Raw genomic sequence first — 914,423 nt, forward strand, 5'->3', positions numbered from 1 at the left:
CGGAGATGACATCGGTGGTGGCAGCCACCTTGGCCAGGTAGGCAGGGTTGCGGTAGCTCATCGCGGTGCACATCTGCCCGAGCTTGATCCGCGACGTGACGGCGGCGAAAGCGGCCATCAGCGACCATGCCTCGTGGGTGGCCTCCCCGGTGGGTACCGGGACCGTGTGGAAATGGTCGTACACCCACAGCGAGTCCCAGACTCCACCGTCGTCGGCGTACGCGGCGAGTTCACGCATGACCCGCCACTGCTCGGCGGGATCGATGCCGACGAGATCGAGGCGCCAGCCTTGCGGGATGAACAATCCGAAGCGCATGGGACCGACTTTAGGGCCACCCCAGTCGACGACACCGGTGAGATCCACCGTCGGCGAACATCCTGTCGGTGTCGGAGCTCAGCACTAGCGTTGCGGTATGCCTCTCTCCCCAACCGAACGCCAGGAGTTCCTGGCCGAACCGCACGTTGCGGCCTTGTCGGTGCAATCCGGTCAGCAGCGTGGTCCGCTCACAGTTCCGATCTGGTATCAGTACAGTCCCGGCGGCGACCTGTGGTTCATCACCGGCGCCGGTTCACGCAAGCACCGGCTGATCGAATCGGCAGGCTACCTGTCGTTGATGGTCGATCGCGTCGAACCCACGGTTCGATACGTCGCCGTCGACGGGCCGGTCCTGCGCATCGAACCGGGCACCGATGAGCAATTGGTGGAGATGACGCGACGCTACCTCGCGCCGGACAAGGTCGAGGCCTACCTCGAGTTCGCCCGACGCGAGCACGGTGAGAGCGTCGCGGTGTTCGCCGACCCCCGACACTGGATCTCGGCCGATTTGGGATCGGTGTGAGGTCTCAGCCGGGATAGAGCGCCGCGACGGCCGGCAGGCTCACCTTCAGTGCAGGGTTGCGCGGCAATTCCTCGACGGCCACGAATGCGACCGGCACGTTGTACACCGGAAGCTCTTTGCGCACCAACTCGGCCAGCTCCTCGTCCGACGGTGGTGCGGTCCCCGGCGCGACCTCGACTGCGGCGAACGGCACCTGCCCCAGCCGTGGGTCGGGCACTGCGACCACACATGCGTCGCGGACGTCGGGGTGGGCGATCAGCACCCGCCGCACCGCCTCGGGCAACACCTTGAATCCACCCCGGTTGATCGCCCCGTCCGCGCGCCCGTGCAGGTAGACGAATCCGTCGTCGTCCACGCTGGCGATATCGGTGGTCCGGATCCAGTCCGGGCTGATCGGCGCGACCTTGGCTTCTAACAACCCCTGGTGCCCGGCCGCCACCTCGGCACCGCTATCCGGGTCGACGATGCGTAGCTCGGTGTCGGGCAGCGCCCGGCCGACGCTGTCGCGTTTGGCCTCGCCGAACCGCTCGATCATCTCAGGAGTCCACGCACACAGCGAACCCGCGAATTCCGTTGCACCGTAAGCGAGTCGGATCGGGATACCGAAGCGTTGCTCGAACTCGTCGCGGGTCTCGGGATCCAACGGGCCCGACGCGCTGATCAGGAACTCCAACGAGGCCAGGTCGTCGGTGGCGACGTCGGCGTCGAGCAACATCCTGATCACCGCGGGTTGCACACCCGAACGTCGGATTCCGTAGCGCTTGATGGCACGTACAAACTCCTCAACGGTGAACCGTTCGAGCATGACGATGCGTCGGCCGTTGTGAACTCCGGCGATCAACTGACAGACACCGATGCCGCCGAACTGCCAGTAGGCGAACTCCGGCGGCGCGTCCGGGGTGGCCCGCTCTCCGCTGGTCACGCTGAACACCGTGCGTTCCAGCACCGCGGCCTTGATCGCCTGACGCTTGGGCGGTCCGGTCGTGCCGCTGGTCAGAATCTGCAGCGCGACACCGGGTTCTGCTTGTGCGTGCGTGCGCGCCGAGTCGCGCTGTTCGAGTCCGGTGACGGCCGTGACGATCGGCGCCGACGGCGCGATCGCGATCCCGGCGCTGCCGGAGCGCTGGGCAGCCCCGACGACCTCGTCGCACCAGTCCTGGCGATCGGCGATGATCGCCGACAACGCCAGCCTTTCGATGTCGGCGGCGATGGCGTGCGGCGATTGGAAGGAGTAGATCATCGACATCGGGCGCCCGGCGGCCAGCAGTCCGACGATGGCTGCCGCATGCTGAAGGCGGTTACAGACGACGAGCCCGACCGGTGTGCCGGCGGCCACCCCGGCGGCCTGCAGCGACGACTCAATTGCCGCACCGTAGGCGCTCACCTCGTTTCCGGAGTACCAGCGACCGTCGAACTCGATGCACGGACCGTCGCCGTAACCGGCCAGGCCCGCGGCGAACTGTGTGGTGAAGGTCTCAGACACGCGGCCAGTGTGCCCGATGGGCGCGGTCGGGAACCGCTAACTGGTGAAGCAGGCGCGATAGTCGCTCGGTGTGGTCCGCAGCTGTCGGACGAAGTGGTACCGGTAGGTCACCGGCGACTCGAACCCGACCCGGGTGGCGATCTGCTCAACCGACAGCGACGACGATTCCAGTAGCACCAGACTGGCCTGGACCCGTTGTTCGGTCAGCCATTTGATCGGCGTGGTCCCGGTGGCCTTGCCGAACTGCCGCAGGAAACTGCGTCGCGACAGCATCGACTGCGCGGCCCATTCGTCGAGTGTGATGGGCTCATGCAGGTTCTTTAGCGCCCACGCCATGCCCGCAGCGATCCGGCCGTCGGCAGCCGGTTCGGGTACCGGGTTCTCGATGTACTGTGCCTGGCCGCCGGCGCGATGCGGAGCGATCACGAGCCGTCGGGCGACATCGTTGGCAACCCCGACCCCGTGATCACAGCGCACGATGTGCAGGCACAGGTCCAGTCCCGCAGCGCACCCTGCGCTGGTCAACACGCGACCGCTGTCGACGTAGAGCGGTGCCGGGTCGACGTGCACGCGCGGATAGCGCTGCGCCAACAGGTCGGTGTAGATCCAGTGCGTCGTCGCGTCCCGGCCGTCCAGCACCCCGGCCGCGGCCAGCGCGAACGCGCCCGAGCAGATGGACACCAACCGCGCCCCCCGGGCGTCGGCGGCTCTGATCGCCTCGATCAGTGCCGGCGTAGGTGTTGTCGTCGCGTCGCGGACGCTCGGGATCACCACGGTGTCGGCGCCCGACAGATCATCGAGGCCGTAGGAGGTGCGGACGACCGCGCCGCCCACCAGCCGGATCTCATCGTCCTCGGCGCACAGTTTGACCGAGTACCAGGGCTGTACCAGTCCGGCCGAGAACATCGGCGACAACTCCGTCATCCCGAAGATCTCGGCCGCCATGCCGGACTCGAAGCCCGACATCCCGTCGTAGGCCAGAATCGCCACGGTGTGCATGTCACTATCTTATCGATCATCGGCACTAGGGCCACTGTTGGCGGACGCCGACCATCGGCAGTGTGTAAGACATGCTGTACAAGAAGCCCGAATCACGGACCCGGCGTCACACGAAATGGCTCCTCGACAACACTTTCCGCGTCATCGCGGAGTTCGTCGCGGGCATCGACGCCGGCCACGCCATCGCCCACGGCGTACCCCCGTCCGCACGGTCGCGTGCCCGCTCACGCCCGTGCGACGATGCCTCGTTCTGCCGAGCAGACGCAAAGTCCCCCAAAATCCGTGGAAATTGGGGGACTTAGCGTCTGCTCGCGTCAGGACAGCAGGGGCTAGCTCAGCGATGCCGGCGGGTTGAACCGCTCGCCGTAGCGTTCGGCCAGTTGCTTGGCCCGTGCGACGAATGCCTGCTTGCCGACCCCCAGCTCACCCTGGTAACCGACGATGAACTGCGCGGATCCACCGGTGTAGGGCGGGAATCCGATGCCCATGATCGAGCCGATGTTCGCATCCGCAGTAGAGGTGAGCACCCCTTCGTCCAGACACTTCTGGGTCTCCAGCGCCTCGGCGAACAGCATCCGGTCGATCATGTCCTGCAGCGGGATCTCGGTGTTGCCCCCACCGAACGTCTCGGCGAGGCCCTCCCACAGACCGACGCGCTTGCCGTCGGCGTAGGAGTAGAAGCCGGCGCCCTTCAAGCGGCTGGGCCGACCGATCTCGATCATCTTGTTGACGACGACCTCGGCCGGGTGCGGCTCATAGGTACCACCTGCAGCCTCGGTCGCCTTGCGTGTCTCGCCGGCGATCTTCTGCATCAGCTCCAGGTTGAGCTCGTCGGAGAGCTGCAGCGGCGCCGCCGGGTAGCCGGCCTGAGAACCAGCCTGCTCGATGCTGGCCGCAGGTACGCCCTCACCCAGCATCGCCAGCGCCTCGTTGACGAAGGTGCCGATGACCCGGCTGGTGAAGAAGCCGCGGCTGTCGTTGACCACGATCGGGGTCTTGCCGATGGCCAGTGTGTAGTCGAACACCCGAGCCAGCGCCTCGTCAGAGGTCTTCTCTCCCTTGATGATCTCCACCAGCGGCATCTTGTCGACCGGCGAGAAGAAGTGGATTCCGATGAAGTCCTCCTGGCGCTTCACCCCGGTCGCCAGACCGGTGATCGGCAGCGTGGAGGTGTTGGAGCCCAGCAGCGCGTTCGGCTCGACGATGTCCTCGATCTCCTGGAACACCTTGTGCTTGAGCTCCTGGTTCTCGAAGACGGCCTCGACGACGAAATCGACACCTTTGAGATCGGCGGCATCGGCGGTCGGGGTGATGCGATCGAGGAGCGCACGGGACTTCTCCTCGGTGGTGCGCCCCCGCTCGAGCGCCTTGGCCTCCAACCTCTCGGAGTAACCCTTGCCCTTCTGCGCGGCTTCGAGCGAAACATCCTTGAGCACAACGTCGTAGCCGGCCTTGGCCGACACGTAGGCGATGCCCGCGCCCATCATGCCCGCGCCCAACACACCGATCTTCTTGATCTCCTGCTTGGCGATACCGTCGGGCCGCGACGCGCCACCGTTGATGGCCTGCAGATCCAGGAAGAACGCCTGGATCATGTTCTTGGCGGTCTGGCCGGTCACCAGCGTGGTGAAGTAGCGGCTCTCGATCCGGGTGGCGGTGTCGAAGTCGACCTGCGCGCCCTCCACGGCGGCATCCAGGATGGCCCGCGGCGCCGGCATCGGCGCGCCCTTGAGCTGCTTCTTCAGCAACGCCGGAAACGACGGCAGGATCGAAGCCAGGCCGGGGCTCGACGGGGTGCCGCCGGGCATCTTGTAGCCCTTCTGATCCCACGGCTGGGTGTGCGCCTCCGGATTCGCCTTGATCCAGGCCTTGGCCGCGGGGATCAGTTCCTCGACGCTACCGACCAATTCATCGACCAGACCGATGTCCTTGGCTTTGCCCGGCTTGAACCTGGTGCCCTGGCTCAGCACCTCCATGAAGGCCTTCTGGATGCCGAACATCCGCACGGTACGGGCCACACCCCCACCGCCGGGCAAAAGACCCAGCGTCACCTCAGGCAGGCCGATCACCACACCCTTGATGTCGGCGGCGATGCGGTGGTGACAGGCCAGCGCGATCTCCAGACCGCCACCGAGCGCAGCGCCGTTGATGGCGGCGACCACGGGCACACCCAGCGTCTCGAGCTTGCGCAGGTCGGCCTTGATGAACTCGACCTCGGCGAACGACTCGGCGGCATTGTCGGGCCCGACGTTCATCATGCCCTTGAGATCACCGCCGGCGAAGAAGGTCTTCTTCGCGCTGGCAATCACCACGCCGGTGATCGAATCCTTCTCCTGCACGAGCTTCTCGACGGCGTTGTGCATCGACTCCTTGTAGTGCTCGTTCATCACGTTGGCCGAACCGGTCGGGTCGTCCAACGTCAGGGTGACGATGCCGTCGGCATCCTTGTCCCACTGAATGGTGTTCTCTGCCATGCTGTTCAGGCCTCTCTAGACGCGCTCGATGATGGTGGCCACGCCCATGCCGCCGCCCACGCACAGCGTGATCAGGGCACGCCGGGCGCCGCGGCGCTCGAGCTCGTCGACCATGGTTCCGGTGATCATGGCGCCGGTGGCGCCCAGCGGGTGGCCCATCGCGATGGCGCCACCGTTGACGTTGAGCTTCTCGTCGGGGATGTTGAGGTCCTTCTGGAACTTCAGCACCACCGAGGCGAACGCTTCGTTGAGTTCGAACAGGTCGATGTCGTCGACCGTCAGACCGGCGCGGTCGAGCACCTTCTTCGTCGCCGGGGTGGGACCGGTGAGCATGATGACCGGGTCGGCTCCACTGGTCGCGGTGGCCACGATGCGCGCCCGCGGGGTCAACCCCTGCGACTTGCCCGCCACCTCGCTACCGATCAGCACCAACGCGGCGCCGTCGACGATGCCCGAGCTGTTGCCGCCGGTGTGGACGTGGTTGATCTTCTCGACGAAGTGGTACTTCTGCAGCGCGACGTCGTCGAATCCGCCCATCGCGCCGACACCCTCGAACGCGGACTTCAGCTTGCCCAGGCTCTCCACGGTGGTGCCGGGTCGGATGTGCTCGTCATGGTCGAGGACGACCAGACCGTTCTGGTCCTTGACCGGGACCACGGACTTGGCGAAGTAGCCGCCCGACCAGGCCGCGGCGGCACGCTCCTGCGAGCGCGCCGCATAGGCGTCGACGTCCTCGCGGGAGAAGCCTTCGATGGTGGCGATCAGGTCGGCGCCGATGCCCTGCGGGACGAAGCCGATGCGGTAGTTGGTCTCCGGGTCGGCCGCCCACGCCCCACCGTCGGAGCCCATCGGCACCCGGCTCATCGATTCCACACCGCCGGCGAGCACCAGGTCGTCCCAACCCGAGCGGACCTTCTGCGCGGCCATGTTCACGGCCTCCAGACCGGACGCGCAGAACCGGTTGAGCTGGACGCCCCCGGTGGTCTCGGGCAGATTGGCGACCAGGCCAGCGGTGCGGGCGATGTCGCCGCCCTGGTCGCCGACGGGCGAGACGACACCGAGGATCAGGTCGCTGATCAGGTTCTCGTCCAGGTCAGGGAAGCGGGTACGCATCTCGTCGATCAGGCCGACAACGAGGTTGACCGGCTTGATCTCGTTCAGGGCGCCGCCGCGCTGTTTGCCGCGCGGCGTGCGGATGGCCTCATAAATGAAGGCTTCTTCGGACATGTGTTCTCCAGGTCCTGTTCAGGGGTCCGCGGTGCACGCCCGCGGCGAGGCTGCTCCTCTAGGTCGCGATGCTAGCAGCCTCGCCCAACCCGTTGGTTGGGCCTCCTGGAGAGATGATGTCCTGCGGTGGCGTCAGTCGGGCGAGCCCTCGCTGCTGTCGAAGAACGACCACTCACCGTCGTGCTCGACCTCCATGCGCCAGCCCAGCTCGTCGTAATCGGACTTCTGGTCGACGAACCATGCGTGCGCGTCATCGGCGCTTTCGATGTCCTTGGTCTCGACGACTTCACCCTTGGGATTGAGCACGCGGTAGGTAGCCATGCAGACCCTGTTCCCAGCGACGGGCACATACACACCTACGCCGACTGCGCGATCACGATTTCGTCAAGCGTCGGGTAATCGATGTATCCAGCAGGTCCCGGCGCGTAGAACGTCGCCTCATCCGGCTCGTTGAGCGGTGCCCCCACCTTCAGACGCGTCACCAGGTCCGGGTTGGCCAAGAATCCGCGCCCGATCGCCGCCGCACTGATGACGCCCCAACTGGCAAGGTTCTCCAGCAGCGCGAAGTCGGTGCCCACGGTGCGCGGGGTGTTGAGGATCAACGGGCCCTCCCACACGGTCCGCACGGCGGCGAACGCAGGCTTCGACGACTCGATCACCACATGCAGGTAGCCGACGTTCAACGGCTTGATCCGGCACAGCAGCGCCTCGTAGGCGCTGGTGTCGTCGACCTCGTGCATGTCGCCGGCACCGTTACCGGGCGAGATCCGCAGTCCGACGCGCTCGGGGCCGATCTCGTCGGCGACGGCTTCGACGACCTCGGCAGCGAATCGGGCCCTGTTCTGAGGCGAGCCGCCGTATTCGTCACTGCGCTGGTTCACCACGTCGGACAGGAACTCATGTAACAGATACCCGTTGGCCGAATGGATTTCGACGCCGTCCATCCCGGCATCAACCGCCCGCCGGGCAGCACTTCGGAACTGGTCGACGATCTCGCCGATCTCGCCGACAGTCAGCGCCCGAGGCACCGGCAGCGGCTTCTTGCCGGTCGGCGTATGGGTGTGCAGGTTCGCGGCGACCGGCGAGGGGGCCACGGTTTCGAACCCGCTGATGTCGGGGTGGGCCATCCGACCGACATGCCACAACTGCACGAACATCTTTCCACCGGCCTGATGCACTGCCGAGGCGATCTCGGCCCACTTGTCTTGCTGACGGTCGGTATAGAGACCAGGAGTGTTCAGGTAGGCACCGTTGGCTTGTTCACAGACCGCAGTGGCCTCGGAGATGATCAGCCCGGCCGATGCGCGCTGCGCGTAGTACTGCGCGGCAAGCGAGGACGGCGTGCCATCGGCGTCGGCCCGCGACCTGGTCAGCGGGGCCATGAAAAGGCGGTTGGCCAATTGCAGCCCACCCACTGTGACCGGTTTCAACAGGGCCGAGTCCGCGCCGAGAGTCAACGTCATGCCGCACACAGCGCAGTCGGCGGGCGATTCATTCCCGCTCAGGCGAGTTCGCGCACTGCGGGTGTGGCCGCCAGGTCGGCCAGCAGCGGCCCCGACACCAGACCCCACGAGGTGGCGGCCGACACGCAGGAGGCGCGGTTGGCGGCGCGCAGTTTGCCGATCACGTTCTCCATGTGGTGCCCGGCGGTGCGGGCGCTGATGAACAACTGCGCCGCGATCTGATTGTTGGTCAGTCCGAGCGAAGCCAACGTGAGCACGTCGAGCTCCCGGGGTGTGACACCGAACGGCAACTCGGCCCGGGCAATCAGCAACAAGCCGCGCAGACTGTCGCCGGCGTAACGCGGCGCGGTGGCCAGATGACGCACGTGCAACCACGTCGATCCGTCATGCCAGCGCGTCGCCTCCGGACGGAAGTGCCCTCCGATCAGCTGGTGCGCCAGCGCCATGTCCGACACCAGCCGAGCGTCGACGGGACGGTCGAAATGCGCGCCCGGCCGCAGCAGATGTGCGCGACCGATCTGATCGACCGCCCAGGCCTGCGCCTCCGGCGCCAGCAGGTCGGCAACCTGGCGCGGCCGCACCGAGAAGTCCAGGTAATCCGCCATTTGTCTGCGCAGCGAGTTGATTTCGCGGACGTCGTCATCGGTGGGATACCGAGCGTCGTCGCAATTGACGTGGATGGTGCCGGCGTAACGGCCCTCGACGGTGACCAGTCGCGCCGACAGCCCTTCGTCGAAGCCGGCCGGTCTGAACACCTCGGTCACCGAGAAACCGCTGCGATAGTCGGGAAAGTCGCGCCAGCGCAGTGCACCGAGATCGCGCCGACGCATCGAATCGAACAGCGGATCGTTGTCGACGAACCAGGTGTTGAGATGGTCGATGACGGCGTCCGGATAACCGTGGTTTGCCAACGTGACGTGGGTGCGCGCGATCGGATCCCAGAGGCTGATCGCCGACGCCGACGACCGCGCCCGCGCGCGCAACGCATCGAGCATGTCGTGTGCTCGCGTGTCGAATCCGCCGGCGCCTTCGAGCACCGCGGCATACTGGCCGGTCATCCCGGCCATCATCGGCAGGTGGTGTTTCACAGATGTTTCGTCGGTGAGGCGGGCACGAAAACTGGTGCAGCGAATGGGAGATTCGCCCCATAGCGGGCGCGGCCTTGTGCTTCCTACGCTGGCCGCACCAGAAGACGACCGCACGAAACAGAGGCGTAGCACCATGATCGGGTCATCACGAGTTTCCAGGCGCCGGCTCCGGCGTTCCACCGTCGCCCTCGCCGCGGCAGCTCTGTTGGTTGCCGGCTGCGGCAGCAGGGCCGGCGACGAAGGCACCGCGACAGCCAGAGAGGGCTGCGCTGACACCTCCGGCGACACCGTCAAGGTGGGTGCCATCAACTCGCTGTCGGGCGGCCTGGCGGTCAGCGAGACCGTCATCCACGATGCGATCGTGATGGCGGTCGAGCAGATCAACACCACCGGCGGTGTGCTGGGCAAGCAACTGCAACTGCTCAGCGAGGACGGCGCCTCCGAGCCGACGGTGTTCGCGGAGAAGGCCCAGAAGCTCGTTCAATCAGACTGTGTTGCGGCGGTTTTCGGCGGCTACACCTCGGCCAGCCGCAAGGCGATGCTCCCGGTGTTCGAGGACGCCAACGCGCTGCTGTACTACGGCCAGCAGTACGAAGGGCTGGAGGATTCCTCCAACATCTTCTACACCGGCGCGACCACCAATCAGCAGATCATTCCCGCGCTGGACTATCTCAAGGAGCAGGGCGTCACGTCGTTGTACCTGGTGGGCAGCGACTATGTGTTCCCCCGTACGTCCAATGCGATCGTGAAGGCCTACGCCGAGGCCAACGGCATCGAGATCAAGGGAGAGGACTACACCCCGCTGGGTAGCACCGACTTCTCCACCATCGTCAACAAGATCCGCGCCGCCGACGCCGATGCGGTGTTCAACGTCGTGGTCGGCGACTCCTTGGTCGCCTTTTTCCGTGAGTACCGCAGCGCGGGCCTGACCGCGCAGACCATGCCGGTGATGTCGATGTGTGTCGGCGAGGAAGAGGTGCGCAGCATCGGCGCCGCCACGGTGGCCGGGCAGCTGTCGTCGTGGAACTACTACCAGACCCTCGACACTGCACGGAACCAGGAGTTCGTCGCCGACTTCAAGGAACGCTTCGGCGCCGATCGCGTGACCTCGGACCCGATGGAATCGGCGTACGCCGCGGTGCTGTTGTGGAAAGCGACGGTGGAGAAGGCGAATTCGTTCGCTGTCGCCGACATCCAGCAGGCCGCCGGGGGTGTGTCAGTCGACGCGCCGGAAGGCACGGTGACGATCGACGGTGACAACCACCACGTCACCAAGACCGCGCGGATCGGCCGGGTCGGCGACGACGGGCTGATCTATCAGGTGTGGGAGTCGCCGCAGCCCATCGAGCCCGACCCCTACCTGCGCAGCTACCCCTGGGCCGAGAGCATCACGGGCTGACGCCATGCACCTGACCCCCAAGGATGAGGACCGCCTGCTGCTGTTCCTGGCCGCCGAGCTGGCTCGTAAGCATCGCGCCGCCGGACTGTCGTTGAGCTACGCCGAAGCGCGCGCGCTGATCGCCGATGAGGTGGTCGAAGCCGCACGCGCCGGTGCGAGTGTCGCCTCGGCCGCCGCGCACGGCGCGTCGATCCTGACCGAGGACGACGTCCTGCCGGGCGTGTCGACGCTGTTGGGATCGGTTCAGGTGGAGGCGTTCTTCGACGACGGCCAGAAGCTGGTCACCGTGCACGAGGCCATCGGTCCGGGAACCACCACCGCAGCACCGACGGTGACTCCTGGCGAAATCCTGCCCTTAGATGGCGATCTGGAGCTCAACGCAGGGCGCCCGATCAGCGTGCTCACGGTCGAGAACACCGGCGACCGGCCGATCCAGGTGGGCTCGCATTTCCATTTCTTCGAGGTCAATCGGGCGTTGCGGTTCGACCGGGCGGCTGGCTTCGGCATGCGGCTGGACATCCCGTCAGGTACCGCAGTTCGCTTCGAACCCGGTGAAACACAGGAGGTTACGCTGACGACATATGGCGGCGACCGTACCGTGGTCGGGCAGAACGACGTCACCAACGGGGCGACGACGGCTCCGGCGTCCACCGAACTGCTGGGGCGCCTGCACACCTTGGGCTTCCTCGACTCGACGTGGGAGGCCTGAGATGGCACACCACATCTCCCGCCGGCACTATGCCGAGTTGTACGGCCCCACCACCGGTGACCGCATCCGGCTGGCCGACACCGAGTTGCTGGCCCGGGTCGAGCACGACGCAACCGTCTACGGTGACGAGTCGGTGTTCGGCGGCGGCAAGACCATGCGTGAGGGCATGGCTGTGCACGGTGACGTCACCAACACTGACGGGGCCCTGGACTTCGTCATCACCAACGTACTGATCGTCGACGCGGTATTGGGAATCCGTAAGGCCGACATCGGGATTCGCAACGGCCGCATCGCCGGCATCGGAAAATCCGGCAACCCACGCACCATGGACGGTGTCGACCCGCAACTGGTGATCGGCGCGGGCACCGACATCCGCGCCGGCGAGGGAATGATCGCCACTGCCGGGGCGATCGACGTGCACGTCCACTTCGACAGTGCCGGACTGGTCGAGGAGGCCATCTCCAGCGGCGTCACGACGATGATCGGCGGCGGGCTGGGACCGGTGACCGTCGGCATCACCTCGTCCGGGGCCACCAACCTGGCACGCATGCTGCGTGCAGCCGAGGCGTTCCCGATGAACTTCGGGTTCATCGCCAACGGCAGCGCCTCGAGCACCGCCCCGCTGATCGAACAGGGTCTGGCCGGGGCGATCGGCTTCAAGATCCACGAAGACTGGGGGGCCACTCCGGCCGCGATCCGGTCATCGCTGGACGCCGGCGACGAACTGGATCTGCAGGTGCAGATCCACACCGACACCCTCAACGAATCCGGCTTCTTCGAGGACACCATGGCCGCGATCGGCGGCCGACCCATCCACACCTATCACGCCGAAGGTGCCGGCGGTGGGCACGCACCCGACATCATGCGCGTCGTCGGTGAGCCCTACTGCCTGCCGTCGTCGACCAACCCGACGAATCCCTACACCCTCAACACTTTCGACGAGCACCTCGACATGGTGATGGTGTGCCACCACCTCAACCCGCGCATCCCGGAGGATGTGGCTTTCGCCGAGTCGCGGATACGCCGCGAGACGATCGCCGCCGAGGACGTGCTGCACGACCTCGGCGCCATCTCGGCGATGGGTTCTGACTCCCAGGGCATGGGTCGCATCGGAGAAACCATCGCACGGACCTGGCAGCTGGCGTCACACATGCGCGCCACCCGGGGACCGCTGCCCGCCGACGCCGGCACCGGCGCCGACAACGCGCGCATTCTGCGCTACGTGGCAAAGCTGACCATCAACCCGGCGAAATTGTTCGGGATCGACCACGAGATCGGCTCGCTGGAGCCCGGCAAGCTCGCCGACATCGTGCTGTGGGAACCGAAGTTCTTCGGGATCCGCCCCGAGGTGGTGTTCAAGGGCGGGTTCCCGGCGTGGTCGGTGATGGGTGAGGCCAACGCGTCACTGATGACATGCGAACCGCTGCGCTACCGTCCGCAGTGGGCGGCCTACGGCAGAACCCCCGCCGACGTGTCGGTCAACTTCGTGGCCCGCGACGCCGTGGAGTCCGGGCTGGCCGCCCGACTCGAACTGGACACACCGCTGGTGGCCTGCCGGGGTGCTCGTGCGCTGACCAAAGCCGACCTGTTGCACAACGACTACCTGCCCGACATCCACATCGAACCCGACACCTACCGCGTCACCGTCGACGGTCAGCCCTGTCTCAGCACTCCGATGAGTCAGGTGCCGCTGGGACGCCGCTACACACTGAAATGACAAGGAGCAACCCATGGCCGAGGTAGTCCGGATCGGCATCGGCGGACCGGTCGGTTCGGGCAAGACGCGGCTGGTGGAAATGCTGATCCCCCAGCTGACCGAAGCCGGGCTCAGCGTCGCGGTGATCACCAACGACCTCGTCACCGACGAAGACGCGCAGCGGGTGCGCCGCAGCGGCGTCATCGACCCCGACCGGGTGCTGGCGGTCGAGACCGGCGCCTGCCCGCACACCGCGATCCGAGAAGACCCGTCGGCGAATCTTGCTGCTGCCGAACGACTCTGCCGCCGCTTCCCGGAGCTTGATGTGATCCTGATCGAATCCGGCGGCGACAATCTGGCTGCCACATTCACCTCGGATCTGGTCGACTACTGGATCTTCGTCATCGACACCGCCGCCGGCGACGACATCCCGCGCAAGAACGGCCTGGGCATGTTACAGGCGGATCTGCTGGTGGTCAACAAGATCGACCTGGCACCGCTGGTCGGAGCCGACTTGTCCGGAATGCGCCGGGACTGCGCGGTGGCACGCCCCGTCAAACCGACGGTGTTCACCGACCTGCGGGTGGGAACGGGGCTCACCGACCTGACCGAGCGGCTGCTCGACGGCGCGATGCTGACCGCAGCCCGCTGATGCTCACCGCACCGTCGGTCCAGCCGGGCGAGCTTGCCGTGGAAGTCGTGGTGGACGCCCGCGGCAACACCCGCGCGACCACACTGCGGCAACGCTATCCGCAGCGCGTCACGATGCCGCTGCGCTGCGACGCGCAGTACCCCGGAGCGGCCGTGCTGTGCATCCAGAGCCCCAGCGGCGGATCCTTTTCCGACGACACGCTTCGCACCGACGTGCACTGTCGGCCCGGATCACACTTACACCTGACCACGCAGTCCGCCACGCAGGTGTTCGCCGGTGACGGCCCCGGTGCGCGCCAGACGCTGACCCTGAGGGTCGACGCCGGGGCAGTACTGGAGTACTACCCGGGAACTGTCATTCCGCACGCGGATTCGACGTTCGTGCAGCGGGTCGACGTCGAGGTGCAACCGGGCGGTGTCTACCTGGGTTGGGAGGCGCTGGCCGCGGGGCGCATCGCACACGGTGAGCGGTTCGCGTTCACCCGCTACGACGCCGCCCTCGTCGTGCGCACCGACGGACGCGCTGTGGCGCGGGACCGGCAGGTGATCCGTCCCGGGCACTCGCCCGAGCGGCTGATCGGCGGGAACTATCTGGCCACCTTCGTCGCGGTCGCACCGGGGCGCTGCACCGAGTCGCTGCTCGAGAAGATCCGGGCCATCATCGCCGGCCTTGCCGGATGTATCGCCGGAGCAGGACGGCTGCCTGCCGGAGCCGGCGTGTTCGTCCGGCTCACCGCTGCGCACGCACCGCAGCTCCACGACATGCGCCACCAGCTGTTCTCCCAGGCCCGCACGGCACTGGTGGCGGTCCCGAGCACATCCGCACAGGAGAGACGATGAGAGCCGAAGCCATCCTCGGTGACCACGACGAGCCACGTTTTCACCGACGACGTCGCCGCCATGTCGACATCGGTTGGGGCGACGCCGCCAAGCACCGCCAGGTCGTGACCACCGACACCGGGCAGCGGGTCGACATCAGCCTGCCGCGCGGCAGCTTCCTGCGCCACGGTGCGGTGATCGCCGACGACGGTGTGCACATCGTCGTGGTGCGGCGCCCGGCGGAACCGGCCGTCACGGTCCGGTTCGACGACAACGACGGCGTCGGCGGCGCGCGGCGGATGCTCTTGCTGGGATACCTGCTGGGCAACCAGCACGCGCCGATCGATGTCGGCGCCGAGCGGCTGGCCGCGCCGCTGTTCACCAGCACCCATGCCGCCGAGGAGGTGTTGGCCGACCTCGGTGTCGTCGGCACCGTGACCTCGGTACCGATGGCGACCGAGGGCTGGTCCCGAACGTCGGCGGATTCTCATGCCGGCCATCAGCACTGATCCCGCCGTCGCGCTGGCGCTGTGGATACAGTTGCAGGACAGCGCGTTTCCCGCAGGTCGCATGGTCCACAGCCACGGCCTGGAGGAATGGCTGAGCCAACATCCCGACGCCGAACCCGACGAGGTCGCCGCCGTGACGCTGGACTACCTGAGCGCCGGCGTCGCGCCGCTGGATGCCACGATCACCGCGGCTGCGTGGGTCGTCGCGCCGGATCATCACTGGTTGCGTGAGCTCGACGAGCTGGCCGCCAGCTACAAGCTGTTCGACAACGCCCGCACCGCCTCGGAGTCCTCGGGCCGCCAGCTCGCCGCCGCCGCCGGCACCATCGGGTTGGCCGCCGAATCGGCTTACCTGCAAGCCGTGCGCGCCGGCATCACCGAGGGGCACAGCGCCGTCGTCGACGGGGCGCTGCAGGCCGCGTTGGGTATCCCGCAGCACACGGCGGTACTGGGATCCCTGCGGTCCATGCTGGCGTCGCTGCTCAGCGCCGCGGTGCGGTTGGGACGACTGGGGCCGTTGCAGAGCCAACGCCTGCAGGCCGGCGCTGCCGCGGACCTCGTCGACATGGCCGAACAGGCCTGCCGCCGCGATCTCGACGACCTGTGGAGCACCGCTCCGGCCCTGGAGATCAGCGGCATGCGGCACGAGACCCGCACGGGGCGGCTGTTCGCCACCTGACCCGCGGCGCCCCCGGCACTAGGCTTCGGCGTCGTGACGGTTCAACGGTTGCGGCCCTACACAGTGACCATCTTCGCCGAGATGTCCGCCCTGGCTGCCGAGCTCGGCGCAGTCAACCTGGGCCAGGGCTTTCCCGACGAGGACGGTCCGCCCGCCATGCTCGAGGCCGCCCAGCAGGCGATCGCCGACGGGGTCAACCAGTACCCGCCGGGGCCGGGCATACCGGCGCTGCGAGAGGCGATCGCCGGGCAACGCAAGCGTCGCTACGGCACCGAGTACGACCCGGACAGCGAGATCCTGGTGACCGTCGGTGCCACCGAGGCCATCGCGGCGTCGGTCTTCGGCCTCGTGGAACCGGGTTCGGAGATCCTGCTCGTCGAACCCTTCTACGACTCCTACTCCCCTGTCATCGCGATGGCCGGGTGCCACCGCCGCACCGTTCCGCTGACCCCCGCGGGCCGGGGATTCGCGATCGACGTCGACGCGCTGCGACGGGCCGTCACACCGAACACCAAAGCACTGATCCTCAATTCGCCGCACAACCCGACCGGTTCGGTGGCCGGCGACGACGAACTGCGCGCCATCGCCGAACTGGCGGTCTCGGCGGATCTGCTGGTGATCACCGACGAGGTCTACGAGCATCTGGTCTTCGACGGCCGCGCCCACCTGCCGCTGGCCAACTATCCGGGGATGGCACAGCGCACCATCACCATCTCCAGTGCGGCCAAGATGTTCAACGTCACCGGTTGGAAGATCGGATGGGCCTGCGGGCCACAGCATCTCATCGCCGGAGTGCGGGCGGCCAAGCAGTACCTGAGCTATGTCAGCGGCTCGGCGTTTCAGCCTGCGGTGGCATCGGCGCTGCAGACCGAGGACTCCTGGGTGAGCGTGCTGCGCGACCGTCTGCAGGCTCGGCGCGACATGCTCGGCGCCGCCCTGCGTGACATCGGCTTCGGTGTCCACGACAGCTTCGGGACGTACTTCCTGTGCGCCGACCCGCGCCCCCTGGGCTTCGAGGACAGCGCACAGTTCTGCGCGCAGCTTCCCGAACGCGTAGGTGTGGCCGCCATCCCGATGACCGCGTTCTGCGACCCCGGGGCCGCCCATGCCGGACAGTGGAAACACCTGGTGCGCTTCGGATTCTGCAAACGTCAGGAAACCCTCGACGAGGGCATCCGGCGGTTGCAGGCGCTGCGTTAGTGCGCCGTGCGGTTCAGGACGCGCCGACGCAGATCTTCCAGCGCCACGTCGAGGACCATGCGGCGAGCCCGCTTGACCAGAAATGCCGGTACCGGTGCGGCGAGGTCGAGGATCAGGTCGAAGCGAACCCGGGTGCGGTCTACGCCGACGGGCGTCAGGTTGTATTCGCCGTGCTGCCCGCGCTGCTGGAAGGTGCTCTCCGCGTCCCACACCATCCAGTCGTCGCCCCAGTGGTATTCGTGGATCTCTTTGTCGGTGACACCCATGATCTTGACCGTCGTCTTGACGTGATGGGGCCGGCCGTCGGGGTGCCGGTCGAGCACCTCGGCGTCCTTGTGCAGCGAAGACCAGAAAGCCATCGCCTCGACGTCGGCCAGCGCCTCCAAGATGGCCTCCGGCGGGGCCTCGATCACCGTCTCACTGGATGCGCGGACCGCCATACGGCAAATGGTAGTCGCGGGTTCGGCCTCGCGCAGAGGTTTGCCCAGCTAACCGAATGATCACCCGTTGACGATCTTGTGCACCTGTGTGCGCAGACCGTCGGTGGCCGTCTCCATGCCGCCCTTGAGGGCGCGCTTGAGCACGAAACCGGGCAGCGGCACCGACGGGTCGATCTCCATGTCGAACCTCACCCGGGTCTTGGCGCCGTCGGGCGTGAGGGTGTAACCGGCGTCCTGCGCCTTGAGCTGGCCTGCCGACACCAGCGTCCACGTCACCCTGTCCTGGCCCCAGGTGTATTCGAGCACCTGCTCGTCGGTCAGTCCCGCCGCCTTGACCTTCATCTTGACCTTCTTGGGCCGTCCGTCCTCGAACCGTTCGAGCACCTCGGCGTGCTGATACTGCGGGGACCACGACGGCGTGTTCTCGACATCGGCGATGACGTCGAGGATCTGCTCGGGCGTCGCGTCGATCACGACCTCGCGGGAGTCTCGGGTTGCCATGGCCGAACCCTAGACCAGAGCGGTGTCGATGGGGTTGAAAGCGTGCACGCGGGGTAACACCGGTGGGTGAGCAAAGACAAGCCGCGGACCGCCGAGACCGACGTGTCCCCGCCCGATGCGGACGATGACGTGGTCAGCGATCCGTCCAAGGGTGCCCAGGAGGGCGCCGACTGGTCCGACGAGGGTGGCGCCACTCCCGGTGGGCCCGCCCCCACCAGCTGAGCGCTAGGTCTGCCCGGCCAGCACCGCGGTGGCCGCGTTGTAGCCGGGGATGAAGGTGATACCGGGCCCGCCGTGGCAGCCTGCGCTGGCCAGCAGCAGTCCGTCGACCGGAATCGGTTGATCGAGATAGCCTTTCGGCCCCGGCCGATTGGGCCCCATCTGCTCGGGATGGATCAGCCCGTGACAATAGTCGCCGCCCGGAGCACCAAACATCGTGCCCATGTGCCTGGGGGTGAAGGTGGTGTGGCGCAGGATCAGGCCTTCGAAGTTGGGCGCCAGTCGGTTGATCTTCTCGATGACCCTTCGCCCCATCTCGGTCTTCATGTCGCCGTAGCCGGCCCGGTTCTCGGTCAGCGGGAACCACAGCGCAAACGCCGAGGCGGCATGCTTGCCCGGTGGTGCCAGGCCGGAGTCGTTGGCCGAGGGTATCTGCAGAGCGATGGCCGGATCGGCCGGCACGATGCCCTGCTGGGATTGCTCCCACTGCTGCTGCAATTCCTCTGGTGTGCTGAAAAGGCCGATGGCCGACTGATATTGGGGATCGTTGAGGATCTGGTAGGGCTCGGCGAACGATGGGGGTCCGTCCAGCGCGAAGTGCATCTGCAGATAGCTGCCGCGGTGGTCGATGTGGGCGAAGCGTTGCCGGATCTCGGGCGGAATGGCGGCCGGGTCGACGAGCCGGTTGACGGTGAGGTCCGGTGCGACCGCCGAGATGACCACCGGCGCGCTGACGCTGGTGCCATCGTCGAGGCGTACTCCGCTGACCCGTCCGTGCTCGACGGTGATCTCGGCCACCGTGCTGCGCAGCCGCAACTCACCCCCGGCCTCGGCGAACATCCGCAACAGGTGCTCGGTGACCGCGCCCATGCCACCGCGGAACTTCTTGATCAGGGTGGCGTTCTCGTCGGGCACTGCGAGCCCAAACGCCAGCGCCGTGGCGCTGCCGGGGGTCTGCGGCCCGCGGAAGGTGGTGTTGACGGCGAGAAACGCCAGCATGCCGCGCAGCGCACCATGCTTCTCCCGGTCGGGCAGGTAGCGGTCCAGGACGTCGCTGACCGAGCCGAACAGCATGTCGGTGATCGCCTGACGCTCGGAAGCGTCTGTGGCGCAGGCATACATCTCGTCGAGGCTCTTGGGCGGCCGGGCCGCGTCGAACCGTCCGAGCGCGCGGGTGGGGGCCTGACACCAGGCCATGAGTCCGGCCATCCCGGCGACTGCCTCGGCTCCGTGCACCTCGTTGAGGTGGGTCAGCAGTTTGACCGGGTCGGTGTAGTACACGACGGGGTCATCCCCGACCCCGCGCAACTGCACCGACATGACGTCCAGATCCACCGTCGGCAGGTCGGCGAGCCCGAGCGCGTCGCTGACCGCGGCAGCGGTGGGCACCTGCACCGATCCGGCGATCTCGAAGCGGAAACCGTCGAACAGCTCCACGGTAGAGGCCATGCCACCGGCGTAGCGCTTGGCCTCCAGGCACACCACCCGCATTCCGGCCCGTTGCAGCAGCAGCGCCGCGGTCAATCCGTTGTGACCGGCGCCCACCACGATCGCGTCGAAGCTCGTCTCGGACTCCGCCATGCACCGAGGCTGGCAGCCCTCCCTAGTTTTGTCAATATTGACAAAACTAGGGAGTCAATCGGCGATGCCGTTGCGCAACAGATCCAGCGCCTCGCGGCACAACCGGCTCAGTTCGGCCAATGACTGATCCTGACCGAGCATCCAGCTCTCCATCGCGCCGAAGACCGCAGCGGCGATGCACCGCGCCGTCACGGTCAGCCGCATCCGCTCCGTCGTCCCGGGAACCGGCGGGTCGTGGTGGCTGTCGGCAAGGCGCTCCTCGATGGCCGCCGCGAAATCGGCCTCCACCTGGCGGATGTGGCGCACGATGCGATCGGGATCGAGTTCCTGCGCGCGCAGCGCGGCGATCTTGGTGACCGCCCAGTCGTCGTACGGCGAGGCCATGATGGCCGACTGCACCGATTCGATGATCGATTCCTGGGCCGAGCGGTCGGCCAGCGCAGACCGAAACCACTGCAGTCCGGCGTCGTAGTCGGCGAACAGCAGGTCGTGCTTGGACGCGAAATGACGGTAGAAGGTGCGCAGGGAGACACCCGCGTCGGCGGCGATCTGCTCGGCTGAGGTCTCCTCCACACCCTGGGCCAGGAACCGCACCACCGCCGCCTGTCGCAGCGCCTCCCGGGTGCGCTCACTGCGCGCGGTGTGGGCGGGTCGGACCATCAACTCGACCTGTGCTGACCGAGCAACGCGATCGAGGCCTCGACCGCCTCGTCGGTGACGTCGCCGAGTCGCCCGCCTTCCTCGACGGTGCAAGCGGTCAGCTCGCGCAACCCGCCGAGCAACATGATGATGCGCTGCCGCGAGATGGGACTGACTCCGGCAGAACGGAATTCGTCAGTATCGGTGATGGCGTCGACCATCGCGATGAAGGCCTGCATCGCGTCACGCTGGAGGTCGCGTGCCACCGCACCGAGTGCAGGCACATCCCGGATCCAGCTGAGCATCAGCGCCGAGCGCGCCTCACCGGCGGCGATCCACGCCTCGACCGCCTGCCGGACCTGCTTCTGCCAGGGCGCGCTGGCGTCGACCGCTTCGGAGATCTGGCGGACCTGGTCGGCGTTGGCGTCCGCGAGCAACGCGATGAAACAGGCCTCGCGGCTCTCGAACTGCTCATAGAAGGTCCGGCGCGAGGTGCGGGCCCGCCGCACGATGTCGGCGACGGTGGTCTTGGCGTAGCCGTCCTCGGCGATGGACGCCTCCAGCGCGTCGAGCAACCGCTGGCGGAAGCCGGTGCGGTCATCGGCGGTGTCGGTGGCATCAGCGCGTGTCATGTCCACGACATGATCCCACGGTCAACGGCAATAGCTGCGGGTGGCGACGTCGAGCGCCTGCCGGTACAGCGGGTCGAACCCGCGGGCGTCGGCGACGACGGCCTTGGCCTGATCCAACTCGGCAGGACACACCGGCGACTGCAGCACGGCACGTTGTTCGGCGATCTCGCTGACCATCTGCCGGTTCACCTCGTCCAGGACGGCCCGGGCAGCCGCCAGATCCTCGGCTGCCGCGGGCGCGGACGCGGGGTCCAACGTCCACTGCGAGAGCCGGGCGTACTGGATACCGACCGATGCGTCGATCTGGTCCCGGAAAACCGCCGTGACGACGGCCGGATCGGCACCGAGCAGGCTCGCCTCGGCGCTGACCGCGTCGATCACCTGCTGCTCGCGCTGCGGGTCCTTGACCGGCTGGCCGCTGTGGAACTTGGCCAGCGCCACCGGTTCGGCCACCTCGAGCCGACGGGCGGTGGCGTCGATGAGATCTTCGAGCGTGCTGGGCGGCTGTGCGGCGGCCGCCGGCGCGACCAACATGGCCAGTGCCGCGGCCGTGGCCGCCGCTCCGGCGGCCAGACGCGATCGACGAGTGAACATGGTGGCCAGGGCCGGGATCGAACCGGCGACCTTCCGCTTTTCAGGCGGACGCTCGTACCAACTGAGCTACCTGGCCGGACGGCACCGATCACTGTGCAACAAGTGCCTCGCCGTGATGGCGACCCTGACGGGACTCGAACCCGCGACCTCCGCCGTGACAGGGCGGCGCGCTAACCAACTGCGCCACAGGGCCTTACTTTTACTACTTTCGTGCAACTCCCACTTTCGTGGTCGCCACGCGTACCCCCTACGGGATTCGAACCCGCGCTACCGCCTTGAAAGGGCGGCGTCCTAGGCCGCTAGACGAAGGGGGCCAGCCGAATCTCTCCGGGGTACTCGCAACGCTCATGTCGTTGGGAGCTTCGATAGCTTAGGGTACCGACACCCAAATCCTCAAACGAGCAGCCCACCGCTATCCTTTCTGATGCCAAGCCCCTATAGCTCAGTTGGTAGAGCTACGGACTTTTAATCCGCAGGTCCTAGGTTCGAGTCCTAGTGGGGGCACTCAGCGGAAGTAGCGCTCGTTGCCGGTCGGGTAGCCGCCGCCGGTGGTGGTGATGTGGACGTGGTCGTAATGGCCGTAGCCGCCGGCTCTGGCACCGTTGGGCGTGTAGTACACACCCCGCCAGATGGCATCCTGGATCCCGAAGCGCTGCGCGTTCTGCAGCACGTAGGCCACGATCGCGTTACCCAGCGCGATGCCGTGCGCCGAGCTCGGGTTCGGGATCATCACGTCCAGCGCGAGGCCGTCAGGATGCCAGCGCAACGCATCCTGACGGACGCCGCCGATATGGCTGATCTCCGGGAACATCGCGCTGACGCTGCGCGCGGTCAGGATGGTGCGGACCTGCAGGCCGCGCTCCGGGGCCACCCCGGCCGGCAGGGTCGGGCTGACCACCCGCCAGCGCGACGCCGACACCAGTTCGACTGCCGAGGCTTCGTCGCTCGGCGCTTCGGCGGTGAGGTGGTCCGTCGGCGCGCCGGGCGCGGCGACGATCTCGACGCAGCAGGGCTGCTCCGGCGCCTCGACCGACTCGGCCGGCTGTTGCGCGACGGGTGCGGGCTCGACTGCAGCAACACGCGTGCCCTCGTCGCCGTGGGCGATCAGCAGCACCGCTGCTGGGGCGAGCACAGCGCCGAGGTACACCGACGGACTGCGCCGTGTCTGGGACTTCGAGTGCCGACCCACACAAGCAAGATACGGAAAAGATCGGCAATGTACAGCATCAAGTGCCGAACTTGAAGACGGCACGCTGATCGTTACCGGACCGGGATGCTCCCTTCAGCGAATCTTGACGTGCGGCATCGCCGCAGGTCAGTCGCTATGCCACGACCAGCACCACGGCGAACACCAGGACCGCCAGAACGGCGAAGGCAGCCAGTACTCCGCTGGTTCCACGGGACTGCGCGACCGGCGCGTTCAGACTTGCCTGCATCGCCGCCGCGGTGCTGAATCGCCACCGCGGATCGGGCGACATGGCCTGCTCGATCGTCGCGGCCAGTGCAGCGTCGATATCGGGCCGCAGCGCCCTCAGCGGCGTCACCCGCCCGGTATAAATCGCGTCGGCCAACGCGGCCAGGTTGTCCTGGGGATAGGCTCGGCGGCCGGTCAGCGCCTCGTAGGCCACGACTCCGAGCGCGTACAGGTCATCACTGGGCGTAGCCGGCCGCCCCGCGATGCGGTCGGCGGGCAGGTAGGCCATGGTGCCGAACACCCGGTTGGTCAGGGTCTGCGGTGACTCGGCACTCTTCGCGACGCCGAAATCGGTGATCTTGACCCCGCCGGACGGGGTGAACAACAGGTTGGCCGGCTTGACGTCACGGTGCAGCACGCCGCGGCCGTGCGCGGCGCCCAGCGCGGACAACACGTCGGTGACGATGGCGCGGACGTGCCCGCAGGGCAGCGGCCCGTGCTTGGCCAGCACGTCGGCCAGGCTCTGACCGGGCAGCCGCTCCAGCACGATGTAGTCGCGGCCGTGGTCGACGCCGTGGTCGTGGACGGCCACCACGTGCGGATGGTTGAGCAGCGCCGCGGCCCGGGCCTCGGTCATGAAGCGACGACGGGTGTCCGGTTGAGCGCTGACCGCCGGGTGCAACATCTTGACCGCGACAGGCCGACCCAGCCGGATGTCCCAGGCATCACGCACCTCCGCCATGCCGCCGCGGCCGAGAACACCGCGAAGTTCATAGCGGCCGCCCAGAAGCTCTGGCGCCTGCATGCTCTTGAAGCTAGCCAATACGCCGCGAACGCAAACCTGACGCGCCGGTAGCCAGATCAGACGTTGGGGCAGTAGAACTGCGGCTGTCCGCGGTATTCGACCGGTGGCAGGTTGCGCGCCGGGGTCTGCACCAGCGGCGCGTCGGCCGGAATTCGCCCAACTGCGCGATCGGTCGCCGAGCGTTTCCGCGGGTGCATCAACCAGCGCTTGGGCAGCACGGTCGTCGCCAGATGCAGGACATTGCCGATACGTCGGTGGACCCATTCCTGGCGTCGCGACCAGGTGAAGCCCATCAGCTCGCGCACCGGCTGGTCGTAGAGCCCGACGGTCATGAACACCAGGAACCGTTGCATGACCATCAGATTCAGCCGCCAGGCCCAGTCGGGCACCCACTGCAGCGACGGGTGTTTGGGCATGGTCGTCAGGTCCAGCACTTCCCTTGCCGCCCATGTGTTTTCGAGAACGTTGTGACACATGTGGTCCCAGTACTGCTCGAATTCCTCCCAACTCTGCGGCACCGGACGCATGCTCATGCCGTACATGCGGTACCAGGTCAGGTGTTCATCGAACAACTGTCGGCGTTGCTCGTCGGTCAGCCCGCCGTGGAAACGCTCGGCCGCCAGCAGCGTGGACTTGAAGAAGGTCGCGTGCGCCCAGTAGAAGACGTCGGGGTTCAGCGCGCTGTAGCGGCGCCCCTGATCGTCGACGCCCTTGATCCCGATGTGGTAGTCCCGCACTTCGGCACCGGTCTGCGGGGCGCGATCGCCGTCGAAAACCACGCCTCCGATCGGGTAGATCGACCGCAGCAGGCGCGGCATCCGCTCCAGGAAGAAGATCGAGTGCTGTTCGACCGCGGCCCCCAACTGCGGGTGCATGTTCTGCATCGAACCGGCCCACGGACCCTGGAACAGCCCCGTCCACTGGCCGAAGTACTTCCATGTCAGCGAGTCCGGCCCGAGCGGCGCCGGCAGGTCGTCATATCCGCCCGCGCTCACCGGGCAGCCGGCGGCCATCGCGGCCTCGCCGGTGCCCGCGTCGCTGTTGGCCGGGCACGTCGCGGACGTATCTTGAGTCACTGGCGCTCTTCCTGTCGACGCGTCACAGAATCTGACTACACACGTTGTCAGTTCGAGCTTAGGAGGGCTGTGCGCTCAGGTCAACGACGAGGCAGATGGTCCGGCGTTCCGTTGTCGGACCGCCAGGCGCTGCGCCGTGACGAGCTGATCGCCGCCGGCATCGCCGCGCTGGGCAGTCCGGACGGGCCCGGCCTGACTGTCCGGGCGGTGTGCCGCGCCGCCGGGCTGACCGAACGCTACTTCTACGAGAGCTTCACCGACAGAGACGATTACGTTGCCGCCGTCTACGACGAAGTGTGCAGCGCCGCGATGGCGACGCTGATGCAGTCGCAAAGCCCCCGCGACGCGGTCGAGCGGTTCGTCTCGCTGATGGTCGACGACCCGGCCCGCGGCCGGGTACTGCTGCTGGCCCCGGAAGCCGAACCGGTGCTGGCCCGCTCGGGTGCCCGCTGGATGCCCAGCTTCATCGAACTGTTGCAGCACAAACTGACACGAATCACCGATCCGACCGTTCAGGCCATGATTGCCACCGGCTTGATCGGGGCACTCACCGCACTGTTCACCGCCTATCTCGACGGGCGCCTGACGGCCACTCGCGAGCAGTTCATCGACCACTGTGTTGAGCTACTGCTCAGCAGAGCAACAACTGGATAACACCGTCACGTCGCGTGTGACCTGCGGCGCGGTGGCTTGAATGTCACCGAAATACACAGATATATTGAGTGCAACCAACAGGTACACATAACTGGGAGGTGTCGTGTCGAAAGACCTGACCGACCTGCAGCTGTTGACCGAGCTCGAGCCCGTCGTCGAGCCGCTGGTCAACCGCCACATGCAGATGAAGAAGGACTGGAACCCGCACGACTACATCCCGTGGTCCGACGGTAAGAACTACTACGCCCTCGGCGGCCAGGACTGGGACATCGAGCAGTCGAAGCTCTCCGAGGTCGCCCGCGTCGCGATGCTGACAAACCTGCTCACCGAGGACAACCTGCCGTCCTATCACCGCGAGATCGCGATGAACTTCAGCATGGACGGCCCGTGGGGCTTCTGGGTCAACCGCTGGACCGCCGAGGAGAACCGCCACGGCATCGCGCTGCGCGACTACCTCGTCGTCACCCGCAACGTCGACCCCGTCGAACTCGAGATGCTGCGCATCGAGCAGATGACGCGTGGCTTCTCCCCCGGCCAGAACCAGCAGGGCGGCATCGAACTGTTCGCCGAGAGCCTCTTCGACTCGGTGATCTATGTGACGTTCCAGGAGCTTGCGACCCGCGTCTCACACCGCAACACCGGCAAGGCGTGTGAGGACCCGATCGCCGACCAACTGCTGCAGCGCGTGTCGGCCGACGAGAACCTGCACATGATCTTCTACCGGGACGTGTCCGAAGCCGGTTTCGAGATCGCGCCGAATCAGGCGATGAAGTCCCTGCACAAGGTGCTGCGCAACTTCAAGATGCCCGGTTACACCATCCCGGATTTCCGTCGTCGTGCGGTGACGATCGCCTCGGGCGGTGTGTACGACCCGAAGATCCACCTCGACGACATCGTCTTGCCGGTGCTGAAGAAGTGGCGCATCTTCGAACGCGAGGACTTCAACGGCGAGAGCGCACGCATGCGCGACGACCTCGGTCTCCTCATCGAGGAGCTGCAGGAAGCCGTCGACAAGTTCGAGGTCGCCAAACAGCGCCGCGAGCAACGTCTCCGTCAGATGGCCGAGAAGAAGGCGGCCAAGGCCCAGCTGGTGGGATCATCAGCCTCGTAACAGATACCCCTCGTTCGGCCCGGTCCCTGCGGATCGGGCCGTTCGACCTTCGCAGCCCCGTCGTGCTGGCTCCCATGGCTGGGGTGACCAATGTCGCATTCCGCACGCTGTGCCGGGAGCTTGAGCTCAGCCGAGCGGGCACCGTCAGCGGGCTGTATGTGTGCGAGATGGTGACCGCTCGCGCTCTGGTGGAGCGACACCCAGTCACCATGCACATGACGACGTTCGCGCCCGACGAGACCCCGCGCTCGCTGCAGCTCTACAGCGTGGACCCGGCCAACACCTACGCCGCGGCGAAGATGATCGTCGACGAGGATCTCGCCGACCACATCGATATGAATTTCGGCTGCCCGGTCCCGAAAGTCACCCGGCGCGGCGGTGGAGCGGCGCTGCCCTACAAACGTCGGCTGTTCGGTCAGATCGTGGCCGCCGCGGTACGTGCCACCGAAGGCACCCGCATCCCGGTCACCGTCAAGTTCCGCATCGGTATCGACGATGAGCACCACACCTACCTCGACGCCGGTCGCATCGCCGAGCAGGAGGGTGCCGCCGCGGTGGCTCTGCACGCCCGCACCGCCGCGCAGCGCTACTCCGGGGTGGCCGACTGGGACCAGATCGCAGCCCTCAAGGCGCACGTCGGTGGTATTCCGGTACTCGGAAACGGTGATATCTTCGACGCCCGAGACGCGCTGGCCATGATGGCCGCGACCGGGTGTGACGGCGTCGTGATCGGCCGTGGCTGCCTGGGGCGGCCCTGGCTGTTCGCCGAGCTGTCGGCCGCCTTTTCCGGGGCGGTGCCGGCGACCCCGCCGACCTTGGGCGAGGTCGCGGCGATCATCCGAAGGCACGGTGAGCTGCTGGCCGCCCACTTCGGAGAGGACAAGGGAATGCGGGACATCCGCAAGCATGTGGCCTGGTACCTGCACGGTTTTCCGGCCGGAGCCGACCTGCGCCGGTCGATGGCACTGGTCAAGACGATTTCCGAGCTGGATGACCTGCTCGAGCAACTCGATCCGGACGTGCCTTTTCCGGCTGCGGCCCACGGTCCGCGCGGACGTCAGGGTTCGGCGGCCTCGGTGACGCTGCCCGAAGGGTGGCTGGACGACCCCGACGACTGCACGGTCCCGGCCGGCGCTGACGTGATGCATTCCGGGGGCTAGCCTGCGCTGAGACCGTTTCGAGAGATTTCTGACACTTAACTCGGCTAGCTGTCTCTCAGGATGTCTCAGTACGATAAGGGGCCACATTGTTCGGCTCCAACGGCGGAGCCTGATCAGCGCTGAACGACAGCAGACGGGCATCGGAAATTTCGGTGCCGTCGCGCCAGGACGCAGACGTCGTCAGCGGAGCCCCACGAGCTGGAGGGCCGGTAGGAAGATGAGCGACGGCGACAAGCAGGACGCCGCTGCCGATCCTGGCCGCTCCATGCCCGGTGACGAGCCCAGGGGCGATAGTGACCGGCTTACCCGAAGCGCTCGGCCGATGCCAGGAGCCGCGCCGTGGGAGCGCCGAATCTCACCTCGATCCCCCGACCCGGCCGATGACCCGGGCGCGAACCCGACACCAGTCACCGTCGCCGACCTGATCGCCAAGATCCACGGTGGCCCGCCTCCGACTCCTCCGCGGCGTCACCGCGCCGACCCCGAGCCTGCGCCGCCTCCCGAGCACCAGCCCGACTTCGAGCTCGACGCCGAACCGTATCCGGCCGACGACCTCGACACCGCCGTCCTCCCGGTGCTCAACGTGGAGTCCGAGCTCCCCCAGCTCGCCGGTCCGCTGCGGGAACCCGACGTTGCGCCGCGACCCACTGCTGCTCGCCCGGGCGGAAAGCACCGCGGGACCCTGCTGGCCGGACGGACCGTCGCCGCGTTGGTCGCCGTGCTCGCCCTGGTCCTGACCGGAGGGGCCTGGCAGTGGCAGTCGGCGAAGAACAACCTGCTCAACAAGGTCTCCGCGCTCGACCCCGATTCGCGCGACATCGTCGATCCCAATGCGCAGTTCGGTGATGAGAACTTCCTGATCGTCGGCGTCGACAGCCGCATCGGCGAGAACCTGGAGATGGGCGCCGGCACCACCGACGATGTCGCCGGTGCCCGGTCGGACACCGTGATGCTGGTCAACATCCCGGCCAACCGCGAACGTGTGGTGGCGGTGTCGTTTCCGCGCGACCTCGAGATCAGCCCGATGCTCTGCGAGCCGTGGGACCCCGAGACCCGCGAGTACGGCCCGATCACCGACCCGGACTCGCCCATGTACGGCAAAGACGAGGTCTACACCGAGTACAAGCTGAACTCGGCGTTCGCCGTCGGCGGCCCCAAGTGTCTGGTCAAGGTCATCCAGAAGCTGTCCGGTCTGCACGTCAACCGGTTCATGGCCGTCGACTTCGCCGGCTTCTCCTCGATGGTCGACGCGCTGGGCGGTGTCGAGGTGTGCAGCACCGTGCCGATCGAGGACTACGAGCTGGGCACCGTGCTTCCGCGGGCCGGCCGGCAGGTGGTCGACGGTCACACCGCGCTGAACTATGTGCGGGCCCGCTCGGTCACCACCGAGGTCAACGGCGACTACGGACGGATCAAACGTCAGCAGCTGTTCCTGGCCTCGCTGCTGCGCTCGTTGATCAGCAAGGAGACGTTCTTCTCGCTGTCGAAGCTCAACAATGTCGTCAACATGTTCATCAACGACAGCTACGTCGACAACCTCACCACGAAGGACCTGGTCGACCTGGGCCAATCGGTGCAGGGCGTGACCGCGGGACGCATCACCTTCGTCACCGTCCCGACGGTCGGCTACGCCGACGAATGGGGTAACGAGATCCCGCGCACCGACGACATGCGGGCGCTGTTCGACGCGATCATCAACGACGACCCGCTGCCCGAGGAGCGCAACCCCGACAACACCCCCGTCCCGGGTACCCCGGAGGCACTGGCCAACGGTGCCGGGGCCGCCGACCCGTCGACGTCGACCCCGGAGATCATCAAAACGGTGACCACCAGCCCGTCTGCGGTGACGGTGCAGGTCTCCAATTCCACAGCGCAGAGCGGACTGGCCGCGACAGCCGCCGGCGCGCTGGAGGCCTACGGGTTCGACGTGACGACCCCTGACGACTACCCCGGACCGCTGGAGCAGACGACCGTTTTCTTCTCACCAGGCAACGAGGAGGCCGCCGCGACGCTGGCCGCCTCGTTCCCCAATGCGACGGTCGAACGGATCGGTGGCATGGCCGACGTCGTCCAGGTCGTGCTCGGCAGCGACTTCTCCTCGGTGGCGGCGCCGGTGCCCAGCGGGTCCTCGGTAGAGGTGCCGGTAATCCGCGGATCGCGCAGCGCCGGGGCTGCGACGCTGCCCGAAGACCTCACGGTCACCAACGCCGCGGACACCAGCTGCGACTGAAAACGCCATTTGTCCAGGTGGGATTCACCGGTCGTTCACCGTGCGCTCGTGACTTGGGGTTGGCAAGGGTCGTAGGCTTGACACATGCGTACCGCGTACCACGAGCAGTTAGACGCCCTGACCAGCCTGTTGGGCGAGATGTGCGGGCTGGCGGGTGTCGCCATGGAGCGTGCCACCCAGGCGCTGCTACAGGCTGATCTGGCGCTGGCCGAACAGGTCATCACCGACCATGATCAGATCGCCGCGATGAGCTCCCGCGCCGAGGAGAACGCCTTCGTGCTGCTGGCGCTGCAGGCGCCGGTGGCCGGAGATCTGCGGGCGATTGTCAGCTCCATCCAGATCGTCGCCGATGTCGACCGGATGGGCGCACTGGCGCTGCACGTGGCCAAGATCGCCCGCCGCCGTCACCCTCAGCACGCCCTGCCCGAGGAGGTCAACGGTTACTTCGCCGAAATGGGCCGGCTGGCAGTGGAATTGGGACACAGCGCCCAGGAGGTGCTGATCACCCGTGACCCCGAGAAGGCCGCGCGAATCGGCGAAGAAGACGACGCGATGGACGACCTGCACCGCCACCTGTTCTCGGTGCTGATGGATCGGGAATGGAAGCACGGTGTGGCCGCCGCGGTGGACATCACGCTGTTGGGCCGGTTCTACGAGCGGTTCGCCGACCACGCCGTCGAGGTCGCCCGTCGAGTGATTTTCCAGGTCACCGGCAAGAATCCGGACGAGGAGCAGCTGCCCGCGGCACGCTGAGCAGACGCAAAAGCCCCCTATTTCAGGGGGCTTTTGCGTCTGCTCGCGGGGAGAACCTCAGCCGAAGCGGCCGGAGATGTAGTCCTCGGTGGCCTTCTGGGTGGGGTTGGAGAAGATCTTCTCGGTGTCGTCGATCTCGACCAGCTTGCCGGGCCTGCCGGTGGCCTCCAAGTTGAAGAAAGCGGTCTGATCGCTGACCCGAGCGGCCTGCTGCATGTTGTGGGTGACGATCACGATGGTGAAGTCCTGCTTGAGCTCGGAGATCAGGTCCTCGATCGCCAGGGTCGAAATCGGGTCCAGCGCCGAGCACGGCTCGTCCATCAGCAGCACGTCGGGCTGCACGGCAATGGCACGCGCAATGCACAGCCGCTGCTGCTGTCCGCCCGACAGGCCGCCGCCCGGTTTGTCGAGCCGGTCCTTGACCTCGGTCCACAGGTTGGCGCCCTTCAGCGATCGCTCGGCCACCTCATCGAGGGTCTTCTTGTTGCGCACGCCCTGCAGTTTCAGGCCGGCGACCACGTTGTCGCGAATCGACATGGTGGGAAATGGGTTCGGCCGCTGGAACACCATACCGATGGTCTTGCGTACGCCCACCGGATCGACGCCGGGACCGTAGATGTCGTCGCCGTCGAGCAGAACCGATCCGGTCACGTAGGCACCCGGGATGACCTCGTGCATACGGTTGAGCGTGCGCAGCACGGTGGACTTGCCGCAACCCGACGGGCCGATGAACGCCGTGACGCTGCGCGGCGGCACCGCCAGCGAGACGTCGGCGACCGCGTGGAACGCGCCGTAGTAGATGTTGACGTCTTTGAGGTCGAGACGCTTGGCCATGGTTTTCTCCTAAACCTACTCAGACCTTTTTAGGGGCAAAGAATTTGGCGATGAAACGCGCGCCGATGTTGAGCAGCGCGATGAGGATGATGAGGGTCAACGCAGCACCCCAGAGTCGGTCGGTGGGAACCGGATTGGCGCCGGCGCCGGCCGAGGTCTGGTCGAACATCATGCCGGGCAGCGAGCCCATGAAACCGCTGGCCATGTCGAAGTTCATCGCCTGCGAGTAACCCACGAGGATCAGCAGCGGTGCGGTCTCACCCATCACGCGGGCCAGCGCCAGCAGGATGCCGGTGACGATGCCCGACAGCGCGGTGGGGATGACGATCGCCGAGATGGTCTTCCACTTGGGCACCCCGAGCGCGTAGCTGGCCTCGCGGAGATCCATCGGTACGATGCGCAGCATCTCCTCGGTCGACCGGACGATGACCGGGATCATCAACAACACCAGAGCCAACGAGACCGCCAGACCCGACCGCTGGAAACCCAGGGTGGCCACCCACAGCGCGTAGATGAACAGCGCCGCCACGATCGACGGCACACCGGTCAGGATGTCCACCATGAACGTGGTGACCTTGCCCAACCGGGTACCACCGCCGTATTCGACCAGAAAGATGCCGACGAACACACCGATCGGGATGGAAATCAACGCGCAGACCAGAGCCTGGAGCAACGTGCCGACGATCGCATGGTAGGCACCACCGCCGGCGGCGAAGGCCGTCATCCCGGCTTGGGAGTTGAACCACCACGTGCTCGACGTGACTGCCCCGAAACCCCTGACGAGCACGGTCAGCAGCACCCACACCAACGGGACGATGGCGATCAGCACCGACAGACTGACCAGGACGGTGGCGAGGTTGTTGGTGAACTTGCGGCGGGCGCTGACGCCCTGGAACGTCGGCGGCTTGACCGGCTGGTCCAGCGTTGCGGTCATGATGCGGACCTGTCCTTTCCGGAGACCGCGGCGCGCGCCAGCGAGTTCACAACGAAGGTGAGGATGAACAGCACCAGACCGGCGGCGATGTAGGCGCCCGCTTTGTACTGGTCGTTGAATTCCGATGCCGCCGAGGCGATCAGGCTGGCGAAGGTGTATCCGCCGTCGAACAGCGACCAGCTGAACGCGGCCTGCGTGCCGCGCAGGATGATGAGCAGCGCAATGGTTTCGCCGAGGGCGCGGCCCAAGCCGAGCATCGCCCCACTGATGTAGCCGGACATGCCGAACGGCAACACGGTGGTGCGCACCACTTCCCACCGGGTGGCGCCCAGCGCCAACGCGGCCTCGATCTGGCCGCGCGGCGTCTGGACGAACACCTCACGAGTGACCGCGGTGATGATCGGCAGGATCATCACCGCCAGCACGATGCCGGCGGTGAAAATGGTGCCGCCGCCGGCCACCGACGCGCTGCCGGTGGAGAACAGGAAGAACCAGCTCAGATTCTCGTTGAGCCACAACGCGAACGGACGCAGCACCGGGGCCAGCACGTACAGACCCCAGACGCCGTAGATGATCGACGGCACCGCGGCCAACAGATCGACCATATAGGCGAGCGGACCAGATACTCGCCGCGGCGCGTACTGGGTGAGGTAGATCGCGATGCCCAACGCGATCGGCATCGCCAGCAGAAGCGCGAAGACCGACACGAACACCGTCACCTGCAGCAGGTCGAGGATGCCGAACGACATCGCCGAGGTGTCGGTGGTGATCCAGGTTCCGCCGTAGAGGAAGAAGTTCTCCTCGTTGCGCGCGAGCGCCGGAATTGCGCGCCACACGAGGAAAAATCCGATCGCCGCGATGAGCGCGACGATCAGGATTCCCGAACCTTCCGACAGCCAGCGGAAGATTCGGTCACCGGCGCGGACCTTGGTCCCCCGTCCGGGGTCGGTGGAGATGGGTTCCGGTTCGGGGAAGGGCGCGGCCATCGCCTCGCCGGATCCACGGTCCGTGGGATTAGGAACTGTCACGTCCAGCCTGTCGGTCATCGGATTCGCATCCCATCCTCACCGGGTCCGCGTCGTCTCGCCACAAAATCAGGCAGACGGGCCGATGGCCTCGATGGAGCTCAGCAGCCGCTCCTTGAACCGGTCCGGCAGCGGCACGTAGCCGGCGTCGGAAAGTCCGCCCTGACCGTCATTGGCCGCCGCGGTCAAGAACGACCGCACCGCCGCGGCCGTGTCGGCGTCATAGCCGTCGGAGCAGACGATCTCGTAGGTGGCCAGCACCAGCGGATAGGCGCCTTCTTCAGTGGTGCCGTAGAGCGAGTTCAGATCGAGGGTCAGGTCCTCACCTTCCCCGGCGAACTGGGCGGCGTCGATGGCCTTGCCGGCGGATTCATCGGTCAGCTCCACCGCACCGCTGCCGTTGTCGATCTGGGCGTAGGGCAATCCAGCCTGATCGGCGAAGCCCTTCTCCACGTATCCGATGGAACCGGGGGTGGCCTGCACCGCCTGCGCGACACCGGCCGACTTCTGGGCGCCTTCGCCGGCGCCACCCTGGAACTCGCTACCGGCACCGCGGGTCCACGCCTCGGGCGCGGCTGCCTGCAGATAGAGTTGGAAGTTGTCCGTGGTGCCCGACGAATCCGAGCGGAAGATCGGCGTGACCGGGGTGTCGGGCAGTTCCTTGCCCTCGTTCAGCGCGGCGATGGCCGGATCGTTCCAGGTGGTGATCTGGCCCTGGAAGATGCGGGCGATGGTGTCGGCGCTGAGCACCAGATCCTCGACGCCCTCGACGTTGTAGGCCATCGCGACGGGGCCGAAAACCAGCGGCAAGTTCCACGCCGGGTTGCCGTCGCAGCGCTGAGCGGCCTGCTGGGCCTGCTCGTCCTTGATCGGCGAGTCGGATCCGGCGAAGTCGACGTTGCCGGCAACGAACTGCTCACGTCCGGCGCCCGAACCGGTCGGGTTGTAGGACAGGTTCTTGCCCTGGCACTTCTGGCTCCACACCTGGTTGAACACCGCGATCGCGTTCTGCTGGGCGGTCGAGCCCTCAGCTGTCACCGAGCTCTTGCCGGCGCACTCCTCTGCGCTGGCCGCGCCGTCTCCGGTGGCGCCGTTGGTCGCCGACGGAGCGTTGTTGTCGCTCCCGCATCCGGCGAGGGTCAACGCGGCGATCGCCGCAGCCGACACCGTCGTACCGAACGTCTTGCCGATGCTGTTGAGCTTCACTGATCCCACTTTCATAGACGTGCCCAGACGGGTGCAATCTCTCGGGCAACGTATGCGGTTGCGGTGGATCGTTCGGAGACGGCGGGTGAACGCGAGGTGAACGGTTCGGCGTTCTCACCTGCTCGCGGCGTCCCGGGAGGCGTAGGCCACGTCGGCGTTGGCGATGTCGAAACCGAGCCGTCGATACGTCTTCACCGCCGCGGCGTTGTCGGCTTCCACATAAAGCATCACCTCGGCACCGTCGGAGCTCAGCCGCTCGGCCAAGTGGTGCAGGCCGATCAGGGTCAGAGCAGCACCGAGGCCCCGGCCCTGAGCGGCGGGGTCGACGCCGACGACATACACCTCGCCCAGGTCATCGGAATGTCTTTTTGTCCAATGGAATCCAAGGAGATCCCCCGACGCGTCGTCAACCGCCAGGAACAGTCCGGCAGGCTCGAACCACGACTCGGATCTGCGTTCGGCGAGGTCCTCGTCGGTCCAGCCGCCTTGCTCGGGGTGCCAGGCGAACGCAGCATTGTTCACCCGCAACAGCTCGGCATCGTCGGGCGCGCCGGCGTAGGTGCGCACTGTCACGCCGGCAGCGGTCGTGGTCGCAGGCAGGTCGGCGAGCGCGCGACGCATCTGGAGCAACTCTCGTACGACGACGAGGTCGAGGGCGGCCGCTGTCGCACGGGCCGGTTCGAGGTCACCATGCGCCCACACCCGGGTCGTCGGACCACCGGCATCCAGTGCCGCGCGGATCATCGCGGCGCCGGTCCCCCTGCGACGTGATTGCGGATGCACGACAAGCTCAGCCATCGGCGGCGCGCCGTCGGAAGCCGGCGCCAGGTTGAGGTAACCGTGCACGGTGCCCTCCCCGGCCGCGATCAGGTGCCGCGTGCGACCGTGGTTCAACTCACGCAGCACCTGCTCCCCCACCGGGGCGACCCCGTCGGCGGCCGTCGCCGCGGTGATGACGTCGCGGATCTGTGCACGGGTGGCGTCGGAGAGGTCCTGATGCCAGTCGACCGTCACGGACTCCCCAGCGTTTCGGAGACCGTTTCGTTGCTCAGTTCGTCGACCTCGTCGTCATAGGGGTCGTCGTCGAGCCCGTCGGGCACCGACGCACCGGAGGACCCCGCACGTCCGCGGGCGGGACGCACCGCCTTGTATCCGACGTTGCGGACGGTACCGATCAACGATTCGTACTCGGGGCCGAGCTTGGCGCGCAACCGCCGCACGTGCACGTCGACGGTGCGGGTGCCACCGAAGAAGTCGTATCCCCAGACCTCCTGCAGAAGCTGGGCGCGGGTGAACACCCGCCCGGCGTGCTGCGCGAGGTACTTCAGCAGTTCGAACTCTTTGTAGGTCAGGTCCAGCGGTCGTCCCCGCAGCCGGGCGGTGTAGGTGCCTTCGTCGATCACCAGCTCGCCGAGACTGATCTTGCCGACGTTCTCCTGGTTGGCCATACCGCCACGGCGCCCGACCAGCAGCCGGAGCCGGGCGTCGATCTCAGCTGGACCGGTGCTCGGCAGCAGGATCTCGTCCAGACCCCACTCCACGTTGACCGCTACCAGCCCACCCTCGTTGACGACGGCGACCACGGGAACCGAGGTGCCGGTGGTACCGAGCAGTCGACACAACCCGCGCGCAGCGGCCAGGTCGGTACGCGCGTCGACGATGGCCACGTCGGCCGCACCGGCTTCCAGCAGCGACGACACTTCCGTCGGCGCGGTGCGCACCGTATGGGCCAGCAGCGCCAACGACGGCAGGACGGACTCAGGGTGCGGGTCGACCGTCAGTAGCAGTAGATCCAACTCCGCCCTCCAACAGCTGTGGAGATCATTCACCGGGATCCCGCCGGCACATCCTTGTCGCGCGGTGACATCCCAGATTCATGCCTGACATACGGCCGTTACTGACCGTTGGTGTCCTAACGATAGCGTGCAACCCCCCGATAGGCCGCGCCGAACGGTAAGCGGCACCGCGTAGGCGACAATGTCGGGGTGCGCAAGCTCGTCGTCGGGATCCTGTCCACCGTGCTGGCCTTGGCGCTGGGCGTTGTCGGCACCGACTTCGGGGCCGCGATCTACGCCGAATATCGCCTGGCCAGAAGCGTGCGTGCGGCCGCGGACCTGAATTGGGATCCGTCGGTGGCGATCCTGGGCTTCCCGTTCCTCGCGCAGGCTGCGCGCCATCACTACGACGAGGTGGAGATCAAGGCCAGTGGTGTTGATCACGCCGTCGTCGGCCGAGCGTCACTGGAGACAACCCTGCATTCGGTGGCGTTGCCCGGGTCGTGGCTGGTGCGGCCCGACACCGAGCTGTCCGTCGAGAAGGTGGAAAGTCGCATCATCATCGACTCCACCCATCTGGGCCGGTTCATGGACATCACCGACCTGCTGGTGGAGGCGCCCACCGTGGAGACCAACGACTCCACCGGCGGCACCACCGAGTCCGGCATCTCCGGCAGCCAGGGCGTGGTGTTCACCGGCACCCCGCGCAAAGCCGGGTTCGACGAGCGGGTCAGCATTGCCGTCGACCTGTCGGTGACCGGCCCGGACGACGCCACCCTGGTGTTGACCGCGACGGGGGTCTTGACCGGGCCGGGTACCGCGGATCAGGAGGTCCCCGAGGAGGAGTTGCCCGCGGTACTCGAAGCGTTCTCCACCTCGTTGCCCGGCCAGCGTCTGCCCTTCGGCGTCGCGCCGACCAGTCAGGGCGCTCGGGGCTCGGACATCATCATCGAAGGCATTGCCGAGGACATGCGGCTGCGACTCGACCGGTTCCGGCTGTCATGAGCTCGACCTGGATCGTCGTCATCACGATGCTGATCGCCGCGTTCGGTGCGGCCCTCGTCGTCGGGCGGCTGCTGGCGCTGCGCACCAGTCTGGCCCGGGGCGCCGCCGAATGGCCCGATGTGGACACCAGCGACCTGGGTCTGTCGAGGACCGGGCCTACCATCCTGCATTTCAGCGCGCCGTGGTGCGGGCCGTGCGCCGGTGTACGTCGCGTCGTGGAGCAGGTGTGCGCCGAATTGCCCGCCGTGGCCCATGTCGAGATCGACATGGACGCCAATCCCGAGCCGGCGCGCAGGCTTTCGGTGCTGTCGCTGCCGACGACGTTCATCTTTGACGCCGACGGCCGACAGCGCTACCGCAGCTCCGGTGTGCCCACCGCCGCTGACCTGCGCTCGGCTTCGCAGGCACTGTTGGCTTGATCACCCTGTCATTGGGTAAGGTATGGGCCGTGTCAGCCCGCCTCGAGCTTGTGCTCACCAAGCGCCGCGCAGTCGATCTGTGCCGCGTTGCGGGTTGTTGCTGTTGTTGTTGCTGCTGAGTAGCTGCGCCATTCGCGGTGCGCCGCACTCTTGAGCGGCCGTTTTCGGCCAGCCAGCCCGCCGATGCACATCAACAGGAGTTCGTTTATGCCGGAGATCACCACCACCGGGAGCAGGACCGCGCCCGTTACGTCCGGCCTGCCCGTCTCTCGCACCTAACCGCCCCCAACAGAACCGGAAGGACCCATTTATGGCACGCTCCGACGTCCTGGTCTCAGTCGACTGGGCCGAGAGCAATCTCGACGCACCGAACACCGTCTTCGTCGAGGTCGACGAAGACACCAGCGCCTACGACACCGGCCACATCCCCGGCGCCGTCAAGCTCGACTGGAAGACCGATCTGCAGGATCAGGTGCGGCGCGACTTCGTCGACGCCGAGCAGTTCTCGAAGCTGCTCAGCGAGCGCGGCATCGCCAACGACGACACCGTGGTGCTCTACGGCGGTAACAACAACTGGTTCGCGGCCTACGCCTATTGGTACTTCAAGCTGTACGGCCACGCCGACGTCAAGTTGCTCGACGGCGGCCGCAAGAAGTGGGAGCTCGACGCTCGCCCGCTGTCGACCGACAAGGTCGAGCGCCCGACCACCAGCTACACCGCCAAGGCTCCCGACACCAGCATCCGCGCGTTCCGCGACGAGGTGATCGACGCGATCGGCCAGAAGAACCTCGTCGACGTGCGCTCCCCTGACGAGTTCTCCGGCAAGATCCTCGCTCCCGCGCACCTGCCGCAGGAGCAGAGCCAGCGCCCGGGGCATATCCCGGGCGCCATCAACGTTCCGTGGAGCAAGGCCGCCAACGAAGACGGCACCTTCAAGTCCGACGAGGACCTGGCCAAGCTGTACGCCGAGGCCGGCCTGGACGGTGAGAAGGAGACGATTGCCTACTGCCGGATCGGTGAGCGTTCGTCGCACACCTGGTTCGTGCTGCAGGAGATCCTCGGACACAAGAATGTCAAGAACTACGACGGCAGTTGGACCGAATACGGCTCCCTGGTGGGGGCCCCGATCGAGTTGGGAAGTTGATATGTGCTCTGCACCGAAGCAAGGACTGACGTTGCCCGCCGGCGTCGACCTGGAGAAGGAAACGGTGATCACCGGTCGAGTCGTGGACGGCTCAGGTCAAGCGGTCGGCGGCGCGTTCGTCCGGCTGCTGGACAGCTCCGACGAGTTCACCGCCGAGGTTGTCGCGTCGGCCACCGGTGACTTCCGGTTCTTCGCCGCTCCGGGCACCTGGACGCTGCGGGCCCTGTCGCCGGCAGGCAACGGCGATGCCAGCGTGGCACCGTCGGGTGCCGGCATCCACGAGGTCGACGTCAAGGTCGCCTAGCACTGCCAGGGTTCACCGGGTGTTGCGCTGATCTTGCTGTGAAAGTGCTGCGAGTTCGGCGTTGGTCGACGACGATATGGTGACGCCCGCGCCGCTCGGCGCGGGGTCACTGACCCGGCACACCGCCGCGGCTAGCTCGAGGACCCGACATGAAGATCACGTTTGCCTGCGCTGCAGCCACGCTGCTCGCCGGATCCGCTCTGTTCAGTGCCCCCACGGCGCTCGCGGACCCGGAGGGTGATTTCCTGTCCGTGATCGCCGACTACGGCATCACCTGGCCGTCGGACAAGACTGCCCAGGTCATCGAAACCGGGTATGCGGTCTGCCAGGACTGGGTCAACGGCGCCACGTTCGAGCAGGAAGTCCTCGAACTGGCCGGCGCGACGGGCTGGCCGAACGCCGATGCGGGCTATTTCATCGGTGCCGCCACCGGCGCGTTCTGCCCCGAGTTCGAGTACAAGGTCGGCTGAACGACGGCCCACTGCGGCAGTTAGACTTTCCGCCGTGGTGCTGTTCTTCGAGATCCTGCTCGTCGCGGCCGTCGTGGTGATCACCTGGTTCGCGCTCTACGCGTTGTATCGCCTGGTCACCGACGAGTCGTGAGTTCCGGCGACGAGGCGGTGGCCGCCGCGGCCCAGCGAGCCAGGGAGACCTCAGCGCGCAACATTCCGGCGTTCACCGACCTCCCGCTGCCGGTCGACACCGCGAACCTGCGCCAGGGAGCCGACCTCAACAACGCACTACTGGCACTGTTGCCCCTGGTCGGTGTGTGGCGCGGTGAGGGTGAGGGTCGCGGCACCCATGGCGACTACCGGTTTGGACAGCAGATCGTGGTGTCCCACGACGGTGGGGACTACCTGAACTGGGAGGCCCGGTCCTGGTTGCTGACCGAGGACGGCGACTATGACCGTCCGGGTCTGCGCGAGACCGGATACTGGCGATTCGTCACCGACCCGGCCGATCCCGGCGAGTCCCAGGCCATCGAGCTGCTGCTGGCCCACTCTGCCGGCTACATCGAGTTGTTCTACGGTCGGCCGCTGAACCAGTCGTCGTGGGAGTTGGTCACCGACGCACTGGCACGCAGCAAATCCGGGATGCTCGTCGGCGGCGCCAAGCGGCTCTACGGAATCATCGAGGGCGGCGACCTGGCCTACGTCGAGGAACGCGTCGACGCCGACGGCGGCCTGGTTCCGCACCTGTCGGCCCGGCTGTCCCGGTTCGTCGGCTGATGCACCCGCTTCGGATTGTCGCGGTGATCGCCGCCGCGGGTGCTGTGCTCGTCGGCTGCGGTTCGCCCGCCGAGTCTCCGGCCCCGTCGAGCCCTAGCCCGACCCAGCCGACCGAGAGTCACGGGTCCTACGCGTCGTGTCTGGATCGCCATGGAGTACCCGCGCCCCCGGGGCCGGTGTCCGGACCCCCGCCCGGGATCGATGCCGCCACCTGGGAGTCCGCGATGGCTGAGTGTTCGGAGCTGGCTCCGGGCCCGGCCGGCTGATCCCAGAGACGGGACAGCCCCCGAGCCGTGATCCTCGGTCGGACACAACCGAGGGGCTCGGGGGCCGGGTGACTGCGGGGAATTCGCCAGCGCGCGCAGGTGTGCGTCAAGCGCTCCCCGGCGCTGCTAGCTCGCAGCCACCTCACATGTCCATAAGTCACTCAATTTGTCGGACCACCTCCTTCCCTGTGTACAGGCGAAGGTACCCGCGCATGGTCAGCGCGACAAGGGATTTACTCTGTCAGCGATCGCTGAGTACGGCGGCGTCGATCAGCGCGGCGATGTCGGCGGCGTCCGCCGCGGCCGGCAGCGCGACCCCGTCGAGGGTGTGCACCCGGGCCGCCAACGTGATGCTCGACACCAGCCAAACCCCTTGCGCAGCAAGCAGATCAGCCCGCGTGAGGGCCTGATAGTCGCAGTCGTAGCCGGCGTTGCGCGCCACCTCGAACAGGGCCTGCTGGGTGGTGCCGCGCAGAATCGGATACCAGGGCGGCGGGGTCAGCAGGCACCGTCGGCCCTCGTCGGAGACCGTGGCGATGACCACCGTCGATCGCGGCCCCTCCAGGATCAATCCGTCGGTGCTGACGAAGATCACGTCCCCGGCGCCGTGCGCCTCGGCATGCCGCAGCGCGGCCATGTTCACCGCATAGGACAACGTCTTGGCGCCCGCCAGCAGCCACGGCAGGTCGTCGATGCCGTGCGCGGCCAGACCGCGCGACAAGGTCAGCGCCGCCAGGCCGCAGCGTCGGACCTCGGCGACACGCGCCGGAACCGGCCCGATGGTGGCGTAGGCGGTAGCGCCGGAGTCGTTTTCCCGGCCCCGGCTGTACACCAGCCGCAGCACACCGTCCTCATTCCCGGCCCCGACCCAGGCGTCCACCGCGACTGCCACTGCGCGGCGCCACCGGGCCGGGTCCGGCGCCGGCAGGTCCACCAGGCGCGCCGAATGCGACAACCGGCCCAGGTGGGCGTCGAGCAGACAGGGTCCGCCGTCGCGGACGAGCATGGTCTCGAAGATTCCGTCACCGCGCACCGCGGCGAGATCGTCGGCATAGAGCAGCGGGACGCTGGGATCGTGCAACGTCCCGTCCAGTGTGACCACGACTGCGGGTCGGTCGCTCATGGGGCATGAGCGTAGCCGCAGCAATATCGGCTCGAACCGTAGAGTTGAGCCATGTCCGCTGTTCCCGCCCCTGATCCAGGTCCCGATGCCGGTGCCGTCTGGCACTATGGCGATCCGCTCGGTGAGCAGCGCAGCGCCGCGCAGGCAGCCGTCGTCGTCGATCGGTCGCATCGCGGTGTGCTCAGGCTGACCGGAGCCGAACGCAAGACCTGGTTGCACAGCATCTCCACCCAGCACGTCAGCGAGCTCGCCGACGGCGCTGTCACCCAGAACCTCAGCCTCGACGGGCAGGGCCGGGTGGAGGATCACTGGTTGCAGGCCGAAGTCGACGATCAGACCGTGGTGGACACCGAGCCGTGGCGGGCCGAGCCGCTGCTGGCTTACCTGCGCCGGATGGTCTTCTGGTCCGATGTGGCAATCGAGCCGGCCGAGTACGGCGTGCTGTCGCTGCTGGGTCCTGCGGTCACCGAACCCGCCGCACTCGGGGTGCTCGGACTGACCGCACCACCCGTCGACGGCACCGCGGTGGCGCTGGATGGCGGCGGATTCGCGCGCCGGTTGACCTCCAGTGGGGCCGACCTCGACCTCGTCGTTCCCCGCACCGACCGTGCCCGCTGGTGGGAGCGCCTGGTTGCCGCCGGTGTGCGACCGGCCGGTGTCTGGGCTTTCGAAGCCCACCGGGTGGCCGCGGTCGTGCCCCGCTTGGGTCTCGATACCGACGAGCGCACCATTCCGCACGAGGTGGGCTGGATCGGACCGGCGGTGCACCTGGACAAGGGCTGCTATCGCGGCCAGGAGACCGTTGCCCGAGTGCACAACCTCGGCAAACCGCCCCGGATGCTGGTGCTGCTGCATCTCGACGGCAGCACCGACCGTCCTTCGCCCGGAGATCCGCTACTGGCCGCAGGCCGCTCCGTCGGCCGGTTGGGCACCGTGGTCGACCACGTCGACGACGGTGCGATCGCGCTGGCGCTGGTCAAGCGTGGATTACCGGCGGATACGGAGCTGACCACCGGCGGCCAGGTGGCCACCGCGGCAGCCATCGATGCCGATTCCGTTCCGGCCACCGAGTCGGTTGGGGCCGGCCGGCTGGCGGTGGAGCGGTTGCGTAGCGGAACTAAGTGAGTACGCCCACAAAACGCCGCCAGGGTTCAGGGCCTGCCAGCGCCACGGCCTTCGGCACGGTAAGGTGTCAGCAGGACAATAAACACATTCAGATCGGAGCCGCCTAGTCATTGGGCCGCTCCGTTATTGCGCGAGGGGGTTCCCCCATGGGCCGCGGCCGGGCAAAGGCAAAGCAGACCAAGGTTGCACGTGAGCTCAAGTACAGCTCACCCCAAACCGACTTCGAGCGGCTTCAGCGCGAGCTGTCGGGCTCGACCAGCGATGACCGCTTCGGTGGCGGCTTCAACGGCACGTTGGAGGGCACCGTGGACGGTGACAGCGCGTCAGATGACGCCTGGGTCGAAGAGGACGACTGGCGCCGATAGGCTCGGCTCTTCTCGGCCCCCGCGCCACACCCGCTAGAACCTGGGGTGTTGCCCCACCAGAACGGCACGGACAGTGTCCTTCCCGCTGTCCTTGCCACCCTTTTCGATGGTTCCCAGGGTCCAGCAGCTCAGGTGGCGAGCGGTCAGCACGGCCAACGCGCGATCAGTGTCCTCCGGCGCGACGACGGCCACCATGCCGACGCCCATGTTGAACGTCCGCTCCATCTCGGCCCGCTCGATGCGGCCGCGCTGCGCGATCATGCCGAACACCGGTGCCGGCGTCCAGGTGCCGCGGTCGAGGTGGGCCACCAGACCGTGCGGGATGACCCGCTCCAGGTTGCCCGCCAGGCCGCCGCCGGTGACGTGGCAGAACGTGCGGACCTGAGTTTCTGCGGCCAGCGCCAGACAGTCTTTGGCGTAGATGCGGGTGGGTTCGAGCAGTTCCTCACCCAGCGTGCGCCCGAATTCCTCGACGTGACCCGCCAAATTCATGTGGTCGATCTCCAGCAGCACGTGGCGGGCCAGTGAATACCCGTTGGAGTGCAGGCCGGTCGAGGCCATCGCGATGATCACGTCGCCCGGTTTGACCCGGTCGGGGCCCAGCACATCGTCGGCCTCGACCACGCCGATACCGGTGGCCGAGATGTCGTAGTGGTCCGGCGCCATCAAACCCGGGTGCTCGGCCGTCTCACCGCCCAACAGCGCGCATCCGGCCTGCACACAGCCGTCGGCGATGCCCGACACCAACTCGGCGACCCGCTCGGGAACGGTACGGCCGACGGCGATGTAGTCCTGCAGGAACAGCGGTTCGGCACCGCAGACCACCAGGTCGTCGACCACCATCGCGACCAGGTCGATGCCAACCGTGTCGTGCTTGTCCATCGCCTGGGCCACCGCCAGCTTGGTGCCGACCCCGTCGGTCGAGGACGCCAGCAGCGGCTCACGGTAGTCCCCGCGCAGGGCGAACAACCCGGCAAAACCGCCCAGGCCACCCCGCACCTCGGGCCGGGTGGCCTTCTGAGCCAGCGGTTTGAACAGTTCGACGGCGCGGTCACCGGCCTCGATGTCCACTCCCGCCGACGCGTAGGAAATGCCGTGCTGTTCGGCGCGATCGGTCATCGGCCCCAAGGTTACCGCCCGCGCGCCGGTGTCGAACTGCCGGATTAGGGCAATCCTGGTCGGCATCGGCTCCGAACACGGGGCAGTGATCGGAGGAAGACATGTCGGCTGAGCAGACCACGTGCCTGGTGACCGGTGCCACCGGCTACATCGGCGGCCACCTCGTTCCCAAACTGCTCGAGAAAGGTTTCGCCGTGCGCGCAATGGCGCGCACGCCGGCCAAGCTCGACGATGCACCGTGGCGTTCCGACGTCGAGGTGGTGCGGGGCGATCTCACTGATGCGGACTCCCTGGCTGCGGCGTTCGACGGGGTCGACGTCGTCTACTACCTGGTGCATTCGATGGGCACCTCGCGTGACTTCGTCGCCGAGGAGGCTCGTTCGGCGCGCAACGTGGTGGCGGCTGCGCAGCAGGCCGGGATCAAGCGCGTGGTCTATCTCGGCGGTTTGCACCCCGAAGGCGCGGATCTGTCCCGCCATCTGGCCTCGCGCGTGGAGGTCGGTGAGATCCTGATGGGTTCTCCGGTGGAGACGGTGGTGCTGCAGGCCGGAATCGTCATCGGCTCGGGTTCGGCGTCCTTCGAGATGGTCCGGCATCTGACCGACCGGCTGCCGTTGATGACGACCCCCAAGTGGGTGCACAACAAGATTCAGCCGATCTCCGTCGACGACGTGCTGCATTACCTCGCCGAGTCTGCGACAGCCCCGGTGCCGCGCTCGCGCACCTGGGATGTCGGCGGCCCCGATGTGATGGAGTACGGCGAGGCGATGCAGACCTACGCCGAGATCGCCGGGCTGTCCCGCCGTGTGATGGTGGTGCTGCCGTTCCTGACACCGACGATCGCCAGTCTCTGGGTCGGGCTGGTGACCCCCATCCCGGCCGGGCTGGCCCGACCGCTGGTGGAATCGCTGGAATGCGACGCGATCGCCCACGAACACGACATCGACGAGGTGATCGCGCCCCCGCCCGGCGGCCTGACGGGGTACCGCGAGGCTGTCGAGCAGGCGTTGCAGGAAGGGGGCACCGCGGCCTCGGGCGGACGTCGCCGCTGGCTACGGTTCAGCCCGGCTCACAGCTAGCGTCAGTTCAGGGCCTGCACGACGCCGGAGGCGTCAAGGTCGCCTGAGCGCCGAGGCGTTGTCGTTGTCGTTGACGGTCTGCAGCGGGATTCCGGTGCGCGCGGCGGTGGCCAGCATGTGCTCGACGACGTTCTTGCCCAGCGCGGTCTCCCCGGGCAGTTCGATCGGGTAGTTGCCGTCGAAGCAGGCCGAACACAGCCGTGAGGCGGGTTGCTCGGTGGCTGCGATCATGCCCTGCTGGGAGATGTAGCCCAGCGTGTCCGCACCGATGGCGTGCCGGACGGCCTCGAGCATCTCGACAGGGTCGGCGTCGGCGTTGGCGGCGTTGGCGATCAATTCCGCCGGGGTCGCGAAGTCGATGCCGTAGAAGCAGGGCCATTTCACCGGCGGCGAGGCGATGCGCACGTGGACTTCGACCGCCCCGGCCTCGCGCAGCATCCGCACCAGCGCGCGCTGGGTGTTGCCGCGCACGATCGAGTCGTCGACGACGATCAGCCGTTTGCCGCGAATGACTTCTTTGAGCGGATTGAGCTTGAGCCGGATGCCGAGCTGGCGGATGGTCTGCGACGGCTGGATGAAGGTGCGCCCCACATAGGCGTTCTTCATCAGTCCCTGACCGAACGGGATCCCGGACTCCTGCGCGTAGCCCACCGCGGCGGGCGTGCCGGATTCGGGGACGCCGATCACCAGGTCGGCCTCGACGGGCTTCTCGCGGGCCAACCGGCGGCCGATGTCGACGCGGGTGGCGTGCACGGAGCGGCCGACGATCGTGCTGTCCGGGCGGGCCAGGTAGACGTATTCGAACACACAGCCTTTCGGCGACGGCGGCGCGAAGCGGCTCGAGCGCACACCGTCGGCGTCGATCGCCAACAGCTCACCCGGTTCAATGTCGCGGACGAACGACGCGCCAACGATGTCGAGCGCGGCGGTCTCCGAGGCCACCACCCAGCCGCGGTCCAGCCGGCCCAGCGACAACGGCCGCACGCCGTAGGGGTCGCGCGCGGCGTAGAGGGTGTTCTCGTCCATGAAGGTCAGGCAGAACGCACCCCGCACGGTGGGCAGCAGTTCCAGGGCTGCCTGCTCCAGCGATGAGTCCGCGGCGCCATGGGCCAGCAGGGCACCCAGGATGTCGGAGTCGGTGGTGGCCGCCGCGGCCCCGCGCGGGCCCACCAGGCCTTCCTCGCGGGCGCGGGCGGCCAGTTCGGTGGTGTTGACCAGGTTTCCGTTGTGGCCCAGCGCCACTCCGGTACCTGCGGCGGTGTTGCGGAACACCGGCTGAGCGTTTTCCCAGGTGGTCGAACCGGTGGTGGAGTAGCGGCAGTGTCCGATGGCCACGTGGCCCGGCATCGCGGCCAGCGTCTGCTCGTCGAACACCTGACTGACCAGGCCGAGGTCTTTGAAGACCAGCACCTGCGAACCGTCGGCGACCGCGATGCCCGCAGCCTCCTGGCCTCTGTGCTGCAGCGCATACAGGCCGTAGTACGTGAGCTTGGCCACTTCCTCACTGGGCGCCCAGACGCCGAATACGCCGCACTCTTCTTTGGGCTCGTGGTCCACGTCGGCGGACTGGTCGTCGGTCACAATCAGGCTGCTCCCTGGGGGCTGTGGGTGACGTGAACCAGTCTACGGTCAGAAACGACCGAAATGAGAATCGAACACGGATTGAGGAGTTCTCGTGCAACCGGTCACGGCACCGACCTGGAACCTGGCCACCCGAATCGGCTTTCGGTTCGCCGTCGTCTATTTCGGATTGTTCTGCCTGATCTATGCACAGATCACGTTCGTCTTCACCGGCTTGTTGTGGAATCTGCTGCCGGATTCCGGCGTGCTGTGGCAGATGATTGCGCTGGAGCCGCTGACGCGCCGGGTGGGACGCACGGTGTTCGGCATCGATGCCGCGCTCAACCCGATGTCGGGCAGCGGCGACCAGGCGGCGATCTGGGTCCTGATGTTCTGCTTGTTCGTCATCGCCGTGGTCGCGACGATCGGGTGGTCGGTGCTCGATCGCCGCCGCACCGCGTATCCGCGGCTGGCGGCGTGGTTCACCGTATTCCTGCGCCTGTGTCTGGGCGGACAGATGCTGTTCTACGGTTTCGCCAAACTCATCCCCACGCAGATGCCCAGTCCGCCGTTGGCGGCACTGCTCGAGCCGTTCGGCAACCTGAGTCCGGCGGGGGTGCTATGGCTGCAGGTCGGCACGTCGCTGCCGTACCAGATCGCGTTGGGATCGGTCGAGGTACTGGCCGGGTTGCTGTTGTTCGTCCCGGCGACAGCCACCGCGGGAGCGCTGGTCAGCGTGGTCGCCACGGCCCAGATCTTTCTGCTCAACATGACCTTCGACGTGCCGGTGAAAATCCTGTCGTCCCACCTTCTGTTGATCAGCCTGCTGTTGGTGGCTCCGCATGCGCGTCGGCTGGGCGCTGCGGTGCTCGGTCGCGCCACCGGCGAGGAGCGGCGCAGACCACTGTTGTCGTCGCCGCGGGCCGACCGCGTCGCCGCGGTCGTGCAGGTCGCACTGGGGCTGTGGGTGGCCGCGGGGTGTCTGTTGCTCAGCGTGCAGCTCTGGCAGCAGAGCGGGGGCGGGCGGCCCAAACCCGAGCTGTACGGGATCTGGTCGACGACGGAGTTCATCTCCGATGAAAAGCGTTGGCAACGACTGGTGTTCGACACTCCCGGGATCCTCACCTATCAGCTGACCGACGGGGAGCTGGTCGATGTGCCGGCATCGCACATCGATGACACGCTGGTGCTGTCCGACCAGTCCGGGGAACCGATGGCCAGATTCACCATCGTCCGTGACGGCGCGGATCGGCTGCGGTTGACCGGCGAACTCGAAGGCCGCCCCGCCACGATCGTGCTGCAACGCGTCCCGTTGGACGAGTTCACGCTGCACAGCCGGGGGTTCCGCTGGGTGCAAGAAGAGCCGTTCTTCGGCTGACCTCACTCCGAGAGCGAAACCACCGGTAGTGCGGACGCGATCTCCGCCGCTCGTGAACCCGACAGCCGTAGCATCCCGGCGGCTGAGGCGTAGTCGACCGTCAGCAACCCGGTCGCCAGTAACAGCCAGGTGCGTGGATCGGTCTCCACGACGTTGGGGGGATTGCCACGGGTGTGTCTGGGCCCTTCGATGCACTGCACGGCCACAAACGGCGGAATCCGCACCTCCACTGCGGCGCCCGGTGCCACCGCGGCCACGGTCCGGGCGGTGCAGCGCACCGCCTCGGCCAGGTGTGCGCGGTCCGGCGCCGTGAGGGTGTCGTCACGCAGCCAGTCGGCAAGTCGGGCTACGGCGGCGCGGGTCTGTGCCGGGTCGACGCTACGGCGGGCCATGATTGAGGTTCTCAGAGTGTCGGATCGGCGGCGCAACCCACCCCACCGCGAGGCCTTGACCTCAACTGCCATTGAGGTTCTACGTTGGGTCGCATGACGTTCACCAGCTACGAAATCGATTTCATGAGCCACACCGAACTCGGCCGGTTGGCCACCATCCAGCCGGACGGCACCCCGCAGAACAGCCCGGTGGGTTTCACCTTCAACGCCGCGCTGGGCACCATCGACATCTACGGCTATCAGATGGCCAAGAGCCGCAAGTACCGCAACATTGCGGGTAATCCCAAGGTGGCGTTCGTCATTGACGACATCACCGCACGTGATCCCTGGCGGGTGCGGTGCCTGGAAATCCGTGGAACCGCCGAACAGGTGACGCTCGGCGATGCGCCGCGCGAACCGAACGGGGATCCGCTCGACACCGCGATCATCCGCATCACACCGCGGCGGGTGATCAGTTTCGGTATCGACGACCAGCGGACCGAGCCGCACCAGTTGACCGCTCACGTGCGGAACTTCGACACTCCGGAGCCGGTTGCGGCCGGGTCGCCGCGACGCCGCTGAACGGCCAGCGCCGCTACGGCGCCGGCCTCGTTGACGGCCAGATGCGCCAGCATCGGCGCCGCCACACTGCCGGAAACGGCGTGCAGCCACGAGAACATCCATCCCGCCGCAGCGGTCACCGCGACGGTGCCCGGCACTGATTCGCCGGTGGCGCGGGCGTCGGGCACATGGCTGAGGCCGAACACCAGCGCCGCCAGGATCCGCCCGGCCCGCGGGCCGAACGCCTTGGTGGCCGCGCTGCCCAGCACCGCTCGGTAGGCGACCTCCTCTGACCACACGGTGCCCAACGGAATGCGCAGCAACAGCCATCGGCTCGGCGCTGCCGGCAGGTCGCGTTGGGCCATGCCGCTGCGGACGACGGGATTGGCGGTGGCTGCAGCGATTGCGAGCACCACCGGCACCGACACGGCACCACCCCAGCGCAGGCCGGCCCACAGCTGTGGCGGCCGCAGCCCGAGCTCGGCGGGGGTTGCAGAGGCCAGCGCGGCACCCATCACCGCGTGCGGCAACGGGTGCCAGCGCGCGGGCAGCCTCGGCGACAGCGCGCTCCAGGACAGCAGTGCGCCCGACAATCCCAGAGCCCGCACCACTGTCTTGGTGTCTTTGGTCATGTCACCGCGTCAGGGAGCCGTTCACGCAGCGCATCTCGAATGCGCTCGGTGTCGGCCGCGGTCCAGCCCGGTGGCGGCGCGACGCCGACCCAGCCATCGAGGATGTAGTCGCCGTAGTTGTGGCCGTGCCCGGCCGGCGCCGCTGACGCGTTCGGGATGTCGGCGGCCACCTGCCAGTAGGTGATGATGGGGTACCACCGCATCGAGGCGGTCCGGTCGCGGCCAGGCGGTTCGGCGAGCCAGTCGGGGCGGCTGAACAACAGATCCGGCGACCACCACACGATCGGGTCCGAGGCGTGCTGCAGGAACAGCACCCGCGTCCCGTCCCAGGGTGGTGCAGTGTCGTGGGCAATCTCCTCCGCGCTGTTGCCCTGGGAGAAGCGCACGGTACGCCCGTTGTCGTAGCTGGGCTGGACTTCTGGTGTGCGGGGGTCGCGGCGCTCGATGATTCCGCGCCACAGCGGGCTGGCGTTGGGTGGGCCGACCCAGAGCACCGAGGAGAATCCCATCCGGGAGATGTCGGGCAGCCACTCGAACGCACCCTGACCGGCCATCGAGCCGAGACTTTCCCCATAGAGCAGTAAACGCGGGCGGCGGTCGGGGGGCAGTTGAGACCAGCGCTGTTGCACGGCGTCGATCATCATCCGGCCTGAACGCATCGAGTTGTCCTGATCACCCAGGAACGAAATCCAGCTCGGCAGAAAGGAATACTGCGAGCCGACGATCGCGGTGTCGCCGTTGTACATCAATTCCACCGCTGCCGCTGCGACCGGATTGATCCAGCCGGTGCCGGTGGTGGGCGCGATGACGAGCACTTGGCGTTCGAATGCCCTGGTCCGCTCGAGCTCACTGAGCAGCACCGCCATCCGGGCTTCTTCGGTGTCGGCGGTTTCCAAACCGACGTAGACGCGGATGGGCTCACGGGCGGGACGGCCGTTGATCTGTTGGAGTTCCTCGGCGCTCGGTCCGCCGGTGACGAAGCTGCGGCCCTGATACCCCAGCGAGTCCCAGTCGGCGAAAGACTGTGGACTTCCTGACCTTTCGGGGTCATCGGGTTGGACGATACCCTCGGCGGTGGCCGCGTTCTGCGGCTGGAAGATGCGGTTGGCCGCGGCGAAGAATCCGCGCACCAAGACGCCGTTGACCAGGCTGATGACCAGGATCACCACAACGGCGGTTCCGACGAACAGGGCCAGTTCGTCGGATAGTCGCCAACGCCGGATCAGGACGCGTGCCATGGTCCTGATGACGTCGATCAGCACCCGCGTCACCGCCACACATACCGCGGCCACCGCAGCGGCCAGCGCAAGGGTTCGCAGATAACTGGCGGTGGTCGGACCTGGCACCGCCATCAGTTCGGAGACCTGGCGTTGCCAACCCGCCGCGGGGACCACCATCAGTAGGCACGCACCGATCGAGCCGACAACGACGACGGTCTTGAGCAGGTAGCCGATTCGTTTCGTTGGCGGCCACCAGCTGCGTTGGTTGAGCACGAACCGGCCGATCATCCGGCCGAGGAAAACCCCGATGCCGTAGCCGATCGCGGCGGTCAGTCCGCCGATGAAGCCACCGAGCAGCCAGTCACGGGGAAGCAGGGAGGGTGTGAGCGACAAGCAGAAGAACAGCGCTCCGAAGACCACGCCTGTGAAGTCCAGACGCAGCATCCGCCACACCCATAGGGTCACCCGAACAACCCGGGCAGCACGCCCTCCGACGTGCGCCGCAACTCCTCGACGGTGATCGTGAACAGCCCCTGTACCTCGATGGCAGCCTGGCTGGGTTCCGGGCCCGGGTCGACGACCCCGATCCTGGTGGCGGGCAGGCCGCGAGCGTCACACATCGCGGTGAACCGGCTCTCCTCGGTGCGCGGCACCGCGACCAGCACCCGTCCGGCCGATTCGCTGAACAAGAAGACGAACGGACCGCCGCCTTCTTGAAAAGCTTCGGGAATCACGATGCGGCAACCGGTTTCGCCGGCCAGCGCCGCCTCGATGACGGCCTGGATGAGTCCGCCCTCGGAGAGGTCATGCGCCGCCGAGATCAGGCCGTCGCGCGAGGCCGCGGTGAGCACCTCGGCCAGCAGCTGTTCGCGGGCCAGATCGACCTGGGGAGGCACCCCACCGAGGTGTCCGGCGGTGACCTGCGCCCATATGGAACCGTCGAACTCATCGCGGGTGTCACCAAGCAGGATCAGCGATTCACCGGGTTCGGTGCCCAGTGCCGTCGGGATGCGTCGCTTCACATCGTCGATGACGCCGAGCACCCCGACCACCGGGGTGGGCAGAATTGCGGTGGCACCGGTCTGGTTGTAGAAGCTGACGTTGCCTCCGGTGACCGGGATCCCCAGGGCCGCAGCGCCATCGGCCAGCCCGCGGACGGCCTGGGAAAACTGCCACATCACGCCCGGATCCTCTGGTGAGCCGAAGTTCAGGCAGTTGGTCACCGCGACCGGGGTGGCGCCGGTGACCGCCACGTTGCGGTAGGCCTCGGCCAGGGCGAGCTGCGCACCGCTGTACGGGTCCAGCGCCGTATAGCGGCCCGACGCATCGGTGGAGATCGCGATTCCGCGGCCGGTCTGTTCGTCGACGCGAAGCACGCCACCATCGGCATGCTCGGCCAACACGGTGTTACCGCGCACGTAGCGGTCGTACTGCTCGGTGATGAACGCCCGGCTGCACAGATGTGGGCTGCTCAAGAGCTGCAGCACCGTGGCACGCAGGTCCTCGGCAGTCGACGGACGCGCCAGCCGGGCCGAGGTGTCGGCGTTGAGCGCATCCTGGGAATCGGGCCGTTGCACCGGCCGTTCGTAGACTGGACCCTCGTGGGCCACGGTGCGCGGCGGCACATCGACCACGGTTTCGCCGTGCCAGGTGATCTCCAACCGGCCGGTGTCGGTGACCTCACCGATGACAGTGGCCAGCACATCCCACTTACGGCAGACCGCCAGGAACGCGTCGACGTTGTCGGGCGTCACGACCGCGCACATCCGCTCCTGTGATTCGCTCGACAGGATCTCGGCCGGGGTCATATTGGCCGCGCGCAGCGGCACGGTATCCAGTTCGACCCGCATACCGCCGTCTCCTGCTGAAGCCAATTCCGATGTGGCACAAGATAATCCCGCACCGCCGAGGTCCTGAATGCCGACCACGAGATCGCTGGCGTAGAGCTCCAGGCAGCACTCGATGAGCACCTTCTCGGTGAACGGATCGCCGACCTGAACCGAGGGCAACTTCTTTCGGCCCGCCGAACCGGACTCGTCGCCGCCGAATGTCTCCGACGCCAGTACCGACACCCCACCGATGCCGTCGAGACCGGTGCGGGCACCGAACAGGATGATCTTGTTGCCGACACCCGACGCGAAGGCCAGGTGCAGGTCTTCTTTACGCAGAACTCCTACACACAGCGCGTTGACCAACGGATTTCCGGCATACGATGCGTCGAAGATGGTCTCTCCGCCGATGTTGGGCAGGCCCAGCGAGTTTCCGTAGCCGCCGATGCCGCGCACCACACCGTCGAGGACGCGCCGGGTATCGGGCGCGTCGGCGGGGCCGAACCGCAGTTGGTCCATCACCGCGACCGGCCGGGCACCCATGGCCATGATGTCGCGCACGATGCCGCCCACACCGGTGGCCGCGCCCTGATACGGCTCGATGTAGGACGGGTGGTTGTGGGATTCCACCTTGAACGTGGCGGCCCAGCCGTCGCCGATGTCGACGACACCCGCGTTCTCGCCGATACCGGCCAGCATCGCCTCACGCATCTTCTCGGTGGTGGTCTCACCGAAGTAGCGCAGGTGAACCTTCGAGGACTTGTAGGAGCAGTGTTCGCTCCACATCACCGAGTACATCGCCAGCTCGGCGTCGGTAGGCCGACGTCCGAGGATCTCGCGGATCCGTTCGTATTCGTCGTCCTTGAGGCCGAGCTCGCGGTAGGGCTGGGGCTGGTCGGGGGTAGCGGTCGCCCGCTCGATGGTGTCTACCTGTTGGCTCAACCCAGACGTCACGGCGCTAGTTTAGCCAGCTTGGCCGTGCGACTCAGGCCACACAGAACGCGTTGCCCTCCGGATCGGCCATCACCACCCATTCGAACTCGGGTCCGAAGTTGTTCCGGCCGGTCTCCCTCGCTCCGAGACCGACCAGTCGAGCGACCTCGGCTTCCCGGTCCTCGGCGTGGAAATCCAGGTGCACCTTGTTCTTGCCCGGTGTCGGATCAGGCACCCGCTGGAAGCCCAGTTGGGGTACACCGTCGCGCACCACCATGACGAATTCTCCAGGGGCGACGGCGTTTACCGACCCGCCGGCGGCTTGGGCCCACCAGGCGGCCAGTCCGTCGGGATCGACGCAGTCGAAGGTGATCATCTCGATGCCCAATGACATGAAGACGAGCCTAGGTCAGACCGGTGACAAGAAGGCCGCAAGTGCTGCCGAATAGTCGGCGACATCGGCCGCACCCATCACCTCGCGGGCGGAATGCATGGCCAGCTGTGCAGCGCCCACGTCGACGGTGGGGATCCCGGTGTTGGCCGCGGTCATCGGCCCGATGGTGGACCCGCAGGGCAGGTCGGCACGATGCTCATAGCGTTGCAGGTTCACCCCGGCCTGCTCGCAGGCCAGCGCGAAGGCCGCTGCGGTGCGTCCGTCGGTGGCGTAGCGCAGGTTGGGCTGCACTTTGAGCACCGGCCCGCCGTTGACCTCGATGAGATGGCCGGGCTCGTGGCGTTCCGGGTAGTTCGGGTGGGTGGCATGGGCCATATCCCCGGAGGCCACCATCGAGGCGGCCAGCCGACGCAGGAAGTCCTCGCGCCCACCCCCGGCAGCCAGCGTGATGCGTTCGAGCACCGTGCGCAGCAGGTCGGACTGCGCGCCGTGGTCGGACTGCGATCCGACCTCTTCGTGGTCGAACAGCACCAGCACCGGCACCACATCGGCCTTCGAGCCGGTGGCCAGGAAGGCCTCCAAGCCCGCGTAGCAGGTGGCCTGGTTGTCCAGCCGCGGCGCGCTGACCAGCTCGTGGTCGACTCCGGCAAGTCTCGACGGGTTGATGTCGTGGGTCATCAGGTCGAACCCGAGCACCGCATCGACATCGACATCGGCCTGAGCGGCGACGTAGCTCAGGAAGGACCGACCGCTGCTGCCGACGCCCCAGACCGCGTTGAGGTGGCGCTGCGGGTTGAGCTCGACAGCCTTGCGGTCCTCGGCGAGGTGGATGGCCAGCTGGGGCACCCGCAGAATCGGGTCGTCGACGCGCACCAAGACGTGCTCGATCGCGGCGCCGCGTCGCACCGACAACCGTCCGCTGATGCCCAGGTCGCGGTCCAGCCAGGAGTTCAGCCACACGCCCCCGTAGGGCTGCAACGCCACCACCTGCCAACCCGACACATACCGGTCCGGGTGCTGCTTGACCCGCAAGTTGGGGCTGTCAGTGTGGGCACCGACGATCCGGAACGGTGCTGCGGCGTCGTGACCGCCACGCCAGGCAATCAGCGAACCGGCCCGCACGACGAAAAAATCACCCGAACCCGGCCACGGATCGCTTTCCGAAAGCTCGGAGAAACCCACGCCACGTAGCCGCTCGGCGGCGGTGGCGACGGCGTGGAACGGCGACGGCGATGCGTCGATGAACTCACAGAGTTGCTGCGCGGTGGCTGACATGGGTGGTCAGGACACCAAAACCGCGTCCAGCGCCGAGTAGAAGATTCCCAGGCCGTCGTCGGAAGGGCCGGTCAGCGCTTCGGTGGCGTGCTCGGGATGCGGCATCAGGCCCACGACGCGTCCGTTGGCCGAGCTGATGCCGGCGATGTCGCGCATCGAGCCGTTGAGGTTCTCCCGGTAACGGAACACCACGCGGCCTTCGCCCTCGAGTTCGTCGAGCACCCGCGCCTCGGCGACGTAGCGGCCCTCACCGGATTTCAGCGGCACCAGCAGGTCGGCGCCCTGCTCATAGCGCGTCGTCCACGCCGTCGTCGTCGCGGTCACCTGCAGCCAGGTGTCTCGGCAGATGAAGTGCAGGCCGGCGTTGCGGGTCAGCGCGCCGGGCAGCAGCCCGGCCTCGCAGAGCACCTGGAACCCGTTGCAGATCCCGAGCACGGGCATGCCGCGCTCGGCGCCGGCAATGACCTCGCCCATCACCTGCGCGAACTTGGCGATCGCGCCGGCACGCAGGTAGTCGCCGTAGGAGAAGCCGCCGGGAACGATCACCGCGTCGACGCCTTTGAGGTCGACGTCGGCGTGCCACAGGCTGACCGCCTCGCCGCCGGCCAGCCGGACCGCGCGGGCGGCGTCGATGTCGTCCAGCGTCCCCGGAAATGTGATGACACCCACTCGCGGGCTCATCCGTCGCCCCCTTCGCGGGTGATGGTCCAGTCCTCGATCACGGTGTTCGCCAGCAGCGACTCGGCGATCTCCGCCAGCTGGTCGTCGCCGAGGTCACCGTCGACTTCGAGTTCAAAACGCTTGCCCTGCCGGACATCTGAGATGCCTTCGAAACCCAGCCGCTTGAGCGCACCGACGATTGCCTGCCCCTGCGGATCGAGAATCTCGGCTTTGGGCATGACGTGTACCACCACTGTTGCCACGGCGACACTCTACCTGCGCGACAATGCGAAGATGCAGCTCACTCACTTCGGCCATTCCTGCCTGCTGGCGAGCTTCGCCGCCGAATCCGGTGCCGACACCACGATGCTGTTCGATCCCGGCACCTTCAGCCACGGCTTCGAGGGCATCACCGGGTTGACCGCCATCCTGATCACCCATCAGCATCCCGATCATGCCGATCCGCAGCGGCTGCCCGCGCTGCTGGAGGCCAATCCACAGGCCGCGTTGTACGCCGACCCACAAACCGCGGCGCAGCTCGGTGGCGCGTGGCAGGCGGTCCATGTCGGCGACGAACTGTCCATCGGTCATCTGAAGGTGCGCGGGGCGGGCGGTCGGCACGCCGTGATCCACCCTGAACTGCCGGTGATCGACAACATCTCCTACCTCGTCGGTGACGAGGATCATCCGGCCAAGTTGATGCATCCCGGGGATGCGCTGTTCGTGCCCGGTGAGCCGGTCGACGTGCTGGCCACTCCGGCGGCGGCGCCGTGGATGAAGGTGTCCGAGGCCGTGGACTATCTGCGGGCGGTGGGCCCGGCCCATGCGGTGCCGATCCACCAGGGCATCATCGCCGAGGCCGCGAGGCCGATCTTCTACGGCCGGCTCACCGAGATGACCGACACCGACTTCCGGGTGCTGGAGCCCGAGGCTGCGACCGGTTTCTGAGCCCTCGTCGAACCGGTCAGCCCACGTCGCGGGCCGCTGCTCGACCTGCGGCCCGTCCGGAGAACACGCAGCCACCCAGGAACGTGCCCTCCAGCGAGCGGTAGCCGTGCAGCCCTCCCCCGCCGAACCCGGCGGCCTCCCCGGCGGCGTACAGACCGGGCAATGCCGAACCATCGGCCCGTAACGCACGGGAGTCGAGGTCGGTCTCCAATCCACCCAACGACTTTCGGGTCAGGATGTGCAACTTGACCGCGATCAACGGGCCGGCTTTGGGATCGGTCAGCCGGTGCGGGGCGACCACCCGGCTGATCCGATCGGGCAGATAGTGGCGGGCGGCGCGGACAGCGGTGATCTGACTGTCCTTGGTGAACCTGTTGACCACCTCGCGATCACGGGCAGTCACCTCGGCCTCGACGACGTCATAGGCCACCGGCTCGGTGCCGGGGACGGCGTTCATCGCGCTCACCAGGTCGGCCAGGTTGTCGGCGGTGACGAAGTCCACGCCCTTGTCGACGAAGGCGTGCACGGGCGCGGGGCCGTTGCGGGCACGATCGAGCACCCCGCGCAGACTTCGGCCGGTCAGGTCGGGGTTCTGCTCCTGCCCGGACAGGCCGAACTCCTTGGCGATGATGCGGGCGTTGAGGACGAACCAGGTGTAGTCGTGCCCGGTCTGGGCGATGTACTCCAGTGTGCCCAGGGTGTCGAAGCCCGGATACAGCGGCGCAGGCAGCCGTTTGCCGGTGGCGTCGAGCCACAGCGACGACGGCCCGGGCAGGATGCGGATACCGTGGTGCGGCCAGATGGGGTCGTAGTTGGTGATGCCTTCGGTGTAGTGCCACATCCGGTCGCTGTTGATGACGTGGGCGCCGGCAGCCTCGGCGATGCCCATCATCCGGCCGTCGACGTGCGCGGGGACGCCGCTGAGCAGCTGTTCGGGAACTCGTCCCATCCGCGCCGGCCAGTTTTTCCGGACCAGATCGTGGTTGCCGCCGATGCCGCCGCTGGCAACGATCACCGACTGCGCCCGAAGCTCGAAGTCACCGACCACCTCCCGCGAGGACGCGACGCCGCGCGCCACAGTGCTGGGCTGCAGCACGGCGCCGCGTACCCCGACGACGCCGCCGTTCTCGATGACCAGCTCGTCGACGCGATGCCGGTGGGCGAACCGGACGCCTGCGCGGCCGTTCAGTCTGCGCGCGAAGATGTCGACCAGCGCCGGGCCGGTCCCCCAGGTGATGTGGAAGCGCGGCACCGAGTTGCCGTGCCCCCGGGCGTCGTAGCCGCCGCGCTCGGCCCAACCCACCAGGGCGAACGTCTGCAAGCCGCGGTCACGCAACCAGCGCCGCTTCTCCCCCGCCGCGAAATCCACATAGGCGTGGGCCCACTGGCGGGGCCAATGATCTTCGGTGCGATCGAAACCGGCGGTGCCCAGCCAGTCCTGCAAGGCCAGCTCGTGACTGTCACGGATGCCGAGCCGGCGCTGTTCGGGGCTGTCGACGAAGAACAGGCCACCGAACGACCAGTAGGCCTGACCGCCGATATTGGCGGCATTCTCCTGGTCGACGATCAGGACGCTGCGGCCCCGGTCGGCTAGCTCGCACGCCGCAACCAGCCCCGCCAAACCAGCACCGACCACGATGACATCAGCATCCGCCATTCCGACAATCTAGCGATTGTCGCTGCCTACGCGGCGTCAGTCAGCGCAGGTCGGGGCTGCCACTGGTAGACGGTCGGCACACAGTAGTGCATCAGCGCCAGGTCGACCGCGTCGATCATGGCCAGGCGGGGACCCGGGCGCCGCAGGTGCCGCGCAGCCACCGCAACCCGCACGACACCGTGGCGCCGCGCGGTGCGCTCGGCGGAGAGCACCACCGTTCGACACCACCATGGCTCTGCCAGAAATCCCTCGCCGATGCCGAGCACCCGGGCCCGGACGGCCTCACCGCGGACCAGGTCGACGATCTCGTGCAGACCGGCCGCCAACCGGAAACCATTGCGGCGCAGCGCGGTAAAGGTACCTTCGGAGGTCGTCCACTTCGGTGCGGCGAACAGCCTGGTACGCAGTCCGAGGTGGTCGAGGATGCGGTCGGCGGCGGTCAGCCGCAAACCGGCCTCGTGGGCAGGCGATTTCCCGGCGTCGTCGAACCCGTGCAGCACGATCGCATCGCCGTGGCTTCGACGGTTGGTCAACCACTCGACCGTGCGCGAGTCGCTGTCGAGCCGGTAGCCGTTCTTGAGGCGGGGTGCAACCAGCAGCGACGCCGGAACGCCACGGTCAGCCAGCAGGTTGCGGAACTCGGTGACGTCGTCGAGGGTGCGGTCGTTGATGCCGGAGATCGAGACGATCAGTTGTCCTGCCACACTGGCAGTGTCACAGCTGCAGATGTCGGCGAGGTGACTGACACGACGCGCGCAGGTGTACGGCGGCTAGCGCGGCAGCACGGACTCGATGGCCGAGATGACCTCGGGGGCGTCCGGTTCGGTGCGCGGACGGAACCGCTTGACCACGCTGCCGTCAGGGGCGATGAGGAATTTCTCGAAGTTCCACTGCACATCGCCGGCCTGGCCGTCGTCGTCGGGGACCTCGGCGAGCTGGGCGTAGAGCGGATGCCGCTGCGCGCCATTGACGTCGGTCTTGGCCAGCAGCGGGAACGTCACCCCGTAGGTGGTCGAACAGAAGGTCTGGATCTCCTCGGCGGTGCCGGGCTCCTGCCCCATGAACTGATTGCACGGCACTCCGATCACGGTCAGACCGCGGCCGCCGTAGTCCTTGGCGAGCTGCTCGAGGGCGCTGTACTGCGGCGTGAGTCCGCACTTGGAGGCCACGTTGACCACCAGCGCGGCACCGTCGGCCAGCTCGGCCAGCGTGGTCGCCCTGCCGTCGAGGGTGGTCAGCGGGATGTCGTTCAGCGCAGTGTCGGTCATGGCAACGCACGCTACCCGGCGCCTGGTTCGGTGAACAGCATTCGGGCCACTCGCTGCGCGGTGGCCACCGGATCAGCGTCGGTACCGATGACGCCGTTGAGATAGAGCATGGCGAACCCGTGGACCAGCGACCAGGCCGCCAGTCCGGCAGCCTGGGGATCGGTTGCGGCTCGTGGGTCGTCCAATGTCGCGACGCCGGCGGCCAGCTCGTGGCCCGCGGCAGCGCGGGCCGCCAGCAATTCGGGGTCCTCGGTGTCGACCAGGGAGCGGTCGAACATCACCGCATAGTGCCCTGGGTTCTCGGTGGCGAAGCGGGTGTATGCCAGTGCGGCGTCGATGAACTCGGGTCGCGCACCGGCCAGCGCCGAAGCCAGCATCCGCCAGCCCTGCGCGGCCAGTGCGGTGAACAGCCCGCGACGATCGGTGAAATGGTGTGCCGGGGCGGCATGCGAAACCCCTGCCGCGCGCGCCAATTCGCGTAGCGAGACACCGTCGGCACCCCGCTCGGCGACCAACGTTGCTGCGCGGGCGAGGATCACCGCCCTGAGGTCGCCGTGGTGGTAGGTGCTCCTGGCCATCGACTCAGCTTTCGCTGCGGCCGACCTTGGCGACGTCGAGCAGCCACGCGTACTGGAACGCGGTCTCCTTCCAACGCTCGTAGCGACCGCTGATTCCGCCGTGGCCGGCGTTCATCTCGGTCTTGAGCAGCACCTTGGCGCCGTCGGTGTCCGGGTTACGCTGGGCGTGACGCAGTGCGGCAACCCATTTGGCCGGCTCAACGTAGTACACCCGGGTGTCGTTGAGCGAGGTCATCGCCAGAATTGCGGGATAGTCGCTTCCGTCGACGTTCTCGTAGGGCGAGTAGGACTTCATGTAACGGTAGACCTCGGGGTCTTCCAGCGGGTTGCCCCATTCGTCCCATTCGGTGACGGTCAGCGGTAGCGACGGATCCAGGATGGTGGTCAGAGGGTCAACGAAGGGCACCGCGGCCAGCACCCCCGCGAAGAGCTCCGGGGCCATGTTGGTCACCGCTCCCACGAGCAGCCCGCCGGCGCTGCCACCGTAGGCCGCCAACGTGTCGGGCTGCGTGACACCGGCGTCGACGAGATGGCGTCCGACGGCGATGAAGTCGGTGAACGTGTTGCGCTTCTCCAACAACTTTCCGTGCTCGTACCAGGGCCGGCCGAGTTCGCCGCCGCCGCGCACGTGCGCGACGGCGAAAACCATGCCGCGGTCGAGCAGCGACAGCCGGGCAATCGAGAAGCGCGGATCCTCGCACGATTCGTAGGCGCCGTAGCCGTAGAGCAGTGTCGGGGCCGGGAACTGGAGGTCGGCGCGGTGCACGATCGAAACCGGTACCCGGGCACCATCTTCGGCCAGAGCCCAGTCGCGGCGCTCGACGTAGTCCTGCGGTCGATAGTCGCCGAGGACCGGTTGCTCGCGCAGCAGGGTGCGCTCGCCGGTGGCCAGATCCATGTCGTAGATGCGCACCGGTGTGACGAACGATGTCGCACCGATACGCAGCTTCGGCGCGCTCCAGTTCGGGTTGGCCGACAGACCGACCGACATCAGTTCAGAGTCGAAGGTGATGTCGGTCATCGTGCCGTAGCCGGCGCCGTCGATCGGCCACAGTGCGATGCGGGGCAGCGCCTCACTACGGAAGCTGACCACAAGGTGGCCGTCGAACGCATCCACCGCGTCCAAGCGAACGTCGTCGCGGTGTTCGATCAGGGTCCGCGCTGCGGTGGGGTCGTCGACCGGCGCATCGACCAGGGTGAAGTTCTCGGCACCGTCGTTGTGCAGGATGAGGAACCGGTCCTGCCCGCCCACCACAGCGTGATCCACCGAGTACTCGACGGATTCGCGCCGCTCCCAGATGGTTTGGAACTGTGCCTGCGGGTCGTCGGCAGGGCCATAGCGCAACTCCGAGGTCACCGCGCTGCCGGCGGCGATGATGATGTACTTGTTGCTGCGGGTGCGGCCGACGCCGATCCAGAACCGTTCGTCGGGTTCGTGGTAGACGCGTTCGTCGGGCTGCTCGGAGCCCAGCCGGTGCCGCCACACGGTGTCGGGACGCCACGCATCGTCGACGGTGACGTAGTAGACGGTTGCGTTGTCGGCCGCCCACGTCACGCCGGCGCCGACGCCGGCGATCTCGTCGGGATACCGCTGCCCGGTGCGCAGATCCTTGAAACGCAAGGTGTAGCGCTCGTCGCCTTTGACGTCGACCGAATAGGCCAGGATGTTGCCGTCGATGCTGACACCGGCCGCGCCGAGGGAGAAGAAGTCGTGCCCTTCTGCCTCGACATTTTCGTCGAGAAGTATTTGCTCGCCGGGGATCTCGGTGTCCTCGTCGAACTGTGGTGGTGTCCAGTCGTCGAAGTCGCGGACCGGGCAACGGCATTGCACGCCATACTGTTTACCCTGGAAGCTGCGGCCGTAGTACCACCAGTCGCCGCGACGGGTGGCCACCGAAAGGTCGGTTTCCTTGGTGCGGGCCTTGATCTCGTCGAAGATCTGCTGCCGCAGTGGGGCCAGCTCAGCGGTGACGTGCTCGGTGTAGGCGTTCTCGGCCTCGAGGTAGTCGACGACGTCCTGATTGGCCTTGTCGCGCAACCACTCGTAATGGTCGACAAAGACGTCCCCGTGGTGTTCGCGACGGTGAGCGACGCGTTTTGCGACGGGGGCTTTCATGCCGGATCTCCTATCCAGTCGTCGAATCTCTGACCTGAAATTCGTTCGTAGGCTTCGATGTAGCGGGCTCTGGTGGCATCGACGATGTCGGCCGGCAGCGCAGGCGGGGGTTGATCGCCGGCACGGTCCCACCCGGAATCCGGACCCGTCAACCAGTTGCGGACGAACTGCTTGTCGAAGCTGTTCTGCACGGCACCTTCGCAGTAGTCCTCGGCGCGCCAGTACCGCGACGAGTCGGGAGTGAACACTTCGTCGGCCAGTGTGAGTTCACCGTTGGCGCCGACGCCGAATTCGAACTTGGTGTCGGCGACGATGATGCCCTTGGTGAGCGCATGCTGGGCGCCTGCCGAGTAGATGCGCAGGGTGTGATCGCGCAGCTCTTCAGCGCGCTGACGGCCGATCAGGCCGACGACGTCGTCGAAGGTGATGTTGACGTCGTGGTCACCCAGGTCGGCCTTGGTGGCCGGGGTGAACAGCGGTTCGGCGAACCTGCTGGCTTCGACCAGACCGGCGGGCAGTTCGATGCCGCAGAGTCGGCCGGTCTGCTGATAATCGAGCAGGCCGGAACCGGTCAGGTAGCCGCGGGCCACCGCCTCCACCGGAAGCATCTCCAGCTGTTCGACCACCAACGCCCGGCCCAGCACGGTGACCGGGATGCGCTCGTCGTCGGGCGGGCCGGCCAGGTGGTTGGGTACACCGAGCAGGTCGAAGAAGAACACGCTCATCGCGGTGAGGATGCGACCCTTGTCCGGGATCTCGGATCCGAGGATGTGGTCGTAGGCCGAGATCCGGTCAGTCGCGACGAACAACAGGTGCCCGTCGTCGATGCGGTAGAGCTCTCGAACCTTGCCGCTGGCCAGATGTTGGTAGTCGGACAGATCGGGACGCATTCGGCCAGCCTATCGGGCAGTCTGTGCTGGGATCGAAGCCATGACGTCGAGGTACATTCCCTACGCCGGAACACCCGGCCGGCTTTTCGCTCAGGTGACCGCCGACATCCTCATCGCCATCTGGGTAGCGGTTTGGGTTTCGGTCGGGGTGGCCGTCCATGCGGCGGTGGCGATCATCTCCGACGTGGGTCGACAGCTGAACGACGGCGCCACCGGGGTCTCGGAGAATCTGGACTCGGCCGGGAACCGCGCCGACAGCGTGCCGCTGATCGGCGACTCGATCGCCGGTCCCCTGCGCGCGGCCAGCGAGGCTGCCCTGGACATCGCCGGCGCCGGGCACAGCCTGGACAGCACTGCGAGCTGGCTGGCCTGGGTGCTGGCGCTGGCGGTGGCCGCGCCGCCCATCATGCTGGTGGGGATGCCGTGGGTGGTGTTGCGGCTGCGGTTCGCGCGGCGCAAGTGGACTGCGGTGACGCTGGCGTCGACGCAGGCCGGCGAGCAGCTGCTGGCGCTGCGTGCGCTGGCCAACCGGCCGCTGCCGAAGCTGGCAGCGATCAGCCCCGACCCGGTGGGAGCATGGCGCGAACAGGATCAGCGGGCCATCCGGGGCCTCGCCGCTCTCGAACTCCGCTCGGCCGGTATCCGGGCGGCCAACCTACGGACCGCACCTCGGTAGGACGGTCACCGTCCGACCACGTTGTCGATCTGTTCGCGGAGGATGTCGAGGTGGCCGGCGTGGCGCGCGGTCTCTTCGATCATGTGGGTCAGCGCCCACCGCATCGACGGCGGTGTACCTCGCGACGCCGGGCGGGCACACGGCGCGGTCAGGTCGTCGCATGCCGCGATCACCGTGTTGGCGCGCTCGACGGCGTCCCGGTAGGCGGCGATCACCGAGTCCACGGTCTGGTCGGGGGCGGCGTGGAATGTGGCGGGCCAGTCCGCGTCCTCGCCGAGGAACAGGAACCGTTCCACGTGGGCGAGGTGATTCACCAGTCCGAGGCAGTTCGTCCCGGACGGCACCCCCGGTGTGCGGACGGCCGGTTCGGGCGCGCTGTCGAGCTTGTTCACCACGCATCGGCGCAGGTAGTCGAGAAAGCCGACCAGGACGTGTTTTTCGGATCCATCGGTGCGCGGCGGCGCGGTATCGGCCATCGTCGTCTCCTGGCCCGGCCTACTTCAGCAACCGTTTGAGCGACGTGCCGAACGGGTGGCGGGCCGTGACCGACCCGAACCGCACCCGTCCGGTGACGACGACGTGCAGCCGCGCCGAGACCGGGCTGGTCGCCACCTTCACCGACGTCGACGACGCCACGCCGGCGATACCGTTGAGGTCGGCTGTCGCGCCGTCGGGAAGGATCAGCTCGGTGGAGCTGAAATAGTCGTCGATGTCGATGCGCACGAGCGAGGCTTGCAAGACCGCAGCCGTGAAATCCAATGTGGTGGAGCACATCCGGGTGACCAGTTGCAGTCGGGCCGGCACCGTCCACTGCCCTTTGCGGGTGATTCCCGACATCCAGCTGTTCAGCACTTCCGGTGCAGCCGGGGCCGGTTCGCGTCGGACGTGCGGCAGGTCGGCGATCACGGTGTCGAGTTCACCGCGGGTCCGCGCGGCCAGCACGACGTCTACCCGCTCGGTGTACTCGTCGAGGCTCAGCATTCCCTGCCCGACAGCGAGCTCGAGAATTCGCGTCACCGCGGCGCGGTCGGCGTCGGACGCGCGCATGTCGTTCACCTTGTCACCTCCACCATCAGATGCCGGATACCGGTGTGACGGTTGCTGCGCGTCCACTCGACCGGCTCGGCCAACGTCACCGAAGAATATCGGCCTAGCAGCTCCTCGAAGATCACCCGAAGTTCCAGCCGGGCCAGGTTGGCCCCCAGGCAGTAGTGCACGCCTTGACCGAATCCCAGGTGCGGGTTGGGTTTCCGGGTGATGTCGAAGCGATCCGCATCGGCGAAGACCGTCTCGTCGCGATTGGCCGAGCCCTCCCAGACCAGTACTTTCTGGCCCGGCTCCAGGGCATGCCCGCCCAGGGTCACCGGTTGGGTCACCGTCCGGCGCTTGGACGGCGACGGTGATGTCCACCGCACCATCTCCTCGATCGCGGCCGGCAGCAGGGCCGGGTCCGCCCGCAGCGCCCGGTAGGCGTCGGGCCTTTCGACCAGGGCCAGCAGTCCGCCCGCGATCGCGTTGCGAGTGGTCTCCGCGCCGGCGCTGAACAGCAGATTGAAGAACAGATAGCCTTCGAGGTCGGTGAGGGCGGGGTCGTCGGAGTTCACGACCACCGAGAGCATGTCGTCGGTGGGATCGGCACGCTTGGCGGCGATCAGTTCCTGACCGTAGGTGAACATCCGCGATCCGGCCTCCTCGACGGACAGGCGGGTGATCGCGGCTTTGCGGGAACCGCCGAAGTCGAAGCTGGGCTCGATGGCCTCGAAAAGCCAATGCCGTTCCGACTCGGGCACTCCCAGCAGGATGCAGATCATCTGCATCGGCACCTCGGCAGCGATCTCGGTGACGAAATCGAAAGGTTCGGCAGGGCCCACGTCGTCGAGCAGGCGCCGGGCCCGGTCGCGCAGGTCGTCTTCGACGCGGCGGATCATCCGCGGCGTGAGCCCAGAGCTGACCAGCCGGCGTACCTCGCCGTGGCGCGGGTCGTCCATCATGTTCAGCAGCTGCCCGGCGATGGGGAGGTCTTGCAGCAATGTGCCGCCGAACGGGCGTTCACCGCCGGTCACCGAGGAATACGTGTGCGGATCACGCAGCACCGCCAGGGTTTCGGCGTGCGTGGCGACCGACCAGAACCCTTCGCCGTCCGGGGTGTTCTCGGTGGGTTCGTGCCAGTACACCGGTGCCTGCTGCCGATGCAGTGCGAACAGGTCGTGTGGGAAGCCGTCGGCGAAATTGTCCAGATCGGTGAAATCGATCGTGGCCAGCTCCAGGCTCGACGTCACAGGATCGCACCGGAGGTGTACGTCGCGGCCTCGGGGTAACGAACGAGCAGGTCGTCGACTGCGGCGACCACCCGGTCGACCTGATCACCTGCCGCGCCGGAGAACACCTGCTTGTCGGCCAGTGCGGCGTCCAGTGCCGTTCGGTCGAGCGGAAGCCGCGGGTCGTGGGCCAACCGGTCCAGCAGGTCAGGCTCGGCGCCGTGTTCGCGCATGTTCAACGCCACCGCGACAGCGTGTTCCTTGATGACCTCGTGGGCAGTCTCCCGACCGACCCCGGCCCGCACGGCCGCGATCAGGATGCGGGTGGTCGCCAGGAAGGGCAGGTAGCGGTCGAGTTCACGCTGGATCACCGCAGGGTAGGCGCCGAACTCGTCGAGGACGGTCAGGAACGTCTCGGTCTGTCCGTCGAGGGCGAAGAAGGCGTCGGGCAGGGCGACACGACGCACCACCGAACAGAACACGTCCCCCTCGTTCCACTGCGCGCCGGCCAATTCGGCGGCCATCGTCGCGTATCCGCGCAGCACCACCTGCAGGCCGTTGACGCGCTCGCAGCTGCGGGTGTTCATCTTGTGCGGCATGGCCGAGGAACCCACCTGACCGGGGGCAAAGCCCTCGGTGACCAGCTCGTGGCCGGCCATCAGCCGGATGGTGTGCGCCAACGACGACGGACCGGCGCCCAGTTGCACCAGCGCGGAGACCACGTCGTGGTCCAGTGAGCGGGGGTACACCTGACCGACACTGGTGAACATTTCGCTGAAGCCCAGAAACGCCGCGACCCGCCTCTCCAGCTCGGCCAGCCGTTCGGTGTCGCCGTCGAACAGATCGAGCATGTCTTGGGCAGTGCCCATCGGGCCTTTGATGCCGCGCAGCGGATAGCGGTCGATCAACTCGATGACCCTTGTGAGCGCCACCAGCAGTTCCTCTGCCGCCGAGGCGAATCTCTTGCCCAGGGTGGTGGCCTGCGCGGCGACGTTGTGGCTGCGGCCGGCCATCACCAGGTCGCGGTAGAGCACGGCGCGTTCGGCCAGCCGCGCGACGACGGCGATGCCGTGGTCACGAACCAGTTCCAGCGACCGCCGGATCTGCAACTGTTCGACGTTCTCGGTCAGGTCGCGGCTGGTCATGCCCTTGTGCACGTGCTCGTGACCGGCCAGCGCGTTGAACTCCTCGATGCGGGCCTTCACGTCGTGGCGCAGCACCCGCTCACGGGACGCGATGGATTCCAGGTCCACGGTCTGCAGCACCCGCTCGTAGTCGGCAAGCACGCCCTCGGGCACCGCAACACCGAGTTCGGCCTGGGCTGTCAGCACCGCCAGCCACAGCCGCCGTTCGGCGACGATCTTCGCTTCCGGCGACCAGATCGCCACCATCTCCTCGCTGGCGTACCGGTTGGCCAGCACGTTGGGAATGCTCACGAACACACAGCCTACGAGTCTGGTCGTGCACAGTAGACACCGTGCACTTCATCGGTGTGGACCTCGCATGGGGTCAGCGCAAGCCCACGGGCCTGGCAGTGGTGGACGACGGCGGACGGTTGGTGCTGGCCACGGTCGCGACCGATGACGCCAGCATCTGCGCTGCGCTGCGTCCCTACGTCGACAACGATTGCGTGGTCGGCTTCGATGCACCGCTGATCGTGCGCAACGCGACGGGCCAACGACCGGCAGAACGGGCGATCAACGCAGACTTCGCCCGCTTTCAGGCGGGGACGCACCCGTCGAACACGGGCAAGCCGGAGTTCGCTGACGGCACCAGGGCGGCACAGCTGGCCGAGGCGCTCGATCTCGACATCGATGCCCGTTCCGGCTCGTCGCGACGCGCCCTTGAGGTGTACCCGCATGCGGCGACGGTGGCGTTGTTCCGGCTCGGACGCACGTTGAAGTACAAGAGCAAGCCAGGGCGCGGACTGGCTCAGATGCGGACCGAGCTGCAGCGGCTGATGGAGCTGATCGAGAGCCTCGCCGGCGCCGATCCGGCGTTGCGATCGGGCAACTGTCAGGATTGGGCTCGGCTTCGTGAAGCCGCCGAAAGCGCTTCGCGAAAAAGCGATCTGCGACGGGTCGAGGATCCCGTGGATGCGGTGGTGTGTGCCTATGTGGCGATGTTCGCGGCTCGCCGCCCCGACGATGTGACCTACTATGGCGACGCCGAAACCGGCTACATCGTGACGCCCACGCTGCCGGCGGATCTGGTGCCGGCTCCACCGGAGCCGACGCCTGGTGCGGTCCATGAGGCGACTGCGACGTACGCGGAACGACGCCCCCAGCTTGTGCAGGCCACCGGGCGCTACCTGACGGCGGTGACCGCCCTGCTCGACGATGCGGGAATCGACTACCTGAGCGTGACCGCGCGGACGAAGTCGGTGGCTTCGTTCGCCGCCAAAGCCGACCGGCACATCGACGGCAGACGTCTGTACACCGACCCGCTGTCGGAGATCACCGATCAGATCGGATTGCGGGTGATCACCTATCTGCGCGACGACGTCGCGGCGGTGACCGACGTTTTGGCCGAGGAAATGCAGCTGCTCGATGACCGTGACATGGGTGTGGAGACCGCAGCCGAGGGCAGGTGGGGCTATGCCAGCCGCCACTTGGTCGTGGCGACCGGCGGCGAGCCGTGGCCGGCGTCGGTTCAGGTGCGCACGATCTTGCAGCACGCATGGGCCGAGTTCGAACACGATGTCCGCTACAAGGGATCTGTGCCAGAAGAGGACGCGCCTGATTTGAACCGGCGGTTCACCTTGGCCGCCGGCCTGCTCGAGCTCGCCGACCGGGAGTTCTCAGCCATCCGGGAACGGCTGCGTTCCACCGGGCCGGCCCCGCGGGCGCCGCAAGGTTCGGGGGATCTCGGGATTCCAACACCGGTGCTGGCAACCTACCTGGCGAACCGATTTCCCAACTCCGGGTGGTCGCGCACCGATCACTACGCGTGGATGGCCGGCTTACTGCTCGATCTCGGAATCGATTCGACCGACACCGTCGACGCGACACTCGGCAGTATCGACACCGAGGCCGTGAATGCCGCAATGGACTACCGGTTTCCCCCCGGTGCGGTTCGCCGCCTCGACGACGCGCTGCTGGCGGTGTTCGGAGCGCGCTACATCAGCCTGAACGGCAATGCCCATCGAGTGTTGTTGTTGGAGAATCGACTTGCTCGGCTCACCGGTGGTGCCGCCGAGCGCTAGAACGGCGGTGTCCCGATCGCGTTGGGAGGATGTTCGCGGTGGGGGTCTACGCCGGTGTTGGTTTTGCGCAGCGCGGTGATGTACCGGGCGTGGGCCTGGGCGCGGGTGTATCGGCGCCGGGGCATCATGGTCCCGCGTCGTGGGGTGGGGGTGGGCGTGGGTGGTGGGCCGTTGACCCACAGGGTGGCCGTGGGTCGGCACAGCGCGGGAAAGAGCAGGGAGCTGCCTGGTTTGGTGGTGTAGGTGTGGCCGGTCGGGCTGGTCCATTCGATGGTGCCGTCGGGGTGTTGTCGTTCCGACCAGCCGTCGGGGCCAACCCAGAACGTTTTCAGTAAATGATGAAAACGGCACAGACACTTCAGGTTTGATGCGTGGGTGGGCCCGAGCGGATAGGGCACGGTGTGGTCGATGTCGGCGTGGGTGGCGGGGACTTCGCAGTTCGGGAAGCGGCAGGTCAAGTCGCGGCAGCAGACGAATTCGGCCAGGGCCGGCGAGGGCAGATAGCGGGATTCGGCGGGGCGCTGGCCGGGATGGACGATCTCGCGGATGCGGGCGTTGGCCAGCATCGGAGCCACCAGCGCGGGGGGTAGCACCCCGCGGCCGAACAGAAACGCCGACCCGGGCGCAGACGCGGCGGGTGCGGGGGCGGGGGCGGGGGCGGGAGCCTCAGGCGCGGAAGCAAGCTCGGCGGTCTCGGTTGGTGTGGGGGTCCCCGCGTCGGGGGGGTCGGCTGTTGCGGGCTGTGTTGAGCAGGTGGCGTCGGTGATCAGGTAGACGGTGGTGTTGGGTGTGGGTGGGCGGGCCGTGGCGGCGTCGCAGTCGGGCAGGCTGCAGGTGCAGGCCAGGGTGTCCAGGCCGTAGCTGATGGCGGCCAGCGCGTCGTAGCGGCGTTGGTCGCTGGTGCGCGGATCGGCCGGGCAGACGGTGGCCGCGATGGTGGTGATGCGGTCATACAGGGCGGCGGCATCATGGGCGTGCATGCGGGCCTGCAGGCTGACCAGCCCGGCCGGGTCGGTGGGATAGCCGAAGTCCAGGCTGCGCCCCGCAGTGTCGGTGGCGGTGCGTTGAGCGGCCGGGTCGCAGGCGATCACCGTGGCATCGATGGCCTGTTCGATCTTGGTGCGCGACAGCGCGCTCCAAAATCCCACCTGGCGGGCCAGTGCATCATCGACGGCGGCCAAAGCCTGCGGGTCGGTGATCAACTCGGTGCGGGTCAAGATGGTGCGCACCAGCATGTCGCTGATCAGGCCCTGGGCGAACAGCGCGGCCACCCTGGGCAGCCGGTCGCGCAGGGCCACCGCACGCTGGGTCTGGGTCAGCGCCAGCCACTGGTTGACCCCCAGCGCGGCACCCAGTTCGGCGGCCACCGCGGCATCGGGGTCGACCCACCAGTTGCTGCGGTCCTCGGCGCAGGGCAGCTGGGTACGCCGGTCGAACAGCTCGGCCATCACCGCCAACTTGCGGGACGCGGCGATGTTCTCCGCCCGCGCACAGGCCCGCGCGGCATCGATGAGCCCAGCCGCGCTCAGCGACCCCAACTCCGCGCCACCCGGCAACCCACCTTCGCACATGTGTTCGACACTAGTGAGGTCCACCGACAATTCTCTACGTCGGTATTCAGCTCGACCGACCCGGTCGGGTGGGTTGTGTGTCGAGATCCGGCCACTCGTCGATCAATTTCTGCCAACCGAAATGAAACTGTTGACCTGGCGGTTTTTAGGGGCAGATCACCACGATCGGCCAACCTGATCAACCAAGGTGATCGACCAGATGTCGAAACCGCGTGATTCGCTCCACGGCTTGAGACCCGAAACCGAGGGATGAGAGCAATGAAGAACTTCACCATCACCGCCACCGCCGTCGCTGCCACCGGACTGGCCGCCGTCGCGCTCGGCCTGGCCGCCCCGGCCGCCGCCGCCCCGTCCGGTGCCGGCGACGCCCGCAGCACCATCAGCTCACTGGAAGCCGAAGGCAACCGGGTCATCGTCAGCCGCCAGGGCAACACCCCACTGGCCCAGGCCGAGGTCGTCTCCGTCCGCCCCGGCCCGCAGTTCACCCAATGGGTCTGGGACGCCCAGCGCGACGACCGCATCCAGGTCCCCGCCGGGCGCACCTACTTCGTCACCGTCAAATAAGCACCAGCATCAAAGGGGGCGCCTCGAAAGAGGCGCCCCCTTTGTCGCGTGCGTTGCCGCGCTTGCCTAGTCGGGACCCGACGCCAGGTGTGCCGGGTCGGTGATGTGGCGTTCGTGAATCCCCAACTGCCGGTTGATCGCCTGGGTGATGAAGAACAGCACGATGCCGAGGAGGACGAGCGCCCCGGCCACCAGGTACTGCTGCGCGGGTCGGCCTGACAGCGGAGTCACCAAGTACAGCGAAGCGAGGAAGCCGATGACCGGCAACGCCGTCGGCGTCTTGAAATGACCGCCCGCGTTGCGCACGTCGCGACGCAACACCAGCACCGCGACATTGACCACCGCGAATACCGCGAGCAGCAGCAAGCTGGTGGTGCCGCCCAGGACAGCGATGGCATTGCTGCTGGCAGCTGTACTGACGTAGATGATCAAACCGAACGCGATCAATGTGGTGAAGACGATGGCCACCCACGGTGAGCGCCGGGTGGCATGCACGGTACCCAGCACCGGCGGCAGCACATGCTGGCGGGCCATCCCGTAGATGAGGCGGCTGGCCATCAGCATGTTGATCAGCGCGGTGTTCGACACCGCGAACATCGTGATGAACGGCAGGATCGTATCCACCGGAAGGCCTGGTGCGCCGGCCCTGACCACCTCGACGAGCGGGGTGTCGCTGGCCTCAAGCACCCCGACCGGCACCAGCGCCACCGCGACGATCGAGATCAGCACATACACCACACCGGCAATCCCCAAGCCGGACAACAAGATTTTCGGGAAGATCCGGATCGGGTCCTTGGTCTCCTCGGCCATGTTCACCGAGTCCTCGAAGCCGACCATCGCGAAGAACGCCAGCGAGGTCGCCGCCGTCACCGCCAGGAATGCGTTCTTGTCGTCGGCGGTCTCGAATGCGACGATCCGGGAGAAGTCGACATCGGTGCCACGGGTGAATGCCCAGAATCCGACCATCACGACGATCACCAGGCCGGTGATCTCGACGATCGTCAGCACGACGTTGAGCTTGACGCTTTCGCCGACACCCCGGAAGTTGATCGCCGCCAGCGCGGCCATGAATCCCAGAGCCAGCAGCGCGACGCCGATCGTCGAGGTCTCGATACCGGCGCCCTCGTAGAAGTTGGCCGCAAATGCTCTGGATGCCGTTGCCGCTGAGGTGATTCCAGAACACATAACGATGAAGGCGACAAGGAACGTGATGAAGTGGATACCGAAAGCCTTGTGGGCATAGAGCGCCGCACCCGCGGCCTGCGGGTACTTGGTGACCAGCTCCAGATAGCTGAACGCGGTGATGGTGGCGATGGCGAATGCGATCAGGAACGGCAGCCATGCCGCCCCGCCGACCTCACCGGCCACGTCACCGACGAGCGCGTAGACACCGGTGCCGAGAATATCCCCGATGACGAACAACAGCAGCAGACCCGGGCCCATCACCCGTTTCAGTTGAGGTTGCTCCTGCCGGCCGCGCACACCGGTCACCGAATCCCCCATCACGCCTCCCCAAAACGTTCTGCCTGCGCTAATTGAACGGTGCAAGCACGTCGATGACGTCGATCAGGGTGGCTCGGGCCGTCTCACGCGGTCCGTCGCCGTCGCCCACCATCGCCGCCACGACGGCACCGTCGACGGCACAGACTAATGCGGTGACCATGTCTGCGCGCACCGAACGTCCCGATCGCTGCACGACCTCGACCACGGCGTCGGTGCGCTGCTTGAGAATTCTGCGCTGGATGTTGCGCAGGCTCGGCTGGCGGGCACATGCGATGTAGCGCTCGTAGCGGGAGATCAACATCTCGGTAGCACGCTCCGGGCTGTCCCCGACCAGCAGATCGACCAGGATGTCGGCCGTCGACTCGGCCCCGCGTCGGCGCCGCGACAAGGCGGCCACCCGATCTCTGAGCTCATCGGACTCGCGCAGTCCGATGAGCTCGACGGCATTGGCGATCAGGTCGTCCAGCGAAGAAAAATAGTAGGTCGTCGAGGCCAGCGGCAGCCCCGCCCGGCGTGCCACCGCACGGTGGCGAACAGCATCGAAACCGCCCTCACACAGCAGATCAGCGGCAGCGCTGACCAGCGCATACCGTCGACGCTCCCCCTTGGGAGTGACCGCTGCCGTCACATTGAGCATGGTGCCAGCCGGGAGGTGTCGGCATCGGGCTTTCGGCAATTCCTCCGCCACGGGCTCCCAGGGTCCTTCTGGGGCCGGCTGGCATGATGATCGCCATGCCGATGCTGCGTCGCCGCGAATTGTTTTCGCTCGGACTCCGCGTCGGGGTGGGCGCAGTAGCCATGACCGCGGTGAGCGCCCCGCCGGCGTTCGCGACACCAGCGCCGACATCGTCGTCGGGGACCTTCTCCTCGGCAGCCCGTGGCGGGGTGAACACCCGGTGGATCGTCGCGCGGCCGCCCGGTCAGGACAGACCGTTGCGACCGGTGATCCTGCTGCACGGGAAGGACTCTGACGCGTCGACGGTGATGTCGATGGGTGTCGAGCAGTTTCTGGCCGACGCGGTCGCCGCAGGGCTGCCGCCGGTGGCGCTGGCCGCGGTCGACGGCGGCAACGGATACTGGCACGGCCGCGCCTCCGGTGACGACCCCGCCACGATGGTGCTCGACGAGTTCCTGCCATTGCTGGCCGATCAGGGTCTGGACACCTCGCGGGTGGCGTTCATGGGCTGGTCGATGGGCGGCTATGGCGCCATGCTGTTGGGCGCCCGACTGGGTGCGGCGCGCACCGCGGCCATCTGCGCCGTCAGTCCGGCGCTGTGGACGTCGCCGGGATCAGCCGCCCCCGGCGCCTTCGACGGAGCCCAGGACTACGCCGCGAACAGCGTGTGGGGGCTCGGCGAACTGGACCGCATACCGCTGCGCATCGATTGCGGTGAGGGTGACCCGTTTGCTCCTGCCACCAGGCAGTTCATCGCATCGCTGGCAACAGCGCCGGCCGGCGGGTTCTCCCCCGGTGGCCACAACGCTGCGTACTGGTCGGGACAGCTGACGGCCGAACTCGCCTGGATCGCTCCGCTGTTGACCGCATAGCGCAACGGCTCACAGAAAGACTCGTCCTTCGGCCGCGGCCAGCCCGATGTCACTGCGAAAGTGCGCTCCGGGCAAGCGGATTGCGCTGATCGTGGCGTAGGCGTCAGCACGGGCAGCAGCCAGGTCGGCGCCGGTGCCCACCACCGAGAGCACCCTGCCACCGGAGGACACCACCGCGCCGTCGGCTCGCCGGGCAGTTCCGGCGTGCAATACGCCCTCGTGGTCGGCGCCGCTGATGACGTCTCCGACCCGGGGTCGCCCGGGGTAGTTCTCGGCGGCGAGCACCACCGCGACAGCCGAGCCGTCCCGCCATTGCAGCGGCGGCACATCGTCCAACCGACCCGTCGCCGCGGCCAGCATCAGCTGTCCCAGCGGCGAGTCCAGCAGCGCCAGCACGGCTTGGGTTTCGGGGTCGCCGAAGCGGCAGTTGAACTCGACGACAGCCGGGCCGTCCGCGGTGATGGCCAAACCTGCATACAGCAGGCCGCGGAACGGGCAATCGCGTCGAACCAGTTCAGCCGCAACGGGTTTGACGACCTCGTCAACGATCCGACGGGTCATCTCGTCAGGCAGCCATGGCAACGGCGTGTAGGCACCCATGCCACCGGTGTTGGGACCGGTGTCACCGTCACCGACCCGCTTGAAATCCTGCGCGGGCAACAGGGGCACCACGGTGTGCCCGTCGACGACACAGAACAGCGACACCTCGGGGCCGTCGAGGAATGATTCGAGCAGTACCGGATGCCCCGCCTCGAGCAGCCCGGCGGCGTGTGAGCGGGCGGCGGCGCGGTCGGCGCTGACCACGACGCCCTTGCCGGCCGCCAGTCCGTCGTCCTTGACCACCCAGGCGCGTTGGCCGGCGGCGGGTCCGAACCGGTCCAGCGCGGCGTCGAGGTGTCCCGGGTTGTCCACGATCTCGCTGGTGGCGGTGCGGACACCGGCACTGGTCATAACATCTTTGGCGAATGCCTTGGACCCCTCGATGCGAGCTGCGTCGCGGGTGGGACCGAAGCACGCGATGCCGGCGTCACGCACCGCGTCGGCCACCCCCAACACCAGCGGCACCTCCGGACCGACAACCACCAGGTCGGCGCCGACCCGCCGGGCCAGGGCCGTCACCTCCTCCCCGGAGGTGACGTCGACGTCGTACTGGTCGGCCACAGCCGCGGTCCCGGCGTTGCCGGGCGCCACCGACAGGCCGTCGACCTGCGGGTCGCGCCGCAACGCCAGCAGCAGCGCATGTTCACGGGCTCCGGATCCGATTACCAGGACGTGCACAGATGAACACCCTAATCGCTACCCCGACCGCGGCCTTGACCATACACCCAGCGCTAACAGTGTATGGTCAAGGTCAGTGTTATACGTCACACCGCGGAGGAACCCATGACGACGACCCAGGGCTGCCCATTTCTCCCCCAGGGCTATGACTTCACCGATCCCGACGTGCTGCTCCAGGGCATTCCTGTTGCCGAATTCGCCCAGCTGCGCAAGACCGCACCGGTCTGGTGGAACGCGCAGGGCGAATCGATCTTCGACGACGGCGGCTACTGGGTGATCTCCCGGCACGCCGACATCAAGGCCATCTCGCGCAACAACGCGCTGTGGTCGACCAACGCCAAAGGGGCGGTGATGCGCCTGCCCGACGGAGTCACCGCCGAACAACTGGATCTGACCAAGGCCCTCCTGATCAACCACGACGCTCCGGAGCACACCCGGTTGCGCAAGATCGTGTCGCGGTTGTTCACCCCGCGCGCCATCGCCGGTATGGAGAACAAGCTCGCCGGCGCCGCCCGCGACATCGTCGCCGCGGCGGCCGAAAAGGACTCCGGGAACTTCGTCGACGACGTCGCGACGATGCTGCCGCTGCAAGCCATCGCCGACCTGATCGGGGTGCCCGAAGCGGACAGGGCGAAGTTGTTCCACTGGACGAACTGCATCATGAACACCGACGACCCGGATTTCGACTCCGATCCGACGATGGCCAACGCCGAGCTGATGGGCTACGCCTATTCGATGGCCGAGGAGCGGCGCCGCTGCCCCGCCGAGGACATCGTCACCCGCCTGATCGAGGCAGATGTCGACGGGGACTCACTCGGCGAGGTCGAGTTCGCCTTTTTCGTGATCCTGCTTGCGGTGGCGGGCAACGAAACCACCCGCAACGCCATGACGCACGGCATGAACGCATTCTTCGAAAATCCGGAGCAGTGGGAGCTTTTCAAGCGCGAACGCCCGGATACCGCAGTCGACGAGATCATCCGGTGGGCCACCCCGGTGCACTGCTTCCAGCGCACCGCGCTCGACGATGTCGAGATCGGCGGAGTGACGATCCGCCAGGGCCAGCGCGCCGGCCTGTTCTACAGCTCGGCGAACTTCGACGAAGACGTGTTCGACCGTCCGTTCGAGTTCGACATTGCGCGTGACCCGAACCCGCACCTGGCATTCGGCGGCAACGGCGCGCACTTCTGTATCGGCGCCAACCTCGCGCGCATGGAGATCAAGCTGATGTTCAACGAGATCGCCGACCAGATTCCCGATATCAGCAAGCTCGCCGAACCGCAGCGGTTGCGGTCGGGTTGGATCAACGGGGTGAAAGACCTGCAGGTCGCCTACCACTAGAGTGCCTTCGTGCGCACTCATGGTTGGTCAGGGGCCAAGCCGGCCTCCGACGAGGAAGCCATGGCGCGCATACTCGCCGCGGCGGGGAAAGCCATCGAGGATCACGGCGCCGACTTCAGCATCTCCGATGTGGCACGCACCGTGGGTGTCACCCGCCAGACCGTCTACCGCTATTTCCCCAGTACCGAGGCTCTTCTGGTCGCGGCCGCCGTGCATGCGGTGGACGGGTTCCTGGACCGGCTGGCTGCCCACCTGCGCGGCATCCATGACCCGGTCGACGCGGTCGCCGAAGCCGTCGCGACCGCGCTGGAATGGCTGCCGCGGGAGAAGTACATGGGTCTGCTCGTGGTTCCGGGCCGTACCCGCCACGTCGAATCGGTCACGTCCGATGTGGCACTTCGGTTCGGCCGCACGATGGTCGAGCGCCTCGATGTCGACTGGGCCGCGGCCGGCGTGCATGACGAACAACTCGACGAGCTGGCCGAGCACCTGTTGCGCATCATCCAGTCCTTCGTCCTCGACCCGGGCCGGCCACCCCGCAGCGGTGACCAGCTACGCAACTACCTGCGTCGCTGGGTAGGCGCTGCGCTGCGCCCCTCCGACGTCACAGGACGGTGAGCGGCAGCGATGTCCGGTTCTGGAACTCCCACGATGCCCCGCCGCTGACCTTCGTCACCGAGACTTCCGGCAATTCCTCGGCGGGCGTGTCTGTTTCGACCACCCGCACCGTCCAGTCCGTCTCGGTGCCCGACACTTCGGCACGCAGACGCGGGTTCACCGCCGCCACGATTGCCTGCAGTGGCAGGTCGGCAACCGGGGAGATGAGCGAGACCCAGGCGCCGTCCTCGTGTGCCGGGGAGCGCCGGACATGGACGTAGCCGGGGTCGATGCTGGCGTGCACATAGGCTGCCGGGTTCAGCAGCGGGTGCAACTCGAGCACACGCAACGCTGACGCCGGCCCGTCCGACAGGCCGAGGGCCTTGTGGATCCGTTCGGCCGCCACCCCGGCGATGCCGATCAGTTGCTTGGTGCGGATCAAGTCAGCCAGCCCGACGTCGTCTTTGGCCCGTGCCCGCACCGCCAGGTTGAACGACAACACCAGCAGATGCATCTGCAGGCAGACCTCGTCGGCGATCCGCACCAGGGCTGAATGCGAGAATGCACCGAAATCGACGTCCGACAGCAAGGGACCCGAATAGTCGGCCATGCCTTCGTCATTCGGGTCGATCGGTTCCAGCTCGGTGTGATATGCGCGGCTGGCTCCCACCACGTCCAGTTGCGGGATGAAGTCCACCTCAGGGTAGGAGTCGTCGATGACGACTGTCCATCGGCAGTGCGGATGACGGTCTGCGGGTGTGCGGGGCGGCCGGTGCACGGGTCGGACCTGGCACCGTCGATTGGTCGCCAGCGCGGTCGCATCGAAGGTCGGATCCTCGATGTCGTGACACATGCCGCGGACGTAGTCCTCGCCCATCGGTTCGACGTCGAGCAGCGCGCCGCAGTGATCCAGATGAAACTCGCCGTGCCAGCGATCATGCACGGTGTAGCGGAAGTCCATGAACTGCGGCGGTGCACCGATATCGAGCTGCAGACCCTTGAAGATGGTGACGACGTCCACACCTTCGTAGTTCAGCGCCTTCTGCATCCGTTTGGTGTAGAGCGGGCTGGAGCCGGCCCACTCCTCGATCGCGATCTGCAACATCTCCTCACGTCCGAAATGGGAGATGCACCAGGCCATTCCGGAGCGGTCGATGAGCTGACCGATCAGCAACAACTCGGGGACGAGGGTGGCGAGCTGTTCGCGGGGCAGTGCCGCGTACCTACTCATCATGGACAGCGCCCCCGGAGTGCATCCGCACTGCGGCGTTGACGTTGGCGCGCTTGTCCTCCCCGCCGCCCTTCTCTGCCGCCTTCTTACGCTGCTTGGCCACCTTGGAGACGGCTCCGTCGAGCTTGGACCCCAACGGGAACCCCAGATAGTGGGTGAGGAAGACGGCCATCTCCTTGAGCTCTTCGACGGTGAGCTCACCGTTGGCCAGCGCGGCGTTGACCTGGATCTCGGCCAGGTCCGAATTGCCCACCGCCGTCACGGCGGTCAGCGTCAGCATGCGCTTGTCGCGCATGGACAGTCCGGGCCGCGTCCAAATCGTCCCGAACAGATGCTCGACGGTCAGGTCGAAGTACGGGTCGCCCTGGATATCGGGCATTTCCCATCCGTAAACCTCGTTCATCTTCTCCAGGCCCTTGCGGCGCACGTCATCCATCGCGACTACTCCTTGCTGCTCGAAGAGGTGTGGGGCACACCGAGACCGGCTGCCAGATCACGCAGTGCTATCTCGGCCAGTGGCAGTTCGACGCCGGTGGCCGCACCCAGGCCGAGGGCAAGCTTCAGGTCCTTCTCGGCCAGGCCGCGGGTGTGGACGAACATGTCGTGCAGGAAGTGCTCAGGCGCCAGTGGCTCGGTGTCGTCGCGGTACATGATCGCGCCCGGGCCACCACTCTGCGCGTCACTGTGCCGCACGACCTTGCCCAGATCCTGCAGATCGATCCCGGTCGCCTCCGCCAGTTTCTGAGCCTCACACGCCGCGGCGAAGCCGATGTAGGTCAGCATGTTGCGCGCCAGCTTCATCCGGGTGCCCGCGCCGGGTCCGCCGGCGCGCACCACCAGTGAGGCCCATTGTGCGAATACCGGTTCCACCGTTGCGAAGGCCTCGTCGTCGGCCCCGACCATCACCGCCAGCTGACCGCTCTTACCGGCGCCGGCCCCACCGCTGACCGGGGCGTCGATGATATGGATTCCTCTCGGCCGCAACGCCTCGGCCAACTCCGCGGCCGTGTTCGGCTCGATGGTCGAATGGATGGCGATGACGGTGCCGGGCTTCGCGTCGTCGGCGAGCTCTGCGACGACATCGCGCACCTGCTGGTCGGTGAGCACGGTGATGCTGATGACATCGGCTTGCGCAACGTCGGCGACCGAGCCCGCGACCGTGACGCCACGTTCAGCGAACGAGTGGGTGGTCTCCGGACGCACGTCGAAGACGATGAGTCCACCTGGCCAGTCGACCAGCCTCCTGGCCATCGGCTTTCCCTGGTTTCCCAGGCCGATGTAGCCGAGCTTGATTGCCTCACTCATCTGATGATCTGTCCGCCGTCGACATTGAAGATCTGACCGGTGATCCACTTGGCCTGATCGGAGAGCAGGAACAGCAGCATGCCGACCAGATCCTCGGGTTCGCCCATCCGCGAGAGCGGAATTCCCTTGACGATGTCGGCCACCATCTCCTGCGGAGTCGTGGTGCGGTTGGCCTCGGTGTCGATGGGCCCCGGAGCGATCGCGTTGACCCGGATGTTCTGCCCGCCCAGCTCGGTGGCCAACTGCTGGGTCAGGCCGTTGATCCCGACCTTGGCCAAACCGTAGAAGTTGGAGTACAGCCATGCAGCGGTCGAAGACTGGTTGACGATCGCGCCGCCGCCCCGCTTGGCCATCTTCCGGTACACGGCCCGGGTGCACACCAACGCGCCGTCGAGGTTCACGCTCATGAACTTCTTGTAGTAGTCCCAGTCGACGGTGATCAGGAAGTCCAGCTTCATCCCGCCGAAGATCGCCGCATTGTTGACCAGGTAGTCGATGCCACCGAACTCCGAGAGAGTCTGCGCGGCCATCTCTTTGGCGGAGTCGGGATCACTGACATCCACCCGGACTGCCAGCGCGTTGCCGCCCTCGCCCTTGATTCCGTCGGCGACCTTCTGCGCGCCGTCGGTGTTGATGTCGGCGACGACGACGGCTGCACCCTCGCGCGCCAGCGCCTCGGCGTATGCCTGGCCGATCCCTCCGCCGGCGCCGGTGACGATGGCCACCTTGTCCTTGAACTGATCTCCATAAAGCCCCATGACTATCCTCTCTCACCGCTCAGTGTTGAGTTTTCGCACGCTTTTCGTGTGCGGGCGTGACACGACCCAACGTTGGGCGGGGTGCTCACTGTGCTGCCGTCGCGATGGCCTTGATCTCGAGGTACTCCTCGAAACCGGCCAGCCCCATCTCGCGGCCGATGCCGGACTGCTTGTATCCCCCGAACGGCATGTCCGCCGAGTACCAGACGCCGCCGTTGACGTTGACGGTGCCGACCCGCAACCGGGCTGCCACCGCGTTCGCGCGATCGAGGTCGGGCGAGAACACGGTTCCTGACAAGCCGTAGGGCGAGTCGTTGGCGATGCGCACGGCGTCGTCGTCCCCATCATGGGCGATCACGGTCAGCACCGGTCCGAAGATTTCTTCGCGCGAGACCTTGGCCGAATTGTCAAGTCCGGCAATCACCGTCGGCTCGATGAAGAACCCGGTGTCTCGGCCGGCAGGCCGTCCACCACCGCAGGCGAAGCGGCCGCCCTCGGCGAGCGCGGAGTCGAGGTAGCCCTGCACGCGGTCACGCTGGCGCGCCGAGATCAGCGGCCCGCAGATTGTGCCCGCGTCGGTGGGGTCACCAGGCTTGAGCCCGGCCATTGTGGTGGCGGCGGCGTCGACGGCTTCGTCGTAGCGATCCCGCGGCACCACCAACCGGGTGGTGATCGCGCAACCCTGTCCGGCGTGCATCGACACCGTGAAGCCGGCCATCGAACACGCCCCCGCCAGGTCAGCGTCATCGAGTACCAGGAACGCCGACTTGCCGCCCAGTTCCAGGAAGACCTTCTTCAGCGTGGCGGATGCGTCGGACATCACCGCGCGGCCGGTGGCCGTCGAACCGGTGAACGAGACCATGTCCACCCGAGGGTCTTTCGACAACAGCGCACCCACGCTGTGGTCACTGGAGGTCACGATGTTGAGCACCCCGGCCGGAATGTCGGTGTGCTCAGCAGCCAGCTCACCGAGTACCGCAGCCACCCACGGGGTGTCGGGAGCAGGCTTGAGCACCAACGTGTTTCCAGCTGCCAGCGCCGGCCCGATCTTGGCAAGGTTGATCTGGTGCGGGAAGTTCCACGGGGTGATGGCCCCGACGACGCCGACGGCTTCCCGCGCTATCCGGCGCTGGGTCTTGATACCCATCGGCGAGGCGACACCGAGGTCGGTCGTCCACGGGTAGGACTCTGCGGTGTCGGCGCAGAAGGTCAGATCCTCGACAGGGCCTTCGAGTTGAGCGGCTGAGGTGAGCATCCGCGGCGCACCGACCTCGGCCATGGTCAGTTCCCGCAACTCTTCGACGTGGTCACGCATCGCCTGTTGCAGTTGACGGATGCAGCGCACCCGCAACGCAGTATCAGTCGACCAGTCGGTCTCGTCGAAGGCGCGGCGCGCTGCCTCGATCGCCGAGCCCATATCCGCCGTATCGGCGTCAGCGGCGACGCCGAGGGTCTCCTCGGTGGCGGGGTTGATGGTGGGGAAGGCGCCCGCACTGCCGGCGACGAGCTTGCCGTCGATGTACAGCTTGCTCTCGCGATCGGCCAGGATTGCCATCCGACCTCCTGTTCTGGTTCTGGACAGCTGTCTGACTGGATTCCCTGGAACCATAGCCCGCGAGGCCTGACGCAGGCAAGGACGCTCGGAGTAGAAAGCCCGAATCAGCCATTCTGAAGAGCAATTTCATGGATGAACTTGCCGACGCCCGCCCGCGTCGGATACGTTGGACATGTGTCCAGTGAAGCTGTCGCGGCGATCACAGATCCGACGCGCCAGGCACCCCGCAACCGCAGGCAGGAAGAGACCTTCCGCAAGGTCCTGGCCGCGGGGCTGGAGATGCTGCGGGAGTCCTCGTATGCCGACCTGACCGTGCGCGCCGTGGCTGCACGCGCGAAGGTCGCCCCGGCGACGGCCTACACCTACTTCTCGTCGAAGAACCACTTGATCGCCGAGATCTATCTGGATCTGATGCAGAAGGTCGAGTACTACACCGACGTCAACGACAGCACCGTCAACCGCGTCGAGATGACGCTGCGCAGCATGGCCCTGATGGTGGCCGATGAGCCCGAAGTGGCGGCCGCATGCACGACCGCGCTGTTGTCGGGCAGCGACACCGCCGTGCGGTCGGTGCGGGATCGCATCGGCGGGGAGATCCACCGTCGCATCCGCGCTGCCGTCGGCCCCGACGCCGATCCCCGCACCTTGGCGGCGCTGGAGATGACGTTCTTCGGTGCATTGGTCAACGCCGGCAGCGGCGCCTTCACCTACCACCAGATCGCCGACCGCCTCAGCTACGTGGTCGGCCTCATCGTAGGAGACGACAGATAGTGACCCACCTTGTCGGAGACAAGAAATGACCCTCAGCGAAGTGACCTTGGATCCCTACGACTACGACTTCCACGAGGATCCATACCCGTATTACCAACGGCTGCGCGAGCACGCGCCGTTGTACCGCAACGAAGAGCTGGGCTTCTGGGCGCTGTCCCGCCACGCCGATGTGCTGCAGGGTTTCCGCAACAGCACCACGCTGTCCAACAAGTTCGGCGTGTCGCTCGACCCGGCATCCCGCGGTCCGCACGCGTCGAAAACCATGTCGTTCCTCGCCATGGACGACCCTGACCATCTGCGGCTGCGCACCCTGGTGTCGAAGGGTTTCACCCCGCGCCGCATCCGCGAACTGGAACCACGAGTCACCGAGATCGCGATCCAACATCTCGACACCATGCTCGAGAGCGCCGGTGACGGGACAGTGGACTACGTCGACGAATTCGCCGGCAAGCTGCCGATGGACGTCATCTCCGAACTGATGGGCGTGCCTGAGGCCGACCGGGTGCAGGTACGAGCGTGGGCGGATGCGGTGATGCACCGGGAGGAAGGCGTCACCGACGTTCCCGCCGCCGCGATCGAGGCATCGATCAATCTGTTCGTCTATTACCAGGAGATGGTCGCCGAGCGCCGCAAGAAGCTCACCGATGACCTGACGTCGGCTCTGCTGGAGGCCGAGATCGACGGCGATCGGCTCACCGACGAAGAGATCATCGGCTTCATGTTCCTGATGGTGATCGCCGGAAACGAGACCACCACCAAACTCCTTGCCAATGCCGCTTTTTGGGGTCATCGCAACCCTGATCAGCTCACCGGGGTCTACGCTGATCTCGACCGGGTGTCACTGTGGGTCGAGGAGACACTGCGCTACGACACCTCCAGCCAGATTCTGGCGCGCACGGTCTCGGGCGAGCTGTCCCTCTACGACACCAGGATCCCCGAAGGCGATGTGGTGCTGCTGCTTCCGGGATCGGCACACCGTGACGAGCGCGCCTTCACCGATCCCGACCGCTACCTGATCGGCCGCGAGATCGGTTCCAAGCTCATGAGTTTCGGCAGCGGCGCACACTTCTGCCTGGGCGCGCACCTGGCGCGCATGGAGGCACGGGTGGCGCTGACCGAGTTGTTCAAGCGAATCCGCGGATACGAGGTGGACGAGGCCAACGCCGTCCGTGTCCATTCCAGCAATGTCCGTGGGTTCGCTCACCTTCCGATCACTGTGGAGTTTCGCTGATGCCTCGTTTTGATCCGCTGCCCGAGCGGCGACCCGCGCTGGTCGCCGGCGCCTCATCCGGTATCGGTGAGGCCACCGCGATCGAGTTGGCCGGGCGCGGCTTCCCGGTCGCGCTCGGCGCGCGAAGGGTGGAGAAGTGTCAGGAGACCGTGGACAAGATCCGCGCAGACGGCGGTGAGGCGATCGCGGTGCACCTCGACGTCACCGACCCGGACTCGGTGAAAGCCTGCGTCGAACAAACCACCTCGCAGCTCGGCGACATCGAGGTCCTGGTGGCCGGCGCCGGCGACACGTACTTCGGCAAGCTCGCCGAGATCAGCACCGAACAGTTCGAGTCCCAGATCCAGATCCACCTGGTGGGCGCCAACCGGGTGGCCACCGCGGTGCTGCCCGGCATGCTGGAGCGCCGCCGAGGTGACCTCATCTTCGTGGGATCCGACGTGGCGCTGCGCCAACGACCGCACATGGGCGCCTACGGGGCCGCCAAGGCGGGCCTGGTCGCGATGGTCACCAATTATCAGATGGAGCTCGAAGGCACCGGGGTGCGCGCCTCGATCGTCCATCCCGGACCGACCAAGACCTCGATGGGCTGGAGCCTGCCCGCCGAGCTCATCGGTCCGGCTCTGGAGGACTGGGCCAAATGGGGCCAGGCCCGCCACGACTACTTCCTGCGCGCCGCGGATCTGGCCCGTGCCATCACCTTCGTCGCCGAAACCCCGCGTGGCGGTTTCATCGCCACCATGGAGCTCCAGCCCGAGGCTCCGCTGGCAGAGGTCAAGGACCGTCAGAAACTGAAAGTCGATGAGGAGGCGCTCAAGTCATGACGGCCACCAAGCAAGTACAGCGGGTTTCCGGCGGCGAAGAGGAACACGGTCACCTCGAGGAGTTCCGCACCGATCCGATCGGCCTGATGCAGCGGATCCGCGAGGAATGCGGGGATGTCGGCTGGTTCCAACTGGCCGGAAAACAGGTGGTGCTGCTCTCCGGCGCGGAAGCCAACGAGTTCTTCTTCCGGTCCTCCGACAGCGAGCTCAACCAGGCCGAGGCCTACCCGTTCATGACCCCGATCTTCGGTGAAGGTGTGGTGTTCGACGCCGACCCCGAGCGCCGCGCAGAGATGCTGCACAACACCGCGCTGCGCGGTGAGCAGATGAAGGGCCATGCCGCCACCATCGAGGCCGAGGTCCGCAAGATGATCGCCGACTGGGGCGACGAAGGTGAGATCGACCTGCTGGAGTTCTTCGCCGAGCTGACGATCTACACCTCGACGGCCTGCCTGATCGGACTGAAGTTCCGCAACCAGCTGGACTCCCGTTTCGCCAACTACTATCACCTCCTCGAGCGCGGCACCGACCCGCTCTGCTACGTCGACCCGTACCTGCCGATCGAGAGCTTCCGCATCCGCGATGAAGCCCGGGCCAGCCTGGTCGAGTTGGTGCAGGAGGTCATGCACGGCCGAATCGCCCACCCGCCCAAGGACAAGAGCGACCGCGACCTGCTCGACGTGCTGGTGTCGATCAAGGACGAGGACGGCAACCCGCGGTTCTCCGCCAACGAAGTCACCGGCATGTTCATCTCGCTGATGTTCGCCGGTCACCACACCAGTTCGGGCACCTCGTCGTGGACGTTGATCGAGCTGCTCCGCCATCCTGATTTCTACGCCAAGGTTCAGCAGGAGCTCGACGACCTCTACGCCGACGGTCAGGAGGTGAGTTTCCATGCGCTGCGCCAGATCAAGAATCTGGACAACGCACTGAAGGAGACACTGCGCCTGCATCCGCCGCTGATCATCCTGATGCGGGTGGCGCAGGACGAGTTCGAGGTCGCCGGACATCCGATCCACAAGGGTCAGATGGTGGCCGCGTCCCCGGCCATCTCCAACCGGATCCCCGACGACTTCCCGAACCCCGACGCGTTCGACCCGGACCGCTACGAGAAGCCGCGCCAAGAAGATCTGATCAACCGCTGGACCTGGATTCCGTTCGGGGCCGGCAAGCATCGCTGCGTGGGTGCCGCATTCGCACAGATGCAGATCAAGGCGATCTTCTCGGTGTTGTTGCGCGAGTACGAGTTCGAGATGGCCCAGCCGCCGGAAAGTTACCGCAACGACCATTCCAAGATGGTCGTGCAGCTGGCCCGCCCGGCGAAGGTCCGCTATCGCAGGCGAGCCAAGGACTGACGGAGCTTCTCGAGATGGGCTGCTACCGCGTAGAACTCGACGACGACCTGTGCCAGGGGCACGCCATGTGCGAACTGGAGGCCCCCGAGGTGTTCCGGGTGCCCAAGCGCGGCGTGGTCGAAATCCTCGATCCCGAGCCACCTGACGAGCTACGCGAAGCCGTCGAGTTGGCCGTCGACATGTGCCCGACCCGGGCGCTGTCCATCACAGAAAAGGAATGATATGACTTCACCCTCCAAGCGCGAGGCACTCGAGGACTGGGTCCAGCGCTGGCTCCAGGCCAACCAGGACGCCGAGGCGGCCGGCGACTGGAAACCGTTGGCGGAGTTCTACACCGAGGATGCGACCTACGGCTGGAACATCGGCCCCAAGGAAGACGTCATGTGCGTCAACAAGAGCGAAATCCGCGACGTCGCTCTCGGTCTGGAGATGGAGGGCCTGGAGAATTGGGTCTACGAATACCAGAAGGTGCTGATCGACGAGAAGCAGAACGAGATCGTCGGCTTCTGGAAGCAGATCGCCAACAAGAGTGACGGCACCCGCGACGAGATCTACGGCATCGGCGGCAGCTGGTTCCGCCTCAACGATCAGCTCCTCATCGAGTGGCAGCGTGACTTCTTCGACTTCGGGCACGTGCAGAAGGCGTTCATGAAGCTGATCGAGTCCGGCGACCTCACCCCCACCATGCAGAAGCGCATCGAGCGCTCCCTGGCAGGTGAGAAGCTGCCCGGCTACTACCCGCTGGGTGAGGCGCCCGTCCCGATCTGGTGAGCACACCACCAAGCAGTTGCTTGGGGGCCCTGTGATGTGGCTAACTAGAGCCTCTAGTCTGGTCACTAGAGGCTCTAGTCGAAAGCAGGAGATATGAAGACCAAAGGCGCTCTGATCTGGGAATTCAATCAGCCGTGGACCATCCAGGAGATCGAGATCGGCGACCCCGTCAAAGACGAGGTCAAGATCCAGATGGAAGCCGCCGGGATGTGCCATTCGGACCACCATCTGGTCACCGGTGACATCCCGATGGCCGGCTTCCCGGTGCTCGGCGGCCACGAGGGTGCCGGCATCGTGACCGAGGTGGGCCCCGGCGTGGAAGGCCTCGAGCCCGGCGACCACGTGGTGCTGTCGTTCATCCCGTCGTGCGGTTCCTGCCCGTCCTGTCAGGCCGGTATGCGCAACCTGTGTGACCTCGGCGCCATGCTGCTGCAGGGCACCGCGGTCTCGGACAACACCCACCGCATCCACGCCACCGACGGCACCCCGGTCATCCCGATGACGCTGCTGGGCACCTTCAGCCCGTACATGGTCGTGCACAAGAGCTCGGTGGTGAAGATCGATCCGTCGATTCCGTTCGAGGTGGCCTGCCTCGTCGGCTGCGGCGTGACCACCGGTTACGGCTCGGCGGTTCGCAGCGCTGATGTCCGTCCCGGCGACGATGTCGTCATCGCCGGCATCGGTGGGGTCGGGATGGGCGCGCTACAGGGCGCCTTGAACGCAGGTGCTCGCAACATTTTCGCCATCGACCCGGTGGAGTGGAAGCGCGACCAGGCCATGAAGTTCGGCGCCACCCACGCCTACCCCGACATCGCCAGCGCGATGATGGGCGTCGGCGAGGTCACCCAGGGCCGGATGGCGGCCAAGACCATCATCACCACCGGTGAGCTCAACGGCGAAGAGATCGACAACTACCTCAACATCACCGCCAAGGGCGGTACCTGCGTGGTCACCGCGGTGGCCAACATGGCCAGCTCGGACGTGACGCTGAATCTGTCGATGCTGACTCTGCTGCAGAAGAACCTGCAGGGCACCATCTTCGGCGGCGGCAATCCGCACTACGACATCCCCCAGCTGCTGTCGATGTACAAAGCCGGCCGCCTCAATCTCGACGACATGGTGACCCGCCAGTACAAGCTGGAGCAGATCAACGACGGCTACCGGGACATGCTCGAGGGCAAGAACATCCGCGGCGTCATCCGCTACACCGACGCCGACCGGTAACCGGTCGTGACCGACACAGAGCAGCTCAGCCCGGTGGTCGCGGCGTCACGCAACTCGTGGCGCTGCGTCCAGTCCGGCGATCGCGCGGGCTGGCTGGCGCTGATGAGCGATGACATCGTCATCGAAGACCCGATCGGGGAAGCCGTCACCAACCCTGACGGCACCGGGGTGCGCGGCAAGGAGGCTGTCGGGGCCTTCTTCGACGCCAACATCGGGCCCAACCAACTGCGCATCACATGCCAGGAGACGTTCCCGTCGAGCAGTCCGACAGAGATCGCCTACATCCTGGTTCTGGAAACCACCTTCCCGAACGGTTTCGTGGCCACCGTGCGCGGGGTCTTCACCTACCGCGTCGACGATGCCGGACTGATCACCAACCTGCGCGGTTACTGGAACATGGATGCGATGACGTTCTCCCAACCGGACAGTGCCGAGTAGCGACCTGCTATCCGGCCGTGGCGCGGTGGTCGTCGGCGGCACTCGCGGCATCGGCTTGGCGGTCGCACAGTTGCTGGCCGCCCGAGGGGCCGGGGTGGTGGTCAACGGCCGCGATGCGGACACGGCACGTCTGGCGGCCGAAGGGATTCCGGGCGCTCTCAGCTATCCGGGCTCGCCGGCCGACCCCGTTGTCGCCGATGCGCTGATCGACACTTGCGTCGACGAGTTCGGGTCGATCGACGTACTGGTCAACTGCGCCGGCACCGCCGAGCCGCCCGGATCGTCGATCCTCAACGTCACCACCGAGCACTTTCACAACCTGATCGACGCCCACCTGGGTACCGTGTTCCAGACCTGCCGAGCGGCGGCCCCGCGGATGGTCGAGCAGGGCCGCGGCGCGATCGTCAACACGAGTTCGTTCGCCTTCCTCGGCGACTACGGCGGCACCGGCTACCCGGCCGGTAAAGGCGCAGTCAACAGCCTGACGTTGGCGATCGCGGCCGAGCTCAAGGAACACCACGTGCGGGCCAACGTGGTGTGCCCGGGCGCCAAGACCCGGCTCTCGACGGGAAGCGACTACGAGGCACACATCGCCGAGCTCAACCGGCGCGGCCTACTCGACGACATCAGCTATCAGGGCGCACTCGAGGCAGCGCCGCCGGAGTATGCGGCACCCACCTACGCCTATCTGGCCAGCGACCTTGCCGCCAACATCACCGGCCGGATCTTCATCGCAGCAGGCGGATTCGTCGGCCGTTTCGACCGGCAGACTCCCGCGCTGGTGGCCTATCGCGGGCATGACGACGAACCCCCCTGGACCGTCGAGGAGATCGCCAGCCAGGTCGGGTGAGCGCAGCTACTTGAGCATGCTGCCGGCGTCGACGGTGACCGGGAGACCGGTGATGTACCGGGCTTCGTCGGAGGCCAGGAACAGCACGGCGTTGCTGATGTCGACGGGCTCGACCCAGCCGACGGGCAGCACGTGCATGAACTGCGCGGCCACGGCCAGATCGTCGGGGCCCGGGTTCTCCAGGTCCGGCCGGAACAGCTTCATCGTGCCCTCGTTCATGAACAACGGGGTACTGACGTTGGTCGGGCAGACCGCATTGACCCGGATGGAGTGCTGGCCCAGTTCGACGGCGAAGGTACGCATCAGACCGATCACCCCGTGCTTGGCGGCGATGTAGTGACCGGTGTGCGGGTACGGCTTGAGGCCGCCGACCGAGCTGGTCAGGATGATCGATCCGCCGCGCCCACCGGACAGCAGATGGGGCACAGCAGCTTTGACCGACTTCCAGACACCCGAGAGATTGACGGCGATCATGTCGTCCCAGTCTTCTTCACTGGTGTGATCCAGGGTCTGACCGCCGTTGCCGATGCCGGCGTTGGCCACCACGATGTCGAGCCGGCCCAGTTGCTCGACCCCGGAGTCCACGACCGCCTTGACCGCGGCGTAGTCACGCACGTCGACCTCGGCAGTGACGACCCGGCGGCCCAAACCCTTGACCAGGTCGACAGTCTCGGCCAGATCGTCCGGGGTGGCGGGGGGAATCTGGGTGTTGCTGCTGATCGGCCCGCAGACGTCGATCGCGATGATGTCCGCGCCTTCTTCGGCCAGGCGCACCGCGTGGCTGCGCCCCTGCCCGCGTGCCGCGCCCGTGATGAATGCAACCTTACCTTCGACCCGACCGGCCATGTCCCACCCCAATCCCAGCCCACAGATCGACTTTTTGTCGATCGATCAGGAGCGTCGCACCGATCACCCGAGCTGTCAACCACCCGCGCTCGGGGTAAGCGACCTGAGCTGCCGGTCGACGTAGGCGCGCATCTCGTCGTGGCCGAGGGTGACCCCGACGGCACTCTCGTTACACAGACTGCGCGCGATCTGAGCAATCAGCATCGAGATCACCACCGGTGGATGCCCTTCCAGGTCAACACCATTGGCGCGCAACGCGACGGTGACCGCGGCGGTCTCGATATCCCGCACCCGTTCGGCGTAGGCGCGCAGCTCGACCCGGATCGCCTTGCGATGGTTGGCCAACGCCATGAACTCGGTGTTGAGACCGGTCCGACCCTCCTCGCTGTTGATCAGCCACAGCGCGCGTAGCGGATCGTCATTGGTCAGCGCGGTTCGCATGTGCTCCAGCGAGCTCTCCGCGCCGGTGCGCAGCACCTCGACGAACAGGTCGTCCATAGTCGGGAAGTAGTAGTAGACCAGCGCCTGTTTGACACCCGCTTCGGCGGCCACCCGGCGGGAGGTGGCCGCGGCATAACCCTCGTCGCGCATCACTTTTGCCGTCGCCTCGATCAACCGCTGCCTCGCATTGACCTCACCGCCGCCGCGCGCATTCGATGCAGCCGGCATCAGCGCCACCTCACGCGAGACGTCCTTGACCATGCGTCAGACACCGTGGTAAGCATGGCGCATCCTAGCAGTCTGATCGATCGATCAGGAAAAGCGAAAGGGGCGACTGTCCCGATGACCGACCTCGCATCGGCGGACTTCTTCTCCGACTACGCGCTGAGCCAGGATCCGTACGCCTACTGGGACTACTTGCGCGAGCAGAATCCGGTGTACCGCGAGCCGCACTACGGAGTCGTTGCTGTCACCGGGTATCAGGAGGTCCTGGCCGCATTCAAGGACCACGAGTCGTTCTCGGCGGTCAATGCGATCGGCGGGCCGTTCCCGCCGCTGCCGTTCACACCCGAGGGCGACGACATCACCGAGCAGATCGAGGCGCACCGCCATCTGTTCCCGATCCACGAACACATGGTGGTGATGGACCCGCCGGCCCACGAGCGGGCGCGGTCGCTGCTGAACAAGTTGTTGACCCCGCGGCGGCTCAAGGAGAACGAGGACTTCATGTGGCAGCTGGTCGACAGCCAGATCGACCGCGTCATCGCAAACGGCCACTGCGAGTTCCTCTCCGAGTACGCCAGACCCTTTGCCACCTCGGCGATCATCGACCTGCTCGGGGTACCCGAGCAGGATCGGCCGGAGTTCCTGGCCGCGTTGGGCGCCGAGCAACCTGACGGTGCACGCGTCGGCGCCCTCGACGGCGCGCCGGTGGGGTCTGACCCGTTGCAGTACCTCGACGAAAAGTTCGCCGGTTACCTGGCCGAGCGCCGGCGTGAACCGCGCGGCGACGTGCTGTCGGGGATGGCTGCCGCGGTTTACCCCGACGGCTCGACGCCCGAGCTCATCGAGGTCGTCAAGCCCGCGACGTTCCTGTTCGCCGCCGGCCAGGAAACCGTCACCAAACTGCTCAGCGCCGCCGTCATGACGCTGGCCGAACACCCTGAGCAGCAACAGGTTCTGCGCACCCACCCGGAGCGCATTCCGACGTTCATCGAAGAGTCGCTGCGCATGCACTCCCCCACCAAGGTGGACTTCCGGCTGGTCCGCAAGAGCACCACGCTGGGCGGGGTGTACCTGCAGGCCGGCACGATCGTGATGTTGTGCCTCGGTGCGGCCAACCGGGATCCGCGCAAGTTCGACAACCCGCACGAGTTCCACCCGGACCGCACGAACGTCCGGGAGCACATCGCGTTCGGTCGCGGCATCCACACCTGTGCAGGGGCGCCGCTGGCTCGGGTCGAGGGGCAGATCACCGTGCGCCGGTGGCTGGACCGCACCAAGGAGATCCACCTCGACGAATCAGCCCACGGCCCGGCCGGGGCACATCACTTCGCCTATGACCCGACGTTCCTGCTGCGGGGACTCACCGAGCTGCGGATCGAGTTCACCGCTGGCTGAGCCGGCTATTCAGGTGTGCGCCAGCGGCTCACGTAGGTTTCCCGATCCGCGCCGACGGCACGGCGGCGCGGGATCATCGCCTCTTCCCGTTTGACGACCGAGCGCATCGTCAAGGCGGTCAGCACCACCATGAGGACGGCGGGCACAGCAGACAGCGGCGAGTTCAAGAGCAGCTGACTCAGTTCGTTGGTATCCATGTCAGGACTTCGTAGCGACGGCCCGGTTGGATGGCGCCGGTTGGCGTGCTGGAATGCTCGATGGTATGGCGACTGTCTTCACCAAGATCATCAACCGCGAACTGCCCGGACGATTCGTCTACGAGGACGACGACATCGTCGCGTTTCTGACGATCCAGCCGATGACCCAGGGCCACACCCTGGTGGTGCCTCGCGCCGAAATCGACAACTGGCAGGACATCGAGCCCTCGGTCTTCGCCCGGGTCATGGAGGTGTCCCAGCTGATCGGCAAGGCCGTCTGCAAAGCCTTCGACACCGAACGGTCGGGCGTCATCATCGCCGGCCTGGAGGTGCCGCACCTGCACGTGCACGTCTTCCCGGCCCGCAACCTGTCGGACTTCGGGTTCGCCAACGTCGACCCGAACCCCTCGGCGGAGTCGCTGGACGACGCGCAGGCCCGGATCAAGTCCGCGCTAGCCGAACTGACCTGAGCCGACCGGGACCGACGTCGGCGAGGGGGAATCCTTGATGCGCGGCAGCGTCACCCGGAAGCTGCAGCCCTCACCCGGCGCAGTGGTCACGCTGACCTGGCCGCCGTGGGCCCACACCAGCGAGTCGACGATCGACAGTCCCAGCCCGGTGCCGCCGCTGGCCCGAGCCCGCGACGAGTCCGCACGGTAGAACCGCTCGAAAACCCGTTGCGCGTCGTCGGCGCTCATCCCGGGCCCCTCGTCGCAGACCTCGAGAATCGCGACGTCGTCCTCGGTGCCCACCCGCACCGTGACGGCTGCGGTCGCGGGTGTGTGCTGCAATGCGTTGGCCACCAGGTTGGACAGCACCTGCCGCAGCCGCGCTTCGTCGCCGAGCACCTCAGGAGTTCCGGGACCGTCGACCACGTCCATCCGGATCACCCTGGTCGGCGCGATGGACTGCGCATCGTGCACCGCGTCGGTGGCCAACGCCAGCAGGTCGACACGGTGCCGCTCGAGCGGACGCGCAGCGTCCAACCGGGCCAGCAGCAGCAGATCCTCCACCAGCAAACCCATTCGGCGCGACTCGCTTTCGATGCGACTCATCAGCATCTCGACGTCGCGCGCAGCACCCTGGCGGTACAACTCGGCGAACCCGCGGATGGTGGTCAACGGTGTGCGCAATTCGTGACTGGCATCGGTGATGAATCGCCGCATCCGGTCCTCAGAGGTCCGCGATTGCTGGGCCGAGGCTTCCGAGGACGCCAGCGCGCGCTGTATCTGGGCCAGCATGCCGTTGAGGGCCAACGACAAGCGCCCGACCTCGGTGCGGGGGTCACGTTCGGGAACGCGGCGGTCGAACTGTCCCGACGCGATCGCCGCGGCAGTCTGCTCGACCTCGGCCAGCGGTCGCAGACTGCGGTGCACCACCACGTAGCCGACGACACCGAGCACCAGCAGAACCGCTGCCCCGATCCCCATCTGGGTGTAGACCAGCGAGCGCATCGTCGAGTCCACGTCGGCCAGGTCCATCGCCACGGTGGTCAGTTCGCCGCCGGGGCCGCGCACCGTCATCGCGCGCCAGTGCAGATCGGGGCGGTTCACCGATCCCACGGTGACCGGCTGACTGCCGACGTCGTCACCGGGAAGGTCGGGTTCGGCGGCCCGGTCGTTGATCGCGATCCAGACCTGTCCGTCGTGGTCGACGGCGCGCACGTAGAAGTCCGACGGCGGCCGCGCCGGGTTCGGGTCTTCCAGCGGCGCGCGCGCCGCCTGCCGCGGCACCTGCGCCCAGCCCTGAGACGCGTCGAGCAGCGTGGCGTCGACCCGGTTCATCAGGCTGTGCTGCATGATCGTGGTCACCGCGACGCCGGAGGCCAGTAGTCCGCAGGCGACCAGCAGCAAAGTGGCGGCCACCAGAGCCACCCGCAGCGGCACACCCCGCCCCGGGCTCACCTCGGTTCGCGCAGCACGTAGCCGACGCCACGCAGCGTGTGCAGCAGCCGCTTGTCCCCGGTGTCGATCTTTCGCCGCAGGTAGGACACGTAGGACTCGACGACGTTGACGTCACCGCCGAAGTCATACCGCCACACATGGTCGAGGATCTTCGGCTTGGACAACACGGTGCCGGCGTTGACGATGAAGTAGCGCAGCAGCGTGAACTCTGTCGGCGACAAAGACACCGGTTCGCCGGCCTTCCACACCTCGTGGGTGTCTTCGTCGAGTTCGATGTCGGCGAAGGTCAGCCGCGAGGTGCGCGGATCAGGACTGCGCAGGCCCGAACGGCGCAGAATGACCCGCAGCCGGGCCACCACTTCTTCCAGGCTGAACGGTTTGGTCACGTAATCGTCGCCGCCCAGCGTCAGCCCGGCGATCTTGTCCTGCAGCGAATCGCGTGCGGTCAGGAACAACGCCGGCGCGTCGATGCCGTCGGCGCGCAGCCGACGCAGCAGTCCGAATCCGTCCATGCCGGGCATCATCACGTCGAGGATGATCGCGTCGGGTCGTGCCTCGCGCGCCTTGTCCAACGCCTCGGGACCGCTGCTTGCGGTGTACACCTCGAAGCCCTGGAACTTCAGGCTCACCGACAGCAGCTCGACAATGTTGGCCTCGTCGTCGACGACAAGGACGCGGGCCTCGGGCACGTTGTCCGGAATCGGCATCGCCATGGGGATCAGTGTCCTCCGGCCAGGTGGGTGAATGCTGGACATCAGCTGTGCAATTCCTGTGAGCCGGTCGCGGGAGTATCCATAGACTTGGTTCCATGAACCTCGCCAAGTCGCTCACCGACCTCGCGTTCGCGCCGGTGCGCGTCGGGTTGGCCGTCGCCGATGCCGGCATCGGCATGGCCACCAGCGCCCTGGACGTCGCGCACCGGACGGTGGGTGAGAACGGCGGTGCGCAACGGCCGACCTCGCTCGCGCAGATGCTCGGCATGCAGGAGGCAGTCGAGCGGGCCAACCGGCTGGCTCGCCTGATGGACGAGGACCAGCCGCTGGGACGCGCGCTGGCGCCGGACGGCCCGTTGGATCGGCTGCTCCGACCCGGCGGCGTGGTGGATCGGGTCACCGCTCCGGGCGGTGTGCTCGATCGGCTCACCGAGGAGGACGGCGGTTTGATGCGCGCCATCGAGCCCGGCGGTCTGGTCGATCAGCTACTCGAAGAGGAAGGCCTGGTTGACCGGCTGCTGGCCGAAGACGGGCTCGCCGACCGCCTCTTCGCCGAGGGTGGACTGATCGAGAAGCTCACCGCGCGCAACGGCCCGCTCGAGCAGCTCGCCGACGTCGCCGACACGTTGAACCGGCTGGCGCCGGGCTTGGAGGCGCTGGAGCCGACGATCGAGGCGCTGCGCGAGGCGGTGATCGTGCTCAGCCAGGTGGTCAACCCGCTGAGTAACATCGCCGACCGGATTCCGCTGCCGGGCCGCCGGCTGCGCTCCCGCTCCAGCGCCAGGCCGGTGACGTCGCAGCGGATTGTCGACAGCGGCGAGTGATTCAGTAGGACAAACCGTCGGCGTACCTCTGCCGCCGATAGTGGCGCCCGCGGCCTCGGTTCCTGGCCTTGTATGTCGGCAATTGACTGTCACAGTTGGAGCAGACCAATCGCAGATTCTGCCGAGAATTGTTGGTCGCGTCTCCATCGACGTGGTCGAGGATGAACGCCAGCTTGCTTCCGTTCCACTGGTCTCCGATGCCGCAGATCGCACAGCTCCCCCGCTGCTCCCTGTAGAGATAGTCGCGGACGAAGTGTCCGGCATGAGACATGCGGCCACATATCCCGGTGGCAAGCCACTGCTCCAACAGCAGCCGCCTTTGGTGCACCTGTTGGCATGCGTTGGTGCAGTACACCTTCGAACGCCGCTTCTCCATGACGATCCCGCACCCGCGACAGGTCCTACCCATAGGCGAAAGTTAACGGAAGACACCGACATTGATTACAATCAGAGCCGACACACAACATCCTGCTATCCGGCCACATGGAGAGTGCCGCCTCGATACACTATGTAATAGCCGCGCCGGGCGTTAGCAACCGTCTCCGGTGTACGGCAGGGGGGTTTGGGGTTTCTACGTTGGTCTCTCAGGCGCATCGGCTTCTGCATCAACAACAGCCAGGCTCGGTGGCTACGCCACGTATCTGGGTCCTGCACGGGCCGCCCGTTCTCGACCTCTATTTTCACAACCTCTATCACGGCAGCGTCACACTGCGTCGTACCATCGAACTATGGGGACTTGAGGATTGGGGCGGTGATCCGGCACCAATCACCGTGACGTTGACTAGCAGCAGTGATCTGGACTTCAGCGGCAACGCGGACCCCACCCACGCCCGTCAACGCTTCGAGGCGATGGGCACGCAACGAGCGGCGCCCCCAGGCCTGCAGCCACGAACGCGTCGAGCGCGAGACAGCGGCGCGGCCTCCGACGAGGCCGAATCCGCGGCGGCCAGCGCGGCGGAAGGCGCACGATCATCGATTGGCAGCGGCCAGGGCCTCATCAATAGGATGCAGCAGGTCAGCGCCGCGCTGAGGTCGCAGAACGGTGACCGGATCGTCGTAATTGTCGACGACCTTTCTTACCAACTGCAGCGGCTGCAAATTCAGAACCAAGCCGACGCCGTGCTGCAGGCTCAGCAGATCCTCCGAGTCGAGTGGGTGACGGGGATCAGTCCACGCAATGCGCTCCTTTTCTTTACCGAGTTTCGGAGAAGCAATCTAGAGTCGCACCTTTCGCCCGACATCGACGGCGTGCGCTGGGGCGACCCACTCAAGGGTCCGAGTGAACACGAAGTCCGAGAGGCGCTACTTCGGCTGGCGCGAAGGAAAAGGTTCGAGGTCAGCACGCCCGCGGCGGTCGCGCGATCGCTTTCAGGACTGGGATCGCTTCGGACAGCGCTCGGCCACGTGTCGCGCATTGTCGACAAAGGCGACGATGTAAACCTCGCGACTGTGTTGGATTTGCCGGAGATCGACCAGACAGCCGTCGAACACGTATTGGCCGAGCTGGAGGTTTTGATCGGACTGGACAACGTCAAAGCCAAGGCGCGCGAACTTCGCCGCCGCGCCGAGGAACGGCACAGAAGGCTCGCCGCCGGCGAACTACCCGAGGAGACGCTGCACATGGTCTTCACCGGCGCCCCCGGCACGGGGAAGACGTCGGTGGCGAAGATCTTCGCCAAACTGTATCACGCCTTGGGATTGTTGCGTAGCGATCGGGTGAAAGTTGTTGCGCCGCACGATTTGAAGTCCTCCGTCGTGGGCAAGACCCGCGAGAATATGCAGCGGGCCGTGGAGGACGCGCTCGGCGGAGTGCTCTTCATCGACGAGGTCCACCAGTTCTCCATTCCTGGCGTGGGCGAGCAAGACGATACGAAATCGCGTGAGGCCGCGGAGGCGTTGGTGCCGTTGGTGTGGAACCATCGCACCGACCTGGTGGTCATCCTGGCCGGATACGCCCAAGAGATCAGCGGCTTCTTCAAACTAGATCCGGGATTGCCGCGGCGTTTCCCTGATGCCGGTAGGTTGACGTTCGCTGATTACACACCGGATCAATTGTGGGAAATCTTTCACCGCAGATTAACAGGTGCTCGCTGGCGCATCGACCCAGCGGCCGAGGCGCCGTTGCGTTCGCTTCTGGACCGACGAGCCAGACGTGCTGGATTCGGCAACGCCGGCGGGGTCGCCAATCTGGTGGACGAAGTGTTAGCGCAACATGCCGCCAATGAGGACCGGTCACGGCTGCTGACGCCAGCCGATGTACCGGATGCCATTGTTAGCCATCCCCTCGAACTGCAACGCGCTCAGCGAGCATTGGACAGTCTCGTCGGAATCGCTCCGATTCGTCAGATGATTGACGAGATTGTGGCAGGACTGGCCTACGACATCGCTGAGGGCCGTCCGCCCGAGCCGTCAGGAATGAACTTGTTATTCGTGGGTCCACCAGGAACTGGGAAGACAACGGTTGCAAAGCTAATGAGCGGATTGCTGTACGGACATGGCGCCATCCGAAGTGACCAATGTCTACCGGTGACCGGAACAGAACTGCAGGGCCAATTCAAGGGCCAGTCGGCTGCAAAGGTCGTGGACCTCATGGAGAAATGCCGCAATGGGGTGTTGATCGTCGACGAGGCTTACAGCATGCATTCCGGAGGCCATGACTCGTACGGATCAGAAGTCATCAACACGTTGGTGGGCGAGTTGACAAAGCCGGAGAACGCCGAAACCGTTGTGATCCTTGCAGGCTACGAATCTCACATCGACGAGCTCGTGGGAAGGAACCCAGGGCTCGCGTCGCGCTTCGAAAAAAAGGTGAGGTTCGCAAATTACTCCCCGGATGACTGTGCCGAGATCGCACGGCGCGAGATGCAGCGCTTGAAGTACACGACCGGAGACGGGTTCCTCGAACGCCTTTCGGCCCTCGCGCAACAGGCAATGCTTGAGCAAGGTGAGCTATTCGGCAACGCACGATGGGTACGCAGCACGGTTAAAGCTGCCATTGACAAGATGAAGGTCCGAGTCATGACGTCGAACCAGCCACCGGAGGACCCCAAGAGAACAACAGTCGAGCTCGTCGACCTCGAGAACGTCGACCTCGGCCGGATCGATGCCGTTCTCGCGCCTGTCCAGAGCCAATTTGGTGCAGACCAGCGTGAGGAAAACGTAGTCGTTGCAAACGCAGTGGTTAGGTCTTGATCGGTGGGGAATGTCGCGACATGAAGGAGCACACGTGAGTGGACCCAAGCGCGCCGACGTGCAAGCGGAGCTCGGAGCCGCGTTGGGCGCCGCCCAGCGCGCCTCGTCGTTGGTAGCCGATGCCGAGTATGCCGCGCTGCGTGCCCTGCAGGCCGACTTGGACCGGGCCAGCCAACGGGGTTACTCCACGTTTTCGGCGAAGTCGGAACTGGCCAGTTGTCGAGACGACGTGGCGTCTACGCAGGAAGCGAAAGCAGCGCTAGCCGATGTCGATTCGCTGAGTAAGCGCGCCAACTTGGCCGTCAAGACCGTCGGTAGTCAGATCGAGGAAGCCGACCGCGCGCACCGGAGAGCGGCTGCGGAGTACCGCGGGGCCAACGACGAGTACAACAGGGCGTCGCAGGCGTTGGATCGCTCAGTCGGCGACCACTACAAGCAGGCCGAGATGAGCCTGGCGAAGGAAGCGACTCGACGCTTCAATGTGGCCGCCGACCTCGGAAAGGTTGCCGCACGTGCCCGTTCGCAGGCGCGCACATCGCTGACCGAGGCGCTGGCGATGGTGCGGCAGGCCCAGGCAGCGGCTGACGACGTGCATAAGCGAGTGACGGCCGCAGCGAGCGAGTCGGCCGAGCGCACCCGCGCCGAGGAGGAAGCGCGACGCATCGCCGAGGAGGCCCGGCGCCGGGCGACGATCGCGGTCAGTAGCTCCCACGCGGCAGTCGCCGCGATACCCGTCGCGGACTGCGGCAAGTTCGCACCCTCCCGTCTCGCTGTGCTGACTCGTCGGCTCGAAACCGCCGAAAGCGCCCTAGCCAAAGGACAATGGGCACCCGCCCAGCGAGAAGCCGACATGGTGACCGCGGAGGCGACGTCGCTGGCGGCACAGGTTGGGGCCGCCCGGTCTGACTTCGACCGCCGGCTGACGGCCGCGCAGACCGCCGTCGACGAACTTACCGCCACCCTAGGCGCGGTCGACCCAAAATTGATCAAGGAATGGTCCGACGACCGGGATGCCGTCGAGGCTGCTCGAGAAGCACTGACAAGAGCGAATGGTCACATCACAGCCGAACGATTCGAGGAGGCGGTTTCCGACGCGTCGGCCAGTGCGAGCAATCTGCGCACTGCCACGACAACGGCCGCCGAATCACAGGCCGCTAACGAACGGCGCATTTCGATCGGCGAGGCGATCATGGATGTTCTTGAAGACATGAACTTCAAAGTTTACTTCGCTGACGGCACGAAGGACACGCCGCTGCAGATCACCGGTCAGGTGCCGGACGAGGGCGGACGCGGTGATTTCAAGATGGCGATTCCGCTCACCGGCGACGTGGACTTCGAGGTTACCGCGCCTGAAGGTGATGGTTCCTGCTCCGGCGCGGTGAAGGAACTCCGCGAACGCCTTGCCGAGCGCGGGGTGGGATTCACTGTGACCGATTGGGGTTATGGGCACGAACCCGGCAATCGGCGGCAGGTGGTTGACACGGAAGTTGAAGCCGAAACAGAAGTGGAAATCCAGACTGGCTAGAACGGTGTACGGCTCGACGGGATACAGCGCGCGGGGGGAGCCCTGCAGTGCAGGTGAATCCCGACTCGATCGCGCCGGCGATCCAAGTGGCTCCCGCTCGTTCATAGCATCGTCGACGCAGCTATCAAGTGGATTGCGACTTAAGAATATCGCTGAGTTTCCCGAGTCCTTGCAGGCAGATATACGTGGCTTCAATCTTGCAGGCTTGAAATATCACCCGAATCCGCCTAGTGGAGAGGCCGAATAGGTTGACGCACATTGGAATCGACATCGGCACCTCGAACACCGTAGTGGCCATAGCGACACAGAATGGCGAACCCGAAGTGCGCGGCATCAAAGGCCACGCACTCGTACCTTCTGTCATCGCCGTAGCCGAGCATGGCGGAAATGTGGTTGCTGGTCGCGACGCGGTCGACGAATGGGCTAATCCGGACCGCAACTCGCAGGAAATCTTCCGCCGCTGGAAGCTGTTGATGGGTGACGAGAAAGTCTTCTGCACCATGCGTTTCGGTGGCCCGTCCAGCATGCCGGTCGACATCACGCCGGAGTACCTTACCACACGACTTGTCGAGTATGTTCTCAGCGAAGTTACAAGCGGCCTGGGCGGCGAGAATGTCGATTCGGTTTTGATTACTGTGCCGCACGGATGGCGGCGGGACACTCTCTACAAATGTCAGCGGACACGTGAAGCCGCTGGGATGGCGCAGGTCCGTGGCAAGCCGATCGAGATCCAGGATAGGACGATCAGTGAGCCGGTAGCGGCAGCGGTGTACTGGCTCTGGGAAGCGCAGCGCTCCAACGGATCACCGTCCGCATCGAGCTTCGTCGGGCAGAACATTCTGGTATGTGATGTCGGCGGCGGAACGTTCGACCTGAGTCTAGTGCGCGTTGGTGCCACAGGCGCTGCCCATGTCGTCGTGGACGCGATCAACAACGACTTTGCCGGGGACTACGTGACTGCGTTGATTATGGCGCGGGCTGCCATTCAGTTCAACGAGAAGTTCAACACTTCGTTGCCCACCGACGCCGATGAGATTCTCCGTCAGCTCAGTGACATGCCCACGGCGGGATTGCGGTCTTGGTTCGTCGAGCTACAGCAGGTGCAGCAGATTCTTTCGGATCGCATCGCCTACGCCGCGCGCAGTGGTCGGGAAGCCCGCCAGAAGAAGACTGTGGTGCTGTCGGATTCCGAAGACTCCGCCAATCAGCTGACGTTCTCGATGACACCGACAGATTTCGTCGAGACGCTTGAACCGTTTTACGCCCGCGGACGCGAGCTCGTCCGATCCTTTCTTCGGAGTCACAGCAGTTCACCGCCCTACGCCGTCGTGTTCGCCGGTGGTGGTAGCCGGATCGCCGGTATCGCCGAACACATCGTCGGCCCGGCGCTGAGAGCCATATATGCCGTCAACGTCGACGACATTCTTAATCGCATACAGATCAATGACCACAAGATCGACCAGGCGATCGCGCTCGGCGCAGCATTAGTCGCAAGCGGCACGGTCCGAGTCGAAGAGCGGGTGTTGTGCGACATCGGCTTGGAGGTATCGCTTGGTGCCGATGCGGCCAAACGACTAAAAGGGGAGCCAGGCGAACTTGTGCTGATGACCCCGATTCTGGCTCAGGGCAACCAACTCCCGGCCACGTTCGACTCGGAAGACTATAGGTTCTTCGTCGGTGTGCCGGCCGGGGAGACGGTCGATCTTAAGATCGTGATTGATGACAATCTCGCCGATCCGTACATCCTCAGCTGGGAGGAGGCGATTCCGCCATCTGCCGTTGGCCACCACCAATGCAGCGTGGTTGTTCGCGCTGATGCCGACGGCATGCTCCATGTCAAGCTGAGATATGTCGATGGTTACGAGACGAATGTGCAGGGCAAGCTTGCCCGGCAGCGGACAGGTCGATCGAAGAAGATCGTAATCAGCGGCGACGAGCCGACGGCAGGTATCACGGCCTACAGATTGCGAATCACTCCGGAACAGTTCGCGGAGGCATTGAGACAGCAACGTACGGGTGGACGAGACTGATGCAAGAGCTCATCGAGGCGCTCGTCAGAAATTCTCCCACTGTGCGCTGGGAGACGTGGCTAACTGTGTTGAATCGGGCGCTCGCCGACGAGCGGAGCTGGATGCAAGCGTTCGAGTCGCTGAGCCTCGAAGATCAGTTCGGATTGTTGAAGGCGCTGCAGACCGGCGGCGGCATCTACGGTGATGCTCTCCGGATCATCACCGCCCGCCACTCGGAACTGATTTGCGATGAAGAAGTACGCGACTTCCTCTTGGCTGATGCGTCAGACGCAACCGGGCGGTTAACGAACCAACTTGCGCAGCATCGCGACGAACTCCTTGTATTAATTGGCAAGTCGGAGGCCCGCTTCATGGCTGACTATGATCTCGCCACAGATGTAGCGCACCTTGAACGAAAGCTGCAGGAGCTCCGCAGATCTGAGATCGGCGAAACAGCCCAAGAGATAGAGGAATTGGACCGGGATATCCACCGTCTTGAGACCTTCAAACGGACCCTACAAAGTTATGACATCGAAGCACGGCAAGCCTATAGGAACCAACTCAAGGCCGAGACAACGAAACTGGCAAGGCAGCGAAAAGTACTAGAAGACAAGATCGCGGCCGAGATCGGCAAACGTGACTTGTTGCATCGCGAAAAGGCGGCGTCTGAAGACGCGCTCGTAAAGCGGACTCGGGAGGTCGCGGAACTGAGTGCAGAAGTTGCTGAAACCGCTAAGAGGATAGAAGCCGCAACCGTGGCATTAGCTGACGCGCGAGAGTATCTCGCCGGTGCGCGTTCCAAACAGACCTTGCGATACGACGTCGGACTCGAGGTAGTGCTCGGTGGCGAGCTGGCAAAGGAGCTGAACGCGAGCCCAGGCGAGACAGTGCTGATGATGCCGATCCTTGCATGCGGAAGTGAACTGCCGGCAAGGTTCAAATCGCAAGACTACGACTTCTATCTTAATGTGGCTGCAGGGGACTCAGCACGCCTCAAGGTCGTTATCGATGACGATCGGGGCGATCCTTCCATTCAAGTGTGGGAGAGCGCGATCCCTAAGTCCTCCGACGGCCCTCACGAATGCGGCGTCATCGTCGACGCGGACGCCGACGGAGGTCTTGCCGTCGGCTTACGCTACGTCGGTGGTCATGAGGTCACCATGCATGGCCCGCTTCGGCGGGACGTTCCCCGGCGGTCGAAAACCAAGGCTTCCGAAAAGGGGTCTTATCAAAGAAGATTCACCCCTCAGCAATTCAAAGATGCGGTAGTAAAGCTGCGTGCGGGAGGTGCGAGCTAGATGCGAGAAGTCGTTGTGGCACTTGTCAAGAACCCGGAGACGGCGAAGTGGGAGACGTGGTTGACTGTGCTCACTGAAGCACTCGCTGACGAAGAGGCGTGGATGCAGGCAATCGAGTCGCTAGGTGTGGAGGACCAGTTTCGCTTGCTCGACGCGCTGAATACAGACGCAAGTATCTACAGTGACGCCCTCCGGATCCTCACCGCAAGACACGCGGAGCGGATCAGCGACGAACAGGTTCGCGACTACCTGTTAACCGATGCTTGTGAAGCGACACTGCGGTTCAGCAACAGGCTTGAAAAGCATCGAGACGAACTGGTTCAACTGGTTTCGCGGGCTGAGGCCCGGCGGGAGCCGGACTTCGATCTGGCGACCGAGGTCGCGCAACTCGAAGGCCGACTGCAGGAGTTGCGCAAATCCGAGATCGGTGAGAAGTTCGATTCGATGCAGCGACTCGACGTCGAGATTCATCGACTCGAGGTCTTCAAACGAAGCCTCGAAAGCTACGACGCCGAGGCTCGCCGCGCCCACCGAGTACAGCTCGATACCGAGGCTCGCGAATTAGGAGCTCGAAAAAATGAGTTGGAAGACAAGATCGCCGATGCAATCGGTCGGCGCGACATGGCACAGCGCGAATACGCCGCTTGCGAGGAAGAGTTCACCCACATCACGCACGAAGTCGATGACTTCAACACGCGGATCGCTGACGTGCGCGAGCGCCACCGGACGGCCGAATTACAACTCACGGATGTCAGGGTTCATTATTCGACACTGTCTCAGCAGGTTACGGCACTCGAACAGCAGATTCAGGACGAACATCAGCAAGTCAATTCGGAAAGGAGCCGGCTCGAGGAATTGCGTTCCAGCTCAAGCGCTCAGCAGAACCAACGCCTTCTAGCCAAGATCCAGGAAGTCTACGATCTATTGCCCTCCGACGAGGCTGAAAGCGTGTTCCCGGCGTGAGCTCCGATGTCAAGCTGCGGGTGCGGCACACTGCCCGTGACGTCGTCGACACACTCGGCCCGGGTCGGCGCTCCGTTGTGTGGGTGCAGGGCTGCGGTCTGGCATGCCCGGGCTGCATGGTCCCAGAGATGTGGAACCGGGACATCGGCGGTCAGTTGGTCGATCCACACGATCTCGGAATGCAACTGCTCGCGGACAATCCGGATGCCCATCTGACGGTGAGCGGCGGAGAACCTACAGAGCAGCCCGATGCCGTCGCGGCGCTGCTCCGATCGGCACACAGCATGGACCGCACGACTTGGGTCTACACTGGCCGCACTTTAGAAGAAATCCTTGCCGACGACGATGAACCGGTGCTGGCCATGCTAGCCAACGTCGACGTGCTGGTGGACGGGCGCTACGAATCGTCGCGTCCTACCTCGAAGCCTTACCGCGGATCGTCTAATCAACGCATTTTGAACCTGACCGGCGCCATTCCGACCCAATCGATCGACAGCGGAGTCGGCAAGGTGTCGTTAACGCTGGACAACCACGGCGGTCTCATGGTGGTGGGCGTCCCGCCGCCAGGTTTCCTTCCGCAACTCGAAGAAGGGCTCCGCAACCGTGGAATTACGGTTCGCCCAGATGCAGCATGGCTCTGAGCTGGATCGAGCAACGTGCTGAGTCCCGCCAATGGGGATTCTAGTGGTTGGGAGCGATGACTGTGGGCTGCATGCAGTCCGAAGAGCGCGGTGTTCTAGCCGGATAACCCGATAAGATCGTGCACATCTGGCGGGCAAGTTGCCGGTATTGTTTGCTTGCGATAATCAAGCAAGTTCAACTGGCGAGTCCCCGATACTGAGTCCACCCGGTCGTAGAGTCGGGTTGGTCTGAATCCGTTCTCAGACGCAGTTCTCGCAGCTCAGCCGACTCGCTGCCGCTCTTGCCGATGATGAGCACTCAACGATGACGCTCGATTACCGGAGGGATGGTTCCGGCAGGCGTATCGTCATGGGAAACCGGCACAACTCGATGGAGCACAATGCGAAGCGCTGTGGACACAATTACCTCGGTTCGTCCCGACATCGAACCGACGACGGACTCTGCAGTGCCGCTGCTATTTCGGCACCGCGAAACTATATTGGCCGACCCAACGATGGCATCAACGACGACGTGCCAGACCACTCGCGCTAGCGACTGGACGCCGGACGACTAGAGCGAGACCACGCTGGTGCCGCTGGTCTTAGTAGTCAGCAACACCAAAGACGGCCACGTCGAACGGGTAACAGATCTGCTGCTCGCGGCGGGTCATCAGTTCGCGCGCTTCGACACCGATCGCGTGGGAAGCGGATGCAGCGTTTCGTTCACAGATGACGGTATCGATGCGCGTGCGCGCCTGATCGTCGATGACCACTGCATCGAGGCGTCTGAGCTTCAATCCGTCTGGTGGCGTCGACCCGAGGCCATCAAGCTTCACGACGACTTCGAGACCGATGTGGCTAGATTCGTCGAGCACGAGTGGACAGCTGCTGTTCATGGCGTGCTACGTACGATCGAGGGACGCTGGGTCAGCCACCCCGAATCTATAAAGCTCGCCAATCACAAGCTTTTGCAGCTCAAGGCAGCACACGCTGTCGGCTTTGCGACGCCGGCGACATGCGTGTCGGCGGACCCTGCCGTGGTGCGGGCATTCTGCGAAAGCCACGACTACCAGGTGGTAGCCAAACTCGTCAACGCGGGTCCCCCTCGAGTTGACCCGCCTGCCCACCAATACATGGTGTACACGACGCCGGTCACACGCGAGGATCTCTTGAGCGACACCGCGCTGGCGGCGGCCCCCGCGATTTATCAGGCGTACGTCGAAAAGGATCACGAGCTTCGGGTCACTGTCGTTGGCGACGAGGTATACGCGTGTGCCATCGAATCGCAATCAACGGCCGGCACCGCCATAGACTGGCGGCATTACGACCTGGAACACACTCCTCATCGCGCCGTTGAACTAGACCCCTCGGTGCGGCGGGCATGCCTCGAACTGACCCGGCACTTTAACCTCAAGTTCAGTGCGATAGACCTCGTCGTGAGTCCTACGAACGACGTCGTCTTCCTCGAAATCAACCCGAACGGTCAGTGGGGCTGGATTGAGGACATGACGGACCTGCCCATCGCGCGAGCCCTCGCCGACCTCCTGACCCTCGACTGATCCCATGAAAACCGACGCTCCGACGGCTCTGGCGAAGGCGGGCATCTCCAGCACCCGTATCGCCAGTATCCGAGCCGTTCCCGGTCGCCATCGCAACGACGTATGGCGAATTCGTCTTCGCGCGCCGACGTCGCACGTTGTGCTCAAATTGCAGAGTCCGCTGACAGGGTTCCAGTCGGTGGCCCACGAGGCCAAAATCCTAGATTTGCTGGGTCGACATACCGGTGTGCCTGCGCTGGTCGCGGCTGGAACCGTAGGTCTATCCGGGCCTCCCTTCCTGATCACCGAGGCGTTGGGCGGGACACCGCTGGCGCGCTGGCTGAGTCGCAACCAGCATGCGGCGGAGGGGCAACTCCGAAGCTACGCCGTTTGGTTGCATGAGTTTTCGCGTCGAACCGAGCCCAGACGGATGCTCCAAAAAATGGCGGCCGAGTTCACAGGGCCCTGGGCCATCTCATACAGCCCGGGTGCCGCGCCGCCCGTCGAACTCGACGACGGAGGCGTTAGGCCCGACGCTTCGTGTGCCACCCCGTCGAACGTCCACCGGGCCACCCTCGTGCATGGCTCGTTCGACCCCAACAACATACTCGTTGCCGACGATGGGTCCGCAAGTCTGGATGGCGTGGTCGATTACGAGGCCACCCGGCTCGGGTCGCCGCTAATCGACATCGCGGGGCTGGCGCTGCACTTGTTGATGTGGGGCCGATCGGACTTGGCGCATACTTGGTTGAATGTTACTGCGGTAACATGGAACTGGCGGTCTCTTGCCCACGACGCCATCCCGTATCTATGTGCGCAGCATGAACGGCGGCGCAACGCCGCCCGTGGCGACTCTGACGTGGCCGTCGCAACACAATCGCTCATCGACGACTTCGTGATTCGTGTCCGGCGCGACCACGCGACCCGATGACGTGCTGATGGACGCCGCGTAGGTCACCCATTGTTCGTCGTTGGAACTCGCAAGCTGCCGGCGTCAGAGGAGTGATACGGCGCACGCGATGCTCAGATCGTCGCTCGTTGCAGGTCTCACCACTTCACGAAGACTCCGGGCGAGACTGCGTTGAAAGCGCTCAGCCTTCACTTCGGTTGCCCACCCAAGTATCTCGCCGCATGCAGGGGCCGCGGAGTTCGTTCGCTTGTCGTAGAGCACGGCTTGCGGCCCGTCGCTCATTAGCAAGACGCCTTCGCCGATCGCCAACCGACATTGTTTAAATACCGCGTGATCCCTCCAGTCCGAGGCAGTGACTGAGTAGGTGAGATTCGCGTATTCGCCACGGTTGGGCGGGCTAATCACCGATGTCGTGGTTCGGCCGCCTGCCACGATGACGCCGTCGCCGATATGGACGGTCGACACATCGACACCCCCATCCGAAGACCGTGCCAGGCGCGCGATGAGCAGCGTGGTGGCGAACATGTTCGGCTCGACTCCCCGACGCTCGGCCACCTGACATATTTGTTCGCGCACTAATGATGCGAGTTCCGCGAGGTCCGTCACGTCGGCACGCCCCAGCGCCGTATCGACTGCAAGGCGAGCGCCTTCGCCGCCGAATTTAGCCGCGCCGACCCCGTCGGCCAGCGCGAGCAGTGAACTTCTTTTGCGGACGTTGCGATGCCCGGCCCAGTCCTGACAACCGACTCCCTTGACTAGGTGGCTCCGGCCGGCTGCGACGGCATGCCCGCTCCTGAATCGAAACCGCTTCACCAGGGCTCGTCCGGGCCTGCGGGATCGGCCCACGACTGAGTGGACGGCATCTGCGGAGCCTCACCTGGCGTCGTTTGCGAAACCTGGTGGATGCTCCGGCTCAGCCACTCGAAGAAGTCGCGAAATGCGAACTGCCGCAAGCGTAGTGGCGGCCGTTCCGAGGTCGCGAAGGTTCGCAGGGTCGAGAAGTCTGCTCCGTCTCCAATGCCCACGCAGAAGGTAGTCAATCGTCGCGCGTCGAGGAGTTGGGACGTTCGGTGAGCAGCGGCGACGTGAGCATCATCGTTCGGATAACCATCGGTCATCAAGACCAGCCACGGTTGGTAGTAGTCGATGCCGGCCTCTCTGTACTCTGCTTTGCGCTGTTCCAGCATATCCAGCGCGAGGTTCACGGCGTTGCCGATGCTCGTTCCCTGCTCCATCAGTTCGAGAGTCGGGGCCTCGGCATCGATTATCGACGAGAAGTCGACCACTGTTTCGGCCCTCGCGTCGAACCGCACGATGCCGACTTCGGCGCTGTACGCGGCGATCTCATCGTGCTGAACGGCGTCAAAGAACTCCCGTACGCCCTCGTTGAGTTCCTCGATGGGGCTAGGATTCAGCTGTTGAACAGTCGCCCCCCACTCGCGACGGCCCGACATGGACGGACTGCAGTCGAGAACCAGACAGACAGCCAACCGCGCGGTCGGATTGATGAACAACTGCTGCTTGCGCAGCACCTGATCAGTGGCCATCATTGCCTTTCGTCACCAGCGTTGGCTTTTCGACTGTTCCGACATGCCTTGCAGCGCTTGGGTGCAACGTAGCCCTTTCTGTCGTGGAAAGCCTGTTCCCGGTACGAGTAGACGGTGAGGTCGCCACAGTCGATGCATTCGAATGGCGTGCCCGCGGTATCGGCGCAGCTATCGCACAGCGTCCGACCGGCGAACGTGAAGCGTTCGACTTCGCTCGACAACGCCCGAAACTCGTTGCCGCATATGCCGCACTGCAAATTCCTTCGGGCCCGGCACTTCGCGCAACGCTTGGGCGGGCGGAGGTCCTTTCGGTTGTACGACGCCTGATCGGCGAAGCTGAACAGAAATGTCTCCCCGCAATCGCATGTGATCATGCTCCCTTGCGCGCGGGCGTGCGTGGGGCAGAGCGCCCGTTGATCTTCACCGAATATCCACAAGTCGGGTGTCGATTCGTCGGCACTGAAGAAGCTGCCGCAGTGGGTGCAGGACACTTGGACGAGGCGGCCGGTCGTGGGTTGCAGGCCGTACCGGTCGGCCACCTCTTCTGATATGCCCTTAAAGTGCATTGGGAAGATCTCGTCGGTGACGTGTCCGCGCTCGAGCATGCCGGCGTATTTCTTCAGCACAGCCGCCCATTCCGCCGCGGTCAGTCGCTGCTTGTCGGCGAAGACACGATGAAACGCCTCTTTCACCTTATAGGGCAGGTTGCTCCACATGGTGCGCCACGGGCCGGCGGGCTGATTGGTCCCGCCCCGGTGCCCGAACGGGTAGGGAAACTGGCCCGCCTTGATGTTCGCGGCCGGATCTCCACCACCCTGCTGGCTATACGGCGGTTTGCCAGGCATCAAGATCATGAAAATCATGCTGGCGAGTGCGAATGCGTCGTGAGACTCGGTCCGCAAGACCCCCGCCAACTGCTTCCCCTGCAATTCGGGCGGCGTGAATGTGACCATGCCGACCGGACAGGTATATCCCTCGATCTGGAAGCTGTCGGTGTCCACGATGGTCAAGCGCGCATCGTCGGTAACCAAGATGTTCTGTGGATTCAGATCGCCGACGATCACGCCAAGGGCATGAAGGTATCGCACAGCCTCCGCTAACTGGATCGCGAGAGACACAAGGTCCTTGCGGGTCCACTCGCCGTGGCGATCTGTGAGCAGCTTCGGAAGAAACACCTCTGTCGCCAGCTTTCGGCCTTCGGCATGCGGAAGAAAGACCCCCTGGACCTCGTTGTCCGCTCCAGTCGCTAAACTGACAGGCCACGTCACGGCGGGCAACGACGACGTAGCGGCGAGCATTCGCTCGATTTTCTCTATGCGGTGAACGGTGCGCGCGTTCGGGTGGAAGACTTTTGCGACGATGCCCGCGAAGTCGGTCTGGAAAATGACTCCTTCCCCGCCGCGAGCTATTTCGTCGATCAGGGTGACCATGCCGAACTTCGACTGCAGCTGTCTGCCTATTCCCGCGACGCTCGCGTCGCCGATCATCTCGTCGGGGTGGGTGACCGGTGAGCTGACCGACCGAAACGTCCGTTTCTTAGGCACCGCCTTCGCGGGGACGTCAGTCGCGCTCTTCAGATGACTGAGCCCTCCGGAATCGTTGGCGCAGAGCACGAATATGCGATGCCGGCTCTGCACCGACCGCGACGTCCCGATCGCGCGTGCGTCGCGCGCGAGCGCACGGTCCTGGGTTAACAAGATCATATTGTGTCGCACCCAGAATTCCTGGATCTTCGACAGGATAACGGCGTCGGCGTGCCTAGCGTCTCGGTGCGACCCTCGGCGTACTGCATAGTTGGCTTGACGCAGATCGTAGAGCAGCTTGAGACCCATTTCCGCGGCGTCGCGCTTCATCTCGTTGTTTTTGTCGTTGTAGTTCTTCTCCAGCTCGCGTACCACGCTGTCTGGCACGATGAGGCGCTCTACGGAATACAGCAACCGGCCGTCGGTGCCGTACAGCGCGTCACGAGCGCGCGGATGCATCAGGAAGCTGGTATCCACGAACACGAGTGCATTGCTGACGACGTCGGTCCAGTCTTTTCGCGCCGTCGACGGTACCGCAGTCATTTCCACCCCCCTACCAGCGTTCGCCCCACGCTAGCGGTTGGGTTCGTAGTTTTGCTAGTTTCCCGGACTAAGAATCCAAATATCCTTCGAGGGCGCGGCATCGTAGCATTGACTGCGGACGGCCGGACCCGCCGCAGTGACATGACCGCGGTGCGGGTCCAATCACGCGACCGCGACGTCAGCCAGCCCGTGATGCCCGCGTCGAGCGCCAAGTTGCTCTGTGCCGTCATGTTTTTGAATATCGAAATTTCGGATTAAGACGCGCGGCTTTCGCGACTGCTGACGCGACGCAAGGCGAGTAGTACACCTGCTTTGGGCGCAAGGGCCTGCGGAACCGGCTGAGCGCCACTTTCAGGTATCTCGTTCGCCGTATTGGTAACGGCCTGGCCTAATACTTTGCTTGTTGAGACCGTTCATGTCGACCCCAAAAATTTGCAAGGTCGGACCCCGTCGTTTGCGTCGACCGGTGCCATGCAAGTCTGACGACAGAGATCTGTTAAATAGTTGCTTTCGCCGTCGGCGGCGGGCCGGCGGGAGTCAGCGCGGCCGAGACCTTCCGCAGTAGGCATCGCCACATCGCCGTGCGCATTCTGTCCGACGATCCGGCGCTGCCCTATGCCAAACCGCCGTTGAGCAAGCAGTACCTGTGCGGACAGCCCACTGACCTGGACCTGCACAGTGCCGGGTGGTTCGCTCGCAACGACATCGACCTCACCCTCGGGGTGCGGGTGGAACACATCGACGTCGCGGCTGCGCAGGTGATCACCACCGGCGGCGTGCGCTACCCGTACTGGCATCTGGTGCTGGCATCGGGCTCGACCGCGGTGCCGCTGGCCGCACCGGGTGGCCGGTCCGCGCTGCCCCTGCGGTCCTTGGCCGATGCGGTGGCGCTGAAGATGGCCGCCCGGCATGCCCACGCGGCGGTCGTCGTCGGCGCCGGGCTGATCGGCTGCGAGGCCGCCTCAGGTCTGGCCGCCCTCGGCGTGGACACCACCGTGGTTGCCCCGGAGGTGGTGCCGCTGTACCGCCGATTCGGCATCGACGTCGGCGAACGGGTCGCCAAGATGCTCTCCGATGTCGGCGTGCGTTTTGTCGGGTCGGCCCGGGTGGCCGGCGTCACTGACTGCGCGGTGACGCTGGAGGGCGGAGAGGTATTCGCCGGCGACCTCGTCGTCGCCGCCACCGGGGCCCGGCCCGACACCCGGCTGGCCGCCGAGGCCGGACTGGCCATCCGCGACGGCCGCGTCGTCGTCGACGAACACATGCGCACGTCGGCCCCCAACGTCTACGCCGCCGGTGACATCACGCTGGCCCACAACGTGACCGCCGGGCGACGGGTCATCGCCGAACACTGGCGTGACGCCGCGCTGCAGGGCCGCATTGCCGGCCTGACGGCGGCGGGTTATCCGTCGAGTTGGGACACGATGCCCGGATTCTCCTGCAGTGTAGGGAAATTCACGCTGACCTACCGAGGTTGGGGAGGCCGCCACGATACCTGTCTGGTGACCGAACGGGGCAACGGTTTCACCGCGACCTACTCCGCACAGGGCAGGCTGCTCGGAACACTGGAGGCTACAGCCAATCTCGCTTCTTGAACGCGGTGAACAGCACGATCACGATCACGACGATCAGCGAGGTGCTGACCGCGAACCCGCCGACGGTGTTGATACCCGGATAGCTGATGTTCTGTCCGTAGAAGCCGGTGATGGCCGTCGGCACCGCGATGATCGCGGCCCAGCCGGTGAGCTTCTTCATCACGATGTTCAGCCGGGCGTCCTGCAGGCTCAAGTTGGTCTCGAACACCGTGGTGACCATGTCGCGCAACGACTCCGTCCACTCCGAGACCCGTAAGACATGGTCGTAGAGATCGGCGTACGCGGGGTCCAGCTCCAGCGCAGAGGCGGCATCCATCCTTCGGTGCTGGATCACGGTGATCACCTCCCGCATCGGCAACACCGCCCGGCGCAGCCGCACCAGGTCCTTGCGAAGCTGAAAGGTCTTGCGTTGCAACCCTTGACGCGGCAGGCTCTCGGCGAACAGGTCGTCCTCGAGGCTTTCGATGGCGTCGTCGAGCGCTTGCACCGCGTCGAAGTGCTGATCCACCACGACGTCGAGCAGGCCGTGCACGAGCGCGCCGATCCCGTATTCCTGTCCACCCAGCGCGTCGAATCGCCGCGACACCTCGTCGATGTCGAAGCCCGAACCCAACTGGACCGTGATCAGTCCGCGCGGTAGCACGAACACCGAGATGCGGTGCATGTCCAGCACAGTCTCGGCCGCGTCGGCCACCGGCGGCCGACCCCTGACGGTGACCCCATATACCGTGAAGAAGGTGTGGGTCCGATACACCACGGCCTTGGTGCGTTCGGAGTCGGCCAGTGTGTCCTCGACCGCCCATTCGTTGAGGCCGATCTCATGGGCGAGATTGGTGAGCGTCTCGTGGTCGGGGGCGTCGATGTCACACCAGACCAGCGTGTTCTCCGCGGCCAGATAATCCGACAGCGCGAAGAAGTCGAAGTCGTCGCAGGGCCTGCCGTCGACCCAGGTCCGGCCGCGAATGTGGGTCACGGCGCGGTGGTGGCACCCAGCGCGAATTCCTCTGCCAATCCGTCGATTCCGGCGCGGATCGCCTCCAACGCGCTGTGCCGGGCCTTGAGCTTGGTCGCCAGGTGTGCGCCGGCCTGCAGTGTGGTCGCGGCTTCCTGGGCCACCTGCTGGGCCCGGGCCAGTACCTCGTCGGTGTCGACGATCTCGTCGAGCCACCCGGCGTTGATCGCGGCGTCGCCGACGAAGGTCGCGGCCAGTCCGGCCGCCCGCTCGAACGCCGGCGGGGTGAGCCGCATCCGCATGATCTCCAACGCCGAATTCGGGATGACCATGCCGATCGCAACCTCGATGGCCTGGCAGCGTGTTTTCGGACCCCCTACCCGATGGTCGGCGGACAACAGCAGAAACGAGCCCATCGCGATCGCCGGACCGGTTGCGGCGATCACCACCGGCACCGGAAACGTCAGCGTTCGCACCGCCAACTCGAAACCTCCGGCCAGCATCCCGAGCGCGGCTTGGGCATCGCCGGACTGGAAGACCGACAGATCGAAACCACCGCTGAAGACCCGCGAGTTCCCGGCCAGTACCACAGCTTTGGCTTTCTCGGCCGCCGCCCGGTCCAATGCCTCGTTGACCGCGGTCTGCATCGTCGGGCCGAGCACGTTGACCTTGCCGTCGTCGAGCGTGATGGTGGCCACCGAGTCGGCGAGTTCGTAGGCGACGTTGCTGCTCATGCTTCTCCTCACCACGCAGGGTCGCAACGAACCTAACAGGCCGCCGGCCGACCGCCCGCTCAACCCGTCGTGGCCAGCACCGCCGGCGAGGACTGCCCGACAGCGCACAGCCGCTCACCGCGCGCCGCCCAGTCCAGGTCGGCCCAATGCACGCGGCCCGGGAGTCGGCGCCAGTACCCGGGATGGGCCCGCAGATAGCTGTGCACGCTGGCGTGCACGGTGGCGTCAGCGGGCACCTTGGGCGAGGGCACCGGATGTGCGGCTCCGGCCAGCGCGTCGAGCACACTGGGGGCCGGTGCCCGGTGCCGGGCCGACGCCGCAAGCAGCACACCGGCTTTCATCGCCCCATCGAGCACCCAGTCCAGCGTGATCGCCGACAGCGGCGCACCTGCCCCGGCCGCGCCGGTGACGTCGCGATGGCCACCGCGGAACCACACCTCCTCGACGCCGGCGCCGGTGGCTACGGCCGGGACGAGCCGCTGACGACGCCGCCCGTAGCCACCGTCGATGGCCACCGCGTGTCGGGCTGCCACGACGTTGACGAGCACCTCCGAGTCGTCGGCACGCGGCACGCGGCACACCGCGCACCGCGACGGTGTTATGGAGCCGCGTGAGAGAATCGAACTCTCGACATTCGCCTTACAAGGGCGACGCTCTACCGACTGAGCTAACGCGGCCGGGACGGCCTATCAAGCCAGTCAATTCTACGACGCTCGTTTCGAGCGCGGCGGCAGGGCACGAGTAGCGTCGGTGCACATGGCTGACGCTGGACTGTGGGTGGCATGGGGAGTTCCGACGCCGGGGCGCGAACGCAAGGCACTCGCCCTACTCATCGAGACCGAGGACTACCTGTCCGGGCTGACCGACCAGGGCCGCATCGAGCGATTCGATCGGGTGGTGCTCAAGCCGCAAAGTATCGAGATCGGCGGGTTCATTCTCATCCAGGGGTCGAAGCAACAGATCGACGATCTTCGCCGAGATGAGTCTTTCGGGCTGTGGCTCAGTCGTGTGCAGTTGGTCGCCGACCAGGTAGGCATCGTCGACGCCTGGCTCGGCGACGGCGTTGCCGAGGCTGTCAGCTTGTACGAGAAGGCGCTGCAGACGCTCGAGTAAGCGCCCGCGGGCGTTTGCTGGCGGCCGCTCACCGTCGACTGAGTGCCAGTAAAGGCCATGATCACGGTAACGAAACGAATTTTGTGACGATTTAACCTTTTGCTCAGACTTGCGCGCCGGTGCGATTGAATGGTCACCGAGTCGGGAAACGCGTCGAGGCTTGAATCAAAGGGGTTTCATGGGTGCCGCAGCCTACGTCGGCCGAGTCGGCGGGCTGGCCGTCGCTTTGGGTGTCGGATCAGCAGTCTTTGCCGGGCATGGCATTGCCGCCGCCGATAGCGGCGATTCGTCGAGCTCGCGTTCGTCGTCGTCAGCAACCACCGGTAGCGGTGGGACCGACACCAGCCGACCCGATCGCACGCGACGCAACGAGCAGACCACCGAGCGCCGTGAGTCTGGGCGTACAGCCACGACCAGCGCCGACGTCGAGCTGCCCATCGATGCGGAATCCGACCGGGAACTGGTCGAGCAACCCGACGAAGCCGAGGCTTCCGACGAACTCGTCGCCGACGAGCCTGACGCCCGTCCGGAGCGCCGGCGGGCAACCGAGACCGTGCCGACAACCGAATCGACGGTGACCCAGCCGGAGCGGAGCACTCGCGCCGACCCCGATGTGGCGCCGCAACAGACCGACACCACATCCACCGGTGCCGCCGACGACCCCGCTGTCGCACCCAAGGAGCCGACCAAGGTCGCGGTGTTCGTCTCGGCGACCACGCTGGCCGAGGCGAGCACCGCGCGCGTCACCTCCGAGACGGCCGAGGTGGAGCTGCCCGCCGCCGACGAGCAGACCGCCACCCGCCGACCCACCCTGGCCACCGCCGTGGTCAACGTCGTGCACAGCATGCTGGACTGGGCGCGGCAGCGGGCCGTCGCAGACCCCGCAAGCTCCCCGCAACCGCCGTTCCTGTGGGCGTTGATGTCCTTTGCCCGCCGTGAACTGGAGAACCTGTTCGCGACCCGCGGCACCGTCACCGCCGGCGCTGCCGACCGGGCAGCCAGGACCGCCGCCAGCCTCGCGTTGACCGAAAACTCCACCGTCGGCGACGCCCCCGCGGCCGCCAGGGTGCAGCACTCCCCGTGGCTGAATCCTCAGGTGAGCCAGTCGACGAACTTCGTCAGCTGGGTCACCGGCAGAAACACCTACACCGAACGCCGATTGGCCAACACCGTGGCGCGCTTCGGGGTGTACGGCACCGACGTCGGCGTCATGTGGGACAACGGCATGGTCGACGATCCCAATACTCCGTGGAACGAAAGCCAGGTGCTGATCGCCGTCGGCGACACCTTCAGCGGCCCGAACATGCAGGGTGGCTGGCGCTACAACACCTTGTTCCGCAGCTCCGACCGGGACCTGTCCAACGGTATGGAAATTCCTGACGGAGAGTGGTTCAACGGCAACATGTTCGGCGGGGCGCCACTGTCGAGTCCGACCTTCGCGCGCCCGATCATCAACCGTCCGTCGTGGCTGCCCGGTTCGGTGACGTTGATCCCGACCGCCGGAATCTCGGTGCCTACGCCCGACACCCAGTTCGGTGTCACGCAGTACGTCAGCTTCATGTCGGTGTCGAGGTGGGGATCGGCAGGCCGCTGGACCACCAACTACTCGGGCATCGCCTACTCGACCGACAACGGCGAGAACTTCACGATCGCGCGCGAGAGCATCCGCTACAACTCGATTTTCAGTGGCCACCGCAACTTTCAGCAGTCCGCCTTCGTCCAGGGCGACGACGGCTATGTCTACATGTACGGCACTCCCAACGGCCGGCAGGGCGCGGCCTACCTGGCGCGTGTCGCACCCGAGAACATTCTCAACGCAGCCAGATACGAGTACTACCGCGCGGGGTCGTCGAGCTGGTTGGGTACCACTGCGGCCCGCTGGGTCTCGGGTAGCCCGTCATCGGCGTCGGCGATCATCGGTAAGACCGGTGGCGCGTGCGGCGCCACCAAGCCGGGCTACAGCGTCAGCGAGATGTCGGTCCAGTACAACGAGTATCTGGGCAAATACGTCGTGCTCTACGGCGACCAGTTCAACAACATCGTGATGCGCACGGCCGACGTCCCTGAAGGCCAGTGGTCCGAGGCGACCGTCCTGATGACCCAGCAGCCCGGCGGCATCTATGCACCGATGCTGCACCCGTGGTCACCGTCGACGGCAGGCACCGGATCGGACCTGTACTGGAACCTGTCGCTGTGGTCTGAGTACAACATCATGCTGATGCGCACCGATCTCGCCAAGTTGTAGCCACCGGGCACCGGCATACACTCGCGCTCGTGCGCGACGTCCTCGACGAACTTCTGGCGATCTGGCGGTCCGGTGCGACCGCCGGACTGTCGACGGTGGTGCGCACCATGTCCTCCGCACCCCGCGAACCCGGCGCCGCCATGCTCGTCGCCCCCGACGGCAGCGTCGCCGGGTCGGTCTCGGGCGGCTGCGTGGAAGGGGCCGTGTACCAGACCGCCACCGACGTCGTCGCCAGCGGAACGCCGGAGCTGCAGCGCTACGGTGTCAGCGACGATGATGCGTTCTCGGTCGGGCTGACCTGCGGCGGCACCATCGATGTTTTCACAGAGCCATTGTCGCGCAAGACTTTCCCACAGTTGCAGGCGGTCGCCGACGACATCGCTGCCCATCGCGCCGTCGCGGTGGCCACCGTCATCGCCCACCCGGATCCGAAACGTCTCGGGCGACGGCTGATCGTCCGGCCGGACGGGGTCGACGGCTCGGTGGGTTCCGCACGCGCCGACGACGCGGTAGCCGACGACGCTCAAGGCCTGCTGGCCGCCGGCCGCTGCGCGGTGCTGACGTACGGACCCGAGGGCCAGCGTCAAGACGCCGGCATGGAGGTCTTCGTGGCCAGTCACGCTCCGCGACCGCGGATGCTGGTGTTCGGCGCCATCGACTTCGCGGCGGCGCTCGCCCAGCAGGGCGCATTCCTGGGCTACCGCGTCACGGTGTGCGATGCCCGGCCGGTCTTCGCGACCTCGGCGCGCTTCCCGGCCGCCGAAGACGTCGTGGTGGATTGGCCGCACCGGTACCTTGCCGCGCAGGCCGAAAAGGGTGCCATCGATGCCCGCACGGCGATCTGCGTGCTGACCCACGACCCCAAGTTCGACGTGCCGGTGCTGCAGGTCGCGCTCCGGTTGCCGCAGGTGGGCTACATCGGCGTGATGGGGTCCCGACGCACCCATGAGGACCGACTGTGCCGCCTCAAGGAGGCCGGCGTCACCGATGCCGAGCTGGCTCGGCTGGCCAGTCCGATCGGTCTGGACCTGGGAGCGCGCACCCCCGAGGAGACCGCGGTGTCCATCGCCGCCGAGATCATCGCGCAGCGCTGGGGCGGCCACGGGCGGCCGCTGCGCGAAACCTTGGGTCGCATCCACCACGAAGCATGAAACCGCGTGAGACACAAGTGGTGGAAATGTCGCTCTCGGATGCGATAACGTCACTCTTCAAGTCCTGAGGAGAGTGATCGAAGTGACCGACACCGCCGTCGAGTCCGTCACCGCGCGCTATGCCGGCAGACGCGTACCACGCGTCGAGGACAGCCGTCTTCTCACTGGTCACGGCACCTTCGTCGACGACATCAACCGCCCTGGCATGCTGCACGCCTGCTTTGTGCGCAGCCCGTTCGCCCGGGCGAGGATCCTGAACATCGACGCGTCGGCCGCGCTGGCCCATCCCGGCGTGCACGCGGTGCTGACAGCTGCCGACCTCAACCCCGAGGTGCAGGAGGCCTGGCACGCCGTCGCCGGCAAGGACGTGCCGGACACCCCGCGCCCGCCGCTGGCCGAGGGCGAGGTCCGGTTCGTCGGCGACCCGATCGCCCTGGTGATCGCCGAGAACCGCTACGTGGCCGAGGACGCCATCGAGCTGATCGACGTGGACTACCAACCGCTGCCGGCGGTCGCCGACTTCACCCGGGCAGTCGAGTTGGCCGAAAACGGCGCGGTGGTCCACGACGCCTATCCCGACAACCGGGCCGGCGGCATGGGCGGCGCGCCGCCCGACGAAGACACTTTCGCCAACGCGGCCCACGTCGCCAAGGCGCACGTGTATCAGCAGATCCACGCCCCGGTGCCGATCGAGACCCGCGGCCTGGTGGTCGAATGGCAGGCCGCCCCTGGCGAATTGACGGTCTGGGCGTCCACCCAGACCCCGCATGAGCTGCGGGCCTTCGCTGCCCGACTGCTGGGCATCCCGGCTCAGCGGGTACGCGTGATCGTGCGCGACACCGGCGGCGGCTTCGGCCAGAAGGTCGTACCGATGCGCGAGGACATGTGCATCCTGCTGGCTGCCCGCAAGGTGTCGGCGCCGCTGAAGTGGATCGAGGACCGCCGGGAGAACCTGATGTCGGCCGGGCAGGCCCGCCATGTCGACGGTGACGTGCGGATGGCCTTCGACGCCGAGGGCAACATCTTGGCTGCCGACATCGACTTCATCCAGGACGTCGGGGCCTACCCGACGCCCTACCCGGTGCTGACCACCGCGGCCATCGGCATGTTCTTCCCCGGCCCGTACCGGGTTCCCAAGTCCAGCTTCAACTACCAGACGATCTTCTCCAATACCGCCGGCCTGGCGGCCTACCGCGGACCGTGGCAGTACGAAACGCTCACCCGGGAGATACTTCTGGACATTGCCGCGCGCGAGATGGGCATCGACCCGTTGGAGCTGCGGCAGCGCAACATCCTGCGCGGCGACGAGATGCCCTATTTCAATCCCAACGGCATGCCCTATGACCATGTCGCTCCGGCCGACACCCTGGACCAGGCGGTCAAGATTCTCGACCACGAGGGCTTCCGCCGGGAACAAGCCGATGCCCTGGCCGAAGGCCGTTATCTGGGACTCGGATACTCCGCCTACATCGAGCCCACCGGTGCGGCCACCGGGCACCTGGCCACCGAGGGTGCGACGATCCGGATGGAGTCCACCGGCAAGATCAACGTCTACGTCAACGGCGGGTCCAGCGGGAACAGCATCGAAACCACTGTCGTGCAACTGACCGCCGACGCGCTCGGCGCCGACATCGATGACGTGTCGACCATCCAGGGCGACACCGCCGTCACCCCATACGGGGCAGGAACCCAAGGCAGCCGCAGCGGGCCCATGACCGCGGGCGCAGTCAACGAAGCCGCGGCGATCCTGCGCGCTCAGATTTTGTCCATTGCCGCGAACCTGCTCGGCGTCCCCGCCGACGACATCGAGCTCGGCGGCTCGCGTGCCTGCGTACGCGCCGAGCCCGACAAGAACGTCACCTTCGCCGACATCGCCTACCGCTCGCACTACGACCCTGCGCAGCTGGCCGGCACCTCGCCCACCCTGGAAGCCACCGCGCGGTTCAACTCCCAGGCGATGATCCACTGGGCCAACGCCACTCACGCCTGCACATGCGAGGTCGACATCAAGACCGGCCGCGTCACGCTGACCCGGTACATCGTCAGCGAGGATGTCGGCCCGATGATCAACCCGAACGTGGTGGAAGGCCAGATCGCCGGTGGCACGGTGCAGGGCATCGGTGGCGCGTTGCTCGAAGAGATGAGTTATGACGACGACGGCAACCCGTTGTCGTCGACCTTCGTCGACTACCTGCTGCCCACCGCGACCGAGGTCCCGGTGATCGAGTACGGCCACGTGGAGATCCCCGGACCCGGCGTCGGCGGTTACAAGGGCTGTGGCGAAGGTGGCGCGATCGGCTCCACACCGGCGGTGATCAACGCCGTCAACGATGCGCTGGCCCCACTGGGCGTCACCATCACCCGACTGCCGGCCACCCCCGCCGCGATCGTCGAGGCCATCCAGAAGAGCCAGCAACAAGGGACTAGGTAGAGGACGAACAGTGGAGCTAGTCAACGAGTTTCGAGTTCCGGTATCGGCCGCCACGGCCTGGGAGGTGCTGACCGACGTGCAGCGGGTGGCCCCGTGTATCCCGGGTGCACAGCTGCTGTCCGTCGACGGTGACGACTTCACCGGCGCGGTGAAGGTCAAGGTCGGTCCGATCACGGTGTCCTATCAAGGTGAAGCGTCGTTCACCGAGAAGGACGAAGCCGCCCAACGGGTGGTGATCCGGGCCAGCGGCAAGGAGACCCGCGGCAGCGGAAACGCCTCGGCACTGGTGACCGCACAACTCAAGGACGAAGGCTCCGAATCGAACCCGGCCACCGCCGTGCTGATCACCACCGATCTCACGATCTCGGGCAAGGCCGCACAGTTCGGCCGCGGCGTATTGGCCGACGTGGCAGGCAATCTGATTGCGCAGTTCGCCGCGCGGCTCGAAGCCGATGTGCTGGGCGGTGCCGCGACACCGACTTCGGCGCCGTCGGCCGAGGCGCAGACGGCCGCTGCTGCGGCAGCGGACAACTCGGTCGATCTCGTGAAGGTCGTTGCGCTGCCGATCGCCAAGCGCTACGCGCCGGTGGCGGCCGGGGTGGCGGTGGGCGTTGCCGTCGGTTTCCTGATCGGCCGACGTCGTCGCCCCCAGCCGCAGCCCGCCCTCGACGACCTGGTGGCCGCGCTGTCGCGGCTGATGTCGTGAAACCCGCCGCGTTCGCCTATCACCGCCCGGACACATTGACCGAGGCCGCCGCCATTCTGGGCAACCTCGGTGACGATGCGAAAGTCCTGGCCGGGGGCCAGAGCCTGGTGCCGATGCTCAACATGCGGCTCACCCACTTCGAGAACCTCGTCGACATCTCCCGCGTCGGCGAGCTGTGCGGTATCGACCTCCTCGACGGCGCAGTCCGCGTCGGAGCAACCACGTCGCACGCGCTGGTCGGCCTCGACGACGAGGTCGCCGAATCGGTGCCGCTACTGACGCTGGCCACCCCACACATCGGCCACTTCCAGATCCGCACCCGCGGCACGCTGGGCGGCGCCATCGCCCACGCCGACCCGGCCGCCGAATACGCCGCCGTCGCACTGGCGCTCGATGCCGAGATTGAGGCGACCTCGACCCGCGGCACCCGGATGATGCCCGCGGCCGACTTCTTCACCGGGCTCTGGGAGAACTCGCTGACCGCCGACGAGATCCTGAGCGCCGTGCGCTTCCCGGTGTGGCAGGGCCGGTGCGGATTCGCTGTCGAGGAATTCGCCCGCCGCCACGGTGACTTCGCGATCGCCGGCGCAGTCACGGCGATCGAACTCGATCAGTCCGACCGGGTCCTCCGGTGCGGTATCGGCCTGTTGGGGCTGGGCTCGACCCCGCTGCGGGGCACAGCCGCCGAAGCTGCTGTGCTGGGTCGCGCAGTCGGTGATCTCGACGACGAAGCCCTCGACGAGATCGGCCGATTGATGATGGATGCCATCGACGACATTCCCGCCGACCTGCAGGGCTCGGCGACCTACCGGGCCCGGGTGGGCTCGACCATGGTGGCGCGGGCGCTGGGTAAGGCGCTGGCGTCGGTGAGCCCCCAGATGCAAGGAACGTGAGATGCACGAGACCCCTGTCGAGCTGACGGTGAACGGCCACCCGGTCCGCCACGTCGTGGAGCCGCGGCTCACGCTGGCCGACTACCTGCGGGAGAAGTGCGGACTGACCGGAACACATCTGGGCTGCGAGCACGGTGCGTGCGGGGCGTGCACCGTACTGCTCGACGGCCAAGCCGTGCGCTCGTGTTTGGTTTTCGCCGTACAGGTCGACGGCCAGGAAGTCACCACGGTCGAAGGCGTCGGCGGCGAGGACGGCGCGCTCTCACCGGTGCAGGCCGCCCTGCGCGAATGCCACGGTCTGCAATGCGGTTTCTGCACACCGGGTTTCGTCACCAGCATCACCGCGCTGCTGCGCGAGAACCCGTCCCCCACCGACGAGGAGATCCGCGAGGGCCTCTCGGGCAACTTCTGCCGGTGCACCGGCTACCAAGGCATCGTCAACGCGGTGAAACGCGCGGCCGAAGCGACCTAGCGGCGGGTCAGTCGGCGACGACGCCGCGCAGGCCGTCGGCGCCGAACACCGGCTCCAGCATCGACGAGAAGTCCGGGCCGCGGCGCAGCGTCATGCCACCGTCGACATTGATCACCTGACCGGTGATGTAGCTCGACGCATCACTGAGCAGGAACACCGCAGCCTCGGCCACATCCTCGACCTCACCGGGACGGGGCAACGGGGTGGCCTCGGCGTAGTCGCCGCTGACCTCCGGGGACATGAAGATCGCCGCGACCAGGTCGGTGCGGATCAGGCCGGGACGCAGGCAGTTGACCCGCACCCAGGACGGACCGAGTTCGTCGGCGGCCAATTTCATCAGGTGATCGACCGCAGCCTTGGACACACCGTAGGCACCGAACCAGCGGTGCGTGTTGGAGGCCGCGATCGACGAGATCCCGACGAACGAGCCGCCACCGCCGCGGACCATCTCCCGGGCCGAGTGCTTGAGCACGTAGAACGTGCCATTGACGTTGAGGTCGAGCAGATTGCGCCAGGCTGCGGAGTCCAGCTGCGGGATCGGGCCGATGGTGTCGCTGCCACCGGCGCAGTTCACCACGCCGTGCAGCCGGCCGGTCCACGATGTCGCGGCCGCCACCGCCCGGATCACGTCGTCCTCGTTGGTGATGTCGCCGGCCTCGTAGCGCACCGTGCCACCGGTCGCACCCGCGGCGGCGGTGATTTCGTCGGCGGCGGCGGCCAGCTTGTCAGCCGTGCGTCCCATCAGCATCGCGTTGCCGCCGGCGGCCACCACTGCCGCGGCCACCCCCTTACCGATACCACTGCCACCACCGGTGACCAGGATCGTCCTGTCCGCCAACGAAATCTGCACGCACTACTCCTTCGACGAGCTAACTAGAACCGGTTCTAGTTATACGTCACGGCTGGTCGTGGCGGGCCAGCTTCGGCGCCCCCAGTGTGCGCCAGTCCGGAACATTGGGCGGCATGCCGATCGGGAAGCGGTTTTCGTTGTAGGCGGCCCAGTGCGCGTGGCCCAGCTCGTGGATGTGGAATGCGTGGCGCAGCGCCTCGGTGAAACCCATCGCGTCGCTGGCCGCGTTGACCGAGTCCTTGACCAGCAGCGCGGCCATGGTGGGCCGGTCGGCAATCCGGCGAGCGAACTCGAGCGTCTTATCCTCGAGGTCGTCGCGCGGGAAGATCTTGGACACCATGCCGAGCCGGTGCGCCTCGTCGGCGTCGATCGCATCGCCGGTCAGCAGCAGTTCCTTGGCCTTACGCGGGCCGAACTCCCACGGGTGCGCGTAGAACTCCACGCCGGGCATACCCATCCGCACCGCGACCACGTCACTGAACCGGGCGTCGTCGGAGGCGACGATCAGATCGCACGCCCAGATCAACATCAGCGCTGCCGAGATCGCGTTGCCCTGCACCGACGCGATGGTGATCTTGCGAAGATCGCGCCACCGGGAGGTGTTCTCGAAGAAGTAGTGCCACTCCTGCAGGTAGGTCTTCTCGGCGATGGCCGGACGGGTGGCACCGTTGGACCGGAAGGTCGGATGCTGGTCGGGCCCGGGCGCACGCTCGGCCAGCGCGGCCTCCGAACCCAGGTCGTGCCCGGCCGAGAAGTTCTTGCCGCGCGCGGCGAGGATCACCACGCGGACCTCGTCGTCGGCCTCGGCGCGGGCGAAGGCGTTGTCGAGCTGAACCAGCAACGTCCGCGACTGGGCATTCTGCGCATCGGGCCGGTTCAGCCAGATGCGCGCGATTCGCCCGTCGTCGAGGGATTCGTATTCGACCTGCTCTGGTGCTGTCACATCGGCCACATTACGGCCCTCGATGTCACGGGGACACAGCGTCCGACCAGTCACCTGCAGTGACTACAGTTGTGTCATGCCTGCGAAATCTGATCCCGCCGACCTCGGCGACGTCGAACCGATCGCCGACAGCACCGAGCGTCAGGCCCGGCGCGTGGTCGCCGCCTACGCCAACGACGCCGACGAGTGCCGAGTCTTTCTGTCGATGCTCGGCATCGGACCGGCGAAGCTCGACGCCTAATGACGTCCGAGAGCGGTCCCGAGGTCCGCTCCGGAGCCGACTTCGTCGTGGTGGCCAACCGGCTGCCGATCGACATGGTCCGCCAGCCCGACGGCACCGTTGAGTGGAAACGCAGTCCGGGTGGGCTGGTCACTGCCCTGGAGCCGTTGTTGCGCCGCCGCCGGGGCGCCTGGATCGGCTGGGCCGGCGTACCGCACGATGCCGACGATCCACACGCCGAGCAGCCCATCGCGCAGGACGACATGTACCTGGTCCCGGTGCGGTTGTCCGCCGACGACGTCGCCCAGTACTACGAGGGGTTCTCCAACGCCACGCTGTGGCCGCTCTATCACGACGTCATCGTCAAACCGACCTACCACCGGAAATGGTGGGACCGCTACGTCGAGGTCAACCGCCGCTTCGCCCAGGCCACCGCCGACACCGCCGCCGAGGGGGCCACGGTGTGGGTGCAGGACTACCAGCTGCAGCTGGTGCCGAAGATGTTGCGGATGCTGCGACCCGACCTGACCATCGGGTTCTTCCTGCACATCCCGTTCCCTCCGGTCGAGTTGTTCATGCAGATGCCGTGGCGCCGCGAGATCATCGAAGGCCTGTTGGGCGCCGACCTGGTCGGCTTCCACCTGCCCGGTGGCGCACAGAACTTCCTGATCCTGGCCCGTCGGTTGCTCGGCGCCAACACCTCACGCGCCTCGGTCGGCGTGCGGTCGCGCTTCGGCGAGGTGGCGCACGGTTTCCGCTCGGTCAAGGTCGGCGCCTTCCCGATCTCGATCGATTCCAACGACCTCGACCAGCAGGCTCGTAGCCGAGCCATCCGGCAGCGGGCCAAGGAACTGCGCGCCGAGTTGGGCAACCCTCGCAAGATTCTGCTCGGGGTGGACCGGCTGGACTACACCAAGGGCATCGACGTGCGGCTGCGGGCGTTCTCCGAGCTGCTCGAAGAGGGCCGGATCAACCGCGACGACACTGTCCTGGTGCAGCTGGCCACCCCCAGCCGCGAGCGTGTGGAGAGCTACATCGCCATGCGCGAAGACATCGAGCGCCAGGTCGGCCACATCAACGGCGAGTACGGCGAGGTCGGTCACCCGGTTGTGCATTACCTGCATCGCCCGATCCCGCGCGAGGATCTGGTGGCATTCTTCGTCGCCGCCGACGTGATGCTGGTGACACCGCTGCGCGACGGGATGAACCTCGTCGCCAAGGAGTACGTCGCCTGCCGCAGCGACCTCGGGGGCGCTCTGGTGCTCAGTGAATTCACCGGTGCGGCCGCCGAGCTACGCCAGGCTTATCTGGCCAACCCGCACGATCTCGACGGGGTCAGGAACGCGATCGAGGCTGCGCTGAACCAGTCACCGGAAGAAGGCCGACGGCGGATGCGAGCGCTGCGCCGTCAGGTGTTGGCCCACGATGTCGACCTCTGGGCGCGGGCCTTCCTGGAGGCGCTGGCCACCCCGCACTGACTCAGATCGGCGTGATGTAGTCGATCAGCCATTTGCCGTCGATCTTCTGGTAGTCGACCCGCAGCCGGCTGCCGTCATAGACCGGGTTGCCGGCTTTTTCGGTGACGGTGCGATTCATGTACACCATCACCGATGCGGTCGTGCGCTGTGCATCGAGCACCCCGGCCCCGACGACATTGGCCTGGCTGACGAGTTGGCGTTCGCGCGCCTGCGGGATGATGTCGTTGTTGGTGCGATCGGCGAACTCCCGGCGGTACTCCGGGGTCAGGAACTGGTACACCTCGGTGAAGTTGGCCTCCACCGTCTGGTAGTCGAACCCGAATACACGCGGGATCTGTTCCCGTGCAAGCGGAGTGACCTCTTCGCGGGCGGACTGTTCGCCGCCACGCTGCACCGCGCCCCAGTACAGCGCGCCGCCCACCGCGGCCAGCACCACCACCACCGTCGCCAACACCACCGTGAGCGAGCCGACCATCCTGGCCGTCCAGGTGCTCATCAGTTGCCCCCGTCGGGATAGGTGACGTCGTAGCCGGTCATGTGGCCGTTGTCATCCTCATGCACGGTGATACGCAGCCGGTAGGGCTGCGACGGCGCATCGGTGCCGTCGAGGTCGGTCACCGTCACCCGGACCGACACCAGCACCTGGGCGTTACCGGAGATGTCGTCGATGCTCTCCAGCGCTGCGCCGTTGATGACCGCCTCGGAGTTGGCCATGGTGCTGCGGAAGATCGCCTTGAGGTTGTCGACGTTGTTGTCCTGGCTGAGCATGTCCCGCAGCGGACCGCTGGTGCTGTCGACGAACCGGTTCACGCTCTCTTCGATGGTGTCCTGGTGGTAGCTGAACATGTTCACGACGACCTGCGAAGCGGTATCGACATAACGTTGTTCGCGCTGCGCGACGGCGTCGTCGGCACGCTGTTGGGCCAGAAGCGCGAACACCGCCCACGACAGCGCGGCCACCAGGACCACCGTAGCGGCCAACGACACGACCAGCACACCCCGGCGGTTCGGCGACCGGCGCGGAGGTGGCCCGGCAGGGGTGATCGGACGGACCGGGACGGACGCGACCGGGATACTGACCGCGGCAGCGCTGCCCTCGGCAGGTCCCGCTGCGCGGGATGCCTTCCGGCGTTGCCGCGGGGCAGGTTTGGTTGTTACGGCCCCGTTCTGTTCATCAGTCACTACGCCTGCTCCGGAGACAACATCAAATCCACCCAGTTCTCGGCCGGCGCCTGCTTGGCCAGGCCCGGCGCGAAGACGCCGGCACCGCCCTGCGGATCGATGAAGACGCCGGTGTTCTGATCATAGGTGGCCACCGAGGTACCGCTGGCCAGCGCCGCTTCGGCCGGCAGCGGACCGGGTGCGGGCGCTGGGGCCGGCGGTGCCGGGGCCGGGGCAGGTGCCGGCGGGGTGCGGCCGTAGGGCGGCACCACGTGGTCGGGCGGCGAGAAGTACGGCCACGGCGGCGGGATGCCCGGCTCGGCCGGCGGCACCGGCAGCGGGAACGGAGCGTGCGGCGCAGGCCCGGGGCCGGGTGGCACACCCGGCGGCAGCTGCACCACCGGTGGGCCCGGATCCGGATCCACCTGCGGCGGGATCATCGGGAACTTGTTCGGCGGCAGGATGTTGCGGCCGTCCTCGATCGGGGTTCCCACCGGCACCGGCGGGCCGCGCCACGGATTGTTGCCGATGGGCACGTACCCCTCGGGATCGCGGCACAGCTGGATCGTCGGCGCGCGCTTACCCGGATACTCCATGCAGGGGTAGTTGCGGGCACCGCGGACCACGCTGGGATCGTTGTGCGGCACCTTGCAGTACATGTCGGTGGGCAGTTCCCGCACCGTGGTGTCGGCCGGGGAGCGGATCTGCGTCGGCGGGATGAAACCCACCGAGCATGGCGGCGGGTCCCCGAGGTCGATCTTGAAGTCCAGCTTGCCACCCTCGTCGGCCGGCACCCCGCCGGCGACGGTGAGCAGCGCGGAGAACAACGCCGGGAAGATCACCAGCGCCTGCTCGATCGACTTGTGGTAGATCACGCCGATCCGTCCGGCATTGGCCAGATTGGCCGCCAGCATCGGGAAGGACGGCCGGATGCCGGTGAAGGTCTGGTTGGCCACCTCGACGGCGCCGGGCGCAGTCTGCAGCGTGGTGCGCAACTGCGGATCGGCGTTGGCGACCTCGGTGGTCACCCGCGCCAGCCCGTCGGCGAGCGACCGGATGTCATCCCCGCTGCGGATCTGCGCCGCCAGCAGCGGTCCGGCCTGGTCGATGAGCTGCTCGACCGGCTGATAATTGGCGTTGGCCTCGTCGACCAGCAGCCGCGCGGACTCGATCATCCTGGCCAGTTCGGGACCCGAGCCGTTGAACGCATCGAAAGTTTCGCGCAGTAGGTCCTGCAGCCGGGTGTTGCTGATGTTGGTGACCAGTAGGTCGGCCTGGTCGAGCAACCCGGCGATGTCCTGACCGATCGCGGTGCGGTCCATGCCGATGTCGGCACCATCGGCCAGCATCTCCGGTGACGCGTCCTCCGGCGGGACGAGGTCGATGTACTGCTCACCGATGGCCGACATGCTCTTGACGGTCGCGGTCACGTTGGCCGGCACCGGAGTGGCGCTGTTCAGCCGCATCCGCGCGACCACGCTGTCGTCAGACAACCGAACGGACTCCACCCGCCCGATGGTCACGCCCCGATAAGTGACGTTGGCGTTCTCATAGATCCCACCGCCGGCGGCGAAGTTCGCCGACACGTTGTAGACACCGATGCCCAGCGCGGCCGGCACCTGCAGGTAGAACAGCGCGGTCGCACCGACGGTGATGATGGTGACCAGCGCGAAGATGCTCAGCTGGATGCGCGTCAGACGATCGATCATCGCGGCGGCTCCCCTCCGGCGCTACCCGGCGGGATCTTGAACGGATCGGCGGCCTGTCCGGACAGGTTGGCCATCGACCCGATCAGGAAGTCGGGCGGGTTGATGATCTCGTCCATCCGCTTCATGTTCGGATCGAGCCCCAGCGACGTGGTGAACACCGACTCACCGAGGCGGCGCAGCGTCAGATCGAAGGTCACGAACACGTTGAGGTAGTCACCGCGCACCGCGCGCTTGATGTTCTTGCTGACGAACGGGAACGTGGGCAACAGCTGCAGATCACTGACAAATGCCGACCGGTTCTCGCTGAGCGCCTTGATGACCGGATACAGGCTGACCAGATCCGCGGTGAAATCGTCCTTGGTCTGCGAGAGGATCCGCGAGGCGACGTTGGCGAAGCTGCGCAGCGCGGTGAACGTCTCGACGATGGTGGCGCGGTTGTTGTTGAGCACCTCGAGTGCCTCGGGAAGGGTGTCGAGGGTGCGGCCCAGGCTGTCCTGGCTGCGGGCCAGGATTCCGGCGAAGCGGTTCAATCCCTCGGCGGCGGCGATGATGTCGTCGGTCTGCTCCTGCAGCGACGCTGTCAGCTCGGCCAGCCGCGGGATCAGGTCGGTGAAGCGGTCCCGACGGCCCGCGACCGCCGCGTAAGCCTCGTCGGTGATGTCCTGCAACGCACCGAGATTGCCTTTGTTGACCACCACGCCCAACGCGGCCAGCACCTCTTCGGTGGTGGGATAGCGACCGGCCCGATCGACCGGGATGCGCGACCCGTCACCGAGCCGGCCCACCGGGCGCTCGTCGACGGGAGGAGCCAATTCCACATGCTGGGAACCAAGCAACGACGTCTGGGCCACCCGCACCTCGGAGTTTTCCGGCAGGTTGACGTTTCCTTGGAGGGACAACTGGACCGCCGCATAGAAGGTCCCGTCCGCGCGCTGGACCGCGTCGATGCCCGACACACTGCCGACCGTGACGTCATCGACCATCACCGGCGAGTTCTGCGGCAGCGTCGCGACATCGGGCAACTCGACGGTGATCGAATACGAACCCGCGCCGTGTCCGGCGGTACCGGGCATGTTCAGCGAGTTGAGCCCGCCGAACTGGCAACCAGCCAGCAGTGCAGCACCGCTACCGATCGCGACGGTGCGCACCGACATCCGCGTCAGGGTTCTCATCGCGGCCCCTCCGCTGCCGGCACGGGTCCCGGTGCGGCACCGGGCTGGCCGTGTTCGGAGCTCCCCGCGGTCGCACCCTCGTCGGTCTTGGGCAAGAAGAACGAGCTCAGATCGGCATCGACCGGCACCTGGGGTGGTGTCACCCCAGGTGCGTTCTGCCACTGCAGATACGGCACCGGGGTCTTGGCCTTGGCTTCGGTTTCCGGAGTGTCGTAGATGATCTGCCCCTTGTAAGCGGTGATGCTGTTGATCGGGTGGAACATCACCGGCGGGTAGTTCATCGTGATCCGCTTGAGCACCGGCCCCATCCGCTGCCGGCAGATCTCGGCGCGCTTGTAGTTGTCGGTCGTCGCCGCCGCATCGAAGGTGCCGCCGCAGATGAACTGCACCGGATTGGCGAAGTTGGGCAGCGACAGCACACCACCGACGGTGCCCTGCGCCGGGTTGTAGATGTTGTAGAAGTTGGCCAGGCCGTTGGGTGTCACGTGCAGGATCTGCTCGATGTCGTCACTGTGCTCAGTGAGCAGGTTGGTGAAGTCGGTGAGCCTGTTGACTTGCCCGATCAACGCCTCGTTGTGTTCCCCGAGGAACCCGCGAACGTCGCTGAGCGCCTGGTTGAGGGTTCCCAGTGTGCGGTCGAGTCCGACCGTGCTGTCGGCGAGCACCTGCGACACCGAGGCGACATGGTTGGAGAACTGCACAATCTGTTCGTTGCTGTTGGACAGCGCATCGACGAGAACCTGCAGGTTTCGGATGGTGCCGAAGATATCGGTGCGCGAGTCACCCAGCCGGCCTGCGGTCTGAGAGAGTTCGCGCAACGCTTGGCGGAACGAGTCCCCGTTGCCGTCGAACGTGTCGGCGGCTTGGTTGACGAACGCCGCGACGGGTCCCTGTACCTCGCCCGCCTGCGGTCCCAACTCCCGGGACAGCTCGGTCAGCTGCTCTTTGACCTCGTCCCATTCCACCGGCACCGCAGTCCGGTCCAGCCCGATGGTGGCACCGTCGGCCAGCGCCTCACCGCCGGTATAGGCCGGGGTGAGCTGGATGAACCTCGCCGACACCAGGTTCGGCGCGACGATGAGCGCTTGGGCGTCGCTGGGCAGTTGCACGCCGTGGTCGAGGGTCATCGTGATCTGGACATCGGAGGCGCGCGGATCAATGGAGTCGATCCTGCCGACCGGGACACCGACGATGCGGACTTCGTCCCCGGGATACAGACCGACCGCTGTGGTGAAGTGCGCGACGATCGTGTGGCCACTACGTGTCGGCCAGACCAGGAACACCCCGACAGCCAGGGCAGCCACCAGCAGCGCCGCCAGTGCGGCGCGGACCCCGCGGCTGCGCGCGTTGATCTTCTCGGTGATGCTCATGGCGACTTCGGCCTGATGATGAGCCGCTCGGAGATATAGCCGCGCAGCATGTCGGAAAGGCTGTCGGGCAGCTTGCCCGGCTGGAAGTAGAAGTCCAGCAGTACCTCCGCGATCGGTGCGGGTGGCAGACCGTAGAGGTTGATCTGGAAGCCGGGCGCCGAACCGACGACCTCGCCGAGCGCGGTGGCGTAGGGCGGTAGGCGGCGCAACGCCTCGCCGATGTGCTCGCGGCGCTCCAGCAGGTTGTCCATGACCGCGTTGAGCCGTTCCAGGACCGGGCCGAACTCGCGACGATTGTCGGCGACGAAACCGGAAAGCTGTTCGGAGACATCGTCGATACCCGCGATCAGGTTCGACAGCGCCTGGCGCCGCTCATCGAGCGCGGCGAACAGCAGGTTGCCGTCGGTGATCAGCTGGTTGACCTGCCCCGAGCGCGCCGCCAACGTATCCGACACCCGCTTGGCGTGACCGAGCAATTGGGCCAGCGCCTCATCGCGTCGATTGAGCGTGCGCGACAGGTCGGCGATGCCGTCCAGCGCACCGCGCAGCTGCGGGGTGGCATCACGCAGCGAATCGGTCAACGTCTGCAAGGCCTGCTCGAGCTGCGGTTTGTCCAGCGCGGCAGTGTTGCCGCCGAGATCCTGCAACGCGGTGTTGAGTGTGTACGGAGTGGTGGTGCGGCCCAACGGAATCACCGTCGAGGTACCGCTGCCCTTCGGCGTCACCGCCAGCGACTTCTCCCCCAGCACGGTGTCGGTCTTGATCGACACCAGCGACTGATCTCCGACAGCGATGCCACGCTTGACCGTGAAAGTGACCTTGGCCGCGTCACCGGCCAGCGCCACGTCCCTGACACTACCCACCGTGATACCGGAGACATTGACGTCGTTGCCGGGGGTGATACCACCGGCGTCGGCGAAGTAGGCCTCGTAGGCCTTGCCCTGCGGGAAGAACGGCAGGCTGGTGTAACCGAACGCCACGATCACCAGGCACGACACCAGCGCTATGCCGAAGATGCCGGTGCGCAACGGGTTTGAGTTCTCGGTACTAGCCATCCTCTGAGCACCTCCCCTTCGACGGATCCGGCGGCCCACCGAACGGGATCAAGATGTCGCTTCCGGCGGGACCGTTGATTTTCATTCGTGTCGAGCAATAGAAGATGTTGAAGAACGACCCGTAGGCCCCCAGCGCGTTGAGCCGCAGGTAATTCTCGGCCAACGGCTCGATCACCTCGTTGACCTCGGCCTTGCGGTCGTCGAGTTCGGTGGCCAGCGGCCGCAACTGCTCGAGCACACCCTGCAGCGGGCGACGCGAGTTCACCAGCATCTCGGTCAGATCGTTCTCGGCGGTGGCCAGCGGCCCGATGGCGCCGGCGATCGGGTCGCGGCCCTCACTGAGGCCGGTGATCAGCTGCTGCAGGCGGTCGACGCTCGCGTCGAATTCGGCACCCTTTTCGTCGACGGTGGCCAGCACGACATTGAGGTTCTCGATCACCTCGCCGATCAGTTGGTCACGTGCTGCCAGGTTCTGGCTGAACGCACTGGTGCTGGCCAGCATGCTCGACAGTGCCCCACCTTGGCCTTGCAACAGCTCGATGATCGCCCCGGACAGTTCGTTGACCTTCGACCCGTCCAGACCTTTGACCACTGGACGTAGTCCGCCGAGCAGCGCGTCGAGGTCCAGCGCCGGGGCGGTGTTCTCTCGGGGGATTAGCGCGCCCGGCGCCAGCTTACGCAGCTCGCCTGGGCCCGAAGTGATCTCGAGGTAGCGATCGCCGACCAGGTTCTCGTAGCGGATGACCGCGCGGGTCGATGTGTAGAGCTGGTAGCGCTTGTCGATGTCGAAGCTGACGTCGACGGTGTTGTCCGGGTTGAGGCTGACGTTCCTGACCGATCCGACCGGAACCCCCGCAATACGCACATCTTGGCCGGACTTCAGCCGCGACGCCTCGGTGAAGTTGGCCCGGAAAGAGTTGCTGGCGGTGAACCGGAACTCGCCGAAGACGACGATCAGCATGGCAGCGACGAGCAGCATCACCACGGTGAAGATCGAAACACTGATCACATTGCGCCGGTGTGTCATCAGTGCCCCCGCTTCTTCGCGCAAGCGCTCATCAGTGCCCCCGCTTCTTCGCGCAAGCGCTCATCAGAAATCGTCCCGTTCCGCGAACGCCCCGTTGAACAGGAACTGCAGCGTCGACGGTGCATCGAACTGCAACTCGGTGTTGGGCTGGTAAGGGACATAGGCATTGTCGGTCACCAGGAACGGCGCCCGATACCACGAGCCGCCGTATTGTTTGGACGGCATATTCGGCAGCCCCCGGCAGTTCGGACCACCGGTGGCGTTGACGATCGGCAGGCTCTCCGGATACGTGTAGGCCGGCGAACCGGGTAGGAAGTTCGACGACACGAACAAGCCCGGGCGGGTGCCGCCGATGATCGGACCGAAGCGGTCGATGGCCAGGTCGATCGCCTGCAGCAGGCATGGATACTGCGGCGAGTAGTCCCCCACCACCTTCAACGGGACACGCAACCGCTGGATGGCCGCGATGTAATCATCGGCGCCCGGCTCCAGGGTGGCGGTACCGTTGTCGGCCAGGCCGGTGGCCGCCAACAGTGTGGTGGTCAGGTTCTCCTGCTCCTCGACCACCGTCGTGCTGATCGCCGGCGCGTTGTCGAGGATGCGTGCGAGATCGGGACCGGCGTCGCCGTAGATGTTTGCGACGACCGCGGTTTGACGGATATCGTCGCGCAACGCCGGCAGCTTCGGATTGAACTGCGCCAGATAGTAGTTCAGGCCCGCGATCAGTTCGCCGAGGTCCTCTCCGTTGCCGCGCAGGCCCTCTCCGAGCGCCGAGATCGTCGCATTGAGATTGATCGGGTCGATCTTCTCGAGCAGATCGGTCAGGTTCTGGAACAGCGTGTTGACTTCGAGTTGCACGTGCCGCGCCGCGATCTCGGCACCGGGCCGCAGAGCGCGGCCGGTGCTTTCCTCCGGCGGCATGAACTCCACCGACTTGGCGCCGAAGATCGTGGTACCACCGATGCGCACGGGGGCGTTGTCCGGGATGTAGCGCATGTCGGAGCGGTTGATCGCCAGGGTGAGTTTGGCGTCGCGGCCGGCGTACTGGATCGATTCGACTTTGCCGACCGGGATACCGCGATACTTGACCTTCGCGTCGCGTTCCATCACCAGACCGGCTCGTGGCGAGAGCACCGTGACCTTGTCGGTGGGCGTGAACGCCGCGGTGTAGGACAGGTAGGTGAACACGGCCGCGGCGAGCACCACAGCAGCCAGGATCGCCGCAGCGATCCTCACGTGGCTGCGCTTGGCGTCACCGTCGGACATGGTCTTTTCCTAGCCTTCTTCCTTAGCCGGAGAGGTTGAAGTTTCCTGATGCGCCGTAGACGGCCAGCGAGATGAACAGCACGATGGTCACGACCACGATCAGCGAGGTGCGCACGGCCTGGCCGACGGCGATGCCCACCCCGACCGGGCCGCCGGAGGCGTTGTAGCCGTAGTAGGTGTGCACCAGCATCACCGCCACGGCCATCACGATGGCCTGCAGGAACGACCACAACAGGTCACTGGGTATCAGGAAGGTGTTGAAGTAGTGGTCGTACAGCCCAGCTGACTGGCCGTTGATATAGACGGTGGTGAAACGCGCGGCGAAGAACGCGGCCAACACCGACAGCGCGTACAACGGCACGATCGCGATCAAGCCGGCCACGATCCGGGTCGACACCAGGTACGACACCGCGTGCACGGCCATCGCTTCCACGGCGTCGATCTCCTCGGCGACCCGCATCGCCCCCAACTGCGCGGTGGCACCGGCGCCGATGGTCGCCGCCAACGCGATTCCCGCGATCACCGGCGCGACGATGCGCACGTTGAGAAACGCCGAGAGGAAGCCGGTGAGCGCCTCGATGCCGATGTTGCCCAGCGATGAGTAGCCCTGCACCGCGATCACGCCGCCGGAAGCCAGGGTCATGAACGCCGCCACCCCGACCGTGCCGCCGATCATGATCAGCGCGCCGGTGCCCATCGACATCTCGGCGATCAGCCGGACGGTCTCCTTGCGGTAGCGCGTCGCGGCGTTGGGGATGTAGCGGAAGGTCTGGCCGTAGAACAGCGCCTGCTCACCGATCGAGTCGACGACGCGGGGCACCCCCCGCAACATCCGGCGAAACCGCAGCGTGGCGTCGTAGCTCATGAGTCGAGCACCCGCACACCCACCGCGGTCATCAACACGTTGATGACGAACAGACAGATGAACGCATAGACCACGGTCTCGTTGACCGCGTTGCCCACCCCTTTCGGACCGCCCTTGACCGTCAGGCCGCGGTAGCAGCCCACCAGACCGGCCACCACCCCGAACAGCAGCGCCTTGATCTCGGCCAGAATCAGCTCCGGCAGCCCGGTCAGCACCGTCAACCCGTTGATGAACGCTCCCGGGTTGACCCCTTGCAGGAACACCGAGAACACGTAGCCGCCCGCAGACCGATCAGACACACCAAGCCGTTGAGCAGCAACGCCACAAACGTCGAGGCCAACACCCGCGGCACCACCAGACGCTGGATCGGATCGATACCCAGCACCCGCATCGCGTCGATCTCCTCGCGGATGGTGCGGGCGCCCAGGTCCGCGCAGATCGCGGTCGCTCCGGCACCGGCGACGACCAACACCGTCACCACCGGCCCCAACTGGGTGATCGTGCCGAAAGCCGTACCGGCCCCGGACAAGTCCGCCGCACCGATTTCGCGCAACAGGATGTTGAGCGTGAATGCGACCAGCACCGTGAACGGGATCGCCACCAACAGCGTCGGGACCAGGGAGACACGCGCGATCATCCAGGTCTGGTCCAGAAATTCCCGGAACTGGAACGGACGACGGAACATCTTGACGAAAGTGTCCAGCGACATTTCGACGAACCCGCCCACGGCCCGCGCCGGCGCCGCAAGCTGATCGATCAAGTCGACTCCGTTCCTGGGGACGGGGCATCGGGGGCCACGCTGTGGCGAACAACTTCACATTGCTCGCCGGTAGCGCCTCCGTACCCTGGTCACATGCGCTGCTCTTCGTGAGCCGGATCATACTAACTAGAACGTGTTCGCGGTGTCAAAGCTAACTAATGTGACAGTCTTGAATGTATTTACGCACGTCAAAGTCATTGTGACACAGGTCATTCTAGAACGTGTTCTAGCGAGTGTCGGCAGCCCCGCCCCGTGGTAGTCAGTCTGGGTCGCCCAGTCCCATAGCCGCGGAGAAAGTCTGTTCCGGGTCTCGGTCAGCAAAGTACTTTGCCAACGTGTCCGACAGCGCCGCCGGCTCCCAGATGTCGTCGCCGGCGCTGAATTGGCGCTCAGCAGTCGGCGCCGCCAACAGGGTCACCGTCGGACCGTAGACGATGAACAGCTGTCCGTTGACCGCTTCGCTGGCCGGCGCGGCCAGGAATCGGACCAGATTGACGACATGCTCGGGCGAGAGCGGGTCGACAGCGCCCTCGGGCAGGTCGGGCGCGTCGCCGAAGACGCCGGCGGTCATCGCCGTCCGGGCCCGCGGGGCGATGGCGTTGGCGCGCACCCCGAAACGGTGCAGGGCCCGCGCCGCCGAGAGGGTCAGCGCGGTGATGCCTGCCTTGGCAGCACCGTAGTTGGGCTGCCCGACCGGGCCGGACAACCCGGCCTCCGAGGAGGTGTTGATGATCCGGCCGTAAACGGTGCCGTCACCTTGTTTGGCCTGGGTCCGCCAGTAGGTCGCGGCGTTGCGGGTCAACAGGAAGTGGCCGCGCAGGTGCACGTTGATGACGGCGTCCCACTCCTCGTCGGACATGTTGAACAGGATCCGGTCCCGCGTGATGCCGGCATTGTTGACCACGATGCCCAGGCCACCGAGCCTGTCGGCGGTCTCGACCAACTCATCGGCGGTGCTGCGCGCACTGATGTCACCGGGGACCGCAACGCCCTTGGCCCCTGCCGCGGCGATCTCGTCGAGGACGTCGGAGGAGTCCAGAGCGGGGGCGATGTCGTTGACCACCACGGTGGCCCCGGCGCGGGCCAGGCCCACGGCCTCGGCGCGACCCAGACCGGCGGCGGCTCCGGTGACGACCGCGACGCGGCCGGACAGATCAAGCTGGCTCAATTTATGAATACCTCTAGTCGTGTCGGATCAGGGCAGCTCGGGGGCACTCGTTGACCGACTGTTCGGCCAGCGCCTCCTGGTCGGCGGGCACCGGGTCGGCCTTGACGACGGCATAGTCCTCGTCGTCGAGGTCGAACAGGTCGGGGGCGATTCCGACGCATACCGCGTTGCCCTCGCAACGGTCGCGATCGACTTCCACTCGCATGAGAACCTCCTGTCGGTCCGGGGCACCACCCTGGACCCCAAGACTAGAACGTGTTACAACCGGGGAACCGATGAGGTACACCTTGGCACCTCGGACGGAACCTACGGACCCAGGCTGGCAGACAAGTGAGGACGGCGCGATGCGAATCGGCTACACCCCTGAACAGGAGGAGCTTCGCCGCGAGCTGCGCGCGTATTTCGCCAAGCTCATGACCGCCGAGCGCGCCGAGGCACTGGCGAGCAACGACGGCGAGGTCGGCCGCGGCAACGTCTACCGCGAGACCGTCGCGCAGATGGGCAAGGACGGCTGGCTGACGCTGAGCTGGCCCAAGGAGTTCGGCGGGCAGGCACGCCCGCCGATGGACGGGCTGATCTTCAACGACGAGGCTGCGATCGCCAACGTGCCGGTGCCGTTCCTGACGATCAACAGCGTCGCGCCGACGATCATGCACTTCGGCTCCGAGGATCAGAAGAAGTTCTTCCTGCCCAAGATCGCAGCCGGTGATCTGCACTTCTCGATCGGCTACTCCGAACCGGGTGCGGGCACCGACCTGGCCGCGCTGCGGACCACCGCCGTCCGTGACGGCGACGAGTACGTCATCAACGGTCAGAAGATGTGGACGAGCCTGATCGCCTACGCCGACTATGTGTGGCTGGCGGTGCGCACCAATCCGGAAGCCAAGAAGCACCGGGGCATCTCGATGCTGATCGTGCCGACGACGGCCGACGGTTTCTCGTGGACTCCGGTGCACACGATGTCGGGTGTGGACACCAGCGCCACCTACTACCAGGACGTCCGGGTACCGGTGTCCAGCTTGGTCGGTGAAGAGAACGCGGGCTGGAAACTGGTGACCAACCAGCTCAACCACGAACGCGTCGCACTGGTGTCGGCCCAGCCGATCTTCGTCGCACTCGACGGGGTCCGCGAATGGGCGCAGAACACCAAGGATGCACACGGCAAACGGTTGATCGACTCCCAGTGGGTTCAGCTGAACCTGGCCCGGGTGCACGCCAAGGCCGAGGTGCTCAAGCTGATCAACTGGGAGCTGGCTTCCACCGAGGCCGCACCCTCACCTGCCGACGCCTCGGCGGCCAAGGTGTTCGGCACCGAGTTGGCCACCGAGGCCTACCGGCTGCTGATGGAGGTCCTGGGAACGGCGGCCACGCTGCGCCCCGACTCCAGGGGCGCGTTGCTGCGCGGCCGGGTCGAGCGGATGCACCGATCGTGCCTGATCCTGACGTTCGGGGGTGGCACCAACGAGATCCAACGCGACATCATCGGCATGGTCGCCCTCGGCCTACCCCGCGTGAACCGCTGAAAGACGAGGATTTCCATGGATTTCTCCACGACCGAGGCCGCCGACGATCTCGGCGGACTGGTGCGCACCATCACCGAATCGGTGTGCACACCGCAACATCAGCGTGATCTCGACGGGCTCGATCAACGGGTCGACCACGCGCTGTGGTCGAAGCTGATCGATGCCGACATCCTCTCCGCGGCGGCACCCGAGTCGTTGGACGGCGGTGGCTTCGGGCTGCTCGAGCAGGTCGCAGTGCTGGTGGCGCTGGGCCGCCAGATGGCCGCGGTGCCGTATCTGGAGTCCGCGGTCGTCAGCGCGGGCGCGCTGGCCGAGTTCGGTGCGTCCGGGCCGCCCCGGCAGTGGGCGACGGCGGCGGTCAAGGGTGAGAAGATCCTCACCGTGGCACTCGACGCCGACATGGGTGACGGTCCGGTCCGCGCCGGCGGCGGACCCGACGGCGCATTCCGGTTGACCGGGACCCGCACCCAGGTGCCTTATGGCCCGGTGGCCGACGCGTTTCTGGTTCCAGCCGAAACCGATTCCGGTGTACGCGTTTTCGTGGTGGCAGCAGACGACCCCGGGGTCGGCATGGAAGCTCTCACAGTGACCGGACGCAGCAGCATCGGACATCTGACGCTGTCCGGCGTCGAGGTCGGCGCTGATCGCGTGCTGGCCGACGAGTCCGCACTGAGCTGGATCCGCGCTCGCCTCTCACTGGGCCGCAGCGCCTTTCAACTCGGAGTGGTGGAACGAGCGCTGGAGCTCACTGCCGAGTACGCGCGCGAGCGCGAGCAGTTCGATCGGCCGATCGGTAGTTTCCAAGCGGTGTCGTCGCGGTTGGCGGACGGGTACATCGACGTCAAGGCACTGCGGATGACGTTGACCCAGGCGGCCTGGCGGTTGTCGCAGGGATTGCCCGCCGACATCGACATCGACACCGCGGCGTTCTGGGCCGCCGAAGCCGGTCACCGCGTGGCGCACACCGCGGTGCACGTCCACGGTGGTGTCGGTATCGACATCGACCATCCGGTGCACCGGTACTTCCTGGCCGCCAAGCAGACCGAGTTCGCCCTCGGCGGAGCCACCGGTGCGCTGCTGCGCATCGGCACCGAGCTGGCCGATACACCGGCCTGACCGGCCAGTGCCAGCACCCACGGTCGCTTCGCTACTGGCGCCGCTGGCCGACGTCGACGACCGCGGCGTGAGCTTCGTCGACGACGACACCCTCACCTGGTCCTGTTGGCGGGAGCACATCGGGGACGGCGCGGCACTTGCGGCGGTGCTGCGGTCGCGGCTGCGGCCGGATCGACCACCCCACGTCGGTGTGCTGCTCGGAAACACGCCGTTCTTCGGCACGGTGCTGGTCGCTGCGGCGCTGTCGGGCATCGTGCCGGTCGGTCTGAACCCGACCCGCCGCGGGGATGCGCTGCGACGCGATGTCAGCCATGCCGACTGTCAGCTGGTGCTCGCCGACCGCGCCGATATCCTGGCCGGTGCCGACGTCATCGACGTCGGCACCAAGGATTTCCGGGCCGAGATCGACGCCGCGCAAGGGGCACCCGTCGAGTTCCGCACCGCCGACCCCGACGATCTGTTCATGCTGATCTTCACCTCGGGCACCAGCGGTGACCCGAAAGCGGTGCGCTGCACCCACGAGAAGGTGGCGATTCCAGGGATGATGCTCGCCGAGCGGTTCGAGCTCGGGCCGGCCGACACCTGTTATCTGTCGATGCCGCTGTTCCACTCCAACGCGATAATGGCCGGCTGGGCTCCCGCGGTGGCTGCCGGCGCGTCCATCGCCCTGCGTCGCAAATTCTCGGCGTCGCAATTTTTTCCGGATGTGCGGCATTTCGGCGCGACCTACGCCAACTACGTCGGCAAGCCCTTGTCGTACATCCTGGCCACCCCGGAGTGCGCCGACGACGCCGACAACCCGCTGCGGGTCGCCTACGGCAACGAGGGAGCGCCACGGGATCTGGCTCGGTTCGCCCGACGATTCGGCGTTCGGGTTGTCGACGGGTTCGGCTCCAGCGAGGGCGGCGTGTCGATCGCCCGCACCCCCGACACTCCCGAGGGCGCGCTGGGCCCGCTGAACAACGGGGTCACCATTCTCGACGTCGACACCGGGACCGAGTGTCCGCCCGGGGTGGTCGGTGAACTGGTCAACGTCTCTGGCCCGGGCCAGTTCCGGGGCTACTACCGTGACCCCGAGGCCGAGGCCGAACGGATGCGCGACGGCATCTACCACAGCGGCGATCTGGCCTACCGAGACGAGGACGGCTTTGCCTACTTCGCCGGTCGACTCGGTGATTGGATGCGGGTAGACGGTGAGAACCTCGGCACCGCACCGATCGAGCGGATACTGCTGCGCCATCCCGACGTCACCGAGGTCGCGGTCTACCCGATTCCCGATCCCGCGGTCGGCGACCAGGTGATGGCAGCGTTGGTGCTGCGCGACGGGGCCGCTTTCGACGCCGTGGATTTCACCGAATTCCTTTCTGTACAAGACGATCTCGGCCCCAAACAGTGGCCGTCCTTCGTCCGTGTGGCCGACGCGTTACCGCGCACCGAGACGTTCAAGGTGATCAAGCGGCAGCTCTCCGCGGAGGCGACGCGATGTAGTGATCCAGTCCACCAGATCCGGCGGCCATGAATCCGCGCCGCCAGGACATTGCCGCAATGCTGCTCGACCGGGTCGGCGACGCTCACCCCGGGCTGCGCACCCGCGAGCGGAGTTGGACCTGGGACGAGGTCGTCGGCGAGTCCGCTGCACGCGCGGCACTGGCCACTGCGTTGCGCGACGAGAACTCCCCCGGCGCACCGTTTCACATCGGCGTGCTGCTGCCCAACGTGGCGGACTTCGTCTTCTGGCTGGGCGGCGCGGCGCTGTCCGGTGCCACCATCGTGGGACTCAATCCCACCCGCGGCCCGGCGGATCTGGCCGCCGACATCGAGCACGCCGACTGTGCACTGATCGTCACCGACGCCGCCGGCGAGGCGCGGTTGGCAGGATTGGACCACGGCGTGCCACCGTCGCAGATCCTGTGCGTCGAAGAACCGGACTACCGAGCAGAACTCCAACGTCACCGCGGGACCCCCTCTCGGGCCGACGGTGTCGGCTCTGCCACCCTGCTGTTGCTGCTGTTCACCTCCGGCACGACAGGGACATCGAAAGCAGTCAAGTGCAGCCAGGGCCGGCTGGCCGGGATCGCCTATGCGGCCGGCGACAAATACGGCCACCACCGCGGCGATGTCGACTACTGCTGTATGCCGTTGTTCCACGGCAACGCGATCATGGCGCTGTGGGCGCCGGCACTGGCCGTCGGCGCGACGGTATGCCTGACACCGGCCTTCTCGGCGTCCCAATTCCTGCCCGATGTCCGGGCCTTCGGCGCGACGTTCTTCACCTACGTGGGCAAGGCGCTGGCCTACCTGCTGGCCACCCCGGAGCACCCGGACGACGCGAACAACACCCTGACTCGGGGCTTCGGCACCGAGGCCTCACCGGACGACCAGCAGGAATTCCGACGCCGGTTCGGCGCCGAGTTGTTCGAAGGTTACGGTTCCAGCGAGGGCGGCGCGGTGGCCGTGCCTGACCCCGCGGCCCCGCCGACAGCGTTGGGCCGGCCCGCGCACCCAGAGGTGGCGATCGTCGACCCCGTGACGCTGCGACGCTGCCCTCCGGCGATGCTCGGCGCGGCCGGACAGGTGCTCAACGCCGACGAGGCTGTCGGCGAGATCGTCGATCAGCGGGGTGCGGCCAACTTCGAGGGCTATTACAAGAACGAGATCGCCGACGCCGAACGCGTCCGCAACGGCTGGTACTGGTCGGGCGATCTGGGCTACGTCGATGCCGAGGGCTTCCTGTATTTCGCCGGCCGACGCGGTGATTGGATACGAGTCGACGGTGAGAACCTCTCCGCGCTGACGATCGAACGCGTGTTGCGCCGCCATCGGGCGGTCCTCGCCACCGCCGTCTACGGCGTGCCCGACCCACGATCGGGAGATCAGGTGATGGCCGCCGTGGAGGTGGACGACCCGCAGAGCTTCGACGTCGAGCAGTTCGCGGACTTCATGGCCGATCAGGAAGATCTGGGGCGTATGGGTTTCCCGCGGCTGCTGCGAGTGTCGACTCGTTTGCCGACGACGGCATCGAACAAGATCCTCAAGCGCGATCTGCAGGCCCAGCGTTGGCACACCGACGAGCCGGTGTTCCGCTGGGCCGGCCGGGGCCGTCCGCGATACTCGCTGCTGAGCGACCGGGACCGCGCGGCCCTGGATGCCGAATTCGCCACGTACGGAAGGCAACACCATGCCCGACTGGGATGAGACCACCGAGGTGCTGGTCGCCGGCTCCGGCGCCGGCGGTGTCACCGGGGCCTACACGGCAGCACGGGAAGGCCTTGACGTCGTGCTCGTCGAGGCCACCGACAAGTTCGGGGGCACCACGGCCTATTCCGGCGGGGGCGGGATGTGGTTCCCGTGCAATCCGGTTCTGCTGCGTGCCGGGGCAGATGACACCCTCGACGACGCGCTGGAGTACTACCGGGCCGTGGTCGGTGACCGTACGCCCCGCGCATTGCAGGAAACCTATGTGCGCGGTGGCGCGCCACTTGTCGAGTACCTGGAGTCCGACGAACAGATCAAGTTCACGCTGCTGCCGTGGCCCGACTACTTCGGCAAGGCGCCCAAGGCTCGCGCCGACGGAATGCGGCACATCGCGGCCAAGCCGATCAAGGTGGCTGCGGCACCGCACCTCCGTGACCTGGTTCGTGGCCCACTGGACACCGATCGGCTCGGCAGCCCGACCCCGCAGGACTACTTCGTCGGGGGCCGCGCGCTGATCGCCCGGTTCCTGATTGCCCTGCAGCGGTACCCGCACGCGCGCACCGAACTCAGCACGGCGCTCACCGAGTTGGTGGTCGATGATGGCAAGGTCGTCGGCGCGGTCGTCGAGACCGCCGGTCGGCGCCGATCGATCCGGGCCACCCGCGGCGTGTTACTGGCTGCCGGCGGCTTCGAGCACAACGACCAGATGCGGGAACGCTACGGGGTGCCCGGAACGTCGCGAGACACCATGGGCCCGTGCGGGAATCGCGGGTTGGCCCACCTGGCGGCGATGGCGGTGGGCGGCGACGTCGATCTGATGGACCAGGCGTGGTGGTCGCCGGGTCTGATGCATCCCGACGGCACGGCCGCGTTCGCGTTGTGGTTCACCGGCGGCCTGTTCGTCGACGACGGCGGCCGGCGGTTCGTCAACGAGTCGGCGTCCTATGACCGACTCGGGCGCGGCGTGCTGGACGCGATGACGCGCGGAGACGTCACCCTGCCGTACTGGATGGTCTACGACGACAGCGATGGCGGGGTCCCGCCGGTGCAGGCCACCAACGTCTCGATGGTGGAACCGCAGGCCTACCGGTCCGCCGGGCTGTGGCGTTCTGCCGACACCCTGGCGGAGCTGGCCGCCGCGATCGGCGTACCGCCGCACAATCTGACCGACACCGTCGCGCGGTTCAACGACTTCGCCCGCCGTGGCGTCGACGAAGACTTCGGACGCGGTGACGAACCGTACGACCGGGCGTTCTCCGGCGGAGCGTCCCCGCTGCGTCCGATCGAGCGGCCCCCGTTCCACGCGGCTGCATTCGGCGTCTCGGACCTGGGTACCAAAGGTGGTCTACGCACCGATTCGGCTGCCCGTGTGCTCGATGCGCGCGACACTGTGATTACCGGACTGTACGCGGCCGGAAACACCATGGCAGCGCCCAGCGGAACCACCTACCCCGGCGGCGGCAATCCGATCGGAACCAGCATGGTGTTCAGCCACCTGGCCGTGCTGGACATGAAGAAAGGCTCGCGATGACCCAGAACGACCTCCGTGAGATCGACCCCGGGCCGGCCATGACGCGGTTCGCCCGCGGCTGGCATTGCCTGGGCCTGGCGGAGTCCTTCCGCGACGGCCAACCGCACAGCATCTCGGCGTTCGGTACCAAACTCGTGGTGTTTGCCGACTCCAGCGGCGCCATCAAGGTGCTCGACGGGTACTGCCGGCACATGGGCGGCGATCTGTCACGCGGCACCGTCAAAGGAGACTCGGTCGCGTGCCCGTTCCACGATTGGCGATGGGGTGGCGACGGCCGGTGCACGTTGGTCCCCTACGCCAAACGCACGCCGCGGATGGCCCGCACCAGAGCCTGGCTCACCACCGAGGTCAACGGTCAGCTGCTGGTGTGGCACGACCCCGAAGGCAACGCGCCGGCGCCCGAGTTGACCCCGCCGACGATCGAGGGCTACGAGGAGGGCCGGTGGTCACCGTGGCAGTGGAGCTCGATCCTGATCGAGGGCGCTCATTGTCGCGAGATCGTGGACAACAACGTCGACATGGCGCACTTCTTCTACATCCATCACGCCTATCCCACGTACTTCAAGAACGTCATCGAAGGGCACATGGCCAGCCAGTTCATGGAGTCCAAGCCACGGCCGGATTCCATCGCCAACCCGGAGAAGCTCTGGGACGGAACATATCTGCGGTCTGAGGCGACGTACTTCGGTCCCGCGTACATGATCAACTGGCTACACAACGACCTCGCGCCGGACTTCACCGTCGAGGTGGCGCTGATCAACTGCCACTACCCGGTGACGCATGACTCGTTCATGTTGCAGTGGGGGGTGGCCGTGCAGCAGATGCCCAGTCTGCCCGCCGACAAGGCCGCCAAGTTGGCCGGCGCGATGAGCCGGTCGTTCGGAGAGGGATTCCTCGAAGACGTCGAGATCTGGAAGAACAAGTCCCCGATCGAGAACCCGCTGCTGACCGAGGAGGACGGTCCGGTCTATCAGCACCGCCGTTGGTATCAGCAGTTCTACGTCGACGCTGCCGAAGTCACCGCCGACATGACGGATCGCTACGAACAGGAAGTCGACACCACCCACGCCTACGATCTGTGGCAGCAGGAGGTCGAGCAGAACCTGGCCGCGCGTCGGTAGCGCCCGGGGTCAGCTTTCGCGGATGCCGTCGAGGCGCTTGGTGGCCTCTTCGAAACCGCTGACCAACTCGGCGATGATGTCGGCGACCGGGCGGATCTCGTTCATCCGGCCGACGATCTGGCCGACGGGCATGGCGACCGCGGTCGGGTCTTTCGACTCGCTCATCCGCTGATGCGCTTCACTGACCAGAATGTTCTGCAGCGGCATCGGCAGTGGTTCGGGCGCCCCTTCGGCATCCCAGGCGTCAGTCCACCGACTCTTGAGCAGGCGGGCGGGTTTACCGGTGTAGATCCGTCGGCGCACGGTGTCGGCCGACGTGGCATTCAGCATCGCCTCTTGAATCACCGAACGGCCCGACTCCAGGCGCACACCCAGGTCATATTCGGCCGAGGTCAGGAACGCCGAACCCATCCAGACACCTTGGGCGCCCAGGGCCAGCGCGGCGGCGACCTGGCGACCGGTGCCGATCCCACCGGCGGCCAGCACCGGTGCTTTGCCGTCGAGCGCATCGACGATCTCCGGCCACAGCACCATGGAACCGATCTCCCCGGTGTGGCCACCGGCTTCGTGACCTTGTGCGACGACGATGTCGACGCCGTTCTCGACATGGCGCAGCGCATGTTTGGGTGAACCCGCCAGGGCTGCGACGGGCACACCGGCGGCATGGACCTGGTCGATGACATCTTTGGGCGGGGAGCCCAGCGCGTTGGCGATGAGCTTGATCGGGTGCTTGAGAGCCACCTCGACGTGGCTGCGCGCCACCGAATGCAGCCATCCCAGAACACCTTCGGAGCGGGCTTCGTCCTCGGGCAACGGCGGGACACCGAGATCGGCGAGGGTCTTGTCGACGAACTCGCGGTGCTCGGCCGGAATCAGCTTGTTGATGTCCACCGAGGTTCCTTCGGTGGGCACCTTGGCCGGCATCACGATGTCGACACCGTAGGGCTTGCCGTCGGTGTTGGTATCCATCCACTGCAGGACGTTTTCCAGGTCGTCTGCGTCGTTGAATCGCACGCATCCCAGAACCCCGAGCCCGCCGGCCCTGCTCACCGCAGCGGCGACCTTCTCCGACGGGGTGAAGACGAAGATCGGATAGTCGATGCCGAAGCGTTCGCAGAGTTCGGTTTTCATGCTATTTCTCCCGTCGCTTCGCTCGCCCCGGCACTATTTCTCCCGTCGCTTCGCTCGCCCCGGCACTATTTCTCCCGTCGCTTCGCTCGCCCCGGCACTATTTCTCCCGTCGCTTCGCTCGCCCCGGCACTATTTCTCCCGTCACTTCGCCCCAGCATGGTTGGCGTGCGCGTCGTCGGCGGGCCGCTCCTCGGTGGTGTCCTTGGCCCACCGGTAGTCCGGCTTGCCGGCCGGTGTGCGATGGATCTCGTCGACCCACCAGACCTTGCGCGGCACCTTGTAGCCGGCGATCTCCTGGCGGACGAACGTGTCGAGGTCCGCCAGCGTCGGATTGGTGCCGGGCCGGCGGTGCACGACGGCGGCCACACACTGACCGTAGCGATCGTCGGGCACACCGACCACCAGCGCGTCGAACACGTCGGGGTGACCCTTCAGGGCAGCCTCGACCTCTTCGGGATAGATCTTCTCGCCGCCGCTGTTGATCGACTGCGAACCGCGTCCCAGCATCGTCACGGTGCCGTCGGCCTCCACCTCGGCGTAATCGCCCGGGATGGCGTAGCGCACGCCGTTGTAGGTGCGGAAGGTCTCGGCCGTCTTCTTCTCGTCCTTGTAGTAACCGACCGGGATGTGGCCGCGCTTGGCGATGATGCCGCGCACCCCCGAGCCGGGCTTGACCTCGTTGCCGTCCTCGTCGAGCACCACGGTGTTCTTGTCGATGGTCACCCGCGGACCGCCGGTGTGCGACTCCCCCTTGGCCACGATGCTGGTGCCGCCGAAACCGGTCTCCGAGGATCCGATGGAGTCGGTGATGACGCGGTTGGGCAGCAGCTCGAGGAACTTCTCCTTCAGGCTTGTCGAGAACAGCGCCGCCGTGCTGGCCAGCAGGAACAGGCTCGACAGGTCGTACTCGTTACCCTTGTCCTGATGTGCGAGCAGCGCATCGAGCAGTGGGCGCGCCATCGCATCGCCGGTGAAGAACAGCAGGTTGACCTTGTGCTCGGCGATGGTGCGCCAGACCTCGTCGGGGTCGAACTCGGGCACCAGCACCGTGGTCTGCCCCGAGAACAATGCCATCCAGGTGGCCGACTGGGTGGCGCCGTGAATCATCGGCGGAATCGGGTAGCGCACCATCGGACCGCTCTCTGCGGCCTGCTTGGCCAGGCCGTACTCGTCGGCGATGGGCTCACCGGTCGCGAAGTCGGTGCCGCCGAACAAGACTCGGTAGATGTCTTCGTGGCGCCACATCACACCCTTGGGAAACCCGGTGGTGCCGCCGGTGTAGAGCAGGTAGATGTCGTCCTCGCTGCGCGGACCGAAATCACGCTCCGGTGAACCCTGCTCCAGCGCGGAGTAGAACTCGACGCCGCCGTAACGTGCGAAGTCGTCGTCACTGCCGTCCTCCACGACCAGGATGGTCCTGACGTTCGGCGTCTCGGGCAGCACGTTGGCCACCCGGTCGGCGTAGCGGCGCTCGTGCACCAGGGCCACCATGTCGGAGTTGTCGAACAGGTACTTCAGCTCGCCCTCGACATAGCGGAAGTTGACGTTGACCAGGATGGCGCCGGCCTTGATGATGCCCAGCATCGCGATGACGATCTCGATGCGGTTGCGGCAATACAGCCCGACCTTGTCGTCCTTTTTCACCCCCTGGTCGAGCAGGTAGTGCGCCAGCCGGTTGGCCTTCTCCTCCAACTCGGCGTAGGTCAAGGTCTCGTCACCCGAGATGAGGGCGACACGGTCAGGCACGGCGTCGATGGCGTGCTCGGCGAGGTCGGCGATATTCAGAGCCACGACTCTAAACTAGAACGTGTTACATTTTCAGACAAGTCTGTGGCAACGACGCTGGAAGGCGGATCAGTCCGTGAGCGACGAACAAAAATCGGAAAAGGGTCCCGACGCACTCGTCGAGCAGCGGGGACACACTCTGATCGTCACGATGAACCGGCCGGACAAACGAAACGCGCTCTCGACCGAGATGATGCAGATCATGGTCGAGGCATGGGATCGGGTCGACTCCGATCCCGAGATCCGCAGCTGCATCCTGACCGGCGCGGGCGGCGCGTTCTGCGCAGGTATGGACCTCAAGAAGGCCGACAGTCAAGCGCCTGGCGACTCGTTCAAGGGCGGGTTCGATCCGACCAGGATCCCGGCGCTGCTCAAGGGCCGGCGGCTGACCAAGCCGCTGATTGCCGCGGTCGAGGGGGCCGCGATCGCCGGGGGCACCGAGATTCTGCAGGGCACCGATATCCGCGTGGCCGGTGAGAGCGCGAAGTTCGGCGTGTCGGAGGCCAAGTGGAGCCTATACCCGATGGGTGGTTCGGCGGTCCGGCTGGTCCGCCAGATCCCCTACACCGTCGCCTGCGACATTCTGCTCACCGGCCGCCACATCAGCGCCGCCGAGGCCAAGGAGTTCGGTCTGATCGGGCACGTGGTCCCCGACGGGCAGGCCCTGACCAAGGCGCTCGAGATCGCCGAGGTCATCAACGGCAACGGCCCACTCGCGGTGCAGGCGATCCTGAAGACCATCCGTGAGACCGAGGGCATGCACGAGGAAGAGGCTTTCAAGCCTGACACCGCCAACGGCATTCCGGTGTTCCTCTCCGAGGACTCCAAGGAAGGCCCGAAAGCGTTCTTGGAGAAGCGCAAGCCGGTCTGGAAACTGAAGTAGACCAATCCGGCCCTGCCGAGTGGGCCGGCGGCGCATGCCGACGATCTGACCCGAAATCGGGGCCTTTCCTGTGCGCAACAGCTCCGAAACACACCGTGACTAGCGTCCGGACATCCGGTCGCCCACGAGCCCATCCTCTCGAGGTCCGAGCACCGGATCGCGAAAGGAGCAAGCGTGTCCGAGAGCAATCCGGGGGCGGGCACCCCAGAGCCTGTTGTCGTCGCGTCGTCACCGTCGGCCGTCTTCGTCGACACCCGTGCCGACGAGGACTATGTGATCACCTCGATCGACGGGTCACTGCACAACGACGAACTCGCCCCGGTGGCGCCGTCGAAACGCCGCTGGGGATCGTTCGAGATCTTCAACGTGTGGACCAACGACGTCCAGAGCCTGGCCGGGTACACGCTGGCCGCCAGCCTGTTCGTCACTGCCGGCATCAACGGCTGGTTCGTGCTGGCCGCGATCGTGCTGGCCGGCGCTCTGGTGATGTTCTTCGTCAACCTGTCCGGACGCCCCAGCGTGACCTACGGCGTGCCCTACCCGGTGATCGCGCGGGCATCGATGGGTGTTCGCGGCGCCATGTTCCCGGCCACGGTTCGCGGCATCGTCGGGATCTTCTGGTACGGCGCCCAGACCTACTTCGCTTCCACCGCGGTGGCACTGGCCATCAACGCGATCATCGGCGCGACGCCGACGGGCACCGTGCTGGGCATGACCTGGGTGGACTGGGTGTCCTACTCATTGGTGGCCGGGTTCCAGATCTTCCTGTTCGTGCGCGGGCTGGACGGGATCGTGCGGTTCCTCAACTTCGCCGGCCCAGCCGTTTACGTCGTGATGGTGTTGCTGTTGATCGCGATCTGGTGGCAAGCCGGCTCTGGACTGCTGAACGCAGTGGGCGACCTGTTCGCCGGGGAGAAGCAGGGCACCGCCGCCATCGCGGCGTTCTTCGGAGTCGTGGGCACGATGATCGCCTACTTCGCGGCGGTGATCATCAATTTCGGTGACTTCGCCCGGTTCACCCGCAGCGACAAAGAGATGAAGCGTGGCAACCTGCTGGGGCTGCCGGTGAGCCTGACGTTCTTCACCTTCCTTTCGCTGTTCATCACCGCCGGTGCCTACATCGTGTTCCAGGACGGTCAGGGTGACCCGATGACCAACCCCGCCGACATCGTCGGCCAGGTCGGCAACGTCTGGCTGTCCATCATCGCGGCGGTCACGTTCTTCATGGCCACCGTCGGCATCAACCTAGTGGCCAACTTCATCCCGCCGGTGTACGACATCGTCAACCTCAAGCCAAACCGGATCAACTTTCGTCTCGCTGGCTTCATCACCGCTGCAATCGGTTTCGTGATCGGCGCGCTGTGGGTGTCGGTGATCGGCAACGCCGGGCTGCCGATGTTCGTCGACACTCTGGGCGCACTGCTGGCGCCGCTGTACGGCATCATGATCGCCGACTACTTCATGCTGCGCCGGCAACGTCTGGACCTGCAGGCGCTCTACTCCGCTGATCCGGGCGGGATGTACTACTTCACCAAGGGCTGGAATGTTCGCGCCCTGTGGGCGTTCGGCATTGCGGCGACGTTCGCGGTCGCCGCGGTATGGGTGCCCGCGCTGCATGCACTGTCCGGGTTCGCCTGGGTGTTCGGCGCCGCACTCGGGGCAGCGCTGCACCTGCTGGTCATGCGCGGTCAGCCCTTGTCCAACACGACGCCTGAGGATCAGTTCGCCGGGTGAACCTCACGCCAGTGCCGGGCGATCTCGATACGGCGCGCCACCCACACCCGGTCGTGGGACTGCACGTGGTCGAGGAATCGCTGCAACGCAGCTGCGCGTGCCGGGCGCCCAACCAGCCGGCAGTGCAGGCCCACCGACAGCATCTTCGGTTGACCCGCAACACCTTCGGCGTAGAGCACATCGAACGCATCACGCAGGTGAGCGAAGAACTCGTCGCCGTTGGCGAACCCGGCCGCCGAGGCGAACCGCATGTCGTTGGTGTCCAACGAGTACGGCACCACGAGGTGGTCGGTGTCGTGCACCCGCACCCAGTAGGGCAGGTCGTCGGCGTACGAGTCGGAGTCGTAGACGAAGCCGCCGTGTTCGACGACCAGTGAACGTGTGTGCGGTGAGTCGCGGCCGGTGTACCAGCCCAGTGGGCGGTCGCCGGTGAGTTCGGTCAGGATGGCCACCGCTTCGGCCATGTGGGCACGTTCGGTGTCCTCGCCGATCAGTTGGTAGGACTTCCATCGCAGGCCATGGCACGCGATCTCGTGGCCGAGTTCACCGAACGCCGCGACGGCCTCCGGGTTGCGCTGCATGGCGCGGGCCACGGCGAACACCGTCAGCGGCAATGCTCGGTCCTCGAAGATCCGCAACAATCGCCACAACCCGGCTCGTGAGCCGTACTCGTAGAGCGATTCCATGCTCATATGGCGGTTGCCGAACGGTTCGGCCGGAGTGATCTCGGAAAGAAAGACCTCAGACGCCGGGTCGCCGTCGAGAACGCAGTTCTCTGCCCCCTCTTCGTAATTGAGGACGAACTGGACGGCGATTGCGGCACCTCCGGGCCACCGGGGATCAGGTGGATGCGCACCGTAGCCGACCATGTCGCGCGGGTAGGCGCTCACAGCAGATCGCCGAACATCCGCAGCCGGGCCAGCCCGCCGTCGGGATAGATGTCCAGCCGCGCCTCGGTCACCGCGGCGTCGACGTCGATCAGGAAACGGTGCCGCGTGTCGGGCAACAAGGCGGTGCGGGGCAGCAGTTCCACCCACTGCCCATCCACATCGAGTCCCTTCAGCGATGCCGCAGCAGGGCTGTTTCCGATGAAATACGAGGTGTCGACCTCGACCAGGCGCACGCGGCCGGAGCCGGCGAGTCGGATGTGCACCCAATCGTTGGCGCCGTCACGCCGGCGTGCGGTCTCCCAGCCGTCGCCCATCACCTTGGCAACGCCGGGAAAGATGAGCGACTGCGGGGAGCTGTAGAAGCGGTTCGAGCAGTCCAGCACCATTCCACCGTTTTCCAGGGCGGCCAGGTCGACCGGACCGATGCCGAGTAAACGACGGTCTGGCATGCCCTCGCCGTGTACACGCAGACGCGCCACTCCGCCATCGGGATAGATGCGCAGGCGTACATGAGTCCACCGCTGCTCCGACATTACGTCGAACGCGTTCCTGGTATCGCCATAGATTTTGCTGCGATCGACCAGACTGACCCAGCCCGGCGCGGCCGCGAGCTGTTCGGCTGTCGGATAGCCGTCGACCTCCAGCGCCTCCAGCGATGCCTCGGGCGGAAAGTTGCCCTTGAACCACGCCGTGTCGATGACCACACCGCGGATCCGTCCAGGCACTCCGAGTCGCACGATCGCCTCGTCGAAGCCGGGTTCGCGACGGCGCCGGGTTTCCCAACCGTCATAGATCTGGCCGCGATGGCCGAACGTCGCCGGTTGATACCTTGCGGGCCCGGGATTGATCAGATTCTCCTTCTCGGCGAAGGAGTCGTCGTTGGCCCATATCACCGCGCCCCCGGCCGTGCGCAGGGCCAGATCGGGCAGCCAGGTGAAATCCGGCGCGGAACTCGTCATGTAATCGTGCGCTCCTTCAGGTTTCGCAGGGCAGCGAGGTCGACGCTGGGAGCGCGCCCGGTCACGTCATCGATGGTGAATGCACCGACACCCAGGCCACGCAGCACGATGCGCGCCAGCGCCTCCGCGGTGGCCGGTTCGTCGGCGAGCGCCCCGCTGCGCCGGTCGAGATAGGCCTGCAGCCGCGGCACGGCCGCGACTGCAGCGGTGCGGAAGAACATGAACGTGGCCGACCAGCGGCTGACCAGGTGCCCGGGGTGCATATCCCAGCCCTGGTAGTAACCCCGTTCCAGGGAGCGGGTGACCAGCCTATGGTGGCGACGCAGGGCCGATTGGATCTGCTCGGCGTCGCCGACCGGCAGAACCTGGGTGGAGCCGTCGACCACCCGCACCCCGGTCTGGGCTGCAGCCGCCAGCATGACCGCCCTGGCGTGGTCGGCGACCGGATGGTCCAGCGCCTGCTGCTGGGGCGCTATCCCACATGCTGCGCTGTAATCGTAGGTGCCGTAGTGCAATCCGAGGCAACGTCCGGCGCTGCGGTGGATCGCTCGGGCGACGGTGGCGGTGCCGTCTGCGGCGAGAATCGCCTGCGGACTCTCGATCTGCAACTCGAAGCGCAGGCTGCCCTCGGCCAGCCCGTGCACCTGCTCGAGCTCCTCACACAGCCACACCGCGACGGTGGCCTGTTCGGCGGCGCGGATCTTCGGCACCGTGAACACGAAACCTGATGGGAGGACCCCGGCCGCGTCGAGCACCAACTCGAGGGTCCTGATGGCGCGTCGTCGTTCGGCGGGTGTCAGGCCTTTGATGCGGATCCCGCAGTAATCGGTACCCAGGGCGGCGAGCGTGCGACCCGCCCGGCGCGCGTCGCGATCTTCGATGTCGTCGGCTCGCTGTCGATACCCGTCCTCGAAGTCCAGCCGCAGATCCTGGATCGGCACGGACGCCAACCTCGCACGCACCCGGTCGAGGACGTCCTGGTCGCCGAGGTCGCCGAGTCGATCACGATGGCTGTCCAGCAATTCCACGGCGTGCGCACCCCACTGCGCCGGGGTCTCCTCGGTGGCCTGGGCGGCGCTGACGTACACGGTGTGCACGGGCTGAGCGGTAGCGTCGTCGCCGGGGTATCTGGCGTCCAGACCGGCGTCGACCTCGGCGAGTAGTTCGTCGATGCGGGTCAGCAGCGACGGCGCTATCTCCCTGCCGGTGTCTGCCATCCGCCCATCGTCACAGATGCCCGGCCCCACGTCGCATCGGAGCGCGGCACACCCGGCGCGAAGTCAGCTCACCTTCGCGGTCGGGGTGAACACCACCGGCATCGACTCCAACCCGCTGACGAAGTTCGCCGGCCGCAGCGGCAGCATGGACTCGTCGGCCAACCGCAGATCGGGCAGGCGCGCCAGCACCTTGGTCAGCATGATCTTCAGCTCCAGCCGGGCCAACTGGTTACCCAGGCAGAAGTGGGTGCCGAACCCGAAAGCGAGATGACTGTTCGGATTTCGGTGAATGTCGAACTTCTCCGGATTTTCGAACGCTGTTTCGTCGAAGTTCGCCGACTCGAACATCAGCATGATCTTCTCGCCGGATGTCATCGCGGTGCCGTGAAACTCGGTATCAGCGGTCAGAGTTCGACACATGTTCTTCACCGGCGATGTCCAGCGCAGCATCTCCTCGATCGCGCCAGGCAGCAGTTCGTCGGGATTCGCCCCGGCCCTTTGGTCTTCGCGCGAGCGCTCATCCACCAGCTGCTGCCACTGATCCTGGTGACGCAGCAGCTGTTCGGTCCCGCCCGACAGCGTGTGCCGGGTGGTCTCGTCGCCGCCGATGAGAATCAGCAGCGTCTCGAAGACGATCTCGTCATCGGACATCTTCTGACCCTCGACCTCGGAGTTGCACAACACCGAGAAAAGGTCGTCACGCGGGTTGGCCCGGCGGTCGGCGATGACCTCCATCGTGAACGCGGTGTAGGCGGCGAACGTGTCCATCAGCATCTGGATGGTGGCCTCGTCGACGTGTGAGCTGAGCCCGCAGACCAGGTTGTCCGACCACTCCAGCAGCTTCTGCCGCTCCTCGGGCAGCACGCCGAGCATGTCGCCGATCACCGCCATCGGCAGCGGGGCGGCGATGTCGCGGACGAAGTCGCATTCGCCGCGTTCACACACCGCGTCGATCAACGTGTCGCACAGCGACTCGATCGATGGCAGTCGGTCCATCACCCGCTTGCGGGTGAAACCGGCGTTGACGAGCTTGCGCCGCAACAGATGTGCAGGATCGTCCATGTCGATCATGTACGGCATCCCGGGCTGGTCAGGCCGAATCCCCCCGGTCGAAGAGAAGAGCTCGGGGTTACGTTCGGCGTCGAGCACGGCCTGATAGGTGGTGGCCGCGGCCAGCCCGTTGCGGTCGCGGAACACCGGCTGATTGGCCCGCATCCACCGGTAGGCTGCGCGCGCTGTCGCGCCGTCGGCGTAAAAGCGACCGTCGGCGAGGTCGACATCCAGGCCGGCTTGCTGGGCGGTGGTGCTCGTCATCGCTCTCCTACGATTCGGGCGTCGCTGAAGGTCATGTCGACGTTGGCTGCCGAGCTCGAGACCAAGGCACGTTTGGGCAAGCCTAGAGAAGCCAGCTCGGCTGCGTAGGGATGTTCGCCGAGCCGGAGGTTGACCCCGCCCGGCCGATAGCGCACCCCGGACAGCACCATCTCTCCGGGTGTCTCGCGCACGACGCCGTCGAGGCACGAGTAGGTCGAGTGCACCTGGGGGCGCGATGTCAGCGCCGCCGGTGTGGGCAGCCCGGGCGCGAAATCCATGGCGAGGACGAACGTCCCGTCGATCGTGAGATCGAAACCGAAAGAGCGGCCGTCACGAACGACAAAATCAGCCATCACCTTCGGGTAGCCCCAGATGGTCCGGCCCGCCTCGAGTGTGAAGGACTGGTCCACCGGCAGGTGATGGACGAATGCGCCCGCCGTCTGCAGCGCCTTCATCCCGCTGGCCTGCGGTTGGTCGGGCGGATTGACCATCACGTTGGTGCCGTACTCGTAGTACTGACCGAGGTCGGTGTCCTCGTAGCGCATCAGCATCAGCACGACCATGGCGCGCCGGTTGCCGCGACCGAACCGGCACACCCGCAGTCCGCTGTAGTCGATCATCCGTTGGGCGGCATCGGCCTCGACGGTGAACATCGCGGTGTGCTGTTGGGCGGTGCGCACCCGGACCGGCATCGTCAAGACGGTGCCGGCGATGGTGTGCTGGGACGGCGTTACATCGGTCACAGTCCCAAATCTAGAACGCGTTCTAGACAGACTGCAAGAAAGTGTCTACGCCGGTGCCGCGACCAGCCCGGCGAGGTCGCGGATCTGCTCGGGCGAACGTGCGCCGACCACCATCATGGTGACCCCGGCGGCCTCCCACGCCGTGATCTGTTCTTGCACATAGGTCAGATCGCCGACGATTGCCGAGTCGTCGACCAGCTCATCGGGGATGATCTTGGCCGCCTCGTCTTTGCGGTCGCTGCGGAAGAGCCGGGTGACGTCGTCAACAACCTCCGCATAACCCATCCGGCGGTAGACGTCGGCGTGGAAGTTGGTGTCCTCGGCGCCCATGCCGCCCATGTAGAGCGCCAGGTGCGGCTTCATCAGCTCCATGATCTCGGCGCGATCGTCGGTGACCACCACCTGGGCGGTCGCGCAGATCTCGAAGGTCTCGCGGGTGTGCCGCGCGCCGGGGCGGGCGAAACCCTCGTCGAGCCACTCGTTGTACATCGTCGCGATGCGCGGCGAGTAGAAGATCGGCAGCCAGCCGTCGCAGATCTCGGCGGCCAACGCGACGTTCTTGGGCCCCTCTGCGCCCAGCATCACCGGGATGTCGGCGCGCAACGGATGGGTGATCGGTTTGAGGTTCTTGCCCAGGCCGGTGGTTCCTTCCCCGGTCAGCGGCAGCGGGTAGTGCGGGCCGTCGCTACGCACCGGGGCCTCACGGGCCCAGACCTGGCGCAGGATGTCGACGTACTCGCGCGTACGGGCCAGCGGCTTGCCGAACTTGGCGCCGTACCAGCCCTCCACGACCTGCGGTCCCGACACCCCGAGGCCGAGGATATGGCGTCCGCCGGAGAGGTGGTCGAGCGTCAGCGACGCCATCGCGCACGCTGTGGGAGTGCGCGCGGACAGTTGCACCACCGAGGTGCCCAGCCGCATCCGGGTGGTTTCGCGGCCCCACCACGCCAGCGGGGTGAAAGCGTCCGATCCCCACGCCTCGGCGGTGAACACCGTGTCGAAGCCGGCCTCCTCGGCCGAGGCCACCAATTCGGCATGGTTCGTCGGAGGCTGCGCGCCCCAGTAACCCAGCTGCAAGCCCAGCTTCACAGCACCCGTCCTTCCGGGCCGCCAGGCCCGCTCCTTGAAACCATTCTTAGAACCTGTTCTACTCGATGCCGTGACCACCAGCCAAAGCAGCCCGGTGCAGATCGATCCCCATGAACCGCCTCTTTCCGCGCCGCTGAAGCTCGCCTTCGACTACACCCGTTCGGTCGGACCCCTGCTGTCTGCGTTCTTCACCGCACTGCGGGAAAGGCGCATCGTCGGGGTCCGCGGATCAGACGGCCGAGTGTTGGTACCGCCGGCCGAGTACGACCCCGTGTCCTGGGAGCAGTTGAGCGAGATCGTACCGGTGGCCAGTGTCGGCACCGTGCAGTCCTGGACGTGGCAGGCCGAGCCTCTCGAAGGCCAACCGTTGGACCGCCCGTTCGCATGGGCGTTGATCAAGCTCGACGGCGCCGACACCGCGCTGCTGCACGCCGTGGCGGCCGACGGCCCCGATGCGCTGAGCACCGGTGTGCGCGTGCACGCGCACTGGGTCGACGAGCCTGTCGGCGCGATCACCGACATCGCGTACTTCGTGCCGGGCGAGGAACCCGAAGACGTGCCGCCTGCACCCGAAGGTCTGGACCCGGTGACCATGCTGGTGGCGCCGAGCTGGATCGAGATCCAGCACACCGCATCGCAGCCCGAAAGCGCGTTCCTGCGCGCCCTGGAACAGGGCAAGCTGCTCGGCGCCCGGTCGGGTTCGGACGGCAAGGTGTATTTCCCACCCAAAGAGGCCAATCCGGCCACCGGTCAGCCGCTCGACCAGTTCGTCGAGTTGCCCGACAAGGGCACCGTGACGACGTTCGCGATCATCAACATTCCGTTCGCAGGGCAGCGCATCAAGCCGCCCTATGTCGCCGCGTATGTGCTGCTCGACGGCGCCGACATCCCGGTGCTGCACCTGGTCTCCGAGATCGACGCCGACAAGGTGCGGATGGGGATGCGTGTGCAGGCGGTGTGGAAGCCCGAAGATCAGTGGGGCCTGGGCATCGACAACATCGAGTACTTCCGGCCGACGGGTGAACCCGACGCCGACTACGACAGCTACAAGCATCACCTGTAGAGACAGGGAAAATCCATGGCTTCGGACACTTCAGTTGCAGTAGTCGGTTTCGCGCACGCACCTCATGTGCGCCGCACCGACGGCACCACCAACGGCGTCGAGATGTTGATGCCGTGCTTCAAGTCCATATACGACGACCTCGGAATCACCAAGGGCGACATCGGTTTCTGGTGCTCCGGGTCTTCGGATTACCTTGCCGGACGCGCCTTCTCGTTCATCTCGGCCATCGACTCGATCGGCGCGGTGCCGCCGATCAACGAGTCGCACGTGGAGATGGACGCGGCGTGGGCGCTCTACGAGGCCTACATCAAGATCCTGACCGGTGAAGTCGAGACCGCGTTGGTGTACGGCTTCGGCAAGTCCTCGGCGGGCACACTGCGCCGGGTACTGGCCTTGCAGACCGACCCGTACACCGTTGCCCCGCTGTGGCCCGACTCGGTGAGCATGGCCGGGTTGCAGGCGCGCTTCGGCCTGGACTCCGGCAAGTGGACTGCTGAGCAGATGGCTCAGGTCGCCCTCGACGCGCAGGCCGCGACCCCACGGGTCGACCGGCTGCAGCCCGGCACCAGCATCGGCGAGCTTCTCGAGCAGCCCTACTTCGCAGAACCGTTGCGTCGCCACGACATCGCCCCGATCACCGACGGCGCCTCGGCGATCGTGCTGGCCGCCGGGGACCGCGCCCGCGAGCTGCGCGAACGCCCGGCCTGGATCACCGGCTTCGAGCACCGTATCGAGACCCCGGTGCTCGGTGCCCGCGATCTGACCAGCTCGCCGTCGACGGCGGCCTCCGCGCAGGCCGCCACCGGCGGCGACACCGCGTCGATCGAGATCGCGGAGTTGTACGCACCGTTCAGCCACCAGCACCTGATCCTCAAAGAGGCCATCGGCCTGTCCGACAGCACGAAGATCAATCCGTCCGGTGGCGCGCTCGCGGCCAACCCGATGTTCTCGGCAGGTCTGGAACGCATCGGGTTCGCGGCCCGCCACATCTTCGAGGGCAACGCCTCGCGCGTGCTGGCCCATGCGACGAGCGGTCCTGCGCTGCAACAGAACCTGGTAGCCGTGTTGGAAGGGAAGTCCTGACATGGGCAAGAAACTCGCTGCAGTGCTGGGCACCGGGCAGACGAAGTACGTCGCCAAGCGCACCGACGTCTCGATGAACGGGCTGGTCCGCGAGGCGATCGACCGGGCGCTCGACGACGCCGGGGTGACGCTGGCCGACGTCGACGCCGTCGTGGTGGGCAAGGCGCCCGACTTCTTCGAAGGCGTGATGATGCCGGAGCTGTTCATGGCCGATGCCGTCGGCGCGACGGGCAAGCCGCTGATCCGGGTGCACACCGCCGGGTCGGTGGGCGGATCGACGGCTGTCGTGGCGGCCAGCCTGGTGCAGTCCGGCAAGTACCGCCGGGTGCTGACGATGGCCTGGGAGAAGCAGTCCGAGTCGAACGCCATGTGGGCGTTGAGCATTCCGGTCCCGTTCACCAAGCCGGTCGGGGCGGGCGCAGGCGGTTACTTCGCGCCGCATGTGCGCGCCTACATCCGGCGCTCCGGTGCGCCCACCCATATCGGAGCGATGGTCGCGGTCAAGGACCGCCTCAACGCGGTTAAGAACCCGTTGGCACATCTGCATCAGCCCGACATCACGCTGGAGAAGGTGATGTCCTCACCGATGCTGTGGGACCCGATCCGTTACGACGAAACCTGCCCGTCCTCCGACGGCGCCGCCGCCATGGTGATCGGCGACGAGGCCAGTGCTGACGCGCGGGTCGCCGAGGGTCATCCGGTGGCATGGGTCCACGCGACGGCACTGCGCACCGAGCCGCTGGCCTATGCCGGCCGTGACCAAGTCAACCCGCAGGCCAGCCGCGACGCTGCGGCTGCGCTGTGGAAGGCTGCCGGCATCGAGAGCCCTATCGACGAGATCGATGTCGCCGAGGTGTACGTGCCGTTCTCCTGGTATGAGCCGATGTGGTTGGAGAGCCTGGGATTTGCGCCCGAGGGCGAGGGCTGGAAGCTCACCGAGGCCGGCGAGACCGCGATCGGTGGACGCATCCCGTTCAACCCGTCGGGTGGGGTGCTGTCGTCCAATCCGATCGGCGCATCGGGCATGATCCGCTTTGCCGAATCGGCCATCCAGGTGATGGGCAAAGGCGGTGACCATCAGGTGCAGGGCGCGCGCAAAGCGCTGGGCCACGCCTATGGCGGTGGGGCGCAGTACTACTCGATGTGGGTGGTTGGCGCCGACAAGCCCGCCTAGGGTAGGCAGCCGCGCCACACGGTGTGCACCAGCCGACTGACGGCGTCGTCGTCGAGTGCGGGCATCCCCAGCATCATCCGGTAGTACGGCGGGGAGACCAGCGCGTCGACGACAACCTCGACGTCGACGTCGGACGCCAGTTCGCCGCGGTCCACGGCCTCGCCCACGATCGCGGCGACTGCGGCGCGTCGGGGCGTGATCCATTGCTGGAGCACCGCGCGCTCGATGACCGGATCGGACGGAGAGGCTGCGATCACGTTGCGCAGCAGGGGCCCGACCTCAGGATCGGCCAACAGCGCGTTGAGCGCGGCGACGTGGTGGGTGACCGCCTCGACCGAGGTGCTGCCCGAGGGCCGGGTGATCGACTCCCGTACCGCCTCGAGTAGTCCTTCCAACACGATCGCCGACGCCGACGGCCACCACTTGTAGATCGTGGTGCGGCTCACCTCGGCGCGTTTGGCGATCGCTTCGACCGTCGCGGCCGCGGGTCCGCCGGCCAGCGCGAGTTGCGCTGCCGCCGTCAGCACCGCGGTACGGACCGCCTCGCTGCGGGGACGGCCGCGGCGGGACGCGGAGTCGGCCTGGACCACCGGTTCAGCTTATGGTGACCTGGCGCCTCGATCCCAGCGCGGCCACACCCATGCAGACCGCTGCGGCCACCGCGCCGAAGACGAACATCGCGGGATAGCTCACCGACTGCTCCACCACCGACAGCGCCGCGGGCACGGCGAACCCGAGGTAACTCAGGCTGTAGAACACCGCGGTCATGCCGGCGAGATCGTCCGGACCGGCGATGCGTTGAATCTCCTGCAGCCCGGCCAGCAGCGCCAGTCCGTAGCCGGCACCCAGCGCGGCGGCCGCACCCAGCGCGGCCCACACCGTCAACGCCGAGGCGGCCAGCGCCGCCGCCGCCATGCCGACGACCAGCAATGCCAGGGCGACGACCACTCCACCGGGTCCGCCGGCACCGAGCCGACGTCCCAGTTGCTGCACGGTGAAACCGACGCCGAGCGCGACCACGCACATCAGCGCGGAGAACGCGATCGGCGCGTCGGGTACATGCGTAGACATCAACGCAGGCAGCACGGCGTAAGCGGTCGCTCCCGCGCCGAACACCCACGGCGCAACCGGAACGACGACGAACAGGAAACGACGGTGCGACGCACCGGGGACCGCCAGGTCGTTCCACCACCGGTGCGCCGAAGCGACGGGTGCACGGGTTTCGGGAGCTGTGCGCAGCAGCGTCGCGGCGCCCACCGCCATCACCACGTTGACGGCGTAGGGCAGCACCGCTGGGGCCGGGCCCCACTGCGCGAGGACGCCGGCCACCCCGGCGCCGAGACCGAAACCGGCGGTCAAACTCATCGCCGCACGGCGCGCACCCGCGTCGGAAGCGTCCCACGGTGTGCTGGACAGCTCTTTGAGCCAGCTTCCGCCGACCGCCATCGCCAGCCCCAGCGCGAGCCCGCTGAACACCCGGCCGACGCCGAGCAGCAGCGCGGACTGCGCACCGAGCGCCAGGATCGTCGAGCCCACCGCAGCCAGCACCGGCGCCGGCAGCAGCAGTGGACGGCGACCGTAGCGGTCCGACAACGGGCCCCCGATCAACAGCGCAGGCACGATCCCGAGCACATAGGCGAACAGCAGCAGGTCAACGGTCAGGCCGGAGTATCCGCCCTGGGTCCGGTACATGACTAGCAGCGGGGTGAACTCGTTACCACCCCACGCGATGGCGAACATCGCCGCCGCGACGGGGAGCCACCGTCGTGCGTCGCGCGACCGCAGCGCGGTCCGCGGCGCGGACTCGACGAGCGTTGAAATACTGGACACTCTGTCCACTATATAGGTGGGCGGCAAGTGGGTATCCCTCCGATGAGTGGCACGCACAACATTTCTCCGCAGGTGAACGGCCATCGATTGCGCGAGAGGGAGCCAAAACTGTAACGTGTTCTAGTTAGAAGCCAAGAATTGGGAGGCCCGAGGTGAGCACCGAAACTGCGGGGATTCGAGAGATCGACACCGGCACGCTGCCCGACCGCTTTGCCCGCGGCTGGCACTGCCTCGGACCGGTGAAGAATTTCACCGACGGCCAACCGCACGGTGTCGAGATCTTCGGCACCATGCTGGTGGTCTTCGCCGACTCCAACGGCGAACTCAACGTCCTCGACGGCTACTGCCGGCACATGGGCGGCAACCTGGCCCAAGGCACCATAAAGGGCGACGAAGTGGCCTGCCCGTTCCACGACTGGCGCTGGGGTGGCGACGGCAAGTGCAAGCTGGTCCCGTATGCCAAGCGCACCCCGCGGCTGGCACGCACCCGCGCCTGGCACACCGATGTGCGTGGCGGCCTGCTGTTCGTCTGGCATGACCACGAAGGCAACCCGCCGCAGCCGGAGGTCCGCATCCCCGAGATCCCGGAGCACGCCAGCGGCGAGTGGACCGACTGGAAGTGGAACTCGATGCTCATCGAGGGCTCCAACTGCCGCGAGATCATCGACAACGTCACCGACATGGCGCACTTCTTCTACATCCACTACGGCCTGCCGACGTACTTCAAGAACGTCTTCGAGGGTCACATCGCCAGTCAGTACCTCCACAACGTCGGTCGCGCCGATATCAACGACATGGGCACCGCCTATGGTGAAGCGCACCTGGACTCCGAGGCCAGCTACTTCGGCCCGTCGTTCATGATCAATTGGTTGCACAACACCTACGGCGACTTCAAAGCCGAGTCGATTCTGATCAACTGCCACTACCCGGTGACTCAGGATTCGTTCGTGCTGCAGTGGGGCGTCATCGTCGAGAAGCCCCAGGGGCTGGATGAAAACACTTCGCAGAAGCTGGCCGATGCGTTCACCGACGGGGTCAGCAAAGGCTTTCTGCAGGATGTCGAGATCTGGAAGCACAAGACGCGCATCGACAATCCGCTGCTGGTCGAAGAGGACGGCGCCGTCTACCAGATGCGCCGTTGGTACCAGCAGTTCTACGTCGATGCCGCCGACGTCACCCCGGAGATGACCGATCGCTTCGAGATGGAGGTCGATACCACCGCGGCTGTGCAGAAGTGGAACGTCGAGGTCGAGGAGAACCTCAAGGCACAGCAGGCCGAGAAGCAGTCAACCTGAGGATCGCGTAGATGGACCCCCGCCCCGACGTCGACCAGTTGGCCAAGTCGATGCTGCTGTTACACGGCGGCCATGACGACGATCACCACCATCACGGCGGTGACGACGGCGCGGGAAGCGGAACGTGGAGTAAGGCACCGGATTTCGCGTCCAATCCGGACCGGGCGGCCGCGGTACGAGAGGCTTCGCTGCGGGACCGGGAGCGCTACCTGACTTCAGGCCTGGTCACCATCGACTGCCGGTATTGCCATGTGGCGGTTCAGGTCAAGAAGCTCGGCCCGGCGCATACGTCGGTGCAGTGGACCAGCGACGCCACGGCCCGTTGCGCACACTTCTCCGAGATCCGCGAGGCCGGCGGCGACCCGGCCCGGGAGCGGGCCTGCCCGCGGATGACCGACAGCATCAAGCACGCCGTCGCCGAGGGCTGCCTGGAGGAGCATTCAAGCGCCCCGCCACCCGGTGACGGCTGAGCCCAGCTACAGACCCTTGAACCGTTCCGTGACCTGCTCCTCGGTCAGCCCGTAGTCGGCCAACGAGTAGGTGTGTTTCGGTGCTCGGGGCCCCTTCTTGCTCTCCTCGTGCGTATTCGACACCGCCTCCCGCGCCGCGGCGGTGAACTCGATGCCGAAAGCTCGATAGATCTCGTCGACGGCACCGACCGGGTCCTTGATCAGCGTGAAATAGTCGAGGTCGTAGAACTGTGCCGGATCATGTTTGGCGCGTTCGGCATTGAACAACTCCAGTCCACGTGACCAGGTTTCCATCGAGTCGGCGCCGATGACCTCACCGGTGAACGTGTTCGACCAACCCTCGGTGGTGTGCGCAGCCAGTGAGCACATCGATGCCATGATGGTCTCCGCCGGCCGGTGGCACTGCACGACCAGCGCATCTGGGTAGGTGGCGAACAACGCATCGAGCGCGAACAGGTGACTGGGATTCTTGAGGACCCATCGCTTTTCGGGGTCGTTGAGGCCGATCAACTGCAGGTTGCGCCGGTGCCGCTGGTAGGACTTCGTCCAGTCCTGGCGTGCCAGCCACCTCGAGTAGGTGGGGACGTGGGCCAGCGTCTCGTAGGACACCGAATGCAGGGACTGCCGCAGCAATTGCCAGCATTCCTCGACCTCGTCAGCGGTCATGAAGTGCAGTCCCGTGTAATCGGGGTTTTCCTCGTGCGCCTTGGCGAACTGCGCGTCGAGCTGCGCGAAGACCGGGTTCTGCGACCAGGTTTCGCGTGGTGGTCGGGGCTGCGGGAATTCGGCCAGCCACAGTTCCAATCCCTGATGTCGCGGGTCGGCCGCCAGCAGGCGGTGCACAGCCGTGGTACCGGTGCGCGGCAACCCGGTGACGAAGATCGGCCGCTCGATCGGCACATCGGCGTGCTCGGGGTACTGCTTGAAAGCGGCCTCCGACACCAGCCGGGCGACCAAAGCGTTCCTGACGAAGAACCGATGCATCTTGCTTCCGAGCTCGGTCAGATTCTCGTCGCGCTGGAACGATTCGAGGAGGACAGCCAGCGCCTCGCGGTAGTTGTCGTCATCGGAACCGAAGTCATCGAGACCGCATGCTTTGGTGGCCGAGGCGTGCAGGTCCTCGACGGTACCGACATTCGTGCGCGTCACGCCTTGTACTCCCCGCAGTTGACGTCCAGCGCCTGACCGGTGATGCCGCTGGACAGGTCGCTGGCCAGGAACAGGATCGCCGAGGCGACCTCGTCCTCGGTCGGCAGCCGCTTGAGATCACTGTTCACCGCGGCTGCGGAGTAGATCTCCTCGACCGTCGTCCCGTACTTGCCGGCCTGGTGCTCGAAGTAGCCTTGCAAGGTACCGCCCCAGATATAGCCCGGTAGAACGGAATTCACTCGTATTCCCGCTCCACCCAGCTCACTGGCCAGGGACTGTGACATCGCCAGCAGCGCCGACTTCGCCATCTTGTACGCGCCCTGCTTCGGGTCCGAGTGCCGCACCACCATCGAGTTCACGTTGACCACGGAGCCCTTGGCCTCGGTCAGGGCCGGCGTCAGTCCCTGGATCAGCCTCAGCGCACCCAGCACGGTGAGCTCGAACGTCTCCCGGATGTGCTCGAAACTGGTCTTGGCCAACGGCTTCATCGAGGGCACCTTGAAGGCGTTGTTGATCAGCACGTCCACCTTGCCGTACGCCGCGAGGCTCTTCTCGACAAGGTTGCTCACCTGCGCTTCGTCGGTGATGTCGGTGCCCACCGCCACCGCACGCCGGCCGATGCGATCGATCTCGGCGGCCACGCCGTCGAGCCGCTCGACGGTACGCGCGGCGAGCACCAGATCGGCACCCTCGAGCGCGCAGCGCCGTGCCAGCGTCGTCCCGAGTGCCGGCCCCACCCCGCTGATCAGAACGACCTTGTTCTCCAGCATGCCCATGTCAACCCACCATCCTGTAGCCGATCTGCAGCTGGCGCAGCGCAATCCGGGCGCGCCAGTCCTCATCGGAGATCTCGTTGTCCTGGTAGTACGGCAGTGCGCCGGCGACCTCGTCGACGCCCATCACAGCGACCTCAGGCCCGTCGGCCTCAGTCATCTGACGTGACACGCGTTGCCAGCGGAACTGCAGGTAGCCCTTGCGATGCCCCAGCGTCTCAACCCAATTGGTGACGCCGGGGTTGGTGTCGGAGACCACCATCCGGATCTTGCCGTCCGGATCAGCCTGGGCCTGGGTGCCGTTCAACGATGTCTGGTGGTTGATGTAGTCCAGCGAGATGTACCAGAGACTGCCCAGCTGGAAGCCCATGTAGGGGGCGTCGGAGACCGGCACGGTGATCACCATGGCTTGATCGGGTGCGAGATCGAAGTGTCCGACCGAGGAGTACTGGGTGGCCAGACCGCCCGGCGTCAGCCTCGGTGCGACCATCGTGTTGACCGGCAGCGTGTCGTAGAACCACTGGGGAAACTGCAGCCAGGTCTTGACCCGCTGCACCAGTTGCTTTCCTGCGACGGCGTAACGCTTTTCGATCAGTTCCCGCGTCAGCGGGGGCGGCGCCGTGCCGGCAGTGTCGGTGCGCGCGATGGCAAACGTGCCGCGCTGCGCGGACCAATCGTTGTACACCTCGCGGATCACCAGTTGCGCGGGCACCTCCGGTGCGAACCGCCACTCGAAGGTTCCGTCGGCGGCGATGTCGAGCTTGCGGTCGTCGAATGCGGTCTCGCTGTCGGGGACCACCTCGTCGGTGTACTCGCCGCCGAGCAACTGGAAACTGACATCGGTGGTGGTGCCGCGCCGTCCGGTGACGACGTACTGATTACCGGGCAATACCCGGGTGCCGAAGTACAGCGTGTCGGGGTTGTCCAAACCCATCTTGGTGAACGGACCGGTCCCGCTGTGCAGGAAAGGATGATCGCGGTCGTAGTCGAACGCGACGTGCGTGCAGGCCGCGATACAGCCGGCCAGATACTGCAGCCCTTCGAGCAGGTCCGCCTCGGATTCGATGAACGGGGCGGCGGCGACCAGCTTCTCGGATTCGGCAATGGCGTCGGCCAGCGGCTGGGAGAACACAGTGAAGAAACTAGAACCTGTTCTATCAGGAGTCAATATATCGACCGCAACGTTCCAAATATGGACCGGAAGGATAGGGTGAGTCCATGTCATCGCCGTTGACGCCCGGACGCGCGTCACCCCCGACCGACCGGGTGATCCGCATCCTGGATTTCCTCGCCGGTCGTCCCCGGGAACACTTCGGGGTGTCCGAATTGGCCCGGCGGGTGGAGCTGAGCAAGCCCACCTGCCTGGGGATCGTGACCGCGTTGGCCGAGGCGGGCTACCTGGTACGCGACCCCGGCGACAAGACGTATCGGCTGGGGCCGTCACTGATCACGCTCGGCCACCGGGCTCAGGAGTCGATGCGCGTCAGCCCTGCCGCCCACGACCAGTTGCGGCTGCTGTCCTCGCGTTTCGGCGCGACGGCGGCGCTGTCGGCCGTCATCGATGACCGCATCACGCTGCTGGATCTGGCCGCCCCGCCCGGAGCGCGGCCCGGGGTGGAGGTGGGCCAGAGTTATCCGTTCGCGCCACCGGTCGGGTTGATGTTCGTCCTCTGGGACGACGAGGCCGAGCAGGAATGGCTGCGCAAGCCGCCCACCATTCCGCTGCGCACCGACACCGAACGACTCAAGCGGGTGGTCGCATGCTGCCGCGCCGATGGCTACCTGGTGGAGCGGCAGACTCCGGGGGGCCGGCGGCTGTATTCCCTGATGGCGGGGATGCCCACCGAGCTGCCCGACGAGTTGCGGGCCCTGCTGGGTGAATTGGTCTCCGATATCGGCGAACGGGTGTATCTGCGCGACGAGAACACCGGACGCAGAAGACACGACATCAGCGTCATCTCCGCGCCGGTATTCGACCACTACCGCCGGCAGGTCATGGTTGCTTCCATGCAGGTCGGGAAACCGTTGACCGACAACGAGATCACCGAGCGCGCACGCGCGGTGGTCGCGACCGCCGACGCCGTCACGCGTCAATTGGGTGGCACCGCACCCGAGCGGTGACGATCAGTCCGAGGCGGATCCGCTGCGACCGGCCCCACCGTCGCCACCGGCTCCGCCGGAACCGCCGCTGGTCCCGGACGGCCCGCTGCCGGAGCTCCCGGCGCTACCCGCGCTACCCGGGGAGATCCCGCCGCCGGAGTTGTACGCCGAGCCACCGTTGCCGCCCTTACCACCGGCGCCGCCGGTGCCGCCGGTGCCGTCGAGACCGCTGCCTCCGGTGGCGCCATCGCGGCCGAAGATGCCACCCTTGCCGCCCTCGGCTCCAGCGCCTCCGATACCGGCGTCGCCGCCGGCTCCGCCGTCGCCGCCCCGTCCACCGGTGCCGCCGTCGGCATTGCCGGGATAGGTGACCAGGGTCGGGCTGAATTTCAGGTTCTGGATCCCGCCCGCCCCACCGAGACCGCCATTGCCGCCATTGCCGCCGGTCGCCCCGTCGCCGCCGTCGCCGCCGTCGCCGCCGCCTCCCCCTGCGCCGCCGTTGCCTACCAGCAGACCGCCGCGACCTCCGGTGCCTCCCGCGCCGCCGCTGGTGCCGCTGGAGCCGGCTGTGCCCGCTCCACCATTGCCACCGTTTCCGCCGTGTCCGCCGGCCGCAACGCCGGTCGGTTCGGTATTCGACGAGAAGATGACGGCTGTCGCGTTGTTCCCGTTGCCGCCATTGCCGCCATTGCCGCCGCCGGGACCGCCGTTACCGCCGTTACCGCCGTTACCGGCCGTCGCGTCATAGCGCGCAGATCCGCCACCGCCCCAGCCGCCGTTGCCGCCGGGCGCGCCCGGGACGTCGGTGTCCCCGCCGTTGCCGCCGTTACCGCTGACGGCGATCGACGTGCTGTTGTTCGGTCCCGTCGACTGGGCGCCCTGGCCGCGGCCACCGTGTCCACCGCCGGTGGCCCCTTCGCCGCCGGGCGCGCCATTGCCGGCGTTGGCGCCGATGACGGTTCCACTTGCCGACAGTGAGGGAGCGCCGGTGAAGTCCGGAGTGCCGGTGGCAGCCCGCGTACCGTCCCAGGCCGGGTTGACACCGTCGGCGCCGTCGAAGCCTGCTCCACCGCTACCGCCGTTGCCGCCATTGCCGATCAACGTGTACTTGCCGACACTGCCGCCGTTGCCGCCGTTGCCGCCGTTGTGGATCGCGTCACCGGCAGCGCCGTTGCCGGCGTTACCCCCGCTGCCGATCAGGGCGAAGATGCCCGCGTTGCCGCCGTTACCCCCGGCGCCGTCGCGGAAGCCGAGGACACCGTCGGCGCCGTGACCGCCGTTGCCGCCGAACCATCCGCCGTTGCCGCCGTTGCCCCCGTTGACCCCGTTGCCGCCCTTGCCGAACAGCAGCCCGCCGTTCTGGCCGTCCGGGTTGTCCTCGGTGCCGTCCTTGCCGTTGCAGATCCATCCGCAGGAGTTGCTCAGTGCGGCGGCCAACCCGTCGGCGGTGAGCGCTGTGTAGTTCGTCGGACCGCCGCCGCTGCTGCTGCGCCGCTCGCCCTCGAGCCACCAGGGTGGCGCCCCGGAAGGGCTCAACGGGGCGAGAACCGAGTCGAACGACACCAGGTTCACGGCCACAGATTCCGGCGCTGATGCACCGTTGGGAGAATCGAGCAACGTACCTAGCCCAGTTAATGCGAGTCCGCCGGCTCCGAGAAAACTACTCACGCGGAGCACTGCTTTAGGCTTTGAGCTGGCAATTCTATGCTTAGGCACGAGATCAACCCCTGGTTGCGATGTCGTCTTGCCACCCGCCGGTGGAACTTTGGTTAATATTGACATAACCGTCGAGCCATTCAAATGTCAAGCAGCCTGCACGAGCGCTAGCTCGATGCCGCCAACACAAAGGGCAGTACCTCGGGGGCCCCGCCCGCGCGCAGCATTCGCGCAGCCATCGTCAGCGTCCAGCCCGTGTCGGTGTAGTCGTCGACGAGGAGTACCGGCCCGTCACAGTCGATTGTCGGCGGCTCCCACGCCTGGTTCAGCCCAGCAACCCGGTAGGCAGAGTTCGCGGCCGTGACGGGTCGGTGGTCGATCGCATAGGCCAGCACACCCAGGTTCGCCAGACGGCCGATCTGTGCCAGTCGCTCTACCGTCGACGAGATCAGCTTCGGGTGGGTGTGGGAGTCCAGTCCCATCACCGCGGCCGGACGATACTGCCAGTCCCAGGCTTTGAGCACGATGACGGCCGCGTCCACGACCTCGTCGGGGACGTCTTGGTCGGGTTCGGCCAGCAGACGCCGCAGACGTGCACCCCAACCCAGATCGGTGAGCCGTCCCACCGCCCGGCCAGAGCTCGCGCCGTCGGTGATCCGGCCGGACAGCTCAAGGCCCAGAGAACCCAGACCCGAGGGCCACTGTTTGCGGGTCGCGACCTCTACGCCCGGACGGCGGAGTCGTTGGCTGGTCACGGTCAACGTTGCGTCGTCGACCGTCGAGGAATAGCGGTTCCCCGTGCAGTTGTCGCAGCGTCCACACTGCTCGCCTGCTGTCAGGTCGGGGTCGTCGAGTTGCCGGCGCAGGAACACCATCCGGCACCCTTCGGTGTTCTGGTAGTCGAGCATCGCCTGCTGTTCACGTCGGCGGGCCGCGTCGAGCGCGCGGTACCGGGGTTCGTCGTAGTCCCACGCCTGCCCGGTGGCCAGCCAGCCGCCTTTGACCCGGCGCACCGCGCCGTCGACGTCGAGCACCTTGAGCACCATCTCCAGCCGGGAACGGTTCAGGTCCACTTGGGCCTCCAGCGCCGGGGTGGACTGCGGCCGCTCGGTGTCGAGGGCGCGTATAACGTTGCGCACCAACACTTCCGGCGGGAACGCGACCGAGGCGAAGTAGCGCCAGACATCCTGGTCCTCGGTCCCCGGCAGCAGGATCACTTCGGCACTGTCTGTCGCTCGCCCGGCGCGCCCGACCTGCTGGTAGTAGGCAATGGGCGACGACGGCGCACCCAGATGCACCACGAAGCCGAGATCGGGCTTGTCGAAACCCATTCCGAGCGCCGACGTGGCGACCAGCGCCTTGACCCGATTGCCGAGTAGATCGGTTTCCAGCTGTTCACGTTCGGCGGTGTCGGTGGCCCCGGTGTACGCCGCGACGGTGTGCCCCTGCTCGCGGAGCAGCCCGGCCACATCGTGGGCCTGGGCCACGGTCAGCGTGTAGACGATGCCACTGCCGGGTAGCGAATCCAGCTGCGCAGCAAGCCAAGAAGCCCGCCGGGCGGGCGTACCGACCTTCACCACCGACAACCGCAACGATTCGCGGTCCAGCCCGCCACGAAGCACCAACGTGTCTGCACCCCCGACCTCGAGCTGGGTGGCGATATCGCTGACCACCCGGTCGTTGGCGGTCGCGGTGGTGGCCAGCACCGGTACACCCGCACCGAGTTCGGAAATCAACGTGCGAATCCGCCGGTAGTCGGGGCGGAAATCGTGTCCCCAGTCCGACACACAGTGGGCTTCGTCGACGACCACCAGTCCGGCGTTCGCGGCCAGGGCCGGCAGGACGTTGTCCCGAAAATCGGGGTTGTTGAGGCGCTCCGGGCTGACCAGCAGCACGTCGAGATCCCCGGCGGCGACCCGGCGGTGAATGGAGTCCCACTCGGTGACGTTGCCGGAGTTGATCGTGGCCGCGTGCACGCCGGCCCGCTGCGCGGCAGCGACCTGGTTGCGCATCAGCGCCAGCAGCGGCGACACGATGACCGTCGGACCCAGGCCGGCGGCGCGCAGCAGCTTCGCGGCGATGAAGTACACCGCCGACTTGCCCCAACCGGTGCGCTGTACGACCAACGCCCGTCGACGCGCGACGACCAGCGCTTCTATCGCTGTCCACTGGTCGTCACGCAGTCGGGCATCGGGGCCGGCCAGTCCCTCGAGCAGCGCCTGCGCCTCGGTTCTGGTTGCCATCAGCCCATCGTGCCCGGCGGGTCCGACGCGACACCGACAGGGCGTGCAACTTACCGGTATATATGGCCCGCGATCTGCGCATATGGTTATCTCCGTGGAAGGACGCGGAAGCGACACCGTGTTAGGAGAGCCGCTCTTCGGCATCCTCGGACCGCTGACGTTGAGCAACGAGGCAGGCCGACCGGTCGACATCGGTGGGCGTAAACAGCGAGAGCTACTCGCGGCGCTGCTACTCGACGCCAACCGCGTGATCTCTCACGCCAGGCTTGTCGATGCACTCTGGGCGGGCGGTCCCCCGGCCAGTGTCGAGGTCACGTTGCGTGCGCACGTCTCACGTCTGAGGTCTCGGTTGGCAGAAGCTGGAGCAGAGAATGCGCTCGTGTCCCGCCCCGGTGGCTACGGCCTGTTTCTGAAGCCTGAGCAGATCGACGCGCGACGTTTCGAAAAGTTGCTTTCCGACGGCCAGCAAGCGCTTCGACACAACGATCCCGATGGCGCCGCCGACCTGCTCGCCTCCGCACTGCGGTCGTGGCGCGGAGAGGTACTCCAAGACCTTCACCATCCCGACTTTGCGGCAGCTGAGGCCGCGCGGTTGAGCGAGCTCCGACTGGTCGCGATCGAACTTCGGATCCAAGCCGACCTCATGCTCGGTGGCCACGCCGCGGTCATTCCCGAACTCGAACGCCTCATCGTGGATCATCCTTTTCGGGAGACCCTGCACCGGCAGCTGATGCTCGCGCTATACCAGTCCGGCAGACAGGTGCAGGCGCTCGCCGTAGGCACCGAGATTCGCCGTCGTCTCGCCGATGAACTCGGCGTCGACCCCGGTCCTGAGTTGCGCGACCTCGAGAGCGCGATCCTCCACCATGATCCGTCGCTGCGTCCCGGCGCATCGACAACGCGGGACGCCACGGTCAGCTTGCCGCCGGTCACCCCGACCAAGTACCGTCCGCCGGCCGCACCGCGAACGCCGGTGGCCCGGGACCGCTTGATCGACGCGCTGCGCGCTGGCGGTCACCGGCGGCTCTTCCTCATCCACGGGCCGGCCGGATTCGGCAAGACAACGCTGGCCGCGCAATGGCGCGAAACACTTCTCGCCCAAGGGGAGACCGTCGCGTGGTTCACCATCGACGGCGACGACGACAACGTCGTCTGGTTTCTCGCGCACCTGATCGACGCGGTCGGCGGCGTCCGCGCGTTGAGCGAGGAGTTACGCGGCGCCGTGAATGATCACGACGCCGATGCCCAGCGGAGAGTGCTTGCGTCTCTGATCAACGAGCTGGAGCATTCCGGGTCGCCGTTCTGGCTCGTCATCGACGACTGGCACCGGGTGACCGACGCGGCGACCATTGCGGCACTGACCTACTTGCTCCACCACGGCGGTGAACATCTACGCGTCGTTGTGACAAGCCGTAGTCGTGCACATCTTCCCCTGGGCCGGATGCGGGTCAGCGATCAGTTGGTGGAAATCGATACCGCAGCTTTACGTTTCGACCAGTCCGAAGCGCGGCGCTTCCTGCTGCATGCGCGCGGACTGTCACTCAACGACGCGGATGTGGCCACCCTGGGGGCAACCACCGAGGGGTGGATCGCGGCGTTGCAGCTGGTTTCGCTGTCGCTGCGCGAGAACTCCGATCCGGCGACACTGATCCAGAGCTTGTCGGGTCATCACAGCGGGCTCGGCGAATACCTCGCCGAAAACGTTCTGGACTCCCTCGAATCGAGCATGCTCGACTTTCTCATGGCCACCTCGCTGCCCGAGCGCGTCACCGGCGACCTGGCCTGCGCGCTGGCAGGGGTGACCAACGGGCAGGCAATGCTCGAAGAGGTGGAGAACCGCGACCTGTTCCTGCGTCGACTCGATGACGAGCGGGGCTGGTTCCAGTACCACCAACTGTTCGCCGACTTTCTGCAGCGCCGACTCGAATGCGGCGATCCCGACCGCATCACGCAGTTACACGCGAAAGCTTCGCGCTGGTTCGCCGACCACCACATGCTCCACGAGGCGATCAGCCACGCGGTGTCCGCGGGTGACGAGGACCGCGCGATCGAACTGATCGAACATCAGAGCATAGAGTTCGAGCAGCGGGCGCAACTGCCGATGCTGCAGACTCTGGTTGCCGGCCTTCCGCCACGTATCGTCACCCCGAGTCCGAGGCTGCAGCTCTTCCTGGCCCGCGCCAACAGCCTGCTGCAGCAGCCCGCCGCGGCCCGCGCGGCACTCGACGCGTTCGACGCCGCCTTGCAGGCCCTGACATTGCCGGAGTCCGAATCACGCGCCATGCGTATCGAGGCAGATGTCTTCCGCGCGCTCGTCGAAGTCTGGGCCGACCACGGTGCCGGCGTCGAGGAGCTGCTTGACCCGTGTCTGTCCGATCCGGATTCTGTGTCGCCTTTCGTGGTTGCCACAGCGGCGAACATCGCCTCATTCGTCGCGACATGTCGGTTCGACTTCACCGCGGCACGCAGATGGCAGGACTGGGCCGATGTGTACCACCGTCGGTCCGGCACATCATTCGTCCTGATCTACGGGCACTGTCTGGCTGCGATGGCATCGAACCAAGAACTCGACGCGGTCGAGACGCAACGCCGACTCCGCGAAGCGGTCCGCCTCGCAAAGACATCCGGCGCCCCGACGTCGCATGCTGCGCGCGTGGCCTATGCGCTGTCCGCCGAGTTCCTCTACGAGCGCGATCAGGTGGACGAAGCCGAGCGGCTTCTCGAAGAGAGCGGCGGCTTCGGCACGCCCGGCGGACCGCCGGTCGAATTCATGATCGCCCGCTGTGTCACCGGCGCACGAATCAAGATGCTGCGCGGACAGCATGACGCCGCCGCTGAAATCCTAGACGGTGCAGCCAATGTCGCGGCCACCGCGGACTTGCCTCGATTGAGTGCTGCGGTGGCGACCGAGCGCATCCGGCTGGGCTTGCCGACGCCGCGGCACCCGATTCGGCAGGCCACCGACCGCGGGATCTTGCACGATGTCACCGCACAATTGCGCGACGAGTGTGCCACCCTCGCACTGCTGGACGACGATCCCGACCTCGCCTGCCGGCGCGCCGAGGGCTGGGTGAACCGGCTGGCAGCTCACCATCGTCCGCGGGCCCTGTTGAACGCCAACCGACTTTTCGCCGCCGCGCTGGCCGCCGCGGGTCGAGCCGATGAGGCCAGTCACGTCCTCGCCTGCGTCGCCGCACAATGCGCCGAAAGGGACATGGTCCGCTTCTTGCTCGACGGCGGACCGCACCTGGTGGCCCTGTTGCCCGGCCTGCGCAACCATCCCGGGGTTCGGCAGGACTTCCTGGAACAGGTGCTCAGCGCCGCGACCTGACCGCGACAACAGCGCTGCAACAGATCTGCAACACCCCATGGCCACTGTTGTGGAGTCATCTCACACGGCGTTCGCGGGGGAATCAGCCGACGAGCCAATCGACTGAAGGAGCACACAGATGAACACCACTTCTTTACGCAAACGCATGTCGGCTGCCGTAGTCGGCACGACAGCCGCGGCTCTGGCCGTCGGCGCACTCGTCCAGCCTGCGGTCTCACATGCGGAAAGGGTGTGGGACATCCAGGCGTGGGACACCTGCATGAAAGGCGTCCGCGAGAGAGAGGAGAAGGGCCAGATCAGTGTCCAACAAGCGCTGGAAGAAAAACGCTTTTGCTGCGACATGTCAGGTGGTGTGTGGTCTGCCGACGCCAACGGGTCGTTCTGCGCGGCCCCACCCGCGACGGCCCAGTCGGCACCACAGGCACCGTGGGATGCCGGACGGGCCCCCAGGCCACAGTCGGCGGGCGGCGGACAAACTCCGGCACCGAACGCGCCGCCACCCGCCTCAGGCGGCCCGGGGACTGTCACCGCGATTCCCAACCCGTCGGGCTGGGGATGGGGTTTCGGGTTCACCCCCTAGCCGAAGCGCGGCCTTGAGCTGACCAGACGATGACCGCCGGACCCCAGGCGAGCAGGGCCTGCGCCTTGTCGCGCGTGGTCGTCCGGCCATCGTGCTGGTGCAACCCGCTGGGCTAGTGGACGACGAGCCAGATCGCCGCGAAATGGCAACCCGCCGCAGCACTGGTGAATGCGTGGAAGAACTCGTGGTGGCCGAAAGTCGTGGGCCACGGATTGGGCCATCGCGCGCCGTACAGAATCGCGCCGACGTTGTACAAGGCGGCACCGACGAGCAGCAGCGCGACCACCGTGGTTCCGGCGCCATCGAGCAGGGTCTCGGCGTACCACAGTGCTACGTAGCCCAGCAGGATGTAGAGCGACACTCCTACCCACCGAGGAGCCGAAGGCCAACAGAGCTTCAGCACGGCACCCGCTGCGGCGCCGGTCCACACGATCGTCAGCAGATCCGCACCGATTTCCGGCTCCATCGCCAACACGGCCAACGGCGTGTAACAGGCCGCGATGAACATGAAGATCATCGAGTGGTCCAGGCGCATCATCCACTTCTGTGCCAGCGCTGAGGTCCACTGCACGCGATGGTAGGTCGCGCTGACGGTGAACATCGCGACGACGGCCGATGCATACACCAAGGCGGCCCAACCAGCGTCGGGAGACCTTGTCTGCCACGCGCTGGGGACTAGGACCACCGAAGCGACCACGGCCGCGACAGCGGTGCATACATGAATCCAGCCCCGCGCACGGGGGGTGATCCCGTACGTCACCTGGGACTCGATCAGGGCCGTCTCCGAGATTGTGAGCGGGCCGCAGCATGTATACGGCAGCCGTGCCTCCTGCGACGGCGCAGCGCGAGCCTACCGCTGAAGTCACCGGAATCCAGCTTGCCGTGCCCGCGGGGTAAGCGAGCACGGCAAGTGGGTACTACGGACGGTCCCGTCAGCTGGGCGTAGCAGCAGCCTCAGGCTGTCCCGGTGTCGGCTCGATCACCTGGGGAACCTCGACAGGAACCTCAGCGGGCACCTCGGCCATGTCCGTGCTGCTCCAGACGGCCTGGGCCACCGGAGTCGGCGTCAGCTGCAGGTCACATTGCGCCTTCAGCGCGCTGACCGGCTGGTGGATGCTCGACAGCTCCTGCGCAACCTCAGGATTCTGCTCGAAGAACTCCTGATAGGCGGTCTGGGCCTGGTCCTGCGACTGCGCAGAGATGGCGGACAGCGCCTCGTTGGCGTCCGGGTTCGCCGTCAGATACGCGCCCTCCGAAGCAGCAGCTGAGCCCACTGTCCCGGCCACGCTCGCTGCGGAGCAGTCCGGTGCGGGGGCCGGCTGAGCGTTAGCTACCGGGGTGACGATCGCTGCTGTGCCGAAAGCCAGCAGTCCACCGGCGAACATGCCGAAGAGACCGCGACGAACACTCGTGGCGGACCTGTTCATGAAAACCACTCCTTTGCTTTGCGATCAGTCGGTCGCATCGTGTCTTTTGCCCGAAAAGCCGCAGGTCAAACCCGCGCTCACGCACAACGGACCGATGACCGCGGCGTTGCCGCAGGTCAGACCAGCTAGAAGGAGTTGTGGGATTCTTAAGTCGCAGCTGTTTCTTGTTCGCGTTTGATCTCCAGTGCGATGTCGATGAGCTGGTCTTCCTGACCGCCGATCAGCTTGCGTTGGCCGGCGCGGTGCAGCAGCTGGTGGGCGGGCACACCGTAGCGCTCGGATTGGCGGATCGCGTGCTTGAGGAAGCTGGAGTACACCCCGGAGTAACCCATGATCAGCGCATTGCGGTCGAGCAGACATTCGGCCGGCATCGCCGGGGCGACGACCTCTTCGGCGGCGTCGGCGATGTCGAAGAAGTCGATACCGGTCTTGACGCCGATCTTGTCGAACACCCCGATCAGCGCCTCGACCGGGGCGTTGCCCGCCCCGGCCCCGAACCGCCGGCACGACCCGTCGATCTGCTTGGCCCCGGCACGCACCGCCTCGATCGAGTTCGCCACCCCCAGGCCGAGGTTCTCGTGGCCATGGAAACCCACCTGAGCGTCCTCGCCGAGTTCGGCGACCAGCGCCGCGACCCGGTCACGCACCCCTTCGAGCACCAGCGCACCGGCCGAATCGACGACGTAGACGCACTGACAACCGGCATCAGCCATGATCCGAGCCTGCGCGGCAAGCTTCTCCGGGGAGATCGTATGGCTCATCATCAAAAAGCCCACCGTCTCCAAACCCAGCTCGCGGGCCAGCCCGAAGTGCTGAATCGACACATCAGCCTCGGTGCAGTGGGTCGCGATCCGGCAGATCGAGCCGCCGTTGTTCTGCGCTTCCTTGATGTCCTCCTTGGTGCCGACACCCGGCAACATCAAAAAGGCGATCTTCGATTCCTTGGCCGTCTCGGCGGCCAGCTTGATCAGCTCCTGCTCCGGGGTCTTGGAGAAGCCGTAGTTGAAGCTCGACCCGCCCAGACCGTCACCGTGGGTGACCTCGATGACCGGCACACCAGCCGCATCCAGCGCGGCGACGATCGCGCCGACCTCCTCGGTGGTGAACTGATGACGTTTGTGGTGCGACCCATCGCGCAGCGACGTATCAGTCATCCGGACGTCCCAGATCGGGTTGAAGTAGATGCCGTCGGTACTCATGCTTGCGCTCCAGTCGTGGACAGACTCTCTTTGGCGATCTCTTCGCCCACCTTGGCCGCGGCGGCGGTCATGATGTCCAGGTTTCCAGCGTAGGGCGGTAGATAATCGCCCGCACCCTCCACTTCCACGAACACGGTGACCACGTGGTTTCCGCCGTTGACGACCGAGGGCTCGTCGAACTGTGGTTCGTTGAGCAACCGGTACCCGGGCACGTAGGTCTGCACCTCGGCAACCACATCCTTGACCGACTGAGTGATCGCCGCGTGGTCGGCATCTTCGGGGATCGCGCAGAAGATCGTGTCGCGCATGATCATCGGCGGCTCGGCCGGGTTGAGGATGATGATCGCCTTGCCGCGCTTGGCTCCGCCGATCACCTCGACACCGGCACTGGTGGTCTTGGTGAACTCGTCGATGTTGGCCCGGGTGCCCGGCCCGGCCGAGGCCGACGACACCGACGCCACGATCTCGGCATAGGGCACGTCCACCACGCGAGATACTGCGTGCACCATCGGGATGGTTGCCTGTCCGCCGCAGGTCACCATGTTGACGTTCGGCGCATCGAGGTGCTCGCGCAGGTTGGCTGGCGGGATCACCCCGGGCCCGATGGCCGCCGGGGTCAGGTCGATGGCCCGGATGCCCGCCTCGGCGTAGCGCGGCGCGGCATCGCGGTGCACATAGGCGCTGGTGGCTTCGAACACCATGTCGGGCTTCTCCGACTGCGCCAGCAACCAGTCGACACCTTCATGCGAGGTCTCCAGGCCGAGCTTGCGCGCGCGCGCCAAACCTTCGCTGTCCGGGTCGATGCCGATCATCCAGCGCGGCTCCAGCCACTGCGAGCGCAGCAGCTTGTAGAGCAGATCGGTACTGATGTTGCCGGACCCCACGATCGCGACGGAGGCTTTCTTGGCCGTAGACATTGCTGGTCCTTCGCTTATTCGAAACTGAGCCGTACTGAACCTAAACCGCTGAAGTCGGCGACGAAATGGCTACCGGGAGGTGCATCTATCGCACGGGTGCACGAGCCCGGTAAGACGATGTCGCCGGCCTTCAGACGCACCCCGAAACTGTCGACCTTGCGGGCCAGCCACGCCACCGCGGTGACCGGGTTGCCCAGCACGGCGTCGCTGCGCCCCTCGGCCACCACGTCGCCGTTGTTCGTCAGCACCGCGTCGATGCCTTTGATGTCGATGTCCTTGGGCGACACCCGCGCCTCACCGAGCACCCAACCGGCCGAGGACGCGTTGTCGGCGATCGTGTCGCAGAGTTTGATCTGCCAGTTCGTGATCCGAGTGTCGATGAGCTCGATCGCCGGACAAAAGGCGGCAGTCGCGGCCAGCACGTCGTCCTCGGTGCACCCGGCTCCGGGCAGGTCATCGGCCAGGATGAAGCCCACCTCGACCTCGACCCGCGGGTACAGGTACTTCTCCGAGCGCACCGGCGCGTCTTCGAACACCTGCATATCGTCGAGCAGATGGCCGTAATCGGGCTCGTCGACGTTCATCATCTTCTGCATGGCCTCCGACGAGAGACCGACCTTGTGACCGACCACGCGCGCGCCCTCGGCGACTTTCTGGCGGATGTTGATCAGCTGAATCTCATAGGCGTCGACCACATCGATGTCGGGGTGCGCGTCGGTCAGCGGAGAGATCGGTTGCCGGCTGCGCTCGGCCTGGGCCAAGTCGGCGGCAAGTCGCTCACGGACCTCGGAACTGAGCATCTTCGGTGAAGTCCCCTCGTTTCGTCGACCGGCACAGTTGTGGGTCGGCCGGGCAATTCTATAACGTGTTCTACATGACCGAGCAGGAGTATGACGTCGTCGTGGTGGGCAGCGGCGCCGCGGGTATGGTCGCCGCCCTTACTGCCGCCCACCAGGGTCTCTCGACGATAGTCGTTGAGAAGGCCCCGCACTACGGTGGTTCCACTGCGCGGTCAGGTGGCGGCGTCTGGATTCCGAACAACGAGGTACTCAAGCGCGACGGTGTGAACGACACCCGCGAGGCCGCCCGAACCTACCTGCACGCCATCATCGGCGACGTGGTGCCGGCCGAGAAGATCGACACCTATCTCGACCGCGGACCCGAGATGTTGTCGTTCGTGTTGAAGAACTCTCCGCTGAAGCTGTGCTGGGTACCCAACTACGCCGACTACTACCCCGAGACTCCGGGCGGCAAGGCCACCGGCCGCTCGGTGGAACCCAAACCGTTCGATGCGAGCAAGCTCGGGCCCGATCTCGGCGGCCTGGAGCCGCCGTACGGCAAGGTCCCGATGAACATGGTCGTGATGCAGCAGGACTACGTCCGTCTCAACCAGCTCAAACGTCATCCGCGCGGACTGCTGCGCAGCCTCAAGGTGGGGGCACGCACGGTATGGGCCAACGCCACGCGCAAGAACCTGGTCGGGATGGGTCGGGCGTTGATCGCACCACTGCGTATCGCGCTGCGAGACGCCGGTGTCCCGGTTCGGCTCAACACCGCGCTGACCGACCTCTACGTCGAGGACGGTGTGGTGCGCGGAATCTACGTCCGTGACACAACCACCGGGGAAAGCGCTGAGCCGCAACTGATCCGGGCGCGTCGCGGTGTGATCCTGGGCAGTGGAGGCTTTGAACACAACGAGCAGATGCGGGTGAAGTACCAACGCGCCCCGATCACCACGGAGTGGACCGTCGGCGCGGTTGCCAACACCGGGGACGGAATCCTTGCCGCCGAAAAGCTCGGTGCCGCACTTGATGTCATGGAGGACGCCTGGTGGGGACCGACGGTCCCGCTGATCGGTGCACCGTGGTTCGCATTGTCGGAACGCAATTCACCCGGGTCGATCATCGTCAACATGAACGGCAAGCGGTTCATGAACGAGTCGATGCCCTACGTCGAAGCGTGCCATCACATGTATGGCGGACAGTACGGGCAGGGCCCCGGGCCCGGCGAGAACATTCCGGCATGGCTGGTGTTCGACCAGCAATACCGCGACCGCTACATCTTCGCGGGACTTCAGCCAGGACAACGCATTCCGAAGAAGTGGCTGGAGTCCGGCGTCATTGTGACCGCTCCGACACTGGAGGAGCTGGCAACCAAGACCGGCCTGCCCGCCGATGCCTTCACGGCCACGGTGGCGCGGTTCAACGGATTCGCGCGGGCCGGTGTCGACGAGGATTTCAAGCGCGGGCAGAGCGCCTATGACCGCTACTACGGCGATCCGACCAACAAGCCCAACCCCAACCTGGGCGAGATCACCCACGGGCCGTACTACGCCGCCAAGCTGGTGCCGGGAGACCTGGGCACCAAGGGTGGCATCGTCACCGACGTGAACGGACGCGCCCTGCGCGACGACGGCTCGGTGATCGAGGGACTCTATGCTGCAGGCAACGTCAGCGCCCCGGTGATGGGTCACACCTATCCGGGTCCGGGTGGCACCATCGGCCCGGCGATGACGTTCGGTTATCTGGCGGCACTCCACCTTGCAGGAAAGGCCTGACCCTTGCCCATCAATCTCGATGAAGCCATCGGCGCGGAGCTTCCCGCCGTCGAATTCTCATGGACCAGTAGTGACATTCAGTTGTACCATCTGGCCCTCGGGGCGGGCAGTGATCCGGTGGACCAGAGCGAGCTGCGGTACCTGACCGACAACACCCCTCAGGTGCTGCCGACATTCGGCAATGTGGCCCAGAGTTTTCACTTGACCGAGCCGCCGGCGGTGAAGTTCCCGGGCATCGACATCGAGTTGAGCAAAGTGCTGCACGCCAGCGAAGCGGTGACCGTTCCCGGACCGATCCCGCCGTCGGGCACTGGAGTCGCGGTCACAAGGTTCACCGAGATTTGGGACAAGGGCAAGGCCGCGGTGATCTGGTCGGAGACCACCGTCAAGGATCCGGCCGGTCAGTTGTTGTGGACGCAGAAGCGCTCGATCTTCGCCCGCGGCGAGGGTGGCTTCGGCGGCGACCGTGGTCCGTCGGGCTCCTCGGCCGCCCCGGACAGATCCCCCGACCTCGAGCTCACGGTCCCGACCTCGCCACAGCAGGCGCTGTTGTATCGGATGTGCGGGGACCGTAACCCGTTGCATTCGGATCCGGATTTCGCTGCGGCAGCCGGATTCCCGCGCCCCATTCTGCATGGCTTGTGCACCTACGGCATGACGTGCAAAGCATTGGTGGACAACCTTCTCGACGGTGATGTCAGCAGCCTGAAGTCCTACGGTGCGCGGATGGCCGGTGTGGTGTTCCCCGGCGAGACGCTGAGTGTGAACGTCTGGAAGCACGACGGGGCCTATCTGGCCACGGTGACCGCACCCGAGCGCGACAACGCCGTCGCACTGGCCGGGGTGGAGTTCGTGCCGGCCTGACCTCGGCCGTGAGTCAGCCGCAGAGCTCGTCGACCCGGGCCGCAGTGGTCTGCGCGTTGTTCATCCGCTCGCTCTGAGCCGGATCCTCACTACGTGCGCCCGCCAGCTGGCCCATCCCGATCTCGGTGAGGTCCTCGGCAAACGAATGCACGGCGTCGGCGAGCTCGCCGGAGTCCGCCTCGGTGACCTGCCAGAGCAGGTACTGCCCGCCACCCAGCGTGGCCAGTCGTGCGTTGGCCGCCACCGACTGAGCGGCGACAGGGTCGGGTCCCAGATCGGCGTTGGTTTGCAAGGACACTGCGTTGCGCACGGTCTCGAAGGCCGCGCACAGTTGCGCCGCGTCCACCGTGCCCGCGCCGCGCGATGCGTCCTCGGGCGAACGCAGCAGACCCCACGCAGCGAGCACCGCGGCGATCACAGCGACAACCAGGGCGGCCGGGGCGACCCAGCTGCCAGCAGTGCGATTCGAGTATGTGGTGTCCGGCATGCCGCGATCATAGCCCGACCGATACCACGGCCCGGCGCGCGACTACGTCAAAGTTGCTCGTCAGCAACGATATTGGCCGGTCCACCAGCAACGACGACCGGGTACGAACGCCGATTCGACATCCGTACCCGGTCGTGCGGTCGTTCTACTGCGCGTTAGTCGTCGCCGCCGCCGCTGGACCCGGACGCGGATCCGTCGCTGCCATCGCTGCCGCTACCGGCGCCACCGCGCCCGGCCGATCCTCCGAGACCGCCCTCGGCGTCGCTGGCGTCGTTGGCGCTGGCGTTGCCGCCGTCGCCGCCGTTACCGCCGCGGTTGAACAGGCTGCCCCGGCCGCCGTCGCCGCCCCAGCCGCCGCCGGCCTTCTCGCCGCCCTCGGCGTCGCCACCGCGGCCACCGTTGCCGCCCCTGCCGGTGAAGGTGGCGTCGCCGCCGAAGCCGCCGTCACCACCGTAGGCGGTGTCGTTCTCGCTGACCGCGTCGCCACCGTTGCCGCCGTCACCGGCGTTGCCGTTGCGCGAGGTGCCGCCGTCGCCACCGAAGCCGCCCTCGGCGTAGGCGTCGGTACCGCCGCTGGCGGTCCCGCCGTCACCACCGCGGCCACCGGCGCCGTTGAAGCCTGCCGAACCGCCGTGGCCGCCGTCGCCGCCCAGAGCCTCCTGGCCTTCGGCGTTCGCCGAGGAGTTACCACCGTTGCCGCCCTGGCCACCGTTACCGTAGAAGCCCTGCGAGGAGCCGCCGTTACCACCACGACCGAACGAGATGTTTTCGTTGAAGTAGCCGTAGGCGCTGCCGTTGACCGACGAGGCGTCACCGCCGTCGCCGCCGTTTCCGCCGTTACCGATGTAGCCGCCCTGACCCCCGCGCCCGCCGTTGCCCGCATAGGCGTTGTTGCCCAGGGTCTCGTCTGCTTCGGTGTCGGGATCGTTCTCGAAGTCCTGCGTGTTGAAGTCGTTGCCGCCCTTGCCCCCGTTGCCTCCGTTGCCGAACCAGCCACCGTTTCCACCGTTGCCGCCATTCGTGGCGGCGGTGCGAGCGCCGGTCTCAGGGTCGTAGACGGCGTCGAGACCGTTACCGCCGTTGCCGCCGTTGCCGAAGAACTGGCCGGCGTTGCCACCGTTGCCACCGTTGGCCCCGTTACCACCGTTGCCGCCGAGGATGCCGCCGTTGCCGCCGTTGCATGCGGCGCCCGTGCAGTCCGCTGCCGCGTCGAGGCCGTTACCGATCAGCCAACCGCCCGGGCCGAACATCGGACGCAGGGCCGGGGTGGCCGCTGCGGCCATCTGGACGTCACCGCCCGATGAGGAGGTCGACTTGCGCTCACCGCCGTATGCGTCTTCCCACCACTCCAGGGACACCAACTGGACTTCGTAGCTGCGTTGCTGCGGAGCGTCGTCCACTCCGACCAGCGCGAGCGTGCCGAGACCAGCCATGGCCGCGCCGGTGACGCCCGCGGTCAGATAGGTCTTCACTGCCAGACCCCGTTGACCTTTGCGGACTTTGGAATGCTTGGGCATGGTTGGTGCTTCCCCTGTCTTGTCGGAAAAAGAGCGTGGTGCCGGGCCTGTGATCCCCCGACGGTACTCCACTACGCAGACTCGTCAGCAGAGAATCTATGAGTTTGCTGGCAGGCCTGTCAAGGCTTCCCCGCCGCGGCCGGGAACAGGAATGCCGACCCGCCGAAGCGCGACGTAGCCGGACGAAACCATCGCTCTGCGGGCATAAGTGCCGGTCAGGACGGCGATCTGAGCACAGAATCGGCAGTGTTTGCCATCGCCGGCCCGGACGCCGCACAAACGGTCTCGGTGGGGCATTTCTGCAGGTGCGCGAACCGCAGCCATCGTCGCGGGGTGCCCGACCTGCTAATTTGCTCTGGGGGACAGCCTCGCTGCTCGACACAACGAATCCAGGAGGAAAACTGTGAAGATCAAGCCCACCTGGGTTGCCGCCACCGTCGCTGCTGCTGCACTGGCCGTCGGCGGCGCCCCGCCGGCCGTCGCCGATGCCGACGTCACGTATCTCGGACAGCCCGGTGAACTCGTCAACGGCACCGTCGTACAACACTGGACGGTGACCGACCTCAAGCCCAGCTCCGACACCATTGCCTACGACCCCGTCGGCACACTGTGGGAGGCAACGGCGACCGACGAGGCTGTGTCGGGGTCGGTAACCCCGATCGTCTCGAACCTGAACGCTCGCGCCACCAACGGTCAGACCTACCGCGTGCTGTTCGGTGTCCCCACCGAACAGGGTGTCAACCCGTCGACCATCGCGCAGGGCGAGAAGACCACCGGCAAGATCTACTTCGATGTCACCGGCGAGCAGCCGGACAGCGTCGTATACAACGACGGCGGCACGGATCTGTTGGTGTGGGTCCCCGCGCCCCCGGCGCCGGCCACCGGCCCCACCCCGGCCTACAGCGGCACCGCACCGTCGGGAACCGCGCCGAATGTGGCTGATGCCGAGCCGGCCGTGGAGGCAACGGAGGCCCCGGCAGCCGAAGAGCAGACACCGGAAGCAGAGCCGACCGGGAGCTCAGGTACTCCCCTGCCCGAGGGCAGCTCGGGCACCCCGCTGCCCGAAGGCAGCTCAGGTACGCCCCTGCCGGAAGGCAGCTCGGTCACCACGCTGGTTCCGGCACCGCCTGCCTGACGCTCTTCAGGAGTGCGACGTCCACCAGGTGTAGAGCTGGACCATATTGGGGCCTTGCGGACCTGAATGGATCTCGCTGATCAAGTCGTTCGCGGTGGTCGTCCACGCAACCGTCGGCCTGTTCTGCTGAAACCCGCAAACCAGCATGCCTGCCTGCTGATCAGGGGTCGCGTTACGCCGCCACGGCCCCGGCGATTGGATGTTGCCCGGACAGTTCACCACCGAGGATGTGTTGACCACCTGGTCGAACAACTCCTCCAGCGCGCCGTCGCGCGCCAAGGTGTAGGTGGCCGTCAGCGGACCGCCGGGATCGGTGTTCTGGGTGCAACTGACTTGCGCCAGCGCACCTTCCGGCGGCACCACCGGCCCGCAGGAATCTTCGGCGTAGCCGCGCGGCACCAGACTCAGAACGCGGGCTTCGGCGTCGGACTGGGGCACGGTCACCCCCGCGGCGTCAGATTCGGCTTGGGGCGTCTCGGATTCGGCTCCTTCCGAAGACGGCCACAACGACCAGACCAGCAGTCCGAGCGCCACGACGACGACAGTCACGGCGGCCACCCGTACCAACGGTCGACGGTCACGCCGCGCGGGCCGTGGATTGACCGACAACGGTGCGTCGTAACGCGGCCCGGTGCCATCATCACTGGCCGGTGGCTCGGAGGAGCTCATCTGGCCAAGCGTAGTGGGAACGACCAGGGCCCCGTACGAGCCACACCCGGCCTCAGCCCAGGATCAACCCCGAAGTCGGCACGCCGGTACCGGCCGTGACCAGCACGTGCTCGACGTCGGGGACCTGGTTGACCGAGGTCCCGCGCAGCTGGCGCACGCCCTCGGCGATGCCGTTCATGCCATGGATGTAGGCCTCGCCGAGCTGACCGCCGTGGGTGTTGATCGGCAGTCGTCCACCGAGCTCGATGGCACCACCGGCGATGAAATCCTTGGCTTCACCTTTGCCGCAGAAGCCCAGTTCCTCGAGCTGAATCAAGGTGTAGGGGGTGAAGTGGTCATAGAGGATCGCCGTCTGGATGTCGTCGGGCGACAAGCCGCTCTGCGCCCAGAGTTGACGGCCCACCAGCCCTATCTCGGGCAGCCCGAGTTCCTCGCGGTAGTAGGAGTACATGGTGAACTGGTCCGCGCCGGCTGCCTGCGCAGCGGCCTCGATGACCGCCGGCCGGTGCTTGAGGTCTTTGGCCCGCTCGGGTGTGGTCACCACAATGGCGACACCACCGTCGGTTTCCTGGCAGCAGTCCAGCAGCCGCAGCGGTTCGGCGATCCATCGCGAATTCTGATGGTCTTCGATGGTGATGGGCTTGCCGTAGAAGTGCGCCTTGGGATTGTTGGCGGCGTGTTTGCGGTCGGCGACCGAGACCGCGCCGAAATCAGCGCTGGTTGCGCCGTATTCATGCATGTAGCGCTGGGCGATCATCGCCACCGACGCCGCCGGGGTACTCAGCCCGTGCGGGTAGGACCAGCTGTATTCGACGCCGCGGGAGTCCGCGTTGACCGTCAGACCGGTCATCACCTGGCCGAACCGGTGTTCAGAGCGTTCGTTGAACGCCCGGTAGGCCACCACCACCTCGGCCACACCGGTTGCCACGGCGAGCGCCGCCTGCTGCACGGTGGCCGCCGCGGCCCCTCCGCCGTATCCGATCTGGCTGAAGAATGTCAGCTCGCCGATGCCGGTAGAACGTGCGACCGCGGTTTCCAGATTTGAGTCCATGGTGAACGTCACCAAGCCGTCGACGTCGCCAGGTTCGAGTCCGGCGTCGTCGAGCGCATCGAGCACTGCCTCGGCGGCCAGCCGCAGCTCGCTGCGGCCCGAGTTCTTCGAGAAGTCGGTCGCGCCGATACCGGCGATCGCCGCCTTACCGGACAGCCCGGTCATGCCTGCGCTCCCAACGTCATTGTCGCCGTGGCGATCACATGGTTCCCGAGACTGTTGGCTCCCACCACCTTCACGGTGGCCACCCCGTCGTCGACCGCGGTGACCTCCCCGGTGAAGGTGATGGTGTCGTAGGCGTACCACGGCACGCCCAGCCGCAACCCGATCGACCTGATCCGGGCGGTCGGCCCCGCCCAGTCGGTCAGGTAACGCTGCACCAGACCGGTGTCGGTGAGGATGTTGACGAAGATGTCCTTGGAGCCTTTGGCCTGCGCCTTGTCCCGGTCGTGATGGACATCTTGGTAGTCGCGTGTCGCGATGGCCGTAGAGACGATGAACGTCGGGTCGCCGTGGATTTTCAGCTCGGGCAGCACGGCGCCGACCTCCAGGACGGGGGCGCTCATCGGACCGCCTCCCACGCATAGAGGGTCCACGCCGGGCTGATGTCGCTGTCGGGGAAGTCGATGTACGTTGCGCGCACCGCCATTCCGATCCGCACATCGCTCGGGTCGACGCCGCGCAGCTCACCGAGCATCCGCACCCCTTCCTCCAGTTCCACCAGGGCGATCACGAACGGCAGACTACGGCCGGGCACCTTCGGTGCGTGGTGTACGACGTAGCTGTACACCGTGCCCGCCCCGGAGGCCACCACGTAGTCGATCGGCGCATCCTTGCCCTGCCAGACCGCGGGCACCGGAGGGTGCTGCAACGAGCCGTCGGGACGCCGCTGGATCCGCAACTCGTGACTGTTGACACCGTCCCAGAAGAACTGGGTGTCTTTGGACGACGCGGGCCGCATGAGCTTGTCCGGGTCGAGATCCTCGGGCACCGCGGGCCTGTCGTCGGCGCGCGGTCTGAACTTCATGATGCGCCAGTTCATCTCGGCGACGGTCTCGTCACCGTCGGCGCCGTTGGGCACCGTCCACGTGATCAGCTGGTTGATGAAGAAACCCTCACCGAGTGCAGTCTGCTTGGGCCCGACCACGTCGTTGATCTCAGCGTGGACCGTGAGCACCTCCCCGGGCTGCAGATACCGGTGGTAGGTCTGCTCACAGTTGGTCGCGACCACGCCGACGTAACCCGCGTCGTCGAACAGCGCCATCATCTTCGACAGCGGGTCATCGTCCGCGCGACCTTGGCCGAGCCCGCCCATGGTCCACACCTGGATCATCGCCGGCGGCGCCACCACTCCGGGATGCCCGGCGGCCTTCGCAGCCGCCTGGTCCACATAGATCGGGTTCTTGTCACCGATGGCATCGACCCAGTGGTGAATCATCGGCTGGTTCACCGGATCCCGCGCAGTGCGGGGCTCACTGCGGCCGGCGGACTTGATCCGGTCGATACCCGGCTGCAGGTCCGTCACCGGGGAACCCTCGGCACCTTCAGACCCGACGCCGCGATCATCTCCCGCATCACCTCATTGACCCCGCCGCCGAATGTGATGACGAGATTGCGTTTGGTCACCTTGTCCAGCCAGTCGAGCAGGCGAGCGGTGTGCGGATCCGCCGGGTTGCCGTAACGACCCACCAGTTCCTCGGCCAGTCGGCCCACCTCTTGAATGCGTTCGGTCGAGAAGACCTTGGTGGCAGCAGCATCGGCGACCGCGATGGTCTCTCCGGACGCCGCCACCTGCCAGTTGAGCAGTTCGTTGATCCGCCAGATCGCCTTGATCTGCCCGAGCAGGCGCCGAGCGGGCTCTTCTTTGAGCGGGACCACACCGTCGGAGCCGGCGGTAGCGGCCCATTCGTACACCTCGTCGAAGATCCCGGCGATCTTGCCGGCGGGGCCGAGCCCGACGCGCTCGTGGTTGAGCTGCGTCGTGATCAGCTTCCAACCCCCGTTCTCCTCACCGACGAGCATGTCGGCGGGCACCCGCACGTCGTTGTAGTAGGACGCGTTGGTGTGATGGGCGCCGTCGGACAGGATGATCGGCGTCCAGGAGTAGCCGGGGTCCTTGGTGTCGACGATCAGGATCGAGATGCCCTTGTGCTTGGCAGCCTCCGGGTCGGTGCGGCAGGCCAGCCAGATGTAGTCGGCGTCATGGGCGCCGGTGGTCCACATCTTCTGCCCGTTGACGATGTACTCATCGCCCTGGCGAATCGCCGTCGTACGCAACGATGCCAGGTCGGTACCCGCCTCGGGCTCGGAATAGCCGATCGCGAAGTGGACGTCCCCGGAGAGGATGCCGGGCAGGAACTTCTTCTTCTGCTCCTCGGTGCCGTGCACCTGCAACGTGGGTCCGACTGTCTGCAGCGTCACCATCGGCAGCGGTACGTCGGCGCGGTTGGCTTCGTTGACGAAGATCTGCTGTTCGATCGGGCCGAAACCCAGCCCGCCGAACTCCTTCGGCCAGCCCACCCCGAGCTTGCCGTCGCTGCCCATCCGCTTGATCACCGCGCGGTAGGCCTCGTTGTGCCGATCGCTCTCCATCGCCGCCGCCTCTTCAGGCGTGATCAGCGTGGAGAAGTATTCTCGCAGCTCGGATTGCAGCTTGCGTTGTTCGGGCGTCAGTTCGATGTACATCTAAACTCCCACCAGATCCAGACGGTACGACGGACCGCCGAGCTGGCGGGTCAGATCCTTGATCGACGAGTAGTAGCGGTCCATGGGATAGGTGATGTCCATTCCCATGCCGCCGTGCAGGTGATGGCACAGTCGCATCGCCGGCGGCGCCTGGGAGGTCAGCCAGTACCCCAGGATCGCGAGATCGTCAGCGGCGTCGAGCCCCTCGGCAAGTCGCCATACCACCGAGTTCGCCGCCAGATCGATGGTCCGCGAGGCGATGTAGACCTCCGAGAGCTGCGCGGCAACGGTCTGGAACGTCGACAGCGGACGACCGAACTGCTCCCGGGTGGCGACGTAGTCGGCGGTCAGCCGCAGCGCACCGGCGACCAGACCGGCGGCGAATGCTCCGACCGCGGCCAGCGCCAGCTGGTTCACCCGGCTGGGCTGCGCATCGGTGAGCACGTCACCGTCCTCGACGGCGACATCGGCGAAGGTCACGACCGCTTCCTCGCCACCGTTGGCCGAGGGGGTGTTCGCGACGGTCACACCCTGCGCGCCACCGGGCACCATGACGACGCCGCTGTCGGTCGTGACGAGCAGCCAATCCGCCTGTGCGGCATAGCCGACGGCAATCTTGGTTCCGTTGAGTCTGCCCGCGGCGAAGGTCACACCGGGCTGCTCGGGCAGCGCGGCACCGGGCTCACTGAGCGCCAGCGTCAGCACCGAACCCTTGGCCACCCCGGCCAGGTAACGATCCTGCTGCGCATCGGAGGCCAGGTCCAGCACCACCGCTGTCGCAGCGAGAGTGACCAGCGCCGGACTGACCGTGCCGTGGCGGCCGATCTCGGTCAGCGCGGTCGCGATCTCGGCGAGGCCCACGCCGTCACCGCCGAGCCGCTCTGGCACCGCAAGCGCTGGGACGCCACCGGAAACCAGTGCCGCCCAGGTGTTGTCTCGCTCGAGCACGGACGTCACCACGTCGGCGACGGCCTGCTGCCCCTCGTCTGGACTAAAATCCACCCGACTCCTCCTTGAGCCTTCGTTGCGATCAGAGCGTCACTGCGAGACGGGACAACCCTTACCGGTGTAATCCACTTGCCAGTGCTTGATCCCGTTGAGCCAGCCCGACTTCAGCCGCTCGGGCTCGCCGATCGGCTTGAGATCGGGCAGGTGGTCGGCGACGGCGTTGAAGATCAGGTTGATGGTCATCTTCGCCAGGTTCGCGCCGATGCAGTAATGCGCACCGGTCCCGCCGAAACCGACGTGCGGGTTGGGATTGCGCATGACGTCGAATTGGTGCGGGTTCTCGAAGACCTCTTCGTCGAAGTTGGCCGAGCGGTAGGACATCACCACCCGCTCCCCCTTCTTGATCTTCACTCCACTGAGCTCGGTGTCCTCCAGCGCGGTGCGCTGGAACGCCGACACCGGAGTGGCCCACCGGACGATCTCGTCAGCGGCGGTGTCCGGTCGCTCCTTCTTGTAGAGCTCCCACTGATCGGGGTTCTGGGAGAAGGCGATCATGCCGTGGGTGATCGAGTTGCGGGTGGTCTCGTTGCCGGCCACCGCGAGCATGATCACGAAGAAGCCGAACTCGTCGTCGGAGAGCTTCTCGCCGTCGATGTCGGCCTCGATCAGCTTGGTCACGATGTCCTCGGTGGGGTTCTTGGCCCGTTCCTCGGCCATCTGCATCGCGTACTGAATCAGCTCGAACGATGACATCGCGGGATCGACATCGGCGTACTCCGGATCCTCTCCGGCGGTCATCTCGTTGGACCACCGGAAGATCTTGTCGCGATCGTCCTGCGGCACACCGAGCAGCTCGGCGATCGCCTGCAGCGGCAGTTCGCACGAAACCTGTTCGACGAAGTCCCCGCTGCCCTCGGCCTTGGCGGTCTCGGCGATCTTCTGTGCGCGGGAGCGCAATTCGTCTTCGAGCCGTCCGACCGCGCGCGGGGTGAACCCCCGCGAGATGATCTTGCGCAGACGGGTGTGCTGGGGCGCGTCCATGTTCAACAGGACGGCTTTCTGCAGGTCGATGGCGTCGCGGGTCATGTCTTGCGGCCAGACCGGGATCGCGCCGTCGGGCGAGCTGCCGAAGATGTCGTTGCGCTTGGACACCTCCTTGACGTCGGCATGCTTGGTGACGAGCCAGTACCCCTTGTCACCGAAGCCACCCGTGCCTCCGGGCACATCGACCCAGTGGATAGGCTCGGACTTACGCAGTTCGGCAAGTTCTTCGACGGGAAGACGCTCGAGGTTCAGAGTCGCGTCGAGGAAGTCAAAGTCGGGGCTGATCGGACATGAGTTCGGGCCGGGCATAGAAAAGCACTCCTCAATTGCAACGTGTTCTAGTGCCAGTAAAACATGCCTCCACCGCAGATGAAAGGCACGACGGCATCACTGCTTGTCAGACTAATGAAACGTGTTCTAGCCTGACGCAATGGGTAACCCTGTCATCGTCGAAGCCACCCGCAGCCCCATCGGCAAGCGCAACGGATGGTTGTCCGGTCTGCACGCCACCGAGTTGCTCGGCGCGGTGCAGAAGGCGCTCGTGGACAAGGCCGGCATCGAAGCAGATCTCATCGAGCAGGTCATCGGCGGCTGCGTCACGCAGTACGGCGAGCAGTCCAACAACATCACCCGGGTCAGCTGGCTGACCGCGGGCCTGCCCGAGCAGGTCGGCGCCACCACGATCGACTGCCAGTGCGGCAGCGCCCAGCAGGCCAACCACCTGGTCGCCGGCCTGATCGCCACCGGGGCCATCGACGTCGGCATCGCCTGCGGGATCGAGGCGATGAGCCGCGTCGGCCTCGGTGCCAACGCCGGACCGGACCGCGGACTGATCCGCGCCGCGTCGTGGGACATCGACATGCCCAACCAGTTCGAAGCCGCCGAGCGCATCGCCAAGCGGCGCGGCATCACCCGCGAGGACGTCGACCGGTTCGGCTTCGAGTCGCAGCGCAAGGCCAAGCAGGCGTGGGCCGAGGGGCGCTTCGACCGCGAGATCTCCCCGATCACCGCCCCGGTCCTCGACGAGAACAAGCAGCCCACCTCGGACCTCGCGCCCGTGACCCGCGACCAGGGCCTGCGGGACACCACGATGGAATCGCTGGCCGGACTCAAGCCGGTGATGGACGGCGGGATCCACACCGCCGGCACGTCGTCGCAGATCTCCGACGGCGCCGCGGCGGTGCTGTGGATGGACGAGGACAAGGCACGAGCGCTCGGTCTCAAGCCCCGAGCCCGCATCGTAAGCCAGGCCAACGTCGGCGCCGAGCCGTACTACCACCTCGACGGCCCGGTCCAGTCGACGCAGAAGGTGCTGGACAAGGCCGGAATGAAGCTCGGTGACATCGACCTGGTCGAGATCAACGAGGCCTTCGCCTCCGTCGTGCTGTCATGGGCTCGGGTGCACGAGGCCGATATGGACAAGGTCAACGTCAACGGCGGCGCCATCGCGCTGGGGCACCCGGTGGGCAGCACCGGCGCCCGCCTCATCACCACGGCGTTGCACGAGCTCGAGCGCACCGACAGGTCCACCGCACTGATCACCATGTGCGCCGGCGGCGCGCTGTCGACCGGAACGATCATCGAGCGCATCTGATGATCTCGGACGCGGACCGCATCGCCGCGGCCCAGGCGTACATCTCTGCGCTGGCCTCACACCAGGCCGACGCGGTGCCCTTCGCCCCCGGTTGCACCCGCACCGAGCTCGGTATCAAGACCGGGTTCTCCGGAAATCATCTGCGCCGCAGCCTCAACCGCGGACTCCAGTACCGGGTGATCGAATCGGTCTCGACCCCGGAGTTCACCGTCGACGGTGACACCGTGCGGGCCCGGTTCGAGCTGTCCACCAAACCCTCACTGGCAGGTCGGCGGGTGGGAGCGCGGGTCGACGAAACGTTTCTCATCCCGGCCGAAGAGCCGGCCGGGCGGGCCCAGATCCACCGCATCACCGCCTCCATCCGACCGTTTTTGACCAGATAGGTGCACGCCATGGCCGAACCCCCGCGTCCGCTGAGCCCCAAACAGGTCGAGAGTCTCAATTCCAAGCCGGTCGGCATCGGCATCAAATGGATGTCGCGAATCAACACCTGGGTCTACAAGGCCACCGGTGGACGGATCGGGTACAACTGGCGTCTGGGATCCAACGCGTTCTCCGCACCGCCTCCGGTCGGAATCCTGACCACGATCGGCCGCAAATCCGGTCAAGCCCGGGAGAGCCCGCTGCTGTTTCTGCGCGAGGGTGATCGCATCATCCTGGTCGCCTCGCAGGGCGGACGTGCCACCAATCCGATGTGGTACCTGAACATCAAGGCCAATCCGACGGTGACATTCCAGATCAAGAGCGAGAAGTTGGCGCTGTCCGCCCGCGAGGCCACCGACGCCGAGCGCGACGAGTACTGGCCGAAGCTCGACGCGATGTACCCGGACTTCGCCAACTACCGCTCCTACACCGAGCGCAAGATCCCGATCCTGATCTGCGACCCCGCCTGATCAGGCGCCGTAGACCGGCACGGGGGTGCGGGCCTTGGCCAGCAGATCCGAGACCACCGGTCCCAGTTCGGCGGGATCCCATTTGGCGGCCTTGTCGATCTGAGGCCCGTGCGCCCAGCCTTCTGCGACTCGGATCTTGCCGCCCTCGACCTCGAACACCTGGCCGGTCACCTCGCGCGACTCGACACTGCCCAGCCACACCACCAACGGGGAGACGTTTTCCGGCGCCATCGCGTCGAAATCCTGGCCCTGCGTGGCCATCATGTCGGCGAACACGGTCTCGGTCATACGAGTGCGTGCCGAGGGGGCGATGGCATTGACGGTGACGCCGTAGCGCCCCATCTCTGCCGCCGCGACCAGGGTCAGCGCAGCGATTCCAGCCTTGGCGGCGCTGTAGTTGGCCTGGCCGACGCTACCTTGCAGTCCCGCACCGGAACTGGTGTTGATGATGCGGGCGTCGACGGTCTCACCTGCCTTGGACTTCGCGCGCCAATAGGCGGCGGCATGCTTCATGGTGGCGAAGTGGCCCTTCAGATGCACCGCCGTGACGGCGTCGAACTCTTCTTCGCTGGTGTTGGCGAACATCCGGTCACGCACGATGCCGGCGTTGTTGACCAGGACATCGAGCCCACCGAAGTTGTCAACGGCGGTCTGGATCAGCCCCTCGGCCTGCGCCCAGTCCGAGACGTTGGCCCCGCTGGTGACGGCTTCACCTCCGGCGGAGACGATCTCGTCGACGACGCTCTGCGCGGCGCTGCCACCGCCGGCCGGTGAGCCGTCCAGACCCACTCCGATGTCGTTGACCACCACCCGTGCGCCTTCGGCGGCAAAGGCCAACGCGTGGGCGCGCCCGATTCCGCCGCCGGCACCTGTCACGATCACCACTCGGCCGTCAAGCAATCCCATGGGGTTGTCTCCTCAATCTATTTGATGTCCGCTGTGGTCGTCGAAAGGTAGTGCGGCGGCTCGCCGCCGCCGTGCACCTCCAGTGAGGCGCCGCTGATGTAGGTTGCCGCATCGGATGCGAGAAATGCTGCGGCCCAGCCGATGTCGGCGGGTTTGGCCAACCGGCCCAGCGGGACGTTGCGCGAGATCGCGGCGATCGAGTCGGCGTCACCGTAGAACAGCTCGGATTGTTCTGTCTCGACCATGCCGACCACCACGGAGTTGACCCGCACTTTCGGGGCCCATTCCACCGCCAGCGTGGTCGTCATGCTTTCCATCCCGGCTTTGGCCGCTCCATAGGCTGCGGTGCCCGGAGTCGGACGCCGTCCGCTCACGCTGGTGATGTTGATGATCGAGCCACCGGTATCCTGACCCTGCATAACGGCATTTGCGTGCTGCGAAACCGACAGCGCGCCCAGCAGATTCAACGCCACGATCTTCGTGCTGAACTTCGCCGAGGCCTCGGCGGCCGGCACGTACGGCGAGCCACCGGCGTTGTTCACCACCACGTCGAGACGACCGTGGTCGGCTGCGACGCCGTCGACCAGAGCCTTGACCGCGTCGTCGTCACGGATGTCGCAGGCACGGAACTCGTAGGGCAGGCCCTCGACCGGCCGGCGTGCGCAGGTCACGACCGTGGCGCCCTGATCGCTGAAGACCTTGCTGATGCCGGCGCCGACGCCGCGAACCCCACCGGTGACGAGGACGACACGGCCGGTCAGACCCAGTTTGATCGCGCTATCGAGGGCGTCAGTCACTGTGCTAGCGTACCAAGCAAGTGCTTGCTTAGGTAGCCACCCCCTCAGGAGTCCGCATGACCATCAGCACCAAGACCGTCGAGCCCGGCATCGTCTCGGTCACCGTCGACTATCCGCCCGTCAACGCCATTCCCTCGCGCGGCTGGTTCGAACTCGCCGACGCGATCACCGCCGCGGGCCGCGACATGGCCACCCACGTCGTCGTGTTGCGCGCCGAGGGTCGCGGATTCAACGCCGGCGTGGACATCAAGGAGATGCAGAACACCGAAGGCTTCACCGCGCTCATCGACGCCAATCGTGGCTGTTACGAGGCATTCCGGGCGGTCTACGAGTGCGCGGTCCCGGTGGTCGCGGCCGTCAACGGGTTCTGCGTCGGTGGTGGGATCGGGTTGGCGGGCAACTCCGATGTCATCGTCGCCTCCGACGATGCGAAGTTCGGCCTGCCCGAAGTCGAGCGGGGCGCGCTCGGCGCAGCCACCCATCTATCGCGGCTGGTGCCGCAGCATCTGATGCGCCGGCTGTTCTTCACCGCCGCCACCGTCGATGCGGCCACGCTGCATCACTTCGGGTCGGTGCACGAGGTGGTACCGCGGGCCGATCTCGACGAGGCAGCGCTACGGGTGGCCCGCGACATCGCCACCAAGGACACCCGGGTGATCCGCGCGGCCAAGGAGGCACTGAACTTCATCGACATCCAGCCCGTCACGGCGAGATACCGGATGGAACAGGGTTTCACCTTTGAGCTGAACCTGGCCGGTGTCTCCGACGAACACCGCGATGCCTTCGCAGGCACCAACAAGGGAACCAAATGAGCAATAAGACAACCACGCTCGACGAAGCCGTGGCCGGCATCCGCAGCGGGATGACGATCGGCATCGGTGGATGGGGTTCGCGGCGCAAGCCGATGGCCTTCGTGCGGGCGCTGCTGCGCACCGACGTCACCGATCTGACGGTGGTCACCTACGGCGGTCCCGACCTGGGCCTGCTGTGCTCGGCAGGCAAGGTCAAGCGGGTGTATTACGGCTTCGTGTCGCTGGATTCGCCGCCGTTCTATGATCCCTGGTTCGCCAAGGCCCGCACCTCGGGCAGCATCGAGGCCCGCGAGATGGACGAAGGCATGCTGCGATGCGGTCTGCAGGCCGCCGCCCAGCGGTTGCCTTTCCTGCCGATTCGCGCCGGACTTGGTAGTGACGTCCGCACGTTCTGGGGAGACGAGCTCAAGACCGTCACATCCCCGTATCCGACCGGGGACGGCTACGAGGAGCTCGTCGCGATGCCCGCGCTCAACCTGGACGCCGCGTTCGTGCACCTCAACCTCGGTGACAAGCAAGGCAACGCGGCCTACACCGGCATCGACCCGTACTTCGACGACCTCTATCTGATGGCTGCGCGACAACGCCACCTGTCGGTGGAGAAAGTGGTGTCGACCGAGGAATTGGTCAAAGCCGTTCCGCCGCAAGCACTGCTGGTCAACCGCATGATGGTCGACACGGTGGTCGAAGCGCCCAACGGGGCCCACTTCACCACCAACGAACCGGATTACCGGCGCGACGAGAAGTTCCAGCGCCACTACGCCGAGGCCGCCGGCTCAGAGGAGACCTGGGCGGAGTTCGTCGGGACGTATTTGTCCGGTGGCGAGGCCGAATACCAGGCCGCAGTGGCCCGATTCAAGGAGCAGCAGTCATGACGTCCCCCACCCGCGCAGAGGTGTGCGCCGTCGCGTGCGCCGAACTGTTCCGTGACGCCGGTGAGATCATGGTCAGCCCGATGACGACGATCGTGTCGGTCGGCGCGCGGCTGGCCCGGTTGACGTTCTCCCCCGACGTTCTGCTGACCGACGGCGAGGCGCGGCTGATTGCCGATACCCCGGCCATCGGGGCGCCGGCAGCCATCGAGGGCTGGATGCCTTTCGGCCGGGTGTTCGAGACGCTGAGCTGGGGCCGGCGGCATGTGGTGATGGGCGCCAACCAGATCGACCGGTACGGCAACCAGAACCTCTCGGCTTTCGGCCCACTGCAGCAGCCCACCCGGCAGATGTTCGGGGTGCGGGGCGCTCCGGGCAACACCATCAACCACATCACCAGTTACTGGGTGGGCAACCACTCCAAGCGGGTGTTCGGAGACGCCGTCGACGTCGTCTCCGGAATCGGCTGGGACAAGGTCGATCCGAAGAACCCGGCGTTTCGATTCGTCAACGTCTACCGCGTGGTGACCAACCTCGGAGTCTTCGACTTCAACGGCCCCGACCACCAGATGCGGGCCGTCTCGCTGCATCCCGGGGTGGAAGCCGCCCAGGTCACCGAGAACACCTCGTTTGAGGTGCATGGGCTCGGCGAGGCCGAAACCACCCGGCTGCCCTCCGACGAAGAGCTCACGCTGCTGCGCGAGCAGATCGATCCGAAGGCGCTGCGCGACAAAGAAGTCAAGGTTTAGCGATGGCCGTCCTGAAGACCGCCCTGACCGAGCTCGTCGGCATCGAACACCCGGTCGTGCAGACCGGTATGGGGTGGGTGGCCGGTGCACGTCTGGTCTCGGCCACCTCCAATGCCGGCGGACTGGGCATCCTCGCCTCGGCGACGATGACGCTCGACGAGCTGAAGGCCGCTGTCGCCAAGGTCAAAGCCACCACCGACAAGCCGTTCGGCATCAACATCCGCGCCGACGCCGGCGACGCGAACGATCGCGTCGACCTCCTGATCCGCGAAGGAGTCAAAGTCGCCTCCTTCGCCCTGGCCCCCAAGCCCGATCTGATCGCCAAGCTCAAAGAAGCCGGGGTGGTCGTGATCCCATCGGTCGGACTGGCCAAACACGCCAAGAAGGTCGCAGGCTGGGGCGCCGATGCGGTGATCGTCCAGGGCGGCGAAGGCGGTGGTCATACCGGGCCGATCGCCACCACACTGCTGCTGCCCTCGGTACTGGACGCGGTGGCCGACACCGGCATGCCGGTGATCGCGGCGGGGGGTTTCTTCGACGGCCGCGGGCTGGCAGCGGCGTTGTCCTACGGGGCTGCCGGGGTCGCCATGGGCACCCGGTTCCTGCTGACGGCTGATTCCACCGTCCCCGATGCAGTCAAGCGGCGGTACCTGCAGGCCGCGCTGGACGGCACGGTGGTGTCGACCCGGGTCGACGGCATGCCGCACCGGGTGCTTCGCACCGGGCTGGTGGAGAAGCTGGAGAGCGGTTCTCCGGTGAAGGGCTTCGCGGCCGCAGTGGTCAATGCCCAGAAATTCAAGAAGATGTCCGGGATGACCTGGAGATCGATGGTCACCGACGGACTGGCGATGCGCCACGGCAAGGACCTGACGTGGTCGCAAGTGCTGATGGCGGCCAACACCCCGATGCTGCTCAAGGCCGGCCTGGTCGAGGGCAATACCGAGGCCGGCGTGCTGGCGTCGGGCCAGGTGGCCGGCATCATCGAGGATCTCCCGTCGTGCGCGGAGCTGGTGCCCGCCATAGTCGCCGAGGCCGTCGAACATCTGCAGAGGGCATCGCAGGCCATCAGTGAGTGAAGACTCTAGCTTCTTCTTCCTGGTTGACAGTTTCGCCAGCTGGCTGGTCGCCATGGCCGGTCTGACGCTTGCGCTGAACTGATCGCGCCGATTCGCCTCGGCCGGTGCACCGGCTTCCTACACTCGGCTCGATGAAGACCAACGCGGCGATTCTGTGGGAGTACGGGGGCGACTGGACGGTCGAGGAGATCGATCTTGATCCGCCCGCCGACGGCGAGGTGCTGGTGTCCTGGGAGGCCACCGGCCTGTGCCATTCCGATGAACACATCCGCACCGGCGACCTGCCGGCGCCGCTACCGCTGATCGGTGGCCACGAAGGCGCCGGCGTGATCCGCGAGGTGGGCCCGGGCGTCGTCGGCCTGGCGCCCGGCGACCACGTCGTGGCGTCGTTCCTTCCGGCCTGCGGCCGGTGCCGGTTCTGCTCGACCGGGCACCAGAACCTGTGCGACCTGGGCGCGCTGATCATGGCCGGCACCCAGGTCGACGGCACCTACCGGCGCCGGGCGCGCGGCCAGAACGTCGGCGCGATGGCATTCGTCGGGACGTTCTCGCAGTACGGCACCGTGCCCGAAGCATCCATCGTCAAGATCGACGACGACATCCCGTTGTCCCGGGCCTGCCTGCTGGGGTGTGGCGTCACGACAGGATGGGGGTCGGCGGTCAACACCGCCGACGTGTCTCCCGGTGACACCGTCGTCGTCATCGGACTGGGCGGGATCGGAAGCGGGGCGATCCAGGGGGCCCGGCTGGCCGGCGCGGAGAAGATCGTTGTCGTCGAACCAGTGGAAGCCAAGCGCGAGTTGGCCTTCCGATTCGGCGCCACCCACTTCGCCACATCGATGGAAGAAGCCACTGCACTGGTGGCCGACCTCACCCGCGGAGTGATGGCCGATTCGGCGATCCTGACGGTCGGTCTGCTCGAGGGCTCGATGCTCGAGGAAGCGGCCAACATCATCCGTAAGGGTGGCGCCGTCGTGATGACCGCGCTGTCGACGATGGCAGACAACCAGCCGACGCTGGGCATGATGATGTTCACGTTGTTCCAGAAGCGGCTGCTCGGCAGTCTCTACGGTGAGGCCAATCCGCGCGCCGATATCCCGCGCCTGCTGTCGCTCTACCGCGAGGGCAGGCTGCTGCTCGACGAGACCGTCACCCACGAATACAAGCTTGCCGAGGTCAACGAGGGCTACGAAGACATGCGAAATGGTCGCAACATTCGCGGAGTGGTCCTGCACGACCACTGAGTCACGGCCGGAACAAGATTCCGTCGTCGGAGGCAGCCTTCATCAGCTGCGGAATCGTCAAGGTGCCGTACCCGGTGTGGATGGGTCCCCGCGCGGTGCCCACGAACGGCGTGATGCCGGGGTCCGGGACGACGTCGAGGTGGTAGGCCTGCACGCTCGGCAGATGGTACTGCAGGAAATTCAACGCGAAATCGATCAGGAAGATCACGTTGCCGATCAGACCGCTGCCCCACAGAGCCGAGGCGTTGTACAGCGGTGTCATCGCGCCGGGGTCACCGATCATCACGATTGGACCGAAGTGCGGCTTACGGCCCCCGCCCGGTTGATAGCCCGGGATGAACGGCTGCAGGCCGGGCAAATCGGTCGACAGAAACGGCGCAGGGCTGCCGTAGGTTCCGACATTGACGAACATCGAGTCGACACCGTTGCCGGGGACCCGAGTGCTCATACCGGGCGCCTCGAATCCGATACCGGCCAAACCAGTCTGCTGCGCGACGTACTGCGCCTTCCAACCTCCCAGCGAGTGGCCGGTGACGAAGATGTCGTCGAAGGTGTAGCCCTGAAGTGCCGCGGCCGCCTGCACACGCCCGGCAAACCCCACGGCGGTATGGAAGGCCATCGGCGTGGTACGCGTGAAGATCACCTGCAGGTCGGCGAGCACCTGACCGATCGCGATGAGTGAGTTGAACAGCAGATGCGACCCGCCGGCGGTGCCCTGGAAAGCGATGATCAGCTGCCGCTCGGGAGTCACCCAGGTCTTGGCAACCATACCGGTGAACATATTGACCGCCGACAACTGAAATCCGTTGACGGTGAACGGAACCAAGTCTCCCGGGGTGGAACCGAGCACATAAGCGGCCGAGGATGCGTTGAGGAACTGGGCCACCGTCGGAGTGAGCCTGGTCGTCGGACCGGTGTAGGTCAACGTAGGCGCCGCCGGCTGCGGCGGTGGCACCCGGTGCAGTCCCAGCAAACGTTCGAACTCACGGAAGGCGGCGAAGAGAAGGTCGTTGATCGGTTGCAGGACGTTCGGTCTCGGCGGCCTGTTGGCCGACGAGGTCAAGTCGAAGAACTGAAACACCGCATTGGCCAGCCGGGCGGGCAGGGAGATCAGCTGGGCCAGCGGCGAAAGCGGTTGCGGTGCAGCGGCTTGTGATAACCCGACCGCCGCGGAGGTCGCCGCTTCGGGGGGTGCGTCCTCATCGGCGGCGGGGGTAGGCGACGTCGAAGCCTGGATCGTGGGCAGCCAGACTCGCGCGGTGCTCCCCTCGGTCGTCCGCGCCGGTCTATCCGATGGATCCGGTCGCACCGAGGAGCGCCTGACCGGACGGTGATCGAGCGTCGAGGACTCCGCCTCGGCGACAACATCATCGACGACCGCCGATGCGGGCGCATCGGCTCTCCGGGGCGCGTCGATTTCGTCTGGGTCCGGCAGGTCGGCTTCCGGCTCGACAACATCTGGCGGCGGCCCGGTGTCCTCGACGAGCGTGGGATCCGGCTGCAGCGAGGGTATCGATGTAGCCGACTCGGTGCGGCGCGCCCTTCGTTCGTCCGAACGGCCTCGATCCGCCGTCTGACTGGACTCCGTAGCGGTCCTCGGCGCGGTCGTCGAACCCGCATTTGCGGGGTCTGCCCGCGCCAGACCGCTGACCGGGGCCACCACGAGACCCACGCAGATCGCCGTTGCGGCGATACTGACGCCGACCGGCATGACCTTCCGACATTTCTTGGCCCGCACGGCATCTCCTATCTGGCGACTCGAGATGCCAGACAAGAATAACCACGGTGGTAGCCAACGCCCGGATTATTGCTTTACGGGCGTGTCAGTTTTCAATCAACCAACCAGGGCCGCCGTGCTGAAGGCTTGCGAAGTCCGCGCTGCTAGGTACTCGGGCCGTGGCTGCTCCGCTCGATACGGTGCAGTCAAACGGTTCTCGACTGAGTTGAACACCAGGAAGATGTTCGACCGCGGATAGGGCGTGATGTTCGAACCAGATCCGTGCATGATGTTGCAGTCGAACCACAGCGCCGTTCCTGCGGGTCCGGTCACCTGATCGATGCCGAACCGGTGTGCAGCGTCAGTCAGTGTGGCGCGGTCGGGCACCCCGATCTCCTGCTTGACCAATGACGACGTGTGGTTGTCCCGCGGCGTGGCACCGACGCAGGGGTAGAACACCTGGTGCGAACCGGGCATCACCATCAGCGAACCGTTGAACGAAAAGTTCTCGGTCAGCGCGATCGAGCAGGACACTGCACGCATCTCCGGCATACCGTCCTCGGCATGCCAGGTCTCGAAGTCGGAGTGCCAGTAGAAGCCGCTGCCGGTGAAGCCCGGCATCAGGTTGATGCGGGCCTGATGAAGGTAGACGTCGCTGCCCAGGAGTTGGCGCGCGATCGGCAACACCGTGTCGAGTGTGACGACCTCGGAGATCACCTCACTGAACAGGTGTGGCTCGAACACCGATCGGACACTGCCGCCGGGTTCGCGCACGATCCGAGGGTCATCGGAGTCCGCGCGAGCAGCGATCCGGTCGAGTTCGCACTGCAAGGTCGGCAACCACGTCGACTCGACGGCTTCAGGACACACCAGGTAACCGCACGTATCCATGGTGAGCAACTGGTTGTCGTTGAGTGGCCCGCTGCCCGGCGTGCCCCACACCGTCGGTTCTCTGCGGCTGATGGGCTCAATCCGGTGGTCGAGCCGGGTCGGATACGGGTCGGTGAACTCGCTGGAGGTCAATTGACTTGCACCGCCGCGGGGTAAGCGCCGTTCTCGTCGTGCACCTCCTGGCCGGTGACCGGAGGATTGAACACGCACAACATCCGCATCGTGGTGTCACAGGCGACACGGTGCCGCTCGTGGCCGTTGAGCAGATACATCGTGCCGGCACGCAGCGGGTAATCCTGGCCGGTCTCGAGGTCGGTCAAGGTACCGGTGCCCTCCACGACCCAGACGGCTTCCACATGATGCTGATAGTGAAACTCGCTCACCGAGTTCGCGTCGATCGTGGTCTCGTGGAAAGAGAATCCGACACCGTCGTCAGCGAGGATGATCCTCTTGGATCTCCAGTTCTTGGCGGCCACATCACGATCGGTGCCGGTGATCTCGTCCGTGGTGCGGACAATCACGTCTGCACCTCCTTTCGCTTACGTTGTTTGGCGCTGTCAGCTGACGGTAGCCGCAATCGCCTCGGCGAGGATATCGATACCGGAATCGAGCTCCTCTTCCGACGTGGTCAGCGGGGGCAGCAGCTTGATGACCTCGTCGGATGGGCCGCTGGTTTCCATCAGTACGCCGCGTTCGAACGCGGCCGAGCAGGCGGCTGCCGCCAGTGGCGCATCCTCGAACTTCAGGCCCTGGGCCATACCCCTGCCGCGTGAGCTGACACCGGGATACTGCGCGGCGATGCGATCGAGCCGTTCCCGGATCTGGCGGCCCTTGGCCAGCGTGTCCTCGACGAACGTCGCTGTTTCCCAGAATGTTTCGAGAGCAGCTGCGGCGGTGACGAATGCCGGGTTGTGGCCCCGGAAGGTCCCGTTGTGTTCGCCGGGTGCCCAGACGTCGAGCTCACGCCGGAACAGCGTCAGCGCCATAGGAAGTCCGTACCCGCTGATCGACTTCGACAGGGTGACGATGTCGGGAACGATGCCGGCCTCTTCGAAGCTGAAGAACGGACCCGTTCGCCCGCATCCCATCTGGACGTCATCGACGATCAACAGGATTTCGCGCCGCTGACAGAGTTCAGCCAAGCCACGTAACCACTCCACCCGTGCGACGTTCAGACCGCCTTCGCCCTGCACGGTTTCGACGATGACGGCCGCCGGTCGATTCAGACCGCTGCCGGAGTCGTCGAGCACCCGCTCGAACCAGTGGAAGTCCTCGGTGACGCCACCGAAGTAGTTGTCGTAGGGCATCGGTGTCGCGTGGACCAGCGGGATGCCCGCGCCGGCGCGCTTCATCGAATTGCCGGTGACCGACAGTGCGCCCAGCGTCATCCCGTGAAATGCGTTGGTGAAGCTGATGATCGATTCCCGACCGGTGACCTTGCGGGCAAGTTTGAGCGCTGCCTCCACCGAGTTGGCGCCGGTCGGTCCCGGGAACTGCACCTTGTAGTCCAAGTTGCGGGGCCGAAGGATCAGCCGCTCGAACGTTTCGAGGAAGTGTGTTTTCGCCTCGGTGGCCATGTCGAGCGAGTGCACGATCATGTCGTTGGACAGGTAATCGATCAGTGGCTTCTTCAGAATCGGGTTGTTGTGCCCGTAGTTCAGCGCGCCGGCCCCGGCAAAGAAGTCGAGGTAGCGGCGGCCCGACGCGTCGGTGATCCAGGACCCCCGGGCCGATGCCATGGTGGTCGGCCACCCTCGGCAATAACTGCGGACCTCGGACTCAACAGAGCTGTACACCTCCGGGAGGTCGGGTTCGTCGGGTCGCAGAATCGTTGCAGGCGTTGACATGTGTCCTTTCAGGTGGTGTCAGTCGGCTTTCGAGGTGGTGATCGGGCCGATACGCAGAAGAGGCTCGTCCGGATGTGCCAGGTCGGCATCCAGCTGCGCGGCAGTGAAGTGGGGTTCCTCGATCAGGGGAACTCCATGGCGGCGCGCGAACGCCCCGAAGAACGCCCGCGACGCGGTGTTGTCGGGGGCGACGGTGGCTTCCACCGTGACGGGATGACCGTGCCGATCATGGCGTACCCAGTCGACCAGGGCGTCGAGCATGACGCTGGCCAATCCGGTTCCCTGCGCGGATTGTGCGACGGCGACCTGCCAGACGAACAGAACCTCAGGCCGGGCCGGCGGGTGGTAGCCGGTGATCAAGCCACACAACTCACCATCGCGGTCGGCCACGATCGACGTGCCGGCAAAGTCAGTGGCCATCAACAAATAGGTATATGTCGAGTTGACGTCGAGCACCTCGGTGTCGACGACCAGACCACGCATCGCGATCGCATCGCTGGGTTTGGGCCTACGCAGAAAGCGCTGCCACGAATTGGCGCGCTGGACAGGGCTTTTGGTGGCTACTGTCCACGTTCGCGGCATCAGATCGGCGACCCGCGCATCACCATCGTCCACTTCAAGATCACCACCGAACAGAATTCCCGTGCATCATCAGTTACGTCATCGGTAGGGCGACCGTATTCGGGCAAACCCAGACAGCGCAAGGCGCTGCAGCGTCCGAGGCGCGGCTGAGCACAGCCCCCAAACCGCGCTCAACTGCGCACTCGGCAGGACAGGGGCACTCACAGCAACTTTTCAGGTTGTTACCGTTCCGTTACCAAATAGTCTCTTTGCTGTGACTCACATCACGCTTGACACGGCGCCGGATGAGCCCGTCACAACGGCAACACCGCCGCAACGTGTACGACACGGGATGACACACGTACTGACCGATCCTGAGCGCATGTCGGCACCTACGAAGAGTCAGCGCAAACGCGTGCACCCCGTTGACGAGGTCCTTCCGCTGCCCAAACTGGCCACCTACGGCTTCCAGCACGTCGTCGCGTTCTATGCCGGTGCGGTGCTGGTGCCGATTCTGATTGCCAATGCTCTCGGTCTGACCGGTGAAGAACTGGTCCTGCTGATCACCGCAGACCTTTTCACCTGCGGCATCGCTTCGATCATCCAGGCTGTCGGCTTCAAGAACGTCGGTGTCCGTCTTCCGCTGTTGCAGGGCGTGACATTCGCCGGAGTCGCTCCGATCATCGCGATCGGTCTGGCCCACGGTGGCGGGTCGGCGAGCCTGCTGTATGTCTATGGCGCGGTGATAGTCGCCGGCGTCTTCACCTTCCTGATCGCACCGGTGTTCGTCCGGCTTCTCAAGTTCTTTCCTCCGGTGGTCACCGGAACACTGATCACCATCATCGGGCTGTGCCTCATCCCGATCGGCGCATTGGACGCGGTGACCAATCCCGCGACACATGAACCCGAGCCGACGAATCTGCGATGGGTGCTCTACGCACTGGGCACCATCGCGGTGATCGTCGCGATCCAGCGGTTCTTCCGCGGCTTCATGTCAACCGTTGCGGTGCTGCTGGGCCTGGTGCTCGGATGCGCGGTCGCCTACGCGCTGGGTGACATGGATTTCGACCAGGTCGGTCAGGCGTCGATGTTCGGTTTCACCCCGCCATTCGTCTTCGGCATGCCCAAGTTCGACCTCTTGGCGATCATCGCGATGATTATCGTGATGATGATCATCGCGGTCGAGTCCACCGGCAGCACCATCGCCACCGGTGAGATCGTCGGGAAACGGGTCCGCCCCTCCGATATCGGGAATGTGCTGCGGGCCGATGGAGTCGCCACCGTGATCGGTGGCATCTTCAATTCGTTCCCCTACACCGCCTTCTCCGAGAACGTCGGCCTGGTTCGCCTCACCGGGGTGAAGAGCCGGTGGGTGGTCGCCGCAGCCGGAGTCATCATGATCCTGCTCGGCTTCCTGCCCAAAGTGGCCGCTGTGGTCGCGTCCATTCCGAGTCCGGTACTCGGAGGCGCGGCACTGACCTTGTTCGCGACGGTGGCCGTAGTCGGTATTCAGACGCTGGGCAAGGTCGACTTCACCGACCACCGCAACGTCATCATCGTGACGACCAGTCTGGCGCTCGCGCTGCTGGTCACCGGTTACCCGCAGATTCCGACGACGCTGCCCGCCGGTCTGGACATCCTGTTCGGTAGCGGAATCAGTACCGGAGCGATCACCGCGATAGGCCTGAACCTGCTGTTCTTCCATGTCGGCCGCAGCGGTCCCCGTGTTGCCGGCGGCGGGTCGATCACCCTCGATGAGGTCAACGCGATGACGCAGGAAAGGTTCACCGAGGTGTTCGGGCACGTCGTGCAAGGCGTCACCTGGGCTGCCGACCGCGCATTCGAACAGCGTCCGTTCGCTGATACCGCGGCACTGCGGGCGGCGTTCCAGGACGCGCTGCTGACCGGCACCTCAGAACAACAGAACCAACTGCTGGCCGCCTTCCCTGATCTGGGGTCAGAGGACGAGACCGGTCAGGCGTTGGCGGTCGACCATGTCGCGTTGAGCAACCTCGACCAGCAGGACCATCAGGACGTGGTCAACCTGGCGGCTGCCTATCGCGAGCACTTCGGCTTCCCGCTGATCATCTGCGCGCGCGAGACCGAGCGCTTCGACCGGGTGCTACGCAACGGCTGGGCCCGAATGGACAACCCCCCGGCCACCGAGCGGGCATACGCCCTCATCGAAGCCGCGAAGATCGCCAACTACCGGTTCAGTGACCTGGTCGCCGATGCCAATCCCATTGCGGCCGCGCGCTTCAGCAGGCTCAACGAACTTTCGTGAAAGCCATCGGTCTCGTAGGATTCAACGCTCTCTCCGATCGCCAGCGGATGCACCTGTTGTACGAGGTGTGCTCATCGCCGATCTGGGCTCGGCGGGTTCTCGTCGGGGCTCCGTTCCGGGATGCCGAAGCCCTCTACGACCGTGCCGACCGGGTGCTCGCCGAATTGCCCGACGCCGAAATCGACGCCGCCCTCGATGGTCACCCCCGCATCGGCGCCCGGGTCGACAATCCTTCGTCGGCCCGCGAGCAGGCCCGGGTCGCTGATGCCGACGAGTCGATCAAGTCGCAATTGGCGGCCCGTAACCTGGAGTACGAGAACATGTTCGGCTACGTCTATCTGGTTTGTGCGAGCGGCAGGACGGCTGATGAGCTGCTGGCCATACTCACCGACCGGCTGGACAACGATCCCGAGACCGAACGTCGGGTCATGCGAAACGAGTTGGCCAAGATCAACCGGCTCCGGCTCGAACGTCTGCTCACCGATGAGACAGTTGCATCATGAGCCTTTCCACGCACGTTCTCGACGCGACCACCGGCCGGCCGGCATCGGGGGTGATGGTCCGGTTGACCGTAGACGGCAACGACCTGGCCGCCGGCACCACCGACGCCGACGGCCGTGTCGGCACACTGGGCGGCGAGCTGACAGCCGGCATCTATCGGCTGCACTTCGATACCGGTGGTTACTTCACGCGCCAGGGCGTCCGCGGGTTCTATCCCGAGGTGACGATCACCTTCGAGGTCACCGACGCGTCAGTTCACCACCACGTCCCGCTTCTGCTGTCGCCCTATGCGTATTCCACTTACAGAGGGAGCTGAGCACGGTGCGGGTAGCGATCATCGGCGCGGGAATGGGTGGGCTGAGTGCCGCGATCGCGCTGCGGCAAATCGGCGTGGACACCGCCGTGTACGAACGGGTCACCGAGAACAAGCCGGTGGGTGCCGCAATCTCGGTGTGGTCGAACGGCGTCAAGTGCCTGAACTACCTCGGCTTGAAGGAACAGACCGCACGTCTGGGCGGAATGGTCGACACCATGAGCTACCGCGAGGCCCGCAGCGGGCAGACGATGTGCCGGTTCTCCCTGCAGCCGTTGATCGACCAGGTGGGTCAGCGTCCGTACCCGATCGCGCGGGCCGAGCTACAGCTGATGCTGATGCAGGCCTACGGAGTCGACGACATCACCTTCGGCAAGAAGATGGTGGATGTGTCCTGCGGTGCCGACACGGCCACCGCCACCTTCGCCGACGGCACCTCAGTGACCGCCGACCTGATCATCGGCGCCGACGGGGCAAGTTCGATCACCCGCGAGTACGTCCTGGGCACCTCGGTGACGCGGCGGTACGCCGGCTACGCCAACTTCAACGGCCTGGTACCGGTCAACGACGCGATCGGTCCGGCCACCGAGTGGACGACTTACGTCGGTGACGGCAAACGGGTTTCGGTGATGCCGGTATCCGACGACCGGTTCTACTTCTTCTTCGACGTGGTCGAGCCCGAGGGCACACCCTTCCAGAAGGGCAGTGCCCGCGACGTGTTGCGCAAGCACTTCACCGGCTGGGCAGCCGGTGTCCAGACACTGATCGACACGTTGGACCCGCACACCACGAACCGGGTGGAAATTCTCGACCTCGACCCGTTCCACACCTGGGTGCGGGGACGCGTTGCCCTGCTGGGGGATGCCGCACACAACACCACCCCCGACATCGGGCAAGGGGGATGCTCAGCCATGGAAGATGCCATCGCCCTACAGTGGGCGATCCGAGACCATCCCGGCGAACCGCAGGCCGCCCTGGCTGCCTACCAGGCCGCTCGCACCCAGCGGGCTGCCGACCTGGTGCTGCGCGCCCGCAAGCGCTGCGACGTCACCCACGCCAAGGACCCACGGGTCACCGCCCAATGGTACGAGGAACTACGAAAAGAAGACGGCACCAACGTCATCCGAGGAATCGTCAGCAACATCATGGGCGGTCCGCTCACTCCTGCGACATTTGACTGACCAGTCGTCGGCCGCGGACGTAGGTCTGGTCCACGGCAGCTTCCCGCATTCCCATCAACAGGGTGAACAACATCCGCTCACCGTCCTGCGGATCGATATCGGCCAGCAGTTCGGACAGCAGCGGCTGACGCTGGGGTGTGATGACCACGAAATCGGCTTCCTTTCCGATGTCGAGGTTGCCCACGCGGTCTTCGATGTCCAGGGCACGCGCGCCCGCCAGAGTGGCGGTGAACAGCAGTTCGGCAGGCGGTATGGACAGCGCTTGGGACTCCGGCTCGCTGATGTGGACCTTGAAGCAGTCGTTGAGCACCCGAGGGATGAGCCACTCGTCACCTGCGGCCACGTCGGTGCCCAAGGCCACATTCACCCCACTGGAGGTGGTCCGTCGCCACGGCATGGTGCCCGAGCCGAGGAACAGTTGCGACGTCGGACAGTGCGCGATCGAGGTGCCGGTTTCGGCCATCCGGGACAGTTCGCGATCACTACAGTGCACGGCATGTGCGAGCACGCTGCGTCGCCCCAATAGGGACGCGCCCCCGCCGGAGCAACGCCCGTCGTAGGTGTCCAGATAGCTCTGCACATTGAATGCGGCCTGCACTGCGTGGATTTCGCTCACACTCTCCGACAGGTGGGTGTGGAAGTAGACACCGTCAGCCCGGGCGGATTGATAGAGCTCACCGATGGCGTGCAACGAATGTTCGGTCACCGACAATGCAAAACGCGGGACCACGGCGACCTGGATGAGACCGTGCTGCGCGCCATGCCATCGTTCGATCTCGCTGCGGGTCAACTCAATTGCCATGTCATCATCGGTCAGCAGCGGCTGGGCAGCTGCAGGTCCGACAGTCTGGATACCGCGCCCGGAGATCGTCCGCAGCCCGGCCTGGAGTGACGATTCGTACAAGGCATCCTGCGCCTGTGGAAACGCCGAACCGAACACCAGTGCCGTGGTCGTTCCCACCGCGATGCGCCGGTCACAGAAGTCGTTGGCCGCGGCACGCGCGACCTCGGGGTCAGAAAGCCGCGACTCGGCAGGAAAGATGCAGCGTTGCAGCCAGTCCAACAACTGGCCGCCACCAAAGGAATCCAGGCAGTAGGTTTGCGGAAAGTGGATGTGGGTGTCGACGAATCCGGGCAGCAGAAAGCCCGGACGGCAGTCGAGCAGGTCGGCGCCGGCCACTTCGGCCGGAAGCGCCGCGTAGGTACCACTGAACACGATGGTCCCGGACTCGTCGACGGCCAGTGCCCCGTCGGGGACGTTCACCAGGTGATGACGAGCACCGTCGAGCGCCGGTGCACCACCGATATGAATCAGGTGACCGCGGTACACGCGCATCTGTCGATTGTCACAGCGTTGTCCTTCCCGTGCATCCCATAGCTCGGCCTGCACAAGGCATCTGCGCCGATTAAGTTCGTCAGATGGATCTCAACACCGTCGAGGCGGTGCGCATCCCTACGTGCCGCGATGAGGTATGGCCGCTGAGGCCTGGTGACGCCATCCTGGCCGGTGGGACCTGGCTGTTCTCCGAGCCGCAGCCGGCTGTGTCCCAGCTCATCGACATCACCGCGCTGGGCTGGCCATCGATCACCCTGACCGATGAGGGCCTGGAATTGGCGGCCACGTGCACAATCGACGAAATCGCGGCACTCTCGACGAGATTACCGGCCAGCCGCCCAGACTGGTCGGCCGCAGCGTTGTTCGGCCAGTGCTGTGACGCGCTCCTGGCTTCATTCAAGGTCAGGGGCTCGGCAACCGTGGGGGGCAACATCTGTCTGGCTTTTCCCGCCGGAGCGATGATTTCGCTGTGTTCGGCACTTGACGCCACCGTCACCGTGTGGCGGGGCGATGGTTCGGAGTACCGGCTGCCGATCACCGACTTCGTCACCGGCCAGGCCACCACCCTGCTCGGCCCCGGTGACCTGCTACGTGCCGTGCACCTGCCCGCCGCGGCCTTACGGTCTCGAACGGCCTTGCGCAAGCTCGCACCGTCGAGGCTCGGCCGCTCCTCGGCAGTCCTGATCGGACGTCGCAATGACCATGAGTTCGTCGTTTGCGTGACTGCAGCGACGGTGCGGCCCTTCATGTTCCGATTCCCGGAGCTGCCATCGGCGCAGGAAGTGGAAGTTCGAATTTCCGAACTGCCGATGCAGGCGTGGACTTCCGATGCCCATGGCGATCCGGATTGGCGCCGGGCAGTGACGCTGGTACTGGCCGAGCAGGTCAGGCAAGAGCTCAGTTGAAGTACTCTGTCAACGGGACCCCGCGTCAGGACGATCCCCGGCCGGGCCAATGCCTGCGCACATTCCTGCGCGATCACGGGCACTTCGAGGTCAAGAAGGGTTGCGACGCGGGCGATTGCGGCGCTTGCACCGTGCTCGTCGACGGCAACGCAGTGCATTCATGCATTTTTCCGGCGTTCAGGGTGCAGGGCCGCTCCGTGACCACGGTCTGCGGCCTCGGCACACCTGAGGACCTGCACCCTGTGCAGCGCCGCTTCGTCGACGCAGCAGGATTCCAGTGTGGGTTCTGCACCTCGGGAATGGTCACCACGGTCGCAACCCTGACCGACGGAAAAGACGAGGATCTACCCGCACGGCTCAAGGGGAACCTGTGCCGGTGTACCGGCTACCGCGCCATCACCGATGCCATCGATGGCACCGTCAACACCGAAAAGACCAGCGGCAACGACGTGGGGCGCTCCGTCGGCGCCCCGGCCGGGACTCGTATCGTCACCGGTACCGAGCAGTACACCATGGACGATGCACCACCAGGCTTGCTGCACATGGCCGTCCTCGGGAGCCCAGTCCCGCACGCCAGAATCGTGTCCATCGACACCTCGCGCGCCGAGCTGATCCCCGGTGTCCGACTGGTACTGACCCATCGCGACAGCCCTCCGGTCCGGTTCTCCACCGCCCGCCACGAGTCACGCGACGACGACCCGGACGACACGGTGATACTGGACACCACTGTGCGTTTCGTCGGGCAACGAGTTGCCGCAGTCGTCGCCGAAACCCTGGCAGCGGCCGAGAATGCCTGCCGGCAGATCATCGTCGAGTTCGAAGAACTGCCGGCCGTCTTCGACCCGGAGACCGCTCGCGCACCCGGAACGCCGCTGCTGCACGCGGACAAGGATGCGCAGTCGCGCATCGCCGACCCGTCCCGCAATCTGGTCGCCGAACTGCACGGCGAGGTCGGCGATGTCGCCGCCACACTCGAGCGCACCGGAGCCATGGGTGGAGCCGTGGTCCGGGGGCGCTGGCAGACCCATCGGGTGGCCCATGTGCATCTCGAAACCCACGGCGCCACCGGGTGGCGGGACGATACGGGTCGCCTGGTCATTCGGACGAGTTCGCAGGTACCGTTCCTGGTCCGAAAGGAACTGTGCCATATCTTCGGTCTCGGTACCGACGAAGTCCGGGTGTTCACCAAGCGCGTCGGTGGAGGCTTCGGGGGTAAACAGGAAATGCTCACCGAGGACCTGGTCGCGCTGGCCGTGCTTCGATTGGGAGCTCCGGTGCGGTACGAATTCAGTCGCAGCGACGAGTTCACCACGGCACCGTGCCGGCACCCGTTCCGCATCGATGTCGCAGCGGCCGCGGACGCAGACGGTGTTCTCACCGCACTGGCCGTCGACGTTCTTGTCGACGCGGGGGCCTACGGCAACCACAGTCCGGGGGTGATGTTCCACGGTTGCGGAGAGTCGATCGCGCTGTACCGCATCCCGAACAAACGGGTGGACGCCCAGGCGGTGTACACCAACAACCTGCCCTCCGGCGCCTTCCGCGGATATGGCCTCGGCCAGATCGCGTTTGCGGTGGAGTCGGCGATCGACGAGCTGGCCACCAGGCTCGGCATCAACCCGTTCGAGTTCCGGCGCCGCAATGTCGTGGTCCCCGGCGATCCGTTCGTCGACTCCCATGTGCTCGACGACGATCTGACATTCGGCAGTTACGGCCTGGACCAGTGTCTGGACCTCGCCGAATCGGCGTTGCAACAGGGCAACGGGGTGAGCGCACCGCGGGGATGGCGGGTCGGCGAGGGGATGGCGGCGGCGATGATCGCGACGATCCCACCGCGTGGGCACTTCACCGATGCGGCCGTCTCGGTCGACGCAGACGGTGTTTACACCCTCGACGTCGGGACTGCCGAGTTCGGAAACGGCACCACCACCGTGCACGTGCAACTGGCCGCTCACGAACTGGGCACCGGCAGCGACCGCGTCGTCGTTCGCCAATCCGACACGGCGACATCTGGTTACGACACCGGCGCGTTCGGATCGGCGGGTACGGTTGTGGCCGGACGAGCGACCCAGCTGGCCAGCCGGCAGTTACGACAGGCGCTACTTGCTGCGGCGGCCGAGCTGACCGGGACGCCGGTGTCGAAATGCTCCTTGAACCGCAACGGAGTCCAGTGCGGCCAGCAATTGGTCGACTTCGGATCGCTGCCAACTCCGATGACAGCACGCGCGATGGGCGACGGCACACCGCGGTCGGTGGCGTTCAACGTGCACGCATTCCGGGTCGCGGTGAATCCCCGGACTGGAGAAGTACGCATCCTGCAGTCGGTGCATGCCGCTGACGCCGGTGTCGTGCTGAACCCCCAACAATGCCGCGGCCAGGTGGAAGGCGGTGTCGCCCAGGCGATCGGATCGGCCCTCTACGAGGAGATCCAGATCGACACGGGCGGTCTCGTTACCACCCGGACGCTACGGGACTATCACATCCCCCAACTTGCCGACGTCCCGGTCACCGAGATCTACTTCGCCGAGACCTACGATGAGCTCGGCCCCCTGGGCGCCAAGTCGATGAGCGAATCTCCGTACAATCCGGTGGCTCCGGCACTGGCCAATGCCATCGCACGGGCCTGTGGCGCGCGCTTGGATCAGCTACCCATGACTCCGGCCCGAGTCTGGCGCGCGATCACCCGAGCCGCTCGATGATGGTGACGTTGGCGGTTCCGCCGCCTTCACACATCGTCTGCAGGCCGTAGCGCCCGCCAGTGCGCTCGAGCGTGTTGAGCATCGTGGCGAACAGTTTCGCGCCGGTGGCTCCGAGCGGGTGCCCGAGTGCGATCGCGCCGCCGCTGGGATTGACCTTTTCCGGGTCGGCCTTGGTCTCCTTGAGCCAGGCCTGAACCACCGGAGCGAAAGCCTCGTTGATCTCGACGGTGTCGATGTCATCGATCGACAGACCGGCCTTGTCCAACGCGTAGCGAGTGGCCGGGATGGGGCCGGTGAGCATGAACACCGGATCGGCACCGCGGGCGCTGATGTGATGAATCCGGGCGCGCGGCTTGAGATTATGAGTCTTCACGGCCTGCTCGGACGCCAGCAGCACGGCACTCGCGCCGTCCGAGATCTGGCTCGCCATTGCCGCGGTCAGGCGACCACCGTCGACCAGGGTCTTCAAACCGGCCATCTTCTCCAGCGAGGTGTCCCGCGGGCCCTCGTCGATGCAGAAGCCGTCCACCGCAATGATCTCGTTCTCGAAATGTCCGGCGCGGATTGCCGCCTGTGCTCGCTGATGGCTGGTCAGCGCGAACTGCTCCATGTCCTCGCGCGAGATGTCCCACTTTTCGGCGATCAGCTCTGCGCCGCGGAACTGCGAGATCTCCTGGTCGCCGTAGCGATGCAGCCAGCTCTTGGATTCGTTTGTCGGTGAGGTGAACCCGAACTGTTCGGCGACGGTCATCGCCGAACTGATCGGGATCTGGCTCATGTTCTGCATGCCGCCCGCCACGATCAGGTCGGCGGTGCCGGACAGGATCGCCTGGGCGCCGAACGAGATGGCCTGCTGGCTGGACCCGCACTGCCGGTCCACGGTGACGCCGGGCACCTCTTCGGGGTAACCGGCGGCCAGCCAGGACAACCGCGCGATATTGCCGGCCTGCGGGCCGATCGCGTCGACACAGCCGGCGATGACGTCGTCCACCGCGCCCGGATCGACGTCGTTGCGGGCGAACAGGCCACGCCATCCATGCGCTCCGAGATCCACCGGGTGCACACCGGCCAGCGATCCGTTGCGCTTGCCGATCGCGGTACGTACAGCGTCGATGACATACGCCTCAGCCATGGGTGTTCTCCTTGCTTGTTGGTCCGGCGGTTATCCCGCCGAGGACGATCGAGAGGTATTGCTGGCCCACCTGCTGGGCGGTCAGCGGCCCACCCGGCTGATACCAGCGGACCGAGACCCATGTGGTGTCACGGATGAATCGGTACACCAGGTCGACGTCGACATCGGGTCGAAAATAGCCCTCGGTGATGCCCTGGGTCAGTACGTCGACCCACATCTTGCGCTGCTCCTTGTTGCGCTCCTCGACGTAGCCGAAGCGTTCCTGAGAAGACAGCCGCTTGGCCTCGTCCTGGTAGATCACCACCTCGGAGTGGCGGGTCTCGATCGCCTCGAAAGAGGCCATGAAGAGACCCTTGAGACGCTCCAGCGGGTTGGATTCGGTGTCGATGATCTGCTGGTAGCGCTCGAACAGCCAGTCCAGGAAGTTGCGCAGGACCTCGTCGACCATCGCCTCTTTCGACGAGAAGTGGTGGTAGAGGCTGCCCGACAGGATGCCGGCCGAGTCGGCGATGTCGCGCACGGTGGTGGCCCGCAACCCGCGCTCGGCGAACATCGTCGCGGCGAGTGCGAGTAGTTCGTCGCGGCGGGTGATGGCCGGGGTGGCGGCCGCCTGGGCCGGGCGCTGCCCACTCATGGGTGTTGGCTCGACACCGAGATCACTTCTCCGGTCAGATAACTGGAATAGTCACTGGCCAGGAACGCGATGGTGGCCGCAACCTCCCAGGGTTCGGCTGCCCGACCGAATGCTTCCCCTTCGGCCAGCCGGTCGAGAAGCTCAGAGCTGCTCGTCTTCTCCAGGAACTTGTGTCGCGCGATGCTGGGCGAGACCGCGTTGATCCGCACCCCGAAGTCGACGGCCTCGATCGCGCTGCACCGGGTCAGCGCCATCACGCCGGCTTTGGCTGCGGCGTAATGCGATTGGGAATGCTGCGCGCGCCAGCCCAGCACGCTGGCATTGTTGACGATCACCCCACCGTGGGGGGCATCACGGAAGTACCGCAACGCGGCGCGGGTCGCTCTCATCACCGACGTCAGCGTCACGTTGAGCACACGATCCCACTCGTCATCGGTCATGTCGACGACCGGAGTCTGCCCACCCAGACCGGCGTTGTTGACCAGAACGTCGATGCGTCCGGCCTTTTGGACGGTCTGGGTGATCAACGCATCGACCGCCTCGGTGGATGTGACATCACAGACCACCGAGTCGACCTTGCCGAGACCGAGCGCGCTGAGTTCGTCGCGGGTCTGCGTGAGCCGGCGCTCGTGGTAGTCGGAGATGACGATGTCGGCACCCTCGAGCAGCGCACGGCGGGCCGTCGTGGACCCGATGCCGGTGCCGGCGGCGGCGGTCACCAGCACAACCTTGCCCTTGAGAAGGCCGTGGCCCTCGATCTCGGCGGGCGCGACGGAAAGATCGGTCATCAGGGTCGGGCCTCCCGGGGCAAGCCGAGCACGCGCTCGGCGATGATGTTGCGCTGAATCTCGTTGGAGCCACCGTAGATGGTGTCCGAGCGGGAGAACAGGTACAACCGCTGCCACTCGTCGAACTCGCCGTCGGGCAAGCTCAGCCCGGCCATCCCTTCGACATCCATCGCGATCTCCCCTAGTTCACGATGCCAGTTGGCCCACAACAACTTCGACACGTTATCCATCCCCGGCTGCTCCACATCCATGGTGGCCAGCGCATACGATCGCATCGTCTTGAGCCCGGCCCACGAGCGCGTCAATCGCTCGCGGATCAGCGGGTCTGCGGCGGCGCCGGTGCGCTTGGCCAGTTCCACCAGGTTGGAATGCTCACGCGCATAACGAATCTGCTGACCGAGGGTGGAGACTCCGCGCTCGAAGGTCAGCGTTCCCATGGCGACTTTCCATCCGTCACCGGGTGCACCGACCACCAGGTCGGCGTCGGTGCGGGCGTCGGTGAAGAAGACCTCGTTGAACTCCGAATCGCCGGTCAGCTGGATGATCGGGCGGATCTCGACGCCAGGCTGGTCCAGCGGGACCAGCAGGTAGGACAGCCCGGCATGGCGTTTGGAGCCCTTCTCGGTGCGCGCCACCACGAAGCACCACTGGGCCCAGTGCGCCAGCGACGTCCACACCTTCTGCCCATTGATGATCCACTGCTCACCGTCGAGGACTGCGGTGGTCGACACGTTGGCCAGGTCACTGCCGGCTCCCGGCTCGGAGTAGCCCTGCGACCACAGTTCGGTGACGTCGAGGATCTTGGGCAGGAAGCGCTGCTGCTGCTCGGCAGTGCCGTACGCGATCAGCGTCGGGCCGAGCAGTTCCTCGCCGAGATGGTTGACCTTGTCGGGGGCGTTGGCCTTGGCGTACTCCTCGTAGAACGCGACGCGGTGCGCAACCGACAAACCACGGCCGCCGTGTTCCTCCGGCCATCCCAGACAGGTCAGCCCGGCGGCGGCCAGATGACGATTCCACGCCAGCCGCTCTTCGAACGCCTCGTGCTCGCGTCCGGGGCCACCGAGGCCCTTCAACGCGGCATAGTCACCGACCAGATTCTCGGCGAGCCAGTCGCGGACCTCAGCCCTGAACTCCTGGACCTCTATCACCCCTGTAGGGTAGCCTACCAAGCACTTGCTTGGGTAGCCGATCCCTAGAGGAGCATCGATGACGATCGCCGCGCGGACCACCCCCGCGGTTCTGGACCGCATCGCGCGCGAGTTCCCCGACCACGCGGCCGTTGTGACCTCTGCGCGGACCCTGACCTATGCCGAATTGCACACCGAGGTGCGTCGCGCCGCCGCAGCATTGATCGATCTGGGCATCGCGGCGGGTGACCGGGTCGCGATCTGGTCGCCGAATACCTGGCACTGGGTGGTCGCGAGCCTGGCCATCCACCACGCCGGCGGGGTCCTCGTACCGCTCAACACCCGCTACACGCCGAGCGAGGCCGACGACATCCTGGCCCGCACCGCGGCTCCGCTGCTGTTCGCCTCCGGCGAGTTCCTCGGGTCGGACAAAGCCGCCGCGGTCGACCGCGCCGCGCTGCCCGCGCTGCGCCACGTCATCCGGATACCGGTGGACCGCGACGACGGCACCTGGGACGAGTTCGTCAGTCGGGGCGCCGACCTCTCGGCGGTCGACGAACGCGCCTCGGCGGTCACCGACGACGACGTCTCCGACATCCTGTTCACCTCCGGCACCACCGGTCGCAGCAAGGGGGTGCGCTGCGCGCATCGGCAGTCACTGGACGCCTCGGCGGCCTGGGCGGCATGCGGTCGGGTCTCGGCCACCGACCGCTACCTGTGCATCAACCCGTTCTTTCACAACTTCGGCTACAAGGCCGGAATTCTGGCCTGCCTGCAGACCGGCGCCACCCTGTTCCCGGAGCTGACCTTCGACCCGGAGAAGACGATGCGCGCTGTGCAAGACCACGGCATCACCGTGCTCCCGGGCCCGCCGACGATCTACCAGACCCTGCTCGACCACCCCAAGCGCAGTGAATACGACCTGAGCTCATTGCGTTTCGCCGTGACCGGCGCCGCCACGATCCCGGTCGTGCTGATCGAACGGATGCAGGACGAACTCGACATCGACGTCGTGCTGACGGCCTACGGACTCACCGAGGCAGCAGGTTTCGGGACGATGTGCCGCGCCGACGACGATGCGGTCACCGTCGCAACCACCTCGGGACGCCCGATCGCCGACTTCGAACTGAGAATCGGAGACCAGGGCGAGGTGTTGCTGCGCGGGCCGAACGTGATGCTCGGCTACCTCGACGACCCCGAGGCCACCGCGGCCGCGATCGACGAGCAAGGCTGGCTGCACACCGGAGACGTGGGGGAACTCGACGACGCGGGCAACCTGAAGATCACCGACCGGCTCAAGGACATGTACATCTGCGGCGGATTCAACGTTTATCCCGCCGAGATCGAACAGGTCCTCGCCCGCCTGGACGGGGTTGCCGAAGCCGCTGTGATCGGGGTTGCCGACCCACGGCTCGGCGAAGTCGGCAAGGCATTCGTCGTCGCGCTGCCCGGCGCCCAACTCGACGAGAAGACCGTGATCGATTACACGCGCCAACATCTCGCGAACTTCAAGATCCCGCGCAGCGTCGAATTCCTCGATGCACTCCCGCGCAATCCCGGCGGCAAGGTGGTCAAGCCCGTGCTGCGTCAACACAGTGAGAGGGCTTGATCGTGGACCTGACCTTCGACGATGCCACCTGCGAGTTCCAGGCCGAGGTGCGCGACTTTTTCGCCGCCAACAAGGACGCGTTCCCGACGAAGTCCTACGACACCGCTGAGGGCTTCGAACAGCACCGCCAGTGGGACAAGGTGCTCTTCGATGCCGGGCTGTCGGTGATCACCTGGCCGCAGCGCTACGGCGGACGCGACGCCTCGCTCCTGCAGTGGATCGTCTACGAGGAGGAATACTTCCGCGCCGGCGCGCCGGGCCGGGCCAGCGCCAACGGCACCTCGATGCTGGCGCCAACGCTGTTCGCGCATGGAACCGAGGAGCAGCTTGACCGAATCCTTCCCAAAATGGCCAGCGGTGAGGAGATTTGGGCGCAGGCATGGTCGGAACCGGAGTCCGGCAGCGACCTGGCCTCGCTGCGGTCGACGGCGACCAAGACCGACGGCGGCTGGCTGCTCAACGGGCAGAAGATCTGGAGTTCGCGAGCGGTGTTCGGCGAGCGGGCGTTCGGCCTGTTCCGCTCAGACCCGCAAGCGCAGCGCCATAAGGGCCTGACCTACTTCATGTTCGACCTCAAGGCCGACGGGGTCACCGTGCGGCCCATTGCCCAGCTCGGCGGCGACACCGGATTCGGAGAGATCTTCCTCGACGACGTGTTCGTCCCCGATCACGACGTCATCGGCAGCGCACACGACGGCTGGCGGGCGGCGATGAGCACGTCGAGCAATGAGCGCGGCATGTCGCTGCGCAGCCCGGCGCGATTCCTCGCCCCCGCTGAACGCCTTGTCGCCCAGTGGAAGGACAACCCTGACCCGGCATTCGTCGATAGGGTCGCCGATGGCTGGATCAAGGCTCAGGCCTACCGGCTGCACACGTTCGGCACCGTGACCCGCGTGGCGGGTGGGGGTGAGCTCGGCGCCGAGTCGTCGATCACCAAAGTGTTCTGGTCCGACCTTGATGTCGCACTGCACCAAACAGCGCTGGATCTGCGCGGCGCCGACGGCGAACTCGTCGATTCGGTCACCGAGGGCCTGCTGTTCGCACTCGGCGGGCCGATCTACGCCGGGACCAACGAGATCCAGCGCAACATCATCGCCGAGCGGCTGCTGGGCCTGCCCCGAAAGTAGACGACAGTGAACTTTGAGATCGACGAACAGCAACGCGATTTCGCGTCGAGCATCGATGCCGCGCTGGGCGCGGCCGACGTACCCGCCGCGGTGCGGGCCTGGGGCGAGGGCGACTCAACGCTCGGGCGCAAGGTGTGGGCACAGCTGGCCGACCTGGGCGTGACGGCCTTGATGGTGCCCGAGAAGTTCGACGGCATCGATGCCCACCCGGTGGACCTGGTGGTGGCGTTGGAGCGGCTCGGCCGCTGGAACGTGCCGGGGCCGGTCGCCGAATCGATCGCGGTGGCACCGGTGCTGCTCGCTGATGACCAGCGCAGCGCCGCGCTGGCCGCCGGGGACCTGATCGCGACGGTCGCCGCACCGCCGCTGGTGTCCCGCGCCGTCGGCGCAGACACCGCGGGCCTGATCCTGCTCGCCGAGGACGGCTCGGTCAGCGATGCATCGGCGGGCACCGAACACGAGTCCGTCGACCCGAGCCGGAAGCTCTTCGACGTCACCGCTGCAGGCGCGGCCCGCACCGCCGACGTCGGACGCGCGTTCGAGTTCGGCGCGCTGGCGACGTCGGCGCTGCTGGTCGGGGCGGCCCAGGCGATGCTGGACGCCGCGGTGTCCTATGCCAAGCAGCGCAGCCAGTTCGGCACGGTGATCGGCACCTACCAGGCCATCAAGCACAAACTCGCCGACGTGCTGATCGCCGTCGAGTTGGCCCGGCCCTTGGTCTACGGGGCGGCGCTGTCGCTGGCCGACGGTTCGCCGGTGACGGCCCGCGACGTCAGCGCGGCCAAAGTGGCTGCAGCCGACGCCGCTCTGCTGGCCGCGCGGTCGTCGCTGCAGACCCATGGGGCGATCGGATTCACCCAGGAACACGATCTGTCGCTGTTGCTGTTGCGGGTCCAGGCGCTGCGTCCCGCGTGGGGCGACCCGACCTGGCACCGTCGCCGAGTGTTGGAGGCACTGTAGTGAGTGAAGAACGGGACCTGTTGCGCGACACCGTCGCCGCGCTGGTCGAGAAGCACGCACCAGCAGAGGCGGTTCGTACGGCCGCGGCGTCGGAGCGGGGTTACGACGAATCGCTGTGGAAGATGCTCTGCGAACAGGTGGGCGCCGCCGCTTTGGTCGTTCCCGAGGAACTCGGCGGTGCGGGCGGCGAGTTGGCCGATGCAGCTGTCGTCCTCGAAGAACTCGGAAAGGGGCTGGTCCCCACGCCGCTGCTGGGCACAACCCTCGCCGAGCTGGCACTGCTGTCGGTCGACGAGCCCGACACCGAAGCCCTCGAAAGCTTGGCCGAGGGCACCGCGATCGGCACCGTCGTCTTCGACCCCGGCTACGTCCTCAACGGCAACGTGGCCGATGTGGTGATCGGCACCGACGGCCAGACGCTGACGCGGTGGACCACATTCACCGCGACGCCGGCAGTGGCGATGGACATGACCCGTCCGCTGGCCGCCGTCGAGGCCATCCAGACCGCGCCGCTGGGCGCCGACCCCGGCCTGGCCGGCACCGCGGCAATCCTGTTGGCAGCCGAACAGATCGGCGCCGCCACGCGCTGCCTGGACCTCACCGTCCAGTACACCAAGGACCGGGTGCAGTTCGGCCGGCCGATCGGCAGCTTCCAGGCTCTCAAGCATCGGATGGCCGACCTGTATGTCGCCGTGCAGTCGGCCAGGGCCGTCGTCGACGAGGCTGTCGCCCAGCCGTCCCCCACCTCGGCGGCACTGGCGCGACTGGCTGCCAGCGAGGCGTTGTCCGCGGTCGCGGCCGAGGCGGTGCAGATGCACGGTGGCATCGCCATCACCTGGGAGAGTGACATCCAGCTGTACTTCAAACGCGCACACGGCAGCGCACAGTTGTTCGGTCCGCCGAGTGCGCAGGTTCGGCACCTCGAAGCCGAGGTGTTCTAGCCTCAGACCGTGGCCGTTTCGTTGCGCTCCGGAATTCCGCCCTTCTACGTGATGGACGTGTGGCTGGCAGCAGCCGAACGTCAGCGTAGCCACGGGGATCTGGTGAACCTGTCGGCCGGGCAGCCCAGCGCCGGCGCCCCGTCGGCGGTGCGCGATGCCGCGGTGGCCGCGCTGAGCCGTAACCAGCTCGGTTACAGCGTCGCCCTGGGCATCCCGGAACTTCGCAGCGCCATTGCGCAATCGTATTCGGCGCGCCACGGTCTGACCGTCGACCCCGATGACGTAGTGGTGACGACGGGCTCGTCGGGCGGTTTTCTGCTGAGCTTCCTGGCGTGCTTCGATGCGGGCGACCGGGTTGCGATCGCCAGTCCGGGTTATCCCTGCTACCGCAACATCCTCTCGGCACTGGGCTGCCAGGTGGTCGAGATGCCGTGCGGTCCCGAGACCCGGTTCCAGCCGACGCTGCAGATGTTGACCGCGCTCGACCCGCCGGTCGCGGGGGTGATCGTGGCCAGCCCCGCCAATCCGACCGGAACTGTCATCCCACCCGACGAACTCGCGGCGATCGCGGCATGGTGCAGCGCCGAGGGGGTGCGCCTGATCAGCGATGAGGTGTACCACGGCCTGGTGTATCCAGGAGCCCCGGCAACCAGCTGCGCATGGGAGACATCGCGGGAAGCCGTTGTGGTGAACAGCTTTTCGAAGTACTTTGCGATGACGGGGTGGCGGCTGGGGTGGCTGCTGGTGCCCGACGAGCTCAAGCGGGCCGTCGACCGTCTGACCGGAAACTTCACCATCTGCCCGCCGGTGTTACCGCAGGTGGCCGCGGTGTCGGCTTTCACCGCCGAGTCGGTCGCCGAAGCCGAGTCGCTGCTCGGGCACTATGCGGCGAACCGGACGATGCTGCTCGAGGGATTGCGGGCGGTCGGGATCGAGCGGCTGGCCCCACCCGACGGTGCGTTCTACGTCTACGCCGATGTCTCGCATCTGACCACCGATTCGCTGTCATTCTGCTCGACCCTGCTCGACGAGACCGGCGTGGCGATCGCGCCGGGGGTCGACTTCGACACCGTCCGCGGGGGCGCGTTCGTGCGCTTGTCGTTCGCCGGGCCGACGTGCGACATCGAGGAGGCGCTGCAGCGGATGGGTGCGTGGATCGGCGCGCGGCCGTCAACCCAGACCGGTCGATGACCGCCGGCGACGTGAGATCGCGTCCACGCTGGCGGCCAACAGCAACACGCCGCCGGTCACCAGGAAGTTGATGTAGGACGATTGGTTCAGCAGGCCCAGACCATTGGCGATGGTCGCGACGACCACCCCGCCGATCACGGCGTCCAAGGCGCGTCCCTTACCTCCGAACAGGCTGGTACCACCGATGACGGCGGCGCCCACCGCGTACAGCAGCGTGTTGCCTGCGCCCGATGACGCCGAGACCTTGCCCGCGTACGACGCCGCGATGATTCCGCTCAGCGCCGCAAGCGACGAACAGACGACGAACACCGAGACCCGGATACGGTCCACCGATATGCCGGCACGGCGTGCCGCTTCGGCGTTGCCGCCCACCGCGTAGATGTGCCTGCCGTAGGTCGTGCGCCGCAGCACCACAGTCATCGCGATCAGCAACACCAGAACCAACGGCAGCACATACGGGATCCCGCGAATCTGCGCGCCGACGTTGACGCTGCGATTGACACTCAGCACGTAGGTGAGACCGAGTACCACCGCAGCCACGGCGCCGACCCGCGCCGCGACGACCCCGACCGGCGGGTGTGACAGTTGCAGGGCCATCTTGCGGCGATGCTGGTGAAACTGCACCGCGGCGAACCCGACCACGACCACGATTGCGATCGCCCAGCCTAGGCCGACCGGCAGATTGTTGATGGTCAACCCACGCACCACCGGGTCATCGACCCGCACCGAGCCGCCTTCACCGATGAGTTTGAGGGTCACACCCTGCAGTCCGAGGAAGAAGGCCAGCGTCACGACGAACGACGGTATGCCGAGTTTGGCGCGCAGCAGACCGATGGCCAGTCCGATGGCTGCGCCGCAAGAGATTCCGACCAGCAAGGCCGCCCACCAGGGCCAGCTCAGGTTGACGACGATCAACGCCATCGCACACGCCGACACACCGCCGGCCACCCCGGCGGACAGGTCGATGTCGCCGAGCAGCAGCACGAACACCAAGCCCATTGCGAGCACGCAGATCGCCCCGGCCTGGGTGATGAGGTTGGCCAGGTTCAGCGCGGACAGGAATCGGTCGTTGGCCAGACCGAACACCACGAACAACACCACCAGACCCAGCACGGCGGGCAGCGAGCCCATGTCGCCGCCGCGGACCCGCTGTAGGTACCCGCGGACGGCGTCACCGAAGGTCTCGACGCTGCGCGCATCGGCGGAGAAGTCGGCGTCGGCCAGCGTGACATCCGAACGAGTTCTGACAGTGGTCATCTCGGTGTCCTTTTTCGGCATCTCGGGGAAACACGGTCCTACATCGACTCAGCGGCCTGTGCCGGAGCCAGACCGAGGCTGCCCGAGCGGCCCGCGGTGATGAGCTCCACGACCTGGGCGTGCGTGACATCGGCAGCTTTGACGTCGGCGGCTACCCGGCCCAGGTACAGCGCGCAGATCCGGTCAGCAACCTCGAAGACGTCGGCCATGTTGTGGGAGATCAACACCACGCCCAGCCCCTGATGGGCCAGTCGGCGCACCAGCTCGATCACCTGCCGGGTCTGCGCCACACCGAGCGCGGCGGTGGGCTCGTCGAGCAAGACGACCTTGGAATTCCACAACACCGACTTCGCGATGGCCACGGTCTGGCGTTGCCCACCGGACAGACTGGATACCGGCTGTCGCACCGACTTCACCGTGCGCACCGACAGCGAGGTCAGGGCCTGCCGGGCCATGGTTTCCATCCGGGCCTCGTCGAGCATCCCCCGACTCTTCAACTCACGTCCCAGGAACATGTTCTCGACGATGTCGAGGTTGTCGCACAACGCCAGATCCTGATAGACGACCTCGACCCCGAGCGCGGAGACGTCGTTGGGGCTGCGGACACTGACCGGTTTGCCCTCGAAGAGGTACGTTCCGCTGTCGATGGGATGGATTCCGGCGATCGCCTTGACCAGTGTCGACTTGCCGGCACCGTTGTCGCCGACGAGTGCGGTGACCTGACCGGGATAGACGCAGAAATCCACATCGTGGAGCACGTGGACGACACCGAAACTCTTGTTCACACCCTGTAATTCCAAAATGGGAGCAACGGTGTCCATTGCTTGCATCACAGGTCCGCCGCGGCGCACATCGGCGCGAACTGGCCGGCGCACACCTCGTCCTTGGACTGGCCACCGTCGTCGAAGACGACGTCGATGTTGTCCTTGGTGATCGACTTCGGTGTCAGCAGCACCGAGGGGACATCGCGCCCACCGGTGTCGTCCCGCGAGGTGCTGGTGGTCTCGGGCTGCTCCCCCGCCGCCAGGGCGATCGCGACCTCGGCGAGCGCATTGGCCTCTTCGGTGGCCGACTTGTAGACCGTCATGCACTGCGTACCGGCCAGAATGTTCTGCAGCCCTTCCACTGTCGCGTCCTGCCCGGTCACCGGGACCTGACCGGCACGCCGGTTCTTCTCCAGGATGGAGACGACGGAACCGGCGAGACCGTCGTTGGCCGCGTATACACCGTCGACGCGACCGTCAGCTGCGGTGTAGAGCTGCTCGAAGATCGTCACGGCCTTGTCGTTGTCCCAGTCCGGCACCGCCTGCTCTCCGACGATCGTGATCGACGGTGTGGCATCCACAACCGAATGTGCACCGGCGCTGAACAGCGTTGCGTTGTTGTCGGTCGGAGAACCGTTGAGGAACACCACGTTTGCCGGCTGACCACCGAGGCAGTCCACCAAGCCCTGACCCTGCAGTTCGCCGACGGTGTTGTTGTCGAACGACACGTACACATCGGCCGATCCGCCCAGCGTGAGTCGGTCGTAGTCGATGGTCTTGACGCCTTGGGTCGCCGCCTTCTGCTGGATCGAGGCACCGCTGTCGGAGTCGAGGTTGACGATGGCCAGCACGGTCACCCCGTCAGCGATCATCCCGTCGGCGATGGTGGCCATCGTGTCGGCAGATCCTTCGGCGTTCTGGATCGTGTATGCGACGCCGGCATTCTCGAACGCCGCCGCGAGTGCGGGACGGTCCCTGGTCTCCCACCGGACCGACGACTTGGTGTCCGGCAGGATGACACCGATCTTGCCGCCACCTTGGGCGTCGGTGGAGTCGGAATTGGATCCACACGCCGTCACGGTGAGGCCGACACCGATGACTGCGGTGACGAGCAGAGTGCTGGTTCGCTTCACGATGATCCCTTTCGATGTCCTCATCGCGCACCCATCAGGTGCTCGATGGCCAACTGGTGCAGCGCCACAAAGCCGCAGCCCTTTCCACCGAAGTACGACGCGGTGTCGAACTCCTCGAAAGCCGCGGTGTCGGTGAGCAGGTCCGCGTAGGTTTCTCCCGAACCCAGCGTGGGCCGGCTCAGCTCGGAGACCTTGGCCACTGCCCTGGCCTCCTGCACCGCAGGGTCGGACCGAAACGCCGCGACCCGCTGCCGCAACAGCAGATACATCCGCATGTTCGCCGCCGCCGACGCCCACACCCCGTCGATGTCCTCGGTCCGGCTGGGCTTGTAGTCGAAATGGCGCGGCCCGTCATAGGCCGGGGTTGCGTCTGGACCGCCGTGCTCGAGCAGGTCGACCAGCGCGAAGGCATTGACCAGGTCCCCATGGCCGAACACCAGGTCCTGGTCGAATTTGATGCCGCGCTGACCGTTGAGGTCGATGTGGAACAGCTTGCCGCTGTCGAGCGCCTGGGCGATACCGTGCATGAAGTTCAGGCCGGCCATCTGTTCGTGGCCCGTCTCTGGATTGACCCCGACCATCTCGGGATGCTCGAGGGTTTCGATGAACGCCAGGGCGTGGCCGACGGTGGGCAACAGGATGTCTCCACGCGGCTCGTTGGGCTTTGGCTCGATGGCGAACCTGATCCCGCTACCTTGGTCGATCACGTACCGGCACAACATGTTCAATGCTTCGCGATACCGCTCCAGGGCGGCGCGGACATCTTTGGCGGAGTCGTATTCGCTACCCTCGCGGCCGCCCCAGATCACGAACGTCTCAGCACCGAGTTCGGCGGCCAGATCGATGTTGTGCAGCACCTTGCGCAGCGCGTATCGACGCACCTGACGGTCATTGCTGGTGAAGCCGCCGTCCTTGAAGACCGGCTGGGTGAACAGATTGGTGGTCACCATCGGAACCACCAGTCCCGACGTGTTCAATGCCGCGACCAACCGGTCGATCGCCCGCCGCCGCTCGGAACTCGAGCTGCCGAACGCGAACAGGTCGTCATCGTGGAGCGTCAGACCGTAAGCGCCGAGATCGGCCAGTCGGTGCACGGCCTCCACCACGTCGAGCACAGGGCGGGTGGCCACACCGAACGGATCGGCGCCGGGCCAGCCGACGGTCCAGAGACCGAACGAGAATCTGTCCTCGCGTTTCGGGATCAACGCATCAGACGCAGGGGCGGTGGATGCCAACACAGTCATCGGGATACTCCAGTGGGGCATTGAGATATGGTTTTGTTCTCTGACCGAACATAAAATGTGGCCCACGACACTGTCAAGGGCTGCGTAGTGGAGGGCGGTATCGCGGTGAAGGCGACGCAGAGCGGTCGCGGCGTGCGCGTCGGGACCAGCGCCGACGACGTCCGACGGCGCAACCTGTCCGGTGTTCTCACCCTCGTGCACCGGCACCGGGCCATCAGCCGAGCAGAGTTGACCCGACGCACCGGCCTGTCACGCTCGACCACCAAAGATCTTGTCGAGGAACTGGCAGCGCGCGGTCTGGTCGAGGAATCGCCAGCACCGTCGGTATCCCAGGTCGGACGCCCCAGTCCGATCGTGCGGCCCGGTGACCGGGTATTGGCGGTGGCAGTCATACCCGAGGTCGACGCCGTCACCGTCGGGCTGGTCTCGATGGGTGGCGAGGTCCGAGACGTCGTGCGGTGCTGCACCGACCGGATTCCGACGCCGGCCGACACGGTGTCCATCGCGCGCGACGCCATCCGCGGGATCCAGCAGAGACTGCGTGACGACCAGCAGGTGACCGCGGTCGGGGTGGCAGTACCCGGGCTCGTACACGGGGTGGAGTCGGCGGTTCAATTGGCGCCCAACCTCGACTGGCATGATGTCGAGATCGGCCAGATGCTCAGCACCGCAGTCGATTTACCGGTTCACGCTGCCAACGACGCCAATGTCGGAGCTATCGCCGAGCACCGGTTCGGTAACCATCACGCCGCCGAGCACCTGATCTACGTCAACGGTGGCCCCAGCGGTATCGGAGCTGGATTCGTGGTTGCGGGAGGCCTGCTCGAGGGGATCGCGGGATACGCCGGCGAGCTCGGGCACACTTTTGTCGGTGGCAGCGAACGGTGTCACTGCGGCGGTGTCGGATGTCTGGAGACCGAGGTCACCCAAGCGCCGCTGGCCAACCTGCTGGCCGAGCTGGACCGTGGGGCCGGCGAGGACGGGCCCATCCTGCACAGCAGCGTCGAGCACGACGTGCTGAACCGGCAGGCACGAGCACTGGCCATCGCCCTCGGCAACGCCATCAACATGTTGAACCCCGGCCTGATCGTCCTCGGTGGTTTTCTGCGGGTGTTCCCCGCTTTCGGCGCATCGGCGCTGCGCGCGGAATTGACTCGCCGCAGCATGGCGGCGCCCCGTGCTCTGGTGCGGGTCGAACCCGCCACCCTGGGTTCGGCCACACTGGTCATCGGCGCCGCCGAGCTGGCCTTCGCACCCGTACTGGCAGATCCCGGAAGGAACTGAGATGACCCTGGTAGCCGGAGTGGATTCGTCGACGCAGTCATGCAAAGTGGTGATCTGCGATTCCGACAGCGGCGCGGTGGTGCGTCACGCATCGTCGCCGCACCCCGGTGGCACCGAGATCGACCCTGAGCGCTGGTGGGATGCGTTGCAGAACACCATCTCCGCCGCAGGCGGGCTGGCCGACGTCTCGGCCATGGCGGTCGGCGGACAGCAACACGGCATGATCTGCCTGGACGCTGCCGGCCAGGTGGTGCGAGAGGCACTGCTGTGGAACGACACTCGATCGGCACAGGCCGCATCGCAGCTTGTCGTCGACCTGGGCGGTCCCGGCGCCTGGGCACAGCGCATCGGCGTCGTCCCGGTGGCCGCGATCACCGCCGCGAAGTTGAGATGGCTGGCAGACCATGAGCCTCAGCACGCCGATGCGACTGCGGCAGTGTGCCTTCCGCATGACTGGCTGACGTGGCGCCTGATGGGCTCGGCCGCCATCGCCGACCTGTGTACCGATCGAAGTGACGCCAGCGGAACCGGCTACTTCTCCGCCGAAACCGGCGACTATCAGCGCGACCTTCTCGCGCTGGCATTCCGTGGTCGAGAACCCGCCGTGCCGACGGTGCTCGGCCCCAACGCAAGCCCCGGGACCACGCCACAGGGCATCGTGCTGGGCCCCGGTGCGGGTGACAACGCCGCTGCCGCTTTGGGACTGCGAGCCGGCTCCGGGGACTGTGTGGTGTCGCTGGGGACCTCGGGCGTGGTCAGTGCCGTGGGACAGGCGGCTCCGCACGATGCGGAGGGGATCGTCGCCGGCTTCGCCGATGCGACAGGGCGCCAGCTCCCACTGGTATGCACCCTCAACGGCGCACCTGTGCTCGCGACCTTCGCGGACATGCTGGGAGTGGACTTCGACGAGTTCGACCAGCTCGCACTGTCAGCCCCCGCGGGTTCCGGAGGCCTCGTGGTAGTCCCGTACTTCGACGGCGAGCGGTCACCGAACCTCCCGCAGGCGACGGGTGCGCTACACGGGGTGACGACCCGAAACCTGAACGCCGCCAACATTGCCCGTGCCGCGGTGGAAGGACTGCTCAGCTCGATGGTCTATTGCATGGACAAGATCCGGGCCCAGGGAGTCGACACCGAACGTGTCATCCTGGTCGGCGGCGCAGCCCGGTCGGAAGCGGTGCGCAGGATCGCCCCTGCCATATTCGGCACCGCGGTGCATGTTCCGCAGCCGGCGGAGTACGTCGCCCTGGGCGCCGCACGGCAGGCCGCCTGGGTGCTGTCCGGGCGGGCCACACCGCCAGAATGGTCCGCCGGAGAACCGGGCTGCTACCAGGCCGACGCGACACCTCAGGTGCTCGACCGGTACCGCGAGGCACAGGACCTGACCCTGCGATAGGGCGCTTCTTGTCGGACCGTCCGGGTACTGTCGGGGACGTGTTCGAAAGTGTGTTCGACCTGTCTGACGCGGCTGGTGAGGCGGAGCTGCGGGCAGTCGTCGAACGCTGCGAGAGGTTGAAGGCCCAGGCCGCTGCGGTCCAGGCGCGGGCCACGGCGTTGTGGGCGGCCAAACGCGCTGCTGCTGAAGAGGCTGCCGGGATCGCCAAAACCAGGCGCGGTAAGGGGCTGGCCAGCGAGGTCGCGTTGGCGCGCCAGGACGCCCCGGTGCAGGGCAACCGACATCTGGGCTTCGCCCGAGCGCTGGTGCACGAGATGCCGTGCACGCTGGCGGCCATGGCGGCCGGGGTGCTCTCGGAGTGGCGGGCGACGCTGATCGTGCGTGAATCGGCGTGCTTGAGCGCAGAACACCGCCACGAACTCGACCGGCAGCTGTGTGGCGATCCTGCGCGGCTGACCGGATGGGGTAACAACCGCATCGAAGCCGAGGCCAAGGCCATCGCAGCCCGTCTCGACGCCGCTGCGGTGGTCGAGCGCATCGACAAGGCTGCCGCAGGTTGTGCGGTCAGTTGCCGGCCCGCGGCCAACAACATGGTCTACGTCACGGTGCGGCTCCCGTTGACCCAGGGTGTCGGCCTCTACGCCGCATGCACACAGGCCGCCGACACCACCTTCGACGAACGGCCGCGCGGCCAGGTGATGGCCGAGACGGTCTACGAGCGGGTGACCGGACGTGCCGCCTCCGCCCCGGTTGCGGTGGCGCTGAACCTGGTGATGGCCGACACCACGCTGGCCGGTGACGACGACGAACTGGGCTGGCTGCACGGGTACGGACCCGTCCCCGCCGGGTTCTGCCGCGCCCTCGTCGGTGACGTCGTCCTGGATGCCGAGACCCGGGCCACGCTACGCCGGCTCTACCGCCATCCCGACAGCGGGCAACTGGTAGCGATGGAATCGAAAGCCAGGATCTTTCCGAAAGGGCTCGCCGCGCTGCTGGACCGTCGCGACCGCACCTGCCGAACCCCCTACTGCAACGCCCCGATCCGCCACCACGACCACGCCACACCCCACCACGCCGGCGGGCCCACCACAGCGCTCAACGGCCTCGGCGAATGCGAGGCCTGCAACTACACCAAAGAAGCCGCCGGCTGGCAAGTCAGCACCACCGAGACCAACGGGCACCACACCGCGCAATTCCGCACCCCGACCGGCGCGGTCTACCGGTCAACCGCCCCACCGCTACCCGGGCCGCCACCACGACGGCGCAGCATCATCGAAGACGGAATCACCATCGACCTCATCACCTTCGACGCCGCGTGACGTACCAATCGAGCAGGGCGGGGTCATCGACGGCGCTGCGCTCAACCACCTTGGCCGCGTCGCGGCCCTGGAAGAGTTTCTTGATGGGCACCTCGAGCTTCTTGCCGGTGCGCGTGTGCGGAATGCCTGGGGCGACGATGATCTCGTCGGGGACGTGCCGCGGCGAGACCTCGGTGCGGATCGTGTCATTGATCCGGTTGCGGATGTCGTCGGTGAGGTCCATCCCGTCGGCGAGAACCACGAACAGCGGCATCCAGTAGCCGCCGTCGGGCTGCTCGGCACCGATCACCAGCGCCTCGGCGACCTCGGGCAGTCGTTCCACGGCCTGGTAGATGTCGGCGCTGCCCATCCGGATGCCGTGCCGGTTCAGCGTCGAATCGGAGCGTCCGTGCACCACCACGCTGCCGCGGTCGGTGATGGTGATCCAGTCGCCGTGCCGCCAGACGCCGGGATAGTGATCGAAATACGCCTCGTGATAACGGCTTCCATCCGGATCATTCCAGAAGGCAACCGGCATCGACGGCAGGGGTTTGGTGACCACGAGTTCGCCGACCTCACCGGTAACTGGATTCCCGGACTCGTCCCAGGCCTCCAGCGCCACACCGAGATAGGGCACCGACAGTTCACCCGGCCACACCGGCACCGTGCGTACTCCCCCGATGAACGCCGACACCACATCGGTGCCTCCGCTGATCGACGCGACCTGCACACCGACATGGTCGCGCAACCACAACGACGAGGTCGGTGGCAACGAGGATCCGGTGATACCGACGCTGCGCAGCGCCGACAGGTCATGGGTCCGGCGCGGCTCGGCACCAGCCTTCATGCAACCGAGCACGTAGCCCGGGCTGGTACCCAACACCGTTGCCCGCACCCGAGCGGCGATGTCCCACAGGGCATCCGGTTGCGGCACGTTGGGGCTGCCGTCGTAGCACACGATCGTCGACCCCACCAGCAGCCCTGCAACCTGGAAGTTCCACATCATCCAACTGGGGCTGGTGTACCAGAAGAACGTGTCGGTGGGGCCGATGTCCGACTGTAATGCCACGGCTTTGAGATGCTCCAGCACCACCCCGCCGTGACCGTGGATGATGCCCTTGGGCAAACCGGTGGTGCCCGAAGAGAACAAGATCCACAGCGGGTGATCGAACGGTACCGGTACCGGCTCGAGCGGCTCGTCGCTCGATTCAGCCAGATCGGACAGCCCGAAGCTGACCTCGACGGATGACAGCCCGGCCCGCAACGCCTCGACATCGCCCCGCTTGTCGCGGTACTTGCCCCCGAAGCGGTATCCGTCGGCGGCGACGAGCACCTTGGGCTTCAGCTGCCCCAGCCGGTCCAGTGCCGCTTTGGCCGAATAGTCCTGGCCGCAGGCGCTCCACACCGCACCGATGCTGGCCGTCGCCAGAAACGCGATGACGGCCTCGGCGATGTTGGGCAGATAGCCCACCACCCGGTCGCCGGGCCGCACATCGTGGGCACGCAACTTCTCGGCGAACGCTGCGGTGCGGCCCAACAACTCTGGCCAGGAGATCTGCCGATCGGGACCGTCCTCACTGACCGCGACGATGGCCGGGCGGTCAGTCTGGGCGCTGCGCAGGACCTGGTCGACATAGTTCAGCGTGGTTCCCGGAAACCACTGCGCCCCTGGCATTTCGGTACCGGCCAGCACCGTCTGCCCGCGCCGACCCAGGTCGAAGTAGTCCCACAGCGCCGCCCAGAAACCGGTCGGGTCATCGACCGACCATCGCCACAGGGCGCCGTAGCTGTCGAAGGTCGCATCGATTCGCCGCTCCACGAAGCGGGTGAAATCGGTGACGCGGGCAGCTGCGACATCGTCGTCGGTGGGAGTCCACTGCGCGGCGGTCACTTGGCGCTCCACCCGCCGTCCATCGTGTACGACGCTCCGGTCACCATGCCCGCTGCCGGCGATGCCAGCCAACCCACCAACGCACCCACCTCCTCCGGCTCGACGAGCCGTTTCACCGCACTGTCCTTGAGCAGGATTTCGGTCAGCACCTGCTCTTCGGGAATGCTATGCGTTCGCGCCTGATCGGAGATCTGCTTGGTGACCAGCGGCGTGCGGACGTAGCCCGGGTTGACGCAGTTGCTGGTGACGCCGTGTGACCCGGCCTCGAGAGCTGTCACCTTCGACAACCCCTCCAGCGCATGCTTGGCGGTGACGTAGGCGGACTTGAACGGCGATGCCCGCAACCCGTGCACCGACGAGATGTTGATGACCCGGCCGAACCTGTTGCGATACATGTGCGGCAGTGCGGCTCGGATCAACAGGAACGGCGCCTCGACCATCAACGTCAGCATCGAACGGAACTTCTCCGGCGGGAAATCGATGATCGCCTCGACGCGCTGCACCCCGGCGTTGTTGACCAGGATGTCGGTCTCCAGCCGCAGCTCTTCCAGTGCCCCCACGTCGCGTAGGTCCAGTGTCCATGCGGTTCCGCCGATCTCGTCGGCGACCTGCTGGGCACCTGGCCCGTCGACGTCGGCCACGGTGACGGTGGCACCGCGGCCGGCGAGCTCACGCGCGCACGCCGCACCGATACCTCCCGCGCCGCCGGTGACCAGCGCCGTGCTGCCGGTCAGATCGCTCACGCCGCCCCTGCCTTGGCCAGTTGCTCCCGGTCAGCCGCGTCGAGGGCGTGCAGGTCGATGCCGTTGGTTTCCCGGGTGAACCATGCCGCGACGAGCGTGATCACCGAAGCCCCGGACAGATAGAGCGCGATCGGCACCCAGGTGCCGTACCGGTCGAGCAGCCAGGTGGCGATGGCCGGGGCCAGTGAGCCGGCCACGATCGAGGTCACCTGATAGCCGAGCGAGACACCGGAGTACCGCATCCGGGTCGGGAACATCTCGGCCATGATCGCCGGCTGCGGGGCATACATCAGCGCGTGGATGATCAGGCCGAGAATGACCGCACCCATGATCATCAGATAACTGCCGGTGTTCATCATCGGGAACGCGACGAAGCCCCAGGCGGCCGCCAGCACCGCGCCGACCATGTACACCGGTCGCCGGCCGAACCGGTCGGCCAGCCGCCCGACCTGCGGGACCACCAGGAAATGCACCGCGTGCGCAGCCAACAGATACCACAGGATGTCTCCGGTGTCGGCGCCGACGTGGGTCTTGAGATAGACGATGGAGAACGTGACGACCAGGTAGTACATGATGTTCTCCGCGAAGCGCAGACCCATCGCGGTGAAAACACCGCGCGGGTAGCGCTTGAGCACTTCGACCACGCCGTAGGAGACCGACTTGACCCGCTCGACCTCTTCCTGTGCGGCGACGAAGATCGGTGCGTCGGTGACTTTGGTGCGGATGTAGTACCCGATGACGACCACCACTGCCGACAGCCAGAACGCGATGCGCCAGCCCCAGGACAGAAACGCGTCCTCGGGCAGCAGGCCGGTCAGCACCAGCAGCACCACGGTCGCGAGCATGTTGCCGATCGGCACCGCCGCCTGCGGCCAGCTGGCCCAGAACGCCCGGCTCTTGTTCGGGCTGTGCTCGGCGACCAGCAGGACCGCGCCACCCCATTCCCCTCCGACGGCAAATCCCTGCAGGAATCGCAATGCCACCAGCAGAATCGGCGCCCAGACTCCGATCTGCGCATAGGTCGGCAGACATCCCATCAGGAAGGTCACCGCGCCGACGAGCAGGATGGCGAATTGCAGAAGCTTCTTGCGGCCGTACTTGTCACCGAAGTGGCCGAACACGATGCCGCCCAGCGGGCGGGCGACGAAGCCCACGGCGTAGGTCAGAAGCGCGGCGATCAGCCCGGCTGCCTCGCTGGTGCCCTCCGCGAAGAACACCTTGTTGAACACCAAGGTGGCCGCGGTCGCGTAGAGGAAGAACTCATACCACTCGACGACGGTGCCCGCCATCGAGGCGACCACGACCCGCTTCAACCCGGTAGGTACCGACCCCGCGGCCTGCTGTGTGCTGCTCATCCCAGACCCCTCCCTTGTGATGGCGACCACAGACTGGAGTGAGTATTCATGCAGTTGGCGTGGCGCAGCAATAACCAAATATGCACCATAGGTCTGCAAAAATGCAGAAATGCCGACGACTGTGCGCCGTCCCAATCCCGACGACCTACTGGTGCTGCTGGCGGTGGGGCGCACCGGTCGCTACACGACGGCGGCCGATGAACTGGGCCTGAACCACACCACGGTCAGCCGTCGGATCGCCGCCCTGGAACGCGCCATGGGTGGACGGGTACTGGCACGCGTCGGCGCCGGCTGGGAACTCACCGACCTGGGCAGGGAAGCACTGACCGCCGCCGAAGCGGTCGAGAGCGCGGTGCGCTCGCTGGCCACCGACGCCGGCGGGCAGCGAGCTCTGGAGGGCGTTGTCCGCATCTCGGCCACCGACGGGTTCTCGGCCTACATCGCTGCACCGGCCGCGGCGACGGTGCAGCGCGAGCACCCCAAAGTCGCAGTGGAAATCGTGGCCGCCACCCGGCGTGCCACCCAGCAGCGCTCGGGGATGGACGTCGAAGTGGTGGTCGGTGAACCGAAGGTGCATCGGGCCAAGGCGTTACGGCTCGGCGACTACTGTCTGGGGCTGTACGGTTCGCGCGACTACCTGGCCGAACACGGCCAACCGGACAGTGTGACCGACCTGCATCGTTTTCCGCTGGTGTACTTCATCGACTCGATGCTGCAGGTCGACGATCTTGACCTGGCGGCCAGCTTCGCTCCATCGATGCGGGAATCGGTCACGTCGACCAACGTGTTCGTCCACGTCGAGGCCACGCGCGCCTCGGCCGGGCTCGGCTTGCTGCCATGCTTCATGGCCGACCGGCACGTCGACCTCGTGCGCGTGTTGGGCGAACAGGTGTCCATCCGGCTGGCCTACTGGCTGGTGACCCGGCCGGAGACGCTGCGCCGCCCCGAGGTAGCCGCCGTCGTCGACGCGATCCAAGCTCGCGTGCACGCGCAGAGCGACGCGCTGCTGGGCGTGGCTGATCAACTGTCCACAGGACTTATCCACAGTGTGGATGAATGACAACGATGTGATTCGGTGTCAGAGCCAGGTGTCCTCGCTGGCAACGGTGAGGAAAGCTTCCAGGTCGTTGCGCCAATCGGCCGGGGTGTTCTTGTCCGGCGCGATGCCGGTGTACTGACCCTGATAGAACAGCAGCGGCCGGGGCTTGCTCTCGGGCACCTCCGACAGCGAGTGCACCGCACCGAACACCACGAAATGGTCCCCACCGTCGTGGACCGAGGCCACCGTGCAGTCGAGGTGCGCCAAGTTGCCGTCGATGACCGGTGAACCCAGGTCCGACAGCGTCCAGCCGATGCCGGCGAACTTGTCTGGATCGCGGGACCCGAATCGCGCCGAGACGTGCTGCTGGTTCTCGTGCAGGATGTTGACGCAGAATCGGCCGCTGGCCTCGATCGCCAGCCAGGATCGGGACACCTTGGTCGGACAGAACAGCACCAGCGGCGGATCCAGTGACAGCGCCGCAAAGGACTGGCAGGCAAAGCCCACCGGGGCGTCCTCGTGGACGGTGGTGATCACCGTGATGCCGGTGCAGAACTGGCCCAACACATTGCGGAATGTGCGCGGATCGATCGGCGAGTTGCCCACGAGCGCTAGCTCTTGAAGCCCACGCTGAAGTCGTGACCCCACAGCGAGACCGCAGTGCTCTCACGCGCCACCCAGTCGCCGTCGTCGACCTCCAGCCCCTCGCACCCGAACTCGACGTCGAAGCCGCCGGGGGTTTTCATATAGAACGACAACATTTTGTCGTTGACGTGCCGACCCAGTGTCGCGGCCATCTTGACGTTGCGGCGCAGCGCCCGGTCCAGGCACAGGCCCACATCGTCGGAGTTCTCCACCTCGACCATCAGGTGCACGATCCCGGAGGGGGTCTCGCCCGGCATGAACGCCAGGCTGTGGTGGCGCGGATTGACGCCCAGGAAGCGCAGCCAGGCCGGGGCGCCGTCGGCCGGACGGCCGACCAGCTGCGGCGGCAGCCGCATCGAATCACGCAAACTGAAGCCCAGTACGTCGCGGTAGAAGTGCAACGTCTCGGCGTCGTCCCGGGTGGTCAACACCACGTGACCGAGACCTTGTTCTTCGGTGACGAACCTGTGCCCGTACGGGCTGACCACCCGGCGGTGTTCGAGGGCGACACCATGAAACACCTCCAGGGTGTTGCCTGACGGATCGTCGAAGACGATCATCTCGTCGACACGACGTTCGGCCAGCTCGGCGCCGGTGGCCTCCTTGTAGGGCGTGCCGTGCATCTCCAGGCTGTTGCGGATCTGCTGCAGCGCAGCGGCGTTGGCGGTTTCCCAGCCGGAGCTGACCAACCGGTCGTGCTCGCCGGGCACGATCACCAAGCGCGCCGGGAACTCGTCCATCCGCAGGTACAGCGCACCGTCGGTGTCGCCTTTGCCCTCCACCATGCCGAGCACCTTGAGCCCGTACTCACGCCATGCGGCGACGTCGGTGGCCTCGATGCGCAGATAGCCCAGCGATCGGATGCTCATGACTATGCCTCCAGAAGGAAGTCTGTGGTCAGCTTGTTGAATTCGTCGAACTTCTCCAGCTGCGCCCAGTGCCCGCACTGCCCGAAGACGTGCAGTTGCACCCGCGCGATCTGCTTGAGCGCCACCAGCGCACCGTCGATGGGGTTCACCCGGTCCTCGCGGCCCCAGATCAGCAGTACCCGCTGACGCAGCTTGTACGCATCGCGCCACATCATCCCGAGCTCGAAGTCGGCCCCGGCGAATGACCTGCCCATGGCCTTGGTGGCGGCCAGCGACTCCGGTGTGCTGGCGATCTGGAAACGCTCCTCGACCAGTTCCGGGGTGATCAGGCTCTGGTCGTAGACCATGATGCGCAGGAACTTCTCGATGTTCTCGCGCGTGGGCTCGGCGGCGAACTTGCCGAGCAGCTTGACGCCTTCGGTGGGGTCGGGGGCGAACAGGTTGACACTCAGCCCGCCCGGCCCCATCAACACCAGCCGGCCGGCCCGCTTCGGGTTGTCCAACGCGAAGCGCACCGCGGTACCACCGCCGAGCGAATTGCCCACCAGCGCAGCGCGTTCGATTCCGAGGTGGTCGAACAGGTTCAGCAGCGCGGTGGCGCTGTAACGGTTGTACTGCTCGTGCTCGGTGTGCTTGTCGGAGTGCCCATAACCGGGTTGGTCGACGGCCAGCACGTGAAAGTGCCGGGCCAGTACCGCGATGTTGCGGCTGAAGTTCGACCAGCTCGAGGCCCCCGGACCACCGCCGTGAAGCAGCACCACGGTCTGCGAGTTACCGACGCCCGCCTCGTGATAGTGCAGCCGCATGTCCTCACGGACCTGGGCGAACTTCGAGGTCGACTCGAACGTGATCTCGACCTGCTGTTCGGTCTCCTGGATGTAGGAGGTCATACCATCGTGTCCTGCGGCGGCAGCCCGAACGCGTCGTTGCCGAAGATCAGGTACGCCCGCTCCGGCTCGTTGGCCGCGTGGACGCGGCCGGCGTGCGCATCACGCCAGAACCGCTGGACGGGCTGGTCCAACCCGAGCGCCGTCGCACCGGATGCCTCGAACAGCAGATCGATCGACGCGATGGCGCGCGCGGTGGCACGGACCTGGTCGCGGCGCGCCGCGGCGCGCAACGAGAACGGAATCTCCTTGCCGTCCTGCAGCAGCTGGTACTCGGCGCCGACGTTGCCGATCAACTGCCGCCAGCCGGCGTCGATGTCGCTGGCGGCCTCGGCGATCCGGATCTTGGCGAACGGGTCATCCTTGGACTTCTCGCCGGCGAACGCCGCCCGCACCCGCTTGCCCTGATGCTCGACGTGGGCGTCATAGGCGCCGTAGGCCATCCCCATGATGGGCGCGCTGATGGTTGTGGGATGCATCGTGCCCCAGGGCATCTTGTAGACCGGCGCGGTGTTGGTCTGGTAGCCACCCGCAGTGCCGTCGTTCATCGCGCGGTACGACAGGAATCGGTGACGCGGGACGAACACGTCGTTGACCACGACCGTATTGCTTCCGGTGGCCTTGAGGCCGACGACGTTCCAGACGTCATCGATGGTGTAGTCGGTCCGCGGGATCAGGAAGCTGCCGAAGTCCACCGGCTTGCCGTCCTTGATCACCGGGCCGCCCAGGAAAGCCCAGGTGGCGTGGTCGCAGCCGGACGACCATTGCCAGGCACCACTGACCAGGTATCCGCCGTCGACCACGTGGCCTGCGCCCATCGGCGCGTAGGACGAGGACACCCGCACTGTGGGATCGCTGCCCCAGACGTCGTCTTGGGCCTGCTGATCGAACAGGGCCAAATGCCAGTTGTGCACGCCGATGATCGACGACACCCAGCCGGTGGAACCGCAGGCGCTGGCGATACGGCGCACGGCCTCGTAGAAGAGCGTCGGATCGCACTGCAGGCCGCCCCACTGCTCGGGTTGGAGCAGTTTGAAGAACCCGACCTCATCGAGTTCGGCTACCGTCTCGTCGGGCAGTCGACGCAGTTCTTCGGCGGCGGGCGAGCGCTCGGCGATGCGCGGCAGCAGGTCGTCGATACCGGCGAGAACCGATTGCGCGTCGCGCTGTTGAATGGACGTCACTGGTGTGCCTCCCGAGGCGTGCGAAGTAACCTGCAATGAGATTAGAACACGTTACGATTTGTGTCGAGTAGCGGCCGCCTGCAGCAGCTGGACCTGCGGACATGCATTTCTGTAACCTGTTCTAGTTATGATGTACCGCAGCGCGAAGAGAGGGCTCATCTTGTGACGGACGTAGCCGCCGACGAGCCATTGGGCAGTCACGTTCTGGAGTTGGAGATCTCCCGGGTCGTCGACGAGACACCCGACGCCCGCTCGCTGGTGTTCACATCGCCGGACAGCGCCCCGGTGGCACCGGAGAAGCTGCGCTACTCACCCGGTCAGTTCCTGACGCTGCGCATCCCCAGCGACCGGACCGGGTCGGTGGCGCGCTGTTACTCGCTGTGCAGTTCGCCGTTCACCGACGATCCGCTGACCGTCACCGTCAAACGCACCGCCGACGGGTATGCGTCGAACTGGTTGTGCGACAACGCTCATGCCGGAATGCGGATGCATGTCCTCGCCCCCTCCGGCACGTTCGTGCCCAAGAGCCTCGACACCGATTTCCTGCTGCTGGCGGCGGGCAGTGGCATCACGCCGATGATGGCGATCCTGAAGTCGGCGCTGTCGCAGGGCTCCGGCAAGGTGATGCTGATCTACGCCAACCGTGACCAGGATTCGGTGATCTTCGCCGCGACGCTGCGCGAGCTGGCGTCTAACTACCCCGATCGGTTGAGCATCGTGCACTGGCTCGAGTCGGTGCAGGGGCTGCCCACGATGTCCGGCCTGAGCGAGCTGGTCGCGTCCTACAGCGCACGAGAGGCGTTCATCTGCGGGCCCGGTCCATTCATGGCTGCCGCCGAGGAGGCGCTGAAGAATTCCGGGGCGGCACCCGAGCGCATCCATATCGAGGTATTCAAGTCGCTGGAGTCCGACCCGTTTGCTCGCGTGGCGCTCGAACCGGATGACAGCGACGAAGGCCCGGCCACCGCTTCGGTGACGCTGGACGGGCAGACCCACGAGGTGACCTGGCCGCGGCGGGCCAAGCTGCTCGACGTCTTGCTCGACAAGGGACTCGACGCACCCTTCTCCTGCCGCGAAGGGCATTGCGGCGCGTGCGCGGTGCTGAAGAAGGCCGGCGATGTCGAGATGGAGATCAATGATGTGCTCGAACAGCAGGACCTCGACGAAGGCCTGATCCTGGCCTGCCAGGCGCTGCCACGCTCCGATTCGGTCGAAGTCACCTACGACGAGTAACGAAGGACTAGCTTCTTGACGATGAACCGGCTCGCAGCGGCAGGCGCCACAGCGCTGATGGCGATGGCGCTCAGCAATCCCGCGACGGCGGTCGCGGCCTCGAACTCGGCGGTCACATCGATACCCGTGGACGGCTCCACGCAGATCGAGATGCACGTCAACGCCAATTGCGTGCCGGCCGAGAACAAGTGTTACTTCGACACCACGGCCAACCTGCTCACCCCGACCGGTCCCACCGGATTCCCGCAGGACACCTGGGCACGGCAGACGATCACGCTGCGCAGCAACGAGCGCGACGTGTGGCAGGAAGCCTGGTACAGCGCTCCGGCCGGGGTTCCGCGAGAACTCAAGGGCGCCAACCATAACAACGTGCTGTCCAAGATGTTCAAAGCGCTCAACAATGTCGAGATCTCGGTGACGTACTTCGGCGGTGGACCCATCGAGCGGTTCCGCGTGGACGGCGACTCGATGCCAACCGAGTGGCGCACCGGGCTGCCCGCGACCGGAGCAGACTTCCTGGCCTGCTCGCAGATCCAGGTGGTCTACGGCGGGGTGAACCTGACCACCCCGACGGCCTGCGCGCAGACGCGCTTCTAGCGCGGTAGGCCCAGCAACCGCTCGCCGGCCATCGTCAACAGGATCTGTTCGGTGCCACCGGCAATCGTCAGGCAGCGGGTGTTGAGGAAATCGTGCACCTGCCGGTCGACCACAGCACCGGCGCCGTCGGCGAGCTCCATCCGGAACTCGGCCAGCCCCTGGCGGTAACGCACCCCGATCAGCTTGCGGGCACTGGCCTGCGCGCCGGGATCCTGACCTTCCAGAGCCAGTTGCGCGATGCGCTGGTCCAACAGTGAACCGACCTGAGCCGTCACGATCAGCAGGCCGAGCTGATCCTGTTGTGCCGCGTCGATTCCGCGCTCGGCGACGACGCGCAGCAACTCTTCCATCGGATTGCCCAGCGCAGTGCCGTTGGCCATCGCGACCCGCTCGTTGGCCAGTGTGGTGCGCGCCAGCCGCCACCCATCGTTGACCTGCCCGACGACCATCTCGTCGGGCACGAACACCTCGTCGAAGAACACCTCGTTGAACAACTCGTCGCCGGTGATCTCACGCAGCGGCCGGATCACGATGCCCGGTGAGCGCATGTCGACCAGGAAGTAGGTGATGCCCGTGTGTTTCGCAGCGTCCGGGTCCGTTCTGGCCAAGCACACACCCCAGTGCGCCTGTTGGGCTGCCGACGTCCAGACCTTCTGGCCGGTGAGCTTCCAGCCGGCTTCGGCGCGAACAGCCTTGGTACGCAACGCGGCCAGGTCCGAACCCGCGCCGGGTTCGCTGAACAATTGACACCATGTCAGTTCGCCGCGCAGGGTTGCCGGCACGAACCTCTCGATCTGCTCGGGGCTGCCGTGCTCGAGGATCGTGGGCACCGCCCACCACCCGATCACCAGGTCTGGGCGGGTGATGTCGGCCGCAGCCAACTCCTGGTCGATCAGCAGCTGCTCGGCAGGTCCGGCGGCCCGGCCGTACGGACGCGGCCAGTGCGGCGCCAGCAGACCTGTCTCGGCCAACACGATCTGGCGATCCTCGTCGGACGCAGCCACCACCTCGGCGACCGCCGCGGTGATCTCCGGGCGAAGGTCGGCCACCGATTCCAGATCGATGCGCAATTCCCGGCGCACGCCCTGCTGCGTCAGCTCCACCACGCGGCGCAGCCACCGCGACCGTCCGCCGAGAAACTGGGCGATCCCATAGGCCCGCCGCAGGTACAGGTGCGCGTCATGCTCCCAGGTGATGCCGATGCCGCCGAGCACCTGGATGCAGTCTTTGGCGTTGGCCTTGGCGGCTTCGATACCCACCGACGCGGCCAGAGCCGCGGCGATCGACAGCTGACCGGCGTCCTCGGAGCCGGCGGCCTCGGCCGCGTCGGCCGCGGCCACCGAGGCCTGCTCGGCGCGCAGCAGCATCTCCGCACACATGTGCTTGACGGCCTGAAAGCTGCCGATCGGCTTGCCGAACTGTTCGCGCACCTTGGCGTAGTCGGTCGCGGTCTGCAGCAACCACCGGGCCAGCCCGGCCGCCTCGGCCGCCATCAGCGTCGCCGCCAGATCGACGATGCGCTGTGCGGGCACGTCGAGCTGCACTGCCACGGCGCCGTCGAAAGTCACCCGGGCCAGCGGCCGGGAGAAGTCTGTCGCGGTCAGCGGCTCGACGGTCACGCCGTCGGCGCGGGCATCCACCAGCAACCACCGCTCGCCGGCCGGAACCAGCAGCACAGCCGCCGCGTCGGCGCCGAGCACGTACGGCGCGGTTCCCGACACGCGGCCGTCGGCGCAATCCAGCGCGGCCGTCAGCGTCATCCCGGCCGTGCGCTCCCCCGCAACCAGTGCCGCCAGCAACTCCGGGTCGGCCGAACCGAGTACCAAGGTGGCCAATGCCGTGGTGGCCACCGGCCCGGGCACCAGCGCCGCGGCCGCCTCGTCGACCATCGCGCACAGGTCCCCGATCGAGCCGTCCGCCCCGCCGAGCTCCTCGGGCAACGCGACACCGAAGAGCCCTAGTTCGGCCAGCCCCCGATAGGGACCCCGCCAGGCGTCGGAGTCGCCCTGTTCGACCTCACGAGCGGCCTCGATTCCACCGGAACCGGCTGCCCAGGTGCGGACCAGTTCTCGGGCCGCGGCCTGCTCGTCGGTGATGCTCGCCGCAGAAGATACCGACACCGTGACTCCTAGCGTTTGGGGGAGAAGGCAGTGCTTCTCACTAGAACGTGTTCTAATAGTGCCAGCGCTCGACCGTCAAGTCGACCGCCATCACAGCAGCGCACGCGCAGGAGACGCCCATCACGTCGAGTGGGAAATCCGAGGCGGGCATGCGTATCGTTTTCGGACGGGAACGCATCACGTGAGGAGCCGCAGGTCGCATGTCGGGGACGTCTGAGTCAGCGAAGGTCTCGCCACCGCGCGCAGTCGGCGGTTCCGAGTCCGACTCGCGGCCCCGTCAGGTGATGAACGTGGCGGTGCTGACCGAATCCGAGCTGGGCTCAGAAGCTCAGCGTGAGCGCCGCAAGCGCATCCTGGACGCGACGCTGGCGATCGCGTCGAAGGGTGGCTACGAGGCCGTTCAGATGCGGGCGGTGGCAGAACGAGCCGACGTCGCCGTCGGCACGCTGTACCGCTACTTCCCGTCCAAAGTCCACCTGCTGGTTTCGGCGCTGGGCCGCGAGTTCGAACGTATCGACGCCAAGACCGACCGGTCCGCGTTCCCGGCCGGCGCCACCGCCTATCAACGACTCAACATCATGGTCGGCAAGCTCAACCGCGCGATGCAACGCAACCCGCTGCTGACCGAGGCGATGACGCGGGCGTTCGTGTTCGCCGACGCCTCGGCCGCCGGCGAAGTCGACCATGTCGGCAAGCTGATGGATTCGATGTTCGCCCGCGCGATGAGCGACGGCGATCCGACCGAGGACCAGTACCACATCGCGCGCGTCATCTCCGATGTCTGGCTGAGCAACCTGCTGGCCTGGCTGACCCGGCGGGCGTCGGCCACCGATGTGGCCAAGCGCCTCGACCTGGCCGTCCGACTGCTCATCGGAGACGGCGAGCACCCTAAGATCTGACAGGTGAGCGTCCTGCCGGCTGAGCTGACCACCGTCCTGGATGCCGCGGCCCGGGCTCCGCGCCTGCTGGTGGTCTCCGACTTCGACGGCACCCTGGCACCGATCGTCAACAACCCTTCGGATGCGCGGTTGTTGCCCGCCGCGGCGCACGCACTGACCGGCCTGGCCGAACTCGCCGACACCGCAACCGCATTGATCTCCGGGCGCGCCCTGGCCGACCTGCGTGTGCTCTCGGGATTGCCGGCCACGGTGCACCTGGTCGGCAGCCATGGTGCCGAGTTCAACTCCGGTTTCACCCACCAGATCGACACCGAACTGCTGGACACGATCATCGACACCCTGCGGGCCATCGCGTCGGACAAGCCCGGCGTGACCGTGGAGACCAAGCCGGCCAGCGTGGCCCTGCACGTGCGCAACGCCAGCGACGCCGACGGCCGGGCCGCCCTGGAAGCGGCGTGGGCGGCCGCGGAGCACTGGGACGCGCACGCCACCACCGGCAAGGCGGTGCTGGAATTCGCAGTGATCAGTACCGACAAGGGTGAAGCACTCGACATCCTGCGCGCCGAGCACCAGGCCTCCACGGTGGTGTTCTTCGGCGACGACGTGACCGACGAGAAGGCGTTCCGGCGGATGCGCGGCGACGATGTCGGGGTGAAGGTGGGCCATGGCGACAGCCTGGCCCGGTACCGCGTCGAGGCCCCCGACAACGTCGCCGCAGCGTTGGTCCGGCTGCTCGACGCCCGACGCGCTTTTGCCTGATTGCCAACGAATGTTGCGGCCGTACCGAAAACAGCTGACGCTGAGTGCATGACGCAATCACCGGGCAGTGATCTGGGCACTGAGTGGGACGAACGCTACAGCGCGTGGGCGGCCGACATACCCGATGTTCGGCCCAGTGCCGTACTGATCGACGTTGCTGGCCGGCTGGGCCCGGGCCGCGCACTCGATATCGGTTGCGGCATCGGCGCCGAGGCGGTCTGGCTGGCCGAGAACGGTTGGGAAGTTGTCGGACTGGATGTTTCGCAAGTGGCACTGGATCGGGCCGAGGCACGGGCACGAGATGCCGGCGTCGAGGTGAGCTGGGTGTGTGCCCCGTTGGAAGATCTCGAGCTTCCCGACATCGGTTTCGACCTGGTCAGCGCGCACTATCCCGCGCTGTTGCATGCGCCGGATGATCGCGCCGCACAGGCGCTGCTGGCAGCCGTGTCACCGGGCGGCACATTGCTGGTCGTGCACCACGCCGACGTCGACGTGGAGAAGGCCAAGTCCTACGGGTTCGACCCGGCCGACTACCTCAGCCACGAGGACGTTGTCGCGATGTTGGGAGCCGACTGGGACGTCGAGGTAGCACGCCGACGTCTGCGCGACGTTCCGGCCGGCATCGAGGGGCAGCACACCCACGACGACGTGATCGTGGCCCGGCGCCGCTGATAGGACGGGCCTCAGCCCGGCGGACCCGACGTCCTCCCCCGCACCATCTCGGTGGCCAAGGTCTGGACCTCTGGGATGCCAGACCGCGCATGCAGCAGTTCCCCTGCGCGCCTACCTTTTTCGATGCTGGGCTGTACGACGGTGGTCAAGCCGCGCCGCAGCGCCTCACGCACGCCGTCGAAGCCGGTCACCGTCATCTGGCCAGGCACGTAGATGCCGCGCGCCCGGAGATGGTCCATCGCCGAGAGCGCCAGCACATCGGCAGTGCACATCAGCGCCGTCAGGTGCGGGTTGGCCCGCAGCGCGACGTCGGCGGCTGCACCGCCCGAGGCGGCGCCGTGGTCGTAGCTCTCCACGATCGTCAGCGTCGCGGGATCCAGACCGGCGGCGGCCAGCGCATCGACCACCCCGCCGATGCGCTCACTCTGGACATGGAACTGAGGCAGCCGCAGTCGCGCCGGGTCGGCCACCACCGGTCCAGCTGCGCCGGGGGGCCGATCACGGTGCAATCGCATGGTCAGCAGCGCGATCTCGCGGTGGCCGAGATCGAGCACATGCTCGGCCAACACGCGCATCGCGGCGCGGTCGTCGATGCCGACCCGCGAGACACCCGCAACGTCCTTGGGTTGGTCGACCACGACGACCGGCAACTGGCGCTGGAGCACCGCAGGCAGGTACGGATCGTCATCGGAGGCCGAGTACACCACGAAACCGTCCACCCCGGCGGCCAGCACCGCCGCCGAACCTTCGCTGACGCTGCGGTTCGGGCCGACCGCCACCAGCAGTAGTCCCTGTCCTACGGCTTCACAGGACTCGGCGAGTCCGGCGACGAAGTCCAAGGCCGCCGGATCGCTGAACGAGTAGTTCAGCGGTTCGGTGATCACCAGCCCCACCGCACCGGCCTTGCGCGTGCGCAGCGACCGCGCCACCGGGTCCGGACCGGGATAGCCGAGTCGCTTGGCCGTCGACAGCACGCGTTCACGAAGCTCGGCCGACAACTGGTCAGGACGGTTGTAGGCGTTCGAGACGGTGGTCCGCGAAATCTTGAGTTCGGCAGCCAGCGAAGCCAGGGTCGCCCGCCGGCGGGGCATCGGACTCCTCGGCATGCTCGCCGACGTTAGTCCAACTCGTTGGCCGGTGCCCGGCGGTCTCAGGTGACCAGCACCCGATCCGCCGACGATCGTCCACGTTCGGCCATCCACACCACGGCCCAGACACCGCAGGCGATGGTGACGATGACGAAGCTCGGCGGCGCGTTGAACATCGCCGAGAGCATCAAGCCGACCCACACCGCCACCAGGTTGATGGCCGTCGAGATCGCGATGGCCAGCGCCGGACGCGCAGTCAGCATGATCGCCGCCGCCGCAGGCGTCACCACCAGCGCGAAAAGCAGCAGGGTACCGACGGCTTGGACGGCCATCGTGACCGTGAGACCGAGCAGGATCATGAACACGATCGACAGTGCCCGCACCGGGACTCCGCGGGCGTCGGCGACCTGTGCGTTGACCGAGGTGAACAGCAGCGGCCGGTAGATCACCGCGATGCTGACCGCCAACACGATCAGTAGCGCGGCGAAGGACATGATCTGTTCGTCGGTGATGGCGAGCAGGTTGCCGAACAGGATGTTGGTCATCGTGTTCGAACCGCGGGTGGCCAGCGAGGCGAACAACAGACCCAGCGCGGTCGCCATCGCCAGGACGGTGCCGGTGGCCACTTCCCGGTCACCGGCGCGGCGGCCCAGTGCGCCGATGACCAGCGCACCGCCGACGCAGAACACGCCCAGCCCGAGCGCCACCGGCAGGCCGAGCAGGACAGCCCCGGTGGCGCCGGGCAGGCCGATGTGTGCCAGCGCGTGCGCGGCGAACGACGTATTACGCACCACGACGAAGTAGCCGATCAGTCCGGCCGCCAGCGCGACGATGGAGCCGCCGAGCAGCGCGTTACCCATGAAGTTCGATGTCAGGATCTGCCACCAGTTGTCCTGGTAGCCCAGCGCCACCAGCGTGGTCGTCACGAGGGCCGCCGGACGTACAGGTCACCCTGCGGGGTGTGAACGACATCGACCTGGGTTCCGTACAGGTGGCTGAGCAGCGTGGGGTCGACCACGCCCTCGACGGAGTCGTAGTGCGCGTGCCCGTCGAGCAGATAGATCGCCCCGGTCAAGATGGTCAGCAGCGGGTTCAGATCGTGGGCCACGAGCAGGACGGTGACGTCATAGTCGCGGTTGACGCGCTGCACCAGGGCGACGAGTTCCTGCTGACTCTTCAGGTCCAGCGATGCCAGCGGTTCGTCGAGGATGACCAACCGGGGATGGCTGACCAACGCCCCGGCCAGCGCGACTCGCTGACGCTGGCCGCCCGACAGCTGGGATAGTCGCTTGTCGGCGAACGGCGTTGCCCCGACGGCCGCGAGAGCTTCGTCGACGCGTCGGCCCTCGGATGCGGAGGTGACGCCGAAGCCCCATCGGTGGCCGCTGAGCCCGAGCATGACCGCATCCCGTGCGCGAATCGCCTCCCCGGCGGTGGATGCGTAGTGCTGTGGTACGTAACCGATCTGGTCGTTGGCCGAACCGGGCGGTTGGCCGAAGACCTGCACATGCCCGGTGGCACAGGGGATCAGACCGAGGACGACCTGGAGCAGGGTGGTCTTTCCGGATCCGTTGGTTCCGATGACGGCGACCACTCCGCCGGCGGGAACGTCGAACGTCGCCTCCGACCAGATGGTGTGGCCGCCGCGTACGACGCTGACGTCACGGAACGCCAGTGCTGGCTCAGCCCCCGACACCCAACGCCTCGGCAAGTGCATTGAGTTGGTTGACCTGCCAGACCTGGAACGACTCGTCGCCGGGGGGCACAGTTTCGGTGACCTCGACCACCGGCACTCCGGCAGCTTCGGCGGCGCTGCGGATCTGCTGCGGCAGCGAACCTTCGGTCTGGGTGTTGTAGATCAGCACATCGACGCCCCGATCGCCGAGCAATCGCAGGAAGGCGTCGAGATCGGCCGGTGACGGATCGGTCTCGTTGTCCGACGCGGTTTGGTAGCCCGGCGGAGTCCGGTTCTGCAGTCCGACCGCGGCTGCCATGTCGTCGAATACGCTCTCGGTGGCGGCGTAGGTTTTGCCGGAAGCGCTGGTCTTGATCGATTCGATGGCCGCGTCGTAGTCGGACAGTGACTGCCCGAACTCCGAGCGTCGCTCGGCGAAGTAGTCCGCGGCTTCGGGAGACAGCTTTTCCATCTCGGTGGTGACGGCATCGGCGACGGCGGTCACCGCGCTGGGGTTGTACCAGATGTGGGGGTTGGGTTCGCCGGCGTGGTCATGGTCATGGTCATGGTCATGGTCATGGTCATGGGCGGGGTCCTCGCCTCCGCTGACCTGCAATGCATTGACCACCGGAGCGTCGGGCGCCGAGGTGGCGGCCAGCTTGACCGCCCACTCGTCGTAGTGGCCTCCGTTGAGAACGACCAGCTCTGCGGCGTCGAACAGTGCCGCGTCCCTGGGTGCCGGTTCGAAGTCGTGCGGATCGATGGCCGAGCTCGCCACGATGGTGGTGACCTGCGCGCACTGCCCGCCGAGCTGGGTGACGATGTCGCCCCACTGATCCACGCTGACCACGACCTTGACCGGCGCAGCCGGACAGTCCTCGCCGCCGTTTCCGGCGCCCGGGGTGGGCGCGGCCGCGTCGTTGTTGCTCGCGCACGAGGCCAGCGCGATCGGAACGGTCAGGAGCAGACCGGCGGCGAGCGGACGGAGACGCGCGGGAGTGGACATCACCCGGTAACGATAACCGTTTGCAGTACTCCGGGACACCCGACGGGCAAACCCTTATTGAAAATGATTATCATTAACGCATGACAACTTCAGCTCCACTGCTTCCCGTCACCGTTTTGTCCGGGTTCCTCGGTGCCGGCAAGACCACCCTGCTCAATCACATCCTTGCCAATCGGGAGGGCCGCCGGGTCGCCGTGATCGTCAACGACATGAGCGAGGTGAACATCGACGCCGCGCTCGTCGCCGGACAAGGTCACCTCGACCGCACCCAGGAGAAGCTCGTCGAACTGACCAACGGGTGCATCTGCTGCACGCTGCGAGAGGATCTGATCGAAGCAGTGGGCGCACTTGCCCGCCAGCAGCGGTTCGACCAGCTCGTCATCGAATCGACCGGAATCTCCGAACCCATGCCGGTGGCCGCCACGTTCAGCTGGGAGTTCGAGGACGGCTCCAGCCTCGGCCAACTCGCACGACTGGACACCCTGGTCACCGTGGTCGACGCGTCGACATTCCTGACCGAGATCGCCCGTGGGGAGGCTCTGGCCGACCGCCAGATGGGCGCCGGCGACGATGACGCACGCAGTATCGCCGACCTGCTCGTCGACCAGGTCGAGTTCGCCGACGTAATCCTGCTCAACAAGACCGACCTGGTTGCCGAATCCACCCTGCACACCGTGGAAACCCTGGTGCGCCGGCTCAACCCGAGGGCCAAGTTGATCCGCACCGACCACGGCATCGTCGAGATCGGCGAAGTGCTCGACACCGGACTCTTCGACCCGATCGCCGCAGCCGAGGCGCCCGGGTGGGACGAGGAGATCGCCGATGGCCACACTCCCGAGACCGAGGAGTACGGCATCAGCTCCATGACCTTCCGGTCAGACCGGCCGTTCCATCCGCAGCGGCTGGCCGAAGCCCTCGGCAACACCACACGGGTGCTGCGCAGCAAGGGGTTCTGCTGGATCGCGAGCCGACCGTCCATCGCCGCAATATGGTCGCAGGCAGGCCCGAACCTGACGATCGAGCCGGCCCAGTACTGGTCGAGCACCGAGATCCCGCCGGGGCAGGAGATCGTCCTGATCGGCGTGAAGCTCGATCGCGAACGGGTGCAGCAGTTGTTCAGCGCCGCGCTGCTCACCGACACCGAGATGGCCGAGGGCGAACAGGCCTGGATGGCCTACCCCGATCCGCTTCCGGCGTGGGGCATCACCCACAGTCACGCGCACTGAGGAGGTGCGCAGCCACCGAGCCGTCCGACCACCCCGCGACGAATTCGTCGCGGGACACCCAGCACACCGATGTGGCCGGTGCGTCACGACGCAGCACACAGCGGGCCGGATGCGGTCGGCCCGGGGTTGCCAACCGTGGTTGCCACACTGCCACGGTGCCGTCACCTGAAGCCGCCGCCAGCAGCTTTCCGTCCGGTGACCAGCAGACCACGGTCACGATCTGGTCGGCAGCGGCCAGAATCCTGGGTGTGCTCCCCCGCGGCCCGGTGCCGCCGAAATCCCAGACGGTGACGTTACTTCCGCCACCCGAAGCGAGGAAACGCGAGTCGGGCGAGAACGCCAGCGTCGAGATCTTGGTGGGGTAGCCCGACATCGCGAGCTCGCTGCCGCTCTTGCCCACCCGCCACACGTGCAGGGTGGCGTCCTGATTTCCGCTGGCCGCCCAGCGCCGGTCGGGGCTGATCGACAGTGCCAGCAATGACCCGGTGAACGGTAGGACATCGTGCCCGGCGTCTGCGGAGATGTGATGCACATGGATTCCGCCGTAGGCCGAAGACGCCACGCGGCGCTTGATCCAGGCCACACCGGTGACCGTGCTGTCGCGCTCGCGCCGAAAGTACTCGGCGCCGTCCCGGTCGGCCACGACGGTCGCGCGCCCCACCCCGGCCGCAAGTCGAGCGCCGTCGAAGCTCCATGCCAGCGATGAGCACCAGCCGCCCTCGACCGACCCGACCGGCACGCCGTCGGCGTCAAAGAGGGTGCATCCATCCATCGAGCCGACAGCGATGCGATCCCCGGCCGGTGACCACGCCACGGTCAGAGCGCCGGCCGATGCCTGCACCCGGTGCAGCACCGTGCCGTCGGTATCGAGCAACGACAACGACCCTTCCGCGCCGACTGCCGCGATGCGGCCGCCGGGGCCTGCGGCAACGCCGACGACGGCGTCGTCGACGTCCGTGCGCCATCGGCTGGATCCAGCGACCACAGCGGTCATGCAGACACCAAGGTGTCCCGAAACGCCGACTCGAGTTCTTCCCGGTCGAGATTGCGTCCGATGAACACCAAACGGTTGCTCCGAGATTCGCCGTCGGCCCACGGTCGCCCCTCCGCGCCGTCGAAGAGCATGTGGACACCCTGGAACACGTACTGCCGCGACTGTCCTGCCAAGGCCAAGATGCCCTTGCTGCGGAAGATGTCGACGCCCTTGGTCGACAGCAGCTCACCGAGCCAGCTGTTGAGCTTCTCCACGTCGACCTCACCATCGATCTGGAATCCGACCGAACCCACGGTCTGATCGTGCTGGTGGTCGTCCTGCTCGAGGAAGGCCGGATCCTCGGCGAGCACCCGTTGGAGGTCGAAGGCGCCGATGTCGAGGATGTAGCCGAGATCGACCTTGGCGTTCTGCGTCCGCACCACTTGCGCACCGTGGTTGATGCTGCGGAGTCGTTGCTCGACGGCGCCCACCTGCTCGTCGTCGACAAGGTCGATCTTGTTCAGAATCATTCGGTCGGCGAAGGCCACCTGCTCGACCGCCTCGTTCTCCACTCCTTCAGGCTTGACCTCGTCGAGGTGATGGAGCACATGGGCGGCGTCGATGACGGTGACAATCGCGTCCAGCCGGAGTTGCTCCCGGATCTCGTCGTCGACGAAGAAGGTCTGCGCGACCGGGGCCGGGTCGGCCAGACCTGTCGTCTCGATCAATATCTGATCGAACTTGTCGCGTCGACGCATCAACGCCCCGAGGATGCGGATCAGGTCACCGCGCACGGTGCAGCAGATGCACCCATTGTTCATCTCGAAGATTTCCTCTTCGGCATCCAGCACCAGCGCGTCGTCGATGCCGACTTCACCGAATTCGTTCTCTATCACCGCGATTCGACGACCATGGTTCTCGGTCAGGATGCGGTTCACCAGTGTCGTCTTGCCGGATCCGAGGAATCCGGTGATCACGGTGACCGGTACCCGTGAATCAGTCGTGGTCGTCATGTTCGCGTCCTTTCGGGTGTGCAGCGAGTACCTCACGCAACTGCGCTACTGTCACATCGGTGCTGGCGCAGGCGAATTTCCAGCTGCGCCGGGGGTTGCCGAGCACAGCGATCACCGTCTCCACGGGTGGACAATCGGGCTCGACGCACGCCAGCTGCTGGACGATCACCGTCACGTCGTCGTCGAGACCGAGTTCCTCACGGACCACGCCCTTGAGCAGACCCACGTGGGGGCTTGCGCCGGGCGGCGACGGCGCGACACCGCCGACGTTGACGAATGCGTTCATGAAAGCCCGAGCTTCAGGGATGCGCCGCCGTCGACGAACAATTGCTGGCCCGTCACGTAGCGCGCGTCGTCGGATGCCAGATACACCACGGCGTGGGAGATGTCAGAGGCCTCGATATACGGGATCGGCATGGCCTGCACGACCGGAAAGATCTCCTCGGCATCTGCGCGGGTCGGTTCGGCGAGATCGGGACGGAACATGCGATACATCTCCGCGTTGTGCAGCATGTCGGTGTCGACACTGGTCGGGTGTATCGCGTTGATCCGAATACTGGCCGGCCCCAACGTCAAGGCCAGCGAACGGGTGTAGTCGCGGAGCATCTTCTTCGCCAGCCCATAGCCGTCGCCGCCTGGGCCGGGCAATCCGCCCTGGCCCCCGACACCGCCGGCTTGGGGCACCAAACCGGCAACCGAACCGGTGATGACGACCGACCCGCCTGCGGCGAGGTGGGGTATCGCGACGTGGACGGTGTTGACGACGCCGACGAAGTTGACGTCGAAGGCGTCGACGAAGCCCTGGGCCGGGACCGCGTTGCCCAGTGGACAGATGCCCGCGTTGGCCACCACGACGTGCAGCCCGCCCAATTCGGCGACCCCGGAATCGAGCAACTGCTTCAACGCTGTCCGATCACGCACGTCGGCCAGGCCGGTGACCACGCGCCGGCCGGCCTTCTCCACCAGTCGTGCGGTCTCGTCGAGGTCGGCTTGGCGCGCAAGTGGGTACGAGTTGGTCGCGATATCCTCGTCGATGTCGACGAGGATGAGGTCGGCACCCTCGTCGGCCAGGTGGACCGCATGGCTACGACCCTGGCCCCGGCCAGCTCCGGTGATCAAGGCAACCTTGCCCGCCAAACGACCCATCACATTCCTCCTCTACCGCGCACGGCTTGTTGAAAACGATTTCTATTAACTGTACCGTGGAATATGCGTGACGAGAACCTTTGCCCACGAACAGGATGCGCACGCCGATGAGCGACCGACCCACCGCAGAACACGAATTCACCCGGCGGCCTTTCACCGTGGCAGTCTGCGGAGGCTGCGACCGCGACCCCGCACTGATGTCGCAGCTGCGCGCTGTCGTCAAACGCTGCACACACGGAGTCCTGGTGGAAACGCATTGCCTTCTCGGCAAGTTCGCGTGCACGACCCTGGCACCGATGCGCGGAGCGATACTGCTCCTGCAACCGTGCAATTTCGAACGGGTACCCATCGCATCGGTGCAATGGATCGGGCCGGTCCGCACTGACCTTGACGCACAACTCGCCTGTGCGTGGATTGCCGCCGGCGTATGGGACGGTCAACTCCTGCCCAGACATCTGCGGGCTGAGCTCAACGTGGCCGCCCTGGCCCGCAACAACTGACCACACCACCAAACGCCTCGCGTCCGCCGGGTTGTGTCAATTCCCGACGGACGCGAGGACGATCACGCTCAGTGGTATCAGTGGTGGTGGTGACCCACGGCCCCGCTGAGCTCGTTCGGGGTCTGCTCCAGCGTCGCCGACGTGGTGATCGTGCCGGCTTGCAGGTCGACCAGATGGATCTGCCTGGTGGCCGGATCCGTCACGTACACCGCATCCTCGCGGGTGAAGACAGTCGGGCGGGGATCCTGCCAGTCGTCGGGCTCGGTCCACGCTTCGGTGACGTCGATGGTCTTGACGGTGTCCCCGGTTACCGGGTCGAACACGTAGAGCTTGCCGTCGGTACCCATGATCAGAGCCTGCGCCTGCGGCCCACGGGCCAGCGAGCGGAAGGAGTAGCTCACCGATGCCGGCAGGTTGACGATCCTGAGCTGATCGGTGGTGGTGTCGATCAAGCTGAACTGCTCGGGCCGCTCCAGCTCGGCATCCTCGTCGACTTTCATGTCGCCCAGCGCAACCGGAGAATCGTCGTGGCCCTTGATGTTTCCGATGCGCCCGTACGGAGTCGGGCTGGCAACCTTGGTGAACTGTCCGCCGGCGTAGATCAGTGCGCCATTTTCGCAGCCGAGAACCACTGCTTCATCGGCCACCACGGTCTCGCCGTGCAAACCGGGGCAATCCTCATTGCGGGCGATCTCTGTATCACCCTGCAACGCAACGGCTCCGGTGCGGCCCTCGGGATCGCCGAGGCTGTGCACCAGCGTGCCGTCCGACAGAATCACCGCGACGCCGTGGTGCGGCTGGGGGGTCTTGAAGTTCTCGGTCTCGGGCATTCCGTTGGCCAGATCGTGCGGATCGAAGGCCGTGATCTCGCCCGTGCCGTCGGCGAACAGCACGGTGCGCTCCCCGTGCGCGACCACGTGCCCTGCATCAGAGGCGGGGAACGTGTCATCGGTCAACTGCCCGTTGGCGGCATCGAGGATGCGGAAACCCTCAGTCGTGGTGACCAGTACATGCGACTCGTCACCGGCGGGGTTGACCCGCAGGAAGCCGTCGAGTGGGATGTCCTGCCGAACTTCCAGCGTCTCGCCGTCGAGGATGTACAGACCGCCGTCGTAGGTCGCTACCAGCGGCTCGCTCACACTGACGGTCTGCGCCGGTGTGTCGGTCGCCGGGCTGGTGTCGGTATCGGTCTGGCCGGCGGTGTCGTTGCCACCCCCGCACGCCACCAGGAGTGCGGCGGTGCACGACAGCGCCCCGGCGCGGTAAAGCCACCGAGTATTGCTCATGTTTGCTCCCTTCTGAAGCTGTTCGGATATGGTCGGCGCCTATCGCAGACCGTCGACTATGGCGTCGGTATTCGCGCGCATCATGTCCAGATACGTCGCGCCCGGCGTGCCTGGCGGGCTGAGTGATTCGCTGTACAGCGAGACGATGCGTACGTCGAGGCCGGCGTCCTGGGCGAGGACTCGCGCTAATCGCTCGGGCTGTGAGGAATCGACGAAGATGGCCGGTACTCGGGCGGACTCGATGGCACCGACCAATGACTGCAGGTCCGACGGGCTCGGCGCGGCCAACGTCGTACCGCTCGGCACGACCGCGCCGATCACGGTGAAGTCGAACCGCTGCGCAAGGTATCCCAGGACATGGTGGTTGGTCACCAGCTTGCGGCTCTGGGTCGGTATGGCGTCGAAACGTGTGGTCATGAAGGTATCGAGCTCGATGAGCTGCTCGCGGTACTCGTCGGCCCGAGAGGCCACGGCCTGGCCGTCGATGCCCTCGACATCACGCAGGACTGCCTGTTCGATGACGTCGACGGCAGTGATCATCCGCTGCGGGTCGGTCCAGAAGTGCGGGTCCAGAGTCCCCGCGCCACCGCCCTCGGCATAGCTGATGGGATCGACGTTCTCGCCCACCGCCAGGGCCGGAACACCCTGTTCTGCAGCGCTTTCCACGTTTCTGATGACGTTCTCTTCGAGCCCGAGACCGTTGTAGACGATCAGGTCCGCCGTCGTCATCGCCGCCGCGTCCTGGGCGGACACCCCGAATGAGTGTGGATCGGTGTTCGGTTGCATCAGGACCCGTACCGGCGCCGCGTCACCGACGACGTTACGAACCACGTCGCCCAGAATGTTGGTGGTGACGATGATCTCTCCGCTCGCAGCGGTGCTGCCGGTGCACGCCGTGATCAGGCTGGAGATCAGCGCGACGATCCAGACCAGCGGCCATCGACTCACCGCCCGGTCTCCACCATCAGGCCCGGACTGACTTCGGTGCTCAAGGTGCGGGCAAGGCGCAGGTCGTCGCCGTAGTCCACCTCGTACACCTCGCGCGCGCCAGCATTGTTGATGTACGCCCGGTCGGAGTCGATATCGATCACCGGTTGCGGGCCGGCGGTGGGAATCGCCTCGGCGAACAGCGCTACCCGGGTGGTCTCGGTGCGGGTGTTGACGTCATGGGAACTCAGTGTGCCGTCGCGGTGCAATACCAGGACGGTTCCGTCTCCGGCGGTGTTGGTGGCCACCGCGTCGGGGACCGGAATGACCGTCCACGCCCGTTGCCGGCTGTCCAGTACCCAGACCGTACCGTCGGACAATCCGGCGAACACGTCCGCGCGGTCGCGGTGGTCCAGTTGCTGCGGGCGCTGTGGCGGCGCGTCGGCAGGGAACGGCATCGCGGTGACTGTCAGGTCACCACTGCCGCCCGTCACCCGCACCGCGCCGGTGGCGCAACCGAAGACGACGGCGCGGCGAGTCGGCTGCGACCAGGAGGGGTCGGGGCATTCACCGGCGATGTCGGTGGCACCGGCGTCGTCGACAACCTGCATCCGTCCGGTCTGCGACACGGTGACCAGCCGGCTGCCGTAGGGCACCACGGCGGCGACGTCGTCGCCGACGCTGAGGTTGGCCGGAGCCTCGACCGAGCGCTGGCCCAGCTTCTCCCGGTCGAGCAGTTCCACGCCGTCGCCGGTGTGGACAGCCACCGTGGAATTACTGGCACCCACCGAGGTCACCGGTGCGTCGAGGGTGCCGACTTCACCGATGTCGCTGGCGAAGTAGTGATAGTGATCGCCGTGATCGAAGGTCCAGGCGCCGGCGTCGACGATGGTGGTGTTCTGACCCGTGCGCAGGTAAGCGAACCGACCGTCACCGGCGATCGATTCGACGGGCCCGAACGAACCCACACTGGTCTCGGCTTCGTCCACCGCGTCATAGACCGCGGTGTCCCCGGTTTCCGGATCGACCAGCACCAGCCTCGTCAGCGCGCCGTCGACCTCGCGCGCACCTTCCACCACCACCTCGTCGCCATCCGTGCCCGCCGGCTCCTGCGCCTCGGGCGAGGTGTCGCCGCCGGCGCACCCGGCCAGCAGGCACAGCGACGCCGCCGCTACCGAAGCGCGTTTCCAGTTCCTCGAGACGACCATGGTGATCAACGTCCGCTTTCTGCCCAGCACTTTGATGAGAGTTGAACCGAAGAACAGCAGCACAGCCACGCCGGCGATGGTGGCCCCGCCGGCGGTGCCGGCGTGCCAGGAGATCAGCAGTCCCAGGTAAACCGCCGCCGAACCGATGGCCGCGGCCAGCAGCATCACCCTGGGAATCGAGCGCGCCCATGCCAGTGCGGTCGCCGGCGGCGCGACCAGCAACCCCAGCACCAGCAGGGTGCCGACCACGTGAAACGACGCCACCATCGCCACCGCCATCAGCACGGTCAGCGCCGGGATGGCCAGGTGCGGCCGCAGTCCGAGCGTGGCGGCCTTGCGCGGGTCGAAGGTGACGGCGACGAACGCACGGTGGCCGATGATGATGGCCACCAACGTCAACACCAACGCGCCGGCGAGCACCGCCAGGTCCACAGTCCGCACCGCGAAGACGTCACCGAAGAGGAACGCAGTCAGGTCGACCGCGAAACTCTGTGAGCGCGAGACGATGATGACGCCCAGGGCAAGCATGCCCACCAGAAGCAGGCCGATACCGGTGTCCGAGGACAGTTTGGAGGAGCGCCCGATGGCCGCCACGCCGACAGCCATGGCCAGTGCTGCGACAATGCCGCCGATCATCAGGCTGATACCCATCAGTGCGGCCACTGCAACGCCGGGCAGCATGCCGTGTGTCATGGCTTCGCCGAGAAAAACACTGCCGCGCAACACAATCCAGCAACCAACCAGGGCGCACAGACACGCGGCGATCACACCGGCGACCAGAGCTCTGGTGACCACGTCCGCCTCGAACGGCGCAGTCCACCAAGCCAACGTCATGTCGTACACTTCTATCAGTAATGAAAACTGTTTTCAACAAGGTGACACCGGTCACCACGCCCCTTGAACTGCGGGGTGTGGATTACGGCTATCCGCAGACGCCGGTCTTCAACGACCTCACCGTGGCCCTGCAGCCGCGGCGATTCAGCGCGCTGGTTGGATCGAACGGATCCGGCAAATCGACGCTGCTCGGCCTGCTCGCGGGGGTGCTACGGCCCGAGCGCGGGGTGGTCGAGGTGGGCACCCGCAACATCGCGTTCGCGGTGCAGCGCAGCAAGGTCACCGACGACTTCCCGATCACAGCCGCCGAAGCGGTGATGATGGGACGCTGGCGCCACCTCGGGCTGCTGAAGCGTCCCACCCGCGCCGACCGCGCCGTGGTCGATCACTGGCTGCACGAACTGGGGCTGGACGATCTGAAGCGCCGCACCTTGGGCGAGCTGTCCGGGGGCCAACGCCAGCGTGTGCTGCTGGCACAGGCTTTCGCGCAACAGGCGCCACTGCTGCTGCTCGACGAGCCCACCACCGGCCTCGATGCGGCCTCGGCGGCGCTGGTGACAGCCACGCTGCACCACCTGGCCGACGGCGGCACCACCGTCATCGCCGCGACCCATGACGCCCAGATGATCGAGACCGCCGACTACTGCCTCAACCTCGACGAGACCGCGCCTCGAGGTCCCGCCGGCCCACAGCTAGTCAATGACGTTGAGCGGAAGGTCGATCACGCTTGACTGGCTTCGCACCGTGAGCACATAGCGACCGCTGATCGGCGCGGGGAAACTCAGCGGCAGGCAGAAGAACCCGATCTCGCCACCCAAACTGGATTCCGGGACGTCGATCTTGACAGCCCGGGACGCTCCGGACGGGTCGGTGATCGTCAGGTCCACCGAGGGCGCTTTGTCGAAGGGCTGCGGCTTGGTCAGCACGACCAGGGTGACCGGGACCATCCGGTCCGGACCGATCTGATACCTGTCGACCACGCCGCCGGCGACGTTGAGCTTGTTGTCGACCACCGAGGCAGATTCAGCAAGCAGCGCTCCTGTGACTATCACGTGGCCAACCTACATGGCGCCGAGTCGCTAGCGAGATACATTGCGGGTAAGCAATATTCGCACCCATGCATACCCGCGGCGGCACGTCTGGACAATCGATAGTGATCTCCGTCACACATTCGCTCAGGCTATACAACACCTTGCCGCGGGCACATCCACGCCTGGCCCGATCCGACTCCCCGCGCCGCCGCGGGCACTGGCTGCGCCTATGCCAGTTCCGGCATGCTTCGCCGTCGACCACACCGTCGCACTGCAACCACAGACACAACCGAGCCGTCCCGAATTATTTGCTATTTCAGCAAGTTTCGTATCGATTGATACCCCGAGCGTACCTGCGGATGTTGGTATCCGGTGCTACCTTCCCAGCCCTGGGGCAGCCCAGATGTCTACTCAACTTCTCAATGTGGGGATTACGCAATGTCCAATCATCGCAACGATGTGTTCGCCGGACCGACACCCAGACCCGCTTCTCGGAGATGGCCTGTCATGCCGTTCATGATGGGCGGTGTGGCCATGGCAGGAGCCGCTGCCATATTGCTCACCCAGCCTGGCCAGGACCTCACCGCGACATCGGCCACCACGATCGCATACGCCCTGACAACTGACGAGAAACCACTGCCGGACAAGGCGACTGCCCTGCTGGGTACCGGGTGGCAATCACCGCTGCTCTTCCCCGAGTTCGAGGACTCGGGCCGAAAGTCTTCAGACAAAAAGCTTTTCCACACCGCAGCGTTCAACACCTCGGCAGCAGCAACCCCACCCACGCTGGCGGACTGGGTGCTGAATCTGGACAAGAACTACACCCTCGGAATGATCGGCAAGGGTGGCTGGCTGATCGGCAACGGTGTGGACGGCACCGATGCCTACATCACCGGCGATGGCATCGTCGTGGCGGCCAGTGCCGGCGGCAACGGTGGTCTGTTCGGCGGCAACGGCGGCAAAGGCGGAAAGGGACTGGACGCCGGCTACTACGTCAAAGACGCGCAGACCGGCACGTGGCGATTGCTCGACCACAGTCATGACCATGACCACGACCACGACCACGACCACGACCACGACCACGACCACGAGGGCACGTTCTTTGCTGCCACCAACGGCGCCAACGGCGGCTCTGCCCTGCTGGGTATCGGCAGGGGCGGCGACGGTGGTGCCGGCGGCATCGGAGTGAACCGCGACGACAATCCCTACGAGCACGTCGTCGGCGGCTCGGGCGGCAAGGGTGGTCACGGCGGATTCCTGTCCGGTGGCGGCGGCAACGGCGGCGTCGGCGGCTGGGCGTTCAGCGAGAGCGGCTTCGCCACTGGCGGCAACGGAGGCGCCGGCGGCCACGCCGGCCTGTCGGGTAACGGCGGCCAGGGCGGACACGGCGGTAGCGCTGCATCCGGCGGAAGCGTCGTCGTCGTCGACGGCCAGGAAAGAGTCGTCCAGTCGGTCGGCGGTCAGGGCGGAGACGGTGGACGAGCCCTGATCGGCAACGGAGCCGACGGCGGCCACGGTGGCACCGCCGACATCGTGCACAGCCATAGCCACGACCACGATCACAGCAGCGCGGCCGAGCACAACCACGACCATGAGCACAGTCACAGCTCGGTCGGTGAGGCGATCAGCGGTGCCGGCGGCAACGGCGGTAGCTCCGTGATCGGCAAGGGCGGTAACGGTGGAACCGGCGGGGGCGCCTACGAAGGTGAGCCCGACGATTCAGGTGTCCCCGGCGCGGTCGGCGTCAGCTCTTCCAGCGGCGGCAAGGGCGGCAACGGCGGCCAGACCGTCATCGGCACCGGGGGCAGCGGTGGCGACGGCAGCGGCGCGCATACCTACCACGGAGATGCGACCGGTGGCGACGGCGGCAACGGTGGCCGCCCGGGCGGCAACGGTGGTGCCGGCGGTGACGCAACCGCCCCGCAGGGCGAGGCAACCGGCGGTAAGGGCGGCACCGCAGGACGAGGTGGCGTCGACGGCACCGACGGTGCCGGTGACGGCCACGATCACGATCACGATCATGACCATGACCACGATCACAGCAGTGCCAGTGCCTTTGCCACTGCGAAGGCCGACACCAGCGCCAGCACCAGCGCCGCCAGGAGCAGCAGCGACAGCAAGAGCGACCGGCGCGTAAGCTCCTCGCGGCAACGCTGAGCACGTCATCGAAGAGCGCGGGCGTCGGCGGTTCGCACGTCGACGCCCGCGCTTCGATGTCCCATCACTTTGAGATAGTCCGGAACGATTGCGGAGAGGTTCAGCCATGCCAGAACAGGACAGCCCACCCGCCGACGCGGCAGGCACGAGCCCAGACGGCTCCACCAGGTCAGCTAATCGGCCGATAATCCCGCTCCTCGCAATGGTTCTCGCGATCACCGCGGTGGCGCTGTCGGTATGGGCAGTCATCCGGTCGGGCTCCCCGTCAGATCCGGCAGCCACCGGTCACACCGCGACCCAGTTCGACGAAGCCGAACGCAGTGCTGCCACCCAGCGCGTGTGCGAGGCCTTCGAGACCGTACGCAGAGGTGTGTCGTTGAATACCAATGCCACCGCGCCGGGCGGGGCCCAGGATGTCGCCGGAGGTCTGGCGGTGGCGGCCAACGCCCGGCTCGCCCTTTTCGGCGGCGGCGAGTATCTGCTGGCACGAATCGGGCCGGCAACGCCGGACGACCTCGCCCAAGCATCACGCAATTTCGCCGAAACGCTGCTCGACATCGGCGCAACCTCGATCTCGGGTGTTCCGACCACCCATCCCGAACAAGCCGAGAGGCTCCGCATCGCCGAGGAACAAAGCGCTGCGGTCGCCGAGCAGTGCGAGGGCTAAGACTCGATGAGCTCGTAGCGGATCATCCGAGAACTGTTGGCCACCACCGCGACCGAGGAGGCGTTGTGCAAAACCGCGGCCAGCACGGGGGACAACGCGCCACCGGCACCGATCAACAAACCGACAGCGTTGACTGCGATCGACATCGCGTAGTTCTGCCGAATCACCTCGACGGCACGGGTACCTAGATCCCGGACATCGAGAAGTCGGCGCAGATCGTCACTGGCCAAAGCAACATCGGCGGTTTCGACGGCGACGTCGGTGCCGCCCAGCCCCATGGCGATGCCGATGTCGGCTTCAGCCAGCGCGGGCGCGTCGTTGACGCCGTCCCCGACCATCGCCACGGTATGCCCCTTGTCACGCAACCGACGCACCACATCGAGTTTGTCCTCGGGGAGCACCTCGGCTTGCCATTCGGTGATACCGAGTTGCTCGGCGACCGCCGCAGCGGCTTCGGGATGGTCGCCGGTGAGCATCACGATGCGCCGAACACCACTGGCCCGCAACTGTTCAAGCACCTCGGTGGCTTCTGACCGGACCTCGTCACGAAGACTGATCAGACCCACGAGCTTGCCATCCACCGCGAGCAACAGCGGTGTCTCGGACTGCCGGCGAAGGGAATCCACCCATTCGGTGGCTTTCTTGGTCACCCGCACCTTCTCCTGGCGCAGCAGTGACGGACTACCGAGCAGCAAGGTACGCCCATCGGCCCAGGTCCGCATCCCCAGCCCGACCAGCACCTCACACTCCTCGTGCGGCGGGATCTCGATATGACGTTCCTTCGTCGACCGGATCACCGCTTCGGCCAGCGGGTGCCGGGAGTGGATCTCCGAGCTGGCAGCGTAGGCCAGCACCTGTTCGGGCTCCCAGTCCTTATGGAAAGCAACAAGATTCGTCACCACCGGACGGCCCTGCGTGAGAGTCCCGGTCTTGTCGAACACAATGGCGTCGACGCGGCCGGCCTCTTCCAGGTGCGACCCGCCCTTGATCAGGATACCGCGACGGGCCCCGTTGCCGATCGCAGCGCTGATCGCCGTCGGTGTCGAAAGTCCGACCGCGCACGGGCAGGCCACCAGAAGCATCGTCATGGCCCGACGCACATCCCTGGTCAGGACGAGGGTGGCGGCCGACAGCAGGAACGATGCCGGCACGAACCGGCGGGAAAAGCTCTCTCCGACAGTCTGAATCGGTGCCCGATGCAGCTGGGCTTCCTCCACCCGGGCAATGATCCGGCCGATGGTCGTCTCGTTGCCGACCGCCTCGGCCCGCACCACCAGCCGCCCGCGTACCACGACCGAACCGGCGAACACCCGCGCCGCAGCGGAGACCGCAACCGGCAGATTCTCACCGGTGATCGCGGACTGATCCACGATCGCCTCACCGTCGACGACGGTCCCGTCAACCGGAAGCGCGACCTGGTCGTGAATCACGACCTCGTCGCCCACCCGAAGCTCGGCTGTGGCGATCTCGACCTCGGTGCCGTCGGCCAGGCGTACCCAGGCGGTGTCCTGGTTGCCCTGCAACAGATTCGCAATGGCCCGGCGGGTCCGGCGCAACGTGAGGTCCTGCAGGTACTCGCCGATGTTGAGCAACCACAGCACCGTCAGCGCCACGACGTTCTCGCGCAGTACCAGGCTGGCGATGGTGGCCGCACTGACCAGGACATCGGTTCCGGCTGAACGGTTTCCGCGCAGGGTGCGCAACGCACCGCGCAAGAACGGGTAGCCGGTGAAGATCGTCACGCCGGTGGCGGCCAGCCGGCTGGTCGGCCCGAGCAGCGGCGGGCGCGCGAACACGTAGCGGCGAATGCCGAGTAGCACCAAAGCGGTTCCGCCCACAGCCATCCGGAGCACATCGGCATTGGTGATGTCCGCCGAGCGCGGCGACCGCACCGCCACCAGTTCCCGAGCCACCACCGCGGCAGCTTCGATCGCCTCGAAAACCGCAGCACGCTCACAGCGCTTCGGCGAGTACCACACCACGATGGACGCGGTGCGCGGATAGGCATGCACCGCCCGCACACCGGGCACTTTCTCTATCGCATCTTCGATGGCGACCGCCCGCGGCGAATCGTTGCGGAACCACGGCGCCAGCAGGCGCATCCGCCCCGCAGCGTCGGAGACGACGGTCAGGGCCACCACGGGCTCAGTGGTCGTGCGCGTGTGCGGCATCGGCCACGGCCGGCGGCGGCGCTTCCTCGCCGATCCGCTCCCGCGCCTCGGCCACCACATCGGCGACCTTCAGCCGTGCCGATTCCGCGCCCTCTTCAGCCTTTCGCACACCGCGCAACGCCCAGGTCGTCGCGGTCACCGACGCCTCGCGGACCGGGGCCTTGGCGACCACCTTGCGAACACCTTGGTACGCCGCGACACCCACAGCGCCGGTGACGACCGTCGAGGCGGCTTTGGCCAGAAACGCGTGCAGAACCATGAAACCACCATAGCCCCGTCGTGCTTGCCGGGCAGGCGTTGCCCCAACTGGCACAATTGCGGCCGTGGCCGTCGAGACGCACGCGAAGACGCGCCGTCCGGATTCGATGCACATCCTCGTCGTCGGGATTGTCGGGCTGGCGCTGTTGGGCGGGACCCTCCGGACGTTTGTGGCCGGCACACCGGATATCGCGACGGCAGCCACCGTGTTCTGTGGAATCTTCGTGCAGGCGCTGCCGTTCCTGGCGCTCGGCGTGGTCATCAGCGGTGCGATAGCGGCCTATGTGACTCCGGATCGGTTGGCTCGCTGGCTCCCTCGCCGACCGGGTGCCGCGATCGTGGCCGCCGGCGTCAGCGGGGTGGCGCTGCCGGGCTGCGAATGCGGTTCGGTGCCGATCGCCCGTCGGCTGTTCGGTCAAGGCGCCGTCGGTGCTGCGGCCCTGACATTCATGCTCGCCGCACCGGCCATCAACCCGATCGTGCTGGTCTCCACCGCTGTCGCGTTTCCCGGTGAGCCCGCCATGGTGGCGGCGCGCTGCGCAGCCTCACTGCTGACTGCGATCACCATGGGCGTGTTGTGGGCCCGCTTCGGTCAGCCGCGCTGGATCACCCGGCATGTGCCGCGCGCACAAGCGCACGGTGACTCGAAGTTCACCGTTTTCACCGAAGCTGCCCGGCATGATTTTCTGCAGGCCTCTTCATTCCTGGTGGTCGGCGCGCTGGCCGCCGCAGCGCTGCACGTGCTGGTGCCGGCGTGGGTCTATGACCATCTGGCCGGTCAGCTGCTGCTGGGCATCGTGGTGATGGCGGTCCTGGCGGTGGTGCTCGCGTTGTGCTCGGAAGCCGACGCTTTCGTCGCTGCCAGCCTGTCGATGCTTCCGCTGCTGCCCCGCCTGGTGTTCCTGGTCGTCGGGCCGGCTGTCGACATCAAGCTTTTCGCGATGCAGGCGGGAATGTTCGGCCGGGCCTTCGCCGTTCGCTTCGCCCCGGTGACTTTCCTGGTGGCCACCCTGATGGCCACCGGCGTCGGGCTGTTGGTGCTGGGTAACCGATGAAACGGGAAACCGAGAATGCGCTGCTGCTGCTGGTAGGCGTCTGTACGGCGATCATCACCGCCACCGGTGCCTACACCCGCTATGTCAAACCGTCGCTGCTGCCCTGGCTGGTCGCCTCGGCGGTGTTGCTGATCGGTCTGGCACTCGTCTCCATCGTGCGCGACATCAGAAGCGGACCGCAGGAGCACGGTGACCACGCACATCATTCCGGCGTGCTCTGGCTGCTCATCGTGCCCGTCGCATTGTTGGGGTTCGTGGTTCCACCCGCCATCGGCCCCCTGACCGCGCGACCTGCGGTCGTCGAGGTTTCCACTGATGTGCTGCGCCGGCCGTTTCCGCCGCTTCCCGACGAGCGGGCCCCTGAACTCGCGCTGCCCGAGGTGCTCATCCGCGTCGCCCAGGACTCGGCCGGAACCCTCGATGACAAGCTGGTCAGCGTCATCGGCTTCACGATCCACGACGAGGGCCGCGTCGACCTCGGCCGGGTGGTGATCCTGTGCTGCGCCGCCGACGCCCAACTGGCCCGGATGGTGCTCGACGGCCCGGCGGCCCATGCTGCCGCACGCTTGCCGGACGGGACCTGGGTGCGCGTCGAGGGCACCGTTCCGACCGGACAGGCCGATTCTTCGCGCCGGACGGTCCCCCGGATGCAGGTCACCTCGGTGACCGAGATCGAACCGCCCGACCTTCCCTACAGCTACTGAGCACCCCTGGTCGGCGCATCGACACGCTCGGGGTGACGCGGTACGGTGGTCGCCGTCCTTAATGAAAACGATTGTCGATAGGCTGTGGATATGCGGACTCCGGTGCTTCTCGTCGCCGGCCAGGAACTCACCGACGCGCTGTGCGAGGTGCTGGTGGGCACTGCGGGCACCGTCGTGGTCACCCACCGTTTCACCGGCCACGTGGTCATCCGCGGTGTCACGATCCGTCGCGGCGAGCAGGTGGACATCTCGGAGTGGCCGCTGGAGCTGAGCAACTGCTGCGTCGGCTGCACCAGTCGAGACGACCTGCTGGTCCTGCTACGCCGGCTGCATCGCCGCGACGACGTCGACCGCATCGTCGTCCATCTCGACAAGTGGCTGGAGCCCGAACCGGTCTGCTGGGCGATCAACAACGTCGACGTTCACGTCGGACCGGGCTACCTCGACGGCCCGGCCGCCCAGGATGTGCGCATCGAAGCCGTGGTGAGCACGGTGAACACCGAGCAATGGCTGGCCCAGGCCGTCGGCGACGACGTCCTCGACGACGACCGCACCGAAGCCCAGGTCGTCGTCGCCCAAGCCGAGTTCGCCGACCTGCTGGTCTTGACCGACACCGACTCCAAGACCCTCGCGGTGCTGAACCGGTTGGCCCCACGAGCACGATTCATGATCGACGTCGACAACGTCGAGACCGCCCTGACCGAACTCGCACCGGACGCCCGGCGAGGCAACGATCACAGTCCGCACGAGCACCTGCTGGCCGGCCGGCCGCCGCTGGACGCCCACGGCGACGTGGCGATCGTGGAGTTCAACGCATCCCGGCCTTTCCACCCGCTGCGTCTGCACCTGGCGATCGACGATCTGCTCGACGGCGTGGTGCGCGTGCGCGGCCGCGCCTGGCTGGCCAGCCAGCCTGACACCGTGATCTGGATCGAATCCGCCGGCGGTGGTCTGCGGGTGGCACACGCCGGCCAGTGGCTGGCCACCATGGACCCCGACGCGTGGGCAGAGGACCCGGAGCGGGTGGCGCTGGCAAGCATGCGGTGGGACGAACAGTTCGGTGACCGCCACATCGCCATGACCGTGCTGGTCTGCGGTGCAGACCCGGACACCATTTTCCGGTCCCTGAGCCGGGCCCTGCTCACCGACGAAGAGCTGTCCCGGCCGCTGGAGTGGCCGGGCTACGAAGACCCGTTCCAGGAGTGGCACGAGGATCCGTGCGAGGACCTCGACAAGGTCGACGAATCACGGCCCGACGGAAGCGAGTTCGGGTTCTCCTGATCTCGCCGCGCCACCATCCGGGCCCGTTCGCCCGGCGTGGTGGCACCCCAGATCCCGTGCGGCTCACGCGTTTCCAACGCATGCATCAGACACTGGCGGCGCACGGTGCAGTTCAGGCAGATCTGTTTCGCGCGTTCCTCCCAGGCGGCCCGACCGGCGCCGCGGTGCTGTTCGGACACGAAGAACAGATCGGTGGGCAGATCCAGGCACCGCGCATGCCGGCGCCATCGCCACGTCTGCGCGTGCGCGAACCGACCCGCACCGTTCACTCGGCGTTGCCCGGACGCGATCCGTAGCGGCGGCGGAACTTCTCAACCTGACCCGCAGCGTCGACGATCCGCCGACTACCGGTCCAGAAGGGGTGCGAATCCGAGGTCACCTCGACGACCACCAGCGGGTATTGCACGACGCCGGCGGGGGTCTGCCAATCGATGGTCCGGTCGCTGGTCATCGTCGAACGGGTCAGAAAAGTGGCCCCGGTGGTGGCGTCCTGAAAAACGACGGGGTGGTAGTCAGGGTGAATGCCCGGTTTCATGTCGCCTCCAGAAATAGTTATTGAAAATCATTTCCATTAGTACCCGATCGGGGAACCTGGTGGCAAGGTCCTCGCATTAGGCTGGCGGGGGTGGACACCCCGACCGTCGACCTCAACGCCGACCTTGGCGAGGGATTCGGTGTGTGGCAGATCGGCGACGACGACGCCATGCTCGACATCGTCACCAGCGCCAATGTGGCATGCGGATTCCACGCCGGAGACGCGGCGACGCTGGCCCGGACCTGCCGGTCCGCCAGCGAGCGCGGGGTACGCATCGGGGCCCAGGTCGGCTACCGCGATCTCGCCGGATTCGGCCGTCGGTTCATCGACATCGAACCCGATGAACTGATTGCCGACGTGATCTACCAGATCGGTGCCCTGCAGGCACTGGCGCGCGCCGCCGGTTCGACGGTGACCTACGTCAAACCACATGGCGCCCTGTACAACGCGATCGTCGACCACCAGGAACAGGCCGAGGCCGTCGCCACCGCCGTGCACGCGACCGATCCGGGTCTGGCAGTGCTGGGCCTGGCCGGTTCGGCCTTCCTGGGCTGCGCACAGCGGCTGGGCTTGCGCACCTTCTCCGAAGCCTTCGCCGACCGCGCCTACCGGCCCGACGGCCGGCTGGTGTCACGACGTGAGCCCGGCGCGGTACTCACCGACGCCGAGCAGATCAGTCACCGGGTGGCGTCGATGGTCCGAGACGGCACCGTCACCGCCATCGACGGATCCACCATCGACATTCACGTCGAATCGGTGTGCGTACACGGCGATTCACCCGGTGCGGTGCGGATCGCCGAGGCGGTGCGGCGCCGGCTGATCCACGACGGGGTCGTGGTGGCGCCGTTCGGTTGAGCGTCGGGCAAGATGTGCGTCGATGTCTTCTTCCTTGCGTGACGTGCTGGCCACCCTCACGCTGCAGCGCGCCGGCGACAGTCTGTTCGTCGGCGAGCAGTTGCCCGCCCCGTTCAACCACATTCTCGGTGGCCACATCTCGGCGCAGGCATTGCTGGCCGCCGGCCTGACAGCCCCCGATCGCCGGGCCCACAGCATGCACACTTACTTCCTGCGGCCAGGTGACGCCCGCCGCCCGGTCGATTTCGACGTCGTCGTGCTGCAGGAAGGACGGACGTTTTCCGCACGCCGGGTGACCGCACGCCAGGACGGCGAGGTGCTGCTGGAGGCGATGGCGTCGTTCAAGCACGAGACCGCCGACGAAACGCTCTATCAGCCGCAGATGCCCAAGGTCAGCGCACCGGAGTCGCTGCCCACCAGCGCGTCGCATTCGGCCGAGGACGTCGAGGAAGGCCGCGGTCGGTGGGCCAGCCTGCGCTGGTTCGAACGGCGCATCGTCTGCACCGACGCCGGACCGCCGGCGAACTCGCAGATCTGGTGGCGTCCCGACGGTGACATCCCCAACGACCCTGCCCTCCACACCTCGCTGGTGGCCTACCTCTCGGCGGTGACGCTGACCGAGCCCGCGTTCGCGGCGCGCGGCGCGCTGGGCGCCTCGGCACAGCGCGACCATTCGGTGTGGTTTCACCGCCCGGCGCAGCTGTCGGACTGGATGCTCTACGACCAGAGCTCGCCGAGCAGCGTGGACCGGGTCGCACTGGCCAGCGGACGGATGTACAACCGCAACGGCGAGCTGGTGTGCACCGTGGGCCAGGAGATGTACTTTCCGTGATTCTGCGCCGGCCCGATCTGGGCGCCTATGCAGAACGCTTCGACGTGCCCGCCGCGACCGCCGAATCCCCGGTGACGGTGTCGTGGGCGGGAGTCACGACACTGCTCATCGACGACGGCCACTCCGCGGTACTGACCGATGGATTCTTCTCCCGGCCAAGCCTTTTGACCGTGGCCACGCGTCGGCTGCGGTCGTCCCCGGAGCGGATCCGAACGGCGCTGCGGCAACTCGGGATCGATCGGCTCGACGCGGTCACGCCGGTGCACACCCACTTCGACCATGCGCTGGACAGCGCGGCGGTAGCCGAACGCACCGGAGCCCGGTTGTTCGGCGGCGACTCGGCAGCCAACATCGGCCGCGGCCGTGGCTTGGCCGACGTCGTGGTGGTGACGCCAGGTCACCCCGAGACGGCAGGCAACTACGATCTGACGTTCATCGAGGGTGCGCACTGTCCGCCCGACCGATTTCCCGGACCCATCACCACCCCGGTGCGGCCCCCCGCACGGGTCTGGGCCTACCGCTGCGGTGAGGCCTGGTCGACGCTGGTACACCACCGACGGACCGGCCGGCGGCTGCTGATCGTCGGCAGCGCCGGATTCGTCCCCGGTGCGTTGGCCGGGCAGCGCGCCGAGGTGGTGTACCTCGGGGTCGGTCAACTCGGGCTGCAACCGCCCGACTACCTGACCGCCTACTGGGATCAGACCGTGCGCATGGTCGGCGCCCGCCGGGTGGTGCTGATCCACTGGGACGACTTCTTTCGACCGCTACACAAGCCGTTGCGGGCTTTGCCGCGGGGCGTCGACGACCTCGATGCGTCGATGCGGGTGCTGATCGGCCTGGCCGAGCAGGATGACGTCGCACTGCACCTGCCGACACTGTGGCAGCGCAGCGATCCATGGCGCTGATCGTCGCGATCGCCGCTCTGGTCGCGGTGCTCGCCTTCGCGCTGGTTCGCCCGCGCGGATGGCCCGAGGCCGTGGTTGCCGTCCCGGCCGCGGGTGCGGTCATCGCCGTCGGAGCGGTGTCCTGGGACGACGCCGTGGCCCAGGTCAGCAGTCTGGCACCGGTCGTCGGATTCCTGGCTGCCATCCTGGTGCTGGCCCGACTCTGTGACGACGAGGGACTGTTCGGTGCCGCGGGAGCTTTCATGGCCCGGGCCACCTCCGGAAGCCAACCCCGCCTCCTGGCCTCGGTGTTCGCGGTGGCCGCCGTGGTGACCGCGGTACTGAGCCTGGATGCCACCGTGGTGCTGCTGACGCCAGTGGTGCTGGCCACGGCCCGGATGCTGCGGGTGCCACCGCGCGCACATGCCTACGCCACCGCGCATCTGGCCAACAGCGCATCGCTGCTGCTGCCGGTGTCGAATCTGACCAACCTGCTGGCTTTCACCGCCGCGGGCCTGTCGTTCCTGCAGTTCGCCGCGGCGATGACGCTGCCATGGCTGATCGCCATCGCTGTTGAATTCGTACTGCTGCGTTGGCTTTTCGCCGCCGACCTGACTGTCGCCCCGCACCGGGTGTCACCTGTCGACCCGGTCCGGATACCCCGCTTCGCCGTCGTGGTGCTCGCGCTGACCCTGGTCGGGTTCGTCGTGACGTCGGCGGCCGGTCTGTCGCCGGGATGGGCGGCACTGGCCGGTGCGCTGGTGCTCGGCGTCCACAGCCTGAGCACCCACCGCAGCACCGTGCCCCGAATCGTGGCCGCGCTGGATCTGCCGTTCCTGGCATTTGTGCTGTGCCTGGGCGTGGTGGTCGACGCCGCGATGCGCAACGGTTTGGAACCGGCGATGCAACAGGTGATCCCGGACGGGGACGGCCTGCTGACCTTGCTGGCGATCGCCGCAGTCGCAGCGGTGCTGTCCAACGTCGTCAACAACCTGCCCGCGGTGTTGGTGATGTTGCCACTGGTCGGCACAGCCGGACCGGTCGCCGTGCTCGCAGTGCTGATCGGCGTCAACGTCGGCGCCAACCTGACCTATCTCGGGTCCCTGGCGAACCTGTTGTGGCGCAGGGTGGTTCGCCGCGAGATCGGCGCCACGCACGGCATCGGTTTCGTCGAGTTCAGCCGGGTCGGGCTGTGTACCACGCCGGTGGTGCTGGTCGCCGCGGTGGCCGGTCTGTGGGCGGGCAGCCGGCTACTCGGGCTCTAGGAGCGGCGCTGACGGGCGATCTCGGCGAGCACCACCCCCGCGGCAACCGAAGCGTTGAGCGACTCGGTGGGCCCGGCCATCGGGATCGACACGACCGCGTCGCAGTTCTGCCGAACCAGCCGTGACAGCCCCTTGCCCTCGGATCCCACCACGACGACCATCGGTCCGGTGCCGTCGAGGTCGTCGAGGACGGTGTCACCGTCGGCGTCGAGCCCGACAAGCTGCAAACCGGCATCGGCGCACTGTTTGAGTGTCCGGTTGAGATTGGTCGCCCGCGCCACCGGAACCCGGGCAGCCGCACCGGCACTGGTGCGCCACGCCACCGCAGTGACCGAAGCCGAGCGACGCTGCGGGATCAGCACGCCGTGTCCACCGAACGCCGCAACCGACCGCACGATCGCGCCGAGATTACGCGGATCGGAGATGTTGTCCAGCGCCACCATCAGCGCCGGACTGGCATCGCGCCGAGCTTCGGCGAGCAGATCATCAGGATGGGCGTAGTCGTACGGCGGGACTTGCAACGCGATGCCCTGATGCATGCCGTTGGCCGCGATGCGGTCCAGATCGTGGCGCGGCACCTCCAGGATCGAAATCCCCTTGTCGGCCGCCAGCTGCACCGACTCGGTCAGCCGTTCGTCGGCGTCGGTGCCCAGTGCGACGTAGAGCGCGGTGGCCGGAATACCGGCCCGCAGACATTCGATGACGGGGTTGCGGCCGAGCACGATCTCGGTCTCGTCGGACTTCTTGGGGCGTCCCTGCTGCTGGCGGGCCGCCTTGGCGGCACGTTTGGCGGCCGGATGTTGCGGGCGCATGTGTGCCGGCGGCGTCGCACCGCGACCCTCCAGCCCGCGCCGCCGCACCCCGCCCGAACCCACGGTGGGCCCCTTCTTGGTGCCCTCTTTGCGCACCGCGCCGCGGCGCTTCGAATTACCGGCCATTACTTGTCCGATCCGTCGAGCAGGGCCCACTGCGGACCGTCTGCTGTGTCGGTGACCTCGATGCCGGCATGCTTGAGGCGATCCCGGATGGCGTCTGCTTCCGCCCAGTCGCGGCGGGCCCGGGCGTCTTCGCGGCGTTTGACCTCAGCGTGGACCAGGACGTCGACAGCCGCCAAAGCAGCCGATGTCTCGTCGCGCGACTCCCACCGCTCGTCGAGCGGATCCGCGCCCAGGATTCCCATCATCGACCGGATCGACATCGCGTGGGTCAGCGCGGTGTCGTGGTCGCCCGCGTCGAGGGCACGATTGCCTTCAGCGCGTGCGGCGTGCACCTCGGCCAGCGCGATCGGCACCGACAGGTCATCGTCGAGGGCCGCACCGAACGTCGGCGTCCACTGTCCCGGCACCACCGCGCCCACCCGAGTGCGGACCCGGTGCAGGAAATCCTCGATGCCGGAGTACGCGCGGGCCGCGTCCTGCAACGCGGTCTCGGAGAATTCCAGCATCGACCGGTAGTGCGCGCTGCCCAGGTAGTACCGCAATTCGGCGGCGCGGACCCGCTGCAACACCGCCGGGATGGCCAGCACATTGCCCAGCGACTTGCTCATCTTCTCCCCACCCATGGTGACCCAGCCGTTGTGCAGCCAGAACCGGGCGAAACCGTCCCCTGCGCCGCAGGCCTGGGCGATCTCGTTCTCGTGGTGAGGAAACACCAGGTCCATGCCCCCGGCATGGATGTCGAACTCGGCGCCCAGGTAGGCCTCGCACATCGCCACGCATTCGGTGTGCCAGCCGGGCCGGCCGCGCCCCCACGGTGTCGGCCAGGACGGCTCGCCCGGTTTGGCGGCCTTCCACAGCGTGAAGTCACGCTCGTCGCGCTTGCCCTTGGCGACACCCTCGCCTTGATGCACATCGTCGATCCGGTGGCCCGAGAGCTTGCCGTAGTCCGGCAGGCTCAGGACGTCGAAGTAGACGTCACCCGCCCCGGCACCGGTGCCTGGGTAGGCGTGGCCACGTTCGATCAGGCGCTCGATCAGTTCCACCATCTGGGTAATGTGGCCGGTGGCCCGGGGTTCCGCCGACGGCGGCAACACGCCCAGCGCGTCGTAGGCCGCTGAGAAAGCCCGTTCGTAGGTGGCCGCCCACTCCCACCACGGCCGGCCCGCATCGGCGGCCTTGGTCAGGATCTTGTCGTCGATGTCGGTCACGTTGCGGATGAACGCGACATCGAGGCCCTTGGCGGACAGCCACCGGCGCAACACGTCGAATGCGACGCCGCTGCGCACGTGCCCGATGTGTGGGAGGCCCTGCACGGTCGCGCCGCACAGATAGATCGATGCGTGCCCGGGACGTAGCGGGACGAAGTCACGCAAGGCACCCGCCATGGTGTCGTATAGCCGCATTCCTGTGGCGGGGCCGTCGGTCACGACGTGCCAGCTTACCGACACTATTGGTCGGCGATGACCAGTGCCGTGGCCACGGCGGCCAGGCCCTCGCCTCGGCCGGTCAGGCCGAGTCCGTCGGTGGTGGTCGCCGACACCGACACCGGCGCGTCGACCAGTGCGGAGAGCACCCGCTCGGCCTCGACGCGACGCGGGCCAACCTTGGGTCGATTGCCGATCACCTGGACAGCGGCGTTACCGACCCGGAATCGGTGGTCGGTGAGCAGACTGTGGACGTGGCGCAGCATGTCCGCGCCGCTGACACCGCGCCACCGGGGTTGATCGGTACCGAAGACGCCGCCGATGTCGCCCAACCCGGCAGCCGAAAGCAGGGCGTCGCACAGGGCGTGCGCGGCGACGTCTCCGTCCGAGTGGCCGGCACAGCCGTCGGCCCCGTCGAAAAGCAGACAGAGCAACCAGCACGGCCGGCCGGCTTCGATCGGGTGGACATCGGTGCCCAGCCCGATTCTGGGTAGCACGGTCAGGATGCGGCGGCCAGGACCTCGTCGAGGATGGTCGACGCCTTCGCGTCGTCGGTGTTCTCCGCCAGCGCGAGCTCACCGACCAGGATCTGGCGGGCCTTGGCGAGCATCCGCTTCTCCCCGGCAGACAGGCCGCGCTCCTGATCCCGTCGCCACAGGTCGCGGACGACCTCGGCAACCTTGTTCACATCACCGGAGGCCAGCTTCTCGAGATTGGCCTTGTACCGGCGCGACCAGTTGGTCGGCTCCTCGGTGTGGGGTGCCCGCAGCACCTGGAAAACCTTGTCGAGACCCTCCTGCCCGACCACGTCACGCACGCCGACATACTCCGCATTGTCGGCAGGTACCCGAACGGTGAGATCGCCCTGTGCAACCTTCAAGACGAGGTATTCCTTCTGCTCGCCTTTAATGGTCCGGGTTTCGATCGCCTCGATCAACGCAGCACCGTGGTGTGGATAGACGACGGTGTCTCCGACCTTGAAAATCATCAGTTTCGAGCCCCTTTCACCCCTTGATGTTAACACGCGCCGCCGTCGGGTGCGGATCAACGATGCAGGTCAGGGGCCCAGTCAGGCGATACTAGGGGTTGACACACCGCAGAATCCGTGCAAGGCGGAGCCGGCTTCGGCCCTGCGCTACCGCCGGGAATCGACACCTACTACTGTGCATAGTCGAACCACAGCAACCGGCACGCGAGTCGCCTTGTCCGCCGAGCAGGAGGCCTTTCGACAGTGATCCCCAAGAAACGGCGCACCCGTCTGGCCGGCCGGTCCGCCGCCGTGCTGGCTGCCGGTGGTGTGGTGCTCTCGGCCGCGCTCAGCGGCTGCGGGGCCGGGCAGATCTCGCAGACGGCCACCCAAGAAGCCGCGATCAACGGCGTCAACGGCGATCTCGGCGAGATCGCGCTGCGCAACGTGCACATCTTCGCCACCCAGACCACCGCGCAGATCCAGCCGGGCCGCGACGTCGAGCTGGTCTTGGTGGTCACCAACCAGTCGTCCGACACCGCAGACAGGCTGGTGTCGGTGACATCCGACATCGGTGAGGTCGACGTGTCCGGCGACGGCGAGGTACCCGCCGGTGGCGTGCTGGTCATCGGCACCCCGGACGGACAGCCCACGCCGCTGTCGGCCGTCGAGCCGGCCGAGACCGCACAGGCGAGCATCGCGTTGGAGCGGCCCATCACCAACGGCCTGACCTACGAGTTCACCTTCTCGTTCGAGCGGGCCGGCGACGCGGTGCTCAACGTGCCCATCTCGGCCGGCGAAGCACCCCGCCGGGACTTCGAGGCCGGCACCGGCCCGCCCGGCGGGCACTGACCGAGGCCTGCGCCGCGCCTGACCGGATCTGTCGGCACCGCCGGTTACGGTCAGCGGGTGGCCAGGGCTGTTTCGAAAGTTCGTTCGCAATACCGGTGCTCCGAGTGCCACCACGTCACGCCGAAATGGGTGGGCCGGTGCCCGGAATGCGGAACTTGGGGCACCGTCGACGAAGTCGCGCTGAGCGCGGTCGGCGGTTCGGCCACCCGGCGCGTGGTGGCCCCCACCTCCCCCGCCGTGCCGATCAGCTCGATCGACCCGGGGCACACGCGACACGTCCACACCGGAATCAGCGAACTCGACCGGGTGCTCGGGGGCGGCGTGGTACCCGGCTCGGTGACGCTCCTGGCCGGTGATCCGGGGGTCGGGAAATCGACGCTGCTGCTCGAGGTCGCGCATCGCTGGGCGCTGTCGGGCCGGCGCGCGCTGTACCTGTCCGGTGAGGAGTCCGCCGGACAGATCCGGCTACGCGCCGAGCGCACCGGTTGTACCCATGACGAGGTGTACCTGGCCGCCGAAGCCGATCTGCAGACCGCGCTCGGACACATCGAGGCGGTCCGACCCTCGCTGGTCATCGTGGACTCGGTGCAGACCCTGTCGACAACCGAAGCCGACGGCGTCACCGGAGGTGTCACGCAGGTGCGCGCGGTGACCACAGCACTGACCATGACCGCCAAGACCGCACCGCCGCCGGGTATCGCGATGCTGCTGGTGGGTCACGTCACCAAGGACGGTGCGATCGCCGGGCCGCGTTCCCTGGAACACCTCGTCGATGTGGTGCTGCACTTCGAAGGCGACCGGGCTTCGGCGTTGAGGTTGGTCCGGGGCGTCAAGAACCGTTTCGGCGCCGCCGATGAGGTCGGGTGTTTCCTGTTGCACGACAACGGAATCGAAGGCGTATCCGATCCGTCCGGCCTGTTCCTCGACCAGCGCCCCAAACCGGTGTCGGGCACCGCGGTCACCGTGACCCTCGACGGCAAGCGCCCGATGATCGGCGAGGTGCAGGCACTGATCGGAGCCCCAGCCAGCGGCACCCCGCGCCGAGCCGTCAGCGGGATCGACTCGGCGCGGGCCGCGATGATCACCGCCGTTTTGGAGAAGCGGGCCCGGCTTCCCGTCGGGACCAACGACATCTACTTGTCCACGGTGGGTGGGATGCGGCTGACCGACTCCTCGTCGGACCTGGCCGTGGCGCTGGCGATCGCCTCGGCCTACATCGACCTGGCGCTGCCGGCCACCGCGGTCGCGATCGGGGAGGTCGGTCTGGCGGGTGACCTACGCCGGGTCACCGGCATGGACCGACGGCTCGCCGAGGCCGCACGGCTGGGGTTCACCACCGCGATCGTGCCCGCCGGAGTGGTCAAACCGCCGGCCGGACTGCGCACCGTCGCGGCCGACGACATCACCTCGGCATTGCAGGCGCTGCGCCGGATCGGCCAGAATGACGCGAGCTGAGGCGAGCCGGGACCGGCCGGCGCGAACCGATCGTGGAGACAAGATGGCCGTGAAGTCGTCGACAAGCCGCACCGCACGCACGGTGGTGCCGATGACCCGGCCCACACTGCGGGAAACGATCGCCCGGCTGGCCCCCGGAACCGAACTCCGTGACGGCCTGGAACGCATTCTGCGCGGCCGCACGGGTGCGTTGATCCTCATCGGCTACGACGACAGCGTCGAGGCGATCTGCGACGGCGGATTCGAGCTCGACGTGCGCTACGCACCGACCAGGTTGCGTGAGCTGTCCAAGATGGACGGCGCGGTCGTGCTCAGCAGCGACGGCAGCAGGATTCTGCGGGCCAACGTTCAGCTGGTGCCCGACCCGTCGATACCCACCGAAGAATCCGGCACTCGGCACCGCTCTGCCGAGCGCACCGCCATCCAGACCGGCTACCCGGTGATCTCGGTCAGCCACTCGATGAGCATCGTGACCGTCTACGTCGCCGGGGAACGCCACGTGGTGCCGGACTCAGCCACCATCCTGTCGCGCGCCAACCAGACCATCGCCACCCTGGAGCGCTACAAGACCCGCCTCGACGAGGTGAGCCGGCAGCTCTCGACCGCAGAGATCGAGGACTTCGTGACGCTGCGCGACGTCATGACGGTCGTCCAGCGCCTGGAGATGGTGCGCCGCATCAGCCTGGAGATCGACGCCCATGTCGTGGAGCTCGGCACCGACGGTCGTCAGCTCAAGCTGCAACTCGACGAGCTCGTCGGGGACAACGACACCGAGCGCGAACTGATCGTGCGCGACTATCACGCCAACCCCGATCCGCCGACGGCCGCGCAGGTTGTCGCCACCCTGGAGGAACTCGACACGCTCTCGGACAACGAGCTGCTCGACTTCACGGCGCTGGCGAGAGTGTTCGGCTACCCGTCGACGGCAGAAGCCCAGGACTCGGCGATGAGCTCGCGCGGCTACCGGGCGATGGCAGGCATCCCACGACTGCAGTTCGCACACGTCGACCTGCTGGTGCGCAACTTCGGATCACTGCAAGGCCTGCTGGCCGCCAGCGCCAGCGATCTGCAATCCGTGGAGGGCATCGGCTCGATGTGGGCCCGCCACATCCGCGAGGGTCTGTCGCAGCTGGCCGAATCGACGATCGCCGACCGGCTCGCCTGACTCAGCCGACCGGACCCGGAACCGGCATGTGCGGCGCCCCGTCGGCCGGCGGCGGCGCCTGGGCATCAGCCAACATGAAGGGCACCGTGGCCGACCGGAGATTGCCGAGCTGGACGACGAGGTTGTAGGTGCCGGCGCCGATCGGCTGGCGCGGCAGCGGGCAGTTCGGAGCCGAACTCATGCCCGTCCAGGTCACCTCGGTGGTGACCTGCTCGCCGGGCTGGAACGTCTTGATCAGCGTCTCGTTGGACGGCGCGCAGTCCAGGTTGCTCCACAGCCGCTGGTTGTCCAGCGAGTAGACGTAGGCCGCCAACACCGCGGCACCGACGTCGCGCTGGCAGGCGACCAGGCCGATGTTGGTGACCACCATGGTGAACTTCGGCTGGTCCCCCACCACGTACTGAGGTTCGTTGGTGATGCCCTTGACCGCCAGCGTGGAGTCGGGGCAGTCGTCGCCCTCTCGCAGGATCGGCGCCGGCACCACCGCGGCGGTCGGGGTCGGCGTGGGCGGTGGGGCCTGCTGGGCGGGCGGCTGGATCGGCGACTTGACCTCGGGGTCCTCGCCGGGCAGCGGCGGCGGAGCGACCTCGCCGTTGGGCGCGGGCGCTTCATTGGCGGTGGGCTGCTCGTTGCTGGTGCTGTTGGAGACGACGACCGCGATGACCGCCGCGATGATCCCGATGACGAGCACCGCGACACCGAGCGCCAGCGCCCGGCGTCGCCAGTAGATCTGGGTGGGCAGCGGGCCCTGCGGTTCTAGATCCAGCACGTCACCACGGTAAAGCCAGGTCATGCCGCATTGTCCGAGGCGGACCGGCGTGTCGCCGCCCGAGCTGTCAGTCCTCGCCGATGTCGCCGATGTGGTCGCGCAGTTGCACCTGCCCGTCGGAGAGATGGTAGGTCAGCCCGACGATCGCGACGTCGCCGGCCAAGACGGCCTGGTTGATCACCGTCGACCGGCTCAACAGCTGCTTGCCGGTCTCTGTGACGTGCCTGGCCTCGAACTCGTCGACCCGGGTCAGCCCGTCGCGACGACCCATCAGGATCGACGGGGTGACGCGTTCCACGACGTCACGGATGTACCCGTCGGGCACCGAACCTTGGTCGAGCGCCGAGATGGTCGCCCCGACCGCGCCGCAGCTGTCGTGGCCGAGAACCACGATCAGTGGCACCCCGAGCACCGCCACTCCGTACTCGATCGATCCGAGCACCGCGCTGTCGATGACGTGCCCGGCGGTGCGCACCACGAACATGTCACCGAGCCCTTGATCGAAGATGATCTCTGCGGCGACGCGGCTGTCGGAGCACCCGAACACGATGGCCGTCGGCTTCTGCGCCGCGGCCAGACTGGCGCGGTGCTCGATGCTCTGGCTGGGATGCTCGGCCTTGCCCGCCACGAAGCGCTCGTTACCCTCTCTGAGTGCTTTCCAGGCGGTCAGTGGGCTGGTGTTGGGCATATTCGTCATTGTGCACGAATGCGCCCCGATGATCGATCCCGAGGAGCTGATCACCTGGTATGACCGCGCGCAGCGCGACCTGCCCTGGCGGCGACCCGAGGTTTCGGCGTGGCAGATCCTGGTCAGCGAGTTCATGCTGCAGCAGACGCCGGTCGCCCGCGTCGAGCCGATCTGGCTGGACTGGGTGGCCCGGTGGCCGACCCCGTCTGCGACCGCCGCCGCCGGGCCCGCCGATGTGCTGCGGGCGTGGGGCAAGCTCGGCTATCCGCGCCGGGCCAAACGGCTCCACGAGTGCGCCACGGTGATCGCCACCGAGCACGGTGACGTGGTGCCCGACGACGTCGACACCCTGCTGTCACTGCCCGGGATCGGGACCTACACCGCCCGCGCCGTGGCGTGCTTCGCCTACCGCCAGCGGGTTCCGGTGGTCGACACCAACGTCCGCAGGGTGGTGGCGCGGGTCGTGCACGGGCGCCACGACGCCGGCCCGGCATCGGTGCGCGACCTCGCCGACGTCGAGGCACTGCTGCCGAAAGACGAATCCGCCCCGGTCTTTTCGATTGCGCTGATGGAGCTGGGCGCCACTGTGTGCACGGCCCGTGGTCCCCGATGCGGCGTCTGCCCGCTGCGCCATTGCGCCTGGCGCGCAGCGGGTTTCCCGGCCGGCACCGGCGCGGCCAAACGCGTCCAGCGTTACGCCGGCACCGATCGTCAGGCCCGCGGCCGGCTGCTGGATGTGTTGCGGGCCAGTACGACTCCGGTCACCCGCGAGCAACTGGACCTGGCCTGGACCGTCGACGCCGCCCAGCGTGACCGCGCGCTGGGCTCGCTGCTCACCGACGGATTGATCGAGCAGACCCCGGCCGGGTTGTTCGCGCTGTGCGGCGAGGGTGAACGCTAAGCCGATTCGGCGCACTCGGCTTCGGCGCTGACCGCCGCGAATCGTCGGCGGTAGTCCGACGGCGTCACCCCGATGACGCGACGGAAGTGATGGCGCAACAGCGTCGCGGTGCCGAATCCGCTCTGTTCGGCAATGCGGTCGATGTCGAGCCTGGTTGCCTCCAGCAGACGCCGGGCGAACAGCACCCGTTGATCGGTGACCCACTGCATCGGGGTGCGGCCGGTTTCCTCGACGAACCGGCGGGCGAAGGTTCGGCTGGACATGTGCGCGCGCCGCGCCAGCGTGTTCACCGTGTGCGGCTTGTCCAGATTGGCCAGGATCCAATCGAGTTGCGGTGCAAAATGATCCGAACGGCGCATCGGGATCGGCTGCTCGATGTACTGCCGCTGCCCGCCGTCTCGATGCGGGGGCACCACCATCCGGCGCGCGATCTTGTTGGTGACCTCACTGCCCATCTCCCGGCGCACCAGGTGCAGACAGGCGTCGATGCCGGCCGCGGTCCCGGCACTGGTGATCAGGTTCCCGTCGTCGACGTAGAGCACGTTGCGGTCGACCTTGGCCGTCGGGTAGCGCCGGGCCAATTCGTCGGCGTGCATCCAGTGGGTGGTGCAGGGCCGCCCGTCGAGCAGGCCCGCAGCGCCTGCCACGAACGCACCCGAACACACCGTCAAGATGGTCGAGCCCGTCGCAGCGGCCTGCCGCACGGCGTCGAGCGCGGCGGGCAGATAATCGTTTGAGCCGATCGCCGGGATAGCGACCAGGTCCGCACCGATCAGGTCATCGAGGCCGTGATCGGGGATGAGGGTGGCGCCCACCGAGGTCCGAAGCTGTCCGCCCGGTTCTGGCCCGCACACTTTGAATTCGAAGTTCGGCACGCCATCGGCGGAACGATCGATGCCGAACACCTCACAGATCACACCGAACTCGAAGACCGCGACGCCGTCGAGCACCAGCGCCGAGACGCTCCTTATCGCCATGGCGGTATCTTAACGGCACGTGCCGGTGCTGCCACTTGATTTCCTTACGCGTGACGGGTCCAACGTCGTGAGGAACGCCTGCACGGCATGCCGATATTTCCCTGGGGCATCGTCGTGGATCAGATGACCGGCGTCGGGAACGCGGACGTAGGTGGCCCGCTGCCCGGCCTGCTCGGCCATCGTCTGCATCTGCCCCGCCGGCGCCACCGAGTTGCCCGCCTCCAGCAGCAGCACCGGCGCCGGCACCGCCTGCCACTGCGCCCAGTAGTCGCGCACCCCCCACTGCGCTGCGATCTCGATCCACTTATGCGGATCACCGTGCAGGCGCCACCCGGTCGTCGTGCGGTCGAAGGCTTCCAGAAAGTAGCGTCCCGCAACCGGGCCGAACTCCTGATAGACCTGTTCGGCCGCGGTGAACTCGACCGGCAGCGCATGCAGCCACGGCTCCCAGGGCCCGGTGGTGCGGCCCCGGAAATCCGGTGCCATATCCTCGACGACGACGGCGTCCACCAGTTCTGGGTACGCCGCGGCCAGACACCACGAATGCAAGGCCCCCATCGAGTGGCCGATCATGGTGGCCGGTTCACCGAGATCGGCCACCGCGTTGCGCAGATCCTCGACGAACCGTTCCGTATTGACCGGGTGCTCGTCGCGTACCTCCCGTCCGCGGTGCCACGGCGCATCGTAGGTGTACACCCGCCCCAGCTCGGTCAGCCACGGCAACTGGCGCGACCAGGTGGAGCCGCGTCCCATCAGACCGTGCACCAGCACCAGCGGGCGGCCGGTGCCACCCCGGGCGGTCAACAGCTGCATAGGCTCATCATGGGCGATGGCCACGTCCGCGACACCCGGTAGCCTGAGAACCATGGCTGTTGTCAAGATCAACGCAATCGAGGTCCCGCCCAACGCCGGGCCCGAGTTGGAGAAGCGGTTTGCCCACCGCGCTCACGCGGTCGACAACCAACCCGGCTTCCTGGGCTTCCAGCTGCTGCGCCCGGTCAAGGGCGAGGACCGCTATTTCGTGGTGACACAGTGGGAGTCCGACGAGGCCTTCCAGGCCTGGGCGAACGGGCCCGCGGTCGAGGCACACGCCGGCGAGCGCAAGAACCCCGTGGCCACCGGCGCATCGCTGCTGGAGTTCGAGGTCGTGCTCGACGTTGCCGGGACCGACAACACGGGCTAGGGCGGGGACGCGACATCGCGCGGCCACGAAATTGGCCGCGCTGGCACTCGTCGCGGTCCTCGCCGGTGGGTGCACCGCCACCAGGACGGCGCCGGCCGACGGCGCCTACGGCGTGCCCATCGCGATCAACACCCCGCAGGGTCTGCGCGCCAAGCAGACCATGGACATGCTCAACAGCGACTGGCCGATCGGTGAGGTCGGTATCCGCACTCTGGCCGCCCCGGAGGTCGTCGAACATGTGGGCGTCACGCTGGACCGGATGTGGTGGGACCGCCCCTTCACCGTCACCGACGTCGACATCGGCGCAGGCAACGCCACCCTGCGGATCACCACGTCCTACGGGGTCGAGCAGAGCATCGACCTGCGCACCGACGACTCCAGCCTGGTCGACCGGTTCGCGGTCAGTCTGGTCAAGCCGGTCATCGAGCAGTTCTCCGACGTCGACGCCCAGCTGACCGACTCCGGCGCCCGATACTCCTACCAGGTCGCCAGGGTCGTCGACGGCCGGTGCGAGAAGGTGGCCGGCACCAACACAGACCTGTCGCTGCCGCTGGCCTCCATCTTCAAGCTCTACGTGCTGCTGGCGGTCGCCGAAGCGGTCAAAACCGGCGACGCACACTGGAACGACTCGCTGACGATCACCGCGAAAGCCAAGGCCGTCGGGTCCTCCGGGTTCGACCACCTGCCCCCTGGCGCCACCCTCACTGTCCGGCAGGCCGCCCAGCAGATGATCTCGGCCAGCGACAACATGGCCACCGATCTGCTCATCGGCCACCTTGGCCCCGGCGCTGTGGAGCGCGCGCTGGTGCTCGCCGGCCACCACGACCCGGCCAGCATGACGCCGTTCCCGACCATGCACCAGCTGTTCTCGGTCGGCTGGGGTAAGCCCGACGTGCGCGAACAGTGGAAACAGGCCTCGCCGCAAAAGCGCGCCCAGCTGCTTCAGCAGACCACCACCCGGCCCTACGAGCCGGACCCGGAACGCACCCACATGCCGGCCTCTGACATCGGCGCGGAGTGGTACGGCAGCGCCTCGGACATCTGCCGCCTGCACGCGGCGCTGCAGAAGGCAGCGGTGGGCGAGGCCGCTCCGGTCGTCGACGTCCTCTCGGCGGTCCCCGGCATCGACCTGGACCGCACCATCTGGCCCTACATCGGCGCCAAGGCCGGCAATCTGCCCGGCGATCTGACCTTCAGCTGGTATGCCGTCGACCGGACCGGGCAGCCGTGGGTGGTCAGCATGCAGTCCAATTGGCCGCAGTACCGCAGCCAGACCGCCGCGGCATGGCTGCTGTCGATGGCTGAGCAGATGTTCGCTCTCGTTCAACCCTGACCGTCCCGGGAGAGTACGCTCCACCTGCTGCGGTGTACGGGAACCCGGTGTGAGACCGGGGCGGCCCTCGCCACTGTGAACGGGGAGCCGGTGTCCTCCATGCCACTGCCCGCGCTCGACGCGCGGGTGGGAAGGCGGATACCGGCGCACCGGGCCCCTGAAGGGTGAGCCGGTGGATCCGTGAGCCAGGAGACCGGCCGTGGCACCGACACACGATGCCCACGAGGTGCTGGGCAGAAAGGCACGGCTATATACATGCACATCGCAGAGGGTTTCCTGCCCCCGGCGCACGCGTTGGCCTGGACCATCGCGGCGGCGCCGTTCGTCGTCCACGGGGCCAGACAGGTCGTCGTCACCGTCAAGCGCCACCCGTCGTCGGGTCCGCTGCTGGCAGCGGTCGGCGCGTTCTCCTTCGTCATGTCGGCGATCAAGTTGCCGTCGGTGACGGGCTCGAGTTCGCACCCGACCGGGACCGGGCTCGGCACGGCGATATTCAGACCACCGGTGATGGCCTTCCTCGGCACGGTGGTGCTGCTGTTCCAGGCACTACTGCTGGCGCACGGCGGAATCACCACCCTGGGCGCCAACGCGTTCTCGATGGCGATCGCGGGTCCGTGGGCCGGCTTCGCCGTGTTCTTCGCGCTGCGCAGAGCCGGGGTCGGTGTGCTGCCGGCGGTGTTCGCCCTGGCGTTCGTGGCCGACCTGGTCACCTACGTCGTCACCAGCATCCAACTGGCGCTGGCGTTCCCGGCCGCCGAAGGCGGCATCGCCGAAAGCCTGGTCGAATTCATGGGGGTGTTCGCGATCACCCAGGTTCCGCTGGCGATCGTCGAAGGCCTCATCACCGTGGGGGTCGTGCGTGTGCTCATGCAGGTCGCGTCGTCGGAGCTGCTGAGCCTGGGATTTCTCAAGGGCCAGGAGGTGCCCACCGGCGCCGGCGACGAACACAACGGCTCCGAGCGAGAGGTCATCGACCGATGAGTGAACGTCGTAAAAGCTCTGCGGCCCTGCTGGTTTCGGTACTGCTCGGCCTCGCCGCGGTGATTGCCGTGGGCTCCCTGCTCCTGGGTTACGCGCGCGATTCGGACGCCGAATTCGGCGGCGCTGACGGCCAGGCTGAAGAGGTGATCACCGAACTGCACGAAGATTACGAGCCGTGGTTCTCCCCGCTGGTCGGCGAACTGCCTGGCGAGGTCGAGTCCGGTCTGTTCGCGCTGCAGGCCGGAATCGGTGGCATCGTGCTCGGCGGTGCGATCGGGTGGTACGCCGGTCGCAACCGCGGCCGCAGCGAGGCGAGCGAAAAGGACCGCGGCAGCGACTGAGTCGCACCGGTGAACCCCCTCGACCTCAGCGCGGCACGCAATCGGTGGTCAGGTCACCCGGCGGCGGAGAAGCTCGGGCTCTATGGCGGGCTGCTGCTGTGCGCGATGCTATTGCCACCCCGGACCGGCGCACCGCTGGTGCTGCTGGCCGTCGTGGTGGCCACACTGGCCCTGGCCCGGGTCCCGGCACGCATCTTCTGGCTGGCGTTACTGGGTCCGGTCGTGTTCATCGCGCTGGGGTCGATTCCGATCGCCGTGAGCCTGCGCGGAGGACCGCATCTGGAGCCCGGCGGGGTGGACCTGGCGATCGACACGTCGCTGCGGGCCATCGCCGCGTCCTCGGCGACGATCGGTCTGGCGATGACGACGCTGATGGCAGACCTGCTCGAGCTGGCCCGCAGGGCCGGTGTGCCGGCTTCCCTGTGCCACGTCGCCGATTTGACCTACCGACTGGTGGGCATCTTGTTCCGGTCGGCCTGGACAGCACGGGAGGCGGTCGGACTGCGCCTTGGTCTGCGGGGGCCGCGGGACGCGATCGCGGTGCTCGGCACCCAGTCCGCGCTGATCTTCGTGCGCGGGACCGAACGCGCGCGGGCCATGTCGGAGGCGATGGCGCTGCGTGCCGAACCCGGCAGGACCGCGGTGCTCACCGCAGACCGACCGCTACGTCCGGCCAGGCTGGCCGCCACCGCAGCGACGCTGGCCATGATCGCCACGGTTTCTCTGCTGACCTGGAGGATGTGCAAGGGTGCGTGACGAGACCGTGGTCCTGGGACTGCGCAACGTCGGTTTCGGCTACCCGCGGGGACCGCGGGTACTCGACGGCGTGGACCTGTCGCTACGGGCGGGTGAGCGAATCACGTTGCTGGGGGCCAACGGCTCCGGCAAGACGACGTTGCTACGGATCCTGGTGGGCTTGACGAAGCCGACCACCGGCGCGGTGTATCTGGACGGCGCGGCGCTGACCGGTTCACGGGCCGATCGCACCCGCCTGCGCACCCGGGTACAGATGGTGCTGCAGGAACCCGACGACCAGATCGTGGGCGCGACCGTGCGGGCCGACGTCTCGTTCGGCCCGGCCAATCTCGGCCTGACCCGGACCCAGGTTCAGGCTCGGGTCAATGCGGCGATGGCCGCGCTGGACATCACCGACCTCGCCGAGCGCACACCCAACCACCTGTCGTTCGGTCAGCGTAAGCGGGTCGCAATCGCCGGTGCGGTGGCAATGCACCCGCGGGTGCTGCTGCTCGACGAGGCGACCGCGGGCCTGGATCCGCGGGCGGTCCAGGACCTCCTGGCCACCCTGACCGCACTGTCGGAGAGCGGTACCACGGTCGTGCTGGCCACCCACGACGTCGACACCGCGTGGACCTGGTCGCAGGAAACCCTGGTGCTGCGCGACCGATCGGTGCAGCGCGGACCCACTCACGACCTGCTGGTCGACGATGAGTTGCTCACCGGTGCGCGCCTCACCCTCGCCTGGGGGGCGGCGGTGTCACGCAAACTGCACCGGACGGTGCTGCGACCCGACGAGATCTGACGCGCGGTTTACTCCGGCGCGCCGGCCTGCGCCAGATCCGGCTCGGCGACCACCGCCGGCTTGCGGGTACCGACGAACGTGAACTTCGCGTCCTCGCCGGCGCCTTCGCCGTCCCAGCCCTCGACGTCGACGGTGACCAGCTGGCCCGGGCCGAGCTCCTCGAACAGGATCTTCTCCGAGAGCTGATCCTCGATCTCACGCTGGATGGTGCGACGCAACGGCCGCGCACCCAGCACCGGATCGAACCCGCGCTTGGCCAGCAACGCCTTGGCCGCCTCGGTCAACTCGATGGCCATGTCCTTGGCCCTGAGCTGATTGGCGACCCGGCCGATCATCAGGTCGACCATCTTGATGATCTCGTCCTGTGTCAGCTGGTGGAACACGATGATGTCGTCGATACGGTTGAGGAACTCCGGACGGAAGTGCTTCTTGAGCTCGTCGTTGACCTTCTGCTTCATCCGCTCGTAGTTGTTCTCGCCGCCACCCTGGGAGAAGCCCAGCCCGACAGCCTTGCTGATGTCGGACGTGCCCAGGTTGGACGTGAAGATCAGCACGGTGTTCTTGAAGTCGACCGTGCGGCCCTGACCGTCGGTCAGGCGACCGTCCTCGAGCACCTGCAACAGGCTGTTGTAGATCTCCTGATGCGCCTTCTCGATCTCGTCGAACAGCACCACAGAGAACGGCTTGCGGCGCACCTTCTCGGTGAGCTGGCCACCCTCTTCGTAGCCGACGTAGCCCGGAGGGGCGCCGAAGAGCCGCGACGCGGTGAAGCGGTCGTGGAACTCGCCCATGTCGATCTGGATGAGCGCGTCGTCCTCGCCGAACAGGAAGTTGGCCAGCGCCTTGGACAGCTCGGTCTTACCGACGCCGGACGGGCCGGCGAAGATGAACGAGCCCGACGGGCGCTTGGGGTCCTTCAGGCCGGCGCGGGTACGGCGGATGGCCTTCGAGACGGCCTTGACGGCGTCCTCCTGGCCGATGATCCGCTTGTGCAGCTCGTCCTCCATACGGAGCAGACGGGTGGTCTCCTCCTCGGTCAGCTTGAACACCGGGATGCCGGTCCAGTTGCCGAGCACCTCGGCGATCTGCTCGTCGTCGACCTCGGCGACCACATCGAGATCACCTGAGCGCCACTGCTTCTCGCGCTCGGCCCGCTGCGCGACCAGTTGCTTTTCCTTGTCGCGCAGGCTGGCGGCCTTCTCGAAGTCCTGCGCATCGATCGCGGACTCCTTCTCGCGGCGGGCGTCGGCGATCTTCTCGTCGAACTCGCGCAGGTCCGGCGGAGCCGTCATCCGGCGAATCCGCATCCGGGCACCGGCCTCGTCGATCAGGTCGATCGCCTTGTCCGGCAGGAACCGGTCGTTGATGTAACGGTCGGCCAGCGTGGCCGCGGCCACCATCGCGGAATCGGTGATCGAGACGCGGTGGTGCGCCTCGTAGCGGTCGCGCAGACCCTTGAGGATTTCGATGGTGTGCTCGACGGTCGGTTCACCCACCTGGACCGGCTGGAAGCGGCGCTCCAGCGCGGCGTCCTTCTCGATGTACTTGCGGTACTCGTCGAGCGTGGTGGCGCCGATCGTCTGAAGTTCTCCACGAGCCAACTTGGGCTTGAGGATCGACGCGGCGTCGATCGCGCCCTCGGCGGCACCTGCGCCGACGAGCGTGTGCAGCTCGTCGATGAACAGGATGATGTCACCGCGGGTGTTGATCTCCTTGAGCACCTTCTTCAGGCGCTCCTCGAAGTCACCGCGGTAGCGGCTGCCGGCGACCAGCGAACCCAGGTCCAGGGTGTAAAGCTGCTTGTCCTTGAGCGTCTCGGGCACCTCACCGGCGACGATGGCCTGTGCCAGGCCTTCGACGACGGCGGTCTTGCCGACACCGGGCTCGCCGATCAGCACCGGGTTGTTCTTGGTGCGGCGGGACAACACCTGCATGACCCGCTCGATTTCCTTCTCACGGCCGATGACCGGGTCGAGCTTGCCCTCCATCGCCGCAGCGGTCAGGTTGCGGCCGAACTGGTCGAGCACCAATGACGTCGACGGGTTGCCCGCCTCGCCGCCGCGCCCGCCGGTACCGGCCTCGGCGGTCTCCTTGCCCTGGTAGCCGCTCAGCAGCTGGATAACCTGCTGGCGCACCCGGGTGAGCTCGGCGCCGAGCTTGACCAGCACCTGGGCGGCCACGCCCTCACCCTCGCGGATCAGGCCGAGCAGGATGTGCTCGGTGCCGATGTAGTTGTGGCCGAGCTGCAGTGCCTCGCGCAGGCTCAACTCCAGCACCTTCTTGGCGCGCGGAGTGAACGGAATGTGACCGGACGGAGCCTGCTGACCCTGGCCGATGATCTCCTCGACCTGGCTGCGCACACCCTCCAGCGAGATGCCCAGCGATTCGAGCGACTTGGCGGCGACGCCCTCACCCTCGTGAATGAGGCCCAGCAGGATGTGCTCGGTGCCGATGTAGTTGTGATTGAGCATCCGGGCCTCTTCTTGGGCCAGGACGACGACCCGACGCGCACGGTCGGTAAATCTTTCGAACATCCGTGGTTACCTGCTCTCCATCGCATATGTCGGTGCGCTACCTCTGGAGGCCCTTTGCACACCTGCCGTCCACTCTAGTGGGCAGCAGCACCGGGCGTCCCGCCTGCCGGTCCGTTATTCGCGTGACACAGTCATGACAATCGGGCCATTACCCGGCACTGTCAGGACCAACGCCGGAGGCAAGAAATTCGTTTCCTTATCCGAGGGTAGGAAATTCGCCGGTAGCGAACGGATGGATGGCGCTCAGGTGGCCGCGTGGAAAGCGTCAATGACGTCGGCGGGGATGCGCCCGCGAGTCGAGACGTTGTGGCCGTTGCGGCGCGCCCAATCCCTGATGGCTGCGCTCTGCTCACGGTCGATCGCGGCCCGCCCGCGGCCGGTTCCGACCGAACGCCCGCGCCGACGTCCACCCACCCGGCGGCCGGCCTCGACCCATTGCTTCAAATCATTACGCAGCTTGGCGGCATTTTTCGAGGAGAGATCGATCTCATAACTGACGCCGTCGAGGCCAAATTCCACAGTCTCGTCGGCGGCACCTTCACCGTCGAAATCGTCGACCAGAGTGACGGTGACTTTCTTCGCCATTATCCGACTGCCCTTCTACGCTATCGATCCCACGCCCCGCGACCAATGTGCCATAAAGAGCGTGCCCATTCAACAACGGGTGAATCGTGGCGGTTCAGTTACCGTATCGGCGAACAATAGGGAACAAAACCGTGTCCCTAATCGACAGTCCCGTCAACGCCATCAACAAGCGGTCGATACCCATTCCGGTACCAGTTGTCGGCGGCATACCGTACTCAAGTGCGGCCAGGAAATCCTCGTCCAACGCCATTGCTTCGTCGTCACCGGCGGCCGCGGCACGGGCCTGCGCCTCGAAGCGCTCCCGCTGGATCACCGGGTCGATCAGCTCCGAATATCCCGTGGCCAGCTCGATGTGACGGATGTAGAGGTCCCACTTCTCGGTGACCCCGTCGATGCTGCGGTGCGAACGTGTCAGCGGGGTCGTCTCGACCGGAAAATCGCGCACGAAGGTCGGCGCCCACAGTTTGTCGCCGACCGCGAACTCCCAGAGTTCTTCGACCAATTTGCCGTGCCCATAACCGCGATCACGAGGAATCTCGACACCGAGCCGGTCGGCGATCTGCCAAAGCCGCTCGGCAGGGGTCTGCGGTGTGATCTCTTCACCGAGGGCATCCGAGAGCGAGGGATACATTTGAATGCTGTCCCATTCGCCGCCGAGATCGTAGACCGATCCGTCGGGCAATGACACCTGACGCGTGCCGATGGCTTCATCGGCGACTTCCTGAATAAGTTCGCGGGTGACGACCGCGGAATCATCATAGGTGCCGTAGGCCTGGTAAGTCTCCAACATCGCAAATTCCGGAGAATGCGTGGAATCGGCACCTTCGTTTCGAAAGACCCGATTCAACTCGAATACCCGGTCCAGCCCACCGACCACGCAGCGCTTGAGAAACAGTTCCGGCGCGATACGCAGATAGAGATCGGAGTCCAGCGCGTTGGAATGCGTCACGAACGGCCGGGCGGCGGCTCCGCCGGCCAACGTCTGCAGGATCGGCGTCTCGACTTCGAGGAAGCCACGGCGTTCCAGTGCCGAGCGCACGGCGCGCACGACGGCGATGCGCTGCCGGGCCACGGTGCGGGCTTCCGGACGCACGATCAGGTCGACGTAGCGCTGGCGGACCCGTGACTCCTCGCTCATCTCCTTGTGTGCGACCGGCAGCGGCCGCAACGACTTGGAAGCCATCTGCCAAGAATCGGCGAGCACGGACAGCTCTCCGCGCCGGGAGCTGATCACCTCGCCGGCGACGAAGACGATGTCGCCGAGGTCGACGTCGGCCTTCCACGCGTCCAGCGACTCCTGACCCACCTGATCCAGGCTGATCATCGCCTGCAGCTGGGTTCCGTCCCCCTCCTGCAGCGTCGCGAAGCACAACTTGCCGGAGTTGCGGGCGAAGATCACCCGGCCGGTGACCCCGACCTTGAGTCCGGTCTTGGTGTCGGCCGCCAGCTCCGGGTAGGCCGAGCGCAACTCGGCCAGCGTGTGGGTGCGCGCCACCTCGACCGGATACGGGTCGCGTCCCTCCTCGAGCAGTCGCTCACGTTTGGCCTGCCGGATGCGGAACTGCTCCGGGATGTCCTCGCGCGGGTCTTGGTCAGAATCAGCGGACGTCACGACGTGCCAGCTTAAATGAACAGGTGACCGGGCCCGGCAATGCGCTGATCGACCTTGCGTCGGTGCGTGCGCTGGCTCGACAACCCCTGCCGGTCGGGGTCAAGGGTGTGCCGCCGCGCTGGTGGGGTCGAACACCGGCCGAGCTGACCGCCGACGCGCCGAACCTGTTCGACGCCGGCGTGTTCGGCCCGGTGTGCGTGCTGCGGGCCGACGCGATCCGGCACAACCTGGACGCGATGGCCGCGTGGTGCCGCGAGCGCGGGGTCGAGCTGGCACCCCACGGCAAGACGCACATGTCGCCGCAACTGGCCGCGCGCCAACTCGCCGCGGGTGCCTGCGCGATCACGGTGGCGACCATCGGCCAGGCCGCCACCTTCCGCGCGTTCGGCGCGAGGAGCCTGATCCTGGCCAACCAGCTGGTCGACGAGGCCGGGCTGCGCTGGCTGGGCCATGAGTTGGATGCCGACCCGACCCTGGAGGTGCTCTGCTGGGTCGATTCGGTGCGCGGGGTGCAGATCATGACCTCGGCGCTGGCCGGCACGCGGCGAGCGGTCGACGTCTGCGTGGAGGTCGGACTGCCCGGAGGGCGCACCGGATGCCGCACGGATGCCCAGGTCGACGAGGTGGCTCGGGCGGCCACAACATCACCACGGCTGCGTCTGGTCGGGGTCGCGGGCTACGAGGCCGCGCTCGGCCACCGGCGCGACACCGAGGCGATGGCGGGGGTGCGCAGCCACCTCGGGCAGCTCCGGGCGGCGGTGATCCGTCTGTCGGCGCTGTTCGACGCCGACAGGGTCCTGGTCAGCGCCGGCGGCAGCACCTACTTCGACGCGGTCGCCGAGACGCTCACCGACTGGCCAGGCCACCACGCAGTGCGCACCGTGCTGCGCAGCGGCTGCTATCTGACCCACGACCACGGCTTGTACGGGCGCACCTCACCACTGGCCGGCGCACTGCATCCTGCACTGGAGGTACACGCCCAGGTGGTGTCACGCCCGCAGCCGGGATCGGCGATCGCGACGATGGGCCGGCGTGACGTGGCGTTCGACCAGGACCTGCCGGTGCCGCTGGATCTGCCCGACGGCGCGGTGGTCGCACTCAACGACCAGCATGCCTACCTGCGGCTCGGGGCAGCCGAGCCGCAGGTAGGCGATTGGCTGCGATTCGGCATCTCCCATCCCTGCACGGTGTTCGACAAGTGGCAGGTGATCCCGGAAGTCGACGCCGAGGACCGGGTGGTCGATCTGATCCGGACGTACTTCTGACTCAGCGCGCTGACTTGGCCTTGCCCCGCTGACTGTCACGGTTGCGCTCGAAGACCAGCCGCAGTCCGTCCAGAGTCAGGTGGCGGTCGTAGTGTTCGACGGTGCGCAGGTCTGGCAACACCAGCGGAGCGCTGTGGCCGGTGGCCACCACGGCGACGTCGTCACCGTCGAAACCGTCGACGTCCGAGCGTACCCGGCTGACCAATCCGTCGACCAGACTGGCGAATCCGAACACCGCGCCGGCCTGCATGCACTCGACGGTGTTCTTACCCACCACCGAGCGCGGGCGGGTCAGTTCGACCCGCCGCAACGCCGCCGAGCGGGCCGCCGCTGCGTCCGAGGACACCTGAACACCCGGAGCGATTGCGCCGCCGAGGAATTCACCCTTGGCCGAGACCACATCGACACAGATCGATGAACCGAAATCGACGACGATCGCCGCGGATCCGTACTTCTGATATGCCGCAAGACAGTTGACGATGCGGTCAGCGCCGACCTCCTTCGGATTGTCGACCAGCAGCGGAATCCCGGTGCGCACACCCGGTTCGATCAACACCCGCGGCACGTTGGGCCAGTACTGCTCGAGCATCACCCGCACCTCGTGCAGCACCGATGGGACCGTCGACAATCCGGCCGCACCGGTGAGACGTTCGGCGTCGTCACCGATCAGACCGTCGATGGTCAGCGCCAACTCGTCGGCGGTCACCTCCGGTTCGGTGCGGATACGCCAGTGATGCACGACGCTGGCGTGGGCGCCGAACCCGGAGATCAATCCGACGACGGTGTGGGTGTTGCGGACGTCGATGGCCAGGAGCACGTCATCACCTCGGCGACAGCAGCCCGGAGGCGTCGGACGGGACGGCGGCGGGGTCGTCACCCAGGTCGATCTGCCGGTTGGCGGAGTCGACGAACACCACCCGCGGCCGGTAGCTGCGGGCCTGCTCGTCGGCCATCGTCGCATAGGCGATCAGGATGACCAGATCGCCAGGGTGCACGAGATGAGCTGCTGCACCGTTGATCCCGATCACGCCGCTGCCCCGTTCGCCGGTGATCACATAGGTCACCAACCGCGCGCCGTTGTCGATGTCGACGATCGTCACCTGCTCACCCTCGATCAGGTCGGCCGCGTCCATCAGGTCGGCGTCCACCGTGACCGATCCGACGTAGTGCAGATCGGCCTGCGTCACCGTGGCGCGGTGGATCTTGGATTTCAGCATGGTACGAAACATCAATTCCTCCAGGGCAATTCGTGACTCTGATCAGCAGGGCTGCCAGGGTGTCCATCGATGCCGGCGCCGATGTCGACGGCGATGTTGTCCAGCAAGCGGGTGCGTCCCAGCCGCGCCGCGATCAGCATCCGCGCCGCGCCGCGCGCCGGGGCCGGCCCCAGCGCCGGGTCGCGCACCTGCAGGTAGTCCAGTTCCAGAGCGGGTACCTCGTCGAGCACCGCCTGCGCGGCGTCCAGCGCCGCGGCCACTCCACCGCTGGCGGCGTACATCCCGGCCAGCAGCGCGGCTGACAACGCGCCGGCCTGCTCGCGCTGCACCGGTTCGAGGTAGCGATTGCGTGAGGACATCGCCAAGCCGTCGGGCTCGCGCACGATCGGCACCCCGACGACCTCGACGTTCAGGTCGAGGTCGGCGACCATCTGCCGGATCAACGTCAGCTGCTGGTAGTCCTTTTCGCCGAAATAGGCCCGGTCGGGCCGGATCACGTTGAACAGCTTGAGAACCACTGTCAGGACACCGGCGAAGTGTGTCGGCCGGGATGCTCCTTCGAGCTCAGATCCCAACGGGCCGGGAACCACGCTGGTGCGCTTGCCGCCGGGATACATGTCGTCCTCGGTCGGGGTGAACACGATCTGCACACCTTCGTCACGCAGCGCAGCCAGATCGTCGTCGAGGGTGCGCGGGTAGGCGTCGAGATCCTCACCCGCGGCAAACTGCAACGGGTTGACGAAGATCGAGACCACCACGACCGCCCCCGGGACCCGCTTGGCCGCCCGGATCAGGCTCAGGTGCCCGTCGTGCAGTGCTCCCATGGTGGGCACCAGCACGACCCGCCGGCCGCTGGTACGCAGTGCCCGCGTCACCGCCGACACCTCCGGGGGCCGGGAGTACACGTTGAGCTGTGCGGCGACGAACTTCGGGGTGGGTCCGGCGACCATCACTGTCCTGCCTCTGCGAGCGCGTCGAATACTGCCTGCGGCGCCCGGGCCCGCTGAGCGGTGCGTCGGGCATTGGTCCGATAGGCTTGCGCCACATCGGGATCCGCTTCGGTCAGAGCTTCCAGGTGGCGGGTCACCGCGGCGGCATCGCCGCGGGCCACCGGCCCGGTCAGCGCAGCCTGGCCGCGCTGCAAGGCATTTTCCAGCGACGCCCGCGCCAGCGGGCCGATGATGCGCTCGGCCAGACCGCCGGGATTGTCATCGACGGACTGCTGGCCCAACAGCTCCTGACCCCACAACGCCGTTCGCAACGCCTCTGCGGCATCGAGCACCACGGTGATCAGATGGTTGGCCGAGTGCGCGAGCGCGGCGTGGTAGAGCGTGCGGGCGTCCTCGCGGACCCGGAACGGTTCGCCGCCGATCTCCAGGACCAGCGACTGCGCGATCGCATAGCCGATCTCGTCGGCGGCGGTGATCCCGAAACAGGTGCCCCGCAACCGGTCGACGTCCTCATCGGTGCCGGCGAAAGTCATCGCCGGATGAATCGCCAGCGGCAAGGCACCCTGGGCGGTCAACGGGGCCAACACCGCGATGCCGTTGGCACCCGAGGTGTGGGCCACGATGGTGTTGGGCCGCACCGCGCCGGTCGCGGCCAGCCCACCCACGACGGTGGCCAGCTCCGCATCGGGAACGGCCAGCAACAGCAGTTCGGCGCGGGCCGGAACCTGGTCGACGGGCAGCACCGCGGTGTCGGGAAGCCAACGCTGCGCGCGGCGGCGCGACGCGGTGGACACCGCGCTGCAGGCGGCGACGACGTGCTCGGCGCGCTCCCACGCCGCTCCCAGGGCGCTGCCGACCCGGCCCGCGGAGATCACACCGATCGTCAGGCGGGCCGGACGCAAACCGTCGTGCGGAATGTTCCCGGCGGCGGGGGGCTGCACCATCGCAGACGACCTCGCAGATTCTCATTCGGTTCGTTCCGGTCCCGACAGCGCGGGTACCGGACGGTCGGTGAGAGCCTAGCTCACTCTTCGCGCCGCCTCCGGCGCCCGCCCGGGCCCGGCGACGCCTGCAGCCGGGCCAGCAGCTCGGCCACCGACTGCCCTCCGGTGTGGGCGCCACTGCGCTCGTCGTCGGCAGACGGGGGCGGTTCTGATTGCGGGGCTGCCGGCGGGGGTGCGTAGTGCCGGCCGGCCGGCTCGGCGTTGTCGTCACGGCGCCGGCGCCCGACGTACTCGGTCTGCTGCGGTTGCTGGGCCGGTCGGCCGGGTCCCGGCGCGGGTGGCCGAGGGGCAGCAGCCGGCGGTGGGGCTGCCGGCGGCGCGGGGGCGGTGGGTGGCAACCACGGCATCCGCGGCTCGGTGGGTGGCTGCGACGGAGCCGAGGCGGGCGGCGCCCACTGCGACGGGGCGGGCGCGGGCTCGTCGCGGTAGCGGCGCCGTGGGGCGTCTTCGGTACCCCGGCGGTGGGCGCCCACGGGTTCGGTGGTTGTCGGCGCCGGTTCGTCCTCGGCCGGATGCGGCACCGCAGGCACATCGATGATCGGGCTCTCGACGGTGTCCGGGACGTGCAAGTCGCCTCCACGGCCGCGGTCGTCGCCGAACGTGGCGCCGGCGGTGTCGACGCGGCTGCTGCTGACCCGGCCGGCAGTGTCGGTGCCCGGCCTCCACTCGCCCAGTGCGGGCTGACTGCGGTCCTCGATCGCGGGGCGGTGCGAGAGGTCGGCGTCGAACAGGTACTCCAGGTTGGCCCGCAGCGCTGCCAGTTCAGCGCGCAGGGCCGCCACCTCGTCGGCAGACTGTTCGCGCAGTTCGGCGGCGAGTTCGCGGCGCAGATGCGACTCCACCGTCAGCTCGTATTCGCGGCGGGCTGAGATCTCCCGTTCCAGCTGCAGGTCGTAGACCAGCTTCAGGTCACGAACCTTGGCCTGGTCGCTGTCGGACTGGCGGCGGTAAATCACCGAGACGAACGCGGCGACCACCGCGGCCCACAACGCGAGGATGACGGCGAGCTTGAGCAGTTCCACCCGGGAGGTGAACACCAGTGCCGAGCTGGCCGCGATGGCCAGCACCAGCAACACCGTCATCAGGATCCAACCCGGCCTTCGACCGCTGCGCCGAAGCCGGGCGCCGCGGGTCGGATCGATCATGGGCCGACTGTACCTGCGACTGGTCGTCTGGCGTGTCGACCGCGGCGGCGATTCGACCGACGCATGTCAGCCCGAGGCCGCATCGGCATCGGGCGACGCGTCGTCGGGAGACTTGCAGCAATGCTGAAGCCACAGCGCCGCGATGACCAGCGTCAGCGCGCACAACCCGGCCACCACGACGCCCGGGAAATCCGCTGCGGCCACCCGCAGACCGCTGCGGCGCGGGAGCAGGTAGACCGCCACCCCGAACCACCAACCCAGGACCACACTGCCCATCCACGCGCACGCTTTGGCGATCACCACCGAACGCGCCACCGCCAGCGGATGCAGCCGGTTGACCCCGAGGCCGATCTCGCCGTCACGAATCCGGGCACGCACGTAGAAGCCCCACCCGGCAACGGCCACCGCGACGCCGAGCAGCGACACCCCGGTCCACACCGTGATCGGTGGGAACCAGCGGTAGATGATCCGCACCAGCAGGTAGCCGAGCACTGCGGTGGCAGCCACCGCAGCGGCGAGGTCGCGCACCCGCGTGGCGCCCATCAGCCGGTCACCAGCTTCAGGCCGGTTTCGCGCACCCCATCGCGTTCGGCCGGGTCCAGGTCATTCAGCAGCGCGGCCACCCCGACCTGACAACCGGCGCGGGTCAGAACCGCGCCTGGCTCCACGGTCAGCCACGGCACCAGCACGAAGGCACGCTGGTGGGCGTATGGGTGCGGCACGGTCAGTACGTCATCGTCGACGATCACCTCGGTGCCGTTGGCTCGCACCTGCACCAGGTCCACGTCGAGCGTGCGCGGACCCCAGTGCTGGGTACGCACCCGCTGCGCCGCGTCCTCGATCTGGTGCGCGCGCCGCAGCCAGCCGTGCGCGTCGCGCGTCGGGTCCTCGGCCAGCACGACAGCGTTGAGGAACGGCCCCTGCTCCACGCCGCCCCAGGCGGCGGTCTCGTACACCGGCGACACCGCGGTCACGGTGGCACCGAGGGCGTCGAGCACCGACTGCAGATGGGTCAAGCGGTCCCCGAGGTTCGACCCGATCGAGAGCACTGTGCAGGTCACCCCGGCTGCACCCCTGCCCCACCGCGGCGCGACCGGCGCGCCACCACGGCGACATCGGCGAACTCCAACGGGATCGGCGCGGCGGGTTTGTGGACCACCACCTCGGTGGCGTGCACCCGCCCGTCGGACATCACGCCGTCGGCGATCTCGGCGGCCACCGTCTCGATGAGCTGGCGAGGCGCTCCGGCCACCACGTCGGCGGCCCGCTGGGCCAGCGCCCCGTAGTCCAGCGTGTCGGCCAGCTCGTCGCTGGCGGCGGCGGGCCGCAGGTCCATCCACACCGTGATGTCGACGACGAAGTCCTGGCCGTCGCGGCGCTCGTGGTCATAGACCCCGTGAAAGCCGCGTACCCGAAGCCCGCGCAACTCGATCCGGTCAGTCATGCGAGCCCGCCTGCTGCCAGGCCGACACCACCGCCAGCGCGTCGACCGAGGCCGGCACGTCGTGTACCCGCACCCCCCAGGCGCCGTGCCATCCGGCCAACGCCGAGATCACCGCGGTGGCGGTCTCACGGCCGTCCGGCGGGCGGGGTGTGCCGTCCCGATCGGCCAGCAGCGTGCCGAGAAAGCGTTTGCGCGATGCCCCGACCAGAACCGGGATGCCGGTCGCGACGAACTCCGGCAGCGCCGACAGCAGCGCCCAATTGTGTTGCGCGGTCTTGGCGAAACCCAGGCCCGGATCGATGATCAGCTTGGCCGGGTCCACACCGGCCTGTACGGCCGCGTCCACCCCGGCCATCAGTTCAGCCCGCACCTCGGCGACCACGTCGCCATAGGCAGGCACGGCGTGCGGTTGATCCTGGCCCACCGATCGCCAGTGCATCAGCACCCAGGGCACATCGGCCTCGGCGACCACCCGCACCATGTCCGGGTCGGCTCTGCCACCGGATACGTCGTTGACGATGGAGGCGCCGTTCTGCACGGCCGCGGCGGCGACCTTCGCGTGCATGGTGTCGATGCTGATGGTGATCGATTGCTGGGCAAGCTCTTTGACCACCGGCAGTACTCGTGAGGTCTCGACGTCGGGGTCCACCCGCACCGCCCCCGGGCGGGTGGATTCGCCGCCCACGTCGACGATGGCCGCACCCTGGGCGGCCAAGGTCATGCCGTGTTCGATCGCGCGGTCGCGATCGAGAAACAGGCCGCCGTCGGAGAACGAATCATCGGTGACGTTGACCACGCCCATCACCTGCACGGCTGGATTCACTTGCGAAGGATCAGGTCCAGAGCTTCGGCGCGGGATGCCTTGTCCGTCTTGAACTGTCCGCGCACCGCCGAGGTGGTGGTGACCGCGCCGGGCTTGCGGATACCGCGCATCGCCATGCACAGGTGTTCGGCCTCGACGACCACGATGACCCCACGCGGGTTGAGCCGGCGCATCAGCGCGTCGGCCACCTGTGCGGTCAGTCGCTCCTGCACCTGGGGACGTTTGGCGTACAGGTCAACCACCCGGGCCAGCTTCGAGAGCCCGGTCACCCGGCCATCCTGGCCGGGGATGTAGCCGACATGGGCCACGCCGTGGAACGACACCAGGTGGTGCTCGCAGGTCGAGTACATCGGGATGTCTTTGACCAGCACCAGCTCATCGTGCTGTTCGTCGAACATCGTCTTGAGGACATCGTCGGGGTTGGTGTAGAGACCTGCGAAGATCTCGCGGTACGCGCGGGCCACCCGGGCGGGGGTGTCGATCAAACCCTCCCGGTCGGGATCCTCGCCGACCGCGATCAGCAGTTCCCGCACGGCAGCCTCAGCGCGGGCCTGGTCGAACACCGGCGTGGTGATCGTGGCCGAGTTGTTGCGCGACCGCGTCATCGAAGTCTCCATTCAATTGTCGGCCGGCTCAGTCCCGGCGAGGCGCGTCGTTACGTCCGTTGTCCCGACCGTTGTCTCGACCGTTTTCTTGGCCCTGCTCCTGCTGACCGGGATGCGGATGCGGCTGGTAGGGCGGATAGTACGGTGCCGGCGCACCCTGCCACCCCGACGGCGGATACCAGTACCCCGGCGGCTGCTGATGCTGCGGCTGGTGTTGTGGCTGTTGCTGCTGAGGATGCGGCTGGGGCTGCTGATTCTGCGGTGGCGGCGGCCACCCCGGTGCATGCCAGCCGGCCGGAGCGCCGTAATCGGGCTGGGTCGGGCCGGCCGGGGCGCCATTGGTGCCGGCATGGGTGCCGTTCGTTCCGCTCGTCTCGCCGGCGGCTTGTGATGCCTGTGCAATCGCGGTCTTGAACGCCGGCTCGGGCACCGGTTTGGGCCAGGGTTCGCCACGCTCGATGGCCAGCTCGCCCGGTGTCTTGATGGGCGGCTTGTCCGACGGGATCCGGCCACCGAAGTCGTCGAACATGGTCAACCGTGGCCGCTTCTTGACCTCGGAGAAGATCGCCTCGAGCTCGTTGCGGTGCAGCGTCTCCTTTTCCAGGAGCTGACCGGCCAGCGTGTCGAGCACGTCGCGGTACTCGGTCAGGATCTCCCACGCCTCGGTGTGGGCGGCCTCGATCAGCTTGCGGATCTCGTCGTCGATGTCGCGGGCGACTTCGTGGCTGTAATCGGCCTGGGTGCCCATCGTGCGACCCAGGAACGGGTCACCGTGTTCGGTGCCGTAACGCACCGCGCCGAGCTTGGAGCTCATGCCGTATTCGGTGACCATCGCGCGGGCGATCTTGGTGGCTTGCTCGATATCGGACACCGCGCCGGTGGTGGGCTCGCGGAACACCAGTTCCTCGGCGGCACGTCCACCCATCGCGAAGACCAGTCGGGCGATCATCTCCGAGCGGGTCATCAGGCCCTTGTCGTCCTCGGGGACGGCCACCGCGTGCCCGCCGGTACGGCCGCGGGCCAAAATCGTCACCTTGTAGATCGGCTCGATGTCGGGCATCGCCCAGGCGGCCAGGGTGTGGCCGCCCTCGTGATAGGCGGTGATCTTCTTTTCCTGCTCGCTGATGATGCGGCTCTTTCGGCGTGGCCCGCCGACCACCCGGTCGACGGCTTCCTCGAGCGCAGCGTTGGTGATGACGGTGCCGTTCTCGCGAGCGGTCAGCAGCGCGGCCTCGTTGATGACGTTGGACAGGTCGGCGCCCGACATGCCCACCGTGCGCTTGGCCAGGCCGTCGAGGTCGGCGTCCGGCGCGATCGGCTTGCCCTGCGAATGCACCCGCAGCACCGCGCGCCGACCAGCCAGATCGGGGCTGGAGACCGGGATCTGGCGGTCGAAGCGGCCCGGGCGCAACAGCGCCGGGTCGAGGATGTCGGGCCGGTTGGTCGCCGCGATGAGGATGACGCCCTGGCGGTCGCCGAAGCCGTCCATCTCCACCAACAACTGATTGAGGGTCTGCTCGCGTTCGTCATGGCCGCCGCCCATGCCGGCACCACGTTGGCGGCCGACCGCGTCGATCTCGTCGACGAAGATGATGCACGGGCTGTTCTGCTTGGCCTGCTCGAACATGTCGCGCACCCGGGAAGCGCCGACACCGACGAACATCTCGACGAAGTCCGAACCGGAAATCGTGAAGAACGGCACCCCGGCCTCACCGGCCACCGCACGGGCCAACAGCGTCTTGCCGGTGCCGGGCGGACCGTAGAGCAGCACGCCGCGCGGGATCTTGGCGCCCAGCGCCTGATACCGGGTCGGGTTCTGCAGAAAGTCCTTGATCTCGTAGAGCTCCTCGACCGCCTCGTCGACACCCGCAACGTCGGCGAAGGTGGTCTTGGGCATGTCCTTGGAGAGCTGCTTGGCCTTGGACTTGCCGAACCCGAAGCCCATCCGGCCGCCGGACTGCATCCGGGTGAACATCACGAACAGCGCGACGAGCAGCAGCAGTGGGAGCATGTAGATCAGCAGGGTGCCGAGCATGCTGCTCTGGTTGACCACCGTGTTGATCTTGGCGTCCTTGGCCTGCAGCTCCTCGAACAGCGTCACCCCGTACCCGGTCGGGTATTTGGTGATGATCTGGGTGCTGTCGTCGGTGTCCTCGGTGCCGTTCTTGAGGTCCAGCCGCAGCTGTTGTTCCCGGTCGTCGATCTGGGCGCTGTCGACGTTGTCTCCGGTGATCTGGGCCACCGCGACCGACGTGTCGACCGGGTGGTACCCGCGGGTGTCGTCGCTGAAGTAGAAGAAAGACCAACCGAGCAACAACACCACGGCGATCACCGTGAGCGTGCGGATCACATTTTTGCGATTCATGAGTGAGTGCGGTTCATCCGATGTGTACAGCCGGCGAGTGGACCCCGCCAACAAATCCTTCCAATCTGCGCAGCTGGAATAGTCAAGGCTACCGCTAGACCAACGTTGCGGAGTTCCCGACGGTTCAGCCGAGCTGGTTGAGTGGGGTCGTGCGGTCCACGATGGTGCAGACCAACGGTGTCAGGTTGCGGGTGACCGAGGCCGGCCAGCGCGGAGCCCCGGTGGTGGTGCTCTGCCACGGGTTCCCCGAACTGGCGTTCACCTGGCGCCATCAGATCGACGCGCTGGCGGCCGCGGGCTACCACGTCCTGGCCCCTGACCAGCGCGGTTACGGTGGATCAGATAAGCCCGAGGCCATCACGGCCTACTCGGTAGACGAGCTGACCGCCGATATCGTCGGGCTGCTCGACTCGGAGGTCGGCGCTGGCGCCGAGACGGCGGTGCTGGTGGGCCACGACTTCGGGGCGGTGGTGGCCTGGGCGGCGCCGCTGCTGGCGCCGCACCGCTTCCGCGCGGTGGCGGGTCTGAGCCTGCCGCCGGTGCCGCGACCGAGGATTCCGACCACCCAGGCGTTCCGACGCATCTTCGGCGACGATTTCTTCTACATCCTGTACTTCCAGCAGCCGGGGCCCGCCGACGCCGAGCTCAACCACGACCCGGCCACCACATTTCGCCGACTGTTCGCCATGGCCGACGGCGCCCCCGCGACCACGGTCCCGGCCCGCGACGGCGACGGTCTGCTCGGCCGCATCCCCGAGCCGGGCCGGCTGCCCGACTGGCTGTCCGAGCGCGACTTCGGCGTCTATGTCGACGAGTTCACCCGAGGTGGATTCACCGCGCCGCTGAACTGGTACCGCTGCTTCGACCGCAACTGGGAGGTGACCGCCGACCCGCCCGCCAAGACCATCGAGGTCCCCGCGCTGTTCATCGGCGGCACGGCCGACGTCACGTTGTCCTACACACCGCGCGACCGGGTGCGTGAGGTCGTCACCGGCGACTACCGGGAGGTGATGATCGACGGCGCCGGGCATTGGCTCCCCGAGGAACGCCCGCAGGACGTGACACGCCTGCTCATCGAGTTCCTCTCGCAGGTGCCGGCGCGGTGACTAGTGTGCTGGCATGCCGATCGCAGCGCCCGCGAACAAAGCCTGGCTCATCGCCGCCGCCGGACTACTGGCCGCCGCCCTGACCGCCTGCGACGCGCAGTCCGGGCCGACACTGCAGCCCGGTCCGGATGCCCGGCAGGTGACGGTGGTCGGGGCCGGGCAGGTTCAGGGCACACCGGACACCCTGACCGTCAGCGCGTCGACGGAGTCACTGGCCCAGGACGCCACGGCGGCGATGAACCAGACCAACGAGATCGCCCAGCAGGTCATCGACGCGCTCGTCGAACTGGGCGTCGACCGCCAGGACCTGTCCACCACCGAGGCCAGCCTGCAGCCGCAGTTCGGTCCGGAAGACAACACCATCACCGCGTACCGCGCCACCAACTCGATCAACATCACCATCCGCGACCTCGAACAGGCGTCCGACGCCATCGGGCTGGTGGTCAGCACCGGCGGCAACGCCGCCCGGGTCAACTCGATCAGCTACTCCATCGAGGACGATTCGCAGCTGGTCCGCGATGCCCGAACCCGCGCCTTCGAGGACGCCCAGGACCGCGCCGACCAGTACGCGCAGCTCTCCGGCCTGAACCTGGGCAACGTGATCTCGATCTCCGAGTCCGCCGGCCCGACCCCGCCGATACCGATGCCCGGCTCGCCGCGCGCGCTGGAGGCCGCCGTGCCGCTGGAACCCGGTCAGCAGACCGTCGGCTTCTCGGTGACCGTCGTCTGGGAGCTCACCTGATCAGCTGACCGGCTCCAGCAGCACCGGGATGCCGTTGAGCACCGCGGTGCCCGACAGCGGGTCCAGTACCGAACCGTCGTTGAGCTGATTGGCGTTGACGCCCGGCTCGGCCGCGGCCACCCGCTGGCCGGTCCCGTCGCGGTCATGTCCCCAGCCGTGCGGCAGCGACGTCACACCGCGGCGCAGCCCGTCGTCGAGTTCCACGGGCACCACCAGCTCTCCGCCCGGGCCCTTCACCCGGACGGTGTCGCTGATGCCCAGTTCGGCGGCGTCGTCGGGGTGGATGCGCAGCGTGCACCGGTTGGTGCCGCCGGCCAGCGCGGGCAGGTTGTGCATCCAGCTGTTGTTCGAGCGCAGGTGCCGCCGCCCGATCAGCACGAACCCATCGGTGCGCCGGTCCAGCGCCTCGCGCAACCGTGCCGCGTCGGCGATCAGCGGATCGGGCGCGAGTTCGATTCGGCCGGAGGGGGTTCGCAGCACCTCGGTCACGCGCGGCTGTAGCGGGCCCAGGTCGATGCCGTGCGGTGCGGCTTTGAGCATGGCCAACGTCAACCCGTCCGGCCGGGCGCCGAACGCGTCACCGTAGGCACCGAGCCGCAGCATCATGTCGAGGCGACGCTCGTACCCGGGCCCCGGTTCCAGCATCGCGGTCAGCTCGTCGACCGACCGACCGGCCACCGGTGAGTGCGGGTCGGCGGTCTCCTTGGCCAGTGTCGACGCGATGACCTGATCATCGACCAGCGCCGGATCACCGTCGGCGCCGACCCCGGAGAGGATCAGCGCGATACGCGACAACAGCTCGGCCTCGTCGGGCCGACCGGACGGCGGCAGCACCGGCGGCGAGTAGCGGGCGTTGTTGCGCACCGCCAGGCCGTTGAGCGCCAGATCGAAATGGGCGGCGCGCGACGGCGGAGGCGGGGGCAGGATGACGTCGGCGTGCCGGGTCGTCTCGTTGAGGTAGGGGTCGACGCTGAGCATGAAGTCCAGGCCGGCCAGCGCCCGGTCGAGGCGCTCGCCGTCGGGCGCGGACAGCACCGGATTGCCCGCGATGGTGACGACCGCCCTGATCTGTCCCTCGCCGGGGGTTTCGATCTCCTCGGCCAGCGCCGCGGCCGGAAACTCCGACAGCGCTTCGGGATAACCCGAGACGCGGCTGTGCCAGCGCCCGGTCACGAAACCGCGCCCGGGTTTGGGTGGCCGGGGCGCCGGCGCGACCGGCGACAGCGGGAACATCACCCCGCCGGGCCGGTCGAGGTTTCCGGTCAGGACGTTCACCACGTCGACCAGCCAACTGCCCAGAGTGCCGAATTCGACCGTGGACGTCCCGATCCGGCCATACACCGCAGCCGACGGCGCCGCGGCGATCTCGCGGGCCAACGACCGGATCTCGGCAGCGGGCACGCCGCAGTAATCGGCCACCCCCGCGGGGGCGAAGTCGGCAGCCAGCATTCGCACCCGCTCGACACCGTTGACCTGCTCGGCGACCGCGCCGAGCTGCACGAGGTCCTCGTCGAACAGCGTGTGCACCACCCCCAGCAACAGCGCAGCGTCGGTGCCCGGACGCGGGGCCAGGTGCCGGTCGGCGATCTCGGCGGTCCGGGTGCGGGCCGGGTCGATGACAACCAGCCGGCCACCCCGCTTGCGCAGCGCGCGCAGCTTGCCGGGAAAGTCGGGCGCGGTGGTCACGCTGCCGTTGGAGACCAGCGGATTGGCGCCGATCACCACCAGGTAGTCGGTGCGGTCCAGGTCGGGGACGGTGAACGCGACCGGATTGCCGAACATCAGACCCAGCGCCACGTGCTTGGGCATCTGATCCAGCGTGCTGGCCGAGAACAGCTGCCGGGTGCCCAGCGCCTTGACCACCAGCGGGGCGTAGAGTCCGCCGGCGACGGTGTGGGCGTTCGGATTGCCCAGGTAGACCCCGACCGAGGTGCCGCCGTGCTCGGCGACGACAGCGCCCAGGCCGGTGGCGACCGCGGCGAATGCTTCGTCCCAACCCACCTCGGTGAGCACGCCGCCACGCCGCACCAGCGGGGCTCTCAACCGGTCGGGATCGTTGTCGAGCTCGGGAAAGCTCGCCCCCTTCGGACAGATGAAGCCGGCGCTGAACACGTCGTCGCGGTCACCGCGGGCGGCGGTGACCCGGCCGTCCTGGACCGTCAACGACAGCCCACACGTCGCTTCACACAGCGGACAGATCCTCAGCGCAGTAGCGACCATGACCGCATTCTGCGCCCGTCAGCCGTGTTCGTACACCTTGGGCTCGAGGGTGCCGATGAACGGCAGGTCGCGGTAGCGCTCGGCGTAATCGAGGCCGTAACCGACGACGAACTCGTTGGGGATGTCGAAGCCGACATAGGTGATGTCGACGTCGGCGCGCACCGCTTCGGGCTTGCGCAGCAGAGTGCATACGCGCAGCGAGCGCGGATTGCGGGTCGCCAGATTGCGCAGCAGCCACGACAGCGTCAGGCCGGAGTCGACGATGTCCTCGACGATCAACACGTCGCGGTCACTGATGTCGCGGTCGAGGTCTTTGAGGATGCGTACCACCCCCGACGACGACGTCGACGACCCGTAGGAGCTGACCGCCATGAACTCCAGTTGCGTCGGCAGCGGGATGGCGCGCGCCAGATCGGTGACGAACATGACCGCGCCCTTGAGGACGGTGATCAGCAGCAGGTCCTGACCGCCGTCATCGTTGACCGCGGCGCGGTATTCGTCGGCGATCTGCACGGCGAGTTCGGCGGTTTTCGTGCGAATCTGCTCTTCGGACAGCAAAACCGACTTGATGTCCCCGGGATACATTTCCGCAGCAGGCGCAGGCACGTCCACAGCGTAGCCGGGGCGGGTCGGGGCCTCAGACAGGCTCGGTGTGCAGCCCTAGCGTCGCGCCCTGCCGGCCGGCGAACAGTCGTTGCCGAGGGCCACCGCCGGGCACAGCCACCGCGCCCTGGCCACGCCATCCGGTGATCAGCTCCTCGACGGCCCGGATGTGCTTGTCGGTCAATCCGCTGGCGCCGTAGGACAACAGCCATCCGCGCAGCACCCGGCGCCGTACCGCTCCGGGCAGCGCGGCCAGCGCCGCCACGTCCGGGTGCCGGCCGAGGTCGGCCAGGGCGGTCCCCGCGATCGCGTCGAGTGCATCGTTGTCCTCGCGCAGCGCGGTGGCGGTGCGGGCCAGTGCCTCCGCGACCCCGCCGGCCAGCACGTCCTCGAGCAGCGGCAGCACCTCGGTGCGCAATCGCACCCGGGTGTAGCGCGGATCGCTGTTGTGCGGGTCGTCCCACGGGGTCAACCCGGCCTCGGTGCATGCGGTGCGCGTCAGCGCGCGGCGTACCCCCAGCAACGGCCGACACCACGGCGGATCCAGCGGGCGCATCCCGGCGATCGAGCGGGCACCCGAACCGCGACCCAGTCCGAGCAGCACCGTCTCGGCCTGGTCGTCGAGGGTGTGCGCCAGCAGCACGGGCCGGCCCGCGCGAGCCCGATCGAGTGCGTCGTAGCGCGCGGTCCGGGCAGCCGCTTCGGGACCGCCCCGTTCGCCGACCTGCACTGTGATGATCTGTGCCGCAACGCATCCAGCTTCGACGGCTTGGCTGTGCGCGGTCGCGGCGACGGTCGCTGAACCCGGCTGCAGGCCGTGGTCGACGATCAGTGCGGTGGTGGGCCGCACACCAGCCGCGGCCACCGTCAGTGCCAGTGAGTCCGCGCCGCCGGACAGCGCGACGCACCACGGACCCGGGTCGAGTCGACGATCGCGCGCGAACCGCGCGACCGCATCGCGCACCTGCGCTACAGCACCCGGTCGATCCATCGCTGCGGCTCGTCGATCTCGGCGGGGCGCGGCAAAGTCTGGGCATCGGTCCACACGGCGTTGAACCGCGTCATCCCGACCTTGCCGACGACCTCGTCGACGAAGGCCTTGCCACGGGTGTATTGGCTCATCTTCGCGTCGATGCCCAGCAGCGCCCGCACCACCCGTTGCAGCGGGGACTGTTTGCGCTGGCGACGCTGGTCGAAGCGGGCCCGGATGGTGGACACCGTAGGCACCACCGCCGGCCCCACCGCGTCCATCACGTGTTCGGCGTGGCCCTCCAGCAGTGTGCCCAGCACCAGCAGCGAATCGAGCGCCGCGCGCTGCGGTTCGGACTGCACGGCCCGCAGCAGACCCAGCACTCCCTTCGAATCCGGCTCTGCCGCAGCTGAATTACTGCTTCGACTGCGCACGTACTCGCCGAGCCGCGACACCACCTGGGTCAGGTCGTCGCTGGCGTCCTCGGTCAGCACCGCCAGCGCATCGGACATGTGATCGGCCAACCAGGGGTTGGCGCGGAACTGCACCCGGTGGGTGACTTCGTGCAGGCACACCCACATCCGGAAATCCGCAGGCCGCACCCGCAGCTGCCGCTCCACTGCGATCACGTTGGGATACACCAGCAACAACGCTCCCCCGCCGGACGCGAACGGATCGTACTGGCCCAGAATCCCCGACGACACGAAAGCCAGCACCGCTGCGGTCTGCGCGCCGGCGATCCGGCCACTGATCATCCGCGGCTTGACCTCGGCGTCCTCACCGCCCCCGGTCATCACTTTCATCGAACGGGTGGCCGCGCGAATCCACTCTGGCCGGTTGAGGATTCGCGCCTCGGGGATCTCACCACCTTCGATGAGTCCGGTGACTTCGCGCACTGGGATCTCGGCCGCCCGGGCGGACTCGGTGAGCTGTTCGATCGACTGCCGACGGGTGTAGTCGGTGGCCGGCGGCTCCGGACGGGCCAGCTTCCCGCCCAGCGTGGCGGCCAGCTCCCAGTCGACGGCACGTCCGACAGCCAAAGATGCTCGGGCTGAGCCGCTCACGTGCGGCACCCGCAGGACCGCAGCGTCGCGGCGAAGGCATCCAGCGCGGTTCGCCCGGTGGGTCCGGCATCGTTGGACAGCAGCGCGAAGGTCAGTACCCGCCCGTCGGAGTCGGTGACGATGCCCGCCAACGAGTTGGTTCCGGTCAGTGACCCGGTCTTGGCGCGCAGGTATCCGACCGCGGCGCGCCCCTGATCGGTGTCGTGGTAGCGGTAGGACAGCGTGCCGCTGCCGCCGGCGATCGGCAGCAGATCGACCAGCGGCCGAAGCTCGGGCACCTCGGTGCCCGCAGCGGCCTGGTTCACCTCGTCGAGTGTCGCGGCGGTCAGCCGGTCATCTACCGAGAGCCCGCTGGAGTCGAACAATCTGGCCCCGGTGGTGTCGATGCCGGCCTTGTCCAGCGTGGCCAGCACCGCCTCGGCGGCACCGTCGAAGCTCTGCGGCCTGCCCGACGCGTCGGCGACCTCGCGTCCGATCGACTCGGCCATCACGTTGTCGGAGAAGTTCATCATTTCCCGTAACCGCTGCATCAGCGGTGGCGACTGCACCGAGGCGATCTCGCGGCCCTGCGCCACCGTGGGCAGCACCCGCACGGTCTGCGGATCCACCTGCAACGCCGTGGCCAGCGCCCGGCCGGCATCCAGCGCCGGGGTCTTGGACCGGCGGGACTCGACGCTGACCGGCTGGGTGCGGCCGCCGTCGAGCATCACCGACTCGATCGGCGCGATGTCGCCGCCGTCGATGTCCAGGGCGTCCCAACCGACCGCCATCGACGGGCCCCGGTAGGCGCTGATGTCGACCTGCACGGTCTGGACGGTGACGCCGCTGCGCCGCACCTGATCGGCCAGATCGACGATGCGCGCCGCGTCGCGGTACCAGGTGTCCTCGCCGCGGGGCGCCGCCGACAATGTCGGGTCGCCACCACCGACCAGCACGATGACGCCCGGCGACGGAGTGATCACACGCGTGGTCAACCGGTCCTCGCGATGCAAGGCCAGCAGCGCCGCCGCGGCGGTGAGCGTCTTGTTCGTCGAGGCCGGCTGCATCGGGATCTGCGCCCCCTGCTCCCAGAGCACCTCGCCGCTCATCGCGTCGGCGATACGGCCGGTGAACATTCCGAGGTTCGGGTCGGCCAGCACCGGGGCCAGCGCAGCCGCCAGACCGCGCCGGGTCGGCATGGCCGACGTGTCGGTCACCGGGACGACTCCGGGCTGCGCAGACGCCGGGGCCGGCGCGGGTGGCACCGCGATCTGCTCGCCGGACTGGCGGGCGGCCAGCACAGAGGCAGCGGTGACCACGGTGACCAGCAGCACAACTGCCAGGCCGAGAATCACGAAGGTGGAACGTCGCCACCGAGTGGGCCGCATGTAGTGCAGGGTATCGCTCGACTAGGGTTGACCCGCGTGGTCGGCAGGCGACCCGACGTCCAGTGGAACGCTCAATATCGAATCAAGGAGTCGCGGCGGTGCAGTTCGACGTCCTCATCGAGATCCCGAAGGGATCGCGCAACAAGTACGAGGTGGACCACGACACCGGCAAGGTGAAGCTGGACCGCTACCTGTTCACGTCGTTCGGCTATCCCACCGACTACGGCTACATCGAAGACACCCTCGGCGAAGACGGTGACCCGCTGGATGCGCTGGTGCTGCTGCCCGAGCCGGTGTTCCCGGGCTGCATCGTCGAGGCGCGCCCGGTCGGCATGTTCCGGATGACCGATGAGGCCGGTGGCGACGACAAGGTGCTCTGCGTGCTGGCCGACCCGCGTTGGGACCACATCACCGACATCGGCGACGTCTCCGAGTTCGAGCTGGATGCGATCAAGCACTTCTTCGTGCATTACAAGGACCTCGAGCCGGGCAAGTTCGTCAAAGCCGCCGACTGGGTGGGCCGTGCCGAGGCCGAGGCCGAGGTCAACCGGTCGATCGAGCGGTACAAGACGTCCGGCGGCCACTAGCGATTCCACTGAATTTGCACACACGTAACACGACGTAACGTCGGTGCCGTATGGCGGTCCGATCATGACGGAATGTTGCTGCATCAGGGGATCGGCCTCGACGCGTTCAACGCCGTGCCGTTGCGCCGGGCCGTGCACTGCGTCTTCGAGTGCTGCTACAGCGTGCCGCTGGCCGCCGACCTGGCGCGCCAGCGTCCCTTCGACGACCACGAACAGTTGTTCCGCTGCGCTGATGCGCTGCTGTTCGGGCTGAGCGAGGAATCGATCGACTCGATCCTGCAGGCCTATCCCGACATCGGGCGGCGGCCCGGCAGCGAGAAGTCGGCGGCCGAACAATGCGCCATCATCGACGAGCGTCCCGAAGTGATGGCCGAGCTGACCGCCGCGTCGAAGGAATACCTGGCGCACTTCGGTTTCGGGTTTGTCATGTTCGTCAACGGGTTCTGCGCCGACGAGGTGCTGGCCGCCGCCCGCGACCGGATGCACAACGACCACGACACCGAACGCAAGGTGGTGCGCAACGAGCTCGCGCGCATCAACCGCACCCGGCTGGAGCGGATGCTGGGCCCAGAGGGCGGCTACGACAACTGGTGAGCTCAGCTGGCGTGCGCGGGCCGGTGCTCGTGCAGCCGACCGAGCACCTCACGCCCCAGTGCCGTCACGTCCTGAGTCGGTGACCCGGCGATCAGCGTAACACCGTCGGCCACCCCGGCCGACGCGATGTCCGAGATCAACCCGAGTAGGCCGGCGACCGTGCCGGCGTAGTGCACGGTGTTCGCGCCGACCGGTCCGAGCGCCCGGCGCGCCGTCCGGAAGTCAGCGGCGATGGCCACGACGATGTCGAGGATCGCCGCCGCCCCGTCCGAGCGGGCGTGGATGCGCTGGCGCATCCGCTGCGCCTGCTGCAAATCAGGGGCGCTGACCCGGGCGATCGGCTGCTTCCGATCGCCGTCGGTCAGCTCGCGTGATCCGGTGTCATCCGCCACGAAAAGCCGCACCCGGCGACGCTAACCGGGTGCCGCAGGCGCCGACCAGCGTTGCGATCAGCGCGAGCGAATCACCGCAGGGGTCCGGCGTCCTGCGCGGGCTCGGGTTCGGGTTCGGGCTTACCGCCGTTGCGAACATCGTGCACCCGGGTCTTGTACAAGCTGGCCACAGTGGTGATCAGCAGCGTGACGACGATGACACCGAGGCTGGCCAGGGTCGGGATCTCCGGGACCGGCACGTGCCGGCCGCCGTTGATGAACGGCAGCTCGTTCTCATGCAGCGCGTGCAGCAACAGCTTGATGCCGATGAAGCCGAGGATGAACGCCAGCCCCTGCGACAGGTACACCAAACGCTTGAGCAGGTCACCGAGCAGGAAGTACAGCTGGCGCAGCCCCATCAGCGCGAACACGTTGGCGGTGAACACCAGATAGGGCTCGCGGGTCAGGCCGTAGATCGCCGGAATGGAGTCCAGCGCGAACAGCAGATCGGTGGTGCCCAGCGCGATGATGACCAGGAACATCGGCGTCATCAACCTGGCCCCGCGGTGATCGCGCACCCAGAGTTTGAGACCGTCCCAGGTGTCGGTGAAGTTCAACCGCTTCTGCGCGAACCGCACCACCGCGTTGTCGGCGTCGTCGTCGTGGTCGGTGTCGCGGACCAGCTTGATCGCCGTGTACACCAGAAACGCGCCGAACAGGTAGAACACCCACGAGAACTGCTCGATGGCCACAGCACCCAGGGCGATGAAGATCCCACGGAACACCAGCGCCAGGATGATGCCGACCAGCAACGCCTGCTGCTGGTAGATCCGGGGCACCTTGAAGCTGGCCATGATGATCAAGAAGATGAACAGGTTGTCCACCGACAGGCTGTACTCGGTGAGCCAGCCTGCGTAGAACTCCACGCCGTACTGGCTGCCGTGGAAGAACCAGATCCACAAGCCGAATGCGACGGCCAAACCGACATAGATGCTCAGCGCTGTTCCGGTTTCCCGGCGCGACGGTTCGTGCGGACGCCGTCCGATCACGATGACATCGAAAAGCAGGATCGCCATCGTCACCGTGAGCGTGATCGCCCACTCCAGCCCACTGACGTTCATGAAACCTCCGGTCGTGTATTACGCCAGAGGTCTGTTCCGCCACCCGCACAGCAGGCAACCCGCGGCACCGGTCGACCGACGACGGACAACGTGATGACGACACCGCAGCGAAGGATTACTCCCCTCCAAGTTGGCCATTGTGCCAGCACCACCACCGACACGCGCAAATCGACGCCGCCCGGCCGCAGGACCCTGCGCCAGAGGCCTAGGGTTTGTACCCGTGACAACAGCGGATTCCAGGCCGCAGATCCCGAGCCAATTCGTCCAATCTGCGCACGCACCCCCACCGCGCACGCTGATCGACATCCTCTACGAGACCGCGCGCCGCCACCCCGAGGCGCCCGCGCTCGACGACGGCGAAGTACAGCTGACCTACGCCGAGCTGATCGGCGACATCGAAGACAGCGTGTCGTGGCTGGCTGCGCGCGGCATCGGCCGCGGCGACCGGATCGGGATCCGGATGCCCTCGGGCAGCTATGCGCTCTACGTCGCGATCCTGGCCACCCTGGCGGCCGGTGCGGCCTACGTGCCGGTCGACGCCGACGACCCGGCCGAGCGCGCCGAGTTGGTGTTCACCGAGGCCGACGTCGTCGCAGTGATCACCGAGCGCGGCCTGGTCCGGGGTCCCGGTGCGTCGCGGGGTTGGCGGGCGGCGGCACCGCTGAGCCGCGACGACGCATGGGTCATCTTCACCTCAGGCTCCACCGGAACGCCCAAGGGCGTGGCGGTCACCCACCGCAGCGCCGCGGCGTTCGTCGACGCCGAGGCCACGTTGTTCTGCCGGGACAACCCACTGGGCCCCGGTGACCGGGTGCTGGCCGGGCTGTCGGTGGGCTTCGACGCCTCGTGCGAGGAAATGTGGTTGGCCTGGCGCCATGGTGCCTGCCTGGTGCCCGCGCCGCGCTCACTGGTGCGCAGCGGGATGGACCTGGGCCCGTGGTTGGTCTCCCGCGACATCACCGTCGTCTCGACGGTGCCCACGCTGGCAGCGCTGTGGCCACCGGAGGCGCTGGAATCGGTGCGGCTGTTGATCTTCGGCGGCGAGGCCTGCCCCCCGGAGCTGGCCGAACGGCTGGCGGCCGGACCCGAAGGCGCCGGTCGCGAGGTCTGGAACACCTACGGACCCACCGAGGCCGCCGTGGTGTCGTGCGCAGCCCGGCTGACGGGTTCCGGCGCGGTCAGCATCGGGTTGCCGCTGCCCGGCTGGGATCTGGCGGTCGTCGACAACGCCGGAAATCCGGTCGGGCTCGGCCAGACCGGGGAACTGGTCATCGGTGGCGTCGGGTTGGCGCGCTACCTCGACGCCGACAAGGACGCCGAGAAGTTCGCCGCGATGCCGTCGCTGAGCCGACAAGGATCCTGGAGCCGCGCCTACCGCAGCGGTGACCTGGTGCGGCTGGAGGCCGACGGTCTGTACTTCATGGGCCGCGCCGACGACCAGGTCAAGGTCGGCGGGCGCCGGATCGAGCTCGGTGAGGTCGACACCGCACTGCTCAACCTGCCCGGGGTGGCCGGCGGGGCAGCCGCCGTCCGGCGCACCCGCAGCGGGACCCCGGTGCTGGTCGGTTACGTGGTCGCTGCCGACCCCGCGGGGTTCGATCTGGCCGGGGCGCGGGCCCAGCTCGCCGAGCGGTTGCCTGCTGCGCTGGTCCCGCGCCTGGCGCTGGTCGACGAGCTGCCGACCCGCACGTCGGGAAAGGTGGACCGCGACGCGCTGCCGTGGCCCGTCGGCGACGACCGGGACACCGACGGCGCGGCACTGCACGGAACCACCGGGTGGCTGGCCGAGCTGTGGCGGGAAGTGCTCGGCGCGCCGGTCGACGGGCCGCAGGCCGACTTCTTCGCCCTGGGCGGTGGCTCACTGTCGGCGGCCCAGTTGATCGCCGCGCTGCGCGCCCGCTACCCGCAGGTGACCGTCGCCGATCTCTACGACCATCCCCGGCTGGGGTCGCTGGCCGGCTATCTCGACGAGATGGCCCCGGCCCCGGAGGTGACGACACGTTCGGTGGCGCCGGTGCCACGCTGGTCGCAGGTGGTGCAGGTGATCTCGACGGTGCCGTTGGCGATGCTGGCCGGTGCACAGTGGCTGGTCTGGCTGGCGTTGGCCAACAACGTCGCCGCGCAGCTGTCGCTGGTGCCGTGGGCGCGGCCGGTCAGCTGGTGGTGGGTGCTGGCCGGGTTTCTCACGTTCGTCACTCCGCTGGGCCGCATGAGCATCGCCGCCGCGGGCGCGCGGGTGCTCGTCGGCAGCCTCGCCCCAGGCACCTACCGCCGTGGCGGTCCCGAGCACCTACGGGTGTGGTTGGCCGAACGGCTGGCCGCGGCCAGCGGCGCGGAGAACATGGCAGGCGCGCCCTGGCTGGTGTATTACGCACGGGCGCTGGGCAACTCGATCGGCAAGGGCGTGGATCTGCATTCCGCGCCACCGGTCACCGGGATGCTGACACTCGGACACCGGTGTGCGATCGAGCCCGAGGTCGACCTCACCGGCTACTGGATCGATGGTGACCTGTTCCACGTCGGTCCGATCACCGTCGGCAACGACGCCACCGTCGGTGCGCGCACCACCCTGTTGCCCGGCGCCATGGTGGGCAAGAACGCCGACGTCGCGCCGGGCTCGGCGGTGGTCGGCAAGGTCAAGAACGCGCAGTACTGGAAGGGTTCGCCCGCGGTGAAGTCGGGCAAGGCCAAGCACCCGTGGCCGGACCGGCGTCCCGGGCGCGCACCGCAGTGGGCGGTGGTGTTCGGTGTGACCTCGCTGCTGCTGGCATCGCTTCCGCTGGTGGCGCTGGGCTGCGGACTGGCGGTGATCGGCTGGGCGGTGCGCGCAACACCGTCGGTGACCGCCGCGGTGAACCCGGCGCTGCTGTGGCTGGTGCCGGCGACGTTGACCTCGCTGCTGGTCTACGCCGCGCTGACGGTGATCGGGGTGCGGGTGCTGGCGATCGGGCTGACCGAGGGCTACCACCCGGTGCGCAGCCGCCCCGGCTGGCAGCTGTGGGCCACCGAGCGGCTGATGGACGCGGCGCGCAACTACCTGTTCCCGATCTATGCCAGCCTGCTGACGCCGGCGTGGTTGCGTCTGCTCGGCGCCACGGTGGGCCGCGGCACCGAGATCTCGACGGTGCTGCTGATCCCGAAGTTCACCGTGGTCGAAGACGGCGCCTTTCTGGCCGACGACACGATGGTGGCGTCCTACGAGCTCGGCGGCGGGTGGATCCACGTCGCACGGGCCACCGTGGGCAAGCGGGCCTTCCTGGGCAACTCGGGCATCACCCAGCCTGGGCGGCGGGTCCCCGACGACGGGCTGGTGGCCGTGTTGTCGGCCACCCCGACCAAGGCCAAGACCGGGTCGTCGTGGCTGGGCAGCCCGCCGGTGCGGTTGCGCCGCAGACCCACCGCTGCCGATGCGCTGCGCACCTTCCACCCCTCGGCCCGGCTGAAGGTGCTGCGTGCCGCGGTGGAGAGCTGCCGGGTGACTGCGGTGGTGGTGACATTCGCGCTCGGCGTCGCCGTCTTCGCCGCATTGCAGGCAGTCATCGTCTCTCAGCACTGGTGGTGGGCAGCGCTGGCGGCCGGCCCGATCCTGCTGGCTGTCGGCGCGGTGGCCGGCGCGGTCGCGGTGCTCGCGAAATGGCTTGTGGTGGGCCCGATCCGGGTCAGCGAACACCCGTTGTGGTCGTCATTTGTCTGGCGCAACGAAGTGGCGGACACGTTTGTCGAGACCGTCGCGGCCCCGTGGTTCGCCCGCGCCGCGGCCGGCACCCCGGTGATGAACGTGTGGCTGCGCGCGCTCGGAGCGTCGATCGGGCGTGGCGTGTGGTGTGAGACGTATTGGCTGCCCGAAGCCGATCTGGTCACGCTGGGCGATGGATCGACCGTCAACCGGGGATGTGTGGTGCAGACACACCTCTTCCACGACAGGATCATGCGGATGGACACCGTCACCGTTGAGGCCGGGGCCACCCTCGGGCCGCACTGCATCGCGTTGCCGGCCGCGCGCATCGGCGCCGCCGCCACCGTCGGCCCGGCATCGCTGGTGATGCGCGGTGACGAAGTGCCGGCCTCCACCCGCTGGCAGGGCAATCCGATTGCGCCGTGGACTGCACGCCGTAAGAAGAACTCTGCCGAGGCTGGGACGAAACCGAAGAAGTCCGCGGCGGCGTGACGACCCGAAGACGACCAACCAAGAAGGGATCGGCACCGGTCATCGACCCCTACCTGCCCGGCACCGGCAACTTCGGGTATCGGGTGTCCCGTTACGAACTCGACCTCGACTACAAGGTGGCCAGTAACCGGCTGGCCGGCACTGTGACCGTGACAGCCGTGACCCTGGCTGAGCTCAAGGCGTTCACATTGGATCTGTCCGGCGCACTGACGGTGTCGAAAGTGTCGGTCAACGGCAGCCGACCGGCCCAGTTCCGCACCGCCGAGGACAAGTTGCACATCACCCTGGCCGAGCAGCTGCCCGCCGGCTCGGCGATGACGGTCACCGTGCGCTACGGCGGCAATCCCCGCCCGGTCCGGACCATCTGGGGCGCCGTGGGTTTCGAGGAGCTGACCGAGGGCGCGCTGGTGGCCGGGCAACCCAACGGGGCGTCCTCGTGGTTTCCGTGCGACGACCATCCGGCCGCCAAGGCCAGCTTCGGCATCCGGATCGCCGCCGAGAGTGCGTATTACGTGCTGGCCAACGGCAGGCTGACCGGGCGCCGTACCCGTGCCGGCACGACGACGTGGAACTACGAACAGGCCGAGCCGACGTCGACGTATCTGGTCACGCTGCAGGTCGGCATGTACAGCCGGGCGCGGATGAGCAAGAACGGCGTCGAGATCGCGGCCGTGTTGCCCGACCGGTTGCGCCGCGACTTCGACCACGACTTCGCCCGTCAGCCCCAGATGATGAAACTGTTCGTCGAACTGTTCGGCCCCTACCCGCTCTCGACCGGGTACACGGTGGTGATCACCGATGACGTGCTCGAGATCCCCCTGGAGGCACAGGGGATTTCGATTTTCGGCGCCAACCACTGCACCGGTACCCGCCGGTCCGAGCGGCTGATCGCGCACGAACTGGCCCACCAATGGTTCGGCAATTCGGTGACCGCGCAGCGGTGGCGCCACATCTGGCTGCATGAGGGCTTCGCCTGCTACGCGGAGTGGTTGTGGTCGCAGCACAGCGGTGGACGCAGCGCAGACGCCCTGGCCCGTCACTACCACCAGAAGTTGGCCAACTCGGCCCAGGATCTGATACTGGCCGACCCCGGGCCGAAGGACATGTTCGACGACCGCGTCTACAAGCGCGGGGCGCTGACCCTGCATGTGCTGCGCAGGCAGATCGGTGACACTGATTTCTTTGCCCTGCTTCGCGATTGGACCACACGATACCGGCACAGCACCGCGGTCACCGACGACTTCACCGGACTGGCCGCGCAGTACTCGGACCACTCGCTGCGGCCGCTGTGGCATGCCTGGCTGCACTCCCCCGATCTCCCACCATTGGACCTGGCGTGACCGATGCCACGGCCGGCCCGTCCGGTCCGGTCACCCGGGGCAGTATGGTGCGCGTCGGTACGGCCACCGCGATATCCGCATTGTGCGGGTACGCGGTGCTCTATCTGGCAGCACGCGACCTCGATCCGGCCGGCTTCTCGGTGTTCGGGGTCTTCTGGGGGGCGTTCGGGTTGGCCAGCGGCGCGGCGTTCGGTCTGCTGCAGGAGACCACCCGCGAAGTCCGGGCGGCGCCCTACGCACCGCCGGGTGCCGACCGCACCCGGCCGATCGGCGTCGCGGCCGGGGTGGGCATCGCCGCGGCGGCGGTGCTCGCGGTGACCTCACCGTGGTGGGCGAGCCACGTGTTCGTCGAGCAGCGCTCACTCTCGGTGGCGCTGCTGTGCTGCGGACTGGCCGGATTCTGCCTGCACACAACACTTCTGGGATTGCTGGCCGGAATCGGCCGATGGTCGCACTACGGCGCACTGATGGTCGCCGACGCCGCGTTGCGGGTCGCGGTGGCCGCCGCGGGATTCGTCGTCGGCTGGGGACTCGGTGGATATCTGTGGGCCACCGTGGCCGGCGCGATGGCATGGCTGGCGATGCTGGTGGTGTCACCGACCGCGCGGGTGGCCGCCGCGCTGCGGACCCCCGGCGGGACCCGGACCTTCCTGCGCGGCACCGGGCATTCGATCGCCGCGGCGGGCGCGTCGGCAGTGCTGGTGATGGGCTTCCCGGTGCTGTTGCAGGCCACCTCCGACGAGCTGGGGGCCGCAGGCGGAGTGGTGATCCTGGCGGTGACGTTGACGCGTGCGCCGCTGCTGGTTCCGCTGACGGCCATGCAGGGCAACCTGATTGCCCATTTCGTCGATCAGCGCGCGCACCGACTCCGGGCGTTGATCACCCCGGCCGCGTTGGTCGGCACGCTCGGGGCAGCCGGGGTGGTACTGGCCGGGCTGTTCGGTCCGTGGCTGCTGCGCGAGGCGTTCGGTGCGCAGTACGTCGCCGAGGGCACCCTGCTGGCGTGGCTGACCGGCGCGGCGGTGGCCATCGCGCTGCTGACGCTGACCGGGGCGGCGACGGTGGCCGCGGCGCTGCACCGCGCCTACGCCGCGGGCTGGGTGATCGCGACGGTGGCCTCGACACTGTTGCTGCTGTTACCGCTGGACCTGCAGGTACGCACTGTCGTCGCCCTGTTGTGCGGTCCACTGCTGGGCATCGTCGTGCACCTGGCCGCACTCGTTACGGTGGCATACCGTCCCCACCATCCCCCGCAGACGACGAAGGAGACACCGTGACCTGGTTGGTGACCGGCGGCGCCGGGTACATCGGCGCGCACGTGGTGCGGGCACTACGCGACGCCGGCGTGGCCACCGTGGTGATCGACGACCTGTCCACCGGTCGGGCGCAGTTCGTCCCCGACGGTGTGCCGTTCGTCGAGGCGAACCTGCTCGACGCCGAATCCGTGCGCGCGACGCTGAGCACCTACGGCGTGCGCGGGGTCATCCATATCGCGGGTTACAAATACGCCGGCGAATCGGTACGCCGGCCGCTGCACACCTACGAACAGAACGTGTCGGCGATGGTCACCCTGCTCACCCAAGCCACCGCCGCGGGCATCGACAAGGTGGTGTTCTCGTCCAGTGCGGCGACCTACGGCACACCGCAGACCGAGGTCGTCGACGAGCACACCGCGACCCGGCCCGAGTCGCCCTACGGTGAGACCAAGCTGATCGGCGAATGGCTGCTGCGCGACATCGCGGTGGCCACCGGGCTGCGCCACACCAGCCTGCGCTACTTCAACGTGGTCGGGTCCGGGTGTGACGACGTCTTCGACATCAGCCCGTTCAACCTCTTCCCCCGAGTGTTCGACATGCTGCTGGCCGGTCAGCGGCCACGGATCAACGGTGCGGACTACCCGACGCCGGACGGCACCTGCGTGCGCGACTATGTTCACGTCTCCGACATCGCTGCCGCCCACGTCGCGGCGGCTCGCCGCCTCGATGCCGGCGACCCCGTCGAGCCGGTCTACAACCTCGGCAGCGGGTCGGGGACATCGGTCCGCGAGATCATGACCACGATGCGCGCCGTCACCGGCATCGACTTCGAGCCCGAGGTGGCGGCCCGGCGGCCCGGCGACCCGGCCCGCATCGTCGCCAACGGCGATCTCGCCGCGCGCGACCTGAACTGGCGGATGCGGCATACGCTGCGCGACATGGTCGGTTCGGCATGGTCGGCGCGCCAGGCCGCCGGGCCGTCATTTCCGACCGCGGGGACGGGCCGCTGACCGGCACACGCAACTGGGTCGCCTGGACCGCCGTCGCGCTGATCGCGCTGCACCTGGCGGTCCGGGCGGTGCTCGCGTTCGGCGGTTACTTCTACTGGGACGACCTGATCCTGGTCGGACGCGCCGGAACCCAGGGGTTGCTGACCCCGGGCTACCTGTTCGACGACCACGACGGACACGTGATGCCCGGGGCATTCCTGCTGGCCGGGATCATCACCGTGCTGGCACCGCTGAACTGGGCAGGTCCGGCCGCCAGCCTGGTGGTGCTGGCCCTGCTGGCGTCGCTGGCGCTGCTGCGGGCCCTGTGGGTCATCCTCGGTTGGCGCCCGGTGATGTTGGCGCCGTTGATATTTGCGCTGTTCACCCCGTTGGCGGTACCGGGTTATGCGTGGTGGGCCGCGGCGCTGAACTCGCTGCCGATGCTCGCCGCGCTGGCCTGGGTGTGCGCCGATGCGATCCTGCTGGTGCGGACCGGCCGCCGACGCTACGCGGTGACCGGGGCGTTGGCCTATTTCGGCGGTCTGCTGTTCTTCGAGAAGTCCGGCATCATCCCGTTCGCTGCGTTCGTCGTAGCCGCGCTCTATTTCCACGTCACCGCCACCGCATCGGTGCGCCAGGTCTGGTGGCGGGGGCTTCGGCTGTGGACGGCCACCGCCGCGTTGACCGTCGGGTGGATCGGTGTGTATCTGGTGGTCGTCGACCAGCAGCGGTGGAGCTTCGATCTGACGATGACGTGGGATCTGCTGGCCCGCTCAATAACCCACGGCCTCATCCCCGGCCTGGCCGGCGGGCCCTGGGACTGGCAGCGCTGGGCACCGGCCTCGCCGTGGGGCACGCCCGGGGTGCCGGTGATGGTTCTGGGTTGGCTCGTGCTGGCTGTCGTGGTGGCGGTCTCGATGCTGCGCAAAGAACGCATCGGTGTGGTGTGGCTGGCCGCGGCCGGCTACGCGGTGGCCTGCCAGGTGCCGATCTATCTGATGCGTTCGTCGCGGTTCACCGCACTGGAGCTGGCGCAGACCCTGCGCTACCTGCCCGATCTGGTCGTCATGCTGGCGCTGCTGGGCGCGGTCGCGTTGTGTGCGCCCAACCGCGCCGGCTCGCGGTGGCTGGATCGATCGAGGCTTCGTTCGGCCGTGATCGTCGGTGCGACAACGGTCTTCGTGGCCAGCAGTCTGTACTCGACGGCCACCTTCCTCACCAGTTGGCGCGACAACCCGACCAAGACCTACCTGCGCAACGCCGAAGCAGGTCTGGCCGCGGCGCACCGGTCCTCGGATGCGCCGATGCTCGACCAGGAGGTGGATCCGCTGATCCTGCAGCGAATGGCCTGGCCGGAGAACCTCGCCTCGCACATGTTCGCGCTGCTCGACGACCGTCCTGAATTCACCTCGGCAACAACAGATCTGCGCATGCTGAACACCCAGGGCAACATCGTCGAGGCGTTGGTCACCTGGGTGCGGGCCATCCGACCCGGACCTGACCCCCAGTGCGGTTACCTGGTGCAGCCCGACTTTCCGGTCGAGATGCCACTGGACGGGCCGCTGCTGCCGGCGGACTGGACCGTGGAGCTCAACTACCTGGCCAACAGCGACGGCTCAATGCTGATCGCGCTGTCGGAGGGCGACGAGGTGCGGGTGCCGGTGCGGCCCGGGCTCAACCGGGTGTTCGTGCGGATTCCCGGGGCCGGTGACGCGATCACCGTGCGCGCCACCACCGCGGCACTGTCGGTGTGCATCGCCGCCGGGCCGGTTGGCTACCTCGCCCCGACGTGAGCCACGATGAACCCATGGCCAGTGCGCGCCACCTCGCCCACCGCGAACGCATCGAGTTCGCCGACCTGCTGGCAGGTTTGACGACTCAACAGTGGTCGGCGCCGAGCTTGTGCGCGGGCTGGACGGTACGCGACGTGGCGGCCCACACGATCGGTTATCTGGACCAAGGTGTCGGTGCGCTGCTGCGGCGCATGATCGTCGCCCGCGGCGACGTCGACCGCGTCAACGGCGCGCTGCACCCGACGGTCGCGACGCTACCGGAGTCCGACCTCGTCGACCGGATGCGCCGCGGCGCTCGGCCGGCCGGGGCCGGGGCGCTCTACGGCAGCCGGGTGGCACTGATCGAATGCCTGATCCACCAGCAGGACATCCGGCGTCCGCTCGGACTACTGCGGCCGATATCGGGCGACGCGCTGCGGGTCGCGTTGACCTATGCCCGGGTCAGCCCGGTGATCGGCGGCGCCCGCCGCACCCGCGGTGTGCGCTTGGTGGCCACCGACCTGGACTGGTCGGCCGGCCGCGGGCCCGACGTGGCGGGTCCGGGCGAGGCGCTGCTGCTGACGATGACGGGGCGGATTGCCGCGGTGCGCGACGAACTGACCGGCGAGGGCGTCGCCGCTGTGCGCTGAGGGCGCAGAAATGGTGTGGGGTCCCCCCGGCGCACGTTCGGCGCAACGACGAAATTTGGAGCCGCCTGGGGGAATCGAACCCCCGACCTATTCATTACGAGTGAATCGCTCTGCCGACTGAGCTAAGGCGGCGGTGCCCGGCGGACCAGGCGGGACGAGTCTACGGCAGGGCCTGCCGAGCGCCCAAGTTGAACCCCGGTCGGTGCGCTGCTGCCCGCCGAATCTCAGCCGCGCAGTGCCTGTCCGACGGTACCGACCATCGCGTCGACCGCGAACTTCGGCTTGACGTTGACCGCCAGCGCCTCCCGGCAGTCCAGCACCGCCTCGATACACCGCAACAGGGCCTCCGCCGAGGCATGGGCGGCCATCGCCGCGACCCGGTCGGCCATGTCCGGATGGTTCGGCGTGACATCGGTGGCACCTGTCGCCACCAGCAGCGCGTCCCGGAAATACGTGGCGAGATCGATCAACGCCCGGTCCAGCGCATCCCGGGAGGCCCTGGTCTGCCGGGACTTCTGCCGCTTCTCCAGATCCTTGAGCGCGCCGGCGGCACCACGCATCGTGCCCGCCGTGCCCTTACCGGTGCCCCCGGCGCCCAGCGCCGTGCGCAGCTCCTCGGATTCGCTCTCGTTGCGATCCTCGGTCAGCGCCTTGGCCTCGGCCTCGGCCGTGGCCACCAACTCCTCGGCGGCGCCATACGCCCGTGCCGGGGTGGCGGCGTCGCGGGCCAGGCTCAAGGCGCGTCGACGCCGTTCCCGGGCCTGCTCGTCGGTGGCCAGCCGGCGCGCCCGCCCGACATGGCCACCGCTGACCGACGCCGCCCAGGCAGCGTCGGCCTCGGGAATCCCGTCGGAGTCGATGAGCACCTGTGCGATGGCCTGCACCGGCGGCGTGGTCAGCGCGACATGGCGGCACCGTGACCGCAGGGTGATCGCGATGTCCTCCGGGTCGACCGATGGCGCGCACAGCAGGAACACCGTCGACGGCGGCGGCTCCTCGACCACCTTCAGCAGCGCGTTGGCCGCCCCCTCGGTGAGCCGGTCGGCGTCCTCGATCACCACGATCTGCCATCGCCCGGTACCCGGGCGGCGTGACGCGATCTGCACGATGGCACGCATCGCGTCCACGCCGATCGACAGGCCCTCGGGCACGATGCGACGCACATCGGCGTGGGTCCCGGCCATCGTCGTCGAGCACGCCCGGCACTGTCCGCAACCCGGAACACCGTCGGAGGTGCACTGCAGCGCCGCGGCGAAGCACAGCGCGGCCACCGAACGACCCGAGCCCGGCGGACCGGTGATCAACCAGGCGTGGGTCATGACGCCCGCCTCACCGGCAGCCGCGACGTGAGCCGTATCACCGCGCGCGGCCCGCGCAGCGGCGACAAGCTCGGCCTCAACTGCGTGTTGGCCGACCAGACGCGCGAAAACCCCGGACATTGGCGATAACAGTAATGCTGCGAACCGACACGTCCGTCCCAGAGGCCACGTCCGCGTCAGCTCGGCCCGTTACGGTGAACGAGTGGCCACCGACACGACCGAGATGGGACGAATCAGTGCATTCGTCCGCTGGGTCGCACGCACCCCGTGGCCGGTATTCACGCTGGGCATGCTGCAAGCCGACATCATCGGCGCGCTGCTGGTGCTCGGCTTCCTACGCTTCGGGCTACCCGACGAGGACCGCATCCAGCTGCAGGACCTGCCCGCCTTCAACCTGGCGATCTTCCTGGGCTACCTGTTCATCTCCTTCACGGTGGCCTCCTATCTGACCCTGCGCATGCTGATCCCGGTGATGCGCTGGCAGCGCCGCGAGATGCTGCTGGGCGACCGCGACCCCGGTGACACCGAAGTGGCCCGCATGCGGGCGCTGCGGATGCCCTTCTACCGGTCGCTGATCAGCGCCACCAACTGGCTGCTGGGGTCGGTGGTGTTCATCGTCGCCAGTTGGCCGGTGGCCAGCAAATCGGCGCCGGTGGTGGCCGTCGCGACCGGCCTGGGCGCCACCGCCACCGCCATCATCGGTTACCTGCAGTCCGAACGGGTGCTGCGGCCGGTCGCTGTCGCCGCACTGCGCGGCGGCGTACCGGAGGGGTTTCAAGCCCCCGGCGTCATCCTGCGCCAGGTTCTGACCTGGGTTCTGGCCACCGGTGTTCCGCTGCTGGCGATCCTGCTGGCCCTGATCGCCAGCAAGTTCGAAGTGCTCACCGCCCCTGCGGACCGGTTGATCACCACGATCCTGCTGCTGGCGATCGTCGGGCTGGTGATCGGGCTGACCAGCACCGTGCTGGTGGCCATGTCGATCGCCGATCCGCTGCGCCAGCTGCGCTGGGCCCTCGGCGAGGTGCAGCGCGGCAATTACAACGCCCACATGCAGATCTACGATGCCAGTGAGCTGGGCCTACTGCAGGCCGGCTTCAACGACATGGTCCGGGACCTGGCCGAACGACAACGGCTGCGTGACCTGTTCGGCCGCTACGTCGGCGAAGACGTCGCGCGGCGCGCACTGGAACGCGGCACCGAGCTCGGCGGCCAGGAACGCGAAGTCGCGGTGCTGTTCGTCGACCTGGTGGGCTCGACCCGGCTGGCGGCCACCATCCCGGCCGCCGAGGTGGTCAATCTGCTCAACGACTTCTTCCGCGTGGTCGTCGACACCGTCAACCGGCACGGCGGCTTCGTCAACAAGTTCCAGGGCGATGCCGCGCTGGCCATCTTCGGCGCCCCGATCGAGCATCCCGACGCGGCCGGAGCCGCGCTGGCCGCATCGCGCGAACTGCACGACGAGCTGATCAAGGTGCTCGGCGAGACCGAGTTCGGCATCGGGGTCTCGGCGGGCCGGGCGATCGCCGGTCACATCGGCGCCCAGGCCCGCTTCGAGTACACCGTGATCGGCGACCCGGTCAACGAGGCCGCCCGGCTGACCGAGCTGGCCAAGCTGGAGGCAGGCCACGTACTGGCCTCGGCGGTGGCGGTCAGCGATGCGCTGGACGCCGAGGCGCTGTGCTGGGATGTCGGTGAAATCGTCGAGTTGCGGGGCCGCACGGCGCCGACGCAGCTGGCCCGGCCGGTGAAGCTGGCCTCACCCGACGAGGCATTCTCCGAACGGGCCCGACTCGACGGTCAGGTCCACGGCGACGTCAGCCACTCGACCTGACCGACCTTTTGTCAGGTCTTCTTGGCAGCCTTCTTCGCGGGAGCCTTCTTCGCCGCCGTTTTCTTCTTCGCCGGCGCCTTCTTGGCCCGCTTCACCGGACCCCGAGCCCGGCGATCGGCCAACAGCTCCGAGGCGCGCTCGTCGGTGATCGACATGACGTCGTCGCCCTTGCGCAGGCTGGCGTTGGTCTCGCCGTCAGTGACATAGGGCCCGAACCGACCGTCCTTGATCACCATCGGCTTCTCCGAGACCGGGTCGACGCCGAGCTCGCGCAGCGGTGGGGTCGCCGCACCCTGGCGGCCCCGGCGCTTGGGCTCAGCGTAGATCTTGAGCGCCTCGTCGAGGGTGACGGAGAAGATCTGGTCTTCGGTGGCCAGTGAACGCGAGTCGGTGCCGCGCTTCAGGTACGGGCCGTAGCGACCGTTCTGCGCGGTGATCTCTTCGTTGGTATTCGGGTCGGTGCCCACCACTCGCGGCAACGACAACAGCCTCAGCGCGTCCTCCAGCGTCACCGTCTCCAAATCCATGCTCCGGAACAGCGACCCGGTGCGCGGTTTGGGACCGGTCGGCTTCTTGCCCTTCTTCGCGGTCGTCCCGGCATCCCCGTCGTCGGGCGGCGGCGGCAGCACCTCGGTCACGTAGGGCCCGTACCGGCCGTCCTTGGCCACGATCTCGTGACCGGTGTGCGGGTCGACACCCAGCGAACGACCCTCTTGCGGTGTCGCGAAGAGCTTTTCGGCCAGTTCCAGCGTCAGCTCGTCGGGAGTCAGCTCGTCTTTGAGGTTGGCGCGCTGCGGCTTGAGCTCACCCGGGTTGTCCGGGTCGGCGATCATGCGCTCGAGATAGGCACCGTTGCGGCCCACCCGGACGTTGATCGGGATTCCCTCAGAGTCGTCGAAGAGCTTGATGGAGTTGACTTCTCGCGCGTCGATCTCCTCAAGGTTGCCACCGACCAGCTTCTTGAGTCCGCCGGCGCGCGCAATCGAACCGTCCACTCCGTGCTCGCCGCCGAAGTAGAAGTTGGACAGCCAGTTGGTCCTTCGCTCGTTACCCGCGGCGATCTCGTCGAGTTCGTCTTCCATCGCGGCGGTGAAGTCGTAGTCCACCAGCCTGGCGAAATGCTGCTCGAGCAGACCGATCACGGCGAAGGCCACCCACGACGGGACCAGCGCGCTGCCCTTCTTGTGGACGTAGCCGCGGTCCTGAATGGTCTTGATGATCGAGCTGTAGGTCGACGGCCGGCCGATGCCGAGGTCCTCCAACGCCTTGATCAGCGAGGCCTCGGTGTAGCGCGCCGGTGGCGAGGTGGTGTGCCCGTCGGCGGTCAGCGCCTTGGCGTCGACGCGCTGCCCCTGGGTCAGGTTCGGCAGCCGGCTCTCGGCGTCGTCGGCCTCACCGCCGGCGAGGTCGTCGATGCTCTCCACGTAGGCCTTGAGGAAGCCGGGGAAGGTGATGGTGCGGCCGCTGGCATTGAACACCACCTGTTCACCGGCCTGGGCGGCTCCGGCGATGCGCAGGCTCAGCGTGGTGCCACGGGCATCGGCCATCTGCGAAGCCACCGTGCGCTGCCAGATCAGCTCGTAGAGCCGGAACTCGTCGTTGTCGAGCTGGCTGTGCAGCTGGCCCGGGGTCTGGAAGACATCGCCGGAGGGACGGATCGCCTCGTGGGCCTCCTGGGCGTTCTTGACCTTGCGGGTGTACTGGCGCGCCGTGGGGTGCAGGTATTCCTCGCCGTAGAGCTGGCGGGCCTGGTTGCGGGCGGCGTCTATGGCCGACTGCGACAGCGTCGTCGAGTCGGTACGCATATAGGTGATGTAGCCGTTCTCGTAGAGCCGCTGCGCGATGCTCATCGTGCGCTCCGAGGAGAAGCGCAGCTTGCGCCCGGCCTCCTGCTGCAGCGTCGAGGTCATGAACGGTGCGTACGGCCGACGTGTGTAGGGCTTGTGCTCGACCGAGGTGACCTGCAGCTGCGCCCCGCGCAGCCCGGCAGCGAGCGCGTCGGCGGCGGCTTCGTCGAGGACGAGCACCTCATCGGGCTTCTTGACCGCACCGAGTGAATCGAAGTCACGTCCGGTGGCGACGCGGCGCCCGTCGACGGTGTTGAGTTTGGCGAAGAACGTGGGCGGCGTGGCCTGCGCGTCGGAGACGCTGGCGTCCAGCTCGGCGGTGACGTCGTAGTAGCCGGCGCTGCGGAACGCCATGCGTTCGCGTTCGCGCTGCACGATGATGCGGGTGGCCACCGACTGCACACGGCCGGCCGAAAGTTTGGGCGCGACCTTCTTCCACAACACCGGCGACACTTCGTAGCCGTAGAGGCGGTCGAGGATGCGTCGGGTCTCCTGCGCGTCGACCAGGGCGCTGTCGAGGTCCCGGGGGTCCTCCGCGGCGGCGCGGATGGCCGGTTCGGTGATCTCGTGGAACACCATCCGTTTGACCGGTACGCGCGGCTTGAGCGTCTCGAGCAGGTGCCAGGCGATGGCCTCACCTTCGCGGTCGCCGTCGGTGGCCAGATAGAGCTCGTCGACGTTCTTGAGCTTGTCCTTCAGCTCGGCGACCGTGCTCTTCTTTTCCGGGCTGATGATGTAGAGCGGCTCGAAATCGGCGTCGACGTTGACCCCGAGGCGCGCCCACGGCTCGGATTTGTACTTGGCCGGCACGTCGGCAGCTGCCCGCGGAAGGTCGCGGATGTGTCCGCGCGACGATTCGACGATGTAGTTGGAGCCCAGGTAACTGGCGATTTTGCGCGCTTTGGTGGGCGACTCGACAATGACGAGTCGCCGGACAGTTCCGTTTCCGCCGCTGCCGCGGTCGCCGTCAGCCAATTTGGTCTTGCTCCACTTTCTACTGTTGCCCGAGGGCTGGACATCTGAATCCATGCACCCACGCCGGCAACTGACAATTTGGCACCCCGGGCCTGGCGACGCAAACCGGCCTCCCCCGCCGCACCCGGCTCGACGCGGCTATATCCGGGGCCATTGGGCCACCGCCTCCGCGCTCTCCGGCGGCTCTCCCACGTTCTCTACCAGGCGAGACAGCCGGCGCCGGCCACTGATTCGCAGGGCCGGGCGGGAGCCTCTGGTGCCGATGAGCGTCGGCGCGATTCCCACCCGCATCATCGCCGAGGCCAGTGCCGAGTGGGTGTCCGGCGCGTGCGGGTCCAACCCCAGCAGATAGCGATCATCCTCGGTTCTGCCGGCCGCCAGCGTCCAAGCCCGCAGTTCCCGGGGGCCGGGCAACCATTGTGGAGGCACCGTCTTGACCGCTCCCCGGGTCCACGCGGTGGCGATGGCGACCAGCCGGACGTCGACCGCGGTGCGCACCAGCGGGCTGCCCTCCTCGGTGCGGCCGATCTCGGGCGCCAGGCCCGCATCGGCGATCATCTCGGCCAGCCCCTCGGCGCGCCAGAGCTGCTCGACCACCACCGACAACCGCGCGCCCTGCTCACCAGCGCCGCTCACCAGCACCACCTGTCCCGGCGCGGCCAGAACGCCCGTCAGGTCGGCGATCGCCGGGGGCACCGACTCCGCCGAGAAGAAGGACAGCTGGCTCACACCCCAGACACTAGGCCAGCACGCCGGTACAGAGCGGGCACCCGGCCGGTCTGAGCGTGCCCGGCCGAAAGCAACGCCCCCGCGTCGTCCGTGGTGGACAGCGCGGGGGCGTCGTGAGGTCTTAGGTGGTCTCAGACGGCGCGGACGCCGGTGGCCTGGGGACCCTTGGGGCTCTGGCCGACCTCGAACTCGACCTTCTGGTTCTCTTCAAGGGTGCGGAAGCCGGAACCCTGAATCTCCGTGTAGTGGACAAAAACGTCAGCGGAGCCGTCCTCGGGGGCGATAAAGCCGAAGCCCTTCTCCGCGTTGAACCACTTCACAGTTCCCTGTGGCATCTTTCGTACATTCCTTCTCTATATTCACCGGGCGGTCCGCCGTCTTTCGGTAGACCGGGCCCGTTCCGACCGCCATACCTTCGTGGAGTGCTCGGAACTCGACCCGACCTACAACCCTCGCAGGAACCGCGATCGCAACGTCGTTCCTGCGAGTGCTGATACACGAACACAGAAGCTGCGACCGCCGTAAGTCAATCATGTTCGGGGCCGCTGCGACAGTCTGACGAGCGGTTCTGCCGATCCTGTAGTGAACAATTCACATAGGACAGTTCCTACGTGGCATGCGGGAGGGCGAATGTGGCAAATCCGATAGCCGACTTCGGCCGGGAACTACTGGCGTGCGCGGTCGAGGGGGCCTCGCCGGCCGGTGCCACCGCGCACCCGCCGCTGCGCCACGTCGCCGAACTGCCGCCGCGCCGGGCGCAGCTGCGCTCGTGGCCGTGCTGGGCCCACTCAGATGTGGTGCGTGCCTTTCTTGATCGGGGCGTGGCTGCACCGTGGTCCCATCAGCTGTCCGCCGCGCAGTTCGCTCGCGACGGCCGCCACGTCGTGGTGAGCACCGGCACCGCATCGGGCAAATCACTGGCCTACCAGCTACCGATACTGACGGCAATGGTTGAGGATCCGCGGGCCCGCGCGTTGTATCTGTCACCGACCAAAGCGTTGGGGCACGACCAGTTGCGGGCGGTGACGGAGTTGACCACGGCGATCCCGGGGCTCGTCGACGTCGCACCGGCGGCCTACGACGGCGACAGCCCGACCGAAATCCGCCGCTTCGCCCGGGAGCGTTCGCGGTGGATCTTCTCCAACCCGGACATGATCCACCTGTCCCTGCTGCGCAACCACCCGAAATGGGCCGTGTTCCTGCGCCACCTGCGCTATCTGGTGGTCGATGAATGGCACTACTACCGCGGTGTTTTCGGATCGAATGTCGCCATGGTGCTGCGTCGGCTGCTGCGACTGTGCGCCCGGTACTCACCCACCGGTCAGATGCCGACGGTGATCTTCGCCAGCGCGAGCACCGCCGAACCCGGGCGCACCGCGTCCGAACTCATCGGCCAGACCGTCGTGGAAGTGGCCGAGGACGGTTCACCACAAGGGGCACGAACCGTCGCGCTGTGGGAGCCGGCGCTGATCGAGGAGCTGGTGGGCGAGAACGGTGCGCCGGTACGGCGTTCGGCCGGCGCCGAGGCGGCCCGCGTGATGGCCGATCTGATGACCGAGGGAGCCCGCACCCTGGCCTTCGTGCGGTCCCGCCGGGGCGCCGAGCTGGTCGCCCTGAGCGCACGAGCCAGATTGGCCGACACCGCACCGCATCTGGTCGAGCAGGTGGCGTCCTACCGCGCCGGCTACCTGGCCGAGGACCGTCGCGAACTCGAAGCCGCGCTCGGTGACGGACGACTGCGCGGAGTGGCCACCACCAATGCCCTCGAACTGGGTGTGGACATAGCCGGTCTGGATGCCGTTGTACTGGCTGGGTTCCCGGGGACGGTGGCATCGTTCTGGCAGCAGGCGGGTCGTGCCGGCAGACGCGGCCAGGGCGCGCTGGTGGTGTTGATCGCCCGTGACGACCCGCTCGACACCTATCTGGTGCACCATCCCGCCGCGCTGTTGGACAAGCCGATAGAACGGGTGGTGATCGACCCGACCAATCCGTATGTGCTTGGTCCACAACTTCTTTGCGCTGCCACCGAATTGCCGATCACCGACGCCGAGGTGCGGTTGTGGGACGCCCAATCGGTGGCGGAGACGCTGGTTGACGATGGGCTGCTGCGGCGTCGGCCCACCGGTTACTTCCCTTCCCCGGGAGTCGATCCGCATCCGGCGGTGGACATTCGCGGCGGTTCGGGCGGCCAGATCGCGATCCTGGAGTTCGGCACCGGCCGGATGCTGGGCAGCGCCGGAGCCGGGCAGGCGCCGGCCTGCGTCCACCCCGGTGCGGTGTACCTGCACCAGGGCGAAAGCTACCTGGTCGATTCTCTGGATCTCGACGACGGCGTCGCGTTCGTGCACGCCGAGGATCCCGGTTACACCACGTTCGCGCGCGAGGTGACCGACATCAAGGTCACCGGGGAAGGCCGGCGCAGCCGTCACGGCGAGGTCACCGTCGGACTGGTGCCGGTGTCGGTGAACAACACCGTCACCGGATATCTGCGCCGCCGGATGGACGGCGAGGTCATCGATTTCATCGAGCTGGACATGCCCACCCGCACCCTCGACACCATGGCGGTGATGTGCACCATCACACCGGAAGCGCTGCAGCGCAACGGGATCGACCTGCTGCGCTTTCCGGGTTCTCTCCATGCCGCCGAGCACGCCGCGATCGGCCTGCTGCCATTGGTGGCCAGCTGCGATCGCGGCGACATCGGCGGGGTGTCCACCGCTGTGGGGCCGGTCGACGGACTGCCCTCGATCTTCGTCTACGACGGGCACCCGGGCGGGGCGGGGTTCGCTGCCCGTGGTTTCGACACCATCACCGAGTGGTGGCGGGCCACCGCCTCGGCAATCGAAGCCTGCGAGTGCCCGTCGGGCTGCCCGTCCTGTGTGCAGTCCCCGAAGTGCGGCAATGCCAATGATCCGCTGGACAAGGCCGGGGCGATCGTGGTGCTACGAACGGTGGTGCGGGCGGTATCGGGACACCCGGATAGGATCTCCCCATGAACCACGACTGGTTGCTCGTGGAGACACTCGGGGCTGAGCCGGTGGTGGTCGCAGAGGGCGTCCATACCAGAAATCTGGTCCCGATCGGCACGGCGCTGCGCCGCAACCCGCACCTGATGGCCATCCAGACCGCCATCGGCGAGACCGTACGCGCCGGCACCGGGCTGTCCAGCATCACCCCGAAGAACGACTGCGTGATCCGCACCGATGTCGTGCAGATGTCCGACGGCGTCATCCACGGCGTGCAGATCTGGTTGGGTGCGATCGACCGGGAGCCGCCCCCACGTCCGCTGGTCGGGCCGCTGATCTGGAATCTCACCGAGGGCACCGCCACCGACACCATCGAATCGCTGCGCGTCGGAGGCTGGGATCCGGCGCGACAGAACCTGCACGGGCGCGCGTTCGCCGACGATCTGCCCCGGCGCGACCTCAATCCCTACGAGGCCAAGGTGCTGGGGATGGTGATCAAACCCGAACCGGGCGTGGTGATCTGCAGTACCTGGGACGTCGAGGACTATTTGGGTCAGCCGATCACGGTGGGGTTCGTGTCCCGCTCGCTGGCCGAAAAGCTCGACAACGGGACCGAACAGGTGATCTGTCGTGCGATGAACTGGCGCAGCATCAACGAGGGCAACACCATCCAGCAGAATCTGCTCGCGCAGCGCATCCTCGACGGGCTGGCCGAACCCGGTGTGCACCGGGCGCTGGTCGATCCCACGCACTGGACGTTGCTGAAGTGGCTCGACGACCCGGCCCCGTTCTTCGACTGGCGCGCCGGCATGGGCAGCGACCGCGTCATCCATCCGCAGGACAAGGACGCGATAGCCGCGATGGCCGACCAATTCACGTCCGGGCCGGCTTCGGGCGTGCTGCGGCTGGTGGATCGCCAGGGCGGCTGGACCCCGGTGCACGTCACGGTGCACCGGGTCGAGCTCGAGGACGGCGTCGACGCGGCACTGGCGTTGCTGCGCACCCCGACGACCGAAGAACTCGCAGAGCTGACCGAACGCGACAAGCGCCCGGCGCGAGCGACGTCGGGCTGGAAGATCGGCCCGCGCCGGGGGCGTTAGACGTCAGTCACCACGGCCACGGCCTTTATTGCCCTTGCCGGTGTCCCCCTTGTTGGGTTTGCCCGGCTTGCCAGCCGTCGGTGGCGCTGCCGGCGCGGACTCCACCGGCGCGACGACGGGTGTCGTCGGCGGCGGTGCGGGTGCCAGGGAGGGCGAGGGGACGGTAGTACTGGTGCTGACCGGCCGGACAGGTTCGGGAGACGAAGAGAACGGTTGCAACGCCAACGCCACCCCGGCGACCAGGAACGCCGCGGCGATCCCGGCCAACACCAGATAGGGGCGCGCCCCCTGGCGCCCCGGGCCGCCCGCCGCCACCGACCCGTGGGCCGTCGGCAGCACCGGGGCGGGCATGACTCGCGTAGGCGGCCGCGGGCCCATCGGCACCTGACCGGCCAGCGCGGCACGCATCTGGTCGGCGCCGGCGAAGCGCTGCTCCGGCGACCGCGCCATCGCGCAATCGATGACACCGGCGAGAACCGGATCGATGTCGAAGGAACTCAGCGGCGGTGGGGGCGCTACAAGGATGGCGTGTACCACCGCCCCAGGGTTGTCCTGCGGAAACGCGCGACGTCCGAGCAGGGCCTCATATCCGATGACGCCTACCGCGTACAGATCGTCGGCGACCGAAGCCGCGGCGCCGGCAATTCGCTCCGGGCTCATGTAACACATCGTTCCGATGATCTGGCCGGTAGCCGTGGCTGCACAGTCGGCGGTCTTGGCAATGCCGAAATCGGCGACCTTGAGCCGGTCGCCGCTCGCGGACACCAGAATGTTGCCCGGCTTGACGTCACGATGCAGCACACCGGCGCGGTGCGCGACACTCAGCGCCGCGAGCACTTCGTCGAGCATCGATCGCACCTGCCCCGGGCTCATCGGGCCCTGGGCCATCACATCGCTCAACGTGGTGCCCGGAAGGCGTTCCATCACGATGAACGGACTGCCGTCGTGCTCGCCGAAGTCGTGAACTGCGACGATGTTCGGGTGCTCCAGGGCCGCGGCGGCACGGGCCTCCTGCTCGAATCGCCGGCGGATGTCGGGGGCCTCGCCCAGACCGGGATGCAGCATCTTGACCGCCACCGGTCGGTGCAACAGCGTGTCGAAGGCGTCGCGGACCTCGGCCATGCCGCCGCGGCCCAGTACTGCGCCCAGTTCGTAGCGGCCGGCGAGAACATCGGGGACGTCGTGGCCGGTCATGGTTATCTGCGTAGCCTCCCTGACCGGGCGATAAACCCGTTCGCTGCTCACAGCGGACCGGCTCTGGCGACTGCTCGTGCGGGTCCGACCGACCACGGCAGATGCACCGGAACAGACACCTGCACCGTGACGTCGAGGCCCTCGATCCGGCAAACCGACAAGTCGGCGCCCACCGCCTCGGTGACCGTCTGCGCCGTTGCGCACGCCGCGTCGGGGCCCGCTGTCAGGCGCACCGCGGCGCTGAACGCAGCCAGATCCGCGGCGGCCTGGGCTCGGTGCCGAGCGATCGCCGCCGAACCGAGGTGCGCACCCGCTGCGGCCACCGCCAGCACAGCGACGATCATCGCCACGGCGATGATGCTGGCCGAACCCCGGTCGTCAGCCGGTCGGCTCGATGACCGAGACGCTGCGCGCCCCGATCCGGATGCCGGGCAGCACCGACGCCGACGCTGTGGTGGTGGCTTCCACGAAACCGCCACGCCGCTGCACCGCGATGATCGCCCCGGTCGGCGCGAGCTGCCGGGCCGCCGCGGTGGCGGCGGCATCGTCACCGCGTGCGGCCAGCCTGGCTGCCTCCCGGGCGGCGTCGATACAGCGCAGTTGCATCGACAGTGCGGACAGCCCCGCCAGACACACGGCCAACACGGCCACCAGCGCCAGCACCGAAAACGCGGCCTCCACGGCAACTGCACCGGCGTCGCCGCTCAGACGTTGGTGTTCAACGCCCGACCGATGATGTTGGTCAACGCACCGACGATCGAGTCGCCGGTGATCACCGTGTACAGAATGGCACCGAACGCCGCGGCGGCAATCGTGCCGATGGCGTAGTCATACCGCTACGATTACAACAATGAAACAGCAGGTCACCGCGACGCGAGCTCTGATCGTAGTCAGGTTGTCCCGCGTCACCGAGGCCACCACTTCGCCGGAGCGGCAACTACAAGAGTGCCGCGACCTCTGCGCCCAGCGCGGCTACGAGGTCGTCGGCGTGGCCGAGGACTTGGACGTGAGCGCCGGCAAGACAACCCCCTTCGAGCGTGCAGCTCTGAAGGGATGGATCGGACTCGATGGCCGCGACGACCCCGGTCGATCGCACGAGTACGACGTGATCGTGGTCTGGCGCGTCGATCGGATCGTGCGGCGGTTGTTCGACCTGGCCGACCTCATCCGGTGGTGTCAGCGGTGGGACGTGGCGCTGGTGAGTGCCACCGAGCAGTTCATCGACCTGACCCATTCGTTCGGCGACATGATCGCCTTGCTCGTCGCCAAGGTCGCAGAGATGGAACTGGCCGCGATCAGCGAGCGCAACCGCTCGGCTGCTCGAAGCAATCTCCAGGCCGGGAAGTATCGCGGCGGTGTCCCGCCGTGGGGTTACCTCCCCGACAAGATCGACGGCGAATGGCGGCTGGTCCCCGACAAGGTCCAGTCCGACGAGATCGCCGGCGTGGTCAAGCGAGTCCTGGCCGGAGACCCGTTGCGGGCCATCGCCCACGACATGACAGAGCGCGGTGTGTTGACCCCCCGCGACCGGCTGGCCCAGGTGAAGGGCAGAGAGGTCAAGGGCTACGCCTGGCACTCCGGCCCGCTCAAGCGTGCCCTGACGAACCAGGCTCTACTCGGGTATGTGATGTCAGGAGACGAGCCGATCCGCAACGATGACGGATCGCCGGTGGTTCGCTCTGCACCGATCCTCAGCCGCGAGGTGTTCGACCGCCTCGGCGTCGAGCTGGCAAGCCGGGAGAACCGCAAGGAACCGACGAAGCGAAGCACGGCGCTGCTGTTGCAGGTGATCTACTGCGGTGTCTGCGGTCGACCTGCCTACAGGCTGAAAGGCGGCAAAGGACGTACGCCTCGGTACCGGTGCGCGTCGGCGCAGTACAAAGTCAACTGCGGCAACCGGTCGATTCCGCTGTCCGAAGCCGACGACATCGTCGAGCAACTGGTCCTCGGGATGCTCGGGGAGTCGGAACGGCTGGAACGAGTCTGGGACTCGGGATCTGATCACACAGCGGAGCTGGACGAGATCAACTCGACGTTGGTGGACCTCACCGGCTTGATCGGCACCGCGGCCTATGGCGCCGGCACCCCGCAGCGTGCGGCGCTTGATCGGCGTATCGAAGGGCTGGCCGCGAGGCAGGCCGAGTTGTCGGCTGAGGAAGTCAAACCGTCAGGGTGGGCGTGGCAGCCCACCGGGGAGAAGTTCGGCGACTGGTGGGCTCGTCAGGACGTGGTGTCGAAGAACGTCTGGCTACGGTCGATGAACGTGCATCTCGGGTTCACCTATTCACTGGACGGTGGCAGACGGAGCGCCGACCTAGATCTCGGTGACCTGCAGACGCTGACTCAGCAGTTGAAGCCGACCGGTGCGGTCGCACGGTGGCAAGAGATTTTCGCGGCGATGACCGATAGCGGCGTTCAAGGTATCGAGCTCGGGTCAGGTGAGCCCAAGATCGTCCGCGAGTAGCTGCAGTTCCCACCGGACAAAGTCGATCGCAGCGACGACCGCTGGGTCGTCGGGGTCCAGCCCTTCGGCGCGGAGCGCGTCTCGCTCGATGTCATCCATATCGGGTTAGACGCGGAGCGGCCACGTCCGGTTCCGCTTACGTGTCCCCTCGTTGGCCTCGGAAGAGCTCCACGACGCACGCGAACACCATCACGGCGTGCTCCCAGTCGGCCAGCAGTCCCGTGCCCGATGCCAAGGCGACGGCGATTGCGAGGACGATTCGGGGATCGAGCTGGCTCGGGGGTGCGGGCTTCTGAGGCTCACGTGTCGGATCTATGCTCACCGTTGGTTCCTTCGAGTTGTGCTGACGAGACGGGACTGCTGTTGCTGCCTCGCACCGTTCCAGCGGTGCGGGGCAGTTCTATCTGTAAGCGATGCTGCTGACAGCGGTGTAATTCACCCCTGCCCGGCTCACGTTAGACGTTGCTGCACTTAACGCAACCTGCCCCTGTGGATGAACCTGTGAGTTGGTGTTTGCAACTTGTGAATGGCACGCCCAAGACCTGGGGATAACCTGTTGGTTGACAAATTCAGGAAGAAGTATCTAGCCAGTTCCAGCGCCTTTTGCTGCCCCAAATCGAGATTCAGCCGGTGTGTCGCAACGTATCCAGCGCCCGGGCGTGTCGCTGCCTCGGCTAATGGAGGTGAACGCCAGTCGTCGGCGCCGAGTTGGGACTTTGCCACAACCGGCTCAGGTCAATTTGCCCCGAACCTCGACTGAGATTGGCTTGACCTTCTTGGCAAGCTCGCTGACTTCGGCCAGCAGCTCTGCCGCTTTCTCGGTCGGTCGGCCTTCGCGCTTTCCTCGTGTCGTCGGCGTGAGCCACCCGTCTGCACGCGCTTGCTTGATGTGGTGACGAACCGTCTCAGCCGGGACGGGTTCGCCGTCGCCACCTAGCGCCGCGCCTAACGTCTCGGCGACGTTGACGTTCTGGCCGATGAGTTCGGAGTAGGCCAGGGCCAGCAGCGCCAGGTATTCCTCGGTGACCCTGCCGTGTCCCTCACGGTAGGCGGTTGCCATCCGGTCAAGCGTGTCGGTGTCTGCCGCCACTTCGGGGAACTGTGCGTTCACCCGCTGACGATTCCGATTCACCATCTCCTCACGTCGGAAATGGTCGAGCAACGACCGTGTGGCGTCACGGACCACCTGCAGGTCCATCTCCCCGCCGTCTGCGGCTCGGATGTTAACGCCTACCAGGCGATTCCCGTCGTCGTGAACCAACTGGACTCGGTAGGGCTTGACGATGTCGGTGGTCCTCTCCATGCCCTTGACTCTACACCAGATCACCATGTCCATCGGTTCATCTTGACATACATAGGGACATAGTGAGATAGTGATTCCGTCAGTGGATGGCGACCACAACAGAAGACGTAGGACCACCGGCCCCCTTCGGAGAGGGATGTCGCAGCCGCCCCGAGGGGGTGCGGTGTGGGGGTTCGAACAACTACATAGCGGAGACCGTGAGAGATACGGGCCGGGTGAGCGTTGGTTCTCAGATACGCCATGACCCCCGGTAGGGAGGGTGCGGCTACCGCCGCGTCCGACCAGGAACGGCGAGAGCCAGGTAACGGCACGGTCAGTCGAATTGTGGTTCGTCATCGACGGCACAAAGGGCCGGCAGGCCAACCCGGAGGCAGCCGTTACTAGCTGCCAGCAACCCATCACCAGGAGAAGAAGTTGACCATTCAGACAGTGAGCAGCAAGTGATCCCAGCAGCCGAGGCCGCTCCCGGCCTGTTCCCGATCGAGATCGTCCGACCGCATTGGTTGATCGCCCACGGCGACAGCGACCGTGTCGAAGTCCTGCGGAGTCCGCTCGTCCGCGAGACGGACCCGTCCTACGAGCCGGTGCGCCGGTTCATCGCGGACCACGGCCTGGTTCTGGCCGCGCAGCAGAGCTTCCCCGATGAGAGCTTCATGTTCGGGTCGGTCGAGGTATCGGTGTTCGTCCCGCCGGCTGCGCGGGACGGTGTGCTCGCCGGCGCGGCGTTGTCGTTGCCGTGGCACGGTGCGGCGTTGGCAGGTGCGGAGTGAGCATCACGATCGTCCAGTTGGCGACCCCGGGCGCCCGCGCCATAGCCAACGCAGACGTCGGCCAGTTGCTCCGCACCCCCGACGTCCCCGAGGACCACGGTTTCGCCCGGGTGGCACGTCTGTTCTTCAAGCTGGCAGGCCTTCACCTGTGTCGGTACAACCGGGCTGGCATGAAGCGTGCCTGGCCCAGCGACTGGGACGACTCAACCGTGCGGTTGCTCGACAGCGGCCGGGAGCTGATGGCCGAGAACGAGTTTGAGGTTTTCGCTCCGCTGGGGGTGTCGGTTGGGGAGATGGGCGAGACGCCGTCGTGGGACGACGAGCTCGGCGACCTTTACGTCGAGATCCCCGGCGTCTGCTCGATCCGAGACGACGACCAGTTGACCGAGTTCCTGCTGAGGTGGAAGGACGGGGGTGTCGGGTGAGTCGTCCCGATGTCCAGTCGTTCCGGTCGGACCACGGCAAGACGCTGTACCGCGTCTCGACGCCGACCAACAGCAAGCGTCTCATTTTCGACGCCGACGAGCTTCGGGCTCTCGGCTGCCAGATTGCAATCGTGCTCGGAGGCACCCGCGTTGACCGACCGACCTAAGTTCGACAAGTTCCGTTGGAACGATCACCCCACCCGCGTCGCGCTGACCGGCACAGCGGGAGCACTTGCCACGGTGATGTACAACCGCGCCAGTGCCGACGGGACCAAGGTGTACGGCTCTCGCAAGTCGCTGGCCGAACAACTGGGCGTCGACGTCAGGACCGTGAGCCGAGCGCGTAAGCGACTGGTCTCGCTGGGGTTGATCGAGCTCGTCTCCAGTGGATCGAGTTACGGCAAGCAGTCCAACGAGTACCGGCTAACGATGCCCCCGGAGCCTCATAGGACATCGGCACCTGAGGGGACATCCTCAGGGGACATTTCGGAGCTGAGGGGACATTTATGTCCCACCTCAGGGGACACCAGTGTCCCCCCAATAGACCCGGGTAATAGACCCGGGTCTCTAACTACTAGAGGGGACATCCCAGATGCCCCCCCAGCAGTTGCCCCAACCAGATCAGGCTCTGGTGAGTCCGAGCCAGTCCTGTGGCCTGTCTCGTCCTCAACCAGCAATTGCGTCGAGGACTCCCCAACGGAGTCCGAGACTGGCGTCTCGTCCTCCTGGCGGGACATCTCCGATGTCCCCGCTACGGCGACCGATGACGACGGTTACGAGGCATGGGTGCAGTCGCTCGTGGACAAGCACTTCGGTACGTCCGAGCCTGGCGACGGAGACGACCGAAGCCAGGGTTGGTCGCTTCTCCACAACACCAAGTGCAGGGACGCCGGCCCGTTCCCCACGGAGCCGGTCGACTGCCCAGCGTGCAACCGATCGAGAGCTGGGCGATGAGCACCACAGTCGAGCCCGAGAACTACGCGGCAATACGTGCCGCCGGAATCGCGGAGACACTCCGCACGAGACCGAGCGGCTACACCGAGCGAGACGCGGCCAACATCGACCGGTGGCGACAGGCGAACCCCAACGCGTTGCGTACGTGGACGACCACGTACGGCTGTGTCGTGGCCTTCGGCGGGATGCTGGTCTACTACGGCAGGTGCAAGCACTGCGGTGATCTCGTGACGACCCGCCGGAAGATGGCCTACCGCCCGAACAACGGACGGTGGCCGTACACCTGCCAGGGCTGTCGCAGCCGGCGCGAGAAGAAGCACAACGCCGACGCCAAGCACCGCATGAGGGCGCTCCGTAGACGCACCGAGTTCCCGGCAGATGGTGACCCCTACGCCGAGAAGCGGCAGCAATTCGCATCAGCCGCCCGGGAACGCTACCTGGTTGAGTGCAAGCGGCTGGGCATCAAGCCCAAGCACGCGTGAAATGCATCACCACAGGTAATTTTTTCTGTTCCTCGTTTTATCTATAACGGTGTAAGGGGTTCGCCTCCTCCTGGGCTGACTTCCTTTCGAGGGGTTGCTTCTCTGGCGAGATCCCCACGGCCTTCGGGTCGTGGGGTTTCTCTGTCTCTGGACCCCGCGTGAGCCTCAGCGATTCCGCTGGGGCTCTTTTCATTTCCCACCCATCCATAAGCAATGGAAGGAGGTTGCTTCATGGCCTCAAACATGTGCCGCAACGGTCGGCACCCCATCCGAGGACCACAGGACCGGATCGCCTCTTCGGGAGGATGCCGGCGCTGCAACCTTGAAGCTGGCGCACGATACCGCCAGCGCAACCGCGAAGCGCGGGATCTCGTCCGCGCTCTACAACTGGCAGTGGCCTGATGAGCGATTCCGTCGAAGTTGGACGGATCTCGGTCAAGGTCACCCCCGACACCAAGGACTTTCGTAGGAAGCTGCTGGGCGATCTGAGGAAGATCGAGCAGTCGATCAAGTGTGTGATCGACGTTGAGCCCAACATAAAGGGCTTCCGGCAGAAGGTGGACGCCGCGACCAAGGGCCTCAAGGCGCAGGTCGACTTGGAGACCAACGCGGCCCACCTCCGACAGCGCGTGCAGACAGCGACCAAAGGCCTCAAGGCCGAGGTCGACATCGGCGTCAAGAGAGGGACGCTCGATCGGCTCGCCACGTCGCTAGCCAACATGCAAGGCCCGTCGTTCGGGTCAGGCATCAACCCGGCGGGGTACGCGGTGATCGCCGCCGGCATTGCCGCTATCACCCCGCTACTCTCTGGCGCGCTGGGAGTCATCACCACAGCGCTGCTGACGCTCCCCGGAATCATCACCGCCGTAGGTGTCCCGATCGCAGCGTTGACGCTGGGAATCGACGGATTCAAGGCGGCTGCCGAGAGACTCAAAGACCCGTTTGAAGCCCTCCGAGGGCTGATGTCGGAGCGCGTCGAAGATCAGTTCACTCCTGTGTTCGACAAGCTGGGAGAGGTCTTCCCGATGCTCAGGTCGTCTCTGCCGTCTGTGACGCAGGGCCTGGCCGACATGGCGCAGTCACTCGTGGACACGATCACCTCACCGGAGAACCTGTCGAAGGTCGAAGCCACGATCAACGACATCGCCCAGGCGCTGAAAGACGCGACCCCGGGAGTCAACGGGTTCACATCGGGATTCCTTGACCTCATCAAGGGATTCACCGGCAACCTGCCCGGTCTTACGGACTGGCTCAACACGACCGGCCAGTCGTTCAAGGACTGGGCGGCAGACTTCACCCGCAGGGACTGGTTTACCGGAAAATCGCAGTTCGACCAGGCACTAGGTGGTCTCGGCGACACGCTGAAGATGCTCGGTGACGGGCTGGTCGACATCGGCGGCAAGGCATTGGACTTCTTCTCCGACCCCGAGAAGATCAAGTCGTTCAAGGCCGAACTCGACGGCCTGATCGCGACGCTCTCGACACTGGTCGACCTGTCGAACAGTCTCGCCGGTGTCATGTCCAAGATCCCGGGGTTCTCGGACGGTGAGGCCAACAGCCCGATGGACTTCGCGCCGATCCAAATTCAGTTGATCAAGGAACAGCTGAGCAAGGTCGACTGGTCGGGAGTGTGGGCCGGTCTCACGCACGCCGCCGCAACCGCGTTCGCGGACGTAGCCGCATCGGCTGGTGTCATGATCGCCGGTGTCCGGGAGAAAGCGGGCGAGATTCTCTCGGTTGTGCAACAGGCATGGGCCGGAATCCCCGGTATCGCAGCCAGCGTCTGGGCACAGGTCGTCACCTCGGTATCGACTTCCATCAGCCAGGCAGTGCAGTCGGTCGTCACCGGAGGGAGCCAGATCCTCGCGGAGGTCGGCTCGTGGCCCGGGAAGATCACCGGAGCTCTCGGCAACCTCGGCGGTCTACTCGTCGGCGCCGGCAAGGCGCTGATGGACGGCCTGCTGAACGGCATCAAAGCAGGCGCACAGGCTGTCTACGACTTTGTCAGCGGCATCGCCGGGAAGATCGCGGCCTTGAAAGGTCCGCTGCCGTACGACCGCAAGGTGTTGATCCCCAACGGTGAGGCACTCATGCAAGGTCTGAGAACCGGCCTGGCGACCGGCTTCGAGTCGGTACTCGACATGGCCCGGTCGATGGCCGAGCGGATCTCGAAAGCCATGCAAGAGGGCACCGACCTGACCACCATGCTCGGTGGGAAGAAGCTCCCCGACTTGGCGAAGATGCTCGACACCATCGACGAGCAGAACAAAGAGCTCAAAGTCGAATTGAACTCCACCGAGGACAAGTCGCTGCGGGACACCTTGCGAGGCAACCGCGAGCAGCTCCAGTCGATGCGAGATCTTCTGTCGCTGCAGAAAGAGAAGATCGACAACGAGAGCAAGTACGGCGAAGTCGTCAGCGACAACAAGTCGATGTACGAGGAGCTCGGACGAGCGGTCTTCGAGGGACCGATCAACGCGATCGAGTCCGTAGCCGGCGCAACCGGCGGTCAGTTCCTGCAGGACTTGGGAATCGGCGGTCAGGGTGCGATCTCGCAGGCGCTCCAGCAGGGCCTGCAGTTCGGCAAGCAGTTCGTCTTCAACGTCGCGTCGATGGATGAAGCCCTGACGGCCCAGAACACCCTCACGGCGAAGGAATCGCTGCAGTACTACCGGCGCTGAGCGGGCAACGGACTGTGTCCGTGCCCTTCGGCGCTCAGATGGACAGGGAGCCCCGGAGATCACCTCTCCGGGGTTGCCCCCCGTCATACACCGCAATACCCGCCGGCGGCCCGGTCAGGCCGCTGTTTTCATGCCCTGGGCACCGTGCCCGGGGCGAGCAACCCCCTGAAAAGGAGAACGCCCCAGATGAACACCTACACCCAACCCCACCACATCGCTGACGATGTCAGCCGCTGGACCAGCCTCGGCGTCGAGCTGCCCGCCGAGCTTGAGGAGGCCATCGAGGTCTACGAGACACTGAAATACACCGAAGTGGGCCACCGCCCGGTGTTCGAACTAACCGAGGTCACCACAGCCAACGCCGAGAAGCTCATCCGCGCCTACGCCGACGAGCTCGTGCTGTCTGCCTCGAATGGCGGGCTATCTCCGCTGGAGAAGGCGAAGAACGCAGCCGTGGATTCCGCAGCACGCCGGGTCAACACCGTGGCGGGCCAGGCGGTCCGGTCGATCATCGACCAGTTGACCTCGAGATTCGAGAACCACGTCGAGGCGTACGCCGAAGCGGTGCTGGCGCTGCCGCGTGAGATCACCTCCGAGTCACTGGTGGCAGCCGGTCCTGACGCCGTCGCCTTGTACGGAACCGCACAGCAGGAAGCCGCTCACCTCAACCAGATTCGGAACTGGGTCGCCGGCCTCAACCAACTGCCAGGCGGCGGTAGCCGTGCTCACGAGAACGTGATCACCATCCTTCGGCCCGCTGACAGCCGCGAGCTGATCGAGCTCGACAAAGCCAACGTCCGCGTTGACGCGACGCTGGCCGCGCTCAACCCGGTGTGGGTCGCCGCCGTACGGCTCGGTGTGCAGTTCGCGATCAACACCCCGCGTGAAGCAGCCGAGCTTCGCAAGCGGCTGGAGAAGGACATGCGAGACCAGCTCCGGCAGAAGCATCAGAACGTGGCCTACCTGCCCACCGCCTGACCAACACCGCACCATCGGGAACAGCCCTCAGCTTGACGCTGGGGGCTGTTCTTCTTCTACCGCAGAGGATCTCATGCACACACGTGCTGAGGACCGGGAACGAGAGTTCCTGGCCTACATCGACTCAACCGCCGGGTACAACGCCGCGATCGTCGAGCGCGGCGGTATCCCGTGGCACGACGGCGACATCGAACGCCGTCGAGCACTCGCTAGGCAGCTTGGGATAGCTGCCGACGCTTCGGGACTCGACTTCCGTCGAGCCCTGTTCATGCGCCGCTACCAACGACCAGAGCCACCCAAGGATCTGGCGCCGATCAAGTCCATCAAGTCCTACCAACGAAAGCAGACCGATGAAGCGACAGCCCAGCGCGCCGAAGGTGTTCATGCAACATGTACGAGCCCGACAGAGCAGGCAGCCTGAGCCCGAGCCGATCGAAGGAAGCTTCGAGCAGGCCATCGCCAGGAAGCTGCAGAGTCGTGGAATCATTGCTGTCCCTGGCCTTCCCAGTGAGCCGGAACCGCAGTGGTACGACCTGGCTATCGAGATGAACCGTCGTCAGGCTGAGTCCGAGGCGCAGCGTCAGGCCGAACGCGAAGCCGCAGAGGCAGACCAGAACCGACCTCCCAGCCTTCCGGCGCAGATCGTCTCAGCGATCGCCGGCAAGACCGGGAACCAGATTCCGCTCAACGGCGCAGCCGTCCTGAAGGCAGCACTTGCCGGCGGTCAGGGCACCGTCAACGGCGCTGCCAGGTAGGTAGTGGCAGCTACTGACCTCGGGCCGCTCGCACCTGAAAGGTGATCTCGCCTGACGGCGACATTGTGCCCCCGACGTCAGCGAACCTGTAGCAGCTTTCCATCAGGCCTACCAATTCGACGTAGCGGACTGGCTTCTCAGCGCCGATGGTCAGCTCATCTTCCCGGGGGTTGATTCCGAATGGATCTCCGGGGCCGAACGGCAGCCTCCCTGCACGCAGATTGTCGGCCATTAGCCGATCATCGGCGTGTTGCATTGCATCGCGTATGGCGTTAAGGCGGTTGGAGGCATCTTGGTCAGGCAAGTCAGCAGCACTACCTATTCCCTTGCCGAAAAGGCGTTTCGCTGCGGTAATCGCGCGGTGAGTCGCATCGACACAGGTATCCAGATGGTCGGTTCCGCACCCAGCGAGGTGAGCTTTCCGAACCCAGACCGAATCGCCTTCCTCGCTCTCATCGATCGAGTCCGCTTCGGCATACGCATTACGAGCGGCGTTGTACTCGCGGATCGCTTTCTCGGTCAGGCGAACCATGTGGACATACGTCCATCTGATGCCGTGAGTTTTCAGCTCGTCGGGAATCGCGTTTAGTGCCACAAGTATTGTCCGCTGCAGCATCACCGATGGAAGGTGGTCAACGGGAGGCAGTACGGGCGGCGGCAACCGCGTCGCCTGAGAGGTGTCTGTCACACCCTCTAGGCTATTAGCCTCGGCGAGTCCCGGCTGTGTTTCGGCTGCACGGCAGACCTTGGCCGGGGTGCGCCAGGGTGGTCGGGGGCGTTGAGCACCGTCAGTGGGACAACCCGGTATGGCCGCGACGTACATCCGCACCCCCAGGGGGTGACCCCTACCCCCGGGCGTTTGACCGGTTGGTTATGCGGATGAGCCACCGTATGCGAATCGCATAACCGATTTTCCGACCACGGCCAGCCAGGAGGCCGCAGCGACTGGCGCAGCCAACTACTCGCCGCCGCAGCGGTATTCACCCGGCGCGGTCGACCAACGACCCACCGGGACCGGCCGGAATAACCCCTCTGAAAGGCGCTCAAACCGCCTCGAAACACCCTCGAAAGGAAGACAAGCATCGATGAACAAGCCGAAGATGCCACGGGGCGAGTTCGGTCCCGAAGGCAAGAAGCTCTGGACCGAGTTGACCGAGGTGTTCAACTTCACCGACGAGCCGGCCAAGCTCCGCGTCCTCTACGACGCGTGCAAGCTGGCCGACACGATCAAGCGCATGGACGACGAAGCGGCGAGCGCGCCGCTAGTGGTCGAAGGATCGACCGGACAGCCGGTGATCCACCCGTGCATTTCGCAGGCGAACTCAGCGCGGTCACTGATGGCCACGCTGCTGGGCAAGCTCGGACTACCCGACGCCGACCACTCGGTCGCGGAGAAGAAGGCACGACGCACACGGTCGGCACTCATCGCAGCCCAGGTCAGGTGGGGCTTGGGGACCGGGTCGTGACCACCCGTTGGAACGACACCAGGAACCTAACCCTCGCGGAGTCGCTGGCGCAGCGACTGCCAGACCACCTGCTCGATCTCGGGGAGTACGCCGGCGACGGCATCGCCGGATTGAGCCGCTACCGCAGCGACCTGGCCGCGTGGGTCGCGCAGGAGACCGGTCTCACCGCAGCCGAGTACTCCCGGACCACCGAGGGACTCCGCGCTCGCAAGGACGACCCTGCTGAGCAGCTCGTCTCGGAGATCATGAACATCATCGGCGCGGACGACTTCGCGCGCTGGTACCGAGTGCGGCTGACCAGGGCAAGCAGGTGCTTGCACAACGAGGCCGTCACCTGTGCCTGCTCAGACGGGGGCTAATCCCGATCACAGCCGTGATACGACCAATTTGGCCAATGAAACCACTTCGGCCTGACTAGGCTCGGGCCGCAGGAGGGGCGTTACCGTGACACGGACGTCGTCGTGTTCGATACAGACGGTTCGGTAGCTGTCCATGTCCTCGGTGGAGGGACCGACCCACCACGCGGGTATACCAAGACCGTCGAACGGAATGAGCGTTGCGTCCATCGGAAAAGCAGCCTCGCCATTCCTGCACCTAGGGTCGACGATTGAGCCCTCAACCACGAAATTTCTGGCCGCGACACTAACTGTCAATAAACCCCCACTTGGTTCATTCCAGCTGCATTGCGCCACAAAATTGCTGCCCGCGCGTTCGGGTTGATCGCCCGTCGGTTCTTCTACGGTAGCCCCTGTGCTTTGCCGTATCTCGGCAGTTGTCAGCAACACGCAGGGGTTAGGCAGCTCCTGCGACGAGCGTTGCGACGTGGATGTTTGGGTAGCGGCGGTCTGGTCCGGAATCGAGGACGCTTCTGACTGCGATTGAGAACCGCTTCCGCAGCCGGCAGCTACGCAGGCCAAAGCGAACATTACAAAGACGCCACCCCTGAAAAACCGCCCTTCCATAGCGAGGAACCTTACTGCGGCGTTCTGGTAACAACGATCGGAAGTGAGGATTCCATCTTTCGATCGCAGAGTTACAACCACCGGGTGTAACTCTCGACAGTCGAGTACTCGACTGTCGACATCCCGTCGTCGTCGACCGCCAGCACGATGACGCGCGCCTGCAGTTCCCGCAACTGTTCCCTCATCCCCGACCTGCCCTTTCATTTCGACTCACAACACTCCTGTTTGCAGGACGTCACCGGCCAGGCCGATGACCACGGGCACGATGCCCAGGCAGAGGAAGGCCGGCAGGTAGCAGAGCCCCAGCGGGCCGGCGATCAATACCGAGGCACGTTCAGCCTTGGCCGCGGCGGTGTCGGCGGCCGCACCGCGCAGCTGCGTGGCGAGGTCCTCGACGCCGTGCGCCAGCGCGGCGCCCGAGGCCGCCGATCGACGTGCCATCCGCAGGAACGCTTCGATGTGGGCGGGCTGGGAGCCGGCCGGGGTGTCCCACGCGTGCGCGGGGTCCGCGCCGAGCGCCAGCAGGTCGGCGGCTCGGCGCAACAGTGCCGCCATCGGCTCCGGCGCAGTGGCGGCCACCGCCGCCGCGGCGGTCGACACCGCCATGCCCGAACGCAGGCAGGCCGCCAGGACGTCCAGTGTCGATGCCGCGCCGAGCGGGTCCTCGGCGCGGACACCCGCCTGCCGGGCACCGCGCCGGGGAAGACCGGCCTCCAGGCGGACGCCGCTGCCCGGTGACCTCAGCAGCAGCGACGCCGCCAGCAGCAGGGCGGCCCAGCTCATCGGAGGACCCCCGAGGTGATGCGGTCCGACCACAACAAACCTGTGCAGATCAGGATCACCCCGACGAGCAGCAGCCATCCCCCGGCAGGGCGGCCCACCAGAAACGCCAACGGCTCGGCGCCGATCGCGTGCCCGAGGAGTACGCCGAGGATCGGCAGACCGGCCAGGATCACCGCGGTCGCGCGGGCGCCGGCCATTGCGGCCTGCACCCGACCGCGGAACCTCTCGCGCTCGGTGATGTCGCGTTGGGCGGCCTGAACCAGCGTGGCGATCGCCAACCCGTGGATCTGGGCCAACTCCCAGCACACCGCCAGCCGCTCCCAATGGCCCGGCGCGCTCGACCGCGCCCCCGCACTGCGCAGGCCGGCGGCCACGTCGGCGCCCAACAGCGCGCGGGCAGCCACCATGCCCAGCGCGTCGGCGATGCGGCCGGGGGATTCCCGCGCCGCCACGCGCAGCGCTGCGACCGGGTGCGCGCCCACCCGCAACTCCCCGACCAGGATGTCCAGCGCGCCCTGCAGTACGTCGGCATCTGCCGCGCGGTTCTGCGCCCGCCGCCGCTGGCGCCGGCGGGCCAGGACGGTCGCGGTCAGCGCCGCCGCGGCGGCCACCACGGTCCACGGCAACCACACGCACAGCGCAAGACCTCCCAGCGCCGCGAGTGCTCGGTGCGGCACCGGCAGCCGTGTCCTGACGGCCGGCTGCAGTGTGGCGACCCGGTGGCCCACCGATGCCGGTGCTATCAGCAGGGCCATCGCCAACGCCAGCGCCGAGACGATCACCGGTGCCCCCGGGCACGCAGCAACGAGTCCAGATCGTCGGCACCGGTATCGAACCCGGTCTCGGCCCGCCAGCCAGGCAGCACCGCGATCTGTCCGTCGTTGCCACGCCTGACAACTCCGATCTCGCTGAGCCGGCGGCGCCCCGACCGGTCCCGCGCGACATGCAGGACAACCTGGACTACTTATCTGTAACTAAGACCAAGAACTGAGCTGCCCAACTGTTCAGGACGAGCGCTACATGTGTACGCAGTGGAAGGACGAGTCGGATCGGGCTGCACATGTGTAGGACGTGGGTGGGTTTGTCATGCCCTTGACCCCGCACTCATCAGTCCAGTCGTTGGGTCTCATGCCGACCTCGCATGGCGGTATCACCGCCGGAATTGCCCATGGGTCGGCCAATCACGCCACGTTGACGGCGAGATAATAATTTGCCGTGGGCGGCGACTCCTGTGCTGGAAACGCAGATGGCAGTCGTATAGCCTCAGCGAGGCGCAGGAGTTGCCGATAGCTGGGAAGCGTCTCGATGTAGCCCGCGCTCAGCCCCGGGAGATACTGGTGCCGCTGCGGCAAGGCTGAACGGGGGATTGGGGTGCGTGGGGATCTTCGGAGCTTTCGGGTGTTTGGTCGGCTTGTTGGTGAATGGTGGCGAGAACCGGTCGACTACTCCGCGTACGTGCAGTATTTCGCCAAGCGGTCTATGGCCGGCGCTATTCGGGTGATGATCGGCGCCGGCATCGGCCTGATTTCGATCATCACCGTGGCCGCGTTGTTGCCTGCGGCCGAGCCCGCGTTGACGACACCGAAAGTTGTCGTCATCGTTTTCGCAGTCGTGAACTCCTTCTGGGCGGTGATGTGGTGTGTTCGCCCGTGGCCGACGCGTCGGCAGTCACGAGCGTTCATCGTCACCTCAGATGTCGGTATCGCTGCTGTGGCTCTGACCGGATCGAGTTGGCTCATGGGCCTTTTCGCCCTGAACTGCTTTGCGTTGATATCGGTCTATCTGATGTTCTTCGACGGGCCTAAAGCGCTGACGCTGCACACCATCTTCATCCTCGCGACAACGGTGGCGTTTATCGCGCTGGCAAGCGCGGACCACGCCCTCGGCGGAGCTGTCGCCGGCAGGATCCTCGGGGCCGTGGTCCCGGTGATTGCGACACCGCTGGGGATACAGTTCGGTATCCGCACGCTACGCAATGACGCCAACGAGTCCGCAATCGATCCGTTGACTGGTTTGTTGAATCGTCGCGGCCTTCACTTGCACTTCGGTGATCTGCTTGCCTCCGGTGCAGCGGCGAGCGGGGACGCGGTGGTGGTGATTGTTGTCGACCTTGACCGGTTCAAGGAGGTCAACGACACCTACGGCCACACTGTCGGTGACCGTGTGTTGGTGCGATGCGCCCGGTTGATCACGGCGGCCGCCGGAGGGCGGGCCTTGATCGCTCGCGTGGGCGGCGAGGAGTTCGCCGTCGTCGATATCGCCGTTCCTGGCTGTGGCGCACAGAACGCTGAGGCGATCAGGCGTGCGATCGCGGCGGGAGGCTCGCCGGACGTCACTGCCAGCGTGGGGGTCACTAGCGCCGAGCACACCCAGTTCATCGTTGCCAACGAGCGCCCGCAGCTGGTGCTCGACACGCTTATTGCGCGCGCTGACCACGCGATGTTCCACGCGAAACGCAACGGGGGCAACGCAACCCATCAGGTTGAGTGAATCTCTTTGTCCGTGGGCTACTTAGGTTCAATTCGCGTGATTGAATCGCCACCACCACGGGTGATGCGGTGGGCGGTGGGTGTGGTGTTGAACCAGCGTTTGCAGGATCGGGTGAGCACGCTTTGTTCGGAGTAGCCGAGTTGGTTGCATATTTGGTGCAGGCTCAGCTCGGTATCGAGCAGGAGCCGGTGGGCGGTGTCGCGGCGGGATTGGTCGACGAGTCGAGCGAAGGTGGTGCCTTCGGCGGCCAGTCGGCGTTGCAGCGTTTTGGGGTGCAGTCCGAATTGGCGGGCGGCCACCTCGGCGGTGAGGTTCCCGGTAGGGAGCAGTTGGCGGATGACGCTGCACACGGTGCCCGAAAGGCCGCGGGCGGGGTTGTCAAGGGTGGTGGATAGGTAGTTCAGGGCGAGTTGGTGGGCGAGCGGGTCGTGGCTTAGTGGTTGTTGCAGGTCGGCCGCGCGCATCGTGAATCCTGTGGTCGGTTCGTTGAACTGGGGTGGGCAGCCGAAGTAGCGGCGGTAATCGGATCTGGTGCCCAGCGGTGGATGGGGTAGGTGCACTGCCACGGGCCGGTAGGTGGTGCCCAGGAATAGGTGCAGGACTCGCAGGGTGACACCGAGGGCCAGTTCGACTGCCTGGGCGTGTGGGGGTGTCGGGTTGAGTGTGAAGTCGAATTCGAACCGGCTCAGTTCGGGATCGGGATGGGCGCTGATACGGGTGTGGATCCCGGGACTGTAGGCGCTCATGTAGGTGTCGAGGATCGTGAAGGCGTCAGCGACGGTGGCAGCGGTGCGGGCGGCGACGCCAACCGGGCCGAGGATGTCGATGTTCTGTCGTATTGCGAGTTGGCGGCCGAAGTCGGCCATGTTGAGGATGGTGGCGGCGTCTTCGACCGCGGCGATGGCGTTGCGCAGCGGGATGAATCGATCGCGATGTCCGAGGTCGTCGGGGTCGAGGTTGGCCAGTGCCAGCACGGCATCAGGGTCGCCACCATAGGCGGTGACCAGCGAGGTGAAGCCGGTCAGCGACGACCCCCGGATCAAATGCATGTCCACTACAGTCAATAAGTTGTCCATAAATGTCAAGACAAGGAGGGTGGTGGGCAGCAAAGATGGTCGCGGCCCGGTTCGGCACCAATGGTGCCATGGGCGGCCGGTCCGTGGTGATCGACGCGCCAGCGGTGTGTGACGTTCGGAGGCAAGGGGATGTGGTTGAGGATTCACGGTTCGCGGCGGCGTTGGTCGAATATCGTTGCGGTGGTGGCGTTGTCGGCAGCGATAGCGGCGTGCACTGGTGGCGAGGGATCGTCTGAGTCGGCCGAGGATACGGGTGAGGTGAGTGTGCAGCAGATTCGTGAGATCGCTAAGCAGGCCTACATTTATGGGTATCCGATGGTCGACAACTACCGGGTGCAGTACGCGTATTTCGTCGACGAGCACAGCCCACAGTTTGTGGGGCCGTGGAATCGTCTGCATTCCGATGCCCGGGTGTACACCCCGGCCGATACCACCATTCAGACCCCCAACTCCGACACCCCGTATTCCACGCTCGGTGCGGACCTGCGGGCTGAGCCGCTGGTGCTGACTCTGCCGCCAATCGAGAAGGACCGCTATTACTCGATCCAGTTCATCGACGCCTACACCTACAACTTCGCCTATGTGGGCAGCCGCACCACAGGCAACGGGGGCGGCACTTTCTTGCTGGCCGGTCCCGGCTGGAGCGGTGAAAAGCCCGCGGGCATCGATGAGGTGATCCGGTCGGATTCCGAATTCGCGTTCGCGTTGTATCGCACCCAGTTGTTCGGGCCCGATGACATCGACAATGTGAAGATGGTCCAGGCCGGCTACACGATGGAACCGTTGTCGGCATTTCTGGGCCAACAGGCTCCGCAGGCGGCACCGACGGTTGAGTTCCCGGTCCCGCTGAGCGCCGAGCAGCAACGCACGTCCTCGAAGTTCTTCGAGACGCTGGATTTCATCCTGCGTTATGTGCCGGTGCTGGATTCCGAGAAGGAACTGCGCACCAAGTTCGCGTCCATCGGGATCGGCGCAGACAGTGATCTGACCATCGATAGCCTTAGCCCGGAGAAACGCGACGCGTTCGAGGGCGCGATCACCGACGCGTGGAAGGAATTCGACGGGTTGCAGGCCAAGATCGACGCCGGCAAGGTCAGCTCCAATGACCTGTTCGGCACGCGTCAGATGCTCGGCGACAACTATCTGTACCGGATGGCCGGCGCGGTCAACGGAATCTACGGCAACACCGCGGCCGAATCGATCTACCCGATGTTCCCCAACGACGCCGACGGGCAGCCACTCGATGGCGCCAACACCTACATCTACCGGTTCGCACCGGGCCAGTTGCCACCGGTGCGCGCGTTCTGGTCGCTGACGATGTATCGGATGCCCGAGAGCTTGCTGGTGGCCAACCCGATCAATCGCTACCTGATCAACTCGCCGATGCTGGCCAGTCTCAAGCAGGACCCGGACGGGGGTTACACCATCTACGTGCAGCACGAGTCGCCCGGTGCGGACAGGGAGTCCAATTGGCTACCCGCGCCGGAGGGCTCGTTTCGCCTCGTCGAACGCCTCTACTGGCCCGAGCAGGCCGCGCTCGACGGCACCTGGCATGCACCCAAACCCCAGAAGACCTGACGACGACCAGGCAGTATGTGGCGTCAATGTAAGGCGAACCAACACAGGGACCGACATCGATGTCGACTCCTCATGCTTTTGCTTTTCGCGGTGATTGATTGGAGGTCACACGACCATGCCCGGGATTGCTGAGCTGGCAATGGGTGCCGCGCCGATCGCCGGCGGTGTGTTGCTGGGTGCGGTGGCCGGAAACGTGAAAGGCCCCGACATCCGTGCGGGAATCCTCGCCGATTTCGATCTGCTGGACCGAATTCCCGCTGAGCAGGCCGACCGGCGCGCGGCGATGTCGCAGATGATCGGCCAGCGCATCGACACGCTGGTCGAGGCCGGTGAACGCAGCCGTCAACTGCGCAACGCCGCGGCGTCCTATCAGGGCAACTGGCGCGACATTGTCGTGTTCGTCTGCGCGGTGCTGTTCACCATCGTGTGGTGGCACGTCAACCATCACCGCAGCAACTGGCTACCGGTGATTGTCATGTTGATCGTGCTGTCGGTGATCACCGGGATCTATGCCGTACGAGGTGTCGGCCGCGTCCTGACTCAACTGTCGCGCCGCACCGGCAGTACGTCACGGCACCTGGCACCGTAGCGAACTCAGCAAACGGCCTGACCTTATGGACGGCAGAATGGATTACCCCGCCAAGCAGACACCGTGGACAGGTGCGCGCGACGGTACTGGTGACAGCCACCACCCGAAACAAAACAACGAAGGAGTCGCGGAGTATGAGCGAACAAGACGTGGTGAACAGAACGCATCTACCGATTCCGAGTAAGACCCGTACCGGGTTGATCACCTACGACGCGAAGGACCCGGACTGCGCGTTTCCGCCGATCGAGCCGCTGCGGCCACCGGCGGGCGCACCGAATGTGCTGTTGATCCTGCTCGACGATGTGGGTTTCGGCGCGTCGAGCGCGTTCGGCGGGCCATGTCAGACACCGGTCGCCGAACGGCTGGCCGCCGGCGGGCTGAAATACAATCGCTTCCACACCACCGCACTATGCTCGCCGACCCGCCAGGCGCTGCTGACCGGACGCAATCACCATTCCGCCGGTATGGGCGGGATTACTGAGATCGCCACCGGCGCACCGGGGTACAGTTCGGTACTGCCGAATACTATGTCGCCGATCGCGCGGACGCTGAAGCTCAACGGATACAACACCGCCCAGTTCGGCAAGTGCCACGAGGTGCCGGTGTGGCAGACCAGCCCGGTCGGGCCGTTCGACGCGTGGCCGTCGGCAGGCGGAGGTTTCGAGTACTTCTACGGGTTCATCGGCGGCGAGGCGAACCAGTGGTACCCCAGCCTGTATGAAGGCACCACACCGGTGGAGGTCGACCGCACCCCCGAAGAGGGCTACCACTTCATGGAAGACATGACCGACAAGGCGATCGCCTGGATCGGCCAGCAGAAGGCGCTGGCCCCCGACACACCCTTCTTCACCTATTTCGCACCCGGGGCCACCCATGCCCCGCACCACGTGCCCCAAGAGTGGGCCGACAAGTACAAGGGCCGCTTCGATGACGGCTGGGACAAGCTGCGTGAGCAGACTTTCGACCGGCAAAAGGAACTCGGCGTGATTCCGCCGGACTGCGAGCTCACCGCACGGCATCCCGAGATCCCCGCGTGGGAGGACATGCCCGAGGACCTCAAACCGGTCCTGCGCCGCCAGATGGAGGTCTACGCAGGATTTTTGGAGTACACCGACCACCACGTGGGCCGGTTGGTCGACAGCCTCGAGCGCCTCGGCGTGCTGGACGACACCCTGGTGTTCTACATCGTCGGCGACAACGGCGCCTCCGCGGAGGGCACGCTCAACGGCACCTACAACGAGATGCTGAATTTCAACGGCATGGCCGCGATCGAGACCCCGGAGTTCCTCACCAGCAAGATCAACGATCTCGGGGGCCCGGACTCCTACAACCACTACGCAGTCGGCTGGGCACACGCGATGGACACCCCCTATCAATGGACCAAGCAGGTGGCCTCACACTGGGGCGGGACCCGCAACGGCACCATCGTGCACTGGCCCAAGGGCATCACCGCGAAGGCCGAAGTCCGTAGCCAGTTCCATCACGTCATCGATGTCGCGCCGACGATCCTGGAGGCCGCTGGCATACCGGAGCCGGTGTTCGTCAACGGCATCCAGCAACACCCCATCGAGGGCACCAGCATGCTGTACTCGTTCAACGACGGGCAAGCACCCGACCGGCACGAAACTCAGTACTTCGAGATGTTCGGAAACCGCGGCATCTACCACAAGGGCTGGACCGCGGTCACCAAGCACAAGACGCCCTGGCTGCTGATGGGCGAACAGACGGTCGCCTTCGACGATGACGTGTGGGAACTATATGACACCAGCCAGGATTGGAGTCAGGCCAAGAATCTGGCCGAGGAGTTGCCCGAGAAGCTTCACGAACTGCAGCGGTTGTGGTTGATCGAAGCCACCCGCTACAACGTGCTGCCCCTCGACGACGACACCGCGCGGCGGCTGAATTCCGACCTGGCCGGGCGCCCCCAACTCATCACGGGCAACACCCAAGTGCTATTTGCGGGCATGGGCCGGTTGTCGGAGAACTGCGTCCTCAACGTCAAGAACAAATCGCACTCGGTGACCGCCGAGATTGTGGTGCCCGACGTCGGCGCCGAAGGGGTGATCGTGGCTCAGGGCGCCAGCATCGGCGGCTGGAGCCTGTACGCCGCGGGCGGCAAGCTCAAGTACTGCTACAACCTCGGCGGGATCACCCACTTCTACGCCGAATCCACCGAGGCGCTGCCCGCGGGTGAGCATCAGGTGCGCATGGAGTTCGCTTACGCCGGTGGCGGTCTGGGCAAGGGAGGCGACGTCACGCTCTACATCGACGGCGAGAAAGCCGGCGAAGGGCGCGTCGAGGCCACCCTGGCCAACGTGTTCTCCGCCGACGACGGCTGCGACGTCGGGGTGGACACCGGCTCCCCCGTCTCACCCGACTACCCACCGGGCCGCAACGCCTTCAATGGTCGTGTCAAAGGCGTGCAGCTGGCCATCGCCGACGCCGCAGAGGCCGACAATCATCTCGTCTCACCAGCAGATGCGATCCGGATCGCGCTGGCCCGCCAATGACCCCGACCCGAACCGACGAAAGGAAATCACCGATGAGGCTGACACTGAACCGACTCAGGGGCGCCGGAGCGCTCGCGCTTACCGCCGGTGCGCTTCTCGGTGGTGCGGTGGCAGCTGCGGACCCGGCGTCGGATCCGGCCCGCCCACCCCATTGTTCTGCCGCCGATATGGCCGGCATCGCGTCCGGGGTCGCGGCGGCCACCTCGGCCTACCTGTTCACCCACCCCGAGCTGAACGAATTCTTCACCGACCTGCACGGCCAGCCCCACGAGGAGGTGCCCGAATCCACCAGGGCCTACTTCGACGCCCATCCGCAGGAGCACGCAGAGCTGCAGGGTATCCGCCAGCCGCTCGTCGATTTCCGCAACCGCTGCGGATACGGCACCCCGAACGCGTTCGAAGGGCAACAATCGTGAACAGATCCCGTCGGTCGATCCGGGCCCGCGCCATGACGGTGGCGCTCGCGTTCTTGACGTTGCCCGGCGTCATCGTGTTGGCCGCGCCGGCCGGTACTGCCCTTGCCGACGTCTGCGCCAGCGCCGGGCGCCGGATCTCAGTGGGGGGATGTGTCAACATCGCCGACGCGGTCGCACCCTACGTCCCGCCACCGGCCTACTACGCCCCGCTGCCCGAAGACCCGCCACCACCGCCGCCGCCACCGCCTGGCTCGAATGTCAGCGGCTGCATCGGCTACAACGGACGATGGGTCTCCGCCGGGGGCTGCAACTGACCTCGAAGATGGCCACGGCAAATCCCACTCCCACGGACCAGCATGGGAAACCGGACCGCGAGGCCGTAGTCCCCACGACAGCATCGGCCCGGCTCAGGTCGAATCCCCCGGGGTCGTGCAAGCCGTAGGCAAAGGGCGATACAGGTTTGAGTGAGGCGACCTTTCCTGGTGACCGCGCTCGCTGAAATTCCCCACTGACGCTCATCGAAATTCCCCACCCGTGTGGCTCCGCCGAGAAGGGCGGGCCTCCCTCGATGCTGCTGGTGTCTGACGCCAGTAGCTCGGTCGAAGGAGGCCCGCTTTCTCATGCTCACATGGGAGGACGACATGGAAGTACACGCCCTACGAAAACGTGGTTGGTCGATCTCTGCGATCGCCCGCCACACCGGTTTCGACCGCAAAACGGTTCGCAAGTATTTGGCCGGTGACGCTGAGCCCGGGGTGCGGGCGCGGCCGGGCCCGGATCCGTTTGACCCGTTCGTCGACTACGTGTCGGCGCGATTGGTCGAGGACCCGCATCTGTGGGCCCGCACCCTCTACGACGAACTCGAGGTCCTGGGCTTCGGGCTGTCGTATCAGAGCCTGACTCGCAACATCCGCACCCGTGGTTTGCGCCCGGACTGCCAGGCCTGCCGCACCGCCACTGACCGGCCCAACGCGATCATCCCGCATGCGCCTGGTGAGGAAACTCAGTGGGACTGGCTGGAATTGCCCGATCCACCGGCATCATGGGGTTGGGGCAAGAAAGCCTTCCTGTTGGTCGGGTCGCTCGCGCATTCCGGGAAGTGGCGGGCGGTGCTGTCACCGTCGATGGATCAACCGCACCTGGTCGCCGCCATCGACCGCATCGTGCGTGGCCTGGGCGGGCTGACCCGGGTCTGGCGGTTCGACCGGATGGCCACGGTCTGCGATCCGGGCTCGGGGCGGGTCACCGCCAGCTTCGCCGGGGTCGCCAAGCACTACGGGGTCTCGGTGGCGATCTGTCCGCCGCGGCGCGGGAATCGCAAAGGTGTCGTGGAGAAGGTCAATCACACTGCTGCGCAACGCTGGTGGCGCACTCTCGCCGACGACATGACCGTCGAGGCGGCCCAGGTCAGTGTGGACCGCTTCGCCCGGTTGCGTGGTGACACCCGGATCCGGGCCACCGCTGACGGGCGGTCCTCGGTGGCCGTGGTAGCCAAGACCGAGCCGCTGAGCCCGGTGCCGGCGGTGCCGTATCCGGTGATCGTGTCCGAGACCCGGATTGCCTCGCGGCAGGCGTTGGTGTCCTTCCGCGGCAACCGGTACTCGGTGCCACCAGAGCTGGCCTCCGCCCAGGTGCGGGTCAGTCATCCGATTGGTGGTGAGCACCTCGACGTCGCGACCACGGGCGGAATCGTGGTGGCGCGGCACCGCATCGCCACTGACGGGTTGGGGGTGATGGTCCGCGACAGCGGCCACATCATCGCTCTCGATACCGCCGCGATGGCCACCGCAGCGACTGGGCGACCACATCGCCGCAAGGAACGCATCCCACCCGGACCGGACGCCAAAACAGCTGCCGCGCAACTCCTTCAACTCCGCCAAGCAGATTCCGGTGTTGCCGAATCCGACGCGCCACCAAATGATTTCACTGTCATCGACTTGTCCGTCTACGAGCGGGCCGCCCAGAAAAGGACCCTGCAATGACCCCTACCGCACGCACCCCGAAAACCACCACCGGCACCACCGACAAGCAGACACCGACCGGGACGGCGAGCCGCTATCAGCAGCTGCGTTCCCATCTCGCCGAGCTCAAACTCACCGCCGCCGCCGAGGCGCTGCCGTCGGTATTGGATCAGGCCACCGCCGAGGGCCTGTCACTCACGGTGGCCCTGGAACGGCTGCTGGCCGTCGAGGTCGATGCCTCCACCGCCCGCCGTCTGGCGGGGCGCCTGCGGTTCGCGTGCCTGCCCACCCCTGCCACACTGGCTGATTTCGATGTCGATGCCGCCGCCGGTATCGACCGCGCCCTGATCGACGAGCTGGGCGCCTGCCGTTACCTCGAATCAGCGACCAACGTTCTGCTGATCGGTCCGCCAGGGACAGGAAAGACGCACCTCTCAGTCGGATTGGCAAGGGCCGCAGCCCATGCCGGGTATCGCACCTACTTCACCACCGCCGCCGATCTGGCCGCACGATGTCACCGCGCCGCGATCGAAGGACGCTGGGCCACCACCATGCGGTTCTACGCCGGACCGACGCTGCTGGTGATTGATGAACTGGGCTATCTGCCACTGCCCGCTGAGGCTGCTTCGGCGTTGTTTCAGGTTGTGTCCCAACGCTATCTGAAGACCAGCATCGTGATCACCACCAACCGCGGCGTCGGCGCCTGGGGCGACATCCTGGGAGACACCACCGTGGCCGCCGCCATGCTCGACCGACTCCTGCACCGGTCGGTGGTCATCAACCTCGACGGCGAGTCCTACCGGTTACGCGACCACCACGCCGCCGCCGACACCCTCCGCCGAGCCACCACCGGCACCCGCGAACCACTACACAGACCGGTGCTCACAGGTGAGGAATTTCAACGAGCACACCTGAGGATTTTCGGCGAGCGCGATCACCTGGCGCGGAACCCGGCCAAAGACGTATCGAGCGATGTGGGTGGTGTCGCGCCGCACGAGGGGGGTTCGCCCGGCGCGACACCGGCCAGATGGCATGTCCCGTCCCTGAGGCTAGTCCGGCCGTCCAGGACGCCGCGTTGATGAGGCGCTAACGACTAACCGGATCGGCGGTACCGGTCTTGCGCTGCGTGCGGCCCAGGGCCGGTTCGCTCGCCGGCGGCGGGCGCCTGTTGTTGCGACGCAGGCGCGATGACCTCGGTGAGAAGCTGACGCAGACGTGGTTCGGCACCCTGTCCGTGGTAGCAGTCCAGCCAGCTGGCGGTGGTGGCCACCAGGTCGTGGTTGAGAGGAATGGCGTTGCGTGCGATGGCGGTGATCAGGGCCTCGATCGCGGCGAACGTCTCGCCGATACCCAGTGTGATGTAGATGCGGTCGGCGTCGACTCTGCTGAGGTACGGGCGCGCGTTGGCGGCCAATTCCCAGGCCAAGGCGGCATCATCGGGTGCCTGACGCACCGGCGTTTTGCGCGGCGTGGACACCCGGCCTCCCTTTCGCCGACGGTCTGGTCTATCCCGTACCTACGGTAGCGGGTGGGCAGGCCGGGCGCGCGGTACTCGACCCGGGTACCGCGCCGACCAGGGACACCGCATGGGGCAACGCCGATCTGTTTGCCTACCATTCACTTTCCGTACGATTCACTGGCCGCCAGCGTGACCGAGGTGCGCCGGCCGGCGCACGGGTGATCGCACCTGCATTGGCAATCAAGCGCGACACACGTGCACCGGCTCCCGCGCCCGCATCACCCCATGCGTCACTATCGTCACTGTGGTCACAGTGAAGGAACACGCTCTCCGACCCACACGGACCGACGGCAGCCGTGCCAGTCATCGGGACTCGGGGCGGCAGGCTCGCACCGAGATCCAGGTTCAAGCATCGCGCGACACGCATGATATCCGCAGTTCAGGACCACTTATACATGTATAATTTGAGGATGCTAAGCAATGAAACATTGCCGACCCGACACACGGCGCGCCTCCGAAAGGGTGTAGGAAAAACCGTGCAGTATTTCCGCCATGGTGGTTCCGGTGGAGCTGGCGAGACAGCTCGTGGCCCTGCACCGTCTCGCGTTGGCGAGACTGCTCGGCGAGATCGGCGTGGCATTCGACGCGTCGCTGGCGCGGTGGTTCCGCGTATTCCCCGACCCGATGCAGATTCAGGGCGGGACGTTGTGTCAGGACGTACGCAGCCACGTGCTGGCGATGAACGGCATCGACGCGCAGAGCACGAAGGCCCCGACGCCGCGACTGGCGCCAGAGGGTGCCTCCTGCGGACCGGGGTCGACGTTGCGGATGTCGACGGGCCCGAGTTCGTCGGTGCGCATCGGCGATGCGGGGATGGCGTGGGCGCGGGTGCGTCACATCAGCCCGCAACGGGCCGCCGATATCGGTGCGCTGCTCCCGCAGTCGATGCCGCAGTCCAAGCCGGGCAAGCAGATGGCGCTCGACGCCGGCGAGCCCGAGGATCAGCGGGTGTTCGGCCCGGCGGGGATCGGCGACGATTACGAGCTGGTTGTGTACTGGTGGGAGACCCCGGGCCGGTTGTCGGTGGGTGGTGGCATTTTGGCGGTGGTGGCCGATCTGGACACCAACGAGGAGCGGATTCTGGGGTTCGAGCCGTTACCGCTGGCGATTCGGCCGAAGACCGTTGCCGAGCAGCAGAGCGCGGCCGAGGGCGACGACGAGGATGTGCGCGAGGACTTCGAGGAATTCTTGCCCAGAACTGCTCCCGAGACCGGGGAAGCCGAGGCGTAGACGATGAGCTGGTACCGGCCGGGCGCGTGTGGGGACGAGGTGGTCGGTGATGGCGTCGGTAGAGGTGTTCGGCACACGGGTCCGCCAGGCCCGGGTGCTGCGGCGACTGTCAGGCACCGCGGTGATGGATCATCTGGGTTGGCGCTCTCCGCGCCAGACGCGGTTGGAGCAGTCCGAGACCGCGGTCCTCGACGGCGCCGATTTCGATCGGCTGGCGGCGTTGTTGCGTTTCCCGCCAACATTTTTCACGACCGCACCGGCGTCGCGGGTGACGGCGCGGGATCTGTTGTTCCGGGCGCCCAAGTCCACCACGGTCACCGAGAAGGAGTACTTGGCGGTGTTCGCCAACGTCGTCGGTGATCTGCTCGGGCAGCTCAATGCGGTGGCCAAGCTGCCCCCGGTGCTGCTGGAGCCGTTACCGGCGGGCACCGATGTGGTGACTGCGGCCGCGCAGGCGCGGCGCTGGCTGGGGGTGGCGCCAGGGGTGCCGATCAAGTCGCTGACCTACGAGCTGGAAGCTGCCGGGGTGCCGGTGGTGATGCGGATGAAGCACTCACGCTCCACCGGAGTGGTGGACTGGGACACCGATGAGGACGGGCCGGCCGGGTTGTTGACCGAGAAGCATCTGGGTTGCTCGGCGCGGACCGGGGAGTATCGGGAACGGCCGCTGGTGTTGTTGCGGGCGTTGGATTCTTGGGAGCGCACCCGCTGGACAGTCGCCCACGAGATCGGGCACTTGTTGTTGCACCGCTACGGCGATGTCAGCGATGACCAGGAGCGCGAAGCCTCCCGGTTCGCCTCAGAACTGTTGGCGCCAGCCGAAGTGCTCGCCAAAGAGGTGCCGCCGGTTCCCACGCTCAGCGATCTGGTCGATGCGAAGGTGAAGTGGCGTATTTCCCTGGGGGCGTTGATCATTCACCTTCGCGAGTCGAAGCTGATCGATGAGGTCCGCGCCGATACGTTGCAGCGCCAGCTCTACACGCGGATCAACTCCGAGACCGGGCACACCTGGGGCAAGACCGAACCGGGCTGGAATGCCCGCACACCGGAGCGGCCCCGGCTGCTGCGCCGGTGGATGGAGGAATGCTACGGCTCGGTCAGCGTGGAGGCCTTGGCCGCCCACGACCTGATCTACCCCACAGACTTGTTGGCCGACATCCTGGCCGGCCAGCGCGACGCTCCCGCCAAGGTTGCCGCGGCCCCGAACACCGCTTCGACGGTGCTCGATGAGGAGGCGGTCCTGGACCGCGGGGACACGGTGGTGCAGCTACGCCGGCCTCGCCGGCAGGCCTAACAGGGAATTGCGGGGGCGGATCGGGGATGGCACGGACACAACGGATCGCGCTGACCGGCGCCCCGGACACCTACACCGTGCTGGGCCCCGATCACCTGCCGATCGAGGCAGCCGAGGAGTACCTGCAGTTCCTGCGCGATGACGGGTCCTCACCGAACACCGTGAAGGCGTATGCGGCCGGCCTGGCGGCGTGGTGGACGGTGCTGGAGCACACCGGCACCGACTGGCAGGACATCAGTACGAGCCTGTTCGGGCAGTTTCTGGCCTACCTGCGCACCGGGGACCTGCCGGGCACCGCCCGGATCGGCGCACCGGAGGTTTGGCTGGGCACTGCGAGCACCCAGCTGCGGGCCGCGGCGGTGCTGGCGTTCTACCGCTACCACGCAGACGCGAACGGGTTGGCCGGCCCGTATCAGCGACTGTTCACCAGCCGCGGCAAGCGATCACGGTCACGGTATATCCCGATGCTGGCCGGCGTGGGCCGCCCACCACGGTCCAAGGACCGGCCCATCTACACGGTGCGCGGCGGCAACAAGTCCGCCACTCCGGTGCTGCTGCCCACCCAAGTTGCTGCGATCCTTGATGGCTGTGCCACCCAGACCGGACAGGACTGGTCGGGGCCGCCCTCAGGGCTGCGGGACCGGCTGTTGTTCGCGGTGCTCGCCGAGACCGGGATGCGACTGGGTGAAGCGCTGTCGCTGCGGCACCACGATTTTCATATCGGCGCCGGCGGGACACCGTTCATCGACGTGGCCGCCCGACAAGACCATCCGCGCGGGGCCCGCGGCAAGACGCTACTGGCCCGGCGCATCTACATCGGTGACGATCTGGAGGCACTGTATTCGACCTACGTGTGGCACCTGGTCGACCAGGGCGCCGATCTGGACGTGCCCGACCTGGACACTCACTTCGTGTTCGTCAATCTCACCCACGGGCAGCGTTTCCGGCCCATGCGTGCCGAAACCGTCTACGCCAAAATCGATTCGGTGACCAAACGTGCCGGCGGGGTGCTGCCCGATCGGTGGTCACCGCACTGGCTGCGCCACACCCACGCCACCGCGCTGCTGCTCTCCGGGGCCCCGCCGCATGTGGTGATGCGCCGCCTGGGCCACGCCGATATCCAGACCACGCTCTCGACCTACGGATGGGTCACCGAGGACGCCGAGATGCGCACCCTGGCCCAATGGCGCAGCTACGTCGCTGGCTGGAAAGGGCTGCACCATGACCACACCGACTGACCCGCCCGCACCCACGCCGGTCCTCGCCCCCGCACTGGGGTCATGGGCGACTCAATGGGCACAGGTCCCCGAGGCGTGGCGTCGGCCGGTCTATGCGATCTACAGCGCTCCGTTTGATCAGGTGTTTCTGCGCAACCAGTTCTACCTGCAAGCACACCGCGCCGGAGCCGCCCACGATTTCACCCCCGACGCCCCTACTCGGTTCGGCGACGAGATCGCCTGGTGGGTCTGGGTGTGCTGGGACCAGCAGCTTCGCAAGATCGAACCCTCCCTGCTGGCCTGGCTGACCCGCACCCTGCCGGCCGCGATCGCCGAACACCGCACCTGCACCGGAAGGGCACCGGCCAGCATCGCCGACCTGGACCCCAATGCCGTGCTCCGCCAGGCGGTCCTGACCTTTCAGCGCCGCAACATGCGGCTCCCGTCGGCGGGATCGCGGCGCAACATCCGCCATGTCATCGAGCATCTGCACCTGTGGGTATCGGTGCGCTGCACCGATACCCCGTGGTGGGAGCACGATATCTGGGATCTGCGCACCGACCCGCGGATCCCGCGCCGCGACCACGAACCCCGCCACGACACCGCCGTGCGGCTGCGCGATATCGAGCCGGCGTGGCTGCGCGAAGGGCTGCGGTTCTGGCTGCGCAGCGCGTTGACCTACGACCTGCTGGTGTGGTCCTCGGCCGCCGACCGGGCCCGCAACCTGGGCTCGCAGCTGGGCCGGTTCGCCCACGACTACGGCCATCACGATGATCCGCTGATCAGCACCGATCCCGATCAGCTGCGCACCGTGTTCCTCGACTATCTCGGGTATCTGCGTTCCCCGGCCGCGGCCAGCCAGTCTGAGCGCCTCACACCGGATACCGTGGCCACCCTGCAAGCCCAAACCCAGGCGTTCTACACCTTCATGCACGACAACGCCGCCGATGCGGCGACCGCGACGGCCAACCCCCGCTGGCGCGATATTACGCTGACCCACACCGCGCTGTGGTCACCGCTGCACGCGCCCAAACAGCGGCGCCGCGAACGCGAGCTCACCTGGTATGCCACCGCCGACCTGCAGCGCATGCTCACCTATCTCGACGTCCTGGCAGCCCCCGCCGGGCGCAAGGTGGTGCTGACCAAAGCCGACGGCACGATCACCGTCGCCGCCGGCCTCGGTGACCCCCAGGCCGCACGGATCTGGCTGCTGCAGGCCCTGACCGGGCGCCGGGCGTCGGAAATCCTGATGCTCGACCATGATCCGCTGCAGGCCATCCCGGGCCTGGAACGCCCCACCGACGGCGACCCGGACACGTTCGTGGCCCGGCTGCGCTACCAGCAGACCAAAGTCGATGACGTCATTCCCACCATCCTCGTTGAGCAGGCCATCGTTGACATCATCACCGAGCAGCAGAGCTGGCTGAAGGCGACATATCCCGACCTGGCGCCCCGATACCTGTTCCTCGGCGTGAAGAATCAGCACCGCGGTCAGCAGCCCCGCTCCTACAACACCTACCGCACAGCGCTGGCCAAGCTCGACGACTGCCACGATCTCACCGACAGCGCCGGCCGACGACTGCGCTTCACCCAGACCCATCGGTTGCGCCACACCCGGGCCACCGAGCTGCTCAACGATGGCGTTCCGTTCCACGTGGTGCAGCGCTATCTCGGTCATAAAAGCCCTGAGATGACGGCCCGTTACGCGGCCACCTTGGCGGCCACCGCCGAGGCAGAGTTCCTCAAGCACAAGAAGATCGGCGCCCACGGCACCGATATCTCGATCAGCCCCAGCGACATCTATGAGATGACGCAGCTCGGTGCCCGCACCGACCGGATCCTGCCCAACGGGGTCTGTCTGCTCCCGCCGCTCAAACAGTGCGACAAGGGCAATGCTTGTCTGGGCTGCGGTCATTTCGCCACCGATGCCACCCACCTCGATGAGCTGCGTCAGCAGCACGCCGCGACCGAGGCGCTGCTGGCCGCCCGCCGTGACCAGTATCGCCGGCGCAGCGGACGTGAACTCGGTGAGGACAACATCTGGGTGATCGAACGCCGCCGTGAACTGCGATCACTGGAAGCGATCATCGAACGCCTGTCGGCCACCGGAGCCGAAGAGGCGGTATCCGGTGCCGGCACCGGGGCGGGGAAGCGACTGCCGCTGCTGCAAATCCAAACCCGCGGCGCCCACCAGTCAGCCCTCGACAAAGCCCAGCAACCCCGCACCACGGATCAATGACCGCTGCCCGCTCCACCGCCGGACTCAGAAAAGCCAGCACCAAAAGCCGCAACGACGCCCGCCGCAAAATCAAGAAGGCGCTACGCGAAATGCAGCGCGCCGGAATGAATATCAACCCCCACGCAGTCGCCCGCCACGCAGGGGTCGCCCGCAAAACGATCTACAACCACACCGACCTCTTCGACCAAATCCGCGCTGCCTCCGCTACACCACGGCCCCAGATCGCCGACCCTGAACCGACAGCATCAAACTCCCGTTCGCCAGTCGATGCTGCGTTGCGCCAACAACTACGCACCCAGAAACGCCAGTACGACGACTATATCGCCGCCCTCAAATCAGAAATCAGAGACCTTCAACAACAGCTCGCCGCAGCCCACGGCGAGATCCACCGTCTACGCGGCAACGGCAACAGCGGCTGATGAGCCATACCAATCGAATCGCATGGGGTACCCCCAAAAACGGGCTCGCTCGTCAGTTACACCGTTACAGATAACACTGTGTTTCTCGTAGATCCCGCGCATTCAAACGCACCTCGGTAACTGTCTTACACACAGCTATTACTGTTACAGATAAGATCGCGGCGGCGAGCTGGCTGTGCAACGCGGCCCGGTTCAGTCCGCCGAGCGCGGCCAACGCCTCGAAACGGGCCGGCACCTCGGCCGGACTGTTGGCGTGCACGGTGCCGGCACCGCCGTCGTGGCCGGTGTTCAGTGCCGACAGCAGGTCAACGACCTCTGCGCCGCGCACCTCGCCGACGACGATCCGGTCCGGGCGCATCCGCAGCGCCTGGCGGACCAGATCGCGCACCGTCACTTCACCGACGCCTTCGACGTTGGCGGCGCGGGCCACCAGGTTCACCAGATGCGGGTGTCGCGGGGCCAGCTCGGCGGCGTCTTCCACGCACACGATGCGCTCGTCAGCGGGCACCGCGCCGAGCAAGGCCGCCAGCAGAGTCGTCTTCCCGGCGCCCGTCCCGCCGGAGACCACGAATGCCAACCGCGCGGCGATGATGTCTCGCAGCAGGGACAGGGCCTCCGCGGCGATTGCCCCGGACCGGGCGAGTTCGTCGAGATCCTGGGTGGCCGGACGCAACACCCGCAGGGACACACACGTTCCGGCGGCCGCGATCGGAGGCAGCACCGCGTGCAGACGGACCGTCAGCGCTGCCCCGGAAGGCCCGCGCAGCGTCCTGAGGTGCCCATCGACCCAGGGCTGAGCTTCGTCGAGCCGCCGCCCCGCGGTCAGCGCCAGCCGCTGCGCCAGGCGACGCACGGCGGCCTCGTCGGTGAACCGCACCGCGGTGCGCCGCAACCCCGTCCCGTCGTCGACCCAGACCTCATCCGGTGCGGTCACCAGCACGTCGGTGGTCTCCGGTGCCCCCAGCAGCGGTTCCAGGATGCCGGCACCGATCAGTTCGGTCTGCAGTTCACGCAGGCTGCTGAGCACCTCGGCGTCACCGAGGACACCACCTGATTCAGCCCGTATCGCGGCGGCCACGACGCTGGGGCGTAGCGCGGCGCCCTCTGCCGCGAGGCGCTCGCGCACCCGGTCTATCAGCGGCGACGTCATGCGGCCGCCTCGACCGGGCTTTCCAGATGGGGGTTGGCGCGCAACACATCGAGCACGGCGCGAGCCGCGGCGGCCATCGGACTTCGGCGCCGCAACCGCAACCCGCCGTGTTCCAGCGCCGGATCGAGGCCCGGCTCGGGACGCATCGCGGCCAGCACGGGCAGGCCCACGATGCGGCCCACCTCGGCGGGGCGCAGGCCGCCCGGGGCCGGCCCGCGAATCACCAGGCCGGTATTCGGGTTGGCCGCAGCCACCCACCGGGCCGTCGCGGCGGCCGACGCGCTCGAACGCACGTCGGCCACGGTGAGCAGCACCACGAGGTCGGCCAGCGCCAACGCGACGTCGCTGACTGCGTTGGCTTGCCGCGCGACATCGCAGACCACCGGCACGCCGGCGCGGCTGCCGGCGTCGATGACCGATTCGAGTGCAGCGGCGGTGATGTTGGCCGTGATGACGTTGCCGGCTCGGTCGGCGCCGAACATCCGGCTGACGGCGAGCACGCTGACCTCGTGGCGGCGTGGCAGCGCATCGCGCAGCGCCGGATAGCTCAGCCGTCCGCCGGTCAGGGACAGATCCGTCCAGCGCAGGCCGGGTTCGGTCTCGCTGCCCAACAACAGGTCCAGCCCACTGCCCAGCGGATCGGCTTCCACCAGAAGGGATTCGGCGGCGACGCGGGCCAGCGCGGTTGCGAAGATCGACGCCCCCGCACCGCCGCGGCCCGCCAGCACCGCAACCACCGGACCGCGCGTCGCGGCGTCGCGTACCGAATCGGCCGCCTCGGCCAGCACCGCCATCAGGTCGCCGTCCTGGGCGGGCAGCTGGAGCACCTGCTGCGCCCCGACCGCCACTGCCGCCTGCCAGTGCGTCGGACCGGGCGCCACCGCACTGACCAGCAGAACCCGGGATCGGCGAGCCAGCCGGCGCGGCGCGCACCGAGCGGCTGCGGCATCGTCGAGCAGGACCGCGGCAGCGCTGGTCCACGCGCGGCGGGTGGGCGGGTCGTCGGCGCGGATCATGGTCAGCCCGGCGGCAGCCACCACGCGTTCGATGTCGGCGCATAACACGTGGTCGTCGCACAGCGTCAAAATCGCCGCAGCTGACGCGGCGTGGGGGGCGCTGGCGGTCATGAGGCCAGCCTCGAAGCTGCGCCGCGCGGACGCCACCAACCGCCGGCCGAACCGGGGAAATCTGGGGATGAAGTTCGGTGTGGGGAGCAACCGGCGGCCCGATTGCCGAAAATACCGTTCCGCAATCTCATTGGCGCGGTTGATCTATCCGCTTTGCGAAACAACCCCCAGAAAAGGGACGACCCCCGCCAGGGGGGGGAGGAGGCGGAGGTCGTCGTGTATCAGCCCCGGGGGGTCGGGCTGATGCACACCCGGCATAAGCCGAGTGATGCCCACTATACACACGCGGGAACGGGCCGGCGCAAGAGTGAAATACCCAAACGTGATGTAAATCTGGGAAAGATTACAGACGCGGACACGTGTCGTGAACTGCCAATTTGTACAGCTGGCGAGTATTTGTCACATCGGTCGGCTCTATGCTGGCCGATGTGACCGCATCCGAGCCGACGACCAGCGACTCCCGGGTTGACGGCGCCACCGGGCCCGACCGCCATGTGCGTACCGCAGCGTTCTTCGATCTCGACAAAACCGTGATCGCCAAATCCAGCACATTAGCTTTCAGCAAACCCTTCTTCCATCAGGGTCTGATCAATCGCCGGACCGTGCTGAAGTCCGCCTACGCCCAATTCCTGTTCCTCATGTCGGGGGCCGACCACGAGCAGATGGATCGCATGCGCTCCTACATCACCACGATGTGTGCCGGGTGGGACGTCGAACAGGTCAAGTCGATCGTCGGAGAAACCCTGCACGACATCGTCAACCCATTGGTGTTCGCCGAAGCCGCCGAACTCATCGCCGACCACAAACTGTGCGGCCGTGACGTCGTGATCGTGTCGGCCTCCGGGGAGGAGATCGTGGCGCCGATCGCACGGGCGCTCGGGGCCACCCACGCGATGGCCACCCGGATGGTGGTCGAGGACGGCCGCTACACCGGCGACATCGCGTTCTACTGCTTCGGCGAGGGCAAGGTGGCCGCGGTTCGTGCGCTTGCCGCCCGCGAGGGTTACGCGCTCGAACACTGCTATGCCTACTCCGATTCGGTCACCGACATCCCGATGCTCGAGACCGTCGGCCATCCGACGGTGGTCAACCCGGACCGGGCGCTGCGCAAGGAGGCCACTTCTCGGGGATGGGACATCCTGACCTTCTCGCGGCCGGTGTCACTGCGCGACCGCTTCACAGCACCGTCGGGGGCCGCGGTCGCGACCACGGCCGCCGTCGGATTCAGCGCGCTGGCAGCCGGGGCGCTGACGTACACGCTGCTGCGCCGATTCGCGTTCTGAACTGTACCAAAGCGAGATAGCTGACCGGTTCCGGTAACAATCCGGGCGCGGCGCCACAATGGGGCCTTGATGTGATCGCGGTCACGTAGTACAAAGGAGATACGGAAGCCGGGCAAGGCCAAGGTCGAGCCGGAAGAGAAGGCTCTACCTCCCGACCCCGGACTCCCAGCACGGGTCCCGGAACCCACGCGGAGCACATACCGCGGAATAGGTAAAAGCGTTGCGGGCCTGCGTACTTGCGAAAAGCGATCGACGGCGACGGCCTTTTGGGTGGGGCTACAGTCGAAGCGCATCGCATCGCGCCGAGGCCAACCCGCGCAACCCCACACGCACGCTTGGTAACCGGAGGCCAGTGCTTGGCGGGCGGCGCCCGAAGTCGTTTCGAAGTACTTCGGACGCCGCCCGTTTCTGTTTGCTGACTACACCCCTGACTACACCATCTCCTCGGCGATCGACAGCGCTTCCCGCGCGCCGGCGTGCAACCCCTCGCTACTGAGCACCAGCCACGCGGTCAGGCCCTGCGGGGTACCGGAGGCGAATCCGCGCGCCGCGGCCTGATAGTCACCTGAACGGCGCATCCAGTGCACCTCGGGCACGCCCAGCCCGTGCGGATCCAACCCGCTGGCGACCGTGATGAGCCGAGACACCGCCCGCGCCACCACGCCGTCGGCGCTGCCGAACGGCGCCAGCGTGAGCAGCTCACCGTGCGCGACACCGGCCAGCACCGCCGCGGGCACCCGCGTCGCACCCGTCACCAAGGCGGCCAGCATCTCCAGCCGGGGACCCACGTCGGGATCTGACCGGGGACGGCCCAGTGCGTCGGCGTCGACCAGGTCGGCCGCGGCCAGCGCGTGCAGTCGCGCGAGAGTCTGCAGCGGCGCCCGCCGCCACACCCCCACCAACGACCCCTCCCCGCCCTCGAGTGCCTCGGCGACCCGCAACGCACCGGCCAGCACCGGCTCGGTGCCCTCGGCGGGGAACTGCAAGGCTCCGCCGTCGAGCACCGAGGAAGCCCGCGCCGCGCGCAGTGCGGCCTCGGCAGCGGTCTTGGGCCAGCCGCGCAGATTGGTGCGGTGCCGGTGCGCGCGGCCCAATGCTTCACCGGCCTCGGCGGCGGCTTCTGCGACCCCACTCAGCTCCGTCAACGGCGCCAACGGATCTCGACCGGAGGTGCTGCTCGTCACGGTCGCACACGCTAGCCGACCGCTGGACCGACCAGTCATCGCGTTCGTCGCGGATCACCCACCGCCTGCAGCGCGAGTTGTGAGTTGGCGGTTTCTGTGGGCCTCGTAGTGACTACCCTCACAACCATGACCGAGACGCACGTCGACGCTCCGTCGTCCTACCCACCGGCACCCGAGTTCGCCGCGAACGCCAACGCCACCGAAGCGCTCTACCAGCAGGCCGACGCCGACCGGCTCGGGTTCTGGGCCGAGCAGGCGCAACGCCTGGCCTGGGACACCCCGTTCGACGAGGTCCTGGACTGGTCGGACGCACCGTTCGCGAAATGGTTCGTCGGCGGCCGGCTCAACGTTGCCTACAACTGTGTCGATCGCCACGTTGAGGCCGGCAATGGTGACCGCATCGCCATCCACTGGGTCGGCGAACCGGTCGACGATGCTCGCGACATCACCTATGCCGAACTCCAAGACGAGGTGTGCCGGGCCGCCAACGCGCTGACCGAGCTGGGCCTGCAGGCCGGCGACCGGGTGGCGATCTACATGCCGATGGTGCCCGAAGCCATCGTCGCGATGCTGGCGTGTGCGCGGTTGGGCGCCATGCACAGCGTGGTGTTCGCCGGTTTTTCCGCTTCGGCGCTCAAGGCCCGGATCGACGATGCCCAGGCCAAGCTGGTCATCACCACCGACGGTCAGTACCGGCGCGGGTCGGCGGTGTCGTTGAAGAACGCCGTCGACGACGCGATCGGCGACCTCGGTCAGGACAGCCCGGTCCAGCACGTTCTGGTGGTGCGCCGCACCGGCATCGACACGCCGTGGACCGACGGCCGCGATCTGTGGTGGCACGAGACCGTCGGGCGGGCCTCCACCGAGCACACGCCGGAGGCGTTCGACTCCGAACAGCCGCTGTTCCTGCTCTACACCTCCGGGACCACCGGTAAGCCCAAGGGCATCGTGCACACCTCAGGTGGCTACCTGACCCAGGCCGCCTACACCCATCACTACGTCTTCGACGTCAAACCGGACAAGGATGTGTACTGGTGCACCGCCGACATCGGCTGGGTGACCGGGCACAGCTACATCGTCTATGGACCGCTGGCCAACGGCGTCACCCAGGTCGTCTACGAGGGCACGCCGGCCTCGCCGACCGAGCACCGGCACTTCGAAGTCATCGAAAAGTACGGCGTCACCATCTATTACACGGCACCGACGCTGGTGCGGACATTCATGCGCTGGGGCCGCCAGATCCCGGCCGAGCACGACCTGTCGTCGCTGCGGCTGCTCGGATCGGTCGGTGAGCCGATCAACCCGGAGGCCTGGCGCTGGTACCGGATGGCGTTCGGCAAGGACGAGACGCCGATCGTGGACACCTGGTGGCAGACCGAGACCGGCGCGATCATGATCTCTCCGCTGCCGGGCGTGACGACGTGCAAGCCGGGCTCGGCGATGCGCGCCCTTCCCGGGATCTCGGCCAAGGTGGTCGACGACGACGGCAACGAACTCGAACGTTCCCCCGACCACGGCGAGCATGCCACCGGCTACCTGGTGCTCGACCAGCCGTGGCCGGCGATGCTGCGCGGCATCTGGGGTGATCCCGAGCGATTCAAGGAGACCTACTGGTCGCGGTTCGGCGAACAGGGTTGGTACTTCGCCGGTGACGGTGCGCGCATCGGCAGCGACGGTGAGATCTGGGTGCTCGGCCGCATCGACGACGTGATGAACGTCTCCGGGCACCGCATCTCGACCGCCGAGGTCGAGTCGGCGCTGGTCGGCCACTCCGGGGTGGCCGAAGCCGCGGTGGTCGGCGCGACCGACGAGCACACCGGCCAGGCCATCTGCGCGTTCGTCATCCTCAAGACCAGCGCACACGGCGGTGAGGCGAACATGGTCGACGAGTTGCGGGCCGAAGTGGCCCGGGAGATCTCGCCGATCGCCAAGCCGCGCGAGATCCACGTCGTACCGGAGCTGCCGAAGACCCGCAGCGGCAAGATCATGCGCCGGCTACTGCGTGATGTCGCCGAGGGCCGCGAGTTGGGCGACACCTCGACGTTGGTGGATCCCAGCGTGTTCGAGGCGATCCGGGCCAGCAAGTAGCGCCTCAGCGAACCGGCACGAAGCCGCTGCCCGGCCTGCCCTTTGCGGTGATGTCACCGAGCTGGGTGTTGAACGACATGGTCACCGCGGGGGTGTGCAACGGGATGAACTTGACGACGCACGTCGGCAACGACTCGGAGAACGCGCCGTGGAGCATGCCGACCAGCCGGTTGTTGACGGTGACGGGGCCGCCCGAGTCACCCGGCCCGCCGCACACCTGGTTGAGGATGGTGCCCGGTTCCGTGCCCGGTCCCCAGGTGACGCCACACGAATACCCGGTGGTGCGACCGAGTTTGCAGGCCACATCGCCGAATCGGGGGTCCGGCGCCAGCCCGTCGATCCGGAAGCCGTTGATCTCGCTGACCGGGTTGACCTTGGCTCGGTCGAACTCGATGACCGCGTAGTCGAGGATGTCGTTGCCGGCCACCATCCGCCCGACCGGGCCGGCGTTCTCGGCGCCTTCGGCAGCCACCACCGCGCCCGGGCCTCCACAATGGGCCGAGGTGAATCCGACCAGGCTGCCTCGGTTGTCGGTGCCGATGGCGGTCAGCGTGCAGAACGTCTCACCGTCGATGACCAGTCCGGAACCTCCGCCCAGCGTGACCGTCGGTGCTGCGGCGGCCGGGACCGTGCCCAGCGTGCACGCCGCCAACACCGCCGCGGCCGTGAGCAGCGCGCGAACAGCCAGACAGCGGCCGTGGATTGTCACCAATAACCCCAATCGATGTGCCCGACCCGCCATCTGTAGAGAACGTCGGCAGTCTAACGTCACGGCGGCGTCGTTTAGCGTTACGCCACGTGGCAACATAAGCCGCAACCGAAGGACCAGGCGGGAAGGATGATTGCGTGAGCGATCGCAAGAACGGCGTGCCGAACACCGTGACGTCGATACCGCTGGTGGACCCGCACGCACCCAAGCCCGACCCGTCGATCGGCGATCTGGTCAAGGACGCCACCGCCCAGGTGTCGACGCTGGTGCGCGCCGAGGTCGAGCTGGCCAAGGCGGAGATCACCCGGGATGTGAAGAAGGGCTTGACCGGCAGCGTCTTCTTCATCGCCGCGTTGGTCGTGTTGTTCTACTCGACGTTCTTCCTGTTCTTCTTCCTCGCCGAACTCCTCGACCAGTGGCTGTGGCGGTGGGCGGCGTTCCTGATCGTGTTCGGCATCATGGTGGTCGTCACCTGCCTGCTCGCGCTGTTCGGTTATCTGAAGGTGCGCCGCATCCGGGGCCCCCAGAAGACCATCGAGTCGGTCAAGGAATTGCCCGAGGCGCTGACCCCGGGCGCGGACAAGAGGGCCGTCGCGACGACCGACGGTAAGCAGGCGACGGCCGACCCGTCCGGCTGGTAATGGGCCGACCCGATCCGTCGGTCGTACGTATCGACGGGCCGTGGCGACATCTCGATGTGCACGCCAACGGCATTCGGTTCCACGTCGTCGAAGCCGAGGGTTCCTCCGGGGCGCTGGACGGTTCGCGACCGTTGACCGACCGGCCGCTGGTCATCCTGCTGCACGGCTTCGCCTCGTTCTGGTGGTCGTGGCGCCATCAGCTGCGCGGGTTGTCCGGCGCCCGGGTGGTCGCGGTGGACCTGCGCGGGTACGGCAGCAGCGACAAACCACCCCGCGGCTACGACGGGTGGACGCTGGCCGGCGACACCGCGGGACTGGTGCGGGCGCTGGGGCACAACTCGGCCACGCTGGTGGGCCACGCCGACGGTGGTCTGGTGTGTTGGGCCACCGCGGTGTTGCATCCGCGCGCGGTGCATGCGATCGCGGTGGTCAGCTCACCGCATCCGGCGGCATTGCGGGCCTCGGCGTTGCGGCGCCGCGACCAGGGCGGCGCCCTGCTGCCGTGGATGCTGCGTTACCAGGTGCCGCGCTGGCCCGAGCATGTGCTCACCCGCGCCGACGCCACCGAGGTGGAGCGGCTGGTGCGTAGTCGCGCCGGTGCCGCGTGGCAGCAGACCGAGGATTTCTCGCACACCATGGGCCAGCTGCGGCGCGCGATCCAGATCCCGTCGGCGGCGCATTCGGCGCTGGAGTATCAGCGCTGGGCGGTGCGCAGCCAGCTGCGCGGCGAGGGCCGGCGGTTCATGCGCTCGATGAAGCGCCCGATCTCGGTTCCGGTCCTGCATCTGCGTGGCGAGTCCGACCCCTATGTGCTGGCCGACCCGGTGGACCGCACCCGCGATTACGCCCCACACGGCAGATACGTCTCGATCGGCGGCGCCGGGCACTTCGCCCACGAGGAAGCACCGGGTGCGGTCAACGCGCAGCTGTCACGTTTCCTGCGGCAGATCTACTGATCAGCCCGCGTTGATGCAGGTACCTGTCGGTACCGGGTCGACGTTGCCCACCCTGGCCATCTGCCGGGACACCTCCTCGGCGGTCAGCACGAAGCCGGTGTCCTTGTCCTCGACGGCGGCGCCGAAGACCACCCCGAGCACCTTGCCGCCGCGGTTGATCATCGGCCCCCCGGAGTTGCCCTGCGCGACTTCGCCGCGAATGGTGTACACCTCGCGGGTCACCGTCTTGGTGCGGTAGATGTCGGGGCCGTTGAGCTCGATGGTCTCGCGCACCCGGGCCGGCGTCGCCACGAAGTCTCCGCCGCCCGGGTAGCCCATCACGATGCCGTCGGTTCCCGACGGCGCTTCGTCGTCGGCGAACTGCAGCGGGGCCGAGGGCAGGTCAGGCACGTTGAGGATCGAGATGTCGGCATCCGGGTCGTAGGACACCACCGTCGCGTCGTAGGTCTGACCGTCGACTTCCACGGTCACGGTGTCCGAGCCGGCGACCACATGTGCGTTGGACATCACCCGGTTGGGCGATACCACGAAACCGGTGCCCTCCAGCATCTTCTGGCAACTGTTGGCCACCCCTTGGACCTTCACCACACTGGACCGGGTCATGCCGACCACCGCGGACTCCTTCAGCGACTGGTCGGGTTCGTCGACCGCGACCACCGGGGTCGGCCCGAACGGCTTGAGAACGTCGTGCAGGCCCGCGGTGGCCCACAGCGACGACAGCCGGTCGGGAACCGAGCGCAACCAGTCGGGGGCGACCTGGTCGACCTCGGCGATGACCCGGGAGTCGCGCACCGCCGCGGCGAGGTTGGGTTGCGGCGAGGACATCAGCGCGGTGCCCAGCAGCCATGCGGCGGTCAATACCAACACCAGTTGCACCGCTACGCCGACCACCGAATCGGCCACCCGCAGCGCGGGGTTGCGGATCGCGCCGCGCACCGCCCGCCCGAGCACCACGCCGGCGATCTCGCCGATCACCACCAGGGTCAGGATCAGGAAGAGGGTGACGAACAGCTTGGTGCGCGGACCGTCGATGTGGTCGACGACGTGTGGGGCCAGCAGCACACCGGCCACCGCGCCGAGCGCGACCCCGATCAAGGCCAGCAGGGAACCCGGCGCCCCTGATCGCCAGCCGGACACGGCGGCAATGAGCGCTACGGCGAGGATGGCTATGTCCAGCCACTGTGACGCGGTCATCGTTGCGCTTCACCGTAGCTGCCGTCGGTGTCCAAGAGCCTCATTGCCTCGTCGAGTTCGTAGACGTTGTCGGTGTCCCACTCGGTGGCCCAGCCGGCGACATCGAGCATCGCCGAGATGACCTGGCCGGTGAATCCCCACACCACCATCTGGTTGAGCAAGAATGCCGGGCCCGCGGAGCGTCGAGTGTTTTCCTTGCGATACACCATGATTCGGTTCTCCGGGTTGACGAAAGCCCGCACCGGGACCCGGGACACCAGCGCCGTCTCGGACTCGTCGACGACGGCGACGGGCCCCGGATCGGGCGAGTAGGCCAACACCGGGACGACGTGGAAACCCGAGGGTGGGATGAACATCTTCTCCAGTGTGGCCAGCGGTTGCAGCCGGGTGGCGTCCAGTCCGGTCTCCTCGGTCGCCTCCCGCAGCGCGGTGTGGACGGGGCTGCGGTCCTCGGGGTCGGCGGCTCCGCCGGGAAATGCGGCCTGTCCGGCGTGATGGCGCAGCGTCGAGGCCCGGACGGTCACCAACAGGTCGGCATCGACGGGCAAGTGGCCGGCCGGGCCGTCGGCCGGTCCGGAAAACAGGACCAGCACGGCGGCGTCGCGGCGGACGCCGGTGACCGCCGCGGTGGCGTTGGCGGCGGTCAGCGCCGCCAGCACCTCGGCCGGCACCCGGCGCCGGTAGGCGTTGCGCACCGCGTGCGGACGGTCGACCAGCGGCGCAAGCCACCCCGGAGTCGCGTCCGCGATCAGTTCGCCGGCATCGTTTTCTGGCCGGTCTTCCCAGCTCACGTCCCAGCTCCCGGGGCCATCCTCAAGCCACTCCGATCGTCGGCTGAACCGCTTCGGCGATTTCGTCAGCGGTCGCAAATGACCGAGGCAGAATTTCGGCCACGCTACCGTCTGCGCGCAGCACAACCGTCGCGGGCATGACGTTGGGCACACGCAGAGCCGCTGCGATCGTGCGCCGGCCGTCCTGCAGGGTCGGCAAGTGCACCCCGAGTTCGGCCAGCCGCAGCAGCGCGGCCTGCTCGTTTTCGTCCTGGTGCACGGTCAGCACGGTGATCGCGGACCCGACACGCCGCTGGAACTCGGCCATCGCGGGCAGCTCGTCGGCGCACGGGCCACACCAGTAGGCCCACAGGTTCAGCACGGCCGGGCGGCCCGACAGCGCGGCGGCGACGTCGACCCGGGAGCCGTCCCCGGCGCACTCGAGGAACACACCGCGCAACGCTTCCGGTCCGGGCCCGCCCTCGGGTGCCGGACACGGTGCCAGGTCGGCGCGGGCCCGCGGTCCGGCCAGTGCCTCGGGGGTGTCGGCGTCGCGCCGGTCGCGCGCGGAAACCGAGTCCGAGGACGCGGTGCCGCCGTCGCGGTCATTGCCGAGTTCGCCCCACAGCGCCGCGGCCAGCGCCACGACGACAACCAGCGCGATCACACTCCATCGAACAGACGTACTCATGACCGCCCGTCAGAGCCCGGCCAGTGCCAGCAGATGCTCGGTCTCGGGTCCCTTCACCAGTGGCGCGGCCACCAGCGGATCGGTCGGTCCGGCGCCGAATGACGGGCAGTCCTTGGCCAGCACACACACCCCGCAGGCCGGCTTACGGGCGTGACACACCCGGCGGCCGTGAAAAATCACCCGGTGGCTGAGCAGCGTCCACTCGGAACGCTCGATGAGCTCACCGACAGCGTGCTCGACCTTGACCGGGTCCTCCTCGGCGGTCCAGCGCCACCGTCGGACCAACCGGCCGAAATGGGTGTCGACGGTGATACCGGGGATGTCGAACGCGTTGCCGAGGATGACGTTGGCCGTCTTGCGGCCCACCCCGGGCAGGGTGACGAGCTCGTCGAGGGTCCTGGGGACCTCGCCGTCGAACCGTTCGACGAGTTCCTGTCCCAGCCCGATCAGTGAGTTGGCCTTGTTGCGGAAGAACCCGGTGGGCCGGATGAGTTCTTCGAGCTCGGTGCGGTCGGCCTGCGCATAGTCGAGCGCAGTGCGGTATTTGGCGAACAGCGCGGGCGTGGTCAGGTTGACCCGCTTGTCGGTGCTCTGCGCCGACAGGATGGTGGCCACCGTCAGTTCCAGCGGGTCAGTGAAGTCCAGTTCGCAGTACACGTGCGGAAACGCCTGCGCGAGCGTCCGATTCATCCGGCGGGCACGCCGGACCAGACCCAGTGGGGTCTCCCGGTCCCATTTCCTGCTCGACGCCCGCACGCTCACCAGGCCAGGGTACGCAGTCGCCCCGACTCGCCGAGCCGAGGATCACTCCTTAACGAGGGCTTTTCGTGATCCTGCTGAGACCTTGAGCGTGTTTACTTCTGCGGTGTGTCGTGGTTGCTCGTCGCGCTGATTCCCGGGTTGCTGATGCTGGCGACCTTCGGTCTCGAGCGCCTTGAGGCCGGCCTGCGTCGGGACACGTTCTCAGCGGCCGATGTTGCCGAGTTCCTGGACAACGCCGAGGCCGGTGACGTCGACGCGCTGGCCAGGGACGGGATCGACGGCGCATTGCACAACGTGGCGCAGCGCCGCGGCGAGGTGGACTCGGCCACCGGCGGACTCTCCACCGTGACACCGGCATCTGGTTTGCCCACGCGGCAGTACTTCCATCATCGCGGCAATACTGAATTTCAGCAGACCCGGCACGCCAATCCTGTGTAGCGTGGGCTGGTCACCGGGCGCCGTACCTCTAGACTGATCCCGCGATCGCTTCCAGAGGCCGGCTCGCGCATGTCTATTCATCGAACACCTATAAGAGGGGCAACGTGGACGAGATCCTGGCCAGGGCCGGAATCTTCCAAGGGGTCGAACCCAGCGCCGTTTCCGCGCTGACCAAGCAGCTGCAACCCGTCGACTTTCCGCGTGGACACACCGTGTTCGCCGAGGGTGAGCCCGGGGACCGGCTGTACATCATCATTTCGGGCAAGGTGAAGATCGGCCGCCGCTCCCCCGACGGTCGGGAGAACCTGCTGACCATCATGGGTCCGTCCGACATGTTCGGCGAGCTGTCGATCTTCGACCCGGGGCCGCGGACGTCGAGCGCCACCACCATCACCGAGGTGCGCGCTGTGTCGATGGACCGCGACGCGCTGCGCGCCTGGATCGCCGACCGCCCCGAGATCGCCGAGCAGCTGTTGCGTGTGTTGGCTCGCCGCCTGCGCCGCACCAACAACAACCTCGCCGACCTGATCTTCACCGACGTGCCCGGCCGGGTGGCCAAGCAGCTGTTGCAGCTGGCTCAACGCTTCGGCACGCAGGAGGGTGGCGCGCTGCGGGTCACCCATGACCTGACCCAGGAGGAGATCGCCCAGCTGGTCGGCGCCTCCCGAGAGACGGTCAACAAGGCGTTGGCCGATTTCGCCCACCGCGGATGGATCCGCTTGGAGGGTAAGAGTGTGCTGATCAGCGACAGCGAACGCCTGGCGCGCCGAGCGCGTTAGCTCTGCCGCAGGTAGTTCAGCTGGGCCTGCACGCTCCATTCGGCGGCGTCCCACAGTTTCTCGTCGACGTCGGTGTAGACGTGTTCGACCACCGCGCGGGCGTCGGCGTCATCGCCGAGCGTGGCCAGGGCCGCGCGCACTTGATTCAGCCGCTCGTCGCGGTGGTTCAGGTAGCTCTGGCTGACCGCGACGACGTCGTCGAGTTCGGGTCCGTGGCCCGGCAAGACCCGCCGGTGCCCCAGGCCGGCAAGCCGGTGCAGCGATTCCAGGTAGTCCCCGAGGTCGCCGTCCTCGGAATCGATGACGGCGGTGCCCCGGCCCAGGATGGTGTCGGCGGTCAGCACGGCATCGTCGAGCAGGAACGACACCGAGTCCGCGGTGTGGCCGGGAGTGGCCAGCACGGTGATCTGCAGACCCGCCGCATCGATCACCTCGCCGTCGGTCAGCGGGCCGCCGAGGCCACGCTGGAATCCGCTGCCCACCGACCGCACGACGGCGCCGGTGAGTTCCACGATGCGGTCGATGCCGCCGGTGTGGTCGCCGTGCCGGTGGCTGATGAGCACCAGTGGTATCGGGCCGAGCTCGGCGAGCCGCTCGATGTGTTCGTCCTTGTCGTCGGGTCCCGGGTCGACGACCACCATCTCGTCGCTGTGGGGTCCGCGCAGCACCCAGGTGTTGGTGCCGTCGAGGGTCATCAGGCCCGGGTTCTCGCACAGCAGCACCGAGGCGGTCTCGGTCACCGGCCTCAGCAGGCCGTAGGCGGGATGATCCAGACCGCTCACGGCACTGCTAGCCGCCGACCTCGACGATGATCTCCACTTCCACCGGGGCGTCGAGCGGCAACTCCGACACTCCGACCGCGGAGCGGGCGTGTGCCCCGGCGTCCCCGAAGACCTCACCGAACAGTTCCGATGCGCCGTTGACGACGCCGGGCTGGCCGTTGAAGCCGGGCGCCGAGGAGACGAAGCCGACCACCTTGACCACCCGCACCACGCTGTCGAGACCGACCAGCGCATCCACCGCTGCCAGCGCGTTCAGCGCGCACTGGCGGGCCAGGCCCTTGGCCTGCTCGGTGGAGACCTCGGCACCGACCTTGCCGGTGACGGGCAGCTTTCCCGCCACCAGCGGCAGCTGACCTGCGGTGTAGACGAGGTTGCCGGTCTGGACCGCCGGAACGTAGGCGGCCAGCGGTGCCACCACCTCAGGCAGCGCGATGCCGAGTTCGCCCAACCGGGCCGACCAGCGGCTCACTTCGGCCGTTTGAGGTATGCGACGTGCTGCTCGCCGGTCGGTCCGGGCAGCACCGAGACGAGTTCCCAGCCGTCCTCCCCCCACTGATCGAGGATCTGCTTGGTCGCATGCGTCAGCAACGGGACGGTGGCGTATTCCCAGCGGGCCTGATCGGTCATGGCACCGAGCCTATCGGTCGCCACCACCGGCTTGGCTAGCATGCACTGGTGGCAACCACACCGAACGGGACAACGACCGGTCCCAGGGCGGCCGGCTGGCCGTCTCGCCTGACCAAAGCCCGCCTGCACATCGTTTCCGGCAAAGGCGGCACAGGCAAGACGACGATTGCTGCAGCCCTGGCGTTGGCCCTGGCCGCCAACGGCCGCAAGGTGTTGTTGGTCGAAGTTGAAGGGCGCCAAGGCATTGCGCAACTTTTCGACGTTCCTCCGCTGCCGTACGAAGAGGTCAAGATTGCCACGGCCGAAGGCGGCGGTCAGGTCAATGCGCTGGCCATCGACACCGAGGCCGCATTCCTGGAATACCTCGACATGTTCTACAACCTCGGTCTGGCCGGCCGGGCGATGCGGCGCATCGGTGCGGTGGAGTTCGCCACGACGATCGCGCCGGGTCTTCGCGATGTGCTGTTGACCGGCAAGATCAAGGAAATAGTCACCCGCAACGACAAGGACCGCACCAAGCACGCCGTGTACGACGCCGTGGTGGTCGACGCGCCCCCGACCGGGCGGATCGCCCGGTTTCTCGACGTCACCAAGGCGGTGTCGGAGATCGCCAAGGGCGGGCCGGTGCATTCACAGGCCGAGGGCGTGGTCAAGATTCTGCATTCCGACGCGACCGCGGTGCATCTGGTGACGCTGCTGGAGGCGTTGCCGATCCAGGAGACGGTCGAAGCCATCGAGGAATTGCGTCAGATGAACCTGCCGATCGGCAGCGTCATCGTCAATCGCAACATTCCCGCGCATCTGCCCCCGGACGCGCTGACCCAGGCCGCCGATGGTCACGTCGACGCCGACGCCCTCCGGGGAGAGCTCGAAAAAGCTGGAATCATGTTGTCGGACAATGATTTTGCTGGTCTGCTGACCGAGACCATTCAGCATGCGACCCGGATCGCGGCACGCACCGACAGCGCCGAACAGCTGGACGAGATCGACGTGCCGAGGCTGGAGTTGCCGACCCTGTCCGACGGCGTGGACCTGGGCAGTCTCTACGAACTGGCCGAAGAGCTCGCCCGCCAGGGCGTGCGGTGAGCGGAGGACATCGATGAGCACCACCCCACCGGCCCTCGACATGGCCTCGATTCTGCAAGACCGATCCAACCGCGTCGTGGTGTGTTGCGGGGCGGGCGGTGTCGGTAAAACCACCACGGCCGCTGCGATGGCACTGCGGGCCGCCGAGTACGGCCGCACCGTGGTGGTGCTGACCATCGACCCGGCAAAGCGGCTGGCACAGGCACTGGGCATCAAAACCCTCGGCAACACTCCGCAGCGGGTGCCCTTGGCGCCCGAGGTTCCCGGCGAACTGCACGCGATGATGCTGGACATGCGCCGCACATTCGACGAGATGGTGGTGCAGTACTCCGGCGCCGACCGCGCCGACGCCATCCTGGAGAACACCTTCTATCAGACTGTGGCGACCTCGCTGGCGGGCACGCAGGAATACATGGCCATGGAGAAGCTGGGACAACTACTGGCTGAGGACCGGTGGGATCTGGTCGTCGTCGACACCCCGCCGTCGCGCAACGCGCTGGACTTCCTGGACGCCCCGAAACGACTGGGCAGCTTCATGGACAGTCGGCTCTGGCGACTTCTGCTCGCCCCGGGCCGGGGCTTCGGCCGGCTGGTCACCGGTGCGGTGGGCCTGGCGATGAAGGGGATGTCGACCATCCTCGGCTCACAGATGCTTTCGGATGCGGCGTCGTTCGTGCAGTCGCTGGATGCGACGTTCGGCGGGTTCCGGGAGAAGGCCGATCGCACCTACGACTTGCTCAAGCGTCGTGGCACGCAGTTCGTGGTGGTGTCGGCGGCCGAGCCGGATGCGTTGCGGGAGGCGTCGTTCTTCGTCGACCGGCTCTCCAGCGAGCACATGCCGCTGGCCGGGTTGATCCTCAACCGCACCCACCCGACTCTGTGCGATCTCGGCGCGCAGAAGGCCGCCGATGCGGCCGAGGCGTTGACGCAGACGAATCCGGATTCGGTGGCCGCGGCGGCGCTGCGCATTCACGCGGAACGGGCGTCGACGGCCAAACGGGAGGTTCGGTTGTTGTCACGGTTCACCGGCGCCAACCCGCACGTGGCGATCGTCGGAGTCCCGTCGTTGCCCTTCGACGTCTCGGATCTGGAGGCGCTGCGCGCGATCGCCGATCAGATCACCGGGGAGGCCGCGCAGGCCGGCTGAGGTTCGCTGAGGTTCGCTGGACTTAGCCAGCGCTGCGGTGCTTGCGCTGCGCGGCAAAGAAGTCAGCCCACGACACCACGTCTGGGTGTTGCTTGAGCAGGGCGCGCCGCTGGCGTTCGGTCATTCCGCCCCAGACACCGAACTCCACGCGGTTGTCCAACGCGTCGGCGCCGCACTCGGCGATCACCGGGCAGTGCCGGCAGATGACGGCGGCCTTGCGCTGGGCGGCGCCGCGAACGAAGAGCTCATCGGGATCGGTCTGCCGGCACCGCGCCTGGGACACCCACGCGATACGGGCTTCAGCTTCGGCACCATGGAGAGTGGATTGAGCCGACGGATTCACGGTGGCCTTGCGCACGGCGGGCTTTGTCACTGACACCTGCGATCCCCTTCGTTCTGGCCGCGCCCCGACAACGCAGACGAATTAGCACGGACGTCGATCACGGGGTGCGATCTACGCCACACTGCGAGTACTGGGTGTGACCTGTATCGCACTGTGCGCTCAATTTAGGTGGTCAGGCGCGGTTTGCGCAATACGTTCGTGACCAGTTTTTTGGGACGACCGTGCCGTCGTGCCGGTACAGTGTGCGATTCACATATTTGGCACGCGGTGCCGCAACGCGTTGTCGCTGCTCGCGCGGTGGCGGACTTGGCAGCGTCGCTACTCTGTACCCATGCCGGAGCAGTCCGAGACGCGGCCGACACCGCCACCGCCGAAGATGGTGACGGTCATCAAGTTGGCCTGGTGCTGCCTGCTGGCCAGCGTCATCGCGGCCGCGTTGATGTTCCCCGTCGTCGGTGGCGTGGGGCTGATGTCCAACCGGGCTTCCGACGTGGTGGCCAATGGCTCGGCCCAACTGGTCGAGGGCGAGGTGCCACAGGTGTCGACCATGGTCGACGCGAGAGGCAACGTCATCGCCTGGCTGTATTCGCAGCGTCGGTTCGAGATCCCCAGTGAACAGATCGCCAACACGATGAAGCTGGCGATCGTCTCCATCGAAGACAAGAGGTTTGCCGAACACAACGGCGTCGACTGGCAGGGCACACTGACCGGCCTGTCCGGATATCTCTCGGGAAACCTCGACACCCGCGGCGGCTCGACCATCGAGCAGCAGTACGTCAAGAACTATCAGCTGTTGGTGATCGCGCAGACCGATGCCGAGAAGCGGGCAGCGATCGAGACCACCCCGGCGCGCAAGCTGCGGGAGATCCGGATGGCGCTGACGCTGGACAAGACGTTCACCAAGCCGGAGATCCTGACGCGCTACCTGAACCTGGTGTCGTTCGGTAACGGTGCGTTCGGCGTGCAGGACGCCGCACAGACCTACTTCGGCATCGACGCTTCGGAGCTGAACTGGCAGCAGGCGGCCCTACTGGCCGGGATGGTCCAGTCGACGAGCACCCTGAACCCGTACACCAATCCCGACGGTGCGTTGGCCCGCCGCAACGTGGTGCTCGACACCATGATCGACAACCTGCCCGAATACGCCGGCGAGCTTCGCGAGGCCAAACTGCAGCCACTCGGGGTGCTGCCGCAGCCCAAGGAGCTGCCTCGGGGCTGCATCGCCGCCGGTGACCGCGCGTTCTTCTGTGACTACGCGCTGGACTACCTGGCACGCGCCGGCCTGAGCAAGGACCAGGTGGCCAAGGGCGGCTACCTGATCAAGACGACGCTGGATCCCGACGTGCAGTCCTCGGTGAAGTCGGCGATCGACAATCTCGCCAGCCCGAGTCTGCGCGGGGTGGCCAGTGTGATGAGCGTGGTCCGGCCGGGCAAGGAGTCCCATCCGGTGCTCGCGATGGCCAGCAATCGAACCTACGGGCTGAACCTGGACGCCGGGGAGACCATGCAGCCCCAGCCGTTCTCGCTGGTCGGCAATGGGGCGGGTTCAGTGTTCAAGATCTTCACCACCGCGGCTGCGATGGAGATGGGTATGGGCATCAATGCCCAGCTCGACGCCCCGGGCCGCTTCGAAGCCAAGGGCCTGGGCAGCGGCGGGGCGCGGGGGTGCCCGCCGGCGACCTGGTGTGTGCAGAACGCGGGTAATTTCCGCGGTTCGATGAATGTCACCGATGCGTTGGCGACCTCCCCCAACACCGCGTTCGCGAAGCTGATCGCCCAGGTGGGAGTGCAGCGCAGCGTCGACATGGCGGTGCGGCTGGGGCTGCGGTCCTATGCGCTGCCCGGCACGGCACGCGATTACGACCCGGAGAGCAACGAGAGTCTCGCCGATTTCATCAAGCGGCAGAATCTCGGCTCGTTCACGCTGGGGCCGATCGAGGTCAATGCGCTGGAACTGTCCAATGTCGGCGCAACGCTGGCATCGGGAGGTACCTGGTGCCCGCCCACCCCGATCGAGGCCGTCTTCGACCGCCACGGTGAAGAGGTGTCGGTGACCACCGAAACCTGCGAACAGGCGGTTCCCGAGGGTCTGGCCAACACGTTGACCAACGCGATGAGCAAGGACGACAGTGGCGCCGGCACCGCAGCCGGCGCGGCGGGCTCGGTCGGCTGGAACCTGCCCTCGGCGGGCAAAACCGGTACTACCGAATCCAACCGGTCGGCGGCGTTTCTCGGATACACCAACCAGCTCGCCGCGGCCAGCTACATCTATGACGACTCCACCGCACCCAGTGAGCTGTGCTCATACCCGCTGCGCCAGTGCGGGTCGGGCAACCTGTACGGCGGCAACGAGCCGGCGCGTACCTGGTTCAGCGCGATGCAGCCGATCGCGACCAATTTCGGTGAGGTCGTGTTGCCGCCCACCGATTCCCGTTACGTCGAGGGCGGGCCGGGGTCGCGGGTGCCCAGTGTCGCGGGCTTGCGCGAGGACACCGCCCGTCAGCGGCTGCGCGATGCCGGATTCCAGGTCGCCGACCAGTCCTCGCCGGTGAACAGCACGTCGTCGCGGGGCACCGTCGTCGGGACGTCGCCGAGCGGGCAGACCATTCCGGGGTCGATCATCACGATCCAGGTGTCCAACGGCATCGCCCCCCCGCCGCCGCCACCACCGCCACCGCCGGCCGGGATCCCCGGGTTGCCGCCCCCGCCGGTCGGCCAGCAGGTGATCGAGATCCCGGGCCTGCCACCGATCACCGTGCCGGTGCTGGGACCGCCGCCGCCTCCACCGCCACCGCCGGGCTGATCAGCGGGGAGATCGGTGGGTGAGCGCCGCTGGCAGTAAGCTGGGCCAATGCCTGCTCTCAAGACCACCGCGGCCGCAACACTGGGCACGCTCGTCGCGGGAATCGGTTACGCCTCGTTGATCGAGCGCAACGCCTTCGTCGTCCGTCAGGCAACGATGCCGGTCCTGTCTCCGGGCTCGTCGCCGCTGAAGGTGTTGCATCTCAGCGATATCCACATGCGCCCGCAGCAGCGCCGCAAGCAGGCCTGGTTGCGCGACCTGGCCCAGTGGGAGCCGGATCTGGTGGTCAACACCGGGGACAACCTGGCCCATCCCAAGGCGGTCCCGGCCGTGGTGCAGGCCCTCGGGGACCTGTTGGCTGTGCCCGGAGTATTCATCTTCGGCAGCAACGACTACTTCGCACCGCGGCTGAAGAACCCGGCCAACTACCTGATCAAACCCAGCCACCGCATCCACGGTGAGCCGCTGCCCTGGCAGGACCTGCGCGCGGCGTTCACCGAGCGCGGCTGGTTGGACCTGACCCACACCAAACGCGAGTTCGAGGTCAACGGCCTGCACATCGCTGCGGCCGGAGTCGACGACCCGCACCTGACGCGGGACCGCTACGCGACCATCGCCGGTCCGGCCAACCCGACCGCGAACCTGACGCTGGGACTGACCCACTCGCCGGAGCCCCGGGTGCTGGATCGGTTCGCCGCCGACGGCTACCAGCTGGTGATGGCCGGCCACACGCACGGCGGGCAGCTGTGCGTGCCGTTCTACGGCGCCATCGTCACCAACTGCGACCTGGACCGGTCGCGCGCCAAGGGCCCGTCACGGTGGGGGGCGCGCACCCAACTGCACGTGTCGGCGGGGATCGGGACATCGCCGTTCGCGCCGTTGCGGTTCTGCTGCCGCCCGGAGGCCACGCTGCTGACGTTGGTGGCCGCCCCGACGGGCGGTTCGGACGCCGGGTCGACGGCCAGTCAGTCGCACCCGACCGTATCGGCGCGGTGAACCCGGCGGGGTGTAGGCGACCGTCACGCGAATGGGTCGACAATGCGGTGCGGATGATCGAGGCCGACGCCCGCCGCAGCGCTGACACCCACCTGCTGCGCTATCCGCTGCCCGTCTGGGCCGCCGACCACGATGTAGCGTTGTACCTCAAAGACGAGACCACCCACATCACCGGCAGCCTCAAGCACCGGCTGGCGCGGTCTCTGTTTCTCTACGGGTTGTGCAACGGCTGGATCGGCGAGGACACCACCGTGATCGAGGCGTCGTCGGGATCGACGGCGGTCTCGGAAGCCTACTTCGCGGCCATGCTCGGCCTGCCGTTCATTGCGGTGGTGCCCGAGTCGACCAGCGCGGCGAAGGTCGCGTTGATCCAATCCCAAGGGGGCCGTTGCCATTTCGTCAGCGAGTCCGGTCAGGTCTACGACGAGGCGCAACGGCTGGCCGATGAGACGGGCGGGCACTACCTCGACCAGTTCACCAACGCCGAGCGCGCCACCGACTGGCGAGGCAACAACAACATCGCCGAGTCGATCTACGAGCAGATGGCCCTTGAGGCGCATCCGATCCCGGAGTGGATCGTGGTGGGTGCGGGCACCGGCGGCACCAGCGCGACCATCGGCCGATACATCCGGTACCGACGGCATGCGACGAAGTTGTGCGTGGTGGACCCGGAGAACTCGGCGTTCTTCCCGGCCTATTCCAGCGGGGATCCCGATGTGGTCACCGATTCCTCGTCGCGCATCGAAGGCATCGGGCGGCCGCGGGTCGAGCCGTCATTTCTGCCCGGCGTGGTGGATGTGATGGTTTCGGTGCCCGATGCGGCGTCGGTGGCCGCGGCGCATCACATCAGCCGGGTCCTGGGGCGCCGGGTCGGGCCGTCGACCGGCACGAACATCTGGGGCGCGTTTGCTCTGTTGGCGCAGATGGTGGCGGCGGGGTGTCGAGGGTCGGTGGTGACACTGCTGGCCGACGGCGGGGACCGTTACGACGAGACCTATTTCCGCGACCAATGGCTGATCAGCCACGGCATGGACCTCTGCGAGCCGGCCGCGGTGCTCGCCGAGTTCGAACGATCCGGACGCTGGCCGCGATCCGAACTGCGCATCAGTGGGCCGTCTGAAGTCAAGAACAGCCACAGCGCGGCCAACACGAAGAACCCCACGTAGATCGACGCCCCGAGCCCGGTCATATCGTGCCTCGTTTCCTTCGAGATCTGTTGCTCAGTGTGCACAACGCCACCGACACCGGAAATCCATCCCGCGGCGTGTTGCGCAGCAATGGGCGTTTGGCTTCGACGGCGTCGGGTGCGATAGGCTGTCGTGGCTTCACCCGGGGTGTGGCGCAGCTTGGTAGCGTGCTTCGTTCGGGACGAAGAGGTCGTGGGTTCGAATCCCGCCACCCCGACTCGTGTGACTGCACTGGAAGGCCCTGACCGGGAGACCGGCTCAGGGCCTTTCCACTTCTGGGGCCGCGTCGACGTAGCCTCGACGCCCATGGCGATCTCCGCGGACATCCGGGTCGGTATCGCCGGCGCCGCGGTCGTCGGGGTCGCCTTCGGGATGGCCCGCTACGCCTACGGTCTGACGCTGCCCGGCATCCGGGGCGAGCTGGGGCTGTCCGAACTCGTGCTCGGGCTGATCGCCAGCGCCACCTTCGTCGGCTACCTCGCCGGGCTGCTGCTCGCCGGTCCACTCGCCGCGCGCCGCGGGTCACGGGCGCCGACGACGGTGGGCGGGGCCTGCGGTGCACTCGGGGCGGTGCTCGTGACGGTCGCGCAGTCCCCCTGGCTGCTGGCCGTCGGCGCCGTCCTGGCCGGCGGGGCCGGTGGTTGGGTGTGGGCGCCGTACTCCGACATCGTGACCCGGACCGTGGCCACCCGGCAGCAGCCCAGGGCGCTGGCGGTGATCACCACCGGGACCAGCGTCGGGCTCATCGCCCTCGGCGGCCTGGGGGTCCTGGCGGTGATCGGCTCGTGGCGCCTGGTCTGGGCGGCGATCGCGCTGGCCGCCGTGCTCGCCGCCGTCGTCAACCTCGCGCTGGTGCCCCGCACCACGCCGACCGCACCCCGGACCGGCACGCGCAGGACCGAACCTTTGTCCGGGACGCTGCTCGTCCCGGCCGGTTACTCCGTGGTGTACTTCGCGGCCATCGTCATCTATTTCACCTATGCGGCAGACATTCTCGACCGCGGCGACCTCCCGGCATGGGTGGTGCCCGCGCTCTACGCCGTCGTCGGCATCACCGGTCTGGTGGCGGTGGCCACGGGCGCGGCGGCCCAACGCCTGGGCAGCCGCCGGGTCGCCGCACTGTGCCTGCTGCTGGTGGCTGCGGCGCTGGCGCTGCTCGGACTGGCCGGCAATTCGCTGGCCGCGACAGCGGTCTCGGCGTGCATTTTCGGTGTGGGCTACATGACCGGTTCGGCGGTGCTGGCGGTCTGGACCGCCGAACTGGTCCCCGACCAGGCCGGCGCCGCCTTCACAGCCTGTCTGGTCGTCGGGGCGCTGAGTTCGGTGGCGGCACCGGCCCTCGCCGGGGCGGTGATCCCGGGCCTGGGACTGGGCACGGTTTTGGCGGCCACCGGGGCGGTGTCGCTGTTCATCGGCGTCGTGTTGGTGGCATACCGGCGGTAATGTCGGCCCGGTCCGCCCTGCGCCGGACTTCCGGTCCCCGACTTCGATAGGTGCACATGTCAACGCGATCCCGGATCTCCGGTCGGGCGACTTTTCCGTTGTCCTGGAACAGGATCCGGGGCGATCACCGGTGACCAGGACACAGCGGCCGGCGGGGATCGCCGCCGATCACCGAATACGGCGCGCCCGATTCCAGTGGGCGGCGGTGCTGATCGTCGCGCTGCTGTTCGGCACCGCGGTCTACCTGGTGGCGGTGCACACCACGACGGGCCAACGACTGGAGGACGCGGCCCTGCGCGGCGCTGATCAGGTCAACCCCGAGCTGCGTCGAGTCGCGCTGGAGGCGTTCCACACCATCTCGCTGACCTCGCAACTGGCTGCGACGGTTGTGGTCGCGTCGATCGGCCTGCTCCGTCGCCAGGTGTGGCTGGCGGTTGCCGGAGCGGGCGTCATCCTCGGCGGACAGGCGCTCACCCAGGTGTTGAAGGTTTACGCGTTGTCCCGTCCCGACCTGACCGCCGCGGACGGCACCGTCGCGGAGAACACGCTGCCCAGCGGACACACCACCGCGGCGATGTGCCTGTTGTTCGCGACCTTGATCGTGATGCCGTACCGCTTTCGCGGCGTCGCGATGTTCGTCACGCTCACGTGGGCGGTCGGCATCGGCGCCTACACCGTCATCATCGGCGCGCACCGGCTTTCCGACACGCTGGCCGCCAACGCGGTGGCACTGTTCGTCGCGTCGGCAGCAGCGCTGCTGCTGGCCCAGACCGGCCGGATCCGCGCCGTGGTTTCACCGGATCCGCGCCGCTACACGCTACGGACGGTCTTCGTCGTGCTGGTGGCCACGATCGGGGCAGCCAGCCTGGCGCTGGGTGCGCGGCAGATGCTGTTGGCCGCGTCGGCCTACGTCAACGACGATCCGACCACCTGGAGGCTCTTCCTCAGCTCGCAGTGGCTGGCCGCCACCGGATCGATCGTCGCCGCCCTGCTGTTCTGGTGGACCTGGCACCGACTGGAGACCAAACGGCGCGGCGACCCGGTGGCCGCCCGCTGACGTCGAGACCCCACGGTCAGGCGGTCGGCTCCTCGGATCCCTTGTCGACATCCGGGGTCTTCTCGTCGATGTCCCCATCGCTCTCGACCCGGTTCTGCGCCGAGGCCGACGATGTGTGGGTGCCGTCCTCGTCGTCGTAAATGCCTTTGCCTCGTGTCATCGCGAACCTCTCATTTCGCGGCGCTGCGCAGCTTGTCCAACAATGGCGCGGCTGCCTTGCTCAGGAATTCGTCTTGGCTGTCCCCACCGACCTGCACCATGGCGATGTCGGTGAAGCCGGCCTCCCAGTACGCCCGCACGGCGTCGACGATCGCGTCGAGATCGGGCCCGCACGGAATGGACTCGGCGGTGTCTTCGGGACGCACGAACTGGGTGGCGCCGTCGAAACCGGCGGTTGTCGGCAGGTCGGAGTTCACCGCCCAGCCCCCGGCGTGCCAGCGGAACTGCTCGTGGGCCCGCTCGACGGCCACCTCGCGGTCGGGGTCCCAGCAGATCGGGATCTGGCCGATCACCCGCACATCGCCCGGCAGGCCGGTGGCTCGGCGGGTGTCGTGCCATTTGTCGACGACGTCGCTGTCGGGCTCGACGGCGATCAGGTGGTCGGCCAGCGGCGCGAAGTGCTCGACAGAGCGGTCCCCCGACACCGCCGCCGCGATCGGCACCGGCACGTCGGGGACATCCCAGATCCTCGCCGAGTCGACCTCGTAGTGCTCGCCTTTCCAGTCGACCAGCTCACCGGTGTGCAGCTCCCGGATGATCTGGATGGCCTCGCGCAGCATCTCGTGGCGCCGGGTGACGGTCGGCCAACCCGCGCCGACGACGTGTTCGTTGAGGTTCTCGCCGCTGCCCAGGCCCAGCGTGAACCGTCCGTCGGCCAGAATCTGCACCGTGGCCGACTTCTGCGCGACGATCGCCGGGTGGTAGCGAATGGTGGGGCAGGTCACATAGGTCATCAATTCGACCCGCGCGGTGGCGTGCGCGACCGCGCCGAGCACCGACCACGCATACGGCGCGTGGCCTTGGGCGGCCAGCCAGGGAAAGTAGTGGTCGCTGCACACTTCGAAGTCGAAACCGACGTCCTCCGCCGAAACGGCGTAACGGACAAGGTCTTTGGGTCCGCTCTGCTCAGTCATCAGGGTGTAGCCGAAACGCGTCATGGGCACGGGGTACCCGAGCTTCCCCAGGCAAAACTGTACGCGTCCTCACCTGCCCGGATAACGTCGGAAGTCGCAGGTTGCCACACCATGATCACCTGAGCCAGGAGGCCCGGTGCAGCTCGTCGGACGCGAAGTCCACCGACGTGCGCTCGATGACGTGCTCAGCACCGTGCGCTCCGGCCGCAGCCGGGCGCTGGTGCTCACCGGCGAGGCCGGGATCGGCAAGACCGCGCTCCTCGAATACGCACAGGAACAGGCGTCAGCCTTGCGGGTCTGCAAGATCACCGGCGTCGAGTCGGAGATGGAGTTCACCTTCGCGGCGTTGCCCACGCTGTGCACCGCTCTGCGGGCAGAGATCGATGACATTCCGCCCCCGCAACGTGACGCCCTGCTCGCTGCGATCGGTGAGCGTGCAGGGCCGCGCCCGGACGCGATGCTGGTGGGCCTCGCTGTATTGAGCCTGGTGTCCGAAGCGGCCCGCGCACGGCCGGTGATGCTCTTCGTCGATGATCTGCATTGGCTCGACACCGCGTCTCGGCGGATCCTCTCCTTCGCGGCCCGACGCCTCGACGCGGAGCCGGTCGGTGCCGTTTTCGCGACGCGGGTCATCGACGATGATCTCGACGGCATAGCACGATTGGTGGTCGGCCCACTGCACGACGACGAGTCCGCCGTGCTGCTGGCCCGCAGCCTCACCGGGCCCTTGGACAGCGCAATACGGCATCGGATCATCGCCGAGGCACATGGCAATCCGCTTGCTCTACTGCAACTTCCGCGCTCCCTGAGGCCATCGGAGCTGGCCGGCGGGTTTGGCGCCCCCGACGCCCCAGCTGTCCACAGTCTGGATGGTGTGCTGCGGCGTCAGCTCCTCGACCTACCGCTTTCCGCCCGTCGATTGCTCGCGCTCGCCGCCGCGGACCCGGCCGGGGACGCGTCGTTGACGTGGCGGGCAGCCGAAGTGCTGGGCATCGACGGCAGCGCCGCCCTTCCCGCCCTCGAAACAGGCCTCATCGAGATCGGCCACCGAATCGTGTTCCGTCATCCGTTGATCCGGTCCTCGGCGTACCGGTGTGTCCCGTTGTCGGACCGACAGCGGATCCACGGCGCGTTGGCAGCCGTGATGGATGAGGGCGTCGACTCGGACCGGCGTGCATGGCATCTCGGCCATGCCACGGTCGAACCCGACGATGCGGTCGCCGAGCAGCTCGAACGCAGCGGCGAGCGGGTACGGGGGCGCGGCGGGGTAACAGCAGCCGCAGCATTCCTGGAGCGCGCGACGATCCTTACCGCCGATCCGTCGCGGCGCTGCGACAGGGCGCTGGCCGCTGCCGAGGCGAAGGCAGAGGTCGGTGTGCTCGATGCCGCCCGCGACCTGTTGTCGGTGGTCGATGTCAGCGCTTGCACCGAGATGCAGCGTGCCCGCGCCGATTTGGTCCGCGCCCAGCTCAGTTTCATCGGACGACACGGCAACGATGCCGCTCCACTTCTGCTCGCGGCCGCGCGGCGGCTGGAGAGCATCGACGCGACGCTGGCCCGCGAAACCTATCTGGACGCGATGTCGGCCGCGCTGTTCGCCGGCCGCCTGGCAGGCGAGGCCAATTTGCTCGACGTGTGTTCGGCTGCCCGCCTCGCACCGCGCGGGCCCGACATGACCGGACCGGAGCACGACCTGCTGGACGGACTGGCCGAGCAATACCTCGGGATGCACGCCGGAAGCGCGAAGTTGCGCCGCGCCATCGAGGCTTACGGGACGGGCATGCCCGTCGACCGGGAACTGCGGTGGATGCTGCTGGCATGCCTGGCATCATCGCGGCTGTGGGACCTCGAGCAGCACGCCCGGCTGTCGGTGCGCTACCTGGAGCAGGTCCGTGCGACCGGCGCGCTGAGCCACCTTCCGTTGGCCTACAGCTGCCGCTTCGTGCCGCTGTTGTTCACGGGCGAATTCGACAAGGCAGCGCAGATCACCGAGGAGATGCGCGCCGTCATCGATGCCAGTGGCCAGCACCTCAGCCCCTACAGCTCGATCGTGTTGGAAGCCTGGCGGGGACGACGCGACGAGCTGACGGCCCTGTGCGACGCTGCGCGCTCCGACGCCGAAGGCCGCGGTGAGGGCCATGGACTGAGCGTCATCGCGTGGGCGACCGCCACCCTCGCGAACGCGAGGGGTGACTATCGCACCGCGTATGCGTGCGCCGAAGACGCCGCGTCCTGTCGGGGCGATGGCGCCGCATCGTGGTGGGCGCTGCCCGAACTCGTCGAGGCCGCATCGCGTCTCGGAGACCTCCACGCAGCACGGCGGGCCGCCGAACAACTGGCCGAGACCACCACCCCCAGCAAGACCGACTGGGGACTGGGCATCGAGGCGCGGTCGCGCGCACTGGTGAGTGAAGGACCCACCGCAGAGCAGAACTACCAGGAGGCGGTAGCGCGTCTCGGCGCTGGAGGTCTGCGTCCGGATTTGGCGCGGGCACACCTCGTGTACGGGGAATGGCTGCGCCGGCGGCGTCGGCGGGTCGACGCGCGGCGTCACCTGCGCTCGGCCCTCGGCCTTTTCGAGCAGATTGGCATGTCGGCGTTTGCCGACCGTACTCGTATCGAGCTTGCTGCCACGGGAGAGACGGTCCGGCCGCGGATCGCGGCACCGACAGACGTGACGTTGACGGCACGGGAGGCGCAGATCGCCCGCTTGGCACGGAAGGGGTTGTCCAACCCAGATATCGGAGCCCGGCTGTTCATCAGCTCTCGCACGGTCCAATACCACCTCGGCAAGGTCTTCACCAAACTCGGCATCAAATCCAGAAGCCAACTCGAGTGGGCCCTCACCAGAATCGACACACGCTGATACTGCACTGGCCAGTGGCCGATGCGAACCCTGCTGCCGGCAGCACACCATGACATCGACGACGACGGACTCGATGGGAGTGCAGATGAAGATGCGAGCCGCCCGGATGTACGGGTACAAACAGCCGTTGCGCCTCGAGGAGGTCGATGTGCCCAGCCCCGCCCCCCATGAGGTGCTGGTACGCGTCGGCGGGGCAGGAATGTGTCGCACCGACTTTCAGCTTGTCGACGGCTACTTCGACAATGGGCTGGCGATGGACTTTCCCATCACCCCGGGGCACGAAGTCGCCGGTTGGGTCGACGGGATGGGTTCAGCGGTGCCGAAATCCGCGGGATTGTCCGAGGGCGATCAGGTCGTGGTGTTCGGTAGCTGGGGAGATGGCGCGTGCCGACAGTGCCACGAGGGCAACGAACAGTTGTGCGCCCACGGGGTGTGGGCGGGCTTCGGCCGTCACGGCGGATACTCTGAGTACCTGCCCGTGGACTACCGGTACCTGATCAAGATGCCCGGCACCGGGGACCTTTCACCAGCGAATCTGGCGCCGTTGACCGACGCCGGTCTCACGCCATACCGCGGTCTGAAAAAGCTGCGCGAGGCCGGTCACCTGGGGCCGGGACGCACCGTGGCGGTGTCGGGTGTCGGCGGCCTCGGCAGCTACGCCGTGCAGTACGCCAAGCTGCTCGGCGGCGGTGCCCAGGTGGTTGCTCTGGCGCGTACCGACGACAAGCTCAAGATAGCCACCGACAACGGCGCCGACCACGGCATCAACGTGCGCGGCAAGGACGCCGACGGGGTCCGCACGGAGCTCGAGTCGCTGACCGGACGACCCGAACTCGACGCCGTGATCGAGTGCGCCGGCTCCGAGGAGTCGCTGCGACTGGTGTTCTCGCTGCTGGCAGCCGAGGGTGCGGTGGCCTCGGTCGGTCTGATCGGCAATCGGATCGACGTTCCGCTGTTCCCGTTGGTGGCCCGCGAATACACCTATTTCGGGTCATTCTGGGGCAATTACAACGACCTGACCGAGGTGCTCGCACTGGCCCGGGCGGGCCAGATCAGTCATTCGGTCACCCGAGTACGTTTCGACGACGTCAACGAGACGCTCGACGCGGTCGCCCGCGGTGAGGTGCTGGGGCGCGCTGTGATCGTCTACGACTGAGCAGGAGTGCGCGATGACCGACAGCGACAAGTCGCGCAACGCGAGCACGGTGCGCGCCGCGTTCGACGCCTGGGCCGCCGGCTCCGGCAGTCCCTATGACCTGCTGGCCGATGACGTTACCTGGGAGATCATGGGCAACTGTGCGGCGTCGCGGGTCTATCACGGCAAGGAGGACTTCCTGAGCTCGGTGATCCGGCCCTTCAATGCGCGCATGTCCCGGCCGCTGGTGCCGTCGATCCGCCGCATCCATGCCGACGGCGACACGGTGATCGTGTTGTTCGACGCCGAGGGTGTCGCGCGCGACGAGGTCGTCTACCGCAACACCTACGCCTGGTTCCTGACACTGGAGGGGGACCGGGTCGTCGCCGCGTCGGCCTTCTTCGACGCACTGTCGTTCGACGATCTCTGGGGCCGCCTGCCGGGTTGACGGGCGACGGGCCACGTTGTCATTTGTCACAGTGCTCGCCAAGATGGGAATCATGACCAACGACGCCGGCGGATACGGCCCCCACCCCGGCGTCCCCCCGGGCTACCCACCCCCGGGCTACCCCCCGCCGGGGTATCCCCCTCCGGGTTACGGTGCGCCGGGGTATCCGCCTCCGGGTTACGGCGTGCCGGGGTACCCACCGCCGGGCTACGGCGCGCCCGGATATCCGCCACCTGGGTACCCCCCACCGGGATACCCTCCTGCGGGCTATCCACCTCCGGGCTATGGTCGGCCGGGATACCCACCCGGCCAGTACGGGCCGGGGCCGGCCCTCAAACCCGGCATCGTGCCGCTGCGGCCGTTGATGCTGGGCGACATCTTCAACGGTGCGATCGCCTCGATGCGTGCCAATCCCAAAGCCACGCTTGGTCTCACGACGATCGTGGTGGTCGCCACCCAGTTGTTGGCGCTGGTGTTGTCGCTGTGGCCGCTGGCATTCGCCGGGTCCCTGGGCGGCGAGCTGGAGTCCAACGACATGCTGCTGCTGGCCGGCGGCTCGGGTCTGGCATCGATGGCCTCCAGCATCGCAGCGGCCGTCGCCACTGGGCTGTCGACCATCCTGCTCAGCGGCCTGCTCACGGTGGTGATCGGCCGTTCGGTGTTCGGGGCCGGAATCACCATCGGCCAAGCGTGGCAACGGTTGCGTCCCAGGGTGTGGGCGCTGATCGGGTTCAGCGTGCTGACCATGCTCGCGGTGATCCTGCTGTTCGGGGTGGTCGCGGTGATCATCGCCGGGATCGCCGTCAGCGCCGGCGGGTGGATGGGCTTTCTCGTCGGCGCACCGCTGGTGCTGGTGACCGTGGCATTCGTGGCCTACATCGCGACCATGATCACCTTCGCACCGGCTGCCATCGTGCTCGAACGCCGCGACGTCATCTCGTCGATCAAGCGGTCCTTCGCTCTGATCAAAGGTGACTTCTGGCGGGTCTTCGGTATCCGCCTGCTGGCCATGCTGGTCGCCCAGATCGTCGCCGGCGCGGTGGCCATCCCGTTCACCTTCGGCGGGGAGATCCTCATCGGCACCGCCTCGGCGACTACCACGGCGATGATCGCCCTGGTACTGATCGCGGTCGGCGGGGCGATCGGTCAGATCATCACCGGGCCGTTCAACGCCGGTGTGGTCGTGCTGCAGTACACCGATCGACGTATCCGTGCCGAGGCGTTCGACCTGGTCTTGCAAACCGGGGCTGCAGCTGGTCAGGGGGCCGATCCGGATGCATCGGCTGACTCGACCGACGATCTGTGGTTGACCGGCCAGCGCTGACGTGGCACCGGTAGATATCGACCGCGATGCGGCCCACGACGCCGCGCAGCAGGAACTCGGCAAACTGATCTATCCGAGACCGTCGCTGACCGAGCGATTCTTGAGCTGGATCGACGATCTGCTGTACCGGTTGGCCGCCGGCGCAGCCGAGATCCCCGGCGGCTGGCTCACCGTCGCGGTGCTCGCGCTGCTCACCGGGGTGGCGATCGCGGTGGCGGTGCGCATCGCGCGCCGGGCCATGCGCACCGAACGACGCTCGGCCGACACCCTGTTCGGCGACACCGAACTCAGCGCCGCCGAGCACCGCGAGATCGCCGAACGCCATGCTGCAGAAGGTAACTGGGCCGCAGCCATCCGGCACCGGGTGCGTGCGGTGGCGCGCCGGCTGGAGGAGAACGACATCCTGGGCCCGGTGCCCGGCCGCACCGCCACCGAACTGGCCGCCGCGGCCGGTGCCCTGCTTGCCGATCTGGCCGACCGGTTGAGCTCCGCGGCAACGGCTTTCAACGACGTCACCTATGGGGAACGTCCCGGCTCGCAGGAGCAGTACGCGATGATCTGCGCGCTGGACGACGATCTGGCCGGACGAACCTCCACCGCCGTCGGGTCGACGCCCGAGGCGCCGCAGGCCTGGGCGCAGGTGCGATGACCGTGACGTCGTCGACGGCCGTCGGGCCGACCGTGGGCCAGCGGGTGCGCAACGGACGCTGGATCGCGCTGGCATTGGTGGCTGTCGTCGGTGTCGCGGCGCTGACCACCTATTTGACCGCGGCGCGTCCCGGCGGTCGCCTCGATGCCAACTCCACGGGCGCCGAAGGCACCCACGCGTTGATGGCGCTGCTGCGTGATCAGGGTGTCGAGGTGGTGGTGGCCGACACCGTCGCCGACGTCGAACGGCAAGCCCGACCCGACACCTTGATCGTGGCTGCGCAGACCTTTCACCTCTACGACGACGACCAATTACGTCGGCTTGCCGAGGTGCCCGGTGACCGCCTGGTGATCGAACCCATCGGCAAGACGCGCGAACAGCTGGCACCGCTGCTGAACCGGGCTGAATCCGTGCAGTTCGGTGGCCTGTCGCCGGGCTGCGACCTGCGTGCGGCGACCCGGGCCGGCACCGTACGGTTCGGCGCCGCCGACACCTATGAGGCCGTCGACGACACCGAGGTGACGCGCTGCTACGACGGGGTTCTGGCGCGCTACCGATCCGACGGGCGCACCGTCACGGTGGTCGGCAGTGCTGATTTCCTGATGAACTCCGCGCTGCTCGACGAGGGCAATGCCGCGTTGGCGCTCAACCTCACCGGCACCCAGCCTCGAATGATCTGGTACGCACCGCAGCGCAACGAAGGATTCTCCTCCGGCGGTGGGGCCTCGGTGTCCGATCTCATCCCGCCACAGGTGGGCTGGCTGGTCTGGCAGCTGGTGGTCGCGGTCGCGCTGCTGGCGCTGTGGCGTGGCCGCCGACTGGGCCCACTGGTCGCCGAACAGTTGCCCGTCGTGGTGCGCGCATCGGAGACGGTGGAGGGCCGGGGCCGGCTCTACCGGTCTCGCCGGGCCCGTGACCGCGCCGCCGAGGCGCTGCGCACCGCGACGCTGCAGCGCATGCTGCCCCGCCTCGGTCTGGATCCCGGCGCGGCGCCGAGCACGGTCTCCCACGCCGTCGCCGGCCGCTGTGTCGGCGACCCGGCCACCATCACCCATACCCTCTATGGACCGGCGCCGGCCAGCGACACCGATCTGGTGAACTTGGCCCGCGCACTCGACGACATCGAAAGGCAGGTCGCACAGTCGTGACACAGCCCTCCACCCACGAGTCCGCCCGCAACGCGCTGATGGCGCTGCGCACCGAGATCGGCAAGGTGGTCGTCGGACAGGACGCCGTGGTCAGCGGACTGGTCATCGCGCTACTGTGCCGCGGGCATGTGCTGCTCGAGGGCGTTCCCGGGGTGGCCAAGACGCTGCTGGTGCGCACCCTGGCCGCGGCGCTGCGACTGGAGTTCAAACGCGTCCAGTTCACCCCGGACCTGATGCCCGGGGACGTCACCGGGTCGCTGGTCTACGACGCGCGCACCGCCGAGTTCGAATTCCGTGCCGGACCGGTGTTCACCAACCTGATGCTCGCCGACGAGATCAACCGAACTCCGCCGAAGACGCAGGCCGCGCTGCTGGAAGCGATGGAGGAGCGGCAGGTCAGCGTGGACGGTGATCCGCGCCGGCTGCCGGATCCGTTCATCGTGGCGGCCACGCAGAACCCGATCGAGTACGAGGGCACCTACCAGTTGCCCGAAGCTCAGCTCGACCGGTTCCTGCTCAAACTCAATGTGCCACTGCCACCGCGGGACCAGGAGATCGCGATACTGGACCGGCACGCCCGCGGATTCGATCCGCGCGACCTCTCCGCGGTGCAGCCGGTGGCCGGCCCGGCAGAGCTGGCCGCCGGCCGCGAAGCGGTCCGGCAGGTGTTGGTGGCCAACGAGGTACTCGGTTACATCGTCGATATCGTCGGCGCGACAAGGCATTCTCCGTCACTACAGCTGGGCGTTTCGCCGCGTGGGTCGACCGCGTTGCTGGCCACCGCGCGGTCGTGGGCGTGGCTTTCCGGGCGCAACTACGTCACCCCGGACGATGTCAAGGCGATGGCCAGACCCACCCTGCGTCATCGCATCGGGCTGCGCCCAGAGGCCGAGCTGGAGGGTGCCAGCGCCGACAGTGTTCTGGAAGGCATCCTCGCAGCGGTGCCGGTGCCGAGATAGGTTGTCCCGCTTTGATCCTCACGGGACGTGTCGGGTTGATCGCACTGCTGTGCGCGGTGCCGGTGGTGGCTTCGCCCAATGCGGGATTGACGTTCGCGATCCTGATGGCAGCACTGGCCGTCGCGGTGTCCGTCGACGTCGCCCTGGCCGCCGGTCCGCGGGCGCTGACGCTGGCCCGTAGCGGCAACACCTCCGCGCGCCTCGGGCAACCCGTGGCCTCTACCCTGACGGTGAACAACGGAAATCGTGCCCGGTTTCGGGGGTTCATCCGGGATGCCTGGGCTCCGAGTGCTCGCGCGCAGCCGCGCCGACATGAGGTGAATCTCGCTGCAGGACAACGTATCACCCTGCAGACACAGCTGAATCCGGTGCGACGCGGGGATCAGGTCTCGGCGTTGGTCACCGCGCGTTCGATCGGTCCGCTGGGCCTGGCGGGCCGCCAGGCCTCCCACCGGGTGCCCTGGCAGATCCGGATCATGCCGCCGTTTTTGTCCCGCAAGCACCTGCCGTCGCGGCTGGCGCGGTTGCGTGAACTGGAAGGCCTGACCCCGGTGCTGATCCGCGGTCAGGGCACCGAATTCGACTCGCTGCGTGAGTATGTCGTCGGCGACGATGTCCGATCCATCGACTGGCGCGCCACCGCGCGTCGGGCCGATGTGGTGGTGCGCACCTGGCGTCCCGAGCGAGACCGCCGCGTGGTGATCGTGCTCGACACCGGACGGACGTCGGCCGGCCGCGTGGGTGTGGATCCGACGCAGCCGGCGACCGAGGACCGGGGTGGGTGGCCTCGGTTGGACTGGTCGATGGACGCCGCGCTGCTGTTGGCGGCGCTGGCGGCACGCGCCGGCGACCATGTCGACTTCCTGGCCCACGACCGGGTCACCCGGGCCGGAGTGTTCAACGCCGGGCGCACCGAACTGCTGGCACGTCTGGTGGACGCGATGGCGCCGCTGGAGCCCGCCCTGGTCGAGTCGGATCCTCGGGCGATGGTGACGGCGATCCAGCGGCGGGTGCGCCGACGCGCACTGGTGGTGCTGCTGACCGACCTCAACTCCTCGGCGATCGACGAAGGCCTGATGACGGTCCTGCCGGCGTTGACGGCCAAGCACCGGGTGTTGCTCGCGGCAGTGGCCGACCCGCGAGTCGACACGCTGGCTGCCGGCCGCTCCGATGCGGTCGCCGTGTATGACGCCGCGGCCGCCGAGCGGGCCCGTAATGACCGTCGCGATGTCGCCGCGCGGCTTCGCGGTCACGGGGTCGAGGTGGTCGACGCCGCCCCGGACGACCTCGCGCCGGCGCTGGCCGACCACTATCTGGCGATGAAGGCCGCCGGCCGGCTGTAGCGTCTCTCAGGCCGTCGGGAGCAGGTCGGGAGCGTTGTCGATATCGCCGGTCTCCCCGGCCCGTACCGCCCTGCGGCCGAAGTGGACGACATAGCCGATGAACGCGACCTCGGCTGCCACCCCGATCGCGATGCGGGCGAAGGTCGGCAGCCCCGACGGTGTCACGAACGCCTCGACCACGCCCGCGATCAGCAGCACCGCCACCAGTCCGACAGCCACCGAGATCACCGCGCGGCCCTGCTCTGCCAGCACCTGCGTGCGCGGCCGGTCCCCCGGCGACACCACCGACCAGCCCAGCCGCATCCCCACCCCGGCGGCCAGGAACACCGCGGTCAACTCGATCAACCCGTGCGGGGTGAGCAGACCCAGGAACACATCGCCCTTGTCGGCGGAGAACATCAGACCGCCGATCACACCCAGATTCGCCGAGTTCTGGAACAACACGTAGGGAATCGGGATTCCGAGCAAAATCGAAAAGCCGATACATTGGGCCGCCACCCACGCGTTGTTCACCCACACCTGTAGCGCGAAGGACCCTGCCGGGTGCTCGCTGTAGTAGTCGGCGAAGTCGTGGTTGACCAGCTGCTCGATCTCGGCGGGGGTCCCGACCGCGGCCTGCACCTCGGGATGAGTGGCCACCCACACCCCGATCACCACCGCCACGGCGAAGAACGCGATGCCCGAGCCCAGCCACCACCGCCACGACCGGTAGGCCACCACCGGGAACGACACCGTCCAGAACCGCACGAACTCCTGCCACAACGGGGCGTGCGCGCCGCTGACCACCGATCTGGCCCGCGCGACGAGCCCGGAGAGCTTGCCGACGAGGACAGCGTCCGACGACGCCGACCGCACCATCGACAGGTGCGTGGACACCCGCTGGTACAGGTCGACGAGCTCGTCCACCTCGGCGCCACTGAGACTGCGGCGCTTTTTGACCAGCTGCTCCAGCCGGTCCCACGCCGGGCGGTTCGCCTGAACGAACGCGTCGACATCCACGAGGACCGATTTTAGTAGCGTGGCAGCTATGGTCGGTCAGCAGCAGCCCGTGGTGACCGGTGACGCGGTGGTCCTCGACATCCAGATGGCCCAGTTGCCGGTGCGCGCGCTGTCCATCCTCATCGACGTCACCGTGGTGTTTGTCGTCTATCTGGCCGGGGTCATGTTGTGGGCGCTGACGCTCTCGGAGTTCGACTCCGCGTTCTCGGCTGCGGTGCTGATCATCTTCACGGTGCTGGCGCTGGTCGGCTACCCGCTGATCTTCGAAACCGCCACCCGCGGCCGCACGCTCGGCAAGATCGTGATGGGCCTGCGGGTGGTCTCCGACGACGGCAGCCCCGAGCGGTTCCGCCAGGCGCTGTTTCGCGCGCTGGCCGGCGTCATCGAGATCTGGATGCTGACCGGCGGGCCCGCCGTCATCTGCAGCCTGCTCTCGCCGAAAGGTAAGCGGATCGGAGACATCTTCGCCGGAACCGTGGTGATCAGTGAACGAGCACCCAAGATGGCGCCACCGCCGCTGATGCCCGCACCGCTGGCCGGCTGGGCCTCGGCGCTGGAGTTGTCCGGGTTACGCCCGGAGCAGGCCGAGTTGGCGCGCCAATTCTTGGCACGCGCTGGGCAATTGCAACCGCAGATGCGCGACCAGATGGCTTACCACATCGCCACCGATGTGGTGGCGCAGATCTCACCGCCGCCGCCACCCGGCGCTCCCCCGGCCATGGTGCTGGCTGCCGTACTGGCCGAACGCCATCGCCGTGAACTGATGCGGCTGAACACGGCAGCCCCCGGTCCGCCGCAGCAGCCGCCGCAGCAGCCGGTGGCCTGGCCCACCCAGGGGCCACCAGCGGCTCCCCGTGGGGGCGGCTTCACACCGCCCTCCTGAGCGATCAGTCGGCGATCCAGTTGCCATGGAAGCCGTACGGAACTCGTTGCGGCAGATGGATTGTCGCCACCGGGTCGGCGGCGAGGTCGGACGCGTCGAGGATGACGAGATCGCTGCCGTCACGCTGCGCGTCGTAGACGTAGCCCAGATACCACCCACTGGACTCGTCAGCCGGGCCGTCGGCGGACGGCACGAACACCGCCTCCCCCGGGTTGCCCGGACCCGACGCCGGAAAGCGGTGTTCGACCGCGTCACCGGTCACCAGGTCGTGCCGCACCCAGCTGCGATCGCCGACCGACACCGCGTATCGCGCGGGTCGGGTTGCCAGCCGGTCGTCGATTCGGGGGAACTCGACGGCCCGGTCGTCGAGCTGGCGTTCGGTCACCGTCGCGGTCGCCAGGTCCACCGTCCAGGTCCAGAGCACCCCCTCGGCGTCGAAACCACCGTTTTCACGCCACAATTCGGGATAGCGAACGGCCTGCAGGACCAGCGACCGGCCGGTCGCCGATTCGGTCTCGTAGGCGTTGGCGACATGGAACACGTAGCACGGGTCGATGTCGATCCATCGCACCTGGCCGAACGGGTCGTCACGGCGCAGCAGCCCGAGCCGGGCGCCGTAGTCGTCGTCCCAGCGGTAGGGCATGTCCCCGTTGCCGCGCATCGCGATGTCGAGATCAAAGACGATGGGCAGGTCCAGGAACACCGCATAGTTCGGCGTCAGCGCGAAGTCGTGCATCATCGTCAGCGCCGGCACGTCGAGACCGCGGTTGATCACCAGCGTGCCGTCAGCGTCGACGCGGTGATAGCTGACGTGCGGGGCGAAGATGTTGCCGTAACCGAAGAAGTGCATCTCGCCGGTCGTCGGGCAGATCTTCGGGTGCGCGGTCATCGAGTCGACGAGTTGGCCGTCGAAGTCATAGGCACCGACGGTCTCCAGGTCGGTGGTGATCTCGTAGGGCAGTGACGACTCGACCAGCGCCAGCGTCTTGCCGGCGTGATTGACGACGTGGGTGTTGGCCACGCTGGCCCGCAGGTTGCGGGTGCCGTCGGCGTTGTAGAGCGGGAAGTCGGAGATGAAGCTGTCGGTGCGAACCCAGCGGTTGCGGTACCACGCGGCGCGGCCGTTCTCGATGCGCACGCCGTGGATCATGCCGTCACCGGTGAACCAGTGCCCGGTGGCGGTACGGGGGTTGGGGCCGTTACGCAGATACCAGCCGGTCAGCTCGGGCGGGATGGCGCCGTCGACGGGTAGGCCGAACTCGGTGAGTTCGTCGGCGACCGGTGCGTAGTTGCCGACGGCGAAGATCGATCCGCCCGGGTCGGCGCTGCTGGTGGTGGTTTCTGTCATGTTCGATCTCCCGCACCGAGTGGCTGTGTCGCCCAGCCTACTGATGTCTCAACACGTTGCATCGCGATAGTTTCCGATATATCGTCAATGCATCGGAAGTGACATGCTTCCCTCAACCGAAGAGGTAGAACCACCATGAAACCCCCTTTCACACCCCCATCAACTCCGTTCGGCAACCCCGGCTTCGGCTCCCCGGCGATGAACCCCAGCGTCGGCCGCGAAAGCCGACGCCAGGCCCGCCGCGAGTTCCGCGACCACCTCCGCGAACACCGCGGCGAAGCGGGATTTGGTTTCGGCCCCGGCGGTTTCGGCCCCGGCCGGCCGCCTTTCGGACCGGGCTTCGGATTCGGACCGGGCGGATTCGGACCGGGCGGCCGACGTGGCGGCGGCCGTGGCGCTGGACGTGGCCGGCGTGGTGACGTCCGCGCAGCGATCTTGAAACTGCTCACCGACCGGCCGATGCACGGCTACGAGATGATTCAAGAGATCCACGAGCGCAGCCAGCAGCTGTGGAAGCCCAGCCCCGGCTCGATCTACCCGACCCTGCAATTGCTGGTCGACGAAGGGTTGCTCACGGCGACCGAGACCGAGGGCTCCAAGAAGCTCTTCGAGCTGACCGAAGACGGTCGCGCCGCGGCCGAAAAGATCCAGACGGCCCCGTGGGACGCGATCACCGAAGACGCCGATCCCGCCGCGATGGGCCTGCGTACCGCCGCGGGTCAGCTGATGGGCGCGATCGCGCAGTCTGCGCACACCGCCACACCCGAGCAGCAGCAGCGCATCGTCGATGTGGTCAACAACGCCCGCCGCGAGATCTACCACATCCTCGGCGAAGACTGATCTCCCCCCGGCGATTTCGGCGCGCTGAGCGACGCTGAGGGTGCGCCAGCGCGCCGAAATCGCTTAGCTGTGAGGCATGGACACCTATCACCTCGGCTCTTACACCGTCGGTCGCGTCGGCTTCGGCGCCATGCAACTGCCCGGGCCCGGCGTCTTCGGGCCGCCCCGCGACCACGACCAGGCTCTGGCGGTGCTGCGTCGCGCGCTCGAGCTGGGCATCAATCACATCGACACCGCCCAGATCTATGGTCCCGACGTCGCCAACCAGCTGATCCGCGAGGCCCTGCACCCCTATCCGGCCGACCTCGCGCTGGTCAGCAAGGTGGGTGGCAAGCGTGACGACGAGGGCAACTGGCTGCCCGCCCAGGAGCCCGACGACCTGCGGGCACAGCTGGAGGAGAACCTGCGCACCCTAGACACCGACCGGCTGGCCGCGGTGAACCTGCGGATTTTCGATAGCGATGTCAACCAAGAGCTCTTCGAGCGCCAGCTCTCGGCGATGATCGCCGCGCATGACGAAGGACTGATCGCCGGAATCGGGCTGAGCAACGTCAATGCCGAGCATCTGCGAATCGCGTTGCAACGCACCGCGATCGTGTGCGTGCAGAACGCCTACAATCTGCTCGACCGAACCTCGCAGCCGGTGTTGGACCTGTGCACGGAGCACGACATCGCGTTCGTGCCGTTCTTCCCGCTGGGTTCAGGCTTCCTGCCCGACAACCCGGTGCTCAACCATCCGGCGGTGAGCCGGGCAGCGCAGAAACTGGGCCGGACGCCGGCCCAGATCGTGCTGGCGTGGACGTTGTCGGTGGCGCCCAACGTGCTGCTGATCCCGGGCACGTCCTCGCTGGCCCACCTCGAGGAGAACACCGCGGTGCGCGACATCGTGCTCGACGAGCAGACCAAACAGGTACTCGACCAGAGCAACGATTAACGCTTGGGGGACCGCGACCAATAAAATCGTCGCATAATGACGAACTCCTCCGGGGCGGCGACGGTCGCGCCGCGCTCTGACAAGGTCTCGATCGAGGCGCGCCGCCGCCGCACGTTTGCCGTCATCAGCCACCCCGACGCCGGCAAGTCCACCCTGACCGAGGCGCTGGTGCTGCACGCCAAAGCGATCACCGAAGCCGGCGCCATCCACGGCAAGGCGGGCCGACGCGCCACCGTGTCGGACTGGATGGAGATGGAAAAGGCCCGCGGTATCTCGATCACCTCCACGGCGCTGCAGTTCCCGTACACCACCAACGCCGGTGACACCTGCATCATCAACCTGCTCGACACCCCCGGCCACGCGGACTTCTCCGAGGACACCTACCGGGTGCTGACCGCGGTGGACTCCGCGGTCATGCTCATCGACGCCGCCAAGGGCCTGGAACCGCAGACGCTCAAGCTGTTTCAAGTGTGCCGGCACCGCCGCATCCCGATCATCACGGTGGTCAACAAATGGGACCGGCCGGGCCGGCACGCTCTGGAGTTGATGGATGAGATCTCCGAGCGCATCGGCCTGCGGCCCACCCCGCTGACGTGGCCGGTCGGCATCGCCGGCGACTTCAAGGGAGTGCTGGACCGACGCACCGGGAAGTTCATCCGGTTCACCCGTACCGCGGGCGGGGCCACCGCCGCCCCCGAGGAGCACATCGACGCGGCCGATGCTCACGCCGCCGCGGGCGCAGACTGGGACACCGCGGTCGAGGAATCTGAGCTGCTCAGCGCCGACGGGGCCGACTTCGACGCCGAGACATTCCTGGACTGCTCATCGACGCCGGTGCTGTTCACCTCTGCGGCACTGAATTTCGGCGTCAACCAGCTGCTCGACGTGCTCGCCCAGCTGGCACCGTCACCGAGCGGGCAGCTCGACGTCGACGGCAACCGGCGCGAGGCCGCGTCCCCGTTCAGCGCGTTCGTGTTCAAGGTGCAGGCCGGCATGGATTCGGCGCACCGTGACCGCATCGCCTACGCGCGGGTGTGTTCGGGCACCTTCGAACGGGGGGATGTGCTCACCCACGCCACCACCGGCAAGCCCTTCGTCACCAAGTACGCGCAGTCGGTGTTCGGTCAGCAGCGCTCGACGCTGGACACGGCCTGGCCGGGTGATGTCATCGGCCTGGCCAACGCGGCTGCGCTGCGACCGGGAGACACCCTCTACGCCGAGGTTGCGGTGCAGTATCCGCCCATCCCGAGCTTCTCACCCGAGCACTTCTCGGTGGCCCGCGGCTCGGATCCCAGCAAGCACAAACAGTTCCGCAAGGGTATCGAGCAACTCGACCAGGAGGGTGTGGTGCAGGTGCTGCGCTCGGACCGGCGCGGCGACCAGGCCCCTGTGCTCGCGGCGGTGGGCCCGATGCAGTTCGAGGTGGCCAGCCACCGGATGGCCGGTGAGTTCAGTGCGCCGATCACGCTGGAACCGTTGCCCTACACGGTGGCCCGGTTATGTGGCCCCGACGATGTCGAGCTGCTGGCCCGACTGCCGTCGGTGGAGGTGTTCACCCGCACCGACGGTGCGCTGCTGGCGGTGTTCGCGACCAAGTGGCGGCTGGAGACCGTGCAGCGGGACAACCCCGACCTGATGTTGCGTGAACTGGTCGCCGCGGGTCAGTAGCGCTGCGACCACACGTCAGTCGACGTCGACCCAGTCCAGGGTGCGCTCGACGGCCTTACGCCAGCCGGCATAGCCGGCTTCGCGCTGGTCCGCCGACCACTGCGGCGTCCAGCGTTTACCCTCCTGCCAGTTCGCGCGCAGATCCTCGGGTCCGTCCCAGAACCCGACGCCCAGCCCGGCGGCGTAGGCCGCGCCCAGCGCAGTCGTCTCGGCGACAACGGGTTTGACCACCTCGACGCCGAGCACATCGGCCTGGATCTGCATGCACAGGTCGTTGGCGGTGATACCGCCGTCGACCTTGAGCACTTCTAGAGTGACGCCGGAGTCGACGGCCATCGCGTCGACCACATCGCGGCTCTGGTAGCAGATGGATTCCAGCGTGGCGCGTGCCAGATGGGCGTTGGTGTTGTAGCGCGACAACCCGACGATGGCACCGCGCGCGTCGGATCGCCAGTACGGCGCGAACAGCCCGGAGAACGCCGGCACGAAGTAGACCCCGCCGTTGTCGGTGACCTGCCGGGCCAGCGCCTCGCTCTGCGACGCACCGCTGATGATGCCGAGCTGGTCGCGCAACCACTGCACCGCCGATCCGGTCACCGCAATCGAACCCTCGAGGGCGTAAACCGGTTTCGCGTCTCCGAACTGGTAGCACAACGTGGTCAACAGTCCGTTGCCGGAGCGCACGATCTCCTCACCGGTGTTGATGAGCAGGAAGTTGCCGGTGCCGTAGGTGTTCTTGGCCTCGCCGGCCTCCAGACAGACCTGACCGACCATCGCAGCCTGCTGATCGCCGAGGATCCCGGTGATCGGGATCTGGCCGTCGGCGGGTCCGGTCTCCACGGTCACGCCGTGCGGTTCTGTCGTCGACGACGGCCGGATCTGGGGCAGCATCGCGCGCGGGATACCGAAGAACCCGAGCAGTTCGTCGTCCCAGTCCAGCGTCTCGAGGTTCATCAGCATGGTGCGGCTGGCATTGGTGACGTCGGTGACGTGCACGCCGCCGCGATGCCCGCCGGTCAGGTTCCACAGCACCCAGGTGTCGGTGGTGCCGAACAGCGCGTCGCCCTTCTCCGCGTCGGCGCGCAGCCCGTCGACGTTGTCGAGCAGCCACTGCAGCTTGCCGCCGGAGAAATAGGTGGCCGGCGGCAGTCCGGCCTTGCGCCGGATCACGTCGCCGCGACCATCGCGATCCAGTGCCGAGGCGATGCGGTCGGTGCGGGTGTCCTGCCAGACGATCGCATTGTGATAGGGCCGGCCGGTGCGCCGGTTCCACACCAGCGACGTCTCCCGTTGGTTGGTGATCCCCAGCGCCGCGAGGTCGACGGTGGACAGGTTGGTGTTGTTCAGCGCCGAGGCGAGCACCGCTCCGGTGCGTTCCCAGATCTCGACCGGGTTGTGCTCGACCCACCCGGCCTTGGGCAGGATTTGCTCGTGTTCGAGCTGGTGACGACCTACTTCGGCGCCCGCGTGATCGAAGATCATGCACCGGGTGCTGGTGGTGCCCTGGTCGATTGCTGCGACGAAGTCGGCCATTCGTCCATGATGGACTACATGGCGGATCAGATTTCAGCGATGCCGCGCGGCGGCCCCGACGCGTCGTGTCTGGACCGTCTGCTGTGGACCGGCCGGCAGGAGTATCTCGACCGCGAGTGCGCCGGAGACGCCGAGCTCGAGCGCAAGAAGCGCAGCGTGATCCGGGCATTGGATTGGACCGGTGAGGTCTTCGGAAATCACGGCCGGTTCGCCAAGACCGCGCTCGACGTGGTCGCTGACGTCGCCGACCCGAAGATCCTCGAGCTGGGTGCCGGTCATGGCGCGTTGTCGCGGATACTGCTGGACTGGCATCCCACGGCGCGGCTGACGGTCACCGACGTCGACGCCGCCTCGGTGGCGGCCATGGCCGCCGGAGACCTCGGATCGCATGGCCGCACGCAGGTTCGTCAGATGGATGCCACCGCGATCGACGCGGCTGACGGGTCGTTCGACTTGGCGGTGTTCGCCCTGTCGTTTCACCACCTGCCCCCTGATGCGGCGGCGCGGGTGATCGCCGAAGGTACCCGCGCCGCGCATACCCTGCTCGTCATCGACCTACCGCGTCCGCCGGCGCCACTGCACGTGCTGCGGTTGGCCACGATGCTGCCGTGGGCGCCGCTGGTGCCCTTCGTGCACGACGGGGTGATCAGCTCGCTGCGGGCCTACAGCCCGTCCGCGCTGCGGGCGCTGGCGCGCCACGCCGGTCCCGACATCGAGGTCGAGCTGCGCGGTGGATGTCTGGGACCGCAGATCATGGTGGCGCGCCGGATAGGCTCATGACGTGGGCCAGGAGCTGAAACACGCCGAGTTCAGCCGTGAACACCGGCGTGAGTACCGGCGCAAGGTGCAGCTGTGCCTCGACGTGTTCGAGACGATGCTGGCCCAGTCCAGCTTCGACTTCGAGAAGCCGCTGACGGGCATGGAGATCGAGTGCAACCTCGTCGACTCCCAGTACCAACCGGCGATGAGCAACTCCGAGGTGCTGGCCTCGATCGCCGACCCGGCCTACCAGACCGAGTTGGGCGCCTACAACATCGAGTTCAACGTGCCGCCACGGCGGCTGCCGGGGCGGGCCGCGCTCGAGCTCGAAGACGACGTGCGCGCCAGCCTCAACGCCGCCGAGGCCAAGGCCAACGTCAGCGATGCCCACATCGTGATGGTCGGCATCCTTCCCACGCTCATGCCCCAGCATCTGACCGGCGATTGGATGAGCGAGTCGACGCGTTATCAGGCGCTCAACGACTCGATCTTCACAGCGCGGGGCGAGGACATCATGATCGACATCTCCGGCCCGGAGCGGCTCAGCCTGCAGGCTGCCACCATTGCCCCGGAATCCGCTTGCACCAGCATGCAATTGCACCTCCAGGTGTCGCCTGCCGACTTCGCCAACAACTGGAACGCCGCTCAGGTGCTGGCCGGCCCGCAGCTGGCGCTGGGCGCCAACTCGCCATTCTTCCTCGGCCATCACCTGTGGGCCGAGACCCGCATCGAGTTGTTCGCCCAAGCCACCGACACCCGGCCCGAGGAACTCAAGGCCCAAGGCGTGCGACCGCGGGTGTGGTTCGGCGAGCGTTGGATCACCTCGATCTTCGATCTGTTCGAGGAGAACGTGCGCTATTTCCCGTCCCTGTTGCCGGAGCTCTCCGACGAGGACCCGGTCGCCGAGCTGGCAGCCGGGCGCACACCTCGGCTGGCCGAGCTGCGCTTGCACAATGGAACCATCTACCGGTGGAACCGCCCGGTCTACGACATCGTCGATGGCCGCCCGCACCTGCGGGTGGAGAACAGGGTGCTGCCCGCCGGCCCCAGCGTGATCGACATGATGGCCAACTCGGCGTTCTACTACGGGATGCTGCGCACCCTGTCCGAGGAGGACCGCCCGGTGTGGACCCAGATGAGTTTCGCTGCGGCAGAACACAACTTCGTCCAGGCCGCACAGTTCGGCATGAACTGCCGGATGTACTGGCCCGGGCTGGGCGAGGTGACACCCGACGAGTTGATCCTGCGCAAGCTGTTGCCGCTGGCCGACGAGGGGCTACGGCGCTGGGAGGTGGCCGCCGAAGTCCGCGACCGCTATCTCGGGGTGATCGAGGGCCGCGCCAAGACCGGCCGCAACGGCGCGACCTGGCAGGCCCACACCGTCGACGCGCTGCAGGGCCGGGGTATGAGCCGGCCGGATGCGTTGGCCGAGATGCTACGGCTGTATTGCGTGCACATGCACGGCAACGAACCGGTGCACACCTGGGACATCCCGGATTGACCTGCCGTCGGTACGGTTGTGCTCATGACCGAAGTGATGGACTGGGACAGCGCCTACCGCGGGGAAGGGGACTTCGAGGGTGAGCCCCCCTGGAACATCGGCGAACCCCAACCCGAGCTGGCGGCGTTGTGGCGGGCCGGACGATTCCGCAGCGAGGTCCTCGACGCCGGGTGCGGGCACGCCGAGCTGTCGTTGGCGCTGGCCGCCGACGGATACACGGTGACCGGGGTCGACGTCAGCCCCACCGCGGTCGCCGCGGCCACCACCGCGGCCGCCGAGCGCGGCCTGTCGGACCGGGCGAGGTTCGTCGCGGCCGATATCACCGCGCTGGACGGGTTCGACAACCAGTTCGCGACCGTGGTCGACAGCACCCTGTTCCACTCACTGCCCGTCGAGTCCCGCGACGCCTATCTGCGGTCGATCCACCGGGCCGCCGCGCCGGGCGCCGGCTATTTCGTGCTCGTCTTCGCCAAGGGCGCGTTCCCCGAGCAGATGCAACCCGGACCCAACGAGGTTTCCGAAATCGAACTGCGCGAAGCTGTTTCCAGGTACTGGGTGATCGACGACATCCGGCCCGCCCTGATCCACTCGAATGTGCCGCGCACGGCGGGTCCGCCGCCGCCGCTGGACCTTCTCGACGAGAGTGGACGGCTGCGGATGCAGGCCTTCCTGCTCTCGGCGCACAAGCAGTCTTAGGCCGTGACCGGCAGCGTCGCGGCGCCGCGGACCGACCGATGCACCGCCGGCGCCTCGCAACGACTGCGCGCGGTGAGTCTGATCCGATCGGCGCGAAACAGGTCATAGGCGTACTCGAACGGACGATCTGCGCCGTCGCGGGTCACCCGGGTGATGGCCAGCAGCGGCTTACGCTCGGCGATCTGGAGCCATTCGGCCTCCCGCGGACTGGCGTTGACCACCTCGATCGTCTCTGTGGTGTCGGCTGGTGTCAGTCCGTAGCGCACCCGCAGCAGCTCGTACAGGGAACCGCCGAGCGGCTGTTCGAGCAGGTCGGCCACATCGTCCGCGACGAAGCACGCGCTATCCAACGACAGCGGCACCCCGTCGGCGTAGCGCAGCCGACGAACGGTGATGACGTCGCAGCCCTGGGCGATCTCGAGAGCCTGGGCCTCGATCTGGGTGGCCGGACGGCGGCTCGTACCCAATACGGTGCTGGCACTGGTGTGACCGCTGTCGTGCAGTCGTGCAGGCAATCCGGTCAGTTCGGCCGCGTGGCGCTCCACGACATCGGCACGCACGAAGGTCCCCCCGCTGCGGCCGGGCCGGCGTTCCAGCACCCCGGCCTGGCTCAGCGGCAGCAACGCACTGCGCAGCGTGGAACGTGAGACCGCGAGCGCCGCGGCCATCTCGCGTTCGGTGCCCAACCGTGAACCCGGCTGCAGCGCCCCCTGGGCGAGCAGGGACAGGATCCGTCGGCGCACCTCTTCGGCCACCGGCCCGCCCGTCGAACCCGACATGATCAGCCGGCCACCGCGTCCAACGACTCCGGCAGCACCTGGCCGCCGTCGACGGCAATGGCCTGGCCGGTGATGTAGCCGGCCTCGCGGCTGGCCAGAAACGCGGCCAGATAGCCGATGTCCTCGGGTTCGCCCAATGCACCGACCGGAATGCTGCGGGCCATCCCGGCGATGTAGTCCTCACCCATGGCGACCATGCCCTCGCTCATGATGTTGCCGGGCAGGATCGCGTTGACCGTGATCTTGTGCGGCGCCAGTTCGATGGCAGCGGTGCGCATGAAGCCCAGTTGTGCTGCCTTGGTGGCGCCGTAGTGTGACCATCCCGGGTATCCGGTGATCGGCCCGGTGATCGACGAGGTCAGGATCACCCGACCACGGCCCGAGGCGATCAGCGCGCTCAGGCAGGCCTGCACGGCAAAGAACGTGCCGTTGACGTTGACGGCGAAGATCTCGGCGAGCTGCTCGGGCGTCATGGTGGCCAACGGGGCTTCGGGAAAGATGCCGGCGTTGGCGCACACCACATCGAGGCCGCCGAAGGCGTCCACCACCGCCGTGACCATGTCGTCGCACGCCGAGCGGTCGCACACGTCGGTCGCCACCCCGATGACCTTGCCCGGGCCCAGCCCGTCGAGCGCGGCGACACAGTCGTCGAGGTCGGTGACCGAGCGGGCCGCCACGGCCACGTTCGCGCCGGCGAGGGCGAAGACCTTGGCGATACCGCGTCCGATCCCTTTGCTGCCCCCGGTGACAAGCACAGCACGGTCCTGCACATCGAACATGTTTCTCCTATCGGGTCGGGGCGAGCACAGCGTCCTGTAACCACGTCGGGTCGCTGAGGTAGCGCCGGGCCAGCGCTGCGGTACCTCGGGCATAGCCGGCTCCGACGGCGATCGCGGCGTCGGCGTCGGCATGCGAGGCGATCCAGGCGGTCAGCTGGATGCGTCGCAGCATCACGAAGGTCGGGATGAGCAGCAGGTGGTCGACGGGAAGCGGACGCACCCGGCAGTATCCGCGCAACCACTCGGTGATGATCCCGGCGACGGCCGGGGTGTCCTCGATCCAGGACAGCACCGAGCTCAGATCGGCCAGGTGCCAGGACCACCCGCAATCGTCGAAGTCGATCACGGTGATCTGGCCGCTGCCGCCGGCCGGGTCGATCATCAGGTTGGCCAGGCGCAGATCGGCGTGGACCAGCCCGAAGCGGTCCGGCGCGGTGCCGAAATCAGTGATACGGCAGGTGATTTCGGTGACCGCCTGCCCAATCGCGGTTCGATCGGCGGACGTGAGCCCCGGCGCTGACCGCCAATCACCCCATCGGGCGCGCGGGCCGAGAATCGCTTCGAGGTCCCACCGGAACCGGGTGAAGCCCGAAGGCGGCTTCCACCGCCGACTGTGTTCGTGCATGTGGGCGGTGAGTTCTCCCAACTGGGCGAAACCGACTGCCTGCGGCGCTTCTTCGGCGGTACACCCCGGGATGTAGGTCACCGCGTCGACGTACAGTTCGCGCCCACCGACGCGCGCGGTGACCACGCCGCTGCCATCGGCTGCTGACACCAGTTCCGGGGTACAGACCACCGTCTGGCTTCGCAGCGCCGCCATCCAGTCCAGCTCGGAACGGATACCGGCCAGGTCGTGATAGCCCGGCCGGTGCACCCGCAACACGATGGGGTCGGCGTCACCGTCCACATCGCCGGCGAGATAGGTCGCATTCTCTGACAGGCTGAGCAGGCGAAGCGGGGTGTCTGGGTCGAGCCGGTAGTGGTGCAGCGCGGCCCGGGCAAACAACTGGTGATCAACGGGTAGCCCGGCCATATGAGGAGTGTGGACCAAATGACGTCGGCCGGCAGACCAAAACCGTGGCGTTTACCGGACCGTAGCGAGGTCAGCGGATCTGAAACACTGCTGTAACGAAGAATGCTGCGAGGCAGCGCATATCAGGTTGCCCGGGCACCTTGGGACTAGTAGAAATGGCCCTCACCGCGCTACGTTCGGTGTTCGCGGCTCGGCTTCGGCCAGACCAAATGTCGATGGCCTTGCCCGCAACGGAAGGGACGGGTTCGCAGTGGGGTTCTCCAACATCATGGATTCCAACAGCTATACCGCAGAGGTGAACACCGACACCGGGCTCGGTCGCCAGATCCAGGCCCGCAGCCGCCTGCTGGGCCCGGCCTACCGACTGTTCTACCAACGGCCGGTGCACCTGGTGCGCGGTCGGGGTAGCCACCTGTTCGACGCTGAGGGCCTGCGTTACCTCGATGCCTACAACAACGTCGCCAGCGTCGGGCATTGCCATCCGCGCGTGGTGGCAGCGATGACGAGGCAGGCCGAGACTCTCAATACGCACACCCGGTACCTGCACGAGGAAATCCTGCAGTACTCCGAACGCCTGCTCGGATTGCTGCATCTCGACCAGGTGATGTATGCCTGCACCGGGTCCGAGGCCAATGACTTGGCTCTGCGGATCGCGCAGAGTTACACCGAAGCCCGCGGTGTGATCGTCACCCGTGAGGCCTATCACGGCAATACCGCAGCGGTGACCGAGATTTCTCCGTCGATCGGTGGCGCGTCGGTAATGGGTGGCCACGTGCGCACCGTCGGCGCGCCCGACAGCTACCGCCTCGGCGCCGACGCACCGGCCCGGTTCCTGGCAGATGTCCAGGCGGCGATCGCCGACCTGCAGGCGTCGGGTCACGGCGTGTGCTGCCTGATCGTTGACACCATCTTCTCCTCGGACGGCATCTATCCCGAACCGTCGGTGCTGGCGCCCGCGGTGGCCGCGGTGCGGGCGGCCGGCGGGGTGTTCATCGCCGACGAGGTGCAGCCCGGTTTCGGCCGCACCGGGGAGGCGATGTGGGGGTTCGTCCGACATCGCATCGCGCCCGACCTGGTGACGCTGGGCAAGCCGATGGCCAACGGGCTGCCGGTGGCCGCGGTGGCGGCGCGACGCGAGGTTCTCGACATTTTTGCCCGGGAAGTGCCGTACTTCAACACCTTTGCCGGCAACCCGGTGTCGATGGCCACTGCTTCGGCAGTACTCGACGTCATCGAGGACGAGCAGCTGATGCGCAACGCATCGCAGGTCGGGCGGGCACTGCATGAGGGTCTCGTACAGTGTTGCGCCGAGCACCCGCGCATCGCCGATGTCCGCGGGGCCGGTTTGTATCTCGCCGTCGAGGTCGTCGACGATGCCGGTACCGGCAGGCCGGATCGGGCCGCGGCCCGTGACCTGATCAACGCGATGCGTGACCGCCGGGTGCTGATCTCGGTGTGCGGCTCCGAGGGCCACGTGCTCAAAATCCGTCCACCGCTGGTGTTCTCGACCGACGACGTGGACTGGTTCTGCACGGAATTTGCCGACGCATTGCGCATGCTCGTCTGACCACCGACGGCATGACGGATCGTCATCCCGGGTCCGCCGCTAGGAGCCGAGTGCGGCCACGATGTCGTCCGCCGACTCGAAGGCTTGGGGACGAATCCTCGGTGTCATTTCCGATTGCGCGGTCAAACAGCCAACCAGTGTGCGAGCTATCGGAGGCGGCAGCGCGAGCGACTCGATCAGCGCCAGTTGAGGCGGGATCTCGAGCGCAAGCACCGGGCTACGATAGGTGAACACTTGTTGTCCGCAGATCATCTCCCACAGGATGAGTCCGAGGGCTTGGACATCCGATCCGATACACCGACGCCGGTCATCGGCGGCCAGCTCATGCGAACTCCTGGCCAAACCGAAGTCGACAACAGTGATCTGCTGGCCCGAGAAGACATGGTCGGGTGAGAGATCACGATGGACATAGCCGAAGGCGTGCAATCGTTGAAGCCATCTCGCCAGCCCGCACATGAGCTCGCCAAGTACCTCTATCTCCAGGCGACCGTCGCGTGCACACTGATCAAAACGCGGCGCGTGCAACCGGTCACAGGCGTGGAAAGCCGCGCCCGGGACTCTGGAGCACGCACGCAACACCGGAAATCCCGGCCTGCCGCTCATCGTTGTCAACAGGTCGATTTCACGCAGGAAGTTCCTGCACACGCCAGGGGTGTCGGTATGTAGAACCTTGATGAACAGTTCGGCTTCCGTTCCGATCTGAGTGCCGAGAAAGCACTCGGTCAACGGGCGCCTGCCCACAGACCGGACTTTGACCAAACCGGCCTGCCTGAATGCACAGCCGAGTGTCTCATCTGAAGTCTTCATCCCTGGAAAAGCGCCTCCGACAACGTCTTCCACAAGGTCTCCCCCGCCTCGGTCAAGGCACGCGTCTCTGCGAGGTACCTGTCGTGCACGCGGATACGCTCGAGGCTTTCGTCGAGAGTCCGTCCGTTGAGCCGATAATATTTCGGCTCAGCACGTACGAGGTTGCGGTGGTAGATCGCGGCGTTGGCGAACGCATGGAACGCGTAGAGAATCATGTCGATGGGGCGCCCCTGCTTCTTGATCGGGGAGAAGTACTGCTTCGTGTCGGTGCCGTCGTGGAGCGGGGCCAACCGCCGCAGTGCGAGGTAGTGATGATGGCTGGCCTCATGGATGAGGGACTCCGCCAGTTCCACGGCCGGATTGGGAAACGACAGGAAGGTCAGTCCGGGGAACTCCTCGACTGACGCGCTCATGAGGACTCCATCGGATCCGTCGAGCGCGACGATGTGTCGCATCCCGCTGGCGATCCAAGGCACGAAGTTCGGTGCGTGCCGAGTCAGAAACGAGGTGGCGCCGTCGAGAGCGGGAGCCACTCGTGTCGTTGCGTCGGGCAGGGCCTGCCGCTTTCCGGGCAGCGGGAAGCCACTTCCGTCGCTGGGCAACCACACCGGGACGGGATGCCCGCACATCTGCACGGTCCCCACGCTGGAAATGGCGTCGCTGCGCCAGAGCCCGCTGGCCGCATCCCGGTCCGCTACGACGGTCGCGATCAGCCCTCCCCGCAGATATAGGTGTATCTCGGCGCGATCGTGGTCTCGCCGAAACGTCGCGCGATCGGCTTCCGGGAGTCGCAGCGTGCCCCAGAACGCCGCTTGCCGTGGATCCAACCCGATATCCGCCTCGACAAGCACGCCTTCGGCGCCCAGGCGCAACAACATTGGTCCAAGGACATTCAATGTTGATTCGCCGTGCATCGAGGTGGCCAGGAGCCGTTCCACGCGCGCAAGGTCAGGATGCCAGGCCGCGGACCAGGGCAGAGGCTGGCTCTTGATGATCTCGACCTGCGCACAGATGTCCGCCGGCGCACTGCTACAGCAATCGAACGCGAGCTCGAACAGCGCGCTCGCATACAGCCCTATCAGGGTCTGTGGGAGGTCGGGATCGGCACCGAGTTCCGGCGATGCGAAATAGCGTGCGGTGTCGACGGTGACCAGAGGGGGGCATTGTGCGGACCCGACCGGTGTCGTCATCGAGCTATGTACCCCCGGCTTCGACCGCAGGTGAACGCGCGGAGTCCGCGCGCACGACTGCACGCATGTGTCCGAAGAGCTTCACAATGTCGGCGCACCACACGGATGGATTGTCGAAACCATGTTCGCGGCTGTAGCGGTGCGGCATATAACCACCGCCGCATGTCAGCAATTCCGGGCAGGTACCACATTTTCGCGGAGGGGGAATTGCTCCTTCGAACAGCGCACGGGCCAGCGGACTGGAGTGACGTAGGTCGTCGAAACCGTGCGTCGCGATGTTCAGCCCGGTGTGATTGAGTGTCGCCTCGCACACCCGCAGGGCGTCGTTGGCCTGGATGCTGCCGTCGGACTCCACGATGGCGTAGTGCATCGGCCCACCACCGAAGGCGTCCGTGCCCCCGCTGTCCCCGAGGATCAGTCGGAACATGTCGGCGAACAAGCGCACCGAGACACTCGGATCGTTCTCGGCCAACCAGGCCGTCAGCGCCGGCAGCAGGTAATCGGCGACCGGCGTAGGTCCGTAAGTACCGAATTGCGTTCGCCAGTCGTCATGGGTCACGTCAGGCAGCAGGAAGTCAAAGTCGGTAACGCCGAGAGAGCGCAAGTAATGGTATGTCTCAGCGCCGTTTTCACCAGGACGGACGACCGAGAGCACTGCGACGTGAACACCCGCGTCCATCAGGTGGCGGATGCCGGCCTCTGTCCTTGTTGCGGAGCCGCGTCCCATGTGATCGACCCGCGCAACGTCATTGATGTCAGGTGGACCGTCCAGGCTGACACTGACCGAGATGCGTAGCTCTTTGAGTAGCTTCGCCCACTCGCGGTCGATCAAGGTGGCGTTGGTCTGCACATTCAACGAACCCAGGGCCGGGCCTGCCTCAGATCGCAGACGCTCGACCAACGACCGCAACCGCTCAGGGCCCATCAGAAGCGGCTCACCACCGTGCAGGCAGACACCCATCCGATGATGTGGTCGCACCGCGCCGTACTCGTTGATCCGCGTGATCAACAAGCCGATCAGTTCGTCGGACAGTAGCCCTGGTCGCTCGCGATAGCCGTTGTCTTTGGCGTGGTAGACGTAGCAGTAGCTGCAGTCGAGGTTGCAGGCACTGACCACCTTGAGCACGATCTGAGCGATGGTGACCGCATCGTCGGGCCCGGCATTGTGCCGCTGCGCGGAGGCGACAGTCGTCACTCAGGATCGGCCATCTTGACATGGTGTGCTTTCCAATAGTGCATCTTGTAGTACTGCATTTTCCAGTAGGACATATTTGATAACTCCTCAAGACTGGCATTGTCAGCCGCGGCGTAGAGCGCTTTCTTGGCAGCGATATCGGCCCTCAGCTTTGCCAGAATCATGGAGCGGTACTGCTCGGGTTTCAGCGTGACGGATTCAGCTTCCGCATTCGGCGCACCCTTGCTCTTGTCGTTCTTTTCAGCCATTTGTTGCCCTTTTCAACTATTGGTAGCGAGGCGAATTCGATCGGATGGCCAATTTGTACTCCCCGCGAACCCCCACCATCGATAAATTCACGAAAATTCTGTGTTTCAGATGCGCAGTTCGCCGACGCATTGCGCGCGTTCGTCTGAAAATCAGACGGTCAGCGCGTGACCGTGGCCAGGGCGGCGGCCAGGGTGTCCAGGTCGTCGTCGGTGACGTCGACATGGGGTGAGACTCGCAGTGCCGGTCGTGTCATTTCCCGCGGCGCACGTTCGGTCCCCAGGTAGGTCGTCACAATCGCATGCTCGGTGATCAACCGTGCGCGGACCGTCGCCGGATCGACGTGATCGGGCGGATAGAGCGTGGTGATGGCGCTGGGCTCGTCGACGCTCTCGCGCACCGACCAACCCGCGAGCCCGCCGAGGGCGGTCCTGGTCAGGGCCCCGACCTCGCGCAGCCGCTGCTGGACGTCGGCGGCACCGAAGGAGAGCAGTTCGCCCAGCGCCACGCACAGGCCGAGATGCAGGCCGACACTGGTTTCACAGTGCCGTAGCCGCTGCTGTTCATTCTCGGGCAGCAGGGCGGGACGGGTGATCAGCAGACCCACACCGCGTGGCCCTGCGGTCCATTTGCGCGAGGAGGTGAACAGCGCGTCGGCGCCGATCGCTGTGCAGTCCAGCTGGCCGAATCCCTGTGCCGCGTCGACGATCAACGGGATGCCGCGTTCGCGGCACACTTCGGCGATCTCGCGGACCGGTTGCACAGTGCCGACATGACTGCCCAACACGGTGAAATGCACCAGCGCGGGCGGGTCGTGGGCCAGCGTGGCGGCGGCGGCATCGACGTCGAGCCGGCCCGATCCATCCACCGGCAGAAAGCCGATGGCGAAACCGTGCCGCTGCATGAGCGCCAGGTTCGGGCCGAACTCGCCGGGTAGACAGGCCAGCGTGCGCGGACCCGACCAGCTGCCCAGCATGATGTCGAGCGCATGACCGGATCCGGTGGTGAAGAACACTTCACCGTCGGCCATCGTGGTCAGTGCGCGCACCGCGGACCGGCCGGCCTCCAATGCGGGCGCGGCGGCCTCGGCGGCGACGTAACCGCCGACCTCGGCCTCGTGGCGGGCGTGTCGGGATGCCGCCTCGATCGCTGTCAGGCTCTGCCGCGAGCAGGCGGCACTGTCGAGGTGGACTCCGGCCACCGGCGGGCGAGCAGCCCGCCACCGCTGTGCGAGATTCACTTCACCGACAGCGACAGCGCGAAGTCACCGGCATCGTCGGTCCACCAATGGGTCCGGCGTAGCCCGGCCGCAGCCAGTTCGGTGTCCACCCCGGACTTGCGGAACTTGCAGGACACCTCGGTCAGCATCGGTTCACCGGCACTGAACTGCACCTCCAGGTCGAGGTCGGAGATCTGCACCCGTTGCGCCCGAGTGGATTTCAGCCACATCTCGATGCGCTCCTCGGCGCTGTTCCACAGCGCGACATGATCGAAGGCATCGAGGTCGAAGTTCGCGCGCAGTTGCCGGTTGATCACCGCGAGCACGTTGCGGTTGAACGTCGCGGTCACCCCGGCGCTGTCGTCGTACGCGCGCACCAATCGCTCGGTGTCCTTGACCAGGTCGGTGCCCAGCAGGAATGCGTCGCCAGGCCGCATCAGGGCCGCCACCGCACCCAGGAACTCGGCGCGTGGTCCCGCGGTCAGGTTGCCGATCGTCGAGCCGAGAAACGCGATCAGGCGCCGACCCTGCGCCGGGATCTTGTTCAGATGCTGCTCGAAATCGCCACAGACGGCCGCAACTTCGACACCCGGGTACTCCTGCCCGATCGCTGCGGCGGCGGACTGCAACACGCTCGCGTCGACGTCGAAGGGCACGAATCGGCGTAACAGGTCCCGGCTGCGCAGCGCGTCGAGCAGCATGCGTGTCTTCTCCGAGGTGCCGCTACCGAGCTCGACCAGTGTGTCGGCGGCACACGCAGCCGCAATGTCACCGGCGTGGGTGCGCAGGATCTGGGCTTCGGCGCGCGTCGGATAGTACTCCGGCAACCGGGTGATCTGGTCGAACAGATCGCTACCGGCGGCGTCGTAAAACCATTTGGGCGGCAACGACTTCGGTGACGCCGTGAGACCCTCGCGCACGTCGCGGCGCAGCGCCGTGTCGGCGGCGTCCGCGGCCAGGTAGTTCTCCAGCGACAGGGTCATGAGAGTCCTTTCAGTGGTCATCTCAGCGGGGTGATCGTGACGCGTGTCCCGACCACGTCGACCAGATGGCGGTCGGGCACCTCCTGCCACGCCGGGTCGTCGTCGTAGGGTTCGCTGGCCAGCACCACACCGTCGGCGCGACGCAGCACCGACAAGGTGTCTCCCCAGGTGGTGGCCACCAGTCGGGATCCGTCGCCGGCCAGGATGTTCAGCCGGGCGTTCGGGTCGTCGGCGGCGACGGCGGCGACGGTGTCACCCAGCGCGTCGATGCCCCGGTCGAAGATCAGTGCGGCCAACAGCGCGCTGTCGTTGGTCGATTCGGCGTGTCGGGACAGCGGCAGCACCGACCGGTCCACCAGGCCGTTGTGCGACAGCAGCCAGCGGCCGTCGCTGAACGGTGCCGAAGCGCTGGGCTCGATGGCCATTCCCACGCTGGCCGACCGCACCGCGGCGACCACACATCTGCTGACCAAGGCCGGCGCCACCGACGCGAAGGAGGCGTCGGTCCACAGCGGCGATGCGCTGCGCCAGCGCCGTGCCACCTGGTCGTCGAAAAACCCGACACCCCAACCGTCGGCGTTCATCAGGCCATGCTTCTGCCGGCGTGGCGCGTAGGACTGAACCAGCAGCCCCGACGGCGGGTCGAGCAGCAACGCCGCCACCGACAGCGGCTGCCCCAGCCAACCCAGGTGCCTACACATGCTCGTCCCAGGCCAGCCGCACCCCGGTGAAGATCTGTCGGCGGATCGGGTGGTCCCAGTTGCGGAAGCTGGGCCGCAGGATATCCGCCGAGACCGCCCACGAGCCACCGCGCAACACCCGGTAGTCGCCGCTGCTCTGGCCATGGAAGAACGGTTGCGAGTAGCGCTGGTAGATCATCGGGCTGAACCCGGGCCACGGATGCAGCCGCGAGGTGGTCCACTCCCACACGTCGCCCAGCATTTGTTCGGCACCGTAGGCCGATGCCCCGTCCGGGTAGGCACCCACCGGCGCCGGGCGCAGCGCCTGCCCACCGAGGTTGGCCAGCTTGGCCGTGGGTTCTGTTGCACCCCAGGGGTATCGGCGGCGCGATTGGGTGGTCGGGTCCCACGCGCAGGCCTTCTCCCATTCGTACTCGGTGGGTAGCCGGGCGCCGGCCCACGCCGCATAGGCCTCGGCTTCGAAGTATGTGACGTGCTGGACCGGCTCGTCGGCGGGGATGTCCTCGACATGACCGAAACGGGTGCGGGTGCCGCTCTCGGCGTTCCAGAACAACGGGGCGGTCAATGCTGCGCGCTGCCGGTAGGCCCAGCCGTCGTCAGACCACCAACGACGCTGGTGGTAACCCCCGTCGTCGACGAACTGCCGCCACTGGCCGTTGGTGACCGGCACCCGGCCGATGCGAAACGCCGGGATGTCGACGACGTGCGCAGGACGTTCGTTGTCCAGCGCAAACGGTTCGGCGGTGGCGTCCACACCGAGCACGAACGGCCCCGCCGGCACCAGCACCGACGTACCCGCCACTCCCGGGCGACCCGCGGGCAGCGCAGACCCACTTTCGAGCAGTGGTTGACCGGCACGCAAGTTCAGCGCAGCCAGCATGGTCTCGTCGTGCTGGTTCTCGTGGCTGACCACCAGTCCGAAGGCGAACAGGTCGGGATGGTCGTCGGACAGCCTGTCCAGGACGTCGAGAGCCTTGCCGCGGACGGTGCGGCAGTAGCTACGAGCTTCGGTCGGCGGCAGCAGCGGCAGGTCGACTCGGGCGGCCCGCGAATGCACGAACGCGTCGTAGAGCGAATCGACCTGCGGGCTCAGGATGCCGGGACGTCCGGGATCACCTCCGCGCAGCAACCAGAACTCCTCCTGCTGCCCGATGTGGGCCAGATCCCACACCAGCGGGCTCATCAGCGGGTCGTACTGGCGGCACACTTCGTCGTCGTCGAAGTTGACCAAGCTCAGCGTGCGGGCTCGGGCCCGGCCGAGTTGGTCGGCGAGCGTCTCGCGTGTTGTCACAGTTCCCCTCGTGCCAGTGCGGTGACCGCAGGTGCGACCCCGTGCGCCACCACCCGGTCGGCGAAATCGTCGGCCGGACAGCGACCCTGCTCAAGCGAACGTAGGAGAGTCGTCATCGATTCCTCGAGGGAACCCGGCACCCGTTCGGCCACGGCCCGTGCGCAGCGCAGCGCGGCGCGCTGCAGGCGGCGGTCCTGCAGGCCGAGTTGGGCGGCGCGGTCCCACGCGGTGGCCACCGGTTCGGTGGCCTCGGCGGCGATGTCGGCGGCCACCGGATCATCGAGCAGCACGGTCAGCATGGATACCAGCGCGGGCCATACCGCATCGGGAACGCTGTCGAGATATCGCACCTCGAGGAAGCCGCGGGGCCGCACCGGTGGGAACAGCGTGGTCAGGTGATAGTCGAGATCGCCCATCGTGGGCCTGCGGTCCCCGAGCAGCACCCGCCCGTCGGCCCAATCGGCGAACGGCACCCACTGGGTCACCGGTGTCGGGTCCGGGTTGTGCACCAACATGACCGGTGCGCGCAACGCGTAGCGGGCCCAGTCACTGGCGGGGTCGTCCCCGCTGGCGCCGAGGATCGGCCCGCAGCGCGCCGAATCCAGCCGGCTCCACACCAGCTGGCGGGCGGACTGCCACCCCGTGAAGCCCCCGGCCAGCATGGGTGAATTCGCCGCGATAGCGATCATCATCGGCCCCAGCGCGTGGGCCAGCCGCACCCGATCAGCCCAGCCGGACCGCGGCCCGGCCTCGAGGTTGACCTGCACCGAGGCTGTCGAGGTCATCATCGCCGCTCCGGCGGCACCGGTGTCGCTGGCCTGGAAAAACGTTTCCATGGCCGCATAGCGCGCGCCCGGATTGACCCGATGCACGGGCCGTAGCGGGTCGGCGCCGAGCAGCACCAGCCCGAGCCCGGCCTGCGCGAACTCCGCACGAAGCAGCGCGTGGTCCGAACGCATGGCCGCCACCGCGGTGCTCACGTCGGGGAGCGGCGGACCCGACAGCTCCACCGCACCGCCCGGTTCGACGGTGACCAGACTGCCGCCGGGCAGCCGTGGCAGGGCGGCGAGGGTGGCGGTCACTTCGGCCCATCCGGGCCGGCGGTGCGGATCGGTCAGGTCGAAGCAGTGGGCCTCGATCTCCAAACCCACCGGCCCGACCGGGCCGTCGGTCAGACAGGTCTCGACAATGCGGTGTGCGCCATCCTCGGCACTGGTCAACGTGTCCATGCGCTGACCGACGCCGTCAGATGTCACGGTGCTTGCCATCAGCCACCCCCTCCGGGTGTGCAGCGATCGCCTCTGTCGTACCCATCTTGGGCAAGCGCACCGACAAATTCTGGTGACTTAATGGTGCGTTCACCGCTGAGATCCTGTCGAGCAGTAACCCCAACCTAGCGAGGCGGGCTGTGGCGTACCCGCGCGCGACGCAGCGTGAGAACACCCGTCACCGTGGTGGCAACCATCGTGAGCGCGAATGCGGCGCTGCTGGCCAGCACGATGGCAGGTCCGCTGGCGATCTCGATGTGGAAGGACACGAAGAGTCCGACCGCTGCGGCGAGCACGCCCAGGCCGGTTGACACGGCGATCAGCAGACCCAGGGATCGCCCGACGAGGCGGGCAGTCGACGCGGGAATCACGATGACCGCGGCGATCAGCAGCACGCCGACGACGCGGATCGAAACGACCACGACTGCTGCCAGCGCGATCGTGAACGCGAACTCGACGGTCGCGGCCCGAACCCCATGGGCCGCGGCGGCGACGGAGTCGACGATGGTGAACGCCATGACCTTGAAGTAGACGAACCCCCCAACGGCCACCACGGCCGCGACGACGCCGACGAGGACGATATCGGCGTCGGTGACGCCCAGGATGTTGCCGAACAGCAGGTCGGTCAGGTTGACCGCGCGGTCCCGGTTCGCCGAGACCAGCGCGACACCGGCGGCGAACATGGTTGTGGACACGATGCCGATCGCGGCGTCGGGACGAACACCGTGTTGGCGCCCGATGATGTTGATCAGCAGGCCGGCGACGATCGTTGCCGCAGCCGCCCCGAGGTAGGGGTCGATACCGGCAAGAACAGCGGGAGCGACGCCACCGAGGACACTCTGGGACAACCCCTGGCCGATATAGCTCATCCGTCGAAGCACGACGAAGACGCCCAATGCTCCACACAGAGCGCCGACGAGGATCCCGGCGATCAGCGCATTGAGGAAGAACCCGTAGTCGAACGGTTCGGTGAGGAGGTGCATGCAGAATCCAGGGGCGATCGGTGGGGCACGGTCGGTTGGTCGGTCACCAGGACACGGTCACCGTCTCGGACGATGCGGACCCGTGCCCCGTAGGTCTGTTCGATGGTGTCCTCGGTGAGGACCTCGGTCGGTGCGCCGTCGGCGATCACCGAACGGTTGATGCACACCACCCGCGGTAGCCCCGCAGCCACCCAGTTCAGGTCGTGGGTGGTCAACACCACGGTGGTCCCCCGGTCGCGCAGATCGCCCAGGAGATCCAGGATGTCCTGCAAGGTCTGCAGGTCGACACCGCTGGTGGGTTCGTCGAGCAGCACCAGGCCGGGGTCACCGATCATCGCTCGACCCAGCAGCAACCGTTGCTGCTGTCCACCGGAAAGCTCCCCGATCGGTGTTCGTCGGCAGCCCGAGAGTCCCAGGCGTTCGAGCAGAGCGCGCGCTTTGGCTCGTTCAGCTTTCGAATACCAGGGCACGCGGCTGCTGGTCGCGGCGAGACCGAGAAGCACAGCATCTTCGGCGCGGACGGGGAGATCGGGCTCGATGCTGGTCAATTGCGGGACGAAGCCGACGTCGCGCGTGGGGCGTCCGCGACGAATTGCTCTCCGGTTGAGCAGCACAGTTCCCGAATACAGATCGGCGGTTCCGATCAGGGCCCGCAGCAAGGTCGACTTGCCCGAGCCGCTCGGTCCGACCAGGCCGACCATTTCTCCTGCGTGTACGTCGAGGTCAATGGATTCGACGGCGGCGACACCGCGGTAGCCGGCGGTGACACCGCGCAGACAGATGACAGGACTATTCACGGGCCGGGTCGACCGCATCGAGGGCCGACGCGTCACCGCCGAGGCCCTCCACGATCAACCGCACGTTGGCGGCCATCATCCCGAGGTAGGTGTGCTCGGCGTCGCCCGCCGCACCCGGAAGCTGGTCGTCGGAAAGGTTCCCGACGTAGTCAACGCCGGATTCCCGGGAAACCTGTTCGAGCACGGCGGTGGGAAACACCTCACTGCCGAAGAATGCCGGCACCCCGGCAGCCTGAACCTGCCTGACCATCGTGCGCATTTCTGCCGCAGACGGCTCGGCGAAGTCCACCGCCTGGAGGGCTCCCTGGACATCGAAGCCGTACTCGCGCCCGAAGTATGACCAGGAGTCGTGGTACACCACCAGCGTGCGGTTTTCGGCGGGCACGGTTGCCAGTGCCGTTTGGGCGGCTGCGGTGAACTCCGCGATCTCGGCGTTGAGCGCGTCACGGTTCGCCGCGTAGGTGTCCTCCCCGCCGGGATCGGCAGCGCTGAGCGCGGCGGTGATCTCGTCGACCATCGCCGGCACGTAGGCCATGTTGGTCCAGGTATGGGGATTTCGGTCATGCCCGTGGACCACCCCGTCACCATGGCTGTGCATGTCGGAGAAGATCGCCTCGTCGTCGGGGACCACCAGCGCATTCACGTCGACCAGGAGTGCGTCCTCGGCAATGTTCTGCCTGGCCAGCCGCGTCAGTTTCGGATTCAGGTCGGCGTCGGGGAGGAACACCACAGCGGCCGCTGCCAGCATCCGGACATCGCCGGGCGTCGGCTCATAGGTATGCCCGTCCATGCCGGCCGGCACGATGCTGCTGACCTCGGCTCGGTCGCCGGCCACCGCTGACACCAGGCTCTGGATCGGCGGGATCGAGGTCGCCACCTTCAGTTCACCGACTGCGTCGTGACGGTCGGTGCCACCGGAATCGGAGCACCCGGCTGCAGCAAATACTGCGACCGCCGCCATCAGAGCGGCGAGCACAGAGGTCCTGGGGCGGTGAAGGCGGCAGCGCATGACGAGTACTTAACCCGTAACGGCAACCATTTTCAATTAGGAGCGTAGGCGGTATGTGGATTCGCTATTGCCCCAACAGGTTCTGCATCGCACCGGCCAGCACGTTCACCGCAGGACCACCGTTGCCCGACTGGCAGACCTTCGCCTGCAGCAGCACGTTCTCCCGCAACCGAGTGGTGACGAAGCAGCGTCGGTCGGTGCCGGCCTCCTGCTTGACCCAGTCGACGTCGGTGGCCGAGACCGGGCCGGCGGCGAACGTCCACACCTCGGTGGTGAAGTTGTCCAGGTGCATCGCAGTGGTTTGTCCGGCGCAACCGGCCGTGCGGTCGACGACACGGCGCAACGCGCGCTCGGAGGCCTGCGCGGTCGCGAACACCCCAACCGCCTGTTTGACCAGATGCGTCGAGTCGGTCGGTGACTGCTGGGTGACCGCGCCGTTGAACGCGGCGAGGTCGGGGTCGTTGTACACCTCGGGCAGGCCGATGTCGGCCCAGTTGTTGCAGACCGGGTTGTCGACCCAGTACGCCTGGAACGGTCGCGAGAACGTCGACTCGAATCCCATCCGGGCACCGACGATGTTGCCGACCGAACCTTTCGGCAGGACCGCGTAGTTGACCACGCCGGGGTCAGACGGGCGCGCTGCGACCGGGGCCGCCGACAGCAACGCCGCAGCGACCCCGACCGCAGCGCCGACTGCGACTACGCCACGCATCTCAGACCTTCGCGCGCAGCGTGACGTCGATGTTGCCGCGGGTGGCTTTCGAGTACGGGCAGACGCCGTGGGCCTTGTTCATCAGGTCCTCGGCAGCGCCCTGGTCGAGTCCGGGTAGATACCCGATCAACTCGACGGTCAGTCCGAACCCACCGTCATCGTCTTTGCCGATACCCACCTTGGCGGTGATTCCGCTGGCCTCGTCGAGGGTCACCTTCTCGTTCTTGGCGACCAGTCGCAGCGCACCCAGGAAGCAGGCTGAGTAACCGGCGGAGAACAGCAGTTCGGGGTTGACCCCGTCACCGCTGCCACCCATTTCTTTCGGTGGGCGGGTGTCGAGGTCGAGCTTGCCATCAGCGGATTTCACGTGGCCGTCACGGCCGCCTCCGCTCGCGGTGGATTCTGCGGTGTAGACGACGTCGATACTCATCTCTGCGATCATGCCAGCTGAGCCTGATCGGCAGGCCCGCCGAACGGATCCTCGTAACGGCACCAGTCCTGCGGGCGCGCCATCTCGGTATCGGTCAGCAGCGCCCCGTTCAGGGCCGCGAGGATCTCGTCGGGGTCGGCCCCACATACCAGCACGGTCAGCGAGGTGTGCCGGTCACCGTGCCGGTGTTCCCAGATCAGATCGGCCATGGCGCGTCGTTCCGGGTCGACGTAGGCAACCTCTTGGGATGACATGGCGGCCAACCACTTTCCCTCCGGGGTGAGGCGCAGGCCGCCACCGGCCGACTCCAGCCACATCACCTGCTCCGGACGGGTGGCCAGCCACACCCTGCCCCTGCTGCGCACCACACCGTCGAGCAGTGCGTCGACGGCTGCGTACAACCGCGCGGGGTGGAAGGGCCGACGAGCCGCGAACTCGACGAGGCGCACCGGTCCGGCCTCGGCAAGCGGGGGCTGGCCCGCCAGCAGGGATCCGTGCAGGTCATCGCTGCGACCGCGGCGCGCGTCGATGTCCAGGTTGGCCAGCGCAAGATTCAGCCGTTGTGCGCCGACGGTGATCCGGGCCCTGGGGGCCAGCCGACGGGCGACGGCGAGGGTGTCGGGGTCCGGCTCGGTGAGCACGACGACGTCGGCGAATTCGACCTGGGACACCACCACCTGCGCGACAGTTCGTCCGTCGTCGAGTTCATCGTCACCGACGGCCTGCGTGAGCCAGGTCGCGGTGTCGACGGTGGCAACGACCGCCGACACCGTCACGTCGCGGGCCGCAGGCGACCGGGTGAGGACGAAGCAGACCGGTTCCGGTTCCATCCACGGGTCCAGGCGCACCGCAATGCGGGCGACGTCGGGAGTGCGGTGCAGTCGTCGCAGGTGCGAGACGAGTCCGTCGCGCACCGTGCACGAAAGGCAGCAGTTGGTGAGCTCCAGCACTTCCTCCGCGGCGGTGGGCAGTCCGTTCTGCATCAATGTGGTCTTGCGGTGCACCACGTGTCCGTCGAACCGGTGTTCCACCACCGCCGTGCCGTCGCTGGACAACAGAGCACCGGTGACGTCATCGGCGTCGCACTGTCCGGCCACCACCACGACCGGGGTGCGCCTCTGCATGGAACCTCCTCAGAGATGGGAATGATTTTCAATTGACCGTGGGTTCACGCTACAGTTCGACTACCGGCTTGTCGAAAACCGTTTTCATTAAGAAAGGAGCTGCTGTGTCCGCTGTTTGCCAGGTCACCGGTCGCGCGCCCGGCTTCGGCAACTCGGTGTCGCACTCGCACCGCCGCACCCGCCGTCGCTGGAACCCCAACATCCAGACCAAGACGTACTTTCTGCCCTCGGAGGGGCGGCGCATCCGGCTGCGGGTCAGCGCCAAAGGCATCAAGATCATCGATCGTGACGGCATCGAGTCGGTGGTGGCGCGGCTGCGCCGGGAAGGTCAGAAAATCTGATGGCACGCAACGAGATCCGTCCGAAGGTCAAGCTGCGCTCCACTGCCGGAACCGGCTACACCTACATCACCCGCAAGAACCGCCGCAACGACCCGGACCGCTTGACGCTGCGCAAGTACGACCCGGTGGTGCGCAAACACGTCGACTTCCGAGAGGAGCGCTGATGGCCAAGAAGTCCAAGATCGTCCAGAACGAACGACGACGCGAGATTGTCGCCCGCTATGCCGAACGCAGAAACGAGTTGAAGGCGATCATCAAGTCGCCGGCCACCACACCCCAGGACAGGCTCGCCGCCCAATCGGAGCTGAATCGTCAACCCCGCGACGCCAGCCCGGTTCGGCTGCGCAACCGCGACTCGGTCGACGGCCGGCCACGTGGACATCTTCGCAAATTCGGGCTGTCTCGGGTCCGGGTGCGCGAGCTCGCACATCAGGGCCAACTGCCCGGAGTCCGGAAGTCGAGCTGGTGAGCCCGCAGGTGAAGAGCACATCGAGCAAGGCCAAGCGGCGCGAGGCCGCGCCGCCGAAGAAGCGCCGCAACCTGTTGAAGACCCTGGGCATCGAGTATGTCGACTACAAGGACACCTCGACGTTGCGCCAGTTCATCTCCGAGCGCGGAAAGATCCGGTCCCGGTCGGTGACCGGCCTGACGGTGCAGCAGCAACGCCAGGTCACCACAGCCATCAAGAATGCCCGTGAGATGGCGCTGCTGCCGTACCCGGGTCAAGGTCAGGGCTGAGATGGTGCGCCGAGTGCACGCTTATTGACGGAAAATCGCAGTTTTCCGTCATCTTTCGTACACTCGGCGCAACCCAGGCCGCACCCTAACCGCCGTTGCGCACGCCTTCTTCGACCTTCTTGCCCAGGTCGGGGTCGACGTTGCGCCAGTATTCGAATACCCGCGACAGCACAGGTTCCTTCACACCGTCCAGCACGTGGCCGATGATGTTGTGCGCCAGTCGTTCCCGCGCTTCGTCATCGAGCACCTCACGGACCATGGTGCCCGCCTGGCCCCAATCGTCGTCGGCGCGCAGGGCGTAGGCGGTTCTGACCATGTCGCCGTCGGAGGCCCAATGCACCTCGGAGGCGCGACGGGGATCGGCTTCCGGTCCGCCCATCGAGTTCGGCGCATAGACCGGGTCGGGCGCGTTGCGGATCCGCATGGCGCCGTCCTTGCTGTAGGCACGGACCTCGGTCTGCGGTTCGTTGACCGGTATCTGCTTGTAGTTGACCCCTAGCCGGGCCCGGTGGGCGTCGGCGTAGGAGAATCCGCGAGCCAGCAGCATCTTGTCGGGACTCAGGCCGGTGCCCGGCACGATGTTGTTGGGTTCGAACGCCGCCTGCTCCATCTGTGCGTGGTAGTCGACGACATTGCGATTCAGCGTCATCTTGCCGACCTCGTGCAGCGGGTAGTCGCCGTGCGGCCACACCTTGGTCAGGTCGAACGGGTTGAAGCGGTAGGTCTTCGCGTCCTCGAACGGCATGATCTGCACGTGCAGCGTCCAGCTCGGGAAGTTACCGTCCTCGATCGAGTTGTACAGGTCCCGCTGGTGGTAGTCGGCGTCCTCACCGGCGAGCCGGTCGGCATCCTCCTGGGTGAGGAAGTCGATGCCCTGGTCGGTCTTGAAGTGGTACTTCACCCAGAACAGTTCGTCGTTGGCATTGAGCCAGCTGTAGGTGTGGCTGGAGTAGCCGTTCATGTGCCGCCACGTCTTGGGGATGCCGCGGTCGCCCATCAGCCAGGTGACCTGGTGTGCGGATTCGGGTGAGAGCGTCCAGAAATCCCACTGCATATGGTGGTCGCGCAGGTTGTTGGCGGCCATCCGCTTCTGGCTGCGGATGAAGTTCTGGAACTTCATCGGATCACGGACGAAGAACACCGGGGTGTTGTTGCCGACCATGTCGAAGTTGCCTTCGGCGGTATAGAACTTCAGCGCGAAGCCGCGGGGATCGCGCCAGGTGTCCGGGCTGCCGCGTTCCCCGGCCACCGTCGAAAACCTGGCCACCATCTCGGTTTTCACCCCGGGCTGGAGAAACCCCGCCTTGGTGTAGGCGCTGACGTCGTGGGTGACCTCGAAGACTCCGAAGGCTCCCCCGCCTTTGGCGTGTGGTTGCCGCTCCGGGATGCGTTCCCGGTTGAAGTTGGCCATCTGCTCGATCAGGTAGTGGTCCTGCAGCAGGATGGGCCCGTCGGATCCGACCGTCAGTGAATGCTCGAAGCTGGGGATCGGGGCGCCGGCGTCGGTCGTCGCGAACTTGTCTGTCATCTCATCTCCTAGCGGCAGGGCGGCTTGGGCTGGGCAGTTGTCCTCACCTGCCCGGGTACCCGAATGCCGGCCGATCCACCCAGCCGACCGCGACTCTGTCAGGGCCGCGGTTGCGCGGTGGTCGGGGGTGTCGTCGCCGCAGCGCCTGGCTGACCTGGTGCTCCGATCATCGGTCCGCCGGGGCCGAACCCTCCGCGCGGGCCCATCGGGCCCATCGGCCCCATCGGGGGGCCCGGATGCACCACCAGTCCGGGGCCGGGGTGGTGGCGTGGGCCGCTGCCGACGTTCTTGCCGACGAAGACGCCGGCGCCGAAGATCACGGCGACGACGAACACGATGCCGGCCACGATCCCGACCCAGGCGGCGACCTTGTTGAGCCGATTGGGTGGCTGTTGGACGTAGACCGTTGGCGGCTCGACGGGCGGTGGTGTGCCGATCGGTGCGGTGGCGGGTTCGGGCTGCTGTGGAGGTGTCGTCTCACTCATGATCGAGAGTGTTCGCCGCCATCCACAGCCACGGCTAGGTCCTCGCTGTGAATCCGCTATGAGCGCTTACCAGGGTTTGAACGGGTTGACCGCGAACGGGATGACCCGGTACGGGGTGCCGCCGCGTGGGGTGGTGTTCCACTGGCTGACGAACACCCGCACGTCGTCGAGCGTCGATCGCGGCGAGATGTAGCCGCCGTAGGGCTGGGCCAGCCGGTTGTCATAGGGGGGCGGCAGGATCTCCACCTGCTCCGGCCAGGGTGCGGCAACGACCACGGTGGTCACCGGCGCGGCACCCAGCTGCGTCGGGTGGTTGGCCACCCGGATCTCCATGTTGCCGGTGGAGGCGTTGAAGTATGACAGCACGGTCGCACCGTCGATCTGGCGGACGCTGAGCTCACCGACGCGGTCGGGCCACAGCGGCGCCGGGTCCTTGCCCCAGTCACCGCCGTCCCACCCCTGCCATGCCGAACGGTCGGTGAAGTTCTGCGGCGTGGCGCGATACAGCGACACCGGCGCACTGCGGTCGAAGTTGTTGGCGACGATGTACACCCACCCACGGGGCGAGTCGGGGGTGGGAATCGGGTCGTAGTAACCACTGATTTGCGACTGTGCACCGCCGGCATGGCCGGCTTCCCGTACCGATCCCGGCACCGTTTCCCACTGCCCTTGTCCAGCTTCGGCTTTCACCAGTCGTGAGGTCTGCGGCCGCAGCGTCTTGGTGGTGGTGACCATCAGCCAGTTCTGGCGATTGATCTCGATCACTCCGGCCGGCAGCTGCGAGACGCCCGGTGGCGCCGGGTCGGCCAGCAGCGGTTCATACACCCCGGTCACGCCGTCGTAGCGCACGTCACCCTCCTCGAGCGACGCACCCACCACCCGCAACGCGATCGGCGAATACCAGCCGCCGTAGCCCACTCCCTGCCCGGCGAAGCTGTCGCCGCACACCTGCAGGATTCCGCTGGGGAACTCCATGAACTCGCAGAGGTCGGTGGCGCCGATACCGTAGTCGGCGGTGGCAGTCCCGGTTCCGGCCACCGGCGCCAGCCGCATGACCTGGCCGGGCAGCAGGGGGCCCACCACCGCGTCCTGCGGTGTGGCCCACGCGGCCGGCGACACCACACACCACGCAGCCAACGCCGCGACAATCGCGCGTGGAGTACGACGTCGGCGCACGGCGGGGAACTTACAACCGGGTGGCCAGCAACTCGGCGATCTGGATGGTGTTGAGCGCCGCGCCTTTTCGCAGGTTGTCGCCCGAGACGAACAGCGCCAGCCCGCGGCCGCCGGGTACGCCGGGATCCTGCCGGATCCGGCCGACCAGCGATTCGTCGACGCCCGCGGCGGCCAGCGGCGTAGGAACGTCGACCAGCCTCACACCGGGGGCCGAATCCAGCAGCTTCGTGGCCTGCTGCACCGACAATGGTTGAGAGAACTCGACATTGAGTGAGAGGGAGTGCCCGGTGTAGACCGGCACCCGCACGCAGGTGCCGGACACCGCGAGGTCCGGGATGCCGAGGATCTTACGGCTCTCGTTGCGCAGCTTCTGGTCCTCGTCGGTCTCGCCGGAACCGTCGTCGACCAGCGAACCGGCCAGCGGGACCACGTTGAACGCGATCGGTGCGACGTACTTGTCCGGCGCCGGGAAATCCACCGCGCCGCCGTCGTGCACCAGGTCGCGGCTGCCTGTCACGACCGCACTGGCCTGGCCGAACAGCTCCTCCACCCCGGCCAGCCCGCTGCCCGAAACCGCCTGGTAGGTCGAGGCGATCATGCGGACCAGCCCCGCCTCCTCGTGCAGCGGCTTGAGCACCGGCATCGCGGCCATGGTGGTGCAGTTCGGGTTGGCGATGATGCCTTTGGGCAGGGACCGGACCCGATCGGCGACGTCGCGGTCGAAGTTGACTTCTGACACCACCAACGGCACGTCGGGGTCCTTGCGCCACGCCGAGGAGTTGTCGATCACCACCGCACCGGCGGCCGCGAAGCGCGGTGCCTGCACCCGCGACATCGTCGCCCCGGCCGAGAACAGGGCGATGTCCAGGCCGGACGGGTCGGCAGTCTCGGAGTCCTCGACCTCGATCTCACGACCACCGTATTCGAGCTTCTTGCCCGCCGATCGCGCCGAGGCGAAGAACCGCACTTCATCGGCAGGAAATTCGCGCTGGGCCAACAGAGTCCGCATCACCTGGCCGACTTGGCCGGTCGCGCCGACCACACCGATCGAGAGTCCCATTTATTTGTCCCGTCGCTTCGCTCGCCCTGGCATCTCAGCGCCCCGTCCCGGCGTAGACCACCGCTTCCTCGTCGCCGCCGAGACCGAATGCCTCGTGCAGCGCCGCCACGGCGCGATCGAGCTCGGTGTCCTTGATCAGAACCGAGATCCGGATCTCGGAGGTTGAGATCAGGTCGATGTTGATGCCCGCGTTGGCCAGGGCCTCACAGAACGTCGCGGTGACGCCGGGGTGGGAGCGCATGCCCGCACCGATCAGCGACACCTTACCGATCAGGTCGTCGTAGAGCACCTTGGTGAAGCCGATCTCCTCCTGCAGCGAAACCAGCTTCTCCACCGCCCCGGGACCGCTCTCCCGCGAGCAGGTGAAGGTGATGTCGGTCTTACCATCCTCGACCTTGGAGATGTTCTGCAGCACCATGTCGATGTTGACGTCGGCGTCGGCCACGGCACGGAACACCCGCGCCGCATAGCCGGGGACGTCGGGCAGGCCGACCACGGTCACTTTGGCCTCGCCACGGTCGTGCGCAACTCCGGTGAGGATGGCGTCTTCCATCGGGATGTCCTCCATCGATCCTTTGACGAGTGTGCCTGGCCGGTCGGAGTACGACGACCTGACGTGGATGGGCAGGTCGAACCTGCGGGCGTACTCGACGCAGCGCAGCATCAGCACCTTGGCGCCGGCGGCAGCCATCTCCAGCATCTCCTCGAACGAGACGTTGTCCAGGCGGCGGGCGTTGGGCACGATGCGCGGGTCGGCGGTGAAGATGCCGTCGACGTCGGTGTAGATCTCGCACACGTCGGCATCCAGTGCCGCGGCCACCGCGACCGCGGTGGTGTCGGAGCCGCCGCGGCCCAGCGTGGTGACATCCTTGGTGTCCTGGCTGACGCCTTGGAATCCGGCTACCAACACGATCAGGCCCTCGTCGAGTGCTTGGCGCAGCCGGCCCGGGGTGACGTCGATGATCTTGGCGTTACCGTGGATGCCGGTGGTGATGACCCCGGCCTGCGAGCCGGTGAACGACCGCGCCTGGGCTCCCAGTGATTCGATCGCCATGGCGACCAGTGCGTTGGAGATCCGCTCCCCGGCGGTCAGCAGCATGTCCAGTTCCCGCGCCGGTGGAGCGGGACTGACCTGTTTGGCCAGATCGAGCAGCTCGTCGGTGCTGTCGCCCATCGCCGAGACCACGACGACAACGTCGTTACCGGCCTTCTTGGTCTCCACGATGCGCTCGGCCACCCGGCGGATGCGCTCGGCGTCGGACACCGAGGATCCGCCGTACTTCTGTACGACGAGCGCCACTGCACAACCTTTCACTACCGTTTCGCGACCTGGGAATCCCATAAAGGATAAAGGCAGCGCGCACCTGGTTTTGCCGGCCGGTAGCGTGCGGTGGGTGTCCGCAGCTCCGCGCGGTCGGCTGGCCGACACCTCGGTGCCGATCCATCCTCCCATCGCCCAACGCTGGAGTCCGCGCGCGTTCGACCCCGTCGCGCAGGTGCCCCGAGACGATCTGATTGCGCTGCTGGAGGCCGCACGATGGGCTCCGACGTGGGGCCGTCGGCAACCCATTCGCTTCGTTGTCGGCGTCCGTGCAGACCCGACGTTCGCCACCGTGGCCGGGCTGCTCAAACGGGGCAACAGCTACGCCAAGGCCGCCGGCGCGTTGATCATGCTGTGCGCCGACGCCGGCGAGGACGACAAGACGCGGCGCTACGCCGCAGTCGACGCGGGTGCCGCTATGGCCAACATCACCATCGAGGCTGTCTCGCGCGGGCTGATCACCCACCCGATGGCCGGCTTCGACGCGGCCGCGGCGGCCGAGGCTTTCCGACTCCCGGACCGCCTGGACCCGTTGATGGTGATCGCCGTCGGCCACCTCGGCGACTACTCCGAGGTGGCATCCGAGATCGCCGAGCGCGATCATCAGCCTCGATACCGGCTGCCGTTGGACGACCTGGTGGTCAGACTGCCGCAGTCAGCAGGCCCTTAGGCCGACAACCCGAGGAACGTGAACGGTTCGGCCGGCTCGAACTGCGCGCTGGTCTCACCGGTGAACACCGCCTTCTGCCCCTCGCCGAGGACCAGACGCTTGGTCGGCGCGGTGTCACCGAAGTCGAGGTTCTTCAGGTCCACCCAGAAGGTGCTCGGCGACAACGCCGATTCGAAGAAGTACCGCAGCGACGTGTGGTCGATCGCGGTACGCCAGCGTGTCGAAGAGATATTGGGCTCGTCGGGTGTGGTGATCCCGTAGGGCACCGAGGCATTGCGCACGACGCCGAGTGTCACCGCGACAGCCTCCAGCGGATCGGCGGTCTTGGGCACCGCGTTGACGTAGAACGAGGCGCGCACGAACCGGTCGGCGGCGCGGTTGGTTCCTGGCAGCATCACCGTGCCGCCGATCTGGTCCCAGTACTCGGTGATCGCGAGCTGCTTGTCGAAGGTCGGAGAGTTGGTCATCACCTGGTACTGGCGCCCATGGTGGATGACCTGGACACCGTCGATGTACTCGATGATGGCGCTGTCACCACCGGCATCCGACAGGGCCAAGTGGACCGTCGCCAGCCGATTCTGACCGGGGACTTCAGCGCTGATCACGTGCAGCGGAGTGGCCGTCAGCGCGGCGACGGCCTGCGCCACCGTGGCGAAGTTGTCCAGCATGTACTGCGCCCACAGCGCCACCGACAACGCCGGGCTGCTCCCGTCACCGGCACTGTCGGGGTAGCGGGACTCGGCCAGCCACAGCAGGCAAGCGCCCAGTCCTGCCTCGTTGAGCCCGTCGGTGGTGGAGATGTCGTAACCGGTCGCCACGACGCTGCCGTATTTCGACACCCACGTCGCCGAGCCGGGGCCGGCGTCGCCGTGCCGGGTGGTGCCGCGGGGCAACACCCAAAGGTTCGTTCCGATCTCGACCACCCAGTCCATGGATCGTCCGGTCACAATCCGTTCGCCGGTACCCAGATAGACCACACGCGTACACACCCGACCAACCGTAGTCGTGCGCTCCTTCGCAGCTCGTTACCCCGCCGAAACGTAGCGCGTCGCTTGGCGTAACAGCCGCGGCGGTAACTGTCCGGTGAACGGGGCCTTCGCCGCGCAGGATGTTTCCCTGCCTGATACTTTGATTCCTAACAAGAGACAGGTGATTTCAGATGACCACACAACTCGCCGAGCTGGCCCACAGCGCCGGGACCAAGTTCATCCTCGCGCTCTTCGTCGACCTCCGTGGAAAGCCCTGCGCCAAGCTGGTTCCGGTGGAAGCCGTCGACCTACTGGCAACCGAAGGTGTCGGCTTCGCCGGGTACGCCGTCGGCGCCATGGGCCAGGAGCCCAAAGACCCCGACCTGATGGCGCTGCCCGACACGGAGTCCTTCACCCCCATTCCCTTCATCAAAGAGGGGCTGGCGATCGTGCACTGCGACCCGCACGTCGACGGAGCGCCCTGGCCGTTCGCACCCCGGGTCATCCTCAAGTCCCTGATTCAGCGCTGCTCGGACGCCGGTTTCGAACCGTGGGTCGGGGCCGAAGTCGAATACTTCCTGTTGCGCCGCGACGACGACGGCACCGTCTCGGTGGCCGACCGCGCCGACACCGCCGCCCAACCCTGCTACGACGCCCGCGGTGTGACCCGGATGTATGACCACCTCACCGCCGTGTCGAGCGCGATGAACCAGCTGGGCTGGTCGAACTACGCCAACGACCACGAGGACGGCAATGGCCAGTTCGAGCAGAACTTCAAGTTCGCCGACGCATTGACCACTGCAGACCGGGTCATCACCCTGCGCTACCTGCTGTCGATGATCGCCGCCGAGCGCGGGATGATCGCCACCTTCATGCCGAAACCGTTCGGCGACAAGACCGGTAACGGGTTGCACTTCCATCTGTCCCTGACCAGCGGCGGCACCCCGGTGTTCCCGGCCGCAGACGACCAAAGGGGTCTGGGACTCTCCGACACCGCCTACGGCTTCATCGGCGGAATCCTCGAGCATGCCTGTGCGCTGCAGGCCGTCGTCGCGCCGACGGTGAACTCCTACAAGCGAACCGGTGCCGCCACGACGTCATCGGGAGCGTCCTGGGCGCCGCGGCTACCCACCTACGGTGGCAACGACCGCACCCACTACATCCGGGTACCCGACTCCGAGCGCATCGAGATGCGGGGCGGCGACGGTTCGGCCAACCCCTACCTCGCGATCGCAGCCGCCCTCGGCGCCGGCATCGACGGCATCAAGCGCAGCACCAACCCCGGGGCCGTCGGCCAAGGGGTCAGCACCCGACCGCTGCCGCCCACCCTGCTGCACGCGGTCGAGGACTTCGAGACCGACCCGGTGGTGACCGGCGTGCTCGACAGTGTCGGCGCCGGCGTCGCCGCGTACTTCGCCAACGCCAAGCGAGAAGAGTTCTTCGCCTATCACAGCTCGGTGAGCCCGTGGGAGCTCGACAGCTATCTCACGGCGTTCTGAGCCACATCGATCGGACACAGAAGGGATGACGCCATGTGCGGGATCGTGGGGTTGCATCTGCGGACACCCGAGCTCTACCCCCGACTCGGGGAGCTGTTGACCGGCATGCTCTGCGAAATGGGCGACCGGGGCAGCGATTCGGCCGGCGTCGCGGTCTACGGAGACCCGTCGTGGTCACCCCCGGGCCGCGGGTGTGTCTCGGTCGCCGACCTGGGCACCGGCCGCCGCGATGACGCCGATCAGGTCGCCGCGGCGGTCGCCGCAGCGTTGGGTGCTGACGTCTCCGGCGTCGCGGTCGACCGCAGCTATGTGCTCTCGGCCGACGTCGACTCCGAAATACTTCTCAATGCGCTGCACTCGGCCTTTCCGGATGCCCTGGTGGCCGGGTTCGGCGCAGACATCGCGGTGTTGAAAGGAGTCGGGCACCCGCGGACGCTCACCGCAGGATGGCGCCTGACCGGTGCCCAGGGCTGGCAAGGAGTCGGGCACACCAGGATGGCCACCGAATCCGCGGTGACCCCCGCGGGATGCCACCCGTACGCGGTGGGCCCCGGCCAGTGCATGGTGCACAACGGCTCGTTCGCCAACCACGCCACCATCCGGCGCGAACTGCGCGCCGTGGGCGTCGCGTTCGACAGCGACAACGACACCGAAGTGGGCGCGCGCTTCATCGCCGGCCTGCTGTCGCAGGGACTCGACGTCGAGACCGCGTTGAAACAACTGTGCGCAACCTTCGACGGCTTCTACACGCTGCTGGTGTCCAACCGGGACTCGTTCGCGGTGGTACGCGACGCGATCGCGTGCAAGCCGGCAGTCATCGCCGAGACCGACGACTGGGTGGCGATGGGCAGCGAATACCGGGCACTGGCCGGACTTCCCGATGTCGAGCGGGCCCGAATCTGGGAACCCGAACCCGAGGTGGTGTACGCATGGAGCAGATGAGCAGCACAGCCTCTGCGGTGACCAGGTTCGACCTACGGACCACCCCGCTGCGCGAGGTCAACGCCGCCCTGCACGCTCGGGGCCTGACCGGCGATTTCCTGATCGCACATCCGGCAGGTGCGCACAATGTCGCAGTCGGTCTCGATGCACCGGTCACCGTGACCATCGACGGTCACGTCGGCTACTACGCCGCGGGCATGAATCAGCACGCCGACATCGTCATCGACGGCAATGCCGGGACCGGCGTCGCGGAGAACATGATGAGCGGTTCGGTCTGGGTCAGAGGCGACGCCTCACAGTCGGCCGGGGCCACCGCGCACGGTGGTCTGCTGGTTATCGAGGGCAATGCGGCTGCGCGCTGCGGGATCTCGATGAAAGGGGTCGACATCGTCGTCGGAGGCAACGTCGGGCACATGAGTGCGTTCATGGCCCAAGCGGGACGTCTGGTCATCCGCGGTGATGCCGGGGAGGCGTTGGGGGACTCCATCTACGAGGCACGCATCTACGTGCGCGGCGACGTCGCGTCGCTGGGTGCCGACTGTGTCGCCAAGCCAATGCGCCCAGAACATCACGAGGAGCTTGAAAAGCTTCTCAAAACAGCAGGATTCGAGGCCGACGACACCCATGCCTACACCCGGTACGGATCGGCACGCGGGCTCTACCACTTCCACGTCGACAATGCGAGTGCCTACTGATGACCACTTCTGATCAGCGCGCGCAGCTCGGGCTGCGCGAATCGGCCACCTTCGACCGGGCCACCATCGCGGCCATCCAGCGCGCCGCCGACACCGGCATCTACGACATCCGCGGGTGGGGCGCCAAAAGGCCACTTCCGCACTTCGACGACCTGTTGTTCCTGGGTGCGTCAATGTCGCGCTATCCCCTGGAGGGTTATCGCGAACGCTGCGCCACCGATGTGGTGCTCGGTGGACGGTTCGCCAAACACCCTCTGCACCTGGAAATCCCGGTGACCATCGCGGGGATGAGCTTCGGCGCGCTGTCCGGCCCGGCCAAGGAGGCACTGGGCCGCGGGGCCAGTGAGGTCGGCACCTCCACGACCACCGGTGACGGCGGGATGACACCCGAGGAACGCGGACAGAGCAAGTACCTGGTCTATCAGTACCTGCCGTCCCGCTACGGGATGAACCCTGACGACCTGCGCAAGGCCGACGCGATCGAAGTGGTACTGGGCCAGGGCGCCAAGCCCGGCGGCGGCGGGATGCTGCTGGGCCAGAAGATCTCCGAACGCGTCGCGGGGATGCGCACCCTGCCCGAGGGTATCGACCAGCGCAGTGCGTGCCGGCACCCGGACTGGACCGGTCCCGACGATCTCACCATCAAGATCAACGAGCTGCGCGAGATCACCGACTGGGAGAAGCCGGTCTACGTCAAGGTCGGTGCGACCCGCACCTACTACGACGTCAAGCTGGCTGTGCACGCCGGGGCCGACGTGGTGGTGGTCGACGGCATGCAGGGCGGTACGGCTGCCACCCAGGAGGTGTTCATCGAGCACGTGGGCATCCCGACACTGGCGGCGATCCCGCAAGCGGTCCAGGCGCTGCAGGAACTCGGCGTGCACCGAGACGGTACAGCCGGACGCAAGGGTGTCCAGCTGGTCGTCTCCGGCGGCATTCGCAACGGTGCCGACGTCGCCAAAGCCCTGGCGCTGGGCGCCGACGCGGTAGCGATCGGCACCGCGGCGCTGATCGCTCTGGGCGACAACCATCCGCGGTACGCGGCAGAGTACGAGACGCTGGGCAGTGCTGCCGGATTCTTCGACGACTTCCAGGACGGCCGCGACCCGGCAGGCATCAGCACTCAGGACCCTGAGCTGGCCGCTCGCTTCGACCCCGTCGCGGGTGGGCGCCGGCTGGCCAACTATCTGCGGGTGCTGACGATGGAGGCCCAGACCATCGCGCGGGCCTGCGGGAAATCACACGTCTGCCACCTCGAACCCGACGACCTGGTCGCGGTGAGCATCGAGGCCGCGGCGATGGCCCGGGTTCCGCTGGCCGGTACCGATTGGATTCCCGGTCGTCACGGAGGAGCCTGGTGAGCGAGACCGCGGAGGTCGTCATCGTCGGCGGCGGTCTGGAAGGCGCCGCGGCGGCCTGGGCACTGAGCAGGCGCGGCGTGACCGATGTGGTCGTGGCCGAACGCAATACCGTGGCCTCCGGCATGACCGGCAAGTCCAGCGGGATCATCCGGTGCCACTACGGGGTCAGCTCGTTGGCCGCAATGGCCGCCGACGGACTCGAAGTTTTCGAAGCGGCCGCCGACATCTTCGGCCACGACATCGGGTTCCGCCAGACCGGTTACGTCGTCGGCGTCGGCGACCAGAACGTCGAGTCGATGCGCAAAAGCCTTGCCGCGCAACGCGCCGTCGGGGTGGACACCGAGGAGATCGACAAGGCAGAGGTCGCGAGATTGTGGCCGTTCGCCGACCTGACACCGTTCGCTGCCTTCGGTTGGGAGGCCCGCGGCGGCTACGGCGACGCCTACCAGACCGCGCAGGCATTCTCCATGTCGGCGCGCGCGGCCGGGGTCCGGGTGCGCCAGGGCACCCCGGTCACCGACCTGCTCGTCGACGGCGATCGAGTCACCGGGATCCGGACCGCCCACGGCACCGAGATCTCAGCCGGCACCGTCGTGGTCGCCACCGGCGTGTGGACCCGGCCGCTGCTGGCGCGCTACGGCATCGACATCCCGATCCGGGTGATCCGCGAGCAGATCGTGATGATCACCCCCGGCATCACGAGTGCAGCGGTGAGCCGGCTGCCCGTGTTCTCCGATCTGGTCTCCCTGCAGTACGTGCGCCCGGAGGTCGGCGGTGACATCCTGTTCGGCAACAGCGATCTGCCGAGCTACGCAGACATCGATCCGGCAGACCCCGACAACTACCTCAACCGGGCCACCGACGACTTCGTCGAGCTCACCGTCGACAAGGTCGGCACCCGCTTTCCGGGCTTCACCGACGCCGCGATCTCGGGCAGCTACGCCGGCTGCTACGACGTCACCCCTGATTGGAACCCGGTCATCTCCACCACCCCGCTGGACGGGCTGGTGGTCGCGGTGGGTTTCAGCGGCCACGGCTTCAAGATTGCTCCTGCGGTCGGGCGCCTGGTGGCCGACCTCGTCGTCGACGGCCACAGCAGTGACCCACGAATCCCCGCATCGGACTTCCGGTTGACCCGATTCGCCGAGAACGACCCCCTCAAGACGCCGTACCCCTACGTCGGTGCCGGGCAGATGCGCTAGACAGAGATCGTGGACCTCCCAGAAGTTCCGGACGACCTCGGCCCGCTGCTGCGCAATACCTCGGGCACCGCCCGGGACCGCGATCCCGCCGCACCGGTGGAGGAGCTGGAGATCGAGGCCGCCATCGGCCGCAATGTCCGGTTGCTGCGGTTGCAGCAGGGGCTGACCGTGGCCGAGACCGCGGCCCGGGTCGGCATCTCGAAGGCCATGATGAGCAAGATCGAGAACGCCCAGACCTCCTGCAGCCTGTCCACCCTCGCGTTGCTGGCCAAGGGCTTCGACGTGCCGGTGACCAGCTTGTTCCGCGGCGCCGATGTAGAACGGCCGGCAGCGTTCGTCAAGGCCGGCACCGGCGCGCGCATCGTGCGCGAAGGCACCCGGGAGGGCCACGAGTACCAGCTGCTGGGCTCGCTGCGCGGTGAGCACAAGCGACTGGAATGTCTCGAGGTCACGCTGTCGGAGAAGAGCCAGACCTACCCGTTGTTCCAGCATCCGGGCACCGAGTTCATCTACATGCTGGAGGGCGTCATGGACTACAGCCACAGCCGCTCGGTGTACCGGTTGCACCCCGGGGACTCCCTGCAACTCGACGGCGAGGGCGCCCACGGGCCCGTCGACCTCGTCGAAGTCCCGATCCGGTTCCTGTCGGTGATCGCATTCCCCGACTCTGCGGTGTGACGAACTCGCGTTTTGACCTGCGCACACCGGCGAGTACAGTCGACACCGTGCAGCGGGTGCTCCTTCTCGGACGCCGCGACGGGGTCTGATCCAGACCGGCCTCCCGTCGCGGGTGTTCGCGATGCGCCGGTCTGAAGTCCTTCCCGATCCCGGAGCACCGACATGACTGAGAACTTCAATCCCGACGCGTACAGCTCGGTACGCACCATCACCACCCCGGCCGGTCCGCCGAATTCCGGCCAGCCCTCCTGGAACACCCAGCGTGGCTCGTCCATGCCGGTGAACCGCTACCGCAGTTTCGACGAGGAGGTCGAGCCCATCCGGCTGCCCGACCGGACCTGGCCCGACAAGGTCATCGACACCGCCCCGATGTGGGCTGCCGTCGACCTGCGCGACGGCAACCAGGCGCTGATCGATCCGATGAGCCCGGCCCGCAAACGCCGCATGTTCGACCTGCTGGTCCGGATGGGCTACAAGGAGATCGAGGTCGGTTTTCCGTCGGCCAGCCAGACCGACTACGACTTCGTCCGCGAGATCATCGAGCAGGGCGCGATTCCCGACGATGTCACCATCCAGGTGCTGACCCAGTGTCGTCCGGAGTTGATCGAACGCACCTTCCAGGCCTGTCAGGGCGCGCCGCGCGCGATCGTGCACTTCTACAACTCGACGTCGATCCTGCAGCGCCGCGTGGTCTTCCGCGCCGACCGGGATGCCGTGAAGCAGATCGCCACCGACGGCGCGCGGATGTGCGTGGAGGAGGCCAAGAAGTATCCGGAAACGTTGTGGCGCTTCGAATATTCGCCGGAGTCCTACACCGGCACCGAACTGGAGTACGCGGTCGAGGTATGCAACGCCGTCGCCGAGGTGATCGCGCCGACGCCGGAGTGGCCGCTGATCGTCAACCTGCCGGCGACCGTGGAGATGGCCACACCCAACGTGTACGCCGACTCCATCGAGTGGATGCACCGGCACCTGAGTCCGCGGGACTCGATCATCTTGAGCCTGCACCCGCACAACGACCGCGGTACCGCCGTCGCCGCAGCCGAATTGGGTTACGCCGCGGGCGCCGACCGGATCGAGGGCTGCCTGTTCGGCAATGGTGAGCGCACCGGCAACGTGTGCTTGGTGACGCTGGGACTGAACCTGTTCTCCCGCGGTGTGGATCCGCAGATCGACTTCTCCAACATCGACGAGATCCGCCGCACCGTCGAGTACTGCAACCAGCTGGCGGTACCCGAACGTCACCCCTACGGCGGGGATCTGGTCTACACCGCGTTCTCCGGAAGTCATCAGGACGCCATCAACAAGGGCCTGGACAGCATGAAGGTTGCCGCAGATGAGGTGGGCGCCGCCGTCGACGAAATTCTCTGGCAGGTCCCGTATCTGCCGATCGATCCGAAAGACGTCGGCCGTACCTACGAAGCCGTGATCCGGGTCAACTCGCAGTCCGGTAAGGGCGGCGTGGCCTACATCATGAAGGCCGACCACGGGTTGGCCCTGCCGCGCCGGCTGCAGATCGAGTTCTCCCAGGTGATTCAGCAGATCACCGACGGCGAGGGCGGCGAAGTATCTCCCAAGGAGATGTGGGACGCGTTCTACGACGAATATCTGGCCCCGGTCAGGCCGTTGGAGCGGATCCGGCAGCGCGTCGACGCCGCCGAAGTCGACGGCGGGACCGATACCATCACCGCGGTGGTGAAGGTGGACGGCGTCGAACGAGAAATCATCGGTGCCGGGAACGGTCCGCTCGCCGCGTTCGTCGACGCGCTGGGCGCCATCGGCTACGACATCAACGTTCTGGACTACTCCGAGCATGCGATGTCGGCCGGCGAGGAAGCACAGGCCGCGGCCTACGTGGAAGCGTCGATCGGCGGCACCACCGTGTGGGGTGTGGGCATCGCAACGTCGATCACGACGGCTTCGCTGCGCGCGGTGGTGTCGGCGGTCAATCGGGCCGCACGCGCCTGACGAGGCATTAGGCGCCGGCTGATCCGCGCAATACCGGTGCTACTGCGGCGACACGGCGCAGTAACTCTCCCCTGTTTGCCTTAGCGGGCAACACGTCGAAGGGGAGCACAGCAATGACCGGTAGCGGCAAGTTTCATCTGGCGTGGTTCCTCAACTTCGTCGCCGACGAATGGAACGGACCATGGGGCGACGGTGGCCGGGACTTCACCGGCGAGTTCTACGTCGAGATGGCTCGGGATCTGGAAAGGGCCAAGTTCGACTACGTGCTGATCGAGGACAAGCTCATGGTGTCCACGGCCTACGGCGGCAGCATGGAACACGACCTCAAACACGGCGTCAACCCCAAACACGATCCGGTTCCGCTGGCGGTGCTGATGGCCAACGCCACCAACCGCCTCGGTGTGGTGCCGACGATGTCCACGAGTTTCTATCCGCCGTTCCTGCTGGCGCGGCTGTGCAGCACCGTTGATCACATTGCCCGCGGCCGGTTCGGTTGGAACGTCGTCACCTCAGGTGAGGACCGGGCAGCACAGAACTTTGGTCTCGACAAACTCTATGAGCATGACGAGCGCTACGCGCGGGCTACCGAATACATGGAAGTGGTCACCAAACTCTGGGAATCGTGGGACCGGGACGCGATCGTGCGTGATCACGTCACTGGTACCTACGCCGACCACAACCGGGTCCGGACCATCGACTTCGAAGGCAAGTACTACAAATCTCGCGGCCCGCTCAACACCGCCCCGTCCCCTCAGTACCGGCCGACCATTGCTCAGGCGGGCGCCTCCCCTCCCGGGCGGGAGCTGGCCGCCCAGCACGCCGACACCATCGTGGCCCCCGCCGACGGGCCCGAGAAGATGAAGGCCTACCGCGAGGACATTCACGAGCGGATGAAGGCCAATGGCCGGGATCCGGCCCACTGCAAGGTGTTCTACCTGGTTTCGCCGATCGTGGCCGACACCACCGAAGAAGCGTTCGCCAAACGGGACCGGTGGTTCAATGATCCGCTCTACATCGAGTACATGCTGGCCGAGATCTCCTCGATCACCGAGATCGACTTTGCACAGTTCGACCTCGACGAGCCGCTGCCCGAAGTGTGGACCAACGGCGAGCGAGGCTCACTGGAGAGCTTCGTGGGGCGGGGGAAGGATAAGACCTTGCGCGAACTGGTGACCGGCAGCGGAATGACCAGCCACGTCCAGTTCACCGGCACGCCTGCCGAGGTGGCCCAGGAGATGTCCGACGTGATGGACGAGGTTGGTGGTGACGGTTACCTGATCACCAGCCCGGTGATGCGGTTGAACCGCCGCTACGTCACCGAGATCACCGACGGGCTGGTACCGGCGCTGCAGCGACTCGGTCGAACACGCACCGAGTACACCACCGCGATGCTGCGCGATCATCTGCGTGAGTTCTGAGGTGTCACTGATCGGTCTGCGCCCCGACGGGTCTGTCCCGGACACACCCCACGGCGCGGTCGAAGATGCCGTCGCAGCGTTGCGAAGCGGTCACATGGCCATCGTCATCGACGGCGAACCGACCGACCACTGCGGCACTCTGGTACTCGCCGGGTCGCATGCGACAGCGCAGCGGGTCAACTTCATGATCCGGCACACCGGCGGCATCGTGTCGGTACCGATGTCAGGGCGCGACCTCGACCGGCTGAACCTGCCCCCGATGGTCGCGTCCCACGGGGACGTCCGGGCCGACGCACATGCGGTGTCTGTCGATGCCAGAGACGGTGTCACCAGCGGGATCTCCCCAGCCGATCGGGCGCGAACGATCTCGTTGCTGACAGACCCTGCTACCGGTCCGGGCGACCTGACCCGACCCGGGCATGTCTTTCCACTGCGCGCCGCCGAGGGTGGTGTGCTGCGCCGTGCCGGACATACCGAGGCGGCGGTGGACATGGTCGGACTTGCCGGCCTACCGCCGGTGGCCGTGACCGGCGCGGTACTTGCCGACGACGGCGCACCGGCCTGGCCCGAACCACTGCGGGTCTTCGCGGCTCGACACGGGATACCCGTGGTGACCGTGTCCGCGCTGATCGCCTATCGGCGGCGTACCGAGAAGCTAATCGAGTTCAAGGCGGCGGGCCGCCTGCCCACCGGGCACGGTGTGTTCCATGCGCACGGCTTCCGCTCGCTGCTCGACAGTCGTGAGCACGTCGCCCTGGTGCTGGGTGACGTCGCGGGCCCGCAGACGGTGCCACCGCTCGTCCGTGTGCACTCAGAGTGCCTGATCGGCAACGTGTTCAAATCGATGCGGTGCAGCTGCGATGTTGAGCTGCAGGGCGCCATGCGGATGCTCGCCGCCGAGGGCAGGGGAATCGTGGTGTATCTGCGCGGCCACGAGGGTCACGGCGCGGCCTACCTCCAGCGAATCTGTGGCGGCTCGGCGCGTTGTCATGACGGTGACGGTGACGAGCGGGACTATGGCATCGCCGCCCAGATCGTGGCCGACCTGGGAGTGCGGCGGATGAGACTGCTGACCAACAACCCCGTCAAGTTGATGGGGTTGCAGGCCTATGGCATCGATATCAGCGAATTCGTGTGTCTGCCCGAAGCAGCAGTGCACCAGAGCGGACATCTTCGGACCGTGGTCCGGTGACCAGCCAGGCGCTCTCAACCTATCGCTGGTTTCTGCCGGTGATGGCCACCGGAGGTCTCACCATGAGCCTCACTGCACCACTGGAGGTGCTCTACGCTCACGACTTCAGCTCCAGCAGTGCCTATCTGGGGCTGTTCATGCTCGGCGCTGCACTGGGCGTCATCGCCGTTGACGTCCTCGGCACCAGATTCATCCCCGGATTGGATGCCAGGTCGGCACTGGTGGTGAGCCTCGTTGTGTTCGGATTGTCCTGTATCGGAATGGGTCTCGCGCAGGACGGTGTGGTCCTGATGGTTTCGCGCATCATGCAAGGCATCGGCGGCGGGGGTGTACTGGGCGCCGGATTGCAGGCGGCGGTGCGGGTGGTGCCGCCGAGTGTCGATGTGGCGCGCTCACTGGGCAGGTTCAACGTGGCGTTCATCATCGGCGGCGCGCTCGGCGCCCCGGGGGGCCTGCTGGTCGCCGCACTCGTGGACAGCGGCTTCGGCTACCGGCTCGCCCTCATCGGCACGGGGGTATTCTCGATCGCGGTCGCAGCCGCAGTCGCAGCTGCGCTACCCCGGCTGGATGCGCCACCCGGCGTCGCCGCACCCCGCATCGGCCTGCCGCGCTTCGCGAGAACACCTGCCCGAACCACTTCGCTGGTGCTGGCGATGAGCGGTGAATTCCTCCGGGGAGGCGTTCTTTTCACGGCACTACCGCTTGCCGGCGCTGTTCGCGGATATCCCGTGGCCATGATCACCGCGGCGATCGCACTGATGTCGGCCACCGAGATCGTCGCACTGTGGCTCGCCTACCGGTTGATCCGGCGTACCGGGACGATCAGGATGCTGCTGGTCTCGCTGAGCCTGGGTGCACTGTGTGCCACCGGACTGGCGCTCACCTCGGCTACCAGCGCCTACCTGATGATGGCTGCGGTCTTCGGCATCTCGCTGGCCGGAGCAACCGCCAGCCTGCCTGTGCTGATCGTGGCCCAGGTCGGCGATTCCTCGGCGGGTGTGGCGAAGTTTCGGATCTCGGCGGGGATGGGTCTGCTGGTCGGCTCCGTCGGATGTGCCGTGCTCGCCTCCCACATCGGGGTGCCTGCGCTGTTCGCCGGGATCGCGGTCACACTTCTGGGCTGCGCCCGGTTGGCTCACACCGTGGGTCGGCGGATGCCGGCTGTGTAACCCGGAGGAATCAACATCGCCGGTCGCCGTTAACAATCGGCTGTTCCAATGTCTCAGGGGTTCATGCAGGGAAGGGCGTGAGAGGCGTGTCACCAGCCGAAGATTCGATGTCGGTCACCTCTCGGTCGCGCGTGCCCAGTACCGAGAAGGTCCGTCCCGAGGTTCTCTATCAGCGGCAGCGGCGGAGCCCCGACCGACTGAACAATTCACCACGGCGCACCTACGATCTGCTCCGCTCGTGCCTGGTGACCTCCGGGCCCGGTCTTCCACTGGTGGAGCGTGAGTTGACCGATGCGCTGTCTGCCAGCCGTAACACCGTCAGGGCGGTCCTGCAGCAACTGGCGCGTGAGGGCCTGGTGACCCGGGAGCCCAAGAACGGTACCCGCGCCACCAGACCGGTGATCCTACCCGTCGACCGACTTGTCCCGGTCGAAGCAGAGATTCTCGAATGCCGGCCGCTGGGCTGTCCGCCATTGGTTCGAGACCGACTTCACCTGCCGGTCGGTTGGACCGTGCTCATGATCGAGAGCCTGATGCTGGAAGCGGGCACACCGCTGGGCATCTCGGTGAACTACATCGCCCTGGGCGAAGAGCAGTCGTTGGAAGCCGGCAGCTACGAACCCGACGTCATCCACATACTCGAGCGGCAACTGGGGCTGCGCATCGGCGACAGCAGCACGACCATCGGTGCCGTGGCCGCCGACGACCAGACCGCAGAGCTTGTCGGTGTCGAGCTCGGTGCACCCCTGCTGTGGGTGGAAGACGTCATATCCGACGATTCGGGTCAGCCCCGGGCGCTGTCTCAGTTGCGCCTGCGAGGGGATCGAGTCGCCTTCCTTTCCACTGCCCGTCGCGCTGGCTGAGCGCTGTCAGGCCCAGTGCCGCCAAGCCTGCCAGGGCCGAAACCGTCAGAGCCGCTTGGGCTCCGAGCAGAGTCGCGGTGAGGCCGAGAAGCACCATACCGATCGGCAGGGCAAGACCGATGGTGGTGGTGAGCAGACCCAGCGCGACGGCTCGTTCGTGGGAGTCCACGGCAGCCACCGGAAGAGTGGCTTGCGTCGATCCGAACAGTCCCTGCCCAACTCCGGCGAGGACCAGCGCGAGCAACGCGACCGACACCAGTGGTGCACACGCGAGCAGCAACAGTCCCGACAGGCACAACGCCACCCCCAGCGTGTACGCCGGCAACGGCCGCCGTAGCGGACGCACGACGAGCGCCGCGGCGACGCCGAGCGCCACCGACCCGGCGGTCGAGCCGACCACCCCGGCCAGCAGCGGTCCGCTGTCAAGACGCCGGGCGATCACCGGGACCAACGGGATGAAGGCGAAGTAGCACACGTTGCAGATGACCGTCACGAGAAGAATGACCTGCAGTGCCCCTCTGTTGCGAAGAACGCGCCAATGTCTTTGTCCCGCAGTTTGTGTCGGCACGCTCAACACCACCGGTGACGCCGTTGACAACCTGCGCGTCGAGATCCAGAGCAGCGGGATGGAACAGCCGAGCAGCAGTGCCAAGACACCGAATGCTGCGCCGATCCCGAATCCGGCAATGCACAGACCGCCCACCAACGGGCCGAGCATCATGGCACAGGCCGTTGCGGTGACCTCGGCGTTGAGAACTCGTGTGGCGTGACGCGGCCCGGCCATGCAGAACAGCAGTTCCCGTTGGGCGGTCATGTTGACCATCCCGCCGAAACCATAGGCCAGCATGAAGGGATAGACCATCCAGGTGTGCACATGGTCTGAAGCCACGAGACACGTCATCACGACCGTTGCTGCCAAGAGCGCATTCTCAGTGCCAGAGACCAGTCTGCGGGCGTCTGCGGCGGTGCGCAGGCGCGCGGCGGCATACGTGCCGAGCAGCATCGGGGCGAACAATGCGACACCGACGAGCTGGTTGGCGATCGGCGGCTCACCCATCTCGGTGACCAGGTAGGTTCCGGTGAACAGGCCCATCCATCGGGTCAGGTGCCAGAAGAACGAACTGACCAGCAGGCAAGGCAGTGCCGTTGTCAGAGTGCGACTCTCGGATCAGCGACGGCCTGCAGCGCGTCGACGACGATGTTGACCAGCACGTACAGCGCACCGATGACGAGAGTGACGCCGGCGATCGCATTGAAGTCCGCCTTGTCGATCGCCCGTGCGATGTAGAGGCCGATACCGGGGCGAGCGAAGATCAGCTCGACCAGAATGCAGTTGCCGATCACCACGGCCAGCTGCAACCCCATCAGTGCGAATACCGGGCCCAGCGAGTTGCGCACAGTGTGCACGAACAGAATTCGTCTCTCAGACAGACCTTTCGCGCGGACCGTGCGGATGTAATCGGTGCGCATCGTCGTCTCCAGACTGCTGCGCAGTACCCGCCCGACTGCCACCGCCGGCGTCAGCGCCAGGCAGAACGCGGGCAGGAGGAGGTGAGCAAGCCCGTCGACAAAGACCTCGGGTCGCCCGGCGATGAGGCTGTCGGCGAGCAGGAACTGCGTCGGGCCGCTGGGTGCGTCGTGGTAGGACGTCTTCCCGGTGACCGGGAGTATTCCGAGGTGGCGATAGAACAGCAGCATGCCCAGCAGACAAGCCAGGAACACCGGGACCGACGCACCCGAGATCATCACCACACGCAGCACTCCCGAACCACGCCAGCGCTGCGCCGTCGCCACGCCGAGAAGACCGCCGATGGCCACGGCGAACAGCATCGCCACCGCAAGCAGCTCAAGAGTTCCGGGCAGGAACGTTGCGATGTCAGACAACACCGGGGTCCGGGTCAGGCTCGATTGACCGAGGTCACCTTGGACCGACCTGACCAGGTAACGCCAGAATTGCACAGGTAGCGGCTGGTCGTAGCCCAGTTGCGCACGGGCGGCGGCGTATACCTCCGGCGAGGCCTTCGCTCCCACTACGGCTGCGACCGGATCCACCGGTGCGACCTGCTGCAGGCTGAATACCGCGATGACGAGTACCAGCAGGACGGGGATCGCACCGAGCAGGCGCCGGGACAGGATGGCCAACATCAGCGGTCCCGGATACGGTCGCGCAAGGCGTCACCGGCGAAGTTGGCGATGATCGCGAGGAAAGCGACTGCGGCGGCCGGCATCACCGGAATCCACCAAGCGCTGAAGATGTAGGTGACACCCTGGGCGCTCATCGCCCCGAGTTCCGGGGCGGGCTGGGGCGCACCTAGACCCAGGAACGACAGGGTGGCCAGCATCAGCACCAGTGCCGCGATGTCCAGGCTGGCCGTCACGATCGTCACCGGCACCGCGCCCGGCAGCAGGTGTCGTCGCAACTGCCGCCAACCGCTGACTCCGCCGATGCGGGCTGCCTCCATGTGCGGTGATACCCGCAATCGGCGGACCTCGGCCCGCACGATGCGGGCATAGAGCGGCCACCAGACCAGCGCAACGCCGATCAACGTGTGAGTGTACGAACGACCCAGGGCGGCAACGATGGCCAGTGCCAGAATCGGCCCAGGCAGGGCGAGAAAGGCATCGGTCATGCGCATGAGCACCGCGTCGAGCCAGCCTCCCCGAGCACCGGCGATCAGCCCGATGAGGCCTCCGACCAGAACCGCCGACGCCACCACCGCCAGGGCGCCGAACCAACTCATCTGCATACCGCACAGCACTCGGCTCAGAACGTCTCGACCGACGGTGTCGGTGCCGAGCAAGTTGGTGGCATTGGGTGCGGTCATCGGTTTGCCCACAGCCAGCAGCGGGTCGAAGGGCGCGATCTGGCGGGCGAAGATCGTCACCACGAAGAGCAGCGCAAGCGCCCCGAATGCGGCGTATCCGGTCCCGGGCATACCCAAGAAATACTGGCGGGTCGCCAGCCCCACCCGTCCTGAGGCTCGGACCAACCCGGCTGGCAGCGGAAAGCTCGGGTACTTCGCTGATCCGGCGTTCTCGGTGACCGCCATCGACATCTCCTCGTCTCGACTGTGGATGGAATACGCCGGGCCCGGGCGACTCTGGCCGGGCGTGCGCTCAGAACTCCCGCAACGTGTCGCGCAACGTGGTGCCGGTGTACTCGGTGCGGGTCAGGCCCAGCCGTTGCAGTTCGGGCACCAGGCCGTCGGTGATCGACGAGATGTAACTGCGGTTGAGGTCCCAGCCCGACTTCATGATGAGGAAGCCGTCGCCTCCGATCTCCTCCATCGCCTCGCCCATTCTGCGAGCGACCTGCTCAGGCGTCCCGATCAGTTCGATGCCGGTGCGTCCCCATTCAATGGCCAACTGCCGCAGTGTTTTCGGACCAGGACTGCCATCACCGCGCATGAAGTGCTCCAGCGATCCGCGTTCACCGTTGGTGGTCAGTCCCTCGGGCAGCGGTTCGTCCCAGTCGAACTTCTTGAAGTCGATCTCGGTATTCGACGAGATCCCAGCCAACGACTTCTCGATGTAGCTGTCCGACGAGACCAGCCGTTCGTAGTCGGCGCGGGCCTCGGCCTCGGTCGGCGCGACGATGGGTGATACGCAGAACATCAGCTTGATGTCATCGGGATTCCTGCCGGCGGCCTCGGCCCTGGCCCGGATGTCGTCGCGGTAAGATCTCATTCCCTCCACCCCGGTACCCACCGCCACGATTGCGTCGGCGGCCCGCGAGGCGAAGGCCCTGCCCCTCGGCGACGCACCCGCTTGCAGGATGGTCGGCTTGTGCTGGGGGGACGGCACAGTGTTCAGCGGGCCGCGCGATTTGAAATACTTGCCGACGAAGTCGATGGTGCGCACCTTTTTGAAGTCAGCGTAGGTATGTGTTTCCCGGTCCATGACCACCGCATCGGCGTCCCACGAATCCCACAACTCGCAGACCAGGTCGTAGTACTCGTCAGCGACGTTGTAACGCTCGTCGTGCTCGGGCAGTCCGTCCAACCCGAAGTTCTGCGCGGCCCGATCTTCTGCTGAGGATACGATGTTCCAGCCGAACCTCCCGCCGGCAATCGAATCCACGGTTGAGGCGAGTCGAGCGAGCAGATAGGGCGGATAGAACGACGTCGACATCGTGGCCACCACACCGAGGTGGGACGTCATTGCCGCGATCAACACTGCCAGCGGAACCGGGTCATGTTTGGGCGCAAAGACCGAGTTCTTCAGCGAACCTTCCATCGTTCCGCCGTAGGCATCGGCCACCATCACGGTGTCTTCGATCATGATGAAGTCGAAACACGCTCGCTCCATACTGCGTGCCATATCTACGTAGAAGCGCCCGTTGGGCCACTGAGCCACATCCGGGGACGCCCAAGGCGTGTCCCATTCCGGCGGAATGAAGTTCATGAACCAGCCCAGGTGGAACTTCTTTGTCATCGTCATCTCCTGATTCATCGGATCTCCGCGGAACTGTGGAACCGCGGGGTGTTTGGTTTTCCGTGCGTGAACGGTCAACCCGCGAGTTGGCGCCCGGCCTGCGTTTCGGTGAGCAGGCAGGACACCAGGTGCCTACCGGCGTCTGCAGTGGCAAGCAATGTCGGTGCTTGCGTTACACAACGGTCCACACGCTGCGGGCACCGTGGGTGAAAGGCGCATCCGCTCGGCACCGCAAGCGGGCTGGCGGGCTCACCAGGCAACCGCACCGGCGCCTTGCCCGGACTGGGTATAGCAGCCAGAAGCGCCTTTGTGTAGGGATGTTTCGGGTTGTCGATGATCTCCTGGGTGGGCGCCAGCTCGACGATCTGGCCGAGATACATGACCGCGATCCGGTCCGCAATGAACCGTGCTGCGGCGAGGTCATGGGTGACGAACATGACTGCCATACCAAGCTCACGCCGCAGCTCCTGTAGCAGGTTCAGTACTGATCCGGCCAGCGACGCGTCGAGCGCCGAGGTCGGCTCGTCGCACAGCAGAAGTCGAGGGGGGTCGATGACAGCCCGGGCGAAGGCGACTCGCTGGCGTTGACCGCCCGACAGGCTCGACGCTTTGACATTCGCGACGTCGGGCGGCAGTCCGACCTGACGCAGAGCGGCGTCGACACGTTCCCGCCGACGGCTTCGGTTGGTGGATCGCAGAAGTCTCTCGCCGACGATCTCTCCCACTGTCATCCACGGGGTCAGGGACGCCCCGGCGTCTTGGAAGATCATCTGCGGCCGGACGCCGTCGCACTGCACTGTGCCGCCGTCGGGTTTGATGAGCCCGGCCACGACCCGCAACAATGTTGATTTCCCGGACCCGGATTCCCCCACCACGGCAATGGATTCGCCGAGCGAGACGTCGAGAATGACATGCCGCAACGCATGCAGATCGTCATGGCGAAAGGGGCCCCGCCGCACGCTGAACCGCTTCTCCACACCGTTGATCTGCACCGCAAGCCTGGATTGGTCGAGCTCGATCATCGGCGGAAACGGCCGGAAGTCCCGACGGCTCTGGGTCTGGGTGGTCGCGCCCGCCACGATGCAGGCTGCGACCCCCGAATGGGTGGCAGCCGGTACGGGTTGGGGAACCAGCTCCGCGCAGGCGGCGGTGGCAGCACAGCAGCGTGGGGCGAACGCACAGCCCGCTTGATCTTCTCTTGGGTCCGGCGGCTGACCGGGCAGTGCGCTGATCGGTTGTCCCACGGGGATATCCAGGTCCAGACGTGAATCCAGCAGTCCGAGGGTGTACGGATGCGACGGTGCAGCCAGCACCTCGTCCATCGCGCCGAGTTCGGCCAGCCTGCCGCTGTACATCACCGCCACCCGGTCAGCGATCTGCGAGGCCACCCCGATGTCGTGGGTGACCACGATGAACGACGTGCCCAGTTCCAGGCACAGATCCCGCAGCAGTGCAAGCACCTGAGCTTGCACCGTGACATCGAGAGCCGTCGTGGGTTCGTCGGCGATCACCAGGTCCGGACGGCCGGCCACCGCCATGGCAATCATCACCCGTTGCCGCAGCCCCCCGGAAAGTTCATGAGGGTAGGCCTTCATCCGTCGGACCGGATCAGGCACGCCGACGAGTTCAAGCAGTCGCTGGGCCTCGCCGGCGTCCTCGGTCACCTCGACAATCTGCCTTCCCACCCGCATCGTCGGGTCCAGCGAGGTCATCGGATCCTGGAACACCGCTCCCAGGTGGGTCTTGCGCACCCGGCACCGTTCCTGTGGACTTGCGGTGACCATGTCGATGCCGCAAACCTCGGCTCGACCGGAGATCGACGGAGCCGGTTGTCCGGCGAGTAGACCGAGCAGACTCAAACCCAGCACGCTCTTACCAGAGCCGGATTCCCCGACCAGCGCGAGCACCTCACCGGGTGCGACGTCGAGGCTCACGCCCCGCAGCGCATGCAACGGCACGCCGCGACGCCGGAACGTCACCGACAGCTCGCGCACGCTGGCACGCGGCGCGGTTTCCCGGACCGCTGTCGGCCGCGTCGTCGGCCCGGACGCTCTCGGCACTGGGGGGTTGTCGATGCTCATGGCGGGCTGGTCTTTCGTTCGCTGCCGGAAGTGGATTGACCCGACCTTGGGTAGCGACAGCAAAACCGTTGTGCGTGACAGGTTCACGACGTACCGATGTCGATCGGATTGCGCCGCTGAAGTTTCGGCAGCCCCAGCTGTGGCGCAATGCAGGATTTACCCGGTGGCCGGACCTGAGAAATCAACGTCTTCTTGACTGCATGGAAGAACACGTTGACCGGGTGAACGGAGAAGGGCTGCGCATGACCGTCGTAGTAGTGGGAAATCCCAAGCCGAACTCGCGGACACGAGCCGCAGCGGAGCTGGTCGCCGAACGACTCAGCGGCGCTACACCTGAACATGTCATCGATGTCGTCGACCTCGGCTCCGGTCTGCTGGGATGGGGTGACCCGAAGGTGGCCCAAGCCAAAGAGATCGTGAAGTCGGCGCAGTGCCTGCTGGTGGCATCGCCGACGTTCAAGGCGACCTACACCGGGCTGCTCAAGCTCTTCCTCGATCAGTTCGGACAGGGTGAGCTCGGTGGGCTCACGACATTCCCGCTGATGCTCGGCGGTTCGCCGACCCACGCATTGGCACCGGAGCTGACGCTGCGGCCGGTGCTGGTCGAGATCGGGGCCAGTTGCCCGGCGCCGAGTCTGTATCTGCTCGACTCCGATTACGCGACGTCACCGGAGCTGGACACCTGGCTCGCCATCGCGCGTCGGTTCGTGCCGCAGGTGTCGGTATGATCGCCGCAGTCGAGGGACAGTTCGACCAGACCCTGTTACGTCAGGCGCTCGGGTGTTTTCCCAGCGGGGTGACCGCGTTCTGCGGCCTGATCGACAACATCGCCGAGGGGATGGCGGCGAGTTCCTTCACGTCTGTGTCGCTGGCCCCTCCGCTGGTGTCGGTGTGCGTCGCGAACACCTCGACGACGTGGCCCAAGCTGGCGCGACTCGAGCGGCTCGGACTCAGCGTGCTGGCCAGCGACCACGGGACCGTCGCGCGGTCGCTGGCAGCCAAAACCGCAGACCGTTTTGCCGGTGTCGATTGGGAGGCCACCGACAGCGGTGCCGTTTTCGTGCACGGGTCCACGCTGTGGCTGGAGTGCGCACCGTTCAAACGTATCGAGGCCGGTGACCACGAGATCGTGGTGCTGCAGGTCATGGCGCTGGCGATGTACCCGGATATTGCTCCGATGATCTTCCACCGCAGCGGATTTCACGCGCTCTCTGCCACCGGATGATCTGGCGGTTCCGGGAGGCGGCCCCCTGCCGAACCGCCTCCCGGACCGTCAGGCTCGTTTGAGTGCCGGCGGCCAGAAGATCTGCGGAAAGAATGAATTGCTCTCGATGCCGGTCAGGTAGGTGTGTGCCACCATCGAATTGGGCGGCAGGCACAACGGGATGAAGACCGCCTCGTCGAGGACGATCTCGCTGCACCGCCGATATACCTCGTTCATCTGCTCCGTGGTGGGCTGTTGGACTGCCTGGTCCATCAGCATGTCCAGCTCGGGGTTCGAATACTGGTAGAAGTTCAGCGGCTTGGCCCCGGTGCGCATCAGGATGCGGAAGGTGGTGTCGAGGTGCAGGGTGTCCCCGCCCAGGAAAGTCACCATCATGTCGGGTCGTTTCTCCGGCGGCTGATTGGCCAGGTCGAACTGCTCAGCCACCGGCAGCGTCCGTACGGTCACATCGAGTCCGAGTGCAGCCAGTTGGCTCTGTACCAGTTCGGCCATCTGCTGTCGCGGTGCTCCGCCGTCGGCTGCCCAGGCCAGGTCGACCTTCTTCGAGGCCAGTGTCGCCACCTTCGCCTCCAGCGCTGCGGTGTCGACCTCGGCCGGGAACGGCGCCATCTCCGGGGGCAGTGACTTGGCCGGCCACATCGTCTCCTGCACCGTCGCCAAACCACCCCACGCGGTCTCGACGATGCTTCTGCGATCCAGAGCGGAGAGCAACGCCCGGCGCAGCTCCACGTCGGCGAAGATGCCTGACATCGGATTGAGCCATATCGCCTCACCCACCCCACCGACGGCGTTCACCACCGAGAACTGCGGATTGTTCTGATATGCCAGCACATCAGGGATGGCCAGACCCTTGGTCACGATATCGAACGCGCCGGAGTCGAGCTGCATCTTCTGCGTCGTGATGTCGGGGGTGATCTCGATTCGGACACTCTCGAACGCCGGCTTTCCGCCCCAGTATTCGTCGAACGCAGCCAGCGTGTAGTGGCTGCCCGGAACGAACTCGGTGAAGGTGTAAGGCCCGCATCCTGCATCGTGGGTCTTGAGCCAATCCTGGGCGAGATCATCCCCTTTGGCGTTGGAGGCCACCGCCGTCGGGCTCACCGCGAACGGTTGCCATGGACAGGCCAGATAATGCAGAAACGCGTTGTTGGGTTCAGAGAGCGTGACGACGAAGGTCGTGGGATCGGGCGCCGCGGTGCCGGCCACTCCTTCGACCATGTATGCCGGCCCTTGGTTGACGGCCGCGCGACGCGTGAAGCTCTCGACCCAGGACTGCGCGTCAGCGATAGTCCCGTCGTGGAACTTCACGCCCGGATGCAGGACGAAGGTGTAGACGAGCTGATCCGGCGAGACCGTCCACGACTTCGCCAGCGCGGGGATGATCTCGGCCGAGGCGGGTTCGTAGCGGACCAGACCTTCGTAAGCCAGATGCATCACCTGGGCACCCTCGCCCTCGTACATGATGTCGGGATCGGGGACCTGCATGTCGGCCAGGAACGGCATCCTCAGGGTGAGGGTGCCACCGTTGGATGCGGAGCCGCCCGCCCCGCATGATGCGAGAAGCGATGCCAGCCCGATTCCGCCGATGGTCAGGCCGCCGGCCTTGAGGAAGCTACGGCGATCGAGGCCGGCGGGGGGCTTGGGCGATCTCGCGGACGGATGGGCAGGTTCGAACACGGCGCCTCCTACTGGACTCGGCTTGCTGGGCAGAACACGGCATTCGCTGGCGTGGTTCTTTGCGCGCAGTCAATCTCGGTCTCGTGACGCATCCGCGTCACGGGAGTGCCTCGCGTATTACGCCGGTGTCGGCGGTCACCGGGCCGCGCACGCCTGACGAGGCATCGCCGCCGAATTCCGGGGTCTTTGGACTCTGCTCCGGCTCCGGCAGCACGGCTTGACTGAGGCTCACGCACACCGTGTCACCTGGGTCAAGGAGCCGTCATGTGGGATTCATTCTGGGACTACTTCTGGTCGATGCTCGTGATCTTCGCGTTCATCGCCTATCTGCTCATCCTGTTCACCATCCTGGCCGACCTGTTCTGGCGCGACCACAAGACCTCGGGATGGATCAAGGCGGTGTGGGTGATCTTTCTCGTGGCGCTGCCGTATCTGACTGCGCTGGTCTACCTGATCGTCCGCGGCCGAGGCATGGCGGAGCGGGCCCGTGAACAGGCGCTGCAGGCCAAACGGGAGACCGACGATTACATCCGGCAGGCAGCCGGGCGCAGTCCAGCCCAGGACATCGCCGACGCCAAAGCGCTGCTGGATGCCGGAACGATTTCCCAGACCGAGTTCGACCGTCTGAAAGCCCGCGCGCTCGGTACGTCAGAACAGGGTGAACTGATCACCGGCCGGTGAGGCCTCGGTGAACTCTTCGATGGCCGAGCCGCCGATGACCGCGTCCAGCGCGGCGAGGAACGCCGCGCTGCCCAGCAGCGGGACCCCGAATTCGCCGGCCTGATAGGCCTTTCCCTGTTCGGGCGCCGCGGTGTCGCACACCACCAGCGACGTGTGGGCATCGACGGTGTCGGTGTAAGCCAGACCGGCCGCCAGGAGTCGTTCGACGAGCTCCTCGTGGGTGCAGTCGACTTCGGCGGCCAACGCCACCCGCATGCCCTGCACCAGTGGTCGTCCGGCGACGTGGCGGCCCGGGTTGGCGTAGGGGCACGGCATGCGCGCGGCGAGCGCCTTGAGCGGGCGCATTTCCTCATGGGTGACGCGCCCGTTGGGCCAACGCCGCCGCGTCACCGGGTGCACGGGCAGCCACTTGCGACGCTCCGCTGCGCGCACCAGCACCGGCTTGAGGATCTGCGCCAGCACCATCGCGTCGTCGAGCGCGTCGTGCGGCCGGATCTGGGTGACGCCCCAGTGTGCGGCCAGGGTCTCCAGACGGAGATTCTCCAGCCCCAGATCGCATCGCCGGGCCAGCTCGACAGTGCACATGACCGAATCGACGGGCAGCTCGGCGTGTACCAGTTCGGCCTCGGCGGCCAGGAACGCATAGTCGAAACCGGCGTTGTGGGCGACCAGGGTTCGTCCGCGCAGCACCTCGGCGAGGTCGCCGACGATGTCACCGAAGGCCGGTTGGCCGGCCAGCATCTCGGCGGTGAGGCCGTGCACATGGGTGGGACCGGGATCGACACCCGGGTTCAGCAAGCTGTAGAAGCTGTTCTCGACGTTGCCGTCGTCGCTGAGGGCCAGCGCGGCGATGCTGACCACCCGTGCCTGACCAGGACGGAAACCGGTGGTCTCGACGTCGACGACGGCCCAGCCCGACCCGGGCTGATCAGCTGGCCTGCCCCAGCGGGTCGCGACGGTCGGGCTCATTCTCCGAGGATGGCACGCACCGCCGACAAGCCGTGCTCCATCTCACCGCGTGTCGGCCGCTCTTCTACACTCCCGGCATGGTCACTGCGCGCGGACGGGTGGCGCTCGCGGCAGGCGCCGCGGCGCGATGGGCGTCACGGGTGACCGGTCGGGGCGCGGGAGCGATGATCGGCGGTCTGGTCGCCATGACACTGGACCGCTCGATTCTGGGCCAGCTGGGCCGCGACCGCCGCGCGGTGGTCGTGACCGGCACCAACGGCAAGTCCACCACCACCCGGATGACCGCGGCCGCGCTGGGCACGCTCGGACAGGTGGCCACCAATGCCGAGGGCGCCAACATGGACGCGGGCCTGGTCGCGGCGTTGGCGTTGGCGCCGCGGGCGCCGCTGGCCGCGCTCGAGGTCGACGAGATGCACGTACCGCACGTGTTGGACGCGGTCGACACCGCGGTGATCGTCCTGCTGAATCTGTCGCGCGACCAACTCGACCGCGTGGGTGAGATCAACCACATCGAGCGCACGCTGCGCGCCGGACTGGCCCGCCACCCCGCCGCCGTCGTGGTGGCCAACTGTGACGACGTGCTGATGACCTCGGCCGCCTATGACAGCCCCAACGCAGTGTGGGTGGCCGCCGGGGGCAGCTGGGCCAGCGATTCGGTGAGCTGTCCACGCACCGGCGAGGTGATCGTCCGACAGGACCGGCACTGGTACTCCACCGGCTGCGATTTCAAGCGCCCTGACCCGGACTGGTGGTTCGACGACTCGCACCTGCACGGCCCCGACGGTCTGGTGCTGCCGATGACGTTGACGCTGCCCGGCACGGTCAACCGGGGCAACGCCGCGCAGGCGGTGGCCGCGGCGGTGGCCCTTGGCGCGGACCCCGCCGCAGCGGTGGCTGCGGTCTCGGCCGTGGACGAGGTGGCCGGGAGATATCGGACTGTGCAGGTCGGCGCGCACACCGTGCGGATGCTGCTGGCCAAGAACCCGGCCGGCTGGCAGGAGGCGTTGTCGATGCTGGATCGCGACGCCGCCGGTGTGGTGATCTCGGTCAACGGCCAGGTGCCCGACGGCGAGGACCTGTCGTGGTTGTGGGACGTGCGATTCGAACACTTCGAGAACGTCCCGGTGGTCGCTTCCGGGGAGCGCGGCACCGATCTGGCGGTGCGACTGGGGTACGCGGGGGTCGAGCACACATTGGTACACGACACGATGGCCGCTATCGCGTCGTGTCCACCCGGTCATGTCGAGGTATTGGCCAACTACACCGCGTTCCTGCAGTTGAACAGGCGGTTGTCGCAGTGAGCGAGTCCACGGTGCGGATCGGGTTGGTGTTGCCCGACGTGATGGGCACCTACGGTGACGGCGGCAATTCGTTGGTGCTGCGCCAACGGTTGCGGCTGCGCGGCATTGCCGCCGAGATCGTCGAGATCACGCTCGACGACCCGGTGCCGGCCGAACTGGACCTCTACACCCTGGGCGGGGCCGAGGACTACGCGCAACGTTTGGCCACCAGGCACCTGAGCCGTTATCCCGGTCTGCAGCAGGCCATTTCACGTGGCGCGCCGGTATTGGCGATCTGTGCGGCGATCCAGGTCCTCGGACACTGGTATGAGACCTCGGCCGGCGAGCGGGTCGACGGCGTCGGCGTGCTGGACGTGACGACCTCACCGCAGCCCGAGCGCACCATCGGCGAGGTCGCCGCCACACCTTTGGTCGACGGGTTGACCGAGCCGCTCACCGGATTCGAGAACCACCGCGGCGGAACGGTTCTGGGCACCGATGCCCGACCGTTGGCAGCGGTGACCAAGGGCGCGGGCAACCGGGCCGGTGACGGTTACGACGGTGCCGTGCAGGGTTCTGTCGTCGCAACGTACCTGCATGGCTGTTGTCTGGCCCGCAACCCCGAGCTGGCCGACCACCTGCTGGCCAAGGTGGTGGGTCGGTTGGCACCGCTGGACCTGCCGGAGGTCCGGCAGCTGCGCCGGGAACGGCTGGCCGCGCCCCGGCGGGTGTGAACCTATCGGGCCGCAACGATGCCGTGCTGGTAGGCGTACACGATCGCTGCGGCCCGGTCACGTAACCGCAACTTGAGGAAGATGCGGCCGATGTGGCTCTTGACCGTGACGCCCGAAATCACCAGCTCGGCGGCGATCTCGGAATTGGAACGGCCTTTGGCCATCAGCCGCAACACGTCGAGCTCGCGAGGTGTCAGGTCGTCTACCGACTCGACGTCCGGTTCCTCGGCTGCGGTCCGGTAGGTACTGAGCACCCGACCGGTGATCGAAGGGTCCAGATAGCCGTCTCCACGGGCCACCGCGTGCACCGCACGGATGAGTTCCTCGGCCGGCGAGTCCTTCAGCACGAATCCAGCTGCCCCGGCCCGTAGTACGCCCGAGAGCAGCTCGTCATCACTGAACGTCGTCAGCGCCAGAACCGGCGGTCCGCCACCGGCCGTGAGCTCGCGCGTCGCCTCGATCCCGTTGACCCGCTTCATGCGCAGATCCATCACCACGACGTCAGGCCGGTGCTCGGCGACCGCAGCGGGCACTTCGTCGCCGTCGGAACACTCAGCGACGACGACGATGCCGTCTTTGCGGCGCAGGATGCGGCGCAGGCCAGAGCGCACCAGTTCCTGGTCGTCGACGAGCAGCGCGGTGACGACGTCGCCGGTCATCAGCTAACACCACCGGAAAGGGCACGCGGGGTCCTCGTCGATCGGGACGACCGCCCGCACCGTCCATTCGTCGTCGTTCGGGCCGGCCTGGATTCGTCCGCCGAGGAGCTCGACCCGCTGCCTCATCCCGAGCATCCCGCGGCCGGCGGTGCCGCACCGGCCGACGACGGGAACCGGCAACCGGTTGGCGACGGTGAGCACGGCGGCCGAGGCGTCCAGTTCCAGCGACATGCGCGCACAGGTGTCGGGCGCGTGCTTGGCGATGTTGGCCAGCGACTCTTGGGCGATGCGGTACAGCGCCAACCCGGCGGCCGCCGAGATCCTGTCCAGTTGGCCACGCGCATCATAGGTGACCGCCAGACCGGCACGGACGAAGTCGTCCACGAGTGTCGCGATGTCGGCGACGCCGGGCTCGGGAGTGACCTTGTTGACACCGTCATCGAGCAACCCGACCGTGCGACGGATGTCAGCCATGGCTTGACGACCCAGCTGTTCGGCCTGCTCGAGCGCCTCGACCGCCTCGTCGATCTCACCGTCCTCGCGCAGGGCGCGGCGGGCCCCGGTTACGTGCAGCAGCGTCACGCTCAGCGAGTGGGCGATGACATCGTGCACCTCACGAGCGATGCGGCGGCGCTCGTCGCTTGCCGCGAGCTCGGAGAGTTTCTGCTGCGCTCTGCGCTGCTCGATCAGCAGCTGCTGTTGAACCCTCATCAGATAGCCGACCAGCCAACCGATTCCGATGAAGGACAGGTAGAGCATCGGCGTGTGCACCCGGTCCAACGCCGCCGCACCGAGCAGTACGGCTGCCGCTGCGGCCGCCGCGAGCAGGCCTCCGCGCAGCGTCGCCACCGACCCGACCACACCGGTCACCAGGCTGAGCACGACCGGCGCGAAATCTCCTTCGATCGGTGTGGAGGTGGCGAACAACAGCAGGGTGACAGCGCCTGTCCACGCCACACCCAATGCGACCGCTTCGAAGGCCACCACGTCGAAGGTCACGAAGATCAACCACGGCAGGCTGGCCAGAACCAGTGCGATAGCACCGATCCACCACTCGCTGAAAGGGCGCTGGACGGCGGCGATCACCAGCATGATGGTCAAGGTGACGTCGACGCTGACGATGGTCGGCCAGGAGAAACCGCCGGGCAGACTGGCCTCCTTGGCAGCCGCATACCCCCGCAGTCGACGCTTCACCGCAGCCAGCATCAGGCCAGTTTATCGGCGTGATCGGGTCGGTGGCATCAGTCCGTGGTAGGCACCGGTTCTCCTACCACGGTAGGAGCACAAGATCGGACCTGGGAACGACGACACCGTAGGGCCGGATTCGTAACGTCGATGCCATGACATGGTCTCAATTGCACGAGCGGATGGCGTTCATGGCCGACATGGTCGAACGCGCGACGACGGACCCCGAGGAGGCTTTGGCGATGGCCAGTGCCTCCGACGACGTCCGCAGGCTCTTCGGCGACGAGGAGGGATTGCTGCTGGCGCTGCGGCACCGGTGGGTCACCATGCTGGCGGCAAAACTCGACCAGGCGTCCTACGACGACGTGCCCGCCGAGCGGGCCCGTGCCGAGCTCGCCGCGGCCAACCCGGGACTGCGGGCTCTGCTGGACACCGCGGCACGTCGGTCGGTGCGGGTTCGCGCCCTCGATCGGGGTGAGCAGCGGATGGTCGACTACTTCACCGGTCCACGCGCCGGTGGTCTGACGGTCGCATGAGGTCCCGCCCGGCCATCTGGTTGCGCTGGGCCACCGTGCACGGCGTGCCGCGGGCATTCCTGACGGTCCGCGCGCGCCGCGGTGAGCCGCTGGGGCAGCTGATGCTCGGGCACGGTGACCGGTTGGCCCTGCTCGAGGAGATCCGCGATGCAGGACCGCTGCTGCGCACACCCGTGGTGTGGGCCACCGCCGATCACGCCGTATGTCGGACGGTGCTTCGGGACAACGATTTCGGGGTGGCCGACCCGTCGGAGACCGGACTTCCCGACCGTCTGCTCGGACTCGTCCGGCGGGTGGACCCGGGGCTGCCCAACCCGGTGGAGCCGCCGTCGATGTTGATGGTCGACCCGCCACAGCACACCGAGTACCGACGCCTGGTGGCGCGCAGCTTCAGCCCAAGGTCCATCGCAGAACTCGACACCCGGATCGGCGATCTGACCTCGGGCCTGCTCGATGAACTGGAGCGCCGCGACCGTGTGGACCTGATCGCCGACTACGCCGCGCAACTGCCCGCCGCGGTCATCTCGGAGATGCTCGGGGTGCCCGACCAGGCCAGGCCGCGGATCCTGGGCTGGGGCCGGCGGGTGGCCGCGCTGCTCGACATCGGGATCGCGTGGCGGCAATTCCGCCCCGCGATCGACGAGCTCACCGATGTGGAGAACTACCTCGGTGCACACTTTCGTCGCCTGCACGCCCACGGCGCGGACGGCACACCGTTCAGTAAGCTCGCCCTCGACGGCAGCCTGGCCGGTCGTGAATTGATCGCCAATGCAGCGTTACTCGTCGGAGCCGGGGTGGAGACGACGGTGAATCTGATCGGCAACGGCATCGTTGCGCTGCTCGACCACCCAGAGCAACTGGCCCTGCTGCGCGAGGACCCTTCGTTGTGGCCCGCAGCGGTGGAGGAGATCCTGCGCTACGACAGCCCGGTGCAGATGACAGCCCGAACTGCACTATGCGACAAGGTGATCGCCGGGCGCAAAGTGTCCCGGGGTGAAGTCATCGTGATGCTGCTGGGCGGCGCCAATCACGACCCGCAGGTCTTCGAACATCCCCACCGGTTCGACATCTCCCGACCGAACGCGCGCGAACATCTGGCATTCGCGACCGGTATCCACGTCTGCCTGGGCGCGGCGCTGGCTCGCATCGAGGGCGCGACGGCGTTGCGGGAGTTGTTCACCCGTTTTCCGGACCTGACGATGCAGGGTCCTGCGCAGCGGCGCGGCCTGGTGACTCTGCACGGGTACCGGCGGTTACCGGTAGGACTGAGGTCACGCACACAGCCCGTCTCAGGCTAGGCCGTCACAGAAACACTTGTACATTTGTTTGATTGTTGTGGCAGGATGTGTTCAGTACCCCGACCCAGAGGAGGTGTGACACATGAGTCCTGGGTCTAGAAGCTCGGGTCGCAGTCGCACGACGGGTTTTTCGGATCTGAGGCCGAACCCGGTCCGCTGACGCGGCCCGAATCAACACCTGCGACAGCGGTTGCGCCACCACGTGGTTGACCGGGTGATCACGGTGGCCCACCACCACGACGACGGGCCCGCCGTGCCCAGTGCAACAGCCGAGCAGGTGTTTTCACAGTTCACCCATGTCACTGCGTTGCATCGAGGGCGCCTGCCCGCTTCGTTGCCTGCCCATGGGCCGAATCTGCTCCTCGGAAAGGACTTTCGCCATGGAGACTCTGTCCATCGTCGACTTTGTACTGCGGCTCGGAGTCGGGCTGGGATGCGGCGCGCTGATCGGACTGGAACGGCAATGGCGTGCCCGGATGGCCGGTCTGCGCACCAATGCCCTGGTCGCGACCGGGGCGACACTCTTCGTGCTCTATTCGGTGGCCGTCGGCGACGACACCAGCCCTACCCGCGTCGCCTCATACGTGGTCTCGGGAATCGGATTCCTGGGTGCCGGGGTGATTCTGCGTGACGGACTCAACGTCCGCGGCCTCAACACCGCCGCCACCCTGTGGTGCTCGGCTGCCGTCGGCGTGCTGGCAGCCCAGGGGCTGTTGTTGTTCGCATTGACCGCCACCGTGGCCATCGTTGCGGCCCACCTTCTGGGCCGTCCCCTCGGTCGGCTCATCGATCACGACACATCCCCTGAGCCCGACGAAGACCTGCGACCGCACCAGCTCAACCTCACCTGCTGCCCGGAGATCGAACAACAGGTGCGGGCGCACATCGTCGCTCACACCGGCGGTCACGACGTGATCTTGCGCGGCATCCGTGCGGGTCGCTCGGGTGACGACATCGACGTGACGGCGTCGTTGCTCGTCGATGGTGACGCTCCCACGCGGCTGGAGCACCTCGTGGCGCAACTGTCTCAGCAACCTGGCGTGCACACGGTGCACTGGCACACCAGTGCCGACACCAACACCACCGAGGATGCGGTGTACCGCACCGATGCTCCCTCGAACTGACCACCCCGAGCACCAGGAAGCGACTGTCTGAGATGACCTTGCCGCTGTTAGGACCGATGAGCATGTCGGGGTTCCAACGTGGGTGGTTCTTCCTGTTCCTGGTGGTGATCGCCGGATTGGTGGCGCTCTACCTCGTCGCCGCACGCCATCGGCACCGGCGGATGCTGCGGTTCGCCAACATGGAGTTGCTGGACAGGTGAGGAGAATGTGCCCTCCAACCCCGATGCGTCGAGGGGGCGTTCACCGCGGCCCGTACCGCCAACGAGCAAGGCGTCCCGATCTCGGCGATCTCGTTCGGCACTGCCCACGGTTTCCTGGACCACAAGGATCTGCAGGTGGCGGTGCCCGTCGCGACAGCACCCTGGCCAGGGTGACCGAGCTGTCCGGGGGCAGGCTGGACCATGCCGCCGACGCCGATGAGCTCAAAGACGTCTATGCCAATCTGCAGGACCAGTTCGGTTACGAGACCATCCGCGGCGAGCCGCGAATCGGGCCCCCGCGGCGAGCCGCGAATCGGGCCCCCGCGGCGAGCCGCGAATCGGGTCCCCGCCTCACACCATCGCACGACGGCCGGCCAGCGCCCGCCCCAGCGTCAACTCGTCGGCGAACTCCAGATCACCGCCCATCGGCAGGCCGGAGGCGATCCGCGTGACGGTCAGCCCGGGAATGTCACGCAGCATCCGCACCAGGTAGGTCGCGGTGGCCTCCCCCTCGGTGTTGGGGTCGGTCGCGATGATCACCTCGGAGATGTCGACACCGTCGACGCGCTCACCGATGCGGTTGAGCAGCTCGCGGATGCGCAACTGGTCGGGACCGATCCCCGACAGCGGATCCAGCGCCCCGCCGAGCACGTGATAGCGGCCGCGGAACTCGCGGGTGCGCTCGACGGCCTGGACGTCCTTGGGTTCCTCGACGACGCACACCAGCGAGGCGTCGCGGCGGGAGTCGCTGCAGATCCGGCAGCGTTCTGCGTCGCTGACATTGCCGCACACCGCGCAGAAGGTGACCCCGTCGCGGACCCGATTGAGCACCGCGGTCAGCCGGTCGATGTCGGGCGGCTCGACCGAGAGCAAGTGGAACGCGATGCGCTGGGCGCTCTTAGGCCCGACTCCGGGCAGCTTGCCGAGTTCGTCGATCAGGTCCTGGACGGGTCCTTCGAACAACCGTCACATCCCCGGCAGGCCCAGGCCACCCATACCGCCGGCCAACGGACCGAGCCGGTCGTGGGCCAGGATGGTGACCTGTTTGGCGGCGTCGGCGATCGCGCCGACGATGAGGTCCTGCAACGTCTCGATATCTGCGGGGTCGACGACCTTGGGGTCGATCGACACGCCGACCACCTCGCCACTGCCACGCATGGTGATCTGGACGAGACCGCCGCCGGCCTGCCCGTGCACCCGGGCGTTGGCGAGCGCCTCCTGCGCCTCCATCAACTGCTGTTGCACCTGCTGGGCCTGAGCGAGCAGTGCGGACATATCTGGTTGGCCACCGGGCTGCATGACTGATCCTCTTTGCGTGTTCGGTATACAGATCGATCTAATATCGGTCTCGACTTGGTTGCGCTCGTCCACAAGCGGCACTTCGGACTTCCAGGGTAGTCCGCAGCGGCGCTACCGTGGCGCCGTGCCCGTGCCAGCCATCCTGCGTGTCGGAGCCGCTGCGGTGGCCACGATCGTCGCCGCAGCCACGCTTTCCGCTCCCGCCCACGCTGCCCCGTCCAATGTCGCCGGCAAGATCGTGTTCCTCGATCCCGGTCACAACGGTTCCAACGACGCGTCGATCAGTCGCCAGGTGCCCACCGGCCGCGGCGGCACCAAGGACTGCCAGACCAGCGGCACCTCGACCGCCGACGGCTACCCGGAGCACACCTTCAATTGGGACACCACGCTGCGCATCCGCGCGGCCCTGCACGCGCTCGGTGTGCGTACCGCGATGTCTCGCGGCGACGACACCGGCTTGGGTCCCTGCGTCGACGAGCGGGCCGCGATGGCCAACGCGCTCTCGCCCAACGCCGTGGTGTCGATCCACGCCGACGGTGGACCGCCCACCGGACGCGGTTTCCACGTGCTGTACTCGGCGCCGCCGCTCAATGCCGCGCAGGCCGGGCCCTCGGTGCAGTTCGCCCGGGTGATGCGCGACCAGCTGGCCGCCTCCGGGATCCCGCCGGCCACCTACATCGGGTCCTCCGGACTGAACCCGCGCTCCGACATCGCCGGACTGAATCTGGCCCAGTACCCGTCGATACTCGTCGAGCTGGGCAACATGAAGAATCCGGCCGACTCCGCGCTGATGAAGACGCCGGAGGGCCGACAGAAGTACGCCGACGCCGTGGTGCGCGGCATCGTGGCGTTCCTGTCGACCCAGACGAGCGCCCGCGCCGCCTAGCCCTGGGTGCCCTCGACGGCCACGGTGCCCTCGATCTCGCGTTTGAGGTTGCCCAGGACCTGCGCCTGGATCTTGCGCAGCCCGATCGGGGCGAACGTCCTCTCGAAGAATCCCCCGATGCCGCCGGCACCCTTCCAGGACGTCTTGACGGTCACCGAAGAGCCCGGACCTGCCGGAGCGACGGTCCAGTTGGTCACCATCGAGGAGTTGGCATCCTTCTCGATGACGGTGCGGCCGGCCACATCGACGGTGGCCTTGACCTCGCGTGAGCGCGACTTGGTGGCCTGCAGCTTCCACTGGGCCACGGTGCCGGCGCCCTGGCCGCCTTCGAGTACCTGATATCCGCTGTAGTGCTCGGAGAGGATCTTGGGGCGCATCGCCTCGTAGTCGGCGACCGCGGCCAGCACGGCCACCGGATCGGCATCGATCAGAACCGAACTCGTCGCGCTGACCTGTCCCATCAGTGCACCCTCCTCGTCAGTAGCGTTAGCATCCGTTGCCGCTGCGGACTAGCGTATATGTGTGTCTGTTGCCTCGACCGACGCACGGGCTGCGCATGCAGACGGTGTGCAGCGACTGTTGGCCAGCTACCGGGCCATCCCCGCCGATGCCACCGTCCGTCTCGCCAAGCCCACGTCGAATCTGTTCCGCGCCCGCGCGAAAACCGGTGCGCCGGGTCTTGACGTCTCGGGCCTGACCGGCGTCATCGCCGTCGACCCGGACGCGCGCACCGCAGAGGTCGCGGGCATGTGCACCTATGAGGACCTGGTCGCCGCGACACTGCCGTACGGACTTTCACCGCTGGTGGTTCCGCAGCTCAAGACCATCACCTTGGGTGGCGCGGTCACCGGCCTGGGCATCGAGTCGACTTCGTTTCGCAATGGTCTGCCCCATGAGTCCGTGCTGGAGATGGACATCCTCACCGGCACCGGAGACGTCATCCGCGCCGCGCCCGACGAGAACTCCGACCTGTTTCGCACTTTCCCGAATTCCTATGGAACTCTGGGATATTCAGTGCGGTTGACGATCGAGCTGGAGCCGGTCAAGCCATTTGTCGCACTGCGCCACATACGCTTTCACTCGCTGGCGGATCTGGTCGAGGCGATGGACCGCATCGTCGAGACAGGCGGCCTGCACGGCGAACCCGTCGACTACCTCGACGGTGTGGTGTTCAGCGCCGACGAGAGCTATCTGTGTGTCGGCACGCAGACCACCACCGCAGGCCCGGTGAGCGACTACACCGGCCGGCACATCTACTACCGCTCCCTACAGCATGCCGACGGTGAGAAGCACGACCGGCTCACTGTGCATGACTACCTGTGGCGGTGGGACACCGACTGGTTCTGGTGTTCGCGGGCATTCGGCGCCCAGAATCCGCGCATCCGCCGCTGGTGGCCGCGGCGCTACCGGCGCAGCAGCGTGTACTGGAAGCTGATCTCCTACGACCAGCGTTTCGGCATCGCCGACCGGATCGAGAACCGCAGCCTCCGCTCCCCTGGCCGTCCACTGCGCGAGCGTGTGGTCCAGGACATCGAGGTGCCGATCGAACGGACTGTCGAGTTCGTCGACTGGTTTCTGCGTACGGTGCCGATCGAACCGATCTGGTTGTGCCCGTTGCGGCTTCGTGAGTCCTCGGACAGCTGGCCGCTGTACCCCATCCGGCCCGACCACACCTACGTCAACGTGGGTTTCTGGTCATCGGTACCGGTGGGGCCTGAGGACGGGTACACCAATAAGCTCATCGAGCGTAAAGTCAGTGATCTTGACGGGCACAAGTCGCTGTACTCCGACTCGTTCTACTCCCGAGAGGATTTCGACGAACTCTACGGCGGCGAGGTGTACACCACGGTGAAGAAGGTATACGACCCGGACTCTCGGCTCCTCGATCTGTACGCGAAGGCGGTGCGATGTCAATGACCACGGCTGACCACACTCACGGCAAGCTCTCGCTGTCGGAGATTCTCGAGATCCTCGTCGGTGGCCGGTTGCCGTTGCGGTTCAACGCCTACGACGGCAGCAGCACCGGCCCGCAGGACGCCCCCCTGGGACTGGAGCTGTTGACCCCGCGCGGCACCACCTATCTGGCAACCGCGCCCAACGACCTGGGGTTGGCGCGCGCGTACATCGCCGGCGACCTGGAGATGCGCGGAGTGCATCCGGGTGATCCCTATCCTCTGCTCACGGCGCTGACCGATCGGCTGGTCTTCAAGCGGCCACCGGCGCGGGTGTTGGCCAATATCGTCCGTTCGATCGGTATCGAACACCTCAAGCCGATCGCCCCACCCCCGCAGGAAGCCTTGCCCCGGTGGCGTCGCGTCGCCGAAGGGCTGCGGCACAGCAAGACTCGCGACGCCGAGGTGATCCACCACCACTACGACGTGTCGAACACCTTCTACGAATGGGTTCTCGGGCCGTCGATGACCTACACCTGCGCGTGCTACCCACATCCGGACGCGACATTGGAACAAGCGCAGGACAACAAGTACCGCTTGGTTTTCGAGAAGCTCAATCTCAAGCCCGGGGACCGACTGCTCGACGTGGGATGTGGCTGGGGAGGCATGGTGCGCTATGCGGCGCGCCACGGCGTGAAGACACTCGGCGTGACGTTGTCGAAGAACCAGGCTGAATGGGCGCAGAAGGCGATCGCCGAAGACGGACTCGGCGAGTTGGCCGAGGTGCGTCACAGTGATTACCGCGACGTCCGGGAAACGCAGTTCGACGCGGTGTCCTCGATCGGGCTGACCGAACACATCGGCGTAGCCAACTATCCCGGCTATTTCGATTTTCTGAAGTCGCGGTTGCGTGACGGCGGACTGTTGTTGAACCACTGCATCACCCGCAACAACAACCGGCATACCGCCTCCGCCGGCGGCTTCATCGACCGTTATGTGTTTCCCGACGGCGAGCTCACCGGTTCGGGAAGGATCATCACCGAGGTGCAGGACGTCGGTCTGGAGGTCGTGCACGAGGAGAATCTGCGCCACCACTACGCGTTGACGTTGCGTGACTGGTGCCGCAATCTCGTCGAGCGCTGGGACGATGCGGTCGCCGAGGTCGGATTGGCCACCGCGAAGGTGTGGGGGCTCTACATGGCAGCCTCACGAGTCGGCTTCGAGCAGAATGCCATTCAGCTGCACCAGGTACTGGCGGTGAAGGTCGACGATCGCGGAGGTGACGGCGGCCTGCCGTTGCGGCCCTGGTGGACCGCCTGAGCCTGAGCGGCGGGCTTCAGCCGTCGATGCGGCGCGCCCCCAATTCGTTCTGCAACAGCTCCAGCGCGGCCTCCTCGGGATCCCGACGCGGAGCGGCGTCGACGTGGCTGGCCTCAGCCAGCATGCTTTCGACGTCCTCCTCAGGTGGGGGCGGCGGCTCGGCCGGCGCGCGTTGGGGCTCGCGCGCCGGCGCCGGGGCGGGCGGCTCGGCCGCGCCGACCTCGCAGCGGATGGTCCAGTTCACCCCGAGCGCGTCCTTGAGCGCCTCCCGGATCACGTCGGAGTTGCGCTGTTCGGTCAGCCTTTTGGCCAGCGGCGCGGATTCGTGGCTCAGGATGAGGGTGTTGTCCTCGACGGCGCGCACGATCGCCCCGGCCAGCATCACTTCGGTGGTCCGGCTCCGTTCGCGCACCTTCTCCCGAACCGTGGTCCACATACTGCGTACCGCTGCGGCGTTGGGCTGACCGGCTGCGACGGCGGCAGCCGGAGTCGCGGGCGGGGCCTCCACCGCCGGGGCCGCCGGCGGACGGACCGGTGGCGGGGAAGCGGGTTCGGGGGTTGCGGGTGTGGGTGCCGCCCGGGGCGGTTCGGGAGCGCGTGGCGACGTGGCGCGTGCCGGTGGCGGTGCAGCCTGGGCCGCGGATGGTACCGGCGATGGAGGCGGCGAGTCGGGCGGAGGTGGCGAGTCGGGTGCCGGTGCGGGGGCCTCGCTCTTGCGGACGAACTGCTTGCGGGGCGCCGACGCCACGGCGTCCTGCCCAGCAGGGATGGACATGTCCAGCCGGGTCTCGATGCGCTCCACCCGCTGCAGCAGCGCGGCCTCGGTGTCACTGGCCGACGGCAGCAACAGCCGCGCGCAGGCGACCTCGAGCAGCAGTCTCGGCGCGGTGGCACCCCGCATCTCGCCGAGCCCCTCGTGCATGACCTCGGCGTAGCGGGTCAAGGTGGCGGTCCCGATCCGGGCGGCCTGCTCACGCATCCGCTCCAGTTCGTCCTCGGGCCCGTCGACCACCCCGCGGGCCACCGCATCGGGCACGGCCTGCAGCACGATCAGGTCTCGGAAGCGCTCGAGCAGGTCGGTGGCGAAGCGGCGCGGGTCGTGTCCGGCGTCCACGACACCTTCCACCGCGCCGAACAGCGCGGCCGCGTCACCGGCGGCCAACGCGTCGATGGCGTCGTCGATCAACGCGACGTCGGTGGCACCGAGCAGCGCCAGCGCGCGCTGATAGGCGACGTGGTTCCCGTCGGCACCGGCGAGCAACTGGTCCAGCACGCTGAGGGTGTCACGCGGGGAGCCACCCCCGGCGCGGATGACCAGCGGGTACACCGCGTCGTCGACCGCCACGTCCTCGGCGGCGACGATCTTCTCGATCAGCGTGCGCATCGTGCGTGGCGCCAGCAGCCGGAACGGGTAGTGGTGGGTCCGCGAACGGATGGTCGGCAGCACCTTCTCCGGCTCGGTGGTCGCGAACACGAAGATCAGGTGCCCGGGGGGCTCCTCGACGATCTTGAGCAGTGCATTGAAGCCCGCGGTCGTGACCATGTGGGCTTCGTCGACGATGAAGATGCGGTAGCGCGACTGGGCCGGCGCGTAGAACGCCCGATCACGAAGCTCACGGGTGTCGTCCACGCCGCCGTGGCTGGCGGCGTCGAGTTCGACGACGTCGACGTTGCCCGGCCCGTTGGGGGCCAGCGCGACGCACGAGTCACACACCCCGCACGGGGTTGCCGTCGGGCCCTGCACGCAGTTCAGCGACCGCGCGAGGATGCGCGCCGAGGACGTCTTGCCACACCCCCGCGGGCCCGAGAACAGGTAGGCGTGGTTGATACGGCCGGAGTTGAGCGCGGTGGACAGCGGCTCGGTGACGTGTTCCTGGCCGACGACTTCTGCGAAGGTCGCCGGTCGGTACTTGCGGTAGAGCGCCACGCAAGCAGGCTACCGAGGGGGGCCGACTACTTCTCCGCCGGCTGCGCCAGCAGGTGCTCGGTCGCCGACAGCAGCGCGCATGTCGACAGGCCGTCGATGGCCACGCGCAGGTCATCGGCGCCGGGGAAGGTCGGCGCGATGCGGATGTTCTTGTCTTCCGGGTCTTTTCGATACGGGAACGACGCGCCCGCCTCGGTCACGGCGATGCCGGCATCCTTGGCCAGCGCCACCGTCCGCCGGGCGGTGCCCGGCAGCACGTCGAGACTGATGAAGTAACCGCCCTTGGGCTCGGTCCAGGACGCGATCTTCGACTCGCCCAGCCGGTCCTCGAGGATCTGCAGTGCCAGCGCGAACTTCGGCGCCAGCAGTTCCTGGTGCCGGCGCATGTGCACCCGCACCCCGTCGGCGTCGCCGAAGAACCTCAGGTGCCGCAGCTGGTTGACCTTGTCGGGACCGATCGACTTCTTCCCGGCGTGCTGTAGATACCAGGCGATGTTGCCCAGCGACCCGCCCAGGAAGCTCACGCCGGCACCCGCGTAGGTGATCTTCGAGGTGGAGGCAAAAACCAGTGGCCGGTTGGCGTGGTTGGCCGCCGCAGCCAGCCCGAGCACGTCGACGGGTCGGGGAAAGTCGTGGGTCAACGTGTGCACCGCATAGGCGTTGTCCCACATCAACCGGAAATCGACTGCCGCGGTTTGCATGTGGACCAGGCGGCGGACAACTTCCCAGGAGTAGACGGTCCCGGTGGGGTTGGAGTACGTCGGCACACACCACATCCCCTTGACGGTGGGGTCGGCGGCGACGAGCTCTTCGATCATGTCGACGTCGGGGCCGTCTTCGAGCATCGGCACGGTGATCATCTCGATACCGAGGCTCTCGGTGATGGCAAAGTGCCGGTCGTAGCCCGGGGCCGGGCACAAGAACTTCACCCCGGCGCCGTCGACGATGTCGCGAATCCAGGGCCGGGGCGAGTCCACGCCGCCGTGCAACAGCGAGTAGACGACCACATCGTGCATGAACTCGAGGCTCGCGTTGTTGCCTGCGATCAGGTTCTGGACGGGAATGCCGAGCAGCTCGCCGAAGATGGCGCGCAGTTCCGGCAGCCCGTGCAGGCCGCCGTAGTTGCGGGTGTCGGTGCCCTCACCGTCTCTGAACTCCCCCTGGCCGGGCAGCGCCAACAGGGCGTTGGACAGATCGAGTTGGTCGGGCGCCGGCTTTCCCCGGGTCAGATCCAGCCGCAGTCCCTGTGCCTGCAGGTCCGCGTAATTGCGCTGTTGGAGCTCGTGCTGCGCGAGCAGTTCGTCACGGCCCAGTGACTGAAAAGACACCGCTCGCCTTTCACCGTCGTGCGTGGATCTCTCAACAGATGAGGGGACCCCGCGCACCCGCCAGAGCCCGTTGACCCTTGCTGCCTTCCGGCCCTGGGGGAGTTCACAGGATGGACGCCGCGCGGGGTCCACGGCGAGTCTAATACCGTCGGCATCCGAGCTGCGCCGGGTAGGCCGGTGAGGAATTTATGGGTGCCCGGGTGGGTCGGTTACCATGGCCGACGGAGGATTCGCCTAGTGGCCTATGGCGCTCGCCTGGAACGCGGGTTGGGTTAACAGCCCTCGCGGGTTCAAATCCCGCATCCTCCGCACCTCAGCCCGGGGCCGCGACCGCTCTCGACACACGGTCGCGCCCCGGGCCCCACGATCGAGGAGGGGTATGGGCCGCACCGCCGCGGTGACATGGCACGCGTCGTTTTCCCTGGCCGCCGGTGTCCTCTACTTCTTCTTCGTCTTGCCGCGCACCTTCGAACTGCTCGGCGAGACCTCGCACACGCTGGGCACGGCGTTGCGCATCGTCACCGCCGCGCTGATCGGGCTGGCCGCGATACCGGTGCTGTTGACCCTGCTGCGTACCCGCCGTCCCGAGTTCGGCACGCCCGCGCTGGCGCTGAACCTGCGCACCACCTCGATCGCACTACACGTGCTGGCCGGGGTGCTGATCCTCGGCACCGCCATCAGTGAGATCTGGCTTTCTGTGGACTCCGCAGGCCAGTGGTTGTTCGGGATCTACGGCGCTGCCGCAGCGATCGCCCTGCTCGGCATGGGGTCGTTCTACCTGGCTTTTGTCGCCGAGCTACCGCCGCCGCCGCCTAAACCGGTGAAGGTTTCCCAGCGCACGTCGCGGCGCCGCGGGCCGGCTGAGGATGACGAGGCAGCTGAGGCCGAAGCGACAGCTGAGACCGACGAGGTGAGCACCGGCGAAGCCACCGAGGCCACCGAAGCCACTGAAGCCGCCGAAACCGGGACCGAGACCGCCCTCGAAGCGACCGAAGATGAGGCCCCCGACACCCTCGGGGCAGCCGCAGCAGACAGCTCCGCAGCAACCGATGATGCCCCTCAGCCGGGACCCACCGCGGCATCCGAGGCACCGGACGAGGACGGCGAAAAGCCTGCTCAGGATGCCGGAGGGAAACTGCAGAACCGCCGTCCCGCCGGCAAGAGCGGGCTTGGCGGCCGCCGCCGCCGGACCCGCGGCGGCATCGCGGTCGAGGACTGAGCGAACCAGGCCGCGTCGACAGAAGTCGACGTCATCGCCAATATTGATGAGTATGAGCCCGTATCGCTCGCCCAGACTCCTGGTGATCGCGTTTGCCGCGATCGTCGCTCTCGTTGCGCCGCTGGCACCCGCGGCCGCCGTTCCCGGTGATCCGATCGCCGCGGCGCTGCAGGTGGAGCCCGCCGTGGTGCGCATCGACACCGAGGTGGACTACCAGGGGGTGTACGGATTGGGCACCGCCTTCGTCATCGACCCCAACGGCCTGGCGATGACGAACTTCCACGTGGTGCAGGGCGCCGATCGAGTGACCGCGACCGTCAACGGCCGGCCGTACCCGGCGCAGCTGGTCGGCTACGACCGCAGACGCGACGTCGCCGTGATCCAGTTGATCGGTGCCACCGGCCTGCCGGTCGCCCCGCTGGGCGATGCGAACGCTCTGGTGCCCGGCGAGCCCGTGGTGGCGCTCGGCAACGCGCGCGGTACCACCGGCCCACTCACCCAGGAGATCGGCACCGTGTCAGGATTCGGCCGCACGGTCAAGGCCGAGGACACCCTCACCGGTTCGGCCGACGAGCTGACCGGTCTCATCGAGTTCGCCGCACCGGTACGCGCCGGTGACTCCGGCGGGCCGCTGGTCAACGGAAACGGCCAGGTGGTGGGTATCACCACGGCCGCGTCGGTGAACTTCCGGATGGGCCCGGGTGGCAAGGGCTTCGCGATCCCGATCAACGACGCCGTCGCGATCGCCAACCAGATCCGGGCCGGCATTCCGTCGGACACGGTGCACATCGGCCCGCCGGTACTGCTGGGAGTCGGCGTGCGCACGGCTGCGCGCGATGCACCCGGCGTGGTGATCCAAGAGGTGCTGCGGGGCGGGCCGGCCGAGCAGGCCGGTCTGATGGACGGCGACCTGCTGGTCGTGGTCGACGGCGTGACGCTCGATTCGGCGACCACGCTGACCACGGTGCTCGACCGGCACTACGCCGGCGACGTGGTGGACCTGACCTGGATCGATCGCGCCGGGCAGACGCGGACGGGCAAGGCCGTCCTCACGCCGGGCCCGTGATTCGGCCAAATCGCTGAGCCGATCCCACCGGAATCCCTATGCTGAGCGAGTGCCCAACAATGCGTCGTACCGGGTCGTCCAGTGGACGACCGGAAATGTCGGAAAGAGCTCTGTCGCGGCGATAGCGAAGAATCCGAACCTTGAGATGGTCGGTTGTTACGCCTGGTCAGCGGACAAGGTCGGTCGCGACGTCGGTGAGCTGGCCGGCATCGAACCACTCGGTGTCGCCGCCACCGATGACGTGGCCGCGCTGCTCGCGCTCAAGCCCGACGTCGTCGTCTACAACCCGATGTGGATCGACGTCGACGAGCTGGTGCGAATCCTGGAGGCCGGCGTCAACGTCGTCGCCTCGGCGTCGTTCATCACCGGAGGCAACCTCGGCGACGGCCGCGACAAACTCGCCGACGCGTGTCGGCGCGGCGGAGCGACGCTGTTCGGTTCCGGCGTCAGCCCCGGCTTCGCCGAGCTGCTGGCCATCGTCGCCGGAACCGCGTGTGACCGCATCGACAAGGTGACCATCGCCGAGTCGGCAGACACCACGCTCTATGACTCCCCCGACACCGAGCGCCCGGTGGGCTTCGGCACGGCGATCGACGACCCGGAGCTGCCGCCGATGGCCGCCCGCGGGACCGCGGTGTTCGCCGAAGCCGTGCAACTGGTCGCCGACGCGCTGGGCATCGAACTCGACGAGATCACCTGTGTGTCCGAGTACGCCCAGACCACCGAGGATCTGCAGATGGCGTCGTGGACCATCCCCGCCGGTCACGTCGCCGGGGTCTATGCCAGCTGGCAGGGCATCCATCAGGGCAAGACCGTGATCGACATCAACGTCCGGTGGAAGAAGGGCCAAACCCTGGAGCCGGACTGGCAGCTCGACGGCGACGGGTGGAAGATCACCATCGACGGCCGGCCCACGGTGAACATGGCGGTCGGTTTCCTGCCGCCGCAGGACATGATCGAGAACGCCAAGACCCTCGAGGACTTCTTCGTGCTCGGCCACATCATGACCGCGATGCCGCCTATCCACGCCATCCCCGCGGTGGTCGCCGCGCCCCCGGGTATCGCCACCTACAACGATCTGCCGCTGCCCCAGCCACGCGGGGTGGTACCCGCCGGGCGCTGAGTGTCCGGTTCAGTCGATGCTGCGTAGCCGCTGCGCGATCACGTCGATCACCCGAGGGGCCTGCTTCTCCAGGTAGAAGTGCCCTCCGGTGAACGTGTGCACCTCGACCGGACCGGTGGTGTGGGCGTCCCAGGCGCGAGCGTCGGCCTCGCTGGTCTTCGGGTCGTCGGTCGCGGTCATCACCACCAGCGGAGTGCTGACGCCGGCCTCGGGGCCGCGCCGGTAGTCGGCCAGTGCGCGGAAGTCGTTGCGGAACGGTGGCAGGAAGGTTTCCAGCAGATCCTGGTCACCCAGCACGCGGGGGTCGGTGCCACCCAGATCACGCATCACCTCGATGAGGTCGGCGTCGGTGCGCGACGAACCGTCGTCGGCGTAACGGTGCGGCGCGCGTGATCCGGAGACGAACACCACCGAGGGAGATCGTCCTGTCTGTTCCAGTCGGCGGGTCACCTCGAACGCCAGCACCGCACCCATGCTGTGACCGAAGAACGCCACCGGAGCGTCGGCCAGATCACCCAGCACGTCGAATACCCGGTCGGCCAGTTCCTCAATGGTCTCGATGAACGGCTCGCTGTGCCGGTCCTGCCGGCCCGGGTACTGCACCGCGAACACGTCGAACTCCGGGCTCAGCGCCCGCGACAGCGGGAAGTAGTAGCTGGCCGAGCCGCCCGCGTGCGGGAAGCACAGCAGCCGCATGTGAGCATTCGGCGCGGGGGTGAAGTTACGGATCCAGCGGTTGCGCTCGGACGGTGTCGTCATAGCGAAATGTCTACCCGATCACCCGCAGCACGTTGACCTGCAGGACCGCTCCGGGCGGACCCTCGACGACGACGTCCTTGAGGATCTGGGCCTGCTGGCCCTCGACGGTGAATTCGCCGGGCTGGGGCTCGATGCCGCCGACCACCTCGTACTCGACCGTGAACGGGGTCTCCGGAAAAGCATGCAGGCCTACGTATTTCGGATCGATGGTGTAGACGTATCGACAGAGCCCACCCGGGTCGCATTCCTGCGCGGTGACGACGACACCGATGAGGAACTCTTCGGTCGTCGGCACCGACGGTGGTGGCGGCGGTGGCGGAGTGCGCTGCGCCGCAGATTGGTCGGGGTCGGGCCGGGAGAAGATCATCACCGAAGCGATACCGACACCGCTGGCCAGCAACCCGATGATCGCCACGGCGGCCAGCAGTTTGCGAAGGGTGTTCCACCTCTGTGCGGTCGGCATGCACTGCAGGGTATCGTCGTCGCGCTAGTCGGCTATGCGGTTACCCTCGGAGTCCCAGTGCGCAGCGACCTTCTTGCTCGGTTGCACGCGCGGTGGTTCGCCCGGCATCTTCGGATAGCTCGGTGGATACGGCAGGTCCCCGAGGCCCCGTTCCTCATCGGCCGCGATCATCTCCTGCAGCGGTTCGATCGACTGGGCCTTGTCGTCGATACCGGCCCACGGGTCGGGCCGACCGGCGACGAAGTCGGGCACCGTACGGATCGTGTAGTCGTCCGGGTCGGCCTCTCGCAGTTCACCCCAGGTCAGCGGTGTCGACACCGTCGCGATCGGGGTCTTGCGCACCGAATACGCCGAGGCGAACGTCCGGTCTCGGGCGTTCTGGTTGTAGTCGATGAACAGCCGCGCGCCCCGCTCTTCCTTCCACCAGGAGGTGGTCACCGCCTCAGGCGCGCGCCGTTCGACCTCGCGAGCCAGCGCGATACCGGCGCGGCGCACGGCCACGAAGTCCCAGTCGGTGGCGATGCGAAGGAACACATGTACCCCGCGCCCGCCGGAGGTCTTCGGATAGCCGACCAGCCCCAACTCGTCGAGCAGTGGCTTGAGCACGTCGGCGGCCACACTGCGCGCCTCGACGAACCCGGTGCCGGGTTGCGGGTCCAGGTCGATGCGCAGTTCGTCGGGATGCTCGGTGTCCGGGCAACGGACCTGCCAGGGATGCAGCGTCACCGAGCCCATCTGCGCCGCCCACGCGATGGCCGAGGCGTGGGTGATCTTCAGCGCGTCGGCGGTACGGCCGGACGGAAATGTCACGGTGCACGACTGCAGGTAGTCGGGCCGCTTCTGCGGTAACCGTTTCTGGTAGATCTCCTCGCCGTCGATGCCGTCGGGAAAGCGCTGTAGGTGCACGGGACGGTCGCGCAGCAGTTCGACCATGGGACCGGCGACGGCGAGGTAGTACTCGAAGAGTTTGCCTTTGGTGCCGTGTTTGCCCAGCTTCGGGAAGTACGGTTTGTCCGGGCTGGTCAGCCGGACCTTTATCCCGTCGACGTCGACTTCGGTTGCGGCTGAGTCTTTTCCGGCCATCAGGATCCTTCCAGCACGTCGTGGAGATCGAAGTTCACCGGCACGTCGAGTTGGTCGAACGTGCAGCTGCCCGGGTCGCGGTCGGGCCGCCAGCGCAGGAACTTCACCGCGTGCCGGAACCTGTCGCCCTCCATCTGGTCGTAGGCCACCTCGCACACCCGCTCGGGCCGCACCGGGATCCAGCGCTTGTCGGCCGCGGAGTTCCATCGGCTGGGCTCCCCGTCGCGCAGGTCGTCGCCGACCCGCAGGGGTTCCAGGTCGCCCAGCAGTGCCAGCCGGGCCTTCGCGGTGAACGCGGCGGCACCGCCGACCATCTGCAACTCGCCGTCGTCGCGGTACAGCCCGAGCAGGATCGATCCGATCCCTTGGCCGCTCTTGTGGATCCGGTAGCCGATCGCCACGCAGTCCGCGTCGCGGTGGTGTTTGACCTTGACCATCTCTCGCTTACCGGGCAGGTAGGGCCCGTCGAGACGTTTGGCGATCACACCGTCCAGACCGGCACCCTCGAACTGCTCCAACCACCGCGCACCCAGATCGGGATCCTCGGTGGTACGGGTGACATGACACCACTGCTTCTCCTCGACGGCGTCGACCAACGCCTGCCGGCGGGTCCGGAACGGCTCCTTGAGCAACGACCTGTCTCCGACCGCGAGCGCGTCGAAGCCGATGAAATGCGCGGGGGTCTGCGCGGCCAGCAGCTTGATCCGGCTCGCCGCCGGGTGGATGCGCTGGCTCAACGATTCCCAGTCCAACCGGGTTCGACCGGCAATGGGCCGGGGAACCACGATCTCCCCGTCCAGCACACAGCGCGGCGCGAGTTCCGCACGCACCGCTTCGACGACCTCCGGGAAGTAACGGCCCAGATCCTTGCCGCTGCGAGACAGCAGCACCACGCTGTCGCGACCCGGGCCGCCGTCACGGAACACCAAGGCGCGTCTAGTTGACTGAACTTCGGCGAGCCTTCCGATGGAGTGGCTGCGGCGGGCGGAGGATCCGGCTATGGGCGAGGTGGGTCGGGTGGAGTCGGCGCCGAGCGGGTTGCCGTGGCGGGTGATCTTCCCCGATGCCGAGCATCCCGGGGCGACGTCATACCTTCGCGAACTGGCGGCGTCTGATTGCAGTCCACTCACAGTTCGAAGTTACGCGTTCGACCTTCTGCGGTGGTTCCGTTTCCTGCATGACCGCCTGATCAGTTGGGAGCGAGCCGAGCGCGTAGATGTCCGCGCGTTCGTCGAGCACTTGCGGGCGGCGCCCAATCCGCAACGTCTTCGCCGACGACCGGATGGGCCGCCACCGGGGTCGGTGAACGCAGTGACCGGCAAGGCGGAGTTGTCCGGCAAGTACGCCCCCCGCACCATCAACCATCAGCTGTCAGTCTTATTCGGGTTTTATGACCACGCCTGTGCCGTCGATCTGGGTCCGCTGGTGAATCCCGTTCCTGCACAACGTGCTAGGCAAGGTGGCCGACCGCATGCGCACCACAACCCGATGGAAGACTTCGCTATCTTTCGGCGCGCCAACTACCGGCAGAAGACCCCACGGCCGGTGTGGCGGGCGATCCCCGATGACGCCGCCGCAGCGCTGTTCAACGCGTTGCGCAGCCACCGCGATCGAGCGTTAGTGAGTTTCTATCTGTCCTCGGGTGTGCGGGCATCGGAGCTGCTCGGTTTGCGTCACGGTGATCTGGATGCCGGCCGCTACACAATCACGGTCACCAGCAAGGGCAGCCGCATGCGGGAGACCGTTCCGGCCTCAGTGGACTCATTCGTATGGCTGGCGCTGTATTTGGCTGGACGCCCGCCGATCGAGCCGGGTGGTCCGGTGTGGTGGACCCGACGCTCTCAGCCGGCACCGCTGAACTACCACGCAATGCGCGCGGTGCTGCGCCGCGCCAACGCCAGCTTGGGCGCGAACTGGTCGTTGCACGACTTCCGCCACACCGCCGCCGCGCGGATGCTGGCCGACCCCGCGTTCACGCTGGTCGACGTGCAAACCGTCCTGCGGCATGCCAGCGTGACGACCACTCAGATCTACACCCAGCCTCGCCTGGAAGATTTGATCGGCAAGGTCCTTGAGCATCACGCCCGACCGAAGATCGAAGCATGGACGATCGAACCTGCCTACGACCCCGCAGCGGTCCGAGAACTGTTGGGGCTGCCGAATTGAGCGCTGAGGACATCCGATCACCGCAACGCCGGCAGGCCGCCGCGACGCGGCGGGCGATGAGCCCACAGGTCCAGCTGCTGTCACGGCCTGATTCACCGCATCTGCAAGCGATCCCAGCAGACAGCCGGTTCGGCCCCGCCGGCCTGGCCCGGCCCCTGTGGGGCTACGACGCCAACCACGCGCCCCCATCACCGCCAGAGGGCGCCCGCGGTGTGACGATGCAGCATCTCACCATCACTGAGTTGTGCGACGTCGTAACCGAGCGCCACCGGACGCTGCCACCCCAGCAGCTTCAGCCGATGGTTCGGGGAACGCAGGCCCTGCTGGGTGTCCTGGCTCAATATTCAGGGCAGACGTGGGAGGAGCGGTGGCTGGCCAGCGGTTACGACGCCGCTCCGCGCACCTGGATCGAGCATGATGCGTTGCCGCACTACGACCATTGGTCACCCACGCTCAAGGCCCTCAATGCGCTACTGCGCGTACGCGCACTGCGGCCGTCCTACAGTTGGCTGTTGGATTCCAAGCAGCGGGTAGCCCTCGGCAGGTTCCTCGACAGCAATGGCGGGCCGGACTTGGAACGGTTGCGTACGCTGCCCGCCTACCGGGACGCGGTGCCCAAATACCAGGACGACGCCGAAAAGGCATTGGCGCGGGTGATGATCCGCACCGGGAAGAACATCGGACAACTGTGCGGCGACGATCTGCTGTTCTACGCCGACGTGGTGCGCACCTCGGGGCGACAGCGCCGCGAACACCTCATCTGGGAGCTGTTGGTCGCCCTGGGCCCCTTGGCCGAGGAGGCGCCTACGCTGCGGGCGACGTGGTCGGCGCGAGGCAACACACGCCAACACAGCGCTGCGACGCTAGTCGATCGATACGGCATCCCCGCCTCAGGAGTGCGCGACCTCCTCGTGGGCTACCTCGAGGAGCTACAGCCCAACATGGACTACAGCTCGCTGGAGGGACTTGCCTACCGCCTGGCCCGATTGTTCTGGTGGGAGATCCTGCAGATCAATCCGGACCAAAAGGACCTGGCGATCTCGGCCGAGGTGGTGACGGCGTGGCGGGAACGGTTGGCGATGACCCTCGACGGCCGCCCGCGACGCGAAGTGCACTCGATCCTGTTCGCCATCCGCGGCATGTACCGCGACCTGGCCGAGTGGTCGCACGACGACCCCGTCCGCTGGGGTGTCTGGGTCGCGCCGTGCCCAGTACCGCGGGCGCTCAGTCGCGCGGCGGCCAAGCAGAAACGCCGCCAGAAGGCCTCCATGCAGGATCGCACCCGCATGCTTACCCCGCTGCTGCCGGCACTCCTGGCTGCGGCTACAGCGCATAAGGACCGCACCGCAACGCTTCTGCAGCGTGCCTTGACCTGCACGCACGACCAGGAATTCGTCATCGACGGCTTCACCTTCCTTCGGCACTGCCCACCCTTGCGGCGCGACGGCGACGCCCGCGCCCGGATTTGGGCGCACCTGGCACCCGGACAGCAGCGGCCGGGATGGATCCGAGGCAGTGCCGAGCGCATCGACGTAACCGCGCTCGAAGAGGAGGGCTTCTGGGGTTGGGCGCTCGTGGAGACACTGCGTCACACCGGCATTCGCATCGAGGAACTTCTTGAACTGACCCAATTATCGCTGCGGCACTACACCGCCTCCACAACGGCCACGCTGGTGCCCTTGCTCCACATCGTGCCGTCCAAGACCGATTGCGAGCGGCTGATCCCGATGACTCCGGAACTGGTCGGAGTGCTGTTGGAGGTTTTGCGCCGCGCCAAGGCCGGCAAGGATCACGTGCCGCTGTCGATCGCCTACGACACCAACGACAAGGTCCACAGCGAACCGTTCCCGCACCTGTTCGCACGCCCTCTGGGTACCCGTCACGAAGTGCTGGGACGGCACTACGTGCGCCAGATTCTGGTCCACCTCGCCACGATCGCCGGGCTCACCGATGCCGGTCGACCGGTGCACTTCACCCCGCACGACTTCCGCCGACTGTTCGCCACCGATGCCGTCAACAACGGTCTGCCGCTGCACATCGCCGCAGCGCTACTCGGACATCTCAACCTCGACACCACCCGCGGCTACACCGCCGTGTTCCCCGAGCAGATCGTCACCGCCCATCAGGCGTTCATCGAACGTCGCCGCCAACTGCGCCCATTCGAGGAGGCGACAGTCGCCGACGACGACGAATGGGCCGATTTCGAAGAGCACTTCCTACTGCGCCGCGTTGCCCTCGGCGAGTGCCACCGCCCCTACGGCACACCCTGCGTCCACGAACACGCGTGTACCCGATGCCGGTTCCTGCGCGTCGACCCCGCCCAGTTGGGCCGCATCAACGAGATGACCGAGAACGCCGAGCAGCGCCTCGTCGAAGCAAAGGACCGAGCATGGCTCGGCGAGGTCGCCGCCCTCGAAGAAAGCATCAAGCATCTGCGCGTCCGCCAATCCGAGGCCCAGCAACGACTTTCACACGGCGGCAACCCGTTCGCCGAGCAGAGACCACAATGAGACGATGAAGCTTCCCGTCATGCCGCCGGTCTCGCCGATGCTGGCCAAGTCGGTGCCGACAATCCCCTCTGGTGCCTCCTATGAACCGAAGTGGGACGGCTTCCGATCGATCTGCTTCCGCGACGGCGACGAAGTCGAACTGGGTAGCCGCAACGAGCGGCCCCTGACACGGTACTTCCCAGAACTGGTCGCCGCCGTCACCGCCGAACTGCCCGAGCGTTGCGTGATCGACGGCGAGATCATCATCGCCACCAACCACGAGCTGGATTTCGAAGCACTGCAACAACGCATCCACCCCGCCGATTCGCGAGTACGGATGCTCGCCAAGCAGACCCCTGCGTCCTTCGTAGCGTTCGATCTACTCGCCTTGGGTGACGATGACTACACCGGGAAACCGTTCACCGAGCGGCGCGCCGCACTCGTCACGGCGTTGGCCGACTCCGGGCCCTCGGTTCACGTCACTCCTGCGACGACGGATCTCACGATGGCGCATCGGTGGTTCGAGGAGTTCGAGGGGGCGGGTCTCGATGGCGTCGTGGCCAAGCCCTTGACGGTCACCTATCAACCCGACAAGCGGGTCATGTTCAAGATCAAGCACCAGCGGACCGCCGACTGCGTCATCGCCGGTTACCGGGTGCACAAGGCCAGCCAGGACGCGATCGGCTCCCTGCTGCTCGGGCTCTACACCGACGACGGCACCCTCGCCTCCGTCGGCGTGATCGGCGCGTTCCCGATGACCAAGCGGCGACAGCTGTTCACCGAAATGCAGCCGCTGATAACCGCATTCGATGACCATCCGTGGAACTGGGCCGCCCACGAAGCCGGTGAACGCACCCCCCGCAAGAACGAAAGCTCCCGCTGGAACGCCGGCAAGGATCTCTCGTTCGTCCCGCTGCGACCCGAGAGGGTCGTCGAGGTCCGCTACGACCACACGGAAGGCGACCGGTTCCGCCACACTGCGCAATTCAACCGCTGGCGGCCCGACCGCGACCCACGCTCGTGCACCTACGCCCAACTCGAACAGCCAGTTGTCTTCCGGCTCGACGACATCATCCCCGGCCTCGGCTCAAGGGCCTAAGACGCCGTCGCGCCGTCGGCATGGGACTCTGCAGCGACTTTGTTTTGACATCGGACGAGTGAGCCCAGCGACCCCTGGCGATTGATAGGCGTTTGCGGTTATCATCGTTGAATGGCGATGACAGCAGGAGGGGCTACTTCCCCATCGGCCGCGGATCTGGCGTCGGCGGCAGCGCTGTTTCGCGGCCTATCGGATCCCACCCGGTTGGCGATCCTGCAGCGCCTCACCGAAGGGGAGGCCCGGGTGGTGGATCTGACCAGGGTGTTGGGCACTGCGCAGTCGACTGTGTCGGCGCATCTGGCCTGCCTACGCGAGTGCGGCCTGGTCACCGGGCGCCCGGAAGGCCGGCAGATGTTCTACTCCCTGACTCGCCCCGAGCTGATGGATCTGCTCGCGTCGGCGGAATCGCTGCTGGCCGCGACCGGCAACCAGGTGGTGCTGTGCCCTGTCTACGGAGGCGATGCGACGAAGAAGCGACGGTGACCAAGAAATGAGTGACACCTGCGGTTGCGGCGGAGACGAGGCCGACGTCAGCGGGCAGTCCGAGGAGCAGGCCGAATCCCTGTGGCAGGTTCGGGAACTGCAGTTCGCGGCCGTCGCGGGCGTGTTCCTGCTGGCCGGGTTGATCGCCGGCGGGGCAGGTGCGCCGCCGACGGTCGTGCTCACGTTGGAAGCGGTCGCCTTGGTTGTCGGCGCCTATACCTTTGTGCCGTCCACGCTCAAGCGTCTGGCCAGAGGCAGAATCGGGGTGGGCACGTTGATGACCATCGCCGCTGTGGGCGCGGTGCTCCTCGGCGAAGTCGGCGAAGCCGCGATGCTGGCGTTCCTGTTCTCGATCAGCGAGGGTTTGGAAGAGTATTCGCTGGCCCGCACCCGTCGCGGACTGCGCGCCCTGCTGTCGCTGGTGCCTGATCAGGCTACTGTTCTGCGAGACGACACCGAGATGGTCGTGTCCTCAAGTGAATTGCGTGTCGGCGACCGAATGCTGGTCAAGCCCGGCGAGCGGATCGCCACCGACGGCATCATCCGCGACGGTCGCACCGCGCTGGATGTCTCGGCCATCACTGGTGAGTCGGTGCCCGTGGAAGCCGAACCGGGCCACGAGGTGTTCGCTGGCTCGATCAACGGCACCGGCGTGCTGCAGGTCGAGGTCACCACCACCTCCGAGGACAATTCGCTGGCCCGCATCGTGAAGATCGTGGAGGTCGAACAGTCTCGCAAGGGCGCCTCCCAGCGATTGGCCGACCGCATCGCCAAGCCGCTGGTGCCCGGGGTGATGATCGCCGCGGCCCTGATTGCAGTGATCGGCAGCCTGCTCGGCGACCCTGCGGTGTGGATCGAACGTGCCCTGGTGGTACTGGTCGCGGCCTCGCCGTGCGCGTTGGCGATCTCGGTGCCCGTGACCGTGGTCGCCGCGATCGGTGCGGCCAGCAAGCTCGGTGCGCTGGTCAAGGGTGGGGCCGCGCTGGAGGCCCTCGGTGCGGTGCGCGGCGTCGCCCTCGACAAGACCGGCACCCTGACCGCCAACCGGCCCGCTGTCATCGAGGTGGCCACCACCCACGGCGCCACTCGCGAGCAGGTGCTCGATCTGGCCGCAGCGCTGGAAGCGCGCAGTGAACACCCGCTGGCCGCGGCGATCCTGGCCGCCGTCGACGAGGTCACCCCAGCTACTGACGTGCAGGCGGTGACCGGCGCTGGGCTCACCGGCCGCCGCGACGGCAACACGATCCGCCTGGGCCGCCCCGGGTGGCTCGATGCGGGCGCGTTGGCTGACGACGTGGTACGGATGCAGCGGGCCGGCGCCACCGCCGTGCTCGTCGAAGACGACGGCCAAACAGTCGGCGCGATCGCCGTGCGCGACGAACTGCGTCCCGAGGCGGCCGAGGTCGTCGCCCAGCTGCGCCGCGACGGCTATCACATCGCGATGCTCACCGGCGACAATCACACCACCGCCGCCGCGCTCGCCAAAGACGTCGGTATCGACGACGTACACGCCGAGCTACGCCCCGAGGACAAGGCGCGCCTCATCGAAGAACTGCGTGTTCAGCGCAACACAGCCATGGTCGGCGACGGGATCAACGATGCCCCCGCACTGGCCACCGCCGACCTCGGTATCGCGATGGGGGCGATGGGCACCGACGTAGCCATCGAGACCGCCGATGTGGCGTTGATGGGCGAAGACCTCCGCCACCTGCCGCAGGCATTCAGCCACGCCCGTCGCGCCCGGCGGATCATGCTGCAGAACGTCGGCCTTTCACTTGCGTTGATCACCGTGTTGATACCGCTGGCGCTGCTCGGTGTGCTCGGTCTGGCCGCCGTCGTGCTGGTACACGAGCTTGCCGAGGTCGTCGTCATCGCCAACGGGGTGCGCGCCGGCCGCGCCAAGCCCCTGTCCCTTGCGCCGACCGACCGAGCCGCGACAGCCCACGCAGCAGCGGCGGCGTCCTCATGATCCCGGGAGTTGTCCGATGATCTCCGGGTACCTGCGCCTGTCGCCGGGAAGCGATCCGGCTGTGGCTGCGGCGCCACCCGACACCCGACGGCTCATCAAGCGCATACCCGCGGGCCGCGAGATCGCCGTGACCCATGGACGGACAAGCCTTCGTGGGGCCAGCCCCGGAACCGGGCTTGATATACCTATGGGGGTATTGCAGAATGGGTACCGAACCGGGAAGCAGGGGAAGATGATCGTCGGGCACTACCGCTTCATGGAGACAGGCACTTCGCTGGTTTCCGCGCGCGATTGTGGGCATGTTGAGGCACATCTGCCCTACCGTCGGGAACCCCTTCATTACATCGTGTTCTCTGGTGAGACATTTCCCGGCCAGTCAAGTGAAAGGGGTTTGCAGCCATGATGTACGGCACAGACGGCTGCATGTGGGGCGGTTGGGGATGGGGCGGCTGGATCCTCATGGGCGCGGTGATGGTGCTCTTGTCGGCCGTCCTGATCACCGCGGTCGTGCTGGCCGTCCGGTATCTCGCCGGTAGCGATACCCAGCGCAACCGCGCGGATTCAGTGGCCTCGCCACGGCCCGAAGGTGTTCTGGCCCAACGGTTTGCGCGCGGCGACATCGACGAGGATGAGTTTCGGCGGCGACTGACGCTGCTGCGCGAACACCAGGAATCGCGATGACTCAAGTGTCCCGGGCTCACCGTCGGCCGATAGCGCGGTGCCAGTCCACCGAGGACCTCAAAATTGGATGCGACGAAGGAGATTGGAAGCATGACCGATACACCTGAATCAACGAGCGAACGAATCGCCGTGGCCGGAGAGCGCAGAGGGGTGAACCACGCCTTGGCGTGGAGTGGCATCGCCGCCGCCGCGGTGTTCATCGTTGCGGTGGTGTTCTTTTCCGGGTTCTTCATCGGCAGAGCCACCGACGGTTTCGGCGGTAATCGGGGGCACTGTCAAGGAACGCCCGGCATGATGGGACCCGGCATGATGGGCCCGGGCATGATGGGCCCGCAGGGCTCGTGGTCACCGGGGAACATGGGACCATCAGGCCCCTGGAGTCCCGGCCAGTCACAGCCGCCGGCAACCACGCCGACCACACCGCGTCCGTAGCGCGCGTAAACCCATTCACGCTGCAGCAGGCGCAGTTCAGACTATCTCGCGAGTCGCCCACCGTCGGGCACGATGCCGCCAACGCCCAGAACGGGAGCAACTCGCACCACGCGTTCGCCGACAACAAATTCCCACGGCACATGTCGAGCACGAGAAGGGATCATCGGAGATGAACGGAATGAGCAGGCGAGCGGCGTTGAGAATGCTCGCCACCGGTGGGGCCCTCTTCGGCCTGGGGTACGTCTTGCGCAACATTATCGACATACCGGTCAGCCGTGCCCAACCCGGGATGGGTGGCGCGACCGGAATGGATATGCGCGCCTACATGAACATGTTCATGCGGCATACCGAGCTTCGACGCAGGGTCGAAGAGATTCCCGGAGGGGTGCGCACCACCACCGAATCTGACTCCGCCGACCTCGTCGCCGAACTGCAAGCCCACGTCTCATCGATGTATACCCACCTCGATCAAGGCAGTGAAGTCACCTGCATGAGTTCAAGCCTGCCCACCCTGTTCCGCCGCGCCGCCGATTATCAACGTCAGATCACGCTCACACCCAGCGGTGTGGTCGTCGTCGAGACCTCCGCCGACCCCGAAGTGACCAACGCCATTCGCGAACACGCCCGCGAAGTCACCGGATTCGTCGTCGAAGGAATGCCGGCGATGATGAGCGGAATGATGGACGGCGGGATGATGGCACCTGGCAGGGGTCACGGAATGATGGGTCCCGGCATGGGTCACGGAATGATGGGACCAAGCCGCTGAACCGAAGCCGACACCCACCAGACGGACCCCGCCCACAGGCGCTGGTAGTCGCCGCAGCACGGCGCTGCACGGTGACTCACGGCACGACAGGCATGTCCACGCCGGCCTGTGTAGCGATCGTGCGAGACAACCTACCTGCGGCTCCCCTTAACCTTGACAAGTCCAGTGAAGGAAGCCGTCCCATTTCGGTTCGTAGGACCACACCCCTGGCTCGTCGGGCACCTTAGCCTGGGCCTTGGCCAGCATCGGCTCCAGCGGCGGAGACAGCGGTAACGCCATGTCGTTCATAGTCACCTAGACCCGGGTACCCCGACAATCTCATCGCCCTCATCGCCCCCGCTGGTCGTCGGCACCAGGCCCGTTCACCTTCGCCGTGTAGAACCGGATTCCACGGGTAATGATCAACGAACATCGAACGGGAGGGATACGCGATGAACATCGTTTCGGCGGCCACCCGAGCAGTGACCAAGACAGCGAATGTGACTACTGCGGCTGCCGGAGCGATCGGTGGCGCGGTCGTCAGCGGAACCGTCGGCGCCGTCCAAGGTGCTGCGACGGGAGTTCGCAAAGGCCTCGACAACGGCAGTAGATCCTCTGCCGCGGCCGCGCTGACCATCGGTGCCATCGGCGCCGCAGGGTTGGTGGAATGGCCGGTCCTGGTCACTGTCGGCGGGACCGCGCTCGTGCTGCATCAGCTCTCGCAGCGCGGCAGCGCGTCCGGCGGTTCCAGCACCACCGGCGGGGCGCAGTCCTCAGCGCCTGCCAAGACGACGTCTGCCAAGACCGCTCCGCGCCGGGCCACCAAGGCCTCGGCCCGTGGGTCGTCACGGCCGGCCAAGAAGGCGACCGCGACGCGGCGCGCAACCAAGAAGTGAGTGTCCTCGTAAGGTTCGTAGGAAGCGCCGCGACGGCCGTCACCTGGCCGGCGCGTCACCTGATCGAAGCCGCCGGGCAGCAGGACAACATCGCGGCCGTCGTGACCGCGGTCAAAGAGCTCACCGGCGGCAACCCCAGCCGTCGGTGCTGGCGCAACGACAACCGTTGCTGGGTCGAAGTGCGGGGCCTCACCGGTGACCGCGGTAAGGCCCTCGGCCGCGCGGTGCTCGCGGCGGTCCGCGCCGAACCCGGCGTGCAGACCATCGGGCTCAATCACACCTTGGCACGGGTGATCGTCAGCGTCGAGGACAACGGTCCGTCGTTGGCCCGGCTGTGCCAATTGGTGGCCGAGGTCGAACGTGACACAGCCCCCGACGTCGACGCCGGCCCGACCGACCTCCCCGGCGACGGCATCGTCCTGGCCGGACGAGCACTCGCCGCCACCGCCAGCAGTGTCGGGCTGTGCGCCGCCCTCGCGGGCCGCACGCTGATGTGGCCGGCATTGCCCTCGGGATTGGCGGCCACCGTGGCGCTGGTCGACTACCAGCCGAGGCTGCGCGCGGTGGTGGAACGCCGCCTCGGGCACAACGCCGCCGACACCGCGCTGGCACTGGCTGCCACGGCGGTCTACACCGCGACCACGGCGCCGTCGTCGCTGGCCGTGGACGCGGTCCGGCACCTGCACCTACTCGGTGAGGCCCTGGCCGGGTCCCGCGCCTGGCAGCGTCAGGAACCGATCATCGCGCCGCATGCCGAGGATCCCGACACCGGAGCCTCCCCTGCGCGCCCCTGCCCGGTGCCGCCCGGTCCGATCGAGCGTCACGCCGACCGCAGCGGTGTGGCACAGGGTCTGGCTGCGGCCACGGTGGGTCTGTTCAGTCGCAACATCAACGAGGCCGCCACCGCCACCATCGTGACGACCCCGAAAGCGGCCCGAAACGCGCGCGAGGGATTCGCCGCCGCCTTGGGCCGCGGGCTGGCCGACAAGCACGACATCGTCGCTCTCGATCCCCAGGCGATCCGCAGACTCGACCGGGTCGATGCCGTCGTCGTCGACCCCCGGGCTCTGCTGACCGGCGAGTTGCGGATCGGACGACTGCGCGGCATCTCCGATCGCGACCGGGCCGCGGCCTGGCAGTGGGCCCGCGAGCACCTCGAACGCGGTGAACTCGGCATCGGGTGGCATCGCCCGCCGCTGCGCAACAACGGCAGCTCCAACGGCGCGCCCCGGGCCGAGGTGCTCGTTCGGCGGGTGCATCATCCGATGGCAGCCAGTGTGCTCGGTGAGGTGCGTCGCGCCGGAGTCGATCTGGTCTCGGTGCACAGTGACGAACTCGACGACCTGCGCCCGTCTTTCGACGAGCTGTACCCGCTGGCCGGCTCCGTCGACACGGCGGTGCTGGACACGGTGGTCGACCTGCAGCAGGACGGCCACACCGTGGCGGTCATCTCTTCGGCTGCGCCGCAAGCACTTTCGGTGGCGGACGTCTCCATCGGGCTGATCTCCGACGACGGCCGGCCCCCGTGGCGGGCTGACCTGCTCGCCGCCGACCTGGCCGCGGTGTGGCGGATCCTGCACGCCCTGCCCGCCGCACGCCGAGCCAGCCGGCGCGGCGTCGAACTCGCGACCAGCGCCTCGATGCTGGGCGCCCTGCTGATGATCCCCGGCGTGCGGGGCCGCGGACCCGGACCGGTGACCGCCGGCGCGGCCGCCGGCCTCACCACCGGCCTGCTGCTGGCGCGTGGAGCTCTCAACGACAAAACTCCCACCCCCGCCCCGGTCTCCGAGTGGCACGCGATGTCACCCGAAGAGGTGCGGGTTGCCCTGCCGCAGCCTGAACGCGAAACCCCCGCAGAGAAGTCACTGATTGCCTCGGCTGCGAGCGCATCGGTCAGCGTGATTCCCCGGGTCACCGGGCCGCCACTTCGGCTGGCCCGGGATCTGGCGGGCGCGCTTCGCGAAGAGCTCTCGGACCCGCTGACCCCGATCCTGGCGGTCGGCTCCGCGGCCAGCGCGCTGCTGGGATCCCCCGTCGACGCGATCCTGGTCGGTTCGGTGTTGGCCGGAAACTCGCTGCTTGCCGCCTCACAGCAGGTCAGGGCGGAGCGGCTGCTGGGAAGACTGCTGGCCGTGCAGGTCCCACCGGCCCGGCTGGTCACCGGCGAGGGCTACCAAACCATCGATGCCGCACAGCTGCAGCCCGGTGACCTGATCGAGGTGCGACCGGGCGAGGTGGTACCGGCCGACGCGCGGGTTGTCGAGGCCGACGACGCCGAACTCGATGAGTCCTCGTTGACCGGCGAGTCGCTGCCGGTGCCCAAGCGCGCGACGGCCACCCCGGGCGCCGAACTGGCCGAACGCAGCTGCATGCTGCACGCCACCACGACGGTGGTCGCCGGAACCGCGGTGGGAATCGTCACCGCGGTCGGTGACAGCACCCAGGCAAGCCGGGCGGCCCACGTTCAGTCCGCGGAGAAGTCCGACGTGGGTCTGCAGACCCAACTGCGGGCACTGACCGACAGTGCATTGCCGCTCAGCCTGGCCGGCGGAGCACTGGTCAGCGGGCTCGGCCTGCTGCGCATGGTGCCGCTGCACCGCGCGGTTGCCAGCGGCGTTGCCGTCGCGGTGGCCGCGGTGCCCGAAGGCATGCCGCTGGTGGCCACGCTGGCACAGCAGACCGCCGCGCGGCGACTCACCCGAGCCGGCGTGCTGGTGCGCACTCCGCGTTCGGTGGAGGCATTGGGCCGCGTCGACGTCGTCTGCTTCGACAAGACCGGAACCCTGAGCGAGAACCGGCTGCGCGTCGCGCAGGTCCATCCCGGTGACGGCCTCACCCGCGAGCAGGTGCTCACCTGCGCAGCACAGGCCACGCCGCCGAAGAACGGCCGCCGCCACGAACACGCGACCGACGCCACGGTGGTCGAAGCGGCCGGGAAGGTGCCGGCGCCGAGCGCGAACACCAGCTGGCTGGCATTCCGGTCGGGCCGGCCGTTCTCGGCCTCGCTGGACGGCACCACGCTGTGCATCAAAGGTGCACCCGAAGTCGTGCTGGCTGCTTGCACCGATCTCGACTCTGCCACCAGGTCCGCGGTGAACAGGATGGCCAAGTCCGGTCTGCGGGTCATCGCGGTGGCCCGCCGCACGGTGACCAAGCAACAGGCGAAGACCGCTCATCGTGACGATGACGCGCTGACCGAATTATGCAGCGAGGGTTTGCATTTCGCCGGGCTGCTGGGACTGTCGGACACACCGCGCGCGACGTCGGCCTCGCTGCTGGCCACCCTGCAGGCGCAGAAGGTGGGCATCCGGCTGATCACCGGCGATCATCCGGTCACCGCGGCGGCAATCGCCGCCGAACTCGGGATCGCGACGTCCTCCGATCAGGTCATCAGCGGCACGGACTGGGAGTCGCTGTCGCGGCGCGACCAGGAAAATGCCGTGCGGGACCGGTTGGTGTTCGCCCGTATGACCCCGGAGCACAAGGTGCAGGTGGTGCAGACGCTGGAGCGCATCGGTCTGGTGTGCGCCATGGTCGGTGACGGCGCCAACGATGCGGCGGCGATCCGCGCCGCGACCGTCGGAATCGGCGTCGCCTCACGCGGTAGCGATCCGGCACGCACCGCAGCCGATGTGATGTTGCTCGACGGACGCATCGGATCGCTGCTGGATGCCCTCGACGAGGGACGCCAGCTCTGGCGGCGCGTGCAGGCCGCGGTGTCGGTGTTGTTGGGCGGCAACGCCGGTGAGGTGGCGTTCTCGATCATCGGGTCGGCGCTGACCGGACAGTCCCCGCTCAATGCGCGCCAACTGTTGCTGGTGAACATGATGACCGATGCGCTGCCGGCCGCGGCGCTGGCGGTCAGCCCCACCCGGCGCAACGGCGACGAGATGGGGCACGGCCCCAACCACGCCGCGATCTGGCGCACGGTGGCGATCCGCGGCACGACCACCGCCGCGGCTGCCACCGGGGCGTGGGTAATGGCCGGGTTCTCGCTGGCGCCGCGCCGGGCTTCGACCGTGGCACTGGTGGCGCTGGTGACCACTCAGCTGGGCCAGACCATCATCGATTCACACAGTCCACTGGTGGTGGGCACCGCGATCGGGTCGCTGGCCACGCTGGCCACGCTGATCAGCACTCCGGGTGTGAGCCAGCTGCTGGGCTGCACGCCGTTGGGCCCGATCGGCTGGGCACAGGGGCTCGGGACCGCCGCGGTGGCGACCACCGCCGCGGGTTGTGCACCCTGGTTACTGGGCCGAGTTCAGTCGTCGATCTCGACGACGCCGAGCCGCCAGAGCACCGCGTACAGCTCACGTAACGGTATGGCGATGACGCCGGAAACCACGGTCAACGGGTCGGATGATGGTGTTACACCGGTCGAAGCAGCCACGCTCCCGACGGTCCGCACCGCGAGCGTCGACGTGCCGAATACGCCATGACGGGAAGGTAACGAATGGCCGAATCCTCCACAACAGCATCGCCGAAGAGCGAGGCCACCCACCGCGACGCCGTTCAGCGGGTACGTGAGGCTCAGACGTTCACCGTCGATCTGCCGGTCGTCGGCCGGGTCCGGATCCCCCGGCCCGAGCAACTCGCCTTCTACGGAGCGCTGGGCGCGCTGGCCGCGATCGAGATCATCGAGTGGCCAGTGGCCCTGGCGCTGGCGGCGGGGCATGCGCTGCTGCAGAACGAGCACAGTCGAGTCGCGCAGGAGATCGGCGAAGCGCTCGAGGACGTCTGAGGTCGAGCACCTAGAGTCCCAGTCATGCCGCATCCCTCCGACGACGTCTGGGAAGTGTTGTCCACTGCGCGTTCGGTCCGGCGGTTCACCGATGAACCCGTCGACACCGAAACGCTTGACCGCTGCCTGCAGGCCGCCACCTGGGCGCCCAACGGCGCCAATGCCCAGCTGTGGCGATTCATCGTGCTCGATGGTCCCGAGCAACGCGCAGCGGTCGCCGAGGCCGCCCGGATCGCCTTGCAGTCCATCGAGTCCATCTACGGCATGACCCGTCCGGATCCCGACGACGACAGCCGGGCCGCGCGCAACAACCGAGCCACCTACGAGTTGCATGACCGCGCCGGGGAATACACCTCGGTGTTGTTCGCCGCGTTCAAGAACGAATTCTCCTCGGAATTCCTGCAGGGCGGCTCGATCTATCCGGCGATGCAGAACTTCTACCTCGCCGCACGCGCCCAGGGCCTCGGGGCGTGCCTCACCAGCTGGGCGTCCTACGGCGGTGAACATGCGCTACGAGCTGCCGTCGGCATCCCCGACGAGTGGTTCCTGGCCGGGCATGTGGTGGTGGGCTGGCCGCGCGGACGGCACGGGCCGTTGCGCCGTCGCCCGCTGTCGGACGTGGTGTTCCGTAACCACTGGGATCCCGAACGCGCCGACATCACCTTTGGTCGCGGCGCCCGGCCGCGCGGCGGGGCCTGAACTCACCGATGGACCTGCCCGTGCTGCCGCCGGTCTCCCCGATGCTGGCCAAGCCGGTGGCCGAGGTGCCGGGCGACCCTGCCGACTACCTTTACGAACCGAAGTGGGACGGCTTCCGCTCGATCCTGTTCCGAGACGGCGACGAGGTCGAGTTGGGCAGCCGCAACGAGCGCCCGATGACTCGATATTTTCCGGAGCTGGCCGACGCCGCCCGCGCTGAGTTGCCCCCGCGGTGTGTGATCGACGGGGAGATCGTGATCGCCACCGACGACCGACTGGACTTCGAGGCGCTGCAGCTGCGGCTGCACCCGGCGGCGTCTCGGGTGCGCATGCTTGCGCAGCAGACGCCTGCGGTGTGTCGCGTTCGACCTGTTGGCCCTCGGCGACACCGATTACACCGGTGCCCCGTTCGCCGAGCGCCGCGCGGTCCTGGTCGACGCGCTCGTCGGTGCGGGCACGTCCGTCCACCTGACCCCGGTGACGCCCGACCCTGCGGTGGCTGCGCGGTGGTTCACCGATTTCGAGGGCGCCGGGCTGGACGGCGTGATCGCCAAGCGGCGTGATCTGACCTACCAGCCGGACAAGCGGGTGATGTTCAAGCTCAAGCATCAGCGCACCGCCGACTGCGTCGTCGCGGGCTACCGCCCGCACAAGTCCGGCGCCGACGCCGTGGGATCACTGCTGCTCGGGCTGTACGACGACGGCGGCACCCTGGCATCGGTCGGTGTGATCGGCGCGTTCCCGATGGCGCGGCGACGTGAGCTGGTGACCGAACTCGCGCCGCTGGTAACGACATTCGAGCAGCACCCGTGGAACTGGGCCGCCCAGGCCGCCGCCGACCCCGACGCGGCCCGCCGCTACGGCGGCGGGTCGCGGTGGAACGCGGGCAAGGACCTGTCGTTCGTGCCGTTGCGCCCCGAACGGGTGGTCGAGGTCCGCTATGACCACATGGAAGGACGGCGGTTTCGCCACACTGCGCAGTTCAACCGTTGGCGCCCGGACCGCGACCCGCGGTCGTGCACCTACGAGCAGCTCGAGCGCCCGGTCACCTACCGGCTCGGTGACATCGTCGCCGGTCTCGGCCGGCCCTGATCGCGATCCCGCGTCACCGCGGAGGATCGGGGTCGCCGCGCAACAACTCGTCGGGATGATGCACGTGGTTGATCCGGGGCGGTGACGTGCCGTCGCTCCACGCGAGTCGACCATTGCGGGCGGTCGCCGACATCCGTCCTCGGGTCAGCAACGTGTGGTCGGGCCCGCACGCGAAGAACAGGGCATCGGCGTCGGTGCGGCCGCCCGCGGCCCAGTCTGGGCTGTGGTGGACCTCGCTGTGGTATCCGGGTGCGGTGCAGTTCGGTCGGGTGCACCCGCCATCGCGCGAGTAGCAGATCATCCGCTGATCCGTTGTGGCGATCCGGGTTTGCCTGCCGAGGTACAGCGGACGGTCGGTGTGACCGTCGAAGACGGCGAGGTAGTGAATGGCATCGGTGGCCATCCTGATCAGGTCGCGCATCGGTAGCGCGGTATCACCGCCGGTGCGTGCCGGCGACGGCATCGAGACGTTCGGATTGCTGACTGCGTGGGCGGCCTGATTCAATTCGGCGAGCGTGGTCCGCACGATCACCGTCACCGGATGTCCACGGTGCGAACCCATTCCACCGGAGGCGATACCGAGCTTCAGTCCGAGCTTGATTCCGTCGTGGCAGCGCTGCGCGGCGCTGCGGTCATCCGGTAGGTCCTCGACCGTGCCGTCGGGGCAGTGACGTCCGGGCCGTACGGCCGCGGCGCAGGCCTCGATGTAGGACCTGGTTTCCGGATCGATCACGCCGCTGATGCGTGACAATCCGTTGCTGTTCTGCGGTCCCAGTTTCACGCCCCGCTGCTGGGCACGTTCGGTCTCGTCGAAGTGTCCGTCCGGGTTGAAGAGATCGTCGATACGCCGACCGACCACGGTGACGATGTCAGCGTCGCTTCGCTGCGCCTCACGCACCAGACTGGCTTCCACCTCCGCGCGGTCAGCAGGCGATGTGCACATCGGCAGATTCTTGAGGGTCTTCGTGATCGCCGCGACATGGTCGTCACCGATGCGCCCGGACGCCACCGCCGCGGCCACCGCCTGCCACAGCGGCGACAGGGGCGGGCCGCTGAGTTGCCGGCGGGCACAGATGTTGGCTGCCCACTTCATTCGCCGTTTGACCTCACGTGGTGGAATCCGAAGCCGCATGCTGAGCCGCATCGGCACCTCGGGCACCATTCCGGATTCGTCTGGCGGATCGGCGATCTCGCCGAACACCCGGTACATCAACCCGCGGTTGAGCCGCTCCTGGGTCTCGAGTCGCTCGGCCATCACGACCCGATAGCCGTTGCCCACGCCATCGGAGGACAACTGCTGCATCTCCCGGTACGCGGCGTCGACCTGGTCCAGCAATGTGCTGAACCGTTCCCGCGCCGTTTCGGTAAGCATGACTTCAATTTATCGAACAATTGTTCGACTCTGATACGTAGATGTGCCCGCTGGGGATGAATCCGGGTTTGGGGATAACTCGCCTCTTGACCTGAATCAAAGTTGAGGTTGCACCCTGGGTGCATGAGAAAATTATTCGATGACCTGTGGGAGACCAAGGTCGACTCCCCGTTCCCCGGCCTGACCACGCACGCCTACTTCTGGACGCCACACCGCGTGCTGTTCTACTCCCCTGCCAGCGACGCCGAGTTCGATGACTTGGAGAACGCGGGCGGGGTGGCCCACCAGTACCTCTCCCACCGCGACGAGGCCGGCCCCATACTGGCCGCGATCAAAACCCGGTTCGGCGCACTACTGCACGCTCCGGCAGGCGATCTCGCCGAGATCACCGAGCACGCCGACGTCGACGTCACGGTGGCAGACCGCGACACCGACCAACTCGGCATCGAGACCGTCCCCACCCCGGGACACTCCCCGGGCGCGGTGTGCTACCTGGTACCCGGGGCGGAAGGACGCTACCTGTTCACCGGCGACACCTTGTTCCGCGGGGCCGACGGTCGCTGGCACGCCGGCTACATCGACGCATTTCACCAGCCCGCCGACGCCGATGCGATCGCCGACAGCCTCGACGTAATGGCCGAGCTGAACCCCGATGTCGTGGTGTCCAGCGCATTCTCCGGCGACTCTGCCGTGCACCGTATCGAGCATGATCGCTGGCGCGACCACCTCACCGAGGCCAAGCAGAGCCTTCCTACTCGTAGCGCATCCAGTCGCGGTCGGTGAGATAACGCTGCGCCAATGCGACTGTTCCCTCGGCAAATCCGCGCCCGAACGTCACTGCGGCGTCGGAATCCGCGTGCGAGGAGACCCATGCTGTCAGCATCAGCCGCCGCCACATCACCAGTGTCGGGATCATCGCCAGATGCGCGCTCGGTACCGAACGCACCTCGCGGTAACCGCGCAACCAGTCGGCGATCATCCGGCCCGCATCGGGTGTGTCCTCGATGAAGGACACCACCGCGCTGAGATCGGCGAGATACCAGGACCATCCGCTGTCGTCGAAGTCGATGACGGTCAGCCCCGACGCGCCGACCATCAGGTTCGCCATCCGTAGGTCTGCGTGGATCAGGCCGAACCGGTCCGGTGTCTGCCCGAACTCCGTCAGTGTCTGCGCCACGCGTGCCGCGGCCTTCTCGACGGTGACAGTGCCGTCGGCGCCGAGCCCGGCTGCGCTGCGCCAGTCACCCCACCGGGCGGCCGGACCCAGCGTCGCGTCCAGATCCCAGCGGAACCTGGTGAAGGAGTCCGGCGCTGCCCACCGGGCGGTGTGATCATGCATCTGCGCGGTGAGCCGGCCCAGTTCGTCGTATCCCACCGCGTCCGGACGCTCCTCGGCGGTGCACCCGTCGACGAACGTCATGGCATCGACGTACAGGGTGCGCTCGTCGACGACGGCAGCCACCACCTCGCGACCGTCGGCGGCCGGGATCAGCGCGGGCGTCACGACGTCGGTGTCCTGCCGCAGCGCCGTCATCCAGGCCAACTCCGAGCGGATCGCCGCCAGGCTGTGGTAACCGGGACGATGTACCCGCAGCACCAACGGGTCGCCGTCATCGACCAGGTAGGTCGCGTTCTCCGACAGGCTGAGCAGCCGCAACGGCGCATCTGGGGCGCGGCCGTACGCAGGCAGCGCGGCACATGCATAGCTGCGGTGATCGGAGGGCATCCCGGACATCCCCATCAGTCTGACGCACCGATAATCTGGCGGGCGTGACGAGCCCCGCCGGCGCGGGCCGGTTCGCGCCGAGCCCATCGGCCGATCTGCACATCGGCAACCTGCGTACCGCGATGCTGGCGTGGCTGTTCGCACGCTCGACCGGACGCCGGTTCGTGATGCGCGTCGAGGATCTCGACGATCGCACCGACACCGACATCGCCGACCGGCAATTGGCCGATCTGGCCGCGATCGGCATCACCTGGGAAGGTCCCGTCGAACGGCAGAGCGAGCAACGGCAACGCTACGACGCGGTGGTCCAGACGCTTGTCGATCAACACCGTGTCTTCGAATGTTATTGCAGCAGAAAGGATATTGCCTCCGCGCCACGCGCTCCGCATGCTCCCGAAGGGGCCTACCCCGGCACCTGCCGGGATCTCAGCCCTGCTCAGCGCGTGAGACGACGACAAGGATCGGCGCGACCACCCGCGCTGCGGCTCCGCACCGATGTCGCCTCCTACACCGTCCACGATGTACTGCATGGTGATTACACCGGTCTCGTCGATGATTTCGTGGTGCGCCGCGGTGACGGTGTGCCCGCCTACAACCTCGCTGTCGTGGTCGACGACGCTGCGGCCGGCATCGACCAGGTGGTCCGCGGGGACGACCTGCTCTCGTCGTCACCACGCCAGGCGTATCTGGCGCATCTGCTCGGCCACCGGCAGCCGGTGTACGCCCATGTGCCACTGGTGCTCAACACCGACGGGGCGCGGCTGGCCAAGCGCGACGGCGCGGTCACGCTCGCCGAGATCGGTGTGGACTCAGCACTGTCGCAGATCGCCGGCTCGCTGGGCTATACGGCCCGCACCCTGACCGGCATGCTCGACGAGTTCGACCCGCAGCGCCTGCCATGCTCGCCGTGGATCTACCTACCGTGAGAAAGTGTCTCCCATGGCACGCCATGAGGCTGACGTCATCGTCGTCGGCGCCGGTATTTCCGGACTGATCGCGGCCCGCACCGTGGCCCGGGCCGGTCTGTCCCCGCTGATTTTGGAGGCCGACAGTCGCGTTGGTGGACGCATCCTCACCGAGGAGGTGCTACCGGGGCTGCCGGTGGAACTGGGGGCGCAGTGGATCGGCGACACCCATCAGCGCATGTTCGCGCTGGCCGCTGAATTGGGGGTGGACACCTACCCGCAGTACGACGACGGGGAGACCTCCTATGAGTTGGCCGGCTCAGGGGTGTTGCGGCAGGGCGAGTTTCACACCCGATTCGCCGCAGAGCTGGCCGACCTGCAGCGGGTGCTGCGGCGGCTGGATCAGCTGGCCGCCGAGGTTCGGCCCGACATGCCGTGGACGGCGCCACGGGCCGCCGAATGGGACGCCATCACCGCGGGCGCCTGGTATGACGCGCAAGGGTTGTCGCCGGTGGCCAGGGAACTGCTGGAGATCTGCACGGTTGGCATTCTGGCTGTCCCGACCGTGGAAGTGTCGTTCCTGCATCTGCTGTTCACGATCCAGACCTGTGGCGTCACCGCCGAACTGTTCGCCGAATCCGAAGGTGGAGCGCAGACCACCCGGTTCGTCGGTGGCACGGCCGAGATCCCGAACCGGTTGGCTGCGCAGCTGTCCGAACACATCGTCTTCGACGCACCGGTGTTGCAGATCGAGCATGACGCCGACTCGGTCACGGTGACCTGCCGCGGCGGTCTGGTGGCGCGCGGGCGCCGGGTGATCGTGGCGATCTCACCGACCTTGGCCGGGCGCATCATGTACGACCCGGCGTTGCCGGGCGATCGCGACCAACTCACCCAGCGGATGCCCAATGCGTCGGCCATGAAGGCGTTCTTCGTCTACGACGAACCCTTCTGGCGCGCAGACGGTCTCAACGGTCAGCTGATCTCCGACATCGGTCCGGCGCGGATGTCCAACGACACCTGCCTACCCGGCGACGACCACGGCGTGATCCTGCTGTTCCTCGAGGGCGAACAGGCCCGCACCTACGGGCGACTGCCGCGCGAGGATCGGCGCGCGGCACTGACAGCCGAGCTGGTGCGCCACTACGGTCGGAGCGCCGATCGTCCCGAGTTCTACGTCGACGGCGAGTGGGCGCAACGCCAGTGGACGCGCGGCTGTTACAACGCCAATCTCGGGCCGCTGGTGTGGACCAGCTACGGGCATGCACTGGCCGCGCCGATCGGACCGATCCACTGGGCATCCACCGACACGGCCACCCGGTGGAGCGCCTACATGGAAGGGGCGGTCCAAGCCGGTGAGCGGGCCGCCCTGGCCGTCGTCGAAGAGCTGGTCACATAGCCTGTCTCACAACGAGACCAGTAGCTCGGACATCCCGCGTAGCGTCACGTTCGGCTTGTAACCGGGTTCTTCGGCCAGCGTCGCATGCGGGAACCGCGTGGTCAGTGCGGTCAGCGCGACGGTGGCCTCCAGCCGTGCCAGCGGAGCGCCGAGACAGAAATGCGGCCCCTTGCCGAAGCCCAGGTGGCGAATCGCCGATCGGTCCGGGTCGAACTGATCGGGACGATCGTTGACTGCCGGATCACGGTGCGCCGCAGCCAGCAACAACAACATGTTGTCGCCTTGGGGCACGTCGCAACCGTTGATGGTGATGTCCTCAGCGGCAACCCGACCGATGAGCTGCACCGGCGGGTCGTAGCGCAGCGTCTCCTCGATCACTGCCCCGGCGCGGGTCCCGTCGGCGGCGAGTGCCTGCCACTGCGCCGGGTCCCGGAGCAGCGCCAGGGTCGCGTTGGCGATCAGGTTGACCGTCGTCTCATGGCCGGCGACCAGCAGCAGTGTGCAGGTCGCCACGATCTCGTCCTCGGTCAGTTGATCGCCCGATTCTTCGACTCCGACCAGAGCGGACATCAGGTCCTCGCCGGGGTGGCGGCGACGCTCACCGACCAGAGCACGCAGGTAGTCGCGTAGCCACAGCCCGGCGGCCACGCGCTCCTCATAACCCTGCCCGGCCGAACCGGTGACGGTGATGAACGGGTCCAGCGACTGGGCGAGAAGCCCAGAGGCGGCACTGAACTGCGGCTCGTCCTCCAGCGGTACCCCCAGCAGCCGGCAGATCACCGCAACCGGCAGCGGATAGGCCAGGCCCGAGAGCACGTCGAACGACTCCCCGGCGTGCGCGAGCAGATCGTCGACCAAGGTGGCGATCTCCGGTTCCAGGTTCTTGACGACCTTCGGCACGAAGGCCTTGCTCACCAGGCCACGCAGTCGGGTGTGGTCGGGCGGGTCGAGGAACAGAAACCCAGGGGTGCCGACCGGCCGGGCTTCCCCACCTTCGGCGATCATCCGCTGGGTCACGGTCGACTTGAGCCGGTCGCTGGCCGAGGCGGGGTGGCGCAGCACCTGGTCACAGTCGGCGTAGGAGGTGAAGACCGCCAAGTTGAGATCGGGCAGCAGCAGCGGCCCGTGCTCGCGGATCTTCCGGTAGATCGGATACGGGTCGGCCCGGTGTGCCGGGTCGAGCAGCGTTACCAGCAGCGACTGGGGATCCGCGGCGGTCGTCATGCCCCTGATTCTGCACGCGTCGGCGGCGACGCAGGTCAGGCGCTACGTTGCGGCGTAATACCGCCCGAGCACGTGCTCGCGCAGATCCTCGAATCGGCCTTCGGATATGGCGGCCCGGATCTGGTCGACCAGCCGGATGACGAACCGCTCGTTGTGGATCGTGCACAACGTCTTGGAGAGGATCTCCTTGGCCTTGAACAGGTGGTGCAGGTAGGCGCGGGTGTAGTGCGCGCAGGTGTAGCAGTCGCATTCGGCGTCGATCGGAGTGAAGTCACGGCGATACCGCGATCCGGTGATGTTGAAGCGGCCACCCGTCGAATACACCGCGGCGTTGCGCGCCACCCGCGACGGCGAGACGCAGTCGAAGGTATCGGCACCGGCCTCCACGGCGGCGAACAGGTCGTCGGGTTCGCTGATGCCCAGCAGGTGACGCGGCTTGTCCTCGGGCAGCTCGCTGGTGACCCACCCGACGATCGTCGCCAGATTCTGCTTCTCCAGCGCGCCCCCGATGCCGAAGCCGTCGAAATCGAGCTCGGCCAGGCCGCGGGCGGCGTGCCGACGCAGGTCCTCGTACTGGGCGCCCTGCACGACCCCGAACAGCGCCTGGGGTGCCTTGTCGTTGCGCAGCTCGGACAACCGGCGGTGCTCGGCGACGCAGCGCACCGCCCACCGGTGCGTGCGCTCGACCGAACGCTCCTGGTAGGCGCGGGTGTTGACCAGGGTGGTCAGTTCGTCGAACGCGAAGATGATGTCAGCGCCGAGCTGGTGCTGGATACCGATCGACACCTCCGGGGTGAACCGGTGCGTGGAGCCGTTGAGGTGGGAACGAAATGTCACCCCGTCGTCGTCGACGTGGGCGAGGCGCTGCTTGCCCTCGGCGATGACGTCGTCGGCCTGAACCCGGGCGGTGTCCATCGCGAGCACCTTCTTGAAGCCCACACCCAGCGACATCACCTGGAATCCGCCGCTGTCGGTGAAGGTGGGTCCGGGCCAGTTCATGAACGCGCCGAGCCCGCCGGCCTCGTCGACGATGTCCGGACCCGGCTGCAGATAGAGGTGGTAGGCGTTGGCCAGGACGGCTTGGGCGCCGAGGTGTTTCATGGTCTCCGGCAGTACCGCCTTCACGGTGGCCTGGGTGCCGACGGCGATGAATGCCGGGGTGTGGATGTCTCCGTGCGGGGTGTGGATCACCCCGGTGCGGCCCGGGCGTCCGGGTAGCTGCGCGTGCACCCGAAAGAATGGATCACTGATATCCGGCGCGGCCACGTCGTAGATTCTGCACTGTGATCACCCGAGGGGTCCTGGCCGTGCCGGCTGCCGTGGCTGTGCTGGCCGTTGCCGGCTGCTCATCCCCGCCCCCGCCGTACCAGCCACCGGCCGGGGCGCTGGTGCCTGGCACCGCGCAGGTCACCGTCAACGGCCGCGATGCCGGCACCACCGACTCGGTGCGGTGCACCCCGGCCGGGAGGCTGACGACCATGTCCACCGGCGACCAGACCTCCGGTGTGTCGGTGCTGATCGAGAGCCGCGACGAACTCATTGTTCGCGAGGTTGGTATCCGTGACCTGGGCGGATTCACCGGCAGCTTCAACGACGGGCTCGGCGGTGAGGCGTCGGTGTCGTTGACCGACCGCACCTACGACATCTCCGGTACGGCCGACGGGTTCGAGACCGACAATCCCAGCTTTCGGTCCTCGGGAACGTTCGAAATCAAGATCGCGTGCTGAGCAAGGCTTGATCACGAATCCGACCGATTCTCCACGTCCGCGGTGAAACAGCGCACCATACTGCTCTGGATGACCCGTCGCCCCCGGCGGGCCACACAACCAAAAGGAGAATTGTGGTGAAGCGTTCCGTGTTCGTCGCCATCAGCGGCGCAGCGCTCATCGTCGCCGGCCTGTCGGGCTGTTCCTCCAACGGCGAGAAGTCAGAAACAACCGGGGAGACCTCGGCGGTCGCATCGGCCGAAGGTAAGAGCACCGTGACCATCGACGGTGAGGACCAGGAGGTCGCCGGCACGGTCACCTGCGCGACCATGGGCGGCAACATCAACATCGCGATGGGTGATCCCGCCGGTGGCCTGGGGGCCGTGCTCACCGAAGGTGACCCGCCCAGCGTCGTCTCCGTCGCGCTCGGCAACGTCAACGGCATGAACCTCGGCTACGCGGCCAACGCCGGACAGGGCGAGGCCACCGTCGAGAAAGACGGCGACACCTACAAGATCACCGGTACCGCCACCGGTATGGACATGGCCAATCCGATGCAGCCGGTGAACAAGCCGTTCGAGATCGAGGTGACCTGCCCCTGACGGGACCGATCAGGTAGGGATCAGGTGCGGGATCACGAAGGAATGTAGCCCGCGGCCGACTCCCGCAACTGCCAGATCTGCGCAGGGCACAGTTCATTGACTGCCTGATTGATCAGGTAGCCGCCCTGGTAGTAGTCGGTGGTGCGGAAGTCGGCCTTCACCTGATCGACCAGCTCGGCGTAGGGCATCTGGGCGGCCACCCGGTCACAGATGCTGCGCCCGTAGCCGAGCGCGGCCTCGGCGTTGGGAAAGTTGTAGCCGGGCCGGACGTGCACGTTGACCAGATAGGCCACCTCGTCGGCGACAGCCGGGGGTGCGGCGACCAGCGCGGCCGAGGACAGCAGACCCACCGAGAAGATTCCCACCAGCGACTTCATGAGTTGTGACCCTACGCCGTGGGGCGCCACCTAGGGTGTGACTCATGAAGTTCATCGCTGCGTCGGCGCTGGTGGCAGGGTTGGTGGCGGCACCGCTGGTGGTGCTCGGTGCAGGAGCGGCGTCGGCGTCCCCGATGACCGGGCCAAGGACGTGTGACGGCATGGACTGTGTGCCCTACCTCAAGCGCGGGGTCGAGGTGGGTGAGCGCTGCAACCAGTCGATGCGCTTCAACTTCGGTGTGGACGCTGCGGGTAACACGCTGGCATGCAGTTCCAACAGCAGCTGGATCTCGTGGTCGCCGCTGGTCGGGGTGCGCACGCTGCGGTCGGCGTGCACCCAGCCCGGCACCGCGGCGCAGACCCCTGACGGTTATGCCCTCGCCTGCACCGACGGCGTGTGGACCGCCGACAACTCCGCGACGTTCTACCGCTGAACTCGGTGAGCAACCGCATCCAGGCACTGCTCGGGGTGCGCTACCCGGTGGTGCAGGCGCCGATGACCTACATCGCCCGCGCCGAGCTGGCTGCGGCGGTATCCGAGGGCGGTGGCCTGGGGATGATCGAGACGTTGACTCCGCAGGGACGCGAGGACCTGCGGCGGGTACGGGAACTGACGGACCGGCCGGTGGCGGCCAACCTGATGATCCAGGGCTGGAAGCGGGATCCGTCGATCGTCGACGTGCTGGCGGCCGCCGACGTGGCGCACGTGTTCACCTCCGCAGGGGACCCGGCACTGTTCACCGCGCGTCTGCACGACGCCGGGATGACCGTCGTACACGTGGTGGGTTCGTTGAAGGCGGCGTTGAAGGCCGCCGACGCCGGCGTCGACGCGCTGGTGGTCGAGGGGGTGGAGGGCGGCGGTTTCAAGTCGGCGCTGGGGGCGTCGACGATGGTGCTGTTGCCGCTGGTCGCCGAGCGAGTGCAGCTGCCGATCATCTGTGCTGGTGGAGTGTGCGATGCCCGCTCGTGCGCGGCGGCGGTGGTGCTGGGCGCCGAGGGTGTGCAGATGGGCACGCGCATGTTGGCCAGTGTCGAAGCGGCGGTGCACGCGAACTTCAAGGACGCAATCCTCGCGGCCGACGACGCGGGAACCGTCATGCTCAGCGTTCCGGGAAACCCGACGATGCGGGTGCTGCGCACCGGACTGGCCGCGGCCCTCGGCGATCAGGGTGCGCAGGCCAAGTTGCTGGGCCGTATCACCGATCTGTACTTCGAAGGTGACCTCAATGCCAGCGTCGCCAACACCGGTCAGGTGTCGGCGCGAATCACCGGGCTGGAACCGGTGGCCGATATCGTGCGGCGCACCTGGATCGACGCCCAGACCGCACTGGACGCGGCGCGTGCCCGAATCGGCTGACCGGGCAGAGGTGCCCGGTCAGGCCCGGATGACGACGGGGCCGAGCACCTCGTAGCGGCGCGCCTGCTCGGCGTCGAGCTCCGCGCCGGTGACGATGGCCTCGAAATCCGCGACGCGGGCGAACCGACAGAAGCTGCTCTCGCCGAACTTCGAGTGGGCCGCCACCAGGATGGGCCGGCGAGCGACCCGCACCGCGGCGCCTTTGACCGCGGCAACCGCGGGGTCCGGCGTCGTCAGGCCATGCTCCAGCGAAATCCCGTTGGTACCAAGGTAAGCCACATCGATCACCAGACTGCTGAGCATGTCGACAGCCCAATGGTCGACCGTCGCCAGGGTCCTGCCCCGCATCCTGCCGCCGAGCAGCAGCACGGTCACGGTGCGGCTGTGGGCCAGCGCCTCGGCCGCCAACAACGACGACGTCACCACCGTCAGCTCCTGCTCGGCGAGCCGTTCGGCGATCAGCCGAGGAGTGAAACCCTCGTCCAGATAGACGGTTTCGGCGCCGTGCAACAGTTCGGTGGCAGCTGCGGCGATGCGGTGTTTTTGAGCCAGGTCCACCTGGCTGCGGTACTCCACACCGGATTCGAAGGCCGCCGTCTCCATCGGCACCGCACCCCCGTGCACCCGCTTGAGCAGGCGGCGGCCCGCCAGAACCTTCAGGTCGCGACGGATCGTCTCGCTCGCCACATCCAGCTCGGTGGCGAGCGAGGCGACGTCCACTCGTCCGCGGGTGCGGGCGAATTCGACGATCCGGCTCTGGCGGGTCTCGGAATCCACGAGGTCACGCTACTGGGCGAGGGCGTTCAGGAGCCCATCAGGATCGCTTTGACCTCCTCAGCTGAGGCCGCCTCCCGCAACCGGGCAACATCGTCGGACTTGAGGAACACCTGCGCGATCCTGGTCAACAGCGCCATGTGGTCCTTACCCGCTCCGGCAATCCCGACGACGAACTCTGCGGGCTTGCCGTTCCAGTCGACGGGTTCGGAATAGCGCACTAACGACAGTCCGGTCCGCCGGATGGTGTCCTTGGCTTCGTTGGTGCCGTGCGGAATGGCCAGCCCATTGCCCATGAACGTCGACACCGAGGATTCCCGCTCGTGCATCGCATCGATGTAGGCCCGTTCCACTGCGCCCGCGGCAACCAGCAGTTCACCGGCCTCATTGATGGCGTCGGCGGCGCTGCGCGCCGATCCGTTCAGTACGATCGATGACAGCGGCAGCACGTCGTCCGGCGACGCGGACTCAGCGGCATCGGTGGAATCCTCTGCGGCCGGGGCAGTGTCGCCGCCCTCGGTGTTGGTCACCTTGAGCTGTTCGACGATCTCGTCGTAGCGCGGGCTGCCCATGAAGTCCTCGACCGAGACATGGACGGCCGAGGCGGTGCGTTGCCGGGCCCGCGCGGTAAGGTCGCGGTGCGAGACGACCAGGTCGTAGCTGTCGGTCAGATTCGAGATCGCGGAGTTGGTGACCTTGACGTCACCGAAGCCGGCCTGCTGAATCTTCTTGCGCAGCACCGAGGCTCCCATCGCCGACGATCCCATGCCGGCGTCGCAGGCGAAGACGATGCTCTTGATCGGACCGGCTGAGGTCGCGACCAGCGTGCCGGCCACACTGGACTTCTTGCCCTTCATCGATTCCATCTCCGCGGTGGCAGCGGCCAGGTCCTGCTCGTCGGCGGCGCGGTCGGTCTTGAGCAGCAGCGCGGCTACGGCGAAGGACACCGCCGCCGCACCGAACACCGACAGGGTGACACCCAGGTAGCTGTCGCTGGCGGTCTGGGCGTAGACGGCGATGATGGAGCCCGGCGCGGCGGGGGCCCGCAGTCCCGAGCCGAACAGCACATTGATGAACACACCGGTCATGCCGCCGAGGATGGTGGCGATGATCAGCTTGGGCTTCATCAACACATACGGGAAGTAGATCTCGTGGATCCCGCCGAAGAACTGGATCACCGCTGCGCCGGGGGCCGACGCCCGAGCCACGCCCTTGCCGAAGACCATGAACGCCAACAGAAGTCCCAGTCCCGGACCGGGATTGGCCTCCAGCAGGAACAGGATCGACTTGCCGTACTCCAGCGCCTGGGTGGTACCCAGCGGAGTGAGCACACCGTGGTTGATCGCGTTGTTCAGGAACAGCACCTTGGCCGGTTCGATCAGGATCGACGTGAGCGGCAGCATGTTGTTCTCGACGAGGAAGTCCACCGCGTTTCCTGCCGCACGCGTGAACGCCGACACCACGGGACCGATGCCGAAGAATCCGAAGATGGCCAGAATCATCCCGAGGATGCCGGCGGAGAAGTTGTCGACCAGCATCTCGAAGCCTGGACGGATCTTGCCCTCCCAGAGCGCGTCGAGCTTCTTCATCAGCCAGCCGCCGAGTGGGCCCATGATCATGGCGCCCAGGAACATCGGGACGTCGGCACCGGTGACGACGCCGATCGTGGCGATCGCGCCGACCACCGCGCCGCGGTTGCCATGGATCATCCGCCCGCCGGTGTAGCCGATCAGGATGGGCAGCAGGTAGGTGATCATCGGGCCGACGATGCCGGCGCCGTCGTAGGCGCCCCAGCCGCCGATCCGGGCGACCCAACCGTCGGGATCCCTCAGTTCGGCGAAGATGCCCTGCAACCAGCCCTGCTCGATGAACAGCGCGGTGATCAGGCCCCAGGCGATGAATGCCGCAATGTTGGGCATCACCATGTTCGACAGCGCGGTACCGAGCTTCTGCACCTGCACCCGGACCCCGGTCCGCGGGGGTGCGTCCTCGACTGTTGCGTGCGACATACAAGTCCTCCGATTCATATGGCGGCCGGGTGACGCCGGTCACATGACCTAAGTAGACCGCATAAACGGGCATTTTTGCAAGCATTCGGTCATAATCGGTCAGACAATAGGGTGGTTTTATGCCCGTATGGCCGATAGAGTGCGGTAAAGCACACCGGATTGATCGACCCCGTCGAGAGGACGCTCCCCATGAAAGCGCTGCGCTTCTACGCCCCAGAAGATGTCCGGCTCGAGGACGTCGACGAGCCCACCTGCGCCCCCGACGAGGTGAAGCTGCGGGTGCGCAACTGTTCGACCTGCGGCACCGACGTCAAGATCTTCTACAACGGCCACCAGAACCTGACACCACCGCGGACCATCGGCCACGAGATCGCCGGTGAGATCGTCGAGGTCGGCGCGGACGTCAACGCGAAGTACGACAGCAACTGGCAGGTCGGAGACCGGGTCCAGGTGATCGCCGCCGTCCCGTGCGGCGAGTGCCACGAATGCCGAAAGGGCTGGATGGCGGTGTGCCAGAACCAGACCTCGATGGGCTACCAGTACGACGGCGGGTTCGCCGAGTACATGATCGTGCCGCGCCAGGTCCTCAAGGTCGACGGGATGAACCGGATCCCGGACAACGTGGGCTTCGACGAGGCGTCGGCTGCCGAGCCGTTCGCCTGCGCCATCAACGCCCAGGAACTCCTCGGCATCGAAGACGGCGACACTGTGGTGGTGTTCGGAGCCGGCCCGATCGGCTGTATGCACATCCGGATCGCGCGCGGCGTGCACAACTGCGGCCCCGTCTACCTCGTCGACGTCAACGCCGCCCGCCTGCAGATGTCGGCCGACGCGGTGGCACCGGAGGAGATCATCAACGGCTCCGAGGTCGATGTCGTCGAGCGGGTCATGGAGTTGACCGGCGGGCGCGGCGCCGACGTGGTCATCACCGCCACCGCCGCCAACGTGGCCCAGGAGCAGGCCATCGCGATGGCCGCCCGCAACGGCCGCATCTCGTTCTTCGGCGGGCTGCCCAAGAACAACCCGACGATCACCTGCGATTCCAACGTGGTGCACTACCGGCAGCTGCACATCCACGGCGCCAACGGCTCCGCCCCGGAGCACAACAAGCGTGCGCTGCAGTACATCTCGACCGGACAGGTACCGGTCAAGGACCTCATCACGCGTCGCATCCCGCTCGACGACGTCCTGGAGGCGTTCCAGATCGTCAAGAACGGCGAGGCGATCAAGGTGACAGTGGAGCCGGCACCGGCCGAGGTCGCTGCCGGGGTCTAGGTGCGGCGGCGGGGAGCCGCCCGTTCTGCCGCTGCCAGCAGCTCGTCTCGGAACAGCGGATGGGCGATCGCCGCGAGTGCATGCCCGCGCTGGGAGACCGTCTTGCCCTCCAGTTCGGCGGCGCCGTACTCGGTCACGATGACGTCGACGTGATGGCGTGGTGTGGTGATGATCGCGCCGGCCTCGAACTGTGCCACGATGCGCGACTGCAGCCGCCCGTCCTTCTCGTAGGTCGAGGGCAGACAGATCAACGAGCGGTCGGTCAGGTCCAGCCCGGCGCCGGCGACGAAATCCTCGGCACCTCCGATGCCACTGAACTGGTTTCCGCCGATCACATCGGCGACCACCTGCCCGTGGATGTCGACCGCCAGTGCACCGTTGATCGAGATCATGGTGTGATTGGCGCCGATGACCTCCGGCGAGTTCACGATCTCCACCGGCAGGAAAGCGACGTCGTCATTGTTGTCCAGCCACCCGTAGAGGTCGGTGGAGCCGAACGCGAACGTCGTCACGCTCACCCCGTCGAAGCGGCCTTTGGCTGCGTTGGTGATCTTGCCGGCGCGGTGTAGCCGCATACATCCGTCGGTGAACATCTCGCTGTGCAATCCATAGCCGTCACCGGGCCCTTCGGCCAGCAACGTCGCGATTTGGCTTGGGATGGAACCGATCCCGGTCTGCAGCGTGGCACCCGACGGGATGAAGGAGACGGCATGGCGGGCGATCGCGGCGTCGGTGTCGGTCGGCGGCATCACAGGAAGCGACAACGGGGCGTCGGTGGAGCGCACCAGCACGTCGATCTCCTCGACGTGCAGGGCATGTCGATGCTCACCGTGGCCGAAGGTCCGCGGGTAGGCCTCGGAGATCTCGACGACGAGCAGCCGGTCCGGGTCGGCGCCGGCCCGGCGCAGCTCGGTGACCGTTCCGCCGGCGTGCAGCGACAGCGAACACCAACCGTCGCTGTCGGGTGGGGTCGCGACCGTGGCCATCACCCGCGGTGATTGCCGTTCCAGCAGCGGGCCGAAGCGACGGAAGTCCGCGGGGGTGAAGTCGATGTCGGCGCCGCTGTCGCGCAGCGCCCGTTCCAGGGGTCCGTAGAAGCCGGATCGATAGCGCACACCGGGGCGGCCGAACAACTCGGTGCCCACGCCCAGCAGTGCGCCGTACACCCACAGATCGGTCCAGTCGGTGCGCTCACCGAGAGCGCGCAGGAACGCCGGCGGCTGACCCGGGCCCAGGGGTATCCCGAGGCTGTCGGCCGGCCCCAGCCGGGCGGCGGCGTCTTCGGCGGTCAGTTCCTCCGGCATGTCGACACCCTGCCATGTGTTTCGAACCCGGGGAGCGAAGGTACCCAACGTTCATGGCTCGAGCCCGGGCCGGAACGCACAACGAAAGGTGACGCATGGGTGCCGACGACAAGGCCAGCAACAAGATCGACGACCTCGGAGGCAAGGCCAAAGAGGGCCTCGGCAAGGTGACCGGCGACGACGACACCAAGAACGAGGGCAAGCTCGACCAGGCCAAGTCCAGCATCAAGGACGCCGGCGAAAAGGTCAAAGACGCGTTCAAGAACTAGTAGCGCGCAAGCAGTCAGCCCTGGCACCCGCGTGGGTGACAGGGCTGGATGCTGTTGGCGGTGGCGGAGGGATTTGAACCCTCGGACGGGGGTTACCCGTCACACGCTTTCGAGGCGTGCTCCTTAGGCCGCTCGGACACGCCACCGTGTGGCAGCCTACCGACCTACCCGCCGCGATCCCAAACCACCGGGCCCCTCAGCGTGAGCCGCGCGACCGCCGAGCGTGCGATGGGGGCGGAGAAGTGGCCGAAATTCCGCCCGGGATGCACGTTCGGTGGCGAAGGGTGTGCTGGATAAAACTCCTCAGCGCTGACGGGCGAAGAACTCCTCCAGCGGTCGCGCGCACTCGTCGGCGAGCACGCCGCCGCGCACCTGCGGCCGGTGCGTCAGCCGGCGATCACGCACCACATCCCACAGCGAACCCACCGCGCCGGTCTTGGGCTCCCAAGCGCCGAACACCAGTCGAGCGACCCGGGCCATCACCAGCGCACCGGCGCACATCGTGCATGGTTCCACCGTCACCGCCAGCGTCGCGCCCTCCAGCCGCCAGCCGTCACCCACCACGGTGGCCGCTGCCCGCAGCGCCAGGATCTCGGCGTGGGCCGTCGGGTCTCCCAAGGATTCCCGGGCGTTGGCGGCCCGGGCCAGCTCGGTCCCGTCGGCCGCGACGACCACCGCACCGATCGGCACGTCGCGCGGCCCGGCCTGCGTGGCAGCCTGCAACGCCGCCCGGATCAGGTCCTCGTCGGTCACCTGCGTGGGCTCAACGACCTATCCGGTCCAGGACGGCCGACAGCTCGTCGGCGAACCCCATCTCCCGGGCGATCCGGCCGACCTGCTCATCGGCGTACAGGTCGGTCTCGGACAGGATGATCGACAGCACCGGCTCGGGAAGCCCGATATCGGCGAGCACCCCGAGATCGCCCTCTTCGAACGGATCCGCGTCGTCGAGGTCGTCGTCGTCGAGGTCGGCGTCGAGCCGCTCCAGCACCTCGGCGGCGATGTCGTAGTCCAGCGCGGCCGTCGCGTCCGACAGCAACAGCCGGGTGCCACGCGGCGCCGGGCGCACGATCACGAAGAATTCGTCGTCGATGTCGAGTAGCCCGAAAACCGCGCCCGCGCTGCGCAGTTCGCACAGTTCGGTCTCGGCGGCCCGCAGACTGGTCAGCGCCGCGGGCCGCAACGGGCTGCACCGCCACGTGCCGTCCTCACGCACGACCGCCACACCGAAGCCGTCAGGCGCATCGACCGCCTGCTCTTGCGTCTGTGCACGCTGCGCTCCCATGGCAGCTAACCGTAGTCCTGTGTCAACGCGTTGACCAGCGCGTCCGTACCTCCCGACCACCGATCACCCCATCGGTGTGCCAACCTGGAAACCGTGGCGAAGACACCGGTATGCGTGGTCGGTCTGGGCCTGATCGGCGGATCGCTGATGCGCGCGGCGCACCAGGCCGGCCGCGAGGTATTCGGATACAACCGTTCGGTGGAAGGCGTCGAGGCCGCCCGCGCCGACGGGTTCGATGCCACCACCGACCTCGACGGAGCGCTGCGGCGTGCCGCCGACGCCGGTGCGCTGATCGTGCTCGCGGTGCCGGTTCCGGCGCTGCCCCTGATGCTGCGCCACGTCAGCGCTCTGGCACCGGGCTGCCCGTTGACCGACGTCACCAGCGTCAAGGGCGCCGTGATCGACGAAGTCGCCAAGGTCGGACTGCTGGCCCGGTTCGTCGGCGGACACCCGATGACCGGGACCGCGCACTCGGGCTGGGCTGCCGGCGAAGCCGGCCTGTTCCACAACGCGCCGTGGGTCATCAGCGTCGACGAGCATGTCGACGCGGCGGTGTGGACCGAGGTGATGACGCTGGCGCTGGACTGCGGTGCGGTGGTGGTGCCCGCCCGCTCCGACGAACACGACACCGCCGCGGCCACCATCTCCCATCTCCCGCATCTGCTGGCCGAGGCGCTGGCCGCCACCGCCGGCGAGGTGCCGTTGGCGTTCGCCCTGGCCGCTGGGTCGTTCCGGGACGGCACCCGGGTCGCGGCGACCGCACCTGATCTGGTGCGGGCGATGTGTGAGGCCAATGCCGCGCAACTGCTGCCGGTGTTGGATCAGGCGTTGAGCCTGCTCACCGACGCACGCGAACATCTGGCCCGCGACCAGCCGGTGGCAGACCTGGTCGAAGCAGGTCACGCAGCCCGGGTCCGCTACGACAGTTTCACCCGCCCGCAGATCGTCACCGTGGTGATCGGCGAGGAAGGCTGGCGCGACGAGCTGGCGGCGGCCGGCCGGGCCGGGGGCGTGATCAGATCCGCGCTGCCAACCCTGGGTAGTCGACGATGAAGCCCTCCGGGTCGACCGCGAGGGTGGTCTCGGCGACCGGTGAGTGCAGCTTGATCCCGTCGGCGCCGGGCGAATAGCTCATGTTGGCGACGTCGACCGACAGCTCGGGCAGCACGCGCACGTAGACGACCGGCAGCATGACCGCCGCACCGCCACGGTGCAGACCGAGTCGGCGGATCGGCAGCGAGTTGAAGAACGGGCTGAGCAGCACGTCGACGTCGAGTGCCCCGTCGAACGCCGAGCGCCGGGTCTGACCGGTGTGCTCCTGCACCAGCCACATGTTCTCCTCGTCGCGGGCGATGGAGAGCTGGCGTTCACGCTCGGCGGAGGTCACCGTCAGCGACAGCCGCTTGGTTCCGCCGTGCTCGTCGGTGACCAGGTCGTAGGACGCGCTGAACGCCGGATGGGTCGACGTCGCGGCATTGACGATGCGGCCGTAGGCCTTGATGCGGTTGCCGGAGAGCTGCACGCGAACCGACTCCATCCGGGGCTCGTCGTGGGCCCGCCAGGTCAGCACGGCCGGCCAGGGGCCTTTCTGCTCGTCATGATCGCCAGAGCGGTCGGCTTCACTCATTCCTCTACCGTAGGCGACGCCCGCTCGCCCCCGCGGCGGGATCGGCTCGATGACGGCGTGGCGGTCTCCAGCCTCACCTCGTCGCCGAGGAAAGGCTGCGGCATGCGGCGCAACCGATCCCAGCGCCCACTGCCCGGCACCGACAGCCAGACCGCGAAGGCCAGCACAGCATCGAGGATCAGCGCCAGCGCGGTGACCATCAACGCCCCCACCAGAGCCAGGTAGAACTCCCGCACCTTGATGCCGTCGATCAGGTACCGGCCCAGCCCGCCGAGGCTGGCGTAGGCCGCGATCGTGGCGGTGGCCACGATCTGCAGCGTCGCGGTGCGCAGGCCACCGAGTATCAGCGGCATCGCGTTCGGGGTCTCTACCCGCAGCAGGATCCTGCGTTCGGTCATTCCCATCGATCGCGCCGCGTCGACCACGGTGCGGTCGACGTTCGCGATACCCGAGTAGGTGCCGGCCAGCAACGGCGGGATGCCGAGCAGCATCAGGGCCACCGTCGGCGGGATCAGGCCCAGCCCCCACAACAGCACCCCGAGCAGCAGCACACCGAGGGTGGGCAGCGCGCGCAACGCGTTGACGCCGGTGACGACCAGGAATGTGCCGCGGCCGGTATGACCGATGACCATGCCCAGCGGCACCGCGATCAGCGCCGAGAAGAACACCGCGATTCCGGTGTACTGCAGATGTTCGAGCGTGCGCGCCGCCAGCCCGGCCGGGCCGCCCCAGTTGGCCGCGGTGAACAGATAGGACAACGCGTCGGACAGGAAGTTCATGTCGCCGCTCCCGCCTTGGCCGGTTGGTAGGCACGGGTCCACGGCGTGAGCAGCTTGCCGACGGCCATGATCAGGGTGTCGATGACGATCGCGAGCACGAAGATCGCGATGATCCCGGCGATGATCTGGTCGCTCTTGTTGGCTTGATAGCCCTCGGTGAACCAGGTGCCCAGACCGCCGATACCGATGACCGAACCCACCGCGACCATCGAGATGTTGGTGACCGCAACAACCCGCAGGCTGGCGATCAATACCGGAACAGACAGTGGCAGTTCGACTCTGAGCATGCGGGTCAGCGGCTTGTACCCGACCGCGGTGGCGGCGTCGAGGACCGCGGGTGAGACCGCGTCCAGCGCTTCGGGGACCGCGCGCACCAGCAGTGCGACGGTGTAGAGGGTCAGCGCGACGATCACGTTGGCCTCGTCGAGGATGCGGGTCGGGATGATCAGCGGCAGCACCACGAACAGCGCCAGCGACGGGATGGTGAACACGATGCTGGCCGTCACCGTGGTCAGCCGGCGCATCGTGGTCGTCCGCTGGACCAGCGCACCCAACGGGACGGCGATCACCAGGCCGAGCACGATCGGGATCAGCGACAGCCTCAGGTGGATCAGCGTCAGCTCCCACAGGGTGTCGAGGTGGGTGAGCAGATAGCGCATCCGGTCAGGCTCCGGTGTGGCGCGCCGTGCGCTGCTGGTCCAGTGCCGCCAGCACGTCGTCGGCCCTCACCCCGCCGACAACCTGACCATCGTCGTCGACGGCCACCCCCAGGCCCGACGGGGATGACAATGCCGCATCCAGCGCCAGACGCAAAGTGCCCTCAGGCCGGAACAGCGAGCCGCCGGCGATCGTGCTGTCGTAGAGCGAACTGCCGTTGCGGTGCAGGTCAACCCCGTCGGCGTTGATCCAGGCATAGGGGGTGCCGTCGGGCCGGGTCACCAGCACCCAGTCTCCCGGATGCAAGTCCAGACTGTTTATCTCGGGTTCACCGACACGGCGGATGTCATGCAGTGCGAGACCAGTCGCATGATAGAACTGCAGGCCCCGGTAGCCGCGGTCGGCGCCGACGAACCCGGCGACGGCATCGTTGGCCGGGTTGGACAACAGCCGCGCCGGTGCGTCGTACTGCTGCAGCACACCACCGCGGCCGAAGACCGCAACCTTCTGGCCGAGCTTGATCGCTTCGTCGATATCATGGGTGACGAACACCACTGTCTTGCGCAATTCACCGTGCAGCCGCAGGATTTCGGTCTGCAACTCCTCCCGGACCACCGGATCCACCGCGCTGAACGGCTCGTCCATCAACAGGATCGGCGGGTCGGCCGCCAGCGCGCGGGCCACCCCGACCCGCTGCTGTTGGCCACCGGACAGTTGCGCCGGATAGCGGTCGGCGAGTTTGGGGTCCAGACCGACGCGCTCCATCACCGCGATCGCCGATTTCCTTGCGCTGCGCCGTGATTGACCCTGCAGCACCGGCACCGTCGCGACGTTGTCGACGACGCGCAGGTGCGGCATCAGCCCGGCGCTCTGGATCACGTAGCCGATGCCCAGGCGCAGCTTCACCGCGTCGACCTTGGTGACGTCCTTGCCGTCGACAGTCAACGTACCCGAGGTCGGGTCGATCATCCGGTTGATCATCCGCATCGAGGTGGTCTTGCCACATCCGGACGGGCCGACGAACACCGCGAGGGTGCCCTCGGGGATCTCCAGCGACAGATCGTCGACCGCGACGGTGCCGTCCGGGTACTTCTTGGTGACATGCTCGAAGGTGATCACGTGGTCACTTCCCCATCGGCTCGTCGAAACCGTTGTCGGATATCCACTTCGCCGCTGCCTCGTCGGGATCGACACCGCGGTTACCCTCCACCGAGGTGTTCAACTCGATCAGCGCCTCGGTGGTCAACTTCGCATTGACGGCGTCGAGCACGGTCTTGAGCTCATCGGACATCTTCTGCGACGCAACCAACGGCACCACGTTCGCGGCCAGGAACACGTTCTCCGGATCCTCCAGCACCACCAGGCGGCTCTGCTCGATCGCCGGCGAAGTGCTGAAAATGTTGGCTGCCGTGACGGTTCCATCCGCGAGCGCCTTGACCGTCGCCGGACCGCCGCCGTCACTGATCGCGATGAAGTTGCCCGGCGCGATATCGAGACCGTATTTCTGCTGCAGTCCCACCAGTCCGGTCTGCCGTGTCTGAAACTCCGACGGTGCACCTACTTTGACCTCCGCCGAGTGGGCCGCGAGGTCAGCGATCGTGGTGAGGTTCCAGCGCTGCGCGGTCTCCTCGGACACCGCGAGCGTGTCCTTGTCCTGCGCCGGGGACGGGTACAGGATCGACAGGCTGCCCGGCAGCACCCTGAGCAGGTCCAGCAGCACCTCATCGGTTGTGGTGGCCTGACTGTCGGCGTCGAAGTACTGCAGCAGGTTTCCGGTGTACTCCGGAATCAGGTCGATCGAATGGTCCTGCAGCGCGGGAATGTAGGTCTCCCGGCTGCCGATGCCGAACTGTCGCGAGATGGTGAAATCGTTGGCTTCCAGCGCCTGGGCGTAGATTTCGGCGAGGATCTTCGACTCGGTGAAGTCGGCTGACCCGATCTTGATCGTCTTCAGATCGCCGGAGATCTCGCCGCCGCCGAGCGGGTTCGAACTACCGCAGGCTGCCAGCAGGACGGCCAGCACCGCCAGGACGGATACGACAACGGCAGGTCTGCTTCGCCGGGACCGATGCATCCGCTGACCTTACGACACCTCCGAAGTGGTTTCATTCGATCCGCATAAGGGCAATCATGGAGAAATGACCAGTGATCCGTCCGCGTCGACACCCGAACCGCACTCGTTCGATGACGTGCACACTCCCCCGTCGGGGAGTGCGCCGCCGCAGTCGGCCGTCCACCGGACCAGAGCCGCTGCGCTGTGGGCGTCGCTGACGCTCGGGTTCCTGATCCTGATCGTGCTGCTGATCTTCATCGCACAAAACACCGAGTCGACCGAGTTCGCCTTCCTGGGTTGGCACTGGAGCCTGCCCCTCGGTGTGGCGATCCTGTTCGCCGCAGTTGCCGGCGGACTGATCACCGTAGCGGTCGGTGCAGTGCGCATGTTCCAACTGCGCCGGGCCGCCAAGAAGAACCTCCGCGCCGGCTTGTAACGCTCACCGGATCGACACCAGCTGGTCGATCGAGTCGCGGGGCAACTCGCCGTCGACGGTCGCGGTGACAGTCATGTCGTTCAGCGTGATCGACCCTTTGTGGTTGTCCAGGAAGGCGGTGTCGGCGGCGTCGCGTCCGGTGGCGATACGCACCAGAGACTGCCGGGGCGCCAGGCAGGTCGCGTCGACCACCCGCCACTGGCCGTCGACGAACGCCTCGGCCACGGCGTGGAAGTCCATCGGCTGGCATCCCGGCGCGTAGACCGACACCAGGCGCGCAGGGACGTTGACCGCGCGCAGCATTGCGATGACCAGGTGCGCGTAGTCCCGGCACACTCCCGCGCCGGCGAGCAGCGTATCGGCGGCCCCGTCGATGGGATCACTCGATCCGGGGACGTAGTTCAACCGGGTGCCGACCCAGGACGACACCTTCTCCAGCAGGGTCGCCGAGTCGGCGAACTCGCCGAACTCGGTGGCGGCGAAGCCGAAGAACTTGTCGGCCTCGGCGTAGCGGCTGGGCCGCAGATAGGTCGAAAGGTCGATGGTGCGCAGCGGCGCCGGGTCGGCCTGACCGGTCACCGTCGCCGAATAGGTAACTTTCAGGTTGCCGACCGGAGCCTGGAAACGGTGAATTCGATTCCCGTGCTCACCCGTGATCTCCTGGATGCCGGATGCAGGAATCTCGTTGCCGTTCAACACAAACGACAATGACTCGGAGACCTCGGCGCCGGGCTGGGGGGCCACCGCGATCTGGAACTCCAGCGTGGTGGGATCGGTGATCTCCACCGCCAGTGTCGCACCGACATCACGCTTCATGGCCGCACGCCCTCATCTGATCGGGGAAAGACAGTGGCGGCACGCCGTCGGGCCACGCGAGTCTCTACCCCCGCAGACTAGGTCCGAAACGTCAGGAAAGCTCGGCCAACCCGGCAGCGATCAGCGGACCGATCGCCTCGCCGACCTTGTCGGAGTCGTCGGTGACACCGGCCTCGCGGGCGCGGTAGGCGATCCCGGCGCCGATGATGGCCAGCTTGAAGTAGGCCAGCGCCATGTAGAAGTCCCAGTGGTCGAGGGGCTGACCGGCGGCCGTCGCGTACTTCTCGGCCAGCTGATCGGCCGGCGGGATCAGCGGTGACGCCCACGCCGCGTCGACGTGCACCAGGTTGAACGTCGGATGGCGATAAACGCACATCAGCGCGGCATCGCTGAGCGGGTCGCCCAGTGTCGACATCTCCCAGTCCAGCACCGCGATGACCTTGGTGGCGTCGTCGCTGTCGAGGATCGTGTTGTCGATGCGGTAGTCGCCGTGCACGATCGAGGTCCGGCTCTGCTGCGGCAGCGCCTCACCCAGCCGGGCGTGCAGCTTCCGGACGTCGCCGTCGTAGGGATCGTCGGCGCGCTTCACCAATTCCCACTGCGAGCCCCACCGGCGCACCTGGCGTTCCAGGTAGCCGCTGGGCTTGCCGAAGTCGCCGAGCCCTACATCGTCGGGGTCCACGGCGTGCAGCTCAGCCAGCACCCTGATCAGCGAATCCACGCAGGCGTGGATGGTGGGCTCGTCGCCGAGCGCCTCGAGCTGGTCGGTGTGGCGGACCACCCGGCCGGCGACGTACTCGACCATCTGGAACGGCGCACCCAGCACCGAGTCGTCGTTGCGCATGGTGACGGCACGGGCGACCGGCACCGCGGTGTCGGTCAAGGCGGCCACCACCCGGTATTCGCGCGCCATGTCGTGCGCCGACGGCGTCAGACCGTGCAGCGGCGGGCGGCGCAGCACCCACTTCGACGCATCGTCGAACACCAAGAAGGTCAGATTGGACCGGCCGCCGGCGATCAGCTCGGCGCGCAGTGCCCCGGCACGGGGTACCCCGACCTCACGCAGATGCCGGTCCAGGGCGGTCAGATCGAGGCCTTCGAGGTCAGTCACGCGATCTGTCTACCACTCCTACCACCGCTGGTTTCGAGGCAGTAAGTCCCAGACGTGTTCGGTGCCGTTGACCGCGGCGACACCGAGCCGTCCGGTGCGCGACGACAGCAACCGCGTCACCGATGCATAGTCGACGTGAAACGACAGCAGCCGCTCGGTCCGCAGCACCCGGTGCAACAGCACATTGATGACGCCGCCGTGGCTGAACACCGCGACGGTGTCGTCGTGGTCTGCGCCGGCGATCAGGTCATCGACGGCAGCGCCGACCCGGGCCAGGAACTCCCCCTCGTCCACCGCGCTGGGCAGGTGCCCGTCGATCAGTCGCTGCAGCTCCTGCGGGTTCTCGGCGGCGATCTGCTCGATCGGGATGTAGTGCTCCAGGTCGCGGTCGTACTCGGCGAACCGCTCGTCGACCTCAATGGCGATGCCCAACGCATCGGCCACCGGCTGTCCGGTCTGGATGGCACGGATCTGCGGGCTGCTCACCAGGCGCGTGATCGGGAAGCGGGCCAGCGCGTCGGGCAGCCGCTTGGCCTGTTCGATGCCCGCTTCGGACAGGTGCGGATCGGAGCCCTGCCCAGGCTCGCTGCGCAGCGGTAAGGCATGTCGGACCAGAAGCAGTTGCACCGTGCCACCATAGGGCGCGTGGGTGGATATGCCGATTCGCTGTTCGACCTGACCGATCGGGTGGTGCTGGTCACCGGCGGCAGTCGGGGACTGGGCCGGGAGATGGCGTTCGCGGCGGCGCGGTGCGGTGCCGACGTGGTGATCGCCAGCCGCAAGTACGACGCGTGTGTGGCCACCGCCGAGGAGATCACCGCCCAGACGGGACGGGCCGCGCTGGCCCACCGGGTGCATGTCGGGCGCTGGGATGAGCTCGACGGTCTGGTCGAGGCCGCCTACGACCGGTTCGGCAAGGTCGACGTGTTGGTCAACAACGCCGGCATGTCGCCGCTCTACGATTCGCTGAGTTCGGTGACCGAGAAGCTGTTCGACTCGGTGCTCAACCTGAACCTCAAGGGTCCGTTCCGGTTGTCGGTGTTGGTCGGTGAACGGATGGTCGCCGATGGCGGCGGGTCGATCGTCAACGTCAGCACCCACGGGTCACTGCGCCCGGATCCGACGTTCATCCCGTATGCCGCGGCCAAGGCCGGCCTGAACGCGATGACCGAGGCGTTGGCGCTGGCGTTCGGGCCGACGGTGCGGGTGAACACGCTGATGCCCGGACCGTTCCTGACCGAGATCAGCAAAGCCTGGACATTCGATATCGGAAATGCATTCGGCCGCAGCGCTTTACAACGCGCTGGGGAACCTCACGAGATCGTCGGCGCGGCGCTGTTCCTGATGTCGGACGCGTCGAGCTTCACGTCGGGCTCGATCCTGCGCGCCGACGGCGGCATCCCCTAGCCCCACGACGTTACGGCGTGATGATGTCGAAGTTGGGATCGGGTTGATCCAGCACCGACACCAGCGAGGTGAGCACCCCGGCGTCGCCGACGATCTCCAGACCCGGCGCGCTGGTGTCACCGGTGGCCAGGGTCAGCAGGCGCAGCTTGTTGGCCAATCGGACCGTCGCCTGCGCGGTCGCCGCGTCGGCAGGCACCTTGCGGTAGACCAGCACGCCGTTGCGCAACGTCAACCGGTAGTTGGTGGCCGTATCCAGGAAGGTGATGTCTACGGCCAGGTCCAGATCCCAGGCCCGGGGCCCGTTCACGCTGATCGCCAGCACGTCGAACATCTGCTCGGGGGTCAGCTGGGCGACCATTGACGTCGACGTGGTCTGCACCGGGGTCCCGAAGTTCCCGTCCCGCAGCTCGGTGGCCCCGGCGAGAAAGAAGTTGCGCCACGTCGCGGTCTCGGCCCCGTAGGCCAGTTGTTCGAGGGTGTCCGCGTAGAGCTGCCGAGCCCCACCGTGATGCTGGTCGGTGAAGATTGCATGATCGAGTAACGTTGCTGCCCAACGAAAGTCACCGTCGTGGAAGGCATGCTGAGCCAGTTCGACCACCCGGTCCATCCCGCCCATCGCCTCGACGTAGCGTGGACCGATGGCCTCGGGCGGGTGTGGCCACAACCGTGCCGGATTGCCGTCGAACCAGCCCATGTAGCGCTGGTAGACCGCCTTGACGTTGTGGCTCACCGAGCCGTAGTAGCCGTGCGCGTGCCAGGCGCGCTCCAGAGCAGGCGGCATCGTGAACTGCTCGGCGATCTCGATACCGGTGTAACCCTGGTTGAGCTGGCGCAGCGTCTGGTCGTGCAGGTAGGCATACAGATCCCGTTGCAGTGAAAGGAATTCCACGATGCGCTCACGGCCCCACGTCGGCCAGTGATGCGAGGCGAACACGACGTCGGCGCGGTCGGCGAAACGGTCGATCGCCTCGGTCAGGTAACCGGCCCAGCCGTGCGGGTCGCGCACCAAGGCGCCGCGCAGCGTCAGCAGGTTGTGCAGGTTGTGGGTGGCGTTCTCGGCCATACACAGCGCCCGGAACCGAGGGAAGTAGAAGTGCATCTCGGCCGGCGCTTCGCTGCCCGGCGCCATCTGGAACTCGATCTCGACCCCGTCGATGGTGTGCGTCTCGCCGGTCTCGCGGATATCGACTGTCGGGACGATGATCGCCACTTCCCCGGTCGACGGGGTCTGCCCGAGCCCGCAGCCGACCTGGCCCTGGGGTCCGCGCTCGAGCACCGTGCCGTACATATAGGCCGCGCGCCGCGTCATCGCCGTGCCGGCGTAGACGTTCTCCTGCACCGCATGCGCGGTGAACCCCTCCGGTGCCAGCACCGCGACCTTGCCGGCGTCGACGTCGGCCTGCGAGGTCACGCCCAGCACGCCGCCGAAGTGGTCCACATGGCTGTGGGTGTAGATCACTGCGGTGACGGCTCGATCTCCGCGGTGTCGCCGATAGAGCGCCAGCGCCGCTGCGGCCACCTCGGTGGACACCAGCGGGTCGATCACGATGATGCCGGTATCGCCCTCGACGAACGTGATGTTGGACAGGTCGAAGCCGCGCACCTGGTAGATGCCTTGGACCACCTCGTAGAGCCCCTGCTTGGCGACCAGCATCGACTGCCGCCACAGGCTGGGGTGCACGGTCGGCGGCGCGTCACCGGCCAGGAATGCGTAGATGTCGTTGTCCCAGACCACCCGTCCGTCGGCGGCCTTGATGACGCATGGGTGCTGGGCGGCGATGAACCCACGGTCGGCGTCGGTGAAATCCCGGGTGTCGTCGAACGGGAGCAGCTCCAGCTGCTCGCGGTGCGCAGCCTCGATGGTGGCGGTGGGCGGCTTGCTTTCCATATCTGCAGAGATTGCCACGCCAGGCCCCTCGCCGGTGCTTGACTGACGTAATGGACATCCGCAGAGTCGTCACCGGACACGATGCGTCCGGAAAGTCAGTGTTCGTCAGCGACGAGAAGGTCTCACCCCGGGTGCCGGTCCTGCTGCCCGGTAGCGAATTCACGCTGTTGTGGGGCGGCGACGAAACACCGCGCTTCCCCGACGACGGATCGATGCCGAACTGGCACACCTACTTTCCGCCGATCGGCGGGTTCCGGTTCTCGATGTTCACGCTGCCGCCGGGCACCGCGGCTGCCGATGATCCCGAACAGCTCAGCGCCGACGAGGCGCTGGCCGACGCGGAGGCCAAGCTGCCCGGGCTACTGGGCTACATGGAGCTCGAGGACCCCGGCATGCACACCACCGACACCATCGACTTCGAGGTGGTGCTGGAAGGCACGGTGATTCTCGAACTCGACGACGGTGCGGAGGTCACTCTGCATCCGGGCGACACGGTGGTGCAGAACGGCACCCGACACCGCTGGCGCAACCCGGGTGACACCCCGGCTCGGCTGGCGCTGTTCGTCTGTGGCGCTCACCACGCCAACGTCAGCCGCGGCTAGCGCTGCTCGGCGAGCCACTTCTCGGCGCGCCTTTTCGACGCGCGGGACAGCCACGCGTCCTGGATCAGCTCTCGCAGCTCGTCGACGCTGATCTCACCGAGGTGGCCGGCCCGTACCAGCACCGAGAGGTGGCCGTCGAAGTGCGTGGTGGTGAAGAACGGCGACTCCGGATCCTGGGTCAGCGCCAGCTTGTCCGCCTCGGATTCGACCCAGATGGCGATGACGTCGGTGTAGCGCTCGCCGGTGTCGGGATCGAAGGCGTCAGGGCGTGGTGTGCGGAAGAACACGAACGACTTCCCGCCGACCTGATAGATCGGATTGGCCGCCTTCGATCCCTCGATCCGGGTCACGTGCGGCATCGCCATCGCGATCCGGTGGACGTCCTCGGCGGTGGCCCGACGCTCAGCCATGACGTTCCAGCCGGTGCAGCTCGACATCGCGCAGCGTGCCCCGGTGCACCGTTGCGGTCATGTACGTGCAGTACGGCTGACGGCGCCGGTCGGTGGGTGAACCGGGGTTGAGCAACCGCAGGCCCGTCCTCGCGGTGGTGTCCCACGGGATGTGGCTGTGGCCGAACACCAGCACATCGGTGTCGGGGTACTCGCGGGCCATCCGCGCCTCCCGGCCGGTCGAGGCACCGGTCTCGTGGGTGACGGTGAAACGTAGACCCTCCAGCACGACGTCGGCCCTGTCGGGTAGTCGCCGACGCAACTCTGGGCCGTCGTTGTTGCCCCAGCACCCCACCAGGCGCTGGGCCCGGGCTTGCAACCGGTCCAGCAGGGCGGGATCCATCCAGTCACCGGCATGGATCACCACATCGGCGTCGTCGACCTCAGACCACACCTGGGCGGGCAGGTCCTTGGCGCGGGAGGGGACGTGCGTATCGGCGATCAGCAGCAGGCGCACGCATTCCAGGGTAAGTCCGCAAGAAAAAGCGCGCCCGAAGGGATTCGAACCCCTAACCTTCTGATCCGTAGTCAGATGCTCTATCCGTTGAGCTACGGGCGCTTCGTCACTGCATATTCACTTGTTGAGCGGAGGCGAGAGGATTTGAACCTCCGGTCCCCGGTAAGGGGGACAACTCATTAGCAGTGAGTCCCATTCGGCCGCTCTGGCACGCCTCCCGACGTTTTCCGCCGCTGCGACAGAGTACACAGGGCCCACCGCGGGAAGCAAAGCAGATCAGCGGCAGCCCTAAACTGTTCGGGTGTCCGTGCGTCTGCGTCCCGAACTGGCCGACCTGCCTGCCTACACCCCGGGCAAGACGGTCCCCGGCGCCATCAAGATTGCCAGCAACGAGACGGTGCACGGCCCGCTGCCCAGCGTGCGCGCGGCGATCGAAGCGGCCATCGACGGCATCAACCGCTACCCCGACAACGGTTACGTCGAGCTCAAGGAACGATTGGCCAAGCACGTCAACTTCGCACCCGAGCACATCTCGGTCGGCTGTGGGTCGGTCAGCCTGTGCCAGCAGCTGATCCAGATCACCAGCACCGTCGGCGACGAGGTGCTCTACGGGTGGCGCAGCTTCGAGATCTACCCGCTGCAGGTCCGTACCGCCGGCGCCACACCTGTGCAGGTACCGCTGAGTGATCACACCTTCGACCTGGACGCGATGCTGGCCAAGGTCACCGATCGCACCCGGCTGATCTTCGTGTGCAACCCGAACAACCCGACCAGCACCGTCGTCGACCCCGACGCGCTGGCCCGCTTCGTCGCGGCTGTGCCGCCACACATCATGGTCGTGCTCGACGAGGCCTACATCGAGTACATCCGCGACGGTCTGGCTCCTGACAGCTTCGGGTTGGTCCGCGCCCACCGCAATGTTGTTGTGCTGCGCACATTTTCGAAGGCATACGGGCTGGCCGGACTGCGTGTGGGCTACGCGGTGGCCGACCCGGAGATCGTCTCGGCGCTGTCGAAGGTCTACGTCCCCTTCACCGCGACCAGCGTGTCGCAGGCCGCCGCGATCGCCTGCCTGGACGCCGCCGACGAACTCCTTGAACGCACGGACGCCGTCGTCGCCGAACGCGAACGGGTGTCCTCGGCGCTCCGCGACGCCGGCTACCAGTTGCCGCCCTCACAAGCCAACTTCGTCTGGCTGCCACTGGTAGGGCGCGCCCAGCAGTTCGCCGCTGACGCGGCCAACAACCGCATCATCGTGCGGCCCTACGGCGAGGACGGCGTCCGCGTCACTGTGGCCTCCCCCACCGAGAACGACGCCTTCCTCGAATTCGCCCGCACGTGGACAGGAACCCATTGATCACCGATGCCCGCACCACCTTCACCGAGTTGACGCAGCGCACCGGACCGCTCGACGACGCCGAACTCGACGCATTCTGGGCGACGCTGAAGCCGGCCACCATCGACTTCATGATCGGTCAGTGGAAGGGCGGCGAGTTCCACACCGGTCACCAGGCCAACGGCTTCATGGACAGGCTGAACTGGTTCGGCAAGACGTTCCATTCGGCCGACCACGCCATACCGCTGGTCTGCCTGGACACCGAAGGCAAACCGTTCTCCAACACCGAGGCCATGAACGGCGAGGCCAGCCTGTGGATGGAGGAGTTCCGCGGCGAGCTGGTGGCGTCGATGGTCTACGACGGCCGGCCGGTGCACGACCATTTCAAGGTCGTCGACGCCAACGCCGTCATCGGCATCATGAACGGCAAGGGCGCACTCGACACCCGCTCCGGCACGCCCCGCCACCTGTATTTCTATCTCGAACGGGTGGCGCCGCCTATCGTGGCGGGATGAGAACGCACGCACGGGTCGTCGCGGCGACGCTGATCGGCCTGTTCTTCGCGATCGGCCTGACGACCGCGTGCACCCGGACCACCGAGGGCGTCGTCGCTCAGACGACCCAACCCGGCCCGCCGCTGACGACAGCCCCGCGGACGACCGCGCCGCGTGCACCGTCGCTGCCGGGACTGCCCGACTTCACCATCCCGAACATTCCGCTGCCGACCCGCGGCACCAATGTCCCTCAGGTGCCCGCGCCGGCCAACTCGCTGACCATGGAGTGTCGGGAGTTCAACGGGCTCGACGAGGCGACCAAGCGCGCGGTGGTGCAGAAGATCATCGAGGAGAACGGCACCGTGTTCGGGTCCGAAGGGTCGTTTCTCGAACAGATCCTGGCTGACACCGGCTGCCAGCTGATGCCGACCGCGAGGGTCAGCGAGGTCCTGCTGGCATCGATGCCGGGGTGACTGGCTAGCCTTTCGCACCATGAGCAGCTCGTATGAATCGGTCACCGTCGACATCGCCGATCACATCGCCGAGGTCACACTGATAGGTCCCGGCAAGGGCAACGCCATGGGCCCGGCGTTCTGGGCCGAGATGCCGGTGGTGTTCGGCGAGCTCGACACGAACCCCGACGTCCGGGCCATCGTGCTAACCGGGTCCGGCAAGAATTTCAGCTACGGTCTGGACCTGCCCGCGATGGGTGACACGCTGGGCTCGATGATGACCGACGGGTCGTCGTCGAAACCGCGCGCCGACTTCCACCAGCGGCTGAAGACCATGCAATACGCGATCACCGCGGTCGCCGACTGCCGTACCCCGACCATCGCCTCGGTACACGGCTGGTGCATCGGCGGCGGTGTGGACCTGATTTCCGCGGTGGACATCCGCTACGCCAGTGCCGACGCGAAGTTCTCGGTGCGCGAGGTCAAGCTCGCCATCGTCGCCGATGTCGGATCGCTGGCCCGGCTGCCCTACATCCTCAACGACGGGCATCTGCGCGAGCTCGCGCTGACCGGCAAAGATATCGACGCGACGCGCGCCGAGAAGATCGGCCTGGTCAACGACGTGTACCCGGATCCGGCGGCGTCGCTGGCCGCCGCCCGCGCCACCGCCGCCGAGATCGCCGCCAATCCGCCGCACACGGTGCACGGCGTCAAGGACGTGCTCGATGAGCAGCGCACCGCAGCGGTCGCCGCGAGCCTGCGCTACGTCGCGGCATGGAACTCGGCATTCCTACCGTCGAAGGACCTCACCGAGGGCATCCAGGCGATGTTCGAGAAGCGGCCGCCGAAGTTCACCGGCGAATAGCTCGCCGGGAGTGCGCTGGTGGCGGTTGGTGCCGTCGAGAGTGCGCTGGTGGCGGAAAAACGCCCCTCAGACTCAATCGGTCGTTGCAACACCTGATTGTTGAGGGGTGTTGTTCGATGGGGTGGAGTCATCTCGGTGGCAAAGGCGTTCCGGACTCGGTGCGTGAGAGCTTCGATGTGGCGTTGAGGTCGGGATTGGCGCCGACGGCAGCGGCAACAGTGGCTGGCGTTTGTGGTGCGACCGGCCGTAGGTGGGCGAGGGAGGCTGGTTACAAGCCCGATCCGCGGCACTGTGGCACTCGGTACTCGCCCGCGGTGCGAGCGGCGTTTTGGGCGGCGATGCATGACGGGGCCACCGTCGTGGCCGCGGCGGTGGCTGCGGGCGTGTCGGAGAATCAGGCACGACGCTGGGTCGCTCAGGCTGGTTATGTGCCCCTGACCCCTGTCGCTGCCAACGACGACGCCGATGCCGCCCGAGACCTCGATAGCCTACGTCGGCGCGGCCGGCTGACGTTTGACCAGCGGTGGCGCCTGGAGCGGCTGCTGGCCGCCGGGGCGACGGTAGCTCAAGCCGCTGACGCGTTGGGCCGGGACCGGTCGACGATCTACCGCGAATGTGCCCGTGGAGCCACCCCCAGCGGGTACCGGGCTGGCGTGGGCCATGACGTCGCTGCCATTAACACTAAGCGGCCCAAGAAGCGCAAGCTCGAGACTGCTTCTGTGCTGTTGGACGAGGTCGTGACACGCTTGAAGCGGCGCGACAGCCCAGAACAGATTGCGGGCCGGTTGCGCCTTGATTTCCCCGACGATCCGGAGATGTGGGTGTCCCACGAGACGATCTATCAAGCCCTCTATGTTCAACCCCGTGGGGAACTGGCACGCCTGATCAAGCAGGCACTTCGGTCCGGTCGAACTCACCGAAAACCTCAGGGCCGCAAAACCAACGAGAGCCGCGGCCAAATCAAAGACATGATCAATATCAGCGAGCGTCCCGCCGAGGCTGATGACCGCGCAATCCCCGGGCACTGGGAAGGGGACCTCATCCTGGGTAGCACCGCCTCAGCCTCAGCGATCGGCACCATGGTCGAACGGACCACCGGGTTTGTCATGCTGCTGCACCTGCCCGGTGATCGCACCGCAGCCACCCTGGCCGAGGCGATGAGTGCCAAAATCCCCGAGATCCCGGAGATCCTGCGCCGCTCGTTGACCTGGGACCAGGGCAAGGAAATGGCCCTACACACCCAGATCACCCAGGCCACCGGCCTGCCCATCTACTTCTGCGACCCCCACAGCCCCTGGCAGCGCGGCACCAACGAAAACACCAACGGCCTCCTACGCCAATACTTCCCCAAAAGCACTGACCTGTCGTTCTACGGTCCAGGCTGGCTCGACCAAGTCGCCGCCGAGCTCAACTCCCGTCCCCGCAAACGCCACGGCTGGCGCACGCCCGCAGAAGAACTCGACCGTCTACTCTCAGACCCGTCCACATTTGTTGCAGCCACCGCTTGAATCCGGCCCCTGGATTCCGCCCTGGTTGCACGGTCGCCGACGGGGGCCGACGGGCGACGGGGACACACGCTGGCCGCGGGGTTCAGCGGCCCGCGGTTTCCGGCAAGGCCACCGCACTGACCAAGCTCACCAGAGCCAAGGTGCCCATCATCAACGCGACGGCCCAGCCTCCCAGAGAGTGCAGCAAAAGCGGCGAGAGCACCGGGGTGAGCGCGCCGCCGACGACCGATCCCAGGGTGTGCGACAGCGCCGCGCCGGTGTAGCGGTACTGCGGCGCGAAGATCTCGGGCAGGAATGCGGCCAGGGGCCCCATGCAGACCCCGACCAGCGCGTAGGTGACCATGATCGCGGCGACGAACACCGCCCGGATTTCCGACTCCACCAGCGGAAACAGCACGATGGACCACGGCACCGCCAGGGCGAACCCGGTCGCGATGACGCGCTTGCGCCCGCGGGTGTCGCTGAGCATCGCCGAGGCCGCAGCGAAGCCCACCGCGCAGACCCCGCCGAGCACCCCGGTCAGCAGCACCAGGTTGGTCGAGTAGTCGAGATGATCGGTGGCGTAATGGGTGAAGAACGTGCCGGCCTGGAACACCAGCATCGGTGCGCAGATCGCCACCCCGGCAGCCAGCAGCAGCTGATGCCCCTGCCGCCGCACCAGAGCCGCGAGCGGGGTGGCGGGGCCGGGGGTTTCCCCGGTGACGGCAGGTGGATCCTCGACGCGCAGCCGGATGTACAGCGCGATGGCGATGAGCAGCGCCGACAGCAGGAACGGGACGCGCCAGCCCCATTGCAGGAACGCCTGGCTGTCCGTACCGAAGCTCACATGCACCAGCAGGAACACCAAGTTGGCCGCCACCAGAGCAGTGCCCAGTCCGAGCTGGGTGAACATGCCGTAGAACCCGCGTCGCTGCGCCGGGGCGTTCTCGGCGCTGAGCAACACCGCGCCCGCCCATTCACCACCGACGGCGAAGCCCTGCATCAGCCGCAGCGTGATCAGTAGCAGCGGTGCGGCGATGCCGATGGACGCGGTGCTGGGAATCAGTCCCACGCCGACAGTGGCGATGCCCATCAGCATCAGCGTCACCACCAGGGTCTGCTTTCGACCGATGCGGTCACCGAAGTGGCCGAACACCGCCGCTCCGACCGGTCGCGCCAGGAACGCCGCCGCGAACGCGCCCAGTGCGGCCGTCGTCGCCATCAGGTGCCCCAAGTGCGGGAAGAACACCGTCGGGAACACCAGCGCGGCTGCAGTGCCGTAGATGAAGAAGTCATAGAACTCGATGGCTGATCCGACGTATCCCGCCAGCGCGATCCGGCGAAGCGACGGAGCCGCCGTGGAATGAGTCATGGCGTTGATCGTCGCGCCACCGAAGCCGACGGTCATCGGGCGATCGGGGGGCCCTGCGGCGGAATCCCGTTGTCCCCCAATCGGTGGACGTTTCCGTGGCGTCGACGTTCGGCGAGGTGTCGGAGCCGGTAGCTAGCATCGCCTGATGCCGCTGGCCGACGAACTGATCAACGAGACCACTGCGGCGGCGCTGACGGTGGCCATCACCGCTGCCGCGCCAGGAGCACCTTTGACCACACTGCGTGCCGCAGGCCCCGCCCTGGTGTCGCTGCCGCTGCGGGCGCGCGCGGACCTTTTGCGCGACGCCCTGCTGACCGACATCCCGGGCGACTTCGCCGCGCTGGCAGCCGTGGTGCGGGCAGCGCGAGACGGCGCCGCTCCGTTCGAGGGCTGGATGATCTGGCCGGTGTCGACCGCGGTCGCTGCCCGGGCCGTGAGCGACGATGACAGTGACACGTTCGACAACGCGATGTCTCTGCTCGCCGACCTGACCGGACGGTTCAGTGCGGAGTTCGCGATCCGCACCTTGTTGCGCCACGACCTCGACCGCGCGTTGGAAATCATCAGCTCGTGGACCAGCTCCTCGGATCCGGCGATCCGCCGGTTGGCCTCGGAGGGGACCCGGCCGTACCTGCCGTGGGCGATTCGAATTCCGCAGCTCGCGGCCAGGCCGGGGGTCACGGTGCCGATCCTCGACTCGCTCTACCGCGATGCGGATCCGGTGGTGCGGCGCTCGGTGGCCAATCACCTCAATGACCTCAGCCGCGACCATGGCGATCTCGTCGTCGATACCGCGCGACGCTGGCAGGCCGCTCCGGCCCCCGACGGCAGCACGACCGCGGTCGTCAGACACGGACTGCGCACCCTGGTCAAGCGTGGCCACCCGGCCGCCTTAGAGCTCTTGGGATTCCCTGCGGTCAGAGTCGCGATCGACGGACCCCTGCTGGAGCAGACGACCGTTCCGTTCGGCGGCAGCATCACATTCACGGCGACGATCAGCAACGACGGTGACGAGCCCGCTCGGTTGGCTATCGACTACGCGGTGCACCACCGCAAGTCCAACGGCGCGCAATCCCCGAAGGTGTTCAAGTGGACCACCCGGACCCTCGGCCCGGGTCAACGCATAACCCTCAGCAGGGAACACTGGTTTCGGCCGATCACCACGCGGCGCTATCATCCCGGGGTACATGCCGTCGACATCCGGGTGAACGGAATAACCTCCACCCGAACCGCTTTCGAGCTCCTGCCGGAATGAATCATAGAACTCGTCGGGACCTACCACGCGTTTCGAACATCGATCGGTCGGGAAAAGCCGGTTCATGTCACACAATCACGATCGTGGCCCGGTGTTCGACGGTGTTCGCATCGGCAGGCCGGCCACCGGCGCCCTCATCGACGCCGGCTACCACACCTTGGCCGATCTTCCAGAGGATCTGGCAGGCCTGCAGAGTATCCACGGTGTGGGGCCACGGGCCATCGATATCCTCGCCCGAGCGCGAGCCGACCGCAGACAGCCGCCCTGATCTGTCGGACTCACCGCGCGGGCGCCGGCAATCGCCAAGCACCGCGGGCACTCGGCAATCAACGGGACCGGACGATCGAGCCCGGAAGGCAAAGCCCGGCCGCTGTTCGGAAAGTTGTTCACGCGATGTTGACGTCGGCCGGCATGCGGGCCGACGGCAACCGGCGTACACCTTGTGCATGGATTCGATGCTGGAGTACGACCTGGTAGTCATCGGTTCCGGCCCCGGTGGGCAGAAAGCAGCCATCGCGGCCGCCAAACTCGGCAAGTCGGTCGCTGTGGTGGAACGTGGCCGCATGCTCGGCGGTGTTTGTGTCAACACCGGCACCATCCCGTCGAAGACGCTGCGCGAAGCCGTGGTCTACCTGACCGGGATGAGCCAGCGCGAACTCTACGGTGCCAGCTACCGGGTCAAGGAGAAGATCACCCCCGCCGACCTGCTCGCGCGCACCACCCACGTCATCACCAAGGAACAGGACGTGGTGCGGTCCCAGCTGATGCGCAACCGGATCGACCTGGTCCAGGGGCACGGCCGATTCCTCGACCCCCACACGGTGCTCGTCGCGGAGCCCCATCGCGGTGAGCGCACCACCGTCACCGGCGAATACGTCGTCATCGCGACCGGAACCAAGCCGGCCCGGCCCGCCGGAGTGGAGTTCGACGACGAACGGGTGCTCGACTCCGACGGCATCCTGGATCTGAAGACGCTGCCGTCGTCGATGGTGGTTGTCGGAGCGGGAGTGATCGGCATCGAGTACGCCTCGATGTTCGCCGCGCTCGGGACCAAGGTCACCGTCGTCGAGAAGCGCGACACCATGCTCGACTTCTGCGATCCCGAGATCATCGAGTCGCTGAAGTTCCACCTGCGCGACCTTGCCGTGACGTTCCGGTTCGGTGAGGAGGTCACCGCGGTCGACGTGGGCTCCTCCGGCACCGTGACCACCCTGGCCAGCGGCAAGCAGATTCCGGCCGAAACCGTCATGTACTCGGCCGGCCGCCAAGGCCAGACCGACGACCTCGACCTGGCCAGCGCCGGGCTGGAATCGGACCACCGCGGCCGGATCTTCGTCGACGACAACTACCAGACCAAGGTCGACCACATCTACGCCGTCGGGGACGTCATCGGATTCCCGGCGTTGGCCGCGACGTCGATGGACCAGGGCCGGCTCGCCGCCTATCACGCTTTCGGCGAACCGAGCAAGGGGATGACCGAGCTGCAGCCGATCGGCATCTACTCCATCCCGGAGGTGTCCTATGTGGGGGCCACCGAGGTGGAACTGACCAAGAATGCGGTGCCCTACGAAGTCGGGGTGTCCCGCTACCGCGAACTGGCCCGCGGGCAGATCGCCGGAGACTCCTACGGGATGCTCAAACTGCTTGTCTCCACAGAGGATCTCCGGCTGCTCGGTGTGCACATCTTCGGCACCAGCGCCACCGAGATGGTGCACATCGGTCAGGCCGTGATGGGCTGCGGGGGCACCGTCGAGTACCTCGTCGACGCCGTGTTCAACTATCCGACGTTCTCGGAGGCCTACAAGGTCGCCGCGCTGGACGTGATGAACAAGCTGCGCGCGTTGAGCCAATTCCGCGTCTGAAGCACCCGAAAGCGGCCCACAGGATCTCGTCGCCGGCCGTCGTGGACGAGCGGTCGGTCGCCCGCCGTCAGGGCACCGGCGGCAGTAGCCGTTCCACCACATCCCGGGGGAGCAGCCCCGCGGGCGCGAAGCGTCGGGCCGCCTCCACGAACTGCGGTGCGGTGGCGCCGAGTTGCTCGACGATCTCCCGCGCGGCATCCTCCCGTCCGGCCAGGGCCGCGACGACCGCCCGCCACAGCGCCTGGTCGGGCTCGAGTACGGGGTCTTGTGGGCGCAGTTCCTCCAATTGGCGGTCGGCCGTGTGCGGGTCCCCGTTCAGCGCCAGCTGGAAGGCGCCGACTACCCGCTGGTAGCGCTCCCACTTGGTGGTCAGGCGGTCGAGCTCGGTGACCGGGTCGGTGGAGTCGTCGACGCGCAGGTCCATCACCCGGTCGTGCCAGGGTCGCCCCGTGGTGTTGGCGCGGACCACCGTGACCGCGGCCGACCGGCGCCCCCGGAAATCACCCCCGGCATCCTCGGCGGCGTGCAGGGCTCGCAGCAGCCGCTGGGTGAGCGGCTCCGGCCGCGACTCGAAAGACTTCCGCATGGCCTCCCACACGTCCGGCGAGACAACCATGTTGGCCAGAGCGGCGCATTCCTCGCCCACGACGTGGCCAGCCTCGGCGACACAGCCATCGCCGGTGTAGACGGCCACTTCTCCCGTGACGGTCAGGACGGCGACCTGTCGCCGCTCCGGATGCGGATCCACGCTGCGCAGGGCGGTCAACGCCTCCTCGGCGGTGAACCCACCGCGCAGCAGGTCGAGGCCGACGTCGCCGTACATGGGCTCGGCCATCGACTGGGTGGCGATGACACCGTGACCGGGCAGTGCGAACGGCACGCTGCTGCCGACGGCGAACGCCTGTGATTGGGTGGCGACACCCATTTCCCCGGTGTCGGCGTCACGGCCGATGATTGAGTACGTCACCCGTGAGCACTACCCGGTCCCTGGTGTATTACACCGCTCCCGAGGCGGCGTGCCCAATTGCGTCAGCGTGCGCAGGGCGAGCGCGATCCAGGCTTCGAAACGGTTGCGCAAGAGCGGTGGCGGAGGTGTGTGAAACCACGACATAGGTGACAGATGAGTCGCGTCATGGGTTACACCTGCAAGAGTCCTCGATGAGTCGCGTCATAGGTGACAGTCGTGGTCCATGTCCAAAGCGCGTGTGGTCGTCCTCGAAGTCACCAGCGGCCACCTGACAGTCACCGAAGCGGCAAACCAGTACGGGCTGTCGCGCCAACACATCTACCGGCTGCTCGCCCGCTACCGCGACGGCGGCCTGGCGGCTGTCGACGCCCGCTCACGGCGCCCGACCAGCAACCCTCGCGCCGTGTCCGACGACGTCATCATCGCCATCGTCACGCTGCGCGAAGCGCTGACCGCCGACGGCCTCGACGCCGGACCCCTGACCCTGCAGTGGCATCTGGGCCAACGTGGGCTGCCGGTGCCCTCAACCTCGACCATCCGGCGCATCCTGCACCACCACGGCCTCATCACCGCCCAGCCGCGCAAGCGTCCTAAAAGCTCCTACCGGCGCTTTGAAGCCTCCCAGCCCAATGAATGCTGGCAATCCGACTTCACCCACTGGGCCCTGGCCGACGGCACTGACACCGAGATCTTGTCCTGGCTCGACGACTGCTCTCGCTACCTGCTGACCTGCACCGCCTACCCCCGCGTCACCGGCGCAGACGTCGTGGCCAGCTTCACCGACACCGCCGCCACCCACGGACTGCCCGCCGCCACGCTGACCGACAACGGCGCGGTCTACACCTCACGATTCACCCACGGCCACAACGACTTCGAGCGCCTCCTCAACAGCCTCGGCGTCACCCAAAAGAACGGCCGCCCAGGCCACCCGCAAACCCAAGGAAAGATCGAACGCTTCCACCGAACCCTCAAGCTCTGGCTCAGCCAACACCAGCGCCCCTCGACACTGGCTGAGCTACAACAGCTGCTCGACACCTTCGCCATGATCTACAACACCGAGCGTCCCCACCGCGCCCACCGCCACAGCGCCACACCGCACACCGTCTACCACGCCCTGCCCAAAGCCCACCCCGCCGGCGTCACCGAGCACTTCCGTATCCGCCACGACACCGTGGACCAATTCGGCAAGCTCACCCTGCGCTACAGCAGCCGCCTACACCACCTCGGCATCGGCCGCCAACACGCCCACACCCCAGTCCTGATCCTCGTGACCACCCAAACCGTCACCGTCATCAGCAAAACCAGCCACCAACTCATCGCCAGCCACCACATCGACCCCGACCGCAACTACTGGCGCAACCAACAGAAAAACCCCGGCCGATGGCCGGGGCAATCTGTCACCGATGACGCGACTCAGGTGTAACCGATGACGCGACTCATCACAAGAGCGGTGGCGGAGGGATTTGAACCCCCGGACGGTGTTAGCCGTCTCTCGCTTTCAAGGCGAGTGCATTAGGCCGCTCTGCCACGCCACCGCGGGACAGTCTAGACGCGGCCGAGCTTGGCGGCCGTGCCCCCGGCGGTCAACCCGGCGCTGATGCGTCGGCAATTCTCGCCCATCGCCACCACCTGGGGCCGCGACAGCCGATCCAAGAAGTGCGCCCGAACCCCGGCGCCGTAGGTCTGCATGGCCGCGGCCAACGCGTCGCGGCCTTCGGGGGTGATGCTGGCCAGGACTCCTCGACCGTCGTCCGGGCTCGCGCCGCGCACCACCAGCTTCTGCATCTCGAGCCGGTGGATCTGGCGCGTGACCCGACTCGGCAGCGACATCAATGCCTCGGCCAGATCCCCCATGCGCGCCGAACCGGTCACCGACTTGGCGAGCAGATCCAGTAGTCGGACGTCGTTGAGGGTGAGCCGGTGTTCATCCACCAGCGATCGGTTCATCGTGGCGTAGAGCCTCAACGCGGCGTCGAGGAAGTTCTGCCATGCCTTCTGCTCCGCGATATCCAGTCCGGGCGTGTCACTTGCCGTGCGCCCCGCAATTGTCGACCCCACTGTTTCCCCCTCCCACCAGCACATAGTACGACCGGCCGAGCACTGCCGGTAGTGGGAAACGCTGACGTTTCCGCTGCGTAGTAGCGTTTGGTGGATGCACGCGATCGTGGCCCACAAGGGGCGGCTGAGCTGGCAGACGGTCCCCGACGTGTCACCTGGCACCGGAGAAGTGCTGATCAAGGTTGAGGCGGCCGGCGTCAACCGCGCCGACCTGCTGCAAGCCGCCGGTAAGTATCCGCCACCACCGGGTGCCAGCGAGATCATCGGCCTTGAGGTGTCCGGGACGATAGCGGCCGTCGGCGACTCGGTCACCGACTGGACGCCGGGCCAACAAGTGTGTGCGCTGCTGGCCGGCGGCGGTTACGCCGAATACGTCTGTGTGCCAACGGGTCAGGTGCTCGACGTGCCCTACGGAGTCGCGCCGGCACACGCTGCCGCGCTGCCCGAAGTGGCGTGCACGGTGTGGTCCAATCTGGTGATGACCGCCGGGCTGCGCGCGCCCCACTTGGTGCTGTTGCACGGCGGCGCAAGCGGAATCGGCACGCACGCAATACAGGTCGCGCGTGCGCTGGGCTGTCGCGTCGCCGTCACCGCGGGGTCGCGCAACAAGCTGGATCTGTGCGCCGAACTGGGCGCCGAGATCACGATCGACTATCAGAACGAGGACTTCGTCGAGGTGATCCGCAATGCCGGCGGCGCCGACGTGATCCTCGACATCATCGGCGCGGCATACCTGGATCGCAACGTCGACGCACTCGCCGACGATGGGCGGTTGGTGATCATCGGGATGCAGGGCGGGGCAAAGGCCGACCTGAACATCGCCAAGCTGTTGGCCAAGCGCGGCGGTGTCTTTGCCACCGCGCTGCGGGCTCGGCCCGTCGGCGGGGCCTCCGGCAAGAGCGCGATCGTGACGCAGGTCAGCGAACAGGTGTGGCCGCTGATCGCCGACGGTCAGGTACGCCCGGTGATCGGAGCGGAGTTCCCGATCACCGAAGCGCAGGCTGCTCACGAACTGCTCGGCTCCGGCGACGTGTCGGGGAAAATACTTCTGCGCGTATCTGATTGAAGCAGTGGTTAACCCAGCGAGGCCAGCGCCCGCACCAACTGATCGACCTCGGCCATGGTGCTGTAGTGGGCCAGGCCGATGGTCACCGCGCCACCGATGTCGTCGACACCGATGAGGTCGAGCACGCGGGAGTTGGCATTGGCGATCGCGAGGATTCCGTTGTCGGCGAGCCGCTGCACCACCCGCGGCGCGGGCACATTGCCCACCGCGAAACTGACCACCGGAATGCGTACCTCGGGAGAACCGAGCACCACCACCGTCGGCAGTGACCGCAGCGAGGTCAACAGGTAGTCGAACAAGCCGCTGAGGTATCCGGCGGCCGACCGCATCGATATCTCGAGCCGCTCCCGTCGCGAACCCTGCGCTGAATCATCGAGTGCAGCAAGGTATTCGACACTGGCTACGACGCCACCCAAAAGTCCGAACTGGGGTGCGCCGACCTCAAGCCGCGCTGGGCCGCTCGCGTGCGGATCCAGCGCGATCGATCCGAGCCCGTCCAGCAGCGACGGATCCCGGAATGCGAGTGCTCCGATCGGCGGACCACCCCACGCCTGCATGTTGACCGCAACGACATCGGCGTCGACGTCGTCGATGTCGAACAACCGATAAGGGGCCCCCGCCGAGTGATCGACGACGACCAGACCGCCGACCTCATGAACCAGCTTGGTGACCTCACGCAGCTCGGTGACCGTCCCCAGGGTCGACGACGCCGACGTGATGGCGACCAGACGGGTAGGCCGGGTCACCAGGTTTTCCCACTGCCAGGTCGGCAGGTCACCGGTCTCGATGTCGACCTCGGCCCACTTGACCTTCGCGCCATACCGGTTCGCCGCACGCAGCCACGGCGCGATGTTGGCCTCATCGTCGAGCCTGGTGACGACGAGCTCGTAGCCCAATCCGACCCGGCTGGACGAGGCGTCGGCCAGCGCGGTCAGCAGTAGCGCTCGATCGGCGCCCAGAACCACACCGGCGGGGTCGGCATTGACCAGATCAGCGACCGCCTGGCGCGCGGCGGCCAATACCGCGGCGCTCCGCCGCGAGCCGGGGTGCGGGCTGTTCACCGTCGGCATCGAGCCACGGAACGCCGTCGACACCGCACGCGCCACCGTGTCGGGAAGCAGCATCCCGTTCTGAGCATCCAGATGCACCCAGCCATCGCCCAACGACGGGTGCAGACCTCGCACCCGGGCGACGTCGTATGCCATGCCAGCCCACCTTAGTGCGTGAAGGAACCCCGTCGACCCGCCCGATCGGCGGAAGACCAGCGGATTCCAGACCTCGCTGTCAGTGCCCGCTGTACCCGTCAACGGGCTGTCTGGGCAGCCATACTAGTCGAGGTGGCGCACCGGCCGGAGCGCTACTCCCGATGTCGTTGCTGGTCAACGCCTTGTTGATACGTCGAGGCAGCTGAACGCAGATCTTGAAGGTCGACACGGCGTTGCGAGCCCGACGGTGGCGACGGCTGGAGGCGGCGTGTCGGCCGGGTCCCGGTGGAAAAAACACGGCCGTGGGAGAAGATCGACGTCGACAATGATGGGTCGCGGGCGGGTCGCGGGCAGGTCGACCGCGAAGAGCACGAGACGCTGAGGCACTCTAGGACCATGACGAGCAACACCGACGACGACAACATCGAGATCATCGGCGGCGATCAGGACGGCTCCGACGAGGGGCGGGACTCCGATGGCCGGTCGCTGACCGACCTGGTGGAGCAGCCAGCCAAGGTCATGCGGATAGGCACGATGATCAAACAGCTCCTCGAAGAGGTACGGGCGGCACCCCTCGACGAGGCGAGTCGCGGTCGGCTGCGCGACATCCACCGCACCAGCATCAGCGAGCTGGAGGACGGTCTGGCACCCGAGCTGCGCGACGAACTCGAACGGCTCACGCTGCCGTTCACCGAGGACGCCGTACCCTCCGACGCCGAGCTGCGGATCGCGCAGGCCCAGCTGGTGGGCTGGCTGGAAGGTCTGTTCCACGGCATCCAGACCGCGCTGTTCGCTCAGCAGATGGCCGCCCGCCAGCAGCTGGAGCAGATGCGTCAGGGCGCGCTGCCGCCCGGCCCGGCCATGCCGGGGCAGCGCGGCACACCGGGCCATCCCGGCACCGGCCAATACCTGTGAGACCCGGCGTGGCCAGTCCGTCCGAACCGTCGATCGAGACCCACAATGCCTGGGTCGAGTTCCCGATCTTCGATGCCAAGACCCGCTCGTTGAAGAAGGCCTTTCTCGGCAAGGCAGGCGGCACCATCGGGCGCAACGAGTCGAATGTGGTGGTTATCGAAGCTCTGCGCGATATCACCATGTCGCTGAAGATGGGTGACCGTGTCGGTCTGGTCGGGCACAACGGAGCCGGGAAGTCGACGCTGCTGCGCCTGCTGTCTGGCATCTACGAGCCGACTCGCGGCGTGGCGACCGTGCGCGGCCGGGTCGCTCCGGTGTTCGATCTGGGTGTCGGAATGGACCCGGAGATCTCGGGCTTCGAGAACATCATCATCCGGGGTCTGTTCCTCGGACAGACCCGCAAACAGATGATGGGCAAGATCGACGAGATCGCCGAGTTCACCGAGCTGGGCGATTACCTGTCGATGCCGTTGCGCACGTATTCCACCGGTATGCGCGTGCGGCTGGCGATGGGCGTGGTCACCAGTATCGACCCGGAGATCCTGTTGCTCGACGAGGGTATCGGCGCGGTCGACGCAGAATTTCTCAAGAAAGCCCAGACGCGGCTGGCCAGTCTGGTGCAGCGCTCCGGAATCCTGGTTTTCGCAAGCCATTCCAACGAGTTCCTGGCCCGGCTGTGCAACACCGCCATGTGGATCGACCACGGCACGATCAGGATGGAAGGCGGCATCGAGGAGGTGGTGCGCGCTTACGAGGGTGAGGACGCCGCCCGTCATGTGCGCGAGGTGTTGGAGGAGACCGCACGCAGTGAGTGAGATGATCTGCACGGTCGTCGTCACTCACCGCCGTCCCGACGAACTGGCAAAATCCCTGGACGCCATCGCCGCACAGAGCAGACGTCCCGACCATCTGATCGTCGTGGACAACGATTACTCCGACGACGGAGACTCCCGGGTCGGTGATCTGGTGACCGGACAGCCGATGCCCACCACCTATCTCGGTTCGCGGCGCAACCTCGGCGGTGCGGGAGGGTTCGCGCTGGGGATTCTGCACGCACTGGCTCTGGGCGCGGACTGGGTCTGGTTGGCCGACGACGACGGCAGACCTCAGGACCCTGATGTGCTGGCCACGCTGCTGGAGTGTGCTCAGCGACACGGGCTGGCCGAGGTGTCACCGATGATCTGCGACCTCGACGACCCGCAGCGCTTGGCATTCCCGCTGCGACGCGGACTGGTGTGGCGGCGCCGGGTCAGCGAACTACGCACCGACGCAGCGCTTCCGGATTTCATGCCCGGCATCTCACACCTGTTCAACGGAGCCCTGTTCCGCGCCGCCACACTGGAGGCGGTGGGGGTCCCCGACTTGCGACTGTTCATGCGCGGCGACGAGACTGAGATCCACCGAAGGTTGCAACGCAGTGGGTTACCGTTCGGGACGTGCCTGAACGCGGTGTACCTGCACCCACAGGGCAGCGACGAGTTCCGCCCGATCCTTGGCGGCCGGATGCACACGCAGTATCCGGACAACGCGTCCAAGCGGTTCTATACCTATCGCAATCGTGGTTATCTGCAGTCCCAACCCGGCATGCGAAAGCTGGTCCCCCAGGAGTGGCTGCGCTTCGGTTGGTATTTCCTGATCACCCGACGTGATCCGGCCGGGCTGCGGGAGTGGATGAGATTGCGTGGTCTGGGCCGCAGGGAGAGATTTGGGGGCGAGCGCAGCGACGGGAAGAGATTCGGGAGCCAGCGATGACGATCATGGATGCCGCGGCGCAGTCGAGAACGTTCACCCGCGCCTGGGGAGATCTGGTCGAGGGTTTCCGCAAACGGGAGCTGTGGCTGCACCTGGGTTGGCAGGACATCAAGCAGCGTTACCGCCGCTCGGTGCTGGGCCCGTTCTGGATCACCATCGCCACCGGCACCACCGCCGTTGCGATGGGCGGGCTGTACTCGATGTTGTTCAAACTGGAGCTGTCCGAACACCTTCCCTATGTCACTCTCGGACTGATCATCTGGAACCTGATCAGCGCCTCCATCCTCGAGGGCGCTGACGTGTTCGTCTCCAACGAGGGTTTGATCAAGCAGCTGCCCACTCCGCTGTCGGTGCATGTCTATCGTCTGGTGTGGCGACAGATGCTGCTGTTCGCGCACAACATCATCATCTTCGTCATCATCGCGATCATCTATCCCAAGCCTTGGCAGTGGACCGACCTGACCTTCATTCCGGCGCTGGCCCTCCTCGCGATCAACTGTGTCTGGGTCGCTTTGTGTTTCGGCATTCTGGCCACTCGATACCGCGACATCAGCCCGCTGTTGGCCAGCATCGTGCAATTGCTGTTCTTCATGACGCCGATCATCTGGAACGAGTCCACGCTGCAAGCGCAGGGGGCCGGCGGGTGGGCCAAGATCGTCGAGCTCAATCCGCTGCTGCACTACCTGGACATCGTGCGCGCGCCGCTTCTGGGCGCCGAGCAGGAGCTGCGGCACTGGTTGGTGGTCATCGGGTTGACAGTGCTCGGTTGGACATTCGCCGCCCTGGCAATGCGCAAGTACCGGGCACGGGTGCCCTACTGGGTGTGAGCGGTCAGCTGACCGTTTCGTCCGCGTCGGGTTCAGGCCCGAACACGAAGCGCCGGCCCGTCATCGTCTGCGGGGTGATCCGGACGAACCGTGACTTCGCTGTGGCGACCCACGGGTAGAGCCCGGCTCGACGGGCTTCGGCCATTTCGGTTGAGCCTGCCAGCAGCCGGGCTTTCCCGCGCACCACGACGCTCCACCCCTCGACCACGTTGTGGTCATCAGCCTCGAACACGACGTACTCGTTGAGAACTGCGGTCAGCAGCTTGGTCCCCTCGGCGCTGCGGAACAGCAGGGTCTTGCCCTGCACGACGAAGTTGACCGGGAAGATCTCGGTCCACCCGTTGACGGTGGTGACCAACCTGCCCAGCGATACCCGAGCCAGACGATCCCAGCTTTCGGCCTCGGTCAGTTCGGTCACGGGTGCGTCGGAGGTGGTTGTCGCGTCCATGACGTCAATGATGAAAGTGGAGCAGACCGGCACGTAGGGTCCAATGGCACTTCTTCAACTGTGCCTAGCGGGGCGGTGGTGGCGTCTGGGCGACGGCGTTGATGCGGTTCCACGCGTTGATCGTGACGGCCATCGCGACCACCTGTCCGAGCTCACGATCGGAGAACTCGGCAGAGGCGCGGGCGTAGGTTTGATCGGAGACACCCCCGTGCCCGAGCACCGTGATCGCCTCGGTCAGCGCGAGCGCCGCGCGCTCGCGTGCGGTGAAAATGTCACCGGCTTCTTCCCAGGCCGCGAGGACGTCGAGTTTCTGTTCGCTGACCCCGCGCTTGCGCGCATCGCGGGTGTGCATGTCCAGGCAGAACGCGCAGCGATTGATCTGTGAGGCGCGAATCTTGATGAGCTCGGCCAGGTCGGGCTCGATGTCCTTGCCGGCGGCCGTCGACAGCGCCATCATCGCGTCGTAGAGCTCCGGGGAGGCCTTGTAGATCTTGAGGCGGGCCTGGCTCAGTGTCTGTGTCATGCCTGAAACGTTAGTGCCGGAATGTCCCACTTTGGTGGTTCAATCAGGATGTGAAATCATGGGCCAATTCGGGGGATCGTGATCTCCACCTGGAGTTGGATGGCTTGTTGGCACCGGGCACCCGGGGCACGAAGGATGCGCTGATCTCCGCACTGCGCGACGCCGCCCGGTCAGGCCGGTTACCCCCCGGCACCAGACTGCCGCCATCACGTGCACTGGCGGTCGATCTGGGCCTGGCCCGTAACACCGTCGCCGACGCCTATGCCGAACTCGTCGCCGAAGGGTGGCTGAGCTCCCGGCAAGGTGCCGGCACCTGGGTACTTCGCACCGCACGCCCCACCGCCCCGTCACGACCACGTGGGGCACGCGCCACGCCGGTCCACAACCTGATGCCCGGTTCACCGGACGTCGCACAGTTCCCGCGTAGCCAGTGGATCGCATGTACCCGCCGAGCGCTCTCTGACGCACCGAATGACGCTCTGAGAATGGGTGATCCACGGGGGCGTCCGGAACTGCGCCACGCCCTCGCCGATTATCTGGCGAGAGCCCGGGGCGTGCGCACCTCGGCCGAGTCGATCGTGATCTGCGCCGGCGTTCGACATGCACTCGAACTGCTCACACGCGTCCTGGGCGGCCCTATCGCGGTGGAAGCATACGGCCTGCACCTGTTCCGAGATGCGATCGCAGCCTGCGGAGAAACCACGGTGCCGATCAGTGTCGACGACAGTGGCGCCTGCATCGACGAACTCGATCTGATCGACGTGCCCGCCGTGTTGTTGACACCCGCCCACCACAATCCGCTGGGGATGGCCTTACCGGCGCACCGCCGCACGGCGGCGGTCGAGTGGGCGCAGCGCACCGAGGGCTTCATCCTCGACGACGATTACGACGGCGAATTCCGTTACGACCGTCAGCCTGTCGGCGCGCTGCAGGCACTGAGTCCATCGCGGGTCGCGTATCTGGGATCGACCAGCAAGAGCCTTTCGCCCGCGCTGCGGCTGGGATGGATGGTGCTGCCAGACGAATTGATCGACCCGGTCGTCAGCGCAGCTGGGGGACAACAGTATTACGTGAACGCGATCAGCCAGTTGACGCTGGCCGAGTTCATTGCTCTCATCCCTCGTTTGCTCGTTGGTGTTCTGATGGGTGTAACCGGACTGGTCGCGGGTTTCATCTCAGCTGGCAGAAATTGAGCTACCCATGGCCGGATCTTGATCCTCAAGCCAGCCTTGATGTGTTGATGGATCCCGAGAACGGTTGCGGGCGTGCATAAAACAAGAGGGGAGCACCTCTTTCGAGGCGCTCCCCTGCTGTTTGGCGTTGCGCGGGTGGCTATTTGACGGTGACGAAGTAGGTGCGCCCGGCCGGAACCTGAATGCGGTCATCGCCCTGGGCGTCCCACACCCACTGGGTGAACTGCGGGCCGGGCCGCACGGCCACCACCTCGGCCTGGGCCAGTGGGGTGTTGCCCTGGCGGCTGACGATGACCCGGTTGCCCTCGGCTTCCAGCGAGCTGATGGTGGCGCGGGCGTCCCCGCTGCCGGACGGTGCGGCTGCGGCGGCGCCGGCCAGCCCGATCGCGGCGGCCGACAGTCCGGCTGCGACGGCGGCGGTGGCGGTGATGGTGGTGAAGTTCTTCATGGTTCTCATCCCTCGTTCGGTCAGTTGGTGTTCTGATGTCTGTAACCGGACTGCTCGACGGTTTGATTTCACGTGGCAGAAATTGATCCACCACTGGCCGGATCTTGATTTTCGGAGGCCGAAGGCCCGGCCTCGCGAGGTCAATTCGCACACATGTGCGATGTGCCGGGTTCGGACGGGTGTGGTCGCTGCCAACGACGCACCTCCCTTCTGAGCACCCCGTAAGCTTCCCGGGTGGCCGAGCCCCCGATGTCACCGCAGCTGAGCCTCAGGACGCAGATCTGGCGGTTTCTGATCACCGGCGGATTGGCGGCAGTGGTCGACTTCGGTCTCTACGTCGCGCTCCTGCTGGCCGGCCTGCACGTCAATGTCGCCAAGACGATCGGCTTCATCGCGGGAACCACCACCGCCTATCTGATCAACCGACGCTGGACGTTCCAGGCACCGCCGAGCACCAAACGATTCGTCGCCGTGGTGACGCTCTACGGCATCACCTACGCCGTCCAGGTGGGTATCAATTACGTCTTCTACGTGGAGTTCGAGAACCAACCCTGGCGGGTGCCCGTCGCCTTCGTCATCGCTCAGGGCACGGCGACGGTCATCAACTTCATCGTCCAGCGCGCAGTGATCTTCCGGCTCCGCTGAACTGCCGGCGCTTAGCGGTACCCTCTGTGACGATGTTTGGCACCGATGTCCCGACGACCCCACGACGGCTGAGCGGCTGGGGTCGCACTGCGCCGACCGTGGCGCAGGTGCTCTCGACACCGGACCCCGAGGTGATCGTCAAGGCAGTAGTCCGGGCCGCAGAGCAACCCGGCCGTGGTGTACTCGCACGCGGCCTGGGCCGCTCCTACGGCGACAACGCGCAGAACGGCGGCGGTCTGGTGGTCGATATGACCACGCTCAACCGCATCCACTCGATCGACTCCGACGACGCGCTTGTCGATGTGGACGCCGGCGTCAACCTCGATCAGCTGATGCGCGCCGCCCTGCCGCTCGGTCTGTGGGTGCCGGTATTGCCCGGCACCCGGCAGGTCACCGTCGGTGGGGCGATCGCCTGCGATATCCACGGCAAGAACCACCACAGTGCCGGCAGCTTCGGCAACCACGTGCGGGCCCTCGATCTGCTGACCGCCGACGGCCAGGTTCGCCACCTGACCCCTGCCGGTCCCGACAGCGAACTGTTCTGGGCCACCGTCGGCGGCAATGGACTGACCGGGATCATCCTGCGTGCCACCATCGCCATGACCCCGACCGAGAGCGCCTACTTCATCGCCGACGGCGACGTCACCACCAGCCTCGACGAGACCATCGCTTTCCACAGCGACGGCACCGAGGACAACTACACCTACTCCAGTGCCTGGTTCGACGCCATCAGCGCGCCGCCCAAACTGGGCCGTGCGGTCATTTCCCGCGGTTCGCTGGCAACCTTGGACCAACTGCCGGCCAAGCTCCGCAAGGCACCGCTGAAATTCGATGCACCGCAGTACTTCACGGCACCGGACGTGTTTCCCAACGGGCTCGGCAACAAGTACATGTTCGGGGCGATGACCGAACTGTGGTACCGCATGGGCAAGACCTATCGCGGCAAGGCGCAGAACCTGACCCAGTTCTACCATCCACTCGACATGGTCGGGGAATGGAACCGGGCCTATGGCAAAGTCGGTTTCGCGCAGTACCAATTCGTCGTTCCGACCGAGGCCGTCGACGAGTTCAAGCGCATCATGGTCGACATCCAAGCCTCCGGTTTCCCGTCTTTCCTCAACGTGTTCAAGCTGTTCGGTCCGGGTAACCGAGCACCGCTGAGTTTCCCGATCCCCGGCTGGAACGTCTGTGTCGACTTCCAGATCACCGGTGGGCTCAACGCATTCCTCAACGATCTCGACAAGCGGGTGCTGGAATTCGGCGGGCGGCTGTACACCGCCAAGGACTCTCGCACCACCGCGGAGAACTTCCATGCCATGTATCCGCGCATCGACGAATGGATCTCGGTGCGCCGCGCCGTCGATCCGGACGGGGTCTTCGCCTCCGACATGGCCCGACGACTGGAGCTGCTCTAAATGGTTTTCGACGCGACAGGCAATCCGCAGTCGATTCTGCTACTCGGCGGAACATCCGAGATCGGCCTGGCGATCTGCGAACGCTACCTGCGCAACGCCAAAGCCCGCGTCGTGCTGGCCTGCATGCCCGGAGATCCGCTGCGCGACGCCGCCAAGAAGCAGCTCGAGGAGGCAGGGGCCAAAGAAGTCGAGGTGATCGACTTCGACGCCGTCGCGACCGACACCCATCCGGCCGTCGTCGCCCAGGCCTGGGCCGGCGGCGACATCGATGTCGCCATCGTCGCGTTCGGCCTTCTCGGGGACGCCGAAGAGCTCTGGCAGAACCAACGCAAGGCGGTGCAGATCGCCGAGATCAACTACACCGCCGCCGTATCGGTGGGCGTATTGCTCGGTGAGAAGATGCGCGCGCAAGGTTCGGGGCAAATCATCGCCATGAGTTCGGCTGCCGGAGAACGAGTCCGGCGCTCCAACTTCGTCTACGGTTCCACCAAGGCCGGGCTCGACGGCTTCTATCTCGGTCTTGGAGAAGCCCTGCGCGAGTTCGGGGTTCGTGTGCTGGTCATCCGGCCGGGACAGGTGCGCACCAGGATGAGCGCCCACGTCAAGGAAGCGCCGCTGACCGTCGACAAAGAGTATGTCGCCGAGCTCGCCGTGACGGCATCCGCCAAAGGCAAAGAGCTGGTCTGGGCACCGGGCACGTTCCGCTACGTGATGATGGTGCTGCGCCACATCCCCCGCCCGATCTTCCGCAAGCTCCCCATCTGATGCAGGGCCCCCTGGCCGTGCCGGTGCGAGTCGCGGGCCAGATGGTCGTCGCGACCGTCATCGCGGTGGTCGTCGGGGCGATCAGCCTGGTCGCAATCGGGCGTGTGGACTGGCCCGCCTACAACTCGTCGAACCAGCTGCACGCGTTGACCACGGTCGGTCAGGTCGGTTCCCTGGCCGGGCTGTTCGCCAGTGGACTGCTGTGGCGCCGCGGCCGAGAAACTCTCGCCCGGATCGGGGCGCTGGTGTTCCTCGCCGCGTTCTCGGTCGTGACGTTGGCGATGCCGCTCGGCGCAACCCGGCTCTACCTGTTCGGCATCTCCGTCGACCAACAGTTCCGCACCGAATACCTCACCCGCCTTGCGGACTCGGCGGCGCTGAACGACATGACCTACCTGGGGCTGCCGCCGTTCTACCCCGCGGGGTGGTTCTGGCTGGGCGGGCGGCTGGCCGCGCTGACCGGGACTCCGGCGTGGGAGATGTTCAAGCCCTGGTCGGTCATCTCGATCAGCATCGCCATCGTGCTGGCCTTGGTGTTGTGGGCCAACATGATTCGATTTGAGCACGCGCTGGTGGTGTCGACCGCGACCGCTGCTGCCGCGCTGGCCTACTCTCCCGCTGAGCCCTACGCCGCCATCATCGCGGTTCTGCTGCCCCCGGTGTTCGTCCTGGCCTGGTCGGGGCTGCGTGGAGCCAGCAGGCGCGACGGCTGGGCCGCAGTCGTCGGAACCGGCATCTTCCTCGGCGTGGCCGCGCTGTTCTACACCCTGCTGCTGGCCTATGCGGCACTGACCCTGACGGTGATGGCGGTGCTGGTTGCCGCGTCGCGCCGGCACTGGGAGCCGCTGGTGCGGCTGCTGGCCATCGCGGGTATTTCCGGGCTGATCGCGCTCATCACCTGGGGCCCGTTCCTGCTGGCGGCCGCACGCGGCACCCCGGCCGAGACCGGCACAGCCCAGCACTACCTGCCCAAGGACGGCGCCGAACTGTCCTTCCCGATGCTGCAGTTCACGCTGCTGGGCGCGCTGTGCATGTTGGGGACGGTCTGGCTGGTCGTTCACGCGCGCACCTCCACCCGGGCCGGCGATGTGGGGGCACCTCCCGCTCGCGGGGGACGCTCGCGCGAAGAGGGGACAGCCGGTGCGTTGGCCATCGCAGTGCTGACGGTCTACCTGTGGTCGGTGCTGTCGATGCTGACCACGCTGGTCGGCACCACGCTGCTGTCCTTCCGACTACAGCCCACGTTGACGATCCTGCTGGCCGCCGCCGGCGCGTTCGGCTTTTTGTGGGTCACCCGGGCAGCCGCGGCGCGCGTGCAACCGGCCAACGCCGGTCGGGTGGTCGCGGTGGCCACCACGATCGGTGCGCTCGGTGCGGTGACGTTCAGCCAGGACATCCCCGATGTGCTGCGTCCCGACATCGTCGTCGCCTACAGCGACACCGACGGCTACGGCGAGCGGGCCGACCGCAGGCCACCCGGCGCCGAGCAGTACTACAGCGAGGTCGACGAGCGCATCCGGGAGGTGACCGGCCGCCCGCGCACCGAGACCGTGGTGCTCACCGCCGACTACAGCTTCCTGTCCTACTACCCCTACTACGGCTTCCAAGGGCTGACCTCGCACTACGCCAACCCGCTGGCCCAGTTCACCGAGCGGGCCGCCGCGATCGAGGAATGGGCTGAGCTCGATGACGCCGACGCGTTCGTCGACGCGCTGGACACCCTGCCCTGGGAACCGCCGACGGCATTTCTGATGCGCCGCGGCGCCAACGACACCTACACGCTGCGGCTGGCCGAGGACGTCTACCCGAATCAGCCCAACGTGCGCCGTTACCACGTGTCGTTCGACGACGCACTGTTCGACGAGGCTCACTTCGACGTGTCCACGATCGGCCCGTTTGTGCTGGCCATCCGCAAGCCAATTACCATCTAGCCCCGTGGTGCCACAGCCTCGGACGGCCGAGCCGACACCGCGAACGGGCGCAAATCACCGCACCGCGCGGCTGATCGCCATCGTCGCGGGCCTGCTCGGGGCGATGCTGGCGATTGCCACCCCGTTGTTGCCCGTCACCCAGACGACCGCGACGTTGAACTGGCCTCAAGACGGAGTGCTGCAAAGCGTCGACGCGCCGCTGATCGGATATGTGGCCACCGACCTCACCGTGACCGTGCCCTGCAGCGCGGCCGCCGGCCTCGACCAACCCGGCCGCAACGTGCTGCTTTCGACGGTGCCCAAGCAGGCACCCAAGGCGGTCGACCGGGGCCTGCTCATCGAACGCGTCAATGACGACCTGCTGGTCATCGTGCGCAACACCCCGGTGGTCAGCGCACCGCTGGACCTGGTGCTGGGCCCCGACTGCCAAGAACTGGTGTTCACCGCGCACGCCGACAAGGTGACCGGCGAGTTCGTCGGCCTGACCCGCGGGCAGGCCAGCGACACCGCCGAGAACCCCGACGAGCCGTTGCGCGGCGAACGCGGCGGCTATGACTTCCGCCCCCAGATCGTCGGGGTGTTCACCGACCTGTCCGGGCCGGCGCCACCGGGCCTGGAGTTCTCCGCGACCGTCGATTCGCGGTACAGCACCTCGCCCACCCTGCTCAAGCTGCTGGTGATGATCGTCGGCGTGGCGATGACGGTGATCTCGCTCGGCGCGCTGCACATGCTCGACCGCGCCGACGGACGCCGGCACAAACGGCTGCTGCCCTCGCGTTGGTGGTCGCTGTCCGGGCTGGACGGGCTGGTGGCCGCGGTGCTGGTCTGGTGGCACTTCGTCGGCGCCAACACCGCCGACGACGGTTACATCCTGACCATGGCCCGGGTGTCGGAGAACGCCGGCTACATGGCCAACTACTACCGCTGGTTCGGCACCCCGGAGGCCCCGTTCGGGTGGTATTACGACCTGCTCGCCTTGTGGGCGCAGGTCAGCACCGCCAGTGTGTGGATGCGGCTGCCGACCCTGGTGATGGGGCTGGTGTGCTGGTGGCTGATCAGCCGCGAGGTCATCCCCCGGCTGGGCTCGGCGGTCAAGCACAGCCGCGCGGCCGCCTGGACCGCCGCCGGACTGTTCCTGGCGTTCTGGCTGCCGCTGAACAACGGACTGCGACCCGAGCCGATCATCGCGCTGGGTATCCTGCTGACCTGGTGCTCGGTGGAGCGTGGCGTGGCGACCAGCCGGCTGCTCCCGGTCGCGGTGGCGATCGTCATCGGCGCGCTGACTTTGTTCTCCGGCCCCACCGGAGTCGCCGCGATCGGCGCCCTGTTGGTCGCCATCGGACCGCTGAAAACCATTGTTGCCGCCCATGTTTCACGCTTCGGATACTGGGCGCTGCTGGCTCCGATCGCCGCCGCCGGCACCGTGACCATCTTCCTGATCTTCCGGGACCAGACCCTGATCAGCGCACTGGAAGCCAGCAGCTTCAAGTCGGCCGTGGGACCCAGCCTGGCCTGGTTCGACGAGCACATCCGCTACTCGCGGCTGTTCACCACCAGCCCGGACGGATCGGTGGCCCGCCGTTTCGCCGTGCTGACGCTGCTGCTTGCCCTGGCCGTCGCGATCGCGATGTCGTTGCGCAAAGGCCGGATTCCCGGCACGGCGCTGGGCCCGAGCCGGCGCATCATCGGCATCACCGTCATCTCGTTCCTGGCGATGATGTTCACCCCCACCAAGTGGACCCACCACTTCGGCGTATTCGCCGGTCTGGCCGGCTCTTTGGGCGCGCTGGCCGCAGTGGCCGTGTCGGCGGCCGCCATGCGATCCCGACGCAACCGCACCGTGTTCGCCGCCGCGGTACTGTTCGTCACCGCGCTGTCATTCGCGACGGTCAACGGATGGTGGTACGTCTCCAACTTCGGGGTGCCGTGGTCGAACGCGTTCCCGCAGTGGAACTTCGGTTTCACCACCATCCTGCTCGGATTCTCGGTGCTGACCCTGCTGGTGGCCGCATGGTTCCACTTCTCCGGCCGCGATGACTCCCCCACCAACGGCGGGCGCCGCTGGCGGCCGGTCGGACAGGCGCCCCTGGCGATCGCCACTTGGGCGTTGGTCACGTTCCAGGTGGTGTCGCTGACAGCGGCGATGATCGGCCAATACCCGGCCTGGACGGTAGGCCGCTCCAACCTGCAGGCCCTGACCGGCAAGACCTGCGGCATGGCCGAGGACGTGCTGGTCGAGCAGAATCCCACCGCCGGTTTGCTGACGCCCATCGGGGTGCCGATCGGTGAAGGCCTCGGGGTCGCCGCCGAGGGGTTCCGGCCCAACGGCATCCCGTCGGACGTCTCCGCCGATCCGGTCATGGAACAACCCGGATCGGACAACTTCGCCGACAGCAGCGACAGCGGGGTCGCCACCGGCGCCGAGGCCGGCACCGAGGGCGGCACCACCGCCGCGGCGGGCATCAACCGCTCGCGCGCCCGGCTGCCCTTCAACCTGGACCCCGACCGCACCCCGGTGATGGGCAGCTGGCGCTCCGGCACCCAGCAGCCGGCTTCCCTGCGTTCGGCCTGGTACCGGTTGCCCGACGGCTGGAGCGAGCGCGACCGCACCGAGTCACTGCTGGTGATCGCCGCCGCGGGCCGGTTCAATTCCGATGAGGTCGTCGTGCAATGGGCCGGTCCGGACGGCGAACCGGGCGGCACCGTGCAGTTCGCCGACGTCGGAGCCGCCCCCGCGTGGCGCAATTTGCGCGCACCGCTGACCGAGATCCCCGCCGAGGCCACCCAGGTCCGCGTCGTCGCCTCCGACGACGACCTCGATCCACAGCACTGGATCGCGGTCACCCCGCCGCGCATCCCGACCCTGCAGACCCTGCAGGACGTCGTCGGATCGACCGACCCGGTGCTACTGGACTGGCTCGTCGGACTGGCTTTCCCGTGCCAGCGGCCGTTCGATCACCGCATCGGCGTCATCGAGGTGCCCAAGTGGCGGATCCTGCCCGACCGGTTCGGCGCCGAGGCCAACTCCCCGGTGATGGACTACCTCGGTGGCGGCCCGCTGGGCATCACCGAATTGCTGCTGCGCGCCACCACGGTGCCGACCTATCTCAAGCATGACTGGTTCCGCGACTGGGGCGCGCTGCAGCAGCTCACGCCGTTCTATCCGGACGCGGAGCCGGCCCGGCTGGATCTCGGTTCGGCAACGCGCAGCGGCCTGTGGAGCCCGGCGCCGCTGCGACTGAGCTGACGCCGTCTACCATCGAGCCTCGTGCCCGCCCCGACCGCCCGTCTCGTCGCGTTTGCCGCTGGGCTGCTCGGAATTGTGCTGTGCGCGTTGACGCCGTTGCTGCCGGTCACCCAGACCACTGCGGCGATCGCCTGGCCGCAAGGGGTCGACGAGGACGGGTTCGTCGGTGACGTCACCGCCCCGCTCGTGTCGGGGGCACCTCGGTCGCTGAGCGTGACCATCCCCTGCCAAGCGGTGGCGAGCATGCCCGACGACGGCGGGGTGGTGTTCTCCACCATCCCGTCCGGCGGAATCGACGCCGGACGCAACGGCCTGTTCGTCCGGGCCAACGACGACGTCGTCTACGTCGCGTTCCGCGACACCGTGGCCGCCGTGGCGCCGCGCGCCGATGTCGACGCGGGCGTGTGCAGTGAGCTGCGCATCTGGGCCGATGTGGGAGCGGTCGGGGCCGACTTCGTCGGCATCCCGGGCGCGACCGGCACGTTGAGCGTGGACAAGCGCCCGCAGGTGGCCGGTGCGTTCACCGAGCTCGAAGTCGGGATGGACGCCGGCTTGGCCGCCCGGATCGACGTCGACACCCGGTTCATCACCTCCCCGACGGCGCTCAAGACCGCGGTGATGGTCCTCGGTGTGCTCTGTGTGCTGGCGTCGATCGTCGCGCTGGCCCTGCTCGACCGCGCCGCCGGGCGGCGTCCACCCACCCGCTGGCGGCGCGTCGGCCTGTCGACCTGGCTTGCCGACACCGGGGTGGTGGGCGCCCTGCTGGTGTGGCACGTGGTGGGTGCACAGTCCTCGGATGACGGCTACAACCTGACCATCGCACGGGTGTCGTCCGAAGCCGGCTACCTGACAAACTACTTCCGCTTCTTCGGGGCCTCCGAAGCGCCGTTCGACTGGTATCAGGGGGTGCTGGCCGGGCTGGCGTCGGTCAGCACGGCCGGCGTCTGGATGCGCCTGCCCGCGACGCTGGCCGCCATCGGGACGTGGTTGATCGTCAGCCGGTGCGTGCTGCCCCGGCTGGGGCGCCGTATCGCCGACAACCGGATCGCGGTGTGGACCGGCGCCGCGGTGTTCCTGGCGGCCTGGCTGCCGTTCAACAACGGTCTTCGCCCCGAACCGCTCATCGCCTTCGGCACCGTCGCGGTCTGGGTGCTCGTCGAAGCCACCATCGGCACCCGGCGGTTGTGGCCCGCCGCGCTGGCCGTCGTCGTCGCGATGTTCACCGTCACCCTGGCGCCCCAGGGCCTGATCGCATTGGCCCCGCTCCTGGTCGGGGCTCGGGCGGTCACCCGGGTGATCGCCGCCCGCCGTGCCGCCGACGGCCTGGGCGCCACCCTGACCCCGCTGCTGGCCGCCGCGTCGCTGGTGTTCGTGATCGTGTTCCGCGACCAGACGCTGGCCACGGTCGCCGAATCCGTGCGCATCAAGTACGTGGTCGGACCGACGATCCCCTGGTACCAGGAGTTCCTGCGCTACTACTTCCTCACCGTCGAGGACAGCGTGGACGGGTCCCTGACCCGGCGCTTCTCGGTGCTGATCCTGCTGCTGTGCCTGTTCGGTCTGATCATGGTGCTGCTGCGCCGGGGCAAGGTGCCCGGCGCTCTCGGCGCGCCGCTATGGCGGCTGACCGGCACGACCGCGGTGGGGCTGCTGCTGCTGACGCTGACGCCGACCAAGTGGGCAGTGCAGTTCGGCGCCTTCGCCGGGCTGGCCGGGGCACTGGGCGCGGTCACCGCGTTCGCCTTCGCGCGCGTCGGGCTGCACTCGCGCCGCAACCTCGCGCTGTACGTGACCGCGCTGTTGTTCGTGCTGGCATGGGCGACCTCGGGGATCAACGGCTGGTTCTACGTCGGCAACTACGGCGTGCCGTGGTTCGACAAGCAGCCGGTGATCTTCGGCTATCCGGTGACGACGATCTTCCTGGTGCTGGCCATCGCCGGCGGCCTGCTGGCCGGCTGGCTGCATTTCCGGATGGACTACGCCGGGCACACCGAGGTCGCCGACACCGGCCGCAACCGGGCGCTGGCATCGACCCCGCTGCTGATCGTCTCGATCATCATGGTCGTGCTCTCGTTGGGCTCGATGGTCAAAGCCACCGTCGGCCGCTACCCGGTCTACACGACCGGCGCGGCCAACCTCGCCGCGTTGAGGTCAGGGTTGTCCGAGAGCAGCTGCGCGATGGCCGACGACGTCCTGGTGGAGGCTGACACCAACGCCGGGATGCTCGAGCCGGTACCGGGGCAGACCTTCGGCGAGTACGGGCCGCTCGGCGGCGAGAACCCCATCGGCTTTCACCCCAACGGTGTCAGCGACACGCTCGAGCCCGCCGAACCCGTCGCTGCCAACCCCGGAACGGTGAACTCCGACGGGCCTGTCGACAAACCCAACATCGGGGTCGGCTACGCGGCCGGCACCGGCGGCGGTTACGGCCCGGAAGGTGTCAACGGCTCACGGGTGTTCCTGCCGTTCGGGCTGGACCCCGACCGCACACCGGTGATGGGCAGCTATGACGAGAACACCGTGGCGGCCAGAGCCACGTCGGCCTGGTACCAACTGCCGCCCCGCTCTCCGGAACGACCGCTGGTGACCGTCGCCGCCGCGGGGGCGATCTGGTACTACGAAGAAGACGGTTCGTTCAACTACGGCCAGTCGCTGAAGCTGCAATGGGGCGAGCACCGCCCCGATGGCTCCTACCAGGCTCTCGGCGAAGTACAGCCGATCGACATCTTCCAGCAGCGGGCCTGGCGCAACTTGCGCTTCCCGCTGTCGTGGGCCCCGCCGGAAGCCAACGTGGTGCGCATCGTCGCCGACGACCCGAACCTGTCGGAGGACCAGTGGTTCGGGTTCACCCCTCCCCGGGTGCCGGTGCTGCAGACCGCCAGTGACTTCCTCGGTTCGCAGACGCCGGTGCTGATGGACATCGCGACCGCGTCGAACTTCCCGTGCCAGCGGCCTTTCTCGCAACACCTCGGGGTGGCCGAGTTGCCTGAGTACCGAATCCTGCCGAACTTCAAGCAGACGGTGGCGTCGTCGAATCAGTGGCAATCCGCCGAGGATGGTGGTCCGTTCCTGTTCATCCAGGCGCTGCTGCGTACCGCGACGATCCCGACCTATCTGCGCGGCGACTGGTACCGCGACTGGGGTTCGATCGAGCGCTACCTGCGGGTGGTGCCGCCACAGGATGCCCCTGACGCGGTGATCGAGGAAGGAACCACGCGGGTGTTCGGCTGGAATCGCGGCGGACCGATCAGGGCACTGCCGTGAGCAAGCTTGCGCGCGAAGCGGGGGTTATGAACGACGTGCGGACGGCGCGCTGGGTCGCCACCATCGCCGGTCTGCTCGGGGTGCTGATGGCTGTGGCCACGCCGCTGCTGCCCGTCACCCAGACGACCGCGACGTTGAACTGGCCCCAGCACGGCGAGCTGGGTAACGTCACCGCGCCCCTGATCTCACAGGCACCGGTGAACCTGACCGCGACCATTCCCTGCGAGGTGGTACGGGATCTGCCGGCCGACGGCGGGTTGGTGCTGGGAACCGCCCCGGAGCGCGGCCGCGACGCCGCACTGAACGCGATGCTGGTCACCGCCACCGAGTCACGTGTCGACGTCATCGTGCGCAACGTCGTGGTGGCCAGCGTGGACCGCGACCGGATGCCCGGCTGCTCGGTCATCGAGATCACCTCGAACCTCGACGGCACCTACGCCGATTTCGTGGGCCTGACCCAGACCTCCGGCGAAGATGCCGGTGAACCGCAGCGCACCGGCTACGCCGACCCCAACCTGCGGCCCGCCATCGTCGGCGTCTTCACCGACCTCGTCGGGCCTGCCCCGCCGGGTATGTCGCTGTCGGCGACCATCGACACCCGGTTCACCTCGCAGCCCACTGCGCTGAAGCTGACCGCGATCCTGCTGGCGCTCGCGTCGACCGCGGTCGCTCTGCTGGCGTTATGGCGGTTGGACCGCCTCGACGGCCGACGCATGCGTCGCCTGATCCCGACCCGCTGGCGTACCGCCACTCCGGTCGACGGTGTCGTGGTCGGCGGGTTCGCGCTCTGGTACGTCATCGGCGCCAATTCCTCCGACGACGGCTACATCCTCGGGATGGCCCGGGTAGCCGAGCATGCGGGCTACATGTCGAACTACTTCCGCTGGTTCGGCAGCCCCGAAGACCCGTTCGGCTGGTACTACAACCTGCTCGCGCTGATGACGCAGGTCAGCAGCGCCAGCATCTGGATGCGGCTGCCCGACCTGGTGTGCTCGCTGATCTGCTGGCTGTTGTTGTCCCGCGAGGTGCTGCCTCGGCTCGGACCTGCCGTGCTGGCCAGCCGACCGGCACTGTGGGCGGCCGGTCTGGTGCTGCTCGGCGCATGGATGCCGTTCAACAACGGGCTACGCCCGGAAGGCCAGATCGCCACCGGCGCGCTGATCACCTACGTGCTCATCGAACGGGCCATCAGCTCGGGTCGGCTCACTCCGGCCGCATTCGCGATCATCACGGCGTCCTTCACGCTCGGCATTCAGCCGACCGGCCTGATCGCGGTCGCGGCGCTGGTGGCCGGCGGCCGGCCCATCCTGCGCATCCTGATGCGGCGCCGGCAGTGGGTGGGTACCTGGCCGCTGGTGGCGCCATTGCTGGCAGCCGGCACGGTCGTGCTTGCCGTGGTGTTCGCTGACCAGACGTTGGCAACGGTGTTGGAGGCCACCAGGATTCGCACTGCGATCGGCCCCAGCCAGGAGTGGTACACCGAGAACCTGCGCTACTACTACTTGGTTCTGCCGACCGTCGATGGGGCGATCTCGCGCCGCTTCGCCTTCCTGTTCACCGCGATGTGCCTGTTCCCGTCGCTATTCATGATGCTGAGACGCAAACGCGTGCCCGGCGTCGCGCGCGGCCCGGCCTGGCGATTGATGGGCGTCATCTTCGCCACCATCTTCTTCCTGATGTTCACCCCCACCAAGTGGATTCATCACTTCGGTCTGTTCGCCGCGGTCGGCGGCGCGATGGCAGCGCTGGCCACGGTGCTGGTGTCGCGCGCCGTATTGCGCTCGGCGCGCAACCGGATGGTGTTCCTGGCGCTGGTCTTCTTCGTGCTGGCGCTGTGCTTCGCCTCCACCAACGGGTGGTGGTATGTCTCCAACTTCGGTGTGCCGTTCAACACCTCGGTGCCGCAACTCGGCGGCGTCACCGTCAGTGCGGTGTTCTTCGCACTGTTTGTTCTCGCCGCGCTGTGGGCGTTCCGTCTACACCTGTCACCGGGCCGGGAGTCCCGGGTGGTCGACAAGCTCACCGCCGCCCCGATCCCGATCGCTGCGGGCTTCATGGTGGTGATCTTCGTCGCGTCGATGATCACCGGAATGGTCCGCCAGTACCCCACGTACTCCAACGGATGGGCCAATATCCGCGCGTTCGCCGGGGGATGCGGCCTGGCCGACGACGTGCTCGTCGAACCCGACTCCAACGCCGGCTTCCTACCGGAACTGCCCGGCCAACCGTCGGGACCGCTCGGCCCGCTGGGCGGCACCAACCCGGTCGGCTTCACCCCCAACGGGGTGCCCGACCGGATCATCGCCGAAGCGATCCGGCTGAACAATCCGCAACCGGGCACCGATTACGACTGGAACCGCCCGATTCGGCTGCCCCGCCCGGGCGTCAACGGATCGACCGTGCCGTTGCCCTACGGGCTGGATCCCGCCCGAGTCCCCGTCGCGGGCACGTATACCGAAGGCGCACAACAAGAGAGCAGGCTGGCCTCGTCCTGGTACGAGCTGCCGCCCGCCGACGACGCTCATCCGCTGTTGGTGATCACCGCGGCCGGCACCATCGCCGGACGCAGTGTTGCCGACGGATTCACCTCCGGACAGACCGTGGAGATCGAGTACGCGACCACCGGCCCGGACGGCGCCCCGTTGCCCGCCGGCCGGGTCAGCCCCTACGACATCGGCCCCACGCCGTCGTGGCGCAACCTGCGTTATCCGCGGGCGCAGATTCCCGCCGATGCGGTCGCGATCCGGGTGGTCGCCGAAGATCTCAATCTCGGCCGGGGTGACTGGATCGCGGTGACGCCGCCCCGACTTCCCGAGTTACGGTCGGTGCAGGAATACGTCGGCTCCGAGCAACCGGTACTGCTGGACTGGGCTGTCGGGCTGGCATTCCCGTGCCAGCAGCCGATGCTGCATGCCAACGGGGTCACCGAGATTCCGCGGTTCCGCATCTCGCCGGACTACTACGCCAAGCTGCAGAGCACCGACACCTGGCAGGACGGCATCAACGGTGGCCTGCTCGGCATCACCGACCTGCTCCTGCGGGCATCGGTGATGCCGACCTACCTGTCCCGCGACTGGGGACAGGATTGGGGCTCGCTGCGCCGCTTCGACACCATCATCGATGCCGAGCCGGCCGAGATCGAGCTGGGCGAAGCCACCCGGTCCGGCCTCTGGTCGCCAGGTCCGATTCGTATCCAGCCGTGACCGTGAGCTCAGGTCACCGGCGATACGAAGGAGTGGTCAAACCGTGGGACTCCACAGGTTCCTGCTGCTGATCGTTGCCGCGATGGTCGGGCCCGTGGCGTTGGGGGCGCTGCTGCTCGTCTCCCCGTTGATGCCCTCGGCCGCAGCCCAGCCGGCCCTGCCGGTCGCTGACAGCGAACCGGTGCGGGTGGCCATCCATCCGCTCGAGCCGTTCGTGATGGAGACCACCTCCGGTGAACTGACCGGCTTCAGCATCGACCTCTGGAACGAGATCACCAATCGCCTCGATCTCGACACCGAATTCGTGACCACCGACAACGTCGGCGGTCAGCTGGCGGCGGTGGCCGACGACCGTGCCGAGGTGGCGATCGGCGCGATCTCGCTGACCGCAGACCGCGAACAGCACTTCGACTTCTCCCAGCCAACCCTCGACGGCGGACTGCAGATCATCGTGCCCGTACACGACACCCGGCCCGCGGTGCCCGGCCTCGGCGGTTATCTCGACCTGTTGTTCTCCCGCACCATGCTGATCTGGCTGAGTGCGGCCATCGTGGTCAGCGTGATCCCGGCACACGTGTTCTGGCTGATCGAACGCCGCGGCGCCAAACCCGTGGTGTCCCGGTCCTATTTTCCGGGCATCTTCCAGTCGTTCAGTTGGGGCATCGGCTCACTGGTCGGCAAGAACAGCACCGCCGCGTCGAAGACGATCACCCAGTCTCTGGCGATCCTGTGGGGCTTTGCCGGCATCGTCTTCATCTCGTTCTACTCCGCCAATCTCAGCGCCACGCTGACGGTGGCCAAACTCGACGCCAAGATCACCGGACCGGCCGACCTCTACGAGAAGTCGGTGGCCACCGTGGCCGACACCACCGCGGCGTCTTTCCTGCGCGGAATGGGCATCACCGCGACGGAGACCGAGAACATCGAGGACTCGTACCATCTGTTGCGCGAAGAGGGTTACGACGCCGTGGTCTTCGATTCCCCGGTGCTGCGCTACTACGTCGCCCACCGCGGTGAGGGCGTCGCCGTGGTGGCCGGACCGGTATTCCAGGAAGAAAACCAGGGATTCGTGTTCAACATCGACAGCCCGCTGCGAAAGCCGATCAACCAGGCGCTGTTTCGGATGCGCGAAGACGGCACCTACAACCTGATCCGGGAGAAGTGGTTCGGCGACGCCATCGCCGCCACCGCGGGTGACTACAGCTGACCTACTGGTCATTGGCCGCCGGATCGGCGTTTTCCCGCACGATGTCGTTGTGACAGTCCGCTCGGTCCTGGCCGGTCTGCTCCATACACACCAGCACCGGGTTACTCGCAGCGGATGCGGGTTCGACGGTGGGGTGCGGGATCTCGCCGGGATAGAGCGACCACAGCGGTGCACCCGAGGACGCCAGGCGCGCGCAATAGGCCGGTTCCCCTTTCTCGGTGACTCCGGCGGCCCCCAACGTGGCGCAATCCGCACCGACCACCACCACGGGCAATGACACCGCCCCCGGTGCCGGGGCCGCGGCCTCGCTGCGGCCTTCCTGCCGCTCGTACTGCGCCAGTACCACCACCGCGGCGATCGCGGTGAGGGCCAATACGACAGCGACCGGGATCGCGACCCATTTCCGAGATCTGCCGGGCGAGGCGGCCCGCGCATGCACCGTGGCGTCGGGATCGGCGCTGACGGTCTGGTTCACCACCGCGCTGCGGTTGCCCAGGGCACGGGCGAAGTCGACACACCGGTCGAAGCGCTCGGTGGGCAGTTTGGCCAAAGCCTTGGCGAACACCGTTCCCAGCGAGGTCAATTCGGGGCGGTGGTCGGCGATCGCCGGCGGAGCGGCGGTCAGGTGGCGGCTGATCACGATCGCCGGGTTGTCGTGCTTGAACGGTGGGGACCCGGTCAGCAGCTGAAAAGCTGTCGCCGCCAACGCGTACTGGTCGGCACGGCCGTCGATCTGTTCGTCCGCGGTCAATTGCTCGGGCGCACAGTAGGCCACCGTACCCACCGTCATGTTGGTGCCGGTCAATGCGCTGACCTCACCGAGTCGGCGGGCAATCCCGAAGTCGGCCAACATGATCCGCTCGTTCTCGGTCTCCGGGTCTGCTATCAGGATGTTCGCCGGCTTGACGTCGCGGTGCAGCAGACCGCGCTGGTGCGCGTAATCGAGGGCCTCACCGACCGCGGTGACGATCCTGATCACCAGCGCCGGTGGCATCCCATCCGGGTACCGGTCGGCCAACAGCTGCGCGGCGTCGGTGCCCTCCACGTGGTCCATCGAGATCCACAACCGGCCGTCGAACTCGCCGCGGTCGTGCACCGCGACAATGTGGGGGTGCCACAGCGTGGCCGCGATGTCGGCCTCGCGGTGGAACCGCTCACGGTATTCGTCGTCGGCGCAGACGCTGGCCGGCAGAACCTTCAGCGCGTCATACCGCGGCAGTCTGGGATGTTTGGCCACATACACCTCGCCCATCCCACCTGAACCCAGCAACCGCGCAACGGTGTACCCCGAGATGACCTCGCCGGCGCTCAGCGGCATGCGCGGAATCCTAGAGCCATGGCCTCAGTTGGGCGCACCGAGATACGGGAACTCGGGCAGCAGGCCGTCGGGAGCATTGAGTCCGGAGAAACTCTTCTGTCCGTTGGTCAGAAACCTCGAACGGTAGTTGGCGACGTCGTCGGTCAGGGTGCGACCGTTGGGGTATTCCACCGCCTCGGACGGGTTGTAGGACAACATGTCGGGCAGGGTGTCTTCGGCTTCGATGGCCGCGACCGCCTCCTCCCGGGAGTAGCCGCCGGTCTCGGCCATCAACTCGATCAGGTGGGCCATCCAGTGGGCGCGGTCCTGGTTCGGCTCACCGGCGCTGTACTCGGCGAGTTGCTCCTCGGTGGCGAAGAATCCACTGACCCACGGGTGGCCGACCCGGTCGGCATGCACCCACCGGCCATCGCGGAGCAGGCTGCAGCGCGCCCAGACGCGCACGCCGGGCTCCGCTCCCAGGTATGCGGTCGGCAATTCCACGGCCATCGCGATGACATTGGTGTCGGCGAACGACGCGTCGGCGCGGGCACCGGCGAAAAACGAGTACGAACCCGACTGCCACATCCGCGGCGTCTCGTCGAACGACACCTCGACGTCGCCGAAGATCCGCGAGCCTGCCGCTGCGTTGACGCGGGCATCGGCCTGCAGCGCGAGGTAAACGTCGACGCGCTGGCGAGGCGACCCGTGCGCCCCCGAGACGTCGCTGAACACGAAGTTGAACGCGATGTCGTTGCGCAGATCGCCGTCGTTGTCGACCGCGATGCGGTAAACCGCCCCCGGGCACATCGGACCTGCCTGCGGGTTCGCGGTGAGGATCAGCGCGGTGCGGCTCGGGTCCTTCGGGGACGGGAAGACGTACAGATCGCACAGGTCCAGCCGCGGGTCACCCAGCGGCGCAGCTCGTCGCAGCCCGGTGAAATCAGTCGACACAGCCTTCATCCAACCGCACGCCGGCGCCTAGATCGGAGTCAGGCCGTGTTTACGCTGCACACGGCTGATCTGCTTGTCGCGGAGCAGGTGCAACGACTTGCGCAGCAGCAGCCGGGTTTCGTGCGGCTCGACGACACCGTCGATGAAACCGCGTTCGGCAGCCACCCAGGGCACCGCCATGGTGGCGTTGTAACCCTCGATGAAATCGGCCTTGATCTTCTGCACCTCGGGCGCGGTCGGATCGGGGAACCGCTTGACCAGCAACTGCGCCGCACCTTCGGCGCCGATCACCGCGATGCGCGCGGTCGGCCAGGCGAAGTTGAAGTCGGCGGTCAGCTGCTTGGAACCCATCACGGCGTACGCACCGCCGTAGGACTTGCGGATCGTGATGGTGATCTTGGGGACGTCAGCTTCGACCACGGCATTGAGGAAGCGGCCGCCACGCTTGATGATGCCGCCTTTTTCCTGCTGCACACCGGGCATGAAGCCGGGTGTGTCGACGACGAACACCAGCGGGGTGTTGAACGAGTCGCAGAACCGGACGAAGCGGGCGGCTTTGTCGGAGGCCTCGTTGTCGATCGCACCCGACATGTGCATCGGCTGGTTGGCGATCACGCCGACCGGGCGCCCGTCGACGCGCGCGAACGCGGTGATGATGGCCGGGCCGGACTGCTCGCCGACCGGGAACACGTCACCGTCGTCGAAGATCCGCAGCAGGATCTCCATCATGTCGTAGGCCTGGTTGTCGTTGTCCGGCACGATCGCGTCGAGCTCGAGGTCGTGCGGGGTGATTTCCGGCTCCAGGCCGGGGTTGACGATCGGCGGGTCGTCGAAGGTGTTGGCCGGCAAGAAGCTCAGATAGTCGCGCACGTACTGGAACGCCGCTGCCTCGGACTCCACGACCTGGTGGATGTTGCCGTAGCGGGCCTGGGCTTCGGCGCCGCCGAGCTCGTCAAGGGTGACGTCTTCGCCGGTGACGTCCTTGATGACGTCCGGGCCGGTGACGAACATGTAGCCCTGGTCGCGCACCGCGACGACGAGGTCGGTCTGGATCGGCGAGTACACCGCGCCGCCGGCACACTTGCCGAAGATCAGCGAGACCTCGGGCACCAGGCCGCGCAGCAACTCGTGACGCCGACCCAATTCGGCGTACCAGGCCAGCGATGTCGCGGCGTCCTGGATACGGGCTCCCCCGGAGTCATTGATGCCGATGATCGGGCAGCCGACCATGGCCACCCACTCCATCAACCGGGCAACCTTGCGGCCGAACATCTCCCCGACCGATCCCTGGAACACCGTCTGGTCGTGGCTGAACACCCCGACCGGGCGGCCGTTGATGGTGCCGTGGCCGGTGACCACGCCGTCGCCGAACAGCGCATCCGGATCGCCCGGTGTCTTGGCCAGCGCACCGATCTCCAGGAAGCTGCCCGGGTCCAGCAGCGAGTAGATGCGGTCCCGCGCGCTGGGGATGCCCTTCTTGGCCCGCTTGGCGACCGCTTTCTCGCCGCCCGGCTCCTTGGCCTGTTCGAGCTTGTCGCGCAGCTCCGCCAGCAGCTCGGCGGTGGTCTTCGGGTGGTGGGTGGGAGGCACCTTCGTCGTCACGCCTGAGTCTCCTTTGCCTGGCTGCCCTCGATCGCGTTGATCGCCGCGCTCATGTGTGCACCGACCTTTGCAATGTACGGCTCGTCGATGGCCTGGATGTGTTCACCCCCGATTGGCACCACCTCGAGATCCTCGACGAACTCACCCCAGCCACCGTCGGGTTGACGGATCGCGTAGCGCGGCTCGAAGAAGATCGCGTCGTCGTGGTAGCGGTCGGCCATGTACAGCGTGACGTGACCGTCGTAGGGCTGGATCTCAGCGGTCTCGAGCAGGCGGTTGTCCAGGTAGGACGTGCGCTGGTGCTCGATGATGCCGCCCGGGATGTCGACGCCGCTCTGCTTGACCGCGTCGAGCACGAACCGCACCTGACCCTCGTCGTCGAGTTCCTCGAGCTGCTCGTAGGGAATCTCGGGGATCTCGACATTGAAGGTGCGTTGGGCGAACAGCGCGTAGCGGTCCCAGCGCGCCCGCGTCTCCTCCTTGGTCTGCGGCACCTCCTCGCCGGGACGCACCATGTCGATCAAACCGACGAAGCGGACGTCAGCACCGGCGCGCTTGAGCCCGATCGCGCAGGCGTAAGCCAGCGCACCACCCAGCGACCAGCCGACCAGGATGTAAGGGCCGTTGCCTTGGATCTCCCTCAGCTTCGGCAGATACTCGGCCGCCCGCTCCTCGACCGAACCCTCGACCCGCTCGAACCCGTACATCGGGGTGTCCGGCGGCAACCGCTTGAGCAGCGGCTCGTAGACGGCGGTGTTACCCCCGGCCGGGTGAAAGACGAACACCGGGATCCGCGTCGACCCCTCGGGCCTGGCGCGGATGGTCCGGACGAACCCGTCGAGCTCACCGGCGTCCATCAGCTCGCGCACCGTACTCGCCAGCTGCTCGATGGTTCCCGCACTGCTGACCTGCTCGACGGTGACGGTGCCCTCGGCACGCTCGGAGAGCCGCTCGGCCATCTTCTGCGCCGTCGCCTCGTCGATCTTCGGCAACTCGTTGAAGACACCGCCGGGCGATTTGCCGGTTACGATCGCCCACGTCGCGAAGGTGACGCGCTCAGCGGCGTCGCGGGGCGGGACGTCGGCGCCCAACGCCTCGGTGACCGCTTCCTGGGTCAGCACCTTCGCGGCCAGCCCTGCGGCACTGGGCTTCTCGGCCGACGGGCCGCTGGGATCGGTCGGCGGCGCCGGGATCTGAGCCTCCACGGCATCGGTGGCGATCTGCTCGGCCGCCGGCTGCTCGGGCGCTGCGGCAATGGGGTGCCCGGCGTCGGCCAGCTTGGCCTCCAGCTCGGCGACCGTGCTGGCGCCACCCATCAGTTCGGCCTGGTCGGCGGCGATCTCCTCGGCGCTCTTGCCCTTCTGCGCCTCGGCGATCTGGTCGACCTCGTCGCGGTGCTCGACGGCATAGGCGATCAGCTTCTCCACCGCGTAGAGGTTCGCGTCGCGCACGGCGGTCAACTGAATCGGCGGCAGGTCGAAGTCGTACTCGACCCGGTTCTTGATCCGCACGGCCATCAGCGAATCCAGACCGAGTTCGATCAGCGGCACCTCCCAGGGCAGGTCCTCGGGGGCGTAACCCATCGCGGCGCCGACGATCGCACCGAGCCGGTCGGCGATCGTCTCGCCGGACTCCGGTGACCACTTCGCGAAACCGGCCGCCAAACCCGCTCCGGCGGTGAGGTTGTCGTGCAGGATATCGGCATCTTCTTCCGGTTCCTCCGCCGCCGGGGCCGCGACCATGGACTCAGCGATCGTGCCGGCCCCTACTGCCGTCGGCAGCGCGGTCTGGGCCCCGTCGCGAGTGACGATGGCGTCGTAGACGAGAGTGAAGGATTCGTCGATGCGGGCGTGCACCTGCACGCTGGCCCCGCCCGGATGCCGGGTCAACGTGGTGACCAGGCGGGCATCGTCTGCGGGAACAGCGCGCTGCTCGGACGCGGTCAGCCGGGCATCCGGAAGCACCGCTGCAGCAGCGGCTTTCACCAGGGCGGCCAGATCGGTGCCGCCCCGTGCGGCGTACTCCCACACGTGCTTGCCATCGGGCGTCGCGACATGGTTGCCCGGCATCACCGTAGAGCTGTCCCCGGTGAACCGCGCCAGGAGCCAGTGCGGCTTGCGCTTGAACCGGGTCGGTGGGATGTCGGCGAAATCCAGCGCCCCGGCCAGCCCGCGGGAACGGCGCGGGAACAGTGTCCGGAAATCCAGGTCATGACCGTGCACGAACAGGTGCGCCATCGCCGAGGTCATCGAGTCGACCTCGTCCTGCTTGCGCGCCAACGTCGGAATCAGTTGCGCATCATGCAATCCCGCGACCGCAGTGGTCAGCCCGACCTGCATCAGCGCGACCGGGTTGGGGGCCAACTCCAGGAAAGTGGTGTGCCCGTTGTCCACGGCATTGCGGATGCCGTGGGTGAAGTACACGCTGTGGCGCAGGCCCTTCTTCCAATAGTCGACATCGTGGATCGCATCCGACCCGGCCCGGATCAGGCTGCCCTCGTGGACGGTCGAGTAGTACGGCACCTGCACCGGACGCGCCTCGATGCCCTGCAGTTCGGCGGCCAGTTCGCCGAGCAGCGGGTCCATCTGCGAGGTGTGGCTGGCTCCCTTGGTCTGGAACTTGCGAGCGAAGCGCCCCTCGGCCTCGGCGCGCTCGATGATCGCGTCGACCTGCTCGGGCGGGCCCCCGATGACCGTCTGAGTGGGCGCGGCGTACACGCACACCTCAAGGTTCTTGAAATCGGAGAAGACGGTCTCGATCTCCTCGGCCGAGTACTCGACCAACGCCATCAGTCGGATGTACTCGCCGAACAGCATCGCTTCGCCCTCGCCCATCAGGTGCGAACGCGAGCAGATCGTGCGGGTGGCGTCTTCGAGCGACAGGCCGCCGGAGAAGTACGCCGCAGCCGCCTCACCCAGCGACTGCCCGATCAGCGCACCAGGCTTGGCGCCGTGTGACTTCAGCAGCTCGCCGAGAGCGACCTGGATCGCGAAGATGACCAGTTGCACCTTCTCGATCGGGAGCTCGGTGGTCTCGTCGGTGTAGTCGATCGCGTCGTCGAGAATGAGCTCGAGAATGGAATGCCCGCGCTCGTCCTGAATGAGGCTGTCGACCTTGTCGATCCACTCGGCGAAGGTGGCGTTGCGCAGATACAGGCTCTTGGCCATCTTGCGGTGCTGAGCACCGAAGCCAGCCAGCACCCACACCGGTCCGTTGGTGACCGGACCGTCGGCGGCCAGGACACTGGGATGCGGCTTGCCGTCGGCCAGCGCCCGCAACCCGGCGACCGCCTCGTCGTGGTCGTGGGCCAACACGACCGCGCGCGAGCGGCCATGGTTGCGCCGCGACAACGAACGCCCGATCGACTCCAGCGAGGATTCCCGGCCGGCAGGGCTGTCGACCCAGTCGGCCAGCTCGGCGGCGGTGGCCCGCTTGCGCGAGGTCAAAAAGCCCGAAACAGCCAGCGGGATCAGCGGTGTAGCCGGGTTCTCCGCCTCGGCCGCGGCCAGTTCCTCGCGGGCGATCTCCAGCAGCCGTAGCGCCTCGTCGGTCAGCCCGGGCAACTCCGGATCCTCGCCGGAAGCCTGTCCGTAGAAATCGTCGTCACCGCGGGTGTCGTCGTCATCGTCATCGTCATGTGCGAACTCGCCGAACTCGTCCATCCGCACACCGCCGACGTACACCGCCTGGGCGTCGTCGGTGGCTGGTGTGACGACCGCGACGTCGGGCTCGGGCATGGGCTCCACCAGATCGGTGGGCAGCACCTCGCGCAGCACCAGATGCGCGTTGGCGCCGCCGAATCCAAAGCCCGACACGCCCGCCACGGCGTGGCCGCTGTAGCGGGGCCAGTCGGTGACGGCGTCGGCGACCTTGAGGTGCTCGGCGTCGAAGTCGATGTACGGGTTGGGCCCCGCATAATTGATCGACGGAGGAATCTTGTTGCGCTGCAGCGACAATGCCACCTTGGCCAGGCTGGCCGCACCGGCCGCAGATTCCAGGTGTCCGAGGTTGGACTTCACCGCACCCAGCAGCGCCGGCTTATCGGCGGCGCGCCCGCGGCCGATGACCCGGCCCAGTGCGTCGGCCTCGATCGGGTCACCGAGGATGGTGCCGGTGCCATGCGCCTCGACGTAGTCGACGTCGCGGGGGTTGATGCCGGCGTCCTTGTAGGCCTTGCGTAGCACCGCTTCCTGCGCGTCGGGGTTCGGCGCGAGCAGACCGTTGGACCGGCCGTCGTGGTTGACCGCGCTACCGGCGATCACCGCCAGGATGTCGTCGCCGTCGCGGCGCGCATCGGCCAGTCGCTTGAGCACCAGCATCCCGCCGCCCTCGGAGCGGGCGTACCCGTCGGCGTCCGAGGAGAACGACTTGATCCGCCCGTCGGGCGCCAGCACCCCACCCACTTCGTCGAATCCCACGGTGACCAGCGGTGTCACCAGGGCGTTGACGCCGCCGGCGATCACCACGTCGGCATCGCCGGCGCGCAGCGCCTTGACGCCCTCGTGCACGGCCACCAGCGACGACGAGCAGGCGGTGTCGATGGCCATCGACGGGCCACGGAAGTCGTAGAAGTAGGAGACCCGGTTGGCGATGATCGAGCTCGCGGTGCCGGTGATCGCGTAGGGGTGCGCGGTCGACGGATCTGCCACGCCCAGGAAGCTGTAGTCGTTGGTGGAGCTGCCGACGTAGACGCCGACGTTCTCACCGCGCAGGCTCGACGCGGGAATTCGCGCATGCTCCAATGCTTCCCACGTCAGCTCCAGCGCCATCCGCTGCTGCGGGTCGATGTTGTCGGCTTCCATCTTCGACAGCGCGAAGAACTCGGCGTCGAAACCCTTGATGTCGGACAGGTAGCCACCGCGGGTGCGGGCCTTGGCCACCCGTTCGGCGACCCGAGGCTCGGAGAGAAACTCCGACCAACGCCCCTCCGGCAGGTCGGTGATCGCGTCACGGCCCGCCAGCAGCGCCTCCCACGCCTGGTCGGGGGTGTTCATGTCGCCGGGGAAACGGGTTCCGATCCCGACGATGGCGATGTTGAGCTGACCTTCGTCGCCGTCGCGCGACCAGTCCTCGGCATCGAGCGCTTCGGTGTCCTGTTCGGGCTCGCCTTCGACGATCACCGTCGCCAACGACTCGATCGTCGGGTGGCGGAAGGCCACGGTGGCCGTCAACGTCACGCCGGTGAGATCCTCGATGTCGCTGGCCATCGCGACCGCGTCACGCGAGGACAAACCCAATTCCACCATCGGCGCGGTTTCGCTGACCGAATCCGGTGACTGACCCGTCGCATTGCCGATCCAGTTGCGCAACCACTCCCGCATCTCGGCGACGGTAAGATCGGGCCCATTCTTGGGAGCCGCGGGCGAAACCGAATCTTCTTGTGGTTCAGTCATGTTCACATAACCTCGCGATCGGCAGCCGAGCAGCCGCCGTGGCCGTTGATGTAGTTGACAGCGTCAGTCCGATTCGTCGGGGAACGCGTTGGCGACCTTGCCGCTGCGTAGGCTCCCGTCGAGGTAGGCCGACCGGCAGGCGCGCCGGCCGATCTTGCCGCTGGAGGTCCGCGGGATGGCGCCGGCCGCGGTGAGCAGCACGTCGCGCACCGTCACCCCGTGCCGTACCGCGATCGCGGCGCGGATCTCGTCGACGATCGGCCCCATGTCGAGTTTGTGCGAGCCGGGCGCACGCTCGCCGACGATGACGAGTTGCTCCGAGGTGTCCTCGGGGTCACGCTTGAGGCCTGCGTGCGTGTCGGCGAACACCTCGTCGGGCAGCTGGTTGGCCGGCACCGAGAACGCCGCGACGAACCCGGTACGCAGGGCTTTGGTGGCTTCCTGGGCGGAGTACTCCAGATCCTGCGGATAGTGGTTGCGGCCGTCGATGATCACCAGATCCTTCACGCGCCCGGTGATGTAAAGCTCCCCGTCGTGGTAGGCGCCCAGGTCCCCGGTGCGCACCCAGGTGCTGTCGTCGGGCGCCCCTTCGGCGTGCGACGGGTTGGTGCGCGATTTGAGGATGTTCTGAAAGGTGGCCAAGGTTTCCTCAGGCTTGTCCCAGTAGCCGGTGCCCATGTTCTGCCCGCTGATCCAGATCTCGCCGATCTGCCCGTCCGGAAGTTCGGTGGCGGTGTCGTTGTCGACGATCACCGCCCACTCGGCCACTCCGATCTTGCCGGCGCCGGCCTGGGCAACCGCCTTGGGCGAGTCGTCGGGCACCTGGACGAACCGGTGGTTGTTGAGCTCGTCGCGGTCGACCGAGATGATCGTGGGCATCTGGTTCATCGGCGTGGTCGACACGAACAGCGTGGCCTCGGCCAGTCCGTAGGACGGCTTGATGGCCTGCGGTTTGAATCCGTGGGGACCGAATGCCTCGTTGAACCGGCGCACCGTGGCTGCCGAGATGGGCTCGCTGCCATTGAGAATGCACTTGATGTTGGACAGGTCCAGTGGTTCTTCACCGTCCTTGGGCACACCGCGCGCGGCGGCATGGTCGAACGCGAAGTTCGGCGCGACGGAGATGGTTCCGCCGGTGTCACCTTCCTTGCGGGCCATCTCCCGGATCCACCGTCCGGGTCGACGCACGAACGCCGCCGGGGTCATGAACGAGATGTAGTGACCGATCATCGGTGACAGCAGGACCGTGATCAGACCCATGTCATGGAAGAACGGCAGCCACGACACCCCACGGTCACCCTCTTCACCCTCGAGGGCTTCGATCACCTGCACCACGTTGGTGGCCAGGTTCAGGTGGGTGATCTGCACGCCGGTCGGGATCCGCGTCGAGCCCGAGGTGTACTGCAGGTAGGCGATGGTGTCATGGGCGACGTCGACCGGCTCCCAAGTGGCGCCGACCTCGTTGGGCACCGCGTCGACAGCGATGACGCGCGGACGCTGGTTGGCCGGCCGGGTGCGGAAGAACTTGCGCACCCCTTCGGCGGCTGCCGTGGTGGTCAGGATCGCCGACGGATTGCAGTCGTCGAGCACGGCGTGCAAACGGCCGACGTGGCCAGGCTCATTCGGATCGAACAGCGGCACGGCGATCCGGCCTGAGTACAGCGTGCCGAAGAACGCAACCAGGTACTCGAGGTTCTGCGGGCACAGGATGGCCACGCGGTCACCGGGCTGGGTCACTTGCTGCAACCGGGCGCCGACTGCGCGGTTGCGGACGCTGAAGTCGGCCCAGTTCAGGTCACGGGCCACCCCATCACGTTCGGTGGAGAAGTCCAGGAAGCGGTAGGCCAGCTTGTCGCCACGTACCTTCGCCCATCGCTCGACGTGTTTGACCAGGCTCCCGTTGTCGGGGAATTTGATCAATCCGTCCTTGATGAACGGGTTGTGGAAGGCCATCTCTACTCCAATCAAGCGGGACGGTGCCCCGCCGGAATCTTTGCGGAATATTCATCCCGAACCCGAAGATCGTACCGGGGAGTAGGCCCCCCACCCCATCAGCCGCCGGTGTCGCTCTTAGATTTTCCTTAATCTGGGGGTAATGCTATGCGACCTGCGCGGGCGTGCCAAATTTCAGCCGGTTCGTGTCGGTTACGGGTCAGCCATGTTTTGGCTGCGGCGCGTTATCGACCAGGTCCTGTGCCCAGTTCAGCGTCCACTGGGTGGCCGACATGCCATCGACGTTCCAGAACTGCGGAGTGGCGTACATCGCATGCACCGGCTGTCCCGCGCCCCCGGCCAGCGTGCTCAGTGTCTGCGGCAGGTTCACGATGGAGAATGCCGACTCCGGGGCCGCGCAGATCAGATCACCCCGCGCGCAGATCTCGTAGGTGCGGTTGTCGAGCGCACCGAAGCCGTCGGGCCGCGGCCCCGACATCGTCAGGCCCAGCGCCGAGAGCGTGGGAACTTCGTGCAGCGTGATCTCAGCGCCCTGACCCGGCGGGTTCGGGCCGATATCCTGACCCACGCCGGTCTGGCGCCGACCGTCGGCGATCAGCGTCACCCCCAGCACCAAATCCTCGTCGACCGGACCACGCCCGTTGCCGATGTCGCTGGCGAGGTCTCCGGCGATCACCGCGCCTTGCGAGAAGCCGACGAGTACATAGCTGGTCAACGGGCAGCGGTCGTTCATCTCGGTCATCGCCTTGATGGTCGCCTGCGTGCCCTCGGCGCGGCTGTCGTTGTAGTCCATCTGACCGTCATTGGCGAACGGGTTCCGGAACTGTGCGGTGTAGGGGACGGTGAACACTTCCAATCGATCCCCGCCGAACTGCGCCCGGATCGGATTGGTGACGTTGAGCAGCAACGCGGCCGGGAACTGCGCCGGGTTGAACGGATCGAGGGCCACCGAGGACTCCCAGGTGCCCGGGATCGACACCAACTGGACATCCGGACAGCTCGCGTCCTGGAACTCCGGCCGCGGCTTGGCGGTGGGCGGCACTGCGGTCGGGGGCACCACCGTCGGAGGCACCGCTGACGGTGGCGCGTCAGGGCGGCGCACCACGACGATCACGATGGCGACGATCAACACCACCACCAGGCCCACGGCGCCGGCGGCGGTCAGCGCGAGCAAGCGGTGGCGTTTCCGCCGGTTGGTCTTCGCCATAAAAGTTCACGCGCTCCTGTTAGCAGAGTCGGTCGGTCGCGATGCGAATGTAGTCGGCCGTCGTGTCATGCAACGCCGGGTCGTCCGGGTCGGTGCGCACCATCGGCGCGATGAAGTCCCACACCGCCTCGTCGGACTGCCTGGCCGCCCGGGCCTGACACACATAAGAACCGATGCTCAGCGCCGTCAGGTCGTTGACCGGCTCGATACCGGCGGCGTGTAGTTCGTCGAGGTAGGCGCGCTGCCGGTCGGTGACCACCAGCGCGTTGGATTCCTCACCCGGCACCCCTGGGCCCGGCAGATTGGGGCCGGACTGACCGTGCACCGGCGCGGGCTCCATCTCTGAGGTCAATCCCGACGTCATGTCGTCACCGGGCGAACAACCGGTCAGCCACACTGCCGGCACAGCGAGCAGCGCGGACAGTCCTGCCATCCCTGCTTTCGCCGAGCGCGACCCGTGTTGCACGCAGTCCAAGGTACCGGCCGGTTGCTGAGGATCGGCTGAGCGACCTGTGATGCCGCGGGGCTCTCAGCGCAGGACCGCAGCCAGCTCACCTGACATGGCGGCCAGCTGGGCACTCCAGGAACCCCAGTCATGGTTGCCCGAGTTGGGGAAGTCGAAGTGTCCGTTACCGCCGCCGGTCCCGCGGTAGTGCTGGTAGAAGGTCCGGTTGCTGCCCTGGGCCTGATCGCAGTATCCGATCATCGCCGCAGGGTCGGTGCAGGTGGTAGCCGAGGGGCTGTAGACCCACAGCCGGGTGTTGTTGTTCACCAGCAACTGCACGTGGACGTCGGGATCGTGCCACTTCCACCGGCCCAGCTGAGGCAGGCCCCACATGTTGCGGGTGTCCACACCGCCGAACTGCGCAAGCCCGGCGGTGATGGCGCCGTTCATCGTCGTCGCCGACGGTGTCAGAAAGCCCGACAGCGACCCGGCGTAGCGGTACCGGTTGGGGTGGAACGCCGCCATGGTCAGCGCCCCGGTACCGCCCTGCGCCGCGCCGACGATGCCGTGGCCGCCCGGGGCCAGACCCTTGTTGGCGGACAGCCAGTTCGGCAACTCGTCAGCCAGGAACGTCTCCCACTGTTTGCTGCCGTCCTGCTCCCAGTTGGTGTACATGCTCCACGCGCCGCCCGCGGGTGCGACCACCGAGACACCCGAGCCGGCCAGGGTGTTCATCGCATTCCCGGCGGTGACCCAGTTGCTGACATCGGGTGCGGCGTTGAAGGCGTCGAGCAGCACCACCGCGTGCGGACCGCCGCCCTGGAACGCGACCGGGATGTCGCGCCCCATCGCCGGTGAGGGCACCATCAGGAACTCCACGCCCTGAGCGTGGGCCGGCGCGGCGCCCGGTGCCCATGGGGCCAGCCCGGCGGACCACAGCGCCACGGCCGCCACCGCGGCCAGGACAGAACGCATCACCGCACGCATCACATTCACCTTCGTTTCGACCGGGGGCACCGCAAGGTAGTGAATCACACCACTGCGACGTACCGGGCGTGAAAACGACGACGACGGTGCTCCCGGAGGGGGCACCGTCGTCGCGTGTCGTGAATGGGTGGTGTGAAGGATCAGCCGCCCGCAGAAACCGGTTCGACCGGGGCAGCCGCGTCCGGCGCGGGCTCCACCGGTGCCGACGGCTGCGGCACCGCGCCGAGCACCCGCTGGATGTCGGGCTTCATCTGCTGCAGCTGCTGACCCCAGTACGCCCACTGGTGGGTGCCGTTGGCGGGGAAGTTGAACACGCCGTTCTTACCGCCGGCGGCGATGTACTCCTCCTGGAAGGTCTTGTTGGTCCGCAGCGTGAAACCTTCCAGGAACTTCGCGTTGAACAGGTTGCCCGAGGTCATCCCCGCATCGAGTTCTGCCGGCTTGCCGTTGCCGCAGAAGATCCAGATCCGGGTGTTGTTGGCAACCAGCCGGTCGATGTTGACCATCGGATCGTTGCGCTTCCATGCGGGATCGCTCGATGGTCCCCACATGTCCTCGGCCTTGTAACCGCCGGCGTCACCCATCGAGATACCGACCAGCATCGGCCACCAACCCTCGGAGAGGTTCAGGAAGCCCGACAGCGCGCCGGCGTACTGGAACTGCTGGGGGTGATGGATGGCCATCGTCAGCGCGGCCGACCCGGCCATCGACAGGCCGACGGCAGCGTTGCGATTGGGATTCACGCCCTTGTTCGCGGCGAGATAGGCGGGCAGTTCCTGGGTCAGGAACGTCTCCCAGTTGTACGTGCTGCAACCGGCCTTGCCGCACGCCGGCTTGTACCAGTCGGTGTAGAAGCTGGACTGGCCGCCGACCGGCATGATCACGGCCAGGCCGGAGTCCAGGTACCACTCGAACGCGGCGGTGTTGATATCCCAGCCGTTGAAGTCCTCCTGCGCCCGCAGGCCGTCGAGCAGGTACACGCCCGGTGCGTTGGCTCCCCCACTCTGGAACTGCACCTTGATGTCGCGGCCCATCGCCGACGACGGCACCATCAGGTACTCGACCGGCAGACCGGGCCGGGAGAACGCCCCCGCGGTCGCCGAGCCTCCGATAGTTGTGATCAAGGCGGGTAGCACGGCCGCCACCAGGGCTGCCACCGTGAACCGGCGCCACGAGACCTTCGCTGCCCCGCGCAGCCTCCCAACCAACTTCATGCGTGTGTCAATCCAATCTGTCGTGAAGCAGCCGCGGACCATCGGTACTCGAAACGAGCCCGGCCGCAGTGTTGCCCGTGTAGTCAACCACACCGTTGTGGCGATTTCTTCGCGCCGCGATCTGCTCACGGCACCCGTCACATGCCCTATCTGACCGACATGGCCCCAGTGTTACGTCACGCGATACGAAAGCAGAAAACCTGCCGCGGCAACAAATCGGCACCCGCGTACCGCAAGCGTGACGTGGCAGTCAGGGCCCAGTTGCCGGCAGCCCGGTGTAGGGCGGGTTGACCCGCTCCGGCACCGGTAGTCCGCAGCGGTGGAGTTCGTAGAGTGGCACCCGGTCGATGCGGTAGCGCGTGAACCCCGCGGCGTGCCGGAGATTCGACAGGAACCTGCGGGGCCCCATCGGAGCACGTCGCGCGTCGAGCATCGCCTGGGTCTCGGGGCACTTCAGTGCCGCCTCGGCCTGACGGATCCAGTCCTCGTCCAGATACTGCGGGATGTAGGGCGGTTCCTTCAGGAACGGCCCCTCGGCCACCGCCCAGTCGGGGAACAGGTTCTTGTCGTGGCCGATGCGCCCGTTGGTGAGCCGTTCGGTGTGCGCCGCGACCGGATTGGCCAGCCCGATCTGGTCGATGACCCGCACGTCCAGACCGACGTTCATGCCCAACATGCCGAGGTTGGTGAAGAACACCGTGTGCGGCCCGATATAGCCGGGGGTGCGCAACTCTGGCGGCGGCGGAATCGCCGGCACCACATCCCACTGGTCGTAGTTTCCCGCCGGGAGCAGCAGCGCACCATCAGGTGTGTTGTCGATCGCGGTCAGCACGGAGCGCATGCGCGGGTAGTCCAGATAATCCGCCGCCGTCAGCGGATGAGGGTGACCGGTGGCCTGCGCGTAGAAACGACGCTCGTCGACGATCCCGGAATAGGTGACCCGGGTGGCGTCGGCGCCCATGCCCGACGAGTTGGCCGCCCACAACGCCCATCCGGCGACCGCAACCCACAGCAACGCCGCGGCACCGGCGAACAGGTAGCCCGCGCCGCGCGCCATCCTCGACTTGTCCGGCAGCATCAGCGGAACCACCGAGATCGGGGCCAGCAGACAGAACAGCGGGGTCAACAGCACCCGGCCGTGCATGAAATCACCGCCCTGGCGGACCCAGTAGAGGGCCTGCAGCAATCCGCTGGCGAGCATGAAAACCACTACCGCCGTAGGGTTCTGCACGATGCGGGCCCAGCGGCCGGTGCCGGCCGGTGCGCGCCGGTTCACCCAGGCCGGTCGACCGCGCAACAGCATCACCATGGCCGCCAGGCCGATCAGCAGCACCGCTGGCGCCCACAGGAGGTAGGGCTGATTGAAGTTGGCCAGGTAGCTCAGACCCTGATCCCACTTGGCGCCCGAGGCATCCTTGGCCACAGCGGTTCCCGGCACCAACAGGCCGTAATAGCCCATCCGGAAGATCTGGTACGCCACCGGGAGTAGTCCGCCGGCCACCAAGATCACCATCCGCCGACGCCAGTCGGGCGCGGCCATCAGCAGCATCACCAGTGCTGCGCCGCCGACCAAAGCCAACTCCGGACGGACCAGCACCGAGAACCCGGCGACGAAAGCCAGTACCGCCTCGAAGTTCTGCGGCGTCTGCTCGCCGTCACGCCGGCTGCGCAGGCCCTGCGACCAGCACACCATCATCCACCACAGCATGCCGAGATAGGCCAGCACCAAACCGTTTTCGAGCCCGGAGGTGGCGAAGTCGCGAGCCGGCGGCACCGCGATGTAGACCAACGCTCCGGCTGGCAACAGCACGGCGCGCCGGCCGGCCAGGCTTGGCGCGTACAACCGGGCGGTACCGAGCATGACGAAGGCGATGCCGGTCAGCGACAGCGCCAAGGCCAGCACCAGAACGACATACTCCAGGCGAGCCGATCCGCTCACCAAGCTGCCCAGATACACCAGGTACGACCACGCCGTCGAGGTGTTGGCTTCCACCCGCTCCCCGGCATTGAACACTGGGCCGTTGCCGGCCAACAGGTTTCGCACGGTGCGCAATACGATGAGGCCGTCGTCGGCGATCCACCGGCGCTGCCAGGCGCCCCATCCGAAGAGTGCGACCACCACCGTCACGCTGATCCACAGACTCAGCCGCACCGAGACGTGGTAGGGAAACGTGGGCCACTGCAGCAACAGCCGGTCCGCCGCCGACAACCGTCGGCCCGCCGCCGTACCTGATGGGCGGCCCGCCGCCGTACCCAGCGACCGCTCAGCTGAGGAAGATTGCGCCACCGAGGGATCCGATCCACGCGACCGCGAGCAGCTGCAGCACCCGGTCTTTCAACGCGATCTCTTCAGGCTCACCGGCCAATCCGCCGTCGACGTCGACCGCGTAACGCAGGATGGCGATCACAAACGGCACCATCGACACCACGAACCATGAGGTGTCGCCGGTCGCGTCACGCTCGAATGCCCAGAGCCCGTAACACAGCACCAGCGCCGTCGCCGACAGCGTCCACACGAAGCGCAGATAGGAACTGGTATACGCCTCCAACGACTTGCGGATCTTGGCGCCGGTCCGCTCGGCCAGCTGCAGTTCGGCGTAACGTTTGCCGCCCGCCATGAACAGCGAACCGAACGCCATCATCAACAGGAACCACTGCGACAGCGGCACATCGGCGGCCACACCGCCGGCGATGGCGCGGATCAAGAAGCCGGACGACACGATGCAGATGTCGATGACGGGCTGGTGTTTCAGACCGAAGCAGTAAGCCAGCTGAATGACGATGTAGACCACCATCACCAAGGCGAGGTTCGGGGTCACCAGCCACGAGATCGCCACCGACGCGGCGCCCAGCGCCACCGCCAGGCTGTAGGCCAGCCACTGCGGGACCACGCCGGCCGCGATGGGCCGGAACCGCTTGGTGGGATGAGCGCGGTCGGCCTCGACATCGCGGGCGTCATTGACCAGGTAGACCGACGAGGCCGCGAGGCTGAACACGACGAACGCGAGCAGCACCCGGACCAGCACTTCGCGGTAGTCGTAGACGTAGCGGTCGTCACCCAGCGCGGCCAGCGGGGCGGCGAACACGAGCACGTTCTTGACCCACTGCCGAGGTCGCAACGCCTTGACGATGCCCGCGGCCAGGCTCTTCGGTGGCCCCACGGCGGTGCCGCCCTCCTGGCCGACCCGCGACGCGCTCATCGGTGCTGTCTCCTCTTCGCGCGAGCGCTCATCGGTGCTGTCTCCTCTTCGCGCGAGCGCTCATCGGTGCTGTCTCCTCTTCGCGCGAGCGCTCATCGGTGCTGTCTCCTCTTCGCGCGAGCGCTCATCGGTGCTGTCTCCTCTTCAACGGTCCCGGCCAGCCGGTCCACCACCTTGGCCGTGACGGCCCCTATCGCAACCCCGGCGAGCACATCGCTGGGGTAGTGCACGCCGAGGACCAAGCGCGACAACGCCATCGGCGGCACCAATACCAACGGCAGCGGTAACCCGGTGGGCCGCGCCAGCAGCACCGCGGCCGCCGTCGTCGACGTCGCGTGCGCCGACGGGAAACTCAGCCCGCTGGGGGTGCCGACGTTGACCGCGATCGCCGGGTGGCTCGGCCGCTGCCGACGCACCACCCGCTTGATGGCCACCGCGGCGGCGTGCGCCAGAAATGCCCCCACCCCAGCGGTGAGATACTCGCGGCGCCGCGCGGGAATCAGCAGCGCGCCCAGCGCCGACACCGCGAGCCAGCCGATGCTGTGTTCGCCGAAATGCGACAGTCCGCGCGCGGTGGACAGCACCGCCGGCCGGTCCGCCAGCGCCGACTGCACCGCCACCAGCACGGCGTCCTCGCCGCGCGGGGGCTCAGCCATGGGCGGATTCCAGCGCGGGGTTGAGCACGCTCTCCCATTTCTGCGTGCTGGTCAGCATCGGTAGCGCCGCGCGGTACTGCCGGCGCAGCTTGTCGAACCTGCGCGCAATCAGTGCCTGACGTTTGAGCGACTCGCGGAGCAGTTCGATCATCTTCTCGCGGTCCCGCTGCCGGTACACCACTCCACGTCCGTCGGCGGTGGTGACGGTGACGCCGTCGACCCGGCACAGCGTGAACCACCGCGCGTCCTGGGTGGCGACGTTGAGCTGGGGCCTGTGGTGATGCTCGGGATCGTGGGGCTTGAGTTGGTGCATGACGCCGCGGGCGAGGCGCCACAGGATCGCCGGCGGTCTGACCGGGATCGTGACGGGCCCGGCCCGACCGGTCGGCGGCGGCAGCGCGGTGGCGCCGGGCAGCACGACCGCGTCGGGGAACTGCTCTCGCATCTTGCGCACGTCAGGCAGCGCCGACTCCAGGATGTCGAACAGGTTATCCGGACCTGCCAGAAAGTCGTCCATCGCCTTGTTCTGGATGGCCACCGTCGAATACTCAAGACAGAGAAGATGTTTCATCGTGGCCTTGAAGTGGCTGCGAACCAGTCCGCGGACGTCACCGTCCCAGTGCAGCGCCGCGACGATCAGCCGGTTGCGCAGATGGAAGTAGGCCTGCCAATCGATCGCGTCGTCCTTGTCGCTCCAGGCCATGTGCCAGATCGCCGCACCGGGCAGCGTGACGGTCGGATACCCGTGCTCACCGGCGCGCAGACCGTAGTCGGCGTCGTCCCACTTGATGAACAACGGCAGGGGCTGCCCGAGCTCTTCGGCGACCTGACGCGGAATCATGCACATCCACCAGCCGTTGTAATCGACGTCGATGCGGCGGTGCAGTAGTTGGCTGCGCGGCTCTTCGTCGTCGGCCAGCGGGTACTTGGCGAAGTTGTGGTCGTACTCGGTGTTGACCGCGTTGGTCCACATGAAGTTGCCCCGATCGACCATCTCACCCATCACGTGCAGGTGCGACGGCTCCTGCAGGTTGAGCATCTGGCCGCCGACCAGCGTCGGGGACTTGGCGAACCGGTTGAGCGCCAACGCCCGCAGAATCGAGTCGGGCTCGATGCGGATGTCGTCGTCCATGAACAGGATCTGCTCACAGTCGGTGTTCTTCAGCGCTTCGTACATCACCCGGCTGTAACCACCGGAACCGCCGAGGTTGGGCTGGTTGTGGATGGTCAGCCGGTCGCCCAGACCCTCGGCGGCAGCAGCGAAGCCCGGATGGTCCTTGGCCTTCTTGGTGCCCTGATCGGAGACGATGACCGCACCGATCACCTCGTCGACCAACGGGTCGGAGGTGAGCGCGGCAAGTGCGTTGACGCAGTCCGACGGTCGGTTGAAGGTCGGAATGCCGACGGCGATGTTGGCCCGGCCGGGCGCCGGTTCGGGGGCATACCAGCCGGCCGAGTGCAGAGTCGACGTCGAGTCGGTGGTGATGTCGAACCACACCCAGCCACCGTCCTCGAACGGCGAGAGGTCGACCTCGAATTCCACAACGCCCGGCTCGTCGGAGCCGGCGACGCTGACCACCGGCGCGCCACCCACGGTGATCCGTGCGCCGGTGGACTTGGACCGGTAGACATCGACCCGCGCGCTGCCGGTCAGCTCCACGCGCAGGACCACCGTCTCCAGGATCGACCAGCGGCGCCAGTAACTGGCAGGGAATGCATTGAAGTAGGTGGCAAACGACACCTCGGAGTCGGCGCCGACCTGCAGTGTGGTGCGTGAGGGTGCGTGCGCGCGCCGGGCGTTGGTGTCGGACTCCTCGATATAGAGCTTGCGGACGTCGAGGGGCTCACCGGGCCGCGGCAGGATCACCCGGGCCAGCAGACTCACCGCACGTGACTGCCCGGCCTCCAGCGCGCCGGACGGGATGTCGCTCATGATCGGTTGCTTCCTGTCTCGGGACCGCTCAGCGGTGCACCGTCGCGTAGGTGCGGCGCGAGCGTGTTGTCGTACAAGTTCAGCGCGCTGGCGATCGCCATGTGCATGTCCAGATATTGGTAGGTGCCCAGGCGTCCGCCGAACAGCACCTTCGAGGATGTGGTCTCGGCCTTTGCGCGAGCCCGGTAGGCGGCCAGTATCGCGCGGTCGGCGTCGGTGTTGATCGGATAGTAGGGCTCGTCGTCGTTCTCGGCGAACCGCGAGTACTCACGCATGATCACCGTCTTGTCGGTCGGGTAGTCGCGTTCGGGGTGGAAGTGCCGGAACTCGTGGATACGCGTGTAAGGCACGTCGGCATCGTTGTAGTTCATCACCGGTGTGCCCTGGAAATCACCGGTGGGCAGCACTTCGGTCTCGAAGTCCAGCGTGCGCCACCCCAGCCGCCCTTCGGCGTAGTCGAAATAACGGTCCAGCGGGCCGGTGTAGACGACCGGAGCTTCCGGGCTGTCTCGGCGCAACTGTTCGCGCACGTCGAACCAGTCGGTGTCCAGACGGACCTCGATGCGTTCGTCGGCGGCCATGTTCTGCAGCCACGCCGTGTAACCGTCGACGGGCAGACCCTCGTAGGTGTCGTTGAAGTACCGGTTGTCGAACGTGTAACGGACCGGCAACCGGGTGATGTTGCTGGCCGGCAGCTGCTTGGGATCGGTCTGCCACTGCTTGGCGGTGTAGTGCTTGACGAAGGCTTCGTAGAGGGGCCGGCCGATCAGCGAGATCGCCTTCTCCTCCAGGTTCTGGGCATCGACGGTGTCGATCTCACTGGCCTGCTCCTTGATCAGCGCCCTGGCCTCGTCCGGCGAGTAGTACCTGCCGAAGAACTGGCTGACCAGCCCGAGACCCATGGGGAACTGGTAGGCCTGTCCGTTGTGCAGCGCGAAGACGCGGTGCTGATAGTTGGTGAAGTCGGTGAACTGGCGCACGTAGTCCCACACCCGCTTGTTGCTGGTATGGAAGAGATGGGCGCCGTACTTGTGCACCTCGATACCGGTCTGGGGTTCGGCTTCGGAGTAGGCATTGCCGCCGATGTGTCCGCGGCGTTCGAGCACGAGCACCCGCAGGCCGAGCTGAGTGGCCGCGCGCTCCGCGATCGTCAGTCCGAAGAAACCGGAACCGACGACGAACAGGTCGAAAGCACCCGAAGTGGAGCGGGGATCAGGAGAGATCATCGGCAGCAAGGGTATCGGACCGGCGCGGTAGGCCCCGATGCGGCGCAGCGGCACAGGTCGCGATTCGCTCACGATTCCATATCGTCACTCTGGTCACAGCAGTCACAGCAGTACCATCGAACGCGTATCGAGATTCACATGTCCTACCTGCATTGAGTCGAAAATGTAGTCCATGTATTGAGGAGACTTCCGTGCCGAACCGACGTCGACGCCGGCTCTCGACAGCCTTGAGCACAGTCGCCGCTCTGGCAGTCGCGGGTCCAGTTGCAGTTGCAGCCGTGTCCGAGTTGTCCACCGGACCCCAGCACCGCGAGTTCGTGCAAGCCGCCACGATCACCGACCTTCCGGGCGAGCTGATGTCCGCCCTGTCACAGGGACTTTCGCAGTTCGGGATCAACCTCCCGCCGCTGCCGACCGGTCTGTTGACCGGATCCGGGGCCACCACCCCGACGACCCTGTCCCCCGGGCTGGGAACCGGCCTGACCACGCCCACCCTGACCGACCCGGCGTTGGCAAGCCCCACGCTGACCAATCCCGCCCTGACCAACCCGGGGTTGACCAGCCCCACCGGGCTGGCGCCGGGGTTGACCGATCCCGGGTTGACGACGCCGGGACTGACCGATCCGGGATTGGCCGCGCCGGGACTGACCGATCCCGCACTGGGCGCGGTCCCGATCGATCCGACACTGACCACGCCCGGGCTGAGCACGCCGCCGGCCCTGACCGACCCACTCCTGGGCGCCGCGCCGATCTCGACCTCGGGCCTGCCGTTGACCGGCGAGGTACCGATCTCGGCACCGATCGGGTTGGATCCGGCGCTGGGTGCCTATCCGATCCTGGGTGACCCGTCACTGGCGGCCACCCAGCCGGTGGCCTCCAGCAGCGGGGGCATCCTGGCCGACCTGACCAGTGCGGCCAACCAACTCGGCGCCGGTGAGGCCATCGACCTGCTCAAGGGCATCGTGATGCCGGCGATCATGTCCGCGGTCAAGCCGCCGGCCCCGGTTCCGCCCGCGGCGCCGATCTCGACCGCCGCCGGCGAGGCACCGCTGGGCGCTGCCGAGGCCGCTCCGGAGGCCGTCGAGGACCTCACCGACCCCGGCGCCTGATCCTTCACACAGGACGGCACCGCAGATGCCACGTGCTCTGCGGTGCCGTTGCCGTGTGAAATTCGCAACGCGCCACGCCGTGTCGCAACACAAGCATCAATTGGCACATACGTAACATCAGTCCGTGCTGTGTCAGCGCCCCGCACCATCGATCCTGCTCACCGCAATCGCGGCGACAGTGCTGATGCTGCCGTGGGCGATCCACGGGGTCCCCGGCGAAGACCCTCAGCGCCCCGCTCTGGCTGCACCCCAACTGGTTCACCAACCCCTGCCCGATATCGGCGGCGGTGAGACGATCCGCGAGCTTCATCAGGACACCGCGTTCTCCATGGTGGCGCTGACGGCGCAGGACCTGACCGGCACGACTGCGCGGGTGCGCGCCAAGAAGGACGACGGGTCGTGGGGCCCGTGGTACGACGCCGAGGTGATGGACGGGGTCGGCGCCGACCTTCCCGGACCGCGTGGCACCGAGCCGGTCTTCGTCGGCCGCACCAACACCGTGCAGATCGCGGTGAACCGGCCGACGACGGCGATACCCGCCCCGGCTGCCCCCGCCCAGGCACCCGAGATCGAACGACCCGAGCTCGGCTACATCCCGGCCAACGTCGAGCATTCCTTCGGGGAGAACCTCAGCGCCGTACTGATCAGCCCGCCCGAGGCCCCCGTCGACCTGTTGCCGCTGCCCAACGCCGCCACGCCACCCGGCCAGCCGCCGCACATCATCAACCGAACCGGGTGGGGCGCCGACGAGTCGATGCGCTGCGGAGAACCTCGCTACGACAAGGGGATTCGCGCCGGCGTCGTGCACCACACCGCTGGCAGCAACGACTACACACCACAGGATTCGGCCGCGATCATCCGTTCGATTTACGAGTACCACACCCGCACACTGGGATGGTGCGACATCGCCTACAACGCACTGGTGGACAAGTTCGGCCAGGTCTTCGAGGGCCGAGCCGGCGGCATGACCCGACCGGTCGAAGGAGCCCACACCGGCGGCTTCAACCACAGCACCTGGGGGGTGGCGATGTTGGGAGACTTCGACATCGAACCCCCGACGCCAATCCAATTACGCACCACTGCAAGGCTTCTGGGATGGGTACTGGGGCAAGCCGGTGTCGATCCGCTAGGCACGGTGACACTGCCCTCTGAAGGCGGGTCGTTCACCAAGTTTCCGTTCGGGGCATCACCGACACTGCCGACCATCTTCACCCACCGCGACGTCGGCAACACCCAATGCCCGGGCGACGCCGCCTACGCGCAGATGCAGCTGATCCGCGATATCGCCGCGCGCTTCAACGATCCACCCGGACCCGCACAGTTGGCCGAATCGCTGCGTGGCGGAGCGATCTTCACCAAATGGGAGTCTCTCGGGGGCAAGGACAGCTTCCTGGGCTGGCCCACCTCGCCGGAAGCCTCCGGTGAGGGATCCACGCGCTATGTCACCTTCCAGAACGGTGCCGTGTACTGGTCCCCGGAAAGCGGGGCCGAACCCGTCGCCGGGGAGATCTACAAGGCCTGGGGTTCGTTGGGTTTCGAGCGCGGCGCCCTGGGCCTGCCGACCAGCGCCGAAATCGCCGAACCGCTGTGGATCGTGCAGAACTTCCAGCACGGCACGCTGAACTTCGACCGGGAGAATCACATCGTGGTCCGGGTGATCGACGGTGTGCCCACCGAACTGCCGTCGGCGCCGGACGACATGGCGCCGGTCCAGCTCGAGCGCTTCACTCCGCCGATCAACCCCGTCTGACACCGTTGGGGCCGGGCTGCCAGTACCTTTCGAGCACCTGGGCCACGCCGTCCTCGGCATTGGTGACCGTGACCTCGTCTGCCGCAGCCACCGCTTCGGGATGCGCGTTGCCCATCGCCACCCCCACCCCGGCCCACGACAGCATCGGCACATCGTTGGGCATGTCACCGAAGGTGATCACGTCGGCGGCGGTGATGCCCAGTGGCGTGGCGACCTCCGCGATCCCGGTGGCTTTGCTGATCCCCAACGGCACGATCTCGATCAGACCGTTGTTCGTGGAGTAGGTGATGTCACCGGCGTTGCCGACGTGACCGCTCAGCACGGCGGCCATGTCGGAGCTGCGGGCACCGGCTTTTCGGATGAGCAGCTTGACCGCCGGCGCGCTGAGCAGGTCCTGCAGCGAGACCTCGGTATTGTCCGGATTCAGCCACGCGTGCTCATATCCCGGCGAACTGACGAACTGCGGGGTGGCCGCGTCGTGGGCGCTGCGGCCCACCCGCTCGACTGCCAACCCGGATCCGGGAATCAACCTGGTCGCGATGTCGGCCAGTTCGGCCAACGCCTCGGTGGACAGCGTCCGGGCCGACACGATCCGGTCGGTCGCCGGGTCGTAGATCACAGCGCCGTTGGCGCACACGGCCATCGGCGCGAACCCCAATTGATCGACCACCGGCGCCACCCAGCGCGGCGGACGTCCGGTGGCCAGCACGAACTGAGCGCCGGATTCGACGGCGGCCTTGACCGCCGCTCTGGTCCGCGGGGTCAATCGCTCGTCGTTGTCGAGGAGAGTGCCGTCGACATCGGAGGCGACCATCTCAGGGGTCATGGACGGTCGGTCCGCTTGCGGGCGCGTCGGGCACGTTCGTCGGCGTCGCGGCGCTCGGCCTCCTGCGGTGTCGGCGCACCGCCGCCCAGTCGGTGCGGAACCCAGAATGCACCGGGCGGGTGATGGTGGTCCGCCTGGGCGGAGTGCAACAACTCGGTCATGTCCCTCCGCAACGTCGCCAGTAGCTCTTCGACCGTACCGTGTGCCGCGATGGGCTCCCCCACCGCGACGGTGACATCAAAACGCTTACGCCCCAGAGCGCGCGGATGATCCTTGGTCCAGATCCGTTGGGCTCCCCAGACAATCAACGGCACGATCGGGACCTCGGCATCACGAGCCATCCGGGCAGCACCGGTCTTGAAGTCCTTGAGCTCGAAGCTGCGACTGATGGTGGCCTCCGGGTAGACCCCGACCAACTCGCCGCCGCGTAGGGCCCGCACCGCCTCGACGTAGGCCGACGCTCCGGCCTGACGATCGACCAGGATGGTGCCGGTGTGCCTGATCAGCCAGCGCACCACCGGCACCTCGTTCATCTCGGCCTTGAGCATGAACCGCAACCGGCGCCGGCGCCGGGCCACCGCGAGACCGGCGGGCAGGAAGTCGACGTAGCCGGTGTGGTTGATGCACACCACGGCACCACCGGAGGCCGGGACGTGGTCCAGCCCGCGGAAGTCGATCCGGGTCCCGGTGGCCGCAACCAGCAGGGACGCCGTGGATTCCAGAGCGCGGTACACCGGCTCCATGGGCTACCCCGGCGCTCCACCCGTTTCACGGCCTCCCGCCGGTGGTGTAGCGCGGCGGGCGGCCTTGGCCGCGGCTTCCTCGGCATCCATCCGGCCCGCTTCGGCCAGCGTCGGGGCCCCGCCACCGAGCCGGTGCGGTACCCAGAACTCGCCGGGGGGGTGCGGACCGTACTCGTCTTGGACCTGCTCGAGCAGGTGCTGCATCCGGGAGTGCAGCAGCGAGGTCAGCTCGGCAGCAGGCAGAGTCGGCTCGATCGGTGCGCCGACGGCGACGTGGATCGGTACCTTGGGCCGCCACAGCTTCTTCGGGTGTCCTTTGGTCCAGATCCGCTGAGCGCCCCACACGATGTGCGGCACGATCGGCACGCCCGCCGCGATCGCCATCCTCGCGGCGCCGGACTTGAAGTCCTTGATCTCGAAGCTACGGCTGATCGTCGCCTCCGGGTAGACGCCGACGAACTCGCCCTCGGCGAGCATGCGGCAGGCTTCCTGGAAGGACGCGGCGCCGCTGTCCCGGTCGACCTCGATGTGCCGCAGGCTGCGCATGATGGGCCCGGTGATCTTGTGGTCGAACACCTCGCGCTTGGCCATGAACCGGACCTTGCGGCCCATGCGCTGGCGATAGGCCGGCAACCCGGCGAAGGTGAAGTCGAAGTAGCTGGTGTGGTTGATCGCGATGACCGCCCCGCCGGTGCGCGGCAGATTCTCCACCCCGGTGACGGTGAACTTCAGACCTTGCACCCGCCACGCCAGACGGGCGAGCTGGATGACTGTGCCGTATACCGGTTCCACAGCAGCCAGCGTAGTGCTCCGCCTCCGCCCACCACAGACAGGACAACGGATCATGAGTACCCCCGACGGACCACGACAGGTGCCGGCACTCGTGGCGGACATCGCCGCGGGGCGGCCTGTGACGGCTGTGTGGGTCAACGAACTCGGAGGAGTGACGTACGCGATCGGCTCGGCGCCGGCCACCGATTACGTCAAGGTCTACCCCGACGCGGTGGCCGATCTGTTGGCCGCCGAGGTGCCGCGCCTGCGGTGGGCGCAGTCCTTCACGCCGGTCCCGGTCGTGCTTGCCTCCGGACCAGGGTGGATGCACACCGCCGCCCTGGCCGGGCGTTCGGCCGTCGACCCGCGGTGGCACGACCACCCGGAGACAGCAGCGCGGGCCATCGGTGCGGGGTTGCGGATGCTGCACGACACGTTGCCGGTACCCGACTGCCCGTTCGGCCCGCCGTCCTGGGTCGGTGACCACCCGCCGCCTGCGGACCGGCTCGTCGTCTGTCACGGCGACGCGTGCGCGCCGAACACGTTGATGGCCGACGACGGGTCCTGGGCCGGACACGTCGACCTCGGCGACCTGGGCGTAGCGGACTTCTGGGCCGACCTGGCGGTCGCGACGATGTCGCTGGACTTCAACTATCCAACCGACGACGACGAGCGGTGGGCGCGGGTTCTCCTCGACGCCTACGGCGTCGCCCCCAACCCGGAACGCATCGCCTACTACCGGGCTCGGTGGAACGACGAGCCCCTCGTCCCCGGCTAAGCTGCTTGGCGGAACCGCTGTCACCGGGAGGGATATTTGTGCAGGTCACATGCGTCGGACACGCAGGCTTCCAGATCGACACCGAGGCCGGGAGCATCCTGTGCGACCCGTGGGTCAACCCCGCGTACTTCGCGTCGTGGTTCCCGTTTCCTGACAACAGCACCCTGGACTGGGACCAACTCGGCGACGTGGACTACCTCTACGTCTCTCACCTGCACAAAGACCACTTCGACCCGGAGAACCTGCGCGCGCACGTCAACAAGGACGCCGTCGTGCTGTTGCCCGACTTCCCGGTGCCCGACCTGCGCCGGGAGTTGGAGAAGCTGGGATTTCATCGCTTTTTCGAAACCACCGACTCAGTCAAACACCGCGTCAGCGGCCCCAAGGGTGACCTCGATGTGATGATCATCGCGCTGCGCGCGCCCGCCGACGGCCCGATCGGCGACTCCGGGCTGGTCGTCGACGACGGCGCCACCGTTGCGTTCAACATGAACGATGCCCGCCCTGTGGATCTCGAAGTCCTGCACGTCGAGTTCGGCCAGGTCGACGTGCACATGCTGCAGTACTCCGGGGCCATCTGGTACCCGATGGTCTACGACATGCCCGCGCGCGCCAAAGAGGCGTTCGGCATCCAGAAGCGTCAGCGTCAGATGGACCGCTGCCGCCAGTACATCGAGCAGGTCGGCGCGAGCTGGGTGATTCCGTCGGCCGGGCCGCCCTGCTTCCTGGACCCCGAGTTACGCCACCTCAACGACGACCAGGCCGACCCGGCCAACATCTTCCCCGACCAGATCGTGTTCCTCAACGAGATGAAGGTGCACGGACGCGACGGCGGCCTGTTGATGATCCCGGGCAGCACGGCCGACTTCACCGGTTCACAATTGAACTCGCTGTCGCACCCGATGCCCGACGACGACGTCGAAGCACTCTTCACCACCGGTAAGGCCGACTACATCGCGGCCTATGCCCAACGCATGGCACCGGTGCTGGACGCCGAGAAAGCGCGTTGGGCACCGGCGGGCGGGGAACCGATGCTCGACGCGCTGCGCGCGATCTTCGAGCCGATCATGCTGTCCAGCGACCAGATCTGCGACGGGATCGGCTATCCCGTCGAGTTGCGGATGCGCGGCGGCGGCCATGACGAGACCATCGTACTCGATTTTCCCAAAAGGGTTGTGCGCGAGCCTATCCCGGATGAGAAGTTTCGTTACGGGTTCGCGGTCGCCCCGGAGTTGGTACGCACTGTGCTGCGCGACCGGGAGCCGGACTGGGTCAACACGATCTTCTTGTCCACCCGGTTCTCGGCTTGGCGGGTCGGGGGCTACAACGAGTACCTGTACACGTTCTTCAAATGCCTCACCCCCGAGCGGATCGCCTACGCCGACGGATGGTTCGCCGAAGCGCATGACGACAGCGCATCGATCGTTCTGGACGGCTGGGAGGTTCAGCGTCGCTGCCCACATCTCAAAGCCGACCTGTCCAAGTTCGGTGTGGTCGAAGGCACGACGCTGACCTGCAATCTGCACGGCTGGCAGTGGAACCTGACCAACGGCAGGTGCCTGACCACGAAGGGTCACGAACTGCGGTCGGAGAAGCTGTGACAGATTTCGGCGGGCAGACCCGCTACTACGACGACGGCCGCATCCAACTCGACCGGGAGGCATTGACGTTGCGGCGCTACCACTTCCCGTCGGGAACCTCGAAAATCATTCCGCTACGCGATATCCGAGGCTATTCGACCGATCCGCTCGGTGCGTTCATGCATCGCTTTCGGATCTGGGGCAGTTCGGACCTGCGCCGTTGGCTGCCGTTGGACGTGAGCAGGCCGTGGAAATCGACACTGGTCACTCTCGACGTGGCCGGCGCCCGCCTCAAGCCTGCGTGCACCCCGGCCAACCCCGACGAGTTCGTCCGGGTGCTCGACGAACTGCTCAGCGCACGCTAGCTGCAGGGGTCAGCAACTCAGTCCCGACGTGAGGAACCAGCGCGGCGGGTACCCGAACGCTGCCGTCAGGCTGCTGATGGTTCTCCAGGATGGCCACCAACCACCGGGTGGTGGCCAGCGTGCCATTGAGTGTCGCAGCGATCTGCGGCTTGCCGTTCTCGTCGCGGTAACGCACCGCCAGTCGCCGGGCCTGGAATGTGGTGCAGTTCGAGGTGGAGGTCAACTCACGGTAGGTGTGCTGCGTCGGAACCCACGCCTCGCAGTCGAACTTGCGCGCCGCCGAGGACCCCAGATCCCCTGCCGCGATGTCGATCACGCGATAGGGCACCTCGATGGCAGCCAACATCTCCCGCTGCCACCCGAGCAGGCGCTGATGTTCGGCCTCGGCCGACTCGGGGGTGCAATAGACGAACCCCTCGACCTTGTCGAACTGATGGACCCGGATGATGCCGCGGGTGTCCTTGCCGTAACTGCCGGCCTCCCGGCGAAAGCACGACGACCAGCCGGCGTAGCGCAACGGGCCCGCCGACAGGTCGAGAATCTCGTTGGCGTGGTAGCCGGCCAGCGGAACCTCCGAGGTGCCGACCAGATACAGGTCGTCGCCCTCGACGCGGTACACCTCGTCGGCATGCGCGCCGAGGAATCCGGTCCCCGCCATGATCTCCGGGCGCACCAGTACCGGCGGGATCATCAACGTAAAGCCGTTCTCGACCGCCGTGCGGACCGCCAGCTGGAACAACCCGAGTTGCAGGAGCGCCCCCGGCCCGGTCAGGAAGTAGAACCGGGAGCCCGACACCTTGGCGCCGCGCTCCATGTCGAACAGGCCCAAAGACTCCCCGAGCTCGACGTGGTCTTTGGGGTCGTCCAGTACCGGCGGGGCCCCGACGGTGTCGAGCACGGTGAAGTCGTCCTCACCACCGGCCGGGACACCGTCGATGATCACGTTCGAGATCGCCAGGTGGGCGGCCGAAAATGCCTGCTCAGCGTCCAGTTGAGCTGCCTCGGCCGCCTTGACCCGGTCGGCGAGCTCCTTGGCCGCGGCCAGCAGTGCGGGCCGGTCCTGCGGGGAGGCCTTGCCGATGAGCTTGCTGGCCGTCTTCTGCTCGGCACGCAGATTGTCGGCAGCTGAGATCGCCGAGCGCCGGGCGGCGTCTGCCTCGGCCAGCGCGTCGACGAGGCCGGGGTCCTCGCCACGGGACCGTTGTGAGGCGCGCACGGCATCGGGATTCTCTCGCAGCACCTTGAGGTCGATCACGGGCACACCCTACGGGGTGGCCGAGCCGCCGGACCGACGATGTCGTCGTCGGGTCGACTCCAGCCGCATGACGTTACAACTGCAACACTTGTCACAGCACCCGACACGCCTGTCACAATGGAGCGGATGTCCGAGCTGAGCTTCAACACTGTGCGCGAAGCGCCCGAACCCTCCGCAGGTGGCACCTCCCGCCGGTGGTGGCGCAGCCTGCAAGCCGAAGCCACCCGCCGAGCGCTGTTGCTGACCGCGCTCGGGGGACTGTTGATCGCCGGTGTCATCACCGCCCTACCCCAGGCCGACCGGGCCAGCGGACTGACCGCCAACGCCATCTCGCTGGGACCGCGCGGCAACGCCACCTTCGACGAAGCCGCCAGCGGCGACTGCCTGACCTGGCCGCAGGGCACTCCTGACGCCGCCGAGATCGTCGACTGCGCCGACGAGCACCGGTTCGAGGTCGCCGCGTCGGTGGACATGCGCACCTTCCCTGGCAGCGAGTACGGTCCCGACGCCGAGCCACCGTCGCCGGCGCGAATCCAGCAGATCAGCCAGGAGCAGTGCACCGCGGCCGTGCAGCGCTACCTCGGCCCGCGCTTTGACCCGAACAGCCGCTTCACCGTGAGCATGCTGTGGTCCGGTGACCGGGCCTGGCGGCAGTCCGGTGAACGGCGCATGCTCTGCGGCCTGCAGCTGCCCGGCCCCAACAACCAGCAATTGGCCTTTTCCGGCCGGGTCGCCGAGCTGGATCAGTCCAAGGTGTGGCCACCGGGAACCTGCCTGGGGATCGATCCGGGCACCAATCAGCCCACCGACATCCCGGTCGACTGTGCCGCCCCACACGCCATGGAGGTGACCGGTGCGGCCAACCTGGCCGAGCGGTTCCCCGACGGGCTGCCGCCCGAGCCTGAGCAGGACACCTACATCAAGGACACCTGCACGAAGTTGACCGATGCGTATCTGGCCCCCATCCAGCTGCGCAACACCACGCTGACCCTGATCTACAGCACGATCTCGCTGCCCAGCTGGTCGGCCGGCAGCAAGCAGGTGTCCTGCAGCATCGGCGCCACTCTGGGCAACGGCGGCTGGTCGACGCTGCTCAACAGCGCCAAAGGCGAATTGCTGATCAACGGTCAACCTCCGGTGCCGCCACCCGACATTCCGGCCGAGCGGCTCAACCTGCCGCCGATCCCGATCCCCGAGGTCTCCGACTCGTCCCCATCGGTGCCGCAGCAGTCCGGCGCCTCGACCGGGACATCGAGCCCGGGTGGCTCCACACCTGCGCAGAGCGACACCAGCACCCAGCAGACCGAGCACATGCCACAGATCGCGACACCGACACAGACCGAGCCGGCACCTGCGCCCGAGCTGGTGCCACCGCCGGCTCCCTTCAACCCGCTGGCACCACCTCCACCGCCGCCACCGGCCCCATTCAATCCGCTGGCACCACCTCCACCGCCGCCACCGGCGCCGTTCAATCCGCTGGCACCGCCACCACCGCCGCCACCGCCACCGCCACCGCCGGGTCTCTAGCTCGGTGACCGTGCGGATGAGCCCGCAGAGGTTCGAGGAGTTGGTGGGCGACGCGCTCGATCTCATCCCCGCCGAACTCGCTGCGGCGATCGACAACGTGGTGATCCTGGTCGCCGAGCGCAACGATGAGGAACCCGAGCTACTCGGGCTCTACGAAGGCGTCGCGCTGACCGAGCGCGACACCTGGTATGCCGGTTCGCTGCCCGACACCATCACGATCTACCGCGGCGCGCTGCTGGACATCTGCGACACCGAACAGCAGGTGGTCGAAGAAGTGGCCATCACCGTCATCCACGAGGTCGCCCACCACTTCGGCATCGACGACGAGCGGTTACACGAACTGGGTTGGGCCTGAGTCGATCACCGGGCGCGCCGGGCGCGGCAACCGCGCGGTGTCGGTCCCAGATGTTAGGAACGGACCATGACCACAGCGTGCCGCGCCTGCGAGGCAGGTCTGGAGCACTGCCACGGCGCCCTGATACACCATGCCTACCAGCGCGACGAGTGCACCGAAGGCGACTGCTTGGCCGCGGCTGCCGCGCACGACGTGCAGATTGACTGCAGCAGCCTGGGATGCGCCTGTGACGAGGTGCGCATCGGGTTTCGGTCAGCCCGTCGGATCGGCTGACCGGTGGTGGTCGGTGACCACCACCGGCTCCGGACCGAACGGCGGCACCAGCGCCCCCCACTGCACACAGTTCCACCTGCTGTTGCCAGTGGGAGCCAGTACCACCGACTCGGCGTTGGCCAGGTGATGGTCGACGGCGAACTGACTATCGATGCCGGACAGTACCGCTGCCACCAACCGGATCGCCGCGCCGTGGCTGACCACGACAATGTCCTCATGCCAGCTGTCGCGGGTCAGGTACTCGGTGCGTAGCGCCTCCAGTACCGGCACATAACGATCGAGCACGTCGCGTCCTGACTCGCCACCGGGCAGCGCCAGGTCGAGATCGCCACCGTGCCAACGCCGATAAATCGCGTTGAACTCGTCATGGGCCTGCTCGTCGTTGCGATTCTCCAGTTCGCCGACCTGCACCTCGTGAATGCCGTGGACCTCGCGGGCATCGACGCCGGCGGTCACGCTGATCACCTGGTGGATCTCAGTGGCGGTCTGGACGGCGCGGGTGGCGATCGAGTGCGCGAGCAGGCCGGGACGTCGTGCCAGACCCCGACCGAAGGTGCGGGCCTGCTCGCGGCCCAGGTCGGTCAGCTCTGCCCCCGGCGGCAGGGTGTCCAGGCGCCGGTCGACGTTGCCGCGCGACTGTCCGTGGCGGACCAGCACCAGGCGACCGCTCACGGTGTGCCCTCCCGCAACCGGTGCAGCCACGCCGAGGCCTCGTCGAGGGCGGGCGGCGCGGCGCCGACCAGCTTGCCGGTGGGCCACGAGCCCAGATATCGCACGTCGGCGCAGCGCCGGTGCAACGCGCGTAGCGCCTCGGCCACCGGTTCGTCGTCGATGTGGCCGACGAAATCCAAGAAGAAGATGTAGGTACCCATCTCGGTGCGGGTGGGCCGGGACTCGATCCGGGTCAGGTCGATGTCGCGGATCGACAGCTCGGTCATCGCCGACACCAGTGCGCCGGGCACGTTGTGCAGCCGCAGCACCACCGATGTGCGGTCGGCCCCACTGCACGCCGGTGGCGGGGCCGGCGGACCGATGAGCACGAATCGGGTGCGGGCGTTGGCTTCGTCGACGACGCCGGCGGCCAGTTCGACGAGTTCGAATCGCCGCGCGGCCAGCGCGGTCGTCACTGCGGCGTCGGCGCGGCACGCCGCCACATCCTGCGCCGCTGCCGCATTCGAATTGGCTGGTATGACTTGACTTTCCGGCAGATGCGCGGCCAGCCACCGCTTGACCTGGGCGGCTGCGACGGGGAAGGCAGCCACGGTGCGCACCTGGCCGCGGTCACACCCGGGACGGGCCGCGATGGTGAAGGACACGTCGAGGGTGAGCTCGGCGTAGATCTGCAACGGGGAGCCGTCGGCCAGGCTGTCCAGGGTGGGCAACACCGAGCCCTCGATCGAGTTCTCGATCGGCACGCACGCGTAATCGGCCTCGCCCTGTCGCACCGCGGCCAGCGCCGCGTCGGTGGTGTCCATGGCGAGGCGCTGCACACGCGCCGTCGACCGCTGCCCGGGTATCAGACCGTCGGCTTCGATCGCGCGCAGCGCAGCCTCGGTGAACGTTCCCTCGGGTCCGAGATAGGCGATGCCGGGCACCGCAACAGCCTATCGGTAGGCACGGTAATCGCATTCCGCTGCGCCGAAGGCCTTGCACAAAGGATCGCACAGAAGTTAAGTTAGGCAAACCTTACCAAGAGAAAGGCGGTGTGATGGCTTCAACGGCACCGAGCACGGCAGAACGGATCCGCAGCCTGTGCGCACGCTCGTGTAGCGCGATCATCGCGGTCGAGGGACTGGATCCGACGCCGACGCCCGTGCACCACCTGCTGCGTGACGGATCCTTCGCGATCACCGCTCCGGCAGCCGAGGTGCTCAACGCCAAGGTGGTCTCGGCCGGACACGGTGGCGTGCAAGCCATGCTCGAAATGACCGATTACGCGCCGCTGCCGTTGCGTGAGCCGGTGCGCTCGCTGGTCTGGATTCAGGGCAGGCTCAGCGAGGTTCCCGCCAGCAGCGTGCCTGCGATACTCGACCTCATTGCCACCGCAGACCCCAATCCCGCTCTGCTGGAGGTCAATTCGGACCACGCCCTGATGCGACTGGACATCGAGTCGATCGTGGTCGCCGATTCCACCGGTGCCGAGTCTGTGCCGCTGGCTGCACTGCTGGGCGCGAACCCCGATCCGTTCTGCGCCATGGAGTCCTGCTGGCTGCAACACATGGAATCGGCGCACCGCGACATCGTCGACCGGCTGGCGGCTCGGCTGCCCACCTCGCTGCGCCGGGGCCGGGTGCGCCCTCTGGGCCTGGACCGCTACGGCGTGCAACTGCGCATCGAAGCCGAGGACGGGGACCGCGACGTGCGCCTGCCCTTCACCAAGCCCGTCGACGACGTTTCCGGACTGAGCCAGGCCATCCGCGTGCTGATGGGCTGCCCGTTCCTGAACGGGCTACGAGCACGCGGGGTCTAGCCTTGCTGCGGTGAGCGGGTCTCCGGACGACCTCGACGCCGCGGCGCGACGCGCCCTGCGCATCGAGGTGGCCGTCGTGCTGGCGGTTACCTTCGCCTTGAGCGCCTACACCGCGCTGCTGAGGCTCATCGAAGGCGTGCTGCTCGGACTGTCGGACCAGACCGTCGCGATCAATCCGCGTCGATCACCGTTCGACCTCATCGACCTCGGCCTGAACCTGGCCGCGTTGTTCCAGCTGCTCGCCTGGGGGGCATTGGCGGTGTACCTGCTGTGGCGCAGCGGACACGGTCCGAGCAGCATCGGCCTGGGTCGGATCCGTTGGCGCGGGGACGTTCTCGGCGGCATCGGACTCGCGCTACTCATCGGCATACCCGGCCTGGCGCTGTACCAGATCGCCCGGACTCTCGGCGTGAACGCCTCGGTCGAACCCGCCGAGCTCAACGACACATGGTGGCGTATCGCGGTGCTGCTGCTGCTCTCTTTCGGCAACGGCTGGGCCGAGGAAGTCGTTGTGGTCGGATTTCTGCTCACCCGGTTTCGGCAATTACGCGTCAACCCGTGGATCGCACTGGTGGTGTCGAGCCTGCTGCGCGGCGTCTACCACCTCTACCAGGGATTCGGCGCCGGACTGGGCAACGTCGCGATGGGCCTGATCTTCGGCTATGTGTGGCAGCGCACGGGACGGCTGTGGCCACTGATCATCGCCCACACGCTGATCGACGCCGTGGCATTCGTCGGGTACTCGCTGCTGGCGGGGCAACTGGGCTGGCTGCGCTGAGCCGACTAACCTCTTTCTGTGACCGGAGGAGGTGCACCGGACCGGCGCGAGCCGCCGCACGTGATCCGGCGCGACCCGAACTACCGCCCGGTGTGGCCGCCCAACCCGCCCACACCGCCACGCCGGCGCACGCCTGCCCCGCCACCACCACGCCGGTCCGCTCCCCCGCCACCACCGCCGCCGCCACCCCCACCGGTGCGGCACCGTGGGCCGAACCCGCGGCCACCGAAACCGATGCGGCCGGCGCCACCCGCACCACGGGCCCAGCCGCCGCGCCGTCCGGCGCCGCCTCCGGGCCCGCCGCCCCGGCCACCACACCGCCGCCGGCGCCGCTGGCCGCGGATCGTGCTGGCCTGCCTGCTGGTGATGATCGCCGGGACCGTGGCCACCGGCGTGTGGATCGACACCGCCTTGAACAGGGTCGTCGCACTGCCCGACTATCCGGGCCGGCCGACCGCGGGCAAGGGCACCACGTGGCTGCTGGTCGGTTCCGACAGCCGCAGCGACCTCACCGTTGAGCAACAGGCCGCGCTGGCCACCGGTGGGGACCTGGGCAACAGCCGCACCGACACCATCCTGCTCGTACACCTGCCCGGCCTGGGTTCGTCGAGCACGGCGACCGTGGTGTCGCTGCCGCGCGACTCTTACGTCGAGATCCCGGGCTACGGCAGCGACAAGATCAACGCCGCATACTCCGTCGGCCGAGCACCGTTGCTGGCCCAAACGGTCGAACAGGCCACCGGTCTGCGCATCGACCACTATGCCGAAATCGGTTTCGGCGGGTTCGCCCGCCTGGTGGACGCGGTCGGCGGGGTGACGGTCTGCCCCTCCGAACCGATCAACGACCCGCTGGCGGGTCTCGACCTGGCGGCCGGTTGCCAACGCGTCGACGGCCCCACCGCTCTGGGGTTCGTGCGTACCCGCGCCACCCCGCGCGCCGATCTCGATCGGATGGTCAACCAACGACAGTTCATCTCCGCGCTGGTGCAGCGGGCCGCGAGCCCCGCGGTGTTTCTGAACCCGCTGCGCTGGTATCCGATGGCCCGCGGCGTCGCCGACACCCTCACTGTCGGCGCCGGTGACCACATCTGGGACCTGATCCGGTTGGGCGGGGCCCTGCGCGGGGACGTGCTGACGGTCACCGTGCCGATCGCAGAGTTCACCCACAACGGGTCCGGCGCCATCGTGGTGTGGGACAGCTCGACCGCCACGGAGCTCTTTGCGGCGCTGGCGACCGACACGCCCCTACCCCAGCACCTGCTGGACGCCGCCGATCCCTAGCGTCTAGCAAACTTTCTGAGGCCAGTCGGCAGCCGGTGTAGCGGGCATCACACCACCTCTCCAAACTAAGGCGACCCTTGGCTTATTTAGGCCGACCTTGGCTGACAATGCCCTCTGACCTGCTCTATTTTGGAGATATGACCACGACAGCTGTACTCGACGATGCACTCGACACCAAGTTCCACGGCCTGCTGCACGACCAGGTGCGCAGCGAACTCGGCGCGTCGCAGCAGTATCTGGCCATCGCCGTGCATTTCGACGCCGCCGACCTGCCTCAGCTGGCCAAGCTGTTCTACCGGCAGTCGGTCGAGGAACGTAACCACGCGATGATGCTGGTCCGCTATCTGGTCGACCGGGGTGTGCCCGTCGAGATCCCGTCGCTGGAGCCGGTGCGCAACGCCTTCGACACCCCCCGCGACGCGATCGGCGTGGCACTCGACCTCGAGCGCGCCGTCACCGACCAGTTCAGCCGGCTGGCGGCCACCGCCGGTGACGAGGGCGACTACCTCGGCGAGCAGTTCGTGCAGTGGTTCCTCAAGGAGCAGGTCGAGGAGGTGGCGTTGATGAGCACCCTGGTCCGGATCGCCGAGCGCGCCGGAGCCGACCTGTTCCATCTCGAGGACTTCGTCGCCCGCGAGGTCGGCGCATCCTCGGCCGATCCGACGGCACCGAAAGCCGCCGGCGGGTCGTTGTAGGTCCCGGTGATCGGGGCCGGTCGGGTTCAGTCCCGGCCGGCGCAGGTCAACCCGTCTTGGAGCCAGGCCTTCGTCCGCCCCGGATGGTTCGTCGCGATCCAGCCCACTCCCAGATCGCGGCAGTACTGCACATCCTCGTAGTGATCGACCGTCCAGCAATACAGCGCACGTCCCTGAGCTGCGGCGCGGTCCACCAGCTCGGGATGTTCCCGCAGCGTCGCGATCGACGGTCCCACCGCCGTGGCCCCGACGGTGGTGGCTGCGCTGCCGCCCACATAGCGTGACGTTTCACCGAGCAGAACCGTCGGCAGCATCGGCGCGGCGCGCCTGATCCGCCAGACCGCTGCGGCCGAGAACGACATCACCACTGCCCGGGACAGGTCCGCCGACAACGGCGCCGCGATGCCGTAACGCTGCAGCAGGGCCAATACTTTGGTCTCCACCAGCGCGCCATAGCGGACCGGATGCTTGGTTTCGATGAAGAGTTTGACCGGACGGTTCCAGTCGAGCACCAACTCCACCAGCTCATCAAGGGTCAACAAGCCGGTGTCACCGTGGCTGCCATCAGCGCGCCAACTCGGATGCCAGGCGCCGTAGTCGAGCTCCCGCAGCTGATCCAGCGTCATGTCGCTGACCAACCCGGTGCCGTTGGACGTGCGGTCGAGCCGGCGATCATGGACGCAGACCAGGTGCCCGTCACGGGTCAGCCGTACGTCGCACTCCACCCCGTCTGCGCCTTCTTCCAGCGCCCGCTCATAGGCCGCCCGGGTGTGTTCGGGAAGATCTGCCGAGGCGCCGCGGTGGGCCACCACGAACGGGTGGCCGCCGCCGGCCGGGGCAGAACTCATAGGCCTATGCTGCCGGGTTCCGGTCCCGCGCTTCAACCGCTCGGCCGTCGTCGGTCGTCTCAGCTGCAGGTTCTACCGACCGCTGATCGTCCGGTCGCACCGCCACAGGCACCCAGCGCTTCGACGGCCGTTCCACCGGCTGACGCTCGAAGCCCAGGAGCACCTGCAGCGCCAGCAACAGCGCCGCCAAACCGAACAGATAGGCCACGATCGAGGCCACCGTGTTATCGGCAATCCCCTGGGGGTCGGTGGTGAAACTGGTGGCGATCGAGAAGACCGACACCACAGTGCTGGCCACCCACACCAGCCACCACGCCACGATCGGACCGCGCAGCCACCTCTGGCGCGACTCGGCGTCGGCGAGTTCGATCACGTACACCGGCGCCCACGCCAGGTTCACCACCGGGATCAGGCAACCGGCACGCAGCGCCCACACCGGCCGCGGGTCCTGCTGACCAAGGTGCGCGAAGGCCGCGGCCCGCCGGGCGATCAGCCAGTTCGTCAGCACCACCGCACTGGCCACGATCATGAAGCCCGCAATGACACTGACGGCCACACCGCCCCAGGTCGCCGCTCCGGCCACCCACGGGTTGAGCAGTACCGAGCGGTTGACGATGAGCAGGATGTAGCGCACCAGGTGCACAAACGCCGCGGCGCCGAGCACCGCCATGGCGGTCACGATGGTCATCCGGACAGCAGTGGCCGACGGGCCGGTGCGCACCGGTTCCCGGCTCGCCGGCTCGTCGAAGTGCTCGACGAGGCCCCAGCGCGGGATGGCCGAATAGCGCGGCGTGGGGCCGAGGTCACGACGCCGACGGCGCGGTGGCGGCGGGGCGCCGGGGCGCACCGCCACCCAACGAAGACCGGCAGGCAACGACGGCGCGGGACGGCTGTCGGTGCGGGCACCGGCGGGCTGCGCCGGTCGTCCCCAGCCCGCGGTCGGTGCGGGACCCGAGGGCGCCAGCAGGGCGCCGCGACAGCGTGGGCACCACACCCGCTGCCGGTCGCGCACATTCCACCGCGTCCCACACTGGGAACACACTTGGATCATCGCACCAGGATAGAGCGACTGCGCCCGGCGGGGACCGGTCAGACCGAGCCCACCGCACCGCTGTCGGTGACCACCGCGCGACCGGCGCCCATCCACGCCAACATGCCGCCGGTGACGTTGACCGGCTCGAAACCGCGCTGGGCCAGGTATTGGGCCACCCGGTAGGAGCGGCCACCAACGTGGCAGACCACGAACAGCTGGGCTTCACGATCGATCTCGTCGAGGCGGGCCGGGATGTCGCCCATCGGGATGTGCCGGGCGCCCGGCACATGGCCGCGCTGCCACTCGTCGTCCTCCCGGACGTCCAGCAACACCACCGACGCGTCGAACGTCGTCGGCACCTCACCGATCTCTGCCTGCCGTACACCGGCATCGTCTGGCCCGTCCATAGGCCTCATGCTGACACGCCGACGTGACCGGGGCCACAATTCGCGGCAGCAATTGCGGCGCCGGCACCAACCTATCCACAGTTTCCACAGGTTCATCCACAGGCAATTCGGGCCGCCCACGCCCACCGAGGCCGGTCAGCCCGGCCTCAGCTCCGCACCGTTGTGGATAACGACAAACCGCGGCGCTCCGTGTTTTCACAGCTCGCCAACAGGCCGAGCGAAATTGCTCGATAGGCTAACCAAATGTGCTGTCGGGGCTGGCGGTCCTAGCCTGATTTTCCCGCAGCGAACAAATAGGGTTATGATCGGCGTCACAGGGGTCGTGTGTGACTGATCTCACTGAATCAGGAACCGGGGGAGAGAGTAAGCGTGCAGGTGAGGAGCTTTTGATGTCGTCGTCGATGGGTTCGGGGTCTGCTTTCCCCCCTTCGGAGTGGCAGTCCTCCTCGCGCGCCTACACCCGCAGCCAGTTGATGGCGTTGTTGCGTGCCGGGGTGATCGCCATCGTGCTGCTGGGCGTCCTGGCCCTGCTCGTACTGTTCTGATCCGACCGGTCACACTCCGTCGGGTCGCAAGACGCTGATGCGCCATCCGCGGACCGCCAGCACCACCCGGTAGGACTCGGCGGCCGGCACCCATCCGAAATGCCGCGAATCAGTGGCACCGAGCGCCGCCTGATTATCTGATCGCGCCTCGAACATCGACGCGGCCTCGGTCACCCGAACCGCGCCGACCCGCTTCACCAGATACATCGCACGTCCCCGCGGGTCGCGGAAAACCCGCACCTGACCGGGCCTGACGTCACCAGAGCGCACAGCCAGCAATCCGTCCCCGGGTCGCAGCGCCGGCCCCATGGAGTCCTCGACGACGACGAATCTGCGCAGCGGCCATCGCGATCGGAGCCCATGGTGCCACCGCATCGGCTAAGGGTAAGTTAGGGACATGCTGCATCGACTGTTCAACAACGCGACCCCCGCCCACGCCCACTGCGACTTGTTCTGCGGTGTCTACGATCCCGCGCAGGCCAAGATCGAAGCGCTGTCCTGCCTGAAAACCATCAAGAAGTACCACGAGTCCGACGACGAGCATTTCAAGACCCGCGCCATCATCATCAAGGAGCGTCAGGCCGGAGAGGTCAAGCACCACCTGACCGTGCTGTGGGCCGACTTCTTCACCCCGGAGCACTTCGAGCAGTTCCCCAACTTGCACCAGCTGTTCTGGGAAGGCGTCAAGGGCGCCGGCGACATCAAGAAGTCGCTCGACCCCGCCGTCGCCGAGAATGTCATCAAGATCATCGATCAGATCGCCGATATCTTCTGGCAGACCGACAAGGGCAAGCAGATGGGCGTCTACCCGCCTGCCTGAGGTCCTCCCACCCGTCCCAAACCCGGCTCGGTCTCACGACCGAGCCGGGTTTTTGTTGCGTTAGCACTCAACTCCACTTGCGTGCCAGCGGGGACCTACCGCATCCTGAGCGCATCGACCCATAGTCGTGTCGGGCATGAGCGCCACATGATCCCGGGAGGCGAGAGTGGATTTCGAGTCCAGTCGGGCGATCGGTATCGCCCCATTCCATTCGCGAGGATCCCTCAAGGGATTCGTGCTCTCCGGACGCTGGCCGGATTCCACCAAGGAGTGGGCACAGCTGCTCATGGTCGCGGTGCGCGTCGCATCACTGCCCGGGCTGCTCTCCACCACAACGATTTTCGGTGCACGCGAAGAACTCCCGGACGACCCCGAGCCGGGTACCGTCGGACTGGTGCTCGCCGAAGGACCGGTGGTCGGTGAATCCGCGGTGCCGCCTGGCCATTTCGCCGAGTGCCAACCGCCGGCGCTGTTGATGCTGCACCCGCCGTCGGAGACGACACCGTCGCTTCCCGAATGCACTGGTGCGGCGTCGGGCTGTGTACTGCTGCCGGGATTGCCCCACCTTGGACTGGAACACCGTGCGGCGTGGGTGGAGGCCGAGGCCGACGGCACCGTGACCTCGATGGTCAGCCGGGTCGGCGTCGACCCGATCAGCCACCCCGACACCGCCATACTGGCGATGCTGCTTGCTGCATAAGGCCTTTCGAACCACGTGATCCGGGCGCCCGAATCGTTTATTCGGGCACCCGAAATCACCTCGCCCACTGGCAATCTCACGCCGGATTGGTTAGCCTCGGCTACGTAAGCGAAGGGGAGTAGCCCCCAATCGTCGAGTCGACATACTGGCGTGAGCCCGGCCGGCGAACCACCCCCGGTGGTGGGCGAGACCTTCGACCGACGCCTGGCGGGCCTGAGGCCCGGTAGGCGGACTGTCGAAAGGTCGTGCCGTGCTCTCTGCCATTCTGGTCAGCCTCGCCGTCGTCTTCGTCGCCGAACTCGGCGACAAATCTCAGCTGATCACCATGACGTACTCGCTGCGCCATCGGTGGTGGGTGGTGCTCTCCGGTGTCGGCATCGCGGCGATGCTCGTCCACGGGCTGTCGGTGGCCATCGGGCACTTCCTGGGGATGGCACTACCCCAGCAGCCCATCGCGTTCGCCGCCGCCATCGCGTTCCTGCTCTTCGCAGTGTGGACGTGGCGGGAAGGGCGCAACGACGACCCCGAGGATGAGCCCCGCATCGCCGAACCACGCTTTGTCATCTTCGCGATCGTCTCGTCCTTCGTCCTGGCCGAGCTCGGCGACAAGACGATGCTTGCCACCGTCGCGCTGGCCAGTGACCGCCATTGGCTGGGGGTTTGGATCGGTGCCACGATCGGGATGGTCCTCGCCGACGGCGTCGCGATCGCGGCGGGCGTGCTGCTGCACAAACGTCTGCCTGAGCGGTTCCTGCATGCACTGGCCAGCGTGCTGTTCCTGCTGTTCGGGTTATTCCTGCTCTTCGACGGTGCGCTGGGATTGCCGTGGGTCGCGGTCGCCGTCACCGGTGGCACCGCACTGGCCGCTGTCGTCGTCGCGGTCGTGGCCTGGCGGAGGGGTCGGCATAATGCCACACCGATCGGTGAGAGTTCGGACACCCGCCGGTCCGCCACTGGCTACTGACAGTTTCACCGCCTGCGCACGGCCTACGCAGACCGGGAGTTTGCCGCGCGACATCGCTCAAAGCCTGCTCAACGGCCCCTTCGGGACAAGACCGGATCGGCCTCTCAGCAAATTATCAGGCGGGCACTTTGGTCGTTACCCGGGATTGCCGGACGGATCGGCCACGCCCGCTCGGCCGGACTGCGACCAACTAGCGCGACCATGTAACCTACGGAACCGTTAGAATTTGCCTACCTGCACCTCGCATCGAGGATGTGCGGTGTGGTCACCGACGTCGTTAACCCAGCAGCGGCGTCGCCCAGCGTAGACCGGAGGAACATTTCCATGGTTTGCACTTGGTTGTCGACCTAACTGTCGCTACGATAATCAGCAAATATGCCGCCTTTAGTACCCGCTCGCTTTCACGTGGAGGTCAATCCCATGAGCAACACGTTTGCCGCTCGCCTGAACCGCTTGTTCGACACCGTCTACCCGCCCGGACGTGGCCCGCACACGTCTGCCGAAGTGATCGCAGCGTTGAAGTCGGAGGGCGTCACGATGTCCGCGCCGTACCTGTCGCAGCTGCGTTCCGGCAACCGGACCAACCCGTCGATGGCGACGATGGCCGCGCTTGCCAACTTCTTCCGCATCAAACCGGCGTACTTCACCGACGACGAGTACTACGAGAAGCTCGACAAGGAGCTGACGCTGCTGGCGGGGATGCGTGACGAGGGCGTGCGCCGCATTGCCGCACGTACCGTCGGTCTGTCCCAGGAAGCCAAGCAGGACATCGTGGAGAAGGTCGACGAGCTGCGTCGGCGCGAGAATCTCGATTAGCTCGGTTCACCCGCGCTGCGGCATCGGCGAACGCGACGCCGTCGCACCACCCGATCGGGCTTTGCGTTTGTCGAGTTCGCGGTACTGACGGGCGATCTCCAGGATCCACTCGCGGTCGGAGTAGCTGGGCGGTTGGCGCAGCCAGGTCAGGCCGGGGAACGTGCGATGACGCTGTTCGTCGTCCCCGTCGCGCCCCTGGTGTATCCACCCGGCGATGGCGGCGGCCTGCACCGGGGGCGGCACGTCTGGGTGTTCTGCACGCTGGGCGGTCGGTGGCTGGTGCACCGGCTCGTCGGCCGATTCGTCGTCTGCCAGGTGCTTCGCTGAGGCGGCGGCGGTGGCCTCCAGATACAGCGCATCGGAGATCAGCGACATGCGCTCGGCCACCCGGAACACCAGCGGTCCGCGCGGGCGCACCCCGATGCCGACGTCGGGGTGTCGGCGGCCCAGCTCGTCGAGCAGCGGCTGGATCGCGCGCAGTTCCCGCCGCGCGCCGAACCAGTCCTCCAGGCTGGGCAGCAGCGAGCCAGCGGCCACGATCAGCATCGCGATGCCCAGCATGGTGGCGCCGGTGCCCACAGCGCGCAGCGCGAGAAACGCAAGTGCCAGGACGATCAGCACGATGCCGATGGTGAAGACGAACAGGGCCCGGCCGCGCCGCGTCCGATTGGAGTGCCGCAGACCCGCCCATACCACCAGGCTCAACGCCAGCAGGACGTAGAGCAGCGGCAACAACCAGGACAACGAGATGGCGTCAGAACCGAAGTTCTGCTGCAAGTACTCCTGGGGCGACATCACGGCCTGCCGACCGGCGGACAGGAACACCGCCAGGCTCGCCACCGCGATCACCGCCGCGACGCTGTACTGGACGATCGCGATCTTGCGGGCCGCAGCCGGGCTGCGCACCGACGAGACGGTGGTGATCATGACGCAGCTGCCGGCCGCGCAGCCGATCAGCGCCACCTGGCTGAGCGCCATCGAAATGTTCGGCCAGCCCAGGGTGGTGTCGATGAGCAGCGTCAACGGCTGCCAGTTCAGCGCGGCGACGACCCCCAGGCTGCCCAACGCCAGGATCATCGCGGTGCTCACCACCGATTGCTTGTTGACCAGTGCCCACCCGATGCGCAGGCCGGTGGCCAGCCCGAGCAGCCCGGCAATGACCCAGACGATCAACCAAACGCCTCTCCCAGCCGCACCTGCACGATCGAGGATCGATCGGAGGGCAACCGTCCCAGCCGGTAGATGAGCAGTGCCGCGAAGTCCTCGGCCTCCTGCTCGAGGTCCTCGCCGCTCGGGCCCATGCATCCGGTGCGCTGGTTGAGCATGTAGCCGATCAGTTCGGAGGTGGCCACCTCGGTGTTCTCCCGCGCGGCCTGTGCCACCGATATGCCTTCATGGCCCAGCACCAGGTGGCCAAGTTCGTGAGCCAGCGTGCGGTCCCAGGCCGGAAGCCCCTCCTGGATGAGGAAGACATCACGGTCGCAGTACTGGCGCCATTGCCCGCACACCCCGGGCGGAAGTTCGGCAGTGGTGATCTCGATGGGCCGCCCGCGATTCTCGCTGACCGCCTCGACCAGGCGCGGCAGGGTGATCTCTCCGTGCCGCGGGGCCAGGTCGAGCACCTCACTCACCGCGCGGGTCACGCACCGGCTCGCAGGCATCAAACCCCCTTCCTCGGATCCCACTATCCGCCGCCCGGATGCCCCGGACCGGCGGTTTGGTCAGTTCATGAATCGCGTCACGCTCCGGACGGCAATCGTGCGGCCCGCCTTGGCCTGGCGGTATCCAACCAGACCGCCCGCGCCGGTGAGCACCAGTATCCCGGCCACTCCGGGTAGGGCAACTGCTGCGATCTGCGGCAGACCCGCCCCACGCAGGTACTCCGGGTATCCGACGCGGTAGGTCGGCGGCGGTGAAACCGGGCTGCTGCCCAGTGCCGTGACCGGCTCCGGGGCACGGGCAGGTTCCCGGGTGGCGGGCCGGGCAGGCGGTGTCTGCGGGCGAGCTGCGCCACCGGCGGTTCCGGCCGGCCGCGGCGCGGCGACGCCCGGCACGACGGGCAGGACCGGGACGTTGACCGGGGCGCTGACGTGGGAGTTCATCGGGAGGCTGATGCCCGGGACGGTGTCGATGATCTCAGGGCTGACCGGTTCGGCCAGTGGCGGCGGGAACTGCGGCGCACCCGGGAACGGCAGGCGCGGCAACCCGCCGGGCAGCCCGATACCGTCGCTGCTGCCCGACGGCGCTTCGGGAACATCTGCGTCGTCGGGCGGGATCCCGAGCCCGCATTCCTGGTCGCGGCGTTTGCAGCGGGGCCGACGAGGCTCCTCGGGTTTCGCGTCCGCAGCCCGCGCGGCAGTTCGGCGGTCGGCAGTGGCGTCCCTGCCGTCCCTGGTATCCCTGATATCCCCGGTATCGCGGGTACTGCCCCGGTCCGAGACCGCACCGGGGTCGGCGCCGGCCGTGCCGCAGGCCAGACCCCCCAGCGTGCACACTGCGAGTAGGGCCACCGCGGCGATGCGCGCTCGGAAAGCCACGTCCTCACCGCCCTTCCGGAGGTACGGCTCTACACAAGCGGTCTATCGACCGATTCTCGCACAGGCCATTTTGCTGAGGAAGGTCAATCAGAAGCCGGGTACGGGCGAGCGCGTCCGGCCCTCGGGACGAACGATAATGTTGGCTGCGTCCCCCCGGATCGGCGGCGGGGACGGTGAAACGACCGACCGGAAGGCTGCTGGGATGAGTCTGTTCAAACGACGCAAGTCCCGCGCTACCCGCAAGGCGGAGGCACGCGCCCTCAAAGCGAAGGCGAAGCTCGAAGCCCGCTTGTCGGCCAAGAACGAGGCTCGCCGGTACAAGGCCGAGCAGAAGGCCCAGTCGCGGGCGCTGGCCGCACAGCTCAAGGCTCAGCGTGACAGCGACCGCGCCGCGTTGCGGGTAGCGCAGACCCAGCTCAAGGCCGCCCAGGAAGGAAAGCTGCTCTCACCGACCCGGATTCGTCGCGTGCTGACGGTGAGCCGCCTGCTGGCACCCATAGCGGTGCCACTCGTGTACCGGGCGTCGATCGCGGCGCGGGGACTGCTCGACGAGCGCCGGGCGGACAAACTGGGTGTCCCGTTGAGCCAGTTGGGGCAGTTCTCCGGTCACGGCGCCGGCCTGTCCGCGCGCATTGCCGGCGCCGAGCACTCGCTGCGGTTGCTGTCGGACAAGAAGCCCAAGGACAGCGAGACACGTCAGTTCGTCACCGCGATCAACGAACGGCTCGGCGAGCTGGCCGCAGCGGTCACCGCCGCGGAGAACATGCCCTCGGCACGCCGTCGGGCCGCCCACGCCGCCATCTCCGAGCAGCTCGACGGAATCGACGCCGACCTGATGGCTCGGCTCGGGGTGGCCTGATCATGACCGTTCTGCGGGTGATGGCGACCGCGCTACTGGCGGCCTCTGTGCTGGTGGGCGCCGGTGCTCAGGCTCCGGCTGCGCGGGCGCATGCCACGCTGATCAGTACCGATCCTGTCGCCGACAGTGAATTGGCCGCCCCGCCGGCGCGGGTGGCCGCGACGTTCAACGAAACCATGCAACCGCAGTTCGCGGCGATGACCGTGATCGGACCCGACAGCGTTCAGTGGGAGGACGGGCAACCCCAGGTCGACGACGCGGTGATCAGCATCGGCGTCCGGGCGGGCGCGCCGGCGGGTGACTACACGGTCAACTACCGCGCCACCTCTGCCGACGGCCACGTGGTCACCGGCTCGTGGTCGTTCCGGGCGCTGGCCGGGGCCCCACCCGCGCAGGGTGAGCCGGTAGCGTCGCCGCCGCTGCCCGATGCACCGCCGGTCGAGGACGAATCCGGTGGCGGAATTCCCGGCTGGCCATTCCTGCTGGCTGCGGCGGTGGTGATCACACTCGGCGCTGCGTGGGCGGTGCGGCGCCAGCGGTGACGCGGCGCCGAACGCTGGCCGGCGCGCTGCTGATCACCGCGGTCTCCGGTGTGCTGGTCTGGGCCCTTGGTCATCCCGATGTGTCGCTGGGCACGACGGCAGTACGCGCGGTGGCTGTCGTCGCGGCAGTGGTAACCCTGGGGTTGTCCGTCGTGCCGCTGCTCGACACCGGTCGGCACCGCCGGGAGCTGCACGCGAGTGCCGGTGCGCCGATGATCGTCGGCTCGGCGGTGTGGCTGGTCGCCGAGTTGGCGCGGGCAATGTTCAACAGCGCATCCGCGGCCGGCACCACGGTGTGGTCGGTCGGGTGGCGCACCAGCTACGACTACCTGGTGCTGACCGCCCCGGGACGTGCCGCGCTGCTCACCATGGCCTGCGCGGGGCTGGTCCTCGGGCTTGCGGTGCTGGGCGCGCACACAGCACCTGCCGGTGTCGCGACCGTCGGGGCGGCCGCCGCCGGGATCGTCGGGCACTCGCTGACCGGACATCTGGCGCACCATCCGGTGGGCAGCGTCGCGGTCGCTGCGCATGCCCTGGCAGCGGCTTTGTGGTGCGGCGCGTTGGCCGCCCTGGTTCTGACGGTCGAGCATCGTGGTCGGTGGTCGCGGGTACTGCCGCGCTTTTCCCAGATGTCGCTGTGGTGCGTGATCGTCTTGCTGGCCGGTGGCATCCTGGCCGGGTCGGCCCAATTATCCTCTGCCGGTGAGCTTTTCAGCACCGGGTACGGTCGAATACTGGTGGCCAAGTCACTGTGCACCGCGCTGTTGCTGGCGTTGGCCTGGCGGCATCGCACCGTCTGGGTGCCTGCTGCCCGTGGCCACCGCAGCACCGCGGAGCTGTCACTGCGCCGAGCCCACCTGGAACTTGCGGTGATGTGCGTGGCGCTGACGGCGGCAGCAGCGCTGGCAGTCACGGGTTGAGTTGGTGAAGGCGCCGACACGGCGCCTGGCATGATGGGCACCACTGCCGGGTGCAGAAACTCAAAGGAGCAACGACATGGCAGAGCAGCCGGATCGGCCCGAGGAACGGCCCGACGCCGCGACCCCGCAGCCCGATCCGCCGGCTGCGCCGGTGCAGAAGACGCCGGCCAAGAAGGCACCGGCGAAAAAGACCCCGGCCAAAAAGACCCCGGTCAAGAAGACCGCCGCCAAGAAGGCGCCGGCGAAGAAGACCGCGGCCACCAAGTCCTCGGCCAAGAGCGCACCGGCCAAGAAAGCGCCCCCGAAGAAAGCGCCGCCCGCCGAGCACGGCGCCCCGCTCGTCGCCGAAGATGCAGTCGCCTCGGCTGCCAAAGAGGCTGCTGCACAGGCCAAGTCGACCGTCGCCACGGCAAGCGACCCGATCTCGGCCCCGGTGGCCGTACCCGACGACTCGTCGTCATCGCGTCTGCCGGTGACCGCAGCCGTGGTGACCGGGTTGCTGGCTCTGGTGGTGATCCTGTGGGCCGCCCGCCGCGCAGGTAGCCACTCCGAAGACTGAGATGATGACCCGGTGACCGTGCCTCCACGCCCCACCGCTGACCTCGTCGACGACATCGGCCCGGACGTCCGCAGCTGCGACCTGCAGTTACGTCAGTACGGTGGACGCACCGAGTTCGCCGGACCCGTGACAACGGTGCGATGCTTCCAGGACAACGCGCTGCTGAAGTCGGTGCTGTCCGAACCCGGAGAGGGAGGCGTGCTGGTGATCGACGGCGCAGGCTCGCTGCGCACCGCGCTCGTCGGTGACGTGATCGCCGAGCTGGGCCGCTCCAACGGCTGGTCGGGTCTGATCATCAACGGCGCGGTGCGCGACGTCGCGACGTTGCGCACGCTCGACATCGGCATCAAGGCCCTGGGCAGCAATCCCCGCAAGAGCACCAAGACCGGCGAGGGCGAGCGCAACGTCGCCGTCGAGTTCGGCGGCGTGGTGTTCGCTCCCGGTGACGTCGCCTACAGCGACGACGACGGGATCGTGCTCATCTCAGGCTGACGTCGCCACCGGGGCACGGTGCCTGGTGAACTGCAGCGCTTTGTCTTCGACCTTGCCTCGGCGGATCAGCTGGATGTCCAGCAGGTAGTTCTGCTTGAGTCGCCACGGCGCCTTGGAACCCGACTTGGGCAGCCGGTCGATGGCCCGCTGGATGTAGCCCGAGCTCAGATCCACGAACGGGAGTCGCTCGACGTCGGCTGTGGGATCGCGAGGCACCACGGTGGTGTAGCCGTGGCCGTCCATGTAGCGCAGCAGCCGGGCAACGAACTCCGAGGTCAGGTCCGCCTTGAGGGTCCATGACGCGTTGGTGTAGCCGAAGGTGAACGCCATGTTGGGCACACCTGAGAGCATCATGCCCTTGTAGGCGACGCTGTCGGCCAGATTCACCGGAGCCCCGTTGCGCCGCACCTCGGCCCCGCCGAAGAACTGCACGTTCAATCCCGTTGCGGTGACGATGATGTCGGCTTCGAGAAGCTGCCCGGAGCTCAGCTGGATACCGTCGGCGGTGATGCGATCGATGGTGTCGGTGACCACGTCGGCCTTACCCTTGCGGATGGCCTTGAAGATGTCGCCGTTTGGCGCCAGGCAGACCCGCTGATCCCACGGTTTGTAGCTCGGCGAGAAGTGCCGGTCGTAGTCGAAGCCTTCGGGCAGCCGGCGTTCGGCCATGGTGCGCAGCGTCTTGCGGAAGAAATCCGGGAAGGCGCGCGCGGTCTGGTACTGCAGGGTGGCCTGCATGATGGCCTTCCAGCGCGCCGCGGCGTAGGCGGCCTTCTCCGGAAGCACCTTGAACATCCTCGCCGCGAAAGGGTCCTTGTCCGGCAGCGAGCCGACGTAGGTGGGCGTGCGCTGCAGCATCGTGACGTGGCCCGCGCCCGTGTCGACCATGGCGGGGATCAGCGTGATCGCGGTGGCGCCGCTGCCGATCACCACGACCTTCTTGCCCTGGTAGTCGAGGTCCTCGGGCCAGTGCTGCGGGTGCACCACGGTGCCGGCGAAGTCCTCGATGCCGGGGAACTCGGGCGAGTAACCCTCGTCGTAGTTGTAGTAGCCGCTGCAGGCCCACAGGAAGGCGGCGTGGATCTCGATCTGTTCGCCACCGTGATCCACGGTCAGCTCCCAGCGCTGGTGCTCATCGGACCAGTTGGCCGACTGCACTTTGTGGCCGAAGCGCATGTGCTTGTCGATGCCGTTCTCGGCGGCGGCCTCGTTGAGGTAGTTCCAGATCGACGGCCCGTCGGCGATGGCCTGGTCGGTGGCCCAGGGCTTGAAGTGGAAACCCAGGGTGTACATGTCGGAATCGGAACGGATGCCCGGGTACCTGAACAGGTCCCAGGTGCCGCCGAGTTGCTCCCGGCGCTCCAGGATCAGGTAGCTCTTCTCCGGGCAGGCTTGCTGTAGGTGCCAGGCGGCGCTGATGCCGGAGATCCCGGCCCCGACGATGGCGACGTCGACAAATTCGGTCATGACGTCAAGCTATCAACGCTGTGTCGATCCAGTCAACACCCTGTTGATATTCTCGACACCGTGTAAAGTCTCTGTGGTGACTGCCGCTAGCCAGGCCCGCCCCGCCCGGGGCCGACGCGCCGCCCGCCCCTCCGGCGACGATCGTGAACTGGCGATCCTGGAGACCGCCGAGCGCCTCCTCGAACAACGTTCCCTGGCTGAGATCTCGGTCGACGACTTGGCCAAGGGCGCCGGGATCTCACGGCCGACGTTTTACTTCTATTTCGCCTCCAAAGATGCCGTGCTGCTGACCCTGCTGGAGCGGGTGATCGCCGAGGCCGACACCGCACTGGAGGAACTGATCGCCAACCGGCCCGCCGATCGCCGCGCGATCTGGCGGCGCGGCATCGACGTGTTCGTCCAGGCCTTCGGCGCCCACCGCGCTGTCTGTGCGGCCACCGTCGGTGTCAAGAACACCAACTCCGAGGCTCGCGAGCTGTGGTCTCGGTCGATGCAGCGGTGGATCGACCACATCGCCGCGGTCATCGAGGCCGAGCGAGCCGACGGTCTGGCCCCGGTGACGGTGCCCGCCATCGAGTTGTCCACAGCGCTGAACCTGATGAACGAGTCGGTGATGACCGCCGCATTCGCGGGCCATCAACCCTCGATCCCCGATCACCGGGTGCTCGACAATCTCGTCCACGTCTGGACGACCAGCATTTACGGCCAGAGCACCTGATCTGTCGGGCGCCGATGCGAACATGTGTTCGTGTCCGATGCTGATCTGGCCGCCATCCTGCACGCCGACCTCGACTCGTTCTACGCCTCGGTCGAGCAGCGCGACGACCCCTCGTTGCGTGGGCGGCCGGTGATCGTCGGCGGCGGCGTGGTGCTCGCCGCCAGCTACGAGGCCAAGTCCTTCGGCGTGCGCACGGGAATGGGCGGCCGCCAGGCTCGTGCGCTGTGTCCGCAGGCGGTGGTGGTGCCGCCGCGGATGAGGGCGTACTCCCAGGCCAGCGCGGCGGTGTTCGAGGTCTTCCGCGACACCACCCCGCTGGTGGAGCCGCTGTCGGTGGACGAGGCTTTTCTCGACGTCGCGGGGTTGCGTCGGATATCCGGAACCCCGGTGCAGATCGGCGCGAGGTTGCGCGAGCAGGTGCGCAAGCGGGTGGGGCTGCCGATCACGGTCGGCATCGCGCGGACCAAGTTCCTCGCCAAGGTCGCCAGCCAGCAGGCCAAGCCGGACGGTCTCCTGCTGGTGCCGCCGGACCGCGAGCTCGCGTTCCTGCACCCGCTGCCGGTACGTGCGCTGTGGGGTGTGGGCGCCAAGACCGCCGAGAGGCTGCGGGCACACGGGATCGAGACCGTGGCCGATGTCGCCGAACTCAGTGACGCCACGCTGGCGTCCCTGGTCGGCGGGGCGATGGGCCGTCAGTTGTTTGCGTTGTCACGCAACATCGACCGACGCCGCGTCGTCACGGGCCGCCGGCGACGGTCGGTCGGGGCCCAGCGCGCGCTGGGTCGGGCCGGCAGCACTCTCTCGGCGGTTGAACTCGACGCGGTCGTGGTCAACCTGATCGACCGGATCACCCGCCGGATGCGCGCGGCCGGGCGGTCCGGACGCACGGTGGTGCTTCGGCTGCGCTTTGACGATTTCGGTCGCGCGACCCGCTCGCACACCATGCCGCAGGCCACCGCGTCGACCGATGCGATCCTCGGCGCGGCCCGGCAGTTGGTGCACGCCGCCGCACCGCTGATGGCCCAGCGCGGCCTGACGCTGATCGGCTTCGCGGTCTGCAACATCGCCGGCGACGGCGCCCGCCAACTCGAGCTTCCGTTCACCGCAGCTGCCGATGCCGGCGAAGTCGACGCAGCCGTCGACGCGATCCGGACCCGCTACGGCAATGCCGCGCTGACCCGCGCGGTGCTGGTCGGCCGCGACCCCGGATTGGAGATGCCGCAACTGCCGGATTGAGTCATGAAGAGGTCCATGCCAGCAGCTTCTCGACGGGCCAGGTGTTGACGATCCGCTCGGCAGGCACCCCGTTGTCCACGGCGCGCTGTGCGCCGTAACCGAGGAAATCCAGCTGACCGGGCGCATGGGAATCGGTGTCGATGGCGAAGACGCACCCGATGTCCAACGCGAGGTTCAACAGCCGGGTGGGCGGGTCGCGACGCTCCGGGCGGGAGTTGATCTCGACAGCGGTGCCGTTGTCCCGGCACGCCGTGAACACCTTCTCGGCATCGAACTGGGATTCCGGACGCATCCCGCGCCCGCCGGTGACCAGCCGGCCCGTGCAGTGGCCCAATACGTCGGTGTGCGGATTGGCCACTGCCTTGAGCATCCGTCGGGTCATCGCCGATGTCTCCATCGCCAGTTTGGAATGCACGCTGGCCACCACCACGTCCAGGCGCTCGAGCAGGTCCGGCTCCTGGTCCAGTGAGCCGTCTTCGAGGATGTCGACCTCGATGCCGGTCAGGATCCGCAGCGGGGTGACCTTCTCGCGGATCTCGTCGATGAGGTCGAGTTGCCGGCGCAGGCGCTCGGCAGACAGGCCGTTGGCGATCTTGAGCCGCGGCGAATGGTCGGTCAGCGCGCAGTACTCGTGTCCGAGGTCGCGGGCGGCCGCCATCATCTCCTCGATCGGCGCCGATCCGTCGGACCAGTCGGAGTGGACGTGCAGATCGCCGCGCAGTGCCGCCCGGATCTCGCCGCCACCGAGGTCCTGCGCGCCCTCGCGGAGCTCGACCAGCGCGTCGGGCTCCCGGCCGGCCCATGCCTGCGCGATCACCGCGGCGGTCTTGGGCCCGATCCTGGGCAGTGTCTGCCAAGTGTTGGCCGTGCCGTGGCGTTGGCGTTGCTCCTCGCTCAGGGCTGCGACGACGTCGGCGGCGTTGCGATAGGCCATCACCCGCCGCGGATCCTCACGGGCGCGGTCCTTGTAGTAAGCGATCTGGCGCAGTGCGGTGACCGGGTCCATATCCCCAGTGTGGGCGATGTCAGATCGGACACATGTCGAGTCGGCTGGATGCCCATCCGCCTACAGTGAATTGATCAATCATTCAATTCATCATTCTTAGAGGTGCTTCGTGCGCGACCAGATTCCCTCCGACCGGCCGCTCTACGAGATCAAGGCCAATCTGTTCAAGGCCCTCGCCCACCCCGCCCGTATTCGGGTCCTGGAAGTCCTCGCCACGGCCGCCCAACCGACGCCGGTCAGCGAGATCCTGGCCCGCACCGACATCGAGGCCACGCTGCTCTCCCAGCATCTCGCGGTGCTCAAGCGCCACGGCGTGGTCACCGGCCGGCGCACCGGCAACACCGTTCACTACACGCTGGCCCACCCCAAGATCGCCGAGCTGCTCGTCATCGCCCGCACGTTCCTCGCCGACACCCTTGCCGCACAGCGCGATCAGCTCGATGCGCTGGATACTCTGCCGCCCCTGACGGAGCAGCGGTGAACTCGCTGCCGCTGCATCGGATCCGCCGGCTCCTACCAGCGCGCAGCGATTGGCAACCCGCCCGTACAACCTGGCGCCGGGACATTTTGGCCGGCGTCACCGTCGGCGTGGTGGCCCTCCCGCTGGCCTTGGCCTTCGGGATCAGCTCCGGCGTCGGTGCTGCCGCCGGGCTGATCACCGCCGTGGTTGCCGGACTGGTGGCCGCCGTCTTCGGCGGCTCGTCGGTCCAGGTGTCGGGCCCCACCGGAGCGATGGCCGTCATCCTCGCGCCGATCGTCGCCAGCCACGGCCTGGGCAGCATTGCCCTGGTGACCGTGCTCGCCGGTGTCATAGTGCTGGTGGCAGGGGTCACCGGACTGGGCCGGGCGGTCACCTTCATCCCATGGCCCGTCATCGAGGGGTTCACGCTGGGCATCGCCGCGATCATCTTCCTGCAGCAGATCCCGGCGGCGTTGGCCACCACGTCCCCAGCCGGGCAGCGCACCTTGCCTGCCGCCTGGCACATCATCTCCCACGCCGACTGGTCCCAGGCCGTGAAGACCCTCGGCGTGATCGGGTTCGTCGCCGTCCTGATGATCGCACTGCCGCGGCTACACCGCGCCATCCCGGAATCCCTGGCCGCCGTCGTCGCGGCCACACTCGCGGTGACCGCTCTGGGGCTCTCCGTCGCCACCATCGGCGCGTTACCGTCGCACCTGCCGGCCCCGACGCTGCCCCAGGTCGGGTCTGGCGCGATGCGGGACCTGCTCGGCGCGGCGCTGGCCATCGCGGCGCTGGCCGCCATCGAGTCGCTGCTCTCGGCGCGGGTCGCGGCCACGATGGCACCGACCGGCCGCTACGACCCGGACCGGGAACTCGTCGGACAGGGCCTGGCCTCGATGGCCTCCGGAGTCTGTGGCGGCATGCCGGCCACCGGCGCGATCGCCCGCACCGCCGTCAACGTCCGGTCGGGTGCCCGTACCCGGCTCTCAGCAGTGGTGCACTCGCTGCTCCTGCTGGGCGTCGTTTATTTGGCCACTGGTCCGGTGTCGGCGATCCCGCTGGCGGCGCTGGCCGGCGTACTGATGGTGACCGCCTTCCGGATGATCTCGCTGACGACCATCCGCCAGATTCTCACGTCCACCCGATCCGACGCCGCGACGTTCCTGTTGACCGCCGCGGTGACCGTCTGCTTCGACCTGATCGAGGCCGTCGAGATCGGCGTGCTGGTGGCGGCATTCTTCGCGCTACGCCGGGTGGCCCGACGCAGCAGTGTGGTCCGCGAGGAACTACCCGCGCCCCATCGCCCCGGCGACGAGGCGATCGCGGTGCTGCGTCTCGACGGTGCGATGTTCTTCGGTGTTGCAGAACGGATCTCAAGCGCCATCGTCGACGGCGACCATCCGCGGACCTCGGTGGTGATCATCAGGATGTCGCAGCTGGGCATGCTGGACGCCACCGGGGCCAACACGTTGGCCCGCATCTGCACCGAACTGGAGTCACGCAACATCACGGTGATCATCAAGGGCGTGCGGCCCGAACACCGCGGCCTGCTGGCCAACGTCGGCGTGTTCGAAACGCTGCGCCATGAGAACCATCTGGTGGACACCCTCGACGAGGCGATCGAACACGCCCGCACCCACATCAGCGTTCCCGCAGACTGAACCGCGGCCTACAGTCGAGCGGATGAGATTTGCGTTCAAGACATCGCCGCAGAACACCACGTGGAGCGACATGCTCGCGGTCTGGCAGGCCGCCGACGACATCGAGGTGTTCGAGTCCGGTTGGACATTCGACCACTTCTACCCGATCTTCTCCGATCCCACCGGCCCGTGCCTGGAGGGGTGGGTGACGCTGACCGCGCTCGCACAAGCCACTCGGCGGCTGCGGGTCGGAGTTCTGGTGACCGGCATCCACTACCGACATCCTGCTGTGCTGGCCAACATGGCCTCGGCGCTCGACATCGTCTCCGACGGTCGACTGGAACTGGGCGTCGGTGCCGGCTGGAACGAAGAGGAGTCCCACGCATACGGCATCGAGCTCGGCTCGATCAAGGACCGCTTCGATCGGTTCGAAGAAGCCTGCCAGGTGCTCAAAGGCCTGCTCAGCGCCGAGACGACCACCTTCGACGGCAGGTTCTACCAGCTCAAGGATGCCCGCAACGAGCCGAAAGGACCGCAGCGGCCGCACCCGCCGATCTGCATCGGAGGTAGCGGCGAGAAGCGCACGCTGCGAATCACCGCGCAGTACGCCGACCACTGGAATTTCGTCGGCGGAACACCCGCGGAATTCGTCCGTAAACGCGAGGTGCTGGCCGGTCACTGTGCCGCCATCGGCCGCGACCCCGCCGAGATCACGGTGTCAGCTCACGTGCGGTTGAACGCTGACCATGACATTGCCCGGGTGATCGATGAGGCTGCCGCGCTCGCAGAGGGGCTCGACCTGGCGATCATCTACTTACCGCCGCCACACGACCCGTCAGTCCTGGAACCGCTGGCCGACGCCGTCAGGGATTCGGGACTACTCGATAGCAAACCCACCGGACAGATCACAGGTGGATAACAGTTGGGCAAACATGCGTTGAGCTGCCGCCCCAGCGCGATGACCGGTCGGCGACAGCGTTCGCTAGAAGCCGTATCGGAGGAGTTCGTCAGCGGTGATCAGACGTTCCGCCTTTGCCGGGAACTCCCGCCTCTTGACGGGGTGACGGAGGAATGACCAGGCAATTCGACCCATCCGAGTCCGAGCTATCGGGTTGAGATACACGGTGCTTACTCCTGCGGTGTACCAGATTGCTGAACCGTGGAGCCACTTTACCGCAGCCCCCTCACCGAAGTCATTAGACACCTGTGCGCTGGCAAACTACCGCAGGCGCGCCGCGAAAAGTTGCAGAAGTTTCTGATGTGGTCTATGGGACAAAAGTGACTGATGTGACTCGATGCGGCTTGTCCGCGAAAGTGCTGTCATGGTCGTCACCTCGGCCCCGACCACGACCCTGAGTGCACTCTCGCGAACGCGGTCCTACCGCTGCGGGACGTCGGTCGGCTTGATCGGCGCGGGCAGCGCGGAGACGCCCATCAGGTAGCGATCGACGGCCGTGGCTGCCGCCCGGCCCTCGGCAATGGCCCACACGATCAGTGACTGGCCGCGGCCCATGTCGCCGGCGACGTAGACGCCCGGCACCGTGGTGGCGAACGCGTCATCGCGAGAGACGTTGCCTCGCTCGTTGAGCTCCACCTTGAGATCGGTGAGCAGGCCCTCGCGCTCCGGTCCGGTGAAGCCCATCGCCAGCAGCACCAGATCGGCTTCCATCTCGAAGTCGGTGCCCTCGACCTTCTCGAACTTGCCGGCCTTCATCGCGACCTCGTGGCCACGCAATCCCTTGACGTGTCCGTCTTCACCGAAGAACGCCTCGGTGTTGACCGAGTAGACGCGTTCACCGCCCTCTTCGTGCGCCGAGCTGACGCGGTAGATCAGCGGGTAGGTCGGCCACGGCGTCGAGTCTGCCCGGGCCTCCGGGGGCCGCGGCATGATCTCGAACTGGTGGACGCTGGCCGCACCCTGGCGGTGCGCGGTGCCCAGGCAGTCCGCACCGGTGTCGCCGCCGCCGATGATGATCACCTTCTTACCCTTGGCCGTGATCGGTGGCTGGCCATCGTCATCGAGAACCGGGTCACCCAGTTGCACGCGGTTGGCCCACGGCAGGTACTCCATCGCCTGGTGGATGCCGGCGAGTTCGCGGCCCGGTATCGGCAGGTCGCGCCGCGCCGTCGCGCCACCGGCCAGCACCACCGCGTCGAAGTCCGACCGCAGCTGCGCGGCGGTGATGTCCACACCGACGTTCACACCGGTGCGCAGTTCGGTGCCCTCGGCCTGCATCTGCTCCAGGCGACGGTCGATATGGCGCTTTTCCATCTTGAACTCGGGAATTCCGTAGCGCAGCAGTCCCCCGATACGGTCGTCGCGCTCGAAAACGGTGACCTGGTGCCCCGCCCGGGTGAGCTGTTGGGCGGCCGCCAGGCCGGCCGGCCCGGAGCCGACCACCGCGACCGTCTTGCCGGTCGGCCGATCCGGTGGCAGCGGCACGACCCAGCCCTTGTCGAAGGCGTAGTCGATGATCTCGACCTCGACCTGTTTGATCGTCACGGGGTCCTGATTGATCCCCAACACACAGGAACCCTCACACGGAGCCGGACACAACCGCCCGGTGAACTCGGGGAAGTTGTTGGTCGCGTGCAACCGTTCGATGGCTTCCCGCCACCGATCGGTGCGGACCAGGTCATTCCACTCCGGTATCAGGTTGCCCAGCGGACAGCCGTTGTGGCAGAACGGTATTCCGCAATCCATGCAACGGCTGGCCTGGGCTTTGAGGGTGTCATGGCTGAACTCCTCGTAGACCTCTTTCCAGTCGCGCAATCGCAGGTCGACCGGACGGCGCTGCGGGGTCTCGCGCTGGGTGTACTTCAGAAAGCCGCGGGGATCAGGCACTGGCGGCCGCCATGATCGCCTCGTCGACATCGGTGCCGTTGGCTTCGGCTTCCGCAATCGCTTCCAGTACGCGCCGGTAGTCGCGCGGCATGACCTTCTTGAAGTGCCTCATCTCGCCGTCCCAATCGGCCAGGATCCGTTGACCCACCGCAGAATCGGTGGCGTCGACATGCGCCTGGATCATGTCGCGGACGTATCCGGAGTCCTCGGAATCCGCACCGCCCATGTCTTCGATGCCGACCATCTCGGCGTTGAGGTTGAGCTCCAGCGTCCCCTCGGGGTCGTAGACGTATCCGATCCCGCCGGACATACCCGCAGCGAAGTTTCGTCCGGTAGGCCCGAGGATGACCACACGCCCGCCGGTCATGTACTCGCAGCCGTGGTCTCCGACACCCTCGACGACTGCGTGCGCACCGGAGTTACGTACCGCGAATCGTTCGCCGACCTGTCCGCGCAAGAACATCTGCCCGCTGGTGGCACCGAAAAGGATCACGTTGCCGGCGATGATGTTGTCTTCGGCGACGTAGTCCGACGGTGCGGTGTCCGGTGGCCGGACCACGATCCGGCCGCCCGACAACCCCTTGCCGACGTAGTCGTTGGCGTCGCCGTACACCCGCAGTGTGATGCCCGGGGGTAGGAACGCCCCGAAGCTGTTGCCCGCCGAACCGTCGAATGTGATGTCGATGGTCCCGTCAGGAAGGCCTTGGCCGCCATAGGCTTTGGTGACTTCGTGGCCCAGCATCGTACCGACGGTGCGGTTGACGTTGCTGATGGTGGTAGAAAAACGGACCGGTGATTCGGAATCCAGCGCCTCTCGGCACTGAACGATCAGCTGCTGATCGAGCGCCTTGTCCAAACCATGATCCTGACGTGAACTGCAGTACAGGTCCTGGTTCATGAAGGCCGACTCCGGCTCGTGCAGCACCGGCGAAAGATCGAGCTTGTGGGCTTTCCAATGCTCAGCGGCCTGAGTGGTGTCCAGCGCACCGACCTGCCCGACCATCTCGTTGACGGTACGGAAACCCAACTGCGCCATCAGTTCCCGAACTTCCTCGGCAATGAACATGAAGAAGTTCTCGACGAACTCGGGCTTGCCGGTGAAGCGCTGCCGCAGCACCGGGTTCTGCGTGGCCACCCCGACCGGGCAGGTGTCGAGGTGACAGACGCGCATCATGATGCAGCCCGAAACCACCAGCGGCGCAGTCGCGAATCCGAACTCCTCGGCACCGAGCAGTGCGGCGACGACGACGTCGCGGCCGGTCTTGAGCTGTCCGTCGACCTGCACCACGATGCGGTCGCGCAGACCGTTGAGCAGCAACGTCTGCTGGGTCTCGGCCAGCCCCAGTTCCCATGGCGCACCGGCGTGCTTCATCGACGTCAGTGGCGTTGCACCGGTGCCGCCGTCGTGGCCGGAGATCAGCACGACATCCGCGTGTGCCTTCGACACACCTGCGGCCACCGTTCCCACTCCATTTTCGGAGACGAGCTTGACGTGCACACGTGCCTGCGGGTTGGCGTTCTTCAGATCGTGGATCAGCTGCGCGAGATCCTCGATCGAATAGATGTCGTGGTGCGGCGGCGGGGAGATCAACCCGACGCCCGGGGTGGAGTGGCGCACTTCAGCGACCCACGGATACACCTTGTGCCCCGGAAGCTGGCCGCCCTCACCGGGTTTGGCGCCCTGGGCCATCTTGATCTGGATGTCGGTGCAGTTACTCAGGTAGTGGCTGGTGACCCCGAACCGACCCGACGCCACCTGTTTGATCGCACTGCGGCGCCAGTCGCCGTTCTCGTCGCGGTCGAATCGGGAGACTGCTTCGCCACCCTCGCCGGAGTTCGACCGGCCACCGAGGCGGTTCATCGCGATGGCCAGGGTTTCGTGGGCTTCGGCGGAGATCGAGCCATAGCTCATGGCGCCGGTGGAGAATCGCTTGACAATTTCACTGGCCGGCTCGACCTCGTCGATGGGCACCGGCGGGCGCAGACCGTCGCGGAACTTCAGCAGTCCGCGCAGCGAGGCGATGCGCTCGCTCTGGTCGTCGATGAGCTGGGTGTACTCCTTGAAGATCTCGTACTGCCCGGTGCGGGTCGAATGCTGCAGCTTGAACACCGTGTCCGGGTTGAACAGGTGGTACTCGGCGCCCTCACCCGGGCGCCGCCACTGGTACTCGCCGCCGACCTCGAGCTCGCGGTGCGCCCGCTCGTCGGGGCGGTCCAGATAGGCCAGCGCATGCCGCGCCGACACGTCGGCAGCGATGTCGTCGAGGTCGATGCCCCCGACAGCACAGCTCAGCCCGGTGAAGTACTCGTCGAGCACCTTCTGGCTGACGCCGATGGCCTGGAACAGCTGGGCGCCGGTGTAGGAGGCCAGCGTGGAGATGCCCATCTTCGACATCACCTTCAGCACACCCTTGCCGGCCGCTTTGACGTAATTGGCCTTGGCCTGATCACTGCTGATGCCGGTGATCACACCGCGTTCGATCATGTCCTCGATCGACTCAAAGGCCATGTAGGGGTTGATGGCCGCGGCGCCGAAGCCGCACAGCGCGGCCATGTGGTGCACCTCGCGGGCGTCGCCGGCCTCGACGACGAGCCCGATCTGGGTGCGGGTGCGCTCGCGGACCAGGTGGTGGTGCACCGCCGAGACCGACAACAACGACGGGATGGGCGCCATCTGCTCGTTGGATTCGCGGTCGGACAGCACGATGATGCGTGCGCCGTCGCGGATCGCCGCCGAGACCTTGGCCCGGACGTTGTCGAGGGCTTCCTTGAGCCCCTGACCGCCACGGTTGACGGGGTACAGGCAGCGGATCACCGCGGCGCGCATCCCGTGCTTGTGCCCACGGATCTCGTGGTCGGGGTCGACGCAGATCAGCTTCGACAGCTCGGCGTTACGCAGGATCGGCTGGGGCAGCACGATCTGCCGACACGATTCGGGACCGGGATTGAGCAGGTCACCCTCCGGGCCTACGGCACCCTGCAGGCTGGTGACCACCTCTTCGCGGATCGCGTCCAGCGGCGGGTTGGTGACCTGGGCGAACAACTGCTGGAAGTAGTCGTAGAGCATCCGTGGACGCGCCGAGAGCACCGCGATGGGGGTGTCGGTGCCCATCGAGCCCAGCGCCTCGGCACCGGTGCGGGCCATCGGGGCGACGAGCAGGTTCAGCTCTTCGTAGGTATATCCGAAGATCTGCTGACGCAGCACCACGCGGTGGTGCGGCATCCGGACGTAGTCGCCGGGTGGCAGATCCGTCAGGTCGAACAGCCCGGCGTCGAGCCACTCCTGGTACGGATGCTCGGCCGCCAACTCGGCCTTGATCTCCTCGTCGGAGACGATCCGGCCCTGTGCGGTGTCCACCAAGAACATGCGGCCGGGTTGCAGACGCAGCTTCTGGACGACGGTGCTGGGGTCGATGTCGAGCACGCCGGCCTCCGACGCCATCACCACCAACCCGTCGGCGGTCACCCAGATCCGCGACGGACGCAGTCCGTTGCGGTCCAGCACCGCGCCGATCACGGTGCCGTCGGTGAAGCACACCGATGCCGGACCGTCCCACGGCTCCATCAGCGAGTCGTGGAACTCGTAGAAGGCTCTGCGCGCGGGGTCCATCGACTCGTGCCGCTCCCACGCCTCGGGAATCATCATCAGCATGGCGTGCGGCAGGCTGCGGCCGCCGAGGTGCAGCAGTTCGAGAACCTCGTCGAAACGGGCAGTGTCCGACGCGCCGGGAGTGCAGATCGGGGTGACCTTGTCGAGGTCCTGACCGCCGAAGACATCGGTCTTGATCAATGCCTCGCGCGCCCGCATCCAGTTCTCGTTGCCGGTGACGGTGTTGATCTCACCGTTGTGCGCCACCCGGCGGAACGGGTGGGCCAGCGGCCAGGACGGGAACGTGTTGGTGGAGAACCGCGAGTGCACGATCCCCAGCGCGCTGGTCAGCCGCTCGTCCTGCAGGTCGAGGTAGAACGCCTTGAGCTGCGGCGTGGTCAGCATGCCCTTGTAGACGAAGGTCTGACCGGACAGGCTCGGGAAGTAGACGGTTTCGCGGCCCGGACCGTCCTGGCCGGGGCCCTTGGTGCCGAGTTCGTGTTCGGCACGCTTGCGCACCACGTAGGCCCGGCGCTCGAGTTCCATGCCGCTGGCCCCGCTCAAGAACACCTGACGGAAGGTGGGCATGGCATCGCGGGCCAGGGCGCCCAGTGAGGTGTCGTCGGTGGGGACGTCACGCCACCCCAGCACCTGCAGGCCCTCGGCTTCGGCGATCTTCTCGACCGACTCACACGCTGTGGCGGCATCCTTGGCCGACTGGGGCAAAAAAGCGATACCGGTGGCGTAGCTGCCCGGCTCGGGCAGCTCGAAGTCGCAGACCGCGCGGAAGTACTCGTCGGGAACCTGCAGCAAGATGCCCGCGCCGTCGCCGGTGTTGGGTTCGGCGCCCTGAGCCCCGCGGTGTTCGAGATTCAGCAGCGCCGTGATCGCCTTCTCGACGATGTCCCGGCTGCGGCGCCCGTGCATATCGGCCACCATCGCCACGCCGCACGAGTCGTGCTCGAACGCGGGGTCGTAGAGCCCTTGCTTGTTGGGCGCCATTCCCACCTACCTTTTGTGTGCACACACCCCGATGGAGACGTTTGAATGACGGCATCCATGAACGGGAGCGTTGGCCGGTCTCGGCGATGGAGCGCCTTCGTGCAGCACTGAACGACGGCCCTTGTCCCACACGCCTCAAGTGATGAAAACGATATGACAAACGGCCCGCGACATGCCAACTTAGCACTGCCTAACTTGGCCCGTGGGGCTCTGCCGACAGCTTAGCGCACACCGGCCAGATCACGAGCGAATAACGTTGGTGCACTAGGTATTTCATAGGATCAAGGACCGCAACCCGGGAATGAGGGGTGCGTCACACCCCGTGATGATCGTTCACGTTGGTTTGCTGCAAATTTAATAAATCATTCCTATTAGGTTATACACTTGTTTTCATATTAGCTGAAAGCCTAGTGGGATTCTTAGAAAAGTGTTGCACGCCACATCGACAGTCCCCACCGCGCGCCGATCGCCCAGCAAAGCCATCCCCGTCATCACCGGTCCGCCCAGTTCGCCGTTAACTCACGATTTGCCAACACTTTTCGCCACAACCACCGTGCGTCGCCCAGAGAGCCCCCCGCCTGTCGTTCGGGCGTCGCTACCGATATACCCACCCGGGGTATCCATCGCGTTGCCGACGTCGTCAGGCTGTCGAGGTGCCCTACCCCCTGAACACGCCATTGGGCCGGTTCGGTATCGAGACCACCGAGGACCATGTCGACCGTTGTGCGGCCACGATCCCCGTGGCCGGGCTGACCAATCCGCTGACCGGAGTTGCGACCGTCGCCCCGCTGGCAATGTTGGTCGACCACGTCGGCGGATTGGCCAACCACCTGCGGCGCGGCGATGACCAGTGGACGGTGTCCAGCGAGCTGGCGTTGGAACTGGCACCAGACGCCCTGGACGCGGTGCAGAGGACGCCGCAGCACCCGGTGGTCGGCGTCGCACGACCGCTGGGCGGCAAGGGCGGTGTCGCCGTGGCGCAGTGTGAGCTGTCGGCCGCCGGGCAGCCGATCGCCACGGCGACGGTGCGCTCGTTCTACATCGCCGCGCCGGCCGGTTTGACAGCCTGGCCCGAGGACACCGGAGGCTGCTTGCCCGGCCCCGATCTGGCATCCCTGATGAACGTCCAGGCGGGCGAGACAGGCGGCGCTGCAGCGGTTTTGATGCAAGGCAACGACGACGTGCTGAACAACATCATTGGCATCGTGCACGGCGGGGTGTCGGCAATGGGCCTGGAACTGGTGGGCTCGGCAACCCTGAACACGCAACGCCGTGAGCAGCACTTCCGCACTGCCTCGCTACGGGTGAACTACCTACGCCCGTTCCATGGCGGCGCCGAGGCCCACTATCAGGCGACTTCGCTGCATGTCGGGCGTAGCAGCGGTGTCGCCGAGGCACGCGCGGTCGGCCACGACGGCACCACCGCGCTCGTGGCTCGACTCACCGCGTATCGCTGAACGTCAGCCCTTCTTGGCCTTGCGCGCCGCGGCCTTCTCCGACGATGCACCGGCGGTGATCAGTTCGCCACCGGCGTTCTCCAGGTGGGCGCGCACGAACCACTGGAACTTCTCCAGCTCTCCCGCATGACCGATCAGCATGTCCTCGGAGACCGCGTCGATCTCGCCCAGGCGTTCGATCGACTTGCGGGTGTCCTCGATGACACCGGTGTAGACCAGATTCAGTGCGGCCAGGTGTGCCTGAGCGGTGTCCCGGTTGACCGAGTAGTCGTCCCAGGTGCGGTCGTTGAGGATGGCCCCCGGGGTGCCCAGCGGGGATGCGCCCAGCGCGGCGATGCGCTCGGCGACCTCGTCGGCGTAGCCGCGCACCAACTCGACCTGCGGGTCGATCATCTCGTGCACACCGATGAAGTTCGGCCCCACGACGTTCCAGTGCACGTGCTTGAGCGTGAGGTGAAGATCGTTGTAGCGGCTCAGCGCGCTCTGCAGGATCTCGGCGACCTCGGCGCCCTGCTTGTCGGATAATCCGGGAACGGTGTAAGTAGGCATGACTGTTGACTCCTTCGCTCGTCTCGGGCGTCGTGTACCCGGCGCCGCATCCCGATAATCATGATCAGAAAGCGTCACATTTTGGCCAGATTCGGAATCGGAACCCGCGGGCCGTACCGCGCGTAGACCGCCATGCCGCTGGCTTCGAGCACACGCACTGCTCGGTGCCGATGTGGGGCGACCGGCTCCAACAGTTCGAGCATCTGCGCGTCGTCGATCGGGTGACCGAGCAGCGTTCGGCCCACCACCTTGGCCAGGTGGTAGTCGCCCACCGACAAGGCATCGGCATCGCCGAATGCGCGCTGGGCCGTCTCGGCGGCCGTCCACACGCCGACCCCGGGCAGGCTCATCAGCGCGGCACGGGCCTGTTCGGCGGTGCGGCCCACCAGGCGTTCCACCGCGTCGGCGCGTTGCGCACAGCCGATAATCGTGCGGGCGCGGCCTGGATCGACGTTGGCGCGCTGGAACTCCCAGGACGGGATACGCTTCCACGCTTCGGCGGTGGGCGGCACCCGCATCCGGTCCGGCGCGGGTCCCGGTGCCGGCGCGCCGTATTTTCCGACCAGCCGGCGCCAGGCCCGATGGGCGTCCGAGCCATATACCCGCTGCTCCAGCACCGCAGGCACCAAGGCTTCCAGCACCCGGCCGGTGCGGCCCAGCCGTAGGTGCGGCACTCGGCGGTGGGCACGGGCGATGACAGGGTGCTGCGGGATGAACGATGACGCGTCGTCGTCGACACCCAGCAGCGCGGGTAGGCCGTCGGTGAACTCTGCCGCCCCTGGCCCCCAGGCCTCGCAGTCCACCGTCGCCGGGCCGCCGCGGCTGATGCGTGCGGTGACCGCGCCACTGGCCATCAGACTGGTCCGCCAGATGGTGCCCTCGACGTCGTCGCGGAAACACGGATCACCCGGGCCGCGGCGCAGCGGCGACAACGTCAGCCGGTGGCAGACCGGTCCGGCAAAGGTCAGGCTGACCGAGCTACCCACAGTGCCAGCCTAGGCATCGATGCTGACATCGGCCTTGTCCGGATAGAACGCGACGTGACCCGCGATCTGCGCGACCGCCGGGTGCGGTTCCGGGTAGCTCCAGATCGCGTCGGTGACGGTGCCGTCCGCGGTCACCACGTTGAAATAGCAGGCCTGACCTTTGTACGGGCAATAGGACGAGGTGTCGCTGGGCCGCAGCCGGTCGGCCAGTACGTAGGCCATCGGGATGTACTGCACCGCAGGGTAAGACGCTTCGCGCAAGGTCAGCGCGGCGTCAGATTCGGCGATGACCGCGCCGTCGACCCGCACCACGACGTGGCGGCCGGTCGGAACCACCGAGATCGGGTGCGAGGCGGTCGGCACGAGGACGCGAGGATCGGGCATTCCCCCATTCAACCCCGCAAGACGCCTGCTGCGGGCGCGATGCCGATAGCCTTCCGGCATGACTGCACCAACGGCCCCTGACGCCCAGGGAAGGATCACGATCAGCGCCGACCCCGACACGGTGTACGCCCTGATCACCGACCTGCCCACGCTGTCGTCTCTGGCAGAGGAGGCTGAGACGATGCACTGGCGCACCGGCGAGGTCGCACGTCCCGGGGCGGTCTTCTCGGGTCGCAACCGCAACGGTTCGCGCACCTGGAGTACGACGTGCACCGTCACCGCCGCCGAGTCGGGCCGGACGTTCGCCTTCGACGTCCGATCCGCCCGGATCATCCCGATCGCCCACTGGCGCTACGACATCACCGCGGCCGACGGTGGCTGTTCTGTCACCGAGTCCACCTGGGACCGGCGGCCCCGGTGGTTACTCCGGCCGGCCGCGCTGACCACCGGCGTCCGCGACCGCAACGCGGCCAACACCGAGCACATCCGGCTGACTCTGCAGAGGCTCAAGGAGCGCGCGGAGCAGGGCTCCACCGCATAGTCAGTGCGGACGACCGGCGATCCTGTCGGCCACCAGCGCGATCGGCGACGTTGATCCGATGCCGCGGCCTTCATGCCAGTCCGCGGCGCGGTAGGCCAGATACATGCCGCGTACGCCGAGCCAGCGCAGCGGTTCGGGTTCCCAGCTGCGGCTGCGGTGCCCGACCCAGGGCAAAGCGGTCAGCGCGGTGGCGCGGCCGAGGATCAGGTCGGTCAGCGTGCGGGCCGCGAGATTGGTCGCGGTGACGCCGTGCCCGACGTATCCCCCGGCCCAGCCCAGGCCGGTGGTCCGGTCGAAGTCCACGCCGGCCGCCCAGTCGCGGGGCACCGCCAGCACGCCACACCAGCCGTGTGCAATCGGGACGTCGGCGGTCTGCGGCAGGATTGTGTGCAGAGTGGCGGCCAGGGCACGGACCGTCCGCTCGGGCACCCGGCCGTCGCGGTCGATGCGCGAGCCGAATCGGTACGGCACACTGCGGCCACCGATGGCGATGCGGTCATCGACGGTGCGCTGGGCGTAGAAGAAGCCGTGGGCGGTGTCGCCCAGGGTCTCGCGGCCGTCCCATCCGATCCGGTCCCAGAGCTGGTCGGACAACGGCTCGGTGACGATCATCGAGCTGTTCATCGGCAGCCAACTCCGGCGCAGTCCCGGCAGCCGGGCGGTGAATCCTTCGGTGGCACGCACGATGACCGGTGCCCGCACCACACCGTGCGGGGTTACTGCGCGACCCGGGGCCATATCGATGACCGGAGAACGTTCGTAGAGATCGACACCGAGTCGCTGCACGGTCTCGGCCAGCCCGCCGGCCAGCCGGGCGGGCTGGATCCGCGCACAGTGCGGGTTGTGGTAGCCCGCCAGTACACCGTCGAGTGCGATGCGCTGCCGTACTTGGGCGCCGCTCAGTGATTCGATACCGTCGACCTGCCAGCGGCGTTCGGAGGCGATCGCCGCCCGCAGTCGGGTCAGCTGCGCGGGGTTACGAGCGATCTCGATGTTGCCGCCCTTGACAATGCCCGCATCGATTCCTTCTCGTTCGGCGACCGCGACCACCTCGTCGACTGAGTCGTTGAGCGCGCGCTGCCAGGACAGCACGCCTTGGCGCCCGTGCTGACGAGCCACCCGTTCGCGATCGCCGGGGACCAGGCCCGACAGCCATCCGCCGTTGCGCCCGGAGGCGCCATATCCGGCGAACCGGGCTTCGAGCACCACGATGCGCAGAGACGGGTCGGCACGCATGAGGTAGTAGGCGCTCCACAGGCCGGTGTAGCCGGCGCCGACGATGCAGACATCAGCGTCCCGACTGCCCGGTAGCGGCGGCCGCGGGGCGGGCAACCCGTCGTACCAGTGCGACACGTAACCGTTGACCGGCATGGGCGGAGACACTTCAGAATTGTCACACCACCCAGTTGCTGCTCGTGCTGCCAACAACGCTGGTGTCCTACAAAATTTGGTTGTGGCGGTTAACAGGTCGAAACATCGCGATTCACGCAATATCCGCAATATCCCTGCGCTGGAGACGCTCGTCCTGGTCGGCAAGCTGGGTAGCATCACCGAAACCGCGCGCAGACTCGGCGTGACCCAACAGGCGGTGTCTGCACGAATCCAGGGTCTCGAGCAGTTGGTGGGCCGGCCTTTGCTCGCCCGGGGTCCCTCAGGGCGGACCCTGACGCCGGAGGGCACAGCCATCACAGATGCCTCGGTCGACGTCCTGCGCGCACTGGGCACCCTAGACGCCACCGTCGAGACCATCCGCGGTGAGCGATCCGTGTTAAGGACCGCGGCAAGTTACACCGTCGCGGAGTATCTCATCCCACGGTGGTTGATGAAGCTGTCGCTGACCCACAATTCTGCCAGCACCCAGGTGACCGTAACCGCCGTCAACAGCGCTACGGTCTTCGACGAGATACTTTCCGGACTTCACGATGTTGGTTTCGTCGAAACACCTGATATCCCAGCAGGTCTGAACTATCGACGGGTCGGGCGAGACGAGATGGTCGTGGTGGTGGCACCGACTCACCAATGGGCCAGCCGCGACGGCCGTGCCATCAGTATGGAAGAGCTGGCGGCGACCGCACTGGTCTGCCGAGAGTCTGGCTCGGGAACCAGGTGCTCGTATGAGCGTCTGGTTTCCTGCCACGCGCCGAACCTCAAAGTGGCAGAACCGGCCCTCGAACTGCCCACGACAGCCGCAGTGAAGAACGCCGTCAGTTGGGGTTTCGCACCTGCCGTAGTTAGTTTGCTGAGCGTTCGGGAGGACCTGCAGTTCGGCCGCCTACACAGGGTCAAGATCGATTCCCGGCCACTGCTGCGCGACATCTGCGCGGTGTGGCCCGCGTCGGTCAAAGAACTGTCGGCGCGCGCCCGTGAACTGGTCACAGTGGCAGCGTCGCGTCCCTGAGATCGACGCTGACGCACGTAACTGCCGCGTAACCACAACGCTGGTGGACCTGCCGCACCCCTGTGACGATTCGATGGCGTTCCCGATGGACCGCAGGGAAGGAGACCAGCATGCCCACTCAGACGTACCTGCACGCCGGGAATCTCTTCGACACTGACATCAAGCACGATGTTTCCGGGGCACGAACAGCATTCGCCGCAGGCCGTCCAGTGATCATCATCGACACCGTCGCCGGTGGAGAGACCGTCGCCGACGTGTGCATTGCTGCTGAGGAACTAGATGTGGCCAAGGCAGCGTTCCTCGTCGAACACACCTGCGGAATCCTTTCTGCCACTGTCGATGTAGCCACCTCGGACCGACTGGATCTCCCCTTGCTTCGCCCCGACCTGCGGCGCGAAGCGGGCCGCTTCTGTGTGGCTGTCGACGCGCGTGGCGACTCGACGGGAATATCCGCACGGGCCCGAGCTGAGACGATATCTCGGCTCGCCGACCCGGCCGCATCGGCGGGGGACTTCTCCAGGCCCGGTCATGTGATCCCGGTGCTCACTGGCGGATTGTTCGCGCTGAGCCGATGGAGCCGATACGACGCTGCGGCCGAGCTCAGCCGCAGCGTCGGTCGCAGTGGTGTCGTGGCCGTCGCGTCGCTCGTCGACGGTCTAGTAGGCGCCACTGGTGATTACATCGATCAGTTCGCCTCCTGGCACCGGTTCCCCGTGATCGCTGCTTCTGCATTCAAAAGGTTCTGATCACAACGCGTTTCAGTCCCCAAACCCCCAGATACTGCAACAGGAGAGTGCAACGTGTTCAGTCCTTCCGACCTCCCACCGGGCTTGGGCGTCGTGCTCATGGTCGGCTTGGGAGCTCTACTGCTCGGCATAGCCCTGACCGTCAAGACCATGGTCAAGAACACCCACGACTTCGTCATCGCCAACCGTCGCATCGGCTTCGGCTTCGGCGTCGGATCGGTGATAGCGGTGTGGACTTGGTCTATGGCCGTGATGATGTCCTCGGCTCAAGCCTTCAGCTTCGGAACGTCCGGGCTGATCTGGTTTGTTGTGCCCAATGGCCTGGCAGTAATGGTTATGGTGTACTTCGCCTCGCGACTACGACGGCAGATGCCGGCCGGCTACACGATCGTCGAATTCATCCGAGAACGATTCCAGAACAGGCCTGCTACGACTGTGATGCTGGTCGCGATGCTGCTCGGACTGATCGCCGAAATCTTCATCAACCTCTTTGGGGTAGTGCTGGTGATGAGTGTCGTCTTCGAGCTGAACACCACGTTGGTCTTGATTGTCGCGCTCACCACAGTCACCGTGTACTCCTACTTCGGCGGTCTCTGGACCTCAGCGATCACCGCGACGGTCAATACCTTGCTCATCACCGTTCCGGCGGCACTGGTGGTGCTCTACGTGCTGCAGAAGGTCGGTGGTCCCGCAGTGGTGTTCGATCGCGTTGCCGCAGCCGGCCCCCATACCCTCGAACCGTTCGATGGACAGGCCGCCGCCGCGTTCGGCATCTCCTTGGCTCTGGGCCTGCTGGCCTCGACGATGGCTGACCAGACCTTCTGGCAGAAGGCCTGGGCCATGAAACCGTCCTCGATGGGCAGAACATTTCTGTGGGCCGGGATCTGGTTCTACCCGATCCCTCTGGTGATGGGACTTCTAGGCCTCATCGGCCTTGGATTCGGCGTCAGCTCAGCAGATCTCGGCGATGTCGGACCAGGAGGGATCGGCCCGTACGTCGTGAGTCACCTGGGGTTGCCGGTCATTCTCGTAGCGCTATACGTCCTGATAATCCTCAACGCGTGTTACTCGTCGATCGACGGCGCATTTGCCGCGTTGTCATCGATCGTGGCCGTCGACATCCTCAAGCGCGCACGAGTCGAATTCTCTCCAAAGACGCTTTTCCGTGCGACCAAAGGTTCGATCATCGTCGCCGGTGTGATCGGCGGAATCGTGGTCAGTTCCGGAATCGACTACGTCGAACTCGTCACGACTGTCTTCTTCCTCAAAGCCGCGTTGATCGTCCCGCTTGCGCTGTCGATCTTTTGGTCACGGATGACTTCCACGGCGTTCGTCACAAGCCTTGTGCTGGCGATCGGTATCGGGTATCCGGTGCGTGAGATCGTCGGTGAGCTGCCAGGAATCGTCACGTTGGAGGCCGTTTCGCTGATCACCGCCGTCGGTGTGAGTCTGCTGTCTCGAAAACGGTTCGACTACACGACTCTGCACGCTCGTGGTGCCGGGTTGAACGCCCCCGTCGGGGAGACACTCGGCGCCGAACAGGAGGTACTCCGGTGAGTTTGTTCTGGATCGTGACCGTGATCGCAGTTGTAGTGGCGGTCGCCTACCTGACGTTCGGCGTGCGCGCCTTCGCTCGGGTCCGCCGCGACATCCTGCATGCAGCAGCGACCAGACAAACAGAAGATGTCGCCGAACTTCCCGACGCGATACACCGAGGTTTCGTCTGGAAAGCGTTCGGCGGTGTTATCGGATCGGTTGCAGTGATCGTGCTTCTCAGCGTGAACGGTGTCTTCTGGTACCTCCCCATCTTCCTCGCCATCGGCTCAGCTGTCGCGGTCATCACCGCCTTCATCATCGACGAACGCGGCAACGCATCAACGAGTTCCGCACTCTGACGAGACTGTGAAAGGAAAAATGTCCAAGAGAAAAGCACACCTGCTGGGTTTCGTCCAGCACGGGGTCATGAACCATGCGTCGACGATGTGGGCACATCCGCGGGACAAGGTGGGTTATCACTGGTCGCGTCCGGAGTTCTGGCGCGATCTGGGACGCACGATGGAGCGCGGACTGTTCGACGCGATGTTCATCGCCGATGAGCTGGCTCCCTACACCACTTACAAGGGCAGCTCCGACCCCGTGGTCAAGTACGCCGGTCAGTGTCCGGTCCACGAACCGGCGACCCTGGTCCCGATCATCGGCGCGTTCACCAAACACCTCGGCATCGGCATCACCTTGTCCACATCCTTTGTGCCGCCGTACATGATGGCCCGGCACCTGTCCACGCTCGACCACCTGACCAACGGCCGGGTGGGCTGGAACATCGTCACCTCGTACTCCAAGAGCGAGTTCCAGGCGATGGGTAAGCAGAACCTGACGCCCCGGGACAAACGCTATGAGGTGGTCGAGGAGTACATGGCACTGCTCTACCAGCTATGGGACTCCTGGGATGACGACGCCATCGTCTACGACCGGGACACCGGGGTCTTCGCCGACCCCGCCAAGGTCCGCGAAGTCGACTTCCAGGGCGAGTTCTTCCAATCCAAGGGCCGCCACTTCGTCGCCCCCTCACCACAGAAACGACCCGTGCTCTGGCAAGCCGGATCCTCCGAACAGGGCCGCGACTTCGCCTCCAAGCACGCCGAATCAGTCTTCGGGATCTTCCCCACACCCAAGAGCATGCGCGCCTACGCCGACGACATCCGCACCCGCGCCGACAACCACGGCCGCGACCCCGAATCGGTCAAACTGATCTACGGCCTGCAAACCGTGATCGACCGCGACAAATCCCGCGCCAACGACCGCTACGCCGAGTTCGTCGAAAAGGTCCAGATCGAAAGCGCACTGGGAATCCTCTCAGGGCACACCGGCTTCGACTTCTCCACCCTCGGCCTCGACGACAACGTCGTCGACGCCGACGTCCAAGGCATCCGTGGCCTGTTCGACGCCATCCTGGAAGCCAAGGACGGCGCCCCCGTCACCGTCCGCGAAGCCGCCCAGATCTACGGCGTCTCCATGGGCGCACCCGTCGCGGTCGGCACCCCAGCCGACGTCGCCGACCAGATGGAGCAATACCTCGACGACGGCGGCGCCAACGGCTTCATGATGCTGGCCACCGACACCCCGGGCTGCTTCACCGACATGACCGAACTACTGGTCCCCGAACTGCAACGCCGCGGCCGCTTCCGCACCCGCTACCCCGGCACCACCCTGCGACAAAGCCTGCAAGAGTACTGAGCACCTAGCACAACCGCACCGACGGTCGGGGGTTCCGACTCGACCGTCGGTTCTGTGTGGCGCTGGCGCCCACTGAAAGCCACTGCCGCGATGATACTTTCGAGATGAGGTCGACGTGTTCATACGCAACCCCGTGCGTACCGAAAATGTGAACGCCGTCGTCGGGGGCCAGACCGTGCGTGCACCGCAGCCACGCGTGTCATCGCTCACCCGCTTCTTCTGCCACGTCTCGCCCAGCCTCTTCGCCTCCGTGATGGGCACAGGTATCGTCGCCGCGCTCGCAGTCCGTTTCGAGGAGTTCTGGCCGGCCTTCCGTGGATTTGGAACAGCCGTCTGGTTGCTCGCGGGACTTTGGCTGCTGATCCTGTCACTAGCTCTGGCCGGCCATTGGATCCTGCACCGTTGCGAAGCTGTGTCGATCGGACGCAACGCGGCGGTTCTGCCGTTCTACGGCACGGTGCCGATGGCGATCCTCACGGTCGGCGCGGGCACGCTCCTCTACGGCGACGCAGTATTCGGCCCCGCCGCCTGCTGGATCGCTGGCCTCCTGTGGACGCTGGGGACTTTGCTGGGGATCGCCACCGCTATCGGCGTTCCTGTGATAGCGGTGCTGTCCGCCCATCCCGCAGAAGACTTCACCCTGCCCTGCTGGATGCTGCCTGTGGTCCCTCCCATGGTCTCGGCAGCCACCGGCGCCGGCCTGCTCGAGCACATCGACTCTCCGCACCTGAGGCTCGCCATGCTCACGTTGTGTTATGGCCTGTTTGGAATGGCGTTGATCCTCGCGCTCTTGACGCTGGCCATGATCTACAACCGTTTGATGCGCATCGGCGCCCCGGCTGCCACAGCTTTACCAACAATCTGGATCCCACTAGGTGTCATCGGGCAGTCCATAGCTGCAGCGAATCTACTCGGCGTCCAGGAAATTTCCCTGAACGTTGCGGGCAGCGTCACATCGGCAGTGTTACAGACCGTGGGTATCGGATTCGGAGTGGTGATGTTAGGTTTCACGCTCTTTTGGATTCTCTTCGCCGCGGCACTGACCGCCCAAGCGACCGTGATACAGGCACCATTTTCGCTGAGTTGGTGGAGCGTGGTGTTTCCCATCGGCGCTGTCACACTCGGACTTTCTGCATTGGCTGAAGCAGCCAATTTTCCTGTTCTCCAGTTTCTTTCGCTTGGTCTCTATGTGACGCTGGTCGTGATCTGGCTAGCGGTCGCCTCCCGATCCGTCGCCGGACGTCACATGGCCTGGTGGCGCACTCAGAACGCGTAACGATGGAATTGCGCAATCGTGCGCATCAGCGGTACCCGGTTCAGCACCACCGCCAGCCGCCGGTACCGGGGCGGGGCCGCGGCGAAAACAGTCCGCTCGAACACCGGAACCCACTGCAGCAGAAGAAGTTTCGGCACGGAATCAAGGATATCAGCGGGGCGGTCGATTCCCCAGGACAGTGTTGCTCCCGAGCGACGTACCACCGAGTTGGCCCACTGCGTGGTGATCCCGAGCCGGCTGAACGCGTCGAATTGTATTTCGCCGCTGGGGAATCGCTGCACCACGCTGCGCAGCAACCGCAGCCCGTCATCGCGGGTCAGGTACATGCTCAGCCCTTCGGCCAGCACCAGTGTCGGCCGGTCCGCGGGTACCCGGTCGAGCAGGCCCGGGTCGGTCACCGATGCGGCGATGACGTGGTTGCCTGCTGTGGCCGGATACAGCTTCTGTCGCAACTCGGCGACTTCGGGGAAGTCGACATCGAACCAGTCGACACCCTGTCGGGGTTGGGTACGCCAGAACCGGCTGTCCAGCCCACACCCCAGGTGAACGACGACGGCTTCGGGGTGCGCGGCCAGGAACTGCCGGGTCCAGCCGTCGAAGTGGGCCGACCGCAGCGTGACCGACGGCGAGTTGCGCTGGGTCATCGTGGTGGCAGCCCAGTCGTAGTCGATGCGGTCGACCACCTCGACGGCCCAGGTGTCGTGCAGGATCGAGGTCGGCGCTTCGGCGTCGAGCGCCTTGGCGTACAGCGTCGCGAGCATGGTCACCGGGGCGCCGTGCAGGTCCACGCGTACTTTTTCGGTCATCTGGCCCGCTCACGGCGGGATGCCCGCAGGTCCGCCCAGAAGCGGGCCGCCTGGCCGATGGCCTCCTCGACAGGAGCGGGGCGCCAACCTAATTCAGAGCGAGCCTTGCTGCAGTCGACCGGCGCTTCGGCGCGCATCAGCCGCAAAGATCCCAGCGACAACCGTTCGTCGGTACCTTTGATCCGGCCGCGCAGACTCCCGACGGCCGCCATAGCCCATGACACCGGCAACGGGATCGTCCGCTTCGGCGGCGACACGCCTGCCGCCCGCGCGGCGATGCGTACCACCTCGGCGTTGGAGATCATCTTCTCCGAGACCAGATAACGCTCACCGACGCGCCCGCTGTCGGCGGCCAGCAGCATGGCCCGCGCGGCGTCCTCGATACCGACTGCTTCGAGTTCGATGCCACCCATCACGAACGGAAGCTTGCCGAAGGCCGCGCCCGCGATGATTGCACCGTGGGGGGTGCGGCCCCAGTCGCCGGAGCCGTAGGTGGTCGACACGCACATCGCGACAGCCGGGAGCGCGCGCCGCTGCGCGTACTCCAGCACCAGCGTCTCGGCCTGCACCCGCGAGCGCACGTATGGCGTCAATCTGCGGGCGTTGATGACGTCGGCTTCGGTGGCGATATGCCCGCGTTTGCGTCCGACGGTGACATAACTGCTGGTGTAGACGAATTTCTTGAGGCCGACCGCCACCTCGGGCTCGGTGGCGATCTCACAGACGTGACGGGTGCCTTCGACGTTGGTGCGAAACAGCGGAGCCGGGTCCCGCAACCAGCCGCGGGTGTCGACGACGCAGTAGTAGATCACCTCGGCGCCGGTCATTGCCTCACGCAGCACGTCGTCGGTGAAAATGTCGCCGGTGTAGCGGGTGACCGAGAGGTCGTCGATGCCGACGGTGTTGGCGCCCGAACGCACCATCACCCGCACATCGTGGCCGGCGGCGACCAGTTGCCGGGTCACGTGGCTGCCCAGAAATCCGTTGGCGCCGATCACCAGCGACGTCATCACTGCCGCCCGTACTTGGCCAGCCACGCGGCAGCCTCGTCGGTCAGCGTGCCGCACTCCTCGGCCTTTCTGCACCACTTGACCGTCGCGGCGACAAAGCGCAGCGGGTTGTAGACGTCCTCCTGACGCGACCACCGCCCCTCGCCGGCGTAGGTCAGGATCGAGAGGTTGGTGGCACTGATGACGGTGCCGTCGCCGGGGTCGCGCATCGGGTTGTCCAGTTCGCAGATGATGCGCCCGGTCGCCTCGTCGACCACATGCCACAACGACGGAAACGCGGTCATGTAGCTACCTGGGAAGGTCTCCATCGTCTGCCAGATCCAAGGCCGCACCTCCTCACGTCCGCGCATGGTTCCGGCGGCGTGCTCGATGTAGAGCACGTCGTCGGTGTACTGGTCGACCCAGGGGTCCCAGTCACGCGTGCGCGCTGCCCGGTCGACGGTCGCCTCGAACGCGGCGAAGGCATCGAGGAGTTCGGCGCGGGTGAAAGTGTTGGCCGTCACAGCTGAAAATAGAACACGTTGCAGCTCGGCTTGTCGAGGGTGGCTCAGGTCGCGCTGTGCACCGTGCGGGAACCCAGGGGATGCTGCAGGGGTACGTCGATCGCACCGACCAAGGCGATGAGGATGCAGGCACGATCGACGGCATGCGGCATCGTTCCGCTGTGCAGGGTGACGACGACGTCGTCGGCGGTCTCCTCGACAGTCGCGGTCGCGCCGAAACACTCCGGCGTCCCGCTGGTGAAGTAGAGCCGCACCGACCGATCGTCGGGCACCCGGCTATAGGCCTGCGGGCGCGTCGGATACGCGTTGAGGATCGCGGGCTCGTCGACGAACACCGTCACCGCAGGATCGGGCGGGACCTCCGGGACCGGGACCGGGCCCGGTGTCTGCGCGGCGGCGGGTGCCGCGCACATGCCGATGAGGACCGCGACGATCAGCACAGCACTGCGCATGGACCCAGACTAGCCCGAGGGGATGAACTCCGATGCGAGCCCGGTTCTACCGACGCCTACCGACGGTAGCCTGGCGGTAGTGCCTGGACGACGCTCGAGAGGAGCACACAGATGAGCGACCACAAGCGCGCGGTACTTGCCGGCGGCTGTTTCTGGGGCATGCAGGACCTGATCCGCAAGCAACCCGGTGTGGTGTCCACTCGGGTCGGCTACACCGGTGGCCGCAACGACCACCCCACCTACCGCAACCATCCCGGGCACGCCGAAGCGATCGAGATCATCTACGACCCGGAACAGACGGACTTCCGGGCGCTGCTGGAGTTCTTCTTCCAGATCCACGACCCCACCACCAAGGACCGGCAGGGCAACGACGTCGGCACCAGCTATCGCTCCGAGATCTTCTACGTCGACGACGAGCAGCGGCAGGTCGCGCTCGACACCATCGCCGATGTCGACGCCTCCGGGTTGTGGCCGGGCAAGGTCGTCACCGAGGTGAGCCCGGCCGTCGACTTCTGGGAGGCCGAGCCCGAGCATCAGGACTACCTGCTGCGCTATCCGAGCGGCTACACCTGCCACTTCCCGCGGCCCGGCTGGAAGCTGCCGAAGAGAAGTGGTGTGGGCGGCTAGCGGCGGTGGCTCGATTCGCCGCTCAGCGGCGGTGGCTCGATTCGCCGCTCAGCGGCGGTGGCTCGATTCGCCGCTCAGCGGCGGTGCACCACGACCCGCCCACCGTCGGCGGGCGTGTAGGCCACACCGCGCGAGTGCGCCTTCTCTCCCGGCGCCGTGGTCGTCTCGATCGTGAAGTGGCGCAACACCGTTCGCAGAACCACGTCCATCTCCACATTGGCGAACACCGCCCCCACACACCGGCGGGTACCGCCACCGAACGGAATGTGGGCGAAGGTGGCGGGCCGCTGGCCCACGAACCGCTGCGGGTCGAAGCGCTGCGGATCGGGATAGTCCGCCGACCGCTGGTGCACCTGGTCGATCGCGACCACGATCGAGAAGCCGCGCGGCAGCACCCACTCGCCGAGTTCGAAGGTCGGCGCATAGACGTGGCGGCCGGCGAAGTCGATCACGGTGCGGGACCGCTGCACCTCCAGCAGGGTGGCCTGGCGGTACTCGTTGTCGTCGGTATCCGCCTCGGCGACGAGCTTTTTCAGTACCTCGGGGTGGCGACTGATGCGTTCGAACACCCAGCCCATGGTTGCTGCGGTGGTCTCGTGCCCAGCAGCCAGCAACGTCAGCAGTTCGTCGCCGATGTCCTGACGCGACATCGACGAACCGTCCTCGTAAGTGCTGCGTAGCAGCAGCGCCAGCACATCATCGCGTTCGTCGAGGGCCGCGTCGTTGCGGACGTCGTCGATCAACCGTCCGATGACCTCGTCGTAACGACGCCGGTAGGCCGCCAGTCGGCCCCACGGGCTGAACCGGCCGTAGGTCCGGCTCGGGGTCGGCAACACCGCAAGGCGCGATCCCAACGTCACCCACGGCGGGATGATGCGGCGCAGCTCGTCCAGATGCGCGCCATCGGCCCCGAACACCGCACGCAGAATGGCGTTCAACGTGATACGCATCATCGGCTCGAGGGTCTCGAACGGGCGGCCCTGCGGCCAGGTCGCTGCCTCGCGCAGCGTCTCCTCCTCGAAGATCCGCTCGTAATTCTTGATGCTGCGACCGTGAAAAGGCGGAGTGAGCAACTTGCGCCGACGCCTGTGATCGGCGCCGTCGAGGGCGAACACCGAGCCCGACCCCAGCACTCGCGACAGGTTCGGCTGGATGTTGCCCACCGCGTCGGTGTCGGCCATGAACAGCTGCTTGGCCAGCACCGGATCGGCGACGATCACCGTCGGGCCGAAGACCGGCAACCTCATCGTGAACGCGCCGCCGTAGCGCGGCACGAGTTTGCCGACGATCCACTTGCGTGATACCGAAAAGCCCACGGCTTGAAGGAGATGCGGGATTCGCGGAGCTGGCGGCAGGCGCACCTGCGACACCGGTGCGACGGCGACCGGTGGGGACGCGATCGTCGACTCACTCATGGGGGCCTTCCCGGTCGATGCAGCGGTACTGCGGTGTACCGAGCGTGTTTCGGGTACGGTACCGCCAAGTACCAACACTGCACAAGACCCTTGCCCGAAAGGTCGTGGCGTGACGACCACACCGACGCTGCCCGCCGTGGGCGATCGCCTGCTCGACGGGCTGGCCACCGCGATCGGCGACCGCGGCTATCGCGAGACCACCGTGGCCGACATCGTCCGCCACGCCCGCACCTCCAAACGCACGTTCTACGAGCAGTTCTCCGGAAAAGAGCAGTGTCTGGTCGAACTGCTGCGGCGCAACAACACCGACTTGATCGCCGCCATCGGCAGGGCCGTCGACCCCGAAGCCGACCCACGGCTGCAGATCCGCCAAGCTGTCGAGGCCTACGTCGGGCATATCGGGGCGCGCCCGGCCATCACGCTGAGCTGGATTCGTGAGGCACCTGCACTGGGCGCTGCCGCGGCGCCGCTGCACCGCCACGCGATGACGAACCTGACCGACATGTTGCTCGCACTGACCGCCGGCGCGGGCTTCGCCCGCGCCGGTCTGGCACCGGTCTCGGCCCCGCTGGCAGTCATCCTGCTCGGCGGATTACGGGAGTTGACAGCACTTTTCGTCGAGGACGGACGGAACCTGGACGAACTGGTGGAGCCGGCGGTGGCCGCGGCAACCGCGATACTCGGAACCGGCTAGTGGCTTACTCCAGCATCAGCCGAGCCGACTTCTCCAGCCGGTCGGCGATGTCACGGTAGGTCCCGTACCCCATGCCTGCCCGCACCAGCGCGCCCGCGTAGAGCATCTCCAGCGACTCCACGACGTCAAGGCCGATGCCCGGGCCCAACGCGGCGCACAGCCGCTCGCGAATGTCGCGACCGATGCGCAGCCGCAGCTCCTCCACGTCGGGGTCCTTGCCGAGCAGCGCGGTCGTCACCGCCCCGGCGAACTCGGGCTCGTCGGCGACGAGCATCGCGATATGCCCCAGCACCTCGACCACCCGGGTTACCGCATCGGCGGACTCGTGGGCCACCTCCGGGGAATTGACCAGACGGCGCCAGAACACCTCGGCGACCAGATGATCTTTGGATGAGAAGTAGGTGTAGGCGGTGGCCGCACCGACACCGGCGGCCGTGGCCACCCGCCGCACTGTCATCCCGGCAAAGCCCTCCCGGGTGATCAGCTCCACCGCCGCGCGGCCCAACCGATCCACCGTGTCGGCCTGTCGGGCCGTCAGCCTGCGCCGAGTCGACTCCAGCGCCGGATCGGACACATGTCCGGACGCTACTACAACCACCTGTCCTCAGCAACGGCAGGCACCGGTAAGTTGGACGCGATGACTGACACCCCAGCCGCGTTGCCGCCGCAGGCCGCCGCATTGTTCGACCTGGCAGACCGGGTCACCGGATTCATGGCTGCCGACGAGGGACGCGCGCTCTACGACACCGCGTTGGCCTACCTCGCCGACGGGATCGGCGTCGAGATCGGCACGTACTGCGGCAAGTCCACCGTCCTGCTGGGCGCCGCGGCCCAGCAGACCGGCGGCCTGATCTACACCGTCGACCACCACCACGGCTCCGAGGAACACCAGGCGGGCTGGGAGTACCACGACGAAGCGATGGTCGATCCGGTGACCGGCCTGTTCGACACCCTGCCCACGCTGCGACACACCCTCGACGCCGCCCGCCTCGATGAACACATCGTCGCGATCGTCGGGCGGTCCCCGGTGGTCGCACGCGGGTGGCGTACCCCGCTGCGGTTCCTGTTCATCGACGGTGGCCACACCGAAGAGGCAGCCAACCGCGACTTCGACGGCTGGGCCAAATGGGTCGATGTCGGAGGTGCTCTGGTCATCCATGACGTGTTCCCCGACCCGGCCGACGGAGGGCAGGCGCCGTACCACATTTACCGTCGCGCACTGGATTCCGGAGATTTCCGGGAGGTGCGGGTCGTCGGTTCGATGCGGGTGCTGCAACGCGAGTCCGGTCTGCCCGGGTCGCTGCGCAGCGGTTAGCGCTCGCTGGTGGCGCACTCGCAGTCGTAGTCGCTTTCCAGTCCGCGCGGCAGATCGGCCCCACGGAACAGCGCGCTGCCCGCAGTGGTCGACGACAGCGCGTCGGCGGCCAGTATCACCGCGGCGCCGGTCCAGGTGGTGCGTTCCACCGGCCAGCGCTTACCGTCGGCGTACACCAGTCCCGTCCAGTACGACCCGTCCTCTTCCCGCAGGTGGTGCATCGCCGCGAACTGCTCGTGGGCTCGGTCATGCTGTCCGAGAGCTTCCAAAGTCATTACCAATTCACAAGTTTCGGCACCGGTGACCCAGGGTCGGTCATCGACACACCGGATGCCCAGTCCCGGCACGACGAAGTCGTCCCAGCGCTCATCGATGCGTGAGTGTGCCCGGTCGCCGCGCAGCGCGCCACCGAGGATCGGGTAATACCACTCCATCGACCAGCGATCCTTGGCAACGAACGCTTCCGGGTGATCGGCGATCGCGTGCCCGAGCCGACCGGCTGCCAACTCCCACTCCGGCTGAGCCTCACCGACGTAGTCGGCCAGCGCCAACGCGCAGCGCATGGCGTGGTGGATACTCGCGCAACCGGTCAGCAGAGCTTCTGTGGTCGGGCCGCCGGGGCCCAGGCCCCATGCGATCTCGCCGGTCTCGCACTGCAACTCCAGGACGAACTCGATGGCCTTGGCCACCACCGGCCACATGGTGACCGCGAACTCGTGGTCCTCGGTGACCAGGACGTGGTGCCACACGCCGGTGGCGATGTAGGCGCAGAAGTTGCTGTCGCTGTTGGCGTCCTCGATCACGCCGTCGCGCAACTGGATCGGCCAGCTGCCGTCGTCACGCTGGGTGGTCCGCGACCACTCGAACGCCCTGCGCGCGGGTTCGAGCAGCCCCGCGGCGGTAAGCGCCATTGCGTTCTCGACGTGGTCCCACGGGTCGGTGTGCCCGCCCACCGACCACGGAATCGCTCCACTGGACTCCTGCGTCGCCGCAATCGACTCAGCGGTTTGCAGACACTGATCGGACGTGAAAACGCCAGGGACGCTGGGGATGTCGGACATCAGCTCGAAACGCGCCGGTCGAAGTAGAGAGCCACGCTCTTTCCGATCACCGGATTGAGCAGCGACTCGGCAGTGCGCGTCAACCAGGGGTGGTCGATCATGTCCCACACGAGCAGTTTGTGATAGGCGCTCACTGCTGGATGGTCGTTCTTATCCGTGCCGACAGCGCATTTGAGCCACCAGTACGGCGAATGCAGTGCGTGTGCGTGGTGGATGTGGGTCAGGGTCAATCCGTGGGCGGTCACCTTGTCCCGCAGCTCATCGGCACGGTAGATGCGAATGTGCCCGCCTTCGTTGGCGTGGTATTCGTCCGACAGTGCCCAGCAGATCCGCTCTGGCAGCCAACGCGGAACTGTGATCGCCAGCCGTCCACCGGGTTTGAGCACCCGGACCAGCTCGGCGATGGCCCGGTCGTCCTCAGGTACATGCTCGAGGATCTCCGAGGCGATCACGCAGTCGAAGGTGCCGTCGGGGTAGGGTAGGTCCAGCGCATCACCTTTGACCGCTTCGGCCGACGCCGACGCCGGCACCTCGCCCTGTTTCTTCATCGCCTGCAGAATCTCGTCGACGTCGTTGAGATCGGACGCGTTCTGGTCGAACCCGACCACATCGGCGCCTCGACGGAACGCCTCGAAGGTGTGCCGCCCCGCGCCGCAACCGACATCGATCACCTTGGTGCCGAGGCCGACCCCGAGGCGGTCGAAATCCACCGTCAGCATGCTGCGACCCTCCCGCACGCTCGTTCATAAACCGCGACTGTCTGTGCGGCAACCGATTCCCAGCTGAATACCTCCAGCGCCCGCTGCCGGCCGTTGTCACCCAGACGGCGCAGTTCGCGCGGCGAGTCCAACAACTCCCCCAGCACCGCGGTCAATTCGTCGACATCGGCGGGCGTGACCAACCGGGCGCAGTCTCCGTCGGGTCCGACCACCTCGGGCAGCGCTCCGGCCCGGCTGGCGACGATCGGCGTGCCGCTGGCCATGGCCTCCACCGCCGGCAACGAAAAGCCTTCGTACAACGAAGGAATGCAAGCGACCTCGGCCGAGGAGAGCAACTGTGCGAGCTCGGCATCGCTGACGCCGCTGGAGCTGTGCACGATGTCGGAGATACCGAGCTCGGCGATGAGCTTCTCGGTCGGGCCGTTGGGTTCCAGCTTGGCGACCAGCTGCAGTTCAAGGTCACGCTCGACACGCAGTCGCGCGACGGCGTGCAGCAGGTGGCTGACCCCTTTGAGGGGCACGTCGGCGCTGGCGATGGCGATGATGCGATTGCGCACCCGGTCACGGGCCGGTCGGAACAGCTCGGTGTCGACACCCAGCGGGACCACGTGCAACTGCGCGGGGTCGACGGCGAAGTCCTCGGCGATGTCGGCGGCCGAGGTCGACGACACGGTCACCAGCTCGGGGATCTGCCGGGCCACCTCCTTCTGCATCTCGGCGAACGCGTACCACCGGCGTACCAGCGGCTTGCGCCACCACGCGGCAGCCGCGACATCGAGGACCCGGTCCCGGGTGATCGGATGGTGCACGGTGGCCACCACCGGCAGGCCCGACTCGGCGATCTCCAGCAGCCCGGTGCCCAGGCACTGGTTGTCGTGCACCACGTCGAAGTCCTCGCGCCGGTCGGCCAGTAACCGTGCGACGCGCATGCTGAACGTCTTGGGCTCAGGGAAGCCCGCGGTCCAGGTGGTCAGCAACTCCTGCAGGTCGATGCTGGTTTTGATCTCGCTGGGCCGCGGGATGCGGAACGGGTCCGGTTCCCGGTAGAGGTCCAGGCTGGGCACTTTGGTCAGGGTGACCCTCGGATCCAGGCCGTCGGGGTAGGGCTGTCCGGAGAACAACTCCACCTCATGGCCCAGTTCCACCAGGCCGCGGCTGAGGTGACGGACGTAGACGCCCTGGCCACCGCAATGGGTCTTGCTCCGATACGACAGCAAGGCGATGCGCACGGTCAGTCCACCGCTTCGCAGTGGCGCGCGGGGGCGCCGGTCCAGCTGAGGAAGCAGCCCTGAGCTGCCCGAATTGAATGGCGCAAGGAATTCCGAACCCTCCTGGACATGTGTCCAGACTATAGTTTGACGTGCTAGCAGACGCAACGCGTGCTAGCTCTGACTACCACAGTCGCCGCTGAACGTCCTGTTCACCCTATGTTTAGGACTCCGGCCGGGGCGGCGGGAACCCGCCCTTCGCGACCGGCCCCCAACGCTGCGGTGTGACCCTGATCAGGCACTTGCCCTGCTCGACCATGGCGGCGCGGTACTCGTCCCAGTCCGGGTGCTCGCCGGAGATCACCCGGAAGTACTCGACCAGCGGCTCGAGCGCGGTCGGCAGGTCGACGACCTCGGCGTACCCGTCGACCTGAACGTAGGGCCCGTCGAACTCGTCGGAGAGCACCACCACGCTGGCGCGCGGCCGTCGACGCAGGTTGACCACCTTGGCCCGGCGCGGATAGCTGGCGACCACGATGCGTCCCTCGGAGTCGACTCCGCCGGTGACCGGGGAGCTCTGCAGCGATTCCCCGGCCCGGAAGGTGGTCAGCACCATGCGGTGCCGCGGCCGGATGAAGTCGAGCAGTTCGGGCAGGGATACCAGGTCGGCGGTGGCGTAGGTGCGGGCCATCATCTCAGCGTATCCACCGCTGCCATCGCCGCTGGTTAGACTGCGCCCCAGCGGCAGCGCCTTTACACTTCGCCGCCTCACTGACAAGGGATCGGCATGTCGAACAGCACCAGCAGCGCGGTCGTCGAGTGGCGCCGCTTCGGCAAGGTACCCATCGCGGCGGGACTGGGTTATTCGATGGGTGTCATCCACGTCTACTGCCTGGGCGCGTTCATGCAGCCGCTGCAGGACGAGTTCGGTTGGTCGCGCGCACAGGCCTCGGTGGGTCTGACGATCGTCGGCATGGCTGCCGCGGCCGCGGCGCTGCCGATCGGACTGATGGTCGACCGGCTGGGCCCGCGCCGGGTGGGCATCTGCGGGGTGATCCTGATGGCGGCGAGCTTCGCGCTGATGGGCAGTGCGACCGGCTCGATGGCCAACTGGATCCTGCTGTGGGCTCTGCTGGCGTTCGCGTCGTTCTGGGTGCAGACCACGGTGTGGACGTCGGCGGTGGCCAGTCGTTTCGAGCACTCGCGCGGGCTGGCATTCGCGGTCACGCTGTCAGGGGGTTCGCTGGCCGCTGCGGTGTTCCCGCCCCTGGCCACCGCGCTGATCGGGTTCTGGGGCTGGCGCGGCGCATTCGTCGGTCTGGCGCTGATGTGGGGCGCGCTGGTTCTGCTGGCCGTCACCCTGTTCTTCCGTGGCGCCCAAGACGATGCCCGAGACGGCGACCAGGATGTGCGCACCGCGCCCGACTCAGAACCGACCGCGCCACCACTTCCCACCGCGGTGGACGTCTCGCGCACCCCGGACCCCGAGGTGGTCGCAGCCCCTGCCGAGTTGCCCGGCATCACCTTGCGAGAGGGTCTGCGCTCGCTCACCTTCTACCAGTTGCTGCTCGCCGCAGGGCTTTTCGCTTTCACCACGCTCGGAGTGGTGGTCCACCTGGTCCCGATCCTGCGTGACGCAGGTGCCGAGCCGCTGGCCGCGGCCGGCACCGCATCGCTGGTGGGAGTCTTCTCGATCGTCGGCCGGCTCGGTGTCGGACTGCTGCTCGACCGCTTCTCCGGGCGGGTGGTCGGCGCGTGTGCCTACCTGGTGCCGATCGCCGGCAGCGCGCTGCTGTTGTTCGACGGCGCCAACCCGGTGAGCCAAACCGTGGCCGCGGCACTGTTCGGGCTCACCCTCGGGGCGGAGGTCGACGTGATCGCCTACCTCGCATCGCAATACTTCGGACTGCGCAACTTCGGCGGCCTGTTCGGCGGGCTGGTCGCCGCCCTGTCGCTGGGAACCGCGTTCGGTCCGCTGGCTTCCGGCGCAACCTCCGACATCTTCGGCGGCTATGCACCGTTCTTGGTGCTGACCATGGTCCTGATGGGCTTGAGCAGCGTGGCCCTGGCGCTGCTCAAGCCCGCACCGGACTGGAGTCTGAACCCGGCATCGGCGACGCGGGACTCGCAGGCTTCGTGATCGCACCCGGTGAGATTGTCGGCCCCGGTGGGTACTACAGGCACCGTAGGTCCGACCAACGAGGGGGCGGCACATGACCTTCAACATCACGCCCACGGCAGCCCAGCATGATCTGGCCCGGCGCGCGCACCAGTTCGCCGAGGAAGTGATCAGGCCGGTCGCCCCGGACTATGACCAGCGCCAGGAGTTTCCGTGGCCGGTCCTCGAGGAGGCCGCCACCCGCGGCTTCTACAGTCCGCTGTTCTACCGCGACCTGATCGGAGACCCGACCGGGCTGTCGCTGCCGATGTTCATGGAGGAACTGTTCTGGGGATGCGCCGGGATCGGGCTGGCGGTGGTGATGCCGGCACTGGCTCTCTCGGCGATCGGTCAGGCCGCATCTCCGGAGCAGATGCTGCAGTGGGCACCGGAATGCTTCGGCACGCCGGGGGATCTCAAGCTGGCGGCGTTGGCGATCTCCGAACCCGAAGGTGGCAGCGACGTGCGCAACCTGCGCACCACCGCCCGGCGTGACGGTGATGACTGGATCATCGACGGCCACAAGATGTGGATCGGCAACGGCGGCATCGCCGACGTCCACGTCGTCAACGCCGTCGTCGACCAGGAGCTCGGCCACAAGGGCCAGGCACTGTTCATCGTGCCAGGCGGCACTCCGGGTCTGCATCTGGTGCGCAAGCTCGACAAGCTCGGCTGCCGCGCGTCACACACCGCCGAGCTGAAGTTCGACGGCGTGCGCATTCCCGGGGAGAACCTGCTCGGAGGGCACGAAAAGCTCGAATACAAGCTGGCCAAGGCACGCGAGGCCGTGCAGGGGGCCCGCCATTCCCGCTCGGCGGCGCTGGGCACCTTCGAGCAGACCCGGCCGATGGTCGCCGCGCAAGCTCTCGGGATCGCCCGCGCGGCACTGGAATACATGACCGAGTACGCCAATCGGCGGGAGGCCTTCGGTGCGCCGATCATCGACAACCAGGGCATCGCGTTCCCGATCGCGGATCTGGCCACCCAGATCGACGCGGCCCGGCTGCTGACCTGGCGGGCGTCCTGGATGGCGGCCACCGGTGTGCCGTTCGAGCGCGGTGAGGGCTCGATGTCGAAGCTGGCCGCCAGCGAGGTCGCGGTGAAGACCACCGAGCGGGCCATCCAGACGATGGGTGGCTGGGGCTACATCAAAGATCATCCGGTGGAGAAGTGGTACCGCGACGCCAAGCTCTACACCATCTTCGAGGGCACCAGCGAGATTCAGCGGATGGTGATCGCCCGGGCGCTGGGGGCCGCCGACGGGGCACCGCCACTGCACGTCGACCTCGAACCCAGCGGCGGTCCGCTCAACCGCTACTTCGGTCGCGGTACCCCGCTGCGCACCCGGGCCGCCGCGCAGGCCCTGGCGGCCAAGGACCGGTTGCCCGAGCCGGTCATGCAGATGGCGATGAAGGTGCTGCGTCCGCCACGCAAATAACCGGAAAAGGCGGTACCCCTGGTTTCACCCAGCAAAGTAGTGGCAACATTACCGATCAGTCACATAGGTGTGCGGCGCGCGAACGATGGGGATGGCAATGACGTATTCGTGGGCGTTTTCGGGGTCGTCTTCGCAGCTGGATGTTTCGCTGCTGGCGCAGGCGGATGAGGGTGGCGGCGCCGCGATCAGCGAGATCGTCGGCCTGACGGTTGCGGGTGCGATCGTCTCGGCGGTGCTGGTCTGGATCGGCTGGATGCACCGCACCCACAAAATCACCTGGCTCACCTCGCTGGCCGACTGGACGGGCCGACGCTTCAAACGACCTTCCTGGGTGGCGCTGCCGGTCGCGCTGTTCACCAGTTCGATCATCTGCGCGCTGTTCGGGTTCATCTGGGACGTCAGCCTGCACATCGGCGACGGTCGTGACGACGGCGCGCTGGCCAACCCGGCGCATTACTTCATCCTGATCGGGCTGTTCGGCATCTTCGTCGCAGGATGCACGGCGATGGTGCTGCCGCTGGGCGACGAACAACCCGGACCTGCCGCGGTGCGCATCACCGATCATTGGCAGGCCCCGGTCGGTGGCATCGTGATGGCCGGGTGCGGCCTGTATGCCCTGACCGGCTTCCCGCTCGACGACATCTGGCACCGACTGTTCGGCCAGGACGTCACGCTGTGGGGTCCGACGCACCTGATGATGATCGGCGGGGCCGGCTTCTCGACCCTGGCCGCCGCGTTCCTCGAATACGAGGGCAGAAGGGCGGCCGGCCCGGACCGGCCGCGCGATGGCCTCGGTCTGAAGTTCGTGCTCTACCTGGCTTTCGCCGGCGTGCTGATCGGCGCATCGGTCTACCAGATCGAATTCGACTTCGCCGTACCGCAGTTCCGGCAGGTGTTCCAGCCCATGCTGATCGCCGCCGCCGCGGCGCTGGCCCTGGTCATGGCGCGAATCTTCCTGGGCCGCGGGGCGGCGCTGATCGCGGCCCTGATCGCCATCGGCCTGCGCGGCATCGTGGCATTCCTGGTCGGCCCGGTGCTCGATGCGCCGATCAACTGGTTCCCGCTCTACCTCGGTGCCGCCCTTGTCGTCGAGTTGCTGGCGCTGACTGCGCTGTACAAGCGGCCCGTGCTCTTCGGCATGGCCTGCGGTCTGGGTATTGCGACCATCGGATTGTGGCTGGAGTCGCTGTGGATCAACGCGGTCTACCCACTGACGTGGCCGAGCAGCATCTGGGCCGAGGCGCTGGTGATGTCGGTGCCGGTGGCGGTTCTGGTGGGCGCGTGTGGCGCAATGGCCGGGATGGTGCTCACCGGGCAGCGTCTGCCGCGTCGCGCGATCAGCGTCGGCCTGGTCTCGCTGACGGTGGTGGCCATCGGGGCTGCGACAGCCAACGGTTTGACCTACAACACGCCGGAGAACGCCACCGCCCAGGTCACCCTGACCGAGGCGCCGCCGGTCGACGGGAACCGGTTCGTCACCGCCGACATTCGCTTCAACCCGCCCGATGTCATCAGCGATGACCCGAACTGGGTGGCTGTGCTCGGCTGGCAGGGCGGTCTGGAGAATCAGCGCGGCCAGTACATCGACATCCTCGACCGGGTCGGCCCCGGCCACTACGTCTCGACCGAACCGATGCCGGTGTCGGGCACCTGGAAGACCCTGGTCCGCGTACACGACGGTAAGACCCTCACGGCGGTGCCGATCTTCCTGGCCGCCGACCCCGGGATCGGCGCCGAAGAACTGCCCGCTGAGCAGCAGTTCACCCGGCCGTTCGTCTCCGAGATCACCATCCTGCAGCGCGAGCGCAGCGACGACATCCCCCAGTCGCTGTGGTTGATCGGCTGCCTGGTGGTGCTGGCCTGCTCGTTGGCCATGGTCGCGGGAATCGCCTGGGGCGGGGGCCGGATCAACAACAGCGAGCCGCGCCGCGGAGCCGACCTGCAGCCCTCCGGGCAGACATGACCTCACCCCCGGAGGTTGTCCTGCTGGCCGACCATCCGATCTGGTTGGCGGTGCCGGCGTTCGCTCCCGCGTTCGTGGTATCGGGCGTGGTCGTCTACATCGCGGTGCGCAACCGCAAGAGAAATGCGGCACATGAGTCCCGCAACGACGACAACGGATAGGTGATCACGATCCGAATCAACGCAACCCTGATCATCGCGGCGACCGCGCTGGTGCTGGCCGGCTGCGGCGGCACCGACGCCCCCGAGGCCACCTCACCGGCGGCCTCACCGCCGGTGGCGACCGAACAGACCGGGACGGCCGAACAACAGCCCGACCAGGTGGTCCTCGATGTCACCATCGAGGCGGGCACGGTGACGCCGACCAACGAGCAGTTGCAGGCAGCGGTGGGCCAGCCCATCGTGGTCAACATCGACAGCGACGTCGTCGACGAGTTGCACGTGCACTCGACACCCGAACACACCTTCGCGGTGGCCCCCGAACCGGGCCAGACGTTCGAATTCACGGTCGAGATGCCGGGCCGCGTCGACGTCGAGTTGCACGAGACGCACACCACGATCGCCACCATCTTGGTGCGGTGAACCAGCAACTACTCGCGCACGGGCTGGGGGGATCGTCCGACCTCCCGATTCCGTTCACCTACGCGCTGATCGGGGCCGCCTGGGCGCTGACCGCCACCTTCGCCGTGGTCGCGCTGGCCTGGAAGCGGCCCCGATTCGACGCCACCCACACCGGCCGGCCGTTGCCACAGTGGGTCACCGCCGCCGTCGACGCACCGGCCACCCGCTGGGTGCTGGCGGCGCTGACGCTGGCGTTCAGCGGTTGGGTCGCGATGGCCGCATTCTTCGGGCCGCAGAACGCCGACAACCCCCTGCCCGGTGTGTTCTACGTGCTGCTGTGGGTTGGGCTGGTGGCACTGTCCTGGGCGATCGGACCGGTGTGGCGGGTGCTGTCACCGGTGCGCGCCCTGCACAAGCTGATCGGCGGCCGCAACCTCGGCCTGCGCTACCCGCGCGCGCTGGGCTACTGGCCGGCCGCGGCGGGACTGCTGGCATTCGTGTGGCTGGAACTGGCCAGCCACGACCCCGGTTCGCTGGGCGCCATCCGGTCCTGGTTGCTGGTGTATCTGGCCGTGACGCTGGCCGGCGCCCTGTGCTTCGGCTCGCGGTGGAATTCACGCGCCGACCCCTTCGAGGTGTACAGCATGGTGGCCTCGCGGCTGTCGATGTTCGGGCGCACCGAGCGCGGACGCATCGCGGTGGGCAACCCGTTCAACCGGCTGCCGACGCTGCCGGTGCGGCCCGGGGTAGTCGCGGTGCTGGCGGTGCTGCTGGGGTCGACGGCCTTCGACAGCTACTCGGCCAGCCCCCAGTTCCGCGAACTCGTGGCCGATCTGACCAACTCCCCGACCGGCGCCACCCTCGCGCGCACCGCCGCGTTGCTGGTGTTCATCGGGGTGGTCGCCGGCACCTTCTGGCTGGCGGCGCGCGCCACCGGCGGGGTCGACGCGGCGCGCCGGCGCGAGCTACCCGGGCTGATGGCGCATTCCCTGATCCCCATCGTGGTCGGCTACATCTTCGCCCACTACCTGAGCTATCTGGTCGAGCGCGGACAGCAGACGGTCATCCTGCTGGCTGATCCGCTGGGCCGCGGCTGGAACGTGTTCGGTCTCGCCCAGGCCGAGGTCAGCTACCTGTTGTCGATGCACCCGGGGCTGCTGGCCACCCTCAAAGTCGGCTTCGTGGTGGCCGGCCACATCGCGGCCGTAGTCGCCGCCCACGACCGGTCCCTGGTTCTGCTCCCCAAACAGCATCAGCTCACCGGACAACTGGCGATGATGCTGGTCATGGTGGGTTACACGTTCCTGGGACTGTATTTATTGTTCGGCGGGTAAATCGGCGAACCTGGCCGATAATCTCATCTTGTGTCAGGTGACGACGCTGTGGAACAGGCGCTCGCGGGCGGTGCGCCGCAGCGGGTCGGCTGGTTCCGGTTCTACTTCGCCGACGAGCGCTGGGAGTGGTCCGAGCAGGTGCAGCTGTTGCACGGCTACGAACCCGGCACCGTGACACCGACCACCGAGCTTGTGCTGGCCCACAAGCATCCCGACGACCGCCAGCAGGTGGCAGCCACGCTGGAGGAGATGCGCCGCACCCACTGCACCTTCTCGACTCGGCACCGCATCATCGACACCGGTGGCCAGACCCACGACGTGGTGGTGATCGGTGACCGTCTCAACGACGGCGAGGGCCGGCTGGTGGGGACACACGGTTTCTATGTCGACGTCACACCGATCGCCGCAGTGAGCAAGGAGATGATGACCGCAGCGCTGGCCGAGATCACCGAGAACCGCGCGGTCATCGAACAGGTCAAAGGCATGTTGATGCTGATCTACCGGGTCGATGCGGACTCCGCCTTCGAGCTGCTGCGCTGGCGCTCCCAGGAAAGCAACGTCAAGCTTCGAGCCTTGGCCGAACGCGTGTTGCTCGATTACCGCCAGCTGGTCTACGAGGAGACGCTGCCCCCGCGCGCGGATTTCGACCACCTGCTTCTGACCGCGCACCTGCGGGTGGACCAGGGCGGCGATACCGTGGCACGGTGAGCGGTTCTTCGTCGCGCGTGGCGCTGATCATCGTCGACGTGCAAAACGATTTCTGCGAAGGCGGCTCGCTGGGCGTCGACGGCGCAGCAGCGGTCGTGCACGCGGTCAACGACCTACTGGCCGGACCGTCGGCCGATCGCTACCGACATGTCGTGGCCACCAAAGACTTTCACATCGACCCGGGTAGCCACTTCTCCGAGCGCCCCGACTTCGTCGACTCCTGGCCCCCACATTGCGTGGCCGGGTCGACCGGGGCGGACTTCCACCCCGACCTCGATGTCGCCCCGATCGAAGCGGTGTTCGCCAAGGGCCACTACAGCGCCGCCTACAGCGGTTTCGAAGGCACCGACGATTCCGGCACCGCGCTGGCAGACTGGCTGCGGGCCCGCGACATCGACGCCGTCGACGTGGTCGGTATCGCCACCGACTACTGTGTGCGTGCCACCGCCGCCGACGCCGTCGCGGCCGGGTTCACCACCCGGGTACTGCTCGGCCTCACCGCGGGGGTGTCGCCCACGTCCAGCGCCGAGGCAGTGCAGGCGCTGCGCGGCGCCGGGGTCGATGTGGTGACCTGACCCACCCGACGGTTGCGCTGCGCCCCGAATGGGCATCCCCTAACGTCGCAGCCGCGGCGAGGAGTTCAGGAGAATCCCTTTGACCCAGATCAGCACCCCGGGCGACGCGCTCGACCTCGAGTTGTGGCCGGGCAAGGCCTACCCACTCGGCGCCACCTACGACGGGTACGGCACCAACTTCGCGGTCTTCAGCGAGGCCGCCGAGAAGGTGGAGCTGTGCCTGTTCGACGCCGACGGCACCGAGATCCGGATCACGCTGCCCGAGGTGGACGGCTTCGTCTGGCACGGATTCATCCCCAGCATCGAGCCGGGTCAGCGCTATGGCTACCGCGTCCACGGACCCTACGACCCCGCCAGCGGGCCGCGTTGCAACCCGAACAAACTGGTGCTCGACCCCTATGCCAAGGCCATCGACGGGAACTTCGACTGGGACCAGTCACTGTTCAGCTACACCTTCGGTGACACCGACAGCCGCAACGACGACGATTCGGCGGCCAACATGCCCAAGTGCGTGGTGATCAACCCGTACTTCGACTGGGGCGTGGACCGTCCGCCCGGCCATGAGTACGCCGACTCGGTGATCTATGAAGCGCACGTTAAAGGCTTGACGCAAACCCACCCCGACATCCCCGAGCAGATCCGCGGCACCTACGCCGCGGTAGCCCACCCGGCGATCATCGAGCACCTGCAGTCGTTGGGTGTCACCGCGATCGAGTTGATGCCGGTGCACCACTTCGCCAACGACTCCACTCTGATCGACAAGGGGCTGTCGAACTACTGGGGCTACAACACCATCGGCTTCTTCGCCCCGGATTCCAAGTACAGCTCCAACCCCAACCCGGGCGGGCAGGTCCAGGAGTTCAAGGCCATGGTGCGCGCGCTGCACGAGGCCAACATCGAGGTGATCCTCGACGTTGTCTACAACCACACCGCCGAGGGCAACCACATGGGGCCGACGCTGTCGATGCGCGGCATCGACAACGCCGCCTACTACCACCTCGTCGACGACGACAAGCGCTACTACATGGACTACACCGGCACCGGCAACAGCCTCAACGTGCGGCACCCGCACACGTTGCAGCTGATCATGGACTCGCTGCGGTACTGGGTGACCGAGATGCACGTCGACGGATTCCGGTTCGACCTGGCATCCACCCTGGCGCGCGAGTTCTACGACGTCGACCGGCTCGCCACCTTCTTCGAGCTCGTGCAGCAGGATCCGGTGGTCAGCCAGGTCAAGCTGATCGCCGAGCCGTGGGACGTCGGCCCCGGCGGCTACCAGGTCGGCAACTTCCCGCCGCAGTGGACGGAGTGGAACGGCAAGTTCCGCGATACGGTACGTGATTTCTGGCGCGGCGAACCGGCCACCCTCGACGAGTTCGCCTACCGGCTGACCGGGTCGGCCGACCTCTACGAACACACCGCGCGCCGACCGGTGGCATCGATCAACTTCGTCATCGCCCACGACGGGTTCACGCTGCGTGACCTGGTGTCCTACAACGAGAAGCACAACGAGGCCAACGGCGAGGACAACAACGACGGCGAGAGCCACAACCGGTCGTGGAACTGTGGCGTCGAAGGACCGACCGATGACCCCGAGGTGCTGGCGCTGCGGGCCAAGCAGGAGCGAAACTTCCTGACCACATTGATGCTGAGCCAGGGTGTGCCGATGATCTGCCACGGCGACGAACTCGGCCGCACCCAGGGCGGCAACAACAACGGCTACTGCCAGGACAACGAGATCACCTGGATCGACTGGGCGAACGCCGACACCGACCTGTTGGAGTTCACGCGCACGGTCTCGCAGTTGCGGGCCGGGCACCCGGTGTTTCGCCGGCGGCGCTTTTTCAGTGGAAAACCGCTGGGCCGCCGCGGTCCGGCCGGTCTGCCCGACGTCGCTTGGTTCACTCCCGACGGCACCGAGATGACCGGTGATGACTGGGGCACCGAGTACGCGAAATCGGTGGGGGTATTCCTCAACGGACATGGCATTCCCGACATGGACGCGCGCGGACAGCGGGTCATCGACGACTCGTTCTTGCTGTTCTTCAATGCCCACTACGAACCCATCGAGTTCGCCCTTCCGCCGGCCGAGTTCGGCTCGGCGTGGACGGCGGTGCTGTGCACCGCAGCCGAACCCGATCCCGACGAGTCTCATCCGGCCGGCAGCCCGGTGACAGTCGACGCCAGAACGGTCCTGGTGCTGCGCGCAGTCACCGACTGAAAAACGTTGCGCGGCATCACCCCTCAGTGCCCAGTTCAGCGTTTTCGGCCTCACGTTGTGTTAGCTTGAAGGTGCTGTTGCAACCGTGGCCGCTGTGTCGGCATCGGGCGTCGAAGGATGCCCCCGTAGCCACCGGCCTGGGCGGGCCGGTCGTAGGAGCCGAAGAGCGGCGGCGACCTACCCGGCGGCCACGGTTGCCAGCCCTGCAGTCATTGCGTCAGACGTGGCACCGTCAGGCCAGGATGCGTTGGATCGACAGCAGCGGGATGGGCAGCCAGTCCGGCCGGAACCGCGCCTCGTAAGCCGCCTCGTAGACCGCTTTGTCCAATTCGTAGGCCGCCAGCACCTCGGCCGCAGCCCGGGGATCTGTGCCGGCGACCCCGGCGTACCCGTCGCAGAACGCGGCGCTGTTACGCGCCACCCACTCGCGCGCCCGCGCCGCCAGCTGCCGGTCCCGGTCGTCATCGGCAGCCAGGTCGACCATCCGCTGATAGGCGGCGTACTCGAACGACCGCAGTACCCCGGCCACGTCGCGTAGCGGTGAATCGGGCCGGCGGCGCTCGTCGAGTGGCTGCCCCGGCTCCCCTTCGAAGTCGATCAGCAACCAACCTTCGGGGGTGCGCAGCACCTGGCCGAGGTGCAGATCACCGTGAATGCGTTGCACCGTGATCGGCCGACCCGCCAGCGCGCGGTACCTCTGCTCGATCTGTCCCGCGTGTTCCTGCAGCGCTGGTGCCGCCACGACCGCAGACCGGAGGCGCTCCAGCACGGTGTCGACCGGGAACGACTCGGTCCCGGTACCGAGATGCTCGGCCAACGTCGCGTGCACCGACGCCACAGCCTCACCCAGCCGGTGCGACTCGCCGGCGAAATCCCCGCCCACCTCGTCGGCATAGAGGTCGCCCTCGGCGAACAGATCCCGGGTGCTCGCCGTGGCCATGTCCCAGCCCTCGGCGCTGTTGGCGGCGAACTCGGCGACCATCCCCAACGCGCACGGCAGTGAGCCCGGTCCCGCCCAGGAGGTTTCGAAGGACCCCAGCAGCCGCGCAACGTGCGGGTTGTCCGCACGCGCGAGCACTCGGTTCAGCTCGATGTCCGGGTTGACCCCGGCGGTGATGCGCCGGAACACCTTGAGCACCGCCCGTTCCTCGAAGATGACGCTGGTGTTGCTCTGTTCAGCGCCGGAGACCCGCGGGGCGGCGTCCAGCGGCAGATCCGCGCCGGGTTCCTTGACGAACCGCAGCTCGGCGACCGTCGCCGACGCCTCGATCAGCGCCAGCAGATGCCGAGCGGCCCGCGGGTCGTACAGCGCGTCGTAGGCGATGCGCTCGCCGTCGGCGCGTGTTGCGGTGCCGATGGTGGCGATATCGCTGTACTCCTCGATAGGTGCTGCGCCCCAACGGATCAGCACCTGATAGCGCTCGGCGGAGCCGTCGGTGTAGGACACGTCGAGCAGTACGTGATCGAGGTCGAGTCCGGCGTCGTCGGACAGCGGGGTGACGGTCACCGGTTGCACCGACACGAGCTCACGGGTGCGTCCGGCATACCAGCGCTGCCGCTGCAACCATTCACCATAGGGCAGTGTCATGCCATCTCTCCTGCCTCGGGATTTCCGGGTTTGAGGAGGAACCAGTAGAAGCCGTGGCCCGGCAGGGTCAGCAGATACGGCAACTGACCGATACGGGGGAACTCCACGTGACCGGTCATCTCCACCGGCGTGTACCCGCTCCAATGCTGCAGGTTCAGCTCGATGGGCTGCGGAAACCTGGACAGGTTGTTGACGCAGAGCACGGTCTCGGTGTGCCCGCCGCGCTCGAGCTCCCGCACGTAGGTCAACACCGACGGGTTGGAGCCGCCGAGCTCACGGAAGGCGCCGGTGGCGAACGCTTCGTGATGACGCCGCACCGAGAGCATGGTGCGCGTCCAGTTCAACAGCGAGGCCGAATTATCGCGCTGGGCTTCGATATTCACCGCCTGGTAGCCGTAGAGCGGGTCCTGGTTGGGCGGCAGGTAGAGCCGGCCCGGGGTGGCGGTGGAGAATCCGGCGTTGCGGTCCGGCGTCCACTGCATGGGGGTGCGCACACCGTCGCGGTCGCCCAGCCAGATGATGTCACCCATGCCGATCTCGTCGCCGTAGTAGAGCACCGGGGAACCGGGCAGCGACAGCAGCAATGCGGTGAACAGTTCCATCTGATTGCGGTCGTTGTCCAGCAGCGGCGCCAGCCGACGGCGAATTCCGACATTGGCCTTCATTCGCGGGTCTTTCGCGTACTCGGCGTACATGTAGTCACGCTCGTCGTCGGTGACCATCTCAAGGGTGAGCTCGTCGTGATTGCGCAGGAAGATGCCCCACTGCGCCGTCTCCGGAATCGCCGGCGTCTGGGCCAGGATCTCCGAGATCGGAAACCGAGACTCCCGCCGAACCGCCATGAAAATCCTTGGCATCAACGGGAAATGGAAAGCCATATGACACTCGTCGCCGCCGGTGTCAGGATCGCCGAAGTAGGCGACGACGTCGGCCGGCCACTGGTTGGCCTCGGCCAGCAGCACCCGGCCCGGGTACTCGTCGTCGATGACCTTGCGGCAGTGCCGCAGAAAGGCGTGCGTCTCGGGCAGGTTCTCGCAGTTGGTGCCCTCGCGCTCGAAAAGGTAGGGCACCGCATCCAGTCGGAACCCGTCGATGCCCAGGTCCAGCCAGAAACGCAGGACGTCGATCATCGCCTCCTGCACGGCCGGGTTGTCGTAGTTCAGGTCAGGCTGATGGGCGAAGAATCGGTGCCAGTAGAACTGGCGTCGCACCGGATCGAACGTCCAGTTCGACTCCTCGGTGTCGACGAAGATGATGCGGGCGTCCGGGTATCGGTCGGAGGCGTCGCTCCACACGTAAAAGTCGCCGTAAGGGCCATCGGGATCACGACGCGACTCCTGAAACCACGCATGCGAGTCGGAGGTGTGGTTCATCACCAGGTCGGTGATGACCCGGATCCCGCGGCGGTGGGCGGCGTCGAGAAGCTCCACGAAATCGTCGACGGTGCCGAACTCCGGGAGCACCTTGTAGAAGTCCCGGATATCGTAGCCGCCGTCGCGCAGCGGGGAATCGTAAAACGGCGGTAGCCAAAGGCAGTCCACCCCAAGCCAATTGAGGTAGTCCAGGCGTTCGGTCAGACCGCGCAGGTCACCGATGCCATCGGAGTTCGAGTCGTAGAACGCTCGGACCAGGACCTCGTAGAACACCGCCCGCTTGAACCACAACCGGTCCTCGGGCAACGAGCGCGCCTGTCCGAAGTCCTCTGCGGTGGGATGCTCGACCACCCCGTCTTCGACATGGCTGCCCTGCGCAGGGTCCGGTGCGCGGCCGCGAGTGCTGTCATCCATAGCTGGTGTCAACCTACCCAGCACGGCGTGAAACCAACCACGCCTGACAAGGCTAGGCCAGGAAGCGCTCGGCGCCCGCGGTGCGGACGAACCGCAGGCTGTTGGCCTGGCGGTAGCCGAGCACACCACCGCCGAACGTCACCAGCATCAGGCCTCCCAAACCGGGTAGCGCCACGGCGGCGATCTCGGCCAACGTCGGGCCGGTCAACACCCGCGGATACCCGGCGGGTCCTGCCATCTGGCCGGTTGCCGACAACGGCGCCGGGGCCACCGACGTTCCGGGGGTGGGCGCCACCGAACCGCGGATTCGCGGGGTCGGCACGCCGGCGGCACCCGGGGCGGTGGCCGCGGGTTCACCGGCCTGCCCGGGTCGGGTGACCCGCGGACCGGCGCCGGCCACCGTCATCGCTCGGGGCACCGAGACGACCAGCGGAGCCTGGAAGACCGGGGGTTGGCTGCTGCTGGCGCTGCCACTACCGCCGACGGCTCCACCGCTGGTCCCAGAACCCGCGTCGAGGACCGGAGCCTCCTGCTGGGTGCGGATCGACGGACCGGGCGGCGGGGGCTGCGGCACCACCCGCAGCGCGGCCAGGAACTCGCCCAGCGTGGGCAGCGGAATCTCGACGGTGGTGTAGAACGACGACATCGATGGCCACGTGCCGGCCGGCACCTCGCTGGCCGAGGGCACCCGGAAGAACGGCAGGGTCAGCGAGTTGCTCGTGTCCGCCTTCTTGGATTCCTTCGCCGGGGGTTGCGCATCGATGATCGAACCCACCCGACTGCCACCACCGTGGGAACCTATGACGCCGGCCTGCTCGTCGTCGTCGTCAGAGTCGTCGGGGTCGGCGATCCTCGGGTCGTCGGAATTGCTGGAGCTCGGATCGTCGACGTCGCCGGACTTCGACGGGTCACCGGCATCCCCGATCGGAATCCGCGGCATCCCCGAGGATCCTGACCTGGCCTCACCGCCCTCCGCAGAAGATCCGGTGTCCTGGCTGGATCGACCCGAGTCGGTGGGCTCGGCCAGCGCCGGAGCCGCGCCCGCACCGCCACACAGCACACCGATCGAGAGCACACCGGCGAGCGCTACGGCGCGCAAAGCGAGCTCCGCCATGTTGCCCCCAAAGCCCGGGATTTCCCGTCGAGCGGTCAAGTTCATCGACATTCTCGCATAGAGCGACAACTGCCGACGTCGGATGGTGTTTGCTGGAGCAGGCCGTAAATCGACGCGGCCGTCAGTTCGAACCCGTCGTGGTGCCCAGGCAGGCCCCGGCGCGCTATCGTGCCGACGTGACGTCTGGTGGATCTCCGCGTGATCATGGCGACCCCGGTGACGCCCCGACCGTGCCGCCACCACTGAACCCGGTGGCCGGCGCCGCCCGCCCGTCGGCGGCTGAAGAAGCACGCACCATCGCTGCCTGCACCAACACCGCCACGCTGGCCAGCCTGACGGCCGACGGGGACCCGTGGGCCTCGTTCGTGACCTACGGCCTGCTCGACGGCGCCCCGGTGCTGTGCGTGTCCGATCTCGCTGAGCACGGCCGCAACCTCGCGGGTGATCCGCGGGCCAGCCTGGCCATCGTGGCACCGGCCGCCGAAGACGACCCGCTGGCCAATGCCCGCATCACCCTGGCCGGTCGTGTGCAGGAACCTCAGGGAGCTGAGCGCGACGCCGCGCGCGCAGCGCACCTGTCGGCCGTCGAGGCCGCCAAGTACTACATCGACTACAGCGACTTCACGCTGTGGGTGCTGCGGGTGCAGCGGGTGCGCTGGGTCGGCGGCTACGGCCGGATGGACTCTGCCACCGGTGTCGACTACCTCGCCGCCGAACCCGACCCGGTCACACCGCACTCAGCGGGCGCGATCAACCACCTCAACGCCGACCACGCCGACGCGCTGCTGGCGATGGCGCACACCCTGGGTGGCTATCCCGACGCCACCGCCGCCACCTGCACCGGCGCCGACCGATACGGCCTGGACCTGCGCCTGAGCACCGAACGCGGCGTCGCCTACACCCGGATCGGCTATCCGTCACCCATCTCCTCGATCGGTGAAATGCGTTCGGCCGCCGTGGAGTTGACGCGGCTGGCCCGCGCAACCTGAATCGGCGCGGGGCCCTGAACTAGCATCTAGCGCATGGCTGAGCAGAATGGCGCACCGAAGCGGCCGCAGTCCTGGCAGGCGGCGTTCGACCTCATCCGCACGCGCGGCTACGAGCGCCGCGAGGAGCCGTTCCGACTGGCCAGCGGACAGCTCAGCCACGACTACATCGACGGCAAGTTCGCCGTCGACACCGGTGAGCGTCTGACCATCGTCAGCCGCGCGGTGGCCGACCTCGCCGCCGCCAACGGCGTCCAGTTCGACGCCGTGGGCGGCCTGACCATGGGTGCGGACCCGCTGGCTCACGGAGTCGCGATGGTCACCGGTAAAGCCTGGTTCTCGGTGCGCAAGGAACAGAAGAAGCGGGGCCGGGAACAGTGGATCGAGGGCACCCGGCTGCAGCCGGGCGACCGGGTTCTGCTCGTCGACGATGTGATCAGCACCGGCGGATCCACCGAGATCGCGCTGGAGCGCGTCACCGCGGTCGGTGCGGTGGTCACCGGCGTGATCCCGATGGTCGATCGCGGCGACGTCGCCGCGCAGCGCTTCGCCGGCTACGGCGTGCCGTTCCATGCACTGGTGTCCTACCGCGACCTCGGCATCGAGCCTGTCAAGGACGTCTGATCATTCCCCGGCGCCCCCGACGACGAGCACCCCGCCCGGTTCCAGGCCCACGGTGACCCGGTCACCGGGGGCAATCCCGCGGGCGGCCGAGCTGTTCATCTGAGCGCTGACCACACTGCTGTCGGGCAGCCGGACGGTGACCCGCGAGATGGCTCCCAGGAACGACACCGCGACGACGGTGGCCGCGCCGGCCGGGTCGGCGGTGACGGTGATCGACTCCGGACGCACCATCGCCGCTCCGTTTCCCGAGGTGATCGAACCCGGCAGGGCCGGCACCGCGGTGTCGAGCAGCCTGGCCTGCCCGGCGCTCACCTGTGCGGGCACCCGGTTGTTGAGCCCGACGAAGTCGGCGACGAACGGAGTGGCCGGATTGGCGTACAGTTCGGCGGGCGCGGCGAGCTGTTCGAGCCGCCCGCAGTTCATCACGCCGACACGGTCGGCGACCGCGAGCGCCTCCTCCTGGTCATGGGTGACGAACAAGGTCGTGATGCCGACCTCCAGCTGTACCCGACGGATCTCTTCACGCAGCTGGGTGCGAACCTTGGCATCCAACGCCGAGAGCGGTTCGTCCAGCAGCAACACCCTGGGCTGGATCGCCAGCGCGCGGGCCAGCGCGACCCGCTGCTGCTGGCCGCCGGACAGTTCGTTGGCGTACTTGTCGGCGTGCGCACCCAGACCGACCAGCTCGAGCATCTCTGCCGCCCGGGACAGCCTGTCGCGCTTGTTCTTCCGGCGCATCTTCAGACCGAAAGCGATGTTGTCGCGCACCGTCAGGTGCGGGAACAGGCTATAGGCCTGGAACACCATGCCCATGTCGCGCCGGTTGGCCGGTACCGTGCTGACATCGACGCCGCCGACTGCGACCGCCCCGGCGGTCGCCTCGTCGAGACCGGCCAGGATGCGCAAGGCGGTGGTCTTGCCGCACCCCGATGGGCCCAGCAGCGCCACCAGCTCACCCGGCTCGATGTGCAGTGTCAGGCCGTCGAGCGCGCGGGTGCTGCCGTACACCCGGGTCAACCCGGTGAGCTCGACACTCACGCTCATACCGTCACTCCCGTCTCACGCACCCGACCGCGCCGGCCCCGCGTCACCAGCGAGAGCACCAGCAACAGCACGAAGCCGAACAACAGCGTGGCCAGTGACGCGGCCACGCTGGTCGGCCCGTCACTCTTACCGATCAACACGATCTGCACCGGCAGCGTGGAGTATCCGCTCAGCGAGGCGATGGTGAACTCGCCGAGGACCACCGCGATCGAGATCAATGCCGCCGACAGGACGCCCGACCAGATGTTGGGCACGATCACCCGCACGATGGTGGCGCCCCAGCCCGCACCGAGCGAGCGCGCAGCCTCGGCCAGCGTACGAAGGTCGATTGCCGACAGTGCCGCGTCGAGCGCGCGATAGGCGAACGGCAACACCACGACCACGTAGACGAACGTCAGGGTCAACGCGGACTCGCCGAGGAAGTAGGTCACCCAGAGATAGACATTGCGCAGTCCGACGACGATCACCAGCGCCGGGATGGTCAGCGGCAGCAGACACAGGAACTCCACCGCGCGCCGGGCCCAGGGCGTACGCAGGCGCACCCAGATCATCGTCGGCACCAGCACTGCGAGCATCACCGCGACGGTCAGCACGGCCAACAGCAGCGACACCATGATCGACGCGTACAGCGCATCGTCGGCCACCAGGTTGCGCCAGGCCTGCGCGGTGCGCCCGCCCTCGAGCAGATTGCGGGTGGAGAAGTCGGCCATGGCGTAGAGCGGGAACAGGAAGAACAACCCGAAGCCCGCCCAGAGTGCCCCGCGCACAGCCGATCTCATGTCAGCCACCGAGCGCTGCGGCGCACCAACAGGTTGTAGGCCGTCATCACCACCGCCACCACCACGATCATCTCCAACGCCAGCGCATAGGCGAATCCGGCCTGGCCCAGCACCACCTCGCTGACCAGCGACGCGCGGATCAGCAACGGCAGGATCGGGCTGCCCTGACTGACCAGCGCCGCCGCGGTGGCGTATGCGGCGAATGCGTTGGCGAACAACAACAGTGCCGAGCCGAGAAACGCCGGGGTGAGCACCGGGACGGCCACCTCGCGCCAATAGTCCCAGGTCGAGGCGCCGAGGCTGACCGCTGCCTCGCGCCACTGCTCGCGCAATCCCTCCAACGCCGGCAGGAACACGATCACCATCAACGGGATCTGGAAATACGTGTAGACCAGGATCAGCCCGGTCAACCCGTAAAGCCACCCCGATGCGGCCAGGTTGAACCCGATAATCTGCTGCACCCACAACGTCAGCACGCCGTTGAGGCCGATCGTGGCCAGGAACGCGAAGGCCAGTGCCACACCGCCGAATTGGGCGAGCACACTGCACAGCGACAGCACCGCTCGGCGCACCGCCGAGGTCGGTGGACTGCTCACGATCAGCCAGGCCAACATCGCACCGAGAAACGCGCCGAGCACCGCGGTCGCCCCGGAGAGCAGCACGCTGTCGCGTAACGCCGCCAGCGCGGTCCCGGTGAACAGCGCCTCGATGCGCTGCAGCGTGAAAACGCCGTCGGCATACACCGCGTTGACGATGACGGTGACAGTCGGGATGAGCAGGAAGACGGTGACGATCGCCAGGAACGGCAGCAGCGGCAGCGTGTCGGAGACCCGGCGACCCAGGCTCACGTCAGCCGACCGCCGCCGCCCAGTGCTCGGCCAGGTACTTCGACGCCGCCGTGGTCTGGTCCGGCGTCGGGACCGTCACCGGACCGTCGACCACCGGCAACGCCGCGGCCACCGCCGGATCGAGGGTGCCGTCGGTGATCATCGTGTCGGCGCGCACCGGGCGCACCCCGCCTTGGGCGTAGAGGTTCTGCCCCTCGTCGCTGTAGAGGAACTCCTGCCACAGTCGGGCTGCGGCCGGGTGCGGCGCGTCCTTGTTGATGGCCTGGTAGTAGTAACCGGCCACCGGGTAGTCGGGCGGCACCAGCACCGTCCACGACGGCAGCCGCTTGCTTTCCGCGGCATTGGTGTAGTTCCAGTCGATGACCACCGGGGTTTGGCCGGACCCGATCGTGGCGGGAGTCGGGTCGACCGGCAGGAAGTTGCCGGCCTGCTTGAGCTTGCCGAAGAACTCGACCCCGGGCGCGATGTCGTCAGCCGAGCCGCCCTGGGACAGTGCCACCATCAGCACCCCGGAGAACGCCGCACCCGCCTGGGTCGGGTCCCCGTTGAGCGCGACCTTGCCGCGGTACTCCGGCTTGAGCAGGTCATCGACGGAGGTCACCGGCGGCACCGCGGCCGAGTCGTAGCCGATCGACATGTAACCGCCGTAGTCGTTGACCCACGTCCCGTCGGGGTCCTTGAATGCCGCCGGGATGTCGTCGAATGTCTCCACCTTGTACGGCGCGAACATCTCGGTGTTGGCCAGTGCCACGGCCTGGCCGAGATCGAACACGTCGGGCGCGGTGCTGCGGCCCCGCTGCTGGTTGGCAGCGTTGATCTCTTCCTGGCTCGACGCTTCGGGCTGGGCTGAGTTGACCTTGATGCCGTACTTGTCGGAGAACGCCGTGATGATGGCCCCGTAATTGGCCCAATCCGGAGGCAGCGCAATCACGTTGAGCTCACCTTCGGCCTGGGCTGCCTCGATCAGGCCGTCCATGCCGCCGAAGTCGGCCGCCGAGGTGGCCTCGGCAGCGTGGACGCCGCCCTCGGTCTGGCCGCCGGATTCGCGCTCGGGCGGCGGAGCGCACGATACTGCCAGCAGTGTGGCCACAGCGGCGCCCGCGGCGATCATCATGGGCCGTGAGGTGTTCATTGCCGAACCTTCCGATGAGCGCGAGACCAGGCGGTGACGATGCGGTTGCCGAGCGGTGTCACAGCCGTGAACCCTAGCGCGCATAGGCTGGGCGCCGTGGCACTGTCGGGAATCGCGGCGGCCAGGTTCCGCGCGGCACCGGTGGCGATGCTGGGCACCGTGCGCCCCGACGATGCCCCGCACGTCGTCCCGGTGGTCTTCGCGGTGGAATCCGGTGATCAGGTCGTCTACACCGCGGTCGACGACAAACCGAAGTCGGGCCGGCCGCTGCAGCGACTGGCCAACCTGGAGCACAACCCGGCGGCGAGCCTGCTGGTCCAGCACTACGACGACGACTGGGCCCAGCTGTGGTGGGTGCGCGCCGACGGCGTCGCGCAGATCCATCACCACGGCCCCGCCTGCGAGGCTGGGCTGGGTGCGCTGCGTGCCAAGTACCCGCAGTATCGCTCGGTCGGCCTGGCCGCACCCGTCATCGCGGTGCGGATCGTGCGCTGGGCGCAATGGCAGGGTGGTTAGTCGTTGGCCGGCACTGCCTGCTTGACCGGTGCCAGCGCCTCCTCGTAGGCGCCCTCGTCGCGGCCCAGCGCGATCGTGCCTGCCACCATCGCCGCGGTCGACACCGCCAGTGCGACCGCATCCCAGCGCCCGACATCGAGGTGTTCTCCCAGCACCACCGCACCCAGCAGTACCGCGATCATCGGCTCGAGGACCAGCATGGTGGGCACCGAAGTCTGCAACGACCCGGCGTGAAACGCCGACTGCTGCAGCAGCATGGCCACCACACCGAGCACCACCAGCAGATACAGCACCGGGGTGCTCAGGACCGCCCCCAGCCCCTCGTTCGTCAACAGGTGCATGACCAACTTGGTCAGTACGGCCACCACCCCGAACATCACCCCGACCGCGACCGCCAGCAGCACCGCGCGCCGCCACCCCACCGCCCGCGTCGCGACCACCACACAGGCCAGCACCGCAATGGTGCACACCACGGCGACCAGCACCGACGACGGCAGCGACGCCTCGTAATCACCCGGGTTGGCTTTGGCCAGCACCACGAAGAACGCCAGCGCAACCGTCAACAGCAGGGCCCATCCCCACTCGGCACGCGTCACTCGGCGACCGGCCAGGTGGGCACTGAGCGGCAACGCGAACAACAACGCGGACACCAGGATGGGTTGCACCAGCAGTAGCGAACCCTCGGCCAGCGCCAGCGCTTGGAACAGGAAACCGGCCAACGCGGCCGCGGTGCCGGCCCACCACAGCGGGCGCCGGACCAGCGTCGCGAACATCACCGAGCTGATGCCGTGCTCTGCGGGCACGTCGAGGGTGGCACGTTGGCGCACCACGATGCCCAGGGCGAGGAACACCGCAGCCAGCAGCGCCAGCAGCACCGTCAGTCCGTGGTCCATCACCCGACTAGGACAGCACACTCACCGACGACACGCTCATCCTGGTGTCCGACCGGCGGGCAGCGATCTTGTTTCGCCGCCGCGGAACTGGGCAATTACCCGGGGCATGAATCTGCGAGTGTTGTTGTTGGTTGCCGGTGTGGCGGCGCTGCTGGTGGGTGTCATCGCGTTGTTGGTCCCGGTGTCGGTATCCGGACCAGACCGCGACATCGGTTGCGGTAACGCCATCGCTGCCGACCTGTCGCAGGCACGCCAGGTGGATGAGCAGAACCTGGCCAACCTGCCGATTCTCGACCAGATCATCCCGAGCCGCGACTTCGTGGCCGAGTGTGAGTCCGCGGTGTCGTCGCGGCGGTCGTGGTCGATCCCGGTGACCGTCATCGGTGTGGTGCTGGTGGCCGGTTCCTTCTTCGCCGGTGGACGAACCGGGCGCGCGGCGACCTGACCGTCAGGACACCTCGCGGTCGGTGATCAGCCGCAGCGTCGGGGTGCGCACCGGTTCCGGCGCGATCCGGTCGTTGACCGAGGCCACCGCCGAGTCGACCCGGTTTACTGCGCGATCGCACAGGCCGCGGACCCGGTCACCGGCGGCGTCGACCTCATCGGCCGCGCTGAGCAGGTAGGCCCGCAGGTTGACGCGCAGTCGCTCGCCCACGACCCGTAGCCGACGCCGCGCCCGGTCGTCGACCTCGACGGTGACGTAGGGCAACACCTGAAGCTTCATGAGCGCCTCCCTTCGTGGATGCCTGTGCCCACCCTAGGCGGGGGCGTGCACCTGGGCCAGTGGGCGTCGCGCCGACTCATCGACGGTGAAAACCGTCGCCAGCGAGATCAGCGCGGCCACGATCAGGTAGAACGCCGGTGCGAGTGGATTGCCGGTGGCGGCGGTCAGCCAGGTCACCACGTAGGGCGTGGTGCCACCGAAGACGGCTACACACAGGTTGTAGCCGACGGAGAACCCGCTGAAGCGCACCCGCGTGGCGAACAGTTCGACACCGGCGGTGACCGCGGCGGAGATGTAGATCGACTCGATGGCCGCCAGGGTGCAGTGCGCCAGGATCGCCGCAACCAGCGACCCCGAGTTCAGCAACAGAAATAGCGGGTAGCCCAGCACCGCGAAGGCCACGGCCCCGGCGATCAGCATCGGTCGGCGCCCGACCCGGTCGGACAACATGGCCAACGGCAAGATCAAGACCAGCGCCACCAGGCAGGCCAGCGTGATCGACACGAACGACGCGGTCTTGGAGAACTCCAACGTCCTGATGAAATACGTCGGCAGGAAGGTGAAGACAATGTAGTAGCCGATGTTGAACACCACGAACAGCCCCAGCACCTGAAGGATCTGCCGGCGCGACGTCGACACCGCCTCGCGCAGCGGCGAATCGGAGGTCTTGTCGGCCTTGTCCAACTCGGCGAACTGGGGGGTGTCGCCCAGGCGCAGCCGGATGTACAACCCCACCAAGCCCAGCGGCCCGGCGATCAGAAACGGGATCCGCCAGCCGTAGTCCTGCATCGCCTCGGCGCTCAGCAGCGCCTGCAGCAGGGTGACCGTCAACGAGCCGAGCAGGAAACCGACCACCCCGGACCACGCCATGAAAGTGACGGTCACACCGCGACGACGGTCGCTGGCGAACTCGGCCAGATACACCGCGCCGCCGCCGTACTCACCCCCGGCCGAGAACCCCTGCAGACAACGGAATATCAGCAGCAGAAGCGGCGCAGCCAACCCGATGGCGTCGTAGGTCGGCAACAAGCCGATGGCCAGGGTGGCCGCCGACATCAGCAGAATCACGATGGCCAGGACTCGTTGACGCCCGATGCGGTCACCCAGTGGGCCGAAGAAGAACCCGCCCAGTGGCCTCATGAAGAACGCCGCGGCGAAGATCGCGAACGTGTTGAGCAGTGCGGCAGTGTCGTTGCCCGCCGGGAAGAACTGGGCGGCGATGAACGTCGCGAGAAAGCCGTAGATGGCGAAGTCGAACCACTCGACCGCGTTGCCGATGGAGGCCCCGGTCACCACCTTGCGAATGTCGGTTGCCATATGCCCTCCCGAAACTAAGCGTGGCGCTGAGCATTTCGCTTAACGCGCGCCCTTCCCGGGCGTGCGCAGGCAACATATCGCGGTCGGCTATCCGTTCGCGCGGCGGTACTCGGCTTGCGCCGTCTTGACGGCGTCGGCCGCGCCGACGCTGGCCTGTTTGGCCGCATCGTAGGCATCCTGCGCGGCGCTCAGCGCATCTTCGGCTTCGTGGAGTCGGCGTTCGGCGTCTTGGCGACGCAACCGTGCGGTTGCCAGGTCGGACTGCACCTCGGCCAGTGCGGCATCGGCGTCAGCCTTCGCGCGTTGCGCCGCCAGCAGGATGGCGCGGGCACGATTCTTGTCCGCGGATGCCGGCTTGGTATCGGGGCGCGCCGACGATGGCGCGGTCGGCTTCTTCTTGGTGGCAGAAACCGCTGTCACCGAACCGAACTCGGCAAATCCCGACCACTGTTCGGCCTTGGCCAGGCGTCCCAGCCGAGCGCTGACCTCAGGATCGGCCACGGCCGCCTGCAGCGTCGCGGTCACGTCGTCGCGCAGCGCCGGAGCCGGTGCGTCGAGTCCGGCGAGCCGGAACGCCTGCCGGGCCAGCTCATCGACCAGCCGCCGTTGTTCGGTGGTCAGGGATCGGATTTCGGCACCATCCATCGCGGCGTGGGCATCGCGCAGTCGCCCACCCAATTCCGCGAGCTGGTCGCGGGCTGAGGTCAACACCGCCAGGACGTTGACCACCCACGCCGCGGTGGTGGGTTTGCGACTACCCGTGATGCGCTTCGCGGCCGCGACGTCACCATTGCGCTTGGCCTCGCCGGCCAGCCGGGTACGCAGCGCGGTGAAATCGGCCGGACGAGCGGTGTAGAGCTCGTCGAGAGACCGTTCGACTACGTCGTCGGTGGTGCCGTCGGCCATGGTCGTCAGTCGGAGTCGGATCGATATCTTTTGCGGTGCAGCGGTTCCCGACCCGGAGGTTGTTGTGGCGGCGGGAGCAACGCCACTCGCGGGCGCACCGGCACCCGGGTGGGTTGCTCGGTGCTCAGTTCGAGCGGCTCACCGGCGTGGCGGATCCGCAGTCGGGACCGGGGACCGTCGCGCAAGGTGTAGGTGACGCACTCGTGATCGGCATCGACGGTGACCCGGAACTCGCGCCACAGCAGTCGAAACCGTAGCCGTGACATTCCCGAGGGCAGGTGTGGATCCAATGCCAGGACGCCGTCGTCGTCGCGCAGCCCGCCGAAACCTGCCACCAGCGCTGTCCAACTGCCGGCCAGCGACGCCAGATGCAGACCGTCGGCGGTGTTGCGGTGCAGGTCGCGCAGATCGATCAGGGCTGCCTCGTAGGCATAGTCGTGGGCCAGCTCCAGGTGACCCACGTCGGCGCACATCACCGCCTGGGTGCATGCCGACAGTGACGAGTCCCGGGTGGTCCGGCGCTCGTAGTAGTCGACGTTGCGCGCCTTCTGTTCTGCCGTGAACGCGTGGCTTTGCAGCTGCATTGCCAGCACCAGATCGGCCTGTTTGATCACCTGGGCCGGATAGAGCCGGACATAGGGCTCGTGCAGCAGCAACGGATACTCGGTATTGGCGTCGAAGTCCCACTCGCGCAACGTGGTGAAGCCCTCGCACTGCGGATGTACGCCGAGTTCTTCGTCGTAGGGGATGTGCACCGCGTCTGCGGTGTCGCACCACATCGCGGTCTCCTCGTTGTCCACGCCCAGCTCCGCGGCTGCGTCGGGGTTGCGTCGGCACGCCTGCGCGGCCGCTCTCAGGTTGGCCGCGGCCATCAGGTTGGTGAAGACGTTGTCGCGCACCACCGCCGTGTACTCGTCGGGGCCGGTGACCCCGTCGATGCGCCAGCGGCCTTGTCGATCCCGATGGCCCAGCGACTGCCACATCCGCGCCGTGTTCACCAGGACTGCCAGCCCGCACTCGGCCTCCAGCGTTTCGTCACCGGTGACCACCCGGTAACGCTCGAACGCCATCGCAATGTCGGCGTTGACATGAAACCCGGCGGTGCCGGCGGGCCAGTACGCCGAACACTCCTGACCGCGGATCGTCCGCCACGGGAAGCAGGCCCCGTCGAGGTCGAGTTCCTCGGCGCGCGCCTTGGCCAGCTCCAGGGTCGAGGCCCGCCAACGCAGTGCGTCAGCGGCGGCCCGCGGGGCGGTGTAGGTCAGCACCGGCAACACGAATCCTTCGGTGTCCCAGAATGCATGCCCGTCATAGCCGGTGCCGGTCAATCCCTTACCGGCGATGGCCCGGCGTTCGGCACGCGCACTGGCCTGCATCACGTGGAAGAGTCCGAATCGCACCGCCTGCTGGCAGTCGGCGTCACCCTCGACTTCGACGTCGGCACAATCCCAGAAGTCGTCGAGGTAGCGGCGCTGCTCGTCGAGCAGTCCTTGCCAGCCGGTGTAGCGGGCGCTGGCGATCGCCGCGGCGGCCTGGTCGCGCAGGGCGGGACGAGACCGTCGGCTCGACCACCCGTAGGCCAGGTACTTCACCACGCGCAACCGCTCACCCGGATTGAGCCCGCACACCACCGTGGTGCGCGCCCAATCCTGCCCGGCGTCTCCGCTGAGGTCGAGCCGGCCCGGCGCTTGCACGACGTGGTCCATCGCGGCAGCCATCATCAGACCCGACGACCGGGTGCGGTGGACCAGCAGTGCGCCGTTGTCACTGACCTCGTGTTGCACCGCCTCCAGCGGGTTGATCAGCACTGCCGCCACCCGGGGGTCATCCGAGGGCGATGGCTGGTCCTCGTTGGCGACCAGCTCGGACTGCAGCGTGATCCGCACGTGCTCTCCGACCGCTTCGACCTCGTACTCGATGGCCGCCAGACCACGCTGGGCCAATGACACCATGCGCACCGACGTCAGCCGAATGTTCTTGCCGGCCGGAGAAATCCACTCCGCTGTGCGACGGAGCACACCGGCGCGCATGTCGAGGGTGCGCTCATGGGAGACCAAACGGCCGTATCGGGTGTCGAACGGTTCGTCGTCGACCAGCAGCCGGATGATCTTGCCGTTGGTGACGTTGACGATCGACTGCCCGTCCTCGGGGTAGCCGAAGCCCGCTTCGGCGTAGGGCAACGGGCGGATCTCGTACAGACCGTTGAGGTAGGTGCCCGGCAGTCCGTAGGGCTCGCCCTCATCGAGGTTCCCGCGTAAACCGATGTGGCCGTTGGACAAGGCGAACAACGACTCGGTCTGCGGCAGCAGGTGGTGGTGCAGCTCGGTCTCGCGCACCTGCCACGGCTCGACGGGGAACGCCTCATCGTTGATCATCACGGCGCCAGCAGCTCCCCCAGATCGGTCACGATGATGTCGGCCCCGTTGTCGCGCAGGGCATCCGGCTGCCCCACCCGGTCGACGCCGACAACCACACCGAACCCTCCGGCGCGACCGGCAGCGACCCCGGCGATGGCATCCTCGAAGACCGCGGCCTGCTCGGGCGCCACGCCGAGTAGCTGCGCGGCACGCAGGAAAGAATCCGGTTCCGGTTTGCCGGGCAACCCCTCTTCGCGCAGCGTGACACCGTCGACCCGGGCTTCGATGAAGGTGTCCAGACCGGTCAGCTCGAGAATGGCTGCGGTGTTGGCGCTCGAGGACACCACCGCTCGACGCAGGCCGGCATCCAGCGCGGCCTGCAGGTAACGCCGCGAACCGTCGAACACGGTGACGCCGGCCTCGCGCAAAGTCTGACCGAACTGCTCGTTCTTGCGATCGCCGAGCGCGACCACGGTCGCGTCGTCGGCGGCGATACCACGGCTTTCCAAGAACGACCGGACCCCGTCGAGGCGGGGCTTGCCGTCCACGTAGCGCTCGTAATCCTCACCTGCGTCGAACGGCCTGAACCCAGATCCCGTCGTCGCGCGCAGATACTCGTCGAACATCGCTTTCCACGCTCGGCGATGCACGCTCGCGGTATCGGTGAGGACACCGTCGAGGTCGAACAGGCAAGCGCGTATTCGATCGGGCAAACCCAGCATCCCTCTCTTCTTACCCTGTCCGGCGGTTACCGACGCGGCTCGCGCGTCAACCGAGGCCGAACAGCGCCTGAAGCTGCGCGGTGCGCGACCAGATCAACACCGTGAACAGCACCAGAACCGCGGCCGTGGCCGCACCCTGCACGGCATTGCGTCGCCGCGGTGGTGCGTAGGCATAGGCGGCGGCCACCGCCGCACCGGTGATCAACCCGCCCAGGTGTCCCTGCCAGCTGATGTTCTGCGCGCTGACCAGCGGCACGATGAAGGTGATGACCAGGTTGATGACGATGATCGCCATCACCCCGCGCACATCCATGTTCAATTTGCGGCCCACCACGAAGGTCGCACCGAACAACCCGAAGATGGCGCCGGAGGCGCCCGCGGTGGCCGAGTTCACCGACGACAGCAGGTACACCAGCACCGACCCGCCCAACGCGCTGAGCAGATACAGTGCGCCGAACCGGAGCCGGCCGAGGGCCGCTTCCAACGGTGGGCCCACGATGAACAGCGCAAACATGTTGAACAGGATGTGGATCATCCCGTAGTGCAGAAAGGCTGAGGTCAGCAGCCGGTACAGGTCGCCGTCGGCCACCGCCGGGGACCACAGCACCAGGTCGCGCTCCAACGCCGAGGACGTGGACTGCAGGATGAACATCACCACGTTGATCCCGATCAACGCGAAGGTCAGGACCGGGGTTGTGGAGGTGCGCTGGCGCCCGCCCAGCGCGGTCCGGATGACCGGGGCGTTGCGCGCCGCGGCCCCGACACACTCGGAGCACTGATGACCCACCGCGGCGCTGTGCATGCACTCGGGGCAGATGAACCGGTTGCAGCGGCTGCAGCGCACGTAGGTCGGCCGGTCGGTGTGCCGATAACACACTGGTGTCTGCGACGGCATCCCCGGCGGGTACGGATAGCTCACAGGGTGCCGAACAGTTCGATGTGGTTACCGTCCGGGTCGGCGACGAACATGAAGCCCATGCCGGGTACCGGCGCGAACTCGGTCACCGGCTCGACGATCGGGTAACCCGATGCCGCGAATGCCTCCGCCACGGCACCCAGCCCGTTGACGCCGATCGTGAAATACCGAAGCCCCGCCTGCGCGCGACCGCCCCCCGGCGCAGCGGGCGCCGACGGTGCCACGGTGTAGGTGACCAGCTTGAGCACGCTGTTGCCCAGCGAGTACCGCCGCTGCGAGCCCCCGTCGAACTCGATGTCGCCCTGCGGCTCGAGTTCGAGGAAACCCTCGTAGAAGGCCACCATCGCGTCGAGATTGGTGGTGACCAGCCCCACCTCGATGCCGGGCATCAGCAGATCAAGCTTCACGGACTCCACGCTAGCGCTCCCGGCTCACCGCGTCGCCGCCGGTCACAGCGCATGCCCGCGGATAACGATTCGGAAACGACCCAGATCACGATCATCTAAGGGTCCCCGCCGAATCGTGAGAAGTCTCAGACCCCGCTTGCCGAATTTCGCCGTCGGCGAATCATTTCGGCGCTCTTTGAGGCGAACATCACGCGGTGAAGATGTAACACCGCCGCCACGCCGAAAGTGCGTCGCGGCGGCGGAGTTTGGCCCCGTTCGATCCGGGCTACCTTGGATGACGGGCGGGGACGCAGTATCCGAATTCACGATCAGAAGGACCAATTCAGATGAACTCCAATGGTTTCACCGTGCCGAATTCCCGGCGCATGCTGGCCGGCGTCGGGGCGGCTTGTCTGTTCGGCGGTCTGGCCGCCGCCACCGTCGCAGCTCCTGCCGCCGTGGCACAGCCGGCTCCGCAGTGCAGTGCCAGTGCGGTCGCCGACACCGTGAGCAATGTGACCGGGGCGGCACGCGGATATCTCGAGGCCAATCCCGGCGCAAACCAGGCGGTCAGCGCCGCGATGACGCAGCCGCGTCCGGAGGCCGAGGCCAACCTGCGTGGCTACTTCACCGCCAATCCGTCGCAGTACTACGACCTGCGCGGCATTCTGGCACCGCTCGGCGATACCCAGCGCGCCTGCAACATCGCGGTGCTGCCGAGCGACCTGCAGTCGGCCTACGACACCTTCATGGCCGGCTGAGCGAGTTGCACCGACTGCGGCGGCGGGTGCCCACCCGCCGCCGCAGCACTTAGACTGACTTCCTATGAAGCCCACACAAGCGGCCGCGTCTGCCGCGGCGGTGCTGGCGGGCTTGTGTGTGCTGGCTCCGTCGGCACAGGCACAGCCTGATCCCACCGAACCCGCACCATCGCCGAAAACCACGATCGACGCCAACGGCACCTACGCCGTGGGCACCCAGATCGTCCCTGGGTTCTATCAGTCCGCAGGCCCGGTCGACGACGGTGCCTGCTACTGGAAGCGGACCTCGGGCGGCCAGATGGTCGACAACGCGTTGACCAAGAAATCCGCGATCGTGCACGTCCAGGCCACCGACACCGCGTTCACCACCAGCGACTGCCAGACCTGGCAGCTGACCAACACCCCGCCGCCGCCCCAACCCGGACCCGGTGAACTGCTCGGACAGCTGACCCAGGTGATCGGCAGCGGCATGTTCAACGGCGGCCCGCGCTGACCGACGGCAGAATCAGCGTCGCCCGCGACCTCGACTCGGTCACCTCGATCGGTACCGAGGAGTCCGGCGATATCGACCCGGCCGCGGTGGAACGGATCTGGGCCGCCGCCCGGTACTGGTACGCCGCCGGCATGCAACCGGCCATCCAAGTCTGCCTGCGCCGCGACGGACGGGTGATCCTCAATCGGGCCATCGGCCACGGCTGGGGCAACGGCCCCGCCGACCCACCGGACACACCGCGGATTCCGGTGAGCACCGAGACGCCGTTCTGCGTGTACTCGGCGGCCAAGGCCATCACCACCACCGTCGCGCACATGCTCGTCGAACGCGGACACTTCTCGCTGGACGACCGGGTGTGCCAGTACCTACCCGACTACACCAGCCACGGCAAGGACCGAACCACGGTCCGCCACGTGATGACCCACAGTGCGGGGGTACCGTTCGCCACCGGTCCCCGCCCCGACCTCAAACGCATGGACGACAGCGCCTACACGCGCGAGATGCTGGGTCGGCTCAGACCGGTATACCCGCCGGGCTTGATGCACATGTACCACGGCGTGACCTGGGGTCCGTTGATGCGCGAAATCATTTCCGCGGCAACAGGTCGCAGTATTCGCGATATTCTGCGCGACGAGATCCTGGCACCACTGGGTTTCCGGTGGACCAATTACGGCGTGGCGGCCGAGGATGTTGCTGCAGTGGCACCCAGCCACGTCACCGGCAAGCCGCTGCCCGCTCCGATCGCCAAGGCGTTCAAAGCCGCGGTGGGCGGCACGATGGCCCAGATCATCCCGTTCTCCAACACGCGGGAGTTCCTCACCGGCGTCATCCCGTCGTCGAACACTGTCTCCAATGCCTACGAGCTGTCCCGCTTCGCCGAAATACTCTGCCGTGGAGGAGAACTCGACGGTGTTCAGGTGCTGTCCGAACGGACGCTGCGCGCGGCGAGCAGCGAGTGCCGCCGGTTACGCCCCGACCTCGCCACCGGTCTGATGCCGATGCGCTGGGGTACCGGTTACATGCTGGGTTCGGCGCGGTTCGGGCCGTTCGGCCGGGACAACGCCGGCGCGTTCGGCCACACCGGCCTGACCGACATCGCGATGTGGGCCGATCCCGCGCGGGCACTCTCGGTCGCGGTCGTCAGCAGCGGTAAGCCGGGTCGGCACAAAGAGGCCAACCGCTACCCGGCGCTGCTCGACCGCATCAACGCCGAGATCCCGAAAGTGCCTTCACGGTAGTCTGCGAACGAAAACTACTACGCTGAGCGCACTTTCGCGGTGGACGTGGAGTCGGCGCGCACACCGCGGTAGATGCCCCACCGCACGATCAGGCGCATCAGCACCGGATCGAAGGCCCACGCGGGGAAGCGGAAGGCCCGTCCGTTGGGCGCGAACACCTGTAGGCCATCAGGTTGGATGCCGACCACCGACCCCCACCGGCGCGCCGGTGCTCGATACGCCTTGAGTGGCTTGCCGGCCACTGCCGCGCGGATGTTGTGGGCGAGCAGCCCGTCAGCGCGGTTGCGCGCCGAGCTGCGCAGCGGATCGGTGGCCGCGACGTCGCCGATCGCGAACACCTCGGGATGGCCGGGCACCTGCAACTGTGGGGTGACGCGGACGAAACCGTCGTCGTCGAGCAGCTCGGCCGGAAGCCACCCGGTGTTGGGCGTGACCCGGCCGATCGCCCACAGCACCGCGTCCGCCGTCGTCGGCGGCTGACCGGTACTCCACCGCACCTCACCACTGGTCAGTTCGTCGGCGGCGAACCCATCGTCGAGCTCGGCGCGATGGCCGGGGTGCAGCGCAACCCCCGCAGCGAGGAGTCTGCGCTCGATGCTGCGCCAGGTGCGCCGGTGGTGGTCGGGCAGCGCCCGCTCTCCGGGAAAGTACAGGTCGACCTGCTTGCCCGGCCAGGCTCCGGCGATCTGGACGGCGCTGCTGACCGCGGCTGCGCCGCCGCCGATCACACTCACCGACCGGGCGGCCGCGAGGCGCTCGTGTGCTGCCCGCAGCTCCGCGTCGATCTCGTCGGCGGACTGCAGGGCGGGCCGTCGCCAGAACCCGTTCGTGACGCCGGTCGCGATGACCAGCACGTCATAGGACACGGTGGTCGAGGAACCGTCGGCGCGCGTGACGACGACGTGGCGATCGCTGAGATCGACACCGGCGAGCGTGCCGTGCACGGTTCGGACACGGTCCAGCGCGCGGAAGCGGGTGAACGGAATCCAATTGTGTGTGGCCCAGTGATCTGGCCGGGCCAACCGCCACCCCAGTTCCTGGCCGCTGACCAGGCCCGGCTTGCTGGAGATGCCGACGACGTCGGCGTGGCGGGCCAGTTTGATCGCGGTCAACACCCCGGTGTCGCCGAGCCCTGCGATCACGACGCGGGTCATGCGCTGACCCTGGCCGGCGGGCGCGGAACGAACCGCGACACCCGGTCGATGACGGTCTGATACCCGGGCCGGCGAGCCAGGCTGCGGGATTCCATCATCGGGATGCTGGCACCGAGGAACATCGCCAGCATTGCCAACGCCCCGGCGAACAGCCACCAGGCGTTGCCGGGCGACGCGGCGACACCGAACAGCGCAAGCGCGAGCCAGAACCCGAACTCGCCGAAGTAGTTGGGATGCCGCGACCACGACCACAGACCACGGTCCATCACCTCGCCGGGCCGGCGGTCACGGACGAACCGATGCATCTGCACATCGGCGACCGACTCCAGCGCCACCGCCGACATTCCGATGACAAACGCGACCACCGCCAGCCATGCCAGGCCGGCACCCGGGGTGGTCAGCGCGACGTAGACCGGCACCATGCCGAGGAACACCTGCAGGGTCGGGATCAGGTGGATGGCAACCAGATCCGCCGCGAACTCCCAACGGCCCGCCCGTTGCCTGAACATCGGGTAACGCCAATCCTCGTGGTGCAGCCCGGGGAACGCGTACACCCAATTGCCGGTCAACCGCACCGCCCACACCACCACCAGCGCCGCGACCAGCCAGGTCCGCAACGGATCGGCTGCAGCCTCGCTCTGGCTCCACCAGTAGAACAGCAACAGCGGCGGTACCACGCTCCAGTAGGCGTCATAGAAGCTGGAATTGCGGTAGGCCCGGCTGAACCCGAAGATCACCAAAGTCGCCAGGATGTCGGCGATCAACGTATCCAGCCACAGCTGGTCGGTGCTCGGACCCCACAGCAGCCACCCGCCGGCCACCGCGATGGCCACCACATAGGCCAGCGCCACCACCGTCAACGACCGGGCCCTGGTCCTCGTCTGCTGCTGCACGGATTCGATCCTGCCCTGTCTAACCCAGCCGGACGCGGAAGGTCGTCGGCCAGTACTTGCCGGTCACCAGGAACTCGGCGCCGCCGACGTGGGCGATTCCGTTGAGCACCTGAGCGTCGTTCGGGATGCCGCGCTCCCACAGTCCGGACGCGTCGACGACGAGGTCCACCGATGCCGATGCGAGGTCGATACGCACGATGGTGTCGGTCGGCCACACATTGGCCCATACGTGCGCGCCGACGCACTCGAGCTCGTTGAGTCCGGTGATCGGCCGGCCGTCGTGGGTGATGTCGATCGCGCCGGTCTCGGAGAGGTCGTCCAGGTCGTGGAAGTGCAGCCGGCTGGTGCCATCGCTGCGGATCACCCGGTCCCCGTCGTAGCACAGACCCCAACCCTCCCCGGCCAGGGCCACCTCCCGCAGCGGGCTCAGCGTAGCCCGGTCCCACTCGACGGCGACGCCGTCTTGGTAGGTCAGCTGCCAGATCCGGTCGCCGACGACGGTGATCCCCTCGGCGAAGTAGTCGCCCGGCACGTCGACCGCGCGCCGCAGCGCTCCGGTCTGCGGGTCGAGTTCGCGGAGCTGGGAAGCACCCGCCAGGCCGGTCCCCTCGTAGAGCACCGAGCCGTCGATCTCCAAACCCTGGGTGAACGCCGTCGGATCGTGCGGCATCTCGCCCAGCACCACCGGCTCGACCACCGGCGCCGAAGGCACGGCCTGGGCCTGCGGCACCGCCGCGGCGACGAGCGCGGCGATCGGCACCAGCGCGGCCCACATCCGCCACTTCTTCCCATCGCGGGTCATACCGTTGTTCTACCGTGCGACGATGGCCCGATGAAAGCGGTCAGCTGTTCCCATGGCGTCCTGGAGGTCGTCGACCTGCCCGATCCTCGCCCGGCCGACGGCCAGCTCGTCCTCGATGTGCTGCGCTGCGGCATCTGCGGATCCGATCTGCACGCCAAGGATCACGCCGACGAACTCACCGAGGTGATGGCCGAAGGCGGCTACCACGACTTCATGCGCAGTGACACCCCGACGGTGCTGGGTCACGAGTTCTGCGGTGTGGTGCGCGAACGCGGCCGCAAGGTCGGCAAGGAGTTGGCCGAGGGCACCACCGTGGTGGCTTTCCCGCTCCGGCGGGCTGATGGCGGGGTGCATCTGATCGGCCTGTCCCCGCTGACCCCGGGCGCCTACGCCGAGCAGGTGGTGACCGAGGCCGCGCTGACGTTCGCGGTGCCCAACGGGCTGGACCCCGCGACCGCCGCCCTCACCGAACCGATGTCGGTGGCATTGCACGCGGTCCGGCGCAGCGAGATCACCGCCAAGGATGTCGCGATTGTGATCGGTTGCGGGCCGGTCGGTCTGGCCATCATCTGTCACCTCAAGGCGCGCGGTGTGCGCACCATTGTGGCCAGCGATTTCTCCCCGGCGCGCCGCGACCTGGCCACCCGGTGCGGTGCCCATGTCGTCGTCGACCCGTCGGTCGACTCGCCCTACGAAGCCATCCCGCCCGACCAACGCGGTCTGACCGAGCTACCGGAGCTGATGAAGCTCGGCGTGGGTTCGATGGAGAAGTTGCGCAAGATCCCCGGCTGGGCACACGTGTACCGGCTGGCCGACCGGCTCGGCGGGACGGCGCCCAAGCGGCCGGTGATCTACGAATGCGTCGGGGTGCCGGGAATGATCGACAGCGTCATCGCAGGGGCCCCGCTGGCGTCGCGGATCATCGTGGTCGGGGTATGCATGGGCGAGGACAAGGTGCGCCCGGCGATGGCGATCGGCAAGGAGGTCGAGCTGCGCTTCGTGTTCGGGCAGACCCCGCTGGAGTATCGCGATGCGCTGCACCTGCTGGCCGAGGGCAAGGTCGACGCGTCACCGCTGGTGAGCGCGACGGTGGGGTTGGGCGGTGTCGGTGCGGCGTTCGAGGCGCTGCGCGACCCCGAGACCCACGCCAAGATCCTCATCGACCCGGCCAGCGCGGTGACGTCACCGTAGTCAGCCGTGCACGGCGTCGATGGCCCGGTAGATGCGCTGTTCGCTGACCGGCCGGGCGGTGCCGAGTTGCTGCGCCCACAGGCTGACCCGGAACTCCTCGATCAACCAGGCGATGTCACGAACGTCGGCAGCAGCGGCCCGCGCCGGCGACAGCGCCGCCAGCAGATCGTCGTAGGCCTGCTGCACAGCGGCCACCCGCGCCATCCGCTCCCGGTCGGCGGCCGGAGCCTGAGCCAGTCGGGCCAGCCGGCGCCCGGCCGCAGCCAGGTAACGGGCCAGATCACCCAGCCGGGCGGCTCCGGCTGCGGCCACGAACCCCTCCGGCAGCAGTCGGGCCAGCTGGGCCCGGACGTCAGCGACCGCCTCGGCCAGCAGCGGTGTCTGCGGCTGGGTCAGCGCCAGCTCGACATCGTGCCAATTCTGTACCACCCGCTGCGTGCGGCGTAGCACGTCGCGCGTCGTCGGCTGCAGCTGCTCTGTCAATCGCGCAGCGGCGACGTCGAATTCGACTCTGGTCCACACCGGCTTGGGAACCAGGAACTCGACGGCGGCATCCGCACAATCCTCGAGCAGCGCAGACAGTGAGCCGTCGGGATTACTCCCCAATGCCAGTCGGGTGTGGTTATCCAGGCTGCGCTCAACGGCTTTGGCGATGGCGGGACCCGCCAGCCGCAACAGCCGCCGACTGCCGGGGCCCATCCGGGCTTCCTGCTCGGCCGGGGTCGCGAACACCTCGACGTCGACGGTCCGGCCGGCGTCGACGAATGTGGGATATCCGCGTACCGGGTTTCCGGACGCCCCGGGCCGTTCCACCACTCGGGGCAGTTCGTCGAGTTCCTCGGGCCATGCCCGCAACCCGCGGCGGGCCAGGTCGCCGGCGACGGTGGTCGCAACCGCCTGGCGGGCGGGACCGGCCAGCTGCTCCTGCAGTTGGTGCAGGTCCTTGCCGCGCGACACCACCGTCCCGTCCGGCGCTTCCACGGCAAACGTCACCCGCAGGTGTGCGGGCACCTTGGTCAGGTCGAACGCGTCGATCGGGACGAGAATCCCACTGCGCCGCTTCAGTTCCCGTTGCACCGCATCCAGTAGCGGGCCACTGTCGGGCGAGATCGCGGTCAGCAGGGCGCGGGCGGTGTCGGGTGCGGGTACGAAGTTGCGGCGCAGGTCCTTGGGCAGCGACTTGATCAACGCCACCAACAGTTCTTCGCGGAGCGCCGGCACCTGCCAGGCGAACTGGTCACCGCCGAGGCGTGCCAGCACGTCGACCGGTACGTGCACGGTGACGCCGTCGTCGGCTGCGCCGGGATCGAAGCGGTAGGACAACGGCAGCGACAGATCGCCGGCCCGCCAGGCATCGGGCTGTTCGGCATCGGATTCGCCACGCAGCAGGTCCCCGCGGGTCAGGGTGAGCAGGTCGGGGGTACGGTGTCGGGCTTTGCGCCACCATCCGTCGAAGTGCCGTCCCGAGACCACCTCTGCCGGAATTCGGGCGTCGTAGAACGCATAGATCTCGTCGTCGGAGACCAGCAGGTCCCGGCGACGTGCCCGCTCCTCGAGTTCGGCCAGATCGGCACGCAGCCGGGCATTGTCGGCGAAGAAGTGGTGTCTGGTGTGCCAGTCCTGGTCGACCAACGCATGACGGATGAACAGCTCACGCGAGACCACCGGGTCGACATCGGCGTAGCCGACCCGACGCCGCGCGGCCAACGTCAGGCCGTAGAGGGTGACCCGCTCGTAGGCCATCACCGCGGCGCGCTCGGGATCCCAGTGCGGTTCACTGTGGCTGCGCGAAACCAGATGTCCGGCCAGCCGTTCCACCAGCTGGGGCTCGACCCGGGCCGCGGTGCGCCCGTAGAGTCGGCTGGTCTCGACCAGGTCGGCGACCACCACCCACCGTGGTGGGCGCTTGGCCAGCGCCGACCCGGGTGCCAGCAGAAACTTCGCATTGCGGGCGCCCTGATAGACCCGGCCGTCGCCCTCACGCATCCCGACATGGGACAGCAGCCCCGTGGTCAGCGCCGAATGCACCCGGGCGTCATCGGCCGGCTCGTCGCCTTCGGAGATGCCCAGATCCCGGCAGATCGAACGCAACTGACCGACCAGGTCCTGCCATTCCCGGATCCGCAGGTAGTGCAGGAACTCCTCGCGGCACATCCGTCGAAACGAGTTGCCGGACCGTTCTTTTCGCTGCTCGGTGAGATAGCGCCAGAGATTCAGGTAGGACACGAAGTCCGAGTGCGGGTCGAGGAACCGCGCGTGTTTGGCGCGGGCGGCTTCCTCCCGGTCGGCGGGGCGTTCCCGGGGGTCCGGGATCGACAGCGCGGCGGTCAGCACCAGCATCTCGCGCACGCAACCCTCGACGTCGGCCGCCAGCAGCATTCGACCCAGTCGCGGGTCGACCGGGATCTGGGCAAGACGGCGCCCCACATCGGTGAGCACGCCGACAGTGTCGAAAGCCCCCAGTTCCTGTAGCAGCACCACTCCGTCACGGACGCTGCGCGCCTCCGGCGGATCGAGGAACCCGAATCGTTCGATGTCACCGAATCCGAGCGCGGCCATCTGCAGGATCACCGCGGCAAGGTTGGTGCGCAGGATCTCCGGATCGGTGTAGCGCGGCCGCGCCGCGAAGTCCTGCTCGGAGTACAACCGGATACACACCCCCGGCGCGGTGCGGCCGGCCCGACCGGCGCGCTGGGCCGCCGAAGCCTGCGAGATCGGCTCGATGGGCAGCCGCTGCACCTTAGTCCGGCGGCTGTAACGGGAGATACGCGCGGTGCCGGGGTCGACGACGTAGCGGATACCGGGCACGGTCAGCGACGTCTCGGCGACATTGGTCGCCAGCACCACACGCCGGTTCTGGTGCGGGGCAAACACTTTCTGTTGCTCGGCGGTCGGCAATCGGGCATAGAGCGGCAGCACCTCGGTGGGGGGCCGGGCATCGGCCAGCGCAGCACGCAGCGCTTCGGCGGTGTCGCGGATCTCGCGTTCGCCGGACAGGAACACCAGGACGTCGCCGTCAGGCTCGGCCTCCAGCTCGCGCACCGCGTCGACGATCGCGTCGGTCTGGTCGCGCAGTTCGCTGCGCACCACGTCGTGGTCCGGATCGTCGGGATCGTCGTCATCCTCGGCGTCGAGAACGACTTCCAATGGGCGGTACCGGATTTCGACCGGGTAGGTGCGTCCCGACACCGAAACTATCGGCGCGGGCACACCTTCGTGCGCGAAGTGCGCCGCGAAGCGCTCCGGCTCGATGGTCGCCGAGGTGATGATGACCTTCAGGTCCGGCCGGCGCGGCAAGAGTTCCCGCACATAGCCGAGCAGGAAATCGATGTTGAGGCTGCGTTCGTGGGCCTCGTCGATGATCAGCGTGTCGTAGCGCAGCAGCCGGCGGTCGCGCTGGATGTCGGCCAACAGGATGCCGTCGGTCATCAACTTGACCAGCGTGCGCTCGGAGGCCTGGTCGGTGAAACGGACGGTGTAGCCGACCGCTTCACCGAGCGGGGTCCCGAGTTCGTCGGCGATGCGCTGCGCGACGGTGCGTGCGGCCAGCCGCCGCGGCTGGGTGTGACCGATCGTGCCGCGGATGCCGCGGCCGAGTTCGAGGCAGATCTTGGGCAGCTGCGTGGTCTTTCCCGAGCCGGTCTCGCCGGCGACGATCACCACCTGGTGGGCCGAGATGGCTGCGGAGATCTCGTCGCGATGCTCGCTGACCGGCAGGTCCGGGTAACTGATGGCCGGCAGCGCGGCGGTCCGCGTCGCGACCAGCGCTTCAGCCGAGGCGAACTGGCGCTGCAGCCGCTCGAGTTGTTCGGCGGTGGGCGACCGCAGTTGACGCAGCCGGCGGCCCAGCCGCGCGGCGTCGCGGAGGGTCAGCCCGTCGAGGCGCGCACGCAGCGACTCAGACACTTCGGCCACGATAGGCGCGGTTGCTCAGTCCGCGCCGAAGGTCGTGAGGCAGAACGGATGGCCGGCCGGGTCGATCATCACCCGCCACATCTGAGGGTGCGGCTGCTGGGCTGCGCGCCGAGCGCCAAGCGCTTCGGCGCGCGCGACGGCATGGTCGAGGTCGTCAACCGAGACGTCGAGGTGCATCTGTTGCAGCTGACCGGGTTCGGGCCACGTCGGCGCGACGTAATGATCGACGCGCAGCATGGCCAGCGTTTGACTGCCGTCGCTGATCGCCACGACGCTGCCGTCGGGCCGTTCGACGATGCGCCGCATCCCGAGCAGCTGCTCGTAGAAGTCGGCGAGTGCGCGCGGGTCGGGGCAGTCGATCGAGGTCGCACCCAACCGCCCGATCGGTACCTGGTCCTGTGTCATGACGTCACCTCGGTCGTCACACCCGGTCCGGTGACCAGAACGCGAGCATCTCGGCGAATGTCTCGAACGCTGCGGTATTGACGCCGTAGGTGGCCTCGAAGTGCACGCTCAGCGGAAAGCCGAGTTCACCGACACCGTCGATGACCCGCTTGTAGAGCTCGAGCATCAGCGCCCGCCGGTTGGCCGGATCGGTGTCGGCCAGCGTCCGGACGAACTCCTGCTCACGCGCCACCGCCTCGTTACCCGGATCCTGGATGAGCCAGTGGATCAGGCCGACCCGGCTCTCCACCTTCGGCACGAAACCGAAGGACAGCAGGATCTCGGGGCGGTGCTCGGTGGTCGCGGCGAATTCGGTGAGGAAGTCGACGATCGCATCGGAGTACAGCAGCTGCGTCATACCGTAGGTCGCGCCGCGGTCGCACTTGAAGTTGAAACGGCCCTGCTCACCCTCCCTGGTCGGGATCAGGATGACGCCGCGGTGGTCGACGACCTCGTCGAACATCGACAACGCGTCGGTCGGAGCCACGCCGGAGCCCTGGCCGTCGCTGAGTGTGCGCGGCACACCGACGAACGCGATGCCCTCGAAACCGCTGTCGCGCAGTGCGGTGAGTCGGCTGCGCAGCGCAACCTGGTCGGTGAATGCGGTGACCTGGGTGCACAACCCCTTGATCCCGGGCAACCGGGGTTTGATGATCTCCCAGAAGTCCAGGACGTCGAGCTTGGGCTTCATCTCGATCGGACGGTCGCCGTCCTCCTCGATCATGCCCGGGATCATGACGTGCCGGACCCGGTCGGCCAGCCCGGCTTCCGCCGAACAGCGCAGCACCTTCTCGGCGTCCTCGAGGGCCCGCTCGCGTCCACCGTCGACGTTGGGCGGCACCAGCTCCAGGGCGATGGTGTTCAAGCTCACAGCGATTGCTCCACATCTGTCATGCGACGTCAGCAGGTTTTCCCAAACCCGCGCGTCGGCTCCGGATTGCCCCCGCTCCCGGCGGGCATCACCATACCCAGTCGGCCCGTTCACTCGCGCAGCACGCACTACCGGGCGGCGGCATCACCGGCGCGGGTGAGCTTTCATGGGAAGGAGCCATGCATACACAAACAATGTCCCTGACGCGGTCCCGATCGCTGGTGCTGGCGCTGACCCTGGTGGTCATCGCCGCCTTGGTCGCGGCCTGCACCGGAGTCGATCCGGCACCCGAACCGACGAACACCGCCGACCCGGAGCCGACCACCACCACCACGGCGCCGCCGCCTGCGGGACCCCTGTTGGCCTACCGGGCGGCCGACGAGATTGGTGTGGTCGACGGTGGCCGTGTGGTCGCGACGGTGTCGGGAACGTTCCCAACGTCCAACGATCTGATCACCACCGAGGACCGGCGATTCGTGTTCGCCCGCACCGCGGACAACCAGCTCGCCGTCCTCGACGTCGAGGCGCGGCGCGGGACCATCCGATCGGTCCCCGTCGGGCCCACCCTGGGCACCATCGGAGACAGCGACGTGGTGTGGTGGGAACAACCCAACAGGCTGATGCGCCTGGACCTGTCGGACCCGGACGCCGTTCCCGAGGTTGCCCAGGAGGTCGAATTCCCCCCGGTGGCCGGAGTCCGGCCCGGTGAACCGCGGCTGGTCGTGGCCCGGGGCGGCACCACGGTGCTGGCCCGGGTCGAGGCGCCGCCGTCGCCGTTCGGCGGACCGGACACCCTCTATGCGGTACGTGGGACGGGCCCGCCCACACTGCTCGGCCAGGCCGACGCCAACAGTCCGGTCACAGTGGCCCGGCTCAGCCCCGACGGTGCGGTGCTGGCCTACGCGCTCTACCGCGCCACCGATGGCGGGTGCGGGACCGCGGCGGTGGCCCAGTCCAACGCCGACGGCTCCCAGGAGATGTTCGAGGTCGCAGGCCCCGACCCCGACGCCGGCTCCCGCATCACCCGGCTGTGGTGGCCGACCGAGGGCCAACCGCAGCTGAGTCTGTCGACGTGGCGGTGCGGCGAGCCGCAAACCAGCCCGCCGCTGGTCTGGCAACTCGCCGATCAGGGCATCACCCAGGTCACGCCGCCCACCGCGGCGTTGCAGACCGCCGAGTTGGCGCCCGGTCAGCGGGCGCTGCTGGTGCCGCAGCCCGAACACTTCGGTGATCCGGCCGGAACACTGGTCTTCGAGGACGAGGGGCAGCAGTTCCCGGTCCGCGACGACGTGGACGGCATCGCGGTGTTGCCGCAGGCTCCGTAGTCTGGATGAGGTGACGCTCGCACTGCACAGCCGGTTCGCCGGCGAGCTGCCCGAGCTGGCGGTGGACTGGAAGGCCGAGGAGGCCCCGGAGCCGACACTGCTGGTGCTCAACGAGCCGCTGGCTGCCGAGCTGGGGCTGGATCCGCACTGGTTGCGCAGCCCCGACGGAATCGGGCTACTCGTCGGCACCGCGCTTCCGGCCGGCGCCGCCCCGGTGGCTCAGGCCTACGCCGGTCACCAGTTCGGCGGGTTCACCCCCCGGCTCGGCGACGGCCGCGCATTGCTGCTCGGCGAGGTCGTCGATGCCGAGGGCCGGCTGCGTGATCTGCACCTCAAGGGTTCCGGACGGACCCCGTTCGCCCGGGGTGGGGACGGACTGGCCGCGGTCGGTCCGATGTTGCGCGAGTACCTGATCAGTGAGGCCATCCACGCGCTGGGCGTTCCGACCGCGCGGGCGCTGGCCGTGGTGGCCACCGGGCGCCCGGTCTATCGCGAGACGATCCAGCCCGGCGCGGTGCTGGCCCGCGTCGCCGACAGCCACCTGCGAGTCGGCAGCTTCCAATACGCGGCGCTGGTGTCCCAGTCCACCGGGGATCCGACGGTGTTGCGGCGGTTGGCCGACCACGCCATCGCCCGTCACCACCCGGGGGCTGCGGACGCCGAGAATCCCTACCTGGCGCTGCTGGACGGGGTTGTCGCGGTGCAGGCGAAATTGGTCGCGCATTGGATGCTGGTCGGGTTCGTGCACGGCGTGATGAACACCGACAACACCACGATCTCCGGGCAGACCATCGACTACGGGCCGTGCGCGTTCATGGAGGCCTTCGACCCGGCCACGGTGTACAGCTCGATCGACAGCTGGGGCCGCTACGCCTACGGCAATCAACCGTCGGTGGCGCTGTGGAATCTGGCCCGGTTCGCCGAGACACTGCTGCCGCTGTTCGCAGACGACACCGACGCCGCCATCCGGCTGGCCGAAGGGCACCTCGGCGCCTTTCAGATGCACTACGAAGATCGCTGGTCGGCCGGTATGCGCGCCAAGCTGGGTGTGCCCGACGCCGCGGTCCCGACCGTCGCACCGCTGATCACCGATCTGCTGGAGCAGATGCAGCAGAGCCAGGTCGACCACACCCTGTTCTATCGCCGGCTGGCCGCGGCGGCGCGTGGGGACGCCGAACCGGTGCGCGGGGAGTTCATCGACCTCGCCCGGTTCGACGACTGGATGCAGCGGTGGCGGGCGCTGGGTCCCGATGCAGAGACGATGGACGCGGTCAACCCGGTCTACGTCCCGCGCAATCACCTGGTCGAGGAGGCGTTGAACGCCGCGACCGAGGGCGATCTGGCGCCGTTCGAGGCGCTGCTGGCGGTGGTCGGGCAGCCGTTCACCGAACGCGACGGTCTTGCGCGCTACGCCGAGCCCGCCGACAAGGAGTTCACGGCCGGTTTCCGGACCTTCTGTGGAACCTGAGGTCCCCGGCGTAACGTGACGTGGTGACCACCAGACGGCTCGGGCTGGAAGACCTTCTCTTCATCTACGGCGAGACGCCGAGCTCGAAGATGCACGTGGCCGGCCTGCTGCCGTTCGCACCGCCCGCCGGCGCGTCCGCCGACTTCCTGCGCACGATGATCGACGACGCACGCAGCCTGGAAGTCGTCGCCCCGTGGAACCTCAAATTGGCCCACCCGCGATTGCAATTCAGTCCGCTGCACAGCTGGGTTCCCGACGAGAACTTCGATTTCGATTACCACGTGCGGCGCTCCGCTCTGGCCAGCCCGGGTGATCAACGCGAGCTCGGGATTCTGGTGTCGCGGCTGCACAGCAATCACCTCGACCTGACCCGGCCGCCGTGGGAACTGCACGTCATCGAGGGCCTCGAGGACGGCCGCTTCGCGCTCTACGCGAAGGTCCACCACGCCCTCGTCGACGGGTACAGCGCCATGCGCATGCTCGCGCGCAGCCTGTCCCGGGATCCGGACTGCCGCGACCCTCGCCTGTTCTTCAACATCGCGCCACCGCCACGATCGCCACGGGAGCCACAGCCAGGCCCCGACAGCCCGTCGAACCCACTGACCTTCGCGCTGCGGACACTGACCGGCCTGGGCAACACCGTCACCTCGGGCCTCGGCGCAGCCGCGAGCTTGACCTCCGCACTGGTGAACACCCAGATCCGGCGTGACGGCGACTACCGCCACATCGCCGGGTCGGCGTCAGCGCCACACAGCATCCTCAACGCCCGCATCAGTCGCAATCGCCGGTTCGCCACCCAGCAGTACGACTTCGACCGGCTCAAGAAGCTCAGCTCCCAGCACAGCGCCACCATCAACGATGTGGCGCTGGCGATCATGGGCGGCGGGCTGCGGACGTTCCTCGGCGAGGTCGACAAACTGCCGGACCGGTCCTTGGTGGCGTTCCTGCCGGTGAACGTGCGGCCCAATGGCGACGAGGGCGGCGGTAACTCCGTCGGCGCGATCCTGACGCCGATGGGCACCGACATCGCCGACCCAGTCGAGCGGCTCGCGGTGATCAGCACCGCCACCCGGGCCGCGAAGGCCGAGCTGCAGAAGATGTCCCCGGCGGCGATCATCGCCTACAGCGCAGCGCTGCTCGCGCCGGCCGGTAGCCAGATCGCCGGCGCGCTGACCGGGATCGAACCGCCGTGGCCCTACACCTTCAACCTGTGCGTGTCCAATGTGCCCGGACCACGGGAACCGTTGTATTTCAACGGTTCCCGTCTGGAGGCGACATTCCCGGTGTCGATCCCGATCCACGGCATGGCGTTGAACATCACTCTGCAGAGCTATGCCGACACCATCAACGTCGGCTTCGTGGGCTGTCGGGACCGGATTCCGCACCTGCAGCGGTTGGCCGTCCACACCGGTGAGGCCCTCGAAGCGCTGGAAGACGCGTCGCAGCGCTGAGGCTCTGCAGCGCTGCGGTCAGTCCCCGAGTTCTCCGGTGATGTTGCGTTCCAGGGCGGCACGGGCGCGCTGCGGGAGCACCACCAGGCCGTCGAGTTCGCGCCGAGCCAGCCGGTAGGCACGTTCGCGCTCCTGCGGGGTGGCCGCATCATCGGCGGCGACCCGCAACAGCCGCTGCGCGCGCGTCAAGCGGTGCTGCTCCTCGACGGAGTACCCACCGTGGCGGCGCCGCATGGCTTCGGCCTCGGCGATGTCGAATGCCGTCACGTACTCGCCGACCGCGTCGAGGTACTCCTGCGTCGCCGACCGATCACCGAGCAGATCCTCGACGTCGGCGGGCCGATGGAAGTCGGCGCGCAGCTTGGCCCGGTGAAATCTCTCGGTCCGCGGGTCGGCCATATCCGTCATCAACGGATACTCGAGAAGCTTGGCCACGTCGAGTTCGTAATCCAGCCAACGCGTGTCGGTGCGGTCGTGCTCCTCGACCGCACGACCGACGGCGCGGCGCTGGGCCGCCGCGGGGTCGACCGCCGGACCTGGGTCCACCGGCGCGGACCGGGAGCGCACCGCGACGATGCCGCGCCACGTGGCGTAACCCACACCGGCCAGCGGCACCAGCAACAGCATCAGCTCGAGCAGCCGCAACACCAACCCCATTGGGCCAGGATGCCACCGCCCGCCGAGTGTCCGGTGCCGGGCGGTATCGAAAATTTCATTAGCAACGCCAAGTAAAGAGTTTCGTTCCGACATCCACGGGCAACAGAACTGTTATGCGACACAAGACATCGAAACTCGGAGCAATTGGATCCCTGGTCTTTGCGGGTGCCGCGGCGACTGCCATCGCTACCGCACCGATGACCTTCGCGCAGCCGGCCCCGCCGCCGTGCTTCAACCCGGATGGCACGCCGTGCGCGGTCACCGGTGAGGCCGGCCCAGGTGGCGTCAGCGGTGGTGTGCCCGGTGGGCCGGTCGGTGAGGCCGGACCCGGCGGTGCGGCCGGAGCCATTCCCGGCGGACCTGCCGGCGAAGCCGGACCGGACGGCGCCAGCGGTGTGATCCCGGGTGGTCCCGGCGGCGCAGCCGGACCCGATGGTGCCACCGGCGTCATTCCCGGCGGTCCCGAAGGCACTGCCGGTCCCGGTGGTGCCAGCGGCAGCCTGAGCCCCGGCGGCATCGGCGGATCGGCCGGTCCGGACGGCGCATCGGGCTGCATCCCCGGAGTGGGATGCGCGACCATCCCCGCACCCTGACCCAGTCCAGACGACCCTGACTCGAATTCCCTAGCGCCTAGGCCGGGCCTGACCTGTTCAGGCCCGGCTTTGGCGGTCTCGCGGCGGTCGTCGGGCTAACCTGTGCGCAACGCAGGAGGTCACGATGATGGGTGCGGCAGGCGATACCCCAGACCGTCTGTTGATCAAGAACGTGCGAATCTTCGACGGGCTGTCGCCGCGACGGGCCTACGGGAACGTGTTGATCGAGGGCCAGACGATCACCGCGGTCGAGGCCTCGCCGATCGCCGAAGCGCCTGACATGACGGTCGTCGACGGTGGTGACCGCACGCTGATGCCGGGGATGAGCGACGCGCATGTGCACCTGGTGGGAATGGCGAACGCGATGCTCGACCTGGCCATGGCCGGCCAGACCCTGTTGGCAGCCCGCACTCTGGCCAGAGCCAAGGACACGCTGTTGCGCGGCTTCACCACGGTGCGCGACATGGCCGGCGACGTCGCCGGCATCAAACAGGTCATCGACGCCGAGCCCGAACTGGGCCCGCGGATCTACCCCAGCCAGGCGGCGGTCTCCCAGACAGCGGGCCACGGGGACTTCAGCTTCGTCTACGAGACCCCGACCGCTCTCGGCGGCGAGCAGTCGCGGGCCGAGCAGATCGGGCTCATGCGGGTCGCCGACGGCCCGGACCGGGTCACGGCCGCGGTGCGCGAACAACTCAAACGCGGTGCCTCACAGATCAAGCTGATGGTGGGCGGCGGCGCCGCATCGTTGTACGACCCGCTCTACACCGTGCAGTTCACCCCGGCCGAACTGCAGGCCGCGGTGCAAGCGGCCCGTGACTACGACACATACGTCGCCGCGCACGTCTACAACGTCGCCGGTATCCGGCGTGCCGTCGAGGCCGGGGTGCTGTCCATCGAGCACGGGCACCTGGCCGACGAGGACACCGTCGCGATGCTCGCCGAGCGGGGCGTGTGGTTGTCCACCCAGCCCTTCGCCGAGCATGACCACGGTTTCCTCAGCCCGGACAGTGCGGCGAAGAACCGCGAGATCTGCGCTGGTACCGACCAGCTCTACCGGTGGGCCACCAAGCACGGTGTGAACGTCGCCTGGGGCACCGACCTGCTGTTCGAACCCGCACTGAACCATCTGCAGAGCGACATGGTGGTCCGGCTCGGCGAGTACATGACGACGATCGACGCGCTGAAGATGGTGACCTCGGGCAACGCGGCGCTGTTCCGGCTGTCGGGCCAGCGCGACCCCTACCGGGCGGCCCGCCTGGGCGAGATCACCCCGGGTGCATGGGCCGATCTGCTGCTGGTCGACGGCGATCCCACCACCGACCTCACGGTGCTCAGAGACCCAGCGGCCAACCTGGCAGTCATCGTCAGAGACGGCCGGATCGTCAAGAACCAGCTGACTTCTCGGTAGGCTGTCGAGCCGTGCAGGCCGCCATCCCCGTCATCGCGCTGACCGGATACCTCGGCGCAGGCAAGACAACCCTGCTCAACCATGTGCTGCGCACCCCCGACGCCCGAATCGGCGTGGTGATCAACGACTTCGGCGAGCTCAACGTCGACGCGGCCCTGGTGACCGGGCAGGTCGACGAACCTGCGTCCATCGCGGGGGGCTGCATCTGCTGTCTGCCCGACGACGGCGGCCTCGACACCGCGCTGGCCCGGCTGGCGGACCCCAAACTACGACTCGATGCCATCATCGTCGAGGCCAGCGGGCTGGCCGATCCGGTGGCCCTCGCGCGCATCATCCGGTTCAGCGGAGTCGACCGGGTACGTCCGGGCGGGGTGATCGACGTCCTCGACGCGGCCCGACACTTCGAGACCGTGGACCGCGATCAGAGCCCGCCCGCCCGCTACCGCGCGGCATCTCTGGTGGTGGTCAACAAGCTCGACCAGGTTGCCGAGGCCGGGCGGACCGCTTTGCTGCAGCGTGTCGCCGACCGGATCCATCCGTGCAATCCGCACGCCCGGGTGATCGGCGCCCAGGCCGGCCGAATCGACCCGGCGCTGCTCTACGACGTGTCCGGCGGTGAAGAGACCGGGCAGCTGTCCTTTCGCGAATTGCTTTACCAGAGCGATGCTTCGGCCCACGCGGATCACCACACCCACACCCACGCCGACTCGGTCACGGTGGTCACCGACGGGTGCGCAGATCCCGATGCAGTGATCGATCTGCTCGAGCAACCGCCGGCCGGGGTGTACCGGATGAAGGGCACGATCACGGTGCGTTACCGGTCGGCGACGCGCAGCTACGTCGTCAACGTGGTCGGCCCTTCGGTGCATGTGGCTGCCGCGGCCGGTCCCCGAAGCCAGGGCAGTCATCTGGTGGCCATCGGGATGCATCTGGATGTCGAGGCGGTGCGCAGCCGACTGCGCGACGCGCTGGCCGTGACGACGGCGGCCGCTCCGGCGACCGGCATCCGGCGGATTCAACGCTATCGCCGGCTGAGCATCTGAGCCGGGCGCGATACTGAAGCGGTGCCTGAGCGAAATGTACTGGGTGGACCGCTGGATCCGTGTGGCACCGACCCCATGACCGGTTTCTTCCGCGACGGCTGCTGCAGCACCGGCACCGAGGATCTCGGGCGGCACACCATCTGTGCGGTGGTCACCGCGGAGTTCCTTTCCCACCAACGCAGCATCGGCAATGATCTGTCCGCCCCGATGCCCGCCTACCGGTTTCCGGGTCTGCGGCCGGGCGACCGCTGGTGTGTCACCGCCCGCAACTGGCTGCGTGCGCATCAGGACGGTCGCGGTTGTCCGGTGGTGCTGGCCTCGACCCACGAGCGCACGCTCGACATCGTGCCGCTGTCGGTGTTGCAGCAGTACGCTGTCGACGTTCCCGACGACTTGACCGGCCTCTAGCCCTATGATCTTGAAATCATCCGGACGAGAAGCGAGGCACACCATGGCAGCCGCACTCCGATCCGCCACGCGCCCGGCACCGGCACTGCTGATCGCGGCCACGGCCGTCATCGTGTCGGCGTGCCAGATGTCGTTCTCGACCGGCGGGCTCGATTACGACAAGCTCGAAACCGCCATCACCGATGAGCTGAACACCACCTACGAGTCGGTGGGACAGCAGGTGTCGTCGCTGGAATGTCCGCGTGAGTCTCCGTCACCAGGCAAGGGCGACAGCCTGATCTGCACCGCTGAGGTCGGTGACCAACAGGTTCGGGTCGAAGCCACCGTCACCGACGAGGATTACAACGTCGACTTCGTCACGCTCGACACCCTCTACGACCTGTCCCAGACCGGCGCAGTGCTGTCCGAGGAGATCTCCGCACAACTGGGCTTTCCGGTGACCGTGACCTGCGGCGAGGGTTTGCGCGCCGTGGAGGTCGGTTCGACTCTGGACTGCATGGCCGCCGACGAACTCGGAGCAGAACGCGTCGTACAGATCACCGCCAGCCCGGTCGGCGAGGACGACCAGTGGGAGCTGCTCGAGTAGCTCCTCGAGCGGTTTGCGCCCAGCGCGACCGGATGCGGTTAGGTGATGAGCATGGCTTGCGTGCTGACGGTGAACATCGCGACGACGCCCACCGAACTGGGCAGACTGCGCTCGGGAATCAACAAGCAGCCCAGCGCCGAACCGGTGGAGGTGCGCGCGCCCGGATCCGGGCGTGCAAGCCCGGGCAGCGGGCTGGCCGGGGACACCATCGGTAACCGCAGATTTCACGGTGGGGACGATCAGGCGGTGTATGCCTACGCCCGCGAAGATCTCGACCGCTGGCAGACCCAATTGGGCCGGCACCTTCCGAACGGCGTATTCGGGGAGAACCTGACCACCTCCGGCGCAGACCTGACCCAGTGCGTCATCGGCGAACGCTGGTCGGTGGGCGACGACGGACTGGTCCTGGAGGTGACCAGCCCCCGCACACCATGTCGCACCTTCACGATGTGGTTGGACCGCCCGGATTGGATGAAGACCTTCACTGCGGCCAATCTGCCCGGCGCCTATTTCCGGGTGATCGAGCCGGGGCCGGTCGCGGCCGGCTCCGACATCACGGTGCTGGAGCGGCCAGGCCATGGAATCACCGTCGGCACCGTCTTCCGCGCGTTGATGACCGAACCGGAGCTGCTGGGGTCGCTGGCCGCCGCCGACGCGTTGCCCGAAAAGATCAAGAAGAAGATCGCCCGGCGGATGTGAATTGGGTCGCAGTCCGCTGCACGGCAACCGAATCGGTTTCACGGCCGACGGGATGGGAAACGCGATGAGTTCAGGGCTCGCGCACCACGTACGTAGCCCCACATTCCCTGCACCCGATCACAGGAGTCATCGGTTATGGACGATGCGATCGAGTCCCCGACAGCCACCGACCTCGCGGTCTCCGCAGCATGGGTCGCCGGCGCAGTCGCGGTTGCCTACGCGCTGGGGCTGACCGTGTCCTGGGTGCTGCAGCGCCTGGGACGACGCAGTGCGGTGCTGGCCGACGTCGCGCAACTGACACGCAGTCCGCTGCGGGCCACGCTGGTGGTGATCGCCGCGTCGGTGGCGGTCAACCGCACCACCGACGACGACGCCAGCTGGCGCGGCTGGGTGGACCACACGCTGGTGATCGCGCTCATCGCGTCGTTCACCTGGAGCGTGATCAGCCTGGTGCGGGTGGCCGAACGCCAGACCCTGTCGCGATTCGCCGGCGGCGATACCGGATTGACCGACGCCGACCGGCACCGTCGCAAGATCCGGACCCAGGTGACCACGTTGCGGCGCATCGTGGTGGCGATCGTCGTGGTACTCGGTGGCGCGGCCGCGATGATGACGTTTCCGTCGTTCAGCGATATCGGAAGGACCATGTTCGCCTCGGCCGGTGTGCTGACCGTAGTAGCCGGCCTGGCCGCCCAGACCTCGCTGGGCGCGGCGTTCGCGGGCATTCAGATTGCCTTCTCCGATGCGATCCGGGTCGGCGATGTGGTTGTGCTCGAGGACGAATGGGGCCGCATCGAGGAGATCACGCTGACCTACGTGGTGGTGCACCTGTGGGATGAACGACGCCTGGTACTGCCGTGCACGTACTTCACCACGTCGCCGTTCCAGAACTGGACGCGCAGCGCGACCGAACTGCTCGGCACTGCCGAACTCGACGTCGACTTCACGGTGCCGTTCGACGAGATGCGGGCCGAACTCGACCGGCTGCTGCATGCCAATGAGTTGTGGGACGGCCGAGTCGGCGTCCTGCAGGTCACCGACGCGGTCGAGGGACTGGTCCGGGTGCGCATGCTGGTCAGCGCGTCCAACGCCGGTGCGCTGTTCGATCTGCGCTGCCATGTCCGCGAAGGCATGATCACCTGGCTGCGCAATGCCCACCCGGACGCGCTGCCGCGACAGCGGATCGAGCACCACTCCGAGCGCGGTCCGCACCCGCGCGGCAACCACTTCCCGGTCAGCGCAGCGCAGGCCGACGCCGGCCTGTTCAGCGGCAGCGCCCGCGGGCAGCAACGCAACCGCACCTTCCAGGCCGAGCAGCCTCGCGAAGAGGCCGCGGCGCCGGGACCTGCCCGCAACTAGGGTGGCCTCGGTGGCCACTCCGATGACCGCCCGACAACTGGCCGAACGAACCCGACGAGCCGGCGAGGCCGCCCTGCGGGCAGCGACCGACCTCGGGCTCGCCGCGCAGCGCGCGACGGTGCTGCACGACGCGTTTTCCGTCGTCGTCCACCTCGAACCGGAACCGGTGGTCGCCCGGATCCCCGTCGTGCTGACCGGCAGCACGCGCGCCGACCAACAGCACCGGCGCCAGCAGCGCGAACTCGACGTCGCGGCGTGGCTGGCCCAACGGGGCGTCCCGGTGGTCCGGCCGGCGCCGCAACTGCCACGAGCGCCGGTCCACCGTGACGGTTTTGCGATGACGTTCTGGCAACTGGTCGAGGTGGCCGGTGATCACCGGGCTTACCACGGAGTCGATCTGTCCTACAGTGCTCGGTTGCATGCTCACCTCGCCGACTACCGCGGCGCGCTGCCGTTCCTGGCGCCGTTCAATCAGGGCTTACCGGAGATGCTGGCCGCTCTGCAACCCGGCGATCTGCTGACCGCGGCCGATCTGGACCGGGTGTGGGCGGAGTACGACGCGATGCGCGCGGTGCTGTCCTGTGTCGAGGCGTTCCAGGCAGCCTTCCCGGCTGTCACAGTGCAACCGATCCAGGGGGACGTGCCCTCGCACAACGTGATTCGCGCGAAGAGCGGGATTCTGTTCAGTGACTTCGAGGACATCTGCCTGGGACCGGTGGAATGGGACATCGCGCTGCTGGGCCCAGCCGCCAACGCCGAGTACGACGCCGCGGCGGCCGAGCGGGGAGTGCGGGCGACCGACCCGGCAGTGCAGCGGCTGATGGACGCCGCACGACGGCTGCAATTTGTGGGATGTGTGGCTTTGGTCGACCAACTACCGTTGCTGGCAACGGGTTTGGCAGAAGCAGTGCGTGACTGGCGGGCACAGAGCCCCGGGTGGCCTGATCAGGCGGGCAGCTGATAATCCATCGGTGGGCCGTCGGGACCGACGGCACGCCGGTCGGCGATCGCGGTAGCGAACGCCACGCCCTCGTGGACGATGCCGAGCACCACCACGTTCTGGGCGGGGGTGAACACGTCTGCTCCCGGCATGGTGATCCGGGCGGTCTGCGGTGTGATCCGGAACGTACTCAGCTGCCCGTCGGCGGCAGTGGTCAGCGCATCCGAGGACACCGAGACGATCTGACCGCTGCGCTCGAACTCGCGCGGAGCCACGCTCGCCTCGGGTGCGTGCGACATCGCCATCGATACCGGTGTCACCGAAGCGCCCGACCCGCCGTGCACCGGCGGCGCTGCCGACGGCGCAGCCGTGACCGTGGCGCCCAGCCATCCGGCGAAACCCGCCGCCACCATCGACGCGGTCAGCGCCAATCGGGGGCGGGTCCACACGCTGCCGCCGCTACGGCGGTGACGGCCGGTGAGCTGTGCAGATGGCATGATCAAAACTACCCCTGGTCAGGTTCGGGTCGGTCGAGGTCCGTCTACCCGAGCTGTCGAGCAAACAAACCGACTGCGGGGTCAACGCCACGCGAAGACCGGTTGTTCCATCCCGTCGACGGGGTCCGAGCGGCCTTCGAGCCCCAGCCACCTCAGCTGCAACAAGACAGCGCCGGTCGGCGCATGGATGAGGTCGTTTCCCAGCGGGATCTGGACGACCGGTCTCGGGCTCTCGGCGATCCGGATGTAGCGTGGCGAGTCCTCGCGTGTGAGCTGGTGAAGACCGACCCGGTACACCGCCACCACCTCCTCAGGTGCCGGGCGCGGATTCAGCCGGCCACCACCCCACAACACCACCGGGGTGATCACATAGCCCGACCGGGTCGGATAGTCATCGAGTTGGCCCAGCACAGCCGACTCGGGCAATTCAACGTCGAGTTCCTCGTGGAGTTCGCGCAACGCGGCGTCGACGGCATTCTCGCCGGGGTCGAGGCGCCCGCCCGGCAGTGCCCACTGCGCCGAGTGAGTGGACAGCCGGGAAGCCCGGCGGCACAGGAAGAACGCTGCGCCGCCGGACACGTCGACCATCCGCCCGTCGAGATCCTCGGGCATCGGACGACCGGCGATCCAGTCCGCCACTGGCGCTGGGTCCACCCGATCCTCGCCGACCGACGAGTCCACCAGTACCACGGCGACCGCGGCACGCCGCTTGGCAGGATCGACGACCGACCGGCGACGGTGGCCTGCCAGCCGCTCGCGAATACTGTCGCGCAGCGCGTCGCTGTAGTCGATCGTCACCGCGCCAGATTACGTACGGCGGGCAAACGGAGGTTTGCCGCGTCCAGTCCCGCCGGTGAGGCCGGTCGGGTCTGGGCGGCTCAGTACTTTCCGAACACCAGCGCCACGTTGTGGCCACCGAAGCCCAGGGTGGTGCTCAGCGCGTGGCGGTAGTCGCCGCGGCGGGCCTCCCCGGTCACCACGTCGAGGTCGATTTCGGGGTCGAGCGTCTGCAGATTCCTCGTCGGCGGGATGACGCCGTCGCGGACCGCCTGCACGGTCAGCACCGCCTCGACCGCCCCCGCCGCACCCATCGAATGGCCCAGAGCGGCTTTGGCAGCCGTGACGGCCGGGTGGTGCCCGCCGAACACCTGATGCAGGGCGCGGGCTTCAGTCAGGTCGCCGATCTTGGTGCCGGCGGCGTGGGCGTTGACGTGGTCGATGTCGTCCGCGGTGACCCCGGACAGCGTGAGCGCCCGGCTGACCGCGGCGGCCGCGAGCTCACCGGAGGTGTCCGGTTCCAGCAGATCGTGCGCGTCGGACGTGGTGCCGACGCCCATCAGTCGCGCCAGCGGTGTCGCACCGCGTGCTGCGGCATGTTCCTCGGACTCGACGAGCAGCAACGCGCCAGCTTCCCCGAAGACCATGCCGGTGCGGTTCTGGTCGAACGGGCGGCACGCGCCTTCAGGGTCGTCGTTGTCGGTTGCGAGCACGCCCATGTTGTTGAACGCCACAATCGGTACCGGTTCGATTCTGGATTCCACGCCGCCACAGATCGCCATGTCGGCCTCGCCGAGGGTGATCAATCGCCATGCCTCGGCGATCGCCGCGGCACCGGACGCATCGCCCGCGGTCGGGGCGATCACGCCGGCCTTGGCCTCACGGTCCAGCCCCACCGCGGCGGCCGGTGCGTTGGGCATGTGCATCTGCACCGCCAACGGTGAAATCGCCCGCAGTCCCCGTGATTTGAACTGCTCGTACCCGGTCCACAGGTCGCGGGTGCTGCCGAAGGCGTGGCTGATCGAGACCAGCAGTCGCCGCGTCTCCACCTCGGGTGAGCCGGCGGCTTCCCACAGTCGGCGGTTGAGGACCAGCGCCATCTTCTGGGTGTAGGACAGCCGACGCACCTCGACCCGACTCAGCTGAGCGTCAAAATCCTCGTTGACCCGCCCACCGATGCGTACCGGCAGTTCCACGTCGTCGGGCAGGAACTCTGCGATCGAAGCGATACCGCTCTTACCCGCCTGCAGCTGCGTCCACGTGGACTCGGCGTCGGTCGCCAACGCCGTCGTGGAAGCGACCGCGGTCACCACGACCGCGGGTCGTCCGCCGTCGGTTGTCGCCACGTTCATCCCTCCCGTGTCGTGTCCCGATCATCACTGTCGTCAAGCAATTCTCTAATCGGCAGTTTGACACTTCGTCAAGGGAGCAACCTTCCAGCACCGTGGCTTGCGCAGGGCAATCAATGTCGCCTACAGCGCCTTCCACCATCTGACCGGTGACGACGGCTCGCCGCCCCATGTGGGCGGAGGGGGTTGTGGGGTCGCTCGCAAAGGCTCGGTGAAATGGCGCAATCGACCCGTCAGCGTGCTGACCACGCCGGAATACCTGTGCCAGCTGATGGCCGAACGAGAAACCGACACCGCGCCTCCCCACCCGTGGGACCGGTCCTGCACCGGTCGAAGATCAGGCGGGTACCCGAAGTGCGGGCGTTCAAACGCCCCGCACCGGTGCAAGCGGGTGCTCACACCGGTGCGGGTTCAGGTCGGGGTCAGCTGATGCCGACAACTTCCTGGGCGATCGCGGCGAGCCGGGTCTGCGCCGCAGAGACGACCCGCTGGCGGTTCTTGTGGGCCTCCTCGTAGGCGATGATCGCGCGGATATCGGCCGGATCGCTCAGCTCCTTGACGGCATTGCCGGCTTCGGCGACCGTCATCTCGTCGTAGTCGCTGATCGGCAGCTCGTCAGCAGCCAGCACGCCGGTAGCCGAGCGGGCGGCGTGGATCGCATCGGCGGCATCTTCGGCACCCTGTTCCCGGGTGATCCGCTCCGCGGCCTCCAGCGCTGAATCCCGGGCACCGGCCAGCGCCTTGGCGGCGATGTCACCGGTGCGGGAGCTGCGCTCGGCCAGGTCGTCGATCGCCGGGCGCAGCGACCGCAGAGCCTCCGCGGCGCGCTCGGCACTACGCGTCGACCAGGTCAGCGGAAGGTTCACCAGCTTGACGGCCAATCCGGCAGCCGCCTGCATCGGGGTCCGGCGCAGCGCAGCCGGGCCGCCCAGCGCATCCTCGGCCAGCACGGTGGTCAACCATTCGACGGTCGCGGAGTGTGCGGTAATCAGCCGGGTCGCGAGTTCCTCGACGTCGGAATTCTTGGCTCCGACCGCCAGCGCCTTGACGTAGCGTGCCCGGTCGAGCAGCTGGCCTTCGAGCGCGAGGTCTCCCAGCAGCGCCTCATCGAACGGCTCGGCCTGTTCGGTGAGTGCCTTGACTGCCGCCGCCGCGCGACCCAGGAACGGGCCGATGATGTCGGGGAATCCCCCGAGGTTGCGGATGGCGTGCTCGATCGCCTCCGCGCGGATTCGCGCGTTCTCGGCATTCTCGGTGAGCTCACGCCGCACCGCATCGTTGCGTGCCTGCGCAATTCGCGTTTCCGCGACCTGGATCTCGGTGTGTGTGAGATCGAGGATGGTGCGAAGCTGGGCGATCAGAGTCGCCGTTTCGTTGGTTCGAGCCTGATTGGTGTTGACCGTGGTGGCCATATCTGTTTTCACCCCTCCGAAGTGGACTGCAGAAGATTTCGGTAAGCACATCTGCTCAGCGCTTGTCCCCTGGGTTACCCGTCCCGCCCGGTCACGATGGGCGATCGTGGCCACATGTGAGAAAGGCGGCAAGATGTGTAGAACCGGGCCCGTACTGGGTACCGTCGTGCACTGCTTTCGTTCGAAAGCCTGTTTGGTTTCGCCGCGTCGGGGTACTTATTGGCCCGTGATGCCGACCCTCACTGAGCCCGCGCTGCCCGAACCCCGAGGACCTGTGTCGTTGTCGGTGGTGCAGCTGCTGGCCGAGCGCGCGCCGCTGCGCTACCTGACCCGGGTCGAGACTTCGCTGGCCGACGCCGATCCAGTTGGCATCGACGTACAGCTGGCCCTCTACATCTGTTACGAGTTGCACTACCGCGGCTTCGCCGGCGTCGACGCCGGGTGGGAGTGGAACCCCGGATTGCTCTACCTGCGCAGCCGACTGGAGGAACTGTTCCTCGGGGACCTGCGTCGCGCCGTCGGAGAGATCGACCCGCACCTCAGCGCGCTGACCGAGCTGGACAATCTGTGCGTCGAGCCGGTCGGGGGCAACGGCCCGTCCTACTTCCTGCGCGACGAGGGCAGCTGGGACCAGATGCGCGAGTACTTCGTGCACCGGTCGCTGTACCACCTCAAGGAGGGTGACCCACACGCGTGGGCGATCCCCCGGCTGATCGGACAGGCCAAGGCCTCGTTCGTGGCCGTGGAGTTCGACGAGTTCGGCGCAGGCAAAGGAACCCGGCTGCACCAGCAGCTGTTCGCCGATCTTCTGGCCGCTGCCGGGCTGGACACCACGTACCTCGGGTACCTGGACGTGGTTCCCGCCGAGTCGCTCGCCGTGGTCAACGTGATGTCGATGTTCGGTCTGCACCGCCGGTGGCGCGGCTGCGCGGTCGGTCATTTCGCCGCTACAGAGGTGACCTCCCCGCCCGGGTCGCGGCGGATGGTGCAGGCCCTGGAGCGTCTGGGCGCCCCTGATGAGTGCGCGCAGTTCTACCGCGAGCACGTCGAGGCCGACGCGGTCCACGAGCAAGTGGTGCGGACCGACGTCGTCGGCGACCTCATCGCCCGCGAGCCCGAGCTCAACGACGACGTGGTCTTCGGGATCCGGGCCTTCGGGCTGGTGGAGGACCGCTTGGCCGAACACCTGATGAAGAACTGGGTCGACGGCCGCTCGTCGCTACGTCACCCGCTGGACTGAGCCCGGCACATCGGCACGGGCGCAAACTTTTTCAGTGGCCGCCCGCCGCGGGGGTCTGCTCGGGTACCCGCTCGCCGGACTCCTCGGTGCGTTGGCGGCGGCGGTGGCTGGTATCGCACAACGGATACGTCTTGGAGCGGCGGCACGCGCAGATCGCGACCATGAAGCGGTCCGACTCCACAGTGCTGCCATCAGGCAGCTCGATACACACCGGCCCCTCGACGAGTACCGGCCCGCCCGGTACGACACGTACCAGGCGGGCGGGTTGGTCGGTCATGGGGCGTCCGCGCGGATCACCACGATCCGCTCACAGCGTGCTCCCGGCGCCAGCAGCCCGGCCGCAGCCAGCCACTGCGCACGCGCGCTCATCACCGGGCCCAGGGGAATAACCTGCTGGGCAACGACTTCGGCGCGCATTCCGTTCGACCGCAGAGCTGCCAGCGTCTGACGTACGTTCGAGCACTCGGAATGCACGATCAACATCGTGCCACCCTCGTCGAGCAACAGGGGCGCGGCCGCGCACATCGGGTCGAGCACCAGTCGACCGTCGGTGCCGGCGTTCCAGGCCTGCGCCGGCCCGGCCGTGGGCGGGATCTCGGCGGTGTCGTCGACGGGCGGATGGGGCACATAGGGCGGATTGGCCAGTACCACGTCGTAAGGACCGAATTCCACAGCGCGGGCCCATGATCCGCGGTGTACCGACACCTCGGCACCCGCCGCCGACGCCTTGGCCCTGGCATGGTGGACCGCCCGCGGACAGATGTCGAAGGCCGTCACCTGCGATGCGCCCGCGGTGGCCGCCTCGACGGCGACAACGCCGCTGCCGGTGCACAGGTCAGCCACCCGCGCACCCGCCACCAGCCCCGTCGAACGCATCACGTCGACCAGGAGAAAAGAGTCCTCCTGCGGCGGATAGACATCGACCGGTGTGGCGACGGCGTCGAAGTCGGTATATGCGGTCGTCACGTGTACTCCTTGCTACTGCGCCTGCACGACGCGGTAGAACGTCGCTTCTCCTTTGTGCCCCATTCGTCGCAGGTCAAACCCCTTGATTGACAGGCCCTTCGTGCTCCTGGGGACCCAAGGAGACGTTTGTGCGCGAGCTGACGCGGGAAGGCCAGAGTCCACAGTCGAAACGAAAGGGACTTCGATGGCAATCTGCGACACCTGCGGCAACGACTACGACAAGGCATTCACGGTCAAACGGCACGACGGCCGAACCTCGACGTTCGACAGCGTGGAATGCGCTGCCGTGGAACTGGCACCCGACTGCCGGCACTGTGGCTGCCGCATCCTCGGTCACGGTATCGAGACCGACGAGGGCATCTTCTGCTGCGCCCACTGCGCCCGCAAGGACAGCAACGCCGACGTCAACGACCGCTACCCGGTGCCGGCCGGGGCCTGACGCGCCGCCCCGGCGGCCGATCCGCGATCTGGGTGATCTCAGAGCCGCTCGACCGCGAACCGGGCACCTTCGGCGACCTGGCCATTGACCGGGTAGAGCGCGTGTGCCAGTGACGGTCCGCCACCGGGCTCACCCGAGCAGATGGCGTCGCCGGGAGCGCACAGCTGCAGAGTCTTGTCGGCATAGAGCGGCCCGATCGTGATGGCCGGTGCCTGGTACTTGCTGAGGAACTCACCCGAGGGGGTACCGAACAACACCACCGCGGCGACGTGGTCGGCGACCTCGGCAGGCATCGGTGCCGGCGCGATCGACGCGGGCACACTCGTAGGCACCACATCGGAGGTGACGAATCCGGAGACCACCGCCCCTTGCGAATACCCACCGAGAATCAGCTGGGTGTCGGGGCAGTTGGCGGCCATGGCCTCGACCCGGTCGGCACCGTCACGGATGCCGTCGATGACGGTACGGGCGAACTCCTCACGCGCGGAAAAGTTGTTCGCTGCTGGATAATTCACCGCATAGACGCCGACACTGCGCGGCGCGGCCTGAGCCCGCACCGAGTCGACGAACGCCTGGCCCACCCCGCCCACCCCGGGCGCCTCGCCGGTGCCACGCGCGAAGATCACTTCCACGTCCGGACAGGCCTGTGCGGACACCACCGGCGCGGTCGCAGTCCCCGTCAACGCCGTCCAAGCGCCCAACGCCACTGCGGTGGCGACCCGGGCCACCCATCGACCTGCCATGTGCTCTCCTCCTCGACCGAACGCGTCGTGCTCGACGCGATGTCGAGCATTACCCGTCGGCGGCCCGGCCAAACGCCGACCTGAGGCAGGTGTCCGACCGTGCCCGGCCGGAATTGTCGAACGCGCTGGGCCAGAACGCCATTGACCGCCTCTGGGATCATGGCTGGATTCCGGCACCCGATGTCCTCCGGTCTCCGTTTCTCGGATACGGTCGAGCGATGTCCAACGTTTCGTCCAACGACCGCATCGAAGACGTCGCTCCCGGCGATCTCGTCGTCGTCGACCGCGGTTCCGGCCAACGGCCCTGCAAGGTCGTCCATGTCGACGATCTGCAACCCGCCGGATCCGGGTTTCGCCTGACGTTCGAAGACCAGAACGCCGAGACGTTCCAGCTCGATCTGGCTGCGGGCACCCGGGTCACCCGTGCGCTGGAGTCGAAATGGGAGTCGACGCAGAGCCCGACTCCCAACACCGGCGGCCCGTCGGCGTAGGCCCGCGAGGTTCGATCGGCGGGCAACGGGTAACCGGCAGCAGAGCTGATGAAAGGATCTGCCATGCCGAACGAACTGCAAGGCCGAAAGATCGCGTTTCTCGCCGCAGACGGTGTCGAGAAGGTCGAGTTCGAACAACCCCGTGACGCTGTGCTCGACGCCGGCGGTCAGATCGAGCTGCTGTCGCTGCAGACCGGCGAGATCGACGCGCGCAACCACGATCTGGAGCCGGCAGGCACGCTTCCCGTCGACCGCGCGGTTGCCGATGCCAAGGTCGAGGAGTTCGACGCGCTGGTACTACCCGGCGGCACCGTCAACGGCGACAAACTGCGCCTCGACGAGTCGGCCGTCGCCTTCGTCCGCGATTTCGTCCGTTCCGGGAAGCCGGTGGCGGCCATCTGCCACGGACCGTGGGCACTGGTCGAAGCCGATGTGGTCTCCGACCGCACGCTGACGTCCTACCCCAGCCTGCGTACCGACCTGCGCAATGCCGGCGCTACGGTGGTCGACCAGCAGGTGTGCATCGACGGCAACCTGATCACCAGCCGCTCACCGAAGGACCTGCCGGCCTTCTGCCAGGCGATCACCGATCAGTTCGCCAACACCCCGGCCCACACCTGATCCGCGTTACGGCAGCCGGTCGGCGGTGGCACCGGTGTTGCCGCTGTCAGCCCGCGTGTGCTCGCCGGTGAACCCGATCAGCCGGACCAGCGGTTCGGCGTAGCGGTCGAACACCCGCGGTAGCAACCGGTAGACGACCCGCAGCGGCGCATTGACCACACCGACCTGCCGGTCGCGCGACCGGCGTCGGTAGGAAGCGTCGACGATCGTGGCCGCGATCTTCTCCGGTGGATCGGCCAGCGGCGGCACCCGCGGCACCCGGGCCAGGTAGTTTGCCGCGTGTCGGTAGATGGCGGTGTTCACCGCCCCTGGATAAATGCCGTGCACCGTGACACCGGGGTGGTCGCGGGTCTCCTGGCGGAGCACGCGCACCAGCGCGGTGACGGCGAACTTGCTGATCACGTACGGCCCGACCAGCGGCACCGCGACGTGTCCGAACAATGATCCGACGATCACCAAGGATCCCGATCCCCGCGCCGTGAATCGCTGTACGGCCGCGCGGGCCACGTAGATGACGCCCAGCACATCGGTCGCGATCAGCGCGTCGATGACCTCGGCGGGGATCTCGGTGAGGCGGCCGATCACGGCAACCGACGCGTTCTGCACCACCACGTCGGGCGTGCCGAGCTGGCGGGTCGCGTGATCGAACAACCGCTCGACCTGGCTCCGGTCGGCGATGTCGGTGGGTTGGGTCAGCACCTCGGCGGCGCCCCGGTCCCGGCACTGCGCTGCGACCTGCTCCAGCGATGCGCCGTCGCGCCCGGCCAGTGCCAGTCGTGCGCCCTCAGCGGCGAACCGCCAGGCGCTGACCCGGCCGATCCCGGTCGATGCGCCGGTGATCAGAACGACGCGCGCAGAGGGCTCGTACACGGTGAACCTCTACCCGCCGGTGTGCCGGACAAACGGGCTCAGGTGTGCCTGCGATCGTGTGCGACCCCGCGGGTGCGGCCCCAGATCAGCACCAGTATCAGCATGCCCAGCGCCAGGGTCAGGTGCAGCCAGTTGCCGGCGTTGTCCACCGGGATCACATTGGCCGGCGAATCCCGCGCCACCACAAAGCCGTAGCCGGCCAGCAGCCCGTAGCCGGCCGCCCCGGCGATCAGGAATCCGCGGGCGCCGTTGAAGGTGCCCGACAACGCCACCCCCAGCACACCGAAGATCAGGTGGATGGCGTTGTGCAACCCGGACACCGCGAAGAGGCCGAACAGCGCGGCACCGGAGTGATGTCCGGCGAAGGCGAGCGCGTCGTAGTCGGTGGTGACGCCGGGAATGAAGCCCAGCACGCCGAGGGCGAGGAAGAGGCCACCGACGGCGACGGCGGCATGCTGCAGCGGCGCGCGTCCCGACGTCGGTGCGGCGGCGGGGCTGCCCTGGGTTCCTGGTGTGGCCATGGGCCGGTGATAGCCGCTGTGGCCGGCTCGAAACGGTGTGCCGCGCGCGAATTTGCCAGAACATTTATGTGTGCTATGCATATTTGGTGCCGCCGTCTCCCCTCGATGCCCTCGACGACCTGTTGACCCGCATCCACATTGCCCGGCTGCGGCCGAACTGGCGTCGCCGGCTGCTCGATGCGGCCGGTCCGGTCAGCACCATGTCCGCGCTACGGGTGTTGCGAGCCGTCGAACAGTGCGAGAACGCCGGGGCTGGGGCCAGCGTCCGTGACGTCGCCGACTTCCTGGGGGTCGAGCAATCCACGGCCAGCCGCACCGTCGCGACGGTGGTTGACGCCGGACTGCTCGACAAGACCATGGCCACCGATGACCAGCGCAGGTGCCGGCTCCTGCTGACCGAGAGCGGTCGCGCGGCGCTCGCCGAGGTCACCGACCGCCGCCGGGACCTCGTCGCCGAGGCGGTGGCCGACTGGCCGCACGCCGACGTCGCCACGCTGGTGTCACTGCTACAGCGGTTGGCCGAACGCTTCGAGACGGCGGCGCCGAGCCGATGACCGCCGAGACCACACCCGCCGCACCCGCGCCAGAGCTGCGCAGCCGGGGTGCGCTCGGACTGATGTTCGACCCGGTGTTCGGTGCCCTGTTCTGGGGAAAGATGTTCTCGGTCGCGGCGGTGTGGACCCACGGGATCGTCGCCGCGATCGTCATGTACGACGCCACCCGCTCGGCACTGATGGTCGGGATGGTCGGCGTCGTGCAGTTCGCCCCGCAGCTGATCCTGTCCCCCACCAGCGGCAAGTGGGCCGACACCGGCAACCCGTTCCGGCAGATCCTGCTGGGCCGGGTGTTATGTGTGGTGGGCTCGGGCTCCATCGCGATCTGGTTCTTCGCCTCCCCGGAGATCGCCGGGATGGCCGCCGCGGTACCGGTTCTGCTGGGCACGACGCTGGTCGGTTTCGGATTCGTCGTCGGCGGTCCGGCGCTGCAGTCGATCGTGCCGAACCTGATCCGGATGGGTGAGCTGCCCACCGCGATGGCGCTCAACAGCATGCCGATGACGGTCGGTCGCGTCGTCGGCCCGGCCACCGGCGCGTACCTGGCCGCGCACCTCGGACCGGCTTCGGCATTCGCGGTCAGCGCAGCCCTGCATCTGGTCTTCGCGCTGGTGCTGATCGCGGTGCGTTTTCCCGCGCCACGGCAGCGGCGCGCCGGCGCCGACTACCGCGTCCGGGTCGCGGTGCGCTATGTGGTCCGCGACCGGCCGCTGCTGTTGGCCCTGGTCGGGGTGACCACCATCGGCGTCGCGTCGGACTCGTCGATCACGTTGGCGCCGTCGCTGGCCGATCGACTCGGCGGTGGCGCCACGCTGGTCGGGACCCTGTCGGCGGTGTTCGGTGTGGGCGCCGCGGTCGGCATGGGCGCGTTGGCGCTGCTGCGCGGGCGGATCAGCTCGGCGAGGGTGTCCTCGATCGGACTGGTCAGCCTCGGTGCCGGTTGCGCCGTGCTGGCGCTGAATTCGACCGTGGTGGTGGCGATGACCGGACTCGCGATTGCGGGGTTCGGGTTCGGATGCGCGATGACCGGGCTGAGCACCCTGGTGCAGGAACGCGCGCCCGAGGAACTGCGCGGTCGCATCATGGCGCTGTGGCTGGTCGGATTCCTGGGATCGCGCCCGATCGCCGCAGCGGTGCTCGGCGGTTCGGCGGACCTGTTCGGGGTGTCGGCCGGTTTCGCACTCGCCGCCGCGATGACCGCGGTGGTGGCGGTGGTGTGCCTTCCCCGCCGACTCACCGGTCCGCTGCCGGGCAGCTGGCCGGAATCGAGATTATGACGTTCCGGTCGTCGCGCCGCTGACGTTTGCGCTGGTACGGCCAGTGTGGCGGGCACGATGTGACGGCGTCGCCGTAGACTGGCATGACCGCGATTTCCGCTGGACGGGGCCGAGCTGGGATGCTCCAGTCAGGGAGCGGGTGACTGTCGGGCGCGGTCGCACATCACGTGCAGCGGCCCCGGGCATCACCCGCGTGAGGAGGTGGTATGAGGGACAACGCAGCCTCGGGCACCGGCACAGGGCTCGACGATCTGTGGACTGACGTGCCCCATCCCGTTCTGGTTGTCGATCCCGCCGGAGTGGTCCGCGCGCTGAGCGAATCCGTTCAACGGGTCCTGCCCGACGCGACCGTCGGCCGTGCCCTCGCCGACTGTGCGCCGGCGTGGCTGGCCGAAGCGCACCGCTGCGCTGCCCGTCCGGTGTCGGGTGTCCTGGACGGACACCGTTACACCGCGCAGCCCACCGCGCTGGCCGGCGCAGACCTCGCCTGGTGGCTGGTGGCCGAGAGCACGCCGGCTGTGCAGGAAATGCGCCAGGCGCTGGCCCGGGAACAGGAGCGTGCGGCGTTTCTCGACGAAGCGTCCGCGGTGCTGATGGCGTCGCTGAACATCGACCGCTGCATGGAAGCCACCGTGCAGATGGCCGCGCGCCACATCGCCGACGCGGCGGTGGTGGTGGCACCGGTGGTCGGCGGCCGGTTACCGGTGGTGTGCTGCGACGACCAGGGCGTCGTCGAGCACCGCCAAATCACCGCCGACCCTGCCGAGGTGGCCGGGCTCAGCGAGGCGCTGCGCGGATTCCCCCCGGTGCCTTCCCGATGGATCGATCCGACCGCGGTCCCCGATTGGCTTGTCCCCCAAGAGTTCATCGGCTCGATCGGTTCAGTGGTCATCACCCCGCTGCCCGGCCACGGCGTGCCGGCCGGCGCGCTGGTGTTGTTGCGACGCAACTCCCAGACCGTGTTCACCGCGGGCGAGGAGTTGTTCGCCCGGCTGTTCGCCGCACGTGCCGGGGCGGCGCTGTCGGCTGCCCGGCTCTATGCCGAGCAGTCAGCGATCACCCGCACCCTGATGCGCGATCTGTTGCCCCCGCAGCTGCATCGCCTCGACGGGATCGAGCTGGCCGGCGGCTACCGGGCCTCCGAGGACCACGAAGCCGTCGGCGGCGACTTCTACGACGTGCACCCCGCCGTCGGAGACGACGGGGAGACTCTGATCGTGCTCGGAGACGTCTGCGGCAAGGGTCTGGAGGCCGCGGTGATGTCGGGCAAGATCCGCAATACGTTGCAAGCCCTGGCTCCGTTGGCCGGCGACCACGCCGCGGTGCTGGGTCTGCTCAACAGTGCGCTGCTGTCCCCGCACGACACCCGATTCGTGACGCTGGTGCTGGCCTCGGTGGCGTGCCGGGACGGCCGTGTGACGCTACGGCTGACCAGCGCCGGTCATATGGCACCGCTGATCGTGCGGAGCGACGGCAGTGTCGAAGAGGCCGACACCCGCGGCACCCTGGTCGGGGTGCTTCCGCACATCAACGCCCGCACCTTCGAGACGTCGCTGGCGCCTGGCGAAACCTGTCTGCTCTACACCGACGGCGTCACCGAGGCGCACGGTGGCCCGCTGGGCACCGACATGTTCGGTGAGCAGCGGCTCTCGACCGCGCTGGCCCAGTGCGTTGGTCTGCCGGCCGAGGCCGTCGTCGAGCACGTGATGATGCTGACCTCACAGTGGGTGAACCGACGCAGCCACGACGACATCGCGGTGGTGGCCATCACATCTCCCCGTCGCACCCATCTAAGCGCGGTGGACGGGCACACAGCGGGTAGATACATCGCATGAGCGCCGCCGGTGACCACTCGGGCCCGGCCGAAGACTTCCGGGAGCAGCTGTGGACCGCTGCCGTCGACGGTGACGAGTACACCGCGATCCAGGTCGTCTTCGGGGCACTCGAACGCGGTATGCCCGCCGAAGATGTCCTGCTCGAGGTGATCGCTCCGGTCCAGCAGCGGGTGGGTATGGAGTGGGCCGCCAACCGGATCACCGTCGCGCAGGAGCACGCGGCCACCGCGATCAACGATCGGGTGATCGCTGCGTTGGCCCATCACCCGGGCGTACACCGGCCTGCATCTGCCGGACGGGTGACCGTCGCGTGCGTCGACGGTGAATGGCATGCGATGCCCGCGCGCCTGCTCGCCGAGGTCCTGCGGTTGCACGGCTGGCGGGTCGACTTCCTGGGAGCCCAGGTACCGACGCCGCACCTGATCGCCCACATCAACCAGCACGGACCCGATGTCGTCGCCCTGTCGTGTTCCATTGCCACCGGGCTGCCCACCGCCCACGCGGCGATCACCGCCTGCCAGGCCGCCGGTGTGCCCGTCCTGGTCGGCGGTGCGGCCTTCGGGACGGACGGCCGGTTCGCCGCGCTGCTCAACGCCGACGCGTGGGCGCCCGACGCTCGCTCGGCAGCGGCCCGACTGGCGCAGGGGTTCGGGCCGGTCCGCATCGCACCCACCCACCAGGCCGTCGACGACCTCCCGCATCTGGCCGACCAGGAGTACACGATGGTCCGCGACTCGGCGGCGCGGCTGGTGCAGGCCACCATGAGCGACCTCGAACAACGCCTGCCGGACGTGCGCGACTACACCGAGCAGCAACGCCAGCACACGACCGAGGACATCGCCCACACCATCGACTTTCTGGCCTGCGCGCTTTACACCGATGACGACCAACTGTTCACCCAGTTCGTCGCCTGGACCGCCGAGATCCTCAGCGCGCGCGACGTGCCCGCCGCGTCACTGCTGCCCTCCCTGGACTCGCTGGCCGCGCAACTAACCGAGTTCCCCCGCACCCAACGGCTGCTCCGCAATGCGCGTGCCGGCCTGCTCGTTCCGCTGTCCGCCGACCCCGAACTCCCCGTATGAACAATCTCACCGTCACCATTGCCTCCGCGCCTCCGGCTACCTGCGTGCACGTCTGCGGCGACCTCGCCTACGGCTCGACCGCCATATTGGTCGACGCGGTGGCCGCCCTCTGCACCCCCGGCGCCGGTGTCGAGCAGCTGCATCTGGACTTCACCGAGCTGACGTTCTGTGACTCGGCCGGCTTGTCGGCGTTGTTGCTCATCCACCGCCAGACGTGCGACGCAGGCATTCCGTTGCACCTCGATCACCGGCCTGCACACCTCCAACGGGTCCTGGAGATCACCGGCCTGCTCGACCACCTGACCACCTCTGCGGTCCAGACGCCGGCCAACGACCCCGACGAGACCGAGATCGGCTGAACGCCAGAGTCGTTTTCGCTTCCGGCAGACGGGGAACAGCACCGTTATGTCTGTGCGTGTCGCCGTCACCGGCCCCACCGGGGAGATCGGCCTGTCGGCCATCAGCGCACTGGAAGCCCACCCCGAGGTGTCCCAGATCGTCGGGATGGCCAGGCGACCGTTCGACCCGACCGGCCACGGCTGGACCAAGACCACCTATCGCCAGGGTGACATCCTCGACCGCGACGCCGTCGAGTCCCTGGTCGCCGACGCCGACGTGGTGGTGCACCTGGCCTTCATCATCATGGGCTCCCGGGCGGAGAGCGCCCGGGTCAACCTCGCCGGCACTCGCAACGTCTTCGAAGCGACCCGTGACGCTTCGGCAGCCGGCGGCCCGCACCGCCTGGTCTATACCTCGTCGGTGGCCGCTTACGGGTACCACTCCGACAATCCGGTCCCCATCACCGAGGACGTCGCGCCGCGCGGCTCTGCCGAGCACTACTACTCCGAACAGAAGGCAGCCTGCGAGGCGACCCTGGCCGAGATCACCGCCGGCTCCTCGCTGGAGGTGTACGTGCTGCGTCCATGCATCGTCGCCGGACCGAAAGCCACCGCGTTGGCCGACGCGATGCCGTGGAACCAGCTGCCTGGTCCGGTCCGACGGATCTCCCAAGCACTGCCGCTGCTCAAGCCACCGTTTCCCGACCCTGGCACGCCGTTGCAGCTGGTGCATCATGACGACGTCGCCAGCGCCATTGCACTGGCCGTCACCACCACGACGGCGCCGCCCGGGGCCTACAACATCGCCGGCGACGGGGTGTTGTCGATGTCGGATGTCGGTGATGCGCTGGGGGCGCGTCCGCTGAAAGTGCCGCACGCCGCGGCGGTCGCGACGTCGGAGGTGGTGTCGCGGCTACCGTTCGTCCCGTCCAGCCTGGAATGGCTGCACGCCGGGCGTACCTCGGTGGTGATGGACACCACCAAGGCTCGTGAAGTGCTCGGTTGGAAGCCTAAATTCACTGCAGCACAGACTCTTTCAGCACTGGCGAGCACAATGGACCAGGATCGGTGATCACCGGATGCGGAGGATGTGACCGATGACCTCTGTCGTGATTGTCGGCAGCGGGTTTGCCGGCTTCGAGTGCGCCCGACGGCTGGTCCGGATACTCGGCAAAAACCAGCAGCACGGAGCCGATGTCGAGGTGACCGTGGTGTCGCCGGTCGACTACATGCTCTACACGCCGTTGCTGCCCGACGTCGCCGGTGGTGTCGTCGACGGACGGTTCGTCACCATCCCGCTGGCCAACGCCCTACGAGGAGTCCGACTGGTCCGGGGCCGCGCCACCGACGTCGACTTCGACGGTAAAACCCTGAGCTACACCGATCCAGAGGGCCGCACCCGGCCGTTGTCCTGGGACCGGTTGGTGCTGACGCCGGGTTCGGTGACCCGGTTGTTCGACATTCCCGGGCTGGCCACCCACGCCCGTGGCCTGAAGTCCACCGCCGAAGCGTTGTATCTGCGCGACCACGTGCTCGAACAGCTTGAGCTCGCCCATGTCGACGACGACCCGCAGCGCATCCGAGCCCGCCGCACCATCGTGATCGTCGGTGCGTCCTACTCCGGAACCGAACTGGCGGTGCAGTTACGTGCGCTGGCCGATTCCGCGGCGCGGCAGCTGGGTTTCGACGGCTCCGAGGTGCGATTCGTACTGCTGGACATGGCCGAACAGGTGATGCCGGAGGTGGGCGAGAAGCTCGGCGCGGCCGCGATGCGGGTGCTGCGTGAACGCGGGATCGACGTTCGGCTGGGTATGACGCTGGACTCGGTGGCCGACGATCACGTCATCCTCAGTGACGGCAGCCGGGTCGACACCCACACGGTCGCCTGGGTCACCGGCGTGACCGGTGCACCCCTGATCGAGGCCCTGGGGCTGGAGACCGAACGCGGCCGGCTGAAGGTGGGCCCGGATCTGCAGGTGCCAGGCCGGCCGGCGGTGTTCGCCGGCGGTGACGCCGCGGCGGTGCCCGACCTCACCAAACCGGGCACCATCACCCCGCCCACCGCCCAGCACGCGACCCGGCAAGGAAAAGTGTTGGCCCGCAACGTCGCCGCCAGCCTCGGTTACGGCACCGCAAAGCACTACAAGCATCGAGACATGGGCCTGGTGGTCGATCTGGGTCCACGCTACGCCGTGGCCAACCCGCTCAACATCCAGCTCTCCGGGCGACCGGCGAAATTCGTCACCCGCGCCTACCATCTGCTGGCGATTCCTCGGTTCGTCAACCGGTGGGCGGTGTCGTTGGCGTACCTGACCGATGCGGTGTTCGACCGGTCGGTGGTCTCGATGGGGTTGTCGACCAGTGAGGACGCCAATTTCGCTGCCAGCGAAGGTATTCCGCTGCCGAAGGCGAATTGAGTCTTACTCCCGGGTTGCGGTGATCTCGGCCAACATCGCACGGATCCGCGGGGGGATCGCAACGGCCCGGCGGGTGTCCCGGTCGACGAAGACGTGGACGAAATGACCGTGCGCGACCGCCGACTCGTCGGCGCCGCGGAAGATCGCAACCCCGTAGGTGACCGAGCGGTTGCCGAGTCTGTCGACCCGTAGTCCGGCGCGCAGCTCGTCGGGGTAGGCCACCGGCGCATGGTAGGTGCACGCGGACTCCACCACCAGCGCGATCACGGGTCCGCCGTGGATGTCCAGGCCGGCGGCGGTGATCAGGAAGTGGTTGGCGACGGTGTCGAAGTAGCTGTAGTAGGTGACGTTGTTGACGTGGCCGTACACGTCGTTGTCCATCCACCGGGTGGTGATGGGCACGAAGTAGCGGTAGTTCGCCGCGGTGGGAGGTCCGGTCATCACCAGTACCGCATCGCACGGGCGAAGGTGTCGGTCAGCAGCGCATGGTCGACGACCAGCGGCGCGTTGGACAGCAGGCGCTGTTGCGGCAGGGCGCCGTCGGCCAGCGCGGCGGCGTCGGAGCCACGGTAGCCGACCCCGGCCAGCCCATTGGGCATCGCGACCGCGCGCATGATCTCGATCAGGTGATCGGCCAGGATGTCGCCGGCATCATCGGCGGGCACGGCATCGAGTACCTCGGCGCCGAGGGTGCGAGCGGCGTCGAGGTGGCGGACCGGGTCGGTCGACGCGGTGGCACGCAACGCCGCAGGCGCGTTGAGGATCACCGCCATGCCGTGCGGGACCAGCGGTTCGTCGCCGGGATAGCCCGACGGATGGTAGCGGCGGACCTGCCCGGCCACTGCATAGGACATCGCGTGTGGCAGATGCACTCCGGCGTTGCCGAAGGCGATACCTGCCAGCGTGGCGGCCCACATGACGCGTTCGCGCGCCTGTCGGTCCGATGCGTCGGTGACGGCCCGCACCAGGTACTTGCCCAGCAGCCGCAGCGCCTCTCTGCTGCCCAAATCGCTCCACGGGTTGGCGCCCTGGCTCATCGGGCGAAGGCTGGGCCGCTGGGCAGCGCTACGTCTGGAATAGGGCCGGGCGGTGTAGGACTCCAGCGCGTGTGCGAGCACGTCCAGTCCGCTGCAGGCCACAACGGGTCCTGGCAGCGTGTCGGTGGCATCGGGGTCGACCAGCGCCTCGGTGGGACGCAACCCCGGAGCCGCGATGCCGGTTTTGGCGCGCATGGCGAGCAGGTCGAAGATCGCGATACCGGTGACCTCGCTACCGGTTCCCGACGTGGTGGGGCAGGCGATGTGCGGGCGCAGCGGGCCCGGCACCGGTGTGCCGGCCCCGATCGGGGCATTGACGTAGGCGAGGAAGTCCGCGGGATGGGTGGCATACAGATTGGCCGCCTTGGCGGTGTCGATCACCGAGCCCCCGCCCACGGACACATAACCGTCCACTGCTGCCTCGGTCGCGAAATCGATGGCGTGTCGGAATGATTCGTCGGTCGGCTCGACGTGCACGTCGGTGTAGGAGACGATGTCGATGCCGGCCTCGCGCAGCGATCGCGCCGCGGTGTCGAAGACGGCCAGCTGCGCGACACCCGGGTCGGAGAACAGGCCCACCCGGCTGATCCCCAACGCCGCGGCGCGCTCCCCCACTTCGCGCAGGCACCCCCGCCCGAACGTCACGCGGGACGCATCGACGGTGAACGCGGTGTCCCAGCAGTCGCCGATGAGGTCGTGATCGCAGCCCATCCGTCGATTCTGCCTTTCGTGGCGTGAGGGGGGTCCATTCGGCACTCTGGAGGCATGGATACCGTCGAGTACGCGCCCCGACGTCTGGCCGATGTGTTCGGCGACCCTGCCGGGCCGGCCATCCTGGTATGGCACGGCACCCAGACCGATGCCCGCGCCACGGTCGCCCCGCTGTGCGAGCTGCTGGCCCAACGCGGCTTCGGTGTAGTAGCGGCGGACTGGGACTCCCACGCCGCGGACAACGGCCGCGCCGACCTGCTGGCCTCGGCGCACTTCGCCCTGAATTGGTCGGTCGGGTCGGCGGGGCTTGCAGTGGTCGGCTGGTCACTCGGTGCGGTGGCCGCCGCGGGTCTGACGCTGCGAGCAGCGCACTACGGCGTGGTGGTGACCCATACTGTCGGCCTGGCCGGCGCTTTCATGGCCTCCGACCCGATATCGGGTGAGCCGTTGCCCGCGCTGGTGGACACCGCGACCGGCGGTGCTGAGTTCACGCTGGTCCACGGGGTCGACGACGATGTGGTGCCGGCCGAGGCCAGCTATTCGTTCGCAGCCGACCTGCGGCGGGCCGGGTGGCCGGTACGGGTTGTGGAGTTGCCGACCGACCATGGCGCGATCGCCGGGGCTCGTTACGACCCCGCCGTCGACCGGTACTTTCCCGCTGACGACGACCACACCCGCACCGTCGCCACCGATGTGGCCGACCACATTGCGGCTGCCCTCGCCGCACGCCACGGATAGGTCCGGCGCAGTGGAGCACCCGGGGAACAAGATCGGCGCCTACACGCTGCTCGAGTTCGACCGACCTCGGCGAGCGACGAACCGATCCCGATACGCCGACAGCCGGCACGCCACCTCCGCGGGATCCAGCCCGACATCGGCCTCGTGGTAGGCGACACCACCGTGTCGGCCCCGCGGGTGCTCCCTGCGGAACCGCGCCATCGCCTCGTGCGCACGCGGCCCGAACGGTTGGCCGGCCAGGGCGTAGATCTGCGCGATGGTGCCCTCCTCGTCGGCCATGAAGTCCTCGAACCGGACGTCGAGCGACTGCTCGGCGGGTAGCACATCACGGTCCCGCAGGCAGCCGGCGAACAGATCTTCGACGCGGCTCAGCCAATAACGGCCCAGCGCGACAGGATCCGGGTGCCGCGACGCCATCCGGGAGGCGTAGGCGATCATGGTGACCATCGACCGGGTTACCTCGACCGGGTCTCGATGGGTCACGACGAAGGTCGCGTCGGGGAACGTGGCGGCCAGCGTCGGGAACTGCTCAAGGTGCTGCGGGGACTTCAAGACCCACCGGCTGCCGCCGCGCAACCACTGCAGCGCCTGCAGGCTTCGTTTGAGGTACTCGTAGGACGGGCGCTGGTCGTGGGTCCGGTAATGCTGGGCGAAACTCGGCACATGGTAGGTGGTTTCGAACAGCATGCCCGAGATGTCGTTGGCCAGCAGCTGAATCTCTTCGTGCGCATGGTCGACCGTCATCTCGTGCATGCGTTTGAAGTCGGGCATCGTGGTCTCGATCAGCTCCAGGCCCGCTGCGCAGCGATCGCGCCTGGGCTGTTCACCGTCCTCGTCGGGGTCGGGGAACGGTTCGAGGCTCTCCCAGTAGGGCAGGTAACGCAACCCCGGGTCGGCAGCGATCAGGTTGTGCAGGTGCGTGGTGCCGGTGCGGGGCAGGCCACAGATGATGATCGGTCGTTCGATCGGGATGTCGAGGATCTCGGGATGGGCCGCCAGCAGCGCCTCCAACCGCAACCGGTTGACCAGATTGCCCGCAAGTTGTTCGAACGCCACCGCGACGCCGGCGTCGGAGAGGCCGGCCTCGTCCCGCAAGGCCGCGCACAGCACGTCCAGACGTTCCCGAAAACCGTTGTCTCCCCAGTCGTCACATCCGGTGCGTGCAGCAGCTGTAGAGACCAGACAATCCGGTGTGAGCTCCAGCGTCTGCCCGTAGGCAGCCAGCGCCTCCCGCATCGGTTGCGCCGCCGCGGGATAGACCGGGTGGCTCAGGTCGGTAAACCGAACCGGCGCCGGGCTGGTCATTGCGACAGCTCTGAGAGCGAGACCACCCGGCACTGCGGACGGGCCGGGGTCTGTTCCGGTAGGAACCAGCGCAACCAGATCAGTCCTTGAGACCGTCCGGCCGTCGACACCCAGTTCGGGTGGCCCGGATCGCGGTCACTGATCACGATCTGCCACGACCCGTCGGGCCGGTAGCTGACCTGTGCGCCGTTGATGGTCACCCGCTCGTAGGTGTAGTCGTAAGTGTGCAGGAACGGGTTCCACAGGCACAGGTTCCAGAACACGCACTGCGGTGATGTGCCCTCGATGATCAGGGCCTGATCCGGTTGCAGTTCATAGGATCCCATCGCGTACGCGGCGTCGGCGGCCGACCATCCGTAGGCGTGTTCTGGCACCGGGAACGGTTCGTGGATCTCGTTGGGCGGCTGCACCCGGGTCGGCAGGAACGACAGTTGTTCGCCGATCCAGGTGCGGGCGGCGCGCATTCGACGGATCAGGTCGGCGGCGTCGTCGCGACGCCGCGCCGGCGGGTCGAGCGCTTCGATCTTCCACTGCGGGCGACGGCCCGATCTCGGGTCCACCATGTAGTCGCGGGTCAGCGCGACCACGGCGTCCGGGTCGAGCTTCAGCCAGGTGCCGGTTTGCCGCGTCGGGCTCAGCAAGAATTCGAAGTTGCCGTCGGAGTCGAATTGCAGGGAGCGGTCGTTGAGCGTACCCACGATGCGGTTGCTGTAGCGGCCGTCATCGGGACCACCGTAGACGGTCATCGACAGGTAGACCGCGTCGCCGCGGTTGCCGGTCACCCGGTAGGTCCGCGCCGGATCCACCGGCGCCAATTGATAGAACGCGTCGGAGTTGTCGCCGCCCCACTTCAGGTAGGGGCCGATGATGTCGACAAGATGCGGATTGTCCTTGTCGCCCCACACATACGCATCGACGGCGACGCGCAGCAGGCTGAACGTCAGCCGGTACCCGTCGAGGACGTCTGCTTCGGGCAGCGGCGGGTCGGCTTCGAGCAGCTTGCGTTCGATCGCACGCAACTCGTCGAGCAATTCGCCGAAGGCGCGCGAAAGCTCTGCTCTCGGTGTGTCGTTCACGCGCCCTCCTCGACACTGGCTGAATCGACGGCCGGCTCGGGCGGGTCCGGAAGCGACGTCGCTCGCACAGCGTTTTACGCTACGGAAGGTAACGTAATGCCGTCAAGGGTTCACCCCTGCTGCGCGGCAACTCGGGCTCGTTCCCGCATCGATGCCACCACGCCACCGTCGTTGAGGATGTCGGTTCCGGTCAGGTAGCCGGCCCGCTCGCTGACACAGAATGCCAGCAGGTCGGCCATTTCCTGCGCGGTCCCCCACCGTGGGACAGCGGCGTCGGCGACCATCGCGCCCGCACCCGCCTGCTCCTCCAGTCGTCCCATCTCGGTGTCGGTCGAGCCCGGCGATACCGACACGATGCGCTGCGAACGCGTGTTGAAGCGTTCGGCCGCAGCGCTGCTGTACCACTTCACGAACGCCTTGCTCACCGCATAGGCGATGCCGGAACGCAGATCCTCGGGCACGATCTCGCACGCCGTGCGCAGAGCGGCCAGAAACGCCGCCTCATCGTGTAGAGCCAGGGCGAATTGCGCTGTGGGGACGAAGTCTTCGGGAATCAGGTAGGCACCCATCGAGGCCACGTTGACGATGGCGGCCCCTTCGCCCGCGACCGCGTGGAATGCCTCGTTGACGTAGAGCGTGCCCAGCGTGTTGGTTCGCAGGACGTACTCCGCATCGCCCATGCTGGGACTGACACCCGCGGTGTGCACGACCGCACGCAGCACACCCCGTCCCGTCGCGCGCTCGAACAGCTCGTCCACCGCGGCCCGGTCGGTGACATCGCAGTGCAGCCCGGTCGCGGTAACTCCGCGGCCGGCGAGCTCGGTGACGGCGGCGTCGAGCCGATCCTGCCGGACGTCGGCTAGCACCACGCTGTCATCACGCCCGACCACCTGGGCCGTTGCGAGACCCATCCCGCCGGCGCCTCCGGTGATCACGGTAACGTTCTGCATTCTCGGAAGATATACCGAACCTGTTACCGGATGCGGCGCGGGTCTCGGCCGGCAGCCCGGTTTCCGTGCCAGCTCAGCCCTCGACCAGCTCCTTGAGCCGGTCCACCGTCTGCTTCATGATGTGCGCTACCTGCCGCGCGGCCACGCGGTCGGCGATCAGTCCCAGCAGGCCGCCGGGGGCCTCATAGGCCAGCCGGAACGTCACCTTGGTCCGACCGTCGCCGGCGTCGCGCAACCGGAAGCGGCCGCGCAGCGACACACCGGTCAGCCCCACCCACGCCAGATCCCGGGCTGGGTCGAACTCGACGACCTCGATGACGCCGCCGATCGGCACCGACCCGACCTTCCAGTGCACGGTGTAGCGCGAACCGACGCCGAGGACCCCTTCGGTGACGATCTCCCAGCGCTCCAGGCTGGCCATGAACTCCGGGTAACACCCCGGGTCGCTGACGTGCTTCCAGACGGCGTCCCGGTCGGCGTCGATGACCACGCTGCGTTGGAGCCTCATCCGAGCACCGGGAATCGACGTTCGGCGGCAAGGCGGTCGACCGCAGCCTGCAATGCCCCCTCGACCCGGTCGTGCACGGCCTGGTCGTCACCGGCTTGGACGTCGTCGGCCGCTATCGGCTCCTGCACCTCGACAACGATCTTCGACGGCAGCGGGATATGGCCGGTCAGGTCGCTGATCACCAGTCCCCACGGTGGCGCGATCGCGATCGGCACGCTCTTGAGCCTCAGCAGTTTGTCGACGCCGAGCAGCTTGGCCAGCCATTGCCCGCGGCTGATGAAAAAGACACTTTCCTGACCACCGACGCTGGCGATCGGGACGATCGGCACACCGGCTTCGCGGGCCAACTTCACGTATCCCATCCGGCCGCCGAAATCCACCGTGTTGCGTTCCCAGAACGGACGGAACACCTCGTAGTCACCGCCGGGGTAGACCAACAGCGCGGCGCCGGACTCCAAGGCGAGCCGGGCGTTGTCGGGATTGGCCGCGACGGTGCCGAACTTGCGCAGCGACGCCAGCGGCGGCGCCGAGACGACAAGGTTGTGGGCGAGTTGATAGAAGGGCCGCTCAACGCCGAAGTACGAGCAGAACGCCAACGTAAACACAAAAGTGTCCGGCGGGACATTTCCCCCGGAGTGGTTGCCGACCAGCAGAACAGGCCCTTCGGCCGGTATCCGCTCGAGTCCGCGCACGTCGGCGCGGAAGTACAGCGAGGCCAGCAACCACAGGCCGGGGAGTTGCTCGCGGATGTAGTCGGCGTCGCGTTGGTCCAGGTCGGCCTTGGGCACCCGCGAGGAAACCTGGTGCTTGACCCATTCGAGCGCATCGTCGAAGCCCGCCATGCAGGGGATATTGACAATGCTGCGTTTCGGCAAACCTGGGTTGACGCACGGCGAGCTCAGCCGGTCGGGGTGGGCTCGCACCCCGGGTTGCTTTGCTCACTTCGCACATGTCGGCGGGGTTGGCAGTCTGGGCCTCTGAGAGACGATGCGCGTGTACCGTGGGCAAACACAATCGAACGCTTTTTATGGTCGCTCGCAACGTTTCTTGGGGGATGCGGCGAATGAACAGAATAGTCAGGTGGTGGAGCGCGCCGGATCAGTTCGACTGGCTCGGCGGCTACTTGCAGGCCCGGGGGTTGGGCCGGCCGCTGCGACGCATGTTGGCGCTCGTCGCGGCGTCGTTGACGCTGGTCCCGATCAACGCAGTGTGGGGCCCCGCCGCCGTGGACAGCGCATTCACCTTGCTGCTGGCCCTGGCCTCGGGGGTCGCGGGGCTCACTTTGGCGTTGTTGTGGATGACTCGCTGGCCGACCCGGTCGGAATCGATCGTCTTCGCCGCCATCGGCAGCATCACCATTGCCGCGGGGTGTCTGTGGCAGACCGATCCGCTGATCGGTCTGCTGTTCTGCACCGCACTCGCAGTGTCCGGCGGCTACATCGCGTTGTTCCACAGTGCCCGATACATGCTGTTGAACTTCGCCCTGGCGATGGGAGTCGGTGCGTGGCAGGCCTACCGGGTGGCTGAGTCGGGTGAGTTGATGTTCGCGGCGACCGGCTTCTTCCTGGTGCTCGAACTCAATATCGGAGTGCCGTTTGCGATTCAGGTGGTGGTCCGTACCCTGGGCGCCGATCTGTTGCGCTCCGAGCGAGATCCGCTGACCGGGCTGCTGAACCGGCGGGCCTTCACCGACGCCGTGGTCGGCCGGATGATGACCCGGGGCGACCATGCTCAGTGCGCGCTGGCACTGCTCGATCTCGACCGATTCAAATCCATCAACGATGCATTCGGCCACGCAGCCGGAGACGAGGCACTGATCGAGGTGGCCGCGGCACTGACGGAAGCCTGCCCGGAGACTGCCCTGGTATGCCGGATGGGTGGCGAGGAGTTCCTGGTCGCCGAGGTTTTCACCACCTCGGTGCCGGCAGACTGGGCTCAATGCCTGTGTGCAGCGGTGGAATCGGTGTCCTACCGGGTGACAGCCAGTGTGGGGACGGCCACGGCGTCGTTGCGCAATGTCGATGCCGACCAGGCTGCGGCCACGTTTCACCAACTCGTCCGTCAGGCCGACATGGCGATGTATTCGGCCAAGCGCCGCGGTGGCAACCGGGTGCAACACGCGGGAGCGCCGTAGAGACCGCCCACTGTGCCTTCCGGGAGGAGAATCGGCCGGATTCTCGCCACTGACGCACGGTCGGCCTGGACATCGGGACATGGGCCTGATCGTCAAACCCGACGTTTTCCGATCGTTACCGAGGTTTGTCCCTTTCGCCACATGGGTAACTTCTGTCACAGGGCTCGCGATCCTCCGCCGAGCTTCACACCGAGAAAAGAGTCGAATGGATCACCACGATGAATACAGTCCTCTACTTCAGCACCAACGGCGCCGTATATGAGACGCGGGCCTACAGCACCGCCGATATCGACGCCCTCGTCTCCGATCACGCGCTGCAGTCCCTGAGCAGCGCCGACCACCAGTTCGACTTCTGGTTCAGCCCGACCACTCGACGGTGCCAGCGTCGGGTCAACCGTCGCGCAACCGAATTACTCCTGGCAACAACATCTTTCACTGCCAAGAATGTGCCTCTGCTCTACGGCTGTGTCGTCATCGCCAGCCATGACGAGGACGGCGACCTCGACGGCCTCAGCTGGCAGCAACTCGACCTGCTCGTCGCGCGCAGCCGTTCGCTGACCACACGCGACGGGCGGGTGCTCAATCGGCGGATCAACCGCGAGGACGCCCGCGCCCAGCGCGCCGTGGCCGCGGTGGCCGCCACCGCGGTGAGCTGCGCGCGTACGCGCACACCGGTGCGACACTGACGCACACGCCAGAACCGCCGATCCGGTGACGTCAGGCCGGGTCCGCATTACCGTCGGCTGCGTGGCGGTGTCGGGCTTTGGCGTCGCGCGCGTCTGCGTCGCGGTAGTTCTGCTCCTCAGCCTCAGCGCGGTATCTTCGTGCGGACATCCGACGCCGCCGCCATCTCGCGCCCCGACGTCCACCCCGACGGCGACCGCACCGCAGGTGTCCCCGAGCGTAGATTTCGCCACGGTCTCCGCGCTGATCCGCGAGGCGATCGCCGAGAACCGACTGCCCGGGGCGGTGGTGCAGATAGGGCATGCCGGCAGGGTGGTCTTCCGGCAGGCGTTCGGCGTCCGCAAACTCCCCGGCGAGCCGGGGCTGGACGGCTCGCCCACACCCGCCGAGCCGATGACCGACGACACCATCTTCGACCTGGCGTCGCTGAGCAAGGGCATCGGGACTGCACCGGCCGTTCTCCAGCTCTACCAGCAGGGGCTGCTGCGCATCGATGATCCTGTGCAGACCCTCCTGCCCGATTTCAACCCGACCGGTGACCCACGACGCGCCCGGGTAACCGTGCGGATGTTGCTGACCCACACCTCGGGGTTGGCAGGAGATCTGAGCCTGGACGGTCCGTGGGGGCTTCAGCGAGCCGCCCGAGCCGAAGGCATCCGCCGTGCGCTGGCTGCGTGGGTGGTCTACGACCCGGGCGAGGTCTTCCACTACTCCGACATCAACTTCATTCTTCTCGGCACGATCGTCGAGAGGATCACCGGCGAACCGCTGGATCGATACCTGCACGAACATGTCTTCACGCCGCTGGGCATGACCGATACCCGCTACCTGCCGGCTTCGAAAGCCTGTGGACCGCATCGTGTTCGGGGTACTGCTGTCACGCTCGCAGGCTATCCGCCCTGGGTCGGGGGGTGTCCGGCAGGGACGTGGAGCACCGGACTGCTGCCCCGCATCGCTCCCACCGCCCGAGACGGCGACACCCCCGGCCGCAACCCCGATTACGGGTATCTGCTTCGCGGTACGGTGCACGACCCGACGGCACGTCGGATGGGGGGCGTGACCGGCAGTGCCGGCATCTTCTCGACGGTCGGTGATATCGGCCGGTTCGCCCATGCGCTGCTCGATCGTCTGGCCGATCGGCCGAGCACATTCCCGCTCAGCCGTGCCGCTGCGGTGCTGATGACGACCCCGCAGCAGCCCGGACACCACCCCGGTCAACTCGACGCGGCCAACGGTGCGACATCGGGGGACTACCCGGCGGTGCCAGGACAGACTCTGCGCGGCTTCGGCTGGGACATCGATTCGATACATTCCCGACCGCGCGGCGAGGCCTTTCCCGTAGGGAGTTTCGGGCATGTCGGCTTCACCGGCGTGACGCTGTGGATCGATCCCGGATCGGACACCTATGTGGCCGTGCTCGCCAACGTGATCCACCAACCGGGCGGGCCACCGATCGTGAGCCTCAGCGGCGACATCGCCACAGCTGTCGCACAGTCGCTGGGTCTGTACCAAAACTGATCCGAACCCGACGGTGCGGCCCACCTCGCCGCATCCGTTACGTACCGTCGAACCGTGGACTTCGACGAATACCGCAGCTACGACGCAACCGGACTGGCCGAGCTCGTCGCCGATGACCAGGTGAGCGCAGCCGAACTGCTCGAACTGGCTCGGCAGCGGGCGGCCGCGGTGAACCCCCGCCTGAACGCCATCGTCGCTGACGTCCCTGCCGAATCCGCGCCGCAGCGCGACGGGCCGTTCGCCGGGGTGCCGTTTCTGATCAAGGATCTGGCGCAGGATTACGCGGGTCTACCCACCTCGGCGGGCTGTCGCGCGCTGGCCCGCACACCGGCCGCCGAGCACGCCACCGTCGTGTCGCGCTGGCTCGACGCCGGCCTGGTGATCTTCGGTAAGACCAACACTCCGGAGTTCGGCGCCAAAGGCATCACCGAACCCGAGCTGTGGGGCCCGACACGCAACCCGTGGGACCTGACACGTTCTCCCGGCGGGTCATCGGGCGGTTCGGCCGCGGCGGTGGCCGCCGGTATCGTGCCGTGCGCGGGCGCCAACGACGGCGGCGGATCGATCCGTATCCCGGCGGCGTGCTGCGGGCTCGTCGGCCTCAAACCCGGCCGCGGACTCACACCGTCGGGACCGGCGGTCGGGGAGTCGATGCACGGGGCTGCCGTGCAAGGAGTGGTCTCACGCACGGTTCGCGACACCGCGGCGATGCTCGACGTCATCGGTGGCGGTGAGCCGTGGGCACCCTATGCTCCGGCAGCGCCTGCCGCGTCGTTCGCCGGGAGCCTGGGCGTCGGTCCCGGCCGGTTACGCATCGGGGTCCGGGTTCCATCGGCGATCAATCCGCGACCGCACGCTGAGGCCCGTGCCGCGGTGGACACTACCGTAGCGGCGCTGACCGAGATGGGGCATCACGTCGAAGAGCTGGCCTCGGCGCCGTTCGACGACGCAGTGCTGGCTCGCGATTTCCTGTGCACCTGGTTCGTCTATACCGCTTGGGAAGTCGACGTGGCCAAGAGGCTGACCGGCGCCGGTGACGACGCGTTCGAGCGCGACACCCTGGTGCTGGCCGCGCTGGGGCGGGCCACCAGCAGCGTCGACTATCTCGACGCAGTGCAGCGGCGTCACGACCACACCCGCAGGCTGACCACGTACTTCGAGTCCTACGACCTTTTGATGACGCCGACGTTGGCCACTCCTGCGCCCAGGATCGGCGAGTTCGATCTCCCGGTGTTGCTGCAGCGCGCCTCCGATGTGTTGCTCAAGACCCGCACCGCCCAGTTGTTGCGTTTCACCAAGATCGTCGACGACATCGTCGACAAGAACCTCAACTGGGTTCCCTATACGCAGCTGGCCAATCTCACTGGAAGGCCGGCCATCTCGCTTCCGTTGCACTGGACTGCCGACGGCCTGCCGCTGGGCGTGCAGTTCGTCGCGCCGTTGGCCGGTGAGTCGCTGTTGCTGCGGCTGGCCGCTCAACTGGAACAGGCCCTGCCGTGGGCCGACCGCACCGCTCCGATCTGATGGGCCCCCGGCAGTGGTTAGCTGTCTCACCATCGACAGCGGGCTCGTGACTCCCGGCGACACATATCGGTAACCTGGCCGCACGGCCCTCTTCCCGGGGGTCTGCGGACGAGGGAGCAGTACCCGCCCAAGCCAAGACTGCCTTTTTCGGGAGGTGGTGCTGTCGTGGCCTGGTTGATCCTCATCGGGTCCGGTCTGCTCGAAGCGGTGTGGGCGGTCGCGCTCGGAGCGTCGGACAATTTTCGCCGCCTGCGCCCGACCGTCGTTTTCGCCGTGGCGATGCCCGCAAGTCTGGTGGGCCTGGCCATCGCGATGGGACCGCTGCCCACCGGGACGGCGTATGCCGTCTGGGTTGGTGTCGGCGCTTCGGTGACTGTGCTGTGGGCCATGTTCACCCGCCGGGAGTCGGCCTCAACTGCGCGCGTCGCGTTGCTGGTGCTGCTGGTGACATGCGTCGTCGGGCTCAAGGTGGTGAGCTAGCGATGCCGGCAATGCCGTGGGTGGTCTTGATCGTCAGCGCAGTGCTCGAAGCGGTCTGGGCTACCGCGCTGGGCCAGACCGAGCAGTTCACCCGGTTCGCGCCCACCGTCGTCTTCCTGATCGCGATCGTGTTCAGCATGGCGGGCCTCGGGTGGGCCGCCCGGTGGATCCCGATCGGCACCGCCTACGCGGTGTGGACCGGGCTGGGGGCGGCGCTGACCGTTGGTTACGCGATGTGGACCGGCGCAGAGGCGGTGTCGGCGGTCAAGGTGCTGTTCCTGGCCGGGATCATTGCGGCGGTGGCCGGTCTGCGCTGGCTGCCTCCGCAGTCCCCGGCCCGACGCGTGGTTACCGGCCGCGCCGGCGGGGTATCGGGTTCGGCATGACAACATCGAATGAAGATGTCACGCCGGAGCCCGCCAAGGATGACGAGGTGCTCGCGCCGGCCACCCCGGGCGCGGAAGGTCTGCCGCTGCCCGACGGCGCGGTGGACAAACCGTCCCAGACCTGACCCTTCGGTTCACAGCCGGCCTTTGAGGATCTGGCGCCAGTACAGCCGGGGCAGGATGTAGCGGTCGAAAACCCAGGCGCTGCGGCGGGGTTTGGTGGAATCGACGAAGGACGGCAGCGACGACGCGATCGCACCGGAGCGGTAGAACTCGCCGGCGATCAGGTGGCGAGCGTCGGTGGTGATCGGTGCGACGGAGTAGCCGTCATAGTGCGCCAACGCTTGTCCCCGGCGCGCGGCCAGCAGGTTGTGGACCAGCGTGGCGATCTGGCGCCGCAGCGCACCCCCGGATGGGTCGGTGTCGACCGCCGCGCCGTCACCCGCGGCCCAGACATCGGGCCGGGACCGGTGCCGCAGGGTGCCGGCGTCGATGTCGACCAATCCGTGGGGGTTCTGCCCGGCCAGTCCCGATTCGTGCACCCAGCTCGGTCCCCGGAAGGGCGGCACGATGTGCAGCAGATCGAAGTCCAGCGTCTCGGCCGCACCGGAACTCGCGATCGTCAGCTCGCCGGCGTCGACGTCGACGGTCTCGACGCGCGAGTCGTACCGCACGCGTACACCCAACTGCTGCAACGCTTCCGAGACCCGACTGTCGATCTCCGTAATGCCCAGCAGGCTGGGTCGGTCGACCACCAGGGTGAGGTCGAGTGCGGTTTGCCGGCCGGTGCGCCGCCAGTGATCGGCGGCCAGAAAGAGCGGTTTGACGGTGGTGCCGGTGCAGCTGACCGGCGGGCGAGGAACGGTGAAAACCGCACGGCCGCCGGGAGGTAACGCTCGAACGAGCCGCCACGTCTTCTCGGCGTGGTCGAGGTAGTTGCTCGTGACGGTCGGGGCCTGGATCGCGGTGTCGATGCCGGGCAGTTCGGCGGTGTCGGGCACCAGCCCGGTGCCGACGATGAGATCGGTGTAGCGGTAGGTCCGCCCGGAGTCGCAGTGCACGGTGGCCCGGTCGGCGTCCACGGCCAGCGCGTGATCCCGGATCCACGTGCATTCGCGCGGCGTCACCGATCGCTGGGTGCGTTCGGCAGCGCTCAGGTCGGCCTGCCCGCCGCCGACGTAGGACAGTAGCGGCCGGTAGGTGTGCACGGTCTGCGGTTCGATGACCGCGACGTCGCGCAGCCCCGCTCGGATCAGGCGGGCCGCAGCGCTGATGCCGGCGTTGCCGCCGCCCAGGATAACGACGTCGAAGTGGCGGTCGCCATGAGACATTCCACGGCGTTACCCCCGCGGCGCGGTGGGTAACCGAGGTCGAATCTGAGCAACACATGACGGGACGGGCATGACGCACAACGATGTTTCGGCCGGACAGGTCGCGGTGCTGCGCCGATATCCGGTGAAGTCGATGTTGGGCGAGTGGTGCCGGTCGCTCGACATCGGGCCGATGGGAGTGGTCGGTGACCGGCGCTACGCGGTGATCGACGGTGAGTCCGGTCGGGTGGCCACCGCCAAGAATCCGCGGCTGTGGCGCCGGCTGCTCGAATGCACGGCCACCACGTCATCGGGCGGTGTCGTGGTCACCTTGCCCGGCGGTGACGACGTGCCCGTCGCCGATGCGGCCGGGCCGCTGTCGCGGCTCCTGGGCCGCGACGTCCACATCGCCGACGAGAGGTCCGCGGGCGCCGTCCTCGAGCGCCCCGACCCCGACGACGTCCTGACCCGGGGTTTGGACGCTGAGACCGAGATCGTGCTGCTCGAACTCGCCCAGGGCGCACCCGGGGGTGCCTTCGTCGATCATTCGCCGGTACATCTGGTCGCGACCTCGACCCTGGACGCACTCGGTTTCGACCTCGCCGAGTCGGTGCGCTACCGGCCCAACATCGTGGTCCAGACTCCTGACGGCACACCACCGTTCGTCGAGAATGACTGGGTCGGTGCCAGGATCCGCCTGGGTGAGGTGGTGTTGCGCGCGACGATGCCCACTCCGCGTTGCTCGGTGCCGACGCTCGAGCACGGCACCCTCGGCCGCTGCCCGCACTCCGTGCGGTACCCGCAGGAGCACAACCACGTGCAGGCAGCCGGCTTCGGCGTCCTGCCGTGCGCCGGCCTCTATGCCGAAGTCGTCACCGGCGGCACCGTGACAGCGGGCGATTCAGTGCAGATCTGAGGGCTACCAGCCGGCGTTGCGCGCCAGGTCGATGGCGTTCTGGCTCATGAACGTACCGGCACTCGGAAAGCCGCGGCAGGCGCCGTCGGATTCGCCGGGCCGCTTGACCCACAGGAACGCATCGATGCGCGGGTTTCCGGTGTCGGTGGTGGGTCGGGCACCCAGGGCCCGACCGCTCGGGTTGCACCAGTAGAGGTCGTCGCCCTCGACCGGTCCCGCGCCGTTGCGCGACGTGTCGATCACGAAGGGCTTGCCGCCGGTCATGTTCGAGATGGCGTCGCCGTAGCCGACGGACTCCGCGGTGGTGAAGAAGTTCGCGGTGTTCAGGCTGAATCCGCGGGCCTTGGCGACCCCGACCTGGTTGAGCCGGTCGGCCATCACGTCGGCTGCCACCCAGCGGGGGTGCCCGGCGTCGACGTAGACGGCGGTGCCGGGGTTGCGGGTGAGGGTGTCGACGGCGTAACCGATCGAATCGAGTCGTTGTTGCTGCTGGCCTGGTGACAGGCAGTCGATCATCGCGAGCGCGTCGGGTTCGAGGATCACCGCGGCACGGCCGGGCCCGATCGCGGCGGCGACGCCATCGATCCACGCCCGGTAGGCGCCGGCAGATCCGAAGCCGCCGGCGGCGTAGCTGCCGCAGTCCCGGTTCGGGATTCCGTACAGCGCCAGCACCGGAATGGTCCCGGCGGCCTGAGCGGTCTGGATGTACTTCGCATCGACGGCCGGGGTGGAGAGGTGGTCCATCCAGTACGCCGTGGGCGTGTTGACCACCGCTTCCAGGAGCGGGTCCGGGTTGTTCGCCAACGCCCGCATGCCCTTGGACTGCGGGTTGACGTAGAACGGCTGGCCCACCAGAGGGTTCGCATCGCTGGTCAGGCGGACCTGTGGAGCCGACATGGGCGTGGGCGCCACGAGCGTCCCGGCCGCGGCCACAGCCGCAACTGACAGCACGGTCATGACCCACCGGGCGACTGCGCGCAAAGCAGAGGTCCTCACCCCTGGAGAACTTAGTGGTGCTTGGGACCGGGTGCCCACTCCGGGGGGTGAAACCCACGCCAACCGTTTGACGGACACAGCACGATGGAGTCATGAGACCGGTCGAGGTCATCTCCAGTCGCTCCGTACCGCTCGGCGGACCACGGGCGATGACAGTGCGACGCACGCTGCCGCAGCGGGCCCGCTCCCTGATCGGGGCGTGGTGCTTCCTCGACCACTACGGCCCCGATGACGTGGCGCGCACCGGCGGCATGGACGTTCCGCCACACCCCCATACCGGGTTGCAGACGGTCAGCTGGCTCTTCGAGGGCGAGATCGAGCACCGCGACAGCACCGGGGTGCATGCGCTGGTGCGGCCCGGTGAGCTCAACCTGATGACCGGTGGGCACGGTGTCGCCCACTCCGAGGTCTCGACGGCAGCCACCACCACTCTGCACGGCGTGCAGTTGTGGGTCGTCCTGCCCGAACACGCCCGGCACGGTCCGCGGCGATTCGAACACGCAGCGCCCGCACCGTTCTCGCTGGACAGCGCCTCCGCGCGGGTGCTGCTGGGCACCTTGGCCGGGCACAGCTCCACGGTCACAGCACACAGCCCGCTGCTCGGCGCCGAACTCGTGTTGGAGCCGCGCTCGGAGCTGACCCTCGACGTCGACACCGACTTCGAACACGGCGTCCTCGTCGACACCGGCACGGTCCTGGTCGAGCAGACCATGCTGGCCCCCGCAGATCTGGGTTATCTGGCGCCGGGACCAGACCGGGTGACGCTGGCCAACTCCGGCGACGACCCGGCCCGGGTGATGCTGCTCGGCGGCACGCCGTTCACCGAGCCCGTCGTGATGTGGTGGAACTTCATCGGCCGCAGCCACGACGAGATCGCCGAGTTCCGGGCCGAGTGGGAAGCCGAGTCGGACCGGTTCGGCACCGTCGAGGGCTATCGCGGGCGTACTCAGCGGCTGCCCGCGCCACCGATGCCGTCGGTGCGTCTCAAGCCGCGGATGTCCCCGCCAGGTGACGGCGACCCCAGCGCGTGGGGGTAGCAGCATGAGCCTGACGGTCACGCCCGTCGCCCAGATTCAAGATCGTCCAATCGGGCTACCCGGTCTTCGACCGACGAGTGTCTCGGGCCGAAGGAGCACAGGGTGAACCAGACCGACGCTGAGCAACGCAGCGCCTTGACTGTGCTCCTACCGGTCGCGGTCGCGCTGGCCACGACCGCCACGCTGGTGGTGAACTATCTGGCCAACACCCTGCCGATCAACGGACAGACCACCGGCGAGGTGACCCGTCGCGTCGACGTGTACTTCGTCCCGGCCGGTTACGTGTTCTCCATCTGGAGCGTCATCTATGCCGGGCTGATCGCCTTCAGCGTCTACGTGTTCCTGGCGCTGGCCAAAGGCCGCGCCGACAGCGGAGCGGCCCGCGCCATCGCCCCGTGGTATCTGCTGACCGCGGCGGCCAACTGCGGATGGCTGTTCGCCTGGCATCACAACGCCTTCCCGCTGAGCATGCTCGTGATGCTGGTGTTACTGAGCACGCTGATCGTCATCTACCGCCTGCAAGCGGCGCGACCGGCCACGTCCACCCTCGAGCTGTGGACGGTGCATATCCCGTTCCGCGGCTATCTGGGGTGGATCTCGGTCGCCACCATCGCCAACGCCACCATCACGCTCGACGACGCCGGGTGGGCCGGTTTCGGGTTGTCCGAGCCGGCCTGGGGAGCGATCATGGTGGTGGCCGCCGCCGGGCTGGGCGTGCTGATGGCGTTGCGGCACAGCGATATCACGTTCATCCTGGTTCTCGTCTGGGCGCTGGTGGGTATTGCCGTTCGGCTGAGCGAGACGACGCCCGTCCTGGTTGCCGCGTTGGCCGGCGCTGCGGTATTGGTGGCGGCCGTGGTCGTGGTGGCATTGCGGCGCAACCGTTCCGAGCCCGCGGCGGCGCGCCGACGGCAGAGCTGAGTCTGCCGCGGCGCGCAGCGCGTCATGCGGTGATCAGGTCGTCGATCTGGTTGATCGCCGAGCTGGCCCCCTCGACCACACCCATGTCCAGGACCTGCTGCAGCGCTTCGACGGACGAGTAGGTGCTGACGTAGGTGGCGCGGGTACCGCCGTTGTGTTCGGTGAAGGTGAACACACTGCGACCGGTCGGCATGTTCGGGTCCGGTCGGAGGTCCGCGTCGGCGAACCCGTCGACGAACGAGAAGCTTGTCGGCTCGTCCACCGCGGTGATCTCCCAGTAGCCGCCGTGTTTGTCGCCCTGCGGTCCGGTCATGTAGTAGGTCACCCGCCCACCGGGGCGGAAATCATGATCCACCACGGTCGCAGGATATGTCGGTGGCCCCCAGATCTTTTCGAGTTGGCGCGGGTCGGCGTAAATCTGCCAGATGCGCTGCACCGGCGCGGCGAACTCCGCGGTGATGGTCAGGCTCAGGGCCTCGAGGTCGTGGGAGACATCCGTCACAGGCATGGGTCAATCCTCCTTGTTTCTTTCTGCTGAGATGAGCTGGTCGATACGGGCCACACGGCCGCGCCAGACCTGCTCGAGCTCTCCGAGCAGGACCGCCACCGACCGCACCGCCGCCACGTCACCGCTGGCCAGCTGCTCGCGGCCACTGCGCCGCTTGGTGAGCAGACCGGCCCTTTCGAGCACGGCGACATGTTTCTGCACCGCGGCGAAGCTCACGTCGTACTTCCCCGCGAGTGCGGAGACCGAGTGTTCACCTGCCAGCACCCGGCGCATGATGTCGCGTCTGGTCCGATCGGCGAGAGCGTGGAACAGGGCATCGGCCCGGTCCTCATCGATCACGGTCACCGGGAAAATATACAACCAATTGGTTGTATATTGTCAAGAGACTTTTCGGTGAACTCGAGGACGGCCCTTCGAGCGGGATCACTGCGCACCTTGAAAAGGTTGTCTCCCATAGCTTTTCCGGCAATTTCCGGGTGGGGGTGCCAAGCGATCCGGCTGCGGCGGGACTCAGTATGGTGAGCGGTGATGAGTGCCGAACGGTCCGATGGACGGGCCCGCCGCCGCCGCGCCGTGAACTTCGCACTGCGCGGCCGGCGCGACCCAGCTTCCGGTGCGGGACAGCGCAGGCGGCTGTCCCGCGGTCCGAGCGAGCAGCACACTCGCAAGGTGCTCGATCTGACCATCCGGCTGGCCGAGGTGATGCTGTCGTCCGGCTCGGGCACCGCCGACGTCGTCGCCACCGCCCAGGACGTGGCCCAGGCGTACCAACTCACCGACTGTGTCGTCGACGTGTTCACCACCACGATTTTCGTCTCGGCGCCGCCGACCGCCGACGCCGCACCGATCACGATCGTGCGGTCGGTACAGGCCAGGTCGACGGATTACACCCGCCTTTCTCATCTCGACGAGCTGGTCGGGCGGATCACGTCGGGCGGGGTGTCGGTCGACGAAGCCCACGAGGCGATGGACGACCTCAGCGAGCGCCCTCACCCGTATCCGCGCTGGGTCGCCACCGCCGGATGGGCCGGTTTTGCGCTCGGCATCGCGATGCTGATGGGCGGTTCGTGGCCGACCTGGATTCTGGCGCCAGTCACCTCGGTGTTGATCGATCGGACTCTTCGATGGCTGAATCGCCGGGGCACGCCGGTGTTCTTTCAGCAGGCCGCCGGGGCGGCGATCGCGACACTGGTCGCCGTGGCTGCGTACCTGTTCGCCGGTGTCGGCCCTACCGCGTTGGTGGCGACCGGGATCGTGATGCTGTTGGCCGGGATGACGCTGGTGGGCTCGGTTCAGGATGCCTTGACCGGCTATATGCTCACCGCGGTGGCCCGGCTCGGGGACGTCGTGTTCATGACCTTGGGCATCGTCGTCGGCATCCTTTTCGGACTTCAGGTTGCGTCGCTGGCCGGCGTCGAGATCCAGCTCCAGGTCGACGCCACCGAATTCTTCGTGCTGCCGACACAGCCGCTGGACGTCGCGCTGGCGGTGGCCGGCGCGGCGCTGGCCGGCGCGTGCCTGACCATCACCAGTTACGGCCGCCCACGCGCGATCGCCACCGCCGCGGCGGCGGCGGGAACCGCTCAAGCGGTGCTGCTGAGTTTGGGCACGGCAGGCTTCGGCCAGGTGGTGGCAACGGGAACCGCGGCAGTCGGCGTCGGGGTGCTGGCCACTCTGGTCTCGATCCGGCGACAATCGCCGGCACTGGTCACCGCGACCGCCGGCATCACCCCGATGCTTCCCGGGATGGCCGTCTTCCGGGCGGTGTTCTATTTCGCCGTCGAGCGCGATTTCGGTGCCGGGATGGCGCAGGCGCTGGGGGCCGCAGCCACCGCCCTGGCCATCGGCGCCGGGGTGGTGATGGGCGAGTTGCTCGGCTCCCCGCTGCGCTACCGCGCGGGACGGATCGGCGACTTCTTGCGGGTCGAGGGTCCGCCCGGGTTGCGACGGGCCATCGGCACCGTGGTGGCGCTGCGACCGAGCGCCGATCAGGACGCGGCGCGGCCGCCCTATCAGCGGTCGTGGAGCGTCGCACTGGAACCGGAGTCCACCGAGTCACCCGCTGCCGAGCCCGACCAACCCGACGACGCACAGGGGGGTGCCGCCGGGGAATCCGACGGCAGGTAACGTCGGCGTGCAGGCACCTCTTCCGAGCACGACGACGATCGAAGATCGAGGGGGACGACGTGCAATCCGCAGACGGCCGCCCACCGGCCGGCCGCGACGAACCAGCACCGGGAGTGCTGAAGAAGGCCATCGCCGCCTCGGCGATCGGCAATGCGACGGAGTGGTTCGACTACGGCATCTACGCCTACGGGGTCACCTACATCTCCGTGGCGATCTTTCCCGGCGATGCCGCCAACGCCACGCTGTTGGCCTTGATGACGTTCGCGGTCTCCTTCCTGGTCCGTCCCCTGGGCGGCTTCGTCTGGGGTCCATTGGGCGACCGGCTGGGTCGCAAGCGCGTGCTGGCGATGACGATCCTGCTGATGGCCGGTGCCACGTTCTGTGTGGCGCTGGTACCGACCTACGACATGATCGGGATGTGGGCGCCGTTCCTGCTGGTGCTGCTCCGGATGGTTCAGGGTTTCTCCACCGGCGGTGAGTACGGCGGCGCGGCGACCTTCATGGCCGAGTACTCGCCGAACCGGCGTAGGGGCCTGCTCGGCAGTTTCCTGGAATTCGGTACTTTGGGCGGGTTTTCGGCGGGCGCGTTGCTCATGTTGGGTTGCTCTCTGGCCCTGGGCGATGAGCAGATGCAGTCGTGGGGCTGGCGGTTGCCGTTCCTGGTCGCCGCGCCGCTCGGAATCGTCGGTCTCTACCTGCGGTCACGGCTGGAGGACACCCCCGTGTTCCGGGAGCTGGAAGCCCAGGGCCAGAAAGAGGAGCACACCTCGACCCAGTTGCGCGACCTGATCGCGGGCTACTGGCGTCCGATCCTGCGGCTCGGCGGCCTGGTCGTAGCGTTGAACGTGGTGAACTACACGCTGCTCACCTACATGCCGACGTATCTGGAGACCCAGATCGGGTTGACCGCGGACCAGTCCCTCATCGTGCCGGTCATCGGCATGGTGTCGATGATGGTCTTTGTTCCGTTCGTCGGGCTGCTCAGCGACCGGGTCGGACGAAAACCGTTGTGGTGGTTCTCGTTGATCGGCCTGTTCATCGCTGGTGTGCCGATGTTCATGCTGATGGGCACGGGCGTAGCCGGGGCGTTGATCGGCTTCGCGGTGCTGGGCTTGCTCTACGTTCCGCAGTTGGCGACGATCTCGGCGACCTTCCCTGCCATGTTCCCCACCCACGTGCGCTACGCGGGCTTCGCGATCGCCTACAACGTCTCGACGTCGATCTTCGGTGGGACGGCACCGGCCATCAACGACTGGCTGACCAACCGCACCGGCGACATGCTCTTCCCGGCCTACTACATGATGGGTGCCTGCGTCATCGGTGCCATAGCGCTGATCAAGGTCCCCGAGACCGCGCGGTGCCCGATCGGCGGCACCGTCATCCCGGGCACCGCCGAAGCGCCCGGGCCGGTTGCGTACGCGAAGACCGGCTAACCCGCTTTTCGCGCCGCGATCTTGGCACGGACCTCGGCCATGTCGAGGGCCTTGACCCGGCCGATCAGGTCTTCCAGCGCTGCCGCAGGCATCGCACCGGGCGCCCGATAGACGAGCACGCCGTCACGGAAGGCCATCACCGTCGGGATCGAGCTGATCTCCAGAGTGGCAGCCAGATCACGCTCGTGCTCGGTGTCGACCTTGGCGTGTACCACGTCGGGATGGGCTTGCGCCGAGCGCTCGAACACCGGCGCGAACGCGCGGCATGGGCCACACCATGCCGCCCAGAAATCGACCAGCACGATCTCGCTGCCGACGATGGTGGACTCGAAGTCGTCGTAGGTGAGGTTCTTGGTGGCCATCACGTTTCCTTTCTCATGGTGTTGTGCGATAGCGGAATTGCTACGCGAGGCCGCGCAGCATCAGGTTCCAGTACATGAACGGCAGTCCGTACTTCTTGAGGTACCAGTAGCCGCGGTGCGGTTTGGTCGGATCCAGCAGCGGCACCGACGGCGTGAGGTTGAGGTCATAGTCGAACTCCGCCAGCAGCATTGCGTGTGCGGACGTCACGATCGGACACGACCCGTAACCGTTGTAGGACGCGGCCAGCGGACGGCCGTTGAGCAACGCGTCGATGTTGTCCACCACCACCGGCGCCTGTTTGCGAATCGCGGCACCGGTTTTCGAGTTGGGTGAGGACCCCACATCGCCCAGACTGAACACGTTGGGATACCGCACGTGCTGCATCGTGTGCTTGTCGATCTCGACATAACCGCCGGCGGCACCGGTCGACAACGGGCTGAACTTGATCCAGTCCGGCGCCGACTGTCTGGGTACGGCGTGCAGCAGGTCGTAGGACAACATGGTGCCGGATCCGCCGTCCCCGAGGTGCGTCACGGCGGCCTTGCGTGCTGTGGAGTCGATGGCCGTCACCTCGGCGTTGGTGTGCACGGTGATGCCGTAGTCCGCGGCGACGGCGTCGAGGCTGTCGGCGATCGCCGGGATCCCGAACAGTCGCGGCGTCGGCACCACCAGGTGCACGTCGATGTCGTCGAGCACGCCCTGGGATCGCCAGTGATCAGCTGCCAGGTAGGCGATCTTCTGCGGCGCGCCGGCGCACTTGATCGGGCCCGAGGGCATCGCGAACACCGCTGTGCCCGAACGGAGATCACGAATGAACTCCCAGGTTCGCGGAGCCAGGTCGAACCGGTAGTTCGAGGAGACCCCGTCCTTACCGAGCGCGTCGGTCAGTCCCTCGGTGCGATCCCAGTCCAGCGCGATGCCGGGACAGACCACGAGCACGTCGTACTCGTAGTTCGTTCCGTCGGCACAGGTGATCCTGTTGTTGTCCGGATCCACCGCCACCGCTGCGCTCTTGACCCAGGTAGCCTTGCGGGGCATCACCGAAGCTTCTGGCCTCGCCGTCGCCGATGCCTTCGCCTGCCCTCCGCCGACCAGCGTCCACAGCGGTTGGTAGTAGTGCGTGTCGGATGGTTCGATCACCGCGACATCGCAGTAGCCCCGCCGCAACAGGCGAGCGGCCACCGAGATGCCGGCGGTGCCACCCCCGACGATGACGATCTGGTGCTTGTCGGTCAACATTGCCCTCTCCTGCGCACTCAGGCGTTCTGTCGGGATTCTTCCCAGGCGCCAAATCCACCCAGGATGTCACTGACGTCGGTGAAACCGTTGCGGCGCAGCAGACTTGCCGCGACCGAGGAGCGGTATCCGCCGGCGCAGTACACCACCGTCGGGCGCGCCGGATCCAACTCGCCCAGACGTGACGGGAGCTGCCCGACCGGGATGGCGACCGCGTTCGGAATGGTTCCGGCCGCAACCTCGCCAGGGTTGCGCACGTCGACGACCTGCAAGTCGGCGAGCTCAGCGGCGCGCTGATCGAATGCCTTGGCCGTCAGCCGCGACGCCATCTGCACGTCGTCACGGTGGTTGAACATCACCTCGAAGGGCTGGTCCAGGTAGCCGATCACCCGGTCGAAGCCGATGCGCGCCAACCGGGTTTTGGCCTCCAGTTCCTGACCGGGTTCGGTGAACAGCACGATATCGACGTCGGTGGGAACCACCGATCCGGCGAACTCGGCGTAACGCCCCTCCAGGCCGATGTTGACCGCACCGCGCAAGTGGCCCAGGGCGAATTCCTCAGGCCCACGGCCGTCGACCAGGATCGCGCCGGCGGCCATCGCATCGCGAACCTGGTCGTAGGTCATCGCGGTCGGCACCTTGGTCTCGTCCAACAGTTCGCGATCCTTGCGGTTGAGGATCGCGTCGTAGACGAAGTAGCTGGGCGCGGGCGGCTGGCCTTCGGTGACCAGCGCCATGAAGGTGGCCTTGTCCGGGGCGCGTAGCGCGTAGTTCGTCTCCTTCTGCTCGCCCATCGTCGACCACAGATCGGTGGACAGATTCTTGCCGCAGGCCGAGCCTGCGCCGTGCGCGGGGTACACCCGGGTGGCATCGGGCAGCGTCATCAGCTTGTTGTGTAGCGAGTCGTAGAGCTTGTCGGCCAGCTCCTCCCGAGTGAACCCGATCGAGGCCAACAGGTCGGGGCGTCCGACGTCACCGATGAACAACGCATCACCGGTCAGCACTCCATAGGGGACCTCGTCGTCGGCATGCTCGTAGACCACGATGCTCAGCGACTCCGGCGTGTGGCCGGGGGTGTGCCGGAACTCCAGCGTCACCTCACCCAGCGAGTAGCGCTCGCCGTCGGCGACCCCCATCGACTCGAACTCGGTCTCGGCGACCGAGGAGTAGACGATTCTGGCTCCGGTGGCTTGCGCCAGCTCCAGGTGCCCGGACAGAAAGTCGGCATGGAAGTGGGTCTCGATGACGAGCTCGATGGTGTAGCCGAACTCGCGGGCGTCGGAAAGATACTCGGCCACGTCGCGTTGCGGATCGACAACGACGGCACGCCCGGTGGTTTCGTCGGCAATCAGATACGACGCGTGCGACAGGCAGTCCAGGTAGTACTGGATGAATTTCATGGCGGTGGTCCTTTCTTCGGGTGCCTGGGTGGGCCTTCTGCAATCCAGACTGCCTATACCCCTATGGGTATGTCAAGTACCCCATGGGGTATAAATTCCTCCCTTGATATTACCCCTGGGGGTATGCTTTCCTTGAGGGGAAGATACCCCCGGCGGTATCTTCGAGGGAAGCCCGCCCACCACCGAAAGGACCCCTGATGACCGCGCCCGTCACCATCGACTCGCACGACCTCCGCCAGATGCTCGGTTCCACCGCCCCTCCCCGGATACTCGACGTGCGCACGCCGGGCGAGTTCGAGACCGCCCACATCGCCGGGGCCTACAACGTGCCGCTGGACCTCTTGCGTGAGCACCGCGACGAGATCGTCAAGCACCTCGATCAGGACGTGGTCCTGGTCTGCCGTTCCGGCCAGCGCGCTGCTCAGGCCGAAGAGACTCTGCGCACTGCCGGCCTGACCAATGTGCACATCCTCGACGGCGGCATCACCGCCTGGGAGGCCAAAGGGTTCGCGGTCAACCGCGGCGCTCAACGCTGGGATCTGGAACGCCAGGTCCGTCTGGTGGCCGGCTCGATCGTGCTGACCAGCATCCTGGGCAGCATCGCCGCACCCAAGCTCAAATGGGTGGCCGGGGCGGTCGGTGGCGGACTGACCTTCGCCGCGCTGTCCAACACCTGTGCGATGGGAATGTTGCTGGCCAAGCTGCCCTACAACCGGGGCGCCTCGTGCGACGCACAGACCGTCGTCTCGCAGCTGGTGGACGCCGATCCTGCCGGCAGCACGGCGGGCTAGCCGATCATGATCGCTCTCGCCGTCGGCCTGGCCGTCTTCGTCGGCATCGCCCTGGGGTTGCTCGGCGGCGGTGGCTCGATCCTGACCGTCCCGCTGTTGGCCTATGTGGCCGGCATGGACGCCAAACAGGCCATCGCCACCTCACTCCTGGTCGTCGGCGTCACCAGCGCGATCGGCGCCATCTCCCACGCGCGGGCCGGCCGGGTGCAGTGGCGTACCGGACTGATCTTCGGCGGTGCCGGAATGGCCGGCGCCTACGGCGGTGGACTGCTCGCCCGTTTCATTCCGGGCACTGTGCTGCTCATCGGATTCGCCGTGATGATGATCGCCACCGCGATCGCCATGCTGCGGGGACGCCAAGCGGTCGAGTCCACCGGCGGCCACCAACGCCTGCCGATGCCCAAGATTGTTGCCGAGGGGCTGGTGGTCGGACTGGTGACCGGTCTGGTCGGCGCCGGCGGCGGCTTCCTGGTGGTGCCTGCTCTGGTGCTGCTCGGCGGACTGTCGATGCCGGTCGCGGTCGGCACCTCGCTGATCGTGATCGCGATGAAGTCGTTTGCCGGACTGGGCGGATACCTGTCCAGCGTGCAGATCGACTGGCCGGTGGCCCTGGCGGTGACCGCGGCGGCGGTGGTAGGCGCACTATTAGGCGCCCGACTGACCGCGCTGGTGAATCCAGACAGCCTCCGCAAGGGTTTCGGGTGGTTCGTCCTGGCGATGTCGTCAGTCATCCTGGCCCAGGAGATCCATCCGAGTGTCGGGATTGCTGCCGCGGCACTGACCGCCATCGCCGCGCTGGTGACGGTGGTGTGTTCCCGGTACGCCAGATGCCCGCTGCGCCGTCTCGCCCGAACCGGGAACGTCGGCGGCGCCCCCGCGTGAGGCTGACCCGTGGGAATACCCCCGCGGGTACCATCGCTGTCATCATCAGTGGAAAGGAGAGCCACCATGGTTGGTGACGAGGACGCGATCGCTGCGGTGCTCAACAGGCTGCGTAGAGCGCAGGGCCAGCTTGCCGGGGTGATCTCGATGATCGAGCAGGGCCGTGACTGCAAGGACGTGGTCACCCAGCTGGCTGCCGTGTCGAGGGCACTGGACAAGGCCGGATTCAAGATTGTCGCCACCGGTTTGCGGGAATGCCTGACCGGAGAGGCTGCCGACGGCCAGCAGCCGATGACCGAAGCCGAACTGGAGAAGTTGTTCCTGGCGCTGGCCTGACCTGGCTGTCCAGGCCCGGTGCCGTCGAACAAGCACGTGGAGGAGACCATGAGCTACGCGTTGTCCACAAAACTGCACACGTCGTTTCAGGATGCGGTCGAGCGCACCCGAAAAGCCCTGGCAGATGAGGGTTTCGGCGTGCTGACCGAAATCGATATGAAGGCCACGCTGAAGGCCAAGCTGGGTGAGGACATGGAGGACTATCTGATTCTCGGGGCCTGCAATCCGCCGCTGGCACACCGAGCGGTCAACGCCGACCGCCAGATCGGGTTGCTGTTGCCGTGCAACGTCGCCGTCCGTGCCGACACCGCAGACGATGGCGCAGTCATCGTCGACGCGATGGACCCGCAGATCATGGTCCAGGTGTCCGATCAACCGGGGTTGCGTGACGTGGCCGACGAAGCGGCGGCCAAGCTGCGCTCCGCCATCCAAGCACTCGAATCATCCGAGATTGCATAGGATTTCGATACATATGAGCTCCACCGCCGATATCGCCATCATCGAGACCTCAGGCCTGGGCGATCGCAGCTACCTGATCAGCGTCGACGACATCGCGGTGGTGGTGGACCCACAGCGTGACATCGACCGGGTGCTCGAACTGGCTCGTGACCGTGATGTCCGGATCACCCACGTGCTGGAAACCCACCTGCACAACGACTATGTGACCGGCGGGCTTGAGTTGTCCCGCGTCACCGGCGCCGAGTACGCCGTACCGGCCGGCGACGAGGTGGGCTACGCGCGGCGCGCCGTGCGCGACGGCGACGTGATCGACGCCGGCCCGATGCGGCTGCAGGTGATGCACACCCCCGGTCACACCCACCACCATGTCAGCTACGTCCTGCGTGACGACGCCGGATCAGTAGCCGCGGTGTTCACCGGCGGTTCGCTGCTGCACGGCACAACCGGGCGCACGGATCTACTCGGCAGCGAACACACCGAGCAACTCAGTCATGCGCAGTTCCACTCGGTGCGGCGACTGGCCGCCGAGTTGCCCGATCACACCCAGATCTACCCCACCCATGGTTTCGGTAGCTTCTGCTCAGCCACCCCCGCCAGCGGTGACTCGTCAACCATCGCCGAGGAACGCCACACCAATCCGGCACTCACCAAGGACGAACAGAGCTACGTCGAGGAACTGATCGCCGGCTTGGGCGCCTACCCCGCCTACTACGCCCACATGGGCGTCATCAACAGTCAGGGACCCGAACCTGTCGACCTGTCCCCGCCCGAACCGGTCGACGGCGAGGAACTGCGCCGGCGTATCGAGGCCGGTGAATGGGTGGTGGACCTGCGCAACCGCACCGCGTTCGCCGCCGGTCATCTCGGTGGCTCCCTCGGGTTCGAGTTGTCGGGCTCCTTCGTCACCTATCTCGGGTGGCTCTACTCGTGGGGGTCACCGATGACGCTCATCGGTGACGATGTGGACCAGATCGCCGACGCCCGACGCGAACTCGTCCGCATCGGGGTCGACCACCTGGCCGGCGCCGCAGTCGGTGACATCCGGGCGTTGGCCGCCGACACCGAGCTGCGGTCCTATCGGGTCGCCGATTTCGCTGACCTGGCCGAAGCGATGAAGGATGCCCGCCCAACCGTCCTCGACGTCCGCCAGCACGGCGAGTATTCCGACAGACACATCCCGGATGCGGTCAACATCCCGCTGCATGAGCTCGGTGCGCGCCTCGACGAAGTTCCCCGCGGCCAGGTGTGGGTGCACTGCGAGTCCGGGTACCGCTCGTCGATCGCCGCGTCGATGATCGACGTACCCGGTCGCGACGTCATCCTGGTGGATGACAACTTCGATCGCGCAGACGAACTGGGCCTGGTCAGCTGATCGAGAACAGCAGCGCACCGACCACGGCCGTCGCGAATGCCACAGTGGCTGCACCGATCATCAGCACCTCCGCACGCGGATCCGCTGTGACCATCCGGTCCGCGATGACCGGACTGTGCCGGATCTCCCGTGACCGGCGGTAGCCCAACGCGAGGACCAGCAACGCCAGCAGCGCCGCGGTGACCGCGAGCAACGTCCGCCCGGGCCCCAGTGGTCCGTGCTCCCGCAACAGGACCAGCGCCCCACCCACCAGGAATCCGAAAGAACTTCTCTCCCAGGACAACAGGGTACGCTCGGCAGGAAGCCCGGGCTTGGTCGGTACGCTGCGCCGGTTCGCTTCGCTGTTCACGTCCTCATTGTGACCGACGGCCCCTCAACTCAGGTGGTGAACCTCCTGCAGTCCGTACACCGGGGTGGGGATGCCTTGGTGACGCGCCTTGAGTTGCAGAGCCAAGTACAGCGAATAATGCCGCGACTGGTGCAGATTGCCACCGTGGAACCAGAGGTTGTCTTGCTGGGTCGGCTTCCACATGTTGCGCTGCTCGCCCTCCCACGGGCCCGGGTCCTTCGTGGTGTCCGAGCCCAGACCCCACACCTTGCCGACCTTGTCGGCCACCTCCTGGCCGATCAGGTCGGCCGCCCAGCCGTTCATCGAGCCGTATCCGGTAGCGTAGACCACGACATCGGCGGGTAATTCGGTGCCGTCGGCCAACACCACCGAGTTCTCGGTGAGGTGATCCACCTGACCGTGGGCCAGCTTGATCCGACCGTCGGCCACCAGCTCACAGGCCCCGACGTCGATGTAGTAGCCCGAGCCGCGGCGCAGGTACTTCATGAACAGACCCGACCCGTCGTCGCCCCAGTCCAGCTCGAACCCCGCTGCGGTCAGCCGGTCGTAGAAGTCCTTGTCGCGTTCGCGCATCCGGTCATAGAGCGGGATCTGGAACTCATGCATGATCCGATAGGGCAGCGAGGCGAACGTCAGGTCGGCTTTCTCGGTGGTCATTCCCGCCGCCAGCGCACGCTCGGAGTACAGATCGCCCAACCCGATGTCCATCAGCGTGTCCGACTTGACGATGTGGGTCGAGGACCGCTGCACCATCGTCACGTCGACGCCGTTCTCGTACAACGCTTTACATATGTCGTGGGCAGAGTTGTTGGATCCGATGACCACCGCCCGCTTGCCCACGTAGGCATCCGGGCCCGGGTGGGCACTGGAATGGTGCTGGTCGCCGGTGAACACCTCCTGGCCCGGTAGCGTCGGCACGTTGGGCTTGCCCGACATGCCGGTGGCCAGCACCAGATGGGTCGGATGCAGGGCCAGGTGTTCACCGTCGCGGTCCACCTCGACCGTCCAGGTCTTGGTCTCGTCGTCGAAGGACGCCGACAGGCACGTCGTCTTCGGCCAATACGGCACTTCCATCACCCGCGTGTAGAACTCCAGCCAGTCGCCGATCTTGTCTTTCGGAGCGAACACCGGCCAGTTCTGCGGGAAGGGCAGATACGGCAGGTGGTCGTACCAGACCGGGTCGTGCAGGCACAGCGACTTGTAGCGCTTGCGCCACTGATCACCCGGCCGTTCGTGGCGGTCCACGACAAGAGCAGGCACCTGCAGCTGCCGCAGCCGCGCCCCCAGGGCGATGCCACCCTGGCCACCGCCGACCACCAACACGTAGGGCTGTGTCGTGTAGCCGAGCGCCGCCTCTTCCTCGGCACGCTTCTCGGCCCACGACCGCGGGTCGGGATCGTCTCCGTGCACCGCACCCAGCACGCGAGACGGGCCCATCGGCTCCTCGTGTCCCTTGAGTTCGCGCAGCGTGGTCAGGAAGGTCCAGGCTTGTTCGCCCTTGAGTCGGAGATGACCGAGGCCGCGTCCGGCCGCGGTCTCGAACTCGATGAATGCCGACGTCACGTCCCCGTCAACGGTCGGTTCCTCGGTGGTCCTGAAGCTCGACGGGTCGGTACCGGCCAGCCGGTCGGAGAGCATGTGGGCGATCTGACCGCGCCCCTCGACGGTCTTGATGTTCCAGGTGAACGCAACCAAATCGCGCCAGAAACTGTCGGTGGCGAACATCGCCACGGCGCGATCGACGTCGCGTACCGCCAGAGCGGCTTCGAAGTCCGCCAGCCAAGCGTCCACCCGCTGCTGCGGTGAGCGGGCGGTGGTGGGTTGGAGTGTCTGTGTCATGTGACCCAGGGCACACCCGGGCGCCCAGGCGCCGCAAGGGTTGCACCGGGTTGCACATCTCGTGATGGTGACCATCGGAAGCGCACCGAAACCAAAGATGCAACGGTCTGCAACCCTTTCGCGTTGTGGTCGCGGTCACATACACAGGTCTCATGAGAGCTGCGGTGTACCACGGTCCGAACAAGCTGGAGATCGCCGACGTCGAGGAGCCGACACCCACGCCGGGCACCGTGAAGGTCAAGGTCGGCTACAACGGCATCTGCGGAACCGATCTGCATGAGTATTACGCCGGTCCGATCTTCGTGCCCACCGAGCCACATCCGCTGACACACCGGCAGATGCCACTGGTGATGGGGCATGAATTCGCCGGCGTCATCACCGACGTCGGCGCCGAGGTGAAGGGCTGGAGCGCAGGTGATCGGGTCGCGATCGAGCCGATCTACCGGTGTGGCCGCTGCGCTCCGTGCCGGGCGGGCAACTACAACATCTGCGTGCAGATCGGGTTCCACGGGTTGATGTCCGATGGTGGGATGGCCGAATACACCGTGGTGCCGACCGACATGCTGCACAAGCTGCCCGACAGCGTCTCGTTGCAACTCGGGGCGCTGGTGGAACCGATGTCGGTGGCGTACCACGCCGCCACCCTCGGCGAGCCCGCCAGTGGTGATGTCGCGGTCATCTTCGGCGCCGGGCCTATCGGCATCGGATTGTGGTTCGCGCTGCGCGGCAAAGGGATTGACGACGTCTTCGTCGTCGAGCCGTCAGCCACCCGCCGTGCGGCCATCGAGGCGCTCGGAGCGCAGACGCTGGACCCCGGCGCGGTGGATGTGGCCGCACTGATCACCGACGAAACCGACGGTCGCGGAGCTGACGCGGTATTCGACGCCGCCGGTGTCGCTCCCGCTGTCGAAACCGCGCTGGCATGTGTGGGGGCCAGACGCCCGATGGTCAGCGTCGCGATCTACGAGAAACCGCTCACCACCCCACTGTTGAGCCTGGTGATGAACGAATCACGGATTCAGGGTTCGCTCTGCTACACCTCCGACGACTTCGAGGCCGTCATCGCATTGATGGCCCAGGGCGCCTACGACACCACCGGATGGGTCAGCGAGATCGGGATCGACGAGGTCGTCGACGAAGGGTTCGAGGCGCTGCACTCCGGCGTGAAGATGAAGGTGCTCGTCGCCCCGGCGGGCTGACACGGGAAAGGTTCTTCATGACAACACCTTTGGCAGGGAAAGTCGCCATGGTCACCGGAGCGGGTCGTGGCATCGGACGCGATATCGCGTTGCGACTGGCCCGCGACGGCGCTGACGTCGCGCTCGTCGATGTGCGTGCCGACGGTATCGACGCCGTGGCTGCCGAGATCACCCGGATCGGTTCGAAAACCACGACAGCAGTCGCCGACGTCGCCGATCGCCGGCAGGTCTTCGACACCGTCGAGGCAGCTGCGTCGACATTGGGTGGTTTCGACATCATGGTCAACAATGCCGGAATCGCCCTGGTTGGGCCGATCGCCGATGTCACCGAAGACGACGTTGCCAAGCTCTGGGCGGTCAACGTCAACGGCGTGTTGTGGGGCATCCAGGCCGCGGTGGCGAAATTCAGACAACTCGGCGTTCGCGGCAAGGTCATCAACGCCGCATCGATCGCCGGCCATGACGGGTTCGCGATGCTCGGGGTGTACAGCGCCACGAAGTTCGCCGTGCGCGCGCTGACCCAGGCGGCAGCCAAGGAACACGCGGCCGACGGCATCACCGTCAACGCGTACTGCCCCGGCGTGGTGGGCACCGACATGTGGGTTGAGATCGACAAGCGCTTCGCCGAGTTGACCGGCGCCGCTGAGGGCGAGACGTACGACAAGTTCGTCGGAGGCATCGCGCTGGGCCGCGCCGAGACCCCCGCAGACGTGGCCGGCCTGGTGTCGTACCTGGCGGGTCCGGACGCCGACTACATGACCGGGCAGTCACCGCTGATCGACGGCGGGATCCTCTTCCGGTGAGCGGGCAGACTGGTAAAGCAGTGTGATGCGGAGCACAATCGGCAGTGATGCAAGGACAGCGTGTGCCTGAGCCCGCCGTGGCCGTCGGCGAGGACCCGCGCAGCTACGCGCGGCTGATGTCGGCGGTATACGACGCCACCATGGCAGGTGGTCGCGCACCGGCCCGGCCGCGCCAGGTGATCGAGGATTCCTGGCACCGGCTGATGGCCAGTGGCATCGACCCCGACGAGATGCCGGCACCGGTGGTCGAAGCGGCGGGACTGGACAGCCTACGCGGCGCTTCCGGCCTGCACGAGGTGCTCGACGAGATCGCGCGGGGTTTGGAATCTCTTGTCGCAGAGGGCGAGAACATTCTTGTGGTCGCCGATGCGCAGGGCCGCGTGCTGTGGCGGTCCGGGTCCAACAACGTCCTCGGCCACGCCGACCGGCTCGGGTTTGTCGAGGGGGCGAACTGGGCGGAGAACGCCGTCGGCACCAACGCGATCGGCACCGCGCTGGCATCCAAGCGGGCTGTCCAGGTGTTCTCCGCCGAACACTTCCTGCGCAGCCACCACCCATGGACCTGTGCCGGGGCACCGATAAGAGACCCCCGGACCGGGCAGGTCATCGGCGTCGTCGACGTTTCGGGGCCGGCGGCGACCGTGCATCCGACCACCGTCGCGCTCGTCGACGCGGTGGCCCGACTGGCCGAGTCTCATCTGCGCGAACAACACGACCGCACGCTGAACCGACTGCGCACGGTCGCGGCCCCGATTCTGGCGCGCATCGGTGCGCCGGCGCTGGCCGTGGACGCCGACGGATGGGTGGCCGCGGTCGACGCGATGCCGCCGCACAACCGGATCCTGCTGCCGGCCGACATCGCGCCCGGGCGCATCCGGTTCTCGACGTTGGGACCGTGCGATGTCGAACCGCTACCCGGCGGCTGGCTGGTGCGCTTGACCGAGGCCGACAGCGCCGCACAGCTCACCTCGGTGGTCCTGGATCTGCGCAACCCCGACCAGCCGCTGTTGCAGACGGTGGGTCAGTTCGCGGCATGGCGCCACGACATCTCGCTGCGCCACGCCGAGATCCTGCTCGCGCTGGCGAGGTCTCCGCGCGGCCGCACCGCACCGGAGCTGGCCGACGATCTGTACGGCGACCGGTCGCGCGTGGTGACCGTACGCGCCGAGATGTCACGGTTGCGCAAGCAGTTCGCCGGACTGTTCGTCGCGCAGCCGTATCGCTTCACCTCGTCGGTCGAACTCGACGTGATCTACCCCGACGAGATGTCTCGACTGTTACCGTCCTCATCCGCTCCGGCGGTGCGGGCGGCGCGCCGAGAACCGCCACCCAACACCGCTGACTCACGGAGGTTTTCATGACTGTGTATGCCCGTCCCGGTTCCGAGGGTTCGTTGATGTCGTTTCGGGATCGGTATGACAATTTCATCGGTGGTCAGTGGGTGGCGCCGGCGGGGGGCCGTTATTTCGAGAATGCCACCCCGGTCACCGGGCAACCGTTCTGCGAGATCGCCCGCTCCGATGCCACCGATATCGAGAAGGCGCTCGACGCTGCGCACGCCGCCGCGCCCGCGTGGGGCAAGACCACTGCCGCCCAGCGCGCGGTCATCCTGAACACGATCGCCGACCGGATCGAGGCCAACCTGGAATCGATCGCGCTGGCCGAGTCCTGGGACAACGGCAAACCGATCCGCGAAACACTGAACGCCGACATCCCGCTGGCGGTCGATCATTTCCGCTACTTCGCCGCCGCGATCCGCGCCCAAGAAGGCTCGATCAGCGAAATCGACACCGACACCGTGGCCTACCACTTCCAAGAACCCCTCGGCGTGGTCGGCCAGATCATCCCGTGGAACTTCCCCATCCTGATGGCCACCTGGAAACTGGCCCCGGCCCTGGCCGCGGGCAACGCCGTGGTCCTCAAACCCGCCGAACAAACCCCCGCCTCGATCCTCTACCTGATGGAACTGATCGGCGACCTGCTGCCCGCCGGGGTGCTCAACGTGGTCAACGGATTCGGCGTCGAAGCCGGAAAACCCCTGGCATCCAGTAACCGGATCGCCAAGATCGCCTTCACCGGGGAAACCTCCACCGGCCGGCTGATCATGGGCTACGCCGCCCAGAACCTGATCCCGGTCACCCTGGAACTGGGCGGCAAAAGCCCCAACATCTTCTTCAACGACGTGCTCGCCGCCCCCGACGACTACCAGGACAAAGCCCTGGAAGGCTTCACCATGTTCGCCCTCAACCAAGGCGAGGTCTGCACCTGCCCGTCACGGTCACTGATCCAGGACGACATCTACGACGAGTTCCTGGCCCTGGCCGCGATCCGCACCAAAGCCGTGCGCCAAGGCGACCCGCTCGACACCGACACCATGATCGGCGCCCAAGCCTCCACCGAGCAGCTGGACAAAATCCTGTCCTACATCGAGATCGGCAAAAACGAAGGCGCCAAAGTCCTCACCGGCGGGCAACGCGCCCAACTCGGCGGCGATCTCAACGGCGGCTACTACGTCACGCCCACCATCTTCACCGGCAACAACAAGATGCGGGTGTTCCAAGAAGAAATCTTCGGCCCCGTCGTGGCCGTCACGTCGTTCCGTGATTACGACGAGGCCATCAACATCGCCAACGACACCCTCTACGGCCTCGGCGCCGGAGTATGGAGCCGCGACGCCAACACCGCCTACCGCGCCGGACGCGACATCAAAGCCGGCCGCGTCTGGACCAACTGCTACCACCAATACCCCGCCCACGCCGCCTTCGGCGGCTACAAACAATCCGGCGTCGGCCGCGAAAACCACAAAATGATGCTCGACCACTACCAACAAACCAAAAACCTCTTGGTCAGCTACAGCAACAAAGCCCAAGGCTTCTTCTGACGGGTGCAGCGTGCGGGACTTCAGCTCCCGGACGGCGGCCAGAGGATCAACACCACCAGCACCGCCAGGGTCACCGCGAAGATGGCGATGCCGAGAAGTGCCGGGATGTGAGTGCGGGGCAGGTCCTCGTCCCGGCGCATCGCGGCTTGCACGCGCTGCCAACGTCGCACGGCCAGCGCCGCGAGCACACCCCCACCCGCTGTCAGCACCAGGCTGAGTCCGTGTCGAATCCCGGGGATCCCGAACGACGGCACGAATTGGACGACGGCGATACCGCCGGCGATCAGGGCCAGGGCCGTCCGGATCCAGGCCAGAAACGTGCGCTCGTTGGCCAGGGTGAACCGGTAGTCCGGTTCCTGCTCGCCGGCACTCATCGAACTCAGGCCGACAGATTGGCCCGCAGCGACGCCAGCGCAGCGGTGCTGAGTTCGGCCAGCTCCTCGATTTCGGCAGGTTCGAGCGCGGCGGCGAGAATCTCGGTCATCCGGCGGTTTGTCATCTGCTCGACCTCGTCGTAGCGGTCCTTCTTGTCCGCGCCGTCGGCGAACGGCTCGGTCCAGCCGAACATCGCCGCGTACTGCGGTCCCTTGTTGAGCATGTGCGCCTCGATCGGGGCGATACCCGAGAGGGCGAGCGCGCCGAAGTGGACACCGGCGCGCAACTCGCGTAACACGAACATCACCTGCAGCGCCCGCGCCGGTGCATCCTCGGCCAGCGGCATCTCCCGCCACCCGGCGAACAGCGGTAGCCCTGAGATCGGTGTCGCTTCGATGACCTTCTCCCCCAGTGCGGCAAGACGTTCGAGTCCATCGGCGTTGCTCAGGTACTTACGCCCGAACTCGGCGGTCTGGTCCCAGTACACCTGGGCCGCACCCGAGGCACCGCGCACCGCGATACCTTCACTCCACATCGCGGACAGTCCGGTCGGCTCGAAGACAGCGAAGACCGCCGAGACAGCGGTACCGGTGGTCTCGCCCAGGACACCACCACGGCCGGCGACATAGCCGGCCAGCGGATTCTCGTACCCGGCCGCGACACTGCCGCCAAAAGTCTCGGGATGCAGCATGAACACCGAAACGGCTTCCTCGATGGCCGCGCCGGCCCGCGCCGTCGCTGCGTGCATGTCCGTCTCGGTCATCTGGGGGCTCCTTCGGAAAGGCTCTTGGGCATCCATCCCGAAGGGTAACCCCCCCGTCAGGCGGGGTTGAACAGGCGCGGCTCGAGCCACCCCTGTTCGCCGAGGCGTTCCGCGGATTTGGCTGCGGCCAACACCGCCAGGTCGACCAGCGGCTCAGCGACGATGACCAGCGCGTACGCCGCACCGAAGGTCGCAATGCTGCTGAGCGTCTCGGCGCTAAACCCCGCACCGTAGAGTGCCCAGAACGTCACCCAGGACACGATCCCGGCCTGATAGGTCGCCGACAGCGCAAACACCTGGCGGTAGCGCAGCGCGGTGTAGCGCGTGTGCGGGGCAATCGTCCTGGCGGCCACGAACTGCAGCGCGAACAGCGGTACCAGCAAGGTGGTGACATTCATGCCGTACTGCGGGAGGTCGAAGGGAGACAACATCATTCCCTGGATCAGCAGTCCCAGGGCGAGGCCGAATGCGGCCGGAGCTGCGCCGAACAACAGGAACAGAGTCGATCCGAGTATCAGGTGCACCTCGGACACGCCGACCGGGAAGTGCGGGAGCACCTCGAAGAACACCAAGACCATCGCGGTCGTGGCCACGGTGCCCATCGCCATCGAGGTCACGCCGCGGTCCTTGAGGTGTCGCCATGCCGTGGCCAGCGCGTATGTACCGACACCGGCCGCGGTGACATAACTGAGCGCGATTTTCGCGCCGTCGACGATTCCCGGTTCGATGTGCATCGCAAGGTTCCTTCTGGTGGAGTGGGGCTGATCTGAAGTGGCGCAACAACCGACCGCACTCAGGCGGCGGCGTGACGGGTCAGTGCTCGTGCAGAGCGTGGTCGTCCTCGTCCACGGCCAACGGCGCGGTGAGAATCTCACGGTGGTCGACGACGCGTTCCAGCGCGGTGACCCAGTGGTCGTAATACTCCCAGTCCCCGCGCTGCGTCACCGGAGCTGTTTCCCACTGTCCGATGGTGTCGATCAGGCTCTGCTGAAAATCACTCCACGGGTAGTGGCCGAACTCTGACAAGGCCAACGCCAAGCCGAAAGCCCGGCGCTGCCACTCATGTTCGAACGACGGCGCGGCCTGATCCGTCGTGCAGGTCTGGTGCAGCTTCATGTCGGCGCTCCAGCCAGGGCGACACCCATCATCGATTCGGTGGTGACCAGAGACATCAGTTGTTCGTCGGTGAAGTCCTCGGTACCGGCGGGCCGCTCGGGGATGACGAACCACCGCGAGTGGCCACTGGAATCCCAGACTTTGATCTCCGTCTCGACCGGCAGCGGCACGCCGACCTCGGCAAGCACGGTGCGCGGCTCCCGGGCTGCGCGGGCGCGGAATACCGGATCCTTGTACCAGTAGGGCGGTAAACCCAACACCGGCCAGGGGAAGCACGAGCACAGGGTGCAGATGACCAGATTGTGGACTCCGGGAACGTTTGCGACGGCCTGCAGGTGCTCGCCTTCCGCACCGGCCATGCCGTCGGGAAGGTCCAGTTCGGCCAGCGCGGCCGGGGTATCCGCCACGACCCGTGCGGCGAAATCCTGGTCGGTCCAGGCTTTGACGACTATCTTCTGACCGTTCAGGGGTGTCATCTCGGACTCGAAGTAGGCCAACACCTTGTCCACGGTTTGTCCTGTGATCACGCCTTTTTCGATCAGCAGCCGCTCCAGCGCCGCCACCCGGTCGGCGCTGGACTGCTCGCGGTCGGGCGGATAGGCGAATTGCTCGCTCACGGGTTCTCCTCCACGGGTTGTAGATATGCCTCGAACAATTCGGCGTAGAGCAGGTTGGCGCCAGGTTCGGCCCGCACACCCCACAGCTCATCCGGGGTGAACTCGACGATGTAGATCGGCATGGGATCCCCGATCCCGTCGCCGGTGTGAACGAAGTAGGCGTAGTCGCCCTCGAAGATCCTTGTGACCGTGCCGGTGCGGGCTCGCAGGTAGCCAGGTAGCCGCGTGTGGGCACCGGCTGGGATATCAGTGATGCGGACCTGTTGTCCCACGGCGAACTTGGGATGCGCAATGTCTCGACGGGGGCTGTCGCCACGACGCAGATAGTCGAGCACCTGCGCGTCGATCATCGGTTCTCCGTCGGCATCTGGCTGGGCTGAGCGTTCATCGACCAGCGCGGCGATCTCCGCCTCGGACACGTAGCCGTTGTCGACGAAGAAGGAGGTGATCCCGCCCAGCCATTTCTCGTAGTAGCGGTACTTGAAGTAGTCGAAGGGATTCATCGCCTCCGCGCCGGTACGCAGTGAGGCCCACGTCCACTCGTCCCGGAACGTCGTCGGAACCTCGGCGATTGGATAGCGGGGCAGCGCCGACCCGAGATGGTTGCTCAAGCCCATCATCGCGACGTGGATGCCGAAGATCCGCTTCTCCCACTCCTCGACGAAGACCCGTTTCTCCAGGTTCAGCGGCTGCGGAAGTCCCTCCAGACCACCGAGATAATGCTGCAATTTCACGCGGATGCACCTTCCGTGTCGGGACGGCTCGACGTCGTCGGGCCCGTTCGGGTCATGGCATTGGCCGAATACTCAGAGACGATTCCGAATGTCGCCCCCAACACGCAGGCACATGCCGCGACCAAGCCTGGATGCGAGATGCTCGTTGCGGTGACCAGGTTGCCGGTGCCCGCGACGGTGGAGACCGTCGAGGCGAATCCCACCACCACAGCCGGCGTCGTCGACAGCAGCGGCACCCAGGAGGCCTGCACCATCAATGCGCTGCCCACGCCGACGGCGACCGCCGTGGCGGTCAGGCCACCGCCGAGCAGGTGTGCCGCGTACAGGCTTGCCGAGGCAATCAGCACGCCCACCAGGTTCGAGGAGACCGAGCGCACCCACCCCATCGGTCCGCCGCCGACGAAGAAGAACGACGCCCAGGCCAGGAACACCACCCAGATCGGGACGGTGACCACCGTCGCGGTGAAGGCCACCGCAACCCCACCGAGCACACCGATACTCAGCGTCAACGCAGATCGTGAATCCATGTGCTGCCCTTGTCCTCTGTGCGATCTCGGCCCGGCCCATCGCCGCCATCCAACGGCCCGGCGCTCACAACGTTGACCCCCGGGTGTTTCCGACGGGTAAATCGGATTTTTCGTTCAGAGTTCAGGCGGGACACGATGTGCGCGAATCGGGACATCGGGCCCGGCGTACCGACCAGAACGGACAGGGGGCAGGAAAATCCGGACATCGAAGCGCGTCGGGGGCGGGCTGAACGCACCCTTAGCCCATGCCTGCCGGCCGCCCGTTGCGAGACATCGCACTACTGGGGTTCGACGGTGTGCGGATACTCGACATCACCGGCCCCGCCGAGGTGTTCGACGTGGCACGCGCCCTCGGCTGCGGCTATGAGGTCACGGTCTACTCGTGCTCTGACGGTCCTCTCGTCCGGAGCTCCTCGGGGCTGGCATTCGAAGCCACCCCGGGGTCGAATCTCGGTGACGTGGACACTGTGATCGTGCCCGGCGGCGACATTCTGGTTCGCGACCGCGCACCGGACGACGTGCAGCGACTCATCGGACTGCATGCCCGTCGTGCACGACGCGTCGCTGCGCTGGGAACCGGCTCGTTCGCGCTGGCCTCGACCGGATTGCTCGACGGACGGCGTGCCACCACGCATTGGCGTTACGCCGACAGCTTTGCTGCACGTCATCCCTCGACCATCCTCGACCGTGATTCGGTCCTTGTCCGCGACGGCAAGATGTGGACGGCAGCCGACGGTTGCGCGGCAATCGATCTGGCGCTGGCATTGGTGGCCGAGGATCACGGCGAGGATTTGGCCCAAGAGATTGCGAAGGACATGGTGGTGCTCGGCAGGAGGATGGCGGGCCACCCGCAGATCTCGGTCGCAGCCCGTACGCCGCGCCCACGCCACCCCGAGCTCGTGCGCCTGATGGCGACCATCAACGTCGATCCGGCGGGACGCTACGAGCTCGAGACTGTGGCGGCGCGGATCGGGATGAGCCCTCGGCACCTCGCACGAGTGTTCAAGTCCCACGTCGGCCTCACCTTACGCCAGTACGTCCATGCGGTTCGGCTGGAGAATGCGCTGGGCCTGGTACTGGCCGGCGAATCCTTTCACTCCGCGGCCCGGCGCAGCGGGCTGCGCTACGGACCACAGATACGGGATCACCTTGCCTCGCACAATATTCCGTCCGCCCGTCTACCTGCAGCGAGGCTATTGATGGATTCCGGTAGTACGAAACCGGTTTCGGTACGTTCCGGGTGAGACGCCGAGGTTACGACGGAATGTCCGACGCATCGTGTCGGAGGTGCCGAACCCGACCCGCCGCGCCACCGTGTCCTGACTCTGATCCCCGGTGGCAAGCAGAACCTTGGCTGCCTCCAGTCTGGCCTGCTCGACGAATCGCGCCGGTGTCATCCCGACTTGTTCACGGAACAGCCGGACCAGATGTCGTTCGCTCATCGCTGCCCGGGTGGCCATCGATGCGATCGAATGGTCAGCACCCGGGTCGGTGACAACCATGTCCACGATGGCGCGCAGACCACCGGGGATTGGCAGAGCAGACTCGGCCCATACGCTGAATTGCGCTTGCCCGCCAGGCCGTTGCAGGAAGACCACCATCCATCGTGCCACCCGTCGTGCGACCGCGGGGCCGTAGTCGCTTTCCACCAGAGCCAGCGCCAAGTCGATCCCGGCGGTGATGCCCGCACCGGTGATGAAGGGGCCGTCCTGGACGAACAACGAGTCAGGGTCGACCTTGACGTGCGGGTAGCTGCGGGCCAATGTCTGGCAGTGCGCCCAGTGTGTGGTGGCCCGGCGCCCTTCGAGGAGTCCGAGTGCAGCGAGCACGAATGCCCCGGTGCACACCGAGGCGATCCGACGGGACCGCGGCGCGAGCGCACGTACCATCTGCAGGGCCTCGGGCACGGCGTCCGGCGTAGGTTCCTCGGGAATATCGTGCAGGCCGGGGGTGAACGAGAAATCTGCCGGAACGCCGCCGGGAACCAACAGCGTATCGATCTCGTCAGGCACCTCAGCCAGGGCGACGTCGACATCGAGTCTGGCGAATGCCGTGGTCCCGACCGATGACCCCGACGGCGAAGCCAGCAGCACTCGGTAGTTCGCACCGAAGTCGTTGGCACGTGCAAAGATCTCCAGCGGAGCAGCGACGTCCTGCAAGGTGACCTTGTCGTAGAGCGCAAATACGACGGTCCTGGCAGTGGGGCTGCGCGGACTGTCGGTGTCACCTGCGTGGTCGGCCACGTGTCGCTCCAGCCCCTCACTCCCCCGCCGAACCGCGTGGACCGACTGTAACGGCCTTGTGTTTCGACAACGTTGCGGTGTTGCGTGGCAGCCGGCGGGTGGCGCTATTCGGTGGCTTGGTTGGGCTCGCGCGCCAACTCCAGCGGTTCGTGCTCGACAACGCCGTCGGTGCCGGCCAGATCACCGTAGCGGCGCATGTAGTCGTCGATGTCCCCGACGATGTCCGGACCGGGCACGCCCCACCCCTGCCGGTAGCCGTACACCTCGGCGAGCGGACGGTGCCCGCGATCCCCGTCGAGGATCTCGACGGCGTTCGGGCTCAGCATTGCCGGATGACGCACACCGGCGGCTTCGGAGACCTTCAACAAATCGCGCCGCAGGGTCAGCACGTAGTTGGCCATCCGGTGCGCCTTCTGCTCGGGATCCAGCCCGCGTGCCAGCCACGGATTCTGGGTTGCCACTCCGGTCGGACAGCGGTCGGTATGGCACTTCTGAGCCTGGATGCAGCCGATCGCCAGCATCGCCTCCCTCGCCACGTTGACCAGGTCGACGCCCATCGCGAAGGCCACGATCGCGTTGGCTGGCAGACCGAGCTTGCCTGAGCCGATCCAGGTGACGTGGTCGCTGAGTTGCCGCTCGGCGAACAGCTTGTAGACCTCGGTGAAGCCGACCCGGAACGGGAAGGACACGTGGTCGGTGAAGACCAGCGGTGCGGCACCGGTCCCACCTTCTCCGCCGTCGATCGCAATGAAATCGACGCCGCGCCGTCCGTCGGCCATCCGGTGGGCCAGGTCCTGCCAGAACCCCATCTCCCCGACCGCCGACTTGATTCCCACCGGTAGACCGGTGGCGTCGGCGATCTGCTCGACCACGTCGAGCATCTCGTCGACATTGCGAAAGGCGGTGTGCCGGGACGGGCTCACGACATCTTTGCCCTGCTCGACGCCGCGCACACGGGCGATCTCGGCATTGACCTTGACGCCGGGCAGATGACCACCGAGACCGGGTTTGGCGCCCTGGCTGAGTTTGATCTCGATGGCGCGGACCGGGGCTGATCCGACGAGGTCTACCAGACGTTCGAGGTCGAAGTTGCCGTGCGGGTCGCGGCACCCGAAGTAGCCGGTGCCGATCTGGTAGACCAGCTCACCGCCGAGGCGGTGGTGGTCGGACAGGCCACCCTCCCCGACATTGTGCAGGAAACCAGCGATCTTGGCGCCCTGGTTGATCGCCTCGATCGCCTGCGGGCTGAGGGAACCGAAGGACATCGCCGCGACGTTGACCACCGAGGCCGGGCGGAACGCATGCTTGCGTCCGCGAGGGCCGCCCAGTACCTTCGCGCCGGGAACCTCGATGTCGCGCAGGTGAATTGGTGAGGCCGGGACCACGTCGGAGAAGGTCGCCTGCTTGATGATCGGGTACGCGGCATTCTCGGTGTCGTTGTCGGTGCCGAAGGAGAAGTAGTTGTTCTTCTTCTTCGCCGAGGTGTACACCCAGCGTCGCTGATCTCGGCTGAACGGTCGCTCATCGTTGTTGCTGGTGATGATGTACTGGCGCAGCTCCGGGCCGACGGACTCCAGCAGGTATCTCGCTCGCGCGATGACCGGGAAATTGCGCCGCAGGGCCTGTTCTTTCTGCAGCAGGTCCTGCAGCGCCATACCGGCGAGCGCGGCGGCGGGGGCCAGGGCGGCGATCGTCCGCTTCTTCATGAGTCCCACCCTGCCACGTGCCCGCGTTCACTGTTGTTGACGCAGCTCGGTGACCTGGTAGGCGTTCTCGGCGTAACGCGACCGGATCACCTTCTTGTCGTACTTGCCGACGCTGGTACGGGGGATCTCATCGACGAAAGTCCACCGTTCCGGTAGCCACCAGCGAGCAACCTTGTCGCTGAGGAATTTTCGCAACTCCACGGCGTCTACCTGGGCGCCGTCGTGGACCACGACCGCCGCCAAGGGGCGCTCCTGCCAGCGTGGGTCGGGAACTCCCACCACCGCGGCTTCGCGCACCGAGGGGTGCGCGATGAGATGGTTCTCCAGTTCCACCGAGGAGATCCACTCCCCGCCGGATTTGATGACATCCTTGGCCCGATCGGTCAGGGTGATGTAACCCTGCGGGTCGATGCGGCCCACGTCGCCGGTGCGCAACCAACCCGACTGGAACTTCGACTCGTCGGTATTGCGGTAATAGGAGCCGGTGATCCATGGACCACGGACCTCCAGCTCGCCGACTGCTGCTCCGTCGTTGGAGAGCCCCTCGCCCTGATCATCGACGATGCGCGTCTCCACCCCGCACACCGGCCTGCCCTGGGTGCCGCGAATCTGCCAGTGTTGCTCCGGCGCGGTGTTCGGTGGAGGCCAGGCCAGCGTCGCTACCGGCGAGGTCTCGGTCATGCCCCACAACTGACGGATCTGTACACCGAACCTCTCCTCGAACACCTGCATCAGCGAGACCGGGACCGCTGATCCGCCGCAGCCGACCAACCGCAGCGAGGAGATGTCGTGGCCGGGGTTGCGGTCCAGGTGGTGCATGACGTCATTCCAGATCGTCGGGACTGCACCGGCGACCGTGGGCCGCTGTGTCTCGATCAGGTCGACCAATCGCTCGGCGCTCATGAAGCGGTCCGGTAACACCAGGTCCGCCCCGGCCATCAGTGCCGCGTAGGGCAGACCCCACGCGTTGGCGTGGAACATCGGCACGATCGCCAGCGCCTTGTCGGAGAAACACAGGCCCAGACCGTTACCGGCGCACACCGCCATCGAGTGCAGATAGCTCGACCGGTGCCCGTACACCACGCCTTTCGGATGGCCGGTGGTACCGCTGGTGTAACACATTGCCGCAGCGGAGTTCTCGTCAATGTCGGGCCAATCGAACTCGGCGGCCTCGGCGGAAAGGATCTCGTGGTAGCGCAGCACCTTCTTGCCAGATGCTGCCAGCGGGGCCAGGTCACCCTCGCCGACGGCGATCACGGTGTGCACGGTCTCCATCTTCGGTAGAACCGGCGCCAGCACCGGCGTCAGTGACAGGTCGGCGATGATCACCCGGTCCTCGGCTTCGTAGGCGACGAACTCGAGTTGCTCGGGAAAGAGCCGGATGTTGAGCGTGTGCAGCACCGCTCCCATCGAGGGCACCGCGACGTAGGCCTCGAGGTGCTCCTGGTTGTTCCACATGAAGGTGGCGACGCGGTCGTCACCCGAGACACCGAGCCGGCGTAGCGCGTGGGCAAGCCGCCCTGCTTGTTCGCCGACCTGTCGGTAGGTGGCGTGCCGGTAGCCGTTCTCGGTGGCCGTGGTCACCGTGCGGTTGCCGTGGACGCTGACCGCGTAGCGCAGAATCGCCGTCACAGTCAGCGGGAAGTCCTGCATCGTGCTGTCCATCGTGAGGTCCCTTGCTCGCGCGGTCAGTGTGGGCGCGATGCTAACTCCCGGCGTGCCGGGGATTCACCGGATTCGGCCTCAACCCCGCCGGGTCAGCGTCGGCCGCAACCGCTCCGGACCGATGTCACTCGACCGAGCGAGCTCTGCGACCACCTCGATCGCCCAACCGGTCAAACCGTCGACATCCACCGAATACGGTGCCGGGCGCTCGGCTTCGGCCAGCCGGCCACAGCCGCGCCGCAACAGCGCGCTCGCCCCGACGAGGTTGCCGCGCTGGATGTGCGTGATGCCGACGGCCAGTTGGGCAAGTCCCTGCCACAGCGGCCGCTCCTGGGTCGGTCGGTCTTTCCAGGCAGCCTCCAGCACCTCGTGGGCGTGGAATGCCAGGCCCCGGTTCAGCAGGTCCTGGGCGTAGGCGAGGGACTCCGCCGGCGGCAGCTGCAGATCGTCGGGAATCCGGGGCACCCCTTCGCTGCCCGGCGGGAGAGGCCGGCCCAGTTCATCGCGGGGGCGGATGTTGCGGGGGCGACCGGATTCGTCGCGGGCTCGTTCGGCCATGTAGGCCATACTCCCCCGCTCGGCCGGGTACCCCACGGCCGAGCGGAGGAGGTTCTGATGGAGCAGACCTGGGAGGTCGTCGTGGCTGACCTGCACGACCGCGGTGATCCGAGCAACGGGGTGCACGAGACCTCCCTCGTGCGCGGCCCGGAGGCGGAGGCCCGCAGGGTGTATGCCGACACCGTCGCGCAAGCCTCCGAACCGGGCCACGAGTACGTCAAGCTGCGGTGTGCCGGCAGGGACGTGGAGTGCTGGCCGCAGGAAACGGGATGGACGGTCTGAGCAGCGCTCAGCGTCGTCAAGCCACGGGAGTTTCTCGCCCTCGACTGGCGGGCAACCTAGCCGGGAATATTTCGCGGTCGGGTAACCATTGGAGACAAGGTGAGCGAGCAAGCAGAGTTGAGTCCCACCGACTGGGTCCGGGAACAGACCCAGCGCATTCTGGAACAGGGCACCACCGACGGCGTCGAGGTCTACGACCGCCCGGTCGTGCTGTTCACCACGACCGGTGCGCAGTCCGGCAAAAAACGCTACGTGCCGCTGATGCGCGTCGAGGAGAACGGCCGCTACGCGATGGTGGCCTCCAAAGGCGGCGATCCCAGCCACCCTGCCTGGTACTTCAATGTGAAGGCCAACCCGGCGGTGACAGTCCAGGACGGCGAGAAGGTCTTCGAGCGCACCGCCCGCGAACTCGACGGTGACGAGCGCCGGCACTGGTGGGAGCTGGCCGTCGCGGCGTATCCACCCTATGCCGAGTACCAGGCCAACACTTCACGACAGATCCCGGTCTTCATCGTCGAATAGCGACCCCGCGCGAGAGTGCAGCCACGGTCGCGTCGCGGCTGCACGGACGACGCTGGGTGCACCTTCGCCGACTACGCCCGTCGGGCACCCGGCGTGCGGGCGTTAGTGTCACCGTATGACTGCACCAGCAGAGGCGTCGCCGCTCGAAGCCCGAGTCGGGCACCACTACCAGATGGCCGGCACCTACCTCGTCGGTCGCGAGAAGCTGCGCGAGTACGCCCGCGCGGTGCAGGACTACCACCCTGCCCACTGGGACGTCGCCGCCGCGCAGAAGCTGGGTTATCCCGACGTCGTCGCGCCGCTGACCTTCACCTCGGCCCCGGGCATGCAGTGCAACCGGCGGATGTTCGAAGAGATCGTCGTCGGCTACGACACCTACCTGCAGACCGAAGAGGTGTTCGAGCAGCACCGCCCGATCGTGGCAGGCGATGAGTTGATCATCGACGTCGAGTTGTCCTCGGTGCGCCGGACAGCCGGCCGGGACTTCATCACCGTCACCAACACCTACACCGACCTGCACGGCGAACGGGTGCACACCCTGCACACCACCGTCGTGGGTGTGACCGCCGAGGACATCGACGCCGGGGTCAAGACGGCCGTGCAGAAGGCGATGATGCACGACATGAACATCCTCGACATCGGCGGCAACGATGCCGACTATGAGAAGACCGTGCGCCCCGGCGGTGAGATCCGCATCTCCGAGGCGACGGTGACCCGAACCCCTGGCACGCCGAGCTTCGACGACGTGAAGGTCGGCGACGAGTTGCCGGTCCACCACACCCGGCTGTCCCGAGGCGACCTGGTCAACTATGCCGGTGTCGCCGGGGACGCCAACCCGATCCACTGGGACGAAGACATCGCCAAGCTGGCCGGGCTGCCCGACGTCATCGCCCACGGCATGCTGACGATGGGTCTCGGCGCTGGATTCGTCTCGAGCTGGTCGGGCGACCCTGGCGCGGTCACCCGTTACGCGGTGCGGTTGTCGCAGCCCGCCGTGGTGTCGGCCAAGGAGGGCGCCGACATCGAGTTCAGCGGCAAGGTCAAGTCTTTGGACCCGGACACGCGTAGCGGTGTGGTGCTCGTCGGCGCCAAGGCCGGCGGAAAGAAGATCTTCGGACTGGCGACCTTGCACGTCCGCTTCCGCTGACCGTGGATTCCACGCGGCACGCCGTCATCCTCTGGGGGTTGGGTGCGGTAGGCCGGGAGATCGCCACCGCGATCCTCGACCATCGACCCGACCTGCATATCGTCGGCGTACGGGTCTACTCCGAAGCCAAGAACGGCGTCGACATCGGCACCCTCGTCGGGCGTGACCCTGCCGGTGTCACGGCGACCACCGACGTCGACCGCATCCTGGCGCTGGAGGCCGACTGTGTCCTCTACACGCCGCGCAACACCGACCTCGACGACGTCTGCGCGCTGCTGGCCAGCGGGAAGAACGTGGCGACGACGGCATTTCTGTTCCACCCAGAACGCAGTGACCGTGCCGACCGCGACCGGCTGCTCGACGCCTGCCGCCGGGGCGAGGCCAGTGTGCACGGCAGCGGGTTGAACCCGGGCAACCTCTCCGGTGTGCTGCCGCTCGCGTTGTCGGGCATGAGCCGCACCATCGACAGAATCACGCTGCAGGAACGCGCCGACTGGTCGGTCTACGACAGCCCGTCGATCACGTTCGACAACATGGCCTTCGGGCGTCCGGTCGACGAGATCAGCCCAACGGCCAACGAATTCCTGGCGTTCAACAGTGCGTTGTTCTCCGAGCAGGTGTGGTTTCTGGCCGACGCGCTGCACGCCGACCTCGACGAGGTCACCGCCTCGGTGGATGCGGTCGCCGCCAAGGCCGACCATCAGATCTTCGATCACCTGCTGCGGGCCGGGACCACCGCGGGGCAACGCTGGCGCTGGCGCGGACGGCGCGACGGCCAGACCCTGATCGAGATCGAGACCTTGTGGACCGTCGGCAACGAATACCCCGAGCACTGGCCGACGCCCCAGCACGGCTGGACGCTGACCATCGAGGGCGACCCGTCGATGCGCACCCACTTCTTCTCGCTGGCCAGCTTCACCCGTGCGGCCAGTATGGAAGAGCATGTCCGTTCGGCCAATGTGGCCACGGCCATGCAGGTCCTCAACGCGGTGCCGCCCGTCTGTGCGGCACCGCCGGGGTTCGCAACCATGGCCGACCTTCCGTTGATCCGCAGCCACACCGGATTCGGCAACACCAGCCAGGCGTGACCGTCACCCGAGCATGTGTTCCAGACCGGCGATGACGGCGGTCAGGCTGAACTCGAACTGTCCGGCGTCGCCGCCGTCCTGTCGGCTCGACGCGACCTCTCGCAGAACAGGAAAGTCCGTTGCCGCCGCCGTGGCCAGCGCACTGGCCACCTCCGGCACGTTCGGATGAACCGAGCGCTGGTCGACAAGCACCGCGGCCCGTCCGGCCGCATAGGCCGTTTCGGTGATCAGCGTCAGCGCGCGACCAGCATGATCGACGTCGAAGCCGGCATCGACCAAGGCCTGCAGTAGGCACTCGACCGGGGCCAGAGCGCCCAGCCCACTGGCCGCGGGCAGATGGAACCAGGTGGCAAGGACGCCGAGCTCGACGAACGCGTCCCGGATCGCTGCGGCATACGAACGCGCCACCACCCGCCAGTCGCCGTCGGCAGGCAGCATCACCCGGCGCAATTCGGATTCGAAGACATCCAGCGCGACCAGTTCACGCAGCCGTTGCCGGTCGCCGATGTGGTAGTTCAGCGCCTTCGGGTCGACACCCAGCGCCGCGGCCACCGCCTGCATGGTCAGCGCTTCCGGTGGCAGCTCGCGCGCCGCCGAGACGATCCGCTCCCGGGTGATCTGGCGTGGCCGGCCCGCGGGGCGGCCCCCGACGCCACCACCGGCCGCGCCCGTCGCGTTCGCCACGTCTGTTCGCATCTCGACAGTGTAAGTTTTTTCCCGTTCGGGAGTGAACGGGTCGGGCGCGGTCTACGGTCCCGAAGAAGAACCGACGAAACCCGAAGGAGCTCGGTGTCATCGCAGACAACGACGCAGCCCGGCATCTGCCGGATCTGCTCAGCGCATTGTGGAGTGCTCGCCACCGTCGTCGACGGCAAGCTGGCCAAAGTCGCCGGCGATCCCGACAACCCCATGTTCAAGGGGTACACCTGCGCCAAGGGCCGGGCCCTGCCCGACATCCACAACAATCCGCACCGGCTGTTACACAGTCAGAAACGCCGGCCTGACGGCACCTATGCCCCGATCACCGCCGAGCACGCGATGGACGAAATCGCCACGCGGTTACAGGAATTGATCGATACCCGCGGGCCACGTTCGGTCGCACTGTATCTCGGCACGAACGGGATGCCCTATCCGGCATCGGCGCTGATGGCCAATGCATTCATCAGAGCCATCGAGTCACCGATGTTTTTCACCGCCAACACCATCGACCAACCCGGTAAGCAGATCGCACTCGCCGCGCACGGTCACTGGCTGGGTGGAGATATCGACTTTCACGAGGCCGACAGCTGGATGCTGATCGGCACCAACCCGCTGGTGTCCAAGGCGATCGGCATCCCCGGTCAGAACCCGGCGCAGAACCTGCGCGCGGCGATCCACCGCGGCATGAAGCTGATCGTGATCGATCCGCGTCGCTCGCAGACCGCCGCCCGTGCGGCCATCCATCTTCAGCCCCGCCCCGGCGAGGACGTCACCATCGTGGCGGGAATCATCAACTTCGTTATTTCCGAGGGGCTGTGTGACACCGCGTTCCTGGCCGAGAACGTCTCCGGCTTCGACGAACTTGCCCGTGCAGTCGCCGGTTTCACCCCCGACTACGTCGCCCGCCGCGCCGACATCCCGGTCCAGCAGTTCCTCGACGCCGCACAACTGTTCGCCACCTACGGGTCCCGCCCCGGCATGGTCAACGCCGGCACCGGAGCGAACTTCAGCCTGCACGGCAGCCTGCTCGAGTACCTCTGTCTGTGCTTGACCACGATCTGCGGGCGCTGGCAGCGCGCCGGAGAACGGGTGGTGCGACCCAACGCGCTGATGCCGGCGTTCGTGGCCAAGGCCCAGCCGCACCCACCGTACGAGGGCTGGGGGTACGGCGAGCGGCTGCGGGTGCGCGGCTTGACCGACACGGTGGCCGGCATGCCCACCGCGGCACTGGCCGACGAGATCCTGCTCGAGGGCGACGGCCAGGTCAAGGCATTGATCTGCATCGGCGGTAACCCGATGGCAGCGTGGCCTGATCAACGCAAGACCCTGCGTGCACTCGAAAGTCTGGATCTGCTGGTCACTCTCGACACCGAGATGTCGCTGACCTCGCGGCTGGCCGACTATGTGATCGCCCCGATGATGCAGATGGAAACGCCTGCGATGACGATGGGCAGCGAGCTGATCAAGTACTACACCAGCGGCACCGGCATCCCGGCTGCCTACGCGCAATACGTGCCCAGGATCGTCGACCCGCCCGCAGGTTCGGACCTGATCGAGGAATGGCAGTTCTTCCTGGGCCTGGCCACGAGGATGCACCTCGACATGTGGTTCGTGAACTTCTTCGGCGGCGGTGGCGGCCGGTTCATGGAGTCTGCACCGGTGGTGATCAACTTCACCGGCGACACCTCGATGACCACCGAGGAGTTGTTCGCCCAGATGTGCTCGACCTCGCGGATCCCTTTCGACGAAGTGGCGCGCCACAAGCACGGCAAGATCTTCGAGGTGGACGACGTGGTCGCCGAGCGTGACGCCGACTGCACCGCCCGACTTGATGTCGGCAACGATTACCTGCTGGCTGAACTGGCCGAAGTGCTGGGTGAGGATTACGCCTCGGCGCGTGATGATTCCACCTACCCGTTCCGGTTGATCCCACGTCGGCACGGAAGTTTCATGAACTCCTCGGGGACCAACCTCGCCACGCTGAATCGCGGCAAGCCCTACAACCCGGCCTACATGCACCCCGATGTCATCGCCGCGCTCGGCCTGCAGTCCGGCGCCGCCGTCACCGTCACCTCACCGCACGACGCGATCCCGTGCGTGCTGGAAGGCGATGACACCTTGCGTCACGATGTCATCGCCATGCACCATGCGTTCGGCGGACTACCGAGCGAGGACGGCGAGTTTCGCGAACGCGGCAGCAATGTCGGTCGGCTCGTCCCCACCGACACCGAGTACGACCCGATCACCGGCCTGCCGCGGCAAGGCAATATCCCGGTGCGGGTCAGCGCCGGTGCCGACTGACGCGGTCGGTCAACGGGCAGTCCCCGCAGTGGTCGCGATCGCGGGTCCGGTACCACAGGCAACAACTTCTCCGCAGCACGCCTTCCGGTGTAGTGACGAGCCGGCCCGACAGCGGCGCGCGGGACAGCATCGCGGCCGTCAGAGCTTCGAGTTGCGCATCGGTCCGGTTCGGGCTGATTGCGCGCGGAGTCGACGCCAGCGCGGCGGCCGCGTTGCCCCACAGCAGGCCCTCCGCTATGCGCACCGTCTGGCGTAACCCGGCATGCATGCGGCTCAGCGGGTGGTTCGCAACCATCGCCGTGAAAAGCTCGGCGACGTCGCCGAGCAATGCCGATTCGCCATCCCAGGCATGCAACTCAGGCAGTGACAGCTGAATCGATCCCGGACCGGTGACGACAAAACTGACATCACGCACATCGAGTACCAACCGGGCCTGGTGCCATACACCCAACACGAGTGACCAGCAGCGAGCCGCGAACCCGAACTGCACAGTGGAGGCAGCGACTCGTGGTTCATCGGTGCCGATCTGGTCTGCGACGGCATCGAGCAGTTCGCCCAGGGGTTCGGGCTCACACATCTGCTCGAGACTCACCACCGGGCCCGAGCCGGCATGCAGCGTGACGTACGGTCCGAGTTCAGCAGCGGCAGTGACCGCATCGACGACGCGGCGGCGATCGACCCGCTGGTGGATGCGGCTCAAGACCGATCAACTCTGCGTCGGCGCCAGGCCGAATCCTGGTGTGCCGATGAGGTCGGCGAATTGTTCTGGGTAGAGCTTCGCGGCCAGCGCTTCGATCCCGTCGATGATCTGGATGCCGGGATTGACCGCTTCCTGCGGCAAGATGATGAATTGGTTGTCACGGACTGCGGGTATGGTGCCGACTCCGTCCATCGATGTGAGGGCCTGGATCCGCTGTTCACCGGTCGGCCCACTGCCGTAGTCGGTCACCGCGATCAGTTCGGGCGCGCGGTCGACGACTGCTTCGATCGAGACGTTCTCCCACATCTCCTGCATGTCCTCGAAGATGTTGACTGCGCCCGCGTGCCGATACAACTCGGGCACAATGGTCAGACCGGCTCCGGTGCCCATCGTCTCGGTACCCCAGTCCCAGCAGAAGACCCGCACGGGTTGCACACCGGCCGGCAGGCGTTCGCCAACGCGATCGAGCCGTTGCTGCCAGTTCGCAATCAGAGCTTCGGCACGCTCGGGCACCCCGAAGATCGCAGCGATGGCACGCACGTCGCCGAACCATTCCTCGATCGTGGCAGGAGCAAGGGTGTCATTGATGCGCCGGCAGGACTCCGACAGCACGTAGCTGTCGATGCCGAGCTGGGACAGAGTTTCCGGGTTGATCCCAGCGGTATCGAACCCATAGTTCCACCCGGCGAAGACGAAGTCCGGTGCGAGACCCAGCAGAGGCTCAAGGGTGAAGTAGTCGGGGCCCAACGAGGGTACGGCGGCGTAATCATCAGTGAACGCGGCCAGCCGCAGGCGCTCACCGGCTCCCGCATAACCCGCGACCCGATCCGTCAATCCCAACGCGAACATCAACTCGATCATGTTGTCGTCATTGACCACTGCCCGCTCGGGCGGCTTGTCGAAAGTCACCGGTTCCCCGCAGGACGACACCGTCACCGGATAATGGTCGAGCGCCGTCGCAGCTGCGGGCCAGCTGAAGTCGGCGGTGACCGGCGGTAACTCACCTACCGTGAGGGCACGGCCTTCTAGCGGTCCGCTCTGGGTCGAATCCGTCTGTCCTGCTGCACATCCGCTGACAGTGATGAGTACGGCAACCGAGATGCACACCGAGCTCCTGAGATTCATCAGAGATACTCCTTTGTCGAGGGGATGGATGAGGAATCGATGGGCGCCGACAGCAGTAGCTGCAGCGCGCCGGTGCGAGGGTTGACTGTCTGATCGACGTGAACGCCGAACACGGGAAAGATGACGTCGTCGACAAGGACATCGGCCGGCCTTCCAGTGGCGACGACATCACCGTCGTGCAGGACGACCACCTCATCGCAGAATTCGGCGGCGAGGTTGAAGTCATGCAGCGCGGCCAGCGTCGTGACCCGGAGTTCACGCACCAGACGCAGGATCTCGAATTGGTGGCGGACGTCGAGGTGGTTGGTCGGTTCGTCGAGAACCAACACCTGCCCCTCCTGGGCCAGGGCGCGGGCCAGCAGCACACGTTGCTTCTCGCCACCGGAGAGCGTCGGCCACACCCGGTCGGCGAGAGCGAGCGCACCCACGGTGTCGAGGGCGTCGACAGCTGCGGACCGGTCCTTCACCGACGATCTACCGCCGAGGCCTTGATGAGGGATGCGGCCCAGCATGACCATGTCGATGACACTGATTTGCACGTCGACCGGTGACTCCTGGGCGACGACGGCGAGCGTGCGCGCGAACGAACGAGGATCCATCGCGCTCGCGGGTACGCCACCGAGGCGGATATCCCCACGCTCGGCGTTGAGGACCCGATAGATCGTCTTGAGGAGCGTGGACTTGCCACTGCCGTTCGGACCCAGCAGACCCACGCAGCACCCCGGCTCCACCGCGATACTCACGCCGTCGATCAGTAACCGTCCCCCAACCCGGATGGCCAACTCCCGCACGTCGACATCGACGGGGATCGTCATCGCGCACCGTCCAGTTGGCGGTCCCGCCGAGACATCAGGTACAGAAACAACGGTCCGCCGACAAGAGCGGTCAGGATGCCCACTGGGATCTCCTGCGGACTGGCCACCGTACGCGCCGCCAGGTCGACCCACACCATGAATGCCGCACCGAACAGCGCGCTACCGACCAACAGCCGGCGGTGCAGTGCGCCGACCAGAACGCGCACGATGTGTGGGACGACCAGGCCGACGAAGCCGACGGCTCCGGAGACGGCGACCATCACCGCCGTCAGCGCCGCGGTGGCCACGAACAGCTCCAGTCGCACCCTGACCACCGGCACACCGAGTGTCACGGCAGCCTCGTCTCCGGCCAGTAGAGCGTCCATCGCCCGCGCCCGAATGAGGAGCCACGCCAGCACCACCCCCAAGACGAGCGCCGGAAGGGCAAGTGTCGACCAGCGTGCGCGTTCGAAACTGCCGAGCAGCCAGAACAGCACCTGTTGGGCACCCCGAGGGTCGCCGAGGAAAACGAGGTAGCTGGTCAGTGCCGACAGGACATAACCCGCGACCACCCCGGTGAGCACCAACCGCAACGGATCCAGCCCGGCCCGACCCCGGCGAGCGACCAGGTACACCAACGCCATCGACACAGTGGCGGTGAGAAATGCCGCACCGCTCAGGCCCAACATGCCTAGCCCGAGTGCGCTCCCATAGACGATGACCGCGGCTGCACCGATGGAGGCGCCTGAGGACACCCCGAGTACGTACGGATCGGCAATGGGGTTGCGCACCAAGGCTTGTACGGCCACGCCGACCAGGCTCAGCCCCGCGCCCACCAGCGCGGCCAGAATGACGCGCGGGAGCCGAAGGTCCCAGATGATCTGTGTGACATGCGGAGCCACCGCTGAGTCCGCCGGACCGAACACTTTGGCTCGGACCACCTCCACCACGGTGTCTGCTGGAATCCGTACCGAGCCAATCCCGACGGCGATGACCAGCGAGACGAGACCCAGAGTGAGGACAGCAAGCATCAACGCTGCAAACCACGCCGGCGATAGTGCTCCGGCCGACGGCTGGTGCTGGGGAGATGTCCGGCGGCGGCCAGTGGTGGCCGCCACCCGTATCACGTCAGGGTGACGCGGATCCGGACTGACACGACCAGAGCCGCCTCTCGCGGGGCGGGTGTCCATCTGACACGGGCATGAGTATCCATCTTCGCTCTCCGTTCCGGGGTTTCCACGCCCCGTATCACCGGCCCGCGGCGGCGCAGTGTCCTGACTCCCGGATCGCCGCTCGCCCCGACCTTCCAGCCCATGGGCCGTGGTCACGCGTGGGGTCTGCTCCCCGGTCACAGTGGCGGGACCGTGCCGGAATCACACCGGCTTCCTCACCCCGTCGCGGCTGTTACCGCGCAAAGGGTACCGCGGGATACCCCGCGCCGCGCGCACGGGGTCACACGGCCCCGGTGGGCGGCAGACTACCCGTGGACCAAAGACACCGGTTCGAAGGTGCGCACCGGGCCGGCCACAGTCGCGCTGCATTGTGACAAGAGCGGCTCAGACATCTTGTTGCGCAGCGTGATTTGCACGGAACCGACGTCGTACTGCAGGACCACGCGCGTCAGCTCCTGCTCCGACTCGACGTCGAGCGGCGCGAACGCGTGGATGCGGTCGTCGCCGAGCTCCAGACGCGCGAAGTGCTGCGCGGCCTGGACGGCGTGCGGAAGCGAGGTGCGGCCCCGCAGGAACCGGGTGTCCAGCCGTCCATCGAGATAGCGGGTGACCAGACCCGCCGCATCCGTCGAGTCCACCCGGCCGTAACACAAACCCTCCGGCAAGATCAGCATGGTGGCGGCGAACCTGTCGCCCCCTAAATGTGAACATTCCCAGGTGTTTTCGGGATACGCCGCGGCGATCGCGGACACTGCGGCGCGACCGCGCACCGCGCAGCATTGATCGTGCTTGCCGTGCGCACAGACAGCCACCAGCGGACCGCTGACCGGCTCACCGCCGGAGCCGTCCAGAGGCACCTCGAGGTACTCACGGGGATCACCGACCTCACCGTGCCACAGCGACTCGACGCCTGGGTCGGCGTGCGCGACATACCAACGCCAGCGCGGCGTTGCCGAGCGACGGCCGTGCCGGCGGATGGCCGCAATGCGCAGCTTGGCGGCCTCTGCGCGGCGCACGACGGCACGACCCAGCTGCGGGTCGATGACACTGGGCGACTGCAGAAATGCCGACGGCCCCCAGCCGCCCTCAAGCTCGAGCAGCAGCCACGTGTGACCTGCCGAGGCGGTGCCATACATCGGATCGCCGCGCGCCAGGGACTGGTCGCTGCACGGCGTCGGCTTCACCACATCGGTCACGGGTGATCCACCGGCACGACGACCGCCTCACGCAGCAGGCGGCTCAGCACCACCGCGCCGTCGGCGGCATCCAGTCCGGGCAGCGAGTCGGCGCGCATCACGGAGCCGCGGTGCAGCGCAGCCAACGCGTCGGCGCACACGTCGGGGAAATCGATGGTGCGGTCCGGCAGGCACAGCCGCACCCGGCCGTGATGTCGGCCAATAGTGGCAACCAGGCCGCCACGCCAGCGCACCGCAACGGTGGCGGAATGTTCGGCCGCGTCGAAGACGGCCAGCGGCCGCACCGCCACCGGACGGGTCCGCTCCGCGTACTGCTGTGTCAGTCGCGTGGCCACTCCCTCGCTCAGCTCGGTGGTGCTGTCCCGCAGCGTCGCTGTCAGTTCAGCCAGGATTTTTGTTGCTGTGGCGACCATTTCGTCACGGTTGGTCGCATCGAGGGCCATCGGCAGGGAGCTGCGGAACTCTTCGTGGTCTGCCAGTTGGTCGACGAGCGCGCGCACCACATCCAGCCGGGTGGTCGCCGACACCCCGACGGTCAGGTGAATCGACACGGTGTCCTGGGCCCGCGCCGAGTGGATCCAGCCGCGCGGGAGGTACAGCGCATCGCCGGGAGCGAGCACGGTGTCGATGACCGGCTCGTCGTCGGCGACGCGGCGGGCGATCGCGCCTCGATGCTCGGTCCACGGCTGGGACGGCAACGGATCGGCGTGCACCGGTGCATGAACGGTCCAGTGCTTGTGCCCGGTGGTCTGCAGGACGAACACGTCGTGCACGTCGTAGTGCGCCTCGAAGCCGCGGCTGGACGGCGGTGTGATGTAGGCATTGGCCTGCACCGGATGGCCGAGGTCGTCGACCATCGCGCGGACGAAGTCGATCACCGGCGGCCACAGTCGATGTAGGCCCTGCAGCACGATCGACGCGCCTGCCGCGAACTGCTGCAGGACTCCGGCCGGGTCTACCTGGTCGGTGACCTCGGCACCGAAACCCGCGGGGCCGAGATAGCAGTCCCGCGCCAGCACGCTGCCATCCTTGGCCAGCCGGATGAACGGCGCGCGAACCCCTCGCTCGGCGAGCAACTCGTCGACGGCCGCACTGGACAGCAGATCGGTGAAGTTCCGCGGCAATTCCCGGGCAGGACTGAGCAACGGATACCGCCCCCAGTGATTCCGGGAGAACTCCTGGGGGTCGGTACCGATGCAGCGACTCAGCATGAAGTCCGGTTACGCGGTGCCGTCGGCCCCGCCGTCGTGACCCTCCGGGTTCGAGCCGCCGTCCGCGGTGCCCTCACCGCCTGCGGTGCCGTCCGCCCCGCCGTCGTGGCCCTCCGGGTTCGAGCCGCCGTCCGCGGTCCCCTCACCGCCGTCTCCCGGTGTGGTGGTGATGTCGTCGTCGTTGATCGCCATGGGAAATCTCCTTCGTCGGGCCGCGCCTGGTCAAGCCGGTCGCTCGGGCGCGGTGTGGCGAGAGTTTCCCGGCCGGTGCGTGGGTAAACCGCGCACCCGGCGCGCTCGTCGATAATCGGCAGGGTGACCGTAGCTTTGTGGATCGTCGTCGCGTTGCAGACGGCCGCGCTGACCACGCTGGGCGTCGTGCTGATCGTGTCGCGGCGGCAGCTGGCCGGGGCTCGCCGAGCCCTGGCCCGCCGCACCCGGGTCGATGACAGGCCGCACCGACCACGCAGGCCGGTCGGAGTGGGTCCGCTGGCCGTCCGGGCGGTTGCCAACACCGTCCAGACTGCCGACGCCATCATCCGCAAGGGGATCGGTGGGCAGGTGCGCAGCTCGATCGAGGATCTGGCCGGCTGGGCGCGCGTCGAGCGTCCCGATCTGGCGAAGATCACCGCATCGGGGTCGGTGGTGCTGGTGTTCTCCGACATCGAGGGCTCCACCGAGCGCAATGAGGCGATGGGCGACCGTGCCTGGGTCCGGCTTCTCGAGAGGCACAACGCTCTGGTCGAGGGCCGGGTCCGGGCGCACCGCGGCTATGTCGTCAAGAATCAGGGCGACGGCTTCATGATCGCGTTCGCCGAGCCCGCCGACGCGCTGCGGTGCTGCGTCGAGATCCAGCACGCGCTGTCGGGTGACAGCGAGCGCTGGGATGGCATCCGGGTGCGGATAGGGGCACACGTCGGCACCTCGGTGCGGCGCGGGGAGGATCTGTTCGGTATCGACGTGGCGATGGCCGCGCGCATCGCCGACCTTGCCGACGGCGGCCAAATCATGGTCAGCGAAGCGTTGCGGGCCTGTCTCGACGGTGCCGACGACCTGAGATTCGGGGAGCCTCAAAAGGTCGAATTCAAAGGCATCCGCGATGCGCAGACCGTCTATCCGGTGCAGCGATGACCCGTGGTGTCGTTACGCGCGACCAGGGGAATACTGGCGGGGTGGCCGCCTCTGGTACCGACCCCTTCGAAGCTTTGGTCTCACTGCTGGATTATCCGATGTTCGTGGTCACCACGCGGGCGGGTGACGATCGGGCGGGCTGCCTGGTGGGATTCGGCAGCCAAACCAGCATCAACCCGTCGCGTTTTCTCATCGGGTTGTCCAAGAAGAACCAGACCTTCCGGATCGCGCAGGACGCGACACACCTCGCGGTGCATGTGTTCTCCCGCGAACATCTCGATGTGGCCCGGCTCTTCGGCAGCGAAACCGGCGACGAGACAGACAAGTTCGCCCGCACGGCCTGGCATGACGGGCCTGCCGGAGTCCCAGTTCTCGACGCCGCGGGAGCCTGGTTCGTCGGCGAGATCCGGGACCGCTTCGACGTCGGCGACCACGTCGCCCACGTCCTGGAACCGGTGGCAGGCCAGGCGCCCGGTGACTTCACCGACTGGGTCACCTTCGCCGACGTTCGGGACCTGAACCCCGGACACGAGGCATGAGCGTGCCGCGTCTGGGCAGCGTCGCCGATCTGACCGAGTTGATCGGTTTCTATTCGACGCCTCCGTCGGGAGTGCGTGCCAACATGATCTTTTCGGCCGACGGTGCCGCCGCGTTCGCCGGGCGCGCCGGACCACTCTCCGATCCGCTCGACCAGTCGCTGTTACGCGCGCTGCGGGGTTTCGCCGACGTCATTCTGGTCGGCGCCGGCACCGCGCGCGCCGAGCGGTACGGACCGGTGCGCCTACATGCGGTCGCGGGTCCCGTACCGCCGCTGGCTGTCGTCAGCAGGACAGGTGAGCTTCCGGAGTCGATGTTCGCCGATCCGACGCAGCGCCACATCCTCGTCACCACCGAGCGATCCGCGCAGGAGCACAACCTCGCCCCGGACGACCGCCGCGACGTCCTGATCGCCGGTACCGACACCGTCGACGTCACCAGCCTCATCACCCAGTTCGGTCAGCGTGGTCTGAACCGCATCCTGTGTGAGGGCGGTCCGACCCTGCTGGACGTGTTGACCGGTGCCGATCTCGTCGATGAATTGTGCGTGACTGTGTCGCCGACGCTGGCCGGGGTTCAGGACGTCGGGACCGGTAGCGCCGCGCTGCAGGCTCCGCGAACGATGGCGCTGGACCACGTGTTGACCCATGCCGACTACCTCTACCTCAAATACTCGCGCCGGTCACCGGTTGTGCGGTGACGGCGGCATTTCACCGAAAATCGCGCCCCCGAAGCACATTCGGCGTGAGTCAGTTCTGCCGTGGCAGCATCTCGCGGACGAACTCGTCGAGGAAGGTGTCGGAATCGGCCCCGGTCGCCGGCCTGATCACGAACTTCGTCAACCCGGCCTCCAGGTACGCATCGATCTGCCGGTGCAGCTGCGCCCAGTCGGTCGCGACGAGCTCGGACGGGTCGATGTCGGGGCGCCGCCGGCGGATCGTCTGCAGGACCTGGGCGGGCAATGCACCGTCCCCGACAGCCAGATTGATGCCGTAATGGTCATCCGGGACGGTGCGTTGCGCCGCCCGTGCTGAAGCGCGGATGGCGTCGACGGCTGATCCGGCCTCGCGGGGTGTGAGGAAGCTGCCGAGCCACCCGTCGGCGAATTGTCCGATGCGGCGGTATCCCGCTGACGATGAGCCCCCGAGCCAGATTTCCAGTGGCTTGGTGGTTTTGGGCAAGATCTCGACATCGCGCACCGAGTAGAACTCGCCGGTGAAGCTGACACCCCCGTCGGACAGGACCGTCCGCAACAATCGCAGCGACTCGTCGAACACCGCGGCGCGCCGACCGTCGGGCACCGGAAACAGGTCGCGCTCCGCGGGCACGGCAGGCCGAAGGCCGAAGACCGGCAGCACCCGTCGCGGTGCCAGTGCGGCCAGCGACGCCAGCTGTTTGGCGACCAGGACCGGGTGCCGGCCGGGTAGCACTGCCACCGATGTCCCGACCTTCAACTGCGTGGTGCGCGCCAGCGCGAACGTCATCCCGACGAACGGATCCACCGCTGGGGAATACACCAGTTCCGAGAACCAGAGCGAGTCGATCCCGGCGGCCTCGATGCGGTCCACCGTGCCCGCCAACTCACTGGGCGGAGCCCCCAGATCCAGGCTGACTCCGAAGCGAACCTTCATCGTCGAGTCGCTATCCGTAGGCCGCGTCGAGGAATCGACTGCGCACCTCGGGCGACGGGATCGGACACGTCTCGTACTGTCCGCCGATGCGGTACCGGATCGACGCGAACCTGCGGTACAGCCAGTCGCGGAGCACTGCGGGGATCACCCGTGTCACCGACAGGAGCCGCCAGTAACCGCCGAGATAGTTGGCCACCTGCAGCAGCGCCGCCGACTGGATGTCGACCTGCTCGTCGGTCCGTCCCGCGTTGCGGACATAGACAACGGAGTCCACCTCCCGCAACTGCGGGTGACGGGCGATGACGTCGCGGGCGAAGTCACTGTCGAGGGCGGCGAAGCGCAGCGTTTCGCGACGGTCGAACCGCAGGATGGCGCGCACCGCGCCGTTGCACACGCCGCAGACGCCGTCGTACAGCAGCACGGGATCGGCCGACGATGGTTGGCTCATACGGCCAGACTACGCGCCCGAGCTCGGCCGCCGCCGAATGTGCTTCTGACGGCGGTGATTCACCAAAAAACCTGCCCCAGAAGCACATTCGGCGCGGCAGCGGGTCAGGCGTCGGGCAGCAACAAGCGCAACATCATTTCGACGTGCTCGACCATCTGCCGGTAGCCCAGCAGGCCTGCTCCGACCTGCAGCAACGCCCCGCAGACGATGGTCTCGACGGTGTTGTGAATCTCCGGCCACGCGCCCGAACCCAGCGCAGCAGCGATTCGGCGGCGGATCTCGGTCGACACCGCCTCTCGAACCGGCACGATCGCGGGGTCGTCATTGCGCATCAAAGCGATGTTGCAGGCGACGCCGAGGTGCGGGTTGTCGGCGAAAAGGTTGGCCACCACGTGCACCTGTTCGATGAGCCGGTCCACGACCGCTGCCGCGGCGTCGATCTCCAGCGGAAGCGCCTGGAGCCGGCGCAGGTAGATGCTCGCGATCAGGACGTCTTTGGTGGGGTACTGCGGCAGCAGCGTGGCCACTGAGGTTCCGCAACGAGCAGCGACAGCCGACAGGGTGACTCCGGCGTAGGAGCCCTCGGCGAGGAGCTGGCTGGCGATATCGAGAATCGAAAGAGCCGGGTCGCGCCGCTCGCGGTGTGCCCGCCGCACGTCCAGCGACGAGACCGCGGCCATCGTGTCGTTTCTGCGCGCCACATCTGCAGAGTAGCCGTGGATGACGGAGCAATCTCGGTCCGGTTGAGAACTGATGTCACCCCGATGCCTTTCGACGCTGTGCTGTCATCATCGGACGAATGTCACCCAGGACAGCGGCGAGAACCGACAGCAGGCTGGCAGTTCGCCTCGCCGCGCTCGCCTCGCTCGGCGCGTCGGTCATCCATTTCGCCGTCGTACCGGCGCACTGGCACGAGTGGGCGCCGGCCGGGTTGTTCTTCGTCGTGATCGGGCTCACCCAACTGACGTGGGCCCTGTGGGTGCTGGCTCGGACCACGCCGTCGGTGTTGGCGGCCGGCATCATGCTCAATGTCGGCGCCATCGCCCTGTGGACGGTCTCCAGGACGACCGGCGCGCCATTCGGCCCGCACTCTGGGACCGCCGAAGTGGTGGCGGGTGCGGACCTCTGCGCGGTGCTGCTCCAGACCTACGTCGTGATGGGGGCCGGCTGGGTGGTCTATCGCGGACTGCGCGGCGCATCGATACCGGCGTTCGCCAATGCGATGGTGCTGGTGGGCGCCGTGGGCGTGGTCACCCTGGCTTCGACGGTGGGCGTTGCCTCGGGGCTGCGCCATGACCACCACGGGCCGACCGGGTCTCCCGGAGGCCATCACGGTCCCGGCATCGAGCACACCGACGCCCAGCACGGTCAGGTCCGGCAGCCCGCGGCCCCGGTGCCCGTCGTGGCGCCGGTCGGCACTCCCGCCCCGGCCCAGCAGTCTGCCCATGATCACGACCACGCCCACTGACGCAAGCGTGTGATCTGCGCTACCGGTGCACAACCGTGTGCGCGCTGGACTCGGGGCTCAGGTCCAGCCGGCGCAACAGTTGGGCGTTGAGTGCAACGACGATCGTCGACAGCGACATCAGGATGGCGCCCACCGACATCGGCAGGACGAATCCGACGGGTGCCAGCACCCCGGCTGCCAGTGGCACCGCGAGGAGGTTGTAGCCGGCGCCCCACCACAGGTTCTGTTTCATCTTGCGGTATCCGGCGCGCGACAACTCGATGACCGAGAGCACCGACCGCGGGTCGGAACTGGCCAGGATGACGCCCGCAGAGGCGATGGCGACATCGGTGCCCGCGCCGATCGCGATACCGACGTCGGCCTGCGCCAGCGCGGGTGCATCGTTGACACCGTCACCGACCATGGCGACCTTCTTGCCTTCCTGTTGCAGCGCCGCCACTTTCGACGCCTTGTCTTCGGGGCGCACGCCGGCGAACACCCGGTCGATGCCGAGTTCGTCGCCGACGGCGTGGGCGACGGCTTCGGCGTCGCCGGTGATCATGACGACCTCGATGCCGAGCTCGTGCAGCGCGTCGACGGCGTCGCGGGATTCCGGTCGGACTTCGTCGGCCAACCGCAACCCTCCGATGACCACGCCGTCGCGGACGACGTGCAGGACGATGGCGCCGTCGTCGCGCCACCGGGCCGCAGCGTCGACCTCATGGGCACCAACGTCTTTCAGCAGACGGGGCCCGCCCACCCGGATCTCGTGCCCGTCGACGGTCGCCGTCACCCCGACCGCGGGTGAGGACGTGAACCCGGTGGCGCGCGGTACGGAGACCCCGCGCTCGTCAGCGGCTCTGACGATCGCCCGGGCCAGCGGGTGCTCGCTGTCGGTCTCGGCCGCAGCGGCCAGCGCCAGGACTGCGTCGGAGTCGAGTTCGTCGACGGGTTCGACACCGGTGACGGTGGGTTCGCCCCTGGTCAGGGTGCCGGTCTTGTCGAACAGCACCGCATCCACGGTGCGCATACTCTCCAACGCCAGCCGGTCCTTGATCAGAACCCCACCCCGGGCGGCCCGCTCGGTGGCAATGGAGACCACCAGCGGGATGGCCAGACCCAGCGCGTGCGGGCAGGCGATGACCAGCACGGTGATGGCCCGCACAACCGACGCATCGGGGTCGCCGACGGCGGCCCACACCACGGCGGTGGCGGCCGCGGTCGCCAGGGCGAACCAGAACAGCCAGCCGGCGGCGCGGTCGGCCAGGCGCTGGGCACGCGATGACGAGTTCTGCGCCTCGGCGACCAGGCGCTGGATGCCGGCCAGCGCGGTGTCCTCGCCGGTCGCGGTGATCTCGACGCGCAGACCGGAGTCGGTGGCCACGGTTCCGGCCGTGACCGAGTCACCGACGCCGCGAGCGACCGGACGCGATTCACCGGTGACCATCGACTCGTCCATGTCGGCCCGACCGTCGACGATCCGGCCGTCGGCGGGCACACTGCCGCCAGGTCGGACCACAACGACATCGCCGACACGAAGATCGGCGGGCGAGACGACGACGGTCTGATCGCCGTCGACCTTCTCCGCCTCGTCGGGCAGCAGCGCGGCCAGGGAATCCAATGCTGAGGTCGTCTGGGCCAGCGAGCGCATCTCAACCCAGTGCCCGAGCAGCATGATCACGATGAGCAGCGCCAGCTCCCACCAGAATTCAAGCTCGTGGTGCAGCACGCCCAGGCTCGCACCCCATGATGCAAGGAATGCCACCGTAATCGCCAGCCCAATCAGGAGCATCATTCCCGGTGTACGCGAACGGATTTCGCTGACTGCGCCGGTCAGGAACGGGCGGCCACCGACGACGTACATCGCGGTCCCGAGAATGGGAGCGACCCATTGCCCGCCCGGTATGTCGAGGATCTGGTAGCCGACCAGCATGGCGAACATCGGTGAGAACGCGATGACCGGCACGGCGATGACCAGGTTGATCCAGAAGAGTTTCTGGAACTGAGCGACATGGCCCCCGTGGCCAGTCGAACCATGGCCCCCGTGGCCAATCGAACCATGGCCCCCGTGGCCAGTCGAACCATGGCCCCCGTGGCCAGTCGACGCGCCTTCCTTTGCTTGGTGACCGTGAAGATCTGCCATGACGTTCCTTCGAACTCAGTGGACCGGGCTTTGCACGTCCCGAACTATACCCCTGGGGGGTATATTTTCAAGGGCGCACTGTTTGGGCCGGGTTCAGCCGGCCCCGACGGTCGAGTCGGTACAGCGCGAAGGCGGACAGGATCCCGACCACGCTGAGTAGGATCCACAGCAGTTCGGGGGCTCCTCGGTCACGAACCACCTGCATCAGCGCGCCGGTAGCCAGGTTGCCGCCGAGGATGCCGATCCCGACGATGGTGTTGTAGAAGCCGTAATGGGTCCCGACCAGCCGGTTGCCCGCCAGCGCGACCACGGTGTCCATCTCGAAGGGGAATACCGCCACAGTCCCGACCGCCAAGATGGCCGTGGCGATGAGCAGCGCACCCGCCGCGGCGACACGTCCGGCCCGCGAGTCGTCGGGGAGCGCCATCAGCGGCACAAATGCGACCGCGAGAATCAACATCCCGATGACCAGTGATCTGCCGGACCCCCACCGCTGGGCAAACCAGTGCGTGATGCGCAACTGTCCGAGAACAGCCACCACACCGGACACCACGAAGATCATCGCCGTCACGATCGTCTCGCTGCCGGGAAAGAGCTGGCGCGCCTGCAGCGGCAGCGCGAGATACACCTGGAAGGACAGCACGTAGGACCCGATCATCGCCGCGGCGAAGAGCAGAAATGATCTGTTGGTCGCCACCACACGCCAGTCGTCGAGAATCGATGTCTTCTGGTCTGACGACTCGGCGGCCCGCTGCGGCAGGGCGAACAACTGCGCGACGGTCAAAGCCGCGAACACCACTGCCGCGGCGGCAGCAGTCATTCGAAAATCGACGAACATCAACGCCAGACCGACGAGCGGCCCGGCCAGAATGCCGCCCTGATAGAACACGTTGAACAGCGCGAAGGCCTCGACCCGCCGGGTCCCTGAGTCGGCGGCCAGATACGCACGCACCGCTGGGTTGAACAATGCGCCGGCGAAACCCGTTGCTGCCGAGGCGATCAGTAGTGCCGGGAGGGTGTCCGCGAACACTAGCAGCCCGAATCCCGCTGTCCGAAGGGCACATCCGGCGACGATGAGTGGCTTGTAACCGAGGCGGTCGGCCAGCGTGCCGCCCACGATGAACATCCCCTGCTGGGAGAAATTCCGCACCCCGAGAACAAGACCGATGGCCCAGGCAGCTAGACCGAGTGGGCCGGCCAGATAGCCGGCCAGATATGGCATCAACATATAGAAGCCAAGGTTGATGCCGAACTGGTTGATCATCAGCATGCGACTCGGCCAACCGAAGCTACCGAAGCTAGCGGTGAGGTTCATCGTGAACCAGCCTGCATCGGATCGACGACGCGGGCGCAGCGGGTCCACCTCGTGACCGTCCTCGCCCACGGATGACCGATGGTGTCGGGTTGCACTGCAGGCGGCCCGGCGAGCAGACCGTGTGCCTGGCAGTAGTCGTCGTTGTAGACAGTATCGAAATAGCGCTGCGGTCCATCCGGGAACACCGCGGCGACGGTCGTCCCGCGCCGATGAGTCCGCGCTGCCCAACTTGCGACCAGCGCGACGGCGCCGACGCTCCACCCGCCGCTGGCGTAATGGGTGGACGCCAACGTGCGACATGCCCACACCGCTTCCGCCGCTGCCACCCAATGCACTTCGTCGAAGGCCGGGTAATCGACATTGCCCGGATAGATGCTCGAGCCGAGTCCGCGCATCAGCCGGGCACCTGGGGGCTGGCCGAAGATCGTCGAACCCACCGTGTCGACACCGATGAGGCGCAGGTCGGGGTTGGTCTCACGCAGTACCCGCGCAATACCGGCGGAGTGCCCTCCGGTGCCGACGGAGCACACGAGAACGTCGACGGGCCCCACCTGCTCAACGAGTTCGACCGCCAGTCCGCGATATGCCTCGACGTTCTCCGGGTTGTTGTACTGATCAGGGTGCCAGGCGCGGGCATCGGCGGAGAGTATCTGCTCGACGCGTTGTCGCCGCGCCTGTTGCCAGCCACCTTCGGGATGAGGTTCGGTGACCAGTTCGACGCGCGCGCCGAACGCCGTGAGCATCCGCTGGATCAACGGTTCCATACCGGGGTCGGTGACCAGCGTGACGGGGTGGCCATAGACGGTACCCGCCAATGCAAGGCCCAATCCGAGTGTTCCACTGGTGGATTCGACGATCCGGGCTCCCGGCTGGAGATGTCCGGTGACGCGCGCTCGTTCCACCATGTGCAAGGCAGGGCGGTCCTTCATCCCTCCGGGGTTGAATCCCTCGAGTTTTGCCCAGAAGCCTCGATCAGATGCTGTGAAGGGGGCGGAGATCCGCAGGACGGGTGTATGGCCGACCATGGTGGCCGGCCGTCGGCCGCAACTGAGCCGGCGCTGCGCGCAAGGGTTCCGGTCGTCTGCAGCAGAGATGGATAGGACGTGGTTCATCACTGAGTGTCGCTTCTGTTGAGGCCGCGACAGGGCACGGCTACTGATGGCGGGCAGCGGTCGCCGGCTCCGACTGTGATGACGAAGCCTGATGCTGGCCGATCAGCGGCGCGCGATGCAGAGCCGGCAGAGCAGATCCCGACCGGCCACCAGAACTGATATGTGGCGAGGTGGCCCGCGAATGGCGGCCAAGGCTGCCTGACGCCACAGCGCCGGAGGTGCTGCGACGACAGCAAGCAACACCAGAGCAATGAGCGCGAAAGCGGATCGCGGGACGACCGCCTCGGCGAAAGCCTCGGTCCCACGGTGGTGATCGCCGCGGGAGACGTGCGCGTGGTCGACCAGCAATGCCGCTGGGAGTCCCACCGAGTTCGTGGCGAGAGCGTGGTGGCTGTGCGCGGCCGCAGGAGAGGCGGTGGCCAGAGCCCATTCGGCGCTGACCACGAGGGTGCAGAAGGCGATGAGCGCCGCGACGATAACGCACCGGCGTTCTGGAGAACTCGCACTGAACCCATTCACGATGTTGCCGACTGTAGCAGCGGCTCACATACCGGCGATATGAAGCAAGTATTGCCGCTGAGTTGTGACCGGCCCGCAACCTTTCGCAGATCACCATCGCGGATCTCATGTTCTCTTCTGAAGTCGCTGCGTAGAAACGCATCTCACCAGAGGACGGAAACGCAAACACGGGCCGTTCGCCCGCGGACCTGCGCACCTCGGCGCCGTCGGGAGCTCTCCTCAGTAGCGATCCGCTAGGTCGAACTCTACGCAGGTGAGTTTGCTGTCGTCTTCTATACCGAATCTTTAGAAAACCAGTAGAACCGCTCAATCAACGTTGTGAAGGCTCAACGTGGTTGACAGACTCCGACAAGCGAAGGGCTGTTCAATGAACAGGATCAGACTGGTGTTGGCAGGCTCGGCCGCGGCAGTGATGGCCGTCGCCCTCACCTCCTGCGGTAATGCCGCGGACACCGAGGCGACTTCTCCCACCCCGACTCCGACTGTCATGCAGACTCCGGACGAGGCTTCTGCTGCGGCCCACAATCAGGCGGACGTGATGTTCGCCCGCCATATGATTCCGCACCATGAGCAGGCAATCGAGATGAGCGACCTGATCATCGAGAAGCCGGGCATCGATCCGCGGGTCATCGAGCTGGCCAACGAGATCAAGGTTGCGCAGAACCCGGAGATCGAGCAGATGCAGAGCTGGCTTGACCAGTGGGGTATGCCCGGTGATCACAGAATGCCCGGGGACATGCCGCATCACGGCGATATGAACCACGAGCCGATGACGCCCGGTATGCCGGGGATGGATGGCATGGCCGGGATGATGTCGCCGGCCGACATGCAGGCGCTGGCGGACTCGCAGGGCGTCGATGCCAGCCGACTGTTCCTCGACCAGATGATTGAGCACCATGAGGGGGCCATCACGATGGCACAGGATGAAATCGCCAACGGTCAATTCCCGGAAGCCGTTGAACTGGCCCACTCGATCATCACCAGCCAGCAGCAGGAAATCGAGACGATGAACCAGCTACTCAACTCGCTGTCGTAGCCGATACGTCGCCGGCCGGCCCCATCGTCAGATCGCCGCCAGGGCGGTGCGGACTCGGGGTTCTCGGTACCGCCACGCTGAATGTCGTGCCCGCGTCGAGCCCTCCACTGCGCACGCTGATACGTCCGCCGTGAGCCTCGACCAACGCCTTGGCGATGGCCAGACCGATCCCCGCCCCGCCTCGTGATCGTTGTCGAGCGGCGTCGGCGCGATAAAAGCGTTCGAACAGATGGGGAAGGTGCACAGCGGCCACGCCCTCACCATCATCAGCGACGGTGAAGAGCACGTAGTCACCGGAAGCTGCGGCGCTGACGGTGACGTGCCCGCCGGCGGAGGTATGCCGGAGGGCGTTGTCGAGCAGATTGCCCAACACTTGAGCCAAGCGTTGCCAGTCACCCCACAAACGCGGCGCACCAACGATGTTCTTCGCCAGAGCTACGCCTTTTGCCGCATAACGGTCAACGACGGTAGCGATGACAGCCTCCACGAGCCGACCGCCGTCCAGCCATTCCGGAGTGATAGTGGCGTGCGCTTCCTCGGCTTGCGCAAGTGCGGCGGCGTCCGCCGAGAGCCGGACCAGCCGACCGGCCTGCTCCCGCAACATTGCGATCGTCTGAGGATCCAGCGTTGTGACGCTGTCCTCCACCGCCTCGAGATAGGCCTGCAGGACTGCGACCGGAGTGCGGATCTCATGGGCGAGGTCGCCGAACATGCGGCGCCGGGTCGATTCGACGGTCTGCAGACGCTGCGCCATCTGGTTGAACGCATGCGCCAACTCATCGAATTCGTCACCCAGGTGCGGTGGGGCTACCCGGGCGTCATAGTGGCCTTCAGCCACCGCCGAGGCCGCCCGGGACACCTCCGCCACCGAGGTTCGCACCCGCCTGGTCAGATACAGGGTCATCACCAGCGCCGTCAGCGCGGCCACCGTGATTGCCACGACGATCGCAATGGCCGTGGCGTGGCGATAGGCCTCCTCAGCGTGGACCTGCTCGTAAGAGTTGTGGGGGACGCCGGCCTGATGGAGGTGGTCGCGGAACAAAGGCGGCCCGACCACCATCGCCACCACCCAGGTGGTGAGCCCCCCGGCGAGTAGCACCGCTCCTTGAGCGAGTACCAGACGGCGCGCAAGCCCCCAGCCCCTCGACGCTGTCACCGACCGGTTCCCATCCGATAGCCCACCCCACGCACGGTGACGACATACCTCGAAGCGGCCGGATCGTCGCCGAGTTTGCGCCGCACATGCCCGATGTGCACATCGACGAGGTGATCGTTGCCCACCCACGGGTCCCCCCATACCGCATTGATGAGTTGCCGCCGGGTCCACACCACCGCGGGACGGGACGACAGAGCAGCGAGGATGTCGAACTCCGTCCGCGTCAACATGACCGGTTCACCTCCGAGGTCCACCTGCCGCCCGGCGACATCGATCATCAGTGCACCGAATACTCGCGGCGGCGGAAGCGGCGCGGCCACCGGCATCGGTGTGGCCACCGATCGCGGGCGGCGCAGCATCGCACGGATCCGAGCCACCAGCTCACGTGGGCTGAACGGTTTGGTGACGTAATCATCAGCTCCGACCGACAAGCCGACCACCGTGTCCACCTCGTTGTCACGCGCGGTCAACATCACGACGTAGGCGTCGGAGAAAGTTCGCAGCTGACGGCACACCTCGACACCGTCGATACCCGGCAGCCCCAGGTCGAGAACCACCACATCGGGGTCCACCTCGCGGGCCACCGTCAAAGCCTCGATCCCGGTGTGGCACACCGTGACGTCAAAATGTTCGTTGTCCAGATAGCTCTTGACAACCGCCGCCAGCGGGACCTCGTCTTCGACGACAAGCGCGCGAAAGCCTCTCAGTACGGAATCTTCCGGGGAAACGCATACTGCGTCCATCACATCATCGTGCCGCCGAAGCGCACACATATCGACTGTTGAGAAAACCTTCACCAAACCAACACCACCGCCCCGGACACCCCGCCTTGACACGTCTGTCACTTAGTGACACAGTGGGAGATGTCACTAAGTGACAGGAAGGTGGTGTCGTGGTTATCACTGATAAGCAGGCACGGGCACGTCTGGAGGTGTCCCGGCACGCGTGCGAACTGTTCTGGCAGCGGGGCCTGGCCGCCACCAGCGGTGATGACATCGCCTCTGCAGCAGGGCTTTCCACCCGCACGGTGTGGCGGTACTTCCGCAGCAAAGAAAGCTGTGTGGAGCCGGTACTGGCCCTGTCAGCGCAGCGGTTCATCACATTGGCCCACCAGTGGCCGGCGGCACTGTCGCTTGCTGAACACATGGCCTCCTACACCGCCGAGAATCCGCTCAGTGAACAGGAGATCGCCGATGTGCGCAGCGCGCTGCGTATCACCACGATGTCAGTACAGGAGCCCGCGCTGCGCACGTCGTACCTGATGGTGCACGACCAGATGGAGCGGGACTTCATTCCCGTGGTCGGCGAAAGACTTCGCCTCCCACCAACCCACCTCACCGTGCGTCTGTGCGCGGCAGCGGTGACCGGTGCGTTCCGCGTCATCGACGAGGACGTCGGACGTCGGGTCATCGTCGACGGCGAGATGGTCAGCCAGCAAGAGGCCCTGGACCTGATCGACCGCGCCGTCCGAGACGCCACCAACGGCAGGTTCGGCGGACCCATCGCCGACTGACCGCAATCTGCAAGCACGACAACCACACAGGCAACCCAGGCTGCCGGGACCCATCATCCGCCACCCCGAACGAACGAGGCTGCCCCCACACCGACGAAAGGCATGTCCATGGCACTCCCCGAACTCATCTCGATCGAGGACTTCTTCAATCCGCCGACCCGGGCCGGAGCGATGATTTCACCCGACGGCAATCGCATCGCGTTCCTCGCCCCGTGGCGAAACCGGCTCAACGTGTGGGTCCAAGATCTCGACTCCGACGACGCGCGACGCGTGAGCAGCGACGCCACCCGTAGCGTGCACCACTTCGACTGGACCGATGACCCGCGCTGGCTCATCTATCTGCAGGACAGCGCCGGCGACGAGAACTGGCACATCTACCGGGTGGACCTCCACGACCCGGATGCCGAGGCCGTGGACCTGACTCCGTTTCCCGGCGTGATCGCCTCGCCGATCACCGACTTCAAGAAGGGTAAAGCGGTCATCGTCATGAATCGCCGCAACGCGCAGCTGTTCGACGTCTACGAGCTGCGCATTGCCACCGGGGAACTGACCTTGCTCGCCGAGAATCCCGGAACTGCCTTCAACTGGCTGTCCACCGATGACGGCCAACTCTTCGCGACATCGTTGACCCCTGACGGCCATCTCGATCTGTCACGATGGGATCCTGACACCGCGGGCCTGCAGCCCATCACGACCTTCGACGGCTCTGACCACCCCGTTGGGATCCACCCGCTCGTCCTCACCCCGGACGGCAAGGGAGTATGGGTGGGATCGCACCGGGATACCGACCGCTCCCGCTTGATCCGCGTCGACCTGGCGACCGGCGAAGAGATCGAGGTCGACAGCCATCCAGAGTTCGACCTCGATCACCGCGGAGTGGTCAATCCCTTTATGTCGCAGCCCCTTATCCAGGCCCCGCAGACCGGTGAACTGATCGGTGTCCGCTATCTGCGGGAGCGACAGGTGATCCACCCGCTGGACTCCCACTTCGCCGAGGTACTGACCAACCTGGAGAAGCTGTCCGACGGAGACATCGGCCGTATCACCTCCGACGTGGACGGCCGGCGGTGGGTGGTCGACTTCATCCACGACCGCGATCCCCACGCCACCTACCTCTACGACCACCAGACCGGTGACAGCCGCCTGCTCTATCGACCGTTCCCCCATCTCGATCCTGATCAGCTCGCCCCGATGCAGCCGGTCGCGATCACCGCACGCGACGGACTGACGCTGCACTCATACCTGACCTTGCCTGTCGGGGTGCAGCCGCGGGACCTGCCGCTGGTGCTGATGGTGCACGGTGGCCCCTGGTACCGCGATTCCTGGGAGTACAACCCCGGCGTACAGCTACTGGCCAATCGCGGGTATGCGGTGCTGCAGGTCAACTTTCGCGGCTCACTGGGATTCGGGGCATCGTTTCTGAAAGCGGCCATCGGCGAGTTCGCCGGCAAGATGCACGACGACCTGATCGACGGTGTGAACTGGGCGGTGGAGCAGGGCTACGCCGACCCCGACCGGGTCGCGATCGTGGGCGGCTCCTACGGCGGCTACGCGGCCTTGGTCGGCGTCACGTTCACGCCCGACACCTTCGCCGCCGCCGTGGATTACGTCGGCATTTCGGACCTGGCCAACTTCATGCGCACCCTACCGCCGGTCGCGCGTCCGCACCTGGCCAACAATTGGCATCGGTACGTCGGTGACCCCGATGACCCCGAGCAGCTGGCCGACATGATGGCACGCTCCCCGATCACCAGGGTCGACCAGATCCGAACACCGTTGATGGTGATCCAAGGCGCCAACGACGTCCGCGTCGTTCAGGCCGAGTCCGACAACCTGGTCGAGGCGTTGCGCGGCCGCGGGGTCGAGGTCGAGTACCTGGTTCAGACCGACGAGGGTCACGGCGCGGTCAACCCGGAGAACGTCATCGAGATGTACTACGCGATGGAACGATTCCTGGCACGGCACCTCAAGCCGGCCCGGTGACTGCTGGCGCTGCCCGCGGTTCAGGGGGGTCTGGGCTGCCGTGCGATGATGCCAGGGTTCCGGCGAACAGAAAGGTCGGCGATGACCCGCAGCACACCTGGAGACGGACCGCTGGACGGGAAGGTGGCCATCGTCACCGGAGCTGCTCGGGGGGTCGGTAAGGGTATCGCCTCGGCTCTGCTGGCGCGCGGTGCACAGGTCCTGATCACCGATATCCTCGAAGACGTCTTGGCCTCTACGGCAACCGAATTCAGCCGGTCCGGTTACCGTGTCACCTCGTTGGTGGCCGATCTCCGCGACCCCACGGCCCCGCAGCAGATCGTGCAATCCGCACTCGATGCGTTCGCCACGGTGGACGCACTGGTCAACAACGCCGTGGCCACCTGCGGGCCAAAGCCCTTCGTCGACCTCACCGCAGAGGACTACGACCTGGTCTTCGACACCGGTCCCCGCGCCACCTTCGGGCTCATGCAGGCCGTGCACCCGGTGATGGCCGGCAAGGGCAGCGGCTCGATCGTGAACATCGGAAGTGCCGCAGGCACTCAGGGTGAACCGTTCTTCGGCGCATACGCCGGCGCGAAGGAGGCCGTGCGCGGAATGTCAAAAGTGGCCGCCCTGGAATGGGGTCGCGAGGGGATCCGGGTCAACGTGGTCTGTCCGCTTGCCGAAACCGACGGCTTGAAGGTACTGCGCGACGCCTCCCCGAAGCACTACGACCGGGTCGTGAAGACCACGGCGCTCAGACGCATCGGCGACCCGGCCACTGACATCGGGGGTGTCGTCGCGTTCCTCGTCGGCGACGATGCCGCGTATCTGACCGGACAGACCCTGCTGGCCGACGGCGGGGCGGGTGCATTCCGCTGATCTGCGCGCGCCGGCCGGTCGTTCGGCCTGTGGTCACACCTCAGTGCGCAGGTACCTGAAGTTCAGTCAGCAGTGCACGAACTCGCGTTTCGATCATGTCGCGGATGGGGCGTACCGCGTCCAGCCCCTGACCGGCCGGATCGGGCAGGTCCCAGTTCTCGTAGCGCTTGCCCGGAAAGATCGGGCAAGCATCCCCGCAGCCCATGGTGATGACGACGTCGGCCGCCTGGACGATCTCGTCGGTCCACGGCTTCGGGTACTCGCCGGTGATGTCGATGCCCACCTCGGCCATGGCGGCGATCGCTGCGGAGTTGATCTCGGTACCGGGCTCCGACCCGCCCGACCACGCGACGGCCTGGTCACCGGCCAGGTGGGTGAAGAAGCCTAACGCCATCTGGGATCGTCCGGCGTTGTGCGTGCACAGGAACAGGACGGTCGGCTTGCCGTCGCTGATCTTGCCCTCGACCCGCGCCAGTGCGTGCAACCGCTGCCGGGCGAAACGTTCGGCCAGCAGCGGTAGGAACTTGAGAATGGTTGCCCTAGAGGCAAACTGATCGTAGGACGAGTGCAGGAAGCGCTCGATGGTTTCGGCGCCGAAGCTGGCGTCGTACTCGGCCAGCAGGCGGTTGGCGGCAGTCCGTAGCGCGAGCTGTTGATCGATGGAGAGGTCGCGGACGACCGGGCTGTTCGTCATCAGATGGACTCCGTTCGTGTCATCGACTCGGTGGGCGCTTGATGTGTGTGGTGGCTGAAGCGGCGCCGTAGCGCCAGGGATACGTAGACCAGGCCGACGAGTACCGGTACTTCGATCAGCGGGCCGACCACGCCGGCCAGCGCCTGCCCCGATGTCGCTCCATAGGTTGCGATCGCCACCGCGATGGCCAATTCGAAGTTGTTTCCCGCGGCGGTGAACGCCAGCGTCGTGGTGCGTTCGTAGCCCAGGTTCAACAGTGCGCCCACCAGGAAGCCGCCGCCCCACATCACCGCGAAGTACACCAGCAGGGGCAGCGCGATCCGAACGACGTCCCACGGGTTGCTGGTGATCTGATCACCCTGCAGCGCAAACAGAATCACGATGGTGAACAACAATCCATAGAGCGCCCACGGCCCGATGCGCGGCAAGAATCGCGTCTCGTACCAGTCCCGGCCCCTGGTCCGTTCACCGACGCGGCGGGTCAGATAGCCGGCGAGTAGCGGGATGCCCAGGAAGATCAGCACCGACTTGGCGATCTGCCAAGGCGAGGCGGCGATGGTGGTCTGCTCCAGACCCAGCCACCCGGGCAGCACCGACAGGTAGAACCAGCCCAGCACCGCGAACATGACGACCTGGAACAGTGAGTTGAGCGCGACCAGGACGGCTGCTGCTTCACGGTCGCCGCAGGCCAGGTCATTCCAGATGATGACCATGGCGATACAGCGAGCCAGGCCGACGATGATCAGGCCGGTGCGGTACTCGGGCAGGTCGGGCAGCATCAGCCAGGCCAGTGCGAACATCAGCGCCGGCCCGAACACCCAGTTCAACGCCAGCGAGGACAGCAGCAGCCGCTTGTCGCCGGTGACGGTGTCGAGGCGGTCATAGCGCACCTTGGCCAGCACCGGATACATCATGATCAGCAGGCCCAACGCGATGGGCAGGGAGATCCCATCGATCTGTACTCCTCCCAGCATCGCGTCCAGACCCGGAATCCAGCGGCCGAGCAGCAGTCCGGCCACCATCGCGGCGCCGATCCACAGCGGCAGAAACCGATCCAAGGTGGAGAGCTTGGCGACCACCGCGGGGGTTGCCGTGTCGGTCATCGTTGGACTCCCGCGGCGGCCTCGGCGCCGAGCAGGACCGCCAAGCTCTCCAGAGCCTCGGGCACGACCGCGTAATACACCCACGAGGCGCGGCGCTGCGACGTCAGCAGACCCGCGTCGCGCAGCACCTTCAGATGGTGGCTGACCGTTGACTGCGCGACCTCGACACCTACCGAGATGTCACACACACAGGCCTCACCGCCGGCGTGGCTGGCGATCGCCGAGAACAGTTGCAGCCGCACCGGATCGGCGAGGGCTTTGAGTTTGACCGCCATGTCCGCGGCGGCTGAAGCCGAGAGCGGTGCGCGCAGCAGCGCTCCCGGCGGACAGCACGGCGCGGGCTCGATCGACGATGTCAGCGATTTCGACATTCGTCGATATTGACAGCTATCGAATCAGTTCGCAAACGAACAGCCGGTGAACGCCGCGGTGGCCGAGTCAGCAACAGGCCGACGCGGCGGTTCCGGATTCGCGCTGCTGCGGGCTGGCGCCGAACGTCTCAGAGTCGGCGAGCACGGTGTAGACCTCCCACCTCTCCCCGCCCGGGCCGGTGACCCATACCTTGTCCTGGGTGGCGAAGCAGCATGTGGTGCCGATTTCCTCGTCGGTGAACACGCCCTCTCCGGTCAGCCGGGCGATTTCGGCATGTACCTGTTCGCTCGATTCGACCTCCACACCGAGATGGTTCAGTGTGCCGCCCGCACCAGGGTTCTCCAGTAGCACCAGCTTGAGCGCCGGCTCGGTGACCGCGAAGTTGGCGTACCCCGGCTTGACCTTGGCCGGCGCAATGCCGAAAAGCTTGGTGTAGAACGTGATTGCTTGGTCGAGATCGTCGACGTTGAGGGCCAACTGGACTCGGGACATGACATTCTCCTTCTGCGATTAGACATATATCGAATCGACGCGTCTCCGTCAGCATGCCACCTTTTCGATATATGTCAACACTTGTGGCAGGATGGGGTCATGCCCAAAGCACTGCCCGTGATCGACATGTCCGCGCCGGTCTGTTGCGCTCCGGTGGCCGCGGGCCCGATCAGCGACGAGGACGCGCTGGCGGTGGCGCTGCGCCTGAAGGCCATCGCCGACCCGGTGCGGGTGAAGATCATGTCGCACCTGTTCAGCTCCGAGCGCGGTGAGGAGACCGGCGGTGACCTCGCGGCCATGCTCGGGCTGCGGGAGTCCACCGTCAGCCACCATCTCGGGCAGCTGCGCAACGCCGGGCTGGTGCTCTCCGAGCGGCGGGGGATGAATGTCTTCTACCGGGTCAAACCCGAGGCGTTGCAGGCTCTGTGCGTGGTGCTCGATCCCAGCTGCTGCACCTAAACGGTTCGGTCGATTGCCGGCTCATCCTCAGCCATGGCCTCGCGCGTCATCTGCCCCACATGATCGTCTCGGGTCGGGAGTCTCTCGATGTGGGGCAGCAATCCGTCGGCGAACTCGTCGATGAGGAACTCCAGCGACGCGGCGGGGTCCTCGGCGTGATCGATGCGAACGTCCCACAGCGGGTACTGCTCGGTGTCGACCACGTAGATCGCGCCCGACAACGAGCCCTCGATGTCGGCGCCGGTCGCCTCCCCGGCCTGCAGCGCGCGCAGAATTCGGCGGGCGAGGTCGAGGTCATCGTTCCGGTAGAAGGCGTCCAACGTCGCCTCCAACGTCTCCATTCCGACCAGCCGGTTTCCCTGCGCCACCGCACTGCCCCGGTGCAGGTGTCCAGCCCATCCTTCGGTCCGGGCGCCGGTCCACGCGGCGGTGTTGCCCTGCACGTCGACGACGCCGACCTGCCGATAGTCCCGTCCGTCGTCGCGGCTGATCACCTCATCGAGCGCCTCCTGGGCCGTGCGTCCTGAGGCCATCAGCCCTAGGCTGTCGATCGCCAGGTACGGGTTCATCATGGCCTGGGACGCCACTGCCCCGACTCTCGCCTCAGCGTGCGAGACGAGCTTGCCTACACCGAGCATGGCCGTGATGGCGCCGACTCCCGCCTGCCCGGTCACAGGGTCATAGGCACAAATGGAGAACGTCACCGAGGTCCTTTCATGATCGGTTACCTGTGCTGCTTCCCTTCCCGCACGATTTGAAACCACGTCGAATCGATCGCCCGCCGCGACCGGTGTCCCAGCACAGGGGGATAGCGTGATTGCCGACGACGCACTGGGTCGGTGTGGCTGCCAGCTACAGTGGGTTGACTCGCATTTCGGCGCCCGGGTGGGAGCTGAGTGTCACCACCACCGTGCCGCGCCCCGTCTCGAACGTGGTGTCGGCGTAGCCGACAAAGCCGTAGTGCCCGTCGATCGTCGACACCGCGGCGATGTCGCGTCCGCCCGACCCACCGGTGTCCAGGTTGGTCCAGGTGGCGTGCACCGTGAGCGCGCAGGACCCGTCGTAGACGCCGGCGTCGTAGTTGATCGTTACTCGGACGCCGTTCTCGACATGATCGTCGACCGCAACCGGCGCCACCTGAGCTTCGGCGCTGACAGTGCCCGCACACGTCGCCGACGCCATCACCGGAACCGGGTCGAGCTGGGCCAGGGCCTCGGCCTGGGCAGGCCCGGCGCACAGCGCGGATGCGATCACCGCGGCGGTGAACGCGCCGAGAGCCCGCAGCACGGTCATATCTCAGTTATCGGCGGCGACGACGCCGGCGTTAACGCGCCGAACGGCCGCAGCGGTCTTGGCGGGAATCGAGCTGTTCATGCTTGGCGCTGACGGCCTCCAGTGTGAGAATTCGACCGGGTGGGTACATTTTCCGACACAATGTGACGTCATACACAGAGAATGGGCGCACGCATGACAGCACCGATCGTCGTCATGGGGGTCTCCGGGTCGGGTAAATCCACCGTGGGCGCCGCTCTGGCCCAGCGGTTGCGTGTTCCGTTCGCCGACGCCGACGACTTCCATCCGCCGGCCAACATCGCGAAGATGTCCGCCGGCGAACCACTCGACGACAACGACCGCCACCCTTGGCTGGAGTCGATCGGTGAATGGTTGGCACAGCACCGCCGTGGCGGGGTGATGAGTTGCTCGGCACTCAAGCGAAAATATCGAGACCAACTGCGGAGGCACTGCGCCGACATCGAATTCCTGCACCTGGAGGGGTCGGTGGAGACCATCGGCCGGCGCCAGGCCAGCAGGCCGGGACACTTCATGCCGGCCAACCTGCTGGAGTCCCAGTTCCGCACCCTGGAGCCGCTCGAACCCGATGAGCGCGGCGTCGCGATCGACGTCGCCCAGAGCATCGACGGCATCATCGAAAGCTATATCAGCACACGAAATTCCGACGAGGTCGAGGAGAGCTGATGAGTCCTATGGATTCCTTCGCGTTCAGGGGGACTCGTGGAGGCGATTGAGCCGGCTTACGGAACCGTCCCGCTGCTGCTGATCGCTGTCGGCGCGGTCGCTCTGCTGCTGTTCCTGATCATCAGGGTCAAGCTGCACGCCTTCATCGCGCTGGTGTTGGTGAGTGTGCTCACGGCGCTGGTGGCCGGGATACCGGTCGCTGATGTCCCCGATGCACTGTCGTTCGGCTTCTCCAACACGCTGGGGTCGGTGGCGCTGCTGGTCGGGTTCGGTGTCATGATCGGCAGGCTCCTCGAAATCACCGGGGGTGCACAGGTGCTCGCAGATACGCTGATCGGCAGGTTCGGCGAGAAGCGGGCTCCACTGGCCCTCGGCGTCGCAGCCTTGCTGTTCGGTTTCCCGATCTTCTTCGACGCCGGTCTGGTGGTGTTCCTGCCCATCATCATGACCGTCGCACGCCGCTTCGGCGGTTCGCTTCTGCTGTACGCCTTCCCGGCCGCCGGCGCGTTCGCCGCCATGCACGCCCTGGTGCCACCTCACCCCGGACCGGTGGCGGCGGCCGAACTGCTCGGCGCCAACATCGGGCTGACCCTGCTCGTCGGCGCTCCGGTGGCTGTCGCGGCCTGGTACGTCGGCGCATACCTGGTGTCCCAGGCGTTGGGTCGACGCATCCACGTCGACGTGCCGACGGCGTTGTTCGGCCAGATGAACGGCGGCCGTGACACCGATGACGGCAACGACGCCGAGACGTCGGGTAGTGGCGGCACGGCGACGGACACCCGGACCGAGCCCACCTTCGCGACCGTGCTCGGTATTCTGTTGCTGCCCTTCGTGTTGATCTCCTTCAACACCGTGGTCGACACCCTGCAGACCGCGGGCGTCGTCGAGCAGGACGCCACCTGGGCGGACTACCTCAAGTTGATCGGCACGACCTCCATCGCGCTGCTGATCACGGTGATCGTCGCCACCCTGGTCCTGGGGGTGCGGGGTCGGTCGATGGCCACGGTCAGCGACATCCTCGATAAAGCCCTGGGCCCGATCTGCGCGATCATCCTCATCACCGGCGCCGGCGGGATGTTCGGTGGTGTGCTGAGGCTCAGCGGCATCGGGGACGCACTGAGCGGCTCACTGTCCAACCTCGGGATATCGCTCATCCTGCAGGCGTTCATCATCTCCACGCTGCTGCGGGTCGCGCAGGGCTCGGCGACCGTCGCATTGACGACGACCGCCGGGCTGCTCAGCGCCGCCGTCGCGGCCTCGAATCTGGGCAGCCTTCAGCTCACGGCACTGGTGCTGGCCATCGCGGCCGGCGCGACGGTGTTGTCCCACGTCAACGACTCCGGGTTCTGGTTGGTCAGCCGGTTTTTCGAGATGGACGTCAAGACCACGTTGAAGACCTGGACTGTCATGGAGACGACGTTGGGACTCAGTGTCTTCGTGCTCAGCCTCGGACTGTGGGCGCTGGGCTGAGACCGTTCAGTCGATGGCGGTGAACTCGATGTTGATCTCGGTGAGCCCGCGCAGGATGAACGTCGGCTCGTAGACGTACCGGCGGTTCTCGACCGGGCCGTGCTTGTCCTCGCTGACCGTGATGTCGGCCATCCGGTCGAGGATGCGTTCGATCGACACTCGGCCCTCCACCCGGGCCAAGGGTGCGCCGGGACAGGAGTGGATGCCCCGGCTGAACGCGAGGTGCTCACGAACATTCTTGCGTTGCAGCGAGAATTCGTGCGGGTTGTCGAACCGCTCGGGGTCGCGGTTTGCTGCTCCTGGGCTGACCATCACCGTGCTTCCGGCCGGAACCGGGGTGTCACCGAGATGGGTGGACTTGCGGGCCATCCGGAAGACACTCTTGACCGGGCTTTCCATCCGCAGGCACTCCTCGATGAAGACCGGGATGAGGCTGCGGTCCTGGCGTAGCTGGCGCTGGACGTCGGGTCGGTCGCTGAGCACCCGCATCGCCGCGCCCAGGAGTTTCGCCGTGGTTTCCTGGCCCGCGGCGAACAGGAACGTCGCGGTGCGCACGACGTCGACCACCTCCGGTGTCGATCCGTCCGGGTACTTGGCTGTGGCGATGGAGGTCAGGACGTCGTCGCGCGGGTGCGCGCGACGCTCCTCGATGTAGCGGGTGAACTTCTCGTCGGCCCATTCCAGTGGGTTGGTGGCGATGATCTCGTGATCCAGCCCGCCGATGTTGGAGCCGGGGCGCTCGGCCCCGAACGCCTCGCGGAAGTCCTCGTGGTCCTCCTGCGGTACCCCGAGCAGGTCGGCGACCACCAGCAGCGAGAACGGTTTGGCGTAGGCGGCCAGAAACTCGCACCGACCGTCGGCGATGAACTCGTCGATGTGGCGGTCGGCGAGGCGCCACATGAAGTCTTCGTTTTCCTTGAGCCGTTTCGGCGTCAGCAGTCGCGACAAGATCGACCGGGCGTCGGTGTGCTGCGGCGGATCCATGGTGACCATGTGTTCGAACATCGGGATCTCGGTGCGATGCTCCTCGAGCTGGGCACAGATGTCGTCCCCTTCCGGGGTGAACGGCATCGGGGTGAACGGGCCCATCACCGCCACGCACGACGAGTAGTTCTCCGAGTCCTTGTAGACAGTGTTGGCAGCCGTCCAGCCGGTGACGGCCAAGACGCCGTTGCTGATCGGGCAGCACACGGCGTCCTTGGAACGCACATGGTCGTAGTACGGGTGCGGGTCGGGCACCAACGAGGTGTCGGTGAAGTAGTCGACGGTATCGAAGTCAGTCATGCGGTGCCGTCCTCTCCGGCAGGGTTCGCCGAGTGTGGGGTATGACGATGTGTCTGGCGGGTCCGCCTCCAGGCAGCGCCCGACGCCGCGGCTGGACCGGTCTGGGGTGGGGTGGGGTGGGCGCGCATCGCGTTCCAGATTACCGCGCTTTTGTAACGCTCTCGCGTGTTTCGCCGGTACCGATCCGACGCTGACGGTTATCCCACTCTCACTATATGGCCAGGGTGGGGGCTTGCGGCAAGACCCTGCAGGTCGTGCACAATCGCACGGCCGGTGACACCGAAGGGGGACTTTATGGCGGACATGGCAGAAATCTCGGAGCATTTCCTGGTGCACGAGTCAGGCGCGTACCTGCACGGAACGAAGGCCGACCTGCGGGTGGGCGACTTTCTGGTGCCAGGCCGTCCGTCGAACTACGAGGCCGGACGCATCTCCAATCACGTGTACATGACGAAGGTTCTGGCCGGAGCTGTGCTGGCAGCGGAGATGGCCACCGGTGCCGGCCGCAGTCGCGTCTACATCGTGGAACCGCAGGGCGACATCGAGGACGACCCCAATGTGACCGACAAGAAGTTCCCGGGCAACCCGACTCACTCCTACCGCAGCCGGGAGCCGGTCAAAGTCGTCGGCGAGATCACCGACTGGGTCGGACCCGCGCCCGACCAACTGCAGGCTTTCCGCGATCAGCTCGACGAGCTGCGCCGGCGAGGCCTGGCCGTCATCTACGACTGACGCAGTCACGTCGAGATCAGGTAGCGCCCGCTGCCCAGGGTTCGACCGTAGCCTTCGACGAATTCTCCGTTCCGGAAGACGACCTCGCCGCCGATGGCGGTGGCGACGACAGCGCGGTCGTTGCGGTTGACCATGCGCGAGAGATTGCCGAAGAACGGTGCGGGTTCCTCGTGGTAGGCCTCGAGGGATTCGTCGAGGCCTACGGGGTCGATCACGACGAAGTCGGCACGGTCGCCCTGCCGCAGATACCCGGCGTCGAGCCCGAACCACGAGGCGAGTTCTCCGGTCACCCGGTGGACAGCCGCGCCGAGCGGCAGAATCTGCTGTCCGCTGCCGAGGGCATCGCGCGCACGCTTGAGGAACCGCAGCGCCATGTTGTAGAACGCCATGTTGCGCAGGTGCGCACCGGAATCCGAGAACCCCAACTGCACAGTCGAATAGCGCGCCATCTCGTCGAGGACGTGAGCGCGGTCGTTGTGCAACGTGGTCGTCCAGCGCACGTTGCGTTCACCATTGTCGACGAGCACGTCGAGGAACGCGTCGACCGGGTGTGCCGACCGTTCTTCGGCGATCTGTCCGAAGCTCTTCCCGATCAATGAAACGTCCGGGCATTCGACGATCATGGCGTCGTGGAAGTCCCGATTCCACGACCGGGGTCGCAGGCTTGTCGCGCTGAGCTCCCGGCGGAGTTTGCGACGGTAGGTGTGATCGGAGAGAAGGGCGTTGCGCTCAAGCTGATCACGCACATGCAGGGCGGCAGTCCCCGCGCCGAACTCCTCGAACACCGGTAGGTCGATGCCGTCGGAGTACACGGTGAACGGCACCGGCAGGTGTTGAAATACGACGTCGGAGTCGAAGAACGCATTACCCAGCCGGGTCATCAGACGCAGCGCACGGTGGGCGCCGCGCGCGGTCTTGGTATCGAAGGACACCAAGAGGCTGACCGGAACAACCCTGCGCGGCCGGGGGAAACGTTTCCCGGACGCCGCGAAGAACAACGCGGCCGACAGCGGGTTGTTGATGTTGGGGGCACTTTGCAGGACACGGCCGTGCGCGCGCAGTACCTCGATCAAGCGCCGACGTTCCCGCCACCGGGCATAGGTGGACGGAAGTGCTCGAGATCGGTACCGGTCCCCGTCGAGTTTGTCCAGTGGGGTGTCCATTCCCGACATCCCCAGCATTCCGGCCGTGAGCGCTCGGTCGAGCATCTCGGCCATGGTGTCGAGTTCGGCCGCGGTGGGCCGGACGGTCCGATCAGTAGCTCTTCCGAGACCCATCACCGCCGCACGCAGATCCGAATGCCCGAGAAAGGAGGCGACGTTGGGTCCGAGTGGCAGCGAATCGAGTGTGGCGATGTAGCCCTCGGGGTCCGCCCAATCGCGATGGGCATTCAGGGCGGCCAAGACGTGTTCGCGTGGTACCGCCTCCACCCTGCTGAACAGGTCCGCAGCATCCTCGGGCTCGGAGTACACCGTCGACAGCGAACAGCACCCTAAAACCACGGTGGTGACGCCGTGGCGTACCGACTCACCGAGGCCGGGATTCTGCAGCACCTCGGCGTCATAGTGGGTGTGGATGTCCAAAAATCCGGGAAGCACCCACTTTTCGTCAGCTTCGATGATCTGGGCAGCGTGTGTGGCGTCAAGCCCTGCACGCGATACCGTGACGACTCGTCCGGCCCTGATGCCGAGGTCGGCGACTTCGGGCTCCCTGTCGCTACCGTCGAACCACAGCCCGCGGCGAACGATCAGATCGAACATTGCCGACCCTGTTTGCGATCCGACGGTGCGGTCCACCGGGCGGTATCGGCGATGTGCGAGATGACCATGTCGGCCACTTGGCGTGGACGCTCGTGGGGTATCCAATGCGAGACGCCCTCCAGGATTTCGAACCGATAGGGCCCCTCGACATAGCGCTCGGTCAGCTCGGCGGCCCGACGGCCGAGGAAAGGGTCACCGCTGCTCCAAACGTAGAGCGTCGGTACGCCGATCTTCGCCGTCCGGGAACTCCGATAGAACATGGCGCGGTACCAGTTCAGCGCCGCTGTGGCCGCGCCCGGTTCGCGCCAGAACTCGGCGATATCGGTGGCAGGAATCGGCCCAGAGCGTCGCGCGGAACGCCGCGCGACCAACCGATTGACGGTGAACAGGAGGTGCAGGAATCGCTCGGGAATCCAGGGGATGTGAAAGGCGATCATGTACCAGGACCGGAGCAGCTGTCCACGCGCCATTGCGGCCAAGAAAGCCCTCGGGTGCGGTACCGACAGTGCCGTGACAGTCGCGACCCGGTCTGGATGCGAGCCGGCTACTTCCCACGCCACGGTGGCTCCCCAGTCATGGCCCATCACATGGAATTTCGTCAGCCCGGCCTGATCGGCAAGAGCGATGACATCGGCAGTGAGCCGACCGGTCGCATAGGCTCTGACCCCCGCCGGGCGGGCACGCGGTGAATACCCTCGCTGGTCGGGTGCCAGCACACGGAACCCCGCGGTGGCCAGCTCCTGGATCATCGGACGGTAGCTGCGGGCCCGCGCGGGAAATCCGTGCAGAGCGATGATCACCGGACCGTCGAGCGGTCCTTCGTCGATGACGTCGAAAGTGAGTCCGTCGTTGGTGAACGTCGGCAATCGATTGCCCGCCACACCGGGGTTGGTCATCGCGATATCTCGGCAATCCCGTCGGCTTGTGCCGAAAGACCCCGCCCGCGTCGTGCGCCGGTGCGAATCATCAATGCCGCCAGTGGCCGCGGCGTGAGTCGCGCCTGCATGGCGAGTAGCCGGGTGCTCCATGGCGCCATCACCTCGGATGCCTGCGCCTGCACACCGCGCACCACCACCGCACCGGCCTGGTCGGGGCTCAACGGTGCGGACAACCTGGAGATGGTCGGGACCCGTTCCTCGGACCCGGGGTTCTTTTCCCAATAGCTTGAATCCACCTTGCCGATCACCGCTTCGGTCACGCCGATTCCGGTGCCTGCGAGGTCTGCCCGTAAGGCTTCGCTGAATCCGCGCAGCGCCCACCTGGCACCGGCATAGCCGATCGCGCCAGGCCACACGACACGCGACCCGGGTGAATTCACATTGACCACCCAACCGCGGCCGCGGGCCAGCATCGCCTCGATGAAGACCCTGGTGGTGTAGCAGGCGGCGAGGTAGGGCGCGGCCATCTGGGTGACGAACTGGGCCGGCTCGGTCTCCTCGATGAACTGGAATGCGCCCGCGCCGGCGCAGTTGACGATCACGTCCGGTGTCCCCCACGACCCGGCGACCTGCTGACCGAGTGCCGCCACCTGTTGTGCGTCGGTCAGGTCGGCGCTGTGCACCATCGCCGCAGCACCGCGCGCCCGAACCTCACCGGCCACGGTTTCCAATGCAGCTTCGTCGCGAGCCACCAGCACCACGCGAGCACCCTGCTCAGCCAGCCGTCGCGCGGTCCCGGCGCCAATCCCGTTCGATGCTCCGGTAACCAGCACCGTCGCGCCTGAAAGGTTCACCTTTCGACCTCCACTCAACAGTCTCATTGTTAGTCCATAATGGACTATCGCACGAGGGTGGCGGTCTGGCAAGGCGCCGTCATCGGCGCAGCCCGGTCAACGCTGGCCATAGACTCACCTGGGTGAAGTTGACGCCGACCTCCTACGTGCTGCTCGGGCTGGTCCGATGGACGCCGCGGTCAACCGCCTACGAACTCGAACGAACCATCACGGCCACCGTCTCGCAGATGTGGACCATCCAGCGCTCGCAGATCTATCGGGAACCCGCCCGCCTTGTCGATGCCGGCCTGCTCACCGCCGAGGTCGATGACGAAGGTCGCCAGAAGACTCGCTTTTCCATCACCGAAGCCGGTGTACTCGCCCTCGACCAGTGGCTCGGCCAGGCAACAGACGAGATGCCGCAGTTGCGCGACCTGGCGATACTCAAGGTGTTCTTCGGCGCCGAGCCCGAGAACATCGCCCGGGTGCGCCTGCTGGCCCACCAGGCCCGGCTCAAGAACTATGAAGTACTGCGCGAGGCCGGCGGCGTCAGCCACCCGGGCCCCCGTCGCGCGATCGAAGCCGCGATTGCCCATGAACGCACCTCGATCCGCTACTGGAGCAGGCTCGCCAAGGCCGACAACAGCTCTGACCTGAGCGAACTACCCGGCGAGGACACGTGAATCGCCGCGGTCGCCACACCTGAGACATCGCTGCCCGCGGCGCCGATTCACCCGGCCCACACGTCCTCGACGTATCGGTCGGACTCCACCAGGGATTCGAGCCAGTCACGCGCCTGGGTGTCGGCGGCCCCGGTATGCGCCGAATAGATTGTGCAGAAGGCTTCGCGCACCGCGGGTGCCATCCGGGCGCCGTCACCACAGACGAAAACGTGGGTCTCCTTGGCGGGATCGCCGAGCAGTTCCCAGACCTGGACCGCGTCGGCGGCGATGCGGTCCTGTACGTAACGGACTCCGTCCTGTGGCGCCCGGGAGAAGGCCGGACGCATCCGGACGATCCCTTCCCGTTCGGCATCTTCGAACTGCTCCCGAAAGATGTAGTCCACCTCAGGATCCCGGACTCCGAAGAAGCACAGTGCCGGGGCGAAGGGTTCGCCCGCCTGCTTGGCGGCCAGCCGGTCCCCGAGAAAGCCGCAGAACGGTGCGACGCCGGTACCTGCGCTGACCAGGATCACGTTCCTGGCTGCGTCCGCTCCGGCTCGAAATGCCTGCCGTGCCGGGTCGACCCTGGCCCGAATCTGCGCGCCGGGGGCCATCGCTGCGAGATGATTGGAGGCCACACCTTTGAACAGTCCCCGTCCCGAGCGCGCCGGAGTGTCCAGCACGCTGACGATGAGAGCCACCTCGTTGGCCGACAACCGTGACGACGAGGCGATCGAATAATGGCGCGGTGTCATCGGATCGAGCAGTTCGAGCAGTTCGGCTCCGGTCAGCACGCAGGCGGGGAACTCCCGCAGGCACTCCAGCGGGCTGAGCACACACGGCTGCGCCGACTGGGCGAGTTCCTCGAGACGCTCGCGCTCGGCCGCACACGGGTTGGCTGCCGCGAGCTTGCGCAACTGGCTGGCCGTCGCAGGCTTTCTCAGCTCGACGAAATGGGTCAGCAATTCGCGCACGCTGACCTCTCGGTCCAACGCGATGACGCGCCGCGACGTTCGCCGGGCATTGATCGACAGCCGCAGCTCCGGATCGATGCCCAGCAGTTCGATCACCACCTGCACGACATCAGGTGGATTGTCGGCCAGCACGGTCAGGTGGTCACCGGTGGAGTATTCGATGCCCTGCGGAAGAGCCACGCGGACATAGTGTTTGGCCTGGCCCAGCGAGTTGTCGACGCTGACCAGTTCGTCGTTGCATGTCACTGTCATCGGCGTGACGCCGAACCTCGCATCGATGGCCGCAGTGACCGGGCCGGCGATCAGCTTGAGGTCATAGAGCGGCTCATCGTTACCGGTCAGCGGTACAGCCTCCGGATCACCGAAGTGCTCCGAGAGCGCCGACCACAGTGCGTCGGTGAACTCCTCCACGGTTCCGGTGAGATCACCGGAGGTATCGGCCGAGGCACGAGGTAACAGGGCCCGGGCGCCCAGTTCGGTCAGTCGCTCGTCGATGCGTTTGGGCACTGCCTGATAGGTGTCGGCCCAGTTGTGGTCACCCACGCCGAGTACGGCGAACAAGGGCTTGCCGCGCACGGTCGCCTCAGCGCCGAACAACCACGTGACGAACTGGCGGGCGTCGTCGGTGGGTTGGCCGTTGTACGACGACGCGACGATCAGGATCGCATCGGTGTCGGGCAGTCCCCCGGCAGCGTCATCGAGCGGTGCCACCGTTGCGGCGCAGCCGATATCGGCGGCCTCCTCGGCGAGCTGTTTGGCCAGCGCACGACAGGTACCGAGGTTGGAGCCGTGCAGAACCGCCAGTGTGGTTCCAGCCCTGACCGGCAAGACCGCGCCGGAGCGCGGTGCGGCAACCGGCACCGCGTCTGCCAGTGCCGCCCGGCGACGGTCCTGCGGGTCGCGGCGCGCCACGTCGAGCGCAAAGCCCACCGGGCGCCGGCTGAACGGGCCTTCGAATCGCAGGACATAGTGTTGCGAGTCGATCAGCCGGTAGCGGTGTATCAGCCGCGCGATCAGCAAGGTCGCTTCGTGCAGCGCGAACTGCCGCCCGATACATGAGCGCTCTCCGGTGCCGAAGGGTTTGAACAAGGCGGTGGATCTGGCCTCGGCTCGGGCGGGAGCGAACCGCTCGGGATCGAAGAGCTCCACGTTGTCGCCCCACTGGGGCTGCCGGTGCAGCGCGCCGGTCAGCACAGTGACCGCCTCGCCTCGTTTGACCGGATAGGCGTCACCGATGACGGTGTCCATCAACGCCATCCGGTCGAAGCTGAGCACCGGTGGAGACAGTCGCAAGGTCTCACTGATCACCTGGCGCAAATAGACAAGCTTGCCGATGTCGTCGTAGGTGGGCCGGTAGTCGTCGTCGCCACCGAACACCGAGTCGACCTCATCGCGCACGCGAGCCAGCACCGCCGGGTGGTGCACCAGGTTGTACACGGTGTTGGGCATCAGCTCTGAAGTCGTCAACTGCCCGGCGATCAGGAACGTCATGATCTGGTTGCGAATGTTGTCGGTGTCGAGCAACGGGTCGCCCTGTGCGTCACAGCCGAGCATGACCGAGAGCAGATCCTCACCGGCGTCGTCGGCGCGGTGCGCGGTGATCAACCCGTCGAAATGAGCGTGCAGCTCGGTGCGCAGGGCCTCGAATTCCGGTGTCTGACCATTCGTCACCACCTCGATCAACGCCGTGGTGAAACACTGCGGGATCGGGGCCAGACCATCGTGGTCGAAAGACTCGAATCGGGCGCCGAAGCCGGCCAGTGCCACCGTGTCCATCGCCAGCTTCTGCAGATCGTCGGAGACATCGACCGGTTGGCGCCCGGCACGGGTGTCCCATCGGGCGATGAGTTGGTCGTTGATGTCCATCATCGCACCGTGATAGTTGCGCAGCCCGGCGTAACTGAATCCGGGCATCAAGACATCGTGTGCCCGTTGCCAATTCGGTTCGCCATAGTAAGCGGTGAACAGGCCGTCCCCGGCCAGCGGACGGACCCTGGCCAGTGACTCGGTGATGTTCTTGGCGAATCTGGTCTCGTCGCAGAGTTCGTCGACCAACTCCAGCGAGCACACGTAGAGCTTTCGAGTGCCGCTGAAACCGGAGTAGAAGATCGGACCGTAGAGCTCTCCGAGGGTGTCGATCGGGAGCGCGTGCGGCCGACCGACGAGGTCATCCTCCGACGGCAGTGGTTCGTCGGCCACCGGCACTCCGTCCAGCGACGGCGGCAACGAGGGCGCATAGCCGGACATGCACCGCAGCATAGGCACCTTTGTGCCGCGCTATCAGCGACTTGACCGCACCGGTGACCCCGTCACGTCGGATCGCAGTCGAGCGACACGGCTTTCCGGCGGCTTCCGGTCAGCCGGTAGTGGGTAGGAACCTATTGTGATGCACATCATGCCCGGCACGGTCTGCACGCTGCGGGCCGCGCAACTGTCATTAAGGGGAGTGGTCCATGGCCGAGGAGCAGGTTGCGCGCGAAGACCTGGAACGCAACGTAGCCGATCCGCACGGAGACGAGGAGGTCGACGAGCAATCGGCGGGTGAACGCGCACCGGCGGAGAAGGCCTCGACGGCCCGCAGGCGCTGGATCGGCTTTGGCGGTGGACTGCTGCTGGCGGTGCTGGTGTATCTGATCCTTCCCGCCGACCTGGCCCACCCGGCCAAGGTGACCGCCGCCATCGCGGTCCTGATGGGGCTGTGGTGGATGACCGAGGCGATCCCGATACCGGCCACCGCATTGCTGCCGCTGGTCGCCTTTCCGATTCTGGTCGAGGACGTCGGGGTTTCGGCCGTCGGTGCCTCCTACGGCAGTGACATCATCTTCTTGTTCATGGGCGGATTCCTGATCGCGCTGGCCATGCAGCGCTGGAACCTGCACCGGCGTATCGCGCTGCTGACGGTCCGGGCGATGGGTACCAGCGCCACCCGGGTGATCGCCGGATTCATGCTCGCCACAGCCTTTCTGAGCATGTGGGTGTCCAATACTGCGACTGCGGTGATGATGGTGCCGATCGGGGTGTCGGTCCTGATGCTGGCCGGCACCATCTCGCGCTCCGGAGACCAGGCGGCCGATACCGACACCGACGCCATCGACGATGAAGCCGCCGTCGACGAGGACATCAAAGAGCAAGTCAAACAGTCCAACTTCGGCACGGCGCTGATGCTGGGCATCGCCTACGCGGCCTCGATCGGTTCGCTGGCCACCATCATCGGCACCCCACCGAACACTCTGCTCGTCGGCTACCTGCAAGACGAGCACGACATCAACATCGGCTTCGGCCAGTGGATGCTGCTGGGGCTTCCGTTGGCGGCCGTCCTGCTCGTGATCGCCTGGATGCTGTTGGCCAAGGTCATCTTCAAACCGGAAGTCGACGAAATCGAAGGTGGCCAAGGGCTGTTCGAGCGCGAGCTGGCCAGGCTCGGGAAGACCTCCAGCGGCGAGCGCCGGGTCGCGGTGATCTTCGCGCTCGCCGCGATCAGCTGGATTTCGTTTCCGCTGATTTTCGATGATCCGCCCATCTCGGACGCGGGCATCGCGATCACCGCGGGGCTGCTGCTCTTCATCCTGCCGGCGGGTGCGAAACTGGGGGTGCGGCTACTCGACTGGGCTACCGCGGTGCAACTCCCGTGGGGCGTGCTGTTGTTGTTCGGCGGTGGACTCGCGCTGTCCTCGCAATTCAGCTCGTCGGGGCTGACCGAGTGGATCGGCACTCAGGCACAAGACCTGAGGGGTTTGGCGATTCTGCTGCTGGTGGCCGTGATCACCGCCGGAGTGATCTTCCTGACCGAACTGACCAGCAATACCGCGACCGCAGCGACCTTCCTGCCGGTGATCGGTGGGGTCGCGATCGGCATCGGTCAGGATCCGTTGCTGCTGACCATACCCGTCGCCCTCGCCGCGACGTGCGCCTTCATGCTCCCGGTAGCGACACCGCCCAACGCGATCGTCTTCGGCACCGGTTACGTGAACATCGGCAGCATGGTCAAGGGCGGGATCTGGCTGAACCTCATAGCGATTGTGCTCATCAGCCTGGCAGCCACCACGCTGGCGGTATGGGTTTTCGACATCGCGATGTGATCAGCTGCCGGTGAGTGTCAGTCCTCCAGTGCCCGGCCCACGATCAGTGGGTCGGGCACTCCGACAATGCCGTGGTCCTTGTCGTCATAGTCGTACTTCGACAACAGAAAACGCATGGCGTTGAGGCGGCCGCGTTTCTTGTCGTTGCTCTTGACCACGATCCACGGAGCATGGTCGGTGTCGGTGCGCAGGAACATCTCCTGCTTGGCGCGGGTGTAGGCGTCCCACCGCCGTACCGACTCCAGGTCCATATCGGAGAACTTCCAGTGCCGCAGCGGGTCGACGAGGCGGATCGCGAACCGGGTGCGCTGCTCCGAGGGCGAGACCGAGAACCAGAACTTCGTCAGGTTGATGCCTTCGTTGACCAACATTTCCTCGAACAGCGGTGCCTGTCGCATGAATTCATCTTGCTGCTCGGGTGTGGCGAATCCCATCACCCGCTCGACCCCGGCCCGGTTGTACCACGAACGGTCGAACAAGACCATTTCCCCGGCGGTCGGCAGATGCCGGACATACCGCTGGAAATACCACTGCGACCGCTCTTCGTCGGTGGGCTTTTCCAACGCGACGGTACGGGCACCGCGAGGGTTGAGGTGCTCCATGAATCGCTGGATGGTGCCTCCCTTGCCCGCGGCGTCACGACCTTCGAAGACGATCACGTGCCGCGCGCCGGTGCGCTTGCTCCAGCGTTGCAACTTGAGCAGTTCGATCTGCAGCTTGCGCTTGTCGCGCTCGTATTCCTCCCGGCTGAGGCGCTCGGGGTAGGGGTAGCGCTCGCGCCACGTCTCGATGGCGTTGCCGTGGCGGTCAAGCAGCACGGGGTCGTCGTCGTCATCGTCGATGACGGTGTAGCCGTGGTGGGGGGTCGACAGCGCTTCGAGATCGATGTCCATGATGCTCACGCGCTCACGTGTAGCAGACCGAAGTGAACTTTCGGTGCACGCAGGACGTGCTACCGGCCACGACTGCCCTTCGCTGTCCGACGCTGTGCGAGGGCATCGAGCAGCCGGTGTTCGGCGTCTTCTCCTGGGGCGACACCGGTCGGGATGCGCAGCAGGAAGAACATCCCCAGCAGCCACCAGGCACCGAACAGGATCCAGGGCTGCGGATCCAGGAACGCCGGCATCCCGGGCAGGTAGAGGCACAGCAGACCGACGCACAGAACGACCGCTGCCGCGCCGATCACTATGCCGCCGTTGCCTTTTCCACCGATACGCAGCGGACGGTCCATCTGCGGCTCATTGCGCCGCAGGATCACAAAGACGACCGCGACGAGCAGGTAGGCGATGACGATGCTCGGTGAGCCGGAGTCGACGAGCCATACCAGCATCGCCTCGCCCAGGAACGGGGCGATGACCGACAGGCCGCCGATGAACAGCAGGGCGTTGATCGGCGTGCGGAACGTGGGGTGCAGCCTGCCGAACCAGGCCGGCAGCATGCCCGAGCGCGCCAGCGAGAACATCAGCCGGGACGCACCGAGCAGCAGCGAGTTCCACGAGGTGAGGATTCCTGCGATGCCGCCCGCAATCAGCAGCTTGGCCATCAGGTCGCTGTTGAACAGTGCTCCGAACGCATCCGCGGTGGCGATGTCCGCCTCGGCCAGCTCGCTGACCGGCATTGCCGACGAGGTCGTGAGGATGGTGATCAGATACCAGAGGGTGGCCAAGGCCACGGCGATGACGACCAGGCGCCCGATCTGGCGGGCCGGCACGTTGACTTCCTCGGCGGACTGCGGGATGACGTCGAATCCGACGAACAGGAACGGCACCACGACGAGCACGGCGAAGAATCCTGCCGTCCCGCCGGTGAAGAAGGGCTCCATGTTCTCCGCCGAGCCGCCGGTGAAGGAGCCCACGATGAGCATCAGACCGATCACCAGCAGCAGCAGCACGACGAACGTCTGCGTCACGCTGGCGAACTTCACGCCCAAGATGTTGATGGTGGTGATGATGACCGCCGCGACCGCACCGACCAGCGCCCAGGTGAGATAGACCTGGCTGCCAGCGACCTCCCACAACGGGATCTGGTTGAGGCCCGGGAAGAGGTACAACGCGGTTCTGGGCAGGGCGACGGCCTCGAAGGCCACGATGGTCACGTACCCGCCGATGATCCCCCAGGACCCGACGAACGACCACCGTGGTCCCATCCCCCGGAGTAGGAAGTTGTGCTCTCCCCCGGCTTTGGGCATCGCCGCGGTGAGCTCGGCATAGGTCAAGCCGACCACCGCCATGATCACCCCGCCGACGAGCATCGCCAGGACAGCCCCGAGCGTTCCCGCCGAATCGATCCAGCCCCCGGTCAGCACCACCCAGCCGAAGCCGATCATGGCGCCGAAACCGAGGGCCAGCACGTCCCAGTTGCCGAGGACCTTGAGCAGCGAGGTGTCTTCGGTCGTGCCGACGATCTTCTTCTCCATCGAGAACACACCTCTTCTCGGTGCTCGTCCCGTTACCGCTACCGAGCGGCGGTACCGCTAATGATGCCCACCCGGACCGGTCCGCCAAACACGCAATTCCGCGCACCGCCATTGCGTTTCCGAACAGGTCGCGACGCGCACCTCGGTAGCGTCTGGCTGTGGACGCGAAATCGGCAGGTCTGACCCTGGCGGCCAAAGCCGCGCTGGGCAGTGGGCAGTCGTTCTGGCAGACCAAATCCGCGGCCGGGCTGCCCGCCGCGACACTGACCGACGGCCCGCACGGGGTCCGGGTGCAGCCGGATTCGGCCGACCACCTGGGGCTGGGCCACAGCGCCCCGGCCACCTGCTTTCCGCCCGCCGCGGGTCTGGCCCAGAGCTGGGACCGCCGGCTGGTCGAGCGCGTCGGCGCTGCGTTGGCCGACGAGGCTCGCGGGCTGGGTGTGAGTGTTGTGCTCGGGCCCGGCGTCAACATCAAGCGAGATCCGCGGTGCGGGCGCAATTTCGAGTACTACTCCGAAGATCCCGTCTTGAGTGGTGTTCTCGGCGCGGCGTGGGTGCGGGGCCTGCAGTCCCGCGGCGTCGGAGCGTCGGTCAAACACCTCGCCGCCAACAACGTCGAACACGACCGGATGCGATCGGACTCGCGCGTCGAATCGCGGCCGCTGCGCGAGATCTATCTGAAGAGTTTCGAGCGGGTGGTCACCGAGTCCGAGCCGTGGACGGTGATGTGTTCCTACAACAAGATCAACGGCGTCTACGCATCGGAGAACCGGTGGCTACTCACCGATGTGCTGCGCAGTCAATGGGGGTTCGCCGGCGTGGTGGTCAGCGATTGGGGCGCGGTCAGCGACCGCGTCGCCGCGATGGCCGCCGGACTGGACCTCGCCATGCCCGGCGGGGACCCGACCATCGACGAGGACATCGTCGCCGCCGTCGAGGCGGGCCGGCTGGCCGGCGAGGTGGTCGACGAATCGGCAACGCGGGTGCTCAGGCTGCTCACCCGGGCCGCCGGAGGGCCGCCGAACCCGGACCCGGTGGACCACTACGCCCACCATCGGCTGGCCCAAGAGGCGGCGGCCCGCAGCATCGTGCTGCTGAAGAACTCCGACCAGGTGTTGCCCCTGCGTCCGGACATGGCCCTGGCCGTACTGGGGCCCTTCGCCGTGCAGCCCCGCTATCAGGGTGGCGGGAGCTCCCATGTCCAAGCCACCCAGATCGATGTGCCGCTCGATGAGATACAGGCCCGCGCGGTCGGCGAGGTCACTTACGCAGCGGGCTACGGGGCCGACGGCGACCCGCAGCTACTCCTCGACGAGGCGGTGGCCAAAGCCGGCTCCAGCGATGCCGCGATGCTGTTCCTGGGTCTGTCCGACCGTGACGAATCCGAGGGCTACGACCGCGATCACATCGATCTACCGGAAGATCAACTGCGCCTGTTACGCGCGGTCGCAGCCGTCCAACCGCGCGCGGTCGCAGTGTTGTCGCACGGTGGCGTGGTGCGGCTGGCCGAGGTGGATCGATGGGCAGCCGCGGTCCTCGACGGCGCGCTGCTCGGTCAGGGCGGCGGCGCGGCGATCGCCGACGTTCTGTACGGCGCAGTCAACCCGTCGGGCCGGTTGGCCGAAACCGTGCCCGTCCGCCTCGAAGACGCACCGTCGTACCTCAACTTTCCCGGAGAGCATTCGCGCGTCGTCTACGGCGAAGGGATCTTCGTCGGCTACCGGGGCTATGACGCGCGGGCTATCGACGTCACCTATCCCTTCGGACATGGGTTGTCGTACACGACGTTCGAGTACGGCGACGTCGACGCGGTCGCCTGCGACACGGCCGACGGAGTGCACATCGTCGTCACCGTCACGGTGACCAACACCGGTTCCCGCGATGGCCGGGAAGTGGTACAGGTGTACGCATCCAAGGCCGAATCGGCAGTCATTCGGCCGCCGCAGGAACTCAAGGGCTTCGATGTCGTGGACATCGCACCCGGATCGACGCAGTCGGTGTCGGTGCGCTTCCCGCGCAGCGACCTCGCGTACTGGGACGACCGTGTCGACGCATGGGTGGTCGAGGGCGGGGACTACACACTTGGGGTGGGATCCTCGAGCCGAGACATTCGCGGCGTCACGGTGATTCGTCTCGGCGGCGACGACGTGACCGTCCCTCTCGGTCCGGACTCGACGATCGCGGAGGTACTGGCTGACGCCCAGGCCGGGCCCCGCCTCATTGCGATGTTCGGGCAAGCCTGGTCAGGCAGTACCGAGGCCGGCGGCCTGGGCGTGGACTTGTTGAAGATGATCGGGTCGATTCCGCTGAGCCGATTGCGTGCGTTCGTCGGTGCGGACAGCTCGGCGTTGCAACAGATCCTGCGGCCCACCGACTGATACCGCGGTGTGCGCGGACCCCTTCAGGACCCGGTGGGTTCGAGCAAGCCCGATTCGTCATTGGTCGGCAGCCGACGCCGCACCGCCGGAGTGACCAGATGCCAACGCAACCGATTGTCCGATTCCCGGAACAGGCCGCCCATCGCGGCGAGGGTGCCGGCGACATCGTCACGGGCGGTGAGGTAGGTCCAGCGGTGTTTCTCGGGCAGCCGGAAGAATTGTTCGAAGAACCCGGGAACGGTGTCGGGCGGCATGCGCAGCAGAGCCTCCAGGCCGATGCGCCGGATGTGGTGGACCACCTTGGCGGCCCGCGGCCACACGACGTCTTGGGCCGCGGCCAGCGCGCGGTCCGGCCGGCCCGGCAGGTGCGCGGCAAACGCCTCGGCGACCCGGGGGGCCAGCTGTAGCGAAGTGGCCACACTGAACCCGGTCGCCGGGTGGATCAACGGGGCGGCCGCGCCGAAACCCAGCACGCCGGGGCAACAGTGGCGCGGATGGTCCACTCGGAAGGACACCCGTTCGGCGCGCGCTGCCTTCGGGACCACGATGCCGTGGCCGGCCAGCCGGGCGTGCAGCCGCCGGCGAAGCGTCGACAGCGGCAATCCGGGCCGCCGCGCCAACGATGTCTCCTCGACCAGGACCTGACCACCGCCCAGCGGCACGACGTAGACGAACGTGGGCCACCCCGTCTCGCCGTGGGCGGCGCGCCAGTCCATGAACAGCGCCTCATCGGCGGCGATCAACGGCGCAGCTGTCTGCTCGTCCAGGACCACTCCGAACGCGGTCTGCTCGGCGGGTCTGTCAGCTGACCGGGGGTGATCCAGCGGGCGCCACCGCCCCCCGGCGTCGACGATCACCGACGCGCTCAGCTGCGACCCGTCGGCCAACGCCACGACGCCGGGCTCCGGTGAACCGACGGCCCGCCCGCGGTGCCATCGCACGTCGGTGGCCTGCTCTATGAGATGTTCTTGCAGAGCGGGCACGTCGAGCACCGCGTATTCCCAGCCCAGCCGGTGCTCGGTACGTGCGATGGCCCGTCCGGCGGCACGCGCCGCCACGACCGACCCCGGTAGGTCGGCGGGCAGCTCCTGAGTCCACATTCCGTAGGTCGCCGTCCACGGCCGATCCGGGCCCGGGTCGAGCACCCCGGTCGTCAGGCCCTGCCGTGTGCAGGCGGCGGCCACGGCCATCCCCGCCGGTCCGGCACCGACCACCAGCACGTCCATCTGTCCATGGTGCCCGTTGCGCGCACGCGGTCCGCACACCGGCCGAAAATATGATTGAACGGTCAAGGAGGCGGGAATGGGCATGCCATGAAACGTGGTCTCGTGCTCATGGTCGCTGCTGCCTTCGCTCTGCTCTCCCCCGGTGTGCTGGCCACGACCTTGGCTGGTCCCGCGCAGGCTCAGGGGTCGTTCACGCTGCCGCCGCTGCCCTACCCGCCCGGCGCGCTGGAGCCGGTCATCGACACCGAGACCATGACCGTGCACCACGACAAACACCACCGGGCCTACGTCGACGCACCCAACACGGCAGTCGCCGCCGATCCGGCACTGCAGGGCAGATCCCTGGAGGACCTGGTGGCCGTCGCCGGCACACTTCCCACAGTGGTCCGCAACAACGCCGGCGGACACTGGAACCACACCTTCTTCTGGGACACGATGACTCCGCCGGCCGAGAGCGGCGCGCCGTCGCCTGAACTGCAAGCCGCCATCGACCGGCAGTTCGGCTCACTTGACGGCATGCGAGCGGCCTTCGACGACGCCGGCACCAGTCGCTTCGGATCCGGGTGGGTATGGCTGATCGTGAACTCCAACGGAGCTCTGGCCATCACCTCGACACCCAACCAGGACAACCCGTTGATGGACGTCGCTGATGTTCAGGGCACGCCACTGCTGGGCAACGATGTCTGGGAGCACGCCTACTACCTCAAGCACCAGAACCGGCGCGGCGAGTACCTGTCCGACTGGTGGCAGGTGGTGGACTGGAACACGGTGTCCCAGCGCTACGCCGACGCCCAGCGCTGAGCGGGTGATCGCACCGGTAGGCGGTTGAGGCGGGGCCTGGGACGTGCGGCGCACACTGGTGACCCTCGCTATCGTCAGCCTGGTGGTATCGGGACTGCTCGGTCTGTTGTGGTCCCAACAGCGCCGATTGATCTACTTCCCGTCCACCGCGCCCGTTCCGGCCGCCTCGGCCGTGCTGCCCGATGCTCGCGAGGTGATCATCTCGACCGAGGACGAGCTGGACCTGAACGCCTGGTTTCTCCCCGGCCCCCGCGGCCCCGCGGTACTGATCCTCGGTGGCAATGCCGGGGATCGCTCGGTGCGCGCACCACTGGCCGACGCCCTACACCAGCTGGGCCTGTCGGTGCTGCTGATCGATTACCGCGGTTACGGCGGCAACCCGGGCCGTCCCTCCGAGGAGGGGTTGGCCGCAGATGCGCGCGCTGCCCGGGACTGGTTGGCAGCCCAGCCCGACGTCGACCGGGACCGCATCGCCTACTTCGGCGAATCGCTGGGCGGCGCGGTTGCGGTCGGCTTGGCTGTCGAACATCAACCTGCAGCCCTGATCTTGCGCTCGCCGTTCACCTCGCTCGGTGACGTCGCGCGGGTGCACTACCCGTGGCTGCCGACGAACCTGCTGCTGCGGGACCGCTACCCGTCGATCGACCGCATCCCCGAGCTGTCGTCGCCCGTGCTGGTCATCGCCGGTGATGCCGATGACATCGTGCCTGCCTCGTTGAGCACCCGACTCTACGAGGCAGCCCCAGAACCCAAGGAGATGTTGTCGGTCCCCGGCCTGGGCCACAACGATCGCGGTCTGCTCGACGGTCAGCAGATGCTGAGCACCATCGAGCAGTTCCTCCAGCACACCCCGGTCCTCGGCCCGGGCGCCTGATCAGCTGACCCCGGCAGGCCCGGCAAGGCGAGGCGAGGTTGTCACCTCTACCGACTACCATCCCTGCGGCAGACCTGGCATTGACGGAGAGAACGAGCAGTGAGTTACAACGCCGCGGACATCACCGAACTCGATGATGTCCAGCACACCCGCCTACGGCCGGCGGTCAATCTCGGTCTGGACGTGCTGAACACCGCGCTGCGCGAGCTGATCGACAATGCGATCGAAGAAGTCGCCGTTCCCGACCACGGCGGTTCCACAGTCACCATCACCCTGCATGACGACGGATCGGTCAGCGTCGCCGACGACGGTCGTGGCCTGCCCGTCGACTCCGACCCGGTGAACGGCAAGAACGGCATCGTCAAGACGCTGGGCACCGCGCGAGCGGGCGGGAAGTTCTCCGCCCACACCGACGCGTCCGCTACCGGCGCCGGCCTGAACGGCATCGGCGCCGCAGCCGCGGTGTTCATCTCCGCGCGAACCGACGTGACCGTGCACCGGGCCGGCAAGACCTACCGGCAGAGTTTCGGCAGCGGCTATCCCGGCACATTCGAGGGCGAGGAGTTCGACCCGGACGCGCCGTTCACCCGCGCGGACACTCAGAAGCTGCGCGGGGTGGGCAACGGGAAACCGGATGCGCATGGCACCACCGTCCGGATCCTGTTCGACCCGGCGGTGGTTCCGGATTCCACGGTCGACATCAACGAGGTGCTGTTGCGGGCGCACGCCGCGGCGCGGATGTCACCGGGCGTGCACCTGGTGGTCTCCGACGAGGGCTGGCCGGGTGAGCAGATCCGGCCCGAACTGGTCGAACCGTTCCGCGGGCCGTGGGGCACCGACACCCTGCTGGACCTGATGTGCACCGCCGCGGGCACTCCGGTACCCGGGGTGCGCGCCGTGGTGGAGGGCCGTGGCGAGTACACCACAGGCCGTGGTCCGACCCCGTTCCGCTGGTCGCTGACCGCCGGACCCGCCGAACCCGCCACCGTTGCCGCGTTCTGCAACACGGTGCGGACCCCCGGCGGCGGCTCCCATCTGACCGCTGCAGTGAAGGGGTTGTCCGAAGCCCTGGCCGACCGCGCATCACGCATTCGTGACCTGGGCCTGGCCAAAGGTGAAGACGGACCGGAGCCGCAGGATTTCGCAGCGGTGACCGCGCTGGCCGTCGATACCCGAGCACCCGATGTGGCGTGGGATTCCCAAGCCAAGACCGCCGTGTCGTCGCGCTCCCTGAACGTGGCGATGGCCCCGGACGTGGCCCGCAGCGTCAACATCTGGGCAGCCAATCCCGCCAATGCCGACGCGGTGTCGCTGTGGACCAAACTCGCGCTCGAAGCCGCACGCGCCCGGCGCAGTGCCGAAGGCGCGAAGGCCCGGTCCCGGGCGGCCTCCAAGGCCAAGGGCCTGGGCACCAACCTGTCACTGCCGCCGAAGCTGCTGCCCAGCCGGGAGTCCGGCCGCGGGTCGGGCGCGGAATTGTTTCTCTGCGAGGGCGATTCGGCACTGGGCACCATCAAGGCAGCCCGCGACGCCACCTTCCAGGCGGCCTTCCCGTTGAAAGGCAAGCCCCCCAACGTCTATGGCTTCGCCGTGAGCAAGGCCCGGGTCAAGGACGAGTTCGACGCCATCGAACGCATCCTGGGCTGCGGGGTCCGCGAGAACTGCGACCCCGAGCTGTGTCGCTATGACCGGATCCTGTTCGCTTCCGACGCCGACCCCGACGGCGGCAACATCAACTCCAGCCTGATCTCGATGTTCCTGGACTTCTACCGCCCCCTGGTCGCGGCCGGAATGGTGTATGTGACGCTGCCGCCGCTGTTCGTGGTCAAAGACGGACAGCAGCGGGTCTACTGTCAGGACGAGTCCGAGCGCGATGCCGCGGTGGCGCAGATGAAAGCCAACTCCAAACGCAAGGTCGAGGTGCAGCGCAACAAGGGCCTCGGCGAGATGGATGCCGACGACTTCTGGAACACCGTCCTGGACCCGCAGCGGCGCACCGTGATCCGGGTCAACCTCGATCACGGCGATTCGCCGCTGCATCACACGCTGTTCGGTGGGCCACCGGAGGGCCGGCGTAGCTGGATGGCCGAAGTCGCCGCCCGCGTCGACACCGCATCGCTGGACCTGACCTAGGAAGTACGACGTTGACCGCCACCCTGGACATACCCGAGCAGAATCCGGATCTGGTCCTCGATCAGAGCGCCGACGACTACTGGAACCACTATCAGCTGACCTTCGCGCTCTACAGCGTCAGCGACCGTGCGATTCCGTCCGCATTCGACGGACTGAAACCCGGCCAGCGACGCCTGCTCTACCAGATGTACGAATCCAGACTCCTGCCCGGAAACAAACCGCAGAAATCCTCCAAGGTCTGCTCGGCCGTCACCGGCAACCTGCATCCACATGGCGGCGCGTCGATGTACGGGGCCGCGGCGCTGATGGCCGCCGACTTCCAACGGGTGAAAGTCATTGACGGACAAGGCGCTTTCCCGCGTATCCAGGGTGACATTCCCGCCGCCGACCGCTACACCGAGATGCGGCTGTCGGCCCCGGGCGCCGCGCTGACCGCCGAGCTGGCAGATCACGCCGTGCCGATGGTCGCCACCTTCGACGGCGAGTGGATCGAACCGACCGTGTTGCCGGCCCAGTGGCCGGTGCTGCTGTGCAACGGCGCGGTGGGCATCGCCGAGGGCTGGGCCACCAAAGTGCCGGCACACAATCCCCGGGAGATCATGGCGGCCTGCCGGGCCCTGCTCAAGACTCCTAACATGACCGACGACAGGTTGGTGAAACTGGTTCCGGGCCCCGACTGGGGGTGCGGTGCGACCGTGGTCGGCGCCGCCGGTCTTCGGGAGTACATCACCACCGGCCGGGGCGCATTCACGGTGCGCGGCACCGTGACGGTCGACGGCAAGAACTGCATCATCACCGAGCTACCGCCCGGTGTTGCGAGCGGCACTGTGCAGGACAGGATCCGGGCACTCGTGGAGTCCGGGGAACTGGCCGGCGTGGCCGACATGTCCGATCTGACCGACCGCCGCAACGGGCTGCGCATCGTCGTCACCGCCAAGCGAGGCCACAGCGCCGAGACCATCCGAGAACAATTGCTGGCCCTGACACCGCTGGAGTCGACATTCGCCGCCAGCCTGGTCGCGCTCGACGAGAACCGGGTCCCGCGCTGGTGGTCGGTGCGCGAGCTGATCGCCGCGTTCCTGTCACTGCGCGATTCGGTGGTGTTGCACCGCAGCCAGTACCGGCTGGACAAGGTGACTGCGCGCCGCCATCTGGTGGCCGGCCTGATGACGATCCACCTGGACATCGATGCCGCGGTGGCGGTGATCCGTGGCTCCGATACCGTCGACGATGCCCGTCAGGGCTTGCAGGTGCGGTTCGGAATCGACGCTGAACAGGCCGATTACGTTCTGGGGCTGCAACTTCGGCGGCTGACCAAGCTCGACGTGATCGAACTGCAGGCCGAAGCCGAGAAACTGGACGCCGAGTTCGCCGAGCTCACCGAGCTGGTCGGCAACCCCGACGCGCGCCGGGTGGTCATCGACAAGGAACTCGTCGAGACCGCGAAACTGTTCAAAGGCACCGAGTTCGATCGCCGCACCGTACTGGACTTCGAGGCCACTCCGGTGACCTCTGGCGCCGACGACGACCGCACCCGCGAACGCAGGTTCAACACCGCCTGGCGCCTCGATGACCGGGGCGTGTTCTCCGACAGCCATGGCGACCTGCTCACCTCAGGTCTGGGCTGGGCGGTGTGGACCGACGGGCGCATCAAGTTCACCAACGGCAATGGCCTGCCGTTCAAGATCCGCGACATTCCCGTCGCACCCGATATCACCGGATTACTGAATTCGGGGGTGCTTCGGCCGGGCCACCACCTGGCGCTGGTGACGCGGCGCGGCAAGATCCTGCGCATCGATCCCGCTGCCGTGAACCCGCAGGGCGTGGCCGGCAACGGTGTGGCCGGGGTGAAGCTCGCCGCAGGTGACCCGCAGGACGCCGTCATCGCCGCGTTGCCACTGACCTGTGAGAACGGGGAAGCCATTCTGTCGATATCCGAAAAAGGCTGGAAGGTCACAGAAGTGGCCGACATCCCGGTCAAGGGTCGTGGCGGAGCCGGGGTCGGGTTCCACCCCTTCGTCGCCGGCGAGGACGCGCTGCTCTCGGCAACGGCCTCGGCGACAGGATTCGTGCGCGGTAAACGCGCTGTGCGCGCCGAGAACCGCGCGAAGGCTTCGATCAAGGGTGCCGGTGGGGATGCGGTGGCGCCCGCGCCGTAGCTGAGCTCCCGGTGGCTGAGTCAGCCGAGTTCGGCCAGCCGCGGCACCGCCGGCGCCATCGCGTCGATCCATGACGCCGGGGCGCCGGTGCTCGGTGTGACGATGGCGGTGTGCACTCCCACTGCGGCGTATTCCGCCATGCTGCTGACGAATTCGTCGATGGTCTCGGGCTCGGGCCGCGGGTTGTTGGCCAGGATCGTGACGCGGATGTCGGTGAAGTCGCGCCCGACATCGTCGCAGTGTCCGCGCAGCACGTCGAGTTTGTGGGCGACGTCGTCCGGAGAAGTACCGAACAGATTGCAGGCATCGCCGTACTGCGCGACCAGGCGCAGCGTCTTGCGCTCTCCACCGCCGCCGATCAGCACCTTGGGCCGGCCGATCGGTTGCGGCGAACACAGCGTCTCCGCCAACTGGTAGTGCTTGCCCTCGAAGGGGCCGTCGTTGTGTGGATCCCACATCTGCGCGCACACTTGTAGTGCTTCCTCGAGCCGTTCGAAGCGTTCGGACAGCGCCGGGTATGGCACCCCGAGACCGAGATGCTCACGCTCGAACCAGGCTGCGCCGATGCCGAGCACAGCCCGGCCGCCGGAAAGCACGTCGACGGTCGTGACGATCTTGGCGAGCAGACCGGGATGGCGGTAGGTCACCCCGGTGACGAGCAGTCCAAGGTCGATTCGTGTGGTGTGGGCAGCCAGGTAACCGAGCAGGGTGTACCCCTCGAGCATGTTCGCTTCAGCAGGCAGGCCGGTGGGCTCGATCTGGAAGAAGTGGTCCATGAAAGACAGCCAGGTGGCGCCGGCGGCCTCGGCCGCTTCGCCGACCCGGGCCAGCTCACCGGCGATGGCAGTGGTGCCGCCGTCGATGTCGAAGATGGGTACGTGAAATCCGAGTTCCATGTCGGTTCCAAGTCGGCGGTCGTGAGGGTCATTCCCGGACCGTGCCGAGTTGGCGTGATGTCGGCGAGGTGCGGATTGCTGCCATATACGCGTGGATCGTTGGTGGCCCGCGGTTCGGTGCGGGCGGTCCGGTGATCATTAGTGTGCAGATATGGACGCGACCGAGTCAGCCGGCGATCGCGTCGCGGGCCCTGACCTCGCCGCGTCGCTGTTGGCCAACGTGTCGATCTTGGCCGACGACATGCTTCATTACATCGTCGGGCGGATCCCGGAGGCCGGTGCGGATGCCGAGCTTCGCGGCCTGACGCTGGGATCGTGCTCGTCGAATATCGAAGCGGCACTGTCGATGGTTCGTCATGGGATCGATGCCGCGGCCGCCGAGGCACCGGTGACCGCTCTGGAACACGCACGGGCGATGGCGTCGCGCGGCCACAGCGTCGATGTCATGCTGCGGTTCTACCGGTTGGGTCACGAGTACTTCACCGAGACGCTGTCCGCCACACTCGCCGACTCCAGCGTCGACCCCGCTGTCGCGCTGAGGATCTTCGTCGACCTCGAGCGGTTCGGGTTCCGCTATATCGACCGCATTTCCAGTCTGGTGGCAGCCGAGTACGTCGCAGAACTGGACCGACGCCAGAACCAGGCGCGCGCCGAGCGCGCAGATGCGGTGCGCGCACTACTGGCCGGTGAGCGTGTCGATGTCGCCAGGGCCGAACGGGTTCTCGGCCACCGGCTCACCGGGCGCCAGGTCGGTTTCGTGTGCTGGGCCGACGAGCGCGGAGCCGACCTCGAGGGACTTGCCGGGCAGGTCGGTCGGGGTCTGGGAACGGGTCACTCGCTGGTGGTCTCGGACGGCCCGCTGGCGGTATGGGGTTGGGCGTCGATCAGCGGCGATCCGCCTCCGGCGCTTGCCGACCTGCAGGCGAAGCTCTGCGAGGGTGCCGAACGTGCACATATCGCGGTCGGCTCGCCCCATCTGGGCACGTCCGGGTTTAGGGCCTCGCACGTCGAGGCGGTACGGACCCGTCGGGTCATCGAGCTGTCCGGGCGCGCTGCGCCGACCATCACCGAGTTCACCGACGTTGCCCTGGTCGACGCTATCGCGCGCGACGTGGACACGGCGCGGGCCTTCGTCGCCGCTGCGCTCGGCGACCTTGCACAAGGCGATGCGAAGGGCCACGCCGAGCGTGCCGCGCTGCTGGCGGTGCTCGACGCACAAGGCAGTTACGTGACCGCGGCGCGCGTCCTGGGCATCCATCGCAACACCGTCTTGCAGCGAGTGCGCCGCGCCGAGCAGCGCCGGGGCCGTCCCGCGACGGTCAAGATCGCCGAACTGCACGCAGCGCTGGTCGTCTGCGACGTGCTGGGGGCCTCGGTACTGCGCGAGGCGCCCCGCTCCTGACCGGGTTTCTACGCGTCGCCCATGTGCTCGCAGCACATCAGGATGGGCTGAAATGGTCTTGTTGACCCCTACCGGCGGTTTGTAGGTTCCCTTGCATCTCACTATCCCGATGAGCGAAGCAGGAACCCCGATGCCGACGACGACTGAGCACGCTCGACCCGCAGCCCTGGGCGCGACCGCTTTGCCCGACCCGGGAGAGCAGATCCCCCCACTGTCCTGGCCGATCATCGGCATCTTCGCCGGTGCGCTGACGGTGTTCGGGGTGTCGACGTGGGCCGCGCTCAACGACGCCGCCCCCGCGATCGCCACCATCGCCGCGAGCTCGGCAGCGATCTTCGTTCTGTTCACCGTGCTGCATGACGCCTCGCACTACTCCATCAGCTCGCACCGCTGGGTCAACGTCGCCTTCGGCCGGGTGGCGATGTTCTTCGTCTCTCCCCTGATCTCGTTCAAGTCCTTTGCGTTCATCCACATCGAGCACCACCGCAACACCAACGATGGCGACTCCGACCCCGATCACTTCGTCAGCGCCGCACCGTGGTGGCAACTGCCGGTTCGCTTCCCGGCGATGGATGTGCCCTACCTACGGTTCTGGCTGCGCAACCTGCACCGGCGGCCCCGCGCCGAGATTCTGGAAACGGCTGCGTTGATGACCTTCACGGTGGCAGTGGTCGTCGCGGCGGCGTTCACCGGACACCTCTGGACGCTGGCGGTGATCTATCTGATTCCTGAGCGGGTGGCGATGTTCGTGCTGGCCTGGTGGTTCGACTGGTTGCCCCACCACAACCTGGGGCAGACCCAACGCGAGAACCGCTATCGCGCGACCCGTAACCGGGTGGGCGCCGAGTGGCTGCTCACTCCCCTACTCCTGTCGCAGAATTACCACCTGGTGCATCACCTGCACCCCTCGATCCCGTTCCACCGCTACGTCGCGGCCTGGCGCCGCAATGAATCGGCCTACCTCGAACGCGACTCCGCGATAAGCACCGTGTTCGGGCAGCAACTCGACGCCGCGCAGTACCGCGAGTGGAAACAGCTCAACGGCAAACTGGCTGCGCTACTGCCGGTCCGCATGCCGCGCTCCTCGGCGGCCCGCCACGCCAGCACTCACCTGATCCCGGTCAACAGCGTTGAGCCGCTGACCCCCGACAGCGTCAAGGTCTCCTTCGACGTTCCTGAACATCTCCGCGACCAGTTCCGGTTCCAGCCCGGCCAGCACCTGACGGTTCGACACCGTGTCGACGGACGCGAGGTACGCCGCAACTATTCGATCTGCAGCTCAGCCACATCAGGCGAGTTGGCGATCGGGATACGACGCATCCCCGGCGGAATCTTCTCCCGCTTTGCCGTCGAAACGCTGCGCGCCGGCGACTGTTTGGAATTGATGACGCCCACCGGAAGCTTCGGAGCACCGCTGGATCCGTTGGCCCGCGGCGAGTACGTCGCCGTGGCAGCCGGCAGTGGCATCACCCCCGTCCTGTCAATCCTGCGCACCACGATGGAGGTCGAGACCGAAAGCCGCTTCACTCTCGTCTACGGCAACCGGACCGCCGAGTCGACCATGTTCGCTGTCGAACTGGACGAGCTCGAATCCCGCTACGCCGACCGGCTGCGCATCATCCACGTGCGCTCTGCCGAACCACATCACCCCGCTTCGCTGCGCGGACGTATCGACCTGGCGATGGTTGCGCGGTTACTGACCTGCGACATCACCACGATTGACCGATGGTTCCTCTGCGGCCCAAGCGATCTCGTCACGTCAATGCGTGACGGTCTGTCGCAGGCAGGGGTGCCGAGCCAGCAGGTGCACCTTGAGGTGTTCCGCAGCGAGAAGAAGGTCGCGCACACCGCCGGCTTGCCGAACGCCGAGGTGACGATCGCCTTGTCCGGCGCGCAGCACACCGTGGAGCTCAGTGCCGGTGAGACGGTTCTGGAATCCGCGCTGAGCAACGACCTCGACACGCCGTATGCCTGTCTCGGAGGGGCGTGTGGCACGTGCAAAGCCAAGATCACCGCGGGGGCCGTATCGATGGATCAGAACTTCGCACTCGATGCCGCCGAGGTCGAGGCCGGCTACATCCTGACCTGTCAGTCCCGCCCCACTACCACGGCGGTGACAGTCGACTACGACAGCTGACCCGTCCGCGGCGTGGCAGCGGAATTAACAGCCGCCACTTTGTTAACATCCCGCGGATGCGCGAGACATCAGGGGCTGCCGGCAGCCGGCTCTCGCAGCCGATTTCGCGGCGCGACGCTCTGCGCTACGCCGCGGCGATGTCGGCGGTGGCCGGGTTCGGTTCGGCGGCGGCGGCGAGCACCGGATTGCCGACCGCCTCTGCCGCCGCTCCCACGCTCATCGACTACGCGATGAGCCAGATTCCGGCAGCAGCCATCAAAGCCGCCGGTCACGCCGGGGTGATCAACTACGTCTCCACGTCGAGGCCGGGTTCGAACTTCGGCGCCAAGCCGATCACCCTGCCCTATGCCCGGTCACTTGCCGCTGCCGGTCTGGTCATCGTCAGCAACTATCAGTACGGAAAGCCGGGCGGAACCGCACCGTCGGACTTCACCAGGGGCTACGCCGGCGGAGTCGCCGACGCGCGCACCGCTTCACACCTGCACACCGCGGCAGGCGGCGGCCGTAACGCACCGATCTACTTCAGCGTCGACGACGACATCGACCGGGCCACCTGGAACAACCAGGCGCTGCCGTGGTTTCGCGGAATCAACTCGGTGATCGGGGTGCAGCGCACGGGCGTCTACGGCGGGATAAGGACCTGCCAGTGGGCCACGTACGACGGCGTGATCGGGCGGTCCCGCACCCCCGGGCGGGTGTGGGCCTGGCAGACCCGGTCCTGGTCGCAGGGTCAGATCTACCCTGCCGCGGTTCTGTACCAGCGCATCATCGACACCGCTTCGAATCCGGGACCGCTGGTCGGTGGCATCCGTGTCGACGTCAATGACGTGCTGGCCCAGGATTGTGGCCAGTGGAACCTGCACCCGTAGGTGCTTGCCGCTAGCGGCGCGGCAACGTGGTGATGTGGATGTGGTCGAAGTGCCCGTAACCGGATCCTCGCGGTCCGCTGGGGGTGTAGTAGGTGCCCCGCCAGATCGCGTCCTGTAATCCGAATCTGGCCGCGTTACCCAGCACGAAGGCGAGGATCTCGTTTCCGAGCGCGATGCCCTCGGGGCTGTCGTGGTGGGGAATCATCACGTCGATCGCCAGACCGCTGGGATGCCAGGGCTTCGGGTCCGGCCGGACTCCGTCGATCGTGGCGATCTGGGGAAACCGCGCACTGATGGCGCGGGCCGCCACAATGGTGTTGGCCTGCAGTCCCGCTTCATTGGCGACGCCGACGGGCAGCGCCTCCGGGATATCCGCGCCCGGCGGCAAGGCCGGGAGTACCGCGGCCGCGTTGTCGATCACCGCTTGTTGGTGCGGTGTCAACACCGCGTACTGCGCCTCGGCGGCGAGGATCTGACGCCTCAGGTCACTCCACTTTGCCTCCATGTCGGCGCGCACCGCCGACGCCTGTGCGGCCGCTGCACGCGCTGCGGTGGCCGCCTGCTCGGACGCCCGCGCCGCCTGGGCGGCGCGCTCGCGGCCGACTCGCAGGGCCTGCATCTGATCAGCCATCCGCTGGTTCATTGCCCGTTGCAGCGACAATTGGTCGATCAGCTGTTGCGGAGACACTGCGGTCAGCACGGCGGCGACCTGGCCGGTGCGTCCGCTCAGATAGCTCGTCGCCGCCACCCGGTCGACCGCGTCTTGATACGGCTGCAGCTGTGAGTTCGCGACCGCGAGGGCCTCCAGCGCGGTGCGGTGCCGGTCGTCGGCCGCTGCCTGGGCAGCCTGGGTGTCCTCGGCATCGCGTTGTGCCGTGGTGACGGCTTCGCGGCTCTGGACCGCCTGCCGAGACAGCTCATCCAGGCGCGACAGCGCATCCGTTGCCGGGTCCGCGTGCACGGCGCCGACCGACATCGCCAGCATCAGGACCGAGACCGCGACACCGCACGCCGCTCGCCGACGTCCCCTGGTCTTGTGGATGGTTACGATCCTTCGCTGAGGAGGACCTGCTCGTGGTCCGGCGGCCGATGTCCCGGACAGGCTACGAAGTCGCCCAGATGATGTCCATTCGTCCCGGCGCAACCCTCGTGGTCCACCGCCAGGCTCGCCAAGAATTAGGCTGTGGCAGAGGTGGGTACAACGTAGACCGACTCTCCCGTTCAGGATAATCTCGGAGGACACTGATGCGACGACTGCCGAAGTGGGTACTGACAGGCATCGCGGTCGTCTGTGCAGTGCTGCTGGTGAGCGGGTGCACGGCGCAGGTCCGCGGCAACCCGCCGGCCGCACAAGACACTCCCGCCGCGCCGGTGGTCGCTCCGCAGGCCTCGCTGCCGCCCGCTCCGGCGGCCCCGCCGGCACCGGCGGCGTCGTTCACCGGACTCGACGCGCGCGTCCAGCAAGCCACCGCCGACGCTGCCGCAACGGGCGCCGCCATCGAGACCGTGGTTCTGGACCGCAGCACCGGTCAGCGCGTCTCCAACGGTGGCGACACGCCCTTCCCGATCGCATCGGTGGTGAAGCTGTTCATCGCCGACGACCTGCTGCTGCGGGAATCGCCCCTGTCGCCTGCCGACCGCGCGTCACTGGACGTCATGCTGCGTTCCTCCGATGACAGCGCCGCCCAGCTGTTCTGGGACCGCGGAGGCCAGAACGCGGTTATCGCCCGCGTCGTGCAACGCTACGGGTTGACCGGCACCACAGCTCCCTACAACGGGAAATGGGATGTAACCCTGAGCACGGCAAGTGATCTCGTCCGCTACTACAGCATGCTGTTGGACGGCTCCGGCGGGCTGCCCCGCGAGCAGGCCGACGTCATCATCGACAACCTTGCGCAGTCCACACCGACGGGAACCGACGGGTACCCGCAGCGGTTCGGCATCCCAGAGGGACTGTCCGCCGAGCCGGTTGCGGTCAAGCAGGGCTGGTTCTGCTGCTGGAACGGGGCCAATCAGCTACACGTGTCCACCGGCATCATCGGCTCCGATCGCCGTTACGTGATGGCAATCAGTTCGCTGGACCCCACGAGCGAGGAGGCCGCCCGGGCAAACATCACCCGGGCGGTCGAGACGATGTTCCCGGGTGGCAGGATCTGACTGAGTGACCGAAGCTGTAGGACACCATCCCCAGTACGACACGTTCGCCGACGAGTACCTCGACCACGCCCGGGCCGGCCTGTTCAACGCCCACTACGACCGTCCCACCTGTCTTCGGTTACTCGGCGACGTCGCCGGGGCCACCGTCCTGGACGCGGCGTGCGGACCTGGGCTCTATGCAGCGGAACTGACCGCGCGCGGAGCCCGGGTGATCGGATTCGATCAGAGTCCCCGAATGGTCGAACTGGCCGAAAAACGCGTGCCCGACGGGAGTTTCCGCACCCACGATCTCGCCGATCCGCTCGACTGGATCGATGATCACACTGTCGACCGGGTGCTGTTGGCGTTGGCTGTGGAGTACGTCGACGACCGAGTCGCCGCGTTGCGGGAGTTCCGCCGTGTTCTGCGGCCCGGCGGCGCACTGGTCCTGTCCCGGCTACACCCCACCGGCGACTGGCTTCGCCACGGCGGCAACTACTTCCAGTCTCGCGTCATCGACGAGACATGGAGTCGGGGCTGGCACCTGCGGTACTGGCTGACGCCGTTGGAGCAGACCTGCGACGAGCTATACCGTGCGGGCTTTCTCATCGAACGGCTGCTCGAACCGCGACCCGACCCGGAGGCAGCCGTGATCGACCAGGACAAGTACGACCGCCTGCACCGTGAACCCACCGGGTTCCTCGCCATTAGGGCGATACCAGACCCGCGCGATCAACCGGCCGGTCTCGGAGGCAATCGAGACTAGTACTGTCCGCAGTTGGGTGTCGTGGGCAGCCCGTTGAATCGGTCGGTGATCCATTGCATGGCGGGCTCGCCGTCGACGACCATCGGTAGCGCGTGGTTGATCACCAATTTGTTGAAGATCGGCGGTCCCTCGTTGGTGCGGAATTCGATGTCGCTGCCGACGGCGCACCAGTCCCGGCCGAGCTGGGCGGCCGGTCCGTAGGGCACCAGCGGGTCGTAACGGTTGCTGTTGATCAGCACGGGCGCATGGGGTTTCAGGGTGCCGAGCTTCTGAAGATCGAGAATCCCGCGGAACTGCGGGTCTGCCAACAGCTCTGGGATGGGCTGATTGAAGTACGGCTGGAGGCGCCGGAACATGAACTTGATGGCCGACTCCGCAACGCACTGGTTCCTGGTCTTGTCGACGAAGTCGTGGCCACGTGGGGTCAACAGGGCCCGGATCTTGGGTTCGGCCTCGGGGTAGGACTGAAAGACGCTGTTGAGCGCGTACCCGATCACCCCGACCAGCGCGCTGCCGTCGGCGAACGGAATCAGTTCGGCCAGGTCGGCCGGCGGGGCGCCGGCGTAGGTGCCCACGATATCGAGTTCGGGCGCGTAGGCCGGTGCCAGTTCGGCGGCCGACGCCGCGGCGGCGCCGCCTTGCGAATACCCCCAGAAAGCGACGGGGCCGTCGGGCAGCAACGAGGTGTCCGACAGTTTGCGGGCAGCCCGCGCCGCGTCGAGCATGGCCTGCCCCTGGGACAACCGGTTGACGTAGGTGTGTGTCACGCCGACGGTGCCCAGACCCTCGTAGTCGGTCATCACGATGGCGAACCCGCGCCGGACCAGGGTTTCGACGAATCCCATCTCGTAGTTGAGCATGAAATCCAGGTAGGGCGACCAGTGGATGCCCTGGTTGAACTGTCGCGACGGCGCGCACTGATCGCCCTGACCTTGAGTGCCCGGGCCATAGACGATCAGTGGACGCGGACCGCGCCCAGGCCATGGTGCGAACGGTTCGAAGTAGGTCCCGGTCACCACATTGGGTTTGCCATGGGCGTCGGAACTGCGATACATGATGCGCGTTCCGGTGGCCTCGATGGCGCCGAGTTGACCTGAGGGCTCGAGCACGAGCCGGGAGGGTTCGCTGCGGATCACCTCGCCGGGCGCAACCTCGGGCAACGGATTGGGTGGAGTGTAGAAGGCGGTGTACCTGTCCTCGTTGTAGAACGGATACCAGTCGTCTGCATACGCCAAATTCACTGGGAGACAGCAGATAACAAGGCCCAGGAACATGCTGACAAGTAGCGCCCCGATCCGGTTCACCACCGGACAGTAACAAACCGAGCGCGCGCGGACAGCCCTATGGCATGACAGTCAGCGTGTCAAATGTAACGCAGCGAGCAGCCTGGTCGTCGCGTCAGCCCGAGTGTGAGTGCCTCATCATGAACCCACGAAGACACGCGTTGACATCTGCTGGCTCGTCGGCCGGCAACGAGTGTGAAGCGTTGGGCCACAGCTGATGCTGCCAGGAAGGCACGACCATTCGAGCGCCGGATCGCGCTGCGGGAATCGTGAACCGAGTTGCCGGCAAGGAGTACCTGAACCGGCACGTCGATTGACCGCAGCAGACGGTTACCACAGAACCTCAGCGGCGGAGTATTCAGCGGGGCGGCGAACGAGTCGAATCCCGCGACAAAGAGCTTGGTGAGGAGGTCGACCGGAGTGCCTGGCGCAGGATGGCCGGTCACCCATGCCGCAGCGCGACGGGCCGGTTCGCTACGAGGCGTCGACAGCAGTAGCGCGAGGCTGCGCCAGAATCTGGTGGAGAGCCGAACAACAGTCGGCGCCGGATCGACGAGGGTAAGCGAGGCTAGCCGCCCGGGCAGGTAAGCCGTGGTGTGGGTGGCCAGCCACCCGCCGTAGGAATGCCCGACGAGGTGTACGCCGTGCAGGTCCAGCCCCTCCAGCACCGCATCGATCGTGCGGGCGGCATCGGCCGGGGTGGACATCTTCTTGCGTTGAAGACTGGCTCCCGGTTGTCCGAGCATGTCCATCGCGTAGGTTGTGAAATCACCTCTCAACTCCTCGACTTGGGCCCACCACATTGCTGATGTCAAGAAGAATCCGTGGATCAGCACAATCGGAACGCCGTGCTCCGGTCCGTGCCGATACACCCGAACATTGCCGAACTCGGTGGCGATGTCGTGCACAACGTCCGGCGGCGGACTCAGGGCCCACGCCCGGTCGTAGACCTCCGCGTAGCGTTGTCGCGCCCCGGTGTTCTTGTATCCGTCATCGACCAAGCGCACCGGGCCCCCTCGAAGGTCGCTGCTGAACGAGGAGAACTGAACTCGGTGATTGCCCCGGTGGCGCTGCCGTGATCATTGAGGTTGCCGCACTACCAGCCGGGAATGTCAGCTGGGGACACGGTGCGGACGAAGGTCCTTGCGGCGGCGGCCAGTTCGGGGTCCGCGGTGGCCAGCACATCCGCCTGCAGCCGGGTCAGGGCGATGTACTCGGCTTGGTAGGTGTCGGGCCGGTTCAACTGGGCGGCGATTCGCCATGCATGGTCCTGCAGGACACGGTCGCCCAGTAGTCGGATACGTAACCCACGGATACCGTCGAGAACGCTGCGGCCAGTCGGTTCATCCAGTTCACCGCGGTGCACCTGCCCGTACACGAGGGCCAGCACCTGTGAGCGCAGCAGCGTAGGAGCAGCCAAGCCCTGTTCCGGTGGGACTTTCGTGCCCCGCGCAGCAAGGTCAACTGCTACCGGTGCATCGATGACGTAAGTGGTCACCTCACCACCGTCGCACGGACAGCCGATGCTGTGCCACCACCAAGACTGCGCATCCGACCGTCGCTGTTCAGTTGCTCAGCCACCGCTCGTCGACGGCTGTGCGAGGCTTGGGTCTGTGCGTGTGAAGTTCTCCGCGGCCCGGCCGCCGTTCTGCGATAGCCGACGGTCGGTTCCCAGCAATGGGGGTCGCGGCAGGTGAATCTTTCGGGACCGCCGTCAGGGCGCCCGCGATGAGCCAGGGGTTGTTCGCGGTGATTGACCTCGGATCATTCACCCTGATCGGGATCGGACTCGGCTTCGTCGTGCTCTGGCTGATCGATCGGAGTCGTGTTCATGCCTTGCTTTTCGCGGCTGCGATCCTGTTCTGGTTTGCCTCGAACTGGGTTCTGTCGTTGAGCGGTGACATCGCGCTGTCATCGTCGATACACGGCATCCTGCTCCCGATCGGGTTCGTATTGCTCGCCGACGGTCTGCTGCGTCGATCCGGAGAGCGATTCGAGAGTTCGGCTGCGATCGTCGTCATCGTCGGACTGGCTGCGGTGGTGTGGTACTTCGCGTACGTGTCACCGCTGCTGACCGGACGCGTCATCGCTCAGAACGTGTGCCTCGGGGTGTTGCTGTTGTTCACCATCGCGCGCGTGTGGATGCGGTGTCGACGACGGCCCTCCGACCTACTCATCGTGATCGCCACACTGCTGTTGTCGGCCGGACTGTTCCTCAACGTCGTTCTTGTTCTAGTCTCCGATCTGCCGCCTGACCTCACCACTGATTCCGCGATCGACGAGTTCGCCAAATCCCCTGTCGCGTTCGGGATAACCGTTGTCGGAGCGGTGATTCTGCCGATGGTCATGCTGGCTTTGCTCGCTGCGATCGTCATCGACCTGGTGGGTGACCTTCGCTTCGAGCGGGACTGCGACGAGCTCACCGGCTTGTTGAACCGACGTGGTTTCACCGAACGCGCCGCGATCACGCTGCGCAGTGCGGCCTCCGGCGCGCTGATCCTGGCCGATCTCGACTTTTTCAAGCAGGTCAACGACGAACTCGGGCACGCCGGTGGGGATTTCGCCCTGACCACCTTCGCCGAGTTGCTGCGCAGCGCACCGGATATCAGCCAGGTGACCGGTCGGATCGGGGGGGAAGAGTTCGCCGTCCTGGCACCCAACGCCGGCACAGCAGAAGCGTTCGTCTTCGCGGAGTCGGTACGTTCCCGGCTCGCCGCACAGACCATCTCATACGGCGGTGCCGACACGTCGCTGACCGCGAGCTTCGGCGTCGCGACGGCTACAGCGCCCGTCTCGTTGCATGAGCTGATGGATGCGGCCGATCGCGCACTGTACGAGGCCAAGGCCCTGGGCCGCAATTGCACCGCCATTCACCAGCCACGGTGAACGCACCAGCCGGTGGGCACGCACGCGCACGCTTACTTAGGCTGGCGGGGAACGGGAGATTCGATGGACAGACGATTGTTCGCGGTGCTGATCGCTCTGATCGCGCTTACCGCGCTGCCGTTGGGGTTGCTGGTGGTGGGGATGCGCAGCAAGTTCACCCCGGTGTTGGGGGCCGTGCGAAGGCTCAACAAGCAAGTGACCAACCCGCGGGTGATGCGGACCGCGGGCACCGCTCGGGCGCGCACGTCGGTCATCGGTCATGTCGGGCGAAGCTCGGGTCGGACCTACCAGACCCCGGTCGACGTGGTGCCCACGCCGAGCGGATACCTGGTCGCGCTGCCGTACGGCACCCGGGTGGATTGGCTGCGCAACGTGCTGGCTGCCGGGTCGGCAACGGTGCTGACCAATGGCGAGCAGATTACCGTCGACAGCCCCACCGTCGTCGCCACCGACAGCGTTTCCCGGTTGATCCCGGCTCGGACTCTGCGCACGCTGAAGCTGTTCGGCGTCAGCGAGTGCGTGCACCTGGAGCGGGTGACGACGTCGGCTTCCCCGTCCGAGTAAGAGTCGGTTCAGAAGACTTCACCCGCCGGCGGCGGGTCTGCCATCAACGCCGGCAGAATGAAGACGTCGATGTAGCGGCGCGCAGTCTGGGCATTGTCCACACCGGGTATCACACCGAGCAGCATGCTGATGTTGGTGCCGATCAGGAAGGTCGCCACGTCCTTGGGGTGGAGGTCCGATCTGAGTCCCCCGCGATCCTCCTGACCCATCATCGCCTCAATCGAGGCCTGCACGATTTCATGCAAGGCCGGGTTGTTGGCGAGCATGAAAGCGACGGTGCGGTCGTCGGTTTGGTCCGAGATCGTCTTGAGCAGGGGGTCATGGATGAGTTCGGTGGCCACCATCACCATGCTTTCGACGAGGATACTGAGGAGATCGGCGTCAGCCGGCAGCCGGTCGAGGATTCGCGTCGTGTGTCGCTGCGTCACACGCCGAACCAGGGCCGAAACCAGCTCGTCGCGCGTCGGGAACTGGCGATAGAGACTGCCACGGGAGAATCCCGCTTCGCGGGCGATGGCCTCCATGGTCGTGGTTCGATAACCCCGGGTCGCGAAAAGGTGTTCTGCTGCGTCCAGCAGAGCCTCGCTGGACTGTTCGGCGGACATGCCGCCGCCGATAGGGCGTCCACGACGGCGTTGCGGTGCAGCTGCCAACTGAAAGGTCCTTGCTGGGTTGGGCGACATGCCGACCGTACCGGGCAACGGCTGGTGCGCCGGAGCAGAAGAAAACAACAGATGCCCCACTTTGTTATATATGGTTCTCTAGCCCCTTCCGCGGCCACGAGGAGGTGGTGACAGATGGACCGTCCCTGGTTCGCCGAGCTCGAGCCCGCGACACCTCATGCGATACCCGACGATTCCGTGCTCCCCGAGCGCGCTGCGGCTCTCGCCGAGCTGTTGGGGCCCGGACCGGCCGGCTGGGCTGTTGAACTGGGCGCGTTGATGACAGCCCGAATCACCACCGCAATCCCGGAGTTGGCGGTGGACGCGGTCGCCGACGAGGTTGCCAAGGGATGCGAGGCCGTGGCGCTGGGCGCCCTCTCCGCGCTTGCGCTGAACGACGACGTGTCTTTCGCGCAGATGCCGGAGGTTCTCGCGGGCCCGATGGAAGTGGTGGCTCGCGGCATCGGTATCGAGCACATGCTGCGCAGCATCCACCTTGCGCATTCCACTGCCGTAGCCGTGCTGCTCGACGCGGCCGAACGGGTGGTGCCCCCGGCTGCGCGCTTCGCCGAGATGCGACGGATCAACGAAGCCTTGTTTGGCATCGTGGACATCCTGACCAGGAACATGGCCGACGAGTACGCCCGCGCTCACGAGGCTTGGCTGACCAGTTCGGTGGCTCTGCGCATGGAGATCGTGGAGGACCTGCTGCACGGCAACTCGGTGCCGATGGACAGAGCCGCCCGAATCCTGGGGTATGACCTACACCGCTGGCACCTCGCGGTCATCGTCTGGACCGGGTCGGCCACGCCTGCCGAGCCGAGTCAACTCAGAACCGCGGCGGCTGAGACCCTCACGGCTGCGGGTTGCACCTCGACCCTCGTACTTCCCATCGGGGCCCAACGGGTGTGGGCTTGGGGTTCGCGGACATCCCATCCCCCGGAAGCGGCAGTGCCCACGACGCCACCTCCGGCGGGCGTTCGGGTGGCGATCGGCAGGGCAGGTTCGGGTGTCGACGGGTTCCGGCACAGCCACCGGCAGGCCGCTGAGGCGGCTCGGGTCGGCGCGATGTCGACGCGCGACGAGTGGGCGTTCTGCTATCAGGATCTCGATATCGTGGCCATGCTCAGTACCGACCTGCCCGCGGCCCGCGAATTCGTCGCCCGCGAACTCGGAGACTTGGTCGGCGGCACCGAATCAGTGAGCGCGCTACGCCATACTCTCAAGCGCTACCTCGACCTCGACAGGAGTCTGGCCGGCACCGCGGCCGATCTGCACATCGCGCGCAACACCGTGGCCTACCGGGTGCAACGCGCCGAGCAACTTCGAGGTCGTCCGGCGACGGTTCGCCGCCTGCAGCTGCACGCGGCTCTGATCCTCGCCGACGAACTCGCGGATGCGGTCTTACCGCCCACCATGCCAGAGTTGGACTGAAGTCCAGTCCCTACCTCTCAATTTTGGATTCAAGACCAGGATTCGAGGGGTTGCCGTGGAGTTCACTAGGCCCTGAGCCGGTCGAACGACGGGCAGACGCGGGAGTTGTCGATGGTCGTCCATCTCGTCCGATACGAGCACCATGAGCACAATTCGTGGGGTGTCCTCATGGGTGACCGGATCTCCCCTCTCACCGGGGAGTATCCGCGCACGGCCGACCTCATCGAGGGTGGCAGATCAGACTGGACGGCGGCCGCAGCACAACCCGGTGACGTGGAACTGGCCGATGTCGAGTTGCTCTCACCCGTCACCACGCCGTGCCGGGTGATGTGTCAAGGCGCCAACTACCGCCAACACGCCATCGAGTCCGGGATGGACCCCGACAAACGCACCTTCAACCTGTTCTTCGACAAGACCGACGCAGCCGTCACCGGGCCCAGCGCCCGCATCACCCGCCCGGCCCATGTCACCCTGCTCGACTACGAGATCGAACTGGCGTTGGTACTACGGCGAAAGGTCACCGCCCCCACCACCGTCACCGTCGAGAACTTGCACGAATACGTCTTCGGCGTGACCATCGCCAATGACGTCTCCGCCCGGGATGTGCAGCTGCCACAAGGACAGTTCCTCAAGGGCAAGAGCTACCGCGGGTTCTGTCCGCTCGGGCCCGTGTTGGCTGTGCTGGAACCCGGTGACTTCGGCCTCCTCGATGATCTCGAGCTGCGCCTCGAAGTCAACGGGGAGCTGCGGCAGAGCGACAACACCGCAAACATGCTCTACCGGCCCGCCGAGACGCTGACCGAACTCAGCGAGTTCTGCAACTCGGATCCCGGTGACGTGCTACTGACCGGAACACCGCACGGCATCGTGGCCGGCTCCCCACCTGCCCTCATCCGTCGACTCGCCACAGCGTTGCTGCCAGAGGACAAGCTGTGGGCGGCATTCGTCAGGCTCAACCAGCGCAAGCCCTATCTGCGGCCCGGTGACATCGTCACCGCCTCCATCCGTAACGCCGCCGGCACTCTCGATTTGGGCACGCAGCGAAACACCATCGCCGCCGCCAGCCACTGAGAGGAGGACACGCCATGAGCGCCACGCCCAGTCCCCTGCAACCGTCCAACCCGGAAGACCCCGACACCACAGCCTCCGCACCGGATCTCGAGAAACTGCCTGACCGCCTGGTGCCCGACTTCATCGCCCACTGGGTGGTCAAGACCGCACGCAGCGCCGAGATGATCGAATGGTACGGGCATGTCTTCGGTGCACGTGTTGTCCACGAGGACAACCAGATCGCGTTCCTGACCTGGGATCACGAAAGTCATCGGCTGGCTCTGGTCAAGCTTCCGCCGCCAGTCCGCCACGTTTTCCCGCTGTCGCGGTGGCGGCGAAAAACCTACGGTATCGACCATCTCGCGTTCACCTTCACTTCGGTGGAGAAGCTGCTGCTGACCTACGAACGGCTGAAGAAGGCGGGAATCACCCCGGTCTGGTCCATCAATCACGGACCCACGACCAGTCTCTACTACGAGGACCCCGAGGGCATCCGGTTGGAATTCCAGACGGAGAACTTCCCCACCGCCCAGCAGACCGCCGAGTACTTCAGCAGTGCCGATTTCAACCACAATCCGATCGGCACCGACATCGACCCGGACTACCTGCTCGAACAGCTCCGCACCGGTGTGGATCAAGAGCAACTGCTCAAGCGGGGCGCAGGCACCCGCCCCGGCACCAAACCCCGCTCGAACAAGCGTGCCATCACCTGGAAGACGTTGTAAGGCATGGACACTGAATCGGTCGTCATCGTCGGTGCGGGCGCCTCGGGATCCACGCTGGCACTCCTGCTGGCGCGCCACGGCATCCGCAGCACCGTGGTCGAAGAGCGCCTCGAACCTCGCCTGCACCCGGCCGCGCACGTCATCAACGCCCGAACCCTGGAGATCTGGAACCAGGCTTCTGCTGACCTGGGAAGCGCTCTGGAGGCGATCACCCCGCCGATCGACACCGTCAACATCATCCGCTGGTGCACCGACGTGCGTTCTGGCCCGATCGGTGAGATCGATCTGCTCTCCCAGCCGGAGCGGCTCGCCGAAGTACGAACGCACAGCTCCTATCTCATCTCGCACATCGGTCAGCACCTGCTGATGCCGGTGCTGTGGGAAGCGCTGGACAGCGAGCCGCTGGTCGATTTTCGCCGCGGTACGCACGCCGAACTGAGCGGTGAGAGGGTCACGCTACGGCCCGCGGACATGGAGCCGGTCGCGGTGTCACCGCGATTTGTCATCGCCGCCGACGGGGCCAACAGCACGCTGCGCGACGCCGCGGGCATCGCGATGTCCGGCCCGGTGCTGGCCAACATGGGCAGTGTCTTCTTCCACGCACCTCAGCTTTACCCGAATGGCGCCAGCCGCCCCCTGCTCAGCTGGATCTACCACCCGCAATTCAGCGGCGTGATGATCGCCCATGCTGACGACGACTACGTGCTGATGACACCGTATCTGCACTCGGCGCAGTCCATCGCGCGCGACAGCAGAAGCTACTGGAATCGCATACTGCCCAACGTGATCGGTTCCAACGATTACCGGATCCGATCAACAGGAACCTGGACGATGACCAAGCAGATCGCCGATCGGTTCCGCCGCGGATCGCTGTTGCTCATCGGAGACGCCGCCCACCGGTTCCCCCACACCGGTGGCTTCGGTCTCAACAGCGGTGTCCAGGATGCCCATAACCTCGCCTGGAAGCTTTCCGCAGTCCTCAACGACGGCGCAGCTGAGTCACTGCTGGACACCTACGAGACCGAACGCCGACCCGTCATCACGCGGTTTGCCGAGCAGAGCACCAGCAACCACTTCAAGCTCGATGAGGTCACCGCGCCATTGGGCATCACCAACCGCTCGCTACACAAGGCGACCGAACTCATCGGCAAGCTCCGCTTGAGCTGGGTGCCGGACTCGGTGATCGCTCGCGTCACGGATGCACTGACCACAACTCAGACATCGCGAACACGACGCCTGTTACGCCAGAACGCCCGCAGCAGACGATTGTGTGAGCGAATGGCCGACGAAATCCCCAACCAAGAAGAGCATTTCGTGGCCAGCGGCCTGGAGTTCGGCTACGGCTACACCAGTCCGCTGATCGACACCGCCGAGGGCCCCTGTCCCGACGGGGATGTCGCCCGCTACCGCCCCACCACCCATCCCGGTGCGCGTCTTCCGCACGTGATCATCCAGAGCGCCGATGGATCGGAGCGATCGACCCATGCCGCGATCGCACGCCGGGGGCTCACCTTGTTCACCGCCGACGCGCAAGGGTGGACCGAAGCCCTCGCCCGCACCACCCTGTCTGCTCCGCTGGAGGTAGTGCCCCTGAGGTCGGCGAGCGCTCAACTGCACCGCACGATGATCGACATGTTCGAGGTGGGAGAACGCGGCGCCGTCCTGGTGCGCCCCGATGGGCACGTGGTGTGGCGCACGAGCACCGACTCAACCGACATCGACCAGCTGCGAACATTCGTCGAACGCTCCTGGAGTGCTGTCTATCCCGGCGCCAGCGCCGCCATGAGCCAACACTCCGCCTAGTTCGAAAGAGACGCAACACATCGTGACGATCACTCACCCATCAGGATCTGCTGCCGGTGCCGAAGATCGGACACCCACCTCCTCCGACCTGGATCTCATCGCGTCTCGCGTGCTGTGGTTGTCCACGGCGATGGTCCATCACGCCAACCGCATCCGCCCCAATCCGAGCGGCCTGAAGGTCGGCGGCCATCAGGCGTCGTCGGCATCGATCGTCGGCATCATGACCGCCCTGTACTTCGATCAGCTCCAGGCGGGCGACAGGGTCTCGGTCAAACCACATGCCTCTCCGGTGTTGCACAGCATCAACTATCTGCTCGGCGCACTCGACGAGCACCATATGACGAGCTTGCGTGAATTCGGTGGCGTGCAGAGTTATCCGAGTCGGACCAAAGACCCCGATCCTGTCGACTACTCCACCGGGTCGGTCGGGATCGGCGCAACCGCGCCGATTTGGGGATGCGTCGCGCGGCGCTACGTGGACACCGTGTTCGGTGGCGCCGGAACGGGGCGCCAATACTCGCTGGTCGGCGACGCCGAACTCGACGAGGGGGCGATCTGGGAGGCGGTGCTGGACCCCGCGGTGCCCGACCTCGGGGAGATCGTGTGGATCGTCGACATGAACCGCCAGTCCCTGGACCGCGTGGTTCCCCATATCGCCGCCGGGAGACTACGGGACATGTTCGCCGCAGCGGGCTGGCAAGTCCTGACCGTGAAGTTCGGAAAGCTGCTCGAGGAGTTGTTCAGCCACCCCGGAGGCGAGGACCTGCGCACCCGAATCCTGACCATGCCCAATCCCGAATATCAACGGCTGCTGCGCTGTTCGGCAGAAGAGCTGCGCGACCGGTTGCCCGGCGACGGAACCGAAGCGGCGGGTGTGGCCGCGCTGATCGCCAACCTGGACGACACCACCCTCGTGCAGGCGATCGGCAACCTGGGCGGGCACGACATCGCCACCCTGCGCGAGGCGTTCGGCCAGATAGACGACACCCGCCCGACGGTCATCCTCGCCTACACGGTCAAGGGCTACGGCCTGCCCACTCAGGGCCATCCACAGAATCACTCGTCATTGTTGACCGATGAACAGTTCACTGCGTTGTCGGTGACGCTCGGCGAGGATCCACAACAGCCCTTCCGACGTTTCGACCCGGAGTCATCGCCCGGACGGCTGTGCCGCCAGGTCGCCGAGCGGCTGCGCCGAGACGGTGTCCACCGCGTCGAAGCACCACAGGTGCCGACGGACATGGGCCGCACCCCACCGGCGATGTCCAACACCCAGAGTGCCCTCGGACGCACCTTGCTCGACCTGACCCGGCAGGCACCGGAGATCGCACGGCGCGTGGTCACGGTCAGCCCCGACGTCAGCTCTAGCACCAACCTGGCCGGGTGGGTCAACAAGGTGGGTGTCTGGTCTCCGTCAGAACGGCCCGACTGGTTCGCCGACGATGCCGAGACACTCCTGCACTGGCGTGAACGGCCGACCGGACAGCACATGGAACTCGGCATCGCCGAGGTCAATCTGGTCGGCTTGCTCGGCGAGCTCGGCGCCACCTGGAGCCGATGGGGTCAACCGCTCTTCCCGATTGGTGTCCTCTACGACCCGTTTGTTGAACGTGCACTCGAGCCGTGGTCGTTCGGGATCTACGCCGGCGGACAATCCATTCTGGTCGGGACCCCGTCGGGGGTGACGTTGGCCGCCGAAGGGGGTGCACACCAGTCGATCACGACGCCCTCGATCGGACTGGAACAGCCCGGATGCCTCAGCTACGAGCCGGCATTCGCCGCCGAGGTCGAGTGGATTCTGCTGCACTGCATCAGCCGGCTGGGTCGCCCCGACGGGACATCGTCCTACCTGAGACTGTCCACTCGGCCGGTCCGCCAGGAGCTCGCCGGCATCCCGACCGATCCTGCCGCCCGCGAGCGACGCCGCCGCCAGGTGATTGCCGGGGCGTACACATTGCGGCCCGCCTGCTCGCCGGCGGTGTGCATCGCGGTGATGGGCGCACTGGCCACCGAGGCCGTCGAAGCGGCCGACCGGCTGGCCGACATGGGCATCGAGGCTGAGGTTGTTTGTGTGACCAGCCCGGACCTGCTCTATCGGGCGGTACAGGGCCGGGACGGACTCGACCACTCGCCCGATTGGATCATCAATCAGGTCTTTCCTGCCGAGCGTGCCGCGCCGATGGTCACCGTGCTCGACGGGCACCCGCACACGCTGACCTTCCTGGCTACCATCAACCAGGTTCGCTGTAAGTCCCTGGGGGTCACAACGTTCGGACAGGCCGGCGACCTTGATTCGGTATACCGCCACCACGGCATAGACGTCGACAGCATTGTGCGGGCTGCACTCGATGTCTCGACGTAGTCGGCCTCGGCTGCTGCCGTGACCGCAGAGGCGGGCGAATCGCACCGTTTCGCTGCGGACGGATCAATACCGACCACGTGACCGCTGGGTCCGGATCGGTCCGGTCATTGACCGCACCGATGCCGGTTCCGGGATACCGGGATCGCAGTCAGGCGCACGCTGAGGGGTGCCGTAGTGCATGGTTAATGGCACCACGCCGGCCCAGGCGCCGGCGGCGACATCGTTCTGCGGGTCCTCGGGCCATCCGTCGCTGATCTTGAGCGACCAGTTGTCCGTCGCGATTCCCAGCCGCAGTGCCACGGTTGCTGCCAACTCGCGTTGGGTGCTGGCACGCAACTCGGCCACTCGACCAGGAATGAAGGTGTCGGTCAGCGCTTCCAGGACTCCCGGCTTGTCCTTGTCGGAGACTTTCTCGAACACGCCGTAAACGACCGCACTGCGGTAGTGGAACGACGACTCGAACCCACTGCGCGCGACGACGACTCCGTCCAGCGTCGTCACCGACACAGCGGCCTGTGCACCCGCGGCCAGCGCCCGCAGCCACGGGGAGCCGGTAGAACCGTGGATGACCAGGTCGTCGCCGAGGCGAGCGAACCCGATCGGAAGGGCCATCGGGTACCCGTCGCGGATCAGCGCCACCGTGGCCAACGGGGTGCTGTCCAGCAGGTCGTCGAGTTCTGCTCGAGCCCGGCACTGTTTTTCCCGCAGCCGAGTCACTCGCGTGGACGGCTGATCGACGATCGGCGGCGCAGTGTTTTCCACCATGGCTCCTTCGGAGATGTCGCGGGCCCGTGCTGGAGATTCTGCGCTGCGCGCAGCGCCGGATGTCACATCGCCTCGCGACGCACCGTCTCCGGGTGGATGATGATGCGAACCCACTGTTGGCGCAACAGGTCGGCGAGATCGCCGGCGCGAGTGGGATCGCGGAGGTCCCAATAGCGCGCGGCGAGTCGCTTGACCACTGCAGGAGCGTCGTCGGCGGCGACCGTCGCGGTTCCCGCCACCTCCACCCACCGTTCCCGCTCGCCGACCGGTGCGGTCACCACGAGTGACGCGCGCGGGTCCCGACGCACTCGGCGCACCCGCAGCGTGTCCGGCCCGCTGAACAGCTGGATGTCGCCGGACTCGGTCACCTCGTACCACACTGGCCGCGGTTGCGGCGGCCGCGGTCCCGCGGCGGTGGACAGGAAGCCGTACAGCGGGCGGCGCAAGAATTCCAGATCGTCGTCGGTCAGCCTGCTCATGGCGTCCACGCCCCGGTGACCGCAACGCGAACAACGTAGTCCTCGAACGTGCGCGCCGGTCGCCCGAGAACCTCGGCAACACCCTCGGTCGTCGACGCAATCACGCCGCGGTCCATCAACACGAACATCTCGGCGACGTGCTCCGCGTCGGCTCGATCGACATCCTGGGCGACCAGCGCGTCGACGTACTCGTCAGGGGTGATGTGCCGGTAGACCATCGGCTGCCCGGAGGCGCGGGAGATGAGGTCGACGGCTTCGCCGAAGGTGATGGATCGGGGACCGGACAGTTCGTACACGCATCCGGCGTGCCGGTCGGGATCGGTGAGCACATGTGCTGCGACATCGGCCACGTCCTCGAGGTCGATGAACGGTTCACTGATATCGCCTGCGGGCAAAGCCAGTTCGCCGTGCAGCAGTGGAGCGTGCCAGAGCTCCTCGTCGAAGTTCTGCGCAAAGTTGTTGGGCCGCAGTATCGTCCACGGCAGGATCGAAGCGCGTACCGCTTCTTCGGCGTCGCGCATGTCGCGGCCGAATGGCGAGTCCCCCCAGCTGTCGGCGCCGCGCCCGGACAACAGCACGAGGTGGCGCACGCCGGCGACGGCCGCCCGTGCCGCAAATTCGTGGACGGGGCCGGGAACCGACGGCGGCACCACATACACGGTCTTCACGCCCTGCAGCACGTGGTCCCAGCCCTGCGGGTCAGACCAGTCGAACGGGGTGTCGCTGCGCCGCGAGGCGGCCCGGACGGGCATCTCTAGCAGCCGGAGCCGGGCGGCCACCCGTCGTCCGGTCTTACCGCTTGCGCCGAGGACCAATGTCGTCGAATCGTCCATGGTTCCAAGCCAACGCCATGCGGTCGGACGAGTACATGGGTGGAAGGCCAGAAAACCTGTGTAATCGTCTACGCTCGGGGTGTGGATGTGTTCGGCGACGTGTTCAGGGGGGTGCGGGCGCACGGCTCGCTGTTCGGCAGTTCGCTGTTGACTCCGCCGTGGGCACTGCATTTCGTCGACGGTGCACCGCTGACGCTGTGTGCGGTCCTAGGCGGTGGTGGGTGGATCGTCCCCGAGAACGGCGAACCGCAACGACTCGACTCGTACGAGACGGTTGTGGTGCGCGGGCCGGGCACCTTCACTTTCGTCGACGAGATCGACACGGCGGCCGAGCCGGTGGCCTGCGGTGAGTTCTGCTCGTCACCCGAGCAGGGCGGGGCCAGGCACCGCCTCGGGTGGAGTGACGCCGGAAGCAGCGACGGTGCGACGACGCTGATCGTGGGTGCCTATCCCGTGCACGGCGAGATCAGCCGCCGCCTGCTCGACGCTCTGCCGATCGTGTTGCGCGTGGACGCCGGCGGGACCGGCGACCCCGTCCTCGATCACCTCGCCGCAGAGGTCGCCCTCGACGTGCCCGGACAGCAGGTGGTGCTGGACCGGCTACTCGATTGGATGTTGGTGTGCACCATCCGCACATGGTTCGACCGACCGGACGGCGAACCACCGGCTTGGTGGGCGGCTCAGCGCGATCCGGTGGTCGGCGACGCGCTGCGGCTGCTGCACACCGATCCCGCGGCGCCGTGGACGGTGAAGACGCTCGCCGAACGCATCGGTGTGTCCCGGTCGACGCTGGCCAAACGCTTCACTGACCTGGTGGGCGAGGCACCCCTGACCTATCTCACACACTGGCGGATGGCCCTCGCAGTAGACCGACTGGTCGACGAACCCGCATCCTCGATCGCCCAAGTGGGGCGTTCGGTCGGCTACGGGGATCCCTTCGCCTTCAGCGCCGCGTTCAAGCGGGTGCGCGGCGTAAGCCCCCGTGACTTCCGGCGCGGTGCGCTCGGCGCGTGACATACGGTGGTGCGTCCGAGGCAGTGACCGTCTCCATTCGCACCGGCCACTTTGGTAGCGTTCGCAAACCATTCGCCAGAGACCGAGGAGCATGCATGCGCATCGCTGCGCAGTTGGCCCAGCACCATGACCACACTGAGTGCCTGCATGACTGACGAGCCGGCGATCGCGCCGCCCGGGTGGTTGTCGGCGGCAATACAGACCTACCTGCGGGTGTACCACCGGCACGAGATACACATCGACGCGGCGGTGCCCGACCGGCCCGTGCTGTTCGTCTGCAACCACGGCTTCGGCGGGGTCATCGATCTCAATGTCGGAGCCTTCGTCGCGGCACGACAGGCTGCGGGGATCACCAGACCCACCACGGCGATGGTGCATCAGATCGCGTGGACGCTCGGCGCCGGGGCACTGGTCGAACGAGTTGGCGGCACACCAGGCAGCCGCGCGGCCGCCGACGCGGCAATCGAAGCCGGTCACAACGTCCTCGTCTTCCCGGGTGGTGACGTCGATGCCGGAAAGGCGTGGCGCGAACGCAACACGATCAAGTTTCACGGCTCCGGGTTCGCCCGATTGGCACAGGACCACCGGCTTCCGATCGTGCCGGTGGTGACCGCCGGTGCCGGCGAATCGCTTGTGGTGCTCAGCGATGGTCAGGCCGTCGCCCAGGCGCTCGGATTGCCTAAGCGCCTGCGTATCAAGTCCCTTCCGCTCAGCGTGTCGATCCCATGGGGTCTGAATCTCGGCGTCGTCGGCCTGCTGCCCTATCTGCCGCTACCCACCAAGCTCGTCACCGCGGTCATGCCCGAGATGACGTCGAATCAGGCTGAATCAGCCGAAGACTTCGCCGAGCGCGTCCGGTCGACCATGCAGGGGCGTCTCGACGCCCTGACCGCGCGGCGCACACCCCTCATCGGCTGAACGACGGCGCCGCCGGCCTTTCGCTCCCATGCGCGCGCCTCACGCGGCCGGAATGAGCCGTATCGGCAGGCAGGCGTGACGGTGAATGATGTTGTTGACCGCCCAGGTCGGCTCCGCGACGACCTCGATGCGGTCGACGCGATCGATGAGGGCTTTGAGCAGGGCGGTCGTTTCCAGCCGTGCCAGTCCTTGGCCTGCGCAGGCGTGGGCGCCGTTGCCGAACCCGACGTGGCGTCCGGCATCGTTTCGAATGTCAAAGACATCAGGGTTATCCCATTCGCGCTCATCGCGGTTGGCCGATGCGTACACCACCAGCACCCTCGCACCAGCGGCAATGGGAGCTCCGTCAATTTGAGTGCTGTGCAGAGTCTTTCGGGTGAATGCACGCAGCGGTGACTCATAGCGGACGACCTCGTTGACTGCGTTGGACAGCAGCGCGGGATTGTCTCTGAGCAATTGCCATTGCTCGGGATGGGTGGCGAACAGGTAGATGGCGCTGGAGATGGCGCTGATCGTGGTGTCCAGCGATGGGGCGATGTAGTCGATCAGCAGCGGCGGTACCTCCTCGGCGGACAGGGTGCCCTCCTCGACCGCGGTGAGCAGTTCGTGTGCCATGCTGCCGGGCAGTACGTTGCGCTCCCGCACGACGCGGCGCGCGAAGCGCAGCATGTGCAGGCTGCGCGCTACGGCTCTGAGCGCCTGCATGTTCGCCGGCCCGAGAATGTCGAATGTCGCTGCGGCCCATTCGATGAGATGCTGGCGTTGGTCTCGGGGCCATCCCACCAGGTCGGGCACGAGGGCCAACGGAAGCGCGGTGGCGAGGTCGGTCACCGCATCGACACTGCCCCGTTCGACAGCACTGTCGACGATCGACCGGGCCCGGGCCTCGACGTCATCGCCGAGAGTGCGCAGCGCTCTGGGCATCAACCGATGGGCGACGAGTTTGCGGCGCCGGTCATGGTCGGCACCGTCGCTATTGAGGGTGGTGCCGCGTGAGAGCCGGTTGGTCAGCGGGTTGGCCGCAACGCCGTGTCCGGACAAGAACAGGCCATCGTCACGCAGGGTGGCCTTGCATTCGGCGTAGCGCGGCAGTGCGTAGAGGCGTTGGCGGGACAGCCACACGACGGAGCCCAGTTCACGTAAAGCGCGGTAGTGCGGGTAGGGATCGAGGATCGCCGAGCGAGCGTAGATGTCGGGCCGGTACACCGGCACGGTCGAGGAGTGACGAAACACGATGTTATTCCTCATCGTTGGTGGGCAGATGCGCTACGTGGCCAGGGCTGCGGGGACCCCGAGGGATGGTCCGGGAACAGCGGGACAGCGCGGCACAGCGCGCTGAGATCTCGGCCGGCGACCATGACGGTGCGGTCGGGTCGTACCACCGCCGCCGCCACATGGTGGCGACCCAGCCAGCCAGCCAGCTCCGACCCCGCAGCGACGAAGACCGTCCGCGCACCCCGGGCGGCCACGATGTCCTGCTGCGCCCTAGTCAGGGCGACCTTGGTAAGGACGGAGAATCCCGCGCCCAGCTCGTCATCGACGCGACGCTGGTTGTCGAGCAGTGCATTCGGGCACAGTCGACCGGTGATGCCGCGTGTCAGCAGGGTGCGCTGGACCAGTGCTGAGGACCGCAGCGGCGGAGTCTGCGAATCGGTGACCTTCGCCCGTAGCCCCGGCACCAGGTGCAATCGAGGCAACACCAGTCTTCGCGTGGCGGTGCCGAGGCGACCGCCGGCGGTCATCGCACGTCCGACATTGAGCGCGAGGGTGATCATGGCGCGGGCGTGAGGTCGGCGTTCGGCTTCGTAGCTGTCCAGCACGCCGGGTGACAGACTGCGGTGGTGGACGGCGGCGATCTTCCAGGCCAGGTTCATCGCATCGCGTAGTCCGGCACCCATGCCCTGGCCGATGAACGGAGGGGTCAGGTGGGCGGCGTCGCCGAGCAGAAAGATGTTGCCGCGCCGCCAGCGGTCGGCGATCTGAGCGCGGAAGGTGTACTCGGCGACCCGCATCACCTGTAACTCGACATCGTCGACGTGAGACGTCCACGGATTGATCAGCGGACGCAGGGCAGCCAGGGTGAGATAGTCGTCGACGGACTCTCCGTCGAGCAGCGCGAATTCCCAGCGGTATCGCGCGGGGCCGATGCGCATGTAGGTGCCCGCCCGTTGCCCGTCGCAGACCTGATGCACGCCCTCCCACTGCCGCAGATCAGCGGTGGTGGTGATGTCGACGACCAGCCAGCGCTGGTCGAACTTCAGGTTGCGCATCGACGCTCCGATGGCGCCGCGTACCACGCTGTTGGCGCCGTCGCAGCCCAGCACGAAGTCGGCGGAGATCACCACCTCCTGCTCGTCGATGCGGTCGCGCACACGCAGGCGCAGTGCACCGGTCGCTGCGTCTGATTGGACGTCGAGGACCTCGACGTCACCACGGAACCGGGCGCACGGATAGCGGGTGAGGTTGCGGCGAAGCAACTCCTCCAGTTCGGGTTGGTCGAACATGCTCGCGGCTGGAAATCCGTTGTGGGTCACTGCGGTATCGCGCCGAAACTCGGCCAGTACCGACAGATGCCGATCGACCAGACGTAGCCCCATGGCTGGGCGGGAGATCACGGCGAAGCCTTCGGCGACGCCGAGTCTGGCCAGGATGCGGTAGACCTCGTCGTCGAGGTGCACCGCGCGCGGCTGCGGATAGACCTGGGGCCACCGGTCCAGCACCAACGTCTGCACGCCGTACTGGGCCAGCAGGGTAGCCGCGGTGATCCCGGTGGGGCCGCCGCCCACGATGACCACCGGGACGTGCTCGGTGGGCAGGTCGGCCGCGGCGTGCGTCATCGCTGGTCGATCTCGTGGGTTACCGGGAAGGACTTCGCCAGCCGTTCAACGGCAACGCGGTCGGCGGTGGGGTCGAGGGCGATGGTGACGGTGGGGGTACCGGCGCTGACGTGGCCGCGGACGCGCAGCACCCCGGGTTGACCGGCGAGCGCGTCGGCGAGCGCCTGCTCGGCGGCCATCGCCCGCAGCGGCACCTTGTAGGGCTTGCCGACATCGGTCACGGGTATCGCCTCGATGATGGTGACGTCCTTGGGTACGGCGGCGCGTTCGGTGATGCATTCGGCGGCAAAGGAAGTCAGCTCCTCACCGGTGATGTCGGCGCCGGGGCGCACGGTCACGAAGCCAACCGGCACCTCGCCGGAGTGGACGTCTGGTCGCGCGACCGCGGCGGCAGCCGTGACGTCGGGATGGGCCAGCAGCGCGTCCTCGATCAGGGCGGGGTCGATGTTGTGGCCGCCGCGGATGATGAGGTCTTTGGCGCGCCCGGCGAGGTAGATGAAGCCGTCGTCGTCGACGCGCGCCAGATCGCCGGTGTCCAGCCAGCCGTCGCGTAGGACGCCGCGGCCGTCGAGAAGGTAGCCGTCGTCGGTGCGAGCGGTGACGTAGCCGGGGAAGATGGTGGGTCCGCTGAGGGCCAACGTCCCGACCTGGCCGGCGGGCAGGTCGTGCCAGGTGCCGTCGTCGGCGATCTCGACGGTCTTGACCTGCTGATAGGCCATGCGTTGGCCGACGGCGCCGGGTCGCGGATGGTCGGCGAAACTGCGCGCGCTGGCGCAGGTGGCCTCGGTGAGGCCGTACCCTTCGACCAGGGCTACCCCGGTGGCGTCGAGGAAATCCTGACGCACGGTTTCGGGCAGCGCCGAGGCCCCCGAGACCGCGGAGGTCAGGGTGGAGATGTCGGCGTCGACCGGAATCTGGGCGAGCACCGCATACACGGTCGGCACGGCGCTCATGGCCGCCAGCCGGTGGTGTTCGACGAGGCGCCAGAAGTTCTGGTAGAGGCCGACGTCGCGGTATCCGAGGGGGCCGGCCCAGACCACCGGCTGGCCACGCAGCAGGGGCGCCAGCAGCGTCACGATCAGGGCGTTGACGTGGAACAGGGGCAGGGCGGCGAACACGACGGCGTCCTCGTCGAGGTCGGCGTTGACGGCCACCATCCAGGCGTCGCTCACTTCGTTGCCGTGGGTGTGGGCGGCCAGCTTCGGCATGCCGGTGGTGCCGCCGGTGTGAAACAGTGCGGCCAGATCATCGGGCTCGGCATGCCCGTCCTGGAGGGGTTCGGCGGTGTGGGTGTCGGCCAGGGCGGACAGATGGGCCACCGTGACACCTGGGATCTCGGGCGGATCGCCGGCCGGGCCGTCGGCCAGCGTCGGGCGCAGCAGCAGCACGGTGTCGATCAGACCCGCGCCGGCCAGGTGCGCCGCTCGCTCCACACCGTCGGGATCAAGTTCGGGCGCTGCGGTGATCAGCACTCGTGCACCCGAGAGCCGGGCCAACTCGGCGACCTGCTCACCGGACAACGATCCGTTGATGGGAGCAGCGATGCCGGCGGCTTGGGCCGCCAATGTGGCGGTGATCAGTTCCTCACAGTTGGGGCTGATCAGCAGCACGGCGTCCTGTCGGCGTACGCCGGACTCGCGCAACACTTTCGCTGCACGGGTGACGTCGGCGGCGAGGTCGCCATAGGTGCGTTGGGCCCCGGCTTGGTAGTTGGTTCCGTCGGGCAGCACGGTGACCGCGGTGCGGTTGGGCCACAACTGTGCGGCGCGGAGCACGGCCTCGTAGGTGCAGGCCGGCAGGCCGCGGCGGCTCAGCGGGATCTGTTCGATGGCGGCGAGGTCGTCGGGTGATTGCGCTGCGGGCCAGAGCAAGGCGTCGTTCATGCGTGCCGCACCGCCAGCCGCTGCGCACCGAGATCGATGGCGCCATCGTCGGTGGCGATCGATGCTTCCACGACGTCGCCGTGCTGCAGGTACTTCGGGTTCTTGGCCTGCCGGGAGAAGAAGGCCTTCCACTTGACTGCCGGCGGCAGCAGGTTGCCGATCATCTCGATCGGCTTGGGTGGAGCGGTCAGTGCGGTGCCCGCCGGGGTGCCGGTGAGGATCAGATCGCCGACCGCCAGGTCTTGGAAGCGAGTCAGCGACTGCAGCGCCTGCAACGGTCGGTAAAGCATGTCCCCGTCGACGATCGAGTTCTGGCGTTCCTGGCCACTGACACGCAGACGCAGGCGCAGGTCGCCGAAGCGCGCCAGCTCTGCGGGCTCCAACAACACCAACGCCGGCCCTACCGGGGTGAAGGTCGGATACGACTTGGCTTCGTAGAACTGCGTTTGCGGCAACTGGATGTCGCGCGCGGACACATCATTGGTGATGGTCAGGCCGGCGATGTAGTCGGCCAGATTCGCATCGGTGATGCTGGTGCCCACCGGGATGTCTTGTCCGATCACGAGTCCGATTTCGACTTCGTAGTCCAGCAAGCCGACATGCGACGGCCGAACGATCTCATCGAAAGGTCCGGTGATCGATGCCGACGACTTACGGAAGAAGGTGAGCGGCACCGTCTTTGGATCCATGCCTGAATCCTTGACGTGCGACTCGAAATTGGTCATCTGGGCGATGACACGACAGGGGGCCGTCACCGGTGACAGCAGTTCGAGCTCGTCGATGGCGACGGATCCCTCCGAGGCCGCCGCGTCGTCGATGGCCGCACGGTCGGCGAGGAGCTCAGCGGTACTGGTGGCCTGAGTGGCGATCTTGGCAGCCCCAGTGGGCATCTGCACCCACCAGGAGTCCTTCGTGCGAAGTATGGAAACAGTCATGATGCAGCAACTTTCAGTAGTCCGATGAGCCGGTTGAGATCGAATTCGTTGTCGCCGCGCAACGCCGTGACCATCGAGGTGACCTGGTGGCGCGCTGCGCGCGGGCTCGCCTCGAGGAAGTCCTTGGTTGCCGGTGGGCCCCATTGCGCCAGACCCGAAGCGGTGAACGGAGCCCACCCCGGTTCGAGCGTGCTGTCGAACATGTCACCGTCGGCATAGTGCTCGACCAGAAACCCGTCGGGGTCGCGCCAGTAATCGAACAGTTGGCTGCCCTGGATGTGGCGCCCGATGCCCCAGGACCGGAAGTAGCCGCGCTCCTGTAGATATTCGCCGCCGGCGGCCAGCGCATCGAGATCACCGACCTCGTAGGCCGAGTGCACGTAACGGTTGGACGGCCCCAGTGCCAGAGCCAGCGTGTGGTGGTCGGCCGGGGTCGCGCCGCGGTCGCAGCGGATGAAGCTCATGGCCGGTCCGCGCTCGCGCTGGCCGGGGAAGAACAGGAAATCGCTGACGATCATCCCGAACGTGTCGAGATACCAGTTGAGTGTCTTCAGGTACGTGGTGGATTGCAGTACCACGTGCCCGAGGCGCTGGATCCGGGCGGGGACCCGCGGCGGACGGACGGTGGCATTGATGCGTGCGTTCTCTGCTCCGGTGTTGACCACCTGCGCAGCCTGCGCGGGTTGGGCGGGAAGGTCGTGCAGCCCGGCGACGACCTTGACCGCCATGCCGCTGGGATCTGTCAACTGCACGGCCACACCACCGAGGGACTCCGGCAGCGGGTGCATCGGAGCCCCGGTCTTGTCGGCCAGACGCAGTACGTCGATTTCGTCGGCGGCGCGCAAGGCCAGTCCGGCGAAGCGAGTGTGTTTGCCGCGCCGCAGCAGCACACAGGGCGCTCCCGGATTGGTGCCTCGCAAATGCAACTGTTCCGGTGCGCGCAGGGCCACGCCGAACCCGAACGCTCGAGCAAAGGCCTCCGCGCGCGTCAGATCGGGCTTGTCGAACTCCACCCAGGCGATATCGGCCACCCGAATCAGCGGATCACGGGATCGGCCCGAGTGCTCGCCGCGGAGTGCACCACGTTCGCTGTGTAAGTCCTTGTGCCCGTCGGTCACCGGTGTCACTGCGTGCGCCACCTCAGCCTCCTCCACATCAAGTTGAGGAAATCGTCACATACGCGGAATCGCTCAGTCAAGGATTCTGACGAAATCCTCAGAATTGGATTTCGCTGATATTCTCTGCGTCATGGACGTGCCCGATCGCGACGCCCCCGTATCGCCGCACCCCACGGTCAACCGCCTGGAGCGGCGCAAAATGCGTACCCGCAATGCCTTGGTCCGGGCGGCCCAAGGCTTTATCGCCCAAGGCAAGCTTGCCGTCCCGATTCTGGAGATCACCCAGGCAGCCGACGTGGGAATGGGATCGTTCTACAACCATTTTTCCAGCAAGGAGGAGTTGTTCGAGGCCGCGGTCACCGACGCCCTCGACAACCTCGGCGCCCTCCTCGACGGCTTCACCGGATCAATACCCGATCCGGCCGAGGCCTTCGCCGCCAACTACCGACTGACCGGACGGCTGTTGCACTACCGACGACGGGAAGCCGCGCTGCTACTCGCTCATGCGGACTCCCTCATCATGAGCGACCGGGGCCTGGCACCGCGGGCTCTGCGTGACATCGCCGCGGCGATCGAGCAAGGCCGCTTCACGATCGCCGACCCTGAACTCGGTTTGGCCATCGCCGGCGGCATGCTCGTCGGTCTCACCACGCTGTTACGCGAGCGACCCCAGAACGACACCGCAGCCACCGTCGACGAAGTGACCGAACGGCTTCTGCGCACGCTCGGCATGACATCGAAACAGGCCCGGACACTGTGCCAGAAACCGCTACCCGATATTTCGGCACTGCAGGATTCGCCGACCGAATGGCCGGCGCCGTTGGCCGCGGACGCCACGCCGCCCTGAAGCGGGGTCGTCTGTCAGACCCGCCCGATGGGCTCAATCGCTCGAGGCATGCCTCGAGGAGGCTTTCATTGCCATCACTGGCAGGCGCATCCGAAAAATACTGGCATGCAACCGAAGCCACCGATGGTTCATCGGTTACCGTGAGTTGCGAACACTGTTGTCGACGCGCGGCACCTTCACCCTGGGCAAGAGCTGATCCCGCCATGGGTAGTTGCTGTCGCGGCTGTAAACGCCCCTGTCGCGGCCGCTATTCCCCGGGCTATTGTCGGTAGCCTGGGCCACACCTGCAAGGCCGATCAATAACGCCGATGCGATGCCTGCAGCCATCCCGGCTGATCCGAACCTCTTCATCAGTCTCGCCTCTCTCCTCAGAATTTCGTCCTGACTGTTCCGATATCGGGTCCAACCGGGGCATCGGAGGATTGATTCCCCGGCGATTACTGATGCGCTCGACAGGACCAACGTGAGGGTGGCGACGTGGGCTCTGAAAGCAGGACAGGCCTTCGTTCAACTAAATGCCATGGTGCCCAACACTGCCCGCGCTCCGCGGCAAGTGCTGTGACGGCCGAGAGGTCGAGTGCTCAGCCTGGATCAGGTTCGCGAGATGGTCACCATCGAAGGCGATGAAGCCGCAATCCGTGCCGTCCTCGGCGCCGTCGAATCAGACACCCGGCACAAGCGGGCTGGTGTCGCCGTACACCTCAGATCGCCATTGGGGCATGCTCTCGCCCGCATGCCACCAGGCCGCGTTGATGTACCAGCCCACCGGCGCATACGTCCCACCCTGGTAGGCGATGTTCGAGTGCCCTGCGTCCCGCTCGCTGGTGTAGGTGACGTTGTCGATGTAAACGTGTCCTCCTGCAACGCCTTCGGTTGGGTTGCGACCGCCGAACTCCAACGCCCACCAGGTGGACGGGCGATGGGTGTCCGTCGTGATCTCGACGACGGCGATTCCGACGTCGAAGGCCATGAGCAATCGAACCCCGTAACCTTCGCTACTGCGACGTCCTGGCATGGCTGCCCCGGCCACCTGCGGTCGGTACCGGACCTGCCAGAATCTGTGCCGCGGGCGGTGAGCTGCCCCGCACATGTTTCGATTGTTTCAATTCTCTGGGGTGTGGGGTAGGCTCGGGGCATGACCGCCGCAGTCCCATCCCTCATTCGGGACATTCAAACCAGGGCCCACCGCGACGCCCGGTTCGTGCGGGTCCTCGACGCGCTGCGTGACGCACCGACCGGTCCTCAGGGTTCACTGGAGCGTTCTGCTGCGCATGTGCTCAACGAGCAACGCCGCAGTGTCCTCGTCGACGAGTTCGTCGACGGCGCGCTGTCGACCGCGCAGGTACAAGCCCAACTCGGGTATGCCTCGCCGCAGGCGGTGCACCGGCTGCGGACCCGCAAACGGGTGGTCGGCGCACCGGTGGGTAACAGGACCTGGTTTCCGGCCTGGCAGTTCGACGGCGGACGGCTTCGCGCCGACCTCCCTCGGATCCTTGAGCTGTTGTCGCGCTTTACCGACGACCCGATCGCCGCGGACCGCATCATGCGCCTGCAGCGCGAGGACCTGAATAGCGCATCCATCGCGGAGGCGCTCGAAAACCCGGCGACCATTGCGGCGGCCTGGCGAGCCCTCACCGACCTAGGTGCCTGACCTCCTCCCCGGCTACCTCCGGCCCCTGCCCGCGGACCGCCCGGCCGGGCTGCGCAGCAGAACGGTCAGACCCAACACCACGATGTGGCGCGTGGAAGCCGCGCGCCCCAGCGAGTGGGACTGGCACGGCTTCCCTGCACCGCGCTACCGCTTCGACGCGCCGTCGGGCGCCTTCCGCACCCGGTACGCCGGCGCTGACCTCGTCGGCGCCTTCCGTGAGCGCTATCGCGCCACCGGTCTGGTGCTGCCCGCCGATCACTCCGAGCACTTCCTGATCGAGATGATCACCCGCCACCCGATCCGGGTGCTCGATCTGCGCACCGAACGCAACCTCGACGCCCTGGACATCGACGACCAGATCAGCACCGGCCAGCACGACGCGGTGTGGGACACCTGCCAGCGTCTCGCCGAAGCCTCTCGACAGTGGTGGCCCGACCTGTCGGCGATTGTGTACCGGTCACGGACCACCCCGCAGCAGTCCACCAACTACGCATTCTTCGCCCATCACCACTTCCGCACCCGGGTGTGGCGCCTGGTCGACCGCGCTGACGTCCTCACCGAACTTGTCCTGCGGCACCGTTTCACCCTCAACTGGCAACTCAACGGCTGACCACGTTCACCCCGACTCGGCGTTCACGCAACGGTGCGCGGGTGTTGTCGGTCAGGCGGCCGAGGTCGGCCAGTCTGTGCGACATCCGAGCACGGGTTGTCGCCGGCGACCGTGTCCCCATCCCGCAGCCCACGGGAACCGTCTGTTGCCAGCGGCCCAAACCAGTTGTAGAGCACGGATGTTCGGACCGAAGATGTCGACGGCGAACCTCAGGTGCACATCGGGGTGCTCGACCTCGACCACCTCGATGAGGAATCGGTCCTTGTAGTCGATGTGCATCGCCGGTGCCAACACGGTCCCGTCATCAACCACCATGTGTGCGATCGAGCTCAGCACGCGGCACGAGACCTCGGCCGATAGCCCGGTCATCAACAACTCGGGCAGACCTCGGCCGTACAGCCCAACGGTGTAGGCGAACGGTCTCTTCTCGCTCTCGACGTACTGTACGACCCAGCCATGGTCGCGAATGGTCTCGCGGAGATGCTCCAAGTAGTCCTCGTTGGTGGCTTCCGGATGGTCGCATCTCCAGCACATCGCTGCTCCCTTCGTCGTTGCCGTCAGCATGCACGCGCCGTCCGACAAATCGCGGGGGCGTTCCCTGGGTGAAAAGGTCACGGGGCCAGGCGCAGCCGGGTTGCGCCGTGGTGCGCGACGGCAACAGCTCGCTCGACGGCCACACCATGGACGCCGCCGAGGCCCAACGGCTGGTGGCGCGGTACGCGATCGACACAGAAGGCTTCACCGCGCTGTTGATCGGGAAAGACGGTGGCGAGAAACGGCGCATCGACGGGGTGCCGGATCTCCGGGCGATCTACGCGGTGATCGACGGAATGCCCATGCGCAGCAGCGAGATGAACTCCGCCGCGAGTCGGTGTTGAGTGCGCCGGCACCGGGGCCGGGCGGATCGGCTGACGCTGTGGCTGATCGGCATGGTGTCTGTCTGCCCGTTGCTACTGGTTGTGTCCTGCTCGGACGCGGCGCGGTCCTCGGACGGAGATGAGCCAGCCGATGTCTTACTCGTCGGCCTCGATGACGCCGACGAGGTGGCGACATGGACAACCGTCAACGACCCCGTGATGGGTGGTGCGTCCACCTCGCGCATCAGGTTCGGCGACGGTGGGCTCGTGTTTTCTGGAAACATCTCGCTGGACAACAACGGTGGGTTCGCTTCGGCCCGTAGTCCGCAGGACCCCGATATCGGTCGCCGAGCGGCCGGTGCCACCTCACTTGGAGTGCGCGCTGTCGGCGACGGCAAGACCTACCTGCTGAAGGTCGGCCGTCCCGAGCAGCCGTGGTCCTACGTTCAGCGTTTTCCCACCGAGGCCGGCGTCGACCGGATCTACCAACTGCCTGTCGAGGACTTTCAGCCGGTCGGCACGCGTCTCGGCCCCGCGCCCGACGCGCCCAAGAATCTGGATCCCGCAACCATCGGTCAGGTATCGATCTACATTCTCGATAAACAGCAGGGTCCCTTCGAAATCAGAGCCAGCGCAATCACTGCCACCTTCTGAGGACCCCGACTGACTTCTATAGCCCGATGTCGCGGCGCACCACGCGGCATGGACCGGCCGACGCTGCTCTCACGCTGGAGGTGGAGTGGTGCTGAAGATCGGCCAGCAGATCTCTGTGGCGGTGAACGTCGTCGGCGTCGAGGGCGTGGCTCCGATGTAGTGTTCGCGGATCGGGCCCTGGTGGCTGATCAGATGCTCGTTCACATATCGACCCAGAGCCGCGTAGCTGCGGTCGATGCCGTCGTGACCACCGGGATGGGTGAGCACCGCGAACTCGGCCGCAGGCAAGATCTCAGCACGGACGCCCTCCGGGGGGTGCGCGGAATGCGGCGCCGGGACGAAGAGGGTTGCCTTGCCGCGTGATTCGAGAAACAGCGCTCGGTCGTAGAGGCCGCCCGGCTGGTGCCCCAGCCCGGCGCTGCCCGCCGCCGTAACGGCGTCGCGCAAAGTCCTCAGCGACGTTCCGAACCAGTCGTCGATCTCGGAAACCTCGATGGTGGCGCCGACGGACCAGACGGTGAGCGCCGGCTTGCGCTGCATGTCCACGTGGGCCGGGACGCTCACCGGAGAGAGCAACTCGCGCAGCGCGCCGACGGTGTCACGAGTTTGTTGTAGCTGCACCTCCATCTGTGCGAGATGAGTGGTGATGATCTCGGTGCGTGCCGCGGCGTCCTCTGTGCTCAGCAGCGCCTTGATGTCGGGAATGGACATGCCCAGCGATCGGAACCGGCGGATGATGTGTGCATGGTCTACCTGGCTGGTGTCGTAGAAGCGGTAGCCGGTGTGGGCGTCGACGTGGACTGGTTCGAGAATGCCGATGTCGTGGTAGTGCCGGAGCGCTTTCCTGCTCAGGCTGGTCATCACAGCGAAGTCACCGATCGAGACGCGTGCGCCCATGGCGTCCTCCTCTGCGTTTCGCCGTCGGTGTAGGCCGTGGGACCATCCTGCAGTCTGCCCCTAGGGCAAGGTCAACATGTGCGCGCGGGGTTGACCTTGCCCTTAGGGGAAGCCCCACGGTGGGGTCATGACCACAGATTGGGATGCGCTCCCGGACAGCATCAAGACGTTCATGACCGCACTCGACGCCCGAGACGCCGACCGGGCCCTCGCCACGCTCACCCCGGACGCCGTCGTGACCGACGAGGGCCGCGACTATACGGGCGGCGACGACATCGGGACCTGGGTCGCGACTGCGGCCAGTGAGTACACCTACACCACCGAGTTCACCGGCGCGACGGTGCTCGAAGAGCAGACCGATACGACCGTCGACGTCGGGCAGCACCTGGAGGGTGACTTCCCCGGCGGGGTCGCCGATCTGCACTATCGGTTCACCCTCGACGGCGTGTTGATCAGCCGGTTGGTGATCGAACCATGAGCAGACGATGGTTCATCACCGGGGGCACGTCCGGCGGTTTCGGGGTGGCGTTCGCCGAGGCGGCGCTGGAGGCCGGGGACTGCGTGGTACTCACCTCCCGGCGCCAGCAGGAGCTGGCGGCGTGGGCCGATCAGTACGGCGACCGCGTTCTCGTCGTGCCGCTAGAGCTCACCGACGCGGCGCAGGTGCAGCGTGCGGTGCATGCGGCCGAGGAGCGCTTCGGCGGTATCGACGTGCTGGTCAACAATGCCGGCCGCGGTTGGTACGGATCCATCGAGGGGATGGACGAGTCCGCGGTGCGGGCGATGTTCGAGCTGAACTTCTTCGCGGTGCTGTCGGTGATCCGCGCGGTGCTGCCGGGGATGCGCGCCCGCGGGAGCGGGTGGATCGTCAACGTGTCCTCGGTGGCCGGGCTGGTGTCGGCGCCCGGATTCGGCTACTACAGTGCGACGAAGTTCGCCCTCGAAGCCATCACCGATGCCCTGCGCGATGAGGTTGCCGCACAGGGTATCTCCGTGTTGACCGTAGAACCAGGGGCGTTCCGCACCAACGCCTACGCCGGCTTTGCGAACGAGCCCGTAGCGGAGGCGATTCCGGAATATCACGACATGCTCGCACAGGTCCGTGCCGCCTTCGTCGAGATGGACGGCGTGCAGCCCGGCGACCCCAGCCGTGCGGCCCGTGCGGTGATCGCAGCGATGGCCCAAGACCCGCCTCCCCGCCGGCTGGTCTTGGGCAACAACGGCTACGACGCCGTGATCGACGCACTGGAACATGCTCTCGGCGAAATCCGGGCCAATGAGACACTCTCTCGCAGCGCGGATTTCCCCACCAGTGCGGGGAGTTGAGTTGGGTCGGCTAGCTCCGGCGAGCCGGCCACACCGGCGCACCGAGTTCGCGCGACACCGTGCGCGCGGCGTCGCGCAGTGCGTCGACGTCCGCGGGCTCCAACGGCCAGCGGGCGGCGGGAACAACCAGGCCGATCGCCCCGATCACCTCTCCGGATGAGTCAAACACCGCTGCGGCGCAGGCACATTCACCGATCACTGCTTCCTCGACCTCGTCGGCGAGTCCGGTGGCTCGGACAACCTCGAGTTGAGAAGCCAGCACCGCGGGGTCGGTGATCGTCTCACCGGTCATGCTGCGCAACGGCGCCGGCGCGCTCTCGCCGGCGGTGAACGCCAGCAGTGCCTTGCCCAGAGCGCTGGCATGGGCGGGAATCACGATGCCGACCTCGGGCATCTGACGGGTTCCGTCGGGACGGGGCTCGTGGGCGACGACGACGATCTCGTCGAAGAGCAGCACCGCGGTCCGCACTGCGCAGCCGGTGCGCCGGGCCAGTCCCTCGGCCCAGATCGCCACCCGTGCACGCAGCTCCAGCGTCTCCAGATAGACATTGCCCAACCGCAGGGTCGCCGGCCCGAGCCGGTAGCGTCCCGAGTCGATCTCCTGCTGCACCATCCCGTGTGCGAGCAGGGTGCGAATCAAACCGTGCACCGTCGAGGGCGCGAGGTCGATCGCCGCGGCGACCTCCCCCAGGCTCATCCGCCGTCCACCCTGCAACACCGTGAGGATGCGTAGCGCTCGGTCGACCGCCTGAATCATCTGCCCTGCCTTCTTCTCGCGCACCCCTTGTGCCCACCGAAGCATAAGCGTATGGTCCAGATCACATTCGACATTATCGAATGGCATCCGCTATCGCCGATAGGTGAACGGTAGGGTCACGGACCGGCGACTCGTGCGAACTCAGAGGAGAGCAAGTATGGACGAGCCTTCACTCCCGCAGAAGCTCGTGGCAGAGGCACTCGGCACCGCCTTTTTGGTGTTCGTCGGTGTCGGCGCCGTGCCCGCCACCCTGATCGTCAACGGCAACGCCCCGTTCACGATGGCAGACCTCGGGATGATCTCCCTGGCATTCGCCACCATCGTGGTGGCGACCATCTACGCGCTGGGCCACATCTCCGGAAACCACATCAACCCCGCGGTCACCATCGGCCTTGCGGTCACCGGTAAGTTCCCGTGGCCGCGGGTTCCCGCCTACATCGGCGCGCAGGTTTTCGGTGCCATCGCTGGAGCGGCCGCGATCATCGGGGTGCTCGGCACGGCCGCCAGCGACGTCGGCCTCGGCGTTGCCACCTACTCCAGCGAAACCCCGGCGATCCAGGCCTTTTTCGCTGAGTTCGTGGGTACGTTCATTCTTGTGTTCACCGTGTTCGGCGTGATCCACCGCAAGGCCTCGGCTGGATTTGCCGGCGTGGCGATCGGCCTGGTGGTGTTCGCGGCGATCATCCCCGTCGCACCCACCACGGGCGCGTCGATCAATCCGGCCCGCACGTTCGGACCGATGCTCATCCAGCAACTCGCGGGCGGAGAGGTGTCGTGGGGCCAGCTTCCGGTCTACCTCGGCGCGGAGTTCCTCGCGGGCATCGTCGCCGCGTTGACCTACGTCGCGATCTCGCGCACCCGCGCCGATTCCGAACCCGCGGAGCCGGTCACCGCCCCCGCTGAGCCCACCCCCCAGACCACCACCGCAGCCTAGGAGGCGCCGCCATGAAGAAATTCATCAACGATCCCAGTGATGTCGTCGCAGAAGCGCTGCGCGGCATGGCGTTGGCCCACCCCGAGCTGCGCATCGACCATCTGAACCGGATCATTTATCGCGGTGACGTTCCGGTGGCCGGCAAGGTCGGACTCATCTCCGGCGGCGGCTCCGGGCACGAGCCCCTGCACGGCGGCTTCGTCGGCTCGGGCATGCTCGACGCGGCGTGCGCCGGGGAGATCTTCACCTCACCGGTGCCCGATCAGATGCTGGAGGCAACCAAGACCGTCGACGGTGGGGCCGGTGTCCTGCACATCGTGAAGAACTACACCGGCGACGTGATGAACTTCGAGATGGCGGCCGAACTGGCGCAGGCCGAGGGCATCGATGTCGAGTCGATCATCGTCGACGACGACGTCGCGGTGCAGGACAGCACGTACACCGCCGGTCGTCGCGGGGTCGGTGCCACGGTGTTGGTGGAGAAGCTCGCCGGTGCCGCAGCCGATCAGGGCCGCCCCCTCGCCGAGGTGGTCGGCGTTGCCCGACGGGTCAACGAGTCCGCCCGCAGCATGGGGGTCGCACTCACGTCGTGCACGGTTCCCGCTGTCGGTCATCCGACCTTCGATCTACCCGACGACGAGATCGAACTCGGCATCGGAATCCACGGTGAGCCCGGTCGACAGCGGCTCCCGTTGCAGCCGGCACGGGCGATCGCCGAGCTGATGCTCGAGCCCATCCTGGCCGATTTCGACTTCGCCGCCGGCGCTGACGGGCGGGGTGTCATCCTCTTTGTCAACAGCATGGGCGCGACGCCGCCGCTCGAGTTGTACGTCATGTACTCCGAGATCGCCGCGATTCTGGAGAAGGCCGGCGTGACCGTGGCCCGATCCCTGGTCGGGCCCTACATCACCAGCCTGGATATGGCGGGGTGCTCTGTGACCCTGCTGCGTACCGACGACGACCTGCTGAACCTGTGGGATCACCCGGTCAACACACCCGCACTGCGAAAGGGCTGCTGAATGGGCACCGACCAGAACATCGACACCACTCTCGTCACCGGTTGGCTGCGCGAATTCGCCCGGCTGATCACCGAGAACGCGCAGTATCTCAGCGATCTCGATGCCGCAGTCGGTGACGCCGACCATGGCATCAACATGGAGCGCGGCATGTCGGCCGTGATCGCTGCCCTCGACGAGACCCCGCCCGCCGACCTGCCTGCACTGTTCAAAAAAGTGGGTATGACCCTGGTCAGTTCCGTCGGCGGCGCGAGCGGGCCGTTGTACGGCACGCTCTTCCTGCGGATGGCGCCCGCATTCGGCGCCGACACCGCAGGCGCGGCCGAGTTCGCCAAGGCGTTGCGCGCCGGCGTCGACGGTGTGGTCGCCCGCGGCCGCGCCGAAGCCGGCGACAAAACCATGTTCGACGCGCTTGCGCCTGCGCTGGACGCACTCGACGGTGCGCTGGCGTCTGAGACCGACCTCGCTCCAGCACTGCGCGAGGCGGCGGCTGCGGCCGACAGGGGCCGCGACGCCACCGAATCGATGGTCGCCCGCAAAGGCCGAGCCAGCTACCTCGGCCAGCGCAGTGTCGGACACATCGATCCGGGCGCGACCTCCTCGGCGATGTTGATCACCGCGGCAGCAACGGCTTTCGGAGCAGCCGGATGAGCGCCCGCGGCTTGGTCGGCCTCGTCGTCGTCTCCCACAGCCGGGCGCTGGCCCGCGCGGCCGTCGGCCTTGCCCAGGAGATGGTGCACGGCAAACAGTTGAAGATCACCATCGCCGCCGGACTCGACGACACCACCTTCGGCACCGACGCCACTCAGATCGTCGAGGCCATCAACGCCGCCGACCGGGGCGCCGGCGTCGTGGTGCTGATGGACCTCGGAAGCGCTGTGCTCTCAGCCGAACTCGCCCTCGACCTGCTCGACGATGACCTTCGCCAGCGCGTGGTGCTGTGTCCGGCCCCGCTGGTCGAGGGACTGGTCGTCGCAGCAGTGGCGGCGGCCGGTGGGGCGACCGCCGAGGAGGTGGTGGCCGAGGCGACCGGGGCGCTGGCAGGCAAGGTCGGCCATCTGGATCCGGCGCCCATGGCCGCCACCCCAGACGACGCCCCAACCGGGACTGCCGAACTCACCGGCAGCTTCGTCGTCGAGAACCCACACGGACTCCATGCCAGGCCCGCGGCCCGGCTGGTCCAGGAGGCCCGCAAACGGGACGCCCGCACCTTCATCCGGAATCGGTCGACCGACTCGGAATGGGTTGGCGCCGGCAGTCTTTCCAAGATCGCGACGTTGGGTGTACGTAGCGGCCACGAGGTCGAGGTGCGCGTGTCCGGCAGTCAGGCAGCCGAGGCTCTCGATCACATTCTCGCGCTCGCAGCCCGACACTTCGACGAGTCGATCACCGGCGCGCCCCAGCCGGCACCCGAGCGGCGGGCAGGCGCGCAGCAGGCGCCGATCGGAGCCTCCCCGGGCTTGGGCATCGGCCCGGCCCGATCGGCACGACTGCGCCCGATCACCATTCCGGACACCCCCGCGCAGGATCCGGCAACCGAATGGCGGCGAATCAGCAAGGCGATTGCCGGTGTCAGGCGGACCATCAGCCAGTTGCGGACCCGCACCGCACGCGAAGTCGGTGAGGCCGAGGCGTCGATCTTCGACGCACACCAACTGTTGCTCGACGACACCGAACTGCTCGACACCGTCCGCTCCCGTATCGACGGCGGCGACTCGGCGGTTGCGGCATGGGCGGCGGCGGTGACGGCCCTGGCCGCGGAGTTCGCGGCGCTGACCGACCCCTATCTGAAAGCCAGAGCCGAGGATGTCTCGGCGGTCGGCGACCAGGTGCTGCGGGCCATGCTCGGCTCGGCGCCCTCCGCGGCAGACACCACCGGGGTGCTGGTGGCGGCCGATCTCACGCCGGCCGAGGCCGCAGAGCTGGTGCCCGATCAGGTGGCAGCCGTGGTGCTCGCCTTCGGCAGTCCGCACGCGCACAATGTCATTCTGTTGCGTGCCAAAGGGATCCCCGCGATCGTCGGCGCCGGCCCGGCCGTGCTGACCATCCCCGAAGGCACTGTGGTCGCAGTGGACGGCACCAGAGGCGAGTTCACCGTCGATCCGCCCGCAGACGAGCGTCGCCGATTCGGTGACCGGGTGGCAGCGCTGGCGCTTCATCAGCGCGCGGCGAAGGCGAGGGCGACAGAGCCCGCAATCACATCCGACGGAGTCGCCGTGGTGGTCGGTGCGAATCTGGGCTCGGTCGACGACGCCAGGGCGGCCACGGCGGCCGGTGCCGATTACGCCGGCCTGATCCGCACCGAGTTCCTGTTCCTCGGTCGGGCCGATGCGCCGGACGTCGAGGAACAGACCGCGGTCTACCGCAAGATCGCCGAGGCGATGGACGGCAGACGGATCACGCTGCGCACCTTGGATGTCGGCGGAGACAAGCCGCTGGAATTCCTCCCGGCCCCGGCGGAAATGAACCCGTTCCTCGGTGTGCGCGGCATCCGGCTGTCGCTGCACCATCCTCAGCTGCTGTCCGATCAGCTGCTGGCCATGGCGCGGGTCGCACACCAGAGCCCGGTCAGCGTGATGTTCCCGATGGTGAGCACGCTCGATGAGCTGCTGACCGCCCGCCGCCTGCTCGATGAGGCAGTAGCGGCGACCGGACGGCAGCGTCCGGCGGGTCTGGAGGTCGGGATGATGGTGGAGGTACCCGCCGTGGCGCTGAAAGCTGCCGCTTTCGCCCGACACGTCGACTTCTTCTCCATCGGCACCAACGACCTGACCCAGTACGCGCTCGCCGCTGACCGCAACAACGATGCGGTGGCCGCCATCGGTGACACCTTCGACCCGGGGCTGCTGGCGCTGATCCGCAGCACCTGCCAGGGCGCGGCCGGGCAGGCCTCGGTATCGGTGTGCGGCGAGTTCGCCGCCGACGAACGCGCCGCCAGGTTGCTGATCGGGTTGGGCGTCAACGCGTTATCGGTCGCGCCGCCGGCGATCGCGACCACCAAAGAGGCAGTCCGAGCGCTCGACAGCCGCGAAGCGGCGGCTATCGCGTCGGCGGCGCTGACGGCCGACAGTGCGGCGGCGGTACGGGAACAGCTGAACCCGAGGTAGCAGCGGTTGTCGCACCTCATGACGCCACCCACCGCGTGCGTTCACTGCCCTCTCTGGCGAGGAACCGAAAGGTATTTGTACTCAAGGAATTCGTCGATGCCAACCTTGCCGCCTTCGCGGCCCAGGCCGGATTGCTTGATCCCTCCGAAGGGTGCGGCGGGGTTGGACACGACCCCGGTGTTGATGCCCACCATTCCGACCTCCAGCCGTTCACTGAGGTCGAACGCCCGGTCGATGTCTTGAGTGAACACGTACCCGACCAGACCCCAGTCGGTGTCGTTGGCGCGGGCGATCACCTCGTTCTCGTCATCGAAGGCAAGGACCGGGGCAACCGGGCCGAACACTTCGGTGGCCATCAGTTCGGAGTCCGGTGGCACGTCGGCCAGCACTGTGGGTGGGTAGAAGTAGCCCGGTCCGTCGGGGAGCTGTCCTCCGATCAGCGCGACGGCTCCGCGAGAAAGCGCGTCGTCGACGAGGTGTTGCACCTTCGCTCGTCCGGCTGCATCAATGAGGGGCCCGACGTCGGTGCCGGCATCGAGGCCGTTGCCGATCTTCAGCTCCGCCATCCGCGCGGCGAGCCTTTCGGAGAATTCACCGGCGACGCTGCGGTGGACGTACATGCGGTTCGCGGCGGTGCAGGCTTCGCCCATGTTGCGCATTTTGGCCGCCATCGCGCCCTCGACGGCGGTGTCGATGTCGGCGTCGGCGCAGACGATGAACGGTGCGTTGCCGCCCAGCTCCATCGAGGACCTCATCACCGCGTCGGCGGCCTGTCTCAACAGGACCTTACCGACCCCGGTGGAGCCGGTGAAGCTGATCTTGCGGGCTTTACCGCTGCTCATCCACCGTTGCACCACGGTCGCTGCGTCGGTGGTGTTGACGACGTTGAGCACCCCATCGGGCAAGCCACTCTCTTGCAAGAGCGCGGCCAGAGCAAGCGAGGTCAACGGGGTTTGCGGCGCCGGCTTGAGCAGCATCGTGCAGCCCGCGGCCACCGCGGGGGCGATCTTGCGGGTGCCCATGGCCAACGGAAAGTTCCAGGGTGTGATGAGGACACAGGGTCCCACTGGCTCCCGCGTGACGATGATGCGGTTAGCTCCATCACCGGTGGTGGTGTGATCACCCGAGATCCGAACTGCTTCTTCGGAGAACCACCGCAAGAACTCCGCGGCGTAGGCCACTTCGCCCTTGGCCTCGGTGAGCGGCTTCCCCATTTCTAGGGTCATCACTTCGGCGAGCCAGTCCTGGCGCACCATTACCAAATCGTAGGCGCGGCGCAGGATCTCGCTGCGGTATCGCGGCGCGGTACGGGCCCAGAACGGTTGCGCCGCGACCGCAGCGGCCAGCGCGTCGTCGGCGTCGGCGGCCCCGGCGTCCGCGACGGCGGCCAACACCTCACCGGTGGCCGGATTCTCCACCTCGAAGACTCTATTGTCGGTCGCGTTACGCCAGCTGGCTCCGATGAGCAATCCGGTCGGAATCTGCGCGAGACCAGCCTGAGCATTGCTGGGATTCGGTGTTGTTGTCGTCATCGTTCATTTCTCCAGTCGGGGGTCCAGAATTTGCGCGAGGTGCAGCGATGCCCTGGCTGCTGGTGTGTTGGTGAGTTGCCTGGCCTGCATGTGGCAGCTGAAGCCATCGGTGAGCACGACCGCGTCCGGGTCGGCGCGTAGTGCTGGGGCCAAGGCCTGTTCGGCCACGGCCATGCTCACGTCGTAGTGCTGATTCTCGAAGCCGAAGTTGCCGGCTACCCCGCAACAGCCGGTCGCCTCGCGCACCTGGCTGATCCCGATCGCGTCCAGAGCGCGGCGTTGTGTCGCTGCGCCGAACACCGCGTATTCGTGACAGTGGGTTTGCACGGTAACCGATTCGGGCAGAACCTTTTCCGGTGCCCATCCGCAATTGACTTGTGCTGCTATCTGTTCGGCGAAACTGCGGATACGGTGGGCGACCCTTGTTGCAGCGTCACTGTTCACCAGCTCTGGGAGGTCGTTGCGCAGTGCGGCCGCGCAGCTGGGTTCGGTCACAATGATGGGCCGATCGGTGCCATCGTCGAGAGTGGCAACGGCGCGTGTCAGACGTTTTCGCGCCTGGCGCAGTTGCCCGGTGGAGATCCACGTCAGCCCGCAGCACACATCGGTGCGGACCTCGGCGCGGTGGCCGGCATCTTCGACGACCCGGCGCGCCGCCCCAGCAACCTCGGGTCGGAAGCCCTTGGTGAACGAATCCACCAGCAGGATCACATCGCCGGGGCCGATGTGCGGCGTGCCGAGTTCCTGGCGCAGTTCGCGCCGGGAAGCAAAGGTTGGTAGCGGTCGGTGCGTTGTCAGACCGCCCAGTCGCAGACCCACGCTGCGCATCGGGCTCGCCAAGATGGCGTTGACCAGCGGTGCGGCTCGCGACGTCACGGCCAACCAGCGGGGAAGCCAGCCCAGCGAGTAGTGCGCCATCGGACGAACACGTCCGCGGTAGTAATGGTCGAAGAACTCGGCCTTGTAGGTGGCCATGTCCACACCGGTGGGGCAGTCAGACGAGCATGCTTTGCACGACAGACACAGATCCAAGACGTCGCGGACGTCTTTCGATGCCCAACCTTCCTCGACCGTGCGAGCGCCATGAACCATGTCCTGCAACACTCGGGCTCGCCCGCGGGTGGAGTCCTTCTCATCCCCAGTGGCCCGGTAGCTCGGGCACATGACGCCACCGCTGTGGGATCGGCACCTGCCCACCCCGATACAGCGCTGGACGGCCTCGGCGAACGCACTCGACCCGGGCTCGGTCGGCTCGTGGAGAGTGAATGTCGTCTGCCAGGGCAGTGGGGGAACACCAGCCAATGCCAGATTTGCGGTAACCGGTTCCGGCTCCACGATCATGCCGGGGTTGAGGACATTGGTCGGGTCGAACAGGTACTTGAACTTTGCGAAGGCCTCCATGATGGTCGGTGAGAACATCTCGGGCAGCAGCTGCGAGCGTGCTCTGCCGTCGCCGTGCTCACCCGACAGCGTCCCGCCGTGTTTGACCACCAGGCGGGCCGCGGCGGTCAGGAACGCCGACATCACGTCCCGCCCCTCGGGGGTACGTGGGTCGAATGTGATGCGGATGTGCATGCAGCCGGCACCGAAGTGTCCGTACATCACCCCGATGAGCCGGTACTGCTGCAGCAGGAGACGGAAATCCGTGAGGTAGTCGGCGAGGTTCTCGGGAGCGACCGCGGAATCTTCCCAGCCGGGCCAGGAGGTGACGCTGGTTCCGTCGGCCAGTTGCACTCGCGACGACAGGCCGGCTCCGTCCTCGCGGACACGCCACAGCTTCGCCCGGTCACCGGGGTCGGAGACTTCCCGGCACGCCCGGGCTCGCCCATGGGCCTGCAGCTCGGACATCAGATTGCGGGCCTGTTGGGCGACGGCAGCGTCGTCGTCGCCGTCGAGATCGATGTAGAGCCACGCGCGGCCCGTGGGTAGCTCGGCGACAGAATCTTCGCCACGGCGGGCCTTCATCGTGGCGACGATCTGTTCGTCGATCCCTTCGATCGCCGCGGGCGAGTACTTCAGGATCGTGGTGACGTCGCGTGCGGCGTCAACGATGTCGTCATAGGCGACGATCAGCAGCAGCGCCGAGGGTGCCACGTCGACCAAAGAGACGGTGGCCCCGACGACAATGGCGCAGGCCCCCTCACTACCCACCAGGGCGCGAGCGACGTCAAAGCCCTTCTCCGGCAGGAGATTGTCGAGATGGAAGCCCGAGACTTGCCGAGGAATTCGTCCAAGTTCAAGCCGAAACTGCGCCATGTACCCGGCTGCCAGGGTCCGTAGGTCTGCAGCCAGTGCACTGGCTCGCTCCACCGCGGCGGTGTCTGCGGGGTCGGTCGCCTGCAGCCCGGTGTGGGTGGCGGTCAGGCGGGTACCGTCGGCCAGCACCAGGTCCAGCGACACCACGTGGTCACCGGTGCGCCCGTAGCGCACCGAGTGGTTGCCGCAGGCGTCGTTGCCGATCGACCCTCCGACAGTCGCGCGGTTCTTGCTCGATGGATCCGGCGCGAAAGTCAACTGGCCGGCCGTGCTGCGATGTACCGCCTCGGCGAGATCAGTCAAGACGACGCCGGGTTCGACGACCGCTGTTCGATTCGCGGCATCAATGGACACCACGCGGTTCATATAGCGGGACAGATCAAGCACCACGCCCCGACCGATAGCATTACCGGCCATCGAGGTGCCGCCACCTCGGGCCACGATGGCAACACCGGCCTCATGGCACAAGGCGGCGATCTCACTGACTTCCCGCGGGCTGCGCGGGAAAGCCACCGCCAGTGGTGCTACCCGGTAATTGGATGCGTCGTAGCTGTACTCGGCCAGACGCCGACTGCTGGTGTCGACCTCAATAGCGCGCTCAGCCATCCGACTCAAGAGTGTGGCGTCGTGGTCAATCACGGTCATGAGCGCTGCGTTTCACCAGGGCCAGCACGCGGGCCAGACGGGTCAACGAAGTTCCTCGGCGAGGACCACTTCGAAGTTTTCGAGCATCCGGTCAGCGTCACTGATCGAGAACGGCAGCGGTGGGCGGACTTTCAGGACGCTTCCCCGTGGACCGGATGCCGAGATGAGCACGCGGCGCCGGCGCATGTGGTTGACCATCCTCAACGCCGCGCCCCCGTCCGGGGTGTTGGATTCTCGGTCGGTAACGATATCCACACCGACGAACAAGCCAGCACCGCGGACCTCAGCGATCTGTTCGTAAGGTGCTGCCAGCTTTCTGATTTCGGCCTGGATGTAGCCGCCGACGGCTTCTGCGTTGGCAATCAAGCCTTCGTTGATGATCACGTCGAGGACCGCCTGCGCGGCCGCGATGGACACCGAGTTGCCGCCGTAGGTGTTGAAGTAGCGGATGTTGCGGCCGAATTCCACCAGTAGCTCTGGACGGAAGGCGGCGGCGGCGACAGGGATCCCGTTTCCCATGGGTTTGCCGGTGGTCATGATGTCAGGCACCAGGTTGTGCCGCTGGAACCCCCACCAGTGTTGACCGGTGCGCCCGAATCCGGGCTGGACCTCATCGGCGATGAACAACCCGCCTGCGTTGTGGACTTCCTCGATGATGGGTTGCAGAAAGCCGGCCGGGTCGGCGTAGATGCCGTCGGAGGAGAAGATCATGTCGGCGATGAACGCCGCCACGCCGAAGCCGTGACGTTCCAGATCCGCGATCGCCTCTTGGATCTCACGCCGCATTGCCGCGATCACATTCTCATCTCCGCCGTGGCGCAGGCGATCCGGTGCGCTGATGGTGCGCACGTGGGGCCCCAGCGGTACGCCAATACCCAGAGACGGTGAGAAGGCGGACACGTCGGAGGTGAGTCCGTGGTAGGCGCCGGTGGTGACGATGATGCCCCGATTTCCGGTGTGGTAGCGCGCCACCCGCATCGCGAGATCGTTGGCTTCAGAACCAGTGCAGGTGTACATCACGTGACCGATTTCGGCCGGCATCGTGCCCAGGAACTGCTCGCTGTAGCTCAGGATCGACTGCTGGATGTAGCGGGTGTTGGTGTTCAGCGTTGTCAGCTGTCGGTGGACGGCATCGACGACGTACGGGTGGCAGTGGCCGACGCTGGCGACGTTGTTGTAGACATCGAGGTAGTCATTGCCGTCGGCATCGAAGAGCAGCGTCCCCTCGCCGCGCACGATCTCCACGGGGTCTTCGTAGAACAGCCGGTAGCCGGGGCCCAGGAGGCGGTCGCGGGACTCGACCTGCGTGCGGGTGCGGGGCGGGAGCTCGTCGATACGCGACCTGTCGAAGCCGTTCACCATGGGCTCGGATGCCTTCTGCGCGATTGCCTTGGTCATGGTCGATCCTCTCCTGTCTCAGGACGCGGGTGCACCGGTGGCCGACAGCTGTGCTCGAACGGTGGATGTGGCCACCGACAGAGCGCAGCGCAACCGGGTCCAGTCGAGCGCTGAATGGGACATTCCGTAGTCACGGCTGTGGGGATGGACGGCAGCTCGCCAACCAACGATGAGGGCGCGCAGCAGAAGTCGCGCAGGCCCCGCAATCGCCAGGAGCGCCGCGTCGTGGTCCGACAGCGGACGCACGGCGCGGTAGCCCCGCACGATGTCGAGGGCGCCGTCCCACGGTCTCCGCTCGTTCACGCCGATGTGGTTGGCGACCGCAACCGCCAGTTCGAACACGACGGGGCTACGCACGACATCGCCGAAGTCGATGACGCCGGTGACGAACTCCTCCGATGCCGGGTCGACGACGACGTTGAAGGGGCTGAAGTCGCCATGGATCATTTGGGTGGGGAGGGCGCCGATCCGCGGGGCGACGACGGCCTCGAACTGATCGAAGACCCACGTCGCCATCGTCACGTCGTCGCGATCGTTGACCAGCTCCAGCAACGGACGCATGTGCAGAAAATTCTTCAAATCCCAGATGAGAAGCCGGGATTCGTCGGGGTGTCGGAAGGTGGTCAAGACCGAATCGAGTCGCGCCAACACTGCGCCGACCTTCTCGAGCTGGGTAGCTGTGGTGGTTACCGATGAGAGGAGATCGCCGTCGAGATAGCTCATGACTCGCATGATGCGAGCGTTGCCGACCGGATCGACCACCGTGAATTCGACGTGGCCGTCGACCCCGCGAATGAGTCGTTGAGCTGGGATGTCCCGGCCGAACTTCTCCAGATGCAACATCACCGCAGACTGCAGATTGACGATCTCGGGGCTCTCGGTCGCCGGCGCGATCTTGACGAGGAATCGCCCGACATCGGTGGCCAAGCGGAAGGTGTCGTCCTTCTCGGTGGGGATGCGGCTCAACTGACCGGCGAGGTCATACCGGCGTTGCAGTTCGGCTGCGACCTCGTGCTCGGGAAACCGCTCGACTGTCGACTCGTCGAGTGCACTTTCTCGCGCAATGCGGTTCAGCACATCCGAACCCGCGAACACCTCGTCGCGTGCGGCCGACCGGATGCTGGTGGCGAGGGCACTGTCGTCGGAAGAGTTCGTCATCCGGAGTCCTGTTCTCGTGCCGTTCGAAAGGCCGCCTCACCGTGGCCGCAGGTGCCACGGTTGACCTTGCGTGAAGCTGGTCGACCGACGTCGACCCCTGGCGCTGAACTGTAGAACACTAGAGCAGGAGCTGTCCAGGACGCCGCCCGCAGCACCCGGCCCGCGGGCGGGGCGACCTGGTGTTTAACAGTTGTACGATGATGTCATGTCCATCGCGGATCGCATCCAGATCGTCGGGCGCAGCAGCGCGCAGCAGATCGCCGACGGCCTGATGGACATGATCCTGGAGGGCGAACTCAAACCGGGTGAGCGCATTCGGGAATCCGTCGTCGCCGACGCGCTGGGCATCTCCCGCAACACCGTCCGCGAAGCGGTGCGCCTGCTGCAGGGCACCGGCTTGGTCCGCTACACCTTCAACCGCGGCCTGGTCGTGTGGGATCCGTCCGACGAGGAAGTCCTCGACATCTACCGCGCGCGGCTGCATCTGGAGACCGCGGCGGCGGCGTCACTGGGCCCCGATACCGATCTCGAGCCGCTGAACAGCGCCCTGAAAGCCCTCAAAGAGGCTATGGCCACCCAGGATCCGCGCGTCATCGTGGAAAAGGACCTCGACATCCACCGCGCCATCGTCGGTCTGATGCACAGCCCCCGGCTCGACAAGTTCTATGCCGAGCTGCTCGGCGACCTCCGCTACTTTCTCCTGATCCTCTCGCTGGATCATCACGAATACGAAGCCGGCTCGGGTCTCGAAGACGAACACCAGCGCATCGTCACCGCATTCGCCTCGCGGGACCCACAACTGGCCCGCGACACCATCGCCGAGATCATCACCGAGAATCGCGACGAGGTGCGCAAGATTCTCGCCGCCCGCACCGCCGGCTGAGCCGCGATCGCGCCGGCCGGGCGATCCGCAGGTCGCGGCCTCTGCTCCGTCGCCTCACCCGCCCGAAATCGCGCCGAGTTTTCCGCCCGCTCACCTTGCGAACACCCCAACGCTGTGCTTAAGTTCTCCATGTCAACTGTTCAACACTTGCGCACGGCCCGCGGTGCCGAGGCTGCGGCTCGAAGGTGACTGGAGAATTCATGGCAGACGGTCAGCTCATGTACCTCGCGGGCGAGCACGTCCCCGCCGCCAGCGGCGCGACCGAAGCGGTCATCAACCCCGCCAACGGGGAGCAGATCGCCACGGTGCCGCGCGGCGATGCCACCGACGTCGATCGCGCGGTTGCCGCGGCGGAGGCTGCGTTCGAGGGCTGGGCGGCCACCACACCGGGTCAACGTGCCGAGCTTCTCCTCAAGCTCGCTGACCGCCTGGAGGCTCACGCCGAGGAGTTCGCGCAGCTCGAGTCGCAGAACGTCGGAAAGCCGATCGCGATGGCGCGCGACGAGGTTCCCTTCGGCGTGGACAACATGCGGTTCTTCGCGGGCGCCGCACGCGTTTTGGAGGGTCGGGCCGCCGGCGAGTACTCCCCCACGCACACCAGCATCATCCGCCGCGACCCGCTCGGCGTCGTGGGCAGCGTAGCGCCGTGGAACTTCCCCCTCGTCATGGCGATCTGGAAGATCTGTCCGGCGCTGGTGACCGGAAACACGTTGGTGCTCAAGCCCAGTGAGCAGACCCCACTGAGCACGCTGCGCCTGGCCGAGCTGGCCGCAGACCTCTTCCCGCCCGGCGTGTTCAACGTCGTCACCGGCCACGGCGACACCGTCGGCGCAGCCCTGACCTCCCACCCACGGGTGCGCATGAGTTCGCTGACCGGCGACACCGCCACCGGAAAGGTCGTGGCCCGCGCCGGCGCCGAGAACCTCAAGCGCCTGCACCTGGAACTCGGCGGTAAAGCTCCGGTACTGGTCTTCGACGACTGTGACGCCGAACTGGCCATCACGAAGATCTGCGAGGGTGGGTACGGCAACTCCGGCCAGGACTGCATGGCGGCCTCCCGCGTCTACATCGCCGACGGCATCTACGACGAGTTCGTCACCGAACTCACCCGCGCCGTGAGCAAGGTGGCCATGGGCCAGCCCACCGACGAGTCCACCGAGATGGGCCCGGTGATCTCCGAGCGCCAACGCGACCGAGTGGCCGGCTTCGTCGACCGGGCCATCGCCTCCGGCCCTGCATCCCTGGCCGTCGGCGGCCTCGGCTCCGGACCCGGATTCTGGTACAAGCCTTCGCTGGTGGTCGACGCCCCCCAGGATTCTGAGATCGTGCAGAAGGAGGTGTTCGGCCCCGTCGTGAGCACCACCCGCTTCCGCAGCGAAGAGCAGGCCTTCGCTTGGGCCAACGACGTCGAATACGGTTTGGCCGCATCGGTGTTCACCCGTGATGTCGGCCGCGCCATGCGCGCCGCCCGCAAACTGCAGTTCGGCACCGTCTGGATCAACGACCACCTACCGATCGTCTCGGAGATGCCCCATGGTGGCTTCAAGCAGTCCGGACACGGCAACGACATGTCGATCTACTCCGTCGAGGAGTACACCGAGATCAAGCACATCATGATCAACCTTGAATCCTGACCAAACATTCAGCTGCACAACTACTTTGGAGTCGTCCGATGACTGTTCCCAGCCGCGCCGTAGTAGCCGTGAACCTGTTTTCGATGTTGCCCGGCGTGGACCCGGCTGACTTCGAGCGTTTCTCCACCGAGGTGGACCGGCCGACGTGCCTGGCCCACAACGACATCGTTCGACGCTTCGAAGCCTTCCGCGTGAACGACGCACCCGACGGCGCCCCCGCCGACATCCTGGAAGTCATGGAGGTCACCGACTGGGCGGACTGGGAACAACTCCGAGACAACCACCCCAGCATGAAGCCCGTTATCGAGGGCTTCGACAAACTCGTCGACCCGGCCACCGTCCGCACCTACTTCACCCATCCCATCTCGGGAGAATTTCAATGAGCACCACCAACGCGAACAACCCCGTTATCCCTCTCTATGACGCCATCATCATCGGCGCCGGGCACAACGGACTGATCACTGCCGGTTACCTCGCCCGAGCCGGCAAGAAGGTCCTGGTCCTTGAGGCTCGCGATGTCGTCGGCGGCGCCTGCACCAGCGAAGAGTTGATCCCCGGCTCCACCTGGTCCTCCTGTGCCTTCATCGCCAGCCTGCTGCGCCCTGAGATCATCGCCGACCTCGAACTCGAGCGCTACGGCCTGGAGATGTACCAGACCGAGGCCAATGAGGTCAGCATCTTCCCCGATGGCAGCCACCTGTTCGTGTGGAAGGACATGGACAAGACCCTCAAAGAGATCGAGAAGTTCTCCAAGCGCGATGCGGGCGCTTTCCTGGAGTTCGGCCTTCGGGTCAAGAAATTCGCGTCCATCCTCACGCCCTTCCTGTTGTCCCCTGCCCCGAGCCGCTCGCGGGTCTTGGCCGCGTTCGAGGCCGCCGGCGCCGAAGATCTCTTCAACGAAATGGTGCTGCTGTCAACCAAGGATCTACTGGACCGCTATTTCGAGAACGAGCACATCAAAGGCCTGTTCACCTTCTTCGGCATGATCTCGGTGTGGGGCGGCCCGTCCACCCCGGGCACCAGCTACGTCTACGGACACCACTCCGTTGGTGAGTTCAAAGGAACGCTCGGCCAGTGGGGCTTCGTCAAGGGCGGCATGGGTGGCATCACCCAAGCGATGGCCCGCAGCGCTGAAGCCCACGGCGCCGAGATTCGGCTCGCCTCACCGGTCAAGCAGGTCGTGGTCACCAGCGGCCGGGCGTCCGGTGTCAGGCTCACCAATGGCGAAATCATCTCGGCGCGCGCCATTATCTCCAACGCCGACCCCCAGCGCTCCATGCTGCAGCTGCTGCCGGAGGGGGCCGTGGACGCAAGACTCACCGCCAAATTGAAGGACTACGACGCCCGCGGCTCGATGGCCCGAATCCACCTCCTTATCGACGAATTGCCCGACTACATCGGCTTTCCCAAGGGAGTGCAGGGGCCCCAGCACCAAGCGCAGGCGATCATGGGCGCGTCGATCGAGAACTTCGAGCGGGCCTGGGAAGCTGAGCGCCGCGGCGAGATCCCCGACGACTTCGTGATCGAAGCTGTCATCCAGTCCACCCACGACGCGACCCTGGCCCCGAAGGGCAAGCACACCATGACTCTTGGTGTGCAACAACTGCCGTTCGAGCTGGCCGGCACCGACTGGGACACCATCCGCGAAGAGTGGGCCGACAAGGTACTGGAAGCGCTGTTCCGCTATGCGCCGAACCTGCGCGGACACATCCTGGAGTGAGTCGTCATCACCCCGAAAGATCTTGAACGCGACTACGGTCTGACCGGCGGCAACATCTTTCACGGCGCGATGTTCTTCGACCAGCTGTTCAACAACCGGCCCACCCCCGAACTGGCCGACTACCGCACCACCGTGGACAACTACTACCTCTGCGGCTCGGGGACCCACCCCGGCGGCGGTGTGATGGGCGCCAACGGCCACAACGCCGCCCAGGTCGTCATCGCCGACCTCAACGGCACACCCGCGCCCACAGCCGAAAGGGTCGGCCCCGTACCCAAAGCCGGCGTCATCGATCGCGCCATGGAATTGGTCATGGACACCAAGACCGGCAAGAAACTGGGCTACACCGTCGCGACCACCCCCGCACTACGCAAGGTCGTCAAATTCGCCGCTCGCAGCAAAACCACCCGTTGATCACACCACCAAGGAACCCCCATGCTTCAGCAGGATGACCCTCAGCCCCTGGCCACCGCTAAAGTCTCCCCGGACGGGTCGGAGGGCCTGGCCCGCAATCAGGTAGGCGTTCTCGGCATCGTGTTCTTCGTCATCGCCGCCGCATCTCCGCTGACTGTGGTGGTAGCCCTGTTCCCGGTGATTATCGGATCGGGCAATGGCGTCGGCATCGCAGGCGCATTCGTCCTGACAGCCCTGGTCCTCACCGTCTTCGCGGTGGGTTATGTCGCGATGAGCAAACACATCACCAACGCCGGAGCCTTCTACGCCTTCATCACCCGGGGGCTGGGGCGACCGATGGGTCTCGGCTCGGCCTCGCTGGCCATCTTCGGATACAACGCCATCCAGTTGGGGGTCATCGGCGGATTCGGCTACTACGCATCCGAATTCATCACCACGCACACCGGCACCGTCATCCCGTGGTGGATACTCTCGTTCCTGGCAATGGGAACATCACTGTTCCTGGGGGTCCGCCAGATCCACGTCGGTACCCGGGTGTTGGCCGTGCTGCTCACGCTTGAGACTGGCATCATCCTGCTGCTCAACATCGGCATCCTGGTCAACTCCCCAACACCGATCAGCGACTACTCGTTCGAGCCGTTTGCGCCGTCAGCGGTCTTCGCGGGCGCCATCGGTGTGGCACTGATGTTCGCCCACGCCTCCTTCATCGGATTCGAGGGCACCGCCATCTACGGCGAGGAGGCGAAGGATCCCAAGCGAACCGTCCCGCGAGCCACCTACACCGCGGTGATCTTCATGGGGGCCTTCTACTCAGTCACCGCGTTCCTCATCGTCAATGCCGTTGGCATCAACAGGGCGGTCGGTCTGGCCGAAACCGAAGGCGGGAACCTCGTGTTCGCGGTCAGCGATACTGTGCTCGGCGGTGCCGCCACCGAGGCGTTCCAACTGCTGATCATCACGGCCCTGTTCGCGGCGATCCTGACCTTCCACAACAACGTCGCCCGCTACCTCTACTCGCTGGGCCGCCAGGGCGTCATCTGGGCACGACTGGGCACCACCCACCCGACCCGCCAATCACCGGCTCTGGCCTGCTACGTCCAGATCGGCATGGTTGCCGTTGTGGTAGTGATCTTCGCCCTCGTCGGTTTAGATCCCTACACCACGCTGTTCACCTGGTGGACCGGCGTCGGGGCTGCCGCGATCATCCTTCTGCAGACCCTCGCCAGCATCGCCATCTTTGTCTTCTTCCGCCGCTCGGACGTCGATAAGCGGCCATGGAACACGTTCATCGCACCACTGCTGGGTATTGCTGGGCTGTTGCCGTTCCTCTGGTTTGCCGTTACCGGGATGGACGTGCTGCTCGGTGGTGGCGGCTGGCTGCAGACCATCTTCACCATCATGCTGTTCGCCTCGCTGGCCATCGGCATCGTCGGCGCCTACCTCATCAAGGCGCGCTCCCCGCAGCGCTACGCACAGCTCAACTCCACCCTCGGGGACCGCACGTAGGGGGTCGCGCCGAACAGGCCGGCGGAAGGTGTCATTATCTCCTGCCGGCCTGCAGAGCAAACCGCCGCGACCCGAAAACTCGAAGAGCACAACACCGTCGCACCACACCGCCTCCGGGCGTCTCGACCAGCGCTACCCAACTTGCGGCGACACCGACTCATTCCAGGTTTGGAGTGAGGCGGGTGTGCTCTGTGTACCGTTCTCCCCAAGGAGTAGAGCACGTGTCAACGCCCCAGGCGGCCAGCCCCGACAGCGCGACAGACGCTGCAGTTCTGCTCGCGGCGCAGTCCGTCGCTGGCGGCCATTGGTAGGTCGTCCACTGGACCGGCACCAGGCCTCAGTGTGCTCAACATCCTGATCACCGCGATGGGTAGCAATGGCCAGCTGACCACCTTGGAAGCAGAGCCGCGGCGAAAGAATCCAAAACGCTGGGCAGGACGTTGCGCGGCAGGTTGAACAGAGACCACCAGGCCAGGAGTCCGCCCAACGAAGCCGGGTGCACGTCGAGATCGGTCACCGAACCGACCGTGAACGTGCACTGCGGATACAGTCGCCGCGCATGGTCGACCATGCGCGGTGAAAGATCGATTCCGGACTCCAGCTGCTCCCACCGCCACGGCCAGGGGGGAGATAGGTGGCGGCCCGGCTCTCGCCCAGGCTGAGCTGATCGGCATCGCCGCTCTGGCGGCGCACACCGTGCGGGCCACCGGTGAGCACGATCGAGGGGACTTTCAGGCGCTCGACCGGTGTGTGTCGTGGTCCAGAAATCCCGGCCGCAGACAAGGGCCGCCTTCCCCTCGCGACTGAGCTGCTCCTCTGAGGGCGCCAAGATCTCCTCCACTCTGGTTACCTCTCAACCACGTACTGGGGGTGGCTATCGCGAAAGGCGGCATTCATGGCGGCGGCGGTGGCGGCTCACTGCACGCCGCGCACACGCGGCCCGACCAACTCGACACGACCCGCCTGATCGGGGATTGCCACCCGGGCGGACAATATGACGTGGCCCTTTCCGCAACAGTGTTCAAGGTCGAACTCGGCGTCGCCGACGTCGATCACGGCTACTATGCCGATCACTCGCTGACGGTGGCCCGGCATCCCAGCGAGACCGATGAGCGGATGGTGATGCGGCTGTTGGCGTTTGGGCTGCGTGCACATCGGCTCGACGACGTCGACGGTGAGTTGGCGTTCGGCGCCGGCCTGTCCACCCCGGGCGTACCAGACGTGCGACTGGCCGACCATACGGGGCGGATCCTGGAGTGGATCAACGTCGGCCAACCCGACGAACGCGTCTTGGGCAAGGCGGCCGGCCAGGCCGAACAGGTGCGACTGTTCCCATTCGCCGCCGGCGTGGCCACCTGGTGGCGCACCATCGGTCCCAAGGTTGCGCGGCTGGAAAACCTGTATGTGATGCGCATACCGTACGAGCCGGTGCAGCAGCTCGCTGAAACAGTCGATCGACGGGTCGCGGCGCAGGTCATGATGATCGAAGGTCAGGTGACGATGACCGTGGGCGAAGTCGACGTCACGTTCACACCCGAGCCACTGATGTGACAGAGGCGCCGCGGCTGTCAGCGAGCCCGTCGGCATTCTGTACTGCCCCGGCAGGTTAGTCGAGAAGGTGTGACAGTGGGTCCTCGGCGAAAACGTGGATGCCGCTGTGGTTGGCGCCGGCGGTGAGGCGCTCGGGCTCACCCACCGGACCGACACACCCCCCGACGTCTCGTTGGTTTCGGTGGACGCAACCAAGCTTGTACGGTTCACGATGACTGTCGAGTCTTGACCAGAACACGACCGACGTCCGCCGACTCGAACATGGTCGGTCAGAGGCTAGCCGATGTCCGGTCTGGCGAACACTCGCGCTCCGCGCCGTTTCCCCGCGAAATCGGTCACCCGGGCACAGTTGGCCACGGAGATGCGTGTGACGCTGGCGAGGCCGTGCCGACATCTGCCGAGGTCTAGCGTGGTGGGATGGGTTTGTTCAGTCATGCGGAGCCCGCCGAACCAGCCGACGGCGTTTGCGGTGGCGCCAGCGGCGGTGTTGTTGAGCCAGCCAGCCGTGGCGAGGTAAGCGAATACGGGGTGGATGAACCGGTGGTGGTCGGCCCGGGGCTACCGCCTGAAGATGGTTCGTGCGGACAGTTCGCCGTGCAATTTCATGTATCGACGTCGATGCTGATCGGACTGAAACGCATTGCCGATCTGCGTGGGGTGAGCGTGCCAGAGGTATGCCGGCAAGTGATCGGTGTATTCGTTGCCCAGCAAGAGGGCGAGCTCGATGCACTGCTTGCGGCCGAGACCGAGGCGGCTGATTACCGGCCTCGCTTGGATCAAGCGTGATCGCGCCCATGGTCAAGTCGGCGCACGCACCACGCAAGTCTGCAGAGCCGCAACGCCATTGCGTACCGTTCGGCGATGCCACGGCTAAGGCGTTCAGCGCTCCGCTGTGAGTCCCCGCAGCCGGTTTCCAAACGGGGCAGGACCAGACCTATGTCGAGATGCAGCGAAGATAGACAGGACACGCCGTCTACGCGGCCTCGAGGAAGGCCCTCGAAGCACTCACCCGCAGCCTTGCCCTCGAACTAGGCCCGCAGGGCATTCGGGTCAACTCCATCGCCCCCGGCCCGACAGCGACCGACTTCAACGGCGGAGCCATGCGCGACAACGAATCCATGCGCGTGGCACTCTCCGAACAAACCGCGCGGGCGAGTGGGCCACCCAGATGAGGTCGCCGACGCGATATCAACCCTCGCGACCCGTGAATTCCGCTGGGCAACGGGTGAACGCGTCGAGGTATCCGGTGGCGCCTTTCTGTGACTGGAGTGCGGCGCACTTGTGCTTTGTGGCGGGGTAAAGGGCAGCCCCAAACTCGGCGGGCACCGCGGCGCCCTGCGGTTCCGGTCTGCCGAGGGCCAAATCCTCGCTCCAGCGACGTCAACCCATCTGCGCTCGGACTCGGCATAGACGTTTCTCCACCGAGTTCAACGGCGTTTGAGCTCTTTGCTGTTGGCGGTCAGGACTTCATCGGACATATCGGGATCCGCCTGGGCGATGGCGCGGGCAATAAGTTGTGCGCCGACCAACTGGCTGAACAGTGCGATGGCCTGCTCTCGCGCCCTGCGTGGATCGAGCTTGGCGTTGGTCTGCTTCGCGCTGCCACGGAGTAAGTCAGTGATGGCGGCGATGTAGCCCTGCAGGCCACGCCGGTATTCCTGTTGGGCCTGAACCCCATGCCGTCCCGCGTCGGCTGCCAGAGCAGCGGAAGCACATCCTTCTTCGGGGTGGTCGCGGTGGTAGGTGCTCAGGTAGCTGTCGATGATGGCGTTCAGGGCCGCCCGGCTCGAGCGGGGATGGGCGCCAATCAGAGCGTCGACGGAGTCCAGAGAGTCGGTGAATCCCTGGTTGAGTACTTCCAAGGCGAGGTCTTCCTTGGAGGAGAAGTGGTTGTAGAACCCGCCATGGGTCATCCCGGCCGACCTCATCAGCTCGTCGATGCCCACTCCGTCGATCCCGCGGGCTCTGAAGCCTTGACCGGCGGCAGCCACGATGCGCGCGCGGTTGCGCTCCTTCTGCGGCCGTGAGATACGTGGCAACTGATGTCCCTCCACGACGGGATATTGAGTCATCACCAGTGCGCGATGGCGCCCGTCATCAAAACTCATCTTAACCCAACGCTGGGGACCGGACGGCGGAGGTGTGGGTCCGTCGCGCGCCGGCTTTGGGTTGACGATTATTGATGACGCATGACAGCATTATTAAATGACGGCCGTCATCAATACTTGTGGAGATCGGGGTGAACATGAACTTCGGAACCATTGGCGCCGGCACCATCGCGCAGGCCCTAGCCCGGCATTTGGTGACGGCCGGGCATCGCGTGATGTTGAGTAACAGTCGCGGTCCGTCCACCTTGGGACAGGTCGTAGCCAACCTGGGGCCGTTGGCCTCGGCGGGGACGGTCGCGCAAGCTGCTGAGGCCGACGTGGTGTTTCTCACGGTGATGTGGCCGGACATCCCGGCCGCGTTGGCTGACCTGTCCCCGTGGGAGGGACGCATCCTGGTCGACTGCACCAACCAGTTCGCGCGACTGGACCCCGTCGAAGTGGCCGACCTCGGCGATCAGACCGGAAGCGAGTGGGTCGCCGCCCACGCGCCGAATGCCCGTGTGATCAAGGCGTTCAACACACTGCACGCCGAGTACATCGCGTCAGACCCGCGCCACCCAGTCGGACGGCAACTGTTGTTCTACGCCGGCGACGACGCCGCCGCAAAGTCAACCTTTCGTGAGTTGGTCGACAGTTTCGGTTTCGCCCCGGTCGACGTCGGAGGCTTGCGGGACGGCGGCCGACTGATGCAGGTCGACGGTGGCCCGCTGTCGGCTCTGCATGCCCTCAGACAGGACTAACCGGCCCCCCGTGCCCGCCGCACCGCCGGTAAAACAACGCCCGGTGCCAGCCCAACCCCATCGTCGGCGGGACGAAACCCGCGGAACTAGAGGAGCAATGAAAGCACTGGCCTACGAGCAAGCACACCCGTTGACCGCGTACGCGATAAATCTGATCGACGTAGACGAGCCGCGACTCACTCAGGGCGACTTACTGGTCGAGATCCACGCGATCGGCGTGAACCCCGGAGAGGCGTTGATCCGTTCGGTACGCAGCGCCGAGCCAGGCGGGCGGGTGATCCTGGGCTGGGAGTTCGCGGGTGTGGTCATCAAGACCGGCACCTCGGCGAACGGGTTCACCGTCGGTGATCGGGTGATGGGCACCGGCGATGTCACTCGGGATGGTTGCTGGGCGCAACAGCTGGCCGTGGACCATCGAGTGGTCGCCAAGATCCCCGACCAGCTCTCTTTCGCGGATGCCGCATCGTTACCGATCGGCGCCCTGACCAGCTGGGAGGCGATATTCCGCGACCAGCTGAGCCTCCCGCCGGGAGTGGAACGGGTTCTGGTCGTCGGCGGCGCCGGCGGGGTTGGATCGTTGGCAACGCAGCTGCTGAAGGCAAGAACTTCAGCGCTGGTCATCTGCACCGCCTCCCGCCCGCAGTCACAGGACTGGTGTCGCGCGATGGGCGCCGATCTGGTGGTCGACCACACCGCGGATGTGTGTGAGCAACTGGCGCAGGCCGATATTCATCAGATCGACATGGTGCTGTCGACCGCAGAGACCGCGACTAAATTCGCCTGGATCGCCTCACTCCTGCGGCCCTTCGGTCACCTGTCGGCAATCGACCTCAGCGGCCCGGTCGACCTCGCACCGCTGATTCAGAAATCCATATCGCTGCACACCGAAATGGTGTTCAGCCAGATAAGTGGCGGCACAGACCCCAGCAGTCAGGGCCGAATTCTTCAGACCATCAGTGAATACGTCCTCAGCGGCCAGGTGCGTCCGATCGTGACCACCCAACTCGCGGGCCTGACCGTGCACAACATGAAGATCGCCCACACGTTGCTCGAAAGCCGCCACACCATCGGCAAGATCGTGATCGAGATTTGAGCGCCGACAGCGACTTCCCGGGCGCATCGCGCGCGCCGGCACCCACCCAAGCCGGCGCGGAAACCACGCCGGATCACCGCCTCTGCCGTACGCCTGCACGGCATCCGATGGAGGTGATGCGCATCTGGAACCAACCACATGTGGCCGCCGTCGGGCGCCCCACCGCTGCAAACGCTCCGCCGCCAGTCGCCAATGGATCGCGGCGAGATCCGTTGTCCACCAGAATAATTCAACGAAGGGCCACGATATGACTGGCCCAAGACAAGTAACCGAAACACTGATCGACGAGTTCCGGGCCAACGATGGCAAACTCGCCAGCTTTGGTGATATGCCCCTGCTGGTATTACACAGCACCGGCGCCAAGACCGGGGACGAACGCCTCTCGATCTTGATCTATCAGGATCTGGGCGGGAGCTGGGCGATATTCGCCTCCAACGGAGGATCGCCCAACAACCCCGCTTGGTACCACAACATCATCGCCAACCCCAGAGTGGAGATCGAAGTGGGGAGCTCAACGCACAAAGCCATCGCGCGGGTAGCTAACGAAGCTGAGCGGCGACGAATTTGGGGAGCCCAAAGAGAAACAATGCCGGAGATCGACGACTTCGCAGCCCGCTCCAGTCGCGTCATCCCGGTAGTCGTACTCGACCCTGTGCCCTGACTAGAGTGTTGTTGCCCTGGGCCAACGCGTTGCCATCGGTCTGCCTCGAGAATCCATCGCCGACGCAATTGATCACACCGCCACTCGATGTACTCTGACTCGATATTCTCCCAGTGTGACCGTATTGACGTACGGACATCGGGACGAGACCCTGCGTCCCGCACACCTCCTACTACTGCTGACGCGCCATATTCGCAAAGCGCGACAGGTGCAGCTGGTTCGTGACGGTGATGGTCTTTGTCGGACCGTTACGGTGTTTGGCCACAATGAGATCCGCTTCTCCCCCGCGTGGGTCGTCGCGGTCGAAGGCGTCCGGACGATGCAGCAGAATGACCATGTCAGCGTCCTGCTCGATGGCACCGGACTCGCGCAGGTCCGACAGCATCGGCTTTTTGTCGGTGCGCTGCTCAGGTCCACGGTTGAGCTGGCTCATTGCCACCACCGGGACTTCCAGTTCCTTGGCCAGTAGCTTGAGCTGCCGAGAAAATTCGGAAACTTCTTGCTGGCGCGATTCGACCTTCTTGCCCGACGTCATCAGCTGCAGATAGTCGATCACGACCAACCGCAAGCCGGCCTTCTGGCTGAGTCGCCGCGCCTTGGCGCGTATCTCCATCATCGTCAGGTTCGGCGAATCGTCGATGTAGAGCGGTGCTTCGCTGATTTCGCTCATCCGCCGCGCCAACCGTGTCCAGTCGTCGTCGCTCATCCGGCCCGATCGCATGTCGGCGAGCTTGATTTTCGCCTCGGCAGACAGCAGGCGCATCACGATCTCGGTTTTGCTCATCTCCAACGAGAAGACCACCGAGGCCATCCGGTTCTTGATCGAGCACGACCTTAAAAAATCTAGTCCTAGGGTTGATTTCCCCATACCGGGCCTGGCCGCGACCACGATCATCTGCCCGGGATGCAGGCCGTTGGTGAGCTCGTCGAGGTCATCGAAACCGGTTGGCACACCGCGCGACACCCCGCCTTGGGAGGCGATCGCGTCGATCTCGTCCATGGTGGGCTGCAGCAGTTCCTCGAGCGCGACGAAGTCTTCCGCCGTGCGGCGTTCGGTGACGTCGTAGATCTCGGCCTGGGCCCGGTCGACGATCTCGGTGACGTCGGCGCCCTCGGCTCCGGCGTAGCCGTACTGCACCACTCGAGTGCCGGCCTCCACCAGTCGGCGCAGCAGCGCCTTCTCAGAGACGATGCCCGCGTAGTACCCGGCGTTGGCCGCCGTCGGCACCGTCGAGATCAGCGTGTGCAGATAGGGCGCACCGCCGACCCGGCGCAGCAGCCCGCGCCGATCCAGCTCGGCGGCCACCGTCACCGCGTCGGCAGGCTCACCTCGGCTGTAGAGGTCAAGAATCGCGTCGTAGACGTTCTGGTGGGCCGGGCGGTAGAAGTCCCCGGGACGCAGCCGTTCGAGCACGTCGGCGATGGCGTCTTTGCTCAGCAGCATGCCGCCGAGGACGGCCTGCTCGGCGGCCGGATCCTGCGGCGGCTGCCGCCCGAAATCCTCGCTGGGCGGTGGCTCCGCCCGCACGGTGTCACCGGATCGACCCAGGTCATCTACGACAGCCACGTAGCGTCCCTACCCCCTCCATATTCGATTCGAACACCGTTTCGAGGGACTGTAGGTACGGGGTCTGACATTGAAGTCGCGCCGCCCGGAACCACTCCCGCGACGGCCAACGCTAGACGTTGCTGGCCCACACGCAACCAGCACTTGTTAGTGAACGTGTGGATGGAGTGTGCATAGGTCCGGTGGGCCATGTTGAGTCCTTGGGGAGAACCTGTGGATCAACGCCGCTGTTTATCCTGTTCACGCTGCTGAACGCACCATAAGCCGCTGGCAAGACTGTGGATGACAAATTGGTCGGCGTGTCGTGGCCGGCAACGGCTTCGGGCGTGTTGTGTTACCGGGCGGGACCGGGCAGGTTAACAGCTGATGTTGTTCGCTGTGTCCGCTTTTTCCGGAAGTGTTCGCCAGAGCAGGTTTCTCGGCACAGCAACGGCCGGGTCGGGACCTCAGTGGCCCGACCCGGCCGTTTTACAGTAGAGGCGGTCGCCGGCGATTAGCCGGCGACCACGTTCAGCGACAGCGTCGCGTTCACATCCGGGTGCAGATGCACCGTCACCTGGTGGCTGCCGACCGTCTTGATGTGCGCCTTGGGCAGGTGCACGGTGCGCTTCTCCAGGTTCGGGCCGCCGGCCTTCTTGATCGCCGCGACGACATCTGCCGCGGTGACCGAACCGAACAGCTTGCCCGAATCGCCAGCCGTCTTGGCCGACAACTCGACACCGTCGAGCGCCTCGATCGCCTGCTTGAGTTCCCTGGCGTGCTCAAGGCTCTTGACGCCCTTGAGCTCTTGGGCTCGGCGGATGTCATCGGCCTGACGCTGCGCACCCCGGGTGGCCACAATGGCCAAACCGCGCGGCAGCAGATAGTTACGGCCGTAACCGTCCTTTACCTCGACCGTGTCACCAGCCGTGCCGAGGTTCTCGACCTCGGCGGTCAGAATCAGTTTCATCGTTTCGTCCTGTCCTGGCTCAACGCGCCGACGAGCTGAACGGCAGCAGCGCGACCTCACGGGCGTTCTTCACCGCAATCGCGATATCGCGCTGGTGCTGAACGCAATTGCCGGTGACCCGGCGGGCGCGAATCTTGCCGCGCTCGCTGATGTAGGTGCGCAGCAGAGCGGTGTCCTTGTAGTCGATGTCCTGCCCCTTCTTGGAGCAGAACACGCATTTGCGTGTCTTGACCGGCTTTTCCGGCGCCGGGCGACGCTTCGTCGATTTGGCCATGTGTCTATCTCTTTCTCAAATTCGCTATGAGTTGTGTGGTTTCAGAAGGGCGGCTCGTCGTCGCTACCACCGAAGGACCCCGATGCGGGGGCGCTGCCCCACGGGTCCTCGGCCGGCGCGCTGCTGGCTGCCGCGGCGCGCGATCCGCCGCTACCGCCGCCACCGAAACCGCCGCCACCGCCGCCGCTGCGGCTGGCCTTGTTGACCTTGGCAGTGGCATACCGCAGCGATGGCCCGATCTCATCGACCTCGACCTCGACCACGGTGCGCTTCTCACCCTCGCGGGTCTCGAACGAGCGCTGCTTGAGCCGGCCGGTGACGATGACGCGAGACCCACGGGTCAGGCTTTCGGCCACGTTCTCGGCGGCCTCACGCCAGATGTTGCACCGCAGGAACAGCGCCTCGCCGTCCTTCCACTCCCCGCTCTGACGGTCATACATACGCGGAGTCGAGGCCACGGTGAAGTTGGCCACCGCGGCACCCGAAGGGGTGAAACGCAGTTCCGGATCTGCGGTCAGATTTCCGACGACGGTAATGGTGGTGTCACCAGCCACGAGTTCCTCCTGTGCAGTGCTGTCTGCTCTTCGCGCAAGCGCTCGATCGCCAGGCGTTGGGCGCGAGCCTACGCAGCGGTTCCGACGAGCGGCGCCCTTTAGTGCGTGTCGGTCCGCATCACCTTGGTCCGCAGCACGGACTCGTTGAGGTTGAGCTGGCGGTCGAGCTCGGACACCGTGGCCGGCTCGGCCTTCACATCGACCACCGCGTAGATGCCCTCGGCATGCTTGGCGATCTCGTAGGCCAGGCGCCGCCGGCCCCAGATGTCGACCTTGTCGACAGAGCCGCCGTCCTTGCGGATGACGTTCAGGAACGTCTCCAACGACGGTGCGACAGTGCGCTCGTCGAGCGTGGGGTCGAGAATGACCATGATTTCGTATGGACGCATAAGGAACCCATCACCTCCTCTGGTCTGGTCGGCCACGGCGTGTCCGCGGCAGGAGGGTCGCCTGCGTCGGCAACCGGGCCAGGTTACAGGAATGCCCGCTGATCTGCGAAATCGCGTCGCGGCCGCCGCGACTTCGGCGCGCTAACGGACGGAGAGCGTCGTTTCGCGCGCCGAAATCGCTGAGTCCGCGGGCCGCGGGCGCAGCCAGTCCGGCAGCCAGCGCGGCGGCGCGTCCGGGGCCCCGGCGAACACCCCACCGGCGGGGTCGTCGACGCCGGCACTGCGCACCAGGTCCAGCGAAGGCCGGTAGATCTGGCGCACCACCAGCGCGCACAGCGTCAGCACCGCGATGTCGCGCAGCGCGACGGTGGCGGTGAACCACTGCTCGGGTAGGCCGCGGTTCTGTTCACCGAACAGGTAGAGCATCCGCGGCACCCACACCAGCATGTCGATGGTCATCCAGGCCAGCAGAATCCGGCGGTGCGGCAGTGCCAGCACCGCCAGCGGCACCAGCCACAACGAGAACTGCGGACTCCACACTTTGTTGGTCAGCAGGAACGCCGCCACCACCAGGAACGCCAGCTGCGCCACCCGGGGCCGGCGCGGCGCCGTCAACGCGATGTAGCCGATCGCGATGCAGCACCCGGCGAACAGCGCGGCACTGAACAGGTTCAGCACCGTCGGTGGTTCCCAGAACCCGAGGTCGGGATCGAAACCCCGCCAGCCGGTGAAGGACTTGATCACGTTGTAGATCGAGTCCATGTCGTCACCGCGGCGTGTGTTGAGCCGGAAGAACTCCGACCAGCCGCGCGGGAACAGCACCATGATCGGCAGGTTCACCACCAGCCAGGCCGCAACGGCGGTCACCGCGGTCTTGCCGACGTCGCGCATCCGGCCGGTCCGAATCGCCAGCAGCGCCAACGGAACCAGCAACAGCAGCGGATACAACTTGGCTGCCACTCCCAGACCGATCAACACCCCGGCCAGCACAGGTCTTCGGCGCGCCCACGCCAGTAGCGCTGCTGCTGCGAAAGCTGTTGCCAGCGCGTCGAAGTTGGTGAAGATCTGGAAGATGACGATCGGTGAGGCTGCCACCAGCGCGGCGTCCCAAATGCGGCGCGGACCGGCCAGCATCGCCGTCGCCCACACCGTGGTCAGCCACGCCAGCGCCAGCCCGAACGCCGCGATGTTGAAGAACATCACCACCTCGGCGATGATCGGCACGGCCACCAACTTCGTCAGTGCCGTATAGGTTTTCGCCAGCGTCATCGACAGATACTGATACAGGCCCGTGAGCACCGGATACTCCATGTAGCGCACCGCGGGCTGCCCGTCATAGGTGGTGTGCGGGTTGTTCTGGGCGTCGGTTTCGATCCAGCTCGACTTGTACGGGAACTTGCCGAGGTGCAGCAGTTCTGCCGTGTAGAGCGGCACGGTGTCGGAGTAGCAGAGCTGGTAGTAGGCGCGGTTGTTCTCCCAGTTGCCGACCCGCTGGTCGGCGGTGCCGGTACCGGTGGTCTGAAGGCAGGCGGCCTTCGTCGAATAGCCCAGCGCCAGAAAGATCAGCGCGATGACGAACATCACCCGCAGCGGCGTCATGAAGCGGGTGCGTCCGATCAGCGCGTGCCGCCCGACGGGGCCTCCGATGGTGCCGGCCAGCGCGGCGCCCAGGGTGTCGGTAAGGCTGGGGCAGTCGCGGTCGTCAAGGCTCCGGAGGTCTTCTGCCGGCCGAGCCGGCGAGTCGTCGGGCCCCGTCACGGTGGCGGCGGACCGGGCGGCAACCCGGGCGGCGGCGGTGCGCCCGGGGCCACGGGGACCGGCGGCGCGCCGGGAGCCCCCGGTGGCGGCGGCGCGATGACCTCAGGTCCCGGCGGCACACCGACCGGCGCCGGCGTGGGCGGTCCCACCGGCACCGTCGTCGGCGGACCCCAGGGGATGGTGATGCCAGGCGCGATCTCCAGCGTCGGCTGAATCACCGTCTCCGACGGTTCAGTAGGTGTGGTCGTCGTGGGTGGCGGCGGCGGTGGCGGCGGCACGCCGGCGTACCCGCCGATCTCCGCGGGCCGGGGGAACGACTCGTTGTCGGTTCCGCTGAGCGCCCCGTCCATGGTGGACTTCCAGATGTCGCTGGGCAGGCCTGACCCGTACACCGACGAACCCCACTGATTCACCAGCGGTTTGGTGCCCTCAGTGGTGCCGACCCACACCGCGGTCGACAACGATGGAGTGAAGCCCACCATCCAGGCGTCGCGGTTGGCTCCGGTGTCGCCGAGCTGGTTGGTCCCGGTCTTGGCCGCCGACGGACGCCCGCCCGCCAGCGCGTGACCATTGGAGTACGCGGCGATCGGCTGCATGGCCGCGGTCACGTTGTCGGCCACGTCCTTGTCGATGCGCTGCTCGCCGGAATTGTCCTCCGAGCCGGCGTCGAACAGGACCTGGCCTTCGCTGTTGACCACCTTCTGCACGAAGTGCGGCGTGCGATAGACGCCGGAGGCCGCCAGCGTCGCGTAGGCCGAGGCCATGTCGATGACGCGGGACTGGTACTGGCCGAGCACCACACCGTTGTTCGGCGGCCCGCCCTGCCCGTCCTCGGAGAGGGTGTGTTCCACGCCGGGGAAGCTCTCGGCGATACCGGCCTTGTGCGCGGCCTCGGCGACGTCGGCCGGACCGTTGTCGAGCTCGAGCATCAGCCGGTAATAGCTGGTGTTCAGGGACCGCTTCAGCGCCTCGGCGATGTTGCATCGACCACAGCTGCCGCCCTCGACGTTGTTGATCTCGATGCCGTTGACCGATAGCGGCGAGCTGTCGACCTGATAGCCCAGCCCCATGCCTTGCTCCAGCGCCGCGATCAGGGCGAACACCTTGAACGACGACCCGGTGGGCAGCCCGGCCTGGGCAAAGTCGAAACCGTTGGCGTCCGAGCCGCCGTAGTACGCCTTCACCCCACCGGTTTTGGGGTCGATCGAGACCACCGCGGCGCGCATGTCGGGGTCCTGTCCGTCGAGATACTGCTCGACGGCGTCCACTGCGGCCGACTGCGCCTGCGGATCGATGGTCGTGGTGATCTGCAAGCCCTCGGTGTTGAGGGTCTGCTCGCTGATGTTGAACAGGTTCAACAGCTCGGTGATGACCTGCCGCTCGATCAACCCGTTGGGCCCGGTGGTCTGGTTCTGGGTGAACGCCACGTCCGGTGGGATCGTCGCCGGGAACACCTGTGCCGCACGGTCCTGCGGCGACAGCGCACCGATCTGCACCATGCCGTCGAGCACCCATTGCCAGCGCCGGTCCGCGCCGTCGGGGTCTACCGCGGGGTCGAGCACCGAGGGCAACTGGATCAGTGCGGCCAGCAGCGCGCCCTCGGCGACGGTGAGCTCTTCGACGGGTTTGTCGAAGTAGGCCTTCGACGCTGCGGCGATGCCGTAGGAGCCGCGGCCGAAATAGATGATGTTCAGGTAGGACTCCAGCACCTGGTCCTTCGACCACTCGCCGGACATCTTTGTCGAGATGACCAGTTCCTTGGCTTTTCGGATCACACCTCCGACCCCGGAGCGGGCATCGCCGACCAGCGCGTTCTTGACGTACTGCTGGGTGATCGTCGACCCGCCCTGCAGGTCACCGCCGAAGATGTTGTTCCTTGCTGCGCGCAGGAACCCGGTCAGCGAGAAGCCCGGATTGGAGTAGAAGTCCCGATCTTCGGCGGCCATCACCGCGTCGCGGACGTGCACCGGGATCTGATCGATGCTGACGTCGACGCGGTTGCCTTCCGGCGGAACGATCTTGGCGATCTCGCTGCCGTCGCTGGCCAGGATCGTCGAGACCTGCGCGGTGCGGATGTCACCGGGGCTCGGAACGTCGACGATCAGGTAGGCCATGCCGAAGGTCACCATGGGCAGCACGATCAGCACCGCCACCGCGGCGATAAGCCCGCGCCGCAGCCAGGTCCAGTTCAGCTGCTGACGCAGGCTGGGCCGCCGGTCCGACGGGCCCCCGCCGGACGGTCCGCCGGTTCGCGGCCCGAGGCCGGGTGGCGGGGGCGGTGGCGGCGTGGCGGGCCGACCGTCGAGTGCGCGCTTGACCGCGTCGATCGGGTCGCGCAAGTGGGCCGGACGCTCGTCACGCACCGGCGGCAGGATGGCCGTCGCCCGGTCGTCCGGCGGGCCCGGACGGGGACCGCGCGGTGTCTGCCGCGGACGCGGGCTGCCCTCACCGGTTTGACGCCCGGGCGGCTCGCGGCGCGGCTGCTCCGGCCGGGACTGCTCCGGGCGTTGCTGATCGGCCCGAGGCCGGTTGCGCTGTGGTTGGTTGTGGCGTGCGCCCCCGCCCTCAGCCCCGCGCCCGTCACGCGGGTCGTTGACTGACGGGTTTTGGCGCCCTTCGCTATTCACTGGCCGTCCGCGCGTTCGTGCGCGCGGTCTCGGTCCGGGGTGCTCGGCGCGAACCCTTCGGGGGTGGAACGGCGCCGAGGACATACGACTTGACCAGGTGATTCCAACTGCACGTGCGGCATACCTCCACCACGTGGACGGAGAACTCGTCGTAGCGGGTCGCCAGCAGGACCAGCTCTTCTGCGGTACGGGCCGAGCCCGACACCGCGCCCAGATGATCACCGAAGACCCACGACACCAACGTCAACTGTTCCTTGCGGCAGATCGGGCACATCACCGAGCTGGGCTTGCCGTGGAACTTGGCGGCGCGCAGCAAGTAGGGGTTAGCGTCACAGACCTCCGTGACGCCGGTGCGCCCGGAGTAGACCTCCGCGAGCAGGGACCGCCGTCGTAGGGCGTAGTCCACCACCTGTCGCTGCAATCGCACGAAGACCAGAGTACGTCGGCGGCGACGGCGCCGAGGCGAGACATCTCCGTCAGGCGGGTCCGTCCTGCGCCCGAAGGTGTCGCCCTCTTACCATCTACGGCGTGGCTTCGGGCAGCTCAGCACGGCGAACCGCGAGTACGCGCGCCAAAGACAGCGACCGCAACGAGACATGCCAGATCCTCGACGCAGCGCTGGCCGACGGCCAGCTGTCGATGACCGAGCACGGTGAGCGGGTCAAGACCGCCACCGGCGCGGCCACGCTGGGCCAGCTTCAGGACCTGGTGTCCGACCTGCAACACACGGGTCAGACGCTCGACGTCCCCGTCATCACCAAGATCGTCAACCGCGGTGTAGCCACCGACCGGGCCGGCTGGGGTATCAAGGCCGCGATCGCCGGCGTCCTGGTGGTGCTCGGCGTGGCGATCGGCTGGGGCCTCTACGGCAACACGTCCTCGCCGCTGGATTTCACCTCCGACCCCGGCGCCAAGGACGACGGCATCTCCGCCACGGTGCTGACCGCACCCCGGCAGTTGCAGTCACTCGGCGGGTTGACCGGGTTGTTCGAACAGATGCGCAAGAAGTTCGGCAGCACCATGGGCTACGAACTCGACATCCACGCCGACATGGCCTACCTGGACCGGCCCGACCCGCAGGACAACCGCCGCAGCCTGACCTACCACTACCGCGGCGGTTGGGGTGTGCCGACCGGATCTCCCTCCACCGTCGGCGCCGACGAGCGGCTGGTCGACCTTTCCGGCTTCGATTTCGAGAAGACGTTGGGCATCCTGCGCGGTGCCCCCGAAACCGTGGGCATCAGCCGCGCCGACGTGCGGGACACCTGGATGCGGATCCAGCCATCCAAGGATCCGGCCACCCCGGAAGCGGTGACGGTGCAGATCATCGTCAACAGTGATTTCGGTAACGGCCGAATCGAGCTCTACCCGGACGGCAGCACGCTCGCTGTTTGGCCCGCAAACCGCTGACCTGCGATGAACCGTCGCGCGATGGCACGGTTGTGGCACGAAATATATCGGCGCGATACTATTGCGCGAGGTGTTGAAACGTCCTAACGGCGACGAACAGAAACGGGGGTGCCGCGGATGCTCGAACTGGCCGTCCTCGGTCTGCTCCTGGAATCGCCCATGCACGGCTACGAGCTGCGTAAGCGGCTGACCGGACTGTTGGGCGCGTTCCGCGCCTTCTCCTACGGTTCGCTCTACCCGGCCCTGCGGCGGATGCAGGCCGACGGATTGATCGTCGAGGACGCCGCACCGGAGGGCACCGTGAAGGTGCGGCGCGCGCGCCGCGTGTACCAACTCACCGAAGCCGGCAAGCAACGCTTCACCGAGTTGGTCGCCGACACCGGCCCACAGAACTTCTCCGACGACGGCTTCGGCGTCCACCTGGCGTTCTTCAATCGCACTCCGGCTGAGGCAAGGATGCGCATCTTGGAGGGCCGCCGCCGTCAGGTCGAGGAGCGTCGAGAAGGTCTGCGTGAAGCCATCGCGCGGGCAAGCAACTCGTTCGACCGCTACACCCGCCAGCTGCACCAACTGGGGTTGGAGTCCAGCGAGCGGGAAGTCAAGTGGCTCAACGAGTTGATCGCGGCAGAGAGATCAGCGCAGGGTCGCGCTGAACAGCTCTGACCACACCGCGCAGTAGCAGCAGCCACAAATACCGAAAAGCACTGAAGGACAAGAGGAGAAGCCGTCATGACCGCAAGCAATGACGTCCGGGTCGCCATCGTCGGCGTGGGCAACTGTGCGTCCTCGCTCGTACAGGGCGTGCAGTACTACAAGGACGCCGACGAGAACGCCACCGTGCCCGGCCTGATGCACGTCAAGCTCGGCCAATACCACGTGCGCGACGTCAAGTTCGTCGCCGCGTTCGACGTGGACGCCAAGAAGGTCGGCTTCGACCTGTCCGAGGCGATCTTCGCCTCCGAGAACAACACCATCAAGATCGCCGACGTCCCGCCCACCGATGTCGTGGTGCAGCGCGGACCGACGCTCGACGGCATCGGTAAGTACTACGCCGACACCATCGAGGTCTCCGACTCCGACCCGGTCGACGTCGTCAAGGTACTCAAAGATGCCC

The 914,423-nt window shown here is 66.9% G+C and carries 882 protein-coding genes, 12 tRNA genes, 1 other RNA gene, 10 pseudogenes and 3 riboswitches (2 of these 908 cut by a window edge); of the genes and pseudogenes, 448 read left to right on the forward strand and 457 right to left on the reverse strand.

Going from position 1 to position 914,423, the window contains the following annotated elements; all coding sequences use genetic code 11:
* Positions 1-316, reverse strand: partial view of an LLM class F420-dependent oxidoreductase gene (locus tag KXD98_RS22015; protein WP_260760418.1) — the 5' end (the start) only. 677 nt of this gene lie to the left of the window's left edge; the window shows 316 of its 993 coding nt (coding positions 1-316); the start codon lies at positions 314-316; its stop codon lies beyond the left edge, outside the window.
* 97 nt (positions 317-413) lie between these two features.
* Between KXD98_RS22015 and KXD98_RS22020 the strand changes: the two genes are divergently transcribed.
* Positions 414-839, forward strand: a complete 426-nt coding sequence (locus KXD98_RS22020; RefSeq protein WP_260760419.1) for a pyridoxamine 5'-phosphate oxidase family protein — start codon at positions 414-416, stop codon at positions 837-839.
* Between the two features lie 4 nt (positions 840-843).
* Here KXD98_RS22020 and KXD98_RS22025 read toward each other — a convergent pair whose 3' ends face one another.
* From KXD98_RS22025 to KXD98_RS22055, 7 genes are all read right to left on the reverse strand, one after another.
* Positions 844-2,322: a class I adenylate-forming enzyme family protein gene (locus KXD98_RS22025; RefSeq protein WP_260760420.1), complete on the reverse strand. Its 1,479-nt coding sequence runs from the start codon at positions 2,320-2,322 to the stop codon at positions 844-846.
* 36 nt (positions 2,323-2,358) lie between these two features.
* Entirely contained in the window at positions 2,359-3,321 is a 963-nt protein-coding gene (locus KXD98_RS22030; RefSeq protein ID WP_260760421.1) for a helix-turn-helix domain-containing protein, read from the reverse strand.
* Positions 3,322-3,650: 329 nt separating this feature from the next.
* Positions 3,651-5,795: a 3-hydroxyacyl-CoA dehydrogenase NAD-binding domain-containing protein gene (locus tag KXD98_RS22035; protein WP_260760423.1), complete on the reverse strand. Its 2,145-nt coding sequence runs from the start codon at positions 5,793-5,795 to the stop codon at positions 3,651-3,653.
* Between the two features lie 15 nt (positions 5,796-5,810).
* The gene (locus tag KXD98_RS22040; protein WP_260760424.1) at positions 5,811-7,022 is read right to left on the reverse strand and encodes an acetyl-CoA C-acetyltransferase; all 1,212 of its coding nucleotides are present in this window, start codon (positions 7,020-7,022) and stop codon (positions 5,811-5,813) included.
* 132 nt (positions 7,023-7,154) lie between these two features.
* The gene (locus tag KXD98_RS22045) at positions 7,155-7,343 is read right to left on the reverse strand and encodes a hypothetical protein (RefSeq protein WP_260760425.1); all 189 of its coding nucleotides are present in this window, start codon (positions 7,341-7,343) and stop codon (positions 7,155-7,157) included.
* Between the two features lie 35 nt (positions 7,344-7,378).
* Positions 7,379-8,485: an alkene reductase gene (locus tag KXD98_RS22050; protein ID WP_260760426.1), complete on the reverse strand. Its 1,107-nt coding sequence runs from the start codon at positions 8,483-8,485 to the stop codon at positions 7,379-7,381.
* A 38-nt stretch (positions 8,486-8,523) separates the two neighbouring features.
* A complete protein-coding gene (locus KXD98_RS22055; protein ID WP_260765351.1) occupies positions 8,524-9,543 on the reverse strand; it encodes a helix-turn-helix transcriptional regulator in 1,020 nt (339 codons plus the stop codon).
* A 163-nt stretch (positions 9,544-9,706) separates the two neighbouring features.
* On the opposite strand from KXD98_RS22055, the gene urtA reads away from it, so the two are divergent.
* The 8 genes from urtA to KXD98_RS22095 are packed head-to-tail and all read left to right on the forward strand — an operon-like array spanning position 9,707 to position 17,235.
* Positions 9,707-10,972, forward strand: a complete 1,266-nt coding sequence (urtA, locus tag KXD98_RS22060) for an urea ABC transporter substrate-binding protein (RefSeq protein WP_260760427.1) — start codon at positions 9,707-9,709, stop codon at positions 10,970-10,972.
* A gap of 4 nt (positions 10,973-10,976) precedes the next feature.
* Complete coding sequence (locus KXD98_RS22065; RefSeq protein ID WP_260760428.1) at positions 10,977-11,681, forward strand: urease subunit beta; 705 nt, start codon at positions 10,977-10,979, stop codon at positions 11,679-11,681.
* Between the two features lies 1 nt (position 11,682).
* The gene (gene ureC / locus KXD98_RS22070; RefSeq protein ID WP_260760429.1) at positions 11,683-13,398 is read left to right on the forward strand and encodes an urease subunit alpha; all 1,716 of its coding nucleotides are present in this window, start codon (positions 11,683-11,685) and stop codon (positions 13,396-13,398) included.
* Between the two features lie 13 nt (positions 13,399-13,411).
* Positions 13,412-14,029 (forward strand): urease accessory protein UreG, encoded by a 618-nt coding sequence (ureG, locus tag KXD98_RS22075; protein WP_260760430.1) that lies wholly within the window; start codon positions 13,412-13,414, stop codon positions 14,027-14,029.
* Positions 14,029-14,868, forward strand: coding sequence for an urease accessory protein UreD (locus KXD98_RS22080; protein ID WP_260760431.1), 840 nt, complete (start codon positions 14,029-14,031; stop codon positions 14,866-14,868). The genes ureG and KXD98_RS22080 overlap by 1 nt, the downstream gene beginning before the upstream one ends.
* Positions 14,865-15,356: an urease accessory protein UreE gene (locus tag KXD98_RS22085; RefSeq protein WP_260760432.1), complete on the forward strand. Its 492-nt coding sequence runs from the start codon at positions 14,865-14,867 to the stop codon at positions 15,354-15,356. The genes KXD98_RS22080 and KXD98_RS22085 overlap by 4 nt, the downstream gene beginning before the upstream one ends.
* The gene (locus KXD98_RS22090; protein WP_260760433.1) at positions 15,337-16,035 is read left to right on the forward strand and encodes an urease accessory protein UreF; all 699 of its coding nucleotides are present in this window, start codon (positions 15,337-15,339) and stop codon (positions 16,033-16,035) included. The genes KXD98_RS22085 and KXD98_RS22090 overlap by 20 nt, the downstream gene beginning before the upstream one ends.
* Before the next feature lie 33 nt (positions 16,036-16,068).
* Positions 16,069-17,235, forward strand: coding sequence for a pyridoxal phosphate-dependent aminotransferase (locus KXD98_RS22095; RefSeq protein WP_260760434.1), 1,167 nt, complete (start codon positions 16,069-16,071; stop codon positions 17,233-17,235).
* Here KXD98_RS22095 and KXD98_RS22100 read toward each other — a convergent pair.
* Together KXD98_RS22100 and KXD98_RS22105 are read right to left on the reverse strand one after the other, a co-directional pair.
* The gene (locus KXD98_RS22100; RefSeq protein WP_260760435.1) at positions 17,232-17,675 is read right to left on the reverse strand and encodes an SRPBCC family protein; all 444 of its coding nucleotides are present in this window, start codon (positions 17,673-17,675) and stop codon (positions 17,232-17,234) included. The two genes, KXD98_RS22095 and KXD98_RS22100, sit on opposite strands and share 4 nt — an antisense overlap.
* 60 nt (positions 17,676-17,735) lie before the next feature.
* Positions 17,736-18,176 (reverse strand): SRPBCC family protein, encoded by a 441-nt coding sequence (locus KXD98_RS22105; RefSeq protein ID WP_260760436.1) that lies wholly within the window; start codon positions 18,174-18,176, stop codon positions 17,736-17,738.
* 66 nt (positions 18,177-18,242) lie between these two features.
* Between KXD98_RS22105 and KXD98_RS22110 the strand changes: the two genes are divergently transcribed.
* Positions 18,243-18,398 carry a hypothetical protein gene (locus KXD98_RS22110; protein WP_260760437.1) on the forward strand — a complete coding sequence of 52 codons (156 nt, stop codon included), beginning with the start codon at positions 18,243-18,245 and terminating at the stop codon, positions 18,396-18,398.
* Positions 18,399-18,401: 3 nt separating this feature from the next.
* Here the strand turns inward: KXD98_RS22110 and KXD98_RS22115 are convergent, their stop codons facing one another.
* The 7 genes from KXD98_RS22115 to KXD98_RS22145 form a co-directional block, all read right to left on the reverse strand.
* Positions 18,402-19,976 (reverse strand): NAD(P)/FAD-dependent oxidoreductase, encoded by a 1,575-nt coding sequence (locus tag KXD98_RS22115; RefSeq protein ID WP_260760438.1) that lies wholly within the window; start codon positions 19,974-19,976, stop codon positions 18,402-18,404.
* Between the two features lie 54 nt (positions 19,977-20,030).
* On the reverse strand, positions 20,031-20,636 hold the full coding sequence (locus KXD98_RS22120; RefSeq protein WP_260760439.1) for a TetR/AcrR family transcriptional regulator: 606 nt from the start codon (positions 20,634-20,636) through the stop codon (positions 20,031-20,033).
* Positions 20,636-21,247 (reverse strand): TetR/AcrR family transcriptional regulator, encoded by a 612-nt coding sequence (locus tag KXD98_RS22125; protein ID WP_260760440.1) that lies wholly within the window; start codon positions 21,245-21,247, stop codon positions 20,636-20,638. The genes KXD98_RS22120 and KXD98_RS22125 overlap by 1 nt, the downstream gene beginning before the upstream one ends.
* 21 nt (positions 21,248-21,268) lie before the next feature.
* Positions 21,269-21,841, reverse strand: a complete 573-nt coding sequence (locus KXD98_RS22130; RefSeq protein ID WP_260760441.1) for a chorismate mutase — start codon at positions 21,839-21,841, stop codon at positions 21,269-21,271.
* Positions 21,841-21,917 (reverse strand) — tRNA-Phe (locus KXD98_RS22135). Before KXD98_RS22135 ends, KXD98_RS22130 begins: the two co-directional genes overlap by 1 nt.
* Before the next feature lie 40 nt (positions 21,918-21,957).
* Positions 21,958-22,034, reverse strand: a tRNA-Asp gene (locus tag KXD98_RS22140).
* Positions 22,035-22,082: 48 nt separating this feature from the next.
* Positions 22,083-22,155: transfer RNA gene (locus KXD98_RS22145), tRNA-Glu, on the reverse strand.
* Positions 22,156-22,272: 117 nt separating this feature from the next.
* Between KXD98_RS22145 and KXD98_RS22150 the strand changes: the two genes are divergently transcribed.
* Positions 22,273-22,345, forward strand: a tRNA-Lys gene (locus KXD98_RS22150).
* Between the two features lies 1 nt (position 22,346).
* Here KXD98_RS22150 and KXD98_RS22155 read toward each other — a convergent pair.
* The 3 genes from KXD98_RS22155 to KXD98_RS22165 form a co-directional block, all read right to left on the reverse strand.
* Entirely contained in the window at positions 22,347-23,030 is a 684-nt protein-coding gene (locus KXD98_RS22155; RefSeq protein ID WP_260760442.1) for a hypothetical protein, read from the reverse strand.
* 133 nt (positions 23,031-23,163) lie between these two features.
* On the reverse strand, positions 23,164-24,060 hold the full coding sequence (locus KXD98_RS22160) for a serine/threonine-protein kinase (RefSeq protein ID WP_260760443.1): 897 nt from the start codon (positions 24,058-24,060) through the stop codon (positions 23,164-23,166).
* A 56-nt stretch (positions 24,061-24,116) separates the two neighbouring features.
* Positions 24,117-25,136 (reverse strand): oxygenase MpaB family protein, encoded by a 1,020-nt coding sequence (locus KXD98_RS22165; RefSeq protein ID WP_260760445.1) that lies wholly within the window; start codon positions 25,134-25,136, stop codon positions 24,117-24,119.
* 69 nt (positions 25,137-25,205) lie between these two features.
* On the opposite strand from KXD98_RS22165, the gene KXD98_RS22170 reads away from it, so the two are divergent.
* The 5 genes from KXD98_RS22170 (at position 25,206) to phoU (ending at position 31,044) form a co-directional block, all read left to right on the forward strand.
* The gene (locus tag KXD98_RS22170) at positions 25,206-25,790 is read left to right on the forward strand and encodes a TetR/AcrR family transcriptional regulator (protein WP_260760446.1); all 585 of its coding nucleotides are present in this window, start codon (positions 25,206-25,208) and stop codon (positions 25,788-25,790) included.
* A gap of 103 nt (positions 25,791-25,893) precedes the next feature.
* Positions 25,894-26,901 (forward strand): acyl-ACP desaturase, encoded by a 1,008-nt coding sequence (locus KXD98_RS22175; RefSeq protein WP_260760447.1) that lies wholly within the window; start codon positions 25,894-25,896, stop codon positions 26,899-26,901.
* 74 nt (positions 26,902-26,975) lie between these two features.
* Positions 26,976-28,061, forward strand: coding sequence for a tRNA dihydrouridine synthase DusB (gene dusB / locus KXD98_RS22180; protein WP_260760448.1), 1,086 nt, complete (start codon positions 26,976-26,978; stop codon positions 28,059-28,061).
* Between the two features lie 217 nt (positions 28,062-28,278).
* On the forward strand, positions 28,279-30,291 hold the full coding sequence (locus tag KXD98_RS22185) for an LCP family protein (protein WP_260760449.1): 2,013 nt from the start codon (positions 28,279-28,281) through the stop codon (positions 30,289-30,291).
* A gap of 84 nt (positions 30,292-30,375) precedes the next feature.
* Complete coding sequence (gene phoU / locus KXD98_RS22190) at positions 30,376-31,044, forward strand: phosphate signaling complex protein PhoU (protein WP_260760451.1); 669 nt, start codon at positions 30,376-30,378, stop codon at positions 31,042-31,044.
* 57 nt (positions 31,045-31,101) lie between these two features.
* Here phoU and pstB read toward each other — a convergent pair whose 3' ends face one another.
* The 6 genes from pstB to KXD98_RS22220 all read right to left on the reverse strand — a co-directional run bounded on the left by pstB (position 31,102) and on the right by KXD98_RS22220 (position 36,839).
* A complete protein-coding gene (pstB, locus tag KXD98_RS22195) occupies positions 31,102-31,878 on the reverse strand; it encodes a phosphate ABC transporter ATP-binding protein PstB (RefSeq protein ID WP_260760452.1) in 777 nt (258 codons plus the stop codon).
* Positions 31,879-31,897: 19 nt separating this feature from the next.
* Positions 31,898-32,812 (reverse strand): phosphate ABC transporter permease PstA, encoded by a 915-nt coding sequence (gene pstA / locus KXD98_RS22200; RefSeq protein WP_260760453.1) that lies wholly within the window; start codon positions 32,810-32,812, stop codon positions 31,898-31,900.
* Entirely contained in the window at positions 32,809-33,858 is a 1,050-nt protein-coding gene (pstC, locus tag KXD98_RS22205; RefSeq protein WP_260760455.1) for a phosphate ABC transporter permease subunit PstC, read from the reverse strand. The genes pstA and pstC overlap by 4 nt, the downstream gene beginning before the upstream one ends.
* Before the next feature lie 48 nt (positions 33,859-33,906).
* Positions 33,907-35,043, reverse strand: a complete 1,137-nt coding sequence (gene pstS / locus KXD98_RS22210; RefSeq protein ID WP_260760456.1) for a phosphate ABC transporter substrate-binding protein PstS — start codon at positions 35,041-35,043, stop codon at positions 33,907-33,909.
* A 114-nt stretch (positions 35,044-35,157) separates the two neighbouring features.
* Entirely contained in the window at positions 35,158-36,057 is a 900-nt protein-coding gene (mshD, locus tag KXD98_RS22215; protein WP_260760458.1) for a mycothiol synthase, read from the reverse strand.
* Entirely contained in the window at positions 36,054-36,839 is a 786-nt protein-coding gene (locus KXD98_RS22220; protein WP_260760460.1) for a response regulator transcription factor, read from the reverse strand. Before KXD98_RS22220 ends, mshD begins: the two co-directional genes overlap by 4 nt.
* 189 nt (positions 36,840-37,028) lie before the next feature.
* On the opposite strand from KXD98_RS22220, the gene lmeA reads away from it, so the two are divergent.
* The 7 genes from lmeA (at position 37,029) to KXD98_RS22255 (ending at position 40,919) form a co-directional block, all read left to right on the forward strand.
* The gene (gene lmeA, locus KXD98_RS22225; protein ID WP_260760461.1) at positions 37,029-37,823 is read left to right on the forward strand and encodes a mannan chain length control protein LmeA; all 795 of its coding nucleotides are present in this window, start codon (positions 37,029-37,031) and stop codon (positions 37,821-37,823) included.
* Positions 37,820-38,242 (forward strand): thioredoxin family protein, encoded by a 423-nt coding sequence (locus tag KXD98_RS22230; protein WP_260760462.1) that lies wholly within the window; start codon positions 37,820-37,822, stop codon positions 38,240-38,242. Before lmeA ends, KXD98_RS22230 begins: the two co-directional genes overlap by 4 nt.
* Before the next feature lie 50 nt (positions 38,243-38,292).
* Complete coding sequence (locus KXD98_RS28600; RefSeq protein ID WP_350355364.1) at positions 38,293-38,361, forward strand: Ms5788A family Cys-rich leader peptide; 69 nt, start codon at positions 38,293-38,295, stop codon at positions 38,359-38,361.
* Between the two features lie 191 nt (positions 38,362-38,552).
* Positions 38,553-39,386, forward strand: a complete 834-nt coding sequence (locus KXD98_RS22240) for a sulfurtransferase (RefSeq protein WP_260760464.1) — start codon at positions 38,553-38,555, stop codon at positions 39,384-39,386.
* A gap of 1 nt (position 39,387) precedes the next feature.
* A complete protein-coding gene (locus tag KXD98_RS22245) occupies positions 39,388-39,690 on the forward strand; it encodes a DUF1416 domain-containing protein (RefSeq protein ID WP_029110402.1) in 303 nt (100 codons plus the stop codon).
* Between the two features lie 149 nt (positions 39,691-39,839).
* The gene (locus KXD98_RS22250) at positions 39,840-40,160 is read left to right on the forward strand and encodes a DUF732 domain-containing protein (RefSeq protein ID WP_260760465.1); all 321 of its coding nucleotides are present in this window, start codon (positions 39,840-39,842) and stop codon (positions 40,158-40,160) included.
* A 129-nt stretch (positions 40,161-40,289) separates the two neighbouring features.
* Positions 40,290-40,919, forward strand: a complete 630-nt coding sequence (locus KXD98_RS22255; RefSeq protein ID WP_260760466.1) for an FABP family protein — start codon at positions 40,290-40,292, stop codon at positions 40,917-40,919.
* Positions 40,920-41,426: 507 nt separating this feature from the next.
* On the opposite strand, the gene KXD98_RS22265 is transcribed toward KXD98_RS22255, so the two are convergent.
* Positions 41,427-42,308, reverse strand: a complete 882-nt coding sequence (locus tag KXD98_RS22265; RefSeq protein WP_260760468.1) for an aminodeoxychorismate lyase — start codon at positions 42,306-42,308, stop codon at positions 41,427-41,429.
* Positions 42,309-42,359: 51 nt separating this feature from the next.
* On the opposite strand from KXD98_RS22265, the gene KXD98_RS22270 reads away from it, so the two are divergent.
* Positions 42,360-43,433: a folate-binding protein YgfZ gene (locus KXD98_RS22270; RefSeq protein ID WP_260760469.1), complete on the forward strand. Its 1,074-nt coding sequence runs from the start codon at positions 42,360-42,362 to the stop codon at positions 43,431-43,433.
* 146 nt (positions 43,434-43,579) lie between these two features.
* Positions 43,580-43,798: a DUF3073 domain-containing protein gene (locus KXD98_RS22275; protein WP_260760470.1), complete on the forward strand. Its 219-nt coding sequence runs from the start codon at positions 43,580-43,582 to the stop codon at positions 43,796-43,798.
* Between the two features lie 33 nt (positions 43,799-43,831).
* On the opposite strand, the gene purM is transcribed toward KXD98_RS22275, so the two are convergent.
* Positions 43,832-44,917 (reverse strand): phosphoribosylformylglycinamidine cyclo-ligase, encoded by a 1,086-nt coding sequence (purM, locus tag KXD98_RS22280; RefSeq protein WP_260760471.1) that lies wholly within the window; start codon positions 44,915-44,917, stop codon positions 43,832-43,834.
* A gap of 101 nt (positions 44,918-45,018) precedes the next feature.
* Here purM and KXD98_RS22285 point away from each other — a divergent pair, with 101 nt between their 5' ends.
* On the forward strand, positions 45,019-45,996 hold the full coding sequence (locus KXD98_RS22285) for an NAD(P)H-binding protein (protein ID WP_260760472.1): 978 nt from the start codon (positions 45,019-45,021) through the stop codon (positions 45,994-45,996).
* A 33-nt stretch (positions 45,997-46,029) separates the two neighbouring features.
* Here KXD98_RS22285 and purF read toward each other — a convergent pair whose 3' ends face one another.
* The gene (gene purF / locus KXD98_RS22290) at positions 46,030-47,577 is read right to left on the reverse strand and encodes an amidophosphoribosyltransferase (RefSeq protein WP_260760474.1); all 1,548 of its coding nucleotides are present in this window, start codon (positions 47,575-47,577) and stop codon (positions 46,030-46,032) included.
* A 94-nt stretch (positions 47,578-47,671) separates the two neighbouring features.
* Between purF and KXD98_RS22295 the strand changes: the two genes are divergently transcribed.
* Entirely contained in the window at positions 47,672-48,934 is a 1,263-nt protein-coding gene (locus tag KXD98_RS22295; protein WP_260760475.1) for a DoxX family protein, read from the forward strand.
* A gap of 2 nt (positions 48,935-48,936) precedes the next feature.
* Here KXD98_RS22295 and KXD98_RS22300 read toward each other — a convergent pair whose 3' ends face one another.
* Positions 48,937-49,329 carry a sterol carrier family protein gene (locus KXD98_RS22300; RefSeq protein ID WP_260765352.1) on the reverse strand — a complete coding sequence of 131 codons (393 nt, stop codon included), beginning with the start codon at positions 49,327-49,329 and terminating at the stop codon, positions 48,937-48,939.
* 90 nt (positions 49,330-49,419) lie between these two features.
* Between KXD98_RS22300 and KXD98_RS22305 the strand changes: the two genes are divergently transcribed.
* Positions 49,420-49,887: a PPOX class F420-dependent oxidoreductase gene (locus KXD98_RS22305; protein WP_260760477.1), complete on the forward strand. Its 468-nt coding sequence runs from the start codon at positions 49,420-49,422 to the stop codon at positions 49,885-49,887.
* Here the strand turns inward: KXD98_RS22305 and KXD98_RS22310 are convergent.
* From KXD98_RS22310 to purS, 7 genes are read right to left on the reverse strand one after another with little or no spacing between them, the layout of a single operon-like run.
* The gene (locus KXD98_RS22310) at positions 49,827-50,498 is read right to left on the reverse strand and encodes a CPBP family intramembrane glutamic endopeptidase (protein ID WP_260760479.1); all 672 of its coding nucleotides are present in this window, start codon (positions 50,496-50,498) and stop codon (positions 49,827-49,829) included. The genes KXD98_RS22305 and KXD98_RS22310 overlap by 61 nt on opposite strands.
* Positions 50,495-52,162, reverse strand: a complete 1,668-nt coding sequence (locus KXD98_RS22315) for an alpha/beta hydrolase (RefSeq protein ID WP_260765353.1) — start codon at positions 52,160-52,162, stop codon at positions 50,495-50,497. The genes KXD98_RS22310 and KXD98_RS22315 overlap by 4 nt, the downstream gene beginning before the upstream one ends.
* A gap of 17 nt (positions 52,163-52,179) precedes the next feature.
* Positions 52,180-54,489 (reverse strand): phosphoribosylformylglycinamidine synthase subunit PurL, encoded by a 2,310-nt coding sequence (purL, locus tag KXD98_RS22320; protein ID WP_260765354.1) that lies wholly within the window; start codon positions 54,487-54,489, stop codon positions 52,180-52,182.
* Positions 54,490-54,532: 43 nt separating this feature from the next.
* The gene (locus KXD98_RS22325; protein WP_260760480.1) at positions 54,533-54,874 is read right to left on the reverse strand and encodes a VOC family protein; all 342 of its coding nucleotides are present in this window, start codon (positions 54,872-54,874) and stop codon (positions 54,533-54,535) included.
* Between the two features lie 15 nt (positions 54,875-54,889).
* Positions 54,890-56,149 (reverse strand): M18 family aminopeptidase, encoded by a 1,260-nt coding sequence (locus KXD98_RS22330; protein ID WP_260760482.1) that lies wholly within the window; start codon positions 56,147-56,149, stop codon positions 54,890-54,892.
* Between the two features lie 6 nt (positions 56,150-56,155).
* Complete coding sequence (purQ, locus tag KXD98_RS22335; protein WP_260760483.1) at positions 56,156-56,830, reverse strand: phosphoribosylformylglycinamidine synthase subunit PurQ; 675 nt, start codon at positions 56,828-56,830, stop codon at positions 56,156-56,158.
* On the reverse strand, positions 56,827-57,072 hold the full coding sequence (gene purS / locus KXD98_RS22340) for a phosphoribosylformylglycinamidine synthase subunit PurS (RefSeq protein WP_260760485.1): 246 nt from the start codon (positions 57,070-57,072) through the stop codon (positions 56,827-56,829). The genes purQ and purS overlap by 4 nt, the downstream gene beginning before the upstream one ends.
* A gap of 31 nt (positions 57,073-57,103) precedes the next feature.
* On the opposite strand from purS, the gene KXD98_RS22345 reads away from it, so the two are divergent.
* A complete protein-coding gene (locus KXD98_RS22345) occupies positions 57,104-57,757 on the forward strand; it encodes an MBL fold metallo-hydrolase (RefSeq protein WP_260760486.1) in 654 nt (217 codons plus the stop codon).
* Between the two features lie 16 nt (positions 57,758-57,773).
* Here the strand turns inward: KXD98_RS22345 and KXD98_RS22350 are convergent, their stop codons facing one another.
* From KXD98_RS22350 to KXD98_RS22375, 6 genes are all read right to left on the reverse strand, one after another.
* Entirely contained in the window at positions 57,774-59,414 is a 1,641-nt protein-coding gene (locus tag KXD98_RS22350; protein WP_260760488.1) for an FAD-binding dehydrogenase, read from the reverse strand.
* Between the two features lie 26 nt (positions 59,415-59,440).
* Complete coding sequence (locus KXD98_RS22355; protein WP_260760489.1) at positions 59,441-60,118, reverse strand: DUF2334 domain-containing protein; 678 nt, start codon at positions 60,116-60,118, stop codon at positions 59,441-59,443.
* A gap of 66 nt (positions 60,119-60,184) precedes the next feature.
* Positions 60,185-60,682, reverse strand: coding sequence for a glutathione peroxidase (locus KXD98_RS22360; protein WP_260760490.1), 498 nt, complete (start codon positions 60,680-60,682; stop codon positions 60,185-60,187).
* Positions 60,683-60,693: 11 nt separating this feature from the next.
* Positions 60,694-61,260 (reverse strand): TetR/AcrR family transcriptional regulator, encoded by a 567-nt coding sequence (locus KXD98_RS22365; RefSeq protein ID WP_260760491.1) that lies wholly within the window; start codon positions 61,258-61,260, stop codon positions 60,694-60,696.
* Between the two features lie 4 nt (positions 61,261-61,264).
* The gene (locus tag KXD98_RS22370) at positions 61,265-63,376 is read right to left on the reverse strand and encodes a S9 family peptidase (RefSeq protein WP_260760492.1); all 2,112 of its coding nucleotides are present in this window, start codon (positions 63,374-63,376) and stop codon (positions 61,265-61,267) included.
* The gene (locus KXD98_RS22375; protein ID WP_260760493.1) at positions 63,373-64,266 is read right to left on the reverse strand and encodes a phosphoribosylaminoimidazolesuccinocarboxamide synthase; all 894 of its coding nucleotides are present in this window, start codon (positions 64,264-64,266) and stop codon (positions 63,373-63,375) included. Before KXD98_RS22375 ends, KXD98_RS22370 begins: the two co-directional genes overlap by 4 nt.
* Positions 64,267-64,306: 40 nt before the next feature.
* Between KXD98_RS22375 and KXD98_RS22380 the strand changes: the two genes are divergently transcribed.
* Complete coding sequence (locus tag KXD98_RS22380; protein ID WP_260760494.1) at positions 64,307-64,942, forward strand: hypothetical protein; 636 nt, start codon at positions 64,307-64,309, stop codon at positions 64,940-64,942.
* A gap of 5 nt (positions 64,943-64,947) precedes the next feature.
* Here KXD98_RS22380 and KXD98_RS22385 read toward each other — a convergent pair whose 3' ends face one another.
* The 4 genes from KXD98_RS22385 to purB are packed head-to-tail and all read right to left on the reverse strand — an operon-like array spanning position 64,948 to position 68,636.
* Positions 64,948-65,418 (reverse strand): DinB family protein, encoded by a 471-nt coding sequence (locus KXD98_RS22385; RefSeq protein ID WP_260760496.1) that lies wholly within the window; start codon positions 65,416-65,418, stop codon positions 64,948-64,950.
* A 19-nt stretch (positions 65,419-65,437) separates the two neighbouring features.
* Entirely contained in the window at positions 65,438-65,989 is a 552-nt protein-coding gene (locus KXD98_RS22390; protein WP_260760497.1) for a DUF1707 domain-containing protein, read from the reverse strand.
* Positions 65,990-65,994: 5 nt separating this feature from the next.
* Positions 65,995-67,221: a cytochrome P450 gene (locus tag KXD98_RS22395; protein ID WP_260760499.1), complete on the reverse strand. Its 1,227-nt coding sequence runs from the start codon at positions 67,219-67,221 to the stop codon at positions 65,995-65,997.
* Entirely contained in the window at positions 67,218-68,636 is a 1,419-nt protein-coding gene (gene purB / locus KXD98_RS22400) for an adenylosuccinate lyase (RefSeq protein ID WP_260760501.1), read from the reverse strand. The genes KXD98_RS22395 and purB overlap by 4 nt, the downstream gene beginning before the upstream one ends.
* 41 nt (positions 68,637-68,677) lie before the next feature.
* Here purB and relZ point away from each other — a divergent pair, with 41 nt between their 5' ends.
* The gene (relZ, locus tag KXD98_RS22405; RefSeq protein WP_260760502.1) at positions 68,678-70,405 is read left to right on the forward strand and encodes a bifunctional ribonuclease/(p)ppGpp synthase; all 1,728 of its coding nucleotides are present in this window, start codon (positions 68,678-68,680) and stop codon (positions 70,403-70,405) included.
* Here the strand turns inward: relZ and KXD98_RS22410 are convergent.
* Positions 70,402-72,000, reverse strand: a complete 1,599-nt coding sequence (locus KXD98_RS22410) for an HNH endonuclease signature motif containing protein (protein ID WP_260760503.1) — start codon at positions 71,998-72,000, stop codon at positions 70,402-70,404. The two genes, relZ and KXD98_RS22410, sit on opposite strands and share 4 nt — an antisense overlap.
* A 234-nt stretch (positions 72,001-72,234) precedes the next feature.
* Here KXD98_RS22410 and KXD98_RS22415 point away from each other — a divergent pair, with 234 nt between their 5' ends.
* Positions 72,235-72,540, forward strand: a complete 306-nt coding sequence (locus KXD98_RS22415; RefSeq protein ID WP_260760505.1) for a hypothetical protein — start codon at positions 72,235-72,237, stop codon at positions 72,538-72,540.
* 66 nt (positions 72,541-72,606) lie between these two features.
* Here KXD98_RS22415 and KXD98_RS22420 read toward each other — a convergent pair whose 3' ends face one another.
* Together KXD98_RS22420 and KXD98_RS22425 are read right to left on the reverse strand one after the other, a co-directional pair.
* A complete protein-coding gene (locus KXD98_RS22420; RefSeq protein ID WP_260760506.1) occupies positions 72,607-74,043 on the reverse strand; it encodes an APC family permease in 1,437 nt (478 codons plus the stop codon).
* Positions 74,044-74,071: 28 nt separating this feature from the next.
* Positions 74,072-74,680 carry a TetR/AcrR family transcriptional regulator gene (locus KXD98_RS22425; RefSeq protein WP_260760507.1) on the reverse strand — a complete coding sequence of 203 codons (609 nt, stop codon included), beginning with the start codon at positions 74,678-74,680 and terminating at the stop codon, positions 74,072-74,074.
* Between the two features lie 83 nt (positions 74,681-74,763).
* Between KXD98_RS22425 and KXD98_RS22430 the strand changes: the two genes are divergently transcribed.
* The gene (locus tag KXD98_RS22430; RefSeq protein WP_260760509.1) at positions 74,764-75,591 is read left to right on the forward strand and encodes an alpha/beta hydrolase family protein; all 828 of its coding nucleotides are present in this window, start codon (positions 74,764-74,766) and stop codon (positions 75,589-75,591) included.
* Between the two features lie 9 nt (positions 75,592-75,600).
* Here KXD98_RS22430 and purD read toward each other — a convergent pair whose 3' ends face one another.
* Positions 75,601-76,869, reverse strand: a complete 1,269-nt coding sequence (gene purD, locus KXD98_RS22435; RefSeq protein WP_260760510.1) for a phosphoribosylamine--glycine ligase — start codon at positions 76,867-76,869, stop codon at positions 75,601-75,603.
* Positions 76,870-76,974: 105 nt separating this feature from the next.
* Here purD and KXD98_RS22440 point away from each other — a divergent pair, with 105 nt between their 5' ends.
* Together KXD98_RS22440 and KXD98_RS22445 are read left to right on the forward strand one after the other, a co-directional pair.
* Positions 76,975-78,207, forward strand: coding sequence for a cytochrome P450 (locus KXD98_RS22440; protein ID WP_260760511.1), 1,233 nt, complete (start codon positions 76,975-76,977; stop codon positions 78,205-78,207).
* 9 nt (positions 78,208-78,216) lie between these two features.
* Positions 78,217-78,825: a TetR/AcrR family transcriptional regulator gene (locus tag KXD98_RS22445; protein ID WP_260760513.1), complete on the forward strand. Its 609-nt coding sequence runs from the start codon at positions 78,217-78,219 to the stop codon at positions 78,823-78,825.
* On the opposite strand, the gene KXD98_RS22450 is transcribed toward KXD98_RS22445, so the two are convergent.
* The 5 genes from KXD98_RS22450 to KXD98_RS22470 form a co-directional block, all read right to left on the reverse strand.
* On the reverse strand, positions 78,812-80,038 hold the full coding sequence (locus tag KXD98_RS22450) for a hypothetical protein (protein ID WP_260760514.1): 1,227 nt from the start codon (positions 80,036-80,038) through the stop codon (positions 78,812-78,814). The genes KXD98_RS22445 and KXD98_RS22450 overlap by 14 nt on opposite strands.
* Complete coding sequence (locus KXD98_RS22455; RefSeq protein WP_260760515.1) at positions 80,028-80,471, reverse strand: carboxymuconolactone decarboxylase family protein; 444 nt, start codon at positions 80,469-80,471, stop codon at positions 80,028-80,030. The genes KXD98_RS22450 and KXD98_RS22455 overlap by 11 nt, the downstream gene beginning before the upstream one ends.
* A gap of 5 nt (positions 80,472-80,476) precedes the next feature.
* Positions 80,477-81,340, reverse strand: coding sequence for an NAD(P)-dependent oxidoreductase (locus KXD98_RS22460; RefSeq protein WP_260760516.1), 864 nt, complete (start codon positions 81,338-81,340; stop codon positions 80,477-80,479).
* Positions 81,337-82,098, reverse strand: a complete 762-nt coding sequence (locus KXD98_RS22465) for an SDR family oxidoreductase (RefSeq protein WP_260760517.1) — start codon at positions 82,096-82,098, stop codon at positions 81,337-81,339. Before KXD98_RS22465 ends, KXD98_RS22460 begins: the two co-directional genes overlap by 4 nt.
* A gap of 85 nt (positions 82,099-82,183) precedes the next feature.
* Complete coding sequence (locus KXD98_RS22470) at positions 82,184-83,653, reverse strand: aldehyde dehydrogenase (RefSeq protein ID WP_260760518.1); 1,470 nt, start codon at positions 83,651-83,653, stop codon at positions 82,184-82,186.
* A gap of 174 nt (positions 83,654-83,827) precedes the next feature.
* On the opposite strand from KXD98_RS22470, the gene KXD98_RS22475 reads away from it, so the two are divergent.
* The 9 genes from KXD98_RS22475 to KXD98_RS22515 all read left to right on the forward strand — a co-directional run bounded on the left by KXD98_RS22475 (position 83,828) and on the right by KXD98_RS22515 (position 91,117).
* Positions 83,828-84,424, forward strand: coding sequence for a TetR/AcrR family transcriptional regulator (locus tag KXD98_RS22475; RefSeq protein ID WP_260760519.1), 597 nt, complete (start codon positions 83,828-83,830; stop codon positions 84,422-84,424).
* 25 nt (positions 84,425-84,449) lie between these two features.
* Positions 84,450-85,655 (forward strand): cytochrome P450, encoded by a 1,206-nt coding sequence (locus tag KXD98_RS22480; protein ID WP_260760521.1) that lies wholly within the window; start codon positions 84,450-84,452, stop codon positions 85,653-85,655.
* Complete coding sequence (locus KXD98_RS22485; protein ID WP_260760522.1) at positions 85,655-86,479, forward strand: SDR family oxidoreductase; 825 nt, start codon at positions 85,655-85,657, stop codon at positions 86,477-86,479. Before KXD98_RS22480 ends, KXD98_RS22485 begins: the two co-directional genes overlap by 1 nt.
* Positions 86,476-87,834, forward strand: coding sequence for a cytochrome P450 (locus KXD98_RS22490; protein ID WP_260760523.1), 1,359 nt, complete (start codon positions 86,476-86,478; stop codon positions 87,832-87,834). The genes KXD98_RS22485 and KXD98_RS22490 overlap by 4 nt, the downstream gene beginning before the upstream one ends.
* 14 nt (positions 87,835-87,848) lie before the next feature.
* A complete protein-coding gene (locus KXD98_RS22495; RefSeq protein ID WP_260760524.1) occupies positions 87,849-88,055 on the forward strand; it encodes a ferredoxin in 207 nt (68 codons plus the stop codon).
* A gap of 1 nt (position 88,056) precedes the next feature.
* Positions 88,057-88,605 carry a nuclear transport factor 2 family protein gene (locus KXD98_RS22500; protein ID WP_260760525.1) on the forward strand — a complete coding sequence of 183 codons (549 nt, stop codon included), beginning with the start codon at positions 88,057-88,059 and terminating at the stop codon, positions 88,603-88,605.
* A gap of 93 nt (positions 88,606-88,698) precedes the next feature.
* Positions 88,699-89,829: an NDMA-dependent alcohol dehydrogenase gene (locus tag KXD98_RS22505; RefSeq protein WP_260760526.1), complete on the forward strand. Its 1,131-nt coding sequence runs from the start codon at positions 88,699-88,701 to the stop codon at positions 89,827-89,829.
* Between the two features lie 6 nt (positions 89,830-89,835).
* A complete protein-coding gene (locus KXD98_RS22510) occupies positions 89,836-90,267 on the forward strand; it encodes a nuclear transport factor 2 family protein (protein WP_260760527.1) in 432 nt (143 codons plus the stop codon).
* 25 nt (positions 90,268-90,292) lie between these two features.
* Complete coding sequence (locus tag KXD98_RS22515) at positions 90,293-91,117, forward strand: SDR family NAD(P)-dependent oxidoreductase (RefSeq protein WP_260765355.1); 825 nt, start codon at positions 90,293-90,295, stop codon at positions 91,115-91,117.
* A 6-nt stretch (positions 91,118-91,123) separates the two neighbouring features.
* Here the strand turns inward: KXD98_RS22515 and KXD98_RS22520 are convergent, their stop codons facing one another.
* Positions 91,124-91,963: a mycofactocin-coupled SDR family oxidoreductase gene (locus tag KXD98_RS22520; RefSeq protein ID WP_260760528.1), complete on the reverse strand. Its 840-nt coding sequence runs from the start codon at positions 91,961-91,963 to the stop codon at positions 91,124-91,126.
* A gap of 75 nt (positions 91,964-92,038) precedes the next feature.
* Positions 92,039-92,632, reverse strand: coding sequence for a TetR/AcrR family transcriptional regulator (locus KXD98_RS22525; protein ID WP_260765356.1), 594 nt, complete (start codon positions 92,630-92,632; stop codon positions 92,039-92,041).
* Positions 92,633-92,746: 114 nt separating this feature from the next.
* Here KXD98_RS22525 and KXD98_RS22530 point away from each other — a divergent pair, with 114 nt between their 5' ends.
* A complete protein-coding gene (locus KXD98_RS22530) occupies positions 92,747-94,024 on the forward strand; it encodes a cytochrome P450 (protein ID WP_260760529.1) in 1,278 nt (425 codons plus the stop codon).
* A gap of 5 nt (positions 94,025-94,029) precedes the next feature.
* Here KXD98_RS22530 and KXD98_RS22535 read toward each other — a convergent pair whose 3' ends face one another.
* The gene (locus KXD98_RS22535) at positions 94,030-94,221 is read right to left on the reverse strand and encodes a hypothetical protein (RefSeq protein ID WP_260760530.1); all 192 of its coding nucleotides are present in this window, start codon (positions 94,219-94,221) and stop codon (positions 94,030-94,032) included.
* 65 nt (positions 94,222-94,286) lie between these two features.
* Between KXD98_RS22535 and KXD98_RS22540 the strand changes: the two genes are divergently transcribed.
* On the forward strand, positions 94,287-94,691 hold the full coding sequence (locus tag KXD98_RS22540; protein ID WP_260760531.1) for an HIT family protein: 405 nt from the start codon (positions 94,287-94,289) through the stop codon (positions 94,689-94,691).
* On the opposite strand, the gene KXD98_RS22545 is transcribed toward KXD98_RS22540, so the two are convergent.
* On the reverse strand, positions 94,674-96,086 hold the full coding sequence (locus tag KXD98_RS22545) for a sensor histidine kinase (protein WP_396881856.1): 1,413 nt from the start codon (positions 96,084-96,086) through the stop codon (positions 94,674-94,676). The genes KXD98_RS22540 and KXD98_RS22545 overlap by 18 nt on opposite strands.
* A 35-nt stretch (positions 96,087-96,121) precedes the next feature.
* Positions 96,122-96,838 (reverse strand): response regulator transcription factor, encoded by a 717-nt coding sequence (locus KXD98_RS22550; RefSeq protein WP_260760533.1) that lies wholly within the window; start codon positions 96,836-96,838, stop codon positions 96,122-96,124.
* 95 nt (positions 96,839-96,933) lie between these two features.
* Here KXD98_RS22550 and KXD98_RS22555 point away from each other — a divergent pair, with 95 nt between their 5' ends.
* The gene (locus tag KXD98_RS22555; protein WP_260760534.1) at positions 96,934-97,662 is read left to right on the forward strand and encodes a hypothetical protein; all 729 of its coding nucleotides are present in this window, start codon (positions 96,934-96,936) and stop codon (positions 97,660-97,662) included.
* Between the two features lies 1 nt (position 97,663).
* Here KXD98_RS22555 and KXD98_RS22560 read toward each other — a convergent pair whose 3' ends face one another.
* A complete protein-coding gene (locus KXD98_RS22560) occupies positions 97,664-98,071 on the reverse strand; it encodes an HNH endonuclease (RefSeq protein ID WP_260760535.1) in 408 nt (135 codons plus the stop codon).
* 167 nt (positions 98,072-98,238) lie between these two features.
* Here KXD98_RS22560 and KXD98_RS22565 point away from each other — a divergent pair, with 167 nt between their 5' ends.
* From KXD98_RS22565 to KXD98_RS22600, 8 genes are all read left to right on the forward strand, one after another.
* Positions 98,239-100,854: an AAA family ATPase gene (locus KXD98_RS22565; RefSeq protein ID WP_260760536.1), complete on the forward strand. Its 2,616-nt coding sequence runs from the start codon at positions 98,239-98,241 to the stop codon at positions 100,852-100,854.
* An 82-nt stretch (positions 100,855-100,936) separates the two neighbouring features.
* Positions 100,937-102,379, forward strand: coding sequence for a hypothetical protein (locus KXD98_RS22570; RefSeq protein WP_260760538.1), 1,443 nt, complete (start codon positions 100,937-100,939; stop codon positions 102,377-102,379).
* Between the two features lie 248 nt (positions 102,380-102,627).
* Positions 102,628-104,409 (forward strand): Hsp70 family protein, encoded by a 1,782-nt coding sequence (locus tag KXD98_RS22575; RefSeq protein WP_260760540.1) that lies wholly within the window; start codon positions 102,628-102,630, stop codon positions 104,407-104,409.
* Positions 104,409-105,686 carry a hypothetical protein gene (locus tag KXD98_RS22580; RefSeq protein ID WP_260760542.1) on the forward strand — a complete coding sequence of 426 codons (1,278 nt, stop codon included), beginning with the start codon at positions 104,409-104,411 and terminating at the stop codon, positions 105,684-105,686. The genes KXD98_RS22575 and KXD98_RS22580 overlap by 1 nt, the downstream gene beginning before the upstream one ends.
* Before the next feature lie 15 nt (positions 105,687-105,701).
* Positions 105,702-106,649, forward strand: a complete 948-nt coding sequence (locus KXD98_RS22585) for a hypothetical protein (RefSeq protein ID WP_260760543.1) — start codon at positions 105,702-105,704, stop codon at positions 106,647-106,649.
* 116 nt (positions 106,650-106,765) lie between these two features.
* The gene (locus KXD98_RS22590; RefSeq protein ID WP_260765357.1) at positions 106,766-107,290 is read left to right on the forward strand and encodes a 4Fe-4S single cluster domain-containing protein; all 525 of its coding nucleotides are present in this window, start codon (positions 106,766-106,768) and stop codon (positions 107,288-107,290) included.
* A gap of 569 nt (positions 107,291-107,859) precedes the next feature.
* Complete coding sequence (locus tag KXD98_RS22595; RefSeq protein WP_260760544.1) at positions 107,860-108,828, forward strand: MvdC/MvdD family ATP grasp protein; 969 nt, start codon at positions 107,860-107,862, stop codon at positions 108,826-108,828.
* 4 nt (positions 108,829-108,832) lie between these two features.
* Positions 108,833-109,738: a phosphotransferase family protein gene (locus KXD98_RS22600; RefSeq protein WP_260760546.1), complete on the forward strand. Its 906-nt coding sequence runs from the start codon at positions 108,833-108,835 to the stop codon at positions 109,736-109,738.
* A gap of 63 nt (positions 109,739-109,801) precedes the next feature.
* On the opposite strand, the gene KXD98_RS22605 is transcribed toward KXD98_RS22600, so the two are convergent.
* From KXD98_RS22605 to KXD98_RS22615, 3 genes are read right to left on the reverse strand one after another with little or no spacing between them, the layout of a single operon-like run.
* Entirely contained in the window at positions 109,802-110,530 is a 729-nt protein-coding gene (locus tag KXD98_RS22605) for a PP2C family serine/threonine-protein phosphatase (protein WP_260760547.1), read from the reverse strand.
* Positions 110,527-111,267, reverse strand: a complete 741-nt coding sequence (locus tag KXD98_RS22610) for a VWA domain-containing protein (protein WP_260760548.1) — start codon at positions 111,265-111,267, stop codon at positions 110,527-110,529. Before KXD98_RS22610 ends, KXD98_RS22605 begins: the two co-directional genes overlap by 4 nt.
* Positions 111,264-113,330 (reverse strand): zinc-ribbon domain containing protein, encoded by a 2,067-nt coding sequence (locus KXD98_RS22615; protein ID WP_260760549.1) that lies wholly within the window; start codon positions 113,328-113,330, stop codon positions 111,264-111,266. The genes KXD98_RS22610 and KXD98_RS22615 overlap by 4 nt, the downstream gene beginning before the upstream one ends.
* 500 nt (positions 113,331-113,830) lie before the next feature.
* On the opposite strand from KXD98_RS22615, the gene KXD98_RS22620 reads away from it, so the two are divergent.
* A complete protein-coding gene (locus tag KXD98_RS22620; RefSeq protein ID WP_260765358.1) occupies positions 113,831-114,925 on the forward strand; it encodes an NAD(P)/FAD-dependent oxidoreductase in 1,095 nt (364 codons plus the stop codon).
* On the opposite strand, the gene KXD98_RS22625 is transcribed toward KXD98_RS22620, so the two are convergent.
* From KXD98_RS22625 to KXD98_RS22640, 4 genes are all read right to left on the reverse strand, one after another.
* Positions 114,903-115,898, reverse strand: a complete 996-nt coding sequence (locus KXD98_RS22625) for a magnesium transporter CorA family protein (RefSeq protein WP_260760550.1) — start codon at positions 115,896-115,898, stop codon at positions 114,903-114,905. The two genes, KXD98_RS22620 and KXD98_RS22625, sit on opposite strands and share 23 nt — an antisense overlap.
* Positions 115,895-116,611, reverse strand: a complete 717-nt coding sequence (locus KXD98_RS22630) for a crotonase/enoyl-CoA hydratase family protein (RefSeq protein ID WP_260760552.1) — start codon at positions 116,609-116,611, stop codon at positions 115,895-115,897. Before KXD98_RS22630 ends, KXD98_RS22625 begins: the two co-directional genes overlap by 4 nt.
* Before the next feature lie 59 nt (positions 116,612-116,670).
* Positions 116,671-117,183, reverse strand: a complete 513-nt coding sequence (locus tag KXD98_RS22635; RefSeq protein WP_260760553.1) for a DUF2235 domain-containing protein — start codon at positions 117,181-117,183, stop codon at positions 116,671-116,673.
* Between the two features lie 29 nt (positions 117,184-117,212).
* Positions 117,213-117,288 (reverse strand) — tRNA-Thr (locus KXD98_RS22640).
* 79 nt (positions 117,289-117,367) lie between these two features.
* Here KXD98_RS22640 and KXD98_RS22645 point away from each other — a divergent pair.
* From KXD98_RS22645 to KXD98_RS22675, 7 genes are all read left to right on the forward strand, one after another.
* Positions 117,368-117,724, forward strand: a complete 357-nt coding sequence (locus KXD98_RS22645; RefSeq protein WP_260760555.1) for a hypothetical protein — start codon at positions 117,368-117,370, stop codon at positions 117,722-117,724.
* A gap of 178 nt (positions 117,725-117,902) precedes the next feature.
* On the forward strand, positions 117,903-119,969 hold the full coding sequence (locus KXD98_RS22650; RefSeq protein ID WP_260760556.1) for a DUF4185 domain-containing protein: 2,067 nt from the start codon (positions 117,903-117,905) through the stop codon (positions 119,967-119,969).
* Positions 119,970-119,998: 29 nt separating this feature from the next.
* Positions 119,999-121,120: an XdhC/CoxI family protein gene (locus KXD98_RS22655; protein ID WP_260760558.1), complete on the forward strand. Its 1,122-nt coding sequence runs from the start codon at positions 119,999-120,001 to the stop codon at positions 121,118-121,120.
* 82 nt (positions 121,121-121,202) lie between these two features.
* Positions 121,203-123,551, forward strand: a complete 2,349-nt coding sequence (locus tag KXD98_RS22660) for a xanthine dehydrogenase family protein molybdopterin-binding subunit (RefSeq protein ID WP_260760560.1) — start codon at positions 121,203-121,205, stop codon at positions 123,549-123,551.
* A gap of 10 nt (positions 123,552-123,561) precedes the next feature.
* Positions 123,562-124,257 (forward strand): SRPBCC family protein, encoded by a 696-nt coding sequence (locus KXD98_RS22665; protein ID WP_260760561.1) that lies wholly within the window; start codon positions 123,562-123,564, stop codon positions 124,255-124,257.
* The gene (locus KXD98_RS22670) at positions 124,254-125,150 is read left to right on the forward strand and encodes a xanthine dehydrogenase family protein subunit M (protein ID WP_260760564.1); all 897 of its coding nucleotides are present in this window, start codon (positions 124,254-124,256) and stop codon (positions 125,148-125,150) included. Before KXD98_RS22665 ends, KXD98_RS22670 begins: the two co-directional genes overlap by 4 nt.
* A gap of 1 nt (position 125,151) precedes the next feature.
* Positions 125,152-125,622, forward strand: a complete 471-nt coding sequence (locus tag KXD98_RS22675) for a (2Fe-2S)-binding protein (RefSeq protein WP_260760566.1) — start codon at positions 125,152-125,154, stop codon at positions 125,620-125,622.
* A 7-nt stretch (positions 125,623-125,629) separates the two neighbouring features.
* Here the strand turns inward: KXD98_RS22675 and KXD98_RS22680 are convergent, their stop codons facing one another.
* Entirely contained in the window at positions 125,630-126,472 is an 843-nt protein-coding gene (locus tag KXD98_RS22680; RefSeq protein WP_260760568.1) for an SDR family oxidoreductase, read from the reverse strand.
* Between the two features lie 46 nt (positions 126,473-126,518).
* Positions 126,519-127,415 (reverse strand): enoyl-CoA hydratase, encoded by an 897-nt coding sequence (locus KXD98_RS22685; RefSeq protein ID WP_260760569.1) that lies wholly within the window; start codon positions 127,413-127,415, stop codon positions 126,519-126,521.
* Positions 127,416-127,491: 76 nt separating this feature from the next.
* On the opposite strand from KXD98_RS22685, the gene KXD98_RS22690 reads away from it, so the two are divergent.
* Positions 127,492-127,656: a hypothetical protein gene (locus KXD98_RS22690; protein WP_260760570.1), complete on the forward strand. Its 165-nt coding sequence runs from the start codon at positions 127,492-127,494 to the stop codon at positions 127,654-127,656.
* Entirely contained in the window at positions 127,656-129,113 is a 1,458-nt protein-coding gene (locus KXD98_RS22695; RefSeq protein ID WP_260760572.1) for a trehalose-6-phosphate synthase, read from the forward strand. Before KXD98_RS22690 ends, KXD98_RS22695 begins: the two co-directional genes overlap by 1 nt.
* Before the next feature lies 1 nt (position 129,114).
* On the opposite strand, the gene KXD98_RS22700 is transcribed toward KXD98_RS22695, so the two are convergent.
* The 12 genes and pseudogenes from KXD98_RS22700 to KXD98_RS22755 form a co-directional block, all read right to left on the reverse strand.
* Positions 129,115-129,609, reverse strand: coding sequence for a mammalian cell entry protein (locus KXD98_RS22700; RefSeq protein WP_260760573.1), 495 nt, complete (start codon positions 129,607-129,609; stop codon positions 129,115-129,117).
* On the reverse strand, positions 129,609-130,295 hold the full coding sequence (locus tag KXD98_RS22705) for a mammalian cell entry protein (protein WP_260760574.1): 687 nt from the start codon (positions 130,293-130,295) through the stop codon (positions 129,609-129,611). Before KXD98_RS22705 ends, KXD98_RS22700 begins: the two co-directional genes overlap by 1 nt.
* Positions 130,295-131,983 carry an MCE family protein gene (locus tag KXD98_RS22710; protein WP_260760575.1) on the reverse strand — a complete coding sequence of 563 codons (1,689 nt, stop codon included), beginning with the start codon at positions 131,981-131,983 and terminating at the stop codon, positions 130,295-130,297. The genes KXD98_RS22705 and KXD98_RS22710 overlap by 1 nt, the downstream gene beginning before the upstream one ends.
* On the reverse strand, positions 131,980-133,155 hold the full coding sequence (locus KXD98_RS22715; RefSeq protein WP_313901247.1) for an MCE family protein: 1,176 nt from the start codon (positions 133,153-133,155) through the stop codon (positions 131,980-131,982). The genes KXD98_RS22710 and KXD98_RS22715 overlap by 4 nt, the downstream gene beginning before the upstream one ends.
* Positions 133,152-134,525, reverse strand: coding sequence for an MCE family protein (locus KXD98_RS22720; RefSeq protein WP_260760576.1), 1,374 nt, complete (start codon positions 134,523-134,525; stop codon positions 133,152-133,154). Before KXD98_RS22720 ends, KXD98_RS22715 begins: the two co-directional genes overlap by 4 nt.
* The gene (locus tag KXD98_RS22725; RefSeq protein ID WP_260760577.1) at positions 134,522-135,580 is read right to left on the reverse strand and encodes an MCE family protein; all 1,059 of its coding nucleotides are present in this window, start codon (positions 135,578-135,580) and stop codon (positions 134,522-134,524) included. The genes KXD98_RS22720 and KXD98_RS22725 overlap by 4 nt, the downstream gene beginning before the upstream one ends.
* Positions 135,573-136,607 carry an MCE family protein gene (locus KXD98_RS22730; protein ID WP_260760578.1) on the reverse strand — a complete coding sequence of 345 codons (1,035 nt, stop codon included), beginning with the start codon at positions 136,605-136,607 and terminating at the stop codon, positions 135,573-135,575. Before KXD98_RS22730 ends, KXD98_RS22725 begins: the two co-directional genes overlap by 8 nt.
* 63 nt (positions 136,608-136,670) lie before the next feature.
* Positions 136,671-137,873 carry an MCE family protein gene (locus KXD98_RS22735; RefSeq protein WP_260760579.1) on the reverse strand — a complete coding sequence of 401 codons (1,203 nt, stop codon included), beginning with the start codon at positions 137,871-137,873 and terminating at the stop codon, positions 136,671-136,673.
* Between the two features lie 22 nt (positions 137,874-137,895).
* Positions 137,896-138,738, reverse strand: coding sequence for an ABC transporter permease (locus KXD98_RS22740; protein ID WP_260760580.1), 843 nt, complete (start codon positions 138,736-138,738; stop codon positions 137,896-137,898).
* Positions 138,735-139,498 (reverse strand): annotated as a pseudogene (locus KXD98_RS22745) (MlaE family ABC transporter permease). Before KXD98_RS22745 ends, KXD98_RS22740 begins: the two are co-directional and overlap by 4 nt.
* Positions 139,499-139,757: 259 nt before the next feature.
* Complete coding sequence (locus KXD98_RS22750) at positions 139,758-140,666, reverse strand: 3-oxoacyl-ACP reductase (protein ID WP_260760581.1); 909 nt, start codon at positions 140,664-140,666, stop codon at positions 139,758-139,760.
* 13 nt (positions 140,667-140,679) lie between these two features.
* On the reverse strand, positions 140,680-140,871 hold the full coding sequence (locus tag KXD98_RS22755) for a ferredoxin (RefSeq protein ID WP_260760582.1): 192 nt from the start codon (positions 140,869-140,871) through the stop codon (positions 140,680-140,682).
* A 139-nt stretch (positions 140,872-141,010) separates the two neighbouring features.
* Here KXD98_RS22755 and KXD98_RS22760 point away from each other — a divergent pair, with 139 nt between their 5' ends.
* From KXD98_RS22760 to KXD98_RS22785, 6 genes are read left to right on the forward strand one after another with little or no spacing between them, the layout of a single operon-like run.
* Positions 141,011-142,189, forward strand: coding sequence for an acyl-CoA dehydrogenase family protein (locus KXD98_RS22760; protein WP_260760583.1), 1,179 nt, complete (start codon positions 141,011-141,013; stop codon positions 142,187-142,189).
* 15 nt (positions 142,190-142,204) lie between these two features.
* Positions 142,205-143,305, forward strand: a complete 1,101-nt coding sequence (locus KXD98_RS22765) for an acyl-CoA dehydrogenase family protein (protein ID WP_260760584.1) — start codon at positions 142,205-142,207, stop codon at positions 143,303-143,305.
* Positions 143,306-143,312: 7 nt separating this feature from the next.
* Positions 143,313-144,824, forward strand: coding sequence for a long-chain-fatty-acid--CoA ligase FadD17 (fadD17, locus tag KXD98_RS22770; protein WP_260760585.1), 1,512 nt, complete (start codon positions 143,313-143,315; stop codon positions 144,822-144,824).
* Positions 144,821-146,500 carry an AMP-binding protein gene (locus tag KXD98_RS22775; RefSeq protein ID WP_260760586.1) on the forward strand — a complete coding sequence of 560 codons (1,680 nt, stop codon included), beginning with the start codon at positions 144,821-144,823 and terminating at the stop codon, positions 146,498-146,500. The genes fadD17 and KXD98_RS22775 overlap by 4 nt, the downstream gene beginning before the upstream one ends.
* Entirely contained in the window at positions 146,484-148,031 is a 1,548-nt protein-coding gene (locus KXD98_RS22780) for an FAD-binding protein (protein ID WP_260760587.1), read from the forward strand. The genes KXD98_RS22775 and KXD98_RS22780 overlap by 17 nt, the downstream gene beginning before the upstream one ends.
* Positions 148,028-149,152 (forward strand): 3-ketosteroid-9-alpha-hydroxylase subunit A, encoded by a 1,125-nt coding sequence (locus tag KXD98_RS22785; RefSeq protein WP_260760589.1) that lies wholly within the window; start codon positions 148,028-148,030, stop codon positions 149,150-149,152. Before KXD98_RS22780 ends, KXD98_RS22785 begins: the two co-directional genes overlap by 4 nt.
* Before the next feature lie 9 nt (positions 149,153-149,161).
* Here the strand turns inward: KXD98_RS22785 and KXD98_RS22790 are convergent, their stop codons facing one another.
* Both KXD98_RS22790 and KXD98_RS22795 read right to left on the reverse strand, forming a co-directional pair.
* The gene (locus KXD98_RS22790; RefSeq protein WP_260760590.1) at positions 149,162-150,283 is read right to left on the reverse strand and encodes a nitronate monooxygenase family protein; all 1,122 of its coding nucleotides are present in this window, start codon (positions 150,281-150,283) and stop codon (positions 149,162-149,164) included.
* A 141-nt stretch (positions 150,284-150,424) separates the two neighbouring features.
* Positions 150,425-152,074, reverse strand: a complete 1,650-nt coding sequence (locus tag KXD98_RS22795) for an acyl-CoA synthetase (RefSeq protein ID WP_260760591.1) — start codon at positions 152,072-152,074, stop codon at positions 150,425-150,427.
* 70 nt (positions 152,075-152,144) lie between these two features.
* Between KXD98_RS22795 and KXD98_RS22800 the strand changes: the two genes are divergently transcribed.
* Together KXD98_RS22800 and KXD98_RS22805 are read left to right on the forward strand one after the other, a co-directional pair.
* Complete coding sequence (locus tag KXD98_RS22800) at positions 152,145-152,951, forward strand: crotonase/enoyl-CoA hydratase family protein (RefSeq protein ID WP_260760593.1); 807 nt, start codon at positions 152,145-152,147, stop codon at positions 152,949-152,951.
* 174 nt (positions 152,952-153,125) lie between these two features.
* The gene (locus KXD98_RS22805) at positions 153,126-154,685 is read left to right on the forward strand and encodes an NCS1 family nucleobase:cation symporter-1 (protein ID WP_260760594.1); all 1,560 of its coding nucleotides are present in this window, start codon (positions 153,126-153,128) and stop codon (positions 154,683-154,685) included.
* Here KXD98_RS22805 and puuE read toward each other — a convergent pair.
* From puuE to KXD98_RS22835, 6 genes are all read right to left on the reverse strand, one after another.
* The gene (puuE, locus tag KXD98_RS22810) at positions 154,670-155,575 is read right to left on the reverse strand and encodes an allantoinase PuuE (protein ID WP_260760595.1); all 906 of its coding nucleotides are present in this window, start codon (positions 155,573-155,575) and stop codon (positions 154,670-154,672) included. The genes KXD98_RS22805 and puuE overlap by 16 nt on opposite strands.
* The gene (gene alc, locus KXD98_RS22815; RefSeq protein ID WP_260760596.1) at positions 155,572-156,534 is read right to left on the reverse strand and encodes an allantoicase; all 963 of its coding nucleotides are present in this window, start codon (positions 156,532-156,534) and stop codon (positions 155,572-155,574) included. The genes puuE and alc overlap by 4 nt, the downstream gene beginning before the upstream one ends.
* Positions 156,531-157,751, reverse strand: coding sequence for an HpcH/HpaI aldolase/citrate lyase family protein (locus KXD98_RS22820; RefSeq protein WP_260760597.1), 1,221 nt, complete (start codon positions 157,749-157,751; stop codon positions 156,531-156,533). The genes alc and KXD98_RS22820 overlap by 4 nt, the downstream gene beginning before the upstream one ends.
* 63 nt (positions 157,752-157,814) lie before the next feature.
* Positions 157,815-159,065, reverse strand: coding sequence for a cytochrome P450 (locus tag KXD98_RS22825; protein ID WP_260760599.1), 1,251 nt, complete (start codon positions 159,063-159,065; stop codon positions 157,815-157,817).
* Positions 159,062-159,757 (reverse strand): acetoacetate decarboxylase family protein, encoded by a 696-nt coding sequence (locus KXD98_RS22830; protein ID WP_260765360.1) that lies wholly within the window; start codon positions 159,755-159,757, stop codon positions 159,062-159,064. The genes KXD98_RS22825 and KXD98_RS22830 overlap by 4 nt, the downstream gene beginning before the upstream one ends.
* Before the next feature lie 96 nt (positions 159,758-159,853).
* Positions 159,854-160,897, reverse strand: coding sequence for an LLM class F420-dependent oxidoreductase (locus tag KXD98_RS22835; RefSeq protein ID WP_260760600.1), 1,044 nt, complete (start codon positions 160,895-160,897; stop codon positions 159,854-159,856).
* A gap of 70 nt (positions 160,898-160,967) precedes the next feature.
* On the opposite strand from KXD98_RS22835, the gene KXD98_RS22840 reads away from it, so the two are divergent.
* Genes KXD98_RS22840 through KXD98_RS22850 form a run of 3 tightly spaced genes read left to right on the forward strand, consistent with a single transcriptional unit; the run spans position 160,968 to position 164,217 of the window.
* On the forward strand, positions 160,968-161,960 hold the full coding sequence (locus KXD98_RS22840) for a Zn-ribbon domain-containing OB-fold protein (protein ID WP_260760601.1): 993 nt from the start codon (positions 160,968-160,970) through the stop codon (positions 161,958-161,960).
* Positions 161,961-161,975: 15 nt separating this feature from the next.
* The gene (locus KXD98_RS22845) at positions 161,976-163,043 is read left to right on the forward strand and encodes a thiolase domain-containing protein (RefSeq protein ID WP_260760602.1); all 1,068 of its coding nucleotides are present in this window, start codon (positions 161,976-161,978) and stop codon (positions 163,041-163,043) included.
* A 1-nt stretch (position 163,044) separates the two neighbouring features.
* Positions 163,045-164,217 carry a thiolase domain-containing protein gene (locus tag KXD98_RS22850; RefSeq protein ID WP_260760603.1) on the forward strand — a complete coding sequence of 391 codons (1,173 nt, stop codon included), beginning with the start codon at positions 163,045-163,047 and terminating at the stop codon, positions 164,215-164,217.
* Here the strand turns inward: KXD98_RS22850 and KXD98_RS22855 are convergent.
* Together KXD98_RS22855 and KXD98_RS22860 are read right to left on the reverse strand one after the other, a co-directional pair.
* On the reverse strand, positions 164,214-164,807 hold the full coding sequence (locus KXD98_RS22855; protein ID WP_260760604.1) for a TetR/AcrR family transcriptional regulator: 594 nt from the start codon (positions 164,805-164,807) through the stop codon (positions 164,214-164,216). The genes KXD98_RS22850 and KXD98_RS22855 overlap by 4 nt on opposite strands.
* Positions 164,808-164,811: 4 nt before the next feature.
* A complete protein-coding gene (locus KXD98_RS22860) occupies positions 164,812-165,957 on the reverse strand; it encodes an MFS transporter (RefSeq protein WP_260765361.1) in 1,146 nt (381 codons plus the stop codon).
* Positions 165,958-166,199: 242 nt separating this feature from the next.
* Between KXD98_RS22860 and KXD98_RS22865 the strand changes: the two genes are divergently transcribed.
* The gene (locus tag KXD98_RS22865; RefSeq protein ID WP_260760605.1) at positions 166,200-167,342 is read left to right on the forward strand and encodes a 3-ketosteroid-9-alpha-hydroxylase subunit A; all 1,143 of its coding nucleotides are present in this window, start codon (positions 166,200-166,202) and stop codon (positions 167,340-167,342) included.
* A gap of 11 nt (positions 167,343-167,353) precedes the next feature.
* A complete protein-coding gene (locus KXD98_RS22870) occupies positions 167,354-167,812 on the forward strand; it encodes a hypothetical protein (protein ID WP_260760606.1) in 459 nt (152 codons plus the stop codon).
* A 6-nt stretch (positions 167,813-167,818) separates the two neighbouring features.
* Here KXD98_RS22870 and KXD98_RS22875 read toward each other — a convergent pair whose 3' ends face one another.
* From KXD98_RS22875 to KXD98_RS22885, 3 genes are read right to left on the reverse strand one after another with little or no spacing between them, the layout of a single operon-like run.
* Positions 167,819-168,961: a sulfotransferase gene (locus KXD98_RS22875; RefSeq protein WP_260760608.1), complete on the reverse strand. Its 1,143-nt coding sequence runs from the start codon at positions 168,959-168,961 to the stop codon at positions 167,819-167,821.
* Positions 168,958-169,737 carry an SDR family oxidoreductase gene (locus tag KXD98_RS22880; RefSeq protein WP_260760609.1) on the reverse strand — a complete coding sequence of 260 codons (780 nt, stop codon included), beginning with the start codon at positions 169,735-169,737 and terminating at the stop codon, positions 168,958-168,960. Before KXD98_RS22880 ends, KXD98_RS22875 begins: the two co-directional genes overlap by 4 nt.
* Before the next feature lies 1 nt (position 169,738).
* A complete protein-coding gene (locus tag KXD98_RS22885; RefSeq protein WP_260760612.1) occupies positions 169,739-170,866 on the reverse strand; it encodes a hypothetical protein in 1,128 nt (375 codons plus the stop codon).
* Positions 170,867-170,952: 86 nt separating this feature from the next.
* Between KXD98_RS22885 and KXD98_RS22890 the strand changes: the two genes are divergently transcribed.
* Positions 170,953-171,855 carry an IclR family transcriptional regulator gene (locus KXD98_RS22890; RefSeq protein WP_260760613.1) on the forward strand — a complete coding sequence of 301 codons (903 nt, stop codon included), beginning with the start codon at positions 170,953-170,955 and terminating at the stop codon, positions 171,853-171,855.
* 3 nt (positions 171,856-171,858) lie between these two features.
* On the opposite strand, the gene KXD98_RS28440 is transcribed toward KXD98_RS22890, so the two are convergent.
* Complete coding sequence (locus tag KXD98_RS28440) at positions 171,859-173,406, reverse strand: hypothetical protein (protein WP_313901248.1); 1,548 nt, start codon at positions 173,404-173,406, stop codon at positions 171,859-171,861.
* A 251-nt stretch (positions 173,407-173,657) separates the two neighbouring features.
* On the reverse strand, positions 173,658-175,733 hold the full coding sequence (locus tag KXD98_RS22900) for a RecQ family ATP-dependent DNA helicase (RefSeq protein WP_260760615.1): 2,076 nt from the start codon (positions 175,731-175,733) through the stop codon (positions 173,658-173,660).
* Between the two features lie 94 nt (positions 175,734-175,827).
* On the opposite strand from KXD98_RS22900, the gene KXD98_RS22905 reads away from it, so the two are divergent.
* Positions 175,828-179,064: a BTAD domain-containing putative transcriptional regulator gene (locus KXD98_RS22905; RefSeq protein WP_260760617.1), complete on the forward strand. Its 3,237-nt coding sequence runs from the start codon at positions 175,828-175,830 to the stop codon at positions 179,062-179,064.
* Positions 179,065-179,182: 118 nt separating this feature from the next.
* Entirely contained in the window at positions 179,183-179,644 is a 462-nt protein-coding gene (locus tag KXD98_RS22910; protein ID WP_260760618.1) for a hypothetical protein, read from the forward strand.
* Between the two features lie 112 nt (positions 179,645-179,756).
* Here the strand turns inward: KXD98_RS22910 and KXD98_RS22915 are convergent, their stop codons facing one another.
* The 5 genes from KXD98_RS22915 to KXD98_RS22935 all read right to left on the reverse strand — a co-directional run bounded on the left by KXD98_RS22915 (position 179,757) and on the right by KXD98_RS22935 (position 183,987).
* Complete coding sequence (locus KXD98_RS22915) at positions 179,757-180,434, reverse strand: hemolysin III family protein (protein ID WP_260765362.1); 678 nt, start codon at positions 180,432-180,434, stop codon at positions 179,757-179,759.
* Between the two features lie 142 nt (positions 180,435-180,576).
* Positions 180,577-181,071 carry a heme-binding protein gene (locus KXD98_RS22920; protein WP_260760619.1) on the reverse strand — a complete coding sequence of 165 codons (495 nt, stop codon included), beginning with the start codon at positions 181,069-181,071 and terminating at the stop codon, positions 180,577-180,579.
* A gap of 146 nt (positions 181,072-181,217) precedes the next feature.
* Positions 181,218-182,270 (reverse strand): 4-hydroxy-2-oxovalerate aldolase, encoded by a 1,053-nt coding sequence (gene dmpG, locus KXD98_RS22925; protein WP_260760620.1) that lies wholly within the window; start codon positions 182,268-182,270, stop codon positions 181,218-181,220.
* Positions 182,267-183,187: an acetaldehyde dehydrogenase (acetylating) gene (locus tag KXD98_RS22930; RefSeq protein WP_260760621.1), complete on the reverse strand. Its 921-nt coding sequence runs from the start codon at positions 183,185-183,187 to the stop codon at positions 182,267-182,269. The genes dmpG and KXD98_RS22930 overlap by 4 nt, the downstream gene beginning before the upstream one ends.
* A gap of 14 nt (positions 183,188-183,201) precedes the next feature.
* On the reverse strand, positions 183,202-183,987 hold the full coding sequence (locus tag KXD98_RS22935) for a 2-keto-4-pentenoate hydratase (protein ID WP_260760623.1): 786 nt from the start codon (positions 183,985-183,987) through the stop codon (positions 183,202-183,204).
* 74 nt (positions 183,988-184,061) lie between these two features.
* Between KXD98_RS22935 and kstD the strand changes: the two genes are divergently transcribed.
* Positions 184,062-185,744 (forward strand): 3-oxosteroid 1-dehydrogenase, encoded by a 1,683-nt coding sequence (kstD, locus tag KXD98_RS22940; RefSeq protein WP_260760625.1) that lies wholly within the window; start codon positions 184,062-184,064, stop codon positions 185,742-185,744.
* Positions 185,745-185,747: 3 nt separating this feature from the next.
* Complete coding sequence (locus KXD98_RS22945) at positions 185,748-186,608, forward strand: MaoC/PaaZ C-terminal domain-containing protein (protein ID WP_260760627.1); 861 nt, start codon at positions 185,748-185,750, stop codon at positions 186,606-186,608.
* A gap of 13 nt (positions 186,609-186,621) precedes the next feature.
* Here KXD98_RS22945 and KXD98_RS22950 read toward each other — a convergent pair whose 3' ends face one another.
* Together KXD98_RS22950 and KXD98_RS28445 are read right to left on the reverse strand one after the other, a co-directional pair.
* On the reverse strand, positions 186,622-187,095 hold the full coding sequence (locus KXD98_RS22950) for a hypothetical protein (RefSeq protein WP_260760628.1): 474 nt from the start codon (positions 187,093-187,095) through the stop codon (positions 186,622-186,624).
* A 155-nt stretch (positions 187,096-187,250) separates the two neighbouring features.
* Positions 187,251-188,612: a hypothetical protein gene (locus tag KXD98_RS28445; protein ID WP_313901249.1), complete on the reverse strand. Its 1,362-nt coding sequence runs from the start codon at positions 188,610-188,612 to the stop codon at positions 187,251-187,253.
* 403 nt (positions 188,613-189,015) lie between these two features.
* Between KXD98_RS28445 and KXD98_RS22960 the strand changes: the two genes are divergently transcribed.
* Complete coding sequence (locus KXD98_RS22960; RefSeq protein WP_313901250.1) at positions 189,016-189,747, forward strand: MPT63 family protein; 732 nt, start codon at positions 189,016-189,018, stop codon at positions 189,745-189,747.
* Between the two features lie 6 nt (positions 189,748-189,753).
* On the opposite strand, the gene KXD98_RS22965 is transcribed toward KXD98_RS22960, so the two are convergent.
* The 7 genes from KXD98_RS22965 to KXD98_RS22995 are packed head-to-tail and all read right to left on the reverse strand — an operon-like array spanning position 189,754 to position 196,453.
* Complete coding sequence (locus KXD98_RS22965) at positions 189,754-190,416, reverse strand: hypothetical protein (protein WP_260760629.1); 663 nt, start codon at positions 190,414-190,416, stop codon at positions 189,754-189,756.
* 52 nt (positions 190,417-190,468) lie between these two features.
* A complete protein-coding gene (locus KXD98_RS22970; protein WP_260760630.1) occupies positions 190,469-191,632 on the reverse strand; it encodes a lipid-transfer protein in 1,164 nt (387 codons plus the stop codon).
* Positions 191,629-192,033 carry a MaoC family dehydratase gene (locus KXD98_RS22975; protein WP_260760631.1) on the reverse strand — a complete coding sequence of 135 codons (405 nt, stop codon included), beginning with the start codon at positions 192,031-192,033 and terminating at the stop codon, positions 191,629-191,631. The genes KXD98_RS22970 and KXD98_RS22975 overlap by 4 nt, the downstream gene beginning before the upstream one ends.
* The gene (locus tag KXD98_RS22980) at positions 192,030-192,992 is read right to left on the reverse strand and encodes a bifunctional MaoC family dehydratase N-terminal/OB-fold nucleic acid binding domain-containing protein (RefSeq protein WP_260760632.1); all 963 of its coding nucleotides are present in this window, start codon (positions 192,990-192,992) and stop codon (positions 192,030-192,032) included. Before KXD98_RS22980 ends, KXD98_RS22975 begins: the two co-directional genes overlap by 4 nt.
* Positions 192,989-194,152 (reverse strand): acyl-CoA dehydrogenase FadE29, encoded by a 1,164-nt coding sequence (gene fadE29 / locus KXD98_RS22985; protein WP_260760633.1) that lies wholly within the window; start codon positions 194,150-194,152, stop codon positions 192,989-192,991. Before fadE29 ends, KXD98_RS22980 begins: the two co-directional genes overlap by 4 nt.
* Positions 194,153-195,154: an acyl-CoA dehydrogenase family protein gene (locus KXD98_RS22990; RefSeq protein WP_260760635.1), complete on the reverse strand. Its 1,002-nt coding sequence runs from the start codon at positions 195,152-195,154 to the stop codon at positions 194,153-194,155.
* Between the two features lie 36 nt (positions 195,155-195,190).
* On the reverse strand, positions 195,191-196,453 hold the full coding sequence (locus tag KXD98_RS22995) for a cytochrome P450 (protein WP_260760636.1): 1,263 nt from the start codon (positions 196,451-196,453) through the stop codon (positions 195,191-195,193).
* A 121-nt stretch (positions 196,454-196,574) separates the two neighbouring features.
* On the opposite strand from KXD98_RS22995, the gene KXD98_RS23000 reads away from it, so the two are divergent.
* Genes KXD98_RS23000 through KXD98_RS23010 form a run of 3 tightly spaced genes read left to right on the forward strand, consistent with a single transcriptional unit; the run spans position 196,575 to position 198,631 of the window.
* Entirely contained in the window at positions 196,575-197,738 is a 1,164-nt protein-coding gene (locus KXD98_RS23000; protein ID WP_260760637.1) for a steroid 3-ketoacyl-CoA thiolase, read from the forward strand.
* Positions 197,738-198,121: a hypothetical protein gene (locus KXD98_RS23005; protein WP_260760638.1), complete on the forward strand. Its 384-nt coding sequence runs from the start codon at positions 197,738-197,740 to the stop codon at positions 198,119-198,121. Before KXD98_RS23000 ends, KXD98_RS23005 begins: the two co-directional genes overlap by 1 nt.
* A 9-nt stretch (positions 198,122-198,130) precedes the next feature.
* Positions 198,131-198,631 (forward strand): nitroreductase family deazaflavin-dependent oxidoreductase, encoded by a 501-nt coding sequence (locus KXD98_RS23010; RefSeq protein WP_260760639.1) that lies wholly within the window; start codon positions 198,131-198,133, stop codon positions 198,629-198,631.
* Here the strand turns inward: KXD98_RS23010 and KXD98_RS23015 are convergent, their stop codons facing one another.
* Together KXD98_RS23015 and KXD98_RS23020 are read right to left on the reverse strand one after the other, a co-directional pair.
* Positions 198,632-199,537, reverse strand: a complete 906-nt coding sequence (locus KXD98_RS23015) for an SDR family oxidoreductase (protein WP_260760640.1) — start codon at positions 199,535-199,537, stop codon at positions 198,632-198,634. It abuts the gene before it with no gap.
* 17 nt (positions 199,538-199,554) lie between these two features.
* Positions 199,555-200,334: an SDR family oxidoreductase gene (locus KXD98_RS23020; protein ID WP_260760641.1), complete on the reverse strand. Its 780-nt coding sequence runs from the start codon at positions 200,332-200,334 to the stop codon at positions 199,555-199,557.
* 56 nt (positions 200,335-200,390) lie between these two features.
* Here KXD98_RS23020 and echA20 point away from each other — a divergent pair, with 56 nt between their 5' ends.
* The 5 genes from echA20 to KXD98_RS23045 all read left to right on the forward strand — a co-directional run bounded on the left by echA20 (position 200,391) and on the right by KXD98_RS23045 (position 205,087).
* Positions 200,391-201,146, forward strand: coding sequence for a (7aS)-7a-methyl-1,5-dioxo-2,3,5,6,7,7a-hexahydro-1H-indene-carboxyl-CoA hydrolase (gene echA20, locus KXD98_RS23025; RefSeq protein WP_260760642.1), 756 nt, complete (start codon positions 200,391-200,393; stop codon positions 201,144-201,146).
* Positions 201,143-202,021 (forward strand): cholesterol ring-cleaving hydrolase subunit IpdA, encoded by an 879-nt coding sequence (gene ipdA, locus KXD98_RS23030; RefSeq protein WP_260760643.1) that lies wholly within the window; start codon positions 201,143-201,145, stop codon positions 202,019-202,021. Before echA20 ends, ipdA begins: the two co-directional genes overlap by 4 nt.
* Positions 202,018-202,767, forward strand: a complete 750-nt coding sequence (ipdB, locus tag KXD98_RS23035) for a cholesterol ring-cleaving hydrolase subunit IpdB (protein WP_260760644.1) — start codon at positions 202,018-202,020, stop codon at positions 202,765-202,767. Before ipdA ends, ipdB begins: the two co-directional genes overlap by 4 nt.
* Before the next feature lie 2 nt (positions 202,768-202,769).
* Positions 202,770-203,843 (forward strand): (3aS,4S,5R,7aS)-5-hydroxy-7a-methyl-1-oxo-octahydro-1H-indene-4-carboxyl-CoA dehydrogenase, encoded by a 1,074-nt coding sequence (gene ipdC, locus KXD98_RS23040; RefSeq protein ID WP_260760645.1) that lies wholly within the window; start codon positions 202,770-202,772, stop codon positions 203,841-203,843.
* 131 nt (positions 203,844-203,974) lie between these two features.
* Entirely contained in the window at positions 203,975-205,087 is a 1,113-nt protein-coding gene (locus KXD98_RS23045; RefSeq protein WP_260760646.1) for an NDMA-dependent alcohol dehydrogenase, read from the forward strand.
* Between the two features lies 1 nt (position 205,088).
* Here KXD98_RS23045 and KXD98_RS23050 read toward each other — a convergent pair whose 3' ends face one another.
* From KXD98_RS23050 to ectA, 5 genes are all read right to left on the reverse strand, one after another.
* Positions 205,089-206,825, reverse strand: coding sequence for a hypothetical protein (locus tag KXD98_RS23050; RefSeq protein ID WP_396881886.1), 1,737 nt, complete (start codon positions 206,823-206,825; stop codon positions 205,089-205,091).
* Between the two features lie 96 nt (positions 206,826-206,921).
* The gene (gene thpD / locus KXD98_RS23055; RefSeq protein WP_260760647.1) at positions 206,922-207,827 is read right to left on the reverse strand and encodes an ectoine hydroxylase; all 906 of its coding nucleotides are present in this window, start codon (positions 207,825-207,827) and stop codon (positions 206,922-206,924) included.
* Positions 207,824-208,216: an ectoine synthase gene (locus KXD98_RS23060; RefSeq protein ID WP_260760648.1), complete on the reverse strand. Its 393-nt coding sequence runs from the start codon at positions 208,214-208,216 to the stop codon at positions 207,824-207,826. The genes thpD and KXD98_RS23060 overlap by 4 nt, the downstream gene beginning before the upstream one ends.
* A gap of 36 nt (positions 208,217-208,252) precedes the next feature.
* Positions 208,253-209,542, reverse strand: a complete 1,290-nt coding sequence (gene ectB, locus KXD98_RS23065; RefSeq protein WP_260760649.1) for a diaminobutyrate--2-oxoglutarate transaminase — start codon at positions 209,540-209,542, stop codon at positions 208,253-208,255.
* A gap of 18 nt (positions 209,543-209,560) precedes the next feature.
* Entirely contained in the window at positions 209,561-210,124 is a 564-nt protein-coding gene (ectA, locus tag KXD98_RS23070) for a diaminobutyrate acetyltransferase (protein WP_260765364.1), read from the reverse strand.
* A 361-nt stretch (positions 210,125-210,485) separates the two neighbouring features.
* On the opposite strand from ectA, the gene KXD98_RS23075 reads away from it, so the two are divergent.
* From KXD98_RS23075 to hpxO, 4 genes are read left to right on the forward strand one after another with little or no spacing between them, the layout of a single operon-like run.
* Positions 210,486-212,387, forward strand: coding sequence for a solute carrier family 23 protein (locus KXD98_RS23075; RefSeq protein ID WP_260760651.1), 1,902 nt, complete (start codon positions 210,486-210,488; stop codon positions 212,385-212,387).
* A 47-nt stretch (positions 212,388-212,434) separates the two neighbouring features.
* Positions 212,435-212,890: a 2-oxo-4-hydroxy-4-carboxy-5-ureidoimidazoline decarboxylase gene (uraD, locus tag KXD98_RS23080; RefSeq protein ID WP_260765365.1), complete on the forward strand. Its 456-nt coding sequence runs from the start codon at positions 212,435-212,437 to the stop codon at positions 212,888-212,890.
* Positions 212,887-213,204: a hydroxyisourate hydrolase gene (gene uraH / locus KXD98_RS23085; protein WP_260760653.1), complete on the forward strand. Its 318-nt coding sequence runs from the start codon at positions 212,887-212,889 to the stop codon at positions 213,202-213,204. Before uraD ends, uraH begins: the two co-directional genes overlap by 4 nt.
* 5 nt (positions 213,205-213,209) lie before the next feature.
* Entirely contained in the window at positions 213,210-214,382 is a 1,173-nt protein-coding gene (gene hpxO / locus KXD98_RS23090) for an FAD-dependent urate hydroxylase HpxO (protein WP_260760654.1), read from the forward strand.
* Here the strand turns inward: hpxO and KXD98_RS23095 are convergent.
* The gene (locus KXD98_RS23095; protein WP_260760656.1) at positions 214,360-215,718 is read right to left on the reverse strand and encodes a guanine deaminase; all 1,359 of its coding nucleotides are present in this window, start codon (positions 215,716-215,718) and stop codon (positions 214,360-214,362) included. The two genes, hpxO and KXD98_RS23095, sit on opposite strands and share 23 nt — an antisense overlap.
* A gap of 83 nt (positions 215,719-215,801) precedes the next feature.
* Here KXD98_RS23095 and KXD98_RS23100 point away from each other — a divergent pair, with 83 nt between their 5' ends.
* Entirely contained in the window at positions 215,802-216,623 is an 822-nt protein-coding gene (locus KXD98_RS23100; RefSeq protein WP_260760658.1) for a xanthine dehydrogenase family protein subunit M, read from the forward strand.
* The gene (locus tag KXD98_RS23105) at positions 216,620-219,322 is read left to right on the forward strand and encodes a molybdopterin cofactor-binding domain-containing protein (protein WP_260760660.1); all 2,703 of its coding nucleotides are present in this window, start codon (positions 216,620-216,622) and stop codon (positions 219,320-219,322) included. The genes KXD98_RS23100 and KXD98_RS23105 overlap by 4 nt, the downstream gene beginning before the upstream one ends.
* On the opposite strand, the gene fadA6 is transcribed toward KXD98_RS23105, so the two are convergent.
* Genes fadA6 through ipdE1 form a run of 4 tightly spaced genes read right to left on the reverse strand, consistent with a single transcriptional unit; the run spans position 219,303 to position 223,024 of the window.
* Positions 219,303-220,454, reverse strand: coding sequence for a steroid 3-ketoacyl-CoA thiolase FadA6 (gene fadA6 / locus KXD98_RS23110; RefSeq protein WP_260760662.1), 1,152 nt, complete (start codon positions 220,452-220,454; stop codon positions 219,303-219,305). The two genes, KXD98_RS23105 and fadA6, sit on opposite strands and share 20 nt — an antisense overlap.
* Entirely contained in the window at positions 220,447-221,088 is a 642-nt protein-coding gene (kstR2, locus tag KXD98_RS23115; RefSeq protein WP_260760664.1) for a TetR family transcriptional regulator KstR2, read from the reverse strand. The genes fadA6 and kstR2 overlap by 8 nt, the downstream gene beginning before the upstream one ends.
* Positions 221,085-221,876: a (5R,7aS)-5-hydroxy-7a-methyl-1-oxo-2,3,5,6,7,7a-hexahydro-1H-indene-carboxyl-CoA reductase gene (gene ipdF, locus KXD98_RS23120; RefSeq protein ID WP_260760665.1), complete on the reverse strand. Its 792-nt coding sequence runs from the start codon at positions 221,874-221,876 to the stop codon at positions 221,085-221,087. Before ipdF ends, kstR2 begins: the two co-directional genes overlap by 4 nt.
* The gene (gene ipdE1 / locus KXD98_RS23125; RefSeq protein WP_260760666.1) at positions 221,876-223,024 is read right to left on the reverse strand and encodes an acyl-CoA dehydrogenase IpdE1; all 1,149 of its coding nucleotides are present in this window, start codon (positions 223,022-223,024) and stop codon (positions 221,876-221,878) included. The genes ipdF and ipdE1 overlap by 1 nt, the downstream gene beginning before the upstream one ends.
* Positions 223,025-223,082: 58 nt before the next feature.
* On the opposite strand from ipdE1, the gene fadD3 reads away from it, so the two are divergent.
* Genes fadD3 through KXD98_RS23150 form a run of 5 tightly spaced genes read left to right on the forward strand, consistent with a single transcriptional unit; the run spans position 223,083 to position 228,831 of the window.
* Positions 223,083-224,612, forward strand: a complete 1,530-nt coding sequence (gene fadD3 / locus KXD98_RS23130) for a 3-((3aS,4S,7aS)-7a-methyl-1,5-dioxo-octahydro-1H-inden-4-yl)propanoate--CoA ligase FadD3 (protein WP_260760667.1) — start codon at positions 223,083-223,085, stop codon at positions 224,610-224,612.
* A gap of 2 nt (positions 224,613-224,614) precedes the next feature.
* A complete protein-coding gene (locus KXD98_RS23135) occupies positions 224,615-225,739 on the forward strand; it encodes an acyl-CoA dehydrogenase family protein (RefSeq protein WP_260765366.1) in 1,125 nt (374 codons plus the stop codon).
* Positions 225,740-225,745: 6 nt separating this feature from the next.
* Entirely contained in the window at positions 225,746-226,699 is a 954-nt protein-coding gene (locus KXD98_RS23140) for an acyl-CoA dehydrogenase (protein WP_260760668.1), read from the forward strand.
* Positions 226,699-227,640 (forward strand): acyl-CoA dehydrogenase family protein, encoded by a 942-nt coding sequence (locus tag KXD98_RS23145; RefSeq protein WP_260760669.1) that lies wholly within the window; start codon positions 226,699-226,701, stop codon positions 227,638-227,640. The genes KXD98_RS23140 and KXD98_RS23145 overlap by 1 nt, the downstream gene beginning before the upstream one ends.
* A 51-nt stretch (positions 227,641-227,691) precedes the next feature.
* On the forward strand, positions 227,692-228,831 hold the full coding sequence (locus tag KXD98_RS23150; RefSeq protein ID WP_260765367.1) for a pyridoxal phosphate-dependent aminotransferase: 1,140 nt from the start codon (positions 227,692-227,694) through the stop codon (positions 228,829-228,831).
* On the opposite strand, the gene KXD98_RS23155 is transcribed toward KXD98_RS23150, so the two are convergent.
* From KXD98_RS23155 to xylA, 4 genes are read right to left on the reverse strand one after another with little or no spacing between them, the layout of a single operon-like run.
* Complete coding sequence (locus KXD98_RS23155) at positions 228,811-230,088, reverse strand: sugar ABC transporter permease (protein WP_260760670.1); 1,278 nt, start codon at positions 230,086-230,088, stop codon at positions 228,811-228,813. The genes KXD98_RS23150 and KXD98_RS23155 overlap by 21 nt on opposite strands.
* Positions 230,089-230,126: 38 nt before the next feature.
* Positions 230,127-230,909 carry an ATP-binding cassette domain-containing protein gene (locus KXD98_RS23160; protein WP_260760672.1) on the reverse strand — a complete coding sequence of 261 codons (783 nt, stop codon included), beginning with the start codon at positions 230,907-230,909 and terminating at the stop codon, positions 230,127-230,129.
* 8 nt (positions 230,910-230,917) lie between these two features.
* Complete coding sequence (locus KXD98_RS23165; RefSeq protein WP_260760674.1) at positions 230,918-231,985, reverse strand: sugar ABC transporter substrate-binding protein; 1,068 nt, start codon at positions 231,983-231,985, stop codon at positions 230,918-230,920.
* A 20-nt stretch (positions 231,986-232,005) separates the two neighbouring features.
* Positions 232,006-233,229, reverse strand: a complete 1,224-nt coding sequence (gene xylA, locus KXD98_RS23170; protein ID WP_260760676.1) for a xylose isomerase — start codon at positions 233,227-233,229, stop codon at positions 232,006-232,008.
* 57 nt (positions 233,230-233,286) lie between these two features.
* Between xylA and KXD98_RS23175 the strand changes: the two genes are divergently transcribed.
* Genes KXD98_RS23175 through KXD98_RS23185 form a run of 3 tightly spaced genes read left to right on the forward strand, consistent with a single transcriptional unit; the run spans position 233,287 to position 237,228 of the window.
* Positions 233,287-234,513 (forward strand): ROK family transcriptional regulator, encoded by a 1,227-nt coding sequence (locus KXD98_RS23175; protein ID WP_260760678.1) that lies wholly within the window; start codon positions 233,287-233,289, stop codon positions 234,511-234,513.
* 1 nt (position 234,514) lies between these two features.
* A complete protein-coding gene (gene xylB / locus KXD98_RS23180; protein ID WP_260760680.1) occupies positions 234,515-235,909 on the forward strand; it encodes a xylulokinase in 1,395 nt (464 codons plus the stop codon).
* 38 nt (positions 235,910-235,947) lie between these two features.
* Positions 235,948-237,228, forward strand: coding sequence for an HNH endonuclease (locus tag KXD98_RS23185; RefSeq protein ID WP_260760681.1), 1,281 nt, complete (start codon positions 235,948-235,950; stop codon positions 237,226-237,228).
* On the opposite strand, the gene KXD98_RS23190 is transcribed toward KXD98_RS23185, so the two are convergent.
* The 3 genes from KXD98_RS23190 to KXD98_RS23200 are packed head-to-tail and all read right to left on the reverse strand — an operon-like array spanning position 237,209 to position 241,196.
* Entirely contained in the window at positions 237,209-239,110 is a 1,902-nt protein-coding gene (locus tag KXD98_RS23190) for an acetoacetate--CoA ligase (RefSeq protein ID WP_260760683.1), read from the reverse strand. The genes KXD98_RS23185 and KXD98_RS23190 overlap by 20 nt on opposite strands.
* The gene (locus tag KXD98_RS23195; RefSeq protein WP_260760685.1) at positions 239,095-239,841 is read right to left on the reverse strand and encodes a 3-hydroxybutyrate dehydrogenase; all 747 of its coding nucleotides are present in this window, start codon (positions 239,839-239,841) and stop codon (positions 239,095-239,097) included. The genes KXD98_RS23190 and KXD98_RS23195 overlap by 16 nt, the downstream gene beginning before the upstream one ends.
* Positions 239,838-241,196: an MFS transporter gene (locus KXD98_RS23200; protein WP_260760686.1), complete on the reverse strand. Its 1,359-nt coding sequence runs from the start codon at positions 241,194-241,196 to the stop codon at positions 239,838-239,840. The genes KXD98_RS23195 and KXD98_RS23200 overlap by 4 nt, the downstream gene beginning before the upstream one ends.
* A gap of 109 nt (positions 241,197-241,305) precedes the next feature.
* Here KXD98_RS23200 and KXD98_RS23205 point away from each other — a divergent pair, with 109 nt between their 5' ends.
* Positions 241,306-242,256 (forward strand): LysR family transcriptional regulator, encoded by a 951-nt coding sequence (locus tag KXD98_RS23205; RefSeq protein ID WP_260760687.1) that lies wholly within the window; start codon positions 241,306-241,308, stop codon positions 242,254-242,256.
* Between the two features lie 18 nt (positions 242,257-242,274).
* On the opposite strand, the gene hsaB is transcribed toward KXD98_RS23205, so the two are convergent.
* From hsaB to hsaA, 4 genes are read right to left on the reverse strand one after another with little or no spacing between them, the layout of a single operon-like run.
* Positions 242,275-242,841, reverse strand: a complete 567-nt coding sequence (gene hsaB / locus KXD98_RS23210) for a 3-hydroxy-9,10-secoandrosta-1,3,5(10)-triene-9,17-dione monooxygenase reductase subunit (RefSeq protein WP_260760689.1) — start codon at positions 242,839-242,841, stop codon at positions 242,275-242,277.
* Positions 242,842-242,846: 5 nt separating this feature from the next.
* Entirely contained in the window at positions 242,847-243,749 is a 903-nt protein-coding gene (hsaC, locus tag KXD98_RS23215) for an iron-dependent extradiol dioxygenase HsaC (RefSeq protein ID WP_260760690.1), read from the reverse strand.
* 2 nt (positions 243,750-243,751) lie between these two features.
* Complete coding sequence (gene hsaD, locus KXD98_RS23220) at positions 243,752-244,639, reverse strand: 4,5:9,10-diseco-3-hydroxy-5,9,17-trioxoandrosta-1(10),2-diene-4-oate hydrolase (protein WP_260760691.1); 888 nt, start codon at positions 244,637-244,639, stop codon at positions 243,752-243,754.
* The gene (hsaA, locus tag KXD98_RS23225) at positions 244,636-245,820 is read right to left on the reverse strand and encodes a 3-hydroxy-9,10-secoandrosta-1,3,5(10)-triene-9,17-dione monooxygenase oxygenase subunit (protein ID WP_260760692.1); all 1,185 of its coding nucleotides are present in this window, start codon (positions 245,818-245,820) and stop codon (positions 244,636-244,638) included. The genes hsaD and hsaA overlap by 4 nt, the downstream gene beginning before the upstream one ends.
* Before the next feature lie 162 nt (positions 245,821-245,982).
* Between hsaA and KXD98_RS23230 the strand changes: the two genes are divergently transcribed.
* Together KXD98_RS23230 and KXD98_RS23235 are read left to right on the forward strand one after the other, a co-directional pair.
* Positions 245,983-247,053 (forward strand): ferredoxin--NADP reductase, encoded by a 1,071-nt coding sequence (locus KXD98_RS23230; protein ID WP_260760693.1) that lies wholly within the window; start codon positions 245,983-245,985, stop codon positions 247,051-247,053.
* Positions 247,054-247,074: 21 nt separating this feature from the next.
* Positions 247,075-247,650: a hypothetical protein gene (locus tag KXD98_RS23235; RefSeq protein ID WP_260760694.1), complete on the forward strand. Its 576-nt coding sequence runs from the start codon at positions 247,075-247,077 to the stop codon at positions 247,648-247,650.
* Here the strand turns inward: KXD98_RS23235 and KXD98_RS23240 are convergent.
* Entirely contained in the window at positions 247,647-249,770 is a 2,124-nt protein-coding gene (locus KXD98_RS23240) for an acyl-CoA dehydrogenase (RefSeq protein WP_260760695.1), read from the reverse strand. The two genes, KXD98_RS23235 and KXD98_RS23240, sit on opposite strands and share 4 nt — an antisense overlap.
* Before the next feature lie 290 nt (positions 249,771-250,060).
* Between KXD98_RS23240 and kstR the strand changes: the two genes are divergently transcribed.
* From kstR to KXD98_RS23255, 3 genes are read left to right on the forward strand one after another with little or no spacing between them, the layout of a single operon-like run.
* Positions 250,061-250,669 (forward strand): cholesterol catabolism transcriptional regulator KstR, encoded by a 609-nt coding sequence (gene kstR, locus KXD98_RS23245; protein ID WP_260765368.1) that lies wholly within the window; start codon positions 250,061-250,063, stop codon positions 250,667-250,669.
* 3 nt (positions 250,670-250,672) lie between these two features.
* Positions 250,673-251,428 carry a trehalose-phosphatase gene (otsB, locus tag KXD98_RS23250; protein WP_260760696.1) on the forward strand — a complete coding sequence of 252 codons (756 nt, stop codon included), beginning with the start codon at positions 250,673-250,675 and terminating at the stop codon, positions 251,426-251,428.
* 48 nt (positions 251,429-251,476) lie between these two features.
* Positions 251,477-252,100, forward strand: a complete 624-nt coding sequence (locus tag KXD98_RS23255; protein ID WP_260760697.1) for a bifunctional 2-polyprenyl-6-hydroxyphenol methylase/3-demethylubiquinol 3-O-methyltransferase UbiG — start codon at positions 251,477-251,479, stop codon at positions 252,098-252,100.
* An 11-nt stretch (positions 252,101-252,111) separates the two neighbouring features.
* Here KXD98_RS23255 and KXD98_RS23260 read toward each other — a convergent pair whose 3' ends face one another.
* Genes KXD98_RS23260 through KXD98_RS23275 form a run of 4 tightly spaced genes read right to left on the reverse strand, consistent with a single transcriptional unit; the run spans position 252,112 to position 255,869 of the window.
* Positions 252,112-253,206 carry a LacI family DNA-binding transcriptional regulator gene (locus tag KXD98_RS23260; protein WP_260760698.1) on the reverse strand — a complete coding sequence of 365 codons (1,095 nt, stop codon included), beginning with the start codon at positions 253,204-253,206 and terminating at the stop codon, positions 252,112-252,114.
* Positions 253,207-253,250: 44 nt separating this feature from the next.
* Positions 253,251-254,114 (reverse strand): metal ABC transporter permease, encoded by an 864-nt coding sequence (locus KXD98_RS23265; protein WP_260760699.1) that lies wholly within the window; start codon positions 254,112-254,114, stop codon positions 253,251-253,253.
* Positions 254,111-254,884, reverse strand: coding sequence for a metal ABC transporter ATP-binding protein (locus KXD98_RS23270; RefSeq protein ID WP_260760700.1), 774 nt, complete (start codon positions 254,882-254,884; stop codon positions 254,111-254,113). Before KXD98_RS23270 ends, KXD98_RS23265 begins: the two co-directional genes overlap by 4 nt.
* On the reverse strand, positions 254,871-255,869 hold the full coding sequence (locus KXD98_RS23275; protein ID WP_260760701.1) for a metal ABC transporter solute-binding protein, Zn/Mn family: 999 nt from the start codon (positions 255,867-255,869) through the stop codon (positions 254,871-254,873). The genes KXD98_RS23270 and KXD98_RS23275 overlap by 14 nt, the downstream gene beginning before the upstream one ends.
* Before the next feature lie 80 nt (positions 255,870-255,949).
* On the opposite strand from KXD98_RS23275, the gene KXD98_RS23280 reads away from it, so the two are divergent.
* Positions 255,950-257,095: a GTP-binding protein gene (locus tag KXD98_RS23280; RefSeq protein ID WP_260760702.1), complete on the forward strand. Its 1,146-nt coding sequence runs from the start codon at positions 255,950-255,952 to the stop codon at positions 257,093-257,095.
* Here KXD98_RS23280 and KXD98_RS23285 read toward each other — a convergent pair.
* Genes KXD98_RS23285 through KXD98_RS23300 form a run of 4 tightly spaced genes read right to left on the reverse strand, consistent with a single transcriptional unit; the run spans position 257,073 to position 260,227 of the window.
* On the reverse strand, positions 257,073-258,089 hold the full coding sequence (locus KXD98_RS23285; RefSeq protein WP_260760703.1) for a WD40 repeat domain-containing protein: 1,017 nt from the start codon (positions 258,087-258,089) through the stop codon (positions 257,073-257,075). The two genes, KXD98_RS23280 and KXD98_RS23285, sit on opposite strands and share 23 nt — an antisense overlap.
* Positions 258,086-259,081 (reverse strand): GTP-binding protein, encoded by a 996-nt coding sequence (locus tag KXD98_RS23290; protein WP_260760704.1) that lies wholly within the window; start codon positions 259,079-259,081, stop codon positions 258,086-258,088. Before KXD98_RS23290 ends, KXD98_RS23285 begins: the two co-directional genes overlap by 4 nt.
* Positions 259,065-259,367, reverse strand: coding sequence for a hypothetical protein (locus tag KXD98_RS23295; RefSeq protein ID WP_260760705.1), 303 nt, complete (start codon positions 259,365-259,367; stop codon positions 259,065-259,067). Before KXD98_RS23295 ends, KXD98_RS23290 begins: the two co-directional genes overlap by 17 nt.
* A complete protein-coding gene (locus tag KXD98_RS23300) occupies positions 259,364-260,227 on the reverse strand; it encodes a mycofactocin-coupled SDR family oxidoreductase (RefSeq protein ID WP_260760706.1) in 864 nt (287 codons plus the stop codon). The genes KXD98_RS23295 and KXD98_RS23300 overlap by 4 nt, the downstream gene beginning before the upstream one ends.
* A gap of 107 nt (positions 260,228-260,334) precedes the next feature.
* Here KXD98_RS23300 and KXD98_RS23305 point away from each other — a divergent pair, with 107 nt between their 5' ends.
* Positions 260,335-260,727: a hypothetical protein gene (locus tag KXD98_RS23305; RefSeq protein WP_260760707.1), complete on the forward strand. Its 393-nt coding sequence runs from the start codon at positions 260,335-260,337 to the stop codon at positions 260,725-260,727.
* Between the two features lie 77 nt (positions 260,728-260,804).
* On the opposite strand, the gene aztD is transcribed toward KXD98_RS23305, so the two are convergent.
* From aztD to aztB, 3 genes are read right to left on the reverse strand one after another with little or no spacing between them, the layout of a single operon-like run.
* Entirely contained in the window at positions 260,805-262,013 is a 1,209-nt protein-coding gene (gene aztD / locus KXD98_RS23310; protein WP_260760708.1) for a zinc metallochaperone AztD, read from the reverse strand.
* Between the two features lie 39 nt (positions 262,014-262,052).
* Positions 262,053-262,961, reverse strand: coding sequence for a zinc ABC transporter substrate-binding protein AztC (aztC, locus tag KXD98_RS23315; RefSeq protein ID WP_260760709.1), 909 nt, complete (start codon positions 262,959-262,961; stop codon positions 262,053-262,055).
* The gene (aztB, locus tag KXD98_RS23320) at positions 262,958-264,982 is read right to left on the reverse strand and encodes a zinc ABC transporter permease AztB (RefSeq protein ID WP_260760710.1); all 2,025 of its coding nucleotides are present in this window, start codon (positions 264,980-264,982) and stop codon (positions 262,958-262,960) included. Before aztB ends, aztC begins: the two co-directional genes overlap by 4 nt.
* 20 nt (positions 264,983-265,002) lie before the next feature.
* Here aztB and aztA point away from each other — a divergent pair, with 20 nt between their 5' ends.
* A complete protein-coding gene (gene aztA / locus KXD98_RS23325) occupies positions 265,003-265,713 on the forward strand; it encodes a zinc ABC transporter ATP-binding protein AztA (RefSeq protein WP_260760711.1) in 711 nt (236 codons plus the stop codon).
* On the opposite strand, the gene KXD98_RS23330 is transcribed toward aztA, so the two are convergent.
* Positions 265,675-266,034, reverse strand: coding sequence for a hypothetical protein (locus KXD98_RS23330; protein WP_260760712.1), 360 nt, complete (start codon positions 266,032-266,034; stop codon positions 265,675-265,677). The two genes, aztA and KXD98_RS23330, sit on opposite strands and share 39 nt — an antisense overlap.
* Before the next feature lie 486 nt (positions 266,035-266,520).
* On the opposite strand from KXD98_RS23330, the gene KXD98_RS28450 reads away from it, so the two are divergent.
* Both KXD98_RS28450 and KXD98_RS23340 read left to right on the forward strand, forming a co-directional pair.
* Positions 266,521-268,170, forward strand: coding sequence for a hypothetical protein (locus tag KXD98_RS28450; protein ID WP_313901251.1), 1,650 nt, complete (start codon positions 266,521-266,523; stop codon positions 268,168-268,170).
* 202 nt (positions 268,171-268,372) lie between these two features.
* Positions 268,373-268,837: a hypothetical protein gene (locus KXD98_RS23340; protein ID WP_260760713.1), complete on the forward strand. Its 465-nt coding sequence runs from the start codon at positions 268,373-268,375 to the stop codon at positions 268,835-268,837.
* Here KXD98_RS23340 and KXD98_RS23345 read toward each other — a convergent pair.
* A complete protein-coding gene (locus tag KXD98_RS23345; protein ID WP_260760714.1) occupies positions 268,834-270,975 on the reverse strand; it encodes a cation-translocating P-type ATPase in 2,142 nt (713 codons plus the stop codon). The two genes, KXD98_RS23340 and KXD98_RS23345, sit on opposite strands and share 4 nt — an antisense overlap.
* A gap of 7 nt (positions 270,976-270,982) precedes the next feature.
* A complete protein-coding gene (locus tag KXD98_RS23350) occupies positions 270,983-271,267 on the reverse strand; it encodes a DUF1490 family protein (RefSeq protein WP_260760715.1) in 285 nt (94 codons plus the stop codon).
* A gap of 106 nt (positions 271,268-271,373) precedes the next feature.
* Here KXD98_RS23350 and KXD98_RS23355 point away from each other — a divergent pair, with 106 nt between their 5' ends.
* The 3 genes from KXD98_RS23355 to mrf (KXD98_RS23365) all read left to right on the forward strand — a co-directional run bounded on the left by KXD98_RS23355 (position 271,374) and on the right by mrf (KXD98_RS23365) (position 274,306).
* Positions 271,374-272,321 carry a permease gene (locus KXD98_RS23355; protein WP_260765369.1) on the forward strand — a complete coding sequence of 316 codons (948 nt, stop codon included), beginning with the start codon at positions 271,374-271,376 and terminating at the stop codon, positions 272,319-272,321.
* Complete coding sequence (locus tag KXD98_RS23360) at positions 272,318-273,025, forward strand: TIGR03943 family putative permease subunit (protein ID WP_260760716.1); 708 nt, start codon at positions 272,318-272,320, stop codon at positions 273,023-273,025. The genes KXD98_RS23355 and KXD98_RS23360 overlap by 4 nt, the downstream gene beginning before the upstream one ends.
* A 90-nt stretch (positions 273,026-273,115) precedes the next feature.
* A complete protein-coding gene (gene mrf, locus KXD98_RS23365) occupies positions 273,116-274,306 on the forward strand; it encodes a ribosome hibernation factor-recruiting GTPase MRF (RefSeq protein ID WP_260760717.1) in 1,191 nt (396 codons plus the stop codon).
* Here the strand turns inward: mrf (KXD98_RS23365) and KXD98_RS23370 are convergent.
* Positions 274,207-274,575 carry a WhiB family transcriptional regulator gene (locus tag KXD98_RS23370; protein ID WP_313901252.1) on the reverse strand — a complete coding sequence of 123 codons (369 nt, stop codon included), beginning with the start codon at positions 274,573-274,575 and terminating at the stop codon, positions 274,207-274,209. The genes mrf (KXD98_RS23365) and KXD98_RS23370 overlap by 100 nt on opposite strands.
* Complete coding sequence (locus KXD98_RS23375) at positions 274,572-274,841, reverse strand: type B 50S ribosomal protein L31 (RefSeq protein WP_260760718.1); 270 nt, start codon at positions 274,839-274,841, stop codon at positions 274,572-274,574. The genes KXD98_RS23370 and KXD98_RS23375 overlap by 4 nt, the downstream gene beginning before the upstream one ends.
* A 90-nt stretch (positions 274,842-274,931) precedes the next feature.
* Between KXD98_RS23375 and KXD98_RS23380 the strand changes: the two genes are divergently transcribed.
* Genes KXD98_RS23380 through KXD98_RS23395 form a run of 4 tightly spaced genes read left to right on the forward strand, consistent with a single transcriptional unit; the run spans position 274,932 to position 278,677 of the window.
* On the forward strand, positions 274,932-275,696 hold the full coding sequence (locus KXD98_RS23380; protein WP_260760719.1) for a LamB/YcsF family protein: 765 nt from the start codon (positions 274,932-274,934) through the stop codon (positions 275,694-275,696).
* A gap of 22 nt (positions 275,697-275,718) precedes the next feature.
* Positions 275,719-276,528: an acyl-CoA thioesterase II gene (locus tag KXD98_RS23385; protein WP_260760720.1), complete on the forward strand. Its 810-nt coding sequence runs from the start codon at positions 275,719-275,721 to the stop codon at positions 276,526-276,528.
* The gene (locus KXD98_RS23390) at positions 276,525-277,433 is read left to right on the forward strand and encodes an MBL fold metallo-hydrolase (protein WP_260760721.1); all 909 of its coding nucleotides are present in this window, start codon (positions 276,525-276,527) and stop codon (positions 277,431-277,433) included. Before KXD98_RS23385 ends, KXD98_RS23390 begins: the two co-directional genes overlap by 4 nt.
* Positions 277,424-278,677, forward strand: a complete 1,254-nt coding sequence (locus KXD98_RS23395) for an SLC13 family permease (RefSeq protein ID WP_260760722.1) — start codon at positions 277,424-277,426, stop codon at positions 278,675-278,677. Before KXD98_RS23390 ends, KXD98_RS23395 begins: the two co-directional genes overlap by 10 nt.
* Here KXD98_RS23395 and rlmB read toward each other — a convergent pair.
* From rlmB to carD, 4 genes are read right to left on the reverse strand one after another with little or no spacing between them, the layout of a single operon-like run.
* On the reverse strand, positions 278,674-279,615 hold the full coding sequence (gene rlmB / locus KXD98_RS23400; RefSeq protein WP_260760723.1) for a 23S rRNA (guanosine(2251)-2'-O)-methyltransferase RlmB: 942 nt from the start codon (positions 279,613-279,615) through the stop codon (positions 278,674-278,676). The genes KXD98_RS23395 and rlmB overlap by 4 nt on opposite strands.
* The gene (cysS, locus tag KXD98_RS23405) at positions 279,615-281,018 is read right to left on the reverse strand and encodes a cysteine--tRNA ligase (RefSeq protein ID WP_260765371.1); all 1,404 of its coding nucleotides are present in this window, start codon (positions 281,016-281,018) and stop codon (positions 279,615-279,617) included. The genes rlmB and cysS overlap by 1 nt, the downstream gene beginning before the upstream one ends.
* A gap of 44 nt (positions 281,019-281,062) precedes the next feature.
* Complete coding sequence (gene ispF, locus KXD98_RS23410) at positions 281,063-281,542, reverse strand: 2-C-methyl-D-erythritol 2,4-cyclodiphosphate synthase (protein ID WP_260765372.1); 480 nt, start codon at positions 281,540-281,542, stop codon at positions 281,063-281,065.
* Positions 281,539-282,027 carry an RNA polymerase-binding transcription factor CarD gene (carD, locus tag KXD98_RS23415; protein ID WP_011892341.1) on the reverse strand — a complete coding sequence of 163 codons (489 nt, stop codon included), beginning with the start codon at positions 282,025-282,027 and terminating at the stop codon, positions 281,539-281,541. The genes ispF and carD overlap by 4 nt, the downstream gene beginning before the upstream one ends.
* A gap of 243 nt (positions 282,028-282,270) precedes the next feature.
* Here carD and KXD98_RS23420 point away from each other — a divergent pair, with 243 nt between their 5' ends.
* The 3 genes from KXD98_RS23420 to disA all read left to right on the forward strand — a co-directional run bounded on the left by KXD98_RS23420 (position 282,271) and on the right by disA (position 285,478).
* A complete protein-coding gene (locus KXD98_RS23420; protein ID WP_260760724.1) occupies positions 282,271-282,858 on the forward strand; it encodes a hypothetical protein in 588 nt (195 codons plus the stop codon).
* A 57-nt stretch (positions 282,859-282,915) separates the two neighbouring features.
* Positions 282,916-284,313: a DNA repair protein RadA gene (gene radA / locus KXD98_RS23425; protein WP_260760725.1), complete on the forward strand. Its 1,398-nt coding sequence runs from the start codon at positions 282,916-282,918 to the stop codon at positions 284,311-284,313.
* Positions 284,314-284,395: 82 nt separating this feature from the next.
* Positions 284,396-285,478 carry a DNA integrity scanning diadenylate cyclase DisA gene (disA, locus tag KXD98_RS23430; protein ID WP_260765373.1) on the forward strand — a complete coding sequence of 361 codons (1,083 nt, stop codon included), beginning with the start codon at positions 284,396-284,398 and terminating at the stop codon, positions 285,476-285,478.
* A 1-nt stretch (position 285,479) separates the two neighbouring features.
* Here disA and KXD98_RS23435 read toward each other — a convergent pair whose 3' ends face one another.
* Positions 285,480-286,247: a hypothetical protein gene (locus KXD98_RS23435; RefSeq protein WP_260760726.1), complete on the reverse strand. Its 768-nt coding sequence runs from the start codon at positions 286,245-286,247 to the stop codon at positions 285,480-285,482.
* A gap of 67 nt (positions 286,248-286,314) precedes the next feature.
* Positions 286,315-286,935 (reverse strand): carbonic anhydrase, encoded by a 621-nt coding sequence (locus tag KXD98_RS23440; protein WP_260760727.1) that lies wholly within the window; start codon positions 286,933-286,935, stop codon positions 286,315-286,317.
* Between the two features lie 28 nt (positions 286,936-286,963).
* Between KXD98_RS23440 and KXD98_RS23445 the strand changes: the two genes are divergently transcribed.
* Positions 286,964-287,836 (forward strand): A/G-specific adenine glycosylase, encoded by an 873-nt coding sequence (locus KXD98_RS23445; protein WP_260760728.1) that lies wholly within the window; start codon positions 286,964-286,966, stop codon positions 287,834-287,836.
* Here KXD98_RS23445 and KXD98_RS23450 read toward each other — a convergent pair.
* Both KXD98_RS23450 and KXD98_RS23455 read right to left on the reverse strand, forming a co-directional pair.
* A complete protein-coding gene (locus tag KXD98_RS23450; protein WP_260760729.1) occupies positions 287,833-288,813 on the reverse strand; it encodes a helix-turn-helix domain-containing protein in 981 nt (326 codons plus the stop codon). The genes KXD98_RS23445 and KXD98_RS23450 overlap by 4 nt on opposite strands.
* 9 nt (positions 288,814-288,822) lie before the next feature.
* Positions 288,823-289,626, reverse strand: a complete 804-nt coding sequence (locus tag KXD98_RS23455; protein ID WP_260760730.1) for an alpha/beta fold hydrolase — start codon at positions 289,624-289,626, stop codon at positions 288,823-288,825.
* Between the two features lie 52 nt (positions 289,627-289,678).
* On the opposite strand from KXD98_RS23455, the gene mhuD reads away from it, so the two are divergent.
* The 6 genes from mhuD (at position 289,679) to KXD98_RS23485 (ending at position 294,191) form a co-directional block, all read left to right on the forward strand.
* A complete protein-coding gene (gene mhuD, locus KXD98_RS23460) occupies positions 289,679-289,996 on the forward strand; it encodes a mycobilin-forming heme oxygenase MhuD (protein ID WP_260760731.1) in 318 nt (105 codons plus the stop codon).
* Positions 289,971-291,329, forward strand: coding sequence for a serine hydrolase (locus tag KXD98_RS23465; protein WP_396881915.1), 1,359 nt, complete (start codon positions 289,971-289,973; stop codon positions 291,327-291,329). The genes mhuD and KXD98_RS23465 overlap by 26 nt, the downstream gene beginning before the upstream one ends.
* 13 nt (positions 291,330-291,342) lie before the next feature.
* A riboswitch (cobalamin riboswitch) is annotated at positions 291,343-291,546 on the forward strand.
* A 38-nt stretch (positions 291,547-291,584) separates the two neighbouring features.
* Positions 291,585-292,310, forward strand: a complete 726-nt coding sequence (locus KXD98_RS23470; RefSeq protein WP_260760733.1) for an energy-coupling factor ABC transporter permease — start codon at positions 291,585-291,587, stop codon at positions 292,308-292,310.
* A complete protein-coding gene (locus KXD98_RS23475; protein WP_260760734.1) occupies positions 292,307-292,651 on the forward strand; it encodes an energy-coupling factor ABC transporter substrate-binding protein in 345 nt (114 codons plus the stop codon). The genes KXD98_RS23470 and KXD98_RS23475 overlap by 4 nt, the downstream gene beginning before the upstream one ends.
* A 9-nt stretch (positions 292,652-292,660) precedes the next feature.
* Positions 292,661-293,407 carry a CbiQ family ECF transporter T component gene (locus KXD98_RS23480; RefSeq protein WP_260760735.1) on the forward strand — a complete coding sequence of 249 codons (747 nt, stop codon included), beginning with the start codon at positions 292,661-292,663 and terminating at the stop codon, positions 293,405-293,407.
* Complete coding sequence (locus tag KXD98_RS23485) at positions 293,400-294,191, forward strand: energy-coupling factor ABC transporter ATP-binding protein (RefSeq protein ID WP_260760736.1); 792 nt, start codon at positions 293,400-293,402, stop codon at positions 294,189-294,191. Before KXD98_RS23480 ends, KXD98_RS23485 begins: the two co-directional genes overlap by 8 nt.
* Positions 294,192-294,199: 8 nt before the next feature.
* On the opposite strand, the gene clpC1 is transcribed toward KXD98_RS23485, so the two are convergent.
* The 3 genes from clpC1 to lysS all read right to left on the reverse strand — a co-directional run bounded on the left by clpC1 (position 294,200) and on the right by lysS (position 298,922).
* On the reverse strand, positions 294,200-296,725 hold the full coding sequence (gene clpC1 / locus KXD98_RS23490; protein ID WP_260760737.1) for an ATP-dependent protease ATP-binding subunit ClpC: 2,526 nt from the start codon (positions 296,723-296,725) through the stop codon (positions 294,200-294,202).
* Between the two features lie 243 nt (positions 296,726-296,968).
* Complete coding sequence (lsr2, locus tag KXD98_RS23495) at positions 296,969-297,310, reverse strand: histone-like nucleoid-structuring protein Lsr2 (protein ID WP_260760738.1); 342 nt, start codon at positions 297,308-297,310, stop codon at positions 296,969-296,971.
* Positions 297,311-297,404: 94 nt separating this feature from the next.
* Complete coding sequence (gene lysS, locus KXD98_RS23500) at positions 297,405-298,922, reverse strand: lysine--tRNA ligase (protein WP_260760739.1); 1,518 nt, start codon at positions 298,920-298,922, stop codon at positions 297,405-297,407.
* Positions 298,923-298,945: 23 nt separating this feature from the next.
* On the opposite strand from lysS, the gene KXD98_RS23505 reads away from it, so the two are divergent.
* Positions 298,946-300,187 carry an alanine racemase gene (locus tag KXD98_RS23505; RefSeq protein ID WP_260760740.1) on the forward strand — a complete coding sequence of 414 codons (1,242 nt, stop codon included), beginning with the start codon at positions 298,946-298,948 and terminating at the stop codon, positions 300,185-300,187.
* A gap of 1 nt (position 300,188) precedes the next feature.
* Here the strand turns inward: KXD98_RS23505 and KXD98_RS23510 are convergent, their stop codons facing one another.
* From KXD98_RS23510 to ftsH, 11 genes are all read right to left on the reverse strand, one after another.
* Entirely contained in the window at positions 300,189-301,004 is an 816-nt protein-coding gene (locus KXD98_RS23510; RefSeq protein WP_260760741.1) for a type III pantothenate kinase, read from the reverse strand.
* 4 nt (positions 301,005-301,008) lie between these two features.
* Positions 301,009-301,416: an aspartate 1-decarboxylase gene (panD, locus tag KXD98_RS23515; protein WP_260760742.1), complete on the reverse strand. Its 408-nt coding sequence runs from the start codon at positions 301,414-301,416 to the stop codon at positions 301,009-301,011.
* Positions 301,416-302,354, reverse strand: a complete 939-nt coding sequence (gene panC, locus KXD98_RS23520; RefSeq protein WP_260760743.1) for a pantoate--beta-alanine ligase — start codon at positions 302,352-302,354, stop codon at positions 301,416-301,418. The genes panD and panC overlap by 1 nt, the downstream gene beginning before the upstream one ends.
* Positions 302,354-303,298 (reverse strand): Rossmann-like and DUF2520 domain-containing protein, encoded by a 945-nt coding sequence (locus tag KXD98_RS23525; RefSeq protein WP_260760744.1) that lies wholly within the window; start codon positions 303,296-303,298, stop codon positions 302,354-302,356. The genes panC and KXD98_RS23525 overlap by 1 nt, the downstream gene beginning before the upstream one ends.
* 80 nt (positions 303,299-303,378) lie before the next feature.
* Complete coding sequence (locus KXD98_RS23530; RefSeq protein ID WP_260760745.1) at positions 303,379-304,503, reverse strand: DUF6779 domain-containing protein; 1,125 nt, start codon at positions 304,501-304,503, stop codon at positions 303,379-303,381.
* A 66-nt stretch (positions 304,504-304,569) separates the two neighbouring features.
* Positions 304,570-305,046, reverse strand: a complete 477-nt coding sequence (locus tag KXD98_RS23535; RefSeq protein WP_260760746.1) for a DUF3180 domain-containing protein — start codon at positions 305,044-305,046, stop codon at positions 304,570-304,572.
* Positions 305,046-305,564: a 2-amino-4-hydroxy-6-hydroxymethyldihydropteridine diphosphokinase gene (folK, locus tag KXD98_RS23540; RefSeq protein WP_260760747.1), complete on the reverse strand. Its 519-nt coding sequence runs from the start codon at positions 305,562-305,564 to the stop codon at positions 305,046-305,048. Before folK ends, KXD98_RS23535 begins: the two co-directional genes overlap by 1 nt.
* Positions 305,561-305,947 (reverse strand): dihydroneopterin aldolase, encoded by a 387-nt coding sequence (gene folB, locus KXD98_RS23545; protein ID WP_260760748.1) that lies wholly within the window; start codon positions 305,945-305,947, stop codon positions 305,561-305,563. The genes folK and folB overlap by 4 nt, the downstream gene beginning before the upstream one ends.
* Positions 305,940-306,770, reverse strand: coding sequence for a dihydropteroate synthase (gene folP / locus KXD98_RS23550; protein WP_396881923.1), 831 nt, complete (start codon positions 306,768-306,770; stop codon positions 305,940-305,942). The genes folB and folP overlap by 8 nt, the downstream gene beginning before the upstream one ends.
* Positions 306,767-307,375: a GTP cyclohydrolase I FolE gene (gene folE / locus KXD98_RS23555; RefSeq protein ID WP_260760749.1), complete on the reverse strand. Its 609-nt coding sequence runs from the start codon at positions 307,373-307,375 to the stop codon at positions 306,767-306,769. Before folE ends, folP begins: the two co-directional genes overlap by 4 nt.
* Before the next feature lie 28 nt (positions 307,376-307,403).
* Positions 307,404-309,740, reverse strand: a complete 2,337-nt coding sequence (gene ftsH, locus KXD98_RS23560) for an ATP-dependent zinc metalloprotease FtsH (protein ID WP_260760750.1) — start codon at positions 309,738-309,740, stop codon at positions 307,404-307,406.
* A 161-nt stretch (positions 309,741-309,901) separates the two neighbouring features.
* Here ftsH and KXD98_RS23565 point away from each other — a divergent pair, with 161 nt between their 5' ends.
* Positions 309,902-310,846 carry an alpha/beta fold hydrolase gene (locus KXD98_RS23565; RefSeq protein WP_260765376.1) on the forward strand — a complete coding sequence of 315 codons (945 nt, stop codon included), beginning with the start codon at positions 309,902-309,904 and terminating at the stop codon, positions 310,844-310,846.
* Positions 310,847-310,859: 13 nt separating this feature from the next.
* Positions 310,860-311,588: an SIMPL domain-containing protein gene (locus KXD98_RS23570; RefSeq protein WP_260760751.1), complete on the forward strand. Its 729-nt coding sequence runs from the start codon at positions 310,860-310,862 to the stop codon at positions 311,586-311,588.
* On the opposite strand, the gene KXD98_RS23575 is transcribed toward KXD98_RS23570, so the two are convergent.
* The 5 genes from KXD98_RS23575 to dacB are packed head-to-tail and all read right to left on the reverse strand — an operon-like array spanning position 311,589 to position 317,812.
* Complete coding sequence (locus tag KXD98_RS23575; protein ID WP_260760752.1) at positions 311,589-313,808, reverse strand: molybdopterin-dependent oxidoreductase; 2,220 nt, start codon at positions 313,806-313,808, stop codon at positions 311,589-311,591.
* A gap of 18 nt (positions 313,809-313,826) precedes the next feature.
* Positions 313,827-314,393: a hypoxanthine phosphoribosyltransferase gene (gene hpt / locus KXD98_RS23580; protein ID WP_260765378.1), complete on the reverse strand. Its 567-nt coding sequence runs from the start codon at positions 314,391-314,393 to the stop codon at positions 313,827-313,829.
* 52 nt (positions 314,394-314,445) lie between these two features.
* Positions 314,446-315,402, reverse strand: coding sequence for a tRNA lysidine(34) synthetase TilS (gene tilS / locus KXD98_RS23585; protein ID WP_260760753.1), 957 nt, complete (start codon positions 315,400-315,402; stop codon positions 314,446-314,448).
* Positions 315,381-316,445, reverse strand: coding sequence for a zinc-dependent metalloprotease (locus KXD98_RS23590; RefSeq protein ID WP_260760754.1), 1,065 nt, complete (start codon positions 316,443-316,445; stop codon positions 315,381-315,383). Before KXD98_RS23590 ends, tilS begins: the two co-directional genes overlap by 22 nt.
* A complete protein-coding gene (dacB, locus tag KXD98_RS23595; protein WP_260760755.1) occupies positions 316,442-317,812 on the reverse strand; it encodes a D-alanyl-D-alanine carboxypeptidase/D-alanyl-D-alanine-endopeptidase in 1,371 nt (456 codons plus the stop codon). The genes KXD98_RS23590 and dacB overlap by 4 nt, the downstream gene beginning before the upstream one ends.
* Positions 317,813-317,910: 98 nt before the next feature.
* Between dacB and KXD98_RS23600 the strand changes: the two genes are divergently transcribed.
* Together KXD98_RS23600 and KXD98_RS23605 are read left to right on the forward strand one after the other, a co-directional pair.
* Positions 317,911-318,399, forward strand: a complete 489-nt coding sequence (locus KXD98_RS23600; protein ID WP_260760756.1) for an inorganic diphosphatase — start codon at positions 317,911-317,913, stop codon at positions 318,397-318,399.
* A 72-nt stretch (positions 318,400-318,471) separates the two neighbouring features.
* Positions 318,472-318,993 (forward strand): 2-oxo-4-hydroxy-4-carboxy-5-ureidoimidazoline decarboxylase, encoded by a 522-nt coding sequence (locus KXD98_RS23605; RefSeq protein ID WP_260760757.1) that lies wholly within the window; start codon positions 318,472-318,474, stop codon positions 318,991-318,993.
* Between the two features lie 2 nt (positions 318,994-318,995).
* On the opposite strand, the gene KXD98_RS23610 is transcribed toward KXD98_RS23605, so the two are convergent.
* Both KXD98_RS23610 and KXD98_RS23615 read right to left on the reverse strand, forming a co-directional pair.
* Entirely contained in the window at positions 318,996-319,397 is a 402-nt protein-coding gene (locus tag KXD98_RS23610) for a hypothetical protein (RefSeq protein ID WP_260760758.1), read from the reverse strand.
* A 59-nt stretch (positions 319,398-319,456) separates the two neighbouring features.
* Entirely contained in the window at positions 319,457-320,485 is a 1,029-nt protein-coding gene (locus KXD98_RS23615) for a TerC family protein (RefSeq protein WP_260760759.1), read from the reverse strand.
* A gap of 220 nt (positions 320,486-320,705) precedes the next feature.
* On the opposite strand from KXD98_RS23615, the gene KXD98_RS23620 reads away from it, so the two are divergent.
* From KXD98_RS23620 to KXD98_RS23645, 6 genes are read left to right on the forward strand one after another with little or no spacing between them, the layout of a single operon-like run.
* Complete coding sequence (locus KXD98_RS23620; RefSeq protein ID WP_260760760.1) at positions 320,706-324,653, forward strand: Pls/PosA family non-ribosomal peptide synthetase; 3,948 nt, start codon at positions 320,706-320,708, stop codon at positions 324,651-324,653.
* The gene (locus KXD98_RS23625) at positions 324,650-325,993 is read left to right on the forward strand and encodes a M1 family metallopeptidase (protein ID WP_260760761.1); all 1,344 of its coding nucleotides are present in this window, start codon (positions 324,650-324,652) and stop codon (positions 325,991-325,993) included. The genes KXD98_RS23620 and KXD98_RS23625 overlap by 4 nt, the downstream gene beginning before the upstream one ends.
* Complete coding sequence (locus KXD98_RS23630) at positions 325,990-327,270, forward strand: hypothetical protein (protein ID WP_260760762.1); 1,281 nt, start codon at positions 325,990-325,992, stop codon at positions 327,268-327,270. The genes KXD98_RS23625 and KXD98_RS23630 overlap by 4 nt, the downstream gene beginning before the upstream one ends.
* Positions 327,267-328,259 (forward strand): UDP-glucose 4-epimerase GalE, encoded by a 993-nt coding sequence (gene galE / locus KXD98_RS23635; protein ID WP_260760763.1) that lies wholly within the window; start codon positions 327,267-327,269, stop codon positions 328,257-328,259. Before KXD98_RS23630 ends, galE begins: the two co-directional genes overlap by 4 nt.
* Positions 328,202-330,031, forward strand: a complete 1,830-nt coding sequence (locus KXD98_RS23640; RefSeq protein ID WP_260760764.1) for a hypothetical protein — start codon at positions 328,202-328,204, stop codon at positions 330,029-330,031. Before galE ends, KXD98_RS23640 begins: the two co-directional genes overlap by 58 nt.
* Before the next feature lie 14 nt (positions 330,032-330,045).
* Positions 330,046-330,660, forward strand: a complete 615-nt coding sequence (locus KXD98_RS23645) for a maleylpyruvate isomerase family mycothiol-dependent enzyme (protein WP_260760765.1) — start codon at positions 330,046-330,048, stop codon at positions 330,658-330,660.
* Between the two features lie 56 nt (positions 330,661-330,716).
* Here KXD98_RS23645 and KXD98_RS23650 read toward each other — a convergent pair.
* Both KXD98_RS23650 and KXD98_RS23655 read right to left on the reverse strand, forming a co-directional pair.
* Positions 330,717-330,792: transfer RNA gene (locus KXD98_RS23650), tRNA-Thr, on the reverse strand.
* Between the two features lie 92 nt (positions 330,793-330,884).
* Positions 330,885-332,099: a DNA polymerase III subunit delta' gene (locus KXD98_RS23655; RefSeq protein ID WP_260760766.1), complete on the reverse strand. Its 1,215-nt coding sequence runs from the start codon at positions 332,097-332,099 to the stop codon at positions 330,885-330,887.
* 103 nt (positions 332,100-332,202) lie between these two features.
* Here KXD98_RS23655 and KXD98_RS23660 point away from each other — a divergent pair, with 103 nt between their 5' ends.
* Positions 332,203-333,810 (forward strand): adenylate/guanylate cyclase domain-containing protein, encoded by a 1,608-nt coding sequence (locus tag KXD98_RS23660; RefSeq protein ID WP_260765379.1) that lies wholly within the window; start codon positions 332,203-332,205, stop codon positions 333,808-333,810.
* Between the two features lie 11 nt (positions 333,811-333,821).
* Here the strand turns inward: KXD98_RS23660 and topA are convergent, their stop codons facing one another.
* From topA to KXD98_RS23675, 3 genes are all read right to left on the reverse strand, one after another.
* Positions 333,822-336,632: a type I DNA topoisomerase gene (topA, locus tag KXD98_RS23665; RefSeq protein WP_260765380.1), complete on the reverse strand. Its 2,811-nt coding sequence runs from the start codon at positions 336,630-336,632 to the stop codon at positions 333,822-333,824.
* A 138-nt stretch (positions 336,633-336,770) separates the two neighbouring features.
* Positions 336,771-337,361 (reverse strand): hypothetical protein, encoded by a 591-nt coding sequence (locus KXD98_RS23670; RefSeq protein WP_260760767.1) that lies wholly within the window; start codon positions 337,359-337,361, stop codon positions 336,771-336,773.
* Positions 337,362-337,492: 131 nt separating this feature from the next.
* The gene (locus KXD98_RS23675) at positions 337,493-337,696 is read right to left on the reverse strand and encodes a cold-shock protein (protein ID WP_006243848.1); all 204 of its coding nucleotides are present in this window, start codon (positions 337,694-337,696) and stop codon (positions 337,493-337,495) included.
* Positions 337,697-338,005: 309 nt separating this feature from the next.
* On the opposite strand from KXD98_RS23675, the gene KXD98_RS23680 reads away from it, so the two are divergent.
* On the forward strand, positions 338,006-340,357 hold the full coding sequence (locus KXD98_RS23680) for a DEAD/DEAH box helicase (RefSeq protein WP_260765381.1): 2,352 nt from the start codon (positions 338,006-338,008) through the stop codon (positions 340,355-340,357).
* Positions 340,354-341,427 (forward strand): PAS domain-containing protein, encoded by a 1,074-nt coding sequence (locus KXD98_RS23685; protein ID WP_260760768.1) that lies wholly within the window; start codon positions 340,354-340,356, stop codon positions 341,425-341,427. The genes KXD98_RS23680 and KXD98_RS23685 overlap by 4 nt, the downstream gene beginning before the upstream one ends.
* Positions 341,428-341,430: 3 nt before the next feature.
* On the opposite strand, the gene KXD98_RS23690 is transcribed toward KXD98_RS23685, so the two are convergent.
* The 4 genes and pseudogenes from KXD98_RS23690 to KXD98_RS28455 all read right to left on the reverse strand — a co-directional run.
* Positions 341,431-342,621, reverse strand: coding sequence for a serine/threonine-protein kinase (locus KXD98_RS23690; RefSeq protein ID WP_260760769.1), 1,191 nt, complete (start codon positions 342,619-342,621; stop codon positions 341,431-341,433).
* A 47-nt stretch (positions 342,622-342,668) separates the two neighbouring features.
* Positions 342,669-342,965, reverse strand: a complete 297-nt coding sequence (locus KXD98_RS23695; RefSeq protein WP_260765382.1) for an Rv3654c family TadE-like protein — start codon at positions 342,963-342,965, stop codon at positions 342,669-342,671.
* Positions 342,966-342,999: 34 nt separating this feature from the next.
* Positions 343,000-343,302 carry a TadE family type IV pilus minor pilin gene (locus KXD98_RS23700; protein WP_260760770.1) on the reverse strand — a complete coding sequence of 101 codons (303 nt, stop codon included), beginning with the start codon at positions 343,300-343,302 and terminating at the stop codon, positions 343,000-343,002.
* A gap of 23 nt (positions 343,303-343,325) precedes the next feature.
* Positions 343,326-343,451, reverse strand: a pseudogene (locus tag KXD98_RS28455) (DUF4244 domain-containing protein); the annotation flags it as partial.
* Positions 343,452-343,471: 20 nt separating this feature from the next.
* Between KXD98_RS28455 and KXD98_RS23705 the strand changes: the two are divergent.
* On the forward strand, positions 343,472-345,085 hold the full coding sequence (locus KXD98_RS23705; RefSeq protein ID WP_260760771.1) for a recombinase family protein: 1,614 nt from the start codon (positions 343,472-343,474) through the stop codon (positions 345,083-345,085).
* Between the two features lie 136 nt (positions 345,086-345,221).
* Here KXD98_RS23705 and KXD98_RS23710 read toward each other — a convergent pair whose 3' ends face one another.
* Both KXD98_RS23710 and KXD98_RS23715 read right to left on the reverse strand, forming a co-directional pair.
* Positions 345,222-345,407 (reverse strand): hypothetical protein, encoded by a 186-nt coding sequence (locus KXD98_RS23710; protein WP_260760772.1) that lies wholly within the window; start codon positions 345,405-345,407, stop codon positions 345,222-345,224.
* Between the two features lie 408 nt (positions 345,408-345,815).
* Positions 345,816-346,421, reverse strand: coding sequence for a hypothetical protein (locus tag KXD98_RS23715; RefSeq protein WP_260760773.1), 606 nt, complete (start codon positions 346,419-346,421; stop codon positions 345,816-345,818).
* 407 nt (positions 346,422-346,828) lie between these two features.
* On the opposite strand from KXD98_RS23715, the gene KXD98_RS23720 reads away from it, so the two are divergent.
* The 9 genes from KXD98_RS23720 to KXD98_RS23755 all read left to right on the forward strand — a co-directional run bounded on the left by KXD98_RS23720 (position 346,829) and on the right by KXD98_RS23755 (position 353,433).
* Positions 346,829-347,158 (forward strand): hypothetical protein, encoded by a 330-nt coding sequence (locus tag KXD98_RS23720; RefSeq protein WP_260760774.1) that lies wholly within the window; start codon positions 346,829-346,831, stop codon positions 347,156-347,158.
* Positions 347,155-347,583, forward strand: coding sequence for a hypothetical protein (locus KXD98_RS23725; protein ID WP_260760775.1), 429 nt, complete (start codon positions 347,155-347,157; stop codon positions 347,581-347,583). The genes KXD98_RS23720 and KXD98_RS23725 overlap by 4 nt, the downstream gene beginning before the upstream one ends.
* Positions 347,580-347,750 (forward strand): hypothetical protein, encoded by a 171-nt coding sequence (locus KXD98_RS23730; RefSeq protein WP_260760776.1) that lies wholly within the window; start codon positions 347,580-347,582, stop codon positions 347,748-347,750. Before KXD98_RS23725 ends, KXD98_RS23730 begins: the two co-directional genes overlap by 4 nt.
* A 76-nt stretch (positions 347,751-347,826) precedes the next feature.
* A complete protein-coding gene (locus KXD98_RS28605) occupies positions 347,827-348,537 on the forward strand; it encodes a helix-turn-helix domain-containing protein (protein WP_396883281.1) in 711 nt (236 codons plus the stop codon).
* Positions 348,534-349,019, forward strand: coding sequence for a hypothetical protein (locus KXD98_RS23735; RefSeq protein WP_260760777.1), 486 nt, complete (start codon positions 348,534-348,536; stop codon positions 349,017-349,019). The genes KXD98_RS28605 and KXD98_RS23735 overlap by 4 nt, the downstream gene beginning before the upstream one ends.
* 401 nt (positions 349,020-349,420) lie before the next feature.
* Positions 349,421-351,700 (forward strand): hypothetical protein, encoded by a 2,280-nt coding sequence (locus KXD98_RS23740; protein WP_260760778.1) that lies wholly within the window; start codon positions 349,421-349,423, stop codon positions 351,698-351,700.
* A gap of 186 nt (positions 351,701-351,886) precedes the next feature.
* Positions 351,887-352,678, forward strand: a complete 792-nt coding sequence (locus KXD98_RS23745; protein WP_260760779.1) for a hypothetical protein — start codon at positions 351,887-351,889, stop codon at positions 352,676-352,678.
* A gap of 73 nt (positions 352,679-352,751) precedes the next feature.
* Positions 352,752-353,099, forward strand: coding sequence for a hypothetical protein (locus tag KXD98_RS23750; protein WP_260760780.1), 348 nt, complete (start codon positions 352,752-352,754; stop codon positions 353,097-353,099).
* Between the two features lie 124 nt (positions 353,100-353,223).
* Positions 353,224-353,433 (forward strand): hypothetical protein, encoded by a 210-nt coding sequence (locus KXD98_RS23755; RefSeq protein ID WP_260760781.1) that lies wholly within the window; start codon positions 353,224-353,226, stop codon positions 353,431-353,433.
* Positions 353,434-353,443: 10 nt separating this feature from the next.
* Here the strand turns inward: KXD98_RS23755 and KXD98_RS23760 are convergent, their stop codons facing one another.
* Positions 353,444-354,121 (reverse strand): hypothetical protein, encoded by a 678-nt coding sequence (locus KXD98_RS23760; protein ID WP_260760782.1) that lies wholly within the window; start codon positions 354,119-354,121, stop codon positions 353,444-353,446.
* 397 nt (positions 354,122-354,518) lie between these two features.
* On the opposite strand from KXD98_RS23760, the gene KXD98_RS23765 reads away from it, so the two are divergent.
* Entirely contained in the window at positions 354,519-354,899 is a 381-nt protein-coding gene (locus KXD98_RS23765) for a P27 family phage terminase small subunit (protein WP_260760783.1), read from the forward strand.
* Entirely contained in the window at positions 354,896-355,258 is a 363-nt protein-coding gene (locus tag KXD98_RS23770; protein ID WP_260760784.1) for a hypothetical protein, read from the forward strand. Before KXD98_RS23765 ends, KXD98_RS23770 begins: the two co-directional genes overlap by 4 nt.
* Before the next feature lie 6 nt (positions 355,259-355,264).
* On the opposite strand, the gene KXD98_RS28610 is transcribed toward KXD98_RS23770, so the two are convergent.
* From KXD98_RS28610 to KXD98_RS23780, 3 genes are all read right to left on the reverse strand, one after another.
* Positions 355,265-355,861 (reverse strand): DUF3558 family protein, encoded by a 597-nt coding sequence (locus KXD98_RS28610; protein WP_396881937.1) that lies wholly within the window; start codon positions 355,859-355,861, stop codon positions 355,265-355,267.
* A 210-nt stretch (positions 355,862-356,071) separates the two neighbouring features.
* Positions 356,072-356,644, reverse strand: coding sequence for a type II secretion system F family protein (locus KXD98_RS23775; protein ID WP_260760785.1), 573 nt, complete (start codon positions 356,642-356,644; stop codon positions 356,072-356,074).
* Positions 356,641-357,426, reverse strand: coding sequence for a type II secretion system F family protein (locus tag KXD98_RS23780; protein WP_260760786.1), 786 nt, complete (start codon positions 357,424-357,426; stop codon positions 356,641-356,643). The genes KXD98_RS23775 and KXD98_RS23780 overlap by 4 nt, the downstream gene beginning before the upstream one ends.
* A gap of 697 nt (positions 357,427-358,123) precedes the next feature.
* Between KXD98_RS23780 and KXD98_RS23785 the strand changes: the two genes are divergently transcribed.
* Positions 358,124-359,134: a GGDEF domain-containing protein gene (locus tag KXD98_RS23785; RefSeq protein ID WP_260760787.1), complete on the forward strand. Its 1,011-nt coding sequence runs from the start codon at positions 358,124-358,126 to the stop codon at positions 359,132-359,134.
* 17 nt (positions 359,135-359,151) lie between these two features.
* Here KXD98_RS23785 and KXD98_RS23790 read toward each other — a convergent pair whose 3' ends face one another.
* Positions 359,152-360,183, reverse strand: a complete 1,032-nt coding sequence (locus tag KXD98_RS23790; protein ID WP_260760788.1) for an AraC family transcriptional regulator — start codon at positions 360,181-360,183, stop codon at positions 359,152-359,154.
* A 156-nt stretch (positions 360,184-360,339) separates the two neighbouring features.
* On the opposite strand from KXD98_RS23790, the gene KXD98_RS23795 reads away from it, so the two are divergent.
* The 7 genes and pseudogenes from KXD98_RS23795 to istB form a co-directional block, all read left to right on the forward strand.
* Positions 360,340-361,788, forward strand: coding sequence for a DUF1254 domain-containing protein (locus KXD98_RS23795; RefSeq protein ID WP_137148702.1), 1,449 nt, complete (start codon positions 360,340-360,342; stop codon positions 361,786-361,788).
* Positions 361,789-361,903: 115 nt separating this feature from the next.
* Positions 361,904-362,377, forward strand: coding sequence for a hypothetical protein (locus KXD98_RS23800; RefSeq protein WP_260760789.1), 474 nt, complete (start codon positions 361,904-361,906; stop codon positions 362,375-362,377).
* 134 nt (positions 362,378-362,511) lie between these two features.
* On the forward strand, positions 362,512-364,887 hold the full coding sequence (locus tag KXD98_RS23805) for an arylsulfatase (RefSeq protein ID WP_137148700.1): 2,376 nt from the start codon (positions 362,512-362,514) through the stop codon (positions 364,885-364,887).
* Positions 364,888-364,919: 32 nt separating this feature from the next.
* Positions 364,920-365,303: a heme-binding protein gene (locus KXD98_RS23810; RefSeq protein ID WP_137148699.1), complete on the forward strand. Its 384-nt coding sequence runs from the start codon at positions 364,920-364,922 to the stop codon at positions 365,301-365,303.
* A gap of 32 nt (positions 365,304-365,335) precedes the next feature.
* Entirely contained in the window at positions 365,336-365,617 is a 282-nt protein-coding gene (locus KXD98_RS23815) for a hypothetical protein (RefSeq protein ID WP_074362286.1), read from the forward strand.
* A gap of 306 nt (positions 365,618-365,923) precedes the next feature.
* The gene (locus KXD98_RS23820) at positions 365,924-367,285 is read left to right on the forward strand and encodes a Mu transposase domain-containing protein (RefSeq protein WP_260760790.1); all 1,362 of its coding nucleotides are present in this window, start codon (positions 365,924-365,926) and stop codon (positions 367,283-367,285) included.
* Positions 367,282-368,136 (forward strand): annotated as a pseudogene (gene istB / locus KXD98_RS23825) (IS21-like element helper ATPase IstB); the annotation flags it as partial. The gene KXD98_RS23820 and the pseudogene istB, both read left to right, overlap by 4 nt.
* A gap of 221 nt (positions 368,137-368,357) precedes the next feature.
* Here the strand turns inward: istB and KXD98_RS23830 are convergent.
* Positions 368,358-368,741 (reverse strand): hypothetical protein, encoded by a 384-nt coding sequence (locus tag KXD98_RS23830; protein ID WP_137148698.1) that lies wholly within the window; start codon positions 368,739-368,741, stop codon positions 368,358-368,360.
* Between the two features lie 534 nt (positions 368,742-369,275).
* On the opposite strand from KXD98_RS23830, the gene KXD98_RS23835 reads away from it, so the two are divergent.
* Genes KXD98_RS23835 through KXD98_RS23855 form a run of 5 tightly spaced genes read left to right on the forward strand, consistent with a single transcriptional unit; the run spans position 369,276 to position 375,182 of the window.
* Positions 369,276-370,013, forward strand: a complete 738-nt coding sequence (locus KXD98_RS23835) for a hypothetical protein (RefSeq protein ID WP_137148697.1) — start codon at positions 369,276-369,278, stop codon at positions 370,011-370,013.
* A 49-nt stretch (positions 370,014-370,062) separates the two neighbouring features.
* On the forward strand, positions 370,063-371,307 hold the full coding sequence (locus KXD98_RS23840; RefSeq protein WP_137148696.1) for an ImmA/IrrE family metallo-endopeptidase: 1,245 nt from the start codon (positions 370,063-370,065) through the stop codon (positions 371,305-371,307).
* 26 nt (positions 371,308-371,333) lie between these two features.
* Complete coding sequence (locus KXD98_RS23845) at positions 371,334-372,545, forward strand: tyrosine-type recombinase/integrase (RefSeq protein ID WP_137148695.1); 1,212 nt, start codon at positions 371,334-371,336, stop codon at positions 372,543-372,545.
* The gene (locus KXD98_RS23850; protein ID WP_260760791.1) at positions 372,529-374,763 is read left to right on the forward strand and encodes a tyrosine-type recombinase/integrase; all 2,235 of its coding nucleotides are present in this window, start codon (positions 372,529-372,531) and stop codon (positions 374,761-374,763) included. The genes KXD98_RS23845 and KXD98_RS23850 overlap by 17 nt, the downstream gene beginning before the upstream one ends.
* On the forward strand, positions 374,760-375,182 hold the full coding sequence (locus KXD98_RS23855; protein ID WP_137148693.1) for a transposase: 423 nt from the start codon (positions 374,760-374,762) through the stop codon (positions 375,180-375,182). The genes KXD98_RS23850 and KXD98_RS23855 overlap by 4 nt, the downstream gene beginning before the upstream one ends.
* A gap of 64 nt (positions 375,183-375,246) precedes the next feature.
* Here the strand turns inward: KXD98_RS23855 and KXD98_RS23860 are convergent, their stop codons facing one another.
* Both KXD98_RS23860 and ssd read right to left on the reverse strand, forming a co-directional pair.
* Positions 375,247-376,332: a TadA family conjugal transfer-associated ATPase gene (locus KXD98_RS23860; protein ID WP_260760792.1), complete on the reverse strand. Its 1,086-nt coding sequence runs from the start codon at positions 376,330-376,332 to the stop codon at positions 375,247-375,249.
* Positions 376,329-377,459 (reverse strand): septum site-determining protein Ssd, encoded by a 1,131-nt coding sequence (gene ssd, locus KXD98_RS23865; RefSeq protein ID WP_260760793.1) that lies wholly within the window; start codon positions 377,457-377,459, stop codon positions 376,329-376,331. Before ssd ends, KXD98_RS23860 begins: the two co-directional genes overlap by 4 nt.
* A gap of 416 nt (positions 377,460-377,875) precedes the next feature.
* On the opposite strand from ssd, the gene KXD98_RS23870 reads away from it, so the two are divergent.
* Entirely contained in the window at positions 377,876-378,742 is an 867-nt protein-coding gene (locus tag KXD98_RS23870; RefSeq protein WP_260760794.1) for an HAD-IB family hydrolase, read from the forward strand.
* A gap of 431 nt (positions 378,743-379,173) precedes the next feature.
* Here the strand turns inward: KXD98_RS23870 and KXD98_RS23875 are convergent, their stop codons facing one another.
* A complete protein-coding gene (locus tag KXD98_RS23875) occupies positions 379,174-379,965 on the reverse strand; it encodes an oxidoreductase (protein WP_260760795.1) in 792 nt (263 codons plus the stop codon).
* Positions 379,966-380,052: 87 nt separating this feature from the next.
* Between KXD98_RS23875 and acs the strand changes: the two genes are divergently transcribed.
* Positions 380,053-382,014 (forward strand): acetate--CoA ligase, encoded by a 1,962-nt coding sequence (acs, locus tag KXD98_RS23880; protein WP_260760796.1) that lies wholly within the window; start codon positions 380,053-380,055, stop codon positions 382,012-382,014.
* 4 nt (positions 382,015-382,018) lie between these two features.
* Here the strand turns inward: acs and KXD98_RS23885 are convergent, their stop codons facing one another.
* Complete coding sequence (locus KXD98_RS23885) at positions 382,019-382,756, reverse strand: S1 family peptidase (protein WP_260760797.1); 738 nt, start codon at positions 382,754-382,756, stop codon at positions 382,019-382,021.
* Between the two features lie 104 nt (positions 382,757-382,860).
* On the opposite strand from KXD98_RS23885, the gene KXD98_RS23890 reads away from it, so the two are divergent.
* Positions 382,861-383,364 (forward strand): phage holin family protein, encoded by a 504-nt coding sequence (locus KXD98_RS23890; RefSeq protein ID WP_260760798.1) that lies wholly within the window; start codon positions 382,861-382,863, stop codon positions 383,362-383,364.
* Positions 383,364-384,320, forward strand: coding sequence for an alpha/beta fold hydrolase (locus KXD98_RS23895; protein WP_260760799.1), 957 nt, complete (start codon positions 383,364-383,366; stop codon positions 384,318-384,320). The genes KXD98_RS23890 and KXD98_RS23895 overlap by 1 nt, the downstream gene beginning before the upstream one ends.
* On the opposite strand, the gene marP is transcribed toward KXD98_RS23895, so the two are convergent.
* From marP to nth, 4 genes are read right to left on the reverse strand one after another with little or no spacing between them, the layout of a single operon-like run.
* Positions 384,321-385,514 (reverse strand): acid resistance serine protease MarP, encoded by a 1,194-nt coding sequence (gene marP, locus KXD98_RS23900; RefSeq protein ID WP_260760800.1) that lies wholly within the window; start codon positions 385,512-385,514, stop codon positions 384,321-384,323. It abuts the gene before it with no gap.
* The gene (locus tag KXD98_RS23905; protein ID WP_396881947.1) at positions 385,511-386,305 is read right to left on the reverse strand and encodes a CoA pyrophosphatase; all 795 of its coding nucleotides are present in this window, start codon (positions 386,303-386,305) and stop codon (positions 385,511-385,513) included. Before KXD98_RS23905 ends, marP begins: the two co-directional genes overlap by 4 nt.
* Positions 386,306-386,327: 22 nt before the next feature.
* On the reverse strand, positions 386,328-386,975 hold the full coding sequence (locus KXD98_RS23910) for a TlpA disulfide reductase family protein (RefSeq protein WP_260760801.1): 648 nt from the start codon (positions 386,973-386,975) through the stop codon (positions 386,328-386,330).
* Between the two features lie 9 nt (positions 386,976-386,984).
* Complete coding sequence (gene nth, locus KXD98_RS23915) at positions 386,985-387,665, reverse strand: endonuclease III (RefSeq protein ID WP_260765385.1); 681 nt, start codon at positions 387,663-387,665, stop codon at positions 386,985-386,987.
* A gap of 216 nt (positions 387,666-387,881) precedes the next feature.
* On the opposite strand from nth, the gene KXD98_RS23920 reads away from it, so the two are divergent.
* Complete coding sequence (locus tag KXD98_RS23920) at positions 387,882-388,175, forward strand: hypothetical protein (RefSeq protein ID WP_396883283.1); 294 nt, start codon at positions 387,882-387,884, stop codon at positions 388,173-388,175.
* A 104-nt stretch (positions 388,176-388,279) separates the two neighbouring features.
* Positions 388,280-388,954: a cAMP-activated global transcriptional regulator CRP gene (crp, locus tag KXD98_RS23925; RefSeq protein WP_005138643.1), complete on the forward strand. Its 675-nt coding sequence runs from the start codon at positions 388,280-388,282 to the stop codon at positions 388,952-388,954.
* Here crp and KXD98_RS23930 read toward each other — a convergent pair.
* From KXD98_RS23930 to KXD98_RS23940, 3 genes are read right to left on the reverse strand one after another with little or no spacing between them, the layout of a single operon-like run.
* Positions 388,951-389,736 carry an MBL fold metallo-hydrolase gene (locus tag KXD98_RS23930; RefSeq protein WP_396881950.1) on the reverse strand — a complete coding sequence of 262 codons (786 nt, stop codon included), beginning with the start codon at positions 389,734-389,736 and terminating at the stop codon, positions 388,951-388,953. The genes crp and KXD98_RS23930 overlap by 4 nt on opposite strands.
* A 7-nt stretch (positions 389,737-389,743) precedes the next feature.
* Complete coding sequence (locus KXD98_RS23935; protein WP_260760803.1) at positions 389,744-390,205, reverse strand: RidA family protein; 462 nt, start codon at positions 390,203-390,205, stop codon at positions 389,744-389,746.
* The gene (locus KXD98_RS23940) at positions 390,202-390,363 is read right to left on the reverse strand and encodes a DUF4177 domain-containing protein (protein ID WP_260760804.1); all 162 of its coding nucleotides are present in this window, start codon (positions 390,361-390,363) and stop codon (positions 390,202-390,204) included. Before KXD98_RS23940 ends, KXD98_RS23935 begins: the two co-directional genes overlap by 4 nt.
* Before the next feature lie 48 nt (positions 390,364-390,411).
* Between KXD98_RS23940 and KXD98_RS23945 the strand changes: the two genes are divergently transcribed.
* On the forward strand, positions 390,412-391,449 hold the full coding sequence (locus tag KXD98_RS23945; protein ID WP_396881951.1) for an ArsA family ATPase: 1,038 nt from the start codon (positions 390,412-390,414) through the stop codon (positions 391,447-391,449).
* 13 nt (positions 391,450-391,462) lie between these two features.
* Complete coding sequence (locus KXD98_RS23950; RefSeq protein WP_260760805.1) at positions 391,463-392,596, forward strand: ArsA family ATPase; 1,134 nt, start codon at positions 391,463-391,465, stop codon at positions 392,594-392,596.
* A gap of 22 nt (positions 392,597-392,618) precedes the next feature.
* Here KXD98_RS23950 and KXD98_RS23955 read toward each other — a convergent pair whose 3' ends face one another.
* Positions 392,619-392,975, reverse strand: a complete 357-nt coding sequence (locus tag KXD98_RS23955) for a WhiB family transcriptional regulator (RefSeq protein ID WP_260760806.1) — start codon at positions 392,973-392,975, stop codon at positions 392,619-392,621.
* Between the two features lie 295 nt (positions 392,976-393,270).
* Here KXD98_RS23955 and ponA2 point away from each other — a divergent pair, with 295 nt between their 5' ends.
* The 6 genes from ponA2 to KXD98_RS23985 all read left to right on the forward strand — a co-directional run bounded on the left by ponA2 (position 393,271) and on the right by KXD98_RS23985 (position 400,425).
* The gene (gene ponA2 / locus KXD98_RS23960) at positions 393,271-395,742 is read left to right on the forward strand and encodes a transglycosylase/D,D-transpeptidase PonA2 (protein ID WP_260760807.1); all 2,472 of its coding nucleotides are present in this window, start codon (positions 393,271-393,273) and stop codon (positions 395,740-395,742) included.
* A gap of 48 nt (positions 395,743-395,790) precedes the next feature.
* Positions 395,791-396,738, forward strand: a complete 948-nt coding sequence (locus KXD98_RS23965; protein ID WP_260760808.1) for a metallophosphoesterase — start codon at positions 395,791-395,793, stop codon at positions 396,736-396,738.
* Between the two features lie 53 nt (positions 396,739-396,791).
* Complete coding sequence (locus KXD98_RS23970) at positions 396,792-397,904, forward strand: PLP-dependent cysteine synthase family protein (RefSeq protein ID WP_313901253.1); 1,113 nt, start codon at positions 396,792-396,794, stop codon at positions 397,902-397,904.
* A 164-nt stretch (positions 397,905-398,068) separates the two neighbouring features.
* Positions 398,069-398,142, forward strand: a tRNA-Pro gene (locus KXD98_RS23975).
* Between the two features lie 89 nt (positions 398,143-398,231).
* Positions 398,232-399,368, forward strand: a complete 1,137-nt coding sequence (locus tag KXD98_RS23980) for an MFS transporter (protein WP_260760809.1) — start codon at positions 398,232-398,234, stop codon at positions 399,366-399,368.
* A 130-nt stretch (positions 399,369-399,498) separates the two neighbouring features.
* Complete coding sequence (locus tag KXD98_RS23985) at positions 399,499-400,425, forward strand: phosphatase PAP2 family protein (protein WP_260760810.1); 927 nt, start codon at positions 399,499-399,501, stop codon at positions 400,423-400,425.
* 16 nt (positions 400,426-400,441) lie between these two features.
* Here the strand turns inward: KXD98_RS23985 and KXD98_RS23990 are convergent, their stop codons facing one another.
* Complete coding sequence (locus KXD98_RS23990) at positions 400,442-400,585, reverse strand: hypothetical protein (RefSeq protein ID WP_260760811.1); 144 nt, start codon at positions 400,583-400,585, stop codon at positions 400,442-400,444.
* A 10-nt stretch (positions 400,586-400,595) separates the two neighbouring features.
* Complete coding sequence (locus KXD98_RS23995; RefSeq protein WP_260760812.1) at positions 400,596-401,582, reverse strand: LLM class F420-dependent oxidoreductase; 987 nt, start codon at positions 401,580-401,582, stop codon at positions 400,596-400,598.
* A gap of 112 nt (positions 401,583-401,694) precedes the next feature.
* On the opposite strand from KXD98_RS23995, the gene KXD98_RS24000 reads away from it, so the two are divergent.
* The 8 genes from KXD98_RS24000 to KXD98_RS24035 all read left to right on the forward strand — a co-directional run bounded on the left by KXD98_RS24000 (position 401,695) and on the right by KXD98_RS24035 (position 411,430).
* Positions 401,695-404,424 (forward strand): LuxR family transcriptional regulator, encoded by a 2,730-nt coding sequence (locus KXD98_RS24000; RefSeq protein ID WP_260760813.1) that lies wholly within the window; start codon positions 401,695-401,697, stop codon positions 404,422-404,424.
* Between the two features lie 85 nt (positions 404,425-404,509).
* Positions 404,510-405,580, forward strand: coding sequence for an NAD(P)-dependent alcohol dehydrogenase (locus KXD98_RS24005; protein WP_260760814.1), 1,071 nt, complete (start codon positions 404,510-404,512; stop codon positions 405,578-405,580).
* A gap of 13 nt (positions 405,581-405,593) precedes the next feature.
* Positions 405,594-406,007: a nuclear transport factor 2 family protein gene (locus tag KXD98_RS24010; RefSeq protein WP_260760815.1), complete on the forward strand. Its 414-nt coding sequence runs from the start codon at positions 405,594-405,596 to the stop codon at positions 406,005-406,007.
* Positions 406,008-406,059: 52 nt separating this feature from the next.
* Positions 406,060-407,331, forward strand: a complete 1,272-nt coding sequence (locus KXD98_RS24015) for a hypothetical protein (RefSeq protein WP_260760816.1) — start codon at positions 406,060-406,062, stop codon at positions 407,329-407,331.
* Position 407,332: 1 nt separating this feature from the next.
* A complete protein-coding gene (locus KXD98_RS24020; RefSeq protein ID WP_260760817.1) occupies positions 407,333-407,980 on the forward strand; it encodes a DUF4129 domain-containing protein in 648 nt (215 codons plus the stop codon).
* A complete protein-coding gene (locus KXD98_RS24025; RefSeq protein WP_260760818.1) occupies positions 407,977-409,128 on the forward strand; it encodes a DUF4350 domain-containing protein in 1,152 nt (383 codons plus the stop codon). The genes KXD98_RS24020 and KXD98_RS24025 overlap by 4 nt, the downstream gene beginning before the upstream one ends.
* Positions 409,129-409,166: 38 nt before the next feature.
* Complete coding sequence (locus KXD98_RS24030; RefSeq protein ID WP_260765388.1) at positions 409,167-410,087, forward strand: MoxR family ATPase; 921 nt, start codon at positions 409,167-409,169, stop codon at positions 410,085-410,087.
* A gap of 11 nt (positions 410,088-410,098) precedes the next feature.
* Positions 410,099-411,430, forward strand: coding sequence for a DUF58 domain-containing protein (locus KXD98_RS24035; RefSeq protein ID WP_260760819.1), 1,332 nt, complete (start codon positions 410,099-410,101; stop codon positions 411,428-411,430).
* A 6-nt stretch (positions 411,431-411,436) separates the two neighbouring features.
* On the opposite strand, the gene KXD98_RS24040 is transcribed toward KXD98_RS24035, so the two are convergent.
* On the reverse strand, positions 411,437-412,429 hold the full coding sequence (locus tag KXD98_RS24040; protein WP_260760820.1) for a stage II sporulation protein M: 993 nt from the start codon (positions 412,427-412,429) through the stop codon (positions 411,437-411,439).
* 28 nt (positions 412,430-412,457) lie between these two features.
* On the opposite strand from KXD98_RS24040, the gene KXD98_RS24045 reads away from it, so the two are divergent.
* Positions 412,458-413,312, forward strand: a complete 855-nt coding sequence (locus tag KXD98_RS24045; RefSeq protein WP_260760821.1) for an RDD family protein — start codon at positions 412,458-412,460, stop codon at positions 413,310-413,312.
* 4 nt (positions 413,313-413,316) lie between these two features.
* Here the strand turns inward: KXD98_RS24045 and KXD98_RS24050 are convergent, their stop codons facing one another.
* Positions 413,317-414,660 (reverse strand): carotenoid oxygenase family protein, encoded by a 1,344-nt coding sequence (locus tag KXD98_RS24050; protein ID WP_260760822.1) that lies wholly within the window; start codon positions 414,658-414,660, stop codon positions 413,317-413,319.
* A gap of 135 nt (positions 414,661-414,795) precedes the next feature.
* On the opposite strand from KXD98_RS24050, the gene KXD98_RS24055 reads away from it, so the two are divergent.
* From KXD98_RS24055 to KXD98_RS24065, 3 genes are all read left to right on the forward strand, one after another.
* Entirely contained in the window at positions 414,796-415,500 is a 705-nt protein-coding gene (locus KXD98_RS24055; RefSeq protein WP_260760823.1) for a PadR family transcriptional regulator, read from the forward strand.
* Positions 415,501-415,576: 76 nt separating this feature from the next.
* On the forward strand, positions 415,577-416,434 hold the full coding sequence (locus tag KXD98_RS24060; protein ID WP_260760824.1) for an oxidoreductase: 858 nt from the start codon (positions 415,577-415,579) through the stop codon (positions 416,432-416,434).
* A 36-nt stretch (positions 416,435-416,470) separates the two neighbouring features.
* Entirely contained in the window at positions 416,471-418,102 is a 1,632-nt protein-coding gene (locus tag KXD98_RS24065; protein ID WP_260760825.1) for a peptide chain release factor 3, read from the forward strand.
* Between the two features lie 15 nt (positions 418,103-418,117).
* Here the strand turns inward: KXD98_RS24065 and glpK are convergent, their stop codons facing one another.
* On the reverse strand, positions 418,118-419,635 hold the full coding sequence (gene glpK, locus KXD98_RS24070; protein WP_260760826.1) for a glycerol kinase GlpK: 1,518 nt from the start codon (positions 419,633-419,635) through the stop codon (positions 418,118-418,120).
* A gap of 9 nt (positions 419,636-419,644) precedes the next feature.
* On the opposite strand from glpK, the gene KXD98_RS24075 reads away from it, so the two are divergent.
* Genes KXD98_RS24075 through KXD98_RS24085 form a run of 3 tightly spaced genes read left to right on the forward strand, consistent with a single transcriptional unit; the run spans position 419,645 to position 422,591 of the window.
* Positions 419,645-420,415 carry a class I SAM-dependent methyltransferase gene (locus tag KXD98_RS24075; protein ID WP_260765389.1) on the forward strand — a complete coding sequence of 257 codons (771 nt, stop codon included), beginning with the start codon at positions 419,645-419,647 and terminating at the stop codon, positions 420,413-420,415.
* 1 nt (position 420,416) lies between these two features.
* On the forward strand, positions 420,417-421,895 hold the full coding sequence (locus tag KXD98_RS24080; protein WP_260760827.1) for a glutamate--cysteine ligase: 1,479 nt from the start codon (positions 420,417-420,419) through the stop codon (positions 421,893-421,895).
* 24 nt (positions 421,896-421,919) lie between these two features.
* Positions 421,920-422,591 carry a cyclopropane-fatty-acyl-phospholipid synthase family protein gene (locus KXD98_RS24085; RefSeq protein ID WP_260760828.1) on the forward strand — a complete coding sequence of 224 codons (672 nt, stop codon included), beginning with the start codon at positions 421,920-421,922 and terminating at the stop codon, positions 422,589-422,591.
* Here KXD98_RS24085 and KXD98_RS24090 read toward each other — a convergent pair.
* From KXD98_RS24090 to KXD98_RS24100, 3 genes are read right to left on the reverse strand one after another with little or no spacing between them, the layout of a single operon-like run.
* Entirely contained in the window at positions 422,588-423,370 is a 783-nt protein-coding gene (locus KXD98_RS24090) for a GntR family transcriptional regulator (RefSeq protein ID WP_260760829.1), read from the reverse strand. The two genes, KXD98_RS24085 and KXD98_RS24090, sit on opposite strands and share 4 nt — an antisense overlap.
* 2 nt (positions 423,371-423,372) lie before the next feature.
* Complete coding sequence (gene fabG / locus KXD98_RS24095; protein ID WP_260760830.1) at positions 423,373-424,149, reverse strand: 3-oxoacyl-ACP reductase FabG; 777 nt, start codon at positions 424,147-424,149, stop codon at positions 423,373-423,375.
* Positions 424,150-424,156: 7 nt separating this feature from the next.
* Positions 424,157-425,182 (reverse strand): phosphotransferase enzyme family protein, encoded by a 1,026-nt coding sequence (locus tag KXD98_RS24100; protein ID WP_260760831.1) that lies wholly within the window; start codon positions 425,180-425,182, stop codon positions 424,157-424,159.
* 250 nt (positions 425,183-425,432) lie between these two features.
* Here KXD98_RS24100 and KXD98_RS24105 point away from each other — a divergent pair, with 250 nt between their 5' ends.
* Positions 425,433-426,749, forward strand: a complete 1,317-nt coding sequence (locus KXD98_RS24105) for an aspartate aminotransferase family protein (RefSeq protein WP_260760832.1) — start codon at positions 425,433-425,435, stop codon at positions 426,747-426,749.
* A gap of 39 nt (positions 426,750-426,788) precedes the next feature.
* On the opposite strand, the gene KXD98_RS24110 is transcribed toward KXD98_RS24105, so the two are convergent.
* From KXD98_RS24110 to mrf (KXD98_RS24180), 15 genes are all read right to left on the reverse strand, one after another.
* Positions 426,789-427,490, reverse strand: a complete 702-nt coding sequence (locus tag KXD98_RS24110; RefSeq protein ID WP_260760833.1) for a hypothetical protein — start codon at positions 427,488-427,490, stop codon at positions 426,789-426,791.
* Positions 427,491-427,552: 62 nt separating this feature from the next.
* Entirely contained in the window at positions 427,553-428,746 is a 1,194-nt protein-coding gene (locus tag KXD98_RS24115; protein ID WP_260760834.1) for an aKG-HExxH-type peptide beta-hydroxylase, read from the reverse strand.
* 4 nt (positions 428,747-428,750) lie between these two features.
* Positions 428,751-429,941, reverse strand: coding sequence for a radical SAM protein (locus KXD98_RS24120; protein ID WP_260760835.1), 1,191 nt, complete (start codon positions 429,939-429,941; stop codon positions 428,751-428,753).
* Complete coding sequence (locus KXD98_RS24125; protein ID WP_260760836.1) at positions 429,938-430,189, reverse strand: hypothetical protein; 252 nt, start codon at positions 430,187-430,189, stop codon at positions 429,938-429,940. The genes KXD98_RS24120 and KXD98_RS24125 overlap by 4 nt, the downstream gene beginning before the upstream one ends.
* A gap of 158 nt (positions 430,190-430,347) precedes the next feature.
* Positions 430,348-431,427: an ergothioneine biosynthesis PLP-dependent enzyme EgtE gene (gene egtE, locus KXD98_RS24130; protein ID WP_260760837.1), complete on the reverse strand. Its 1,080-nt coding sequence runs from the start codon at positions 431,425-431,427 to the stop codon at positions 430,348-430,350.
* On the reverse strand, positions 431,424-432,389 hold the full coding sequence (gene egtD / locus KXD98_RS24135; RefSeq protein WP_260760838.1) for an L-histidine N(alpha)-methyltransferase: 966 nt from the start codon (positions 432,387-432,389) through the stop codon (positions 431,424-431,426). Before egtD ends, egtE begins: the two co-directional genes overlap by 4 nt.
* A 17-nt stretch (positions 432,390-432,406) precedes the next feature.
* Positions 432,407-433,090, reverse strand: a complete 684-nt coding sequence (egtC, locus tag KXD98_RS24140) for an ergothioneine biosynthesis protein EgtC (protein WP_260760839.1) — start codon at positions 433,088-433,090, stop codon at positions 432,407-432,409.
* A complete protein-coding gene (egtB, locus tag KXD98_RS24145; RefSeq protein ID WP_260760840.1) occupies positions 433,083-434,381 on the reverse strand; it encodes an ergothioneine biosynthesis protein EgtB in 1,299 nt (432 codons plus the stop codon). The genes egtC and egtB overlap by 8 nt, the downstream gene beginning before the upstream one ends.
* A complete protein-coding gene (egtA, locus tag KXD98_RS24150) occupies positions 434,378-435,649 on the reverse strand; it encodes an ergothioneine biosynthesis glutamate--cysteine ligase EgtA (RefSeq protein WP_260760841.1) in 1,272 nt (423 codons plus the stop codon). Before egtA ends, egtB begins: the two co-directional genes overlap by 4 nt.
* Before the next feature lie 125 nt (positions 435,650-435,774).
* Positions 435,775-436,632, reverse strand: a complete 858-nt coding sequence (locus KXD98_RS24155) for a metal ABC transporter permease (protein WP_260760842.1) — start codon at positions 436,630-436,632, stop codon at positions 435,775-435,777.
* A complete protein-coding gene (locus tag KXD98_RS24160) occupies positions 436,581-437,429 on the reverse strand; it encodes a metal ABC transporter ATP-binding protein (RefSeq protein WP_260760843.1) in 849 nt (282 codons plus the stop codon). The genes KXD98_RS24155 and KXD98_RS24160 overlap by 52 nt, the downstream gene beginning before the upstream one ends.
* Positions 437,422-438,405 carry a metal ABC transporter substrate-binding protein gene (locus KXD98_RS24165; RefSeq protein WP_260760844.1) on the reverse strand — a complete coding sequence of 328 codons (984 nt, stop codon included), beginning with the start codon at positions 438,403-438,405 and terminating at the stop codon, positions 437,422-437,424. Before KXD98_RS24165 ends, KXD98_RS24160 begins: the two co-directional genes overlap by 8 nt.
* 97 nt (positions 438,406-438,502) lie before the next feature.
* Positions 438,503-439,150 carry a sensor domain-containing protein gene (locus KXD98_RS24170; RefSeq protein ID WP_260760845.1) on the reverse strand — a complete coding sequence of 216 codons (648 nt, stop codon included), beginning with the start codon at positions 439,148-439,150 and terminating at the stop codon, positions 438,503-438,505.
* Between the two features lies 1 nt (position 439,151).
* Positions 439,152-439,580, reverse strand: a complete 429-nt coding sequence (locus tag KXD98_RS24175) for an organic hydroperoxide resistance protein (RefSeq protein ID WP_260760846.1) — start codon at positions 439,578-439,580, stop codon at positions 439,152-439,154.
* An 8-nt stretch (positions 439,581-439,588) separates the two neighbouring features.
* Positions 439,589-440,704 (reverse strand): ribosome hibernation factor-recruiting GTPase MRF, encoded by a 1,116-nt coding sequence (mrf, locus tag KXD98_RS24180; RefSeq protein ID WP_260760847.1) that lies wholly within the window; start codon positions 440,702-440,704, stop codon positions 439,589-439,591.
* A 104-nt stretch (positions 440,705-440,808) separates the two neighbouring features.
* Between mrf (KXD98_RS24180) and rpmB the strand changes: the two genes are divergently transcribed.
* Genes rpmB through rpsR (KXD98_RS24200) form a run of 4 tightly spaced genes read left to right on the forward strand, consistent with a single transcriptional unit; the run spans position 440,809 to position 441,783 of the window.
* Positions 440,809-441,045 carry a 50S ribosomal protein L28 gene (rpmB, locus tag KXD98_RS24185; RefSeq protein ID WP_260760848.1) on the forward strand — a complete coding sequence of 79 codons (237 nt, stop codon included), beginning with the start codon at positions 440,809-440,811 and terminating at the stop codon, positions 441,043-441,045.
* A complete protein-coding gene (rpmG, locus tag KXD98_RS24190) occupies positions 441,045-441,209 on the forward strand; it encodes a 50S ribosomal protein L33 (RefSeq protein ID WP_260760849.1) in 165 nt (54 codons plus the stop codon). The genes rpmB and rpmG overlap by 1 nt, the downstream gene beginning before the upstream one ends.
* Positions 441,209-441,514, forward strand: coding sequence for a 30S ribosomal protein S14 (gene rpsN / locus KXD98_RS24195; RefSeq protein ID WP_260760850.1), 306 nt, complete (start codon positions 441,209-441,211; stop codon positions 441,512-441,514). The genes rpmG and rpsN overlap by 1 nt, the downstream gene beginning before the upstream one ends.
* Before the next feature lie 8 nt (positions 441,515-441,522).
* A complete protein-coding gene (rpsR, locus tag KXD98_RS24200; RefSeq protein ID WP_260760851.1) occupies positions 441,523-441,783 on the forward strand; it encodes a 30S ribosomal protein S18 in 261 nt (86 codons plus the stop codon).
* 85 nt (positions 441,784-441,868) lie between these two features.
* Here rpsR (KXD98_RS24200) and KXD98_RS24205 read toward each other — a convergent pair whose 3' ends face one another.
* The 5 genes from KXD98_RS24205 to KXD98_RS24225 form a co-directional block, all read right to left on the reverse strand.
* Positions 441,869-443,311: a catalase gene (locus KXD98_RS24205; protein WP_260760852.1), complete on the reverse strand. Its 1,443-nt coding sequence runs from the start codon at positions 443,309-443,311 to the stop codon at positions 441,869-441,871.
* Positions 443,312-443,409: 98 nt separating this feature from the next.
* Complete coding sequence (locus KXD98_RS24210; protein WP_260760853.1) at positions 443,410-443,796, reverse strand: hypothetical protein; 387 nt, start codon at positions 443,794-443,796, stop codon at positions 443,410-443,412.
* A gap of 66 nt (positions 443,797-443,862) precedes the next feature.
* Complete coding sequence (locus KXD98_RS24215; RefSeq protein ID WP_396881971.1) at positions 443,863-444,972, reverse strand: DUF4185 domain-containing protein; 1,110 nt, start codon at positions 444,970-444,972, stop codon at positions 443,863-443,865.
* Positions 444,973-444,982: 10 nt separating this feature from the next.
* Positions 444,983-446,032, reverse strand: coding sequence for an aspartate-semialdehyde dehydrogenase (locus KXD98_RS24220; protein WP_260760854.1), 1,050 nt, complete (start codon positions 446,030-446,032; stop codon positions 444,983-444,985).
* 34 nt (positions 446,033-446,066) lie between these two features.
* Positions 446,067-447,332, reverse strand: coding sequence for an aspartate kinase (locus tag KXD98_RS24225; protein ID WP_260760855.1), 1,266 nt, complete (start codon positions 447,330-447,332; stop codon positions 446,067-446,069).
* Between the two features lie 94 nt (positions 447,333-447,426).
* On the opposite strand from KXD98_RS24225, the gene KXD98_RS24230 reads away from it, so the two are divergent.
* A complete protein-coding gene (locus KXD98_RS24230) occupies positions 447,427-448,023 on the forward strand; it encodes a nitroreductase family protein (protein WP_260760856.1) in 597 nt (198 codons plus the stop codon).
* Here KXD98_RS24230 and KXD98_RS24235 read toward each other — a convergent pair.
* Complete coding sequence (locus KXD98_RS24235; protein WP_260760857.1) at positions 448,020-449,012, reverse strand: linear amide C-N hydrolase; 993 nt, start codon at positions 449,010-449,012, stop codon at positions 448,020-448,022. The two genes, KXD98_RS24230 and KXD98_RS24235, sit on opposite strands and share 4 nt — an antisense overlap.
* Positions 449,013-449,182: 170 nt before the next feature.
* On the opposite strand from KXD98_RS24235, the gene glnT reads away from it, so the two are divergent.
* From glnT to KXD98_RS24290, 11 genes are all read left to right on the forward strand, one after another.
* On the forward strand, positions 449,183-450,490 hold the full coding sequence (gene glnT / locus KXD98_RS24240; RefSeq protein WP_260760858.1) for a type III glutamate--ammonia ligase: 1,308 nt from the start codon (positions 449,183-449,185) through the stop codon (positions 450,488-450,490).
* A 33-nt stretch (positions 450,491-450,523) separates the two neighbouring features.
* A complete protein-coding gene (locus tag KXD98_RS24245) occupies positions 450,524-451,432 on the forward strand; it encodes a glutamine amidotransferase (protein ID WP_260760859.1) in 909 nt (302 codons plus the stop codon).
* The gene (locus tag KXD98_RS24250) at positions 451,429-452,127 is read left to right on the forward strand and encodes a protein glxC (protein ID WP_396881976.1); all 699 of its coding nucleotides are present in this window, start codon (positions 451,429-451,431) and stop codon (positions 452,125-452,127) included. The genes KXD98_RS24245 and KXD98_RS24250 overlap by 4 nt, the downstream gene beginning before the upstream one ends.
* Entirely contained in the window at positions 452,127-453,488 is a 1,362-nt protein-coding gene (locus tag KXD98_RS24255) for an FMN-binding glutamate synthase family protein (RefSeq protein WP_260760861.1), read from the forward strand. Before KXD98_RS24250 ends, KXD98_RS24255 begins: the two co-directional genes overlap by 1 nt.
* Complete coding sequence (locus tag KXD98_RS24260) at positions 453,485-454,690, forward strand: FAD-binding oxidoreductase (RefSeq protein ID WP_260760862.1); 1,206 nt, start codon at positions 453,485-453,487, stop codon at positions 454,688-454,690. Before KXD98_RS24255 ends, KXD98_RS24260 begins: the two co-directional genes overlap by 4 nt.
* Positions 454,691-454,699: 9 nt before the next feature.
* On the forward strand, positions 454,700-455,368 hold the full coding sequence (locus tag KXD98_RS24265; protein ID WP_260760863.1) for an XRE family transcriptional regulator: 669 nt from the start codon (positions 454,700-454,702) through the stop codon (positions 455,366-455,368).
* A 162-nt stretch (positions 455,369-455,530) separates the two neighbouring features.
* The gene (leuA, locus tag KXD98_RS24270) at positions 455,531-457,336 is read left to right on the forward strand and encodes a 2-isopropylmalate synthase (RefSeq protein ID WP_260760864.1); all 1,806 of its coding nucleotides are present in this window, start codon (positions 455,531-455,533) and stop codon (positions 457,334-457,336) included.
* A gap of 113 nt (positions 457,337-457,449) precedes the next feature.
* Positions 457,450-458,754, forward strand: a complete 1,305-nt coding sequence (locus KXD98_RS24275) for an NtaA/DmoA family FMN-dependent monooxygenase (RefSeq protein WP_260760865.1) — start codon at positions 457,450-457,452, stop codon at positions 458,752-458,754.
* Positions 458,744-459,946, forward strand: a complete 1,203-nt coding sequence (locus tag KXD98_RS24280) for a 3,4-dihydroxy-2-butanone-4-phosphate synthase (protein WP_260760866.1) — start codon at positions 458,744-458,746, stop codon at positions 459,944-459,946. The genes KXD98_RS24275 and KXD98_RS24280 overlap by 11 nt, the downstream gene beginning before the upstream one ends.
* On the forward strand, positions 459,943-461,115 hold the full coding sequence (locus KXD98_RS24285; RefSeq protein ID WP_260760867.1) for an MFS transporter: 1,173 nt from the start codon (positions 459,943-459,945) through the stop codon (positions 461,113-461,115). The genes KXD98_RS24280 and KXD98_RS24285 overlap by 4 nt, the downstream gene beginning before the upstream one ends.
* Positions 461,116-461,246: 131 nt before the next feature.
* Positions 461,247-461,978 (forward strand): GntR family transcriptional regulator, encoded by a 732-nt coding sequence (locus tag KXD98_RS24290; RefSeq protein WP_260760868.1) that lies wholly within the window; start codon positions 461,247-461,249, stop codon positions 461,976-461,978.
* On the opposite strand, the gene KXD98_RS24295 is transcribed toward KXD98_RS24290, so the two are convergent.
* The 5 genes from KXD98_RS24295 to KXD98_RS24315 form a co-directional block, all read right to left on the reverse strand.
* On the reverse strand, positions 461,881-463,071 hold the full coding sequence (locus KXD98_RS24295; protein ID WP_260760869.1) for an MFS transporter: 1,191 nt from the start codon (positions 463,069-463,071) through the stop codon (positions 461,881-461,883). The genes KXD98_RS24290 and KXD98_RS24295 overlap by 98 nt on opposite strands.
* Positions 463,072-463,127: 56 nt before the next feature.
* The gene (locus tag KXD98_RS24300) at positions 463,128-464,123 is read right to left on the reverse strand and encodes an ABC transporter permease (protein ID WP_260760870.1); all 996 of its coding nucleotides are present in this window, start codon (positions 464,121-464,123) and stop codon (positions 463,128-463,130) included.
* Positions 464,123-465,028 carry an ABC transporter permease gene (locus KXD98_RS24305; RefSeq protein ID WP_260760871.1) on the reverse strand — a complete coding sequence of 302 codons (906 nt, stop codon included), beginning with the start codon at positions 465,026-465,028 and terminating at the stop codon, positions 464,123-464,125. Before KXD98_RS24305 ends, KXD98_RS24300 begins: the two co-directional genes overlap by 1 nt.
* A gap of 67 nt (positions 465,029-465,095) precedes the next feature.
* Entirely contained in the window at positions 465,096-466,412 is a 1,317-nt protein-coding gene (locus tag KXD98_RS24310) for an NtaA/DmoA family FMN-dependent monooxygenase (RefSeq protein WP_260765391.1), read from the reverse strand.
* Positions 466,413-466,486: 74 nt separating this feature from the next.
* Positions 466,487-468,493, reverse strand: coding sequence for an ABC transporter ATP-binding protein (locus KXD98_RS24315; RefSeq protein WP_260760872.1), 2,007 nt, complete (start codon positions 468,491-468,493; stop codon positions 466,487-466,489).
* 242 nt (positions 468,494-468,735) lie between these two features.
* On the opposite strand from KXD98_RS24315, the gene KXD98_RS24320 reads away from it, so the two are divergent.
* Both KXD98_RS24320 and KXD98_RS24325 read left to right on the forward strand, forming a co-directional pair.
* Positions 468,736-469,221, forward strand: a complete 486-nt coding sequence (locus KXD98_RS24320; protein WP_260760873.1) for an NADPH-dependent FMN reductase — start codon at positions 468,736-468,738, stop codon at positions 469,219-469,221.
* Positions 469,218-469,718: a flavin reductase family protein gene (locus tag KXD98_RS24325; protein WP_260760874.1), complete on the forward strand. Its 501-nt coding sequence runs from the start codon at positions 469,218-469,220 to the stop codon at positions 469,716-469,718. The genes KXD98_RS24320 and KXD98_RS24325 overlap by 4 nt, the downstream gene beginning before the upstream one ends.
* Positions 469,719-469,766: 48 nt before the next feature.
* Here the strand turns inward: KXD98_RS24325 and KXD98_RS24330 are convergent, their stop codons facing one another.
* On the reverse strand, positions 469,767-471,395 hold the full coding sequence (locus tag KXD98_RS24330; RefSeq protein WP_260760875.1) for an ABC transporter substrate-binding protein: 1,629 nt from the start codon (positions 471,393-471,395) through the stop codon (positions 469,767-469,769).
* 264 nt (positions 471,396-471,659) lie between these two features.
* Between KXD98_RS24330 and KXD98_RS24335 the strand changes: the two genes are divergently transcribed.
* Positions 471,660-472,076, forward strand: coding sequence for a hypothetical protein (locus KXD98_RS24335; RefSeq protein ID WP_260760876.1), 417 nt, complete (start codon positions 471,660-471,662; stop codon positions 472,074-472,076).
* On the opposite strand, the gene KXD98_RS24340 is transcribed toward KXD98_RS24335, so the two are convergent.
* The gene (locus KXD98_RS24340) at positions 472,044-473,045 is read right to left on the reverse strand and encodes a DEDDh family exonuclease (protein WP_260760877.1); all 1,002 of its coding nucleotides are present in this window, start codon (positions 473,043-473,045) and stop codon (positions 472,044-472,046) included. The two genes, KXD98_RS24335 and KXD98_RS24340, sit on opposite strands and share 33 nt — an antisense overlap.
* Positions 473,046-473,122: 77 nt before the next feature.
* On the opposite strand from KXD98_RS24340, the gene KXD98_RS24345 reads away from it, so the two are divergent.
* Positions 473,123-474,346, forward strand: a complete 1,224-nt coding sequence (locus KXD98_RS24345) for a MurT ligase domain-containing protein (RefSeq protein WP_260760878.1) — start codon at positions 473,123-473,125, stop codon at positions 474,344-474,346.
* Positions 474,347-474,387: 41 nt separating this feature from the next.
* Positions 474,388-475,059: a type 1 glutamine amidotransferase gene (locus tag KXD98_RS24350; RefSeq protein ID WP_260765392.1), complete on the forward strand. Its 672-nt coding sequence runs from the start codon at positions 474,388-474,390 to the stop codon at positions 475,057-475,059.
* Positions 475,060-475,061: 2 nt separating this feature from the next.
* On the opposite strand, the gene KXD98_RS24355 is transcribed toward KXD98_RS24350, so the two are convergent.
* Both KXD98_RS24355 and KXD98_RS24360 read right to left on the reverse strand, forming a co-directional pair.
* Complete coding sequence (locus KXD98_RS24355) at positions 475,062-475,718, reverse strand: response regulator transcription factor (RefSeq protein WP_260760879.1); 657 nt, start codon at positions 475,716-475,718, stop codon at positions 475,062-475,064.
* 3 nt (positions 475,719-475,721) lie between these two features.
* Positions 475,722-476,924: a sensor histidine kinase gene (locus KXD98_RS24360; RefSeq protein ID WP_260760880.1), complete on the reverse strand. Its 1,203-nt coding sequence runs from the start codon at positions 476,922-476,924 to the stop codon at positions 475,722-475,724.
* A 134-nt stretch (positions 476,925-477,058) separates the two neighbouring features.
* Here KXD98_RS24360 and KXD98_RS24365 point away from each other — a divergent pair, with 134 nt between their 5' ends.
* From KXD98_RS24365 to KXD98_RS24380, 4 genes and pseudogenes are all read left to right on the forward strand, one after another.
* Entirely contained in the window at positions 477,059-477,439 is a 381-nt protein-coding gene (locus tag KXD98_RS24365; RefSeq protein ID WP_260760881.1) for a hypothetical protein, read from the forward strand.
* Positions 477,436-478,737 carry a cytochrome P450 gene (locus KXD98_RS24370; protein WP_260760882.1) on the forward strand — a complete coding sequence of 434 codons (1,302 nt, stop codon included), beginning with the start codon at positions 477,436-477,438 and terminating at the stop codon, positions 478,735-478,737. The genes KXD98_RS24365 and KXD98_RS24370 overlap by 4 nt, the downstream gene beginning before the upstream one ends.
* 380 nt (positions 478,738-479,117) lie before the next feature.
* Positions 479,118-479,861, forward strand: coding sequence for an MgtC/SapB family protein (locus KXD98_RS24375; protein ID WP_260760883.1), 744 nt, complete (start codon positions 479,118-479,120; stop codon positions 479,859-479,861).
* A gap of 32 nt (positions 479,862-479,893) precedes the next feature.
* Positions 479,894-480,354, forward strand: a pseudogene (locus tag KXD98_RS24380) (hypothetical protein); the annotation flags it as partial.
* A gap of 58 nt (positions 480,355-480,412) precedes the next feature.
* Here the strand turns inward: KXD98_RS24380 and recR are convergent.
* Positions 480,413-481,024, reverse strand: a complete 612-nt coding sequence (gene recR / locus KXD98_RS24385) for a recombination mediator RecR (RefSeq protein WP_260760884.1) — start codon at positions 481,022-481,024, stop codon at positions 480,413-480,415.
* A gap of 3 nt (positions 481,025-481,027) precedes the next feature.
* Positions 481,028-481,360, reverse strand: a complete 333-nt coding sequence (locus KXD98_RS24390; protein ID WP_260760885.1) for a YbaB/EbfC family nucleoid-associated protein — start codon at positions 481,358-481,360, stop codon at positions 481,028-481,030.
* 130 nt (positions 481,361-481,490) lie between these two features.
* Between KXD98_RS24390 and KXD98_RS24395 the strand changes: the two genes are divergently transcribed.
* Complete coding sequence (locus KXD98_RS24395; RefSeq protein WP_260765393.1) at positions 481,491-482,246, forward strand: Rv3717 family N-acetylmuramoyl-L-alanine amidase; 756 nt, start codon at positions 481,491-481,493, stop codon at positions 482,244-482,246.
* Here the strand turns inward: KXD98_RS24395 and KXD98_RS24400 are convergent.
* Positions 482,243-482,707, reverse strand: a complete 465-nt coding sequence (locus KXD98_RS24400) for an SRPBCC family protein (protein ID WP_260760886.1) — start codon at positions 482,705-482,707, stop codon at positions 482,243-482,245. The two genes, KXD98_RS24395 and KXD98_RS24400, sit on opposite strands and share 4 nt — an antisense overlap.
* Positions 482,708-482,768: 61 nt before the next feature.
* Here KXD98_RS24400 and KXD98_RS24405 point away from each other — a divergent pair, with 61 nt between their 5' ends.
* The gene (locus tag KXD98_RS24405) at positions 482,769-484,163 is read left to right on the forward strand and encodes an FAD-binding oxidoreductase (protein WP_260760887.1); all 1,395 of its coding nucleotides are present in this window, start codon (positions 482,769-482,771) and stop codon (positions 484,161-484,163) included.
* Positions 484,160-485,458 carry a class I SAM-dependent methyltransferase gene (locus tag KXD98_RS24410; protein ID WP_260760888.1) on the forward strand — a complete coding sequence of 433 codons (1,299 nt, stop codon included), beginning with the start codon at positions 484,160-484,162 and terminating at the stop codon, positions 485,456-485,458. The genes KXD98_RS24405 and KXD98_RS24410 overlap by 4 nt, the downstream gene beginning before the upstream one ends.
* Before the next feature lie 16 nt (positions 485,459-485,474).
* Here KXD98_RS24410 and KXD98_RS24415 read toward each other — a convergent pair whose 3' ends face one another.
* The 3 genes from KXD98_RS24415 to ffs all read right to left on the reverse strand — a co-directional run bounded on the left by KXD98_RS24415 (position 485,475) and on the right by ffs (position 488,846).
* Positions 485,475-487,385, reverse strand: a complete 1,911-nt coding sequence (locus tag KXD98_RS24415; RefSeq protein ID WP_260760889.1) for a DNA polymerase III subunits gamma/tau — start codon at positions 487,383-487,385, stop codon at positions 485,475-485,477.
* A 26-nt stretch (positions 487,386-487,411) separates the two neighbouring features.
* The gene (locus tag KXD98_RS24420; protein ID WP_260760890.1) at positions 487,412-488,713 is read right to left on the reverse strand and encodes an aminotransferase class I/II-fold pyridoxal phosphate-dependent enzyme; all 1,302 of its coding nucleotides are present in this window, start codon (positions 488,711-488,713) and stop codon (positions 487,412-487,414) included.
* Between the two features lie 38 nt (positions 488,714-488,751).
* Positions 488,752-488,846: signal recognition particle sRNA small type (ffs, locus tag KXD98_RS24425), an RNA gene on the reverse strand.
* 90 nt (positions 488,847-488,936) lie between these two features.
* On the opposite strand from ffs, the gene KXD98_RS24430 reads away from it, so the two are divergent.
* The 4 genes from KXD98_RS24430 to KXD98_RS24445 all read left to right on the forward strand — a co-directional run bounded on the left by KXD98_RS24430 (position 488,937) and on the right by KXD98_RS24445 (position 492,121).
* Positions 488,937-489,022: transfer RNA gene (locus tag KXD98_RS24430), tRNA-Ser, on the forward strand.
* A gap of 70 nt (positions 489,023-489,092) precedes the next feature.
* On the forward strand, positions 489,093-489,932 hold the full coding sequence (locus tag KXD98_RS24435; protein WP_260760891.1) for a hypothetical protein: 840 nt from the start codon (positions 489,093-489,095) through the stop codon (positions 489,930-489,932).
* Between the two features lie 46 nt (positions 489,933-489,978).
* Positions 489,979-490,998 (forward strand): S1C family serine protease, encoded by a 1,020-nt coding sequence (locus tag KXD98_RS24440; RefSeq protein ID WP_260760892.1) that lies wholly within the window; start codon positions 489,979-489,981, stop codon positions 490,996-490,998.
* A gap of 49 nt (positions 490,999-491,047) precedes the next feature.
* Positions 491,048-492,121: a dihydrodipicolinate reductase gene (locus KXD98_RS24445; RefSeq protein WP_260760893.1), complete on the forward strand. Its 1,074-nt coding sequence runs from the start codon at positions 491,048-491,050 to the stop codon at positions 492,119-492,121.
* A 9-nt stretch (positions 492,122-492,130) separates the two neighbouring features.
* On the opposite strand, the gene KXD98_RS24450 is transcribed toward KXD98_RS24445, so the two are convergent.
* The 4 genes from KXD98_RS24450 to KXD98_RS24465 are packed head-to-tail and all read right to left on the reverse strand — an operon-like array spanning position 492,131 to position 495,394.
* Positions 492,131-492,880 (reverse strand): thioesterase II family protein, encoded by a 750-nt coding sequence (locus KXD98_RS24450; protein ID WP_260760894.1) that lies wholly within the window; start codon positions 492,878-492,880, stop codon positions 492,131-492,133.
* Positions 492,881-492,890: 10 nt separating this feature from the next.
* Positions 492,891-493,343, reverse strand: coding sequence for a hypothetical protein (locus KXD98_RS24455; RefSeq protein ID WP_260760895.1), 453 nt, complete (start codon positions 493,341-493,343; stop codon positions 492,891-492,893).
* Positions 493,344-493,367: 24 nt separating this feature from the next.
* The gene (gene ligD / locus KXD98_RS24460) at positions 493,368-494,426 is read right to left on the reverse strand and encodes a non-homologous end-joining DNA ligase (protein ID WP_260760896.1); all 1,059 of its coding nucleotides are present in this window, start codon (positions 494,424-494,426) and stop codon (positions 493,368-493,370) included.
* Complete coding sequence (locus tag KXD98_RS24465; RefSeq protein ID WP_260765394.1) at positions 494,426-495,394, reverse strand: ATP-dependent DNA ligase; 969 nt, start codon at positions 495,392-495,394, stop codon at positions 494,426-494,428. The genes ligD and KXD98_RS24465 overlap by 1 nt, the downstream gene beginning before the upstream one ends.
* A 31-nt stretch (positions 495,395-495,425) precedes the next feature.
* Here KXD98_RS24465 and KXD98_RS24470 point away from each other — a divergent pair, with 31 nt between their 5' ends.
* From KXD98_RS24470 to KXD98_RS24505, 8 genes are all read left to right on the forward strand, one after another.
* The gene (locus KXD98_RS24470; protein WP_260760897.1) at positions 495,426-496,592 is read left to right on the forward strand and encodes a tyrosine-type recombinase/integrase; all 1,167 of its coding nucleotides are present in this window, start codon (positions 495,426-495,428) and stop codon (positions 496,590-496,592) included.
* Complete coding sequence (locus tag KXD98_RS24475) at positions 496,589-499,102, forward strand: site-specific integrase (RefSeq protein ID WP_235690112.1); 2,514 nt, start codon at positions 496,589-496,591, stop codon at positions 499,100-499,102. Before KXD98_RS24470 ends, KXD98_RS24475 begins: the two co-directional genes overlap by 4 nt.
* Before the next feature lie 4 nt (positions 499,103-499,106).
* On the forward strand, positions 499,107-500,180 hold the full coding sequence (locus tag KXD98_RS24480) for an ATP-dependent DNA ligase (RefSeq protein WP_260760898.1): 1,074 nt from the start codon (positions 499,107-499,109) through the stop codon (positions 500,178-500,180).
* Between the two features lie 111 nt (positions 500,181-500,291).
* Complete coding sequence (locus KXD98_RS24485) at positions 500,292-500,663, forward strand: helix-turn-helix transcriptional regulator (RefSeq protein WP_260760899.1); 372 nt, start codon at positions 500,292-500,294, stop codon at positions 500,661-500,663.
* A complete protein-coding gene (locus KXD98_RS24490; protein WP_396881992.1) occupies positions 500,641-502,632 on the forward strand; it encodes a heavy metal translocating P-type ATPase in 1,992 nt (663 codons plus the stop codon). Before KXD98_RS24485 ends, KXD98_RS24490 begins: the two co-directional genes overlap by 23 nt.
* A gap of 399 nt (positions 502,633-503,031) precedes the next feature.
* On the forward strand, positions 503,032-503,313 hold the full coding sequence (locus KXD98_RS24495; protein ID WP_168142932.1) for an SHOCT domain-containing protein: 282 nt from the start codon (positions 503,032-503,034) through the stop codon (positions 503,311-503,313).
* 63 nt (positions 503,314-503,376) lie between these two features.
* Positions 503,377-503,745, forward strand: a complete 369-nt coding sequence (locus KXD98_RS24500) for a hypothetical protein (RefSeq protein ID WP_260760901.1) — start codon at positions 503,377-503,379, stop codon at positions 503,743-503,745.
* 169 nt (positions 503,746-503,914) lie between these two features.
* Positions 503,915-504,511 (forward strand): hypothetical protein, encoded by a 597-nt coding sequence (locus KXD98_RS24505; protein WP_168142930.1) that lies wholly within the window; start codon positions 503,915-503,917, stop codon positions 504,509-504,511.
* Positions 504,512-504,682: 171 nt separating this feature from the next.
* Here KXD98_RS24505 and KXD98_RS24510 read toward each other — a convergent pair.
* Positions 504,683-504,790 (reverse strand): annotated as a pseudogene (locus tag KXD98_RS24510) (ATP-dependent DNA ligase); the annotation flags it as partial.
* A gap of 152 nt (positions 504,791-504,942) precedes the next feature.
* Between KXD98_RS24510 and KXD98_RS24515 the strand changes: the two are divergent.
* Positions 504,943-505,386: a hypothetical protein gene (locus tag KXD98_RS24515; protein ID WP_260760902.1), complete on the forward strand. Its 444-nt coding sequence runs from the start codon at positions 504,943-504,945 to the stop codon at positions 505,384-505,386.
* Positions 505,387-507,185: 1,799 nt separating this feature from the next.
* A pseudogene (locus KXD98_RS28615) lies at positions 507,186-509,552 on the forward strand (cation-translocating P-type ATPase); the annotation flags it as partial.
* A gap of 95 nt (positions 509,553-509,647) precedes the next feature.
* On the opposite strand, the gene KXD98_RS28620 reads toward KXD98_RS28615, so the two are convergent.
* A complete protein-coding gene (locus KXD98_RS28620; RefSeq protein WP_396881996.1) occupies positions 509,648-509,887 on the reverse strand; it encodes an Rv1535 domain-containing protein in 240 nt (79 codons plus the stop codon).
* Between KXD98_RS28620 and KXD98_RS24525 the strand changes: the two genes are divergently transcribed.
* The 3 genes and pseudogenes from KXD98_RS24525 to KXD98_RS24535 all read left to right on the forward strand — a co-directional run bounded on the left by KXD98_RS24525 (position 509,840) and on the right by KXD98_RS24535 (position 511,918).
* Entirely contained in the window at positions 509,840-510,127 is a 288-nt protein-coding gene (locus KXD98_RS24525; protein ID WP_260760904.1) for a hypothetical protein, read from the forward strand. The genes KXD98_RS28620 and KXD98_RS24525 overlap by 48 nt on opposite strands.
* A 24-nt stretch (positions 510,128-510,151) precedes the next feature.
* Positions 510,152-510,826 (forward strand): nitroreductase family protein, encoded by a 675-nt coding sequence (locus KXD98_RS24530; protein WP_260760905.1) that lies wholly within the window; start codon positions 510,152-510,154, stop codon positions 510,824-510,826.
* Positions 510,827-510,834: 8 nt separating this feature from the next.
* A pseudogene (locus tag KXD98_RS24535) lies at positions 510,835-511,918 on the forward strand (ATP-dependent DNA ligase).
* Between the two features lie 13 nt (positions 511,919-511,931).
* On the opposite strand, the gene KXD98_RS24540 reads toward KXD98_RS24535, so the two are convergent.
* A complete protein-coding gene (locus KXD98_RS24540; RefSeq protein ID WP_260760906.1) occupies positions 511,932-513,290 on the reverse strand; it encodes a 13E12 repeat family protein in 1,359 nt (452 codons plus the stop codon).
* Between the two features lie 123 nt (positions 513,291-513,413).
* Here KXD98_RS24540 and KXD98_RS24545 point away from each other — a divergent pair, with 123 nt between their 5' ends.
* Positions 513,414-514,073 carry an MBL fold metallo-hydrolase gene (locus KXD98_RS24545; RefSeq protein WP_260760907.1) on the forward strand — a complete coding sequence of 220 codons (660 nt, stop codon included), beginning with the start codon at positions 513,414-513,416 and terminating at the stop codon, positions 514,071-514,073.
* Here the strand turns inward: KXD98_RS24545 and KXD98_RS24550 are convergent.
* Positions 514,042-515,025, reverse strand: coding sequence for a phosphotransferase enzyme family protein (locus tag KXD98_RS24550; RefSeq protein WP_260760908.1), 984 nt, complete (start codon positions 515,023-515,025; stop codon positions 514,042-514,044). The genes KXD98_RS24545 and KXD98_RS24550 overlap by 32 nt on opposite strands.
* A 35-nt stretch (positions 515,026-515,060) precedes the next feature.
* Here KXD98_RS24550 and gluQRS point away from each other — a divergent pair, with 35 nt between their 5' ends.
* Both gluQRS and KXD98_RS24560 read left to right on the forward strand, forming a co-directional pair.
* Positions 515,061-515,942 (forward strand): tRNA glutamyl-Q(34) synthetase GluQRS, encoded by an 882-nt coding sequence (gene gluQRS, locus KXD98_RS24555; protein WP_260760909.1) that lies wholly within the window; start codon positions 515,061-515,063, stop codon positions 515,940-515,942.
* A gap of 13 nt (positions 515,943-515,955) precedes the next feature.
* On the forward strand, positions 515,956-517,320 hold the full coding sequence (locus tag KXD98_RS24560) for an FAD-dependent oxidoreductase (protein WP_260760910.1): 1,365 nt from the start codon (positions 515,956-515,958) through the stop codon (positions 517,318-517,320).
* Positions 517,321-517,326: 6 nt separating this feature from the next.
* Here the strand turns inward: KXD98_RS24560 and KXD98_RS24565 are convergent, their stop codons facing one another.
* Both KXD98_RS24565 and tgt read right to left on the reverse strand, forming a co-directional pair.
* Positions 517,327-518,544, reverse strand: a complete 1,218-nt coding sequence (locus tag KXD98_RS24565) for a cytochrome P450 (protein WP_260760911.1) — start codon at positions 518,542-518,544, stop codon at positions 517,327-517,329.
* Positions 518,545-518,586: 42 nt separating this feature from the next.
* The gene (gene tgt, locus KXD98_RS24570) at positions 518,587-519,774 is read right to left on the reverse strand and encodes a tRNA guanosine(34) transglycosylase Tgt (protein WP_396883288.1); all 1,188 of its coding nucleotides are present in this window, start codon (positions 519,772-519,774) and stop codon (positions 518,587-518,589) included.
* Between the two features lie 53 nt (positions 519,775-519,827).
* Between tgt and KXD98_RS24575 the strand changes: the two genes are divergently transcribed.
* Together KXD98_RS24575 and KXD98_RS24580 are read left to right on the forward strand one after the other, a co-directional pair.
* Positions 519,828-520,271: a lipoprotein LpqH gene (locus tag KXD98_RS24575; protein WP_260760912.1), complete on the forward strand. Its 444-nt coding sequence runs from the start codon at positions 519,828-519,830 to the stop codon at positions 520,269-520,271.
* Between the two features lie 116 nt (positions 520,272-520,387).
* The gene (locus KXD98_RS24580) at positions 520,388-520,852 is read left to right on the forward strand and encodes a lipoprotein LpqH (protein ID WP_260760913.1); all 465 of its coding nucleotides are present in this window, start codon (positions 520,388-520,390) and stop codon (positions 520,850-520,852) included.
* Between the two features lie 32 nt (positions 520,853-520,884).
* Here the strand turns inward: KXD98_RS24580 and KXD98_RS24585 are convergent, their stop codons facing one another.
* Positions 520,885-521,229 carry a DUF732 domain-containing protein gene (locus KXD98_RS24585; protein ID WP_260760914.1) on the reverse strand — a complete coding sequence of 115 codons (345 nt, stop codon included), beginning with the start codon at positions 521,227-521,229 and terminating at the stop codon, positions 520,885-520,887.
* A gap of 44 nt (positions 521,230-521,273) precedes the next feature.
* Between KXD98_RS24585 and KXD98_RS24590 the strand changes: the two genes are divergently transcribed.
* Together KXD98_RS24590 and KXD98_RS24595 are read left to right on the forward strand one after the other, a co-directional pair.
* A complete protein-coding gene (locus KXD98_RS24590; RefSeq protein WP_260760915.1) occupies positions 521,274-521,663 on the forward strand; it encodes a hypothetical protein in 390 nt (129 codons plus the stop codon).
* Between the two features lie 5 nt (positions 521,664-521,668).
* Complete coding sequence (locus KXD98_RS24595) at positions 521,669-522,586, forward strand: nitronate monooxygenase family protein (RefSeq protein WP_260760916.1); 918 nt, start codon at positions 521,669-521,671, stop codon at positions 522,584-522,586.
* Between the two features lie 18 nt (positions 522,587-522,604).
* Here the strand turns inward: KXD98_RS24595 and KXD98_RS24600 are convergent, their stop codons facing one another.
* Together KXD98_RS24600 and KXD98_RS24605 are read right to left on the reverse strand one after the other, a co-directional pair.
* Positions 522,605-523,363 (reverse strand): DeoR/GlpR family DNA-binding transcription regulator, encoded by a 759-nt coding sequence (locus KXD98_RS24600; protein ID WP_260760917.1) that lies wholly within the window; start codon positions 523,361-523,363, stop codon positions 522,605-522,607.
* Positions 523,364-523,389: 26 nt separating this feature from the next.
* Positions 523,390-525,369, reverse strand: a complete 1,980-nt coding sequence (locus KXD98_RS24605; protein ID WP_260760918.1) for a PTS mannitol transporter subunit IICBA — start codon at positions 525,367-525,369, stop codon at positions 523,390-523,392.
* A 189-nt stretch (positions 525,370-525,558) separates the two neighbouring features.
* Here KXD98_RS24605 and KXD98_RS24610 point away from each other — a divergent pair, with 189 nt between their 5' ends.
* Positions 525,559-526,644 carry a zinc-dependent dehydrogenase gene (locus KXD98_RS24610; protein ID WP_260760919.1) on the forward strand — a complete coding sequence of 362 codons (1,086 nt, stop codon included), beginning with the start codon at positions 525,559-525,561 and terminating at the stop codon, positions 526,642-526,644.
* Here KXD98_RS24610 and KXD98_RS24615 read toward each other — a convergent pair.
* Positions 526,641-527,948 carry an acetyl-CoA hydrolase/transferase family protein gene (locus KXD98_RS24615; RefSeq protein ID WP_260760920.1) on the reverse strand — a complete coding sequence of 436 codons (1,308 nt, stop codon included), beginning with the start codon at positions 527,946-527,948 and terminating at the stop codon, positions 526,641-526,643. The two genes, KXD98_RS24610 and KXD98_RS24615, sit on opposite strands and share 4 nt — an antisense overlap.
* A gap of 95 nt (positions 527,949-528,043) precedes the next feature.
* Between KXD98_RS24615 and KXD98_RS24620 the strand changes: the two genes are divergently transcribed.
* On the forward strand, positions 528,044-528,217 hold the full coding sequence (locus tag KXD98_RS24620) for a CsbD family protein (RefSeq protein ID WP_260760921.1): 174 nt from the start codon (positions 528,044-528,046) through the stop codon (positions 528,215-528,217).
* Positions 528,218-528,272: 55 nt separating this feature from the next.
* Here the strand turns inward: KXD98_RS24620 and KXD98_RS24625 are convergent.
* From KXD98_RS24625 to KXD98_RS24635, 3 genes are all read right to left on the reverse strand, one after another.
* Positions 528,273-528,363 (reverse strand) — tRNA-Ser (locus KXD98_RS24625).
* Between the two features lie 157 nt (positions 528,364-528,520).
* Entirely contained in the window at positions 528,521-528,970 is a 450-nt protein-coding gene (locus tag KXD98_RS24630) for a nucleoside deaminase (RefSeq protein ID WP_260760922.1), read from the reverse strand.
* Positions 528,971-528,980: 10 nt separating this feature from the next.
* The gene (locus KXD98_RS24635) at positions 528,981-529,502 is read right to left on the reverse strand and encodes a tRNA adenosine deaminase-associated protein (protein ID WP_260760923.1); all 522 of its coding nucleotides are present in this window, start codon (positions 529,500-529,502) and stop codon (positions 528,981-528,983) included.
* Positions 529,503-529,649: 147 nt separating this feature from the next.
* On the opposite strand from KXD98_RS24635, the gene KXD98_RS24640 reads away from it, so the two are divergent.
* Positions 529,650-530,555, forward strand: a complete 906-nt coding sequence (locus KXD98_RS24640; protein WP_260765396.1) for a prephenate dehydrogenase — start codon at positions 529,650-529,652, stop codon at positions 530,553-530,555.
* Here the strand turns inward: KXD98_RS24640 and KXD98_RS24645 are convergent.
* Genes KXD98_RS24645 through KXD98_RS24665 form a run of 5 tightly spaced genes read right to left on the reverse strand, consistent with a single transcriptional unit; the run spans position 530,518 to position 534,639 of the window.
* Complete coding sequence (locus KXD98_RS24645; protein WP_260760924.1) at positions 530,518-531,129, reverse strand: putative glycolipid-binding domain-containing protein; 612 nt, start codon at positions 531,127-531,129, stop codon at positions 530,518-530,520. The two genes, KXD98_RS24640 and KXD98_RS24645, sit on opposite strands and share 38 nt — an antisense overlap.
* Positions 531,126-531,908, reverse strand: coding sequence for an ABC transporter permease (locus tag KXD98_RS24650; RefSeq protein ID WP_260760925.1), 783 nt, complete (start codon positions 531,906-531,908; stop codon positions 531,126-531,128). The genes KXD98_RS24645 and KXD98_RS24650 overlap by 4 nt, the downstream gene beginning before the upstream one ends.
* Positions 531,905-532,567, reverse strand: a complete 663-nt coding sequence (locus tag KXD98_RS24655) for an ABC transporter permease (RefSeq protein WP_260760926.1) — start codon at positions 532,565-532,567, stop codon at positions 531,905-531,907. The genes KXD98_RS24650 and KXD98_RS24655 overlap by 4 nt, the downstream gene beginning before the upstream one ends.
* Before the next feature lie 4 nt (positions 532,568-532,571).
* On the reverse strand, positions 532,572-533,684 hold the full coding sequence (locus KXD98_RS24660; RefSeq protein WP_260760927.1) for an ABC transporter ATP-binding protein: 1,113 nt from the start codon (positions 533,682-533,684) through the stop codon (positions 532,572-532,574).
* Positions 533,685-533,688: 4 nt separating this feature from the next.
* Positions 533,689-534,639, reverse strand: coding sequence for an ABC transporter substrate-binding protein (locus tag KXD98_RS24665; protein ID WP_260760928.1), 951 nt, complete (start codon positions 534,637-534,639; stop codon positions 533,689-533,691).
* 64 nt (positions 534,640-534,703) lie between these two features.
* Between KXD98_RS24665 and KXD98_RS24670 the strand changes: the two genes are divergently transcribed.
* Entirely contained in the window at positions 534,704-535,054 is a 351-nt protein-coding gene (locus tag KXD98_RS24670; RefSeq protein WP_260760929.1) for a lipopolysaccharide assembly LapA domain-containing protein, read from the forward strand.
* A 3-nt stretch (positions 535,055-535,057) separates the two neighbouring features.
* Here KXD98_RS24670 and KXD98_RS24675 read toward each other — a convergent pair whose 3' ends face one another.
* The 3 genes from KXD98_RS24675 to KXD98_RS24685 form a co-directional block, all read right to left on the reverse strand.
* Complete coding sequence (locus tag KXD98_RS24675) at positions 535,058-535,870, reverse strand: transglutaminase family protein (RefSeq protein ID WP_260760930.1); 813 nt, start codon at positions 535,868-535,870, stop codon at positions 535,058-535,060.
* A 91-nt stretch (positions 535,871-535,961) separates the two neighbouring features.
* On the reverse strand, positions 535,962-536,981 hold the full coding sequence (locus KXD98_RS24680; protein ID WP_260760931.1) for a phosphotransferase family protein: 1,020 nt from the start codon (positions 536,979-536,981) through the stop codon (positions 535,962-535,964).
* An 18-nt stretch (positions 536,982-536,999) separates the two neighbouring features.
* Positions 537,000-537,608 (reverse strand): histidine phosphatase family protein, encoded by a 609-nt coding sequence (locus KXD98_RS24685; RefSeq protein ID WP_260760932.1) that lies wholly within the window; start codon positions 537,606-537,608, stop codon positions 537,000-537,002.
* Between KXD98_RS24685 and KXD98_RS24690 the strand changes: the two genes are divergently transcribed.
* The gene (locus KXD98_RS24690; RefSeq protein ID WP_260760933.1) at positions 537,585-538,388 is read left to right on the forward strand and encodes an SDR family NAD(P)-dependent oxidoreductase; all 804 of its coding nucleotides are present in this window, start codon (positions 537,585-537,587) and stop codon (positions 538,386-538,388) included. The two genes, KXD98_RS24685 and KXD98_RS24690, sit on opposite strands and share 24 nt — an antisense overlap.
* Before the next feature lie 10 nt (positions 538,389-538,398).
* Here KXD98_RS24690 and KXD98_RS24695 read toward each other — a convergent pair whose 3' ends face one another.
* Positions 538,399-540,276 (reverse strand): alkyl/aryl-sulfatase, encoded by a 1,878-nt coding sequence (locus KXD98_RS24695; protein WP_260765397.1) that lies wholly within the window; start codon positions 540,274-540,276, stop codon positions 538,399-538,401.
* Positions 540,277-540,326: 50 nt separating this feature from the next.
* Between KXD98_RS24695 and KXD98_RS24700 the strand changes: the two genes are divergently transcribed.
* Positions 540,327-540,878 carry a cupin domain-containing protein gene (locus KXD98_RS24700; RefSeq protein ID WP_260760934.1) on the forward strand — a complete coding sequence of 184 codons (552 nt, stop codon included), beginning with the start codon at positions 540,327-540,329 and terminating at the stop codon, positions 540,876-540,878.
* Here KXD98_RS24700 and KXD98_RS24705 read toward each other — a convergent pair.
* The 4 genes from KXD98_RS24705 to KXD98_RS24720 all read right to left on the reverse strand — a co-directional run bounded on the left by KXD98_RS24705 (position 540,875) and on the right by KXD98_RS24720 (position 542,002).
* The gene (locus tag KXD98_RS24705) at positions 540,875-541,288 is read right to left on the reverse strand and encodes an MmcQ/YjbR family DNA-binding protein (protein WP_260760935.1); all 414 of its coding nucleotides are present in this window, start codon (positions 541,286-541,288) and stop codon (positions 540,875-540,877) included. The genes KXD98_RS24700 and KXD98_RS24705 overlap by 4 nt on opposite strands.
* Positions 541,281-541,784 (reverse strand): metallophosphoesterase, encoded by a 504-nt coding sequence (locus KXD98_RS24710; protein ID WP_260760936.1) that lies wholly within the window; start codon positions 541,782-541,784, stop codon positions 541,281-541,283. Before KXD98_RS24710 ends, KXD98_RS24705 begins: the two co-directional genes overlap by 8 nt.
* A gap of 29 nt (positions 541,785-541,813) precedes the next feature.
* Positions 541,814-541,886 (reverse strand) — tRNA-Arg (locus KXD98_RS24715).
* 27 nt (positions 541,887-541,913) lie between these two features.
* A tRNA-Ser gene (locus KXD98_RS24720) sits at positions 541,914-542,002 on the reverse strand.
* 83 nt (positions 542,003-542,085) lie between these two features.
* On the opposite strand from KXD98_RS24720, the gene hisC reads away from it, so the two are divergent.
* The 5 genes from hisC to KXD98_RS24745 all read left to right on the forward strand — a co-directional run bounded on the left by hisC (position 542,086) and on the right by KXD98_RS24745 (position 546,439).
* Positions 542,086-543,141, forward strand: coding sequence for a histidinol-phosphate transaminase (gene hisC / locus KXD98_RS24725; protein WP_260760937.1), 1,056 nt, complete (start codon positions 542,086-542,088; stop codon positions 543,139-543,141).
* Positions 543,141-543,635, forward strand: coding sequence for a DUF4334 domain-containing protein (locus tag KXD98_RS24730; protein ID WP_260765398.1), 495 nt, complete (start codon positions 543,141-543,143; stop codon positions 543,633-543,635). Before hisC ends, KXD98_RS24730 begins: the two co-directional genes overlap by 1 nt.
* Entirely contained in the window at positions 543,632-544,087 is a 456-nt protein-coding gene (locus KXD98_RS24735) for a hypothetical protein (RefSeq protein WP_260760938.1), read from the forward strand. The genes KXD98_RS24730 and KXD98_RS24735 overlap by 4 nt, the downstream gene beginning before the upstream one ends.
* Before the next feature lie 19 nt (positions 544,088-544,106).
* On the forward strand, positions 544,107-544,931 hold the full coding sequence (locus KXD98_RS24740; protein WP_260760939.1) for a crotonase/enoyl-CoA hydratase family protein: 825 nt from the start codon (positions 544,107-544,109) through the stop codon (positions 544,929-544,931).
* A gap of 338 nt (positions 544,932-545,269) precedes the next feature.
* Positions 545,270-546,439 (forward strand): IS30 family transposase, encoded by a 1,170-nt coding sequence (locus tag KXD98_RS24745; RefSeq protein ID WP_396883212.1) that lies wholly within the window; start codon positions 545,270-545,272, stop codon positions 546,437-546,439.
* A gap of 82 nt (positions 546,440-546,521) precedes the next feature.
* Here the strand turns inward: KXD98_RS24745 and KXD98_RS24750 are convergent, their stop codons facing one another.
* Positions 546,522-547,790, reverse strand: coding sequence for an MFS transporter (locus KXD98_RS24750; RefSeq protein WP_260765399.1), 1,269 nt, complete (start codon positions 547,788-547,790; stop codon positions 546,522-546,524).
* Positions 547,791-547,935: 145 nt separating this feature from the next.
* Between KXD98_RS24750 and KXD98_RS24755 the strand changes: the two genes are divergently transcribed.
* The 3 genes from KXD98_RS24755 (at position 547,936) to sthA (ending at position 550,907) form a co-directional block, all read left to right on the forward strand.
* On the forward strand, positions 547,936-549,045 hold the full coding sequence (locus KXD98_RS24755; protein ID WP_260760940.1) for a DNA alkylation repair protein: 1,110 nt from the start codon (positions 547,936-547,938) through the stop codon (positions 549,043-549,045).
* A 91-nt stretch (positions 549,046-549,136) separates the two neighbouring features.
* Positions 549,137-549,313: a helix-hairpin-helix domain-containing protein gene (locus tag KXD98_RS24760; protein WP_260760941.1), complete on the forward strand. Its 177-nt coding sequence runs from the start codon at positions 549,137-549,139 to the stop codon at positions 549,311-549,313.
* Between the two features lie 187 nt (positions 549,314-549,500).
* Positions 549,501-550,907 (forward strand): Si-specific NAD(P)(+) transhydrogenase, encoded by a 1,407-nt coding sequence (sthA, locus tag KXD98_RS24765; protein ID WP_260765401.1) that lies wholly within the window; start codon positions 549,501-549,503, stop codon positions 550,905-550,907.
* A gap of 67 nt (positions 550,908-550,974) precedes the next feature.
* Here the strand turns inward: sthA and KXD98_RS24770 are convergent, their stop codons facing one another.
* Entirely contained in the window at positions 550,975-551,874 is a 900-nt protein-coding gene (locus KXD98_RS24770; RefSeq protein ID WP_260760942.1) for a DUF1028 domain-containing protein, read from the reverse strand.
* 223 nt (positions 551,875-552,097) lie between these two features.
* Here KXD98_RS24770 and KXD98_RS24775 point away from each other — a divergent pair, with 223 nt between their 5' ends.
* Positions 552,098-553,297, forward strand: coding sequence for an IS481 family transposase (locus tag KXD98_RS24775; protein ID WP_260759232.1), 1,200 nt, complete (start codon positions 552,098-552,100; stop codon positions 553,295-553,297).
* Between the two features lie 25 nt (positions 553,298-553,322).
* Here KXD98_RS24775 and KXD98_RS24780 read toward each other — a convergent pair.
* Positions 553,323-553,409 (reverse strand) — tRNA-Ser (locus KXD98_RS24780).
* A 10-nt stretch (positions 553,410-553,419) separates the two neighbouring features.
* Positions 553,420-553,932 (reverse strand): MarR family winged helix-turn-helix transcriptional regulator, encoded by a 513-nt coding sequence (locus KXD98_RS24785; protein WP_260760943.1) that lies wholly within the window; start codon positions 553,930-553,932, stop codon positions 553,420-553,422.
* 94 nt (positions 553,933-554,026) lie between these two features.
* On the opposite strand from KXD98_RS24785, the gene KXD98_RS24790 reads away from it, so the two are divergent.
* Positions 554,027-554,998, forward strand: a complete 972-nt coding sequence (locus tag KXD98_RS24790; protein ID WP_260760944.1) for an NAD(P)H-quinone oxidoreductase — start codon at positions 554,027-554,029, stop codon at positions 554,996-554,998.
* An 8-nt stretch (positions 554,999-555,006) separates the two neighbouring features.
* On the opposite strand, the gene KXD98_RS24795 is transcribed toward KXD98_RS24790, so the two are convergent.
* On the reverse strand, positions 555,007-556,203 hold the full coding sequence (locus KXD98_RS24795; RefSeq protein ID WP_260760945.1) for a cysteine desulfurase-like protein: 1,197 nt from the start codon (positions 556,201-556,203) through the stop codon (positions 555,007-555,009).
* A gap of 396 nt (positions 556,204-556,599) precedes the next feature.
* Between KXD98_RS24795 and KXD98_RS24800 the strand changes: the two genes are divergently transcribed.
* From KXD98_RS24800 to KXD98_RS24815, 4 genes are read left to right on the forward strand one after another with little or no spacing between them, the layout of a single operon-like run.
* The gene (locus KXD98_RS24800; protein WP_260760946.1) at positions 556,600-557,118 is read left to right on the forward strand and encodes a bacterial proteasome activator family protein; all 519 of its coding nucleotides are present in this window, start codon (positions 556,600-556,602) and stop codon (positions 557,116-557,118) included.
* A gap of 8 nt (positions 557,119-557,126) precedes the next feature.
* Complete coding sequence (locus tag KXD98_RS24805; RefSeq protein ID WP_260760947.1) at positions 557,127-557,933, forward strand: ABC transporter ATP-binding protein; 807 nt, start codon at positions 557,127-557,129, stop codon at positions 557,931-557,933.
* Position 557,934: 1 nt separating this feature from the next.
* Positions 557,935-558,870: a glycosyltransferase gene (locus KXD98_RS24810; protein WP_396883291.1), complete on the forward strand. Its 936-nt coding sequence runs from the start codon at positions 557,935-557,937 to the stop codon at positions 558,868-558,870.
* On the forward strand, positions 558,867-559,697 hold the full coding sequence (locus KXD98_RS24815; protein WP_260760949.1) for an ABC transporter permease: 831 nt from the start codon (positions 558,867-558,869) through the stop codon (positions 559,695-559,697). Before KXD98_RS24810 ends, KXD98_RS24815 begins: the two co-directional genes overlap by 4 nt.
* A gap of 4 nt (positions 559,698-559,701) precedes the next feature.
* Here KXD98_RS24815 and KXD98_RS24820 read toward each other — a convergent pair whose 3' ends face one another.
* Together KXD98_RS24820 and KXD98_RS24825 are read right to left on the reverse strand one after the other, a co-directional pair.
* The gene (locus tag KXD98_RS24820; RefSeq protein WP_260760950.1) at positions 559,702-560,145 is read right to left on the reverse strand and encodes a pyridoxamine 5'-phosphate oxidase family protein; all 444 of its coding nucleotides are present in this window, start codon (positions 560,143-560,145) and stop codon (positions 559,702-559,704) included.
* A gap of 64 nt (positions 560,146-560,209) precedes the next feature.
* A complete protein-coding gene (locus KXD98_RS24825; protein WP_260760951.1) occupies positions 560,210-560,668 on the reverse strand; it encodes a carboxymuconolactone decarboxylase family protein in 459 nt (152 codons plus the stop codon).
* 50 nt (positions 560,669-560,718) lie between these two features.
* Between KXD98_RS24825 and KXD98_RS24830 the strand changes: the two are divergent.
* Positions 560,719-561,837: pseudogene (locus KXD98_RS24830) on the forward strand (PLP-dependent aminotransferase family protein); the annotation flags it as partial.
* Positions 561,838-562,000: 163 nt separating this feature from the next.
* Here the strand turns inward: KXD98_RS24830 and KXD98_RS24835 are convergent.
* Positions 562,001-562,309, reverse strand: a complete 309-nt coding sequence (locus KXD98_RS24835; protein WP_260760952.1) for a hypothetical protein — start codon at positions 562,307-562,309, stop codon at positions 562,001-562,003.
* A gap of 249 nt (positions 562,310-562,558) precedes the next feature.
* Between KXD98_RS24835 and KXD98_RS24840 the strand changes: the two genes are divergently transcribed.
* From KXD98_RS24840 to KXD98_RS24875, 8 genes are read left to right on the forward strand one after another with little or no spacing between them, the layout of a single operon-like run.
* Positions 562,559-562,954 (forward strand): GtrA family protein, encoded by a 396-nt coding sequence (locus KXD98_RS24840; RefSeq protein WP_260765404.1) that lies wholly within the window; start codon positions 562,559-562,561, stop codon positions 562,952-562,954.
* Positions 562,955-562,986: 32 nt separating this feature from the next.
* Positions 562,987-564,369, forward strand: coding sequence for an FAD-binding oxidoreductase (locus KXD98_RS24845; RefSeq protein WP_260760953.1), 1,383 nt, complete (start codon positions 562,987-562,989; stop codon positions 564,367-564,369).
* Positions 564,370-565,134 carry a decaprenylphospho-beta-D-erythro-pentofuranosid-2-ulose 2-reductase gene (locus tag KXD98_RS24850; RefSeq protein WP_260760954.1) on the forward strand — a complete coding sequence of 255 codons (765 nt, stop codon included), beginning with the start codon at positions 564,370-564,372 and terminating at the stop codon, positions 565,132-565,134.
* Entirely contained in the window at positions 565,134-567,065 is a 1,932-nt protein-coding gene (locus tag KXD98_RS24855) for a galactan 5-O-arabinofuranosyltransferase (protein WP_260760955.1), read from the forward strand. Before KXD98_RS24850 ends, KXD98_RS24855 begins: the two co-directional genes overlap by 1 nt.
* Before the next feature lie 4 nt (positions 567,066-567,069).
* Positions 567,070-570,312, forward strand: a complete 3,243-nt coding sequence (locus tag KXD98_RS24860; RefSeq protein ID WP_260760956.1) for an arabinosyltransferase domain-containing protein — start codon at positions 567,070-567,072, stop codon at positions 570,310-570,312.
* Positions 570,313-570,333: 21 nt separating this feature from the next.
* A complete protein-coding gene (locus KXD98_RS24865) occupies positions 570,334-573,576 on the forward strand; it encodes an arabinosyltransferase domain-containing protein (RefSeq protein WP_260760957.1) in 3,243 nt (1,080 codons plus the stop codon).
* Between the two features lie 26 nt (positions 573,577-573,602).
* Positions 573,603-576,779, forward strand: a complete 3,177-nt coding sequence (locus KXD98_RS24870) for an arabinosyltransferase domain-containing protein (protein WP_260760958.1) — start codon at positions 573,603-573,605, stop codon at positions 576,777-576,779.
* A 43-nt stretch (positions 576,780-576,822) separates the two neighbouring features.
* Positions 576,823-577,986, forward strand: coding sequence for a transporter substrate-binding domain-containing protein (locus tag KXD98_RS24875; RefSeq protein ID WP_260760959.1), 1,164 nt, complete (start codon positions 576,823-576,825; stop codon positions 577,984-577,986).
* A gap of 1 nt (position 577,987) precedes the next feature.
* Here the strand turns inward: KXD98_RS24875 and KXD98_RS24880 are convergent, their stop codons facing one another.
* The 14 genes from KXD98_RS24880 to glf all read right to left on the reverse strand — a co-directional run bounded on the left by KXD98_RS24880 (position 577,988) and on the right by glf (position 600,053).
* A complete protein-coding gene (locus tag KXD98_RS24880; RefSeq protein ID WP_260760960.1) occupies positions 577,988-579,304 on the reverse strand; it encodes a serine/threonine-protein kinase in 1,317 nt (438 codons plus the stop codon).
* A gap of 24 nt (positions 579,305-579,328) precedes the next feature.
* Entirely contained in the window at positions 579,329-580,237 is a 909-nt protein-coding gene (locus tag KXD98_RS24885) for a DUF4331 domain-containing protein (protein WP_260760961.1), read from the reverse strand.
* Positions 580,238-580,264: 27 nt separating this feature from the next.
* A complete protein-coding gene (locus tag KXD98_RS24890; protein WP_260765406.1) occupies positions 580,265-581,827 on the reverse strand; it encodes an acyl-CoA carboxylase subunit beta in 1,563 nt (520 codons plus the stop codon).
* Positions 581,828-581,835: 8 nt separating this feature from the next.
* Complete coding sequence (pks13, locus tag KXD98_RS24895; RefSeq protein WP_260760962.1) at positions 581,836-587,232, reverse strand: polyketide synthase Pks13; 5,397 nt, start codon at positions 587,230-587,232, stop codon at positions 581,836-581,838.
* 63 nt (positions 587,233-587,295) lie between these two features.
* Complete coding sequence (gene fadD32 / locus KXD98_RS24900) at positions 587,296-589,185, reverse strand: long-chain-fatty-acid--AMP ligase FadD32 (protein ID WP_260760963.1); 1,890 nt, start codon at positions 589,183-589,185, stop codon at positions 587,296-587,298.
* A 199-nt stretch (positions 589,186-589,384) separates the two neighbouring features.
* Positions 589,385-590,392 carry a cutinase family protein gene (locus tag KXD98_RS24905; RefSeq protein WP_260760964.1) on the reverse strand — a complete coding sequence of 336 codons (1,008 nt, stop codon included), beginning with the start codon at positions 590,390-590,392 and terminating at the stop codon, positions 589,385-589,387.
* Between the two features lie 19 nt (positions 590,393-590,411).
* Entirely contained in the window at positions 590,412-590,825 is a 414-nt protein-coding gene (locus KXD98_RS24910; protein WP_260760965.1) for a DUF732 domain-containing protein, read from the reverse strand.
* Between the two features lie 96 nt (positions 590,826-590,921).
* Positions 590,922-591,824: an alpha/beta hydrolase-fold protein gene (locus KXD98_RS24915; protein ID WP_260760966.1), complete on the reverse strand. Its 903-nt coding sequence runs from the start codon at positions 591,822-591,824 to the stop codon at positions 590,922-590,924.
* Positions 591,825-591,964: 140 nt separating this feature from the next.
* Positions 591,965-593,038 carry an esterase family protein gene (locus tag KXD98_RS24920; protein ID WP_260760967.1) on the reverse strand — a complete coding sequence of 358 codons (1,074 nt, stop codon included), beginning with the start codon at positions 593,036-593,038 and terminating at the stop codon, positions 591,965-591,967.
* 250 nt (positions 593,039-593,288) lie between these two features.
* Positions 593,289-595,325: a flagellar motor control protein ZomB gene (zomB, locus tag KXD98_RS24925; RefSeq protein WP_396882018.1), complete on the reverse strand. Its 2,037-nt coding sequence runs from the start codon at positions 595,323-595,325 to the stop codon at positions 593,289-593,291.
* Positions 595,303-596,238, reverse strand: a complete 936-nt coding sequence (locus tag KXD98_RS24930; RefSeq protein WP_260760968.1) for a decaprenyl-phosphate phosphoribosyltransferase — start codon at positions 596,236-596,238, stop codon at positions 595,303-595,305. Before KXD98_RS24930 ends, zomB begins: the two co-directional genes overlap by 23 nt.
* 92 nt (positions 596,239-596,330) lie before the next feature.
* Positions 596,331-596,894 carry a phosphatase PAP2 family protein gene (locus KXD98_RS24935; protein WP_260760969.1) on the reverse strand — a complete coding sequence of 188 codons (564 nt, stop codon included), beginning with the start codon at positions 596,892-596,894 and terminating at the stop codon, positions 596,331-596,333.
* Positions 596,887-598,827 carry a glycosyltransferase gene (locus tag KXD98_RS24940; protein WP_260760970.1) on the reverse strand — a complete coding sequence of 647 codons (1,941 nt, stop codon included), beginning with the start codon at positions 598,825-598,827 and terminating at the stop codon, positions 596,887-596,889. Before KXD98_RS24940 ends, KXD98_RS24935 begins: the two co-directional genes overlap by 8 nt.
* Positions 598,824-600,053 carry a UDP-galactopyranose mutase gene (gene glf, locus KXD98_RS24945; protein WP_260765410.1) on the reverse strand — a complete coding sequence of 410 codons (1,230 nt, stop codon included), beginning with the start codon at positions 600,051-600,053 and terminating at the stop codon, positions 598,824-598,826. The genes KXD98_RS24940 and glf overlap by 4 nt, the downstream gene beginning before the upstream one ends.
* Before the next feature lie 191 nt (positions 600,054-600,244).
* Between glf and KXD98_RS24950 the strand changes: the two genes are divergently transcribed.
* Positions 600,245-601,162: a hypothetical protein gene (locus tag KXD98_RS24950; RefSeq protein WP_260760971.1), complete on the forward strand. Its 918-nt coding sequence runs from the start codon at positions 600,245-600,247 to the stop codon at positions 601,160-601,162.
* Between the two features lie 124 nt (positions 601,163-601,286).
* The gene (locus tag KXD98_RS24955; RefSeq protein WP_260760972.1) at positions 601,287-602,912 is read left to right on the forward strand and encodes an N-acetylmuramoyl-L-alanine amidase; all 1,626 of its coding nucleotides are present in this window, start codon (positions 601,287-601,289) and stop codon (positions 602,910-602,912) included.
* Here the strand turns inward: KXD98_RS24955 and KXD98_RS24960 are convergent.
* The 3 genes from KXD98_RS24960 to KXD98_RS24970 are packed head-to-tail and all read right to left on the reverse strand — an operon-like array spanning position 602,899 to position 605,273.
* On the reverse strand, positions 602,899-603,738 hold the full coding sequence (locus tag KXD98_RS24960; RefSeq protein WP_260760973.1) for an HAD family hydrolase: 840 nt from the start codon (positions 603,736-603,738) through the stop codon (positions 602,899-602,901). The two genes, KXD98_RS24955 and KXD98_RS24960, sit on opposite strands and share 14 nt — an antisense overlap.
* Entirely contained in the window at positions 603,735-604,481 is a 747-nt protein-coding gene (locus KXD98_RS24965; protein ID WP_260760974.1) for a 1-acyl-sn-glycerol-3-phosphate acyltransferase, read from the reverse strand. The genes KXD98_RS24960 and KXD98_RS24965 overlap by 4 nt, the downstream gene beginning before the upstream one ends.
* A gap of 3 nt (positions 604,482-604,484) precedes the next feature.
* A complete protein-coding gene (locus tag KXD98_RS24970; RefSeq protein ID WP_260760975.1) occupies positions 604,485-605,273 on the reverse strand; it encodes a 1-acyl-sn-glycerol-3-phosphate acyltransferase in 789 nt (262 codons plus the stop codon).
* A gap of 52 nt (positions 605,274-605,325) precedes the next feature.
* On the opposite strand from KXD98_RS24970, the gene KXD98_RS24975 reads away from it, so the two are divergent.
* From KXD98_RS24975 to KXD98_RS24985, 3 genes are read left to right on the forward strand one after another with little or no spacing between them, the layout of a single operon-like run.
* On the forward strand, positions 605,326-606,030 hold the full coding sequence (locus KXD98_RS24975; RefSeq protein ID WP_260760976.1) for an aminoglycoside 3'-phosphotransferase: 705 nt from the start codon (positions 605,326-605,328) through the stop codon (positions 606,028-606,030).
* Positions 606,031-606,068: 38 nt separating this feature from the next.
* Positions 606,069-607,631, forward strand: coding sequence for a Rieske 2Fe-2S domain-containing protein (locus KXD98_RS24980; RefSeq protein WP_260760977.1), 1,563 nt, complete (start codon positions 606,069-606,071; stop codon positions 607,629-607,631).
* Positions 607,628-607,975: a hypothetical protein gene (locus KXD98_RS24985; RefSeq protein ID WP_260760978.1), complete on the forward strand. Its 348-nt coding sequence runs from the start codon at positions 607,628-607,630 to the stop codon at positions 607,973-607,975. The genes KXD98_RS24980 and KXD98_RS24985 overlap by 4 nt, the downstream gene beginning before the upstream one ends.
* Here KXD98_RS24985 and serS read toward each other — a convergent pair.
* Positions 607,962-609,230 carry a serine--tRNA ligase gene (gene serS, locus KXD98_RS24990; RefSeq protein WP_260760979.1) on the reverse strand — a complete coding sequence of 423 codons (1,269 nt, stop codon included), beginning with the start codon at positions 609,228-609,230 and terminating at the stop codon, positions 607,962-607,964. The two genes, KXD98_RS24985 and serS, sit on opposite strands and share 14 nt — an antisense overlap.
* Positions 609,231-609,347: 117 nt before the next feature.
* Between serS and KXD98_RS24995 the strand changes: the two genes are divergently transcribed.
* From KXD98_RS24995 to KXD98_RS25005, 3 genes are all read left to right on the forward strand, one after another.
* On the forward strand, positions 609,348-610,757 hold the full coding sequence (locus KXD98_RS24995; protein WP_396882024.1) for a septum formation family protein: 1,410 nt from the start codon (positions 609,348-609,350) through the stop codon (positions 610,755-610,757).
* Between the two features lie 16 nt (positions 610,758-610,773).
* A complete protein-coding gene (locus KXD98_RS25000; protein ID WP_260760981.1) occupies positions 610,774-611,112 on the forward strand; it encodes a metallopeptidase family protein in 339 nt (112 codons plus the stop codon).
* A gap of 66 nt (positions 611,113-611,178) precedes the next feature.
* Positions 611,179-611,385 carry a hypothetical protein gene (locus KXD98_RS25005; protein ID WP_260760982.1) on the forward strand — a complete coding sequence of 69 codons (207 nt, stop codon included), beginning with the start codon at positions 611,179-611,181 and terminating at the stop codon, positions 611,383-611,385.
* Here KXD98_RS25005 and KXD98_RS25010 read toward each other — a convergent pair.
* Complete coding sequence (locus KXD98_RS25010) at positions 611,365-612,057, reverse strand: histidine phosphatase family protein (protein ID WP_260760983.1); 693 nt, start codon at positions 612,055-612,057, stop codon at positions 611,365-611,367. The two genes, KXD98_RS25005 and KXD98_RS25010, sit on opposite strands and share 21 nt — an antisense overlap.
* Positions 612,054-612,980, reverse strand: a complete 927-nt coding sequence (gene pheA / locus KXD98_RS25015; RefSeq protein ID WP_260760984.1) for a prephenate dehydratase — start codon at positions 612,978-612,980, stop codon at positions 612,054-612,056. Before pheA ends, KXD98_RS25010 begins: the two co-directional genes overlap by 4 nt.
* Positions 612,981-613,093: 113 nt before the next feature.
* On the opposite strand from pheA, the gene KXD98_RS25020 reads away from it, so the two are divergent.
* The 4 genes from KXD98_RS25020 to KXD98_RS25035 all read left to right on the forward strand — a co-directional run bounded on the left by KXD98_RS25020 (position 613,094) and on the right by KXD98_RS25035 (position 616,609).
* Positions 613,094-613,855, forward strand: coding sequence for a DUF2470 domain-containing protein (locus KXD98_RS25020; protein ID WP_260760985.1), 762 nt, complete (start codon positions 613,094-613,096; stop codon positions 613,853-613,855).
* A 10-nt stretch (positions 613,856-613,865) separates the two neighbouring features.
* A complete protein-coding gene (locus tag KXD98_RS25025) occupies positions 613,866-614,633 on the forward strand; it encodes a CPBP family intramembrane glutamic endopeptidase (RefSeq protein WP_260760986.1) in 768 nt (255 codons plus the stop codon).
* A gap of 18 nt (positions 614,634-614,651) precedes the next feature.
* The gene (locus KXD98_RS25030) at positions 614,652-615,914 is read left to right on the forward strand and encodes an LCP family protein (RefSeq protein WP_260760987.1); all 1,263 of its coding nucleotides are present in this window, start codon (positions 614,652-614,654) and stop codon (positions 615,912-615,914) included.
* Between the two features lie 137 nt (positions 615,915-616,051).
* Complete coding sequence (locus KXD98_RS25035; RefSeq protein WP_260760988.1) at positions 616,052-616,609, forward strand: ferritin; 558 nt, start codon at positions 616,052-616,054, stop codon at positions 616,607-616,609.
* Between the two features lie 26 nt (positions 616,610-616,635).
* Here KXD98_RS25035 and KXD98_RS25040 read toward each other — a convergent pair whose 3' ends face one another.
* The 3 genes from KXD98_RS25040 to KXD98_RS25050 are packed head-to-tail and all read right to left on the reverse strand — an operon-like array spanning position 616,636 to position 618,897.
* Entirely contained in the window at positions 616,636-617,457 is an 822-nt protein-coding gene (locus KXD98_RS25040; protein WP_260760989.1) for a glycerophosphodiester phosphodiesterase, read from the reverse strand.
* 4 nt (positions 617,458-617,461) lie between these two features.
* Positions 617,462-618,508, reverse strand: a complete 1,047-nt coding sequence (locus KXD98_RS25045) for a DUF4328 domain-containing protein (RefSeq protein ID WP_260760990.1) — start codon at positions 618,506-618,508, stop codon at positions 617,462-617,464.
* A 38-nt stretch (positions 618,509-618,546) separates the two neighbouring features.
* Positions 618,547-618,897 carry a rhodanese-like domain-containing protein gene (locus KXD98_RS25050; RefSeq protein ID WP_260760991.1) on the reverse strand — a complete coding sequence of 117 codons (351 nt, stop codon included), beginning with the start codon at positions 618,895-618,897 and terminating at the stop codon, positions 618,547-618,549.
* 389 nt (positions 618,898-619,286) lie between these two features.
* On the opposite strand from KXD98_RS25050, the gene KXD98_RS25055 reads away from it, so the two are divergent.
* Complete coding sequence (locus tag KXD98_RS25055; protein WP_260765508.1) at positions 619,287-619,442, forward strand: hypothetical protein; 156 nt, start codon at positions 619,287-619,289, stop codon at positions 619,440-619,442.
* Positions 619,443-619,451: 9 nt separating this feature from the next.
* Here the strand turns inward: KXD98_RS25055 and KXD98_RS25060 are convergent, their stop codons facing one another.
* Entirely contained in the window at positions 619,452-619,817 is a 366-nt protein-coding gene (locus KXD98_RS25060) for a S26 family signal peptidase (RefSeq protein WP_313901256.1), read from the reverse strand.
* A 22-nt stretch (positions 619,818-619,839) separates the two neighbouring features.
* Between KXD98_RS25060 and sodN the strand changes: the two genes are divergently transcribed.
* The 4 genes from sodN to KXD98_RS25080 all read left to right on the forward strand — a co-directional run bounded on the left by sodN (position 619,840) and on the right by KXD98_RS25080 (position 622,742).
* On the forward strand, positions 619,840-620,262 hold the full coding sequence (gene sodN / locus KXD98_RS25065) for a superoxide dismutase, Ni (protein ID WP_260760992.1): 423 nt from the start codon (positions 619,840-619,842) through the stop codon (positions 620,260-620,262).
* 166 nt (positions 620,263-620,428) lie between these two features.
* Complete coding sequence (locus KXD98_RS25070) at positions 620,429-620,962, forward strand: peptidase (RefSeq protein ID WP_260760993.1); 534 nt, start codon at positions 620,429-620,431, stop codon at positions 620,960-620,962.
* Positions 620,963-621,212: 250 nt separating this feature from the next.
* Entirely contained in the window at positions 621,213-621,926 is a 714-nt protein-coding gene (locus KXD98_RS25075; protein ID WP_260760994.1) for a TMEM165/GDT1 family protein, read from the forward strand.
* Positions 621,927-622,346: 420 nt separating this feature from the next.
* Positions 622,347-622,742, forward strand: coding sequence for a transcriptional regulator (locus KXD98_RS25080; protein WP_260760995.1), 396 nt, complete (start codon positions 622,347-622,349; stop codon positions 622,740-622,742).
* A gap of 6 nt (positions 622,743-622,748) precedes the next feature.
* Here the strand turns inward: KXD98_RS25080 and KXD98_RS25085 are convergent, their stop codons facing one another.
* From KXD98_RS25085 to KXD98_RS25095, 3 genes are read right to left on the reverse strand one after another with little or no spacing between them, the layout of a single operon-like run.
* Entirely contained in the window at positions 622,749-623,915 is a 1,167-nt protein-coding gene (locus KXD98_RS25085) for a hypothetical protein (protein WP_260760996.1), read from the reverse strand.
* Complete coding sequence (locus KXD98_RS25090) at positions 623,912-624,403, reverse strand: ImmA/IrrE family metallo-endopeptidase (RefSeq protein WP_260760997.1); 492 nt, start codon at positions 624,401-624,403, stop codon at positions 623,912-623,914. Before KXD98_RS25090 ends, KXD98_RS25085 begins: the two co-directional genes overlap by 4 nt.
* A 60-nt stretch (positions 624,404-624,463) precedes the next feature.
* Positions 624,464-625,279 (reverse strand): hypothetical protein, encoded by an 816-nt coding sequence (locus KXD98_RS25095; RefSeq protein WP_260760998.1) that lies wholly within the window; start codon positions 625,277-625,279, stop codon positions 624,464-624,466.
* Between the two features lie 202 nt (positions 625,280-625,481).
* On the opposite strand from KXD98_RS25095, the gene KXD98_RS25100 reads away from it, so the two are divergent.
* The 5 genes from KXD98_RS25100 (at position 625,482) to rraA (ending at position 628,651) form a co-directional block, all read left to right on the forward strand.
* Positions 625,482-626,138: a DUF6474 family protein gene (locus KXD98_RS25100; RefSeq protein ID WP_260760999.1), complete on the forward strand. Its 657-nt coding sequence runs from the start codon at positions 625,482-625,484 to the stop codon at positions 626,136-626,138.
* A gap of 2 nt (positions 626,139-626,140) precedes the next feature.
* Positions 626,141-626,680, forward strand: a complete 540-nt coding sequence (locus tag KXD98_RS25105) for a copper resistance CopC family protein (protein ID WP_260761000.1) — start codon at positions 626,141-626,143, stop codon at positions 626,678-626,680.
* Complete coding sequence (locus KXD98_RS25110) at positions 626,677-627,600, forward strand: CopD family protein (protein ID WP_260761001.1); 924 nt, start codon at positions 626,677-626,679, stop codon at positions 627,598-627,600. Before KXD98_RS25105 ends, KXD98_RS25110 begins: the two co-directional genes overlap by 4 nt.
* A 76-nt stretch (positions 627,601-627,676) precedes the next feature.
* A complete protein-coding gene (locus KXD98_RS25115) occupies positions 627,677-628,159 on the forward strand; it encodes a hypothetical protein (RefSeq protein WP_260761002.1) in 483 nt (160 codons plus the stop codon).
* A gap of 12 nt (positions 628,160-628,171) precedes the next feature.
* On the forward strand, positions 628,172-628,651 hold the full coding sequence (gene rraA / locus KXD98_RS25120) for a ribonuclease E activity regulator RraA (protein WP_260761003.1): 480 nt from the start codon (positions 628,172-628,174) through the stop codon (positions 628,649-628,651).
* On the opposite strand, the gene KXD98_RS25125 is transcribed toward rraA, so the two are convergent.
* Positions 628,643-630,118 (reverse strand): NAD(P)/FAD-dependent oxidoreductase, encoded by a 1,476-nt coding sequence (locus tag KXD98_RS25125; RefSeq protein WP_260761004.1) that lies wholly within the window; start codon positions 630,116-630,118, stop codon positions 628,643-628,645. The genes rraA and KXD98_RS25125 overlap by 9 nt on opposite strands.
* A gap of 76 nt (positions 630,119-630,194) precedes the next feature.
* Between KXD98_RS25125 and KXD98_RS25130 the strand changes: the two genes are divergently transcribed.
* Together KXD98_RS25130 and dinB are read left to right on the forward strand one after the other, a co-directional pair.
* A complete protein-coding gene (locus tag KXD98_RS25130; RefSeq protein WP_260761005.1) occupies positions 630,195-630,836 on the forward strand; it encodes a TetR/AcrR family transcriptional regulator in 642 nt (213 codons plus the stop codon).
* A 24-nt stretch (positions 630,837-630,860) separates the two neighbouring features.
* The gene (gene dinB / locus KXD98_RS25135) at positions 630,861-632,072 is read left to right on the forward strand and encodes a DNA polymerase IV (protein WP_260761006.1); all 1,212 of its coding nucleotides are present in this window, start codon (positions 630,861-630,863) and stop codon (positions 632,070-632,072) included.
* A 1-nt stretch (position 632,073) separates the two neighbouring features.
* On the opposite strand, the gene KXD98_RS25140 is transcribed toward dinB, so the two are convergent.
* On the reverse strand, positions 632,074-633,078 hold the full coding sequence (locus KXD98_RS25140) for a PHP domain-containing protein (RefSeq protein ID WP_260761007.1): 1,005 nt from the start codon (positions 633,076-633,078) through the stop codon (positions 632,074-632,076).
* Positions 633,079-633,187: 109 nt separating this feature from the next.
* On the opposite strand from KXD98_RS25140, the gene KXD98_RS25145 reads away from it, so the two are divergent.
* Genes KXD98_RS25145 through KXD98_RS25155 form a run of 3 tightly spaced genes read left to right on the forward strand, consistent with a single transcriptional unit; the run spans position 633,188 to position 636,100 of the window.
* Complete coding sequence (locus KXD98_RS25145) at positions 633,188-633,559, forward strand: helix-turn-helix transcriptional regulator (protein ID WP_260761008.1); 372 nt, start codon at positions 633,188-633,190, stop codon at positions 633,557-633,559.
* Positions 633,556-635,202, forward strand: a complete 1,647-nt coding sequence (locus tag KXD98_RS25150; RefSeq protein WP_396882035.1) for a SulP family inorganic anion transporter — start codon at positions 633,556-633,558, stop codon at positions 635,200-635,202. Before KXD98_RS25145 ends, KXD98_RS25150 begins: the two co-directional genes overlap by 4 nt.
* Before the next feature lie 22 nt (positions 635,203-635,224).
* Positions 635,225-636,100 (forward strand): LLM class F420-dependent oxidoreductase, encoded by an 876-nt coding sequence (locus KXD98_RS25155; protein WP_260761009.1) that lies wholly within the window; start codon positions 635,225-635,227, stop codon positions 636,098-636,100.
* A gap of 459 nt (positions 636,101-636,559) precedes the next feature.
* On the opposite strand, the gene KXD98_RS25160 is transcribed toward KXD98_RS25155, so the two are convergent.
* Complete coding sequence (locus tag KXD98_RS25160; RefSeq protein WP_260761010.1) at positions 636,560-638,026, reverse strand: glutamate synthase subunit beta; 1,467 nt, start codon at positions 638,024-638,026, stop codon at positions 636,560-636,562.
* Positions 638,019-642,617 (reverse strand): glutamate synthase large subunit, encoded by a 4,599-nt coding sequence (gene gltB / locus KXD98_RS25165; protein WP_260761011.1) that lies wholly within the window; start codon positions 642,615-642,617, stop codon positions 638,019-638,021. Before gltB ends, KXD98_RS25160 begins: the two co-directional genes overlap by 8 nt.
* A 653-nt stretch (positions 642,618-643,270) precedes the next feature.
* On the opposite strand from gltB, the gene KXD98_RS25170 reads away from it, so the two are divergent.
* Positions 643,271-644,074: a hotdog fold thioesterase gene (locus KXD98_RS25170; protein ID WP_260761012.1), complete on the forward strand. Its 804-nt coding sequence runs from the start codon at positions 643,271-643,273 to the stop codon at positions 644,072-644,074.
* Between the two features lie 3 nt (positions 644,075-644,077).
* Here KXD98_RS25170 and KXD98_RS25175 read toward each other — a convergent pair whose 3' ends face one another.
* The 3 genes from KXD98_RS25175 to KXD98_RS25185 all read right to left on the reverse strand — a co-directional run bounded on the left by KXD98_RS25175 (position 644,078) and on the right by KXD98_RS25185 (position 645,993).
* Complete coding sequence (locus KXD98_RS25175) at positions 644,078-644,623, reverse strand: Dps family protein (RefSeq protein WP_260761013.1); 546 nt, start codon at positions 644,621-644,623, stop codon at positions 644,078-644,080.
* Between the two features lie 74 nt (positions 644,624-644,697).
* Complete coding sequence (locus KXD98_RS25180) at positions 644,698-645,609, reverse strand: DNA-3-methyladenine glycosylase (protein ID WP_260761014.1); 912 nt, start codon at positions 645,607-645,609, stop codon at positions 644,698-644,700.
* Between the two features lie 9 nt (positions 645,610-645,618).
* On the reverse strand, positions 645,619-645,993 hold the full coding sequence (locus KXD98_RS25185) for a DUF427 domain-containing protein (protein WP_260761015.1): 375 nt from the start codon (positions 645,991-645,993) through the stop codon (positions 645,619-645,621).
* Positions 645,994-646,051: 58 nt separating this feature from the next.
* Between KXD98_RS25185 and KXD98_RS25190 the strand changes: the two genes are divergently transcribed.
* Positions 646,052-646,534: an SRPBCC family protein gene (locus KXD98_RS25190; protein WP_260761016.1), complete on the forward strand. Its 483-nt coding sequence runs from the start codon at positions 646,052-646,054 to the stop codon at positions 646,532-646,534.
* On the opposite strand, the gene KXD98_RS25195 is transcribed toward KXD98_RS25190, so the two are convergent.
* Complete coding sequence (locus KXD98_RS25195; protein ID WP_260765414.1) at positions 646,535-647,905, reverse strand: FAD-binding oxidoreductase; 1,371 nt, start codon at positions 647,903-647,905, stop codon at positions 646,535-646,537.
* Here KXD98_RS25195 and KXD98_RS25200 point away from each other — a divergent pair.
* From KXD98_RS25200 to KXD98_RS25225, 6 genes are all read left to right on the forward strand, one after another.
* Positions 647,904-648,932: a LysR family transcriptional regulator gene (locus tag KXD98_RS25200; RefSeq protein ID WP_260761017.1), complete on the forward strand. Its 1,029-nt coding sequence runs from the start codon at positions 647,904-647,906 to the stop codon at positions 648,930-648,932. The genes KXD98_RS25195 and KXD98_RS25200 overlap by 2 nt on opposite strands.
* Before the next feature lie 110 nt (positions 648,933-649,042).
* Positions 649,043-649,678: a 3,4-dihydroxy-2-butanone-4-phosphate synthase gene (locus KXD98_RS25205; RefSeq protein ID WP_260761018.1), complete on the forward strand. Its 636-nt coding sequence runs from the start codon at positions 649,043-649,045 to the stop codon at positions 649,676-649,678.
* 54 nt (positions 649,679-649,732) lie between these two features.
* Complete coding sequence (locus KXD98_RS25210; RefSeq protein ID WP_260761019.1) at positions 649,733-651,235, forward strand: sodium:solute symporter family transporter; 1,503 nt, start codon at positions 649,733-649,735, stop codon at positions 651,233-651,235.
* Positions 651,232-651,573, forward strand: coding sequence for a hypothetical protein (locus tag KXD98_RS25215; RefSeq protein WP_260761020.1), 342 nt, complete (start codon positions 651,232-651,234; stop codon positions 651,571-651,573). Before KXD98_RS25210 ends, KXD98_RS25215 begins: the two co-directional genes overlap by 4 nt.
* 19 nt (positions 651,574-651,592) lie before the next feature.
* Positions 651,593-652,912: an LLM class flavin-dependent oxidoreductase gene (locus KXD98_RS25220; RefSeq protein WP_260761021.1), complete on the forward strand. Its 1,320-nt coding sequence runs from the start codon at positions 651,593-651,595 to the stop codon at positions 652,910-652,912.
* 115 nt (positions 652,913-653,027) lie between these two features.
* Positions 653,028-654,188, forward strand: coding sequence for a C4-dicarboxylate transporter (locus KXD98_RS25225; protein WP_260761022.1), 1,161 nt, complete (start codon positions 653,028-653,030; stop codon positions 654,186-654,188).
* Here KXD98_RS25225 and KXD98_RS25230 read toward each other — a convergent pair.
* The 4 genes from KXD98_RS25230 to KXD98_RS25245 are packed head-to-tail and all read right to left on the reverse strand — an operon-like array spanning position 654,176 to position 656,959.
* The gene (locus tag KXD98_RS25230; RefSeq protein WP_260761023.1) at positions 654,176-654,994 is read right to left on the reverse strand and encodes a class I SAM-dependent methyltransferase; all 819 of its coding nucleotides are present in this window, start codon (positions 654,992-654,994) and stop codon (positions 654,176-654,178) included. The two genes, KXD98_RS25225 and KXD98_RS25230, sit on opposite strands and share 13 nt — an antisense overlap.
* Positions 654,991-656,004 carry an NAD-dependent epimerase/dehydratase family protein gene (locus KXD98_RS25235; RefSeq protein ID WP_260765419.1) on the reverse strand — a complete coding sequence of 338 codons (1,014 nt, stop codon included), beginning with the start codon at positions 656,002-656,004 and terminating at the stop codon, positions 654,991-654,993. Before KXD98_RS25235 ends, KXD98_RS25230 begins: the two co-directional genes overlap by 4 nt.
* Positions 656,004-656,507 carry a nuclear transport factor 2 family protein gene (locus tag KXD98_RS25240; RefSeq protein ID WP_260761024.1) on the reverse strand — a complete coding sequence of 168 codons (504 nt, stop codon included), beginning with the start codon at positions 656,505-656,507 and terminating at the stop codon, positions 656,004-656,006. The genes KXD98_RS25235 and KXD98_RS25240 overlap by 1 nt, the downstream gene beginning before the upstream one ends.
* Positions 656,508-656,551: 44 nt before the next feature.
* Positions 656,552-656,959 carry a hypothetical protein gene (locus tag KXD98_RS25245; protein WP_260761025.1) on the reverse strand — a complete coding sequence of 136 codons (408 nt, stop codon included), beginning with the start codon at positions 656,957-656,959 and terminating at the stop codon, positions 656,552-656,554.
* Positions 656,960-657,070: 111 nt separating this feature from the next.
* On the opposite strand from KXD98_RS25245, the gene msrA reads away from it, so the two are divergent.
* Positions 657,071-657,586, forward strand: coding sequence for a peptide-methionine (S)-S-oxide reductase MsrA (gene msrA / locus KXD98_RS25250; RefSeq protein WP_260761026.1), 516 nt, complete (start codon positions 657,071-657,073; stop codon positions 657,584-657,586).
* A gap of 74 nt (positions 657,587-657,660) precedes the next feature.
* Here msrA and KXD98_RS25255 read toward each other — a convergent pair whose 3' ends face one another.
* Positions 657,661-659,001 (reverse strand): cytochrome P450, encoded by a 1,341-nt coding sequence (locus tag KXD98_RS25255; RefSeq protein WP_260761027.1) that lies wholly within the window; start codon positions 658,999-659,001, stop codon positions 657,661-657,663.
* Positions 659,002-659,110: 109 nt separating this feature from the next.
* Here KXD98_RS25255 and KXD98_RS25260 point away from each other — a divergent pair, with 109 nt between their 5' ends.
* Entirely contained in the window at positions 659,111-659,695 is a 585-nt protein-coding gene (locus KXD98_RS25260; RefSeq protein WP_260761028.1) for a TetR/AcrR family transcriptional regulator, read from the forward strand.
* Between the two features lie 4 nt (positions 659,696-659,699).
* Here the strand turns inward: KXD98_RS25260 and KXD98_RS25265 are convergent, their stop codons facing one another.
* Positions 659,700-660,269 carry a TetR/AcrR family transcriptional regulator gene (locus tag KXD98_RS25265; RefSeq protein WP_260761029.1) on the reverse strand — a complete coding sequence of 190 codons (570 nt, stop codon included), beginning with the start codon at positions 660,267-660,269 and terminating at the stop codon, positions 659,700-659,702.
* Positions 660,270-660,332: 63 nt separating this feature from the next.
* Here KXD98_RS25265 and KXD98_RS25270 point away from each other — a divergent pair, with 63 nt between their 5' ends.
* Complete coding sequence (locus KXD98_RS25270) at positions 660,333-661,010, forward strand: class I SAM-dependent methyltransferase (protein ID WP_260761030.1); 678 nt, start codon at positions 660,333-660,335, stop codon at positions 661,008-661,010.
* Here KXD98_RS25270 and KXD98_RS25275 read toward each other — a convergent pair.
* From KXD98_RS25275 to KXD98_RS25290, 4 genes are all read right to left on the reverse strand, one after another.
* Positions 661,007-662,071, reverse strand: a complete 1,065-nt coding sequence (locus KXD98_RS25275; RefSeq protein WP_260761031.1) for a prenyltransferase — start codon at positions 662,069-662,071, stop codon at positions 661,007-661,009. The genes KXD98_RS25270 and KXD98_RS25275 overlap by 4 nt on opposite strands.
* The gene (locus KXD98_RS25280) at positions 662,071-662,790 is read right to left on the reverse strand and encodes a class I SAM-dependent methyltransferase (RefSeq protein ID WP_260761032.1); all 720 of its coding nucleotides are present in this window, start codon (positions 662,788-662,790) and stop codon (positions 662,071-662,073) included. The genes KXD98_RS25275 and KXD98_RS25280 overlap by 1 nt, the downstream gene beginning before the upstream one ends.
* The gene (locus KXD98_RS25285) at positions 662,784-664,019 is read right to left on the reverse strand and encodes a glycosyltransferase family 4 protein (RefSeq protein WP_260761033.1); all 1,236 of its coding nucleotides are present in this window, start codon (positions 664,017-664,019) and stop codon (positions 662,784-662,786) included. The genes KXD98_RS25280 and KXD98_RS25285 overlap by 7 nt, the downstream gene beginning before the upstream one ends.
* A gap of 202 nt (positions 664,020-664,221) precedes the next feature.
* A complete protein-coding gene (locus KXD98_RS25290) occupies positions 664,222-664,689 on the reverse strand; it encodes a PPOX class F420-dependent oxidoreductase (protein WP_260761034.1) in 468 nt (155 codons plus the stop codon).
* Positions 664,690-664,785: 96 nt separating this feature from the next.
* On the opposite strand from KXD98_RS25290, the gene KXD98_RS25295 reads away from it, so the two are divergent.
* The 9 genes from KXD98_RS25295 (at position 664,786) to glgX (ending at position 674,958) form a co-directional block, all read left to right on the forward strand.
* A complete protein-coding gene (locus KXD98_RS25295; protein ID WP_260761035.1) occupies positions 664,786-666,138 on the forward strand; it encodes an MFS transporter in 1,353 nt (450 codons plus the stop codon).
* Positions 666,139-666,211: 73 nt separating this feature from the next.
* On the forward strand, positions 666,212-667,594 hold the full coding sequence (locus KXD98_RS25300; RefSeq protein ID WP_260761036.1) for an acyl-CoA dehydrogenase family protein: 1,383 nt from the start codon (positions 666,212-666,214) through the stop codon (positions 667,592-667,594).
* A gap of 97 nt (positions 667,595-667,691) precedes the next feature.
* Entirely contained in the window at positions 667,692-669,557 is a 1,866-nt protein-coding gene (locus KXD98_RS25305; RefSeq protein WP_260761037.1) for a hypothetical protein, read from the forward strand.
* A complete protein-coding gene (locus KXD98_RS25310; protein ID WP_260761038.1) occupies positions 669,554-669,718 on the forward strand; it encodes a hypothetical protein in 165 nt (54 codons plus the stop codon). Before KXD98_RS25305 ends, KXD98_RS25310 begins: the two co-directional genes overlap by 4 nt.
* A complete protein-coding gene (locus tag KXD98_RS25315) occupies positions 669,719-670,138 on the forward strand; it encodes a hypothetical protein (RefSeq protein WP_260761039.1) in 420 nt (139 codons plus the stop codon). It abuts the gene before it with no gap.
* On the forward strand, positions 670,135-671,451 hold the full coding sequence (locus KXD98_RS25320) for a hypothetical protein (protein ID WP_260761040.1): 1,317 nt from the start codon (positions 670,135-670,137) through the stop codon (positions 671,449-671,451). Before KXD98_RS25315 ends, KXD98_RS25320 begins: the two co-directional genes overlap by 4 nt.
* Positions 671,452-671,481: 30 nt before the next feature.
* Positions 671,482-672,159, forward strand: a complete 678-nt coding sequence (locus KXD98_RS25325) for a PAS and ANTAR domain-containing protein (protein WP_260761041.1) — start codon at positions 671,482-671,484, stop codon at positions 672,157-672,159.
* Positions 672,156-672,734 carry an isochorismatase family protein gene (locus tag KXD98_RS25330; protein WP_260761042.1) on the forward strand — a complete coding sequence of 193 codons (579 nt, stop codon included), beginning with the start codon at positions 672,156-672,158 and terminating at the stop codon, positions 672,732-672,734. Before KXD98_RS25325 ends, KXD98_RS25330 begins: the two co-directional genes overlap by 4 nt.
* Positions 672,735-672,813: 79 nt before the next feature.
* Positions 672,814-674,958 (forward strand): glycogen debranching protein GlgX, encoded by a 2,145-nt coding sequence (gene glgX / locus KXD98_RS25335; RefSeq protein WP_260761043.1) that lies wholly within the window; start codon positions 672,814-672,816, stop codon positions 674,956-674,958.
* 232 nt (positions 674,959-675,190) lie between these two features.
* Here glgX and KXD98_RS25340 read toward each other — a convergent pair whose 3' ends face one another.
* From KXD98_RS25340 to KXD98_RS25350, 3 genes are read right to left on the reverse strand one after another with little or no spacing between them, the layout of a single operon-like run.
* Entirely contained in the window at positions 675,191-676,546 is a 1,356-nt protein-coding gene (locus tag KXD98_RS25340) for a maltokinase N-terminal cap-like domain-containing protein (protein WP_260761044.1), read from the reverse strand.
* Complete coding sequence (treS, locus tag KXD98_RS25345) at positions 676,543-678,333, reverse strand: maltose alpha-D-glucosyltransferase (RefSeq protein ID WP_260761045.1); 1,791 nt, start codon at positions 678,331-678,333, stop codon at positions 676,543-676,545. The genes KXD98_RS25340 and treS overlap by 4 nt, the downstream gene beginning before the upstream one ends.
* Before the next feature lie 52 nt (positions 678,334-678,385).
* Positions 678,386-679,447 (reverse strand): hypothetical protein, encoded by a 1,062-nt coding sequence (locus tag KXD98_RS25350; protein WP_260761046.1) that lies wholly within the window; start codon positions 679,445-679,447, stop codon positions 678,386-678,388.
* A gap of 176 nt (positions 679,448-679,623) precedes the next feature.
* On the opposite strand from KXD98_RS25350, the gene KXD98_RS25355 reads away from it, so the two are divergent.
* Positions 679,624-680,436, forward strand: coding sequence for a HugZ family protein (locus KXD98_RS25355; protein ID WP_260761047.1), 813 nt, complete (start codon positions 679,624-679,626; stop codon positions 680,434-680,436).
* Positions 680,437-680,469: 33 nt separating this feature from the next.
* Positions 680,470-681,057 (forward strand): orotate phosphoribosyltransferase, encoded by a 588-nt coding sequence (pyrE, locus tag KXD98_RS25360; protein WP_260761048.1) that lies wholly within the window; start codon positions 680,470-680,472, stop codon positions 681,055-681,057.
* On the opposite strand, the gene KXD98_RS25365 is transcribed toward pyrE, so the two are convergent.
* Genes KXD98_RS25365 through KXD98_RS25380 form a run of 4 tightly spaced genes read right to left on the reverse strand, consistent with a single transcriptional unit; the run spans position 681,058 to position 684,860 of the window.
* Positions 681,058-682,101, reverse strand: coding sequence for an ABC transporter ATP-binding protein (locus tag KXD98_RS25365; RefSeq protein WP_260761049.1), 1,044 nt, complete (start codon positions 682,099-682,101; stop codon positions 681,058-681,060).
* Entirely contained in the window at positions 682,098-682,880 is a 783-nt protein-coding gene (locus KXD98_RS25370; RefSeq protein WP_260761050.1) for an ABC transporter permease, read from the reverse strand. Before KXD98_RS25370 ends, KXD98_RS25365 begins: the two co-directional genes overlap by 4 nt.
* Positions 682,877-683,728, reverse strand: coding sequence for an ABC transporter permease subunit (locus KXD98_RS25375; RefSeq protein WP_260761051.1), 852 nt, complete (start codon positions 683,726-683,728; stop codon positions 682,877-682,879). Before KXD98_RS25375 ends, KXD98_RS25370 begins: the two co-directional genes overlap by 4 nt.
* Position 683,729: 1 nt before the next feature.
* On the reverse strand, positions 683,730-684,860 hold the full coding sequence (locus KXD98_RS25380) for an ABC transporter substrate-binding protein (RefSeq protein ID WP_260761052.1): 1,131 nt from the start codon (positions 684,858-684,860) through the stop codon (positions 683,730-683,732).
* 147 nt (positions 684,861-685,007) lie between these two features.
* Here KXD98_RS25380 and KXD98_RS25385 point away from each other — a divergent pair, with 147 nt between their 5' ends.
* Entirely contained in the window at positions 685,008-685,376 is a 369-nt protein-coding gene (locus KXD98_RS25385) for a TIGR03668 family PPOX class F420-dependent oxidoreductase (RefSeq protein ID WP_260765422.1), read from the forward strand.
* On the opposite strand, the gene KXD98_RS25390 is transcribed toward KXD98_RS25385, so the two are convergent.
* On the reverse strand, positions 685,373-686,272 hold the full coding sequence (locus KXD98_RS25390) for a DMT family transporter (RefSeq protein WP_260761053.1): 900 nt from the start codon (positions 686,270-686,272) through the stop codon (positions 685,373-685,375). The two genes, KXD98_RS25385 and KXD98_RS25390, sit on opposite strands and share 4 nt — an antisense overlap.
* 103 nt (positions 686,273-686,375) lie before the next feature.
* Here KXD98_RS25390 and KXD98_RS25395 point away from each other — a divergent pair, with 103 nt between their 5' ends.
* Positions 686,376-686,714: an aminopeptidase gene (locus tag KXD98_RS25395; RefSeq protein WP_260761054.1), complete on the forward strand. Its 339-nt coding sequence runs from the start codon at positions 686,376-686,378 to the stop codon at positions 686,712-686,714.
* A 3-nt stretch (positions 686,715-686,717) separates the two neighbouring features.
* Here the strand turns inward: KXD98_RS25395 and KXD98_RS25400 are convergent, their stop codons facing one another.
* The 7 genes from KXD98_RS25400 to KXD98_RS25430 all read right to left on the reverse strand — a co-directional run bounded on the left by KXD98_RS25400 (position 686,718) and on the right by KXD98_RS25430 (position 693,600).
* Positions 686,718-686,993 carry a hypothetical protein gene (locus KXD98_RS25400; RefSeq protein WP_260761055.1) on the reverse strand — a complete coding sequence of 92 codons (276 nt, stop codon included), beginning with the start codon at positions 686,991-686,993 and terminating at the stop codon, positions 686,718-686,720.
* A 33-nt stretch (positions 686,994-687,026) separates the two neighbouring features.
* Positions 687,027-688,310, reverse strand: a complete 1,284-nt coding sequence (locus KXD98_RS25405) for an MFS transporter (protein ID WP_260761056.1) — start codon at positions 688,308-688,310, stop codon at positions 687,027-687,029.
* 87 nt (positions 688,311-688,397) lie between these two features.
* On the reverse strand, positions 688,398-689,216 hold the full coding sequence (locus tag KXD98_RS25410; protein ID WP_260761057.1) for a hypothetical protein: 819 nt from the start codon (positions 689,214-689,216) through the stop codon (positions 688,398-688,400).
* Positions 689,217-689,221: 5 nt separating this feature from the next.
* On the reverse strand, positions 689,222-691,591 hold the full coding sequence (locus KXD98_RS25415) for a glycoside hydrolase family 65 protein (protein ID WP_260765424.1): 2,370 nt from the start codon (positions 691,589-691,591) through the stop codon (positions 689,222-689,224).
* Positions 691,591-692,295, reverse strand: coding sequence for a beta-phosphoglucomutase family hydrolase (locus tag KXD98_RS25420; RefSeq protein WP_260761058.1), 705 nt, complete (start codon positions 692,293-692,295; stop codon positions 691,591-691,593). Before KXD98_RS25420 ends, KXD98_RS25415 begins: the two co-directional genes overlap by 1 nt.
* Positions 692,296-692,341: 46 nt before the next feature.
* Positions 692,342-693,214: a rhomboid family intramembrane serine protease gene (locus tag KXD98_RS25425; RefSeq protein WP_260761059.1), complete on the reverse strand. Its 873-nt coding sequence runs from the start codon at positions 693,212-693,214 to the stop codon at positions 692,342-692,344.
* On the reverse strand, positions 693,211-693,600 hold the full coding sequence (locus KXD98_RS25430; RefSeq protein ID WP_260765426.1) for a VOC family protein: 390 nt from the start codon (positions 693,598-693,600) through the stop codon (positions 693,211-693,213). Before KXD98_RS25430 ends, KXD98_RS25425 begins: the two co-directional genes overlap by 4 nt.
* 344 nt (positions 693,601-693,944) lie before the next feature.
* Here KXD98_RS25430 and KXD98_RS25435 point away from each other — a divergent pair, with 344 nt between their 5' ends.
* The 3 genes from KXD98_RS25435 (at position 693,945) to lipE (ending at position 696,089) form a co-directional block, all read left to right on the forward strand.
* The gene (locus KXD98_RS25435) at positions 693,945-694,358 is read left to right on the forward strand and encodes a heme-binding protein (RefSeq protein WP_260761060.1); all 414 of its coding nucleotides are present in this window, start codon (positions 693,945-693,947) and stop codon (positions 694,356-694,358) included.
* 64 nt (positions 694,359-694,422) lie between these two features.
* Positions 694,423-694,851 (forward strand): hypothetical protein, encoded by a 429-nt coding sequence (locus tag KXD98_RS25440; protein WP_260761061.1) that lies wholly within the window; start codon positions 694,423-694,425, stop codon positions 694,849-694,851.
* Positions 694,848-696,089, forward strand: a complete 1,242-nt coding sequence (gene lipE, locus KXD98_RS25445; protein WP_260765427.1) for a lipase LipE — start codon at positions 694,848-694,850, stop codon at positions 696,087-696,089. The genes KXD98_RS25440 and lipE overlap by 4 nt, the downstream gene beginning before the upstream one ends.
* Before the next feature lie 17 nt (positions 696,090-696,106).
* Here lipE and KXD98_RS25450 read toward each other — a convergent pair whose 3' ends face one another.
* From KXD98_RS25450 to KXD98_RS25460, 3 genes are all read right to left on the reverse strand, one after another.
* A complete protein-coding gene (locus tag KXD98_RS25450) occupies positions 696,107-697,243 on the reverse strand; it encodes an FAD-dependent oxidoreductase (RefSeq protein WP_260761062.1) in 1,137 nt (378 codons plus the stop codon).
* A complete protein-coding gene (locus KXD98_RS25455) occupies positions 697,240-698,064 on the reverse strand; it encodes a DUF1295 domain-containing protein (RefSeq protein WP_396883296.1) in 825 nt (274 codons plus the stop codon). The genes KXD98_RS25450 and KXD98_RS25455 overlap by 4 nt, the downstream gene beginning before the upstream one ends.
* Before the next feature lie 91 nt (positions 698,065-698,155).
* A complete protein-coding gene (locus KXD98_RS25460; protein WP_396883298.1) occupies positions 698,156-698,911 on the reverse strand; it encodes a glutaminyl-peptide cyclotransferase in 756 nt (251 codons plus the stop codon).
* 57 nt (positions 698,912-698,968) lie between these two features.
* On the opposite strand from KXD98_RS25460, the gene KXD98_RS25465 reads away from it, so the two are divergent.
* Positions 698,969-700,129, forward strand: coding sequence for a zinc-binding dehydrogenase (locus tag KXD98_RS25465; protein WP_260761065.1), 1,161 nt, complete (start codon positions 698,969-698,971; stop codon positions 700,127-700,129).
* Here KXD98_RS25465 and hrpA read toward each other — a convergent pair whose 3' ends face one another.
* From hrpA to KXD98_RS25480, 3 genes are read right to left on the reverse strand one after another with little or no spacing between them, the layout of a single operon-like run.
* On the reverse strand, positions 700,130-704,035 hold the full coding sequence (gene hrpA / locus KXD98_RS25470) for an ATP-dependent RNA helicase HrpA (RefSeq protein ID WP_260761066.1): 3,906 nt from the start codon (positions 704,033-704,035) through the stop codon (positions 700,130-700,132).
* Positions 704,036-704,059: 24 nt separating this feature from the next.
* Positions 704,060-704,449, reverse strand: coding sequence for a VOC family protein (locus KXD98_RS25475; RefSeq protein WP_260761067.1), 390 nt, complete (start codon positions 704,447-704,449; stop codon positions 704,060-704,062).
* Between the two features lie 16 nt (positions 704,450-704,465).
* Positions 704,466-705,359, reverse strand: a complete 894-nt coding sequence (locus KXD98_RS25480) for a mycobacterial-type methylenetetrahydrofolate reductase (protein WP_260761068.1) — start codon at positions 705,357-705,359, stop codon at positions 704,466-704,468.
* A gap of 179 nt (positions 705,360-705,538) precedes the next feature.
* Here KXD98_RS25480 and KXD98_RS25485 point away from each other — a divergent pair, with 179 nt between their 5' ends.
* The 3 genes from KXD98_RS25485 (at position 705,539) to KXD98_RS25495 (ending at position 709,603) form a co-directional block, all read left to right on the forward strand.
* A complete protein-coding gene (locus KXD98_RS25485; protein WP_260761069.1) occupies positions 705,539-706,684 on the forward strand; it encodes a hypothetical protein in 1,146 nt (381 codons plus the stop codon).
* A gap of 10 nt (positions 706,685-706,694) precedes the next feature.
* A complete protein-coding gene (locus KXD98_RS25490; protein WP_260761070.1) occupies positions 706,695-708,152 on the forward strand; it encodes a YdiU family protein in 1,458 nt (485 codons plus the stop codon).
* An 89-nt stretch (positions 708,153-708,241) separates the two neighbouring features.
* Positions 708,242-709,603, forward strand: coding sequence for a wax ester/triacylglycerol synthase family O-acyltransferase (locus KXD98_RS25495; RefSeq protein ID WP_260765428.1), 1,362 nt, complete (start codon positions 708,242-708,244; stop codon positions 709,601-709,603).
* Between the two features lie 18 nt (positions 709,604-709,621).
* On the opposite strand, the gene KXD98_RS25500 is transcribed toward KXD98_RS25495, so the two are convergent.
* Positions 709,622-710,260 (reverse strand): hypothetical protein, encoded by a 639-nt coding sequence (locus tag KXD98_RS25500; RefSeq protein ID WP_260761071.1) that lies wholly within the window; start codon positions 710,258-710,260, stop codon positions 709,622-709,624.
* A 113-nt stretch (positions 710,261-710,373) separates the two neighbouring features.
* On the opposite strand from KXD98_RS25500, the gene KXD98_RS25505 reads away from it, so the two are divergent.
* The 8 genes from KXD98_RS25505 (at position 710,374) to KXD98_RS25540 (ending at position 717,320) form a co-directional block, all read left to right on the forward strand.
* Positions 710,374-710,853: a hypothetical protein gene (locus KXD98_RS25505; protein ID WP_396882060.1), complete on the forward strand. Its 480-nt coding sequence runs from the start codon at positions 710,374-710,376 to the stop codon at positions 710,851-710,853.
* A 127-nt stretch (positions 710,854-710,980) separates the two neighbouring features.
* Positions 710,981-712,264, forward strand: coding sequence for an amidohydrolase family protein (locus KXD98_RS25510; RefSeq protein ID WP_260765429.1), 1,284 nt, complete (start codon positions 710,981-710,983; stop codon positions 712,262-712,264).
* 11 nt (positions 712,265-712,275) lie between these two features.
* A complete protein-coding gene (locus tag KXD98_RS25515; protein ID WP_260761073.1) occupies positions 712,276-713,307 on the forward strand; it encodes a GTP-binding protein in 1,032 nt (343 codons plus the stop codon).
* A 21-nt stretch (positions 713,308-713,328) separates the two neighbouring features.
* On the forward strand, positions 713,329-713,715 hold the full coding sequence (locus KXD98_RS25520) for a DUF2237 family protein (RefSeq protein ID WP_260761074.1): 387 nt from the start codon (positions 713,329-713,331) through the stop codon (positions 713,713-713,715).
* Positions 713,716-713,758: 43 nt separating this feature from the next.
* Positions 713,759-714,301: a DUF4333 domain-containing protein gene (locus tag KXD98_RS25525; protein WP_260761075.1), complete on the forward strand. Its 543-nt coding sequence runs from the start codon at positions 713,759-713,761 to the stop codon at positions 714,299-714,301.
* A 51-nt stretch (positions 714,302-714,352) separates the two neighbouring features.
* Positions 714,353-715,000 carry an MOSC domain-containing protein gene (locus KXD98_RS25530; protein ID WP_260765430.1) on the forward strand — a complete coding sequence of 216 codons (648 nt, stop codon included), beginning with the start codon at positions 714,353-714,355 and terminating at the stop codon, positions 714,998-715,000.
* Between the two features lie 135 nt (positions 715,001-715,135).
* Positions 715,136-716,359, forward strand: a complete 1,224-nt coding sequence (locus KXD98_RS25535) for a mechanosensitive ion channel family protein (protein WP_260761076.1) — start codon at positions 715,136-715,138, stop codon at positions 716,357-716,359.
* A 10-nt stretch (positions 716,360-716,369) separates the two neighbouring features.
* Positions 716,370-717,320 (forward strand): phosphotransferase, encoded by a 951-nt coding sequence (locus tag KXD98_RS25540; RefSeq protein WP_260761077.1) that lies wholly within the window; start codon positions 716,370-716,372, stop codon positions 717,318-717,320.
* Here the strand turns inward: KXD98_RS25540 and KXD98_RS25545 are convergent.
* The 4 genes from KXD98_RS25545 to KXD98_RS25560 form a co-directional block, all read right to left on the reverse strand.
* The gene (locus KXD98_RS25545) at positions 717,305-717,796 is read right to left on the reverse strand and encodes a hypothetical protein (protein ID WP_260761078.1); all 492 of its coding nucleotides are present in this window, start codon (positions 717,794-717,796) and stop codon (positions 717,305-717,307) included. The two genes, KXD98_RS25540 and KXD98_RS25545, sit on opposite strands and share 16 nt — an antisense overlap.
* An 81-nt stretch (positions 717,797-717,877) precedes the next feature.
* A complete protein-coding gene (locus tag KXD98_RS25550; protein WP_260761079.1) occupies positions 717,878-718,594 on the reverse strand; it encodes a CoA pyrophosphatase in 717 nt (238 codons plus the stop codon).
* An 80-nt stretch (positions 718,595-718,674) separates the two neighbouring features.
* Positions 718,675-719,925 carry a KasA/KasB family beta-ketoacyl-ACP synthase gene (locus KXD98_RS25555; protein WP_260761080.1) on the reverse strand — a complete coding sequence of 417 codons (1,251 nt, stop codon included), beginning with the start codon at positions 719,923-719,925 and terminating at the stop codon, positions 718,675-718,677.
* A gap of 419 nt (positions 719,926-720,344) precedes the next feature.
* Complete coding sequence (locus tag KXD98_RS25560) at positions 720,345-721,334, reverse strand: ferritin-like domain-containing protein (RefSeq protein WP_260765432.1); 990 nt, start codon at positions 721,332-721,334, stop codon at positions 720,345-720,347.
* Between the two features lie 229 nt (positions 721,335-721,563).
* Here KXD98_RS25560 and KXD98_RS25565 point away from each other — a divergent pair, with 229 nt between their 5' ends.
* Complete coding sequence (locus KXD98_RS25565; RefSeq protein ID WP_260761081.1) at positions 721,564-722,574, forward strand: iron-containing redox enzyme family protein; 1,011 nt, start codon at positions 721,564-721,566, stop codon at positions 722,572-722,574.
* 31 nt (positions 722,575-722,605) lie between these two features.
* Here the strand turns inward: KXD98_RS25565 and KXD98_RS25570 are convergent, their stop codons facing one another.
* Together KXD98_RS25570 and KXD98_RS25575 are read right to left on the reverse strand one after the other, a co-directional pair.
* A complete protein-coding gene (locus tag KXD98_RS25570; protein WP_260761082.1) occupies positions 722,606-722,851 on the reverse strand; it encodes a CDGSH iron-sulfur domain-containing protein in 246 nt (81 codons plus the stop codon).
* A complete protein-coding gene (locus tag KXD98_RS25575; RefSeq protein WP_260761083.1) occupies positions 722,848-723,540 on the reverse strand; it encodes a HemK2/MTQ2 family protein methyltransferase in 693 nt (230 codons plus the stop codon). Before KXD98_RS25575 ends, KXD98_RS25570 begins: the two co-directional genes overlap by 4 nt.
* Positions 723,541-723,724: 184 nt before the next feature.
* Here KXD98_RS25575 and KXD98_RS25580 point away from each other — a divergent pair, with 184 nt between their 5' ends.
* The gene (locus KXD98_RS25580; RefSeq protein ID WP_260761084.1) at positions 723,725-723,979 is read left to right on the forward strand and encodes a hypothetical protein; all 255 of its coding nucleotides are present in this window, start codon (positions 723,725-723,727) and stop codon (positions 723,977-723,979) included.
* 38 nt (positions 723,980-724,017) lie between these two features.
* On the opposite strand, the gene KXD98_RS25585 is transcribed toward KXD98_RS25580, so the two are convergent.
* Positions 724,018-724,722, reverse strand: a complete 705-nt coding sequence (locus KXD98_RS25585) for a cutinase family protein (RefSeq protein WP_260761085.1) — start codon at positions 724,720-724,722, stop codon at positions 724,018-724,020.
* A 218-nt stretch (positions 724,723-724,940) separates the two neighbouring features.
* On the opposite strand from KXD98_RS25585, the gene KXD98_RS25590 reads away from it, so the two are divergent.
* Positions 724,941-725,213 carry a hypothetical protein gene (locus KXD98_RS25590; RefSeq protein WP_260761086.1) on the forward strand — a complete coding sequence of 91 codons (273 nt, stop codon included), beginning with the start codon at positions 724,941-724,943 and terminating at the stop codon, positions 725,211-725,213.
* Positions 725,214-725,276: 63 nt separating this feature from the next.
* Entirely contained in the window at positions 725,277-725,834 is a 558-nt protein-coding gene (locus KXD98_RS25595; RefSeq protein WP_260761087.1) for a type 1 glutamine amidotransferase domain-containing protein, read from the forward strand.
* Positions 725,835-725,840: 6 nt separating this feature from the next.
* Here the strand turns inward: KXD98_RS25595 and KXD98_RS25600 are convergent, their stop codons facing one another.
* Together KXD98_RS25600 and KXD98_RS25605 are read right to left on the reverse strand one after the other, a co-directional pair.
* On the reverse strand, positions 725,841-726,704 hold the full coding sequence (locus KXD98_RS25600; protein ID WP_260761088.1) for an SDR family oxidoreductase: 864 nt from the start codon (positions 726,702-726,704) through the stop codon (positions 725,841-725,843).
* A gap of 38 nt (positions 726,705-726,742) precedes the next feature.
* Positions 726,743-727,225 (reverse strand): DUF4383 domain-containing protein, encoded by a 483-nt coding sequence (locus KXD98_RS25605; RefSeq protein ID WP_260761089.1) that lies wholly within the window; start codon positions 727,223-727,225, stop codon positions 726,743-726,745.
* Between the two features lie 68 nt (positions 727,226-727,293).
* Between KXD98_RS25605 and KXD98_RS25610 the strand changes: the two genes are divergently transcribed.
* From KXD98_RS25610 to KXD98_RS25640, 7 genes are all read left to right on the forward strand, one after another.
* Complete coding sequence (locus KXD98_RS25610) at positions 727,294-727,779, forward strand: MarR family winged helix-turn-helix transcriptional regulator (protein ID WP_260761090.1); 486 nt, start codon at positions 727,294-727,296, stop codon at positions 727,777-727,779.
* The gene (locus KXD98_RS25615; RefSeq protein ID WP_260761091.1) at positions 727,776-729,056 is read left to right on the forward strand and encodes an MFS transporter; all 1,281 of its coding nucleotides are present in this window, start codon (positions 727,776-727,778) and stop codon (positions 729,054-729,056) included. The genes KXD98_RS25610 and KXD98_RS25615 overlap by 4 nt, the downstream gene beginning before the upstream one ends.
* A 206-nt stretch (positions 729,057-729,262) precedes the next feature.
* Positions 729,263-730,891 carry a PP2C family protein-serine/threonine phosphatase gene (locus KXD98_RS25620; protein ID WP_260761092.1) on the forward strand — a complete coding sequence of 543 codons (1,629 nt, stop codon included), beginning with the start codon at positions 729,263-729,265 and terminating at the stop codon, positions 730,889-730,891.
* Positions 730,888-731,973 carry a B12-binding domain-containing protein gene (locus KXD98_RS25625; RefSeq protein ID WP_260761093.1) on the forward strand — a complete coding sequence of 362 codons (1,086 nt, stop codon included), beginning with the start codon at positions 730,888-730,890 and terminating at the stop codon, positions 731,971-731,973. The genes KXD98_RS25620 and KXD98_RS25625 overlap by 4 nt, the downstream gene beginning before the upstream one ends.
* On the forward strand, positions 731,970-732,332 hold the full coding sequence (locus KXD98_RS25630) for an STAS domain-containing protein (protein ID WP_260761094.1): 363 nt from the start codon (positions 731,970-731,972) through the stop codon (positions 732,330-732,332). The genes KXD98_RS25625 and KXD98_RS25630 overlap by 4 nt, the downstream gene beginning before the upstream one ends.
* 46 nt (positions 732,333-732,378) lie before the next feature.
* On the forward strand, positions 732,379-733,383 hold the full coding sequence (locus KXD98_RS25635) for an NAD-dependent epimerase/dehydratase family protein (protein WP_260761095.1): 1,005 nt from the start codon (positions 732,379-732,381) through the stop codon (positions 733,381-733,383).
* Between the two features lie 25 nt (positions 733,384-733,408).
* Positions 733,409-734,728: an NAD(P)/FAD-dependent oxidoreductase gene (locus KXD98_RS25640; RefSeq protein ID WP_260761096.1), complete on the forward strand. Its 1,320-nt coding sequence runs from the start codon at positions 733,409-733,411 to the stop codon at positions 734,726-734,728.
* Positions 734,729-734,731: 3 nt separating this feature from the next.
* Here the strand turns inward: KXD98_RS25640 and KXD98_RS25645 are convergent, their stop codons facing one another.
* Together KXD98_RS25645 and KXD98_RS25650 are read right to left on the reverse strand one after the other, a co-directional pair.
* Positions 734,732-735,169, reverse strand: a complete 438-nt coding sequence (locus tag KXD98_RS25645) for a thioesterase family protein (RefSeq protein ID WP_260761097.1) — start codon at positions 735,167-735,169, stop codon at positions 734,732-734,734.
* Positions 735,169-736,476, reverse strand: a complete 1,308-nt coding sequence (locus KXD98_RS25650) for a hydroxyacid-oxoacid transhydrogenase (protein ID WP_260761098.1) — start codon at positions 736,474-736,476, stop codon at positions 735,169-735,171. The genes KXD98_RS25645 and KXD98_RS25650 overlap by 1 nt, the downstream gene beginning before the upstream one ends.
* A 54-nt stretch (positions 736,477-736,530) precedes the next feature.
* Here KXD98_RS25650 and KXD98_RS25655 point away from each other — a divergent pair, with 54 nt between their 5' ends.
* Entirely contained in the window at positions 736,531-737,214 is a 684-nt protein-coding gene (locus KXD98_RS25655) for an alpha/beta hydrolase (RefSeq protein WP_260761099.1), read from the forward strand.
* Between the two features lie 39 nt (positions 737,215-737,253).
* On the opposite strand, the gene KXD98_RS25660 is transcribed toward KXD98_RS25655, so the two are convergent.
* The 5 genes from KXD98_RS25660 to KXD98_RS25680 all read right to left on the reverse strand — a co-directional run bounded on the left by KXD98_RS25660 (position 737,254) and on the right by KXD98_RS25680 (position 741,895).
* On the reverse strand, positions 737,254-738,519 hold the full coding sequence (locus KXD98_RS25660) for a sulfotransferase (protein ID WP_260761100.1): 1,266 nt from the start codon (positions 738,517-738,519) through the stop codon (positions 737,254-737,256).
* A complete protein-coding gene (locus tag KXD98_RS25665) occupies positions 738,516-739,595 on the reverse strand; it encodes a DUF1214 domain-containing protein (RefSeq protein WP_260761101.1) in 1,080 nt (359 codons plus the stop codon). Before KXD98_RS25665 ends, KXD98_RS25660 begins: the two co-directional genes overlap by 4 nt.
* Before the next feature lie 110 nt (positions 739,596-739,705).
* The gene (locus KXD98_RS25670; protein WP_260761102.1) at positions 739,706-740,545 is read right to left on the reverse strand and encodes an SDR family oxidoreductase; all 840 of its coding nucleotides are present in this window, start codon (positions 740,543-740,545) and stop codon (positions 739,706-739,708) included.
* A gap of 73 nt (positions 740,546-740,618) precedes the next feature.
* On the reverse strand, positions 740,619-741,053 hold the full coding sequence (locus KXD98_RS25675) for an SRPBCC family protein (RefSeq protein ID WP_260761103.1): 435 nt from the start codon (positions 741,051-741,053) through the stop codon (positions 740,619-740,621).
* On the reverse strand, positions 741,050-741,895 hold the full coding sequence (locus KXD98_RS25680; RefSeq protein WP_260761104.1) for a lysophospholipid acyltransferase family protein: 846 nt from the start codon (positions 741,893-741,895) through the stop codon (positions 741,050-741,052). Before KXD98_RS25680 ends, KXD98_RS25675 begins: the two co-directional genes overlap by 4 nt.
* Before the next feature lie 221 nt (positions 741,896-742,116).
* On the opposite strand from KXD98_RS25680, the gene KXD98_RS25685 reads away from it, so the two are divergent.
* The 7 genes from KXD98_RS25685 (at position 742,117) to KXD98_RS25715 (ending at position 747,904) form a co-directional block, all read left to right on the forward strand.
* The gene (locus tag KXD98_RS25685) at positions 742,117-743,187 is read left to right on the forward strand and encodes a diguanylate cyclase (protein ID WP_260761105.1); all 1,071 of its coding nucleotides are present in this window, start codon (positions 742,117-742,119) and stop codon (positions 743,185-743,187) included.
* Between the two features lie 218 nt (positions 743,188-743,405).
* On the forward strand, positions 743,406-743,873 hold the full coding sequence (locus KXD98_RS25690; protein ID WP_260761106.1) for a hypothetical protein: 468 nt from the start codon (positions 743,406-743,408) through the stop codon (positions 743,871-743,873).
* 61 nt (positions 743,874-743,934) lie between these two features.
* Positions 743,935-745,389 carry a serine hydrolase domain-containing protein gene (locus KXD98_RS25695; RefSeq protein ID WP_396882074.1) on the forward strand — a complete coding sequence of 485 codons (1,455 nt, stop codon included), beginning with the start codon at positions 743,935-743,937 and terminating at the stop codon, positions 745,387-745,389.
* A 54-nt stretch (positions 745,390-745,443) separates the two neighbouring features.
* A complete protein-coding gene (locus tag KXD98_RS25700; protein WP_260761107.1) occupies positions 745,444-746,913 on the forward strand; it encodes an amidase in 1,470 nt (489 codons plus the stop codon).
* Between the two features lie 81 nt (positions 746,914-746,994).
* Positions 746,995-747,060, forward strand: a riboswitch (guanidine-III (ykkC-III) riboswitch).
* A gap of 18 nt (positions 747,061-747,078) precedes the next feature.
* Positions 747,079-747,393, forward strand: coding sequence for a multidrug efflux SMR transporter (locus tag KXD98_RS25705; RefSeq protein ID WP_260761108.1), 315 nt, complete (start codon positions 747,079-747,081; stop codon positions 747,391-747,393).
* Between the two features lie 11 nt (positions 747,394-747,404).
* The gene (locus KXD98_RS25710; protein ID WP_260765435.1) at positions 747,405-747,779 is read left to right on the forward strand and encodes a multidrug efflux SMR transporter; all 375 of its coding nucleotides are present in this window, start codon (positions 747,405-747,407) and stop codon (positions 747,777-747,779) included.
* On the forward strand, positions 747,776-747,904 hold the full coding sequence (locus KXD98_RS25715; RefSeq protein ID WP_260761109.1) for a hypothetical protein: 129 nt from the start codon (positions 747,776-747,778) through the stop codon (positions 747,902-747,904). The genes KXD98_RS25710 and KXD98_RS25715 overlap by 4 nt, the downstream gene beginning before the upstream one ends.
* A 9-nt stretch (positions 747,905-747,913) precedes the next feature.
* Here KXD98_RS25715 and KXD98_RS25720 read toward each other — a convergent pair whose 3' ends face one another.
* Entirely contained in the window at positions 747,914-749,110 is a 1,197-nt protein-coding gene (locus KXD98_RS25720) for an NAD(P)/FAD-dependent oxidoreductase (protein WP_260761110.1), read from the reverse strand.
* Positions 749,111-749,180: 70 nt separating this feature from the next.
* Here KXD98_RS25720 and KXD98_RS25725 point away from each other — a divergent pair, with 70 nt between their 5' ends.
* Complete coding sequence (locus KXD98_RS25725; RefSeq protein WP_260761111.1) at positions 749,181-750,005, forward strand: MOSC domain-containing protein; 825 nt, start codon at positions 749,181-749,183, stop codon at positions 750,003-750,005.
* A 3-nt stretch (positions 750,006-750,008) separates the two neighbouring features.
* Here KXD98_RS25725 and KXD98_RS25730 read toward each other — a convergent pair whose 3' ends face one another.
* Positions 750,009-750,962 (reverse strand): glycoside hydrolase family 6 protein, encoded by a 954-nt coding sequence (locus KXD98_RS25730; RefSeq protein ID WP_260761112.1) that lies wholly within the window; start codon positions 750,960-750,962, stop codon positions 750,009-750,011.
* Between the two features lie 131 nt (positions 750,963-751,093).
* Between KXD98_RS25730 and KXD98_RS25735 the strand changes: the two genes are divergently transcribed.
* Positions 751,094-752,038: a pirin family protein gene (locus KXD98_RS25735; protein ID WP_260761113.1), complete on the forward strand. Its 945-nt coding sequence runs from the start codon at positions 751,094-751,096 to the stop codon at positions 752,036-752,038.
* A 102-nt stretch (positions 752,039-752,140) separates the two neighbouring features.
* Positions 752,141-752,959, forward strand: coding sequence for a tryptophan-rich sensory protein (locus KXD98_RS25740; protein ID WP_260761114.1), 819 nt, complete (start codon positions 752,141-752,143; stop codon positions 752,957-752,959).
* 22 nt (positions 752,960-752,981) lie between these two features.
* Here KXD98_RS25740 and KXD98_RS25745 read toward each other — a convergent pair whose 3' ends face one another.
* Positions 752,982-753,467, reverse strand: a complete 486-nt coding sequence (locus KXD98_RS25745; protein WP_260761115.1) for an SRPBCC domain-containing protein — start codon at positions 753,465-753,467, stop codon at positions 752,982-752,984.
* A gap of 3 nt (positions 753,468-753,470) precedes the next feature.
* Positions 753,471-753,812 (reverse strand): helix-turn-helix transcriptional regulator, encoded by a 342-nt coding sequence (locus KXD98_RS25750; protein WP_260761116.1) that lies wholly within the window; start codon positions 753,810-753,812, stop codon positions 753,471-753,473.
* A gap of 183 nt (positions 753,813-753,995) precedes the next feature.
* On the opposite strand from KXD98_RS25750, the gene KXD98_RS25755 reads away from it, so the two are divergent.
* On the forward strand, positions 753,996-755,594 hold the full coding sequence (locus KXD98_RS25755) for a threonine/serine exporter ThrE family protein (protein WP_260761117.1): 1,599 nt from the start codon (positions 753,996-753,998) through the stop codon (positions 755,592-755,594).
* 59 nt (positions 755,595-755,653) lie between these two features.
* Positions 755,654-757,027 carry an MFS transporter gene (locus tag KXD98_RS25760; RefSeq protein WP_260761118.1) on the forward strand — a complete coding sequence of 458 codons (1,374 nt, stop codon included), beginning with the start codon at positions 755,654-755,656 and terminating at the stop codon, positions 757,025-757,027.
* On the opposite strand, the gene trxA is transcribed toward KXD98_RS25760, so the two are convergent.
* From trxA to KXD98_RS25775, 3 genes are read right to left on the reverse strand one after another with little or no spacing between them, the layout of a single operon-like run.
* The gene (gene trxA, locus KXD98_RS25765) at positions 757,024-757,389 is read right to left on the reverse strand and encodes a thioredoxin (RefSeq protein ID WP_260761119.1); all 366 of its coding nucleotides are present in this window, start codon (positions 757,387-757,389) and stop codon (positions 757,024-757,026) included. The genes KXD98_RS25760 and trxA overlap by 4 nt on opposite strands.
* Positions 757,390-757,429: 40 nt before the next feature.
* Positions 757,430-758,629 (reverse strand): FAD/NAD(P)-binding oxidoreductase, encoded by a 1,200-nt coding sequence (locus KXD98_RS25770; RefSeq protein ID WP_260761120.1) that lies wholly within the window; start codon positions 758,627-758,629, stop codon positions 757,430-757,432.
* Positions 758,630-758,646: 17 nt separating this feature from the next.
* Positions 758,647-760,026, reverse strand: coding sequence for a rhodanese-like domain-containing protein (locus KXD98_RS25775; protein WP_260761121.1), 1,380 nt, complete (start codon positions 760,024-760,026; stop codon positions 758,647-758,649).
* 197 nt (positions 760,027-760,223) lie between these two features.
* On the opposite strand from KXD98_RS25775, the gene KXD98_RS25780 reads away from it, so the two are divergent.
* The 5 genes from KXD98_RS25780 (at position 760,224) to KXD98_RS25800 (ending at position 763,866) form a co-directional block, all read left to right on the forward strand.
* The gene (locus KXD98_RS25780; RefSeq protein ID WP_260761122.1) at positions 760,224-760,817 is read left to right on the forward strand and encodes a rhodanese-like domain-containing protein; all 594 of its coding nucleotides are present in this window, start codon (positions 760,224-760,226) and stop codon (positions 760,815-760,817) included.
* Between the two features lie 6 nt (positions 760,818-760,823).
* Positions 760,824-761,699, forward strand: coding sequence for a sulfite exporter TauE/SafE family protein (locus tag KXD98_RS25785; RefSeq protein WP_260761123.1), 876 nt, complete (start codon positions 760,824-760,826; stop codon positions 761,697-761,699).
* Positions 761,700-761,765: 66 nt separating this feature from the next.
* Positions 761,766-762,035 carry a metal-sensitive transcriptional regulator gene (locus tag KXD98_RS25790; protein WP_011891882.1) on the forward strand — a complete coding sequence of 90 codons (270 nt, stop codon included), beginning with the start codon at positions 761,766-761,768 and terminating at the stop codon, positions 762,033-762,035.
* A 48-nt stretch (positions 762,036-762,083) separates the two neighbouring features.
* Positions 762,084-762,494, forward strand: coding sequence for a DUF302 domain-containing protein (locus KXD98_RS25795; protein WP_260761124.1), 411 nt, complete (start codon positions 762,084-762,086; stop codon positions 762,492-762,494).
* Positions 762,495-762,507: 13 nt separating this feature from the next.
* A complete protein-coding gene (locus KXD98_RS25800; protein WP_260761125.1) occupies positions 762,508-763,866 on the forward strand; it encodes a rhodanese-like domain-containing protein in 1,359 nt (452 codons plus the stop codon).
* On the opposite strand, the gene KXD98_RS25805 is transcribed toward KXD98_RS25800, so the two are convergent.
* Together KXD98_RS25805 and KXD98_RS25810 are read right to left on the reverse strand one after the other, a co-directional pair.
* Entirely contained in the window at positions 763,859-764,215 is a 357-nt protein-coding gene (locus KXD98_RS25805; RefSeq protein WP_260761126.1) for a DUF202 domain-containing protein, read from the reverse strand. The two genes, KXD98_RS25800 and KXD98_RS25805, sit on opposite strands and share 8 nt — an antisense overlap.
* Before the next feature lie 24 nt (positions 764,216-764,239).
* Entirely contained in the window at positions 764,240-766,054 is a 1,815-nt protein-coding gene (locus tag KXD98_RS25810) for an NAD(P)/FAD-dependent oxidoreductase (protein ID WP_260761127.1), read from the reverse strand.
* Between the two features lie 152 nt (positions 766,055-766,206).
* On the opposite strand from KXD98_RS25810, the gene KXD98_RS25815 reads away from it, so the two are divergent.
* From KXD98_RS25815 to adh, 4 genes are read left to right on the forward strand one after another with little or no spacing between them, the layout of a single operon-like run.
* Positions 766,207-767,253 (forward strand): 2,3-butanediol dehydrogenase, encoded by a 1,047-nt coding sequence (locus KXD98_RS25815; protein ID WP_260761128.1) that lies wholly within the window; start codon positions 766,207-766,209, stop codon positions 767,251-767,253.
* Positions 767,254-767,270: 17 nt separating this feature from the next.
* Complete coding sequence (locus tag KXD98_RS25820) at positions 767,271-768,056, forward strand: acetoin reductase (protein WP_260761129.1); 786 nt, start codon at positions 767,271-767,273, stop codon at positions 768,054-768,056.
* Between the two features lie 47 nt (positions 768,057-768,103).
* Positions 768,104-769,417 carry a GAF domain-containing protein gene (locus KXD98_RS25825; protein ID WP_260761130.1) on the forward strand — a complete coding sequence of 438 codons (1,314 nt, stop codon included), beginning with the start codon at positions 768,104-768,106 and terminating at the stop codon, positions 769,415-769,417.
* On the forward strand, positions 769,414-770,937 hold the full coding sequence (gene adh / locus KXD98_RS25830) for an aldehyde dehydrogenase (protein WP_260761131.1): 1,524 nt from the start codon (positions 769,414-769,416) through the stop codon (positions 770,935-770,937). The genes KXD98_RS25825 and adh overlap by 4 nt, the downstream gene beginning before the upstream one ends.
* Before the next feature lie 20 nt (positions 770,938-770,957).
* Here the strand turns inward: adh and KXD98_RS25835 are convergent, their stop codons facing one another.
* The 7 genes from KXD98_RS25835 to KXD98_RS25865 form a co-directional block, all read right to left on the reverse strand.
* A complete protein-coding gene (locus tag KXD98_RS25835; RefSeq protein ID WP_260761132.1) occupies positions 770,958-771,311 on the reverse strand; it encodes a YidH family protein in 354 nt (117 codons plus the stop codon).
* 5 nt (positions 771,312-771,316) lie between these two features.
* Complete coding sequence (locus KXD98_RS25840) at positions 771,317-772,075, reverse strand: SCO6745 family protein (protein ID WP_260761133.1); 759 nt, start codon at positions 772,073-772,075, stop codon at positions 771,317-771,319.
* Between the two features lie 56 nt (positions 772,076-772,131).
* Positions 772,132-772,809, reverse strand: a complete 678-nt coding sequence (locus KXD98_RS25845; RefSeq protein WP_260761134.1) for an energy-coupling factor ABC transporter permease — start codon at positions 772,807-772,809, stop codon at positions 772,132-772,134.
* 79 nt (positions 772,810-772,888) lie between these two features.
* Complete coding sequence (locus tag KXD98_RS25850) at positions 772,889-773,191, reverse strand: nitrile hydratase accessory protein (RefSeq protein WP_260761135.1); 303 nt, start codon at positions 773,189-773,191, stop codon at positions 772,889-772,891.
* Complete coding sequence (nthA, locus tag KXD98_RS25855; RefSeq protein ID WP_260761136.1) at positions 773,188-773,808, reverse strand: nitrile hydratase subunit alpha; 621 nt, start codon at positions 773,806-773,808, stop codon at positions 773,188-773,190. Before nthA ends, KXD98_RS25850 begins: the two co-directional genes overlap by 4 nt.
* Positions 773,805-774,542 carry a nitrile hydratase subunit beta gene (gene nthB, locus KXD98_RS25860; RefSeq protein WP_260761137.1) on the reverse strand — a complete coding sequence of 246 codons (738 nt, stop codon included), beginning with the start codon at positions 774,540-774,542 and terminating at the stop codon, positions 773,805-773,807. The genes nthA and nthB overlap by 4 nt, the downstream gene beginning before the upstream one ends.
* A complete protein-coding gene (locus tag KXD98_RS25865) occupies positions 774,539-775,069 on the reverse strand; it encodes a DUF1097 domain-containing protein (protein WP_260761138.1) in 531 nt (176 codons plus the stop codon). Before KXD98_RS25865 ends, nthB begins: the two co-directional genes overlap by 4 nt.
* 245 nt (positions 775,070-775,314) lie before the next feature.
* On the opposite strand from KXD98_RS25865, the gene KXD98_RS25870 reads away from it, so the two are divergent.
* A complete protein-coding gene (locus tag KXD98_RS25870; RefSeq protein WP_260761139.1) occupies positions 775,315-776,313 on the forward strand; it encodes a GlxA family transcriptional regulator in 999 nt (332 codons plus the stop codon).
* Here the strand turns inward: KXD98_RS25870 and KXD98_RS25875 are convergent.
* From KXD98_RS25875 to KXD98_RS25890, 4 genes are all read right to left on the reverse strand, one after another.
* A complete protein-coding gene (locus tag KXD98_RS25875) occupies positions 776,263-777,312 on the reverse strand; it encodes a GlxA family transcriptional regulator (protein ID WP_260761140.1) in 1,050 nt (349 codons plus the stop codon). The two genes, KXD98_RS25870 and KXD98_RS25875, sit on opposite strands and share 51 nt — an antisense overlap.
* A gap of 104 nt (positions 777,313-777,416) precedes the next feature.
* Positions 777,417-779,018 carry an FMN-binding glutamate synthase family protein gene (locus KXD98_RS25880; RefSeq protein ID WP_260761141.1) on the reverse strand — a complete coding sequence of 534 codons (1,602 nt, stop codon included), beginning with the start codon at positions 779,016-779,018 and terminating at the stop codon, positions 777,417-777,419.
* Positions 779,019-779,045: 27 nt separating this feature from the next.
* The gene (locus KXD98_RS25885; protein WP_260761142.1) at positions 779,046-780,683 is read right to left on the reverse strand and encodes a fatty acid--CoA ligase; all 1,638 of its coding nucleotides are present in this window, start codon (positions 780,681-780,683) and stop codon (positions 779,046-779,048) included.
* A gap of 78 nt (positions 780,684-780,761) precedes the next feature.
* The gene (locus KXD98_RS25890; protein WP_260761143.1) at positions 780,762-781,241 is read right to left on the reverse strand and encodes a DUF309 domain-containing protein; all 480 of its coding nucleotides are present in this window, start codon (positions 781,239-781,241) and stop codon (positions 780,762-780,764) included.
* A 57-nt stretch (positions 781,242-781,298) separates the two neighbouring features.
* Between KXD98_RS25890 and KXD98_RS25895 the strand changes: the two genes are divergently transcribed.
* The 4 genes from KXD98_RS25895 (at position 781,299) to KXD98_RS25910 (ending at position 784,280) form a co-directional block, all read left to right on the forward strand.
* Complete coding sequence (locus KXD98_RS25895) at positions 781,299-781,523, forward strand: hypothetical protein (protein WP_260761144.1); 225 nt, start codon at positions 781,299-781,301, stop codon at positions 781,521-781,523.
* A gap of 99 nt (positions 781,524-781,622) precedes the next feature.
* Positions 781,623-782,045 (forward strand): nitroreductase family deazaflavin-dependent oxidoreductase, encoded by a 423-nt coding sequence (locus KXD98_RS25900; RefSeq protein WP_260761145.1) that lies wholly within the window; start codon positions 781,623-781,625, stop codon positions 782,043-782,045.
* 115 nt (positions 782,046-782,160) lie between these two features.
* On the forward strand, positions 782,161-783,192 hold the full coding sequence (locus KXD98_RS25905; RefSeq protein ID WP_260761146.1) for a fused (3R)-hydroxyacyl-ACP dehydratase subunits HadA/HadB: 1,032 nt from the start codon (positions 782,161-782,163) through the stop codon (positions 783,190-783,192).
* A 2-nt stretch (positions 783,193-783,194) separates the two neighbouring features.
* Positions 783,195-784,280 carry a dihydrodipicolinate reductase gene (locus tag KXD98_RS25910; RefSeq protein WP_260761147.1) on the forward strand — a complete coding sequence of 362 codons (1,086 nt, stop codon included), beginning with the start codon at positions 783,195-783,197 and terminating at the stop codon, positions 784,278-784,280.
* Between the two features lie 3 nt (positions 784,281-784,283).
* Here KXD98_RS25910 and KXD98_RS25915 read toward each other — a convergent pair whose 3' ends face one another.
* The gene (locus tag KXD98_RS25915; RefSeq protein ID WP_260761148.1) at positions 784,284-784,976 is read right to left on the reverse strand and encodes a TetR/AcrR family transcriptional regulator C-terminal domain-containing protein; all 693 of its coding nucleotides are present in this window, start codon (positions 784,974-784,976) and stop codon (positions 784,284-784,286) included.
* Between the two features lie 93 nt (positions 784,977-785,069).
* Here KXD98_RS25915 and KXD98_RS25920 point away from each other — a divergent pair, with 93 nt between their 5' ends.
* The gene (locus KXD98_RS25920; RefSeq protein ID WP_260761149.1) at positions 785,070-787,280 is read left to right on the forward strand and encodes a molybdopterin-dependent oxidoreductase; all 2,211 of its coding nucleotides are present in this window, start codon (positions 785,070-785,072) and stop codon (positions 787,278-787,280) included.
* On the opposite strand, the gene KXD98_RS25925 is transcribed toward KXD98_RS25920, so the two are convergent.
* The 7 genes from KXD98_RS25925 to KXD98_RS25955 form a co-directional block, all read right to left on the reverse strand.
* A complete protein-coding gene (locus KXD98_RS25925; RefSeq protein WP_260761150.1) occupies positions 787,261-787,980 on the reverse strand; it encodes a (2Fe-2S)-binding protein in 720 nt (239 codons plus the stop codon). The two genes, KXD98_RS25920 and KXD98_RS25925, sit on opposite strands and share 20 nt — an antisense overlap.
* Positions 787,981-787,986: 6 nt before the next feature.
* Positions 787,987-789,105, reverse strand: a complete 1,119-nt coding sequence (locus KXD98_RS25930) for an ABC transporter substrate-binding protein (protein ID WP_260761151.1) — start codon at positions 789,103-789,105, stop codon at positions 787,987-787,989.
* A complete protein-coding gene (locus tag KXD98_RS25935) occupies positions 789,105-789,920 on the reverse strand; it encodes an ABC transporter ATP-binding protein (protein WP_260761152.1) in 816 nt (271 codons plus the stop codon). The genes KXD98_RS25930 and KXD98_RS25935 overlap by 1 nt, the downstream gene beginning before the upstream one ends.
* Entirely contained in the window at positions 789,917-790,930 is a 1,014-nt protein-coding gene (locus KXD98_RS25940) for an iron ABC transporter permease (RefSeq protein ID WP_260761153.1), read from the reverse strand. The genes KXD98_RS25935 and KXD98_RS25940 overlap by 4 nt, the downstream gene beginning before the upstream one ends.
* Positions 790,931-791,167: 237 nt before the next feature.
* Positions 791,168-791,287, reverse strand: a riboswitch (cobalamin riboswitch).
* An 89-nt stretch (positions 791,288-791,376) separates the two neighbouring features.
* Positions 791,377-792,207: a sucrase ferredoxin gene (locus KXD98_RS25945; protein ID WP_260765436.1), complete on the reverse strand. Its 831-nt coding sequence runs from the start codon at positions 792,205-792,207 to the stop codon at positions 791,377-791,379.
* 56 nt (positions 792,208-792,263) lie between these two features.
* The gene (locus KXD98_RS25950) at positions 792,264-793,478 is read right to left on the reverse strand and encodes a cupin domain-containing protein (protein ID WP_260761154.1); all 1,215 of its coding nucleotides are present in this window, start codon (positions 793,476-793,478) and stop codon (positions 792,264-792,266) included.
* Positions 793,479-793,487: 9 nt separating this feature from the next.
* Positions 793,488-793,670: a hypothetical protein gene (locus KXD98_RS25955; RefSeq protein ID WP_260761155.1), complete on the reverse strand. Its 183-nt coding sequence runs from the start codon at positions 793,668-793,670 to the stop codon at positions 793,488-793,490.
* A 123-nt stretch (positions 793,671-793,793) separates the two neighbouring features.
* Between KXD98_RS25955 and KXD98_RS25960 the strand changes: the two genes are divergently transcribed.
* From KXD98_RS25960 to KXD98_RS25970, 3 genes are read left to right on the forward strand one after another with little or no spacing between them, the layout of a single operon-like run.
* Positions 793,794-794,609 (forward strand): adenylate/guanylate cyclase domain-containing protein, encoded by an 816-nt coding sequence (locus tag KXD98_RS25960; RefSeq protein ID WP_260761156.1) that lies wholly within the window; start codon positions 793,794-793,796, stop codon positions 794,607-794,609.
* A gap of 41 nt (positions 794,610-794,650) precedes the next feature.
* Positions 794,651-795,148, forward strand: coding sequence for a flavin reductase family protein (locus tag KXD98_RS25965; protein ID WP_260761157.1), 498 nt, complete (start codon positions 794,651-794,653; stop codon positions 795,146-795,148).
* On the forward strand, positions 795,145-795,846 hold the full coding sequence (locus tag KXD98_RS25970; RefSeq protein ID WP_260761158.1) for a pyrimidine reductase family protein: 702 nt from the start codon (positions 795,145-795,147) through the stop codon (positions 795,844-795,846). Before KXD98_RS25965 ends, KXD98_RS25970 begins: the two co-directional genes overlap by 4 nt.
* A gap of 49 nt (positions 795,847-795,895) precedes the next feature.
* Here the strand turns inward: KXD98_RS25970 and KXD98_RS25975 are convergent, their stop codons facing one another.
* From KXD98_RS25975 to KXD98_RS25985, 3 genes are all read right to left on the reverse strand, one after another.
* Positions 795,896-796,777 (reverse strand): TIGR03854 family LLM class F420-dependent oxidoreductase, encoded by an 882-nt coding sequence (locus KXD98_RS25975; protein ID WP_260761159.1) that lies wholly within the window; start codon positions 796,775-796,777, stop codon positions 795,896-795,898.
* Between the two features lie 10 nt (positions 796,778-796,787).
* Entirely contained in the window at positions 796,788-797,225 is a 438-nt protein-coding gene (locus KXD98_RS25980; RefSeq protein ID WP_260761160.1) for a thiol-disulfide oxidoreductase DCC family protein, read from the reverse strand.
* Positions 797,226-797,329: 104 nt separating this feature from the next.
* On the reverse strand, positions 797,330-797,926 hold the full coding sequence (locus KXD98_RS25985) for a TetR/AcrR family transcriptional regulator (RefSeq protein ID WP_260761161.1): 597 nt from the start codon (positions 797,924-797,926) through the stop codon (positions 797,330-797,332).
* Positions 797,927-798,024: 98 nt separating this feature from the next.
* Between KXD98_RS25985 and KXD98_RS25990 the strand changes: the two genes are divergently transcribed.
* Positions 798,025-798,693 (forward strand): hypothetical protein, encoded by a 669-nt coding sequence (locus KXD98_RS25990; RefSeq protein ID WP_260761162.1) that lies wholly within the window; start codon positions 798,025-798,027, stop codon positions 798,691-798,693.
* 19 nt (positions 798,694-798,712) lie between these two features.
* Here the strand turns inward: KXD98_RS25990 and KXD98_RS25995 are convergent, their stop codons facing one another.
* The 4 genes from KXD98_RS25995 to KXD98_RS26010 form a co-directional block, all read right to left on the reverse strand.
* On the reverse strand, positions 798,713-800,815 hold the full coding sequence (locus KXD98_RS25995) for a heavy metal translocating P-type ATPase (protein ID WP_260761163.1): 2,103 nt from the start codon (positions 800,813-800,815) through the stop codon (positions 798,713-798,715).
* Between the two features lie 67 nt (positions 800,816-800,882).
* Complete coding sequence (locus KXD98_RS26000; protein WP_260761164.1) at positions 800,883-802,130, reverse strand: MFS transporter; 1,248 nt, start codon at positions 802,128-802,130, stop codon at positions 800,883-800,885.
* Positions 802,127-803,242 (reverse strand): PLP-dependent cysteine synthase family protein, encoded by a 1,116-nt coding sequence (locus KXD98_RS26005; protein ID WP_313901257.1) that lies wholly within the window; start codon positions 803,240-803,242, stop codon positions 802,127-802,129. Before KXD98_RS26005 ends, KXD98_RS26000 begins: the two co-directional genes overlap by 4 nt.
* Positions 803,243-803,344: 102 nt before the next feature.
* Positions 803,345-803,761, reverse strand: coding sequence for a hypothetical protein (locus KXD98_RS26010; RefSeq protein WP_260761166.1), 417 nt, complete (start codon positions 803,759-803,761; stop codon positions 803,345-803,347).
* A 367-nt stretch (positions 803,762-804,128) separates the two neighbouring features.
* Between KXD98_RS26010 and KXD98_RS26015 the strand changes: the two genes are divergently transcribed.
* The gene (locus tag KXD98_RS26015) at positions 804,129-804,797 is read left to right on the forward strand and encodes a DUF305 domain-containing protein (protein WP_260765437.1); all 669 of its coding nucleotides are present in this window, start codon (positions 804,129-804,131) and stop codon (positions 804,795-804,797) included.
* On the opposite strand, the gene KXD98_RS26020 is transcribed toward KXD98_RS26015, so the two are convergent.
* Both KXD98_RS26020 and KXD98_RS26025 read right to left on the reverse strand, forming a co-directional pair.
* The gene (locus KXD98_RS26020; RefSeq protein ID WP_260761167.1) at positions 804,781-805,953 is read right to left on the reverse strand and encodes a HAMP domain-containing sensor histidine kinase; all 1,173 of its coding nucleotides are present in this window, start codon (positions 805,951-805,953) and stop codon (positions 804,781-804,783) included. The genes KXD98_RS26015 and KXD98_RS26020 overlap by 17 nt on opposite strands.
* Entirely contained in the window at positions 805,950-806,696 is a 747-nt protein-coding gene (locus KXD98_RS26025) for a response regulator transcription factor (RefSeq protein ID WP_260761168.1), read from the reverse strand. Before KXD98_RS26025 ends, KXD98_RS26020 begins: the two co-directional genes overlap by 4 nt.
* Before the next feature lie 149 nt (positions 806,697-806,845).
* Here KXD98_RS26025 and KXD98_RS26030 point away from each other — a divergent pair, with 149 nt between their 5' ends.
* The 3 genes from KXD98_RS26030 (at position 806,846) to KXD98_RS26040 (ending at position 810,313) form a co-directional block, all read left to right on the forward strand.
* On the forward strand, positions 806,846-807,466 hold the full coding sequence (locus KXD98_RS26030) for a TetR/AcrR family transcriptional regulator (protein ID WP_260761169.1): 621 nt from the start codon (positions 806,846-806,848) through the stop codon (positions 807,464-807,466).
* 108 nt (positions 807,467-807,574) lie between these two features.
* A complete protein-coding gene (locus tag KXD98_RS26035; RefSeq protein ID WP_260761170.1) occupies positions 807,575-809,449 on the forward strand; it encodes a S9 family peptidase in 1,875 nt (624 codons plus the stop codon).
* Between the two features lie 81 nt (positions 809,450-809,530).
* Entirely contained in the window at positions 809,531-810,313 is a 783-nt protein-coding gene (locus tag KXD98_RS26040; protein ID WP_260761171.1) for an SDR family NAD(P)-dependent oxidoreductase, read from the forward strand.
* Between the two features lie 40 nt (positions 810,314-810,353).
* Here KXD98_RS26040 and KXD98_RS26045 read toward each other — a convergent pair whose 3' ends face one another.
* The 4 genes and pseudogenes from KXD98_RS26045 to KXD98_RS26060 form a co-directional block, all read right to left on the reverse strand.
* Positions 810,354-811,007, reverse strand: coding sequence for an arsenate reductase ArsC (locus tag KXD98_RS26045; RefSeq protein WP_260761172.1), 654 nt, complete (start codon positions 811,005-811,007; stop codon positions 810,354-810,356).
* A gap of 45 nt (positions 811,008-811,052) precedes the next feature.
* Positions 811,053-812,110: pseudogene (arsB, locus tag KXD98_RS26050) on the reverse strand (ACR3 family arsenite efflux transporter); the annotation flags it as partial.
* The gene (locus KXD98_RS26055; RefSeq protein ID WP_260761173.1) at positions 812,107-812,481 is read right to left on the reverse strand and encodes a metalloregulator ArsR/SmtB family transcription factor; all 375 of its coding nucleotides are present in this window, start codon (positions 812,479-812,481) and stop codon (positions 812,107-812,109) included. The gene KXD98_RS26055 and the pseudogene arsB, both read right to left, overlap by 4 nt.
* Positions 812,482-812,548: 67 nt before the next feature.
* Positions 812,549-812,974 (reverse strand): ArsI/CadI family heavy metal resistance metalloenzyme, encoded by a 426-nt coding sequence (locus KXD98_RS26060; protein WP_260761174.1) that lies wholly within the window; start codon positions 812,972-812,974, stop codon positions 812,549-812,551.
* Positions 812,975-813,073: 99 nt separating this feature from the next.
* Between KXD98_RS26060 and KXD98_RS26065 the strand changes: the two genes are divergently transcribed.
* A complete protein-coding gene (locus KXD98_RS26065; protein ID WP_260761175.1) occupies positions 813,074-813,433 on the forward strand; it encodes an Rv2640c family ArsR-like transcriptional regulator in 360 nt (119 codons plus the stop codon).
* On the opposite strand, the gene KXD98_RS26070 is transcribed toward KXD98_RS26065, so the two are convergent.
* Positions 813,430-814,137: a DUF1028 domain-containing protein gene (locus tag KXD98_RS26070; RefSeq protein WP_260761176.1), complete on the reverse strand. Its 708-nt coding sequence runs from the start codon at positions 814,135-814,137 to the stop codon at positions 813,430-813,432. The two genes, KXD98_RS26065 and KXD98_RS26070, sit on opposite strands and share 4 nt — an antisense overlap.
* Before the next feature lie 148 nt (positions 814,138-814,285).
* On the reverse strand, positions 814,286-814,726 hold the full coding sequence (locus KXD98_RS26075; protein WP_260761177.1) for a hypothetical protein: 441 nt from the start codon (positions 814,724-814,726) through the stop codon (positions 814,286-814,288).
* A gap of 174 nt (positions 814,727-814,900) precedes the next feature.
* Between KXD98_RS26075 and KXD98_RS26080 the strand changes: the two genes are divergently transcribed.
* The gene (locus KXD98_RS26080) at positions 814,901-815,410 is read left to right on the forward strand and encodes a gluconokinase (RefSeq protein WP_260761178.1); all 510 of its coding nucleotides are present in this window, start codon (positions 814,901-814,903) and stop codon (positions 815,408-815,410) included.
* Between the two features lie 36 nt (positions 815,411-815,446).
* Positions 815,447-816,880 carry a GntP family permease gene (locus tag KXD98_RS26085; protein WP_260761179.1) on the forward strand — a complete coding sequence of 478 codons (1,434 nt, stop codon included), beginning with the start codon at positions 815,447-815,449 and terminating at the stop codon, positions 816,878-816,880.
* A 6-nt stretch (positions 816,881-816,886) separates the two neighbouring features.
* Here KXD98_RS26085 and KXD98_RS26090 read toward each other — a convergent pair whose 3' ends face one another.
* Complete coding sequence (locus KXD98_RS26090) at positions 816,887-818,164, reverse strand: cytochrome P450 (RefSeq protein WP_260761180.1); 1,278 nt, start codon at positions 818,162-818,164, stop codon at positions 816,887-816,889.
* Between the two features lie 294 nt (positions 818,165-818,458).
* On the opposite strand from KXD98_RS26090, the gene arr reads away from it, so the two are divergent.
* Positions 818,459-818,896: an NAD(+)--rifampin ADP-ribosyltransferase gene (gene arr, locus KXD98_RS26095; RefSeq protein WP_260761181.1), complete on the forward strand. Its 438-nt coding sequence runs from the start codon at positions 818,459-818,461 to the stop codon at positions 818,894-818,896.
* A 5-nt stretch (positions 818,897-818,901) separates the two neighbouring features.
* Here the strand turns inward: arr and KXD98_RS26100 are convergent, their stop codons facing one another.
* The 3 genes from KXD98_RS26100 to KXD98_RS26110 are packed head-to-tail and all read right to left on the reverse strand — an operon-like array spanning position 818,902 to position 822,388.
* On the reverse strand, positions 818,902-820,656 hold the full coding sequence (locus tag KXD98_RS26100) for an amidohydrolase family protein (RefSeq protein ID WP_260761182.1): 1,755 nt from the start codon (positions 820,654-820,656) through the stop codon (positions 818,902-818,904).
* On the reverse strand, positions 820,644-821,552 hold the full coding sequence (locus KXD98_RS26105; RefSeq protein WP_260761183.1) for an alpha/beta fold hydrolase: 909 nt from the start codon (positions 821,550-821,552) through the stop codon (positions 820,644-820,646). Before KXD98_RS26105 ends, KXD98_RS26100 begins: the two co-directional genes overlap by 13 nt.
* Complete coding sequence (locus tag KXD98_RS26110) at positions 821,549-822,388, reverse strand: SDR family oxidoreductase (protein WP_260761184.1); 840 nt, start codon at positions 822,386-822,388, stop codon at positions 821,549-821,551. Before KXD98_RS26110 ends, KXD98_RS26105 begins: the two co-directional genes overlap by 4 nt.
* A 122-nt stretch (positions 822,389-822,510) precedes the next feature.
* Between KXD98_RS26110 and KXD98_RS26115 the strand changes: the two genes are divergently transcribed.
* A complete protein-coding gene (locus tag KXD98_RS26115) occupies positions 822,511-823,050 on the forward strand; it encodes a PadR family transcriptional regulator (protein ID WP_260761185.1) in 540 nt (179 codons plus the stop codon).
* 47 nt (positions 823,051-823,097) lie between these two features.
* On the opposite strand, the gene KXD98_RS26120 is transcribed toward KXD98_RS26115, so the two are convergent.
* Positions 823,098-826,250 carry a cytochrome P450 gene (locus tag KXD98_RS26120; RefSeq protein ID WP_260761186.1) on the reverse strand — a complete coding sequence of 1,051 codons (3,153 nt, stop codon included), beginning with the start codon at positions 826,248-826,250 and terminating at the stop codon, positions 823,098-823,100.
* A gap of 206 nt (positions 826,251-826,456) precedes the next feature.
* Here KXD98_RS26120 and KXD98_RS26125 point away from each other — a divergent pair, with 206 nt between their 5' ends.
* Positions 826,457-828,082 (forward strand): DASS family sodium-coupled anion symporter, encoded by a 1,626-nt coding sequence (locus tag KXD98_RS26125; RefSeq protein ID WP_260761187.1) that lies wholly within the window; start codon positions 826,457-826,459, stop codon positions 828,080-828,082.
* Positions 828,083-828,099: 17 nt separating this feature from the next.
* Here the strand turns inward: KXD98_RS26125 and ppk2 are convergent, their stop codons facing one another.
* Both ppk2 and KXD98_RS26135 read right to left on the reverse strand, forming a co-directional pair.
* On the reverse strand, positions 828,100-828,975 hold the full coding sequence (ppk2, locus tag KXD98_RS26130) for a polyphosphate kinase 2 (RefSeq protein ID WP_260765438.1): 876 nt from the start codon (positions 828,973-828,975) through the stop codon (positions 828,100-828,102).
* 59 nt (positions 828,976-829,034) lie between these two features.
* Positions 829,035-830,498, reverse strand: a complete 1,464-nt coding sequence (locus KXD98_RS26135) for an APC family permease (protein WP_260761188.1) — start codon at positions 830,496-830,498, stop codon at positions 829,035-829,037.
* Positions 830,499-830,656: 158 nt separating this feature from the next.
* On the opposite strand from KXD98_RS26135, the gene KXD98_RS26140 reads away from it, so the two are divergent.
* Entirely contained in the window at positions 830,657-832,876 is a 2,220-nt protein-coding gene (locus tag KXD98_RS26140) for a glycoside hydrolase family 3 C-terminal domain-containing protein (protein WP_260761189.1), read from the forward strand.
* Between the two features lie 23 nt (positions 832,877-832,899).
* On the opposite strand, the gene KXD98_RS26145 is transcribed toward KXD98_RS26140, so the two are convergent.
* Positions 832,900-834,102, reverse strand: a complete 1,203-nt coding sequence (locus KXD98_RS26145; RefSeq protein ID WP_260761190.1) for a lycopene cyclase family protein — start codon at positions 834,100-834,102, stop codon at positions 832,900-832,902.
* An 87-nt stretch (positions 834,103-834,189) separates the two neighbouring features.
* On the opposite strand from KXD98_RS26145, the gene KXD98_RS26150 reads away from it, so the two are divergent.
* From KXD98_RS26150 to KXD98_RS26165, 4 genes are all read left to right on the forward strand, one after another.
* Positions 834,190-834,903, forward strand: coding sequence for a superoxide dismutase (locus KXD98_RS26150; RefSeq protein WP_260761191.1), 714 nt, complete (start codon positions 834,190-834,192; stop codon positions 834,901-834,903).
* Positions 834,904-834,958: 55 nt separating this feature from the next.
* Positions 834,959-835,777 carry an alpha/beta hydrolase gene (locus KXD98_RS26155; RefSeq protein ID WP_260765439.1) on the forward strand — a complete coding sequence of 273 codons (819 nt, stop codon included), beginning with the start codon at positions 834,959-834,961 and terminating at the stop codon, positions 835,775-835,777.
* A 99-nt stretch (positions 835,778-835,876) separates the two neighbouring features.
* Positions 835,877-837,910: a toprim domain-containing protein gene (locus tag KXD98_RS26160; RefSeq protein WP_260761192.1), complete on the forward strand. Its 2,034-nt coding sequence runs from the start codon at positions 835,877-835,879 to the stop codon at positions 837,908-837,910.
* A gap of 11 nt (positions 837,911-837,921) precedes the next feature.
* Complete coding sequence (locus KXD98_RS26165) at positions 837,922-840,069, forward strand: DNA gyrase subunit A (protein WP_260761193.1); 2,148 nt, start codon at positions 837,922-837,924, stop codon at positions 840,067-840,069.
* Positions 840,070-840,089: 20 nt separating this feature from the next.
* Here KXD98_RS26165 and KXD98_RS26170 read toward each other — a convergent pair whose 3' ends face one another.
* A complete protein-coding gene (locus KXD98_RS26170; RefSeq protein WP_260761194.1) occupies positions 840,090-840,965 on the reverse strand; it encodes an LLM class F420-dependent oxidoreductase in 876 nt (291 codons plus the stop codon).
* 151 nt (positions 840,966-841,116) lie between these two features.
* Here KXD98_RS26170 and KXD98_RS26175 point away from each other — a divergent pair, with 151 nt between their 5' ends.
* From KXD98_RS26175 to KXD98_RS26185, 3 genes are all read left to right on the forward strand, one after another.
* The gene (locus KXD98_RS26175; RefSeq protein WP_260761195.1) at positions 841,117-842,367 is read left to right on the forward strand and encodes a CdaR family transcriptional regulator; all 1,251 of its coding nucleotides are present in this window, start codon (positions 841,117-841,119) and stop codon (positions 842,365-842,367) included.
* A 130-nt stretch (positions 842,368-842,497) separates the two neighbouring features.
* Complete coding sequence (locus KXD98_RS26180) at positions 842,498-844,504, forward strand: fatty acid desaturase (RefSeq protein ID WP_260765440.1); 2,007 nt, start codon at positions 842,498-842,500, stop codon at positions 844,502-844,504.
* A gap of 56 nt (positions 844,505-844,560) precedes the next feature.
* On the forward strand, positions 844,561-845,373 hold the full coding sequence (locus KXD98_RS26185) for a DUF1906 domain-containing protein (RefSeq protein WP_260761196.1): 813 nt from the start codon (positions 844,561-844,563) through the stop codon (positions 845,371-845,373).
* Positions 845,374-845,383: 10 nt separating this feature from the next.
* Here KXD98_RS26185 and KXD98_RS26190 read toward each other — a convergent pair whose 3' ends face one another.
* A complete protein-coding gene (locus KXD98_RS26190; RefSeq protein WP_260761197.1) occupies positions 845,384-846,358 on the reverse strand; it encodes a glycoside hydrolase in 975 nt (324 codons plus the stop codon).
* A gap of 260 nt (positions 846,359-846,618) precedes the next feature.
* Between KXD98_RS26190 and KXD98_RS26195 the strand changes: the two genes are divergently transcribed.
* Positions 846,619-847,530: a class A beta-lactamase-related serine hydrolase gene (locus KXD98_RS26195; RefSeq protein ID WP_260761198.1), complete on the forward strand. Its 912-nt coding sequence runs from the start codon at positions 846,619-846,621 to the stop codon at positions 847,528-847,530.
* A 4-nt stretch (positions 847,531-847,534) separates the two neighbouring features.
* Positions 847,535-848,275, forward strand: a complete 741-nt coding sequence (locus KXD98_RS26200) for a class I SAM-dependent methyltransferase (RefSeq protein WP_260761199.1) — start codon at positions 847,535-847,537, stop codon at positions 848,273-848,275.
* Here the strand turns inward: KXD98_RS26200 and KXD98_RS26205 are convergent.
* The 3 genes from KXD98_RS26205 to KXD98_RS26215 form a co-directional block, all read right to left on the reverse strand.
* Entirely contained in the window at positions 848,272-849,549 is a 1,278-nt protein-coding gene (locus KXD98_RS26205) for a lipase family protein (RefSeq protein WP_260765441.1), read from the reverse strand. The two genes, KXD98_RS26200 and KXD98_RS26205, sit on opposite strands and share 4 nt — an antisense overlap.
* A gap of 89 nt (positions 849,550-849,638) precedes the next feature.
* Positions 849,639-850,565 (reverse strand): alpha/beta fold hydrolase, encoded by a 927-nt coding sequence (locus KXD98_RS26210; RefSeq protein ID WP_260761200.1) that lies wholly within the window; start codon positions 850,563-850,565, stop codon positions 849,639-849,641.
* A gap of 89 nt (positions 850,566-850,654) precedes the next feature.
* Positions 850,655-851,056: a type II toxin-antitoxin system VapC family toxin gene (locus KXD98_RS26215; protein ID WP_260761201.1), complete on the reverse strand. Its 402-nt coding sequence runs from the start codon at positions 851,054-851,056 to the stop codon at positions 850,655-850,657.
* A gap of 230 nt (positions 851,057-851,286) precedes the next feature.
* Here KXD98_RS26215 and KXD98_RS26220 point away from each other — a divergent pair, with 230 nt between their 5' ends.
* Both KXD98_RS26220 and KXD98_RS26225 read left to right on the forward strand, forming a co-directional pair.
* The gene (locus KXD98_RS26220; protein WP_260761202.1) at positions 851,287-852,444 is read left to right on the forward strand and encodes a diguanylate cyclase; all 1,158 of its coding nucleotides are present in this window, start codon (positions 851,287-851,289) and stop codon (positions 852,442-852,444) included.
* 63 nt (positions 852,445-852,507) lie between these two features.
* Positions 852,508-853,008, forward strand: coding sequence for a nitroreductase family deazaflavin-dependent oxidoreductase (locus tag KXD98_RS26225; RefSeq protein WP_260761203.1), 501 nt, complete (start codon positions 852,508-852,510; stop codon positions 853,006-853,008).
* Between the two features lie 8 nt (positions 853,009-853,016).
* Here KXD98_RS26225 and KXD98_RS26230 read toward each other — a convergent pair whose 3' ends face one another.
* Entirely contained in the window at positions 853,017-853,532 is a 516-nt protein-coding gene (locus KXD98_RS26230) for a TetR/AcrR family transcriptional regulator (protein WP_260761204.1), read from the reverse strand.
* Between the two features lie 273 nt (positions 853,533-853,805).
* Here KXD98_RS26230 and KXD98_RS26235 point away from each other — a divergent pair, with 273 nt between their 5' ends.
* From KXD98_RS26235 to KXD98_RS26255, 5 genes are all read left to right on the forward strand, one after another.
* Complete coding sequence (locus KXD98_RS26235) at positions 853,806-855,104, forward strand: CdaR family transcriptional regulator (protein ID WP_260761205.1); 1,299 nt, start codon at positions 853,806-853,808, stop codon at positions 855,102-855,104.
* Between the two features lie 111 nt (positions 855,105-855,215).
* Positions 855,216-856,175: a fumarylacetoacetate hydrolase family protein gene (locus KXD98_RS26240; RefSeq protein ID WP_260761206.1), complete on the forward strand. Its 960-nt coding sequence runs from the start codon at positions 855,216-855,218 to the stop codon at positions 856,173-856,175.
* A 14-nt stretch (positions 856,176-856,189) separates the two neighbouring features.
* A complete protein-coding gene (locus KXD98_RS26245; RefSeq protein ID WP_260761207.1) occupies positions 856,190-856,879 on the forward strand; it encodes a VOC family protein in 690 nt (229 codons plus the stop codon).
* A 3-nt stretch (positions 856,880-856,882) separates the two neighbouring features.
* Positions 856,883-858,682, forward strand: a complete 1,800-nt coding sequence (locus KXD98_RS26250; RefSeq protein WP_260761208.1) for an FAD-dependent monooxygenase — start codon at positions 856,883-856,885, stop codon at positions 858,680-858,682.
* Between the two features lie 88 nt (positions 858,683-858,770).
* On the forward strand, positions 858,771-861,044 hold the full coding sequence (locus KXD98_RS26255) for a transketolase-like TK C-terminal-containing protein (RefSeq protein ID WP_260765442.1): 2,274 nt from the start codon (positions 858,771-858,773) through the stop codon (positions 861,042-861,044).
* 63 nt (positions 861,045-861,107) lie between these two features.
* Here KXD98_RS26255 and KXD98_RS26260 read toward each other — a convergent pair whose 3' ends face one another.
* The 3 genes from KXD98_RS26260 to KXD98_RS26270 all read right to left on the reverse strand — a co-directional run bounded on the left by KXD98_RS26260 (position 861,108) and on the right by KXD98_RS26270 (position 863,121).
* Positions 861,108-861,809: a pyridoxamine 5'-phosphate oxidase family protein gene (locus KXD98_RS26260; protein ID WP_260761209.1), complete on the reverse strand. Its 702-nt coding sequence runs from the start codon at positions 861,807-861,809 to the stop codon at positions 861,108-861,110.
* Between the two features lie 62 nt (positions 861,810-861,871).
* The gene (locus KXD98_RS26265) at positions 861,872-862,288 is read right to left on the reverse strand and encodes a pyridoxamine 5'-phosphate oxidase family protein (RefSeq protein ID WP_260761210.1); all 417 of its coding nucleotides are present in this window, start codon (positions 862,286-862,288) and stop codon (positions 861,872-861,874) included.
* Entirely contained in the window at positions 862,285-863,121 is an 837-nt protein-coding gene (locus KXD98_RS26270; protein ID WP_260761211.1) for an NAD(P)H-binding protein, read from the reverse strand. The genes KXD98_RS26265 and KXD98_RS26270 overlap by 4 nt, the downstream gene beginning before the upstream one ends.
* Positions 863,122-863,202: 81 nt before the next feature.
* Between KXD98_RS26270 and KXD98_RS26275 the strand changes: the two genes are divergently transcribed.
* Both KXD98_RS26275 and KXD98_RS26280 read left to right on the forward strand, forming a co-directional pair.
* On the forward strand, positions 863,203-864,135 hold the full coding sequence (locus KXD98_RS26275; protein ID WP_260761212.1) for an AraC family transcriptional regulator: 933 nt from the start codon (positions 863,203-863,205) through the stop codon (positions 864,133-864,135).
* A 147-nt stretch (positions 864,136-864,282) separates the two neighbouring features.
* Positions 864,283-865,053, forward strand: coding sequence for a 1-acyl-sn-glycerol-3-phosphate acyltransferase (locus KXD98_RS26280; RefSeq protein ID WP_260761213.1), 771 nt, complete (start codon positions 864,283-864,285; stop codon positions 865,051-865,053).
* Positions 865,054-865,092: 39 nt separating this feature from the next.
* Here the strand turns inward: KXD98_RS26280 and KXD98_RS26285 are convergent, their stop codons facing one another.
* The 5 genes from KXD98_RS26285 to KXD98_RS26305 are packed head-to-tail and all read right to left on the reverse strand — an operon-like array spanning position 865,093 to position 871,847.
* Positions 865,093-866,286, reverse strand: coding sequence for a cytochrome P450 (locus KXD98_RS26285; RefSeq protein ID WP_260761214.1), 1,194 nt, complete (start codon positions 866,284-866,286; stop codon positions 865,093-865,095).
* A gap of 11 nt (positions 866,287-866,297) precedes the next feature.
* Entirely contained in the window at positions 866,298-867,890 is a 1,593-nt protein-coding gene (locus KXD98_RS26290; RefSeq protein WP_260761215.1) for a bifunctional 3-(3-hydroxy-phenyl)propionate/3-hydroxycinnamic acid hydroxylase, read from the reverse strand.
* On the reverse strand, positions 867,887-869,773 hold the full coding sequence (locus KXD98_RS26295) for an acyl-CoA synthetase (protein ID WP_260761216.1): 1,887 nt from the start codon (positions 869,771-869,773) through the stop codon (positions 867,887-867,889). The genes KXD98_RS26290 and KXD98_RS26295 overlap by 4 nt, the downstream gene beginning before the upstream one ends.
* Positions 869,770-870,708: a fumarylacetoacetate hydrolase family protein gene (locus KXD98_RS26300; RefSeq protein ID WP_260761217.1), complete on the reverse strand. Its 939-nt coding sequence runs from the start codon at positions 870,706-870,708 to the stop codon at positions 869,770-869,772. The genes KXD98_RS26295 and KXD98_RS26300 overlap by 4 nt, the downstream gene beginning before the upstream one ends.
* Entirely contained in the window at positions 870,705-871,847 is a 1,143-nt protein-coding gene (locus KXD98_RS26305; protein ID WP_260761218.1) for a VOC family protein, read from the reverse strand. The genes KXD98_RS26300 and KXD98_RS26305 overlap by 4 nt, the downstream gene beginning before the upstream one ends.
* A 109-nt stretch (positions 871,848-871,956) precedes the next feature.
* Here KXD98_RS26305 and KXD98_RS26310 point away from each other — a divergent pair, with 109 nt between their 5' ends.
* Positions 871,957-872,673, forward strand: coding sequence for a TetR/AcrR family transcriptional regulator (locus KXD98_RS26310; protein WP_260761219.1), 717 nt, complete (start codon positions 871,957-871,959; stop codon positions 872,671-872,673).
* A 661-nt stretch (positions 872,674-873,334) separates the two neighbouring features.
* Here KXD98_RS26310 and KXD98_RS26320 read toward each other — a convergent pair.
* Positions 873,335-873,643 (reverse strand): hypothetical protein, encoded by a 309-nt coding sequence (locus KXD98_RS26320; protein ID WP_260761221.1) that lies wholly within the window; start codon positions 873,641-873,643, stop codon positions 873,335-873,337.
* 165 nt (positions 873,644-873,808) lie between these two features.
* Between KXD98_RS26320 and KXD98_RS26325 the strand changes: the two genes are divergently transcribed.
* Together KXD98_RS26325 and KXD98_RS26330 are read left to right on the forward strand one after the other, a co-directional pair.
* Positions 873,809-874,324 carry a hypothetical protein gene (locus KXD98_RS26325; RefSeq protein WP_260761222.1) on the forward strand — a complete coding sequence of 172 codons (516 nt, stop codon included), beginning with the start codon at positions 873,809-873,811 and terminating at the stop codon, positions 874,322-874,324.
* Between the two features lie 82 nt (positions 874,325-874,406).
* Positions 874,407-874,934 carry an RES family NAD+ phosphorylase gene (locus KXD98_RS26330; RefSeq protein WP_313901296.1) on the forward strand — a complete coding sequence of 176 codons (528 nt, stop codon included), beginning with the start codon at positions 874,407-874,409 and terminating at the stop codon, positions 874,932-874,934.
* 51 nt (positions 874,935-874,985) lie between these two features.
* Here the strand turns inward: KXD98_RS26330 and KXD98_RS26335 are convergent, their stop codons facing one another.
* Positions 874,986-875,468: a DUF4262 domain-containing protein gene (locus tag KXD98_RS26335; protein WP_260761224.1), complete on the reverse strand. Its 483-nt coding sequence runs from the start codon at positions 875,466-875,468 to the stop codon at positions 874,986-874,988.
* Positions 875,469-875,536: 68 nt separating this feature from the next.
* On the opposite strand from KXD98_RS26335, the gene KXD98_RS26340 reads away from it, so the two are divergent.
* Entirely contained in the window at positions 875,537-875,812 is a 276-nt protein-coding gene (locus tag KXD98_RS26340; protein ID WP_260761225.1) for a DUF4174 domain-containing protein, read from the forward strand.
* The gene (locus KXD98_RS26345) at positions 875,813-876,445 is read left to right on the forward strand and encodes a CIA30 family protein (RefSeq protein WP_260761226.1); all 633 of its coding nucleotides are present in this window, start codon (positions 875,813-875,815) and stop codon (positions 876,443-876,445) included. It begins immediately after the preceding gene.
* 69 nt (positions 876,446-876,514) lie between these two features.
* Here the strand turns inward: KXD98_RS26345 and KXD98_RS26350 are convergent, their stop codons facing one another.
* Complete coding sequence (locus tag KXD98_RS26350; protein WP_260761227.1) at positions 876,515-877,342, reverse strand: MerR family transcriptional regulator; 828 nt, start codon at positions 877,340-877,342, stop codon at positions 876,515-876,517.
* A gap of 127 nt (positions 877,343-877,469) precedes the next feature.
* On the opposite strand from KXD98_RS26350, the gene KXD98_RS26355 reads away from it, so the two are divergent.
* Positions 877,470-877,820 (forward strand): nuclear transport factor 2 family protein, encoded by a 351-nt coding sequence (locus KXD98_RS26355; protein WP_260761228.1) that lies wholly within the window; start codon positions 877,470-877,472, stop codon positions 877,818-877,820.
* Positions 877,817-878,668 (forward strand): oxidoreductase, encoded by an 852-nt coding sequence (locus tag KXD98_RS26360; RefSeq protein WP_260761229.1) that lies wholly within the window; start codon positions 877,817-877,819, stop codon positions 878,666-878,668. The genes KXD98_RS26355 and KXD98_RS26360 overlap by 4 nt, the downstream gene beginning before the upstream one ends.
* A gap of 10 nt (positions 878,669-878,678) precedes the next feature.
* On the opposite strand, the gene KXD98_RS26365 is transcribed toward KXD98_RS26360, so the two are convergent.
* Positions 878,679-879,470: an IclR family transcriptional regulator gene (locus KXD98_RS26365; RefSeq protein ID WP_260761230.1), complete on the reverse strand. Its 792-nt coding sequence runs from the start codon at positions 879,468-879,470 to the stop codon at positions 878,679-878,681.
* Positions 879,471-879,582: 112 nt separating this feature from the next.
* On the opposite strand from KXD98_RS26365, the gene KXD98_RS26370 reads away from it, so the two are divergent.
* The 4 genes from KXD98_RS26370 to ptsP are packed head-to-tail and all read left to right on the forward strand — an operon-like array spanning position 879,583 to position 884,482.
* Positions 879,583-880,359, forward strand: a complete 777-nt coding sequence (locus KXD98_RS26370; RefSeq protein ID WP_260761231.1) for an MIP/aquaporin family protein — start codon at positions 879,583-879,585, stop codon at positions 880,357-880,359.
* Between the two features lie 11 nt (positions 880,360-880,370).
* Positions 880,371-881,378, forward strand: coding sequence for a dihydroxyacetone kinase subunit DhaK (gene dhaK / locus KXD98_RS26375; protein WP_260761232.1), 1,008 nt, complete (start codon positions 880,371-880,373; stop codon positions 881,376-881,378).
* Complete coding sequence (gene dhaL, locus KXD98_RS26380; RefSeq protein WP_260761233.1) at positions 881,379-882,026, forward strand: dihydroxyacetone kinase subunit DhaL; 648 nt, start codon at positions 881,379-881,381, stop codon at positions 882,024-882,026. It begins immediately after the preceding gene.
* On the forward strand, positions 882,023-884,482 hold the full coding sequence (gene ptsP, locus KXD98_RS26385; protein ID WP_260761234.1) for a phosphoenolpyruvate--protein phosphotransferase: 2,460 nt from the start codon (positions 882,023-882,025) through the stop codon (positions 884,480-884,482). Before dhaL ends, ptsP begins: the two co-directional genes overlap by 4 nt.
* Before the next feature lie 41 nt (positions 884,483-884,523).
* On the opposite strand, the gene KXD98_RS26390 is transcribed toward ptsP, so the two are convergent.
* Genes KXD98_RS26390 through KXD98_RS26405 form a run of 4 tightly spaced genes read right to left on the reverse strand, consistent with a single transcriptional unit; the run spans position 884,524 to position 891,471 of the window.
* On the reverse strand, positions 884,524-886,014 hold the full coding sequence (locus KXD98_RS26390) for an NAD-dependent succinate-semialdehyde dehydrogenase (protein ID WP_260761235.1): 1,491 nt from the start codon (positions 886,012-886,014) through the stop codon (positions 884,524-884,526).
* A gap of 3 nt (positions 886,015-886,017) precedes the next feature.
* A complete protein-coding gene (locus KXD98_RS26395) occupies positions 886,018-888,915 on the reverse strand; it encodes an FAD-binding and (Fe-S)-binding domain-containing protein (RefSeq protein WP_260761236.1) in 2,898 nt (965 codons plus the stop codon).
* A 42-nt stretch (positions 888,916-888,957) separates the two neighbouring features.
* Positions 888,958-890,277, reverse strand: coding sequence for an aspartate aminotransferase family protein (locus KXD98_RS26400; protein WP_260765444.1), 1,320 nt, complete (start codon positions 890,275-890,277; stop codon positions 888,958-888,960).
* A 54-nt stretch (positions 890,278-890,331) separates the two neighbouring features.
* Positions 890,332-891,471, reverse strand: a complete 1,140-nt coding sequence (locus tag KXD98_RS26405) for a phosphotransferase (RefSeq protein WP_260761237.1) — start codon at positions 891,469-891,471, stop codon at positions 890,332-890,334.
* Between the two features lie 205 nt (positions 891,472-891,676).
* Here KXD98_RS26405 and KXD98_RS26410 point away from each other — a divergent pair, with 205 nt between their 5' ends.
* The 9 genes and pseudogenes from KXD98_RS26410 to KXD98_RS28625 all read left to right on the forward strand — a co-directional run.
* Positions 891,677-892,354 (forward strand): GntR family transcriptional regulator, encoded by a 678-nt coding sequence (locus KXD98_RS26410; RefSeq protein ID WP_260761238.1) that lies wholly within the window; start codon positions 891,677-891,679, stop codon positions 892,352-892,354.
* Positions 892,355-892,554: 200 nt separating this feature from the next.
* A complete protein-coding gene (locus KXD98_RS26415) occupies positions 892,555-893,988 on the forward strand; it encodes a gamma-aminobutyraldehyde dehydrogenase (RefSeq protein ID WP_260761239.1) in 1,434 nt (477 codons plus the stop codon).
* A 38-nt stretch (positions 893,989-894,026) separates the two neighbouring features.
* Entirely contained in the window at positions 894,027-894,371 is a 345-nt protein-coding gene (locus KXD98_RS26420; protein WP_260761240.1) for a hypothetical protein, read from the forward strand.
* Positions 894,368-895,708, forward strand: coding sequence for an NAD(P)/FAD-dependent oxidoreductase (locus KXD98_RS26425; protein ID WP_260761241.1), 1,341 nt, complete (start codon positions 894,368-894,370; stop codon positions 895,706-895,708). Before KXD98_RS26420 ends, KXD98_RS26425 begins: the two co-directional genes overlap by 4 nt.
* A 69-nt stretch (positions 895,709-895,777) precedes the next feature.
* Positions 895,778-896,122 (forward strand): hypothetical protein, encoded by a 345-nt coding sequence (locus KXD98_RS26430; RefSeq protein WP_260761242.1) that lies wholly within the window; start codon positions 895,778-895,780, stop codon positions 896,120-896,122.
* Positions 896,123-896,143: 21 nt separating this feature from the next.
* Positions 896,144-897,628, forward strand: a complete 1,485-nt coding sequence (locus tag KXD98_RS26435) for an APC family permease (protein ID WP_260761243.1) — start codon at positions 896,144-896,146, stop codon at positions 897,626-897,628.
* Between the two features lie 999 nt (positions 897,629-898,627).
* Positions 898,628-899,179 carry a YaeQ family protein gene (locus KXD98_RS26440; RefSeq protein ID WP_260765445.1) on the forward strand — a complete coding sequence of 184 codons (552 nt, stop codon included), beginning with the start codon at positions 898,628-898,630 and terminating at the stop codon, positions 899,177-899,179.
* A gap of 417 nt (positions 899,180-899,596) precedes the next feature.
* Positions 899,597-899,965, forward strand: a complete 369-nt coding sequence (locus KXD98_RS26445; RefSeq protein WP_260761244.1) for a hypothetical protein — start codon at positions 899,597-899,599, stop codon at positions 899,963-899,965.
* A gap of 236 nt (positions 899,966-900,201) precedes the next feature.
* Positions 900,202-900,351 (forward strand): annotated as a pseudogene (locus tag KXD98_RS28625) (SDR family oxidoreductase); the annotation flags it as partial.
* Between the two features lie 255 nt (positions 900,352-900,606).
* On the opposite strand, the gene KXD98_RS26455 reads toward KXD98_RS28625, so the two are convergent.
* Positions 900,607-901,287, reverse strand: a complete 681-nt coding sequence (locus KXD98_RS26455; protein WP_260761245.1) for a TetR/AcrR family transcriptional regulator — start codon at positions 901,285-901,287, stop codon at positions 900,607-900,609.
* A 137-nt stretch (positions 901,288-901,424) separates the two neighbouring features.
* On the opposite strand from KXD98_RS26455, the gene KXD98_RS26460 reads away from it, so the two are divergent.
* The 3 genes from KXD98_RS26460 to KXD98_RS26470 all read left to right on the forward strand — a co-directional run bounded on the left by KXD98_RS26460 (position 901,425) and on the right by KXD98_RS26470 (position 903,781).
* A complete protein-coding gene (locus KXD98_RS26460; RefSeq protein ID WP_260765446.1) occupies positions 901,425-902,027 on the forward strand; it encodes an NADPH-dependent F420 reductase in 603 nt (200 codons plus the stop codon).
* 97 nt (positions 902,028-902,124) lie between these two features.
* On the forward strand, positions 902,125-903,120 hold the full coding sequence (locus KXD98_RS26465) for a zinc-binding alcohol dehydrogenase family protein (protein WP_260761246.1): 996 nt from the start codon (positions 902,125-902,127) through the stop codon (positions 903,118-903,120).
* Between the two features lie 247 nt (positions 903,121-903,367).
* Entirely contained in the window at positions 903,368-903,781 is a 414-nt protein-coding gene (locus KXD98_RS26470; RefSeq protein WP_260761247.1) for a nitroreductase family deazaflavin-dependent oxidoreductase, read from the forward strand.
* 172 nt (positions 903,782-903,953) lie between these two features.
* Here KXD98_RS26470 and dnaB read toward each other — a convergent pair whose 3' ends face one another.
* The 8 genes from dnaB to KXD98_RS26510 all read right to left on the reverse strand — a co-directional run bounded on the left by dnaB (position 903,954) and on the right by KXD98_RS26510 (position 912,326).
* Positions 903,954-905,348 (reverse strand): replicative DNA helicase, encoded by a 1,395-nt coding sequence (dnaB, locus tag KXD98_RS26475; protein ID WP_260761248.1) that lies wholly within the window; start codon positions 905,346-905,348, stop codon positions 903,954-903,956.
* 493 nt (positions 905,349-905,841) lie between these two features.
* Positions 905,842-906,297, reverse strand: coding sequence for a 50S ribosomal protein L9 (gene rplI / locus KXD98_RS26480; RefSeq protein ID WP_260761249.1), 456 nt, complete (start codon positions 906,295-906,297; stop codon positions 905,842-905,844).
* Between the two features lie 19 nt (positions 906,298-906,316).
* Positions 906,317-906,571: a 30S ribosomal protein S18 gene (rpsR, locus tag KXD98_RS26485; RefSeq protein ID WP_098003742.1), complete on the reverse strand. Its 255-nt coding sequence runs from the start codon at positions 906,569-906,571 to the stop codon at positions 906,317-906,319.
* Between the two features lie 41 nt (positions 906,572-906,612).
* Positions 906,613-907,125 carry a single-stranded DNA-binding protein gene (locus KXD98_RS26490; RefSeq protein WP_260761250.1) on the reverse strand — a complete coding sequence of 171 codons (513 nt, stop codon included), beginning with the start codon at positions 907,123-907,125 and terminating at the stop codon, positions 906,613-906,615.
* A 98-nt stretch (positions 907,126-907,223) separates the two neighbouring features.
* Complete coding sequence (gene rpsF / locus KXD98_RS26495) at positions 907,224-907,514, reverse strand: 30S ribosomal protein S6 (RefSeq protein WP_260761251.1); 291 nt, start codon at positions 907,512-907,514, stop codon at positions 907,224-907,226.
* Positions 907,515-907,655: 141 nt separating this feature from the next.
* The gene (locus tag KXD98_RS26500) at positions 907,656-909,272 is read right to left on the reverse strand and encodes a glycosyltransferase family 87 protein (RefSeq protein WP_260761252.1); all 1,617 of its coding nucleotides are present in this window, start codon (positions 909,270-909,272) and stop codon (positions 907,656-907,658) included.
* A complete protein-coding gene (locus KXD98_RS26505) occupies positions 909,269-911,635 on the reverse strand; it encodes a transglycosylase domain-containing protein (protein ID WP_313901258.1) in 2,367 nt (788 codons plus the stop codon). The genes KXD98_RS26500 and KXD98_RS26505 overlap by 4 nt, the downstream gene beginning before the upstream one ends.
* Positions 911,636-911,891: 256 nt before the next feature.
* Positions 911,892-912,326, reverse strand: a complete 435-nt coding sequence (locus tag KXD98_RS26510) for a DUF5318 domain-containing protein (protein WP_260761253.1) — start codon at positions 912,324-912,326, stop codon at positions 911,892-911,894.
* A 101-nt stretch (positions 912,327-912,427) separates the two neighbouring features.
* Here KXD98_RS26510 and KXD98_RS26515 point away from each other — a divergent pair, with 101 nt between their 5' ends.
* The 3 genes from KXD98_RS26515 to KXD98_RS26525 form a co-directional block, all read left to right on the forward strand.
* A complete protein-coding gene (locus KXD98_RS26515; protein WP_260761254.1) occupies positions 912,428-913,309 on the forward strand; it encodes a DUF1707 domain-containing protein in 882 nt (293 codons plus the stop codon).
* 117 nt (positions 913,310-913,426) lie between these two features.
* On the forward strand, positions 913,427-913,972 hold the full coding sequence (locus tag KXD98_RS26520) for a PadR family transcriptional regulator (protein WP_260761255.1): 546 nt from the start codon (positions 913,427-913,429) through the stop codon (positions 913,970-913,972).
* A 66-nt stretch (positions 913,973-914,038) separates the two neighbouring features.
* A protein-coding gene (locus KXD98_RS26525; RefSeq protein ID WP_260761256.1) for an inositol-3-phosphate synthase crosses the window boundary here: on the forward strand, positions 914,039-914,423 show its beginning. Its footprint extends 704 nt past the window's final position; only the first 385 of its 1,089 coding nucleotides appear in the window; its start codon is at positions 914,039-914,041; the stop codon falls past the right edge of the window.

This window comes from Mycobacterium sp. SMC-4 (assembly GCF_025263265.1).
Classification (GTDB): Bacteria; Actinomycetota; Actinomycetes; order Mycobacteriales; family Mycobacteriaceae; genus Mycobacterium.

Excerpts from the sequence above, each read along its gene's own strand:
- KXD98_RS22020 (WP_260760419.1), top strand. The coding sequence starts at position 414 with ATGCCTCTCTCCCCAACCGAACGCCAGGAGTTCCTGGCCGAACCGCAC.
- KXD98_RS22030 (WP_260760421.1), bottom strand. The coding sequence starts at position 3,321 with ATGCACACCGTGGCGATTCTGGCCTACGACGGGATGTCGGGCTTCGAG.
- KXD98_RS22035 (WP_260760423.1), bottom strand. The coding sequence starts at position 5,795 with ATGGCAGAGAACACCATTCAGTGGGACAAGGATGCCGACGGCATCGTC.
- KXD98_RS22040 (WP_260760424.1), bottom strand. The coding sequence starts at position 7,022 with ATGTCCGAAGAAGCCTTCATTTATGAGGCCATCCGCACGCCGCGCGGC.
- KXD98_RS22045 (WP_260760425.1), bottom strand. The coding sequence starts at position 7,343 with ATGGCTACCTACCGCGTGCTCAATCCCAAGGGTGAAGTCGTCGAGACC.
- KXD98_RS22050 (WP_260760426.1), bottom strand. The coding sequence starts at position 8,485 with ATGACGTTGACTCTCGGCGCGGACTCGGCCCTGTTGAAACCGGTCACA.
- KXD98_RS22055 (WP_260765351.1), bottom strand. The coding sequence starts at position 9,543 with ATGACCGGCCAGTATGCCGCGGTGCTCGAAGGCGCCGGCGGATTCGAC.
- urtA (WP_260760427.1), top strand. The coding sequence starts at position 9,707 with ATGATCGGGTCATCACGAGTTTCCAGGCGCCGGCTCCGGCGTTCCACC.
- KXD98_RS22065 (WP_260760428.1), top strand. The coding sequence starts at position 10,977 with ATGCACCTGACCCCCAAGGATGAGGACCGCCTGCTGCTGTTCCTGGCC.
- ureC (WP_260760429.1), top strand. The coding sequence starts at position 11,683 with ATGGCACACCACATCTCCCGCCGGCACTATGCCGAGTTGTACGGCCCC.
- ureG (WP_260760430.1), top strand. The coding sequence starts at position 13,412 with ATGGCCGAGGTAGTCCGGATCGGCATCGGCGGACCGGTCGGTTCGGGC.
- KXD98_RS22080 (WP_260760431.1), top strand. The coding sequence starts at position 14,029 with ATGCTCACCGCACCGTCGGTCCAGCCGGGCGAGCTTGCCGTGGAAGTC.
- KXD98_RS22085 (WP_260760432.1), top strand. The coding sequence starts at position 14,865 with ATGAGAGCCGAAGCCATCCTCGGTGACCACGACGAGCCACGTTTTCAC.
- KXD98_RS22090 (WP_260760433.1), top strand. The coding sequence starts at position 15,337 with ATGCCGGCCATCAGCACTGATCCCGCCGTCGCGCTGGCGCTGTGGATA.
- KXD98_RS22100 (WP_260760435.1), bottom strand. The coding sequence starts at position 17,675 with ATGGCGGTCCGCGCATCCAGTGAGACGGTGATCGAGGCCCCGCCGGAG.
- KXD98_RS22105 (WP_260760436.1), bottom strand. The coding sequence starts at position 18,176 with ATGGCAACCCGAGACTCCCGCGAGGTCGTGATCGACGCGACGCCCGAG.
- KXD98_RS22115 (WP_260760438.1), bottom strand. The coding sequence starts at position 19,976 with ATGGCGGAGTCCGAGACGAGCTTCGACGCGATCGTGGTGGGCGCCGGT.
- KXD98_RS22120 (WP_260760439.1), bottom strand. The coding sequence starts at position 20,636 with ATGGTCCGACCCGCCCACACCGCGCGCAGTGAGCGCACCCGGGAGGCG.
- KXD98_RS22125 (WP_260760440.1), bottom strand. The coding sequence starts at position 21,247 with ATGACACGCGCTGATGCCACCGACACCGCCGATGACCGCACCGGCTTC.
- KXD98_RS22130 (WP_260760441.1), bottom strand. The coding sequence starts at position 21,841 with ATGTTCACTCGTCGATCGCGTCTGGCCGCCGGAGCGGCGGCCACGGCC.
- KXD98_RS22160 (WP_260760443.1), bottom strand. The coding sequence starts at position 24,060 with ATGCAGGCGCCAGAGCTTCTGGGCGGCCGCTATGAACTTCGCGGTGTT.
- dusB (WP_260760448.1), top strand. The coding sequence starts at position 26,976 with ATGGCTGGGGTGACCAATGTCGCATTCCGCACGCTGTGCCGGGAGCTT.
- KXD98_RS22185 (WP_260760449.1), top strand. The coding sequence starts at position 28,279 with ATGAGCGACGGCGACAAGCAGGACGCCGCTGCCGATCCTGGCCGCTCC.
- phoU (WP_260760451.1), top strand. The coding sequence starts at position 30,376 with ATGCGTACCGCGTACCACGAGCAGTTAGACGCCCTGACCAGCCTGTTG.
- pstB (WP_260760452.1), bottom strand. The coding sequence starts at position 31,878 with ATGGCCAAGCGTCTCGACCTCAAAGACGTCAACATCTACTACGGCGCG.
- pstA (WP_260760453.1), bottom strand. The coding sequence starts at position 32,812 with ATGACCGCAACGCTGGACCAGCCGGTCAAGCCGCCGACGTTCCAGGGC.
- pstC (WP_260760455.1), bottom strand. The coding sequence starts at position 33,858 with ATGACCGACAGGCTGGACGTGACAGTTCCTAATCCCACGGACCGTGGA.
- KXD98_RS22230 (WP_260760462.1), top strand. The coding sequence starts at position 37,820 with ATGAGCTCGACCTGGATCGTCGTCATCACGATGCTGATCGCCGCGTTC.
- KXD98_RS22240 (WP_260760464.1), top strand. The coding sequence starts at position 38,553 with ATGGCACGCTCCGACGTCCTGGTCTCAGTCGACTGGGCCGAGAGCAAT.
- KXD98_RS22245 (WP_029110402.1), top strand. The coding sequence starts at position 39,388 with ATGTGCTCTGCACCGAAGCAAGGACTGACGTTGCCCGCCGGCGTCGAC.
- KXD98_RS22250 (WP_260760465.1), top strand. The coding sequence starts at position 39,840 with ATGAAGATCACGTTTGCCTGCGCTGCAGCCACGCTGCTCGCCGGATCC.
- KXD98_RS22265 (WP_260760468.1), bottom strand. The coding sequence starts at position 42,308 with ATGAGCGACCGACCCGCAGTCGTGGTCACACTGGACGGGACGTTGCAC.
- KXD98_RS22270 (WP_260760469.1), top strand. The coding sequence starts at position 42,360 with ATGTCCGCTGTTCCCGCCCCTGATCCAGGTCCCGATGCCGGTGCCGTC.
- KXD98_RS22275 (WP_260760470.1), top strand. The coding sequence starts at position 43,580 with ATGGGCCGCGGCCGGGCAAAGGCAAAGCAGACCAAGGTTGCACGTGAG.
- purM (WP_260760471.1), bottom strand. The coding sequence starts at position 44,917 with ATGACCGATCGCGCCGAACAGCACGGCATTTCCTACGCGTCGGCGGGA.
- KXD98_RS22285 (WP_260760472.1), top strand. The coding sequence starts at position 45,019 with ATGTCGGCTGAGCAGACCACGTGCCTGGTGACCGGTGCCACCGGCTAC.
- KXD98_RS22305 (WP_260760477.1), top strand. The coding sequence starts at position 49,420 with ATGACGTTCACCAGCTACGAAATCGATTTCATGAGCCACACCGAACTC.
- KXD98_RS22310 (WP_260760479.1), bottom strand. The coding sequence starts at position 50,498 with ATGACCAAAGACACCAAGACAGTGGTGCGGGCTCTGGGATTGTCGGGC.
- KXD98_RS22315 (WP_260765353.1), bottom strand. The coding sequence starts at position 52,162 with ATGCTGCGTCTGGACTTCACAGGCGTGGTCTTCGGAGCGCTGTTCTTC.
- KXD98_RS22325 (WP_260760480.1), bottom strand. The coding sequence starts at position 54,874 with ATGTCATTGGGCATCGAGATGATCACCTTCGACTGCGTCGATCCCGAC.
- KXD98_RS22330 (WP_260760482.1), bottom strand. The coding sequence starts at position 56,149 with ATGTCAGCCACCGCGCAGCAACTCTGTGAGTTCATCGACGCATCGCCG.
- purQ (WP_260760483.1), bottom strand. The coding sequence starts at position 56,830 with ATGAGCCCGCGAGTGGGTGTCATCACATTTCCGGGGACGCTGGACGAC.
- KXD98_RS22345 (WP_260760486.1), top strand. The coding sequence starts at position 57,104 with ATGCAGCTCACTCACTTCGGCCATTCCTGCCTGCTGGCGAGCTTCGCC.
- KXD98_RS22350 (WP_260760488.1), bottom strand. The coding sequence starts at position 59,414 with ATGGCGGATGCTGATGTCATCGTGGTCGGTGCTGGTTTGGCGGGGCTG.
- KXD98_RS22360 (WP_260760490.1), bottom strand. The coding sequence starts at position 60,682 with ATGACCGACACTGCGCTGAACGACATCCCGCTGACCACCCTCGACGGC.
- KXD98_RS22365 (WP_260760491.1), bottom strand. The coding sequence starts at position 61,260 with ATGGCCAGGAGCACCTACCACCACGGCGACCTCAGGGCGGTGATCCTC.
- KXD98_RS22370 (WP_260760492.1), bottom strand. The coding sequence starts at position 63,376 with ATGAAAGCCCCCGTCGCAAAACGCGTCGCTCACCGTCGCGAACACCAC.
- KXD98_RS22375 (WP_260760493.1), bottom strand. The coding sequence starts at position 64,266 with ATGCGTCCCGATCTGTCCGACTACCAACATCTGGCCAGCGGCAAGGTT.
- KXD98_RS22380 (WP_260760494.1), top strand. The coding sequence starts at position 64,307 with ATGACGTCGAGGTACATTCCCTACGCCGGAACACCCGGCCGGCTTTTC.
- KXD98_RS22385 (WP_260760496.1), bottom strand. The coding sequence starts at position 65,418 with ATGGCCGATACCGCGCCGCCGCGCACCGATGGATCCGAAAAACACGTC.
- KXD98_RS22390 (WP_260760497.1), bottom strand. The coding sequence starts at position 65,989 with ATGCGCGCGTCCGACGCCGACCGCGCCGCGGTGACGCGAATTCTCGAG.
- KXD98_RS22415 (WP_260760505.1), top strand. The coding sequence starts at position 72,235 with ATGAAGAACTTCACCATCACCGCCACCGCCGTCGCTGCCACCGGACTG.
- KXD98_RS22420 (WP_260760506.1), bottom strand. The coding sequence starts at position 74,043 with ATGGGGGATTCGGTGACCGGTGTGCGCGGCCGGCAGGAGCAACCTCAA.
- KXD98_RS22425 (WP_260760507.1), bottom strand. The coding sequence starts at position 74,680 with ATGCTCAATGTGACGGCAGCGGTCACTCCCAAGGGGGAGCGTCGACGG.
- KXD98_RS22430 (WP_260760509.1), top strand. The coding sequence starts at position 74,764 with ATGATGATCGCCATGCCGATGCTGCGTCGCCGCGAATTGTTTTCGCTC.
- KXD98_RS22440 (WP_260760511.1), top strand. The coding sequence starts at position 76,975 with ATGACGACGACCCAGGGCTGCCCATTTCTCCCCCAGGGCTATGACTTC.
- KXD98_RS22450 (WP_260760514.1), bottom strand. The coding sequence starts at position 80,038 with ATGATGAGTAGGTACGCGGCACTGCCCCGCGAACAGCTCGCCACCCTC.
- KXD98_RS22455 (WP_260760515.1), bottom strand. The coding sequence starts at position 80,471 with ATGGATGACGTGCGCCGCAAGGGCCTGGAGAAGATGAACGAGGTTTAC.
- KXD98_RS22460 (WP_260760516.1), bottom strand. The coding sequence starts at position 81,340 with ATGAGTGAGGCAATCAAGCTCGGCTACATCGGCCTGGGAAACCAGGGA.
- KXD98_RS22465 (WP_260760517.1), bottom strand. The coding sequence starts at position 82,098 with ATGGGGCTTTATGGAGATCAGTTCAAGGACAAGGTGGCCATCGTCACC.
- KXD98_RS22470 (WP_260760518.1), bottom strand. The coding sequence starts at position 83,653 with ATGGCAATCCTGGCCGATCGCGAGAGCAAGCTGTACATCGACGGCAAG.
- KXD98_RS22480 (WP_260760521.1), top strand. The coding sequence starts at position 84,450 with ATGACCCTCAGCGAAGTGACCTTGGATCCCTACGACTACGACTTCCAC.
- KXD98_RS22485 (WP_260760522.1), top strand. The coding sequence starts at position 85,655 with ATGCCTCGTTTTGATCCGCTGCCCGAGCGGCGACCCGCGCTGGTCGCC.
- KXD98_RS22490 (WP_260760523.1), top strand. The coding sequence starts at position 86,476 with ATGACGGCCACCAAGCAAGTACAGCGGGTTTCCGGCGGCGAAGAGGAA.
- KXD98_RS22495 (WP_260760524.1), top strand. The coding sequence starts at position 87,849 with ATGGGCTGCTACCGCGTAGAACTCGACGACGACCTGTGCCAGGGGCAC.
- KXD98_RS22500 (WP_260760525.1), top strand. The coding sequence starts at position 88,057 with ATGACTTCACCCTCCAAGCGCGAGGCACTCGAGGACTGGGTCCAGCGC.
- KXD98_RS22505 (WP_260760526.1), top strand. The coding sequence starts at position 88,699 with ATGAAGACCAAAGGCGCTCTGATCTGGGAATTCAATCAGCCGTGGACC.
- KXD98_RS22520 (WP_260760528.1), bottom strand. The coding sequence starts at position 91,963 with ATGGCCGGTCGGGTCGAAGGTAAGGTTGCATTCATCACGGGCGCGGCA.
- KXD98_RS22525 (WP_260765356.1), bottom strand. The coding sequence starts at position 92,632 with ATGCCGGCTGCATCGAATGCGCGCGGCGGCGGTGAGGTCAATGCGAGG.
- KXD98_RS22530 (WP_260760529.1), top strand. The coding sequence starts at position 92,747 with ATGACCGACCTCGCATCGGCGGACTTCTTCTCCGACTACGCGCTGAGC.
- KXD98_RS22535 (WP_260760530.1), bottom strand. The coding sequence starts at position 94,221 with ATGGATACCAACGAACTGAGTCAGCTGCTCTTGAACTCGCCGCTGTCT.
- KXD98_RS22540 (WP_260760531.1), top strand. The coding sequence starts at position 94,287 with ATGGCGACTGTCTTCACCAAGATCATCAACCGCGAACTGCCCGGACGA.
- KXD98_RS22550 (WP_260760533.1), bottom strand. The coding sequence starts at position 96,838 with ATGGCGATGCCGATTCCGGACAACGTGCCCGAGGCCCGCGTCCTTGTC.
- KXD98_RS22555 (WP_260760534.1), top strand. The coding sequence starts at position 96,934 with ATGAACCTCGCCAAGTCGCTCACCGACCTCGCGTTCGCGCCGGTGCGC.
- KXD98_RS22560 (WP_260760535.1), bottom strand. The coding sequence starts at position 98,071 with ATGGGTAGGACCTGTCGCGGGTGCGGGATCGTCATGGAGAAGCGGCGT.
- KXD98_RS22580 (WP_260760542.1), top strand. The coding sequence starts at position 104,409 with ATGCAAGAGCTCATCGAGGCGCTCGTCAGAAATTCTCCCACTGTGCGC.
- KXD98_RS22590 (WP_260765357.1), top strand. The coding sequence starts at position 106,766 with ATGGTCCCAGAGATGTGGAACCGGGACATCGGCGGTCAGTTGGTCGAT.
- KXD98_RS22600 (WP_260760546.1), top strand. The coding sequence starts at position 108,833 with ATGAAAACCGACGCTCCGACGGCTCTGGCGAAGGCGGGCATCTCCAGC.
- KXD98_RS22610 (WP_260760548.1), bottom strand. The coding sequence starts at position 111,267 with ATGATGGCCACTGATCAGGTGCTGCGCAAGCAGCAGTTGTTCATCAAT.
- KXD98_RS22615 (WP_260760549.1), bottom strand. The coding sequence starts at position 113,330 with ATGACTGCGGTACCGTCGACGGCGCGAAAAGACTGGACCGACGTCGTC.
- KXD98_RS22630 (WP_260760552.1), bottom strand. The coding sequence starts at position 116,611 with ATGAGCAGCAACGTCGCCTACGAACTCGCCGACTCGGTGGCCACCATC.
- KXD98_RS22645 (WP_260760555.1), top strand. The coding sequence starts at position 117,368 with ATGGCTGACGCTGGACTGTGGGTGGCATGGGGAGTTCCGACGCCGGGG.
- KXD98_RS22650 (WP_260760556.1), top strand. The coding sequence starts at position 117,903 with ATGGGTGCCGCAGCCTACGTCGGCCGAGTCGGCGGGCTGGCCGTCGCT.
- KXD98_RS22675 (WP_260760566.1), top strand. The coding sequence starts at position 125,152 with ATGCACGAGACCCCTGTCGAGCTGACGGTGAACGGCCACCCGGTCCGC.
- KXD98_RS22690 (WP_260760570.1), top strand. The coding sequence starts at position 127,492 with ATGCCTGCGAAATCTGATCCCGCCGACCTCGGCGACGTCGAACCGATC.
- KXD98_RS22695 (WP_260760572.1), top strand. The coding sequence starts at position 127,656 with ATGACGTCCGAGAGCGGTCCCGAGGTCCGCTCCGGAGCCGACTTCGTC.
- KXD98_RS22700 (WP_260760573.1), bottom strand. The coding sequence starts at position 129,609 with ATGAGCACCTGGACGGCCAGGATGGTCGGCTCGCTCACGGTGGTGTTG.
- KXD98_RS22710 (WP_260760575.1), bottom strand. The coding sequence starts at position 131,983 with ATGATCGATCGTCTGACGCGCATCCAGCTGAGCATCTTCGCGCTGGTC.
- KXD98_RS22715 (WP_313901247.1), bottom strand. The coding sequence starts at position 133,155 with ATGAGAACCCTGACGCGGATGTCGGTGCGCACCGTCGCGATCGGTAGC.
- KXD98_RS22720 (WP_260760576.1), bottom strand. The coding sequence starts at position 134,525 with ATGAGCATCACCGAGAAGATCAACGCGCGCAGCCGCGGGGTCCGCGCC.
- KXD98_RS22725 (WP_260760577.1), bottom strand. The coding sequence starts at position 135,580 with ATGGCTAGTACCGAGAACTCAAACCCGTTGCGCACCGGCATCTTCGGC.
- KXD98_RS22730 (WP_260760578.1), bottom strand. The coding sequence starts at position 136,607 with ATGACACACCGGCGCAATGTGATCAGTGTTTCGATCTTCACCGTGGTG.
- KXD98_RS22735 (WP_260760579.1), bottom strand. The coding sequence starts at position 137,873 with ATGTCCGACGGTGACGCCAAGCGCAGCCACGTGAGGATCGCTGCGGCG.
- KXD98_RS22740 (WP_260760580.1), bottom strand. The coding sequence starts at position 138,738 with ATGAGCTACGACGCCACGCTGCGGTTTCGCCGGATGTTGCGGGGGGTG.
- KXD98_RS22755 (WP_260760582.1), bottom strand. The coding sequence starts at position 140,871 with ATGCGAGTGGAAGTCGATCGCGACCGTTGCGAGGGCAACGCGGTATGC.
- KXD98_RS22760 (WP_260760583.1), top strand. The coding sequence starts at position 141,011 with ATGCGAATCGGCTACACCCCTGAACAGGAGGAGCTTCGCCGCGAGCTG.
- KXD98_RS22765 (WP_260760584.1), top strand. The coding sequence starts at position 142,205 with ATGGATTTCTCCACGACCGAGGCCGCCGACGATCTCGGCGGACTGGTG.
- KXD98_RS22775 (WP_260760586.1), top strand. The coding sequence starts at position 144,821 with ATGAATCCGCGCCGCCAGGACATTGCCGCAATGCTGCTCGACCGGGTC.
- KXD98_RS22780 (WP_260760587.1), top strand. The coding sequence starts at position 146,484 with ATGCCCGACTGGGATGAGACCACCGAGGTGCTGGTCGCCGGCTCCGGC.
- KXD98_RS22785 (WP_260760589.1), top strand. The coding sequence starts at position 148,028 with ATGACCCAGAACGACCTCCGTGAGATCGACCCCGGGCCGGCCATGACG.
- KXD98_RS22790 (WP_260760590.1), bottom strand. The coding sequence starts at position 150,283 with ATGAAAACCGAACTCTGCGAACGCTTCGGCATCGACTATCCGATCTTC.
- alc (WP_260760596.1), bottom strand. The coding sequence starts at position 156,534 with ATGACGAGTTCCGCGCCGGATTTCACCTGGCTGCCCGATCTGGCCCTG.
- KXD98_RS22820 (WP_260760597.1), bottom strand. The coding sequence starts at position 157,751 with ATGGCAGACACCGGCAGGGAGATAGCGCCGTCGCTGCTGACCCGCATC.
- KXD98_RS22825 (WP_260760599.1), bottom strand. The coding sequence starts at position 159,065 with ATGACGAGCACCACCGCCCAGCAAGCCGGCCTGGATGTCGACCTCGCC.
- KXD98_RS22830 (WP_260765360.1), bottom strand. The coding sequence starts at position 159,757 with ATGCCGGTCCGGGTGCGCACCGCCCAACAGCACACCGCGATGTTCACC.
- KXD98_RS22845 (WP_260760602.1), top strand. The coding sequence starts at position 161,976 with ATGGCTTCGGACACTTCAGTTGCAGTAGTCGGTTTCGCGCACGCACCT.
- KXD98_RS22850 (WP_260760603.1), top strand. The coding sequence starts at position 163,045 with ATGGGCAAGAAACTCGCTGCAGTGCTGGGCACCGGGCAGACGAAGTAC.
- KXD98_RS22860 (WP_260765361.1), bottom strand. The coding sequence starts at position 165,957 with ATGTTCGCCATCGCGTGGGGTGGTAACGAGTTCACCCCGCTGCTAGTC.
- KXD98_RS22870 (WP_260760606.1), top strand. The coding sequence starts at position 167,354 with ATGGACCCCCGCCCCGACGTCGACCAGTTGGCCAAGTCGATGCTGCTG.
- KXD98_RS22880 (WP_260760609.1), bottom strand. The coding sequence starts at position 169,737 with ATGGGCATGCTGGAGAACAAGGTCGTTCTGATCAGCGGGGTGGGGCCG.
- KXD98_RS22890 (WP_260760613.1), top strand. The coding sequence starts at position 170,953 with ATGTCATCGCCGTTGACGCCCGGACGCGCGTCACCCCCGACCGACCGG.
- KXD98_RS22900 (WP_260760615.1), bottom strand. The coding sequence starts at position 175,733 with ATGGCAACCAGAACCGAGGCGCAGGCGCTGCTCGAGGGACTGGCCGGC.
- KXD98_RS22910 (WP_260760618.1), top strand. The coding sequence starts at position 179,183 with ATGAACACCACTTCTTTACGCAAACGCATGTCGGCTGCCGTAGTCGGC.
- KXD98_RS22920 (WP_260760619.1), bottom strand. The coding sequence starts at position 181,071 with ATGAACAGGTCCGCCACGAGTGTTCGTCGCGGTCTCTTCGGCATGTTC.
- dmpG (WP_260760620.1), bottom strand. The coding sequence starts at position 182,270 with ATGAGTACCGACGGCATCTACTTCAACCCGATCTGGGACGTCCGGATG.
- KXD98_RS22930 (WP_260760621.1), bottom strand. The coding sequence starts at position 183,187 with ATGTCTACGGCCAAGAAAGCCTCCGTCGCGATCGTGGGGTCCGGCAAC.
- KXD98_RS22935 (WP_260760623.1), bottom strand. The coding sequence starts at position 183,987 with ATGCTCAGTTCCGAGGTCCGTGAGCGACTTGCCGCCGACTTGGCCCAG.
- kstD (WP_260760625.1), top strand. The coding sequence starts at position 184,062 with ATGACCGAGCAGGAGTATGACGTCGTCGTGGTGGGCAGCGGCGCCGCG.
- KXD98_RS22950 (WP_260760628.1), bottom strand. The coding sequence starts at position 187,095 with ATGCCGGACACCACATACTCGAATCGCACTGCTGGCAGCTGGGTCGCC.
- KXD98_RS28445 (WP_313901249.1), bottom strand. The coding sequence starts at position 188,612 with ATGCCCAAGCATTCCAAAGTCCGCAAAGGTCAACGGGGTCTGGCAGTG.
- KXD98_RS22965 (WP_260760629.1), bottom strand. The coding sequence starts at position 190,416 with ATGAGCTCCTCCGAGCCACCGGCCAGTGATGATGGCACCGGGCCGCGT.
- KXD98_RS22970 (WP_260760630.1), bottom strand. The coding sequence starts at position 191,632 with ATGACCGGGCTGTCCGGTAAGGCGGCGATCGCCGGTATCGGCGCGACC.
- KXD98_RS22975 (WP_260760631.1), bottom strand. The coding sequence starts at position 192,033 with ATGAGCGCCCCCGTCCTGGAGGTCGGCGCCGTGCTGCCCGAGCTGAAA.
- fadE29 (WP_260760633.1), bottom strand. The coding sequence starts at position 194,152 with ATGTACATCGAACTGACGCCCGAACAACGCAAGCTGCAATCCGAGCTG.
- KXD98_RS22995 (WP_260760636.1), bottom strand. The coding sequence starts at position 196,453 with ATGCCCGGCCCGAACTCATGTCCGATCAGCCCCGACTTTGACTTCCTC.
- KXD98_RS23000 (WP_260760637.1), top strand. The coding sequence starts at position 196,575 with ATGGGTAACCCTGTCATCGTCGAAGCCACCCGCAGCCCCATCGGCAAG.
- KXD98_RS23005 (WP_260760638.1), top strand. The coding sequence starts at position 197,738 with ATGATCTCGGACGCGGACCGCATCGCCGCGGCCCAGGCGTACATCTCT.
- KXD98_RS23010 (WP_260760639.1), top strand. The coding sequence starts at position 198,131 with ATGGCCGAACCCCCGCGTCCGCTGAGCCCCAAACAGGTCGAGAGTCTC.
- KXD98_RS23015 (WP_260760640.1), bottom strand. The coding sequence starts at position 199,537 with ATGGGATTGCTTGACGGCCGAGTGGTGATCGTGACAGGTGCCGGCGGC.
- echA20 (WP_260760642.1), top strand. The coding sequence starts at position 200,391 with ATGACCATCAGCACCAAGACCGTCGAGCCCGGCATCGTCTCGGTCACC.
- ipdA (WP_260760643.1), top strand. The coding sequence starts at position 201,143 with ATGAGCAATAAGACAACCACGCTCGACGAAGCCGTGGCCGGCATCCGC.
- ipdB (WP_260760644.1), top strand. The coding sequence starts at position 202,018 with ATGACGTCCCCCACCCGCGCAGAGGTGTGCGCCGTCGCGTGCGCCGAA.
- ipdC (WP_260760645.1), top strand. The coding sequence starts at position 202,770 with ATGGCCGTCCTGAAGACCGCCCTGACCGAGCTCGTCGGCATCGAACAC.
- KXD98_RS23045 (WP_260760646.1), top strand. The coding sequence starts at position 203,975 with ATGAAGACCAACGCGGCGATTCTGTGGGAGTACGGGGGCGACTGGACG.
- ectB (WP_260760649.1), bottom strand. The coding sequence starts at position 209,542 with ATGTCAACGCCTGCAACGATTCTGCGACCCGACGAACCCGACCTCCCG.
- ectA (WP_260765364.1), bottom strand. The coding sequence starts at position 210,124 with ATGCCGCGAACGTGGACAGTAGCCACCAAAAGCCCTGTCCAGCGCGCC.
- KXD98_RS23075 (WP_260760651.1), top strand. The coding sequence starts at position 210,486 with ATGTCGGCACCTACGAAGAGTCAGCGCAAACGCGTGCACCCCGTTGAC.
- uraD (WP_260765365.1), top strand. The coding sequence starts at position 212,435 with ATGCACCTGTTGTACGAGGTGTGCTCATCGCCGATCTGGGCTCGGCGG.
- uraH (WP_260760653.1), top strand. The coding sequence starts at position 212,887 with ATGAGCCTTTCCACGCACGTTCTCGACGCGACCACCGGCCGGCCGGCA.
- KXD98_RS23095 (WP_260760656.1), bottom strand. The coding sequence starts at position 215,718 with ATGCGCGTGTACCGCGGTCACCTGATTCATATCGGTGGTGCACCGGCG.
- KXD98_RS23100 (WP_260760658.1), top strand. The coding sequence starts at position 215,802 with ATGGATCTCAACACCGTCGAGGCGGTGCGCATCCCTACGTGCCGCGAT.
- fadA6 (WP_260760662.1), bottom strand. The coding sequence starts at position 220,454 with ATGGCTGAGGCGTATGTCATCGACGCTGTACGTACCGCGATCGGCAAG.
- kstR2 (WP_260760664.1), bottom strand. The coding sequence starts at position 221,088 with ATGAGTGGGCAGCGCCCGGCCCAGGCGGCCGCCACCCCGGCCATCACC.
- ipdF (WP_260760665.1), bottom strand. The coding sequence starts at position 221,876 with ATGACCGATCTTTCCGTCGCGCCCGCCGAGATCGAGGGCCACGGCCTT.
- fadD3 (WP_260760667.1), top strand. The coding sequence starts at position 223,083 with ATGACGATCGCCGCGCGGACCACCCCCGCGGTTCTGGACCGCATCGCG.
- KXD98_RS23150 (WP_260765367.1), top strand. The coding sequence starts at position 227,692 with ATGGACGTGTGGCTGGCAGCAGCCGAACGTCAGCGTAGCCACGGGGAT.
- KXD98_RS23155 (WP_260760670.1), bottom strand. The coding sequence starts at position 230,088 with ATGACCACTGTCAGAACTCGTTCGGATGTCACGCTGGCCGACGCCGAC.
- KXD98_RS23160 (WP_260760672.1), bottom strand. The coding sequence starts at position 230,909 with ATGGACACCGTTGCTCCCATTTTGGAATTACAGGGTGTGAACAAGAGT.
- xylA (WP_260760676.1), bottom strand. The coding sequence starts at position 233,229 with ATGACTGTGTTGGCATCCACCGCCCCTGCGTCTGATGCGTTGATCCCG.
- xylB (WP_260760680.1), top strand. The coding sequence starts at position 234,515 with ATGACCCTGGTAGCCGGAGTGGATTCGTCGACGCAGTCATGCAAAGTG.
- KXD98_RS23200 (WP_260760686.1), bottom strand. The coding sequence starts at position 241,196 with ATGAGCAGCACACAGCAGGCCGCGGGGTCGGTACCTACCGGGTTGAAG.
- KXD98_RS23205 (WP_260760687.1), top strand. The coding sequence starts at position 241,306 with ATGCCGACGACTGTGCGCCGTCCCAATCCCGACGACCTACTGGTGCTG.
- hsaC (WP_260760690.1), bottom strand. The coding sequence starts at position 243,749 with ATGAGCATCCGATCGCTGGGCTATCTGCGCATCGAGGCCACCGACGTC.
- hsaD (WP_260760691.1), bottom strand. The coding sequence starts at position 244,639 with ATGACCTCCTACATCCAGGAGACCGAACAGCAGGTCGAGATCACGTTC.
- KXD98_RS23235 (WP_260760694.1), top strand. The coding sequence starts at position 247,075 with ATGAACCGGCTCGCAGCGGCAGGCGCCACAGCGCTGATGGCGATGGCG.
- KXD98_RS23255 (WP_260760697.1), top strand. The coding sequence starts at position 251,477 with ATGACGCAATCACCGGGCAGTGATCTGGGCACTGAGTGGGACGAACGC.
- KXD98_RS23260 (WP_260760698.1), bottom strand. The coding sequence starts at position 253,206 with ATGCCGAGGAGTCCGATGCCCCGCCGGCGGGCGACCCTGGCTTCGCTG.
- KXD98_RS23275 (WP_260760701.1), bottom strand. The coding sequence starts at position 255,869 with ATGTCCACTCCCGCGCGTCTCCGTCCGCTCGCCGCCGGTCTGCTCCTG.
- KXD98_RS23280 (WP_260760702.1), top strand. The coding sequence starts at position 255,950 with ATGACAACTTCAGCTCCACTGCTTCCCGTCACCGTTTTGTCCGGGTTC.
- KXD98_RS23285 (WP_260760703.1), bottom strand. The coding sequence starts at position 258,089 with ATGACCGCTGTGGTCGCTGGATCCAGCCGATGGCGCACGGACGTCGAC.
- KXD98_RS23290 (WP_260760704.1), bottom strand. The coding sequence starts at position 259,081 with ATGACGACCACGACTGATTCACGGGTACCGGTCACCGTGATCACCGGA.
- KXD98_RS23295 (WP_260760705.1), bottom strand. The coding sequence starts at position 259,367 with ATGAACGCATTCGTCAACGTCGGCGGTGTCGCGCCGTCGCCGCCCGGC.
- KXD98_RS23300 (WP_260760706.1), bottom strand. The coding sequence starts at position 260,227 with ATGGGTCGTTTGGCGGGCAAGGTTGCCTTGATCACCGGAGCTGGCCGG.
- KXD98_RS23305 (WP_260760707.1), top strand. The coding sequence starts at position 260,335 with ATGAGCGACCGACCCACCGCAGAACACGAATTCACCCGGCGGCCTTTC.
- aztD (WP_260760708.1), bottom strand. The coding sequence starts at position 262,013 with ATGAGCAATACTCGGTGGCTTTACCGCGCCGGGGCGCTGTCGTGCACC.
- aztB (WP_260760710.1), bottom strand. The coding sequence starts at position 264,982 with ATGACGTTGGCTTGGTGGACTGCGCCGTTCGAGGCGGACGTGGTCACC.
- aztA (WP_260760711.1), top strand. The coding sequence starts at position 265,003 with ATGAAAACTGTTTTCAACAAGGTGACACCGGTCACCACGCCCCTTGAA.
- KXD98_RS28450 (WP_313901251.1), top strand. The coding sequence starts at position 266,521 with ATGCCGTTCATGATGGGCGGTGTGGCCATGGCAGGAGCCGCTGCCATA.
- KXD98_RS23340 (WP_260760713.1), top strand. The coding sequence starts at position 268,373 with ATGGTTCTCGCGATCACCGCGGTGGCGCTGTCGGTATGGGCAGTCATC.
- KXD98_RS23350 (WP_260760715.1), bottom strand. The coding sequence starts at position 271,267 with ATGGTTCTGCACGCGTTTCTGGCCAAAGCCGCCTCGACGGTCGTCACC.
- KXD98_RS23355 (WP_260765369.1), top strand. The coding sequence starts at position 271,374 with ATGCACATCCTCGTCGTCGGGATTGTCGGGCTGGCGCTGTTGGGCGGG.
- KXD98_RS23360 (WP_260760716.1), top strand. The coding sequence starts at position 272,318 with ATGAAACGGGAAACCGAGAATGCGCTGCTGCTGCTGGTAGGCGTCTGT.
- mrf (WP_260760717.1), top strand. The coding sequence starts at position 273,116 with ATGCGGACTCCGGTGCTTCTCGTCGCCGGCCAGGAACTCACCGACGCG.
- KXD98_RS23375 (WP_260760718.1), bottom strand. The coding sequence starts at position 274,841 with ATGAAACCGGGCATTCACCCTGACTACCACCCCGTCGTTTTTCAGGAC.
- KXD98_RS23385 (WP_260760720.1), top strand. The coding sequence starts at position 275,719 with ATGTCTTCTTCCTTGCGTGACGTGCTGGCCACCCTCACGCTGCAGCGC.
- KXD98_RS23395 (WP_260760722.1), top strand. The coding sequence starts at position 277,424 with ATGGCGCTGATCGTCGCGATCGCCGCTCTGGTCGCGGTGCTCGCCTTC.
- rlmB (WP_260760723.1), bottom strand. The coding sequence starts at position 279,615 with ATGGCCGGTAATTCGAAGCGCCGCGGCGCGGTGCGCAAAGAGGGCACC.
- cysS (WP_260765371.1), bottom strand. The coding sequence starts at position 281,018 with ATGCGGCTATACGACACCATGGCGGGTGCCTTGCGTGACTTCGTCCCG.
- carD (WP_011892341.1), bottom strand. The coding sequence starts at position 282,027 with ATGATTTTCAAGGTCGGAGACACCGTCGTCTATCCACACCACGGTGCT.
- KXD98_RS23440 (WP_260760727.1), bottom strand. The coding sequence starts at position 286,935 with ATGCCCAACACCAGCCCACTGACCGCCTGGAAAGCACTCAGAGAGGGT.
- KXD98_RS23445 (WP_260760728.1), top strand. The coding sequence starts at position 286,964 with ATGATCGATCCCGAGGAGCTGATCACCTGGTATGACCGCGCGCAGCGC.
- KXD98_RS23450 (WP_260760729.1), bottom strand. The coding sequence starts at position 288,813 with ATGGCGATAAGGAGCGTCTCGGCGCTGGTGCTCGACGGCGTCGCGGTC.
- KXD98_RS23455 (WP_260760730.1), bottom strand. The coding sequence starts at position 289,626 with ATGCAGCTGTTGACCGCCCGGGGTGGCACCGGCCGCCCGCTGGTGCTG.
- mhuD (WP_260760731.1), top strand. The coding sequence starts at position 289,679 with ATGGCTGTTGTCAAGATCAACGCAATCGAGGTCCCGCCCAACGCCGGG.
- KXD98_RS23470 (WP_260760733.1), top strand. The coding sequence starts at position 291,585 with ATGCACATCGCAGAGGGTTTCCTGCCCCCGGCGCACGCGTTGGCCTGG.
- KXD98_RS23475 (WP_260760734.1), top strand. The coding sequence starts at position 292,307 with ATGAGTGAACGTCGTAAAAGCTCTGCGGCCCTGCTGGTTTCGGTACTG.
- clpC1 (WP_260760737.1), bottom strand. The coding sequence starts at position 296,725 with ATGTTCGAAAGATTTACCGACCGTGCGCGTCGGGTCGTCGTCCTGGCC.
- lsr2 (WP_260760738.1), bottom strand. The coding sequence starts at position 297,310 with ATGGCGAAGAAAGTCACCGTCACTCTGGTCGACGATTTCGACGGTGAA.
- panD (WP_260760742.1), bottom strand. The coding sequence starts at position 301,416 with ATGTTTCGTACCATGCTGAAATCCAAGATCCACCGCGCCACGGTGACG.
- panC (WP_260760743.1), bottom strand. The coding sequence starts at position 302,354 with ATGGTCGCCGGACCCACCCCGAAGTTCGTCGCCGCACAGCTCAACGTG.
- KXD98_RS23525 (WP_260760744.1), bottom strand. The coding sequence starts at position 303,298 with ATGGTGCAGCCCCCCGCCGCCGGGAACATTCCGCACGACGGTTTGCGT.
- KXD98_RS23530 (WP_260760745.1), bottom strand. The coding sequence starts at position 304,503 with ATGATCGATCCGACCCGCGGCGCCCGGCTTCGGCGCAGCGGTCGAAGG.
- KXD98_RS23535 (WP_260760746.1), bottom strand. The coding sequence starts at position 305,046 with ATGGGCGCCACGCGGGTGCGCGACCTCGCCGCTGCGGTGGCTGCCACC.
- folB (WP_260760748.1), bottom strand. The coding sequence starts at position 305,947 with ATGACTGACCGGATCGAGTTGCGCGGGCTTCGGGTACGCGGCTTTCAC.
- folE (WP_260760749.1), bottom strand. The coding sequence starts at position 307,375 with ATGACGCGGTCGCGCAACAACTCGGCCACGATCACCACGCCGGTGTTC.
- ftsH (WP_260760750.1), bottom strand. The coding sequence starts at position 309,740 with ATGAATCGCAAAAATGTGATCCGCACGCTCACGGTGATCGCCGTGGTG.
- KXD98_RS23565 (WP_260765376.1), top strand. The coding sequence starts at position 309,902 with ATGGTGCAGACCAACGGTGTCAGGTTGCGGGTGACCGAGGCCGGCCAG.
- KXD98_RS23570 (WP_260760751.1), top strand. The coding sequence starts at position 310,860 with ATGCCGATCGCAGCGCCCGCGAACAAAGCCTGGCTCATCGCCGCCGCC.
- KXD98_RS23575 (WP_260760752.1), bottom strand. The coding sequence starts at position 313,808 with ATGGTCGCTACTGCGCTGAGGATCTGTCCGCTGTGTGAAGCGACGTGT.
- hpt (WP_260765378.1), bottom strand. The coding sequence starts at position 314,393 with ATGTATCCCGGGGACATCAAGTCGGTTTTGCTGTCCGAAGAGCAGATT.
- tilS (WP_260760753.1), bottom strand. The coding sequence starts at position 315,402 with ATGGATCGACCGGGTGCTGTAGCGCAGGTGCGCGATGCGGTCGCGCGG.
- dacB (WP_260760755.1), bottom strand. The coding sequence starts at position 317,812 with ATGCGGCCCACTCGGTGGCGACGTTCCACCTTCGTGATTCTCGGCCTG.
- KXD98_RS23605 (WP_260760757.1), top strand. The coding sequence starts at position 318,472 with ATGTTGCTGCATCAGGGGATCGGCCTCGACGCGTTCAACGCCGTGCCG.
- KXD98_RS23615 (WP_260760759.1), bottom strand. The coding sequence starts at position 320,485 with ATGAACGTCAGTGGGCTGGAGTGGGCGATCACGCTCACGGTGACGATG.
- KXD98_RS23640 (WP_260760764.1), top strand. The coding sequence starts at position 328,202 with ATGGTCGGCGCGCCAGGCCGCCGGGCCGTCATTTCCGACCGCGGGGAC.
- KXD98_RS23645 (WP_260760765.1), top strand. The coding sequence starts at position 330,046 with ATGGCCAGTGCGCGCCACCTCGCCCACCGCGAACGCATCGAGTTCGCC.
- KXD98_RS23655 (WP_260760766.1), bottom strand. The coding sequence starts at position 332,099 with ATGTCCGGGGTTTTCGCGCGTCTGGTCGGCCAACACGCAGTTGAGGCC.
- KXD98_RS23660 (WP_260765379.1), top strand. The coding sequence starts at position 332,203 with ATGGGACGAATCAGTGCATTCGTCCGCTGGGTCGCACGCACCCCGTGG.
- KXD98_RS23675 (WP_006243848.1), bottom strand. The coding sequence starts at position 337,696 with ATGCCACAGGGAACTGTGAAGTGGTTCAACGCGGAGAAGGGCTTCGGC.
- KXD98_RS23685 (WP_260760768.1), top strand. The coding sequence starts at position 340,354 with ATGAACCACGACTGGTTGCTCGTGGAGACACTCGGGGCTGAGCCGGTG.
- KXD98_RS23690 (WP_260760769.1), bottom strand. The coding sequence starts at position 342,621 with ATGACCGGCCACGACGTCCCCGATGTTCTCGCCGGCCGCTACGAACTG.
- KXD98_RS23695 (WP_260765382.1), bottom strand. The coding sequence starts at position 342,965 with ATGATCGTCGCTGTGCTGGCGGTGGCCGCAGCGGGTGCGCACCTCGGT.
- KXD98_RS23705 (WP_260760771.1), top strand. The coding sequence starts at position 343,472 with ATGAAACAGCAGGTCACCGCGACGCGAGCTCTGATCGTAGTCAGGTTG.
- KXD98_RS23715 (WP_260760773.1), bottom strand. The coding sequence starts at position 346,421 with ATGGACATGGTGATCTGGTGTAGAGTCAAGGGCATGGAGAGGACCACC.
- KXD98_RS28605 (WP_396883281.1), top strand. The coding sequence starts at position 347,827 with ATGTACAACCGCGCCAGTGCCGACGGGACCAAGGTGTACGGCTCTCGC.
- KXD98_RS23735 (WP_260760777.1), top strand. The coding sequence starts at position 348,534 with ATGAGCACCACAGTCGAGCCCGAGAACTACGCGGCAATACGTGCCGCC.
- KXD98_RS23740 (WP_260760778.1), top strand. The coding sequence starts at position 349,421 with ATGAGCGATTCCGTCGAAGTTGGACGGATCTCGGTCAAGGTCACCCCC.
- KXD98_RS23745 (WP_260760779.1), top strand. The coding sequence starts at position 351,887 with ATGAACACCTACACCCAACCCCACCACATCGCTGACGATGTCAGCCGC.
- KXD98_RS23750 (WP_260760780.1), top strand. The coding sequence starts at position 352,752 with ATGCACACACGTGCTGAGGACCGGGAACGAGAGTTCCTGGCCTACATC.
- KXD98_RS23755 (WP_260760781.1), top strand. The coding sequence starts at position 353,224 with ATGAACCGTCGTCAGGCTGAGTCCGAGGCGCAGCGTCAGGCCGAACGC.
- KXD98_RS23765 (WP_260760783.1), top strand. The coding sequence starts at position 354,519 with ATGAACAAGCCGAAGATGCCACGGGGCGAGTTCGGTCCCGAAGGCAAG.
- KXD98_RS28610 (WP_396881937.1), bottom strand. The coding sequence starts at position 355,861 with ATGGAAGGGCGGTTTTTCAGGGGTGGCGTCTTTGTAATGTTCGCTTTG.
- KXD98_RS23775 (WP_260760785.1), bottom strand. The coding sequence starts at position 356,644 with ATGAGCTGGGCCGCCCTGCTGCTGGCGGCGTCGCTGCTGCTGAGGTCA.
- KXD98_RS23785 (WP_260760787.1), top strand. The coding sequence starts at position 358,124 with ATGGCCGGCGCTATTCGGGTGATGATCGGCGCCGGCATCGGCCTGATT.
- KXD98_RS23790 (WP_260760788.1), bottom strand. The coding sequence starts at position 360,183 with ATGCATTTGATCCGGGGGTCGTCGCTGACCGGCTTCACCTCGCTGGTC.
- KXD98_RS23795 (WP_137148702.1), top strand. The coding sequence starts at position 360,340 with ATGTGGTTGAGGATTCACGGTTCGCGGCGGCGTTGGTCGAATATCGTT.
- KXD98_RS23800 (WP_260760789.1), top strand. The coding sequence starts at position 361,904 with ATGCCCGGGATTGCTGAGCTGGCAATGGGTGCCGCGCCGATCGCCGGC.
- KXD98_RS23805 (WP_137148700.1), top strand. The coding sequence starts at position 362,512 with ATGAGCGAACAAGACGTGGTGAACAGAACGCATCTACCGATTCCGAGT.
- KXD98_RS23810 (WP_137148699.1), top strand. The coding sequence starts at position 364,920 with ATGAGGCTGACACTGAACCGACTCAGGGGCGCCGGAGCGCTCGCGCTT.
- KXD98_RS23815 (WP_074362286.1), top strand. The coding sequence starts at position 365,336 with ATGACGGTGGCGCTCGCGTTCTTGACGTTGCCCGGCGTCATCGTGTTG.
- KXD98_RS23820 (WP_260760790.1), top strand. The coding sequence starts at position 365,924 with ATGCTCACATGGGAGGACGACATGGAAGTACACGCCCTACGAAAACGT.
- KXD98_RS23835 (WP_137148697.1), top strand. The coding sequence starts at position 369,276 with ATGGTGGTTCCGGTGGAGCTGGCGAGACAGCTCGTGGCCCTGCACCGT.
- KXD98_RS23840 (WP_137148696.1), top strand. The coding sequence starts at position 370,063 with ATGGCGTCGGTAGAGGTGTTCGGCACACGGGTCCGCCAGGCCCGGGTG.
- KXD98_RS23845 (WP_137148695.1), top strand. The coding sequence starts at position 371,334 with ATGGCACGGACACAACGGATCGCGCTGACCGGCGCCCCGGACACCTAC.
- KXD98_RS23850 (WP_260760791.1), top strand. The coding sequence starts at position 372,529 with ATGACCACACCGACTGACCCGCCCGCACCCACGCCGGTCCTCGCCCCC.
- KXD98_RS23855 (WP_137148693.1), top strand. The coding sequence starts at position 374,760 with ATGACCGCTGCCCGCTCCACCGCCGGACTCAGAAAAGCCAGCACCAAA.
- KXD98_RS23860 (WP_260760792.1), bottom strand. The coding sequence starts at position 376,332 with ATGACGTCGCCGCTGATAGACCGGGTGCGCGAGCGCCTCGCGGCAGAG.
- ssd (WP_260760793.1), bottom strand. The coding sequence starts at position 377,459 with ATGACCGCCAGCGCCCCCCACGCCGCGTCAGCTGCGGCGATTTTGACG.
- KXD98_RS23870 (WP_260760794.1), top strand. The coding sequence starts at position 377,876 with ATGCTGGCCGATGTGACCGCATCCGAGCCGACGACCAGCGACTCCCGG.
- KXD98_RS23875 (WP_260760795.1), bottom strand. The coding sequence starts at position 379,965 with ATGACTGGTCGGTCCAGCGGTCGGCTAGCGTGTGCGACCGTGACGAGC.
- acs (WP_260760796.1), top strand. The coding sequence starts at position 380,053 with ATGACCGAGACGCACGTCGACGCTCCGTCGTCCTACCCACCGGCACCC.
- KXD98_RS23885 (WP_260760797.1), bottom strand. The coding sequence starts at position 382,756 with ATGGCGGGTCGGGCACATCGATTGGGGTTATTGGTGACAATCCACGGC.
- KXD98_RS23895 (WP_260760799.1), top strand. The coding sequence starts at position 383,364 with ATGGGCCGACCCGATCCGTCGGTCGTACGTATCGACGGGCCGTGGCGA.
- marP (WP_260760800.1), bottom strand. The coding sequence starts at position 385,514 with ATGACCGCGTCACAGTGGCTGGACATAGCCATCCTCGCCGTAGCGCTC.
- KXD98_RS23910 (WP_260760801.1), bottom strand. The coding sequence starts at position 386,975 with ATGAGTACGTCTGTTCGATGGAGTGTGATCGCGCTGGTTGTCGTCGTG.
- nth (WP_260765385.1), bottom strand. The coding sequence starts at position 387,665 with ATGAATCGGACGCTCGCGCAGGCGTTTCCGCACGTGTACTGCGAACTG.
- KXD98_RS23920 (WP_396883283.1), top strand. The coding sequence starts at position 387,882 with ATGCTGGCGACCTTCGGTCTCGAGCGCCTTGAGGCCGGCCTGCGTCGG.
- KXD98_RS23940 (WP_260760804.1), bottom strand. The coding sequence starts at position 390,363 with ATGACCGATCAGGCCCGCTGGGAATACGCCACCGTCCCGTTGCTGACG.
- KXD98_RS23950 (WP_260760805.1), top strand. The coding sequence starts at position 391,463 with ATGAGCACCACCCCACCGGCCCTCGACATGGCCTCGATTCTGCAAGAC.
- ponA2 (WP_260760807.1), top strand. The coding sequence starts at position 393,271 with ATGCCGGAGCAGTCCGAGACGCGGCCGACACCGCCACCGCCGAAGATG.
- KXD98_RS23965 (WP_260760808.1), top strand. The coding sequence starts at position 395,791 with ATGCCTGCTCTCAAGACCACCGCGGCCGCAACACTGGGCACGCTCGTC.
- KXD98_RS23970 (WP_313901253.1), top strand. The coding sequence starts at position 396,792 with ATGATCGAGGCCGACGCCCGCCGCAGCGCTGACACCCACCTGCTGCGC.
- KXD98_RS23980 (WP_260760809.1), top strand. The coding sequence starts at position 398,232 with ATGGCGATCTCCGCGGACATCCGGGTCGGTATCGCCGGCGCCGCGGTC.
- KXD98_RS23990 (WP_260760811.1), bottom strand. The coding sequence starts at position 400,585 with ATGACACGAGGCAAAGGCATTTACGACGACGAGGACGGCACCCACACA.
- KXD98_RS23995 (WP_260760812.1), bottom strand. The coding sequence starts at position 401,582 with ATGACGCGTTTCGGCTACACCCTGATGACTGAGCAGAGCGGACCCAAA.
- KXD98_RS24005 (WP_260760814.1), top strand. The coding sequence starts at position 404,510 with ATGAAGATGCGAGCCGCCCGGATGTACGGGTACAAACAGCCGTTGCGC.
- KXD98_RS24010 (WP_260760815.1), top strand. The coding sequence starts at position 405,594 with ATGACCGACAGCGACAAGTCGCGCAACGCGAGCACGGTGCGCGCCGCG.
- KXD98_RS24015 (WP_260760816.1), top strand. The coding sequence starts at position 406,060 with ATGACCAACGACGCCGGCGGATACGGCCCCCACCCCGGCGTCCCCCCG.
- KXD98_RS24025 (WP_260760818.1), top strand. The coding sequence starts at position 407,977 with ATGACCGTGACGTCGTCGACGGCCGTCGGGCCGACCGTGGGCCAGCGG.
- KXD98_RS24030 (WP_260765388.1), top strand. The coding sequence starts at position 409,167 with ATGGCGCTGCGCACCGAGATCGGCAAGGTGGTCGTCGGACAGGACGCC.
- KXD98_RS24045 (WP_260760821.1), top strand. The coding sequence starts at position 412,458 with ATGGTCGGTCAGCAGCAGCCCGTGGTGACCGGTGACGCGGTGGTCCTC.
- KXD98_RS24050 (WP_260760822.1), bottom strand. The coding sequence starts at position 414,660 with ATGACAGAAACCACCACCAGCAGCGCCGACCCGGGCGGATCGATCTTC.
- KXD98_RS24055 (WP_260760823.1), top strand. The coding sequence starts at position 414,796 with ATGAAACCCCCTTTCACACCCCCATCAACTCCGTTCGGCAACCCCGGC.
- KXD98_RS24060 (WP_260760824.1), top strand. The coding sequence starts at position 415,577 with ATGGACACCTATCACCTCGGCTCTTACACCGTCGGTCGCGTCGGCTTC.
- KXD98_RS24065 (WP_260760825.1), top strand. The coding sequence starts at position 416,471 with ATGACGAACTCCTCCGGGGCGGCGACGGTCGCGCCGCGCTCTGACAAG.
- glpK (WP_260760826.1), bottom strand. The coding sequence starts at position 419,635 with ATGGCCGACTTCGTCGCAGCAATCGACCAGGGCACCACCAGCACCCGG.
- KXD98_RS24075 (WP_260765389.1), top strand. The coding sequence starts at position 419,645 with ATGGACTACATGGCGGATCAGATTTCAGCGATGCCGCGCGGCGGCCCC.
- KXD98_RS24085 (WP_260760828.1), top strand. The coding sequence starts at position 421,920 with ATGACCGAAGTGATGGACTGGGACAGCGCCTACCGCGGGGAAGGGGAC.
- KXD98_RS24090 (WP_260760829.1), bottom strand. The coding sequence starts at position 423,370 with ATGTCGGGTTCGACGGGCGGGCCGGTGGCCGAAGAGGTGCGCCGACGG.
- fabG (WP_260760830.1), bottom strand. The coding sequence starts at position 424,149 with ATGTTCGATGTGCAGGACCGTGCTGTGCTTGTCACCGGGGGCAGCAAA.
- KXD98_RS24100 (WP_260760831.1), bottom strand. The coding sequence starts at position 425,182 with ATGGCCGGGCTACCCGTTGATCACCAGTTGTTTGCCCGGGCCGCGCTG.
- KXD98_RS24115 (WP_260760834.1), bottom strand. The coding sequence starts at position 428,746 with ATGACGACACCGGTCGGGTCCGCACAATGCCCCCCTCTGGTCACCGTC.
- KXD98_RS24125 (WP_260760836.1), bottom strand. The coding sequence starts at position 430,189 with ATGGCTGAAAAGAACGACAAGAGCAAGGGTGCGCCGAATGCGGAAGCT.
- egtD (WP_260760838.1), bottom strand. The coding sequence starts at position 432,389 with ATGACCCTGTCGCTGGAGAACTACCTGGCCGCGGACGCCGCCGACACG.
- egtC (WP_260760839.1), bottom strand. The coding sequence starts at position 433,090 with ATGTGTAGGCACCTGGGTTGGCTGGGGCAGCCGCTGTCGGTGGCGGCG.
- egtA (WP_260760841.1), bottom strand. The coding sequence starts at position 435,649 with ATGGCAAGCACCGTGACATCTGACGGCGTCGGTCAGCGCATGGACACG.
- KXD98_RS24155 (WP_260760842.1), bottom strand. The coding sequence starts at position 436,632 with ATGCACCTCCTCACCGAACCGTTCGACTACGGGTTCTTCCTCAATGCG.
- KXD98_RS24170 (WP_260760845.1), bottom strand. The coding sequence starts at position 439,150 with ATGCGTGGCGTAGTCGCAGTCGGCGCTGCGGTCGGGGTCGCTGCGGCG.
- KXD98_RS24175 (WP_260760846.1), bottom strand. The coding sequence starts at position 439,580 with ATGAGTATCGACGTCGTCTACACCGCAGAATCCACCGCGAGCGGAGGC.
- mrf (WP_260760847.1), bottom strand. The coding sequence starts at position 440,704 with ATGCAGAGGCGCACCCCGGTCGTGGTGGTGGCCGGACAGTGCGACGCC.
- rpmG (WP_260760849.1), top strand. The coding sequence starts at position 441,045 with ATGGCACGCAACGAGATCCGTCCGAAGGTCAAGCTGCGCTCCACTGCC.
- rpsN (WP_260760850.1), top strand. The coding sequence starts at position 441,209 with ATGGCCAAGAAGTCCAAGATCGTCCAGAACGAACGACGACGCGAGATT.
- KXD98_RS24205 (WP_260760852.1), bottom strand. The coding sequence starts at position 443,311 with ATGACAGACAAGTTCGCGACGACCGACGCCGGCGCCCCGATCCCCAGC.
- KXD98_RS24210 (WP_260760853.1), bottom strand. The coding sequence starts at position 443,796 with ATGAGTGAGACGACACCTCCACAGCAGCCCGAACCCGCCACCGCACCG.
- KXD98_RS24220 (WP_260760854.1), bottom strand. The coding sequence starts at position 446,032 with ATGGGACTCTCGATCGGTGTGGTCGGCGCGACCGGCCAAGTCGGCCAG.
- glnT (WP_260760858.1), top strand. The coding sequence starts at position 449,183 with ATGACCACACAACTCGCCGAGCTGGCCCACAGCGCCGGGACCAAGTTC.
- KXD98_RS24245 (WP_260760859.1), top strand. The coding sequence starts at position 450,524 with ATGTGCGGGATCGTGGGGTTGCATCTGCGGACACCCGAGCTCTACCCC.
- KXD98_RS24250 (WP_396881976.1), top strand. The coding sequence starts at position 451,429 with ATGAGCAGCACAGCCTCTGCGGTGACCAGGTTCGACCTACGGACCACC.
- KXD98_RS24255 (WP_260760861.1), top strand. The coding sequence starts at position 452,127 with ATGACCACTTCTGATCAGCGCGCGCAGCTCGGGCTGCGCGAATCGGCC.
- leuA (WP_260760864.1), top strand. The coding sequence starts at position 455,531 with ATGACTGAGAACTTCAATCCCGACGCGTACAGCTCGGTACGCACCATC.
- KXD98_RS24275 (WP_260760865.1), top strand. The coding sequence starts at position 457,450 with ATGACCGGTAGCGGCAAGTTTCATCTGGCGTGGTTCCTCAACTTCGTC.
- KXD98_RS24295 (WP_260760869.1), bottom strand. The coding sequence starts at position 463,071 with ATGGGCCTGTTCACCGGAACCTACCTGGTCACCGAGATGGGTGAGCCG.
- KXD98_RS24300 (WP_260760870.1), bottom strand. The coding sequence starts at position 464,123 with ATGTTGGCCATCCTGTCCCGGCGCCTGCTCGGTGCGATCCCCGTCCTG.
- KXD98_RS24305 (WP_260760871.1), bottom strand. The coding sequence starts at position 465,028 with ATGGCGGTCACCGAGAACGCCGGATCAGCGAAGTACCCGAGCTTTCCG.
- KXD98_RS24310 (WP_260765391.1), bottom strand. The coding sequence starts at position 466,412 with ATGACAAAGAAGTTCCACCTGGGCTGGTTCATGAACTTCATTCCGCCG.
- KXD98_RS24315 (WP_260760872.1), bottom strand. The coding sequence starts at position 468,493 with ATGAGCATCGACAACCCCCCAGTGCCGAGAGCGTCCGGGCCGACGACG.
- KXD98_RS24320 (WP_260760873.1), top strand. The coding sequence starts at position 468,736 with ATGACCGTCGTAGTAGTGGGAAATCCCAAGCCGAACTCGCGGACACGA.
- KXD98_RS24325 (WP_260760874.1), top strand. The coding sequence starts at position 469,218 with ATGATCGCCGCAGTCGAGGGACAGTTCGACCAGACCCTGTTACGTCAG.
- KXD98_RS24335 (WP_260760876.1), top strand. The coding sequence starts at position 471,660 with ATGTGGGATTCATTCTGGGACTACTTCTGGTCGATGCTCGTGATCTTC.
- KXD98_RS24340 (WP_260760877.1), bottom strand. The coding sequence starts at position 473,045 with ATGAGCCCGACCGTCGCGACCCGCTGGGGCAGGCCAGCTGATCAGCCC.
- KXD98_RS24345 (WP_260760878.1), top strand. The coding sequence starts at position 473,123 with ATGGTCACTGCGCGCGGACGGGTGGCGCTCGCGGCAGGCGCCGCGGCG.
- KXD98_RS24350 (WP_260765392.1), top strand. The coding sequence starts at position 474,388 with ATGGGCACCTACGGTGACGGCGGCAATTCGTTGGTGCTGCGCCAACGG.
- KXD98_RS24355 (WP_260760879.1), bottom strand. The coding sequence starts at position 475,718 with ATGACCGGCGACGTCGTCACCGCGCTGCTCGTCGACGACCAGGAACTG.
- KXD98_RS24360 (WP_260760880.1), bottom strand. The coding sequence starts at position 476,924 with ATGCTGGCTGCGGTGAAGCGTCGACTGCGGGGGTATGCGGCTGCCAAG.
- KXD98_RS24365 (WP_260760881.1), top strand. The coding sequence starts at position 477,059 with ATGACATGGTCTCAATTGCACGAGCGGATGGCGTTCATGGCCGACATG.
- KXD98_RS24370 (WP_260760882.1), top strand. The coding sequence starts at position 477,436 with ATGAGGTCCCGCCCGGCCATCTGGTTGCGCTGGGCCACCGTGCACGGC.
- KXD98_RS24375 (WP_260760883.1), top strand. The coding sequence starts at position 479,118 with ATGGAGACTCTGTCCATCGTCGACTTTGTACTGCGGCTCGGAGTCGGG.
- KXD98_RS24390 (WP_260760885.1), bottom strand. The coding sequence starts at position 481,360 with ATGCAGCCCGGTGGCCAACCAGATATGTCCGCACTGCTCGCTCAGGCC.
- KXD98_RS24400 (WP_260760886.1), bottom strand. The coding sequence starts at position 482,707 with ATGGGACAGGTCAGCGCGACGAGTTCGGTTCTGATCGATGCCGATCCG.
- KXD98_RS24410 (WP_260760888.1), top strand. The coding sequence starts at position 484,160 with ATGACCACGGCTGACCACACTCACGGCAAGCTCTCGCTGTCGGAGATT.
- KXD98_RS24435 (WP_260760891.1), top strand. The coding sequence starts at position 489,093 with ATGGGCCGCACCGCCGCGGTGACATGGCACGCGTCGTTTTCCCTGGCC.
- KXD98_RS24440 (WP_260760892.1), top strand. The coding sequence starts at position 489,979 with ATGAGTATGAGCCCGTATCGCTCGCCCAGACTCCTGGTGATCGCGTTT.
- KXD98_RS24450 (WP_260760894.1), bottom strand. The coding sequence starts at position 492,880 with ATGACGACACCGTCCGAGCGCAACCGCTGGATCCGTAACTTCACCCCC.
- KXD98_RS24455 (WP_260760895.1), bottom strand. The coding sequence starts at position 493,343 with ATGCCGACCGCACAGAGGTGGAACACCCTTCGCAAACTGCTGGCCGCC.
- ligD (WP_260760896.1), bottom strand. The coding sequence starts at position 494,426 with ATGGCCGGAAAAGACTCAGCCGCAACCGAAGTCGACGTCGACGGGATA.
- KXD98_RS24470 (WP_260760897.1), top strand. The coding sequence starts at position 495,426 with ATGGGCGAGGTGGGTCGGGTGGAGTCGGCGCCGAGCGGGTTGCCGTGG.
- KXD98_RS24480 (WP_260760898.1), top strand. The coding sequence starts at position 499,107 with ATGAAGCTTCCCGTCATGCCGCCGGTCTCGCCGATGCTGGCCAAGTCG.
- KXD98_RS24485 (WP_260760899.1), top strand. The coding sequence starts at position 500,292 with ATGGCGATGACAGCAGGAGGGGCTACTTCCCCATCGGCCGCGGATCTG.
- KXD98_RS24490 (WP_396881992.1), top strand. The coding sequence starts at position 500,641 with ATGCGACGAAGAAGCGACGGTGACCAAGAAATGAGTGACACCTGCGGT.
- KXD98_RS24495 (WP_168142932.1), top strand. The coding sequence starts at position 503,032 with ATGATGTACGGCACAGACGGCTGCATGTGGGGCGGTTGGGGATGGGGC.
- KXD98_RS24505 (WP_168142930.1), top strand. The coding sequence starts at position 503,915 with ATGAACGGAATGAGCAGGCGAGCGGCGTTGAGAATGCTCGCCACCGGT.
- KXD98_RS24515 (WP_260760902.1), top strand. The coding sequence starts at position 504,943 with ATGAACATCGTTTCGGCGGCCACCCGAGCAGTGACCAAGACAGCGAAT.
- KXD98_RS24525 (WP_260760904.1), top strand. The coding sequence starts at position 509,840 with ATGGCCGAATCCTCCACAACAGCATCGCCGAAGAGCGAGGCCACCCAC.
- KXD98_RS24530 (WP_260760905.1), top strand. The coding sequence starts at position 510,152 with ATGCCGCATCCCTCCGACGACGTCTGGGAAGTGTTGTCCACTGCGCGT.
- KXD98_RS24540 (WP_260760906.1), bottom strand. The coding sequence starts at position 513,290 with ATGCTTACCGAAACGGCGCGGGAACGGTTCAGCACATTGCTGGACCAG.
- KXD98_RS24545 (WP_260760907.1), top strand. The coding sequence starts at position 513,414 with ATGAGAAAATTATTCGATGACCTGTGGGAGACCAAGGTCGACTCCCCG.
- KXD98_RS24550 (WP_260760908.1), bottom strand. The coding sequence starts at position 515,025 with ATGTCCGGGATGCCCTCCGATCACCGCAGCTATGCATGTGCCGCGCTG.
- KXD98_RS24560 (WP_260760910.1), top strand. The coding sequence starts at position 515,956 with ATGGCACGCCATGAGGCTGACGTCATCGTCGTCGGCGCCGGTATTTCC.
- KXD98_RS24565 (WP_260760911.1), bottom strand. The coding sequence starts at position 518,544 with ATGACGACCGCCGCGGATCCCCAGTCGCTGCTGGTAACGCTGCTCGAC.
- KXD98_RS24585 (WP_260760914.1), bottom strand. The coding sequence starts at position 521,229 with ATGAAGTCGCTGGTGGGAATCTTCTCGGTGGGTCTGCTGTCCTCGGCC.
- KXD98_RS24590 (WP_260760915.1), top strand. The coding sequence starts at position 521,274 with ATGAAGTTCATCGCTGCGTCGGCGCTGGTGGCAGGGTTGGTGGCGGCA.
- KXD98_RS24605 (WP_260760918.1), bottom strand. The coding sequence starts at position 525,369 with ATGTCGCACGCAACAGTCGAGGACGCACCCCCGCGGACCGGGGTCCGG.
- KXD98_RS24610 (WP_260760919.1), top strand. The coding sequence starts at position 525,559 with ATGAAAGCGCTGCGCTTCTACGCCCCAGAAGATGTCCGGCTCGAGGAC.
- KXD98_RS24615 (WP_260760920.1), bottom strand. The coding sequence starts at position 527,948 with ATGCCGGAGGAACTGACCGCCGAAGACGCCGCCGCCCGGCTGGGGCCG.
- KXD98_RS24620 (WP_260760921.1), top strand. The coding sequence starts at position 528,044 with ATGGGTGCCGACGACAAGGCCAGCAACAAGATCGACGACCTCGGAGGC.
- KXD98_RS24635 (WP_260760923.1), bottom strand. The coding sequence starts at position 529,502 with ATGGGAGCGCAGCGTGCACAGACGCAAGAGCAGGCGGTCGATGCGCCT.
- KXD98_RS24640 (WP_260765396.1), top strand. The coding sequence starts at position 529,650 with ATGCGCGCGGCGCACCAGGCCGGCCGCGAGGTATTCGGATACAACCGT.
- KXD98_RS24645 (WP_260760924.1), bottom strand. The coding sequence starts at position 531,129 with ATGAGTGAAGCCGACCGCTCTGGCGATCATGACGAGCAGAAAGGCCCC.
- KXD98_RS24650 (WP_260760925.1), bottom strand. The coding sequence starts at position 531,908 with ATGAACTTCCTGTCCGACGCGTTGTCCTATCTGTTCACCGCGGCCAAC.
- KXD98_RS24655 (WP_260760926.1), bottom strand. The coding sequence starts at position 532,567 with ATGCGCTATCTGCTCACCCACCTCGACACCCTGTGGGAGCTGACGCTG.
- KXD98_RS24665 (WP_260760928.1), bottom strand. The coding sequence starts at position 534,639 with ATGCATCGGTCCCGGCGAAGCAGACCTGCCGTTGTCGTATCCGTCCTG.
- KXD98_RS24670 (WP_260760929.1), top strand. The coding sequence starts at position 534,704 with ATGACCAGTGATCCGTCCGCGTCGACACCCGAACCGCACTCGTTCGAT.
- KXD98_RS24675 (WP_260760930.1), bottom strand. The coding sequence starts at position 535,870 with ATGAAGCGTGATGTCGGTGCGACACTGGCGGTGGAGATCACCGATCCC.
- KXD98_RS24690 (WP_260760933.1), top strand. The coding sequence starts at position 537,585 with ATGTCGGACCAGAAGCAGTTGCACCGTGCCACCATAGGGCGCGTGGGT.
- KXD98_RS24695 (WP_260765397.1), bottom strand. The coding sequence starts at position 540,276 with ATGGAAAGCAAGCCGCCCACCGCCACCATCGAGGCTGCGCACCGCGAG.
- KXD98_RS24700 (WP_260760934.1), top strand. The coding sequence starts at position 540,327 with ATGGACATCCGCAGAGTCGTCACCGGACACGATGCGTCCGGAAAGTCA.
- KXD98_RS24705 (WP_260760935.1), bottom strand. The coding sequence starts at position 541,288 with ATGGCTGAGCGTCGGGCCACCGCCGAGGACGTCCACCGGATCGCGATG.
- KXD98_RS24735 (WP_260760938.1), top strand. The coding sequence starts at position 543,632 with ATGAGAACGCACGCACGGGTCGTCGCGGCGACGCTGATCGGCCTGTTC.
- KXD98_RS24740 (WP_260760939.1), top strand. The coding sequence starts at position 544,107 with ATGAGCAGCTCGTATGAATCGGTCACCGTCGACATCGCCGATCACATC.
- KXD98_RS24745 (WP_396883212.1), top strand. The coding sequence starts at position 545,270 with ATGCATGACGGGGCCACCGTCGTGGCCGCGGCGGTGGCTGCGGGCGTG.
- KXD98_RS24750 (WP_260765399.1), bottom strand. The coding sequence starts at position 547,790 with ATGACTCATTCCACGGCGGCTCCGTCGCTTCGCCGGATCGCGCTGGCG.
- KXD98_RS24755 (WP_260760940.1), top strand. The coding sequence starts at position 547,936 with ATGCCGCTGGCCGACGAACTGATCAACGAGACCACTGCGGCGGCGCTG.
- sthA (WP_260765401.1), top strand. The coding sequence starts at position 549,501 with ATGCTGGAGTACGACCTGGTAGTCATCGGTTCCGGCCCCGGTGGGCAG.
- KXD98_RS24775 (WP_260759232.1), top strand. The coding sequence starts at position 552,098 with ATGTCCAAAGCGCGTGTGGTCGTCCTCGAAGTCACCAGCGGCCACCTG.
- KXD98_RS24790 (WP_260760944.1), top strand. The coding sequence starts at position 554,027 with ATGCACGCGATCGTGGCCCACAAGGGGCGGCTGAGCTGGCAGACGGTC.
- KXD98_RS24795 (WP_260760945.1), bottom strand. The coding sequence starts at position 556,203 with ATGGCATACGACGTCGCCCGGGTGCGAGGTCTGCACCCGTCGTTGGGC.
- KXD98_RS24800 (WP_260760946.1), top strand. The coding sequence starts at position 556,600 with ATGACGAGCAACACCGACGACGACAACATCGAGATCATCGGCGGCGAT.
- KXD98_RS24810 (WP_396883291.1), top strand. The coding sequence starts at position 557,935 with ATGATCTGCACGGTCGTCGTCACTCACCGCCGTCCCGACGAACTGGCA.
- KXD98_RS24815 (WP_260760949.1), top strand. The coding sequence starts at position 558,867 with ATGACGATCATGGATGCCGCGGCGCAGTCGAGAACGTTCACCCGCGCC.
- KXD98_RS24820 (WP_260760950.1), bottom strand. The coding sequence starts at position 560,145 with ATGGACGCGACAACCACCTCCGACGCACCCGTGACCGAACTGACCGAG.
- KXD98_RS24825 (WP_260760951.1), bottom strand. The coding sequence starts at position 560,668 with ATGACACAGACACTGAGCCAGGCCCGCCTCAAGATCTACAAGGCCTCC.
- KXD98_RS24835 (WP_260760952.1), bottom strand. The coding sequence starts at position 562,309 with ATGAAGAACTTCACCACCATCACCGCCACCGCCGCCGTCGCAGCCGGA.
- KXD98_RS24840 (WP_260765404.1), top strand. The coding sequence starts at position 562,559 with ATGTCACCGCAGCTGAGCCTCAGGACGCAGATCTGGCGGTTTCTGATC.
- KXD98_RS24845 (WP_260760953.1), top strand. The coding sequence starts at position 562,987 with ATGTTTGGCACCGATGTCCCGACGACCCCACGACGGCTGAGCGGCTGG.
- KXD98_RS24850 (WP_260760954.1), top strand. The coding sequence starts at position 564,370 with ATGGTTTTCGACGCGACAGGCAATCCGCAGTCGATTCTGCTACTCGGC.
- KXD98_RS24855 (WP_260760955.1), top strand. The coding sequence starts at position 565,134 with ATGCAGGGCCCCCTGGCCGTGCCGGTGCGAGTCGCGGGCCAGATGGTC.
- KXD98_RS24870 (WP_260760958.1), top strand. The coding sequence starts at position 573,603 with ATGAACGACGTGCGGACGGCGCGCTGGGTCGCCACCATCGCCGGTCTG.
- KXD98_RS24880 (WP_260760960.1), bottom strand. The coding sequence starts at position 579,304 with ATGCCGCTGAGCGCCGGCGAGGTCATCTCGGGGTACACCGTTGCGCGG.
- pks13 (WP_260760962.1), bottom strand. The coding sequence starts at position 587,232 with ATGACTGAACCACAAGAAGATTCGGTTTCGCCCGCGGCTCCCAAGAAT.
- fadD32 (WP_260760963.1), bottom strand. The coding sequence starts at position 589,185 with ATGGCCTTCCACAACCCGTTCATCAAGGACGGATTGATCAAATTCCCC.
- KXD98_RS24905 (WP_260760964.1), bottom strand. The coding sequence starts at position 590,392 with ATGGCGAAGACCAACCGGCGGAAACGCCACCGCTTGCTCGCGCTGACC.
- KXD98_RS24910 (WP_260760965.1), bottom strand. The coding sequence starts at position 590,825 with ATGGCAGGACTGTCCGCGCTGCTCGCTGTGCCGGCAGTGTGGCTGACC.
- KXD98_RS24915 (WP_260760966.1), bottom strand. The coding sequence starts at position 591,824 with ATGCGTGCGGTGATGCGTTCTGTCCTGGCCGCGGTGGCGGCCGTGGCG.
- KXD98_RS24920 (WP_260760967.1), bottom strand. The coding sequence starts at position 593,038 with ATGAAGTTGGTTGGGAGGCTGCGCGGGGCAGCGAAGGTCTCGTGGCGC.
- KXD98_RS24930 (WP_260760968.1), bottom strand. The coding sequence starts at position 596,238 with ATGAGCGCGTCGCGGGTCGGCCAGGAGGGCGGCACCGCCGTGGGGCCA.
- KXD98_RS24935 (WP_260760969.1), bottom strand. The coding sequence starts at position 596,894 with ATGGCTGAGCCCCCGCGCGGCGAGGACGCCGTGCTGGTGGCGGTGCAG.
- KXD98_RS24940 (WP_260760970.1), bottom strand. The coding sequence starts at position 598,827 with ATGAGCGACATCCCGTCCGGCGCGCTGGAGGCCGGGCAGTCACGTGCG.
- glf (WP_260765410.1), bottom strand. The coding sequence starts at position 600,053 with ATGATCTCTCCTGATCCCCGCTCCACTTCGGGTGCTTTCGACCTGTTC.
- KXD98_RS24960 (WP_260760973.1), bottom strand. The coding sequence starts at position 603,738 with ATGACCCCTGAGATGGTCGCCTCCGATGTCGACGGCACTCTCCTCGAC.
- KXD98_RS24965 (WP_260760974.1), bottom strand. The coding sequence starts at position 604,481 with ATGGAGCCGGTGTACCGCGCTCTGGAATCCACGGCGTCCCTGCTGGTT.
- KXD98_RS24975 (WP_260760976.1), top strand. The coding sequence starts at position 605,326 with ATGAGTACCCCCGACGGACCACGACAGGTGCCGGCACTCGTGGCGGAC.
- KXD98_RS24995 (WP_396882024.1), top strand. The coding sequence starts at position 609,348 with ATGGAGCGGATGTCCGAGCTGAGCTTCAACACTGTGCGCGAAGCGCCC.
- KXD98_RS25000 (WP_260760981.1), top strand. The coding sequence starts at position 610,774 with ATGAGCCCGCAGAGGTTCGAGGAGTTGGTGGGCGACGCGCTCGATCTC.
- KXD98_RS25005 (WP_260760982.1), top strand. The coding sequence starts at position 611,179 with ATGACCACAGCGTGCCGCGCCTGCGAGGCAGGTCTGGAGCACTGCCAC.
- KXD98_RS25020 (WP_260760985.1), top strand. The coding sequence starts at position 613,094 with ATGGCTTCAACGGCACCGAGCACGGCAGAACGGATCCGCAGCCTGTGC.
- KXD98_RS25035 (WP_260760988.1), top strand. The coding sequence starts at position 616,052 with ATGACCACGACAGCTGTACTCGACGATGCACTCGACACCAAGTTCCAC.
- KXD98_RS25040 (WP_260760989.1), bottom strand. The coding sequence starts at position 617,457 with ATGAGTTCTGCCCCGGCCGGCGGCGGCCACCCGTTCGTGGTGGCCCAC.
- KXD98_RS25045 (WP_260760990.1), bottom strand. The coding sequence starts at position 618,508 with ATGATCCAAGTGTGTTCCCAGTGTGGGACGCGGTGGAATGTGCGCGAC.
- KXD98_RS25050 (WP_260760991.1), bottom strand. The coding sequence starts at position 618,897 with ATGGACGGGCCAGACGATGCCGGTGTACGGCAGGCAGAGATCGGTGAG.
- KXD98_RS25055 (WP_260765508.1), top strand. The coding sequence starts at position 619,287 with ATGTCGTCGTCGATGGGTTCGGGGTCTGCTTTCCCCCCTTCGGAGTGG.
- KXD98_RS25060 (WP_313901256.1), bottom strand. The coding sequence starts at position 619,817 with ATGCGGTGGCACCATGGGCTCCGATCGCGATGGCCGCTGCGCAGATTC.
- sodN (WP_260760992.1), top strand. The coding sequence starts at position 619,840 with ATGCTGCATCGACTGTTCAACAACGCGACCCCCGCCCACGCCCACTGC.
- KXD98_RS25080 (WP_260760995.1), top strand. The coding sequence starts at position 622,347 with ATGAGCAACACGTTTGCCGCTCGCCTGAACCGCTTGTTCGACACCGTC.
- KXD98_RS25090 (WP_260760997.1), bottom strand. The coding sequence starts at position 624,403 with ATGCCTGCGAGCCGGTGCGTGACCCGCGCGGTGAGTGAGGTGCTCGAC.
- KXD98_RS25100 (WP_260760999.1), top strand. The coding sequence starts at position 625,482 with ATGAGTCTGTTCAAACGACGCAAGTCCCGCGCTACCCGCAAGGCGGAG.
- KXD98_RS25105 (WP_260761000.1), top strand. The coding sequence starts at position 626,141 with ATGACCGTTCTGCGGGTGATGGCGACCGCGCTACTGGCGGCCTCTGTG.
- KXD98_RS25115 (WP_260761002.1), top strand. The coding sequence starts at position 627,677 with ATGGCAGAGCAGCCGGATCGGCCCGAGGAACGGCCCGACGCCGCGACC.
- KXD98_RS25125 (WP_260761004.1), bottom strand. The coding sequence starts at position 630,118 with ATGACCGAATTTGTCGACGTCGCCATCGTCGGGGCCGGGATCTCCGGC.
- KXD98_RS25140 (WP_260761007.1), bottom strand. The coding sequence starts at position 633,078 with ATGGACCCGGTCACCGCACTGCGCCAGATCGCTTACTACAAGGACCGC.
- KXD98_RS25155 (WP_260761009.1), top strand. The coding sequence starts at position 635,225 with ATGAGATTTGCGTTCAAGACATCGCCGCAGAACACCACGTGGAGCGAC.
- gltB (WP_260761011.1), bottom strand. The coding sequence starts at position 642,617 with ATGGCGCCCAACAAGCAAGGGCTCTACGACCCCGCGTTCGAGCACGAC.
- KXD98_RS25175 (WP_260761013.1), bottom strand. The coding sequence starts at position 644,623 with ATGCCTACTTACACCGTTCCCGGATTATCCGACAAGCAGGGCGCCGAG.
- KXD98_RS25185 (WP_260761015.1), bottom strand. The coding sequence starts at position 645,993 with ATGCCCGATCCTCGCGTCCTCGTGCCGACCGCCTCGCACCCGATCTCG.
- KXD98_RS25190 (WP_260761016.1), top strand. The coding sequence starts at position 646,052 with ATGACTGCACCAACGGCCCCTGACGCCCAGGGAAGGATCACGATCAGC.
- KXD98_RS25200 (WP_260761017.1), top strand. The coding sequence starts at position 647,904 with ATGGGCGGAGACACTTCAGAATTGTCACACCACCCAGTTGCTGCTCGT.
- KXD98_RS25195 (WP_260765414.1), bottom strand. The coding sequence starts at position 647,905 with ATGCCGGTCAACGGTTACGTGTCGCACTGGTACGACGGGTTGCCCGCC.
- KXD98_RS25205 (WP_260761018.1), top strand. The coding sequence starts at position 649,043 with ATGCCCACTCAGACGTACCTGCACGCCGGGAATCTCTTCGACACTGAC.
- KXD98_RS25220 (WP_260761021.1), top strand. The coding sequence starts at position 651,593 with ATGTCCAAGAGAAAAGCACACCTGCTGGGTTTCGTCCAGCACGGGGTC.
- KXD98_RS25230 (WP_260761023.1), bottom strand. The coding sequence starts at position 654,994 with ATGACCGAAAAAGTACGCGTGGACCTGCACGGCGCCCCGGTGACCATG.
- KXD98_RS25235 (WP_260765419.1), bottom strand. The coding sequence starts at position 656,004 with ATGACGTCGCTGGTGATCGGCGCCAACGGATTTCTGGGCAGCCACGTG.
- KXD98_RS25245 (WP_260761025.1), bottom strand. The coding sequence starts at position 656,959 with ATGCGCAGTGCTGTGCTGATCGTCGCGGTCCTCATCGGCATGTGCGCG.
- msrA (WP_260761026.1), top strand. The coding sequence starts at position 657,071 with ATGAGCGACCACAAGCGCGCGGTACTTGCCGGCGGCTGTTTCTGGGGC.
- KXD98_RS25255 (WP_260761027.1), bottom strand. The coding sequence starts at position 659,001 with ATGAGTGAGTCGACGATCGCGTCCCCACCGGTCGCCGTCGCACCGGTG.
- KXD98_RS25270 (WP_260761030.1), top strand. The coding sequence starts at position 660,333 with ATGACTGACACCCCAGCCGCGTTGCCGCCGCAGGCCGCCGCATTGTTC.
- KXD98_RS25275 (WP_260761031.1), bottom strand. The coding sequence starts at position 662,071 with ATGTCCGACATCCCCAGCGTCCCTGGCGTTTTCACGTCCGATCAGTGT.
- KXD98_RS25280 (WP_260761032.1), bottom strand. The coding sequence starts at position 662,790 with ATGCTGACGGTGGATTTCGACCGCCTCGGGGTCGGCCTCGGCACCAAG.
- KXD98_RS25290 (WP_260761034.1), bottom strand. The coding sequence starts at position 664,689 with ATGGCCCGCACCTACGCCACCGCCGACCTGGTATCCCTGCCCGAACTG.
- KXD98_RS25295 (WP_260761035.1), top strand. The coding sequence starts at position 664,786 with ATGTCGAACAGCACCAGCAGCGCGGTCGTCGAGTGGCGCCGCTTCGGC.
- KXD98_RS25300 (WP_260761036.1), top strand. The coding sequence starts at position 666,212 with ATGACCTTCAACATCACGCCCACGGCAGCCCAGCATGATCTGGCCCGG.
- KXD98_RS25305 (WP_260761037.1), top strand. The coding sequence starts at position 667,692 with ATGACGTATTCGTGGGCGTTTTCGGGGTCGTCTTCGCAGCTGGATGTT.
- KXD98_RS25310 (WP_260761038.1), top strand. The coding sequence starts at position 669,554 with ATGACCTCACCCCCGGAGGTTGTCCTGCTGGCCGACCATCCGATCTGG.
- KXD98_RS25340 (WP_260761044.1), bottom strand. The coding sequence starts at position 676,546 with ATGACACTGCCCTATGGTGAATGGTTGCAGCGGCAGCGCTGGTATGCC.
- treS (WP_260761045.1), bottom strand. The coding sequence starts at position 678,333 with ATGGATGACAGCACTCGCGGCCGCGCACCGGACCCTGCGCAGGGCAGC.
- KXD98_RS25350 (WP_260761046.1), bottom strand. The coding sequence starts at position 679,447 with ATGGCGGAGCTCGCTTTGCGCGCCGTAGCGCTCGCCGGTGTGCTCTCG.
- pyrE (WP_260761048.1), top strand. The coding sequence starts at position 680,470 with ATGGCTGAGCAGAATGGCGCACCGAAGCGGCCGCAGTCCTGGCAGGCG.
- KXD98_RS25365 (WP_260761049.1), bottom strand. The coding sequence starts at position 682,101 with ATGAGCGTGAGTGTCGAGCTCACCGGGTTGACCCGGGTGTACGGCAGC.
- KXD98_RS25370 (WP_260761050.1), bottom strand. The coding sequence starts at position 682,880 with ATGAGATCGGCTGTGCGCGGGGCACTCTGGGCGGGCTTCGGGTTGTTC.
- KXD98_RS25380 (WP_260761052.1), bottom strand. The coding sequence starts at position 684,860 with ATGAACACCTCACGGCCCATGATGATCGCCGCGGGCGCCGCTGTGGCC.
- KXD98_RS25385 (WP_260765422.1), top strand. The coding sequence starts at position 685,008 with ATGCTGGGCACCGTGCGCCCCGACGATGCCCCGCACGTCGTCCCGGTG.
- KXD98_RS25395 (WP_260761054.1), top strand. The coding sequence starts at position 686,376 with ATGAATCTGCGAGTGTTGTTGTTGGTTGCCGGTGTGGCGGCGCTGCTG.
- KXD98_RS25400 (WP_260761055.1), bottom strand. The coding sequence starts at position 686,993 with ATGAAGCTTCAGGTGTTGCCCTACGTCACCGTCGAGGTCGACGACCGG.
- KXD98_RS25405 (WP_260761056.1), bottom strand. The coding sequence starts at position 688,310 with ATGGCAACCGACATTCGCAAGGTGGTGACCGGGGCCTCCATCGGCAAC.
- KXD98_RS25410 (WP_260761057.1), bottom strand. The coding sequence starts at position 689,216 with ATGGCCGACGGCACCACCGACGACGTAGTCGAACGGTCTCTCGACGAG.
- KXD98_RS25415 (WP_260765424.1), bottom strand. The coding sequence starts at position 691,591 with ATGATCAACGATGAGGCGTTCCCCGTCGAGCCGTGGCAGGTGCGCGAG.
- KXD98_RS25420 (WP_260761058.1), bottom strand. The coding sequence starts at position 692,295 with ATGCTGGGTTTGCCCGATCGAATACGCGCTTGCCTGTTCGACCTCGAC.
- KXD98_RS25430 (WP_260765426.1), bottom strand. The coding sequence starts at position 693,600 with ATGCCCGGCATCGAGGTGGGGCTGGTCACCACCAATCTCGACGCGATG.
- KXD98_RS25435 (WP_260761060.1), top strand. The coding sequence starts at position 693,945 with ATGAACTCCAATGGTTTCACCGTGCCGAATTCCCGGCGCATGCTGGCC.
- KXD98_RS25440 (WP_260761061.1), top strand. The coding sequence starts at position 694,423 with ATGAAGCCCACACAAGCGGCCGCGTCTGCCGCGGCGGTGCTGGCGGGC.
- KXD98_RS25450 (WP_260761062.1), bottom strand. The coding sequence starts at position 697,243 with ATGACCCGCGTCGTGATCGCAGGGCTCGGCGACACCGGGGTGTTGACC.
- KXD98_RS25460 (WP_396883298.1), bottom strand. The coding sequence starts at position 698,911 with ATGTGGGCCGCGCTGGTGCCGATCGCCGCGCTCGTCGCCGCGGCGGTG.
- KXD98_RS25465 (WP_260761065.1), top strand. The coding sequence starts at position 698,969 with ATGAAAGCGGTCAGCTGTTCCCATGGCGTCCTGGAGGTCGTCGACCTG.
- KXD98_RS25475 (WP_260761067.1), bottom strand. The coding sequence starts at position 704,449 with ATGACACAGGACCAGGTACCGATCGGGCGGTTGGGTGCGACCTCGATC.
- KXD98_RS25485 (WP_260761069.1), top strand. The coding sequence starts at position 705,539 with ATGCATACACAAACAATGTCCCTGACGCGGTCCCGATCGCTGGTGCTG.
- KXD98_RS25495 (WP_260765428.1), top strand. The coding sequence starts at position 708,242 with ATGCACGTGGCCGGCCTGCTGCCGTTCGCACCGCCCGCCGGCGCGTCC.
- KXD98_RS25500 (WP_260761071.1), bottom strand. The coding sequence starts at position 710,260 with ATGGGGTTGGTGTTGCGGCTGCTCGAGCTGATGCTGTTGCTGGTGCCG.
- KXD98_RS25505 (WP_396882060.1), top strand. The coding sequence starts at position 710,374 with ATGCGACACAAGACATCGAAACTCGGAGCAATTGGATCCCTGGTCTTT.
- KXD98_RS25510 (WP_260765429.1), top strand. The coding sequence starts at position 710,981 with ATGGGTGCGGCAGGCGATACCCCAGACCGTCTGTTGATCAAGAACGTG.
- KXD98_RS25525 (WP_260761075.1), top strand. The coding sequence starts at position 713,759 with ATGGCAGCCGCACTCCGATCCGCCACGCGCCCGGCACCGGCACTGCTG.
- KXD98_RS25530 (WP_260765430.1), top strand. The coding sequence starts at position 714,353 with ATGGCTTGCGTGCTGACGGTGAACATCGCGACGACGCCCACCGAACTG.
- KXD98_RS25535 (WP_260761076.1), top strand. The coding sequence starts at position 715,136 with ATGGACGATGCGATCGAGTCCCCGACAGCCACCGACCTCGCGGTCTCC.
- KXD98_RS25545 (WP_260761078.1), bottom strand. The coding sequence starts at position 717,796 with ATGCCATCTGCACAGCTCACCGGCCGTCACCGCCGTAGCGGCGGCAGC.
- KXD98_RS25555 (WP_260761080.1), bottom strand. The coding sequence starts at position 719,925 with ATGAACGTGGCGACAACCGACGGCGGACGACCCGCGGTCGTGGTGACC.
- KXD98_RS25560 (WP_260765432.1), bottom strand. The coding sequence starts at position 721,334 with ATGGCCACCACGGTCAACACCAATCAGGCTCGAACCAACGAAACGGCG.
- KXD98_RS25565 (WP_260761081.1), top strand. The coding sequence starts at position 721,564 with ATGCCGACCCTCACTGAGCCCGCGCTGCCCGAACCCCGAGGACCTGTG.
- KXD98_RS25570 (WP_260761082.1), bottom strand. The coding sequence starts at position 722,851 with ATGACCGACCAACCCGCCCGCCTGGTACGTGTCGTACCGGGCGGGCCG.
- KXD98_RS25580 (WP_260761084.1), top strand. The coding sequence starts at position 723,725 with ATGGCAATCTGCGACACCTGCGGCAACGACTACGACAAGGCATTCACG.
- KXD98_RS25585 (WP_260761085.1), bottom strand. The coding sequence starts at position 724,722 with ATGGCAGGTCGATGGGTGGCCCGGGTCGCCACCGCAGTGGCGTTGGGC.
- KXD98_RS25590 (WP_260761086.1), top strand. The coding sequence starts at position 724,941 with ATGTCCAACGTTTCGTCCAACGACCGCATCGAAGACGTCGCTCCCGGC.
- KXD98_RS25595 (WP_260761087.1), top strand. The coding sequence starts at position 725,277 with ATGCCGAACGAACTGCAAGGCCGAAAGATCGCGTTTCTCGCCGCAGAC.
- KXD98_RS25605 (WP_260761089.1), bottom strand. The coding sequence starts at position 727,225 with ATGGCCACACCAGGAACCCAGGGCAGCCCCGCCGCCGCACCGACGTCG.
- KXD98_RS25615 (WP_260761091.1), top strand. The coding sequence starts at position 727,776 with ATGACCGCCGAGACCACACCCGCCGCACCCGCGCCAGAGCTGCGCAGC.
- KXD98_RS25620 (WP_260761092.1), top strand. The coding sequence starts at position 729,263 with ATGAGGGACAACGCAGCCTCGGGCACCGGCACAGGGCTCGACGATCTG.
- KXD98_RS25625 (WP_260761093.1), top strand. The coding sequence starts at position 730,888 with ATGAGCGCCGCCGGTGACCACTCGGGCCCGGCCGAAGACTTCCGGGAG.
- KXD98_RS25630 (WP_260761094.1), top strand. The coding sequence starts at position 731,970 with ATGAACAATCTCACCGTCACCATTGCCTCCGCGCCTCCGGCTACCTGC.
- KXD98_RS25635 (WP_260761095.1), top strand. The coding sequence starts at position 732,379 with ATGTCTGTGCGTGTCGCCGTCACCGGCCCCACCGGGGAGATCGGCCTG.
- KXD98_RS25640 (WP_260761096.1), top strand. The coding sequence starts at position 733,409 with ATGACCTCTGTCGTGATTGTCGGCAGCGGGTTTGCCGGCTTCGAGTGC.
- KXD98_RS25645 (WP_260761097.1), bottom strand. The coding sequence starts at position 735,169 with ATGACCGGACCTCCCACCGCGGCGAACTACCGCTACTTCGTGCCCATC.
- KXD98_RS25650 (WP_260761098.1), bottom strand. The coding sequence starts at position 736,476 with ATGGGCTGCGATCACGACCTCATCGGCGACTGCTGGGACACCGCGTTC.
- KXD98_RS25655 (WP_260761099.1), top strand. The coding sequence starts at position 736,531 with ATGGATACCGTCGAGTACGCGCCCCGACGTCTGGCCGATGTGTTCGGC.
- KXD98_RS25660 (WP_260761100.1), bottom strand. The coding sequence starts at position 738,519 with ATGACCAGCCCGGCGCCGGTTCGGTTTACCGACCTGAGCCACCCGGTC.
- KXD98_RS25670 (WP_260761102.1), bottom strand. The coding sequence starts at position 740,545 with ATGCAGAACGTTACCGTGATCACCGGAGGCGCCGGCGGGATGGGTCTC.
- KXD98_RS25675 (WP_260761103.1), bottom strand. The coding sequence starts at position 741,053 with ATGAGGCTCCAACGCAGCGTGGTCATCGACGCCGACCGGGACGCCGTC.
- KXD98_RS25680 (WP_260761104.1), bottom strand. The coding sequence starts at position 741,895 with ATGGCGGGCTTCGACGATGCGCTCGAATGGGTCAAGCACCAGGTTTCC.
- KXD98_RS25685 (WP_260761105.1), top strand. The coding sequence starts at position 742,117 with ATGAACAGAATAGTCAGGTGGTGGAGCGCGCCGGATCAGTTCGACTGG.
- KXD98_RS25690 (WP_260761106.1), top strand. The coding sequence starts at position 743,406 with ATGAATACAGTCCTCTACTTCAGCACCAACGGCGCCGTATATGAGACG.
- KXD98_RS25710 (WP_260765435.1), top strand. The coding sequence starts at position 747,405 with ATGCCGTGGGTGGTCTTGATCGTCAGCGCAGTGCTCGAAGCGGTCTGG.
- KXD98_RS25715 (WP_260761109.1), top strand. The coding sequence starts at position 747,776 with ATGACAACATCGAATGAAGATGTCACGCCGGAGCCCGCCAAGGATGAC.
- KXD98_RS25720 (WP_260761110.1), bottom strand. The coding sequence starts at position 749,110 with ATGTCTCATGGCGACCGCCACTTCGACGTCGTTATCCTGGGCGGCGGC.
- KXD98_RS25725 (WP_260761111.1), top strand. The coding sequence starts at position 749,181 with ATGACGCACAACGATGTTTCGGCCGGACAGGTCGCGGTGCTGCGCCGA.
- KXD98_RS25730 (WP_260761112.1), bottom strand. The coding sequence starts at position 750,962 with ATGACCGTGCTGTCAGTTGCGGCTGTGGCCGCGGCCGGGACGCTCGTG.
- KXD98_RS25735 (WP_260761113.1), top strand. The coding sequence starts at position 751,094 with ATGAGACCGGTCGAGGTCATCTCCAGTCGCTCCGTACCGCTCGGCGGA.
- KXD98_RS25745 (WP_260761115.1), bottom strand. The coding sequence starts at position 753,467 with ATGCCTGTGACGGATGTCTCCCACGACCTCGAGGCCCTGAGCCTGACC.
- KXD98_RS25755 (WP_260761117.1), top strand. The coding sequence starts at position 753,996 with ATGAGTGCCGAACGGTCCGATGGACGGGCCCGCCGCCGCCGCGCCGTG.
- trxA (WP_260761119.1), bottom strand. The coding sequence starts at position 757,389 with ATGGCCACCAAGAACCTCACCTACGACGACTTCGAGTCCACCATCGTC.
- KXD98_RS25770 (WP_260761120.1), bottom strand. The coding sequence starts at position 758,629 with ATGTTGACCGACAAGCACCAGATCGTCATCGTCGGGGGTGGCACCGCC.
- KXD98_RS25775 (WP_260761121.1), bottom strand. The coding sequence starts at position 760,026 with ATGAAATTCATCCAGTACTACCTGGACTGCCTGTCGCACGCGTCGTAT.
- KXD98_RS25780 (WP_260761122.1), top strand. The coding sequence starts at position 760,224 with ATGACCGCGCCCGTCACCATCGACTCGCACGACCTCCGCCAGATGCTC.
- KXD98_RS25785 (WP_260761123.1), top strand. The coding sequence starts at position 760,824 with ATGATCGCTCTCGCCGTCGGCCTGGCCGTCTTCGTCGGCATCGCCCTG.
- KXD98_RS25790 (WP_011891882.1), top strand. The coding sequence starts at position 761,766 with ATGGTTGGTGACGAGGACGCGATCGCTGCGGTGCTCAACAGGCTGCGT.
- KXD98_RS25795 (WP_260761124.1), top strand. The coding sequence starts at position 762,084 with ATGAGCTACGCGTTGTCCACAAAACTGCACACGTCGTTTCAGGATGCG.
- KXD98_RS25800 (WP_260761125.1), top strand. The coding sequence starts at position 762,508 with ATGAGCTCCACCGCCGATATCGCCATCATCGAGACCTCAGGCCTGGGC.
- KXD98_RS25810 (WP_260761127.1), bottom strand. The coding sequence starts at position 766,054 with ATGACACAGACACTCCAACCCACCACCGCCCGCTCACCGCAGCAGCGG.
- KXD98_RS25815 (WP_260761128.1), top strand. The coding sequence starts at position 766,207 with ATGAGAGCTGCGGTGTACCACGGTCCGAACAAGCTGGAGATCGCCGAC.
- KXD98_RS25820 (WP_260761129.1), top strand. The coding sequence starts at position 767,271 with ATGACAACACCTTTGGCAGGGAAAGTCGCCATGGTCACCGGAGCGGGT.
- KXD98_RS25825 (WP_260761130.1), top strand. The coding sequence starts at position 768,104 with ATGCAAGGACAGCGTGTGCCTGAGCCCGCCGTGGCCGTCGGCGAGGAC.
- adh (WP_260761131.1), top strand. The coding sequence starts at position 769,414 with ATGACTGTGTATGCCCGTCCCGGTTCCGAGGGTTCGTTGATGTCGTTT.
- KXD98_RS25835 (WP_260761132.1), bottom strand. The coding sequence starts at position 771,311 with ATGAGTGCCGGCGAGCAGGAACCGGACTACCGGTTCACCCTGGCCAAC.
- KXD98_RS25840 (WP_260761133.1), bottom strand. The coding sequence starts at position 772,075 with ATGACCGAGACGGACATGCACGCAGCGACGGCGCGGGCCGGCGCGGCC.
- KXD98_RS25845 (WP_260761134.1), bottom strand. The coding sequence starts at position 772,809 with ATGCACATCGAACCGGGAATCGTCGACGGCGCGAAAATCGCGCTCAGT.
- KXD98_RS25850 (WP_260761135.1), bottom strand. The coding sequence starts at position 773,191 with ATGAAGCTGCACCAGACCTGCACGACGGATCAGGCCGCGCCGTCGTTC.
- KXD98_RS25865 (WP_260761138.1), bottom strand. The coding sequence starts at position 775,069 with ATGGATTCACGATCTGCGTTGACGCTGAGTATCGGTGTGCTCGGTGGG.
- KXD98_RS25870 (WP_260761139.1), top strand. The coding sequence starts at position 775,315 with ATGCCTGCCGGCCGCCCGTTGCGAGACATCGCACTACTGGGGTTCGAC.
- KXD98_RS25880 (WP_260761141.1), bottom strand. The coding sequence starts at position 779,018 with ATGAAGAAGCGGACGATCGCCGCCCTGGCCCCCGCCGCCGCGCTCGCC.
- KXD98_RS25885 (WP_260761142.1), bottom strand. The coding sequence starts at position 780,683 with ATGGACAGCACGATGCAGGACTTCCCGCTGACTGTGACGGCGATTCTG.
- KXD98_RS25890 (WP_260761143.1), bottom strand. The coding sequence starts at position 781,241 with ATGGCCGAACGAGCCCGCGACGAATCCGGTCGCCCCCGCAACATCCGC.
- KXD98_RS25895 (WP_260761144.1), top strand. The coding sequence starts at position 781,299 with ATGGAGCAGACCTGGGAGGTCGTCGTGGCTGACCTGCACGACCGCGGT.
- KXD98_RS25905 (WP_260761146.1), top strand. The coding sequence starts at position 782,161 with ATGACTGCACCAGCAGAGGCGTCGCCGCTCGAAGCCCGAGTCGGGCAC.
- KXD98_RS25915 (WP_260761148.1), bottom strand. The coding sequence starts at position 784,976 with ATGCGAACAGACGTGGCGAACGCGACGGGCGCGGCCGGTGGTGGCGTC.
- KXD98_RS25930 (WP_260761151.1), bottom strand. The coding sequence starts at position 789,105 with ATGAATCTCAGGAGCTCGGTGTGCATCTCGGTTGCCGTACTCATCACT.
- KXD98_RS25935 (WP_260761152.1), bottom strand. The coding sequence starts at position 789,920 with ATGACGATCCCCGTCGATGTCGACGTGCGGGAGTTGGCCATCCGGGTT.
- KXD98_RS25940 (WP_260761153.1), bottom strand. The coding sequence starts at position 790,930 with ATGCTTGCTGTCCTCACTCTGGGTCTCGTCTCGCTGGTCATCGCCGTC.
- KXD98_RS25945 (WP_260765436.1), bottom strand. The coding sequence starts at position 792,207 with ATGTATGGCACCGCCTCGGCAGGTCACACGTGGCTGCTGCTCGAGCTT.
- KXD98_RS25950 (WP_260761154.1), bottom strand. The coding sequence starts at position 793,478 with ATGCTGAGTCGCTGCATCGGTACCGACCCCCAGGAGTTCTCCCGGAAT.
- KXD98_RS25955 (WP_260761155.1), bottom strand. The coding sequence starts at position 793,670 with ATGGCGATCAACGACGACGACATCACCACCACACCGGGAGACGGCGGT.
- KXD98_RS25970 (WP_260761158.1), top strand. The coding sequence starts at position 795,145 with ATGAGCGTGCCGCGTCTGGGCAGCGTCGCCGATCTGACCGAGTTGATC.
- KXD98_RS25975 (WP_260761159.1), bottom strand. The coding sequence starts at position 796,777 with ATGAAGGTTCGCTTCGGAGTCAGCCTGGATCTGGGGGCTCCGCCCAGT.
- KXD98_RS25980 (WP_260761160.1), bottom strand. The coding sequence starts at position 797,225 with ATGAGCCAACCATCGTCGGCCGATCCCGTGCTGCTGTACGACGGCGTC.
- KXD98_RS25990 (WP_260761162.1), top strand. The coding sequence starts at position 798,025 with ATGTCACCCAGGACAGCGGCGAGAACCGACAGCAGGCTGGCAGTTCGC.
- KXD98_RS25995 (WP_260761163.1), bottom strand. The coding sequence starts at position 800,815 with ATGGCAGATCTTCACGGTCACCAAGCAAAGGAAGGCGCGTCGACTGGC.
- KXD98_RS26000 (WP_260761164.1), bottom strand. The coding sequence starts at position 802,130 with ATGAACCTCACCGCTAGCTTCGGTAGCTTCGGTTGGCCGAGTCGCATG.
- KXD98_RS26005 (WP_313901257.1), bottom strand. The coding sequence starts at position 803,242 with ATGAACCACGTCCTATCCATCTCTGCTGCAGACGACCGGAACCCTTGC.
- KXD98_RS26015 (WP_260765437.1), top strand. The coding sequence starts at position 804,129 with ATGAACAGGATCAGACTGGTGTTGGCAGGCTCGGCCGCGGCAGTGATG.
- KXD98_RS26025 (WP_260761168.1), bottom strand. The coding sequence starts at position 806,696 with ATGGACGCAGTATGCGTTTCCCCGGAAGATTCCGTACTGAGAGGCTTT.
- KXD98_RS26035 (WP_260761170.1), top strand. The coding sequence starts at position 807,575 with ATGGCACTCCCCGAACTCATCTCGATCGAGGACTTCTTCAATCCGCCG.
- KXD98_RS26040 (WP_260761171.1), top strand. The coding sequence starts at position 809,531 with ATGACCCGCAGCACACCTGGAGACGGACCGCTGGACGGGAAGGTGGCC.
- KXD98_RS26045 (WP_260761172.1), bottom strand. The coding sequence starts at position 811,007 with ATGACGAACAGCCCGGTCGTCCGCGACCTCTCCATCGATCAACAGCTC.
- KXD98_RS26055 (WP_260761173.1), bottom strand. The coding sequence starts at position 812,481 with ATGTCGAAATCGCTGACATCGTCGATCGAGCCCGCGCCGTGCTGTCCG.
- KXD98_RS26060 (WP_260761174.1), bottom strand. The coding sequence starts at position 812,974 with ATGTCCCGAGTCCAGTTGGCCCTCAACGTCGACGATCTCGACCAAGCA.
- KXD98_RS26065 (WP_260761175.1), top strand. The coding sequence starts at position 813,074 with ATGCCCAAAGCACTGCCCGTGATCGACATGTCCGCGCCGGTCTGTTGC.
- KXD98_RS26075 (WP_260761177.1), bottom strand. The coding sequence starts at position 814,726 with ATGACCGTGCTGCGGGCTCTCGGCGCGTTCACCGCCGCGGTGATCGCA.
- KXD98_RS26080 (WP_260761178.1), top strand. The coding sequence starts at position 814,901 with ATGACAGCACCGATCGTCGTCATGGGGGTCTCCGGGTCGGGTAAATCC.
- KXD98_RS26090 (WP_260761180.1), bottom strand. The coding sequence starts at position 818,164 with ATGACTGACTTCGATACCGTCGACTACTTCACCGACACCTCGTTGGTG.
- arr (WP_260761181.1), top strand. The coding sequence starts at position 818,459 with ATGGCGGACATGGCAGAAATCTCGGAGCATTTCCTGGTGCACGAGTCA.
- KXD98_RS26100 (WP_260761182.1), bottom strand. The coding sequence starts at position 820,656 with ATGTTCGATCTGATCGTTCGCCGCGGGCTGTGGTTCGACGGTAGCGAC.
- KXD98_RS26105 (WP_260761183.1), bottom strand. The coding sequence starts at position 821,552 with ATGACCAACCCCGGTGTGGCGGGCAATCGATTGCCGACGTTCACCAAC.
- KXD98_RS26120 (WP_260761186.1), bottom strand. The coding sequence starts at position 826,250 with ATGTCCGGCTATGCGCCCTCGTTGCCGCCGTCGCTGGACGGAGTGCCG.
- KXD98_RS26125 (WP_260761187.1), top strand. The coding sequence starts at position 826,457 with ATGGCCGAGGAGCAGGTTGCGCGCGAAGACCTGGAACGCAACGTAGCC.
- ppk2 (WP_260765438.1), bottom strand. The coding sequence starts at position 828,975 with ATGGACATCGATCTCGAAGCGCTGTCGACCCCCCACCACGGCTACACC.
- KXD98_RS26135 (WP_260761188.1), bottom strand. The coding sequence starts at position 830,498 with ATGGAGAAGAAGATCGTCGGCACGACCGAAGACACCTCGCTGCTCAAG.
- KXD98_RS26145 (WP_260761190.1), bottom strand. The coding sequence starts at position 834,102 with ATGGACGTGCTGGTGGTCGGTGCCGGACCGGCGGGGATGGCCGTGGCC.
- KXD98_RS26150 (WP_260761191.1), top strand. The coding sequence starts at position 834,190 with ATGAAACGTGGTCTCGTGCTCATGGTCGCTGCTGCCTTCGCTCTGCTC.
- KXD98_RS26170 (WP_260761194.1), bottom strand. The coding sequence starts at position 840,965 with ATGGAACTCGGATTTCACGTACCCATCTTCGACATCGACGGCGGCACC.
- KXD98_RS26175 (WP_260761195.1), top strand. The coding sequence starts at position 841,117 with ATGGACGCGACCGAGTCAGCCGGCGATCGCGTCGCGGGCCCTGACCTC.
- KXD98_RS26180 (WP_260765440.1), top strand. The coding sequence starts at position 842,498 with ATGCCGACGACGACTGAGCACGCTCGACCCGCAGCCCTGGGCGCGACC.
- KXD98_RS26185 (WP_260761196.1), top strand. The coding sequence starts at position 844,561 with ATGCGCGAGACATCAGGGGCTGCCGGCAGCCGGCTCTCGCAGCCGATT.
- KXD98_RS26190 (WP_260761197.1), bottom strand. The coding sequence starts at position 846,358 with ATGCTGGCGATGTCGGTCGGCGCCGTGCACGCGGACCCGGCAACGGAT.
- KXD98_RS26195 (WP_260761198.1), top strand. The coding sequence starts at position 846,619 with ATGCGACGACTGCCGAAGTGGGTACTGACAGGCATCGCGGTCGTCTGT.
- KXD98_RS26205 (WP_260765441.1), bottom strand. The coding sequence starts at position 849,549 with ATGTTCCTGGGCCTTGTTATCTGCTGTCTCCCAGTGAATTTGGCGTAT.
- KXD98_RS26220 (WP_260761202.1), top strand. The coding sequence starts at position 851,287 with ATGAGCCAGGGGTTGTTCGCGGTGATTGACCTCGGATCATTCACCCTG.
- KXD98_RS26225 (WP_260761203.1), top strand. The coding sequence starts at position 852,508 with ATGGACAGACGATTGTTCGCGGTGCTGATCGCTCTGATCGCGCTTACC.
- KXD98_RS26230 (WP_260761204.1), bottom strand. The coding sequence starts at position 853,532 with ATGGAGGCCATCGCCCGCGAAGCGGGATTCTCCCGTGGCAGTCTCTAT.
- KXD98_RS26235 (WP_260761205.1), top strand. The coding sequence starts at position 853,806 with ATGGACCGTCCCTGGTTCGCCGAGCTCGAGCCCGCGACACCTCATGCG.
- KXD98_RS26240 (WP_260761206.1), top strand. The coding sequence starts at position 855,216 with ATGGTCGTCCATCTCGTCCGATACGAGCACCATGAGCACAATTCGTGG.
- KXD98_RS26245 (WP_260761207.1), top strand. The coding sequence starts at position 856,190 with ATGAGCGCCACGCCCAGTCCCCTGCAACCGTCCAACCCGGAAGACCCC.
- KXD98_RS26250 (WP_260761208.1), top strand. The coding sequence starts at position 856,883 with ATGGACACTGAATCGGTCGTCATCGTCGGTGCGGGCGCCTCGGGATCC.
- KXD98_RS26260 (WP_260761209.1), bottom strand. The coding sequence starts at position 861,809 with ATGGTGGAAAACACTGCGCCGCCGATCGTCGATCAGCCGTCCACGCGA.
- KXD98_RS26265 (WP_260761210.1), bottom strand. The coding sequence starts at position 862,288 with ATGAGCAGGCTGACCGACGACGATCTGGAATTCTTGCGCCGCCCGCTG.
- KXD98_RS26270 (WP_260761211.1), bottom strand. The coding sequence starts at position 863,121 with ATGGACGATTCGACGACATTGGTCCTCGGCGCAAGCGGTAAGACCGGA.
- KXD98_RS26280 (WP_260761213.1), top strand. The coding sequence starts at position 864,283 with ATGACTGACGAGCCGGCGATCGCGCCGCCCGGGTGGTTGTCGGCGGCA.
- KXD98_RS26290 (WP_260761215.1), bottom strand. The coding sequence starts at position 867,890 with ATGACGCACGCCGCGGCCGACCTGCCCACCGAGCACGTCCCGGTGGTC.
- KXD98_RS26295 (WP_260761216.1), bottom strand. The coding sequence starts at position 869,773 with ATGAACGACGCCTTGCTCTGGCCCGCAGCGCAATCACCCGACGACCTC.
- KXD98_RS26300 (WP_260761217.1), bottom strand. The coding sequence starts at position 870,708 with ATGACTGTTTCCATACTTCGCACGAAGGACTCCTGGTGGGTGCAGATG.
- KXD98_RS26310 (WP_260761219.1), top strand. The coding sequence starts at position 871,957 with ATGGACGTGCCCGATCGCGACGCCCCCGTATCGCCGCACCCCACGGTC.
- KXD98_RS26320 (WP_260761221.1), bottom strand. The coding sequence starts at position 873,643 with ATGGCCTTCGACGTCGGAATCGCCGTCGTCGAGATCACGACGGACACC.
- KXD98_RS26325 (WP_260761222.1), top strand. The coding sequence starts at position 873,809 with ATGACCGCCGCAGTCCCATCCCTCATTCGGGACATTCAAACCAGGGCC.
- KXD98_RS26330 (WP_313901296.1), top strand. The coding sequence starts at position 874,407 with ATGTGGCGCGTGGAAGCCGCGCGCCCCAGCGAGTGGGACTGGCACGGC.
- KXD98_RS26335 (WP_260761224.1), bottom strand. The coding sequence starts at position 875,468 with ATGTGCTGGAGATGCGACCATCCGGAAGCCACCAACGAGGACTACTTG.
- KXD98_RS26350 (WP_260761227.1), bottom strand. The coding sequence starts at position 877,342 with ATGGGCGCACGCGTCTCGATCGGTGACTTCGCTGTGATGACCAGCCTG.
- KXD98_RS26355 (WP_260761228.1), top strand. The coding sequence starts at position 877,470 with ATGACCACAGATTGGGATGCGCTCCCGGACAGCATCAAGACGTTCATG.
- KXD98_RS26360 (WP_260761229.1), top strand. The coding sequence starts at position 877,817 with ATGAGCAGACGATGGTTCATCACCGGGGGCACGTCCGGCGGTTTCGGG.
- KXD98_RS26365 (WP_260761230.1), bottom strand. The coding sequence starts at position 879,470 with ATGCTTCGGTGGGCACAAGGGGTGCGCGAGAAGAAGGCAGGGCAGATG.
- KXD98_RS26370 (WP_260761231.1), top strand. The coding sequence starts at position 879,583 with ATGGACGAGCCTTCACTCCCGCAGAAGCTCGTGGCAGAGGCACTCGGC.
- dhaK (WP_260761232.1), top strand. The coding sequence starts at position 880,371 with ATGAAGAAATTCATCAACGATCCCAGTGATGTCGTCGCAGAAGCGCTG.
- dhaL (WP_260761233.1), top strand. The coding sequence starts at position 881,379 with ATGGGCACCGACCAGAACATCGACACCACTCTCGTCACCGGTTGGCTG.
- ptsP (WP_260761234.1), top strand. The coding sequence starts at position 882,023 with ATGAGCGCCCGCGGCTTGGTCGGCCTCGTCGTCGTCTCCCACAGCCGG.
- KXD98_RS26390 (WP_260761235.1), bottom strand. The coding sequence starts at position 886,014 with ATGACGACAACAACACCGAATCCCAGCAATGCTCAGGCTGGTCTCGCG.
- KXD98_RS26395 (WP_260761236.1), bottom strand. The coding sequence starts at position 888,915 with ATGACCGTGATTGACCACGACGCCACACTCTTGAGTCGGATGGCTGAG.
- KXD98_RS26400 (WP_260765444.1), bottom strand. The coding sequence starts at position 890,277 with ATGGTGAACGGCTTCGACAGGTCGCGTATCGACGAGCTCCCGCCCCGC.
- KXD98_RS26405 (WP_260761237.1), bottom strand. The coding sequence starts at position 891,471 with ATGACGAACTCTTCCGACGACAGTGCCCTCGCCACCAGCATCCGGTCG.
- KXD98_RS26410 (WP_260761238.1), top strand. The coding sequence starts at position 891,677 with ATGTCCATCGCGGATCGCATCCAGATCGTCGGGCGCAGCAGCGCGCAG.
- KXD98_RS26415 (WP_260761239.1), top strand. The coding sequence starts at position 892,555 with ATGGCAGACGGTCAGCTCATGTACCTCGCGGGCGAGCACGTCCCCGCC.
- KXD98_RS26420 (WP_260761240.1), top strand. The coding sequence starts at position 894,027 with ATGACTGTTCCCAGCCGCGCCGTAGTAGCCGTGAACCTGTTTTCGATG.
- KXD98_RS26425 (WP_260761241.1), top strand. The coding sequence starts at position 894,368 with ATGAGCACCACCAACGCGAACAACCCCGTTATCCCTCTCTATGACGCC.
- KXD98_RS26430 (WP_260761242.1), top strand. The coding sequence starts at position 895,778 with ATGTTCTTCGACCAGCTGTTCAACAACCGGCCCACCCCCGAACTGGCC.
- KXD98_RS26435 (WP_260761243.1), top strand. The coding sequence starts at position 896,144 with ATGCTTCAGCAGGATGACCCTCAGCCCCTGGCCACCGCTAAAGTCTCC.
- KXD98_RS26445 (WP_260761244.1), top strand. The coding sequence starts at position 899,597 with ATGGGTTTGTTCAGTCATGCGGAGCCCGCCGAACCAGCCGACGGCGTT.
- KXD98_RS26455 (WP_260761245.1), bottom strand. The coding sequence starts at position 901,287 with ATGAGTTTTGATGACGGGCGCCATCGCGCACTGGTGATGACTCAATAT.
- KXD98_RS26460 (WP_260765446.1), top strand. The coding sequence starts at position 901,425 with ATGAACTTCGGAACCATTGGCGCCGGCACCATCGCGCAGGCCCTAGCC.
- KXD98_RS26465 (WP_260761246.1), top strand. The coding sequence starts at position 902,125 with ATGAAAGCACTGGCCTACGAGCAAGCACACCCGTTGACCGCGTACGCG.
- KXD98_RS26470 (WP_260761247.1), top strand. The coding sequence starts at position 903,368 with ATGACTGGCCCAAGACAAGTAACCGAAACACTGATCGACGAGTTCCGG.
- rplI (WP_260761249.1), bottom strand. The coding sequence starts at position 906,297 with ATGAAACTGATTCTGACCGCCGAGGTCGAGAACCTCGGCACGGCTGGT.
- rpsR (WP_098003742.1), bottom strand. The coding sequence starts at position 906,571 with ATGGCCAAATCGACGAAGCGTCGCCCGGCGCCGGAAAAGCCGGTCAAG.
- rpsF (WP_260761251.1), bottom strand. The coding sequence starts at position 907,514 with ATGCGTCCATACGAAATCATGGTCATTCTCGACCCCACGCTCGACGAG.
- KXD98_RS26520 (WP_260761255.1), top strand. The coding sequence starts at position 913,427 with ATGCTCGAACTGGCCGTCCTCGGTCTGCTCCTGGAATCGCCCATGCAC.